Source organism: Mobilicoccus caccae, assembly GCF_030161635.1.
Taxonomy (GTDB): Bacteria; Actinomycetota; Actinomycetes; order Actinomycetales; family Dermatophilaceae; genus Mobilicoccus; species Mobilicoccus caccae.
In genome coordinates, this window is sequence record NZ_BSUO01000001.1 from 1,998,233 (window position 1) to 2,912,589 (window position 914,357).

Genomic DNA, 914,357 nt, shown 5'->3' on the forward strand with positions numbered 1-914,357 from the left:
CCACGCCAGACGTTCGTAGATCGGCCGTCGATCGGCCATGAGCTGCAGCCACTGACCGCGCGGGTTGAGGGCGAGCAGCGGGCGTCCCTGGTCGAACCCGGAGCGGCGTGCCGCGTACCGCAGGCTGACGTCGAGGAACACCACCCGGTGACCCGCGAGCAACTCCTGCGTGTCGGGGTCGAGGACTGCGCCGCCGCCGAGGGAGACCACGCCCGGGTGCTCGGCCAGCGCGTCGGCCACCGCCGCCTTCTCCAGTGCCCGGAAACTCGCCTCGCCCTGGTCGACGAAGATGTCGGTGATGCTCGTGCCCGCCCGATGCTCCACGAGCGCGTCGGTGTCGAGGACGGTGAGTCCGAGACGCTCGGCGAGCGCGACCCCGACGGTCGACTTGCCCGACCCGGGAGGCCCGGTGAGCACGGCCACCGGCCTCACCACGACCTCATCCCCTCGGGGATCGCGGCCAGGTAGCCCTCGACGTTGCGCGCCGCTTCGGCGACGCTGTCACCGCCGAACTTCTCGGCCACGGCGTCGGCGAGCACGAGGGCGACCATCGCCTCGGCCACGACGCCGGCGGCCGGAACGGCACAGACGTCGGAGCGCTGATGGATGGCGGTCGCCGGCTCGCCCGAGGCGACGTCGACGGTGTCGAGTGCCCGCGGGACCGTGCTGATCGGCTTCATCGCCGCGCGGACGCGCAGGACGTCTCCGGTGGACATGCCGCCTTCGGTGCCGCCGGCGCGGCCCGTGGCCCGCCGGATCCTCCCCTGCTCGTCGCGCGCCATCTCGTCGTGTGCGGCCGACCCGCGGCGGGCCGCGGTGCGGAACCCGTCGCCGACCTCGACGCCCTTGATGGCCTGGATGCCCATGAGCGCGGCGGCCAGGCGGGCGTCGAGACGACGGTCCCAATGCACGTGCGAGCCCAGGCCGGGCGGGCAGCCGTAGGCGAGCACCTCGACGACGCCCCCGAGGGTGTCGCCGTCACGGTGCGCGGCGTCGATCTCGGCGACCATCGCCGCCGAGCCGGCCCACTCGAACGCGCGCACCGGGTCGGTGTCGAGGGCCGACACGTCGTCCGGGCCGGGCAGCGGCGCCTCGTCGCTCACACCCGCGGTACCGATCGCGACGGTGTGCGAGAGCACGCGGATGCCGGCCACCTGCTGGAGGTAGGCCGCGGCCACGGCCCCGAGGGCCACCCGCGCCGCGGTCTCGCGGGCCGAGGCGCGTTCGAGCACCGGGCGGGCGTCGTCGAAGTGGTACTTCTGCATCCCCACGAGGTCGGCGTGCCCCGGACGCGGGCGGGTGAGCGGCCGGTTGCGCGCGATCTCCTTGGGGGCGTTGACATCGCCGGCGGCCGCGTACTCCTCGGCGGGCACCGGGTCGGGACTCATCACCGTGGCCCACTTGGGCCATTCGCTGTTGCCGATGCGCAGCGCGAACGGCGACCCGAGGGTGCGGCCGTGCCGCAACCCGCCGATGATCTCGATCTCGTCCTGCTCGAACTTCTGCCGCGCACCGCGCCCGTGGCCCAGGCGGCGGCGAGCGAGGGCCTCGGCGATGTCCTCACTGGTCACCTCGACCCCCGAGGGCATCCCCTCGAGGATCGCGACCAGGGCGGGGCCGTGGGATTCTCCGGCGGTCAACCAACGCATGCGCGTATGGTTCCACGACCCACCGACAACCCCTCGGTCCGGCCCATCCGCTGGACCCCGGGCACGCTCAGGCGCAGTCGACGCGCTCGGCCAACGCCGCCCTCAGCGCGGTGCGCATCGCCTCCAACGGAGCCGAGCGACCCGTCATGAGTTCGATCTGTCCCGCGGCCTGGTGCAGCAGCATCTCCGCGCCCGAGACCACCGTGGCGCCACCGCCCTGCGCCCACTGCGCCAGCGGCGTCGGCCAGGGGGCGTAGACCACGTCGAGCAGGACCAGGGCCTCGAGATCGGTCGGACCCACCCGCACGGCCGGGTCCTCGAGACCGAGCACGGTGCCGGCCGGCATCGTCGAGACCACGACGTCGGCGCCCTGCAGTGTCGCGCGCAGATCCGGCGTCCGGCCCAGAGGAACCACCGAGGTGGCCATGCCCAGACGATCGGCCAGCGACTCCGTCTCCGGCCGTACCCGGTCGCGGACGACGAACGTGACCTCGCGGACCCGCAGCCGGGCGAGAGCGTCGAGCGCCGACCGCGCGGTCGCCCCGGCACCCAGCACGACAGCCCGCCGGCCGCCGTGGAATCCGGCTTCCGTCAACGCGCCCAGGACGCCGTCGGGGTCGGTGTTGGAGGCGACCCAGCCGTCCTCCCGGCGCACGAGGGTGTTGGCCGCGCCGATCCGGCGTGCCTGCTCCGTCGCCGCCGACGCCAGGTCGAGGGCGGCCTCCTTGTTGGGCATGGTCACCGACAGCCCGACCCAGTCACGGCCCAGGCCCTCGACGAACGTGCGCAGGTCGAGTTCTCCCGGCCCGCCGATGCGGTGGCGGTCATAGCCCCAGCCGTCGAGGCCCAACGCCGCGTACGCCGCGCGGTGCAGCACCGGCGACAGCGAGTGGTCGACCGGCGATCCGACGACGCCGGCCCGATGCGTCAGCACTTGTCCGGGTTGGCCTGGCAGTAGGCCTGGAACTCGCGGACGTTGGCGTTGTGCTCGTCCAGGGTCGCGGCGAACTTCGTCTCGCCCGTGTCCGGCTTGACAGTGACGAAGTAGAGCCAGTTGCCCGTGGGCGGATCGACCGCGGCCTTGACCGCCTCCGCGCCGGGGCTGTTGATCGGCCCCTGGGGCAGACCCGGATGCAGGTAGGTGTTGTACGGGTTGTCGTCGGCCCGCTCCTGGTCGGTCGTGGTCAGCGCCCGCTTGCCCACGCCGTAGGCGACGGTGGAGTCCATCTGCAGGGGCATCCCGATGCGCAGCCGGTTCTCGATGACGGCGGCGACCTTGCCGCGGTCCTGCGGCATCCGTGCCTCGGCCTCGACGATGCTCGCGATCGTCACGACGTCCTTCATCTTCGCCTCGTCGACACCGAGCGCCGAGAACCGGCCCTTCGCCTGACCCACGAGCTCCTTGAGCTGGTCGGCGGCGCCGACCTTGGGCCCGAAGGTGTAGGTCGCGGGGAACAGGTAGCCCTCGAGGCGCCCCTGTGCCGCCGCCGGCAGACCGAGGGCCTTCGGATCCTTCGCCGCGGCCTCGTAGTCCGCCACGGGCACACCCGTACCCTTCGACAGCGCCGCGAAGATCTCCGTGGCCCGCAACCCCTCGCGGATCGTCACGACCTTCTCGTCCCGTGCCTCACCACTACGCAGGCGCGAGACGGCGTCGCTCGCCTTCATCTCCTTGTTCAGGGTGTACGTGCCGGGCTGGATCGCGTCCCCCGGCTGATCGGTGAGCGCCTTCTCGAAGGACTCGACCGTCTTGACCACACCCTTGCCGACGAGCGAGGTGGCGATGTCCCGACCCGTGTCGCCCTGATGGACCGTGACGCTGACCTCCCCGCTGCCGGGGCCCTCGTAGTCCTTGCTCTCCAGGAGGCCACCCACGACGGGTGAGATGACCGAGAACGCCAGCACGATGCCGCCGATCAACAACGCGACCGCCACCCCGAGCACGATGAAGCGTCGCCGCCGCGCCGGGTCGTGCCGCGGGCCACCGGGCTCGTGATCGTCGTGATCGCCGTGCTCGTGGGTGAACACCTCGTGCTCCTCGTGCGCGTCGTGCCCGGCCAGGAGCGCGTCGTAGGAGGGCTCACCCGCGTGCGGGTGGCCGTCGTGCCCGAGCCCCTCGTGGCGCTCGTTCCCCGGCCGGTCGTCATGGCCGTGTCGGTCGGTCATCCTGGCGTCCTTCTGTGTCGGGGTTTACGCAACGCAACAATCTCACCCGGAGCGGTGCCCGCGGTGCGTTCGGCATCGAGCGCCGACTGCAGGATCAGCACCGCAGCGGCCTGGTCGACCACCTCGCGGTGTCGTCGCCCCGCCCGTCCGCTCTCGTGCAGGGTGCGGTGGGCGTCCACGGTCGTCAGCCGTTCGTCGACCAACCGCACGGGCACGGGCGCGATCCGCCTGGCCAACGCGACGGCGTACCGCCGCACGGAGGCCGCGGCCGGTCCTTCCTCGCCCGAGAGCGACCGGGGCAGTCCGACGACGACCTCGAGCGCCTCGTGCTCGGTGACCGCCTCGGCGAGCGCGAGCATGTCCGCGCCGTCGAGCTCCTCGGCATCGGCACGAGGCAGGGTCCGTACCGGAGTCGCGAGGACACCGGCAGGGTCGGACATCGCGAGTCCGACCCTGACCGCGCCCACGTCGACGCCCAGCCTGGCTCCCGGCCTCAACGGCGGCTCATCCTGCGATCTCGCGGATGGCACGCCCGACGGCCCCCAGGGCCTCGGGTGCCTTCGCGACATCGGTGCCGCCGCCCTGGGCGACGTCGTCCTTGCCGCCGCCACCGCCGCCGAGGACTCCGGCGGCCACCTTGACCAGGGCACCGGCCTTGATGCCCTTCTCACGGGCCGCGGCGTTGGTCGCGACGACGATGACCGGGCGTCCCTTGCCGACAGCGGTCAGCGCGACGACGGCGGGAGATCCCTCGCCCAGGCGCGAGCGTAGGTCGAGGACGAGCTTGCGCAGGTCGTCGGCGGAGACCTCGGCGGCGGTGTCGTGGGCCACGACCCGCACGCCGGCGACGTCGGTCGGACCCTCGGCGAGCGTCGCCGCCTGCGAGAGCACCTGCTGCGAGCGGATGGCCGCGATCTCGCGCTCGGCGTCCTTGAGTCGCGTCAGCATGAGCGAGATGCGGTCGGCCAGCTCCTCGGGGCGTGCCTTGACGATGTCGGTGAGCTGGGACAGCACGGCGCTCTCACGCGCGAGGTGGCTGTAGGCGTCGGCACCGACGAGCGCCTCGACACGCCGCACGCCCGACCCGATCGAGGACTCACCGAGCAGCTTGACGACGCCGAGCCGCCCGACGCTCGCGGCGTGAGTGCCGCCGCAGAACTCCTTGCTCCACGTGCCGTCACCGATGGAGACCACGCGGACCTCGTCCCCGTACTTCTCGCCGAACATCGCGAGCGCACCGGACTCCAGCGCCGTCTTCTTGTCCATGACGTCGGCGCTGACGGGCTGGTCGGTGAGGACCACGTCGTTGATGCGGCCCTCGATCTCGGAGAACAGGGTCGGCGACACCGGCTGGCCCCAGCTGAAGTCGAACCGCAGGCGCCCGGGCGCGTTCTCCGAACCCGCCTGGGTGGCCGTGCTCGACAGGGCGTCGCGCAGGGCCTGGTGGAGGATGTGCGTGGCCGTGTGGGCCCGCGAGACCGACTTACGACGCTCGACGTCGACCCGGCCGGTGGCGGTGTCGCCCACGCCCAGCTCGCCGCTCTCGACGATGCCGCGGTGCACGATGAGGCCGGTGATCGGCTTCTGCACGTCGGTGACCCGCACGAGCGCGCCGTCGAGTTCGATGACTCCGTGGTCGGCGAGCTGGCCACCGCTCTCGGCGTAGAACGGCGTCGCGTCCAGGACGAGTTCGACCTCGTCCCCCGCCCGCGCCCGGGTGCCGGACTCCCCGCCGACCAGCAGACCGGCGACCCGGCCCTCGCCGATGACTCCCTCGTAGCCGAGGAAGTCGACGGGGCCGGCCAGGGTGTCGGAGATCTCGCGGTAGAGGTGGGTGTCGATGTGACCGCTCTTCTTGGCCTTGGCGTCGGCCTTGGCGCGGTTGCGCTGCTCGGCCATGAGGGAGCGGAAGCCCTCCTCGTCGACCGAGACGCCCTGCTCGGCCGCCATCTCGAGGGTGAGGTCGATGGGGAACCCGTAGGTGTCGTGGAGTTGGAACGCCTCCGCGCCGGCCAACTGCGTGGCGCCCGACGCCTTGGCCCGGCCGACCGCCGTGTCGAGGATCGTGGTGCCCGCGGTGAGGGTGCGGCGGAACGCCTCCTCCTCGGCGTAGGCGACGTCGCTGATCCGCGGCCAGTCACGCTTCAGCTCGGGGTAGCTCTTGCTCATCCGATCGAGGCTCACGGGCAGCAACTCGGGCAGGCAGGGGTCCTGCACGCCCAGCAGACGCATCGAGCGCACCGCGCGCCGCAGCATCCGCCGCAGCACGTACCCGCGGCCCTCGTTGCCCGGGGTGACGCCGTCGCCGATGAGCATGAGGGAGCTGCGGATGTGGTCGGCGACCACACGTAGGCGCACGTCGTCGGGGTGGGAGTCCGAGGCGGTCTGTCCGCCGGTCGCTCCGTACCGCTTGCCGGCGAGATCGGCCGCCCGCTCCAGGACGGGATAGACCTCGTCGATCTCGTACATGTTGTCGACGCCCTGCAGGATCGAGGCCAGACGCTCCAGACCCATGCCGGTGTCGATGTTCTTCTTGGGCAGGTCACCCGCGATGTCGAAGTCGGTCTTGCTGCGCACGGCCGACAGCTCGTGCTGCATGAACACGAGGTTCCAGATCTCCATGAACCGGTCCTCGTCGACGGCGGGGCCACCGTCGGGGCCGTACTCCGGGCCGCGGTCGACGTAGATCTCCGAGCAGGGCCCGCCGGGCCCGGGAACACCCATGCTCCAGTAGTTGTCCGCCTTGCCGCGGCGCACGACCCGATCACGGGAGATGCCGGTGATCTCGGTCCACAGGCTCGCGGCCTCGTCGTCGTCCTCGTAGACCGTGACCCACAGCTTGTCGGGCTCGATCCCGTAGCCGCCGTCGCCCTGGGACGTGGTGAGCAGGCCCCAGGCGTACTCGATGGCCCCGGCCTTGAAGTAGTCACCGAAGCTGAAGTTGCCGTTCATCTGGAAGAACGTGCCGTGCCGGCTGGTCTTGCCGACCTCGTCGATGTCGCCGGTGCGGACGCACTTCTGCACACTCGTGGCGCGATCCCACCGCGGGGTCTCCTGGCCGAGGAAGTACGGCTTGAACGGCACCATCCCGGCGTTGACGAAGAGCAGGTTGGGGTCGTCGTAGAGCAGGGGTGCGCTGGGGACCACGGAGTGTCCCTTGCTCTCGAAGAAGCGGAGCCAGCGGCGCCTGATCTCGGCGGTTTCCATGAGTCGTTCCTTCGTCGTCGGGCTCGTCCGTCATCCGCAGCCGAAGCCATCCCTCGAGACACACGCCCGCAGCGCGGCTCATGCGTGACGGATCTGTCGACTAACACTACGTCGAGCAGGGAATGACCGGCGAAGCCCCGCCCGGGGCGTGGCGACGGGACCTCGGAGTTCCTGGCAGGTCAGACGCGGGTCGGAGGCCGTCACGGGCGCACGTGCCCCCGTGGCCGCCCAGACCAGCTCGCGCCCGAGGATGTGCCAGAACGAGACGCCCACCTCCGACGATCATCATCGTCGCGACGACTCCCAGGGCCAGGGCAGGCGCGAGGCCTCCGGCGTGTCGAGATCGGCACCCCATGAACACCCGGCGACCGGCCGTCGAGAGCCCTCGCCACGAGAACCGGCAGGTCCTACTACGCGGTAGACCGGTGGGCAATATGCGAAGTTTCACGAATCAGAAGCGACAAGGTCACGATTAGGTCACGACGCCGGGAATGTGCCGGAACGCCCCGCCTGAGGGAAAGCTTCGCTCTACCTTGAGGCAACGCCTTTCGGCGTCGATGCCGTCCCGAGCCATCAGGGCGGCGTCACACCCCCGGACAGAATCATCCGGCCGAGTCGACCAGCGCGGCCGGAGCAGGAGGTCACGACCATGCATCTCAAGACTCGTGCGGCCCTCGTCGCCGGACTCTCGGCCACGGCGCTCCTCGCCGCCTGTGGCGGCGGAGGTGGCGGCCAGCAGGGCGGCGGTGGCGGTGACGCCACCGGCGATGGAGCCGCCGGCGGCGAGATCACCGTCCGCGGCTGCCAGCCCCAGAACCCCCTCATCGGCGGCGACACCGGCGAGTCGTGCGGTCACGACATCGTCGAACTCTTCGCCGCCACGCTCTTCAGGTACAACCCCGAGACCGGCGCCCCGGAGAAGGACATCGCCGAATCCGTCGAGTCCTCGGACAACCAGACCTTCACGGTCAAGATCAAGCCCGGTTACAAGTTCCACGACGGCACCGAGGTCAAGGCCAAGAACTTCGTCGACGCCTGGAACTACACCGCCTACGGCCCCAACGCCCAGTACCTGGCCTACTTCATGGAGCCGATCGTCGGTTTCGCCGACGTGTCCTCCGAGGACCCCGACAGCGACGGGCCGAAGGAGGCGCCGAAGCCGAAGTCCGAGACCATGTCCGGCCTGAAGGTCGTCGACGACCACACCTTCACGATCCAGACCACCGAGCCGGTCTCCAACCTCCCGGTCCGTCTCGGCTACACCGCGTTCGCACCGCAGCCCGACGCCTTCTTCGCGAACCCCGAGGAGTTCGCCAAGAAGCCGGTCGGCGCGGGCCCCTACCAGGTGGAGTCCTACGACCAGGGACGCCAGGCCGTCCTGACCAAGTTCGCCGACTTCTCCGGTGAGCGAGGCGGCAACGTCGACAAGATCACGTTCCGGATCTACCAGGACTCCGAGGCCGCCTACAACGACCTGCTCGCCGGCAACCTCGACGTCATCGACGAGATCCCCAGCAGCGCTCTGGTGGCCAAGAAGTACCAGTCCGACCTGCCCGAGCGGTTCGAGCAGAAGGCCTACCCCGCCATCCAGACCGTGACGTTCGCTCCCGACAAGGTCTCGCCGGACTACGCGAACCCCAAGGTGCGTCAGGCCATCTCCATGGCGATCGACCGCCAGAAGATCATCGACGACCAGTTCGACGGTGCGCGTCAGCCTGCCGACGGCTGGGTGGCGCCCGGCGTGGAGGGCTACAAGGCCGGAACCTGCGGTGAGTTCTGCACCTACAACCCGGAGAAGGCCAAGCAGCTCCTCCAGGAGGCCGGCGGCTTCGACGGCAAGCTGACGATCTCCTACAACGCCGACTCCGCCCACAAGGCGTGGGTCACGGCCACCTGCAACTCGATCCGAGGCGCTCTGGGTGTCGACTGCGTCGCCACTCCCGTGACCGACTTCGCCACGTTCCGCGACCAGATCGGCGCGGGCAAGATGAAGGGCATGTTCCGGTCCGGGTGGATCGCCGACTACCCGCACATCGAGAACTTCCTCACGCCGATGTACGCCAAGGGCGCCTCGAGCAACGACAACAAGTACGACAACCCGGAGTTCGACAAGGCGCTCGTCGAGGCCGGTAAGGCGCAGGGCGAGCAGTCCCTCCAGAAGTACCAGGAGGCCGAGCAGATGCTTGCGCAGGACATGCCGGCCATCCCGATGTGGTACTACACGGCCACCATCGGTTGGTCGGAGAAGGTCGAGAACGTCCAGGTGAACGCTGCCAACGGCCGCCCTGACCTCCTCGCGGTGACTGTCAAGCAGTGACCTCACGACAGGCCGCCCGACCTGCGCCCTGAGCAGTGTCGGGCGGCCTGTCCGAGCCCCGGGGCCAGGGGCCTGCGGCCCCGAGGCCTCAGGCCCCTGGGCGTCGACCCGGCCCCGGGTCTGATGCCCCCACTCCTGACGACCACACGAACGCCCCCATCCGGGCGACCCTCGACCATGGAGGTGTCATGGGCACGTACGTCCTCCGACGACTGCTCCAGATGATCCCCGTGATCCTGGGGACGACGTTCATCATCTACGCGATGGTCTTCGCCCTCCCCGGAGATCCCTCGGCCGGCAAGTGCGGTGACCGCGCGTGTCCCCCGGCCGTCGTCAAGCACATCCGCGAGCAGTACAACCTCGACGACCCGTTGCCGGAGGCCTACGTCAAGTACCTCGGCAAGCTGGCGACCGGCGACCTGGGTGAGAACACCTATGGCGTCCCCGTCATGAAGGACCTGCAGCAGCGTTACCAGATCACCGGCAAGCTGGCCCTGATGGCCATCGTCATCGAGGCCGTCATCGGCATCGCCGCCGGTGTCCTCGCCGCGATACGCAAGGGGTCGTTCCTCGACTCCCTCATCCTCATCAGCACGCTCGTGGTGATCTCGGTGCCGATCTTCGTCATCGGCGCCTTGGCGCAGTTCTACCTTGGGGTCAAGTGGGGGTTGTTCCCTGTCACGGTGACGAGTCGCAATCCATCGATGTACCAGCTACTCATGCCGGCCATCGTGCTGGCGGCCCTGTCGATGGCCTACGTCACTCGGCTGACCCGGACCAACCTGGCCGAGAACCTCCGCGCCGACTACGTGCGCACGGCCAAGGCCAAGGGGCTCACCCAGCGCCGGGCCATCGGCCTGCACGCGCTGCGCAACTCGATGATCCCTGTCATCACCTTCATGGGTTACGACTTCGGCGCCCTGCTCGGTGGCGCGATCGTCACCGAGCGCATCTTCAACATCCAAGGCATCGGGGGGTACATCTTCCAGAGCATCAACCACCGCGACGGGTTCGCCGTCGTCGGTGCCGTGACCGCGCTGGTCATCGTGTATCTCATCGTCAACCTCATCGTCGACCTGCTCTACGGTGCCCTCGACCCGAGGATCAGCCATGACTGACACCCCCAACAAGGTGACCACGGACACGCTCGGTCATGAGCCCGGTGAACCTGCGACCGACGAGACGCGGGCACCCGACTCCACCGGCCCGGCACGATCCCTCACCTCGGATGCGTGGCGCCAACTCCGTCGCAAGCCGACCTTCTGGTTCTCGATGATCCTCATCGCCGTGTTCGTGCTCATGGCCATCTTCCCGGGCCTGTTCACGAACACCAATGCGCGCGAGGTCTTCGACGTGCGGATGAAGCCCAGTGCCGAGCACTGGTTCGGCACCGACGGCCAGGGTTACGACATCTACGCCCGCACGATCGAGGGTGCCCGGGCCTCGATCCTCGTCGGCATCTTCACGACCATCGCGACCACCTTGATCGGCGGCGCCGTCGGCATCCTCGCGGCCTACCGCGGCGGCTGGATAGACGCGCTCGTCTCGCGGATCACCGATGTCTTCTTCGCGATCCCGATCCTGCTCGGCGGCATCCTCTTCATGAGCGCCTTCCCGAGCGACCAGAGCACGCCGTACCTGCTCGTCATCTTCAAGGTGGTCATGGCGCTGACGATCCTGGGCTGGCCGAGTCTGGCCCGCCTCATGCGCGGTTCGGTGATGCAGGTGTTGCCACAGGACTACATCCAGGCGGCCCGTGCGCTCGGGGCGGGCCCCTGGCGGATCATCGTGTCCCACATCCTCCCGAACGCCATGGCCCCGATCCTGGTCGTCGCGACCATCAACCTCGGTGTCTACATCGTGGCCGAAGCCACGCTGAGCTTCCTCGGGATCGGCCTCGTACCGCCCGCGGTCTCCTGGGGCGTATCGATCAACGAGGGGCTGACGTTCCTCCGGACGTTCCCGCACATCCCGTTCTTCCCCAGCGTGTTCCTCAGCCTGTGTGTCCTGGCGTTCATCATGCTCGGGGACGCCGCCCGGGACGCGTTCGACCCGAAGTCCCGGTGAGGAAGGATCCCGATGACAACCACTCAGAAGACGGTCCCCAAGACGGAGACCGGCTACCAGCCCGGCCCGGACGGTTTGCTGCTGGAGGTCGACGACCTCCACGTGGAGTTCCACACCGAGGACGGCGTCGCTCGGGCCATCAACGGCGTCAACTTCTCGCTGCACGCCGGTGAGACCCTGGCGATCCTCGGCGAGTCCGGCTCGGGCAAGTCGGTCACGGCACAGGCCATCATGGGCATTCTCGACATGCCGCCCGCCAGGATCCCGCAAGGCGAGGTCCGCTACTGCGGCCACGACCTGCTGACCATGGCCGAGGACCGCCGGCGCCGGACCAGGGGTCCGGAGATCTCCATGATCTTCCAGGACGCCCTGAGCTCCCTCAACCCGGTGTTCCCGGTGGGTTGGCAGATCGCCGAGATGTTCCGCAAGCACCGCGGCATGAACAAGTCCGACAGCATGGCCCAGGCGGTCCGCCTCATGGAGCGGGTTAACATCCCCGGTGCCAAGGACCGGATCAAGGCGTATCCGCACCAGTTCTCGGGTGGGATGCGGCAGCGCATCATGATCGCGATGTCCATCGCGCTCGACCCTGCGGTCCTCATCGCCGACGAGCCGACGACGGCCCTGGACGTCACCGTCCAGGCCCAGATCATGAACCTCCTGGCAGAACTGCAGGAGGAGCGGAACATGGGCCTCATCCTCATCACGCATGACCTGGGCGTGGTGGCCGACGTGGCCGACCGGATCGCCGTCATGTATTCCGGCCGCATCATGGAGAGCGCCGACGTGTACGAGCTGTACCGCAAGCCGGCGCACCCGTACACCCTCGGCCTGTTGGAGTCGATCCCGCGCCTGGACCAGAAGGGTCAGGAGCTCTCGGCCATCGGCGGCCTGCCACCGAACCTGTTGCGCCTGCCCTCGGGGTGTGAGTTCAACCCACGATGCCGGTTCGCGCAGGACATCTGCCGCCGTGATCGCCCCGAGTTGCTCCCGGTCGCCCCCGACCGTCTCAGCGCCTGCCACTTCCGCGAGGAGATCTACCATGGATGACTCGATCCTCGTCGCCAAGGATCTCGTCAAGCACTACCCCATCAAGGGTGGCGTCCTTCGGCGCACCGTCGGGCACGTCAAGGCCGTCGACGGAGTCAGCTTCGAACTGCGCCAAGGTGAGACGCTCGGCATCGTCGGCGAGTCCGGCTGCGGCAAGTCGACCCTCGGGCGTCTGCTCATGCGGTTGGAGGAGCCCACGTCCGGCACCGTTCACTTCGACGGGGTCGACATGTTCTCCAAGTCGGGGTCGGCCATGCGCAAGATCCGTCGCGACATCCAGATCGTGTTCCAGGACCCGTACACCTCGCTCAACCCGCGCAAGACGGTCGGCGACATCATCGGGGAGCCGTTCGAGATCCACCCCGACGTCGTGCCCAAGAAGGGCCGTCGGAAGGCGGTGCAGGACCTGCTCGACATGGTGGGTCTGAACCCGGAGCACATCAACCGCTACCCCCACCAGTTCTCCGGTGGTCAGCGTCAGCGCATCGGGATCGCGCGCGGGATCGCGCTCAAGCCCAAGGTGCTCGTCTGCGACGAACCCGTGTCGGCGCTGGACGTGTCGGTGCAGGCGCAGGTCGTCAACCTCATGGAAGCGCTGCAGAACGAGTTGGGACTGAGTTACATCTTCATCGCCCACGACCTGTCGGTCGTACGGCACATCTCCGATCGGGTCGGCGTCATGTACCTGGGCCGGATGATGGAGCTCGGCACCGAGGACGAGATCTATCAGCGCACGACCAACCCCTACAGCCAGGCACTGCTATCGGCGGTGCCCGTTCCGGATCCCACGTTGCGTGGAGCGCGCGATCAGATCGTGCTCACCGGTGACGTGCCCTCCCCCGCCAACCCGCCGAGTGGGTGCCGCTTCCACACCCGCTGTTGGAAGGCGCAGGACCTCTGCAAGCAGGAGTCTCCGGAACTGATCGATCGGCCAGACGGTGCCGGCGGGCACCGCAGCGCCTGCCACTTTGCAGAGGTCCGCCAGGTGCTGGTGACCACTGCCCCGGGCGCCCAGACGTCGGGAGGTTCCCACTCGTCCACCTCCGCGCCGGAGGGTGCGGCCCGGCCGCACCACGACGGTGGGGGCGCCACAGCAGCTCCACGACCATAGGATCGTGGGTCCGAGACGGCCGATCGCGGGTGACCGCGGTCGGCCGTCTTGTGTGTCGTGGGGTCTGGGCCGCGGTCGGAGGAGATTCGATCAAGGGACTGCGGACCCGGACCTCCCTGCGGTAGGACAGACCCATGACCGACGGCTACCTGCGCTATCCCCACCTGCACGGCGACGAGGTCGTGGCCGTCGCCGACGACGATCTCTGGCTCCTGCCGATCAGTGGCGGGCGTGGCTCGCGGCTCACCTCCGACCGCTCGCCGTGCGCGAGTCCGTTCTTCTCCCCCGACGGCACCCGCATCGCGTGGTCCTCGATGCGGGACGGCCACTGGGAGGTCTTCGTGCTCGACCGTGAGGAGGGCACCGCCGAGCGGCTCACGTGGTGGGGGCGCCCCGGCACCCGCGTGCGGGGGTGGGTCGACGCCGACCTCGTCCTCGTGGCCTCCGACCACGGCGAACCCCACTCCCAGCGCCGGCGACTCTTCTCGGTGGGCCTCGACGGGAGCCTCGAGCGGTTGCCGCTCGGGCACGCGATGTCCCTGGCCGTGGCGCCGGGTGGCGCCGAGGCGATCACGACGCCGAACAGCCGAGACAACGCGATGTGGAAGCGCTATCGCGGCGGGACGGCCCCGATGCTGTGGGTCCGGTCCTCGCCGCAGAGCGAGTGGACCCGCGTCCTCCCCGAGGAGGCGGCGGGCTTCTGGGCGCCGGTGTGGGTCGGCGACCGGCTGGTGTTCAGCAGTGACCTGGGCGCCCGCTTCCCCGACGCCGCCGACGAGCAGGCGCAGGTCTGGTCCGTCGATGCAGGAGGCGGCGACCTCCGGCAACACACCCACCACACCGCCGAGGACGGGTACGTCCGCGACCTCACCACCGACGGCACCCGCCTCGCCTACCACGCCCGCGGCCGCATCCATGTCATGGACTCCCTCGAGGCGCAGCCGCGCCTGCTCGAGGTCGACCTCGGTCCGCTGCCCGCGCCGCACACGACGATCACGGCGAAGAACCGCCTGCAGGCGCTGCGCCCCGACGAGCCGGCCAACGGCTCGGTCGCCGAGTGGTACGGACAGGCGTGGTGGCTGACCCACCGCAGCGGCCCCGCCCGGCTCCTGCTCGGCAACGACTCGACCCGCGTCCGTGAGCCGCAGGTGTGCGGCGGGCGGGTCGTGGCCGCCACCGACGCCGGTGGCCAGGACTCCCTGGCGGTGGTCGACGTGGCCGGCCAGGACGACCCGCGTCTGCTCGCCTCGGGGCGGCTCGGTCGCGTCCTGCACCTCACCGTCGCGCCGCAGGCCGACGTCGCCGCCGTGATCTCCCACGACGGCGTGGTGCGTCTGGTCGATCTGGCCGACGGCGAGGTGACCGACGTCCACCGCTCGAGCGAGGGTGAGGCCGAGTTCCCCACCTTCTCCCCCGACGGCCGCCACCTCGTGTGGACCGAGCCGGTCGCGCTCGAGCAGCACCGGCGTCTCATGTGTCTCGACCGTCGCGGCGACGGCGGTGCCACCGCGCTGACCTCGGGGCGTTTCGACGACAGCTCCCCTGCCTTCACCCGCGACGGACGCCACCTGATGTTCCTCTCGGCCCGCACCCTCGACCCCCACTACTCGGCCTTCGGGTTCGACCTCGCCTTCTCCGACGCCGTGCGCCCGTGGCTGGCGCCGCTGGCCGCCGACGAGGCCGCGCCGTTCGGGCCGACCGCCGACGGCTGGCCGCTGGAACAGCCGACGTCCACGGCGGACGACGGGTCGACGCAGGAGGCGTCGGCGACCGCCCCCACAGCGGAGTCGGCGAAGGCCCCCGTGTCGCCGGAGTTCGCCGTCGACGGTTTCGAGGATCGCATCGTGGCCGTCCCGGTGCCCTCGGGCCATCTCGAGCGCCTCCGCTCGGCCAAGGACGGCGTCCTGTGGATCCGCAAGGCCGCCCGCGGTGAGCTCGGAGCCGGGCGCGCCGGTGTCGAGGACGAGGTGCGCGACCACCTCGAACGGTTCGACTTCGGCACCCGGTCGGTCTCGCAGCTGTGCGATCTCGACGACTACGAGGTCAGCGGCGACGGCACCCGCGTCGTCGTCCGCGACAAGGAGCGGGTCCTGGTCCTGCCCGCCACCGAGAAGGTCGAGGACGACAGCGAGAAGCGGGTCACGGTCGACACCGACCGGCTTCGCCGCGAGGTCGACCTGAGCGAGTCGTGGCGGGCGATGTTCGACGACAACGGGCGCATCATGCGCGATCACTACTGGCGCGAGGACATGAACGGGGTCGACTGGACCGCGGTGCTCGAGCGCTACCGCCCCCTCATCGACCGCATCCGCACCCACGACGACCTCGTCGACGTGCTCTGGGAGACCGTCGGCGAACTCAACACCTCCCACGCGTACGTCACTCCCCGTCCCGGCCCCACCGACGGCGCCGTCGGACAGTTGGGCATCGACGGCGAGCGCGACGGCGACGGCGCGGTCGTCATCACGGCTGTCCTGCCCGGTGAGTCCTCGGAGCCCAAGGCACGATCACCGTTGAGGGCGGCCGGTGTGGATGCCCGTCCGGGCGACCGGATCGTCGCGGTCGACGGTCGTCCGGTGGCCGGGGTGCCCCTCGGTCGGCTCCTGGCCGGCCGGGTCGAGAAGGTCGTCGAGTTGGACCTCGAACGCGAGGGCGCCCGGCGGCGGGTGGCGGTCGTCCCCATCGCCGACGAGAGCGCCCTGCGCTACCAGCAGTGGGTCGCGCAATGCCGGGAGTACGTGCGGGAGAAGTCCGGTAGGCGGCTCGGGTACCTGCACGTGCCGGACATGATGTCGGCGGGCTGGGCGCAACTCCACCGTGGTCTCGACGACGCCGTGAGGTGCGAGGGGGTCGTCGCCGACATGCGGTACAACCGCGGCGGGCACACCTCCCAGCTCGTCATCGAGCGGCTCATGCGGACGGTGGTGGCCTGGGGCTCGGCGCGGCACTGCGGCGTCGACACCTACCCGGCGCAGGCGCCGCGCGGTCCCGTCGTGTTCCTGGCCAACCGCTGGTCGGGTTCGGACGGCGACATCGTCAACGCCGCCGCCCAGACGCTGGGCATCGGGCCGGTCATCGGCGAACGCACGTGGGGTGGTGTCGTCGGGATCGACGGCCGGTTCGACCTCGTGGACGGCACGATGGTGACCCAACCGCGCTACCCGTTCTACTTCGTCCAGCACGGCTGGGAGGTGGAGAACCACGGCGTCGACCCCGACATCGAGGTCGTGTACTCCCCCGCCGACGCCGAGGCGGAGCTCGGTGAGGACACCCAACTCGACCGGGGGATCGCCGAACTCCTCACCCTGCTCGAGAGCCGGCCGGCCTCGACACCGCCGCCGATGCCGGCGCCGCGGGTCCACTGAGGACGTCAGTCGCGTGCGGACGACGTCAGAGGGGAGGGGCGAACCGTCACACACTGGACGCTTACGCCTCGGAGGCGGCGCGCGCCCCTGACACTGCCGACTCTGCGCCAGGCCGCCGGGCCCACCCTTCGCTCACACACCCCCGAGGTCAGCGTCCGAGTCGATCGCGCAGCCAGCGCCACCGTTCGACCATGCGGGCCTCGAATCCGCGTTCCTTGGGGTGGTAGTAGTCGGCCCCGGCCAGGGAGTCGGGCAGGTACTGCTGGGCCGCGACGGAGTCGGGTTCGTCGTGAGCGTAGACGTATCCCCCGGTCGCCGTGCCGGCCTGCTTGGCCGCGCGCGCGTGTCCGGTTCCGCGCAGCGGCACCGGAACCGGGCCGGAGCGGCCCGCCTTGACGTCGGCGATGGCCTCGTTGACCGCGGTGTACACGGCGTTGGACTTGGGCGCGAGGCAGTTGTGCACGACGGCCTGGGCGAGGATGAGCCGCGCCTCCGGCATGCCGATCTGCGCGACGGCGTGCATGGCGGCCACCGCGGTCTGCAGCGCGGTGGGATCGGCCATCGCGATCTCCTCGCTGGCCGAGATGACGATGCGCCGCGCGATGAATCGTGGGTCCTCCCCCGCCTCGAGCATGCGGGCCAGATAGTGCAGGGCCGCGTCGACGTCGGACCCGCGCATCGACTTGATGAAGGCGCTGGCCACGTCGTAGTGCTCGTCTCCGGCCCGGTCGTAGCGGACCGCCGCCTGCGCCACCGCCTGCTCGACGTGCGCCAGGGTGATGGGCGCGGGCTCCTGCTCGTCGGGGTACCCGCGTCCGGCCGGCAGGTCGTCCAGCGCCACCCCGGCCGCCGCCTCCAACTCGGTGAGACAGCGACGCGCATCCCCGCCCGCCATGCGCACGAGGTGGTCTCGGGCGTCGTCGGCCAGGGTGAACGCCCCGGCCAGACCCCGCTCGTCGGTGAGGGCAGAGGCGAGCACCTGCACGATCTCCTCGTCGGTGAGCGAGGACAGCGAGATGAGGACCGATCGCGACAGCAGCGGCGCGATGATCGAGAACGTCGGATTCTCCGTCGTCGCGGCCACGAGGATGACCTGGCGGTTCTCGACCCCGGGCAGCAGGGCGTCCTGCTGGGCCTTGCTGAACCGGTGGATCTCGTCGAGGAAGAGCACCGTCGCGCGCCCGTACATGTCACGGTCGCGGGCAGCGGCCTCCATGACGCTCCGGACGTCCTTGACGCCCGCCGTCACCGCCGACAGCTCGACGAACCGGCGCCCCTCGGCGGTGGCCACGAGGTGGGCGAGGGTGGTCTTGCCGGTGCCGGGCGGCCCCCAGAGGATCGCCGACATCGGGCCGACGCGGCCGGCGGTGTTCTGGCCGCCCTCGACCAGGCGCCGCAGCGGACTGCCGGGACGCAGGATGCCGGCCTGTCCGCGCACCTCCTCCAGCGTGCGCGGGCGCATCCGCACCGCCAGCGGTGGGCGGACCGGCGCCCCCGCCCCCGGCTCGTCGGAGGGATCGGCGCCGTCCCGGCCGGCGGTGAACAGGTCGTCACTCACCCGGTCAGGCTAGTCGGGGCCACCGACGACCCGTCACGCGGCGCGACCGGACCACCACATCGCGACGGTCGGCCGGGTCAGTCCGGAAACAGGGTCCCGTCGACCTGGACGAAGGTGTAGCCGAGCTTCTTGTACTCACGGATGACGGTCGGCAGCGCGGCGACCGTCTGCCGACCGGCCTCCTGCCCCTTCGGCGTGAACTGCTTGGCGTCGTGCAGCAGCAGGATCACCGAGGCGCCGCGGCGCGGCGGGGCGGCCAGCGCGTCCCGCACGATGGCCGAGGTTCCGGGGCCGGACCAGTCGCGGGTGTCGCCCTGCCACATGATCTGGGTCAGACCGCGACCCTCGAGGAAGGCGTCGCTGCCGGTGCTGCGGTTGCCGTACGGCGCCCGTACGAAGCAGATCCGCTCGCCGGTCAGGCTCTGGAGCAGCGTCGTCGTCGCGTCCACCTCCTGACGCAGGTGCGCCGGGCTCGACGTGCTGAAGTCGCGGTGGCTCCAGGAGTGATTGGCGACGACGTGACCGCGCCGGGCGACCTCCCGCGTGATCTGCGGGTACTCCTTCGCGTTCTCCCCGATCTGGAAGAACGTCGCCTTGACGCCCTCCCGGTCGAGGATCTCGAGGATCGGGCGGGTCGAGATCGGTGACGGGCCGTCGTCGAAGGTCAACGCGATCCGTCGGCCGGCGCCGGGGAGCTGCGCGAGCGTCCTGGGGGCGGGGCACGTCCGGGCCGATGCGGCCGAGGCGCGAGCCCGGGTCGGCGCTGCAGACCCGGGTGTCGCCGCGGGTGTCGGGGACGAGGACGGCGTGGTGGTCGCGGGGGCCGTGGCGGTCGGCGCGACCGTCGACGACGGCACGGGGACGGAGGCGGTCGCCGACGGGAGATCCGGGAGGGCGTCCTGCCCGGGCAGCGCCGCCGCCTGGCCCATGCATCCACTCACCGTCAACGCGGCCATCGTCACCACTGCCACACGCACAGCGGCCCTGCCGCTCCTCACAGTCACACTCACCGGTTATACAGAACGATTTCGGTTGGCGCACAGTCGCATTCATGCATCCTGACCTGGGCGGACGTCCGTCCGGCAGGTGGCCCGGGGCTCCTCGTCCGCTCCGGGGGCGGCCACGGCGCACCGGCGATGTGGACGGGATTCCGAACCGCCTCCCCGGACCTCGTCGCCTCGGTTCTCGCGGATGCTCCAGGGGTCTCCGGCGCCACCGTCCAGGGTGCGGACAGCAGCCGCGGCTCAATTCGACTCTGCTGCAAGGACACCCTGAAACACGCCCTGACCTGTGTCTTTTCCGTCGTCGTCAGCGCGACCGGCGCCCTAGACTGCGCGCGTGTCCAGACTCTGGGGGAGTTCTCACGCCGGTCACGGCCGCCGTCGCGCGCATCGTCGCGGTCGCCGTCACGCCTGCCGCCACATCTGCCTGCGGCGTGCTTCGTCCTGGCCGTGGCGGCCGGCGATCTCACGCTGTTCCCGTTGATCCAGCTGCGGGCGGCGACGCTCGTGATCCTCGTCGTGGCCGCGGTGGCGCTCTGGTCCGCCCGCCACACACCGTGGCGCCGGCCGGCACCGCTCTCACTGCTGTGCTTCGCCGTGCTCGTCGCCGTGTGGGCCCCGGTCGCGTTGCTGCGTGCACCCGACCCGGGTGACGGCCGGGCGGAGGTCCAGGGCCTCGTCGCCGGGGTGGCCGTCGCCCTCACCGTCGTCGCCCTGTCCCGCCGGAGCGAGTCCGGGCTGCGGGGGATGCGGGTCGGGTGGGCCCTGGGACTGGGACTGTCGATCCTCGTCGCCGGCTACGAACTCCTCACCGACGACCACCTGTGGATCGAGCCCGGGCTGTCGTGGGCCGACTCGCACCGCACGATCGTCGCCGGCGCCTTTCGCAATCCCAACGACTTCGCCATCGCGCTCACCGCGATGATCTCCGGCACCCTCGCCTGGGCCGCCTCCACCCGGCACGGCCGGCGGATGCGCGCGCTGCTCGTGGTGGCCGTCGTCCTCGGCGCGATCGCCGTCATGCTCACCGAGAGCCGCTCGGGGCTGCTCACGCTCGTTGTCGTGCTCGGCCTGCACCTGTGGGGCTTCCTGCGATCACGCGGGAGATCACGTGGGAGCGGTCCGGACGCGCCGGTCCGTCGGCGTCCCTCCCGCATCGTCCTGGCGGTCGGCGCCGCGGTCGCCGTGGCCCTGGCGGTCGCCGCCTTCGTCGTCCCCGCCCTCGCCGCCCACAACCCCGTCGCGAGGATGCTGGCCACCGCCGACCAGCCCGGGACGGCCCGCTCCGATCAACTGCGCCTCGACCTCATCCGCGCCGCGTTGCGGTACTTCCGCGACTCCGACGGACTCGGCACCGGCGCCGCGTCGTACGAGGTGCTCCTCGCCGCCGACCCCGCGCCGGGGGTGGCCGTGCACACGTGGCTGCACAACTCGTTCGTCGAACTGCTGCTCCAGTACGGCGTCGTCGTGGCGGCCGGTCTCGGGGTCGTGCTGGTCGTCGCGCTCCTCGCCGTCCTGCGTGGGTCGGTGCGGTCCCGATCGGCCGGGCGCGCAGGCACACTCTCCCGCACCGAGACCCTCGCCGCGCTGGTCGCGTTCGTCGCGATGGGGTTCGCCTCGGCCACGGTGCTCACGACGCCGGTGTGGTGGCTGATGCTCGGGCAGGCGGTGGCCTCCGTGTGGTGGGCCGCCTCACCCGAGGAGGCGCAGCCACCTGCCGCGGGAGTCGACGCGACCCCGGATCGACGGGTCTCGACCTCTCGGTGAACCGGCGATGGGATGCTGTCGGGGTGCATCTCGTCGAGGTGGCCTCACGGGCCGATCTGGTGACCCTGACCGGGGACGGCGGTGTCTTCGCCCGTCTCGATCCTGCCGCCGACGTGTGGGGATGGGCTCTCGGGTCGACGGTGGGCGTGATGCGTGCCTCCGCGGCCCGCGCGCCCAGCCTCTTCGTGTGGGGTCCGCAGGTCGGGGCGTTCCTCGACGCGCTGATCGAGCGCGAGATGCTCACGCGGCACGCCATCGGAGGCGTCTCCGTCCCCCGACCCGAGGCGCAGCAGATCACGCAGCGCTTCGAGGTCCTCGGCGGTGGCGACTGGGACTGGATGTGGACCACACGCCGCACCGGCGACACCCACACCGCCGGTCACCGGATCGTCGAGCTCGACGACACCCGTGACTGCGAGGAGATCACGGCGCTCGCCGCCGTGGAGAACCCCCGCTTCGAGGGGTTCCCCGGCACCGGGCACAGCGAGGTGTGGTTGGGGGTGCGCGACGACGCGGGCGCCCTCATCGCGTGCGGTGCCGTGCAGCGCCTTCCCGCCGGGACCGCCCACCTGGGCGGCATCCTCGTCGCCGCCGCGCACCGGCGTCACGGCCTGGGGCGGGCGATCAGCGCCGCCCTCACCGACCGGATGGTCGAGACCGAGGGTGTGCACGCTCGGCATGTACGCGGACAACGACGCCGCCCGCGCGCTCTACGCGAGCCTCGGCTACGTCGTGGACAAGCCGTGGGCGAGCAGACACGTCGCCTCCCCGGCCGATACGCGCACCTCGGCGTCACTAGGGTGCGGCTATGACGACCACTGACTGGCTCGAGAGCGCCCGCATCTCCCCCGAGGTCGCGGCCCTGCGCCCCGACTACCGCTGTGTCCTCCTCACCGCCACCGGCCTGCGGGCCGGCCCGTCGGACGAGGTCAGCGAGGCGTTGCTCGTCGAGGCCGAGCAGCGCGCCACCGAGGCGATCGGCGACGGCAAGGTCGAGGACCTCCCGCATATGGCCGCGTGGCGGGAGGCGTTCCGCGCGTTCGGTGCCAAGCCGCAGCGCACCCGCAACAGCGCCGAGGCCCTCCTGCGGCGCGTGCCGGACGGGCTCCCCCGCATCAACCGGCTCGCCGACGCCTACAACGCCGTCTCCGTGCGGCTGCAGGTGCCGCTGGGCGGGGAGAACCTACGCGCCTACTCCGGCCCGATGCACCTCGTGCGCGCCACCGGTGAGGAGGACTTCGCCACCCTGGCCTCCGGCGCGGAGGTGATCGAGCACCCCGAGCCCGGCGAGGTGGTGTGGCGTGACGACGAGGGCGTCACGTGTCGCCGGTGGAACTGGCGGCAGTGCCACCGCACCCGCCTGACGGAGGAGACGACGGACGCGGTGTTCATCGGCGACGTCCTGGACGTCGAGCCGGGAGATGCGATGGAGCGAGCCGAGGAGGTCCGCGCCGCGCTCACCGCAGCCCTGCACGAGATCAGCCCGGACGCCGAGATCACCTCCCGCATCCTCACCCCCACCCCCTCACCTGACACAGCAGGTGCGGTCTGAGACAGCACCGCACGCGCCCCTGTCTCGTCCTCGGCGGCTGTCTCAGGTGGGTAGGTTGCCGATCATGCAGACCTCACTCGCCGACGTCGCCCGCATGCGCCTGGTCTCCCAACGTCTGGTCGACCCGCTCGACGGTGTGGTCGAGGCGGTCGGGCATCTGACGTGCACCCAAGGCCAGGACTACCCGGGGTCGACCGTCTCCCTGGCGCTGCGGACGACCGGGCGGTCTGCGGCCGAGGTCCGGGCGGCCTACGACTCCGGACGCATCGTCCGCTCGTGGCCGATGCGCGGGACGCTGTTCGTCGTCGCCGCCGAGGACCTCGGCTGGATCGGTGGGCTGACGGCCGAGAAGACCCGCCGCGCGACCACCCGGCGGCGCGACGAACTCGGCCTGAGTCCTGACCTGCTCGACCGTGCGGAGTCCGTGGCTCGGGAGGCGCTGTCCGGTGGCGGTCTCACCCGTGCCGAACTCCTCGCGCGGTGGCAGGACGCCGGGATCGCGACGCACGGCGGCCGCGGGTACCACCATCTGTTCCACCTGGCCGTCGCGGGACTGGTGTGCCAGGGGCCGACCCAGGGCCGTGAGCAACGGTTCGTCCTCACCTCGGAGTGGATCAGGACTCCACGGCGAGTCGACCGGGAGGACGGCGTACGCGAACTGTTGTACCGGTACATCTGCGCGCGGGGTCCGGTGCCTGTCGAGGACTTCTGCTGGTGGTCCAAGCTCGGCAAGGTCGAAGTGCGGGGTCACCTCACCGACCTGGCCGACGCCGGCGACGTCGTCACGACACACGTCGAGGATCGCCCGTACTGGATGAGCCCGGACCTGCCCGACCGCTACGCCACCTGGCGCCGGGCCACGGCGGCACCGCTGCTCCTGCCGGGATTCGACGAGATCGTCCTCGGGTACGGAGATCGCCGCGCGGTGCTCAGCGAGGACGAGGAGCGGCGCGTCGTGCCGGGCGGGAACGGCGTCTTCAAGGGGACCGTCCTTCATCGGGGACGCGGCGTCGGCACATGGAAGAAGGCCACGAAGGCCGGTGCGCCCGTCGATGTCACGCCCTTCGACACGTTGCCGAGCCCCGTCGTCAACGCGGTGCCCCGTCTGTCCGCCGCCCTGCCGACCTGAGTCGGCAGCCCACCCCGAGATCGGGTGCGGCCACTCGTCGGAGACCGAGTTCTCGCCCACCCCGTCGATCATGCAGCGACCGTGGCGACCCACCCGCCCGGTGACGCCGTGCCGTGGATCAGACGACGGCGTCGACCTCGCTGCTGCTCAACGGCTCGAGAAGGTCACTGACGAGCCACTCGCGCGGGATCGCGAAGGCGTCGACGAGGGTCTGGGCATGCGGGCGGAGCCGGTCGAGCAGGTCGTCGACGCGTCCGGTCAGCCGCTTGGCCTGCTCGGACGACATGCGTCCGTGTTCGAGGTACCACGCCCGGTTCGCCTCCACCGTCGAGCAGGCGAACAGGTCGGCGACGAGTCCCAGCACGTCCCGGGCCTCCCCGGCGGGCAGGCATCGACCGCGGCGGCGAAGGCCTCCAGCAGGATACGGTCGATGTGGGCCTGGGCTGCCTCGAGCACGTGCGGTGCCGCGGCGTCGAAGGTCTCCCACGCGCGGCGTGGATCGGTGCGGTCCACCCGCCGCAGCCGCCCGGCGAGGGTCTCCAGCACGTGCTCCTCGCGGTCGGTGAACAGCGCCAGCTGACCACCCCGATCCTCCAGCGCGTCGTCCGCGTCGCGTCCCGGGGCTCCGGTGAGCAGCCGCTGCACGAGCGAGCCGCTGATCGTGCGCTCCAGCAGCGCCGCTCCGGCCTGGCGCACGACCGTGCCCACCGTCTCGACGACGTTCATGTCCTCGAACTGCGAGGCGTAGGAGGTGAGCAGGCTCTTGCCGACGAGTTGCAGCAGCACCGTGTTGTCGCCCTCGAAGGTCGTGAACACGTCGGTGTCGGCGCGCAGTTTGCCCAGCCGGTTGAACGAGAGGTAGCCGGCGCCGCCGCAGGCCTCCCGGCACATCTGGATCGTGGTCGAGGCGTGCGAGGTCGAGGCGACCTTGAGGGCCGCGGCGCGCGTCTCCAGACGTCGGCGGGCGCCCTCCTCGGCGGCGTCGCCGGCCCTCATCACCTCGTGCATCGTGCGGGTCAGGTCGTTCTGGGCGTACATCAGGGCGTAGCTGCGCGCGATGGCCGGCAGCAGTTTGCGCTGGTGGACCAGGTAGTCCAGCAGCACGACGTCCTGACCGTCCGGGCCGGCGAACTGCCGGCGTCGCAGGCCGTAGATCGTCGCGAGCGTCAGGGCGTTGCGCGTCGCCGAGCCGGCCGCGGCCCCGACCGTGATCCGCCCGCGCACCAGGGTGCCGAGCATCGTGAAGAAGCGCTTGCCGTCGGAGTCGATGGGTGAGGAGTAGGTGCCGTCGGCGTCGATCGAGCCGTACCGGTCGAGGAGGTTCTCCCGGGGCACACGCACCTGGTCGAAGGTGAAGCGGCCGTTGTCGACGCCGGGGAGTCCCGCCTTGCTGCCGCAGTCGCCGATGGTGACGCCGGGCATCGCCGCGCCGGACTCGTCGCGGACGGGCACGAGCACGCAGTGGACGCCGTGGTTGGTGCCGTCGGCCGTGAGCAGCTGGCCGAACACCGCCGCCATCCGTCCGTGGCGGGCGGCGTTGCCGATGTAGTCCTTGCGGGCGCTCTCGTCGGGGGTGTGGACGACGAGTGCGTCGCCGTCCGGGTCGTGCGTGATGGTCGTCCGCAGCGACTGGACGTCGGAGCCGTGGCCGGTCTCGGTCATCGCGAAGCATCCGAGCAGGTCTGCCGAGGCGATGGCCTCGAGGTAGCGCTCGTGGTGCGCGGCCGTGCCCAGGGCGGCGACCGCTCCCCCGAACAGGCCCCACTGCACCCCGGCCTTGACGAACAGCGACAGGTCGCCGTGGCCGATCATCTCGAACGCCGTGACCGATGCCCCCTGATCGGTCCGGTCCTGGTCGGTCGACAGGCCCAGCCCGGCGAACCCCAGCGAGGCGAGGTCGAGCAGTTGGTCGTGGACGCGGGCGCGGTACTCCTCGATGGGCAGGTCGACCTCCGGCGGCCCGAACCGGCCGGGTTCGATCTGGCGGCGCGCCGTCTCGCGCACCTCACCCCAGGGTCCGTCGAGGGAGACACGCAGTGCATCGGCGAGGTCGCTCATGTGTTCCATGCTGCCCGGATCGGCGCGACCACACCCGCCGAGACGCCGACAACGGGCCGCCGCACCGCTGTTCGCGCGCCGGCGTCACGACCCGCCCTCACACCCCGGGCACGCCCACTCGACGCAGGAGGGCACGGAGGTCGCCGACACCCTGATCGGCACTGTCGTGATGGTCGTGTGGGTGGGCATCGATGCCCACCGAGCGCGCGGCCTCGACGTTGTCGAGCCGGTCGTCGATGAAGACGACTCCTTCAGGGCCGTGTCCCAGCCGGTCGAGGATGGCCTCGAAGTAGCGCGGGTCGGGTTTGGCGACGCCGAGGTCGCAGGAGAAGAACAGTTCGTCGAAGTGGTCGGCGTATCCGAGGTCGAGCATGATGTCGCGCCGGAAGCTCTGCTGGTTGGTCGCCAGGTGGCAGCGGACACCGGCGGCGCGGATCGCGGCGATCAGCTCGAAGGACTCACCGAAGAGCTCGATCATGGCCCACGCCTTGACGATCTCGTCGACCGCACCGACGTCGAGCCCCCGCTCGGCGAGGTAACGGGTCACGCCGTCGTGCACACGCTCCCGACCCTCGAGCGAGGCCTTCTCGGCGTGGAACATGTCGGCGACGAAGGTCTCGAGGTCGCCACCCGCGAACGGTTCCCACACCTCCAGCCACCCACTCGCCGGCCACTGCAGCACCCCGTCCGCGTCGAAGAGGACGGTGTGCACCTCCTGGTGGCCCTTCATGCCATCTCCTCACGTACGGATCCGCGTCGGCGCCACGTCGAGGTGACCGGCGCCCGCCACGAACCGTAGTCGAGACGGCGCGGGCGCCGCGCGAGCCCCCGAGCAGGTCCATCGCCCACACCGCCGGCTATAGGCGGCGGTGTCGGCGGATGAAGGTCAGCGGTAGTCGGTGACGTCCGCGGCGGTTCCGGTCTCCACGACCTCGCGCATGTACCGCCACGTGTCGGGTCGGGAGCCGTCGACGTCGGTGAGGTCGTAGTGCTCGGCGAGCTCGAAGCTGCTCACCGACCGCGTGTTCCACCGTGCCCGTCCGGGATCGGCGGCCAGCGCCGCGATGCCCCGCGCCAGCATGTGTGGCGTCTCGGAGATGACGAACGCCGCCGGCGGCGACCCCGGCTCCTGCGCCGCGCGGCTCGCGTCGAACCAGTCGTTCTCGGTGACCCCGAAGGCCTCGAGCATCATCTCCGAGCGCAGCCATCCCGGTGTCACGGAGACCGCGGTGCCGCCGTGCTCGGCCAGTTCGTGCCCCTCGGCGAAGGCGAGCCGGTCCACGCCCGTCTTGGTGAGGTCGAGGAAGACGGTGTCGCGGAACCGGTCGCGGTTGAACTCCCTGGTGCCGTCGGTGATCTCGACGACGAGCCCGCCGGGGTGGCGCACCAGGAGGCCCAGTGCGGCCCGGGCGGTGATGAGATGACTGAGCAAGGCGGCCCGCATCAGGCGCAGTCCCTCCTCGAGTGGGTACTCCCACAACGGAACCCCGAACCGTACGTAGGCCTCACCACCGATGTCGTTGACGAGGATGTCCAAGCGGCCCTGCTCGCGATGGATCCGGGAGACGAGGGCGCTCACCTCCTCCGGTTCGAGGTGGTCGGTGACGCTGACGAGAGCGGTCCCGCCGGCTTCGGTGACCAGGGCGGCGGTCTCCTCCAGGGTCTCCGGGCGGTCGTAGTCCGAGCGCGCCCCGCCACCCGAGCGTCCGCTGCAGTACACGGTCGCTCCGGCCCCACCGAGCGCCATCGCGATCGCCCGCCCGGCGCCACGGGTCGCCCCGGCCACCAGGGCCACACGCCCGGCCAGGGGCTGTCCACCACTCCTCGACGCGCCCCTGCCCGGGACACCGGAAGTCGTGTCGTCCACACGTGTCTTGTCCGTCATGACATCAGCGTCCCCGTCCTCCCTGACATCTGCTGTCAGGGAGGGCGACTAGGGTTTCGTCATGCGATCCGCCCGCCTGTTCGCCCTGGTCATGGCTCTGCCCCGGCACGGCGTCGTGACGGCCGACGAGCTGGCCGAACGTCTCGAGGTCTCGGTTCGCACGATCTACCGCGACGTGCGCTCGCTCCACGAAGCGGGAGTACCGGTCCGCACGGTCACCGGGCCCGAGGGTGGCATCGGCCTCGTGGCGGGCTGGCGGTCCCCGGTCGACGCCTTGACGACCGACGAGGCGAGAGCACTGTTCATCGGCGGCCCGGGCGCCGACCTCGGGCTGGGCGCGGTCCTGGCCACAGCACGCTCGAAGGTCCGCTCCGGACTTCCGCCGGCGGTCCGAAGCCGGATCGATGCAGTCGCCGACCGGTTCCTCCTCGACACCTCCGGGTGGTTCCACGACGCCGACGCCGGCGAGCACCTGGAAGACGTCGCCGCAGCGGTGTGGTCCTCGCGCCGCCTGGACCTGCGGTACGCGCGCGGCGGGCAGGTGGTGCGGCGCCGGGTCGACCCGCTCGGGCTCGTTCTCAAGGCGGGCCGCTGGTATCTCGTGGCGGCGCACCGGCGATCCCCGCAGACCTACCGCGTCGATCGGATCGTCGCAGTGGCTACCCTCGACGAACCCGCGCCGCGGCCCGAGGGCTTCGACCTCGACGGCTACTGGCGACAGGCGGCGGTCGACTTCGGGGCCGATCTGCACCAGACGCCGGCGCGCATCAGGCTCCCCGCGCCGCGATACCCGTCCTGCGCTCCGCCGTACCCGGGCCGGTGACCGCCAGGGCCGTCGCGGCTGCTCTCGCCGATGCGGACGGGAGCGACGACGGCCTCGTCACGATCGACCTGGCCGTGGAGAGCGAGGAGGTCGCGCTCGCCCAGTTCATCGGCGTTCCCGACCTCGAGGTCCTCGACCCGCCGACCCTGCGGACCGCGCTGGCCGAACGTGCGGACCGGATCGCCCGCCTCAACGCGCGGTGAACGTCGTCAGCGGCCGTCGGTCGGACGGATCGGGGTGTCCGGCCCACCGGTGCCGGCCGCTCCACTGGCGCCCCCACCGGGACGTCCCTGCTTGTCGATGAAGTCGTGCGCGGCACGGCCGAGACCGTCGAGCTTGGCGGCCTGCTTGGGAGCCACGCGGCGGGCGGCGCCGAGGGCACCGTCGGTCACCTTGTGCCCCGTGGCACGACCCTGCTCACTGCCCAGGTACTCCTGGCCACGCCGGGCGGCGTCGCGGGCGGCACCCGCGACCTTGCGTCCGGTGGCCTGCCCCTTCTCGGTGCGCAGGTACTGCTGGCCGCGGCGCAGGATGTCGTCGAATCGCATGGGACAAGACAACCGGAGAAAGGCCGACTGCGCCAACCCAGCCGATGCCCCGCGACCTCAACGCAGGCAGAGCCCACACCATGCCGCGGCCGTGCTCCCCCGATCGGGTGAGCACGGCACCAGAACCGACCCGGCAAACGCCGAGGTCCGCCCCGACGGGCGGACCTCGGCGCGTCCACGGCAGAGCGGGCCGACGGGCTCGGTCAGCTCTGCTTGGGAGCGACGGCGCTGGTGTCCTGGGTGCCCTTGCCCTGGGCCGCGTCGTCCTTGCCGGCCTCGTCCTTCTTCTTCGGCTTGGCGTCGACGCCGGCCTCCTTGCGCTGCTGCGGTGTGATCGGCGCGGGCGCGTCGGTGAGCGGGTCGTACCCGCCACCGGACTTGGGGAACGCGATGACGTCGCGGATCGACTCGTACCCGCCGAGCAGCATGACGATGCGGTCCCAGCCGAACGCGATGCCGCCGTGGGGCGGAGCGCCGAACTTGAAGGCGTCGAGGAGGAATCCGAACTTCTCGGCCGCCTCCTCCTCGCTCAGACCCATGACCTTGAAGACCCGCTCCTGCACGTCGCGGCGGTGGATACGGATGGAGCCGCCACCGATCTCGTTGCCGTTGCAGACCATGTCGTAGGCGTAGGCCAGGGCCGGGCCCGGGTCGGTGTCGAAGGTCTCGAGGAACTCGGCCTTCGGGGAGGTGAAGGCGTGGTGGACCGCGGTCCACGCGCCCGAACCGACGGCCACGTCACCGGAGGCGACCGCGTCGGAGGCGGGCTCGAACAGCGGCGCGTCGAGCACCCACAGGAAGCTCCACGCGTCCTCGTCGATGAGCCCGCACCGCTTGCCGATCTCCAGGCGGGCGGCGCCGAGCAGACCGCGGGCTGCCTTCGTCTTGTCGGCCGCGAAGAAGATGCAGTCGCCCGGCTTGGCGCCGACGTGCGCCGCGAGCCCGTCGCGCTCGGCGTCGGAGAGGTTCTTGGCCACCGGGCCGGCCAGCGTGCCGTCCTCGGCGATCGTCACGTACGCCAGGCCGCGGGCGCCACGCTGCTTGGCCCACTCCTGCCAGGCGTCGAAGGTGCGGCGCGGCTGGGACGCGCCGCCGGGCATGACGACGGCGCCGACGTACTCGTTCTGGAACACCCGGAAGCTCGTGTCGGCGAAGTACGCGGTGCAGTCGACGAGTTCGAGGTCGAACCGCAGGTCGGGCTTGTCGGTGCCGTACCGGGCCATGGCGTCGGCGTAGGTCATCCGCGGGAACGGCGTCGGCAGGTCCACGCCGATGAGCGACCAGATCTCCTTGGCCAGGGCCTCGCCGAGTTCGAGCACGTCGTCCTGCTCGACGAAGCTCATCTCGATGTCGAGCTGGGTGAACTCCGGCTGGCGGTCGGCGCGGAAGTCCTCGTCGCGGTAGCAGCGGGCGATCTGGTAGTAGCGCTCCATGCCCGCCACCATGAGCAGCTGCTTGAACAACTGCGGGCTCTGCGGCAGGGCGTACCAGGAGCCGGGCGACAGACGCGCCGGCACGAGGAAGTCACGGGCGCCCTCGGGGGTCGACCGGGTGAGGGTGGGGGTCTCGATCTCGACGAAGTCGCGTCCCTCGAGCACGCGGCGGGCGGCGGAGCTGACCTTGGAGCGCAGGCGGATCGCGTGGCCGGCGTTCCGGTCGCCCGGTCGGCGCAGGTCGAGGTAGCGGTGCTTGAGACGGGCCTCCTCGCCGACGGTGGTGCGTTCGTCGATCTGGAACGGCAGCGGAGCGGCCTCCGAGAGCACCTCGATCTCGGCGGCGACGACGTCGATCTCGCCCGTGGGGATGTTCGGGTTGACGTCCTTGGGGTCGCGCGGGGCGACCTCTCCGACGACCTTGACGCAGTACTCGTTGCGCAGGTCGTGCGCGGCTCCGGTCAGCACCTCGTCGCGGGCGACGACCTGGACGGTGCCGGAGGCCTCGCGCAGATCGATGAACGCCACCCCGCCGTGATCGCGCCTGCGCCCCACCCATCCGGTGAGCGTGACGGTCGTGCCGGTGTCCTCGGCACGCAGGGTGCCGGCGGTGTGGGTGCGGAGCACGGGTATTCCTTTCTCGCCCCCGCATAGACGGTGCGGGAGGCCGACGGGTGTGAGCCGCAGGTCGCGGGCCCGCAGCCCATGGTACGGACACCGTTCGGTGGCCTCCAACGGCTTTCACCGGGGGGCGTCGTCGGTGGGATTGTGGGGAGGGTGGCGCCGGTCCGTCAGCCGCGCGAGCCGTAGGTGAGCCGCCGCAGGACCGCCTCGGCGGGTCCGCGGGAGCCGCGGGAATCCATCCAGGCCGCGAGCGGCAGGCAGGACGCCCACACGAGAACCGCGATGCCGAGGGCGCCCGCCGTGCCGATCCGGGAGCCCAGGCCGAGTCCCCACCCGGACAGCAGCGGCGCGAAGATCACCGACTGCCACAGGTAGAACGTCAACGAGCGTCGGCCGACACTCGCGGTCAGCTGCCAGAACCTCGGGATACCGGTCGAGGACGTCCGCGGGTTCTCGGTCGCCCCGACACGCCCATCCCCTCCTCCGCCGGAGCCGGAGCCCGCACCGGCGGTAGGTCGTTCGAACCGCGCCGCGACGAGGCCGAACAAGGACGCATACCCGATGCCCCCACCCAGGCCGGTGACGAAGGACAGGCCGAGGAAGGTCCAGAACAGGCTCTCGTGCAGCGGGAGCAGACCTGCGTGGAACATCGCGCCGGGGACGCCGCCGAGCCACCCGACGGCGATGCCGACGACGGCGAGGATGCGCAGTCGTCGCAGGTGGTTCCACGGCTCGTCCAGGAGGCGGTGCCGGGCGGCGAGCCACCCCGTGAGCACGCAGACGGGGATGACCATGATGACGCCCTGGATGCCGACCAGCACCCAGGTTCGCACCCTGGCCGGCATGGACTCGAGGTACCCGACGTCTCCGGCCGCGGCGTCGCGCATGGCGGCGGCCCCCACACCCTCGTTCTGGCGGCTCATCTCCTCCAACACCTCCGGTGAGGAGGCGTTCGTGAGGAACCCGCCGACGATCGACAGCGCGGCCATCGCCGCGAGCAGTGTCAGGAACACCCCGATCCACACGGCGAGCGTCACGTCGCGCCGCCCGAAGAACACCCAGACCAGCAGCAGCCCCGCGAGGCCGTAGGCGCCGACGATGTCGCCCATGAACAGCAGTGCGGCGTGCAGGAATCCGATGAGGATCATGGCCAGGTGGCGGCGCAGGAGGAAGCGGCGGACCGTCTTCTCCTCGATGCCGCGTTCGAGGCGGGAGCGGGTGAACTGCACCATGCCGTAGCCGAAGAGGAACGCGAACATGGGCAACGCCCGCGCATCGACGGTGACCATCATGACGAACTGCAGAACGGCGTCGAGGGGGTCGGTCGTCGCGGGGTGGGGCAGGGCGCCGGTGCCCGGATGCCCCCACAGGAACCAGGAGACGTTGGCCAACGCGATCAGCAGCAGCATGGCGCCGCGGGCGATGTCCGGCGCCAGTGAGCGGGCGGGTGGCGCCGACGACTGCGCCCGTGCGTTCGGCGCTTTCTGGGGCGTTCTCTGAGGTGTGGTGTGGGGCTTCGCCCCGTCGGGCATGGCTGCGGACACGTCGTCTCCCCCGAGCTGTCGTCGTACGAACGACGCTACCGCGCGGGGGCCCTCACGGGGAGGACTCGCGACGACGCGAGGAGGAGTGGACGGTCAGCCCTGCTCGCCCGGCTGCAGGATGCAGAACTCGTTGCCCGAGGGGTCGGCCAGGATCGTCCACGGCACATCCCACTCGTGGTCGACCTCCCAGGCCCCGAATGCGAGGGCCCGGGCGACGGACTCCCCCATCGTCGCTCCGGCGGGCGGCCGGACGTCGAGGTGGAGGTGGTTCTTGCCGCTCTTGGGGGTGAGCCCGGGGCAGAACTCCAGCAGCGGGCCGCGGCCACTGGGGTGACGCAGTGAGGGCACGACGCCCTCGCAGGGCTCCCAGCCGATCAACGCCTGCCAGAACTCGGCATCCCGCTCGGGATCGGCGGAGTCGACCGGGATGCCCGCGATCGGCCCGGCGTCGGCGTATTCGGGGCGGAACTCCATGACGCAGAACGGGTTTCCTTCGGGATCAGCGAGGACGACCCACGGCACCTCGCCCTGCCCGATGTCGAGCGGGACCGCCCCCAGGGCCATGAGTTCCTCGACGATCCGCGCCTGGTCGGCGCCACCGGAGAGGTCGAGGTGGATCCGCGGGGAGTCGTTGACGACCCCCTCGACCCGGGGCAGGCAGACGTCGAACCACGGCCCGCCGGGGATGCTCAGACGAAGCTCGACGAGGTCCGGCTCCCACGTCAGCGTCTCGGCCTTCAGTGCCTGCCGCCAGAACGCGCCGAGGCTCTGGGGGTCGCGTGCGTCGATGACGATGTTCTCCAGCCGCATACGCACGATTGTCTCCTCGCGCGTTCGCGCCGCGACGGCGACCCCCTGGTCGGGGACGTTCAGGGGGCGCTACACCGTCAACCCGAAGACCCACACCAGCAGCGTCATCGTGGTGGCGGTGACGAGCAGCATCCCCGCGAGGTTGAGCAGGAAACCGCCCTTGACCATCTGTCCGATCGTCACGTATCCCGAGCCGAAGGCGATGGCGTTCGGCGGGGTCGCGACCGGGAGCATGAACGCGCAGGTCGCGCTGAGCGCCACCGGGACGGCGAGCAGCAGGGGGTCGATGCCGAGGCCCATGGCGATGCCACCGGCCACGGGCAGGAAGGTGGCCGCCGTGGCGGTGTTGCTCGTGAGCTCCGTGAGGAACAGGGTGCCCGTGGCCACGATGAGGACGAGCACGACGACCGGGATGGCCCCGAGTGCGGTCACCTGCTCACCGATCCACTTCGTCAGCCCCGAGGAGCCGAACTGCGCCGACAGTGCCAGGCCGCCGCCGAAGAGCAGCAGCACGCCCCAGGGCAGATTGACGGCGCTGTCCCAGTCGAGAAGCCGCACCCCGCGCGCCGCCCCGCTCGGCAGGAGGAACAGGAGTACGCCCACGACCATCGCGATCCCGGCGTCGGAGAGGAACGGGCTGTTCAGACCGAGCCCGTACTCCGAGACGAGGGGGATGAACACCCAGCTCATGGCCGCCAGGATGAACATGACCAGCACGCGCTTCTCACCCGAGGACGTCGGTCCCAGCTTGGAGATCTCGTCGTCCAACAACGCCCGGCCGCCGGGGAGCTCGGAGATCTCCGGCCGGAAGAGCACCTTGGTCAGCAGGAACCAGCAGAGCACGAGGAACACCAGCGACAGGGGCACCCCGACGAGCATCCACTGACCGAACCCGATGGTCACCCCGAAGGTGTCCGACATGTACCCCGCGAGCAGGGTGTTCGGCGGCGTGCCGATGATGGTGCCCAGCGAGCCGAGCGAGGCTGCGTAGGCGATTCCGAGCATGAGCGCGGTGCCGAAGTTGGTGCGGATGACCGCCTCGTCCAGCGTTTCCGCCCCTTCCCCGCCCTCGGGATCGTTCTCGGGGCGGACGAGCGCGCCTTCCTCACCCGGGGCGTCGACGCCCATGCGGGCGACCAGGAGGAGCACCGACACCCCGATGGGCAGCATCATCACGGCCGTCGCGGTGTTGGAGACCCACATCGAGATGAACCCGGTGGCGACCATGAACCCGGCGATGATCATCGCCGGTGACGTGCCCATCATCCGCACGACGACGAGCGCGATCCTCCGGTGCAGGTTCCACCGCTGCATCGCCAGCGCGAGCAGGAATCCACCCATGAACAGGAAGATGATGTTGTTGCCGTAGGAGGCACCGACGTCGTCCACCTTCACGTCGGTGGCGAACACCGGGAAGATGATGAGCGGCAACAACGCCGTGGCGGGGATGGGCAGGGCCTCGGTCATCCACCAGATGCCCATGAGGACGGCCGTCGCGGCGGTGAGTTTGCCGTCGGGCGGCAGGTCGTCGGGGAGGATCAGGTAGATCAACCCGGCCGCGAGGAGCCCGCCGAGCATGCCCCCGAGCCGAAATCGTTGAGTCGCGGGGCTCTCGGGTTCGGCGCGTTCGCCCGGCGACTTGAATTCGACCTCTTCCCCGCGGTGGGGATCGGCCTCGAGCCCGTGCAGGTGATCCCCGGGCGTGTGCTGGTGCGACATCGCTGTCCTCCCCGTCGAGTACTCGTCGCGCTCAAGCTACTCACAAAACAGTGCGATCTGGGTGAAGCGGGAAGATCCGGGTGCGGGGTCTCGTACGGCGGGACCGCTCACAGGTCACGACGATCCGCTCGGGTGAGCCGTCGGTACCCGACCCGACCGCTGGTGCAGTTCTTCCTGCCCCCGCGCCGCGTCACGGTCGCCCTGGTCACGCCGGACAAGCGCGGTCACCTCGAGCAGGGGCTTGCCAGTTCGGCGTGATGCCGTGAGAGAACCGGGGCCGCACGATCACCGGCGCGGCAGGTCGACATCGGCACCTGGTGGAACACGCTACGCGGCAAGGGGTTCCGGCACAAGGCCGTCGTGCGCTCCGCATCCCATGCGACCTCGACGAACCAGGCGCCGGCTTCGCTCACGACCGCGTCGACGCGGCCGACCGCGCACAGCTCCTGGCGGCGCGACAGGTAGGCCCAGATGAGATCGCCCGCCCGCATCGTCCGGAATCCGGTGCGCAGGCACCAGCGCGTCACCGCCTGGGACCGGCCGACGGCCGCCCAGACCGCGGTCGCATCGGGTCGCGTGGCCCAGTCCGCCGGCTGATGACGCGCATGGGCGGCCGGGTCGATCGGCAGCAACCAGTGCGTGTCCGAACGTGGCACGCTCGCACCCTGGCCCGGGTCGGCCTTCTCCACCTCGCCCGTCATGGTTCTCCCACCTCTGTGTTCACCGGGTTCGGGTTCCGGACACGCCACGGGGCAGGCGCGGCCACCGGCCGCCCTGCCCCGGGCATCATGCGTCGATCGGACGCGCGTGGTCGATCAGGAGTTCTTGCGGGTCTCCTGCACGTGGTCCTTGGAGTCCTGCGCCTGGGTCTTGACGTCCTGGGCAGCGCCCTGACCCTCTCCCTTGACCTTGTCGACGCTCTCCTGAGCGCTGGTCTTCAGGGAGTCGCCGGCCTCCTGCAGGGGCTCCTTGAGGTGGTCCGCGGCGTCCTGCGCCACCGACTTGGCCTCCTCCACCAGCGGCCCACCCTTCTCCTGGGCCGTCTCCTTGGCGCGGAGAGCGAGCTCCCGCTCGCGGTCCGTGGCCGGAAGGAGCGAGCCGAGCAGCCAGCCCGCGCCGAGCGCGATCAGACCGGCGGCCAGCGGGTTGCCCTGCGTCTGACGGCGGGCCATGGCCGGCGCCTGCTGCAGACCCGAACGGGCCGAATCGGCCGCGTCACGAACGCGGTCCCCGGCGTCGGAGGCGGCGTCCGAGAAGCGGTCACCGACACCACGGTCGTCGCCGTACCCACTGCGGGCGTAGTAGGCGTCGCCGTCACGGTAGTACTCGTCGTCGTCGGAGCCCATGATCCGCTCGCGGATCCCGCGACCCGCACCCTTGACGCGGTCCTGGACCTTCTCGGCCTGCCGGCGTGCGACGTTGCCGGGAGCGACGGCCTCACCGAGGGCGTTGACGTTCTGGCTGAGGTTGCCGCGGGTGCGCGCGATCTCGCGGCGCAGTTCCTCGGGGTCGTTGGGCGTCCGAGGGTCGCGCGAGGTGTCGGGGGTGCTGAAGTCGTTGTCGTAGCTCATGACCGGTGCTCATTTCCCTTCAGCGCGTCCGGGACCCGCTTGGCGGTGTCCACGGTGTACGGCGCTCCGTTGACGTTCTGGAGTTCTTTGCGGCCCATGACGGCCAAGACGGCGGCGACGATGGCCCAGATGACGGCCACGATCACGGCCGAGAGGGTGAGGTTGTCCATCGCCGAGCCCAGGCCCCACCACAGCGCGACGGACAGGAACAGGAGCACGAAGTGGGCGGCGACGCCCGCACCTCCGAGCATCCCGACACCCTTGCCCGCCTTCTTGGCCGAGTCCTGCACCTCGAGCTTGGCGAGGGCGGTCTCCTGGCGGAACAGCGTGGAGATGTCCTCGGCGATGTCGCCGAGGAGTCCACTCACCGAGGAGAGTTCACCCTTGTCGTAGGTGGCGTGAGAGCCCGGGAGGGGCTCAGCCGGACGGACGTCGTGGTTCGTCGGGGGGACGCGGTGGTCCGCGCCCTCACCTGCTGCCGTGGCGCCGTGCGTGTCGTCGAATCGACTCATCGCGGGATGTCACCTTCCGGCCACTGCCGGTCGCGGCCCTCGGCCGTCCGGGGATCGCCGGGGCGGCCCTGGAGGTTCTCCTCGGCGCGCGGCACCGGGTGGGCCTCCTGGTCGAACAGGCCGGTGTCCGGGGACGTCACCCCGCCGTAGGCGGCGGTCGCCGGGGCGCCGGTCGCGTGACCACGCTCGACGTAACCCTGCTGGGTGTAGCCCTGCTGCGGGTAGCCCTGCTGACCGTGGTCCTGCGGCGCGTAGTCCTGCTGGGCGTAGGCCGTGCCGGGGCCCGGACGGTAGCCGCGATCGGTGCGGTCGTAGCCGCCCGACTGTCCGCGCCGGGCGTCGGACTGCAGGCCGCGGGTGAGACGGCCGCCGATGAGTCCGAGGAGGGCGGCGCCGGCGAGGAACGTGCCCGGGTTGCGGCGGGCGTAGCGGCGGACCTCCTGGAGCAGGTCACCGGGGTCGCGGCCGTCGAGCCAGCCTGCGACCTGGTCGACCTGACCGGCCGCCTGGGACACCAGACCCGATGCCGTGCCGGAGTCGGCTCCGTTCGCCATCTTGTCGAGCTCGTCGGACAGGGAGCGCAGTCCGCCTGCCAGGCGCTGCTGCTGTGCGGAGACCTGCGAGGCCGCCTCGGTGCGCACCTGGTGGAACAGGTCCTGCGCCTGGCCCTTGGCCTCGTCGGCGAGGTGCGAAGCCTCGGTCCTGGCGGTGTCGGCGACGTTCTGACCACCGTGCTGCGCCGCTTCCGCGACCTTCTTGGCCTCGTCGGTGGCGACGTCCTTGGTGGGGTTCTGAGTCCCCGCGGTCGTCGCATCGAACTGCTGGTTCGACATGGCATCCCCTCTCGTGGTGGTGGTTGCCTCTGCTGGCTGCGGCGCCCCGATTCTGGAGCGCATCCGCGGCACGCACTGCGCGCCGCATCGGGCTCCCCGTTACCCGGCCCACCCGGTCTCAAACCATGAACCGGTGGCCGACGGCCGCCGACGATCCGTCGTAGGTGAGGATGAGTGCATGGATCTCTCCTCGTTCACGACCCGGATGGATGCCGTCACCGTCGACGAACTGCGGGCCGGCGGCGGCTCCAAGTGGAGCCGGTACCCCGATGCGATCGGTGCCTGGATCGCGGAGATGGACTTCGGTATCGCCGAGCCCATCACCGAGGCCCTCCTGCGTTATGTGCGGTCGGGGCAGTTCGGGTACACCACGTTCGCCGAGCGCTCCGAGATCGCGCGCGCGTTCACCGAGTTCGCCGATCGCCGGTACGGCTGGACCGTCTCCCCGGAGACCGTCCGCCCCACCCCCGACGTCCTGTCGGTGCTCGGCGCGATGATCGACCACTTCAGCCGTCCCGGCAGCAAGATCGTCCTCCCCACGCCTGCGTACATGCCCTTCCTCACGCTCCCGGCCCTGCACGACCGCGAGGTGATCCAGGTGCCGATGCTGCGTGAGGCCGACCGGTGGCGCTTCGACCTGGACGCGCTGGCTGCGGCGTTCGACGACGGCGGTCACATCCTCGTCCTGTGCAACCCGGTCAATCCGCTGGGTCAGGTGTTGACCCGGGAGGAGATGCTCGAGGTCGCCGACGTCGTGGAGGCGAAGGACGGTCTGGTCTTCTCCGACGAGATCCACGCGCCGATCGTCTATCCCGGCAACACGCATCTGCCGTACGCGACGCTGGACGAGCGCACCGCGGCCCACACGATCACGGCCACGTCGGGGTCGAAGGGGTTCAACCTCCCGGGTCTCAAGTGCGCCCAGGCGATCCTCACCAACCCCGATCACCTGACGCTGTGGAAGCGGCGGTGCGTCATGGTCGAGGAGGGGGCGTCCCGCCCGGGTCTGGCCGCGGGGATCGCGGCCTATGACGAGGGTGAGCCGTGGCTGGACACTGTGCTGGGTTACCTCGACCGCAACCGTCAGGCGTTGACGGAGCTCACGGCGGAGCATCTGCCGGAGGCGGGGTATGTGGAGCCGCAGGGCACCTACCTGGCGCTGCTGCACCTGCCGTCCTTGGGTGAGGACCCTTCGGCGGTACTGCGGAGTGAGGCCGGCCTGTTTCTGACGCCCGGCCCGGCCCTGGGCGACGCGGGCCGCGGTTACGTGCGGATCAACTTCGCGACCCCGCTGCCGATCCTCACCGACATCGTCGAGCGCATCGGGAGGGTCGTGCGGGACGCGGCCTGAACCCCGACGCGATGTCCCACCTGGACGCGCGCCTGCGGGGCACGGTGAGTCGATGAAGGCGGCCTCCTCGCGGGCCGGCGCGATCATCGCCGCCGGGCGGCGACACTCGGTGGGGGTGCGTCGTGACGGCACGGTGATCGCCGCGGGCCGACCCGGCGCACCGGAGTGCTCCGTGGGCGAGTGGCGGGACGTCGTCGCCGTGGCCGCCGGGAACGTCCACACCGCGACCAACACCGGACGTTCGCACACCGTCGCCCTTCGGGCCGATGGGACCGCGACAGCGATCGGGTGGAACGGCGACGGTCAGTGCGATGTCGCAGGCTGGCGCGGAATCGCGACGATCGCCGCAGGCTGGCGTCGCACGCTCGCAGCCGTGGTCGACGGGACCGTGCAGGCGGCCGGGCGCACCGGTGAAGGAGCGTGCGAGGTCGGCCGCTGGCGGGAGATCACCGCCGTCGCGGCCGGGGACTGGCACTCGGTCGGACTACGCGCCGACGGCACGGTGGTCGCGGCGGGAGTCGACAGCCGCGGGCAGTGCGACGTGGCGGGTTGGAGACGGGTCCGCGGCGTCGCCGCGGGCTACCTGCACACCATCGCCGTCACCGACGACGGGCAGGTCCTGGCCACCGGAGAGGCACGCTTCGGCCTCGCCGAGGCCACCCTCTGGCGGGACATCGTCCTCGTCGACGCGGGCAGCCGGCACGTCCTCGGTGTCGACTCCCGAGGACGGGTTCGGGCCGCCGGTGACAACAGCCGAGGACAGTGCGACGTGTCGTCCTGGCGTGATGTGGTGGCCGTGGCCGCGGGGTCCGAACACAGCCTCGGCCTGCGGGCGGACGGGACCGTGCTGTCCGCGGGCCGCGACGCCGACGGCCGATGTTCGGTCGAGAGGTGGCAGCTCGGGAACGGCAACGACGCCTGATGCGTCCGGAGGCCGCCGTCCGCAGACCGACCCGGGTCAGCGGAACCTCGGATGCGCGGGCCACGGTGCGTCGGTCGGACGCAGCGTCACCCAGCCGGCCTGCTTGGCGCCGTACGCCGCCATGATGCCGACGACGGCGCCGGCGTTGCCGATGCGCCCCGCGAGGACGGCCGCGAACGCCTCACCGAGGTCGACCCAGGCGTAGGGCATGTCGGCCTCCTCGCCTTCGCGCTGGTGGCGTTCGTCCTCGGGCACCTCGGAGAGGTCACGGGCGACGAAGACGCGGATGGCCTCCGACATCGCACCGGCTGAGGGGTGGAAGTCCACCAGGGTGTGCCACGTCTCCGCCCGCAGGTCCGCCTCTTCGGCGAGTTCGCGCGCGGCCGCCGTGGCCGGGTGCTCCCCTCCACGTCGAGCAGCCCGGCGGGCAACTCCCACTCCGTCGTGCCGATCGGGTGCCGGTACTGCTTGATGAGCAGCACTTCGTGGTGTCCGTCGCCGCACGCGCGGGGGCGGAGGGCGACGACGACCACGGCGCCGGGGTGTTCGATGAATTCGCGATCGACGACGCCGCCGGCGCCGAGGTCGACGGTGTCGCGGCGGACGTCCCACACCATGCCTTCGTACACGGTGCGTGTGCCGCGTACGGGTTTGGCCTCACGGTCGTCGGCGAGGTCGACCCCGCGGACCACCTGTGCGTCGAGACTCATTCACTCTCCATGGGTGTCGTGCGCCTGAGCCTCCCCGGTCTGCCGGCGGTCCAGGGCTGCGGCGACGAGGCCGGAGAACAGCGGGTGAGCACGGTGTGGCCGTGAGCGGAACTCCGGGTGCGCCTGTGTCGACACATAATACGGATGCACCTCGGCGGGGAGCTCCACGAACTCCACGAGCCGCGTGTCGGGCGAGGTTCCGCAGATCGAGAGTCCGGCGGCCTCGAGGCGGTCGCGGTAGGCGTTGTTCACCTCGTAGCGATGCCGGTGGCGCTCGGTGATCTCGGTGCTGCCGTACCGGTCGGCGACGACCGATCCGTCCTTGAGGGCCGCGGGGTAGGACCCGAGGCGCATGGTGCCCCCGAGGTCACCGGCGCCGTCGACGTACGCCTTCTGCTCGGCCATCGTCGCGATGACGGGTGCGGGGGTGTCGGGGTCGAACTCCGAGGAGGACGCGCCGTCGATCCCGGCGACGTTGCGGGCGAACTCGATGACCATGCACTGCAACCCCAGGCAGATGCCGAGGGTGGGGACGAGGTTGGTCCGCGCCCAGGTCAGGGCCCCGAGCTTGCCCTCGATGCCGCGCACGCCGAATCCGCCGGGCACGAGCACCCCGTCGACGCCGCCGAGGGCGCGCTCGGCGCCTTCGGAGGTCCGGCACTCGTCGGAGGCGACCCACCGGATGCGCACCTTGGCGTCCTCGGCGAATCCACCGGCGCGCAGCGCCTCGGTCACCGACAGATACGCGTCGGGCAGGTCGATGTACTTGCCGACCAGGGCGATCTCGACCTCGTTCGCGGGGGCGTGGACCCGCTGCAGCAGCCGGTCCCACGCGCTCCAGTCGACGTCGCGGAACGAGAGCCCGAGCCGGCGCACCACGTAGGCGTCGAGCCCCTCGGCGTGGATGACCTTGGGGATGTCGTAGATGCTCGGGGCGTCCGTACAGGAGATCGTGCCGTCCTCGTCCACGTCGCAGGCCAGCGCGATCTTGCGCTTGAGCCCCTCGGGGATCTCACGGTCGGCCCGGAGCACGATCGCGTCGGGCTGGATGCCGACCTGTCGCAGCGCCGCCACCGAGTGCTGGGTGGGCTTGGTCTTCAGTTCCCCGCTCGGTGCGAGATAGGGCACGAGCGACACGTGGAGGAAGAAGACGTTGTCGCGCCCGAGGTCGTGTCGCACCTGGCGCGCGGCCTCGAGGAACGGGAGGGATTCGATGTCACCGACGGTGCCACCGATCTCGGTGATGATGATGTCGGGGATCCCGTCCTCACCGTCACCGCCCGCCTGCTCGCGCATGCGTTCCTTGATCTCGTTGGTGATGTGCGGGATGACCTGCACCGTGTCGCCGAGATATTCGCCGCGGCGTTCCTTGGCGATGACCCTGCTGTAGATCTGCCCGGTCGTGACGTTGGCCTGCGCCGACAGCGGCACGTCGAGGAATCGCTCGTAATGCCCGATGTCGAGGTCGGTCTCGGCCCCGTCGTCGGTGACGAACACCTCGCCGTGCTGGAAGGGGTTCATCGTGCCGGGGTCGACGTTGAGATAGGGGTCGAGCTTCTGCATCGTCACGCGTAGGCCGCGCGAACGGAGCAGGAATCCGAGGCTGGAGGCCGTGAGCCCCTTGCCGAGTGACGAGGCGACGCCTCCGGTCACGAAGATGTGTTTCGTAGCCACCACGGGCTTTGACTCTACGTCATCGGGTGGCCGGCGGATTCCAACAACTCCCTGGCGTGGCCCAGAGCGGCCTCCGTGTCGTCGACACCGGCCATCATCCGGGCGATCTCGCGCACTCTCTCGTCGCCGTCGACGACCGCGACGTCGCTCTCGGTGACGTGTCCGTCGTCGGTCTTGCGGACGACGAGATGCCGGTCGGCGTGGGCGGCGACCTGGGCGAGGTGGGTGACGACGACGACCTGCGCGTGCTTGGCCAGGGCGGCCAGGCGTGCTCCGACGGCGATGGCGGCGCGGCCGCCGATCCCGGCGTCGACCTCGTCGAAGACGAAGGTGGGCACCGCGGAGCCGCCCGCGCCGGCGATGACCACCTCGAGCGCGAGCATGACGCGCGAGAGCTCACCACCGGAGGCGGCTTTGGCCACGGTCCGCTGCGGCAGGCCCGGCCCCGAGGCCATCCGGATGTCGACGTCGTCGGCTCCGGTGGTGCCGAGCGGCGGGTGGTCGTCGTCTCCGGGGACGGGGCCGTTCGTCCGAGGCTCGACGACGACGTCGATGACGGCCTTGCCCATCGCGAGGTGGGCCAGCTCGGCCGAGACCGCCGCGGCCAACCGGCCCGCCGCCGCGGTGCGCGCCGTCGTCAGGGCGGCGGCAGCCGCGCGGAGGTCGGCGAGCAGCTCCCCGACGCGTCCTGCCAGTCCGGCGGCCCTCTCGTGGGCGTTCTCGAGCTCGTCGAGTCGGGCCGCTGCCCGCTGCCCCCACGCGAGGGCCTCGTCCACCGAATCGCCGTAGGCGCGGGTGGTCCGGGTGAGCTCGGCGCGGCGGTTCTCGACCTCGGCCAGACGCGCCGGATCGACGTCGAGACCCGCCAGGTACGTCCCGAGATCGCTGGAACACTCCGAGACCAGCGTGGCGATCTCGCCCAGGCGCGTGTCGTAGGAGGCCAACTCCTCGTCGTGGGCGCCCGCCCCGGACAGGGCTGCCCGTGCCTGCCCGAGAAGGTCGGAGACCGACGCCCCGCCGTCGGCGTACGCGTCGTCGCCCACCAACGCGATCTGGGCGGTGCCGGCCGCGGTCCGGAGTCCGTCGACATGCGAGAGGCGCACGGATTCGGTGGCGAGCGCGGCGTCCTCCCCCGGTTGGGGGTCGAGCCGCTCCAGATCGGCCAGACCGGCCCGCAGCGCATCGGCCTCACTCGTGCGGCGGGCGTCGAGTTCGGTGAGCCGGGCGAGGTCGTCGCGGGCGGAGGTGTAGGCCTCGTACGCCTCGCGATAGGCGGTCTTCAGGGGTGCGATGGCCGGATCGGAGTCGTCGAGCATGACCCGGTGTTCCTCTGGGCTGCGCAGCCGCCACTGGTCGGCCTGACCGTGGACGACGACGAGCATCTCCCCCAGCTCGCCCAGGACCCCCACGGGCGCCGTGCGTCCGCCCACGTGGGCGCGTGAACGGCCCTGGGCCGCCACGGTACGCAGGAGCACGAGTTCGCCGTCCTCGTCCTCGGCGCCGGCGTCCTCGGCCCGCAGCAGCGCCGGATGCCCCGCAGGCAGGTCGAGCACGCCCTCGACGACGGCGTCCTTGGCGCCGGACCGCACCAGCGAGGCGTCGGCGCGCGATCCCAACAGCAACCCCAGCCCGGAGACCACCATCGTCTTTCCGGCACCCGTCTCACCCGTGAGGACGTTGAGCCCGGGCGCGAGGTCGAGCACGGCGTCGTCGATGACGCCGAGCCGGCGAAGGCGCAGACGAGTCAGCATGCCGCCAGACTACGGACCCCCACCGACACCCGCCGGACTCCCTGGCCCCACACGCGGAAACGGGGCACCGGCCCACCCGGGCCGAACGGTGGGAGGGGTGACCACGGGAGGGATGGCCGGCGGCCGGGGTGCTCACTGCTCCTGGTCGGCGGCCAGTTCCTCCGGAGAGCGCAGGATGCAGAACTCGTTCCCCTCGGGGTCGGCCAGGACGACCCATCCTGTGCCGGGGCCGTAGATCCCGCGGTGGTCGGCGACCTCGGTGGCCCCGAGCGCGAGGACGCGCGCGATCTCCTCGTCCCGGGTGCCGGCGCGCGGTCGCAGGTCGAGGTGGATGCGGTTCTTCACGCTCTTCGCCTCCGGCACCTGCAGGAAGAGGACGCAGTGCCCGGAGTCGGGGTCGTGGATCGCGCACTCCTCGTGCCCCGGCTCGTTGGGATCGTCCGGGTCGTCGACGTAGCCGAGGACCGACCGCCAGAACTCCGAGAGCGTGTAGGCGTCCGCGCAGTCGATGGACGTGTGCGAGACGAAACTTGTCATCCCCCACGAGAACCCGCGCAGAGGTGAGGGCGCAAGTGAGAAAACGCCCCGCACACCCGGCGAGGCGACACCACCTCAGACCCGCCTCGGACCGGAGGGTGAGAGAGATCCGTGGTGAGAGATCAGGAGTGAGGGGGTCAGTGGCCGTGTCGTCGTCGGCCGCGCCAGCCCTCGACCGGCAGGTCGAACTTCTCCACGAGCCGGTCGGCGAAGAGCGAGTCCGACAGGCGCGCGAGGCGCACCGGGCGCCGGCCGTGCGAGACCTCGATGCGGGCGTCGTCGGGCAGGTCCACCGGGCGCGCGCCGTCGCACCACATCACCGCGCGCCCCATCGTCGCGGGCACCAGCTCGACGGCCACCTGCGTCCGGGGTCCGACCACGAGGGGCCGGGCGAACAGGGCGTGCGCCGAGATGGGCACGAGCAGCATGGCGTCGACGTTCGGCCACATGACGGGCCCGCCGGCCGAGAACGCGTACGCGGTCGACCCGCTCGGCGTCGAGACGATCACGCCGTCGCATCCCCACGTCGAGATCGGTCGGCCGTCGACCTCGAGGGTGAGCTCCAGCATGCGCTCGCGTTCGGCCTTCTCGACCGTCACCTCGTTGAGCGCCCAACTGCGGGCGATCCGGCTCTCACCGGAGTACACCGACACGTCGAGGGTCATGCGCTCCTCGACGTGGTAGTCGCCCGCCACGATGCGCTCCACCGTGGCGGCGAGGTCTTCCTGCTCGGCCTCGGCGAGAAAACCGACGTGACCGAAGTTGACGCCCAGCAGGGGGATGTCGGTGGCGCGAGCGGCCTCGGCCGCGCGCAGGATCGTCCCGTCGCCGCCGAGGACGCACACGAGCTCGCATCCACGCGCCGGTTCGTCGGGATCGGCGAGTTCGGCGTCGGCGTCCGTCATCCCGGAGGCGAGTCCGTCTGGCAGCACCACCGGCCGGACACCGGCATCCCGCAGCCGACGGGCCACGATGCGGACGATCTCCTGCAGGTCGGGACGGCCGGGGCGGACGAACAGGAGGATACGGCGCGTCACTCCGCCTCCTCATCGGTCATCTCGCGGGCCCGGGCGTGGACCTCGTCGGTGTGAAGGACCGCGCTCCCGCACGTCCAGAGTAGGTACTCGTGGTTGCCCGTGGTCCCCGGAGTGGGGCTCGCGAGCAGTCCCGACGGCGCGAGCCCCGCGGTGCGGAGCGTCTCCGTGACGGTGATCACAGCATCTCGCCGGTCCGCGGCGGACCTCACCACGCCCGACTTGCCGAGGCGCCGACGCCCGACCTCGAACTGTGGTTTGACGAGGACGACCGCCTGTCCCGAGGGCTTCAACAACGACCGCAGGGTGTCCGCGATCAGCGTGAGCGAGATGAAGCTGAGGTCGGCGACGACGACGTCGACCGGCTCGAGATCCTCCGGCCCGACCGTGCGGATGCTCACCCCCGAGCGTTCCTCGACGCGGGGATCGAGCCGCACCGCCGGCGCCAACTGGTCGTGGCCCACGTCGAGGGCGACGACGTGCTCGGCGCCCAGTTCGAGCAGCACCTGGGTGAACCCACCCGTCGAGGCGCCCACGTCGAGACACCGCGCCCCCGCACCGAGGCGGCGAATTCGGGAAAGGCCTCGGTGGCGGCCACGAGTTTCATCGCGGCGCGTCCCACCCACCGCGACGCATCGTCGGTGCGCACCTCCACGACGGACCCCGGACGCACCTGAACCGCGGGCCGCGTCGCGACCCGCCCGTCGACCGTGACCAGTCCCCCGGCGACGAGATCTCGGGCCTGTCCTCTCGACCTGGCCCGACCCGTCTCGACGAGATGGACGTCGAGCCTGACGCCGCTCACCGGCCGCCCGCGCGCCCGAGGCGGTCGCGCAACCGGCCGTGGACCTGCTCCGCGGCCTCGAGCACGGCGTCCAGGTCCTCGGGTGCGACGGCATCGAGGCGGGCGAGCGCCTCCTCCATGTCGCGCGAGTCCTGGCCACCGGCCGGGCCGGGCCGAGCCGTGCCGGGCTGTGGAGCGGGTGGCTGTGGAACGGCGGGCCGTGGCGGTGCGGGATGTGGGGTCGGGTCGTTCACGAGTCCCCCTCGTGGATCCAGGAGTCGACATCGGGCCAGGTGGGCAGGGTGGCGCCCCCATCCACATGATGGACCCCCGCAGCGACGATCGCGCGGAGGCGTTCGGAGGCGGAGCCCCGCTGCCCCAGCACGATGGCCCGGGAGGACACGGATGCCCGCGCGCCTCCGCACGTGGCCACCACGTCCTGCTCGCCCTCGGTGACGTGCGCGGGCTCGTAGGGTTCGTGCAACACGCGCAGATCGCGGCCGAGGAAGGTCGGACGATGCTCGGGGCCGGCGAGGATGACGTCCTGGGGACCGTTCACGCCGGTGAGGACGAACAGGCTGTCCATCCCGGTCCGGACCGCTCCCTCGATGTCGGTGTCGAGGCGGTCTCCGATCGCCAGGCTCTCCGACGGCGCGCAGCCCAGTCGTTCGGCGCACCGCAGGTACAGCGGCGGGTGGGGCTTGCCCACGACCTCGGGGTCGATCGCGACCGCGCGACGCACCGCCTCGACCAGGGAGCCGTTGCCGGGGGCGATGCCCCGGTCGGTGGGCACGGTGGAGTCGGCGTTGGTCGCCACCCACAGCGCGCCCTGCTGGATCGCGAACGCGGCCTCGGCGAGGTCGGTCCAGGCGACGTCCCGGCCGAACCCCTGGAGGACGGCGACCGGCCTCTCGCGGTCGCTGCGGCCTGCGATGTCGGCCGTCCGCACCGGCGTGAGGCCCTCGTTCGTCAGGGCCAGTGCCACGCCCTCCCCGCCGACGGCCAGGACCTCGCTGCCATCCCAGAGGAGTTCGGCGAGCCGTTTGGCACCGGCCATGGCACTGGTCACCACGTCGTCGGGGTCGAGCTCGATGCCGAGTTCGCGCAGGTGGTCGACCACCTCCGCCGGGGGCGCGAGGCGTTGTTCGTGGCGTAGATGATCCCTACGTCCTTCGCCCTGGCCGCCATGAGCGCGTCCACGGCGTGCGGGACGGCGCCACCACCGCGGTAGACCACTCCGTCGAGGTCGCAGACGAGCCCCCGGTAGCCGCGCAGGAGCGTGCTCACGTCACTTCTCCCCGCCGGGCGCGAGCCTTCCTCGGTGTCGGCCTGCGCGCCCGGGTCCTCCGGCGAGGCGTGTGACTCCCCGCCGCGGTCGGTGGAGTCGGCGTCGGCGGGATCCGCCGCGCCGAGACCTTCGCCGTCCCCGGCCGTGTCACCTGCCGGGTCCGGGTCGGCAGCCTCCGCGGTCCCGTCCACGTCGGCATTCTCCTCGGAGACCGAGTCGGGGCCGGCGAGATCGCTGTCGTCGTCCTCCTCGACGTCGTCCATGAGGTCGACGACCACGGTTCCGTCGAGTTCGTCGAGTCGTTCCCAGGCGTCGGTCTGCAGATCCTCGTCGACGTCGGCCGCGTGCTGGAACCAGCGTCGCGCCTCGTCGGTGCGGCCGAGCTCGAGCAGGGCGTCGGCGTAGGCGTAGTACATCCGGGGCGCCCAGGACTCCCGCCGCCCGGGTGTCAGGTGCGGACCCTCCAGCGTCGTCAGCGCCGCCTCGTGCTGTCCGAGGTCGCGCCGGATTCCGGAGACGACGATGGCGATCTCGGCCCGCTCGGCCGCCGGGAGCCGTGCGGCCTCCGGGGCACGCGCGAGATCCAGTGCCTTCTCGGGACGCCCGAGCGCCCGCTCGCAGTCGATCAGGTACGGCAGCAGGTGGTGTGAGCCGGAGAGCCGGCGGGCCGTACGGAACTCGGTCAGCGCCACGTTCCAGTCGCCCTCGTGGTAGGCGACCATGCCCCGCGCTTCACGGACGGCCGGCACACGCCCGGCCCGGCGCACCGCCGCATCGGCGTGCGCACGCGCGAGGTCGACGTTCTCGTCCAGCAGCCGCGCCACCATGACGAGGTGCGCTCCGACGCCCTGCGCGTTCTCCTTGCTGAGGGTGCGCAACTCGCTCTTGACGGCGCGATCGACCTCGAGGCCGGTCACGTCATCGTCGATCGTCAGCTCGGGGCGTGGGTCCTCGGACCGTCGGTCGATCCGGCGTGGACCGCGCGTGCCTCCGTCGCGACGCTCGTCGCGATCCCCGAACCGGTCGCCGGGGCCGGCCGATCGGCCGTCGCGGCGCGGAACACCGTCGAACCGGTCGTCCTGACGGAACGGCGGACGTCCGCCGTCACGGCGGCGATCGTCGCCTCCGCCCCGACCCGAACCGCGGCGGTCACGATCCTCGTATCGTCCCTGGCCGGGACGTCCGCCACCGTCGTCGCGACGCTGTGGGCGACGGTCGTCGCGGCGAAAGTCCTCACGCCGGCCGCGGTCATCGCTTCGGGTGTCGTCGCTGCGACCCCTGCGGTCCCCGCCTCTCGGGTGGTCCCGGCCTCCGCGGTCTGCTCCGAACCGGTCCTCACGGGGGCCTCGTCCGTCGTCACGACGCGGACCGTCGCGGTCGTCACGACCACGGAACGGGCGCCGGTCGTCCCGGTCGTCGCGGCGCGGAGCGCGATCGTCACGGCCACGGAACGATCCGCGATCATCACGCCCGTCCCGACGAGGACCGCGGTCGTCCCGACCACGGAAGGACCCCCGGTCGTCGCGGTCGTCCCGACTCCGGAACGGACGTCGGTCATCCCGGTCGTCCCGACGTGGGGCGCGATCATCGCGGCCACGGAAGGATCCCCGGTCGTCGCGAGCGTCACGGCGCGGTCCGCGGTCCTCACGGCCACGGAACGAGCCTCTGTCGTCGCGTCCTTCCCGACGCGGACCGTCCCGGTCGTCCCGACCGCGGAACGGACGTCGGTCGTCCCGGTCGTCGCGACGGGTGGCACGGTCCTCGCGAGGTCGGAAGGAACGCCGGTCGTCTCCCTCGTTGCGGCGGGGGCCGTCTCGGCCTTCGCGGGCACGGAAGGGGCGCCGGTCGTCCGGTGCGTCCTGACGCGGTCCGCGACGGTCTCCACGGGTGTCGGGGTCGGCGTCGCGTCGAGGGCCGCGTTCGTCTCGACGCGGCTTCTCCTCGTCGGGAGTCTCGTCGGGGCGGCGACGGGGCCGGGACCAGCGCGATCCGCTGTCGTCACTCATCGTCTGACTCCTTCTGTTCGGCTGTTCGGTCCGGGGCGCTTCGCCTCGCCGGGCCACTCTCGACCCTACCCCGCACGCCGATGACGGTCGGGATGGGCGTGTCCGGTCGGAAAACGGTGGCACAACGCAAGGAAGGGGTTCCCGATAAACGGGAACCCCTTCACTCACACAATTAGTCCGGCGGCGTCCTACTCTCCCACACCGTCCCCAGTGCAGTACCATCGGCGCTGAAAGGCTTAGCTTCCGGGTTCGGAATGGGACCGGGCGTTTCCCTCTCGCTATGACCGCCGTAACACTATCGACTTATCAACCCACACCCACACAAGGCGTGGGGGGCTGATGTATCGAGAACCATACAGTGGACGCAGAACATCATCGTTGTAGTCAAGCTATCGGCTTATTAGTACCAGTCAGCTTCACGCATTACTGCGCTTCCACATCTGGCCTATCAACCCAGTAGTCTAGCTGGGAGCCTCTCACCCACAAGGGGCATGGAAACCTCATCTTGAAGCGTGCTTCCCGCTTAGATGCTTTCAGCGGTTATCACTCCCGAACGTAGCTAATCAGCGGTGCCCTTGGCAGAACAACTGACACACCAGAGGTTCGTCCATCCCGGTCCTCTCGTACTAGGGACAGGCCTTCTCAAGTTTCCTGCGCGCGCAGAGGATAGGGACCGAACTGTCTCACGACGTTCTAAACCCAGCTCGCGTACCGCTTTAATGGGCGAACAGCCCAACCCTTGGGACCAACTCCAGCCCCAGGATGCGACGAGCCGACATCGAGGTGCCAAACCATGCCGTCGATATGGACTCTTGGGCAAGATCAGCCTGTTATCCCCGGGGTACCTTTTATCCGTTGAGCGACCACGCTTCCACAAGCCATGGCCGGATCACTAGTCCCGACTTTCGTCCCTGCTCGACATGTCTGTCTCACAGTCAAGCTCCCTTGTGCACTTACACTCAAAACCTGATTGCCAACCAGGCTGAGGGAACCTTTGGGCGCCTCCGTTACCTTTTAGGAGGCAACCGCCCCAGTTAAACTACCCACCAGGCACTGTCCCTGATCCGGATCACGGATCGAAGTTAGACATCCAGAACGACCAGAGTGGTATTTCAACGTTGACTCCACCCATGCTGGCGCACGAGCTTCACAGTCTCCCACCTATCCTACACAAGCCGTACCGAACACCAATACCAAGCTATAGTAAAGGTCCCGGGGTCTTTCCGTCCTTCTGCGCGTAACGAGCATCTTTACTCGTAATGCAATTTCGCCGAGTTCGTGGTCGAGACAGTGGAGAAGTCGTTACGCCATTCGTGCAGGTCGGAACTTACCCGACAAGGAATTTCGCTACCTTAGGATGGTTATAGTTACCACCGCCGTTTACTGGCGCTTAAGTTCTCAGCTTCGCCACAAGTGACTAACCGGTCCCCTTAACGTTCCAGCACCGGGCAGGCGTCAGTCCGTATACATCGAATTACTTCTTCGCACGGACCTGTGTTTTTAGTAAACAGTCGCTTCTCCCTGGTCTCTGCGACCCTCACCCCTAACCCGCAAGGGTTTCAAGGCTCGGGCCCCCCTTCTCCCGAAGTTACGGGGGCATTTTGCCGAATTCCTTAACCACGATTCACTCGATCGCCTTAGTATTCTCTACCTGACCACCTGAGTCGGTTTAGGGTACGGGCGGCTCATGTCCTCACTAGAAGTTTTTCTCGGCAGCATAGGATCACCCTACTTCCCTCAAAAGAGGTCACCATCACATCTCAGGCTTCACGCCAGCCGGATTTACCTAGCTGACACCCTACATGCTTGGACGTGGACAACCATCGCCACGCGGAGGCTACCTTCCTGCGTCACTCCATCGCTTACCTACTACAAGATCGGGCCGCACGCTCCACCATCCCCTCCCACCCCGAAGGGTGAGTAAAGGCGGCTTCGGGTGCTTAGCATCCCCTGCCTCGATATTGGCGGACATACGCCGGTACGGGAATATCAACCCGTTGTCCATCGACTACGCCTGTCGGCCTCGCCTTAGGTCCCGACTTACCCAGGGAAGATTAGCTTGACCCTGGAACCCTTGGTCATTCGGCGGACGGGTTTCGCACCCGTCTTTCGCTACTCATGCCTGCATTCTCACTCGTGTGGCGTCCACGACTCGATCACTCGGCCGCTTCACTCCCCACACGACGCTCCCCTACCCAACCACACCCCTGAGACGAATCTAGGGAAAAATGTGATTGCCACAGCTTCGGTGATGTGCTTGAGCCCCGCTACATTGTCGGCGCGGAATCACTTGACCAGTGAGCTATTACGCACTCTTTCAAGGGTGGCTGCTTCTAAGCCAACCTCCTGGTTGTCATCGCAACTCCACATCCTTTTCCACTTAGCACACGCTTAGGGACCTTAGCTGATGATCTGGGCTGTTTCCCTCTCGACTACGGAGCTTATCCCCCGCAGTCTCACTGCCACGCTCTCACTTACCGGCATTCGGAGTTTGGCTGACGTCAGTAACCCGGTGGGGCCCATCAGCCATCCAGTAGCTCTACCTCCGGCAAGAAACACGCAACGCTGCACCTAAATGCATTTCGGGGAGAACCAGCTATCACGGAGTTTGATTGGCCTTTCACCCCTACCCACAGCTCATCCCCTCAGTTTTCAACCTAAGTGGGTTCGGTCCTCCACGACGTCTTACCGTCGCTTCAACCTGGCCATGGGTAGATCACTCCGCTTCGGGTCTAGACCCCGCGACTAAAACGCCCTATTCAGACTCGCTTTCGCTACGGCTACCCCACACGGGTTAACCTCGCCACGAAGCACTAACTCGCAGGCTCATTCTTCAAAAGGCACGCCGTCACCCCACAAAAAGGCTCCGACGGATTGTAAGCACACGGTTTCAGGTTCTATTTCACTCCCCTCCCGGGGTACTTTTCACCTTTCCCTCACGGTACTTGTCCGCTATCGGTCATCAGGGAATATTTAGGCTTAGCGGGTGGTCCCGCCAGATTCACACAGGATTTCTCGGGCCCCGTGCTACTTGGGAAACACAAAAGAGAGTCCGCAACATTTCGCCTACGGGGGTAACACCCTCTACGCCAGGCCTTTCCAGACCCTTCGGCTATGCCACGAATTTCTTACTCTCCGACCGCCCGGTAGAACGACCAATCATGCTCCCACAACCCCGCACACACAACGCCTACCGGCTTGAACATGTGCACGGTTTAGCCTCATCCGCTTTCGCTCGCCACTACTCACGGAATCACTGTTGTTTTCTCTTCCTGTGGGTACTGAGATGTTTCACTTCCCCACGTTCCCTCCACACACCCTATATATTCAGATGCGGGTGACTGGACATAACTCCAGCCGGGTTTCCCCATTCGGAAATCCTCGGATCACAGTCTGGTTATCGACTACCCGAGGCTTATCGCAGATTCCTACGTCCTTCATCGGTTCCTGATGCCAAGGCATCCACCGTGTGCCCTTAAAAACTTGACCACAACAAAGATGCTCGCGTCCACTGTACAGTTCTCAAAACACCAACCCACCCCAACCACCACGCGGCAACCACCACGCAAGTAGAAAAAGGGAGTCCAACCACCAGAAAAACCAACCACACACACGTGCAGCCGATCCCTCAGGACCCAACAACGCGCCAAGCCACCAAACCCCCACCAACCCTTTCCACACCCCCAACAGGGGCCGTACTCGAGCCAGTAGAAAACCAGCAGCCAACTAATCGATGATCCACCCATGAGCAACACCCCAGTCCCCACACTCGGAGGACATCAAGAGTGCCTCTAAAAGAGGGCTCCTTAGAAAGGAGGTGATCCAGCCGCACCTTCCGGTACGGCTACCTTGTTACGACTTAGTCCCAATCGCCAGTCCCACCTTCGACGGCTCCCCCACAAGGGTTAGGCCACCGGCTTCGGGTGTTACCGACTTTCGTGACTTGACGGGCGGTGTGTACAAGGCCCGGGAACGTATTCACCGCAGCGTTGCTGATCTGCGATTACTAGCGACTCCGACTTCATGGGGTCGAGTTGCAGACCCCAATCCGAACTGAGACCGGCTTTTAGTGATTCGCTCCGCCTTACGACATCGCAGCACTCTGTACCGGCCATTGTAGCATGCGTGAAGCCCAAGACATAAGGGGCATGATGATTTGACGTCATCCCCACCTTCCTCCGAGTTGACCCCGGCAGTCTCCCATGAGTCCCCACCATTACGTGCTGGCAACATGGAACGAGGGTTGCGCTCGTTGCGGGACTTAACCCAACATCTCACGACACGAGCTGACGACAACCATGCACCACCTGTACACCGACCTTGCGGGGAGCACATCTCTGCACTTTTCCGGTGTATGTCAAGCCTTGGTAAGGTTCTTCGCGTTGCATCGAATTAATCCGCATGCTCCGCCGCTTGTGCGGGCCCCCGTCAATTCCTTTGAGTTTTAGCCTTGCGGCCGTACTCCCCAGGCGGGGCGCTTAATGCGTTAGCTGCGGCACGGAACTCGTGGAATGAGCCCCACACCTAGCGCCCAACGTTTACGGCATGGACTACCAGGGTATCTAATCCTGTTCGCTCCCCATGCTTTCGCTTCTCAGCGTCAGTTATGGCCCAGAGACCTGCCTTCGCCATCGGTGTTCCTCCTGATATCTGCGCATTTCACCGCTACACCAGGAATTCCAGTCTCCCCTACCACACTCTAGCCTGCCCGTACCCACCGCACGTCCAGCGTTAAGCGCTGAATTTTCACGGCAGACGCGACAAACCGCCTACAAGCTCTTTACGCCCAATAATTCCGGACAACGCTCGCACCCTACGTATTACCGCGGCTGCTGGCACGTAGTTAGCCGGTGCTTCTTCTCCAGGTACCGTCACTTGCGCTTCTTCCCTGGCGAAAGAGGTTTACAACCCGAAGGCCTTCATCCCTCACGCGGCGTCGCTGCATCAGGCTTTCGCCCATTGTGCAATATTCCCCACTGCTGCCTCCCGTAGGAGTCTGGGCCGTGTCTCAGTCCCAGTGTGGCCGATCACCCTCTCAGGCCGGCTACCCGTCGTCGCCTTGGTGAGCCACTACCTCACCAACAAGCTGATAGGCCGCGAGTCCATCCTTCACCGAAAAACTTTCCACACCACCCCATGCGAGATGATAAGAATATCCAGTATTAGACCCAGTTTCCCAGGCTTATCCCAGAGTGAAGGGCAGGTTACTCACGTGTTACTCACCCGTTCGCCACTAATCCACCCAGCAAGCTGGGCTTCATCGTTCGACTTGCATGTGTTAAGCACGCCGCCAGCGTTCGTCCTGAGCCAGGATCAAACTCTCCATAAAAGAATCATTCAAAAATCCTGGCCAATCAATCAACAAAACATTGACGATCAACCAACAAACAATTGGCATCGATTTTTGGCACGCTGTTGAGTTCTCAAGCATCGGATACACGCCACGTGAGCACCTTGTCGGAGGTGCGTCGGTGACGGTGGTTGTTCTCGCGATCCGGACCCAGGAGCCCTGCCCCTGTGGGGCGTTCTCGCTGCGATCCGGGTGGCAACCCTACCAGACTGTTTCGGCCCGGTGCAACTCCGCGTTTTACGCTGTTCGCATGGTCTGCGGTGTCGGGTTCGTTCCTCCGTGGGACCGGCCGCTCGGCCGCTGGGCCGATCTCGTCCGTTCCTCCCTGCCGGGTGAACGTTGAGAACTCTAGGACGACCTTCGCGTGAACGCCAAATCGGCTGGTCAGAGGGCGATGAGCCGGCCGGGTGCGAGGGCCGGCCGGCTCGTCGCGCTCAGCCGAGGAGATCCACCGCAGCCAGCGACTTGCGTCCCCGCTTGAGCAGAGCCGTCCGTCCGTGCAGGAAGTGCTCGGTCTGCAGGCGCGCGTCGACGTCCTCGACCTTCGCGTTGTTGATCGACACTCCCCCTCGCCGATGGTGCGTCGGGCCGCCTTGCGCGACTCCGCCAGACCTGTGGCGACGAGGGCGTCGACCAACTCGCTGTCCAGCGCGACCTCGGCGCGGGGCAGTTCGGCCACCGCATCACGCAGCGTTCCCGCGTCCAGGCCGGAGGGGTCCTCCTTGCCGAAGAGCACCGCCGAGGCCTGCTTGACCGCCTCGGTCGCCTCGACCCCGTGCACCAGGGTCGTCACGTCCTCGGCCAGGGTCCGTTGGGCCGTCCTGCGGAACGGCTCGTCGCGCACCTGGCGCTCCAGCTCCTCGATCTCCTCGCGCGTGCGGTCGGTGAACACCTTGAGCAGCATCACCACCGAGGCGTCCTCGACGTTGAGCCAGTACTGGTAGAAGGCGTACGGGCTGGTCATCGACGGGTCGAGCCAGACCGCGTTGCCCTCGGACTTGCCGAACTTGCGTCCACTGGAGTCGGTGATGAGCGGGGTCGTCAGTGCATGCGCCGACCCGCCCTCGACACGGTGGATGAGGTCGGTGCCGGCCGTGATGTTGCCCCACTGGTCCTGGGCACCGGTCTGCAGCGTGCACCCGTACTCGCGGTACAGGTGGAGGTAGTCCAGGGCCTGCAGGATCTGGTAGCTGAACTCGGTGTAGCTGATCCCCTGGTCGGACTCGAGCCGGGCCGCGACCGCGTCTTTCTTGATCATCTGGTTGACGCGGAAGTGCTTGCCGTAGTCGCGCAGGAAGTCCAGGGCGCTGATCGGCGCCGTCCAGTCGAGGTTGTTGACGAACTGCGGCGGGTTGGCCTCGTCGACGTCGAGGATCCGGCGCACCTGCACGGCGATCCTCTCGACGTCGGCGGCGGTCTGCTCCTTCGTCTTCAGGGTCCGCTCACTGCTGGGTCGCGGATCACCGACCAGGCCGGTCGAGCCGCCGACGAGGCCGATCACGCGGTGCCCCGCCCGCTGCAGGTGCCGCAGCAGGATGAGCTGGACGAGGTTGCCGAAGTGCAGGCTCGGTGCGGTCGGGTCGAACCCGCAATACACCGTGATCCGCCCCTCGAGCGCCTCCCGCAGGGCGGCCTCGTCGGTGGTCTGCGCCACCAGGCCACGCCAGCTCAGCTCATCGAAGACGGTGCTCACGCTCACCGAGGTGTTCCTTTCGTCGGACCCGGCGCGCGTCTCGCGCCGGCTACGGATCAAGCTTGCCTCACCGGCTTCTGCGTCGACCAGCGGGCGCTGCGGCACGGTAGGGCGAGACGGTCGGGTCGCCGTCCAGGTGGAACCGCCACGGATACTCCTCTCCCCCACCGGCGCCCGACACACCCACGCGGACCCCGGCCACGACCGGCCGGACAGCGGATCCCCGCTCGGTGGAGACATCGGCGTCCGCGTCGGCGGCGGCGTCCGCGTCCACTCTCATCACGACGACCTGGGCGTCGGCGGCGGTCGTGTCCAGACCGTCGTGACGACGATCGAGGCCGAGCGCGACGGTCAACCTCGCCGGTCCACGAGCCAGGTCGCGGTCGCGGGGAGCGATCCCCGAGGCCGGTGTCCTGCGTGCCCGCGCCTGCTCGAGGCCGTCGACGACCTCGCCAGCGCGCAACAACACCGCACTCGCCCGGCCGTCGGGCCCGCACACGAGGTTCATGCAGAAGTGCATGCCGTAGGAGAGGTAGACGTAGAGCCGCCCGGGTGGTCCGAACATCACCGCCGTCCGCGGGGTGCGGCCGCGGAACGCGTGCGACCCCGGGTCGGCCTCGCCGGCGTACGCCTCCACCTCGGTCAACCGCACCGCGACGGGCCCGTGACGCACGATGCAGCCCAGGAGGTCGGGCGCCACCTCCAGCACGGGGCGGTCGTAGAACTCCTCCCCCAGCCGGACGACGCGCCCGCCGGGCCCCGGGTCGGACACGGCGGTCAGTCGCGGACCGTGGGCCGCTTGCTCGCCCAACTGCGCTGCCATGCCGCCGTCTGCCGCACCTTGCCGAGCTGCTCGGCGACGCGGGTGGGCGCCGTCCCGCCCTTGCCGTCCCGGGAGGCCAGCGATCCCTCGACGCTGAGGACCTCACGGACGCCGGGGGTGAGGTGCTCGGAGATCGCGGCGAGGTCCTCCTCCGACAGGTCCCAGAGCTCGATGCCGCGTTCCTCGCAGCGCCGGACGCACGCGCCCGCCACCTCGTGTGCGACGCGGAACGGGACGCCCTGACGCACCAGCCACTCCGCCACGTCGGTGGCGAGGGAGAAGCCCTGCGGTGCGAGTTCGGCGAGCCGGTCGGGGTGGAAGGTCAACGTGGCGACCATGCCGGAGAACGCCGGCAGCAACACCTCGAGGGTGTCGATCGCGTCGAAGACCGGCTCCTTGTCCTCCTGCAGGTCGCGGTTGTAGGCGAGCGGGAGCGACTTGAGCGTGGTGAGCAACCCGGCGAGGTCACCGACGAGCCGGCCGGCCTTGCCCCGGGCCAGTTCGGCGACGTCGGGGTTCTTCTTCTGCGGCATGATGCTCGACCCGGTGGAGTAGGCGTCCGCCAGGGTGACGAAGCCGAACTCCTTGGTCGCCCAGAGGATCACCTCCTCGGCGAAACGGGAGATGTCGACCGCCGCCATCGCCGCGACGAAGCAGAACTCGGCGACGAAGTCGCGACTGGCCGTGCCGTCGATCGAGTTCTCGACCGCGCCGTCGAAGCCGAGGTCGGCGGCCACCGCCTCGGGGTCGAGGCCGAGCGAGCTGCCCGCGAGGGCCCCTGAGCCGTAGGGGGACACGGCGGCGCGCTCGTCCCAGTCGCGGAACCGCTCCACGTCGCGCAGCAACGGCCAGGCGTGGGCGAGGAGGTGGTGGGCGAGGAGGACGGGCTGGGCGTGCTGCAGGTGCGTGCGTCCGGGCATCGCGGCGTCGGGGTGCGCCTCGGCCTGACTCACGAGGGCGTCGACGACGTCGAGGATCAGCCCGGAGACGATGCGGGCGTGGTCACGCAGATACATCCGGAACAGGGTGGCGACCTGATCGTTGCGCGACCTGCCGGCCCGCAGTCGCCCACCCACGTCGGCGCCGGCGCGCTCCACGAGACCCCGCTCGAGAGCGGTGTGGACGTCCTCGTCGTCCTCCGCCGGGACGAACGAGCCGCTCTCGACGTCGGCACCGAGCCGGCGCAGACCCTCCAGCATCGCCTCGAGGGTCTGCTCGTCGAGGATGCCCGCGGCGTGCAGAACCCGGGCGTGCGCGCGCGAGCCCGCCAGGTCGTACGGCGCGAGCCGCCAGTCGAAGTGGGTGCTCTTGGACAGCGCCGCCAGTGCCTGGTCCGGGCCGCCGCTGAACCGTCCACCCCACAGGGCCGAACTCTTCGCCTCGCTCACGAGCGGGTGTCCTTTCTGTCGAACTTGTCGTGGTCTCCCGCGGCCAGCGCGAGGAGTCGGTCCGCCACCGTCTGCCCACCGTCGAGGTCGGCGGCGATGACGAGCACGGTGTCGTCGCCCGCGACGGTACCGATGATCCCGGCGCGCCGCTGCACCTCGGTCTTGTCGATGGCGCTCGCCAGGTAGTTCGCCGCGCCCGGCGGGGTGCGCAGCACGGCGAGATTTCCCGATGACGTGGCACTGACCAGCAGTTCTTCGCACAGTCGCCGCAGCCGGGAGTCGGCCAGCACCGGATCGCCCGCCGGCCGGGGGTCGGATCTCCTCCTCGGCCGGGACGGCGTAGACGAGGCTGCGGCCCATGCGAACCTTGACGGCGCCGAGCTCGACGAGGTCGCGGGACAGGGTCGCCTGCGTCACGTCGTAGCCGTCCTCGGCCAGCAGGTCGAGCAACTCGGGCTGGGACTTGATCACGGTGTGTTCGAGCAGCTCGACGATGCGTTGCTGCCGCGCCGCGCGCGACTGGGCGACGGTCATCCTCATCCCCCGCCGCGTCGAGGAGTCCGGGGAGCGCATCGACGAACGAGCGCAGCTCGGCCTCCCCGACGATCAGCGGTGGCGCCAGCCGCAGCGTGTCTCCTCGCACCGGGTTGACGATGAACCCGGCCTCGAGGGAGGCCGCGGCCACCTCGGTGGCGCGCTCGTGCGCCAGGCCGATGCCGAGCAGGAGCCCGGCCCCGCGGACCTCGGTGATCCTCGGGTCCGCGAGCTGCTCGATCGCGCCGCGCACGACCTGGCCCATCTCGCGGGCGTGCTGCACGAGGTCGTCGCGCTCGATGACGTCGAGGACGGCGCACGCGGCCCCGCAGGCGAGCGGGTTGCCCCCGAAGGTCGTGCCGTGTTGCCCGGGACCGAGCAGGCCCGTGACCTCCGGCCCGAAGGTGATCATGGCGCCGATGGGCACGCCGCCGGCGAGTCCCTTGGCCAGCAGCAGCGCGTCGGGCACGATGCCGGACTCGGCGAAGGCGAACCAGGACCCCGTCCGTCCGATGCCCGTCTGGATCTCGTCGAGGATCAGCAGTACCCCGGCGGCAGAGGTGATCTCGCGGGCGCGACGCAGGTAGTCGACGCCGCCCACCACGACCCCGCCCTCCCCCTGGATCGGTTCGAGGACGACCGCGCCGATCTCACCGCGGCCCGCCTCCAGGGCCGCCTCCAACGCCGGCGCGTCGGCGAACGGCACCCGTCGCACCCCCGGCAGGAGTGGTTCGAAGGGCTCGCGGTGGGCAGCCTTGGCGGTGAGCGCCAGCGCACCGGTGCTCCGGCCGTGAAACGCGCCCTCGGCGGTGAGGATGCCGGGCCGCCCGGTGCGTCGGGCGAGCTTGATGGCGGCCTCGACGGTCTCGGTGCCCGAGTTCGTCACGAACACCGCCGACCCCGCCGGCGCCCCCGCGAGGCCGAGCAGCCGTTCGGCGAGCTCGATCTGCGGGGGCGTGGTGAAGAAGTTCGACACGTGGAGCAAGGTGGCGTGCTCGCGGACCGCCGCCACGAGATCCGGGTGCGCGTGCCCGAGCGCGTTCACGGCGATGCCACCGAGGAGATCGAGGTACCGGCGCCCGTCGGCGTCCCACACCTGACATCCCTCGCCGCGCACCAGGACCCGCTTGGGGGTGCCGAAGACACCGAGCAGCGAATCGGTGTACCGGGCGATGAGATCGTCCTGACCGCCGGCCGCCTCGGCGACCCGATCGGCTCCGACACCCGGACCACGGGCTTCGACACTCATGACACACCCTCCTGGATCGGGCCGCCGTGCGGCGCGCCCTGGTCGTCCCCGATGCCCCCGGTGTCCATGGCCGTCCCGCCGTCCCCGCCGTCCCCGCCGGCCCCGCCGTCCCCGCTGTCCCCGCTGTCCTCGGGCAGGATCATCGTGCCGATCCCCTCGTCGGTGAACACCTCCAACAGCAGCGAGTGCGGTGTCCGGCCGTCGATCACGTGCGTGCGTGCCACGCCGCCGCGCACCGCGCGGACGCAGGCCTCGAGTTTGGGGACCATGCCGGAATCGACCCGCCCGAGGAGTTCTTCGGCGTCGTCGACCGTCATCTCCGAGATGAGCGAGGAGGTGTCCGGCCAGTCGGCGTAGACCCCGGGGACGTCGGTCAGCACGACGAGCTTGCGCGCACCGAGGGAGACCGCGAGCGCCGAGGCCGCCGTGTCCGCGTTGACGTTGAGGACCTGGCCGGGATTGTCGAGATCCGGGGCGATCGAGGACACGACCGGGATGCGCCCGGCGTCGACGATGTCGACCACGGCCGAGGGCGAGACGGTGACGACGTCGCCCACGAGGCCGATGTCGACGGGCTCGCCGTCGACGAGCGCCGGGCGGCGGACCGCCCCGAAGAGGTGCGCGTCCTCACCCGAGAGGCCGACGGCGATGGGTCCGTGCTGGTTGAGGCGCCCGACGAGGTCGCGGCCCACCTGCCCGACGAGGACCATGCGCACCACGTCCATGACCTCGGGGGTCGTCACCCGCAGGCCGCCCTTGAACTCGCTGCGCAGGCCCAGACGGTCGAGCATGGCGCCGATCTGCGGGCCGCCACCGTGCACGACGACCGGACGCAGACCCGCATACCGGAGGAAGGCGACGTCCTCGGCGAAGGCCGCCGTGAGAGCCGGGTCGATCATCGCGTTGCCGCCGTGCTTGACGACGACGAGCGCACCCCTGAACTGCTCCAGCCACGGCAGTGCCTCCACGAGCGTGCGTGCCTTGGTGGTGGCCGCCGCGAGCCCGGCGCGGTCGCGCAGGGTGCGCAGATGACGGTGGACGGCGCTGTGCTGTTCGAGGTTCATGTGCTGTAGGCCGAGTTCTCGTGGACGTAGTCGTGGGTGAGGTCGTTGGTCCAGACGGTCGCCGTCCGCGTCCCGGCGTGCAGGTCGATGACGATGTGCACGTGGCGATCGGACAGGTCGACCAGGGAGCGGTCCTCACCGACGCCGCACTCCCGACACACCTGGACGCCGTTGATGGCCACATCGATCCGGTGGGCGTCGAACGACGCCGAGGTGGTGCCGACGGCCGACACGATGCGTCCCCAGTTGGGATCACCGCCGAAGACGGCGCACTTGACGAGATTGCTCCGGGCCACGGCCCTCGCGACCTCGAGCGCTTCCCGTTCGGCGACCGCGCCGGCCACCTCGATCTCGATGTCGTGCCGGGCGCCCTCGGCGTCACCGATGAGGCCGCGGGCGAGCTCGCCACACACCTGCGTCAGGGCGTCGGTCAACTCCCCTGCGTCACCGACACCCCGGAGGCCCCCGAGGCGAGGACGACGACGGTGTCGTTGGTCGACATGCAGGCGTCGGAGTCGATCCGGTCGAACGTGGTCGCACAGGCGAGCCGGAGAGCGGTCTCCAGATCGGTCGGCGACGTGACGGCGTCGGTCGTGACGACCACGAGCATCGTCGCGAGCGCGGGCGCCAACATGCCGGCGCCCTTGGCCATGCCGCCGACGGTCCAGCCCTGGCCGGTGTGGACCGCCTGCTTGGGGCGGGTGTCGGTGGTCATGATCGCCTCGGCCGCGAGCGGGCCACCGTCGGTCGCGAGGGCCCCTGCGGCCGCGTCGACCCCGGCGAGGAGCGTGTCCATGGGGAGCCGCTCGCCGATGAGGCCGGTCGAGCACACGACGACGTCGCCCGCGCTGACGCCGAACGCCTCGGCGGTGTGCTCGGCCGTGCGGTGGGTGTCGAGGAATCCCTCGGGCCCGGTGCAGGCGTTGGCGCCGCCGGAGTTGAGGACGACCACGTCGGCCCGCCCGTCGGTCACCACCTGACGGCTCCACGTCACCGGCGCGGCCTCGACGCGGTTGCTCGTGAAGACCGCCGCGGCATGGTGATCGGGACCGTCGTTGACCACCAGGGCGACATCCGGCGCACCGGAGGCCTTGAGACCGGCCGTGACACCCGTGGCCCGGAACCCGGCGGCCGCGGTGACGCTCATGCCGTGTGGCCCGTCGGCCCGTCCGTCGAGGTCTGGGAGTCGGCGAGCACGTTCACGGTGTAACCGTGGTAGCGCCACACGTTGACGGCCGCGTCGGCCTGGTCGGCGGGCACGAGGATCCAGTCCGTGTTGTAGGTCGACAGCGTCGTGACGGCGATGTGGCTGGCGGCCAGGGGCGTGATGATGCCGTTGAGCACACCGGTGAGCAGGAAGTCGATGTGCCCCTCGACCTCGAAGGCGCACCAGGGGCCGAACCGGTCGATGTCGTCGGGCACCACCCGCACCGGGGCGAGCACCGAGGTCTCCTCGGCGCTCCACGCCACGGTCGACAGCGGGCGGACGTCCTTGGCCCAGTCGGGCAGCTCCGAACCCGGCGGCAGTTTGGCGAAGGTCAGGTGTTCGGGGTGAAGTCGCAGGGCTCGGTTCTCCCGCGCGATTCCCGTGGGGACCTGGTCGGAGGACATGCTCATGGGGCGATTCCTGTCATCGGCAGCCCACACGTCTCCGGTAGGCCGAGGGCGAGATTGGCGCATTGCACGGCACCTCCGGCGGTGCCCTTGGTGAGGTTGTCGATCGCGGCCGTGACCACGACCCGCCCGGCCCGCTCGTCGACGGCCACCTGGACCAGGACGAGATTCGAGCCGAGCACGGCCGACGTCGAGGGTTGCCGGTCGTCCTTGAGGACGTGGACGAACGGCTCGTCGGCGTACGCGCGGGTCCAGGCCGAGCGCACCTGCGCCGCGGACGTCCCCACACGGATTCGGGCGGTGCAGGTCGCGAGGATCCCCCGAGGCATGGGCGCGAGCACCGGCGTGAACGACAGACTGACCTCGGATCCTGCTGCGGCGGACAGGTTCTGGACGATCTCGGGGACGTGTCGGTGCACGCCGCCCACGCCGTAGGGGCTCATCGAGCCCATGACCTCCGCACCGAGCAGGTGGGGTTTGAGCGACCGCCCGGCCCCCGAGGTGCCGCTGGCCGCGACGACGACGACGTCCTCCGGGTCGAGGACTCCGGCGGCCAACCCGGGCGCGAGCGCGAGGGTCACCGCCGTCGGGTAGCAGCCGGGGACGGCGATGCGCCCGGCCCCGACGAGTGCGTCGCGGCCGGTGGAGTCGGGCAGGGTCAGCTCGGGCAGGCCGTACGGCCACGATCCCGCGTACGGGGTGTCGTAGTAGCGCGACCAGGCCTCGGCGTCGGTGAGCCGGAAGTCGGCGCCGCAGTCGAGGACGACGACCGAGTCCGGCAGATCGGCCACCAGGGCGGCGGAGGCCCCGTGCGGCAGCGCGAGGAACACGACGTCGTGCGAGGCCAGGAGCTCGGGATCCGCCGGCTCCAGGACACGGTCGCTCAGCGGGCCGAGATGCGGGTGGTGCTCGCCGAGGCGGGAACCGGCGTTACCGGCCGCGCAGAGTGCCCCGATCGAGAACTCGGGGTGGGCCAGCAGGAGCCGGAGGATCTCACCACCGGCATACCCACTCGCGCCTGCCACTGCCGCGGTCACCATGTGCATGACTATACAAGATCATGCGAGAGCATTCACCGCTGTCAGGTCAGCGGATCGTCGTCCCCCCACGGCATGAGCACGACGTGCCGGCTGTCCCAGGTGAGCCGGGTTTCGGCGGCCTTCAACGACTCCGGGGTGTCCACCCCGGCCCGGACCATCCGCCCCGACCAGGCGTCGAGCTCGCCCGACGCGAGCGCCAGGGCCAGGTCGCAGACCTCGGCCGGCGAGGTCCATTCCGTGCGGTCGGCGTGCGCGTCCATGGACTCCGTCATGTCGGTCTGCACCACCCCGGGGGCGAGGTCGAAGGCGCGCAGGCCGTCGTCGTACCCGCCCAGGTGCAGCGCCCCGGTGATGCGACCGAGGCCGGTCTTGGCCACGTAGTAGGCCGTCGCGACGGCGCTGCTGCGGACACCCGCGCCGGAGTTGAGGTTGACCACGCGGCCCGAGCCCGCCCGCAGCATGTGCGGGACGACGGCGTGACTCAGCAGGAACGGGCCCCGGACGTCGACCTCGACCGTGCGCCACCACTGCTCGACGTCGGCCTCCCACAACGGGACCTCGGCGTCGATGACGCCCGCGTTGTTGACGAGTACGTCGATGCGACCGCGCCGCGCCACGACGTCGGTCACGTAGTCCTGCACGGCGCGGGCATCCGTGACGTCCAGGCACCTCACCTCGACTCCTCGGCGCCGCCGCCCGAGCGCGAGCTGCGTTCGACGACGTACCCCGCCCGCTCGAACGCGGCGGCGAGGAAGGCACCGATGCCCCGGGAGGCGCCGGTGACGACCGCTACAGGCTGCGACTGCGACTCCGACTCAGGCACCACGCAACTCCGCTCCGGTGGCCTTGCGCGCGGCGGAGATCGCGTCGTCGCGCAGGGCGGTGACCTGACCCGTCTTGAGCGTGCGGTCCGCGGCGCGGAACCCGAGGCGGAAGGCGAGCGACTTGGTGCCGTGCTCCAACTGGTCACCGGTGTAGACGTCGAAGAGCACGAGTGACTCCAGCGACTCCCCCGCGCCGGACCGCAGCGCGGCCTCGACGTCACCGGCCGGGACGTGCTCGTCGACGACCAACGCGACGTCGGTCCTGGCCACGGGGTAGGTCGACAACGGTGCAGCGGTGACCGATTCACCCGCGGCGAGCACGAGGGCGTCGAGGTCGAGCTCGGCGGCGCAGGTGCGCTCGGGCACCTCGACGGCGCCGCACACCTTGGGGTGCAGCTCTCCGGCGTACCCGATGATCTGCCCGTCGCACGGCCCGCCGACGACCCGCAACGCGGCGCAGCGTCCGGGGTGCCAGGGCGTGCGGACCGCGGCCTCGGGACGCAGGACCACACCGAGCACCCGGCCGAGTTCGACGGCGACACCGATGGCCTCGGCCGCGTCGACCGGGCGGGCGGGGCCCCACGGTCCGGCCGGGGACGCCTGCCCCGTCATCACCCAGGCGACGTGCCGCGGCTGGGGCGGCACGGCCCCCTGGATCGCCTCGAGGACCGAGTCCTCGGGGCGCTCACCCACGGCGGGCACGGGAGCGGCCACCGGGTCGGCACCCGGCAGGAACACCAGCCCCACCTCGTACAGGGCGACGTCGCCGGCTCCCCGCCCGAGGTTGAGGCGCAGCGTCGCGAGCAGGCTGTCGAGGACGGAGGTCCGCATCAGCGGCGCCTCGTCCGACAACGGGTTCGCGATCCGCAGGGCGCGGCGACGCTCGTCATCCGCCTCGTGCCCGAGCGCGTCGAAGACGGCCCCGGAGACGAACGGGTAGGACCACACCTCGGTCAGGCCCAGGCCGGCGAGGACCGAACCGATGAGACGGTGCGCGCGCTGGCCGCGGGTGAGGCCGCGGCCGCCGGGCGCCGTCGGCAGGATCGAGGGGATGCGCTCGTAGCCGCGCAGCCGAGCGACCTCCTCGATGAGGTCCGGGCCGTCGGCCAGGTCGGGACGCCAGGTCGGCGGGGTGACCTGCACGCGCGAGAATCCGAGCGCGTCGGACGGGTCCCCGGCCGCCTCGACCTCGCACCCGATCGAGCGCAGGTGACCGATCACGGAGTCGTGGTCGAGCCCGGTGGGTACGAAGCCGTCCTCACCCGGCTCGACGAGTCGCCACGGGTCACGGGTGTCGAAGGAGATCGGCTGCGGCGGGGAGGTGCGGTCGACGTCCGTGGCATCCGGGTCGGCCGTGCCGCCGCCGAGTTCGACGAGCAGGTCGACGGCCATCTGGGCGACGACCGGCGCGAGAGCGGGGTCGACCCCACGCTCGAAGCGGCGGCTCGCCTCGGTCGACAGCTTGTGCCGGCGAGAGCTGCGGGCCACCGTGATCGGGTCGAAGTGGGCGGACTCCACGAGGATCGCGGAGGTGGAGGCCGAGACCTCGGAGGTCTCACCACCCATGACACCGGCGATCGCCAACGGGGTGTCACCGCCGTCGGTGATGAGCAGGTCCTCGCGGTCGAGGACGCGCTCGACGTCGTCGAGGGTGCGCAGCTTCTCCCCGCGCGCGCCCGGCGCACCTCGATCGACCCCGACAGGGTGTCGAGGTCGAAGGCGTGCAGGGGCTGCCCGGTGAGGAGCATGAGGTAGTTCGTCACGTCGACCGACAGCGAGATGGGCCGCATGCCGGACTTGGTGAGGCGGTCGGCCATCCACGCCGGGGTGGGCGCGGTCGGGTCGACACCGCGCACGATGCGGGCGACGTAGCGATCACACCCCTGCCTCCCCCGGATCGGCGCATCGTCGACCAGACGCACCGGGTATCCGGAGTCGTTCGCGGGCGCCACCTGCACCGAGTCGGCACCGGCGGGGTCGCGGAAGGACTCCGCGTGGGTGGACAGCGCGTACTCCCGCGCGATGCCACGCATGGAGAAGCAGTAGCCGCGGTCGGGGGTGACGTTGACCTCCACCGTCTCGGAGTCCAGGCCGAGCAGCGCGATCGCGTCGTCGCCGGGCTGCAGCGAGGCCAGGAGCTCGGGGCGGTCGGCGAAGTACTCCGACAGCACGATGATGCCGTCGTGGTCCTCGCCCAGCCCGAGTTCGAGGGCCGAGCAGATCATGCCGTTGGACATGTGGCCGTAGGTCTTGCGCGCCGAGATCGCGAACCCGCCCGGCAGCACGGCGCCGGGCAGCACGACGACGACGAGGTCGCCGGCTCCGAAGTTGTGGGCACCACAGACGATCTCCTGGGTGACCGCGGGATCTCCCCGGCCTGCGCGCGCTGCCCGTGATCGCCGACGTCGACGTGGCAGAAGTGGATCGTCTTGCCGTTCTTCTGCGGCTCGTCGGTGACGTCGAGGACCCGGCCCACGACGAGCGGGCCGGTGAGGTCGCCGCCGTGGATCGCCTCCTCCTCCAGGCCCACGCGCACGAGGTCGGCCGCGATGCGCTCACCGCTGACCGGCTCGTCGACCCCGACGAGCTCCAGCAGCCATTCGACGGGCGCCAGCATCAGATCTCCATTCCGAACTGGGCGGAGAACCGCGCGTCGCCTTCCACGATGTCGTGCATGTCGGTGACCCCGTGCCGCAGCATCACGGCACGGTCGATGCCCATGCCGAACGCGAACCCGGTGATCTCGGGGTCGGTGATGCCCGCCGCGCGCAGCACGTTGCGGTTGACCATCCCGCACCCTCCCCACTCGATCCAGCCGGCCCCGCCCTTCTTCTGCGGGAACCACAGGTCCATCTCGGCGCTGGGCTCGGTGAACGGGAAGTAGGAGGGCCGCAGCCGCGTCGTCGCCTCGGACCCGAACAGGGCGCGGGCGAAGTGGTCGAGCGTGCCCTTGAGGTGCGCCATCGTCAGCCCGCGGTCGACGGCCAGGCCCTCGACCTGGTGGAAGACCGGCGTGTGCGTCGCATCGAGTTCGTCGGTGCGGTACACGCGGCCGGGCACCGCGACGTACAGGGGCAGGTCACGCTGCAACAGCGAGGTGTCCCGCTGCAGCAGCGTGCGCGCCTGGACCGGCGAGGTGTGGGTGCGCAGCACCAGCCCGGAGGTCGGCGGGTCGACGAAGAACGTGTCCTGCATGTCGCGCGCCGGGTGATCGGGCGCGAAGTTGAGCGCGTCGAAGTTGTACCACTCGGCCTCGACCTCGGGGCCCTCGGCGATCTCCCAGCCCATGCCGACGAAGATGTCGGCGACCTTCTCGGTCATCAGGCTGATCGGATGACGCGCACCCACCCGCCGGAAGGGAGGCGTGACGGTCACGTCGATGGTCTCCTCGGAGAGGATCGCCGCGTCGCGTTCGGCCTCGAGCTCGGCCTGCCGCTCCTTCAGGGCCGCGCCCACCCGGCCGCGCGCCGCACCGACACGCTTGCCGGCGTCGGCCTTGGCACTCGGAGGCAGGGCCCCGATCTCGCGGTTGGCCAGAGCCAGCGGGCTCTTCTCACCGGCGTGGGCGAGGCGGGCCTCCTTGAGTTCGGCCAGATCGCGGGCCGCGGCGACGGCGGTGAGCGCCGCAGCGACGTCGGCCTCGATCTGCTCGGGTGAGAGGGCGCTGACCTCGACGGGGTCGTAAGAAGTGTTGGGTCCGGACACGCCTCGATCCTAAGTGGGGGCCTCGCGAGAGCGGAAAGGGGTTTCGGCGCTCGGGCGCGTCGCCCCGCCACCTGCGGCGATGCTCAGCGGGCGGTGGAGGCGCGCGGCAGGGCGAAGCGGAACAACGCCCCGCCCTCGGGCGCCCGGTCGACGCTGATGGAACCGCCGTGTGCCTCCACCAGCCCCCGGACGAGGTACAGCCCGAGGCCCGTACTGCCCCGGCGCGACCCGTGCCAGAACTTGCTGAAGACCAGCGCGTACTGCTCCGGCCGGATCCCCTCACCCTCATCCGCCACCGACACGATCCACATGGGGCTCGACCCCTCGGCCGTCCCGGGGTTCTGCGGCGAGACCGAGACGTGCACGGTGCCCGCCCCGTGCCGCACGGCGTTCTCCAGCAGGTTGGTGACGATCTGATCGAGCCGGTCGGCGTCGGCCCACACGAGGACGTCGGCCCTGTCGACCTCGTCCGTGGCGGGGAGGGGGTCGGTGGGAGCGTCGACCTCGGTGTCGACCTCGGCCGTGCCCGCGCCTGCCGGGCCCGTGCCGTCGGTCCCGGCCCGGCACGGGTCGTCGTCGATGCGGATCTCGAACCGGCTGGGGTCCAGGCCGGAGGCCACCAGGCGCTCGACGCAGCGGACGATGACCTCACGCAGGTCGACGCGGCGACGGTCCAGACGCAGCCGGCTCGTGTCGAGCCGTGAGACGTCGAGGAGTTCGTGGATCAGCCGCGCCAACCGCTCGGCATCGGCCTCGATGGTCTCGATCATCAGGTGCTTCTGCGTGTCGGTGAACCGGTCCCAACGCTTGAGCAACGTGCTCGAGAAGCCCTTGACCGACGCCAGCGGGGCGCGCAGTTCGTGGGCCACCATCGAGATCAGCTCGGCGTTCTCGGTCTCGGCCCGTCGGCGGGCGTCGGTGTCGCGCAGGGCGACGACGACGCGCACCACCGGCCCGAGGGGTTCGGCGCGCACGTACCGCATCGTCACCAGCACCTGTCCGCGACCGGGCAACAGCAGCAACCGCTCGCGATGACCGGTGCGGGTGGCCAATCCGTCCCAGGGATCGCAGCAGGTCCACCAGGAGTGTCCGGCCGCGTCCAGCAGCGGAAGGGCCTCCACGACGCGTTCACCGACGACGTCCTCGGGCCGGCGCCCCAGCAGCTTGGCCGCCCGCGGGTTGACCAGCTGGACGAGTCCGTGCTCGTCGGCGACGACGACCCCGTCGGGCAGGCAGGAAAGGACGGCCTCCGCGTCGCACCCAGCCCCCGAGATCAGCGAGTCGTCCCTGCTCACACGCGCACCGTACCTGGTGGTGTGATCGGGGCCCGACGGCGGGCCGACTCGTACAGGCACACGGTGGCGGCCATCGCCAGGTTGAGGGACTCCGCGCGGCCGTGGATGGGCACACGCACGACGTCGGTACACGCCTCGCGCACCTCCTCGTGCAAGCCCCACGCCTCGTTGCCGAACACCCAGGCGTGGCGGTGCTCCAGGTCGGCCTCGTCGAGGAGGACGGCGCCGGTCCCGTCGGCGGCATGGGTGATCATGCCGGCCGCGTGCACCTGGGCGATCACCTCGGCGACCGGCTCCCCGATCACCACCGGGACGTGGAACAGCGACCCGGCCGTCGAGCGGACCACCTTGGGGTTGTAGAGATCGACGCTCGCCTCGGTGAGGACCACGGCGTCGGCACCGGAGGCGTCGGCGCACCGCAGGACCGTGCCCGCGTTGCCCGGGTCGCGCACGTGCGCCAGCACGGCGATCGTGGCCGGCTGCGCGGCGAGTACCTCGCTCAGCGGGACGTCGAGGGTGCGGCAGACCGCGAGCACACCCTGTGAGGTCTCGGCATCGCCCATGGCCGCAAGGACCTGCGGGGATGCCGGGTGGACGAAGAGGCCGGCCTGCTCGGCGTCCTGCAGGATCTCGGGAAACCGCTGAGCCGCGTCGAGATCGACGTAGACGTCGCGGACCAGATCCGGGCGGTGCCGTACCGCTTCACGCACCCCCTGCGGGCCCTCGACGAGGAACAGCCCCTCCTTGGCCCGGACAGCACGACGGGCCAGGGCCGCCACCTTGCGCACGCGCTCGGCGCGCGGGTTGGTGAGCGGATCCCTGGCCCGGTCGGACGACACTGCTCGAGGCAGGCTCAGGCGGCGTCGGTGTTCTGGGCGTCGGACGCCGGCACGTTGGCCTTGGCAATCTCCACCAGAGCCGCGAACGTCGAGGGGTCGTTGACCGCCATCTCGGCGAGCATGCGACGGTCGACCTCGACCTCGGCGGCCTTGAGGCCCTGGATGAACCGGTTGTACGTCATGCCGTTGGCGCGGGCCGCAGCGTTGATGCGCTGGATCCAGAGGCGACGGAAGTCACCCTTGCGGGCCTTGCGGTCGCGGTAGGCGTAGCCGAGGGAGTGAGTGACCTGCTCCTTGGCCTTGCGGTACAGGCGCGAACGCTGCCCGCGGTAACCGCTGGCGCGCTCGAGGGTCACCCGACGCTTCTTCTGGGCATTCACTGCCCGCTTCACGCGTGCCACGTGATGTCTCCTTGTGATCTTGGTGCGGTAGGGCGTCTGCGCGGAGTGCCACGCGACGGGGCGGACTTACTTGCCGAGAAGCTTCTTGACCTTCTTGGCGTCCGGCGCGGCGAGCTCGACGTCGTTCGCGATGCTGCGCTTGAACTTGCTCGACTTGCGCTCGAGCAGGTGACGACCGCCGGCCTGCTCGCGCATGACCTTGCCCTTGCCCGTGATGCGGAAGCGCTTCTTGGTTCCGCTGTGCGACTTCATCTTCGGCATGGTGCCGTCTCCTTGGAGTCTTCGTTGGTGGTCGTGCGCGACCCGCCGTCGGCGTCGCCGCCGACGGGTCGGTGATGCGGGCCTCAGGAGCCTGCGGGAGCCGTCTCTTCGCTCATGCCCTCGGCCGCCGCCGCCTCGTCGCGCTGGCGACGCTGCTGGGCCTTGGCCTCGGCCTTCTTCTTGGTCGGGCCGAGGACCATGATCATGTTGCGGCCGTCCTGCTTGGGCGAGCTCTCGACGAAGCCGATGTCGGCGACGTCCTCGGCGAGCCGCTGCAACAGCCGGAACCCGAGTTCGGGTCGTGACTGCTCGCGACCGCGGAACATGATCGTCACCTTGACCTTGTCCCCCGCGTTGAGGAACCGCTCGACGTGGCCCTTCTTGGTGCCGTAGTCGTGCGGGTCGATCTTGGGACGGAGCTTGATCTCCTTGATGACCGTGTTGACCTGGTTCTTGCGAGCCTCACGGGCCTTCAGCGCGGCTTCGTACTTGTACTTGCCGTAGTCCATGAGCTTGCAGACCGGCGGGTTGGCCATCGGGGCGACCTCGACGAGATCGAGGTCGACCTCCCCGGCCAGCCTGAGCGCCTCGTCGATGAGGACGATGCCGACCTGTTCGCCGTTGGGTCCGACGAGTCGGACCTTGGGAACGCGGATCCGGTCGTTGATGCGGGCTTCGCTGATGTCGAGCTCCTTGTCTCAATACTGTCGTTCGGACGTGCCACCCTCGAGAGGCCGACCGTCGGGCGGCATCCGGTGCCGGAAACGACGACGGCCCTTCGCGGGCTCCCCGCGAAAGGCCGGATCACCACCGCCGCACGGCTCGGTGGCCGCCGGAAGATCCAGCGGCACCGGAGCGAACACCTGACGGTGTCTCGGCGACCCGGCGATCTGAGGCGAGCGACGGGTGGAAGCGTGGTGAGCGGCTTCTCTTGGGGCAGTCGTGCTGGTCGGCGCGACATCCCGCAGCAGCGGGAGGCGTCGGCACGACACGACCGATCACCGACAAGGGTACCAGCCGGTCATCGCGTGACCAACCGAGAGCCTGGGCGGATGTGAGATTCGCACGTGGAAAGGCGTCGTCTCCCGCGATCCGCGGGTCGATGACGGGATCCTGCGAGGTGGTCGGACCCGAGGCCGTCCGATCCGAAGCACGACGACGATCAATGACGTCGATCGAAAAGACCAATCACATTGTTGCCGTAAATGTCGGTGGAGACGACTAGCGTTGTCAGCGTACGCCCGACCGATCGATCAAAGAGAGGTTCACGCATGTCGACCCCCACCACTCCGCGCTCCGGAGACATGCCCGGCGGCCAGTCCGTGGACACCAGCGGCTCCCGGCAGGCGCACGGCGCCCCCGCCGTCAGCGACCGGCACTCCCTGTCGGTCGGCGCCAACGGTCCCCTGCTGCTGCACGACACCCATCTCGTCGACCAGATGGTCAAGTTCAACCGCTCGAACATCCCCGAGCGCAAGCCTCACGCCAAGGGTTCCGGCGCCTGGGGTGAGTTCGAGGTCACCGGTGACGTGTCGGCGTACACCCGGGCCGCGGTGTTCCAGCCGGGCACGAAGACCGAGATGCTCGCACGCTTCTCGACGGTCGCCGGCGAGCTGGGCTCCCCCGACACCTGGCGCGATGTCCGCGGTTTCTCGCTGCGCTTCTACACCACCGAGGGCAACCTCGACCTCGTCGGCAACAACACCCCGATCTTCTTCGTGCGCGACCCGATGAAGTTCCAGAACTTCATCCGCAGCCAGAAGCGCCTGGCCGACTCGGGCCTGCGCGACAACCACATGCAGTGGGACTTCTGGAGCCTCACGCCCGAATCGGCGCACCAGGTCACCTACCTCATGGGCGACCGCGGCCTGCCCCGCTCCTGGCGACACATGAACGGGTACGGCTCCCACACCTACCTGTGGGCCAACGCCGCGGGTGAGAAGCACTGGGTCAAGTACCACTTCCACTCCGAGCAGGGCGTGCAGGGCCTCACCGGCGAGCAGGCGGAGAAGATCGCCGGAGCCGACGCCGACTTCCATCGGCGCGACCTCTTCGAGGCCATCGAGCGCGGCGAGTACCCGAGCTGGCGCCTGTCCGTGCAACTCATGCCGTACGAGGACGCCAAGAACTACCGGTTCAACCCCTTCGACCTCACCAAGGTGTGGCCGCACGGCGACTACCCGCTCATCGAGGTCGGGCGGATGACGCTCAACCGCAACCCCAAGAACCACTTCGCCGAGATCGAGCAGGCCGCGTTCGCGCCCAGCCACACCGTGCCGGGCATCGGGTTCTCCCCCGACAAGATGCTGCTGGCCCGCGTGTTCAGCTACGCGGACGCCCACCGCGCCCGCGTCGGCACCCACTCCGAGCAGCTGCCCGTCAACCAGCCGCGCGGCATGCAGGGCCATGAGAACGGCTTCGACGTCTACAACTTCGACGGCCACATGAACTACCTGCAGTTCGGTGACGACAAGCCGACGTACGCCCCCAACAGCGAGGGCCGCCCGTTCTCTGCGGAGGAAGGGCCGGACGAGGTCGGCTGGGAGGCCGACGGCGAGATCGTGCGCAGCGCCTACGAACTGCACCCCGAGGACGACGACTTCGGCCAGGCCGGTCGACTGGTGCGCGAGGTCTGGAACGACGAGCAGCGTGCCCGCTTCTGCGAGACCGTCGCCGGCCACCTCCTCGGTGGGGTGCACGGCGAGGTGCTCGAGCGTGCCTTCTGGTACTGGGAGCAGGTCGACGCCGACTGCGGCGCCAAGATCCGCGAACTCGTCGCTCAGGGCTCGGGCGGCGACAACCCGGGAGGTGAGGACGACGAGGCCAAGCAGGCCGCCGAGGGCGTCCTCGTCGAGCCCAAGACGCAGGCCGGCAACTGACACCCGCTGACCAGCACTGAACGACGAGACCGGCGGTCCCCTCAGGGGGCCGCCGGTCTCGTCATGTCCGGGTGCCGACGTGCGTCGTCTTCACCGGGTCGCGCCGTGCGGATCAGCCGTCCCCGCCGTCCGGTTCTCCGGAGTCGCCGCGATGCAGCACGATCGCGAGGTCGTCGATGCGGATCCGCACCTCGGGGTCACCGGCCAGGCGTTCACCCATGGTGCGGGCGATCTGCTCGACGCGGGCCTGGTCGAGGCCCGGACGCAGGACGAGGACCAGGCGCAGCACGTCCGGTCCGTGGGTCGCGGTGCCGTCCTCGGCACCGGCGCGCAGCAGACCGTCGAGGCCCTGGGCGGCCTCGGCGACCGCCAGCCGAACCACGGGGTCCTCGTGCGGCGGCATCCACGGACGCTCCTGCGCCAGCGCCCACAGGTGCGACAGCGGCAGGGCCGCGGCGTGCGGAGAACCGAGGTCGACGAGGAGGGTGTCGCAGCCGTCCTCGATGGCCGACCTCGCCACGTCGGGGACGTGCGTAGGGCTCGGGCGGGCCGTGGGGTCCCAGGCGGCGAGCGTGTCGACGCCGGTGAACACCGGCATCGCCTTGCTGCTGCCGTCGGTCGCCGACAGGGTGACCGTGGCCATCTCGGTGCCGTCGCTCGGCCGGTCGTGCCCGTGCCCCTCGTGCCCGTGCCCCTCGTGCTGGTGCTCGTCGTGAGGCTGCCCGGCCCCCGAACCGGGGTGGTGCTGCACCGGGGTGCCCTTGGGCGCGGCGACGACGGGCACGACGACTCTCGCCGTGGAGAGCAGGCGCAGGGTCGCGGCGACGTTCTCGGCCGAACCGTCACGCGTGAGCGCCTCGAGCGCGGAGAGGAGGTCGGGATCGGACCGACCGTCGTCGCCCGCGAAGCCGGGGTCGCTCAGCTGCCGCCCCGCGAACGGGATGCCGCCGCTGTCGACGCCGCCGGTCACGGCCGACCCGCGACGTCGAGCGCCTCCGGCAGGGTGAACGCGCCCTGGTAGAGCGCGGAGCCGACGATCGCCCCCTCGACACCCAGCGGCACCAACTCGCGCAGCGCCGCGAGGTCGGCCAACGTCGAGACGCCGCCGGAGGCGACGACCGGGGTGTCCGTGCGGGCGCAGACCTCCCGCAGCAGGTCGATGTTGGGGCCGGCGAGCATGCCGTCCTTGGCGACGTCGGTGACGACGTACCGGCTGCAGCCCTCGGAGTCCAGACGCGCCAGCGTCTCCCACAGGTCGCCGCCCTCACGGGTCCAGCCCCGCGCGGCCAGCGTGGTGCCACGCACGTCGAGACCGATGGCGATCCGGTCGCCGTACTCGGCGATGGCCGACGCCGTCCACTCCGGGTCCTCCAGAGCGGCGGTGCCGATGTTGACGCGCCGGCACCCCGTGGCCAGGGCCCGTTCGAGGCTCTCGGCGTCGCGGATCCCGCCGGAGAGCTCGACCTGCATGTCGAGCCGTCCGACGATGCCGGCGAGGAGCTCGGCGTTGCTGCCCCGACCGAACGCCGCGTCGAGGTCGACCAGGTGCAGCCACTGGGCTCCTGCGTCCTGCCAGGCCGTCGCCGCCTCGAACGGGTCGCCGTACTCCCCGCCGGTGCCCGCGACACCCTGGACGAGTTGCACCGCCCGGCCGTCGACGACGTCGACCGCGGGCAGGAGCTCGAGGATCGGCTGGGCGGAGGTGCTGGGGGTGGTCATGCGTCTCCTTGTCGGGGTGGGGTCGAGCAGAGCGATCTGTCGGGCGGATCGTGCGGGCGCCGGCTCAGAGCGACTCGAGCCAGTTGCGCACGAGGCGGGCTCCGGCGTCACCGGACTTCTCGGGGTGGAACTGGGTGGCGGACAGGGGGCCGTTCTCGACCGCCGCCACGAACCGGCCGCCGTGATCGGACCAGGTGACCAGCGGCGCGACGACCTCGAACGGGCCCGAGGGGTGCAGGGTCCACTCACGGACGGCGTAGGAGTGCACGAAGTAGAAGCGCTCGTCCTCCACACCGGCGAACAACCGACTCCCCGACGGGACGTCGACGCTGTTCCAGCCCATGTGGGGCACGACCCCGGCCTCGAGCCGCCGCACGACACCCGGCCACTGCCCCAGCCCGGGCAGCGGCGCCGAGCTGGGTTCGGCCGAGGTCTCGAAGAGCACCTGCATCCCCACGCAGATGCCGAGGACCGGCCGGCCGCCGGCGAGACGGGTGTCGACGATGCGCCGGCCCTCGACCGCGTCGAGACCGGCCATGCACGCGTGGAAGTTGCCGACGCCGGGCACGAGGAGGCCGTCGGCGCCGATCGCCCGATCGCGCACGGAGGTCAGCTCGACCTCGGCGCCCAGCCGCTCCAACATCCGCACCGCGGACCGCAGATTGCCACTGCCGTAGTCGAGCACGACGACATGCGGTCGTCCCTGCACGGGCGCGACGGACCCCCGTCGCCCGACGGGATCGGTTCCGGGGCCTGCGCCGGGGAGCCCTGCTGCGGTGTGCCGGTGTCGGTCATCTCACTCCGTCCGGTCGTCGTCCTGGTCGAGCCGTCGCTCCCGGACGATCTTGTCGAAGGCCCGCGCATAGCGGTCGGCGGGCACGATCAGGCGGGCCTCGGGCAGGTCGGCGGCCACGGCCCGGCCCGTGAGCACGTCGAGGCCGGGCAGGTCGAGCACGCCGAGCAGGGCCGCCAGGATCTCCGGCGCACCGGCTCCGACGTCTCCGACGATCTCCTCCACCCGCGCGAGCACCTCCGGCGAGTCCGACCCCGCGGCGCGCACCACGTCGGCCGGGCGCGCCACCGGCAGACCCTTGGGTGTGACGAGGCCGTCGCGCGGGGTCCAGATCATCCATCGCGTGGGCGCGAGGCGGCGCTTGGCGTGCAACGTGACCACGGCCTGTTTGCCGACGCGGAAGAACCCCAGCGCCGGGCGCATCCGGTAGGAGACCGGGCGGCCCGCGAGGGTGCGGACGGCGTCGTCGTAGGGGTAGCGGGCCTTGGGCCGGCCACCGGGGCTGACCAGGGTCCAGCCCTGCGCCGGCACGACGACCAGCGGGCCGAGGCCGCGCCTGGCCCATCCCGCCACGACCTCGGCCCGGGCCCGGGTGAGGACGATCCCCTCGCCGGTGACCGTCGTCGCGGTCCGGCGGCTGAGCCTAGAGCGCGCCCTTGGCACTGGGGATCCCTTCCACACGCGGATCCCGCGCGACGGCGAAGCGCAGGGCACGGGCCAACGCCTTGAACTGGGCCTCGACGATGTGGTGGGGATCGCGCCCACCGAGCACACGGACGTGGATCGCCAGCCCGGCGTGGTGGGCGAGGGTCTCCATCACGTGCCGGGTGAGGCTGCCGACGTAGGCACCGCCGATGATCACGTACTGCTGGCCCTCGGGCTCGCCGGTGTGCACGCAGTAGGGACGGCCGGCCACGTCGACGACGACCTGGGCGAGCGCCTCGTCCAGGGGCACGGTGGCCTCGCCGAACCGCGAGATGCCGCTCTTGTCGCCCAGGGCCTGGGCGATGGCGTCGCCGAGGACGATGGCGACGTCCTCGACCGTGTGGTGGGCATCGACGTCGATGTCTCCCTCGGCCTTCACCTGCAGGTCGATGAGGCTGTGCTTGGCCAGGCTGGCGAGCATGTGGTCGTAGAACCTCACCCCGGTGCTGACGTCGCTGCGGCCGGTGCCGTCGAGATCGATGGTGAGCTCGACCCGGCTCTCCGACGTCGCACGCCTGATGGTGGCGGTGCGGTGGTCAGCGGTGGTCATGAACCGTCCTTTCGTCCACCTCGCGGTGGGTGCTGTGCCAGTGCTGCGAGGAAGGCATCGACTTCGGCGGGCGTCCCCGCGGTCACCCGAAGGTACCCGTCGAGACCGACGTCGCGGACCAGCACGCCCTCATCGAGCAGCGCCCGCCAGAGCGCCGGTGCGTCGTCGCCCCCGCCGAAGAGGACGAAGTTGGCGTCGCTCGGCACGGGTTCGTACCCGAGCGACGGGAGTTCGGCGACGATGCGGTCGCGCTGCTCCTTGATGGCCTCGACCGTACCGAGCATGACGTCGGAGAAGGACAGCACGGTCCGAGCCACGACCTGGCTGGTGGAGGACAGGTGGTAGGGCATGCGCACGAGTCGCAGGGCGTCGACGAGGGCCGGATCGGCGGCGAGGTACCCGAGGCGACCGCCGGCGAGCGCGAAGGCCTTGCTCAGGGTGCGGGTGACCACGAGCCGCGGGCGTCCCTCGAGCAGGGTCAGGGCGCTGGGGGTGCCGGGCCGGGCGAACTCGGCGTAGGCCTCGTCGACGATCACCACCGCGTTGGGTGCGGCGTCGTACACGGCCCGCACCACGTCGAGGTCGAGCGCCGTGCCGGTGGGGTTGTTGGGTGAGCACAGGAACACCAGCGCCGGGTCGTGCTCGGCGGCCTGGGCCGCCGTGCGCTCGACGGGCAGATCGAAACGGGCGCCCGGCCCGGCCGGCGACCCGTCCGACCCGGCGTCGGTCGGGCGGACACCGCGGAGTCCGTCGACCCAGGTGGTGCCGGTGGTGCGCGTGATGATCGGGTGCATCGAGTAGGACGGGGTGAACCCGAGCGCCGTGCGCCCCGGTCCGCCGAAGGCCTGCAGCAGGTGAAGCAGGACCTCGTTGCTGCCGTTGCCCGCCCAGACCTGATCCGGGTCGATCGACGCCCCCGCCGTGCGGGTCAGGTACCCGGCGAGCGACTCGCGCAGTTCGGTGAACTCACGGTCGGGGTAGCGGTTGAGACCGGCCGCGTCGGCCGAGACCGCTCGCGTGATCGCCTCGACGACCTCGGGCGGCACGGGGTAGGAGTTCTCGTTGGTGTTGAGGGCCACCGGGACGTCGAGTTGCGGTGCGCCGTAGGCGGTCCGGCCCCGCAGGTCGGCGCGGAGCAGACGCTCGATCTGTGCCGCGGGGGTGACCGGGTGGGTGGCGGGGTCGATGGCGCGGGTGGCGGGGTCGACGGCGCGGGTGGCGGGGTCGACGGCGCGGGTGGCGTCGACGCCGTCGGGCCCGTCCTCGCGGGTCGTGGTGTTCATCGGGTGCCGCCTTCGGTGCGCGCGAGGATGGCCTCGCCGTGCGCCGGGAGGTCCTCGGCGTGGGACAGCGCCACGACCCCCGGCCCCACGGCGGCGAGGGCCTCGGCGGTGTAGTCGATGACCTGCACCGACCGGAGGAAGGCGTGCACGGACAGTCCGCTGCTGAACGCGGCGGTGCCGCTGGTGGGCAGCACGTGGTTGGACCCTGCGGAGTAGTCGCCGAGGCTCACCGGCGTCGAGGCGCCGACGAAGATCGCCCCGGCGTTGCGCACGGCGCGGGCCCGCTGCGCGGCGTCGCGGGTCTGGATCTCGAGGTGTTCGGCGCCGTAGGCGTCCACGACGCGCTGCCCGGCGTCGAGGTCGTCGACGAGCACGATCGCCGACTGCCGACCCGACAGGGCTGCGGTGACGCGCTCGTGGTGCTTGGTGAGGGCGACCCGTTCGGCCAGAGCCGTCTCGACGCCCTCGGCGAGGGCGACCGAGTCGGTGACGAGCACCGAGGCCGCGAGGGTGTCGTGCTCGGCCTGGCTGATGAGGTCGGCCGCGACGTGCTGGGGGTCGGCCGAGTCGTCGGCGAGGACGGCGATCTCGGTGGGGCCGGCCTCCGCGTCGATGCCGATGACACCACGCAGGGCGCGCTTGGCCGAGGCGACGTACACGTTGCCCGGTCCGGTGACCAGATCGACCGGTTCGCAGACGACCTCGCCGGCGTTGTCGAGAGTGGCGCCGTCGGCACCGACCCCGGGCTCACGCGCGCCGTAGGCGAACATCGCCACCGCCTGGGCACCACCGACGGCGTAGACCTCGTCGACGCCGAGCAACTCGCACGCGGCGAGGACCGTGGGGTGGGGGTAGCCGGTGAACACCCCGGTGTTGTCGCGTTGCGGCGGGCTGGCCACGGCCAGCGACCTCACGCCCGCCTCCTGCGCGGGAACGACGTTCATGACGACACTGCTCGGGTAGACCGCGAGCCCGCCCGGGACGTAGAGCCCGACGCGCTCGACGGGGATCCAGCGCTGCCCGACCCGGCCGCCCGGGGCGACGTCGGTGACGTGCTCGGCCGGCATCTGGTCGGCGTGGACGAGGCGGGCGCGGCGAATCGACTCCTCCAGGGCCGCCCGCACCTGCGGGTCGAGGGATTCCAGCGCGGCCGCCGACACCTCGGCGGGCACGCGCAGCCGATCGGGCACGACCCCGTCGAAACGCTCACCGAACTCGCGGACGGCCGCGGCGCCGCGGCCGCGCACCGCATGACAGATGGGCAGGACGACCTCCAGGGCGTCCGCGACGTCGAAGTCGGCGCGGGGCAGCACCTCGCGCAGGCGACGGTTGTCGAGGTCGGACAGGGCGGTGCCTCGAAGATCGAGTCGGGAGATCACCGCAGCATTCTAGGAGGAGCCACCGACAACGCATGCGGGCGGCATTTCGTCCCCCACCGCGTGGGGTGGGCGAGGGCGGTGGCGATACTCGTCCCCGTGATCACCGCGGAGTCCTCGAACGCCCTCATCGACGTCAGCGGACCGGACGGCTTCGTCCGACTCGTGGTCGTGGTGCTCGTCATGGCCGCGCTGGCCGCCTGGCTGCGTCGGGCCACCGGGCTCGGCGACGGGCGGGCCGAACTCACGGCCACCGTGCGCGCCACGGTGCAACTGGGGGTCGTCGGTCTCCTCATCGCCGGCGTCCTCGCGTCCTGGTGGCTGACCGCGGCGTTCGTGACGGTGATGGTCGTCGTGGCGGCGCTGACCTCCGGTGGGCGCATGGGCCTGCGCGGGGCGGCACGCGTCTGGCCGCTGCTGCCCGTCGCGATCGGCGCCGTCCCCCTCACCGCGGGCCTGCTGTTCGTGGGCCTGCTGCCGCTGGAACCCGTCTCGGTCATCCCGACGGGCGGGATCCTCATCGGCAACGCCATGACCGCCACCACCCTCGCCGGTCGCCGCGCCCTCGACGCGCTCACCGAACGGCGTGGGGAGTTCGAGGCCGGCCTGTCCATCGGGCTGCTCCCCCGGGACGCCGCCCTGCTCGTCACCCGCGAGGCGGCCCGGTTGTCGCTGATCCCGGGGTTGGACCAGACGCGCACGGTCGGGCTCGTCACGCTGCCCGGGGCGTTCGTCGGCACCCTGCTGGGCGGCGCCTCCCCGCTGGAGGCCGCCGCACTCCAACTCGTCGTCCTGGCCGGCATCCTCCTGGCCCAGTCCGTGGCCGTGCCGCTCACCCTCGAACTCGTCGTGCGGGGCCGGATGTCCCGGGCCTGAGCGAGCGCCCGACACCCCGCGCGCCGAGACCGCCGGCCATAGCCGGCGGTCTCGGCGCGCTGTCGGGTAGGGCTACGTCTCGGCCTTGCGGGGTCGGCCGCGGCGAGGCACGGGCCGAGCGTCCCGGGGCATCCGGCCCTCGTCGGTGAGCGCGGTGCGCAGGACGAGCTCCACCTGCGCGTTGACGCTGCGCAACTCGTCCGCCGCCCACCGGGCCAGCGCCTCGTGGACGGCGGGGTCGAGCCGCAGCAGCACCTGCTTGCGGGCCGACCGGTCGGGAGCCGCCCGACGAGGGGTCTCATCGGCCATGGGACCCACCTCCCATCGGTGGCGTCGCCGTGCCCGGAGCGGTGTGGCTCCGGGCACGGCGGGCCTTCGTCATGTGTACAGGCTGCCGGTGTTGATGACGGGTGAGGCCTTGGACTCACCGCAGAGGACGACGAGCAGGTTGCTCACCATCGCGGCCCGGCGCTCGTCGTCGAGCTCGACGATGGACTCGGCCTCGAGCTTGGCCAGGGCCATCTCGACCATGCCGACGGCCCCCTCCACGATGCGCGCGCGGGCCGCCACGATCGCTCCGGCCTGCTGGCGCTGCAGCATGGCCTGGGCGATCTCGGGCGCGTAGGCGAGGTGGGAGATCCGCACCTCGACGATCTCGACGCCCGCGACCACGACGCGCTCGGCCACCTCGAAGGCGAGCTCCCGGGACACGACGTCGGTCGAGCCGCGCAACGACGTCCCGCCCTCGCCGAACTCGTCGTAGGGGTGGGTCGTCGCGACGTGCCGCAACGCGGCCTCCGCCTGCACGCGCACGAAGCTCTCGTAGTCCTCGACCGAGAAGCACGCACGGGCGGTGTCGGCGACCTGCCAGACGATGATGGCGCCGATCTCGACGGGGTTGCCGTCGGCGTCGTTGACCTTGAGCGAGCTCGTCTCGAAGTTGTGGACCCGCACCGACACCGAGCGCTTGGTCGTGAGCGGCATGACCATCGTCAGGCCGGTGCGACGGTTGGTGCCGACGTAGCGGCCGAAGAACTGCAGCACCTTGGTCTGCCCCGGCGCCACGATGGTCACCGAACTCAGCACGAGCAGGCCGAGGAGGAACAGGACGATGCCGCCCGCGAGCCCGCCTCCGCTGCCGAATCCCCAGCGCTGGCCCGCGAGGTCGCCGACGGCGAACACGCCGAGCGCGACGCCCCCGAGGACGAGCAGGAGTGCGACGAGCAGCGCGAGGAATCCGTTCGCCGCCCACGCCCTGGTCTCGTCGATGTCGACGCGGGTCCCCTCGTGTCCGACGGGTGCACTCGCCTGCGGCTGTTCGGCCGGGCCGACCCCGGCCTCCTCGACCGCGCCGCCGTCCGTGGTTGTGCTCATCGCGACCTCCTCCTCGCACGCTCTCCGAGCGCGCTATCAAAGTGATATAAAAACGATATCACTTTATCGAGGGGTGCGCGAGACGCCTCACTCCACGTCGAGGTGGTGCAGCAGGAAGGACATCTCGAAGGCGGCGTCCTTCCACGCGTCGTACCGGCCGCTGCGACCCCCGTGGCCGGCGACCATCTCGGTCCGCAGGAGGATCGGCCGCTCCCGCTGATCGGAGGTCACCGTCTCGCGCAACCGGGTCACCCACTTGAGCGGCTCCCCCACCTGCACGCGGGTGTCGTTGAGGCTGGTCGTCGCGAGGATCGCCGGGTACGGCCGCGCCTGCACGTTCTCGTACGGCGAGTACGCCTTCATCGCCGCGTAGATCTCGGGATCGGCCAGCGGGTTGCCCCATTCCTCCCACTCCCCGACCGTCAGCGGCAGGCTCGGGTCGAGGATCGTCGTCAGCGCGTCGACGAACGGGACCGCGGCGTGCACCACCCGGAACAGCTCCGGCGCCAGGTTGACCGCGGCGCCGACGAGCAACCCACCGGCGGAACCACCTTCGAGCGCCAGCCGGTCGCGGGCGACGAGCCCGGAGTCCAGCAGGTGCCGTCCGCAGGCCACCAGGTCGGTGAAGGAGTTGACCTTGTCGGCGAATCGTCCTGAGAGCCACCAGGACCGGCCCATCTCCCCACCGCCGCGGACGTGCGCCACGGCGAGCACGACACCGCGGTCGAGGAGGGAGAGGGACGGCACGGAGAAGTAGGGGTCGCTGGGGATCTCGTACGCGCCGTAGCCGCGCAGCAGGCCGGGCGCCGTGCCGTCCGCGGGCACGTCGGCGCGGCGCACCACCGACAACGGCACCGACACCCCGTCCTCCGCCTCGACCCACAGGCGTTCCTCGACGTACCGCGACGCGTCGTAGCCGCCGAGGACCTCACGCTGCTTGACGACCTCGACCACGCCCGTGTCCGGATCGAACTCGCACACCCGGCGTGGGACGAGGAAGGACTCCTGCACGATCTGCAGCCGCGTCGTGTCCCACTCGGGGTTCTCCCCGTGGACACCGACCCCAAGGGCGCGAACGACGGGATCTCGACGATGTCCGTGGGGTCGACGGGGTCGACGGGGAACGCACCCGATCGGCGGCGGATGAGGCGCACGGTCGGCAGACCGCCGCTGCGCAGGGACACGGCCACGAAGTCCGCGAACGCCTCGACCGCGAGCACACGTTCGTCCTGTGCCGGCGTCCACCAGGGCTCCCACGGCGCATCCTCCTGCCGCAGGACGCGCTCCACCGGCACCGCGGACACCGCGAAGTCCACCCGGTCGCCGTTGTGGACGATCAACAGCAGGTCCCCGGCGGGTTCGACGTCGTACTCCAGGCCCGGGGTGCGGCGGCGGACGCACCGGAGCTCACCGGTCGGATCCCGCAGGTCGAGCAGGTGGATCTCCGAGGAGGACCGCGAACCGGTCATGACCATCAACCATCGCTCGTCGCGCGAGACGTCGATCCCCATCCAGAAGGTCTCGTCCTCCTCGACGTAGATGCGGACGTCGTCCTCCACGGGGGTGCCGACCTCGTGCCGCCAGACCTCGTGCGGACGCCAGGCGTCGTCGACGCGCGTGTAGAACAGGTAGCGGTCGTCGCCGCTCCAGACGAGCCCGTACCCCACCCCGTGCAGAGCGTCCTCCAGAGTGCGGCCGCTCGCCACGTCGCGGACGACGACGTCGAACCGCTCGTCGCCGCTGCGGTCGACGGCGAAGGCCACGCGCTCACCGGCGTTGTCCACCTCCAGGGCGCCGATCGCGAAGTACTCCCCGCCCGCGGCCTCGACGTCACCGTCGATGAGCACCTGCTCGCCCCGCTGCGAGGACTCCGCATCGATGATCGGACGCGCCGTTCCCTCCGCGGGCACCCGACACTGGCGTCCGTACTGCTTGCCCTCCTCGGTGCGGGAGTAGTACCACCACCCGCGATACCGGACCGGCACGGACAGGTCCGTCTCCTTGGTCCTGGCCTTGATCTCGGCGAAGATGCGCTCCGCCGTCGCGGTCGACCCGGCCGTCATCGCCTCGGTGTAGGCGTTCTCGGCATGGAGGATCTTGACCACCTCTGGATCATCGATGTCTCGCAACCACGCGTACGGGTCGATTACCGTGTCGCCGTGATGGGTTCGCCTCGTCGACCTGCGGTCGACCCGGGGCGGCCGGCATTCCTGAGGGGCGCTCGAACGTCGCTGATCCATGCGGCAACTGTAGGTCGCCGGGTGGATCGATCCCCTCAGGTGCTGGGTCGGTCGGTCGACAGGGAAGACGGTGGCCCCCCTCGCTACCCCTGCCGTCGCCGGCCCTGGCCGGTACGTCGGCACGCGCCCCACGACAGGAGCCGACCTGTGTCCCGAACCGTTCGCCAACTTCCGCGCCGTCCTCGCTCCGTACTCCTCACGGGGACAACGGGCTTCGTCGGCCAGGCCGTCCTCGAACGGTTCTTGCGCCAGGAGGCCTTCGTCCACGTCCTGATCCGCCCACGCACGGGCCGGACGGGGACGGAGCGACTCAACGAGCTGCTCGCCAAGGAAGCCTTCGACGGATGGCGCCAGGAGGTCGGCGCTGCCGGCGTGGCGCGCGCACGCGCCCGGTTGCGCGTCATCGAGGCGGACCTCGCCCACGGACTGCCGGCCCTGCCCGCCGATCTGGACCTCGTCGTGCACAGCGCGTCCACGGTCTCCTTCGACGCGCCCTGGGACCACTCGATGCGCGCCAACGTCCTCGGCCCGCAGCACCTGTACGAGGCCCTCCACGCCGCCGGCGCCCGGCCGCACGTCATCCACGTCTCGACGGCCTACGTCGGTACCGACCGCGTCGCCCTCTCCACGGAGGAGCCCGTCGAGCACGACGTCGACTGGCGCGGCGAGGTCGCCGCCTCCCTGGCCCGACGGGCCATGCTCGACTCCGAGGCCGGAATGCTGCCGGTGCCCGCCACCTCCGGCGACACCCGCATGCGGGAACTCGGACGCCTGCGGGCGAACCAGCTCGGGTGGACCGACGTCTACACGATGAGCAAGGCACTGGGCGAACGGGTCGCCGAGGAGCTGTGGGCCGGCCGGGGACTCCCGTTGACCGTGCTGCGACCGACCATCATCGAGAGCGCCGTCGCCCGGCCCCACCCCGGCTGGATCGACGGGTTCAAGGTCGCCGACCCCCTCATCGCCGCCTACGCCAAGGACCGTCTGGTCGCCTTCCCGGGCCGCCCCGAGGAGGTCATCGACATCGTGCCCGTCGACGTCGTGGTCGACGCCGTCATGGCTGCCGACGCCGTCCCGCACGAGGACACCGCCGCCCACACGCCCGCCGGGCACGCCCGGTACTTCCAGGTCGGCACCGGCGTCAGCAACCCGATCACCCTGGACCGGTTCCGTGCCCACGTCGAGGACTACCTCCGTGCGCACCCCTGGACGAGCCGCGACGGGACCCCGATCCGCCCGCGGCCGTGGCGATTCCTCCCGCCCGGCGACATCGACTCCTGGGCCTCGCGCAGGTCGACCGTGCTCACGCGCACCGCGGACCTGCTCGACCTCATCCCCGGACTGTCCAAGCCGACGCGCCGACGGATCGAGCCCGCCATCCGCAAGCTGACGCTGCTGCGCAACTACGTCTCCATCTACCAGCCCTACACCTGCAGCCGGACGACCTACGACGACACCCAGACCCGCCGACTCCTCACCCGCGCGGCCGAACTGGGCGTCGAAGGTGCGCTGGACGTCCGCCGCATCGACTGGCACGACTACATCCGCAACGTGCACATGCCGAGCCTGACCCGGGCGGCCGAGCGCCGCCGGCGCAAGCTCACACCGGTCGTCGTCGGCGACACCGTCCGGATGCCGGCCCGCGCCGCGGCCCGCGCACGCAAGACGCCGATCGCCGGCAACGCCTGAGCAGCGACCTCGGCCTCGGCCTCGGCCCAGACCGCAACCTGGGCCTGGGCCTGATCCGGCTCAGGCTCAGGCTCAGGACAGGCAGGAGGCGCCGAGCAGTGCCTTGAGGTCGCCGAACAACGCCGGTGAGGCCGTGACGCGCAGGTTGTCGTCGAGCTTCATCAGCACCGTGCGCCCCGGTTGGGTCAGCCGCAGGTGGACCTCGGTCGCGCCGGGGTGCTCGTGCAGGACGCCCTTGAGCTTGAGGGCGAGCCCGTTGGTGGCTCGCGTGGCGGGCATCGACACGACCACGGGGCCGCGCGGACCCTCGGTGATGTCGGGCAGCGTCAGTTCCTGCGCGTAGATCGACACCTGGTCGTCGCGCCGGTTGATGCGGCCGCGCACGGCACACACGACGTCGGTCGACAACATGGTGCTGACGGTCATGTACGTGCTGGGGAAGAACAGGCACTCCACGGCACCCTCGAGGTCCTCGACCGTGACGATGGCCCAGAGATCGCCCTTCTTGGTGCGCTTGAGCTGCAACCCGGTGATGAGGCCGGCGATCGTCACCGTGGCGCCGTCGGCGCGCCCGCCCTCGTCGGCCGGCATCGAGACCGTCGCGATCGAGGTGTCGCTGTGCTGGGACAGGATGTGTTCGATGCCGAACAGCGGGTGGTCGCTGACGTAGAGGCCGAGCATCTCGCGCTCGAAGGTGAGCAGGGTGTGCTTGTCCCACTCCTGGGTGGGGATCGGGGGCAGCCCGTCGAGCCCGCCACCGGCGGAAGCCCCTCGTCGGCGTCGTCGTCGAACCCGAACGCGCCGAACAGGGAGTCCTGCCCGATCGCCTCCTTGCGCTTGATGTCGACCAGCGCGTCGACGTAGCTCTCGTGCACGCGCACCAACCCGGCCCGGGTGTGGCCGAGCATGTCGAACGCGCCCGCCTTGATGAGCGACTCGATGGTCCGCTTGTTGCACACCACGGCCGGCACCTTGGACAGGAAGTCGGAGAAGCTGGTGAACTCCCCTTCTCCTCGCGCGCGGCGACGATGGCGTCGACGACGTTCTGGCCGACGTTGCGGATGGCGTTCATGCCGAACCGGATGTCCTCCCCGACCGCGGCGAAGTTGCCGATCGAGGTGTTGACGTCGGGCGGGAGCACCTTGATGCGCATGTGGCGGCACTCGTTGAGGTAGAGCGCCGACTTGTCCTTGTCGTCGCCGACGCTCGTGAGCAGGGCGGCCATGTACTCGGCGGGGTAGTTGGCCTTGAGGTACCCGGTCCAGTACGACACGAGGCCGTACGCGGCGGTGTGCGCCTTGTTGAACGCGTAGTCCGAGAACGGCACGAGGACGTCCCACAGCGCCTTGACCGAGGCGGCCGAGAACCCGCTGTCGAGCATGCCCTTCTCGAAGTTGACGAACTCCGCGTCGAGCACCTCGCGCTTCTTCTTGCCCATGGCCCGCCGCAGCAGGTCGGCGTTGCCGAGGGTGTACCCCGCCAGCTTCTGCGCGATCTCCATGACCTGCTCCTGGTAGATCACCAGGCCGTAGGTCGTGCCGAGGATGGGCTCGAGCGCGTCGATCATCTTCTGCTCGAGCTGACCCTTCAGACGCGGGTCGAGCGGGGTCGTCTCCTGCCGCCCGTTCTTGCGCAGGGCGAAGTTGGTGTGCGCGTCCACACCCATCGGTCCGGGCCGGTACAGCGCGAGCGCCGCCGAGATGTCCTCGAAGTTGTCCGGCCGCATGAGGCGCAGCAGGGTGCGCATGCCGCCGCCGTCGAGCTGGAAGACCCCGAGGGTCTCGCCGCGGGCCAACAGGTCGTACGTGGCCGGGTCGTCGAGGGTCTTGCTCAGCGCGTCGAGGTCGAGGTCGACGTCGCGGTTCATCTTCACGTTCTCGAGCGCGTCGTCGAGGATCGTGAGGTTGCGCAGGCCGAGGAAGTCCATCTTGACGAGCCCGAGGGTCTCGCACGTGGGGTAGTCGAACTGCGTGATGATCTGGCCGTCCTGCTCGCGGCGCATGATCGGGATGACGTCGATGAGCGGCTCGGAGCTCATGATGACGCCCGCCGCGTGGACACCCCACTGCCGCTTCAGACCCTCGAGGCCGAGCGCGGTCTTGACGATCTCCTGCGCCTGCGGGTCCTCGTCGTGCATCGCGCGGAACTCACCGGCCTCGGCGTACCGCTTGTGCTCGGGATCGAACACCCCCGAGAGCGGGATGCCCTTGCCCATGACGTCGGGCGGCATCGCCTTGGTGAGCTTCTCGCCCATGGCGAAGGGGAAACCCATGACGCGGCTGGCGTCCTTGAGCGCCTGCTTGGCCTTGATCGTGCCGTAGGTGACGATCTGCGCGACGCGTTCGCTGCCGTACTTCTCGGTGACGTACCGGATGACCTCACCGCGCCGACGCTCGTCGAAGTCGACGTCGAAGTCGGGCATCGACTTGCGCTCGGGGTTGAGGAACCGCTCGAAGATCAGACCGTGCGGGATGGGGTCGAGGTCGGTGATCTTCATGGCATACGCGCACATCGACCCCGCACCCGAGCCGCGGCCCGGCCCGACGCGGATGCCCTGGGACTTGGCCCACTGGATGAAGTCGGCCACGACGAGGAAGTAGCCGGGGTACCCCTTGCCGACGATGACCTCGATCTCGAACTGCGCCTGCTTGCGGGCGTAGTCGGGGATGCCCTCGGGGAACCGCTCGTGCAGGCCCTTCTCGACCTCCTTGACGAACCAGCTCGTCTCGTCCTCACCCTCCGGGCAGGGGAAGCGGGGCATGTACCGGCCCTCGCCCTCGACGAACTCCACCTCGCACCGCTCGGCGATGAGCAGGGTGTTGTCGCACGCCTCGGGCAGCTCACGCCACAGGTGGCGCATCTCCTGGGCGGACTTGAGGTAGAAGTCGTCGGCGTCGAACTTGAACCGGCCCGGATCCATGAGCGTGGACCCCGACTGCACGCAGAGCAGCGCCGCGTGGGCCACCGCGTCCTCGGGCTTGGTGTAGTGCAGGTCGTTGGTGGCCACCAGCGGGAGGTTCAACTCGCGGGCCAACCGCAGCAGGTCCTTCTGCACCCGGCGCTCGATGTCGAGGCCGTGGTCCATGAGCTCGCAGTAGTAGTTCTCCGCGCCGAAGATGTCGCGCAACTCGGAGGCCGCCTGGATCGCCTTGTCGTACTGCCCGAGGCGCAGGCGGGTCTGGACCTCACCCGAGGGGCATCCGGTGGTGGCGATGATGCCCTTGCCGTAGGTCTCGAGCAGCTCGCGGTCCATGCGCGGCTTGAAGTAGTACCCCTCGAGAGAGGCCAGCGAACACAGCCGGAACAGGTTGTGCATCCCCGCGGTGTTCTCGGCCAGCAACGTCATGTGGGTGTAGGCCCCCGAACCCGACACGTCGTCGCGACCGCCGTCGCCGTACTTGACCCGCGTCTTGTCGCTGCGGTGCGTGCCCGGGGTGACGTACCCCTCGATGCCGATGATCGGCTTGACCCCGTGCGCCCGCCCCTTCTTCCAGAACTCGTACGCGCCGAAGATCGAGCCGTGGTCGGTGGTGGCGATCGCCGGCATCCCCATGCGCGCCGCCTCGGTGAACAGGTCGTCGATCCGCGCCGCGCCGTCGAGCATCGAGTACTCGGTGTGGCAGTGCAGGTGGACGAAGTTGCCGGGGGCGGAGGCGGGGTTCTCACTCATGACCCGGGCATCCTAAGTCGGCCCACCGACAACCCTCGACCGTGTCCGCGCCCGGGCTGGCGGCTCGGCGTGTCCGGCCCACGGCGCGACCCGAGGACGGCGCAGGCCCGCCGACGACACCGCGATACCGAACCGGTCGAGGAGCACTACCCTCCCGCGGATCGCGTCTCGACCAGTGATCGGGCCTCGTCCACGAGAGCGACCAGATCGAGTCCGTACCTCGGACCGCCGGAGCGCCCGTACTGCCCCAGTCGCTCCTCGCCGCGGCCCAGGAGACGCCGCGCTCCGGTGGTGTTGCCGCGAGCGCCGTGGGTGATCGCGACGCACAGCTGGGCGAGGCCCTTCCACAGGTCCCGCTCGGCCTGCGGGCACGACTTCCAGCGCGTCTCGTAGATCTCGTGCGCCGAGAACGGACGTCCCGCCGCCAGCAGCCCGCGGGCCACCTCGATCGTCCGTTCGGGAGGCAGCGGCGTCTCGTCGACGGGCTCGACCCCGGTGGCGCCGTAGGGCAGTGGGCGGCCGAGGGCGTCGCGCGGGCGGGCCTGCCGCGCACGTCCCTCCTCGTCGCGGTCTCGGGCTCGTCGCCGCGCGCGCCCGGTCGACGCCCTTTCCTGCCGATCCACGCCCGCGCCGTCGTCCTCGATCTCGTCCTCGGTCGCGTTCTCGTCCCGGTCGTCGCTCATGCGATCCGCTCCTGATCCAGTGGCGCCAGCACCTCGTCGGCGGCCGCGCGTCCCAGCCGTACGGCCGTCCGCAGGGTCGCCTCGGAGCGCCCGACGCGGGAGATGCGCGGCCCGTGGGCCGGTGGCGCGATCTGCAGGGTGTGTCGGTCACCGGCCAGGAGTCGCTCGGCCTCGGCCTTGGTCTCCTCGCGTCGCAGCCAGGCCGCCGCCGCGCCTGGGGCGTGGCGGGTCATCCATCGCGCCACGACGCCGCGTTCGAGCCTGCCGGCCGGTCGACGGACGTGGTCGGGTGAGGTGGTGCGCAGCACGAGCAGGTGCGTCGCCCCCTGGGCCCAGGCGGTGAGCGCGGGCACCGACTCGGCGATGCCCGCGTCGATGAACGTGCGCCCACCCAGGCTCACCGGCGGCCCGCCGAGCACCGGCATCCGCGTCGTGGCCCGCAGCGCCGCCTGCAGATCGCCCTTGCTCGAGACGAACGGCGCGAGGTCGGTCGACTCCCCCGTCATCGCGTCGGTGGCCAGGGGGTGGAACTCGACGTCGCTCGCGAGGATCTCCGCGTACCCCATCGGGGTGATCCGCTCGTACACGTGGTCGACGAGGTGGTCGGTGTCGACCAACGCGCCACCCCGCAGCGCGCGGCGCACGTCGATCACCCCGTTCGTCACGACCGGCTCCCACCACCCGTGCACACCGGCCGCCACCCGCTCGCACACCAGCCACGCGCCGTTGAGGGCGCCGGCCGAGGATCCGTACACCGCGTCCACCGCGGGCAGCACGCCGCGGGACTCGAGCGCCTCGACCATCCCCCCGCCGTACGCGGCTCGCGAACTCCCGCCCTCGAGCACGACGGCCAGCCGGGCGTCGTCCTCCCGCGCCCCCGGACGGCTGGCCGAGGCCAGACGATCGGCGATGAGCGCGAGGACGGGGTGAGGGGTCACGGCCTGTTCGATCCTGGTGTCGGAGCTGCGGATTCAGCCCTGGGCGAGGACGTCGAGGGCGTGCTGCAGGTCGGCGGGATAGGTGCTCTCGAAGGTGACGTACTCCCCCGAGCCGGGGTGCTCGAAGCCCAGGCCCATCGCGTGCAACCACTGCCGTTCCAGGCGAAGGCGCGCGCCGATGGTCGGGTCGGCGCCGTAGAGGGGGTCGCCGACGCACGGGTGCCGCAGCGCCGCCATGTGCACGCGGATCTGATGGGTGCGGCCCGTCTCCAGCTTGACCTCCAGCAGGCTCGCGCTGCGGAACGCCTCGAGCACCTCGTAGTGCGTGATGCTCGGCTTGCCGCTCGCCATGACCGCGAACTTGAAGTCGTACCCCGGGTGCCGGCCGATCGGCGCGTCGACCGTGCCGACCATCGGATCGGGCAGCCCCTGCACGACCGTGTGGTAGGTCTTGTCGACCTCCCGGTTGCGAAAGGCCCGCTTGAACATGGTGTAGGCGTGCTCGCTCTTGGCGACGACCATGAGACCGCTCGTCCCGACGTCCAGGCGGCTGACGATGCCCTGTCGCTCGCTCGCGCCCGAGGTGGAGATGCGGTACCCCGCGGCGGCCAGGCCGCCGACGACGGTCGGTCCGTGCCAACCGACTCCGGGATGGGCCGCCACGCCCACGGGCTTGTCCACCACGACGATGTCGTCGTCGTCGTGGACGATGCGCATCCCCGGCACCGGGTCGGCCACGACCTCCAACCCCGTCGGGGCGTCGGGGTCGGGCAGGCTGACCTCGAGGACGGATCCACTCATCAGCCGGTCGGACTTGCCGACCGGCCGGCCGTCCAGCAGCACCGCACCGGCCGACGCGAGATCGGCCGCCTTGGTGCGCGACACCCCGAACAGCCGCGCCAGGGCGGCGTCCACCCGCTCACCGGCGAGGCCGTCGGGCACGGGCATGGTGCGGACGTCAGGCATGGTCGACCTCCTCGGAGTGGGCGCGCGAGCCCCCGGCGAAGGGGATGTCCTTGAACGCCGCGACCATCAGGCAGGCCGCGGCCGTCGTGATGAACGAGTCGGCCACGTTGAACACCGGGAAGTTCGGCAGCATGAGGAAGTCGACGACGTGACCGTGGGCGAAACCCGGCGGCCGGAACAACCGGTCGGTGAGGTTGCCCAGAGCGCCACCGAGGAGGAACCCCAACGACATCGCCCACCAGGACGAACGCACACGGGTCGAGGCGACGACGATCGCGATCGACACGCTCGCCATGATCACCGTCAGCACCGGCGTGAACGACGTCCCGAGGGAGAAGGCCGCGCCCGGGTTGAACACCAGCGTGAACTGCAGGATCCGCCCGAGGAACGGCTCCGCCTCGCCCTGGACGAAGGAGGCCAGGGCCCACTGCTTGGAGAGCTGATCCAGCGCCCACACGGTGAGCGCGAGGACCAGCAGGAGGACCATGAGGGGCGGGCGGGCCACACGGGACCCGGCGGCGGTGGAACCGGAAATCAGCGACGCTCCGTCTTCTGTTTGCACGCCACGCAGAGCGTGGCACGGGGAAGGCCTGCAGCCGCGCCTTGCCGATCGGCTCGGCGCACTGCTCGCACACACCGTAGCTGCCCTCGGCGAGCTTGCCGAGCGCGAGCCGGGACTGCTCCAGCAGGGTCCGCGAATGACGGGCCAGCGTGAGTTCTTGCTCCCGCTCGGCGACCTTGCCACCGGCGTCGGCCGTGTCGTCACCGGCGCCGCCGCCGTCGTTCTGCATCAACTCGACGAGATCGGCCTCGGTCATCTCCACCTCGGCCGCGATCCTCGCGATCTCGGCATGGAGCTCGGCCTGGACCGCCTCGATCTCCTCGGCCGTCCAGGCCTGCTCACCGTCACGGACCGGCGGGGTCCCGGGTCCGGCGCCGGAGCTCTCCGGCACCGACGTGCTCACACTGGTCATCACTCGTCCGATCCACGGGCCTGCACCACGACAGCGGCTCGTGTCGTGGTGCAGGAAAGGATAGGGCTCACCGGCCCCCGGCGTCGCCCGGACCCGCCCCCTCAGAACTGAGGCTGCTCGACGCGTTCCTCCGAGCGCTCGGACTCCTCGGATCCGTGCTCCTGACCGGCCTGGTGGTCGTGCTGGTGGTGCTGGTCGGTCGCAGGCTCGTGCGCGTCGTCGGCGGCCATCGCGCCGTCGGGCAGGTCGCCCGGGCGCACCGACCCGCCGTCGGGCAGCCCGTGCAGGTGCGACTCGATGAACGAGGTCAGCCTGGTGCGGTAGTCGCCCTCGTAGGCCGCGAGCTCGCGGATCTTGGTGTCGTAGGACCCGCGACGCCGCTCGAGGTCGGAGAGGACCTCCTCGCGGCGGGACTCGGCCTCTCCGACGAGCTGCGCCGAGGTCTCGCGCGCCGTGGTGACGAGGCGCTCGTGCTCCTCCCGGCCCGTGGTGAGGAGGCGGTCGTGCTCGGCCTGCCCGGTGCGGACCAGCTCGTCGTGGCGGGCCTGGGCGGTGCCGACCAGCTCTTCGTGCCGCGCCTCGGCGGTCTCGATGAGCTCCTTGTTGCGGGCCTCACCGGTCTGGACCAGCTCGTCGTGGCGGGCCTGACCCGTCTGCACCAGCTCGTCGTGGCGGGCCTGACCGGTCTCGACGAGTTCGGCGTGCTTGGCCCGACCCTCCTCGAGCAGGGAGTCGCGCTCGGTGGTGCCCTCGCGGACGAGGCGATCGTGCTCGGTGCGTCCCTGGTCGACGTACTCGTCGTGGACCTTCTGCGCCAGCGCGATGACACCCGCGGCGTCCTGCACCGAGTCACCGCTCTCACCGGCGAGCTTGACCGGCGCCTGCGTCTGCTGCGCCTTCGGAGCGGCCTCGTCGTCGGACTCACCGGCGGCCGCGATCGCGGCCTCCCGCTCGGCGGCGGCCTTCTCGGCCGCCTCGATGCGCGCCTGCGCCTCCCGCTCGGCCTGCTCGGCACGCGCCAGCGCGGCCTCGATGCGTGCGGCGGCCTCCTGCTCGGCCTCGGCGGACTCCTCGCCACCGGCCGTCTGCCCGATCGCGCCGGCGGGCCCACCGACGGCGGCGGAGCGTCGCAGATCGGTGTTCTCGCCCGCGAGGCGTCGCAACTCGACGACGACCTCATCGAGGAAGTCGTCGACCTCCTGCTCGTCGTAACCACGCCTGAACTGCGTCGCGGTGAAGTGCTTGTTCAGAACGTCCTCGGGGGTGAGCGGCATGGTGAACCCTTTGATCGCGCCGGTGTATCCACCACCAGAGTAACGGAATTCGGGCGATTCGCCGAGCCCACATTTTCGACGACGTAGCAGGTGAGAGCGCCTTTGCAGAACATGCGTCCAGGTCGGACGCCCGTGTTCGACGCTTCTGAGCACGACGCGATCGAGAAACCTGTGGACAACTCACCGCACCTGCCGAGGCGCACTCGCACGTCGCTCAGTGCGCTCGAGGGGCCCGCCGGACCGGCGATCCGAGAGCCGGCTCGCGGGACGTAGCGCAGTTTCGACGTCCTCGGAGAGGCCGCTTCTGCGGTCGCTGTGCGACATCGCAGGTCAGAAGGGTGCCCCCAAACCGTGTGGCGCGAGGAGTACGTCGAAACTGCGCTACGTCGTGGGTCACCCCGCCTCCGCTCAGCGGGGGCAGCCCACCGGGGTGACCTTGTCCCGGCCCTCGAGCCGGCCGCCGCTGAGGGTCTTGCCGACGAGCGCCGCGGTGGTGCTCGTACACGTCAGGCCCGTCTTCGACGTCCGGAAGGTCATGACGAGGTCGCGACGGCCGTCCCTGTCGATGTCGACCATGCGGTGACGCAGGGGGACGGCCTTCTTCGGTCCGAACCGGAACGTGCGCCGGTCGAGGCGGTCCGCCCGAAGATAGGGCGTGCTCTTGAGCGCGACCGTGACCTCTCCGCGGCCGATGCGCACCTGGTTGTGGCCGCGCCCGGGCACGATGTCGATCGGGGCGTAGAGGAAGCAGTCACCGATCGTCACGGACACGTGGTTGGGGGTGCTGTTGCCCAACGTGACCGCGGCGGGCCCCCGCGCCAGCGGACGACGCGCCGCGGCCACCGGCACGAGGTAGCGGCCCCGGTTGCTCAGCGTCACCGTGGCCGTCGAGGGTGCCCCGCGCGGCAGCGTCACGAGCGCGGGCAACCTCGGGATGACGATCGCCTTGCGGGCGACGACGTCGACCGTGCTCCACGGGTTGCCGTCGACGGGTGCGGACCTGGCCATGATGAACTCGGTCGCATAGTCGGACGTCGCCGGGGAGTCGTTGAAGACCTCGAGCCCCGCCTCGAAGCGGATGCCGTCGCGGCACGCCGAGACGACGTCGAGCACACGGCCGTCGAGGTTCTGCCAGCCCGCGTGAGCTGCCGGCGCATCGGCGATCCCCAGGACCGTCGACCCCGTCAACGCGCCGATCGCGACGACGCTCAAGGTCAGCGGTCGGCGGCGCGACGTGGCTCGCCGGCGACCCGGGGCCACGCCGGGTCCGGTCGGGTGTGGGCGACGCGGGTCGGCGATCGGGTGCATGGCAGGAACTCCTCGGCGGCGGCCGGATCGACCGCCCGAATCGTCGCGGGTGCGACTCCTGTCAGCGTCGACCCGGCGCCCTCGACGGAGCAATGGTTGTGTCGTCCGGGGAACACTGCGGGCGTCGGCCTCCCGACACACTGAAGTGTGACGACGTCGTCTTCGGGCCGTGGGCCCGACCTGCCGCCCGACGTGGGGGTGGTCCTCCAGGCCGACCTGGTGGGCTTCACCCCGCTCGCGGCTGCGATGAGCCGCTCGGGCCAGCGTGGGATCGAACGTCTGCATGCCCTGCTCGACGGCACGTTCGCCGCGATGACCTGCGCCGTCGAGGCCCGTGGCGGCCGGGTCGTGACCTTCGCCGGGGACGCGCTCACCGCGGTGTTCACCGGCGGCCGACTGGCCATGACCCGAGCGGACGCGCTCGAGGCCTCCCGCGACCTCCTCGCCGTACGCGATCCGACCTGGCCGCAGGAGCACGGCAGCCCGATCTTCCGGGTCGGGTTGGGCAGCGGGCGGCTCCGCCTCGACGAGCTCGATCTCGATCTCGAACGGTCGGACAGGCCGTGGATGCGTGCGCGGGCCCCGACGCCCGGCGACGATCCCACCTCGCTGCGCGGGCTCGTCGTCCTCACCGGGCCGGCCGTCGAGGCCGCGGGAGTGGCCGTGAGGCGTGCGGAGGTCGGGCGTGGCCTCGCCTCCTGGACCCCGCAGGCCGTGATGCCGGCCGACCGGAGCATCCCGGTGCCTCCCACGGATCCGTCGATGCGCGCCCACCATCGCGTCGTCACGACCGTCTTCGTCCACGTCGGGTGCTGCGCCGGCGGGCTGCGGCGAGCACGCTCCGTCCTCGACGAGGCGGCCCGGATCGTCGCCCGTCGCCACGGCGACCTGCGCCAGATCGAGGGTCGCGGCGAGGACTTCGTCCTCGTGCTCGGGTTCGGCGCTCCCCGAAGCCACGCCGACGACGTCGTCCATGCGGTCGCGTGCGCCCACGACCTGCTCGTCCTGGGACACGACTCCGGCCTGGCCACGCGCGCGGGGATCGCCACCGGTGAGACCTTCTGCGCCGAGCTCGGTGGGCCGGGGCATCGGGAGTACGTCGTCGTCGGCGACTCGGTCAACCACGCCGCCCGCCTGGCGCAGAGCGCCTCCGCCGGTGAGGTACGTATCGATGCGGCGACCGCGCGGGGCTGCCGCGGGCGCGAGGGATTGTCGACGCGGGCCCTGGGCGTGCTGCCACTCAAGGGGCGAGCGGGGCAGGTGGCCTACGCGGTGGACTCCGACGTCGTCGACCCCGGCCACGCCACCGACGGGCTCGGCCTTCTCGAACCCGGCACACCACCGCCTCGGTCGGTCGGCCGGGACACCGAGATCGCCCACCTGCGCGACCTCACCGCGCTCGATCGCGACGGCCCGGGGCGCGTCGTCCTGGTGACCGGTGAGCCGGGCATCGGCACCTCCCATCTGCTGCGTCTCCTGCGCCCACACCTGAGCGGGCCCGTCGCCGTCGGCGCCGGCAGTTCGGTGCAGGCACGGACGCCCTACCTGCCCTGGCGCAGCGTCTGGCGGGAGCCGCACATCGGCGGTGCGGAGGGGGCGACGGCGAGCCTGCCCGACGTCGACCGCGAGCTGGCACCGCTGCTCGCCACCGCCCTGGGGATCCCGACCCCCGACACCGACGCGACGCGACACCTGTCGCCGGCGGACCGGGCCGGAGCGACCCGGCGGCTGCTCGTGGACCTGCTGCGGCGGGCCTGCCGCGTCCACCGGCGCCTGACGATCCTCATGGACGACGCCGACGGGCTCGATGAGTTGTCCGGCCGGCTCCTCACCGACGTCGCGCGCCTGTCGACGACCCACCCGCTCGTGCTCGTCGTGGCCGCTCGTGGCCCCGTGACCTGGCTCGATGCTCCGGGGATCGAGGTCGCCAGGTCGGATCTGGGGCCTCTGGATCGGCGCGCCGCGCGGCACCTGGCGGCCGAGCTCCTCGGAGCAGGCCACCCCCGGATCGAGGCCGTGGCCACCCGCAGCGGCGGCAATCCGCTGTTCCTTCACCACCTCGCGCACTGGACCCTCGATCGCGACGGCGGCATCCGGGAGGAGCGCGACGCCGACACAGACCCGCCCGACGGGATGCCCGAGGACGAGCCGCTGCCCGAGGACGTCCGGCGAGTGGTGCTGTCCCGCCTCGACAACCTGGGACCGGGCCGGCAGTCCCTCGTCCACGCCGCCGCCGTCGCGGGCCACACCGGCTCGGTCACCGTGCTGAGCGCCTGCGCCCGCGCCGCGGGAATCCCGTTGAGTCCCGAGCACGTCGAGGGCAGCGAGCACGGCGACGCGACCTCCGACGCGGGCTGGCCGGGTGCGCTGCGTGGGCTCATCGAGCGCCGGGGCGATGCGACGTTCGCATTCACCGACCCGCTGGTCCACGACGTGGCCTACGCGACGATCAGCCTCGCCGTGCGGTCCCGCCTGCACGAAGTCGCGGCCCGCACCCTCGAACAGCAGGGGTCGGCGCCACAGGACGAGGAGCCCGCCCGCGTCGAGTTGCTCGCCCACCACTACGGGCGCTCGAACGACCTGGCCGGACAACGGCGGTGGATCGGTGCGGCCGCACGGATCGCCGAGCGCGACTACGCCACCGACACCGCCCTCGCCCACCTGCGCCGGCTCGTCGCGATCGAGCGGGAGGACGCCGCGCGCGCCGACCTCTGGATCCGGCAGGCGGCGATCCTGGCTCTGCTGGGCCGACGCCCGCAGGCGCAGGCCCTGCTCGAACGCGCCCTACTCGCCGCCGCGGCAGCAGCCGGATCACCCGCGGTCTCGACCGGCCCGGTCGCTGTGTCGGCCGCCCGCGCGCGGCGCGACCTCGGCGCCCTCCTCCTGCCGACGACGCGGTTCGAGGACGCGATCGTGCTGCTGGCCACGGCGGCGGACGAACTCGAGGCGGGAGGAGACCTCGAGGGTGCGGCACTCGCCCTGGACCGGCTCGCCTTCGGGCATCTGGATCACGGAGATCCGGTGACGGCGCGGTCGGTCGCGCGGCACCAGCGTGACCTGGCCGACCACCTCGGCAGTGACGCGCTCGTGGCCGCCGCACTGTCGAATCTCGCGCTCACGGCTCTCGCGGCCGGAGCCTCGCAGCGGGCGCTGGAACTCAGCCGGGAGGCGCACCGTCGTGCGCTGCTCAGCCGTGACCGGCGCCTGCTCGTCCACACGGGCAACGACCTCGCGGGGCGTCTGCTCGAACACGGTGAGCCCGGTGCCGCGGCGGCCTGCGTCGAGGAGGCGCTACGGACGGCCCGCTCGATCGGATACCGCTCGGCCGAGGCGGCGCTGCGCGGCAATCTCGGCGAGCTGCACCGTCTCTGCGGCGATCCGCACACGGCGACGACGCTCGTCACGCGCGGGCTGCGCCAGGCGCTCGACCTCGAGGACTGCCCGACGGTCGCACGCTGCATCGTCAACCTCGCCCTGTGCCGCCTCGACGCCGGCGACGCCGTCGCGCCGTCGCTGGTGAGGCGGGTGGCGCGGATCGCCGTCGACCTCGGTCAACCCGCCTGCGCACAGGAGGCGCACATCGCGGCCGAGCAGGAGGGTCCGGTGGGCCCCGCTCTCGCCGGTGTGCGTCTGCCCACTCCTGTCGACCTCGCAGACCCTCCGTCCCCGGCCACGATCCTGGCCCTGGTGGACGCGGCCGAGCGGCTCGCCGCGGACCGGACCCGCGCCGACTGACTCCCCTGGGGTCTGGTGGGATCGCTCCCCCGGGCGGACAATCCGAAGGGTGGACTTCCCACTGCTGTCCGCCCTCGACGACGCCGCCCGCAACCGGTTGCGCGACGTCGGCGCGCGTCGGCACTTCCGCCGCGGTGAGGTCGTCTTCCACGCCGGAGACGCGGCCAACTCCATGCACCTCGTCCTCAGCGGCCACGTGAGTGTGCAGATCACCACGCGCTCAGGTGATCTGGCGATCCTCACGGTGCTCGGACCGGGGTCGAGCTTCGGGGAGATCGCGCTGCTGCGGGAGGAGTCCGAGCGCTCGGCGACGGTCTCGGCGCTGGACCCCGTCGAGACCTTCGTGCTCGGCAAGGCCGACTTCCTGCGGCTGCGGGCCACCCTGCCGGCCATGGACCGCTACCTCGTCGACCAGCTCGCCCGCTACATCCGGCGTCAGGACGCCCGGCTCGTCGAGGCGCTCTACGTCGCCGTCGACAAGCGGGTGCTGCGGCGAGTCCTGGCGATGGCCCGGCTCTACGGCGACGGTGGGGCCGGGACCGTCATCCCGTTGACGCAGGACGTCTTCGCGAGCATGGCGGGCACCACCCGTCCGACCGCCAACCAGGTGCTGCGCGCCGCCGAGCGCGACGGGCTCGTGACGATGTCGCGAGGCCGGATCCGCATCGAGGACCCTTCGGGTCTCGCCCGTCGCGCGCGGTAGCAGGACGGTTCGCGCGGGCGACCCGGCGAGGGCGCCGGCGACATCGTCCGGCCGAGGCACATCGCTGGGGCGTTGTCTGTCAGCTCCCTGACACCGTAAGCGGATTCGTGACGATGCCGCGGCAGGGGTACACGGCCGCACTGTGAGTGCACACCCGGACGCACCGGGAGTGCACATCACGGGAGGCAACACTCATGGACACCATCACCCGCCCACGTCTGGCCAAGGCAGGGGCCCTCACCTCGGTCGCCCTCACCGCGCTGCTGGCCGGAGCCACCCTCGGCCCCGCCCCCGCACAGGCCCAGGCACTCGGCTCGGCCACGGGTTCCACACCCGCCACGAGCAGCAGCTCGGCCGCCGCGCTCCTGCGCGCCGCCCCGGCACCGCCGCCGCCGGCACCTCGTCAGCTCAGGCAGCTCCGCCTGGTCGCGGCCCCCGTCCAGATCGTCAACACCTTCAGCAACCTCGCCGTCGACGTCGTCGGGGGCAGCACCGCCGTCGGCACGGGCACGTGGCTGTGGCCGAGGACGGGCTCCACCGCCCAGCTCGTCGACCTCCTGCCCACCGGTGACGGGTACTACCGCATCCGCGTCCGCCACTCCGGCCAGTGCCTCATGCTCGACTGGCGCACCGGCGCCTACAAGGACGGGACGAGGATCGTCCAGCACCCCTACTGCAACACCGGCTACACCCCCTCGCAGTGGCGTCTGCAGCGCATCCCGACGAAATCCGTCGTCAACGGCGTCACCGTCCCCGGATCGACCTACATGCGACTCATCAACCGGAAGACGGGGAAGTGCCTCGACGCCAACAACCCCCGCGGCTACACCCCGCCTGAACGAGCTGCGATCCAGCAGTACCGCTGCCTGCCGACGGCCGGCCGCTTCGGCGGAAACCAGTCGTGGGACATCCTGCGTCACGGCCAGAACCGCGCCGACTGACACAAAGACCGATCTGCCGGGCACCGGGAGGCCGACACCGGGCACAAGCCATGTGCCGACCTTCCCACCCACGGGGTGCGCGCCGCTCATCATGCCGCGCACCCCGTCGGCCTGCTCTGGGCACCGTCGAAACTGCGCTACGTCGACCACAGCGCCGGTGGGGTGTTCCGGCGTGCTGCGCCGCGTCAAGGCGCTCGAGGCCGCCGAGCTCGTCGCCGGCTACCGGGGCGAGGTCGATCCCACGATGGTCGGGGGTTCACGGTCATCGCGCGTCGACCGGCATCTGCGCGAGACCGCACGCCACATCGAGGAATCGTGGCTCGTCAGAGCCCCGGACGCGCGCGCCGCTCAGGTCCCGACGCCCGTTCGGGTGACTTCGGGCCAGGCGCGGCGTACCGTCGACAGATGGAGCCGCGCGGCTCTCAAAGGGAGATGGACCATGTCCGACAAGTCACCTCGACAGTCGATGTCGAAGAAGAGCACCAAGTCCCTCAAGGAGAAACGGCGCGACAAGAAGGACGCCGCCACGGGCGGCAGCCAGGTCGACCAGGTGGTGCACACCAAGCGCTGATGTCCCGCTGGGAGGCTGCGCACGCAGCCTCCCAGGACAGCGGAGAGTCTCAGACGGTCAGAGCCAGCCTGCTGAGGACGCTGATCAGCAACGACAGGCCGATGAACAGCACGATGAACGCGAGGTCCAAGGCGATTCCGCCGAGCCGCAACGGCGGGATGACCTTGCGCAGCGCCTTCAGGGGCGGATCGGTGAGGGTGTAGATCCCCTCGACGATGACGAGCACGAAACCCGTGGGCCGCCAGTCGCGCGCGAACACCTGGATCCAGTCGACGACGAGACGCGCGATGAGAACGAACAGGTAGAGGTTGAGAACGGTGACGAGGATCGCGAGCAGAGGTGCCATGTGGTCCAGTATCGCGGTCGGTCAGCTCTGATTGAAAAGCCCGCGGCGTACACGGGTGCCGTCGCCGTCGCTCGAGGTCACCTCGAGGTTGGCCGGGGACAGCAGGAAAACCTTGTTCGTGACCCGCTCGATCGTGCCCTGCAGGCCGAACACGAGGCCGGCGGCGAAGTCGACGAGCCGCTTGGCGTCGGCGTCGTCGAGGTCCGACAGGTTCATGATGACCGGGGTGCCCTCACGGAAGGTCTCGCCGATCTTCTTGGCCTCGTTGTACGTCCGCGGGTGGATCGTGCAGATCCGGTGAACACCTGACACATCCACGTCCTTCACGACCTCACTCACCGGGGTACGGCGCGGAAACGGGGTGACTTCCGCGCTGCGCCGCTCCTCCACGGGGGCGAGAGCGACGTGCGACCCGCGACGCTCACGCGCGACGGGTGCGGGGATCACGGTACCGGTGTCGTGATCCTCCTCCCGGGGCGCCCGGCGCGGCTCGTCACGGACGGCCTCGCGCCGCTCGGTGCGGGGCTCGCGCTCACCGTCGCGCGCGTCGACGTCCTCGACACGGTGACGTTCGACGACCCGGGGGGCGTCCTCGTCCTCGTAGCGCACCTCGCGGTCCTCCTCGTCGGCCAGACCGAGGTACACCCAGGCCTTACGCAGTGCTCCAGCCATCAGTGTGCTCCCACCTGCATGCTCGTTCTCTTGTGTCGGGGACGGCCTCGGGGCCCGCGTGAGGACGCGGGTGCGCGAAGTCGGCCGTGTTGGGGCCCACGCTAGCGGGCCGGTGGTCGACCGCCCAGGATTGCGGACCCGACACGCACGTGAGTCGCGCCATGGGCCAGGGCGGCCTCCAGGTCGCCGCTCATCCCGGCCGAGATCCACGTCGCGTCCGGGTGGTCGAGCAGGAGACGTCGGTGCAGGTCGGCGAGCCTGGTGAAGGCCTCGTCGGGGTCCGCGCCCAGCGGCGCGACCGCCATCACGCCCCGCAGGGTGAGCACGTCGCTGCCTGCGACACGCTCCGCCAGGGCGGGGAGCTGATCCGGCGCCGCTCCCCCGCGGCCGTCGCTGTCGACCTCGAGGTCGACCTGCAGGAGCACCTCCAGCTCGCGACCGGCCGCACGCGCCCCCTCTCCAGGGCCCCGACGAGCTTGACCCGGTCGACCGAGTGGACGACGTCGGCGTAGGCGGCCACCGAGGCGGCCTTGTTGGTCTGCAGTTGCCCGATGAAATGGACCCGCTCCGGGCGGGATCCGAGCTCCTCGAGTTCGGCCACCTTGGCGGAGGCCTCCTGGTCGCGGTTCTCACCCATGTCGGTGACCCCGAGCTCGACCAGCGACGCCACGTCGGAGGCGGGGAAGAACTTGGTGACGACGATGACCGTGGGGTCGGCGCCGGTCGCCGCGATGCGCTCGCGGAGGGCGGTCAGGTTCTGCGCCAGCTCGGCGCGCCGATCACTCACCGCGACCACACCGACACGACACCGGCGGTGCGTCCCGTGCGGGCCGAACGGCGGTAGCTGTAGAACCGCGCCGACTCCCGCGTGCACCCCGGCACCCACGTGACGTCGACGTCGAGGGCGTTCAGTCGCGCGACGACGCCGGCCGCGACGTCGAGGGCGGGTGTGCCCGTCCAGGACACCGTGGCCGACACCGGGTGGGCCGCCGCGACCTCCTCCCGCATCGCCTCCGGCACCTCATAGCACCGGCCGCAGACACTCGGCCCGACGGCGGCGGTGAGCCGCGTCGCCCCCAGATCGCGCGCGGCCGAGACGGCGGCGTCGACGACCCCGGCGACGAGTCCCGGGCGACCGGCATGCACGGCCCCGACGACTCCGGCCTCGGGATCGGCCAGGAGGATCGGGGTGCAGTCGGCGACGAGCACACCGAGCGCCAGGCCGGGAGTGGTGGTGAGGACCGCGTCGACGCGAGGCGCCTCCCCTCCCACGGGCCGGTGGCGAGGGCCACGTCGGCGCCGTGCACCTGATTCATGAAGAGAAGGTGGGAACGGGGAACACCGATGTCGGCGGCGAGAAGACGCCGATTGGCCTCGACCGCGTCGGGGTCGTCGCCCACGTGACCACCGAGGTTCAGGCCGGCGAAGTCACCCGTGGACACACCCACCGACGGGGCGGCCTCGGTGAAGCCCCGGTCCACGAACGCACGCGTGGCGTGCGCCCGGGTGTCACCACCCTCGCGGGATGGACACTCCGTCTGCGCACGCCACGCGAACACGGACCGCTTACTTGAGGAAGTCGGGCACGTCGAGGTCGTCGCCCTCGTCGAAGGTCACCGTGCGGGGCGGACGACCGGGCTGCTGCTGACCGCCACCCTGCGCCGGCTGTGCCTGACGCTGGGGCGCCGGGTGCTGACGCGGCTGGGCCTGACGCTGCGGCATCGGCTCGTGACCGGGCTGCACGCCCGCCGGCTGGACCTGCTGCGGCTGGCGCTCCTGCGGCTCCGGCTGACGGGGCACCTGACCCTGGCGAGGCATGACCGGCTGGCCCAGGCCCTCGCGCGGCTGACCCTGCGGCTGCTGCGGCGGCATCTGACGACCCTGCTGCGGGGGCATCTGCTGCTGACGCTGCTGCGGCTGAGCGGCACCGCCCTGCTGCTGCTGACGGTCGTCGGTGCGCCGCTGCGGGCTGCCACCGTCGAACCCGGCGGCGATGACCGTGACGCGGACCTCGTCGCCGAGGGCGTCGTCGATGACCGCACCGAAGATGATGTTGGCCTCGGGGTGCGCGGCCTCCTGCACCAGGCGGGCGGCCTCGTTGATCTCGAACAGACCGAGGTCGCTGCCACCCTGGATCGACAGGAGCACACCGTGCGCGCCGTCGATGCTGGCCTCGAGCAGCGGGCTGCTGATCGCGAGCTCGGCGGCCTGGACGGCACGATCCTCGCCGCGGGCCGACCCGATACCCATGAGTGCCGAACCCGCACCCTGCATGACCGACTTGACGTCGGCGAAGTCGAGGTTGATCAGACCCGGGGTGGTGATGAGGTCGGTGATGCCCTGGACACCGGAGAGCAGCACCTGGTCGGCGCTGCGGAAGGCGTCGAGCATGGAGACCGCGCGGTCGCTGATCGACAGCAGTCGGTCGTTGGGGATGACGATGAGCGTGTCGACCTCTTCGCGCAGCGCGCCGATGCCGGACTCGGCCTGGTTGGCGCGACGGCGACCCTCGAAGGTGAACGGACGCGTGACGACGCCGATGGTGAGCGCGCCGATGGACTTGGCGATCTTGGCGACGACCGGCGCTCCACCCGTACCGGTTCCACCACCCTCACCCGCGGTGACGAAGACCATGTCGGCGCCCTTGAGCGCCTCCTCGATCTCCTCGGCGTGGTCCTCGGCCGCCTTCTTGCCCACCTCGGGGTCGGCGCCGGCGCCGAGCCCACGCGTGAGCTCACGGCCCACGTCGAGCTTGAGGTCGGCGTCGCTCATGAGCAGGGCCTGCGCGTCGGTGTTGATGGCGATGAACTCGACGCCCTTCAGGCCGACCTCGATCATCCGGTTGATGGCATTGACACCGCCCCCACCGATGCCGACGACCTTGATAACGGCCAGGTAGTTCTGCGGTGCTGCCACGACGGGGGCCTCTCCTGAAGACGATCTTTCGGTCGTGCGGATCGACACACGAGGTGTCGGAACCACGATATGAGCTGGGACCGCAGGTTCGGCTCACGTGCCGATCTCCGGCGAGTCGCAGCGTTACTCACTACTGTCCGCGCCCATCGTAATGGACGGTCGGTGGCCCAGCCTGCCATCCCGGGGGGACTTTCCCAACCCTTGACCTCTCATTGACGTCTAGCAGTACCGATCGTCGGGGCGATGGCTCCCGCCCCGCGAGTCGGCTGCCGGGAGGGGCCCGCAGGTCAACCGGTTCGGGTACCGGAGCCTCCCGGGGTGCGGGACGACGTGTCGGTGGGCGTTCCCCGCCTCGTCCCACTCTCTCCGGCCCCGGTGCCCGCGGTGGAGTCCGCCTCGTCGGTGGACGCCGCGCTCGGCGTGCCGGTCCCCCCGCCGGTGCGCGGCGTCCGCGTCCCCCGCGTGCTCGGGGCACTCGGTGAGCTGCCTGGTGAGCGGGTGGCCGCCTGCCCTGCCGGTGTCGTCGGGGCCGTGTCACGGTCGGCGGAGGTGACGGGCGCCATGGGTGCGGAGACGTCGATCCGCGCGACCCCCTCCCGCTCGACGAGGTCACGGACGACGGCGGTCTTCAGGCGGCTGTCGCTCGCATCGCCCCAGGTCACGTCCACGTCGTCGACGGTCAGGGTGATCGTGCCCGCGGCGTTCATCCGCACCTGCTCGACCGAGGTGCGCAGGTCGGGCGTGAGGCCGGCGACGACGGAGGCCAGGGCGCGCAGCATGGTCGGGTTCTTGGGGTCGGCCGTGGTCGCGCTCTGGACGCCGTCGGGCACCGAGCTCACCGTCTCGAAGGCCACGCCGTCGGCGTCGACGAGGTGGAACCCGGTGACCCCGGGACCGGTGACGGCGACGACCGGAACCCGCGGCGTCGCCTCGACGACGAGCGTCGACGGCCAGGCGCGGGAGACGGTCACCGCACTGAACAGGCGCGTCGAGAGCGCCGCGTCGCGCACCCGAGAAGTATCGACCTGAACTAGAGGCTCACCCTTGGTGACCGGCGCCGCCTGCTGCAGGGCACCCATCCGGGACGGGTCGGTCCGGTACTCCACCTGCTCCACCCGGAGGAACGGGGCGAACCATAGCAGCGCGGCCACCGCGCCGGCGGCGACGACGATCGCGAGCGCGACCCAGGCGGTCAGCCGGGCCAGGCGACGCCGGGTCGGCCGCGTGGGCGCGGTCGAGGAACTCACGTGCTCACTCCCGCCAGCTCCTCCAGCAGACGCGGCCCCACGGTCGTCACGGATCCGGCCCCGACGGTGAGGACGAGGTCACCCGGTCGTACGACGTCGCGCAGGCGGGCCACGGCCGCGTCCAACCCGACGACGTCGTGCACGGTCGTGCCGGTGGCGGCGAGCGGAGCCGAGACGAGCTCGGAACTCACCCCGGGCATCGGGTCCTCGCGGGCGGGGTAGATGTCGGTGAGGACGACGACGTCGGCGCCGGACAGCGCCTGGGCGAAGCGGTCGGCGAAGTCGCGGGTGCGGCTGAACAGGTGGGGCTGGAAGCAGACGACGAGCCGGCCGGGCGCGCTGACCTGACGGCCGGCCGCGACGACGGCCTCGACCTTGGCCGGGTTGTGGGCGTAGTCGTCGACGACGCGGATGCCGCCGACCTCGCCCTTGGCCTCGAACCGGCGACGGGTCCCGCTGTATCCGGCCAGACCGGCGAGGACCTGCTGCGGGTCGGCACCGAGACCGACGACGGCCGCGAGCAGCGCGGCGGCGGCGTCGAGCAGGTTGTGCACGCCCGGCAGCGCCACCTCGAGCCCCAGTCCGTCGAGGGTCGTGAGGGCCTCGACTGCGGCCCGGGCCCGTTCCCCCGGCTCGGCGCCCTCGAGGACGGGCGAGTCGGTACCGCGCACCGCGAGGCGGGCGCGTCCGGACAGCCCCTCGCCCACGACGTCGACGAGGCGCAGGTCGGCCCGGTCGTCGGTGCCGTAGGTGACGACGAGCGCACCGGCCTCCCGCCGGGCACAGGCGAGATCCCAGGCGCCGGGGTCGTCGGAACAGGTGACGAGCAACCGCGCCGACCCGCTCTCGGCGAACATCTGGTAGGCGGCGCGCACCACGTCGAACGTGCCGTAGAAGTCCAGGTGGTCGGGCTGGACGTTGGTGATGACGGCGACGTCGGGGCGATAGGCGAGGAAGGTGCCGTCGCTCTCGTCGGCCTCGACGACGAACGCCTCGCCCGAGCCCAGGCGGGCGTTGACCCCGAGGCCGACGAGCTCGCCGCCGATGGCGAAGGACGGGTCGGCACCGGCCGCCAGCAGCGCGACGGTGAGCATCGCGGTGGTCGTCGTCTTGCCGTTGGCGCCGGCCACGGCCACGCGGGCGTGTCCGCTCATGAGACTCGCCAGGGCCTGGGAGCGGTGCAGGATGCGTATCCCGGCGGTCCGGGCGGCGGCGAGTTCGACGTTCTCCTCGCGCACCGCCGAGGACACGACGACGGTGTCGGCGCCCGCGACGTGGGCGGGGTCGTGGCCGACATGGATGGTGGCGCCCCGCTCACGCAGGGAGTCCAGCACCGCCGAGTCCTGGGCGTCGGAGCCGCTGACGACGAGGCCGCCGTCGAGGAACAGCCGGACGATCGCCGACATGCCCGCTCCCCCGGCGGCCAGCACGTGGATGCGGCCGAGCTCACGGGCGGGCGGCACGTCGACGCCGAGGTCGAAGCGCGTGGTGAACGGCAGGTCGGTCATCGCCGTCCCCCTGCGCCACGGCCCGTTCCACCATGTCGGTGAGCATCTCGTCGGCGTCGCGCCGCCCGCACGAGGCCGCAGCGGCCGCCATGTCGCGCACCCGGTCGGCGTCGGTGATCAGCGGCATGACGTCCGAGAGGATCCTCGCCGGCGTCAGGTCGGTGTCGTCGATGAGGAGGCCACCGCCCGCCCCGACGACGTCGGTCGCGTTGACGCGCTGCTCGCCATTGCCGATCGGCAGCGGCACGTACACGGCGGGCAACCCGACGGCGGTGAGCTCGCACACCGTGTTGGCCCCCGACCGCGCCACGACGAGATCGGCTGCGGCATAGGCCAGCTCCATGCGGTCGGCGTACTCGCGGACGACGTAGGCCGGCCCTTCGCCGATCGGCGGCGGAAACTCCTTGCCCCGCCCGCACAGGTGGAGGACCTGGACACCGGCCGCACGGATCTGCGGCGCGGCGACGGCGAACGCGTCGTTGAGCCGCTTGGCACCGAGCGACCCGCCGGTGACCAGCAACGTCGGGGTGTGGGGGTCGAGGCCGAAGGACTCGCGCGCCGGCTCGCGCACCGCCGAGCGGTCGAGGTCGGCGATCTCGCGACGCAGGGGCATCCCGACGACCTGAGCGTGCGGCAGCGGGGTGGAGTCGAACGTGACCCCCACGTGGCGGGTGAGCCTGGCCCCCAGCTTGTTCGCCAGCCCGGGCCGGGCGTTCTGCTCGTGCACGACGATCGGGATGCCGCGGCGACGGGCCGCGAGATAGGCGGGGCTGGCGACGTAGCCGCCGAACCCGACGACGACGTCCGCACCCGCGACGACCCGGTCGGCCGCGCGGACGGCCCCGCCGAGACGGCCCGGCAGGGAGAACACGTCCGTGCCTGGACGCCGGGGGAAGACGACCTTGGGCATCGTCTCGAGCCGATAACCGCGGGCCGGGACGAGCCGCGACTCGAGACCGGCGGCGGTGCCGAGAGCCGTGATCTCCACCTCGGGGTGGCGGCGGCGCAGGCAGTCCGCGAGGGCCAGCAACGGTGACACGTGCCCCGCCGACCCCCTCCTGCGAGGACGACGGATCGCATCATCGGTCCTTTCGTTTCGAGGTGCGGGGCCGGGGCAGGGACGGCATCCGCAGGCCGTCTCGCTCACGCCACGCCCGTCCCGTGCGCTGCCAGAGGCCGGGGCGGCCGGCGAGGGCCTGACGGCACGCCGGTTCGCTGCGGGCGAAGGCGATGACCATGCCCAACGCCCCGAGGTTGGTGACGAGTGCGGACCCGCCGTAGGAGACCAGCGGCAACGGCACACCGATGACGGGCAGCAGGCCGATCACCGAGCCGATGTTGATCATGGCCTGGACGACGATCCACACCATGACGCCCGTGGTGGCCAGGCACACGAACTGGTCGTCGCTGTGCATGACCACGCGGTAGCAGGCGAGGGCGAGCAGGGCGTACAGCACGATGACGAGCAGGGTGCCCCAGAGGCCGAGTTCCTCACCGATGATGGCGAAGATGAAGTCGTTGTGCGGCTCGGGCAGCCACAGCCACTTCTCGACGCTCTGACCGAGCCCGCGGCCGATGATCCCGCCGTCGGCGAGGGCGAACTGGCCGTGCCGTGTCTGCCAGCACTGGTGGACGTCGGTGCAGTTGAGCCACTGGTCGATGCGGGACATGCGGTTGCCGCTGAACGCGACGAGGGCCGCGACGCCGGCCGCGCCGAGCACGCCGACCCCGGCGAACAGCTTCCACGACACCCCGGCCGCCCACATGATGCCGGCGATGATCGCGATGAGGACGAGGGCGGTGCCCAGGTCGCGCCCGAGGAGCACGAGTCCCACCACGACGCCACCGAAGGGCACGAGAGCCGGGACGATGACGTGCTGCCACTGGTGGATGCGGTGCCGTTTGGTCGCCAGCGTCAGGGAGCAAATAAGGACGAGGGCGACCTTGCCGAGCTCGGAGGGCTGGAGTCCGATGCCGGCGATGTCGACCCAGTTGCGGTTGCCGCCGACGTCGCGACCGAGACCGGGCACGAAGACGAGGAGTTGCAGGGCCACCGCGGCGAGGAAGATCGGCAGCGCGAGACGGCGCCACATGAGCACCGGGATGCGGGAGGCGATGAGCGCTGCGATCCCGCCCAGGACCGCGAACATCGCCTGACGTCCGAAGAGCGAGTACGAGGAGTCACGGGCCACCAGGGAGGCCACCGAGGATGCCGAGAGCACCTCGACCAGTCCGATGATCGTCAGGCTCGAGACCACGGCGATGAGCAGGTAGTACGTCGACAGCGGGGATTCGAGCCGAGCCCAGAACGGGTGTTGCTCCGGGGGCCCTTCCTCGTCGTCGTGGCCCGCTCGGCGGCGGGCCGCCGCCGAGGTCGTCGGACGTCGCGTGGACGTGCTCACCGCTCACCCCTTCCGATCGCTCTCGATACCCGTGCGCGTTCCCGGCCTGCGGTCGCTCAGGCGCCCGACCGGGCTCTGACGGCCTCGGCGAACGCATCGCCCCTGGCCTCGTAGTTGCGGAACATGTCCATCGACGCCGCCGCGGGGGCGAGGAGCACGACGTCACCCTCGCGCGCGAGCCCGGCCGCGGCCTCGACGACCGATGCCATCGCCCCAGTGTCGGTGGCCTCGACGTCGATCGTGGGGACGTCCGGGGCGTGTCGGGCGAGGGCCTCGGCGATGCGTGCGCGGTCACGGCCCATGAGGACCACGCCGCGCAGACGGCCGGCGTTCTCGCGCACGAGATCGTCGACGTCGGCGCCCTTGAGCAGCCCGCCGGCGATCCACACGACGTTCTCGAAGGCCCGCAGCGAGGCGGACGCGGCGTGCGGGTTGGTCGCCTTGGAGTCGTCGATCCAGGTGACCCCACCCGTGACCGCGACCTCGGCGATGCGGTGGGCCTCGGGGGTGAACGCCCGCAGCCCGTCGCGCACCGCGGTGGCGCTCACGCCGGCGGCCCGGGCGAGGGCGGCCGCGGCCAGGGCGTTGGCGATGACGTGGGGCGCGGGCTCGACGCTGCCGCGGCGCAGGTCCTCGATCGTGCCGAGCTCGGCCGCCGAGGTCCGACGGTTCTCGACGAAGGCGCGGTCGGCCAGGACGTCGTCGACGACTCCGACCATCGAGAGGGACGGGACCCCGGTGGTGAACCCGACCGCCCGGCATCCCTCGACGACGTCGGCCTCGCGCACGAGTTCCTCGGTGACCGGGTCGGCGACGTTGTAGACGCACGCGACGTGGGTGTTCTGATACACCCGCCCCTTGGCGGCGCGGTACTCCTCGAGCGAGCCGTGCCAGTCGACGTGGTCGGGCGCGACGTTGAGGCAGGCGGAGGCGACCGGCGAGATCGAGCGCTGCCAGTGCAGTTGGAAGCTGGAGAGTTCGACCGCGAGCACGTCGTACGGCTCCGGGTCGAGGACGGCCTCCATGATCGGCGTGCCGACGTTGCCGACGCTGCGCGAACGCAGACCGGCCGCGGCGAAGATCGAGGCGAGCATCTGAACAGTCGTCGTCTTGCCGTTGGTCCCGGTGATGGTGATCCACGGCGCCGCACCCTCGGGCCGCATGCGCCACGCGAGTTCGACCTCGCCCCACACGGGGATCCCGCGCCGGTCGGCCTCGACGAACACGGGGCTCGTGGGGCGCCAGCCCGGGGAGGTCACGACGAGGTCGATGTCGGTGAGCAGACCCGCGGGGTCCTCCAGCGCGGCCTCGCCGGCCTCACCCATGAGGAGTTCGGCGCCGAGCACCTCGAGGATGCGGCAGCGCTCGGCCAGGCCCTCCGACGTGCTCGCGTCGACGCCGCGCACGACGGCGTCACGTTCGAGCAGCGCATCGGCGGCGGCGAATCCGCTGACGCCGAGCCCGGTGACGAGCACCCGCAACCCGGCCCAGTCGGCGCCGCGGTGGTCCAGCGGACCCGAGCGGCCGGCGGGTTCTCCCCGCACCTCACGGTCACAACGCACCTCCGACGACGATCCACGGCATGTAGAACAAGCCCAGGGCCAGGCCGACGCACATGCCGGCGACGATCCAGAACCGGATGACGATGGTGACCTCGTTCCAGCCCTTGAGCTCGAAGTGGTGCTGCAGCGGCGCCATGCGGAACACGCGTCTGCCGGTGAGCTTGAACGAGGCGACCTGGATAATGACCGACATCGTGATGATGACGAACAGCCCGCCGAGGATGACCATGAGCAGCTCGGTGCGGGTGACGATCGCGAGCCCGGCCAGCGCGCCGCCGAGGGCGAGCGAGCCCGTGTCGCCCATGAAGATCTTGGCGGGCGAGGCGTTCCACCACAGGAATCCGACGCAGGCACCCATGAGCGCGGCCGCGAAGATCGCGAGGTCGAGCGGGTGCGGGGTCTGGTAGCAGAGGGAGGCGTACGCCCCCGGCCGGGCGCAGCGCTGGTTGAACTGCCAGATGCCGATGAGGATGTAGGCGCCCGCGACCAACATCGTCGCGCCGGTGGCGAGGCCGTCGAGACCGTCGGTGAGGTTGACGCCGTTGCTCGTGCCGGCGATGAGCAGGTTGATCCACACGACGAACAGCACGAACCCGATCCCCGGGCCCCACAGGAACAGATCGATCGGCAGATCCCGCAGGAACGAGATCGACGTCGAGGCGGGCGTGGAGCCGTTGGGGGCGGGGAACTGCAGCGCCAGCAGAGCAAAGACCGTGCCGACGCCGAACTGTCCGAGCAACTTCTGCCACGACCGTAGGCCGAGGCTGCGCGCCTTGCTGATCTTGATGAAGTCGTCGGCCCACCCCACGATGCCGAGCCCGACCATGAGGAACATGACCAGCAGGACGCTCGGCGACAAGGGCGTGATCGTCACCAGGTGGGCGAAGAAGTAGCCGATGACGGTGGCCGCGATGATGACGGCGCCGCCCATCGTGGGGGTACCGCGCTTGGTGTGGTGCGTCGTCGGGCCGTCGTCGCGGATGAACTGCCCGTACCCCCGCCGCACGAGGAACTTGATGTACAGGGGCGTCCCGAAGAGCGCGATGACGAGGGAGACCACGGTCGCGGCGAGCACGGGTTTCATGCGGGGTCCTCCTGACCGACGAGACGGTCACCGAGGAGACGGAGACCGGCATCCCTGCTGGATTTCAGGAGCACGACGTCTCCGGCGACCAGGACGTCCTCGAGGACGGCCTGAGCCGCGTCGAGGGTGTCGGCGCGGTAGACCTCGATCGGGCCGGTCGGTGCGTGATCGGCGGCGCCGTCGGCGATGGCCGCGGCGTCGGGCGCGACGGCCAGGAGGACGTCGACGCCCAGGTCGGCGGCCAACCGACCCATCCGGCGGTGTTCGGCCGCGGAGTCGGGTCCGAGCTCGTACATGCCGCCCAGCACCGCGACGGTTCGTCCGGAGCGCTCCATGCGGGCCAGCGTGCGCAGCGCGGCGGCCATGGAATCGGGGTTGGCGTTGTAGGCGTCGTTGACGACGACGACACCGTCGGTCCGGTCGTGACGCTCCATGCGCCAGCGGCTGGCGGTGGTGGCGCTCTCGAGCCGTTCGACGATCTGCGGGGGCGTCATGCCGACCTCCAGCGCGGCCGCGACGACGGCGAGCGCGTTGTCGACCTGGTGCTCACCCAGCAGCGACATCCGCACCGGCCAGGATTCGCCGGCGGCGTGCAGGGTGAAGGAGGGCGCGCCCGAGCCGGCGAGGGTGACGTCGGTGGCGCGCACGTCGGCGTCCGCCGCCCGGCCGGTGAGCATGACGCGCGCGGAGGTCGCCCCGGCCATGCCGCGCACGAGGTCGTCGTCGGCGTTGAGCACCGCGAGCCCGCCGGTCGGGAGGGCCTCGACGAGTTCGGCCTTGGCCGTCGCGATGACCTCGCGCGAGCCGAACTCCCCGAGGTGGGCCGAGCCCACGTTGAGCACGATGCCGATGCGCGGTGTGGCCATGCCGGTGAGGTAGTCGACGTGCCCGATGCCGCGGGCGCCCATCTCCAGCACGAGGATCCGCGTGCTCGGGGTGACCCGGCAGACGGTGAGCGGGACGCCGACCTCGGAGTTGAGGGAGCCGACGTTGGCGACGGTCTCGGCGTGTCCGGATAGGACGTGGGCGAGCAGGTCCTTGGTCGTCGTCTTGCCGGAGGACCCGGTGACGCCGACGACGACGAGGCCCACGTCCTGCACCTGCCGGCGCACGATCTCGCGGGCCAGCGCGGCGAAGGCCTCCTGCACGTCCTCGACGAGCACGGCGGGCAGCTCGGCCACCGGGCGGGTCACGAGGGCGGCGACCGCCCCGGCCGCGCGGGCCGCGGGCACGTACACGTGGCCGTCGGCGTGCTCACCGACGCGCGCGACGTAGAGGGACCCGGGCCCGGCCTCGCGGGAGTCGGTGACGACGGGACCGTCGATGAGGACGCGCGCGAACGCGACGTCGGGTGCGTTCGTGTCGACCGCGTCGGTCGGCGCGATCGGACGCCCGCCGGTGATGTCGGCGATCTCGGCGAGGGTGAGGGGGATCATGACGCTCCCTCCCGGATGCGTCGCCAGGCGCGGGAGACGGCGCTCCGGTCGTCGTAGGGGTGGATCGTGCCGCGGATCTCCTGGCCGTCCTCGTGCCCCTTGCCGAGCACCGCGACGGTGCCGCCGGGCCCGGCCAGACGCAGCGCCGACTCGATGGCGAGCTCGCGGCCGTCCATCTCGGTGACGTCGGTGGCGTGCGCCTGACCTGTGTCGATGCAGGTGCGGGCGCCGGCGAGGACGGCGGCGCGGATGGTGGCCGGGTCCTCGTGGCGCGGGTTGTCGTCGGTGACCACGACGAGGTCGGCCTGCTCGGCGGCGGCGCGGCCCATGCCCGCGCGTTTGCCGGGGTCGCGACCGCCGCCGGCACCGAGCACGGCGACGAGCGGCTCGCGCGCACCGGGGCGCAGCGCGCCGAGCACGGAGGACACGGCGTCGGGGGTGTGGGCGAAGTCGAGGATGACCAGCGGCGCGTCCGGCCCGAGGTCGATGCGCTCGGCGCGACCCGGCACGGTCGTGGGGGCCTCCAGGGCGCGCTGGACGTCGGCGGCCGGGTAGCCGAGGGCGAGCAGCGCCAGGGCGGCGACCGCGGTGTTCGTCCGGTTGAAGTCGCCGGGCAGCGGGGAGCGCAGGTCGAGCTCGGCCGACCCGTCGGCGGCGGTGAGGACGAAGGCCGACTCCCCCGGCTCGGAGGAGATGACCCAGTCGGCCCCGCGATCGGGTGAGTTCGCGACGGTGCTGACGGGGATCCCGGCGCCGTCGGCCACGGACCGACCCCAGTCGTCGTCGACGCACACCACGCCGCGCCTCGCCCGCTCGGGCGTGAACAGCTCGGCCTTGGCCGCGGCGTAGTCCTGCATCGTGTGGTGGAAGTCGAGGTGGTCCTGGCTGAGGTTGGTGAAGCAGGCGACGTCGTAGACGATGCCGTCGACGCGGTGCAGGACCAGCGCGTGGCTCGAGACCTCCATCGTGGCGGTGCCCACGCCCTCCTCGACCATGACCGCGAGCAATCCGTGCAGGTCACAGGACTCCGGGGTGGTGCGTGTGCTCGGCACCCGCCGGTCGCCGACCCGCGTCTCGATCGTGCCGACGAGCCCGGTCTTCTCGCCGAGGGCGCGCAGGGCGCCGTCGAGCAGGTAGGCCGTCGTGGTCTTGCCGTTCGTGCCGGTGATCCCCACCGAGCGCACCCGCCCCGCGGGCCGCCCGTACACCCGGGCCGAGACCTCACCGAGGACGGCGCGGGGGTCCTGGGTGACGAGGATCGGCACGTCCGGCACGTCGGCGTCGCCCTCGGCCTCGGCCTCGGCCTCGCGGACCATCACCGCACCCGCCTCGTCGGTGAGCACGGCGCCGGCCCCCGAGGCGATGGCGCCGGAGGCGAACGAGGCCCCGTGGGCGTTGGAGCCGGGCATCCCGGCGTAGAGGTCGCCGGCAACCACGGTGCGGCTGTCGAGGCCGACACCGGTGACCGTGATCTCGGGGTCGCCGATGAGGCGGATCGCCGGGGAGGTGAGGTCACCGACCCGCACCGGGGTCACGTCACGAGGTCGTCGAGGAGTCATCGACACCGAAACTACCGCCCCGCCGGGGACGATGGTGCATCGGAGGTCGTCGTCCCACTGCCGCCCGAGGTCGCGGCGCCGCCCTGGTCGGGCACCCTCTCCGGGGTGCCCTCGACGGCCCCGGGAACGGGCGCCGCGCCGGGGGTCGGCCCATCCTGCGGCATCCCCTGGGTGAGTTCCTTGCGGTCCAGGGGGTAGTGCTGGCTCACGACGGGCCCCGGCTTGGCGCCGGTCGTCTTGAGGGCGTAGGACATGATCTCCTTGAACACCGGGCCGGCGACCGTGCCGCCGTAGATCGGCTTGCCCTTGCCGGGCTTGTTGACGATGACCGCGACGACGTACTGCGGGTCGTCGGCCGGCGCGTAGCCGATGAACGAGGAGACGTACCCGCCCTTGACGAGGTCCTGGGAGGTGCCGGTCTTGCCGCCGATGCGCACGCCCGGGATGGCGGCCGCCTGGGCGGTGCCGCTCTCGCTGACGACCGTCTCGAGCATCCGGCTCATCTCCACCGCCGACGTCTCGGGGAGCACCTGGACGGGGTCGGGCGCCGGGCGCGGCTCGAGGCGACCGTTCGCGTCGGTCTCCCCTCCACCAGGGAGGCCGGCACCCGGACACCCTTGTTGGCGATGGTCTGGAACACCCCGGCGGCCTGCACCGCGGTCACCGCCATGCCCTGACCGAACATGAGCGTGTACCACTGGGTCTCGTTCCACTGCGACGACGGCGCGAACAGGCCCGCGCTCTCGCCGGGGAACCCGACCGCGCTCGTCGAGCCCGCACCGAACTTGCGGTAGTACTCCTCGAGCTTGGCCTTGCCGAGCTGCTCGGCGATGAGGATCGTGCCGATGTTGCTCGACTGGGCCACGATGCCGGCCGTCGTCAGGTCCAGCGGCTCCTTGTGATCGTGGCTGTCACGGAAGCGCCGGTCCGAGCGCGGCAGCCGGTTCTCGACGCGGTAGACGCTCGTCGGGGTCGTTTTACCCTCGGCCAGGGCCGCGCCGATGGACATGACCTTGGCCGTGGAGCCGGGCTCGAAGGTGTTCTGGAACGCCAGGCTGCCGAACACCTGACCCTTGCCCGAGCGGTCCTCGGGGTCGAATCCGGGCGACTGGGCCACGGCACGCAGACGTCCCTGCTTGTCCATGACGACCGCGACGCCGGACTCGGCGTCCATGGCCTCGACCTGCCGCGCGATGGCGTCGTGGGCGATGTACTGCAGATCGTTGTCGATGGTGAGCCGCACGTTGCGCCCGGGGACGGCCGGCTGGATCGCCTGCTGCCCCATGGGGATGACCCGGTTGTCGCGGGAGTACTCGCGCACGGCCCGTCCCGGCGTGCCGGTGAGGGTGTCGTCGAGGAGGTACTCGAGCCCGCCGCCGGCCTCCTTGGCGCTGCCGCCGGGGCCGACCCAGCCCACCAGCGGGGCGACCGGCTCGCCACCGGGATAGGTGCGCACCGAATCCGCCTGGGAGGCCACGCCCGGGATGCCCAACGACGCGACCTGCCGCCACACCGACGGCTCGATCTTGGTCGCCACGGTGGCCCCGAGGTCGGTGCCGGTCAGCTTGGTGCGCAGGTCGGACGCGCTCTGCCCGAGGAGCGGGGCCAGCGCCGCGGCCGCGCCGTCGACACCGACGGTGCGCTTCTCCTTGGTCGCGGGATCGCGGACCTCGTACGTCGACACGAGGTTCTGATCCACGAGGATCGTCCGACGCTCCGCGCTCGCCGCGAGCGGAACTCCCTTGTGGTCGAGGATCGCTCCCCGCTGCGCCGGCAGCGGCGTGATGCGGGACCGGACCTCCAGACCCTCGGCCGCGATGCGTCCGGCGTCGATGGCCTGCAGGCGCACCAACTGGGCCGCGAAGAGGGTGAAGACGAACAGGGTGATGATGAACAGGGTCCGCACCCGGCGCCTGGCCGCAGGTGCGCCCGCTCGACGCGTCCGCGTGGACCCGGATCCGCCGCGACCTCCACCGCCTCCGCCACGGCCTCCACCGCCACGTCCACCGGAGCCGCCACGCCCACCGCCGCCGCGGTCGTTGCCGTCGCGTCCGGCACCACCGGATGCCCCACCGGCGGTGGCGCGGCGGGGCGAGGAGGGGAAGCTGTCGATGTCGCCGGGGTCCACGGGCCGGGTGGCACGTCGTCCCTGCGGATCGCGGCTGCGGGGGGACGACGTGTCTGCGGGGCCGGAGGTGCGGCGCGCCTGCACACTCACGGCGTCAGTTACCCCCGGCGGTCTCGGTTCCGGTGGGGGCCTTCGCCGGCTCCGATGCCGAGCCCGTGGCCGTGCCCGCCGAACCCGCCGTGCCCGCCGAACCCGAAGGAGTCGCCGTGGGCGTGGGGGCGGGCTTGGCCTCGCCGACCACCGTGCGCTCGGACACGTCGAGGAAGGCGGGGACGGTGCCGGGCACCATGCCGACCTCCTGCGCCGCCCGCGACAGGTGCGCCGGAGACTCCAGGACCGCCAACTCCTCGCGCAGCTGCTGCTCGTCCTGACTGAGGACGACCGAACGCGACTGGAGGTCGTGCAACTGGTAGGCGCCCTGCGCGAGGGACATGTTGATGAAGAGCAGGGCCAGCAGGCCCACGGCGAGCAGACCCGAGCAGAAGAGGACGAACGGCAGCCGGCGCGGCGGAGCGGCGACGCGGGTGGACCCGGTGACGACACGCAGATCGGGACGCGTGACGGCCGGCCGTCGCGGCGCCCGTAGGGCCGTGGTGGCTGGCATCTGGCTCATCGTGTCCTCCCTCGTGATCGAATCCTGGTCGCGGCCCGGAGTTTGGCCGATGCTGCCCGCGGGTTCGCGGCGACCTCCCCCGGTTCGGGTTCTTCGGCCCCCTGGTCAGCAACCGCAGATACGCCCGATGCTCGGGCAGCTCCACCGGCAGCCCGGGCGGGGCGGAACTACGGCTTCCGGCTCCCAGAACTCTCTTGACCATCCTGTCCTCCAACGAGTGGTAGGACAGCACAGCGACACGCCCTTCGAGCGCAAGAGCATCGATCGATGCCGGAACGGCGCGCTCCAGGGCGTGCAGTTCGGCGTTGACCTCGATGCGCAGAGCCTGGAACGTCCGCTTGGCAGGGTGACCGCCCGACCGCTGCGAGGCGGCGGGCACGACCGATCGTAGGAGATCGACGAGCCGTTCGGAACGCGACCACGGCTCCGCTTCTCGGGCCCGCACGATCGCGGCGGCGATCCGCCCGGCGAATCGCTCCTCGCCGTACTCGCGCAGGATGCGGGTGAGCTCGTGCTTCTCATAGGTGTTGAGGACGTCGGCCGCCGTCGGCCCGTCGGTCTGGTCCATGCGCATGTCCAGCGGCGCGTCGGTGCGGTAGGCGAAACCCCGGTCGACCTCGTCGAGCTGGAGGGAGGAGACGCCGAGGTCGAAGAGCACCCCGTCGAGGGCACGGACGCCCACCTCGGCCAGCACCTCGGGGATCTCGTCGTACACGGCGTGGACCGCGGTGAACCGGTCGCCGAACCGGGTGAGTCGCTCCCGCGCCAGGTCGATGGCCTGCGTGTCGCGGTCCAGGCCGATCACCCGCGCCGCCGGGCACGCCTCGAGGATCGCCTCGGTGTGGCCACCCATGCCGAGCGTGGCGTCGAGACAGACGGCGCCCTCGCGCTCCAGCGCCGGAGCGAGCAACTCCACGATGCGGTCGCGCATCACCGGCACGTGCCGGTCCGCGGTGTCGCGCGGCGTCGTGTCCATCCGGTCGCCCTCCTCTCGATGCGGGGGTCAAGCTGCCATCCGGTCCTGAGGAACGGCTGACCGTGTTCGTGTTCGATGTCTTCGGTTGCGTCGGTCGGTCGTCGGTGGTGCGGGCGGCCCTGGGACCAGGGCCCCACCCTGCCCGTCGCCCGAGGCCGGGGAAGTGACCTCGGGAGGCGATCCGTCCTCGACCCGGGAGCGGGGAAGAGCCCTCGGGGCGGAGTCGGATCCGAGTGGGTGGAGACCTGACGCCAGGGAGGCGTCTCGCGAACACGACGACCCCTGATGCAGGCGGGCGCCGGGATGCGGTTCACAGCAGTCCGGGGATCACCTCCTCGGCCTGGTCGGCGAAGGCCTGCTCGGTGGATTCGAGGTAGGCGTTCCACGCGGCCGTGTCCCACAGCTCGACGCGGGACCCGGCGCCGATGACCGTGCACTCGCGGTCGAGGCCGGCGTACTGGCGCAGCGCGGGCGGGATGGTGACCCGGCCCTGCTTGTCGGGGATCTCGTCGGAGGCGCCGGAGAGGAAGACGCGCAGATAGTCGCGCACCGCCTTACTCGTGACCGGAGCCGCCTTGAGGTCGTCGGCGACGCGCACGAACTCGTCCATGGGAAAGACGTAGAGGCAGCGCTCCTGCCCCCGGGTGACCACGAGGCCGCCGGCGAGCTTCTCACGGAACTTCGCGGGCAGGATCAGGCGGCCCTTCTCGTCCAGGCGAGGCGTGTGCGTACCGAGGAACATCCGGGCACCTCCCCTCCCGTTGGCCACCAAGTCACTCCCGCATCCCCCACTTTACTCCACTTCACGCCACTCGGGAACGCTCCGCGCTCCCCCGAGCTCCCCGATCCATACATCGATGCAGGTCAGGCAGGTGGAGGAAGGTGGGGGCGGGTGTCGGCGTCCGCGTCGCGGCCGCCCGGACTCTCGGCGACCACCCCGTTCCAGGCGCTCCAGCGCCCCGAAAAAGTGCCGAAAGACTGCTCCGAGACCCCCATCTATCGGACATTTCGGCGATCGTGGTGATCGAGAACGCTGCCGGCACAGGAACGGTGGAGGGATGTGGAGGACCTCGCCGGAGGGCGCACGGCGTGGCCGTCGTGGCCCGGGTGGGGTGACGTGGGGCACCATCGAAGGAGGACACCCGCCACATCGGGCAGGACGAAGCGAGGACACGACGTGGATCAGGCGATGACGACGACCCCGGCGCCGACGGCCGGCGAGGCCGACCCCGGGGACGTGACGTCACTCGCGGCCGACCTCACGAACGCCGTCCGCAGAGTGATCGAGGGCAAGGACGACGTCATCGACATCGCCGTCACGGTGTTGCTCGCGGGCGGGCACCTGCTGGTGGAGGACGTGCCGGGCGTCGGCAAGACGACCCTGGCCAAGGCCCTCGCCCGCGCCATCGGCGCCCCCATGCGGCGCATCCAGTTCACGCCCGACCTCATGCCGAGCGACATCACCGGCGTCAACATCTTCGACCCCCAGACGCGGGAGTTCCGGTTCCGGCCGGGCGCGATCTTCGCCGACGTCGTCGTCTGCGACGAGATCAACCGCGCCACACCCAAGGCCCAGTCCGCGGTCCTGGAGTGCATGGAGGAGGCCCAGGTCACCGTCGACGGCACGACCTACGCCCTCGGCTCCCCCTTCTTCGTGGTCGCCACCCAGAACCCTCTGGAGATGGAGGGGACCTATCCCCTGCCCGAGGCGCAGCGCGACCGGTTCACCGCCCGGATCTCGATGGGGTACCCCCGGCGGACGCGGAGATCGCCATGCTGGACCACTACTCCGCCGGCAGCCCGCTGGACGCCCTCACCCCGGTCACCGACCCCGAGCAGGTGGCCAAGGCCATCACCGCGATCGGCCGGGTCCACGCCTCCGAGCCGGTGCGGCGGTACATCGTCGAGCTCATCCGGGCCACCCGCACGAGCCCCGAACTGCGGCTGGGGGCCTCGCCGCGTGCGGGGCTGCAGCTCCTGCGCACCGCCCGCGCCCGCGCCGCCATGGACGGCCGCGCACACATCCTTCCCGACGACGTGCAGGCCCTCGCCGTGCCCGTCCTCGACCACCGCATCCTGCTCTCCTCCCAGGGCCGGCTGTCGCGCGGGTCGACCGTGGAGGCACTGCAGGCGATCCTCGCCCGGGTCGGACCGTGAGCCTCGGTCTCACCGACCGAGGCCGCGCGACGGCGGCCGCCGGGACCACCCTCGCCGCGGCCGGCGCTCTCCTGGGATTCGCCGACCTCACCCGCGTCGGCCTGCTGGCCGTCGTCGTCGTGGCGCTCGCCGCCGCACTCGTCGCGCTGACTCGACCTCGAGTAGACGTCGAGACCGACGTCGACGCCACGGCCCTCACGGTCGGGCAGGCCGGCAAGCTCCCCTGCGGCTCATCCCCGTTCGCCGCACCCCCCACCTCCGCCTCGAGCAACCGTTCCCCGCGACGCTCGGAGGCGGCTCGGCGCGCGCACTGGTCCCCCCGCTGAGCGGCAGGCAAAGGTTCAACCTCGACCTGACGGTCACGTTCATCACCCGGGGTCGCCACGAGATCCCGCAGTGCCTGCTGTCCCGCGAGGACCCGTTCGGGTTCTCGATGCGTCAGTGGAGCGCCGGGGAGCGTCGGGTCGTCACCGTGCTGCCGCGCGTCCACACGCTCGACACCTCACTCGCCGGCGGGTCGAGCCTGCGCAGCGAGGGCGTGGCCCGGCGGGTCTCCGCCCTCCCCGGCGAGGAGTACGGCTCGATCCGGGACTACCGCCCCGGCGACGACCTCCGCCGCATCCACTGGCCGGTCACCGCCCACCGCGGCGAACTCATGACCCGGCACGACGAACGCACCTCGACCCGGCACGCCCTCCTCGTCCTCGATCCCCGCCTCGCCGACCGGGCGGCTCCCGCCGTCCTGGAGTGGGGCATCGAACTCCTCGCCTCGGTCGCCGTGGCCCTCGACCGTGACGGGATGTCCTTCGACCTGCTCACCTCCCGCGGGGGCGGGCCCGCGGGAGGCACGTCCACCGCGACCCACGAGCGGTGCGACGACGCCCTGCTGGCACTGGCGTTGATCCCCACCACCGCCCGTCCTCAGCGCATGTACATGGCGGTCGAGGACCCGTTCGTCGAACTCGTCCGCGAGAACGCGGCGCGGGCCGGGCTCGTCGTCCTCGCGACCGGCTCCACCGACCCGTCGGCGACCCGCGACCTCCTGCTCGCGCTGCCACCCGGCACCACCGGGCTCGTGTGCCTGATCAACGCCCTCGGAGACGCGGGCGACCTCCCGGAGATCGCCGAGCAGGCCGGCTGGAGCGTCGCCGTGTGCACCCCCGCACTCCCCACAGCGAGGCCTGGGACGCCCTGATCCTCGAGGCGGCGCCGTGAACCGTTTCTCGGACGTCCGCGCCCTGCGCCCCGCGCTGCTCATCGCGATCGGCGTCATGGTGTCCGCCTGGCCGCTGGGCGGGCTGTTCCTCACTTCTCCCTGGCGGGGACCGCTGCTCGGTGTCGCGCTCACCGTCGCCCTCGTCGGGGCCGGCGCACGGATGCTCAGTCGCTCCCTCGCCCCGCCTGCCCAGGCCCTCGTCCTGCTCGGCGCGCTGACGCTGCTGTTCTCCGAGGGGAGCGCGCTGCTCTGGGTGGTGCCCACCGCGGCCACCCTGGAGGTGGCCCGCGAGCTCACCGCCGACGCGATCCACACGATCACGACCAACCCGGCACCGGCCCCCGCCACCCCCGGCGTCACGTTCGTCTTCACCGCAGGCTTCGGCGCCGTCGCCCTCGTGGCCGACATGGTCGGGGTGACGCTGCGGCGGCCGCTGCTGGCGGCCGTCCCCCTGCTCATCCCGTTCCTCGCCGCCGTCGCCAACGTCGGCACCGCGCTGCCCTGGTACCACCTCGCCGCCCTCACGGTCGTGCTCGCCCTGCTGCTCTACGACGGTCACCGCCGCACCCTGCGGGGGTGGGCCGGTGAGAACTCCGACGAGCAGGGCACCGAACGCTCCTTCACGGCCGCGGGCCTGGTGGCGGGCGCTCTGCTCATCGCGGTCCCGGTCGCGGGCGTCCTGCCGCACATGCCCACCCGCTACCTCGCCGACGGATTCGGCCGCGTCGGGGGCGGCCTCGGGCAGGTCGGGTTCTCCCCCAGCCCCGACCTCATCACCGACCTGCGCGACGACGACACGACCCCCGTCCTTCGCTACCGCACCGACGACCCGGCACCCCCACCCATCCGGGTGGCCACCGCGAGCCGCTTCAGCGAGGGCAGCTGGGAGGCCCATTCGCCGACCGCGGTCCCCTCCGACTCCCCCGTGTTCTCACCGCCACCGGGGCTCTCCGGCGAGGTCGGCACCGAGCCACGCACGTTCGCCGTGGACGAGACCCGGCTGGAGGCGCCGTATCTCGCCTCCCCCGGCCCGGTCGTGGGCGGCACCGTCGCGGGCGCCCGGTGGAACCAGGACCGGGGCTCCCAGATGCTCGTCGTCGACGACCGCCCCTCGAGCTACTCGATGACCTACCTCAACGTCGTGGAGCGCACGGGCGGCGACCAACTCTCCGAGGTGCGGCCGCTGCTCCGCTCCGGCGCGGTGACGCGGGAGGACCTCGACACCGGCGGATCGACCGACCTGCTGCGGGAGACCCTCGGCACGGTGACGGAAAGTGCGACGACCCCGGCCGAACGGGCCACCGCCATCCAGAACTGGCTGCGCGACGACCCGTCGTTCACCTACTCCCTCGACCTGCCCCCCAGCGGCGACCTCGGCCCCGTCGACGCGTTCCTCACCCATCGGACGGGCTACTGCGTGCAGTTCGCCAGCGTCATGATCCTCATGGCGCGCGAGGAGGGGATCCCGGCGCGGATGGCCACCGGGTTCCTGCCCGGCACGGCCGACGGACCGATCCGCACCGTGCGTGCCGACGACGCCCACGCCTGGCCCGAGCTGTACCTCGAGGACCTCGGCTGGGTCCGGTACGAGCCGACGCCGGCGTCCCGCACCGGTGCGCTCGCCCCGGAGTACGGCGAGGCTCCCGACACCGGCGTCGCGGACCCCGACGGGGGTGCGGCCGAACCGACGGCGACCCCCACCCCCGGGCAGAGCGCCCCCGACCGCCGGCCCGAACGGGACACCGATCCCGGCGCCCCCACCGGCGCCGACGCGGGAGCGGAGCCCACGTCCGGCGACACCGGCGGGCTGCTGACGGTGGCCGGGGTCGCGCTCCTCCTCCTGCTCCTGGTGGCGGCCTCGCCGCTGTCCTCCGCGTGGCTGCACCGCAGGCGGCTGACCCGCGCCTCCTCCGACGCGCAGCGCGTCGACGAGCACTGGCGCTGGCTCGACGCCCGGCTCGCCGACCTCGGCATCCAGGCGCCACCGGCCGCGACCGTCCGCACCCGCGGCGAGACCTACCGGCGGGCCCTGCGGCGTCACGATCCGCCGACCGGACGACGCGGCGACGGCACCGCGGATCAGGGTCACGAGGGAGGTCGCGACGGCGGGCTCGCGGCGGATGCGCAGGTCGACGGAGCCCTGACCCGGTTGGTCGAGCGCGTCGAGACGGCCCGCTACGGCGGGCCCGCGGCCCGGCTCGACGGCTCGTCGGCCAGGGCGTGCCGCGAGGACGCACGCACCGTCGCCGGGGTGGCCTGGCGGCAGGCGGATCCTCGGCGCCGGGCGCGCGCCGTCCTCGCCCCCTCGGACGGCATCGTCGGCCGCCTGCGCAACGGCGACCGCTCAGTTTGACAATCATTACCAACTGCAGGAATCTCGGACGCATGATCCGCCGTGCCTCCGTCTCCGTGCTCGCCTGTTCCGCCCTCCTGCTCTCCGCCTGCGGATCGGGGGCGACCGACTCCGGAGCCTCGGGCGGTGGAGGCGGCAAGGGCGTCAACGTGGTGGTCGGGTTCTACCCGCTGGAGTACGCGACGGCACGCATCGGCGGTGACCGGGTCAGCGTCACCAACCTCACCAAGCCCGGCGGCCACGCGCACGACGTGGAGCTCTCGCCCCAGAACGTGGCCACCGTCGCCGAGGCCGACCTCGCCGTCTATGAGAAGACGATCCAACCGGCCGTCGACGAGGCCGTGACCAGCCAGAACGTCAAGCACCACCTCGACGTGGGCCAGGCCGCGCAGCTCGACGCCGTCGTCGACCAACCGATCATCGACGTCGCGGACCCCGAGGCGGCGAAGGAGCACGAGCACGGCGACGGGCACGACCACGAGCACGAGCAGCCGGCGCCGGGAGCCAGTGCCCCGGCCACCGAGGAGCCCGGGCACGAGGGACACGGTCACGAGGGACACGACCACGGCGCCGAAGCCGGGACGGTGGATCCGCACTTCTGGCTCGACCCCGTGCGATACGGCAAGGTCGCCACGGCGATCGCGCAGCAGTTGTCGCAGATCGACCCCGAGGGCAAGGCGACCTACGAGAAGAACCTGCAGGCCTTCGAGGGGGACCTCAAGAGCCTCGACGAGTCCTACCGCACGACGCTGTCGAACTGCACCTCCAAGACGCTGGTCACGAGCCACGCCGCCTTCGGCTACCTCGCCGGCCGGTACGGCTTCGAGCAGGCGGCGATCAGCGGCCTGTCCCCCGAGCAGGAGCCGGACGCCGGGCGCCTGGCCAAGGTGGCGGACTACGCTGAGAAGCACCGCGTCACGGCGATCTACGCCGAGACCCTCGGCAACCCCGCCATCGCGGAGACCGTGGCCCGCGAGACCGGCGCGAAGCCGATGGTCCTCGACCCGATCGAGGGCCTCGCCAAGGAAGGGACGGACTACCTCAGCATCATGCGCACCAACCTGGAGACCTTGAAGGCCGGGCAGGGCTGTTCGTGAATCGGCCCGGCCCTCTCGTCGAACTCGTCGACGCCTCGTTCGGGTACGCCCGGCGGCCGGTCGTCACGGGCGCGACGCTGCGCATCGACCGCGGTGAACGTCTCGCGGTGCTCGGCGCCAACGGCAGCGGCAAGTCCACGCTCGTCAAGGGGATCCTCGGCCTGAACGATCACCTCGGGGGCGGGTCGAGCTCTTCGGCACCCCGCTCGCCCGGCTGCGCGACCGGCATCTGCTGGGGTACGTCCCGCAGCGCCACACGCTGTCGGCCTCGGTCGCCGCCACGGCCGCCGAGATCGTCGCCAGCGGACGTCTGCCCCGGCTCGGGCTCGTGGGGCGCCTCGGGCGCGCCGACCGGGCGATCGTGCGCGACTGTCTCGAACTCGTCGGACTGGGCGACCTGGCCTCCCACGAGGTGAGCACGATGTCCGGTGGTCAGCAGCGGCGCGTCCTCATCGCCCGGGCGCTGGCCGCCGAGCCCGAGATGCTCGTCATGGACGAGCCGACGGCCGGGGTCGACGCGGCCAACCAGAAGGTCCTCGCGCAGGTGCTCCAGCGCCTCATCGACGCAGGGTCGACGCTGCTCGTGGTGACCCACGAGATGGGTCCGCTGACGTCGTTGCTGTCGCGGGTCGTCACGGTCGAGGCCGGCCGCGTGCGCAAGGACGTGCCGATCGCCCGCCATCTCCAGGACCTCAGGTCCGAGGCCCAGGACGATCTCGCCGTCCTCGCGGAGGGCTGAGCAGATGGTGCCCGAGATCCTCACCTACGCGTTCATGCAGCGGGCCCTGCTCGCGGCCCTGCTCATCGGGATCGCCGCGCCGATGGTCGGCATCTTCCTCGTCCAGCGACGCCTGTCCCTCATCGGCGACGGCCTGGGGCACGTGGCGTTCGCGGGTGTCGCGATCGGCGCGGTCACCGGCAACGCGCCGGTGTTCACCGCGTTGGTGGCGGCCGTGGCGGCCGCCGTCGGCATCGAGGTGATGCGCGCCAAGGGCCGCACCAGCGGCGAGACGGCGCTGGCCATCATGTTCTACGGCGGCATCGCCCTGGGCGTGGTGCTCATGAGCTGGGCGCCCTCGGGCGGAACCAGCCTGCCGCAGTACCTGTTCGGGGCGATCACGACGACGACGGACAGCGACCTCGTCGTCTTCGCGGTGCTCGCGACCGCGGTCGTCATCACCACGTGGCTCCTGCTGCCCCGGCTGTTCGCCGTGGCCAACGACCCGGAGTTCGCGCAGGCCTCCGGGCTCAACGTGCTCGCCCTCAACATCACCCTCGCCGTGATGACGGCGGTGACCGTCGTCGTGGCGATGCGCGTCGTCGGGCTCCTGCTCATCGCGGCGCTGATGATCGTGCCCAACGCGGCCTCCCAGGTCGTGGCCCGGAGTTTCTCCTCCGCCATGGGCATCGCCGTGGTGATCGGACTCGTGTGCAGCACCGGCGGGGTCGCGGTGTCGTTCTACGCCGACACCCCCTCGGGCGGGACAATCGTCGTGCTGGCCGTCCTCGCCTACATGCTCCTGGCGCTCGGCCACGCGGTGGTCGTACGGGTGCGGCATCGCCACCGTGGGTCCGATCACGAACACCCCCACCCGCACGGCCATGTCCACGGAGGCCCGGACTGCGAGCACGAGCCCGTGCTGCACGAGGACCACGTCGACTACGTGCACGACGGGCACCTGCACTCCCCCACGGCGACCACTACGACGAGCACGGACCGACCGACGTGCCGACCGATCGTCAGCGCGTCGTCTGAGCCGCCGAGTCGCCGGCCGGGGCCTGGGCACTAGAGTTGGACGTCGAGCCGACGGCGGCCCACTCCGGCGGCGCGAAGGAGAGGACACTCCAGCACCATGACCGAGCCCGACCGCCGCAACACGCGCCAACGTCGCGCCGTCGAGGCGACGCTGCGTCAGACCTCGGACTTCGTGTCGGCGCAGGAGCTGCACGCCAAGATGAGGAGCGGTGGCGACAGCGTCGGGCTGGCCACGGTGTACCGCACCCTGGGCCTCATGGCCGACACGGGCCTGGTCGACATGATCCGCGCCGAGGACGGCGAGGCCCGTTACCGGCTGTGCGAATCCGACGAGCACCACCACCACCTCGTGTGCCGCGACTGCGGCCGCACCGTCGAGGTGGAGGAGCCGGCGGCCGAGCAGTGGGCGGCCGAGATGGCCCGCTCCCACGGCTTCACGAACGTCTCCCACACCCTGGAGATCTTCGGCACCTGCGACGCCTGCGCCTGACCCCTCACCCGCTGCCGGAGGACACCCTCCCCTGGGTCAGGCGGATCCATTCCTGGACTGCGCCTCGCCTTCGACGTCGTGATCCACCCCGGACACACGCTCGGCTGCCTCCGGGACTCCACCCCTGGCGAGGTTAACGGGTTCTCCGGCATGCGCGCCGTCCCGCGGATCGAAGAACAACACCGACGACATCGAGGATGAGCCTCGCATCATCACCGCAGGTCAGGGGGTTGGGCGCGCCGTTCGAGCGGTGTCGATGTTGTCGGTGTTGTTCTTCAACCGCTGTCAGTCGTCGTGTCGATGCACATCGCGCTGTTCGCGAGCTACCGCCCTCAGCCCGACGCGCCGGGCGCCACCACGGCGAGACCGAGGTCGCGCGCGGCCTCCTGCATCCGTAGGTCGTACGTGAGGAGGGCATCGACGCCGATCCGGATCGCGGTGGCCAGGTGGAGCGCATCGAGGGACCGCAATCCGAACCCCGGCAGCAGACCCGCCTCACGGAAGAGGGAGGGAGGGCATTCGTACAGTCCGATGCTGTCGAGCAGCCTGCTGGCCGATTCGTGCGTCAACGCCGGGACGCGATGCACCACACGCCGCACCTCGGTCTCGAGAAGATAGCTCGCGACGAGTTCGGGCTGCCGGCCCTCCAGTTCGTCTGCGAGCGCTGCAGACTCCTCCTCGTCGACGAGGAGTTTCGCCGCTGCGGAGGTGTCGATGTACCAGCGACTCATCTCTCGCCGCGCAGATCCGTGAGGATGTCCTGCGTGCTGACCTCACTCGCGACCCGGGGAGGCTCGTGAAGTCGGGACGCGATCTCGCAGGCCTGACGCACCGCAGGTCGGCCTCCCTGTCGATGGGGCCGAGCCTGGCCACCGGCACACCTCGTCGCGTCACCGTGTAGACCTCGCCGGCCTCGACGCCCGCCATGATCGCGGCGTTGTCGTTGCGCAGTTCACGTTGGCTGATCGTCTTCACGGTGCGACCGTAGCACCTCGTAGCACCTCGTGGCACATCGCCGGTGGACGGCGCGGTCATGGTCAGGTGACTGCCCTGGAAGATCGCAAAACGGCAGCACTACTTAGGTTAGGCTCCCTTAAGAACGCGCGCGGCGCTGCGAGGAGGAATCGGTATGGCGACGACGGACACGACGAGGCAACGACTCAAGCCGGACGTGAGCCGGCCGCTGCGGCTGCGGGTTCGCCGCCGGGAAACGATCACCCCGTCGATGTCGCGAGTCACGTTGGGCGGCGGCGACATCGGTGAGTTCGTGCCGATGGGTTTCGACCAATGGTTCCGCCTGTTCATCCCCGCGCCCGGCGCGGGTCTCGAGCGGTTGCCCGACCGCCTCACGCGGACGAGCTACGCCAAGTTCCTCCTCATCCCCAAGGCCGTGCGGCCCACGCTGCGCAACTACACCATCCGCGCGTATCGGGCCGACGGCGACGACGGGCCGGAGATCGACGTCGACTTCGTCCTGCACGGCTCCCCCGGCTCGGACACGGCCGGTCCGGCGAGCACCTGGGCGCAGACGTGTGTCGTCGGTGACGAGGTCGCCATCATCGACGAGGGAATCGGGTTCGTCGCCCCACCCGATCGTCACCTGCTCCTGGCCGCCGACGAGACGGGACTGCCTGCCGTGGCGGGCGTCCTCGGGAGTCTGCCCCGCGAGGCGCGTGGGGTCGCGGTCATCGAGGTGCCGACGGAGGCCGACCGCCAGGAGCTCGACGCCCCCGAGGGCGTGGAGGTGCGTTGGGTCATGCGGAATGACCCACACAGCGTGCCGGGCCGGGCGACACTGGCGGAGGCGCGCGGCGTGGGCGTCCCCGACGGACCCGTGTTCGGCTGGGCGGTGGGCGAATCCGGCCTGGCCACGGGTATGCGGCGGCACTGGGTGTCGGCGGGCATCCCCAAGGACGACATCACCTTCTGCGGGTACTGGAAGCACGACTGAGACGGCACCCCACCACCGGGGAAGATATATGCGTCACGAGCGATCGGACATCGACCGCTCGCAGCAGCGTCACCTCCGGCAACCTAGGGGCACGGCCCAGGCGACCCTGCTCAGCGGCACGCCACCCGGCAGTCCTGCCCGGCGTTGACCACCCGGGTCGTTCTCGATCCGCGGTCGTCCCGCCGAGCCCGGCCGGTGTTCTCGCGCCCACGTCAACACGCAGGTCGCCGCACCAGAGGGACCCAGAAACGAAGCCTGCCCCGCCATCGGGCGGGGCAGGCTTCGATCTTCTCGACTTCTGTGGAGCTGAGGGGACTCGAACCCCTGACCCCCTCCATGCCATGGAGGTGCGCTACCAGCTGCGCCACAGCCCCGTTCTCGCGATCTCGTCGAAAAGCCTGGTAGCGATTCGAACAGCCTTGCGGCCCGCGAGCACCCGATGAGTTTAGCCGTCGGCCCGCCGTGCACCAAATCGGGCTCGGAGGTTCCAGCCGTGGAGTCGCCACTGGTCGCCGTACTGCCCCAGTTCCGCCCAATGGCAGTTGCCGAGGCCCGACAGCACCGTCCACGACGTGCGGCGGTCGAGACCGAGCAGATCCCCCGTCAGCACCCGCGTGGTGACACCGTGGGTGACGACCAGGGCGGTGCCGCCGTCGGGCAGATCCTCGAGGAGGTCGGCCAGCGCCGCACCCGCGCGATCGCCCAGCTCGGCGTACGTCTCGCCGTCGTCGCCGCGGCGGAAGTCCTCCCCCGCCATCAGCAGATCGGGGGCGTCGGGAAAGCGTTCGAGCATCTCCTGCTGCGCCAGCCCCTGCCACTGCCCGACATGGATCTCGCGAAAACGCGGGTCGACCCGCAGCTCACGGCCGGGCAGTGCCCGCATCACGGTCTCGGCGGTGTCGCGGGCGCGGCGCAGGTCGCTCGTGACGACGAGGCTCGGATCGTGCCCGGCGATGACGTCGGCCACAGCCTCCGCCTGGGCGATCCCCTCGTCGCTGAGCACGCTGTCGAGGTGGCCCTGCCAGATGCCCTGCGCGTTGTGTTCGGTGATGCCGTGGCGCAGGATCAACAGCCGCCGGCGACGCCCCGGACGGTCGACCGGAGGGGTCACGCCCGCTCCGCCTCCCCCGACCCGCCGAGGTTCTCGTCGGCGTCGGCGTCGACGTCGACGCTGGCTGCGTCGTCCGCCTCGCCGTCCGCGCGCACGCCCTCGCGGTCGCCCTCAGCCGCGCCGATCCCTGGAAGCGGCACGATCGGGCCGTCCTTCCACAGGCGTTCGAGCTGGTAGTACATGCGGTCCTCGGCCTGCATCACGTGCACGATGATGTCGCCGAAGTCGAGCAGCACCCAGTGCCCCTGCCGCTCCCCCTCGCGCCGCAACGGCTTGTGACCGGCCTCGCGCATCTTCTCCTCGACGTTGTCGACGACGGCCTGTACCTGCCGGTCCGTGGGCGCGGAGGCGATGACGAAGATGTCGCTGAGCGCGAGGTGTTCGCTGACGTCGATGGCGACGATGTCGCTGGCGAGCTTGTCGTCGGCCGCGAGGGCGGCCGTCCGTGCCTGGGCGATGGCCTCGGGCGTTGCGGGCACGCGGGTGTCCTCCTGTGTGTGGGATGCGTCGAGCGATCGTCTCGGTCACGCCTGGACGGCGCCGAGCGCCGGCTGACCGCCACCCGCCGCCTGGCTCTGCGGGCGGTACAGACCGTACTTGTTGATGTACTGCACGACTCCGTCGGGCACGAGATACCAGACGGGGACGCTGCCCGCGACCCGCGATCTGCAGTCCGTGGAACTGATCGCCATGGCGGGGACCTCGGTGAGCGTGACGCCCTTCTCCGGCAGGCCCTCGTCACTGAGTTCATGCCCCGGCCGGGTGACCCCCACGAAATGGGCCAGGTCGAACAGCTCGTCGGCGTCCTTCCACGACAGGATCTGCTCGAGCGCGTCGGCGCCGGTGATGAAGAACAGGTCGGCGTCGGGGTTGGCCGTCCGCAGATCACGCAACGTGTCGATCGTGTACGTGGGGCCCGGGCGGTCGATGTCGACGCGACTGACCGAGAACCGCGGGTTGGACGCGGTGGCGATGACCGTCATGAGGTAGCGGTGCTCGGCGCGCGACACGCTGCGGTGGTTCTTCTGCCACGGATGCCCGGTGGGAACGAAGATCACCTCGTCGAGCCCGAGGAGGTGTTGAGCCTCGCTCGCGGCGACGAGGTGTCCGTGGTGGATGGGGTCGAACGTTCCGCCCATCACACCGAGGCGGCGTCTCAGTGGTGGCGCCCTTGCGTGGGGTGCGCGCCGTGACCAGGTGCACCGTGAGCCTGAGCGTGGCCGTGGCCACGGGCGTCGTGCCCCCGGCCGCCTTCGATCATCGCCTGAGCGGTGTGGCGGAACATCCACACGAAGAGGAGCAGCACCGCGAACACGGCGAGCGCGAGGACGCCGAAGGCCCACGCCGGCATCGGCAGATGGTTCCCACCGGCAGGGTCGGCGGCCACGAACGTGATGAATGTCGACATGGGGGAAAGCCTACCTTGCAGGTTGCGTCGAGGCCGGTCACCTACCCTGTGCTCATGCACCCAGAGTTGTCGGTCGTCGTCCCCGTCTACAACGAGGAGGAGGTCCTCCCCTCCTCGTGCATCGTCTGCGCCCGGTCTTGGATTCTCTGGGGTCGAGCTATGAGGTCGTGACGGTCGACGACGGCAGCACCGACGACTCCGCTGTCATCCTGCAGCGCCTGCGCCGGGAGTGGCCGCAGATCCGCGTCATCCGCCTGCGGGCCAACGCCGGCCACCAGGCCGCGATCTCCGCCGGTCTGGCGCGCTCGCGCGGCGACTACATGGTGACGATCGACGCCGACCTGCAGGACCCGCCCGAGGTCGTCGCCGAGATGCTCGCGCTGGCCAAGAGCGAGAAGGTCGACGTGGTGTACGGCGTGCGCAACGACCGCAGCACCGACACCGCGTTCAAGCGCGGCACGGCGCGGGCGTTCTACGCGACGATGAAGGCCGTCTCCGGCACCGACGCCCCGCCGGACGCGGGTGACTTCCGTCTCATGTCGCGGGCCACGGTCGATGCCGTCAACGCCCTGCCCGAGCACCACCGCGTGCTGCGGCTGGTCGTTCCGGCGCTGGGGTTCCCGTCGGCGCAGGTGACCTACCGTCGCGAGGAGCGCGCGGCGGGGCACAGCAAGTACCCGCTGACCAAGATGATCAAGCTGTCGATCGACTCCCTCACCTCGCACTCGATGGCGCCGCTGCGCCTGGCCACGTGGTGCGGACTGCTCGGTGGAGTCCTGTCGCTGCTCATCCTCATCTACGCGCTGATCTCGGTGTGGAGCGGACACGCGGTCGCCGGGTGGGCCTCCACGGTCGTCACGGTGTCGGCGGTGGGCGCGATCCAGTTGCTCTGCCTGGGACTCCTCGGTGAGTACGTGGGGCGTATGTACACGATGATGCAGGGCATCCCGACGTACTTCGTCGCCTACGACTCCGCCGAGATCCGCCGCGACGCCCGCTCCCTGCGCGACTTCGGCAGTGCCCCGGAGGTGGGCGCCGGGTCCCCGGGCGAGGCGATCACCCACACTCCCCCGGCCACCCCGGTGCCGAGCGGGTCCACGGCGGTCCGTCCGCCGGCCGAGGTCGTCGACGACGCGTCCTTGGAGACACCGCTCGACGGCTCCCCCGTCACCGAGCAGATCACCCTCGTCGACGAGGAGCCCGCGTCCGGACGCAACGGCTCCACCCGCCACGGCGTCCCGCGCCGCACCCCCGTCGAACCGGCACCGGCCCTGTCCGCCGAGGACCGCATGGCCCGCCGAGGCCACTGAGACCGGAGAGCACACACAAGGTCCCATACGCCGAGGCCGGAGGGTGGCGCTCAGACCGGACGCGATGTCCTTCGGTTCGAGCGCCACGGCCTCAGGTGTCGGGGTGAGCTGTCGCGATCAGACGCGGCGGAGGTCGGCGAAGAGCGTGACTCCGGGAAGTTGCTTGACGGGCAGGTAGCGCTCGGCCGTGACGATGGAGCGCAGGCCCAGGTTGACCACCGGGTGCATGTCCTCGAGGTCGCTGCCCTTGCTCGTCTTGCGACGCAGCGCGACGACCGGTCGCAGCAGCACGTTCCACGACGTCATCGAGCGCAGCTCCAGACCGGGCCGGTCGAGCAGCGCGGTGAGGGTCTCGCGGGTGTAGCGGCGCACGTGGTCGACGGCCACGTCGTGGTCGCTCCACAGCTTGGGGTCGCACGGCACCGCCACGAGGAACCGCCCGTGCGGACGCAGCACGCGCATGACCTCCGAGACGCAGCCCTCGTCGTCGACGAGGTGCTCGAGCAGGTCGTAGGCCACCACGAGGTCGAGTGCCCCGTCGGCGATCGGCAGACGTGTCGCGTCGGCGCGGATGACCGCCAGGTCGCGCTCGGCCGCCACCTCGGCGCCCTCGGGCCCGTACTCCAACGGGATCGCGTTCCACCCGAGGTCGCGCAGGACGCGGGTGTTACCGCCACCGGCCGCTCCGATGTCGAGCGCCGTCCCCGGCGTCATCCCGGCCACGGTGCGGGCGAGGATGTGGCGCCGCTCGCGGTACCACCAGTGATCGTCCTCGAGCGCCGCGAGCTTGCGGACCTCGGTCCCTTCCATCGGATGTTCTTCCTGACTGCCGGTTGCGGTGGACGTCCGACTCTAACGCGTCGCCCCGTGGCTTCAGTTCCTGACCTGGCCGTCGCCCTCGACGATCCACGTCGTCGTCGTGAGTTCGGGCAGCGCCATCGGTCCGCGGGCGTGCAGCTTCTGGGTGCTGATGCCGATCTCGGCGCCGAAACCGAACTCGCCGCCGTCGGTGAACCGCGTGGACGCGTTGACCATGACGACCGCGGCGTCGATCCCGCTGGTCCAGCGCCGCGCGGCCACCCGGTCGTTCGTGACGATCGCCTCGGTGTGGCCGGTGCTGTAGCGCCGCACGTGCTCGAGGGCGGCGTCGATCGAGTCGAGGACCGCCACGGTCATCTCCAGGCCGTGGAACTCGGTGTCGTACAACTCCTCCGTGGCGGGTTCGACCGGCACGTCGCCCGCGAGGCGCAGCGTCTCGGCGTCGCCGTACAGGGTGACTCCCAGCGCGTGCAGGTCGCCCAGCAGCACCGGCAGGAGCGCGGGCGCGACGTTGCGGTGGATCAGCAGGGTCTCGGCGGCGTTGCACACGCTCGGTCGGTGCGTCTTGGAGTTGACGACGATCCGCCGGGCCATCTCGTGGTCGGCCGCAGCATCGACGTAGACGTGCACGTTGCCGCTGCCCGTCTCGATGACCGGCACCACCGACTCGGCCACGACGGCCGCGATGAGCCCCGCTCCCCCGCGCGGGATGATAACGTCGACGAGCCCCCGGGCCCGCATCAGCGCACGTGCCGCCGCGCGCCCACCGTCGTCGACGGACGCGACGGCGTCGGCCGGCACTCCCTGCTCGGTGAGCACCTGCCGGATGACCTCCACGAGCGCCTGGTTGCTCCTCGCCGCGGCCGAACCTCCGCGCAGCAGCACCGCGTTGCCGCTCTTGAGCGCGAGCGCGGCGGCGTCGACGGTGACGTTCGGACGCGCCTCGTAGATCATGCCCACCACACCCATGGGCACCCGCACCTGCGTGATCTTCAACCCGTTGGGCAGGGTCGATCCGCGCACCACCTCACCGACGGGGTCCGGCAACGCCGCCACCTGACGCACCGCGTCGGCGATGGCGGCCAGGCGGGCCTCGTCCAGGCGGAGTCGGTCGAGCAGGGAGTCGGCCAGACCCGCCTCCCGGCCGGCGGCGAGGTCGGCCTCGTTCGCCGGGAGCACCGTCGGGGCGGCCGCGTCCAGCGCGTCGGCCAGACGCAGGAGCAGCGCGTCCTTGTCGGCCCGCGTGAGCGCGGCGAGTTCGCGACCGGCCTCCTTGGCCAGACGCGCGCGGCGTTCGACCTCGGCGGTGACATCGAGATCGGCGTCGGGACGGACCTGCTGCTCACTCACGGGAGGCTCCTCGGTGGGGGTGGCTGGGTGGGTGGGATGCCCGAGCGGACGGCCGGAGAGACAGCCTCACTGCCGTCATGGTGGCATCCGGGATGTCCGTTCGGCTGTCCCGCCGGACGAGTGCCGGCCGGCTCAGTCGATGTCGATGCGCCGGATCAGCCGCGTCATATATGGACGGAATCCGTTGCTCTCCACCATGGCCAGCGCCTCGGAGTTGGTGGAGAGGGTCTCGATGCAGCAGAACGCGATCTCACGCTTCTCGAGCTCGCGGCGGCAGGTCGCCATGAGCTGATTGCCCACGCCCTGGCCCCGGTGGTCGGGGTGCACGACGACGGTCTCGATCACGCCGATGGCCTCGCCGAGGTTCATCGCCGCGCCGCTGTCGACGAAGCGCAGGGCGGCGTAGCCGATGACACCGGTGTCACCGAACTCGTCGTCGGTCGCGAGGTAGATCACACCCATGCCGTCGTTGATCCACGACAGGTACTCCTGGTGGCGGCGCTCCCAGGCCTCCTTGGGGTCACGGACCGGCCAGTCACCTGCGGCGTAGTCCCGGTAGCGCTGGAGAAGCAGCTTCCACAACGGTTTCACGCGGGTGACGTCGCGCACGTGGGCGCGCTCGATGCGAACGGTCATACACCGACGGTATCCACTACCTGCCGGTCCTTCGAAACTCACCGCCCGTCCCGACGCCGGAGTCGGGCCACCGGCACCCGCGGCTCAGACGAGCACGAGGTGATCGCGGTGGATGATCTCCTTGGCGTAGGCCTCACCGAACACGTCGGCGATCCACGTGGTGCTGCGGCCGAGCAGGCGCGGGAGTTCGTCGCTGCCGTAGGCGACCAGGCCGCGGGCGATCCCGGTGCCGGCGCGGTCGACGACCTCCACCGGTGAGCCCTGGTCGAAGGACCCCTCGACGCGCACGATGCCGGCGGGCAGCAGGGAGGCGTGTCGGCCGCGCAGGGCACGCACCGCGCCGTCGTCGACGACGAGCCTCCCGTCGGGCTCACTGGCGTGCGCGAGCCACAGATTCCGCGACGCCGGCCGCGGCGCCGTGGGCAGGAAGACCGTGCCGACGTCGCGTCCGTTGAGGGCGTCGGTGATGCTGCTCGCGCTGGTGAGCAGGGTCGTGACGCCGGCGCCGGTGGCGATCCGAGCGGCCTCGACCTTGGTGACCATGCCGCCGGTGCCGACGCGGGATCCGGTGCCGCCCAGCCGGACTCCGACGAGGTCCTCCTGACCGCGCACCACCTGCAGGCGTGTCGAGCCGGGCTCGCTCGGCGGCCCGTCGTAGAGGGCGTCGACGTCGGTGAGCAGGACGAGGGCGTCGGCGTGCGTGAGATGGGCCACGAGGGCGGCCAGGCGGTCGTTGTCGCCGAACCCGATCTCGTCGGTGGCGACGGCGTCGTTCTCGTTGACCACGGGGACGACTCCCAGATGCAGCAGCCGCCCGACCGCGCGACGGGCGTTGCCGTAGTTCATCCGCCGGATGAGGTCGTCGACCGTGAGCAGCACCTGCCCCACGGTGAGCCCGTGCGCCCCGAAGGCCCGCGTGTAGGCGGCGACGAGAGCCCCTGCCCGACGCTCGCCGCCGCCTGCTGCGTGGCGAGGTCGCGGGGGCGGGTGGTGTACCCGAGCGGCACGATGCCGGCGGCGATGGCGCCGGAGGAAACAAGGACGATCTTCGACCCGGCCAGGCGGCGCGCAGCCAGGGCCTGTGTGAGGGAGGTGAGCCGTTCGACGTCGAGCACACCCGCCGGCGTCGTCAGCGAGCTCGATCCGACCTTGACTACGACGGTCTGCGCATCGCGGATGCGGTCACGGGCGGCAGCGAGTGCTTCGGGGCTCACCCCCGAGGGTAGGCGTTCGGGGCGGGCAGGGAGCCGAGCGTCCGCGGGAGGGAAGGAAGCCGGGGCGGGGCTCGGAGCCGCACGACGCCGACACCGCCGGTTATAGGCGGCGGTCTCGGCGCGTTGCATCGAGTGGGCCCGGACGCTCCGCCCTCGGGCGCGACTCTCAGAGCACGACGTCGAGGCGGCCGGTCTCGCGGCTCTGCACGAAGTGCACGGCGCGGCTGAGCGCGTCGCCGGAGAACGGGTTGTGCTCGCCGAGGCCGGCGAGCCGGCGGCTGGTGCGCATGAGGTAGGAGAGATCGATCTCACGCCCCGGTGGCAGACGACGATGCCGACGATCGAGAAGGATCTGCGTGGCGAAGGGCGACAGGTCGCCGTCGCCGACGAGGCCGACGTCCTCACCGGTGACCGCGCGGATCAGGGCCCGGTCGAGGTCGGTGAAGTCTGCGGCGAGGCCTGCGCCGCGGGTGCGGGCGCCCCACTTCAGGCGCGGATCCTCTTCGGCGCGACCGGTGTTCGTCGCGGTCGCTCCCGGTGAGGGTGAGGCGACGACGGGCACAGCGGGCTGGATCGGCATCCGCACGTCCTGGACGAGCATGTCCTGACCCCCTCCGCACCTCGACGCCGAGGGCCGGTGTCGCGTGACCCTACGGCTGGAGAAATCAGGGTAGGGGCGCGACCCCGACGCCGACCAGCGTCCTTGGACACAACTCAACAGCGCGGACGTCCGGCCGATGGGATGGCAGCGCCCACAGGGCGTCTCACTCACCTGCGGATGAAGGACCATCATGAGCAGCAACACCCCGGCCCAAGGACGGGCCATGGGAACCGTCGGCAAGATCATCGCGGTCGTGGCCCTCGTGGCTCTCACGACGCTCGTCGTCGGTGTGGTCGCGGTGGGCGGCGTGCGCTCTCTGGCCGGCCTCAACACGGCCATGCATCAGGAGCACGTCGACGGCATCGCCAAGGCCGAGGCCCTCAAGTACGACAACACTCAGATGCGGCTGCTGTCGGCCAACCGTGCGCTCATGACGGACCCGGCTCGCAAGGAGGAGATCGCGAAGGCCCGCGTGGGTGTCATCGACCGACTCCGCGTGAACTCCAAGGCCTTCTCCGAGCGCGCCGACCTCGACGACGAGCAGCGTGGCGTCGCGCAGGCCGTCGACGCCGACATCAACGCCTACGTCAACGCGCTGATCGCGGTCGACAAGCTGTTCAACGAGAACAAGGTCGAGGAGGGCAACGAACTGCGCTCCCAGACCCTGATCCCCGTCGGTGAGCGGGTCGCGACCAACCTCGACAAGATCTCGGCGCTCATGCAGGCGTCGGCGGCCGAGGCGGCGCAGGAGGCCTCGGCCACGGCCACCCGGGTGATGCTGCTCATCGCCCTCGTCTCGGTTCTCGGCATCATCGCTGCGCTCATCGCCGCACGCCTGGTGGGTCGTTCCATCGTCCGGCGGGTGCGTCGGATCCAGGACGTAGCCGAGGCTGCCGCCCGCGGTGACCTGTCCCAGCGCACGGGCGTCGTCAGCGGCGACGAGGCGGGTCAGGCCGCCGCGGCCCTGGACTCCTCCCTCGCCACCATCGGTGGGCTCATCACGCAGGTCTCCGACACGAGCCGTCGGGTGACCGACGCCGTGGAGAACCTGCACGCGTCGGCCAAGACGGTCGCGCAGGGGTCGGCGCGCTCGGCCGACGAGGCGACGACGATCTCGCGCTCAGCGGGCCTGGTCTCGGAGAACGTGCAGACCGTCGCCGCGGGCACCGAGGAGATGACCGCCAGCATCCGCGAGATCGCCAAGTCCGCCAACGACGCCGCGCACGTGGCCGCCTCCGCCGTGGGCGTGGCCGACCAGACCAACGCGACCGTCGCCAAGCTGGGCGAGTCCAGCATCGAGATCGGGCACGTCATCAAGACGATCACGAGCATCGCCGAGCAGACCAACCTGCTGGCCCTCAACGCCACCATCGAGGCCGCCCGCGCCGGCGAGGCCGGCAAGGGCTTCGCCGTCGTCGCCAACGAGGTGAAGGACCTCGCGCAGGAGACCGCCAAGGCCACCGAGGACATCGGCGCCCGCGTCGAGGCCATCCAGGTCGACACGCAGGCCGCCGTGGCGGCGATCAGCCAGATCAGCTCGATCATCGCGCAGATCAACGACACCCAGTCCACCATCGCCTCGGCCGTGGAGGAGCAGACCGCCACGACGAACGAGATGGGCCGCAACGTCACCGACGCGGCAGGCGGCAGCACCCAGATCGCCTCCGGCCTCAACTCGATCGCGACGACGGCGGGTCAGGCGTCCTCGACCGTGGAGTCGATGACGAAGTCGTTCGACGAGCTGGCCGGTCTCAGCGACGAACTCCGTCAGCGGGTGCACGCCTTCCAGGTTTGAGTCACGCCTGCGCTCGGCACACGGCACGACGGCGCCGCCCCGATTCCTCAACAAGGATCGGGGCGGCGCCGTCTGCGGTGTGTCTGTCGTTGATCCGGCGGTGTCAGGAGCCGGGTGCGTCGTCGGAGTCGGGGGTCCACAGACCGGCCCGCCGCTCTTCGGCGAGCTCGTCGCGCGCGGCCTGCTTGGCGGCCCGACGGAGGTCGTAGTCATCCCGCTTCTCGGCGCGGGTGGGCCGGTGGCTCTCGGAGAGGCGGATGTCGGTCCCGCGGGGTCCGACGGTGCCGAGGAGCTCCGCCCCCGAGGAGAGGGTGGGCTCCCAGTCGAAGACGACCGAGTCCTCGGCCGTGCCGATGACCACGGTATCGCCGGCGACGGCGCCGGCCTTGACCAGCGCTTCCTCGACGCCTGCGCGCGCGAGGCGATCGGCGAGGTAGCCGACGGCCTCGTCGTTGGTGAAGTCGGTCTGCTTGACCCACCGGGTGGGGCGGGTGCCGAGCACGCGGAAGACCTCGCCCTCGGGCGTGTTCTCGCGCTTGACCGAGAAGCCCTGGTCGTCGACGGCCTTGGGGCGCAGGACGACGCGGGTGCGCTGCACCTCGCCGATCTCCGCGCGGGACGCGGCGACGTGGCGGGCCAGGGCGAACGTCAGTTCCTTGAGCCCGGTGCGCGCCACGGCGGAGACGACGTGCACCTCCAGGCCGCGCGCCTCGAGGTCGGGGCGGACGAACTCGGCGAGCTCGCGCGCCTCGGGGACGTCGGCCTTGTTGAGGACGACGATGCGGGTGCGTTCGGACAGCGGCCGGCCGCCGAGGGCCTCGTCGGGGACGTACTGGCGTAGTTCGTCCTCGATGACGTCGAGGTCGCTCATGGGGTCGCGCCCGGGGTCGAGGGTGGCGCAGTCGACGACGTGGACGAGCACCGAGCAGCGTTCGACGTGGCGCAGGAACTCCAGGCCGAGTCCGCGGCCCTCGTGAGCACCGGGGATGAGGCCGGGCACGTCGGCGACGGTGTAGCGGACGTCGCCGGCGGTGACGACGCCGAGGTTGGGCACGAGGGTCGTGAAGGGGTAGTCGGCGATCTTGGGCTTGGCGGCCGAGATGACGGACACGAGGCTGGACTTGCCGGCGGAGGGGAAGCCGATGAGGGCGACGTCGGCGAGGGTCTTGAGTTCGAGGACGAGGTCGCTGCTGTCGCCGGGTTCGCCGAGGAGCGCGAAGCCGGGGGCCTTGCGGCGGGGTGAGGCGAGGGCCTTGTTGCCGAGGCCGCCGCGTCCGCCGCGGGCGGCGATGTATTCGCTTCCGGCGCCGACGAGGTCGGCGACGACCTCACCGCGGGAGTTCTTGACGACGGTGCCGTCGGGCACGGGCAGGACGAGGTCTTCGCCGGCGCCGCCGTTGCGTTCGTCGCCTTCGCCGGGGCGGCCGTTCTGGGCGCGGCGGTGGGGGCTGTGGTGGTAGTCGAGGAGGGTGGTGACCTGGTGGTCGACCCGCACGATGACGTCACCGCCGTTGCCGCCGTTGCCGCCGTCGGGCCCGCCGAGGGGTTTGAACTTCTCCCGGCGCACCGAGGCGACGCCGTGTCCCCCGTTGCCGCCGCTGACGTGCAGGGTGACGCGGTCGACGAAGGTCGGTGCTGCCATGGGTTTCTCCTCCTGCCGCGATGCGGCTGCAGTGCTGTGGCGCCAGGGGGTCCTCGACCCGAGCGTAGAGAGCCGGCGGCCCCGGGGGTGACCACTGTCGAAACGAACCTCGACCCACGCCCCTAAATCCGAATCCCGGGACCACCGCCAACGGTGAGTCCCGGGATTCGGATTTTGCCGGTCAACCGTCGAGCGAAGCGAGCTTGGTTGACCGGAACAGAAGAACGCCGCGACGAAGTCGCGCCAACGCCTTCCGGTCCGTCGAGCGAAGCGAGCTTGGTTGACCGGAACAGAAGAACGCCGCGACGAAGTCGCGTCAACGCCTTCCGGTCGGCCGTCAGGCCGACTGGATGTTGACGGTCTTGCGGCCGCGCTTGGAGCCGAAGCTCACTTCACCGGCGGCAAGGGCGAACAGGGTGTCGTCCTTGCCACGGCCGACGTTGATGCCGGGGTGGAAGTGGGTGCCGCGCTGACGGACGAGGATCTCGCCCGCGTTGACCACCTGGCCGCCGAAGCGCTTGACGCCGAGGAATTGGGCGTTGGAGTCGCGTCCGTTCTTGGAGCTGGACGCACCCTTCTTGTGTGCCATGTCGCTGCCTGCCTCTCGCTGCCTGAGAATCGACGCCTCAGGCGTCGATCGCGGTGACCTTGATCTGCGTCGAGTGCTGACGGTGACCCTGACGCTTCTTGTAGCCGGTCTTGTTCTTGTACTTCATGATGGTGATCTTGGGGCCCTTGGTGGGCTTGATGATCTCTGCCGAGACCGTGACCTTCGCGAGAGCGGAGGCGTCGCTGGTGATCTTGTCGCCGTCGACGAGGAGCAGCGGGGGCAGCTCGACGGAGTCGCCCGGCTCACCCTTCAGCTTGTCGACGATGAGAAGGTCTCCGACGGACACCTTCTCCTGACGGCCGCCTGCGCGGACGATCGCATACATGGTGGAACTCCTGTGTGGTCGTACGAAGCACCTCTTTCGACCGGCCCGTAGAGACGGGTTCGGCCGGTGACTCGGGGAGTCACGACGGACACGAACTCGCGAAGCACGGATCTCGGTGGGCGCACCGACACACCAGAGTACGTGATGCGTCAGGTCTGAACCAAACGCGGGACGGGGCCGTGACGTCCGAGGGCTGGTGGACGCCCCGCTCCCGACCCGGGCGGCGGGCCGGGGTCGGGAGCGAGATCCGCACGGTGTGTCGGTCAGTCCGAATCGGTGTCGCCGGAGCCCGGGGGCGGGCCGGCGGGGGCGCCGGCGGCACGGCGGGCCGCGCGACGACGTCGGGGTGCCGGTGCCGGCTCCGCGGCGGGTTCGCCGGCGGGAGCGATGACGTCGTCCACCTGACCGGCGGTCGCGCCCTCAGCCGCCGCCTGAGCTGCGGAGACGGTGAGCGGTTCCTTGGCCGGCGGGGCCTCCTCGGCCGTGAACACACCGGCCTCGGTCCCCGACGGTGCAGCGACGGGAGCCGCGGCCGCCCGTCGACCGGCCCGGCGACGTGCCGGGGCCTTCGCGGGTGCGGGGTCCTCGGCGTCGGGCGTCGGCGTCGGGGACGCCGGAGTCTCGCGCTCGGCGGACTCCCCCTGTGCGTCGGTGGCGGCGTCGGCATCGACGGGCTTGACCCGTCCGCCGACCCGGCCCGTCCGGCGCGTGCTCCGGGAGCCGCGTGAGGACACATCGGCCGGTTCGGGGACGTCGCCGTCGGCGTCGGCCGCCGTGGGCACCGGAACCTCGGCCCCGGCGAGGTGCTCCTCGACGATGGCCTCGACCGCGGCGGTCCGCTCGGCGGCGTCCTGCTCGTCGTCCTCGGAGTCCCCCGCCTCGTGAGACTGCACGGCCGCGGCGTAGGCGGCAGCGGCGATCTGCGCCGGCGTCGGACCGCTCGGCGTCTGCGGCTCGGGCTGAGTCTGCTTGTCGTTCCGGTCGTTCCGGTCGTTGCCGCCTTTGGCGCGCCGGCCGCGACGTCCGCCGCGGCTGTCCCCGCCCGATCCGCTGTCGGACGACGCCGCCGAACGGTCCAGGGGCTCGGCGCTGATGACGACACCGCGCCCACTGCAGTGCTCGCACGGCTCGGAGAACACCTCGATGAGCCCGGCCCCGACCCGCTTGCGCGTCATCTGCACCAGACCGAGCGAGGTGACCTCGGCGACCTGGTGCTTGGTGCGGTCGCGCCCGAGGCACTCGAGCAGGCGCCGGACGACGAGGTCGCGGTTGGACTCGAGCACCATGTCGATGAAGTCGACGACGATGATGCCGCCGATGTCACGCAGCCGGAGCTGGCGGACGATCTCCTCGGCCGCCTCGATGTTGTTCTTGGTCACCGTCTCCTCGAGGTTGCCCCCGGAGCCGGTGAACTTGCCGGTGTTGACGTCGACGACCGTCATCGCCTCGGTGCGGTCGATGACCAGCGACCCACCCGAGGGCAGCCACACCTTGCGGTCCATCGCCTTGGAGATCTGCTCGTCGATGCGGTAGTCGGAGAAGACGTCCTTCTCCCCCGTCCACTTGTGCAGACGGTCGGCGAGGTCGGGGGCCACCGAGTCGACGTAGTCGCTGATCGACTCCCAGGAGCGGGCGCCGGCGACGACGAGCTTGGTGAAGTCCTCGTTGAACACGTCGCGCACGACGCGCGTGGTGAGGTCGGGCTCGCCGTGCAGGAGCACGGGCGCGTTGCCGGTCTTGGCCTTCTTCTGGATCTTCTCCCAGGCCCGACGCAGCCGTTCGACGTCGGCGGTCAGCTCGGCCTCCGAGGCTCCCTCGGCCGCGGTGCGCACGATGACGCCCGCGTCGTCGGGAACGATCTGCTTGAGGATCTTCTTCAGACGCGCGCGCTCGGTGTCGGGCAGCTTGCGCGAGATCCCCGTCATCGACCCGTCCGGCACGTACACGAGGTACCGCCCGGGCAGCGAGACCTGGGAGGTCAGGCGCGCACCCTTGTGCCCGATGGGGTCCTTGGTGACCTGCACGACGACCGACTGCCCCGAGGACAGCGCGTTCTCGATGCGGCGGGCCTTGTGCTGCTCGAGCCCGGCGGCGTCCCAGTTGACCTCACCGGCGTACAGCACGGCGTTGCGTCCGCGACCGATGTCGATGAACGCGGCCTCCATGCTCGGCAGCACGTTCTGCACGCGGCCGAGGTAGACGTTGCCGGCCATCGAGGCACCGGCCCCACCCGCGGCACCGGCAGCCGTGCCGCCGCCGGAGATGTAGTGCTCCACCAGCACGCCGTCCTCGAGGACGCCGATCTGCGTGTGGTCGCCACGGTCGCGCACGACCATGACCCGCTCGACGCTCTCACGGCGGGCGAGGAACTCGGCCTCGGTGATGATCGTGCGGCGGCGTCCGGCCTCGCGTCCCTCACGGCGACGCTGACGCTTGGCCTCCAGGCGGGTGGAGCCCTTGATGCCGGTGGCGGTGTCCTTGCCGGAGTCACGCGGCTCGCGCACCTTGGTCACGGTGCCGGGCGGGTCGTCCCCGTCGGTGGCGCTGCCGCTGCGACGACGACGCCTGCGACGGCGGCCGCCGCCGGAGGACTCGCCGTTGTCACCGGAGTCGTCGTTCGAGTCGTCGTCGGAGTCGCTCGAGTCGTCGCCGCGCGAGTCGTCGGTGTCGCCCGAGTCGTCGTCGCGCGAGGAGTCGTCGGAGTCCCCGCCCTTGCCGGCGCGGCGACGGCCACGGCCTCCACGGCGCCGGCGGCCGCGACCACCCGCACCGGAGTCGTCCGAATCGGAGTCGTCATCGTCGTCCGTGTCCGAGTCGTCGGAGTCACGCGAGGAATCGTCGCCTCGGTCCTCGGAGCCGCGCCCGCCGGAGCCGCCGGAGCGACGTCGTGAGCCGCGGGTGTCGTCGGAGTCGTCGGTGCTGTCGTCGCCGGCGTCGTCACGGTCGTCGTCGCCGCTGTCGTCACGGTCGTCGTCGCGCCGTGAACGAGAGCCGCGGCGGCGACCACGGCTGCGTGAGGAGCGCCGGCCACCGGTCTCCTCGCTCGACCCGCTCGCGTCGTCGCTCTCGTCGCTGGAGTCGATGTCGGACTTCGTGTCCTCGTCGTCCTCGGTCGGAGCCGCGGAACGCACCGGCTCGACGGCCACTGTCGGCGCCTGGAACAGCAGGCCGAACCCGGGAGCCGGAGCCTGACCACGTGCCTCGGCGGCCTGCTCGGAGGTGTCGGACTCCCGGCCCAGACCACGGGCGGCGAGCACCACGGGGTCGCTCATCGGGTCGGCCAGGGAGTCGACCGCGGGCTCGATGGCGCCCGCCACCGGCTCGGGCACGGCGTCGGCGGGCGGTGCCGCCGCGGCGAACGCCTCCGGTGCGGAGGGGATCTCGTTCTCGGGCGGGGCGACCTCGTCCTCGGCGGGGATCGGCTCGCTCACCGGGGCACCGGCCGCTGCGGCCGCGGCCTCGGCCTTCTTCCGTGCGCGCGTGGCGGCGGCCTTCTTGGCGGCCTCGGCCCGGGAGGCGGCGGTGCGGGGAGTTCCGCTGCGCGTCGCACGCTTGCGGGCGGGCTTGGCCTCGGCGGCGGGGACGATGTCGTCTCCGGCAGGGGCGGCCTGCATCGCCTCGGGTTGCTGCGCGTCGTTCGCGTCGGTGGGGGTGCTGCTGTCGTCTGTGTTGGAAGCCATACGGCGTTCCTTCCGTCATCCGCGAACGGAGACCACACCCGGCCATCACGGCCGTTCCCCGTCGCGCGGTGCGCGGTCCGGCGTCGTCGTGCCGGGTTCGGCACGACGGAAGTCCTGTCGTTACGTCGATTCGGCTCGCGTGTCGCGCGGCACCGCATCGACGCCGACGGCGACCTGTTCGGTGACCAATGGGTCGGCCACCCGCGGGGGAACCTCGAGCAGCGGCCCTTGGGCCAGCCGGGTCACCATGGGCGGCGCAGGCGGGTCCAAGGCGGCGGCGGTACGCAGCGCGGTCAGGACGTCATCGGGGCGCACGGCGGGTGTGGTGTGCCGTACGACCATCCGCAGTATCGCACAAGAGGTCGCCGCAGCCGTCGCGGCGCGGTCGACACCGGCGTCCGTCACCACCGCGTCCAGGACGGCCTCACGCACGTCGAAGGTGCGCGGCCCCTTCTTGAAGGTCCTGGTCACGAGCACTTCGGGCAGTCCGAGGAAGGTGTCGAGCGCCGCGCGGGCCCCGTCCGGGGTGACGCCCGGCAGCACGACCTCCCAGAGGCTGGCCTCGAGTGAATCGGCCAGCGCTCCCGGTGCCGCCTCGACGACGGTGAGGACGTCGTAGCCCACCGGCAGCGCCGCGTCGAGCGCCTCACGCAGACGCTCGGGGTCGAGGCGTTCCACGACGGAGATCTCGACGTACTCCGCCTCGCTGGCCGTGCCGGTGGGCGCGGCGTTGGCGTAGCTGATCTTGGGGTGGGGGTGGAATCCCGCCGAGTAGGCCATCGGCACCCCGGCGCGGCGCACGGCGCGCTCCAACGCCCGCTGGTAGTCGCGGGTCGAGCTGAACCTCAGACGACCCCGCTTGGCGTACCGGATGCGCAACTTCTGCACCGGGGGGATCGCGGGAGGTCCTTCGGGAACACGCTGACGGGCCATTCGCGCAAGGCTACCCGTGTCGGCGGCGACCCCGATCGCCCGCGCCGGTGGCCGCAGACCCCTCAGGGATGAGTACGGATACTCAGACCTGGGCGAAGGCCGCTCCGACCCCGGCCGCGCCGGTGGGCGACGACGTGCCGCGAGGACCCTCTGACCAGGGACGACCCCGGCCGGGCCCGGGGTTGCAGCCGGGGTCCTCCCCTACCCCTTGAGGAGGGTGCGGACCATACCGGAGGATGAGGCGGAATAGGCCTCCGGACTGATGTGCTCACGGCCGCCGGCCGCCAGAGTGGAGTCATGAGCACCGCAGCCGCCCTCATCTCCGCACCCAGTGCCGTCGTCTCCCAGGACCTCCGCCTGACCCGCGGGGGCCGCGAGCTGTTGGCCGGCATCGACCTGACCGTCGCACCGGGTGAGACCGTCGCCGTGCTCGGAACGGGTGCCGATTCCGGAGCCCCGCGCGCTCTGCTGGAGGTCGTCGCCGGGCTCGCCGTCCCCGCCGCCGGATGGATCCACTGGGGTGGGCACGACCTGCTGCGCCTGACGGACTCCGCCATGAGTGCCCTGCGCCGCCGCGACGTCGGCATCGCCCTCGACGCCACCGCCGCACTGCCCGAGCTGCCCGTCCTGCAGAACATCGCCCTGCCGCTGCTGCTCGACGGCCTGTCCCACCGGGCCGCCGTGAGCCGCGCCGCCGACCTCCTCGACACCATCGGGCTCAGCGGCGCCGGCGCCCGACGGGTCGGTGACCTGTCGGATCGAGACCGCGCCCTGGTCGCCCTCGGCCGCGCGCTCGTCACCGAACCCGCGCTGGTCGTCGTCGACGACCCCACCGCGAACCTGTCCACCGACGAGACCGCGGAGGTGCTCGACCTGCTCATCGCGGGATGCGCACGCATCGACGCCGCCCTCCTGCTCGCCACGGCCCGCGCGCGCACGGCCGCGACGTGCGCACGCACCGTCGTCATCTCCGGTGGTCGCATCGCCACCCGTGAGGTGCTGTACGCACCCCAGGCGCTCCTGTGAGTGCAGCCCTGCGCCTGTGGTGGCTGCTGCGTTCGACCTCGCAGCGACCACGCGATCTCGCCGTGGCCGCCTCGTTCGGCCTGGTGGCCTGGGCACTGCTGGCCGCCACCGGGCTGGTCCAGCTCGCCCGCCACTCCACGGATCTGAACCGCAGCCTGCTGGGCGCGCTCGTCGTCCTCGTCCTGGCCCTGGCCCTGACCGCCGTCATCGCCGTCCGCTCGCTGTTGCAACGTGACCAGGACCGCCGCCTCGAGGTGTTGCGATCGGCCGGGGCCTCCCGCCTCCAGACGACGCTCGTCTGCACGCTCGAGGTCCTCGACTCCGCACTCCCCGGGGTGGTCGTCGGCGTGCTCGCCCACCTGGCCCTGTGCTGGGCCGTGGCCTTCGGCGGCGCCGACCTCACCCCCACCGCGGCGGCCATGCTCGTGCCGTTCGCGTTGTTCGCCCTGGCCCTGGCCGGGGTCGTGGTGTGGCGGGTCCGCAGCGCCACCCGCTCCTGACCGAGCTCGGCCCGCCACCACAGACTGCATCGCAGAAGGCACCGAACTGGTCGTCATCACGACCATTCGGCTGCCTTCTGCGATGCGGTCCTCCGTCGTTGGCCGAGGGTCGACAGGGAACGACACGGCCGACCTCGCCGTGGCAGGCTGGCGTGCATGCCCAGCGCCGAAGGAAACCTGACCTGGACACCACTCGCGGAGGCCGGTGAGCTGCTCGCCCCGCCCGTCGCCGCGGCCGCCGCGCACGTGCCGAACGCGAGGGTCGCGAAGATCGATCCGCACGTGGCCGACACCGCCGCGTTCTGCGAGACCTACGACGTCGCGCCCGAGGCCAGCGCCAACTGCGTGGTCGTGCTCGGTCGCCGCGGCGACCGGGAGACCCACGCCGCGGTCATGGTGCTCGCGACGGACAAGGCCGACATCAACAAGACCGTCCGCAAGGAGCTCGACGCCCGCAAGGTCAGCTTCGCCGACCAGGACGACACCGAGGCCCGCACCGGCATGACCTCCGGCGGCATCACCCCGATCGGGCTGCCGGAGGACTGGGTGATCCTCGTGGATCAGGCCGTCGTCGACGCCGGCCCCGTCGTCATCGGTGGGGGTGTGCGGGGATCGAAGATCCTCCTCGACGGCGCCGACCTCGCGGCCCTGCCGGGTGCCCGCGTCGTGCCGCTGGCGCTCCCCGCGACTGACCCGCGACTTCAGGCGCCGCCAAGCAGGCGGTGCGCGGCGCCCGGGCGTGAGGTGAGGATCCTTGCTCAGCCGAGAGGTTCGAACCGGGCCGGGGGTGCCGCCGCGTTCTGCGCCGCCCACAACGGACGATCGAGGCGGGCCGTGGCCTCGTCCCGCAGCCGCTCGCACCGGGTCCAGTCCTCCGGGTCGAGGATGACAGCTGCAGCCGGGAACAACCCGTTCTCCTCGTGGTTGATGTGCTCGACAAGGATCTCGAACTCGGCCAACAACGGGGCGAAGTCGATGCCCTCGGTCCGGCCGGCGGCGTCCTCGGCGAGGAGATCGTCGATCACCTCGTCCAGGGCGTCGTGCTCGTCGTAGAGGGTGCCCGCCTTCTCCTCGTACTCCTCGAACCGCGTCATCGACAGGTAGAGCCCACCCTCCTCGACGCTGTTGTGCACACCGAACGTGCGCTGCAACTCACGCACCAGGGCCACGGCCTCTCCCTTCTCCCCCGCGAGGACATGGCCGCGGATGCGACCGCAGAGGTTGCGGATCTCGAAGTGGTCGTCCATCAGGGCTCCGATGGGCCCGATCTCCTGACAGCCGCAGTACTGGCACATGGGGTCTCCTTGCTCGAGTCCGTCCAGAATGGCACTCCCGCGAGAGCGGCCCCGGCCCGGGTGTCGCCCTCCGGCGCGTCCCCGGCGGGGTGTCGAGGGGCCGGCCCCCTCCCCCGGTCGTAGGCGGGAATGGTCCCCCGGCGTGACGACGGCGCAGGCCTGCAGCGACCACCGTGGATGCATGTTCACCCACACCGATATCGGCGCCTTCGATCCCGTCGTCACCACGAACACCCTACGCGGTTCCGCCCTCGTCAAGACCTACCCCGGAGCCGAGGCCACACCGGCTCTCGACGGGGTCGATCTGACGGTCACCTCCGGCGAGAGCGTCGCCATCATGGGCCCGTCGGGGTCGGGCAAGACGACGCTCCTGCACGTACTGGCCGGCGTGCTGGCACCCACCTCCGGGCAGGTCGTCTGGCGTGGTCGCGACCTCGCCGCCATGGGCGACGCCGGACGGACCCGTTTGCGCCGCACCGACTTCGGATTCGTCTTCCAGTCCGGCCACCTGTTGCCCGAGCTGCCCGCCGTCGAGAACGCGGCCCTCCCGCTCATGCTCTCCGGCGTCTCCCGGCGCGAGGCGACGCGCCGCGCGGAGGCGCTCCTGGCACCGCTCGGCCTGTCCGGGCTGTCGGCACGCCGGCCGGGAGAACTCTCCGGCGGACAGGCCCAGCGCGTCGCGATCGCGCGGGCCCTCGTCTGCGAGCCCGGTGTGGTCTTCGCCGACGAGCCCACCGGCGCCCTCGACCAAGGCACCAGCGCCGAGGTGTTGGAGCAGTTGGTGACGCGGTGCCGGGCGGTGGGCGCCTCGCTGGTCGTCGTCACCCACGACGAGAACGTGGCGTCCTGGTGCGAACGCACCGTGCGCCTGCGCGACGGCCGGATCGTCTCCGACGCCAGGACCACCCGATGATCGCCGCCGTGCGCCTCGTCTGGCATCTGCGCCGGCAGGAACGCGCCGAGACGGCCCTGCCCGGGACCCTGGCGGTCACCGGATTCGCCGTCACCACCGCCGCCCTGCTCGTCACACTCGGCGGCGTCGGCGCCTTCGAATCCCGCGCCCAGGGCGAGTCCGCCGGCGAACTCGGCGTGACGTACGTGGTCCTCGCCTACATCGCCGCGGTCCTGCTCGTCGTCCCGGTGATGACCTTGGGCTCCGTGGCGGCCCGGCTCACGGTCTCCCGGCGCGACGCCCGCCTCGCCACCCTCCGCCTGGCGGGTGCCACCACCGGTCAGGTGACGACGATGACCCTCACCGAGCAGGCCGTCCAGGCGGCGCTCGGCGCGCTCATCGGGTCAGTCCTCTACGGAGTGCTGCTGTTCCCGTTGTCGTTGCTGTCGTTCCAGGGGCGGGCGCTGACCCCCGCCGAACTCTGGGTCGGCCCGGGTCTGCTCCTGGCCGTGGTCGCCGGTGTCGTCGCGCTCGCCGTGCTCTCCGGTGTCCTCGGCCTGGCGCGCGTGGTGGTCAGCCCGCTCGGTGTCGTCGGGCGGACGACGCCGAGGCGCCTCAGCGTGCTGCGGGTCGCGGTGCCGGCCGTGATCCTCCTGGTCTGGATCCAGGGTTTCGGTCAGCTCTACCAGCAGGGGGTGGGTGTGGTCCTCGCGCTGCTGGCCGTCGTCGTCATGACGGTCAATCTGCTCGGCCCGTTCTTCGTCATGCTCGCGGGGCACATCGTGGCGCGAACGGCCACGACGCCGGCCACCCTCCTGGCCTCGCGCCGCATCGTCGACGACCCCAAGGCCACCTGGCGCACCGTCAGCGCGCTGGCCCTGGGCATCCTCGTCGCAGCGTTGTCCGGGGTCGGTGAGGTCCTGTCCCGCTCGGCCGAGGCCGACCCGGAGGCGATGATGCTCGGGCGCGACATCGGCACCGGTTCGTTGGTGGCGCTGGCGATCCTCACCGTCGTCGCGGCGACCTCGACCGGGGTGGTCCATGCCGCCCGCGTCTACGACCAGCGTCCGCAGTACCGCGCCCTGGCCTACGCGGGCACACCCACGGCCCTGCTGCACCGTGCCCGTCTGCGGGAGGTGACGATCCCCATGGCGGTGACGGTCGTCCTCGGGATGACGCTGCCGATCCTCATCCTCGTGCCCCTGGCCGGACTCATGGGACCGGGAGTCGTCGTGCGCACGATCGTCGCCGTCGCCGCGGCGTGCGCCCTCCTGGTCGCGGGAGTCCTCGCCTCTCGGCCACTGGTCGACGCCGCCGCGCGCCTATGACCCGCACCGGCGAACCGCCTCACCCCACCACCTGAAACAGGGGAGACGTCCGAGACAGCAGCGCGTGACCTACTGTCTCGTCGTCACCCCCTGTTTCAGGTGGGCCTGGTCGGCTCGTGTCGAACTCAGCTCTTCTCGAGCATGGCCTCGCGGCCGGAGCCGAGGACGGTGAGGGGCAGAAGCTTCTTGCCCGTCGGGCCGATCTCGATGTCGAGGTCCATCTGGGGGCAGACGCCGCAGTCGAAGCACGGGTCCCAGCGGCAGTCCGGCTGCTCGTCCTCGTCCAGCGAGGCCTGCCAGTCCTCCCACAGCCACGCCTTGTCGAGGCCGGAGTCGATGTGGTCCCACGGTAGCGTCTCGAGTTCGTCGCGCTCGCGCGTGGTGTACCAGTCGACGTCGATGTCCCAGCCGTGCTCGGTGTTCATGGCGGTGAACACCTCCTGCGCGCAGCGCATCCAGCGCTCGTAGGAGAAGTGTTCGCTCCACCCGTCGAACCGGCCACCGTCGCGCCACACCGCCTCGATGACGTCGCCGACCCGACGGTCGCCGCGGGACAGCAGTCCTTCGACGATGCCGGGTTCACCGTCGTGGTAGCGGAATCCGATGCTCGAGCCGTAGCGGCGGTCGGAGCGGATCTCGTCGCGCAGCAGCGTGAGGCGGCGGTCGGTGTCCGCCGCCGAGAGTTGCCCGGCCCATTGGAACGGGGTGTGCGGCTTGGGCACGAACCCACCGATGGAGACCGTGCAGCGGATGTCCTTGCGCCCGCTGACCTCACGGCCGGTCGCGATGACCCGCTTGGCGAGGTCGGCGATGCCGAGCACGTCCTCGTCGGTCTCCGTCGGCAGCCCGCACATGAAGTAGAGCTTGACGTTGCGCCAGCCCGCACCGAACGCGGCGGCGACGGTGTCGACGAGGTCCTGCTCGCTGACCTGCTTGTTGATGACCTTACGCAGGCGTTCGCTGCCGCCCTCGGGCGCGAACGTCAGCCCGGACTTGCGCCCGTTGCGCGACAACTCGTTGGCGAGGTCGATGTTGAACGCGTCGACCCGCGTGCTCGGCAGCGACAGCCCGGTCTGGGTGCCCTCGTACCGGTCGGCGAGACCCTTGGTGATGTCGGCGATCTCGGAGTGGTCGGCGCTGGAGAGCGAGAGGAGGCCGACCTCCTCGTACCCGGTGGCCTGCAGGCCGCGTTCGACCATCTCGCCGATCCCGGTGATCGAGCGCTCGCGCACCGGGCGCGTGATCATGCCGGCCTGACAGAAGCGGCACCCGCGGGTGCAGCCGCGGAAGATCTCGACGCTCATCCGCTCGTGGACGGACTCCGCGAGCGGCACCAGCGGCTGCTTGGGGTAGGGCCACGCGTCGAGGTCCATGACGGTGTGCTTGCTGACCTGCCACGGCACGCCCTCGATGCCCGGCTTCGGTGTGACGGCCTCGAGCATCCCGGCCTCGGTGTAGGCCACGTCGTAGAACGCCGGCACGTACACCGCGCCGGTGCAGGCGAGCCTCCGCAGCACCTCGTGGCGGCCGCAGTCGCTGCCCTGCAGCCCCTCGGCCTTCCATTCGCGGATGATCTCGCTGATGGCGAGCACCGCCTCCTCGCCGTCACCCACGACGACCGCGTCGACGAAGTCGGCGATCGGTTCGGGGTTGAAGCTGGCGTGGCCGCCGATGAGGACGATCGGGTCGTCCTCGCCGCGCTCGGCCGCCCGCAGGGGGATGCCGGCGAGGTCGAGAGCGGACAGCATGTTGGTGTAGTTGAGCTCGGTCGGGAAGCTCAGCCCGAAGACGTCGAACTCCTTGACCGCGCGGTGGCCGTCGACCGTGAGCAGCGGCACGCCGTTGCTGCGCATCAACTGCTCGAGGTCGGGCCAGACCGCGTACGTGCGCTCGGCGAGCGCGTGCGGCTGCTCGTTGAGCACTTCGTAGAGGATCATGACGCCCTGGTTGGGCAGGCCGACCTCGTACGCGTCGGGGTACATCAGCGCCCAACGGACGGTCTCCGAGCCCCCGCAGTTCCAGTCCTTCACCTGCGAATTCAGTTCACCGCCGACGTACTGCAGCGGCTTGCTCACCCGGGGCAGCAGTGGCTCCAGGTCGGCGAATCTCGACTGTCCGGACATACGTGCCAGCGTAGGCGAGGCCGCCGCCTGCACCCAAAGCGCACCGCGGAGCACCCCCGAGCGCGCTCCCCCGCGGCCCGAGCCCGAGCACGAGAACGGGGTCGCGGCGCCCCTGGCTCACCGCGACCCCGAGCCGCCCCCGGGCGGCGGTCTTCGTACAGGCCGATCTCCCCTCGGCCGGTCACGCCCTCGCGGGCGCCCGATCAGGCCTGCTTGGCGGGGATGGGGTCCTCGCTCTGGCCCTCGTGACCGTCGGACCAGCCGTTCATGTGGTCGATCGGGTCCTCGCCCTGGTCCTCGTGACCGTCGGACCAGCCGTTCATGTGGTCGATGGGCTTGTTCGCCGGCTTGACGACCCGCTTGGCCGGCTTCGTCAGCGACGTGACGGGCTCGTTGCCCGGCAGCTCGAAGACCTCGACGGGCTGGGTCCCCTTCGGGGCCTTGCCGACGACGCGGACGGTGAGCTTGTTGTAGGTGGCGGAGGCTTCGCCGTCGACGAGGTCGGAGGCGGTCACCTTGACCTTGTAGGTGATCCACTTGTCACCCTTGGACATCGGCGAGCTGACGTTCTCGCGCACGACACCCGTGGCCTGGGCCTCCTTGCTCCCCCAGCCCGTCCACCTGAGGTTCTCCAGGCGCTGGTTGGAGTCGGCACAGGCGAGGGTGAAGGTCTTGGGCTGACGGACGCGGTTGTCATCGACGCACTCGGCCAGGTAGGTGACGCCTGCGCGGCCCCGGGCGGCGGCGTCTCCGCCCTTGGCGTTGCCCGAGCCCTTGCCCGGGTCCGGTGTGGCGGTCTGCGCGGCGGGTGCCTGCGCCGGCGCTGCCTGGCCGGCGAACGCCGCGGCGCCGAAGGCTCCGGGGACGAGGACCGCGGCGGTGCCCGCGAGGACGAGGCCGGTGCGGACGGGAGTGAGCTTCATGGTGGTGCCCTTCTGTGTGTGGCCCAGTGGGTTGTCACCAGATTCGGGCGCCCACCTCACAGGCCCGGGACACCGACCTCACGCGAGCCTCACGGTCTGTGACCGCTGCCTCACGGGTCTGTCACGGGCCCACCGTGACAAACGACTGAACAAGGGTTTAGTCTACTGACCATGAGTTCAGCATCGACGGATCTCACGGCACGCGCCCGCATCCGCAACGAGGCGCTGGTGGAGTTCGGCGAACACGGCTTCACGCGCACGACCCTCCGTTCGATCGCCGCCAGGGCCGGGGTGTCACCGGCACTCGTGGTACACCACTTCGGCAGCAAGGAGGGCCTGCGCGCCGCCTGCGACGAGTACCTGCTCGCCCACATCCGCACCGCCAAGGCCGCCGTCCTCGCGCAAGGACACTCCCCTCCCCCGTCGCCTACCTGGCGCAGCATCCCGAGTTCTCGGTGATGTACCCCTACCTGCGGCGCCTCCTGCTCGACGGCGGGTCCACGGCCACCGCGTTCTTCGACGACTTCGTCGGTGACGTGACCGACTACCTCGACATCGGCGAGAAGTCGGGCGCTATCCGTCCCTACCCCGATCGCGAGGCACGAGCCGTGATCATGACGGCACTCGGCCTCGGGCTCATGGTGTTCGACGACCGCATCGCCGCCCGCCTCGGCGGCGAGAACCTCTTGGATCCTCCCGTGCTCGAGCGGTACACCGCCTTCGTCATGGACCTCTACGCGAAGGGCCTGTTCACGGCCGCGTTCTCCATCGACGCGCCCACCCCGCCACCGTCACCGAACGATCCGCCCACCGCTGCACCCCCTCCGACCCTGAGGACCCGTCATGAACGCAGCTGTCGAGATCACCGGTCTGCGCAAGGACTACGGCCGCCGCACCGCCCTGCGCGGCATCGACCTCACCGTCCCGCACGGCGGCATCGTCGGATTCATCGGACCCAACGGCGCGGGCAAGACGACGACGATGCGCATCCTGCTCGACATCCTGCGTCCCACCGCCGGGCAGGTGCGGGTGCTGGGCGAGGACCCGCGAAAAGGCGGCGCCGCGCTCAGATCACGGATCGGCTACCTGCCCGGCGAACTGCGTCTGGACGGCCGCTACGACGTCGCCACGCTGCTGGATCACTACGCCGCGGTCTCGAGCCCGGGTCGCCCCGTCGCCCGGCACGCGTGGCGTCCACTCGCCGATCGGTTGGGCCTGGACACCACGCGCACCGTGCGCACCCTCTCCAAGGGCAACAAGCAGAAGGTCGGCCTCGTCCAGGCGTTCCTGCACACTCCGGAGCTCCTCGTCCTCGACGAACCGACCTCCGGTCTCGACCCCCTGGTGCAGGCGGAGTTCGTGACCATGGTCCGCGAGGCCCGTGAGGCCGGGACGACGGTGTTCCTCTCCAGCCACGTCCTCAGCGAGGTGGAACAGGTCGCCGAGTCCGTCGTCGTCCTGCGTGAGGGCGCCGTCGTGCTCGACTCCACCGTCGCCCGGCTGCGCGCCGACGCCGGGACCCAGGTGCGCCTGATCCTGGCGGGGCGGGTGTCGCCCGAGGAGTTCACCCACCTCGAGGGCGTGCGGTCCGTGGTCCTCGAGCCACCCGCCGAATCCGCTACCGAGCCCGAGCGCGAGACCACCGCCCTGGCCGTCGACCTCGCCGGCTCCCCCGATGCCTTGGTCAAGGCCGCGGCCCGGCACACGGTGCTCCACCTGTCCGCCGCACAGAGCGACCTCGAGGACGTCGTCATGCGCCTTTACTCGAAGGAATCACGATGAACACCCTGCCCGTCTACCGTCGTCGTATGGCCGACTCCCGCCGGGCGCTGTTCGGCTGGGGGCTGGGACTCGCGGGCGTCTGCGCGCTCTACCTGCCGCTGTTCCCCTCGATGCGCGACAGTGGCCTCATCGGCGACAAGCTCCAGGCCATGCCGGCCGGGATGCTCGACTCCTTCGGCCTGGACATCCTCACGATGTCGACGGGCTGGGGGTATGCCCACCAGACGGTCTTCGCCATGCTGGGCATGCTGCTCCTGCTCGTCTTCGGGATCATCCAGGGCGCCCGGGCCATCGCCGGCGAGGAGGAGTCCGGCTCACTCGAACTGCTCCTGGCCCACGCCACCGACCGCACGTCGGTCCTCACCGCGCGGTTGCTCGCCGTCGTCACCTGCGTCATCGGCCTCGTGGCCCTGCTCGTCGCGGTCGTCGCCGCCCTCAACACCCCGTCGGAGTTGTCGCTCACCGCCGAGGGCCTCCTCGGCGAAGGCGCCGCGCTCGGCCTCCTCGTCCTGCTGCACGCCCTGGTCGCGTTCACCGTGGGCGCCGTGACCGGACGCAGGTCGCTCGCCACCGCGGTCGCCTCGATCGTGGCGGTGCTCGGCTGGTTCGTGCACAACATGGGCGCCAAGATCGACGACCGGCTGCCGGATCTCTCCCCGTTCCACTGGGCGTACGGCGCGACTCCCCTGCACTCCGGACCCGACGGTGCGGGCCTGCTGTGGCTCGCCGTCGCGTGCGTGGTGCTGGCCGTCCTCGCCTACCTGGGATTCACGCGCCGCGACCTGCGGGCGTGAACCACCACGCGCGCCGTCAATACCCGCGCGAATGGTCGCGGTGACGCACGTACACCTGGCGTCGAACCTTGGCGATCACGGTGCCGTCGACGCCGACGATGTCGTTCTCGAGCCAGTGCAGCACCTTGGCCCCACCCTCGGCCTTCTGCCGGAGGTCGTCGAGAAGCTCGTCGGTGACGGCGAAGGTCGTGCGCACATCGGTGCGTCCCGGCGCGACGAACTCGATCTCGGCGCGCTTGTCCCACACGACGTACTCATCGCCGAGGCAGCGCCCGATGAGAATCATCCAGAACGGGTCGGTCATCGAGAACAACGACCCGCCGTAGAGGGTGCCGACGTAGTTGCGCGTCAGCGGGGTGAGCTTGAGTTCGACGGTCGCGCCGCGGAATCCACGTTCGATCTGCACGACGCGGATGCCCGCGAACCGAAAGGGCGGCCACAGGTTCATCGCCCGACGCAGCATGACGGGATCGGCACCGATCTCGCGCCACGTCGGCAGCGGCGGAAGGGTCGGCAGGGATCCGGTGAGGGGTCTTTTCGCCACGTCGTGCCTTTCTCGCGCACCCAGGGAGGGGCCTGGGCGCCCGGCCGCGCCCGTCGGCGCGACCGGGCGGTGCCGGGATGCCTCAGCCCTGGTAGAGCCCGTCGATCTCGTCGGAGAACTTGTCGACCACGGCTCGTCGCCGCAGCTTGAGGCTGGGTGTCAGATCGCCCGAATCGACCGTGAGGTCGTGGTCGAGGATCGTGAACCGCTTGATGGTCTCCCACCGGTTGAGCCCCTCGTTGAGCTCGTCGACGTACCGCTGGACCAGCGCGCGCACGGGCTCCGACCGCACGAGCTCGGGGTACTCCTGGCCGGCGTGGCCGTTCTCGGCCGCCCAGGCGTGGATGGCCTCGGGGTCGAGCGTGACGAGCGCGGCCGCGTAGTTGCGCTGGTTGCCCACCACGATGAACTGCCCGACGTAGGGGCACAGTCCCTTGAAGCGGGACTCGATGGTCGCCGGCGCGATGTACTTGCCGCCGGAGGTCTTGAACACGTCCTTCTTGCGATCGGTGATCCGGACGAACCCGTTGTCGTCGATCTCGGCGACGTCACCGGTGCGGAAGAACCCGTCCTCGGTGAACGCCTCGGCCGTGGCCTCGGGCGCCTGGTGGTAGCGGGACATGACGCCGGGGCCCTTGACGAGCAGTTCGCCGTCGGAGGCCAGCTTGGTCTCGGTGCCCGGCAGCGGCCACCCGATCGAGCCGTGCTGGTGCGCCCCGCGCCAGGGACGGTTGACGCAGGTGGCGGCGGAGGTCTCGGTGAGGCCGTAGCCCTCGAGGATCTGCATGCCGACGCCGGCGAACCACCACGACAGCTCGGGGTCGAGGCGCGCGGACCCGGAGATGAAGAACCTGACGCGGCCACCGAAGCGCTCGCGGATCTTGGCGAAGACGAGCTTGTCGGCGATCGCGTGCTGGGCCGACAGGGCCGGGCCGACGGGGACGTCCTTCTCGGCGGCCTCGGCCACCTTCTGACCGACCCCGAACGCCCACGAGACGAGCTTGGCCTTGGCGCCCGTCGCCTCACCGAGGGTGGCGTTGACGGCGGCGTAGGCCTTCTCGAAGATGCGCGGGGCCGCGCCCATCCACGTCGGACGCACCACGGCCAGGTTGGGCACGATGCGGTCGATGCGGCCGTCGACGCAGGTCGGCGACCCCGTGGCCACGGCGATCATGATGAGCACGTTGCCGAAGACGTGGGCCAGCGGCAGCCACAGGTATTGCAGGTCGTCCTCGGAGAGGATGTCGATGCCGGTCACCGCCACGCCCTCGTAGACCAGGGCATCGTGGGTGAGCTCGGCGCCCTTGGGGTTTCCGGTCGTTCCCGAGGTGTAGATGATCGTCGAGAGCGACTGCGGGGTGAGGGAATCCACCCGAGCGTCGACCAGACCCGGCTCGGCGTCCAGGCGCGCGCGGCCCCGTTCCACGAGGGAGTCCAGGGTGTGCACCCAGTCGTCGGAGTCGAGGTCGGTGACCTCGGCCGGGTCGAAGACGACCACGGCGATCACGTCGGGCATCTCGTGGCGACGCACCCGCAGCTTCTCGACCTGGGAGGCGTCCTCGGCGAAGACGATGCGGCTGCCGGAGTGTCCGACGATGTAGGAGACGGCCTCGGCGTTGCTCGTCGCGTACACCGTGGTCGTGGCGGCGCCGGCGAGCATGATGCCCCAGTTGGCCCACACCCACTCGATGCGCGTCGAAGACAGGATGGCGACCCGGTCGCCCACCTCGATGCCGAAGTCGACCAGACCGGCGGCCCAGGCGCTCACCTCGTCCCAGGTCTGGCGCCAGGTGCGGCGCTCGAGCTCCTCGCCGCGGAAATACTGGTACGCCTCGGAATCCGCTGACTTCTGCACCCGGTTGCGCAGCAGATGCCCGCACGAGGGCGGCCGATCGTCGATCACCGATCGCTCGACAGGCTCGTCCTTGACATTCTTGACCGTCACAGGGTCTCCTCCCCGGGCACCGGCGGCACCTCGTCGTGTCGTCGCCCGATTCTCTCCCACGAGGCCGTGGGGGAAGCAGCCGATGCGTCTTTCCTACCGGCCGGTACGTTCGGCGCGACGAGCGGTCGTCAGGTCGCGTGCCTGGTCGACGTCCAGGCGCATCTGCTCGACGAGCTCCTCGACGGAGTCGAACCGCAGCATCGGGCGCAGGTGCTCGAGGAACTCCACGGCCACCCGCTCGCCGTACAGATCGAGGTCGGTGCGGTCGAGAACGTAGGCCTCGACGGTGCGCCGGACGCCGTCGAAGGTGGGGTTGGTGCCCACCGAGATGGCCGCGGGCAGCAGGTGGTCGGTGTGCCCCTCCGGCAGCGCGGGGCGCAGCAGCCAGCCGGCGTAGACGCCGTCGGCCGGTACCAGCCCGTCGCTGTCCTGAGCGAGATTGGCCGTGGGGTAACCGATCTCGCGGCCCCGGTGTTCGCCGTGGACGACGACGCCGCTGACGGCGTGGGCCCGGCCGAGCACCTGCGCCGCGGCCCCGACGTCACCTTCGTCGAGAAGCCGCCGCACCTGGCTGGAGGACCAGCGCCTCGGCGCCCCGCCGTCGGCGTCACCCTGGTCGCTGAGGGCCTCGACGTCGAACCCGAACTGCTCCCCGAGCTCGCACAAGGTGGCCACGTCGCCGGAGTTGCGCGCCCCGAACCGCGTGTCCTGCCCCACGACGACCGCCCGTGCGTGCAGGGCCGTGACGAAGACGTCCTCGACGAACCGCTCGGGTGACCACGTGGCGAGTTCGCGGGTGAACTCCATGACGAGCACGGCGTCGAGCCCGACCGATTCCAGCAGGTCGAGCCGCTGGTCGAGGGAGGCGATGAGTTCGGGCGCCCGCTCGGGGTACAACACCGCCAGCGGGTGCGGTTCGAACGTCACGGCGACCGCGGGGACACCCTCCTCGCGCGCCCGGTCCACGACCTGGGCGAGCACGGCGCGGTGTCCGCGGTGGACTCCGTCGAAGTTGCCGAGGGTGACGACGCTGCCACTCAGGTCGTCGGGGATCTCGGTGAGGTCGGTCCATCGCTGCACGTCGCCCACTCTAACGGCGGAACGGACACCCTCATCCCGGGCCGCTCACGCCGGGTGTGGCCGAGCTGGTGCCGGCGTCTCTCGACGCAGATCCACGACCGTGACGCCGGCCGTCGTCGCCGCGCTGTCCATGGTGGCGAGCGCGGCTCCGGCGTCCTCCAGCCCGACGACCCGTCCCACGAGTGCGGCGAGGTCGACCCGGGAGGCGAGGTCGAGCATGGCCGGGTAGTCACGGGCCGCGAGGCCGTGGGTGCCGTGGATCGACAGCTCCCACGCGACGACCCGGTCCATGGCCAGGGCGGCTCCGGCGTGGTCACCGAGAAGCAGCCCGGCCTGCACGTGCCGGCCACGGCGCCGCAGCGAGAGGACGGACTGCCGTGCCACCTGCGGGTGTCCGACCGCGTCGAGCGAGACGTGCACGCCACCGCCCGTCGCCTCGTGCACCCGCGCGGCGACCTCCTCGGCCGAGCATCCGGACGCGTCGATCACGTCCTCGGCGCCGAGGTTCGTCGCCAGGGTCAAGGCGGCCGGTGAGACGTCGACCGCCACCACCCGCGCGCCCAGTTCGCGGGCGATGAGCAACGCCGACAACCCGACTCCGCCCATGCCGTGTACGGCCAATCGGTCCCCGGCCCGCAGGCCACCGTGGGCGGTGAGCGCCCGGTAGGCCGTGGCGAACCGGCATCCGAGCGCCGCGGCCGCGACGTCGTCGAGGGACTCCGGGACCGCCACGAGATTGGTGTCGGCCGCGTGGAGCGCGACGACCTCGGCGAACGAGCCGTGATCGGTGAAGCCGGGCTGCCGCTGGTCGGGACACACCTGCGCGTCGCCGGCGGCACACCACTCGCACCGCCCGCAGCCGCACACGAACGGGACCGTGACCCGCTCGCCGCCCGACCAGCGGTTCACCCCGGCGCCGACCTCCTCGACCGTGCCGACGAGCTCGTGACCGGGCACGTGCGGCAACCTCACCGGGTCGGCGCCCGTCCACGCGTGATGATCCGAACGGCACACGCCGGTGGCGCTCACCCGCACGGTGACTCCACCCGGAGGCGCTGCGGGAGCAGGGATCTCGCGTAGCTGCGGCGTCCGGCCGAAGGAGGAGTAGACGACGGCTCGCATGCGTCTACCTCTCGGCCCGCGTCGGCACCAGCAGCTCGAAGCGTTCCAGCACGACCGGCATCTGCTCGGAGAAGCCTCGCCCGTGCTCGGCGTTCGCGCGGAAGAATCCCTCGTGGGCCTCCCGCCAGTACCGCAGGCTGAGGTCGCCCTCGCCCTCGGCGGCGGCGTGCTCGTCGTCGACCTCGTCGAACGGCACGATGCGCACGTCGGTGGTGGCGATGAGGGCCCGCGGGTGACCGGCCCCGTCGAGGACGATCGACAGGTCACCGGCTTCCGGCAGCGACTCGCCGACGGCCTCGTAGTCCCACAACGCACTCGAGGTGGCGTGCTTGCGCCCCGACAGGACCAGGTCGAGGAGCTCGTGGGCCTGCTCGGGCGTGGCGCCGAAGGACCAGGCGGGCGGCGGCAGCGATTCGGTCACCCCCGGGCCGAAGTATCCGGAGGCGGGGTTGAGCCGGGCGCGGATCCTCGCGTCCAGCCAGAACGCTTCGACCTCGGGATTCTCGGGGACGTCCGACTGCTCGGGACGCGGTGCGCCCCGGCCCTGTTCGCTCGCTGGGTGCTCGCTCATGGACCGACTCTACGAGCCCGGCTCGCGACCCGTAGGCTGCCCGGGTCGCGCGTCGGAATCGGGAGGGTGTTTCGGGTGGGTCCGCTGATCATGGCCCTGTCGTCGGCCGTCGCCTACGGGGCGAGTGACTTCCTCGGCGGACTCGCCTCCAGGCGGGTCGCCGTGCTGCGGGTGCTGATGGTGTCCTACCCCGTCTCCTCGCTGCTCGTGACGGTGGCGGCCTTCGTCGCCGGCGGGTCGGCCGACGTCGCCTCACTCGTGTGGGGGGCGCTCTCGGGCATAGCGCTGGCCGTGGCCGCCTGGACGTTCTACCTCGCCCTCGCCGTCGGCCCCATCAGCGTGATCTCCCCCATCACCGCCCTGCTCAGCGCCGCCGTACCCATGGGCGTCGGCCTGGCCCTCGGCGAACGTCCCGACGCCACCTCGATGCTCGGCGTCGGGCTGGCGCTGGTGGCGGTGGTGCTCGTCAGTCTGGCTCCGCACGCGGACACCAAGGCGACCCACCCGTTCACCCGTTTCGTCGCGCTGCTCACCGTCGGCGCCGGGCTGTCGTTCGCGTTCAGCTACGTGTTCACCGGTCAGATCGCCGAGGGGACGGGCCTGTGGCCGATCGTGGTGGCCCGCTGGACCGCCACCGTGGCGGTGTTCGCCGTGGCCGCCTCCCGCTCCAGCATGTCGCCCCCGCGGGGCGGGGCGCTCGTTCAGGCCGCGGCCATCGGTGTGCTCGACGCGATCGCCCACCTGACGATGCTGCTCGCGCTGCAGCAGGGACTGCTCTCCATCGGCAGCGTCGTCATCTCCCTGTTCCCGGCGGTGACCGTGATCCTCGCCGTCAGCGTCCTTCGCGAGAAGCTCACGCGCACCCAGATCGGCGGACTCGCCCTCGGCGCGATCGCCATCGGCCTCATCGGCGCCTGACCTCCCGCCGAGACCGCCGTCTATAGGCGGCGGTTTCGGCGCGGAAGTGCGTCGGAGCCCTACGCGCCGGAGACCCGGCCGCGGATCTCGTCGGCGACGCGAGCCGGGTGTTTCTCCGGGAGCCAGTGGTCGGCGTCGAGTTCGACGAATCGGTAGTCGTCCTCGCAGTACAGGCCCGTGCGTTCGGCGGCGGCGCGTCCGAGGTAGGGGTCGCGGTTGCCCCACATGTATGTCGTGGGCACGGTGACCAGGGCTGCGGCCTCGCCCGGTCGCGCCTGCTCGCTCCCGTGGCTCGACGCGGCGGAAGCGTTCGGCCGTCTACGCCGGGAGCCGGCGAGCATGCCCCGGTACGGGCCGAGGGCGCCGGCCATCGCGGCGACCTCACCGAACCGCCGCCGGTAGAGCAGCTGGTGTTCCTCGGGCAGACCGAGGCCGCCGAGTCCACGCCGCCGCACCCCCGTGGCCAGCAGCCGCTCCGGCACGAATGGCACCTGCATCGCGAACATGTACCAACTCTTCAGCGCCTGGGTGGAGTGCCGCCCGGCCCACGTCATCGCGGCCGGGTGCGGCGTGGAGAGTGCGGTCAGGGACCGGATCCGCTCGGGATGGCGCAGCGCGGTCGCCCACGCGATGCCCCCTCCCCAGTCGTGACCGACCAGGTGCGCCGAGTCCAGACCGGCGGCGTCCAGGAGGGCGATCACGTCGCCGACGAGATGTTTCATGCGGTAGGCCTCGCGAGCGGCGGGGCGCGCGAGCGGCGCAGTGCCGCGGATGTCGGGGGCGAGGGTGCGCAGACCCGCCGCGTTGAGCCGCGGGGCCACGCCGGACCACGCGGCCGACGTCTGCGGAAAGCCATGCAGGAGCACGACGGTGGACTCCGGGCCCGCATCCTGCGGCCCGGCGTCCAGGACGGGAAAGGTGAGTTCACCACGACGGAACTGGTCCATGAGCCCTCCTCGGGTCTGTTGGTCCGCCACCTAACCAGGTCGGCGGCCGGACGGCGAGGGCTACGCGAGCCGTTTCATCACCTGAAACGATCATTGTGGATGAGGCCCCTTGCTAGGGTTGGTGTGGGTTGACGTACCCGCCGCTCGCAGCTCCGGCATGGTGAACACGTCGCTTCGATTCGATCCGCGTGCGTCCTCTTTCGAGCACGGCGACTCTGGCAATGCGAGCACCAGGACGGCCGCTCGACATCCAGGAGCAACCGTGATCCCCCTCACCATCGACGAAGCCAAGACCCTCGCGCGAACGCTCCGCGACTCCCTGCCGAACGGCGTCGACCTGACCCACGGTCAGAGCCTCGACCTCCTGTCGCGGACCCTCGGTTTCGCTGACTGGAACGAGCTTGCAGCACAGTACAAGCAGCCGAGCTTCGGTCCGGCGATGCCGGTCCTGCGTGTGTTCGACGTCGACCTTGCCCGCTCGTTCTACGTCGACGTTCTGGGATTCACGATCGACTTCGAGCACCAGTTCGAGCCCGGCCTGCCGACCTTCCTCGGACTCAGCCGCGGCGACACGTCGTTGGGGCTCAGCGAGCACCACGGGGACGGCACACCTGGTTCCGTTGTGTGGGTGCCGACTCGCAACCTGGACGACTACCGATCGCACGTGACGCGGGGTGCGGCAGGCAAGCTCCGGCCGGGCATCGACCGAGACGCACCCGGCGGGCCGACGATGACCATCAACGATCCATTCGGGAACGAGATTCGATTCTGCGAACCGGAGTAGGCGCACCGGAAACGGTGGGAACCGACTACTCCCGGCTCACTGTCAGGTCGGTCACGCTGATCCCGTACGCCGCCTCGAGGTGCGTCACCGGAGCGTCGAACTCGGACGTGCGTGGGCGGCGGGTGCCTGCGAACCAGAACACCTCCAGGCGACGACGTGCTCCCGATCCCGGAATCCGCCACCACCCGGTCATCCGACCGTCGACGAGCAACGGGGCGAGGATCAGGCCGTTCGACTGGGTCCACAGCCTCCGGTAGTGGGCCGCGTCGACGAACCGCTCGCGCGCGGGCGGGTCGTACGCGCACAGCAGCGCGTCGAACTCCGGCAGGAGTCGCACACCGGGCAGCTCCCGCGGCTCGGGTCGGTCGCCGGCGAGGTCGTGATAGATGCGGCCGTCCGGGCCACTGCCTTCCCGCAGTTCGGGGGCGAGCCGGGTCAGTGCGGCATCGACCGCCCGCAACCCCACGCCCGACCACCAGGCCAGGTCGTGACGGCTCGCCGGACCGTGCGCGGTCAGATGACGACGGACCGCAGCATCGACGGCAGCCCCCGGGTCGGCCGACAACCGGTTGCGGTCCTCGGTGTCGTCCAGCACGGTCGATGCGGCGCGGTAGCCGGGAGCCCCTGGCCCTGCCAGCCCCCGGTGAGCGGTCGACGAAGCAGTCCGCCGTGGCCGAACGCGAAATAGCGTCCCGCCTGGTCATCAAGCCTCGGGGACGCCGACGGGTCGTGCGTCGAGATCCACGCCCGCAGATGCTCGGCCAGGTCCGTGGGGGTGCGCCACGCGTGGGCCGCGAACCGTTCGATACCGGCCCACACGTCTTCGAGGGACGTGTCGACGAGACGCAGGGTCCGCGCCCAGAGCGCCCGCTGCCCGATCCGGGTGAGCGCGTCGAGCACGCGGTGGTCGGCCGGCGTGGAGGTGTGGACGGTGCCGCGGATGGTGCTGCCACGCACGATGGCGTGACGCTCGTAGGCCGCGCTGATGACTTCCAGTTCGACCCCCGGCAGTCGCGCCGCCAACGCCAGGTACGGCGACCTCGCCGTCTGGGCCTGGATCGGCCCGATCCGTCTCAGCATCTCGACGACGGACTCCTCGCCCTGTCCCGCGACCTGCGGGAAGTGGCGTGCGAGGGCCAGGCCGGCAAGTTCGTCCCACGAGTGGTCCACGTGCGGCACAGTAGCGGGCGCATCCGAGCGACGCAGACGCCTTGGAGGGCTCGTCAGGGGCTGACGAAGACCACCTCGGGCATGACCCGTTCGCCCGATTCGTCGAGCACCGCCACCAGCCTTCCCTCGGGGGTGAAGGCCGCCACCGGTCCGGTGCGTCCGGGCTGCGCCGAGGCGATGCGGACGCCGTGTCCGACCTGGTGGGCCTCGTCGGCGTCGAGATCACGCACGGGCATCGAGGCGCGTGCGGCGTCCTCGAGGGAGACCAGTGGAAGTCCGGAGGTGCCCGGCACGCCTCCCGGGCTCTCGCGTGGTGCGCCGCTCGCGCGGGCGGTCTCCAGCTCCTCCATGGTGTGGGCGACGTCCAGGCCGATGCCACCCACCCGCGTCCGGCGCAGGGCCACGAGGTGGCCCCCGGTACCCAGCGCCTCACCGAGGTCGCGGGCCAGGGCGCGCACGTACGTGCCGGAGGACACGGTCACCTCGACGTCGAGGTCGAGCACGGGGACGGGGTCGGCCGGGATGTCCGAGACGGGGGCCGCCTGACGCTCCTCCCCTCGCGCGCGCCGGTGCACCGCCGAGGGGTCGTCGGCCTCCTCCTGCGGCGGGACCGCCCGACCCGGCCGCGTGTCGAGCACGTCGAACCGGTCGACCCGCACCGGCCGCCCGGCGAGTTCGACGTCCTCGCCGGCACGGGCTCGCGCGTAGGCGCGCCGGCCGTCGATCTTGATCGCGCTGACGGTGCTCGGCACCTGCGTGATGTCGCCGGTGAGGTCGGCGACCCCGGCGGCGATGCGCGCGTCGGTGAGAGCGTCCACGGCCCCGGTGGGGGCGAGCGAGACGGCGATGCCGTCGGCGTCGTCGGTCGTCGTCGCGATCCCGAGCCGGATGGTGGCGGTGTAGGTCTTGTCGGCTCCGACGATGTACGTCAGGAGCCGGGTCGCCTTGTTGACGCCGACGACGAGGACGCCGGTGGCCATGGGGTCGAGGGTGCCCGCGTGACCGACCTTGCGCGTGCCGGCGAGCCGCCGGCACGCGCCGACGACCTGGTGGGAGGTCCAGCCCGCCGGTTTGTCGACGACGAGGAGTCCGTCACCGACGGTGGAGTCGATCGCGCGGGCCATGCTCAGCGGACCTCGCGGGTGGTGTCCTCGTCGCCGTCGATCTCGCGGACGTCCTCGAGACCATCACCGAGGTCGTCGTCGAGGTCCTCGTCCTCCACCTTGCGGTAGGGGTCGGGTTCGCCGGCGTAGGCGGCGCCTCGGGCCGCGGCGGCGAGTTCTTCGTCGCGTCGGCGGGTCTCGGCGAGGACCTCCTCGAGGTGGGCGGCGCCTTCGGGGATGGCGTCGGCGATGAACTCCAGCGACGGCGTGAGGCGGATCTGCAGGCCCTTGCCGACGGCGGAGCGGATCCGGCCCTTGTTCTCCTCGAGGACGTCGGCGGTCGCCTGCCGTTCCTCGTCGGAGCCGAAGACGGTGTAGAACACGGACGCGTGCTGGAGGTCGCCGGTGACGCGCACGTCGGTGACGGTGACGAACCCGAGGCGCTCGTCCTTGATCCGGCCTTCGAGCATCTCGGCGACGAGCACCTTGATGCGGTCGGCCACCTTGCGGGCGCGGGCGGGGTCAGCCATGGGGGTCTCCTTGTCATCGACAACACCGTGGTCCACCTGGGCTCTGACACCTTTCGGCCAGACCACTAGTGGACAGCGTGACTTCTGGTCGACGGAAGGTCGACGTGCCACGCTGATCGCACGGATTCGGCAGCGGTGACGCCACGACGATCCACCGCCATGACAAACGGGCCAGAGTACGCCATCGCGCACCACAGGCCCGCAGTCACCGGATCCGAGGACGTGCCGAACCATCCATGCCAGGGCCGTTCGGCAGGTCGCGCAGGTTCCGTACACCCGCACATCTCCAGAGAGGAATTTTATCATGCGTACATCCCTCGTCACCGCTCTCACCGCAGCCACGCTGCTCCTGCCCGTTGGAGCCGCAAGCGCCGCCGAGCAGCCCGTCGACGACCTGCGAACGGTGCCCGGACTCACCGCCGAGCAGAAGGCTGCGGTCGAGGCCGTCGAGAAGGGCAGTGGCGTCGCCGTGGGTCTCGCGCCCAAGACGCTCCCCGGCATGGAGAGCGCCGTGACAGGTAGCCGCCGCGCCACCTACTACCGCGGGTCCTTCCTCATGTGGGCCCGGGACAGCGTCGATTTCGGTTACAACGGGCGTAGCGTCACCTGGACCAGCGCCTACCAGCAGGCCGGGTCGGTCTTCCCCAACATCGCCCGCAACCTGGGCATCCGGAAGTACTACGACACCTCGTTCAACGACAAGTTCCGCGCCGCCAACCGCATCGGCGCCGGTGTCGTCACACCGTGGGGTGACGTCACGGTCTACACCTCCGACTACATCCACCGTCTGTCCGTCTCCGGCAACGGGGCGTGGAGCGCCTGGTCCGACTGACGCCTCCGCCCACCAACGATCCACCCCCGGTGCGCGGCGGCGTACGCCGCCGCGCATCGGGGCCCCACCTCCATCGGAAGGGACCGGACGCCGTGATCGTCCTCTCGCAGTTCTCCAAGCGCTACGGACGCACCGTCGTGTTCGACGACGTCGACGTCACCATCGACGGGCCGGGGCTCACGCTCGTCCTCGGCCCCAACGGTGCCGGCAAGAGCACCCTCATCCGGTGTCTGCTCTCCCTCGAACCGCACGGGGGGTCGATCCTCTGGGACGGGGCGCCCTTCCGACCGGCCCGGCGGGAGGCGTACCCCGTGTTCGACGACGCACCGTTCTATCCACGGCTCACCGGGCGGCAGAACCTCCGGCTGCTCGCACCGGAGGCGGTGGGACGCCCCTCCCCTTCCTCGACGATCACCTGCTGCGGTCCCGGGTGACCACGTACTCCTACGGGCAGCGCAAACGTCTGGCGCTCGCCGCAGCCGTGGGCAGCGACGCGACGACTCTGCTCCTCGACGAGCCGACCAACGGCCTCGACGTCGACGGGCTCGCCGCCCTGCGGCACACCCTCGTCGAGACCGCTGCCGAACGCACCACCATCGTCACGAGCCACCACACGGACTACTTCGCCGGACTCGCCCGTCGCGCACTCATCCTCACCGGCAACGGCATCCGCTCCCACGACATCACCGGCATGAACGGAACGGAGATCGACCGTGTCTACGACGACGCTCGCACGCCAGTCCGCCCTTGAGATCCGACGTCATCTGTACTCGCGACTCTGGCTCGGGCTCGCTCTCGCGATGGCGGCCTCGGCGGTGGCGGCCTTCAGCGGCACCCTGAGCGCGGTCCGCGGCCAGCAGGCACGGTTCCTCGCCGATGTCGCGTCGTACGAGGAACGCGGGGTCACCCTGGCCCAGGCGCTCGCCGCGCCCGTGCAGGTCATCGAGGACGGCAACGCCCAGACCATCGAGAACCCGTTGAAGTACGACTACCTCAGGCTCGGGGAGTCGCTGTACTCCGTGACCTCCCCGTGGGGCGTCGTCGCCACAGCGGTGGAGTTCGCGACCTTCATCGTCATCCCGCTCGTCTTCCTCTTCGTCGGCGCCTCGAGCGCCGTCACGGACCGCAGGGCGGGCACGCTGAAGCTGCGGGCGAGCACCGACCCCGTCGTCGGCATCAACATCGGCAAGATCGTCGCGATCGCCGTGGCGGCCGGAGTCGCGGTCCTCTCCCTGGTGGGTGCCGGCGTGCTCACCGCCCTGGTGGGGCGACTCGTGACAGGCGACCTCGCCGCTTCCTCCACCGTGCCGGTGCCGACCACCCCCGCCGACGGGCACCCGATGATCCTCAAACTGGCACTCTGCTTCGCCGTCGCGGTCTTCTTCGGCCTCGCGGGGTTCGCCATCGGTACCGTGACGAGGGCACTCACCTGGCCGCTCGTCCTCGCCGCGCTCGCCCTCTTCGTGGTGCCGTTCCTGTCGGCCTGGGATCCACGCAACCTGCTCGCGGTCATCGGCAGTGCGGTCTTCGACTTCTGGGGTCAGTTCGAACTGCGTCCGCCGATCCCCGGCGTCGCGACGTCGGCAGCGGTCGCGACGACCCTCGCCCTCGCCGTGGCCTGCGGCCTCATCGGGGTGATGCTGCCTCGGGGTCGACGTCGAGTGCTCTGAGTGGCGGTCGCTCGAGGCTGTCGATGCCGGGGCCGTCCACCCCGAGCAGCCATCCTCGCCGTTGCGCCTCGAGGGCGAGGGCGAACCGGGAGGACACCCCGGCGCGCGCTGCGAGTCCGGTGATCGTCCGACGCAGTGTCCGTACCGACACCCCGATGCGCCGAGCGATGGCCTCGTCCTTGTGGCCGGCGGCCAGTTCTTCGAGGAGCCGCCTTTCCGCCTCCGAGATGCCCCAGCGCGCGGCGGTCCCGGTGGGGCGACCCGATGCCCAGCCGTGTTCGAACAGGTACATGACAAGACGCACGAGGTCCGGGCTACGGATGACGTAGGCGCTGCGGGAGGCGGGGTCCTTCTCCCCGTTGACGATCACCGCGACGTCGCCGTCGACGACGACGCAGGTGGCCGGGACGAATCCGACGACCCGCACCTGCGCTCCGGCGGCCGACAGCCCCTCGAGGTAGGTGCCGAGACGGTCGCGTGCGCCGCCGACGGGGCACACCACCCGCAGGTCGAGCCTGCCTGCGGCGAGCGACACCGCGTCCTCCCATCCCTGCGCTGCAGTGTCCACGAGGACGGACCACGACATCATCGCCCAGACGCTGGTACGCGCGGTGGCGACGAATTCGTGGACGGCGGTGACGATCTGGTCTGCGCCCTCGAGGAGGTGGACGTCTTCGGCCCGATCCCGGCGCAGCCGGGCGACGTAGTGATCGGTGAAGTCGGAGACCTGCGCGTGGAGATCCATCACCCGCGCCAGCGCCTCACCTGCCTCGGCCACAGCTTCGTCGAACTCGCCCCGGAACGCCGCATGGGGTCCCACGGCGCGCACGCCCCGCCGGGTTTCGACCGATGGGGCGGCCAGGCCTGCCCCGACCAGCGCGTCGCCCCGCTCGTTCGGGAGCTTCTCCCCTTCAAGAGCGAGGTGTACGCCTCTGTCAGATTCCCCGTCCAACCGGCGGTCACACCCATCTCCAGACGGCGACGCCCCCGAGCATGAACATCCGTACCCCTTTGTGCGACTAGGCAATTGGTCGATCAGGCCCCCTCAATCTATCGCCTGTGACACACGACGAGGCCCGGAGGATCGACAGATCCTCCGGGCCTCGAGTGGCCACGTCGCCGGTCGCCGGTGACCCCGAGGAGCACCGACGTCGTCCAGCGGAACGGTGGGCACAACCCGCCGGTAGGGAATGTTCCGGCGAAGCCCGGACATTCCCTACCGGCACCAGCAGCGCGACGAAGGAGCCTGCTGCTGGTCAATCCAACACGCCGGCGCGAAGCGCCGCCGAACGGTCGCGACGAAGGAGCCTGCTGTTGTTCAACCGACACCGGCCATGAAGCGCCATGCACTCGATGCCGGGCAAAGCCGGTCACGCCAAGAACCACAGCGGCCACACGCCCGCCGATCAGGAATGTTCCGGCGAAGCCCGAACATTCCTGATCGGCACCAGCAGCGCGACGAAGGAGCCTGCTGCTGGTCAATCCAACACGCCGGCGCGAAGCGCCGCCCGACCGGCGCCCCGAGGGCGCCGGGTCCGGCGAAGCCGGGCAGGGCGGGTCACGCCCGGGGCTTCTCCCTCATCTCGTAGGTGGTGATGAGGTCTTCGAGCTGCAGGTCGTTGTACGAGCCGAGGTTGATACCGCACTCGTAGCCTTCGCGGACCTCGGTGACGTCGTCCTTGAAGCGTCGGAGGCCTGCGACCTCGACGTTCTCGGCGACGACGACGCCGTTGCGGGTGATCCGGGCCTTGGTGCCGCGGCGGATCTCTCCGGAGCGGACGATCGAGCCGGCGATGTTGCCGAACTTGGAGCTGCGGAAGATCTCGCGGATCTCCGCCGAACCGAGCTCGTGCTCTTCGTATTCCGGCTTGAGCATGCCCTTGAGTGCTGCTTCGACCTCTTCGATGGCCTGGTAGATCACCGAGTAGTACCGGATCTCGACGCCTTCGCGGTCGGCCACCTCGGCGTTCTGGCCTTCGGCGCGCACGTTGTAGCCGATGATGACGGCGTTCGATGCGGCGGCGAGGTTGATGTTGTTCAGCGTGATGGCGCCGACGCCGCGGTCGATGATCCGCAGGTCGACCTCCTCGCCGACGTCGATCTGGAGCAGCGCATCCTCGAGCGCTTCGACCGAACCCGACACGTCACCCTTGAGGATGAGGTTGAGGGTGTCGACCTTGCCTGCGGCGAGAGCCTCGTTGAGGTCCTCCAGGCTGATGCGCTTGCGTGCCTTGGCCAGGGAGGCCTGGCGGTCGGCGGCTTCGCGCTTCTCGGCGATCTGGCGGGCCGTGCGGTCGTCGGGGGCCACGATGAACGTGTCACCGGCGCGGGGCACGGAGCTGAGTCCGAGTACCTGCACTGGCCGCGAGGGCAGCGCCACGTCGAGGTTGTTGCCGTGCTCGTCGAGCATCGCCCGGACGCGGCCGTAGGCCGAGCCGGTGACGATCGAGTCGCCGACGCACAGCGTGCCGGAGGTGACCAGCACCGTCGCGGTCGCGCCACGGCCACGGTCGAGGTTGGCCTCGATCGCGACGCCACGGGCGTCCTTGTCGGGGTTGGCCCGCAGGTCGAGCGCCGCGTCGGCGGTGAGGAGCACCGCACCGAGGAGTTCCTCGATGTTCTGCCCCTGCTTGGCCGAGACGTCGACGAACATCGTGTCGCCGCCGTACTCCTCGGCGATCAGGCCGTACTCGGTGAGCTGGCCGCGCACCTTGGCGGGGTCGGCGCCGTCGACGTCGATCTTGTTGACCGCGACGACGATCGGCACGTCGGCCGCCTGGGCGTGGTTGAGCGCCTCGATGGTCTGCGGCATGACGCCGTCGTTGGCGGCGACGACGAGGATCGCGATGTCCGTCACCTTGGCACCACGGGCACGCATGGCGGTGAACGCCTCGTGACCGGGGGTGTCGATGAAGGTGATGGCGCGGTCTTGGCCCTCGTGCTCGGTGGCGATCTGGTAGGCGCCGATGTGCTGGGTGATGCCGCCCGCTTCGCCCTCGATGACGTTGGCCTTGCGGATGGCGTCCAGCAGTCGCGTCTTTCCGTGGTCGACGTGACCCATGACGGTCACGACCGGCGGACGCGGCTCGAGCAGGTCGTCGTCCTCGTCCTCGGTCTCCTGCTCGAGGTCGATGCCGAAGCTGCCGAAGAGCTCGCGCTCCTCGTCCTCGGGGGAGACGACCTGGATGTCGTAGCCGAGCTCTTCGCCGAGGACCTTGAACGTGTCCTCGTCGAGGGACTGGGTGGCCGTGGCCATCTCACCGAGGTGGAACAGCACGGTGACCAGGCTCGCCGGGTTGGCGTTGATCTTGTCGGCGAAGTCGCTGAGGGAGGAACCACGACGCACGCGGATGACGGTGGAGCCGTCACCGCGGGGAACGCTGACGCCACCGATGGTCGGCGCCTGCATCTGCTCGAATTCCTGACGCTTCGCGCGCTTGCTCTTGCGTCCACGGACGGGACGACCGCCGCCGCGACCGAAGGCTCCCTGGGTGCCGCCGCGGGGTCCGCGACCGCCGCCACCGCCGGGGCGTCCGCCCCAGCCGCCGCCACCGCCGGGACGACCGCCGCCGCCACCGCCGGGACCACCGCGACCTCCGGGGCCCGGACGCTGGCCGGGACGACCCACCGAGGTGCGGTCGGGCATCATGCCCGGGTTGGGACGCGGGCCACCTGCGGCCGCGCCGGCTCCGGCACCGCCGCCGGGACGGGGACCGCCCTGACCGCTCCCACCGGGACGCGGACCGGGACGTGCGCCGGGCGCACCCTGGCCACCCGCACCACCGGGACGGGCACCGCCGCCACCGGGGCGGGGACCGCCGGGGCCCGGACGCGGGCCACCGCTGCCACCGGGACGGGGCATGCCCTGGCTGGGCGCGAAGGGGTTGTTACCGGGGCGCGGGGAGCCGCCACCGCTGTCGCGGCCGCCGCGGCCCATGCCCTGGCTGGGGGCGAAGGGGTTGTTGCCCGGACGCGGACCGGGACGGGGAGCGCCACCGGGGCGCTGTCCACCGCCACCGGAGCGAGCCGCGGGACGCTCACCACCGGGACGCGGGGCCGGCTTGTCCGCGGCGGGACGCTGGGGGCCGGACGCGGACCGGGCTTGACGGCCGAACCGCCGGCGGCAGGAGCCTCCGGGGTCGACTCGGGTGCGGCATCCGCAGCGGGCTCGGCCTTCTGTGCCGCCTTGGGTTCGGCTGCGGCCGCCTTGGGTTCGGCTGTCGGCTTCGTCTCCGCTGCGGGCTTGACGTCCTCGACGGCCGGCTTGACCTCGGGAGCCTGCTCGACGGGCTCGGCCTCGGCGCGCTTGGACGCGGCGCCGGGCTTGGGGGCGGCACCCGGCTTGGGAGCCGCACCCGGCTTCGGGGCGGCACCGGGCTTGGGAGCCGCGCCGCCAGGCTTGGGGGCCGCGCCCGGCTTGGGGGCGTCGGCCTTCTTGGCGCCCGCGTCCCCACCGTGCTCGGCGGGGAAGGACTCACGGACCCGGCGCACGACCGGGGCCTCGATGGTGGAACTGGCGGAGCGGACGAACTCGCCCTTCTCCTTCAGGTGATTCAGCAGTGTCTTGCTCTCGACTCCGAGCTCTTTGGCGAGCTCGTAGACCCGGACCTTGGCCACGTTTCTCCTCAATCTGCCGGCCCGGGGAGTCCTCGGACCTGCGTCAGTACTGGGCGGTGCTCATTGCTGAGTGCTCATCGGTTACTCATCAGCGTCAAACCCGCTTTCGGTTCTGTCTCTCTGCTCCATCGACGCTCCGCCGATGGTCGTTGCTCGTTCATCCTGCCGGACGACCGTGTTCGTCGCCCGATCCTGCACCGGCCTCCTGCATCTCGATGTGGTCGCGGACCTCGTCGAGGTTCACGCCCACCGTGAGACGCAGTGCCCGACCGACGGCGCGGCGTCGCACCGCCTGGTCGAGGCAGACCGTCGTGGGGTGGATCCACGCTCCTCGGCCCGGCAGTCGCCGGCCCGGGTCGGGTTTCACCGCCACCGTCGCCGGTGAGGGTCGTGTCACTTCTGCGACCAGTCGCAGCAAGGACGACCGCGCGTCCCGTCGTCGGCAGCCGAGGCACGTGCGCATCGGGATCGGTGCCCCGCTGAGCGGTGGTTCTGTGCCCGGCTCGGCCTTCGCCGGAGTCACGGCACCGTCCATCCTACTCCTCCGACGGGGATCCGGACGCGGGGCCCGGTTCGGCGTCGGAGTGGATGTCGATGCGCCATCCGGTGAGCTTGGCGGCGAGGCGGGCGTTCTGGCCCTCCTTGCCGATGGCGAGGGAGAGTTGGTAGTCGGGCACGACGACGCGTGCCGCGCGCAGTGTGGGATCGACGACCTCCACCGAGTTCACCCGAGCCGGTGAGAGCGCCGCCGCGACGAACTCGGCGGGGTCGCGGGAGTAGTCGACGATGTCGATCTTCTCGCCGCGCAACTCCGTGGTGATGGAGCGGGCGCGCTGTCCCATGGGCCCGATGCAGGCGCCCTTGGCGTTGACACCGGGAACGGTGGAGTGGACGGCGATCTTGGTGCGGTGCCCCGCCTCGCGGGCGAGCGCCGCGATCTCGACGGTGCCGTCGGCGATCTCGGGCACCTCCAGGGCGAACAACTGGCGGACGAGGTTGGGGTGGGTGCGCGACAGCCCGATCTGCGGACCCTTCATGCCGCGCTTGACGCTGACCACGAAGCAGCGGATGCGTTCGCCGTGCACGTACTTCTCGCCCGGCACCTGCTCGGCCGCGGGCAGGATGCCCTCGACCGTGCCCAGATCCACGAGGACGTTGCGCCCCTGGCTCTGCTGGATGACGCCGGTGACGATCTCGCCCTCCTTGTCGCGGAAGTCGCCGAGCACCGCGTCGTCCTCGAGGTCACGCATGCGCTGGACGATGACCTGCCGCGCCGTGGAGGCGGCCACCCGACCGAAACCGTCGGGGGTGTCGTCGAACTCGGGCCCGGGCTCACCCCGGGTACCGTCCTCCAGCACCGGCGCGTCCTCCTGCGCCCACACGACGACGTGCCCGGTCTTGCGGTCGAGATCGACGCGGGCACGCTTGTAGGCGCCCTCGGTGCGGTGGTAGGCGAGCAGGAGGGCCTGCTCGATGGCCGGGATGATGATGTCGAGGGGGATCTCCCGCTCGCGCTCCAGCATCCGCAGTGCCGCCATGTCGATGTCCATCAGTCCTCCTGCTGGTCGTCGGCGACGCGGCCGAATTCGACCTGGACCTCGCCGCGGGTGATCCGGTCCAGGGGGTGGGTCTGGGTCTGCGACCCGTCCGCGGGGTCCTCCACCCGGATGCGGACGGCGTCGGAGCCGGCGGCCAGGACCCGTCCGGTCGCCGAACCACCCTCGGAGAGAACGAGGGTGACGAGGCGTCCGACGTTGCGACGAAAGTGACGCGGCAGGGTGAGCGGTCGGCTCACCCCCGGCGAGGTGACCTCGAGGGTGTACGGCGCGGAGCCGAGCGAGGCGGAGTCCTCCAGCACGTCGCTGATCGCGCGGGTGGCGTCGGCCACGGCGTCGAGATCCAGCGGCGGGATCGAGGTCTGGGCCTCGCCCTCGGGAGCGGCGCCCAGCGGTGGCACGTCCCCCAGGTCGCGGTCGACGGCGATCCGCACGACGCGGCGCTTTCCGGCCGGGGTGACGGTCACGTCCTCGACGAGGTATCCGAGATCGGCGACGACGGTCGAGATCTCGTCCTCGACACGACGTGCGACAGGTGAGTCGGCCATGCCACTCCTCTCGTGTTCTCGTGTCAGGGGCGGGGTGTCCGCGCAGTCGCCCACTCTAGGCGACCGGCGGCCCTTCGGCCGACCGCACGGCCGCCACCTGCGGCGTCCGCGTGGCACCACCTGCGATGATCATGGGGTGGGGAGTCCAGGGGTGAGCAGACGCACGGTGCTGCTGGCGACGATGACGCTGCCGCTGGCCGGATGCGGGATCCGGTTCGAATCCGACGCGCCGCCCTTCCTGCCCGATCCCTCGCCCGACCCCGCCGGGCCCCCGATCTCCGCCGAACGCGACCGGGTGGCGGCGATCGCGACGGCCCTGGTCACTGTCGATGGGCAGGTCGGTCGCCGGCTCCGTCCCCTGCACGAGGCACAGCTCGCGGCGCTGGACCGGGCCCTCGCGCGTCTCGACCCGCCCGTGACCCCGGCTCCTGGCGCGACCCCGCCCACGGCCGCGACTTCCCCGCAAACACCCGCCGCGGGCCGAACGGACCTCGCGCACCTGGCGGACCTCGAGTTCGTCTCGCTCGACGCCCCCGGCCTGGCCGACCTCGACGCCGTGCCGCCGCGTGCGGCGGAGGTCGTCGTCGCGAGTCACACCCAGCGTGCCGTCGCGCTGCATCTGTTGCGGGCGGCGCGGGTCCGGGGCGGTGACGTGCTCCCGGCGCTGCCGTGGACCGCCGCCGACGCGACGCTCGCCCTCACCCTCGTCGAGGCCGTGCGGTCGGCGGCCTACGCCCTGGAGATCATGGCCGCCCGACACTCCCCCGAGGCCCTAGCGCCGGTGCTGGCCGGCATCCGTCTCCTGCGGCAGGTCGAGACCGGCCTCGGGGCGGGAGTCCCCGAGCTGCCGCCCCGCCCCCTGGGATACCCCCTGTCGCGCCCGGTGACGACCCCCGACCAGGCCGCCGCACTCGCCGACGGCGCCCTGACCCGGCTCGTGACGCTGGTCGTGGCGGCCTCCGTGCCCACCGCGAGCGCGCTGCGCGAGAACGACGACGACGCGGAGGCCGGCCCCACCCCGGCACCGGACTCGCCGACCCTGCCGCCCGACGCGGAGGCCGCACCCCCGCGACCGGCCCCGCCGGGGCGATGGGATCGCTGGTCCGGCTCGCGACCCTCGCCGAGACCACCCGCCTCTCCGTGGGTGGTGCGCTGCGCCCGGTGGCCGGACTGCAGGTCCCCGCCGATCCGTCGGCCGCTCCCCCGCCGAGCCCCACCGCCTCCGGCTGAGCCGAGCCCGGACGCAGCGGGAGCAGTAGGCTCCTGGGCGTGCACGCAGACCGGGGTCGCGGACCCGCCCTCGCGGGGGCGGTCCTGCTCATGTCGGTCTCCGGTCACGTGCTCGGTGGCGGGGCGATGCCCGGCGCGGTCGCGCTGTCGCTCATCGCCGTTCCCGCCCTGGTGCTCGCCGCGCTGTTCTCGGTGGCGCCGCGCCCGCCGCGGGTCACGACGCTCGCCGCCGTCTTCGCCGCCTTCCAGGTCCTCGCCCACGTCGTGTTCCACGAGGTGACGGGCGCGGTGTCGATGTCGATGCCGGCCGCCGGTGGGCAGGGCCTCCACGCCGGTGGTCACGGTGGACACGGTGGTCACGAGATGGTGCAGGCCGCCCTGGCCCACGCCGCCACCGGCGAGGCGATCCAGGCCCTCCCCGCGGCCCACACTCCCTCGCCGCTCATGATCACGACGCACCTGCTGGCCACCGTCGTCCTCGCGTGGATCGCCGGGCCGGCCGCGCAGCAGGTGCGCGGCGTCCTGCGTCGAGTCCTGCTGCCACTGCCCCGCCTCGACGTCGACGTCGTCCGGCACGCAGCCGACGCCCTCGTCGTCCCCCGGATCTCGCGCGAGGTCGGGGTCACGGTCTCCTCCGCGGTCCTCCGGTCCGGTTCGCCTCCGCCTGAACCGAATCCGACCATCGAAGGACTCCATTCATGAACCGCACCACCCTGACCTCGGTCCTCGCTGCCCTCCTCGTGACGGCGACCGGCTGCAGCGGCGCCACCGACCCGGCCCCGGCCACCACCACACCCGCGTCCACGACGGCGTCGGCGACGACCCCCAGCGGTCCCGTCGCCGTCACCGACGCGTGGGTCAAGGCCGTCCCCCAACTCGGCGAGCACCCCATGACCGGGGTCTTCGGGACGATCCAGAACACCACCGGGGCACCGGTGACCATCACCTCCGTCACCAACTCGGTCTCGCAGACGACGGAGATCCACGAGACCGTGACCACCGGCGGCCGCGCGACCATGCAGCGCATCGACGGCGGCCTCACCCTCGATCCGGGCGCCGCCCGCGAGCTGCGGCCCGGCGGCGACCACATCATGGTCATGGACCTGACCTCACCCCTGCCGCCGGGGCACAGCGTGACGATCACGCTGACCACGAGCGACGGGCAGACGATGTCGTTCGAGGCCGTGGCCAAGACCTTCAGCGGCGGGGACGAGACGTACCACTCCGGTGACGCCCCCGGCGGCGGCACCCACGGACCGAGCGGTGAGGCCCCGGCGACCGCGCCCGCGACGCCATGAGCACGGAGTCGACGCGCGCGGAGTCGACGCGCGCGGGCCTGTCGCGGCGTGCGCTCCTCGGCGGTGGTGCCGTGCTCGCCGGGACGGCTCTGGGTGGTGGCGTCGTCGGTCACGCCGTGGGTTCGGGCGCGGCCCGCCCCGGCGGCGTGGCCGACGGGTCGGGGATGCCCGGCACCGAGGCCGTGGCCGGACCGGGCGCCGCCGGCAGATCGGGAACGGCGGCGCTGCACGGCACGGCCACCGAGCCGTTCTGGGGTGAGCACCAGGCCGGGATCGCCACCCCGCATCACGCGCACGGCGTCTTCCTCGGCCTGGACCTCAAGAAGGGCGTGGACCGCGAGCGCGTCGTCACGCTCATGCGGCTGCTCACCGACGACGCCGCACGACTGACCTCGGGCCGCGCCCCGCTCGGGGCGGTCGAGGGCGACCTCGCCGCGCTGCCCGCGCGGCTCACGGTGACCTTCGGGTTCGGGGCCGGGTTCTTCGACGCGATCGGTGCGCCGCAGGCGTGTCCACCGTTCGTGCGCGAGATGCCCGCCTTCGAGACCGACGACCTCGACCCGCGATGGGGGCCCACCGACCTCTTCGTGCAGGTGTGCAGCGAGGACCCCCTGACCGTCACCTACGCGCAGCGTCGCCTGGTACGCGACGCGGCGGACTTCGCGACTCCGGTGTGGGCCCAGCGGGGATTCCTCCCGGCGCGCGGCACCGAGGCCGACGGCACGACCCCGCGCAACCTCATGGGGATGCGTGACGGCAGCGCGAACGAGTCCGACCCCGCGCAGGTCGACTCCGTGCTGTGGAACGACGGGGCCGAATTCGCGTGGTTGACGGGCGGCACCCAGGTCGTGCTGCGGCGCATGCGCATCGACATGGCCACCTGGGACGACTTGTCGATCGAGGCCAAGGAGATCGGCTTCGGCCGACGGGTGGGCGACGGTTCGCCCCTGACCGGCACGAAGGAGTCCGACGTCCTCGACCGCACGGCGACGGATTCCGACGGGTTCCCGGTCGTCGCCCCCAACGCCCACGCCGCCCGGGCGCAGGCGCGCAGCGCGGGCGAACGCATGATCCGCCGGCCGCTCAACTACGCGATCGAGACGCCCGCCGGGCTGGAGGAGGGGCTGTTGTTCTGCGCCTACCAGGCCGATCTCGGCACGGCGTTCGTCCCGGTGCAGCGGCGGCTGGCCGAGGCCGATGCGCTCAACGCGTGGGCCACGCACATCGGCTCGGCCAGCTACGCCGTGCCGCCGGGTGCGCGCGAAGGGTCCTACATCGGAGCTACGCTCCTGGAGGCGTGAGGGCACTGGCACTGGCGCTCGGCAGTCGGTGACGGCGAGGTCGGGGCGGCGCTTCACGCACGGGAGCGTCCCCCGACCCGGCCATGCCGGATGCCGCCCTCCGCCGGGGCGGCTCCCGGCGTCAGGCGGTCGTGGAAGAGTGGCGCGGGTGAGCGTCGAGATCCCCGAGGAGTTCCGTCGGCTGGTGGCGGGCCGGCCCCCGGAGCCCGACGTCGCCGGGGACGACTGGCTGCGTTCGCTGCCCACCCTCATCGGTGACGCCCTGGCCCGGTGGGCGCTCACCCCGGCCGGGACGGCCCGGTTCGGCTACTGCGCCCTGGTGCTCCCGGTCCGGCGTGAGGACGGGAGCGCCGCGGCGCTGAAGGTCGGCTGGCCGCATCCGGAGTCCAGGCACGAACACCTCGCGCTGCGGGCCTGGGACGGTCACGGGGCGGCGCACCTGCTGGCCGCCGACCCGGCCACCTCCACGATGCTCCTGGAGTTCCTCGAGCCCGACCGGGATCTCGAGGAGGAGGACATCGAGCAGGCGTGCGTCACGATCGGGACACTGCTGGCGCGCCTCGACCGGCCGGCCCTCCCGCAGCTCGACCGGCTGTCGGACTGGGCCGGCCTGCATCGTCGCTTCGACTCCCCTGCGGCCGCGGCGATTCCGCGACGGTTCCTCCAGCAGGCGCGCTCCGGCATCGACGGTCTGCTCGAGGGGGTCGACGTCGACGCCCGGCTCGTGCACACCGATCTGCACTACGAGAACGTCCTGGCCGGACCACGCGGGTGGACGGCGATCGACCCCAAACCGATGGCCGCAGAGCCGGCGTTCGGCGTGTGGCCGGCCCTGCACAACCGGTGGGAGGAGGCGGCGGCGCACCCGGCGTGGGAGGTCCACTGCCGCCTGGGCTGGATCTGCGAGGCGGCGGGCATCGACGAGGACCGCGCCCGCGCCTGGGCGCTGGTGCGCACGGTCGTCGACGCGATCGACGCGGCGAGTTCAGGGGACGCGGGAAACTCCGACCTGCTCACCGCCCGCATCACCCTGGCCAAGGCCTTGGCCCAACGCTTCTGACGCCAACCCGAGCCCAACCCGGAGATCCACCCGAAACCGGATCCCGGCGTTGAAACCCGAGGGCATCCGGTCAGTGCACCAACCGCAGGCTTCGCGACGCGGGAGCTACGGCTTCGTTCCCTCCCGTCAGTGCGACCGCGAGCTGACCGAACGTGAACGAATGCAGGTCGGTCTTCGACAATCCGAGTTCTTCGGCGACGTCGGCGATGGCCCGGCCTTCTCGCCGGAACAGATCGAAGACGGCAGGAAACACACGCGAGAGCTCCCGTTGGATGCCCCCGGTTCACCGGTGCGAAATCCGCGCTGGGTCAACTGAACACAGTTCTGGCGATATGCCCAATCCGACAGACGGCCCAGTTCGTGCAGGCGACGCGTCATCGCCAAGGCGGAAACCCGATAGTGGTCCCGGAGGCGGAGAATCTCCGGCACAGCAGGCTCACGGCCTGAGTGGGAAAGTACGTCCTGCCGCGGCATGAGAAGTGCGGAGGCGAACATGTCGGCCTCTCGCTCCAACGCGCGGCTCGTCACTTCTCCTGCGCCAACGTCCACGCGCGAGTGCATCACAAGGTGACCGAGTTCATGCGCCAGATCGAATCGGGAGCGCGCCCCTGTCTTCGACGTCGCCAGGAAGACGTACGGGACGTCGTCCTGCCAGAGGCTGAACGCGTCAACGGTGTCGGCGTCGGTCGGAAGGCTGACGATGCGGACACCATGGGCCTCGCCCAGTTGCACGAGGTTGGGCAGCGGACCCTGACCACGTCCCCAGAGAGCCCGCAGCGTGTCGGCAGCCGACTCCGGCTCTTGATGGTCGAGGTCCGGCATCGCCACTTCGGGGAGTTTCACCTGCGATGCGAGCACCTCGTACATTTCGATCGCCAACACCGCCGCCGCCCGGGCGGCGGTGAGTTGACGTGCAGTAGCACGACGACGAGATCGGAAGAAGCCCTGGTGACAGCTGAACGGGGCGCATTCCGGTCTGGTGAAGAAGGCCCGCGGGACCCCGAGCGCCCCCGCGAGGTCATCGGCACGCGGAATGGGCGCGCCGACGCTTTCGTAGGTGTGCATCACCCGGGGGTCACTCCCAGAGTCGCAGCCAGCGTGACCTTCGACATGCCCCGCCGCTCGCGGGCGAGGCGAATGCGGGACGGGGTCAGCCGAACGTCAGCGGGAGACGATCTCGAACTCGACGTCATCGCCGCCACCAGCGTCTCTCGGGAGTGACAGAGGAGCACCGAAAGTCCGCGGCTCGAGGATGATGCGCTCGGCCCAGTCCTCGACTACGCCCTGGTCGGAGATCGCCACCGGCAGCGACACCTCTGCGCGCAACTCGTCGGCCTCGCTGCGGTAGTAGAGCAGAAACCAGGTCCGCACGCCTAGCGCTCGCTCACCCGCCATATCGGCCAGAGCTGCGACCACGACATCCATCATCAGTTGCCCGTTGACGCGCACAGAGCGCGAGGAGGCGTTACCACGGGGCCTTGCCGTCTTGGGATCTCCGTCGATCCGGCCGGTTGCCGCATTACCCCGCACCGCCAGCAACCCCTCACGGCCGGTGGGATCGATAGCCCGCGGTGAGTTCCTGACATCACTGCAGGTCCAGCCACTCTCGGCGAGACGTTGACGCAGCGTGCGCACAGTCTCGAACCAGCGCATCGTGCCCGCTGCTGTCACGGGGCTGAAGTCATCCGCCTGCCGCGCAGCGACGTCGCCGGCGTCGAGAGCGCTTTCCAGGGCGCCCACGTCGATGCCCAACTCGGTGAGTCGACGACGAGCGTCGGCGCCCGAGTGGACGACCGTCTCGTCACCGCGCTGCTCGAAATGGCTCAATGTCGCCTCCGGGGTCTCGTGCGTGCCCCCGATAGTCTCACGGAAGTGTCGAAAACCGGAAGACGATCGCAGGTGTCCGCGAGGTTCGCCTAGACCCCACCTCGAACCGGAGCCCAGCGTTGAGACCGCCGGAGCCATGACGTCCGGTTTCGACGCCACCCTCAGATGTGAGGTGGTTGGTGAGAACCCCAGGTGACGACGGTGCGGGATTCAACTGGATGGTGTGCCGGTGTTCCGCCGCTGCGGGAGTCCCTCGCGCAGGCGGGCCTCGATGCCGTCGAGGTCGCGCAGGGGTGGGGCGTCGTCGTCTCGGTGCAGGCCCAACCGGGCCGCGAGTTCCAGGACCCATGGGCGGCGCAGGCGCGCGGCCTCCAGGAGGTCGGCACGGTCAAGGACGTCGGCGGGTTCTCCCTGCACCACCTGGCCGCCGACGACCACCGCGCAGTCGTGCGCCCACGCCAAGGCCAGGTCGACGTCGTGGGTGGCGAGGACGACGGTCGTGCTCTTCTCCTCCAGACGCTTCAGGGCGGCGAAGACTTCGTGGACGCCCACGGGGTCCAGGCCCGCCGTCGGCTCGTCGAGCAGCAACAGGCACGGCCGCATGGCCACCGCCCCCGCGATCGCGGCCCGCTTGCGTTGGCCGTAGGAGAGCTGATGGACCGGGCGCTGCGCGAGGTCGGTGATCCCCAGCAGGTCGAGGGCCTCGTCGACGCGCTCGGCGGCCTCCGCCTCCGACAGCCCGAGGTTGAGAGGCCCGAAGCTGACGTCGCGGCGCACGTCGGCCGAGAACAACTGGTCGTCGGGGTCCTGCAGCACGAGTTGCACGTTCTGCCGGTGATGACGCAGGCCGGCGCGGTCGTAGGCGACGGCGCTCCCGTCGAGCAGCACCCGGCCCGCACTCGGCCGCAGCCCGCCGGCCAGACACCGCAGGAGCGTCGTCTTGCCCGAGCCGTTGGCGCCGAGCAGCGCCATCCGCGTTCCACCGGCGATGACCAGGTCGGCGCCGTGTAGCACGGAGACGCCGTCGTAGGCGAACGACAGGCCCTCGGCCCGCAGCGACTGGTGGCTCATGACACTCCCCTCAGCAGGGCCGGAACCGCGGCGCTCCCCGCGACCACCGCGACCGTCAGAATCGAGGCCGCCACGAACCGGGCAGAACCGTGGCGGGGCGGATCGAGGGTGGGCAGCGCATCGGTGTAGCCCCGCCCGGCCAGGCCCTCCTCCAGGCGCCGGGCACGGGTCCACGACCGCACGAGTACGGCCGCGACCAGGGCCGACAGGGATCGGTAGGCCGCCGCGCGGGAGGCGAATCCCAGCCGGGAGCTCTGCGCCTCACGGATCGCCCGCGCCGACTCCAGCAGGACGAACACGAGCCGATAGACCAGGCTCGCCACCTCGATCAGCGGGTCGGGGATGCGGGCCCGGCGAAGCGCGGCGAACAGGTCCACCATCGGTGTGGTCGTCGCGAGGAGGAACACCGCGAGCGCGCCCGCGGTCCCCCGCACGAGCAGCGTCCCGGCCGTCGGCAGCATCTGCGGGGCGAGCCCCACGCGCGGTCCGCCGTCCCAGGACACCGTGACGAGGATCGTCACCGCGCCGACGACGACGAAGACCAGGGGCGCCGCCAGGCAGCGGGCGAGCAGTCGCGCCCGCACCCGCGCCGGCCCGAGGATGATCGCCGCGGCCACCAGCCCGGCGAGGACTCCCGCCGGCCACGCGGGCAATGTGACCACGCAGGCGAGCAGCCCGAGCGAGAGCACCGCCTTGTCGAGGACCCGCCGTGTGCGCCACGGGCTGGACCACGCGGCGTCGTCGAGGGCCAGGCCCCGCGCGCTCACGCCGACCTGCGAAGAGAGCAGCGGGCCCCTTCCTCACGGGTCACGTGAGGAAGGGGCCGGAAGCGGTCACTGTCGTGAGCGTACCGACCAGCGAGGACACGGCGCACCCGAACGGTCGACATCACGTGCGCGAGAGGAGGGTTCACGCCCTGGTGGCTCCGGCGCCGTCCGTCGATCCCTCACGGCGACGACCCTGCAGACGACCGATGCAATACCCGAGGACGCAGCCGCCGATCGCGGCCTGCGCGGCGAAGAGTCCGGACTCGAGTTCGCTGGATCCCGGCTCGAAGATCGGCTCGAACCACGGCTGCGCGCCCTGTTCGTCGAGCATCTCGGTGACCTGCGCGTCGGTGCCGACGAAGGTCTCCTCGGCGCCGGGCTGCTGGGCGAGACCACCGAGGAACAGGGAGATCGCGACGGTGATCGCGATGCCGGCCAGCAGCAGCACGGTGACGAGGTGCTTCATCGGGACACCTCCGTGGCGTCGGTCGGGCGGGGGTCGACCTTCGTGCCCCCGAGCACCCCGAGGCGCACGAGCTCGGGATGCGCGACCTCGGTCAGCACCCGGAACACGAGCACGGTGAGGAAGGCCTCGACGATCGCGAGCGGGATCTGAGTGACGGCGAAGACCCCCAGGAACTTGGCGGCGGCACCGACGAAGCCCGAGGTGGCGTCGGGGTAGGCCAGAGCGAGCTGCAGCGATGTCGTGCAGTAGGTGAGGATGTTGGCCAGGGCGGCGGCGCAGAAGATCGCGAGGTGGATGTTCGCGCCCGCGGCCCGCACCGCGCGCCACACCAGGTAGGCGACCCACGGCCCGACGACGCCCATGGAGAACACGTTGGCGCCCAGGGTCGTGATGCCGCCGTGGGCCAGCAGCAGCGCCTGGAACAGCAGCACGACCGTGCACAGGAACGCCATGACGGGCGGCCGGAACAGCACGGCTCCGAGCCCGGTCCCGGTGGGATGACTCGAGCTGCCGCTCACCGACGGCAGTTTGATGGCCGACAGGACGAACGTGAACGCCCCGGCCGCGCCGAGCAGCAGGCGGCTCTCGGGGTTGTCCTTGACCTCCCGGACGACCGTGATACCGCCGTGGATGACGAAGGGTGCGGCGGCGGCCGTCCATGCCGCCGCGTGGGTGACGGGTAGGTAGGCCTCGCTGATGTGCATGGCATCTTCTCCTTCGGGGATGACGCGTCCCCATGGCTGCGGCGCAGGAGTGTCTGACTCGGCTGGGGGCCTCACAGTGGCGCGACCGTGCCGGATTCTCACCGGCTTCCTCATGCGTCCGCGGAGCGGTTGACCCGGTGAGTATGTCACCGTTCGACTCCCCGCGGGAGGGCGCCGGGAGCCGCCGTCGCGACGTGCTCGTCGTCCGGCCGCGGGCACGGGACCGCGCGACTCGACCGTCGCGGGGGCGGCCGGTCCTCTCCCCCGGGCTGCCGAGCGGGCCGGCGCGTGCTAGACAGGCCGCATGGCTACGACCGCCTTCAAGGGCAACCCCGTCCAGACCGTCGGCGACCTCCCGGCCCAGGGTGAGAAGGCTCCGTCCTTCACCCTCACCGGAACCGACCTCTCCGATGTGACCCCCTCGAGCTTCGAGGGGCGCCGCCTCGTCCTCAACATCTTCCCCAGCGTCGACACCGGCGTGTGCGCCCAGAGCGTGCGCACCTTCAACGAGCGCGCCGCCGGTCTCGACAACGCGACCGTCGTGTGCGCCTCGACCGACCTGCCGTTCGCCCTCAATCGCTTCTGTGGCGCCGAGGGCATCGAGAACGTCACGGCCGCCAGCAGCTTCCGCACCGACTTCGGCACCCAGTACGGCGTGACGATGTCCGACGGCCCGATGCACGGCCTCCTCGCGCGCGCGGTGGTCGTCCTCGACACCGACGGCACCGTGCTGCACACCGAGCTCGTCCCCGAGATCGGCCAGGAGCCCGACTACGACGCCGCGATCGCCGCGCTGTCCTGAGGATCCCGTACCTCCGCCCGGCGGGCCATGACTTCGGTCGTGGCCCGTCGGCGCGTCCGGAGGTGCACAGGACGCCCTCGGCGATGCCTGCGAGCACCCCGCCGCCTACGGTGGGTGCATGGCGAACCGACTGGCGACCTCGACGAGCCCCTACCTGCGTCAGCACGCCGAGAACCCGGTGGACTGGTGGCCGTGGTCGGCCGACGCCCTCGCCGAGGCCAAGCGGCGCGACGTCCCGATCCTGCTGTCGGTGGGGTACTCCTCCTGCCACTGGTGTCACGTCATGGCCCACGAGGTCTTCGAGGACGACGAGGTCGCGGCGGCGCTGAACGGCGACCTCGTGTCCATCAAGGTCGACCGCGAGGAACGGCCGGACATCGACTCGGTCTACATGGCCGCGACCGTCGCCCTGACGGGCCGCGGCGGGTGGCCGATGACGTGCCTGCTCACCCCTGACGGCCTGCCGTTCTTCGCGGCGACCTACATCCCGCGACCGCAGTTCCTCCACCTCATCGCCAGCGCCACCGAGGCGTGGCGGGAGCGCCGCGCCGAGGTGCTCGAGTCCGCCGACCGCATCGCCGAGGCCCTGCGGCATCAGGCGGAGGCCGCGACGTCGTTGGCGCCCATCGGGATCGAGGGCATCGACGGCGCCGACGGCGTCGAGGCCCCGGGGCCGACGCACCTGGCGCAGGCCCTCGACCTGGCCGAGGAGCAGGTCGCCTCGACCTTCGACTGGGAGTGCGGGGGTTTCGGCACCGCGCCCAAGTTCCCGCCCTCGATGGTGCTGTCGTGGCTCGTGCGTCACCACGACCGCACGGGCACGCCGCGGGCCCTGCAGATGGTCGAGGCCACGTGCGAGGCGATGGCCCGCGGCGGGATGTACGACCAGCTCGCGGGCGGCTTCGCCCGGTACTCCACGGACGCCGACTGGGTCGTCCCCCACTTCGAGAAGATGCTCTACGACAACGCCCTGCTGCTGTCGACCTACGTCGACTGGTTCCGGGTCACGGGCGCGCCGACGGCGGGCCGGGTCGCGGCCGAGACCGCGGAGTTCCTCCTCACCGACATGCTCACCGACCAGGGCGGATTCGCCTCCGCGCTGGACGCCGACACCGACGTCGACGGACGCGGGGTCGAGGGGGCGACGTACGTGTGGACGCCGCAGCAGCTCACCGAGGTCCTCGGCGAGGAGGACGGCGCGAACGCCGCGCTGCTGCTGTCGGTCACCGAGGCGGGTACCTTCGAGGACGGCACGTCCACGCTGCAGCGGCGGGTCGACCCCGACGAGACGTGGTGGGCCGAGGTGCGGCCCAAGCTCCTCGACGCGCGCTCACGGCGGCCCCAGCCCGCTCGCGATGACAAGGTCGTCACCGCCTGGAACGGCCTGGCGATCGCGGCGCTGGCCGACGCCGGCGTCCTCCTCGACGAGCCCGGCTACGTCGATGCCGCGGCACGATGCGCGGAGTTCGTCGTCGCCACGCACCTGCTCGACGGGCGTCTGCGGCGGACCTCCCGCGACGGGGTCGTCGGCGAATCACTCGGTGTCGCCGAGGATCACGGCGATCTGGCGTACGGATTGGTGCGACTGCACCTGGCCACGGGTGAGACGCACTGGCTCGATGCCGCCGGCGCCCTGCTCGATGCCGCGCTCGACCTGTTCGGCGCCGCCGACGGCGGATTCCACGACACCGGCGACGACGCCGAACCCCTCCTGCTGCGTCCCCGCGCCGACAGCGACAACGCCGAGCCCTCCGGCGGATCCGCCCTCGCGCGAGCGCTGCTCGAGTACGGAGCGGTCGCCGGGTCGCCCCGGCACCTGCAGGCGGCCGAGGCGGCCATCGAGTCCTCGTGCCGACTCGCGCTACGCACCCCCGGTTTCGGCGGGTGGACCCTGGCCGCCGCGGAAATCGCGCTCGACGGTCCGATCACCGTCGCGATCGCCCACGACACCGAGGACCCCACCGAGCTCGACGAGGTCACCACCGCCCTCATCGACACCGCCCGCCGCAGCCCGCGGGCACTCGTCGTCGACGGCGTGCCCGGCTCCTCACCCCTACTCACCGACCGGCCCACGACCGAGGGCCGACCCACCGCCTACGTGTGCCGCGGCACGGTCTGCGGACCTCCGATCACCGACGTCGAGGACCTGCGCGCCACCCTGCGCGAGAGCACCGCCTGACCCCTCTCCTCACATCCCAGGCCCTCACATCGCGGCGACGAGCATGATCGCGCCGAAGACGACGCCCAGCACGATCAACGTGACGCTGGTGTACCCCATGACGTCGCGGATGCGCAGTCGTGCCATCGCGAGCAGCGGCAGGGCCCAGAACGGTTGGATCATGTTGGTCCACTGGTCGCCGTAGGCGATGCCCATGACGACGATCGCCGGATCCACGCCGAGCCGGCTCGCCGCATCCAGGAAGATCGGCGCCTGCACGGCGAACTGCCCGCCGCCGCTCGGGACGAAGATGTTGACGATGCCGCCCGCGAGGAACGCCCACAGACCCAGCGTCGCCGGCGTGGAGATGGCCACGAAGACGTCACTGAGGATCGCGATCAGGCCGGTCGCGGACATCATCCCGAGGATGCCTGCGTAGAAGGGGAACTGCACGAGGATGTCGCCCACGTTGCGGGCGGCGTCGGCGACCAGCTCACCGAGGCGTCGAGGTGAGTCCACGAGCAGCAGGATCAGGCACAGGAACGTCCAGTTGACGATGTCCAGCGTCAGGTCGAAGCCGTTCGTCGCGAAGTACATCACCAGGTAGGCGAGGAGCAGCAGGCCGATGAGGAGGGTGACCGCGCGGGCGGAGTCGATGCGGTCCGCCGGAGTCGTCTCCTCCGACAGCCGCGGCGAAGCACCACCGGCGTCGAGTTCGGCCCCTTCGGGCAGCTCGACGATCCGGTCGTCGGAGCGCGGGCGCAGCATGACGATGCCGGTGGTCAGCGCCGCCACGGCGACGACGATGCCCGCGAGGTTCCACCACGAGAAGATCGTCTGGGTGATGGGGATGGTGTGCCCGACCATCTTCTCCACGAACGACCCGGGCGTCGCGGCCGCGAGGGGCCCGGAGCCGCTGTACCCCATGTGCCAGACGCCGAAGCCGCTGTAGCCCGCCGCCACGAGGAGGGGGAAGTGCAGCCGCATCCCCCGCTCGCGTCCCACCCGCGACACCTCGATCGACAGCAGCGCGGCGACCACCAAGCCGAGGCCCCAGGTGAGCAGCGAGGCGAGGGCAGCCATGAGGGCGACGAATCCGTAAGCCTGAGCGGGGTTGCGCGGCAGCGTCGCCGCCCGCACGAGGAGTGTGCGCACCGGTCCGGTGTTCGCGAGCACGTAGCCGAGCAGCAGCACGAGGGCCATCTGCGTCATGAAGGCGAGCAGCCCGGTCAGCCCGTCGCCCCAGGCCATGAGGACCTCACCGGGGCCGGCGTCGGTGAGGACCAGCGCCATCCCCGCCACGATGAACGTCAACACGACGGCGAAGACGAGCGAGCCCGGCAGCCAACGTTCGACCACCCGGACCATCGGTGCGCTCAGAGCTCTCAGCACGGGACATCCTTCCATGGAGACGTGGATCACAAAGACCCCCGCATCCTAGGCACGAGGACGCCGGCGAAACGCCGGATGCGCCCCGACGTCCGCCCGTGGAGCGCTCACGCCCCGGATGACAGGATGGCGAGCATGCTCAGCCCCCTGCGCCACCCCGCCGTCAGCGCCGTCCTGGAGGAGGTTCTGCGGCAGGAGACACCGGCTTCACGCGAGGTGTTCGAGGTGCGCCTCGACCGCTGGTGGGCCGACCTGCACGACGGCCTGGCCCTCGTGTACCCCTCGGGCGACGTCGAGGCGATCGCCGCGCGCCTCCTCGAGCGCGCCGCCACCGCCTACGTGGAGCGTGACCCCGAGCTGCGCAGGCTCGACCTCGAGCGGACGCTGCGGCCGGACTGGCTGCAGTCCCCGCAGATGATCGGGTACGCCGCCTACACCGAGCGATTCGCGGGAACGATCGCCGGCGTCGAGGAGCGCCTCGATCACCTCACCGAGCTCGGAGTCACCTACCTGCACCTCATGCCTCTGCTGCGTCCGCGCACGGGCGACAGCGACGGCGGATACGCGGTGGCCGACTACCGCGCCGTGCGTGAGGACCTCGGCACGATGGAGGACCTGCGCGCCCTCACGTCCTGCCTGCGCACGCGCGGGATGAGCCTCGTCCTCGACCTCGTGCTCAACCACGTGGCACGCGAGCACGCGTGGGCGACCGCCGCCCGCGCCGGCGACGAGCGCTACCGCGCCTACTTCCACGTCTTCCCCGATCGCGGGTTGCCCGACCGGTACGAGCAGAGCCTCCCGGAGGTGTTCCCCGACTTCGCCCCCGGCAACTTCACCTGGGATGCGGAGCTCGACGGCTGGATGTGGACGACGTTCAACGAGTTCCAGTGGGACGTGAACTGGGGCAATCCCGACGTCCTGTGCGAGTTCGCCGACATCGTCCTGCACCTGGCCAACGCCGGCGTCGAGGTGCTGCGGCTGGATGCGATCGCGTTCCTCTGGAAGCGCATGGGCACCACCTGCCAGGGGCAGCCGGAGGTGCACGCGATCACCCAGGTGTTGCGCGCGGTCGCCCGGATCGCCTGTCCGGCAGTGGCGTTCAAGGCCGAGGCGATCGTCGCGCCCCACGAACTCCTCGCCTACCTGGGCGAGGGCCGGTACACCGGCAAGGTCAGCGACCTCGCCTACCACAACACGCTCATGGTGCAGATCTGGTCGATGCTCGCCACCGGCGACACGCGCCTGACCGAGCGCGCACTGACCCGGCTGCCCGTCGCACCGTCGACCTCGGCCTGGATCACGTATCTGCGCTGTCACGACGACATCGGCTGGGCGATCTCGGACGAGGACGCCGCCGCGGAGGGCCTGTCCGGCCACGCCCATCGTGCCTTCCTCGCCGACTGGTACATCGGCGACTTTCCCGGATCTCCCGCGGACGGCCTCACGTTCCAGTACAACCCGGCCAACGGCGACCGTCGCACGAGCGGCACGGCGGCAAGCCTGCTCGGCATCACCGGCGCGGGCTCGGAGCCGGCCGACGCCCACCGGGTGGGTCTGGCCAAGCTGCGCCTGGCCCACGCGGTGGTGGTGTCCTTCGGTGGTGTGCCGGTGATCTGGAGCGGCGACGAGGTGGCCGCCACCAACGACCCCGCCTGGGCGGAGGACCCCGCGCACTCCGCGGACAACCGGTGGGCCCATCGCCCACCCCTGGACGCCGCGGCGGTGGCCCTGCGTCACGACCCGACCACCGTCGCCGGCCGCGCGTTCACCGATCTCGCGCACCTGCTGGCGGTGCGCCGCACCCTCCCCCACCTGCACGCCGGCGTCCCCGTCGAGGTCGGCCACGCCGAGGATCCCGGCGTCCTCGCACTCGTGCGCCGACACCCGCTCGGCACCTTCGTCGGCCTGTTCAACGTGACCCCCGACGAGCGGTCCTGGGCCTGGTGGCACCTGAACGAGTACGGCCTGCGCGACGCGACCGACGCCCTCACCGGCCACCGCATCGAGACGGGCGCCGAGGGCCACCTGTGGCTCCCGCCCTACGGCACGCGCTGGCTGGTCAGCGAGTCCTGACCCACCCACCCGATCGCACTCCCTCCCCCACCACCCACCTCGAACAGTACGAAAACGCTCGAACAGCACGTCCTGCACCCCTGTCTCGACCTCAGCGGCTGTCCGAGGTGTCAGGGTGGGGGTATGGCACGCCTACTCGTCGTTCATCATTCACCCTCCCGGTCGATGTCGACCCTGACGGAGGCCGTGCTCGCAGGGGCCAGCGACGACGCCATCGAGGGCGTCGAGGTCGTCGAGCGCCCCGCCCTGGAGGCGAGCGCCGAGGACGTCCTCGCGGCCGACGGGATCCTGCTCGGCACGCCGGCCAACTTCGGGTACATGTCCGGGGCGCTCAAGCACTTCTTCGACTCGACGTTCCTGCAGATCGGCGGGTCGCTGGCCGACGACGGATCGGCCGGTGGCGGTGGCGGGGAGGGCACGATCCCATTCGGGGTCTACGTCCACGGCCGATACGACACGACGGGCGCGATCCGGGCCATCGAGTCGATCACGGGCGCACTGCCCTGGCGGCAGGCGGCGCAGACCCTCGACGTGATCGGCGACGTGACCGACGAACACACCGAGGCCGCCTACGAACTCGGCGGCACACTGGCGGCGCTGCTCATGGCGGACGACTAGCGCGACCAGGCGGGAGCCGGTGTCACGACCCCTGGCCAGGCCGCCTCAGGTGGTGACCGTCACGAGCCAGACGATCCCGAAGCGGTCGACGAGCTGGCCGTACTCCTCACCTGCGCTCACCTCCAGGGGGACGACCACCTGGCCGCCGGAGGCGAGTCCGGCGAACCAGCGGCGCAGGTCGTCGGCGTCGTCGCCGTCGAGGGCGATCGCCACGTTGCGTCCCGGTTCGTGGGCCAGCCCGGCGGGGGTGTCGCTGCAGGTCAGCGTGAACCCGGCGGGGGTCTCGAGACGGCCGTGCATGACCTTGTCGGTGTCGGGGGTGTCGACGATCCCGCGGTCGGCGAAGGTCGTGATCGACACCGTGCCGCCGAAGACGCCGCGGTAGAAGTCCAGGGCGTCCACCGCCGATGTCATGAAGAACATGTGCGGATTCAGTCGCGAGCCCACGGCTCCCCCTTCGGCGTCCTGCGTGTTGCCTGGCCCCGTCACCCTAGGTGCGCCCCCGACCCACGCCTCACCAGAGGCCGACGAGCTCACCACCGAGGCGCACGATGAAGGCGCCGACGACGACGAGGAGCACCGTGCGCACGAATCCCGGCCCGAGCGCGACGGCGCTGCGGGCCCCGAGGTAGCCCCCTACGATGTTGGCCGCGCCCATGAGCAGACCGATCTTCCACATGACGGCGCCCTGCGGGATGAAGACGGCCAGGGCCGCCAGGTTGGTCGCGACGTTGGCGATCTTGGCCAGCCCACTGGCCTGCACGAACGCGTACCCGCAGATGGCGACGAGTCCGACGACGAGGAACGACCCCGTGCCCGGGCCGAGGGCGCCGTCGTAGAAGCCGATGACCGCCCCGATGATCGCCGCCGCCCCCACATGGCGTCGCCCGGTGAACCGCATCTTCTGGACCCGACCGATACTCGGCTTCATCACCGTCCACGCCCCGACGAGGATGAGGACCGCGAGGATGATCGGGGTGAAGGTCTCCTTGCGCAGGTAGCTCGCGACGAAGGCACCGCCGCACGACCCGGCGAACGCGGCCAGGGCCAGCGGGCCGGCCGTTCGGACGTCGGGCCTGATGCGCCGGGCGTAGGTGACGGCGCTGGTGGTGGTGCCGCAGATGGAGGCCAGCTTGTTCGTGGCGAGCAGCTGCACCGGCGCCGCACCGGGCAGCAACAGCAGGAGCGCGGGGAGTTGGATGAGTCCCCCGCCGCCGACGACGGCATCGACCCACCCGGCGGCCAGCGCCGCGAACACGAGCGCCGCGAGGATCCAGGGTTCGACGGTCGGGCTCGCTGCGAGGAGGGTCAGCACCCGCCGATTGTGCCCTGCGGGCCTCGGTCAGCCGTCGGAGGGTTCGGTCCGGGCCGGTCCGGGTGCGAGGTCGACGGTCCACCGCGGGAGGAACGCTTGGGTCAGGGGCCCGATGAGCAGCGCGTACAGCACGGTGCCGATCCCGACGATGCCGCCGAGCAGCCACCCGACGGCCAGCGCGGTCAGCTCGATGCCGGTGCGCACGGTGCGGAACGACCAGCCCGTCTTGCGTGAGATGCCGGTCATGAGCCCGTCGCGCGGGCCCGTGCCCAAGCGGCACCCGATGTACATGGCCGAGCCGAGGCCGTTGAGGAGGATCCCGCCGACGAGCAGCGCGATCCGGCCGGCGAGCGGTGGGTCGGGCGGCAGCAGGAAGAGGGTGACGTCGATGGCCACGCCCACGACGACGACGTTGAGCACCGTGGCGATACCGGGCTTCTCGGCGAGCGGGATCCACAACAGCAGCAGGAGCGTGCCGGTGAGGATCGACACCGTGCCGATCGTGAGGGGCACGTGCTGCGCGACGCCGTAGTGGAAGACGTCCCACGGCCCCTGACCGAGTCCACTGCCGATGATCATCCCCAGCGCCGACCCGAAGAACCACAGCCCCACCATGAGCTGCACGAGTCGTCGCGTGAGCCGGCCCGCCCGGAGTTGCGCGAGCGGGCCGAGGTCACCGAGGTCTGTCATCACCGGCTCACCGTAGTGCGGGAGCGCCGCGTCTACGCGTCGGTCGAGCCGGTCTCGCGCAGGACCTCCTCGACGATCGCCTCCATCTCGACCTCGCGGCGTTCTCCGGTGCGGCGGTCCTTGATCTCGACGACCCCGTCGGCCAGGCCACGCCCGACGACGACGATGGTCGGCACCCCGATGATCTCGGCGTCCTTGAACTTGACCCCGGGGCTCACCTTGGGGCGGTCGTCGTAGAGGACGTCCAGGCCGCGCACCGAGAACGCGTCGGCGATGCCGATGGCCGCCTCGAACACCGAGGGGTCTTTGCCGGTGGCGACGATGTGGACGTCGGCGGGGGCGACGTTGCGGGGCCAGAGGAGTCCGGCGTCGTCGTGGTTGTCCTCGGCGATGGCGGCGACCGCGCGGCTGACGCCCACGCCGTAGCTGCCCATCGTCACCGTGACGAGCTTGCCGTTCTCGTCGAGCACCTTGAGGCCGAGGGCCTCGGCGTACTTGCGGCCGAGCTGGAAGATGTGGCCCATCTCGATGCCGCGTGCCGTGTGCAGGACGCCGGCGCCGTCGGGGCTCGGGTCGCCGTCACGCACCTCGGCGGCCTGAATGGTGCCGTCGGCGCCGAAGTCGCGGCCGTGGACGAGGTCGATGACGTGGACCCCGGGGCGGTCGGCGCCGGTGGCCCAGGCGCTGCCCTCGGCGATGCGGGGGTCGAGCAGGTAGCGGACGCCGGTCCGGTCTTCGCCCTCGCCGCGTAGGCCGAGGGACCGCGGGCCGATGTAGCCGCGGACGAGTTCGGGGTGCGCCGCGAAGTCGGCCTCGGTGGCCTCGACGACCTCGGCGGGGGCGACCTGGGCCTCGAGCCGCTTCTCGTCGACCTGACGATCACCGGGAAGTCCGATGACGAGGAGTTCACGAGTTCCGTCGGGGTTGCGCAGGGCGACGACGACGTTCTTCAAGGTGTCGGCGGCGGTCCACTGCCGGCCGTCGGCGCGGGGGTGCCTGTCGTTGAGCACCGCCACGAGCGATTCGATGGTCGGAGTGTCGGGGGTGTCGACCTCTTGGGCGGCGGGGATCGCGGCGACGACGTCGGCGGGCACCGGCGGGGCCTGCGGCACCTCGACGGCCTCGACGTTGGCCGCGTAGCCGGACTCCTCGCAGCGCACGAACGTGTCCTCACCGTGCGGCGAGACGGCGAGGAACTCCTCGCTGGCCGACCCGCCCATGGCCCCCGAGGTGGCCTTGACGATGACGTACTCGAACCCGAGCCGGTCGAACATCTTGATGTACGCCTCGCGATGGCGCTGGTAGGAGGCGTCCAGGCCGGCGTCGTCGACGTCGAAGGAGTAGCTGTCCTTCATGATGAACTCGCGACCGCGCAGCAGCCCGGCACGCGGGCGTGCCTCGTCGCGGTACTTGTTCTGGATCTGGTATAGCGACAGCGGGAGGTCCTTGTACGAGGAGTACAGGTCCTTGACGGCGAGGGTGAACATCTCCTCGTGCGTCGGGCCCAGCAGCATGTCGACCTCGCGCCGGTCCTGGACCCGGAAGAGCGTGTCGCCGTACTCGGTCCAGCGACCGGTGGCCTCGTACGGCTCGCGGGGCAGCAGCACCGGAAAACGCATCTCCTGCGCGCCGATGGCGTTCATCTCCTCGCGGACGATCGTCTCGACCCTCTGCAGCACCTTGAGCCCGAGCGGCAGCCACGTGTAGATGCCGGGAGCGGCGCGGCGGATGTACCCGGCGCGCACGAGCAGCTTGTGACCGGGCAGTTCGGCGTCGGCCGGGTCTTCGCGCAGGGTGCGCAGGAACAGGGACGACATGCGGGTGACGGACACGTGGGCTCCTCGCGATCAGGGACGGCGCAAGACTATCGGCCAGGTCCGACAACCGATGCCCGGACCCGGGACGCGCCGAGACCGCCGGCAATATCCGGCGGTCTCGGCGGATATCGCGCGGGCGTCGCTCGGTCGCATGGTCAAAAAAGGACCGTGGCGAACCTGCCCACCTCGTCGAAGCCGACGCGGTCGTAGGTGGCGAGCGCGGGGGCGTTGTAGCCGTTGACGTAGAGCGTGACCAGGGGGCGATGCGGCGGGCGTAGTCGATGACCGCGGCCATGGCAGGCGCGGCCAGTCCACGTCCACGGTAGGCGGGGTCGATCCACACCCCCTGGATCTGGCAGGCGCCGACGCCGACCGAGCCGATGTCGGCCTTGAACACGATGACGTCGTCCTCGACGAGGACGAACGCGTGACCGCGCGTGACGAGCGCGCGCACGGCCCGGCGGTAGTGCTCGAGGCCGCGGGCGTCGCGGTAGGGCGGATACCCGATCTCCTCGGTGAACATCGCGGCGGCGGCCGGTACGAGGAGGTCCAGGTCGGCCGGCGTGGCGGGCCGCACCCGCGGGTCGGGGCTCACGGGCACGGTCCGGTCGGGAGGGACCGCCAGCAGCGGCTGAGGCACGCGAAAGTCCATGGGGGCGCGCCAGGTCGGGGCCAGCGCATCCCACATCCACGCCACCTGCATGGCGGGTCCGAAGATCGACGAGCACTGCGACTGCTGGCGGCGCACCCGGGCCGCGAAGGCCACGGCCGCGGCCTCGTCGCACCCGACCGGCACGAAGTTGGCCGACGTCCAGCAGACCGCCTCGATCGGGCCCTCGGGCGCGTACCCGAGCAACACTCCGCGCGAGCGGTCGAGGTCGGTCTCGCCGATGCGGGCCGCGACGTACACCCCGGCCGCGGGGTCGACGGCACACACGTCCAGGGCCCGCGCTCGATCGGCATTGCCGAGGACGCGGACCTGTTTGGGTCCGCGGAACATGCCCGTCGCGCCTCGTCTCAGCGCGCCGAACCGGGGCGCGTCATCGTCCACCCACGGACACCGTGGGTCCGGCGGCGGCCTCGTCGTCGACGGGCTCGCCCATCTCCTCGGCGATGCGGGTCGCCTCCTCGATGAGGGTCTCGACGATCTGGCTCTCGGGCACCGTCTTGATGACCTCGCCCTTGACGAAGATCTGGCCCTTGCCGTTGCCGGAGGCGACACCGAGGTCGGCCTCGCGGGCCTCACCGGGGCCGTTGACGACGCAGCCCATGACGGCGACGCGCAGCGGCACGGTCATGCCCTCCAGACCGGCCGTGACCTGGTCGGCGAGCGTGTAGACGTCGACCTGCGCACGGCCGCAGCTGGGGCAGGAGACGATCTCGAGCTTGCGGGGCTTGAGCCCGAGGCTCTGGAGGATCTGGTTGCCGACCTTGACCTCCTCGACCGGCGGCGCCGACAGTGACACGCGGATCGTGTCGCCGATGCCGCGGCTGAGCAGCGCGCCGAACGCGACGGAGGACTTGATCGTGCCCTGGAACGCCGGCCCGGCCTCGGTGACGCCGAGGTGCAGCGGCCAGTCACCACGCTCGGCGAGCATCTCGTAGGCCTTGACCATGACGACCGGGTCGTTGTGCTTGACCGAGATCTTGAAGTCGTGGAAGTCGTGTTCCTCGAACAGTCCCGCCTCCCAGACGGCCGACTCGACGAGCGCCTCCGGGGTGGGCCCGCCGAACTTCTCGTAGAGCCGCTTGTCGAGCGAGCCGGCGTTGACGCCGATGCGGATGCTCACGCCCGCGGCCTTGGCCTCGCGGGCGATCTGCTTGACCTGGTCGTCGAACTTACGGATGTTGCCCGGGTTGACGCGGACGGCGGCGCACCCGGCGTCGATGGCCGCGTACACGTACTTGGGCTGGAAGTGGATGTCGGCGATGACGGGGATCTGGCTCTTGGCGGCGATGGCCGGGAGCGCCTCCGCGTCGTCCTGGCTGGGACACGCGACCCGCACGATGTCGCACCCGGTGGCCGTCAGTTCGGCGATCTGCTGCAGGGTCGCGTTGATGTCGGTGGTCGGGGTCGTCGTCATCGACTGCACGGAGATCGGGGCGTCTCCCCCGACCTCGACGGCTCCGACCTTGATCTTGCGGGTGGCCCGACGCGGGGCGATGACGGCCCCGCCGTCAGGGCCGGAGACCCGGGGCATACCGAGGTTGACGCTCATGTGTCCAAGTATGGAGCAGAGGGGACAAGCTCGCCTGAAGGCCCCCTGGCCGGACGCTGAGCCCGCCCTCTCCGAGGTGGTGCGGAGACCACCGTCCGGCCCGCGGAGCGCACCCGGTCCGGGGCGCCGGTGGGGGCGTTCAGTGCACCGGGTCGAGCATCGAGTTCTCGCCGCGCTGCCGCAGCCTGCCGGCCGAGACGATGAGCAACTTCTCCAGGTCGGTGTCACCTGCCGCGGCGTCATCCATGCTGATCGAGAGCCTCAGCACCGACGCTCCGTGGGAAACCTCCTCGACGTGGACCGTGAACGATCCGGCGCCCTCGCCCTCCCAGTGGAACTCGAGGCCTTCGTCGGCATCCACGTCGCCGATCGCCACCGTCGTGGCGGGGAGCCACGTGGCCTTCACCTCGAACTGGCCTCCCGACCTGGCCGGACCGTGGTGCCCGACCGGCGACACCCGCTCCACCCCGTCGATCCAGTCCGGCCAGAGGGTGGCGTCGACCACATACCCCCACAGCGTGAGATTGTCGGCGGCGACGTGTTCAGTCGTGTTCGCGTCCACAGCATGTCCTCCTCTGGCGGTGAGGCGGCCGCGTGGCCACCTCCGCCCGCCAACCTAGCAACGCGATCGAGGAGATGGCGGCAGAGAATCCGACCGGTCAAGAGCCGCAGGCGGATTGCTCTCGCTCATCCCCGCGCGGGGTGCTCCCAGCACGATGCCGCCCGCCACCGGCGTCACACCGATCAGAGCCGCACGGGTTTGACGATGTCGGCGTAGATGAGCAGCACCGACATGCCGATGAGCAGGATCGACATGACGTAGGCGACCGGCAGCGCCTTCGCGACGTCGACGTAGCCGGGGTCGGGGCGGCGGGTGATCCTGGCGAACGTCCGCTTGATCCCCTCCCAGGTGGCACCGGCGATGTGCCCGCCGTCCAGCGGCAGCAGCGGGATGAGGTTGAAGACGAACAGGGCGATGTTGAGCCCGGCCAGCAGGGTCCAGAGCAAGATCACGCGTTGGCCGACGTCCATGGTGAGGACGGTGCCGTCGCGTGTCTCCCAGGTGCCGGAGGACACCTCACCGGCGACCCGGCCCACCCCGACGACGCTCATCGGGCCTTCGGCGTCGCGCTCCGCCGGCCCGAAGGCGGCGTTCCAGACGTCGACCATGCGCTGCGGGAGGGTGAGGACGACCCGGGCCGTGCGGGAGGTCATGTCCCACAGCAGGCCCGGAGTGCGGGTGATCGAGTGGTCCTGCTCGGGGGATCGACCGGTGGTGGTGCCGATGAATCCGGCCGTGGTGGTGACGATCCGGCCGTTCGCGTCGGTGACGGCACGGCCCAGGCTGTCGAGCTCCGGGACGGAGTTGGCGATGGGGGTGACGTTCAACGAGACGGGCTGCCCGTCGCGCTGCACCACCATCGACACCGGTTCACCGGCATGGGGGCGCACGATCGAGGCGACATCCTCCGGGGCCTCGACCCGTTCACCGTCGATCGAGACGATGACGTCGCCCGGGCGGATGCCCGCCGCGGCCGCGGGCGAAGGAGTGTCGGCGGCGGTACAGGGCGAGGTGTCCGCCTGCGCGGTCACCGGCCGCACGCACTGGGACACGGTCCCGACCTGGGCGCCCGGAGCCGGGACGCCGTTGACGACGACGACACCGGCGAGGACGAGCGCGGCGAGGAGCAGGTTCATCAGTGGGCCGCCGAGCATGACGGTGATCTTCTGGGGCGTGCTCAGCCGGTAGAAGGCGCGGTGCTCCTCCCCCGGACCGATCTCGGCGAGGGAGTCGGTGCGCGCGTCCTCGATCATCGCCGACAGGCGCCCGGAGCGAGCCTTGGCGTCGACCTTGCGCTCGCTCTTGGGCGGGAACATGCCGAGCATGCGCACGTATCCGCCGAGGGGAATCGCCTTGACGCCGTACTCGGTCTCACCGCGCCGGGTCGACCAGATCGTCGGGCCGAACCCGATCATGTACTGGCTGCACTTGACCCCGAACTTCTTGGCGGGCAGGAGGTGGCCGATCTCGTGCAGGGCGATGGAGGCGCCGATCCCCACGACCATCGCGAGAACGCCGAGGACGAAGTAGAAGACCGTCACCGCGTCATCCCCTCCCTACCTTTCGTGCCGGTTCGTGTCCGGCGTCGATGCGTGCGCCACAGCGGGTGCGGTGTCGTCAGGCCCGTTCGAGCACGTCGTGAGCGCGGCGCCGGGCCCAGGCGTCGGCGGCGAGCACCGTCTCGACGTTCTCCGCGCGTGTTTTGTCCCGGGTCACGTCACTGGAATCGGCCCAGTCGTCGACGACCCGAGCGATCGTGTCGACGATGTCGAGGAATCCGATGCGGCGTTCGTGGAAGGCGTCGACGCAGATCTCGTTGGCGGCGTTGTACACGGCCGGAAAGGTGCCGCCCTCCCTGCCGACGCGGTAGGCCAGCGGGACCGCCGGGAACGCGTCCTCGTCCAGCGGCGCGAAGTCCCAGCTCTGGGCCGCGCTCCAGTCGCACGGCGCGTCGATATCGTCCAGCCGCTCCGGCCAGGCCAGACCCAGTCCGATGGGCACGAGCATCCGCGGCGGCCCGGCCTGGGCGATCGTCGATCCGTCGCGGAACTCGACCATCGAGTGGATCTGCTGCTGGGGGTGCACGACGACGGTGATGTCGTCGAAACCGACGTCGAACAGCAGGTGGGCCTCGATGACCTCCAGCCCCTTGTTGACCAGGGTCGCGGAGTTGGTCGTGATGACCCGTCCCATGGCGAAGTTGGGGTGGGCCAGGGCCTGATCGGGCGTGACGTCGGCCAGCTCGGCGCGGCTGCGTCCGCGGAACGGACCGCCGCTGGCGGTGACGATCAGACGCCGCACCTCCTCGCGCCGCCCGGCCCGCAGGCATTGGGCGATGGCGCTGTGCTCGGAGTCGACGGGCACGATCTGCCCCGGCTTGGCGACGGCGCGCACGAGGTCGCCGCCGACGATGAGCGATTCCTTGTTGGCCAGCGCGAGGGTTGACCCGGCCCGCAGTGCGGCGAGGGTGGGCATGAGCCCGATGGAGCCGGTGATGCCGTTGAGGACGACGTCGGCCGGGCGCATCGCGGCCAGGGTGCTCGCCTGCGGGCCCACGGCGATCTCGCGATCGACGCGGCGACCGGTGGGGCGTTCGACCTCGCGGACGGCCGACTCGACGTCCTCCTGCTCCCCCGCCGCCACGGCCACGAAGGGCACGTCGAACTCGACGGCCTGGCGGGCCAGCAGCCCCAGGTCGCTGCCACCGGCCGACAACGCCACCACCCGGAACCGCCCGGGGTGAGCACGGCAGACGTCGAGGGCCTGCGTGCCGATCGAGCCGGTCGATCCGAGGATGACGACGTCGCGGGGGGCATCGGAGCGGGTCATGAGCCCATCGTGTCAGAGGGGTCCGACAACCCCCTCCGGATTCCCCTCACCCCCGAGACCGCCGCCGATCACAGGCGGTCTCGGCGCGAGGAGGCGACGTCCTGGGCCGGCAAGCGCCGGGTCACGTCGTCGGCTCGAGCACGGAGAGGCCGGCGAGTGCGTCGCCCGAGGGGACACGCCACGCCGACCCCGATCTGCCGTGGACGTGTCCGAGGGGTCTCGTAGCCTGCGGGACATGGAGTCCACGCAGGTCACGACACCGGTCCGCGGCACGATCGTCACGCTCGGGGGTGGTGGTTTCTCTCATGCCGACGACGGACGCTCCCTCATCGACGATCACCTCCTCGAGCTGACCGGCGTGACGAACCCCGGGTCTGCCTGATCCCGACGGCCGGTGGCGACGCCGTCACCTACTGTGAGCGGTTCGAGCAGGCTTTCGCGGGGCGGGCACAGACGTCCGTGCTCTCCCTGTTCTGTCGGGACCCGTGGGGCTACACCGACCCCTCGATGCTCCTCGACCAGGACCTCGTCTACGTCGGTGGCGGATCGACCGCCAACCTGCTCGCGGTGTGGCGCCATCACGGCCTGCCCGACATCCTGCGCCGGGCCGCGGAGCAGGGCACGGTCCTCGCCGGCATCAGCGCCGGGATGAACTGCTGGTACGAGGCCTCCTCGACCGACTCCTACGGCCCGCTCGCCCCGCTGCGCGACGGCCTCGGATTCCTACCCGGCGGAGCGTGCCCGCACCTGTTCGGAGAAGAGGACCGCCGCGACAGCCTGCGCCGGTGGGTCGCCTCCGGTCAGTTGCCGACGACGCACGCCGCCGACGACCACGTCGCCCTCGTCTGGCGCGACGGCGCACTGTTCGAGGCGGTCGGTGAGGCCGGGGGCCATCCCGCGTTCAGGGTCGAGCGGACCGGCGACGACGCCGTCGAGCACGAGATCCCCGTGCGCGTGCTCGGCTGACGTGTTCGAGCGCCGGCTCAGCCGCGGCGGTACTTGAGCAGATTGGTGCTGCGTTCGAGTGCGGGAGCCCAGACGCGTGAGGGGATGAGGTCGGGGCCGCCGAGGTGCAGCTTGCGGCTCTGTGTGGCGACGGTGCGGGCCTGGGTGTACTTCAGCAGGCCCTCCTTGCCGTGGCGGTAACCGACGCCGGAGATCCCCATGCCGCCGGAGGGCCCGGCCAGGCTGGACCAGGCCGCCGCGTACCCCTCGTCGACGTTCGCCATGCCCGTCGTCAGCCGGGACGCGACCTCATAGCCCTGTTCGGGGGTCGCGCAGAACACCGCGGAGGCCAGCCCGTAGCGCGAGTCGTTGGCGCGGGCGACCGCCTCGTCCAGGTCGGCGACGGGGTAGATCGACACGAGCGGCCCGAAGGTCTCCTCGTCGTGGCAGATCGCGTCCGCGGGGACGTCGGCCAGCAGCGTCGGCTCGTGGAACAGCGGGCCGAGATCGGGCCGGCGACGACCACCGGCGAGCACCCGTGCCCCCTTGCCGACCGCGTCGGCGAGGTGTTCCTCGACGACCGACAGCTGGTCCTCCGAGACCAGCGATCCCATCTCGGCGCTCCAGCCGTAGCCGCCGCCGAGCTTCGTCGCCCGCACACGCGCGGCGAAGACCTCGCAGAACCGCGGGTACGCCGCCCGCTCGACGTAGATGCGCTCGACCGACATGCACAACTGACCGGCGGTGGCGAAGCACGCGCGGACGGCGATCTCGGCGACCCGCTCGAGGTCGGCGCCGGCTCCGACGATCATCGGGTTCTTGCCGCTCAGCTCGGCGGAGAACGGGATGAGCCGAGCGCCGATCTGCGCCCCGAGCCGCGCGCCGGTGGCCGAGGACCCCGTGAACATGAGGAAGTCGCACCGGTCGACGATCGCTCCGCCGACCTCGGCCCCACCACCCGGCACCACCTGCCATACCTCGCGCGGCAGACCGGCGAGACGGTGCGTCTCGCGGTCGGTGGCGGAACGATCAGTCACCACCGTGGCGCCGGACCGGCGGACATCAAACTCCTGTTCCCCCGCCCGAGCATGGTGAACGCCATGTTCGCCGGCACGGGAAACCCGATCCCCACCAAGGGCTTCAACCGGATCTCCTGGCTCAAGGGCCCGTTCACGCAGATCACCGACCGGCTCACCCATCACCTGCGCCACACGCCCGAGCTGCTCGCCGACCCCGACTACGCGCGGGTCAACACGACGCTCACGTTGCACCTGGCCGCGTACTCGATGGCCGAGATCGGCAACCGCGACCCGATCGGCCGGCGCATCGCGGCCGGCATGCCCGACGGCGACATCCAACTCGCGGTCCGCGACGACGCCGCGCTCATCCTGCGTGCTCGCGGAGGCCGGTTGTCGGTCCACGAGGGGGTCAGCCCCACGCGCCGAGCCACGATGGTGTTCGCCGACCTCGACAGCGCCGGAGCGGTCCTGCGGGGCGAGGTGGCCACCTACACCGCCCTGGGTCGCGGCGACATCGAGCCCAGCGGCTACGTCCCCCTGCTCGACAAGATGAACAAGCTGCTCGGGCTCGTCCCGAGGTACCTGGCCTGACGAGGACGAGGACGAGGACGATCATGGACACCTACAGCTACCCCAAGAGCGCCGAGCTGTTCGGCCGGGCCACCCGGGTCATCCCCGGCGGCGTCTACGGCCACCTCGGACCGGCCGAGGGCTGCTACATGCCCATCCAGGACTACCCGCTGTTCACCCAGCGCGCCGAGGGCGCCTACTTCTGGGACGTCGACGGCAACCGGTTCATCGACTACATGTGCGCGTTCGGGCCGAACATCCTCGGGTACAACGATCCCGAGGTCGACGCCGCTGCCGAGAAGCAGCAGCGCCTGGCCAACTGCACCCAGAACCCCACCCCGTTGCTCATCGACCTGGCCGAGCTCATGGTCGACACGGTCGCCATGGCCGATTGGGCCTTCTTCGCCAAGAACGGCGGCGACACCACGGCCTTCGCGGTGATGATCGCCCGGGCCGCCACGGGCCGCGACAAGGTCGTCCTCACCCATGGCGCCTACCACGGCGTCGCGCCCTGGATGCAGCAGCTCGGCTCCCCCGGCGTCGTCGGTTCCGACGTCTCCAACAACCTCTACATGGACTTCGGCGACGTCGCCCGCTTCGAGCGGTACGTCGAGCAGCACAAGGGCGAGATCGCCTGCTTCCTCTCCACGCCCTACCACCACCCCGTCTTCGACGACAACCGCACGCCGCCGGAGGGGTACTGGCAGCGCATCCGCGAGATCTGCACCCGTGAGGGCATCGTGCTCGCCATCGACGACGTCCGCGCCGGGTTCCGTCTCGACGTGCGCGGCTCGGACGCCTACTACGGATTCCAGGCCGACCTGCAGTGCTTCTGCAAGGCCCTGGCCAACGGGCACAACATCTCGGCGATCTGCGGCACCGACGCTCTCAAGGACGCCGCCGCGTCGGTGATGTACACCGGGTCGTTCTGGATGTCGGCGGTGCCGATGGCGGCCGCGATCGCGTGCATCACCAAGATGCGTGAGATCGACGCCGCCGAGATCTGCCTGAAGACGGGCACGGCCCTGACCCGGGGGCTGCGCGACGTCGCCAAGGCCAACGACTTCGACCTGTCGGTCAGCGGCGAGCCCTCGCTCTGGTACATGCGCACCACGGCGATGGACGGCGTCCCCGATGACAACCTGCTGCTCCATCAGGCGTTCGTCGCCGAATGCGTCCGCCGCGGAGTCTTCTTCACCAACCACCACAACCTGTTCACCAACACCGCCATGACCGACGACGACATCACGTTCACCCTGGAGGTGGCCGACGCCGCCTACAAGGCCGTGCGCGCCCGCTCCCGCCGCATCCTGTCCCCGGAGATCTGACATGCCGCTGACCCGCCAGGAATGGACTCACCTGGAGGACACCGCGCACCGGTTGCGCAGGCTCACCCTCGACACCGTCGTGTGGGCCGGGTCGGGCCACATCGGCGGCTCGCTGTCCTCGACCGACGTCCTCACCGTGCTCTACCACCACGTCATGAACTTCTCCGCCGAGACGATGGACGACCCGGATCGTGACCGGTTCGTCCTGTCCAAGGGCCACATCGGGGTCGGGTTCACGCCGGTCCTGGCCGACCTCGGCTGCTTCCCGATCGACCGGTTGACCCGGTACAACCAGACGGGCTCGCCGCTGGGCATGCACCCGGCCGCCGACAAGGTGCCCGGCGTGGAGGTGTCGACGGGGTCGCTCGGCCACGGGCTCTCCCTCAGCGCCGGGATGGCCCTGGGCGCCAAGACGGCGCAGCGCGACTTCCGGGTCTTCTGCCTGCTCGGCGACGGCGAGTGCAACGAGGGCTCGGTGTGGGAGGCCGCGATGGCCGCGAGTCACTACCACCTGGACAACCTCGTCGCCTTCGTCGACCGCAACCACGCGATGATCGACGGCCCGACCGCGGACATCATGGGTCTGGAGCCGTTCGACGCGAAGTGGGAGGCCTTCGGCTGGCACACCCAGACCGTCAAGGGCAACGACATCCCCGCCATCGTCGAGGCGACCGAACAGGCGCTGGCCACCACCGGCCGGCCGTCGATGATCATCCTCGACACGGTCAAGGGCGAGGGCATCGACTTCATCGAGGGCGACTTCGCCTGGCACTACGGCTCGTTCGACGCCGACCGCAAGGCGAGGGCCGAGGAGGCCCTGGACGCCCACCACGCCCGCCGCGTCGCGGCAGTCAAGGAGCGCTGACATGGCCGGGTTGACCTACACGATGCTGGACGCCACCGAGCTCGCCACCTCGGAGGTCTACGGGCGGGTGCTCACCGAGCCGGGGCGTGAGCACCCCGAGATCGTCGGGCTCTCGGGAGACCTGGCCAAGTCGACCAAGATCGGCGTCTTCGCCAAGGAGTTCCCCGAGCGGTTCTTCAACGTCGGCATCGCCGAGCAGAACCTCTTCTCGATGTCGGCCGGCCTCGCGAGCACCGGATTCGTCCCGTTCGTCTCGACGTTCGCGGCGTTCGCCACGATGCGCGCCCTCGAGCAGCTGCGCACCGACATCTGTTACGGCAACCAGAACGTCAAGATCATCGCCACGCACTCCGGGCTGTCGTTCGGGCAGGCGGGCAGCACCCACCACGCCCCCGAGGACATCGGCATCCTGCGGACCATCGCGAATCTCGTGGTCCTGTGCCCCGCCGACGGCATGTCGACGGCACAGGCCGTGGTGGCCGCCTACGAGACTCCGGGCCCGGTGTATATCCGCATCAACCGCGGTTTCGACCAGAACGTCTACTCGGCCCCGATCGAGGACTGGCACGTGGGCGGTTCCAGCCGCCTGCGCGAGGGCAGCGACCTGACGATCATGGCGACGGGATCGGGCTTGTGGCGGGCCGTGCAGGCCGCCGACCGCCTGGCCGCACAGGACGGCCTGTCCGTGCGCGTGGTCGACGTGTACTCGCTCAAGCCGCTCGACGAGCAGGCCGTCCTCGACGCCGTCACCGACACCCGACGCATCATCACGGTCGAGGACGCCAACATCGCGAACGGGCTGGGCACGGCGATCGCGACGGTCGCCGCCGGGCTGGGCAAGGGCTTCGCGTTCCGGCGTCTCGGCCTGCCCGACTGCTACTCGATCATCGGTCAGCCCGAGGATCTCTTCGCCCACTACGGCTACGACGAGAACGGCATCATCGAGGCCGCCCGCGAGCTCATGCGCCTGGAGATCACGGACGACGACGACTGGGACGACGAGATCTGACATGGCCAGTCTCTCTGCCGATCACTCCAGCGACCCTCGGCCCGCGTCCGCGTCGACCACCACCGCCACCGCCAACGCCCCTGTCGGTACACCGACCCGGGAGGACGAGGAGCTGTACCGCAGCATCGTGTTCCTCAACGCGGTGGTCCCGGTGCTGCGCCCGATCATCGAGGCCACGCCCTCGCTGCGGCGCGCCTTCGTCGGACGCCACGGGGTGGTCCAGATCTCGGCCCGCGCGGCCGACGGCACCTCGGTCGACGGCCGGCCGCCCCGGGTGGCCACCCACCTCGTCGTCGACGACGGGGAGGTCTCCCTGGCGCTCGGCCCGCACCGCACACCCAACGTGGAGCTGGAGTTCGGCAGCCGGGCACGGCTCAACGCGTTCTTCCTGGGCAAGGCCTCACTGCCCCGCATCCGCGGTGGCGCGGCGAATCCGGGTCTGCTCGTGGCGACGATCCGCTCGCTGCTGACGATGTCCTCCCTGCTCGGCGCCACCGAACCGCCCGAGGACGAGCAGCGGCAGGCCCTGCTGACCAAGGCGATGTTCCATCTGCTGACCACCGGCATCAGCCAGCTCAACAAGGCCGGCCACCCACGGCTGCGGACGTGGTCGACCCGGCAGCCCGACCGCGTCTATCAGTTGTCGGTGGCAGGCGACCCCGAGCTGGCCGCCTACGTGCGGGTCAAGGGCGGCCGCACCAAGGCCGTCCGGGGCGCCTACACCTACGCGCGACCCTTCTTCAGGATGCAGTTCGACTCTCCCCGATCGGCGCTCGGCATCCTGCTCGAGACCGACGACATGATCGAGTCGACGGTCACCGGGCGGATCGAGATGCTCGGAGCCCCCGAGTACGGCGCCGAACTCGGCGAGCTCATGCTCCTGGTGGGCGGCTATGCGAAGTGAGGCGAAGGTGGGCCTGATGGGCGCGGGGGTCACCGCCGTGATCGCCGCCGCCCTCGCCCCGGGGCGCCGTGGTCCGCGGGCTCGCGGGGTGCACCACGCGGGCGTGACGGTGAGCGACTTCGAGGCGGCCGTGCGCTGGTACCACGAGCACTTCGGGTTCCTGCTGGTCACCGAGATGACGCTGGAGGGCGAGAGCGCGGACCAGCTCGCCGCGCTCTACGGGCGCACCGGGCTGACCGTCCGGTTCGGGTTCATGCGCGGCCGCGACGGGTCGATCCTCGAGGTCTTCCAGTTCGATCCGCCCGAGCCGGCCTCGCCGGCCGTGTGGAACAGGCCCGGGTACACCCACGTCGCGATCTCGGTGTCGGACGTCCACGGGTGGGTCCGCCGGCTGACGGAGCGTGGCGTCGAGTTCGTCACCGAGCCGCAGTTCACGGCGGGGGCGCACTGGGTGTTCCTGCGTGACCCCGACGGCAACCTCGTCGAACTCATCGACCTGCACCACAACCGGCTCGCCCTGACCCACCTCGGCGGCATCGTGGGCCGGATCCACCGCTGCACCCGGTGGGCGGGCTACTACCGCTGACCCGCGCTGCCGCAGCCGAACGACCCCTCACCGGTGGGCACGCCTGCGCCATGACCTGAGCCGCCGGCGGATGGATAGGTGATACTGATTCTCCATATCTTCATGGAGGCTCCGTGTCACACATCCGTCAGCCCCGCCCGCAGGATGTCCCGTCGCTGGCCGAGGCGCCGGGCTTCGTCCGCTACCTCGTCGCGACCGCCGCGAACATGGTGGCCGCGGGCCTGGTCGGATTCACTTTTCCGGTCCTCGCCTGGACCCTGAGCGGATCGGCCTCGGTCACCGCCGCCGTGGCCGCGCTCGGGGTGGCTCCCTACCTGGTGTTCGGGCTGCTCGCGGGTGCCGTCGCCGACCGGGTCGACCGGCGACGCCTCATGGTGGGCGCCGACGTCGTGGCCGCCCTCGCCGTCCTGGCCCTCGTCGGCGCCGCCCTGACCGACACACTCACCGTGCCCGGACTCCTCGTCGTCGCCGCCACGACGTCGACGGCGTTCGTGTGGGCCGACTGCGCCCAGCTGGGGGCACTCCCGGTCATGGTCGGCCTCGACCGGGTCGTCGCGGCGAACGGGGTCGTCTACGCCTGGCGCAACGTGCTGACCGTCGTCGTCCCCCCACTCGCGGGGATCGCCGTGGCCGCCGTGGGAACCACCCCGGTCATCGGCGTGGCCGCCCTCGCCTACGGACTCTCCGCCCTCGTGCTCGCCACGATCGCCGCCCACCACCTCACCGCACCTCGACAGTCCCCCCCGCGACCCCGCGACCGACCCCACCGATGGCGGCACATCGCTCGTGCGCGCGTTCGGCCGCGACATCGGCGACGGGTTGCGGTTCGTGTGGGCGCACCCGGTCATCCGACCCCTGACGCTGCTGGGATTCGGCCTCTCCTTCACCGGCGGCGGCGTCCTCGGCCTGCTCGTCGTCTACGCCGTGGACGTCGCGGGCGTCGCGCTACGGGGACTTCCGATCGGAGCACTGTTCGCGACGAGCGCGGTCGGCGGGGTGGTGGGCAGCCTGCTCGTCCCGTGGCTGGGACGGCGCTTCGACGCCGCCCGGATCAGCCTGGTCGCCTACTCCACCAACGCGTTCGCTCTCCTCGTCGTGGTGGCGGTCACCGGCTTCGTCCCGGCGCTGCTCGCCCTGACCTGCTGGTACGTCACGTTCAGCCTGGCCATCGTCAACGGCATCGGCACCCGCGCCCGCCTCACCCCGCTGTCGATGCAGAGCCGGGTCAACGCCGCCGGTCGCATGATCGCCTGGGGCGGGCAGCCCTTCGGCGCGATCTGCGCCGGGGTGATCGCCGAGGCGCACGGGGTGCGGCTCGCCCTGCTGCTGTGCGGAGCCGGGATCGGCGCCACCGTCGTGCTCGGGTGGCTCTCACCCCTGCGCCACGGCATCCCCGATCACGCGGGTTCGCCCGCGCCGTGAGGACTCAGACCCGCCGCGCGGAGCGTGACCGGTGGACGCGGCGGAACTCCTCCTCCGGCAACAGGGTTCCGCCGCCGGCTCGCAGGGAGGTGATACGTCCGGAGGGCTCGCGCGTCGCATGCCACCGCTCCCCGGGCGCGCCGAACCCCGGTTCGGCCGGCGTCACCAACGTGTCGGCGTCGAGGATGCGCAGTTCCTCGGCGTCGTCGGCCGGGTCGGCCAGGTCCGGGGAGAAGACGATGAGCCGGTCGCCGAGCACCCGGATGTCGGTGTGGCCCCACGAGCTGAGGAACCGGCCGGTGAAGCTCGCGGGGTCGATGCCCTCCTCGCGTGCCTCCTGCGCGGACATCCCGAGCGGGGTACCCTCCGGCCACGCCGAGGACGAGGCGGCCTCGGGCCCCGACTTCTCCAGCGCGAGGCCGATGAGCCGGATCAGCCCCGCGGCCAGTTCGCTCGCCGGGCCGCCCGCCTGGTTGGTCAGCACGCAGACGACCAGCCCGTCGGTGGGGTCGAGCAGGGTGCGGGTGATGAATCCCGGGAACCCGCCCGAATGCCCGACCGTGTGTCGCTTGCCGACCTTCTCCAGGACGAGACCGAGGCCGTACCGCCCCTGCTCCTCACCCCGGCGCACGATGAACGACTCCGGTCGCTGCATGAGCCGCTTGGTGCCGTCGCTGATCAGGCGGGTGTCGCCGAAGGCGTGGGCGGCGGCGTACGCCGACAGGTCCTCGGCGTCGGCGACGAACCCCGTGGCCGGCGCGAGGGCGTGGGTCGAGGGGTTGCCGACGACGAACGTGTCGTCGTCGCCGTCGATCCGCATCGAGTGTCCCCACGCACACTCCTGCGGCGGCACGTCGTCGATGTCGGGGTGGACCCGGTCCAGGCCGAGCGGGTCGAGGATGCGCTCGCGCACGAACTCGGCGTAGGAACGCCCCGAGGCCCGCTCGATGACGAGCCCGAGCAGGGCGTACCCGAAGTTGGTGTACTTGAAGTGGGCGTTGGGCACGAGCACGACGCCATGCTCGGTGAGCATCTCGAGCAGGCGTTCGCGGCCGGGGAAGTCCTCCATGAGCTGCCAGTAGTCGCTGGCGTCGCCGTCGCGTACGACGCCGGCCTGGTGCCCGAGCAGTTCGCGGACGGTGATCGACCCCAGTGGGTGCCCCTCGAACTCCTGCACCCACTCCTCGAGCCGGTCGTCGAGGCCGACCAGACCGTCCTCACGCAACTGCATGATCGCCGTCGCCGTGAACGTCTTGGAGTGCGAGGCGATGCGGAACAGGTGCCGCGTCGTCAACTCCGTGCCCCGTTCGAGATCGGCGCTGCCGAGCGCCGCGGAGACCACCACCTCCTCCCCGACCCGGATGCAGACCTGCACCCCGGCGATCCGCAACTGCCTGCGCCGCAGGTCGACCCAGGCGATGAGGGCCTCCTGCGCGTCCCTGACCACCGACGTCAGTCGGTCACGGGCGGCGTCACGGGGCGAGGACGTGGCAGGAGATGTGTCGGGCATGGGCGTCAGTCTCCCTGGTGCGCCTCGATCGCGAAGGCGTTTCGCGGTGGATACGCAACCGATGCGCCCCGCGCCCGGCGACGGACTTGCCGCATGTCAATACATCACACGAAAAAATCCCGCAGAAAGGCGGAGAACTGGCGATGAGGAGGGAGTACCCCCGCATTAACACGAACTCACACCCGATGCGGGTGACTCGAGAGAAAGGGCCCATCCGCATGTCCGCATCGCCTCCCCGCCGGTCCTCGCTCGGCGTTCGCACGAAGATCCTTCTCGTCGGGGCCATCGGCCTGCTCGGCGCGCTCGCGCTCGCCGGGGTCAACGCCTGGTCGCTGTCGGCGATGAACGCCGCGGCCGACGAGATCGACGCCGCCTACACCGTTGAGAAGGCGGCACTGCTGGTCCTCGCCGACGCCGAACGCCTCAACGGGCACCAGAACGGCTTCCTCCTCGACATCATCGTCAACGGCACCGGGGCCGGTAAGTCCGAGCGCGCCCACTACGAGGAGGCGGCGACGAGCATCGGGCAACGCCTGGCCTCGTTCCCGCCGCTGCAGAGGGATCTGGGCCGGACATCGCTGGAGGAGACCAGGGCCGGGTACGCCAGGTTCTCGGAGATCGACGGGCAGATCATGGCCCTGGTCGAGCGTGGCGACGACGCCTCCCTGCGCCGGGCCGACGAGCTGGCCAGGGGCGAGGCGACGCAGGTGGCGGCCCAGATGGAGGAGGCCATCGACCGACTCATCCAGTCCGCCGAGACCCGCGTCGCGGCGGCCATGGCCGCCAAGTCCTCCACCTCGTCCACGGCGACGGCCGTCATGATCCTCACCGTCGTGCTGGTGACGGCCCTCCTGGTAGCCGTCTCGCTGCTCATCGCCCGCAAGATCCTTCGGGCGGTGCGCTCGGTGCAGGCGTCCCTGGAGGCCATGGGCCGCGGGGACCTGCGGGTCCCGGCGCAGGTCGAGAGCGACGACGAGGTCGGCCGCATGGCCCAGGCCGCCGAGGCCACGCGCCTGTCCATGGCGGAACTCCTCGGCCAGGTCGGGCAGGTGAGCACGACCGTCGCCGCAGCCTCCGAGCACCTGTCGAGGACCGCCGCCCAAGTCGGGTCGACGAGTGAGAACGCGACCCACCAGCTCGTCAGCGTGGCAGCGTCGGCCGACGACGTGTCCCGCAACGTGCAGACCGTCGCGGCCGGCACCGAGGAGATGACCGCGTCGATCCGCGAGATCGCCAAGTCGGCCAACGACGCCGCCGGGGTCGCGGCGCAGGCGGTCAGCGTGGCCGATGTGACGAACAGGACCGTGGGCAAGCTCGGCACCTCCAGCGCCGAGATCGGCCAGGTCGTCAAGTCGATCACCTCCATCGCCGAACAGACCAACCTGCTGGCCCTCAACGCGACGATCGAGGCCGCGCGTGCCGGCGAGGCGGGCAAGGGCTTCGCCGTCGTCGCCAACGAAGTCAAGGACCTCGCACAGGAGACCGCCAAGGCGACCGAGGACATCGGCGCCCGGGTCGACGCCATCCAGCTCGACACCGAGGCCGCCGTCGCCGCGATCGGGGAGATCTCGGCGATCATCGCGCAGATCAACGACACCCAGGCGACGATCGCCTCGGCCGTCGAGGAGCAGACGGCGACGACCAACGAGATGAGCCGCAACGTCACGGACGCCGCCAGCGGGTCGACCTCCATCGCCGCCAACGTCGCCTCGGCGGCCGGCGGGGCCCGCCAGGCCACCGACGGCGCCCAGGCCTCCGCCCAGGCAGCCGACGAACTCGCCGGCCACGCGGCCGAACTGCAACGCCTGCTGAGCCGCTTCAGCTACTCGTGACCCCTTCCCGCCCTCACGGCGCGTGGGGGCGGTGGCAGGGGCACCGACGCCTACGCTGACCGGATGCGCATCTGGAGTCTGCATCCCCGCCTGCTCGACCGTGCGGCGCTAGTCGCGTGCTGGCGCGAGACCCTGTTGGCGCAGAAGGTGCTGCGGGGGCTGACGAAGGGGTACACGCGTCACCCGCAGCTCGTGCGGTTCCGCGCGGCCTCCGATCCGGTGGCCGCCGTGGCGACGTACCTGTCCGGGATCGCCGACGAGGCGGATCGACGCGGCTACCGCTTCGACCGTGGCCGCATCGTGATCTGCGAGCCGGTCGCGCCGGAGGCGGTCGCCGCGAACCGCCTGTCGGTCACCACCGGGCAGCTCGAGTACGAGATGGCGCACCTGCGCGCCAAGGTCATCGCCCGCTCCCCGAGTGGCTCCCCCGCCTGGACGACGCGTCGATCCCGCCGCCGACGCATCCGCTGTTCGTCGCGGTCGACGGCCCGATCGAGGCGTGGGAGGTCCGCTGACAGACGGACAGGGGGCCGATGCCCTCCCGGCACCGACCCCCTGTCCGACAGGTGGTCTCAGTCGCGGCCCTGGCCGCGGCGGTCCATCGACTCCTGGAGGGCGCGGCGGTATTCACGCTGCTCTTCGGTCATGACAGAACTCCTCGATGCACGCAGAAAACGAAAAGGTGGCCTGCGCTGCGACGTCCGGGCGGTGGCGCGGACGGAATCCGAAGGCGCGGGGTCACCGCAGCCGGACTCGGCAGGCGTGGCGGGCTTGTCGCTCCGCACGATCCTCAGGATCGGTCGAACCGACGTCGCGGCGCAGACACGTCCGCTCTCTGAGACGTCGGTCCCGACAGGCGGACGGTGATCGGCCCACCCACCGCTGACCAGTGCCGCCCCCGCCCCACCGGATGGCCGGTCTCACAGTCGGATGCCGCTCCGCGCCGACCGGGGCGCGGTAGCCTGGCGGGGCAGGGATATCGGGGAGAGAAAGAAGGACGAGATGGCCAATTCTGAAGGCCTCAGCATCGCGTACCGCCTGGGGTGGAACATTCGCCGGATCGCGATGATGTTCCTCGGCCCGGCCCAGCTCGGCGACCAGGACGACCCGACGCAGCGCCTGCACGCCGAGCGCCGTCGCAAGTCCGCCGAGGCGCTGGCACGCCGGGAGTCCGGCAAGCGCTGACCCGGCGACGCCGGTCCGTCCCTGCTCGGCGACGAACCGCCCGTCGCGCCATCGCGACCGTTCACCGCGGACGTGGCCGGGTTGCCCACGGCGGCCCCTGCCCCGCCACCACCATGGCCTACTGTTTCGCGCCATGAGCACCTCTGGCACGCCGTTGGTCGTCCTCGACCGGGTCAACAAGCACTTCGGTGACCTCCACGTCCTCAAGGACATCGACCTGGTCGTGCACACCGGCGAGGTCCTCGTCGTCATCGGCCCCTCCGGATCGGGCAAGTCGACCCTGTGCCGCACGATCAACCGCCTCGAGACCTTCGAGTCCGGCTCGATCACGGTCGACGGCAAACCCCTGCCCGAGGAGGGCAAGGCCCTCGCACGACTGCGGGCCGACGTGGGCATGGTGTTCCAGTCGTTCAACCTCTTCGCCCACAAGACGATCCTCGAGAACATCACCCTCGGGCCCATCAAGGTGCGCGGCCAGAAGAAGGACGCGGCCGAGAAGCGCGCCATGGAGTTGCTCGAGCGTGTCGGCGTCGCCCATCAGGCGGAGAAGTACCCCGCGCAGCTCTCCGGCGGGCAGCAGCAGCGCGTCGCCATCGCCCGGTCCCTCGCGATGGACCCCAAGGTCATGCTCTTCGACGAGCCCACCTCGGCGCTCGACCCCGAGATGATCAACGAGGTCCTCGACGTCATGACCGACCTCGCCAAGTCCGGCATGACGATGATCGTCGTCACCCACGAGATGGGCTTCGCCCGCAAGGCCGCCGATCGCGTCGTCTTCATGGCCGACGGCCAGATCGTCGAAGAGGCCGAGCCCGAGACCTTCTTCACCAAGCCGCAATCCGCCCGGGCCAAGGACTTCCTCGGCAAGATCCTCACCCACTGACCACAGAAGCCTCACACCCTCGAGTCGATGGAGACCACCATGAAGCACACCCCTTTCGGCATCCTCGCCACCACCTGCGCGGCAGCTCTCGCGCTCTCCGCCTGCGGCGCGGGCACCTCCGGCGGCGGCCAGCCCGGCGGTGGAGCCAGCGGCGGCGGCGACGCGCTCCGGGTCGGCATCAAGTTCGACCAGCCCGGCATGGGCCTGAAGAAGGGCGAGGAGTACAGCGGCTTCGATGTCGACGTCGCCCGGTACGTCGCCAAGGAGCTCGGCAAGACCCCGCAATTCAGCGAGGCGCCGTCCCCCCAGCGCGAGACCCTGCTCAAGACCGGCCAGCTCGACATGATCGTCGCGACCTACTCGATCACCGACAAGCGCAAGAACGAGGTCGGATTCGCCGGCCCGTACTTCATCGCCGGCCAGGACCTGCTGGTGCGCACCGACGAGAACGCCATCAAGGGCCCGGACACCCTCACCGGCAAGAAGCTGTGCTCGGTCAAGGGCTCCACGCCGGCGCAGAAGGTCAAGGACGAGCACCCCGACGTGCAGCTGCAGGAGTACGACACCTACTCCAAGTGCGTGGAGGAGCTCGTCAACGGCACCGTCGACGCCCTGACCACCGACGACACGATCCTCGCGGGCTACGCCTCCCAGGAGCAGTACTCCGGCAAGCTCAAGGTCGTCGGCAACACCTTCTCCGAGGAGAAGTACGGCATCGGCCTGCCCAAGGACAACGCCGACATGTGCCAGAAGGTCACCGACGCCCTCAAGAAGATGATCGATTCCGGCGAGTGGCAGAAGATCGTCGACGCCAACTTCGGTCAGGCCGGCTTCAAGCCCGGGCCGGGCAACCCGCCCACCCCCGCCGCCTGCGGCTGACCCGTACACATCGGGGTGGCGCACGTCTTCACGCGATCGTGCGCCACCCCGCTCGCGTCCCTCCCCTCGACCGAGGTCATGGCGAAAGGCGACCCGCATGGGTGAAGTGCTCACCAACTACGACGTGCTCGGCGCGTTCTGGATGACGATCAAACTCGCCGTCCTCTCCACGATCGGCGCCCTGGCGATCGGAACGGTCCTCGCGATCTTCCGGCTCTCACCCGTGGGGCTGTTGCGCGGTCTCGGCGCGTTCTACGTCAACATCGTCCGCAACACCCCGCTGACGCTGATCGTCCTGTTCACGATGCTCGGCGCCCACTCCAACCTGCGCATCCTCGTGGCCGACCCGAGTTCGCCGACGAGCATCGCCGACACGATCTTCCGTTGGGGCGTCATCGCCCTGGCGCTCTACCACGCGGCGTTCGTGTGCGAGGCGCTGCGCAGCGGCGTGAACACCATCCCGGTGGGCCAGGCGGAGGCGGCGCGCTCGCTCGGCCTCAGCTTCGGGCAGAACCTCCGGCACGTCATCCTCCCCCAGGCCTTCCGCGGCGCGATCGTCCCGCTGGGCAACGTCGTCATCGCGTTGACCAAGAACACGACCGTCGTCGCGGTGATCGGCGTCGCCGAGATCGCCTACCTGACCGCCACCGTCATGGAGAACGACCCCGGTCTCATCGTGTGGCTCTTCGTCGTCGTCGCCCTCGGTTTCGTCATCCTCACGGTGCCGTTGGGCCTGGCCACGACGCACTACGGACGCAAGTTGGCGGTGCAGCGATGAGCGCCGGAGTCGCCCAGTTGTTCGACGTCCCCGGACCTCGGGGACGGATGCTGCAGCGCGTCGCCGCGGGGGTGCTGATCGTCATCGCCCTCGGCCTCGGAGCCGCGGTGCTGTGGAAGCTCGCGGAGCGCGGCAATCTCGCACCGGCGAAGTGGAGCCCGTTCCTGACGTCGGACGTCTGGCAGTTCTACATCGTCCCCGGCCTGATCAACACCCTGTACGCGGCCGCGATCTCGATCGCCCTGGCCAGTGTCCTGGGGCTCCTGCTCGCCCTCGGGCGGCTCTCCCCCATCGCACCCGTGCGGTGGGTGGCGTCGGTGTTCGTCGAGTTCTTCCGCGCTGTGCCGGTGCTCGTGATGATGTTGCTGTCGTTCTGGGGGTATCTCGCGTTCGCGGGTCTCCCCTCGGCCTACCTCCCCCTCGCCGGAGTGGTCACGGGTCTGACGCTGTACAACTCCTGTGTGCTGGCCGAGCTGCTGCGGTCGGGAGTCCTGTCGTTGCCCAAGGGGCAGGCGGAGGCCGGCCTGTCGATCGGCCTCACCCAGGGCCAGACCCTCATGGCGGTGCAGCTCCCCCAGGCGCTGCGGGCGATGCTGCCCGCCCTCGTGGGTCAGCTCGTCGTCATCCTCAAGGACACCGCGCTCGGCTACCAGATCCTCTACGCCGAGCTGCTGCGTCAGGCGGAGCGCATCGGGAGCGCCTACTTCAACATCGTTCCCGCGCTCATCGTCATCGCCCTCATCTACATCGCGATCAACTTCGCCCTCACCTCGTTCGCGACCTGGCTCGAACACCGCCTCACCACCCACGGCCACGTCGCGGGGGGTGTCCAGGGAGCAGATCCCACCGTCGGCATGGACGACCCGTACAGGTCCTCGGTCACCACCGCCCGTCGCTGACAGCGAGCCACCTCCGGTGAGAGCGGGCGGGGTCGTCATCCGGTCCGAGCGGGAAGGTCACCGTCCGGCGGTGTGGCGGGTGAGCACTTCCCACGCCGCGTCGTCGTCGACGAGGTCGAGGGCGACGAGCCCGAGCGCCGTGGCGATCTCCAGACGGATCGCCGCCTCCGCCAGGGAGACATCGGTGGTCGTGACGTCGTCGCCGGGAACGCCGGTGTCCGGCGGACCGGTCGGTCCCGGGGCTGTCTCGGGGCTCGTCCCCGAAGCCCCGCGGGCCGTCTCGACGTACGCCTCGACGAGCGAGGCGAGCAGAGCCTCCCGTGCCGGCGGCTCCACCCCGGAGATGGCCGGCGGCGTGCCGAGCAGCAGGTCCCACAGGCCGCGCTCCTCGCGCGCGAACCGCCGCATCGAGGTGAGCAGAGCGGCCTGCGAGCCACGGTCGAGAGCGGCGAGGAGTTCGCTCGCACCGGCCTCGTAGATGGCGGTGACGAGAGCCGAGCGAGCCCCGAACTTCGTGTAGACGCACATCGTCGAGCGGCCGGACACCTTGGCCAGGGTGCGCACCGTGAGGTCGCCGACCCCCTCGCGGCGGACGTGGCCGAGCCCGCCCTCGATGAGCTGCTCGCGGATCGTCGGTGCGGTGACCTCGCTCGTCATGCCGGTGGCCTCCCGTCGATGTCGTGCGCTTCGTATCCGCCTGGCGCGCCCCGCCGTTCAGCCTATCGACAGGTCGTTGCCCCTTGTGCCGGGCCGACGGACGTGGTGCACTCATAACGTTCGTTATATCGAACGTTATTCCACGGAGGTCACCATGTCCACCGCCCCCTCGACCCACCTCACCCCACCTGCCCCGACCCTCCCCTCGACGCTGAGCGTCGCCCCGTCGCTCATCACCCTCGCCGGGTGGTCGGGGCTGGCCGCAGCCGCCGTCCTCGTCGTCAACACCGTCAAGCGCGCAGGAATCCTGCCGCTCGTGCTCGCCACCCAGCTCGTCGCACCCCTGGCGGAGGTCCTCGCGCTCCTCTTCGTCACCGGCCTGTTCCTCACTGCCGGGCGCCGCTCCGGCGGCTGGGGCCTCGCCGCCTACGCCGCGAACATCACCGCACTCGGGCTGCTCGTCGGCGTCGAATTCGTCATCAACCTCGTCTTCGCGGGGCGCACTCCGGCCGAGATCGGCGTGCTGCGCTCGGGGTCGCTCGGCATCGCGCTCATCGCCACCTCGGTCGTGTTCCTCCTCGCGACGATCGCCTTCGCGGTGACCATCGCCACCGATCGGTCCGTGCCCCGAGCAGCGGTCCTCGCCTACGCCGTCGGCGGGATCCTCGTCGCGTCACGGGCATTCGTTCCCGAGTGGGCCCTGCAGATCGGCCTCCTCACCCTCGCCGGCGGAATCGTCGCCCTGTCCCTCTGGCTCCTCCGCACCGCCCGCACCCACCCCTGAGCCGGCGCCCGACACCAACCCCCTCACCGCCGAGCGTCCTCACACACCAGAAAGGGCGGCTCTCGCTTCGCGCGAGACCCGCCCTTTCCGCTGCGCCTTGTCGGCTCTCGAACCCGATCCGCCGAGCCGACCGCACCTCCACTACGGGCGCACCTCGCTACGCTCGCCGCACCCTCCGCTGCGCCTTGTCAGCTCTCGATGTTCGCCATCACATGCTTGATCCGGGTGTAATCCTCGAACCCGTACATCGACAGGTCCTTGCCGTAGCCCGAGTGCTTGAAACCACCGTGCGGCATCTCGGCCACGAGCGGGATGTGGGTGTTGATCCACACGCAGCCGAAGTCGAGCTTGCGCGAGAGGCGCATCGCCCGGCCGAAGTCCGAGGTCCACACCGAACTCGCCAGGCCGTACTGCACGCCGTTCGCCCAGGCCAGGGCCTGCGCCTCGTCGGTGAACTTCTGCACCGTGATCACCGGGCCGAAGATCTCGTTCTGCACGGCGTCGTCGTCCTGACGCAACCCCGAGATCACCGCCGGGCTCAGGTAGTACCCGCCACCGAACTCTTCCAACCGCGTCCCGCCCGCGTCCAGGCTGGCGTGACCGGGCAGCCGCTCGATGAACCCACTGACGTGCGCGAGCTGGTCGGCGTTGTTCACCGGGCCCAGCAGCGCATCGTCGTTGTCGGGCTTGCCGACCACCGCCTCCTTGGCGAACGACGCCAGGGCCGCGACGAACTCGTCGTGAATGCCCTCCTGGACGAGCACGCGGGTCGCCGCCGTGCAGTCCTGACCCGCATTGAAGTACCCCGCGGTGCCGATGCCCTCGATCGCCGCCTCGATGTCGGCGTCGTCGAACACCACCACCGGCGCCTTGCCACCGAGCTCCAGGTGAACGCGCTTGAGGTCCTTGGACGCCGACTCCGCCACCTGCATACCGGCCCGCACCGACCCGGTGATCGACACCATCTGCGGGATCTCGTTCTCGATGAGCGCACGGCCCGTCTCACGGTCACCCGTGACGACGTTGAACACACCCGCCGGGAGGAACTCCGACGCGATCTCAGCCAGGCGCAGCGTCGTCTCGGGCGTGGTGTCGCTCGGTTTGAGGACCACGGTGTTCCCCGCCGCCAGCGCCGGCGCGAACTTCCAGACCGCCATCATCATCGGGTAGTTCCAGGGCGTCACCTGGCCGATGACACCGATGGGCTCCCGCCGGATCCACGAGGTGTGCCCGGCCATGTACTCCGCGCTGGCACGTCCCTCGAGGATCCGCGCGGCACCCGCGAAGAAGCGGATCTGGTCGGCCATGACCGGGATCTCCTCCGACGCGGTCAGCGCGTACGGCTTGCCCGTGTTCTCCGCCTCGAGCTCGATGAGCTCCTGGCCGTTCGCCTCGACGGCGTCGGCGATCTTGAGCAGCGCGGACTGCCGCTCACCCGGCGTGGCATCGGCCCAGCCCTCGAACGCGCCCGCGGCCGCCTCGTAGGCGCGCCCCACGTCCTTCGCGTTCGACCGGGGAGAGGTCGCCACGACCTCACCCGTCACCGGGCTGCGGACCTCGAGGCGCTCGTCGGTGCGGGCGTCGACGTACTCGCCGCCGACGAAGTTCCTGATCTGGCGCGGATTCTGCGTCATGGGGACTCCTTCGTCTCGCGGACCCGTCGGGGGCGGGGTCCGGCCTACTGGGAACTGTACCGACCGGACGGTTGGACGGCGAGGGTTCGAAGGCAGGGAGTCCGGTCGACGGCGACGGGCGCAGATCCACCCCAGGGCGCGTGTCGGAGCGTCCTGATCGCTACCGAAGTCTGATGTGCTGCGACGAGAACGCCGTCAGACTACGGAGGGCGGAGATCCGCTGCGCCAGGTCGGCGTCGACGATCCGGCCCCACACCGGGCGAGGTCGTCGCCGCAGAAGACAAGTTCGAGAGAGTCGAGGGCATGTGAACGTCGTCCGCCGCTACGTGTTCCCTCTGATCTGGATGATCATCCTGGGCGTCATCGCCGCATCGCTGGCCAAGATGGCGTTCTTCCCGTCGCAGGAGGCGGCGGCGACAGACGACGGGCAACCGACGGCCTCCTTCGAGGAGTACGCGACCGTCCCTGTCTCCCGAGGCGACATCGCGTCGACGATGTCACTCTCCGCGACGGTGCAGGCCGACCCCGGCAAGCCCGTCACCGCGACGCACGCCGGCCAGATCAACAAGGTGTGGGTCGAGAACGGCGAACGGGTCGGCAAGGGCGACCGTCTCCTGCAGGTCCGGGTGCCCAAGGAGCCGGAGCCGGCGCCACCCCTTCCCGCCCCCGCGCCGGCCGCCCCCGGCGCGCCCGCGCCTGCCGCTCCGGCTGCTCAGGCCCCCGCACCCGCCGCGGCCGGGCCGTCGGACTTCACCTACCACACGCTGCACGCCCCCGGCAGCGGCACCGTGCGCGGCCTCACGGTGGTCCAGGGGCAGGCGCTCGAGGTGGGAGGTGCCGTGGCCACCCTGTCTCCCGGCACGTACGCGATCGTCGCCGATCTCACGCCCGAGCAGCAGCTCGAACTCCTCGACCGCGACATCGAGGCCAGTGCCAAGCTCCCCACCAGCTCGGCCGCCGTGAGCTGCTCCTCCCCGAACATCGAGGAGGACGATCCCGAGAAGCCCGAGGGTGCACAGAACCCCGCGCCCCCGGCCGTCGATCCCTCGACCGGGATGCCGGCGGCGGAGCAGACGTCCGTGGCCAGCCTGCGCTGCCCGGTCCCGGCCCGCACCAAGATCGTGCCCGGGTTGTCCGTCACCGTCACGGTCGACCTGGGATCGGCCACCGGCGTGCTGACGGTGCCCACCACGGCCGTCGAGGGCAGTCTCGCCGACGGCGCCGTCTACCTCATCGACGACGTCGGCGGCGAACCCCAGCGCCACCCGGTCACCCTTGGGCGACGCGGCGAGGGCGTGGTCGAGGTGAAGACCGGCGTGAAGGAGAACCAGCAGGTCCTCCAGTTCGTCCCCGGCGTCGACAATCCCGACGCGGGCGTCGTCATGGGCGGCCCGCGCTGGTGAGCGACGTCGATCCCCGCGTGCCGCTGCTGCGGATGCGCGACGTGACCCGGTCCGTCGAACTGCCCAGCCGCGAGACGCTCCACATCCTGCGCGGCGTCGATCTCGAAGTCCACCCCGGCGACCACGTCGCGGTCGTCGGTCGGTCCGGCTCCGGCAAGACCACCCTGATGAACCTCCTCGGGCTCATCGACCGGCAGACCAGCGGCGAGCTGCTCCTGCACGATCAGGACGTCGCCCGGATGAGCGACGGCCGTCGGGCCCGGTTGCGCGGGCGCACGGTGGGGTTCGTCTTCCAGCAGTTCAACCTGCTGGACGGACGCACCGCGCTGGAGAACGTCATGATGCCGATGCTCTACGGCACGGCCCGGCAGCTCTGGAACCGCGAGCGGGCGGCGATGGAGATGCTCGACCGCGTCGGACTCGCCGACCGCGCCGATCAGAAGCCGAACCGGCTCTCCGGCGGTGAGCAGCAGCGCGTCGCGGTGGCGCGTGCGCTCGTGCGGCGACCGACGCTCATCCTTGCCGACGAACCGACCGGCGCCCTCGACGTGACGACCGGCGAGGCCGTCATGGCCCTGCTGGACGAGATCGCCCGCGACTCCGACGCGGCGCTGGTCACGATCACCCACGACCTGCAGGTGGCCGCCCTGTCCCAGCGCACGTTCCTGCTCGACGAGGGGGTGCTCCACGACATCGACACGACCGGTATGGGCGCCGCGCTGGCGACCACCGAGGGGATCCGAGCCCATCGAGGGGCCGTCACCGCCTCCTCCCTGGGCCGCACGAGCGAGGATCTGCCGTGATCGGGTTCGTCGCCTCGATCGTCGAGGCCTACGGGGAGTTCCGCGTCAACAAGGGCCGCATCCTGCTCTCGCTCGTGGGTGTCGCGTTCTCGGTGTTCGCGATGACCGCGGTCCTCGGCGGTGGGCGCATGATGACCAACGCCCTGCAGCAGACCCTCGAACGCGACACGGGCCGCCAGACGGTCCTCTCGATCCAGCCCGCGGGCGGACCCTCGGGCGGTGCCGCCACCGCCGACAGCGCCGAGCGCCGTGACCAGGTGGTGCTGGACGTCTTCGACCGGTTAGGGATCACCCATCGCTCCCGGTCGTTCCAGACGCAGGTGCGCGCACAGACCCACCAGGGGGTCCAGGCCGTCCAGACGAACGCCGTCGACCCCTCCTACGCCGAGATGTACCGGCTCGAGGTGGACCGCGGACGATGGCTCGCGGACACCGACCGACAGCGACTCGCGCCGGCCGTCGTCATCGACGACCGCCTGTACTCCCGGCTGGGTCGCCCCGAGCTCGGGTCGGCCACGATGACCGCGTACGGGACGGGCCAGGACTCCGTGCAGATGGTCGTCGTCGGCGTGCTCCCCCGCGGCCCGGTGCCGAGGACCACCGGCCGTTGACCGCGTTCGTCCACGCGGGAGCCGCCGCCGCGTTGCCGGGCCTCGACCCGGCCACCGTCATGCCCACGTACCTGGCGTGGGTGCCACCGGAGGCGTCCGACTCCGTACAACAACAGATCCGGCGGCAGCTGGCCAACACCCCGTACGGGTCGTTCGAGGCCTTCCCGATGGGGATCTCGCTGGAAGACGTGGGGTTTCGCCAGATCGAGTGGGCCCTGCTCGGCATCGCCGGGGTCATCCTGCTCCTCGGCGCGATGGGCCTGGTCAACATCTCCCTGGTCACCGTGCGCTACCGCATGCGCGAGATCGGCATCCGCCGCTCCTACGGCGCCACCGGACTGCGCATCTTCGTCGGCGTCCTCATGGAGTCGGTGGTGGCGACGGTCATCGCCGGTGCCGTCGGTGTCACCGCCGCGGTCGCCCTCGTCCGCGCCCCGTTCGTCCTGGACTTCTTCCGCGACCAGGGACTCGTCGACCTCCCACCGTTCCCCGTGTTCGCCGTCCTCGTGGGGTTGGGCGCCGCCACCACCGTCGGCGCACTCGCCGGCATCATCCCCGCGCTCATCGCCACCCGGGTCAAGGTCATCGACGCCATCCGGGCGTGAGCGGCATGTGGTATCACCGCGCTACCATGAGCTGTGGCCATGACTCTCAGACTCGACCCCGAGCAGGATGCCAAGCTCACCGAACTCGCCGCGGCTCAGGGCATCAGCAAGCAGCAGGCCGTCCTGCGACTCATCGACACCGCGGCGTCGCGCGCGACCAGGGAAGAGCGTCTGCGAGCGATCGCCCAGCGCGTCAAGGACCGCGACGGTGAGCTCCTCGACCGACTCGCCCAGTGAACTTTCACTACCTGACCGTGGAGGATCTCGCGATCCTCGCCGCAGAGCTCGGCGTTCCCGATGTCCGCGACAGCGGACTGCTGGACTCGGCAGCGCAGCGGCCGGCCTCGACCGCGTTCGGTGAGGACGCCTACCCGGATCTGGCGACGAAGGCTGCAGCACTGATGTCGTCCATCGCACGCAACCACGCACTCGTCGACGGGAACAAGCGCCTGGCGTGGACAGCGACCGTCGCGCTCGGCGACGTCAACGACCACGACCTCGTGCCGCCGTCGATCGATGCCGCCTACGAGCTGGTGATCGCCGCCTCGACCGGGACCGCCGACGTCGATGGCATCGCGACGATCCTCGGCCGATGGCTGGTGGCGTTTCCGGTCCTCCCACCGCAGGACGACCCGAGCGACCCGGTCGAGTGACGCCCTGCCTCGCCGTCGTGGGCGATCACGTGTGCCCGTGCCGCGGGATCCGGGGCGGCCCTCCTCACTCCTTGCGCAGCACCGGCCGCAGGGTGTCGAGCACGGTGGGGTCCTCGATCGTGCTCGGCACGACGGCCTCCTGACCGTCGGCGATCTGGCGCATCGTCTTGCGCAGGATCTTGCCCGAGCGCGTCTTGGGCAGCGCGAGCACGACGTCGACGAGCTTGAGGGCGGCCACGGCCCCGACCTCCTCACGGACCCGCGCCACCAGCTCCGAGCGCAGCTTCTCGACGTCCTCGTCGCTCTCGATGTTCACGCCGGACTTGAGCACGACGAACGCCCGCGGGATCTGTCCCTTCATCTGGTCGGCGACACCGATGACGGCGCACTCGGCGACCGACGGGTGCCCGGCGAGCGCGGCCTCGATCGACCCCGTCGACAGCCGGTGGCCGGCCACGTTGAGCACGTCGTCGGTGCGGCCCATGACGTAGACGTACCCGTCCTCGTCGATGTACCCGCCGTCGCCGGTGAGGTAGTAGCCCTCGTAGGCCGACAGGTAGCTGCTGACGTATCGGTCGTCGTCACCCCACAACGTGGGCAGGGTGCCCGGGGGCATCGGCAGCTTGATGGCGATCGACCCCTCGGTGCCGGCCGGGACCTGCTGACCCTGGTCGTCGAGGACCTGCACGTCGTAACCCGGGGTGGGCACGGTCGGTGAGCCCGGTTTGACCGGGAGTTCCTCGATGCCCACGGGGTTGGTGGCGATGGGCCAGCCCGTCTCGGTCTGCCACCAGTTGTCGATGACGGGGATGCCGAGCTTCTCCGAGGCCCACTTGTACGTCTCGGGGTCGAGCCGCTCGCCCGCGAGGAACAGGCGCCGCAGGCTGGAGACGTCGTACTTCTCGAGCTCGCGGGCGTCCGGGTCCTCCTTCTTGATGGCCCGGATCGCGGTCGGCGCGGTGAACAGCGAGGCCACCTTGTACTTCTCGACCACCCGCCAGAACGCGCCGGCGTCCGGGGTGCCCACCGGCTTGCCCTCGTAGACGATCGTCGTGGCACCGGCCAGCAGCGGCGCGTACACGATGTAGGAGTGCCCGACGACCCACCCGACGTCGCTGGCCGCCCAGAACACCTCGCCCGGCTCGATGCCGTAGAGGTTCTTCATCGACCAGGTCAGCGCCACGGCGTGCCCGCCGTTGTCGCGCACGATGCCCTTGGGCTTGCCCGTCGTGCCCGAGGTGTAGAGCACGTACAGCGGATCGGTGGCCACGACCTCGACGCATTCGGCCGGCTCCACGGTGCCCGGCTGCATGCACTCGTCCCAGTCGAGGTCACGCTCACCCATTTCGGCGGTGACCTGCTCGCGCTGGAGGATGACGCAGCGATCCGGCTTGTGGCTGGAACGCTCGATGGCCTGGTCGAGGAACGGCTTGTACGGGATGGTGCGTGTCGGCTCGACGCCGCACGAGGCGGCAACGACGACCTTGGGCGCGGCGTCCTCGATGCGGGCGGCGAGCTCGGCCGGGGCGAACCCGCCGAAGACCACCGAGTGGATCGCGCCCAGGCGGGCGCAGGCCAGCATCGCGACGAGCGCCTCGGGCACCATCGGCATGTAGAGGACGACCCGATCGCCCTTCTCGACCCCGAGGTTGCGCAGCACACCGGCGAACCGGGCCACGAGTTCGAGCATCTCGGCGTAGGTGATCGTCCGGGAGGCGCCCGTCACCGGGCTCTCGTAGTAGACCGCGGCCTGATCGGCGCGACCGGCGATCACGTGCCGATCCAGAGCGTTATAGCAGGTGTTCAGGGTTCCGTCGGAGAACCATCGGTAGAACGGGGGCGGGAGTCGTCCAGTCCGGTCTTCGGGGGCGGATCCAGTCGACACCTCGGGCGACGTCGGCCCAGAAGGCGGCCGGATCGGCGCTGCTGCGGTCGTGGAGTTCTCGGTAGGCGCCATTGCTCATGGCACCATCTTGGCGCTCCGAGGGCGCCTCCGGGCCGCTTGGCCTCGGGAACCTGCCGGAGGACCCGAAACCGCCGCCGAACGGACGTCACCGCCGACGGATGGCGCGGCGCGTCAGCAGGGGGCCGGAGCATGAAGCGGCGGTCGGCGCAGGCCCCTGTTCCCGCGCCGACCGCCAGGCCCACCACGGTGACGTGGGGAGCTCATCCGAAGAGGCCGCCGTCGATGGTCGCCCTCCGGATGTCCGGGGGCTACGCGCACTCCAGCTTGAGGGCCTTGAGGGTGGAGTTCGGTGCGACCTCGCACCCGACGCCCGCGGTGCCGAGGTCGACGACGGTCCAGGTGCTGCGCGTCTTGCGCAGGAGCACGGTGGCCGGGTCGAGCTCGGCGGCCTGCTTGGGCGTGAGGGTGACGCGGGCCCACGAGCCGCTCGTGCGCAGGTCGCGCACGGAGTAGGCGGAGGCGGCGACGCCCTCGGTGAACTCACTGGAGTGCACCGCCTTGGTCACGGCCTTGAGCGTGGCCGCGCGCTGCAGGGCGGCGGTCGAGCGGCGCAGTTGAGCGCTGCGCACGACCCGGTACTGACCGGCGGTCTTCGTGGCGACCGTGACGCCCTTCGTCGAGGTGGTGGTGACGCTCTTGGCGGGAGCTGCGGCCGCCGTGGACGAGGGCGCGGAGGCCATGCCGCTCGCCAGAAGGAGCGCCGCGGTCGTCCCGCAGATGTACCGGCCTGCACGCATGATCTCGCCTTTCCGATCCGAGACACCCCCGGCCTCGCGAACACCCCAATCATCCCGTCTCCGCCGACCTCCAGGAAGCGAATAAGCCCCGCCCGGGATCACAACTCGATGACGTTAGGATCACCGACCGGACACGGGGCCTGACCTGGGCCTTCGACGGAGTCCGCGGGGCCTGTCCGACCCCCTTTCCACGGGTGCGCGGCGGCGCTCAGGCGGTGGCTGCGGCGAGCTGTCCGCAGGCCCCGTCGATGTCGGATCCGCGGGTGTCGCGCACGGTCGTCGGCACCCCGTGCGCGCGCAACCGCTCGACGAACTGCTGCATCACTCCGGGCCGGGAGGCCGTCCACTTGCTGCCCGGCGTGGGGTTGAGCGGGATGGGGTTGACGTGCACCCAGCCCGAGCCGCGAGCGGCGAGCTTCTCGCCCAGCAGGTCGGCCCGCCACGCCTGGTCGTTGATGTCGCGGATGAGGGCGTACTCGATCGAGACGCGGCGGCCGGTCACCTCGAAATAGCGTCGCGCCGAGTCCAGCGCCTCGTCGACCGCGTACCGGTTGTTGATGGGCACGAGCTCGTCGCGCAGCTCGTCGTCGGGCGCGTGCAGGCTCAGCGCCAGGGTGACCGGGATGCCCTCGGCGGCCAGGCGGTCGATGCCCGGCACCAGCCCGACGGAGGACATCGTGATCCCCCGCGCCGACATGCCCAGACCGTGCGGCGCGGGATCGACCATGCGCCGGATGGCGGCGACGGCCCGCTTGTAGTTGACCAGGGCCTCCCCCATGCCCATGAAGACGACGTTGCTGACCCGCGTCGGCCCGGCCGCGCCCGCCTCGTCCAGGTCCTCGCCCTCGGGTGCGTCGAAGGCGCCGACCCCGTCGTCGGAGTCGGTCTCGGGGTCGCCGTCGGCCGCGGCGTCCACCATGCCGTCACGCAGCATGCGGGAGGCCTCGACGACCTGCGCCACCATCTCCGCGGTGGACAGGTTGCGGGTGAACCCCTCCTGGCCGGTCGCGCAGAACGGACAGTTCATGCCGCACCCGGCCTGGCTGGAGATGCACACCGTCGCCCGACGCGCGTACCGCATGAGCACGGACTCCACGAGGGCGCCGTCGTGCAGCCGCCAGACGGACTTGACCGTCGCGCCGCGGTCGGCGCTCAGGTGGCGCACCGGCGTCAACAGGGTGGGCAGCATCGCGCCGACGAGTTCGGCACGGCCCGCGGCGGGCAGGTCGGTCATGTCGGCCGGGTCGGTCGTGTAGTGCACGAAGTAGTGCCGCGAGATCTGCTTGGCACGAAAGCCCGGGTGGCCGAGCTCGGCGACGGCCTTCGTCCGACCGTCCATGTCGAGGTCGGCCAGGTGGGTGGCCGGCATGGGGTTTCCGGGCGGGGAGAACGTCACCTGCCCGGGCGCAGGTCGCCGACGCTCGAGGCGCAGGGGAACGGGGCGGTTCGGCGAATCTGTCACGGAATCCTCGAGATCGGTCGGATCGGATGGTCAGACGAGGAGGGTGAGCACGAGCCAGGCGCCGGGCGCGGTCACCAGGAGCGAGTCGATGCGGTCCATCAGTCCTCCGTGTCCGGGCAACAGCTCACCGAGGTCCTTGATTCCGAGATCGCGCTTGAGCATGGATTCGGTGAGGTCGCCCAGCGTCGCGAGTGCGACGGTGACGAGCCCCAGCACGGCCCCGGCGACGATCGACCCACCGAGCATGAGCGGCACGGTGAGCATGCCCGCGACGACACAACTCGCGGCCGACCCGGCCAGGCCCTCCCACGACTTCTTCGGGCTGACCGACGGCGCCATCGGGTGCCGGCCGGCGAGCACCCCGACCGCGTATCCGCCGATGTCGCTGCAGATGGTGACGATGATGAACACCGCGATGCGCATCGGCCCGTCCTCGGCCCGGAGCATGAGGGTGGTGAAGGCCGCCAGGAACGGCGCGTACGCCACGACGAACACGCCGGCGGTCACGTCGCGCGCCGCGTGGTCGATGCCCAGGACGCTGCGCCAGGTGACCACGGCCAGCAGCGTCAACCCGAAGGCCATCATGAGCCCCGGCCCGCCGCCCAGGTAGGCCCCCACGTGCATCGCGACGGTGCCGACCATCACGGGGATCAACGGCACCCGGAACCGGCCCGCGGCGAAGGCACGCGACAACTCGGAGACGCCGACGCAGATGGCGGGGATGACGAGCAGCAACCACCCCCAGGGCACGATGAACAGGCTGGCGAGCACCAGCGCACCCAGGCCCACCCCGACGCCGATGGCGACGGGAAGGTCGCGCCCCGCCTTGCCGGGGGACGCCGCCTGGTGGTCGCCGGAGTCGTCATCGTCGATCAGACCTCGAGGAGTTCGGCTTCCTTGCCCTTGAGCAGCGTGTCGATCTGGTCGACGTGCTTCTTGGTCAGGGCCTCGAGTTCCTTCTCGGTGCGGGCGCCCTCGTCCTCGCCGATGTCGCCGTCCTTGACCATCTTGTCGATCTGGTCCTTGGCGTGGCGGCGCACGTTGCGGACGGCGACCTTGGCGTCCTCGCCCTTGCGCTGGGCCATCTTGATGTACTCCTTGCGGCGCTCCTGCGTGAGCTCCGGGAAGATGCAGCGGATCGCGTTGCCGTCGTTGCTCGGGTTGACACCGAGGTCGGAGTCGCGGATCGACTTCTCGATGGCCGCCATGGCGCCCTTGTCGAAGGGCGTGATGAGCATGGTGCGGGCCTCGGGCGTCTGGAAGGAGGCGAGCTGCTGCAGGGGCGTCGGGGCTCCGTAGTAGTCGACCATGAGCTTGCTGAACATGGACGCGTTGGCGCGGCCGGTGCGGATCGAGGCGAGGTCCTCCTTGGCCACCTCGATGGCCTTGTCCATCTTCTCCTCGGCCTCGAACATCGTCTCGTCCAGCATCGCGTACGCCTTTCGCCCTCGTGTGATCGCCCGAGTCGGACTCGACCAGGCGACGGAACCCCATGCTGTCAGACCACGGCGCCCGACGCTCGTCCCGGCTCACCGGAAACGATCGGGTGGACCCGCATCTGCGGTCATCGTCCGTGGCCGACGCGTGGGGCCGGAGGCGTGGGGATGGCACGGGGCGTTCGTCAGGTCGTCCCGGGCGCACGAGGTCGACGACGGAAGGCGTGGACGGCGTGGATGCGGAGTGCCGCGCCGCGCCGCAGGAGGTCGAGTCGGTCGGGGTGGCTCGCCGCAGGATGCCCGCCGGCAGCCACGGCGGCCACCATCGCCGACGTGGCCGCCCGAGTCGCGGCCGCCGCCGACGGGGTCAGGGTGACCAGCAGGTCGAGATGGGCCAGCAGGTTGGCGAGGTCCAGACAGGGATCGGTCCAGGCGGCGGTGTCCCAGTCGAGGATCGTCAGGCCGGTGTCGGCAGACACGAGGATCTGCCCGTCGTGCAGGTCGCGGTGCCCGAGGACGGACGGCGTCTCCGGCGCACGACGCAACGCCCCGATGAGGTCATCGGCCTCGGCGCGCAGCCGCTCGGCGGCGGGGCGCCCCACGGGGGCGAGGGCGCACGCCGCCCCGACCCACCGATCCAGGGTCGCGGCCTCGTCGGCCAACGTGTGCCGAGGGAGGGCGTCGAGGTCGGCTGACCGCGCCGGTTCGACCGTCGCGAGCGCGGCGAGGGTCTCGCCCAGCCTCCGCCCGACCTCGGCGGGCAGCACACCGTCGGCCTCGGCCGGTCCGTCCGCGAGCACGCTGCGCAGCGACCTGCCCGGCGCGGGTGCGAGATCGATGCTGCCGGCGTCCGGATCGACGGCCGTCCGGGCCGGTGGCCGTGGCACGCCGGGAGCCCGCTCGAGCAGCCGTTCCACCGCGTCGGCCCGCGCCACGGCCCGCCTCGTCGCCTTGGGGGTCGCGAGCTTGCGGAAGCTCCCTCGCTCGTCGCGACGCAGCACCGCGCGCTTGCCCGCCCGGTGCGCGAGCACCCGCCACCCGTCGGCGACGAGCCCCGTGATCTCCGGCAGCACCGGGTCGTCGGCGACGATCTCCAGCTCGTTCCCGCACAGCCGCGCCCCCAGGACCCGCCCGTCGGAGGCCTGGAGTTCGAGCACGTATCCCCGAGCGGGATCGGCGAGATCGGCGGGCCAGGCCCGACGCACCGCGCAGCGGTCCCCGGCGACCGGCACCCCGTCGGCCAGCAGCCGGGCCAGGCCCACGCCGGTGGCGGGGATGGCCAGGGAGGCCGGGGTGGCTGATCGGGCGAGTCCGTCGGCGGTCACCGGTGCGCTCCCACCAGGAGCTGCTGCTCGGCGTGCGCCAGGAGCCGCTCGGTCACCTCCGGCCACTGCGGATGGCGTCGTCGGAAGGGTTCGGGACCGCGCAGGATCAGGGCCGCGGCGAGCACGGCGGGGTCCACGGAGCGGCCGGCCGCGGGGGTCACCGGCTCGGTGAGCGTCTCGTCCGCCGGGTACCACCCCGCCACGATCAGACCCGCGGTCCAGGTCGCCACGTCCCAGCCGAGCGGCCAGAGCCCGGACTGGTCCCAGTCGAGGACGCCGACCCGATCGCCGTCCACGACGACCTGATCCGGAGTGAGGTCGCCGTGGGCCCGGGCCCGCTGCACCGCACCGAGCGGGCCTCGGATCCGATCAGCCACATGCGCAGCGCGTTGGCCCCAGGGCTCGTGCAGCATGCGCAGGCCGCGCACGGCGGCCTCGACGCGGGCCAGGGGCTCGACGCGGCGCCGAGCGGCTCGGTCGTCGCCCGCCTGCCCGCGCAGCAGGTCGGGCAGCGGGTCGCTCGGCGCCCACGGCCGGCCGGGCTGCCACGGCAGGTCCTGGGCGGGCAGTGCGTGGTGGAGCCGCAGGACGCGGCGCTTCGTGCCCAGATCCACCACCCCGACCCAGCGGCGGGCGGGGTTGTGGGACAGCGTCGTCACGTCGGCGTGGACGGTCCGCCCACGACCGTCGACACCCGGCGGCCAGGCGGAGCGACGGACCGGCCAGCGGATCTGCGACGGCCCGCTGTCCGGATGAAGCCGGGCGAGACCGCTCAACCGGCGGTCGCCGGCGGCGACGGTGAGGATCAGGCGCTGGTCGGGCAGCTCGTGGCCGGGGAGACCCAGCCGGGCGGCGACGGTCAGATCCTTGTGTCGCTTCGTCCGCCACGGGTCGTCCGCCAGCACCCGGGCGAGCAGCCACGGACCCCGCCCCGCCGCCGGGCGCAGCACGGCGGTGACCGAGGCACCCGGTTTGATGCGCAGCCGATCGAGGTGATGCGGCTCCTCACCGAGGGCGTGAAGCGTCTTCTCCAGCCGCAGCGGATCGAGCAGCAGGGCCAGGCCGGGAAGGTCCGGGTGTGCGGCGGCGACGGCCGCGTCGTCGATCATCGTCGTCCTCCGGTGGTCAGCGAAGTCCTCGGGCGAGCGCCCGGTCGGGGGTCGGGATCGCGGCCGGGCACGCCGCGCTCGACGAAGATGCCGTCGCGCAGCTCGACGACCCGGTCCGCCAGGTCGAGCAGATCGTGGTCGTGCGTGACCAGGATCGTGGTGCGGCCCTCCGCTAGTCGTCGCAGGGCAGCGACGACCTCGATCCGGTTGTGTTCGTCCAGCCCGGTGGTGGGCTCGTCCAGCAACAGGAGCCGGGGTTCGCGCAGCAGGGCGCGGGCGATGGCGAGGCGCTGTCGCTGCCCACCGGACAGGGTCGAGCCCTTCTCGGAGACCTGCTGGTGGATGCCGTGTTCGCTGCGATCGACCAGGGATCCGAGGGCGGCCTCGCGCAGCGCCCGTTCGACCTGGTCGTCGGTGGCGTCGAGCCGGCCGAGCCGCACGTTGTCGGCCAGGTCGCCCGCGAAGATCGCCGATTCCTGCAGCACGACGGCGCAGGCCTCGCGCAGTGAGGTCAGGGTGAGGTTCTGCACGTCGTGCCCGTCGAGCCTGATCTGCCCGTCGTGGGGTTCGCAGAAGCGCAGCACCAGGTTGAAGAGCGTGGACTTGCCCGCCCCGCTGGGCCCGACGACGGCCACGCGCTCACCGGCGCGGATGTGCAGATCCGCACCCTCGAGCACCGGCGGGTCGGCGCCGTAGCCGAACGTGACCCCCTGCAGGTCCACGGCCCCGCTCGCGACCCCTCGCCGCCGCGGCGGCAGTGGACGCGCCCACGACCGGTCCTCGACCGGGGTCGCCTCGGCCAGGGTGTCGGCGATGCGCTCACCGGAGGCGGCGGCGCGGGCGATGCGACCGGTGTGTTTGGCCAGGTCGCGCAGCGGTTTGAACGTCGTCTTCAGATACGTGATGAACACCACGAGCTCACCCGGGGTGATGGCGCCTCGCAGGACGCGCCAGCCGCCGAACGCGAGCACGATCCCGGTGGCCACGCCGACGAGCAGATCGGTGCGCCGCTCCAGACCGGCGCTGAGGCGCTTGGCCTTGACGCCGTCCTTGAGACCCTTGACGTTGGCGTTGACGAACCGACTCCCGAGGTGGCCGCCGAGCTCGTAGGTCTGCACGGTCTGCACCGCCGCGAAGGCCTCGCCCGCGTCGCCCGCCAGCTCGCCCTCGCGTTTGCGCTGCTCCCGAGAGGCCGAGGTGATCTTGGAGCCGGCGAAACGACCGGACACGAGGATCAGCGGCAGGACGCACAGCACCACCAGGGCCAGGATCGGGTCGAGTACGAGAACCACCACGATCATGCCGACCACGGTCAGCAGGTTCGCGAGCATCGGGAGACCGGCGGTGACACCGGCCTCCTGGACCCGGCCGACGTCGGTGACCACCCGGGTGACGAGGTCACCGGACCGCATGCGGTGATGGAACGACAGGTTGGCCCCGAGGAGTCGCTGATGCACGTGGGCGCGCAGCCGTGTCGTCACTTGGGCGCCCACGTTCGCGAAGGCGACCGTGGACAGGTAGGCGGCGCCGGCCCGAAGGGCGGCGATGAGCACCACCGCGACCCCGGCGCCGATGAGCAGCCGCGTCACACCGCCTTCCACCGGTCGGCCGACCACCGCCGGGATGACCCCGTCGAGAACCCAACTCACCGGCCAGGGCTCCAGCAGACGCGCGGCGACCTCGGCGAGCACGGCGAGGATGCCGAGGAACGCCAGGGGGCCGGACCCGCGGAAGTGCGGCCGCAGAACCTCGATCGTGCGTGCGAGCGCACCCGGTCGGATGCGGTCCTTGCTCCGGCTCATCCGACGGCCACCCGTTCGATCTCGGAGGCGGGCGCGGTGTGCGCGGTGTGCCGGCCGGGCCCGGTGGACAGAACACGGTCGCCCCGGTCGAGCCGCCCCAGCACCCGGTCGACCACGGCCGTCCACGTGAACCGGCGGGTCGCGGCGGCGCGTCCGGCAGCGCCGAGGCGGGCACGCCGTTCGGCGTCGCGGGCCAGGTCGTCGAGCTCGCGCACGAGTGCGTCGAGGTCTCCGGGCGGGACGAACGCGACCTCGTCCGCGGTGAGGAGGTCGGGCAGGTCCGCGATCGCCGAGGCGACGGTCGGCAGGCCCGCTCCGAGGTACTCGATGACCTTCAACGGCGAGAAGTACGCGTCGCCGGCCGGATAGGGAGCGCACGCGATGTCCGCCCGGGCCAGGAGCCCCGGAATCGCGTCGTGCTCCACGGACCCGACTGTCTCGACCTCGACGCCGGCGGCGCGGGCGCTCGCCACGGTCGAGGCCAGACTCGGCCCGTCGCCGACGAGCAGGAGCCGGACGGGCGTGCCCGCCTCGCGGAGCCGACCCGCCGCCTGCACGAGCAGGTCGGGGGCGTGCCAGGGCCGGAAGGTGCCGACGAAGACGACCGTCGGGGGCTGGGCTGCGGAGCCGGTCGCGACCGTGAACCGGTCGGTGTCGACGCCGTTGCCGACGGCCTCGACCGACACGCCCGAGAGCTGTCGGGCCCAGTCGGCCACCGGCTCGCTGACCGCGTAGGCGTAGTCGGCGGCGCGCAGGGCACGCACGGTCATGTTCGTCGCGGTCTCGGCGTCGACGAGCACCCGGTGGGCGCGCTGCTCCTCCACGAGCGGGGCGTTGACCTCCAGTACGGTCCGCGCCCCGGCGGCGCGGGCGGCCTCGAGCACCTCGGCGCTCCACAGGCCGTAGCGCTGATAGACCAGGGGTACCGGTTCCTGCGGGTGCGCGGCCCTGGCCCCCGCGACGAGTCCGGCGACGATCCCGGCGGCCTGCCGGTCCAGGTCCTGCAGCGCTTGCTCGGCCGCGCCCGGAGAGTCGGCCTTCGGGCGGCCGAGTTCGACGGCGACGACGTCCTCCAGCCCGGGCGGGACCGGACCACCCAGCCGCGCGGCGATCAGCGTGACCCGACGGGCCCGCCGGCACAGCACCCGCAGGACCTCCTGCACGTGCGCCGAGCCGCCCTTGCGCCCGAAGGCCGGGATGCCGGGGTCGGTGACGACGTAGACGACCTCATCCAGATCACCCAGGTCGCCGAGGTCACCCAGGCGGTCCTCGGCGGTCGGTGCGGGCCGCGTCACCTCCTCGGTGAGGCTGCGCAGGTGACGTGCCTGGTCATGGATGTCGAAGTGGCGTTCGATGTGGGTGCGTGCAGCGCGGGCCAGGCGCAGGCGGAGCTCGCCGTCGCCGAGGAGGCGCGTCAGGGCGTCCCCGAGTGCGTCCGAGTCGTGCTCCGGCACCACCAGACCGGTGCTCTCGTGCAGGACGGCCTCGGGGATGCCCGCCACGGGCGTGCCGACCACGGGGGTGCCCAGTGCCATGGATTCCAGCAGTACGGTCGGCAGCCCGTCGCGATCACCGTCGTCGGCCACGACGCAGGGAGCGGCGAAGGCCGTCCCGGAGCGGATGAGGTCGATGACCTGGTGCTGGGGCATCGGGCCGTGCCAGGTGACCACGTCGTCGAGCCCGAGCGCCGTACTGTGCGCGCGCAACTCGGCCTCCAGGGGTCCGGAGCCGGCGATGTCGGCGGTGACGGGATGCCCGGCTGCGCGCAGGTCGGCGATCGCGGCGAGGAAATCGGGCCAGCCCTTCTTGGCGACGAGCCGCCCGACCCCGACGATGCGCGGGGGACGCTCGGCCGGGGAGCTCCAGGTCAGCTCCTCCAGATCCATCCCGTTGTAGATCCGCACGACGCGGCTCTCGGGGGCCAGCGTGCGGATCCACTCCGCGGTCATGTCGCTGACGCCGACGACGGCGTCGGCGTCGGTCAGGACGGCGCGCAGGCGGTCAGGGTCGTTGTCCCCGTGGAAGATGTCCTTGGCGTGGGCGGTCAGCGTCCAGGTCAGCCCGGCCAGAGCTGCGGCGACCCGGGTGGTGCGCCCGCAGATCGAGGCGAAGTGGGCGTGGAGGTGGTCGCGGTCGTTCTCCAGCGCCCAGCACGCCACATGGACCGCCTGGGCGGCGACGTCGGACTCCTCGTCGAACATGGCGTCCAGGGCGGGCCCGGGGATCGGCCCGAGCCCCGCGTCGGTGCGCAACCGCCGCAGGCGGCCGAGGGCCTCCCACAGCCGGGTGTGTCCCTTGACCTCTCGTGGCATCCACGTCACCGGGGCCTGCACGCGGGCGAGGAGGGCGTGGAAGCGGGTGTCGGTGGTGGTGCGCAGCGCGGCGATGGCGATGTCGTCCCCGGCGGCCTCGCGCGCCAGGATCTCGCGGACGATGAACGTCTCGGAGAACCGGGGGTAGCACTTGACGACGTAACCGATGCGGCGAGTGGGCTCAGGCGACATGACAACTCCTGGACGGGCGGTAGGACGAGAACGAGGGGGACGTGAGGTTCCGGGCGCGGGTCACGGCGGCGGAGACTCCACCGCGATCGATCCCGGTGCGATCGACGCGGGTCTGCACGGCGGCGTCGACCCAGTCCTGGAGCGCCCCGGTGGTCAACCGATCGGGGTGCAGGACCGACAGGTGGCCCTGCGCGGCGAGGGCCTCGGCGCGGACCAGCTGTTCCGCCCGCGGCGTGACCCGCGGCACGACGAGCGCCGGCACGTCGGTGTCGAGGATCTCGGCGACCGTGTTCGCGCCACCCATGGTGATCACCGCCCTGGCCCCGGTGAGCCAGGCCGCACCGTGCCGGCTGAAGCGCATGACCTGAACTCCCGGCCGGCCGGCCGCGGCGCGCCTCACGCGGCGGAGCCGGCTCTCCTCCAGCTGCGGCCCGGTGAGCACGAGCAGGTCCATGCCCGCCGGTGGGGTCATCGCGGCCGCCCGGGCGCAGAGGGCGGCGCCGTCCTGGCCACCGCCGCACATGACGAGGACGTAGTCACGTCCGTCGGTCGCGGGCCGGTGCGCCAAGGCGGCCGTGTCCTGGCGGTCGGCGGACAGGTAGCCGAGATGGTGCGTCACCGCGGCGCTGGACGCCGCCATCCCCGTGACCCGACGAAGATCGTGGATCCGCCGGTCGCCGTAGACCCACACCTCGTCGTAGAAGTCACGGACGGCGGCGTCCCCGCCGTCGGCGTGCCACTGCGCCCGGGTGGCCACCGGGTCGTCGAGGACGTCACGCAGCCCCAGCACCGTCCTCGTGCCCCTGGCTCGCAGCCGGGGCAGGATGCGCTCCAGTTCCTTCCCGAAGCCGCGCGGCGTCTTGTCCACGACGAACAGGTCGGGCTCGAAACCGTCCAGCGCGGTCTCCAGCAGCGAGCTGCGCAAGGCCACGACATCGCGGAGCCGACCGCGCAGATGACGAGGGGCGTACCCGCCCTCCCGGTCCTTGCGCAGTCCCGGCAGCACGATCGCCTCGACACCCTCGGGGCGGGGGAACAACCCCACCTCGCTGGCTCCGGTCAGCAGGAGGACGTCGGCGCCCAGGCCACCGGGACGATCGGTGGCGAAGCCGCGGGCCAGCACCAGGTTGCGGCGCAGGTGGCCGAGGCCCTGGGTGTCATGGCTGTAGAGGACGATGCGGGGGCGTCGGGGTACGGGGGTCATGCTCACAAGGCTGAGGGACCAACATGAGGTGAACTTGCCGTCGAGAATGAGAAGGCTCTCATGGGCCACGCCGCCCGGTGTCGGACGTGCTCACACGCCTGGTGATTCGCCTCACAGCCCCGCCCGGACGCCGCAGCAGGACGGCCCGCCGCCGTGGCGTCGAGAGGCACACCGGTGCCGGGGCGACGACGTCGACGTCGCCCCGGGGTCGTCAGACCGCGAAGACCTCGGTACCGAGCGGCTCGCCCCGCAGCACCCGCGCGATCGTGCTGTCGCCCTGCATGGCGAAGACGACCATGGGCAGGCCGTTCTCCATGCACAGGCTGAACGCGGCGGCGTCGACGACCTTGAGGTTGTTCGCGAGGGCGTCGGTGTAAGAGATGCGGTCGAGCTTCTTGGCGTCGGGGTTGGTGCGCGGGTCGGAGTCGTAGACGCCGTCGACTCCGTTCTTGCTCATGAGCACGGCGTCGCAGCCGATCTCGAGCGCCCGCTGCGCGGAGACAGTGTCGGTGGAGAAGTACGGCATGCCCGCACCGGCGCCGAAGATGACCACGCGCCCCTTCTCGAGGTGACGTGCCGCGCGGCGCGGGATGTACGGCTCGGCGACCTGACCCATGGTGATGGCGGTCTGCACGCGGGTGTCGATGCCTTCCTTCTCGAGGAAGTCCTGCAGCGCAAGACAGTTCATGACCGTCCCGAGCATGCCCATGTAGTCGGCACGGGCGCGCTCCATGCCCTTCTGCTGCAGCTGCGCACCACGGAAGAAGTTGCCCCCGCCGACGACGACGGCCACCTCGACCCCCTCGTGCACGGCCTCGGCGATCTGCTTGGCGATGCCCTTCACGACGTCGGGGTCGACCCCCATGGAACCGCCCCCGAACGCTTCTCCGGAGAGCTTGAGCAGCACACGCTTGTAGGCACGCGAGGAGTCGGTCACGGGTGTCTCCCTGTCAGTCGAGGTCGCGCCTCATGGTGCCACCGGCGAGGACCGCGCCCCAAACCGGGTCGGTTCACGCCTCGGGCGCACGGGGTGGCCCCGTGGATCCGGCTCAGGCGTCGGGCGCGAATCCGGGTGAGGTCGAGCCCAACCAGGCCAGTGCGCCGGGAAAGTAGGGGGTCCACACCTCGGAGCGGTGACCGCCGGTCGGCAGCACGGTCGGGGTCACCGACAGCGGCGCCCGGGCCACGTTCACCAGCTCGCGCATGTGTGGCGCGGCCAGGGCGGAGTCCGGCAGGGAGGACAGGACCCACAGGGCCACCGACGGCGGGGCGGAGCCGGCGAGGTGGATGAGGTCGTACCGTCGCGCCTCCTCGCTGCCGGGCGCGAACGGCACGTAGGGCGTGCTGAAGTCGGGTCGGGCATAGCCTCCGAAGGAGATCGCGGTGGCGAACGTCTGCGGACGCAGCAGCGTGCTCATGAGCGCGCAGTAGCCGCCGGCGCTGGTGCCGAGCGTCGCCCATGAATCGCGGTCCGCCTTGACCCTCAGGGTGGAGTAGACCCAGGCGGGCACGTCCTGGGTCACCCAGTCCTCCAGGCGCACGGCGCTGCCGTTGACGCATTCGGTGTCCACTCCCCCGGCGCCCCAGTACGGGATGACGACGACCGCGTCGCGCACGCGCCGGGCGGCGACCTCGCTCGCCATCGCCTGGTCCATCGCGAACACCGTGAAGTAGGCCATCGGAGCGGGGTGGAACCCGTGGAAGGTCTCGATCACCGGGTACTCGCGGCGGGCGTTCTCGGGCCGGGTGTAGGAGGGCGGGAACCACACGAGCACCGTGCCGGTGTACCCGCTGACCGCACCGCGGACCGTGAACTCCTGATACCCGCCGGAGGTCGTGGGCGTCAGGGAAAGCCGGGTCTTCGCCCGATCGCTCGTCGGCAGGCCGACCAGCGGCGAGGGTCCGACGTCGCCGGCCACCGCGGTGGCCGGGGCCTCACCCCGTGCGGCCTGGGCCGGGACGACCGCCGAGGGCCCGGCGTCGGACAGCAGGTCGTTCCAGTCCGAGTACCACCCGTACTGCGCGTTGATCGGGGCGGCGACGTTGAGCACGACGAGCACGACGAGCACCAGGATCGCCACGAGACGGCGCACCACCGCGAGGACACCCGGGCCGGCGGCCTTGGGCCAGCGCACCACCACCCAGACGATCGCGAGGACGAACACCACGCGCAGCGACCACACGAAGACGTCGTCGGTGAACGACATGGACCGATCCTCTCCCCGGCGCCGGGCGGGCCCACGTCGGGCTCGGCGGCTACACGTACTCGTCGATCGTCGGTGCAGTTCGCCACCCCCGCACGCCACCTCGACCGACCTTCCAGATCGGAAGATCGCGGATGCTCATGAGAATTGCCTGGACGCGGGTGCGTGCGCCTCAGGTGCGGGACGCCGACCCGCCGCCGTCCGGACTCCCTGGTCGCCCGAGGCTCCCCGGAGCGCGCGCCGGATCCGGCGCACGATGCTCCCGCGCGCGTCACGGCCCGACCGCGTCGGCAGCAGCGGGTAGACGTGCACGAGGCCGGGGCGCTCGTGCAGTTCGACGTCGACCCCGGCCGCGCGCGCCCGGTCCCGCAGCAGACGGGCGTCGGGCCAGAGGATGTCGCGCGTGCCGATGAAGATCGTCAGCGGGCCGAGACCGGCGAGGTCGGCGGCGAGAGGACTCACCCTCGGGTCGTCCAGCGGCAGGTCCGCGCGCCACAGCTCGATCAGGTGACGGGTGCCCTCGACGCCGAGCCAGGGGTCGTGCGGCAGGACGAGCGGGATCTCCGGATGGCTGAGCGACAGGTCCAGAGCGGGCGCGATGAGCACGGTGCGCGCCACCGCGACCGCATGGTCGTCACGCAGCGTCACCGCCGCCGAGAGGGCGATCTGCCCACCGGCGGAGTCGCCCGCGAGGCACACGGCGCCGTGTTCCTCCCGCGCACGCACGGCGAGGTCGACGACGACGCGATTGGCCTCCTGCGCCGTTCCGAACGGGATGAGGGGGTAGATGGGCACGATCACCGTCGTGCCCGCCTCGGCGGCGATCTGGGCCGCGAGTTGCCAATGCTGGAGCACGATCTCGTTGACCCACCCACCGCCGTGGCAGTAGACGACCGCGCTGCGGGCCGGCGTCTCGATCGGCCGGAGGGTGTACATTGCCCACCCCTCGTGCTCGGTCACCTCGACCGCGACGTCACGCCGGAGCGTGCGCGGAGGACCGTAGCGCTGGGGACGCAGGGCGCGCTCGGCGACGTGCCGCCGGGCTCCCGGCACCGTCGCGAACACCCGGTCGGCACGGGCCAGTCGCAGGGCCGGCGGAACGAGGAACTCGGGGATCGACATCGGCTCGCTCCGGTTTCGGGGCTGCCGGCGGGACCACCGGCTCGAGGCCATCGTGCCCGAGAAACCCGCGCCCTTCGAGCCCGCCGATCACGCCATCACCGGAAACGCAGGAGCCCGCCACCCCCAGGGGGCGGCGGGCTCCGATGCGTGATGAGGACTCAGGAACCGACGCGCACGCGCGCGTAGCCCTTCGCCTCGACACCGGCGTCGGACAGGACGGCCTTGACCTGCTTCTTCTGGTCCTTCGCGAACTTCTGCTCCAGGAGCACGTTCTCGGCGAAGAAGCCGTTGACGCGACCCTCGACGATCTTGGGCAGCGCCTGCTCGGGCTTGCCCTCCTCGCGGGCGGTCTCCTCGGCGATGCGACGCTCGTTGGCGACCATCTCCTCCGAGACCTCCTCGCGCGTGAGGACGGTCGGGCTGAACGCCGCGACGTGCATCGCGACGTCGCGCGCCACGGTGTCGTCGTCGCCGTCGTACGCGAACAGCACGCCGATCTGCGCCGGCAGGTCAGGGCTGGTCTTGTGCAGGTAGGAGACGACCTTCGGGCCCTCCACACGAGCGACCCGACGCACCTCGATCTTCTCGCCGATGCCGGCGTTGGCCTCGTCGAGCAGCTCCTTGACGCTCTTGCCGTCGACCTGCGTGGCCAGGAGGGCCTCGGCGTCGGCGGAGCCGGACTGCACCGCGGCGTCGAGGACCTTGGCGGCCAGCTCGCCGAACTTCTCGCCCTTGGCCACGAAGTCGGTCTCGCAGTTGACCTCGACCAGGGTTCCCACGCCACCGTCGACGTGGGCGGTGACCAGACCGTTGGAGGCGCTACGGCCCTCACGCTTGGTCACACCCTTGAGGCCCTTGACGCGCAGGATCTCGGTGGCCTTGGTGCGGTCGCCGTCGGCCTCGTCGAGGGCCTTCTTGACGTCGAGCATGCCGGCGCCGGTCTGCTCGCGCAGCGCCTTGATGTCGGCAGCGGTGTAGTTCGCCATCTGGAATCTCGCTTTCGTCGCGGAGGGGTCGTCAGGACTGAGCGGGCGTGGAGTCGGTGGTCTCGGCCTCGGCGACCGCGTCGTTCGCGGCCTCCGGGGTGACCTCCGGGGCGCCTTCGGTGGCGGCCTCGGTCTCGACCGGAGCCTCGGTGGCGCTCGCCTCGGCGGGGGCCTCACTCGCCGCGTCGGCCGGAGCCTCCGTGGCGGTCTCGACCTGAGCCTCGGCGGGAGCCTCGGTCGCCTGGGCGGGAGCCTGCTCGGCGCTCTGGTCGCCGGCGAGGAGCTCGCGCTCCCACTCGGCCATGGGCTCGGCGCCACCGTCGACTGCGCTCTCGCCACCGCCGGCGCTCTGGCTGCGGGTCATGAGACCGTCGGCCACGGCGTCGGCCACCACGCGGGTGAGCAGCGTGACCGAACGGATCGCGTCGTCGTTGCCCGGGATCTTGTAGTCGACCTCGTCGGGGTCGCAGTTCGTGTCGAGCACGGCGATGACCGGCAGCTTGAGCTTGCGTGCCTCGGTGACGGCGAGGTGCTCCTTCTTGGTGTCGACGATCCACACCGCGGAGGGGACCTTGCTCATGTCGCGGATGCCGCCGAGGGTCTTCTCGAGCTTGTCCTTCTCGCGACGAAGGACGAGGAGCTCCTTCTTCGTGCGGCCGCTGCCGGCCACGTCGTCGAAGTCGATCTCCTCGAGCTCCTTGAGGCGCGAGAGGCGCTTGGAGACCGTGTTGAAGTTGGTGAGCATGCCACCGAGCCAGCGGTGGTTGACGTAGGGCATCCCGACACGCGTCGCCTGTTCGGCGATGGGCTCCTGGGCCTGCTTCTTCGTGCCGACGAACAGGATCGTGCCGCCGTGGGCGACCGTCTGCTTGACGAACTCGTAGGCGTCGTTGATGTAGGTCAGCGACTGCTGCAGGTCGATGATGTAGATGCCGTTGCGCTCGGTCATGATGAAGCGCTTCATCTTGGGGTTCCAACGACGGGTCTGGTGCCCGAAGTGGACGCCGCTCTCGAGGAGCTGGCGCATGGTGACGACGGCCATGCCGTGTCTCCTTCTTCTCGTTCCGGTTTCATCGCCCGGCCCGCGGGAGTGCGGAATCGAGCGCCTGGCGCTCCGGCCACCGCCACCGGGATGACCCGGACCCAGGCGGCGCACCCCGGCCTCGACCGGTCTGGAACGCGCGAATTCCACTGCGAGAAGCCCTGATTCACTCCGGCGTCGAAGTCGGCGACGGTGTTCGGCAGGATCGAGAGCGGGATGGGATCCCGATCGACAGCAGTGGTGCCCACATCTTAGTGCGGATCCGCCCCCCGACGCGAATCCCCCCAGGGGTGGGGCAGGTCGCTCGCCGGGGCTCCGCCGGAGGAGACGCGGCGCTCTCTGGCTAGGCTCCCGTCATGGACAGCCCTCTGATCCCCGCCATGCAGCCGTACGCGTCGACCATCTTCTCGAAGATGAGCGCCCTCGCGGTGCGGACGGGAGCGGTCAACCTCGGGCAGGGGTTCCCCGACGCCGAGGGCCCGCCCTTCCTCGTCGAGGCCGCCGTCCGCGCCCTGCGTGAGGGACACAACCAGTACGCGCCGCGCCTCGGCGTCCCCGAGCTGCGGACCGCGATCGCCGATCACCAGCGGCGCTTCTACGGCCTGGAGATCGACGCGGACACCCAGGTGCTCGTGACGATGGGCGCCACCGAAGGCATCTCGGCCGCGATCCTCGCCCTCGTGCAGCCCGGCGACGAGGTCGTGACGTTCGAGCCGTACTACGACTCCTACCCCGCGATGGTCGCCCGCGCCGGCGGCACCCTGCGGCCCGTCCGCCTGCGGTTCCCCGACTTCGCCCTCGACGAGGCCGAGCTGGCCGCGGCGTTCTCCGACCGCACCCGCATGATCGTGCTCAACACCCCGCACAACCCCACGGGCAAGGTCTTCCGGCGCGAGGAACTCGAGCTCATCGCCGACCTCGCGCGCCGCCACGACGCGTGGATCGTCACCGACGAGGTCTACGAACACCTCGTCCTCGACGACGTCCCGCACATCCCGATCGCGACGCTGCCCCAGGCCGCCGACCGCACCCTGACGATCGGCTCGGCCGGCAAGACGTTCTCGATGACGGGGTGGAAGGTCGGCTGGATCACCGGTCCGGCCGAGGGTGTCGCGGCGGTGACCTCGGTCAAGCAGTGGCTGACGTTCACCGGGCCGGGCATCTTCCAGTACGCCGTCGCCGAGGGCCTGGCCATGGACGATGCCGGGTACGCCCACCTCACCGACGAGTTGCGCGCGCGCCGCGCCCAGTTGCTCGACGGCCTGGCGCAGGCGGGGATCCGCACCAACCACCCCGAGTCCACCTACTTCGCCATCGCCGACCTCTCCTCACTCGGAATGCCGGACGCGCTGAGCGGCATGGCGTCCTTCGCGCAGGAGCACGGCGTCGTCGGCGTCCCCGTCGCGGCCTTCCACTCCGGCGACGCGGTGCAGGAGAGCGCACCGCTGGTCCGCCTCGCGTTCTGCAAGTCCGAGTCGCTGATCGCCGACGGTCTCGAGCGGTTGCAGCGCGCCGCGGTCTGATCGTCCACAGCCGATCCGGCCGGCGCCCCGGGTCCACCGTCGAGACGCGGTGGAGGATCGCCGCCGTGCGCCGGGGCCAGGCTCGATCCCATGGATATCCTCCCCCTGGCGGTGTCGGTGGCGTTGGTGGGCCCGTTCGGGCTGGTCACCGCCCCGACCGCGCCTGCTCCCGTGGCCGCGCCCCTCGCGGCGGTCGCAGCCGCCGACGACCCCACACCGGCGGTGCGCACGGATCGGCCGCGGGCCGAGGACGCTCGCGGGCCATGGGCGTCCCCGGTGGACCCTCTGCGTGTCACCCGTCCGTTCGACGCGCCGGCGCAGAAGTGGCTACCCGGTCACCGCGGTGTCGACCTGCGGGCACCGGCGGGGACGCCGGTCCGTGCCCCCGCCGCGGGGCGCGTCGCGTTCGTCGGGATGGTGGCCGGCAGACCGGTGCTCTCGATCGACCACGACGACCCCGTCCGGCCCGGCGGCACGCTCCGCACGACGTACGAGCCGCTGAGGTCGACGCTGATCGTCGGCACGGGCGTTCGCCCCGGTGAGGTCATCGGTGAGGTGCGGGACGACTCGCACTGCGACGGCGGGTGTCTGCACTGGGGCGCCCGACGCGGCAAGGACTACGTCGACCCGTTGTCGTTGCTGCGTGGGCCGATCCGGCTCTGGACCCCTCAGGCGGGGTAGGGGTGGGGCAGGCAGCCGTCGAGGCGCAGGGTCTGCTGGAGCATGATCGGCGCCTTCTCCCCTCGTCCCGGGCAGGCGACGTGTCCGTGCCCGAGGGAATGTCCGACCTCGTGGTTGACGAGGTAGGTGCGGTAGGCGTCCAGGTCCTCGCCGTAGTTCTTCGAGCCGTGGACCCACCGCCACGCGTTGACCATGACCTTGCCGGCGTGGTGGCACGACAGGCGCCCGTTGGTGCGCAGCGGCGCGCACTTGGCGTCGACGAGGTCGGGGCTGGCGAACATGATGCGGATGTCGGGCTCGACGCCCTGCTTGCGCTCCTCGGCACTGACGTCCTCGAAGCGGACGCCGTCGCGCGTCTCCCAGCCCCGGTCGTCGGTCAGGTAGCCGCGGACCGCCTCGGGGAATCCGGCGGCGACCTTCTCGAGGCCACCTTCGATCTCGACGGTGTAGCGGACCACGCGACCGGGCCGGTCCTGCGGCGAGGAGTCCTGCCCGGGGAGGGTGACGACGGTCGTCCTGCCCGAGCCGGATTCGGGCACGTCCTGCGCGGCGGAGGTCTGCACCTCGGTGCCGTCCTTCTCGGCCTCGCCGTCCGGTCCGGTGGGCTTCGGGGACGGGGTGGCCGGAGCGGTCGGGGTGGCGGTGATGGGCTGCGCGCCCTCGGGCGCCGCAGCGGTCTCGTCACCCCCGCCGGCGGCACACCCGGAGACGGCCAGGAGGAACGCGACGGTGGCCGCCGCGATCCCGGTGGGCCGTGGCCTCGCGAGTCGTGCTGTCGGCATGCTCATCCCTCGATCCGGTCGGCGCCGGAGTGTCTTCCGGCATCGTGATCCGCGTCTGGTCAGGCGCGGGGGTGCGCTTGAGTGTAGGAACGACGGAGGCGATCGGTCGACACGTGGGTGTAGATCTGCGTCGTAGTCAGGCTTGCATGTCCGAGGAGTTCTTGCACCGTCCGCAGGTCCGCACCTCCCTCGAGCAGATGGGTGGCGGCCGAGTGGCGTAGACCGTGGGGGCTGAGATCGGGGACGCCGGCAGCGGCCGTGGCCTCGTGGACGACCTCACGGACCCGGCGGGCATCGAGTCTGCCGCCGCGCACGCCGAGGAACAGCGCCGCCCGGCTCGTCGTGCCAGCGAGCACGGGTCGCCCGTGGACGAGCCACGCCCTGATGGCGTCGCGTGCGGGGATGCCGAAGGGGACGACCCGTTCCTTGTCGCCCTTGCCGACGACGTGGGCGACCCGCTCGTCCAGGTCGACGTCATCGACGTCGAGCGCCACGAGTTCACCGACACGACACCCCGTGGCGTACAGCACCTCCAGCACCGCCCGATCACGCAGGGCCACCGCTCGATCCTGGGGGTCTGCGTCTGTGTCGGCCCCAGTGTCTGGGCCGGTGTGGGTGCCTGTGGCCGTGGCCGTCTCTCGGTCCACGTCTGGAGCCTGCGCCGCAGGCACTGTGGCGGACGGCACGGTGGGGGTGCGCCCGGAACGGGTGGGCTCGCCGGCGAGGAGGGTCTCGACCTGGTCGGCGCGCAGGACGCCGGGCAGGGATCGCCCGCGTTTGGGCGAGACGAGTCGCGCGGCGACATCGGTGGGCAGGTGCCCGTCCCGGACGGCCCAGCGGGAGAAGGCGCGGGCGGCGGCGGCTCGCCGGGCGGTCGTGGATCGTGAGTCGCCGCGTTCGGCGCCGGCCGCCAGCCAGCCCCGCAGGACGGGCAGGGTCAACGCCGACAGCCCGTGCTCCGTGCCCGTCTGGGCGCGGGCGAACGTCAGGAGGCTCTGGAGGTCCGAGCGGTATCCGCGGATCGTGTGCACCGACCGGCCCCGCTCGGCGTCGAGGTGCCGCGCGAACAGGTCCAGCACCCGCTCGTCGGGGGTCGTCGCCATGTCGCCACCGTTCCAGGCCGGGCCGGTGATGCCAAGGCGACGCACCGGCGGCGCCGCGCCCAGCGGACCCCGGGCGCCGGCGGCCGGTCGGCCGGTCGGCCGAAGAACGCTCATGCCGTACGCCATCCGGCGTCGGTGCGCCGGGCGTACCCGAGCAGCTCCAGCCGTCCGAGGGCGGCCCGGACCGACTGTTCGGACTCCCCCGCGACGACCGCGAGCTGCTCGACGCTCGATCCCGACCGTCGGGGCAGGGCCTCGAAGACCCGCCGGTCGGTGCCCTCGAGACCGTCCCCGGCCCGCGGTGGCGCGGTCTTCTCGGGGGCCAGGTCGGCGCCCATCACCCCGATGAGTTCGACGATCTCGTCGGCGTCGGTGACCAGCTGGGCCATCCCGGAGCGGATCATCTCGTGACAGCCGACCGACGCGATGGAGGTGACCGGGCCGGGCACCGCGAGGACCACCCGGTGATGCGCGGCGGCCGTCCCCGCGGTGTTGCGGGATCCGGACCGTCGGCCCGCCTCGACGACCACCGTGCCGAGGGTCATCGTGGCGTTTCATGGGTGTCGCCCCGAGGTCGCGCACTGTCGCGGACTCAGTGGCCTGACTGCGATAGGAGCAAGATCAGTGGGCGTGTCGCGCACGGTGGAGATGGTGTGGTCTCTCTACGTTGAGCGAAGTCATCAGCACACCCGGGAGCAGCCTTGACCACGTACCGAGCCTTTGCGATCCGCCTTCCATCTGGGGTTCGTTATTGGACTGTCCTAGATGAGCGGCACCGTGTGGTCACTGAGGTCGACGAGTACCTGATTCATCGGCGGTTGGGCACCGATGCCGCCGAGTCCACCACTCAGGCGTACGCGATCGGGCTGGCACTATTTCTCGACTGGTGCGACTCGATCGGCAAGGCCCCGGCCGACTCGGTCCCTTACCTTGGTCGGTTTGTCTACTGGCTCCAACACGCGAGCCCTGTCAAATCCGCCGCGACGACGACACTGGTGCGTGCCGAGCGTCGGGTCAACGCGGTGCTCTCCGCTGTCCGTGGTTACCTGCGCCATCAGGCGTCGATCGGCCGGCTACCCCACGCTGTGCTGGCGGGGCTATATGACGATTTCACGAGTCCCGTTCCGGGACTGGCCGATTTCGACCCCGGGTTTCAGCACCGCCCGCGTGCCCGCCACCGTTTGCAGGAGCCGCCGTCGTTGGTTGACAACGCCACGGATGATGAGGTGCTCAAGCTACTCACCGCCGCCACCAATCCGCGGGACCGGTTCATCATCATCGCGATGTGGCGGATGGGACTGCGCCGAGGCGAGGTGACTGGGCTGCGTCGAGAGGATGTTCACTTCGTGGCGCGCGCGACACGGCTCGGTTGCGGCGTCGAAGGGCCGCACCTGCATGTGCGCCGACGCGAGAACCCGAACAGGGCGCTTGCGAAGTCTCGGCGCCCGCGCGTGGTTCCTGCGGACTGGCTCGTGGTTCAGGCCCACGACCAGTACATGTCGGTGCTCGCCGACTTGGCTTCGGATCGACGGTCGGACTTCGTGCTGGTCAACCTGTTCCGAGAACCTGTCGGCTCGGCGATGCGACCGGACGCGATCAACGCCCTGCTCGATCGGCTGTCCCAGCGCAACGGCTGTGACCGGCGCATCCGTCCGCACATGCTGCGGCACAGCTTCGCCACGAACACGCTGGCCGCCGGAGCGACCCTCGATGTCCTCAAGGAGCTGCTCGGTCATGCCTGGGTCGCGTCGACCGAGGTGTACGCCCACCCCTCGCCCGAGCGGTTGCGAGCAGCAGTGGAGGCCGTGGCCACGCAGCGCGCGGCGGGCGGCGAGATGGTGGGGTCTGCGGCTGCCACAGGCTCCGGTTCGGCGTCGACCCTGGGGTCGGCGTGACGATCGTCGCGCTGTCCGCTGCGGAGACCGGCCCCGCGGAACTGCCGCAGCTCGAAGGGGTCCGAGCCGCGATCCGACCCGGATTCCTCGTCGAGTGCGGCTGGGATGCCGAAAGCGGCGTCCTGTCACCTCCACGCGATCACCCTCTACTCGGGCTGCGAAAGTGTGCCCGCCAGGGGTGCCTCGCCGGGGTTCGCTCACACCACGTCGAGCTGTGCAAGACCTGTGAGGCAAGGCACCGGTCGTCCGGCATGAGCCTGGCGGAGTTCGTGCTCGACACCAGCGTCACCAGGAGATCCAACCGGGGCGAGCGGCTGTGCATCGTTCCTCGCTGCGAACGTCCGTCCCACACCTACGAGACCCTCTGCTCTACCCATTGCACGGCTCGCATGCTTCACCGGGAGCTCAGCGCGAGCGAGTGGATCCGCCAAGAACAGCCGACGCCTCTCCCTTCCCACGGACCCTGCCGAGTCACCGGATGCATCAGGGTGGCGGCGATGCGCGTCGGACTGTGCACCCCACACGGAACCCGGTGGGGCGTCGATCGCCGGTCGGGGCTAACCTCGCGAGACAAAGACGCACTGGCGGAGTGGATCACTCGGCAGCAGCCGATCGGGGTCGACCACCTCGTGATCCTTACGGGGCTGCCCGACCGGCTCATCGCCGAGATCCTTCTCGGGCTGCAGCACCGGTGCGACGAGGGCACCCGCACGCCGCTGACGGTGCTGCGGGCAATGGTGAGTTCCGCTCGCGCCGCAGCGGTCGACAACCTTCCCGACCTCAGTCGGGTAAGGACCACCCGGAAGAGGCACGACGCCGAGGCCCTGGCCAGGAGTCTGGCCACCAGCGTCCGCAGGGCCATGGCCACCCCCGAGAGTGAGTTCGCACTCGATGTGTGGGACCTGGCCACCTTCGGCGCGAGAGGGATGCTGGACTTCACGGCGATCAGCCAGTCGTGGCTGCGCGATGCCGCGAAGCATTGGGCGGCCGAGGATCTGCCGCTGCACCGAGGACGACAGTCCGGGGCCACAGCCAAGGGGGTGATTGGGGCACTGGTCTACCTGTCCGAGAGCTTGCGCAGCACCCGTGAGGACCACGGCGAGGACCCAGCCCGGCTGGGCCGGCGGGACATCGTGAACTTCAGCAACCGGCTCAAGCACTTCGAGCACACCGGATCCATGACCGCCCTGACCAGGCTGCGGACGATCCGCTGGGTCCGCCGCGCGCTGGACGACGCGAGGGGCTTCCACACTGCCAGCGGGGGGTCCTGCTCGCCGACCTGCCTCACGACTTCAAGGTGACGAGGGCCGACGTGCCCGCCGAGCCGGCCCGTGACGAGCCGGGGCGGGACGTGCCTCCGTCGGTGCTGCGCACCATCGCGGACAACCTGCACGTCCTGGAGGACCGCTCCGGACGCAGCGAGCGAGTCGTGGCCGAGCTCCTGATCGAGACCGGCCGGCGCCCGGACGAGATCTGTGCGCTGCGCTACCACTGCCTGCGCCAGGACGCCCAGGGCAAGTACGTCCTGGTCTACGACAACTCCAAGGCCAACCGGCCCGAGCGACGTCTGCCGATCGCCGACGCGACCGCCCAGCTGGTCCGAGGCCAGCAGGAGCACGTCCGAGCCACCTACCCGTCCACCTCGCTCGAGCAGGTCGCGCTGTTCCCTCGCGACTACCGCAACCGCGACGGGAAGCGACCCCTCACCGCAGTGAACTTCGGCGACGCTCATCGCAAGTTCATCGACCTGATCGCCGACCAACTGTGCGACGCCGACGGCAGCCCCTACCCGGCCCGGGAGGTCGTGCCGTACTCCTACCGGCACTCCTACGCCCAACGGCACGCCGACGCCGGCACCGCCCCGGACGTGCTGCGGGACCTGATGGACCATCGATCGATCAACACGACCATGGGTTACTACCGGGTCAGCGAGAAGCGGACCCGGGGCGCGATCGACATGGTGGCCACCCACCAGTTCGATGGGCAGGCACGGCCGGTGCTCGGCGCGGTCGGCGGCCTGCTCAGCCACGAGCACGCGCGGCTGCGGGTGGGGCAGGTCGCCGTCCCGTTCGGCACCTGCACCGAGCCGTCCAATGTCAAGGCCGGTGGGCATGCCTGCCCGTTCAAGTACACCTGCGTCGGGTGCGGGCACTTCCGCAGCGACGCCTCCTACCTGCCCGAGCTCAAGGCCTACCTCCAGCAGCTGCTCGCCGACCGTGAGCGGCTGCTGGCGGCCGACGAGCTGCAGGATTGGGCGCGACGGAAGGTCATCCCGGCCGACGAGGAGATCACCCAGCTGCGTGGGCTGATCCGTCGCATCGAGGCCGACCTGCAGGACCTGACCGACGCCGACCGCGCCACCATCGAAGACGCCGTGGCCGTCGTCCGGGCCGCCAGGGCCACCGTCAGCCTGGGGATGCCACAGGTGCGGCCCGCAGCGACCAGGAAGAGAGACACCGATGCCGTCGACGACTGACACGACCGCCGGGCTGGCGCCAACCACAGGCGATGCGCTGCTCCAGGCCCGCCGCCGTGACGTCGAGCGGCGCCGACGCCAGGTACACGAGGCCCTCCGCGGGCTGCTGGCCACCGGGGACGAGATCACCCTCTCCTCGGTCGCTCGCCACGCCCGGGTACACCGCTCCTTCCTGCATCGTCACCCCGACCTGCGGGCCGAGGTCATCGCCGCCGCCGACACCCCACCGGCACAGCTCCTCCCGTCCTCGAACGCCAGCGTGTCCAAGCGGTCCCTGCAGGCCGAGAACCTCAACCTGCGCGAGACCAACCAGCGGCTGCGCCAACACATCAGCGACCTCGAGGAACGACTCTCTGAACTGCTCGGCGAACAGGTCGCGACCCGCTGCGGACTGGGCGTCGACACCAGCCAAGCCCAGCTCCAGCGTCAGGTCGAGAACCTCGAGCAAACAGTTGCCGATCTGCGCGGCACCCTCGCCGACCGGCAGGACGAGCTCGACGCTGCGCGGCAAGCCAACCGGCAGCTTCTCACCAGCCTCAACCAGCCGGCGCCCCCTAGAATGAGGGCCGACTGAGGCCCACCTGGAAGGACCACACATGCCACTGGATGTGGTGTACGGCGAAAGCCGTGACCGAACCGCGGCGCAAGCCTTGGCGCAGGCGCTGCGCGAGGTCGTCACGGACGGGACGGTGTATCTCGGCTACCCCGTGCTGGCCACGGCCGACGAACGGGTCGAAGTCGACGCCCTGCTCGTCTCCAGCTCCCACGGCTTGGTGGCCTTCTTGCTGCCGGACAGCACGCCCAGCGGCCCGGACGACTGGACGGACCTCATCCGGGATCAGGATCGCCTCTACAGCGTCCTGGAGAGCCACCTTGGGCGACACGAGGCTCTTCGACGTGGGCGGCGACTCGCGATCCATCCTGAGACCGCGACTGTGTTCAGCGTTCCCGTTCCTCCAAGCGAAGATGTGCACGAAGGCACGTACATCGCGCTCCACCAGGTCGCTGACTGGCTGCGCGGGCTCTCGGGGATCGACCCTGACCTTGAGCGCGCACTCCACGCCGCGCTGCAGCGCGTGTCAACAATCAAGCCGAGCAAGAAGCGCACCAAGGTCACCAAAGCAAGCTCCCGCGGGGCGGTTCTCAAGGTCATCGAGGCCGGCATCGCCAACCTCGACCGATGGCAGAAGCAGGCCGCCATCGAGAGCCCAGAGGGCCCTCAGCGCATTCGCGGGCTGGCCGGCTCCGGCAAGACCGTGGTGTTGGCGCTCAAGGCCGCGTACTGGCACGCCCAGAATCCTGACTGGCGCATCGCCGTCACCTTCGCCTCCCGCGCCCTGTACCAACAGTTCGACGACCTCATCACTCGGTTCAGCTTCGAGCACAGCAACGACAAACCCGACCCCGACAAGCTCAAGGTCATCCACTCCTGGGGCTCACGCGGCCGCGCTGGCGTGTATAGCACCATCGCTCATGCCCTCGGCGTCGAACCGCTCGACTTCCTCACCGCACGCAAGAAGTACGGCATGGACGCGGCCTTCCAGGGCGCCTGTGCGGAGCTCCTCGCCGTCGCCACCACGGCAACCCATGTGCCGCAGCTGTTCGACGCCGTGCTCATCGACGAAGCCCAAGACCTACCACCCGAGTTCTTCCAGCTGGTCTACCTGTGCACCACCGAGCCGAAGCGGATCGTGTGGGGCTACGACGAACTACAGCGCCTCTCCGAGGCGGCCATGCCCAGCACCGACGAACTCTTCGGTACCGGACCGCGAGGCGAAAGTCGCGTGACCCTCCAAGCCGCCCCCGACACACCACGTCGTGACATCGTTTTGCCGGTTTGCTATCGCAACACTCCGTGGGCACTGGCCACCGCCCACGCTCTCGGCATCGGCGTGTACCGCAAGGGCGGGCTTCTCCAACACCCGGATGACCCCACCTTGTGGACCGAGATCGGCTACAACGTGGTGAACGGCCATCTGCAGGCCGGCGCCGCCGTCACCCTCAAGCGGTCCACCGACAGCGCCCCCAAGTACTTCGCGGAGCAACTGGTCACGGACGACGCGGTGGTGCTGCAATCGTTCCCGGACGAGGCAGCCCAGGACCTGTGGGTGGCCGACCAGATCGCGACCAACATCAGCACCGACGAGCTCGAGCCCGACGACATCCTCATCGTCCTGCCCGACACCTACCGGGCCAAGACCCGGGGCCCCCGTCTGATGAAGATGCTCCGCGAGAGGGGGATCGCCTCGCACCAGGTCGGAGTCACTACCAGCGCGGACGAGGTGTTCCGGCCAGACTCCGTGGCGTTGGCCCACATCTACCGCGCCAAGGGCAACGAGGCGCCCATGGTGTACGTGGTCGACGCCCAACACTGCGCCACTGAGTTCAACGCGGTGACGCGCCGCAACATCCTCTTCACAGCCATCACACGAAGCCGCGCCTGGGTGCGCATCTGCGGCCACGGCGACCTCGTCGACGTCATCGTCGACGAGGCACAGCAGGTGGTCGACTCGCAGTTCCAGCTCAAGTTCCGGATACCCACCGACGACGAGTTGCGTCGCCTTCGCCACCTGCACCGCGACCGCCCAGCCGAACAGGAGGCCAGCGTCCGCAGGAACACGAGCCGGCTCGTCTCGTTTCTTGAGGCCGTGGATCGAGGCGAGATGGACGTGCACGATCTGCCTGACGATGTGCAGGCTCGGCTCGCCCAGCTTCAGCAAGAGCTCCCCGGTGACGACGACTAGGGCTCTGCACCAAGGGCTCGACACCCTTCTGACGGCGCTGCTGGACTCGGGTTTGGCCCTGGAGATCAACGGTCTTGCCGTCGACAGACGCCGCGTCACGTGGCAGCCAAGACAATCCGCCGGCCCGTTCCTGGGGTACCGGCAGCACGCCACCGTCGAGCAATACCTGTTGTGGCTTGCCAACGGCGACTATTGCGCAGTACTGCTCGATGGCAGCCTGCTTCAACTCACATACGATGTCGACGGCGGGCAGGTCTCCGGCCACCGGCTGGCGTACATCCCCTGTCCCTACGAACTCGCCCAGGATCTTCTCGACGAAGGCTTCTCCATCGAGGATCTTGTTCGCTTCTACGAGGCAAGCCCAACAGACGCGGTAGCCCTCCGCTCACCTGTTCGGTTCGACTACGACCCATCCGCAGCCAAACCCGGGCACCCTGCTTCCCACTTCACCATCAACTCCGCCGCATGCCGTATCGCATGCGTCGCCCCTATACACATGGGGCGATTCGTCGATTTCATCTTCAGGCACTTCTATCCGGATCAGCACCGCGACCACCCGGAGCTGTTCGCTCAGGCTGAGTCTCACGTCGGCCCCGCAGTCATCGCCGACGACGACCGAGCGGCCCCTCACATCGCGTGGGCCACTGGCAAGGCAACAGGCTGAACCTTCGACGCGCCAACCCGAGACTTGCTGGCGGTGAGCGGCAAGGCCGGGCTGCCTCAATGCCTGGGGCCAGCAGAAACGACGCCCTACGCCGGGACCGTTGCGACGCACCGCCCCAGGTGACCGACACATGTCGCGGACGCATTTAGCCGTCTGACCAGCAACGACGTGCGTATACACGCACCTCTCCCCCACAGAAAGGTCGATGAGGCGGTTGCGCAGCAGGAAGCGCGACTTGAGCGACGCCGATCCCGGCGGCATCTCACTCACGAGCGCCCCCACGTCGGCGATGTGCCCCAGCAGCCGATGGTGGGCGGCCGGGTAGGGCCGGTCGACGCCGCCCGCGAGGACGGCCACCGTCTGCCCTTCGACGGCGAGGACACCCCGGTGTGCTGCCGCGTCGATCCCGAACGCACCGCCGCTGACGACGGTGACCCGGCGGTCGGCGAGTCCGGCCCCGATGTCGGCGGCGACGTGCTCGCCGTAGGCTGTGGCCGCACGCGCGCCGACGACGGCGACGCTGCGCCGGGTCGCCGCGGCCAGGTCCAGGGGGCCGCGGACCCACAGCAGGAGCGGCGGCGCGTCCAGGACGTCGAGCCCGGCCGGCCACTCCCGGTCGTCGGGAGTGACGAGGCGAGCCCCACAGCCCGCCGCGTCGTCGAGGACCTGGTCGAGGTCGAGCTGGGCCAGACGCGGACGGAACCGGTCGAGGGAGGACTCCGCGCGGATCGTCAACGCCTCGAGGGCCTCCACCGGCCCCAGCTCCCGCACCAATCGGGAGGCCACGGGGTCGCCCGGCTCGGCCAGGACCGACCAGGCCACCCGCGCCAGCCGGGTGGGGTCGGTGTCTGCTACGACCCGGCGCAGGACGTGGTCACCCGGCCGCGGCTCGGCCCGGCGAGGGATCGGGGACAGGGGAAGAGTCATCGGGTGTTCTCGATCCGTCGAGGGGTTCATGCCGCCACTCCTGCCTGGGTGCGGAGCCCGAGTGCCAGACCCACGTCGTCACGACCGGGACCGGACGCCCCGCGCAGGTCGGCGAGCGTCCAGGCGATGCGCAGTACCCGGTCGTAGCCGCGCAGCGTGAGGGCCCCTCGGTCGAGGGCGGTGTCGAGGTCGTTCGTGATGGACCGGGACAGCCGGAGCCCGCGATCGCGGAGCAGCGGCCCGGGAACGTGCGCGTTGAGGTGCCGTCCGTGGGCGGCGAGCCGGGTGCGCTGGGCTTCCCGCGCCGCCGCCACTCGCGCGGCGACGGTGGCGCTGTCCTCCGCGGGCTCCTCCACGGACGCCACGCGACGGACGGCGGACACGCGCAGCTGCAGATCGACCCGGTCCAAGAGTGGACCGGCCAGCTTGCCCAGGTAGTCACGGCGGACCTTGGACGAGCACGAACACTCCAGCCCTTTGCCGTCGGCCTTCCCGCAGGGACACGGGTTGGCGGCCAGCAGCAGTTGGAAGCGGGCCGGAAATCGCGCTGCGGACCGTTGTCGGGCGATGACGACTTCTCCGGACTCCAGTGGCTGGCGCAGCGACTGCAGCACCGAGCCCGGAAACTGCGGAGCCTCGTCGAGGAACAGGACGCCGGCGTGGGATCGCGAGATCAAGCCCGGCCGCACGATCCCGCTCCCTCCTCCGATGACCGCGACGGGCGAGGTCCCGTGGTGCGGGGCCACGAACGGCGGCCGGCGCAGCAGGTGTCCGCCCGCGAGCAGGCCCAGCACCGAGTGCACGGCGCTGACGGTGAGCGCGTCCTCGTCGCGCAGGTCGGGGAGCAGCCCCGGCAGGCACTCGGCGAGCATGGTCTTGCCGGCTCCGGGCGGGCCGACCATGAACAGGTGATGCCCACCGGCGGCGGCCACTTCGAGCGCCATTCGCGCCTCGGGCTGACCGACGACCTCGCGCAGGTCACGCCCTCTCGGGACGAGGGTGGTGACCTCCGGCGGAGGGCTCTCGTCCTCGTGCGGCTCCCCCTTGGAGACGGCGATATGACGTGCCGCGACCTGCCCCAACGACGCCGCGCCGATCACCTGGATCCCCGAGACCAGCGCTGCCTCACGCATGTTGGCGAGGGGGACGACGGCCTTCTCATACCCGGCGTCGCGGGCGGCGAGCACCAAGGGCAGGACTCCGGTGACCGGCCGGATCGACCCGTCGAGCCCGAGTTCGCCCAGGTGGACGACCTCGTCGGCGACGGCAGCCGGGACGAGACCGGCCGCCACCATGACCGCCACGGCGATCCCCAGGTCTAAGTGTCGTCAAGTACATACTTGAGTCATGGGGAACCGAGCAGCGATCTACACGCGCATCAGCCGAGACGCAGACGGGCGCGCGCTCGGCGTCACCCGGCAGGAGGAGGACTGCCGCACCCTCGCCAATCGGCATGGACTGACCGTCGTGGAGGCGTTCACCGACAATGACATCGGCGCATCGACGCGGAGCAGGAAGCGGCGCCGTCCGGGGTACGAGTCCATGCTCGACGGCGCGCGTGAGGGCCGGTTCGACGTCGTCCTCGCCTACAGCAACAGCAGGTTGACCCGACGGCCGCTCGAGCTCGAGGACCTCATCACGCTGCACGAGAAGCACGGCACGCGGGTCCTGACGGTGGTGAGCGGGAACGACGATCTCGGCACGGCTGACGGGCGGATGGTGGCTCGCATTAAGGCGTCAGTGGACGCGGCCGAGGCAGAGCGGGTATCCGAGCGTGCCCGCCGCGCCAAGGACCAACGGGCGCTTTCCGGGACGCCCCTGGGTGGGCGGCGACCGTACGGGTACGAGCCGGGCGGCATGGTTGTCCGAGACGATGAGGCCGCCCGCGTCCGTGAAGCCACCGAGGAGATCCTCGCGGGTGGGTCCATCCGGGGTCTTGTGGCCCGGTGGAACCGGGAGGGTGTGCCGACCTCGACAGGAAACAAGTGGGGGGCGTCGGCGCTGCGGGTGATGCTGCTCCGCCCGCGGAACGCTGGCTTGATGAAGCACCGGGGCGACATCGTCGGCAAGGCCGCGTGGCCCGCCATCGTCCCAGAGGAGCAGTGGCGGGCCGTCGTCGATCTGCTCACGAACCCGACTCGGAGGACGACGCCCGGACCGGAGCGGAAGTACCTGGGGTCCGGCCTGTTTCGGTGCGCCGCGTGCGGTCAGACGGTGATCGGTGGATTCACCAACGGGCACCTCGTGTATCGGTGTCGGCCGGGGTGCGTGAGCAGAGGGATGCTCGACGTGGACGATCTGGTGACTGGCGTCATCGTTGAGCGTCTGCGACGGCCGGACTTCTCGGATGCGCTCGCGGGGGCTGCAGCGCCGGGCGTGGACGTGGCGGCCCTCGAGCTGCGGACGACGGTGCTGCGCGACCGGTTGGACCGCCTCGCGATGGACTACGCCGAGGGGCACGTTGATGCCCAGCAGCTCGCCGTCGGGTCCAAGGTGCTGCGAGCCCAGCTCGCCGAGGTGCGAGAGCGGATCTCCGCGGCGTTCCAGGGGACGGCCCTGACGGGGATCGCAGACGCCCCCGACCCTGGTGACGCGCTCATGCGTGCCGACCTAGCCCGGCGGCGTGCCGTCCTCGACGCGCTCGTGGTCGTGACGTTGGTCAAGTCGGAGCGGGGGCGGCCGAAGGGCTGGACGCCGGGGGACAGTTATTTCCGGCCCGAGACGATGAAGTTCGAGTGGAAGGGCGCGACGTCGTGACGAACGGCAATGGGCGCGAGGCGTTGTTCCGCGAGCTGAACGGCAAGCTCGAGGTGCCGGAGGGGACGGTGCGGGTCGTGTGCATGAAGCACGAGCGTCCCAAGCGTCTGCTGCTGGCGCTCCCCGGTGCTGACGGGTGGACCCTCTCTGCGATGCGGGGGTACGCGCCTGGGACGTCGGACGAGACGTCGGGGAGTCCGCACGTGGAGCGGGGCGGGGCGCGTCTGCCGTTGGGTCAGGGTCGGGTCGGGGACGTGGTGGTGATGCCGTGTCCGAGTTGTTCTGCCCGCCCGCGGGTGACGTTCGAGCGGGTGTGTCGCGTGTTGGACCTTGCGAGATCCGCTGGGGCGGTGAAGGTTCCGCTTTCGGTCTTTGACCGGCGGTAACGCTGCCGGACCGGAGCGACGCGACACCGTAGAATCGGAGTCACCAGGCCCATCGAGCGCGTGCATCAAGTCACACGTGCTGCGGATGCCCTGGGGGCAGACTCACGAGACGCCACCGGCCAGAGCCGACGAGTCGTGGGACCGAGGTCCTCCATCGGGACCTCGATTCCACCGTGCTCGGACGGAGTCACAGTGCCCACACAGCATCTCAAGTCTCGCGAGACCCTCGCCCTCGCCGGCCGCATCGCCGCCCTCTCCCGGTCTCGCACCGCCGACGACGCTGAGTTCATCGACACCCGCCGCCGCCACAAGGAATCCGCGCTCGCGGATCACATCAGGGCTGTCGTCGACGCCGCTCCCCCACTGACCGACGAGCAGCGCGAGCGCCTCGTCGTCCTTCTCCGCCCCTCCGCGACGAACGGGTGTGCAGCGCGATGACGACACAGGAAAGCCGCCCGCTCCCCAGCAAGGCGGCCATCCCCAACAACCACTCCCATCGTACCCGCGTCGGCGGTGAGCTCACCCTCGACGTCCGTGGCGCTGCATCGCACGAGATCGTCTCCCGACTGCACGAGGTGCAGCGCATCCCCGCCGGCACCGTCGTCGAGCTCGACGTGGACGGCGCGTCCGAGTGGACGCCGTGCGTCGGCGATGCCGTGCGTGCAGCCGGCCGCCGCGCGAACTTCGTGGTGACGTCGGCTGACGGTCTCGCCCTGTCGCGCTGGCACGCCGCCCTGACCGAGACCATGGAGTGCGACCGGTGAACCGGCGTCGAGGCCCCTGGTGGGTCCACTGCTACCCGGTCGGCGACCACGGCCGTTGGCTCGTCCTGCGGGGCGTCCGCGGCCCCCTGCTCGCCCGCTACGGCGTGCCCGCGACGTACTGCGCCGCCCGGCGCGGCGTGGTCGTCCTGGCCCGCCGGCGGAGTGACGTCGAGGCCGTCCTCGAGGCCGTCGGCGCCCGGCTCGTGATGCACCAGAGCGTGCCGAACGCGACGGTCGCCCAGGTCGTGCCCACCCCCGAGGCGATGCAGCTCGAGTTGCTGGGGGGTGCCGCATGAGCTTCGCCGACTACCCGGATGTTGACGTCCCACCGCCCTACGACGACGAGCCCACCGACCCGTACGACGTCATCCGCAAGAGACTCGTCCCCGGGGGCACGTTCATCCTCGACGCCCCTGACACCGTCCCCGCCATCTGGGGCGAGGGCGACCGTGTCCTCTGGGCGGAGGGTGAGGCCCTCATCATCGCCGGCCCGTCGGGCGTCGGTAAGACGACGCTCGCCGGACAGCTCGTCCGCGGTCTCCTCGCCGACGACGCGGGCGATGTCCTCGGCCTACCCGTACGACGCCGACGCCGCGTCCTCTACCTGGCGATGGACCGCCCCCGGCAGGCCGCCCGAGCCCTCCGCCGCACCCTCGACAAGCTCACCCGCGACGGCCTCGACACGCGCCTCATGTTCTGGCCCGGCCCGCCGCTCGCCGACATCGCGCGCCACCCCGAGACCCTCCTCGCTCTCGCCCACGCCGCCGACGCGGACGTCATCGTCGTCGACTCCGTCAAGGACGCGGCCGTCGGCCTCTCGGACGACGAGGTCGGCGCCGGCTACAACCGCGCCCGGCAGATGGTCCTAGCCCACGGCATCGACATCCTCGAGCTGCACCACCTCGTCAAGCGCGGCGCGAACGGGTCCACCCCGACCGCCCTCACCGACCTCTACGGGTCCGTATGGATCACCGCCGGTGCCGGGTCCGTCGTCCTCCTGTGGGGCGAGGCCGGCGACCCCCTCGTCGAGCTCAAGCACCTCAAGCAGCCCGTCGAGGACGTCGGCCCGCTCAAGGTCCTCCATGACCACACCCTCGGCGAGTCCACCGTCTACGACGCCACCGACCTCCTCTCACTCGCTGCCCGTCCCGGCGGCGTCACCGCCAAGGACGCCGCCAAGGTGATGTTCGACAAGGACAAGCCCAGCCCCGGCGAAGTCGAGAAGGCCCGTCGGAAACTCCGGTCCCACGGCCGCCGGGGAGAGCTCCGTGAGGAGGCTGGGGACGACGCGAGCAGGACCCCCGCACGGTGGTTCACGACCGCGCCGGGGACCCTCACGGCTACCCTCACGGCCCCCGAAAACCGTGAACCCCTCACGACCCCCTCACGACCCTCACGGGTGAGTGAAGAACCCCAGGTCAGGCACCTCACGCCTACCCTCACGGACCTCACGCCGGGGGACCCTCACGGTTTCCCCCCTCCTGTAAGGAGGGGGAAACCGAGGTCCTGTCCCCGTCATCCGCCTGCAACGTGTGCGGCGACCCGCTCCACAGGGCTCTGATCGCGGCCGGCGAGACCGTCCATCCCACCTGCGACGAGATCGGAGGTGGCCGATGACGATGACGTACCCCGGCCTCAAGCCGGCGCCGAGGCCCGGCCGCTGCGCGTTGCACGACCGGGAGCCTCTGACGCCGAGCGGCACCTGCCCGTGGTGCCGGTCCGAGGCCCTCGCCGCGACGCCGCCGCCAGTCCCTGGCCCGCTACGTCCAGCACGACCGGGCGAGCTCACCGAGTCCATCCCGACCATCACCAAGCGAGAGAAGTACGTGATGCAGGAACGCCACTACCGCCCGTCCGCCCACCTGAACGACTCCGTACGTGAAACGTCCCTCTCACGTACGAGCGGTGTGACCAACACCACATTGACGACCGAGGAGGACCGGCCGTGACCGGACAACACGAGCACCTCGTCGTGCCCGTCATCGTCGCCACCGTCTGTCGCGTGGGCGGCGTCGAGCTCGGCGTCACCGCCCACCCGCACGACCACATCGACCCGGCCCGCCCGGAGGACGGGTGGAACCCGTGGCCGGTCATCGTCGACCCGACCATCCCGCGGCGCCTACGCGTCGACCGCATCACCTGGCCCGAGCACGAGCAGGTCGGCCCCCTGCCTGATCCCATCCGTGACCGCATCCGAGGAGGACGACCGTGACTGACGACCGTGAGGGGGTTTCCACCAGCGCTGAAAACCCCGCTGAAACCCCGAAGGGGGTCGCCCACCCAAGTACCCGGCGGACGTGCGGGAGGCCGCTGTAGCCCTTGCTGGGGAGGTTGGGCCGTCCGAAGCGGGGAGACGGTTGGGTGTTCCAGCTGGGACGGTGCGGACGTGGTGTCGTGCTGCGGGGGTGAAGGTGGCGGAGGCGCCGTCGGCGGAGCGGACGGCGGTCGCCCGCACGTTGGCCGCGGAGCGCCGGGCCGAGCTGCAGCGGGTGGCGGTCGAGGAGCTCGAGGGCCCGTTGCGTGCTGCGCTCGGTGACGTTGCTCGTCGTCTTGATCTGCGGCGGGCGTTGACGGATGGGATTGCGGACGCGCCGGAGGAGGACCTCGAGGCGGTCATGGACGTCAAGACGATGACGGTGCGTGCGGAGATCGAGGCCGGCGACTTGGGACGGCTGCTGCGCAAGGTGCGGCTGCTCGAGGTCGGGACGGGCATGACGACGGAGCAGACCGTGCGGTCCCTGTCCACGCTGCTGCGGGACCGTGCCCTCGTCGGTCAGGCGCAGGTCGCGGCGGAGGGGGCGTGCCCGGCGTGCGGTCGCTCCGGTGACGGGGGTTCGACGGCCTCGTGGTCGAGCGGTACGGCGTGGCGATGCCCGGGTTCGAGGCCCGTCTCGTCGAGGTCGAGCCGGTCACCCCCGGCACGACGGTGGTCACGTTGTTCGAGGCGTCCCGGCTCGTCGACCGGCAGGGACGGCAGGTCATGCACGAGGGCCGTCCGCTACGCGACCCGCGTCTGGCCGAGGACGGGTCGATCGTCATCGAGGCCGAGGTCATCGACGAGGAGGAGGGCGAGGTATGAGGGTGATCCGGTCGGAGTACGAGGCCACAGACAAGCAACGCGATTTCCATTCTGCGACAGAGCCGTTGGTGCTGTTCGGGGGCAGCGCCGGTGGTGGCAAGAGCAGGAGCGTGCGGGAGGAAGCCCTGTCGTTTGCGTCGGCGGTGCCGGGGTCGCGGCAACTCATCCTGCGGCGGACATTTCCCGAGCTGGCACGCTCCCACGTGCAGGCCTTCCGCCTGGAGTTGCCCGTTGAGTTGGGCGTGTACGCCGAGGCCGCGCATGAGGTCCGCCTCCGGAACGGCAGCGTGGTCGAGCTCGGGCACCTCCAACATGAGGGCGACGTGCAGCGGTACCAATCCGCCGAGTACGCAAGGATTTACGCGGACGAGGCGACCCAGCTCACGCAGTTCCAGTTGACGTACATGCAGTCCAGATTGCGTGTCGCCGGTCCGGTGCGGGACCGCATGGCCGAGCTCGGTCTCGTGCCCGCGATGCGGATGACGGCGAACCCGGGCGGCGTCTCGCACGCGTGGGTCAAGGCCCAGTTCATCGACCCGGCGCCGCCGGGGACGACGTTCACGCCGCCTGCCACCCTGGAGGACCCGAACCCGGCCGCCCGCCGGTTCATCCCGGCCCGCGTGACGGACAACCCTCACATCGACGCGTCGTACGTCGACCGGCTGAACGGTCTCGACGAGGACACGAGACGCGCTCTCCGCGACGGGGATTGGGACGTTTACGCGGGCATGGCGTTCGGGGAGTGGCGGCGTGAGGTTCACGTCGTCGACCCGGCGCGGATGCCTGGCCCGGACGAGCTTGCCGCATACCCCCGCGCTGTCGGGTGCGACTACGGCCTGTCGGCGCCGTTCGCGGCAGTGTGGTTGGCCCGGCTCGGCGACGGGCTGCTGTACCTGTACCGGGAGCGGTACGCGCCCGAGCTGACACCACACGAGCAGGCCGAGCAGATCAGGGACGCGGAGACGAGGGCGGAGAGGGACCGGCCGTGCCCGGTCGCGCTCGACCCGAGCACGTGGGCGCGCAACCCGCACCACGTCACCCGTCACCCAGGCCGCACCATCGGTGACCTCGAGCAGGGACCGCCGCCCGGTTCCATCGCCGCCGCCTACCGTGACGTCCTCGGCGGCCGGGTGGAGAAGGCCGACAACGACCGCATGGCCGGCGTCGCGCTGCTCCGCGACAAGCTCAGAGTCCGCGACGACGGCGCCCCGCGGCTCGTCGTCTCGTCCGCGTGTGTCGAGACCATCCGCACGTTGCCGAGCCTCCCGCGTGACCCGCGCCGGCCCGAGCTGTACCTGTCGACCGGGGTGGAGGACCATCTCGCCGACGCGCTCACCTACGGCGCCAAGGTCCTCGCCGCCGCCCCGGCCACACTCCCCGAACCGGCTGGCATCGGCCGCTTCGCCGAGGGGTACGGCCCGGTCATCCCCACCGCCACCCGCGGTATCGCCAACATGCGATTCTGAGAGGAGACACCCCATGCCCGACGCACTCGACGCCCTCGTCCGTCCAGACGACAACGACAAGCGCGAGAAGCCCCAGCCCGGCCGCACCATCCGGTGCCAATCCTGCGGGTCGCGTGTGCCCGTCGAGGACCGCGCCGCCATCCGCCGGCACGCGCACGGCCGCTGCGTTCTGTCTGAGACCCTCGAGGCCGCGCACGAGCAGGTCCGCGAGGAGGTGACCGTCACGCATGCCGCCCTCGCTGCGCCGGTCGTCGGGTCCGATCTCGGGCACCTGCGCGACATGGCCTTCTGACCGTCGAAGGGTTGTCGGAGCCCTCCACTAGTCTGTGACTCAGATCACATCGAACGATCCACTACAGGAAAGGGGGCGCGTAATGCGTTCCACCACAGTTCATTTCGCAGAGGGTCCGGTGTTGACCGGGCAGCGCACCAAGGCCGAAGACGGCACCGAGTCCGTGACCGTTGGCGGCCTCGACCGGGAGCTCGCCGACAAGCTCGTCACGATCGTGGAGGCGCTCACCGGCGCCACCATCGAGACCGACGACAAGGGCACCGTGACGACGGAGAAGCCGAAGACCGAGACACCCAAGGGCGCCGCGACGGAGCTGTCCGCCAGAGCCCGCGCCGAGCTGGCCCAGGTCGAGCAGCAGCGCGCACTCGACGAGTGGGAAAAGACGGGGGCTCTCCGATGACGACCATCACTGACGCCACCGTCGAGGCCGTCGAGCCGTTCGACGTGGAGCGGGAGTGCTACGTGCGCCTCGTCGGCCCCGAGACCAAGGTCGCCGCCCGCAACGAACTCGGCGGCGTCGTCCTCGGAGGCGAGGTGATCCGGTGCTCCGTCGTCACCGCGCGGTTCTTCGTCGACGCGCTCCGCGGCGTGGCCTGCGACGGGCAGGGTGTGAAGCTCGAGGGCCGCGACCTGCCGGTGTGGGCGCGGGGCCGGACGACCCTCTCGGCCGAGGAGGCGTCGAGCCAGACGTCCGGCCAGGACTTCCGCCGACCCGCGCTCCGCAACGGCGACCCGATCGAGTTCGCCGCCGCAGATGAGACCGACGGCCAGCTTGTCACGGTGAGGTTGACGCGCGTCACACTCGAGGACGCCCTCGGCCACACCTACGAGCCCGGCGCGACGATCCGCGGCCGGCGCCAGTACCTCGACAAGTTCGTCGCCCGAGGACGCGCTGAGCTCGTCGAGGCGTAACAGGCCCGGCCGGGCGGCCCCATCCTTCCCGCACGGCCGTCGGCGCGCCGCCTTGGTCATCATGAGGCGTTCACGGGCGGAGCGCCGCCGAGGCCGGCGTCGCGTAGTGGAAGCGCGACGCCGGCCTCACCCATTCCCGTTGCGATGCCGGAGGATTCACACATGAAGATCACCGTGGAGTTCACCACCGACGAGTTCGAGACGATCACGGCCGCCGCCCGCCGGGAGGGAACGACGGTGGAGGAGTTCACCCGCTCCGCCGTCCTCGACGCCGTCACCCGCGCCGGAGCCGCAGACGTGCTCGACAGGGTCCTCGAGGCGACCGTCGACGATCCCGACGACGAGGTGCTGCGGCTCGCCGTGGAGCACGCGCGCGACCGTCTCCGTTGAACACATCACCCCGTACGTGAACCGCTCAATTCACGTACGCTCGACGGCATGGGGGACAACGCCACGACCACGAAGGCACTCGGCTACGTCCGGGTGTCCACGAACGAACAAGCATCATCCGGGCTCGGACTCGGCGCCCAGCGCACCACCATCACGGAACGCTGCTCCGCCCGCGGATGGGACCTGGTAGACGTCGTCGCAGACGAGGGTCTCTCCGCGTCGACGCTCCGCCGTCCCGGCCTGACGACCGCACTTGACCGGATGGCCGCGGGTGAGGCGGACGTGCTCGTCGTCGCCAAGCTCGACCGTCTCTCCCGGTCCCTGCGGGACTTCATCGACCTGCGGGACCGTGCCGCGGCCGGTGGGTGGGGGCTCGTCATCCTCGACGTCGCCCTCGACATGTCCACCCCTTCGGGGCAGCTCACGTCCAACGTCCTTGCGTCCGTCGGGGAGTTCGAGCGCGCCCTCATCTCCGCTCGCACCCGCGACGCTCTCGCAGAGGCCCGCAAGCGCGGTGTCCGGCTCGGCCGGCCGCCGGAGATCCCCGACCACGTCGCCGCTCGCATCCGGGGCCGTCGTGCCGCCGGTGACAGCTTGCGGAGGATCGCCGCGGACCTCACCGCCGACGACATCCCGACCGCCCGCGGGGGTGCGGTGTGGTCGCCGTCGAGCGTGCAGACCGTTCTCAAGTCCGAGCGGTAGGGGCGCAGGTCGGAGCGATAGGGTCCGGTCGTGGCCAAGGATGCAGAGCAGCAACGGAAGTCACGCGAAATCGCGGTGACGCGAGCAGGGGTCGTCTCCATCCCGGCGTTGGCATCGCTGGCAACCGGGGTGGGGACCTACCTCTACGGGTGGCAACAGCCGGCGGAAGTCCTGGGAGCTGTCAGCGCGGCCGGAACCGTCGCCGCGGCCGTGGGTGCCTTGTGGATCGCCGTCACCGACATGCAACGGCGAGAGCGCGACGACGCCGAGCGCAAGAGGTTGAGCCAGGACGCCGAGGCCCAGCGTGCCGCGGTCGTCGTGGTCCGGACCCGCACCCGAGCACCGTGGGATGAGCAGCCCGGCACCATCAGGCCCGTCGTCACCAACTTCGGTGAGCGGGCGGTGCTCGACGTCTACGTACAGGCCGTGTGGTGCCTAGAGCCTCCGCGATGGCACGAGCCCTACGCGCTGGTCTTCCACGACGCGCCCGTGCCACGCATACACGAGGACGTACTCAGGCCGGATGAGACCCTCGGGACCGGCGTCGACACGGTGACTGCGGCTGGTCCCACCCTCGGGGCGCTCCGCGCCGACTTCGCGGGCGTTCCCCCGGCTCAGGGGCCGCCGAAGTCTGAGCCGTTCGGCACGGTGGTGTCGGTGGTGCGATGGCGCGAGCGGTCGGGCACCCGCTGGGAACGCGTGGAGGACGGGCTCCCGCGCCGTCTTGACGAGGACGGTCCCACGCCTCTGCCGGATGGGGCCGTCGTCCTGTGGGATCGGGACGACTCGATGAACCGGGAGAAGTACCTCAAGTCGGTGCGCACGACGTCGTGACCTTGTGGATGCCCAGACCCACGGGGAGCGGCTTGAGCGAGATCGTGAGTGCATGATGAACACGAGCAGCATCGAGGCCCTCGACCGCGTCCTCGACGATCAGGAACACCGCGTGTGCCTCCTCGCCGGCCGCGTGGTGTGCCGGGCGTGCGGCTCGGACATCGTCCCGGTGACGGCTGTGGGGATCGCCGCGGAGAAGATCACCGCACACCTCAACAGGTGGTGCGCCGTCCTCCCAGAGGGAGGCATCGGCTGTTGACCGGCTCGGGTCACCTCAGGCGCAGATGGGTGATGGCGTAGGCCATCGAAGCAACGGGGACGAGGATGACCCAGGGTGACGTGGTGCTCACGATGGAGCCGACGATGCCCACGACGATGAACACGAGTGACGCGGCCAGCATGGCCACGTTGAACATGTCCCACCTGGGAGTGCGGTCAGTCCGCGTCGACGTCGCTCCCCTGCTCGTCGTCGTCATCGTGGTACCCCTGTCGGTGTCCGGTGACTTCCAGGATCGTCCAACTGCGTTTCGTGCGCCCGTTGGGGCTGGTGACTTCCTCGCGGATCAAGAACTGGAAGATGTCGTCCTTGCGAAGGGGGAGACCTCGGTCGACCCGTTCCAGGAAATCGTAGTCTTCCATGATCGCCTTGCGGGACCCTTCGAGGGTCACGATCTGCCACTTGGAGTTGTCGTCGAAGTCAACACTCTTCAGGCGCCCCTCCACCTCAAACGTCCTCTCCTGCGAGTCTTCCGAGTCCTGGGGCTCAGGGCGGGCCGCCCGGTAGTCGTCGGTAGTCGCCTCGACCACTACCGGCGAGGACTCGGTGATCTCCTCGGACGTCTGAGTGGCGCCGCCTTCGCGAACCTCAAGAACATCTGACCGGCCAGCGAGGGGCGCCATGATCTTCCCGAGGGCGCGACGCGTTCGACGCTTCTGGGACTGCAGGGCCTTCCAGGCGGCGGTGGGAATCTCCTGGGACTCCCCATCCGACCACGTGACCTTGGTCGTGCCGGTCGGAAGATGGTCGAACGAGCTGACCGTGACGCGAAGGCTGCGGATGCTCACCCGTAGAGCGGTCGCAATTCCGGCCGCGCCCCCGCCAGCAACGGTCAATGCACCGAACGGGTCCTGCTGAGCTGCATGGATGAGCGTGTCGACCACGACCGAACCCTCACGGATGGGTCTGACCAGAACCTCCGGGGGTGGGCCATCTCCGAGGCCACGTTCCGCCGAGAGGCTGCCCACGAACTCCGCCATTCCCTGCAAGGCCTCCCCCAGGAGTGCCGCGTTCATCACCTGCAGCTCTCCGTCGAGGTCGCGGAATCTGAGCTGCACCACCCCATCCCCCTCCGTGTCCCTGGCCTGGAGAGGAGCGTCATCGACACGACTCATTTGGATCGATCCCCCTGGTTCAGACTGCATGCCCTCATGTCAGCCTAACCCGTTGAAGCTCTAGCGTGCTGCGCTGGAAGCGGTCAAGCGGCGCCGATGTTTGAGCACGGATCGCCGGCGTCGGAGGCCGAGCGCCCGGTCGTGCTGTGCCGCGTGCCACCCGTTGCACCAGGCGATGCCCTCGGGCGTCGGCGCACGATGTGGGGTGTGGTGGGCGGGGACGCCGTCGATGTAGGCGATGGCGCCGTCGACGAACGCGTCGCGCACGGACGGCGTCGTCATCGGTTCCATCGTGATCGGGTCCACGCTGGGCACCCTAGCCGCCCTCCTGCCCGCGTATGCACCAGGTGAGATACGATCGCCATCCCAATCTATGACCGCGTTTGCGTGTCGTTTGACAGGTCGAAGTGGCTGCCCGCCTTGGGCAGCGAGGCCGGCGACAGGTTGACCGTGACGCGCCGGTTGGGCACGGGCAGACCGCTGTTGCCACCGGCCGCCTTGATGCGGTCCGCGGACTGTCGGCACGCCGTATCGGGCAATCCGCCGATGACGAAGGCCGGCAGGCCCATGACGATGTCGGCCTCGATGTCCACGGCCGCGCCCTCGAGACCGGTCAGCGTGACACTGCGCGTGCGTCCGACGGCCATCACGCCACCGCCACGAGGTGTTCGAGGTCGGCCGGGCCGGACGAGCCGCGCAGGACGGCGATGACGTCGATGCGGATCTCGCGGGTGCCCGTGTCGGGGTGGGCCTCGAGCCAGCATCCGGCCAGTCGTCGCAGCCGCGCCGCCTTCACCGGCGTGACGGCCGCGGCCGGTCCGCCGTAGTCCTCGTGTCTTCGGGTCTTCACCTCGCACACGACCAGGCAGTCGTCCAGGCGGGCCACGAGGTCGATCTCGCCGACCTCGCAGCGCCAGTTGCGGTCCAGAACCGTGAACCCCGCATCGCGCAGGTAGCGGGCGGCGAGGCGCTCGCCGTACTCCCCCAGGGCTCGTCGTCGATCAGTCATTCGGTCACCTCCGCCGCTCAGCCTCGTGGGCGGGGCGGAGGCCCGGATCCGGTCGTGCGACCGCTGTGGAAACCGCTCGGAGCGGTCGGAGCTGGGGACGAAGCGCCGACGTACTGACGGCACGCGAGGCTCGTGCACGCTGGAGCCGACGACACGCCCACCGCCACCCGCGGCATCGCGCATCTGCGTGATTCAGGCCGACGTGGGTGGGCGGGTCGGCGGCTGCCATGCGCACATGAGGCCCGCCCCGCGCGGCTCAGGCGCGCGCCGGGCCCTCAGCGCGTCAGAACTTGCCGTCCTCAGGCACTTCGAGGTCGTTCTTGGCGAGCTCTTCGATGTTGACGTCCTTGAAGGTGACGACCCGCACGTTCTTGACGAACCGCGCCGGACGGTAGACGTCCCACACCCACGCGTCGGACATGCTGACGTCGAAGTACACCTCGCCGGAGTCGGAGCGCACCTTCACGTCGACGGCGTTGCACAGGTAGAAGCGCCGCTCGGTCTCGACCACGTGCGTGAACAGTCCCACGACGTCGCGGTACTCCCGATAGAGCTGCAGCTCCATCTCCGTCTCGTACTTCTCGAGGTCCTCGGAACTCATGTCAGCCTCACCTTCACCGACCCATCATGGCCCATGCCGGGTCGCCTCTCCGTAGCCATCGTCGCCTGTGCCGGATCCTCCCCGAGCAGACGCCACGACCTGCGGTGATGCCCGCAGGGACCGTGTCGCAGCAGGGCGGCCCGATGTTCGGGGGCGGCGTAGCCCTTGTTGATCGCCCAACCGTACTCGGGCACCTCGTCGGCCAGCGCGACCATGCGGGCATCCCGCTCGACCTTGGCGAGCACGCTGGCGCCGGCGACGCTGGAGCACGTCATGTCGGCCTTGATCCGGGTGCGCACGGGCGGGATCGACACCTCCGGCCACCGAGGCTGCGGCCGCGCGGCGACGTCGAGGTCGAGGGTGAGCTGCGCTGAACTCACCGGCGGCGTGAGCCAGTCGTGGTTGCCGTCGAGCAGGACGACGTCGGGCACGACCCCGCACTCGGCCAAGGCGCGCAGCCCGGCGAGCCGCAGCGCCGGGAGGATGCCGAACTCGTCGATCTCCTCGGGGCCGGCATGGCCGACGGCGAACGTGTGCGCCCACCTGCGCACACGCGGCGCGAGCGCCTCACGGGTGGCGGGGGGCAGAAGTTTGGAGTCCTTGAGACCGGCCGGCGCGGTGGGGGTGTCCAGCCGGACGACCACGACGCCGACGGAGACCGGACCCGCCAGAGCACCACGGCCGACCTCGTCCATCCCGGCGACCAGGGTGTGCCCGGCGCGCAGGAGTTCTCGTTCGATGCGCAGGCTGGGCCGACTCGACGGACGCGTCGTCCGTCGCCGTGGTGCGGGAGCAGAGGTCACGGGGTTCCAGCGCCCGAGGGGGCCGGGGATACCGCGGCCGAGGGGGCCGGGACGTTCTGGAACGTGCCCTTCGGCTCGCCCAGCCAGGTCAACCGGTTGAGCGGCCAGACGATCGCGAACGCGCGCCCGACGACGTTGTCGACAGGTACCGACCCGACCAGGCCCGGGTCTCCGTCGCCCTCCTGGTACCGGGAGTCACGCGAATCCGAGCGGTGATCGCCGAGGACCCACAGCCGCCCCTGCGGGACGACGACGTCGAAGTCGACCTGGGTCGGGGCGTCGCCGGGGTGCAGGTACGGCTCCTCGACCGGGACCCCGTTGACCGAGATCGGACCGCCCACGGTGCCGCTGACGCGGTCTCCGGGCATGCCGACGATGCGCTTGATGAGGTGGTTGCCCTCGTCCTCCGGCAGCAGACCCACCCAGGTGAGCACGTTGTTGATCGTGCCGGCGACGCCGTCCTGCGGCGTGGGGGGCACGACGTCGGGCTCGAGCCAGCCACCGGATCCTCGAAGACGACGATGTCGCCCCGTTCGAGGTCGAAGGGTCCGGGAGTCAACTTGCTCACCAGGACCCGGTCGTCCTTGACCAGGGTGCTCATCATCGAGGCCGAGGGGATCCAGAACGTCTGCACCAGCCACGTCTTGGCGATGAGGGAGAGGACCACCGCCAGGGCGACGACGATGACGATCTCCTTGACGAACACGAACAGGGAGTGCCAGAGGGACCCACCGCGGTCGGCCTGACCGGCGCTCGTCGCGCCGCCGACACCGTGGTCGTCGCGGCCGCTGTCCTGCGATCGGCTCATTCTGATCCTGTCGTCGTGCTGTGGGTCTGCGGTCCCCCGACCAGAGTCGCCCTGTGGCGACGTCAACCCTTGTCCCAGTGGGCACCGTATACCGCGCGCCATCGGCTCACTCCGCCTGTCGGCGGCGTGGTGCTCGAATCACATGGGGCGGCTGCGGCAACGGTGTCCCGATGTGCCGCCGCCCCGGCCCACAGGGCGGACCGGGGCGTGCGGGTATGCCTCAGGCTCAGCGCTTCTCGCGGATCTTGGCGGCCTTGCCGCGCAGGTTGCGCAGGTAGTAGAGCTTGGCGCGACGCACGTCACCGCGGGTGACGACCTCGATCTGCTCGACGACCGGGCTGTGCAGCGGGAAGGTGCGCTCGACACCGACGCCGAAGCTCATCTTGCGCACGGTGTAGGTCTCGCCGATGCCCCCACCGTGACGGCGGATGACGACGCCCTGGAACACCTGGACACGCGAGCGCGTGCCTTCGATGACTCGCACGTGCACCTTGACGGTGTCACCGGCCCGGAACTCGGGGATGTCGGTGCGCAGGTTGGCCTTGTCGACCAGGTCGAGCTTCTTCATGTCGCATTCGCTTTCTCGGCGGTGCCACGGGTCACCCCGGATGGGTGTTCGTTCGCTCGGTGCGTCGTCAGGCCGCATGCGCCGATCTCGGCTGCACGTCCCCCCGTGGTGGGGGCCATCTGGGATCGTCGACGCGAAGCTCCATCTTGCCAGAGAGGGCCGTGTCGGCGGAAATCCCCCGCTCAGCCCAACCGTTTGACGAACTCCACGGTGCCCGCGGGCACGTCGGCGGAGGTCTCCCCAGCTCGCGACCGACGGTACCCCGCCTTGCGGTAGAGCCTTTGGTTGCCGCTGCTGGCCTCGCCCGTGACGAGGTGGGCGAGCCGCGCGCCCGGTGGGGCGGAGCGCTCGGCGTGGGCGAGCAGGCGGCGACCCAGGCCGCGTCCCCGGAGGTCGGGGACGATCATGAGGCGCCCGATCTCCCAGCGGTCCGGCAGGTCGTCGGGGCCGGTGCTCGACCAGGCCCGCCCGCGCACCGACCCGACGAGCCGTCCGCCCGCATCCCTCAGCACCCACGTGGTCCAGCGGGTGATCCCGAGGCGCACGTCCTCGGGTTCTTCGGTCAACGGCGGGATGTCCCAGGTGCCGGCCAGGCGCCCCTCCCCCAACCAGCAGCAGCGTTGCAGCACGAGGAGTTCGGCGGCGTCGGCGGGAACGGCGGGGCGCAGCTGGAGGTCGTCCCAGTCGCTCGCCGCGGAGGTCGGCGTGAGATCCGGACGTCGGGCGATCGTGCGGTCGATGCTCTGCTCCCGGCGCCACGCCTCGATGCGGCCGTGGTCGCCGCTCAACAGCACGGCGGGCACCTCGCGCCCCCGCCAGGAGGCCGGCTTGGTGTAGACGGGGTACTCGAGCAGGCCGTTCTCGTGCGACTCCTCCACGAGCGATTCGGCGTTGCCGACGACCCCGGGGATGAGCCGCGCGATCGCCTCGACCATCGCCAGCACGGCGACCTCGCCGCCGTTGAGGACGTAGTCGCCGAGGGAGATCACCTCCACGCGTCCGTCGAAGACCTCGCGGGCGTGGTCGTACACGCGCTCGTCGATGCCTTCGTAGCGGCCGCAGGCGAAGACGAGCCAGTTCTCGCGGGCGAGACGACGGGCGGTGGCCTGGGTGAACGGGGTTCCGCCCGGGCCGGGCACGATCAGCCGGGGCCGGGGGCATCCGCTACGGCATCGGCGCCCACGCCCTGCTCGGCCACCACCGCGTCCAGCGCCTCGGCCCACGGCTCGGGCTTCATCACCATGCCGGCTCCCCCGCCGTAGGGGGTGTCGTCGACGGTGCGGTGACGATCGTGCGTGTGATCGCGCAGGTCACGGACCCGGACGTCGAGCACCCCGTCGCGGCGGGCCTTGCCGAGGAGGGAGAGGTCGAGCGGCCGGAGGTACTCGGGAAAGATCGTGAGGACGTCCAGGCGCAGCCGGTGCCCGGACCCGGGCTGCTCGGGTGCCGGCGCGCTCATGCGTCGAGGTCGAACAGACCGTCGGGGGCGTCGACGACGACGTGCCCCTGCCCCGGGGACTCGATCTCCACCACGGGGACCAGGGCCTCGACGAAGGGCACCAGCCCGCTGCGCCCGTCGTCCAGGCGCACTTCCAGCAGATCCTGCGCGGGGCGGACCTGCAGCGCCGCGATCTCACCGATGCGCGCCCCTGCCGGATCGCGCACTTCCACGCCCACGAGATCGTCCTCGTACCAGGCGTCCTCGTCGTCGTGCTCCTCGGCGAGGATCAGTCGGATACCCCGCAGGGCCTCGGCGGTCGTCCGGTCGGTCGACTGCGCGAACTTGAGCAGCCAGATCCCCTGGTGGACGCGCGCCGACTCGAGGACCAGGCCGTCACCGGCGGGCTCGGTGCCGAACACCGCACCGGGGACGAACCGCTCCTCGGGCGTGTCGGTGTGCACCTGGACCGTGACCTCACCGCGCAACCCGTGCGGCCTGCCGATGCGGGCGACGACGGCACTCATGAACTCCCCTGGGGTCGGTGTGGACGACGGTAAGACTAGACGCTGACCACTGCTGTGCCTGCGCGGCACCGGCGAGGCGCCGGTCGAGGAACGCGCTCCACCGCGGGGGCCACATGCGACAGGGCGCCACCCCGAAGAGGGTGACGCCCTGGTGTGCGCGATGTGTGCGCCTCAGCGGTCGAGGTCGACGATGTCGATGCGGACCTGCCGGCCTCCGGCCAACGCACCGACGACGGTGCGCAGAGCACTGGCGGTGCGACCGGACCGACCGATCACGCGGCCGAGGTCGTCGGGATGGACTCGCACCTCGAGCAGTTCGCCACGGCGAAGCTCGCGGTGGCGGATCTCCACCTCGTCCTCGTGGTCGACGATGCCCTTGACGAGGTGCTCGAGCGCTTCTTCCAGCATGATCAGGCTTCGGCCGGCTTGTCGGTCGCGGCCTCCGCGGCGTCAGCGGCGGGCGCGTCCTCGACGGGGGCCTCGGCCGGGGTCTCCTCGGCTGCGGGGGCGGCCTCGTCGGCGGCGGGCTCCTCGGCCTTCTTCGCCGCCTTCTCCTTCTTCTTCGGCGGGTTCTTCTCGTAGTCCTCGTCGGCCTTGCCCGCGGCGGCCATGGCGGCCTCGTAGAGGTCCTTCTTGTTGGGCTTCTCGGCCTGCGGCTTGAGGGTGCCCTCGCCGCCGTCGATGCCCTTGAACTTCTGCCAGTCGCCGGTCACCTTGAACAGGGCCTGGACCTGCTCGGTCGGCTGCGCGCCGACTCCGAGCCAGTACTGGGCACGCTCGGAGTCGATCTCGATGACCGAGGGCTCACGGGTGGGGTGGTAGAGGCCGATCTCCTCGATGGCACGGCCGTCGCGCTTGGTGCGCGAGTCCATGACGACGACGCGGTAGAACGGTGCACGGATCTTGCCCATGCGCTTCAGACGGATCTTGACAGCCACGTGTGTGGTCTCCTCGACACAATCGTGAGCACGGCAAGACCGGCAACGGAATCTGCCGGGGAACCGATACTCGGGGTGTAGGCGCCCGATGTCTCCCGGCAACGGTGACGGCCGGGCGGGTACAGCCGTCCATTATGCCAGACGGGAGCCGGAGCGCCCACCCGCTCCCGTGGCGACCGCCGACCGCTGCCGCTGCCGCTGCGATCGTCGGCGGGTGTCAGAGTGGGCCGGTGAACGACACTGCCGGCGACAGCCCCACCGAGGCGGGACGGCGTCACCCGCGGCGCATGCTCGCCGTCCTCATCACCCCGCTGTTCATGGCTCTGGTGTCGGTGTCGGTCATCAACGTGGCGTTGCCCTCGATCCAGTCCGGGCTGCGGACCGACAGCACCCATCTGCAGTGGGTCATCTCGGGGTACGCGCTCTCCTTCGGCATGCTGCTCATCCCCGCCGGACGCGCCGGGGACGCGCGGGGCCGGCGACGGCTGTTCCTCGTCGGATTGTCCTTGTTCGTGATCGGGTCGGCCCTCAGCGCGCTCGCCCCGACCATCCTCGTGCTCAACGTCGCCCGCGTTCTTCAGGGGATCGGATCCGGGCTGCTCAACCCGCAGACGATCGGCATGATCCACCGCACGTTCTCGGGCCAGGACCGGGCGATGGCGTTCGCGCTCATGGGGACGACGGTCGGGGTCTCCACGGCCATCGGTCCCGTCCTCGGCGGGGTGCTCATCGGGGCTCTGGGGCCCGAGCTCGGCTGGCGGTGGATCTTCGGCATGAACGTGCCGATCGGCCTGGTCGCCCTCGTGGGCGCGATGCGGTGGTTGCCGCAGGACCGGCTCCCCCGCGGCGCCCGGAGTCCCGACCTCGACCCCGTCGGCGCCCTGCTGCTGGGTGCCACGGTCCTGGGGATCATGCTCCCGTTCCTGGAACGCGGCACCCACGGACTCATCTGGGGCACACCGGTGCTCGCGCTCGGGCTCGCCTACGCGTGGGTCCGGTGGGAGAAGCGGTACGCCCGATCCGGCCGGGAGCCGATGGTGCGCGTCGAGATCTTCCGCCAGAAGGCCTTCACCGCCGGGCTCGCGCTCATCTCCGTGCACTTCGTCGGCATCACCTCGGTGTGGATCTCGGTGGCCGTGTTCGTCCAGATGGGACTCGGCGCCTCGGCGCTCGTGTCGGGACTCATCGGGCTGCCCGCCTCGGTCCTCAACGCGATCACCGCGCAGATCGCCGGGCGGCATGTGCTGCGGCTGCGCCGACTCGTCGTCGTCATCGGGTTCTGCCTGGCCATCACCGGGCTGCTCGGCACCATCGCCGTCCTCGGGCCGGTCGCCGACGGGACCCTGCCGATCTGGGCCGTGGCGATCCCGCTCGCGCTGCTCGGCCCGGCGCAGGGGTGCATCGTCAGCCCCAACCAGACCCTGACCCTGGAGCAGATCGACGTCCGGTACGGCGGCGTCGCCGGCGGCATCCTGCAGACGGGCCAACGGCTCGGCGGCGCGACCGGCACCGCCCTCATCCCCGGAATCCTGTTCCAACTGGTGGAGACCGGTCACGCCTGGACGACGGCGATGACGGTGGCACTGCTGCTCATCGCCGGGCTGGCGACCATCGCCCTCGTGATCGCCGTGGCAGATCACCGGCGCGAGCGTCGGGCGCGGGACTGAGCAGAACCTGCACTGCGGACCCCTCGGGACACGATCCGAGGTCTCCCGTCACACGCACCACGGAGACGAGCACCGCGAGCGACCGCCGCCTCATCCCCGGGCGGGTCACAGGTGGGCGCGGTCCCGCACGTAGAGCGCCGTCCGGGTGACCGACGCCGGGTCGGCCAGGTCGCGGGCTGAGGCGATGTGGTGCGCCCGCGTTCCGCCCGCCTCCCAGGTGGCCTGGTCGGCGACCACGACGGCGCCGGTGACGGCGTCCGCGAGTCTCTCGGCGAGCGTTCCGTCGTCGGCGCGCACGACGGGCACGCCGATCTCGACGGCGAGGGCCCGCGCGGCCGCGACGGTGTCACCGTCGTTCGCGCCGTCGGGGGTCACGACGACGATCGGGCGGTCGTGGTCCTGCGGCGGATACGGGTCGGTGGGCCAGTCGCCGCGGTCGGCACCGTAGACGACGTGATCGCGCCAGGCCTCCCGCCCCGTCTCGTCGCCGAGCCACAGGTAGTTGGGGTAGGCGCCGCGGCGTCGGAACCCGATCGAGCGCAGGAGTCCCGCCGAGCGCACGTTGCCCGGCTGGACGGCGGCCTCGACGCGGTTGAGGCCGAGCCCTCGCGGTGAGGGCCGCAGGCTGACCTCGACGACGAGCCGCAGCCCCTCGGCGAACAGCCCTTGCCCGGCGTAGGGGTCGTAGGCGTCGTAGCCCATCACGCCGCTGAAGGCCCGGCCGCGGGTGATGCCGGTGACGTTGACCTTGCCGACCACGTCGTGCGCGCCCCGGCGCACGTGGGGCAGGGCGCGGATGAGGAAGGTGCGGTGCAGGTCCGACTGTCGCTGCAGGTGGTAGGGCAGGTCGTCGGGATTGACGGGGTTCCAGGGGCGGATGCGCTCGCGGGACTCCTCGACCGCCCGGCGGTAGATCGGGATGTCGGCCTGGGTGATGGTGTCGACGCGGACCCGGTCGCCGACCTCCGACAGCGGAGCCGGTTCAGAGGACAACGGCACCGCGCAGGACGATGTTGCGGGGGTCGGCCATCGTGCGCAGATCCTCACGCGGGTCGTCGCGGTAGACGACGAAATCGGCGGTCGCGCCCTCGGTGAGCCCCTCGCGTCCGAGCCATTCCCGCGCCTTCCAGGTGGCGGCGGAGATGGCCTCCTCGGTGGTCATGCTCGTCTTGGCGAGTTCGGCGACCTCGCGGGCGACGAGGCCGTGCGGGAGGCTGCCGCCCGCGTCCGTCCCGCAGAAGATCGGCACCCCGGCCTCGTGGGCGGCGCTGATGGTGTCGTACCGGCGTGCGTGCAGGTCACGCATGTGGGCGGCGTAGCCGGGGTACTTCTTCTCCCCGCCGGCGGCGATGTCGGGAAAGGTCCCGATGTTGACCAGGGTCGGCACGATGGCGATGCCCTGCCGCGCGAAGGTGTCGATCGTGTCGGGAACGAGCCCGGTGGCGTGCTCGATGCAGTCGACACCCGCCTCGGCGAAGTCCACGAGCGACTGCTCCGCGAAGCAGTGGGCCGTGACGCGGGCTCCTCCTCGTGCGCGGCCTGGACCGCGAGCTTGAGCGCGGACACCGGCCAGCACGTGCCGAGGTCGCCCTGCTCGCGGTCGATCCAGTCGCCGACGAGCTTGACCCAGCCGTCGCCGCGGCGGGCCTCCTGACGGACGTAGGTGACGAGGTCCTCCGGCTCGATCTCGTGGGCGAAACCGGGGATGTACCGGCGGGTGCGGGCGATGTGCCGGCCGGCGCGGATGAGCTGCGGGAGGTCGTCGCGCTCCTGGATGAAGCGGGTGTCGAGCGGTGAGCCGGCGTCGCGGATGAGCAGGGTGCCGGCGTCACGATCGGTCATCGCCTGCTCGACCGCCCGGTCCTCCTCGACGGCGCCGCGCGCGTCGAGACCGACGTGGCAGTGCGCGTCGACCAGGCCGGGCAGCACCCACCCCTGCACGCTCTGGACCTCGGCCTCACCGACGGGCTTCTCGAACGTGATCCGCCCGCCCACCACCCACATCTCGTCGACGATCTCCTGCGGACCGACCAGGATCCGACCACGCACGTGCAGCACCGGAGCATCCATGGGTGCGACCTTACTGGCGGCGGGCAGCCCGAAAGCGGTTTCCGGCCCGGAGCTCGGCGAGCGAATCGCTCCTGCGTGCGAGGTCGCGCGGAGCGACCCGCCACGTGATCACGCCCCCGACCGGTCGGTGCCTCGAGCGGCCCGTCCTCGCGGCCCACCACCATGCTGCGCCGAGGAGCGCCGTCACGATGCCGGGAACGGCGGCGAGCACCGCCTTTCAGGCGCCGGGCTCCGACAAGACGGGGGATCGCATCAACCACCAGGTGCAGGTGTGGAGGACGACGGTGGCGACGACCACGAGGTCCGCCGGCCTCCACGGCGCTGCGACCGGCAGCGGAACCAGGTCGGTGCTCCACGAAGAACAACACGAACAACATCGAGACACGGGCGTTTCGTATCGCCGCAGGTCAGCGTCCTGGCCTGGCTGGGACACCCCGGTTCATGTTGTCCGTGTTGTTCTTCGGGTGACGACCGAGCCCCGCTCTCGGGCTGATGACGAACCTCCCACCCGCACCAGGACCCCGGACGTCAGTCCGTGGGGCGGGAGCGGCCGCGCTTGATCTCCGAGCGTCGCTTCTTGCCGGCGAGGCGGCGTTCCTTGGAGCCACGGGTCGGCTTGGTGGCACGGCGGGCACGTGGGGACGGCGCGATGGCCTCGCGCAGGATCTGCGCGAGTCGTTCGCGCGCGATGCGCCGGTTGGCCAACTGGCTGCGGCGTTCGGCCACGGCGATCGTCAGCTCCCCCGCCACCAGCCGGGTCGCGAGCCTGGCCCGGGCGCGTTCACGCAACTCATCCGGCAGCGAGGGCGACCCCGCGACGTCGAACGTGAGCTCGACCCGCGAATCGGCGGTGTTGACGCCCTGACCGCCCGGGCCGGAGGCGTGCGAGAAGCGTTCACGCAGCTCGGAGGCCGGGATGCGCACCCGCGCGCTGACCACCACCTCGCCGTCCATGGAGCCATCGTCTCAAGGGCGGTCCCCCGGGACACCCGCGCCGCCGGTCGGGAGGAGGTGACCCGTCAGTCACCCCAGAAGGAGGCGATCCCACTCAGCCGCGCAGCGTCGACGGTGACCGTGACGACGCTGCTCGTGCCGGGCCAGTGCGTCACGACGCAGTCGTCGAAGCCGAGCGGGCAGCCGGTCGGGCATCTCCGGTGTCGCCATGACGACACCTGTGCTGTCTGGCCGGGTGTCCGCTCGGGTGCCCACCTCACCTGGGCGGGTGCGGTCCTACTTGAGGAACTTGTCGAACCCCTTGGGGAGCTTGCTCGCGTCGAACTGGCTCATCGCCTTGGCGATGTCGGCCTGGCTGGGCTGGCCCTGAGGCTCGGCCTGCCCGCCACCCAGAGCTCCGAGCGCGCTGCCCGGCGCCTGCTCGTCCCCACCACCGAAGGCACCCGAGATCGCGTTCTCGCGGGCCTGGGCCGCCTTGGCCTGGAGGTCCTTCTCCTGCTGGGCGCGCTTGGCGGGGTTGCCGCTCTTGCCCTTCTTCTTCGGCGGGGCCTTCTTCTTCGCGCCGGCACCACCGCCGGGCATCCCCGGCATGCCACCGCCGCGCTTGAGTTGGCGCATCATCTTCTGCGCGTCGCCGAAGCGCTCGAGCAGGCCGTTGACCTCGCTCACGTGCACACCCGAGCCCTTGGCGATGCGGGCGCGGCGCGAGCCGTTGATCTGCTTGGGGTGGGTGCGCTCGAACGGCGTCATCGAGCGGACCATCGCCTCGACGCGGTCGAACTCCTTGTCGTCCAGAGCGTTGAGCTGGTCACGCATCTGGTTCATCCCCGGCATCATGCCGAGCAGCTGCTTGAGGTTGCCCATCTTGCGCACGGCGGCCATCTGCTGGAGGAAGTCGTCGAACGTGAAGTCCTCGTCCGCCATGAACTTGCGCGTCAGCTCTTCCTGCTGACCGCGGTCGAAGGCGCGCTGGGCCTGCTCGATGAGGGTGAGCACGTCACCCATGTCGAGGATGCGTGAGGCCATCCGGTCGGGGTGGAAGACCTCGAAGTCCTTGGTCTGCTCGCCGGTGGAGGCGAACATGATCGGCTTGCCCGTCACGTGCGCCACCGACAGCGCCGCACCACCGCGGGCGTCGCCGTCGAGCTTGGACAGGACGACGCCGGTGAAGTCGACGCCGTCGGCGAAGGCCTGGGCGGTCTCGACCGCGACCTGGCCGATCATCGCGTCGATGACGAAGAGCACCTCGTCGGGGGAGATCGCGTCGCGGATGTCGCGGGCCTGCTTCATCAGCTCCTGGTCGATGGCCAGGCGGCCGGCGGTGTCGACGATGACCACGTCGCGCTGTTCCCGCTTCGCCTGCTCCACACCCGCGCGGGCGACCGACACCGGGTCGCCGTATCCCCGTGTGCCCGTGCCGTACTCGACGGCCGCGTCATACCCGGCGACGTTGCCTCGTTCGGGGGCGAACACCGGCACCCCGGCACGCTCACCGACGACCTCGAGCTGCGTCACCGCGTTCGGACGCTGGAGGTCGGCCGCGACGAGCATCGGGGTGTGTCCCTGCTGCTTGAGCCAGGCGCCGAGCTTGCCGGCCAGGGTCGTCTTACCCGATCCCTGCAGACCCGCGAGCATGATGACCGTCGGCGGGTTCTTGCTGAAGTTCAGGTTGCGGGTCTGCCCGCCGAGGATGCCGACGAGTTCGTCGTTGACGATCTTGACGACCTGCTGCCCCGGGTTGAGCGCCTGGTGCACCTCCGAGCCGAGCGCCCGATCGCGCACCGCCGAGGTGAACGCGCGCACCACGGGCAGGGCGACGTCGGCATCGAGAAGGGCGACACGGATGTCGCGGATCGTCTGGTTGACGTCCTTCTCGGTGACGCGGCCCTTGCTCTTGAGGTGCTTGAAGGTCAGCGTGAGGCGGTCGGACAGATTGTTGAACACGCCCCCAGGCTAACGGACGCGCCCGGGCTCTTCGCGGGCCGAAGCCGCTCCACCGACCTCACCACACCCCGGCCGGCGGGCGACCCGCTCGGCCGATCCCGAGGGCCGGGTCGCCTCGCGGCCGACGCGCCACGATGCCGGGCCGTCAGTCCCGCGGCTCACGGCCCACGGGTTGGGTGGGCTCATCCAGGAGCGGCGCCGACTCACGCAGGTCGACGGTGACGGGTTCGCCGAGAGCCACCCTCACCGTCCGACCGTCGACCTGGATCTCGAGAGGTGAGTCACCCTCCCGCACGCGCAAGCTCGTGCCGCTCGCGGTCGTCTCCACCGACAACAGCGATCCCCGCCACCGCAACGTGTACGCCGTGCGGCTCAGGGAGGTGGGTAGACGCGGCGAGAGCTCGAGCACCTCGTGGTCCTCGCGCATCCCCCCGAGGCCGGCGACGAGCGCCATCCAGGCTCCGGCGATCGACGCCATGTGCAGGCCCTGGACCGTGTCGTCCTGCAAGTCACGCAGGTCGACGAACGCCGCCTCCCGCAGATACCGGAGCGCGAGGTCGACGTGCCCGGCCTGGGCGCACACCACTGCTTGGACCGCCGCCGACAAGGAGGAGTCCCGCACCGTCCGGGCCTCGTAGTAGTCGACGTCGCGAGCCACGTCCTCGTCGGTGAATTCGTCACGGCACCACCAGATCGCCTGGACGAGGTCGGCCTGCTTGCACACCTGGCGGCGGTAGAACTTGGCGTAGTGCGCGTGCTCCTGGACCGGGTACTGATCGGGCTTGTCCTCGAAGCGCCACTCGCGATAGGCGGTGAAGTTCTCGTTGCTCGGGTGGACGCCGAGGGCCGCGTCGTAGGGCACGTGGATCTCGTCGGCCACGCGCCTCCACTCGGCGACCTCCTCGCGGTCGACCCCCAGATCGCGTGCGAGGTCCCACGATCGCTCGCACGCCGTCGCGGCCTGGCGCAGGTGCCGGCGGGCCATGAGGTTGGTGAAGACGTTGTCGTCCACGACGCCCGTGTACTCGTCGGGCCCGGTCATGCCGAGGAAGTGCCGACCGCGGTCGTCGACGTGGGCGATGGAGGGCCACAACCGCGCCGTCTCCACCAGGACCTCGAGTCCCCCGACGGACTCCAGCGGCTCGCCGGTCACGTTGGCGTAGTGGTCGCAGGCCCGGGCGATGTCGGCGTTGACGTGCATGGCGGCCGTACTCGCGGGCCAGTAGGCCGACACCTCGCGTCCGCTGATCGTCCGCCACGCGAACGTCGCTCCCTGCACGTCGAGGACTGCGGCCCGCTCACGGGCGTCGTCCAGTGACGAGGCGCGCCACCGCAGCAGACGGGCCGCGGCGTCCGGACGCAGGAGCGTGAGGACCGGCAGGACGAACCCCTCGACGTCCCAGAACGTGTGGCCGCTGTAGCCGGTGCCGGTCAGGCCCTTCGCGCCCAGGGGGCACCCGAGACGCACGCGGCCGCCGAGAAGAGCTGGAACAGGCCGAAACGCAGGGCCTGCTGCAGGGCGGGGTCGCCGTCCACCTCGACATCTGCCGTCGACCAGAACTCCTCCAGACACGCGTGCTGGGCGGCGATCAGGCCATCCCAACCGAGGTCGCGGGAGCCGGCGACGCTTGCCTCGGCGCGCTCGGCGAGACCCTCGGGGGTGCAGTCGCTCGACCAGGCGTACCCGAGGTACTTGACCAGAGTCAGGGACTCACCGGGGCCCAGGTCCGCGACGATCGTCGTCATGACGCGGTCCTCGCTCAACTCGACCCTGGCAGCCCCGGCACCCCTGACGTCGTGCTCGGCGCAGGCGGCCACGGAGATCGACGAGTGCGCCGTGCGGTGCACGAGCAGCCCGCCGGTGTCGCTGCGGCGACGAGCGAGGGGGACGAAGGGCCGGGCGATGACCTCGGAGACGCGTGGGTCGTCGTTCTCGATCTCGGACGCCTCGTCGTTGGCCACGAGACCCGAACGGAGGATCACGCGCGCCCCCACGTGCGGCGCGGTCACCGTGTACCGCATGGCCGCCGCAGATCGGTCGACGAGCGACACCAGGCGTTCGGAGCGCACCTGCATCGGCGTGCCTGCGGGTGTCGTCCACTCCACGTGTCGGGTGAGGATGCCGGTGCGCAGGTCCAGGTGGCGGGTGTGGACCTCGGGCGGGGTCTCGCGCACGTCGAGCGGGACGCCGTCGACATGGAGTCGGATCCCCGATCCGTCGGCGACGCCGACCATGGCCTCGCCCTGCTCCGGATGCCCGTATCCCCCTTCGGGATACGACAAGGGGTGCTGCTCGTGCACCCCCGACATGTACGTGCCCGGCGAGTGGCAGGGATCGCCCTCGTCGAGCACCCCACGCATCCCGACATAGCCGTTCGACAGTGCGAACAGCGACTCCGTGACGCCCGCCACGCGCGGGTCGACGTCGGGTTCGCACACGGTCCAGGGGTCGACGACGAGGCGGGGTCTGGGCACGGTGGACTCCTGGTGGACGGTGGCGGCCGGTGGTGACAGCGACCCGACCGCCGGCCGGATGTCGGTCGAGGGCGGGGTGGGGACACTCCTCGATACCCGTCGGCGGTGGGTGTCACACCCTGACCCCGGGGCGGCGGCGTGGAGAAATGGCCGTCAGGTGGGCCGGTCCGCGCAGCTCACACACCGGTCGGTCTGGGGTCGGGCGGCCAGACGCTCGGCCGGGATCGGTCGGAGACAGGTGGCGCAGCGGCCGTCCCATCCGGCCTCGACGCGGGCGAGCGCCGCCTCGACGTCGGCGAGATGGTCGCGGGCGGCCACGGCCGTCGCGGCGTTGACGGCGCGGTCCCACGCCACCGTCGACCCCTCGGGATCGTGTTCGTCGTCGGAGTCGGCATCGCCGCGCGCCTCGGTGAGGTCGCGCAACACGGCGTCGAACTCGGCGACACGCCGGCGCGCCTCGGCCTGGGCCGCGAGCAGGGACTCACGCAGGTCCGCCGTCATGTCATCCCCTCCCTCGTGACCCGGCGATGTCTGCCGACGAGAGTACGGCGCCACCCGCCGGAGTGAGCCGTCGACACCGGGCGCTCCTTCGGACGGCTGCGTGCGGCTTCCCCGTCTTTGACACAGTGGGCCCATGAGGTCCTGCTGCGCGGTCTATGTCGACGTCGGTTACTTCCTGGCCGCTGCGGCCACGAGGGTCACCGGCAGTTCACTGCGCCGAGGTGTGCAGGCCGACTACGCCGCGCTCATCGCCTGGCTCGGCGAGCACGCCGAGGCCGACAGCGGACTGCCGCTGCTGCGCGTCAACTGGTACGACGCGGGCGGTCGCCCGGGCGGCATGCCCGACTCCTCCCAGGACGAGATCGGCCGGTTGCCCAAGGTCAAGCTGCGTCTGGGGCGGTTGTCGTACTCTGGTGAGCAGAAGGGCGTCGACGTCCGCATCGGGCTCGACCTCGCCATCCAGGCACGCCAGCGCGTCGCCGACGTCGTGTACCTCGTCTCCGGCGACGACGACCTCACCGAGGCGGTCGAGGACGCCCAGAGTCACGGCGTCCAGGTGGTGCTGCTGGCCGTTCCCCGACACGACGAGGAGCCCCTCGCGGTCTCCAAACACCTCCAGCGCGAGGTCGATCGGACCATGGTCATCGACCAGGCCGCCATCGACGCCGCGGTCAAGCCGACCGCCATCCCCGAAGCGCTCATCCCGGCTCCTCCCGGCGACTCCGAGCCGTCGGAGGAGGACGCCGACGGTGCGGAACGCTCGGCCACCGACGCGGAGCGGTCCGCCACCGACACGCGCGACCCCGAGCAGGAGCCGGCTGAGGTCGCCACAGGTCAGGGCGGAGCGCCGCTGCCCGGTCCGCCGCGACAGCGCCGCCGGACCGTCCGGGTGGTGTCGGAGACGCCCGACGCCGAGCACGCCTCCGCCGAGGCGACACAGCAGCCGTCTGCCCAGGGTGCGGACGCCGCGGATCACCGTCAGGCACAAGAGGCGACGCAGACAGAGAGTCCCGCGCCGACACCGGCTGCGGAGGAGGACTCACGGGCGTCCTCGGTGCCGACGCCCGCGATGTTCGCCCAGCGCAAGGCGGCCGGGGTGGCGTTGCCGGAGTCGGCGGCGGACATCCCCACCCCCGCCCAGGAGGGCGTGACCCTGCACGTCATCGATGCCGTGGCGCACAAGGTCGTCGCGGCCTGGTGTTCGTCGGCCACGCCCGAGGCGCTGTCCGCGCTCAAGAACGCGGCGCCGATCATCCCCTCCGAACTCGACCGCGCGCTGCTGGTGGATCTCGCCGCCCACAGCGAGGAGGGCGACCTCGACGACGAGACGCGCCACCGCCTCCGCCGTCAGTTCTGGCACCACATCGGGCGGGTCCGCCCGGTCTGAGACGCCGCGACGACCCGGCCCGAGATCCCTGACACCGGTGATCGGTCAGGGCGTCTCCAGGCCCGCGAAGGTCTTCCCGCGCGTCGCCGCGAGCAGTTCTCCTCGGGCTTCGAGGGGGCGCCGGTGACGACCGGTGTCCGTCCAGGAGTCGATGCGCAGGCTGAGGCGGGTGCCCTTCGTCGTGGGCCGCCAGGTGCCGACGATCTCGCCGTCCACGGCCACCGCGCCGGGCCGGCCGAGCACCGGCCACAGTTCTTTGTGCCGGCTCTTCTCGACGAGCAGCGCCCGGTCCTTGGCCGCAGTGAACAGGTCGTACGGCGAGAGCAGACGCACCGTCTCCTCCCCCGGGCTGCCGGCGGCCTCGAGCGCCGTCACGTCGTCGGCGAGAATGAGGGCGGTGGTGCCCGCGCGGTCGACCTCCACGACGTCCTTCGGCAGGTGCTTCTTGACCGTGGTGGCGGCCGTCTCGAGGTAGGCGGCGACGTCTGCGGGAGTCGCGGGGCCGAGGAAGTGCAGGTAGGCCCGGATGATCCGCAGATGGTCGGGGACGGCCTGCGGGTCGTCCGCGGGACCCCTCCGACGTCTGCCCGGCCACCCCGGAATGCGGCGCAGCACAGGCGGACTCGTGCCCGGCTCGAGTTCGATGCCCGCGAACAGCGGCGCCATCCGGAACGCCATCTCGGCCGGGTGGGTCGCCTTGCAGGGGCGACAGTCCACCTCGTACTCGGGCGGCAGTGTTCCGTGCAGGTGAGAGGACAGGTCTCCCTTGCTCATCGGCTCCTCGAGCGAGTCCCGCATCGCCGTCCCGAGCTCGGTCAGCGCGACGAGCGGGTCGATGCCCGCCTTCTTCCAGGTGCCGCCGGTGCCCGCCAGGCGCTTGTACGCGTCCGCCGCGTCGAAGGGTGACACCGCGGTCGCGACGTCGGTCAGATCCTCCCGGCGGTAGTGGTGGGGAGTTCCGCGCACACCCCACACGAGCGCGATCTCGTCGGCGAATCCGTCGGTGACCGCGATGGATTCAGTGACCGAGACACCGCGATCGACGAAGGAGAGTCGTCCCGCGTGTTGGGCGCCGTTCTGCAGGCCGATGTCGAGGACGGCGAGGTCGGCGGCGGCCGCGGTCCCCGGCTCACGATCCAGTTCCTGGACCCGCCAGCGGTAGCGCAGCACCTGTTCCCGTGTCACCTGCATGAGGCGAGCATGACCACCCCGGCGCCCCGCGACAAGAGCCGGCGCGTCATCACGCCGAAACCCGGTGGCGTGCGGATCGGGTCGCTCACACCTCAGGGGTTTCCTCGGGGTCATCCCCTACGACTCCAGACGATCTCCGACTCGACCGACGACCGATGCCGACCGCCCCGTCACCCCCCTACGCTGAGCCCATGACACCGATTCACCAGGGGTGGACCTCATGACGATCTACGGCGCGTTGTTCGAGCAGTACAAGGAGCAGGAGGCGCGCGAGCCGTTCTCGCGGCAGAACTCCAAGATGCTCAAGGTGCGTGTCGCCGGTGACTCCGTCTGGGCCAAGGCCGGGTCGATGGTCGCCTATCAGGGCGAGCTCCGGTTCGAGAACAAGGGGTCCGGAGGCCTCGGGCGGCTGCTCAAGCAGGCGGCCACCGGCGAGGGTCTGAGCGTCATGCGCTGCTCCGGCCGCGGGGAGATGTTCCTCGGCGACGGCGCCGCCGACGTCCAGGTGCTCTACCTGGAGGACGACATGATCTCGGTCAACGGCCGTAACGTCCTCGCGTTCTCCGACAGCATCGCGTGGGACATCCACCGGGTACAGGCGCGTGGCGCCGCGATGACCGGCGACCTGTACAACGTCTCGCTGCGTGGCACCGGGTTCGTGGCCGTGACCACGCGCGGCGAGCCCGTCGCCCTCGACGTGGGCAGCTCGACCACCTTCGGCGACCCCAACGCGGTCGTCATGTGGACCCAGGGCGTGACGATGGACGTCCGCGTCGACGCCGGCGGGCTGGGCTCGATCCTGCGCGGCGGCACCGGCGAGACGTTCCAGATGGCCTTCGGCGGTCGTGGGCACGTCGTCATCCAGCCGGCCGAGAACCGTCCGGCCTCGGGTGGGAACTCCAGCAGCAGCGGCGGTGGCGGGGTGCTCGGCGGCCTGTTCGACAACTGACCCTCCCCGCCGGACACACGACGGCCGGTGTCGCCCCGATCGGGGGCGGCACCGGCCGTCGTCGTCCGTGCTCCGGCTGGGGTGACGTCAGCCGCGTCCGCCGCGACGTTCGGTGGGGTCGTTCTTGGCGAGGAAGGTCTGCAGACCGGCGAGGTCGTCGGTGTTGATCTGGTCGACGTCGGCGGCGACGAGTTCGCGCCAGACCGCCTCGCGCGCCGGGCCGGCCGCGTCGGGGGTGGCCCAGAACCGCACCTCATACCCCTGGGCGTGGGCCAGCTTCACGATGCGGTGCAGCTTGCGGCGCTCGGCGGCGGGCATCGTGCCTTCACCCATCCAGGTGAAGTGCTTGGTCCAGTTGTCGCTGAGGACCGTCATGAGTTCGGGCGACAGGCCGCTGTAGATGTCCGGAAGGCGACCGTCGTAGGCGGAGAACCGCACGTCGGCGGCCTCCATCGCCGCCAGGTCGCGGTTGCCGGAGATGACGACCTCCACGGCTCCGGGCAGGCGACGCTCCCCGCTCCACACGGTGACGATGTCGCGGTAGTCGCGCAGCTTCTTCTCGATGACCGCCCACGTCTCGGGGCCGGACTTCACGTCGATGTAGAGCCGGAAGCGGGCCTTCCCGCCGCGGTGGACGCTCCCGCGGTTCTCCGTGATCACCCGGCGCAGCGGCTCGAGGTAGGTGTTCTGCAGGGTGCGGGCGGGGTCGGGTGCGTCATGTCCGATGAGCAGTTCGTCACCGACGAGCCACACGTCGGCCTCGACGCTGGTGAAGCCGTGGGAGAGCGCGTCGTGCAGCGGGCGGGCGTGCTCGTAGTCGTTGTGGGCGTGGGCGCGTTCGAGCGCCTGCGTGTGACGCGGCTTCGAGCCGTGGCCGGGCCCTGGGTGGGCGGTCGCCGACGGGGTCCAGAGCAGGGGAAGGGCGAGGAGCGCGGCGAGGAACACCGCGACAGGGCGCAGGGAGGTCATGCGCCGATGGTCGTCGCGACCGGCGGTCCCCTGGTCGACGAACAGGACGGCGCTGGAGGAACATTCGTCGAACACGGGGTGACGATCGTCCTGCCTCCGAATGCCTCCGGTCCGAGGCGGCGAGTCCGGCACACGCTGCGATCTCGGACGGGGCGGCCCCTTCAGGCCGGCGTCGCCAGGTGTTCACGCACCCGACGCCATGGCGTCCACTCACGGTCGGCCGGCGTCGGCCGTCCGCGAAAAGGGTTGCGCCATGGCTCTCCCCACCGTTTCCCCTGACGTCGGCGTCGACCGTCGGCACGTCCTCACCGGCATGGGCGTCCTCGGCGCCGCAGCCCTCCTCGGCCTCGATGCCGCACCGGCCAGCGCCGCGCCGCGGGACTATCCGTTCACGCTCGGCGTCGCCTCCGGATGCCCGGCTCCCGACGGCGTCGTCCTGTGGACCCGGCTCGCCCCCACCCCCTTCGAGGCGGACGGCGGTATGAAGCAGCCGGCGGGCGTGCAGTGGCAGGTGGCCGAGGACTCCCGGATGCGGCGCGTCGTCGCCCGCGGGCAGGTGCGAACCTCCGCCGCCCTCGCGCACTCGGTCCACATCGAGCTGTCGGGTCTGGAGGCCGACCGCGTCTACTACTACCGGTTCCGTACGGGCCGCAACGAATCCGCGATCGGCCGCACCCGCACGCTCCCGCGCCCCGGTGCGCGGGTGGATCAGCTGACCTTCGCGTTCGCCTCCTGCCAGGACTATGCGAGCGGCTACTACTCCCCCTACGCGCACATGGCGAACGACGACCTCGACTTCGTCGTCCACCTCGGCGACTACGTGTACGAGGGCGCGATCCCCGCGGACGGCGGCTACCGCAAGAAGAAGAACAGCGTGCCCACTCCGGCCCGGCCGGCCCCGTCGTCGCTGGAGCAGTGGCGGTATCGGTACGCGTTGTACAAGCGTGACCCGCAGTTGCAACTGGTCCACGCCCGCTTTCCGTGGTTCGTCACGTGGGACGACCACGAGGTCGTCAACGACTACGCCGGCAACCACTCCCAGTACGAGGGCAAGAAGGACATCACCGCTCTCCGCCGAGCTGCCTACCAGGCCTATTACGAGCACCAGCCGCTGCCGCACTCCTCCTCCCCGACCCGCTCGGGAATGCGGATCTACCGGGCGGCGCCGTACGGCGACCTCGCTCACCTGTGGATGCTGGACGGACGCCAGTACCGCGACGTCCCGCCGTGCGGGTGGGGCGAGGCTCCGGCCTGCGAGCCGCAGAACGCGGCGAACATCTCCATGCTCGGCCGGCGCCAGGAGTCGTGGCTGCACGGCGGTCTGGCTGCGTCGGGGGCCATGTGGAACATCCTCGGCAACAACGTCATGGTCTCCCGCCTCGACCATGACGGCGACAAGGGCGACGTCCTCTGGCACGACGCGTGGGACGGCTACCCCGCCGCCCGCCGGCGGTTGCTGGACACGATGGTCGAGGCGGGGACCCGTAATCCCGTCTTCGTCACCGGTGACTGGCATTCGACGTTCGTCAACGACGTCCACCAGGACTTCAACCGCTCCGGGTCTCCGGTGGTCGCGACCGAATTCGTCGGCACATCGATCACCACCAACGGCGACCGAGCCGTGTACGGCCCCTACTACGGGCCCATGATCGGCTACAACCCGCACATCACGTTCTTCGACGGCGACCGTCGCGGCTACGTGCGGTGCACCGTCGACCGCTCGCAGTGGCGGACCGACCTGCAGATGGTCGACACGGTGAGCAGGCCCGACGCGAACATCGAGACGCTGGCCTCGTTCGTCGTGGAGGAGGGCAGGCCCGGGGCCGTGCGCGACTGAGCCTCGGCGAGGCGGGGCCCGCCGGACATGATCGGCGGCCCCGTCCGCGTGCTCGGGAGCGGCCGGCAGGGCAGAGTTGGAGCTGGAGCCGGTGCCCCCAGAGCAAGGAGTTGACCATGTTGACCACGACCGTCCTGGGAGGGACGAACATCGTCGAGATCGAGTTCTCCGGCCACCTCGAGGCCGATGCGATGGCCGAGTGCCACCGCACCCTGCAGCAGACGATCGACGAGCACGGCAGCATCCGCCTGCTGGCCAGGTACGGCGAGATCGACCTCCGCAAGATCGAGCCCGCGGCGTTCTGGGAGGACCTCAAGAACACCGTGCTGATCCCGAAGATCGACCGGTGTGCCATCGTCGCCGAACAGGGGTCGCTGCGTCGGGTCTCCGAGGTCGTCGGCCGGGTTCTTCCGGCGGAGATCCGCACCTTCGAGCCGGCGGACGACGCACAGGCGCGTCTCTGGGTCGCGAGCTGACGCCCCCACGTCCGCACCACGTGAGGACCACCCTTCTCCCCCACGGGAACCCGGAGGGTGACGTTCAGACCGGACGCCATGGACTCAGGACTCGACGCCGCCCTCCGGCTTCGGCGTGAGAGGGCGAGCGCGGGTCGAGGCCGGGACGCCGGGTGGATGCCCGAGGACCGGATCTCTCGCGAACACCCGGATCGTCTCGTACCGTGAGAATCCCACGCCCGAGACGAGGGCGCCCGGCACGAGGGAGCACCCCATGGACCCGATGCAGATGCAGTGGCTGTGGATCGCCCTGGCGATTCTCGTCCTCCTCATCATCGTCGTCGTCATCGCCCGATCCGCCTCCAAGAAGAAGCGGGAACGCGCGCGTGAGGACGCGGAGATCCTCCGCACCAAGGCCCACGAACACGACCGCGACCTGCGCGAACGTGCTGCCCGCGCCGAAGAGGCCGACGCTGTCGCCCGCCGCGCCCGCGCCGAGGCGGACGCGAAGGCCGCCGAGGCCGAGCGGCTGCAGATCGAGGCGGAGAAGCGCGGGGAGGTCCGCGACGAACTGCTGACCCGCCGCGATGAGCAACTGCGCGAGGCCGACCGGCTCGACCCCGACGTGCGCACCGACAAGCACGGTCGACGCCTCGACGACGGCCGGTCCGTCGCCGACGACCGCGCCGAGTGGGACCGAAACTCCCACCAGCACGGACACGCCGGCGCCGCGCCCGCAGCCCAGACCGACGCGTCCACCGACCGCCGCGACGATGCCGCCGACGTCCGCCGTGACGAGGTCGAGGACCGAGGACGGCACGTGGTCGGCGACGACGAGGGCGACGCCCGTCTCCGGTCAACCCCCACCCCCGGTGAGGAGCGGGTCGCCCAAGAGCGCTTCACCACCCCCGGAGCAGGGGTGGCCGACGGCCCTCGCGCCACCGGCGGCCAGGCCGATGGAGTCGTCCACTCGGACGGCTCGGATCGCCACGACGACCTGCGGCGGGACGACGTGCAGGGCGACGAGCCGCGAGGCGACCACCTGCGGGGCGACGACGCACGAGCCGAGGACTCGCGGCCTCAGGACGGGGTTGGGCGACGCGACGACGAGCGCGTCGGGAACGGTCCGGTCGGAGGCCCGCAGGTCGAGGATGCGTCGACCGAGAACGCGCGGGGTGAGGACGGGCTGCGGGATCGGACGGCCGACGACGACCGCGCGGGGAGCACGCGCACCGTGCACGTGTACGACCCGAACGGCCCCTCGAGCGATGAGATCGTCGCCGGCGCCGACGGTGACGGCACTCCGGATCAGAGTGGCGGGCGTCTGCACCGCGTCGACCCCACGCCCGAGGGAGACGTACCCCCGCGAGACGACCGCCGCTGACCCCGGCCTTCGGCCGGGACAGGCCTCGGGTCGGACGCCCGGAGTCTTCCGAAGCTCACCTCGCACGACCGGGCTCACCTCACGTATCGAGCCTCACCGGCGACGGTGAGGCTCGATACGTGAGGTGAGCCTCGGCGCCCTCGACCCCGAGGTGGCCGGGCGCTGAGGTCGGCACCCGGTGAGCCCGGCCGGGTGTCGTCGGACCGGTCTGCGTTCAGGCCTTGACGTACACCCCGCAGCGGTGCAGGAGGGCGGCGAGCAGGGTCCAGGCCACGACCGCCGCGACGCAGAAGGGCCACGGTGATCCCGGCATCCCGACGGCGTCCGCGAGCGCCGCTGCCCCGAGGTCCGCCCAGGAGGGTGCGTCCCCGCGGGCGCTGCCGTGTGGTCCCCGCAGCACGAGGGCCTCCATGACGACGTGGGATCCGAAGTAGACGAGCAGGCTGTTGCGGCCGAGGGCGATGAGGGGGAAGCGACCGGCGCTCTCGACACGGCCCACCTCGCGTGTGTCGAGCAGCAGGTACAACGCGAGCAGGATCAGGACGACGGCCGCCGCGACCCCGAGCGCGAACGGGGCGGTCCAGAGACGCTTGAACGCCGGGACGACAGCGCTGGTCACTGCAGTCATCACGAGGCAGGCAGCCAGGATGATCGTCCCGCCCCACAGGAAGTGCGCCGTGTCCCGCCGATCGCGCAGCAGCCGGCCGGCCGCCGCGCCCACCATCGCCGACACGAGCGCACCGAGGATCGCGACGAGCCCCTCGGGGTCGTGCCCGAGCCGCCCTCCCGCATAGGCGTGCACGCCGAGCCACACCAGATCGAGGTCGCGCGAGGGGTTGCACTCGGGGGTCAACCCGGCCGGGCACCTCGCGGCCGAGCCGAGCAGGAGCCACATCTGCGTCACGGCCAGGACCCCGGCCGCCACCAGCCACCGCCACCACGACGTCGCCACCGTGCTCACCAGTGCGACGACGCACACGACCACGGCGTAGAGCTGCAGCACGCCGGTCAGGCGCAGGGTGGCGACGTCGACCGCACCCGACACGAGGTACTGCGCCATCGCGCTGTAGGCGAGGCCGGCGGCGAGGAGGACGACGACCCGCCGCGCCTCGCGCAGTGGACGGACCCCACGGGCGTAGAGGATCCCGAGTCCGGCCCCGCTGAGGGTCACGAACGCCGGGAACACGAGATCCACCGGATGCACCCCGAGCCACGGGGCGTGCGCGAACCACGTCGGCGCCGCGTACCAGGCGTTGACGGTCACGCTGACCACGAGCATGAGACCGCGAGCCACGTCGAGCGCCGCGAGCCGTCCTCGCGTCGCGCGTTCACCGGTCCTCACACCCTCAGTGTCGAAGAGAACACCGTGCTCCCCCGGCATTGGACGACGACGACACGACACCTGACCACGGCTGCCGTTCTCCCGTAGGCTCGCTCGGCGACGCCGGAGACCCGTGCACACCCCTCGCCCCCGCAGTGCGATCGGCGCCCCGTCCGAGCCGTCCTCCCGCAGAGGTGACCCAGACCTCACGTCTCGTTCACCCGCCCGACACGACCCGGTGGTCGAGGCGGGTCATCGCACCCGAGATCATCGGGTCATGAGGGGATATCCGGTTCGGGGACTGCACATCCAGTTCGGTGGGGACGCCGCCCGCGAGGTGGTGGTGAGTTGGTTCACGGAGGTGCCGGTCACCGGCGCTCACGTGCGCGTGACTCCCCGGGACGCGGGGGCCACTCGGGCCGTCGACGCCGCCACCCGCAGCTACACCGACGCGCGCTCGGGCCGCAGCATCCACGCCCACCACGCCGTCGTCACCGGGCTCACCCCCGATGTGCAGCACGACGTCGTCGCGGTCCACGACGGCGCCTCCCCCGAGCACGGCGACTGGCGCACCGCGCCGACCGGGCGGGCTCCGTTGTCCTTCACGACGTTCGGCGATCAGGGTGTCCCGATGGATCCCGACGAGGCCGCCGTGCTGGGGCTCCCCGTGCCCGGCGGGGGCCTGGGCGCGCCGGAGGCCGCGGGGACCACCGCTGGGGTCGAGTCGTTGCGACCGCTGTTCCACCTGCCTGCAGGAGATCTGGCGTACACCAACCTCGCCGTCGACCGTGTGGAGACCTGGGTGCGGTACTGGGACCACACGAGCACCTCGGCCCGCTTCCGACCGTGGATGCCGGTGGCGGGCAACCACGAGAACGAGCTGGGCAACGGCCCGCTCGGCTACGACGCCTACCGCACGTTCTTCGCGCTGCCTCACGCCGAGGGACACACCGAGGCGAGCCGCGGTCTCTGGTACGCCTTCACGACCGGGTCCGTGCGGATCGTCGGCATCCACACCGACGACCTGGCGTTGCAGGACGCCGGCGACTCCTACGTGCACGGCTACTCCGGCGGCGCCCAACTCACGTGGCTGCGCAACGAACTGGCTACCGCCCGTACCGATCCCGACATCGACTGGATCGTCGTCGTCGGGCATCAGGTGTGCATGAGCACCGCCGACCTGGCCAACGGCGGGGACCTCGGACTGCGCCGCACCCTCATCCCCCTGTGCGACGAGTTCGACGTCGACCTCGTGCTCGGCGGGCACGACCACCACTACGAGCGGTCACACCCGATCCGCGGCTGCGCCGACAACGAGACCCTTACCCCCTACCGGCATCCACCGACACCCGCCACATCGATGCCACCCGCGGCACGGTGCATCTGCTGGTGGGCAGCGGTGGCACCTCCGCGCCGACCACCGCGCGCCTCACGACTCCCCCGACGTGCCGCGTCATCACCGGTGTCGGCGAGCCCGACCCCGCGGTCGGTCGCCGCCTGCCCCACCACGTGTGAGAGAACGCGCCCTGGTCCGCGAGTCGCAATCTGGCGCATCCCTACGGCTTCGCGCACATCGAGGTCGATCCGGGGTCCGGGCCGGGTGAGCCGACCCATCTCGTCGTCACCTACCACGACGTCCTGGACGAGCACGGAACCCTGCGCGAGTTCGAGCGATTCACGCTCACACGCCCCCGCTCGGACGGCACCCCGCACGACGCCCGCCGGGCACTGCACGAGGTGAACGCCTGAGGATCCCTGTCAGGTGGAGTCTTCTCCTGCGCGCCGTTCCACGTGGTCCGGACCGCGGGATCGCCGCACGAAGCGCAGGACCGCGTCGGTGACCAGCGTGATGACGATCGTCGACACCAGGAGTCCGGCGAGAAGCAGGATCAGACCGACGAGGTAGAGGCCGGTCTCGTCGGTGGACGCGGCCTCCCAGGTCCAGGGCACGGCGAGTCCGGCGGTGACCCCGACGACCGTCGCCCAGGCGTGCCGGCCCTGCGCGAGGACGCACGTGAGGATCGATCCCAGCAGCACGATGATCGCGCAGCCGCTCACCTGCCACACGGAGTAGGCGGCACCGAAGCGGTAGGACAGGAACGCCGCCCACGCCACGAGGCCCACCACCAGTGAGAGCCCGAGCACCACCGTTCCGGGCGCCGCAGCCCGAGGCTGGTTCACCTGTGTCATCGCCACCCCTCGATCGTTCGCCTGTCTCTCACCATGCGCGCACGGCGACCGAAGGACAAACCCCCTCGCCGATCCTCACCCGAACGTGACCGAACCTCCACCGGCCGAGCCGGATCCACCGATCACCGGGTGCGGGAGGCCGTCAGCGTCACCCGCGCGGCTCCTGGCAGCGGCACGGACTCCGACGGGATCGTCCAGCAGACCCGGAGGCTGCGGCCTCTCATACCCTCGCCGTATGGGCACGAGCGATCCACGGGGCGCCGGCATGATCGGCGAGGAGTTCTCCCGACTTCCCCTGCGCCGCGTCGAGGTGCGCCCCGACGACCCACCCGAGCAGGGAGTGTGGCCGCTGACCATCCCGGCGGTCGCCCGGTTCGCCGCCCACGGACTCGACCTCGGCGCGGCGACGGTACTCGTGGGAGAGAACGGGACAGGCAAGTCCACCCTCGTCGAGGCCGTCGCCATGGCGTACGGGCTGAACGCCGAGGGCGGGTCGACGGGGGCGATGAACAGGACGTATGCGAGCGAGTCCGGCCTGCACGCCCACCTGCGATGCATCCGCAGCGGCGGCGCGAGTCGGTGGGGGTTCTTCCTGCGGGCCGAGACGATGCACTCCTTCTTCACCCACCAGGCCTCCGCTCCGAGCCCGTGGGATCCGAACTTCCATCACCTGAGCCACGGTGAGTCCTTCGGCGCCCTGCTCGACAGCAGCCGGTTCGAGGGCCCGGGGTTCTACGTGCTGGACGAGCCGGAGTCCGCGCTGTCGTTCACGGCCCAGCTCGCCCTGCTGGGGCGCCTCATCGACCTGACCGCCGACGGACGTTCCCAGGTGTTGCTGTCGACCCACTCCCCCGTCCTGGCCTCCCTCCCGGGCGCGCGCCTGCTGGAACTGGGCGAGTGGGGCTGGCGCGAATCTGCATGGGAGGACTTGGAACTCATCGACCACTACCGGCGCTTCCTGGACGGCCCGGAGCGCTACCTGCGCTACCTGGTCTGAGCCGGCGCGCCCGAGAAGTGTGCGGCCGCCTCGGTGATCGTGGCGTCGTCGAGGCCGTGCCATTCGCCGGGAAGGATGCGGTAGGTGACGTCGGGAAGTGCCTGTTCGAGCTGTTCGGCGAAGGTGTGGATGATCGGCGCGGTCTTGTCGGAGGCCAGCAGGAGCGTGGGCCGGCTGACGTCGGCGAAGCGGGTGGCGGGGGTTGCGGGCAGGAAGGTGAGTTCGTGGACGATCGAGGGCGTGTTGGCGATGTCCTCCTCGCTCAGCGGCGGCATCTCGGCGAGCACCTCCTCGGGGACGCCGACGATCTGCGTGTCGAACCAGCGGTGTGCCGCTGCCCGGTCCTCGTCCACGCGGCGCTGGGCCTCCGTGGCCAGGTGGAGGTCGGGGTCGGCGTCGGGGAACAGCGGGGGCTCGAGCAGCACGAGTCGGTCGATGGGCAGGCCGGCCTGCGCGGCGAGGAGTGAGAGCGTGGCGCCGGAGGAGAACCCGTAGACGACGGCGCTACCGCCCGCCTCCTCGATGACGGCCTGGAGGTCTTCGAACTCGCGCTCGACGGCGTAGGGGGCGGTGTTGCCGCTGCGGCCCTTGCCGCGGCGGTCGTAGGTGTAGACGGTGAAGTGCTCGGCCAGTGCCGCGGGCAGCGTCGGCTGCGGGGTGGTGGCTCGTGAGACGCCCACGCAGTGGACCATCACGAGCGCCGGGCCCGAGCCGAGCCTGGTGTAGGCGATGGACGTCCCGTCACGGGAGGTGAGGCTGCCTTCGTGCACGTCGGTGCTGGTCTGCGTGGCGGTGAGGTGCTCGTTCATGGATCGCTTCCTTCTCTCGGCCTGCGGTCATGAGTATCTTAAACATAGTGTCCACTTGCTTGTCCATAGTCTTTCGGAGAGAATCGGGTCATGCCCATCAAGCGCACCTACGCCCAGCACGGGGATGCCTGCGCCGCAGCGCATTCCATGGAGATCCTCGGCGACCGCTGGACCTACCCGGTCCTGCGGGAGCTGATGCTCGGCCCCAAGCGCTTCGGTGAGATCGCCGCCTGCGTGCGAGGCATCACGCCCGCGGTGCTCACGGGGCGGCTGCGGGAGATGGAGCGCAACGGCCTCGTCGAGCACGATCAGTTGCCGCCGCCGGCCAACGTCGAGGTCTACGACGCGACGCCCTGGGCGCGTGAACTCGCCCCGATCTTCGAGCAACTCGGCCGGTGGGCGCAGCGCTCCCCCACGCGAACCGTCCACGGCTGCGGGCTGACTCCGGATGCCACCGTCCAGTCCATGCTGACCATGGCGCCGCCGCGCAGTGTTGATCCGCCGCTGGACGTCGACCTGCACCTGCACGACGCGCGCATCGGCCACGACGGCTACCACTACCGCGCGCACTGGGGCGACCGCCTCACGATCGAACGGACGAACGGACGCTCCGGCGCCCCCGCCGGCCTCAGCGCCGACTCCACCACCTGGGCGAACGCCCTCTACCTGGGCACCGGACTGGACGAGATCGAGACCGACGGCGCGGTCGAGGAGATCCGCAGGCTCGTGGACGCGTTCTCACCGGCCGGACCCTGACGCACCGCCCACCACGGCCCGATGTGAAGCGGCTGTGAATGAGCAGAGCGGTCGACGAGATACCCGCCTCCTACTGTCACGACGAAGAGGCCGGCACACCGGCCGCACCGACAGGAGGATCACGTCATGCGCATCCGATCGACGCTGGGCGTCGCGGCTCTCACCCTCGCCCTCGCGGGGTGCGCCACCGGTGGCGGATCGGGCACCTCGACCGCGATCAGCGCGCCCGTGCCCGCGACCGCTCAGACGGCTCCTGCCGCCTCACCGACGACCGGCACGGCCGGACACTCGGCGAACGAGGCCACCCCCACACCCGGCGCCACGTTCACCGCCGTCGGTGACACCCCGCACTGGCGTGCGGTGGTGAACGACGGCGTCCTGACGACCGAGGGGGCCGGCGTCGGCGAACGCCGCGTCACCGTCGTCGGTGCGGCCTGGGCCAAGGGCGTCGAGTTCACCGGGACCGACCGGGGCAGCTCGATCTCCTTGATCATCCGCGCTGGTCACTGTGCAGGTGCCGACGGCAAGGACACCGGCCAGAAGGCCGAACTCGTCGCCGGAAACCGGATGCTGCGCGGCTGCGCCGTCCCCGGCGTCGCCCCCGCGACCGGGGCCTGATCCACCCCGGGGCGGCCGGTCCCCGCCGACGAAGAACAACACTGACAACATGGACACCACCTGGGTCTGAGGGCAAACGCCCTGACCTGCGGCGTTGTGATTCGTGACCGAGTCAGCCCCCCATCGATGTTGTCGGTGTTGTTCTTCCACTCCCCGTGATCGGGTGAGAGGGACCCGCGTGCAGCGAACCCCGACCTGCGTCGCCGTGAGCGAGGCGGTGGAATGGGGCGATGACGACGTGGCGACAGGTCTTCGCGCTGGGCCCCTCGGCGATGCCGCTCGCGATGCGAGCGCGGTTGGGACTGCCGACGATCGCCCTGCTCGTCGCGCCGGCCCTGTTCGGGCACTTCCTCCTCGGACTGCTCATGGGTCTCGGGAGTTACAGCGTGCTGTTCGGCGCGGTGCCGAGGCGTCGTCACCGCGCGGTCGTCATGGCGGTGACCGGGGTGGGTCTCGTCGCCGCGGTGTGTGCCGGAGTCGCGGTCTCCGGTTCTCTCGCGGCCTCGCTGGCCGCGTACGTCATCGCGGCGTTCCTCGGCGTCGTGCTCGACGAGGTGGTGCCCCTCGGTCCTCCCGGGCCGTACTTCTTCGTGCTCATGGTCGGTGGCGGGGGTGTCGTCGGGCAGGCAGGAATCGGGGCGGCGGCGATCCTGCCGTGGTTGTGCCTCGGAGCGGTCGTCGCGTTCGTCGCGGCCGTGGCCGGGCGCGACGATCCGCGCGCCCGGATGCCTCGGATCGGTGTGGCGGGGCTGCCCCACAGAGTGGCCGACCGTCTGCGTTGGCCAGGGCGTGAAGCCCGGGTGTTCTGGCGGGTGGCCTCGCCATCGGTGTGGTGCAGGTGGTCATGACCGCCTTGGGCGACCCGCACCCGTTCTGGGCCGTCCTCGCCGCCGGGCTCGTGCTGATGCCACCCAAGGAGCCGGGCGCACTGGGCCTGCGCGCCGCGCACCGGGTACTCGGCACCCTCGTCGGCGCCCTGGCCTACGAGGTGTGGGTATCCCTGGTTCCGGGATCGGTGCCGGCCTTCCTCGCCATGGGGGTGCTGTTGTGGCTGGTCATGGCGCTGTCACCGCGCAACTACGGGTACGCGTGCGTGGGGATCACCATGCTCGCGCTGCTCATGACGCAGGAGCTCACCCCCGGCGTTCCACCCGGTGCCCTGGCCGGCAACCGCGTCCTCGACACCGTCGTCGGCGGGGTCGTCGCGCTGGCCGTGTTGATGATCCTGCGGCCTCGGCGGCGCGTTTCCGCAGGTGAGAGTGACTGATGCGTCCAGCCGAGTGACCGCGGATGAGACCGGAGGTCTCCGAGACCTGGGCCCCGAGAGGACCGGTCCCCGCCGTCGAAGAACAACACCGACGACATGGACGCCACCTGGGCCTGATGGCCAACGCTCTGACCTGCGGCGTTGCGATTCTCGACCCGGTCGGCGTCGATCGATGTCGTCGGTGTTGTTCTTCGATCCCCTCAGACGGCTACCGGTGGGCGATGTCGAGTACCACGCGGTCGCCGCGCGCGCCGTCGACGACGAAGAGCCGGTAGGGCTTCTTCTGTGCCACACCGACGCCGAGGGTGGTGACGCCCTCGAACGACCCTGCGAGAGCGACCTGACGCAGGGTGCGGTACCCGCGGGTGGGCACCAGTTCACGCGGGTTGCGCGGGTTGTACACGATGCGGCCGTTGCGGTCATGGACGACGTTGCCGATGGTCACCCGCAGGCGAGCGCCGCCCCGCAGCGGAACCCGATACCCCGACCCGTCCTGATACACCTGGGAGACGTACGCCGCGGACACGCCGCCACGCGCCACGCCACCCTTGACGTCGATGACGACACGGTCGAAGCAGGGGTGGCGCCCGGCCCTCACCGCGGTGATCGGCGCGGTGCTCATCGCCGGAAATCTGGCGCCCTTGGCACCCGTCCCCCAGGCCGTCCGACAGGCAGCGGCCGAGGTGGACGCGGTGACTGCTGCCGATACCCCCGCCGACGCAGGGGCCTGCGCCGCGGCGGGCACGGCGAACACCCCGCTGACCATCGCCGAGGCCGCCATGGCCGTGACCGACCCGGCGACTGCGCGACGGGACCGTCCAGTGATCCCGAACTTGATCCCCAACATGATCGTCTCCCTTCGCTCAGGTCGAAAGGGACTGTGCTGTACCGGAGTTCGACCCGAAGAGACCCCCGGGACACGAGCCTGCCACCGTCGGGCGCGCACGACAATGGTCATGACACCGACTCCGCCGCCCGGCCGCTCCCCCGGCTCAGAGCACCTTGGACAGGAACGCCTGGGTGCGCTCGTGTCGGGGGTCGGCGAGAACCTCTCTGGGGTCACCGCGCTCGACGATCATGCCGTCGTCCATGAACATGAGCGTGTCGCCCACCTCGCGGGCGAAACCCATCTCGTGGGTGACGACGATCATCGTCATTCCCTCGTGCGCGAGCATCCGCATGGTGTCGAGGACCTCGCCGACGAGTTCGGGGTCGAGGGCCGAGGTGGGCTCGTCGAACAGCATGAGCTTGGGTTTCATCGCCAAGGCCCGGGCGATGGCCACGCGCTGTTGCTGACCTCCGGACAGTGACCCCGGGTAGGCGGTCGCCTTCTCCGACAACCCGACTCGTTCGAGCAACTCGTGGGCGTGTGCGCGGGCCTCGCTCCTCGACCGGCGCCGGATCACGTGCGGCGCGTAGGTGATGTTCTCCAGCACCGTCATGTGCGGAAAGAGGTTGAACCGCTGGAACACCATGCCGATCTCGGCGCGTTGGCGGGCGATGTGGTTCGGCGGCAACTCGTACAGGCGCTCGCCCTTGAGGCGGTAGCCGACGATCTCGCCGTCGATGCTCACCCACCCGGAATCGGGGCGCTCGAGGTGGTTGATGCAGCGCAGCAGCGTCGACTTTCCCGATCCGCTGGGTCCGATGAGGCAACTCACCGCACCGGAGGCGACCTCGAAATCGACGCCCTTGAGCACCTCGTTGGCACCGAACGACTTGCGGATCGCGTGTCCGCTGACCAGGGCCGTCTGTTCGTCGGTCATGCCGTCACCTTCTTCTTGCGGCGCCTCGGCGTGGAGCTGTGTTCCTGACCCCGCCCGAAGTGCCGTTCGAGGTAACGCTGCCCGATCCCGAGGATCGTGGTCATCAGCAGATACCAGAGCGAGGCGACGATGAGCAGCGGGATCGTCTGGAACGTGCGGGAGTACACGATCTGGGCGCTGTGCAGGAGTTCACCGACGCCGAGCACGGAGACGAGCGAGGTGTTCTTGAGCATCGAGATCACCTGGTTTCCGGTCGGCGGCACGATGATGCGCATCGCCTGCGGCAGGATGATCCGCCACAACGTGCGGCCACTGCCCAGGCCGAGCGCGGAGGCGGCTTCGGTCTGCCCGCGATCCACACCCAGCAACCCACCACGCACGATCTCGGCCATGTACGCGGCCTCGTTGAGCGTGAGCCCCAGCAGGGCCGCGAACAGGGGTGTGACCAGGCTGTTGACGCTGCCTTCGTAGAGCGTCGGTCCGCCGAGCGGCAGCCCGATGCGAAGAACGGGGACCAGCGCCGACAGGTTGAACCAGAAGATCAACTGGATCAGCAGCGGCGTGCCGCGGAAGAACCAGATGTAGGCGCCCGACACCGACGAGAGCAGCGGATTTCCCGACATCCGCATCACCGCGAGGATCACGCCGAGAATCACGCCGAGCACCATCGACACGACCGTCAGACCGACGGTCAACAGGGCACCCAGCGCCATCGTGCGGGCGGTCAGCCATTGAGCGACGACGCCCCATTCGAAATGGGGATTCGTGGCGACCGCCCATGTCGCATACACGACGAAGAGTGCCAGGAGCACCGTGGCGACGGTCTGCCAGGGGTTTCTCCGCGCGACGACCTCATACTCGTCGGTGGCGGGTGTGGCGGTGTCGGTCACGAGTCACCGTCCGCCTTCGTGGCCTTGTCGAGGACGGCGTCGGACATGCCCCACTTCTCGAACATCTGCGCGTACTCGGGCATCCCCATGAGTTTCTGCAGGCCCTTCTGCACGGCCGGCGTCAACTCGGAGCCCTTGGGCAGGGCGACGGCCACGGGTGACTTGTGGATCTCGTCGACGAGGTCGATCGAGCCGGGTCGCTGCTTGGCGGCCCAGCCGAGAACCGGGGTGTCGGCGAGGACGCCGTCGACGCGCCCGGTGCTCAACTGCAGGAGCGCCGCCGTCTGGTCGGGCAGGACGACCTGCTCGATGTCGGGCTGCCCTGCGCTCTTGCACTTGGCGTTGTGCTCGGGGATGCGCTTGGTGTTCTGGATCGAGCCCTGCTGCACGGCGATCTTCTTGCCGCACATGGTGTCGACGCGCACGTTCGCCGGGTTGCCGGCCTTGACGGCGAGCGAGGTACCCCACGAGGCGTACTCGATCATGTCGAGCACCTGGACGCGGTCGGCGCTGGGCGCCATCGACGACACCGCCAGGTCGTACCGCTTGGCCTGCAGCCCGGGGATGATGCCGTCGAACTGGACGTCCTGGATCTTGACGTCCACGCCGATGACACGGCCGAGCGCGCGGGCGACGTCGGGGTTGAGTCCGATGATCGTGGAGTTGTCGGTGGCGAAGAACTTCGACGGCGCACTCGACACGTTCATCACGACGGTCATGCCCGAGTCGCGGACGGAGGCGGGAACGGTCGCGGCGATCGCCTCGTCCTTCTGGACGTCGGCGAAGTCGTCGAGCATCTCGGGTCCGGCGCCCGGCGCGGCATCGGTCGCGGCGCCGGTCGCCCCGCCCGGCGCGCCGGCCTGGGGAGTGGTCTCCGGATCACTGCACCCGGAGACGAGGAGCAACCCCGCGGTGACCACCGCCATGGCCACGGTCGGACGGGTGAGACGGGTGAGCGCAGCGAACATGGGGCCTCCTCATGGGCGACGGCCGGCGGAACGGATGCTTCAGGGCCGTCCCCGCCGTCTGGAGATGTGACGCCACGGTTATACCTGCTGGACGGCTGAGAGCCACTACAGCGTCCGCCGCAGTTCATCTCGAGAACCCCGGCGACATATCCCCGTCGCATCGCCACGGTCCACTCCCCGCGGCACGCAGCGATCCCGCTCCTGCTGCGCCCTGAGCTGCGGCGTCCCCTCCCCCGTGGGAGAACCGACGTCGCGTTCGGATGCCCTCGGCTACCCACCCGCCTGCTCACGCTGGCCTGCGGAGTCGGGTTCATCGGCCTGTTCGTCGTCTACGGCGGGCTGCTCTACCTCGGTGCCACCGGCGCCGCCCGCACCGATCCCAGCCAGGACCGCACGGTCCTGCTCACCGACCTCGTCCGTCTGGCAGGCGGCAACTGGCTGGTGTCCGCCCTGTCGCTGGCGGTCATCATCGCCTGCATCACCACCGCCGCCGGACTCACCTCCGTGGTCGCCAACTTCCTGCACGAGACGATCAAGATCCCCCACCGCCTCGGTGTCGTCATCGTCTGCGTGGTCGGCGTCTTCCAGGCGCTCGGTGGGGTGGAGCGGATCGTGGCCATCGCCGGCCCGATCTTCCTGTCCATCTACCCGATCTCCATCCTCATCGTCATCCTCGGCCTGCTCGGCTCGCTGGTGCCGAACGACGGCGTGTGGAAGGGCTCGGCCCTGCTCGTGGCGATCGTCAGCCTGTACGAGGCCGCTGCGCTGGTCGCCGACATGATGGGGACGCAGATGCCCGCCGCCCTGCAGTCGGTCTACCACCTGATTCCGCTGGAGGAGCAGGGATTCGGCTGGATCGTGCCGGCCATCGTCGGCGCGATCCTCGGTGGCCTGCTGTGGCCGGGCCGGTCGGCGTTGCTCTCCCGACGCGTCGCCGACAGGCTCCGCGGACGGCGTGCCGGTCGACAGACGTCGTCGGTCGAGGCCACGTGACCCTCGTAGGTGCCGGGTCAGGTCGGACGAAGAACAACACGGACGACATGGGCAGGGTTCGGGCAGCACGCACACCTCGCTGACCTGCATCGACTCGAGCGCCTACCGGATCGATGTCGTTCGTGTTGTTCTTCGATCGGGACGAGCCAGGCATGAGCCGCCAAGACCGCCGCCTATGGGCGGCGGTCTCGGCGTTTCATCGGTTCGCCGGTGATGTGCTTCCGGCGACCGGAGGATCCCCTCGTCCGGTTTGGTAGCGTCCCGTCGGGCGGTGCGGCCCGCGACCTTCCCCTCGGCGGCCGACACCGGCCGGCCGGCATCGCCGTCAGGAGCCCCGTGACCGAATCCAATGCCCGCCCGCTGCCCTCGCGGCGGCGGCTGCTGATCATGCTGGGCGCGTTGTCGGCGTTCGGGCCGTTGTCGTTCGACATGTACCTGCCCGGACTGCCCCAACTGACCCGCGATCTCGGTGCGGGTGAGACCGGCGGCCAGCTCTCGTTGTCGGTGTCGATGATCGGGATGGGCATCGGTCAGGTGGTCATCGGACCGCTCAGCGACCAACTCGGTCGGCGACGCCTTCTTCTCATGGGGGTCTCGCTCTTCACGGTCGCGGCGGTGGCGTGTGCGCTGACGCCCAGCCTCGAGTTCCTGCTCCTGGCACGACTTCTCGGCGGTATCGGCGGCGGGGCGGGGGCCGTCCTGGCCCGGTCGATGGTCCGTGACCTGTTCAGCGGTCGTGAGGCCGCCCGCGCGTTCGGGATCACCGCGCTCGTGTTCGGCGTCGCGCCCGTGGTGGCGCCACTGCTCGGGGCGTTGCTCATGGCGGTCACCGGGTGGCGGGGCATCTTCGTCGCGCTCGCGGTGTGCGGCACCGCGCTGTTCGTGGCGGCGATGCGGCTGCCCGAGACGCTGCCGCCGGAGCGTCGCCATGACGGCGGTGTCACGTCGCTGTTCAGCGAGTTTCCGCGGGTGCTGCGCGACCGGTCGTTCCTCGCACCGGCGCTCGTGCTGGCCATCGGGTTCCAGCCGCTCAGCCTCTACCTGGCGATGAGCAGCTTCGCCCTGCAGCAGGGTTACGGGCTGACGCCGCAGCAGTTCGGGTATCTGTTCGCCGCGAACTCGGTCGGCATCCTCCTCCTCGGCCGCATCAACCTGCGGGTCGTGGACACTCTCGGGCCGTACCGCGTCCTCACCTGGACCGTCGGGTTGAGCATCGTCGCGTGTCTGGCGGTGGCCGTGGCCACCAACGTCGGTGCGTCGGTGTGGTGGGTGCTCGTGCCGCTGTTCTTCGCGATCTCCATCGCCGGCCCCCTGCTGCCGAATGCCACCACCCTCGCGCTCGAGGGTCAGGCCGACGCGGTGGGCGCCGCGGCTGCGTGCATAGGCCTCGTGCAGACACTGTTCGGCGCGCTCGTCCCGCCGGCGATCTCGCTCCTCGGGGTCACGCCGCAGCTCATGGGCACGGCTATGGCGATCACGTCGGTGCTGTGCGTGGTGCCGCTACTGGCGGTGCCGCGGCGCGGGTGAGTGCTGCGTCGGGTCTCAGCGTCCTCGGAGTCGGCGGATCGCGGTCGCACCGACGCCGTGCAGCGCGAGGAGGTCCGCGTCGGAGGTCGCGTCGATGAGGTCGCGCGTCGTCAGGCCGGCGGCGGTCAGCGCACGTCGCGCCGGTGCGGGCAGGCCGTCGAGGGGGTCGGGCTCCTCCCCCAGGTGCGCTCGGACCATGGCCGGTGACGCGCGGTGCGCCCAGGCGTCGGTGATGATCTCGGTGAGCTCGTCCACGCCGATCTCGCCCAGCCGGGAGAGTTGCACGAGCACGCCTGTGTGTCTGGCGAAATGGTCGATGCCGAAGAAGGGTCCGTCGGCCTGGACGAGGGCGGCCTTGGCCTCGTGATCCGGCATGAAGACGACCAGCAGGTCGGTGTACATCTCGCCGGTCGCGGGATCGATCGCCGAGCTGTGCGGAGCCCGGTAGAGCAGATACCCCTTGCCGCGGACCTTCCACGTGGGCCGATCACCCCAGGAGATGCCGAGTTCCGACCCGGGCAAGGACGCGGCGATGCGATCGACGTCGTCGGCGCGCGCGGCTCGCATGGGAGTCACGGTAGGCGCATCGGACCTGCCCGGGAAGACCCGCCGCCCGATCCCGCTGGGGCGCGTGGCATCGCCGTAGGCACGGCGGCAGCTTCGGTGGCATGAACCGTGGCAGCGAAATGGTCGCCATCACGACCATTCCCCTGCCATCGTGGCTGCCACGACGAGTGAGGCGGAGGCCCCTTGGGAGTCAGGCGCGTCTGCGGGCGACGATCGCGATCGCGCCCAACTGGGCTCGGTTGTCGCGGAAGCTCTTCCGCATGGCCAGCACCCGCTCGCGGGCGGGCTTGTTGCGCGCGACGTTGACGAAGAACCGTGTCGCACCGATGACGCCCTCGTCGGCGAAGACCCGTGTCGGCTCCAGCAGCCGCATGGGTGCGTGGGCGGTCCAGACGATCTCCAGGCCGTGCGCCTCGAGGAGTGTCTGCCAACCCTGCAGGGTCAGTGGACGGGCGCCGACCTTGATGGTCCGCGAGATCTCTCTACTCACAGGGTCGCCCGGTCCGCCGACCGGAGCGCCGGAGCGGGTTCCGGCGTCCTCGATGCGTTCGAGCTCGTGGATGGCGTAGCGGCCTCCGGGCCCGAGGAGTCGGGCCGCTTCGGCGACGATCGAGTCCTTGGTCTTCTGGTCGTGCATGGACAACATCGCTTCACCGACGACGAGGTCTGCCTGCCCGGTGGGGAGTCCCGTGTCGGCGGCGTCGCGCACCTCGAGCCGGGCCTGGGGGTGGCGGGCGAGAACGGCTGTGAGAGCAGCGGATCCCTCGGGGTTGGGGTCGACGGCGACGTAGGTCGTGGGCTCGGCCGCGAGGAGGACCGTGGCGGTCCTGCCGACGCCGGGCCCGAACTCGACGATGCGGTCCCCGGCGCCGGGGGCGGCTGCCTGGAGGAGTCGCCGGGTCAGGGCCAGGCCGCCGGGGCGCAGCACGCGCTTGCCGAGGGTCGCGAGCAGCCAGTGTCCCTGCATCTGTTGCTCGGGCGGTCCGCGTCGGCCGGTGGGGCGCAGCGGGATCGAGGTCGTCGGCTCACTCATCGTCGGTCTCCTCGACCAGGTCCATGTCGATCATGACGAGCGACATCCGGCACGCCGTCTCGGCGTCGAGGGCGTGCCGGGCGCCGGGTGCGAGGTAGATGACGTCGCCGGCGTTCATGAGGTGCGGCTCCCCTTCGACGGTGAATCGCATGCGCCCCTCGAGCAGTTCCACCACGACCGCGCGCGGCGAACTGTGCTCCGTGAGTTGCTGACCCGCGTCGAAGCTGAAGTTGACGACCCGCAGTAGAGGGTTGTCGAGCAACACGCGGGAGGTCGTGGACTGTGGGTTGACGGGCAGCTGGTCGTGCAGGCCCAGGTGGGCCGAGGACTGCCCGATCGGGGTTCTCTTCGGCATGGGGGTCCCTTCGGGGTCGATGGGTGGCCGGGTGTTGCCGGTCCTGCCGGACAGTAGGTCCGATTAGGTGACCCTAACAGTTTTGATACGGAAACTAACGTGTGAAAAATGATCTTCTGTGTGAGGGTGTGGCGGCCTGCCCTTCGCGCGCGGCGGCGGGAGGCGGGTTCCGGCTCACCCCTCCCGCCTGTGGTCACTTCTGAGTAGCGTGCGAGTCATGCCTCTTCGTTTCGAGAACGTCGGCATCGCGGTCCGCGACCTCGACGCCGCCATCGCCTTCTTCACCGACCTCGGCCTCACCGTCCTGGGCCGTGACACGGTCAGCGGCGAGTGGGCAGCGACCGCCACCGGCCTCGACGGCAATCACGCCCACATCGCCATGCTGCAGACTCCCGACGGCCACGGCCACGGCCGGCTCGAGCTCTTCGAGTACGTCCACCCCGACGCCATCGAGACCCACCCCACCCTGCCCAACGAGATCGGCATGCACCGCGTCGCGTTCTCCGTGGACGACCTCGACGCGGCCCTCGAGATCGCCGCCAAGCACGGCTGCCACCCGCTGCGCGGCGTCGCGACGTACGAGGACGTCTACAGGCTCACCTACGTCCGCGGCCCGAGCGGCATCATCGTCATGCTCGCCGAGGAGCTGCAGAAGAGCTGATTTCTCGCCCTCGGCCACCAGGTCGACGCCGACGTAGCGCAGTTTCGACGTACCGAGCCGACCCTTCGTGGCGCGAGAAGCTCTCTGACCTGCAGTGATCCCAGCCGCGGACTTCGAGATGACGTCGAAACTGCGCTACCTTTCGGCTCACCGCGCCAGATCGGCTCCGAGCGACCCACGACATCCTGCTCACAGTCGACAGGCCTCCGCGCGGGGCACCTCGGACAGGACAGCGCCGACCTGCTCGAAGAGTGGGTACGCCACATCGAGTGACGCGGATCCGGCGGTCAGGCGGGCGGCGTACCGACCGTTCGCGCAGGTCCCACCAGCCTCCGCGAGCGCCAAGGGAACCTCCGCAGGAGCCAGGGCCGACCACCCATAGATTCATGCATCCTTCTCCCCCGCCACTTGCCGCGATCAGGCGCACACTGAGACCAGCGCGGGGGTCGACAAGTGACCAGCCAGCGCTGCGAATCATGGGGGCATCATGCGTGGATCACGAGTCACTACAGCCGTACTCGGCGCCGCGCTCCTCGCAGCGCCGGCGACCCTCACCGCGCCGACCGCCGCTCAAGCTGCACCCTCGGCGATGACCGCGCCGGCCGCAGCAGCAGCCTGGGCGAAGCCCGTCCCGAAGGGCGATGTCACGTCACGCGTGGATGTCGACGGTGATGGGCGTGGCGATCTGACGACGTTCCGCACCATCTCCCGTGATCAGGAGACGGCCCGCTACCGACTCACCGTCCGCACGAGTCGCGGCAAGACCTCCAGCCTCTCCTTCGCCCTCCCCGATTACCTCGACCAGCCCGCGTCGGACTTCTGGGTCGGCGCGACGGGCATCGACGGCGTCCGAGGCAACGAGATCGTCCTCGACCTGATCGGTGGCGTCGGCGATGCGACCGACATCCGCACCTACGCCTGGCGCAACGGCAAGCTCGTTCTCGTGCCGGCGGCGGGCAGCAGCTCCCGCTTTCCGAATTGGCCGCTCATGTGGGTCGATTTCGGCCGCGCCACCGGCTTCACGTTCTCGATGGGCAAGAGCGGAATCCGCTACGTCACCAAGCACGACCTCAAGGCCTCACGCAGTGGCCGCACCTTCACCGGCACCAACACGCTGTACCGCTGGTCAGGCAACGGATGGCGCAAGCTGAAGACCACCAAGGTGAGCGTCAACCGCAAGGTCGCCAGCTCCTACACCGATCTCAACGGCCTGACCTGGCGCTGAGCTGCGAGTTCGGCCGCTTGCGCAGGCTCTGCTCCTCACCGCAATGGTAGTCGGCGCGGTGGCGAGCCGAATCGTCCCTGTACCGACGCGGACGAGCGTGCTGACTCGTCCGCGTCGGCGAGGCGACGTGGCTCAGTTCGGGTGCGTGACCGTGAACGTGCTGGTCCGTTGTGCCACTTGACCGTGCTGGTCGGTGCTGCGCACGGTCACCGTGTGCCGGCCGGGGCGCAGGTTCGCCGGCAGCGGTGCTGTCCAGATATGCGAGGACGCCTCGGGGGCCGCGGGCGCGTCGGGTGTGCCCTTGAGTCGACCGTGGAGCGCGACGACGTAGGGGTCGTTCACCGGCGCGGAGTGCGACATCCGGGTGAATCGACGACCGTCCACGCTCATCTGCACCTTGTGCTTGGACCCGCCGTCGAACACGTTGGTCTCGACGTGAACTCCGGAGCCCGACCGCAGGTCCTTGGGCGTGACCGAGACGGGCGTGGCGAAATCACCCGATCCGCTACGCCCCTCCGGAACGTGGTGCCTACCGGCCGTATCGCGATAGCCGATGCGCATGAGGAAGTCGGCCGGCAGGCTGGCCGGCTTGTACTGGGTGCGGTAGCGGTCGCCTTGGACGGACAGACGGTAGTAGCCGTTCGGGGTGCCGTCGGCCATGTCGGCAGCACGCACGCCGCGCTCGTCCTTCGGGCCCTTGGTCCAACCTCCTCCGCGTACCTCGGCGAGCACCTGGTGGTGGAAGGGCTTCGCACCCGTCCAGCCTTCCTCCTTGCCTAGGAACATCTGCCAACTGTTGCTCGTGTCGTGCCCGGCTACGGAGAACATGTGCTCCCGCCCGCCCAGCGCTGCGAGGAGCTTGTCGAGATTGGCGGTGTTGACGCCCGGCGACGACGTGGCGTCCGTCTTGAGCGGGATGTGCGTCGCGAGGATGACGAGCTTGTCCGCCGGTACGTGCGCGAGGTCCCTCTTCACCCACCCGACCTACGCGTCGCTCACGTATCCGTCGTAGCCCTTGCCCGGGCCGAGGTGGCGGATGTTGTCCAGGGCGATGACGTGAGTGCGACCGTACTCGAACGAGTAATCGGTGGGGCCGTAGACGTTCTTGAACGTGTCGGTCGCGTTCGCATCGGTCGGTGCGTCGTAGTCCATGTCATGGTTGCCAGGCAGGTTCCACCACGGGATGCCGATCTTCGCGAGGGCCGCGTTGTGCGGGGCGAAGAGATCCAGCGGGTCGTTGACCACGTCGCCGACGGTGAGCCCGAAGCTGGCGGAGGTGCCGCGCAACTCCTCGACGACATCCTTCTCCATGTCGGCGATCTCGGCGAGGGACTTGGTCTGCGGGTCGGCGAAGAGGATCGCGTTGAAAGCAGCCGGCTCCTGGACGCGATGCAGCGGAAAGTCGACAGATGCCGGGAGCGCGCCCGTCGGCTTGACCCCGCCGTACTTGAGGGCAACAGGGCTGCCCGTGGGGTAGTGGCGGTAGTAGAACTGGGGAAGCTGCGCGTCGTCGACGGGCACCATCCACCCGGACGGCTTGGTCACGAACACGATCGTCTGGTCGCTGACGGGCAGCGCGTAGGCACCAGAGGCGTCCGTACGCACCACGTCGCGACCGTTCGACACGCTCACCCCCGGCAGTCCCGGCTCGTTCGCGTCGCGCTTTCCGTCGCGATCGACGTCGTTGAACACGACTCCACGGGCGGTCTGCGCGGTGGTGTCGTCGGGGGCGGTCGGAACGGCGGCGGCGGTGCCGGCGAGGGCGACACCGGGCACGATGGTGCCGATCAGGGCGAGGGCAGGCAGGGATCGCATGGGGGCTCCTGGAGTGCGAATGGCCTTGGTGGGCAGGAGACTAGGAGCAGAAGCCGAGCCTGCAGGTGAACGATGGGGATTGCTGACGCGTCGATCCGGGGACAACCGTGGGCGCCCGCCGCACGAGCGGGCGCCGGGGCCGCGGGCCAGTGCTCACGAGCGTTCACGCCGGGGACGAACGAGAGATCAGCGCATCCGCTCCCTCTCGGACTGCCCCGGCCTTCGCTCACCGGGGTGGGGGTAGCGGTTCGATCCGGCGGTCCACGATGTCACCGTCGGTGAGGGTGAGCAGGCCGTAGGTCCCCCTGAGCTGGCGGCGCTTGTCGGTGGGTGAACCGGGGTTGAACAAGGCGACCGCGCCGTCCGGTTCGTCGAGCGGGATGTGGGAATGGCCGTAGACGACGAGGTCGGCGCCGGGAAAACGGCGTCGCAAGCGGCGGTCCCTTCCCACGCGGGAGCCTCCGTCGTGGATCATCGCGACGCGCACACCCTCCAGGTCGACCTCGAGGGTCTCGGGCACTCCCCCACCCCAGCCGGCCACCTGCGGCCCATCGTTGTTGCCGAGCACCACTCGCACCGGCGCATACTCGGCGAGAGTGTCGAGGACGTCGGGCATGCAGACGTCACCGGCGTGCAGCACGAGGTCCGCCGTGCGCAGCGGCTCGATCAAGGCTATGGGCAGCGCCTTCCAGTGCCGAGGGGCGTGGGTGTCGGACAGAACGAGAACGTGCATCACCCCATCGTGCCGCGCCCCCGGACAGACGGCACCGCTGTCGTACGGTCACGCGGCCCGTACTGCATGACCCCTCGGTCCTGCGTCCGCCGTAGTAGGGGCCGAGCGGGATCTGTTGTCGCGCAGCGGCATTCCCCAGGAGTGGTCACCGCGCCGGCGGCTGCTCAGAGCGCGAGGACCGAGTCCGCGAAGAGGTCGGCGGGCATCGCACGCGTCCGTGGACGCCGCCATGCCCCTAGAACAAGGCCGTCCCACGCGAGGCCCACTGATTCTCCTTAGCCTCACTTAAGGTAGCAAGTGAGGCTATCATCGGAACATGGTTTCACTTGGTTCGACGTGGCCCTCCATGACCTTCGAGTCGGTGATGTGGGATGTCCACCCCGATTCGGGCCGGTCGCGTGCTGACGTGCGACGACTGGGAACCCCCTACCGGGCTGCCGTCACGCCCGACATCGCGGATCTCGAGGTGCGGGTGTCCTCGCAGGTGGCGGCGGAAGCAGAGGAGGCGGCGATGGAGCTACGTGCCTTCGACGCCGAGATGGGCGCGGCCGTTGCCCCCTTCGCTCTCGTGCTGCTGAGGTCGGAGTCCGCGGCCAGCTCTCAGATCGAGAATCTCAGTGCCTCGGCCCGAGCGATCGCTGAGGCGGAGATCAACGGGTCGGGCAGTGAACACGCCGAACTCATCGTCGCGAACGTCCGCGCGATGACGGCGGCGCTCAGTCTCGCCGAACGCCTCGATGAGGACGCCGTACTCGCGATGCACGCGGCTCTCATGTCCGCATCCGACGCCGACATCGCCGGCCGGTGGCGCACGGACCAGGTGTGGATCGGTGGCCGGGCTTTCTTCGGGCCGGGGTCGCCTCACGACGCGACGTTCGTCCCTCCCGTCGCGGAGCGAGTCCCCGCGGCGATGGCCGATCTGATGAGGTTCGCGCGGCGGATCGACCTGCCCGTCGTGCCACAGGTCGCGATCCTGCACGCCCAGTTCGAGACCATCCACCCGTTCGTCGACGGCAACGGCCGCACCGGGCGCGCGCTCATGCATGCAGCCCTGCGCGGGACCGGTGTGACCAGGCACATCTCGGTGCCCATCAGCACCGGACTCCTCACCGACACCCCCGGGTACTTCCGAGCCCTCACCGACTACCGCGACGGCGACATCGACGCGATCGTCTCCTGCGTCGCCCGGGCGGCGCTCATCGGCGTGGTGAACGGGCGCGGGCTGGTCGCGGAGTTACGTGAGGTGAGGGTGCGCTGGGAGGACTCCCTGAGCGGACTGAGGTCGGACTCCGCGGCCCGACGTCTCGCCGACGGACTGCTGCGTCACCCCGTCATCGATGCCCGTCTCGCACGGGAGATCCTGGGCATCCGCCGCAACGAACACCGACACATCGACGCTCTGGTCGAGCGGAGCATCCTCGTCGGCCACACCGACCACAAGACCCGCAACCGCACCTGGCGCGCCCCCGAGGTCCTCGGCGCCCTGGACCGGTACGCCGCCCGATCAGGACGGCGGTCACTGCCCTGACACCGCCTTGCACGCTCGATGTCGCATCGATCAGTGGGTCACCTCCACGTCCACCGAGGCGCGCACGAGTGTGGTGATGCGCGCGACCCGTCCCGCGTGGTCGAGATCGCCCTCGTTGTCACCCATCTCGAACGGTGGGCAGGCTGTCAGGAGCCGATCGACGCGCCGCTTCTCCCCTGGGCTGAGCGACCCTTCGGTGATGAGGACGTCGCGCAGGGCCGTCGCCACGTCGCGCCGCGCAGGCGAATCGGAGTCGATGACGGCGGCGGGTCCGTCGATCCACCGGTCTTCGCCCTCGACGCACCGGTCCAAGCCGTTGACGATCTGAAGGAAGAGGACCATTTCGGCGGCGACGACGGCCGGGACGTGCTCCTCGTGGTCGTCCCAGGGGATGAGGGCGGCTTTGTCGATGTAGCGAGCGGCCTTGCCGTCATCCCCAGCGATGAGAGCACGCCGTGCCTTGACGAGCAGGTTCTCCGCCGACCGGTAGCCGACCGAGAAGCCGCCCTCCACGCCGGGACGGACCCATCGGGCGCCGAAGGCGTTGTGGACGTTGGGTAGCGAGGTCACAGCCCGACGCTACTCGGGGCGATCGGTGCGCGCTCCGCAGCCGGGGCAGTACCGCTCAGCCTTGGGTGGGCGCAGGTAGACCGATGCAGGTGGGCTCGCAAGGAGGCGGGGCAGGTCGATGATGCCGCGTGTCACGAGTCCTCGACGGGGTCGAAGGTGGGGTACCCGAGGGATCTGGCGACAGCGCGCATGTCCGCGTCGTGACTGACGATCGTGGCATCGAGTCCGGCGGCGGTCACCGACCCCAGGTGGATCGCATCCAGTGTCTTCACGTGCGGCTCGATGGCCTCCGATGCGGCCAGCACTCCCTCGGTCACAGGCACCAAGGACACCACGTCGAGGATCTCGTCGCGCCGAGTGACGGGCAGACCTTCGCGGCGCAGGACCCGGGTCAGCTCGGTTCGCAGGATGCGTGGTGAGGCGACAGTGTGCCGGTCGTCGGCGATCGTCCGGTCGATCCAGGAGGCGGCCGAGGGTGAGTGGCCCAGGAGTGCCCGCGTGGCCACGGAGGAGTCGAGGTAGTAGACGGTCACCGGTCGCGCTCGTCGGCCAGCAGATCGTCGATGGATGCGGCGGTGCGCAACTCGTGCCGGGGCAATTCTGCGAGGCGTGAGCCGGTGCGACGTTTGGGTGGCAGCAGGTCGATGTCGTAGGCGCGCGGCACGATGCGGGCGATCTCCTGGTTGTGGCGGGTGACCAGGTAGGTCTCGCCGGCCTCCACGTCAGCGAGCATCGCCGTCGGGTTCTGCCGCAACTGGCCCACCGTGATGGTCTTCATCCATCCAGCGTAGCCAGCTGTCAACGAATGTCTACGTCAGACTTCGCCGGGAGATCGCAGACTCCTCCTACGAATCAGACCTCTTGGATGCGGCGCAGGTCACGGACTGCCTCGACGCGAGTGCGGTCCTCGCGCTCGAACACCTCGGAGGTCTTGGTCAGGACAAGCACGAACGGCCGGCCTTGCCGACGTGTCGTGTGCGTGATCGGCAGCTCGGCGGATTCGATCATGTGATGGATGTGCTGTCTGCCGTCCTTCTTCAGCGGCCACTCCAGCCCGCGCGACTCGCGGTCGGTGAGGAAGTCGGCGAGCTTCTCGCACAGGTCGCAGGCGCAGCCGGCCGGAGCCGTGATCGACCAGTCATCCGGTTCGCGGGCGGGGGTATCGGCTCGGGCCTTGAGGATGGCCGTCGCGAGCGGGGTAAGGTCGCGCAGCCCCGAACGCTGCTTGCAGTCCTCCTCCCACGACGTGGCTGCGTCCAGTGCGGCCACGAGGAGGTCAGCGATCGTCGTCGACTCCACCCCCTGCACCACGCGGTGACGTCCGCGCGCACCGTGTCGTCATCGACCTCGCCCACCCCACCGAGGACCGCGGCGAGGAGTTCGCCCAACTCGGCGAGCCGCTTCCGAACGGTGGACGTCGGCGCCACCCCCACGCACGCCTCCATCCGGGTGCGCAGCCATGACCAGGCCCGTTCGAGCACGAGATGCGCGAGGTCCGGCCGCGGGGCGAGCTCGCTGCACAACTCGGGCAGGTTCTCGACCCAGTCCTCGCGCAACGTGTGGTGGCCCCAGCGCCCGGCGGGTGTGGACCAGCTCCCGACACGAGCCGTCGTCCAGGCCAGCCCACGGACCTCGGACGCGCCGATGAGGTTGACGGCCGCCTCGGGCCGGAGGTCGTCGAGGAGGAAGGGGTCGAGGAGGGCATCGACGATCGTTTCGTCGTCGAGGAAGCGGGCGAGCGCCAGGGTGAGGTCGAACAAGGCGGCGACCTCACCGCCGTCCGCGTCGCGAGTACGTCGCGCGCGGTGGAGGGACCGGTTCGGGCGGGAGGTGCGGACGATGTCCGCCCATGTCGAGAGAAGCCCGCGCAGGTCGCGGGCCACAGCGGCGTCGTCCTGGTCGGCGAGGCGGATCAGCAGGTGCCGCAGCTCCCGGACCGGGGCGGTCTGGGCACGGTTGGCGAAAGCGAGGTGCGTCGGCCAGATGAGCAGGGCGCCGCGGTGGTACCACCGGTCGACGGTGTTGCCGTAGTTGCCCATGTACCCCTCGTGCTCGCTGGCGTAGGCGCGCAACGACCGCGACGGGGTGGTGGCGGCGATGTCGTCGCCGAGCCCGAGACCTGCCTCGACGACGTCGCCATCGGGCGTCAGCCAGTGGGTGATCGTGGCGTCGGAGTCGATGAGGTACTCGTCGGCGCTGAAGGCGTCGCGCACCTCGTGCACGTCGGCGAGCGCGAGCGTCACCTCGCATCCTGCCCGCGTCGCGGCAGCGGTGAGCACGGCGCCGCGTTCGGCGTCCACCCCCTTGAGGCGGCCTAGTCCCTGCGCAAGTGCGCGTGGGGTGTAGCTGTGGTCGAGCAGGTAGGCGAGCCGGATCGGCGTGGTCGGCGCTCCCCCGTGTGGCGGGGTCTCGGGCGTCTCGAAGTGGGCCCTGAGCAGGGTTGCCGCGTCGGCGACGGCGTCGCGTTCGACCTCCCGCACCGAGGTGTCGCCGCGCAGGAGGAGGTTGTAGGTGAGGGCGACCCGGTGGCCGGTGCGGACCGGCCGCACCTCGTGCAGAACGTCGGCGTAGAAGGCGATCAGCGTCGCGTCCGTCCGCGATCCACCGTACTCGCGCGCGCCTCCCTGGCCGTGGACGACCAGCTCACCCCCGGAGAACGGACACGGCAGCACGACGACGAGCGAGGCCACCATCGCGTCGTCCTTCTCCGAGTCCTGGTGCAGCGCGAAGAACTGGCCGCGTTCGTAGACCAGCAGCGAATGGAACTCCGCCTCCAACCGGCAGGACGTGGGAAGCCCGAGCGCGCTGCGGGCCTCCTCCAGGACGTCGTCGAGTCGGCCGTGCCAGTCCACGTCGACGTGGGCGTTCGGAAAGTGCCACGTGTGACGGACGTCGGTGTCCAGCAGCGTCTCCTCGCCCTTGCCGAACGGCGCAGGCTCTCCGTGGGCAAGGAGCTTCTTCGCATGGGCCGCCGTCAGGGGGAGCTGCAGCTTGCCGTACCCGGCGACTGTCACCGTGGGGTCTTGGGGCAGAGTCGACAGTTGCGCGCTCGAACGCGCGGAGGCCTCCCCGCCCAGGAGGCGGGCCAGTTCGTCGAGGTGGGTGCGTGTCATGGCGAGGCCTCCCGGGGTCGCTTCTCGTGGACGTGGCAGGTCGCGTTCTCGTGCTGCAGTCTCGCGCAGTCCGTAGGTCGCGGGTCACCCGCGCAGGCGACTTGACCAAGCCCCTGATGGAACGAGAAGGCAGGACTCGATGACGACGCCGGGCGAGTCCCCCGACCGCCGGATGCGCGCTGGTCTCCGGTCGGCGGCAGGGTGACCCGCGGCGTCCTCCAGCATCGGTGGGATGGCTACCCCCCAAGGATTGACGAGGGGGATGCCGAACGTCTCGAAGTCGGCGATGTTGCGGGTGACGACGGCCAGGCCATGCGCCTGAGCCGTTGCGGCGATGAAGGCGTCTCGGTCTGACGCCGGGTCAGGCACATGGAAGCGCGCCGCGCGCACAGCCACGTCGGCGTCCAGAGGCAGGACGCTGCCGTCGAACGTCGCCTGCACCCCTTCGAGCCAGCGCCGCAGCCGAACCCCTTGAGTCGGGTCCCGCCTCTCGATGCGTTGCACTCCGATTTCGAGTTCGAACAGCGTGACAGCACTGATCGCTTCAGTGGCCGGATGAGTCTTCGCCCACGCGACGAAGCGTGGGTGGGCCTTCGGCGACGCGACCTTGCGCAGTTCGCTCAGGACGTTGGTGTCGAGGAGATACCTCATCCGAGGTCCGGGACACGGGCGTCGAACCGAGCGCGGGGGGCCTCGAACTCGACCTCGTCCGCATCCGGCATCGCCAACGCGTCGTAGAGGCTGCCTCGCCCACGGAGGCGGTCATACATCTCGACGGACATGAGGACGTGCGACGGCCGCCCACGGTCGGTGATGAAGACGACCTCCGACTCAGCGGCTCGCTTCGCCGCGCTGGTGTTCTGGTTGAACTCACGAGACGACACGCTCGTCATGACACACCTCCCGGTTGTAGCTACGTGACTACATCGTACCTGGGCGTGACGGTGCGACGGATACACGTTCCAGACTGGTGAACGTAGATGCGTCTTGAGACGCCTCTCCCTCGAAGTCACTGCAGCGAAGTGCACGGCCCGCGCGACGCACACGAACATTGATCAGACCGCCGTTCAGACCAGACAGCGCTCCAGACTGTCGTCCACAGGCCCACAGTAGGGGCCGGCGCCGAAAGGTCGGCGCTGCAACAATCGCGGCGTGAACACCGCGCCGACCGAACTGTGGCTCCCCGCCGTCGGCGACGCTTTGCCCGAGTGCCTTCTGGGGGATCCCGTCCTCACTCTCCCCGTCGGAGACAGCTTCTTCCGGCTTGTCACGAGTTCCGTGTGGACTCCTCTGACCTGGGGTGATTCTGTTCGCGCGCGCCCACACCCCGATGGTGGGTACAGCATCCGCGCGTTGGCCGCAGCCGGGCCCCATACCCGCGCCGTGGTCACCTACGGCCCAAGAGTTGCGTCAATGACGGCCCGCGCGATCGCGCACACCTGGCATGACCTGGGTGCGGTAGCGGTCGAGGCGGCACCTGGTCTCTTCGTCACCGCATGGCGTACTGGGCTCGACGAGTCGGGGGTGCGGGACCTCATCGACGCGAGTGCTGGTGACGTCGATTGGGACGTGCTGGAGATCTGGGAACCGCAGGAACGAACTCCAGCCGCCATCGACTCCCACCTCCCGAGATAGCCAGTGCCACAGTCCGCTTGACGACGTACACAGGTCGTGGCTCAAGCCAACCGCCACGCCAGCGATGGTCCTACGATGAGCGGCGTGGCCCAGCACCGCGCACCAGCATGGACGGCAGACGAGATCATCGTCGCTGCCGGCGTGCTCCATCGGCATGGCTGGACTGATCTCCGCGAGAGTCACCCTGAGGTGCACGAGCTGAGCCGGCTGTTGAGGGCGCTGCCGGAGAACCGCGCCCTGGCCGACGAGGATGAGAAGTTTCGGAGCCCGGGTAGCGTGCGCCGCAAGTTGGAGGACATCCGCACAGCTCATCCGGCGTACAAGGGGTCGCGGACGCGCGGGGGCGAGTGGACCCGACGGGTCGCCGAGGCCTTCGCGACCTCGCCCGACGACATGGTGGCAATCGCTGCAACGACGCGCCGTCTGTGGGAAGGGTCGGTCGCAACTGGTGATTCACCCAGCGCGTCGGATGTCGACCTGCCCGCCGAAGCCCATGAGGGCCGCGTCATCCTGACCCATCACCTCCGTCGTGAGCGCGATCCGAGGTTGCGCGCCCGCAAGATCGAGGCCGTGCTGCGCAGCCACGGAGCCCTGACGTGTGAGGTGTGCGAGTTCGACTTCGGGGCGACCTACGGAGATGTCGGCGACGGCTACATCGAGGTGCACCACGTCGTGCCGCTGCACGCGACCGGCGAGACGGTGACACGCCTGACCGATCTCGCCCTGATGTGCTCGAACTGTCACCGGATGATCCACCGGCGAATGCCGTGGCTGACACCCGAGGAGCTGCGGGCCAGGGTCCGACGCGTGAGCTGACGCCCACACTGTCTGGTCTGCAGCGGGCGGACGTGTGAGGCATCCAGGCGTCCGTTCACCCCCTCGCCGCACGCCAGCCAGCAGCACGTGCCTCGGACTCGCTGCAGAACCACTTCTCGCCCTTGCTCTCCGTGATCTTCGTCTTGTCGTAGGACCGGCCGCCGGGCACGTGATAGATCCGCTCGCCCTCGTCGTTGATGTTGCCCTTGATGGAGCAGCTGCCCGCTGCAGGTGCCGGGGCCTTCTCCGTCACACGCGGCGCGGGTTTCGGCGTGGAGCCTCCCTGCTTCCGTCCGCCGTCGTTGCCGCCGACCTGGCCATCGGCGCAACCGCTCCCCCACATCCCCTTGCTCGTCGAACGCGCGGTGACCTCGGCGGCGCGGTGCTGATCCTGGTAGCGATAGTCAGCGGCGTACGTGTACTCACGCCCGAACCCGCCGGCGATGAGCACTTCGGCGGCCGACCTGCCGTCGGCGAGGAAGACGTGGCGCAGCAGACGGTCGTACCGGTCACGATCGTCCTGGGTGGGGTCGGCCTCCAGCCGGACCGAGCGGCTCTGCGCCAGTGACTGCATCTTGCTCGATGCCTGCCGGGCGTAGCATTCGTCGCCACTCAGCTCAGGCGTGTCGATGCCGATGACGCGCACCCGCTCGGTACGACCGTCGATACGCACCCTGATCGTGTCGCCGTCCACGATGCTCACGACTGGGACCAGTCCGGAAGCGGCGCTCACTCCGTCATCCGATCTCTCCGCCGGAGCGGAAGAGGTAGCGGCTTGTGTGGCGGCGACCTCGTCGGCCGGTGTCTCGACGGGCGTCGACGCCACAGAGGTCAGGGGCGAGGTCGGAGTCGAGGGCGGTGTGATCGCGGAGGTCGGGGACGCCGTCGTCGACGAGGGCGTCCCGGCGACCTCGTCGGAATTCCCGGCGCCACCCATCCGCGGCCAGACGAGCGCAGCGAACACCAGGCTGCCGACGATGGCGACGACGGCCCATCGACGTCGACCGGCATGCTCCCCGTTCGCATTCCGAGTAGATCGGAGCGTGAGCACACCCCACACGACGCCGATGATCGGCAGCACCAGCGGAGCCAAGGTCAGTAGCAGCAGGCCAACCAGCACCGCGACGACTTTCTTCATCCCGCGCGACCTGCCTTCCTCTCAGCCCCGCCCAGCCGGTGTCGGCAGCCAGGGCCAGCAGAAGTCACCGCGCCCGGCGCAGGACAAGATCCTCAGCGACCCGAACGGAATTCTCGGTTGGCTCTACCCATGACATCGAGCACGATGCCGCCGTCGTTACCTCCTGACCGCGAACGGGCTGCGCCGTGCACGGCGATGGCGTACACCAACCTTTGGACTTCGCCAATTCTCGCGGCGGCCAGACGAACCGGCGCGTCCTGCATGTCACTACGTCTCCATGCAGGGGGCCCCGGGGAGTTCGACGCTGGAGAGCGTCGCACCTGGTTCTCTCGTGCTCGTGCGCGACGAGGAGTGGCTCGTCACACACGTCGGCCCAACCCGCGATGGCACTCTCATCACCTGCCAGGGGCTCTCCGAGCTCGTCGCAGGCTCGACGGTGCAGTTCTTCGAGGGCCTCGACACGATCACCCCGTTCGACCCGCGCCAGACCAGGGTCGTCGCCGACTCCTCCCGCAATCACCAGAAGGCGCGCCTGTGGCTGGAGGCCACCCTTCGCAAGACGGCGCTGCCGATCGACGACGACACCCTCGCCGTCACGGGCTCGATGCTCGCCGACGCCCTCGACTACCAGCGTGCCGCGATCAAGCAGGCCCTCGACCCCGACACGCTGCGCCCCCGCATCCTGCTCGCCGACGCGGTGCGCCTCGGTAAGGCGCCTGACATCGGCATGATCCTGGCCGAACTCGTCCGACGGGGAAGAGGCGAGCGGGTCCTCGTGGTCACCCCGCCTCACGTGCTCAAGCAAATACAGCACGAGTTGTGGTGCCGGTTCGCGCTGCCGTTCGTGCGGCTCGACTCGGTGGGTATCAGCGCGTCCGCCGCCGCCTGCCCGCGACGCGCAACCCGTTCGGCCTCTACAAGCGCGCCAGCATCTCGATCGACACCCTCAAGAACGACCGTTACCTCGCCCGCCTCCACAAACATCGGTGGGACGCGGTCGTCATCGACGAGTCGCACTACATCACCAATTCGCGCACCCAGAACAGTCGCCTCGCAAGCGTGCTCGCCCCACAGACCGGCGGCTGAGGGCAGCGAATCCGCCGGTGAGACCGGTCTGTACGCCTCCCGCGTCAACTACCTGCGGGAGGCCGCGGACATCCCGATGCTACCGCGGTACGACGAGCGTCCGATCGGGCCGGAGTGGACGCCTGGCACGCCTCTGCGCCGCGCGGTCGATCGGCCCACGAGCAGGTAGAGATCGACACGGTGGTGGCGATCATGTTGGGTGTGACGGTAGAGGACCTCTGCACGATATATAGAACCCAGTTTGTAGTTCTGTACGGATACGACCACCGTGAGTGCACGTACACGCAAACGGCCGGCTGGTCCCAAACTCGGTTCTGTCGGTCTGGCGACAACAAATGGGCGAACCCCAAAACCCCTCGCAAATGTCGGCAGCCAGCAGGACAACTGTCCACTTTGGGAGCGGCATCGGCTACCCTACGACGACCCCTTCACCACCCTCGACCGCAGAGCCGACTTCCGCCAGGTGGTACAGCTGATGACGGGCCACCCCCTCAACCCTACAAACGCAAGTAGCGCCGACGATGGAGACTTGACGTGACCGCCGATCTTTCGCAAGACGACTACTGCAACTGGGACTGGCTGCCCCAGGCCGCCCGGGAGGCGGAGGCCGTATTATCGAGGCTTCTCGCCGAGCCGTCGATCAAGGCGCATGTCATCACAGCCCGCGCCAAGACCATCGAGTCGTTCCTGAAGAAGTGTGCGCACAAGGAATACCCCAACCCAATGGCCGAGGTCACAGACACAGTCGCAGCACGAATTATCACCTACTCCGTGACTGATCGAGACAGAGTGGCGGAACTGGTCCGGGTCCGATTCCATGTGAAAGAGAACGAGGATCGAAACCCAGGTGATGAGCGCCCTGTGAAAAAGCGAGGATATGATTGCATCCACCTAGTGGTTACTGGCGAAAGAGTGGGCTCTGGTGACTCAGGGTGGCTCATTAGGCAAGGTTACTTGGCAAACTATTTCAAGAAGTTCGGCGGTTTGGAGATCCAGGTTCGAACAGTCGCAGCGCACGCCTGGGCTGAGTTCGAGCATGCGCGACGATACAAGGGCGAAGCCTATCACGCAGTCACTTTGCACGACCAGGCAACAGTAGATCAGCTCTTCGGTGCAGCCGCTGACGCACGGAAGGCCCTTGATGAGATTTTCGAATCCATCGATCGCGTCCTGGCAAACCCTCCCAATCGCCTGCCGCGGCTACTCATGGTACTTCAATCGCACAGGTCGACGATCTGAAGCTGCCCGACAACGAACAAGGAAGCGTCGAAATCTCTCTGGAAAGTCTCGAAGCTTTCCTGGCAGATCGGTTCCCTGAGGACGAGGAGCCGACAGAGGCGGATCTTGCGTTCGCCTGCGATTTAGTTAGGGCTTGCGGGATCCCTACCGTAGAGGACCTTGCGCGACACCTCGCGGGCGCCGACAGCGACCAGATCCGCGTCTTGATGGCCACCGATGTGCCCGTCACTACTGTGCGTCGACTGGACGACGAGTTGCTGGCAGTTGGCGGTGAAGAATATATCCGGAAGACGGGCGAGATCGGACGCGCGAACTCTCGGACGCGGCAGCTTGAATGGAGATACGACCGGGTTCGGGGAAAGTCGAGTACTTTCGAACTTCGAGGCGGGGACGTACCTGAGGACATTCAGAGTGCGAGACTTCCCGCAGCCAGAGCCGTGCGAGAAACCGCCCGGATCATTGCGAATATGGCAGGAGTGGATCGGGTAGAGATTAATGATCGAGTTTCGAAAGGCCCACTCCCAGTAGGGGCGCGAGCGAGAGAGGTTCCACTGGAAGATGGCGGACGCCTGTGGGTATCGACCAACTTGAACCGGGGCGCTTCGAGAGAATTGATTGCGCAGCTCTTGGCGCGGGCGGAGGGGGCTGTTAATGTCCAAGTCTTCGATACGGGGCAGGAGATCAAGGCGCGACAGCAGAATCGGGGTGTCAGATAGCGGGGTATTGATTGTCGCGTCTTTGAGTCGCCCGTATGGGAAAAGTCGGCGCGCTCCAGACTTGCGCGCCGACCTCATGTGATTGGCCGTGCCTCTTCTCTGTCCGAGTTGGGTCACTGATCCTAGTTTCTGAGGGTCGTGGGCCCTAGACCTGCGATGATGTGTCGGCTTAATGCACGGTTAAGGCACTAATCGGGATTCTAAGATCGGGATGGTGTGCGTTCGGCGGGCGCGAACGGCCTACGACGCTGCGGCCGCGGTAGTGGATCGCCCCGGGAAGTGTGGAGGGCTTGATCTCCCCAGGAGGATGGAGTTATGCCTGCACCAAGGAAGTACCCCGAGGAGCTGCGTGAGCGGGCGATCCGGCTGGTCCGGGATCGCATCGCAGACGAGCCGGGCCTGCCGGTCTCGCGAGCGTGCCGGCTGGTCGGTGAGCAGCTGGGGATCAATGGCGACTCGTTGCGGAATTGGGTCAAGCGCGAACGCGTCGATGCCGGGGAGGTCCCGGGCGTGCCCAGTATGGAAGCAGCTCGGATCGCCGAGTTGGAGAAAGAGAATCGTGAACTGCGCCGGGCGAACACGATTCTGCGTCAAGCGAGTGCGTATTTCGCGCAGGCGGAGCTCGACCGCCGCTGACCGATATCGATGGTTTCATCGATACGCACCGCGATGAACATGGGGTCGAGCCGATCTGTCGCGAACTCACCGAGTCCGGCGTGCAGATCGCCCCGAGCGGATACTACGCGCGTAAGTCCCGTCCAGTATCGTCGCGTTCAGTGATGGATGCCCAGATCGATGAACGTTTGCAAGTTCTCCATGCGGACAATCTTGGCGTGTATGGGGTAAGAAAGCTGTGGAAAGCGTACAACCGGGCCTGGCCCCAGGAGCCGGTCGCGCGGTGTACCGTCGAGCGACGGATGCGGGCCCTGGGCCTGGCCGGAGTCCCCAACTCCCGCACCACCAGGACCACCAGGTCAGATCCGGCACGGGCCACCCCGGGTGACCGGCTGGAGCGGGACTTCACCGCGCCGGTCCCGGATCGGCGGTGGGTCGCCGACATCACCTAATGGTGGAGCCACCCGGGGTGGCGGCTCCTGGCAGGGGCCACTGAGATTTCACTGACCCGTAGGGTCGATGCTGGTGGTGAGCTGCTGGCGGGTGTCCACTCACCTGTGCTTCACCAAGGCTCGGCCGTGCCGAGGTTTCTCAACGTAGACGGTGGCCCTGCCAGTTGCCCGGGACCAGATCATCGGCTTGTGAGATGCCGCGCCATTGAGCGCTTCCATTAGGTCGCCGTGCTCGTCCCGATGCTCATCACCGGTCCGACCGTCGGACCGCGTGGAAGGGACGAGGAGAAGTGGATGGCACCTGTCACCGTCGGCATCGACTGGGCTGAGGGGCATCACGACGTCGCTGTCATGGACGAGGCCGGCGCCGTCGTCGGCAAGACCCGGATCGACACCGGCGTCGCCGGTTTCACCGAGCTGCTCGCGTTGATCGCCGAGCACGGCGGTACGCCCGAGCAGACCCCGGTCGGCATCGAGACCGACAAGAACCTGCTCGTTGTCGCGCTCGTTGCTGCCGGGTTCACCGTGTACCCGCTGAACCCGCGCGCCGTGGCCCGCTACCGGGAGAGACACTCCCAGTCCGGGCGAAAGTCCGACGCCCGCGACGCCGCGCTGCTCGCCGACGTGTTGCGCACCGACCGTCACCTGCACCGCCCGATGCCCGCGATCAGCGAGCAAGGGCTGGCGCTGAAGGCGTTGGCGCGCCAGCACCAGGAAGCGATCTGGGCATGGCACGACGTCCTCAACCGGCTGCGATCGCTGCTGATGGAGTACTACCCCCAAGCACTCCTGGCCTTCCCGAACCTCAAGCACAAGGCCGCGATCGAGGTCCTGGGCCTTGCCCCCACCCCGAGCAGCGCCAGGACGCTGACCCGCCGACGCCTCGTCGCGGCGCTGCATCGCTGCGGCCGACGCAACGACCCACCCCTGGTCGACCAGCTCCTCACGGCACTACACGCAGACGGCCTCGCCCAGCCACCCGCCGTCGAAGCTGCCCTCGGCACAGCAGCCGCCCAGCTGATCGCTGTGGCCAAGACGATGAGCGCCGGTGTCGACGAGCTCGAAGCCGCCCTGACAGCAGCGTTCGCCGAACACCCCCAGGCCGCGATCGTGGCCAGCGCACCAGGACTGGGGCCAGTCCTGGCCGCGCGCGTCTTGGCCGAGATCGGCGACGACCCCACCCGATTCCCCACCGCTGCTGCGCTGCGCTGCTACGCGGGCACCGCACCCGTGACCAGGTCCTCCGGCCGCTCCCACTACGTCAAGGCGCGCAAGGTCCGGAACAAGCGACTGGGCGACGCCTGCCACTGGTGGGCCTTCGCCACCCTGACCCGCTCGCCAGCAGCCCGAGCCCACTACGACGCCCGCCGCGCCGCCGGCGACCATCACAACGCCGCTCTGCGCAACCTCGCGAACAAGCTCCTCGGCAAGCTCTGGTGGTGCCTGACCCACGGGCAGGAATGGGACGACGCGACCGCCTGGCCAGCGCACCCACGAGCCGCTCTGCCCGCGGCTGCCTGAGCCTGATGTTGACACCTCACTCGCGTGGGATGTCTACGTCTCGACCTGGGCCGGGTTCGTTTATGTCGCCTTCGTCATGGACCTGTTCTCCAGGCGAATAGTCGGCTGGCGGGTATCCACATCGTTGCGTACCGATCTGGCCCTGGACGCACTCGAGCACGGCCTCTGGAATCGGTCACGCGAACATTCAGACCTATCCCAACTCATTCACCACTCCGACAAAGGATGTCAATACGTCTCGATTCGCTACACCGAGCGCCTTGCCGAGGCAGGCATCGAGGCCTCGGTCGGCTCCGTCGGCGATTCCTACGACAATGCTGCCGCCGAAGCGCTCAACAAGCTGTACAAGAAGGAACTGATCTGGCGTCGTGGACCGTGGAGCGGCCTGGACGCCGTCGAGCTCGCCACCCTCGAATGGGTCGACTGGTACAACAACACCCGCCTGCACTCATACTGCGGCGACATCCCGCCCGTCGAGTTCGAGAGCATCTACTACGCTGAACTGACCACCGCGCCGACAACCACCGGCCCGGCACAACCCGCTCTCCACTGAACCCGGGGCGATCCACTATCCCCGCCGGCCGATGGACCACCTACGGCGACTTGGCTGCTCTGATCGGATCGGCTCCCCAACCGATCGGCAATTACCTCGCCACCACCGCCGTGCCCGGTGCGCACCGGGTGCTGCGCACCGGTGGCTGGATCTCCGGGAGTTTCCACTGGGTCGAGGAGGGGCGGAGCGACGATCCGCGCCAGGTGCTCGAAAGTGAAGGGGTCGCCTTCACCGAGAACGGGAGTGCCGTGGAGAGGTCCCACATGACGACCGAGGACCTCGCCCAAGCCCTCAGCGAGGACGGCGTGGACGGCGAGTAGAGAGCGCCTCATCGTGGGCATGTCGCTGGTGGACTCCGGTCCGCGGGAAGCCCGTGCCGATCCAGGGCAAAGCCGCCTGCCGCCCGGGAGCCCTCGCTGTCCTCGTGTCCGGCACGATGGCGTCATCGAAAACACTTCAGCATCAGGGAGTTCGACGTGGACGCAGAACACCACCTCATCCGTCTCCCTGACCCGAAGACCGGGCGGATCAGGGACAGGACCGAGGACCTCCGTGAGTACCGGTGGACGGGCGACACGCTACGGGTGACCTTCCACCGCAGCAGCAAGACCTACACCTACAGTCGCGCGAACGTCGATGTGCGAACCGGTGATCCAGAGGCTGTGCCCGCCGAAGAGCGCCTCGCTGTCCGCGGTCAGATCTGCCCCGGCGCCACGTCGATGACGCGGTTCGGAGAACACACCCGTGTGACGTGGCGCAACGACCGGGGCGCCCTCAAGCACGATCTGCTCCCCTCCCACGACGTGCAGCTCCTGAAGACGGCGGCTGCTCCCGGGGAGGCGTCAGCGATCCTCGACTACTGGCGTGCCCTCGGGCGTTCGCTACCCGCCGGCGACCCCACTCGACGCGCGGTGAGTGCCCTCTCCTTCGTCCACCCAGAGAGCGCTCTTGCCACCTACCTCCACGGTGTCTCTCTCGACCGACTCGCAGAACCGACCCCCGCCCTCTACCCGTTCAGCTCCAACATCAGCCAGCGGGACGCCGTCGACATGGCTCTCGCACACCAGATCTCCGTGATCGAGGGGCCGCCGGGTACCGGTAAGACCCAGACCATCCTCAACATCGTCGCCAGTGCGGTCGCGGCCGGCGACATGAGTGTGGCGGTGGTGTCATCAACCAACGCGGCCGTCGACAACGTGCGCGAGAAGCTCGACGCCCTCGGTGTCGGCTACATTGCAGCCGCCCTCGGAAACCGGGACAACCAGCACGCCTTCGTGGCCGGCCAGGCGGCCCGCATCGCGGCCGTGGAGGCAGCGATGTCGCAAGCCGCTCCGGATGACCCTGCCACCGAGCAAGCGATGGAACGCCTCACCGCGCGTCTCAGGCGAGCCCAGCAGGACGACCGCGACCGGGCCCGCCTCGAATCCGAGCTGGCGGCCTACCGCGTGGAGCATCGCCACTTTCTCCGCCATGTCGAGGGGCGCGAGCTCCCGGCGCTGGACACCCTGCCGCTGTTACGCAAGGCGTCAGCGAAGATCCTCGACTACCTCGCCGAGACCAGTGTCGACGCGACGACGCCGGGTCTGCTGACCCGGGTGCGTCGCTACCTCCGCTACGGCAGAACCGGCACGATCGACACCGACGACATCGATGTCGTCCTCCGCCTCCAGGAGACGTACTACCGCCGTCGCATCGAGGAACTGGATGCCGGGCTGCGCACCGTCCGCGCTCGACTCGAGCGCGCGGATCTTCCGAGCCTCGTCGCCGAGCACACCGGTGCCTCCACCACGTGGCTGCAGCACGCACTCCGAGACCGCTACAGCCGTGGCAGTCACACGACCTACGCGGACAGGGCCTGGCGAGCCGCCCCCGGCTTCCTCGTCGACTACCCGGTCGTGCTCAGCACGTGTCACTCCTTGGCCTCGAATCTGCCCTCCGATCACCTCGTGGACCTGCTCATCATCGACGAGGCCTCCCAGGTCAACCTGCTGATCGCCGCTGTCGCGATGGCGTGCGCCAAGCGCGTGGTCATCGTCGGCGACACCCGACAGCTCCCCCACATCGCCGGCCGTGTCCCCGATGGCGTCGAACCGCCGCACCCGGCGTACGACCACCAACGACACAGCCTGCTCTCTTCACTCCACGCTCTCTACGGCGAGGAATTGCCCAGCACGCGGTTGATCGAGCACTACCGCTGCGCCCCCGAGATCATCGGATTCTGCAACCGTTCCTTCTACGACGGCGAACTCATCAGCTTCACCCGCTCGGAGCCGGGCACGACGTCGATGCACGTGTGGACCACCGCGGACGGCAACCACATGCGCGCCCTCAGCGGTGGACGAGGAATCTCGAACGAACGCGAGATCGACGTCATCCGCCGGGAGGTGATCCCCGACATGGGGCTCGTCGGCCGACAGGTGGGGTACATCACCCCCTATCGTCTCCAGGCCGACAAGATGGCGAGCACGGTTGCGGGAGATGCGGCGACCACCTCCGATGTCGAGGCCGACCTTGTCGAGGTCTCCGTCCAGCCCTCGGTCTCCGGCCCCCGAGCGCAGTCGGACACCGTGCACAGATTCCAGGGACGTGAGTGTGACGTGGTCGTCATGTCCAGTGTCGTCGACGATTCGTGGCGGGGTCGCTACGCATTGCGGTACGCCGACGACGCCCGCCTCATCAACGTGGCGGTGTCCAGGGCCATCTCCACGTTCGTGCTCGTCACCCACCATCGACGCCACCCGAAGAGCCGCAACCTCGCTGACCTGATCGACTACATCGCCTACCACGCCCCAGACGGTGTGCGCGAGAGCACCGTCGTCTCCATCTTCGACCTGCTGTACCGCGACTACTCGCAGCGCCTTGCCCCCTTCGCGGCGCGCGTCCGACGCGAATCGCGGTATCTCTCCGAAGACCTCGCGCGGACCCTGATCGAGGAAGTCCTGCACACTGCGGACGACCACGATCGGTACCGAGGCCTGGCCGTGGCCCCCCAATACCGCCTCGCACACCTGTTCACCGAGACCGCCTCGTTCACCGCCGAACAACAGCGGTTCATCCGCACAGTCGCCTCGGTCGACTTCCTCATCTACCGGTCGGTGGGTCTGCGACCGGTCCTCGCCATCGAGGTGGACGGGTGGGGATTCCATGAGAACAAGCCCGAGCAGCTGACGCGAGACTGCATCAAGGACAGGATCTTCGAGGCCGCCGGACTCCCCGCCCCACTTCGTCTGCGCACGACCGGCAGCGAGGAGGAGGCGCGTATCCGCGCGGCCCTGGACGCGGCACTGGCACACGCGACGCCGGAGTCCCCCGTCCTACCGGAGGCTCGCACAGGCCCATCGCGATCGGCCCGGCCCGGCTTCGCGGGCCCTCTCCACTCATCGCGACGCGCCCACCTGACGTGAAAGCGGCCCAACTCCGGGCAGGGCGCCTCATGTGCCCGCCACACAGAGCCTTGTATCGTGTAACGATACGCGTTACATTCGATTCGTGATCGTCAGCTTCCGGCACAAGGGCTTGGAACGGCTGTACCGGGACGGGTCCAAACGGGGCGTGCAGGCGGCTCACGTGCCCAAGCTGAACCGAATCCTGTCTGCACTGGATGTCGCCCAGACACCAGATGACCTTTCGATTCCCTCGTTTCGCACTCACCCGCTCAAGGGGGACCTAGCAGGTCATTGGTCGATCTGGGTCAACGGGAACTGGCGAGTCACATTCCGCTTCATTGGAGCCGACGTCGAACTCGTCGACTACCAGGACTACCACTGAGAGGAGATGGGCATGGCGATGACGAACCCGGTCCACCCCGGCGAGCTGCTTCGAGAGGACGTGGTGAACGAACTGGGCCTTGGCGTGGGCGAAGCCGCCGCCCGCCTCGGCGTCTCCCGGGTGACGCTCAGCCGCGTCCTCCACGGTCATGCCCGAATCAGCCCGAACCTCGCCGTTCGCCTGGAAGAGGCGGGCGTGGGTACGGCCCGCGCGTGGCTGGCGATGCAGACGGCCCACGATCTGGCGCACGAACTCGCTGCTGGGAGACCCGAGGTCAAGAGGCTCGACTCCGCCGCGGTCTGACGACGCATCTGGGTCGTTGCGGAACTTCTCATCAGCAGCGACATCACGCGCGTCCACGGCGGTTCGGTCGCCCCTGCAGCTCGCGAGCGAGTTCTCATCCCCTCACCCAGGCCGCGATGCAGGCCCTCCGGCCGCGCTGCTCGTAACGTCAGACGGCCTTGTGGACTCAAGGACTGTCGGTGCCCGGTGCTGAGATGACGCCACACCACCGGCGAGAGGAACCTGATGAACGTCCAGACACTGGAGACGGAGCTGCGCGTGATGGCCGAGCACCTGACCTTGCCCAGGGAGGGCGAGTGTCTCGTCTGCTACGTCTACCGGATGCTGGAGTTCGGCTGCACCGGGGCGCGATGGATCACTCGCTTTCGCGACCTGCGCGCCCCGCGAGCGACCGCCCTGCTCGACCGATTGATGAGCAGGGGCGCATGTTGCGATTGCGAGATGCTCTACAACGCCTACGAGCTGCGCGAACGCTTCCGCACTCGTCCCACTCACGCTTTCATCTACGACCCCGCCTACCCCGATGACCCGCCGATGATCGAAGAGGAGGACCCAGGCTTCCCGGACCCCATGCCCGCCTGCCTCACCGTGCGCCGAGGGTCGACCCAACCTTGCGGCCTCTGGCAACGTCGCTACCTGTGACGTGCACCCACGGTGAGTGATCGAATCTGGTTCGCTCTCAGGCGAGCGCCGAACACTGTTGTCCCGGGACCTGAGCAGACGAGGCGAGTCGCATCGACTGGGCCCGAGCGCCGCCAGCGTTACAGCACGTATCCCGCGACCAGCTTGTTCAGCCGTGCCACGTCGGTGCGTCCGGTGAACTCGAAGCGGACCTTGCCGAGCCCCGAGAACCACAAGTCGAGCTCCGCGTCGAGGTCGAAGGTGCCCGCGGTCTCCGTCAAGAAGGCGACGACCTTGGAGAAGGGCAGCGAACGTGAAGTCCTTCTTCTTGCCGGTGAGGCCCTGGACGTTGACGGCGATGATCCGCTTGTCGGTGAAACACGACGTAGTCGCGGATCCCCTTGTACGCGCCGGGGTCTGCTCCCCCACCAGGAGCAGAGGGTCCGCATCCGTTCGATCGCGCGCCGACAGGCGTCCGCGGCCGGGCGTCGGGCGGAGAGGCGACGTCCGCCGGGACCACGCCGACCCATCCCCAGCCCGCTGCGCGACGGCGTCCCGGCCGGCTGCCACCTCAGATAGCGTGGACGCCGCCCAGCCCCAGACATCCGGAGGTCAGCATGGTCCGCAAACGCCGTCGCACCGAACCTCGCCGAGACGCGACCCGGCGGCGGCCCACCGCGCGGCACGACTCTCCTCGGGCCGAGGATCAACCGCTGATCGCCGGGTTCCGTGAAGCGCTGCGCACGCCCGACGGCATCGCGATGCTCGACGTGATGGGTGGGATCGTCGAGGCGACCCGGCAGGACCGGGCAAACGTGCTGCGATCGGAGTCGCCCGTCGACCTGGCCGAACTCGTGCAGACGTTCATCGAGGTCGATATCGCGGAGACGACGGCGGCCCTGCACGTGATCGCCGCGTACATCGAGGACGACGTCCTGCGGGTACGGATCCGGCGCGAGCTGAAGACGCGCCGTCAACCCATGCCGGAGGCGGTCAGCTCCGTTGCCGAGCTCCAGGTCACGCAGGCGTGGCGACTCAGCACCCCGCCCGGTGACACCGATGACATCCTGCTCGCGCTCTCCCCTCGGGTCCCTGGCTGCGTACTGGTCCACATCGATTGCAACGTCGGGATCGTCGCCGACGCGTTCACGCTGTCCTTGGCCCCCCAGGAGGTGCTCGATCGCTTCCGGGAGGCCGCCCCCGGCTCCATCACGGTGCGCGAACTGTCCCCGGCCGACGCCCGCGCCCGCCTCGAAGGACCGATCGACTTGGGAGACATCATGATCCCCCCGGTCGAGACCGAGACCTGGCCCGGGACGCGCCCGTTGCTGCGCATGCTGTGCCGTCGCCTCCCCGAGGGCGGTACGGGTTACCCCATGGACGCGGCAGACACCGACCAGGACGCCATCGTGCGCTCGGTCCTGGCCACTCGCGCCGCAGCGCATCTCGACGACACGCCGGGCTCCGATGACGTCGACATCGTGCAGACGCTGGTGTGGCTCACCGGATTCCTCGGGTTCTTCGAGCCACTGCGCTGGTCCCCTGAACGCGCCGATGCCATCCTCCTCGACCTCGTTCCGCGCAAGGTCATGGCGGACTCCGCGTACCTGCGGCGTGTCCCCGAGGTGCTGACGGCGCTCGTCCGGGCAGCCGCCGAACTCGGCCACACGACGCCGATGGTGGCGGGCACGACCGCCGAGGCGATCCGGGATCTGACGACCGACTACCTCGAGGCCATCGACACGTCGCGCCCCACCCCTGGGGACGAGGCGCGCCGGCTCGCCCTCGCCGCCCTGGGTACGAGACCCCGCGTCGGGGAGATACGACTCGACGCGCTCGAGACGGTGATGGGCGGGCCCGAGGCGCTGGGCGAGCTCGACCTCGACGCCCTCGATGAGCTGGTGGACCGACCGCTGGACCTGGCCGACGCACCGCGGCCGGTGCGTGACGCCGCGACGGCCGTCGACGATCTGGCGCGTGGCGCCATCGACGCGCTCATCGACCCGACGCTGCGCGGCGAGTACCGGGCCGCCGTGCGCACGCTGATCGATCGGCTCGCCGCCGGTGCCCCGGAGACGTTGCGCCGCGGGAAACCCGTCAACACCGCCGCCGCCCTGTGCTGGACCGTCGGACGCGCCAACGACCTCCTCGGCGAAGAGACCCGGATGCATGCCATCCGGCACTCCATGTCCGTGGGCCCGGAGGCGGCCCAACGCCACCCCGCGCCCGAACCCGTCCCGGTCAAGACGCTGTTCGCGCACCTCGGTGTCTCCGGCGCCGTGACCAGCCGCGCCGCGACACTGCTGAGCGCCATCGGGTACGAGCCCACGTGGGTGATGGGCGACTCCTACGCCCTCGGCGATCCCACGCTGCTCACCTCCGAGAAGCGGCGGCGCGTCGCCCTCGAACGCGACCGGTGGGCGCCTGATCCCGGGGAAGACGTCGACGCCTGAGCTCAAGACTTCCGTTCACCCGGATCGAAGAACAACATCGACGACGCCGACCGCGCGGCGCTTCGGGCCGCACATCCCTGACCTGCACAGACGCGATGTCGAGACGGGCGAGGCCGCTGGCGACGTCGTCGGTGTTGTTCTTCGTTCGCCGTGACCCCGCCGGATGCGGCGTCTGTTCGTGAGGGGTTTCGGCCGGACGCGAGTCATGCCAGCAATCGCCCGTTCTTCCACTGCCTACGCGACGGCATCGAAGCCCGCCCGACGCCCGTGATCACCGCTACGGTGTGACGATCTGTCCCCGGGAGTCCCCCCGTCCCGCTTAGGAGAATGAATGGGCATCGTCGCCCTTGCGGTGTTCATCGCCGTCACGGTGGTCTGCAACGTCGCCCTCAAGCGCAACATCGCCGAGGCCCTGCTGGTGGCCCTCGTCGCCACATCCCTCGTCGGCGGTACCAACGCCCCGAGTCTGCTCCTGGATTCGGTGGTCGACGCGGCCAACAACGACGTCACGTTCGCGGGAATGGCCTTCGTCTTCATGGGCGTGATCGTCGCCCAGACCGGCCTCATCGAGCGGCTCATCGAGATCTTCAACTCGATCTTCGGCCGCCTGCGCGGCGGCGCCGCCTACGTCTCGACCGCCGGATCGGCCGCGATCGGTCTGGTGGCCGGCTCCACGGCAGGCAATGCCGCGACGGTGGGTTCGGTGACGATCCCGTGGATGAAGGAGAACGGGTGGTCCTCGACGCGAGCGGCGACGCTCGTGGCGGGCAACTCCGGCCTCGGCGTCTCGCTGCCGCCGAACTCGACGATGTTCATCGTCCTGGGCGCCGCTCCGGTCGCGGCGCTCGACGTCACCGCGGGGCAGGTGTACGTCGCCCTCCTGGTGGCGGGCGCGTACGCCGTGGTCTACCGCATGATCGTCGTGCTGATCTGGACCCGGATGGACGGCATCCACGCCGCCTCCGAACGCCAGCGCCTCCCCCTGCGCGAGTCACTGCGCACCGGCTGGTCCTCGCTGCTGATCTTCATCGGCATCCTCGTCCCGGTGGCGCTGACGTTCGGCCCGATCTACGACTTCCTGTCCCACCCGGACCGCCTGGGTGAGGCCATGGACAGCGTGTCGATCATCGTCCACGTCCCGATCCTCATCTCGGCGATCGCGCTGATCGAGGGGCGGAAGCGGCTCCGCGGACGGTGGGGCTCGCTGCGCAACGCCATGAAGGCCGAGGCGCCGCAGTTCGCCACGGTCGGCATCTCCCTGTTCGCCGCCCTGGCCGCCTCCAACATCATGTCCGAGCTCGGCGTCGGTCCTCAGATCACTGGCGCTATCGACTCCTGGGACCTGTCCAAGCCGCTCGTGATCCTCCTCGTCGGCCTGCTGTGCATCGTGGTGGCCACGCCGCTGTCCTCGACCGCCACCGCGGCGGCGATCGGGGCGCCCGCCGTCGTCGCGATGTCCGCGCTCGGGGTCCCCCGGTGGTGGCCGTGTGCACGGTGCTGCTCTGTACCTCGACCGAGGGCGCTTCCCCGCCGGTCGGCGCGCCCATCTATCTGGCCACCGGTATCGCGAACGTCGAACCCAAGAAGACCTTCGTGCCACTCATCATCTGGTTCGTGCTCCCCATCGTCGGCCTGTCCTGGCTGGTCGGCATGGGCTTCCTGCCGCTCCCCCACTGATCGGAAGGCATGATGAAGAAGCTTCTCGACACCCTGTTCTGGGCCTCTCTGGCCGGGTTCGTGCTGCTCGGTGCTGTGGTGGTCTTCGGCCAGATCGCAGGGACCGTCCTGCACCAGCGCGACTGGGTCACCGCCCTGGACGGCTGGCCCAGCTCCGCCGCCTTCGTCATCTCCACCGTGTGTGCCCTGGCGGCATTCGTCCTGCAGTACCTGCGCTCCGACGATGAGGAGGCGGCCGGCGAGGGATGACGACGCGGGGTGGAGTCCGCGGCCCCACGGGCCCCGTGCTCACGGGCGATCTGCGTGGTTGACCGTGCGGGGGCAGTTGCAGGCGGGAGATGGGCAGACCGGGGAGCCCGTCCCCGATCGGCGACCCGAGATCGAATTCATCGCATCGTCGCCGGGCCTTGTCATGTCGAACGCAGGCTTCGACGGTTCGTTGTCTCCCGTGCTGGGCGATGCCGCCGGCGCGCATCCGTCCTGGTTCACTGAGGGTCCCCTCCGTTCCATCTCCGCACAGGAGCCGATCCATGCCTGCCGCCACAGCCGTCGCCGCCCCCACGGAACGGAAAGGGGGTGACCGGTTCGCGACGCATCGGGTGCTGCCCGCCGCCGTCGCACTGCTCCTCATCTACGGCATCGCCGAGCTCGTCGGGTATCACATCAACGCCGTGGTGCTCACGATCGTCGTGATGATCGCCCTGTGCCTCGCGAAGGTCCCGGTCGCGATCGCCCTCATCAGCGCCGCGATGCTCGGGGCGCTTCACGCGGGGCTCTCGATGGAGGACGCCCTCACCGGCTTCAACGACAACCTCCTCGTCGGAGCCCAGGTCGGCCTCACCTACGTGATGATCGGGGCCTTCGCCGTCGCCCTCGCGCGCAGCGGCCTGCTCGAGATGCTGGCCCGCGCGGTCTCCCGCCGCGTCGGCAGCGACCCGGCTGCCACCGGACGCCGCGTCAAGTGGGGCCTGTTCGCGCTCTTCGTGGTGGCGTCGCTGCTGTCGCAGAACCTCGTGCCGGTGCACATCGCGTTCATCCCGATCCTCATCCCGCCGTTGCTGGGCGTGCTCGACCGGTTGCGCGTCGACCGCCGCGCCGTGGCCTGCATCCTCGCCTGCTCGATCAGCGCCAGCTACCTGCTCATCCCCACCGGCTTCGGCGCGATCTTCCTCAACGAGATCCTTCTCGCCAACATCAACCAGGTCGGCGCCCGCGTCGGGTTGAGCGCCACCGCAGACATGGCTCCCAAGGCGATGTTCCTGCCCGTCATGGGCCTGTTCGCCGGAATGCTCGTCGCCGTCTTCGTCACCTACCGCAAACCGCGCGACTACGGCGCCCCACTCGAGCAGCCCATGACCCCGGAGAACCCCGATGCCGCCACCACGCGCATCGCCCCGCTGCAGCTCATCCTCACGTGCGTCGCCCTCGCGGTGGCGCTGGCGTTCCAGATCATGTTCGACTCGCTGCTGCTCGGCGCGATGGCGGGGTTCCTGATCCTCTCGGTCTCCGGGATCTTCCGCTGGCAGGAGCAGGACGACGTGTTCACCACCGGCCTGCGCATGATGGCCCAGATCGCCGTGATCATCACGATCGCCTCCGGCTTCGCGGGCGTACTGCAGGCCACGGGGGAGGTCGAACCGCTGATCCAGGCGTCGGCCGCGCTCATCGGTGACAACCAGGCCCTCGGCGCGTTCGTCATGCTGTTCGTGGGCCTGTTCATCACCATCGGGTTCGGTGACTCGTTCGCGAGCGTGCCGATTCTCGCCCCCATCTACGTGCCGCTGGCCGTGATGCTCGGGTTCGAACCCCTCGCCGTGATGTCGCTGCTCGGTGCCGCCGCAGCCCTCGGCGACGCCGGCTCGCCCGCCTCCACGATCTCCCTCGGAGCCACGGCCGGCCTCGACGCCGACGGTCGCCACGACCACATCCGCGACACCGTCATCCCCACCTTCCTGCACTGCAACATCGGCATGCTGCTGTTCGCCTGGGCCGCCGCGATGATCCTCTGAGCAGCGCTCACACCCACTGCACGAGCTGCACGATGATCCCGTTCGGGTCTTCGTACTGGCAGAAGCGCTCGCCCCACGGCTCGGTCTCGGGAGGCGTGACCACGGTGGCCCCCTCACGCGCGATCTGCTCGTGGGCGGCGTCGAGGTCGTCGACCACGAACACCAGCAACAGACCCTCCCCGGCGCTGCCCGCCTTGGAGGCGGGCTTGAAGGTGCCGAGCCCTGTCTTGAGGAAGATGACGTTCGAGCCACCCGTCGGATGAGCGAGCGAGACGAAGTCGTCACCGTGCTCCATCTCCGTGACGAATCCGAGGTGATGGCGCAGGAATTCCGCCGAGAGGCGCGGCTCGGGCACGTTGAGGGAGATGGCCGTCTGCGTGATGTTCATCTGATGACGATGCGCCCGATCGGTGTGACGCGCGACCTCAGGCCTCGGGGATCCGCACCGAGCTCGTCAGCCTTGAATCCCCACGATGATGTCGTCGACGACACGCTCGGCGACCGCGCGCACCACCTGCGGCTCCGCCCCACGCAGCGGACCGTGCACCATGAGCTCCGCGCATCCGTGCACGGCCGACCAGCAGGAGAACTCCGCACCGGCTCGCCGCTCGGCGGAGAGAGCGCCGGACGTGACGCAGTCCTCGAGCGCCGCCAGGAGTTCCGCGAACGGCGGGACCTCCTCGAGTCGCGCCTGACCCCCGGCCCGGTGACGGCACCGTCGGAAGGCGAGGCATCGTCGGGCCGGGCCGCTTCTCCGAAGAAGGCGAGTTCGAACCAGCCCGGCTCGTCGACGGCGAACTCGATGTACCCCAGACCCACCCCGCGCAGCCGCCACAGCGCCACCTGGGCCCGCTCCTCCGCCTCGGCCGGGCCAGGCCGCGCGATGTCGGCCGAGGCACCAGCGCCGTCCCCCTGCGCATCGATCCGTGCGCGCATCCTGGTCGCCATGAGTTCCTGGATCTCGCGGCCGAGCGCGCTCATGAGTGCCGCCCGGTCGCGGAAGTGGCGATAGGCGGCCGCCGGGGACACCCCGGCACGGCGGGTCACCTCGCGCAGGGACAGGGCGGACGGCCCTTCTCTGCGGGCGATCTCCAGCCCCTCGGCCACGAGCGCCGCACGCAGGTCGCCGTGGTGGTACGGACCTGATTTCCCGGCCACCCTTGACATCTCCCCTCCGGCAAGTTTACGGTGTTCACACACGGATGTTTCCTGTGTTTACATCCACCGTAGCCCATCTCAGGGAGCATCATGACCACGCAGCAGACCGCCCTCCCACCCGTCGTCGATGCTGCGACCTGGAGGCGCGAGCTCGACGAGCTCCGGGTCCGCGAGAAGGCCGCCACCCGAGAGCTCGACGCGATCGCGGCCCAGCGCCGCCGCCTGCCGATGGTGGCCATGCCCGACTACACCTTGGACTCGAAGGACGGCCCCGTCCGCCTGGCCGACCTGTTCGACGGCCGGTCGCAGTTGATCACCTACCACCACATGTGGTTCCCGGACTCCGAATGGCAGTGCCCTGGCTGCACCGGCTTCACCAGCCAGTTCACCCGCCTGGAGTTCCTGCGCGGCTATGACGCCCGGTTCGTCATCGTCACCCAGGGCCCGATCCAGGAGGCCCTGGCCTACCGCGAGAAGGTGGGCAACGAGATGGAGTGGTACTCCACCGCGGACAGTTCCTTCGGCGCCGACGTCGATGCGCCGCCGAACGGTGGCTTCGCCGTCAACGTATTCCTGCGCGACGGTGATGCCGTGTACCGCACCTGGCACACCGCGGGACGGGGCACCGAACAGCTCTCCCACACCTTCGCCCTCATCGACCTGCTCCCCTGGGGCCGCCAGGAGCAGTGGCAGGACGTGCCGGCCGGATGGCCGCAATCCGAGACCTACGACAAATGGCTCGACTCCCCCGACGTCGCCGCACTCTACGGAAGGAACCCCTCATGACCAGCGAGAACGCACCCGCCGGCGCCACACAGCTCATCGCCGAGCGAACCATCGCCGCCACACCCCCGGCGATCTTCGCCCTGCTCACGGACCCCGCTCGACACCACCACACAGAACCGACGGACTGGGTGCGCGGCAGCCTGGAGGAGTCTCCCCGCCGATCACGGAGGTCGACCAGGTGTTCGGCATCGAGATGTTCCACGTCAACGCCGGCGGCCGGTACGAGATGCACAACCGCGTCACGGTCCTGGACCCGGGCCGAGCCATCGCCTGGGAGCCGTCGCAGTACTCGCCCGAGGGCGTCCTGGAGGGTGGAGGCTGGTTCTGACGGTACGACCTGGAACCGGTGGACGAGGGGACCCGCGTGCGCCTCACCTACGACTGGGCCGCCACCCCGCCGGAGATCGCCGAACAGATCGGCGGTCTGCCGTCGGTCGACACGGCACACCTCGATCGCTCCCTCGCCTCCCTGGCCCAGGCGGTGGAGTCCGGCCGGAGCTGATCGCACCGCCCGTCGAGGCGGCCGGGGATCTCAGTGAGGACCGACGCCCCGAATCTGATTATCAGATATCGTGAGGTCATGAGAACGATCAGCGCCACCGACGCGTCCAGGCAGTTCTCCGACCTGCTCGACGCGATCGAGGCCGGCGAATCCGTCGTCGTGACCCGAGGCAAGCGGCCGATCGCCGAGATCCGGCCGGCGCGCAGACGCGCGGGCCGCGACCTACGCCTCGCCCTCGCGGACATCGCTGCTCCTGACGAGCAGTTCGTCGCAGACATCGAGAGTGCTGTCGCTGCCGTGTCACAGGAGGTGCCCGACCCGTGGCGCGACGCCTGATCCTCGACACCACCATGCTCATCGCCTACGAGAGGGGCCTCGTCGATCAGGCGTCGCTCGACGATGACGACCTGGCCATCGCCTCGCTCACCGTGGCCGAGCACCGGACGGGGATCGAACTCGCCGACACCGTCGATCGCGCTGCTGAACGTGCTCGGGCGCTGGCCGCGATCGAGGAGAACGTGGAGGTTCTCGACTACACCCGGGGAACGGCGGCGCACCACGCACGCCTCATCGCGCACACCCGTCGCACGGGCCGGCCTCGCGGCGCCCACGACCTGATCATCGCGGCCCATGCCGCCGAGACCACCCGGGTGCTGCTCAGCAGTGACGCCGCGGCCCGATTTGGCGACCTACCCGGAGTGATCGCCGAGGAGCCCTGAGGTCGTCCTCGTGGGGCACTCCTCACCCTTCGCGTCACGTGCTCGCCCCACCCACGCACACCCCGCGGGCAGAACAAGCCCACGCTCCCGCGCACCGGTGATCACCTCCAGCAAGGCGAGAGCAGCGCGGGACAACGGCCTCAACGGGTCGCGGACGACCCAGATCTGCCGCGTGAGAACAGGTTCCACGAGCGGGACCAGGTGCGCTCCCGAGAAGCTCGTCAGCGGCCCGACGAGTGCCGGCACCACCGTGACGCCGGCCCCGGCCGCGACGAGACCGGCGACGGAGACGACGCTGCTCGCCTGCGTCGTCCGCCCGAGGCTCACCTCACCGGCCAGGAGCGCGTCGTCGACGAGCGTGCGGATGCTGCTCTGCGCGGTGAACTGCACGAAGTCGCTGCCTGCGAGCTCGGCCCACGCGACGGACTCCCGGCCGACCCACGCATGCCCCGGAGGGCACAGGGCGTAGAACCGATCGGTGGCGATGGGGATCGACACGAGTCGATCAACGTCTGGGGGTCTGCTCGACACGGCGAAATCCACCTCACCGGCGCCGACCATCACCTCCACCTGTCGCGCGAGCCCATCGACGACCGTCAGCGCGACATCCGGCCGCTCCCGGCGATATTCGGCGAGCACCGGCGGCAGCAGGCAGGCCGCCAGCGAGGGCAGAGCAGCCAGTGACACCGAACCGCGCGACCCCTGGAGGTAGCCGTCGAGGTGGGCGAGGGCGCGATCGACCTCGGCGACGGTATGCCTGGCCAGCGCGATGACCTGCTCGCCCTCGGCCGTCGGATGCACCCGCCGGGTCGTGCGCTCCAGCAGCCTGACCCCCACCCGACGCTCCAGCTCGGCCACCGTGCGACTGAGCGAGGACTGTGCGACGTGCAGGCGCGTCGCGGCCGCGGAGAACCCGCCTGCGTCGACCACAGCAAGCAGGACCCGCAGGTGACGGACATCCACATCGATGCTCACAGCGCATGAATCTAGCGGAGATCGATGTTGGACGTGATTGCCATCACCGCTGAATGCTGAGGCATCCCCTCACCGACCTGCCTCAGGGAGCGACATGCTCACACTCGCCGGATTCCTCACCATCGGCGTCATCCTCGCGCTACTGCTGTCCAATCGCGTCGCCGCCGTCGTCGCACTCGCCGGCGTCCCGATCCTCGCCGCCCTCCTCACCGGCTTCTCCCCCACCGAGATCGGCAAGTTCGCCGCCGATGGCATCAAGGGCGTCGCACCGACCGCGACGATGTTCGTCTTCGCCATCGTCTTCTTCGGCGTCATGCGCGACGCGGGCCTGTTCGACCCGATCATCGAACGCATCGTCAAACTCGCCGGTAACGCCCCCGTCACCGTCGCCGTCGCGACGACCGCGCTGGCGATCGTCGCCCACCTCGACGGCGCCGGAGCCACGACCTTCCTCATCGCGATCCCGGCGATGCTGCCGGTGTTCGACCGTCTCGGCATGAGCCGCCTCGTCCTCGCCACGTGCGTCGGAATGGGCGCGGGCGTCATGAATCTGATGCCGTGGGGCGGCCCTACCGCCCGCGCCGCGACGACGACCGGCGTCTCGGCGAACGAACTCTGGTTGCCGCTCATCCCCGCGCAGATCGCCGGCATCGTGACGGTTCTCGTGTTCGCCGCGATTCTCGGACGTCGGGAGCAGCGCCGCATCGCCGCTGCCGGTGGACCATCCGCGTTCACCGGTCCCGTCGACTCCGACGACACCGCAGACGCCACCGCCCCCGCGCCCTCGGGCGAGACCACCGACGCCTCGACCTCCACCCTGCGTCGGCCGCGTTTGTATTGGGTCAATGTCGTGCTGACCCTCGCGACGATCGGGGCGCTCGTGTTCTCTGTCTCGACCCCGGAACTGATCTTCCTCGCGGCCGTCGTCATCGCACTGCTCATCAACTACCCCGGCCTCAAGGTGCAGACCGCCCGTATCGAGGCGCACGCCCACGGGGCGATGCTCATGGCCTCGACTCTGCTCGCGGCCGGTGTCTTCCTCGGCATCCTCGACGAGTCCGGCATGATCGAGGCGATGGCGCAGTCCGCCGCCTCGGTGATCCCGGCCGGTGCGGCGCCCGCACTCCCCTCATCGTCGGCGTGCTCGGCGTGCCGCTGTCGCTGCTCTTCGGCCCCGACGCCTACTACTTCGGAATGCTGCCGGTGCTCATCGGTATCGGCGAGCAGTTCGGCGTCAGTGGCGTCGACATCGCGCAGGCCTCGATCCTCGGCGAGGAGACCGTCGGATTCCCGATCAGCCCGATGACCGGCTCGTTCTACCTGCTGGTCGGCCTGGCCGGCGTCGACATCGGCCGGCACATCCGCCACCTCATCGGGTGGGCGTGGGCCGCCAGCCTGGTCATGCTCGCCGTGGCCGTACTCACCGGGGCGGTGCCGCTGTGGGCCGCGTGACGCCTGTGCGGATCGGCGCCGGCGCCGGGTTCGCCGGCGACCGCATCGACCCCGCAGTCGAACTGGCCGAACGCGCCGAACTGGACTACCTCGTCTTCGAATGCCTCGGCGAGCGCACGGTCGCCCTCGGCCACAAGCGGCGCCGCGAGGACCCGGCCACCGGATTCGACCCCCTGCTCGAGGCCCGGATGCGTGCGGTGCTGCCCGCGTGCCATCGCCAGGGCACGCGAATCATCACGAACTCCGGCTCCGCCAACCCGACGGCCGCCGGCGAGCTCATCGCCCGTGTCGCTACCGAACTCGGCCTCGACGGGCTGCGTATCGCGGTCGTCACCGGCGACGACATCACCCACCTGGTCGCCGACCTCGACCCCATGCTGTGGGAGACCGGTGAGCCGTTGTCGCGCTGGCCGCACCCCCTGATGTCCGCGAACGTCTACATCGGGGCCGAGCCGATCGCCGAAGCCCTCGCCCGCGGCGCAGACGTCGTCGTGACCGGGCGCTGCGCCGACCCCTCCTCTACGTCGGGCCACTGGCCCACGAGTTCGGGTGGGACCTGAGCGATCCCGACATCGCCGGCAAGGGCACGGTCGTCGGTCACCTTCTCGAATGCGCAGGTCAGCTCACAGGCGGGTACTTCGCCGATCCGCTGACGAAGCCGGTCGAGGGGATGGCTCGCTTGGGCTTTCCCTACGCCGAGGTCGCCTCCGACGGCACCGCGATACTGACGAAACCCCCGGAAGCGGCGGCCGCGTCGACACGCAGACGTGCGCCGAGCAGCTGCTCTACGAGGTCGACGACCCGAGGAGCTACCTGACTCCCGACGTCGTCGCCGACTTCTCGGCGGTGCGCTTCGAGCAGCAGGGGGTCGACCGGGTGGCGGTGTCCGGCGCCACCGGGCGCACCCGGCCGGACACCCTCAAGGTCACCCTCGGTTTCGACGAGGGCTGGCAGGGCGAAGGGCAGATCACCTACGCCGGGCCGCGATGCCTGGACCGAGCGCGATGGGCCGGCGAGATCGTCAGCGCACGCCTCGTCGACGTCCACGGCCTGACGCCGGAGCAGATCGACGTCGAGTACATCGGCGCCGGCGCGGCCTTCCGCGGGCTCACCGACCCGAGCGACCCGACCGAGGTGCGGCTGCGCGTGGCCGTCCACACCCCGGACGAACAGCGGGCCAAGGCTGCCGGCTGGGAGGTCGAAGCGCTGTACACGAACGGGCCCACGGGTGGTGGTGGCGCCCGCCGCTCGCACGGCTCGGTCGTCGCGGTGCGCTCGTGCGACATCGCCCGGGACCGCGTGCGTACCACCGTGACGACGATCGGAGCAGACCGATGATCCTCGACGACATCGCGACAGCACGAACCGGCGACAAGGGCGACACGCTCATCCTGGCCCTGTTCCCCCGGGACGGGGCCGCCTACCGGCATGTGACCGAGCACGTCACCCCTGAGCGGATCGCCGCGCACTTCGGCGACGCCGTGACGGGCACGGTCACCCGGGTCGAGATGCCACAACTACCCGGCCTCGTCTACCGCATCCCCGGCGTCCTGGGCGCCGGCGTCACGGCCTCACCCACGCTCGACGGCCACGGCAAGACCCTCAGCTCCTACGCCCTGACCCTCCCCCTCCCCGACCTCGACCACAAGGAGCGATGACGACGATGTCTCGACCGGTCGTGTCAGGGCAGCGCCAGAGGGTCCGGCATCGTGGGACGAGTCAGCACTCCCCCACTCCGCGGCGCCGCGCACGAGCACGATCTCCCGCACGACGTTGTCGACCGCCTCGATGAGGTAGAGACGCCCGTCGCTGCGTTCAGCAGCGATGGTCCCCTCGACGACGTGATCGAACGTGAATTTCTCGAAGTCCTTGCGGCCATCACTGGCGGCGTGAGCGCCAGGCTTCAGGAAATGCTCGATGAGGTAGGTGATCTCAGGGATCGGCGCGTTGGACTTGTCCGCCTCCTGCCAACGCAGATGGGTGCCATCGACACTGGGTGCCCAGTCAACCCAGCGAGGTGTGCGGGAGTCGCGCGTCCCTGATGCAGGTACCGCCCCGGTGGCGAACGCGTGAGCCCTCTCGGCGCGTGGATTCATCGCGGCCGGGTACGGATCGTGGGGATGCAACGCAAACTCCGTCTGCTGGTGGGCACGCAACCACGTCACCTCCTCCTGGCACAGCGACGGTGTGATGGTCAGTGCGCCGAGATAGCGCGTCTGCATGCCCATGGTCGACTCCTGGATCGGTAGGTGGAGCCGTCAGGTCATCACAACCCGAAGCCCACCTCTCCCGGATATCCACAGCGTGTGGAGTGGGCGTCCGAAGACGACCGTCGGTGACGAGGATGCCGGGATGCAGACACAGCGACACGCTCAATTCACACTCGCCACGCCGCCCGTCAGCCTCGCGGCCATCCTCGAAGCCGGCGACGCCCGCCTGGGCCGCACGATCGTCGCCCACGTCGATGAGGAGACGCAGGCACTCCTCGGCGTCCGCACCCTCGACACTCCGACACCGATGACCAGGCATGATCGAACGTCCCGGGATGCGGCCGACCGAACCCAGATGGAGCTGAGCGATCAGCTGAGGGAGATCGCTGAGGACATGGTCCCGGCCCGGACGTGGGTAGGCGGGGGCATCAACCCCATCCCCGGGGAGCTGTACACCGTCGTGTGCCGCGAGGGAAGGGTCATCGACACCCTGGTCGAATGGCAGTTCATGGAGGCCTGGCACTTCAGCAATCACGGAACGGCTGCATTCAGCGCCGATACATACGTCGTGACGCCCCACGGGTGGACTGGAGCCTTGGATCGGCGAGCCGGTCTCGAACCTCGGCTCGACCATGGGACTAGCCTGCTCTGACTGTTGGCACCGGGGGCGTCCGAGGGATTCGATTCCCCCTCGGGCACGGCGCAACACCAGCGCCATCAAGGCATGGATCACCCTAGGCGGTGCCCCGGGATCGGCCTCAAGGGTCGGCGCGAGCGCCCGACGAGGTCACCGGGCCAGGCGCAGCCCGGTGAAGGCCCACGTCGACGCCGCCGGATAGAAGTTGCGGTACGTCGTGCGCTGGTGTCCCGGCGGGGTGACCGCGCTCGCGCCCCGCAGGACGTGCTGGTCGTTCATGAACTTGCCGTTGTACTCGCCGACGGCGCCCTCGACGGGCGCGAACCCGGGGTAGGGCAGGTAGGCGCTGGAGGTCCATTCCCAGACGCCGCCGAGCGTGACGTCGGACGCCGGCGCCGGGTGGCAGCGGTCGGGGTCGAGCAGCGGGCCATCGACGCGCGGCCGGCTCGTCGCCCACGCCTCCCACTCCTGCTCGGTCGGAAGCCGGCAGCCGGCCCAGCGGGCGAACGCGTCGGCCTCGAAGAACGAGACGTGACAGACGGGTTCGGCGGCGATGACCGGGCGGCGTCCCGACAGGGTGAACGTCGTCCACGCGCCGTCGTCCTCCTGCTGCCAGTAGCCGGGCGCCCGCCGGTCGCTGCCCTGCAGGGCGCCCCATCCGTCGGAGAGCCACAGCTCGGGACGGGTGTAGCCGCCGTCGGCGATGAACTCCATCCACTCCCCGTTGGCGACCTGCCGCGAGGCCAGCTCGACGTCCTCGAGCCAGACGCGGTGCCGCGGGCCCTCGTTGTCGTAGGCGAATCCCAGGCCGTCGTGGCCGATCTCGGCGAGGCCGCCGGGCACGTGGGTCCAGGTACAGGGTGCCGTCGGCGAGTGTTCGTCGGGGGCGCGCTCGACGTACACGGGCTGCACGATGTTGCGCGACAGCAGGTGCTTGAGGTCCATGAGCAGCAACTCCTGGTGCTGCTGCTCGTGGTGGCAGCCGAGCTCGACGAGCGCGAGACGGTCGTCGTCGAGCCGGCCCGCCTCGAGGGCGGCGTCGACCTGCTCCTCGACGTCGCGGCGGTAGGCGGCGACCTCGGCGACTCCGGGACGGGTGACGAGGCCACGATCGGGGCGCGGGTGCCGGGCCCCGACGGCCTCGTAATAGCTGTTGAAGAGGAACCGGAACGCCGGATGACGGGGCCGGTAGGCGGGATCGGCGCCGAGCACGAACTCCTCGAAGAACCACGTCGTGTGGGCGCGATGCCACTTGACGGGGCTCGCCTCCGTCATCGACTGCGGGGTCTGGTCCTCGGGGGACAGGTCGCGCGTGAGGCGATCGGTGAGGGTGCGCACCGTGCGGAACGTCTCGAGGAGGTCCGTGTGAGTGCGGGGCGGGGCGGTGGTCATGGTCGTCCTCCATGCGTCTGGGTGACCGGGTGAGTGTCCCGACGGGCTGCGGTCGTTCGAGCTTCGGACGGGACCACGCTACCCATCCGACGCGCGTCATCGGCCCCGTCGAGGGACGCGGGCGGCGTGGTCGTCCAGGGCCCGCAGGATGTCGGGGGAACGCCAGATCATGCCGCGGCTCTTGTCGTCCTGCCGCCCGACGAGGATCCCTGTCCTGACGAGCGCGTCGATGTGACGGTGCACATTGGTGCCCCCCGTCACCTCCTCGGCGAGCCGCGCATCCATGACCGGATGGGCGAACAAGCCGTCGGCCAGACGGCGGGCCGCGGAGTCGGAGCGCAGACCGACCAGTCGCTGCGAGAACTCCTCCCTGATCACGAGCTCTCGCCGCGACGGGTACTGCCCCCTTCTGCGCCGTCCGCCTTCCGCAACCTGGCACCCCTGGTGCTCGGCGAGTCGGGCCGGCGGCTCGGGCAGCAGATGACCCCCGTGCAGGGCAGGGGCGGGGCGGCCCAATCGAAGAACAACACCGACAACATCGACAGGGAGGTCACCGCGCTTCGGCGCTCTGACCTGCGGCGGCGCAGGATCGCGACGATCGACCCGCTCTCCATGTCGTCGGTGTTGTTCTTCATTCGTGTCCACACCTGACCAGGCGAAGGCGAAACAGCTGCGACCGGGCCGGCTCACCATCGGGTGAACGGCCGTGGTGACCGCCGGCGACCGCCCCGCGGGCCGCGGGTGCCCGAACCTCCCAGACTGGGACGGTGATCGGTCTCCTCGCACTCAACGTCGCGTCGCCCTCGCCGGAGGCGGCGCGGGCGCTGCTCGAGTACCTGTGGCACCGCGACGAGCAGGTGTGGGTGCTGTCCGAGCTGACTCGCGGCCGCGGGTCGCGGCTCGTGCTCGATGTGTGTCGCGCCGCCGGACACCGGGTCGCCGCCACGCCGCCCGATCAGAGTGGATCGGCCGGGCGAGGCGTGGCGGTCGTGGTCACCGACCCCGACCTGGAGGTGAACGCCGCAGCCCCCACCGGCCCGCGCCTCGTCGAGGTGGAGGTCGCGGGGCTGCGCGTCCTCGGCGTCTACGGGGCCGCGAGCGACCCGGTGCGCTACTCCGACAAGGCGCAGCGGGCCCGCAAGCGGGCCTGGCTGGAGGATTTCGTCGCCACCGTCGAGCAGGCGACCTCCCGGCCCGGCCCGCTCGTCGTGGCCGGCGACCTCAACATCGTCGACCCCGACGACGTCGACGGCCTGCGCCACGTGCTCCCCGAGGAGCGCGCCGCCTACGACCGCCTCACCGAGATGGGTCTCGACGACGCCTACCGCGCCGCCCACCACGGCTCGCGCGTCACCTGGGTCGACCACTCCGGCGTCGGCTGTCGCTACGACCACGTCTTCACCCGGGACGCGAACGTGCTCGCCGTCGACATCGACGACTCGCCCCGGCTCGCCGCCCACAGCGATCACAGCGCCATCTGGGCGCACCTCGCGCGCGACTGATCCCGGATCGAGCCGCCGGCTCAGGGCGCCGGGCGGTCGACGTCGATCACCGCACCCTGACGAGGTCGCCTCGCCGTCGACGCGCTCGCCGACGCCGGCCTCCCGCGCCCGGTCTGCGCCCAGTCCCGCAGGGATAGAGTCGAGCCACGTCGAAGGTGGCCCGCTCCCCGGCTCCTCAAATGCCGGTGTCCTGCTCCCCTTCTCCAGCCGGTCGCGACGTCGCCCGGACACCCTCTCCCGAAGGAGCCGGAACATGGCCGGCAAGACCACCGTCAAGATCGCCCTCGCCTTCGTCGGCCTCCTCGTGGGTGCGGGATTCTCGACCGGACGCGAAGTCATCCAATACTTCGTGGCCTTCGGCAGCAGCGGATTGTGGGGCATCGTCATCGCCGGTGTCCTCATGACACTGACGGGCGCCGTCATCATCCAACTCGGCAGCTATTTCCTCGCCCAAGAGCATTACACGGTGTTCCGGCACGTGGCGCATCCGGTCGTGTCGCGCTTTCTCGATCTGTCGGTGACGGTCACCTTGTTCGCCATCGGGTTCGTCATGTTCGCGGGAGCGGGATCAACCCTGCAGCAGCAGCACGGATTCCCCGCCTGGGCGGGCGCCGGAATCATGACCGCGCTCGTCATGGCCACCGGACTGCTCGACGTCGACAAGGTGTCCTCGGTCATCTCGGGCGTGACTCCGCTGGTCATCGTGGCCGTGGTGGGCGCTTTCACCTACACGATGCTCAACCTGCCGACGGACCTGTCCGGGTTGGACGCCGCCGCAGCACAGGCCAGCGCGCCGGTGACTCCCTGGTGGCTTTCCGCCCTCAACTACGCCGGCCTGGCTCTCTTGCTGGCCGTGTCCATGTGCCTGGTCATCGGCGGCAACTATCCGAATCTGCGCCAGGCGGCGACAGGTGGGATCGCCGGCGGCCTGCTCTACACGGTGCTGCTCCTGCTGTCCGGCGTCACGCTGTATCTCAATGTCGCGGAGGTCGCCGAGGCCGACATCCCGATGCTCAAACTCATGGCGAGCATCCATCCGATCCTCGGGCACATCATGGTGGTCATCATCTTCGCGATGATCTTCAACACCGCCATCGGAATGTTCTACGCGCTTGGCCGTCGACTGACCGCCGGACGCCCGGGTGGTCATCGCCGGGTCTTCCTCATCACCTGTGTCGCCGGCTATGCCGTGAGCTTCATCGGGTTCGACGCCCTCATGAATTCGGTGTATCCCGCGCTCGGGTACATCGGCATGTTCATGGCCGCCTCCCTCATCGTCGCCTGGGTGAGGCGCCGCGCCACGATCTCCCGCGAATCCCAGGAACAGGACGGTGTCCACGTAGTCATCCCCTCCCGGTGGCGGTCATCGGCGGGCGCAGCAGGCGTCGGCGGCGATGTCCCGGCCGACGGCGCCCCAATGCGCGGCGCCGACTCCCGCGAGAGTCCGCCCCAGCCCCGGGCCGGCGCCCTCGTCGGTGAACGGCGCGAGGACCTGCTCCTGCGTGACCAGGCGACCGTTCGTCATGACTCGCGAGGTCCGCACAAGGTCGTCGACGTCGGTGAACGGATCACCGTCGACGAACGTGAGGTCGGCGACCTTGCCCGCGGTCACGGTGCCGAGCCGGTCGGCCACCCCCATGATCGTCGCCGGCCACACCGTTGCGGTGCGCAGCACGTCGGCGAGCGGGATGCCGCCGCGGACCATCGCCCGGAGTCCCGTGTGCCACGAGATCCCCGGCGGCACGATCGGTGCGTCGCTGCCGGCGAGCAGGATGCCGCCTGCCTCCAGCAGCCGCTTGTACGCAGCGATCTCGGCGGCGAGCGTCTGCTGCATCGCGGGTGTCGTCGCGGGGAGTTCGGCGAGCAGGGCCGACACCCACGGCGGCATGAGGGTGCGCACCCGGGGGTCGTTCAGGAGCCGCGGATCGTCGGCGACGTACTGCAGCGAGTCGAACGGCGTGACGATGACCCGGAACGCGCCCTTGCCGACGAGGGCCGCCACGTCCTGATAGATGTGCCCGGCCGGTGACTGGGAGTAGCTGTACTCCAGGCGCTGCGTGGCCGACAGGTGGGTGATCATGTCGAGCCCCGCCGAGAGGCCCTGTGCGAGCAGGTGGGTGCCCGAAGGGACGCCGAGGTCGGCGTGCGCCACCTGCGCGGCCCGCTCCATCATCGGCATCGGTGTGCGCACGTAGGTCTTGATGTAGTCGTAGCGCAGCTCGCGGGCCCGCCGCAGCGACCGCTCCAGACCCTCCATCGTCGCGAACGCCCGCGTCGGCGGGTGCGAGGTCCGGGTGCCGTCGAACAGCTCTCCGGCCGTGAAGTGCCGTCCACCCACGAAGTCGCCCGAGGCCAGCGATTCGCGATGGTTGAGCCCCTCGTAGGCGATCGAGCCCATCGAGATGTTCGTCGTGATGCCGTAGGCGAGCATGAGCCCGAAGTAGCGCCCACCGAAGGCCTGCTGCTCGGTCGGGTGGTTGTGGCAGTCCCACAGACCGGGCAGGACAGTCTGCTCGGATGCGTCGACAAACCGGGCGTCGTCCCGGTCGGCGCGCGCCGAGCTCCGGTGCGGCTCGACGGCGACGATCCGGTTGTGCTTGACCAGCACGTCGACGTCCTCACGCGGTGCGTCGCCCGTGCCGTCCCACAGACGTCCGGCGTGCACCCGCACCGTGCCGTTCGGACGCTCGCGGCGGTAGTGGATGCGCGGCGTCGGGGCCGTCGAGGTGCGTCCCGAGGGCACGTCGACCCGCCGCAGCCGCCGACCCGCCAGGTGCCAGATCGTGCGGGAGTCGGCCGTCCACGACGGGGCATCGGCGGCGTCGGAGGTGAGGCGACGCGGCTCCCCCGCGGGCGCCCCCTCCGGCGTCACCGGCAGCACCCACAACGCCGACTCCATGACGAACGCCATCCACTTGCCGTCCGGCGACCACACGGGACCGCAGTCGCCGCGGTCCGACAGCGAGCCGTGCGGCACCGGCGAATACATGCGCACCGCACGGGAGGCGACGTCGATCACCTTGATCTGGTTGTAGCCCTCACGGAACCGGGTGTTGATGGTGCTGCGGTCGTTGTAGGCGATGAACCGGCCGTCGGGCGACCAGCTCGGCGGGCCGACCCGCTCCCGCCCGGCGACGGGATCGGCGATGACGCGGTGCTCACCCGAGGCCAGGTCGAGGACGCGGATGGAGTTGCGCTCGTCCTGGAACGCGAGCTGCGCGCCGTCGGGCGAGAGCGCCGGGTCGAACTGTGCACCGGCGAGCTCGGTGAGCCGCGTGTGCCGACGAGTGCGCAGGTCGTAGCGGTAGATCGCGAGCAGCCCCTCGCGGTCGCTGGAGTACAGCAGCGAACGTCCGTCGCGCGCCCAGGACAGGCTGCCGACGGTGTACGCCCGCCCCGGATCGAGGAGTTGCTGCGGATTCCGGTTGCCCCGCCGCAACCAGATGCGATTGAGCGCGATGAACGCGAGCGTCCTGCCGTCCGGGGAGATCCGCGGGGTGACCAGACCGACCGCCGTCGAGGGGCCGGGGCGGGCCGGGTCGACGACCTTGAGGGTGTAGGCCTCGCGCTCGATCTCGAAGTTCGCGGTGAACGGGATGACGCGCTTCGCACCGGAGCGCAGATCACGCACCCGGACGACTCCGTCTGCGGTGTAGAGGAGTCGGTCCGTCTCCAGCCAGCGCGGCGGGGCGATGAAGACGTCCTCACCCGGCTCGCTGACGCGGCGTCCGTCGACGTGGACCTCACCGGTACCACCCGCGTCGGCGAAGACGAGGTAGGCCAGGCGCCCCTCCGGCGACAGTGAAGGCCGCTCGATACGGCTGCCCTCGGGAGCGGTGCGGACGGTCTCGACGGCGCCCTCACCGCCGACGGCCACCCGCGCCAGCGTCGTTCGGTCACGGACGAAGACGAGGCTGCGGCCGTCGGCCGCCCAGGTGGGGGCGTAGTCGTTGGCCTTGCCCGACGTCTGACGCTCGAGATCGCACCGTCGGCGTCGATCGTCCAGATGTCGTAGGAACCCTCCTCCGCACGATCGGAGGCGAACGCGATGCGACGCCCGTCCGGTGACCAGGCCATCTCGCGGTCGTCGAACGGGCCGTCGGTGAGACGCTTCAGGCCCGAGCCGTCGGGAGCGCAGACATAGACGTGGTAGTTGCCGGTCTCGAACGCCTGGAACGCGAGTAGCCCTGCCTTCGGCGACCAGTCGGGTCGTGCGGGTTCGAGCGTGGCGTCGGTGATCGGACGCGCCTGCCCGCCCTGCGCCGGCATCCGCCACACCACGCCCTGCAGGTCGAGGAACATCGAGCCGTCGGGTCCGGGGGTCGCCGAGAGGTTCGTGCCCTCCTTGAGCCGCACGACGATCTTCGTCGAGGCCGCCGCGGCCTCCGGGCTGACCGCCCGCACCGTCGCCCGCGCCTGTTCGCTGCTCAGCAGAGGTACGGAGGCTCCCACGCCGGCGGCGGCGAGGAACGTGCGCCGACTGAATCCGGAGGCGGCGCTCCGGTCCGCTTCGTTCGGGGCCGACGGGGGACGTGTGGACGACGTGGTCATCTGGATCTCCTTGCCCGAGAGCTGATTCCGCTGGCCGCGGGCTCGTGGTCTGTCAACCTAGCGCGGAGACGGTCGTCAACGGGGCTCGAAGCTTCGGCCGTCAGGTCGACCTCGCCACCCCGGGGTCATACCGCCGAGAAATCGGTGCTGCGGCTGGAGGAGCCCGCACACTCCCACGGATGCGCGCAGCAGCGGGGTCCGCCCGTGCAGGATTCTGCGCTGCCGTCGTGGACCGATCGTGCCTAGGGTGCGACATGGCCATTGCGCGGAATCCCGTCGTCATGCTCGATTGCCCCGACCCGCAGGTCCTCGCCGAGTTCTACGCTGCGTTGCTCGGGTGGGAGGTCCACCCCGGCGAGGAGTGGTGGTCCATCTCGGGCGATCACGGCGCCTCGATCTGCTTTCAGAAGGTCGCGGGCTACACGCCTCCCCGGTGGCCGGGGCAGGACGCTCCCCAGCAGATGCACATCGACGTCGACGTGGATGACCTCGACGTCGCCGAGGCGGCCGTCATCGACCTCGGCGCGACGAAGCACGAGCACCAACCGGGCACCACGTTCCGGGTGTTCCTCGACCCCGCCGGACACCCGTTCTGCCTCTGCCACGGCTGACGCCCTCCGCGCCGAGCACCACCTCGACCCGGAATGACCCACATCGCTCGACGCGCTCGTGGTGCTCCAGCAGAATCAGGCACCTCATCGTCGATCCGAGGGGCTCCTCCATGACCCGCCTGCGCCGCCTCACCACCGCCGTCACGACCGCGCTGCTCATCGGCCCGTTGATCGCGATCGCACCGGCCACCGGCGCCGGGATCGCACACCGCGACTCCTCGGCGTCGCCCGCGCCCTCGCCCGAGTCACGGTTCGTGCCGCCGACCGACTGCACCGCGCAGGTCGGGATGCCGCAGCAGGGGCCACTGCCCGGATACCGGGTGCCCGACGCCACGCACGGCCACGTCTGCATCGGCTTCACCCCGACACCGCTCGCGCCCGCCGGCTCCCGCACCGACTACCGCGTGACCGCGTTCACCGACCAGGCCCTGCGCAGCCGCTACCGGGAGTGCCACGCCGCCGGCGGGTGCGCGGCCGATGCCCAGCTCGACTCCTACGAGCCCCAGACCTTTCGCCTCACCGGATCCGTCGTGCCCTTCGGCAAGATCGACCCCGACGACGCCAACCTCGACCTGAGCGCCATCCGCCGGCCCGGGTTCTTCGCCCGCGCGCCGTTCACCGAACCCATCGCTGCCGCCGAGAAGCGCACGACGACGGTGGAGTTCACCGTTCCCGCCGAGCGGTTCGACGTCGAACACGGCCACCCCGCGGCGGTCAAGCTGCGCGGGTGGTACCTGGCCGGCAAGGGCGTCGCCGACCGCCGCGGTGAGCGCCGACGCTCCCTCGTCATCCTCATCGGGGGCCGCACCATCGAGACGACGACGACACAGGACCCGAAGGACCCGCTGTACGTGCGCACCGGCGACGGTCGATGGGCGAATGCGGACTACCCGCAGAAGGGTTCGCTGACCGAGAGCTGGGGCGGACCCGCCTGGCGCTCCTACCTGCGATCCCTCAACGAGGCCGGCTTCGACGTCCTCACCTTCGACAAGCGCGGCCACGGGATCTCCGGCGGCCGCACCCCCGACAACACCTTCCAGCAGGGCCTGGACATGCTCCGCGCGGTCGACGCGCTGCGCTCCGGTCGCGGCCTGCGCACCCTCGGGCCCGACGGCGTCACCCGCACCGGCACTGCCGCGGCGCGCGCGGTCGTGCCGCCGCGGGAGCGGGCTCGGATGCCGATCCTCCTCGGCGGCTCGAGCCAGGGCTCGTACACGACGCAGTGGGCCATGCACGCCAACACCCGACGCTGGTGCGAGGTCGACCGGCCGCGTGGCGGACCCTGCCACAAGCCGTGGGGCATTCCGAACATCAAGGGAGCCATCCTGCTCGCCGCCCTGCCCGGCTTCCCTCGCTCCGAACCCGACCAGATCGCTCTCGAAGGTGCGCGCCGCGAGCGTCTCGGGCTCGTCCGCTACCCCTCCTCCGAGCCGCTGGCCGGCATCGGCTCCTGGCCGGCCGTCTTCTTCGGCAAGGGCCTGACCGACGACGTGGCCGGTCCGCTCGGCACGTTCGACGCCTACCGTCGCGCCCGCCCGGCCGGTCGCGAGCTGCTGTTCGTGCGCGGTCCCCACTCCGAACTCGCCTGGGGAGACCGCGCGACAAGGCTCGTGCAGCGCCGCATGGTGGCGTTCGCGACGCGCGCGGTCACCGGCCGGCCGACGACACAGCGCCGGTTCACCGACCTGCGCCAGGCCGTCGCCGCCAGCCCGCCCCTCTACGCCCCGACGACGAGCCCGACGCCGCTGCCCTGACCCGCCGGACGGTGCGCCACGGCTGCGTCCCTACCTCACCTGCGCACGCAGCGGAAGCTGCTCGCCGCGTCGACGTCGCCGCCGACATAGCGCGGCCACGTGGGGTAGTCGCACAACGGACGGGTGCGTCCGGTCGAGACGCCGACGCGATCGGTGACCACCTGGGCGCGGGGCGAGCGTCCCCGTTCGACCCACCGGGTGAGGGCGGGCACCGAGTCCCATTCGGCGTTGAACACCGTGCTCGCCGCGTGACCGTAGCCGGGAATCTCGTAGTACCGCACCATCTGTCGAGTCAGCCGCGGACCGAGGTCGGAGTTCAGCCGGTCCATGAGCCGCTGGGTGGCGCGGTTGCTCACGAGGCCGTCGTGGAGGCCGTGCGCCATGAGGATCTTGCCGCCACGACGCGCGAAGGTGCGCAGGCCGCGCGGGTCGACGTCCTGGAGACGACTCAACTCGACGATCCGCTCCTGCCACGTTCCTGGCCGGGCGGGATCCAGTGACAGCGAGTCGAATCCGGGGTCGCGGGTGACGGCGTGGCGCACCCACTCGTCCCAGAACGTCGCCCCGTACGGCGGGCTCCCCGCCGCGAGCACCGGTGGCATCGGCGTGGTCGGCGGCACCAGCCCGAGCGTGAGCGAGGAGACCGTCGCCTGCAGCGGGTGGTCGTGGACGCGACCGAAATCGGTTCCCCACGTGGTGAATCCGGGGTAACCGCGCTCCCCGTTCGCCAGGCGGTAGGGCAGCCGCAGGGGCGTGTCGAGGGTACGGAACGAGCGGATCTGCTCATCTGAAAGACACGTGTCGCCGGTGTCCTCACCACCGGCGCACCGCAGCGGCACCGCACCGACGCGCGCCGTCGCCGGATCGAACACCGCATCGCAACGCTTCTGGTTCGAGATGACGCCGTCGCGCACACCGTCCAGGCCGTCGCAGGTCTGCAGGGCCGCGGTGAACAGGGCAGTCCTCTTCGCCGGGTTCGGATACGCCCCGGATTTCGCGAGTTGCCGTGTCATGCGCCCGAAGTCGAGGTTGAGCGCCACCGCGTTCCACGCCGGGTAGAGCACGAGGGCGCCGTCGAACTCCCGCGGCCACCGACTCACCGCGAGCAACGCCTCGCGGCCACCGGTCGAGCCGCCGGCGACGTAGCGGTACCGCGGATCGCTGCCGTACCGCAGCGACGTGAGCCGCATGGCGACGTCGTGGGTCTTCTTCAGCGCGTCGCCGGCGAAGTTGCGCAGAGCCTCGTCGTTCAGCGCGAACCGCCCGTCGCGGCTGGTCGCGGGCCCGGCCTGATGGCCCGAGTCGCTGCCGTAGGTGACGTAGCCCTGCGCGAGCGGCGTCAGGCCGGCCGCCGGGCCCGCCGGCACCTGAGCGAGCCCGGTGACGAGCGTGCCGTTCATCCCGCCCCCGCCGAAGAGCATCGAACGGTGGTTCCACTCGTCAGGCAGGTTGACCTGGAACCGGATCGGCGGCGCGGACCGGTCGACGGGGTGGATCTCGCTGGTCACCTGGCAGTAGGCGCCCGTCGCAGGCGTGTTCAAGGAGGTGGCCGCCGTGATGGTCGCCCCGCGCGTGGGGAGGTCGATCACGTCGTGCGGGATCGGCGCTCCGAGATCCGCACACCCGGCGGGACGGGTGTCGGACGTGTCGGCGCCCGGCTCCGCAGCGCGTGCGGCTCCCGGCAGGGCGCTCCCGGCCAGGGCGGCGCAGACCGCGACGGACAGGACTCGCAGGATCGGACGGACCATCGTCGCCTCCACGGTGGGGTGATGTGCGAGTCACTGTAGGTGCTGCGATGTGCCCGGATGCGGGGTGGAGCATCACCTTTCAGAGGGCCTCGACGACTGCGCCACTGCTCGACCGGACGCCCCCGAGAACCGGACGGGCACAGCTGGATCGGCCCATTCTCAGGCGCTGGTGGACGCGGAGCGCGCCGAGGTGCCGGCGCCACCGTGGCCGGCGAGAGCCGGGGCGAGCGGAGCCGCCCCGAGGAAGACGAGCCCACCGGGGTTCGCAGCGCGCTCACCGTCGCCTCCGCGCTGCGCCACCAGGCCGCCTCTCGGCCGGCGGTGTGTCCCCGGCGAGCGAGATCGTTCCATGCCACCACCACATCCGCGCAGGTCAGGCCGATGGCGTGAAGCCTCGGCTCGTCCATGACGTCAGTAGATCGCCCCGGTCCACCCACGGCAATCGGATATCCGTGAGCGCGATGACTCAGTGCTGGGCGCCCACCATGCGCAGGACGGTGTCGCGGTAGTGGGCGGCCACGTCGTCGGTCGTCCACTCCCCTGCGGGTTGTACCAGCGTGAGATGTCGATGCCGAGGGAGATCAGCGACACCGCCGTCATCGACGCGTCGGGGGCGTCGAACTCCCCCGCGGCGATCCCCGCGGCCACGATCGAACGGAAGACCGTGTCGATGCCGCGGCGCAGGGCCGTGACCTCCGCGCGGTGCTCGGGGCTCAGGGACCCCAACTCGTAGTTGACGACCCGCGCCCGCACGTGACCCTCGGCGTGCCAGGCACCGAACGCGTAGGCGACACGCGACAACCGTTCGGTGGGCGTGACGCCCTGCGCCGATGCCTCCTGGATGGCACTCAGCACCCGCTGATGTCCATGGAGTGAGATCGCGTAGAGCAGCTCCTCCTTGGAGCGGTGATGGGCGTACATCGCCGCCGGACTCATGCCGGCGCGGGCGGAGATGTCGCGAGTCGTGGTGCCGTGGAAGCCCCGTTCGGCGAAGGCCTCGGTGGCGGCCGCGAGCAGCCGGCCCGAGGACGGGCTCGTCGACGACGACGTGTTCGCTCTCACCACGGCAGCCCTCCGGTGGTCTCTTGACGGGTGGCCCGTCATGAGTGAGAGTAAGCAAACGCTCACCGCAGAGCAAGCGCTTAGTCATTGGAGATGAGATGCCGGAAGCCGTGATCGTCGCCACCGCCCGTTCCCCGATCGGACGCGCGTTCAAGGGGTCTCTGACCTCGATGCGACCCGACGACATGACCGCACAGATGGTGCGCGCCGCCCTCGACAAGGTGCCGCAGCTCGACCCGACGCTGATCGACGACCTCATCCTCGGCACCGGATCCCCTGCCGGCGAGGGCGGGTACAACATGGCCAAGGTCGTCGCCACCCTCCTCGGCATGGACCACCTGCCGGGCACGACGGTCAACCGCTACTGCTCCTCCAGCCTGCAGACCACGCGCATGGCGATGCACGCCATCCGCGCCGGTGAGGGCCACGTCTTCATCTCCGCCGGCGTCGAGGCCGTGAGCCGCTTCGGCAACGGCGCGGCCGACGGATACCCCGACACGAAGAACCCGGTGTTCGCGCAGGCCCAGGCCCGCACCGAGGCCGCCGCGGCCGGTGGCACCACCTGGCACGACCCGCGCAAGAGCGGCGAGCTGCCCGACATCTACATCGCCATGGGCCAGACGGCCGAGAACGTCGCGCAGCTCACCGGCACCACCCGCGAGGACCAGGACCGCTTCGGTGTCCGCAGCCAGAACCTCGCCGAGAAGGCCATCGCCGACGGCTTCTGGGCCAAGGACATCACCCCCATCACCCTCCCCGATGGCACGGTGGTCAGCACCGACGACGGCCCCCGCGCCGGAGTCACCTACGAGAAGGTGTCGACCCTCGACCCGGTGTTCCGCCCCGACGGCACCGTGACCGCCGGCAACTGCTGCGCCCTCAACGACGGCGCGGCGGCGGTCGTCATCATGAGCGACACGAAGGCCGCCGAGCTCGGGCTCACGCCACTGGCGCGCATCGTCTCCACCGGACTCACCGGCCTGTCACCGGAGATCATGGGCCTCGGCCCGGTCGAGGCCAGCCGCAAGGCCTTGGCGCTGGCCGGCATGAGCATCTCCGACATCGACCTCGTCGAGATCAACGAGGCGTTCGCCGCGCAGGTCCTGCCCTCGGCACGTGAGCTCGGCATCGACGAGGACCGTCTCAACGTCAACGGCGGTGCCATCGCGATCGGCCACCCCTTCGGCATGACCGGCGCCCGCATCACGAGCACCCTGATCAACTCCCTGCAGCACCACGACAAGCAGTTCGGCCTCGAGACCATGTGCGTCGGCGGCGGGCAGGGCATGGCCATGATCCTGGAGAGGTTGAGCTGATGGCAGACCAGAACGGACGCCTGGCAGGCACGACGACGATCGTCACCGGAGCCAGTCGCGGCATCGGACGCGGCATCGCCGCGCAGGTGCTCGCCGAGGGCGGCAACGTCGTCATCACGGCCCGTAAACAGGAACCCCTCGACGCGGCCGCGGCCGAGCTGGCCGACCAGGCACCGGGCGGAGCCGCAGAGCGGGTGCTCGCCGTCGCCGGCAAGGCCGACGACCCCACCCATCGCGACGACGTCATCGCCCAAACCCTCGAGCGGTTCGGCTCGCTGGAGCACCTCGTCAACAACGCCGGCATCAACCCCGTGTACGGGCCCCTCATGGATCTCGACCTCGACGCCGCACGCAAGATCACCGAGGTCAACGCCATCGGCGCCCTGGCCTGGGTGCAGGCCGTCCACCGCGCGTGGATGGGCGAGCACGGGGGTCGATCGTCAACGTCGCCTCCGTCGCCGGTCTGCGCCCTGCGCCCGGCATCGACTTCTACGGCGCGTCCAAGGCGATGCTCGTCGCGCTGACCCGTTCTCTCGCCGTCGAACTCGGCCCGACGATCCGCGTCAACGCCGTGGCGCCGGCCGTGGTCAAGACCCGGTTCGCCGAGCAACTCGTGGCGAACGCGCAGGACACCGTGCACGAGACCTACCCGCTCGCGCGCTTCGGTGAGCCCGAGGACATCGCCCACGCCGTCACCTACCTGCTCTCGGAGGACAGCTCGTGGGTGACCGGGCAGATCCACGTCCTCGACGGCGGTGCCCTGCTCAAGGGCGGTGTCTGAGGTGGATCTCGACGGAGCCGGAGTCGTCGTCACCGGAGCCGCCCGCGGCATCGGTGAGGCCATCGCCCGGCGCCTGCACGCCGGTGGTGCCCGCCTCGTGCTCGCCGACCGCGACGCCGCCGAACTCCAGGCGTTGGCCGACGAACTGGGCGCCCACGCCGTCGCGGGCGACGTCGCCTCCGACGCCGGTGTCGCCACGCTCGTCGCCGCTGCCCGCAATCACCTCGGCCGCATCGACGTGTTCTACGCCAACGCCGGCATCGGCCTGCTCACCGGCCTGGCCGAGACCACCGACGAGCAGTGGGAGCAGGTGTTCGCCGTCAACGTCATGGCCCACGTGCGCGCCGCCCGACACCTGCTGCCCGTGTGGGAGGAGCAGGGCGGCGGCCGGTTCGTCGTCACCGCCTCGGCCGCGGGGCTGCTGACGATGCTCGGCGACCCCTCCTACTCCGCGAGCAAGCACGCCGCCGTCGGATTCGCCGAGTGGCTGTCGGCCAGCTACCGCCACCGCGGCGTCGTGGTGCAGGCCATCTGCCCGCAGGGCGTGGCCACCCGGATGCTCGACGGTTCCGGCGGGCTCGCCGGCCTGCTCAGCCACGACCGGGCCCTGGCCCCGGCCGAGGTCGCCGAGGCCGCTGCCGCCGCCCTCGACTCCGAGGCGTTCTACGTCCTGCCCCACCCGGAGGTGGCCGACTACTCCGCGCTGCGCGCGACCGATCCCGACCGGTGGCTCACCGGCATGAACAAGCTGCAGCGCAAGTTCGAGGCGGCCTCGACCTGAGGCCGCCCCGCGCGCACCCGCATCGATCTTGACACCGACATCCACACGATCACAGGAGATCTCGTGAACGACTCGACTCAGCGCGTCGCCATCGTCACCGGAGCCGCCCGCGGCATCGGGGCCGGCGTCGTCGCCCGACTGGCGCAGGACGGCATGGCCGTCGCGGTTCTCGACCTCGACGAGGCCGCCTGCCAGAAGGTGGTCGACACCATCACCGCCGACGGTGGCCGCGCCCTCGCGGTGGGCTGCGACGTCAGCGACCCCGACAAGGTCGAGGCGGCGGTGGCCCGCGTCGCCGACGAACTCGGCCCGCCCGTCGTGCTCATCAACAACGCTGGCATCATCCGCGACAACATGCTGTTCAAGATGACCGTCGAGGAGTGGGACGCCGTGATGAACGTGCACCTGCGCGGCGCGTTCCTCATGAGCAAGGCATGCCAGGCGCACATGACCCAGGTCGGGTTCGGCCGCATCGTCAACCTCTCCTCGACCTCGGCCCTGGGCAATCGTGGGCAGGCCAACTACGCCGCCGCCAAGGCCGGCATGCAAGGCTTCACCAAGACCCTCGCGATCGAGCTGGGCAAGTTCGGCATCACCGCCAACGCCATCGCCCCCGGATTCATCGAGACCGAGATGACCCACGCGACCGCCGAGCGCATGGGCATCGCCTGGGAGGACTTCGCCAAGTACATGACCACCCAGATCCCGGTCGGGCGCAGCGGCACCCCCGCCGACATCGCCGCGGCGGCCTCGTTCTTCTGCCGTGAGGACGCGGGCTTCGTCAGCGGCCAGGTCATGTATGTCGCCGGCGGGCCCAAGGCCTGACGCATCACCCCCACCACAGCCGGACGACACGAAGGAGTGTGAGCGATGAAGGTGTTCGCAGGGATCGAGGAGTTCGAGGCTGCTGTCGGTACGCAGCTGGGCACGAGCGAGTGGATCGAGGTGACCCAGCAGATGATCGACGACTTCGCGGATGCCACCCACGACCATCAGTGGATCCACGTGGACCCCGAGCGTGCGAAGGACGGCCCGTTCGGGACGACCATCGCCCACGGGTACCTCACCTTGTCCCTGGTGTCGGCGATCTTCGCGCAGGTCTACAAGGTGGAGCAGCTGAAGCTGGGGCTCAACTACGGCAGCAACAAGGTCCGCTTTCCCACGGTGGTCCCGGTGAACTCCCGGGTGCGCGGTCACGTCGAACTGATCTCGGTGGCGACGATCCCCATGGGGCGCCAGGCGATCTCCAAGGTCACCATCGAGCTGGAGGGCTCGGAGAAGCCGGCGTGTGTGGCTGAGATCGTGTCGGTTCTGGTTCCATGAGCGGCGGGAGGAGTGAGGAGCGCAGCGACGAGCCCCACACCGCGCGACCAGAGAACATGAGCGGCGGGAGGAGTGAGGAGCGCAGCGACGAGCCCCACACCGCGCAACCACAGAGCACGACTCCCTCCCTCGAGGGGCTCGACCTCGGCCGGTTGGGCGAGTACCTGTCGGTGGAGAAGCCGGATCTGCTGTCGGGCGAGCTGACCGGGGAGCATGTCGCCGGGGGCAAGTCGAACCTCACGTACGTGGTCTCCGACGGCTCGACCAGCGTCGTGGTGCGTCGTCCGCCGATGGGTCACGTGCTGGCCACGGCGCACGACATGAACCGGGAGTACCGGGTGATGACGGCGTTGGCGCCCACCGCCGTGCCGGTGCCGCAGACCTATCTGATGTGCACCGACGAGTCGGTCATCGGTGCGCCGTTCTACGTCATGGAGTATGCGACCGGCACTCCGTTCCGCCGGGCCGACGAGCTCGCGCCGTACGGACCGGAGCGCGCGCAGGCCATCTCGGCGCGGCTCGTGGACATCCTCGTCGACCTGCATGCGGTGGACCCCGCCGAGGTCGGACTCTCCGACTTCGGACGTCCCGAGGGGTTCCTGTCGCGGCAGGTGCGCCGTTGGACCAAGCAGCTGGAGGCCTCCACGAGCCGCGAGCTGCCCGGCGCGCAAGAACTCGCGGCCGACCTCGCGGAGAGCGTCCCCGCCGACGGCGACGTGTCGATCATCCACGGGGACTACCGGCTCGACAACGTCCTCGTGGACGTCGACCACGACGACGAGTTCACGGCCGTCCTCGACTGGGAGATGGCCACGCTCGGCGACCCGCTCTCCGACGTCGCCCTGTTCGCCGTCTACCAGCGGCTCCCCGAGATCGGGTCGGGGTACGCCGTCTCCGACGTCTCGCTCGCCCCCGGCTACCTGCCGGCCCCGCAGTTGCTCGACCGCTACGCCGACCGGAGCGGCCGCGACACCTCGCGGCTGAGCTGGCACCTCGGGCTCGCCTACTTCAAGCTGGCGGCGATCCTCGAGGGAATCCACTACCGCTACATCCACGGCCAGACCGTCGGGGAGGGGTTCGCCGAGGTGGGCAACGCCACGATCCCCCTCATCGCCGCCGGTCGGGCCGCCCTCGAGGAGGACTGACATGGACTTCGCATTCGATTCCCGCACCACCGAACTGCTCGACCGCGTCCGCACGTTCGTCGACGGGAGGGTCGCGCCCGTCGAGGAGGAGTTCGCCGCCGAGGTCGAGGCCCTGCCGGACCGGTGGGCGTTCACTCAGGCCCCCACCCTCAAGCGACTGCAGGACGAGACGCGCGCCGAGGGGTTGTGGAACCTGTTCCTGCCCGGCGAGCGTGGCGCCGGTCTGACCAACCTGCAGTACGCGCCGCTGGCCGAGGCGATGGGCCGGGTGGGGCGCCTCGCGCCGGCGGCGATGAACTGCGCCGCCCCCGACACCGGGAACATGGAGGTGCTGGCCGAGTTCGGCACCCCCGAACAGCAGGAGCAGTGGTTGAAGCCGTTGCTCGCCGGCGAGATCCGCAGCGCCTTCGCCATGACCGAGCCCGACGTCGCCTCCTCCGATGCGACGAACATCGAGACCCGCATCGAGCGCGACGGTGACGAGTACGTCATCACCGGCCGCAAGTGGTGGATCACCGGCGCGATGAACCCCGACGCGAAGATCTTCATCGTCATGGGCAAGACCGACCCGAACGCCGATCGGCACCGCCAGCAGAGTCAGATCCTCGTCCCGCGCGACACCCCCGGGCTCACGGTCGTGCGCGGGATGCAGGTGTACGGCTACGACGACAACGACCACGGCGGCCACGCCGAACTCGTCTTCGACGGCGTGCGCGTGCCCGCGAGCAACCTCATCGGTGAGGAGGGCAGCGGGTTCGCGATCTCCCAGGCGCGGCTCGGCCCGGGCCGGATCCACCACTGCATGCGCTGCATCGGCGTCGGCGAGATGGCCATCGAGGCGATGTGCCGTCGGGCCAACTCCCGCACGGCTTTCGGTCGCACCCTCGGCGAGCAGGGCGTCGTCCGCGACTGGATCGCCGAGGCTCGGGTGCACCTGGAGCAGCTGCGGCTGCTCGTGCTCAAGACGGCGTGGCTCATGGACACCGTCGGCAACAAGGGCGCCCACGCCGAGATCCAGGCCATCAAGGTCGCCACCCCGCGCACCATCGAGTGGATCCTCGACAAGGCGATCCAGACGCACGGTGGCGGCGGTCTCAGCCAGGACTTCCCCCTCGCCCGAGCCGCGGCCCAGGTGCGCACCCTGCGCTTCGCCGACGGCCCCGACGAGGTGCACAAGAACGCCCTCGCCAAGCGCGAACTCAAGCGTTTCGCGGCGGAGTAGAGGCACCGCACCCATCACCGAATCCGGAGGGTGACGCCGAGTCCGGCGTCACCCTGCGGTGTCGGGTGAGCGTCGGTAGGCGAGGAGTGCCAGGGTCAGCAGGACCCTGTCCCGGTTGTCGTGGGGGTCGTGCTTGAGGAGTTCGACGATCTGCTTCATCCGGTAGATGACCGTGTTGCGATGGCACATCAGCGCCGTCGCCGCATGCGTGGGCGAGAGGTCCGCCTCCAGGTACGCCGCGAGGGTGTCGACCAGCACGTCCCGGGCCGAATCCGGAAGCGAGGACAGTCCGCCGAGCACCTCCTCGACCAGCAGGCCCGTCACCTCGGGTGAGGAGGCCAGGAGCAGCTCGGGCAACCGCGCCGTCGTCGAGACCAGCGCCTTGTCGCCGTCGACCTGCGCGGACAGGGTGTCGGCCGCCCTGACGGTGAGGTGATAGGCGCCCGCCACGTCGGTGAACCCGGTGCGCACGTGCATCCACGCCGCCGGCGCGACCAGCGTGCCCGACAACCGCGACAGCACCTCGGTCACGGGCAGCGCTCCCGGAGCGACGAGCCCGACCTGATGCCCGCCACGGATGCGCCACTGCGAGCGCACACCGAACGGCTCGATCGCGTCCTCGGGTGCCCGCAACGGCGGGTCGGCGTTGCCGTGCAGCTCACCGACCACGACCAGCAGCGGCTCGTCCGGACGTAGGCCGAGGTGCTCGCCGGCCTCGCGGGCGAAGACCGGGTCGCTCCCCCGCCCGAGGAGCAGACCGTCCATGGCGCTCGCGCGCCGGCCGTCGTCCAACCGCCGCAACCGCCGGCTCTCCAACCGGTAGGCCTGCACGAGGACGGCGTTCTGCACCTCGAGCGAGCTCCACAGCTCGTGACCGGCCAGGGCCACGATGCGCTGACGCTCGGCCGAGCGGTTGCGGGGGTCGACGGCGAGCAAGGAACGCCACAGCACCCGGCACCCCGTCGTGTACGAGGCCAGCAGCTCCTCCAGGGGAACGCCCTGCCGTGCCCGGCGTCGGGCGAGCGCCCGCCACAGCTCGACGGTGCGCTCGCCTTCCGGGGGTGTCCCGGCCATCGTGCGCAGCCCGAGCCGGATGTGATCGCGCGTCGTGCGGCGGACGTCTGCGGGGTAATCGGGTGGGGTGGTGGCGGATTCGGACCGCGCTGCGAGCAGCTGCGCGGAGATCCGGTCCGCGATGTCGTCGGCATCGGGCAGGAGAGTCGCCCATGCGCGGCGCACAGCATGAGCGTCCTCGGAGGACAAGGACGGTGGCTCGGCGTCTAGGTCCGGCCACATCGGTGTGGTGCGCGACATGAGCACAGCGTGCCAGGCCAGAGGCCACGGAACCACGATCTGGACCCGGCGGATCGGCAATCCTCCGTGATTGGTGAGACAGGCCGACAAACTTTGTGCTCACCGCACATGTCGTGATGGGCGCCACATTGCGCAGAGTAGTCACGACAACGTCGTCGCTTCGCAGGAGGTCCATTCGTGCCCACTACGGCCGATCCGCCGGTGACACCTGCGCGCGGCGCCGCCTCCGAACACCCGGCGGGCCCCCTGTTGTCCCTCAGTGGCGTCACTGTCCGCTTCGGCGGCATCACCGCCCTGAGCGACGTCGGGCTGGAGGTGGCGCCTCACCGGGTCACCGGTCTCATCGGACCCAACGGAGCCGGCAAGACCACCTGCTTCAACGTCGTCTGCGGCTTCGTGCGACCCGACGAGGGGACGATGACGTGGCGCGGGCAGACCCTCGCCAACCCGCCGCGGGCCCACGAGCTCTCCGGCCTCGGCATCTCCCGGACCCTGCAGGGGCTCGGACTGTTCGACCGGATGACGGTGCTCGACAACGTCATGGTCGGTGCCGAGCGCCACGCCCGGGCCGGCTTCTTCTCCACGCTGTTCGGGCTCCCCCGCAGCAGCAAGGAGGAGAAGGCGCTGCGCGAGCGCGCCCATGCCGCGCTGGCCGACCTCGGGATCGCCGCCCACGCCGGACGTCTGCCGGGCAGCCTCCCCTACCCGCTGCGCAAGCGGGTCGCCCTGGCCCGGGCCCTGGTCTCCGACCCCGATCTGCTCATGCTCGACGAGCCGGCCAGCGGCCTGAGCAACGACGAGATGGCCGAACTCGGCGAGATCATCCGCTCGGTGAGCACCCGGGCCGCGGTCCTGCTGGTCGAGCACCACATGGACCTCGTGATGAGCGTGTGCGACCACATCGTCGTCCTCGACTTCGGCAAGGTCATCGCTGCCGGCCCGCCGGAGCGGATCCAGGGGGACGAGGCCGTCCAGGCCGCCTACCTGGGCGAGGTCGCCGACCACGAGGCGGGTGATCACTGATGTTGCAGGTCACCGGACTCACCACCAGCTACGGGCCGGTCAAGGCCCTCGACTCGGTCGACATCACCGCCGAGGACGGGCGGATCACCGCCGTGCTCGGGGCCAACGGCGCCGGCAAGTCGACCCTGCTGCGGAGCATCTCCGGGCTGGTCCGGCCCTCGGCGGGACAGGTGCTCCTCGACGGCAAGGATCTCGTCGGGCTGTCCGCGGAGAAGATGTCGGGACTCGGCCTCGGTCACGTCCCCGAGGGGCGCGGCGTCATCACCGAACTCACCATCGAGGAGAACCTGCGCCTCGGCAGCCTGGGCCGGCGCGCCGGCTCCGATCCCGTTCCGCTGGAACGCGCCTACGAACTCTTCCCCGTGCTGGGTGAGCGGCGCACGGCGCACGCCGAGGTGCTCTCCGGCGGCGAGCGACAGATGCTCGTCATCGGCCGCGCGCTGGTGGCCGCGCCCAAGGTGCTCCTGCTCGACGAACCCTCCCTGGGCCTCGCGCCGCGCATCGTCGCCCAGATCTTCGGCATCGTCCGCGATCTCGTCGAACGCGAGGGCCTGACCGTCGTCCTCGTCGAACAGAACGCCCGCAGCGCGCTGTCGATCGCCGACACCGGCGTCGTCCTCAACCTCGGACGCGTCATCACCACCCGCCCCGCCGCCGAACTCGCCGAAGACGAGGGGTTGCGTCATGCCTACCTCGGCTTCTGAGGCGCCCGTCCCCCACCGCACCGCACCGTCGGAGATACGGAGATTCCCGTGCAGCAACTGCTGACGACGCTCCTGAGCGGGCTCACCCTCGGCATGGTCTACGCGGCCTTCGCCCTCGCTCTGGTGATGATCTGGCGATCCACCCGCGTCGTGAACTTCGCCCAGGCGCCGATGGCCATGGTGACCACGTACGTGGCGCTCACCCTCATCAACAACGGCGTGTCCTACTGGGTCGCGTTCGTGGCCGCCCTGCTCAGCGGGTTCGTGCTGGGCGCCGTCGTCGAACGGTTCATCGTGCGCTGGGTCGAGGGCAAGTCCGAGGTCAACGCCGTCATCCTCACCCTGGGCCTGTTCATCGTGCTGCACGCGCTGGCCGCCCTCGTGTTCGGCTCCAGCTTCCAGTCGTTCCCGGCACCGTTCGGGTTGCAGGGATTCCGCGTGGGTGACACGACGATCGCCCTCACCGGGTTCGGGGTCTTCCAGATCGTCGCGGTCGTGATCGTCATGCTCGCCCTGCTGGCCCTGTTCATCAAGACCGACATCGGCCTGCGCATGCGGGCGGCCGCGCTCAACCCGGAGGTCGCGCGCCTGCTCGGAGTGCGGGTCGGCGGCATGCTCACGCTCGGCTGGGCGTTGGCCGCGGTCGTCGGGTCGCTGTCCGGCCTCCTCATCGCCGGCGGCAGCCTGGTGCACCCCTCCTACATGGACTCCGTCGTCGTGTACGGGTTCGTCGCCGCGGTGCTCGGCGGGCTGGACAGCCCCCACGGGGCCGTGGTCAGCGGGGTCTCGCTCGGCATCGTCCTGCAGGTCGTCAACGGCTACGTCAGCCCCGCGCTCATGCCGATGGCCGGGCTGCTCATCCTCGTCCTGGTCCTGCTGGTCAGACCGGGCGGATTGTTCTCGCGGACCGCCACGAGGAAGGTCTGACATGGGTGCCACCGGATCCCGCACCGCCTCAGCGGAATCGACCGCCTCGACGCCGGCGCGCAGCGCCCGCCGCAACCCGCTGCGCCGCCTCGCCGACGGCCCGCCGATGCTGCGTCACGCCCTGGTCGGGCTGGTCGTGCTCCTCGTCGTCATCGCCCTCATCGCGGCGAGCGCCCCGTTCGTGCAGGGCCAGCTGGCCTCGCTGGCCTACATGTCCGTGGCCGCCGCGGGACTGACGGTCCTCACCGGCCTCAGCGGTCAGCTCTCCCTCGGGCACGGCGCGTTCATGGCCATCGGCGCCTACACCGCCGCCCTGCTCCTGCCGAGCAGCACCCAGCAGTCGCCGATCATCGTCGTGCTGGGCGCGGCGACGCTCGTGGCCCTGGTCGTCGGCATCGTCGTCGGTCTGGCCGCGGCCCGCCTGCACGGCCCCTACCTCGCGGGCGCCACGCTCGCCCTGGCCGTCGCGGTGCCGGGGCTCGCGATCTACTTCGCCGACGTGTTCGGCGGAGAGCAGGGCCTGAACGTCTCGGCCCCGCGCATCCCCCGCTGGTTCGACGACGCCCTGTTCTTCGTCACCGGCCGCGAGCTCACCAACATGGGCTTCCTGGCCAACCTGGCGTGGATCGTGCTGGTGATCGTGCTGGTGCTGCTGGCCAACCTGGCCAGCGGACGTACCGGGCGGCAGTGGCGCGCGGTCCGCGACGACGAGGTCGCGGCCTCCCTGGCCGGGATCGACCTCGGCCGCTCCCGGGTGCTCGCCTTCGTCGTCAGCGCGGCGGCGGCCAGCCTGGCCGGGGCGCTGCTGGCCATGGCCACCCGCATCGTCGCGCCGGCCGGGTTCACCCTCACCCTCTCGCTCGGACTGCTCGCCGCCATCGTGCTGGGCGGTCTCGGCACCCTCTCGGGCGCCGTGATCGGCTCGGCCATCATCGTGCTGCTACCGCAGCTGGCCACCAGCGTCGGCTCCGACATGGGGCTCAGCGACCTCCAGGCCGCCGAGCTCGCACCGCTGGCCTACGGACTGACGACGATGCTCGTCATCCTCCTGGCACCACAGGGCCTCGTCGGCACCGTGCGCACCGCATGGTTGCGCAGGCGCGGCGCCGCGGCCGCCGCCCCCTCCACACCCACGGAGCGGGAGAACACCCACCGGACGGACGACACCCCCGACCGCGCCGCGAACGACCACGGACGAACACATGACGAACGCATGATCAACAAGGAGACGACGTGATGACACGGTGGTCAAAGGTGACCGCACGCATCGTGGCCTCTGCGGCAGCCCTGGTGCTGCTCGCCGGCTGTGGAGCAGGCGGACGCCCGGACGACGGAGCGGCCCAGGCCGACAACGATCCGAACGCGAAGGTGGGATTGACCGACACGAGCATCAAGCTCGGCGGCCACTACCCGCTCACAGGGGTCGCAGCCCCGGGTTACAGCGAGATCCCGGACGGGATCAACGCCTACTTCGACTACGTCAACGCCGCCGGGGGATCCACGGTCGCAAGCTCGAGTTCATCGTCAAGGACGACGTGTACAACCCGACGAACACGAGCAACGTCGTGCGTGAACTCGTCACGCGGGAGCAGGTGTTCGCCCTCTTCGGTGGCCTGGGCACCCCGACGCACAACGCCGTCGTGGACTACCTCAACGAGGAGAAGGTGCCCGACCTCATGGTCTCCTCGGGATCCCAGGCCTGGGGCACCGAGCCGAAGAAGCGACCCATGACGTTCGGCTGGCAGCCGGACTACGTCATCGAGGCCAAGGTCATCGGGTCCTGGATCAAGGAGAACAAGCCCGACGCCAAGGTGGCCGTGTTCGCCCAGGACGACGACCTCGGCGCAGACGGCGAGCAGGGTCTGCGTCAGCAGCTCGGTGACCAGGTGGTCGCGGTCGCGAAGTACACCCCCGGCAACACCGACGTCGCTCCGCAGATCGCGCAGTTGCAGGCGGCCAAGCCCGACATCGTCGTGGGTTTCAACGTGCCCTCCTACACGGCACTGTCCCAGCTCGTCTCCAAGCGGCTCAACTTCACCCCGCAGTGGATCTACACCAACGTGGGCGCCGACAAGACCCTCGTCGGTGGATTGCTCGAACGCTTCTCCGAGGGCAAGGTCAAGGCCGCCGGCGGCAGCGCCCTCGACGGCGTCATGACGACGCAGTACATCCCCAACCTCGAGAACTCCGACGACCCGTGGACCCAGCTGTGGCAGAAGGTGTGGAAGGAGCACGGCAACGGCAAGCCGCTGTCGAACTACAAGATCTACGGGATGTCCCAGGCGTACGCCCTGACGCAGGTGCTGCACGCCACCGGTCAGGACCTCACCCGCGCCGGAGTGGTCAAGACCCTCGAACAGCAGGGCGCCTCGCTCGAGGGACCCCAGCTCTCCCCGTTCCGGTACTCGGCCGACAGCCACCTCGGCATCGGCGGCGTGCGCATGATCGAACTCGGCCCCGACGGCTCGAAGCAGCTGACCAAGGTGCGCGTCACCGACACCGCCGACGGCCCGGTCACCGACTCCGACGAGAAGCACGCCACGCCACCCGCGAGCGGGATCCCCGGGTCGTGATCCTCGCTGCCGGGCCCGGTCACCACCGGGCCCGGCACGCGCGCCACCTCCCAGTCGTGAACGCCCAGCAGAAGGGAACCACCCATGCCCACACTCTCCGTCGCCAGCATCCTCTCGGAGTCGGCACGTCGTACCCCCGACAAGGTCGCCCTCGTGCAGGGCGACCTGCGCGTCACCTACGCCGAGGCGTGGCGCCAGGCCCGGGCGGTGGCCGCCGGGCTGATCGCCCGCGGGGTCCGCCCGAACGACCGCGTCGGCCTGCTCGCCCCCAACGTCACCGAGTTCGTCGCCGGCTACTACGGCATCCTCGCCGCGGGCGGCACCGTCGTACCCGTCCCCACACTGCTCGGCCCCCGGGAGGCGGCCTACCTGCTCGAGAAGTCCGGCGCGAAGCACGTGCTGTTCCACGCGAGCTTCGAGACGATGGGGCAGGACGCCGCGGGACGGGTCGGTGCCGAGGCGATCGACATCGCCTCCCTGCTCGACACCGAACCGGTCGCCAACTTCGTCTCCCGTTCGCCCGAGGACATCGCGGTGATCTTCTTCACCAGCGGCACCACCGGCCACCCCAAGGGTGCGCTGCTCACCCACCTCAACATCACGATGAACGTGCTCAACAACGCGTTCGACAGCAACCCCTTCCAGGCCGACGACGTCGTCATGGGGTGTCTGCCGCTGTTCCACGTGTTCGGGCAGAACGTCGGCATGAACTCGACGCTGCGGGTGGGCGGCACGCTGATCCTGCAGCCGCGCTTCGACCCGGTCGAGTGCCTGCGCCTCATGCACGAGCACGGCGCGACCCTGATGTTCGGTGTGCCGACGATGTTCGTGCTCCTGCTCAGCGCCCTCGACCACCCCGAGGCGCCCGAGCCGCCGGCGCTGCGGCAGTGCGTCTCCGGCGGAGCGTCGCTGCCGGTCGCCGTGCTCGAGGCGTTCGAGAAGCGCTTCGGCACGACCATCCACGAGGGGTACGGCCTCTCGGAGACCTCACCGACGATCACGGTCAACCAGTCCCGCCACGGCACCCGGCCCGGCACCGTCGGCCACCCCGTGTGGGGCGTCGAGGTCGAGATCGCCGACCCGGCCGTGGAGGATGAGGTCGTCTTCATGCCCACCGGTGAGCGCGGCGAGGTGGTCGCCCGCGGGCACGCCGTCTTCGCGGGCTACCTCGACGACCCCGAGGCCACGCGCCGCGCCGTCGTCGACGGCTGGTTCCGGACCGGCGACATCGGCATCAAGGACTCCGACGGGTTCATCAGCATCGTCGACCGCAAGACCGACCTCATCATCCGCGGCGGATTCAACATCTACCCCCGCGAGGTCGAGGAGACCTTCAACCGGCACCCGGCGGTCGACATGGTCGCGGTCGTCGGCGTGCCCGACGACGTGCAGGGCGAGGAGGTGTGCGCCGTCGTCACGGTCCAGGCCGGTGCCGAGATCACCGTCGACGAGCTCATCGCCTACGGCCGCGAGAACCTCGCCAAGCACAAGTACCCGCGTCGGGTCGAGATCGTCCAGGCCCTCCCCATGGGGCCGAGCCTGAAGATCCTCAAGCGGGAGCTGCGCCGCACCTTGGCCCAGCCGGGTGTGCAGGATGCCACGACGGGGAACGAGTAGATGATCCGCACGATCGAGCAGGAGGCAGGACCGCGATGAAACTGCAATTGTCCGAGCAGGACGCCGCTTTCCGCGAGGAGATGCGCGAGTTCTTCACGACCCAGGTGCCGAGCGAGATCCGCGAATCGGTGGCCGAGGGACGCGAGTACACCAAGGACCAGATCGTGCGGTCCCAGCAGATCCTCAACGCGGCCGGACTGGCCGTGCCGGCGTGGCCGGTCGAGTGGGGTGGCCGTGACTGGAGCCCGCTGCGCCGCCACATCTGGCTGGAGGAGATGCGGTTCGCGCACGTGCCGATCCCGTTGTCGTTCAACACCTCGATGATCGGACCGGTCATCGCCACCTTCGGCTCCCAGGAGCTCAAGGAGCGGTTCCTGCCCGCCACGGCCAACCTCGACATCTGGTGGTCCCAGGGCTTCTCCGAGCCGGACGCCGGGTCCGACCTCGCCTCGCTGCGCACCACCGCGGTGCGCGAGGGCGACGAGTACGTCGTCGAGGGGCAGAAGACGTGGACGACCCTCGGGCAGTACGGCGACTGGATCTTCACACTCGTGCGCACCGACCCGAACGCGCCCAAGCGCCAGATGGGCATCTCGCTGCTGCTCATCGACATGAGTTCGCCGGGCGTCACCGTGCGTCCCATCGAACTCATCGACGGCAGCGTCGAGGTCAACGAGGTCTGGTTCGACCAGGTGCGGGTCCCCGCCGAGAACCTCGTCGGTGAGGAGGGCAAGGGCTGGACCTACGCCAAGTTCCTCCTCGGCAACGAGCGGGTCGGCGTGGCCCCGGTCGCCTCGATCAAGCGGTCGCTGGCCGAGGCCAAGAAGGTCGCCGCCACGGCGGGCCCCGGCGGTTCTTCGCTGCTGGAGAACCCGCTCGTGTCGACCCGGATCGCCGAGCTGGAGAACCAGCTGCTCGCCCTGGAACTCACGGCCCTGCGCGTCGTGGCCAACTCCGACGAGGGCAAGCCGCACCCGGCCTCATCGGTGCTCAAGCTCAACGGCACCGAGCTGCAGCAGGCCGTCACCGAACTGGTCGTCGACCTCGCCGGACCGGCCGCCCTGTCCCGCGGGGGTGGGACCGAACACCTGCCCCACTGGGCGGCCCACGCCTCCCCGCGTTACCTCAACCTGCGCAAGGCGTCGATCTACGGCGGCTCGAACGAGATCCAGCGCACCATCATCGCCGGCACGATCCTGGGACTGTGAGGACAGCATGGACTTCGAACTCGACTCCGAACAGCTCGCGCTGCGCGACGCCGTGCGCGACCTCCTCAAGGACGCCTACGGCTCGACCGAGGCCCGCCGCGCGATCCAGGCCGACGACCCCGGATTCGGTGAGAAGACGTGGACGCAACTCGCCGAGATGGGCGTCCTCGGTCTGCCCTTCGGCGAGGACGTCGGCGGGATGGAGGCCGGCCCGGTCGAGGTGGGCCTGGTCGCCGAGGAACTCGGTCGGGTCATCGCACCCGAACCGTTCGTCGAGGCGGTGGTGCTCGCGGGCGGGTTGATCGACGCGGTCGGCACCGCCGAGCAGCGCGCAGAGTTGCTGTCGGGCCTGTGCGACGGCTCGTCGCTGCTCGCGTTCGCCCACGCGGAGCCGCGGTCGAGGTGGTCGGCATCGGCCACCGAGGTGCGCGCCGAACGCGACGGGGACGGTTGGCGACTCACCGGCCTCAAGACGCCCGTGGTCGCGGGCGGCCGCGCGGACGTCCTCGTCGTCAGCGCCGCGACCGACGCCGGCACCGAGCTGTTCGTCGTCGACGGGCAGGCGACCTCGCGGGAGTCGTTCGTCACGACCGACGGCGGTCGCGCCGCGGCGATCACGTTCGACGGCACCTCCGCCCGCGTCCTCGGCGAGGCCGGGATCGACCGCACCGACGCCATCGAGGCCGCGATGGCCCGGGCGCGGATCGCGTTCGCCCGTGAGGCGGTCGGCGCCATGGCCCGTGCCCTGGAGATCACCGTGGAGTACCTCAAGACCCGCAAGCAGTTCGGGGTGACCCTCAGCACCTTCCAGGCGCTGAAGTTCCGCGCGGCGGACATGTACGTCCAGCTCGAACTCGCGCGGAGCATGGCGCTGTGGGGCACGCTCGTCCTCGACGCGGGAGGCGACTCGCTCGACGCATCCACGCGGGTATCGGCGCAGGTCGCCACAGGCGCGCGGCACATCGGCCAGGAGGCTGTGCAGTTGCACGGTGGGATCGCGATGACGGCCGAGTACTCGGCCGGTCACTACCTCGCGCGTCTCCTCGTGCTCGGCCACTCCCTCGGCGACCGCACCCACCACCTGGGGCGCCTCGCGGACACGATCGAGGGTCACCGCTGGGTCGACCCGCTCTCCTACGCCTCGGCGCAGAGCTGACGCAGCACGAGCGCGACGCAGGGGCGGTGCACCGGTGTGCACCGCCCCTGCCGCGTCACCAGCGGTAGTCGAGGAACTTGCCGTCGAACGTCACCACGACGCGGTCGCCGTCGGGGTCCTCGCGACGGGCGACGTCGACCTTGAAGTTGATGGCGCTCATGATGCCGTCGCCGAACTCCTCGTGGATGAGTTCCTTGATCGCCGGACCGTAGACGGCGAGCGCCTCGGAGAAGCGGTAGATCGTCGGGTCGGACAGGGATTCCTCCAGCCCGGCGCGGGTCGGCTGCGCCTGCAACGCCTCCACCACGGCGGCGTCGAGTCCGAGCATCTGGCCGACCTGGGCCGCCTCGGCCTGCGGCACGGGGTGCTGACCGAGCAGCGCTGCCACGGTCCAGGGCGCGGGTCGGTCGATGGCCTCGGCGATCTCCGCCCACGACGTGCCGGCGCGCACCCGCGCCACCTTGACGATCTCCGCCGCTTCGGACTTGCTGACGAACGGTTCCATGAGGACCTCCACTTGGGGGATGACGACCGGCCCATCACATCAGGTCGACGCGCGGCTCCTCTCGCGCGGTCCCGCACGCAGCCCACGCGCGGGGGCGGCGGGTCGAGCGGTCCCACCGGCGAGGAGGTCGTACCCCTTCACCCAGAGCCACTCCACGGGGCCGCGCGAGAAGCGCCGCAGCCACAGGTGCGCCGCGGTGAGGACCACGGTGGACACGAGGACGAACCCCGCGAGCGTCACCGGCAGCCGCCAGATCGAGGGCACCGAGCCGAGATCCAGACCCCAGCCATAGAACAGGGACGTGGCGAGGATGTTCTGCAGGACATACCCGCTGAGGGCCACCCGGCCGAGTTCGGCGCAGCGTCGCCCCGCCCACCCCGGCCGCCCGCGCCCGGCGACCTCGGCGATGAGCGCGAGCAGGCCGAGGGCGACGATCGGGGCCGTGCCGTAGCGGACGAGGAACAGCCAGTTCTGGTTCGACACCCCGAGGGTCAGATCGACGACGAACGCCACCGCCCCGACCGCGATGAGCCGGCGCCGCAGCACCGCACCGGCGTCGACGAACAGGCCCGCCCGGTACAACCGCGAACCGAGGATGAACATGGCGACGCCGAGGAACAGCAGGAACACCGGCTCGAACCGGAAGATCGCGGCGTTGTCGAGGCGCAGCAGCACCAGGTCCCACCACGACCCCTCGCGGTAGGGGTTGGGCTCGGGCACCCCACCCAAGGAGCCGGCCCGCCCCGACCACAGCCCCAGGGTGAAGACCGCGACGAGAAGGGCGTGCACCGACGCTGCCACCCCGATCCAGATGCGTTGGGCACGAGGCGAGCCGGTGATGACGTAGGCGACGATCGCCCCGGTGACCGCGTACCCCATGAGCACGTCGAACTCGACGACGAGCAGGTAATGCAGCAGACGGTCGAGGAGGAGGAGCGCCGCCCGCCACAGGTAGGGCCCGGGCCAGCGGCGGCCGGCGCGCTGCGCCGAGTCTGCCTGGATGGCCAGACCGATCCCGAACATCAGCGTGAGCAGACCGAGGAACTTGCCCTGCGCGATCTGCTGGAGCACCTGCTCGGTCCAGGACTGCCACGCCGGCACGGGGACTGTCCGCCAAACGGTGTTTCTGGCCTGACACGCCGGCTCAGCTGGCGGGGAAGGTCATGTGATGACCGAGAAGATCACGAGCGTGAGCTCGATGCCGAAGAAGGTGAAGAAGACGACCTCGCGCAGCGAGGCCGAGCAGGCTGCGGTCCGGGAGCTGGTCAAAGCCGCCCGGGCCCGTGGTGAGGACCTGACCGGCCCGGACGGGCTGCTCAAATCAATCACCGCCACCGTCCTGGAGACAGCGCTGGAAGAGGAGCTGACCGAGCACCTCGGCCACGAGAAGCACCAGGTACCCAGCGCGGAGAACGGCAACATCCGCAACGGCACCCGACCCAAGACGGTGCTGACCGACGCCGCCGGAGAGGTGACGATCGCGGTCCCCCGGGACCGGGCCGGCACGTTCGAGCCGGTGATCGTCAAGAAGCGACAGCGGCGCCTCTCGGACGTGGACGCGGTCGCGATCAGCCTGTTCGCCAAGGGCCTGACGACCGGTGAGATCAGCGCGCACTTCCACGAGGTGTACGGCGCCTCCATCAGCAAGGACACGGTCTCAAGGATCACGGACAAGGTGCTCGAGGAGATGGCCGCCTGGTCCTCCCGGCCGCTGCAACCGGTGTACGCGGCCATCTTCATCGACGCGATCTACGTCAAGGTTCGCGACGGGCAGGTCGGCAACCAACCCTTCTACGCCGCGATCGGCGTCGACCTGAACGGCCGGCGAGACGTCCTGGGCCTGTGGGCCGGGCAGGGAGGTGGTGAGTCGGCGAAGTTCTGGATGAACGTGCTGGCGGACCTGAAGAACCGCGGCGTGCGCGACGTGTTCTTCATCGTCTGCGACGGCCTCAAAGGACTGCCCGACAGCGTGAACGCCGTCTTCCCCCAGGCGATCGTGCAGGCCTGCGTGATCCACCTCATCCGGGCGACGCTGCGCTACGCCTCGCGGAAATACTGGGACCAGCTGGCCAAGGACCTGCGCCGCATCTACACCGCACCCTCGGTCGAGGCAGCATGGGCGGCGTTCGAGGAGCTGGAGGAGAAATGGGGCAAGCCTACCCGGCCATCCCCAAGATGTGGAGAGCGGCGTGGGAGGAGTTCATCCCCTTCCTGGCCTACGACGTGGAGATCCGCCGGGTGCTGTTCTCCACCAACGCCATCTGGGTGTTTGGCTATGCACGTCGCCTCGGCCTCGCGAGCAGGGGCGATCGGTCGGCCCTGGCTCTGAACGCTATTGACCTTGGTGTCCTTGATTCGAACTGCCGGGCCGGCCGTCTGGGCGCGGGCCCGGGTGCCTGGCTTGAAGAGAGCCTGCACGACTCAACCCAGATCTGCCGGCGACCCGGACCCGCTGCCCGCACCGTAACGCGTCGCAGGAGGAGCACCTCATCACCACGTCAGCCGTCGCGGGGATCGACCCGCACAAACACTCGGGCACCGTCGCCGTCCTGTCCGCCACGGGCGAGCTCATCACCTGCGAGTCCTTCGAGATCAGCTTCGAAGGCCTGGCGCGCCTGCTGGAGATCCTCACGGGCACCGGCGCGGTCATAGACCGGGTCGGGGTCGAAGGCTCCGCCAGCCTCGGGGCGCCCGTGGTGGCCGCTCTGCGAGCCAGCGGGTATGACGTTCGAGAGGTTCAAGCCTCCCGCACCAACGACCGACGCCGCCGTCGGCACCGGGCCAAGACCGACATCACCGACGCCCACGCGATCGCAGCCGAGACCCTCGCCGATCCCGCGCTGCCGCCCGCCCGCAAGCACGTCGAGACCCCGTCACCGGCATGGGACACGCTGCGCGTCCTGAGATCGCAACGGGAATCTCTTGTCCTGCAGCGGGTTCGGCTGCTGACCGAGGCCGAGCCCGTCCTGTGCGCCCTGCCCGTCGAGATCCGCGACCAACTGCCCGCGACCAGCCGCGTCATGGCCGCACTGAAGACGATCCGCACCCTCGACACCGGCGCCCTGTCCCGTGCCGACTCGGCCCGGATCCGGTGGCTGCAATCAACCCTGTCAGCGGTCGACGCCATCACCATCGGCCTCAAAAAGCTCGACGCTGAAGTCCCCGCACTCCTGAGCGAACTGGGCTGCACCCTCACCGAGATCGTCGGTGTCGGCGTGGTCACCGCCATGACGCTGCTCACCGAAATCGGCGACCCGACCCGGTTCGAGACCGAAGCCCAGTTCGCCCGGTGGTGCGGCGCCGCACCCGTGGCCGTGTCCTCCGGAGAGGGCCACGGCCAGCCCCGACGACATCGCCTCGACCTGGCCGGCAACCGTCAAGTCAACAGCGTCCTGCACATCGTCCACGTCACCCAGGCACGCATGCACGAGCCAGCCAAGACCTACCTCGCCAAGAGCAGCGCAACTGGCAAGACAGCCCGCGGTGCCCGCCGCGCCCACAAGCGTCAACTCGCCAACGTCATCATCAGACACATGTGGAACGACGCCAAGCGAGCCCCAACCGCCCCCTCAACCGTCGCCGCTTGACAAGAGAGCTTCGAGTCCCTGCACGCCAGGTACCGGCGCGCGGTCACCGTGCGCGGGCACTTTCCGACCGAGCAGGCCGCCCTCAAGTGCCTGTACCTGGTCACCAGGGGCCTGGACCCCAAGGGCACCGGCCAGGCACGATGGACCATGCGGTGGAAGCCCGCGCTCAACGCTTTCGCCGTCACCTTCGCCGACCGCATGCCGGCCGCGGAGAACCTCTGAGATGAACGCCGGAAACACCGTTCATCGGACAGACCCCGAAAAGGTGCCGGGCACCGAGGATTTCGTGAGGGTTCTGTGAGGCGCACGCGAGACGGGCGAGAGACGGGCTCCGTACCTTCGTGGATGTCGGGGGGTCCATGAACGTCCACGCGGGGCGGGACCGGTTCGGGGGAACGGGTCCGCCTCGCGTGGGGAGTGGCGAAGGGGTCGCCACGCACGACAACGCCGGTGCGATCACCAACAGGGGGTGATCGCACCGGCGTTGTCGTATGCCCGGGGTCGGGGCGACCGCCGAGGCCGCCTGCAGCGCAGCCCGGAACGCTCCTGACCTCGTCCGCACAGGAGAAAGGCCGGGGAGCGAGCCCCCGGCCATTCTCATCTGCTCTCGACCGTCGGTGTCCTCGGCGGAGGGCTCAATACCGCCTCGAATCGAGACCCGACGTGAGCTCCGCGGTGACGATCCGTAGCAGACGCTGCATCCGGTCGTCGAGCCCCGCGCCGGCCTCCCACACCGAGTCCTGATCCATCACGGGCGGCAGCACCGCCTGGGGGTCGGCGTCGTACATCGCGGCCAGGTGCTCCTGGCCGGCACCCTCGTAGTAGTCCACCAGCCCACGCATCCGAGCGATGGCCTCCTCCAGCCACGGCAGGATCTCGTCGAGTCTGGCCAGGTCGCCCTGGCACCGTTCCAACAGCGTCTGTGCCTGGTCGATCGCGACCCTGGCATCCTCGTTCGAAGTCATGGCATCAGAGTAGGAACGTCGCCTCACACGGTGCTCACGCGGACATCTCGCCACACCCACGATCAGCCCGTCTCGCCATGCTCCCGGGCGCCCAAGGCAGGATGTGCGGATGCCACCGGAAGTCTCCCTGCTCATCACGTGTGCCTCGCTCGTCGTCGCCACGATCGCGCAACGGGTGGTCGGCATGGGTTTCGGCATCATCATGGCGCCCGTGGTGGCGATCGTCGCCGGGCCCTACTCGGCGGTCCTGGTCGTCAATCTCTTCGCGGCGCTCGCGTGCGCGCTGATGGTGCCCTACCTGTGGCGCGACATCGACTGGGGTCGACTGCTGTGGCTCGTCGTCCCCGCCTCCTTCGGCAGCATCGTCGGGCTGCTCCTCGCCCGCGTGACCGACGCTGACGTGCTTCGCCTCGGAGTCGGGGTGGCAGCGATCCTCGGCGTGGTCGTGTCCGTGGTCTTCGAGCGCGGCGAGCACACCGTCGACGCAGCGGCGGCGCGCACCGCGTCGGGGACGACGATCGGCATCCTCAACTCCGCCGTCGCCCTGGGCGCTCCGGCGATCGCCGTCTACAGCATGCTGAGCCGGTGGAGCGGGCCGTCGTTCTCGGCGACGATGCAGCCGTTCTGGGTCGTGCTCAGTCTCATGACCCTGCTCCAACGTCAGGTCATCGCCCCCGGTGGCGCCCCCGCATGGCCGTGGTGGGGATGGGCCTGCGCGGCGATGGCCACCGTCGTCGGCAGCATCACCGCAGAGCGCGTCGCCCACCGGGTCACCCCACGCGCGGCGCGGCTCGCGGTGATCGTCCTGTCCCTCACCGCCGGCCTCAGCGTCACCGGTGTCGGAATCTTCGGGCTCCTCGGCTGAGCGACCCTCGACACCACCGGCCAGGCTCCGTCGTCCGGGCGAGGTCGCTCAGTGCCGGAACGTGGCGACGGCCGTCTGCAGATCCTGGGACATCACCTGGAGACGGTTCGCGGCCTCACGCACCTGGGTGGCCTCGTCGACGGTGTGCTGGGCCCGGTCGGCGAGACCGCGGGCGCCCTCGGCGACGGATCGACCGTCGTCGGCGGCGCCCTGGACGCTGCGACTCATCTCCTGGGTCGTGGCGGTCTGTTGATCGACCGCCCCGGCGATGGCGACCTGGTAGTCGTTGATCTGGCCGATGACCTGCGCGATCTCCCCGATGGCCGCCATGGCACCGTCGACCTCGGACTGCATGGAGACCACCTGCTGGGCGATGTCCTCGCTCGCGCGGGCACTCTCCTGCGCGAGATCCTTGACCTCCCCGGCCACGACGGCGAACCCCTTGCCGGTCTCCCCGCCCGCGCCGCCTCGATCGTCGCGTTGAGGGCCAGCAGGTTGGTCTGCTCGGCGATCCCGGCGATCGCCTTGACGACCTCGCTGATCCGGCGCGACGAATCGCCGAGCCGGCCGACCGTGGCCGTGGTGGACTCCGCGGTACGGACCGCGTCGGCGGCCACCCTCGCCGCGGCGTTGGCGTTGTCCGCGATCTGGCCGATGGACGCGCTCATCTCCTCGGTCCCGGCGGCGACGGTCTCCACCCCGTCGCGGATGTGGTCGACGTCGCCGAGCATTCTGCCCGCGTGCTGCGAGGTCTCCTGCGCCGAGCGGTCGATCCTATCCCCCGCACCGGTGAGCGAGTCGGACGCCTCGACCAGTCCTGCCGACGTGCCCTCGACGCGACCGATCACGTCACCCACTCGGTCCAGAGTCGTGTTGAGCGCGATGTTGAGGTCGTCCAGGCAGGTGCCGTCACCCTTGACGGGGAACCGGTCCGTGAGATCGGCCTCCTCCAGCTTGTGCGTCGCGCGCCGGATCGGTCGGATGATGCTGCCCGCCAGTCGCGATCCTGCGAGAAGGGCGAACAGCATGAGGGGCAGGCTCCACAGCGCGAGCTTGCCACCCGATGCCCATGCCGCCCCGTTGACGTCGTCGGTGTAGAGGCCCGACCCGATCACCCATCCCCACGGCGCGTATCCGGTGACGTAGGAGATCTTCGGCTGGGGGTCCTGCGCCCCCGGCTTGGGCCACATGTAGGGGACGAACCCCGATCCCTGCGACTTGACGACCGCGACGAACTCCTTGAACAGGAACACCCCGTTCGGATCCTTGTTCGTGGACAGGTCCGTGCCGTCGAGCTCCGGCTTGATCGGGTGCATGACCATCGTCGGGTGCATGTCGTTCACCCAGAAGTACTCCTGGCCGGCGTAACGCATCCCGCGCAGCTCGGTCAGGGCGGCGGCCTTGGCCTGCTCCTCGCTCATCGCCCCCGTGCGGGCCTGTTCGCCGTAGAACTCGACGACCCCGTGGGCCACCTCGACCACCGACTGAACCCGGTCGCGGCGTTCGTCGAGGATCAGACTCCGCTGCTGTACCGCCCCCAAGGTGATCACGAGCAGCATGCCCACGATCGCCAGCAGGGTCATGAGCAGCAGCTTGGTCTGGATCCCGCCCTTGAACATCCCTCTGTCGAACAACCGCCGCATGTGTCCCCCTGATTCGACTGACCACGGCCGACGAGGAGGCCGGAACGTGCCCTCTGCTGGATCGGCCACACATGGATCACGCGGCACCTGCACGCCGAGGACCGACCGCGGCGAGTGACATCCGGTCATCAGATCGACGCGAGCGCAGACCATCTGAGGGATTTGGCCGACGCGGGCGCTGCACACACCGGAGGCTCGGTGAGAGGCGGGGTCGCCTCGGACGGTCGTCCTCTCACGAGCTCGGTCGGCCGAGGTCGGCACGTGGCGATGGCCGCACCGCAGCACCACCGCCCACCCTTCCGGGCTGCGGGGCGCGTCTCGAGGCGCGAGCATGGGAGCCGACCGCCACGACAGAAGGAGCCGCATGACCCAGACGACCCGCATCGTGCTCGCCCAGCGCCCGCACGGGGAACCGACCGACGACGACCTGCGCATCGAGACCGGGGAGCTTCCCGCTCCCGAGAACGGTCAGGCGCTGTTGCAGACGCTCTACCTGTCCCTCGACCCGTACATGCGCGGGCGGATGGACGACGCGGAGTCCTACGCTCAGCCGGTGGGGGTCGGGGAGACGATGTGCGGCGGCACCGTGTCCCGCGTCCTCGACTGCCCCGGCGGCGAGTTCCAGCGCGATGACATCGTTCTCGGCTACGGCGGGTGGCAGTCGCACTCGGTCGAGAACGCCCGCCACCTGGTGCAGCTCGACCCAGATCGCGCTCCCGTCTCGACAGCGCTCGGCGTGCTGGGCATGCCCGGGTTCACCGCCTACTCGGGCCTGCTGACGATCGGGCAGCCGGAGCCGGGCGAGACCGTCGTCGTCGCGGCCGCGACGGGTCCGGTGGGGTCGGCCGTGGGTCAGATCGCGAAGATTCGGGGTGCCCGCGCTGTGGGGATCGCCGGTGGCCCCGAGAAGTGCGCCCACCTGCACGAGCTCGGCTTCGACGCGGCCGTCGACCACCGCGACGACGACTTCGTCGAACAGCTCACCAACGCAACGCCGGACGGCATCGACGTCTACTTCGAGAACGTCGGCGGCCCGGTGTTCGACGCTGTCGTCCGGCGCCTCAACACCTACGCCCGCGTGCCGGTGTGCGGACTCATCGCGGGGTACAACGCGACGTCCGCGCCGGAGGGGCCCGACCGGATGCCGAAGCTCATGCGTCGCATCCTCACCAAGAGCCTGACGGTTCGCGGGTTCATCCAGACCGAGTTCTGGAACGACCAGAAGTCCGACTTCCACCGCGACATGTCGGGGTGGGTGGCCGACGGGTCCGTCAAGTACAAGGAGGACGTCGTCGACGGGCTGGAGAACACTCGCGACGCCTTCCGCGGGCTGCTCACGGGCAAGAACTTCGGCAAGCTCGTCGTGCGTGTGTCCGACTGAGGCAGGCGTCGGCGACGGTCGGGTGCAGGTCCGTCCACGCAGGGACCTGCACCCGGACCCTTGCGGGCGAAGGCGCGCCGGGCCATGATCGAGCCGACCTCGCCGAAGGGAGCGCGATGACCGCCGCGTACGACGCCGCCGCCTTCATCCGTGAGCACGTGCGAGAGCAGATCCGCTTGGAGGACGTGGCCGACGCCGTCGGGTACAGCCCCTTCCACCTCGCGCGGATGTTCACCGCATCGGTGCGCTGCTCGCCCATGCGCTATCTCGCGGCACACCGCTTTCACCAGGCCAAGCACCTGCTCCTGGCCGAAGGGCTGACGGTGGTCGACGTCTGTCACGAGGTGGGGTTCTCCTCCCCCGGCACCTTCACCCGTCGATTCCGGGCCGAGGTCGGCGTCACACCGGCAGAGTTGCGGGTGCTCGCCGACGAGGTGACCGAACGGCACGCGGCCCCGTTCCGCAGCGGGCCGCAACACGGCTGGGGAATGCTGACCGGCACGGTCGAGGTCGCCCGTGAGCTCGGTCCCGATCCGCTCGTGTGGGTCGGTCTGTTCGCCCGTCCCGAACCCGCCGGGGTCCCCGCTGCAGGTCTGCTCCGGCGCGGCCCGTGCGAGTTCACGCTGCCCGTCCTGCCGACCCACCCATGGCTGCTCGCCACCGTCGTGCCGGACACCGCCGACCCCCTCATCCACCTGGCAGCTGACTGGCCCCTGGTCGCCATGCACCCCGCGCCGATCACCCGCCCGACGCACGTCCGTCTCACCACCCGTCCTGCCTTCGACTGGGAGACGCCGATCCTCACGGCACTGCCCGCACTGCGCAAGATCGGAGTGTCCGGCTCCTGAGCCGCGCTCGTAGCGTCAGAGACGTACCTGTACCCCACACGGAGGTCACCATGACCCGCACCGAGACGACCACGACGACCACCACCCGCCCTGTCGGCAGCCCCACCTGGATCGACCTGTCGACGAACGACATCGACGGCGCCAAGGCCTTCTACGCCGCACTGTTCGGCTGGTCGTTCGAGGACCAGGGCGAGGACTTCGGTCACTACCACTACATCCGCCGCGGGGAGGACGTCGTCGGCGGGCTCATGTCGACCGTCGGCATGACCTGTCCCGAAGGCGGCGACCTGCCGAACGAATGGGGCGTCTACCTCACCGTCACCGACGTCGAGGCCACCCTGGCCACCGCGGAGTCCGCGGGCGGGCGCGTCATCGTTCCCGCGATGCCCGTCGGGACGTCCGGAACGATGGCCGTCGTCCTCGACCCGGCCGGTGCCGCCATCGGCATGTGGCAGCCCGGTGACTTCGTCGGATGCGATCACTTCATGACGGCCGGGACACCGGCGTGGTTCGAGGCCATGAGCCAGGATTACGCCGCCGCGCTGCCGTTCTACCGGGAGGTGTTCGCGTGGCAGGTCGAGGAGATGCCGGGCGAGTGGAGCTACGCCACCAACGGCCCCGAGGCCACCGCGACGGCCGGTCTCTGCGACGCCCGCGGCGTCGTGGCCGAAGGCACGCCGTCGTACTGGCGGGTGTACCTCGGCACGGCCGACCTCGACGCCGATCTGGCCCGTATCCCCGAGCTCGGGGGCACCGTGCTCGACGGCCCGGAGGACTCCCCTACGGCCGGGTCGCCACGGTGGCCGACCCGCAGGGTGCGCCCTTCCAGCTGATCCACACCCCCACCGCCGAGAACTGAGGACATCCCATGACCGGCACGACGACCCCGATCACCCCCTGCCTGTGGTTCGACGGCAACGCTCGCGAGGCGGCCGAGTTCTACGTGTCGGTCTTTCCCGACTCCCGCATCCTGCACGGCGCCACCGTCGGGGAGGGCAACCCGAGCCCCTATCCCGTCGGCACGGAGATCGCCGTGAGCTTCGAGTTGGAGGGCCGCCCGTTCTTCGCCCTCGACGGCGGGCCGGGGTTCCCCTTCACGAATGCCGTGTCGTTCCAGACCTTCGCCACCACGCAGGAGGAGGTCGACACCCGGTGGGACGCCCTCGTGGAGGGGCGGGCAGCCGATGGAGTGCTGCTGGCTGACCGACCGGTTCGGCGTTCCGTGGCAGGTCGTCCCGCAGGCCTATCTCGACGCCGTCGCCGAGGGCGGCGATCGCGCCACCCGAGCCATGGACTCCCTGCTCACGATGGTCAAGCCCGACGTCGCCGAGCTGGAGCGCGCGATCGCCGGAGAGTGAGATCCGCGCCACCGGCACGTGATTCATCGAGCGCGCTGACGAGAGAACGCCGAGACCGCCGCCTATCAGCGGCGGTCTCGGCGTTCTGGTCGGTCTGAGATCGCGCTGCGCCCTCGCGCGTGGACGGACATAGTGGATCCTCGACCCCGCCCACTCCCCAGGCCGCGCAAGGAGGTGCCGACGCCATCGTGCCCGGCTCCACTCCCGACCCGTCCCAGCCCTCCACCCGCACCCCCGTGTGGAGTGCGCCGGGCATGCCCGCCCTCGTCGGGCTCACGTTCTTCGGCTTCGTCGGTTACGCCGCGCTGCTCCCGCTCGTGCCGCTGTGGGTCGTGCGGGGCGGAGCCGGGCCGGCAGGCGCGGGGCTGGTCAACGGGGTCATGCTCGCCGCGACCGTGGGGGCCCAACTGGCGGTCCCGGCGGCGCTGCGGCGCTTCGGGTGGGGCCCCGTGATGGGTGCCGGCGTCGTCCTGCTGGGACTCCCCTCGCTCGCCCACCTGCTCTCGGACTCCCTGCCCTGGGTCTTGCTCCTGGCCGTCGTCAGAGGCGTGGGCTTCGCCGTGCTCACCGTCACCGGCGCGGCGGCCGCAGCGTATCTGGTGGACCCCTCCCGCCGGGGTGCCGCGATCGGCGCCTACGGCCTGGCAGTAGCCCTGCCGAACCTCACGTTCCTCCCCTTCGGCCCGGTCATCGCCGAACACGTCGGCTGGCCGATCGTCTTCGCCATCGGGGCGCTGCCGGTCCTTGCCGTCCCGGTTGCCGCCCGCCTCGCCCGCCACATCCCCGACGAACGCGCCCGCGTCCCCGACCCGAGCGCACAGGACAGTGCCGACGACACCGACGACTCGACGTTCTATCGGTCCCTGGTCCCCCCGGCCGCGCTCCTGCTGGCCGTGACCCTCGCCGGCGGCGCTGTGATCACGTTCGCGCCTCAGGTCGTCGCCGAACCGTCGAGCGCGACCGCCGCCCTCGTCGGCATGGGCCTTGCGGCGGCCGTCGCCCGATGGCTCGTCGGAGGCCTGGCAGATCGGGTCGGGCCCGGACGTTTCGTGTGGCCCATGACCGTGCTCGCGGTGCTCTGCCTCGTCGGTGTCGCCCTCACCCTGGGGATCCCCGAGTGGAGCCCCGTCGACGGCGCCGGCCAGATCGTGGCGTGGGTCGCTCTGGCCACGCTGCTCGGCGCCGCCTACGGGGCATTGCAGAACCTCACCTACGTGCTGACCCTGACCGCCGCCGGACAAGGGCGCATCAGCGGGGCCAGCGCCATCTGGAACGCCGGTTTCGACTCCGGCACCGCACTCGGCTCGGTCCTGGTCGGGGTCATCGCTGCGGGCGCCGGTTTCGGATGGGCCTTCCTGGCCGCTGCCCTCGCGTGCGCTGCGACGATCCCGCTGGCAATCCGGACCCGTCGCGCGTGACGGCCCCGGAGGCAGTGCCCGTCGACCCACCCGCCAGCTCCGCCTGCTCCTGCAACGCCTCGGGCGTGCCCGGGACGTGAGACCCGCGCAGTGACACGCCCTTGGTCTCGATCGTGAACCTGAGCGCGATCAGACCGACGATGCACGCGGCCACCATGTAGTAGGCCGGCCACATCGTGTTGCCCGTCTTCTCGATCAGCCATTGGTTGAGCAGACCCGCGGTGCCACCGAACAGCGAGGTCGACACGTTGTAGCCCAGGGCCAGCCCGGCGTACCGGACGTGGGTAGGGAACATCGCCGGGAACGTCGCCGAGATCGTCGCGAGCTGCGGGATGTACAGCAGACCGAGGACGGTGAATGCGATCATCGCGCCCGTGAAGCCCGACCCCATGAGCATGTAGAGCGGCACAGCCAACACGGCCGTGCCGACGAGGGAGGCAGCCCACAGCGGCTTGCGTCCGACACGGTCGGACAGGGCCCCGGCGAACGGCAACAGCACCATCATCACGAACTGACCGACGATGGGGACCAACAGCGCGTGCTCGTCCGAGAGGTCGATGACCTGCGTCAGGTAGGTGGGCGTGTAGGACAGCAACGTGTAGTTGATGACGTTGACGGCAATGACGAGGCCACCGAGCTTGAGCAGCGGACCCATGAAACTGCGGAACAGCTCGGCGAGGGTCTCCCGGCCGCTCGCGGTGTTCTCCGCCTCGGCCATCTCGGTGAAGACGGGGGTGTCCTCCATCTTCGAGCGCAGGTAGAGACCGACGATGCCGAGCGGTCCAGCGACGAGGAACGGCACCCGCCAGCCCCATTCGAGCATCTGCTGCTCATTGGTGATCCCGATCATCAGCAGCATGAGCAGTGCGCCGCCGTTGAACCCGGCGAGGGTGCCCACCTCGAGGAAGCTACCGAAGAAGCCGCGGCGCTCATCGGGGGCGTACTCGGCCATGAAGGTGGCCGCACCGCCGTACTCACCACCGGTGGAGAAGCCCTGGACGACTCGCAGGGTGTAGAGCAACACCGGCGCCCAGATGCCGATCATCGAGTAGCTCGGCAGGAGGCCGATGCAGAACGTGGCGGCCGCCATGAGCAGGATCGTCGTCGCGAGAACCTTCTTGCGACCGATCTTGTCGCCGAGCGGCCCCCACACGAGGCCACCGATGGGGCGCATGAGGAACGACACCGCGAATCCCAGGAGCGTGAAGATCATCGCCTGCGTCGCGTGCGCGGGGAACAAGGCACCGGCGATGTAGGCCGTGCCATATGCGTAGATGCCGTAGTCGAACCATTCGACGGCGTTTCCCACGGCCGAGGCGGCGATCGCCCTGCGCAGGAGTGATGGTGAGACGTCGTGCGGCGTTAGAACCGCAGCGGCAGGGGCAGCAGCCATGAGAGGGCCTCCACATCGCGCATCAGTGCGCAATCCGATTGTTGACAATCGGAATGTAGCCGCACTCGGCCTTGCTGAACAGAGGCAATTCAGGAAAATGGCCCTACGACGACGATGGAGGTGCTAGCGAGTACCGAATTCACGTGCGCTCGTGACGAACATCGAGCACCCGCCGCAGTCCGTCGTCCATGTGCGCCACGAGCAACTGATCGGCCGTCTTCGCGTCCTTCGCGAGAATCGCTTCGGCGAGCGCGCCGTGTTCCCCCACCCGGTCCTCGATCCGCTGGTAGGTGATCTCCGTGGCGGCCAGGCACATCCGCACCTGGGTGACCAGCGAGCCGTGCATGCGCATCAGACGGGGACTCCCGGTCAGTGCCACGAGGGTCTCGTGGAACCGCATGTCCAGTGCCGAGACGTCGCGGGGCGCTCCTGAGCACTCCCGCATCCCGTCGACGATCGCGAGGAGTTCGCGGGCCGATTCCCCACGTCCGCTGCCGATCAGATGCTCGACGGCCGCCCGCTCCACCGCGCCTCGCGCCAGGTACATGTCCCGCACGGCGGGCTCGTCCAGTTCCATGACGAACAACCCACGGTTGCGATGGCCGACGAGCAGGCCCTCCTGAGTGAGTCGCTGCATGGCCTCCCGCAGGGGCCCGCGACTGACACCCAGGCTCCCTGCCAGCGAGGACTCCAGAAGCTGCTGCCCGGCAACGAAGTGGCCCTCGGCGATCGCCTCCCGCAGCTGATGGGCGATGAGCTCCGGTGTCGAGGCCCGCACGATGGGCGACAACGGTGAGGCATCGGGGTTCGCCGGGTGAGCCTCGAACGTGTCTCCTCCTCGAGGACCTGTCGCCCCACCCGCCCGAGTGCGCTTGCGTGAGTCACCGCTCTGCTCGGTCATCACGGCACCGTCGTTCAAGCCGCCGCCTCGTCAAGGGCGAGGTCGAGGGCGCGGGTCAGCCGGGCCACCCCCTCGCGGGTCCGCTCGGGGCTCGTGGAGGCGAAGCAGAGCCGGAACGCGTCTGCGAACTGCTGCGAGGGAGACAGGGCGGTCCCCGGGATGAACGCGACACCCTCGGCGAGCGCGATCTCGAACAGGCGCCGCGTGTCGACCGCGGCGTCCTCGCCCTGGAGCGTCACCCAGAGGAAGAACCCCCCTCGGGGTCGGTCGTCCGGACCCGGTCGCCGAGGTGCTCGGCGATCGCCTCCTGCATCGCCTCCTTGCGGGTGCGGTACTGCACGCGCAGCCCGGCGAGGTGCTCGTCGAGTCCCCCGCGGCGCAGGAATTCGGCCACGACGTGCTGATTGGGGACGTTCGTGCACGTGTCCATCGCCTGCTTGGAGTTGATGAGGAGCTGCCGCAGGCGGGCGTCGGCCGTCACCCACCCGACCCGTAGCCCCGGCGCGAGGATCTTGGAGAACGTCCGCACGGAGTACAGCAGCGGGTCGTCGCCCATGAGTTGGGGGAAGCTCGGGACGTCCTCGCCGGCGAACCTCAGCAGGCCGTAGGGGTCGTCGTCGACGATGATGCTGCCCCACCGCCGCGCGAGCTCGATCAGGCGCAGGCGTCGCTCGTGGGAGAGGGTGACACCCGAGGGGTTCTGGAAGTTGGGGATCGTGTAGATCGCCTTGGGCACCCGACCCGCTTCGGCAACAAGGCTCTCCAGTCGATCGACGTCGAGACCGTCGGCGTCCATCGGCACCTCGAGCAGGTCGGCGCCGTAGCTGAGCGCCGTGCCCGATCCGTTGGTGTAGGTGGGCGATTCGACGACCACGAGGTCACCGGGATCGACGAACAGCTTGAAGGCGAGGTCGAGTCCCTGCATCCCGCCGGTCGTGATGACGGTGCGATCCAGGTCGACCGGCTCGGCCTTGTCCGCGGTGTACTTGGCCAGTTGGTCGAGCAGGACGGGCTCGCCCTCGGTCGCGCCGTAGGTGAACGACGAGGCGTCGTACACGTCACCGGCGAGGTCGCGGAACGTCTCCCACGGCGTGACGTCTGGCGCGGGCGCCCCCATGGCGAACCGCACGATGTCGTGCTTCTGCCCGGCGAGCAGTGATGTCGAGGAGTCGATGACCGACCCCACCAGCCCGTCGGCGCGGCGTGCGAGGGGCAGCAGCCCGGCGTCGGCCGCACCGGTCACTCCGGCGGTCGGCGAGGGCGTGAGGTCGGAGATGGTGGTGAACACGGGTTCCTCCTGCGAGATTGCTGGTCAGGTGTGGATCAGGGCACGGGGGAAGGACGTGAAGGTCTCCACCCCGGTCGAAGTGACGCGGACCGACTCCGAGACCTCGTAGCCGAAGCCCTCCATCCACATTCCACAGATGACGTGGAAGGTCATGTTCTCGGCGAGTTCGTTCTCGTCCTCGCTGCGGATGCTCACGGTGCGCTCGCCCCAGTCGGGTGGATAGCCGACGCCGATCGAGTAGCCCAGGCGGCTGGGCTTCTCGAGGCCGTACTCGGCGAGCTTCCAGTTCCAGGCGTGCGCCAGAGACGCCACGGGCACCCCCGGCGCCGCCTCCGACAGCACCGCGTCGAGTCCGGCCGCGACGGCCTCCTCCAGGCGGAGCAACTCGTCCGAGGCGCTGCCGAGCATGATCGTGCGGGCCAGCGGCACGTTGTACCGCTGGTGGGCTCCGGAGAGCTCGACGACGACGGCGTCCCCGTCGGCGAACTCCCGCCCACTCCAGGTGAGGTGGGGGTGTCCGCAGACTCCGCGGTGGGCAGCATCGGGACGATCGAGGGGTAGTCGCCCCACGCGTCGCCGTCGCCGAGGGCCTGTGCCTGCATGATCTGAGCGGCCACGACGTTCTGCTGCACGCCCACCGCGACGGCGTCGATCGCGGCCTCCATCGCCTTGGTCGTCACCCGGGCGGCGGACCGCATGAGCTGGATCTCGGCGTCCGACTTGATCAGGCGCACCCAGTTGACGAGCTCGAAACAGTCGACGATCTTCCACTCCGGGATGCCGTGATCCAGCGCCCGGAACCCTTTGGGAGAGGTGTAGTGGGAGTCCATCTCCATCCCCACGACCCCCTTGGACGCGGGCGCCACGAGCCACCGCTGCCGCAGCGCGAACGACACCCAGTCGAAGGGGTGCAGGTGCGGACGCTGCACGTACCGCTCCGGGTACCCCACGATGTTCTCCGCCGGCAGCCAGGTCGTGCGATGGGCACCGTGGGCATCCATCTCGCGTGTGAACAACACCATCCCGCCCTCGGCCGGCACGAAGAGCATCTGCGGCACATAGAACGACCACGCGTTGTAGCCGGTGAGGTAGTAGATGTTGGCCGGGTCGGTGACGATGAGGGCCGACAGACCCTGCAGGTCCATCCGATGCCGGACCGCGGCGAGTCGGCTGCCGTATTCCGCCTGGGAGATGACGACCGGATCCACGGACGGTTCCTTTCTGCGAAGTGGGGTCCCCGGGTGGGACCGTCAGGCGCGCGGCATGGCGAGGTACTTCATCTCGAGGAACTCCTCGATGCCGACGCGTCCGCCCTCGCGACCCAGACCGGATTCCTTGACGCCACCGAAGGGCGCCGCCGGGTTGGAGACCAACCCGGTGTTGAGGCCGAGCATCCCGACCTCGACCCGCTCGGACATGCGGAAGCCGCGGTCGACGTCCTTGGTGAACACGTAGCCCACCAGCCCCCACTCGGTGTCGTTGGCGAGACGGATCGCCTCGTCCTCGTCGTCGAAGGGGATGACGGGAGCGACCGGGCCGAAGATCTCCTGCGACATCAGGGCCGACTTCGGCGACACGTCGGCCAGCACCGTCGGCGGGTAGAAGTACCCCGGCCCCTCCGGCGACTCGCCGCCACACACGACGCGTGCGCCGTGGGACACGGCGTCGGCGACGAGCTCCTCGACCTTGGTGCGTGCCTTCTCCTCGACCAGCGGACCGACCTGGGTGTCCGGGTCGGTGCCGTCGCCCACGACGAGCGCGGACATGCGCTCGGCAAGCTTGCGCCCGAACTCCGCTGCCACGCCACGCTGTACGAACATCCGGTTGGCGGCGGTGCAGGCCTCCCCATGTTGCGCATCTTGGCGACCATCGCGCCCTCGACCGCCACGTCGAGATCGGCGTCGTCGAACACGATGAACGGGGCGTTGCCGCCGAGCTCCATCGAAGAGCGCATGACGTGCCGGGACGCCTGCTCGAGCAGCTTGACGCCGACGGCCGTGGAACCGGTGAAGGAGATCTTGCGGGCCAGGCCGCTGTCCATCCACGGCTCGACGACCGAGCCCGCGCTGCTCGTGCAGACGACGTTGAGCACGCCCGGCGGCAGACCGGCCTCAGTGAGGATCTCGGTGAGGGCGAACGAGCTCAGCGGCGTCAGGTGTGCGGGCTTGAAGACCATCGTGCAGCCGGCCGCGATGGCCGGACCGATCTTGCGGGTGCCCATCGCGAGGGGGAAGTTCCACGGCGTGACCAACACACACGGGCCCACGGGCTCCTTGGTGACGATGATGCGGGTCTTGCCGTCGCCGCTCATCGTCGCATCACCGCCGATGCGCACGGCCTCCTCGGAGAACCAGCGGAAGAACTCCGCCGCGTAGGCGACCTCACCCTTGGCCTCGGCCAGCGGCTTGCCCATCTCGGTGGTCATGACCAGGGCCAGCTCCTCCTGGCGCTCCATGACGAGTTCGTAGGCGCGGCGCAGGATCTCGCTGCGCTCGCGGGGTGGGGTGCGACCCCAGGTGGCCTGGGTGCGGGCGGCGACCTCGATGGCGCGGCGCGCGTCCTCCTCTCCACCGTCGGCGATCGTGGCGATCACCTCGCCGGTGGCGGGGTTGACCACCTCGGTCGTGGCGCCAGAGGCGGCGTCACTCCATTCGCCGTCGATGAACAGGCCGGTCGGGACCTTGGCGACGGCCTGCTGGGCGGACGTGGCGGTGGTGCTCGTCATCGGATGTCCTTCCGTTCGGAGGGTTCGGCAGGGTACGGGGAGGGGCGGGTGTCGGCGGGTCTCAGGCGCCGCTGCCGACGACCTCGTCCATGGTGGCGGCGAAGCGCTGCACGCCGGTCTCGATCTCGTCCTTCGTGACGACGAGGGCGGGGATGAGCCGGACGACGTTGCCCATCGGGCCGCAGGTCAGCGTCAGCAGGCCGTTGCCGGTCGTCGCCTGCTGCACCGCGGCCGCGGTGGCGGCATCCGGTTCACCGCCCGGGGTCGTGAACTCGATCCCGAGCATGAGCCCGATCCCGCGGACGTCACCGATGACGGGGTGCTTCTCCTGCACCGTCTTGATCCCCGCCATCAGTTCCTCGCCGCGGACCCGGGCGTTCTCGACCAGGCCCTCGTCTCGGATGACGTCGAGCGTCGCGCACCCGGCCGCCGCGGCGACGGCGTTGCCGCCGTAGGTGCCACCCTGCGATCCGGGCCAGCCCTTGCTCATGAGCGCCTCCGACGCCGCCATCGCGCTGATGGGGAATCCCGAGGCGATGCCCTTGGCCGTGAGGAGGATGTCGGGCGAGATGTCGGAGTGCTGGTGGCCCCAGAACTTGCCGGTGCGCCCGCAACCGGCCTGCACCTCGTCGATGACCAGGAGGATGTCGTGCTTGTCGGCCCGTTCGCGCAGCCCCTCGAGGAACGCGGGCGGGGTCTGCAGGTAGCCGCCGTCGCCGAGGGCCGGCTCGATGAGGAACGCCGCCGTGTCGGCGGGCGCGGTGCGCGAGGCCAGGAGGAAGTCGAGCTCGCGCAGGCAGAACTCGACGGTGGTCTGCTCGTCCCAGCCGTAGCGGTAGGCGTAGGGGAACGGGGCCATGTGCACGCCGGCCATGAGGGGGAGAATCCGGCCGAGAACTTGGTTCCCGCCGTGGTGAGCGAGGCCGCGGCGACCGTGCGGCCGTGGAATCCACCCTGGAAGACGACGATGTTCGGGCGCCCGGTGGCCATGCGCGCCAGCCGGACCGACGCCTCGACAGCCTCCGATCCGGAGTTGGCGTAGAACACCGAGTCCAGGCCGGTCGGCAGCACCTCGCCGAGCTTCTCGGTGAGGGCGAGCAGGGGCGGGTGCATCACGGTCGTGTATTGGGCGTGGATGACCTTGCCCACCTGCTCGCGTGCCGCCTCGACGACGCGCGGGTGGCAGTGGCCGGTGCTCGTCACGCCGATACCGGTGGTGAAGTCCAGGTAGTCGCGGCCGTCGGTCCCGTGGATCCAGCTACCGCTCGCGTGGTCGACGACGACGGGGGTGGCTTGCTTCAACAGAGGGCTGAGGGAGGTCATGTGGCGATCCTCTCGGGCGCCACCGAGGATTGTCAACAATCGGACGTCGGCCTAGGGTGAAGATCGTGAACAGTGCAGATCAGACCCCCGCCCTGCGCCCGCACCTCACGAGATCCTTTCTCCCTCCGGTTCCCCCGTGGACGACGGACCGGCAACGTCCCCGCTCACGGTCGTCATCCTGACCGCTGACGGGACACCGCCGCCCACGAACGAGGACGCACTCCACCGGCTCGCCGACGTGACGGTCACCGACGCGGCCGGCCTCGCCGCGGCGCTGCCCGGCGCCGAGGTGCTCTTCATCTGGGACTTCTTCTCCGGTGCGCTCGCCGACGCCTGGCACGCCGCCGACTCCCTGCGGTGGATCCACGTCGCGGCGGCCGGGGTCGACGCGATCCTCTTCGACGGGCTCCGGGAATCCGACGTCGTGGTCACCAACGCCCGTGGCGTCTTCGACCGCCCCATCGCGGAGTTCGTGCTCGCCTCGGTCCTGGCCCACGACAAGCTCCTGCACGAGAACAAGGCGCTCCAGGCCGAGCACACGTGGCGTCATCGCGAACCGCGCCGCACCTCCGGCACCCGGGCGCTGGTCGTCGGCACCGGTGGCATCGGACGGGCGAGCGCCCGGCTGCTGCGGGCCGTCGGGATGGAGGTCCGGGGCGCCGGTCGGGTCGCCCGCGCCGACGACCCGGATTTCGGCGAGATCGTCGCGTCCTCGGAATTGGCCGCACACGTCGGCGACGTGGACCACCTGGTCCTGGCCGCGCCCCTGACTCCGCAGACCCGCGAGGTCGTCGACGCCGACGTGCTCGCCGCCCTGCCGACGCACGCGCATCTGGTCAACATCGGCCGCGGCGCTCTGGTGGACGAACCGGCCCTCGTCGCGAGTCTGCGCGAGGGCGGGATCGCCGCCGCGAGTCTCGACGTCTTCGCGGTCGAACCGTTGCCCGCAGACCATCCCTTCTGGACGATGACCAACGTCCACGTCTCGGCCCACATGTGCGGTGACGTCATCGGCTGGCGCGACACCCTGTCCGACCAGTTCGAGGACAACCTGCGTCGCTACCTCGCCGGTGAGGACCTGCCCGACCCCGTCGACAAGAGCAGTGGTTACGTCCCCTCGCGCTGATCGCGGTCGCAGTGCGGCCGGCCGGACCTCGGCCCCGCTGCATCATGAGTCGGCGAGGCGGCAGCGTCATCGTCGGCCTGTCCGAGGGTCGGTGTGTGGGCGACGCGCCCCCTCGCGACGATCAGCGCCACGGCGCCCGCAACCCCGGTGACGACTCTGTGCAGGCGGCCGACGGAGTACATCCCACGACCATAGGCGTGGACCCCGACGGCGACGCCCCGCAGGTCCTCACAGGACACCCTCGGTCACCGGCAGGGCTCACGCTCACGTCGGTCGGCTGCTGGAGGGGTGCCGGCGATGGGCGCCCCACCTCCTCACGAACGGGGCTCCCCCGATCGGGGACGCTTCTGCCCGTTGGCGCGCAGTCGCGCCTTCTTCTCGCGGTTTCCGCACGTGTTCATGTCGCACCACCTGCGGCTGCGACTTCGGCTGGTGTCGAAGAAGGCAGCTCGACAGGTCGGCGACGCACACAGGGCCAGGCGCCCCTCTCGTTCTCCGGAGATGATCTCGATCGCATCGGCGGCGATCACACCGAAGGCGTCCTCCACGTCGGAACCCGGGTCGAGCAGCCATCTTCGCGCGCCGTCAGGAGTCAGGACCGCCGTGGCCCGACCGACGGCGCTGCGGTGGTTGAGGACCCGGACGGCGGACGCCGGGAGCGCCTCACCGGATGCCGCTGCCGTCGCGGCGAGGTGGATCGACTCCCTCAGTTCTCGGGCGAGCTCGAGGTGCGCGTCCGTGCAGGAGTCGACGGCGAGGCCACTCATCGCCAGCCAGTCGGCCAACCGCCGTGGCATGGGGATGCGCTCCACGACCGTGCCGCGCCGTTCGGTCAGGGTCCCCGTGAAGCTCGTCGCAAGGATGCTGCCGACGCGGAAGTCGGGAAACTCGGCAGGCACGGGAACCACCTTAGCCGGTTGCTGCTGGTGGCCGTCGATGGTAGAACCGTCATTGCCGGTTCACGTGAGCCGCTTCGCTCGGCCAGGAGGCCTCATGCCACGATCGACCAGCAACGACATCCGACGTTTCGACGGCCGGGCGACCGACACCGACCTCGAGGATCTGCGCACGCGCCTGGCAGCCACGAGATTCCCCGAAGCCGAGACGGTCCGAGGCGCTCCGCGGGACCCCTCCGATGGGACCAAGGCGTGCCCCTCGAGGACCTCGTGACCCTCGTCGACCACTGGCGGACCGCGTACGACTGGCGATCGTTCGAGGAGCGCCTCGACCGGATCGGCCAGTTCCGCACGACCATCGACGGTCTGGGAATCCACTTCCTGCACCGCCGCTCCGATCGCGACGACGCCGTCCCTCTCGTCCTCACCCACGGGTGGCCGGGCAGCGTCGCCGAGTTCGTCGACGTCGTGGACGAACTGACGCATCCCTCCGATGCGGACGCGCCGGCGTTCCACGTCGTCGCGCCGTCCCTGCCGGGATTCGGTCACAGCGACAAACCGGACGCCCCCGGATGGGGAGCCGAACGGATCGCGGCCGCGTGGGTGGAACTGATGGGACGCCTGGGGTATCCGCAGTTCTTCGCTCACGGCGGCGACTGGGGAGGCGTGATCACCACGATCCTCGGCGGCAGGTTCCCGGCGCACGTTCTCGGCATCCACACGACATTCGCCGAAGGGCCGCCCGGCCTGACGACGGAAGGCCTGACGACAGCGGAACGTGCCTGGGTCGAGGAACACCGCGACTTCTGGCGTCACCGTGCGGCGTACGCCGAACAGCAGGCGACGCGACCCCAGACGATCGGCTACGCGCTCGTGGACTCACCCGTCGGGCTCCTCGCCTGGATACTCGACAAGTTCGCCGAGTGGAGCGACACGCAGGACAGCCCGTTCGAGACGACCTCGAGGGACCGGCTGCTGGACAACGTGACGCTCTACTGGCTCACGCGGACCGGGGCCTCGTCGGCCCGCATCTACTCCGAGAGCCACGACTCCCTCGACCCCGCCCTCCGGGTCGACGTCCCTTGCGCGATCACCATGTACCCCCGCGACCACGGCTCGAAGTGCCCCCGCCCGTGGGCGCGTGAACGATACCGCCGGATCGTCCGGTGGAACGCACCGGAGGTCGGGGGTCACTTCCCCTCGCTGGAGGTACCCCGGTACTTCGTCGCCGATCTGCGAGCAGGCATGACTGCGGTGCGGGCCGCTCGCGAGTAACCGCGGTCGACCCGACGCCTGCTGCCCACGGGAGCGTCGGAGAGAATCAGCCATGGTCTTCCACGAGAGCTGGGTGGAGCGGCAGATCCGCGAGGCCACCGAGCGCGGTGAGTTCGACGGGCTTCCCGGTTCGGGAAAGCCCCTGGACCTGCACGACGTCGACGACCCGGACTGGTGGGTCAAGCGCTTCCTCGACCGCGAGGGGCTCGACGCGTCGGCGACGATGCCGCCGGTCATGCAACTCCGAGCCGAACATGCCGGTTTTCCCGCCTCGCTGGTGGACGTGACCCGCGAGGACGCCGTCCGCGAGATCCTGCGTGACTACAACCGGCGGGTGGTCGAGGATCGGCTGCGGCCGGTGATCGGGCGGGCGATGCCCGTGGTGGCTCCCCGCGTCGACGTGGACGAGATGGTGTCCCATTGGCGTGAACTCCGCGATCTGCGTGCGCTCGATGAGATCCAGGAGGCGCCGACCCAGACTGCGGACAGCTCGAGTGCGCCTCCCCGACCCGGCGCCTTCGACGCTGGTGGGGTCGACTGCGGGGACGGCGACGGGCGCGGCCCGCTCTGCGCGAGGGGCCTCCTGCCTGGGAGGACCGGTAGGACCGATACGTCCTGAGCCGGGCGTCCCCACCCGTTAGCGTGACCGCCATGGAGATCCCCCAGTCGCGACGTGGCGACGTCGTCGAGACCCTGCACGGCCGCCGGATCGCCGATCCCTACCGGTGGCTCGAGGACCCGGACTCACCCGAGACCCGGGCCTGGGTCTCGGCGCAGAACGCGGTCACCCGCGTCCACCTCGAGGGCCTCGCGTCGCACACCTGGTTCTCCGACCTCCTCCGCCGGATCGTCATGCGCCCGGTAGCGACACCGCCGTTCCACTGCGCGGGGTGGTACGTCGTCTCCCGCGGTGATGGGTCGGGGCCGCAGAACACCTGGTACATCGCCCGGACTCTGGCAGAGCTCGAGGCCGGTGGTGACGTGCTGTTCGAGCCCTCCACCTGGTCGAGCGACGGCACGACGTCGATCTCCGGGTTGTCGGTCAGCCGCGACGGAGCACTGGCCGCCTACTCCCGCAGCGCCGGCGGCTCCGACTGGCAGCAGGTGTACGTGCAGGACCTGCACACCGGCCGGGCCGTCGAGGAGGCCGTGCTCGACACCAAGTTCAGCGACCTCATCTGGCTGGGCGATGACCGCACGTTCCTCTACACCAGGTACGTCGACTCACGCGCCGAGGGAACTGCCACCGCCGCCCTGCCCCGGCCGATCCTCATGAGCCATGAGGTCGGCTCCGATCCCGCCGACGATGCGCTCGTCCTCGAGTTCCCCGACGATCCGCGGGTGTCCATGTGGCCGAGCGTCTCGAGCGACGGCCGCTGGTTGGCGATCAGCATGAACCGGGGCACGGAGGACCGGTACAAGCTGTGGCTCTACCCCCTGCGAGGAGCGGATCTGAGCGAGCCCGTCAAGGTGCTGGACGACTTCACGGACGACGTCGGCGTCGTGGACGTCGTGGACGACATCCTCTACCTCGTCACCGATCGTGACGCGCCGCGCAGCCGTGTGGTCTCGTTCGACCTGTCGAGTGACGGGGCAGCCTTCTCCACCGTCGTCCCCGAGAGCGACAGCACGCTCGTCAGGGCCGTCATCACCGGCGACGTGATGGTCACCGAGCACCTGGAGGACGCCGCGCCGGTCCTCACACGGTGGACGCGTGGGGGCGACGAGCTCGGCAGGCTCCCGATCATCGGAGGCACCGTGCTGGTCCTCGACGGCGAAGCAGGACGAGACGAACTCCTCGTGACCGTCAACTCGGTGACCTCCCCGGCGCAGTCGTTCGTCGTCACGCCCTCGAACGGACAGGTCCGAGAGCTGTCGTTCATCCCCGGCGAATCGTGGACACCGCCGGAGGTCCGCGTGACGCGACACCGAGCCACCAGCGACGACGGCACGCGAGTGCCCTACTGGCTGATCCGATCCGCGGACACCGAGGGCTCGGTGCCCACCCTGATGTACGGCTATGGCGGCTTCAACGTCCCGCTCGGCGCCTCGTACTCCCCGATGAACATCGCCTGGGTCCAGGCCGGCGGAGCGGTCGCCATCGCCAACCTCCGCGGTGGGGGTGAGTTCGGCACCGAGTGGTACGAGCAGGGCAAGCTGCAACACAAGCAGAATGTCTTCGACGACTTCGCTGCCGTCGCACGGCATCTCGTCGACGAAGGGGTGACGAGCCGGGCGCAACTGGCCGCATACGGCGGCTCCAACGGCGGACTCCTCGTCGGAGCCTTGATCACCCAGCACCCCGACCTCGTCGCTGCGGCCGCGCCGATGGTCGGCGTGCTCGACCTGCTGCGGTTCCACCGGTTCACGATCGGATCGTCATGGATCTCCGACTACGGGGATCCTGACGTCGCCGAAGACTTCGAGGTCGCTCTCGCCTACTCACCACTCCACAACGTGCGGGAGGGGACGGCCTACCCGGCGACGATCGTCGTCACCGGCGATCACGACGATCGCGTCGTCCCGGCCCACAGCCACAAGTTCACCGCCACCCTCCAGCACGCCCAGGCCGGAGGAGCCCCGGTGCTCACGCGGATCGAGACCTCGACGGGGCACGGCGCGGGAAAGCCCAAGCCCGTCCAGGCGCAGGAAGCAGCCGACGTCCTGGCCTTTCTCGCTGCCCACACCGGCCTCGACCCCGATACCGCGTCACGATGACGAGGGTGGTCGGCGCCCCGGCAGGCGTGAAGGGCCGCCCGGCCGTAGCGTGAAGAGCGAACAGACCCCGAGGAAGGATCGTCATGAGCGAACAGCCGAACGACTCGAAGAACTTCCCCCCGACGCCGACGCCGACCAGATGGCCGACCGCGACACCTCCGCGGACACCGAGGAGGACGAGACCGCCGCGGGCCCGGCAGAGCGCAACGACCCGGGCAACGACAACCCGGCCACCACCTCACCGGTGGAATAGAGCGCACGGGGGCCGCCGCCCCCGTGCGCCCCTCCCTGCATCGACGCGGCGTCCCTCCGTTCAGGCCGTCACGAGAACAACAGCAGGGCGGCGATCACCAGCATCGTCACGCCCACCAGGACGTCGAGGATCTGCCACGTCCGGGGGTGGGCCAGGCGCGGGGCCAGTGCCCTGGCGCCGATGCCCAGCGTCGGGAACCACACGAGGCTGGCGAGGATCGACCCGGCGGCGAACCACCATCGGCCGGCGTCACCCTGCTGGTTGGCCACCGAGCCGAGCATCAGCACGGTGTCGAGGTACACGTGCGGGTTGAGCCAGGTCAGCGCGACGGCGGTGAGTGCCACGGATCCTGCACCGCGCGGGAGCGAGGCCGTCAGGCCACTCGCCCGGCGCGAGGACCACAGACTGCGTAGTCCGAACCACGCGAGGTAGGCCGCCCCCGCGTACTTCATGACGTCGAGCACCGCGGGATGCAGGGCGCTCACCACGCCCACACCGGCCACGCCCGCGAAGATGAGGACGACATCGCTCAACGCACAGATGGCCACCACAACGCCGACGTGTTCGCGTCGCAAGCCCTGGCGCAGGACATAGGCGTTCTGTGCGCCGATCGCGATGATCAAGGCGGCACCGGTCATGAATCCGAGGAGGAGCGTGGTCACGTCACCGACGCTACGGATGCCCCCGAGATAAGACCAGCGAATGATCTGAGGGATCCCTTAGCGTTGCTTCATGAACGTCGATCATCTCTCCGCCCTCGTTGCCGTCGTCGACGAGGGTTCGTTCGAGGCCGCGGCTCGCGCGCTGCACCTCACGCCATCGGCGGTCAGCCAGCGGATCAAGGCTCTCGAGAGACACCATGGCCGTGTCCTGGTGGTCCGCGCCTCGCCGTGTCGGGCAACCACGGACGGTGAGGTGCTGCTCCGGCTCGCCCGACAGGTGGCCGAGCTGCGTGCGGACGCCTACGCCGAACTCGACCCCGACCCGATGTCGCGCCGTCCCCTGCCGGTGGTCGTCAACGCCGACTCCCTCGCCACCTGGTTCGAGCCCGTGTTCGACGAGGTCGCCACCTGGCCCGACGTGGCCCTCGAATTGTTCATCGAGGTCGAGGACCACGGCACGCACTACCTGCGCACCGGCGAGGCGGTGGCGGCGGTGACGTCGGACCCGGTCGTCGTCCCCGGCTGCACGACGGAGCCCCTGGGGGTGCTGCGCTACCTGCCGATGGCCACCCCGGAGCTGGCCGAGCGACATGCTCCTGGAGGCCGGATCGACTGGGAGGGCATGCCGATGGTCCGGTTCAGCGACAAGGACGACCTGCAACACCGCCTCCTTCACAGACACGGCGTGCAGGACCCCGCGATGCGCCACCTCGTGCCGTCCAACCAGGCGTTCTTCGCAGCGGTGCGGGCCGGCATGGGGTGGGGACTCATCTCCGAGCCGCAGCTGGGCGACAGCCTCGACACCGGCGAGCTCGTGCGGCTCGGCACCGACGAGCACATCGACGTCGAACTCGCCTGGCAGAGCTGGCGGCTCGGCTCGGAGACGACGGCACGACTCACTCAGGCCGTCCACCGGGCGGCCCGTCGAGGCCTGCGACAAGGGGCCGGCGGCGAGCGGTGAGGGCGATCCCCGCCAGGTACGCGGCGACAGTGAAGATCACAGAGAAGACGGCAGGGAGATGGTCGTGATCACGACCATCTCCCTGCCGTCTGTCATGTCTTCTGCGCTCACCCGCGGCGGGAGTCGGCTCGCCTCACCCCTCGGCGCGGCGGGCGGAGCGGATCAGGAGACCTTCTCGCCGGCGATCGTCTTGCTCGTGCCGGAGTGGCCGACGCTGATCTTGCGCGAGCGGGACTCCTCGGCCACCGGAATGGTGAGCGTGAGGACGCCGTCGGCGTAGTCGGCGTCGATCCGGTCGAGCGCGACGCCGTAGCCCAGGGTCAGCTGCCGCGCGAACGTGCCGGAGGGACGCTCGTGGCTCAGCCACTTGATGTCGCCCTCGGGCTCGGTGCGGCGCTCGGCGCGGATGGTCATCGTCCGGTCCTCGACGTCGATGTCGATCGTGCTCGGGTCGACGCCGGGCAGGTCGATGCGCGCGATGAAGTCCTCACCGGACCGGTAGAGGTCCATGGGCATGGCAGCCGAGGCAGGCGTGCGGGTGGCCTGCTGGGAGAAGAACCGGTCGAGGTCGCGGAACGGGTCGAACTGCGTGGTCATGAGATACCTCCTTCGGAAGCCGGGTCCCATCGACCCGACTGCTTCATGAGTGGGAACGACTCAACTTTATGGAGCATTCCCAACGCAGTCCAGTGATCTGAGCCACATGTGGCCGCCGCAACGGGCACCTGTCCAGGGTCCCCGGAGCGCCACCACCCGAGGCGTTCGTACCCCCGTAACTCGCCACGGGCCTGCATGAGAGCACGACGAAAAGGGTAGAGACATCGGGAGAGTCACCCGACGAAAGGAGCCCTCTCATGGCCGACATCACCGGCAAGAAGATCGCCTTCCTCCTGACCGACGGAGTCGAGCAGCCCGAACTCACCCAGCCCTGGGAAGAGGTGGAGAAGGCGGGCGCCACCCCCGTTCTGGTCTCCCCCAAGAGCGACTCGCTCACCGCGATGAAGGGCGACTGGGACCACGCCGACAGCTTCGACGTGAACGTCCAGGTCAAGAACGCGAAGGCGAGTGACTACGACGCCCTCGTGCTTCCCGGAGGCACGGTCAACGCCGACACCCTGCGTATCGACCAGGACGCCCGAGCCTTCGTCAAGCAGTTCTTCGAGGCCGACAAGCCGGTGGCCTCGATCTGCCACGGGCCGTGGATCCTCATCGACGCCGGGGTCGCGGACGGCAGGAGGATGACGTCCTACGAGTCGATCTCGACCGACCTCCGCAACGCGGGAGTCGAGTGGGTCGACCAGGAGGTCGTCGTCGACGGCAAGCTGGTGACCAGCCGCAACCCCGGTGACCTCGACGCCTTCTGCGCCGCCTTCATCGAGCAGGTCGCCGCGCACTGACGATCCCGCACGTACTCGGCCCCGATGCCGCGAGGATCGGGGCCGAACGTGACCCTTCTTGCGCCGTCGAGGTCGCCATGCCAGCACACTGCGCCGGGCCCGTGCCGGCCCGCCGCCCTTCCTTGATCCTCCGCTGCATCGCGGGGGCGGCCGTTCTCGGCGTACTCGCCCTGACCGGCTGCGGCGTCATCCCGGCCGATCCCGACCACACCCTCGACCGGGTGCGCGCCACCAAGGTGCTGCGCCTCGGGGCGTCCGACAACCCACCCTTGGTCGTCGTCGAGGACACGGCCGACGCCCCGACCGGCAGCGAGCCCGACCTCGCGCGGGGGTTCGCCGAACGTCTCGGTGTGGAGGTCGAGTGGGTCGTCGGCGGCGAGTCCGAACTCGTCGGCAAACTCGAGGACGGGGAGGTCGACATGATCGTCGGAGGTCTGCTGAAGTCCTCGCCGTGGGAGAAGCGCGCGAGTCTCACCCGTCCGTACGCCACCACCGACGGCCCCGACGGCATCGAGCGGAAGCACGTCATGGCGGTCCCGCTCGGCGAGAACGCGATGTTGTCCGAGCTCGAGCGCTACCTGGACGAGGTGGCCCCGTGACGAGGCACCGCATCACGAGCTTCGGCGACACCACCCTGCCGGAGGAACAGCAGCGCAGCCTGCGCCGCGCGATCCGCGTGCAGATCGTCGGTTTGATCTACCTCCTGTCGTGCGTGGTCGTCGTGGCCCTGGTCATGGGTAGCTCGCAGGCGATGAAGGTCGCATGGATCGAGGATCTGCTCTCACTCATCCCGCCGATCGCGTTCCTGGTGGCCGCACGCTTCGCCCGGCGCGAGCACTCGCGCGAGCATCCGTACGGGTTCCACCGCGCGGTCGGCTCGGGCCATCTCGCAGCCGCCGTGGCGCTGTTCGCGATGGGCGTCTTCCTCGTCATCGACTCCGCCTCGGGGTTGGTCCGCGCCGAGCATCCCCCGATCGGCACCCTGCAGCTCTTCGGCCACACCGTCTGGGCGGGGTGGCCGATGATCGCCGCGATGGTCTATACCGGCATCGGTCCGGTCGTCCTCGGCCGGATGAAGATGCCGCTCGCCGAGACCCTGCACGACAAGGTCCTCTACGCCGACGCCGACATGAACAAGGCCGACTGGATGACTGCGCTCGGCGCGGTGCTCGGGATCCTCGGGATCGGGATCGGCTGGTGGTGGGCCGACGGGGTCGCCGCTCTCGCCATCTCCGCGAGCGTGCTCCACGACGGCATCACGCAGATCCGCAACGCCACCAGGGGACTCATGGACGGTCGTGCCCGCCGGTTCGACGACTCCGCGCCGCACCCGGTCATCGCCCGCGTGGAGCAGCTCGTGGGCCGCGCCGACTGGGTCGAGGACGTCGGGGTGCGCATCCGCGATCAGGGCCACCTGTTCCACACGGAGGTCTTCGTCGTGCCACGCGAGCGTGTCGCTCGCCTCGAGCAGCTCGAGCGGATGCGGGAGGAGATCGTCGCTCTGGACTGGAAACTCCACGATGTCGTCGTGGCACCTGTCGCGGTGGTGCCGGAGAACCTGCGCGCGCCACAACGGGAATGAGGCCTTGCGGGGCTGCGCGGACGGTGAAACGATCCAGCGCACCCGAGCCGAGCGAAGGGAACCCCTGTGCCGAACCGCCCCGCCCTCCCGTGGGTCCGCACCCTGTCCACCGCTGCCGTCCTCGCCATGGCGACGACCACACTCACCCCGACGATCGCGACCTCTGCCGGCAAGGACTCCCCGGTTCCCGACAGCGCGGTGCTGAGCGCCGACTGCCTCGACCCCGACATCGACCTGTCCGTCGAGGAGCGTCGCCTGGCTGCGCGTCTGCCGGACCCGAAGGACCCCTCACGCCTGGCGTCCCGGACGTTCGCCGCAGGCATGATCTCCGGTGGCGGATTCGAGCGGTTCGCTCCACGAGTGGTCGAACGTCTGTGCCAGACACGTGATGCCCGGTCGGCCCAGCGGCTCGCCGCCCAGGAGGGCACGCGGCTCTGGAAGGCCGCCGTCGCCCGCGTCCAGTCCACCGGCGCGGTCAAGGGCGATCTGCCCCGCAGCGACGACCGTCCGCTCTACTGGGCCCGGCTGCAGGTCACGGCCGCCCTCCGCCAGTGGCAGCCGGCGCGCGGTCTCACCGACGCCCAGCGCGAGTCGGTCATCGAGACCTTCGAGAAGGCCTCCCGCGGCATGACCGACATCTCCTACCCGGCCGGGCGGAACACCGCACGCGTCCTGGTCAGCGGATTCGACCCCTACACCCTCGACGGTGGCCCCGCCGGCAGCGCACCCGGCGCCGCCGGCAACAACATCCGTCACGGAAACCCCTCGGGTGCCACCGCGCTCGCGGTCGACGGCACCGTGCGCGTGGGCAAGGACGGCCGCCGCCAGGTCATCCACGGCTACATGCTGCCGGTGAACTTCACCGAGTTCACGGCCGGCTGGGTGGAAGACACCGTCGGACCCCACATGCGGGCCGGGACGCGCTCGTTGACGGCCTCGTTCACCGTCAGCCAGGGCCGCGAGGGCCGCTTCGACCTCGAGGTGTGGAACGGGCGCTACCGCGGCGTCACCCCCGGCAACGACGGCAGCCGGCCGTGCCCCGTCATCGACGGCACCGCGCAGATCGCCGAGAACAACCCCGGCTGCAACACCACCGTCCCCGCCCGCTGGGGCGGCCCGCGCGCGTTCGACCTGCACAACCCGCCGCAGTGGACCACGGCCTCCCTCCCCTTCGAGCGGATGATCGCGGGCGGCACCGGCGCGCAGGTCACGCCACCGCCCGGCGCACCGTCGGCGCCCAAGACCGGGTTCCCGGTCATCCGCAACACGGCCTACACCGAGTTCCCCGACTGCTCCTCGCCCGAGCGCGTGGCCCGCAATGCGGCACCGGAAGGGTCGATCGACCCGGCCCAGCCCGGGGTCCCGCCGGCGAAGGACTCGTGCGCGTTCGCCGGTGGCGGCGGCAACTACCTCTCCAACGAGTCCGGATACCGCAACACGCTCCTGCGGGATCGGCTCGGGCGTGACATCCCGGCCGGGCACATCCACACGCCGATCATGCAGCACTTCGAGAAGACCAACCTCTACGCACCGAGCGACGCGAGCTTCGACGCCTGGCGTCAGGCGATCGTCACCCAGACCGTGGCGCTGATCCACGTGGGCGCCGAGCGCTGAGTCCCTCGACCGGACGCCCGCGGCCCTGTGGCCGGGGGCGTCCGGTCCGCGTCTGCGGCCCGCCATCCGCACTCGATCACACGACGTGACGACGTCACGGTCGCTGATGACGAATGTCAGGACGTGGCCCACCGGGCCCGTCATACCGTGAAGACATGTTGATCGCCGAAGAACTCTTCCTCCTGCTGACCAGGGACGACGGTCGTCGCGAGAGTGGCGCGACCTACGCCGCCTACGGTCTGGCTGCAGCCAACATCACCGATCTCGTTCTGCGTGAACGAGTCACGTTGAGCGAGGACAAGGATCCCCGCCTCAGCATCGTCGATCCCTCGCCCACCGACCACCCCGTCCTCGATGATGCCCTCGCGCGCCTGCGCGACAAGGACGGCAAGAAGATCTCCTCCTCGTCGTCGACGGCAAGGTGGCCGCCGAGAAGCAGGTCGTCGCCTCGCTTGAACGCTCCGGCGCGATCTCGGTCGAGGAGCAGCGGATGCTCGGAATCGTGCCGGAGAAGCGTCCGGTCGCCGACCCCACCCCGGAGCGGCACGTGCGCGAGCGCCTGCGCGTCGCGCTGCAGGGCGCCGAGGTGACGCCCAGGGAGGCGACGCTCCTCTCGATCCTCCAGGGCCTCGACGTGGCGCACAAGGTGCTCGCCGAGGAGTCCGGCGGCATGAGCAAGAAGGAGCTCAAGGCCCGCATCGAGGTCGTCTCGCAGAACATGACGACCGGTGAGGCGGTGAGTGCCGCCGTGACCAGGGCCGTGGCCGCCATGAACGCCGCGATGATGACCGCCGTCATGGTGCCCGTCATCACGTCCTCCTCGAGCTGAGCGGCGGACGCATCCCACGCTTCGCCCCTACCCTGGAGTCATGACCCTGCCGACCCTCCAGCGTCGTCGCGCCGATCGCACCGCCCGCTTCCTGACCGTCCTGTGCGCAGGCATGGGAGTGCTGCACTTCGTCAAGCCCGAACCGTTCGACGAGATCATCCCCGCGTCTCTCCCCGGATCACCGAGGGCGTGGACCTACGGCTCAGGCGTCGTGGAGGTGGCCACGGCGGCCCTCCTCGCGGCGCCGAGGACGCGACGCCTCGGCGGGCGGGTCGCGACCGCGCTGTTCGCCGGGGTCTTTCCCGGAAACGTGCAGATGGCGTGGAACTGGCGTCGGCGTCCCTGGTATCTGCAGGTGGTGTCACTCGGCCGACTCCCGTTGCAGGCGGACCTGATCCGGCGGTCCGAGTTCGTTCACCGTCACGCCTCCCGAACCTGAGGTGACGTCGAAGGCGCAGGCCCGGTCGGCGACTCGACCCGCTGTTTGACGTCGGCCGAACCCGGGTAGTTGCGGGCATGAGCAACTCCGAGGAAGCAGACGCCAGAAGCGACGCCGTCGAGAACGTCAAGGAGCGGGCCGAGTCATGGGACCCCGGTGCCGAGCCGGAGACCGTGGAGCAGCACCTCCGTGAGGGATTCGAGCAGGCGGGGGTCGACGTGCCTGAGCAGGACGTCGAGCGCATCGCCGACGAGGTCCACAAGGAGAAGGACGCCCAGATCGAGGAGTGAGGTCCGGCCTCACGCTCCGCGCCACGTGACAGGGTTGGAGGCGTGAACAGCGACATGCCGGGCCGTCCGGGTGATGCCGGAGCCACCGACGACCACTTCCTGCAGGACGTCCGCGCCGGTGTGCCCACGACGTGGGTCAATCAGCAGCGCACGGGTGTCACCGACTGCGACATCACCCTGGCCGAGGTGCAGGACGCCGACGCCCGGCTGCGACGCTTCGCGCCGTTCCTCGCCGAGACGTTCTCCGGCCCCTGGCACATCCCGCTGCCCGCCTCGGGCGAGGAGGAGCCGGGGGTCATCGACTCGCCGCTGACTCCCGTGCCCCGCACCGCCGCGGCGCTGGGCCTGCCTCACCCGCTGTGGCTCAAACGCGACGACGTCCTGCCGGTCTCCGGGTCGATCAAGGCCCGCGGCGGCATCTACGAGGTCCTCGCCGTCGCCGAGCGCGTCGCCCTCGAGGCGGGTTGGGGTGCACGCGATCTCGACACGCTCGACTACCGCGACTTCGGCTCCCCCGACTCCGCGAGGTGCTCTCGCAGCACATCATCGCGGTCGGCTCGACCGGCAACCTGGGGCTGTCGATCGGCATCATGGCGCGGACCCTGGGGTTCCGCGCCACGATCCACATGTCCGCCGACGCCCGGCCGTGGAAGAAGGACATGTTGCGCAGCATGGACGCCGAGGTGATCGAGTACGAGGGCGATTACGGCCTCGCCGTCGAGACCGGTCGCGCGCAGGCCGCCGACGATCCCGACACCCATTTCGTCGACGACGAGAACTCCCGCGATCTGTTCCTCGGCTACGCCGTGGCCGGCCTGCGCCTGGTCGACCAGCTCGCCCACGCGGGGATCGAGCCCGACGAGGACCACCCTCTCCACGTGCACCTGCCGTGCGGTGTCGGTGGCGGGCCCGGCGGCATCGCCTACGGCATCCACCTGGCGTTCGGCGAGCGCGCCCGGCACGTGCACACCTGGTACGCCGAACCCACCCACGCGTGCTGCATGCTGCTGGCCCTCGCCACCGGCCGGGGCGACCGGATCAGCATCGCCGACGTCGGACTCGACGGACGCACCGCCGCGGACGGACTCGCCGTCGGCCGGGCCTCTGAGCTGGCGTGGTCGGCGACCCGTCATCTCGTGGCCGGCGCGTACACCGTGCGCGACGAGGAGCTGTTCCGCCTGCTGCAGTTGCTCGACCACGTGGAGAGCATCCGACTCGAGCCCTCGGCCCTGGCGGGGGTGGCCGGCCCGTTGACGCTGCTCGAGGCCGGGGTGGACCTCCCACCCGGCGCGCACCACCTGGCCTGGGCGACCGGAGGATCGATGGTGCCTCCCGCCGAGATGGCCGGGTACCTCGACGCGTGAGGGATGCCGCCCACACTCACCACCGTCTGCATCCGGCTGCCGCCGATCACCTGAATCTTCCTGAATGTCAAGGGAAGAGAACCTTGTGTCCTGCTGGGAGCGGGCGGTAGGAAGAGGAGCACCCTGCGTCACCGGGATCCATCCAGGACCAAGGAGTGCTCATGACCCGCCGCATCCCCCTGCTCACCGTCGTCGCCGGAATGGCGATCGCCGGTGCCATCGCCGCGCCGGCACCATCCGCCCAGGCGTCCGAGTCCGACGACCTGCGCACCGCCCTCAAGGCCACCGATTCGCCGCTGCGGACCCCGTTCGAGAAGAGCAACGGAGCCCGCTGGACCTCCTTCGAGCAGTGGCTCGACTTCTGGTCCGGGCTCGACGCCGCCTCGGACCGCGTCGAGGTCGACCGCGTCGGCAGCTCCGGTCTGGGACGGCCGATCCACGCGATCACCATCGGCCACCCGACTCCCCCGTCGGTGCGGACGCAGGCCCAGGGGTCGGTGTTCATGCTCAACTGCAGCATCCACGGCGACGAGCCCTCCGGCCGAGAGGCCTGCATGATCCTCGCCCGCGATCTGGCCACGTCCACCGACCCGCGCATCTCGCGCTTCCTCCGCTCGACCACCGTGGTCATGACCGGCATCAACCCCGACGGCTGGGTGGCGAACACCCGCGGCAATGCGGCGGGCACGGACATCAACCGCGACTTCCTCAAGCTCGCGACGCCGGAGGCGCGGGTGCTCGCCAAGCTGATCTCCGAGCGCAAGCCCGACGTCCTCAACGACCTGCACGAGTACGGTCCGCGCGCTGACTACGACACGCAGGCCCTGACGTTGTGGCCGCGCAACCGCAACGTCGACGCGGGCGTCCACGCCCTGGCCAAGACTATGGTCGAGGACTATGTGGAGCCCCGGCTCGACTCGGCCGGCCTCAGCCACGGTCGCTACGGACAGCTGGTGCGCGACGGCAAGCCGTACCGTCAGGTCGCCGGCGACGACCAGGCGCGGATCCTGCGCAACTACACCGGTCTGCGGCACGTCGTGGGCATGTTGACCGAGGCTGCCAACGAGCCCGTCACCCAGGCCGAGAAGGACGACCCCGCGCTCCTCAACCGCAACCGCGTGGCGGTGCAGTACGCCGCCGTCGTCGGTAACGCCGAGCTGATCGAGTCCGAGCGTCGGGACATCGCGCAGACGACCACGCAGGCCGCCGAGCGCGCGACGCAGATGGGGGCGGCTCGCAAGGGCATCGTCTACTTCGCCGGGCAGGACGACATGCTGCCCACGAAACCCGAACAGGTCGAGGCGAACCCGATGTGCGGGTACTCCTTGAGCGCGGCGCAGGCGAGTGAGTTCGGCGAGGTCCTCGCGCTGCACGGCGTGAAGACCACGAAGACGGCCGACGGCGCCTGGGTGCCGATGGGTCAGCCCGCTCGCGGCCTCATCCCCCTGCTGTTCGACGAGCGCTCGGAGTTCCGCATCACGACCGCCGAGCCGGTCGCGAAGTGCCCCGGGTCCTGACCGCCCCGGCCGGTGCCGGTACCGCGACGACGACAGACAGCCCGCCCCGAGTCATCGGGGCGGGCTGTCCCGCGTCGGGGTGGGGCGACGCGTTCGAGACCGATGCGCCCCGGGCCGGGAAGGGTGGGCCCGGGGCGGACCGGCGGGATCAGGGCTGCGTGAAGGGTTCCTGCTCGTGGACCATGCCGCTGCCGCGCTCGGAGGGGGCGAAGACCTGCTCGTCGCCGAGGTCTCCCCGATCGGTGCGGCGGATGCTGCCGTCGGCGAGGATCTCGTACGCGCTCTCGGAGTGCAGGGCGGCGTCGATGCCGGAGAGCTCGGCGTCCGGGTCGACACGGAACCCGATCGTCTTCTCCAGGGCGAGCCCGATGAGGTAGGTGACCACGAAGGAGACGAAGAGCACCGCGAACGCGCCCACGGCCTGACGCCAGAGCTGGTCGGCGCCGCCGCCGTAGAAGAGTCCGTCGACACCGGCCGGGGCCTGCGAGGAGGCCAGGAACCCGATGAGCAGGGTTCCGACCAGACCACCGACGAGGTGCACGCCGACGACGTCGAGGCTGTCGTCGTAGCCGAAGCGCTCCTTGAGTCCGACGGCCGCCGCGCAGGCCATGCCGCTGACGAGGCCGATGGCCAGGGCGCCCATCGGGGTGACGGCGTTCGCGCCGGGGGTGATGCCGACGAGTCCCGCGACGATGCCCGAGGCGGCGCCGAGGCTCGTGAAGTGTCCGTCGCGCAGACGTTCCACGAGCAGCCAGCCGAGGATCGCGGCTGCCGGGGCCGCCAGGGTGTTGACGAAGGCGACCGAGGCCACCTCACCGGCGGCCAGGGCCGAGCCGCCGTTGAACCCGAACCAGCCGAACCACAGCAGACCGGCGCCCAGCATGACGAGCGTGAGGTTGTGCGGACGCATGGGCTCGTTGCCGAAGCCCTGCCGGTTGCCGAGGACGAGGACGAGCGCGAGCGCCGCGGCGCCGGCGTTGATGTGGATGGCGGTACCGCCCGCGAAGTCGATCGCCTCGATGGCGTTGGCGATCCATCCACCGTGGGAGACGACGTTGCCGGCGGCGTCCGTCGCGTCGAAGGCGAAGACCCAGTGCGCGATCGGGAAGTACACGACCACCGACCAGATCGCCGTGAACACCAGCCACGTCGAGAACTTGGCCCGGTCGGCGATGGCGCCACTCACCAGCGCGGTCGCGATGATCGCGAACATCGCCTGGAAGGCCACGAAGGCCAACGCCGGGGTGGATCCGGACACCGCGTCCGGGGAGAGCAACTGGGAGAGCCCTGCGAACTCGGTCGGGTCTCCCATGAACCCGCCGAGGGAATCGCCGAAGGCCTGGCTGTATCCGACGAGCACCCAGAGGACGCCCACCGTCCCCATCGTGCCGATGCTCATCATCATCATGTTGAGCACGCTCTTGGCGCGCACCATTCCGCCGTAGAAGAGGGCCAGACCAGGGGTCATCAGCATCACGAGGGCTGCGCTGACGAGGACCCAGGCCGTGTCGCCGCTGTCGATGTTCATGTCGACGAGGATGAGGGAATCGTGTTTCGTCACCGGGCCCGCGATGTTACGACCGCGTCAAAAGTCCGCGCCTCATGTTTCGACGCTGTTTCGGGAGGCGCGGGCGGCGCGGGTCGAGGGCGTCGGCCCTCCGGTCATGACTGCATGGATGAAGGCAGGATCGGTGCTGCCCGGGCGACACCGACCCTGCCTTCATCGCTGCGGTGATGCGCGCGGTGCCGCGGGGTCGGTCAGTCTCCGAGCAGCGCGTCGGCGAAGCTGCGGGGGTCGAACGGCGCCAGGTCGTCGGGGCCTTCGCCGAGGCCGACGAGCTTGACCGGCACGCCGAGGGCCTTCTGGACGGCGACGACGATGCCGCCCTTGGCTGTGCCGTCGAGCTTGGTGAGCACGATGCCGGTGATGTCGACGATGTCGGAGAACACCTGCGCCTGACGCATGCCGTTCTGGCCGGTGGTGGCGTCGAGGACGAGCAGCACCTCGTCGATGGGGCTCTGCTTCTCCACGACGCGCTTGACCTTGGCCAGCTCGTTCATGAGGTCGGCCTTGTTGTGCAGGCGACCGGCGGTGTCGAGGATGACGACGTCGGCCTCGGCCTCGATCCCCTCCCGGACCGCCTCGAACGCGACGGACGCTGGATCGGCGCCGTCCTTGTCGGAGCGCACCGTCGGCACGCCGACGCGGGCTCCCCACGTCTCGAGCTGATCCGCGGCCGCGGCGCGGAAGGTGTCGGCCGCGCCGAGGAGCACGTCGCGATCCTCGGCGACGAGGACGCGCGCGAGCTTGCCGACGGTCGTCGTCTTGCCGGTGCCGTTGACGCCGACGACCATGATGACCGCCGGACGTCCGTCGACGCGGGTCGAGGCGATGCGGCGGTCGAGCTGGGGCTGGAGCTGGGTGTGCAGGTCCTCCTTGAGCCAGCCGCGCATCGTGGCCTCGTCGCGCACGCCTTCGGCGGCGACCCGCTCCTTGAGCGAGGCGACGAGTTCGGAGCTGGCCTCGACACCGAGGTCGGCCGCGAGCAGCGTGCTCTCGACGTCGTCCCAGGTGTCCTCGTCGAGTTGCCCGCCCGCGAGGAGGGCGAGCAGGCCACGGCTGAGGGCGGAGTCGGAGCGCGCGAGGCGGGTGCGCAGGCGTTGCAGCCGGCTGCGGGTGGATTCGGGGGTCTCGAGCCCGGGCGGCGCCGCCTCGGGCAGGAGGTCGACATCGCTGTCGCCGGGCCGGGTTTCGGTGGCGACCCCACCGTCGGCGGTGTGCGAGCCGCCTCCGCCGCGGAGGTCGGGGCGGGTGCCCCTGTCGAGGGTGCGGCGGCGGTTCCCACCGCGCACGAGGCCGATGATGGCGCCGACACCGGCGACGAACAGGACCGCGACGACGCTGATGACGACCCAGAGGTCTTGCAAGATCCACTCCACGGTCGCCAGTCTTGCAGACGCGCGGGGCTGGGGTCGGGCGCCGGGCGAGCGCCGCAGGTCAGGACGCGCGTGTCAGCGGACCGCGCCGCCGGGTGCTGTCGACGCCTTGCGAGAGCAGCGGCGTGAGGTCCACGGGCCGCTGTCGGTTGCGGGCGGTGAACACGTTGTTGCGGCGGCGACGCGCCTTGCGCGGCGGCCGGTGGCCCATGAGGAGGCGAACGGTCTGCCGGTTCACCAGACTCGCGCCTCGTCGGCGCGCGGGGATGATGACGGCAACGGCGAAGACCGCACCGACCACGGTGACCATCGCGATGGAGAGGAGCACGACGTCCATGCCCTCCCTGTCGGCAGGGAGCGCACGATCCTGCGCCTCCGCAGCGAGGAATCAGGTCACGGAGTAGTCACGATCCTCCCCCAAACCGACGTCGCCACACGGGAATTCGACAACACCCCAGCTCACGCGGGCGAGTCCCCCACTGCGGGCCGGCTCTGCTCGTCGGAGAAACGGGCACGGTGGCCACCCACGACACCACCATGAAGAAGGTCGCCGGGCATCTGGGCCTCGAGGTGACCGACCCGGTCGCAGCGAAGTGATCACGACAGCGAGCTGATCACGACGGGGGCGGGGCGGGGCGAGCCGAGAGCGTCTACTCCTCGCTCGGGAACCGCGGCTCCTTGATCTGACGCGACATGGCGCGGAAGTTGGGGTGTTCGCAGGTGTCGAGCCATTCGAAGATGGCCATCTCGGCGGTGACGACCCGGGCACCGGAGTGCTTGAGGCGGGCGAGGGCGGCGTGGTGGTCGCGGGGGTCGCGGGAGCCGCAGGCGTCGGCGACGATCCAGGCCTGGCGGCCGGATTCGACGACGCCGAGCGCGGTCTGGAGGAGGCAGACGTGGGTTTCGCAGCCGGCGAGGACGATCTGGTCGGCGTGGGGGGCGACATCGTCGAGCATGTCGAGGAGGCCGTCTTCGCAGGCGCCGAAGTGCATCTTCGGCAGGACCTGCGCGCACATCTCGGGGAAGGCGTCCACCAGCGGACCGAGCTTCTCGGGGTTCTGGGCGGTGCCCACGATGGGCACGGAGCTCTGTTGGGCGCCGTAGCCGAGCAGTCGTGCACGTTGCCGGACGGCGGCGTCGTCGTGGATGACCGGCATCAGCCGTTCCTGGAGGTCGACGAACACGACGACGGACGTCTCGGCGACCAGGCGCAGGCTGTGGTCGGCGGGCATGGGGCCTCCTCAGGCGGGTTGGGACACCCGTTGGGACACGACGGTGGTGATTCCGTCGCCCCGCATGGTGACCCCGTACAACGCGTCTGCCACTTCCATCGTCCGCTTCTGGTGCGTGATGACGATGAGTTGGCTGGAATCTCGCAATTCCTCGAAGAGGGTGAGCAACCGGCCGAGGTTGGTGTCGTCGAGCGCAGCCTCGACCTCGTCCATGATGTAGAACGGGCTCGGCCGGGCCTTGAAGATCGAGACAAGCAGCGCGACGGCGGTCAGCGATCGTTCCCCGCCGGAGAGCAGTGAGAGGCGTTTGATCTTCTTGCCGGGCGGTCGGGCCTCGACCTCGATGCCGGTGGTGAGCATGTTGTCGGGTTCGGTGAGGGTCAGGCGCCCTTCGCCGCCGGGGAACAGCCGTGAGAACACGCCTTCGAACTGGGCCGCGGTGTCGGCGAACGCCTCGGCGAAGGCCTGCTCCACGCGGGCGTCGACCTCCTTGACGATGTCGAGCAGGTCGTCGCGGCTCTTCTTGAGGTCCTCGGTCTGCTCGGTGAGGAACGTGTGCCGCTCTTCGAGCGCGGCGAACTCCTCGAGCGCGAGGGGGTTGACCCGGCCGAGACGGGCCAGGTCGCGCTCGGCGCGGCGCAGGCGCTTCTCCTGCTCCTCGCGGACGAACGGGCTGCCCTCGTCGTCGGCCACCGACGTCAGGGGCGGCAGCGACAGCGGGGCTGTGGCGGTCGCGTCCGTGGTCTCGGCGTCCGTGGTCTCGGGATCGTCGGTCTCGCCCTCGGCGGGCGCCGAGCCGTCGTCGACGCGGGCGCTCTGCCCGGAACGCTCGGACATCTCGGCCGCGCTGGTTCCCGACCGCTCGCGTTCCGCTGCCTCGGCCGCCTCCGCTGCTTCCGCCGCCTCTCGGGCGGCGCGGCGCGCGGCGGCCTCCTGCTCCATGCGCCTGGTCACCGATTCCGGCGTGATCTCGGGGATGAGGCGGTGCGGGCCGAACTCCTCGACGAGGACGTCGGGGGCGATGCCGAGCTCCTCGACCGCGCGGGTCCGGAGGGCGTCGATGCGCAGACGTTGTTCGGCGCGGGCGATCTCGTCGCGGTGGACCGAATCGGTGAGGTCCCTGACCCGGCCGGTGAGGGCGTCGACCGCCGAGCGGGCGTCGGTGAGTTCACCCTCCAGCGCCGCCCTGGCGGCAGCCGCCTCGTCACGACGCGCGAGGGCGATCTCAAGGGCGGCGGTGACCTTGGCGGCAGCCTGCTCCGCACCGGCACGGACCTGGTGGGCGACCTCGACCTGGGCCAGCCGGCGCCGCCGTCGTTCCTCGGCCGCCGCCCGCGCCTGACGCTCCTGACGTGCCGCGTTCTCCAGGCCCTCGGCGCGGCCCGAGAGGGACCGCACGCGCTCCTCACGACTGCGCAACTGCAGCCGCGCCTCGGTCTCGGCGGCACGGGACGCGGCGGCGTTCTCGGCGAGGCGATCCCGTTCCTCCGTCGAGGGTTCGGCGTCGTCCTCCCCGGAAGTCGCGAGCGCCTCGGAGTGTCGCTGCTCGAGTTCGGCGAGCTGGGCGCGGTTGTCCTCCAGGCCCGACTCGACCGCCTGGGCGGAGGTGGTGATGCGGTCGGCCTCGGCCTTGGCGCTGCGCACCTGCGAGGCGAGGCGTCCGAGCTGTTCGGCGACCCCGGCGAGGCGGGCGTCGGAGGCGTGGAGGTCGGTCAGCGCCGCCTCTTCCGCGGTCTCGAGTGCCTCGAGCTTGGAGCGGCCGGAGGCGAGGGTGAACCGGGCCTGGTCGCGGCGGGCGGCGGCGTCGCGTTCGGCGGCCTCGGCCTCTTCGACGGCCGCCTCGAGCTCGATGAGGCTCGGCTGTCCCTGCCCGCCGCCGTGCAGGAGGCCGGGAGCGACGACGTCACCGCCCGGCGTGACCGCGGTGAGCAGCGGGTGTGTGGCGTGCACGGCGAGGGCCGCGTCGAGGTCGGTGACCAGCAACACCGTGCCCAGGAGGTGTTCGACGGCCGGTCGGAGGGACTCGTCGCTCGAGACGACGTCGAGGGCCCAGACCGCGCCCGGCGAGACGTCGGCGGCGACACCCCGGTCGCGCCGGTCGGCGGGCGCGGCGGCACCGGCGACGAGCAGGCTCGCGGCTCCGGCCTCACTGCCCTCCAGGGAGCGCAGGGCGGCACCACCGGCGGCCAACGACTCGACGGCGAGACCGTCGGCGGCCCGGCCGAACGCGGCCGCGACCGCCGCCTCACGGCCCGGGGCGACGGACACGACCTGCGCGATCCGCCCGATGACCCCGGCGGTCTCCCGGTCGAGCAGGACCTCGGCGCCGTCGGTGCGGCGCAACCCCAGGGTGAGGGCCTCCTTGCGGGCCACGGCGTGGGCCCGTTCGGTCTCGGCGGTGCGCTCGGCCTCCTGGGCCCGCTCGACGACGGCGCGCGCCTGTTCGACGGCCTCGGCGGCCTCCTCGTAGGCGGCGTCGAGGCCCTCCTCGCCCTCCTCCTCGTCGGCGACCCCCGCCTCGAGCAGCGCGAACTCCCGCTGGGCCTCCTCGGCGCCGGCGCGGGCGCGCTCGGCCGAGGTCGTGAGTCGTCCGAGTTCGGCCTCGCCGGCCTCGATGCGGCTGCGGACGGCCGCCACCTTGCCCGCGAGCTTGGCCAGGCCCTCACGCCGGTCGGCCGCGGCGCGGGCCAGCCGGCTCAGACGGTCCTGCTCCTCGGCGTAGGCGCGTTCGGCGGCCTCTCGCTCGGTGAGGCGCGCGGCCAGGGCCTCACGGGCGGCGTCGATCTCCTGCGACAGGGCGGCCTCGTCGGCGCGCGCGGCGCGGGCCTGTTCGAGCAACGCCTCGGGGTCGCGTCCGCGGCCGGTGTCCTCGGGCTCGGATTCCGACAGCAGACGCGCACGTTCGGCTGCGAGGGACCCGGTCGAGGCGATGCGGTCGCGCAGCGAGGACAGGGAGAACCACCGATCCTGAGCGATCGCGTGCGCGGCGCCCACGGACTCCGCACGCGACTCGGCGTCGGCCAACGCCGCGCGGGTCTGCGCCAGTTTCTCCTCCGCCGCCTCCCGGGCGGCCACCTGCGCGGCCTCATCGGCGATGTCGGCCTCGAAGGTGGTGGTCATCTGCACGAGGTCGTCGGCGAGCAGGCGCGCGCGCGCGTCACGGGCCTCGGCCTGGATCACCCCGGCCCGGCGCGCCGTCTCCGCCTGCCGGCCGAGCGGTCCGAGCTGGCGCCTGATCTCGGAGGTCAGGTCCTGCACGCGGCGCAGGTTGCCCTCCATCGTCTCGAGCTTGCGCAGCGCGCGTTCCTTGCGCTTGCGGTGCTTGAGAACCCCCGCGGCCTCCTCGATGAACCCGCGGCGCTCCTCCGGCGTGGCCCGCAGCACGGCATCGAGCTGCCCCTGACCGACGATGACGTGCATCTCACGGCCGATGCCGGAATCCGACAGCAGTTCCTGGATGTCGAGCAGCCGGCACCCGGTGCCGTTGATCGCGTACTCGCTGCCGCCGCTGCGGAACATCGTGCGGCTGATCGTCACCTCGGAGTAGTCGATCGGCAGCGCACCGTCGGCGTTGTCGATCGTCATCGTCACCTCGGCGCGGCCGAGCGGCGCGCGGCCGGCGGTACCGGCGAAGATGACGTCCTCCATCTTTCCGCCGCGCAGGCTCTTGGCACCCTGCTCGCCCATGACCCAGGCCAGGGCGTCGACGACGTTCGACTTGCCCGACCCGTTGGGCCCGACGATGCAGGTGATGCCGGGCTCGAGCTTGAGGTGGGTCGCCGACGCGAACGACTTGAAGCCCTTGAGGGTCAAGCTCTTGACGTACACGGCGCGCGGAACTCCTCGGAGCGGGACGGATGGACCTGCACACCCTAGCCTCAGGCGCGCTCGCCCCGATGCACCTCGCCGGGGCGCCGCGCACCGGCGACGATCAGGCCCAGCCCAGGGGGCGCGGGTATCGTGGGGGTCGTGCGCGCGCCGCCCCGGGTTCCGGCCAGGGCCGACCTGGCGGCGACACCCCCTCCACGCCCACTGCACAGACCGCACCCACAGACGACACACCATTCAAGGAGATGTCGCCCATGCTTCGTCAGCGCCTCGCAGCCGTCCTCGTCACCGTTCCACTCGCCCTCGTCGGCTGTTCCGCGAACGGGGGCGACTCCCCGCCGGCCCCCGCCGCCACGACCGGCGCCCAGGAGCCCGGGGCCTCTCCCAAGCCGGGTGACGAGGTCGATGCCGCGGCGTTCTTCGAGACGACGCAGAAGGCGATGCTGGAGGCCAAGACGTACGCCATGACGATGACCATGCAGACCGCCGGCGACACGATGACGATGACCGGCACCGGCGACCTGTCCGACCAGAACCGCCCCAAGGCGGACATGACGATGTCGGCCGGCGGCGGCGCGGGCAAGATGCGCATGATCATGGACGGCGAGTCCGTCTTCATGCAGATGCCCGGCGTGGCCCAGGGCGGCAAGTTCGTCAAGATGCCGATCGAGGCGCTCAGCCAGGCGGGTGGACAGGACCTCAGCAAACTCATGAACCCGGCCGAGAACCTCAAGCTGACGCAGCAGGCCGTCGAGAAGGTCGTCTACCAGGGTCCTGAGGACACCGGCGGCGAGCAGTTGCAGCGCTACGCGGTGACGATGAACCCGCAGAAGCTGCAGGGCGGGCTCAACACCGCCGCGCCGACCGCCGGCGCCACGGCTGCGCCCGAGTCCATCCCCTACGACGTGTGGGTCGACGACGCCAACCGCATGCGCAAGATGACGATGTCGCTGCAGGGCACCACCATGACGATGACGACCGACAAGTACGGCGAGAAGGTCGACATCGTCGCTCCCCCGGCGGCCTCCATCACCCAGATGCCGGGCCTGTCCGGACCGGCGCCGTCGGCACCCGCGAGCCCGTCGACGCCGGCGACGCCCGCGGCTCCGACGAGCTGACCTCAGGCCTCGGAGAAGCCGTCCAGGCCCTCGCGAGGCTCGCCCCACTGCGTCGTGCACGAGGTGACCCGTCCGGGGCGGCGGGTCGTGCTCGGGGACTCCCGCAGGAGTTCCTCCAGGCGCTGCACGTCGGCGCGGGGTCCCTGTGCACACACCTCGACACGCCCGTCGATGAGGTTGCGGGCGTACCCGGCCAGGCCGAGTTCGAGGGCCCGCGAGCGGGTCCACCAGCGGAAACCCACCCCTTGGACGGATCCGGACACGAAGACCGTCGCGCGGGCGATGTCGCTGCTCATGCTGTCCACTCCTGGTGCGTCGGGGCCGCCCCCACGATAAGGCGGCGATCCACCTGAAACAGCACCTGAGGTCTGAGACAGCGGCGCACGCGCCCCTGTCTCGACGTCACGCCCTGTCCGAGATCGGCCCTGACCGCCGGCGGGGTGCACGACAACTAGCATCGAACCGGCGTCGCGATGATCGGCCGTCCTGGGAGATCGCCTGCACCGGCGCGGCTCCCGGCCGGAGTCACCGACGTCACGTCCACCCCTAGGAGGCCCCCGTGTCCCTGCTCGACCACGCCATCTGGTGGCACGTCTACCCGCTCGGCGCCACCGGCGCTCCGCTGCGCGATCACGCCCCGGACCAGGTCAAACACCGCCTGTCACGCCTGGAGCCGTGGCTCGACCACGCCGTCGAACTCGGGTGTTCCGGCGTGCTGCTGGGGCCGGTGTTCGCCTCGACCTCGCACGGGTACGACACCCTGGACCACTTCCGGCTCGACCCCCGTCTGGGCGACGACGCGGACTGGGACGACTTCGTCGAGCAGGCCCACGGACGCGGGCTGGCGATCATGCTCGACGGCGTGTTCAACCACGTCGGCGCCGGCCACGAGCTGGTCGAGAAGGCGCGCTCGGGCGAGGCGGACGACGGTGGAGGCTCGATGATCCGGCTCGTCGACGGTCGCCCCGCGGACTGGGAGGGCCATGGCGACCTCGCCGAACTCGACCACGCCGATCCGCGGGTGGCCGACCTCGTGGAGTCGATCATGCTGCACTGGCTGCGCCGGGGAGCGGACGGCTGGCGCCTCGACGTCGCCTACGCCGTGCCGAGCGAGTTCTGGGCGAGGGTGCTGGGCCGGGTGCGCGCCGAGTTTCCCGACGCGATGTTCCTCGGCGAGGTGATCCACGGCGACTACGCCGAGATCGCCGCCGCCGGCACGCTGGACTCGGTCACCCAGTACGAACTGTGGAAGGCGATCTGGAGTTCACTGGCCGACCGCAACATGTGGGAGCTCGCCGCCGCCCTCGAACGCCACGACGCGTTCTCGACGCAGACGATGATGCAGACCTTCGTCGGCAACCACGACGTCACCCGCATCGCCACCCGCGTGGGCGACGAGGGTGCCGCGCTCGCGGCCGTCGTCCTGCTCACGCTGCCGGGCATGCCGAGCATCTACTACGGCGACGAGCAGGGGTTCCGCGGCGACAAGGGCGAGGGGTTCGCCACCGACGACGCGCTGCGTCCCGCGCTGCCCGACTCCCCCGCCGACCTCGCGCCCGAGGGCTGGTGGCTGCATCGGCTCTACCAGGCCCTGATCTCGGTGCGGCGACGCAACCCTGGATCACCCGCGGCGCGGTGAGCGTGGAGGAGAAGACCAACACCACGATCCACTACCGCGTCACGGGCGAGGACCACCGCCTCGACGTGCGGATCGACCTCGAGAACACCCCCTCGGTGCGGGTCGGCGTGGATGGGGACGAGGTCTTCACCTGGTCGCAGTGAGCCAGGGGTGGTGATGGGCTGAGCCGGACGTGGCGATGAGCCCGGTCAGTGCGACGCTGCGGCGGGTGCCACCTCGAACGGGCGGTAGAGCCTCTGCCCTTCGTGCTGCACGTGCAGGGTGAGGGTGCCGAACTCCCAGCGCGGACGCACGTGCCCTCCGGTGAGGATCTCGGCCGTGACGTCCAACGCCGGAGCACCGATCTCGGTGACGTGCTCGATGGCCGAGGCCTCGACGATCTGGCCGACGGTCATCGTGCCGACGAGGGATTCGACGCCGGGAAAGTGGACGCAGCGCCCCGCGATCCGCAGCAGCCGTTCGTCGATGGCCGCCCTGGTGGCCACGAGAGCGTGACCGTCGCCCACGGAGTGACGTCCGACGGTGCACGCGAGGGCGCCGTGCCGACGCACCACGGCCGAGCACATGCGCCACAGCTGCCACTCCTGGGCGCCCGCCCCCGAGATCGTCGCGACGACGTGCAGGTCGCCGGCGGCCGTGATGATCCGGTGGGTGTCGACGAAGAGGAGTCCGGGGTCCACGCCCACGGATCTCGCCTCGGCCACCACGTCGTCGGCGAAGCAGTCGGCGCGGGTCCGGGCGACGGGCCCGAGATCGATCCCGGCGACGGGGAGCATCGAACGCACGAATGACCCTCCCCCGCTTCCGATGGAAATTCCACTGTGAACGTGCTGGTGGACCGCACGCGTGCATCGACGTGAACGACACGTGAACGACGCACCGCGGTCTCCTCGACTTCGCCCGGGGGCGGCCGGATCGGTCGCCGGTGGGTGGGCCTACGGTGGCGCCCATGAGCATCGGTTGGGGTTTCATCGGAGCCGGACGCTTCACACCGAAGGTGGTGGGGGCTGTGGCCGAGGCCGACGGGCACGATGTCGTTCGCATCGGCGCGCGAGACGTCGATCGCGCCCGGGCCATCGCCGACGATGTCGGCGCGGCGGCCGGCACCTATGAGGACGTGTGGTCCGACGATCGGGTCGACGTCGTGCACATCACCACCACCCATCCCTTCCACGAGGAGCAGGCCCTCGCGACCATCGCGGCGGGCAAGGCCGTCGTCGTCGAGAAGCCGCTGGCGCTGCATCCCGCCTCCGCCGAGCGCATCGCCGACGCGGCCCGCGACGCCGGGGTGTTCGCCATGGAGGCCATGTGGTTGCGGCATCAACCCCTCATCCGCGAGGTCATGGACCTGGCCCGCTCCGGTGAGATCGGGGAGGTGGTCTCGGTCCAGGCCGACTTCGGGGTCTCCACCTCCTACGACCCGAACGACCGCCTCTTCGACCTCGACAACGGCGGCGGCGCACTCATGGACCTCGGGGTCTACGCCGCGGCGTTCGCCTGGCCCTTCCTCGGTGCTCCCGACGTCGTGCAGGCCACCGGGCGGCTCACCCCCGAGGGGTCGGATCTCACGGCCGCCATGCAGTGGGGGTATGCCGACGGCCGCTTCGCCCAGCTCACCTCGACCTTCACCTCCCCCAGCCCCGGGCGCGCCCTCGTCACGGGCACCCGCGGCTGGATCGACGTCGACCCGCACTTCGCCAAGGGGCCCACCCTGGCCCGCGTGCACTCCGGCGGAACCACGCGGGAACTGCGGGCGCCCTCACGCCGCTACGTCGACCAGGTCGAGGAGGTCGGGAGATGCCTGGAGGCCGGGCTGCTCGAGAGCCCGCATGTGCCGCTCGCCGACTCGATCGGCGTGATCGACGTGCTCGCCCGGGCGCGGGCCGAGCTCGGCGTGCGCTACCCCGGCGAGCCGGCCTTCACCTGATCAGACGCGGGAGGCGCGTGGCCGCGGCTGGCAGCGAGGGCAGGAGAAGGAACTCCGGTTCATGAAGATCTCGCGCCGGATCGGTGTGCCGCACCGCCGGCAGGGTTGGCCTGCCCGGCCGTAGGCCGCGAGGGACCGCTCGAAGTAGCCCCGTCGCTCTATTGCGTTCGCTTCGAATAATGCGAATAATCGTGGTGAGAGAGGAGCCACCATGACAACCCTGACACTCGCGGCCATCCAGCCTGACGAGTCCGACATCAACACGGCCGTCGAGGCGCTGCCGCACGTCAAGGAGTACCTCGCCACCCACACCGACAGCGTCATGCGGCTCGTCGTCGCCGACGAACCCGAGGAGATCCTCGTCGTCCCTCGGGGCGCGGTCGAGCTCCTCGCCCGCGTGCTCGGGCACATGGCAGCCGGAGAGGGTGTTTCGGTCGTGCCTGCCCACGCCGAGCTCACCACCCAGCAGGCCGCCGAACTGCTCAACGTCAGCCGGCCCTACCTGATCGGTCTGCTCGACGTCGGCGACATCGAGTACCGCAAGGTGGGCAAGCACCGCCGGATCAAGGCCCAGTCCCTGATGGCCTACATGGCCCGGGACGAGCAGGAACGTCGGGAGGCCGCCGACGAACTCACTCGACTGAACCAAGAGATGGGTCTGCTCTGAGGTGGCCTTCGTCGTTCTCTACGACGCCAACGTGCTCTACCCGAGCACACTCCGAGACCTGTTGATCCGCGTCGGCCAGGCTGAACTCGTCCACGCCAGGTGGACCGACGACATCCTCGACGAGGTCTTTCGCAACCTGATCGTGAACCGGCCCGACCTCGACACGCAGAGGCTGGCCCGTACCCGCAAGCTGATGAATCGGGCCGTTCGCGACTCCGCGGCCGTCCAGCGCATCGCAGACTCACGCGAACGTCCGCCGGCGTCGTTCGCCGACGTCCTCGCCATGCTCGAACGCGACGGCCTGGTGGAATCATCAGCCGCGCTCCGCCAGTGAGTGCTGGTGCGTCGCATGCTTGGTCGGGGTGAGGCTGAAACACCACGCAGGTGAGCGCCCCAGGGAATCCGGGCAGAGGCGGGGCTGTCAGATGATCGACGTGCTCGCCCGGGCGCGGGCCGAACTCGGCGTGCGCTACCCCGGCGAGCCGGACCTCACCTGATCAGACGCGGGAGACGCGTGGCCGCGGCTGGCAGCGAGGGCAGGAGAAGGAACTCCGGTTCATGAACATCTCGCGCCGGATCGGTGTGCCGCACCGCCGGCAGGGTTGCCCGGCTCGGCCGTAGGCCGCGAGGGACCGCTCGAAGTAGCCGCTGTTGCCGTTGACGTTGACGTACAGCGCGTCGAAGCTCGTGCCGCCGGCGTCCAGGGCCGCGGCCATGACCTCCTGGGCGTGCACGAGCAGACGTACGAGTGCGGGCTTGGTCAGCCGATCCGCCGGACGTTCCCCGTGGATCCCGGCGCGCCACAGCGACTCGTCGGCGTAGATGTTGCCGATGCCCGAGACCGTGCCCTGGTCCAGCAGGATCCGCTTGATGCCACTGGATCGGCGCTTGATCGCCGGGGCGAGGAGCGCGGGATCGAAGACCGTCTCGAACGGGTCGGGGGCGATGTGCCTCACCGCGTCGGGGATGCCGTGGCGGTGCTCGCCGGACCACGGGTCGTCGATGAGGTCGTGCAACGCCAGACCGCCGAACGTCCGCTGGTCGACGAACCGCAGCTCGGGACCGTCGTCGTCGAAGGAGAACGTCGCGTGCTGATGGGCCCGCGCGGGGGCATCGGCGTGCTCGACGAGCATCTGCCCGCTCATCCCGAGGTGGACGACCAGTCCCTCACCACCGTCGAGGGCGAGCCACAGGTACTTTCCGCGACGATCGGCGGCGAGAACCTCCCGGCCGACGAGGCGATAGCTCAGATCCCCCGGGCCGGCGACGTGCCGCCGCGCCACACGGCTCCCGCGCAACACGGCGTCGGAGATCCGCCGCCCCACCACATGGGCGTCGAGGCCGCGGCGGACGACCTCGACCTCCGGGAGTTCAGGCACGCTCCGGAGGCACCTCGGCCGACAGCACGGCATCGGCCCGGCGGGTCAACTCGGTCCACGCCGCCTGGGCCGCCTGCTGCTCGGCCTCCTTCTTGCTGCGACCGGTGCCCTGCCCCAGGCCCTCGTCGCCGACGACGGCGGTGGCCGTGAACACCTTCTCGTGGTCCGGCCCCTCCTCGGTCACCCGGTACTCGGGCATCCGGTACCCGTTGGAGGCCGCGAGTTCCTGCAGGCTCGTCTTCCAGTCCAGACCCGCGCCGAGGCGCGTGGAACTGGCGAGTAGCGGGTCGATGAGGTGGTGGACGAAGACGCGCGCCCGCTCCAGGCCCTCGGCCAGGTACACGGTGCCGAAGAGCGCCTCCATCGTGTCGGCCAGGATGGACGCCTTCTCGCGGCCGCCCGTGGTCTCCTCGCCGCGACCCAGCAGCAGGTAGTCACCCACGTCGAGCGTGCGCGCCGCCTGCGCGAGGGCGCGCATGTTGACCACGGCCGCCCGCAGCTTGGCCAGTTGTCCCTCGGCCATGTCGGGGTGATCGGCGTACAGGGACTCGGTGACGACGAGGCCCAACACCGAGTCGCCGAGGAACTCCAGGCGCTCGTTGTTGGGCACGCCACCGTTCTCGTACGCGTACGAGCGGTGTGTCAGAGCATGACGGAGCAGCGCCTCGTCGAGACGCACACCGATGATCCCCTCGATGTCGGAGGCGAGGTCGGCCGGCGGCCTGGGGCCGCTCTGACCGGTCCTCGATCCGTCCTTGACACCCATCAGGGGCCGGCTCAGTTCTGGAGCTCGGAGCGCTCCGCCTCCGGGTAGTGGCGCCCGGCGTAGGTGCCGCAGGAGGCGCAGGCCATGTGCGGCTGCTTGGGCGAGGCGCAGCGGGGGCACGACGTCAGCGTGGTCGCCGTCGTCTTCCACTGGGCGCGACGCGAACGGGTGTTGGAGCGCGACATCTTCCGCTTCGGGACGGCCACGTCAGTTCCTCTTCTCTTCGGTGTCGGCCTCCGCCAGGGTCTGCAGCGCAGCCCAGCGGGGGTCGATCGCTTCGTGCTGGTGGGTCGGGTCGTCGGCGAGGCGCTGGCCGCACTCGGAGCAGAGTCCGGGGCAGTCCTGCCTGCAGACGGGTTGGAACGGCAGTGTGGGCACCACCGCATCCCGGAGCACGGGCTCCAGGTCGAGCAGGTCGCCCTCCATGAGGGTCGGTGAGTCCTCGTCCTCGTCGTCGCCGACCTCGCGGTGGTGGGCCGCGCGATCGGGGTAGGCGAACAACTCCTGGAAGGTGACGTCGACGGGGTACTCGAGGTCGTCCAGGCACCGCACGCACGCACCGGAGGCGGTGGCGTGCACGGTGCCGCTGGCGAGGACACCCTCCATGACCGACTCCAGTCGGAGGTCGACCTCGAGCGGCTTGCCCTCGGGGACGGCCAGCACGTCGGTGCCGAAGTCGACGGGAGCCGGCGCGTCGACCGACTCCTCCACCATCGCGCCGGGTCGACGCACGAGACGCCTGGTGTCGATCACCAGGGCGCTGTCGCGCGTGGAGCTGGTCATGATGGGTCTGCCTTCGACGATCGGGGCTGGTTTCGGGGTCTCGCAGGCACGGCGAAAGACGACGTACGGGACCGACCGTCAACTCTAGCGGAGCAGGCCGTGAGAGTCACAACCGGCGCGACCCGCCCACGACCGGCCGACGGCGTCGTTCGGCTGCGACGACCTCCGCCGCAGACCTCGCAGCCGGCCCGATCGAGGCAGTGCGGCGTCAGCGCGCGCCCAGCCTGGAGAGCACCACGCTAGCGGCGGCGCGCAGACCGACCTGCAGCGTCGGATCGGCCACCGGCGCGAACGCGGGGTGGTGGTTGCCCGGCACCGGTTCACCGGAGTCGAGCACCTCGGCCGGGTATCCGCCGTAGAACCAGAACACCGACGGAACACCGAGCGCGGCGGCGAGGTGTCCGAAGTCCTCACTGCCGGACTCGGGTCGGCCGACATCCGCGTTCTCCTCACCCAGCTCGGCCCGCAGGACCTCGAGGACCCGCCGACTCTCCTCCTCGTCGTTGACGCAGGCGGGGAACCGGCTCAGCTCCTCGATGTCGGCCTTCGGGGCTCCCGAGGCGAGCACCTCGCCGTCGATGACCCGTCGGATGCCCGCGAGGACCGTCTCGCGGACCTCGGGGGCGAACGTGCGCACGTTGAGGGCGAGTTCGGCGGAGTTCGGGATGATGTTCTCCTTGAACCCGGCGTGGAAGGTCCCCACGGTGAGCACGGCCATCTCCCGCGGGTCGACGGAGCGCGAGACCACCGACTGCAGCCGGGTGACGACGTGGGCGCCGAGCACGATCGGATCGATGGAGACGTGCGGCTGGGAGCCGTGCGCCTGCCGCCCGTGCAGCGTCACCTTCCAGCTGTCCGCCATCGACAGCGCGGTACCGATCGGGACCGACACGGTGCCGGCCAGGCCGGGCATGACGTGCTGGCCGTAGACGACCTCGGGACGCGGGGCGCGGTCCCACAGGCCGTCCTCGACCATGGCCTTGGCGCCCGCGCCGATCTCCTCACCGGGCTGGAAGACGAGCACGACCGTGCCGGACCAGTCCTGCCGCTGCTCGACGAGGAGGCGGGCCAGGGCCAGCCCGACGGCCGTGTGGGTGTCGTGACCGCAGCCGTGCATGACCGGGACGACCTCACCGCTGGGAGGGTTCCGGTGGCGGTGCTGCTCCACTCCAGTCCGGTGTCCTCGGCGATGGGCAGCCCGTCGGTGTCGGCGCGGAAGGCCACGACCGGGCCGGGACCGTTCTCGAGGACTCCGACGACCCCGGTTCCGGCACACCGGAAGTGCTCGACGCCGAGATCGGTGAGGCGTGCCTCGATGTAGGCCGCGGTCTCGTGCTCGGCCATGCTCAGCTCGGGGTGGGCGTGCAGGTGGCGGTAGTCCGCCTCGAGCTCCGCGATCAGCCGCTCGTCGATTCCCGTCACCACCGGTCAGTCCTTGCCCAGACGCTCGCGCAACGCCTCGGCGACCGCGGGGGTGACGAAGCGGGAGACGTCGCCGCCGTAGCGCGCGACCTCCTTGAGCAGCGAGCTCGACACCTGGGCGAACTCGGGGTCGCTCGGCAGGAACAGGGTCTCGATGCCGGCCAGGTGGCGGTTCATCACGGCCATGGGCAGCTCGTAGGCGTAGTCCGTCTCGCCCCGCAGGCCCTTGACGATCGCGCCGGCGCCCGTGGTGCGGCACACGTCGACGAGCAACTGCGCCTCGAACGTCATGACGCTCACCCCGTCGAGGTCGTCGACGTCGGCCTCGATGAGCGCGACCCGTTCCTCGGGGGTGAACAGGCCCGTCTTGTTCGGGTTGATGAGGACGGCCACCACGACCTCGTCGTAGAGGTTGCGGGCGCGCCTGACGACGTCGAGGTGCCCCAGCGTCATCGGATCGAAGGAACCCGGGCAGACACAGCGCGTGATGCTCACGATCCGAACGTAGCAGCGCAGGTGGCTCGCCCGGTGGGGGCGACGCGGCAGATCGGGCTCAGGCCGCCTGGGCCATGGACAGGTGGCTGCGCACGAGCACCGGATCGGGGTTCGTGCAGGCCTCGCCGTCGGGGAGGATGACGGTCGGCACCGTCTCGGCACCGCCGTTGATGTCGCGCACGAACGCGGCCGCCTCCGGGTCGGACCAGATGTCGACCCAGGTCGCCTGGCTGCGCAGCGACCCCAGGCGCATCCGCAGGCGCGTGCAGAAGACGCATCCCGGTCGCCAGTAGATGATGACGCGGCCGTCCCGCACCAGTTGCGCCTGGGCCTCCCAGTGCCGCGCGGTCTGTGGCCGGCGTTTGGGCGCCACCATCAGCGCGAGACATCCGCAGAGCACGAGAGCGACGACGGCGACGAGCACCCAGTTGAGCAGGAGAAAAAGGAGGTGAGCAGCACACCACCGCCGACGACGGCAGCGGTGTTCCACCACTGGGCACGTTGGGACCTACTCACGGGAAACGAGTCTAGGTCGCCGATGGTGGGTCCCCACACCGGATCGGCTGAGGGAACGCCTTCTTCATCGACCTGTGACCTGGGCGAGTACGGTTCGAGACGTCCACAGGACGTCCACGAACCGGGGTCACGCCTCCTGGGCCGTCTCGCTCTCGGCCCGCGGATCTCCCTCGCCCGCAGCGGCCGCCGCAGCCTCCGCCCGATGGTCCGGCGCCGCCGGTTCCGCGTACCAGAGCGCCGTCTCGCCGTGCGTCTTCGAGGCGAACCCGACGAGGGCGGCGGGCCAGCTCGGCTCGGGCGATCGGGAGGACCGCTCGACGACGACGACGGCGTCCGGGTGCAGTCGCGGGGCCAGGTGGGAGAGCACCTCGGCCAGCCCCTGCTCGCCGAGGTCGTACGGGGGGTCGAGGAACGCGAGGTCGTACTCAGGCCCGTCGGTCTCCCGCCGTAGGTAGGCGGCGGCATCGGCGACGACGACCTGCGCGGAGGCGCCGAGCTCGGCGACGTTGCGGCGGGTGACCCGCGCGGCACCGCTCGCCTTCTCCACGAGGACGGCTCGCGCGGCGCCGCGGCTGAGCGCCTCCAACCCGAGGGCTCCCGAGCCGGCGAACAGGTCGATCACCACCGCGTCCTCGAGCACACCCAGGTGATCGAGGCGGGAGAACAGGGACTCCCGCACCCGGTCGGTCGTGGGACGCGTCGCGGCTCCCGTGGGGGTCGACAGGCGACGCCCCCGAACCGGCCGGAGATGATGCGGGTCATGCGACCTCCTATCCGCGCGTGAGGAACTCGGCTGCCTCGTCGTCGACCATCCGCAGGACCATGTCGCGCAGCCGGGCGTGCCCGTCGAGCGACGGGTCCTCATCGAGGAGGGCGGCGGCGTCCGCGCGTGCCGAGTCGATGATCTGCGCGTCGTGAGAGAGCCGGAGCACCCGCAGCGTCGAGCGGCCACCGCTCTGGCGCGCACCGAGGATGTCGCCCTCGCGCCGTTCGGCGAGGTCGATGTCGGCGAGCGCGAACCCGTCGGTGAGCTCGGCCACCGCACGCACCCGACGCTCGGCGGACTCGACCTGGGTGCGGGTGACCAGCAGGCACAGGCCCGGCGCGCTCCCCCGGCCGACGCGACCGCGGAGCTGGTGCAGTTGCGAGACGCCGTAGCGGTCGGCGTTCATGACGACCATGACCGTGGCGTTCGGCACGTCAACACCGACCTCGATGACGGTGGTGGACACCAGGACGTCGATCTCGCCGGCGGCGAACGCCGTCATCACCGCGTCCTTCTCCTCGGCCGGCAGACGCCCGTGCAGCACGCCGACGCGGACCCCGGCGAACTCCGGCCGCGCCGTGATCTCGGCGGCGACGTCGTCGACGGCCGACAGGTCGCTGATGACGAACTCCTCGCGCGGGTCTCGCGCCGACGCGGTGTGCTCGGGGCCGAACAGGGCGCACTCCTCCCCCGCCGCGAACCCGTCCGCGTCGTCGCCGTCGCCGTCGTATCCGGTCAGCAGGTCGGCGCCGTCGGTCTCCTGGCCGCCGGAGTCGATGCGCGGACACACCACGTAGGCCTGATGCCCCGCGGCGACCTCCTCGGCGACCCGCGACCAGGCCCGCTCGTACCAGCGAGGGTTGTCCACGACGTGGGTGGCGATGGGCGCGCGGCCCGGCGGCAGCTCACGCATGGTCGAGACGTCCATGTCGCCGAACACGGTCATCGCCACCGTGCGGGGAATGGGCGTGGCCGTCATGACCAACAGGTGCGGCTGACCGGTCGCCTTGTCGCTGAGGGCATCCCGCTGCTCCACGCCGAAGCGGTGCTGCTCGTCGACGACCACGAGTCCCAGGGCCGCGAAGCTCACCTTGTCCTGGATGAGGCTGTGCGTGCCCACGACGATGCCCGCCTCACCGGAGGCCGCCTCCAGCATCGCCTTCTTGCGCGCCGCCGTGGACATGCTGCCGGTCAGGAGCGTGACCCGCGTGCCACCGGCGTCCCCACCGAGCAGCCCCGCCTCGGCGAGGTCTCCCAGGAGCCCGGTGATCGAGCGGTGGTGCTGTGCGGCGAGGACCTCGGTGGGTGCCAGGAGGGCGCACTGGCCCCCGGCGTCGACGACCGCGAGCATCGCCCGAAGGGCCACGAGCGTCTTGCCCGAGCCCACCTCGCCCTGCAGCAGCCGGTTCATCGGCTGCTCACACGCGAGGTCGGCGGCGATCTCGCGACCGGCCTCCTGCTGCCCCGGGGTCAACTCGAAGGGGAGCCGCTCGTCGAAGCGGGACAGCAGACCGCCCGAGGCAGCGGTGCGCGGCACCGCCACACCCGCCCGGGCGGCCCGCCGTCGCTGGCCCAGCACGATCTGCATGGCCAGCGCCTCGTCGTAGGCGAAACGTCGTCGCGCGAACCCCACCTCGGCCCGGGCGTGCGGCACGTGACGCATGCGCATCGCCTCGGCGAACGTCGGCAGTCCGTGCTGCTCCCGGATGTCCTGCGGAAGGGGCTCCTCCATCTCGAGGGCGTCGACGCACAGTTGGGCGCAGTGACCCACCGACCAGGGCGGCATGCCCTTGACCTCGCGATAGTGCGGGATGAGGCGGCGGTCGAGCGTGATCTGCGAGGAGGGCGGCGGGGGTCCTCGAGGAGGTCGTACAGCGGGTGGGCGATCTGCCGGCGGCCGTTGAACTCGGTGACCGTGCCCTGGAAGAGGGCGCAGACCCCCTCGCGGAGCCGGTCGGCGTGACCGTGCGCGGTGAAGAAGACGATCGTCAGCGGTCCGTGCTCGGTGTCCACATCGGCGGTGAGCATCTTCTGCCCCGGGCGCCCCGAGCGCATGACCTTGATCTCGGCCCGCTTGATACGACCCGCGATCACCAGGTACCGGCCGGGGTACAGGCCCTCGAACGTCGTGGCCACCTCGGAGAACCGTGTGGGGAAGAACCACAGCAGGTCCTCGACCGTCTCGATGCCACGGGCGGAGGCGAGGTTCTTGGCGTACTTCTCCTCGAAGACCCTGCGCAGCGGGGTGTCGAGCGTGACGGAGTTCAGCGGCGGCAGTCGCGTGGGCAGGGGCACGCCCGGCAGGTGGACCACGCCCGCCAACGGCCCGTGCTCGCCGGTGTGACCGGCCAACCGCGCCGCGCCCTTGCTGCTGCTCTTGCGCTTGCCCGCCGTGCCCCCGCCACCGGCACGAGGTCCCGAGCTCGCCATCACTCCACCCCCACCAGCAGGTCGTACACGCTCTGCCCGCCGTCGCAGACCTCCACCTCGACGTCGGCGATCGTGGCGACGACGGCCGCCACGCGCTCCCCGAGACCCGATGCCGCCTCGCCCTCCACGAGGGTGACGAGCTCGGCCTCGTCCTGCATGAGCGTGCGCACGACCTCCACGGCCACCTCGCACGCGTCGTGCCCGAGGTGCAGCACGCGGTCGTCGACGAAACCCAGGACGTCTCCCGGCTCGCAGTCGCCCGCGTCGGTGCGCGCGGCGGTCGTGGCCGTGGCCACCACGCCGTAGCGCACGGCGTCGGCGGCCTCACGCATGCGCTCCTCCGACGCCGCGTCGGCGGGGTCGAAGACGGCGACGGCGGCGAGCCCCTGCAGCAGGTGGCGGGTGGGGACGACCGAGAGCTCCACACCGCTCTCGGCGGCCACGTCGCGCGCCGCTTCGGCCGCGAGGACGGCGTCGGCGTCGTCGGGAAGGACCACGACCCTGGCCGACCCCGTCGACCTGGCCGCGGCGGCGATCTGCGCCGGAGTCACGCGCTTGCCCGGGCCCTCGTGCACCACGGCGGCCCCGGCCTGCTCGAAGAGCCCGGCCATGCGCGGCGCGCTCACACAGGCGACGACGCCGAGCACCGTTCGCGCGTCACGGCGGTCGCGGGCGGCGCTCGCGGCAGTCGCAGAGCTGTGTTCCGGTGCAGCGCAGGCGTCGACGACGGTCGTGGCGTCGCCGGCGAGCAGGGTGATGCGGATGCCGTAGGGACGCCCGACCTCCAACCCCGCCTCGACGGCCGCTCCCGCCTCCGCGGTGTGCACGTGCACCGTGCGCAGACCGGCGTCGCCGGCCACGAGGACGCTGTCCCCGAGGGAGGTCAGCCTCGCCGCCAGACGGTCGGAGGCCGCGTCCTCGACCCCGTCGAGCAGGTACATGACCTCGAACTGCGGTCCGCTCACCTCCTGCTCGGCCACGAACGTCGCCCCCCGGGGAGCGCTCTCGTCGCCGTTGACCTCGACGGCGGCATCCGGATCGGCCACCTCGCCGTGCACGACCGCCCGCAGCGCGTCGAAGACGACGACCAGGCCCGCCCCACCCGCGTCGACGACTCCGGCGCGGGCCAGCGCGTCGAGTTGTGTCGGAGTGGCCGACAAGGCCTGCCGCGCCGCACGGCAGACGCTGTCGACGACCGCGACCAAGGACGCGTCACCGGAGTCGACCTGTGCGCGCGCCGCCTGGGCCGCGGCCCGGGCGACGGTGAGGATCGTGCCTTCCACCGGGTCGGTGACCGCCCGGCGGGCCCGACGATCGGCCTCGGCGATCGCCGCCGCCAGCAGGGGGCCGTCGATGCCCCGATGGTCGGTGTCGGCGTTCTCGGCCGCGACGCCGGCCAGCCCGGCGATGAGCTGGCTGAGGATGACCCCGGAGTTTCCGCGGGCGGAGAACAGGCTCGACCGGGCCAGCGCGGAGACGCCGCCGACGATGCCCAGCACCTGCGCATCGCCCTCGCGGGCGCGGGCGCGGGCGATGAGGGACTCGACGAACCCCTGGAGCCCGGCGTCGAGGGTCAGGTAGAGGTTGGTGCCGGTGTCGCCGTCGGGCACCGGGTACACGTTGAGCGCGTCGAGCCGGTGACGGTGGCGTCCGAGGTCGTCGCGTGCACGGAACAGCCAGCGGCGCAGGGCGGCGTCGTCGAGGACGTCGAGACCTGCGGCGACACCGGAGACCCCGGATGCGCCGGCGACACCTGAGGCGTCGGGGACGCCCGGGACGTCGGGGGCCGCGCCCTGCGGTGTGGTCGACTCGGTCACGGACACATCCTCACATCCCGCACCGACAACCATCCCGAACCACCGCCGACCGGCGCCGATGAGGGTGCGGAGCAGCGCCGACGGGGTCGGGTGAGCCCAGGAATTTGGGGGCGACCGATGCCGTGGCGTACGCTGGGCCGGTTACCTCCGGCCGATGGGCGCGCACCTGAGGACATCGAATCCAGATCGACTTTCGACGTGCGCCCGAACTCACCGGGCCGGACCCGTTCTCGAACGATCATGAATCTCCAGGAGTGACCAGTGGCTGCCACCTGCGACGTCTGCGGCAAGGGACCGACCTTCGGTCACAACATCTCGCACTCGCACCGGCGCACCAACCGTCGTTGGACGCCGAACATCCAGAAGGTTCGCGCGTTCGTGGGCGCCGAGGGCAAGACCCCGAAGCGTCTCAACGTGTGCACCTCGTGCATCAAGGCCGGCAAGGTCGCGCGCTGACCGTTCGACGGTCGGTCCTCGCCTTTCGCGCCTGACGGCTCTCGGCGCCGGGACATCACCTGCGGGTGACCCGGCGCCTTTGTCGTGCCCGTTTCAGGCGCGCGCGGCGCGCACACGGCGCGCGAGATCGGCGAGGTCGGTGGTGTCGAGATCACCGCCGATCCCCCGCAGTCCTGCCACCACCGCTCCGGCGCTGCGGCCCGCACTGACCCCGGCGGCGCTGTCCTCCACGACGAGACAGGCCGCGATGTCGACGCCGATGCGCCGGGCTCCCAGGAGGTACCCCGCCGGGTCGGGTTTGCCCTCGGCCACCTCGTCGACGGGAACGAGGTCGGGCGCGTCGATGCCCGCGGCGCCGAGCCTGGCCTCCGCGAGCGCGCGGTCGGCGTTCGTCACGACCGCCCAGGGCAACCCCAGCTCGCGCAGCATCTCCACGAACTCCGCCGCGCCCTCGGCCGCGACGACACCTTCGAGGTCCTCGGTCTCGCGGCGCATGTACTCCTGGGCCTCGGCGGCGATGGTCTCCTCGTCGAGGTCGGGCCGGAATCGCCGCATGGTGGCGTCGGAGGTCGCTCCGTGACACACGGCGACGACGGCCTCGGGGTCGACGTCGTACGCCGTCGCCCACGCCCGCCACTGTCGTTCCACGGCGGCGTCGGAGTCGACGAGGGTCCCGTCCATGTCGAGCAGCACCCCTCGCACGTCCCGCAGTGCGTCGTCCATGGGTCCTCCTCGTCCGTGGGTGGCGATCGCCGGTCCGACCGCTCCCTCGTGTCGCTGCCCGTCACGACACCCCTCACCGGGAGGTGTCGAAGTGGTCCCAGCCTCCCCCACGCCGTGGCTCGCCACCGACCCGGACCCCCGCCCCCAGCTCGTCGACCGGCCCCACCGTGCCCAGGACGTGCCAGCCGTCGGGCGCCTCGGCGAACGTCGCGAGCAGCGAGTGCTCCTCCCCGCCCGTGAGGACACAGGTGAGGGCCTCCTCCGCTCCCACCGCGGAGGTCAGCGCGTCGACGTGCGGGGCGAGCGCGGCCGGGTCCAGGTCGATGACGACGCCACTGGCGCGCGCGACCCGGCCCGCGTCGCGCACGAGTCCGTCGGACAGGTCGATCATCGCGTGGGCTCCGGCACGGGCGGCTCCCGGGCCCTCGGACAGCGGCGGCGCGGGACGCCGGTGGATGGCGACGAGATCGGGGGCGATCTCGCCGCGCCCGGTACGCAACAGCGCCCAGCCCGCCCCGGAACGTCCGAGACCGCCCGCCACCGCCACGACGTCACCCGGTCGAGCACCACTGCGCAGCACCGGATCTCGTCCCTCGGTGGTGCCGAACGCGGTGATCGACACCATCACCGTGCCGTCGTCGGCCCCGGACAGGTCACCTCCGACGACACTCGTCCTGGCCTCCCGGGCCGCCTCACCGATCCCGCGGGCCAGGTCGGTCACCCACGCCATCGACGTGCCCGCATGCGCGGCCAGGGTGACGAGCAGACCCGTGGTCACCCCACCCATCGCGGCGATGTCGGCGCAGTTCTGCATGACGGCCTTGTGACCCACGTCGGCGCCGGTCGACCACGCGTCCAGCCAGTCGTGGCCGAGGACCACGGCGTCGGTCGTCGCGAGGAACCGGCCGTCCGGTGCCGCCAGCCACGCGGTGTCGTCCCCCGGCCCCACGAGCACTCCCGTCGCGGCGGAGGGTCCGTGGTCGGCACGCAGCAGCGGGAAAATGTGTTCCAGCACCTCCTCCTCGGAGACATCGGCCAGTCGGAGGTCACGGGAGTCGTTCACGCGCAGTCGTCCTCGGGGTCGGTGAAGAGGGCGGCACCACCGGGCGGCTCCGGCGGAAGCGGCATGTCTGCCATGCGCGCACGGTACCGTCGTTGCCAGCGGCAGGCACCGTCGACCCGATCCGTGCGCCTGCCGCCGCCCAGTCCGCGCCGCTCCTGCAGGAGGCACCCATGGTCCAGGCCTACGTTCTGATCCAGACCGAGGTCGGCAAGTCGAGCTCCGTCGCCGAGAGCATCCGGCAGCTCGCCGGAGTCGTCGCCACCGACGAGGTCACCGGCCCCTACGACATCATCTGCAAGCTCGAGGCCGGCAGCGTCGAAGACCTCGGCATGCTCGTGCTGGCCAAGGTGCAGGAGGTCTCGGGCATCACCCGCACGTTGACCTGCACGGTGGTGCACGCCTGAGGTGCGCGGACGTCACGTCGGAGCGGGCCTCGCCCTGCTGATGCTCGCGGGCTGCGGAGGCCCTGTCGAGGTCGCTCCGGCCCCGGCTGCGACCTCGGATGCATGCACGTCGGCTGCCTCGGCGTGGCCGGAGGAGGTGGCGGGCGCTGCCCGTGCCGACACGCGTCCGGCTTCGGGCGCCACGGCCGCCTGGGCCGCGGGCGCCGATCCGGCGATCATCGGCCGGTGCGGCGTGCCGGTCCCGGGCCCGACGACGCTGGAATGCATCGCCGTCGACGACGTCGACTGGATCGCCGAGCGCCTCGACGACGGCATGCGCTTCACCACCTACGGCCGCGACCCGGCGGTCGAGATCCTCGTGCCCGATCACTACGCTCCCGAACCGCTGGTCCTGTCCGCGTTCGGCACGGTGGCGGGCCTCGGCGAACCGACGGGTCACCGCTGCCGCTGAGCCTCCTCAGCGCAGGCCGACGCGCCGTTCGAGGGCGAGGTCGACGAGTTCGGTGATGAGCTCGGGGTAGGACATGCCGGTCGCCAGCCACATCTGCGGGTACATCGAGTGCGGCGTGAATCCCGGCATGGTGTTGATCTCGTTGAGGATGATCTCGCCGTTCTCGGTGTAGAAGAAGTCGACCCGGGCGAGCCCCTCGCATCCGGCGGCCTCGAAGGCCTCGGCGGCCATCGCGCGGATGCGGTCGGCGTCGCCGGCGGGCAGATCGGCGGGGCAGGAGAGCACCACGTCGTTCTCGGCGAGGTACTTGGCCTCGAAGTCGTAGAAGGTGTGGCCGGTCTCGACGACGATCTCGCCCAGCAGGCTCGTGCGCGGCGGTTCGTGGCCGCGGCCCTGCAGGACACCGCACTCGATCTCGCGGCCGACGATGCCCTGCTCGATGACGACCTTGGGGTCGTGCTCGCGGGCGACCTCGATGGCGGCCCGCAGGTCCTCGGGGCGCTCCACGCGGGAGATCCCGACGCTGGACCCGGCGCGGGCGGGCTTGACGAACAGGGGGAACCGCAGCTCCGACGCAGCGCGGATCGCGGCCTCCGGATCGGTGGCCCACTGGCGGTCGGTGAGCGTGACGAACGGCCCGATCGGCAGCCTGTGGCTCGACAGGACGCCCTTCATGTAGTGCTTGTCCATCATCGTCGCCGAGGAGAGCACCCCGCAGCCCACGTAGGGGATGTCGGCCAGCTCGAGCATGCCCTGGATGGTGCCGTCCTCACCGAACGGGCCGTGCAGGACGGGGAAGACGACGTCGACCTCCCCGAGTGCGGCCGCTGCACCGCCTGCCGCCACGTCGACGACGGAGCGGTCGCGGGTCGACAGCGGCATCCGGACGTCGCCGTCGCCGTCGACCTCGGGCACGTGCCCCGGCGCCAGGGCCAACGCGGCCAGGTCGCCGCCGCCGAGGACCCAGCGTCCGTCCTTGGCGATGCCGATCGGCACGACCTCGAAGCGGTCCTTGTCGATGGCGGCGAGGACTCCCGCTGCGGTCGCGCACGAGACGGCGTGTTCGGAGGAACGGCCGCCGTACACGAGGGCGACCCTGGTCTTGGTCTTCGTGGTGCTCATCGTGCCCGACAGTACTCCGCGAACGCCCCTCCACCGGGCCCTCGGGCGCCGGCTCCCCCGTGTCGAACTGATCACGCGACCTCGGGCGACCGTGCCCGAGAACACGCCGAGACCGCCGGCTACAGGCGGCGGTCTCGCCGAGACGGCGGGCTCAGTGCTTCTCGGGTTTGCGGCGACGCAACATCAACGCATCGGCGATGAGCTCGGGTCGCTGCCCGTCGACGACCATCGCCACGACCGCCTCGACGATGGGCACCTCCACCCCCGCCTCGGCGGCGAGCGCGAGGATCGACTCGCACGACGTGACGCCCTCGGCCGTCTGACCGATCGAGGCGACGACCTCCGCCAGCGTGCCGCCGCGACCCAGCCCCACGCCGACGCGGTGGTTGCGTGAGAGCGGCGACATGCACGTGGCGATGAGGTCACCCACGCCCGCCAGGCCCGAGAACGTCGCCGGGTCGGCCCCCAGCGCAACGCCGAGTCGCAGGGTCTCGGCGAGACCTCGGGTGATGACCGTCGACTTGGTGTTGTCGCCCAGTCCGAGCCCTTCGGCCGCCCCCACCGCGAGCGCGATGACGTTCTTGGTGGCGCCCGCGATCTCGCAGCCGACGACGTCGGTGGAGGTGTAGGGACGGAAGGCCGGTGACGCGCAGGCGGCGGCGACGAGTTCGGCGGTCGCCTCGCGCGAGGAGGCGACGACTCCGGCCGCGGGCTGCCGTTCGGCGATCTCGCGGGCGAGGTTGGGCCCGGAGACGACGGCGAGGCGCTCCTCGTCGACTCCCGTCGCCTCGCGGATGACCTGGCTCATCCGGGATCCCGTTCTCAGCTCGATGCCCTTGGCGAGCGAGACGAGGACCGCGTCCGGGGGCAGGTTGTCGCGCCAGGGCGCGAGTCCGACCCGCAGCTTCTGCGCCGGCATCGCGAGGACGACGAGGTCGGCCCCCTCGAGCGCCTCCTCGACCACCGAGGTGGAGGTGATGGTCGTCGGCAGCTCGATGTCGGGCAGGTAGTCGGGGTTGCGGTGGGTGGTCGAGATCGCCTCGGCCAGTTCGGGGCGGCGCGCCCACAGGCGCACGTCGAGTCCGGCGTCGGCGAGCACCAGGGCGAACGCCGTCCCCCAGCTCCCGGCGCCGACGACGGTGGCGCGTTCGGCGATCATGGGCTCTCCTCGGCTCGGGTGACGACTCGTCGGCCGCGTGCGCGGTCCCAACGGCCCTGTGGTGGTGGATCGCCGCGCAGGACGGCGACCTGGGCGGTGATGGCGTCCATCACCCGGTCCCCGGCCACGACGAGCGAGTCGTGGTCGACGGTATCGCCCGAGAAGTCGGACAGGTCCACGGCGGGTCCGACGCTCATCTGCATCGTCCTGCGCGGCCAGGGGCGCAGCCTCTTCGTGCCGCGGGGCATCAGCTCCTGCGCCCCCCATTGTCCGAGGGGCACGAGCGGACATCCGGTGGCGAGGGCGATGCGGACGACACCGGTCTTGGCGCGCATCGGCCACAGGTCGGGATCCTGGGTGATCGTGCTCTCGGGCATGACGACGATCGTCTTGCCTGCGCGCACGGCGGCCACCGCGTCGGTGTACGCACTGATGGCCTTGCCCGTGCCGCGGTACACCGGCACCTGCCCGGTGGCGGCGAGCCACCGGCCGAGCACCGGCAGCCGGAAGAGGCCGTCCTTGGCGAGAAAGAACGGAGGGTGACCGTTGTCGTAGAGCATCTGCGCCACGGCGAACGGGTCGATGTAGGAGATGTGGTTGACGGCCACGACGCACCCGGAGTCCGGCAGGTTCTCCAGCCCGCGCCAGTCCGACCTCGTCAGCACACGCATCGGTGAGAGTGCGGTCGCGGCGGCGGCTCGATAGGCGAAGGATCGATGGATCCCGGGTTCGGTGACCTTCGAGAACGCCACACCCATCCTTTCGACCGCCGCCAGGTTCGCAGGCCATCTTCGCCGGACACGGGCATCCGTGTCGAGATCGACCACGACCACATCCCGCCGAGACCGCCGCCTATTTCGGGCGGTCTGGGCACGCAGGGTGGGGCCGCGCGCACGACGACGCCCCCGCCGCCGGGTGAGGGGACCGGCAGGCGGGGGCGACGCGCTCGAGCTCCCGACGGGCTGCTGGGCAGCTCACGGGTGACGCGCGATCAGGCGGATCGATGCCCGGTCACGCGAGGTGCGCCGACATCAGGCGGACTTGCGTCCACCCTTCGTCTTCTTCTTGGACGCCGCGATGGCGGCCTCGGCCTTGGCGCGCACCTCGGAGGCCGTGCCCGCAGCGGCCCGAGCGGCGGCGGGGCCGGCCTTGGGCAGCGTGGCGGGCTCGGCCACGTACAGCTTGAAGGCCGTGCCGGGGCGGAACTTCGGAACCGCGGTGGAGTCGATGCGCACGGACTCGCCCGTGCGCGGGTTACGACCGGTGCGGGCCGCACGGTCGACGCGCTCGAAGGTGCCGAAACCGGTGATCCCGACCTTTCCCCCTTGGCGACCTCACGGATGATGACGTCGAAGATCGCCTCGATGGCGTCCGAGGCGGCCTTCTTGCCACCCAGACGCGTTTCGAGTGCGTCGACCAGATCAGCCTTGTTCACTACTCTCTCCCTCCAGAGACGGTGGCTCGCGGTGCGGGCCGGTGAGCCGTGGCAAGAGCGCGAGCCCCTTCCACGTCCATGTGCAGACCCGCCGTCGACGGGCCGTCCATGTTGGTGATGTGTGCGATGCGTGTGCTCGCGAACGCCCCGGCAGGGAGCGATCACGGTGAGGCGCATGCCTCACGCTCACCTATCGGCATGAAGTCGCCAGTCCCGCAGGGGAACCGGAGTCGCCGCGCGTCGAAGACACCCGAACAGGCATCGGTGGAGCGTGAATTGCCTGGCCAGAGGGGGTATAGGCAGAGATGCGAGAGGGATTCGTCACGTCGACGGCAGGCCCTCTCGGGCATGCGAAAGGCGCCCCGGCCCATGGGAGCGGGGGCGCCTCTCGGACGAATCGAGGTCAGGCGGGGGTCGACGTCGTCGGCATGAACGCGGGCCGCGCCTGCTCGAACTCCTCGATGTCGGCGGCGTGCGTGAGAGTGACGTCGATGTCGTCGAGACCGGCCAGCAGACGGTGACGCTGGTACTCGTCGATGTCGAAGGGGACGACGACCTCGCGGCACCGGATCGTGCGGGCCTCCAGGTCGACGGTGACCTCGAGACCGGGCTCCTCCTCCAGCATCTTCTGCAGGAGTTCGACGTCGGCCGGCTCGACGAGCGCGGTCAGCAGCCCGGCCTTGCCCGAGTTGCCGCGGAAGATGTCGGCGAACCGGGAGGACACGACGACGCGGAAGCCGTAGTCCTGCAGCGCCCACACCGCGTGTTCACGTGAGGACCCGGTGCCGAAGTCGGGCCCGGCCACGAGCACGCTGCCGGCGGCATAGGCCTCCTGGTTGAGGACGAAGTCAGGCTCGGCGCGCCACCCGGCGAAGAGCCCGTCCTCGAACCCGGTCCGGCTGACCCGCTTGAGGTAGACGGCCGGGATGATCTGGTCGGTGTCGACGTTGCTGCGGCGCAGCGGAACACCGACGCCGGTGTGCGTCGTGAACTTCTCCATGTCCGGCTCCTTGCCTACAGGTCCGCGGGGGCGGCCAGCGTGCCGTGGACGGCGGTCGCCGCCGCCACCGCGGGACTGACCAGGTGGGTGCGTCCGCCCTTGCCCTGACGGCCCTCGAAGTTGCGGTTGCTCGTCGAGGCGCAGCGCTCGCCCGGCGCCAGCTTGTCGGGGTTCATCGCGAGGCACATGGAACACCCGGGCAGGCGCCATTCCGCACCGGCCGCGGTGACGATCGCGTCCAGCCCCTCCTGCTCGGCCTGCGCCGCGACCTGCGCCGAGCCGGGCACGACGAGCATCCGCACGCCCTTCGCGACGGTCCGGCCCTGCAGGACCTCGGCGACCGCGCGCAGGTCCTCGATGCGTCCGTTGGTGCACGACCCGACGAAGACCGTGTCGATCGGGATCTCCCGCAGCGGCGTGCCGCCGGTCAGACCCATGTACCGCAGGGCGCTCTCGGTGGCGCTGCGCTCCTCGGGATCGGCGATCTGCGCGGGATCCGGCACGCGGTCGTCGAGCGGCAGGCCCTGCCCCGGGTTGGTGCCCCACGTGACGAACGGGGTGAGGGCCGCACCGTCGAGGCGGACCTCCTTGTCGAACACCGCGTCGTCGTCGGTGCGCAGCGTGCGCCAGTACTCCACCGCCGCATCCCAATCGGCGCCCTGCGGCGCGTGCGGACGACCGCGCAGGTACTCGAAGGTCGTGTCGTCGGGGGCGATCATCCCGGCCCGGGCGCCGGCCTCGATCGACATGTTGCACATCGTCATCCGGGCCTCCATCGACAACGCCTCGACGGCGCTGCCGCGGTACTCGATGACGTGCCCCTGCCCACCGGCGGTCCCGATCTCGGCGATGACGGCGAGGATGACGTCCTTGCTGGTCACGCCAGGCGCGAGCTCCCCGTCGATGGTGACCGACATCGTCTTGAACGGCTTGAGCGGCAGCGTCTGCGTGGCCATGACGTGCTCGACCTCGCTCGTGCCGATGCCGAACGCGAGGGCACCGAAGGCGCCGTGCGTGGAGGTGTGGCTGTCGCCGCAGACGACCGTCATCCCGGGCTGGGTCAGGCCCAGCTCGGGGCCGATGATGTGCACGATCCCCTGGTTGGCGTCGCCCATCGGGTGCAGCCGGACGCCGAACTCCTCGCAGTTGGCCCGCAACGTTTCCACCTGCGTGCGACTGGTCGGGTCCTCGATCGGACCCGGCAGGGTGGGCACGTTGTGGTCCTCGGTGGCGAGGGTGAGGTCGGGACGACGCAGCGCGCGCCCCGCGAGGCGGAGCCCGTCGAACGCCTGCGGGCTGGTCACCTCGTGCACCAGGTGAAGGTCGATGTACAGCAGATCCGGTTCACCGTCGGCGGAGCGCACGACGTGTGCCTGCCATACCTTCTCGGCCAATGTGCCGCTCATGTCTGCTCCTCGTGCTCACGCGCCCGTGGATGCCGGGCCGCTCCAGGCTACGGAGACCGTCCGCGAAGTTCAGGATGTGAAGCACTTGCGTCTCATGACCTGAGACGGCAAGATGCCCCCTATGGAGAAGTCCAGTGGGGTAGGAGTCCTCGACAAGGCCGCGACCGTCCTCGGAGCCCTCGAGGCCGGTCCCGCGACATTGGCGCAGCTCGTCGCCAGTACCGGGCTGGCCCGGCCGACGGCGCACCGGCTCGCGGTCGCCCTCGAGCACCACCGCCTCGTCTCCCGCGACATGCAGGGGCGATTCATCCTCGGCCCGCGCCTGGGGGAGCTCGCCTCCGCCGCCGGTGAGGACCGTCTGCTGGCGGCGGCCGGTGCCGTGCTCGGGGCGCTGCGCGACCACACCCATGAGAGCGCCCAGCTCTTCCGGCGTCAGGGTGACCTGCGCATCTGCGTCGCCGCCGCGGAGCGACCCATGGGCCTGCGCGACTCGATCCCGGTCGGCGCCACGTTGTCGATGCTGGCCGGCTCCGCCGCCCAGGTGCTGCTGGCGTGGGAGGAGCCCGACCGCCTGCACCGCGGCCTGCAGGGTGCGGAGTTCACCGCCACCACCCTCTCGGGCGTGCGGCGTCGCGGCTGGGCCCAGAGCGTCGGCGAACGGGAGCCCGGCGTGGCGTCCGTGTCGGCGCCGGTGCGCAACCCCGCCGGGCGGGTGATCGCCGCCGTGTCCATCTCGGGCCCGATCGAGCGCGTCTCGCGCCAGCCGGGCCGTCTGCACGCGGCCACGGTCGTCGCCGGCGCCAACAAGCTCACCGAGGTCCTTCAGCGCGCGCACGCCGCCCAACAGGCCGCGGGCCAGGACAAGAGCTGACCGACCCCACCGGGCTCCGGCCCTCGCCACGACGTTCGCCGAGACCGCCGCCTATCAGCGGCGGTCTCGGCGCGAGTGGGGGCGTCAGGAATGCGAAAGAGACCCGCCCTCCCTGTGGGAGTGCGGGTCTCTTCTCGTTGTAGCCCCGACCGGATTCGAACCGGCGCTACCGCCTTGAGAGGGCGGCGTGCTAGGCCACTACACAACGGGGCCGTGAACAGCGCTGAAAGACTACCGAACGGTCGTCCTTCTTCCTAATCGGGCATCAAGCCCGTTCAGAGCTGGGGTACCAGGACTCGAACCTAGACTAACTGAACCAGAATCAGTCGTGCTGCCAATTACACCATACCCCATGGGGTACCCCGGATCCGCCCTCGAACACCGTCGTGAGGCGGCCCGCGATCACGAGGATCCACTGTAGCCGCACAGCGCGGCGCGCCCAAATTCGCTCCATGGCACGGACGGCCACGGCCCCGATCGCGGCCGACCTCCGGTTCCCACGCAGCCGGACCTCGCCTGGCGCCACGCCCCCGCGCGGTACAGTCGAAGGCATGACCGAGGCCGCGCTCTCCGCCCCCACCAGCGACTTCGTCCGCGACGAGATTCGCGTCGACAACGTTTCCGGCACCTACGGCGGACGGGTGCAGACGCGGTTTCCTCCCGAGCCCAACGGCCACCTGCACATCGGGCACGCCAAGGCGATCTGCGTCGACTTCGGCGTCGCGGCGGACTTCGAGGGCGAGTGCAACCTGCGCCTGGACGACACCAACCCCGACACCGAGAACGTCGAGTACGTCGACTCCATCAAGGCCGACATCGCCTGGCTCGGTTACGAACCCACCTCCACGCTCTTCGCCTCGGACTACTTCGAGCAGCTCTACGACTGGGCGGAACTCCTCATCGGCAAGGGGCTGGCCTACGTCGACGAGCAGGACGGCGACACGATCTCGGCCCAGCGCGGCGGCTACGGCAAGCCCGGCATCGAGAGCCCCTTCCGCGACCGACCCGTCGAGGAGAATCTCACCGAGTTCCGCAAGATGCGCGCCGGTGAATACCCCGACGCCTCCCGCGTGCTGCGCGCGAAGATCGACATGCAGCACGAGAACATGCAGTTGCGCGACCCGATCATGTACCGCATCCGCCGCAGCAACCACCACCGCACCGGCGACACGTGGTGCATCTACCCCACCTACGACTGGGCGCACGGGCAGTCCGACGCCATCGAGGGCGTCACCCACTCGCTCTGCACGCTGGAGTTCGGCAGCAACCGGCCGCTGTACGACTGGTACCTCGCCCAGCTCCCCCTGGAGCGCACCGCGCCCAAGCAGCGCGAGTTCGCCCGCCTCGAGCTCACGCACACCATCACCAGCAAGCGCCGACTCATGCAGCTCGTCGCCGAGGGTGTCGTCGACGGGTGGGACGACCCGCGGATGCCGACGATCTCCGGTCTGCGCCGTCGGGGCTATCCCGCTGCGGCGATCCGCGAGTTCTGCTCCTACATCGGGCTGACGCGCACCAACAGCCGGCACGACATCGAGTTGTTGGAGTCCTTCGTCCGCAGGCACCTCAACCTCACCTCGCAGCGCCGGATGGCGGTGTTGCGACCGCTCAAGGTCGTCATCACCAACTGGCCGACCGACGAGGCGGGCGCGCCCGTGGTGGAGCACTTCGAGGTCGTCAACAATCCGGAGAACGCCGAGGACGGCACCCGCAGCGTCCCGTTCACCGGCGAGTTGTGGATCGAGCAGGACGACTTCGCCGAGGTGCCGCCGCCCAAGTTCTTCCGCCTCTCCCCCGGTCGTGAGGTGCGGTTGCGCGGCGCCTACCTGGTCACCTGCACCGACGTGGTCAAGGACGAGGACGGGAACGTCGTCGAGGTCCACGTCGAGATGGACCCCGAATCCCGCGGCGGCACGGCGCCCGACGGCCGCAAGGTCAAGTCGACGATGCACTGGGTCTCCGCGGCACACGCCCTGGACGCGCAGGTCGCTCTCTACGACCGGCTGTTCTCCGCGCAGGTCCCGGGGGAGCGCACCGGCGACGCGATGGACGACCTCGACCGCGACTCCCGCGAGCTGCTGACCTCGGCCAAGGTCGAGCCGGCGCTGGCGGACACCCAGCCGGGTGAGGTCGTGCAGTTCGAGCGGCTCGGGTACTTCGCGCACGACCCGCGTACCCCGATGCTCTTCCACCGCACCGTCGGTCTGCGTGACGAATGGGCGAACATCCAGAAGCGCCAGGGCAAGAGTTAGACGACTACATCACATCCGCAGCCTCTTCCTGCCGCCGAAGGAGAGGTGCACTCTTCTCCCATAGGGCATTTCGCTACGTCCGGGGAGGGCGGTGTGTCTCATGGAAGCGGCTCACGGAGTCTGCACGGTGCTGGCCTTCATCGCGGCCCGGGAGTACGAGTGTTGCGGGGAGCCGCTACGCGTCGGTGATGTGACGACGGTGCTGCAGTCGCCGTACCGGGGCGGTCATGCCTGGGACGACGTCGTCGGACCCATCGACTGGACCCTGGTGCGCCACGTCGCCTCCGACCGTGTGGTGGAGGAACGGGTCCGGGTGTGGCGCGTCCTGGAGATCCGGAGCCGCCACGGCGCCGAACTGCGTGATGAGCCGCGTGTCGTCGTGCAGGAGGCCGGCCGGATCGCGGGAGTCCCCGTGCCGGGTGGGGTCACCGAGGGGTGGCTCCTCCAGCTCGAACTGCTGCCGACCGTCGACCCCTACGTCGACCCCTATTCGCTCGATGCCGTGCGATCCCACCGGCGCAGTCGCGCGTTCCGCTGAGGCGTGGACTCGCGGACGTCGTAGGCCTCAGGCGCCCGATCCCCTCGGGTGCGCACCCCGCGCCGCCATGCGTCCGCGTGGTCCGGGCGGCATACTCGGGGCGTGAATCCCCACCCCGATCTGGCCACGCTGGAGGTGATCGCCGACCTCGTCGCCGGCGGTCGCGTCTGCATCCTCACCGGCGCGGGGATGAGTACGGAGTCGGGTATTCCGGACTACCGCGGACCCGACGGGCAGCGCCGCGTGCAGCCGATGCAGTACTCGGAGTTCGTCGCCGGCCCGGAGTCGCGCCGACGGTACTGGTCGCGGGCGCACGTGGGGTGGACGAGGTTCGCGGCGTCGCAACCGAACGCGGGTCACCGGGTGGTGGCCGCGCTGCAACGTGAGGGGTTCGCGCCGTCGATCATCACGCAGAACGTCGACGGCCTGCACCAGCGGGCGGGGGCGAGCGAGGTGCTCGAGCTCCACGGCACGCTGTCCCTCGTCCGGTGCCTGACGTGTGAGGACCGTATCCCCCGCGACCTCATGGAGCAGCGCCTGGCCGAGCTCAATCCCGGCTTCGCGGAACGAGTTCGCAGCGGGGAGATCCGCCCCGACGGCGACGTGACACTCCCCCAGGCCGACATCGACTCGTTCGTGCTCGCGACCTGCAGGTCGTGCGGCGCCGACACCCTCAAACCCGACGTCGTCTACTTCGGCGAGAACGTGCCCAAGCAGCGGGTGTCCCGCGCCTACGACGCGGTCGACGCCAGCGACCTCCTGCTCGTCCTGGGCTCGAGCCTGCAGGTGATGAGCGGGTACCGATTCGTGCGCCACTCCCACAAGGCGCGCCGCCCGATCGCCGTCATCACCCGCGGACGCACCCGCGGCGACGGCGAGGCCACCCACCGCATCGACGCCGGCCTCGGAGAGTCCCTCGTGGCCCTCGCCCGCATGCTCGGCCTGGACGACGACTTCGGCCGCCTCGTCGACGGCGAGTACGCGACAGGCCTGCCCCTCGGCCTGACGTGAGCCGGACGCCGGACGTTCGACGAACCCGTATCCGCGCGGCCTCCGCACCTCCCCGTCAAGGCGCCCGGCCACTCCACCGACCGGTGCCGAATGCCGACGGTCGAGGATCGCCCGCTGCGTCGAACCGCCCAGCGGGCACCAAGCGGGACTAGAAAGGCACGCCACCTAGCATCCCTCTGGGAATCACCCCTGGTCACAGCCCTGCAGCCCCAGAAGCGTCCAGGGTTGGGGCCCGATAGGGTCCCGCTCGGTGCACGCCGGTGGTCGAAGCCGAGATCGCCGCCCGCCCTCAGCACACCGGGACGCCGGGATCCGGCCGTACAAGCGGTGCGGGTGGTGGAGGACCCATCCGCGTTGCACCTCGCGGCACGCCGCGCTGCCTGTGGATGACGGGGCTGTGGGTGCGTGGGTGGTGGTCGAGGCTGGTCGGGCCCGGCCCCACCCCGGCGGCCGCCACCCAGGGAGTCTCCTGTGACCACCGAGAACGTCCGTTCCTACCCGTCCGCCACCGGCGACGTCGACCCGCAGATCCGACCCGAACCCGCGGCGCCCACCCCGACTGCGCAGCACGGTTCCTACGTCATGAACGGGCCCCAGGACCACGTGCGGCGCGCCAGCGCCGAAGGCGGGGCCGACCAGCATGAACGCACCGTGGCGATGTGGGCTCACCTCACCCTCCCCATCGGCATCCTCACGACGATGGGATTAGGCACGATCGTCGCCGCTTTGACCCTCTGGATCATGAACAGGGACAAGCCGTTCGCGCGACGCGCTGCCGCCGGGAGCTTCAACGCCGCCTGCACCACGCTGATCGTCACGATCGGGTCCATGGCTCTGTTCGGCCTGGGCATGCACCTGCTCAACGGCGTGCTCCTCGACTCCGTCTTCGGCGCGCCGGGGATCGGAGGGCTCGGTGTCCTCGGCGGCATCGCCATCGCCACGGTCGCGGGACCGTTGAGCTTCATGGGCGCGATGCTGGCGGTCGCCATCACCGGTGTCGTCGCGGCGACACGCGCGTACTCCGGCACGCCCTTCCGCTACCGTCCGGTCCTGCGCATCCTGCAGTGATGGTGACCGGTGCGCCCTGCACGCCCGCGGGAGCGTCGTCGACCTGGCTCAGAGCAGCGCGACGACCTCGTCCAGACCCGTGACCACCCGGACAGCAGGGTCGTCCACCGGCGTGCCCCACCCCGCGTTGCGGGGCTCGGGCATGTCGAGGCGCTGGAGCCAGGCCGCGCGCATCCCGGACGCCCGGGCTCCGGCGATGTCGGTGTGGAGCGTGTCGCCGACGACGAGGCAGCCAGCCGCCTCGACACCGAGCAGGTCGACCGCGAGAGCGAAGATCGCCGGATCCGGCTTGCCGATCCCCAGGGTGTCGGTCGTGACGACCACGCCCCGCCCGGCCAGACCGACCGCCGCGAGCTTCATCTCCGTCTGCGCGGCACCGGAGTTCGTCACGAACGCCACCGGGATCTCCCTGGCGGCTGCGGCGTCGAGAAAGTCGAGGGCGTCGTCGAAGACCACCTGAGCCGTCGCGAACGCGTCCAGGTAGGCAGACTCGAACGTCGCGAACCCCTGCTCCGGCAGACCGACCCGCCGGCACGCCTCGTGGTAGCGCGCGGCCCGCATGTCGGCGAAGGCGAACTCGCCCCGGGTATAGGCGTCGAAGTACCCGCCCGGGTCGTCGTAGAACCACCCCGAGATCGCCTCGTGCGTCGCCGCGAACTCCCCGGCCACGCCGCGGCGGCCCCGCGGGTGCACGACCCCCGCATCGCCGACTGCGTGTCGATGAGGGTGTCGTCGACGTCGAGCAGCAGTGCCCGGACAGGCGCCTGCCACACCTCGTTCGGGGCGTTCGGGGCGCTCACAGCGTGGCGCGCAACGCCCGCAGGCGGGTCAGGGTGGAGTGCCGGCCGAGGATCTCCATCGACTCGAACAACGGCGGCGAGACGCGCTTGCCCGAGATCGCGGTGCGCACCGGACCGAACGCGAACTTCGGCTTGAGGCCCATGCCCTCCACCAGCGCCGCGCGCAGGGCCGCCTCGATGTTCTCGTGGGTCCACCCCCGCCCCTCACCGAACATGTCGCCCTCGTCGGTCGAGATGCCTTCCAGTGCGGCGATGGCCGCGTCGAGCACCGCGGGCGCGTCGTCCTTGAGCTGGGTGCGGGCGTCGTCGTCGATCGGCAGAGCGTCGTCGTCGACGTAGAACGGCGCCACCTGCGGCCCCGCCTTCGTCAGGTGGGTCAGGCGCGGCTGGATGAGACCGACGACCTGCTCCAGACGCCCCAGGGCGCCCAGGTCGGGCCGCGGCGGCAGGATGCCCTCGGCCACGAGGTACGGCAGCAGCCGGGCGGCGAGCTCCTCGACCGGCAGCTCACGGATGTAGACCCCGTTGAGCCAGTCGAGTTTGGTGAGGTCGAAGATCGGGCCGACCGGGTTGACCTTGCTCCACTCGAACCCGCTGCTGAACTCCGAGAACGAGAAGACCTCACGCTCGGTGCGCTCGCCGTCCTCACCCTCCTCGATGATCGGCGGATACCCGAGCAGCGCAAGGAAGTTGACCAGAGCCTCGGGCAGGTAGCCCTCCTCGCGGAACCACGTGAGCCGCGCCTCGGGGTTCTTGCGCTTGCTGATCTTGGACTTGTTCGCGTTGCGCAGCAGCGGCATGTGCGCGAACCGCGGCTCCGGCAGGCCCAGCCAGCGGTAGAGCAGCAGGTGCTTAGGGGTCGAGGAGATCCACTCCTCGCCGCGCACGACGTGCGTGATGCCCATCTCGTGATCGTCGACGACGACGGCCAGGTGGTAGGTGGGAAATCCGTCGGCCTTGCGGATGACCTGGTCGTCGGGTCGCGGCGCCTTGAGCGTGCCGCGGATGGGGTCGTCGAACTCCAGCGGCACGTCGTCGGGAACGAGCATCCGCACGACCGGCGTCTCGGAGAATCCGGGCAGCGCCGCCCGCTCCTCGCGGGTCTTGCCATGGCACAGGCGGTCGTAGCCGGTCACCGAGGCCTTGCTCTTCTCCTGCTCGGCGCGCAACTCCCTGAGGCGTTCGGAGGAACACCAGCAGTAGTAGGCGTGTCCGTCCTCGATGAGCTTCTCGATGTACGGCGCGTAGGTGTCGAGCCTCTCGGACTGCCGGTACGGCGCGTACGGGCCGCCGACGTCGGGCCCCTCGTCCCAGTTCAGACCGAGCCAGTCCAGGGTGTCGGTGAGCTGGGCCTCGCTGTCGGCGCGGAACCGCGCGCGGTCGGTGTCCTCGACCCGCAACACGAAGGCTCCGCCGTTCTTGCGGGCGAACGCGAGGTTGAACAGGGCCATGTACGCGGTGCCGACGTGGGGATCCCCGGTCGGGGACGGAGCCACCCGAAGACGGGGCGATCCGGGCGTCGCGGCAGGTGTCGAGGTCTCAGTCATGATGACGCCAGCCTAACGCTCCGCCCCCGCCCGATCCGAGGCCTCGGCGCCCACCCGCAGGTCACGCGCGCGACGTCCCGCTCCTCCTCGAACAGCCGCCCACGTCGACACAGCCGCGCGTGCGCGACGGTCCGACGCCTCCCCTGCTGTTCGAGGTGGAGGGGAAGGTCGATCTCAGCGCTTGACGAAGGGGTTGGTCAGGGTGCCGATGCCCTCGATCTCCACCTCGACGCGCTGACCCGCGGTCACCGGGCCGACGCCCGCGGGAGTGCCCGTGAGGATGACGTCGCCGGGCAGCAGGGTGAACGCGCGCGAGCAGGCCTCCACCAGCGTCGGCACGTCGAAGATCATGTCGGCGGTGCGTCCGTCCTGCACGACCTCGCCGTCGCGCCGCGTGACGATGCCGACGTCCTCGGGGTCGAGGTCGGTCTGGATCCACGGGCCCAGCGGGCAGAACGTGTCCAGGCCCTTGGCGCGCGCCCATTGGCCGTCGTCGCGCTGCAGGTCGCGGGCCGTGACGTCGTTGGCGCAGGTGTACCCGAAGATGACGTCCTTGACCCGGTCGGCGGGCACGTCCTTGCACATGCGGCCGATGATGACCGCGAGTTCGCCCTCGTAGCTGACCTCCTCCGTGAGGTCGGGGATGACCACGGGGTCGCCCGGCCCGATCACGGCGGTGTTCGGCACCAGGAACATCAGCGGCTTGTCGGGCAGGTCGCTGCCCATCTCCTTGGCGTGATCGGCGTAGTTGCGGCCGATGCCGATGATCTTGCTGCGCGGGATGACCGGCGACAGCAACCGGGCGTCGGCGAGTTCCACGCGCTGCCCGGTGCCGGAGACCGGCGTGTACAGCGGGTCGCCGGCGACCTCCGCGAGCCACTGCTCGTCGCCCTCGCCCTGCACGACGCCGTAGCGGGGCTCGTCTCCGGTGGTGAAGCGTGCGATGCGCATGTCATCTCCTTCGGCTCAGCGCGGTGAGGACCGCGTCGCCGATGACGCGGTACCCCTGGTCGTTGGGGTGGATGTCGACGCGGCTGCACATCCACGTCCAGGTGCAGATGCGCGCGACCCTGATGGGCACCCTGCCATGACCGGGCAGATCGACGCGACGCCACCACTGGCGATCGAAGGGTTCGGTCACGTAGGCGACACGGGCGCCGGCATCCTCGCCGCCCCACGGATGACGACGTTGACCTGGCTGTGCACCGTGGAGGGGACCTGGGAGACCGCGCGCCCACGCCGGCCGAGCAGCGTGGCCGCCTGGAACGGGTCGTAGTAGTCGAGCACGATGATGAACGCGTTCGGGGCCGCCCGCCGCAACTCGGTCAGCGTCGCGGACAGATTCGTGCGCATCGCCCCCGCCGACCGTCGGACGCACGTCGCATCCACGCTGGTCCGCTCCCTGTCCGCGCACCGCAACAGGTCGTTGGCCCCCAGCGATACCGTGATGAGGGCGGTGTCGGGGTGGCGTCGTAGAAACGCCAGCGCCGCGGCCTGCTGACTCCCCTGGCGGTACCGGCACGTGCCGCCGCGACGCATCGACGCGGTGTTCTCACCCGTGCACGCCAGGTTGGTGACCGCGAGGGGTGCCCGCCGCTGCGCCGCACCGGCGCTCACCCGCGCGACGTACCCACCACGCGGATCGTCGCCCTGCCCCGGCTGGTACCCGGCCGAGATCGAGTCTCCGAGGACGAGGTAGGGGCGCGGCCTGATCCCTCCCGCAGCGGCGGACACCGCACCCGGGGCGATGGCCCCCATCCCCGCCAGCACCATGAGGACGGTGACCGACGCTGCCGCACGAACGACGAACCTACTTGCGCGAGAACGCATCCGGACTCCAGGCGGTGAGGAGGAGCGACCCCTTCAGACTAACGGTGAGCCCGGCACGACGCGCGAACCTGCAGCCACCTCGACCCGCCACCGACCGGAGGCGGGTCGGCGCGTGTCGACGTCGCAGGTCGATCGGTACGCTGCTGGCCGTGAGGGAGATGGATCGGGAGCAGTGGCGGGCCGCCGAGGACGCCCACGCACGGGCCGTCGACGACCTCACCGGCGACCACCTCGAGCGGCGCCGCACCGGGCGTACCCACCCCGTCGAGGACTTCCTGTTCGTCTACTACCGGCATCGCCCCGGGCAACTGCGCCGGTGGCACCCCGGGCCGGGCGTCAAGCTCCTCGGCGACGACCTGGCCGGTCGCGGCTCCTGGACCTACTACACCCATGACGCCGACGGGGTGTTCCTCGACGTCGACGCCTACCTGGGCCGGCGAGGCGAGGCCGTGCGCTTCGTCCACGATCTCCTGGAGGCAACGGCCGGGCGAGCGCCGCATCTCGGGTGCTTCGGCCTGCACGAATGGGCGATGGTCTACCGACTCGGGGCGGAGGAACCCCGGCACGAGAACTGGCCACTGCGGCTGAGCGCCGCCGAGACCGACGCGGTGACCGAATCACTGCCCATCCGGTGCAGCCACGCCGACGCGTTCCGCTTCTTCACCCCGCCGGCGCGCTCGCTCAACCTGCTCACCCCGACCCGCGACACCCAGACCGACCACGAGCAGCCGGGATGCCTGCACGCCACGATGGACCTGTACAAGTGGGCGACGAAACTCGGCCCGGTCGTGCCGGGTCCGCTGCTGCTCCAGACGTTCCGGTCGGCCAGGCGGGCACGGGAGCTCGACATGCGCGCCTCGCCGTACGACCTCGCCGAGCTCGGCTACACGCCCATCCGCATCGAGACACCGGCGGGTCGAGCGGAGTACGTCGCCGAGCAGCGGGCGCTCGCCGAGCAGGCCGAGCCGATCCGGCAGGCGTTGATCTCCCTGTGCGCAGACCTGCTCGCCCGCACCTGAACCCGCCCGACAGCGCGGACTCCGGTGTGGCGCCGCGCGGTCAGTCGTCGCTCTTCCCGTCGGGGCCGTAGACGAGCATCCCCATGATCGGGATGAGCAGGAACCAGATCCACGAGGGGAACGCGTCACCACCCGCGCCGGTGAAGAACAGGATGACGGCGATGAACGGGGTCAGGCCGACGAGCGTGCCGCCCAGGGTGGGGGGCAGGGAGAGGATGCCGGGGGTGCGTTCGGGGCGCTTCTCGACCTCGGCGGCGGTGGCGCCGGGCTCGGGACGCTCCTCCAAGGGAGGAATCGGCGACACACCCGCGGTCCCGTCGGCCCCGACCGGGCGCACGTCACCGCGTTCGGCGGCCTCGACCTCCTCGATCGAGGTGGCGTGACGCAGCGCCGTCGTGCGGCGTTCGTGCTCCGCCGCGTCGATGCGTCCCTGGCTCCACGCCTCGCGCAACCGGTCGCTCGCGTACGCTCTCGAGGCTTCGATGTCCGTCATGGTCCCTCCGTGGGGTCCGATCGAGTTCAGACGAGGCGGGTCATCCAGCCTCGGGTGTCGTCGGCCTTGCCGTACTGGATGTCGAGCAGGCTCTGGCGGATCTTCATCGTCGTCTCGCCCGCCTCGGTGCCGACGGTCGATTCCCCGCCGTCCCACTTGAGGGTGCCGACCGGGGTGACCACGGCGGCCGTGCCGCACGCGAACACCTCGGTGATCTCGCCGGAGGCGACGCCGTCCTTCCATTCCTGGATGGGGATGCGGCGCTCCTCGGGCCTCAGACCGAGGTCCGTGGCCAGTTCGAGGATCGAGCTGCGGGTGACCCCTTCGAGGATCGAGCCCGTGAGTTCGGGGGTGACGAGCCGGCCGTCGGCATACACGAGGAACAGGTTCATCCCACCGAGCTCTTCGATGTACGTGTGCGTCGAGGAGTCGAGGAAGACGACCTGCTCGCATCCGTGCTCGGCCGCCTCGACCTGCCCGGCGAGGCTGGAGGCGTAGTTGCCACCGCACTTGGCCGCGCCCGTGCCACCGTCGCCGGCGCGCGCGTAGTCGGTGGACAGCCACAGCGACACCGGCTTGATCCCACCCGAGAAGTAGGCGCCGGCAGGCGAGGCGATGACGAAGTAGGTGACGCCGTTGGCCGGACGCACCCCGAGGAACGCCTCCGAGGCGATCATGAACGGCCGCAGGTACAGGCTCGTCTCACCGGTGCCGAACTCCGGGACCCACTTCTCGTCGGCGCTCACGAGCACCTTGAGCGACTCGATGAAGTCGTCGATGTCGAGCTCGGGCAGGGCCAGCCGCTTCGCGCTGCGCTGCAGCCGCGCACCGTTGACCTCGGGCCGGAAACACCAGACCGACCCGTCGGAGTGGCGGAACGCCTTGAGCCCCTCGAAGATCTCCTGGCCGTAGTGGAAGACGCCGGCGGCCGGCTCGATGCTGATCGGCCCGTACGGCAGGAGTTCGCCGTTGCTCCACCCGCCCTCACGCGTCCACTCGATGCGCACCATGTGATCGGTCATCGTGACCCCGAACCCGGGGTCGTCCAGGATGGCGAGGCGCGCCTCGTCGGCGAGCGGATCCGGACGGGAGGAGGTGCTGAAGGTGAGCTTGGACACGGGATTCCTCTCCACCGCACAGGGCGACGACGGTCGGTGACGGACGCGGGATCGGGCGGTGTGGGCCGGCCTGCTCCCGTTGAACGTCCTGTCGGGAAGGCTAGCCGATGCGGCCGAGCGCCGCGGACGGCTTGTCGGTCAGGGCGATCTCGGTGTTCCGGAGGTGGCGGCACGACCGGAGGCGGGCGGCCTCAGCTGCGGCCGGTCGCGGAGAGGCGGCGGGCGATGGCGTCCCCGACCTGGCTCGTCGAGCGGGAGCCCGCGCCGCGGTTGGCGAGGTCGGCGGCGACCGCCTCCTCGACACGCGCGGCCTCGGCGGTGCGGCCCAGGTGCGCGAGCAGCAGCGAGGCCGAGAGGATCGCCGCCGTCGGATCGGCGATGCCCTGACCGGCGAGGTCGGGCGCCGAGCCGTGGACCGGCTCGAACATGCTCGGCACCTCGCGGTCGGGGTTGATGTTGGCGCTGGCCGCGAGGCCGATGCCGCCGCCGACCGCGCCGGCGAGGTCGGTGATGATGTCGCCGAACAGGTTGTCGGTGACGATGACGTCGAAGCGGCCCGGGCCGGTCGTGAGGAAGATCGTGGCGGCATCGATGTGCAGGTAGTCGGTGGTGACCTCGGGGAACTCGGCCCCGACCTCCTCGACCGTGCGACGCCACAGGTGACCGGCGTAGGAGAGCACGTTGTGCTTGTGGACGAGGGTGAGCTTTCGGCGCTCACGTGCCTGGGCGCGGGCGAACGCGTCCCGCACGAGACGCTCGACACCGAACCTCGTGTTGACGCTGACCTCGGTGGCGACCTCGGCCGGGGTCCCGACCCGCAGCGCTCCCCCGTTGCCGGTGTACGGCCCCTCGGTGCCCTCGCGGACGACGACGAAGTCGATGCCGTCCGGAGCGACCGATGCGACGTCGAGCGGACTCTTCACGCCCGGGTACAGGCGGGTCGGGCGCAGGTTGACGTAGTGGTCGAGGTCGAACCGCAGCCGCAGCAACAGACCCCGCTCGAGGACTCCGCTGGGCACGCTCGGGTCGCCGATCGCGCCGAGGAGGATCGCGTCGTGGCGACGCAGGTCGTCCAGCACCCCTTCGGGCAGCGCCTCCCCCGTCTCGTGCCAGACGCGGGCGCCGAGGGCGTAGTCGGTGGTCTGCAGCCCGTCCTCGCCGAGGACGGCGCGCAGGGCCTTGAGCGCCTCCGCCGTCACCTCCGGGCCGATGCCGTCACCACCGATGACGGCGATGTCGATCGGGCGCGCAGATGTGTCGTTGCCGGAAGTCATGCCGGAATGGTACCCACGCCGTCTCGACAGGCGATACGCTGTGCTCGCCATGCGGACCGAAGCGGGACGAGTGTCAGGCGCGTCCGCCGTGGGGCAGGAGGGTGGAGCGGTAGATCGAGGAGTAGCGCAGGTCGAGGCCGGTCCGCGGCGCCTCGATCATCTGCCCGCCTCCGACGTACATGCCGACGTGGGTGATCGAGCGGTTCGACGAGCCGAAGAACACCAGGTCGCCCGGCTGCAGGTCGGCGATGGCGACCCGCGGGGTGGCGTCGTACTGCCACTGCGCCGTGCGCGGCAGGCTCTTGCCGGCCGCCCGCCAGGCTCCGACCATCAGGCCCGAGCAGTCGAAGGAGTCCGGGCCGTTGCCGCCCCACTTGTACGGCTTGCCCAACTGCTGCTGGGCCCAGGCGATGGCCGTGGCCGCGGCGGCGGTGTTCGGTGCGGGCAGGTCGGCCGGCGCCACCTGGGACGATCCGGCGCCGCGACGGACGACGGCCTGCAAGCGGGCCTGGACCTGCGCCTGAGCACGCTCGGCCGCCTCACGCTGCAGTTGCTCCTGCCGGCGCTGCTCGACCTCGACACTGGTGCGACGCAATTCGGCCAACCGGGTGACGAGCTGCCGCTCCTTGGCCGTGAGCTCGGTCGTCTTCTTCTCGGCGGCCGCGACGGCCTTCTGTACGTCGGCGAGCGCCGTGGCGGCCTCGGTCGCCGCCGCCTGCTGCGCCTTCTGTGCGGCGTCGGCCTTGGTCCGTGCCGCCGCCGCTGCCGACTCGGCCCGGCGGGCGTCGGTGAGGTGGCGGGTGCGGTGACCCTCGGCGGCCTCGACATCGGCGCGATCGCGGGCCAGCTCCGCGGTCGACCCCGTGAACAGCCACGCGAGGTCGGCCATCGGTCCACCGCGCATGTAGAGCTGCGCGGCCATCTGCTCCAGGGAACTCTGCGAGCGCTGCGCCGCTGCGGCGGCCTCGTCCGCCTGCTTGCGCGCCGCGGCCGCCTCGGCCGTCTTGCGCGCGAGTTGCTCCCGCGCGGCGTTCGCCTTCTCCGAGGCGGCACCGGCGGCCTCGTGCAACGCCTCCACCTCGGCGCGAGCCACGTCGAGCTGCCGCTGCAGCGCTGCCACCTGCCCCGCCCCGGCGGCGACCGCACGTTGGGCCGCCTCGACCTCCGCCTGCGTGGCCCCGCGAGAGTCCGGCTCGACCGGGTCGGCGACGGCCACGGAAGCCGGGGCGCTCAGCGCCGCCAGCAGAGCCAGGGTCGCCACAGCACGCACACGCCGAACGATCATGGAGTGGCCCTTCCGAGTGAGGGGTGAGTGCCGGGCACCTGTGCAGACTTCTCTACAGAGGCATCGGCAGACGGGCGGGGACATGAAGCGAGAACGTCCGACGGGTGTCGACCGTCCCCGTCCGCTGCTGCCACCTTGCTTCGATTGCACCACGATTCGCAGCGGCGACACGGGCCGGATGCACACTTCATACCTGTTGCAGAAAGTGTGAGAAGGGACTCCCGCACGGACCATCAGTAGGTTAGCCTTACCTGCATGATCGTGTGCCACTGCGAGGTCGTGAGCGACCGTGACATCCGCGCCGCCGTCGACGGCAGTGCGCACACCCTCGCCCAGGTCTGCAGGTCGACCGGGGCGGGAACCGACTGCGGCGGTTGCGTCTTCGGAGTACGTGCAGTGATCGAGTCCTATACTCGCCAGGACCACGTCACCCTGCACCAACCTCTCGAGGAGACCGATGCAGCCACGCAGCCCCCGCGTCGTCGAGTTGCTTAACGACGCACTGACCTTCGAGTTGACGGTCGTCAACGCCTACTTCCTCAACGCCCGCATGCTCGACAACTGGGGCCTGCCCCGACTCGGCAAGGTCTTCTACGACCTCTCGATCGGCGAAATGAAGGACGCGGACGAACTCATCAACCGCATCCTCATGTTCGACGGGCACCCCAACGTCCAGCGCCTCAACCCCATCTCCGTCGGCGAGACCGTCGAGGAGATGCTCAAGCTCGGCCTCGACAGCGAGATCACCGCCGTCCGCCAGTTCAACGACTCCGCCCAGGAATGCCACGACCTCGACGACCACGCCACCGCCTCGATCTTCGAGGAGATGGCCCGCGACGAAGAGATCCACGCCGACTGGTTCGAAGGCCAACTCGACGCCATCGCCCGCACCGGCATCGAGAACTACACCGCGATGCAGATCGCCCCGGGAGAAGCCCCCGCCTGACGCGCGCACAGCACGAAAACAGCTCGAACCGCCTCCGATCCGGAGGCGGTTCGAGCTGTTTCGGGGCACGCTCTCGTCACCGAGCGAGTTCGATGCGCTCGGTTCCTCGGCGCTCCGGGCCTCGCTCGCTGGCGCTCGCTCGTGTCCTCACGCTCTCGTCACCGAGCGGCAGAACCCTCCACGTAGTCGCTGTCGTCGTCCTTCACCCACGCCATGAGCTTGCGCAGCTCCTTGCCCGTGGCCTCGATGGGGTGCTGGGCACCCTTCTCGCGCAGGGCCTTGAACTCCGGCGCGCCGGCGTCCTGGTCGTCGATGAACCGCTGCGCGAACGCACCGGACTGCACGTCCTTGAGCACGGCCTGCATGTTCTCCTTGACCTCCGGGGAGATGACCCGCGGGCCGGAGACGTAGTCGCCGTACTCGGCCGTGTCGGAGATCGACCAGCGCTGCTTGGCGATGCCGCCCTCGATCATGAGGTCGACGATGAGCTTGAGCTCGTGCAGGCACTCGAAGTACGCGATCTCCGGCTGGTAGCCCGCCTCGATGAGCGTCTCGAAGCCGTACATGACGAGCTGGCTGGCGCCACCGCAGAGGACGGACTGCTCACCGAACAGGTCGGTCTCGGTCTCCTCGGTGAACGTCGTGCCGATGCCGCCCGCGCGCAGACCACCGATGGCCTTGGCGTACGACTTGGCCAGGTCCCAGGCGTTGCCCGATTCGTCCTTCTCGACGGCCAGGAGCACCGGCACGCCGCGACCGTTGGCGTACTCACGGCGCACCAGGTGCCCCGGGCCCTTGGGGGCCACCATGAACACGTCGACACCGGCCGGAGGCTTGATGTAGTCGAAGCGGATGTTGAACCCGTGCGCGAACATCAGCGCCGCGTCGCTCTTGAGGTTGGGCTCGATCTGCTCGGCGTACACCGTGCGCTGGTGCTGGTCGGGCACGAGGATGACGACGACGTCCGCCTCCTTCGTCGCGTCGGCCACGGACAGCACCCGCAGGCCCTCGGCCTCGGCCTTGGCGCGGCTCTTGCTGCCCTCGGCCAGGCCGATCCGGACGTCGACACCGGAATCACGCAGGTTGAGGGCGTGGGCGTGACCCTGACTGCCGTAACCGATGACGGCGACCTTCTTGTCGGAGATGACCGACAGGTCGGCGTCGTCGTCGTAGAACATCTGCGCCACGGGGGCTCCTAACGTGTTGACTGAGCAGAGATGTGCGGGTGGTGCGAGGACTGCGGGGATCAGTGGCGTGCGGAACGGTCGGTGATCGACCGGGGGCCGCGACCGATCGCGACCATGCCGGACTGCACCAGTTCACGCACCCCGTAGGGCTCGAGGAGGGCGAGCAGCGCCTCCAACTTCTCGACCTTGCCGGTGGCCTCGATCGTGACGCTCTCCAGGGAGACGTCGACGACACGGGCCCGGAAGAGGTCGACGGTCTCGAGGATGTGGGTGCGTGTGGTCGCGTCGGTGCGCACCTTGATGAGCAGGATGCGGCGCTCGACGAACTGCGACAGCTCGACGACCTTGATGACCTCGACCAGCTTGTTGAGCTGCTTGGTCACCTGCTCGACGGGCAGCTCGTCGGCGTCGACGACCACCGTCATCCGCGACACCGCCGGGTCCTCGGTCTCACCGACGGCCAGCGAGCTGATGTTGAACCCGCGACGCGAGAAGAGCGCCGCGATCCGGGCCAGCACGCCGGGCTTGTTCTGGACGAGCACGGACAGCACGTGCCGGGTCATCGGGCATCTCCTTCGTTCGCCATCAGCGTGGCGGTGAGGTCCGCCTGCTCCTCGACGGCGTTCTCCTCGCGGTCCCACACCGGCGAGACCCCGCGGGCGTACATGATCTCGTCGTTGCTGACGCCGGCGGGCACCATCGGCCACACCATCGCGTCGCGGCAGACGACGAAGTCGACGATCACGGGGACGTCGTTGATCGACAGCGCCTTCTCGATGGTCGCGTCGACGTCGTCCACGCTCTCGCACCGCAGGCCGACACAGCCGTAGGCCTCGGCCAGCTTGACGAAGTCGGGGATGCGCGCGGCGCCGGCGCTGGTGTGCAGGTCGGTGTTGCTGTAGCGCTCGTTGTAGAACAAGGTCTGCCACTGGCGCACCATGCCCAGCGAACTGTTGTTGATCACGGCGATCTTGATGGGGATCTTGTTGATGACGCAGGTGGCGAGCTCCTGGTTGGTCATCTGGAAGCAGCCGTCGCCGTCGATGCCCCAGACGACGCGCTCGGGTTCGGCGACCTTGGCGCCCATCGCCGCGGGGACGCAGTAGCCCATCGTGCCGAGGCCGCCGGAGTTCAGCCAGGCGTTGGGGCGCTGGTACTGGATGAACTGCGCCGCCCACATCTGGTGCTGACCCACACCCGAGACGTACGTGGCCTCGGGCCCGGACAGCGCGCCGATGCGTTCGATGACGTACTGCGGCGCGAGCAGACCGCTCTCCGGGGTCTGGTAGCCGATCGGGTAGGTCTCCTTCCACCCTCGCGACTCGGTGTGCCAGGCGTCGTAGTCGGGGGTGAAACCGGCGGCGGACAGCTCGGCGTGCAGGTCGGTGACGACCTCCTTGACGTCGCCCACGATCGGGACGTCGGCCACGCGGTTCTTGCCGATCTCGGCCGGGTCGATGTCGGCGTGGATGACCTTGGCCAGCGGCGCGAACGTGGCCAGCTTGCCGGTGACGCGGTCGTCGAACCGCACCCCGAGCGCGATGATGAGGTCGGCCTTCTGCAGGGCGGTCACGGCCGACACCGAGCCGTGCATGCCGGGCATGCCCAGGTGCAGCGGGTGATCGTCGGGGACCACACCACGGCCCATGAGCGTGGTGACCAGCGGGATCTGCGTCAGCTCCACGAGCTCGCGCAGCTGCTCGCTCGCGCGGGCCCGCACGACGCCACCGCCGAGGTAGAACACCGGGCGCCGGGCGGCGTTGATGAGCCGCGCGGCCTCGCGGATCTGCTTGCCGTGGGGCTTGATCACGGGGCGGTAGCCGGGCAGGTCCATCCGCGGCGGCCAGGAGAACGACGTCGTGGCCTGCAGCGCGTCCTTGGTGATGTCGACCAGGACCGGCCCGGGGCGTCCGGTGGCCGCGATGTGGAAGGCCTCGGCGATCGCGCGGGGGATGTCGTCCGGGTCGGTGATGAGGTAGTTGTGCTTGGTGATCGGCATCGTGATGCCGCGGATGTCCGCCTCCTGGAAGGCGTCGGTCCCGATGGCGGCGCTGCCGACCTGGCCGGTGATGGCCACGATCGGCACCGAGTCCATGTGCGCGTCGGCCAGGGCGGTCACGAGGTTGGTCGCGCCGGGGCCGGAGGTCGCCATGCACACGCCGACCTTGCCGGTGGCGGCCGCGTATCCCTCGGCGGCGTGACCGGCGCCCTGCTCGTGACGGACGAGGACGTGCCGCACCTTGGTGGAGTCCATCAGCGGGTCGTAGGCGGGAAGGATGGCCCCGCCCGGCATCCCGAACACGACCTCGACGCCGACCTCTTCGAGGGCTCGGACGAGGCTCTGCGCTCCGGTGACGTCCTCGACCTTGGCGGAGTCGTCACTGGTGGTGCGCGGAGGTGGTGCGGGGCGGGGAGGTCGGGGATCCGTCACGGTGGGTCACCGCTTTCGTGAGATCGATTCGTGGAAGAGCGAGTTGGTCATGGTCCTGTGGTGCTCGTCGTCACGGCCGATTCTGCCGTGTCCGGCCTGAGCACGAAGCGGCGGCACCCCGGGCGTTTCGTGGGGACCGGGGTACGCCCATGAAAAAACCCCGCCGTCCGGGTGGGGACGATGGGGTTGCGCGTCGGCGGATGTCGGCGACGCGCTCAGGGAAGTACGAAGTGCAGGGTCATGGACCGAGCATGCGTCCAGCCGTCGCAGAGGTCAATATCGTGAGACGGCCGTCTTGCATCGTGGGACTTCATGCGGGTGGACGCCTTCCCTGCTCGGACCGCCCCCGAAGGAGGCGGTCCGAGCGTGGGGGTGATGAGGCGGCGGCGTCAGCGGAAGGCGACCGCGCGCCAGGAGGACCAGGCACCGACCCGGCCGTCCGCGCCCTTGGCCCGCGCGCGGACCTGGACCGTCGTCCCTCGGGCCGCCTTGAGCTGCGCCGAGGTGCGGGTCGTGCCGGCGTACCAGGTCTGGATGCGGCCGTGGCTGCGACCGTCGACCCGCCGCACGACGACGTCGTACCGGACCGCACGCTGGGTCTTCCAGGACACGACGCCACGACTGTTGATGGCGAGGCTCGGGGTGCTCGGCGCGGCGGCCGCCGCCGTACCGACCCGGGAGACCGCGCCGGCGCGCGCACCGGCGACGCGGCGTCCGGCCGCCGAGACCGAGACCGAGACAGTGGCCCGGGCACCCGCCACCGACTCCACGGTCACCGACACACCCGATCCGTAGGAGGTGAACAGGTGCTTGGCCGGCACCTGCCACGACGCATCCGAGTCGCGGCCCGTCGGCGACGCGTCGAGCGCGACCGTTCCCGGCCAGGGGGTGTCGGGGGTCACCGATTCCTCGCGCAGCACCCGCACACCGGCGGTCATCGGGCGGTAGAGGGCGGAGTCCCTGCCGGCGCGGGTGCGGTACTCGACCCAGTAGACCGCGCCAGAGCGCGGGTCGCGGACGCGGACGCCACGCACGCCGTTCAGGGAGGAGACCGCGTTGAGCGTCACCTTCCTGACTCCGCTGCGCACGTCGACGTAGCCGGAGGAGCCGATGAACCCGACGCGGACCGCCTGCGGCACCGACAGCGAACCGGCCACGTTCGCCGCCGAGGCCGCCATGACGTCGAACGGGTCGCCGTACTCGTCGACGCCACAGGAGGAGGGCACGCGGGCGAGGTCGGCATCGGTGATCGACCGGCACTGCAGCGCCTTGGCGTGGGCGAGTCCGAAGTTGTGGCCGAGTTCGTGGGCGAGGACCGGCCAGCTCGTGTCGGCGACGTAGGCCACGCCACCGCTCTCGACGTCCTGACCCATCGAGGCGAGGCCGTAGGAACATCCGGCGTCCACGGCCTCCCGGGGCAGCACGACGACGAGGTGCTTGCCCGGGCCCTCGTCGAAGCCCGTCGCGCGGGCGGCCTCGGTCCACAGCTTGAACGGGCTGTCCTTGCAGGTGTACGCGGACGCGTACGCACCCACCGTGCGGGCCAGCCGGAAGTCGACGGCACCGCCACTCTGCTCACGCCAGTAGGCACCGACGTTCTTCACCTGGGTCGCCACCTGGGCCCGGGTCGCGACCCGTCCCCTGACGCCCTTGGGAGCGACGATCGCCACCGTCACGTCGTGGACGGCACCCACGGAACCGGCGCCCGAGCGGGCCTGCTGCAGAACCGTCACCGTGTCGACGGGGGCGACGCGACCGGCGTCGACGACGTCCTGGACGGTGGCCTTCGCCAGCGCCGAGTCGGGAGCGGCGGGAGTGGCGGAGGCCCGCCGCAGTTCACGACGCGTCGGGGAGACCTCGCCGTCGACACCCGGCACCGAACGCCCGGACTCCGCGGCCTCGACCACGTCCTGCGTCACCGGGATCGTGACCGAGACCTCGTCACCGGGCCGGGCGCGGCCGGCCGCATCGACGGGAAGACGCTCTCCACCCGGCAGCCGGACCGCACTCTCGAGGCCGTCGACCGGATCGGCGAGGCGTTCGACGACGCCGACGACCCGGACCTGGGCATCCCCGTCGGCGGGGTTCGCGTGGGCGACGAGGCCCGGGGTGCTCGCGGTCACCAGCGTGATCGTCAGAGCAGCGATGGCCATCGGTCGATTCACGCGCATCCTGCGACACCCTTCATCCATGAAACCCACCCCCGTCCGTGGGGGCGATCCGCCCGCGTGGCAGTGCGGGCGGCACCTCATGAATTCGGCAGATTCGCAGTGCTTCTGACCGGTCTTGGTCACCCGAGGTGACCGGGGAGTCACCTCGAGGGCGCAACCACCGTTGGGGGCGTGGAGAATTCACCTCGCGAGGGATTCTCGGAGTGATCCATGTCACACTCGCCGCGCGGCTCGTGCAGCTCGTGCGGGTGGCCGAGCGGGCCGTGCGAGGTCACCGAGGACGCTGACGCGTTCGTGTCTCCGACGCCTGGGCCGGCCTCGGAGCGGTCACCGCCTCCGGGGTCGGCAGGCCACCAACGCCGTGTCGGCGGTGGGAAATCCGGACCACGGGCCCGGGTGGGAGATCACGCCCAGGGTGGCCGGCGACCAGCCGCCCGGGAGGTCGCAGCGCGTCTCGACGTCGAGCGCCAGGTCGGGAACCGCCGGCGCGTGGCCGACGAGGAGCGCCACCCGCGCGGTGTCGGGCACCGCCGAGATCGCCTCCACGAGGTCCTCGACCGTCCCGTTGTAGATCGCACGGTCGACGCGGACGTCGTCGGCCTCCACTCCCCCGGCCCGGATCGCCTCCCACGTCTGCACCGTGCGGGTGGCGGAGCTGACGATCGCGACGTCGGGACGGACACCCTGGGAGACGAGCCACCGGCCCACATCGGTCGCGTCCTCGCGACCACGAGCGGTGAGCTCGCGGCCCTCGTCACCGGCGGCGGAGTGTCCCTTCGCCTCACCGTGGCGGACGATCACGAGCAGGCGCAGATCGGGGGTCACCTCGAACGACTGGTCGGTCATGGTCCCAGCATGCCGGACACCCGACGCGTCAGGCTCGACGGGGTGCGAGGGCCAGGGTCGCCGCGGCGGCGATGACGACGACACCGCCGAGGACCGCGAGCGCGGCCGGGCGCTCGGCGAACAACGCGGTGGCGAGGACGCCTGCCACGACGGGTTCGATGGTGGCGATGACCGACGCGCGGGTGGCGGGGAGCCGCTGCAGTCCGGCGCTGTGGCAGAGGTAGGCCACGTACGTGCTGAGCACGCCGACGCCGGCCACCGCGGGCCACGCCTGCCCCAGTGCCTCGGGGGCGTAGAGCGCCGGTGAGGTGAACGGGGTGAGCGCGAGGACGGCCACCCCCAACGCCACCGCGAGACAGGCCGAGGGGTGATACCGCTGGTAGAAGGACCGGCCGTACAGGTAGTAGAGCGAGTACGTGAAACCTGCGAGCAGCCCGGTGGACAGCGAGAGGGCCGTCACGGTGATGCCGGTGCCACCTCCGATCGCGACGAGACCCACCCCGCAGATCGAGGCCGCGACCGCCGCGATCTCGAGCCCGCCCAGCCGCTCACTCAGGACGGGGACGCTGAGGACCGCCACGAACGCCGGTGCGCTGTAGAGCAGGACGCTCGCGAGGCTGGCTCCGCCCGAGGCGACCGCCACCTGGTAGGCGCCGTAGAAGACCGCACCCGAGGCGAGGCCGAACAGGACGGTGACGAGCAGGTCGCGGCCACGGGGGAAGGACGCCCGGAGGGCCAGCGCGTGCACCCCGAAGAGCGCCGCACCGACGGCCGCCCGCCACCACGCGACGTCATAGGGGCTGAGCCCCGCCCGTTGGGCGTAGGTGCCGAAGATGCCGAGCAGACCCCACAGCGACGCCGCGACGAGGACGAACAGGGCGCCGGTGAGCGCCGCCGACGACGGGACGACGGCGGTCGGCGGTCGCGTCGGCTGCTCACCGGCCTCGAGCGGCTCGGTCACGCGATCAGCCCTCGACCCCCAGGGTGGCGAGGATGAGCTCGCGCACCTTGGCTGCGTCGGCCTGACCCTTCATCTGCTTCATGACCTGGCCGATGAGCGCGCCGGCCGCCTGAACCTTGCCGCCGCGGATCTTGTCGGCGACATCGCCGTTGCGGGCGATGACCTCGTCGACCGCCACCTGCAGGGCCCCGTCGTCCGAGACGACCGCGAGTCCGCGCGCGTCGGCGACCTCGGTCGGGGTGCCTTCTCCGGCGAGCACGCCGTCGAGGGCCTGGCGCGCCATGGCGTCGGTGAGGCGCCCCTGCTGCACGAGCCCGTCGAGCTCGGCGATGTGCTCGGGAGCGATGTCGAACGAGCCCAGCTCGCGGCCCTCGGCCTTGGCGCGGCGGGCGATCTCGCCCAGCCACCACTTGCGGGCCGCTGCCGGGCCGGCACCCGCGTCCACGGTGGCCGCGATGAGCTCGAGGGCGTCCGAGCCCAGCACGTCGCGCATCTCGAGGTCGGAGTAGCCCCATTCGAGCTGGAGGCGGCGCCGCCGCGCGGCCGGCGGTTCGGGCAGCGTGGCGCGCAGCTCCTCCACCCGCTCGGCGGTCGGCGCGACCGGCACGAGGTCGGGCTCGGGAAAGTACCGGTAGTCGTCGGCGTCGGACTTGGGCCGGCCCGAAGAGGTCGTCCCGGTGTCTTCGTGCCAGTGCCGCGTCTCCTGCAGGATCGCCTCACCGCGGTCGAGAACCGCTGCGTGGCGGCCGATCTCGTAGTTCACCGCCGCCTCGACGCTGCGCAGGGAGTTGACGTTCTTGGTCTCGGTCCGCGTTCCCAGGGGCACGGCGGCCTGCTCCGGTCCGCGCCGGTCGTCGCCGGCACGCACCCGCAGCGAGAGGTTCGCGTCGCAGCGCAGGGAGCCCTGCTCCATCCGGGCGTCGCTGACGTCGAGGGCCCGCATGAGGTCGCGCAGCGCCCCCACGTAGGCGCGGGCGACCTCACCGGCCCGCTCCCCCACGCCCGTGATGGGCCGGGTGACGATCTCCACGAGCGGGATTCCGGCGCGGTTGTAGTCGAGCAGGGAGTAGTCGGCGCCGGAGATCCGGCTGCTGCGCCCGTCGGTGCGCACGTGCGTCGACTTGCCGGCGTCCTCCTCCATGTGGGCGCGCTCGATCTCGACGCGGACAATCTCGGGATCGCCACCGTCGAGTCCGGGGATCTCGACGTCGAGCCAGCCGTCACTCGCGATCGGCTCGTCGTACTGGCTGGTCTGGAAGTTCTTCGTCATGTCCGGGTAGAAGTAGTTCTTGCGCGCGAACCGGCAGGACGGGGCGATGCGGCAGTTGAGCGCCAGCCCGATGCGGATCGCGGAGTCGACCGCCGCGCGGTTGACGACCGGCAGCGCTCCCGGCAGACCGAGGCACACCGGGCAGACCTGCGTGTTCGGCTCGGCCCCGAACCCCGTGGCGCACCCGCAGAACATCTTGGTGGCCGTGTGCAGTTCGACGTGCACCTCGAGACCCATCACCGGGTCGTAGCGCTCCAGTGCCTCGTCGAGGTCGACGACGTCCTCGTGCGTGCTCATCGGGAGTTCTCCTTGTGAGTGGCGAGGGCGGGTGCCCGGTCGAGCAGCGCACCGCCCCACGCGTCGTGCAGGCGGGCCTCCAGGGCGGCGCCGACCGCGTACAGGCGGTCGTCGGCCATGGCCGGGGCGTAGATCTGGAATCCGCTCGGAAGGCCGTCCTCGTCGGCCAGGCCGTCGGGCAGGCTGAGCCCGGGCAGGCCCGCGAGGTTGGCCGGGATGGTCGTGATGTCGGCCAGGTACATCGCCAGGGGGTCGTCGTTCTTCTCGCCCAGGCGGAACGCCGTGGTGGGCGCCGTCGGGGAGACGAGCACGTCCGCCTTCTCGAACGCCGCCTCGAAGTCGCGGGCGATGAGCGTGCGCACCTTCTGTGCCTGCCCGTACCAGGCGTCGTAGTAGCCGGAGGACAACGCGTACGTGCCGAGGATGATGCGTCGCTTGACCTCGGCGCCGAAGCCCTCCGCCCGGGAGGCGGACATCGTCTTCTCCGCGCTCGCGCCGTCGACGCGCACGCCGTACCGCATGGCGTCGTAGCGGGCCAGGTTGCTGCTCGCCTCGGCCGGGAGGATGAGGTAGTAGGCGGCCACCGCGTGGCGGAAGCTCGGGCAGTCGACCTCGACGATCTCGGCACCCGCGGCCCGCAGGTGCTCGAGGGACTCGGTGAACCTCGCCGCGACACCCGACTGCAGGCCCTCACCCAGCAGGTCGCGGATGACGCCGACCCGGAGCCCGGTGACGTCGCCGCGGCGCGCGGCGTCGACGACCGGCGGGCACGGAGCATCGAGCGAGGTGGAGTCGAGGGGGTCGTGACCGGCCAGCACCTCGTGCAGCAGCGCCGTGTCGAGGACGGAGCGCCCGCACGGACCGATCTGATCGAGGCTGCTGGCCAGGGCGATGACGCCGTAGCGCGAGACGCCGCCGTAGGTCGGCTTGCACCCGACCGTGCCCGTGAACGCCGCCGGTTGCCGGATCGACCCACCCGTGTCGGAACCGACGGCCAGAGGCGCCGAGAACGCGGCCAGCGCCGCCGCCGAACCACCGCCGGACCCGCCGGGAGCCCGGTCGAGATCCCACGGGTTGCGGGTGTCGCCGAAGGCGGAGTGCTCGGTGGAGGAGCCCATGGCGAACTCGTCCATGTTGGTCTTGCCGAGGATGGGCATGCGCGCCGCGCGCACCTTGCCGACCACGGTGGCGTCGTACGGCGGGACCCAGCCCGCGAGCATGGCCGACCCGGCCGTGGTCGTCAGACCCCGGGTGCAGGCGACGTCCTTGACCGCGATCGGGACCCCGGCCAGGGGCGGGAGCTCCTCACCTGCCGCTCGCGCCGCGTCGACCTCGGCGGCGGTGGCGAGCGCGCCCTCGGCGTCGAGGGCCAGGTAGGCGTGGATCGCCGGCTCGGTGGCCTCGATGCGGTCCAGGTACGCCTGCGTGACCTCGACGGAGGTCAGCCGGCGATCGGCGAGGGCGGCGGCGAGGTCGGCGGCGCTCGCACGCACGATCGCCTCGGGGGTGTCGAGAGAGTCGGGCACAGGATTCCCTTGGTCGGAGGTGGCGAGCGGGCGTCAGTCTTCGGCGAGGATGCGGGGCACGACGAACCGCTGGTCCTCGGCCGCGGGAGCACCCTCGAGCACCTCCTGCGACGACAGCCCGGGCCGGACCTCGTCGGGGCGCATGACGTTGACGAGTGGCTGCGGGTGCGACATGGCGGGCACGTCGTCGGCCGCCGCCTCACGGATCTGCGCGAGCGAGTCGAGGATGACCGCGAGGTCACCGGTGAGCTGCTCGCTCTCGTCGTCGGTGAGGTCGATGCGGGCCAGCATCGCCAGATGGTCGACCTGGTCACGGGAGATCCTCGACATGTCCGCCAGTTTAGAGCGCGGCACCGACAGCCCTTCCCCCGCCGCGCCCGCGTCGATCCGCGCGCCGGTCCCCGGGCCCTCCGTCGCGGGCGCCGGACACACATGGGCGGCGACGCCGCGGAGATCGTCCTCCATGATGAGGACGTCCCTCACCACCCCCGGCAGACGGTGACCACGATGCCCGAGCACACCCCGCTCGATGCCCCGCCCCGCCTCTGGCCGCTCTACGTGGCCGGGTTCGCCGCGACGTACACCTTCAGCATCGGCAACGTGGCCGCGCCGGACATCGCGGCCGATCTCGGCGCGACACCGGGTGAGATCTCGCTGGTCCTGGGGTCGTTCACGTCGGCCTTCGCGACCGTCCTCGTCCTCGGCGGGCGGCTCGGCGACCGGTTCGGCCGGCGGCGCATGTTCGTCCTCGGGCTCGTCGGCGGCATCCTCACCGCGATCCTCGCCGCGGTGGCCCCCACGACTCCGCTGCTCATCGCGGCGCGCGGCATCCAGGGCATCGCCGCCGCGCTCGTCATGCCGCAGATCCTCGCCACGATCCAGGCGACCTCCACGGGCATCCGCCGGGCCCGGGGGATCGCGACGTTCAGTGCCACGAGCGGGGTCGGGACGGCGGCCGGGCAGGTCATCGGCGGCAGCCTCATCTCCGCCGACATCGCCGGCACGGGCTGGCGGGGCGCCGCCGCGTCCATCGCCGTCATCTGTGCCCTGGCCCTCGCCGGTGCCCGGTGGCTGCCGGCGACCCGCTCCGATCGGCGGGACGCGATCGACATCGGTGGCGCGGTCATCGTCGGGCTGGCGCTGGCGAGCCTGGTGTTCGGTCTGTCCCTCGGGCCGGGGCAGCACTGGTCCTGGTGGACCCTGGCGCTGCTGGTGGGCGGTGTGGTCGGGCTCGCCGCGTTCTGGCGCCACCAGTCGGTGCGCGAACGGACCGGGCGGCCGACGCTCGCGCCGCCCTCGGTCGTGCGACTCACGCCCGTGTGGGCGGGGCTGCTCATGGCCCTGACGTTCTTCGGCGGGTTCGGGGCGTTCATGTACGAGTACTCGGTGCTGACGCAGCGCCACCTCGGTCTCACCCCGGCGGCCTCCGGCTTCTCGCTGCTGCTGTTCGTGCTGGGATTCGTGCTCGCATCGGCCTCGATCGGGCACATCATGCGGTGGTGGGGTGCCCTGACCATGGAACGCGGAGCCTGCCTGCAACTCCTCGGCCTGGTGCTCGTCGCCGGTACGTGCTTTTTCGCCTCGCACACCGGGTCCGGCGCCGCGTGGGTGTGGTGGGTCCAGGCACCGGTCGCGTTCCTCGGCTTCGCGCAGGGCACCCAGTTCGCACCGCTCGTCTCGACGGTGATGAGCGAGGTCCCCCACTCCGTCGCGGGGTTGACCGGCGGATTCGTCTCGACAGCGCAACAGGCGGCCCTCGCCCTGGGGGTGGCGACCCTGGGCGGGCTGTTCGTGTCGCTGGCCGACGTCATCGACCCCGTCGCGGCGTTCGGCTGGGTCGTGGCCGCACAGGGCGTGACGGCCGTCGTCTTCTGGGGCCTGGCCCGCCGACTCCGCCACGAGGCCCAACAGGACTGAATCCGGGTGGCCGTGACGTCACCGGCCCCAGGCATCACGCCCCGCCGGCCGTCATCACCGTCCTTCGACGCTCAACCACTCCCGGACAGCGTCGACGTACCCCCGATACGCCGTGAGCGCCATCGGGGCCGCCGCCACGACGCGGCTGCGGTCCACGTCGACGTACTCGTACTCGTGCACGAGGACGTTGCGGAGTCCGACGCTCGGTGTCAGCACCTCGGCGGCCTCGTGCGTGATGAGGCCCGCATCGGCGGCCAACACGAAGGACTCCCGTGTCGAACCCGGCGCCCGCCCCAGGGTCACACCGGCCACGTGGCCGTTGATGTCACCGGCCAGATCGACGAGCTGGGTCAGGATCCGTTCCAGCGCAAGGTGGGTCACTGCGTCGCCGTCGGCCGGGTCGAGCCGCTCGAGAACCCTGAGCAGGTCGTCCATGGCCAGCAGACGGCGAAGGACGATCTGGGTGTCGAGGTCGCGGGGGCTCATCGGCGTCCCACCAGAGACAGGGCGAGATCCCGATACCGCTGCGTGTCGCGGTATTCCCCGAAGGCGCGCATCTGGGCCGTGGCGAACCGATGCGGCGTCCGCTCGACGAGCCGCTCCCCGCGGCCCAGCGCGGCCCATGCCGCCACCGGATCCGCGTGGTGCAGCGGCATCACGTCGACGTGGTCACCGAACAGGTCGAGCAGGTCGTTGACGACGGCGAGGTGGTCGGGATCGGTGCCGCGCACCGGCAGATATGCGAGGTCCAGATCGCCGGCCTGAGCCGGGTCGTGGCGTGCACTTCCGTGCAGCACCATGAGGTCGAGGCCGTGACGCGCGCACATCGACTCGAGTCGCCCGTCGTCGACGGCGGCGCGCAACTCCCCCACCGCCTGCCCGACCGTCCTCATGTCGTCATGGTAGGTCCCCATCGTCGGCCGCATTCACAGAAGCCCACGCTCGTAGGCCACCCGCACGGCGGCGGCACGGGCGCCGTCGGCAGGTCGTCCCGATTGTCCCGCCCCGGCGCTCCAGGCGTGTCCACCGATCGGTGGACGGGGGCGCACCCGATCGGTGAAGTGCCGACGACCTGCGCCTTCGTAGCGTCGATGGCGTGAGTACTCAGGCCGTCCCCACCGCCACCTCGACCGGCCCGCGCCTGCACGGCCTCGACGCCCTGCGTGGAGGCGCCCTGCTGCTCGGCATCGTCCTGCACGCGTTGCTCCCGTTCGTGCCCGGGATGCCGTGGATGCCGTGGATGATCGTCGACCAGACCTCGACCGTCTACGCCCTCCCGGTGGTGACCGTCGTCCACCTGTTCCGCATGTCGCTGTTCATGCTGCTCGCGGGGTACTTCGCCCACGTGGTCGTGCACAAACGCGGTCTGCGGCGGTTCCTGCGCGAACGCACGATCCGCATCGCGCTGCCCGTGTTCGCCTTCTGGCCGTTCGTCATCCTCCCTCTCGGCCTCATCGCCGGGCTCTGGCACGCCGTCCACGGGCTCCCGCTGCCGACGCCACCGAACAGCGGCCCACCCTGGGCCCTGCCCACCGGCCACCTGTGGTTCCTGTGGGTGCTGTTCCAGTGCATCCTCGTGCTCGCGGCCGTCCGCACCCTGGGCCGCCGGCTGCTCCCGCAGTGGACGTCGCGACTCGCTGACCGGGGAACGAGCCTCGTCACCGGCCCGTGGGGCGTGCTCGTGCTCGCGGTGCCGTACGCGGCCGTCCAACTGGCGCAGGGACAGGCCGCCTCCGGCCTCGATGCCGGCACGGTCGGCGCGGCGTACGGCGGCATCCGCGAACCGGCGACGATCCTGCCCGAACTCCTGCCGCTGATCGCGTTCCTCACGGCGTTCACCTGCGGCCGGCTCCTGGCCCGGCGTCCGGCGGCGCTGGAGGAGCTCGGCCCGCGGTGGGGTGTCCACCTCGGCGCTGCGGGGATCGGGTCGCTCGTCGTCCTCGCGCTGACCTCCGGCCTCGGCGGGACGTCCACGTCGTCGCACGTCGCTCTGGCCGTCGCCTCGGCGATCTCGGCCTGGGCCTGGGTGTACGGGCTCGTGGGCGTGGCGACGACCCATCTGCGCACCGAACGCCGCTGGGTGCGCTACCTCGCCGACGCCTCGTACTGGATGTACGTCGCACACCTCCCGCTGGTCCTCGGGATCGGGGCGCTCCTGACCCACCTGCCCTGGCCCGCGGAGCTGAAACTGCTGGTCACGCTGGGCACCACGACGGCGGTCCTGCTGCTCGCCTACGACGCGTTCGTGCGCTCGACGTGGATCGGTCGGTGGCTGAACGGGCGTCGACTGCCGCGGGCGTGCCGCTGCTGATCGCGGCACCGCCCCGACACCCCCGCCTCGCTAGTCTCCCGTCACTACCCGCCCGTGGCTACCCGCGGCCCGGACGCCACCGGAACGGACGCAGCGTGGCCGGGGGCGTCACGGCCGCCGGGTCCTCGCCCTGGACCGCGGCGACGATGCGGCGGAAGGACGTGGTCCCCGGCTCGACCACGTCGGCGTGTCCGCGTGGGCCGTAGAGGATCTCGCCCGCACGCCGGTCGTCCTTGTCGACCTCCCAGATGCCGGTGTCGAGGTCGCGGATGCCCAGGAGGGTCGTCGGGTCGGCCCCCAGGGTGCGCTCGCCGAACCATCCGGCCGCCGATCGGGCGGGGGTGAAGGAGAGGGTGGACAGCGAGGACACCGCGGCGTCGCCCCGGCGCCACAGACGGATGAGGTCGCCCGGGGCCGTCAGGCAGTACCGGACGACGTGGCGCGGGCGCCCGAGGGCGTCGTGATCGGGGTACTCGGCCACCGACCGCAGGCCGGGCCCGATGCCGGGCACGCCGGCGTGCACCACCGTGTCGACCCGGAGCCCGAGGGCCTCGGCCGCGCCGACGATGACGCCGCCGTAGGAGTGCCCGACCACGGTGATCGGCGTGCCGTCCGGCACGTCGAGACCTTCGACGAGGTCGCGCAGGGGGGCCGCGGCGAGTCTGGCGAACCGGCCGGACGGCGCGTGGGTGCCGATCGCGGAGGGGAACTCCGCACCCATCCAGGTGATCACGGCCGTGCGCCCCGAGGCGTCGGCGCGCTGCAGGGCCCGCGCGATGCCCGTGGGCCAGCCGAACTGCCGGACCGTGGTGCCGGTACCGCCGACGTACACCGCCACGCGGGTGGTGTCCTCGTCGAGCAGGCCCCAGAGCTCGACGACGCGCCCGCTCGGTGCGTACTGGAGGACCTGACGGTGGGCGCGCACTCCCCGCCCCTGATCGGCGCGATCGTGCAGGAGTTGCTGGGTCAGCGTGACCATGGCCCGGTGCTCGACCCGCAGGGCGTTCGGCCGGTCGTGATCGAGCGTCGCCAGGGCCGTGATCTCGTCGTTCGCGAGCCAGACGTCGAGGAGGGCACCGCGGGCGCGGCGCAGGGGTGAGGAGGAGTCGCGTTCTCGACTGGCGCTGACCTGGTGCTGCAGCGCCACGTCGGTCGCCCGCATCCGACGCAGGTCGGCCCGCATGACGAGCCGGTTGGCCCTCGTGCGCACCGTGGGCGGGACCCCGTCGAGGCCACCCACGAGGCGCGGGTACAGCAGGGCGACCCGGTCGAGCTCGTCGTCGGTCTGCTCCGCACAGGCACGGCGGACCCGGGCGACCTGCAGCAGCGACACCGCGTGGGCGGGGACGTCATCGCCGGCCCCGGCCCCACCCTCGTTCGCAGGGACGAGAGCCTCGGCCAGCCACGGTGTGGCGCCGGTGTCGGCCGGATCGGTGAGCACCGCCACCAGGTCGGGGTCACGAGCGATCAGGCGTCGTGCCTCGGTCGTCGGGACGCCGCTGAGCGCCGACCGGTCGGCGGCGAGGCGGGGTGAGTCCCACCGGGAGCCCGCGAGCAGCCCCCGGAGGTCGGGAAGCCTGCAGGTGGCGTCCTCGAGGCGCCGGCGGCACAGCGCGTCGGCCTCGCCGAGTCGGTCGGTGTGACTGCGCAGGCGTCGCAGCGCCATGGGACGGTCACGCAGGAGTCTGCGCAGGTCACGGCCATCGCTCTCGAGGGCCGCGACGAGATCGGCGAACGCGGCCCGGACGTCTCCGAGTGCCGCGACCGTCGTCTCCGCCGCCTGCGGGTCGACCTGGGCACGCGCCAGAGCGGACTCCAGGCGCGGGAGGAGGTCGTCCAGGCGGTGCACTGCGTGCCGGACATAGGCGGGGTCGACGACCATCCAGGGGTGTACGAAGGGCCGAAGTACCGTGGTGGCCAGTGCGGAGGCCGTGACCGCGGCCGCGGAATCGGCGGATTCGCGCGCCCGCCCCGAGTCGGTCGGTGCAGGCTCAGGACCCGGCTCGTCGGGGAGGCCGGAGGTCTCGACGACCTCCGCGAGGTCGCCCACGAGCAGACCCACGGCGATCGAGAAGTCGTACCCGACGTCGCCGGTCCTCGAGCCCGGAAGATGATCGATCGAATACTGCACCGCCGCAGCCACACCCCACCCGCCGGCGAGGTCGTGCAGGTCGCCGGCGAGTCCCTCCGACCCGCTCATCGCCGCCCCCTTTCAGTCCCTCCGTCCTCAGTCCTTCTCGGCCTGCTCATCGGCACCGGCTTCGGCGTCCCTCGTGGACTCCGTGTCCGAGGTCTCGGATTCACCGCTGTCGTCGCCGAGCCCGACGGCCGCCGGACCTCCGGCGAGCAGGGCGACGAAACCCTCCTCGTCGAGGATCGGGACTCCGAGCTCTTCGGCCTTGGCGGCCTTGGAGCCCGCGTTCTCACCGACGACCACGACGTGGGTCTTCTTGCTCACCGATCCCGAGGCCTTGCCACCGCGGGTGATGATCGCCTCCTTGCTCTCGTCGCGGGAGAACCCCTGCAGCGACCCGGTGACGACGACGGTCATCCCCTCGAGGGTGCGTTCGACGCTCTCGTCGCGCTCGTCGGCCATCCGCACGCCGGCGGCGGCCCAGCGGTCGACGATCTCGCGGTGCCAGTCCACGTCGAACCACTCGCGCACGGACTCGGCGATGGTGCCGCCCACCCCTTCGACCGCCGCCAGCTCCTCCACCGACGCCTCGCGGATCGCCTGCATCGACGCGAAGTGCGTGGCCAGTGCCCGTGCGGCCGTCGGGCCCACGTGCCGGATCGACAGCGCGACGAGCACGCGCCACAGCGGCTGGGACCTCACCTTCTCGAGCTGGGTGAACAGCACGTCGGTGGTGGCCCGCGGTTTGCTCGGCGTCTTGGCCGTGGCCTTGGTGTAGAAGAACGGTTGCTTCTCCCACTCCTCGACCTCGCCCTTGCGCTTGGGCTGCCGCCACACGTGAACCCCGGCGAGGTCCTCGGGACGCAGGTCGAACAGGCCCGCCTCGCCGGCGAGCACAGGATCCTCCCGCGGAATGCCGCGCTCGTCGGCCCACTCGGGACGGCCCGCCTCGGGATCGGTGAGGGCGATGGCCGCCTCCCACCCGAGTGCCTCGATGTCGAAGGCCCCTCGCGAGGCCAGCCCGAACATCCGCTCCCGCAGTTGCGCCGGGCAGGTGCGCGCGTTGGGGCACCGGATGTCCTTGTCGCCCTCCTTCTGCGGCGCGAGTTCGGTACCGCAGGAAGGGCAGTGGGTCGGCATGACGAACGCCCGCTCGGTGCCGTCACGCTTGTCGACCACCGGCGCGAGGATCTCGGGGATGACGTCACCCGCCTTGCGCAGCACGATGGTGTCGCCGATGAGCACGCCCTTGCGCTCGACCTCGTGCGCGTTGTGCAACGTCGCCATCTCGACGGTGGACCCGGCGACCTGCACCGGCTCCATCACCCCGTACGGCGTGACCCGGCCGGTGCGCCCCACGTTGACCCGGATGTCGAGCAGCGTCGTGGTGACCTCCTCCGGCGGGTACTTGTACGCGATGGCCCACCGCGGCGCGCGCGAGGTGGACCCCAGTCGGCGCTGCACGGAGATCTGGTCGATCTTGACGACCACCCCGTCGAGCTCGTGCTCGAGATCGTGGCGGTGCTCGCCGAAGTACCGAACTCGGCGCAGGATCCCGTCGAGGTCGTCGACGACCTCGTTGTACGGCGACACCGGCAGCCCCCAGCCGCGCAGGATGTCGTACGCCTCGCTCTGCGTGAAGATGTCGAAACCGGTCCTGGCGCCGATGCCGTGCACGAGCATGCGCAGCGGCCGCGAGGCCGTGACCTGCGGGTCCTTCTGCCGCAACGACCCGGCGGCACAGTTGCGGGGGTTGGCGAACGGCGGCAGGCCCTGTTCGACGCGGGAGGCGTTGAACTCCTCGAACTGCGCGACGGGGAAGAACACCTCGCCGCGGACCTCGACGAGCTCGGGGATCGGCACGGTCACCGTGTCCTCGTCGTGGGCGTCGGCCGGCTGGGTGAGCTCCACCGGGATCTCGGAGATGGTGCGCACGTTGAGCGTGACGTCCTCACCCGTGCGCCCGTCCCCTCGGGTCAGCGCCCGCGTGAGACGCCCCTGCTCGTACAGCAGGTTGACGGCCAGCCCGTCGATCTTGGCCTCGGTGAGGAACCGCACGTCGACCCCGAGGCCGCCGTCTGCGACATCGGTGGCGCGCGCATACCACTCGGCCAGCTCCTCCTCGGAGAACACGTTGTCGAGGCTGAGCATCCGCTCACGGTGGTCGACCGGCGCGAACGGGATGTACACCTCCCCCACGTCGTCGACGATGGGCTCGGCCTGCTCGACGTCGGCCTCGGCGACCACGTCGAACCCACCGACGGTCTGGGTCGGGCTCTCGGGCACACGCAACGCCGGGTGGGCCTCCTCGAGCTCGACCAGCTCGCGCAGCAGGGCGTCGTACTCGCCGTCGCTGATGGTCGGCGCGTCCTTGGCGTAGTACGCGAACTGGTGTTCGCGCAGCTCGGCGGCCAGGTCGTTCCACCGGTGCCGGGCCTGTTCCGGCGGCGGTGGCGCGTCGGCGGCGGGCGTGAGGTCGGAGCTGCTCTTCGTCACGGCAGTCATCTTGCACCAGAGGTCCGACAGCCCTTCGCCTCACCGGCGGGGCGGGTCCTCAGGAGCCCGCAATCCGCCAGTGCAGCTCGCGGGCGGCGTCCAGCAGCACCCGGTGCGCCGACTCCGCGGCGGCGGGGGTCCAGCCGGCCAGTCCACAGGCGGGAGTGAGCGTCACGCCGTCGAGATCGGCCTGCGGCAGGCCGAGTTCACCCCAACGCCGCATCAGCGGGTCGACGAGCAGGTCGCGCGCGCCCTGACGCCCCTGCTCGCGGCGGGCCACGGCCGACGCCACGTCGACCCCCGCCCACAGCGCCACCCCGTCCTCGACGGTGACGGCGACCGACTCCCAGCCGCGCTCCCCGAGCGCCCCCACGTCGACGGCGACGGCGTCCACACCCGCACCCCGCAACACCTGCAGCGGTGGCCGCGGCGCGCAGCAGTGGGCGAGCACCCCCGTGGCCCCCGCCGACCGGACGACCTGGACGACCTCGGCCAGGACCCGGCGGACCTCCTCCTGGTCGACCGCGCGCACCCGCCCGAATCCCGACGAGGTGGGGAGTTCGCCGCCGAGCACCCCCGGCAGTGACGGCTCGTCGAGCTGCACCATGATCTCGGCCTCGGGCAGCACCCGGGCCACGTCGCCCAGATGCACCCGGATGCCCTCGGCCAGCGACTGCGCCAGGTCACGGCGTGCGCCCTCGTCCTCGACGCTGCGCTCACCGCGCGCCAGACGCACGTGCGCCGCCAAGGTCCACGGCCCGGTGACGGCGACCTTGAACGGTCCGGAGTACCCGTCGAACGCCTCCGCGAGGTCGTCGAGGTCGCGGCGCATGAGCTGGGTCGTCCGGTCCTGATCCCGGCCGGGGCGGTCGACGAAGCGCCACCCCGAGGGCTGCAGGTCGACGGGGAGCTCCACCAGCAGTCCGGCGGCCCGACCGATCATGTCGGCGCCCGGTCCGCGTGCGGGCAGTTCCGGGAGGTAGGGGATGCCGAAGCGCAGACCGTCGGACTCCACCTCACCGAGGGTGTCCCGCACGAGGCGCAGCGTGGTCCGCATGTCCTCCCCGGGCCACGAGCCGATGCCCGACGCGGTGCTGGTGCGCGTGTCCATGTCGCTCCCGATGCTCGTGGTGTCTCGGCGTCGTCCTTGGCAGGGTGCCCGCCCGACTCTAGTGGTCCCCCAGCTCAGGGCGGCACTACCCTGGATCGAACGGGTGGGCCGTCCCACCCCCATGAGGCAGGGACATCGAGGAGCGAGCGCGTGCCGGAGGCATTCAGAGGCTGGCCCATCTGGGCGCTCTTCGCGTTCTTCTTCTTCCTGGCCATGGCACGCGGCCAGGCGACGTACTGGCTCGCGCGCTACCTGACCCGCGCAGGCCTGAAGAACGCGGAGCCGACCGGATGGCGCGGGCGCATGGCGAGATGGCTGGACGGTTCCGGCGTCGACCACGGAGCCCAGGTGCTGCGCCGGTGGGGTCTGGTCGCCGTTCCTCTGTGCTATCTGACGGTCGGCCTGCAGAGCGCGATCATCGCCGCGGCGGGGGTCATCAGGATCTCCGCCCTCGCGTTCACGCTCGCGCAGATCCCGGGCGCCCTCGCCTGGGCGACGATCTACTCGACCATCGGGTGGGGGCTGTGGCAGGCGACCTTCCTCGCGATCGCCGGATCACCGTGGGGTCTGGTGATGTTCCTCGCGTTGACGATCGCCGTCGTGCTCCTCGTCCGAGGACATCGTCGACGCAGCCGCCGCCGCAGCGACGACGTCGGCGCCGAGGAGACCCCGTCCACCCCGGACGAGCACGATGACGACCGCGCTCGAACAGGGCGGACGCCGCCGGCCTGAACACTCCGGTTCGTCACGACCCAAGCTGACGCCGCCGGCGCAGCGGTCAGAGACCCAGTTCGCGTCCGATGAGTTCCTTCATGATCTCGTTCGACCCGGCCCAGATGCGGGTGACGCGGGCATCGCGCCAGGCCCTGGCCACGCGGTACTCGTTCATGAATCCATAGCCGCCGTGCAGTTGCACGCACGCATCGAGGACCTCGCCCTGGATGTCGGAGCTCCACCACTTGGCCTTGGCCGCGTCGGTGGGGGTGAGCTCGCCCTCGGAGTGCAGCGTCACGCAGGCGTCGACGAAGGCCTGGGTCACCTCGATCTTGGTGACGAGCTCGGCCATGAGGAACTTGTTGTGCTGGAAGGATCCGATGGCCTGGCCGAACGCCTTGCGCTCCTTGGTGTACTCGATCGTCTCGCGCAGGATCTGGGCCGCGTGGGCGGTGTTGGAGACCGCGGCGCCGATGCGCTCCTGCGGCAGGTGCTGCATCATCGCGATGAAGCCGCGCCCCTCCTCGCCCAACAGGTGGGTGTCGGGCACACGCACGTTGTCGAAGAACAGCTCGGCCGTGTCGGATTCGGTCTGGCCCACCTTGTCGAGCTTGGTGCCCTTGGTGAACCCGGCCGTTCCCGCCTCGAGCACGAAGAGGCTGATGCCTTTGGCGCCCTTGGTGGGGTCGGTGCGCACCGCGACGATGGCGAGGTCGCACTGGTGGCCGTTGGTGATGAACGTCTTGCTGCCGTTGATGATCCAGTCGCCGGAGCCGTCGTCGGCGCGGACGGCCGTGGACTTGAGCCCGGCCAGGTCCGAACCGCCGGAAGGTTCGGTCATGCCGATGGCGATGATCGTCTCGCCGGAGGCGATGCCCGGCAGCCAGCGCTGCTTCTGCTCCTCCGTGCCCAGCGCCACGATGTAGGGGGCGCAGATGTCGGAGTGGATGCCGAAACACGAGCCCGTGGCCGCGTTGAAGTGGGCGAGCTCCTCACCGAGGACGGCGTTGAAGCGGTAGTCGTCGGCCCCGGAGCCGCCGTACTCCTCGGGGATGCACAGGCCGAAGAAACCCTGGCGGCCGGCCTCGAGCCAGATGTCGCGCGCGGGATGGTCCTGGCCTCGAGCATCTCCTCGGCGCGCGGGGCGAGGACGCGCTGCACGAACTCCTTGGCGGACTCGCGGAACGCCTCGTGGTCCTCGGTGTAGGTGGTGCGCAGCATGGTCGGCTCCTCGGGTCGGCTCGCGTGCTGGACGCCCGCCGAGGCGACCCAGCCGGTGCTCGGGCGTACAGTGACCGAGCAGGTGACCAAGCGCTTGCTTAGTCGGTGACTCCATACTCGCCGGTAATAAGGGAACGCGTCAAGACCGGAGGTGCGGGCGTGAGCGAGGCGAACCGGGACCGGCTCCTGTCGGCGGCGGTCGAAGCCTTCGGGGCGAAGGGCTTCCACGGCACGACGACCCGCGACATCGCCCAGGCGGCCGGCCTGAGTCCGGCGGCGATCTACGTGCATCACCGGTCCAAGGAGGACCTGCTCTACGTCATCTCCGTCGAAGGCCACCGGATGCTGCTCGACGCGGTCGGCGCCGCGGTCGAGGGCGTCGGGTCGGCGACCGAGAAGCTCGCCGCGATCGTGCGGGCGTGGGTGCGTACCAATGCCGAGAACCACGCCGTCTCCCGCGTGGTCAAGGACGAGCTCGACGCCCTCTCCCCCGACCATCGCGCCGAGGTCGTGACGTTGCGGCGCAGCATCGAGGGCCTCGTGCGGCAGGTCGTCGAGGAGGGCGCGGCGTCCGGCGAGTTCGTGGACGACGCACCACAGCTCACGACCCGCGCGATCGTCTCCCTCGGCATGGACGTCGCCCGCTGGTACCGCCCGGAGGGCACGTGGGACGTCGAGGAGATCGCCGAGCACTTCGCCGCGCTGGCGGTGCGGCTCGTCAAGGCCTGAGCCGCGCGCGGACCAGATACACGACTATGCCGACGGCGACGACCACCCCGCCGCCGATCACCGACGCGACCGGCAGGCTCGCGGCGAGCACGAGACACCCGGTCAGCCCCACGACGGGCACCCAGGCCGGCGGCCGCCCCTGCTCGCGGCGCAGCGTCCATGCCGAAATGTTGGCCACCGCGTAGTAGAAAAGCACCCCGAACGAGGAGAACCCGATCGCGCCGCGCAGATCGCTCACCAGCACCAGGGCGATGACGACGGCACCGATGGTGACCTCGGCGATCCACGGCGTGCCGTGGCGCTCGGAGACGGTCGACAGCGGCCGGGGCAGGTGCCCGTCGCCTGCCATGGCCAGGGTCGTGCGCGAGACCCCGAGGATCAGCCCGAGCAGGGAGCCGGTCGCGGCCACGACGGCGGCGACCTGGACGACGACGACCAGCCACGCACCTCCGGTGTCCCTCGCCACGTCGACGAGCGGCGCCGGCGAGGCTGCCATGCCTGCCGCCCCCAGCACGTACAGCGAGGTGGCGGCCACCAGCGTGTACACCACCAGGGTGATCCCGAGGGCGAGGGGGATGGCGCGTGGGATCGTGCGGGCGGGGTCGCGCACCTCCCCGCCCAGGGTCGCGATCCGCGCGTACCCGGCGAACGCGAAGAACAGCAACCCGGCGGCCTGCAGCACGCCGCGGAGGCTCGGCTCGGCGCCGACGTACCGGGGCGCCGCCGGGCCGAACGCCCATCCGGTGACGACGAACAGGGCCAGGGCGAGCAGGACCACGCCGACGATCACCCGGGTGAGGACCGCCGACTTGTGGATGCCCAGGCAGTTGAGCGCGACGAGGGCAAGGACCACCGCCAGGGCCACGGGTCGCTCGGCACCGGGGACCGCATAGGCGCCCACGGTCAACGCCATGGCGGCGCACGACGCGGTCTTGCCGACGACGAACGACCATCCCGCGGTGTATCCCCAGAACGGACCGAGCTGCCGGGTCCCGTAGACGTAGGTCCCCCCGGAGGCCGGGTGGATCGCCGCGAGCCGCGCGGAGGACGTCGCGTTGCAGTAGGCCACCAGGGCTGCGACGGCGAGTCCGGCGAGCAGCCAGGCTCCGGCCGCCTGCGCCGCGGGGCCCATCGCCGAGAACACACCGGCCCCGATCATCGACCCCAGGCCGATGACCACCGCGTCCTTCGTCCCCAGGCGTCGCTGCACGTCGTTCATGTGCCCACTCAACGTCATCGTCACCTCACCACGGCGAACACCGGATGAATCCCAGCCCTCACCCCGTCCCACCTCGTATCCCACCTCGGACAGTAGGGGAGGTCTGACACAGCCGCGCGTGCCCGGCTGTCTCGGCGAGGCCTACTGTCTCAGGCGGATGAGGTGGAGGCGGTTGCGCGCCGCGTGGCGGTGATCGTCGCCGAGCCGATGACGCGGGTCCCGTCGTAGAGCACGACGGACTGCCCCGCGGCCACGCCACGCTCACGCTCGTCCAGATGCACGAGCACGCCGCCGTCCTCGGTCGCCTCGGCGGTCGCCGGCAGCTCTCGGCCGTGGGCCCGCACCTGCGCACCGACGGTGACGCGACCCTGCGGCGGCGGACCGCACCAGCGTGCGTTCTCACCCTCGATGACGTCGATCGTGAGCAACGACTCCGGCCCGACGACGACGGTGTTCGTGGCGGTGTCCGTCTCGACGACGTAGCGCGCCCGACCGTCGGCGGCCGGACGTCGCAGCGCGAGGCCCTTGCGCTGTCCGACCGTGAATCCGTAGGCGCCGCCGTGGGTTCCGACGACCTCGCCGTCGACGTCGACGATGTCTCCGGGCTGCTCCCCCAGCCGGCGCGCGAGCCAACCACGCGTGTCGCCGTCGGGGATGAAGCAGATGTCGTGGCTGTCGGGCTTGCGGGCGACGGAGAAGCCGCGCTCGGCGGCCTCCTCGCGGATCTCGGGCTTGGTGGTGTCGCCGAGCGGGAAGTGCGCGGCGGCGAGCTGGGCCCCGTCGAGCACACCGAGCACGTAGGACTGGTCCTTGGCGGCGTCGACCGCCCGGTGGAGTTCACGCTGCCCCGTGACGTTGCCCGGCTCACCCGGCTCGACCACCCGCGCGTAGTGGCCGGTGGCGACGCCGTCGAACCCGAGCGCCAGCGCCTTGTCGGCCAACGCCGCGAACTTGATGCGCTCGTTGCAGCGCAGGCAGGGGTTGGGGTGCGGCCGGCGGCGTACTCGGACACGAAGTCGTCGACGACGTCGCGCTCGAAGGCGTCGGCGAGATCCCAGACGTAGAAAGGGATCCCGAGCTTGTCGGCGACGCGTCGGGCGTCGCCGGCGTCCTCGATCGTGCAGCAACCGCGGGCACTCTCGCGCAGGGTGGCGGCGCTGCGCGACAACGCCAGATGCACGCCGACCACCTCGTGCCCGGCCTCCAGCATGCGCGACGCGGCGACGGCGGAGTCGACCCCGCCGCTCATCGCGGCGACGATCCGCATCAGCCGGCCTTCCGGGCCTGCCCCGCCCGCCAGGCGCGGCGCGCCCGTTCGACGCATCCGCCGACGACCGACAGCACCGCGTCGACGTCCTCGCGGGTCGAGTCGTGCCCGAGGGTGAGCCTGATCGCGCCCGAGGAGAGGTCCTCGGGGTGCCCGAGGGCGAGCACCACGTGGCTCGGGCGCGGCACCCCGGCGTGGCAGGCCGAGCCGGTCGAGCAGGCGATGCCGGCGGCGTCGAGCAGGAACAGCAGGGAATCGCCCTCGCATTCGGGGACGAGCACGTGGGCGTTGGCCGGGCTGCGACGGGTCCGGTCGCCGGGCGCCCAGGCTCCGGTGACGACCGCCCCGGGGACGCGTTCGAGGATCCCCGTGAGCAAGGCGTCACGGAGTACGGTCAGCCGCGCGGCCGACTCCTCGGTCTGCGCCACTGCCACCGGGATGGCCGCCGCCAGTCCGGCGACGAGGTGCACCGAGAGCGTCCCGCTGCGGATGCGTCGCTCCTGACCTCCACCGAAGCTGATGGCCTCCACAGGAGCGTCACGGCGGGCGAGGAGCAGCCCCACGCCGGGGGGACCGCCCAGCTTGTGCCCGGTGACGGTCATGAGGTCGACACCCGAGCTCTCGAAGTGCACCGGGATGTGGCCGACGGCCTGCACGGCGTCGGTGTGGAACGGGATGCCGTACTCGTGGGCGACACCGGCGAGCGCCGGAATGTCCTGCACGACTCCGATCTCGTTATTGACCCACATGATCGAGACGACCGCCACCGCCTCGGGGCCGCCGGCCTCCATGAGGGCCGCGCGGAACGACTCGGGCGAGATGATCCCCTCGTGGTCGCACTCGACCCAGGTGACCTCGGCGCCCTCGTGGGCGAGGAGGTACTCCGCGGAGTCGATGACGGCCGAGTGCTCGAGCACGCTGATGAGGACACGGGTGCGCCGCGGGTCCTCACGGCGGCGGCGCCTGTAGGTGCCGATGACGGCGAGGTTGTCCGACTCGGTGCCGCCGCTGGTGACGACGACCTCCGAGGGGGTGGCGCCGAGTGCCTCGGCGATCACCTCGCGGTGTTCCTCGAGACGGGTGCGCGCCGCGCGTCCCGCGCCGTGCAGGGACGACGGATTGCCCAGTCGCGCGAGTTCGTCGGTCATCGCGGCGACCGCTTCGGGACGGACCCGCGTGGTGGCCCCGTGGTCGAGGTAGGTGGCTCGTGTCACGCGGCGAGTCTACGGCCGTTCCGTGCGTGCGAGCTGGGTGCGTCCGTGCGGGGCGCACACCGGCGGAAGCGCGCGAATCGGACAGAACGGAATGGCTTTGCGCAAGGGCTGACGGGGAGCATGAACAGGGCCGAAAGGCACCGTAATATCCAGGATGTCGCGACCCGCACGAGGTCCGCTCACCCCCTGATCTGGCGCCGGTTCCGCCTGCGCCTGTGGACCGCTGAGCCCCGACGCCGCCCCCGAAGCCGTCGGGGCTCAGTGCTGCCCGGCCCTGCACACCGACGGCTCATCCCCGCTGCGCAGCGCGACGCCCCGCCCGGAAGATCCGGACGGGGCGTCGGCGAACGACCGACGAGCTCAGCCCTTCTGCGCCTTGACGGCCTCGGTCGCCTGGGGCAGCACCGTGAACAGGTCGCCGACGACGCCGAAGTCGACGAGCTCGAAGATCGGCGCCTCCTCGTCCTTGTTGACGGCGATGATCGTCTTGGAGGTCTGCATGCCGGCGCGGTGCTGGATGGCACCGGAGATGCCGCACGCCACGTAGAGCTGCGGGCTGACCTGCTTGCCCGTCTGACCCACCTGGCTCGTGTGCGGGTACCACCCGGCGTCGACCGCGGCGCGCGAGGCACCGACGGCGGCACCGAGGGAGTCGGCGAGCTCCTCGACCGCGCCGAAGTCGCCGGCCGTGCCCCGACCACCGGAGACCACGATGGCGGCCTCGGTGAGTTCGGGACGTCCCGTCGACTGCTTCTCGCGACGCTCGGTGATGCGGGCCGTCTTGGCGAGGTCGGAGATGCTCACCTCGACCTCCTCGTCGGCGGCCGCACCGGCGGCCTCCTCCGGGCTGCACGAGTTGGGCTTGACCGTGATGATCGGGGTGCCCTGGGTGACGGTCGCGTCGACGGTCCAGCCGCCGGCGAACACCGACTGCGTGGTCTCGACACCGTCGCCACCGGCACGCACGTCGACCGCGTCGGTGATCAGACCGGAGTTCAGCTTGATCGAGAGGCGTGCGGCGATCTCCTTGCCGTGCGCCGAGCTCGACACGAGCACCGCTGCGGGCGAGCTCTTCTCGGCGATCTGGGCGAGGAGCTCGGCGACCGGCGCGACGAGGTAGTCCTCGACGTCGGTGGAGGCGACGCGGTACACCTTGGCGGCGCCGTACTTCGCCAGGTAGTCCTTGGCGGCGTCGAAAGCGTCGCCGATGAACACCGCGGACGGCTCACCCAGGCGGGTGGCCAGGGTGAGCAGTTCGGCCGTGGTCTTGCGAACCTCACCGTCGACGTGGTCGACCAGAACGAGGACTTCGGACATGGGTGGTGCTCCTTTGCTCGGTCGGGTCGGCTCAGACGAACTTCTGCATGGTGAGGAACTGTGCGAGCACAGCACCACCGCTGCCGTCGTCGGTGACGATGAGGCCCTGCTGACGCGGGGGCCGCTTGGTCGTCGACAGCACCTTGGTCCAGGCGGCCTCGAGGCCGACCTGGCCCGCGTCGACACCGAGGTCGGCGAGCGACCACGTCTCGACCGGCTTCTTCTTGGCGGCCATGATCCCCTTGAACGAGGGATAGCGCGGCTCGTTGATCTGGTCGGTGACCGACACGACCGCGGGCAACTGCGACTGCACGATCTCGGTGGCGACGTCGCCGTCGCGGCGGATCGTCACCGACCCGTCCTCGAGGGTCACCTCGGAGGCGAAGGTCACCTGCGGCAGGCCGAGTCGCTCGGCGAGCATCGCGGGGACGACCGACATGGTGCCGTCGGTGGAGGCCATGCCCGTGAGGACCAGGTCGACCTCGCCGCACTTCTTGATGGCCTCCGCCAGCACGAGCGAGGTGGCCGCGGAGTCGGATCCGGCGATCCCTTCGTCGCTGACGTGGACGCCCTTGTCGGCGCCCATCTGCAGGGCCTTCTTGACCGCGTCGGCGGCACCCGCCGGGCCCATGGTGAGGACGGTGACCTCGCCCTCGCCGGCTTCCTTGATCTTCAGGGCCTCTTCGACGGCGTACTCGTCGAGTTCGCTCAGCAGCCCGTCCACGCCGTCGCGATCGACGGTGTGGTCGGACTCCTCGAACGTCCGGTCACCCTGCGCGTCCGGTACGTGCTTGACACAGACGACGATGTTCATGTCGCGCCCTCTCCTTGATGGTGCTGGTCTGATCGAGGCGACGTCCTCGCCCCTCCCCGGACCGCGGACGCACCGATCGTCACGCGATCGACTCGTGTCGACCGGGCAGCCGGTGAGCGCACCCGCGGATCGTCGAGGGAACTCCACGGTGACTCTACTGATCGAGCCGACCACCGCCCAAGTGCGGGGATGGTGGCAGTCCCCACATCTGTGACGGGAACCCTCGCGCCGCACGATGCGTGACGCGTCCGCAGACGCCGAGAGGACCGGACCCCGCGTTCGGGTCGGTCCTCTCGTCGGTTCGCCTACGGCGCAGGTGCTCAGGCCTGCTCGGGCGGCGGCTGCTGCTCGTCGAACACGTCCTGGCCGAGCATCATCTGGTGCCAGAACTGGACGGCGGTCAGCACGAGCTGGGTGCTGATCTGCAGGAGCGCACGCACGTCGGAGTTCGGGCCGGGGATGTGCTCGGCGGTGACGACGAGCGTGCCGTTGTTGACGCCGACCTTGACGATGTTGAGACGCAGCGAGAGGTCGTTGGCGTTGCGCAGCCGGGTCATCTCGTCGGTGGGGAGGTCCTCGCCGATCTGCCACTGGCCGAAGACCCGCATGACGGGCACCTCGCCCTCGGCGCAGTGGACGAAGAGCTGCTGGCCCTCGACCTTGAAGCTGACATCGCCGTCACCGTCGATGTCGGGGCGGAACCCCTCGTCCTGCAGCGCGTCCAGGACGCGCCCACGAAGGGGGTGCTCGTCGCCGGGCGGGGGAAGTTGGGCAGAGAAGTCGGGTCGGTCATACCCCAACCGTAGCGAGAATCCGCCCGAAGTCCGAAGGCACCACGAGAATCCGCCCGGCAGGATGGGGGTCGCGGTTCGGCACGCGCTGAGGAGGCAAGGCGAGCGCATCTCGCTGGAGCCGGTGGACCGACGTGAGTTCGCCTCGGGGGTCCTCGCCCCGCGATACCGACCCGTGTAGCGCCGCCAGGGCGACCGACACCGTCGGCCGGTCTCACGCTCCAGGGCCCGTAACCTGGGAGTATGCGACCCCACCGTGATCTCGCGCCGCCGCTCGGTGCCCACTGCGACGACGACGGCACGACGTTCGCGCTCTTCGCCTCGCACGCCGATGCCGTCGAGCTGTGCCTGTTCGACGCCGACGACGCCGAGGGCCGCAGCGAGCGCCGCATCCCGGTGCGGCACCGCGTCAATCACGTGTGGTCCATCCACCTGCCCGACGTGGGGCCCGGGCAGCGGTACGGCTACCGGGTGCACGGTCCGTGGCGTCCGGCCGCCGGCCTCCGTCACAACCCGGCCAAGCTGTTGCTCGACCCCTACGCCAAGGTCATCGACGGCCGGGTGACCTGGGGGCCGGAACTGTGCGGCCACGAGGTCGACGACGCCTACCAGGGCAGCCCCGACGTGCAGGACCACCGCGACAGCGCACACCTGGTGCCGAGGTCGGTCGTCGTGGGCGACGGGTTCGACTGGGGCACACGCGCCTCCACCCGTGTGCCGTGGAACGAGACCGTCGTCTACGAGGTGCACGTGCGCGGGGCGACCCTGCTGCATCCGGGCATCCCCGAGGAGCTGCGCGGCACGTACGCGGGGCTGGCGCACCCGGCGTTCGTCGACCACCTGCTCCGGCTCGGGGTCACCACCGTCGAGCTGTTGCCGGTGCACAGCTTCACCGACGAGCGGCACCTGGCCGGCATGGGCATGCACAACTATTGGGGTTACAACACCCTCGGCTTCTTCGCGCCGCACGCCGCCTACGCCGCCGCGACCGACCCGCAGGGCGTCGTGGAGGAGTTCAAGGCGATGGTCCGCACCCTGCACGAGGCGGGGCTGGAGGTGATCCTCGACGTCGTCTACAACCACACGGCCGAGCAGGGGTCCGACGGCGCGACGCTGAGCTGGCGCGGCATCGACAACGCCTCCTACTACCGCCTCGACGACTGGGGACGCGACATCGACGTCACCGGCTGCGGCAACACCCTCGACCTGCGCCACGTCGCCGCCTGCCGGATGACGCTGGACTCGCTGCGGTACTGGGCGACGGAGTTCCACATCGACGGCTACCGGTTCGACCTCGCGGTGGCGCTGGCCCGCGGCGAGCAGGACGACTACGAACGCAACCACCCCTTCCTCATGGCGCTGCGCACCGACCCGGTGCTGAGCGGGCTCAAGCTCATCGCCGAGCCCTGGGACGTGGGGATGCACGGCTGGCGCACCGGCCAGTTCCCGGCGCCGTTCCGGGAGTGGAACGACCGGTTCCGCGACACGATCCGCACGTTCTGGCTGCCCGACGTCGCCACGGCGTCCGCCAAAGGCCACGGGGTGCGCGAGCTCGCGACGCGCCTGTCCGGCAGCGAGGACCTCTTCGGTGGACGCGACGACCGCGGCCCGACCGCGTCGGTCAACTACGTCGCCTCCCACGACGGGTACTCCCTGGCGGACACGACGGCCTACGAGCAGAAGCACAACGAACCCAACGGCGAGGGCAACCGCGACGGGCACGGCGACAACCGGTCCTGGAACCACGGCGTGGAGGGCCTCACCGACGATCCGGAGGTGCTGGCGGCGCGCCGGCGGTCGTTGCGCAACCTGCTCGCGACGACCCTGCTGGCCACGGGCACCCCGATGCTCTGCGCCGGGGACGAGTTCGGCCGCACCCAGCGCGGCAACAACAACGCCTACTGTCAGGACAACGAGACGTCGTGGCTCGACTGGGAGCGGCAGCCCTCCCGCCAGGACCTCCTCGACACCACGCGCTTCCTGCTGCGCCTGCGCCGGGAGCACCCGGTGCTGCGGCAGGGGTCGTTCTTCACCTCCAGCCCCGAACTCGGCGACGAGCGTGCCGACGTGCACTGGTACGGCCGGTACGGCGAGGAGATGACGGCCGCGTCCTGGGAGGATCCCCGCTGCCGGGTCCTGCAGATGCAGCTCATCGGCGACGACGTCGGGGCGCCCTCGCTGCTCATGGTGCTGCAGGGCAAGGCGACCAGCGAGGACGTCCGCCTGCCGCCGCTCCCGTCCGCCGGGGGCTCCTACACACTTCTGTGGGACTCCTCGTGGGAACGGCCCGAGGACGGCCGCGACGTGGGCACCGCCCCGATCACACCCGGCACGACCGTGCACCTCACCTCCGCCACCCTGCAGCTCTACGAGGTGGGCGACGAGGGCCGACCCGACGCGTGATGACCAGGTCGGGAGCGGCCTCGGCGCGCACCTCGAGGAGTCCGCACGGGCCCCGACGTGAGACCGAGCGTGACTCGACCTGCACGCCGACGGGGTAACCCGATAGCGTTCGACACTGTGAGAACCTCGACCTCGATTCCCACGTCCCCGATCCTCGAGCAGGCCGGTCAGCGACGTCCCCTCGGCCGCATCCCCGTGATGAACGTCGAACCCGTGGTGGACGGTGGGGCCTACCCGACCGCCGCCGTGACCGGGGAGGACGTCGTCGTCTCCGCGCGGGTGTTCCGCGAGGGCCACGACGCCGTCAACGCCTCGGTCGTCCTGACGGCTCCGGACGGCACCGAGCACCTCGTCCCCATGACGTGCCGCAACGTGGGGCTCAGTCTGTGGGACGCCACGGTGCGCGCCGACCGCACCGGCCTGTGGCGCTTCCGGGTCGAGGGGTGGTCCGACCCGTACGCCACGTGGAACCACGACGCCACCATCAAGATCGAGGCGGGCGTCGACGTCGAGGTCATGCTCGAGGAGGGCGCCCGCGTCATCGAGCGGTGCCTCGCCGAGACCGACCGCTCCGAGCGGGCCCGTGCTCTGCTGACCGCCGCGGTCACCGGGTTGCGCGACACGTCCCGCACGGTCGACGAGCGCCTGGGTGCGGGCATCGCCGGCGACGTCGCCCACGAGCTCACCGCCACCCCGCTGCGCGACTACGTCTCCCCCAGCGAGGAGTTCAGCCTGCTGGTCGAGCGCGAGCGGGCGCTCTACGGCGCCTGGTACGAGTTCTTCCCGCGCTCCGAGGGCTGCTACTTCGACGAGTCCACGCAGAAGTGGGTCACCGGCACGCTGCGGACGGCGGCGAACCGTCTGCCGGCCGTCGCCGACATGGGCTTCGACATCATCTACCTCACGCCCGTGCACCCCATCGGCAAGGTCAACCGCAAGGGCCCCAACAACACCCTGACCGCCGGGCCGGAGGATCCGGGCAGCCCGTACGCCATCGGCAGCGTCGACGGCGGCCACGACGCCATCGAGCCGACCCTGGGCGACTTCGACGACTTCGACTTCTTCGTCGCCGAGGCGGAGCGCAACGGGCTCGAGGTCGCCCTCGACATCGCCCTGCAGTGCGCCCCCGACCACCCCTGGGTTACCGAGCACCCCGAGTGGTTCACCACGCGCGCCGACGGCACGATCGCGTTCGCCGAGAACCCGCCCAAGAAGTACCAGGACATCTACCCCCTGAACTTCGACAACGACCCGGCGGGCATCTACGCCGAGGTGCGGCGTGTCATCCAGGTGTGGATCGACCACGGCGTCAAGATCTTCCGCGTCGACAACCCGCACACCAAGCCGGTGCAGTTCTGGCAGTGGCTCATCGCCGACGTGGCCGCCGAGCACCCCGACGTGATCTGGCTGGCCGAGGCGTTCACCAAGCCGGCCATGATGGCGACGCTGGCCAAGGTCGGCTTCCAGCAGAGCTACACCTACTACACGTGGCGCAACGAGAAGGACGAGCTCGTCGAGTACATGGAGGAGCTGTCCGGCCCGGCCGCCGCGTACATGCGCCCCAACTTCTGGCCGACGACGCACGACATCCTCACGCCGTACATGCAGTTCGGCGGGCCCACCGCGTGGAAGCTGCGCGCGGCCCTCGCTGCCACTCTCGTGCCCTCCTACGGCATCTACGCCGGGTACGAGCTGCTCGAGAGCGTGCCGCGGCCCGGTGTCGAGGAGCAGATCGACAACGAGAAGTACCAGTTCAAGAACCGCGAGTGGGAGCGCTACGCCCCCGGCGGTGACCGCGAGGGCGAGCTGTGGATGGCCGACTGGCTGCGCAAGCTCAACGAGATCCGTCGGGAGCACCCCGCCCTGCACCACCTGCGCAACTTCCGCGCGCACACCGTCGAGGACGACACCGTCCTGTGCTTCTCCAAGCGGCGCGTCATGGGCGGGCAGGAGGACACGATCATCGTGGTGGCGGGCCTCGACCCGCACACCACCCGCGAGACCTGGGTCCACCTCGACCTCGACGAACTCGGCCTCACGCCGGGCAGCGATTTCGTGGCCAAGGACCTCATCACGGGGCAGTCGTGGCAGTGGGGTGAGCACAACTACGTGCGCCTCGGTGTGGACGCCGAGCCCGTGCACATCATCCACGTCCGGAGGTTCGAAGACCGATGACAGCCAACCACCTTCAGCACAGCCAGGGCATCGGTTACGACCCCGAGTGGTTCCGCACGGCGGTCTTCTACGAGGCCCTCGTCCGAGGCTTCGCCGACTCCAAGGGCTCGGGCAGCGGTGACTTCACCGGGCTCATCGGCAAGCTCGACTACCTCCAGTGGCTGGGGATCGACTGCCTGTGGATCCCGCCGTTCTACGCCTCACCCCTGCGCGACGGCGGGTACGACATCAGCGACTACACGGCCGTGCTGCCCGAGTTCGGCACCCTGCCGGAGTTCCGCGAACTCATCACGCAGGCACACGCGCGCGGCATCCGCATCCTCATCGACTTCCCCGTCAACCACACCAGCGACCAGCACCCGTGGTTCCAGGCGAGCCGCTCCGACCCCGAGGGCCCGTACGGCGACTTCTTCGTGTGGAGCGACGACGACACGAAGTACGGCGACGCCCGCATCATCTTCGTCGACACCGAGGTGTCCAACTGGACCTTCGACCCCGTGCGCCGGCAGTTCTTCTGGCACCGGTTCTTCTCCCACCAGCCCGACCTCAACTTCGAGAACCCCCAGGTGCGCGAAGCGATCCTCGACGTCGTCCGGTTCTGGATGGAGCTCGGTGTGGACGGCGCCCGGCTGGATGCGATCCCCTACCTCTTCGAGGAGGAGGGGCACAACGGGGAGAACCACCCCAAGACGCATGACTACGTCGCCGAGATCCGCAAGATGGTCGACGAGGAGTTCCCCGGCCGCATCCTGCTGGCCGAGGCCAACCAGATGCCGCACGAGGTCGTCGACTACTTCGGCACCGAAGAGCGGCCGGAATGCCACATGTGCTTCCACTTCCCCGTGATGCCGCGCCTGTTCCGCTCGCTGCGTGAGGAGAAGGCGACGCCGATCATCGACGTGCTGGCCGAGACCCCGCCGATCCCCCCGGGCACCCAGTGGGGCACGTTCCTGCGCAACCACGACGAGCTGACCCTGGAGATGGTGACGCCCGAGGAGCGTTCGGCGATGTACTCCTGGTACGCCCTGGACCCCCGGATGCGCGCCAATGTCGGCATCCGTCGACGGCTCGCTCCGCTGCTGGACAACAGCCGCGCCGAGATCGAACTCATGCACGCGCTGCTGCTGTCGCTGCCGGGCTCGCCGTACCTCTACTACGGCGACGAGATCGGCATGGGCGAGAACATCTGGCTCGAGGACCGCGACGCCGTGCGTACCCCGATGCAGTGGACACCCGACCGCAATGCGGGCTTCTCCACCGCCGACCCGGGCAAGCTCTACCTGCCCGTCATCCAGTCACTCGTCTACCACCACAACAACGTCAACGTCGAGGCGCAGATGGCGCACAGCTCCTCGCTGCTGCACTGGGTGCGGGCGATGCTGCACATCCGCAAGGAGCACCCGGTGTTCGGCCTCGGCACGTTCGAGGTGCAGGAGGTCGACAACGACGCGCTGCTGGCGTTCGTCCGTGAGCTCGACGATCGGGGCGAGGACGTCGACGAGGTCGTCCTGTGCGTCAACAACGTGTCGTCCCGTCCGCAGGCGGGCACGATCCGGCTGCCGCAGCGGTTCGCCGGCGCGAGCCTCAAGGACCTCTTCGGCGGCACGGGCTTTCCCACGGTCGGCGACGACGGCAGCGTCACATTGACGTTGGGCTCGCGCGACTTCTTCTGGCTCGCCGTGGCGGTGGCGTGATGGCGAAGATCTACGACGCGGCACTCTTCCCGACCAAACTCGAACTCCTCGAACGCTGGATGGGGTTCCAGCGCTGGTACACGAGCACGCGCACCCCGGTGCTCCGTCGGCTCGGTGGCTACCGGCTCGACGACCCCGAGGGCGAGGTGGGCATCGAGACGCTGATCGTCGCCGACGAGTCGGGTCCGACGCCGGTGGTCTACCAGGTACCGGTGACCTATCGCGACGCCCCGTTGGTCGGTGCCGAGCGAGCGTTGATCGGCACCCTGGAGCACAGCGTGCTGGGCACCCGATACGTCTACGACGCCCCGCACGACCCGGTGTTCACCGCTCGCCTGCTGGCGCTGCTCACGGGTGAGGACCGCGCCCAGCACGCCACGCAGTCCTACACCCTCGACGGCGACACGACGGGCCGGCCGCTGGACCCCTCCGACACCCGCACGGTCACGGCCTCGAGGGTGATGACGGGTGAGCAGTCGAACACCTCGATCATCATGGAGACGCAGACGGCCGACGGCAGCTCGCTGCCCGTGATCTGCAAGCTCTTCCGGGTGTTGCAGCACGGGGAGAACCCCGACGTCGAGCTGCAGACCGCCCTCGCCCAGGCCGGTAGCGATCTCGTGCCGGCACCGCTGGGGTCGGTCTCCGGGGTCTGGCGCGACCCCGAGGTCGAGGGCGCGCAGGCGGCGGGTCCGTTCGCGTTCGCGAGCGAGTTCCTGCCCGGCACCCAGGACGCGTGGCGGGTCGCCCTGGGGGCCGCGCGCAGCGGCACCGACTTCACCGACCGCGCGCGGGCGCTCGGCGAGACGACGGCCAAGATCCACGTCGCCCTGGCCTCCGCGCTGCCGACGCACGACGCCGGCCGCTCCGAGAAGCAGAACCTCCGGCGTTCCTTCGGTGACCGCAGAAGCGAGGCGTTGGCCGAGCACGAGGAGTTGCGCGGCCTGGAGCGGCAGATCGAGGCCATCGAGAACCGCGGTGTCGAGGCCGAATGGTCGGCGCTGCAGCGCATCCACGGCGACTACCACCTGGGCCAGGTGCTCGATGTGCCCGACCGCGGCTGGGTGGTCCTCGACTTCGAGGGCGAGCCCCTGCGACCGATGTCCGAGCGGATCGAGCCGGATCTGCCCCTGCGCGACGTCGCCGGCATGCTGCGCTCGTTCGACTACGTCGCGGGCATCATCGCCGAGGAGGCCTCACGCCGGGCTGATTCTGACGACTCCGCGAGCGCCGACTCCGGCGACGCCGACTCCGGCGACGACGCCCCGAGTGCGAGCGCCGAGGACGGTCGCGCCTGGGCGGACGCCGCGAGGGAGGCGTTCCTCGACGGCTACGCCCGTCACGGGGCCGACCCCCGCGACCCGCAGACCGCGGCATTGCTCGCGGCACTCGAACTCGACAAGGCTCTGTACGAGGTCGTCTACGAGGCCCGCAACCGTCCCGCCTGGGTCGGCATCCCCGCCGGTGCCGTCCAGGCCCTCTGTGAGCAGCACCAGTCAGCGGTCGACACCCCGACCGACGGTCCGAGGACCGACACCACCACCGCCCGAAGGAGCGTGACGCCGGTGTCCGAACCCACCGACCCCACGACAGGACGCATCGACCCCACCGGGTCGACCGAGCCCGCCGACTCGACCGACCAGATCCCCACCGCGTCACCGGACGCCGGGGAGACCCCCGAGGTGAGCGCTGCTTCGACCGGCGCGATCGCCTCGGCCACCTCCGACACCTCCGAGGCCTCTGAGGCCTCTGACCCCTCCGATACCTCGGTCGCCGAGCAGGAGCCGCCGGAGGCCGTCGTCCCCGGAGCCCGGCACGTGCATCTGCACGAGATCGACCTGCTCGTACGCGGCGGACACGGCGACCCCCACAGCATCCTCGGTGCTCACCCGCACGGGAACGGCACCACGATCCGGGCCCTGCGCCCGCTCGCCCGCTCCGTCGTGGTCGAACTGCCCGGTGGCAAGCGGCAGGACATGGTCCACGAGCACGAGGGCGTCTGGCTCGCGCACATCGACGACCGGCTGAGCGCCTACCGCTTGCTCGTGACCTACGCCGACGGCGAGGAACTGCGTCAGGACGACCCCTATCGGTTCTGGCCGACTGTCGGCGAGATCGACCTGCACCTCATCGGGGAGGGGCGCCACGAGGAGCTGTGGAAGGTCCTCGGCTCCCACCTGCGCGACTATCCCGGGGGTGAGCTGGGCGAGGTGCACGGCACCTCGTTCGCCGTGTGGGCGCCCAATGCCCGGGCGGTGCGCCTGGTCGGCGACCACAACAGCTGGGACGGCCGGGCTCACCCCATGCGGGCGCTCGGGAGCAGCGGCGTCTGGGAGCTGTTCGTGCCGGGGCTGGGCGAGAACACCCGGTACAAGTACGAGATCCTCGGCCGTGACGGGTACTGGCGTGCCAAGGCCGACCCGATGGCCCGCGCCACGGAGTGCCCGCCGGCCACGGCCTCGGTCGTCACGCAGTCGCGGTACGAGTGGAACGACGCCTCCTGGTTGGACGAGCGGGCCGAGCACGTCGAGCCGCACAACCGCCCGATGAGCACCTACGAGGTCCACCTCGGGTCGTGGCGTCAGGGATTGTCCTATGTCGAACTCGCCGAGCAGCTCGTCGACTACGTCTCCGACCTGGGCTTCACCCACGTGGAGTTCCTCCCGGTGGCCGAGCACCCCTACGGGCCGAGCTGGGGCTACCAGGTGACGGGCTACTACGCCCCGACCTCCCGCTTCGGCTCCCCCGACGAGTTCCGCTACCTCGTCGACAAGCTCCACCAGGCGGGCATCGGCGTCATCCTCGACTGGGTGCCGGCGCACTTCCCCAAGGACGCGTTCGCCCTGGGCCGGTTCGACGGCGAGCCGCTGTACGAGCACGCCGACCCCCGGCGCGGCGAGCACAAGGACTGGGGCACCTACATCTTCGACTTCGGTCGTCCGCAGGTGCGCAACTTCCTCGTCGCCAACGCCTGCTACTGGATCGAGGAGTTCCACATCGACGGCCTGCGGGTCGACGCGGTGGCCTCGATGCTGTACCTCGACTATTCGCGCGAGGACGGCGAGTGGTACCCCAACCAGTTCGGTGGTCGCGAGAACCTCGAGGCCGTGCAGCTCCTGCAGGAGACCAACGCGACGCTGTACCGCCGCTACCCCGGCGCTGTCACGATCGCCGAGGAGTCCACGAGCTGGGGCGGAGTCACCAAGCCGACGTACATGGGCGGACTCGGGTTCGGTCTGAAGTGGAACATGGGCTGGATGCACGACTCGCTCGGGTACGTGGAGCTGGCGCCGATCTACCGCCAGTACCACCACCATCAGGTGACGTTCTCCATGGTGTACGCCTACAGCGAGAACTTCGTCCTGCCGATCAGCCACGACGAGGTCGTCTACGGCAAGGGCTCGATGCTGCGCAAGATGCCCGGCGACCGGTGGGAGCAGTTGTCCAACCTGCGGGCCTACTACGCGTTCATGTGGAGCCACCCGGGCAAGCAGTTGCTGTTCATGGGTAGCGAGTTCGCGCAGGAGAGCGAGTGGGCCGACGCCCGTAGCCTCGACTGGTGGCTCACCGAGCACGAGCCGCACCGCGGCATGCAGGCGTTGATCCGCGACCTCAACGGGCTGTACTCCTCGCGGCCGGCGCTGTGGGAGCTCGACAACGACTTCGAGGGTTTCTCCTGGATCGACGCGAACGACGCGAGCGGAAACACCTACTCGTTCTTGCGTTTCGGCAAGGCGGACGAGCGGGGCGACCGTGCGGTGATCGCCTCGGTCATCAACTTCAGCGGCATGGAGCACCACCAGTACCGGATCGGGCTCCCCGTCCGGGCGTGTGGCGCGAGGTGCTCAACACCGACTCGGAGGTCTACGGCGGAGCCGGGGTGGGCAACCTCGGCGAGGTCACGGCCGAGGACGTGCCGTGGCACGGTCAGCCGTACTCAGCGCTCATCACCATGCAGAAGCTGTCGGCGGTGTGGTTCGAGCCGGTCGAGAACGGCGACGGTGATGAGGCGCAGGCTCAGACCCCGGGCGTCCCGCGCCCCGAGCTGAGCCGCACGCCGGTCGTCGAGGACGAACCCGTCCGCAGCAGCCTGTCGGAATCCGAACTGCGCGAACCACGCACGGGATCCGAGAGCGAGACCGAACGGGTCGAGGGCCTGAGCTGACGCAAGCGTGGTGAACGCGGGCGTCCGGAGATGATCCGGGCGCCCGCGTTCGTCGTCGTGGGGTGAGGTGTTCAGGCGGGTGTGTCAGGGTCGGTCCCATGAGGCTCGATTCGCTCGACGGCGCCCGAGTGACGCTGCGGCCCCTGGGGTATCAGTTCGAGACGGTGCCCCCCGTGGCGGACGACGTCTGGGATGCAGATGCGAACTGGCTGACCGTGCGCGGCGAGGTCGTCCTGGCCGACGGCCGCTCCTGGGCGTTCACGGACCCCTGTCTCACGACGTTCGAGGGCCGGCGGCTCGGGGCGTGGCTCGAGGGTGTCATCGCGGGAGAGGTTCGGCCGGCGCCGCTGGACGAGGACGACGAGCGGGGGCCGTGTTCCTCGAGCCCGTCATCGCGTTCAGCCTCGCGGAGCGGGACACCACGGCGGTCACCCTGCGGGTGCACCTCTCGCTCGAGGCCCTGCCCCCGTGGGCGACCGGCACCGAGAAGCCGGAGATCTTCGCGTACTGGGTCGAGATGAGATGCCCGGTGGAGACCCTCGAATCGGCCCTCCTGGAGTGGAACACCGAGCTGGAGAGCTTTCCCGTGCGGGGACCCGGCCCCCAGGTCTGAGCTGATCCCACACCGCAAGAAAAGCGTTGAACGGGTGTCGGTGGTGGTGGCTACCGTGAACGCATGAGCGCATCGGACCCTCGGTCCTCCACCGAACCCACGGCACCATCCATCGGTGCCGTGCCCGGCGCCACCACCCCTGATCTCCTCGATCCGACCGCTGTCGACACCTCCGTGCGCTCTCCGGCCGAGCGTCGGCGCACCTTCTGGCAGATCCTGCTCAACACCGCCCTGGCCAACGTCACCACGAGCTATCTGTGGTTCGCACTCACGTTCTGGATCTACCTGGCCACCCGCAACGTCATCGCCACCGGCGTCATCGGCGGGGCGTTCATGCTGCTCATCGCGGTCACGAGCATCAGTTTCGGCACGTTCGTCGACCGGTTTCGCAAGCTCGCGGTCATGCGTTTCGCCGGCGGGTTCACCCTCGCCGCCTTCGCGGTGGCCGGCGGGATCTACCTCGCCACGCCGGTCGACTCCCTCGTCCGTCTCGACCGGCCGTGGTTCTGGGCGTTCGCGTTCGTGGTCCTCACCGGCGCCGTCGTGGAAAACCTGCGCAACATCGCCCTGTCCACCACGGTCACGATCCTCGTCGACCCCGAGGAACGCGCCAACGCCAACGGCCTGGTCGGCATGGTGCAGGGCATCGCGTTCATGGTCACCTCGGTGCTGTCCGGGTTGTCGGTGGGCTTTCTCGGCATGGGGTGGACGCAGGTGGTCGCCCTCACGCTCACGGCCATCGCCTTCGCCCACCTGTTGACCCTCCGGATGCCGGAGGAGCGCCGCCCGGCCGCCGGCGACGCCCAGGGCGCCTTCGACCTCGCGGGTTCGTGGCGGGCGGTGAGTGCGGTCGCCGGTCTGTTCGCGCTCATCCTGTTCTCCACGTTCAACAACTTCGTCGGCGGCGTCTACATGGCGCTCATGGACCCATACGGCCTCGAACTGTTCTCGGTGCAGGCCTGGGGCGGCGTCTTCGCGCTGGCCTCGACGGGATTCCTCGTGGGTGGCGCGCTCGTCGGCAAGTTCGGACTCGGCCCCAACCCGCTGCGCACGATGCTGCTGGGGGTCGTGGTCATGGGCGTCATCGGCGCCGGTTTCGCCATCCGCGAATGGGCCTGGCTGTACGTCCTCGGCATTTGGCTCTACATGGCCATCGTGCCGCTGGTCGAAGCCGGCGAGCAGACCGTCATCCAGCGCGTCGTCCCCCTCGAACGCCAGGGTCGCGTCTTCGGTTTCGCCGGGGCGTTCGAGGCGGGAGCCGCGCCGATCACGGCCTTCCTCATCGCCCCCATCGCGCAGTTCTGGATCATCCCGTTCGCCCGCACCCCTCACGGCGCGGTGGCGCTCGAACCACTGCTCGGCACAGGCACCTCGCGCGGCATCGCGCTGATCTTCCTCGGCGCCGGCGCCCTCATCGTCGCCGCCGCGCTGCTCGCGTTCCTCACGCCGGTCTATCGCGAGGTCTCCGCCGCCTACGCACGCACACGTGCCGAGGACCTGGCGGCCAAGGCTGCTGCTCCACCACAGGCACCCCTACGAGACTGACGGCCCCCGACTGACCACCCCGCGTCTGCCCCTCACGCGTGGGCGCGGCGGTAGGCCTCGAGGACGTCGGCACGGATCCGGCCCCGATCGGACACGGTCAGCCCCACACTCACGGCCCATCGCCGGACCTGCGCGGGTGTGGGCTGGGCGGCGACCTGCGCGGGCGTGCCGCGACGTGCGCTGCTGTCGCCGACCTCCGCGGCGAGCGGCCCGGCCGAGGACAGCGCCAGCACTCGACGTTCGGCGTCGATGCCGGCCGCCTGTTCGGTGAGGGCGGCGCCGAAGAACCGGTAGGTCCACTCCTGCGCCAGTGGGCGGGAGTCCGCGAAGAACACCGGCACACCGGGAAAGCGCACGGCGCACTCCGCGAGTCCCTCCGCGACGGAGGAGGGCCGCACGTGTTTCAGCCCGAACACGGCCGAGTAGCGATCCTCGACGACGACGGCGCCGTGCCCCACCGTGGCCAATTCGGCGAGGACATAGCGCAACCGGCCGCTCGTCAGGGTGGAGACGAGGTCGTCCAGGGACTTGCGTTCCACGGCGGCGACCACCCGACCGTCGGCCTCGACCGCGTAGTCCCCCACGTCCAGGTGGCGCTTGACCGTCGTCGCCTTCTGGGCCGCGAAGCGCCAGCCGTACCGTTCGTGGGAGTCGACCAGGATGGTCATGTCCGCGATGCCGCTCGCGCGGGCCGTCGGGACGGTCAGTCCGGGACGGGCCATCTTGGCGGTGCGGTTGCTCTGCCAGAAGATCGCCTCACGGCCGCCGCGCACGCGGGTGAACACGAACTGCGACCGGTTCTCCCGACTGCGGTCGAGCACGAGGTCGATCGACGCACCGCGACGGGTGCACGACCGCACCGGAACCCGCTGCACGATGGTGGGGTCGGCGGGCCAGGTCGTGGGGTGGCAGTACACCTTGGCCGTGCGCGGCCAGACCTCCTTGACCTTGAGCACGACGCCCTCGCGCCCCAGCGGCAGACGCACGAGGTAGGGCAGCGTCGTCTCCTCTTCGGGATTGACGGCGATGACGAAATCGTCGGTCACGGTGGAAAGCCTAGGACGCTGCCGGCCGGATCGGGACGCCGGCGCGGCTGATCGACAGTCTTCCCGGCTCCGACAACGCCACGACTCGGCGGACCCTGGGCGGGCGGGCCCCGGCCTAGAGTGGGCCATGGTGGATCGAGTCGACGGCGACTTGATGTCCGAGGAAGCCCCGCGACTGAGCGAGGTGCGGAGGATCGAACTGCTGCGCGGCTCCTGGGGATTGGCGGCCGACGTGCTCAAGGCTCTGCCCAGTGAGCGCGACCTCAACGTCATGGTGGACGACGCCTACGTGCTCAAGGTGACGAACCCGGCCGAACCCGATGCCATCGTCGAGATGGAGGTGGCGGCGATGGCGCACGTCGCCGAGGCCGATCCGGATCTTCCGGTCCCGCGCACCGTCCCGGACCGGGCCGGCGAACTGTTGCACGAGATCACCGACGACACGGGGCGACGGTGCCTCGTGCGGCTCATCACGATCGTGCCGGGAGAGATGTCGGAGGGCCTGCCGATCGACGAAGACCTGGCCGAGCAGGTCGGGCGCGTCACGGCACGGATGAGCCAGGCGCTGGCGGGTTTCTTCCACCCGGCCGCGGGGGACGCGGCCTCGACTGGGATCCGCGCCAGGTGGGTGCCGTCGCCGAGCGGAGCCGGGCCTCCGGGCACATGACCGACGACGATCCCCTCGCTGCCCTGGTCGCCCGGCTCGAGCCGGCCATGGCCGCCACCCGTGTACTGCCCGCCGCGGTGCAACACGCGGACGTGACCCTCACGAACGTGCTGGTCACCGACGGCGCGATCACCGGCATCGTCGACTTCGGCGACATGCACCACACACCGTTCGTCGCCGACGTCGCGGCGTCGCTCACCTCGGTGCTGCGCAACACGGCGGCCGAGCAGCCCTGCACGACCTGGCAGCTGGCCGGCGCGTACCTCCGCGGCTACCAGCGGCATCGACTCCTGACCCGCGCCGAGGTGGACGTTCTGGGTGAGCTCATCCTGGCTCGGATGGTGGTCAGCACGCTGATCTCGCGGACGCGCGCGGCCGTGCACGTGGACAACACCGACTACATCACCCGCTACGACGCCGCCAACGAGCGCGTGCTCGGCGCGCTCACCGCGCTCACTCCGGCCGAACTCGCGGCACGCTTCCACCGCCTGGCCGGCACCGGAGATCCCGCGATCCCGGTCGAGGAGGTGCCCGCTCGGCGCGCGGCCGCGATGGGAGGGCGAGCCGCGCCCCTGTTCTACCGGCAGCCGCTGCACATGGTGGAGGGAGACGGACCCTGGCTCGTCGCCGCCGACGGTCGCCGCTACCTCGACGCGTACAACAACGTCGCCGTCGTGGGGCACGGCGACCCCGTCGTGACCAACCGGATCACCCGGCAGCTGAACCGGCTGAACACGAACTCGCGTTACCTGCACGCCGGCATCGTCGAGCTGGCTGAGCGCTTGCTGGCGACGATGCCCGACGGCCTGGACACCTGCCTGTTCACCACGTCGGGCACGGAGGCCAACGAACTCGCCTGGCGGCTGGCGACCGAGGCCACCGGTGGCGACGGCGCGCTGATCGTGGAGCGCTCCTACCACGGCACCACCAAGTGGATGGCCGACCTCAGCTCCAACGAGTGGCCGCCCGGACACCGGCCCTCCCGGGTCGCACGATTCCCCGCCCCGCGGGGACCGGGTCAGGACGCCGAAACCGCCTCCCGAGGTGTGCGGGACGCGACCGCCGACCTGGCCGAACGCGGGCACCGTCCGGCCCTGCTGCTGGCGGACTCGGGCTTCACGAGCGAGGGCGTGCACGACGCTCCGGCGAACTGGTTCCATGGCCTGGCCGACGCCACTCGCGAGGCCGGGGCGCTCTACCTGGCCGACGAGGTGCAGATCGGTTACGGACGCACCGGCCCGTTGTTGTGGCGCTTCCGTCAGGCGGAGGTCACGCCGGACTTCGTCACCCTCGGCAAACCGATGGGCGCGGGGTACCCGATCGGTGCCATGATCACCCGCCGTGAGCTCGTGGATCGCTTCGCCGAGAAGTACGAGTACTTCTCCACCTTCGCGGCGACGCCGGCGGCGGCCGCCGCCGGGTTGGCGGTGCTCGACGTGCTCGCCGAACGCGAGCTCCCGCAGCAGGCCGTCGAGGTGGGCGCGCATCTCGTCGACCGCCTGGCGGCACTCGCCGAAACCTCCCCCTGTTGGGTCAGGTGCGCGGCGTCGGTCTCGTCGCAGGCGTCGACATCGTGGCTCCTCACCGCGACGGGCTGACCCCTCGCGACACGGGTGCCCAGCTCGTGGAGCTGCTCGTCGAGCGGGGCGCACTGGCCGGTCTGACCGGGCCGGGCGGCGCGACGCTCAAGGTCCGGCCGCCGCTGGTGTGGGAGCACACGCACGCGGACCTGTTCGTCGACCTGCTGGCGGATGCGTTGGGCGCCCTCTAGATGTACTGACCGGGGACGTTGGTCAATCGGGAGATGGGCGGCTGGTAGTCGCAGGCCGTGTGCGGCCGGTGGTGGTTGTAGTGGTGGAGCCAGTCAGCGAGTGCGTCGCGACGCTCCTGCTCGCTGGTGTAGCAGCGAGCGTAAGCCCATCCGTCGGCCATTGTGCGATGGAAGCGTTCGACCTTGCCGTTGGTTTGCGGCCGGTAGGGGCGGGTCCGCTTCGGGGTGATGGACAGCTCCTCGCAGGTGCCGCGCCACAGGTGCGAGCGGTAGGCACCGCCATTGTCTGATAAGACTCGTTCGACAGTGACGCCACGATCGGTGAACCACTCGACCGCACGGTGCAGCACAGCGACCGCAGTGGTGGCGGTCTCGTCGTCGTGGGCCTCGGAGTACGCCACTCGTGAGTGATCGTCGATCACGGTGTGGATGAAGGCGTACCCGAGCTTGGGATCGCGCCACTTGTTCTTCGGCTTGTCGGGGGTGGCGGAACGGTTCTTCTCTCCTTGGCGGCGGCCCACGTAGCGCCAGCCACCGCCATCGGGGATGTTCCCGAACTTCTTCACGTCTACATGGACGAGGGAGCCAGGGTAGCGGTGTTCGTACCGGCGAACTAGCTCGCCAGTGGCGCGGTCGAGGTAAGCAAGTCGGTTCAATCGAGCCGAGCGCAGGATGCGGTGCACGGTCGATGGAGCGACACCGACGCGCACGGCGAGCTGAACCGGTCCTTCTCGCAGCCTCATTCGCAGGCTGATACAGCGCTTCGTGACCGCGAGCGATGTCTTGGTCGGTGAGTTCTTCGGGCGCGAGGACCTGTCCTGCATGGACTCGCCGGACAGATAGCGGTCTACCCAACGCTTCACGGTGGGCCACGACACCTGGAACCGGGCTGCGATCTCGCTGATCGGCCATCCTTCGTCGACGACGAGGCGGGCGACCTTGAGTCGGTGGCGAGGTGTGAGAGCGGCGTTCGCGTGCGTCGTCATCGGACCGGCTCCCACTGGAAGCGCCACCGGCCAACGAGAGCAGCGACGGCGAGTACAACGCACAGAAGAAACACCGGCATGATCATGGCGGCTAGTGGGTCGCCGTCCCACGCGTGTTGAGCGGCTTCGACGAACCAACGGACGGGTGAATACTTAACGATCTGCTGAATCGCCGACGGCATCGCCGCCAATGGCGTAAAGGCTCCGGATGTGAGCATGAGCAGGATCATGAGCACGTTCCCTATGCCCGTAGCGGCAGTGGCGGACGGATAGAGCGCAGCAAGCGCGCAACCCACTGCGAGGAAGGTGCTGAGCCCGATGAGGCACACGGCCAGGACACCTGGGACGTGGCTAGGCATGGGCACCCCGAAAACCCCGATCCCAATCGCCAAAGCGGTGAGCATGCCCGCAATACCTACGACGAAGTGCACGGTGAGGCTCGCTGCGATGAAGGTGGAACGACGCAGCGGCGTAAGACTCAGGCGTCGGAGTGCGCCCGTGTCACGAAGGGTCAGCATCGCCACGGGCACCTGGAGGACCCCGGTCATGGCGAGAACAAGAGAGGCGAAGGCGGGCAGGGTCGCATCGAGGAATCCCCGTCCACCGAACTCCGGTCGCGGATCGTTACCGAAGATCACACCCAAGGCCAGCACCAAAACCGGCGCGAAACCGAAAGAGAAGAACAGGCCTACAGGGTCGCGGCGCTGGGAGCGCCATAGGGCTTTGAGAAGGGCTCGATATGCGTTCATGCCGCCTGCTCCTCGGTGGTGATGTGTCGACCGGTGAGGGCCAGGAAGACGTCTTCAAGGCCGGGGGTCGTCGTGCTCATGCTCGTTACGGTGATGCGGTGTGCCGCCAGTGCAGCAAGGACGCCCTGCAGCCCGTCCGCAGTGCCGCGGATGGTCAGTTCCCGTCCCTCTGTTCGAGCGCTGGTCACGCCAGGAACTCCGTTGAGGTCGAACTCTGCGCTAGGCGACGCCGACAGGATGAGCTTCGCCGTGGTTTCGCCGGCGTGTTGCTGGATGAGGGAAGCCACTGTGTCCAAAGCAACCAACCGGCCGTGGTCGATGATGGCTACACGGTCGCATAGCCGTTCGGCCTCCTCCATGTAGTGGGTTGTGAGAACGACCGTTGCACCGCTATCGCGGACGTGCTCGACGGTGTCCCACATGTTTCGACGTGACTGAGGATCGAGAGCGGTGGTGAGCTCGTCCAAGAAGGCGAGCTGGGGACGGTTGATCAAGGCGAGGGCGACGAACACTCGTTGACGCTCCCCACCCGAGAGCCTGTCAACGCGGGCGTTGGCCTTGTCCTTGATCCCCAGATCCTTCAGCAGTTCGCGCCAAGGCCGCGGACGCTCGTAGAGGGCGGAGTAGAGCTCGAGGGCGTCCTGCACAGTGAGGCGAGGTGGCAGGGCCGCGCTTTGCAGCTGGACCCCAATTTGCTGAGCCAACGAGTGCTGGTCCTTGATGGGGTCGCAGCCGAGCACCTCGACGTGCCCAGACGAGGGGCGGTCCAGTCCTTCCAGGCAGTTCAACAGGGTCGTCTTACCAGCACCATTCGGGCCCACGACCCCGAAGATCTCTCCTTCGCGGACCTTGAAGGAGACGTCTTCGAGGGCAGTGAAGCTGCCGAAGTTGCGGCTGACAGCCGCACAGCTCACGACATTCTTCATCCCTCATCACCCTCGGAGTCCACGGGGGCCTGATGGCTAGGCATCGCCTGCATGACGATCTGATCGAGCGTCTCCTGGCGCATCAAAGCGATCCCTTGGTTCGCGTCAGCGAGCAGGAGCAGGGTGTCGCCCGGGTGAATATCGAAGAGCTCCCGCGCACCCTTGGGGATGACGACCTGTCCCTTGGGGCCGACCTTGACCGTCGCGGCGTACTTGCCCGGTGGGGGCGTTTGATCCATGTCCATGCTGACCTCCTGGTTGGTGCCACAAGTATAACAAGTGGCACCAACCAGGAGGTGACCTCACGGCATGTAGTCGATCAACGTGTCCGGTCAGTACAGCTAGCCCTCCTCCGACTCCAGGCCGGACAGGACTCCTCGCAGCTGGTCGGTGAAGGGCGGTAGGTCCAGCTGAGCCGTCGCCAGGGCATCGGCGTCGAGGCCGGCCACGGTCGAGGCCGGCCACGATGGTCATGGCCCCTTCGGCGGCGTCGATCATCTCCGCGACGAGCAGCACTTCACGCCGCATACAGAACCCGCGCCTCACCGAGGACCGTGTCGCGGATCCGTTTCGTGCACGGCTCGGCGGGATACGAGGTCGACCCGGCGCCCGAGGACGACGGACAACTCGGCCGCGAGATCCTCCACAGCCCACCCGATGAACTCTCCCCACCGCCCAGGTGATCCTGCAGGGCAGCTCTGTGGTCCGGATCAGCGCGTCGCCACCAGATCCCGAAAACGGTCACCTTGTATCAGCACATGTCCGCGCATGACGCGCATGGCCTCGTCCTCGTCCCCGGCCCGGATGGCTCCGGCGATGGCGTGATGTTCACCCATGGACTGCCGGACGCGGCCGAGCGCACGGAGCTGGCGACGCCGATAGGGCTGCAGCATCGCCTGCAGGCGCAATGCCTCCCGCTCGAGGAACTCGTTGTGCGCGGCCGCATAGATGGCGTGATGGAACGCGGTGTTCTCGTGGTAGTAGCGATCCGGGTCGCCCGCCTCCGCAGCGGCATCGCAGGCCGCGAGCGCCGCGTCGATACGGGTGACGTCCTCCGCGGTGGCGCGGCGGCACGCGAGACGGCTGCACAGCGCCTCGAACTCCGCCATGACCTCGAAGCGCTCGGTGAGCTGAGCGACCGACAACTCCTCCACGTACGTGCCCCGCTTGGGCATCACCCGCACGAGCCCGGAGGCCTCCAGCGCATGCAGGGCCTCGCGGACGGGCGTGCGCGAGCATCGGTAGGTCACCGCGAGGGCGTCCGGGTCGATCCGATCCCCCGGGGACAGGGTCCCGTCGACGATCGCGTTCTCCAAGGCGTGGCGGATCTTCTGCGCCGCCGGCGTCGTGGCCATGGCGCCCCCTCCCGTCGTTCCCGGTCGTTCTCAGCATACGAGCGAGCCATTGTTAAACCCAACGCATGACCTCTTGTATATAACAGAGTCACTGATATATATCCGAACGCAGGAGGTGTCTCATGGCCGAGAACCGCGTGCCCTACCTCGTCGACTTCGTCGAGGCCATCACCCGACGCACCTGGACGCGCGGGGTGCCTGCATCCATGTCGCGGGACGAGGTGACCGCCCAGGCGCTCGCCCGTTCCCCGCTGGAGCGGGTGACCGCAGCAGCCACCGCCCTCATGGGCCGGGGCGGGGACGCGGCGCGGATCGCCGTCGCCGAACAGGCCCTGACGGCCTACTCCGAGCTCGACGAGGACGGGCGCCGAACGTTCTTCGCCCTGCTCCGCGACGAGTTCGGGGTCGACGACGAGGACGTCCACCGCGCATACGAGGCGTGGTCGGGCGATCCGTCCGCGGTCCACACGGCGCAGCTGGTGGCCGTGGTCGAACCCCGACGACAGGAGCTCCTGCGCCGGTTGAACCTCACTCCCGGAGCGACTCCGCGCCTCGTGCAGATGCGCGCCGACCTCCTGCAGGCCCAGCGGGACGATCCGACGCTGGCCGCGGTCGATCAGGACTTCGCCCACCTGTTCGCCTCGTGGTTCAACCGCGGATTCCTGCGCATGCGTCACATCGACTGGTCGACGCCCGCGGCCACGCTCGAGAAGATCATGGGGTACGAGACCGTCCATCCGATGCGCGACTGGGACGACCTGCGACGTCGCCTTGAGCCCAAGGACCGCCGGCTGGACGCCTTCTTCCATCCGGCGACGGGCGATGAACCACTGATCTTCGTCGAGATCGCCCTGACCCGCTCGGTGCCGGATTCCATCGCCGAGATCCTCACCGCCCCTGTGCCGGAGGAGCCCGTCGACGCCGACACCGCGGTGTTCTACTCGATCAACAACACCCAGGCCGGGCTGAAGGGAGTGTCGTTCGGCAACTTCCTCATCAAGCAGGTGGTCGCCGACCTCGCCGCCGAACTACCCGGTCTACGCACGTTCGTCACCCTCTCGCCCGCACCGGGATTCGCGGCCTGGCTGGGCGCGAGCACGGATCCGGGTGACGCCGAACTCAGCGCCCGACTCTCCGCCGGCGACTGGGTGTCGGACTCCGCAGCGATCGCCGAACTCCGCCCGTTGGTGGAAGGGGCTGCCGCGCGCTACATCGTCACCGCCCGCGACGACCGCGGCCGACCCGTCGATCCCACCGCCCGCTTCCACCTGGGCAACGGTGCATCGGCGTGGCGGGTCAACTGGCCGGCGGACCTGTCGCCCACCGCACTGCGCCGTTCACACGGCCTGATGATCAATTACCACTACGAACCGGCGGCCATCGAGGCCCAGCACGAGGCCTTCGTGCGCGACGGCACGGTCGCGCACTCCGACCGGCTCGCCGACGCGCTTCGGCGCTGATCAGGCGCACCCGTCCCCACCGGGGCGCACCCATCCGCCGGCGCCCCGATTCGTTCTCGCTCCCACGTCCCTCGGACGCCGAACCATCGAAGGATTCGCCATGCCCACGATTCACGACAGCTTTCTGGCTTCCACCCAGGCCCACCCCGACAAGGCCCTGTTCGAACGCCCCGGCCGCCCGGACATCACCTACGCCGAGGCCCGCGACGTCGTCGAGCGTTTCGCCGGTGCGCTCACCTACATCGGCGTCCGACCCGGTGATCGGGTGGCCGTGCAGGTCGACAAGAGCCCCGAGGCGATCTGCCTCTACCTGGCCACGCTGCAGGTCGGCGGCGTCTTCCTGCCCCTCAACACCGCCTACACCGGGTCGGAGATCGACTACTTTCTCGAGGACGCCTCGCCGCGACTGTTCGTCTGCTCGCCCGAGACGCTGGTCGATCATCGGGCACGGGCGCACGACGCGATGGCCGTGGAAAGCCTCGGCGCCGACCGCGACGGCTCACTGATCGCTCGCACCGAATCAGTTACTCCCCGTACCGATGCCGTCGACCGCGACCTGGCCGACCACGCCGCGATCCTCTACACCTCGGGCACGACCGGCCGGTCGAAGGGCGCGGTCCTCACCCACGGCAACCTGGCCTCCAACTGCGCGGCGCTCCTGGAGTGCTGGCGCTTCACGGCCGACGACCGGTTGATCCACGCCCTGCCGATCTTTCACACGCACGGGCTCTTCGTCGCCGCGAACATGGCGATCGCCGCCGGCGCCACGATGATCTTCCTGTCGAAGTTCGACCCGGAGCAGGCCATCGACCTCATGCAGGACGCGACCGTCCTCATGGGCGTACCGACCTTCTACACCCGCCTGCTGAAGTCCGAGCGGCTCTCGCCCGAGACGACGGCCGGGATGCGCCTGTTCGTGTCGGGATCGGCGCCGCTCCTGGCGGAGGACCACCGTGCGTTCACCGAGCGCACGGGCCAGACGATCCTCGAGCGCTACGGCATGACGGAGACGTGCATGATCACGTCCAACCCCTACGACGGCGAGCGCATCGCGGGCGCGGTCGGAATGCCGTTGCGGGACGTGGAGATCCGCGTCACCGACCGCGAGACCGGCGCCCCGGTCGACACGGGCGGCATCGGCATCGTCGAGGTGCGCGGACCGAACGTCTTCGAGGGGTACTGGCAGATGCCGGAGAAGACCGCGGAGGAGTTCCGCGACGACGGATTCTTCATCACCGGCGACATGGGCCGGATCGACGCGGACGGATATCTGCGGATCGTCGGCCGCGACAAGGACCTCGTCATCTCGGGCGGCTACAACGTCTATCCCAAGGAGATCGAGGACGCGATCGACGCCCTGCCCGACGTCCTGGAGAGCGCCGTGATCGGCCTCCCCCACGCCGACCTGGGCGAAGGCGTGACCGCGGTCGTCGTGCCCAAGGCCGGTGAACACGTCGACCCCGACGAGATCATCGCCGCCCTCGCGGGGAGCATGGCGCGCTTCAAGCAGCCCAAGCGCGTCCTCACCGTCGAGGAGCTGCCCCGCAACGTCATGGGCAAGGTGCAGAAGGCCGAGCTCCGCAAGACCTACGCCGACCTGTACTCGACATGACACCCTCCTCCACCCGCCCCTCGAGCGGAGCGCCGGAGACGGCCCGCTCGTCCCCCTCCTCCTGGAAAGACCGGACATGATCATCTATGGAGTCGTCGTGCTGGCGGCCTGTCTGCTGGCGGGCATGTTCGTCGGTGAGTTGCTGGGCGTCCTGGTCGGCGTCGAATCCAACGTCGGCGGAGTCGGTTTCGCCATGCTGCTGCTCATCTTCGTCACCGACCGGCTGCGCAAGCGCGGCAAGTTCGCGCCGCTCAGCGAACAGGGTGTTCTCTTCTGGAGCGCCATGTACGTCCCCATCGTCATCGCCATGGCGGCCATCCAGAACGTCGTCGCAGCGGTCGCCGGCGGCCCGGTGGCGCTGACAGCCGGTGTCGGCGCGACGCTCCTGAGCGCCGCCCTGGTTCCCGTCCTGTCCCGGATCGGCGGACGCGCCGACCCACTGCCCCCGTCGACGGAGGTGGACTGACATGGAACTCCTGACCACGGTCCTGACCAAGAACGGCCTGCTGTTCGCGTTCCTCGTCGTCGGCCTCATCATGATGGCCAGCTACTTCTTGTCCGACCGCCTGACGCGCGGGCGGCTGCACGGCTCCGCCGTCGCCGTGATCATCGGCCTCGTCCTGGCGTACGTCGGCGGCACCGTCACCGGCGGTGAACACGGCCTGGCGGACATCCCCGTCTTCGCCGGGATGGCCATCATGGGCGGGGCGATGCTCCGCGACTTCGCGATCGTGTCGACCGCGTACGGCGTCGACCTGGCGGAGATCCGGCGCGCCGGCCTGGCCGGCGTCGTGTCCCGGCTGCTCGGCATCCTCGTGTCCTTCTTCTTCGGCGCGATCATCGCCCTGTTGTTCGGGTACAGCGACGCCGTCAGCATGGCGACGATCGGCGGCGGAGCGGCCACGTACATCGTGGGACCGGTCACCGGTTCGGCCCTCGGCGCGAGCTCGGGGGTGATGGCGCTGTCCGTGGCCGCCGGGCTGATCAAGGCGGTCCTCGTCATGGTGGGGACCCCGCTGATGGCCCCGTACATCGGTCTGAACAACTCCAAGTCGGCGATGGCGTTCGGCGGACTCATGGGCACGACCAGTGGCGTGGCCGCCGGGCTGGCGGCCACGGACAAGCGACTCGTGCCGTACGGCGCGATGACCGCCACGTTCTACACGGGCCTCGGCTGCCTGCTGGGCCCGTCCCTGATCTACCTGGTCATCCGCGCGATCATGGGCGGCTGAGCCGGCGCAGGGGGCGCGCACCCTCCTGGTCCGCACAGGTCAGCGGCGCCAGGTCGTCGGGTCGCCTGCGGTCTCGTCGGGGTTCAGTCCCCACGCGTCGGCGACGAGTTCGAGGGTGCGGTTGTTCGTGGCCGTGTCCGGGCCCCTGACCAGGAGCATCAGCTCGTCGGCCTGCGCCTGCTCGGCGAAGGCGGCGAGGTACTCGGCGACCTGTTCGCCGGTGCCGACGCCGTAGTGGTCGAGCATCGAGGCGTAGTGCCGACCGGCAGGTGAATCCATCAACCGGGCGATCTCCTCGTCGTCGGCGGCGCGCCCGTTGAAGTGCATCGCCAGGACGTGCTGACCGACCATGTCCCGCTGGATCCGCCTCGCGTCTCCCTCGGTGTCGGCGGCGGTCACGTTGAGAGCTGCGATGACGTACGGCTCGGACATCACGGCCGACGGCTCGAAGGAGTCACGGTAGAGGGCCACGGCCTGCTCGAGCATCGGCGGGAAGAGGTGCGAGGCGAAGGAGTACGGAAGCCCGAGTTTCGCCGCGAGTCGTGCTCCGTAGAGCGAGGATCCGAGGACGTAGAGCGGCACCGTCCCCCGGCCGGGGACGGCCTGGACACCCGGGAGGAGGGACTCACCGCTGAGGTAGCCGGCGAGTTCGAGGATGTCGGACGGGAAACTCGCGGCGCCGTCGAGCGGGCGGCGTAGGGCGCGGGCGAGGGTCGTGCGATCGGTCCCGGGTGCCCGCCCGAGGCCCAGGTCGATGCGACCGGGGTACATCTCCTCTAGGGTGCCGAACTGCTCGGCGACGAGGTAGGGCGCGTGGTTGGGCAGCATGACGCCTCCCGCACCGAGCCGGATCGTCGAGGTCTGGGCGGCGACGTGGGCGATGACCAGCGCCGGGACGGCGGACGCCACCGACGAGGTGTTGTGGTGCTCGGAGTACCACACCCGGGAGTAGCCGAGGCGTTCCGCCGTACGGGCCATCTCGACGGACCGCCGAAATGCGTCAGCGGGACGCTCGCCGTCGGAGAAGCTCGAGAAGTCGACGAGGGACAGGGGTGTGCGCGCGGTCATGAGGCCCTCAGCGGCCCGTCGCCGAGGACACGAGGTCGCTGCCGGCCGGCGCGGTCCCCTCGGCCACTGCGGACCGCCACGCGGCGGTGGTGGCGACGGCCGCGAAGTTCGAGTTGAGCAGGGTCATGATCGCCTCGTGAACCTGCCGGGCATCGACGGAACCCGCGGAGTTGGAGAGGGCGACGGCACCCGTGGCATCCGAGAGCACCTCGACGGCGATCCCACGCGGTTCAGCATCCGCCGCCGTGCCGAGGATGCAGTTGTTCGTCATGTACCCGACCAGCGTGACGACGTCGATCTCGTTCTCCCGCACCCATTCAGCGAGGTCGGTCTCCGGAAAGACGCTGGCCACCGACTTGGTGACCTGCTTCCATGAGTCGGTGACCCGCGCCGCGAGCTCAGGGTGCAACTGCTGCCCCTCCGAGCCGGCGGCGAACACGGGAAACCCCTCGGGTGCCTCATGGCGGACGACGGCGATCGGAAGCCCGGCCTCCTCGGCGACATCCACCGCCCGGAGGATGTTGGCCAGGGATTCCTCGCGCGGCGGGTAGGAGATGGCGAGAGGGCCGTCGAAGTACTCCTGCTGGACGTCGACCAGGATCAGGGCCCGGCGTGGTGAGGTCATCAGATCGCTCCTGAGCGTGAGGGGGCTGTCTACCGCCATCGTTCCCGATCGTCGCGACTACCGTGAGTGGCGCGAGCGCACACTGTCGATGAGATCGGGCCACCATGAAGATCGCCGTGCACGCCTTCGACGGCGTCACCCTGTTTCACGTCGCCGTACCCCTGGAGGTCTTCGGTGAGGTCTCGCGGCAACGACTCGCCGAGGACTGGGACGTCCGCGTGTGGAGCGAGGACGGCGGGCCTGTGCGCACCGCGGAGGGGCTGCTCCTGTCGGACGTCGCGGGACCGGAGGCTGCGGCGTCGGCGGACCTGGTGATCCTTCCCGCGTGGCACGCTGATCTACGGCTGCCCTCGGCGGAGACCGCCGCCCTCATCCGCTCGGCACGTGACCGCGGAGCGTCGGTCGCCGGCCTGTGCCTGGGCGCTTTTCCGGTCGCCGCCTCGGGCGTGCTCGACGGGCGGAGCGCCGTCACCCACTGGGCCGGAGCCGACAGGCTCAAGGAGCACTTCCCCGCCGTGGTCGTGGAGCCGGATGCGCTGTACATCGACCACGAAGACGTCCTGACCTCGGCGGGAACGGCCTCGGCCCTGGATGCCTGTCTGCACATCGTCCGCACACATCTGGGCGCCGCGGCCGCGGCCAGGGTCGCCCGCCACCTCGTCATCGCTCCCCACCGAGAAGGCGGACAGGCCCAGTACATCGAACGTCCACTGCCCGCCCAGGAGGGTCAGGGGCCGATCGGTGAGGTCCTCGAGTGGGTGCTCGCCAACCTGGATCGGCCGTTGCCCGTGGCGGAGCTCGCGGACCGGGCGGGGATGAGCAAGCGCAATTTCACCCGCCGCTTCCACCAGACCACGGGCACGACTCCGGCGCAGTGGGTGACCGATCGTCGACTCGACGAGGCGCGCACGCTGCTGGAGACGACGACCTGGCCGGTCGGCCGCATCGCGCGGGCTTGCGGGTTCGCCAGCCCGGTGACCCTCCGGCAGAACTTCGTCGCCGCCTACGCCACGACACCGACCTCCTACCGACGGCGCTTCACGAGCTCCTGAGCAGCACCCGCCCCACCGCGCCGAAACCGCCGGCTATAGCCGGCGGTTTCGGCGCATCGACCCTCCGGCACGATCATCGGAACGAGGAGAAGGAGAGGTATGCGCGCGGATGTGGCATGGATGGAGCGGCACCAGGTGACGCTGTACATCGGGGGCTCGCCGTCGGTGGCGTCCTGGGGTTCCTCGTCCCGAGCCTCGCGGGCCCGGCCGAGGCCGCGATCCACCCGGTGCTGGTGTTGCTGCTGTACGCGACGTTCCTCGGCATCCCGTTCGGCCGACTCGGCCGCGCATTCGGCGACCGGCGCTTCCTCGTCACCGTCCTGGCCGTGAACTTCGCGCTGGTCCCCACGGTCGCGTGGCTGGTGTCGCGGATCGTCGCCCACGACCAGGTGCTCCTCGTCGGCGTGCTGTTCGTCCTGCTGACCCCGTGCATCGACTACGTCATCGTCTTCACCGGGCTCGCCGGCGGTGACGCCGGACGACTCCTCGCGGCCGCGCCGCTGCTCATGCTCGCCCAGATGCTCGTCCTGCCGCTCCAGCTCTGGATGTTCGTCGGGGTCGAGTTCGCCCGCTCGGTCGAGTTCGCGCCCTTCGTCGACGCGTTCGTGTTCATCATCGCCCTCCCGCTGGCCGCCGCCGCACTCACCCAGATCGCCGCCTCCCGCACGGTCGCCGGGCGGCGCATCGAGCAGGTCGTCATGGCCGCGATGGTGCCGCTCATGGTCGCCACCCTCGCGGTGGTGGTGGCGTCGCAGATCGCCGGCGTGAGTTCTCGCCTCGGATCGCTGCTGCTCACCGTGCCGGTCTACGTGCTGTTCACCGTCGTCATGGTGCCGATCGGGACCGCGGCCGGTCGCCTCGCACGCCTGGACGTTCCCGCACGTCGAGCGATCGTCTTCAGCGGCACGACCCGCAACTCCCTCGTCATCCTTCCCCTGGTGCTCGCCCTCCCCGACGCGTACGCCCTCGCGCCGCTCGTGGTCGTCACCCAGACGCTGGTCGAGCTGATCGTCATGGTCGCCCTTGTCCGGCTCGTCCCCCGGCTGGTGCCGGACACCACCTCGCTGCGGGAGGCCTGACCACTCCGCTCGTGATGCGAGACCGCCCCCATGTATAGGATGCGACTCATTCTCAATACATGGAGGTGGGTATGTCGCGTGCCATCGAGACGGATCTCTCGACCGCATCGTTCGACCAGGCCGAACCTGTGGAGTTGATAGCTCGGTGGCGGCGTTGTGTGGCCGCTATGTGACGGTGATCGACGATGGCCGTTGCGGCTTCGACGACGTCGTCAGCGAGGCGCTGTCGCTGGTCCGGTCGTGGCCAGGTTCTCACGCAGTTGGGCGAGCTGTGGGGACTGCTGCACGGGTAGGTGACAGGTTGGGTCAGGCCGCCTGAGTGGCGGCTGTGGCTATGGTGGCCTCGTATTCGATGGGCGTCAACCGACCGAGTCGGTCCTGGCGCCGGCGGCGGTGGTAGGTCCGCTCGAGCCAGGTGACGATGCTGATGCGTAGGTCCTGGCGGGTGGCCCAGCGGCGGCGGTCCAGGACGTTCTTCTGCAGGAGAGCGAAGAACGACTCCATCGCGGCGTTGTCGGCGCTCGTGCCGACCTGGCCCATGGATCCGACCAGGTGGTGGCGGCGCAGCGCGGCCAGGTACTTCCGCGACCGGAACTGGCTGCCCCTGTCGGAGTGGACGATGCAGCCGGCGACGTCCATGCCGTGCGCGGCGCGGGTCGCCACGGCGTTGTCCAGGGCCTGCACCGCCAGGCGTGACTTCATCCGGGCATCGATGGAGTAGCCGACGATGCGGCCCGACCAGACGTCCTTGACCGCGCACATGTAGAGCTTGCCCTCACCGGTGGGGTGCTCGGTGATGTCGGTCAGCCACAGCTGGTTCGGGCCGGCCGCGGTGAAGTCCCGCTCGACGAGGTCCTCATGCGCCGGCGGACCGGGCTTGCCGTTCTTGCCGCGCTTCTTACCGAACACACTCCACCAGCCGTTCTCCGAGCAGATCCGCCACGCGGTCCGGTCGCACATGCCCTCCCCGGCCTCACGGGCCTCGTCGGCCAGCAGCCGGTGCCCGAACTCGGGGTCGTCGCGGTGGGCGTCAAACAGCGCGTTCGCGCGGTAGGCGGCCGCCAGCTCGGCGTCGGTGACCGGTTCCTTCAGCCACCGGTAGTACGGCTGACGAGCGATCTTCAGCACCCGGCACGTCACCGTGACGGGGATCCCGTCGCCGGCCAGCTCGCGGACGAGCGGGTACATCATTTTGGGGAGATGTTCGCCTGAGACAGGTACGCCGCGGCGCGGCGCAGGACCTCGTTCTCCTGCTCCAGCAGCCGGATGCGCCGTTTGGCCTCGCGCAGCTCGGCCAGCTCCTCGCGGTCGGCGCCGGGCCTGATGCCGGCGTCGCGGTCGGCCTGGGTCATCCAGTTCGTCAGGCACGACTCGGAGATCCCGAAGTCCTTGGCCACCTGCTTGATCGTCACCCCCTCCTCGCGTTGACGGGCGACCCGGACGACATCGTCCCGGAACTCCTGGGGATAGGGCTTGGGCATGGTGCACATCCTTCCCTGCGGCGCCTCAGAGCACCACAGACTCGGTGTCACCTACCCGTGCAGCAGTCCCGTGCGGCAAGAGAGCTCGCTGCATCCTCTGTGAGCTGCAGGTTAGCGGGCTCATTGAGGGCGACGATCGATGGCCATGCGGCGTCGAGGGCAGTTCGTCCCTGATCGGTGATTGTGAGGTGAGATGGTCGACCACGGCCCTCGGTACTGCCGCGGATGAGGCCGCGGCGCTGGAGCTTGTTGACGGTAGCGGTAAGCGCTTGAGGGCGAATATGGAGTTGGCGCGCGATCTGCGCCTGCGTGATCCCAGGGTCATCGGTTGTGCACGCCAGCACGCCGAACTCGGCCGTGCTGATCCCCGCGGCTCTGGTTGTCCGCTCGAGATGACGTGCGGCTTCACGCGCAGTTTGCTGCAATTCCCACAGCACCAAGACAAGGTTGGGGTCACCTCCTGATCGGAGCGCCGCCTTCATGGCGTGCCGCGATAGCGACGCTGTCCCCACGCACCCGCGACGCTCAGCAGAGGTCGGGCCAGGGCTTGCGCTGGTCGATGACGCAGAGCGTTGATTACTCGCACGGGACCAAGGGACTCACGGATCGCTGCGCGGGCCCGGGGTGATATAGAACGCTGGTAGCGGGCGAGTGCGGAGTGTAACGGGGCGCCATCCAGATGCTCGGTGATGGCATCAACGAGGTCGGCGGCATCACAGATGGCCGTCGACGCACCCCGACCGCCGGTCGGTGGCATCGCGTGGATCGCATCTCCGAGCCCTGTGACACTGCGAGGCGTCCAATCTGCGATCGGTCCGGATGGGTTTGCCGCCCGGAACCTGAACGCTGCAACACGTTCGAGGTCCGAGGCCGACACGTGCTCGGTTAGCCAGGGCGACCATCGCGTGAGCAACGCGCCCGCCTGCTGGACCAGGTCACCTGCCGATGTGTGTCGGGTGCCCCTGAGGCTCTCGCTGCGGTTAATCGTGCCCCAGATAAGAGCTGGCCCGCCGGTCAAAGCCGCAACTGTCGGGTCGGTCGCAGCTCGCGAGGGGGGTTGTAGATCGAGAGGAAGACGCCGGTGCCGTCGGCCCCGAACGCCAAGGCCGGACCCCGGCGCAGGTAGGTCGGCGGGTCGTCTGTTCCGAGCGGTGCCCATCCCGCAATACCGGTGAGACCAAGATCGCGGGTGGGCGACGTGCCGAGGAACGAAGAGATGACCGTCGAATTTGCGCCGTCGGCGGCCACCACAAGGTCACCATCAACAACGGAGCCATCTGAAAGCGTGACCGCTGCACCCGTGTCATCCTGTGCTACATCGCGCACTGTCGATCCAAATCGGATCGAGGCGCTGATGTCCCTCGCAAGCAGGACTCTCAGCACTTGGCGTTGCGCCAAGATGCGGTCCTGTCCGGTGGGTTCAGCCGCGACCACGATCGGACGCAATTGGGAGTCCGCGATGGTGAACTGCTCGAACGCGCTCCCGGTGTCTGATACCAGCCGGATTTCTTCCATCAGCGCCCCTGGGATCAAATCTGCGAGTGCGCCGCAGGCTTCATCGTTGAGGCTAATGCGATACCCGCCCGTCTCCGCGGCAGCGACATCCTGCTCTACAACTACGACCTCAGCCTTCCCCGAGAGTCCGTGTGCCAGCGCGAGACCACCCATACCTGCCCCACACACGATGATCCTCATGCCGCAAGAGTATCAAGAGGTTGATTCTCCGCTCGATGGTTCTTGCATATCCGGCCGGATGACCAAGCATCTCGTGAAGGTACAGTTTTGTGAGACATCCGCTCGGGTGGCGGGCGGATCGTCTCGAGCTGGGCCGACAGTTGGCCGGAGTGTCTCGAGAAGTCGTCGCACCGTTCTTCGTCTCAGATCTTCCGACGGAGCGATTTTATGGGGCATCATGTGGCAATGAGGCTTCTGGGGTACACGCGAGTGTCGACGGCGGGGCAGGACCCGGCACTGCAGCTCGACGCTCTCCTTGCCGCCGGCGTGCAAAAGCGGGACGTGTTCTCGGACGTGACATCCGGGGCGAAAAGCGCAGCGGAGCGTCCGGGCATGAAGAAGCTCCTGGCCTACGCGGAGCCTGGGGACACGGTGGTGGTCTGGCGGATCGACCGACTGGGCCGGTCGCTGATCGACGTGCTCAACACCGTGAACCTGCTGCGGGACAGCGGCGTGAAGATCCAGTCGGTCTCCGACGGGATCGATCCCGAGACGTCGTCGGGCCGGCTCATGCTCGGGATGCTGGCAACACTGGCGGAGTACGAACGCGAGCTGATCACCGAGCGCGTCAACGCGGGAATCGCAGCAGCCCGGGCCCAGGGCACGAAATTCGGCCGGCCGCCCGTGAACCCGGAGGTCGTGGATCGCAAGCTCGCGATCGCTGCCGAAGAGAGAGCGAAGGGGCGCACCGCTGAGGAGGCGGCGCGCCTGGTGGGATGGTCACGGGCGACGCTCTACCGCCACCAGCGGGACGCCGCCGCTCGCGAGAGCATCGCGCAGGCGTGACATGGACGGGCCGCAGAAGTGGAAGATCCTGCGGCTCCACGTCGAAGACGGCATCCCACTGGCGAGCCTCGCTCGGGAGACCGGAGTGGGAGAGCGAACGCTCTCGCATTGGCACAGCCTCTACCGGACAGGTGGCATCTCGGCTCTTGAGCGGGCGCAGCGCGCCGATGCCGGCGTGCGTCGGACCGCGCCTGAGCTGCTGGCGTTCGTGGAGCACCTGGCTCTGACCAAGCCTCGCCCGACCATCGCGACGCTGCACCGCCTGGCCGTAGCCGAGGCTGCACAACGAGGCGTGAGCACGCCGAGCTACGCGACGGTGCGGTCGGTCGTGCAGGCATTGGATCCAGCGATGGTGACGCTCGCGCTTGAGGGGCCAGCGTCCTACCGGGATCGCCACGAGCTCGTCTTCCGCCATCGTGCAGAGCAGCCCAATGCCCTGTGGCAGGTCGACCACACCGAGCTCGACATCCTCATCAAGGACCCCAGCGGGAGACCATCCAGGCCCTGGTTGACCACGGTCATGGACGACTTCTCGCGGGCGATCTGCGGGTACATGGTCTTCGAGGGTGCGCCCTCGGCGATGAACACCGCATTGGCGCTGCGCCAAGCGATCTGGCCCAAGAGCGACCCCGCCTGGCCGATGTGCGGCATCCCGGACGTGCTCTACGTCGACCATGGCAGCGACTTCACCAGCCATCATCTCGAGTACACCGCGATCGCGTTGAAGATCCGCATCATCCACTCCGCCGTCGCCCGCCCCCAGGGCAGAGGAAAGATCGAGCGGTTCTTCCACACCGTCAACACCGAACTGCTCGCGACCCTGCCCGGGCGCCTCACCCCTGGACACCCACACCCCGTGCCGGTGCTGGACCTTCCTGGTCTCGACCGAGCCGTCGGGGAGTTCGTCGGCCAGTACAACCAGCGCACGCACACCGCGATCCGCACGAGCCCGAAGGTGGCCTGGATCGCTGAGGGATGGCTGCCGCGACTCCCCGAGAGTCTCGAAGAGCTCGACGGGCTACTTCTGCGGGTCTCCAAGCATCGCACCGTCCAGCGCGACGGGATCCACTTCCAAGGCCAGCGCTACCTCTCGCCCACGCTCGCCTCGTTCGTCGGGCGCACGGTCACCATCCGCTACGACCCCCGGGACCTGTCCGAGATCCGGGTCTACGACCACGACTCCTTCGTATGCACAGCGATTGACGAAGCCCACCCCAACCAGCGCTACAGCCTCCACGACATCGAAACCGCCCGACGAGCCCGCCGCCGGCAACTGCGCAAAGACATCAACGACCGCATCCCCACGACTCCACGACCCCCTGACGACCCGCCCGCTCCCGCGCGACGGCCCAGGAAGCGCCTGAAGACCTACGAAGAGGACGAGTAGATGAACCGCGACTTCATCGTCACCAAGGAACACCGCCGCTTCACCGAGTTCGCCGGCGCCATCCGCAAGGACGTCACCATCGGCATCTGCCACGGCGAGGCCGGGGTTGGTAAGACGCAGTCCGCCCGCCGGTACGCCCACTGGGACACCCTCGAACCCTTCATCCAAGCCTGGGGGCCACGCAGCGTGTGGTTCCCCCGGATCGTGGAGGGCTTCGGGCTACGCGGCGTCCGGGACGGACGCTGCGGTGGACTGCTCGTAGTTGACCGGTGACATCATGCCAGCCGCGCTATGCCGGCGTTGGTGGTTGTAGAATCCGTAGGCCCAGTCGATGACCAGGGCCCGGGCCTGGGCTCGGGTGTCGAACGCCTGCCGGGACAGGACCTCCCACTCCAGGGAGGAGAAGAACGCCTCGGCGGCGGCGTTGTCGAAGCACGACCCGACCCGGCCCATCGACTGGCGGATCCCGAGGTCGGCGCAGAGCCGGGTGAACGAGGTCGCCGTGTAGGTCGAGCCCCGGTCGGTGTGGAAGATGACCCGGTCGGACTCGTCCTCGCGCCAGATCGCCTCCTTGCCGCCGCGAGCGGTCACGGCCATCTGGATCGCCGCGCACGCCAGGTCAGCGTCGGGGTGGGCACTGGTGGCCGCGCCGAGCAACCGGCGCGAGTACAGGTCGATCACGGTGGCCAGGTACAGCTTGCCCTCGGCCGTGGGGATCTCGGTGATGTCGCCGACCCACTTGCAGTTCGGCGCCGGCGCGGTGAAGTTGCGACGCACCAGGTCCGGGAACTTGGGTGCGGTCTTGTCCTGCCTGGTCAGGCCGCTGCGCCGCTTGATGACGCGGGCGACCAGGCCTTGGCGGCGCATCGACTCGGCGACCGTCTTCTCGCTGATCTGCCAGCCAGCCTCGCGCAGGTCGGCGTGCAAGCGCGGTGAGCCGTGCAGGCCCTTGGCGTTCTTGAACGCGACGCGCACCGCGCGGTCGACGGTGTCGCGGCGGCGGTCGGTGTCGGTGAACAGCCCGCTGGCAGCGCCGGGACCGTCGGCGCGCTTGATCCACTTGTAGAACCACGCTTCGGAGACTCCGAGCAGCGAGCAGACAAGGGCGTGTGGCACGGCGTAGTTGGTCCTCTGGTCGGCGATGAAGCGTGCCACGCTCACTTCGTCGCCTCCTTCACCCACAGGACCACGGATCGCTTGAGGACATCACGCTCCATCCGCAGCTCGGCGACCTCGGCGCGCAGCCGTTTCAGCTCCTCGTAGTCGTCCTTGGACAGCTCTCCATGACCCTCGCGTGCGGCACGGGCGCGTTGGACCCAGTTGCCCAGCGTGCCCTCGTTCACGCCAAGATCGCGAGCGACCTGCGCGATCGGCTTGTTCGTCTCCTCGACGATCCGGACCGCTCCCTCACGGAACTCCCGGTCGTACTTCTTACGCTTCTCTGGCATCTCGATCCCTCATTGTGGATGCCTCTACGCTCCAGGGGGAACTTCAGCGAGGCCGACCTGAAACACTACGCCGCCGCCCACCGCTCCCGCACCGTGTTCTACACCCCAGAGGTCCTCGCCAAGCACCGCGATCTCATGCGCGACATCGAGTTCTACCGCGGCAAGGTCGGAGTGCTGATCTACGAGCATCTCTGCGCGATCGGGAAGATCACGACCACCGAAGTTCCCCGCACCATCGACTTCACCGAGCTGATCATCATCGACGAGGCCGAACGTCTCACGCCGACCTCACTCGAGCTACTCCGAGACCTCCACGACCGCCACCACGTCGCCCTCATGTTCATCGGGATGCCCGGCATCGACCAGCGGTTCCGCCACTACCCCCAGCTCTACAGCCGCCTCGGGTTCTCCCACCGCTACCGCGCCCTCGCGCGCGAGGAACTGCTGTTCGTCCTGACCTGCCACTGGAAGCGCCTCGGCCGCACCCTCGACCCCGAAGACTTCACCGACGCCCAGGCCATCGCCGCGATCGAACGCATCACCCGAGGCAACTTCCGCCTCCTCGAGCGCCTCTTCCCCCAAATCGGACGCGTCCTGAAGATCAACCAACTCGACACCATCACCGACGACGTCATCGAAGCAGCCGCCAGCACTGAGGTTCCCCCGGACCGTAGAGGCATCGACAATGAGGATCGAGATGCCAGAGAAGCGGAAGAAGTACGACCGGGAGTTCCGTGAGGGAGCTGTCCGGATCGTCGAAGAGACCGGGAAGCCGATCGCCCAGATCGCGCGCGACCTTGGCGTGAACGAGGGCACGTTGGGCAACTGGGTGAACCGCGCACGCGAGGCTGCCGAGGGCACCAGAGGGTTGTCGAAGGACGACGTCGAGGAGCTCAAGCGGCTGCGTGCCGAGGTCGCCGAGCTCCGGATGGAGCGTGATGTCCTCAAGCGATCCGTGGTCCTGTGGGTCAAGGAGGCGACGAAGTGAGCGTGGCACGCTTCATCGCCGACCAGAGGACCAACTACCGGGTGCCACACACCGTGACCTGCCTGCTGCTGGGGGTGTCCCTAGCGTGGTTCTACAAGTGGCTCACCCGTGCCACCGGACCGTCGGCGTCCAGCGGTCTGCACACCTCTCGGGACCGTCGCCGCGACACCATCGACCGGGCCGTGAAGGTGATGTTCACGAGCAAGCGCGGCCTGCATGGCTCGCCCCGCTTGGTCCATGATCTGCGTGACGACGGCTGGCAGGTCAGCGAGAAGACCGTCGCGGACTCGATGCGTCGCCAGGGCCTGGTTGCGCGTCGGATCAAACGTCGCAACGGGCTGACCAGGCAAGACAAGACCGCGCCGAAGTTCCCTGACCTGCTCAAGCGGGACTTCACCGCCCAGCGGCCCAACGCAAGGTGGGTCGGCGACATGACCGAGATCCCGACCGTCGACGAGCACGGCCGGCCGGGCCCGAAGCTGTACCTGGCGACCGTGATCGACCTCTACTCCCGGCGTCTGCTCGGCGCGGCCACCGGGCTGCATCCCGACGCCGAACTGGCCTGCTCGGCGCTCAAGATGGCCGTCGCGGCCCGTGGCGGCGTGGACGCGGTCAACGGTCCCGACTGGCGCACCGACGAGACCCAGCGCGTCATCTTCCACACCGACCGAGGCTCGACTTACACGGCGAACTCGTTCACCAGACTGTGCCGTCAACTCGGGGTCCGCCAGTCGATGGGCCGGGTCGGATCGTGCTTCGACAATGCCGCGGCCGAGGCGTTCTTCTCCTCCCTGGAGTGGGAGGTGCTGTCGCGACACGAGTTCACCAACACCCGCGCCGCTCGGGCCGTTGTGCTGGACTGGTGCTACGGGTTCTACAACCACGACCGCCGGCACAGCTCGGCGGGCATGATGAGCCCCGTCAGCTACGAGAACACCGCGGCCCTCGACCGGGAAGCCGCATAGGGAAGCCCTCCACGATTCGGGGGGAACCACAGCACCCTCATCACCAGCTAACGCCACTCACCCCCACCAGAAGCACGCCATCCACCGATCAACTCCACAGCAGCAGCCGGACCTGGCCTCGGGCGTCGTCAACGTCTGTGGGTGGTGCCTGCGCACCCGCGAGGAGACGGCCGAGTTCCTGGCCTTCCTGTCCTCGGACGAGGTCCTCGAGGGTCTCGCTGAGCGGATGAAGCTGGGCGCCACCAGCGCGGACGAGGCGGGGATGAGGACGATCATGCTGGAGTTGGCGCGCAACTCCATCCACGACTTCCTCATCGAGGACGAGGAGGCGCGGTTCGCCGACCGGATCACCTGCACCATCGGCAGGACGGCCGACGGTGGGTTCGTGCGCCTTCCCACGCTGGACACGCTGCGGCGCCTCTACGCGATCGACCCGGATGCCGAGGTGTACCCGCACGCCGGGCTGCTCGAGCAGGTCGACCTCCCCTACCTGCTCGTCCTGCCCTCGGAGGGAGTCGACAGCGCACTCCTCGAGCGGGCGAAGGAGGTGGAGGCGCGCAGACCGAACGTGTCGACGACCGTCATCGACACCGGTCCCAACCCGCAGATGTCCGATCCGTCCGCCGTCGCGGGTGCCCTCGCACCGTTCCTCACCCAGGCTGTCCTGACCCCGTTCGAGCCCTTGCCTCGCCAGCAGCATCGGGCGCGAGCCGGTCTGATCGCGTGACCCTCCGCAGTTCTCGTCACCCGGAGACGACAGCGCACACGGCAGCGACATGGCTGTGATGACGACCGTTTCGGTGTCGTTCGGGATGCTCACTCACGGGTTGCGGGTGGTCGCCACCGCGCGAAACCACCCTCAGTGTTGATGACCTGCCCCGTCATCCAGCGGCCCTCGTCGCTGACCAGCCAGGCGATGAGGCGGGCCGGGTCGTCGGGCTCGCCCATCCGCCCGAGGGGGAACATCGGGGCGAGCTGCGCCGTGAGCTCGGGTGTCATGTAGCCGGTGTCGACCGGCCCCGGGTTGACGGTGTTGACGGTGATCCCGGCGTCGGCCAGCTGGTCGGCCAGGCTCAGGGTGATGCCGGCCAGGGCGGCCTTGGACGCGGCGTAGGCGATCTCGCCGGGCATCGGCCCGAGCCCCTGACCCGAGGTCATGAGCACCACCCGACCACCGGCGCGCCCGTCGTGCTGAGCGGCGAACGCCTGGACCAGCAGCAGCGAGGCCCGCGTGTTCACGGCCCAGTGCGCGTCCAGCATCTCGGCAGTGAGACTGCCCACCGGGCCGTCTCCGCCGGAGCGCGCGTGGTTGCAGACGAGGATGTCGATGTGCCCGAAGGCCGCGACCACGCTGCTCACGACCCTGTCGGCGGCGTCGGGGTCCACGAGATCCACGGCGAGCTCCCTCACCTGCTGCTGCTCGTCGACGCACCGACCGCGGACCCCCTCGAGCACGGCTGTGAGATCGTCCGCGCCCCAGGGCTGGTCCTCGTCGTGGGGGCGATGGTGGGTGAGGAAGAGGTCCGCCCCGGCAGCAGCCAACCGCGAGGCGACGGCGAACCCGATGCCCTGCCGACGACTCACGCCGGTGATCAGGGCGACCCGCCCCCGAAGGGACCGCTCGTCACCGCCCATCAGAACCGCCCCTCGGGAGCACGTCATCGCGGCGCACCTGTTCTGGCTCGACGAGCGTCGACACTTCTCCACCTCTTCTGCGAGATGCCGGGCGTGTACTCCTGAACTCCACCACGATTCGACGCCCGACCGCACGAAGCGGTGACGCCGGGGTGTCGGTGCCTCCGAGCCCGGACGGCATCTCGTTCAGGCGCGCTCGATCGGGAACCAGAGTTCGCAGGTGGCCGTGCTGAAGTCGGGGGCGCGGTCGAGCACGGAAACGATGGACGGGCCGGGGCACAGCCGCCACGGGTTGGCGGGGAACCACTCGGTCGCGGACGCCGCGTAGGCCTCCTGCAGAGCCGCGGGATGCGGCCCGGAGGTGCGGAAGACCACCCACTCCCCCGCGCCCACCTCGATGACGTCGAGGTCACCGGGAACGTCGGTGGCGACCTCGACCGCCACCCCGTGCAGGTAGGTCAACTCGCTGCCCTCGGCGTAGTCGGGGTCGACGTCGGCGCTGACCTGGAGCAACCCCGCCGGCTCGGTGCTGCTGAGCTGCTTGAGGCGATCGTGCTCGGAGACGGGCAGAGCGGCGATGTGCCGCTGGATGTGCGGATTGACGCCTTCGTGAATGAGCGGCACGCGGGCTGCGTGGCCGATGAGGCGGAAGGCGGGTCGTGCGGTGATTCGGGCGTCCATGGGGGCGCTCCCTTCGACGGTGAGGCGGAACCTGAGCAGCGGTTGACTCCGAAGGGGGCCGCCGTCACGGCGTACGTCGCCGTGACTCGTGCCGTGTACGGCGCGGAACGCTCGCCCGAAGGCCTCGGTCGAGCCGTACCCGTAGCGCACGGCGATCGTGAGCAGATCCTCCCCGCCGATCACGTCGGCAGCGGCGACGGTCATGCGCCGCCGACGCACGTACTCGGACACCGACATCCCGGCGAGCGACGAGAACATGCGACGGGCGTGATACCCCGTCGTTCCCGACGACTGGGCGAGTCCGTCGACGTCGAGGTCGTCATGGTCGTGGAGGCACTGCTCGATCTCGTCGACGAGGCGGTTGAGGATTCCGATCATGGTCGCTCCCTTCGTCTCCCACTCTGCGCGGGGCGGGATGAGCGCCACCCGACTTCTCCGGTTCGATCCTGTCGGGTCGGGCTTGTGGACCCGTCCACCCGCTTCGTGGATCCAGCGGTGCATCTTCTGCCGGCTCTCCTGGATCGTCGCCATCGGTCCCAGGTGCACGCCGCACACGGCCTCGACGGTGGGCAGGTCGATGAGCTCCGCGCCGTCCGGTGCCTCGCTGAGGTTGGTCGCGTGGCCGACGGCGACGTCCAGGCCGTCGTCGGTGGGGGCGTAGGTCGCCACGGGCGTCTCGAGCGCGCCCGCGGCGTGGCCGAGTGCGTCGGCGACCGCGTCGGACATCGGGCCGATGTGCTCGCCCATGTGGTCCGGGTCGAGGGTCGCGGTCCGGACGACGAGGCGTAGGGAGGGCTGGGACTTCAGGACGACTCCTTTGTCCCGGCTGACACGGTGTGAGGGTCAAGCACTGCGCAGAAAGCGTCGCGAAACGCTCGCTGGTTTCAGCTGTGGCCCCATGGGTTGATGAGCGCGACGCCCATCGGTGGAAAATCTGCAACATTGCGTGTGACCACGGTCAGTCCGTGCACCACGGCCGTGGCTGCGATCAGAGCATCGCGCTCAGGCCGCGGGTCAGGGACGTGAAGTCGCGCCGCGCGTCGCGCTACGGGGACGTCGACCGCGAGGACTCGTCCGTCGAACACCTCGAGCACGTCGTCCTCCAGCCATGCTTGGAGGCGCTGTGCCTGGGCCACGTCCCGTCGGCCGAGACGGGCAATCCCCAACTCGATCTCAAGCACCGTCACGACGGAGAGGTAGAGGTCCGACGGTCGGCGCGCCGACACCCACCGCAGCAACCCCGGGTCCGCCTGGCGTCGCGATCGCCTCAGCTCGCTGACGACGTTCGTGTCGAGCAGGAAGCTCACAGCTCGGGGACCTTGAGCTCCAGACGCAGCGGCTCGAAGTCGATGTCCATGTCGTCCTCCATGCTCAGACGCTCCACGACGTCGACGCCGTCCTCGCCCAGTCGGCGGTACTCATCGATCGAGAGCAGCACGAACGCCGGCTCGCCACGATCCGTGATCACGACCGGCCCCCGGGCCGCCTCGCGCTTGGCCGCGCTGACGTCCCGGTTGAACTCGCGGGCGCTCATCGTCGTCATGGGAACCGCCTTAAGTAGGTACGTACCTACATTACGACTGCCCTGCGCCCGAGGCAAGGCGCTCCATGACGGCGTGCGAGCCCCTGCGCGCAGACGTTGAAGCGATTACTCCACCGGGTTCTGTACAGGCCGAACATCAAGCAGACTGCACAACCCGTAGACGCCCGTCACTTCAGTTCTGCATCAAGTCCTTGAAGTAGCGTGCGACGGGCCATCGCTGGAAGCCGGCTGCCTCGTACGTTGCCCGGCTCGGGGCATGTCCCGAGTCACCACCCGTCTCGACCATCGCCATCCTGAGCCCGGCATCCCGAATTCGCTCGAAAGAGCGATCCATCAGAGCGGTAGCAATGCCTTGGCGCTGATGGTCAGGATCGACAGCGAGGACGTACACCTCACCCATGTCGTCTTCCGGATGCAATCGAGTGCACACCCAACCGACGACCTGGCTGTCGATCACCGCAACGTCGATGCGCCCGGCCTCTTCGTCAAGGACCTCGGCCAGGTCCGCCTCCTGACGAATGCGCCAGCCGCGTGGATAGAAGCACTCGTACACGAACGAGGACACTTCGCTTTCCAGCGCCGAGAAGACGGGCTCCCAAGAACGCAGCGACAGAGCCAGAACGGTCACCTTGTCTTCACTCTGGTAGGGGCGGACCTCAGTCACGAGGCTGCCTGGATCGGCGAGATCGCCGCGACCTGCTCCGCGACTCGGTCCTCTGCGAGCTCCAATTCGTAGCGCGACTGCAAGTTGAGCCAGAACTGAGGCTCCACCCCGAAGTAGCGGCCCAAGCGCAGCGCCGTGTCAGCCGTGATCGCCCGCTTGCCGTGCACGATCTCGTTGACGCGGCGAGGCGGCACGCCGATGGACACGGCGAGCTTGTGCTGGGTGATACCGAACCCCTCTATGAAGTCCTCCATGAGGATCTCGCCAGGATGAATCGGCGGATAGAGCTTCTCGGTCATGGTGCACCTCAGTGGTAGTCCTCGATGATCACGTTCGCTAGGCCCGCGTCGGTCCACACGAAGCAGATACGCCATTGGTCGTTGACCCGGATGCCGTGTTGGCCTTTCCGGTCACCCTTCAGTGCTTCGAGCCGGTTTCCTGGCGGAACCCGAAGCGAGTTGAGCGAGGTCGCAGCATCCAGTTGGCGCAGTTTCCTGTTCGCCGCCTTGTGGATCCGTGGATCGATTCTTCGCGCCGATTCACGAAGCCAGACCAGTTCCGTGTCACGGTCGCCGAAGGATCGAATCACGCGTCCAGCGTCTCATCCATAACGCAAGACGTCAATAACGTCAGACGTTAAACCGAAACTCCACCACGTCTCCGTCCGACATGACGTAGTCCTTGCCCTCCATGCGGACCTTGCCGGCAGCCTTCGCGTCGGCCATCGAGCCGGCGGCGACGAGGTCGTCGAAGCCGACGATCTCGGCCTTGATGAAGCCCTTCTGGAAGTCGGTGTGGATGACGCCCGCGGCCTGCGGCGCGGTCCAGCCCTGCCGGATCGTCCAGGCGCGCGACTCCTTGGGGCCGGCGGTGAGGTAGGTCTGCAGGCCCAGGGTGCGGAACCCGGTGTGCGCGAGCTTGTCCAGGCCCGGCTCGTCGACGCCGACCGACTCCAGGAGCTCGGCGGCCTCCTCCGGCTCGAGCTCGGCCAGGTCCATCTCGAGCTTGGCGTTGAGGAAGACGGCCTCGACCGGCGCGACGAGCGCCTGCAGCTCGGCCTTGGCGGCCTCGTCGACGAGCTGGTCCTCGTCCACGTTGAACACGTAGAGGAACGGCTTGGTCGTCATGAGTCCCAGCTCGCGCAACGCGGCGAAGTCCACCTGGTCGCGGCGGGAGAACAGCGTGTCTCCGGCCTCGAGGATCTTCTGCGCCTCCAGCGCGGCGTCGAGGACGGACTTGTCGATCCGCTTGCCCTTGACCTCCTTCTCCAGCCGCGGCACGGCCTTCTCGAGGGTCTGCAGGTCGGCGAGGATCAGCTCGGTGTTGATCGTCTCGATGTCGCCCTTGGGGTCGACCTTGCCGTCGACGTGCACCACGTCGTCGTCCGCGAACGCGCGGATGACCTGGCAGATCGCATCGGCCTCACGGATGTTGGCGAGGAACTTGTTGCCCAGGCCCTCCCCTCGGAGGCTCCGCGCACGATCCCGGCGATGTCGACGAAGCTCACCGTCGCCGGCAGGATCTTCTCGCTGCCGAAGATCTCGGCGAGCGTGTTCAGCCGGGGATCGGGGAGCGGGACGACGCCCACGTTGGGCTCGATCGTCGCGAACGGGTAGTTCGCCGCGAGCACGTTGTTCTTGGTCAGCGCGTTGAACATCGTCGACTTGCCGACGTTGGGGAGACCGACGATTCCGATGGTGAGTGCCACGAGTCCAGGAGTCTACCGGTCGCCCGCCGCGGCGATGACCGGCCCGGACTCGGGGATGCGCACGCTGCACAACTGACGGGACTGGGCCACGAGACGCCCGGTGGAGTCCCAGATCCAGGCGTCCTCCTCCAGCAGGCCGCCGGTAAGGGTGTGCGAGCGGGTCTGCATGCGCAGCCGGCCCGGAGCGGGGCGACCGCGCACGTGCCCACTGAACTCCAACGTCGGCGCCCAGCCACCGATCCCGAGGTCGAAGGACGTCGGCGGCATCGCGTCGAGGAAGAACAGCAGCGCGACGGGGTCCGGTACGCGGCCGTCGGCGAAACCGATCCACCCGCGCATCTCCCCACGCCCCGAGGGTCGGCCCGCCGCCCACCCGGCGGTCGCCGGGTCCAGGCGCAGGTCGAGCCGGTGCATGAGGGGCGGCGCGTCGGGCCCCTTCCCACGCGCCGTGGCGGTGGCGATGCAGTCGTCGGGGTCGGGCAGGTCCGGCGGCTCGATCGAGCGATGCACCTGGTCGGACGCCGCGAGATCGCCGTAGGTGGCGAGCGCCCGCAGCCGCTCGACGGGCACGCCGTCGGCGCCGGTCTGGGTCAACACGGCCTGCCCGGTGGAGAACGTCCGTCCCCGGCGCAGCGCGTCCGCGGCGACGGCGATGTCACCGGGCGCACCGGCCGACAGGAAGTAGGCGCTGAGGGCCAGCGGGTCGCTGTGGGGCACCTCACCGGAGCCGAGCACCTCACGCAGGCCCGCCGCTGCGAGCGCCATGAGGACACCGCCGTTCACGGCCGGACCGATGGCCCAGGCCCCGTCGAGCCTGCCGGTGAAACTGCCGGGGTCCTCGGCGCTCAGCGCCATCGCCTGGTCGAACTCGAAAGTCATGACGTCCGTCTATCAGATGGACGACCGCGGCGACACTCCGACCACGCGTTCTGCGCCGACGTGCCGATGTCGCCCGGCATTCCACGCGCGATGTTCTGCGGTCGTCACGGGCCGTTCGGCGTGACGACATCGCAGAACGCACCGAAACGGTGGTGATGGCGACCGTTTCGATGCGTTCTGCGATGTGCTTGTTTGCGAGGCCTTCGGAGGTAACGAACTCGCTGTAGGCGTCCACCTGGTGGGCGAAGACCTTGACCTGAAGACGGCGTGTCTGCGCGAAGGGTTGTCGGTGGGGGCTGTCACGGTGCGGTCATGGACCTCTCGCATGTGGCCGTGCTCCTCATCGGCCTGATCCTCGGTCTCCTGCTCGGAGCCGTGCTCACCTGGGCGATGGCGCGCGGCCGGTACGCCGCTCCGCTGGCCGCCGCCGGCGCCGAACGCGACGCCCTGGCGCAGCGCGTCACCGAACTCCGCCACCACGGTGAGGACGAGGAGGCCGTCATGGCTGCCCTGGCGCCCCTCACCAGCGCCCTGGCGCGGGTCGAGCGCCAGGTGGGCGTCCTCGAACGGGATCGGGTGGAGCAATTCGGGCAGCTCGGTGAACGACTCGGCGAGGTCGCCCGTACCACCCGGCGTCTGCACGAGGAGACCAGCACGCTGGCAGGGTCGCTCAACTCCTCGACCACGCGGGGAGTCTGGGGCGAGACCCAGTTGCGGCGCATCCTCGAGCACGCCGGCCTGCTCAACCGCTGCGACTTCGACGAGCAGGTCGCGGCCACCACCCGTCATGACCAGGCCGTCAGACCCGACGTGGTGGTCCGGCTCCCGGGCGGCAAGACGCTCGTCATCGACGCCAAGGCGCCCCTCACGGCGTTCCTCACCGCTCAGGGCGATGTCGAGGACGACGAACGCCGACGCCTGCTCGCCGCCCACGCCGCGTCCTTGCGGGGGCATGTCGATGCCCTGGCCAAGAAGGAGTACTGGAGCGGTTTCGCGACGACGCCGCAGATGGTCGTGTGCTTCGTCCCCTCCGACGCCACCCTGGCCGCAGCCATCGACGCCGACCCCGAGCTGTACGACCACGCGATGCGTCGGCGGATCGTCCTAGCTTCTCCCGCAACGCTGCTCACGCTCCTGCGCACGGTCGCGTTCACCTGGCAGCAGGAATCCCTCACCGAGAACGCCCGGGAGCTCCTGGAGCTGGGGCGCGACCTCTACGCCCGCCTCGGCACGTTGGGCGGCCACGTCTCGAAGATGGGCGCGTCGCTGCGGCGCAGCGTCGAGACCTACAACGGGATGGTCGGCGCGCTCGAATCACGGGTCCTCGTGACGGCCCGCCGGATGCACGACCTCGGCCTCACCCACGACGAGCCCCCGACCCTGCCGGTGGTCGACATCGCACCGCGCCCGCTCACGTCGGCCGAACTGCTCGATCACGTCGACGACGGACCGCAGCGCCGCGACGACGTGACCATCGACGCCGAACGCAGCACCGGCACGCGACGGCGCACAAACAGCGCCTGAGTCCTCGGCCATGCCGGCGCGCGACTCAGGGCCGCACGACGGGGCGTGGCTGCTCAGCGCAGGGAGGCTCCGGCGTCGCTCTTGACCTTGCTGTCGTAGGCGATGCCGCGGGCCTTGAGGTCCTTGCGCAGGTCGGCGGGCAGGGCGAAGAGCAGGCTCTCCTGGGCCGCGATCACGGGCTCGACGTCGCCGTAGCCGTGCTCGGCCAGGTAGGCGAGGACGTCGTTGACGAGGATCTCAGGCACGGACGCGCCGCTGGTGACGCCGACGGTGGTGACACCCTCCAGCCAGGCGTCGTCGATCTCGTCGGCGTAGTCGACCAGGTACCCGGTCTTCGCGCCGTTCTCGACGGCCACCTCGACCAGGCGCACCGAGTTGGAGGAGTTGCGCGAGCCGACGACGAGCATGAGGTCGATCTTCGGCGCCATCTGTCGCACGGCGAGCTGCCGGTTCTGCGTGGCGTAGCAGATGTCGTCGCTCGGCGGATCCTGCAGGTGGGGAAAACGCTCGCGCAGGCGGCGGACGGTCTCCATCGTCTCGTCGACCGACAGGGTGGTCTGGGAGAGCCACACGACCTTGTCGGGGTCGCGGACCTGCACGTTCTCGACGTCGTCCGGTCCGTCGACGAGCGTGATGTGCTCGGGAGCCTCACCGGCGGTACCGATGACCTCCTCGTGTCCCTCGTGACCGATGAGGAGGATGTCGAAGTCGTCGCCGGCGAACCGCTGGGCCTCGCGGTGCACCTTGGTGACCAGCGGGCACGTCGCGTCGATGGCCTTGAGGGAGCGCGCCTGCGCCTCCTCGTGCACGACGGGCGCGACACCGTGGGCGGAGAACACGACGGTGGCACCTTCGGGTACCTCGTCGGTCTCCTCGACGAACACCGCTCCGCGCCGCTCGAGGACGGCCACGACGTGCTTGTTGTGCACGATCTGCTTGCGCACGTACACGGGAGCCCCGTACAGCTCGAGCGCCTTCTCGACGGTGACCACGGCACGGTCGACACCGGCGCAGTATCCACGGGGGCGGCCAGGAGAACCTTCTTGTCGTCAGTCACGCGCCTCATCCTACGAAAGAGCTCTGGGCGGCACCTGGACACCGCCCTCCCCGGCACCCGCGAGACAATGAGCGAGGGCGAGACAGCAGCGCACGCGATGCCGTCCTCAGACGTTGCCTGCTGCCTCGAGCGGGTCGAGTGAGCGTCGTGACCAGGGAATGTCGGAAGGCGCTGGCATACTGGCGCGGGTGAGTGAGCCCCTGCCGGAGAAGGCGGCCGAGACGTCCGCCGAGCGTCCGTGGCCGCTCCGTCTGCTGTCGATGAAGATCTCCGAGTACGTCGACCGGATGTCGCCCGTCTGGGTGGAAGGTCAACTCGTCCAACTCAACCGGCGCCCCGGCTCGCGCACCTGCTTCGTCACGCTGCGCGATGCCGACGTGGACATGTCGATGACGGTCACTGTGCCGATCGTCGTGCTCGACCGGATGCCGATGCGTGAGGGCAGCCGCGTCGTGGTCCACGCCAAGCCGACGTTCTGGGGCAGGCGCGGCACCCTGCAGCTCGAGGCACGTGACATGCGCCCGGTCGGGGAGGGCGAACTCCTCGCCCGCCTGGAACACCTCAAGCGCGTCCTGACCGCCGAGGGACTGTTCGCCGCCGACCGCAAGCGCCCCCTGCCGTTCCTCCCCCGACGCGTTGGGTTGGTGTGCGGGCGGGCCAGCGCGGCGATGCGCGACGTACTCGACAACGCCCGGCGTCGTTGGCCCGCAGTGGAGTTCGAGGTCCGTGAGGTGCCGGTGCAGGGCACCGACGCCGTCGCCGCGGTCACGGGTGCGCTGCGGGAGCTCGACGCCGACCCGGCCGTCGACGTCATCGTCATCACCCGCGGCGGCGGGTCGTTCGAGGATCTCCTCCCCTTCAGCAACGAGTCTCTCGTGCGCGCGGTCTCCGAGGCGCGCACCCCGGTGGTCAGCGCCATCGGGCACGAGGTCGACACCCCCTGCTCGACTTCGTCGCCGACGTGCGGGCCTCGACCCCCACCGACGCCGCCAAACGGATCGTGCCCGACGTCGAGGTCGAACGGGCCGGCATCGTGCAGGCGGCGACCCGGGCGCGCGCCGCGCTGGAGTCGAGGATCGCGTCCGAGCGCAGGCATCTGGCGATGCTGCGCGACCGCCCCGTGCTCACCGACCCGCACGCCACCCTGGCACCCCACCGCACCGTGCTCGAGCAGCACCGCGACCGGGCCGAACGTGCGGTGCGGGCACGCCTGGACCGCGGGCGTCACCAGGTCGAGGCGTTGCAGGGGCAACTGCGGGCGCTCTCACCGCAGGGCACCCTCGACCGGGGGTATGCGATCGTCATGCACGCGGACGGCCGGATCGTCAGCGACAGGCAGGACGTGGATCCCCAGGAGGTCCTGCGGGTCCGCGTCGCACGAGGAGACTTCGGGGTCCGCCCCGTCACGAGGAAGGCGCGTTCATGACCGAGCCCAGCGACCCGACCGACACCGTCGCCGACGCCACCGAGATCTCCGGGATGCCCGAGATCTCCCGCATGTCCTACGAGCAGGCCCGTGACGCACTCGTCGAGACCGTCGCCCGGCTGGAGTCGGGTCGGACCGACCTCGAGACGAGTGTCGCGTTGTGGGAGCGGGGCGAGGCCCTGGCCGCACACTGCACGGCGGCGCTCGACCGCGCCGAGGCCCGGTTGAGGCGGCCCGGTGCGGGGTCGTCGCAGGACGAGACCGAGACGGAGACGGACTGAGGTCTCAGCCCTGGTAGGGGCGCAGCGAGCCTACGACGGAGGCGAGCGTCCGGTCGTCGGCCAGGCCGGAGACCACGGTGGTCAATCCGCCCAGTTCACCGACGAGTGAACGACGTTCGGGGTCACCGCCGGTCGCGTAGGAGGTCCAGGAGGCGCCCGCGACGTCGACGGTGCCGCGCCGGGTGCCGCCGGAGACCGCGGCCTCGACCCAGGCCTGCTCGAGGCTGTCCTCACTGGAGGCGGGGATCTGCTGCACCGCGACGAACACGGTGTCGTCGTCGGTGCGGTGATAGCCGGCGTACCAGGCCTTCGGCCCCTGTTCCGAGGCGCGGTAGCGCACGCTCGTCGCTTTCCACGGGCGGCCGGGCTCACCGAGTTCGGGGATCCAGACGGTCAGTCCGTCGTCACGTTGCGCCTGCTGAGCCACCGGGACCACGTCGACCGGGGGCTGGTCCACGGCCTCGGGACGCGGCACGATCGAGTACAGGACGAGCACGACCGCGGCGACCGCCGCCATCGACAGCACGAGGCTGCGCCAGTTCCCGCGCGCCCGCGAGCGCGGCTGCGGGCGCTGGTCGACGTCGTCCGTCGGTCCCCCGGCAGGCTGGTCGGGAGTGTCCGAGGGCGCGGAGGGCGTCGATGACGTCATGGGGTCATTCTGTCCCATGAGCGACCTCGCTCCGCACGGCACCGGATCAAGCGGCGAGAGCGGTGCGGACGGTGCGCAGGCGGACGCGGGGGCCTACGCCCGTGCGGGGCCGCCGGCGCCATGCCGCGGCGAGCTCGGGATCGCGGGCGGCGCGATCCGGGAGGGCTTCCAGGACGATCGGGCCGAGCGCGAGGACGGCGACGAGGAGGACTCCAACGAGGGCGGCTGCTGTGGTGAACATGTCCTCACCCTCCCGCGGCCACCCCTCAGCGCACATCGTCCCCCGAGATGAACCCGCGCTCCCCCCTCCTGCCCAGGGATGAGGCTTCTCCTCCTTCTCCAGGCGGAGGCACACTCGCGACCGGCCCCGGCGGTCGATCCCGCGTCGGCGGTGGCCGGAGTCGGCGGCGCCGGACAGCGTGAGGGGCCGGGAAGGCGTTGCTCCCCGGCCCCTCACGCCTGAGACTCAGGCCTGCGTGGATCCTCCGCGTGCCTCGCGGTCGGCGGCGTCGCGGCCCTCGCGGGCGTTGCCGCCCTCGCCGCCCTCGCGCTGACGTGCACGCTCGAGCGCCCGGCGGCGATCCTCCTCGGACTGACGCCCGATCTCGGCCGCCCGCTCCTCGTCGCGCGTGTAGCAGTGGCCCGACTCCGGGTCGAACACATGCATGAGGCGGGGGTCGAAGTACAGGTCCGCTTCCTCGCCCTCGCGGATGCGGGAACGCCCGTCGAGGTTGACGACCATCTGCGGGCGCATGCCCTCGCCGTCGAGGTCGCGGTCGAGCTCGTCGAGCTTGGCCTGCACCGCCGCGTCGGTCTCGTACGGGATGTAGGCGTACTGCTCGTTGCCCAGCCACTCCGTCTGGTCGACGGGAGCCCGGAAGCGGACGGCGTCGCGCGGTGCGTCGTCGCCGAGGCTCGCGTCCTTGAAGTACTCCGGCCGGATGCCGACCACGACGAGGTCGCGGTCGCGCACCTGCTCGGCGAGTTCGGAGCCGATGGGGACGTCGACGAACGGCAGGGACAGGGTGTTGCCCTGCACCCGCGCCGGGAGGAAGTTCATCGGCGGCGTGCCGATGAACCCGGCGACGAACAGGTTGACCGGCTGTTCGTACAGCTCACGTGGGCTGGCGCACTGCTGCAGGACGCCCTTCTTCAGCACCGCGACCCGGTCGCCGAGCGTCATGGCCTCGGTCTGGTCGTGGGTGACGTAGACCGTCGTGATGCCCATGCGCCGCTGCATGCGCGCGATCTCGGTACGCATCTGGCCGCGCAGCTTCGCGTCGAGGTTGGACAGCGGCTCGTCGAAGAGGAACGCGTCGGCGTCACGCACGATGGCGCGACCCATCGCCACACGCTGACGCTGACCACCGGAGAGGTTTCCGGGCTTGCGCTCGAGGTGGTCGTCGAGTTCGAGCATGGAGCTCGCTGCATTCACCTTGCGGCGGATCTCCTCGTCGCTGTGCTTCTTCTTGTCCAGGCGCAGCGGGAAGGCGATGTTCTCGAACACCGACAGGTGCGGGTAGAGGGCATAGTTCTGGAACACCATGGCGAGGTTGCGCTGACGCGGCGCCAGGTCGTTGACGCGCTTGCCGTCGATCATCATGTCGCCGGAGGTGATGTCCTCCAGACCGACGATCATGCGCAGCAGCGTGGACTTTCCGCACCCCGACGGGCCGACGAAGATCATGAACTCGCCGTCGGCGATGTCCAGGGACACGTCGTTGACCGCCGGGAATCCGTCGCCGTACTTCTTGACGATGTTGTTGAGCTGGATCTGGGACATGAATGAGTCTCCTTGAACGTTGCGGCGGGCCTCAGCCCTTGACCGCACCCGAGGTCAGGCCGGCGACGATGCGCTGCTGGAAGATCATGACGAGGAGCACCACGGGGATGGTGACGACGACCGCGGCCGCCGCGATGGCACCCGTCGGCTGCTCGAACTGCGAGGCTCCGGTGAAGAACGCGAGCGCGGCCGGCACCGTCCGGGCGTTCTCGGCGGTCAGCGAGATCGCGAAGACGAAGTCGTTCCACGCGGTGAAGAACGTGATGATGCCCGTGGTGAACACGCCCGGCGTGGCCAGCGGCACGATGACCTTGCGGAACGCCTGCCAGCTCGTCGCACCGTCGACCTGGGCGGCCTGCTCCATCTCCCAGGGGATCTGGCGGAAGAACGCCGTCATCGTCCAGATGGACAGCGGCAGCGTGAGGGACAGGTAGGGCAGGATCAGACCGATGTGGGTGTCGAACAACCCGATCCGGCTCCACAGGTCGTACAGCGGCGTGACCAGCGAGATGACCGGGAAGAACGACACCGTCAGCGCGGTGGCCAGGATGAGCTTCTTACCCGGGAAGTCCAGCCGGCTGATGGCGTAGGCGCAGAACATCGCGAGCACGACGGAGATCAGCGTCGAGACGGCCACGACGATGAGCGAGTTGATCAGCGCCGGCACGAAGATCGCCGAACCCGACCCGACGAAGATGTCCTCGTAGTTGGCCATCGTGGGCGACTTCGGGAAGAAGTTGCCGAGGATGTTGGCGTCGAGGTTGTTCGACTGCGAGTCGGCGTCCTTGAAGGACAGCGCGAAGATCCACAGCAGGGGGATGACCGTCCAGAGCATGATCGGGATCGCGAGGATCCCGAGAAAGATGTTGGTTCCCCTGGAATTGTTGGCGCCCATCGCGGGTCAGCTCCTTCCTTCTGCAAGGTCGACCTTGAAGCCCTTGATGAACAGCAGGGCGATGAGCACCACGCAGAGGAACAACAGGACGGACAGTGCCGATCCCATGCCGATCTCCACGCGGTTGATGGTCGCGTTGTAGGCGAGGACCGAGAGCGAGGACGTGTCCTGCGAACCCCCGGTCATGATCTGGATGTTGTCGAAGATGCGGAAGGCGTCGAGGGTACGGAACAGCAACGCCACCATGATCGCGGCCTTCATGTTGGGCAGGATGACCTTGAACAGACGCTGACCGAACGTGGCCCCGTCGACCTTGGCCGCCTCCTCCATCGCCGAGTCGACCTGGGCCAGGCCGGCCAGGAGCAGCAGCGACATGAACGGCGTCGTCTTCCAGATCTCGGACAGACAGATGACGACCAGGGCCGGGAGCTGAGAGCCGAACCAGTCGAAGGTCGTCGACCACATACCGAAGGTGAAGAAGTTGAGCCAGTGGTTGGCGAATCCCGGGCCGACGCTGAAGCCGAAGTACCAGGCGAAGGCCGACACGACGGTGATGATCGAGTACGGGATGAGGACGATGGTGCGTAGTGTCTTGCGCGGGAAGACGATCCGGTGCATGACCATCGCGATGATGAAGCCGAAGACCAGTTCGACGACGACCGTCACGACAGTGATCCCCACCGTCACGAGCATCGCCTGCCAGAACAACGAGTCCGACAGCGCCGTGACGTAGTTCTGCAGGCCGACGAACTCCCGCGCCGACGGGTCGGTCAGGCGGTAGTTGAACAGCGAGGTCCAGGCCGCCTGGAGGATCGGGTAGGCCGTGACCCCGACCATGATGATGAAGGCGGGTCCGGCCAGGAGCCACCCGAGTTTGCGCTCACCCTTGGCCCGGTCGGACAGGGGCTGCCTGGTCTTGGCGGGGCGTCCGGCAGCGCCGGCCTCGTTCTTGGCGACGGTGCTCACAGCAGTGCCTCCCCGTTGAGAACGTCCTTGATGAGTTGCGTCGCCTCGGTGGGTGTCGACTGGGGCGAGATCTCGTTGGGCGGGCTGAACACGCGCTGCAGGGCAGTGGAGATGTCGCCGTAGTACTGCGTGACCGGGCGAGGCGCGCCGGAGTCGAGGGACTCACGCAGCGCCTTGGCCATCGGGAAGGCCTCGACGACCCGCGGGTCGTCGTACGCGGACTTGTTCGCCGCCGGGTTACCGGTGCCCAGCATGTACTGGATCTGGTGTTCCTTCTTGGTGATGCACTGGATCGCCTTCCACGACGCCGGAGCGTTGTCGCTCTTGCTGTTGACGCCGAGGATGATCCCGCCCAGCGGCGGCTTGGACTCCTGGCCCTGAATCGTCTGCGGGTACCGCGTCCACGCGACGTCGTCCTGGATGCCGGCCATCTGCGGGGAGGCCCACACGTAGGGCCAGTTGAGCATGAAACCCGAGCCCTCGGTGGTGAACTGGTTCAGCGAGGTCTCCTCGTTGGTGGAGGACATCGCCGGGCCGGCGACACCGGTGTCGGCGACCTTCTTGATGATCCGCGCGGCCTCCTGACCGGCCTGGTCCTCCAGCCCGAGCTGAATGTCGCTGCCGGTGGCCTCGGGGTTCTTGACGATGTGACCGCCCGCGCCCTCGACGAGGGCGTTGATCCACACGGCGTACCCCTCGTACCGGCGCGCCTGCACGCCGATCGTGGTGTCCGTCTGCTGAGCCGCGTCGATGATCTGGTCCCAGGTGACGGCCCCGCTCATGTCGAGCCCGGCCTCCTGGGCCACCGACTTGCGGTACCAGAGCAACTGGGTGTTCGCCCACATCGGGGCGCCGATGAGCTTGTCCTTCCACGTGGAGACCTCGAGGATCGAGGACACCGCGTCCTGCGTGAGCGCATCCCGCGACTCCTGCGGCACCTCGGCGAGGAACCCCGCCTCGGCGAACTCGGCGACGAACACCGGGTCCATGCTCATGATGTCGGTTCCGGGGTCTCCCGCGGCCAGGCGCCGCAGCAGTTGTTGACGCTGTTCCGACGCGTCGCGCGGAAGCGACTGGGTCTGGATCGAGTACTCGCCTCCGGCCTCCTCGGTGCACTTCTGCGCGAGGATCGCCTGGTTGGCCTTGCCCTCTTCGTCCACCGCGCCGTCGGGGTTGGTGTACCACGTGAGTACATTGCGCTGATCTGCATCCGATCCGGAGCCGCAGGCCGACAGGCCCACCGTCCCGGCCATGGCGACCGCGACCAGTGCCACGGTCGTCCGGGTCCTTCTGCGTCTGGACACCTTGACTCCTTCGTCCTGGTTGCCTGCCGGGCCACGGAGTCCTCCGATGACGGGCCGTGCGTTCACCGACAGTCCATCCGTTGTCTAGCACTCTTTGCGGGCCCACGGCCCATCAGACACTCCACGAACTAGGCTGGGCGTGTCGATATCTTGCGCACCGGAGGCGACTCGTTGTCGGGCGCCCCGCCGCGTCAGCACGAAGGAGCTGCACCGATGGCCGAATTCGCGTACGAGGACCTGCTCCCCCTGGGCGACGACCCCACGCCGTACAGGCAGTTGAGCACCGAGGGTGTCGAGGTGGTGACCGGGCCCGACGGTCGCGAGTTCCTCCAGGTGGCGCCAGAGGCGCTGACCCTCCTGGCCGAGACCGCGATGCACGACATCGCCCACTTCCTGCGCCCCTCGCACCTGGCGCAGTTGCAGACGATCCTGGACGACCCGGAGGCGAGCGACAACGACAAGTTCGTGGCCCTCGACCTGCTCAAGAACGCCAACATCGCCGCCGGTGGCGTCCTGCCGATGTGTCAGGACACGGGCACCGCGATCGTCATGGGCAAGCGGGGGCAGCACGTGCTCACCGCGGGCGTCGACGAGGAACCGTTGGCACGCGGGGTCTACAACGCCTACACCAAGCTCAACCTGCGGTACTCCCAGAACGCGCCCGTGAGCATGTTCGAGGAGAAGAACACCGGCTCCAACCTGCCGGCGCAGATCGAGCTGTACGCCGACACGCTGCCCGGCCACGAGACGACCTACAAGTTCCTCTTCATGGCCAAGGGCGGCGGCTCGGCCAACAAGAGCTACCTGTTCCAGGAGACCAAGGCGATCCTCAACCCGGATTCGCTCATGACGTTCCTCGAGGAGAAGATCGCCGGCCTGGGCACCGCGGCCTGCCCGCCCTACCACCTGGCGATCGTCATCGGCGGCACGAGCGCCGAGTTCGCCCTCAAGACGGCGAAGTACGCGAGCGCCAAGTACCTCGACGCCCTCCCGAGGACGGGTAACGCCGCCACCGGCCGCGGCTTCCGCGACATCGAGATGGAGGAGAAGGTCCACGAGCTGACCCGCATGCTCGGCATCGGCGCGCAGTTCGGCGGCAAGTACTTCTGCCACGACGTCCGCGTCGTGCGCCTCCCCCGCCACGGCGCCTCCCTGCCCGTGGCCATCGCCGTGTCCTGCTCGGCCGACCGGCAGTGCCTGGGCAAGATCACCCAGGACGGCGTCTTCATCGAACAGCTCGAGTTCGAGCCCGGCCGTTACCTGCCCGACGTCACCGAGGAGCACCTCGGCGCCGGCGACCAGGCGGCGGCAGACGAGGCGGCGGAGTCGGAGGTCGTGAAGATCGACCTCACCCGCCCGATGGACGACGTCCTCTCCGAGCTCACCAAGCACCCGATCAAGACCCGGGTCTCCCTCACCGGCACGCTCGTCGTCGCCCGCGACATCGCCCACGCCAAGATCAAGGAGCGTCTGGACGCCGGCGAGGAGATGCCGCAGTACCTCAAGGACCACCCGGTCTACTACGCCGGCCCGGCCAAGACGCCGCAGGGCATGGCCTCCGGGTCCTTCGGTCCGACGACGGCAGGACGCATGGACTCCTACGTCGAGACGTTCCAGGCCGCGGGCGGCTCCAAGGTGATGCTCGCCAAGGGCAACCGCAGCAAGCAGGTCACCGACGCCTGCGCCTCGCACGGCGGGTTCTACCTCGGCTCGATCGGTGGCCCGGCGGCCCGCCTGGCGCAGGACTGCATCAAGCACGTCGAGGTGCTCGAATACCCTGAGCTCGGCATGGAGGCCGTCTGGAAGATCGAGGTCGAGGACTTCCCCGCGTTCATCGTCGTCGACGACAAGGGCAACGACTTCTTCGCCACCGTCGGCCCGAAGGCCGTCGCGCGCACCATCGGCAAGCGGCCCGGGCTGGAGGACGGGAAGAGCGCCGACGGTCACATGACGGACGTCGATGCCGGGTCCCCCGCGTGAGCGGATCGCGGCCGCAGACCCCGGCCGAGGCGTGGCGGGAGCTGCTCGCCGGTAACGGACGATTCGTGTCCGGCGACGTGCAGCACCCCAACCAGGACGCCGCCCGTCGCGCCGACATCGCCGGCGGCCAGCGTCCGTTCGCCACGTTCTTCGGGTGTTCGGATTCGCGGGTGGCGGCCGAGGTCATCTTCGATCAGGGCCTCGGCGATCTGTTCGTCATCCGCACCGCGGGCCACGTCGTGGGCCCGACCGAGTTGGGGTCCATGGAGTTCGGCGCGGAGGTGCTCGACATCCCGCTCATCGTGGTCCTCGGCCACGACTCGTGCGGGGCCGTGGGCGCCACGATGGAGGCGGTCGAGAGCGGGACGATGCCCAAGGGACTCATCCGCGACCTCGTCCAGCGCATCATGCCGAGCGTCGTGGCGGGCAAGCACCAGGGCATGACCAGCGTCGACGAGCTCATGGCCGAGCACGTGCGACAGACGGTGAACCTCATCGTCGAGCGTTCGACGCGCTGCGCGGAGCGGGTGGAGGACGGCCGACTCGCGATCGTCGGCCTCACCTACACCCTCGCCGACGGACGCGCGAGCATCGCCGAGGTCGTCGGAGACATCGGCGAGAGCCCGGCACCGACCCACTGAACAGGTCGTGGGCAGACGAAGGGCCCGTCGTCCCAGCAGGACGACGGGCCCTTCGCGCAGTCGGGGCCGACTCAGAGCGCGAGCCGCTCCCGCACCACGTCGGCCAGACGGTCGGCGCATTCACGGGCGCGTTCGGTCGTGTCGGCCTCGACCATGACGCGCACGAGCGGCTCGGTGCCCGACTTGCGCAGCAGCACCCGCCCCGACGTGCCGAGTTCGGCCTCGACGTCCTTGACCACGGCCTGGATGCCCTCGTCGCTGCCCGCACGGTCCTTGTCGACGCCCTTGACGTTGACGAGCACCTGCGGCAGCTCGGTCATGACCTCGGCGAGCTCCGTCAGCGTGCGGCCGGTCTGCGCGACCCGGGCCGCCAGCATGAGACCGGTCAGGGTGCCGTCGCCGGTCGTGCCGTGCTCGGCCATGATGACGTGCCCGGACTGCTCCCCACCGAGGGTGTGTCCGCGGCGCTTCATCTCCTCGAGCACGTAGCGGTCGCCGACGGCGGTCTGCACGTACGCCAGCCCCTCGCGGTCGAGCGCGTGGAGCATGCCGAGGTTGCTCATCACGGTGACGACGACCGTGTTGTTGGCCAGCTGGTCACGCTCCTTCATGGCGAGCGCCAGGATCGTCATGATCTTGTCGCCGTCGATCACCTGGCCGCTGGCGTCCACGGCGAGGCACCGGTCGGCGTCACCGTCGACGGCCACACCGAGGTCGGCCGCGTACTCGACCACGGCCGCCTGGATCTTGTCGAGGTGGGTCGAGCCGTAGCCGTCGTTGATGTTGAGACCGTCGGGCTCGCCGCCGATCTGCGTCACCCGGGCGCCTGCGCGTCGGAACGCCTCCGGCGCGACCTCGCTGGCCGCCCCGTGGGCCGTGTCGAGCACCACGTGCAGGCCGTCCAGCCGGTTGGGCAGCGCCGAGAGCAGGTGCGCGAGATAACGTTCGGCGCCGTCGGTGAGCGGACGCACCCGCCCGACCTGGTCACCGACGGGCCGCTCCCAGTCGGCGCCGAGCCGCTCCTCGATGGCGTTCTCGACGGCGTCGTCGAGCTTGTGACCACCACGGGCGAAGAACTTGATGCCGTTGTCCGGCATCGCATTGTGGGACGCCGACAGCATCGCGCCGAGGTCGACACCGTAGTCGGCGACGAGGAAGGCGATGGCGGGCGTCGGAAGGACTCCGGCGTCGTACACGTCCACGCCCGCGGAGGCCAGGCCGGCCATCGTCGCGGAGGCGAGGAACTCACCGGAGGCACGCGGGTCACGGCCGACGATCGCGCGAGGCCGGTGCCCCGCGAACTCGCCCTCCGCGCGCAGCACGTGCGCTGCGGCGACCGAGAGGTCGAGGGTCAGTTCTGCGGTCAGATCCCGGTTGGCGAGACCACGCACACCATCCGTGCCGAACAGACGAGCCATGCGATGGCTCCTTTCGATCCTGAGAACTCCTGGGCGGAGCACCCGACCGGGCGCTCCGTGTCGCCGCCGAGGTGGGGGCAGCGACCGGGGTTGTGGGGCGCTCGACGCGCAAAACCCCCATACACCTGGTCGGATGTACGGGGGTCGGGCGGTCTGCGTCGCCCACGCACGACCGTGGCGGACCACCTGGGGTGGTCCGCCACGATGGCATCAGCGCTTGCTGTACTGGGGCGCCTTGCGGGCCTTCTTGAGACCGGCCTTCTTGCGCTCGGGCACACGCGCGTCGCGCGTGAGGAACCCGGCCTTCTTGAGGGCGGCGCGGTTGAGCTCTTCGTCGACACCGTTCAGCGAACGGGCCACGCCCAGCCGGACGGCACCGGCCTGGCCGGAGGGGCCACCACCGTGCACGCGGACGAGCACGTCGTAGGCACCGTCGAGCTCGAGGACCTTGAGCGGCTCGCCCACGATCTGCTGGTGCACCTTGTTGGGGAAGTACTCCTCCAGGGTGCGGCCGTTGATCTTCCACGTGCCGGAGCCGGGGACGATGCGCACGCGGGCGATGGCCTGCTTGCGACGACCCGTGGCGGCACCCGGGGCGGACGCGGACGGGCGGCGGACCTGCTCGTCCGTCGCGCCGGCGGTCGACTCGGAGGTGTAGTTGGACAGTGCGGGCTCGTCGTGCTCGAGCTCGACGTCAGGAGTGTTGTCGGTCACGGTTCTCCTCGTGTTCGATCACCCAGCGGATTACTGGGCGACCTGCGAGATCTCGAAGGGCTCAGGCTGCTGGGCCTGGTGCGGGTGGGTGTCGCCGGCGTAGACCTTGAGCTTGGACAGCTGCTGACGGGCCAGCGAGTTCTTGGGCAGCATGCCGCGGACGGCCTTCTCGACGGCGCGCGTCGGGTTCTTGGCCATGAGCTCGGTGTAGGAGGTGGCGCGCAGGCCGCCCGGGTAACCCGAGTGGCGGTAGGCCTTCTTCTGCTCGAGCTTGGCGCCGGTGAGGGCCACCTTGTCGGCGTTGATGATGATGACGAAGTCGCCGGTGTCGACGTGAGGTGCGAACGTCGGCTTGTGCTTGCCGCGAAGAAGCTGCGCGGTCTGCGAGGCGAGGCGACCGAGAACGACGTCGGTGGCGTCGATGACGTGCCACTTACGCTCGATCTCGCCCGGCTTGGGGGTGTAGGTACGCACGGTTATCAGCCTTGCTTGCTCGATGATGGAACGGTCATGTGCGTCACCCTGGCGCCGTCGGGGCGCCGTGGCGGTGTGACGACCTCACGTCGCGGAACCCGTGTCGTCGGCCGGATCGAGATCGATCCACCGTCGAGGGCCGCTGAGGTCGAACGCGCACAACGACTCCCCATGTTACCGGCCACTCCGAGACGACCCCAAATCGCCACTGCACACCCTCTACCAGCGACAATGCCCAGATCGGCGATCGAACCCGGAGCCTGTGCAGCGAAAGTATGCAAAGTAAGTGTGCATAATCGGAGTGCATCCGACCGCCCGGAACACCCCGCCGAACCCTCCACGACCGCCCGCCGTCGCCACCCGAAGGAGGCCACGATGACCACGGACGCCCCCTACCCCTCGGACCGATCCGCGCTGCGGGTCCTGGCCCATCCGTTGCGGTCGCGCCTGGTCGCCGAGCTCCGGAGTGTCGGGGCGGCGACGGCCACGGATCTGGCGCGCGTGCTGGGCACGAACTCCGGCGCCACGAGCTATCACCTGCGCAAGTTGGAGGAGGTCGGTCTGGTCCGCGACACCGGCGGGGTGGGGCGGCGACGCGTGTGGGAGGCCGCGACCGAGGGGCGCACGTTCGACGTCGGTGACACCGAGGACGACGACGCCGCGCTGGACTGGCTGGCCCGTGACTACATCGGCCACTTCACGGAGAAGGCCCAGACGTGGCTGACGGACTCCCCGAGTGGCCCCTGCCCTGGCAGGAGGCCTGCGGCCTGGACGACCACCTGGTCCTCGTCACCGACGAGCAACTGGCCTCGCTGCGCGTGGAGATGGCCGAACTCCTCGAGCGGTACCGACGCGTCGGCGCCGGCAACCCCCAGGCCAAACGCGTGACCTTCTACACCTGTCCCCTGCCCGTCGACCCACCGGCCTCCGAACGACGCCGAGACCGCCGGCAATAGGCGGCGGTCTCGGCGTGGTGATCAGAACGTGCCGAGACCGCCGGATATCACCGGCGGTCTCGGCAGGTGAAGGTCAGAGCGTGCCGCGCCCACTGCGCGGGCCGTGGCCCAGACCGCGCCGCACGCTCAGGCGCTCACTGCGCCCCACGTGCCGATGCGCGCCCTGCGTCACCGTCGCCACAGCCGCCCTGACCTGTCCGGTCCTCGTGTCGTTCCCCATGACTCCCCCTCATTCCTTTCATCGGTGCGGCGATCCCCCGATCGTCGCTACACCCCTTTCATCGGCGAGGCGAACGTCCGTCTTAGTCGAACGTCCCAGAAACTTCTCGCGCGCCTCAGGATGTGGTTTCGCCAGGCAGCGTACGGACGGCGCGGGCCGTGCGAGCCCGGGCGGCGAACTCCCCCTCGGGTGGGTAGGCGACCTCCTCCAGGCACAAGCCGTGCGCCGGCATGACCACGACGCCCGGGTCCCGTTCGAGGCCCTCGGCCACCTCCGCGGGCCAGGTCACGGGTTTGCGCCCCTCCCCCACCGGGACGACCGCGCCGACGAGGGCGCGGACCATCGAGTGGCAGAACGCGTCCGCGAGCACGGTCCCGGTCAGCAGGTGCCCCTCGCGGCGCCACGAGTACTCCAGCAGGGTGCGAACCGTCGTCGCACCCTCGCGCCGCTTGCAGAACGCGGCGAAGTCCCGCAGCCCGACGAGCCGTGCCGCCGCCTCGTCCATCGCCGCTGCGTCGAGCGGCCTGCGCACGCTGACCGTGTCGCGGCGCCGCAGCGGGTCGAGCAGCTCGGGAGCGTCGCAGATCCGGTAGGTGTAGCGGCGGCTCACGGCCGAGAAGCGCGCGTCGAACTCCTCCGGAACCACCCGGGCCGTCCGCACGGCGATGTCGGGCGGGAGCACCCCGGCCAGCCGACGCACCGCGGCCCGCTCAGGCGGAAGGTCGGACCGTCCGGGCAGGGCGAGCCAGGCGGGCTCGTCGACGTCGACGTGGGCGACGGCACCGCGGGCGTGAACTCCTGCGTCGGTGCGCCCCGCCACGGTGAGCGCCGGTGGGACGACGGCGCGCAGGATGCGGGCGAGCGCAGCGCCGAGTTCTCCCTCGACCGTGCGCAGCCCGGGTTGGGCCGCCCACCCGGAGAAGTCGGTGCCGTCGTAGGCGAAGTCGAGGCGGACCCGCACGTCAGCGCAGCGGGTGGGGCGGGACGGCGGCGCCTGCGCGGATCCAGTACAGCGTCGGGGCGGCCGTCGTGCCGGACGCCGTCGGTGCGGTCGCGCCCGCCATCGCGTCGGCGGGGGCCAGCTTCTTCCAGACCAGCTCGGAGATCTTGCGGGTGCGTTCGACGCCGACGCCCATGGAGGAGTTGTCGTAGCTGAGGATGGCCAGCGTGTAGTCGCGGCCGGATCCCTTGACGCTGCCGATGCTGTTGACGCGCCACCCGCGGGGGCTCAGTGGCACCCAGCCGTTCTTGACCGCCACGGACTGTCCCGCGGGCACCTTGCCCACGCCCCACCGCTGCTCGGGCACGACCCGGCCCATGAGCCCGAGGATGTACCGGCGGTCCGCCTTCGACAGGTGCGGTGTGCCGCCGACGAGCTTGTCCATGAGCAGACGCTGGTCCGCCGCGGAGGTGGAGGTCCGCCCCCATGCCCCCTGCAGGGTGGTGCGCGACATCCCCAGGTCCTTGGCCATGCGCTGCACGGCCCACCGGCCGCCGGCCTGACGCAGGAGGGAGTTCGTCGCGTCGTTGTCGCTGTAGCGGATCATGCGGTCGGCGAGCTTCTTCTGCCCCGAGGACAGGCTCCGCCCGCTCTCACGGCGTTCCCGGACGATCGTCGCCAGCACCAACACCTTGACGATGCTGCCGGTGCTGTTCCGCATCCCGGAGTTGTACGTGTACACCTGGCCGGTGCGGCGGTCGCGCACCGAGAAGGACACGTCGTCGCGGGCCTTGCCCAACACCCGACGGACCTCCGCGTCGGAGAACGGCGCTGCGTCCTGCCCGGCGACGGTGTCGAAGGCGGAACTCCGCTGCCCAGCCCCGCCCGTCGGCACGCCGTGGGCCGTGGGGGCCAGCGCGAGGGTGGCGCAGGTGGCGACGCCGATGATCGTCGCCGCTCTCCGGCCGAAGCGCCCGCTCATCACGGTCTCCTGTCCAGGTGATCGAAAGGTTGGCCTCAGCTTAGACCGAACCACTTCCTCATCGGCGCCCATCGGTCTCCGTGGAGCTTGTGCCACGGGCGGATTCACCGAACGGCGTGTCGCGGTCGCCACACCCCTCCCGCAGGACGTGCGTGCCCCCGGGCATGACGAACGGCGCGTTCCCCCGCGGGGGAACGCGCCGTTCGTGGGTGGCGTGTCAGGCCTTGTCGCCGTCGGTGGCCTTCTCGGCCTCGGCTTCGGTGACACCCTCGTTCTCGGCCGGGACCTCGGCGCCGGCGGGGCCTTCGGCCACGGGGGCCTCGGCGACCTCGGGCTCGACGTCGGCAGTGGCGGTGGCCGCTGCGGCGTCGTCGCTCGTGGCGTCCTCGTTCGTGGCCGCGGCGGGCGTGGCGGCGGAGCGCTTGGTGGCGGCCTCCGCCTCCTTGACCGTGGCCTGCTTGGGTGAGTAGGGCTCACGGACGAGCTCGATGACGGCCATGGGGGCGTTGTCGCCCTTGCGGTTGCCGACCTTCGTGATGCGGGTGTAGCCACCCGGACGCTCGGCCATGGCGGGCGCGATCTCCGTGAAGAGCACGTGGACGACGCTCTTGTCGCGGATGACCGTCATGACCTTGCGGCGGGCGTGCAGGTCTCCGCGCTTGGCGAAGGTGACCAGACGCTCGGCGAGGGGGCGCAGGCGCTTGGCCTTGGCCTCGGTCGTCTGGATCCGGCCGTGCTCGAAGAGCGCGGTGGCGAGGTTGGCGAGCATGAGGCGCTCGTGAGCCGGGCCGCCGCCGAGACGGGGTCCCTTGGTGGGCGTAGGCATGAGATCTCCTGTGGTGGTCGCTGACCGATCCGCCGCGTGGCGGGCCAGTCACCTGGATCGGTCAGTACTGCTCGTCCTCGACGAACGAGGCGTCGTCGTCCTCGTCGTAGCGGTCCGCGATGGCGGCCGGGTCGAACCCGGGGGGCTGTCCTTGAGCGCCAGGCCCATGCCGACGAGCTTGGCCTTGACCTCATCGATGGACTTGGCGCCGAAGTTGCGGATGTCGAGGAGGTCGGCCTCGCTGCGTCCGACGAGTTCGCCGACGGTGTGGATGCCTTCACGCTTGAGGCAGTTGTAGGACCGAACCGTGAGGTCGAGGTCCTCGATGGGCAGGGCCAGGTCGGCTGCCAGGGCGGCGTCGGTGGGCGAGGGGCCCATGTCGACACCTTCGGCCTCGACGTTGAGCTCGCGGGCCAGGCCGAACAGCTCGACGAGCGTCTTGCCGGCGGAGGCGAGCGCGTCGCGGGGCGCCATGGAGTTCTTCGTCTCGACGTCGACGACGAGCTTGTCGAAGTCGGTGCGCTGCTCGACTCGGGTCGCCTCGACCTTGTAGGTCACGGCGAGCACGGGCGAGTAGATGGAGTCGACCGGGATGCGACCGATCTCGGCCTCGGCGGACTTGTTCTGAGAGGCGGACACGTAGCCGCGGCCGCGCTCGACGGTCAGCTCCATCTCGACCTTGCCCTTGTCGTTGAGGGTGGCGATGTGGAGGTCGGGGTTGTGCACTTCGACGCCGGCCGGGGGGCGATGTCGGCGGCGGTGACGGGGCCGGGGCCCTGCTTGCGCAGGTACATGACGACCGGCTCGTCGTGCTCGCTGGAGACGACGAGTCCCTTGATGTTGAGGATGATCTCGGTGAGGTCTTCCTTGACACCGGGGATCGTGGAGAACTCGTGGAGCACGCCGTCGACCCGGATGCTCGTGACCGAGGCACCGGGGATGCTCGACAGGAGGGTCCGACGGAGGCTGTTGCCGAGGGTGTACCCGAAGCCCGGCTCCAGCGGCTCGATGACGAACCGGGATCGTGCCGGGGAGAGGACCTCCTCGGAGAGGACGGGACGCTGTGCGATCAGCACGTTCTTCTTTCCTTCCCACGAACCCCCGCTATATGAGGCTCGTGATGCGTCGGCTCACGCCGACCTCCCCCGGCTGTCTCTGTCCACACCCGGAGGGCGACCGCCCGAAGGCGGCACCAGACGATCCAGCGCTCGCCCGAGGGCGCCCGCCGATCAAGCAAAACCAGACCAGACCCATCAGGTCAGACCCGACCTGTCACGAAGTGACGAGCCGCCCCCGACCCACAGGCCCGGCCCGGCGGCGCGCCGTGACCGAGCCAAGCGAGGCTTGGTTTCTCGGAATATCCAACGCGCCGCCGCGAAGCGGCGTCCAAGCAGTTCCGCCGAAAGGCGGCCAAGAATTAGTCCCGGCTTCGCCGGTGACTAATTCTTGGAGTAGAGCTCGACGATCAGCTGCTCGGTGAGGATCGTGTCGATCTGCTCGCGGACGGGCAGGGAGTGGATGAGGATCTGGAGCGTGCCGGGCACGACCTTCATCCAGGCGGGGACGGGGCGCTCTCCGAACGTCTGGCGGGCCAGTTCGAACGGGAAGAGCTCGCGGCTCTTGGGGCGCACGTCGATGATGTCGTACTGGCTGACGCGGTAGCTGGGCACGTCGACGCGCTGGCCGTTCACGTGGAAGTGGCCGTGCGTGACGAGCTGGCGTGCGGCGCGTCGAGTGCGGGCGAGGCCTGCACGGTAGACGACGTTGTCGAGTCGCGATTCGAGGATCTGCAGCAGGACGGCGCCGGTCTTACCGGGGCGACGCACGGCTTCCTCGTAGTAGTTGCGGAACTGCTTCTCCATGACGCCGTAGGTGAAGCGGGCCTTCTGCTTCTCCTGGAGCTGGTGGAGGTATTCCTTCTCCTGGATGCGGCCGCGGCCGTGCTGTCCGGGAGGGAAGGGGCGGTTCTCGAAGTTCTTGTCGCCGCCGACGAGGTCGACCTTGAGGCGACGGGACTTCTTGGTGATGGGGCCGGTGTAACGAGCCATGTGTGTTCAGTCCTCTCGTTCGCTCAGACGCGGCGGCGCTTGGGCGGGCGGACGCCGTTGTGCGGCATGGGGGTGACGTCGCTGATGGCGCCGACCTCGAGGCCGGTGGCGGTGAGCGAGCGGATCGCGGTCTCGCGGCCCGATCCCGGACCCTTGACGAAGACGTCGACCTTGCGCATGCCGTGCTCCATGGCGCGGCGAGCGGCTGCTTCGGCGGCCATCTGCGCGGCGAACGGGGTGGACTTGCGGGAGCCCTTGAAGCCGACCTGGCCCGCGGACGCCCACGAGATCACGGCCCCGGTGGGGTCGGTGATCGAGACGATCGTGTTGTTGAACGTGCTCTTGATGTGGGCGTGCCCGTGAGAGACGTTCTTCTTCTCCTTGCGGCGCACCTTCTTGGCGCCGCCAGCCGTCCTGCTCTTGGGAGGCATATGGTTTCTTCTCCTACATCTACGCGCGCTTCGCGCGTTACGGAAGCTGTGTGTGGGGGTGCTGTTCTGCAGCCGTCCCACTGTTGGGCGCGTGACCTGGCACTGCCTGTCGGCGAAGCCGCAGCGAACCGCAACCACCTGGGGCTGCGGAGCAGCCCGGGAAACCGTCGAGCGAAGCGAGCTTGGTTTCCCGGAACAGACGATGTCGACGCGGCGAAGCCGCGACCAAGCATTCAGGGCAAGTAGTCAGCGCCTCCGGCGCTGACTACTTGCCGGCCTTCTTCTTGCCGGCGACGGTGCGCTTCGGGCCCTTGCGGGTGCGTGCGTTGGTCTTGGTGCGCTGGCCGCGGACGGGGAGGCCCCGGCGGTGGCGCAGACCCTGGTAGCTGCCGATCTCGACCTTGCGGCGGATGTCGGCGGCGACCTCTCGGCGAAGGTCTCCTTCGACCTGGACGTTCTCGTCCAGGTAGTCGCGCAGCTTGACGAGGTCCTGTTCGGACAGGTCGCGCACGCGAGTGGAGGGGTCGACGCCGGTGCCCGCGAGGGCTTCCTTCGCGCGGGTACGGCCCACGCCGAAGATGTAGGTGAGTGCGATCTCGACGCGCTTCTCGCGCGGGAGGTCGACTCCGGCAATACGTGCCATCGAAGTGGTTCTCCTGTGTTCGTCTCGGAGGTCTGGAGCCTCACCGTTCCGGTGCGCGCGAGGCGAACCGGTCCTCGGCCTCCGAGCCGAGGGTGACGTCCGGACGGGGTCGTCCGGGGCCGGGTGAAGCGTTGTGCTGTTCTCGCGTCGTGCTCGAGGATCAGCGGTGGTGCGTGGCTGTGATCAGCCCTGACGCTGCTTGTGACGCAGGTTGTCGCAGATCACCATGACCCGGCCGTTACGGCGGATCACCTTGCACTTGTCGCAGATCTTCTTGACGCTGGGCTGAACCTTCATGTGCCTGCCGTCTTCAGATCGTTCTCCCCTGCCGGTGGCGCACACGCGAATGTGCTCCATCGGTGGAGAGGGTTTTCGACACCACCGGCGGATGCCGGCGGATGGAGTGTCAGCGGTAGCGGAACACGATGCGGCCGCGGGTGAGGTCGTAGGGGCTGAGCTCCACCACCACGCGGTCCTCGGGGAGGATCCGGATGTAGTGCTGACGCATCTTCCCCGAGATGTGAGCGAGGACCTTGTGGCCGTTGCTCAGCTCCACGCGGAACATCGCGTTGGGCAGGGCTTCCACGATGGTGCCCTCGATCTCGATGACGCCGTCCTTCTTGGCCATGTCCTCCGCAATCCCTGAGTGCCCCCGACGGGGGCGTTCGTCCTGCCGGGCGAGCCGGCAGACCCCTCCCGGACGGGTGGGGGTTTTCGGCTTCGCAACTGCCTGCTCACCGGTGGGGTGACGTGGTCATCGCGTGGATGACCGGTGCACCTTTCGATGGGCATGGCGATATACAAGAGCCGACAGGCGAGTCTAGTCCACGGCGACGTCTCGGCGCCAATCGCCCTCGTGACAGCATCGCGTGGAGCGGGCGCGCCTCAGGCGGGCGCTCCGCAGGGCACTCCGCGCGCTCCGAGCTCGGCGCGTCCTCCGTCGAGGGCGGTGAGGACCCACGGGCCGGCAGGTGTCGCCGCGACGGTGTGCTCGACGTGGACTCCGCGAGAGCCGTCGGTGGTGACGACGGTCCACCCGTCCCCCAGGGTGTGTCCGACGTCGGTGCCGTGCGTGACCATCGGCTCGATCGCGACCGTCGATCCCGCCTTGATCGTCGGCCCGCGTCCGCGGACGGCGACGTTGGGCACTCCGGGCGACTCGTGCATCGCGCGTCCGATGCCGTGCCCCTCGTAGCCCTCGAGGATGCCGTACGGGGCTCGTCCGGCCGCCGCGGCGGAAGCCTCGAGCGAGGACTCGACCGCCTCACCGACGTCGAAGAGGTGGGCGCCGGGGGTGAAGGCGGCGATGCCGGCCCACAGGGCGTCGGTGCAGGCGTCGATGAGCGCGAGGTCTCCCGGTCGGGCGTGCTCCGCTCCCCCGACGACGATCGTCATGGCCGAGTCGCCGTGCCAGCCGTCCACCGAGGCGCCGCAGTCGATGCTGACGAGGTCACCCTCCCCCAGCCGCCGGGGGCCGGGGACGCCGTGGACGATCTCCTCGTCGACGCTGACGCACACCGTGTGGCGGTACCCGGGCACGTCGGGAAAGGAGGGTCGGGCGCCTCGGGCACGGATGCACTCGGCGGCGAGGTCGTCGATGTCTGCCGTGGTCCAGCCCGGACGGATCTGCGCGCGCAGCTCGGCGAGGGTCTCGGCGACGACCACGCCCGCGACCCGCATGGCGAGGACGTCCTCGGGCGGACGCGACGTCAACCGTTCACGCCCGCCGAGGAACCTCCACACGTTCAGGAGTCCAGGGCCGAGAACAGGCGCCCGGTGACCTCGTCGATCTCACCCATGCCGTCGACCTCGACGAGCAGGCCGCGCTCCCGGTAGGTGTCCGACAGGGGCGCGGTCTCCTGGGCGTAGATCCGCATCCGCTCGCGGATGACGTCCTCGGTGTCGTCGGCGCGACCCTCGACCTCGGCCCGCTTGAGCAGACGCTGGACGACCTCGTCGACGTCGACGGTGAGCTCGATGACCTTGTCCAGGCTGTGACCGGACTTGGCCAGCATGTCGTCGAGGGCGCGCACCTGGTCGGTGGTGCGGGGGTACCCGTCGAGGAGGAACCCACCGGAGGCGTCGGACTCGGCGAGCCGGTTCTCGACGATCGAGTTGGTCACCTCGTCGGGCACGAACTGGCCGGCGGCCAGCAGCTCCTCGACCTTGCGGCCGAGCTCCGTGCCCTCCTTGATGTTCGAGCGGAAGATGTCACCGGTGGAGATGGCCGGCACAGAGCAGTGCTCGGCGATTCGGGAGGCCTGCGTGCCCTTACCCGCACCGGGCGGGCCGAGGATGATGAGTCGCATCAGCGGAGGAACCCTTCGTAGTGGCGCTGCTGAAGCTGTGACTCGATCTGCTTCACCGTCTCGAGGCCGACACCGACCATGATCAGGATGGAGGTGCCGCCGAACGGGAAGTCCTGCGTGGCACCGAGGGTGGCCATGGCGATGAGCGGGATCAGCGAGATGAGTGCGAGGTAGGACGCACCCACGACGATGACGCGATTGAGTACGTAGCTGAGGTACTCAACCGTAGGCCGACCGGCACGGATACCGGGGATGAAGCCCCCGTACTTCTTCATGTTGTCCGCCACATCGGTGGGGTTGAACGAGATCGACACGTAGAAGAACGTGAAGAACACGATCAGCGCGATGTAGACGACGGCGTACATGGGCTGGTCGCCGCGCGTGATGTTCTGCGAGATCCACGTGGACCAGGCGGGCGGGTTGGGGTTGCCCTGCTGGAACTGCACGGCCAGGCCGGGCAGCGCGAGCATCGAGCTGGCGAAGATGACGGGGATGACGCCCGCCTGGTTGACCTTGAGCGGGATGTACGTCGACGTCCCGCCGTACTGGCGCCGCCCGATCATCCGCTTGGCGTACTGGACGGGGATGCGCCGCTGACACTGCTCCACGAAGACCACGGCGCCGATGATGAGCAGGCCGATGAGGATGACGAGGATGAATGCGTCCCAGTTGCCCTGCCGCTGCTGAATGGCCATGAGCGAGCCGGGGAACGTCGCGACGATCGAGGTGAAGATCAGCAGCGACATGCCGTTGCCGATGCCCTTCTCGGTGATGAGCTCACCCATCCACATGATGAGGCCGGTGCCGGCCGTCATCGTCAGCACCATGAGGATGAGGGTCAAGGGCTCCTCGTCGACGAGCACGCTGGTGCAGTGACCACCGAAGAGCGTCTCCGGGCTGCGGGCGAACGTGACGAACGTCGAACTCTGCAGGAGCGCGAGGCCGATCGTCAGGTAGCGGGTGTACTGGGTCATCTTGGCCTGACCCGTCTGACCCTCCTGCTTGAGCGCCTCGAAGCGCGGGATCACGACCGTGAGCAGCTGCACGATGATGCTCGCCGTGATGTACGGCATGATCCCCAGGGCGAAGATCGACAGCTGCAGCAGAGCGCCACCGCTGAAGAGGTTGGCCATCCCGAGGAACTGGTTGTCCTGCGAGCCGGCGCCCGCGACGCACTGCTGCACCTGGGGGTAGCTGACTCCGGGGCTGGGGATGAACGAGCCGAGCCGGAAGATCGCCATGATCATGAGAGAGAACATGATCTTGCGACGCAGGTCCGGCGTCTTGAAGGCACGGACGAACGCGGTGAGCACTGGTAACCCTCCCGAAGGCGAACAAAGCACGTCGGTAGCCGCGATCGCGTCGCACCGAGCCCGAGCCCTGAACCCCAAAATCGATCAAGCACAAGAAAATAGGGGACATAGGCCCCTGGAGAAACGATAACACCCCGTGTCCGGGTCAACCGGCACACGGGGTGCTCTCGCGGTGTGTCGCCGCAGCTCAGAGGCGTTTCTCAGAGCTGGGTGGCCGAGCCTCCGGCCGCCTCGATCTTCGACTTCGCCGACGCCGAGAAGCGGTGGGCGGAGACGTTGACCTTGACGGACAGATCGCCCTCGCCGAGCACCTTGACCAGGTGGCCCTTGCGAACGGCACCCTTGTCCACCAGCGCGTCGACGGTCACGTCGCCACCCTCGGGGAACAGGGACTCGATCTTGTCCAGGTTGACGACCTGGTACTCGGTGCGGAACGGGTTGGTGAAGCCGCGCAGCTTCGGAAGACGCATGTGCAGCGGCATCTGGCCGCCCTCGAAGCGCTCCGGGACCTGGTAGCGGGCCTTCGTACCCTTGGTACCGCGACCTGCGGTCTTACCCTTGCTGCCCTCACCACGACCGACGCGCGTACGCGCGGTCTTGGCTCCGGGAGCCGGGCGCAGGTGGTGGACCTTCAGGGCGTGGCTCTTGGCCGTGCCCTCGGTCTCTTCGGTGGCCTTGTTCTCGTCGGCCATGTCAGTCAACCTCCTCCACGGCGACGAGGTGCGTCACGGTGCGGATCATCCCGCGGATCTCGGGACGGTCCTCCTTGACGACCACGTCACCGATGCGCTTGAGACCGAGCGAGCGCAGCGTGTCGCGCTGGTTCTGCTTGCCGCCGATCTCCGAACGGGTCTGGGTCACCTTGAGTTGAGCCATCAGCCGTTCACCCCGCGGCGCGGGCGCGCAGCATGGCGGCCGGAGCGACGTCCTCGAGCGGCAGACCACGGCGGGCGGCCACGGCCTCGGGCTGCTCGAGGTCCCGGAGCGCCTGCACCGTCGCGTGGACGATGTTGATGGCGTTCTGGGATCCCAGGGACTTGCTGAGCACGTCGTGGATTCCGGCGCACTCGAGCACGGCGCGCACCGGGCCACCGGCGATGACACCGGTACCCGGCGAGGCCGGACGCAGCAGGACGACGCCGGCAGCGGCCTCACCCTGGACGGGGTGCGGGATGGTGCCCTGGATGCGCGGGACGCGGAAGAAGGCCTTCTTGGCCTCTTCGACGCCCTTGGCGATCGCGGCGGGGACCTCCTTGGCCTTGCCGTAGCCGACGCCGACGGTGCCGTCACCGTCACCGACGACGACGAGGGCGGTGAAGCTGAAGCGACGTCCACCCTTGACGACCTTGGAGACTCGGTTGATCGTGACGACCCGCTCCAGGTACTGGCTGCGCTCGTCGTCGCGGCCGCCGCGGCGGTTGTCGCGGTTGTCGCGACCTCCGCGACGGTCGCCGCGCTCGTTGGTGTTCGCGCCGGCGCCCTCGCCGGCGCCGGTGCCTCGGCGCTGGGGTCCAGCCATCAGACGTTCCTCTTCTTCTCGTTGCGGGCCTGAGTCACAGCGACAGACCTCCTCTCGGGCGCCCTCGGCGATCGCCGCGACACGTCCGTGGTACTTGTTGCCGCCGCGGTCGAAGACGACCGACTCGACACCGGCGTCCTTGGCGCGCTGGGCGATGAGCTCGCCCACCTTGCGGGCCTTGGCCGACTTGTCGCCGTCGAAGGCGCGCAGGTCGGCTTCCATCGTCGAGGCCGACGCGAGCGTCTTGCCCGCGGCGTCGTCGACGACCTGGACGAAGATGTGGCGAGCCGAGCGCGTGACCACCAGACGCGGACGCGTCGGCGTGCCCGTGATGCGCTTGCGCAGACGGAAGTGGCGACGGCCACGGGCCGCGGTCTTGCTCCTGCCGCGCTTGATCGTGAGTGCCATCACTTACCAGCCTTTCCGACCTTGCGGCGAATGTGCTCGCCGGCGTACCGCACGCCCTTGCCCTTGTACGGGTCGGGCTTGCGCAGCTTGCGGATGTTGGCAGCGACCTCACCGACGAGTTGCTTGTCGATGCCCTGGACCGCGAACTTCGTCGGGCCCTCGACGGTGAACGAGATGCCCTCGGGCGCCTCGACCGTGATGGAGTGGCTGTACCCGAGCGCGAACTCGAGGTTGCCGCCCTTGTTGAGCACGCGGTAACCGGTGCCGAAGATCTCCATCTTCTTCTCATACCCATTGGTCACGCCTTCGACCATGTTGGAGATGAGCGTGCGGGTGAGACCGTGGAGCGAACGCGACTCGCGCTCGTCGTCGGGGCGGGTGACCGAGAGGGCACCCTCCTCGTCACGAGCGACGCGGATCGGCTCGGCGACGGTCAGCGCGAGCTGACCCTTGGGGCCCTTGACCGTGACGGCCTGACCATCGATCGTCACGTCGACACCGGACGGCACGGTGATGGGGAGTCGTCCAATACGGGACATGTCTTAACTCTCCTTCCTGTACCGATTACCAGACGTAGGCGAGGACTTCCCCACCTACACCCTTGTTGGCAGCCTGCTTGTCGGTGAGGAGGCCGGAGGACGTGGAGATGATCGCCACGCCGAGGCCACCGAGCACCTTGGGCAGGTTCGTCGACTTCGCGTACACGCGGAGTCCGGGCTTGGACACACGCCGCACGCCCGAGATGGAGCGCTCACGGTTGGGCCCGTACTTGAGGTCGATCGTCAGCGTCTTGCCGACCTCGGCGTCCTCAACACGCCAACCCGCGATGTAACCCTCGGATGTGAGGATCTCCGCGATGTTGGACTTGAGCTTCGAATACGGCATGGACACGACGTCGTGGTGCGCCGAATTGGCGTTCCGCACGCGCGTGAGCATGTCCGCGATGGGGTCTGTCATCGTCATTTTGGGCTTCTCCGCCCTTCCTCACCGCGGTTTCTCCTCGGCACCCGATGTGCCGGCAGACCTTCGGTGTAGAAGTGTTGTCGTTGGACGAGCTGTTACCAGCTGCTCTTGGTGACGCCGGGCAGCTCACCGCGGTGAGCCATCTCGCGCAGGCAGACTCGGCAGAGGCCGAATTTGCGGTAGACCGAGTGGGGTCGGCCACACCGCTGGCAGCGGGTGTAGGCGCGGACCTTGAACTTGGGCTTGCGATTGGCCTTGTTGATCAGTGCGGTCTTGGCCACGATCAGTTCTCCTTGAACGGGAATCCGAGGTGACGCAGCAGTGCACGACCCTCGTCGTCATTCGTCGCGGTGGTGACGACCGTGATGTCCATACCGCGGACGTGGTCGATCTTGTCCTGGTCGATCTCGTGGAACATCGACTGCTCGTTGAGACCGAAGGTGTAGTTGCCGCGGCCGTCGAACTGCTTCGGGGACAGACCACGGAAGTCGCGGATACGCGGCAGGGCGACCGTGACCAGACGGTCCAGGAACTCCCACATGCGCTCGCCGCGCAGCGTCGTGTGGCAGCCGATGGGCATGCCCTCACGGAGCTTGAACTGGGCGATGGACTTGCGCGCCTTGGTCACGACCGGCTTCTGACCGGTGATGGCGGTGAGGTCGCGCACGGCGCCCTCGATCCGCTTGCTGTCCTTGGCGGCCTCGCCGACACCCATGTTGACGACGACCTTGACGACGCCGGGGATCTGCATGACGTTGCCGTAGCCGAACTCGTCCTGCAGCTTGCCCTTGATCTCGTCGCGGTACTTCAGGCGCAGCCGGGCCGCGGGGGCCGCAGCGATCGTGCTCTCGCTCATCAGAGGTCCTTCCCGGAACGCACCGACACGCGGACCCGCTGGGTCTTCGTGCGGCCGTCGCGCTCGACGGTCTCGACGCGCGTGCGGACCCGGGTCGGCTTCTTCGTCTCCGGGTCGACGATCATCACGTTGCTCACGTGGATCGGCGCCTCGACGTCGACGATGCCGCCGGCGCCACGCTGGCTCGCGCGGGTGTGCTTGGTGACGCGGTTGACGCCCTCGACGAGCACGCGCTGGGTCTCGGGGTAGACCTCGATGACCTTGCCCTGCTTGCCGCGGTCGCCGCCCTTGTCCTGCTTACGGCCGGACATGACCTGAACCAGGTCGCCCTTCTTGATCTTCATCTTGGCCATGAGTTACAGCACCTCCGGGGCCAGCGAGATGATCTTCATGAACTTCTTGTCGCGCAGCTCGCGGCCCACCGGGCCGAAGATGCGGGTACCACGCGGGTCACCATCGCCCTTGAGGATGACGGCGGCGTTCTCGTCGAACCGGATGTAGGAACCGTCCGGACGACGGCGCTCCTTCTTGGTCCGAACGATGACCGCCTTGACGACGTCACCCTTCTTGACGTTGCCACCGGGGATGGCGTCCTTGACGGTGGCGACGATCACGTCACCGATGCCGGCGTACCGCCGGCCGGAGCCACCGAGCACACGGATGCACAAGATCTCCTTGGCTCCGGTGTTGTCGGCGACACGAAGTCGCGACTCCTGTTGGATCACTTCTCACTCCTGTCGTCGCGCCGGTTCTCAACACCCGGCGAACCGGGTTCGAGCCTTGCGGAACTTCATGGCCAGTTTCCTGACCGATGTCTTGTTGACCGATCCATGTCGGTCAGACCCACACGAACGTCTTGCACCACCTGGCCGGCGAAGCCGGCCCGAGAATCCGCGAGCGAAGCGAGCTTGGATTCTCGGAACGACCAGATCGCCGCGGCGAAGCCGCGCCCCCGCATTCCGGGGGCACACGGGGGCGGAGCCCCCGTGCGCCGACCTATTTGGCCTTCTCGGCGATGCGGACGAGGCGCCACCGCTTGGTCGCGGAGAGCGGTCGCGTCTCCATGAGGACCACGCGGTCGCCGACGCCGGCTTCGTTGTTCTCGTCGTGAGCCTTGAGACGGCTCGTGCGCCGCATGACCTTGCCGTACAGGGCGTGCTTCACGCGGTCCTCGACCTCGACGACGATGGTCTTGTCCATCTTGTCGCTGACGACGTAGCCGCGCGCGGTCTTGCGGAAGTTGCGGTCGCTCGAGGCGGCGTTCTCGCCGTTCACCTCGTCACCCACGGTGTTCTCCTCCGGTGTGGTCGTCATCGTCAGCTCGCCACCTTCGGTCCGCCGATGTTGAGCTCACGCTCACGCATGATCGTGTAGATCCGTGCGATGTCCTTGCGAACCGCGCGGAGCCGGCTGTTGTTCTCGAGCTGGCCGGTGGCGGACTGGAATCGCAGGTTGAACAGTTCGCCCTTGGCCTTCTTGAGCTCTTCGGCGAGCTTGTCATCGGACATCTCGCGGATCGCGTCCGCGGCCAGGTCCTTCGCCATCAGTTGTCACCACCCTCACGTGCGATGAAACGGGCCTTCATGGGGAGCTTGTGCATCGCGAGTCGCATCGCCTCACGGGCGACCTCTTCGCTGACGCCGGACAGCTCGAACATGACGCGGCCGGGCTTGACGTTGGCCACCCACCATTCGGGCGAACCCTTACCGGAACCCATGCGGGTCTCGGCGGGCTTCTTGGTCAGCGGACGGTCGGGGTAGATGTTGATCCACACCTTTCCGCCACGCTTGATGTATCGGGTCATCGCGATACGCGCGGACTCGATCTGACGGTTGGTCACGTAGGCCGGGGTGAGGGCCTGCAGGCCGTAGTCACCGAAGGCGATCTCCGTGCCGCCCTTGGCCATGCCGCGCCGCGTCGGGTGGTGCTGCTTGCGGTGCTTGACTCGACGGGGAATCAACATCAGGAATCTGCTCCCTCGGTGGTCGCGGGGGCGCCCGACGTCACAGCCGACTCGCCGCCCGTGCTCTCGGTGCGGCCGGCGCCACGGGCGCCGCGCTCACCGCTGGGACGACGCCCGCGAGCGGGACGGTCGCCACGGTCGCCGCGCGGACCGCCACGGCTGGGCCGACCCGGCGCTGCGGCCTGCTGAGCAGCGAGCTCCTTGGCCGTCATGTCGCCCTTGTAGATCCAGACCTTCACGCCGATGCGGCCGAAGGTGGTGCGGGCCTCGTAGAAGCCGTAGTCGATCTGCGCACGGAGCGTGTGCAGCGGCACACGACCCTCGCGGTAGAACTCGGTGCGGCTCATCTCGGCGCCGCCCAGACGACCGGACACCTGGACACGGATGCCCTTGGCGCCGGCGCGCGTGGAGGACTGCATGCCCTTGCGCATGGCGCGACGGAAGGACACACGGGCCGAGAGCTGCTCGGCGATGCCCTGGGCGACGAGCTGCGCGTCCATCTCGGGGTTCTTGACCTCGAGGATGTTCAGCTGCACCTGCTTGCCCGTGAGCTTCTCGAGCTCGCCGCGGATGCGGTCGGCCTCGGCGCCACGGCGACCGATGACGATGCCCGGACGCGCGGTGTGGATGTCGACACGGACGCGGTCACGCGTGCGCTCGATCTCGACGCGGCTGATGCCGGCCCGCTCCATGCCACTGGACATGAGGCGGCGGATCGCCACGTCTTCCTTGACGTAGTCGCGGTAACGCTGGCCGGCCTTGGTGCTGTCGGCGAACCACCGCGACTTGTGGTCGGTGGTGATGCCCAGACGGAAGCCGTTCGGGTTGACCTTCTGTCCCATTAGCGGGCGCCTCCGTTCGTCTCGGGCTGGCTCACGTGGACGGTGATGTGGCTCGTGCGCTTGTTGATGCGGAAGGCGCGACCCTGAGCACGCGGCTGGAACCGCTTCATCGTCGGGCCCTCGTCCACGTAGGCCGTCGTGACGACGAGCGAACGCTCGTCGAACGGCAGCGACTCCTTCTCGGCCTTGACGCGAGCGTTGGCGATCGCGCTGGCGAGAACCTTGTAGACCGGGTCACTGGCCGACTGCGGCGCGAACTGCAGCACGGCGAGAGCCTCGGTGGCCTGCTTGCCGCGAATGAGGTTCACGACGCGGCGGGCCTTCATCGGCGTGACGCGCACACCACGGGCCTGTGCCTTGGCTTCCACGGTCACGGCCTCCTTCTGGGTGTTCGTTGCGGAATTCGAGCCGGCCATCAGCGACGACGACCCTTCTTGTCGTCCTTCACGTGACCCTTGAAGGTGCGTGTGGGGGCGAACTCGCCGAGCTTGTGACCGACCATCGCCTCGGTGACGAACACCGGGACGTGCTTGCGGCCGTCGTGGACGGCGAAGGTGTGACCGAGGAAGTCGGGGGCGACGACCGACCGACGTGACCAGGTCTTGATGACGTTCTTGGAACCCGCTTCGTTCTGGGCGTCCACCTTCTTCTGAAGGTGGTCGTCGATGAAGGGGCCCTTCTTCAGGCTGCGAGGCATATCAGCGGGCTCCTATCAGCGCTTCTTGCCGGTACGACGGCGGCGGACGATGAGCTTGTCGCTCTCTTTGTTGGGGCGACGCGTCCGACCCTCGGGCTGTCCCCAGGGGCTGACGGGGTGACGTCCACCGGAGGTGCGACCCTCACCACCACCGTGCGGGTGGTCCACCGGGTTCATGACGACACCACGGACGGTCGGGCGCTTGCCCTTCCACCGCATACGGCCGGCCTTACCCCAGTTGATGTTGCTCTGCTCGGCGTTGCCGACCTCGCCGATGGTGGCGCGGCAGCGGACGTCGACGTTGCGGATCTCGCCGGAAGGCATACGCAGCTGGGCGTAGCGGCCCTCCTTGGCGACGAGCTGAACACGCGCGCCGGCCGAACGAGCGATCTTGGCGCCGCCACCGGGGCGGAGCTCGATGGCGTGGATGACCGTACCGACGGGGATGTTGCGCATCGGCAGGTTGTTGCCCGGCTTGATGTCGGCCGACGGGCCGTTCTCGATGCGGTCGCCCTGCTTGAGACGGTTCGGCGCGATGATGTAGCGCTTCTCCCCGTCGGCGTAGTGCAGCAGCGCGATGCGGGCGGTGCGGTTGGGGTCGTACTCGATGTGAGCGACCTTGGCCGGGATGCCGTCCTTGTCGTGGCGACGGAAGTCGATGACGCGGTAGGCGCGCTTGTGACCGCCACCGATGTGACGCGTCGTGATGCGGCCCTGGTTGTTGCGGCCACCGGACTTCGACAGCGGGCGGACGAGCGACTTCTCAGGCTCGTTGCGCGTCACCTCGACGAAGTCGGCCACACTCGACCCGCGACGCCCTGGCGTCGTCGGCTTGTACTTGCGGATACCCATGAGATCAGTTCTCCCTTAGCGATTCGATCGTCGTCGGCGGCTCAGCGGCCGAAGACGTCGATCGAGCCTTCCTTGAGGGTGACGACGGCGCGCTTGGTGTCCTTGCGCTTGCCAGTCCCGAACCGGGTCCGACGCGTCTTGCCGGGGCGGTTCAACGTGTTCACCGAGGCGACCTTGACCGAGAAGATCTCCTCGACGGCGATCTTGATCTCGGTCTTGTTCGCACGCGGGTCGACGAGGAACGTGTACTTCCCCTCATCCATCAACGTGTACGACTTCTCCGAGACGACCGGCGAGAGCAGGACGTCGCGGGGGTCCTTGTTCAGGGCGCTCACTTGGCGACCTCCTTGCGCGTGGCAGCGGCGACGAACGCCTCGAAGGCGTCCTCGGTGAAGACGATGTCGTCGGCGCAGAGCACGTCGTAGGTGTTCAGCTGGTCAGCGAACAGCACGTGCACGCTCGGCAGGTTGCGGACCGAGAGCATGGCCGTCTCGTCGCCGCGGTTGACCACCACGAGCTGGTTCGCGCGCTCACTGAGCGCGGTCATCAGCTTGGCGGCGGCGCGGGCCGACGGGGTATCGCCCTCGACGACACCGGTGACGACGTGCACCCGGTCGTGACGAGCACGATCTGACAGGGCGCCACGCAGGGCGGCGGCCTTCATCTTCTTGGGGGTGCGCTGGCTGTAGTCGCGCGGCTGCGGGCCGTGCACGACTCCACCACCGGCGAACTGGGGCGCACGGGTCGAACCCTGACGGGCGCGGCCGGTGCCCTTCTGCCGGTACGGCTTGCGGCCACCACCGCGGACCTCGGCCCGCGTCTTGGTGGAGTGCGTCCCCTGGCGCGCCGCGGCGAGCTGCGCGACGACGACCTGGTGGATCAGCGGCACGTTGGTCTGCACACCGAAGATCTCGGCCGGCAGCTCGACGGAACGGCCGGCGGCGGCACCGGTGATGTCCCGGACGTCGATCGTCGTCATGTCACGCTCCCTTCACAGCGGTGCGGACGAGCACGACGGCGCCACGGGGGCCGGGAACGGCACCCTTGACCAGCAGGAGACCCTGCTCGGCGTCGACCGCGTGGATCAACAGGTTCTGCGTCGTCTGACGGACGCCACCCATACGACCGGCCATGCGGTGGCCCTTGAAGACGCGGGCCGGAGTGGCGCAGGCGCCGATGGAACCCGGCTTGCGGTGGTTACGGTGCGCACCGTGGGAGGCGCCCACACCCGAGAAGCCGTGACGCTTCATGACACCGGCGAACCCCTTGCCCTTGGTGCGGCCGACGACGTCCACGCGCGCACCGGCCTCGAAGGCCTCGGCAGTGATCTCCTGGCCGGCCGTGAACGACCCCGCCTCGGAGTTACGGAGTTCGACGAGGTGACGACGGGGCGTGACCCCGGCCTTCTCGAAGTGGCCGCTCATCGGCTGGTTCACCTTGCGAGGATCGATCGACCCGAAAGCGATCTGGACGGCGTTGTACCCGTCCACCTCGTCGGTGCGGACCTGCGTCACGACGCACGGACCCGCCTTGATGACGGTCACCGGCACGAGGCGGTTGTCGGCATCCCAGACCTGGGTCATGCCGAGCTTCTCGCCCAGGACGCCGGTGACGGCGCGCTCGGTCTTGGAAGAAATGCTCATGTCTGCCCTGCCCTCAGAGCTTGATCTCGATGTTGACGTCCGCCGGCAGGTCGAGACGCATCAGCGAGTCGACGGCCTTCGGCGTCGGGTCCACGATGTCGATGAGGCGCTTGTGCGTGCGCATCTCGAAGTGCTCGCGGCTGTCCTTGTACTTGTGGGGCGACCGGATGACGACGAAGACGTTCTTCTCCGTCGGCAGCGGCACCGGACCCACCACCGTCGCGCCCGCACGGGTCACGGTGTCGACGATCTTGCGCGCCGAAGAGTCGATGACCTCGTGGTCATACGACTTCAACCGGATGCGGATCTTCTGTCCCGCCATCGCTTACGTCTCTCTTCCTGGTCGTTCCAAACGGATCCGGCTCCTCCGAGCTCCGACCCCCGCAGTCGGGCGTGTCGCGCCCTACCCAGGAGAACGAGGGCATGCAGAACCGCATGACCCTCGCTGCCGATCGTCACCCGGTCGTGAACCGGAGGTCTCTGATACGCGACGAGGCCCAGTTCACGGACGGATCCGTGTGCTAGTCACCTCTCGCGAGGGACGGCCACACCCCCAGGAGCGCCACCGAAAGCCGGTGCGCACACACGAAGGACGTGCCGTCAAGCAACCCGTCAATACTGACAGACTCACGGCCGATGGCCAAATCGGCCGTGCCTACGCCGCCTTCGGCGGGCGGCCGACACCGCCTGCGGCGGCCAACTACTTGGACGCGGCTTCGCCGCGGCGGTTCTCTGTTCCGCCCGACCAGGCTCGCTTCGCTCGCGGTCGGGCGGCGCAATACCCGATCTGTGACTTCGTCGACAGATCGGCGATTGCGGACGGGTCCTCGCCATCAGGCTCGGCTCGCGTCAGCGAGTGGAGTGCTCACCGGCCAGGCACCGCCTCGTCGGCGTGCACCGGGGGTGCTCCCATCGGATGGTTCCCCCTTAGCGGCCGGGGAAGGTGGGCCTCTCCTTGGCCACGAAGGCGCGGACGCCTTCGACCTTGTCCTCGGTCTCGAAGGCGGTGTGGAAGGCGGAGGCCTCCTTGTCCAGCCCCTCGGCCGTCGAGAGGGAGGCCACCTCGTTCATGAGGCGCTTGCAGGTCGACACGGCCATGGGCGACTTCGTCGCGAGTTCCGCCACCGTCGCCTTGGCGCCCTCCACCACTGCCGCCGCGTCGTCGAACAGGCGGTTGACGAGGCCGATCCGGTGCGCCTCCTCGGCGTCGATGGCGCGCCCGGTGTAGATGATCTCGCGGGCCATGCCGATACCGACGCGATCCGCTAGGCGCACGCTGCCCCCGAATCCCGGCACCAGGCCCAGGTTGACCTCCGGCTGGCCGAACTTGGCGTTGCGGGAGGCGTAGATGAAGTCGCACGCCATCGCCAACTCGCACCCGCCACCCAACGCGAATCCGTTGACGGCGGCGATCACCGGCACCGGCAGCGCCTCTAGCCGCAGCGTCACGTCCTGCATCCGGCGGCTGTACGTCTCGCCCTGCTCCGCGGTCATCTGCTGCATCTCGACGATGTCGGCACCCGCCACGAACGCCTTCTCCCCCGCGCCCGTGATGACCACACCGTGCACCGGCCACTCACCGTCACGCCCGACGCCCAGGAGCACCTCGGTGAGCGCCCACAGGTCCTCGACGACCTGCCCCGCCAGCGCGTTCATCGCCTTGGGCCGGCTCACGGTCACGACGAGCGCCTTCCCCTGCTGCTCGACGATCAGGGTCTCGTAGGTGCCGAAGTCCATGGGTACTCCCTCGGGGCGGACGCGCGCGGCGTCGAGATGGCAGGATCACCGCCCACCGTAGTCGCCCCGCCCCTGCTCCGGGCGGCGCCGAGTCGGTCCGTGTTCCACCCCGGCGATCACCCCACGTCGACGACGTTCCCCGGATTGCAGCCGGCCGCCACGGTCTCCCACCACCCGACCTCGGGGCGCGCCGGCTCGAGATACCAGGCCGCCTTGTCCGACGCGAACACCGCGTGACACCGGAACTGGTCGCGCATCCCCTCACCCTCCGCATCGGGCACGGCACGGACGACGCGTCGCCACGCCTCCTTGACGACGTCCTGGTCCGCCTCCCCCGCAGCCGCTCGTCGGGGGTCACCTTGAGCGCCCGGGTGCCGTCGCGGTCCACCCACTCCGCGTCGTCGACGAGACGCTCCGGAATCGACGGAGTCGCGCTCGCGCCCTCCTCCTCGGGCTCCGCGGAGCCCGACCGCTGCGCAGAACCCTCCGCGGACTCCGACGAGGACGAGGACGAGGACGAGGACGCGGAGGACGCCGGCGACGCCGCGTCGGAGGCGCCGGGCGGCGACCCGCATCCGGCCGTCGTCACCACTGCGACCGACACTCCGGCGAGCAGGACTCTCGAACGATGAAGCTGAAGCACCCCTCCAGGGTGGCTCACCCACCTGAGATCCCGGTGAAGGTCGCCGATGTCCGCCCCACCACTTCGCCCGGCTGCAATTCCCCTGAACGACAGACGTATTCCTCTAGTGTGAAGCACCTCACACGGCTACCGACCCCGACGGCAGCCTTCGAGCACCAGGAGAGAGTTGTCCATGAGACGTCTGAGCACCACCGTGGCCATGGTCGCCACCCTCGGCCTCGCCCTCACGCCCGCGACCGCGCTCGCTGCCACCTCCGACGAACAGACCCCCGCCGACCGCGCCGCCGCCTACGGTTCGCCGCGCTGGCAGACCCAGTACGAGCAGAACCTGCGTGCCGAGATCGACCCGGCTCACCCCGTGCAGTGGATGCGCGACTTCGGACGCACCCCCTCCCACGTGGGCACCCCCGGCAACGCCCGTTCCCTCGAGGCCGAGGTCGCCGCCCTGAAGAAGGCCGGCCTCGAGGTGGAGGTCGACACCTACCAGGTGCTCGCCACCAAGCCCAAGAGCATCTCGGTGCGTCAGACCGCGCCGGTCGAGCGCGACCTGGCCGTGGTCGAGGACGACGTCGACATGGCTCCCGAGGACCTGCCGATCGCCTACAACGCCTACTCCCCCGCCGGGTCGGTCTCCGGTGAGATCGTCTACGTCAACTACGGCCGCCCGCAGGACTTCGCCGAACTCGAGCGTCGTGGAGTCAGCGTCGAGGGCAAGATCGCGCTCGCCCGCTACGGCCAGAACTTCCGCGGCGTCAAGCCCGACCAGGCGGCCAAGGCCGGCGCCATCGGCATGATCATGTTCAGCGACCCCTCCGACGACGGATTCGTCCGTGGCGACACGTTCCCCGACGGCCCGTGGCGGCCCGACGACGGCATCCAGCGTGGCTCCGTCCTGCGCCTCTGGGACCGCCCCGGAGACCCGCTCACGCCCGGGACACCGTCCAAGCCCGGCGTCCCCCGCATCGACGAGAGCGAGGCGACGACCTTCGCGAAGATCCCCGTCACCCCGATCTCCTCGCGCGAGGCGCGCAAGCTCCTGTCGACCCTCACCGGACCGGCGGTGCCGGAGGAGTGGCAGGGCGGGCACGATTTCCGCTACCGTTTCGGCGGCGGCGAGACATCGGTCAAGCTGGACCTCGACATCGACCGCACCCAGATCGACGTGAACAACGTCATCGCGACGATCCCCGGCACCGACCCCGACGCGGGCTACGTGCTCGTCGGCGGTCACCGCGACACGTGGAGCGCCGGCGCCGTGGACAACAAGTCGGGCTGGATCTCCACCATGGAACTCGCCCGCGCCCTCGGGGGACTGTACCGCGACGGCTGGCAGCCGCGCCGCACGATCGTGCTGGCCGGCTGGGACGGTGAGGAGTACGGCCTGCTCGGTGCCACCGAGTACGCCGAGAACCACGCCCAGAAGCTCAAGGACGGCGCGCTCGCCTACCTCAACATGGACGGCACGGCGGGCACCCGCTTCGGCGCCTCGAGCGTTCCCTCCCTCGACGACGAGATCCGCTCGGTGGCCGACGAGGTCGACTCCCCCACGGGCAAGGGCTCGGTCGGCAGCGCCTGGCGCGCGGCCGCCGAGGGCACGCCCACGATCGGCCGCCTGGGCTCGGGGTCGGACTACACGGCCTTCCTGCAGCACGTCGGCGTGCCGGCCGCGGGAATCGGCTTCTCCTCGACAGGCACGGTCTACCACTCGCTGTACGACACCGTCGAGTACCTGGAGAAGTTCTCCGACCCGGGCCTCAAGGGTGTCGCGGCTGCGGCCGAGGTGTCGGGCTCACTCGCTCTGCGCCTGGCCAACGCCGACATCCTCCCGATGAAGTACAGCGCCTACGCCTCCGACGTCCGGACCAGGCTCGAGGCCATGAAGAAGGACGCTCCGGCAGGAGCCTCGCTGCAGACGACGCTGGACGCCGCCGCGGCATGGGGCTCGGCCACGCGCCGGCTCGAGGCGCGCGGTGCCCGGCTGGCCGCCGGCGGACTCACCTCGGGTGAACGCCCGGAGGCCGCGAAGATCAACGAGGCGATCCTCGCGCAGGAACGCGCCCTGCTGACGCCCGACGGCCTCCCCGGCCGGCCCTGGTTCAAGCACCAGGTCTGGGCACCCGGCCAGACGACCGGCTATGCGGTCCTTCCGCTCCCGGCCCTGGCCGAGGCGACCGAGGCCGGCGACCGCGCCGCGTTCGACAAGGCCGCGGCCGACCTGACGCGATCGCTGAAGAACGCGACCGCTCTGGCCGAGGACGTGCTCGACGACTGACCCACCGGCACCACGTGCCGGTACGCCGAAGGGCGGGATACCCGACAGATGTCGGATATCCCGCCCTTCGAAAACGCCTGGGCGTCAGATCACTTGAGGATCTTGGTGACGCGGCCGGCGCCGACCGTACGACCACCCTCACGGATGGCGAACTTGAGGCCCTCTTCCATCGCGATCGGCTGGATGAGGTCGACCTTCATGTCGGTGTTGTCACCGGGCATGACCATCTCGGTGCCCTCGGGCAGGTGCACGACACCGGTGACGTCCGTCGTCCGGAAGTAGAACTGCGGACGGTAGTTGTCGTAGAACGGCGTGTGACGGCCACCCTCGTCCTTGGACAGGATGTAGACCTGACCCTCGAACTCGGTGTGCGGGGTGATCGAGCCCGGCTTGCAGATGACCTGCCCGCGCTCGACGTCCTCGCGCTTGGTGCCACGAAGGAGCAGACCGACATTCTCGCCCGCACGACCCTCGTCGAGGAGCTTGCGGAACATCTCGATGCCCGTGACGGTCGTCTTGGTCGAACCCTCGCGGATACCGACGATCTCGATCTCCTCGTTGACCGTGAGGACACCGCGCTCGATACGCCCGGTGACCACGGTGCCACGACCGGTGATCGTGAAGACGTCCTCGACCGGCATGAGGAACGGCTTGTCGATGTCGCGCTCCGGCTGCGGGATGGACTCGTCCACCGCGTTCATGAGCTCGAGCACCGAGTTGCCCCACTCCGCGTCGCCCTCGAGCGCCTTGAGCGCCGAGACCTTGACCACGGGGAGGTCGTCACCGGGGAACTCGTAGGAGGACAGCAGCTCGCGGACCTCCATCTCGACGAGCTCCATGATCTCCTCGTCGTCGACCATGTCGGCCTTGTTGAGCGCCACGACGATGTAGGGGACGCCGACCTGGCGGGCCAGGAGGACGTGCTCCTTCGTCTGCGGCATCGGGCCGTCGGTCGCCGCGACCACGAGGATCGCACCGTCCATCTGCGCCGCACCCGTGATCATGTTCTTCACGTAGTCGGCGTGACCGGGGCAGTCGACGTGCGCGTAGTGGCGCTCCTCGGTCTGGTACTCGATGTGCGCGATCGAGATCGTGATACCGCGCTGCTTCTCCTCGGGTGCCTTGTCGATCGAGTCGAACGGCGAGGCCTCGTTGAGGTCCGGGTACTTGTCGTGCAGAACCTTCGAGATCGCAGCCGTCAGCGTCGTCTTGCCGTGGTCGATGTGACCGATGGTGCCGATGTTGACGTGCGGCTTGGTCCGCTCGAACTTCGCCTTCGCCACTGTTGTCCTCCTGGTGGACTTGGTGTGGAACGCCACCGGCTTCAGGCCAGGTGTGGCGCGTTTATGGATGGATTACTGCGTTGTGATCACGAAGAGGCGCAAGGGGGTGAGTGTACCCGCCTCACTCACCTCGCATCTTCTTGACGATCTCGTCCGCAACGGCCCTGGGGACCTCTGCGTACGAGTCGAACTGCATCGTGTAGTTGGCACGACCCTGGGTCTTGGACCGAAGGTCACCAACGTACCCGAACATCTCGGACAGCGGGACGAGGGCCTTGATGACCTTGGCACCGCTGATGTCGTCCATGGCCTGCATCTGACCACGGCGGGAGTTGATGTCGCCGATGACGTCGCCCATGTACTCCTCGGGCGTACGCACCTCGACGGCCATCATCGGCTCGAGCAGGACCGGGTCGGCCTTGCGCAGAGCTTCCTTGGACGCCATGGAGCCGGCGATCTTGAACGCCATCTCCGAGGAGTCGACGTCGTGGTAGGCACCATCGAGCAGGGTCGCCTTCACACCCACGAGCGGGTAGCCGGCGAGAATACCGACCTGCATGGCGTCCTGGATACCGGCGTCCACGCTGGGGATGTATTCGCGCGGGATGCGACCACCGGTCACCTTGTTCTCGAACTCGTACATCTCGCCTTCGGAGGTGTCGAGCGGGGCGAAGGTGATCTGGACCTTGGCGTACTGGCCCGATCCACCCGTCTGCTTCTTGTGGGTGTAGTCGTACTTCTCCACGGCGCGACGGATGGTCTCACGGTAGGCGACCTGCGGCTTACCGACGTTGGCCTCGACCTTGAACTCGCGCTTCATGCGGTCCACGAGGATGTCGAGGTGGAGCTCGCCCATACCGCCGATGACGGTCTGGCCGGTCTCCTCGTCGAGGCGGACCGTGAAGGTCGGGTCCTCCTGCGCGAGACGCTGGATCGCGGTGCCGAGCTTCTCCTGGTCACCCTTGGTCTTGGGCTCGATGGCCACGTGGATGACCGGCTCCGGGAACGTCATCGACTCCAGGACGATCTGCTGGCCCATGTCGGACAGCGTGTCGCCGGTGGTCGTGTCCTTGAGGCCGATGACCGCGTAGATGTGCCCGGCGGACGCCTTCTCGACCGGGTTCTCCTTGTTGGCGTGCATCTGGAACAGCTTGCCCAGACGCTCCTTCTTGCCCTTGGTCGCGTTCATGACCGGCTGGCCCGCGGTGATCTCACCGGAGTACACGCGGATGTAGGTCAGCGTGCCGAAGAAGGGGTGCGCAGCGATCTTGAACGCCAGCGCCGCGAACGGCTCCGTGGAGTCGGCCTTGCGGTGCAGCAGCGCCTCCTCGTCACCCGGCTTGTGACCCTCCGTGGGCGGAAGGTCGAGCGGGCTCGGCAGGAAGTCGATGACACCGTCGAGCAGGGGCTGGACGCCCTTGTTCTTGAAGGCGGTACCGCAGAAGACGGGGTTGAACTCGCCACCGAGGGTGAGCGCGCGCACGCCGGCCTTGATCTCGTCCTCGGTGAGCTCTTCGCCCTCGAGGTACTTCTCCATGAGCGTCTCGTCGGACTCCGCGACGGCCTCGATGAGGGTAGTGCGGTACTCCTCCGCCTTGTCCTGCAGGTCGGCGGGGATGTCCTCGACGGCGTAGTCCTCACCGAGCTTGGTCTCACCGCGCCAGACGAGGGCCTTCATGCGGACCAGGTCGACGACGCCGATGAAGTCGGACTCGGCGCCGATGGGCAGCTGCATGACGAGCGGCTTGGCGGCGAGACGGTCGATCATCGTCTGCACGGAGAAGTAGAAGTCCGCGCCCATCTTGTCCATCTTGTTGATGAAGCACATGCGCGGGACGCCGTAGTGGTCGGCCTGGCGCCACACCGTCTCGGACTGCGGCTCGACACCTTCTTTGGCGTCGAACACGGCGACGGCACCGTCGAGGACGCGCAGGTTGCGCTCGACCTCGACCGTGAAGTCCACGTGTCCGGGGGTGTCGATCAGGTTGATCTGGATGCCCTTCCAGAAGGAGGTGACAGCCGCGGAGGTGATGGTGATCCCCCGCTCCTTCTCCTGCTCCATCCAGTCGGTCGTCGAGGCGCCGTCGTGCGTCTCACCCATCTTGTAGTTGACGCCCGTGTAGAACAGGATCCGCTCGGTCGTCGTGGTCTTGCCGGCGTCGATGTGCGCCATGATCCCGATGTTGCGGACCTTGCGCAGGTCGGTCAGGACATCCTGTGCCACTAGCTCTCAGCTCTCTCGTCGTGGGGATTGTCGGGTCTGAAGCGCGGGTCGCGCCCTCATCGGGCCCCGTCCCGGCCGGGATCACCGGCCGGAACGGAGGAGATGGAGTGATTACCAGCGGTAGTGCGCGAACGCACGGTTGGACTCGGCCATCTTGTGCGTGTCCTCGCGGCGCTTGACTGCGGCGCCCAGACCGTTGCTGGCGTCGAGGATCTCGTTCATGAGGCGCTCGGTCATCGTCTTCTCGCGACGCTGACGGGAGTAGCCGACGAGCCAGCGCAGCGCCAGCGTCGTCGAGCGGCCCGCGCGGACCTCGACCGGGACCTGGTAGGTCGCGCCACCGACACGGCGGCTACGGACCTCGAGGGCTGGCTTGACGTTGTCGAGCGCACGCTTGAGCGTGACGACCGGGTCGGTACCGGTCTTCGCACGGCAGCCTTCGAGGGCGCCGTAGACGATGCGCTCGGCGGTCGTCTTCTTGCCGTCGAGGAGGATCTTGTTGACGAGCTGCGTCACCAGCGGCGACCCGTAGACCGGGTCGACGACGAGCGGGCGCTTCGGAGCGGGGCCCTTACGAGGCATTACTTCTTCTCCTTCTTCGCGCCGTAACGGGACCGCGCCTGCTGGCGGTTCTTCACGCCCTGCGTGTCGAGCGAACCGCGGATGATCTTGTAGCGGACGCCGGGGAGGTCCTTCACACGGCCACCCCGCACGAGCACGATCGAGTGCTCCTGCAGGTTGTGTCCCACACCGGGGATGTAGGCGGTGACCTCGACCTGGCTGGTCAGCTTGACGCGCGCGACCTTGCGCAGCGCGGAGTTCGGCTTCTTGGGCGTCGTCGTGTAGACGCGGGTGCACACGCCGCGGCGCTGAGGGCTGCCCTTCAGCGCGGGCGTCTTGGCCTTGGTGGCCTTGTCGCTGCGTCCCTTACGGACCAGCTGGTTGATCGTGGGCACGTAATCTCCGTACGTCGTCGATGTGATCAGGCCGTGCCGACGAACGACACAGGCCTCCTTGGTGTGGCACGGACCGTCAGGCCCGCGGCTCTCTCCCTGCACTTTCCGTCGAACCCCGGAGGGGGACCGACGGACTGCCCGGCGAGAGGACATCCCTGGATGTAGGACCGGTCGAGGCGGCCGACCACGGGAAACCCGGTGAGAACTCACGATCTCCGAGCTGCGGCCGATGAGTACCGCGCGGGCACTGCAACCGTCGACTGGGCACAACAATCCCCAGGACATGCCCGTCCAGCGTACCGGTCAGCGACAACGCGACCAAATCACGGCTTGTCGGGCGCCTCGCGCAGTCGCGTGTCGAACCACCTGGGATCCATGCCGATCCGCCCCCGGCGAGCCGTGCATCCCCTGCACCACGCGCACGACGACGGTCGTTCACCTCCGCGTGGACCGCGGTCTACGCTACGGCCACCCGCTCGCTGCCCCGACGGCGTTGACCCACAGGAGGATTCGTGCGCGTGCCCCGCCGACCTCGATCACGGCCAGGAATCCTCGCACTCACACTGATGCTCCCCGGCGCCGCCCTCCTCGGCGTCGCCGTCGGCAAGGCGCGGTTCGACGTCGAGGTCGCCACCATGACGACCGAGGCCACGACCCATCTCGGTGTCGGCCCACACGTCGGATTCGCCTCGGCCCTGGGGCTGTTCGCCTGGGCCGCGGCCTCCGGAGCCGCGCTGCTCGGCGCTTCGCTGCTGACCCGCTCGGGACGACCCCGTGAGGTCGGACTCCTCCGCGCCGTCGCCGCCCTGACGCTGTTCCTGCTGCTCGACGACGCCTTCACCGTGCACGAGGCCGTTCTCCCGGCGATCGGGATCCCCGAGATCCTCACCTACACCGTGCTCGTCGGCGTCACCGCGGCCATCCTCCTTCGCCACGTCCGCGAGATCCTCGCCGGCCCGTGGACGCTGCTGCTCGCTGCGCTGATCCTCCTCGGCGGCTCGGTCGTCTGGGACGTCGTCACCCAGCACCTCGACGGGGTCGGGTTGGGCTACAACATCGAGGTGTTCGTCGAGGACGGCCTCAAGCTGTTCGGCATCGCGTTCTGGACCGCGTGGGTCGGGGCTCAGGCCCATGACGCGGTCCGCGCCCGGTTCGACGCCGCCGGAGCCACACCCGGTTCCCCGCATCTCCCCAGTTCGGCCCCAGGAAACTGACGACACTGGAGTCCATGCGAGCCACCACGCCCATCACCGCGACGCTCGCCGCCGCGACCCTGTGCTTCGTGACCGCCTGTGCGGGGGCTCCGCCCTCCGGGTCGAGCACGGCCGCCGCCCCGGTCTCACCCTCCGCTGCCGCGGAGGACGAGCCGGGCACACCGGGTCCGGCGCCCTCCGCTTCCAGCACCCCGGCAACCAGCCCGGGCACCCCCGACCCGACGACCACCGCCCCCACCCGCGAGATGCCCCCGCTGACCGCCACGGCCTACGGCGGCTACACGGAGTACACGGTCCACGGCCCGGTGAGCGGACACACCGGCAAGGTGATCGTGTGGTTCCCGCCGACGTATGAGACGGACACGACCCCGACGCCGGTCCTGACGGCCTTCCACGGCTTCCGCCCCTCCCCCTCGGGTACTTCTCGGTCTACGAGCTCGACTCCCTGATCGAGAAGCAGGTCGACGCCGGCGCCATGCGCGCTCCCGTGGTCGTGCTGCCCGACTGGGGCACGGACAAGAAGATCGACACCGAGTGCGTCGACGGGCCGAACCTGAAGATGGAGCAGTGGCTCACGGTCGACGTCCCCGCCTGGGTGCGCGCGAACCTGCACGTGTCACAGGATCGAAAGTCGTGGGCGACCATCGGAGCCAGCGCCGGCGGCTGGTGCGCCCTCATGGCCACGATGATGCACTCCGACACCTACTCGGCCGCGATCTCCCTGGGCGGCTACGCCCGGCCGGTGCTCGACCCGCCCTACATCCCCTTCACGCCCGACTCCCCCGAGGGACGCCGGTACGACCTGGTCGCGCTGGCGAAGAAGACGCCGCCCCCGGTGTCGGTCTGGACGCTGACGTCGCGTCCCGACGCCATGTCGTTCCAGAGCACTTCGGCTCTGACGGCCGCCGCCCGCAAGCCCTTCTCGGTGACCCCGACCGTGCTCGAGTCGGGCCGGCACGCACCGTCGGTCTGGGCGCCCTACTTCGTCGACGCGCTCGAATGGCTGCCGAAACACGCGAACGGATTCGCCGCGACACCACGCTGATGTCGTCGCGTCATCGCGTCATCGCGACGCTGGACCACCCCGATCACGGAACGAGGCCGGGCCGGTCACGCGCGATGCGTGACCGGCCCGGCCTCGTGGTGAGCCCTGTGCGGGATCAGTCCCGGTCCAGCCCCAGGCTGACGTCGTCGAGACGAACAGCCTCGCCCGAGCCCGGCCCGAAGGTCGGGTAGTCGAACTGCTGGTAGTCCGGCATCGAGTACATCGCGACCTTGGCCTCTTCGGTCGGCTCGACCCGCACGTTGCGGTAGCGGGGCAGACCCGTACCGGCGGGGATGAGCTTTCCGAGGATGACGTTCTCCTTGAGGCCCAGCAGCGGGTCGGACTTGGCGTGGATCGCCGCGTCGGTGAGGACGCGGGTCGTCTCCTGGAACGACGCCGCCGACAGCCACGAGTCCGTAGCCAGCGAGGCCTTGGTGATCCCCATGAGCTCCGGACGACCCGAGGCCGGCTTGCCGCCCTCGGACACGACGCGACGGTTCTCGGTCTCGAAACGGCCGCGCTCGGCCATCGAACCCGGGAGCAGGTCGGCGTCGCCCGCCTCGATGATCGTCACGCGGCGCAGCATCTGCCGCACGATGACCTCGATGTGCTTGTCGTGGATCGACACACCCTGCTGGCGGTACACGTTCTGCACCTCGTCCACCAGGTGCATCTGCACCGCACGCGGGCCGAGGATGCGCAGCACTTGTTTGGGGTCGATCGCACCCTGCACGAGCTTGGTGCCGACCTCGATGTGCTGGCCGTCCGAGACGAGCAGGCGCGCACGCTTGCTGACCGGGTAGGCGTGCTCCTCGCCACCGTCGTCCGGCGTGAGCAGGACGCGACGCGCCTTGTCGGTCTCCTCGATCTGCACGCGGCCACTGGCCTCGGCGATCGGGGCGACACCCTTGGGTGTGCGGGCCTCGAAGAGCTCGACGACACGGGGCAGACCCTGGGTGATGTCGTCGGCCGAGGCCGCACCACCGGTGTGGAAGGTACGCATCGTCAGCTGGGTACCGGGCTCACCGATCGACTGGGCGGCGATGATGCCGACCGCCTCACCGATGTCGACGAGCTTGCCGGTGGCCAGGCTGCGGCCGTAGCACTTCGCGCAGGTGCCCACGTGGCTGTCGCAGGTGAGGACCGAGCGGACCCGGACCTCCTCCACGCCGGCCTCGACCAGGGCGCCGATGACGACGTCACCGAGGTCGACACCCGCCTCGGCGAGCACGGTGCCGTCCTCACCCGTGACGTCCTCGGCGAGGGTACGGGCGTACACCGCGCTCTCGACGTCGTCGTGCGGGGCGAGCGTTCCGTCGGTGCGACGCATGGCGATCGGCAGGGCCAGACCACGCTCGGTACCGCAGTCGTCCTCGCGGATGATGACGTCCTGGCTGACGTCCACCAGACGACGGGTGAGGTACCCCGAGTCGGCGGTCCGCAGAGCGGTGTCGGCCAGACCCTTACGGGCACCGTGGGTCGAGATGAAGAACTCGAGCACCGACAGGCCCTCGCGGAAGTTCGCCTTGATCGGACGCGGGATGATCTCACCACGCGGGTTGGCCATGAGACCACGCATACCGGCGATCTGACGCAGCTGGAACCAGTTACCACGCGCACCCGAGGACACCATCCGGTAGATGGGGTTGAGGCGCGGGAAGTTGGCCTCCATCTCCTTGGCGACCTCGTTGCTGCCCTGGGTCCAGATCTCGATGAGCTCCTGACGACGCTCGTCGTCGGTGATCAGACCGCGCTCGTACTGGACCTGCACCTTCTCGGCCTTGGCCTCGTAGCTCTCGAGGATCTCCTGCTTCCTCGGGGGCGTGACGACGTCGGAGATGGCGACGGTGGTGCCCGAACGGGAGGCCCAGTAGTAGCCGGTCTCCTTGAGGGCGTCCAGGCTGGCCGCGACGGCCACCTTGGTGTACCGCTCCGCGAGGTCGTTGACGATGGCCGACAGACGCTTCTTGTCCACCGGGGCGTCCACGAACGGGTAGTCCAGCGGAAGCGTCTGGTTGAAGATCGCGCGGCCGAGCGAGGTCTCGATCATGAGCTCGTCGACGGCGCCGTCCTCACGCAGCTCCACACCCTCGGGCAGGGCGAACCCGGCCGGCGGGGCGACGTCGTGCAGACGCAGCTTGACGACCGAACCGAGGTCGATCTCGCCGGCGTCGAACGCCATCCGCGCCTCCGCGATCGAGCGGAACGCGCGCCCTCGCCCTTGCCGTCCTCGCGGACGGAGGTGAGGTGGAACAGGCCGATGACCATGTCCTGCGTCGGCATCGTCACCGGACGACCGTCGGCCGGCTTGAGGATGTTGTTGCTCGACAGCATGAGGATGCGTGCCTCGGCCTGCGCCTCCGCGGACAGCGGCACGTGGACGGCCATCTGGTCACCGTCGAAGTCGGCGTTGAAGGCCGAGCAGACGAGCGGGTGGATCTGGATGGCCTTGCCCTCGACCAGCTGCGGCTCGAAGGCCTGGATGCCGAGGCGGTGCAGGGTGGGCGCACGGTTGAGCAGCACGGGGTGCTCGGTGATGACCTCTTCGAGGACGTCCCACACGACCGGGCGGGCGCGCTCGACCATGCGCTTGGCCGACTTGATGTTCTGCGCGTGGTCGAGGTCGACCAGGCGCTTCATCACGAACGGCTTGAACAGCTCGAGCGCCATCTGCTTGGGCAGACCGCACTGGTGCAGCTTGAGCGTCGGGCCGACGACGATGACCGAACGGCCCGAGTAGTCGACGCGCTTGCCGAGCAGGTTCTGACGGAAACGACCCTGCTTGCCCTTGAGCATGTCCGAGATCGACTTGAGCGGCCGGTTGCCGGGGCCGGTGACCGGACGTCCACGACGACCGTTGTCGAAGAGGGCGTCGACCGCCTCCTGCAGCATCCGCTTCTCGTTGTTGACGATGATCTCGGGCGCACCGAGGTCGAGCAGTCGCTTGAGGCGGTTGTTGCGGTTGATGACCCGGCGGTACAGGTCGTTGAGGTCGGAGGTCGCGAAGCGGCCGCCGTCGAGCTGCACCATCGGGCGCAGGTCCGGCGGGATGACCGGCACGCAGTCCAGCACCATGCCGTTGGGGTTGTTCGTCGTCGTCTGGAAGGCCGTGACGACGCGGAGACGCTTGAGCGCGCGGGTCTTCTTCTGGCCCTTGCCCGTCGCGATGATCTCGCGCAGCAGCTCGGACTCGGCGTCGAGGTCGAAGTCGACGAGCCGACGCTGCAACGCAGCCGCACCCATGCCGCCCTCGAAGTACATGCCGTAGCGGTCACGCATCTCGCGGTAGAGCAGCTCGTCGCCCTCGAGGTCCTGGACCTTGAGGTTCTTGAACCGGTCCCAGACCTGCTGCAGACGCTCGATCTGCTGGTCCGCCTTCTTGCGGATGCCGTTCATCTCGCGCTCGGCGCTCTCGCGCACCTTGCGGCGCACGTCGCCCTTGGCACCCTCGGCCTCCAGCTCGGCCAGGTCGGCCTCCAGCTTCTTGGCTCGGGTGTCGACGGCGGCGTCGCGGTCGTTCTCGATGCCCTTCTTCTCGACCTCGAACTGCGCCTCGAGAGAAGGCATGTCGCGGTGACGGCCCTCCTCGTCGACCGAGGTGATCATGTACGCCGCGAAGTAGATGACCTTCTCCAGGTCCTTCGGGGCGAGGTCGAGCAGGTAACCGAGCCGGCTGGGCACACCCTTGAAGTACCAGATGTGCGTGACAGGCGCGGCCAGCTCGATGTGGCCCATGCGCTCGCGGCGGACACCGGAACGGGTCACCTCGACGCCGCAGCGCTCACAGATGATGCCCTTGAAGCGGACTCGCTTGTACTTGCCGCAGTAGCACTCCCAGTCCCGGGTCGGGCCGAAGATCTTCTCGCAGAAGAGTCCGTCCTTCTCGGGCTTGAGCGTGCGGTAGTTGATCGTCTCCGGCTTCTTCACCTCGCCGTGGCTCCACGTGCGGATGTCGTCCGCAGTGGCAAGCCCGATGCGCAGTTCGTCGAAGAAGTTCACGTCCAGCACGTGTGTCTCTCTCTCACTTCACAAATCAGTCAGCACGTTCGGTGGTGTCGGCGGGTCGCCCGCGGCGCCGCAGCGCGGCGGACGACCTGACGCACTCAGACTTCTTCGACGCTGCTCGGCTCGCGACGGCTCAGGTCGATACCCAGCTCCTCGGCGGCCCGGAAGACCTCCTGGTCGGGCTCGCGGAGGTCGATCGCGCCACCGTCGGTCGAGAGGACCTCGACGTTCAGGCAGAGCGACTGCATCTCCTTGATGAGCACCTTGAAGGACTCGGGGATACCGGGCTCGGGGATGTTCTCGCCCTTGACGATGGCCTCGTACACCTTGACGCGGCCGGTGACGTCGTCCGACTTGATCGTCAGCAACTCCTGCAGGGCGTACGCGGCGCCGTAGGCCTCGAGGGCCCACACCTCCATCTCGCCGAAACGCTGTCCACCGAACTGCGCCTTACCACCGAGCGGCTGCTGGGTGATCATCGAGTACGGGCCGGTGCTGCGCGCGTGGATCTTGTCGTCGACCAGGTGGTGCAGCTTGAGCATGTACATGTAGCCGACCGAGATCGGCTCCGGGTACGGCTCACCGGAACGACCGTCGAACAGACGGGTCTTGCCGGAGGCACCGATGAGGCGCTGACCGTCGCGCGTGGGCGTCGTCGAGTCGAGCAGACCCGTGATCTCACCCTCGTGGGCACCGTCGAACACCGGCGAGGCCACACGGGTGCCGGCCGGTGCGCTGCGCGCGTCGTCCGGGATCATCTGAGCCCACTCGGGGTCGCCCTCGATCTGCCAGCCGCGGCTGGCGACCCAGCCGAGGTGCAGCTCGAGGACCTGACCGATGTTCATACGGCCGGGGACACCGAGCGGGTTGAGCACGAGGTCGACGGGGGTGCCGTCCTCGAGGAAGGGCATGTCCTCGATCGGGAGGATCTTGGAGATGACGCCCTTGTTGCCGTGACGACCGGCGAGCTTGTCGCCGTCGGTGATCTTGCGGCGGTTGGCGACGTAGACCCGCACGAGCTGGTTGACGCCCGGAGGCAGCTCGTCGCCCTCCTCGCGGTCGAACACCTTGACGCCGATGATCGTGCCGGTCTCGCCGTGAGGCACCTTGAGGGAGGTGTCGCGCACCTCGCGCGCCTTCTCGCCGAAGATCGCGCGGAGCAGACGCTCCTCGGGGGTCAGCTCGGTCTCACCCTTGGGCGTGACCTTGCCGACGAGCAGGTCGCCGTCGCGGACCTCGGCGCCGATGCGGATGATGCCGCGCTCGTCGAGGTCGGCGAGGACCTCCTCGGACACGTTGGGGATGTCGCGGGTGATCTCCTCCGGGCCCAGCTTGGTGTCGCGGGCGTCGACCTCGTGCTCCTCGATGTGGATCGAGGAGAGGACGTCGTCCTGCACGATGCGCTGGGAGAGGATGATCGCGTCCTCGTAGTTGTAGCCCTCCCACGGCATGAACGCGACGAGGAGGTTACGACCGAGGCTCATCTCGCCGTTCTCGGTGGCGGGGCCGTCGGCGATGACGCCACCGACCTCAAGGCGGTCACCCTCGCCGACCAGGACGGTCTGGTTGTAGCAGGTGCCCTGGTTGGACCGCATGAACTTGGCGATGCGGTAGGAGGAGTGCGTGCCGTCGTCGTTGGCCACGGTGACGACGTCGGCCGAGACGGCCTCGACGACACCCGCCTTGGTGGCGCGCACGACGTCACCGGAGTCCAGCGCCGCACGGAACTCCATGCCGGTGCCGACGAACGGCGCCTCGGAGCGCACCAGCGGCACGGCCTGACGCTGCATGTTGGCGCCCATGAGCGCACGGTTGGCGTCGTCGTGCTCGAGGAACGGGATGAGCGCGGTGGCCGCCGAGACCATCTGACGTGCGGAGACGTCCATGTAGTCGACGTCCTCGCCGGGGATGAACTCGACCTCGCCGCCCTTGGAGCGCACGAGCACGCGCTCCTCGACGAACGTGCCGTCCTCACCGACGGGCGCGTTGGCCTGCGCGATGACGAAGTCGTCTTCCTCGTCGGCCGAGAGGTAGTGCACCTCGTCGGTGACCTTGCCGAACTCGACCTTGCGGTAGGGGGTCTCGACGAAGCCGAACGGGTTGATGCGACCGAAGCTGGCGAGCGAACCGATCAGACCGATGTTCGGGCCTTCCGGCGTCTCGATCGGGCACATGCGGCCGTAGTGGCTCGGGTGGACGTCACGGACCTCCATGCCGGCGCGGTCACGGGACAGACCACCCGGGCCGAGGGCCGACAAACGCCGCTTGTGCGTCAGGCCCGCGAGCGGGTTGTTCTGGTCCATGAACTGGCTCAACTGGCTGGTGCCGAAGAACTCCTTGATGGAGGCGACGACGGGCCGGATGTTGATCAGGGTCTGCGGCGTGATGGCCTCGACGTCCTGGGTGGTCATCCGCTCGCGGACGACGCGCTCCATGCGGGACAGGCCGGTGCGCACCTGGTTCTGGATGAGCTCGCCGACGTTGCGCAGACGGCGGTTGCCGAAGTGGTCGATGTCGTCGGTCTCGACGCGGATGTCGACCTGCTCGCCACCGCGGACACCGGGCATCGTGGTCTCGCCGGCGTGCAGCGCGACGATGTACTTGATCGCGGCGACGATGTCCTCGACCGTGAGGGTCGAAGCGTTCAGGTCGGTCTCGATGCCGAGCTTCTTGCCGATCTTGTAGCGCCCCACCTTGGCGAGGTCGTACCGCTTCGGGTTGAAGTACAGGTTGTCGAGCAGCGCCTGCGCGGCCTCCTTGGTGGGGGGCTCACCCGGACGCAGCTTGCGGTAGATGTCGAGCAGCGCGTCGTCGGTGCCGGTCGTGCTGTCCTTCTCGAGGGTGGCCCGGATCGAGTCGTACTCGCCGAACTCCTCGAGGATCTGCGCGTCGGTCCACCCGAGGGCCTTGAGCAGCACGGTGACCGACTGCTTGCGCTTGCGGTCGACGCGCACGCCCACCATGTCGCGCTTGTCGACCTCGAACTCCAGCCAGGCCCCACGGCTCGGGATGACCTTGGCGGAGTAGATGTCCTTGTCGCTCGTCTTGTCCGGGGTGCGCTCGAAGTACACACCCGGGGAGCGGACGAGCTGGGAGACGACGACACGCTCGGTGCCGTTGATGATGAACGTGCCCCGCGCGGTCATGAGGGGGAAGTCGCCCATGAACACCGTCTGGCTCTTGATCTCGCCGGTGTTGTTGTTCATGAACTCGGCGGTGACGAACAGCGGAGCGCTGTACGTCATGTCGCGCTCCTTGCACTCCTCGATGGAGTACTTCTGCTCCTCGAACCGGTGATCGCGGAAGCTCAACGACATCGAGCCGGAGAAGTCCTCGATCGGAGAGATCTCCTCGAAGATCTCCTCGAGCCCGGAGCGGGTGGGGACGTCGTTGCGGCCGGCCTCGAGGGCCTCCGCGACGCGGTCCTGCCACCGCTCGTTGCCGAGGAGCCAGTCGAAGCTCTCCGTCTGGAGTGCCAGGAGGTCCGGCACTTCGAGGGGTTCGCGAATCTTGGCGAATGAGACACGGCCGGAAGCCGTGATAGCGCTGGACATCTTCTGGGTCGCGGTACGCGAGGCAGCCAAGGAGGGTCCTTCCTTAAGGCCTTGTGAGCGGCAAGTCGTCACTGCCTGCACCGACCCGGGGCCGAGGACACGGATCCTCCCTGGTCAGGAGGGGTGTCGTTCGACTGTTGCCGTCGTCGCTGACTCGGACTCGGCATGCGGGTTGGGAACATGGGCAGCGCAAAGGCATAGCCTACCTGCCCGCGCCAAGCCTGTCCAACCGGGCGGCACGACTCGCCTGCCGGGTCGACCGGCATCCCGTGACGACGTCACGAGGCGGGACCTCGGGTGGGCGGTCGGACGTACCGGCCGTGGAACTCGTGGACCTGCGGGAGGTACCCCGCCGATCCGACGCTCCTGCAAGCATGACCCGCGGGCGCAGGCGGGTCAAGCAACAGGCATGGATCGAGCACGTGACCCGGGCGCGTCCCGCGCGTGACGCCTCAGCGACTGAAGGCGAGCTCGCCGCGCAGGTACGTGCGCATCACCCGGGTCTGATCGATCGTCGACTCCTCGATCGTGAACACGTCGCGGTCGAGGACGACGAAGTTGCCCTCGTACCCCGGCGCCACGAGACCGACGCCGCGGTTGCCGGTGATGCGCGCGGCGCGTCCGGTGTAGAGCTCGAGCGCCTGACCGACGGAGATCGCCTCGGCCTGGTTGATGTCGGCACCGTTGTAGGCGCGCCTGCACACCGCCGCCATCACGGAGATGAACGGGTTGTCGCAGTCGGCCCACGCCGTCGCCGGGGAGTCCGACGCGATCGCCACGTCGGGCAGGTTCTCGTACATCGTCCGCAGCGGGTAGGCGATCGCGAACTGCTCCTCGCCCAGGCTCGTCTCGTAGGAGTCGTACTCGGCGTAGAAGAACACCGAGTGGCTGATGACGCCGAAGCGCATCCGGGCCTCGATGACGCGCGCATCATGTCGCGGGTGAACAGGGTCGAGGGGTCGAACCGGATCGAGGGGCGGTCCTCGAGCCACGGCTCCTCGTCGGCGAAGAGGTCGATCAGGTGGTTGATCCCGCGGTCGCCCATGACGTGCACGGCCATCTGCACGCCGTTCTCCCGCGCCCAGTCCGCGGCGCTGCGCAACTCCCCGTCGGTGATCGTGATGATCCCGTGGTCCTCGGAGCCGGGGTAGGCGCATTCGACCCAGGCGGTGCGGTTGCTGAAGGCCCCGTCCAGGAACACCTTGACTCCCCCCCACGCGGGCCTGGCCGGTGCGGTCGGCGTCGGTGAGGGCGGGCAGCGCGTCGTGGCCCCAGACGAGGAAGACCGAGGACTGCGGCCGGTATCCCTGGTCGACGGCCGCGCGGGTCACGGCCAACGGCTCGTCCACGAAGTTGCCGTAGAGGTCGTCGACGGCCACCAGACCGAACTCGAGGAAGTGCTCGCTCAGGCCTGCCAGGCGGCGGGCGATCTCGGCGGAGTCGGGTGCCGGCTTGACGCGGTAGACGAGGTCGACCGCGGAGGTCTCCTCGAGGACCCCGGTGGGTTCACCGCTCGCGTCACGGACGATGCGTCCTCCGGCGGGGTCCGGGGTGTCCCTGGTGATCCCCGCCAGGTCGAGCGCGAACGTGTTGCACACGGCCGTGTGACCGTCGGCGCGTCGGGCGAAGACGGGTTGCTCGGTGGACACGCGGTCCAGCGCATGGCGGTCGGGGGCACCGTCGGGGTACTTCGCCTCGTTGTAGCCGAAGCCCATCACCCACGCCTGCGGGCCGGCTCCCAGATCCGGATGGCGCCGCAGCGCGTCGAGCATGGACTCCAGCGAGGTCACCTCGGGCTGCAGCAGGGTCATCGAGTCGGCGAGCGTCGCCATGAAGATGGGGTGGGTGTGCACGTCGAGCAGACCGGGCAGCACGGTCGCCCCGCCCAGATCGACCGCGTCGGTCGCCGTGACGTCCTCGGACTCCCCCGTCCAGGTGAACACGCCGTCCTCGATGGTGAAGGCGGAGACGAAGTCCTCCGGCCCGCTACCGGTGAAGACCTTCGCATTCGTGTAGGTGATCGCGTTCGCCGAACTGGTCACGACAGTGCTCCCCTCGATCGGTGTTCATCATGCCGGGCGAGCGTGCTCCCCGGGCCGATTCGCCGAGGTCGGTTCGCGGAGCGGCCTCACCCCGAGGAGGACTGCGACCCCTCGCCGGTCTCACCCGTGGCACTGGGGCGCGTGAACGCGTTGAGGAAGGCCTGTTGGGTGGCGGTCATCGGTGCGAACCAGTCCCGCATCAGCGACGCCGGGGAGAACTGGTCCATCGCCCCCACCAGCTGTCGCTCCATCTCGGACATGACGGCCTGCTGCATCGGCTCGACGTCGGGCAGGCCGAAGAACGCCCGCATCTCCGCCGGTGTGCAGTCGATCTCCACGCTGATCTTCATGCCCCGCCCCTTCGTCGTCGGCTCTGCTCACCCCACACTACGGCCACGGCGGGCCGTGCGCGGGGAGGTCGAGCCGATGTCGACCGACCACGCACACCTCCGGCGTCCGACGACACGACCGCGCCCGGCCGACGACCGAAGTCGTCGACCGGGCGCGGTCGGAGTGCGGGCCGGCACGTCAGGGACGTGCCGGGTGCGTCACTTGAGGGTGACGGTGGCGCCGGCGCCCTCCAGGGCAGCCTTGGCCTTCTCCGCGTCTTCCTTCTTCGCAGCCTCGAGGACGGGCTTGGGGGCGCCGTCGACGAGGTCCTTGGCCTCCTTGAGGCCCAGGCTCGTGAGCGCGCGGACCTCCTTGATGACCTGGATCTTCTTGTCGCCCGCGGCCTCGAGGATGACGTCGAACTCGTCCTTCTCCTCCTCGGCGGCAGCCTCGCCGCCGCCGGCAGCAGCGCCGCCCGCAGCCGCGACCGCGACCGGAGCAGCAGCAGTGACCTCGAACTTGTCCTCGAACGCCTTGACGAACTCGGAGAGCTCGATCAGGGTCATCTCCTCGAAAACGCCGAGAAGCTCGTCGGTGCTCATCTTCGCCATGATGGCTTCCTTCCTGATGGTGCCGTGAGTGGCAGAGTCGTAATCCCGTCGCGGCAGTCGCCACGACCGGAGCGGCCGATCAGGCCTCGTCGCCACCCTCGGCGACGTCTTGCGTGGCCTCGGCGGGAGCCGCAGCGGCACCCCCGGTCTCCTCGACCTTCGCCCGGAGGGCGTCGATCACGCGCGCCGTCTGCGACAACGGAGCGGCGAACAGCGACACGGCCTGGTTGAGCTTGCCCTTCATGGCGCCGGCAGCCTTGGCCAGCAGGACCTCGCGGGATTCGAGGTCGGCAAGCTTGGTGATCTCCTCCGCCGTCAGGGGCTTTCCGTCGAGGACGCCGCCCTTGATGACGAGGAGGGGGTTGGCCTTGGCGAAGTCACGCAGGACCTTGGCAGCCTCGACCGGGTCACCGGTGATGAAGGCGATCGCCGAGGGACCGACGAGCTGGCCGTCGAAAGCCGTGACTCCGGCGTCCTTGGCAGCGAGCTCGGTCAGCGTGTTCTTCGCGACGGCGTAGCTGCCGTTCGGGCGCAGCTGCGAGCGGAGCTCGGACAACTGGGCCACGGACAGGCCGCGGTACTCCGTCAGCACGGCCGCACCGGACCCACGGAACTTCTCCGAGAGTTCGGCGATGGCTGCCTGCTTCGCGGGCGTTGCCATGGGGCCTCCTTAAAGTGGTGCCGGCACCCGTGGCCCCCGAAACGACGAAAGCTCCCGCGCACAGGGCAACGGGAGCGGATGGCCGAACACGTGAGCGCTCGGTGATCGTTCTCGGTGGCCTGCGCGGGTCGCCCCATCGTGTGGGAACCTTCGGTCGAATCCACGAGGAACTCGACAACCGGCGGTCATGGGTCGTCGAGCAGTCTACGGGCCTCGGAACGCACAGACCAAATCCGCGCGTTGACTCACGCTAGATGCCCGCGTAGGTCGAGTCGTTGACGGTGGTGTGCGAGCAAGGCGGTCTGCACCCTGGCGGCGGCGTTCGCGCTCGTGGCGCTCCCCGCCGGCGTCGTGCTCGGCTCCTCCGTGCTGGGGGCGCCTGCGGCGTCGGCGATGCGGGCGATCCTCGCCCTCCTCGCCGTGTCCCTCTACTGGCTGTTGCTCGGGGCCGCCGCGGGCGCCCTGGGACGCCGCACGATGCCGGTGCTCGCGGCGGTGATCGCCTACATGTTCGTCGAGCAGCCCCTGGGTCTGGCTCTGGGCCTGTCCCCCGCGACCCTCTCCGTCCTGCCCTTCGGCGCCGGAACCGGCCTCCTGCACGGGCGGACCTACTCCGGTGCCACGACGCCATGCGACCGGCCTGCCTCGCCTACCTCATCCCCACGATCTCGGCCCCGGCCGCCGTGGCCCACCTCGTCCTGGCCACCGTCGTGCTCTGGTCGATCCGCCCTCAGCGACGAAGCGGAGGCTGACACGGGCCGCACGAATCCTCCTGCGGCCGCGGTCGCGGGACCACCTGGAGTTCCTGCGCCTGGAGGAGATCTCGGGGTCGGACGTCACCTGAGCGTCCTGTGCAGACACGCCGACGGCGCCGTTCCTCTTCGGAAGCGGCGCCGTCGGCGTCTGGTGTGCGGGCTCGGGGCCCGCGTGCAGGCTCAGGCCTCGTCGGAGTCGGCCATGAGGTTGCGGGTGCGGTTCTGGTCGAGCGGGATGCCGGGGCCCATCGTGGTGGCCATGGTGGCCTTGCTGATGTAGCGGCCCTTGCTCGCCGACGGCTTGAGACGCAGGATCTCCTCCAGCGCGGCGCCGTAGTTCTCGACGAGCTGCTGCTCGGTGAACGAGGCCTTGCCGATGATGAAGTGCAGGTTGGAGTGCTTGTCGACGCGGAACTCGATCTTTCCGCCCTTGATGTCGCTGACGGCCTTGGCGACGTCCATCGTGACGGTGCCGGTCTTCGGGTTCGGCATGAGACCGCGGGGGCCGAGGACCTTACCGAGGCGACCGACCTTGCCCATGAGGTCGGGGGTGGCGACGACGGCGTCGAAGTCGAGCCACCCGCCCTGGACCTTCTCGAGCATGTCGTCGGAACCGACGTAGTCGGCGCCCGCGGCGGTGGCGGCCTCGGCGTTGGCGCCGGTGGCGAACACGAGGACGCGGGCGGTCTTGCCCGTGCCGTTGGGGAGGTTGACCGTGCCACGGACCATCTGGTCGGCCTTACGGGGGTCGACACCGAGACGGAACGCGACCTCGACGGTCGAGTCGTACTTGGTGGTGGCGGTCTCCTTGGCGAGACGCACGGCCTCCAGCGGCGAGTAGAGACGATCGCGGTCGATCTTCTCGGCGGAGGCGCGGTAAGACTTGCTGCGCATGAGGTGCTCCTGACGTGGTGCGGGTGAAGGGCGTCCGCCACGGACCTCGTCGAGGAGACGAAGGGGCGGAGCCGTCGGAGTCGTGGTGTATGACGGACCGCGCAGGGCCCTACCACAAGGATCCATTCTGCCACACCCGCGACCGGCGCCCCAAAGCACTGCCGGGGACGCCGAAGCGCCCGCCACCGGTGGGGTGCGGGCGCTTGCGGAGTGTCAGGGACGGGACCTCACTTGACGGTGATGCCCATCGATCGCGCGGTGCCGGCGATGATCTTCTTCGCCTGCTCGATGTCGTGCGCGTTGAGGTCCTGCATCTTCTGCTCGGCGATCTCGCGCACCTGGTCGTCGGTGAGGCTGGCGACCTTGGTCTTGTGCGGCTCGCCCGACCCCTTGGCGACGCCGGCGGCCTTCTTGATGAGCTCGGCGGCGGGCGGGGTCTTGGTGATGAAGGTGAACGAGCGGTCTTCGTAGACGGTGATCTCGACGGGGATCACGTTGCCGCGCTGGGATTCGGTCGCGGCGTTGTAGGCCTTGACGAACTCCATGATGTTGACGCCGTGCTGACCGAGCGCGGGACCCACCGGCGGTGCCGGCGTGGCCGCACCCGCCTGGATCTGGAGCTTGATGTAGCCGGAGACCTTCTTCTTGGGAGGCATACGCCCCTCACTTTCCGTTTGTGGGCCGACGCCATGGGCGATGACCCGGTTGCAGTGAGCATGGGTGGCGCCTCACGAGCAGGCACCGAGGGTCAACGTTACGCGCCAGGCCCGCCAGGGGCGAATCGCTCCCGAGGTGAGCGGCAACGCACACGCGCCGTGCCGTCGGCGCGCCGACGGCAACGGCAACAACTGCACCAGACAACAGCAACCCAGCACAAACTGTCGAAACCCCGGACCACCGCCCACGGCGAGTCCAGGGTTTCGAGAGTTTGTCGCCCATTCGCCGAGCGAAGCGAGGCCTGAATGGGCGAAACAAGAACGCCGCGGCGAAGCCGCGACCGAGCAGTCCGGGGGCACACGGGGGCGGAGCCCCCGTGCGAGGGCGGAGCCCCCGTGCGGTCAGAGCTTGGCCACCTGGTTGAACGCGAGCTCGACGGGCGTCTCGCGGCCGAAGATGGAGACGAGGACCTTGAGCTTCTGCTGTTCGGGGAGGATTTCGGAGATGGTGGCGGGCATCGTCTCGAAGGGGCCCTCCATGACGGTGACGGATTCGCCGATCTCGAAGTCGATGAGGGTGGTGGGCGCCGAGGAGGCTGCGGCGGGGCGGCTCGCTGCGGGGGCTGCGGCGGCGGCTTCCTGCTCGACCTGCGGGGCGAGCATGGAGAGGACTTCCTCCAGGCTGAGCGGCACCGGCTGGTGGGCGTTGCCGACGAAGCCGGTCACTCCGGGGTGTGGCGGACGGCGCCCCAGCTCTCGTCGGTGAGGTCGAGGCGGACGAGCACGTATCCGGGCATGCGGACGCGGCGGACGACCTTCTTCTGGCCGTTCTTGATCTCGGTGACCTGCTCCATGGGCACCTCGGCCTGGAAGATGTACTCCTCCATGTTGAGCGAGGTGACGCGCTGCTCGAGGTTCTGCTTCACGCGGTTCTCGTACCCGGCGTAGGAGTGGATGACGTACCAGTCACCGGGGAGGAAGCGCAGCTCCTTGCGGAGGGCTTCGACGGGGTCCTCGACCTCGGCTTCCTCGGCTTCCTCGGCCTCGGCGTCGTCGCCGGTCTCGGAGTCGGCGGTGGTCGCGTCCTCGGCCGGTGCTGCGTCGTCGGCGTCGACCGGCTCGTCGGCCTGGGTGACCGGGTCGGCCTCGACCGGCTCATCGGCGAGGGCGTCGGCGTTCTCGACCTCGACGTCTGCGTCTGCCTCCGTCTGCTCGGCGAGTTCTTCGGTCGAGCCGTCCGTGTCTGCCTGCGAGGAGGCGTCCACCTGCGAGGAGGCGTCGACGGAGGTCTGGTGTCCCGGCGAGACCTCCTCGGCCGGCACGGGGGTCTCCTCGGTGGCCTCGGGCTGGTACTCCGACTCGGTCACGGGTGAACTCACTTCCTTGCCTGACGCGCGGCGCCCCGGATACCTCGATCCGGGGCTGAGCGTGCGATGGGATCTGTCTCGAAACGGGGCGGGTGACGGCGGCCACCCGCTGACGGCTACCAGGTTCCGGCGAACACCCAACCGACGGCCCTGGTGAACAGGGCGTCGAGTCCCACGGTGTAGAGCATGATCGCCGACACGAAGACGATGACGACCGTCGTGTAGGTGGTGAGCTCCTTGCGCGTCGGTCGCACGACCTTGCGCATCTCGTCGAGCACCTGGCTGAAGAACAGCGCGATCGCCGAGAAGAAGCGCGTGACGACGTTGCCGCCCTGGGGCCGACGCTCTCGCGGCGACGACGCCTGATGCGTCGTCATGCCGTGGTCGCTCATGTGCCTCTCTCCTCGGGTCGCCGTCCGCGTGTGGACCGTGATGGGTGAGGCGGCGACCCTTTCGTCTCGACATGTTCGTACTCGCAGGGCAGGAGGGACTCGAACCCCCAACCGCCGGTTTTGGAGACCGGTGCTCTACCAATTGAGCCACTGCCCTACGGGTGAGGGGCAGCACGCAGCGACGTACCGAACTCACCCAGGCGAAGAGCATACGGGAGAGCGACCCGTCATGGCCAACCCGGGCAGGTCACAGGGCGGGTCGGAGATCGTCGCCACCGGCGCGTCTGTGACACTGAAAGGGTGAGCAGGCCTGTCCACACGTTGCCGAAGGCGCACCTTCACCTGCACTTCACGGGGTCGATGCGGTTCACCACGCTCATGGAACTCGCGGAGGAGCAGCGCATCCGGCTGCCCCAGGCCCTCGTGTCCGACTGGCCCCCGAGGCTCAAGGGGCGCGACGAGCGCGGCTGGTTCCGCTTCCAGCGCCTGTACGACGCGGCCAGGTCGTGCGTGCGCTCGGAGGAGACGATGCGGCGCGTGGTGCGGGAGGCCGCCCACGACGACGCCACCGAGGGCTCGCGCTGGCTGGAGATCCAGGTCGACCCCACGAGCTACGCCCCGCACGTCGGCGGCCTGGGCAACGCCCTGGACATCGTGCTCGACGAGGCGAAGCGCGTCAGCGACGAGGGTGAGATCGGCGTGGGCGTCATCGTGGCCGCGAGCCGGATCCGTCACCCGCTGGACGCCCGCACCCTGGCGCGGCTCGCTGCCCGCCACGCCGGCGACCGGCCCGGCGACGTCGTCGGCTTCGGCCTGAGCAACGACGAACGGCGAGGTGACACCGCCGAGTTCGAGGGCGCGTTCCGCATCGCCCGCAACGCCGGCCTGGCCATCGTCCCGCACGGCGGCGAGCTCCTCGGCCCCGAGGCCGTGCGGGACACCCTGGAGCACGCCAGCCCCGACCGCATCGGCCACGGGGTGCGCAGCGTCGAGGACCCCGCCCTGCTCGCCGAGATCGTGGATCGGGGGATCACGCTCGAGGTCTGCCCCGGCAGCAACGTGGGTCTCGGCGTGTACGACACCCCCTTCGACGTGCCCCTGCCCACGCTCGTCGAGGCCGGCGCGCAGATCGCCCTCGGCGCTGACGACCCCCTGCTGTTCGGCTCGCGCCTGGCCGATCAGTACGAGATCGCCCGATCGGTCCACGGATTCGACGACGACGCCCTGGCCGGGCTCGCCCGCTCCTCGATCGAGGGCAGCCGCGCGCCGCAGGAGATCAAGAGCAGCGCCCTGGCCGACATCGACGCCTGGCTGGCACCGGAGTCGACCCCGGAGCGGTAGGGCCGGCTCGGGCCGCCCCTGACCGACGCGCCGTCGCACGGCCGGCCGATGGAATCCAGAAAACTGCGACTAGAGCTCGAGGCCCACGAGGACGGGTTCGTTGACCAGGCGGATGCCGAAGCGTTCCTGGACCCCGTCGCGCACCTCACGGGCGAGGTCGACGACGTCCTGGGCCCTCGCCTCGCCCCGGTTGGTGACCGCGAGCACGTGCTTGGTCGACAGGGCGGCCGGGCCCGGCAGGCCGTACCCCTTGCCGAAACCGGCCTTGTCGATGAGCCAGGCGGCACTCGTCTTGACCATCCCGTCGCCGGCGGCGAACCGCGGCGGAACGAGGTCGGCGTCCGTCGTCTCGCGGACGCGGCGGGCCAGGGTGTCGAAGTCGTCGGCCGACAGGATGGGGTTGGTGAAGAACGAGCCGCAACTCCACGTGTCGTGGTCGTCCTCCTGCAGCACCATGCCGCGGCGGCGGCGCTGCTCGAGCACCGCCTCACGGGCGTCGGCCAGCGGGACGCGGGTGCCGAGGTCGACACCCAGCCCGGTGGCGAGGTCGGCGTAGGCGACCGGACGCGCGAGGTCGGCGAGTTCGAGCTGGAAGAGCACGTCGAGCACCACGTACCGCGGCGAGAATCCCCGAGCGCGGCTGACACGTCCTCACCCGTCGTGCGGGCGGGCATGGGGCTGGACTTGAACCGGGAGTCGCGGTAGGCGAAGCCGCACTCGGCGGCCGTGAACGTGCGGAACGCGCCGCGGGCCCGGTCCCAGGTGCGCACCCGGGCGATGGTCTGGCTGACCTCCTGGCCGTAGGCGCCCACGTTCTGCACCGGTGTGGAGCCGACGCAGCCGGGGATCCCCGACAGCGCCTCGACGCCGGCCCAGCCGGAGTCGACGGCGTGCGCGACGAACTCGTCCCACGACTCCCCCGCCGCCACGCGCACGCTGACACCGCTGCAGGCGTCGGAGGACTCCACGGTGACGCCCGTCGTCGCGGCGCGGACGACCGTCGCCTCCACACCCTCGTCGGAGATCACCAGGTTGGAGCCGCCGGAGAAGACCCCGAGCGGCTCGTCGGCGTCGTCGACCAGCCTGACCGCGTCGACGAGTTCGTCCGTGGTCGATGCGGTGACGAACCGGCGGGCCGGACCGCCCACCCGCATCGTCGTGTACCGCGCGAGGTCGCTGTCTCCCGCGGTCATGCGGCGCCGTCGAGGGCCACGCGGGCGAGGGCCTTGCCGAGCACCTTGACCTCGCCGTGACGGACGGTCAGCTCGACGACCGCCTCCCCCGCGGCGTCGTCGACCGACTTGACGACCCCGGACACCTCGACATCGGCACCCGACCCGTGGGGCACCGGGACGGGTTTGATGAAGCGGCACGAGTAGCTGCGGACGTGAGGGGCGCCGCCCGCCCACCGGCTGACGAGCTCACCGGCGGCACCCATGGTGAACATGCCGTGGGCGATGACGTCGGGCAGCCCCACCGAGGTGGCGAACCGCTCGTCCCAGTGGATGGGGTTGCGGTCGCCGGAGGCGCCGGCGTACTCCACGAGCCGGGCGCGATCGACGTGGACCGTCATCGATCCGATCTCGTCGCCGGCGGCCACCGACCCCACGGCCGGACGCTGTGCGTGCGACATGGTCATTCCCCTCTCACGACGAGGCTCGAGGTCACCGTGCAGACCGGCTCGCCGTCGCTGTCGACGATCTCCACGCGCGTGCCGATCAGGGCGTTGCCGCCCGCCATCCGCACCCGGTCGACGTGCAGGCTCGAGCGCACCTCGGTGCCGGCCACGAGCGGCCGGTGGTGCGTGAAGGACTCGTCGCCGTGCACGACCCGGGAGAAGTCGATCCCGGCCTCGGGGTCGGACACGAACTGCGCCTCACACCGTTGGGCGATGACCACCGCGAAGGTGGGCGGCGCGACGACGTCGGCGAATCCGGCCTCACGCGCGGCGGCGGGGTCGTGGTGGACGGGGTCGCTCGCCCCGACGGCGGACGCGAACGCACGGACGTGCTCGCGGCCGACCGCGAACGGCTCTCCGGGTGGGTAGGTACGGCCTTCGAAGGCGACGTTGACCGGCATGGACGAAACCCTAGTGGACGCCACCGACAGTGCCCTCGCCCGCCGCGTCCGAGCCAGGGCGCGGCGGTCCCGCCTGGGGCCCGGTGGGGCTGGAGGTACGCAGACGACCGCGGCCGCCCCTGGTGTGAAGGGGCGGCCGCGGTCGATCGGCGGTGAGGAACCGCGTCAGCGGGTCTCTTTGTGCGCCGTGTGCTTACCGCACTTGGGGCAGAACTTCGCCAGCTCGATGCGGTCGGGGTCGTTGCGCCGGTTCTTCTTGGTGATGTAGTTGCGGTCCTTGCAGTCCGCGCACGCCAGGGTGATCTTGGGGCGGACGTCGGTGCTCTTGCTGGCCACGGGACTACCTGTCTTTCGCGTTCGGAGGACTGCGGGCGGATCACGCTGCGCGGCGGAGTGCCGCGTTGTCAACTCACCTGCAAGCGTGACTCCTCGATCGGGAGTTGTCACGCGAGTAGCGAGGGCGGGACTCGAACCCGCGACACCACGATTATGAGTCGTGTGCTCTAACCACCTGAGCTACCCCGCCTGGGGTTGCGGCGAGGGTCTCCAGCCGCACCGGACGAACCGGTCGGCCGGAGTTACCGCGACCTGAGCCCCGATAGGGAATCGAACCCTAGACCTTCTCCTTACCATGGAGACGCTCTGCCGACTGAGCTATCGGGGCACCCCGGGACCTGTGCGGATCGCGAGATCCAGGACCTGGGGGAACGTCTACGCGGCAGCGGTGACCGCTCGCGTAGGCGCCTGAAAGACGATACACGTATCGAGTCTCGGAGACGAAATCGGCTCCCGACACACCGCGCCGCCCCCGGCGCATCGGCCTCCTCCACGCCCTGCGGGATCGACGCCCCGACGCCGTTCGACACCCGCGCGGTCAGTCGTCGAGGCCCCGCGCCACGAGGGCCTCACCGACCCGCTCGGCGTGACGCACCGTGCGGACGACGAACGGCACGAGCAGGGCACGCGGGCTGCGCTCCAGCCCCCGCGCCCGGCGCGCCTCCCCGCATTCCCGCAGCGTGCGGTGGATGACGGGGATCGACCTGATGGTCAACGCCATCGCCAGGCCGACCCGGTCGGCGTCGACGCCGAACCGCTCGAAGGGACGCAGGCCGGCGGTGATCGTGTCCATCATGTCGGCGACGCGGGTGGTCGTCGTGACGACGCCGGCGGCGACGACCGCCACCACGAGTCCCCCGACGACGACGAGCGCCCGCTCCCACCCCGCGCTCCAGATCTGGAACGGCACGAGCACCAGCACGATCCAGCGCAGCGGCCACGCCTGGGCCCACAGCGTGCGCCACCCCAGCCCCGCAGCCAGGCTCACCAAGACGACGAGGGAGGTGGCCACCGCCAGCATCGGCAGGTCGGGCCGGAGGACGAGCAGAGACGTCACCACCAACAGCCCCGCCAGCTTCCACGCGGGGCGGGCGCGGTGCAGGAACGAGTCGCCGGCGCGATACGTCGACGTCAGCACGTCGGGTCCATACCGTCTGTGCCATCCATGAGGTCGCGGTAGAAGGCCACCGAGTCCGGTCCGGGACCGTCGGCGACCACGCGCCCCTCCTCGATGACGACGACCCGCTCCCAGTCGGCGAGGAGCTCGAGCTGGTGGGTGACGACGAGGAGTTGCTGGTCCAGCGCGGCGAGGTGACGCATGACCGCGCGGGTGTGCCGGCGGTCGAGCATCGTCGTCGGTTCGTCGGCCACGAGGACGGCCGGATCGGTGGCCGTGACCGAGGCGATGGCGAGCAACTGCTTCTGTCCGCTGCTCAGCAGGTGAGCGGGGTGGTCGCGGTGGTCGGACAGGCCGAAGCGGGCCAGAGCCGCGTCGATCCGGGCGTCGATCTCGGCACGGGAGAGCTTGTGGCGACGCAACGAGAAGGCGATGTCCTCGCTGACGGTCGGCATGACGATCTGCGCGTCGGGGTCGGGGAACACGAACGCCACCTGCCGGCGCACCCGGCCGGCGTGGCGCGCGACGTCGATCCCGTCGACGGTCACGGTGCCCGAACTCGGCGTGACGAGGCCGTTGATCATGCGGACCAGCGTCGACTTGCCCGAGCCGTTGGCCCCGATGATGCCCACGCGGGGCTCGTCGAGGACGAGGTCGATGCCGCGCAGCACCTCGCGGTCGCCGAAGCTGTGGTGGACGTCGCGGAACTCGATCATCAAAGCCGCCTCGCGAGCAGAGCCAGACCCTGCCCGCCTCCGATGGCGCACGTCGCGATGCCGAGCTCCGGGCCGCCCGGTCGCGTCATGCCGGCGAACAGCCGCACGAGCAGCAGCGCCCCCGAGGCGCCCCAGGGATGTCCGAGGGCGACGGCGCCGCCGTCCGGACACCAGCGGTCGTCGTCGGCGCCGAACGGATCGAGGCCGAGGAGGTCGGCGCAGGCCAGCGTCTGCGCCGCGAAGGCCTCGGTGGTCTCGATCAGCCCCACGTCCTCCAGCGTCACCCCCGAACGCTCGAGCAGCAGCCGGACCGCGGTGACGGGCGCCGTGCCGGGCACGGCGGGATCGGTCCCCACGGCGACCTGGTGGGTGATCGCGAGGCCCGGGACACCGAGTTCGGCCCGCACGTGCTCGGGGACGACCGCGACCAGGGCCGCGCCGTCGCTGATGCCGCAGGAGTTCCCGGCCGTGACGGTCCCGCCGGCGGCGAACGCGGGACGCAGCCGGGCGAGCGTGCGGGCGTTCATCCGGCGTGGGCGTTCGTCGCGGGTCACCCCGTGGACGGGCACGATCTCACGGTCGAAGACCCCGGCGTCCCGGGCCCGCAGCGTGCGGTCGTGGGAGCGCACAGCGTAGGCGTCCTGACGCTCGCGGGTGATGCCGTGCCGGGAGGCGACCTCCTCGGCGGCCGGGCCCATGTTGGGGTCACCGAACTCGGCCGGGGTGAACGCCGCCCTCGCATACGGGCGGGGCGGTTCGGTCGCCGTGCGGGGGCGGTGCAGACGCCAGGGGGCGGTGCTCGCGCTCTCGGCCCCACCGGCCAGCACGAGCCCGGCACCGGCGCGCACACGGTCGGCGGCCAGGTGGATCGCCTCCTGACCGCTGCCGCACTGCCGGTCGACGGTGAGGGCCGGGGTCGAGATCGGCAGGCCGGAGGACAACACGGCGACGCGACCGACGTCTCCCCCGGGGCCCAGGCAGTTGCCGAGGATCACGTCGTCGACGGCGACACCGGCGACTCCGGCGACGTCTTCGGTGTCGACTTCAGCCTCGACGCCGACCGCGACTCCGACCTCGCCGCCGTTCGTCGAGTTCTCGCGCAGCCGCACCGGCAGGCCGAGTCCGGTGAGATCGGCGGCGAGCGCGTCGAGGACCGGCGCGACGAGGGAGGCGACGTCGACGGCGGCCAACGCGTGCCCGGCCGTGCCGACGGGGGTGCGTCGGGCCGCGATGACGACGGGTGTCGTGGGTGGGAGGGTCACGAGACCACCGCGCTCTCACCGACCGGCTCACACACGGACGCGAGCACGTCGGAACGCAGGAGTTTGCCACCGGGAGTACGGGGCAGGGAATCACGGCGGACGAACCGGCGGGGCCGGGCGGGGCGAGGCAGGTCGCGCACCGCCTGCCGCAGGGTCGCCTCATCGGCCTCCCCCACGACGACCGCGGTGAGCACCTGGCCCAGGCGGGGGTGGGGCGGTCCGACGACCGCGGCGTCCTCGATCCCGGGCAGGCCGCGCAGGAAGGCCTCGACGTCCTCGACGACCACGGTGTGACCGCCGGTGGTGACGGCGGCGTCCCCCGCCCGAGGACGACGAACCCGTCACCGACCGCTTCGGCCAGATCGCCGACGACGGCCCAGCCCTCGGCGTCGCGCCGCAGCGGCCCGCCCTCCGGCGTTCCGAGATAGCCGTACGCCTGGTAGGGCGACCGGCTCTGCAGCACCCCGTCGACGAGGCGCGTCTCCACGCCCTCGACGGCGGTGAACGGGCCGTCGTCGTCGCGGGCGGCCACCAGGGAGAGCTCCGCGGCGCCGTAGTACTCGACGAGCCGCAGACCCTGCCCCCTGGCCCGCGCGCCGAGGGAGGGCGGCAGCCGGTCACCGGCGACCACCAGGGTGTGCAGGGCGGGCAGCTCTCCGCGATCGCGCCGCGCGAGCACTCCCGGCAGCATCGTGGGGACGAGGTGCATGATCGCCGCCTCCTCCTGGGCCTCGCCCGCGAGGATCACCGGCGCCCCGATCGACCGGGCGTGCCAGGCGCCGAAGAGGAAGAGGGTGGAGTGCAGGGGGCCGGGGAGACACACCGGACGGTCCGGACCTGCTCCGGTGAGGTCGGTGAACACCGGGCCGCTGACCTGCCACGACCGCGCGCTGCGATGCACCGCGCGGGGACGGCCCGTCGATCCGGAGGTGAAGAAGACGAGCGAATCCGAGCGCACGGCACCGGATTCCGCCGCCTCCTCCAGGCGTCGTCGCACCTCGGCGGCGGCCCCGGCCGGCCAGTGGGGGTCGAGCACGGCCACCGGCTCGAGGCCGAAGGCGCCGAGGATCTGCCCGAGCAGCACCCGCTGATCGGCCTCGGCGAGGATCCTCACCGCGCGGTGCCCGCCCAGGTCGACGGCAGCAGGGTGGGCAGCGCGCGGTGGACCGCGGCGGCCACGAGGGTGGCGACGACCGCCTTGACGAGGTCTCCGGGCAGGAACACCATGTCGGCGACGAAGGCCTCCTGCAGGGTCATGCCGCCGCGCCAGGCCATCCCCGGGATGCCGCACAGGTGGACCACGCCGATGCCGCCGACGAGGATCGAGAACGCCAGCCATCCCGCGGTCAACCGGCGCGCGCGTGCCTGCACCAGAGCCCCGATCGCCATCGCGCCGAGGACGTAGCCGACGAGGAATCCGGACGTCGGACCGGCCAGAGCGGGCAGCACGGGCCGACCACCGGCGAGGACGGGCAGGCCGGCCGCGCCGATCGCCAGGAACAGCAGCAGGGTGAGCCCGCCACGCTTCCACCCCAGCAGCGCCCCAGCGAGCATCACGCCCAGGGACTGCAGGGTGATCGGCACGGCCGCGCCGAACGGAAAGATCGCGCCCGGGATGCCCAGCACCACGATGAGACCGGCCACGGCCGCGATGAGAGCGAGGTCGCGGGCCGCCATCCGGGGCGTCGACGGGGCGTCGGTGGGGGTCGTCGTCCTCGACGAAGCGGGCATGCGTCCTCCTGGTCTGGGGGCGGTCGTCGGTCTGTTCGGCGGTCGTGATGAACTCGTGCCGCACCCGAGAGTGTGCTACACGATGCGCCGGACGGGGACCCCGGCCTCCCGGTTCACGACCTAGGGCCTCCCCGGCGGACGTCGGCCGTGAGATCGCTCAGACGATTTCGGGCCCGAAGAGCCGTCTGGACGCCGCGTCCGGTGCATCCTTGACACGATCGTCCCCGCGTATGAACCGCCAGAGGAGCTTGCCGTGCTCATCGGAATCCCCCGCGAAAGACAACCGGGCGAGACCCGGGTGGCCGCCACCCCCAAGACCGTCGGACAGATCGTCAAACTGGGCTATGAGGTGGTCGTCGAGGCCGGTGCGGGGGTCGCGGCCTCACTCGCGGACGCCGACTACGAGAACGCCGGCGCGCGCCTCGGCGACGCCTACGACGCCTGGGGCGCCGATGTCGTCTTCGCCGTCAACGCGCCCTCGGACGACGAGATCGCGGCCCTGCGCGACGGCGCCGTCATCGCGGCGCTCATCAGCCCCGCATTGCGCCCCGACCTGGTCGAGAAGCTCGCCTCCCGCCGGATCACCGTCCTCGCGATGGACGCCGTGCCGCGCATCTCCCGCGCTCAGGCCCTCGACGTGCTGTCCTCGATGGCCAACATCGCGGGCTACCGCGCCGTCATCGAGGCCGCGCACCAGTTCGGCCGGTTCTTCACCGGTCAGGTGACCGCCGCCGGCAAGGTGCCCCCGCCAAGGTCTTCGTCGCCGGCGCCGGTGTGGCCGGCCTGGCCGCCATCGGTGCCGCGGGCAGCCTCGGAGCCATCGTGCGCGCCAACGACGTCCGCCCCGAGGTGGCCGAGCAGGTCGAGTCGATGGGCGCCGAGTTCGTCCGCGTGGAGGACACGAGCGCCGAGGTCAGCTCCGACGGGTACGCCAAGGAGATGGGCGCCGACTACCAGGCGCGACAGGCCGAGATGTACGCCCGGCAGGCCGAGGACTGCGACATCATCATCACCACCGCGCTCATCCCCGGCCGTCCCGCGCCCCGGCTCATCACGGCCGAGATGGTCGCCTCGATGAAGCCCGGCAGTGTCCTGGTCGACATGGCCGCGGCCAGCGGCGGCAACGTCGAGGGCTCGGTGCCCGGTGAGAAGATCACCACCGAGAACGGCGTGACGATCATCGGCTACACCGACCTCGCCGGGCGGCTGCCCACCCAGGCCAGCCAGCTGTACGGCACCAACCTCGTCAACCTGCTCAAGCTCATCACGCCCGAGAAGGACGGGCAGGTGCACCTCGACATGGACGACGTCGTGCAACGCGGCATGACCGTCGTCCTCGACGGCGAACTGATGTGGCCACCACCACCGGTCCAGGTGTCCGCGGCGCCGACCCCGGCCGCCTCGGGCGGTGCGACGGCCGTCGCCACGACCGACAAGGCCGAGGTCGAGAAGAAGGGCATCTCCTCCGGCACGAAGATGGGCGTGGCGGCCGCCGGCGCGCTCGCGTTCCTGCTGGTCGCGGCCTTCTCGCCCGAGCCGTTCCTCGGCCACTTCATGGTGTTCATGCTGAGCTGCGTCATCGGCTACTACGTCATCGGCAACGTGCACCACGCGCTGCACACGCCGCTCATGTCCGTCACCAACGCCATCAGCGGAATCATCATCGTGGGCGCATTGCTGCAGGTCGGGCATCAAGGCAGTCTCGCCGTCACGATCCTCGCGTTCATCGGCATCCTCGTCGCCAGCATCAACGTGTTCGGCGGGTTCACCGTGACCGCCCGGATGCTCGACATGTTCAGGAAGGACGCCTGATGCTTCAGCTCACCCTCCTGCAGGGCACCTACATCATCGCGGGCCTGCTGTTCATCCTCAGCCTCGCCGGTCTGTCCAACCACGAGACCGCCCGGTCGGGCAACCGCTTCGGCATCTTCGGCATGGCCATCGCGCTCGTCGTGACGATCGGCGCCGCCGTCCTCGGCGTCCAGTCCGCCACCGGCACCGCCGACCGGCCCGGTACCGGGCTCCCCGGCCTCGGCCTCATCCTCATCGCCATGGCGATCGGTGCCGCCATCGGCATCTGGCGGGCGCGCAAGGTCGAGATGACCGGCATGCCCGAGCTCATCGCCCTCCTGCACAGCTTCGTCGGACTCGCCGCCGTGCTCGTCGGCTGGAACAGCTCGTACGAGACCTCCGCCAACCCCGGCATCCACGACGCCGAGGTCATGGTCGGTGTGTTCATCGGTGCGGTGACGTTGACCGGGTCGATCGTCGCGTTCCTCAAGCTGTCCGGCCGCGTGAAGTCGGCGCCGACGATGCTGCCCAAGCACAACCTCATCAACCTCGGCATCCTCGTCGCGTTCCTCGTGCTGACCATCGCGTACGTGATGCTTCCGCACGACGCGATCGCCGTCCGCCAGACGCTGCTCGGCGTGCTCACGCTGGCGGCCCTGTTCCTCGGCTGGCACCTGGTCGCGGCCATCGGTGGCGGTGACATGCCGGTCGTCGTCTCGATGCTCAACAGCTACTCCGGCTGGGCGGCCGCCGCGGCGGGCTTCCTGCTCAACAACGACCTGCTCATCATCACCGGCGCCCTCGTCGGTTCCTCCGGTGCCTACCTCAGCTTCATCATGTGCAAGGGCATGAACCGGTCGTTCATCAACGTCATCGCCGGTGGATTCGGCTCCGACGGCGCCGTCGTCGGTGAGCAGCAGGAGTACGGCGAGCACCGCGAGACCGCCGCCGGCGAGGTCGCCGAGACGCTCCGGAACGCGCGGTCGGTCATCATCACCCCCGGGTACGGCATGGCCGTGGCCCAGGCGCAGTACCCGGTGGCCGACCTCACCCACCGACTCCGTGAGCGGGGCGTGGACGTGCGGTTCGGCATCCACCCCGTCGCCGGTCGCCTGCCGGGCCACATGAACGTGCTGCTGGCCGAGGCCAAGGTGCCCTACGACGTCGTCCTCGAGATGGACGAGATCAACGACGACTTCCCGAACACCGACGTCGTCCTCGTCATCGGCGCCAACGACACCGTCAACCCGGCGGCGCAGGACGACCCGACCTCCCCCATCGCGGGCATGCCCGTCCTCGAGGTGTGGAAGGCCGACGAGGTCGTCGTGTTCAAGCGGTCGATGAACACCGGCTACGCCGGCGTGCAGAACCCGCTGTTCTTCAAGGAGAACACCGCGATGCTGTTCGGCGACGCCAAGGAGCGCGTCGACGACATCCTGCGCGAACTCTGAGCACCCGAGTCGCCGAGACCGCCGGTCATTACCGGCGGTCTCGGCGTTTCAGGCTCACGCGGTGATGGTGGGGGCCACCTTCGAGGCCAAGTGGCGCAGGGCGAACTCGTATCCGTGCGGCCCGCAGCCGGCGATGACCGCGGTCGCGATGTCGGCGAGATAGGAGCGGTGGCGGAAGTCCTCGCGCGCGTGCACGTTGGTCAGGTGGACCTCCACGAAGGGCAGGCCGGTGGCCAGCAGCGCATCCCGCAGGGCGACCGACGTGTGGGTGTACGCCGCGGCGTTGACGACGAATCCCGCTGCGCGACCGCGCCATTCCTGGATCGCGTCGACGAGTTCACCCTCGTGGTTGCTCTGGACGCACTCGACGCCCAGGCCGAGTTCGGCTCCCAGCTCGCGGCACCGGGACTCGATGTCGGCGAGGGTCGCGCGGCCGTAGATCTCCGGCTGCCGCGTGCCGAGCAGGTTGAGGTTGGGGCCGTTGAGCACGCCGACGAGGGGGCGCGAGGTCGTGGTCGTCACCGAGTCAGTGTCTCACCACCGCCTGATCGGGCTCACTCCTCCAGGGCGACCTGGCGCAACTCCGGGAGGAACAGCGCGGCGACCGCGGCGACCGCGAAGGCGCCGCCGAGGACCGCGAATGCCAACGGCTGACCACCCTGGGTGACCAGCCACGGCACGGCGAGCGGGGCGATGATCGAGGCGATGCGGCCGAACCCCGCGGCGGCGCCGGCGCCCGTGCTGCGCACGCGGGTCGGGTACATCTCCGGTGACACCGCGTACAGCGCGCCCCACGCGCCGAGGTTGAAGAAGGACATCAGGCTGCCGGCGAAGAGCAACCAGCCGACGCCCGCGTCGGGGAACAGGGCCGACCCCACCGTGCCGAAGAGGGCCGCGGCTCCCGCGGATCCCAGGAGGAACGTCGCGAGTGTCGCTCGGCGGCCCCAGACCTCGATGAGCCAGGCCGCGAGCGCGTACCCCGGCAGTTGGGCCAGCGTGATGATGAGCGTGTATTCGAAGGACTTGACCAGGTCGAATCCGCGCTGCCCGATGAGGGTCGGGAGCCAGATGAAGGCGCCGTAGTACGAGAAGTTGACCATGAACCAGACTACCCACAGGGCGGCCGTGCGGCGACGGTACTCCGGCCGCCACAGCCCGGCCCTGGTCCGGGACGTCCGCTCGAGGCGGGCGGCTGCCTGCTCAGGGGGTTCGTCCTGCGGCAGCGGCTCGGCGTGGGTGATCCCGGCGGGCTCCTCGAAACGGCGCACGGCCAGTTCGGCCTCGGCGTGACGCCCCTTGGACTCGAGGAAGCGGACGGATTCGGGCAGCCCCCATCGCACGACCAGCGCGTACGCGGCGGGGACGAGCCCGAAGGCCAGGGCCCAGCGCCAGCCGTCGGTGTGGAGGGGGATGACGAAGTAGCCGATGAGGGCGGCCATGATCCACCCCAGTGCCCAGAACGACTCGAGCACGACGACCATGCGGCCGCGGATGCGCCGCGGTGAGTACTCGCTGACCAGCGTGGACGCGACGGGCAGCTCGGCACCGAGGCCGAGGCCCACGACGAAGCGCAGGATCATGAGCATCGCCACCGACGTCGCGAGCGCCGAGGCGCCGGTCGCGAGCCCGTAGACGAGCAGGGTGAGCGCGAAGACCTGGCGGCGGCCGATCCGGTCGGCGAGCAGCCCACCGAACGTCGCGCCGACCGCCATGCCCACGAACCCGAGCGAGGCGATGATCGACAGCGTCCCCGAGTCGAGCTTCCAGTGCAGGGCGAGCGCGGCCATGACGAACGAGATCAGCCCGACGTCCATGGCGTCGAGCGCCCACCCGATGCCCGAGCCGAACAGCAGCTTGCCGTGGGCGCGATTGGCCGAGAGCCGGTCGAGCCGGTCGGTCCTCGTGAGGGCCTCGGAGCTGCCCGCTGTTCCCATCTCGGCGCCCACGGCGGTCTCCTCGGGTCGACGTCGTCATGCCGCGCCGCGTCGGGCGCGGCAGGAGGAGGATCGCACACCCCCGCTCACCGGGCGCGGTGGACACCCGGTGAGCGGGGGCTCCTCAGACGATCTCGATCGGGCGGTAGGTCGGCTGCCACATGAGGTCGAAGACCTCCTGCACCGGGTCCTCGACCTCGACGCGCGCGAGGCCGTCCTCCTCGGCCGCGGCGCACACGGCTATCGCCACGGCACCGGAGACCATCCGCAGGTGGCTCATCGAGGGCAGGAGGCTCGCGCCGCGCCCACCCTGCGCGGCTCCGATCTTGGCGACCGCCTCGGCCGCCGCCGCGATCATCCGGTCGGTGATGCGGGTGGGACGACACACCGTGACCGCGAGCCCGATGCCCGGGAAGACCAGGGCGTTGTTGGCCTGGGCGATCTCGTAGCGGATCTCCTCGTGGGTCACCGGCTCGAACGGGGAGCCGGTGGCGATGAGCGCCCGACCGTCGGTCCACGCGAGGAGGTCGGCGGGCACGGCCTCGGCCTTGGACGTCGGGTTGGACAGGGGGAAGATGATCGGCGACGGCGTGTGGGCGGCCATCTCACGCACGACGGACTCCGAGAACGCACCCGCCTGCGCGGAGGTGCCCACGAGCATCGTCGGGCGCACGTTGCGGACGACGTCCTCGAGGTCGATGCGCGTGGGGTCGGTGACCGCCCAGTCCCGCAGTTCGGCGTCGGTGCGGGCGAACTGCTGCTGGAAGTCGCGCACGCGGTCGCCGAGGCGCTCGGAGATCAGGCCGCGGCTGCCGAGGCACCAGAACCGGGCGTCCGCCTCCTCGCGCGTCAACCCCTGGCGCATCATCTCGTCGCGCATGAGCTCGGCGACCCCGACGCCCGCCGTGCCCGCACCGTGGATGACGACGCGCTGGTCCCGCATCGGCACGTGGGCGGAGCGGGCCGCGGACAGGGCCGCTGCGAGCACCACGGCCGCGGTGCCCTGGATGTCGTCGTTGAAGGTGCAGGCACGGTCGCGGTAGGTGTCGAGGATGCGGTGGGCGTTGCTCGCGCCGAAGTCCTCCCAGTGGAGCATCGCGTGCGGGAACATCCGTGTCGCGACCTCGACGAATCGCTGGATGAAGTCGTCGTACCGCTCGCCGCGGACGCGTGCGTGGCGGGCCCCGAGGTAGAACTCGTCGTTGAGCAGGCCGAGGTTGTCGGTGCCGACGTCGAGCACCACGGGGATGGCCCGCCGCGGGTGGATGCCGGCGGCCGCGGTGTAGACCGACAGCTTGCCCACCGCGATCATCACTCCGCCCACGCCCTGGTCGCCGATGCCGAGGATGCCCTCGGAGTCGGTGACGACGAGGAGGTCGACCTCGTCGGCGGCCAGGCCGTAGTTCTCGAACGACTCCTCGATGTTTTCGGGGTGGTCGATGGAGAGGAACACTCCCCGGGGCCGGCTGTACCAGTGGCTGAACTTCTCGATGGCCTCGCCGATGGTCGGCGTGTAGACGATCGGCAGCATCTCTTCGAGGTGGTCGGCCAGGAGGCGGTAGAACAGCGTCTCGTTGCGGTCGCGCATGGACTGCAGGTAGACGTTCTTGCTCAGCGCGTCGGGCTGGGCGCAGTACTGCTCGTACACGCGCCGCAGCTGACCCTCCATCTGCACCTCACCGGCCGGCAGGAGACCGACCAGACCGAGCGCCTTGCGTTCGTCACGGGTGAACGCGGTGCCGCGGTTGACGAAGGGGCGCGTCAGCAGCTCCTGACCTCGCATCCACATCTTCTGCCTGCTGGGACGCTTCCCCGAGGGGTTGACGTACTCGGCGGGGGTGGGTTGTGCGTCGTCCTCGGGGGTCTGCTCATCGGCCATGGGCCCCACGATAGGGCGGCGGGCGGCTCGCATTCCGCGCTTCGACGGGTCAATCCGATCGGCCGGTGTCCTGCGACCTTTCGGCATCGGCGAACCGCGGTGTCTCCCGGGCGACGAAGGCCCGCACGCCCTCGCGGAATCCCGCGCTGCCGTAGACCTCTTCGAGCATCTGGGCGTCGTCGGGCCCGCCGGTCGGATCGATCTCGGTGAGGGCGCCGAGCTGGCGCTTGGTCGTCCGCAGCGTCAACGGCGCGGCGGCCAGGAGTCCCTGCACGACCTCCTCGAGTTCGGCGGCCAGCGCGCCTGCGTCCTCGCACACCGTCAGCAGGGCTCCCACGCCGTAGGCCCGCTCGGCGGGCAGCAGTCGGGAGGTCAGGAGCATCTGCCGGGTCACCGACTCGCCGAAGACGTGCACGCACCGCTCGAGCAGAGGGCGGGAGAGGGCGTTGCCCAGGGTGCGGGCGATGGGGTATCCGAAGCGTGAGCGCGCGGTGGCGATGCGCAGGTCGCAGTGGGTGGCGAGGGCCAGTCCCCCGCCCACGCACGCGCCGTCGATCGCCGCGATGCTCACCTGCGGCAGGGCCGCCAGCGCCGTCATGAGGTCGCGGACCCGCGCCTCGTACTCCACGGCTTCCGCGCCCGAGGTCATGGCGACGAACTCCGCGATGTCGTTGCCGGCGGCGAAGGTGCCTCCCGCGCCGCGGAACACGACGACCCGGGACTCGGGGTCGTCGGCGAGGTCGGTGGCCAGGTCGCGGAGCCCGAGGTACATCTCGGTGGTGAACGCGTTGCGCCGGTGGGGGCGGTCGAAGGTGACGGTGACGACGGGGCCGGCCCGGTCGATCACCAGGTCGGTGGTGCTCACCGCGTGCCTCCACTGACGAGGGTGTCGAGCTGTTCGGCCAGTGCGGTCGGCGCCTGTGTCATCGCCGGGCCGTACCACGTGAGGTGCCGGCCGTCGACGAGCGCGCTGGGGACCTCGCCGAACGCCTCGGGCCCGTCGTCGGCGGTGAAGCGGTACGGCTCGTCGGGGAGGACGACGAGGTCGACGCCCCGACGCTGGATGTCGTCGAGATCGATGCGGGGGTAACGCTCCTCGGCGTCGGCCAGGACGTTGTCGACCCCGAGCCGACGCAGCACGTCACCGGCATAGGTGTCGGCACCCAACGCCATCCACGGCCGCCGCCAGATGGGGACGACGGCCCGCCGCCGCGCTGTCGGCGCGGGAAGCCGCTCCCATGCGGCGCGCGCGTCCTGCAGCCACCCCCGCTCGGGAGCGGACAGCGCGTCCAGCAGCCTGTCGAGGGAGGCCAGGGCTCCGTCGACGGTGCGGATGTCGGTGACCCACACGGGGATTCCCGCCTCGCGCAGTGCGGCGACGTGCTCGGGCTTGTTCTCCTCCTCGTTCATCACCACGAGATCGGGAGCCGTCGCGACGATGCCGTCCACGTCGGGGTTCTTCGTCCCGCCGAACCGCGGCACGTCGAGATCGGCCGGATGCGTGCACCATTCGGTCGCGCCGACGAGAACACCCGGCGCGCTGGTCGCGATCGCCTCGGTGAGGGAAGGGACGAGGCTGACCACGCGAGTGGGATCGGGCAGGGTCAGTGAGGCCCCGAGATCGTCGTGGAGGGTACGCATGGGGCCAGTCTGCCTGCGTCGATCCTCCCTCGTGCGAAGCGGGCAGGATGGGTCCATGCAGACACAGCTCATCGACGTCCGGACCGGATCGCAGGAGGTCGTCCACGACCTCACCCGTGAGTGCGAACGCTTCGTCGCCGGCGCAGGAGATGGACTCCTGCACGTGTTCGTGCCGCATGCGACGGTGGGGATCGCCATCATCGAGACGGGCGCCGGCAGCGACGATGACCTGCTGGCCGCCCTGGGCGACCTGCTGCCGGCGGACGACCGGTGGATCCACGCGCACGGCACACCGGGGCACGGCCGTTCGCACGTGATGCCTGCGCTGATCCCCCCGTACGCGACCCTGCCGGTCGTCGACGGACGGCTCGAACTCGGCACGTGGCAGAGCGTGTGCCTGGTCGACCTCAACGTCGACAACCCGGACCGGAAGGTGCGGCTGTCGTTCCTGGCCGGTTGAGGCCGGCCGTACCGCGACGCTCGAGAGGGTGTGCGCCCTGGCGTCGACGACCCGGAGCGCCAGAGTGCACGGCCGACCTGGTGCGGAGACGGCGAAGGCCCCGGCTGATCCGGGGCCTTCGCTCGTGGTGGCAGGTGAAGGATTCGAACCTTCGAAGCTTTCGCGACGGATTTACAGTCCGCTCCCATTGGCCGCTCGGGCAACCTGCCGTGGTGCGCGTCCGAGGATAGCAACATCGACCCTGGCGGCGTCCAATCCGCCCGTCTGTCCGCTGATGCTCCTGATATCGGTCGGTCCGATCACGATCCTCCGGCTGTGCTCCCCCGATCGGAGGAGCACAGCCTCATGTCGGGGAGCAGGCCAGGGTCGGGGGCGGACCGGAAGCACGCGGGCCACGTCGCGCAGGCAGAATGGGCAGCCACATCCCGTCCGCCGACATCAGGAGGAAGAGCATGGCCGACAGCTCGTTCGACATCGTCAGCAAGGTCGACCACCAGGAGGTCGCCAACGCGGTCAACCAGGCCGCCAAGGAGATCTCGCAGCGGTACGACTTCAAGGGCGTCGACGCCGAGGTGGAGCTCTCCGGTGAGTCCATCGTCATGAAGGCCAACAGCGAGGAGCGGTGCCTCGCAGTGCTCGACGTGCTGCAGACCAAGCTGGTCAAGCGCGGCGTCTCCCTCAAGTCACTCGACACCGGCGAGGGCACCCCCAAGGCGTCGGGCAAGATCTACCGCCTCGACGCCGCCCTCAAGGACGGCATCAGCCAGGAGAACGCCAAGAAGGTCTCCAAGATGATCCGCGACGAGTTCGGCAAGACCGTCAAGCCCGTCATCCAGGGCGACGAACTGCGCGTCAGCAGCAAGAACAAGGACGACCTACAGGCCGTCCAGCAGATGCTCAAGGGCGCCGACCTCGACGTCGCCCTGCAGTTCGTCAACTACCGCTGAGCTGTCCCGACGAACCCGCGAACACGGGCCCGCCCCTCCTCGAGGTCGGGGCGGGCCCGTTCGCTTCGTGGAGACGACCCGTCAGATGAGGTTCGGCATCTGCCCGGCATCGGGGTTGATCGACTCCCAGGCGGCACCCACGCGGAGCACCGTCGCCTCGTCGAACGGGCGGCCCAGGACCTGCAGTCCGATCGGCAGGCCCTGCCCGTCGAACCCACATGGCACCGACAGCGCCGGGAGGCCCGTGAGGTTGCCCGGCGCGCTGAGCCGCACGTAGGAGTCGATGATCGCCTCGGCCTCACCGTGGGTGAACTCCTTCTGGCCCACCTTGGCCGCCACGTTGGGCAGGGTCGGGGCGAGCACGGCGTCGAGCGGCCGCTCGAAGAGGTCCCGCCAACCGTTCTGGATCAGGGTGCGCACGCGCAGCGCCTTGATGTAGTCGGTCGCCAGCAGCATCTCCCCCGCCTCCAGCAGCAGACGCACGTCGGGTTCGAAGTCCTCGGCCTGCTCCCGGATACGGGTCTGGTGGTAGGCGCTCGCCTCCGACAGGAAGATCATGTACTCCGTCGGCATGTAGGCCTCGGGGACAGGGACATCGACCTCCACGACTTCCGCCCCCGCCTCGGCCAGGCGGTCCGCGGCTGCCCGCACCGCCGCCTCGACGGCGGGGTCGACGTTGTCGAAGAAGTAGGTGCGCGGCAGCCCCAGGCGCATGCCGGCAACTCCCTCGCCCAGTGTGGCCGCGTAGTCGGCCGCCGGGACATCTCGGCTCCCCGGGTCGCTGCGGTCGTAACCCGCCAGCGCCTGGAGCATGGCAGCCGCATCGGCAACGGTCCGGGCCATGGGGCCGACGTGATCGAGGGCCCAGCTCAGGGATGCGATCCCCCGCCGTGACACGCGACCGTAGGTCGGCTTCAGGCCCACGACACCGTTGACGGAGGCCGGAATCCGGATCGAACCGCCGGTGTCGGTCCCGATCGCCAGGTGGCACATGCCGGCTGCGAGCGCCGCGCCCGAACCACCGCTGGACCCACCGGGGATGTGGTCGAGGTTCCACGGGTTGCGGGTCGTGGGCGTGATGACCCCGAAGGCGAACTCGTGAGTGTGCGTCTTGCCCACCATCACCGCGCCGGCCTCGGCCAGCCGTTCGACCACAGCGGCATCGCAGGTCGGGACGTTGTCGGCCATGGTCCGCGAGCTGGAGGTCGTGCGGATTCCCGCCGTGTCGACCAGGTCCTTGACGCCGACCGTGACGCCGTGCAGAGGGCCTCGGTCGTGCCCCTGGGCGATCTCATCGGCCGCTCGCTGCGCGGCCTCTCGCGCAAAGTCCTCGGTCACGGTGACGAACGCACCCACGCGGTCATCGACGGCCTCGATGCGCGCGAGGACCGAGTCGAGAAGTTCGACCGGGGACAACTCCCTGGCCCGGATCGCCGCGCCCGCCTGAAGAGCGGTCATCTCGTAGGGGTGCATGTCACTCCCACCTCGCATCGAAGGCGCTCGCCGGCGGGAGCTCGCCCAGCGGGATCCGGTCGAGGGAGTCCATCAGGCCGTTGGCCAGATCGACCATGGCGGCCACCTGTTCGGTGCGTTCCGGCGCCAACTCGAGCCTGGCGTTCGCGGTCAGAGCGGCAAAGGGTTCTGCGGTCAGCGGCGGGCGTGGGGAGAACGTCATGACAACCTCCTGGGGTCCGAATCCGTCCACCGTGGCATCGGTTCGGGAGTTCGGCCAGAGGTGGACGCCCCTCGGACGACCGAACCGGCCCGAAGACGCGGCGGACGGTTGGTCGCTCCCCGAATCCGCCCGGAGGGGGCCCGACCCCGCTCGGCGTCCAGGCTTGTGAGAAGACTCCCCACGCGAGTTCTCGCCCCGGAGACCCCGCCTCTAAAGTGTCCGGGTGTTCACCGCGCTGACCGACGTCATCCTCCCCGTCATCGTCGTCGCCGGCGTCGGGGTCGTGTTGGGGCGCAAGCTCCCCTGGAGATCGACACCCTCAGCAAGGTGGGCCTGTACGGCTTCACCCCTGCGCTGGCGTTCGACAGCATGATGAAGACGCAGATCAGCGCACAGGTCGGCACGCGGATCGTCATCGCCTATCTCGTGATGACGGTGCTGGCGGCCGCGATCTCCTGGCTCGTCACGCTGCGCTGGCCGGTGTCGACCCGCCGGTCGGTGACGGCCTGCACGATCATCGGGAACAACGGCAACTTCGGGCTCCCCATCGCCCTCCTGGCGCTCGGCGACGCGGGCCTGGAGATGGCCGTCGTCATCTTCGTGCTGTCGCTGGTGGTCATGTTCACCGTCGGCCCTCTGCTGTTCGGCTCCTCCGGCGGGATCGTCGGCGGGCTCACGACCGTCCTGCGCCTGCCGGTGACGTGGGCGTTGGTCGCGGCCGGGCTGTTGCGGGCCTTCGACCTCAGGCTGCCGGGCGGGCTCGAGAGCGGGATCGCGCTCCTGGGTCAGGCCGCGATCCCCCTGGTGCTCATCCAACTCGGCGTCCAGATGGGCACGAGCGGGAAGATCCACCGCACTCCCCCGGTGATCGCCGCGGTCGCGCTGCGCGCCGTCGTCGTCCCGGCGTTGGCCGTCGGCGCGGGCCTTCTCGTCGGACTCGACGGCCTCGGCCTGGCCAGCCTCATCCTCGCCGCCGCGATGCCGATCGCCGTCAACAACCTCATGCTCGCGCGCGAGTACGGCGCCGACTCCGACACCGTCGCCAGCTCCGTCGTCGCCTCGACGTTCCTGTCGATCCCGATCCTCGTGGTCCTCATCTCCCTGCTCCCGTCGATCACCGGCTGACGCCCGCACGCACGGGGTCCTCGGCTGCCGAGTGCTACGTGATGCCGTTCGCCGCGTGAGGTGTCGCGCCCGGCGAATGCCACACGCCCGCCCCTGCTCTCAGGCCCGTCCGGCTGCTAGACACCTGACATGACGACGACTGCGCACGAGAGCTACAAGGCGGCGAGGGACTTCCTCCTGGAGCACCGCGAGGACTACGAGGCCGCCTGTGCGGGGTTCGAATGGCCCCGGATCACGGGCCGGTTCAACTGGGCCATCGACTGGTTCGACGTCATCGCCCGCGGCAACGACAAGCCGGCGCTGTGGATCGTCGAGGAGGACGGCCGCGAGGACACGTACTCCTTCGACGACATGGCGGCCCGGTCGGACAAGCTCGCGCAGTGGTTCACCGAGAAGGGCATCGGCAAGGGCGACCCCGTGCTCGTCATGCTCGACAACCAGGTCGAGCTGTGGGACTCCATGCTCGCGATCATGAAGATCGGCGCCGTCATCGCCCCGACGACCACGGCCCTCGGCGCCGCCGACCTCAAGGAGCGCATCGCCCGCGCCGGCGCACGGGGGATCATCGCCAACGCCGACGAGGCCGGAAAGATGTACTGGGCCACGGAGGACTCCGGTGACGGGTCGCCCGCCGTGATGCTGTTCAGCGTCGGTGACGCCGGCGAGAACTGGCACGACATCCGCCAGGCGCAGGAGCGCGACTCCGCGCCGGCGCTGGAGGCGCAGACCGACGCCGAGGACCCGCTGCTGCTGTACTTCACCTCGGGAACCACCAGCAAGCCCAAGCTCGTCATGCACACGCAGGTCAGCTACCCCGTCGGGCACCTGGTGACGATGTACTGGATCGGGCAGCAGCCGGGCGACGTGCACCTGACCATCGCCTCACCGGGCTGGGCCAAGCACGCCTGGAGTTGCTTCTTCGCGCCGTGGATCGCGCAGGCGTGCATCTTCGAGTACAACTACGCGCGCTTCGACGCCGCCGCTCTGCTCGCGCAGATGGACCGCGCGGGCGTGACGACGTTCTGCGCGCCGCCGACGGTGTGGCGGATGCTCATCCAGGCCGACCTCGCCGGCAAGCGGGGCTCGCTGCGGGAGGTCATCGGCGCGGGCGAGCCGCTCAACCCGGAGGTCATCGAGCAGGTCCAGAAGCACTGGGACCTGACGATCCGTGACGGGTTCGGGCAGACCGAGACGACGGTGCAGATCGGCAACACCCCTGGTCAGCCCGTCATCCCCGGCTCCATGGGACGTCCGTTGCCGGGCGTGCCGTCGGTACTGGTCGACCCGGTCACGGGCGAGCCGACCGAGACCGAGGGCGAGCTGTGCCTCGACCTCAGCAAGAAGCCCGTCAACCTCATGGCCGGCTACCAGGGCGATCCTGAGCGCGCGGCGGACTCCATGGCCGGCGGGTACTACCACACGGGTGACATCGCGATGCGTGACGAGCGGGGGGCGATCACGTTCGTCGGCCGCACCGACGACGTGTTCAAGGCCAGCGACTACAAGGTGAGCCCGTTCGAGCTGGAGTCGGTGCTCATCGAACACCCCGCGGTGGCGGAGGCGGCCGTCGTGCCCGCGCCCGACGAGGTGCGTCTGGCCGTGCCGAAGGCCTACGTGGTGCTCGCCTCGGGGTGGGAGGCCGACGAAGACACGGCGTTCCAGATCCTCAAGCACTGCCGCGAGGGCCTGGCGCCGTTCCAACGCATCCGCCGCCTCGAGTTCGGCGAACTGCCCAAGACCATCTCGGGCAAGATCCGCCGCGTCGAACTCCGCCAGCGTGAGGAGCAACTCGCCGGCGGCGACGGCCGCCCCGAAGGCGAATACCGCGACAGCGACTTCGCCGAACTGAAGTCAGCAGGGGCAGACAAGTAAGACGCACGCACGGGGGCTCCGCCCCGTGTTTCCCCCGGTACTGCATCGACGCGGCTTCGCCGCGGCGTTCCTTCTGTTCCGCCCGTTCAGGCTCGCTTCGCTCGCGAACGGACGTGCCTCGCTGGCGCGAGGCGACGGGCCCGCCTGCGCGCGAGCGCGATCGGTCGGCTCGGGCACGGGCACGGGCCGCCGAGCGTCAGCGAGGCCCGTCCGTTCGCCGAGCGGCAGCGAGGCTTGAACGGACGGAACGAAAGGTCGCCGCGGCGAAGCCGCGTCAACGCAGTTCCGGGGGCGCACGGGGCGAAGCCCCCGTGAGTGCGGAGCCCCATGCGTGGTGAACACTGGATCCGTGCGAGCGTTCATCGTCTGGGGTGTCGGGGTCCTCGTGTATGCCTCGGCGGTGTTCCAGCGGACGACGTTCGGGGTGGCGGGGGTCGATGCCGCTGAACGGTTCTCCACGTCTGCGGGGCTGGTGTCGACGTTCGTGGTCGTGCAGCTCGTCGTCTATGCCGGGCTTCAGGTGCCCGTCGGGGTGTTGCTCGACCGGTTCGGCACCCGTGCGCTGGTCTCGGTCGGTGCGGCCGTCATGGTCATGGGTCAGGTGGTGATGGCCTCGGCCGACTCGGTGCCCGAGGGGTTGATCGCGCGGATCCTCGTCGGCTCCGGCGACGCGATGACGTTCGGCAGTGTGATCCGGCTGGTCCCCGCGTGGTTCGAGCCCAGACGGGTGCCGATCATCACCCAGGCCACCGGCCTGCTGGGCCAGAGCGGGCAGATCGCCTCCGCCCTCCCCTTCGCCTTCGCTCTGCACACCGTGGGCTGGTCCGGCACCTTCACCGGCGCGGCGATCGTGGCCGGGGTGATCGGGGTGATCGGGTTCCTCGTCATCCGCAACGGCCCCCGGGTACCTCCCCGGTCGACGCCGGCATCGCCCCCGGCCGGTTCGTCGAACTCGTCAAGGAGACCTGGAGCACCCCCGGCACCCGCCTCGGCATCTGGACGCACTACGTGTCGTGCTTCGCGCCCGTCACGTTCGCGATGATGTGGGGCGTGCCCTTCCTCGTCACCGGCGAGGGACGGACGCCCGCCGAGGCCAGCGGCCTGCTGACCCTCCACGTCATCGCCTCCCTGCCCTGCGCCCCGCTGATCGGCAGCCTGACCCAGCGATTCCCGTACAGGCGGAGCAATCTCGTGTTCGCGGTCGTCACCGTCACGACCCTGCCGTGGTTGCTCGTCCTCCTGTGGCCGGGCCCCGCCCCTTGTGGGCGCTGGCCGTGCTGGCCCTCGGGCTGGCCATCGGCGGCCCCGGGTCGTCCATCGGCTTCGACTTCGCCCGCACGTTCAACCCGGCCTATCGCCTGGGCACCGCCAACGGCCTCGTCATCATGGGCGGATTCGGGGGTGCGTTGCTCGCGATCATGCTGATCGGGATCGTCGTCGACGTCGCCCAAGGGGTGTTCGGGGCCTCGCCGTTCATGGCGTTCCGTCTCGCGATGGCGGTGCAGGTGCCGATGATCGCCCTCGGCGTCTGGGGTGTGCTGTCCACCCGGCGCGCCACGCGGGCCACTCTGCACGACGAGGGAGTCCACCTCGACCCGTTGCACACCGCACTCCGCCGCAAGATCCGCAGCCGTCGTCGGGAGAACCCATGAAGATCACGGTCGAGTCGGTCCTCACCGGGCGCGCGACCCCCCTGCCGGACGGGCGGGGAGACACCGGGATCGCCAAGTCTCCCCGCGTCGGGCCGGTGGAGGTGACGCCGACCGGGCTCCGCGGCGACGAGCAGGGCGACCCCAAGCACCACGGCGGTCCGGAGAAGGCGATCCACCACTACGCCCGGGATCACTACGACACCTGGCGTCGGTGGGTCCCGGACGCCGCCGCGCTCGAGGCACCCGGAGCGTTCGGGGAGAACATCTCGACCACGGGACTCACGGAGGGCGACGTCTGCATCGGTGACGTGCTCGGCCTCGGCACGGCCGTGCTGCAGGTCAGTCAAGGCCGCCAGCCGTGCTGGAAGCTGGACATCCGGCTCGGGCGCCGCGGCACGGCGCGCCACATGCAGGAACTGCGGTGCACCGGTTGGTACTACCGGGTGCTGGACCCCGGCACGATCGAGGCCGGGGACACCTTCGAACTCGTCGACCGACCCGAACCCTCCTGGCCGCTCGACCGGGTCCTGCGCGCGCTGTTCGACCGCACGACGGGACCGGCGGAGTGGGAGGCCGCCGTCGCCGTCCCGACGCTGTCGAGCAACTGGCGCGAGACGTTCGCCAAGCGACTGGCGCGCGGCTCGGTCGAGGACTGGAGCTCGCGGCTGAGGTGAGATCCGGACGCTGGTCCACCTGGCCCTGACAACCCCGGCTCGCAGAATTAGTCTCGGTGGCATGAAGCTCCCCCACGACGACATCGATCCCGACGGCCTGCTCGAGTACTCCGTGGTGTTCACCGACCGCGCGCTCAACCACATGTCGCGCCGGTTCATCGGTGTGATGCAGGAGATGGACGACACCCTCAAGACCACGTACTCCGCCGACACGGTGGCGCTGGTGCCCGGCGGCGGTACGTACGCGATGGAGGCGCTGGCGCGCCAACTCGCCACCGGACGGCGCTGCCTCGTCGTCCGCAACGGATTCTTCTCCTACCGCTGGTCGCAGATCTTCGAGACGGGGCGCATCACCGACGACGTCACCGTCTGCAAGGCGCGTCCGGCGAGCGGTGAGCCGCAGGCGCCGTGGTCACCCGTGCCGATCGAGGAGCTCACGGCGACGATCCGAGAGCAGCGCCCCGAACTCGTGTTCGCGGCGCACGTCGAGACGGCCTCCGGCATGATCCTGCCGGACGACTACCTGCGGGCCGTGGCCGACGCCACCCACGAGGCCGGGGGCATGTTCGTCCTCGACTGCATCGCCTCGGGAGCCATCTGGGTCGACATGCGCGAGCTCGGGATCGACCTGCTGGTCAGCGCGCCGCAGAAGGGCTGGAGCGGAACTCCGTGCGCCGGCTTCGTCATGCTGGGCGAACGCGCCCGTCAGGCCGTCGTCGACGCCACCACGACGAGCTTCGCGCTCGACCTGCGCAAGTGGCTGGACATCACCGAGGGCTACGCCCAGGGCAAGGCCGCATACCACGCGACGATGCCCACCGACGCGCTCGCCGGCGTCGCCGCGGCGATGCGGGAGACCCGCGAGCGCGGGCTGCCCGAGATGCGCGCCGCCCAGACCGAGCTCGGCGGCAAGGTGCGCGCCCTGCTGGACGAGTACCGGTTCCCGTCGGTGGCCGCGCCCGAATTCGCCTCCCCCAGTGTGGTCGTCGCCTATACCGACGATCCCGAGGTCAAGAGCGGCGCGGCGTTCGCCCGGCACGGCATGCAGGCCGCGGCCGGCGTGCCCCTCATGTGCGACGAACCCGAGGGCTTCTCCACGTTCCGCCTCGGGCTCTTCGGCCTCGACAAGCTCGGCGACACCGAGGGCACCGTCTCGCGTCTGGCCGCCGTGCTCGACCGCATCAGAGACGAGTGACTCTTCCGCAGCGGTGACACCGACCGGACAATGCTGCGGAGAGGCGCACCGACCCGGGATCCGGCGGAGAGACGAACAGGGCGTCGGCTGTTCGGGCAGGATGAACCCATGCAGATCGAGAGTCCTCCGACAGCAGGAGGTCGCGCGCGGATCCTCATCGTCGGCACCGGAGGGACGATCGCCGGGTCGTCCGCCGCGACGGACACCCAGCACTACCAGGCGGGTGTCCTGTCGGTGGAGGACCTCACCGCAGCCGTCCCCGGTCTCGCCGATCGCGTCGAGCTGCAGGTCGAGCAACTGTTCTCACTCGACTCGGTCGACCTCACCCTCGACCACAGGCTGAGCCTTGCGCGCCGCCTGGACGAGGTGCTCGGCGGCACCGACCGGCCCGACGGCGTGGTGGTCACCCACGGCACCGACTCCATGGAGGAGACGGCCTACGTCCTGCACCTCCTCCTGGACACCGAGGTACCCGTCGTACTCACCGGCGCCATGCGTCCGGCCGACGACCCCGGTGCCGACGGCCCGGCCAACCTCGCCGACGCCGTCACCGTCGCCGCGCACCCACTGGCCCGCGGACTCGGCACGGTCGTCGTGTTCGGGGGGCAGATCCACGGCGCGCGGGACATCACGAAGCGGCATGCGGGGCGTCTCGACGCCTTCGAATCGCTCCACGGGCCCCTCGGACACGTCCTCGACGGACAGGTGGTCATCGGGGCACGACCGGCGCGGAACTTCGGCGCCACCAGCGCTTTCCGCGTCGGCGATCTTCCCGCCACCATGCCGGCGGTCGAGGTCCTCCTCACCCACCCGGAGATGACCCCGTCCATCGTCCTGGCCGTCATCGACTCCGGCGCAGCGGGAATCGTCCACGCGGGACCGGGCGGAGGCAACGTCTCGGCCACGGTCGCGGCCCTGCTCGATGCGGCGCGACAAGCCGGCATCGCGATCGTGCGCACCTCACGTGTCGGCTCCGGCCTGACCACGCGCAACGGGTCGGTGAGCGACGACGAGCACGACTGGGTCTGCGGTGGGGATCTGCCCCCGCACAAGGCCCGCGTCCTGCTCGCCCTGGCGCTCACAGCCACCGCCGAGACCGCCGAGCTCCAGACCCTGTTCGACACCCACTGAGGAGACTCCATGACCGACACCCCTGCAGGCCACGTGCTCGTCGCCTGCGACAAGTTCAAGGGTTCGCTCACGGCGCTGGAGGTCATCGAGAACCTGGAGACGGGCCTGCGCGAGGGTGCGCCCGGTGTCGAGGTCAGGTCGGTCGTCATCGCCGACGGGGGCGACGGCACCCTCGATGCCGCGGAGGTCGCCGGGTTCGAGCCGGTGCCGGTCACCTGCTCGGGGCCGACGGGTGAACCGGTCGCCACCCGCTACGTGCGACGCGGTGACACCGCCGTCGTCGAGATGGCCGACGCCTGCGGGCTGATCCGTCTGCCCGGCGGCGAGCGGCGCCCTTGGACGCCTCCAGCGCCGGGCTCGGTGAGGTCATCGCCGCAGCACTGGAGGCAGGCGCACGCGAGCTCGTCATCGGCATCGGCGGCAGCGCCAGCACCGACGGCGGCGCGGGCATGCTCACCGCGCTGGGGGCGCGGTTCCTCGACGAGAACGGTGACCACCTCCCACCCGGCGGCGGCGCGCTCACCGACCTCGCGCGCATCGACCTCTCTGGCGTGCACCCCGCTCTCGCCGAGACCTCGGTGACCGTGGCCTGTGACGTCGACAACCCCCTGTTGGGAGAGAAGGGCGCGGCCGCGATCTTCGGTCCGCAGAAGGGCGCGAGCGCCGAGGACGTCGCTCACCTGGATGCCGGGCTGGCGCGCCTCTCCTCGCTGGTGGCGGAGGCGACGGGTCAGGACGTGGCGGGTGAGCCGGGCGCCGGCGCGGCCGGTGGCGTGGGGTGGGCGGCGCTGGCCGTCCTCGGGGCGAGGATGCGCCCGGGCATCGAGATCGTGCTCGACCTCAACCACTTCGACGAGCACCTGCGCGGCGCACGGCTGGTCGTCACCGGAGAGGGCTCGATCGACCTGCAGACGCTGCTCGGCAAGGCGCCGGCCGGCGTCGCCCGGGCGGCCCGAGGTGCGGGTGTGCCGATCGTCGCGGTGTGCGGTCGCGCGCTGTTGTCGGACGCGGAGGCGCAGGACGCCGGCTTCGAGCGGATCTACCGGCTCACCGACCTCGAGTCCGACGAACGCACCTGCATGGAACAGGCCGGCCCGCTGCTGCGCCGCCTCGCGAGCGACGTCGCACGCGCCGAACTCACCGCATCATGAGCAGCTGAGACAGTGGGTGACGCCGAGACAGCCGGTCCTGCGCCACTGTCTCGGACTTCCCCTGCTGTCCGAGGTGGGAGTGGGTGCGTGTGCGCGGTCAGTAGCGTTCCATCCCGGTGCCCATGCCGCCTTGCGCCATGTTCTCGAGGCGGCCGATGCGCTGGGCCATGGGCGGGTGGGTGGAGAAGAGGTTGGAGACGTCGCCGGCGCGGAACGGGTTGGCGATCATCAGGTGGGAGGAGTTGACGACCTTCTGCTCGGGCTCCAGCGGAGCCTCCCGCACGCCCTGTTCGAGTTTGCGGAGGGCGGAGGCGAGCGCCAGGGGGTCTCCGGTGAGCTTGGCGCCGTCTTCGTCGGCGTCGTATTCGCGGGTGCGGCTGATGGCCATCTGGATGACGCCGGCGGCCAGGGGCGCGAGCAGCGACAGGGCGATCATGGCGATCGGGTTGGGGCGGTCCTCGCTGTTGCCGGAGAACATGTTGGTGAACATGAGCATCTGCGCGACGCTGGTGATCACGCCGGCGATGGCCGCGGCCACGGACGAGGTGAGGATGTCGCGGTTGTAGACGTGCATGAGTTCGTGTCCGAGCACGCCGCGCAACTCACGTTCGTCGAGGAGCCGCAGGATGCCCTCGGTGCAGCAGACCGCGGAGTTCTGCGGGTTGCGGCCGGTGGCGAACGCGTTGGGCGCCTGGGTGGGTGAGACGTAGAGGCGCGGCATCGGCTGCTGCGCCTTCTCGGAGAGTTCGCGCACGATGCGGTACATCGCGGGCGCTTCGGCCTCGGTGACGGGCCGGGCGCGCATGGCGCGGATGGCGATCTTGTCGCTGTTCCAGTACCCGTAGGCGGTGGTGGCCAGCCCGATGAGCGCGAACAGCCAGATGAACCGCCCCCTTGGATCATCGCGCCGAGCGCGAGGAGCAGCCCGAAGATCGCGCCGAACAGAAGTGCGGTCTTGAACCCGTTGTAGTGCCGATGCATGTCAGGTGCAACGCAGAACATCAGAAGACCGTTCCCGGCCCGCCCGTTCGCGAGCGAGCGAGCTTGAACGGGCGGAACAGAAAGGAACGCCGCGGCGAAGCCGCGTCCAAGCAGTTCCGGGGGCGCACGAGCTCGAGCACCGGCCCCGACGACGCGCGGCGCTCGGTGGGCACGCACCGGTCGCCGAGCGGCAGCGAGGCCCGCCCGTTCGCGAGCGAAGCGAGCCTGAACGGGCGGAACAGAAGAAGGCCGCGGCGAAGCCGCGTCGATGCAGTTCCGGGGGCACACGGGGGCGGAGCCCCCGTGCGTAGGAGCCCCCGTGAGAAGGCAGACCTCACTTGCCCCTACTAGGATGGCGGGACGCGGCGCCGCGATCCCTCCGCGCCGATCCCAAGAGACGGAAGTTCCATCGTGTCCACTGCCACGTCCAAGACCGTCGAGAAGCTGCAGCGGGTCGTGATCCGCTTCGCCGGTGATTCCGGTGACGGTATGCAGCTGACCGGCGACAGGTTCACCAGCGCGACGGCTGCGCTGGGTAATGATCTGTCGACTCTGCCGAACTTTCCGGCGGAGATTCGCGCTCCTCAGGGGACGTTGCCGGGTGTGTCGAGTTTTCAGCTTCATTTCGCCGATCACGACATCCTCACGCCGGGTGATTCTCCGGACGTGTTGGTGGCGATGAATCCTGCCGCGTTGGCGGCGAACCTGCGCGACCTGCCGCGGGGTGGCGTGATCATCGCGGATTCGGATGCGTTCGCGAAGCGTGCTCTGGCGAAGGTCGGGTACACGGAGAATCCGTTGGAGGACGGCTCGCTCGAGTCGTGGCATGTGCACTCGTTGCCGTTGACGTCGATGACGTTGACGGCGTTGGCGGACTTCGATCTGACCCGTAAGGAGAAGGAGCGGGCGAAGAACATGTTCGCCCTGGGTCTATTGTCGTGGTTGTACACGCGGCCGGTGGAGGGGACGAAGGCGTTCGTGCGGGCGAAGTTCGCCAAGAAGGCGGAGATCCTGTCGGCCAACCTGACGGCTCTGGACGCGGGTTACCACTACGGCGAGACGACCGAGGATTTCGCGGTCAGTTACGAGATCGCGCCGGCGCCGATGCCTCCGGGCCGGTACCGCAACATCACGGGCAACACGGCCACCGCCTACGGCCTGGTCACGGCGGCGCATCGCAGCACGTTGCCGCTGGTGCTGGGCAGTTACCCCATCACTCCGGCCTCGGACATCCTGCATACCCTCGCCGGGCTCAAGCGGTACGGCGTGACGACGGTGCAGGCCGAGGACGAGATCGCCGGTGTCGGTGTGGCCCTGGGCGCCTCGTTCGCGGGTGCGCTGGGCGTGACGACGACCTCCGGCCCGGGTTTGGCGCTCAAGTCCGAGATCATCGGCCTGGGTGTCTCCACCGAGTTGCCGCTGGTCGTCGTGGACGTGCAGCGTGGCGGGCCGTCGACGGGTCTGCCCACCAAGACCGAGCAGGCCGACCTGTTGCAGGCGATGTTCGGCCGCAACGGTGAGTCGCCGGTGGCGGTCATCGCTCCGAGCTCCCCGTCGGGGTGCTTCGACACGGCCATCGAGGCCGTGCGCATCGCGACGACGTATCGCACGCCGGTGCTCATCCTGTCCGACGGGTACCTGGCCAACGGCTCCGAGCCGTGGCGCATCCCGGACGTCGCCGACCTGCCCACGATCGACGTGGAGTTCGCCTCCGAGCCCAATTCGGTGGATGCCAAGGGCAACCCGGTGTTCCACCCCTTCATCCGCGACGAGGAGACCCTCGCCCGGCCGTGGGCGATCCCCGGCACCCCGGGCCTCGAGCACCGCATCGGCGGCATCGAGAAGGCCGACGGCACCGGCAACATCAGCTACGACCCCGACAACCACGACCGCATGGTGCGTCTGCGCGCCGCGAAGATCGAGCGGATCGCCGACACGATCGGTGACCTCGAGGTCGACGACCCGAACGGCGACGCCGACGTGCTCGTGCTCGGGTGGGGGTCGACCTACGGCCCGATCAGCGCCGCGGTCCGCTCTCTGCGGGGTTCCGGCATCCCGATCGCCCAGGCCCACCTGCGCCACCTCAACCCCATGCCGCGCAACACCGCCGAGGTGCTGCGCGCGTACTCGCGTGTCGTCGTCCCGGAGATGAACCTCGGCCAGTTGGCGCTGCTGCTGCGCGGCCGGTTCCTCGTCGACATCCAGTCCTACACCGCTGTCCGTGGCCTCCCCTTCACCTCGACCGAACTCGTCGAGGTGCTGGCCGCCGCGGTCGCTGACGCCTCCGAGGAGGACGGATCATGACCATCGATCTCGGCATGCCCACCAGCGGCCTGCACGGCATCCCCCGCCGCCCCGAGGGCGCCCCGCCGGAGAACAAGAAGGACTACACCTCCGACCAGGAGGTCCGTTGGTGCCCGGGGTGCGGCGACTACGCCGTCCTCGCGGGCGTCCAGTCGTTCCTGCCGACCCTGGGTCTGCGGCGCGAGAACATCGTGTTCGTCTCCGGCATCGGCTGCAGCTCGCGGTTTCCGTACTACCTCGACACCTACGGGATGCACTCGGTGCACGGCCGTGCCCCGTCGATCGCGACCGGTCTCGCCGTCTCGCGTCCGGACCTGTCGGTGTGGGTCGTCACGGGCGACGGCGATGCGTTGTCCATCGGCGGCAACCACCTCATCCACGCCCTGCGACGTAACGTCAACCTGACGATCCTGTTGTTCAACAACCGCATCTACGGCCTGACGAAGGGGCAGTACTCCCCCACCTCCGCGCCGGGCCTGGTCACCAAGTCCAGCCCTGCCGGGTCGGTCGATCCCGTCTTCAACCCCGTCGCCCTGGCGCTGGGCGCGGGAGCCACGTTCGTGGCGCGCACGATGGACTCCGACCGCACGCACCTCACCGCCACCCTCAAGGCTGCGGCCGAGCACCGGGGCGCCGCGTTGGTGGAGATCTACCAGAACTGCCCGATCTTCAACGACGGCGCCTTCGAGATGCTCAAGGACAAGGAGAAGGCCGAGGCCCGCATCCTGCGTCTGGAGCAGGGCCAGCCCGTGCGGGCCGGCGACCACCACGTCGTCGTCCGCGACCCGGCCGGCGGCCTCGAGGTCGTCGGTGCGCGCGGAGCCGACGAGAAGCGGATCCTCGTCCACGACGCCACCCGCGAGGACCCGACCTCCGCGTTCGGCCTCGCCCAGCTCGACGGTGAGCACGTGCCGCTCGGTATCTTCCGGCGGGTCTCCCACCCCACCTACGACGACCTCGTCCGGGGCCAGGTGGCCTCGGCCGTGGCCGACAACGGTGGTGCCGTCGACGACGAGGACATCGCCGGGCTGCTGGCCGGCAAGGACACGTGGACGGTCGCCTAGACCCTCCCGCACCCGAGACCGGCGCGGAGGCCGCGAGTGCGACGGCCGCCCGGCGTGGCGTCCTCTACGGGTTCTCGGCGTATCTGATCTGGGGCACGATGCCCCTCTACTTCAGGCTGCTCGCGCCCTCGGGTGCGTGGGAGATCCTCGCGCATCGCATCCTGTGGTCGTTGGTGCTGTGCGTCCTGGTGCTGCTGGTGCTGCGTCGCCCGTTCCCCACGTGGCGGCGACCGCTCCGCCAGCACCTCGGCATGGTGCTGGCGGGGATCCTCATCGCGATCAACTGGGTGGTCTACCTCGTCGCGGTCACCACCGACCGGGTCACCGAGGCGGCCCTGGGCTACTTCCTCAATCCCATCGTCAGCGTCGCCCTGGGGCTGCTGCTCCTCGGTGAACGGTTGCGGCGGCTGCAGTTCGTGGCTCTGGTCATCGGGGCCTCAGGCGGCCTGTTCCTGGCCGCGACGGGTGGGACGGTGCCGTGGATCGCGTTCGCCCTGGCCTTCTCGTTCGGCTTCTACGGACTCGTCAAGAAGAAGATGGGGGTCGGCCTCGGAGCGCTGCAGGGCCTCACCGCAGAGACGGCGGTGCTCGCCCCAGCGGCGCTCGGAGTGATCGTCTGGCTGTCGATGACAGGCGGGGAGACGGCGTTCTCCCAGGGGCCGGTCCACTTCGCCCTGCTCGCCTCCAGCGGCGTCTTCACCGCGATCCCGCTGCTGCTGTTCGCCATGGCGGCCAACCGCATCCCGCTGGTGACCCTGGGCCTGCTCCAGTTCATCGCGCCGGTGCTGCAGTTCATCACCGGCCTGCTGCTCGGCGAGCACATGACCCCGGCACGCTGGATCGGCTTCGCCATCGTGTGGGTGGCGCTGGCCGTGCTCATGGCCGACTCCGTACGAGCTCGACGCGCCGTCCCACCCCGCAGCCGGCTGTGACCACCGGCCGAGCACCGCGGGCCGGCGACCGCCCAGAGCCACGCACGCTCAGGCCCGGTTCACCCCGCTGACCGGCTCTCGTCCACGGCGCGCTGGGCCTGCTCCCCGAGCTCGACCTTGCGGATCTTGCCGGTCGCGGTCATGGGGAACTCCTCGAGCACGATGAGCTCGGGAACCTTGTACGACGCCAGCGATGCCCGCACGTGCGCCTCGAGGTCGGCGACCTCCACCGTCGCCCCGGGAGCCGCGGTGACGAAGGCGACCGGACGCTGGCCGTTCGCCGGGTCCGTCGCCGGCACCACGGCACACGAACCGACCGAGGGGTGCCGCGCGATGACCATCTCCAGCTCGGCCGGGAACACGCTCATCCCCTTGACCTTGATCATCTCCTTGGCGCGGCCGAGGAAGTGCAGCCGACCCCGCTCGTCGATCCGACCGTTGTCCCCCGTGTGCAACCACCCGTCCCGCAGCTGCTCGGCCGTCGCCTCCGGCTTGCGCCAGTAGCCGGTCGTCACCGACGGGCTGCGGACGACGATCTCCCCCGCCTCGCCGAGAGGAAGGACGTGCCCGTCCTGCCAGTCCACGACGAGGATGTCGGTGCCCGGTACGGGCAGTCCGGTGAAGACGGGCTCCTCGTGCAGGTCGGCGTCGTCGGCCTGGAACCCGTGCGGAGTGGTGTCCATGGTGTGGGTCTCGGTCATGCCGTAGGAGGCCTCGCGCAGGACGCTGTGCTCGCCCACCGCCTCCACCCAGCGTCGACGCACCTCCGGGTCCATCTTCCTCACGAAGGACACCGCCATCGGACGCTCGAGCGAGGAGAGGTCGCGCGTCGAGATGTCCTCGCGGGAGGCCATCTCGAGGTAGTTCTCGACCGTGCCCACCATCGTCGTCACCTTGTGGCGCTCGATCTGCGTGAGCGCGGTGTCGGCGTCCCACCGCACCATGAGCACGCTGGTGCCACCGAGAACGACGGGGAGGAGGATCCCGAGGTCCTCGCCGGCGATCCAGAAGATCGGCAGGTAGCACAGGGCGACGAAGTCGGTGTCCGCGCTCTCCTCGGTCGCGGTGGCCGTGGAGGCCGCCGTGTAGAGCATGTGTCGCTGGCTGTGTTCGCAGCCCTTGGGCATCCCGGTCGTGCCACCCGTGTAGTTGAGGGCGGCCAGAGCATCCAGGTCGGGAGTCACCCCGTCGGTGGGCTCGTGCTCCAGCGCGGTGGCGAAGGGGGTGATCGACCGGCCCCCACCGTCGGGCATCTCGGCCGCGCCTCCCACCATCTCCATGATCGAGGTCATGAGCACCTGTTCGACGGCGACCTCCTCGCCCCGTTCCAGCGCCGAGTCCGCCTGGGACCACAGCTCCGTGGCCGTGAGCAGCACCGTCGCGCCGCTGTCGCCGAGTTCGTAGGCGATCTCGTCGGCCGTGAACATCGGGTTCACCGGCACGTGCACGCCCCCGGCCCGCAGCACCGCCAGCATCGTGATGACGAACTGGGGGCAGTTCGGCAGGTGGACGGCGACCCGGTCGCCCCGGGTCACGCCGGCGGCCTGCAACCAACCCGCGACCCGCTTCACCTTCTCGTCCAGGTCCGCGTAGGTGAGCGTCAGGGTGTCGAAGACGATGGCCGGGCGATCGGCACGTCGCTGTGCCCACGTCGACACGTGGTCGGGCAGAGAGATCTCACCCAGGGGGTAGACCGGCGCGTCCGGGACGCCTGCGGGGCGGTGGCGTGCCTGGATCTCCCGCAGCTCGGCGGCATGGGCGTCGTAGTCGTTGCTCACTGATCTCTCCTTGATCCGGGTGACGAGATGATCTGCACGATGTGCTGACGTGTGTCGGCCGGGTCGATGACGTCGTCGACCTCGAACACCTCCGCCGCATTCACCGCTTTGGCCTGCTCGTGGGCTTGCTCGATGAGACGCCGTTCGAGGGCGTCGCGGGATTCCTGATCGGGCTGCTCGTCGAGTTCGCGGCGGAAACCGAGCCGCACCGCCCCTTCCAGCCCCATGGGCCCGAGTTCGGCCGTGGGCCAGCACAGGACGAGGTCCGGCGTACGCAGACTGCCACCGGCCATGGCCTGGGCACCCAGGCCGTAGGCCTTGCGCAGCACGACGAGGACGATGGGCGTGCGCACGGCGGCGCCCGCGCCGAACAGGGCGGAGAACAGACGGACCGTGCCGGCGCGCTCGGTCTCGGGGCCGACCATGAAGCCCGGGGTGTCGCACAGGACGACGAGCGGGAACTCGTGCCGGGCGACGAGGCCGAGGAAGTCCTGGAGACAGCGCGCCTCGTCGGCGTCGATCGCCCCACCGAGGTGGGCGGGATCGTTGGCGACGACGGCGACGGCGTGTCCGTCGAGACGGGCCAGGCCGGTGACCATCCCGGGCGCGTACTCGGCCGACAACTCGAGGAAGGAGCCCGCGTCGACCAGCACGTCGATCGCGCGACGGACGTCGTAGACGCGCTTGCGGTTCTCCGGCACCACCTGGCGCAGGAGGCGCTGGTCGGCGGCCTCGCCGGGTTCGAGCCGGCGAGCGGAGAAGAACGAGAGCATCCGCCGGGCGGCCTCGACGGCCGCTTCCTCGTCGTCCACGAGGAGCTGGACGACACCGTTGCGTGCCTGCTCGGGCGCCGGACCGATCTCCTCCGGCGTGTGCACGCCGAGGCCGCCCCCTCGATCATCGCCGGCCCGCCCATGCCGATGTTGGCGTCGGCCGTCGCGATCCTGATCTCGCAGGCACCGAAGAGCGCCGCGTTGCCCGCGAAGCACCGCCCGTGCGCGATGCCGATGCTGGGCACCTTCTGCGAGAGTCGACCCATGGTGGCGAACGTGGGGACCGTCAGGCCGGTCACGACATTGCCGTCGGTGTCACCGGGGCGCCCCCGCCCCCTCGGCGAAGATCACGACCGGGTACCCGCGGCGCTCGGCCAGCTCGAGCACCCGATCGGTCTTCGCGTGGTTGATCTGTCCCTGGGTGCCTGCGAGGACCGTGTAGTCGTAGGCGATCACCGCCACCTCCGGTGAGGAGTCGGCGAACTCCTCCCCCAGCAGGCGTGCGAGGCCGGCGACCATGCCGTCCCCGGGAGTCTTCGCCACGAGGTCGCCGTGGTCGCGGCGTCGTCGCTGAGCGGCGATGGCCAGGGTGCCGTACTCGACGAGATCGCCCCCGCGGCATAGGTCGGCGACGTTCTCCCGCGCGGTACGACCGCGCGCGCGGCGCTTCTCGACGGCGCTCGGCCGTGCGTCGTCGCGGGTCGTCGCTCGCCGCTCGAGGAGCGCCGCGAGGTCGGGCCGCACGTCGGCGGGGTCGATGTCCTGCCCCTCGCCGGCGTCGCCGTCGTGGTCGCCATCGTGTTCGAGACGCACCACGGGGTCGCCCGCCCTGAGGGTGTCCCCCACGGCGACCGCGAGCTCCACGATCCGGCCCGGTGCGGTGGCGGTGATCGGCTGCTCCATCTTCATCGCCTCGACGAGGACGAGGAGCCCACCGGCCTCGACGTCCTGGCCCTCATCGACCTCGACCGCGGTGACCGTGCCTCCGGTCCGGCTCACCAGCCAACCCTGCTCGACGAGTCGCGCGGTGTCGCCACGGTCGGCGTCGACGTCGGCCCCGGGTCGGGTGTCGGACGGGTCTCCGTGTTCCTTCGCCAGCTCGACCAGATCGGCGAGGGAGCGGTCGAGAAGGCCGGTGTCGTAGTCGTCGCCGTCGAGGCGGACGGAGGCCAGGATCGCCCGAAGGATCGGGAGCGTCGTCGGCAGACCGGAGATCGACGTCTCCGCGAGGGCGGCCCGCGCACGGGAGAGCAGCCCGGCCGGATCCCCGTCCGTGGTGACGACGATCTTGGCCAGGAGTGGGTCGTAGTCGCCGGTGACCTCGGTGCCGGCGGTGAGGTGGGTGTCGACCCGTGTACCTCCACCGGAGGGCAGGACCAGATCGCTCACGATTCCCGTGGCGGGAGCCCACCCCGTCGCCGTGACGTCCTCGGCCGTCACCCGGCACTGGAGTGAGCGACGCCCGGGGACCGGCTCGGCGACGAGCCCCGCCACGGCGACGTCCTCCCCGAGGGCGAGTCGGATCTGCCCACGCACCAGGTCTGCTCCCGTGACCTCCTCGGTGATCGTGTGCTCGACCTGCAGGCGGGGGTTGACCTCGAGCAACGTCCATCGCCCCGACCCCGGCGCCCACAGGTACTCGACCGTGGCGAGGCCGACGAGCTCTGCGCGGTCCACGACGGCGACGGCGGAGGCGTGCATGCCCTCCCTGACCGCATCCTCGAGCACGGCGGGGGCGAACTCGACGACCTTCTGATGACGGCGCTGCAGCGAGCAGTCGCGGTCGCCGAGCGTCACCGCGGTTCCGTGGCGGTCGCGCGCGACCTGGACCTCGATGTGGCGAGCGTGCTCGAGGTACTCCTCCGCGAACACCTCCACCGACCCCCCGAGGCGTTCGGCCTCGCGGCGGACGGCGGCCAACGCCTCGTCGACTCCGGCTGCCTCCCGCACGACACGGATGGCGCGGCCGCCTCCCCCGAGGCGGCCTTGAGCACCACGGGACCGGACACCTCGGCGATGAGCCCGCACACCTGCTCGGCGTCGGGGTCGACGCCCGTCCCCCGCAGGGTCGGTGCGCCGACCGCGTCGGCCAGCTCCCGGGTGGCGCCCTTGTGGCCCAACAACGCCAGGGCCTCCGGGCTCGGGCCCACGAACTCCACCCCGGCCTCGGCGCAGGCACGCGGCAGTGCGGGATCCTCGCTGAGATAGCCGTACCCGGGATGCAGCAGCACCCTGTCCGATGAGACCTCTCGTGCGGCGGCAACGAGTCGCGGCGCATCGAGGTAGATCGATGAGACCCCTCGCTCGAGAGTCACCACGTCGTCGGCGATGCGCCGGGCCCGCGTCACCTCGTCGCCGGCCTCGGCGAGCAGAACCGCGCGCAGTCCCTCGTCACGGGAGGCCCGCAACACGCGGACGGCGATCTCGCCGCGGTTGGCCACCACGACGACCGGAGAGTCAACGACGTTCATACTGCGAGGGTGGTTGACACTGACGTCAGTGTCAACCACCCTCTCCCCATGGGGATGCCGCCACCCAAGGGCCCGGTCAGCGCCGACACGAGAAACAGGCTTCTGCGCTGCGCCGAGAAGGTGTTCGCGCGTCTCGGATACGCGCGCACGACGGTCGCCGACATCACCGGTGAGGCCGGGACCAGCAGGGCGACCTTCTATCAGTACTTCGAGAGCAAGGGCGACGTGTTCAGCTCGGTGGTCACCAAGGTCCACGAGCGACTCATCGCCGCACAGCGGGTGCCCGACGTCGACCCCGACGACCACGCCGAGGTCGCCCGGCGATCGATGACCGCCGCTCTCGACCAGTACGTGGCCGATCGCCGCCTCCTGGTGGTCGTTCGGGAACAAGCGTTGAACGACCCCGACATCGCCGCGCTGCTCGAGCAGACCCACGCGCACGCGGCGGGGCGCACACGCCGGTTCCTCGAACGCGTCGTCGCCGACGGGAACGCGAACCTCCCCAGCGATCCCCAGGCCATCGGCGAGGCCACCGTCGGGATGGTCGCCCGCTACGCAGACCTCGTCGAGGCGCACCCCGATCGTCGGGAACTCCTCGCGAGCCAGCTCGGAGACATGTTCGTCCGTCTCATCGGAATCGACGACGGCAGCTGAGCTGCCGACAGAACGGAGGGGTCGATGGAGACCCAACGCATGAAGCCGGCCGAAGCAGGCCTCCTCGTGGCCATCGCCGTCGTGCTCGTGATCGGGATGCTCCCGGCGGTGCGCGCGATCACCATCGGCGGGCTCAGCGCGTTCGTCTGGTGCATGGTGCTGCTCATGCTCGGAGCGCCCGCCATGGGGCTGTTCCTGCCGCGAGGTGATCGCCGATGATCCTCGCCGTCGTCCTCGTCTACTTCGTCGTCATCGCCGTCATCGGGTTCCTGGCCTACCGCCGGGCCCACAGCTCGACCGACGAGTTCTTCGTGGCCGACCGCAACATCGGCGCGTTCGTCAACTCCTGGGCCTTCCTCGCCTCGCTGGCCAGCGGTGGATCGGTCCTCGCCTCGGTGGGCACGACGCTGCGACAGCATGTCCACGGCACTTCAGACCTACCCGCAGCTCGGACGGGCGACCGCTCCGGGCGAGGCGTGGTCGATCCTGGGCGGCTTCATCACCTGGGCGACGGCCATCTCGGTCCTGCCGCACGTCATCATGCGCGTGTACTCGGCGCGCGACGTGGCTTCTGCCCGGAGCTCGCTGAACATGGCGATGATCCTGTACTCGATCATGATGCTGCTGACCGCCTTCGTCCTCGTCCCGCTGGCCGCGACCACCCTCACCGTCGACGAGTCGAAGGACCCGGACGGCCTGTTCTTCACCCTCACCGCGTCGGTCTTCAACACCTTCGGACAGGGCATCGTGGCGGCGGCGGTCCTCGCCGCGATCATGTCGACCACCGCCGGGCTGCTCATGGCCTGCAATTCGGCCATCGCCCACGACCTCTTTCGTGGGGTCATCCGCCCCGAGGCCAGTCAGCGCACGACCCTCCGGGTGGCCAGTGCGGCCACGGTCGTCGTCGGCCTGATCTGCATGATCCTCGCACTCAATCCTCCCCAGCTGCTCATCGTGCTCTACACCGGCGCGGTGGCGTTGCTGGCTTCGGCGTTCTTCGCACCGATGGTGCTGGGCATCTGGTGGTCACGGACGACCAGAGCCGGCGCCACCGCCGGGCTCCTCGCCGGCGCCGTCTCCTTCACGATCGCCTTCGTCATGGATCTGCCGACGTCGGCGGAGGTGCTCGTGGGCCTACCGGTGTCCATCGTGGTCACGGTGGCCGTCAGCCTCATGACGTCGCACTCCGAGACGGAGACGGCGCCCGTCCCCTCGGCGGTACCGGAGGAGGCGCGGTCGCGCCGCTGAGCCACACCGAGACGGCCATCACCCCGGCTCGGACATGAAAGCGCCACCGCCGTCGGCGGTGGCGCTTTCAGGTGTCTCCCGATCGGGAGGACCGGCTCAGACCACGGCAGGGGCCGAGGAGGGGTCGGTGACCTCGAGACGGCCGTCCTTGATGGCCGCCTCGACGTAGGCCAGCAGCATGTCGAGGTAGTTCTCGACGACGGCGTTCGTCATGTCGCTGTCGCGGTCCACCATCCACGCGAGCATCGCGCCGTCGGTCAACGTGAGGACCATGCGGGCGATGGTGCGGGTGGAGTTGCCGTCGGTGCCACGGACACCGAGGCCATCGACGATGAAGGACTCGATGAAGTCGAGGTAGGTCTTGTACAAGGTGCGGGCGGCCACACCGTCGCCGCGGACCGACCACGAGGCGAGCTCGTAGCTGAGCAGCTGACGACCCGGGTCGGCGATGGTGGTGTCCCAGAAGGCCTGGATGCCGGTACGCACCTTGACTCGCAGTGGCTCGTCGGCCACCGACTCCAGGGCCTCGGCCACCGGACCGAGGATCGGGTTGAGGAACGACTCTGCTACCGCGTTGATCAGCGCTTCCTTGCTGCTGAAGCAGTAGTGGACGACGCCGAGAGAGACGTTGGCACGCTCGGCGATGCGGCGCACCGAGGCAGCGGCCAACCCCTCCTCGATCGCGAGATCGATCGTCGCTTCCATCAGCTGCTCGCGGCGGCGCTCTGCTGGAACTCTGGGCATACCTAGCACTGTAGGGCCAAAGCTTTCCGCTCAGACACCCTCAGCGAGGGTCTTACCCTGCCCATACCCTCGCGTTATCGAACCTTTATCCGACACTGTCGGCTTTCCGTCAACTTCCACGTGAGCGCGTATTCGGGTGGGTTCGAACACCCTGGCGGGCTCGGACCGAAGCGGACCGAAACACGCACGTCACCCAGTGAAAACCATTCGGCTGGAAGCGGCCTGGGAATCAGGGATTCCCACATGGATCAACGCGAACACCGCATAGCCGTGCCCGAGCAATGCCCGCTTCGGGGGCACCGAAGGTTCAGACCACACGGTCCACGACGCTCGCCGCGAGATGGCGCAGCGCCCGGGCGACCGGAGCCTCCCCCAACGGCGCGAGCTGCTCCTGCGCATTCGCCGCGACACGGCGCGTGTACACGCGGGCCTCCTCCATCGCCGGATGCGCGCGCACCAGCTCGAGGGCCTCTGCGACGCCGTCCTCGTCGCGGGACAGGTCGCCGTCCAGCAGCTGCAGCAGACGGGCGTCCTCAGGCCGCGGATCGCGCCTGAGCAACAGGATCGGAAGGGTGTCGACGCCCTCCCGCAGATCGGTCCCGGGCGTCTTGCCCGACAGGCCCGGCTGCGAGTCGATGTCGAGGAGGTCGTCGGCGAGCTGGAAGGCCACACCCAACAACTCCCCGTACTCCTGGAGCAGGGCGATGGTGGCGTCGTCGCAGCCACCGAACATCGCGCCGTAGCGCGCCGAGGTCGCGATGAGCGCGCCCGTCTTGTCGCGCAGCGCACCGATGTAGTACTCGACGGGGTCCTCCCCTCGGGGCACGGCCGGTCGTCGCGGATCTGGCCCGAGCACAGACGCATGAACGTCTGCGCCTGGATCTTGACGGCCTCGGCACCGAGGTCGGCCACCACGTCGGAGGCGTTGCCGAACAGCAGGTCGCCCACGAGGATCGCGGTCGAGTTGCCATAGGCGGCGTTGGCCGAGACCGCTCCGCGGCGCAGGTCGGCCTCGTCCATGACGTCGTCGTGGTAGAGCGAGGCCAGATGCGTCAGCTCGACGGCCGCGGCAGCCGCCACGACCCGGTCGTTCGTCCCCTCGCCCACGTGCGCGGCGAGGAGCGTCAGCATCGGCCGGATCCGCTTGCCCCCGGCCGCGAGCAGGTGCCCGGACGCCTCGGCGATGAACGGATCGTCGTGCCGCACCCTCTCGGCCAGGAACTGCTCGACCCGGCCGAGACCCTCGGTGAGGGCCTCGGCCGTCGCCGGATCGAGTCCGGGCAGCGCCGTCGCGGTGGGCTGCGCCGTCATCGGATGAACAACGACAGAGCAGGTGAGGACATCAGCCCCAGGAGCGGGCCGGGGAACACACCGAGCAGGAGGGTCATGACCACGCTGAGGGTGATGGCGCTGACCGTGCTGACCGACGGGGTGAGCACGCCCACGTTCTCGCCGCCGACATCATCCGGGTCGCCGGCGAACATGACCCGCACCACACGGAAGTAGACGTACGCCGTGACCGCGCTGCACGGCACACCGAGGACCGCGAGGATCACCCCGGGGATTCCGGCGTGGGCGATCGCCGTGGAGAACACCGCGAACTTGGCGGTGAATCCCGACGTGAGCGGGATGCCCGCGAACGCCATGAGCAGGAACGCGAACACACCGGCCACCAACGGGGACCGCTTGCCCAGGCCCGCCCACTGGGCGATGGAGGTGGCCTCGGCCCCGGTGTCCTTGCGCCGGACCAGCATGACGATGCCGAACGCGGCCAAGGTCGAGAAGCCATACGCGGCGAGGTAGAAGATGACCGCACCCACGGCCGTGACGTCGAAGGCCACGACACCCACGAGGACGAACCCGGCGTGAGCGATCGAGGAGTAGGCGAGCATCCGCTTGATGTCGGTCTGGGTGACCGAGAAGACCGAGCCGACGACCATCGTCAGACCGGCGACGAGCCACAGGACGATCATCCAGTCCCACCGGGCCGAGTCGATGCCGGTGTACAGCACGCGCAGCATCGCGCCGAACGCCGCGACCTTGGTGCAGGCCGCCATGAAGCCGGTGATCGGCGTCGGGGCGCCCTGGTAGACGTCCGGCGTCCACGAGTGGAACGGCGCGGCGCCCATCTTGAAGAACAGACCGACGAGCACCGAGACGCACCCGATGACGAGCAGCGGGTCCATGCCCGGCTGGTTGCCGATGGACTCGGAGATGCGACGGAACTGCATCGACCCCGAGTAGCCGAACAGCAGCGCGGCACCGAAGAGGAAGAACGCCGACGCGAACGAGCCGAGCAGGAAGTACTTCAGCGCCGCTTCCTGGGAGAGCAGACGCTTGCGACGCGCGAGGGCCGTCAGCACGTACAGCGGCAGCGAGAGCAACTCCAGCGCGACGAACATCGTCAGCAGGTCACCGGCCGCCGGGAACAGCATCATGCCCGCGATGGAGAAGAGCACGAGCGGGAACACCTCGGTGGTCGACCCGAGCCGCTCGGCGAGCCCCTCCTGGGCGGAGCCGGGGACGGAGGCACCCGAGGGGGTGAACGCGTCGGCCAGCCGGCCCTTGAACCGCTCGGCGATGATGAGGACCGCCACGAGACTCAGCACGAGGATGAGCAACTGGAGCGCGATGCTCGGGCCGTCCATGACGATGGCACCGGCGAGCGTCGGGCCGGCGACGGCGGTGATGCTGAGCGCCAGCACGAGGAACGCGGACACCAGGCTCACGACCGCGATGGCGACCTGCACACCGTGCCGCGCCGACCTCGGCGCGAACGCCTCGACCACGATTCCGATGAGCGCGCCCACCAGCACGATCACGACCGGCGTGATCGCGAGGACGTTGACGTCGGCGGGAACGAACTCCGACACGGGCATCACTGGGCACTCCCGTTCATGGCCCCGGCGGTGGGGGCGGGGTCGGTGACGCCCATGTAGGTGAGCGTCCGGGTGACGGCGGGATCGATGACGTCGAGAACCGGCTTGGGGTAGAACCCGAGCAGCAGGAACAGCACGATGAGCGGTGCCACGACGAACTTCTCCCGGCCGTTGAGGTCAGGGACGGACAGACGCGAGGGCGCGGGACGAGTGGCCGTGGCCACTCCCCGGACTGCGCCGCGTGGGCACCTCCGTCGGTCGCGGTGGTGGAGGCGGTGGCCTCGGGCGCGTGGTCGGTGTGGCCGTGGGGGTCGCCGTCGTCGTAGGAGACGGCGCCGTCGACCTCGACCAGCCGCGAGCCGGGAGCCGGGCCGGTGAACACGCGCATGTAGAGCAGCAGGATGTAGGTCGCGGCCAGGATGATGCCGACCGAGGAGATGACGGCCGCGATCGGGTACCGCTGGAACGTGCCCATCATCACGAGGAACTCGGAGACGAAGGAGCCGAGACCCGGCAGGGCCAGACCCGACATGCCCGCGACGAGGAAGGTGCCCGCCAGCACCGGGGTGACCCGCTGCCAACCGCCATAGTCGCGCACGTCCTTGCTGCCGTGGCGCGCCACCAGCATGCCCGCGATGAGGAACAACGCGGCGGTGGAGAAGCCGTGGTTGACCATGTACAGCACCGACCCGGTCATGCCGACCGAGGTCATCGCGAAGATGCCGAGCACGATGTAGCCGAAGTGGCTGACCGAGGTGTAGGCGATGAGGCGCATCATGTCGCGGCTGCCGATGGCGAGCACCGCGCCGTAGATGATCGAGATCAGCGCGAGGACGATGACCACCGGGGTGGCCCACTGGCTCGCGTTCGGGAACATCTGCAGGCAGAAGCGGATCATGCCGTAGGTGCCGACCTTGTCGAGCACGCCGACGAGCAGGACGGCCGTGGCCGGACGCGCCGCCGTGGCGGCATCGGGCAGCCAAGTGTGCACGGGCCACATCGGGGCCTTGACCGCGAACGCGATGAAGAAGCCGAGGAACAGCAGGTTCTCCGCGATCGGGTTGAGCGCCAGACCCGTCAGGTTGGTGATGAGGAAGCCCTGGGCCCCGCCCGGGCCGAACACGTACACCGCGATGACCGCGACGAGCATGATCAGACCGCCGGCCAGGGAGAACAGCAGGAACTTGAGCGCCGCCGCCGACCGGTTCGCCCCACCGTAGTTGTTGATGAGGAAGTAGACCGGGATGAGCATGGCCTCGAAGAAGACGTAGAAGAGGAAGACGTCGGTCGCCGCGAAGACGCCGATCATCATCGTCTCCAGCACGAGCATCCAGGCGAAGTAGCCGCGGTGGTGACGCCCGCCGACCATCGGGGTGTCGTGCCAGGCGGCGACGATGCACACCGGCACGAGGATCGCCGCCATGACGATCATGGCCAGCGTCATCCCGTCGGCGCCCAGGGCGTAGCTCACACCGAACTGCGGGATCCACGAGTGGACCTCGGCGAACTGGAACTGCTCGGGGGCGCCGCGGTCGAAGATGGCCGCCATGTACAGCGCGCCGGCCAGCGTCACCAGCGAGAACGCCAGCGCCAGGACGCGGGCGAGCCGTTCGCCGACGAACATCACGACCAGGGCCCCGACGAGCGGGATCACCCCGAGGATCGTGAGCAGGGGCAAAGCTGTCGAAGTCATCACTGCACCATCCACACGACGACGAAGAGGAGAACGATGCCGGCGAGCATCGTCAGGGCATAGGTCCGGACGAGGCCGTTCTGGATCTGGCGCACCACACCCGACAGCCCGAGGACACCGCGTCCGATGCCGACCACGGAGGCGTCGACGCCCTTGTCGTCGGAGACCCCGCGGGCCAGGGCCATCGTCGGGCCCATGAACACACCGGCGTTGATGTCGTCCTGGAACAGGTCACGACGGGCGGCGCGGGTGAGCACCGAACCGTGCGGCGCGACGGCCGGAACCTCGGCCTTGCCGTACCGCAGCCACGCCACGGCGACACCGGCGAGCATCAGCAGGAACACGAGGACCTGGATGACGATCACGGGCAGCACCGGCTCGTGGTGCTCGACGTGACCGGTGACCGGCTCGAGCCACGTGGTGAACCCGACGAAGTGCAGGAACGCACCCAGGCCGAGCGACCCCACCGCGAGAATGATCATCGGCACCGTCATGGTGGCCGGCGACTCGTGCGGGTGGTCGTGCTCCAGCCAGCGGGCCTTGCCGTGGAAGGTCATGAAGAACAGACGCGACATGTAGAAGGCGGTGAGGCCGGCGACGAGCAGCGTCGTCATGCCGAACACCCACGGACGCCAGCCCTCACCGACGAACGCGGCCTCGATGATGAGGTCCTTGCTCCACCAGCCGGACAGCAGCGGGAAGCCGATGATGGCCAGCCAGCCCAGCCCGAAGGTCAGCCAGGTGACCTTCATCTTGGTCGACAGGTTGCCGAAGGTGCGCATGTCGACGCGGTTGTTCATGCCGTGCATGACCGACCCGGCGCCGAGGAACATGCCGGCCTTGAAGAAGCCGTGGGTGATGAGGTGGAAGATCGCGAACGCGTACCCGACCGGACCGAGACCCGCGGCGAGCATCATGTAGCCGATCTGGCTCATCGTCGAGGCGGCCAGCGCCTTCTTGATGTCGTCCTTGGCGCAACCGACGATCGCACCGAAGGTCAGCGTGATCGCACCGACGATCGTCACGGCGAGCTGCGCGTCGGGCGAGAGGTTGTAGATCGGGTTGCTGCGCACCACGAGGTAGACACCGGCGGTGACCATCGTCGCGGCGTGGATGAGCGCGGAGACCGGCGTCGGGCCGGCCATGGCGTCGCCCAGCCAGCTCTGCAGCGGGAACTGCGCCGACTTACCACAGGCGGCCAGCAGGAGCAGCAGACCGAGGATCGTCAACGTGGTCGTGTTCGCCTCACCGACCCGCTCGGCCACACCGGCGTAGGTGACCGTGCCGAACGTGGCGAACATCAACATGATCGCGATGCCCAGCCCGAAGTCACCGATGCGGTTGATGATGAACGCCTTGTTCGCGGCGGCCGCGTACGGCGGGTTCCAGTTCCAGAAGCCGATGAGCAGGTAGGACGCCAGACCGACGCCCTCCCAGCCGACGTAGAGCAGGAGGTAGGAGTCCGCGAGCACCAGCGTGAGCATGGCCGCGACGAACAGGTTGAGGTAGGCGAAGAAGCGACGCTTGTCGGGATCGTGCGCCATGTACCCCAGCGAGTACACGTGGATGAGGGATCCGACGAACGTCACCAGCATGACGAAGCTGAGCGACAGCGGGTCCACGAGCAGACCCACGTCGAGGGAGAACGACCCCGCGGGGATCCACGACCACAGGCCGATGTGCCGGCTGCGGTCCTCGGCGGACATGCCGAGCATCTGGACGAGGGCCAGCAGGCCGACGAGGAACGCGCCCCAGGAGAGCAGCGTCGCGAGGAGCGGACCGAAGGAGTCGGTCTTGCGGCCGCCCACCAACAGCAGGAGCGCACCGAGCAGCGGGAGGGCGATGACGAGCCACATGAGCCCGCTCATCCCGTCCGCGGGCTGCGTCGCGACGTGCTCGACCGTGAGCGCACCGGCGATGAGTTGTGATGACACGCTGTGCGCTCCTTACAGCTTGAGCAGGTTGGCGTCGTCGACCGAGGCCGAACGGCGGGCACGGAAGATGGTCATGATGATCGCGAGACCGACGACGACCTCGGCGGCCGCGACGGCCAGCACGAAGAGCGCGATGGTCTGTCCCTCGAGCGTGGAGTTCATCCGACCGAAGGTGACGAGCATCAGGGCCACCGCGTTGAGCATGAGCTCGATGCCCATGAACACGATCAGCGCGTTACGGCGCAGAAGAACGATCGCGGCGCCGATGGAGAAGAGGAGGACTCCCAGGTACAGGTAGTTCTCGAGGTTCATCGTTCGGTTCCCTCCTCGAGTTCCTTCTCGATGTTCTCCGTCGGACCGGCGAACTTCTCGGCGTCCGAGAGCTGTTGGCGCGCGACGAGGATACGCGAGACCGACAACTCACTCGGCGTGCCGTCCGGCAGCAGGGCCGGGGTGTCGACGGCGTTGTGACGCGCGTACACACCGGGTGCGGGCAGACCGGCCACGTGCTTGTTCTCGCGGATGCGGCGCTCGCTCCACGTGCGCTGGCTGGGCTTGGGCAGCAGGCGCTCGCGGTGGGCCAGCACCATGGCGGCGACGGCCGCGACGACGAGCAGCGCGCCCACCATCTGGAAGGCCGCCATGTACGGGCCGAAGATCATGTGGCCGAGGCCGACGACGTTGCCGGCGGCGTTGATCTCGGCGATCGTGGCGCCCTGTCGGTAGGTCACCTGCGCCAGCGCCGTGCCGAGCAGCAGCGCCAGACCCAGGCCGAGCAGGACCGAGACGAACCGGTGTCCCTTCATCGTCTCCAGCCGGGACTCCGAGGCGTCGACGCCGATCATCATGACGACGAAGAGGAACAGCATCATGACGGCGCCGGAGTACACGAAGATCTGGACGATCCCGAGGAAGTCGGCGCCCTGGGCGAGGTACATGATCCCGAGCAGGATCATCACCAGCACCATCGACAGCGCCGCGTAGACGGCGCGCTTGCTGAACGCGAGGCCGAGGGCCCCGAGCACCATGATCGGACCCACGATCCAGAACAGGACCGCTTCACCCGTGCCGGTCATCGCCGCGTACCGCCTTCCGTCAGGCCGCCCTCGTCGCGAGGCTTGGTGTGGACGTCGGCCGGGTCGCCGCCACCGAGCGCGTCGGAGGTCGCATGGTCGGGGTCGTCGGCCGACCGGCGAGCCGCGAACTGCTCCTGCTCGGGAGTGGCCTTGGCCACCTTGCCCTGGTAGTAGTCGCGCTCCTCCATGCCCTCCACCATCGGGTGCGGCGGGGAGACCATCCCCTCCTGCAGGGGGCGAGGAGCTGGTGCTTCTCGAAGATGAGGTCTTCGCGGGTGTGGTCGGCCAGCTCGTAGAAGTTGGTCATCGTCAGGGCCCGCGTGGGGCAGGCCTCGATGCACAGTCCGCAGAAGATGCAGCGCAGGTAGTTGATCTGGTAGACGCGGCCGTAGCGCTCACCGGGTGAGTACCGACCGGTGCCGCCCTGCTCGACGGGGGTGTCGTCGTTGTCGGCGCCCTCGACGAAGATCGCGTCGGCCGGGCAGGCCCAGGCGCACAGCTCGCACCCGACGCACTTCTCCAGACCGTCGGGGTGACGGTTGAGCTGGTGCTGCCCGTGGTAGCGCGGCTGGGTCGGCCGCTTCTCCTCCGGGTACTCCTCGGTCTCGCGCTTGCGGAACTGGTTGGCGAAGGAGACACCGAAACCCGCGACCGGTGCGAGGAGGTCGGAGAGGAAACCGCCCTGCTGCTCGGCGGCCTGCTGTTCCGGCCCGTACACCGACGGCGTGCTCGGCTGTTCGCGCCGGGCGACGTCGGAACTCGGGTTCTCCTCCGGGGTGGGGGTGGACTCAGCCACGGTTGCCCTCCTGGTCGGTGATGGCGTCGGTGCCCTCGGCACCGCTGCCGGTGGTGTCGCTCTCGGACGGATCCGCCTGCGCGACATCGGCGCGCTCGGCCGTCCCGGTCAGCACCCGGGTGTCCCGTGCGCCCTCGGTCAGCCGCTGTCCGGGCATCGGCGGCACAGGGTATCCACCCGCGTACGGGTCGACCTCGGCGGGCACCTCCAGCGGGCGGCGCTTGGCCTGTTGGGCCGAGTCCCACTTCATCGCCGCACCGAGTGCGAGGGCGGCGACGACCACGACGATGATCACGGTCGCGATGATCGGGCTCAGACCCAGGACGGCGAAGAAGCCCAGGCGCGCGGCGTGCATGAACGCCACGGCCAGAACCCAGACCAGCGTGACGGGGATGAGGAACTTCCAGCCGAACGCCATGAACTGGTCGTAGCGGGTCCGCGGCAGCGTTCCCCGCAGCCACACGAAGAACCACATGAAGATCCACATCTTGCCGGTCAGCCAGAGCAGACCCCAGTAGCCGCCGTCGGGCAGGAACGGGAGCGGTGCGTGCCAGCCGCCGAGGAACAGCGTGCTGGCCAGCGCGGAGACGGTGAACATGTTCACGTACTCGCCGACGAAGAACATGCCGAACCACATGCCGGAGTACTCGGTGTGGTAGCCACCGACGATCTCGCCCTCGCCCTCGGCGAGGTCGAACGGGATGCGGTTGGTCTCACCGACCATGCAGACGATGTAGACGAGGAAGGAGAAGAACGCCGGGACGATGAACCAGAGGCCGCGCTGGGCCTCCACGATCGTCGAGGTCGACATCGAGCCGGCGAAGAGGAAGACGGCCACGAGCGAGAGGCCCATCGCGATCTCGTAGGAGATGACCTGGGCCGTCGAGCGCAGACCACCGAGCAGCGGGTAGGTCGACCCCGATGACCATCCGGCGAGCACGAAGCCGTAGGCGCCGACGCCGGCGGCGGCCAGGACGATGATGACCGCCACCGGGGAGTCCGTCACCTGCAGCGGGGTCTGGTAGCCGAACATGTTGACCATGCCGCCGAGCGGGATGACCGAGAACGACACGAACGCGGCGCCCATGGCGATCATCGGCGCCAGCATGTAGAGCACCGGGTCGGAGTTCTTGGGGCGTACGACCTCCTTCCACGCGAGCTTGAAGCCGTCCGCCAGCGTCTGCAGGATGCCGCCCGGGCCGAACCGGTTGGGGCCGGGACGCTGCTGCATGAAGCCGACGAAGCGCCGCTCGAACCAGATGACGACGACGACCTGCAGCATGAGGTACACGAACACCAGCAGCGCCTTCACCGCCGACAGCCACAGGGGCGTCTGGCTGAAGTCGGCGACCGGGCCGGAGAGTGCGAGGACCGGGGTCATGCGACACCACCCTTGGAGACCGTGACGACGTCACCGGCGACCGCGCCCAGACCGGCGCGGACCCGTGACCGGGGCGAGTTGGTGGGCAGCCACACGACGTGGTCGACCATCGGGGTGATCGCCACCGGCAGCGTGATGGAGCCGCGGGCGGTCGAGACCGTGACCGGGTCGCCGTCGGCGACACCGACGACCTCCGCCGTGGCCGGCGAGAGTCGGGCGAGTGCCGCCGCCGCGGTGCCCGCGAGGAACGGCTCGCCGTCCTGCATGACACCGGCGTCGAGCAGGTGGTGCCACGTGGCGAGGACGAGCTCCCCGTCGCGCAGGGTGGGCAGCTGCCGCGCCGACTCGGTCGGGACCTGCGGGCGGGGCCCGGTCCATGCGCCGAGCGCGGTCATCTCCGCGCGGGTGGAGACGAGGTTGGCGGTCCCGAGGAACACGCCCATCTCGGCGGCGAGGAGGTCGAGCACACGGTGGTCGGCCATCGCGTTGGTGGACAACGCCTCGGCGAACTCACCCAGACGGCCCTCCCAGTTGACGAAGGAACCGGCCCGTTCGTCGTGGGAGCTGACCGGCAGGACGACGTCGGCGTACTCCATCATCTCTCCGGCGCGCAGGTCCAGGGAGACGACGAACGTGCGTCGCAGGGCGGCCTCGACGAGGGCGGGCTCGGGCATGTCACCCGGCTCGACACCGCCGACGAGCAGCGCGTCCAGGCCTCCGTCGGCCGCGGCCGCGATCATCGTGTTCGCGTCACGGCCGGCGTTGGTGGGCAGGGAGTCCAGCTGCCAGGCCGAGGCCAGCTCGGCCCGGGCCGTCGCGTCACCGCCGGGGCGGCCGCCGGGCAGCAGCGAGGGGAGGGCACCGGCCTCGAGGGCCGCACGCTCCCCCGCCCGACGCGGGATCCACGCCAGCCGGGCGCCCAGGCGCTCGGCCAGGGCGACCGCGGCGGACAGCGCACCGGGAACCGTGGCCAGGCGCTCCCCCACGAGGATGACGGCGCCCTCCTTGAGTCCCTCTGCGGCCTGGGCCAACTCGGGACGACCCTCGCCGATGGCGGCGAGGAGGTCGGCCTCGGTGCCCGGCGCCGCCTGGATGAGCGTGCCCATGAGCTTGTGCAGCCCGTTCGTGGCGTAGGGCGCGATCGAGAACACCTTGGTCTTGTTCTTGCGCGACGCCTTGCGCAGGCGCAAGAACACGATCGGCGTCTCCTCCTCGGGCTCGAAGCCGACGAGCAGGACGGCCGAGGCGTTCTCGAGGTCCTCGTAGGTGACGGCGCCGCCCTGCGGAGCGGTGGCGACCACCGTGGAGGCGAGGAACGCCTCCTCTTCCGCCGAGTGCGGACGCGCCCGGAAGTCGATGTCGTTGGTACCGAGCGCGACCCGGGCGAACTTGCTGTAGGCGTAGGCGTCCTCGGCGGTCAGCCGGCCACCGGTGAGCACACCGACACCCCGGCCGGAACGGGCCCGGGCCAGTCCGTCGGCGGCCGCGACCAGCGCCTCGGGCCACGAGGCGACGCGCAACGTGCCGTCGGCCTCACGGATCCGCGGCGCGGCCAGGCGGTCGGGCTGGGTCTGGTAGGTGAAGGCCCACCGGCCCTTGTCGCAGTTCCACTCCTCGTTGACCTCGGGAGTGTTCGTCACCATGCGACGCATGACGGTGCCGCGACGGTGATCGGTGCGCTGGTGACACCCGGCCGAGCAGTGCTCGCACACCCCCGCCGTCGACACGAGGTCGAACGGACGCGACCGGAACCGGTACGTCGCGCTGGTCAGGGCGCCCACCGGGCAGATCTGCACGGTGTTGCCCGAGAAGTACGACGCGAACGGCTTGTCCTGGAACACCCCGATCTGGCTGTTCGCCCCACGCTCGGTGAGCGAGATGAACGGGTCGCCCGCGATCTGGTCGGAGAACCGGGTGCAGCGCTGGCAGAGCACACAACGCTCACGGTCGAGGAGCACCTCCGTCGACACGTTCACCGGCTTGGGGTAGGTGCGCTTGACGTCGGTGAACCGGCTCTCGCCGCGACCGTGGCTGAGCGCCTGGTTCTGCAGCGGGCACTCACCACCCTTGTCGCAGACCGGGCAGTCCAGCGGATGGTTGATGAGCAGGAACTCCATGATCCCCTGCTGCGCCTTGTCGGCGACCGGGGACGTCAGCTGCGTCTGGACCTCCATGCCGGGCGTCACCGTCATGGTGCAGGAGGCCTGCGGCTTGGGCATCTTCGACAGGGTGCCGTCGCGTCCGGGCGTCGACACGTCGACGAGGCACTGACGGCAGGCGCCGGCCGGCTCCAGGAGGGGGTGGTCGCAGAAGCGGGGGATCTCGATGCCGATCATCTCGGCGGCGCGGATCACCAGCGTCCCCTTGGGGACGCTCACGCTGATGCCGTCGATCTTGGCATCCACCATCTCCACCGGCGGCGGCACCTGGGCGTCGCCGCCCTGGGACGTGGGGTTGGCACCCGACGCGGGGCTGGTCGGGACGGTCATGAGGTCACGCTCTCCTTCGCGAACAGCACGGAGGCCTCCGGCGGGAACGACACGTCCACGGGTGTCGTCATGGCCTGCTCGAACTCCGCACGGAAGTACTTGATGCCGGAGCTCACCGGACTCGTCGCACCGTCACCCAGGGCACAGAAGGACCGGCCGAGGATGTTGCTGGCGATGTCGTCCAGCTTCTCGATGTCGCCCTCGACGCCGCGGCCCTGCTCGAGGCGGGTGAGGATCTCCCGCAACCAGTAGGTGCCCTCGCGGCAGGGCGTGCACTTGCCGCAGGACTCGTGCGCGTAGAAGTCGATCCAGCGGGACACGGCCTTCACGACCGAGACCGTCTCGTCGAAGATCTGCAACGCACGGGTACCGAGCATCGACCCGGCGGCCCCGACGGACTCGAAGTCCAGGGGGACGTCGAGGTGTTCCTTGGTGAACAGCGGTGTGGAGGACCCGCCCGGCGTCCAGAACTTGAGCTCGTGACCGGCGCGGATACCGCCCGCCATCTCGAGCAGCTCACGCAGGGTGATGCCCAGCGGCGCCTCGTACTGACCGGGCCGCTCGACGTGGCCCGAGAGGCTGAAGATGCCGAAGCCCTTCGAGCGCTCCGTGCCCATGCCACCGAACCACTCGGCGCCGTGGAGCACGATCGGCGGAACCGACGCGATGGACTCGACGTTGTTCACCACGGTGGGGCGGGCGTACAGACCGGCCACGGCGGGGAAGGGAGGCTTGAGGCGCGGCTGACCGCGACGTCCCTCGAGGGAGTCCAGCAGCGCGGTCTCCTCACCGCAGATGTAGGCGCCGGCGCCCGCGTGGACCGTGATGTCCAGGTCGAAACCGCTGCCGAGGATGTCCTTGCCGAGGTACCCGGCGGCGTACGCCTCGCGCACGGCCTCCATGAGGCGGCGGTACACGTGCACGACCTCACCGCGCAGGTACACGAACGCGTGGTGGCAGCCGATGGCGTAGCTCGTGATGATCATGCCCTCGATGAGGTACTGCGGAGTCGCCATGAGCAGCGGGATGTCCTTGCAGGTCCCCGGCTCGGACTCGTCGGCGTTGACCACGAGGTAGCGGGGGCCGCCGTCCGGCGGAGGCAGGAATCCCCACTTCATGCCGGTCGGGAAGCCCGCGCCGCCACGGCCGCGCAGACCGGAGTCCTTGGCCGACTGCACGAGCTCGGCGGGGTCGATCTTCAGCGCCTTGCGCAGCGCCTCGTACCCATCGGCGGCCTCGTAGGCCTCGAGGGTCCACGAGCGCTCGACACCCCACTCCTTGGTGAGGATCGGCGTCAACTCGGTGGTCATGCGCGCACTCCCTTCGGCGCCTGGTGGCGGCTCATGCGTCGACCTTTCCGTCGCCCGGCTTCTCGTCCGGTGCGTTGGCGGGCGTGTCGGCGGAGCTGTCGCGCCCTGCCGTCAGACCGTCCTGCGGTGCGTCCGCGCTGGTCTGCTCCTGCTGCCGTGCGACCGGGGCCTTCCAGCCCTTCTCCGCCGCGAGGCGGACACCGCGCAGCGAAGCCTCCCCCGCGCTCGGGCCCTCGTCGACGTGCCCGTCGGGGAAGCCGGCGAGCACGCGCGCGACCTCCTTGAACGTGTGCACCTTGTCCGGCCCTCGGCTCGGGCGCACGTCCTGCCCGGCCCGCAGCGCGTCGACCATGGCGATGGTCGAGGCCGGGGTCTGGTTGTCGAAGAACTCCCAGTTGGCCATGACCACCGGGGCGTAGTCGCATGCGGCGTTGCACTCGAGGCGTTCGAGGGTGATCCGCCCGTCTGGGGTCGTCTCGTCGTGACCGACGCCGAGGTGGCTGCTCACGGCCTCCCAGATGGCGTCGCCACCCATGACCGCGCAGAGCGTGTTCGTGCAGACGCCGACCGTGTAGTCGCCGTTCGGAAACCGCTTGTACTGCGTGTAGAACGTCGCGACCCCGCTGACCTCGGCGCCCGTGAGGCCGAGGGTCTGCGCACAGAACTCGATGCCCCGCGGCGCGATGTACCCGTCGACGCTCTGCACCAGGTGCAGCAGCGGCAGCAGCGCCGACCGCTTCTGCGGGTAGCGCGCGACGACCTGCTCGGCGTCCGCCCTGAGCCGTTCCAGCTCCTCGGCCGTGTACGGCTGGGTCGGGCGTGCCGGCTCCGTGCCGTAGTTGGGGCGATCTGCGTGCCCACTCATCAGTTGTCCTCCACCTTGCGAAGCCCGATCCGACCCGAACGCGTGCCGCTCACCGGTCCACTCCACCCATCACCGGGTCGATCGAGGCCACGGCGACGACGACGTCCGCCACGTTGCCACCCTCCACGACGGCCGCGACCGACTGGAGGTTGTGGAACGACGGATCGCGGAAATGTGCGCGGTAGGGCCGCGTTCCGCCGTCGGAGACGACGTGGCAGCCCAGCTCGCCCTTGGCGGACTCGACGGCCTGGTAGGCCTGTCCCGGCGGGACGCGGAATCCCTCGGTGACGATCTTGAAGTGGTGGATCAGGGCCTCCATCGAGGTGCCCATGATCTTGCGGATGTGATCGAGGCTGTTGCCCATCCCGTCGCCGCCGATGGCCAGCTGCGCCGGCCAGGCGATCTTCGGGTCGTCGATCATGACCGGCCCGGAGCTGCCGGCCAGACGCTCGATGCACTGCTCGATGATGCGGAACGACTGCCAGATCTCGTTGAACCGCACCCGGATCCGGCCGTAGGAGTCGGCCGTGTCCCACGTGCAGACGTCGAAGTCGTAGGTCTCGTACCCCGAGTACGGCGCGCTCTTGCGCAGGTCGTGGGGGAACCCGGCCGACCGCAGCATGGGCCCGGTGATACCGAGCGCCATGCAGCCCGTGAGGTCGAGGTAGCCGACGTCGACCGTGCGTCCCTTGACGATGGGGTTCTCGATGACGAGAGCCTCCATCTGCTTGACCGCCTTGGCCGCCTTGGGAAGCTGCTCGTCGAGCAGGTCCTTCCAGCCCGCGGGCAGGTCCTGGGCCACGCCGCCGGGGCGGATGTAGGCGTTGTTCATGCGCAGACCGGTGGTGGCCTCGATGAACCGCAGGATGCACTCACGGGCCTGGGCGGCAGTGGTGTAGACCGTGGTCGCGCCCAGCTCCATGCTTCCGGTGCCGAGGCAGATCAGGTGAGAACTGATCCGGGTCATCTCCATCATCATCACGCGGATGATCTGGGCCCGCTCGGGGATGTCGTCGGTGATGCCGAGGAGCTTCTCGGTCCCCATGCAGTAGGCCGCCTCCTGGAACATCGGCGTGAGGTAGTCCATGCGGGTGCAGAACGTCACGCCCTGGGTCCAGGTGCGGTACTCCATGTTCTTCTCGATGCCGGTGTGCAGGTAACCGATGCCGGCGCGGCCCTCGGTCACGTGCTCGCCGTCGAGTTCGAGGATGAGCCGGAGCACCCCGTGCGTCGAGGGGTGCTGCGGGCCCATGTTGACGACGATGCGCTCGTCGCTGAGTTCGACCGCCTCGGCGGCGATGCTGTCCCAGTCGCCACCGCTCGTGGTGAACGACCGGAGGTCGTCGTCTCCGGGGGTCGTGCCGGTGGTGGCCTGGGTACCGGCGGTCGTGGCGCCGCCTGGCTGGGTGTTCGCGCTCATCAGTTGAACGACCTCCGCTCGTCCGGCGGCGGCACGGTGGCGCCCTTGTACTCCACCGGGATACCGCCGAGGGGGTAATCCTTGCGCTGGGGGTGTCCCGGCCAATCGTCGGGCATGAGGATGCGCGTCAGCGCGGGGTGCCCGTCGAAGATGATGCCGAAGAAGTCCCAGGTCTCCCGCTCGTGCCAGTTGGCGGCGGGGTAGCACTCGACGACCGAGGGGATGTGCGGGTCGCCGTCGGGGCAGGCCACCTCGAGCCGGATCCACCGGCTGCCGTGGGTGATCGAGCGCAGGTGGTACACCGCGTGGAGCTCTTCGCCCTCCATCTGCGGGTAGTGCACACCGGAGACCCCGGTGAACAGCTCGAAGCGCAGGGCCGGCTCGTCGCGCAGCGCCCAGCAGACCGCGAGGATGTGCTCGCGAGCCACGTGCACGGTCATCTCGCCGCGGTCGATGACCACGCGCTGCACGGCCTCGGCCATGCTCGGCCCGCCGCGACGCGCCAGCGCCGCCTCGAGCTCGTCGGCGACGTCGTCGAACCAGCCTCCGTACGGACGCACCGAGGCGCCCGGGAACAGGGTGCGGGTGACCAGGCCACCGTACCCGGTGGTGTCCTGACCACGGGTGGCGCCGAACATGCCGTGGCGTTCGCCGACGACGATCGGGTCGGGGTTGGTACCGGGAGCGGCGGGGAGGGCGTCGCCGCCGGTTCCCTGCGTGTGTCCCGAAGAGGTGTCGCTCACGCCAGCAGCCCCTTCTGTTCGATCAGCGGAGTCTCGGACAAGGCGGCCCTCTCGACCTCGCGGGCGATGGCCTTGCGGTTGAAGATGTGCGGCGAGTGCTGGATCTGCTCGTGCAACTTGAGGAACGCGTTGATCAGCATCTGCGGACGCGGCGGACAACCGGGTAGGTACACGTCGACCGGGACGATGTGGTCGACGCCCTGGACGATCGCGTAGTTGTTGAACATGCCGCCGGAGCTGGCGCACACGCCCATCGAGACGACCCACTTGGGCTCGGGCATCTGGTCGTAGACCTGGCGCACGACGGGAGCCATCTTCTGGCTGACGCGGCCGGCGACGATCATCAGGTCGGCCTGGCGGGGCGTGGCGCAGAAGCGCTCCATGCCGAACCGGGCGATGTCGTTGTCCGGGGACACCGTGACCATCATCTCGATCGCGCAGCAGGCCAGACCGAACGTGGCGGGCCACACCGACGTCTTGAGCAGGAAGCCGGCCAGCTCGTCGATCTTGGCCGTCATGACGCCCGACGGGAGCGGGTCGGAGGTGTTCGGACGGAAGGCGGTTTCGGAGTTCGTCATGTCAGTCCCAATCCAATCCGCCGCGCCGCCACACGTAGGCGTCGGCGATGAAGAACGCGTTGAGCAGGAAGATCGTCATGGCCAGCAGGCCGTAGAGGCCGAGCTCACCGAAGACCACCGCGAAGGGGAGCAGGAACAAGGTCTCGATGTCGAAGATGATGAAGAGCATCGCCGTCGTCGCGTACTTGACGGGGAAGCGCCCGCCCTGATCCGCGCGAGGGGACGGCTGGATGCCGCATTCGTACGCCATGACCTTGGCGGCGTTGTACCGCTTCGGGCCGAGCAGGGGGCCCAAGACGAGCACCGCCAGGGCTGCGAAGCCGATTCCGCAGGCGAAGAAGAACAGGATCGGCAGGTAGGGGCTGGCCATATCGACGCGCTCCCTTTCGATTGATGGTGCGACGGTGCAAGTCCGGCTCGGATGCGGCCAGGGCTGCGAACAGCCGTGGCATCGCGGACAGTCTAGTGAACGACACGCGCTCTCACGCCGAAGGGGTCAGGCGAGCCAAGGCCGAGATGACCCGATCGTCGAGGTCCCCACCGCGGGAGTCCGCGAGGCCCGCCATGATCTTGACGACGAAGCGCATGAGCGTACGCCTGGGCAGGCCGTGTCGGACGGCCAGACGCATGATCGTGGGGTTGCCGATGAGCGTGGCGAACACCGACCCCAGACGGAAGTAGCCACCCATCTCCTCCCGGACGGCGTCCGGATAGCGGGCCAGGACCCGCTCACGGGTAGAGACGTCGGGGCGCGCGAGGGCCTGCGCGACGATCTCGGCGGCCAGGCGGGCCGCTTCCATCGCGTGCGCGATGCCCTCGCCGTTGAACGGACTGATCATCCCGCCGGCGTCACCGAGCAGGAGCAACCCGTCCGCGTAGTGGGGCACCCGGCCCAGCGCCATCGGCAGCCCGGCTCCCCTGACCTGGCCGACGCGGTGCTCCTCGTCGAAGGTCCACTCCGGCGGCAGAGTGGCGACCCAGCGGCGCAGGACGTCCTTGTAGTCGACGGTGCCGAATGCCGGCGAGGTGTCGAGGATGCCGAGACCGACGTTGCTCGTGCCGTCGCCGAGGGCGAAGATCCAGCCGTACCCGGGCAGCAGCATCCGCCCGGCCGAGGGGTCGTGCGGGTCCTTGTCGACCCACAGCTCCATCCACGACTCCATGTAGTCGTCGTGGCTGCGCGGTGTGGAGTAGTAGGTGCGCACGCCGACGCCCATCGGGCGGTCCTCGCGCCGCTCCCGGCCACGGGCGACGGCGAGGCGGGCGCTGTTGCCGTCGCAGGCCAGGACGACGGGGGCCCGGTACTCGGACTGCTCCCCGTGGCCCGGCCCGAGGCCCCGACGTGCTTGACGCGCACCCCGCACACCCGGCCCGAGGAGTCCTCGATCGGGCCGCGCACGGAGGCTCCCTGCACGAGGTTCGCTCCCCGATCCACGGCATGACGGGCGAGGACGTGGTCGAAGCCGGTCCTCGGCATGGCCAGCCCGTAGGAGGGGTAGTCGGCCACGTCGGGCCAGTCGATCTCGACCAGGTGACCGCCGCCGACGAGGCGCAGCCCCCGGTTGCGGATCCAGCCGTCCTCCTCGGGGTGCGGGACGCCGAGGGAGACGAGTTCCTTGACCGCCCGCGGCGTGAGTCCGTCGCCGCAGATCTTGTCGCGCGGGAACGTGGCCTTCTCCAGCAGTGTCACGTCGAGCCCGTGGCCCGCGAGGTAGGCGGCCGCGGTGGCACCGGCCGGACCGGCGCCGACGACGATCACGTCGGCGGTGTGGGAGGTCACGTCGCTCCTGATCTGGGAAGAGGTGGTCGTGTCGGTGGGCTCGGCGGCCACGGGGGTGTCAGGCGGTGGCCCGGTGGATCGCGACGATGCCGTTCATGAGGTTGCGCCACTCGACGCCACGCCACCCGGCGCGGCCGATGCTCGTGGCGAGGGACTCCTGGTCGGGCCAGTCGCGGATCGACTCGGCGAGGTACACGTAGGACTCCGGGTCGGAGGCGACCGTGCGGGCCACCCGCGGCAACGATCCCATGAGGTAGGTCATGTACACGCGCCGGAACGCCGCCTGGCGCGGGGTGCTGAACTCGCAGATGACGAGCCGGCCGCCCGGCCTGGTCACGCGGCGGAACTCCGCGAGGGCTCCTCGTAGTCGCGCACGTTGCGCAGGCCGTAGGACATCGTCACGACGTCCACCGAGGCGTCGGCCAGCGGCAGACGGGTGGCGTCGGCGGCGACGAAGTCGAGCTCGGAGTAGCGCTCGGCGCCCTCGCGGATCATGCCCAGGGAGAAGTCGGCCGACACGACGTGGGCGCCGGCCTCGACGAACGCCAGACCGCTCGTGCCGGTGCCGGCGGCGATGTCGAGCACGACCTCACCCGGCCGGGCGGCCACCGCGTCCTCCACGACCCGCCGCCACCGACGCACGAGGCCACCGGTCATGACGTCGTTGGTCAGGTCGTAGCGGGCGGCCACCGCGTCGAACATCCGGGCGACGTCGGCGGGTTCCTTGTCCAGGCCTGCGCGCATCATGTGCTCCATCCTGTCATCGGGGCGGTCGTGCGCTCTCCCTGGCCGGGGCCTGCGATCACGCCGGCAGGGTCGGGGATGCCGCTCATGCCCGGGTGGGGGCGGCGAGGGCCGTGCGCATGGGGACGAGTTTGGCGTCGGACTCGGCCAGTTCGGCCTCGGGGTCCGACCCGGCCACGATGCCGCAGCCCGCGAACAGTCGCATGCGCCGCGGGTCGACCGGATCGAGGGCGCCGCTGCGCAGCGCGATCCCCCACTCGCCGTCGCCGTGGTCGTCGATCCAGCCGACGGGGCCGGCGTAGCGACCGCGGTCCATGTGCTCGAGGTCGGCGATCATCATGTCGGCCACCGGCTTGGGCGTGCCGCACACGGCGGCCGAGGGATGCAGGGCCTGGGCCAGCGTGAGCGAGGAGGCACCGTTGGTGAGCCGGCCCGCCACGTCGGTGGCCAGGTGCAGCACGTTCGGCAGGTGCAGCACGAACGGCGTCTCCGGCATGTTGACCGAGGTGCAGTAGCGGGCGATGACGTCGGCGACCGATGCGACGGCGTACTCGTGCTCCTCGAGGTCCTTGCTCGAGTGCGCCAGCGAGGCCGCGAGTGCGAGGTCGCGGTCGTCGTCGCCGGTGCGCCTGATCGTGCCGGCCAACACCCGGGAGGTCACAAGCCCGCGCTCGAGGCGGACGAGCATCTCGGGGGTGGCGCCGACCAGGCCGTCGACGGCGAACACCCAGGTCGTGCCGTACACCTCGGCGAGGCGCTCCAGCAGGAAGCGCGGGTCGATCGGCGACTCCGACTCGGCGATGAGATCGCGGGCGAGGACGACCTTGTCGAGCTCTCCGGCCGAGATTCGGCGCACCGCCTCGGCGACGGCCGTCTGCCAGGCCGGACCGGCGAGCGCGCCGTCGGCGAAGGACACCTCACCAGGAGGATCGGGGAGTTCGGTCTCCGCCTGCACGTCCGCGCCGGCAGCGCCGGGCCGACCCCGCTCGGCCTCAGCCGCGGTGGTCACGGTCGTGACGAATGACCGTCCGTCGCGGCGCCCGAGGATCACCCGGGGAACGGCGAGGACCGACTGCTCGGCCGAGACGGAGGAGTAGGCGAAGGATCCGAAGGCGACCAGACCTGTGCCGACCAGATCGACCTCGTCGACGACCTCGGCGTCGGCCACGATCTGGCGCCACCACGTCTCCGCGTCGGCGAACCGGCTGTCACCGCAGGTCGCGATGCCCGCGACCCTCCCCCATCCGACGATGCCGTCGCCGCCACGGACCCACGAGCACAGTTCGCGGGGATCGGCGCCCGCCGGGAGGTGGGCGAGGACGGATCGGACGTCGTCGACCTCGCGGGTCCGGGCCAGGAGGCGAGTGGGAACGTCCGAAGTCACAAGCGATCACCCTACCCCCGAGCGGAGGTGGCCTCGATATCGAGGCGGCTACCGAAAGACGCGCGAAGACCAGGACCGACGTGGGCGCGGGACTCAGAACCCGGTGCCACCGATGGGCTGGATACCGGTGGCGAACGCGCTGTTCAGGGCCGCGACGGACCCCGGTGTCCGCTCGGTGATCCGACCGAGCGAGGCCAGCGCCCTCGCCCCGCGGAGCCCGAGGAACAGCTCACCGATGACGTCGACGTCCAGCCGGATGTCGGCGTCGGCGTCGCTCCGGACGCACTCGGCCTCACCCGTCTCGTCCACGACGAGTCGCCAGGTGCCGGAGTTCCAGTCGCAGGTGTCGTCGCGTACCTCGAGGGTCAGGTCGAGCGGTGTCGCGTAGCCGCGCGCGGTGAGCATCCCGGACACCTCGACGGGGCGCAGCCACAGGGCGTCGGCGACCCTGACGGTGCGTGTGCGCACACTCCCGGCCCAGTTCAGGAGCGGGTCGTCCAGTCCCCGCTGGCCGAGGTCGACCCGACTCATGAGGTCCATCTCCACCAGCCGGCGGCCCAGCGCGAGCAGCGCACCTTCGTCGACGGCGGTGAGGTAGGTGACGTTCACGTGACCGTCGGCGTTGCCGTCGTCCCAGGTCACCTCACGACGGAAGACGGCGACGCCGACGTCGCGGCCCTCACGGGTGGCGATCAGCGCCCGGCGCGGCTCCTTGCCGACGCGCGAGGTGGGGTTGTCCCGCAGCCGGCGCCGGACCACGGCCTCCGGCACGACGACGGTGCCCAGGGCGGGCGAGACGAGATCGAGCTCGTGCAGACGTCGCGCGATCGTGTCGTCGTCGAGGTCGAGCAGCGTGCGGACGTCGGTGCGGTCGGCGAGCGCCGTGATCGGCTCCGAGGCGGGGAGTTTCGTTCCGCTGCCGAGGGAGTAGTGCACGTCGTGACTGGCGACGGAGTACCCGAACCGGCCGTAGATGACCGGCTCGGAGGCGTGGAGACCGGCGATGACGTCGCCGCGGTCGCGGGCCTGCTCGAGGTGGTGGCGGATCATCGCGCGCAGCACGCCGCGGCGGCGCATGTCGGGGTGGACGCCGACCGCGGTGAGGCCGTTCATCGGCACGAGACGGGCCCCGTCGTCGGCGTCGGAGCCGGGGACCCGCATGCGCAGGTCGAAGGAGGTGTAGATGCCGGCGAGTTCACCGGGTCGGTCGTCGTGTTCGGCGCCGAAGGTGCGGTCCATGTCGAGGCCCTCGAGCGATTGCTCGGCCGGCACCTCGTCTGGGTCGGCGACGAAGGCGAAGTGGTCGATGGCGAGCAGTTCGTCACCGTCGGCGAGGGTCAGCGGACGTATCGAGATCACCGCCTCACCCTCGCTGCGTCGGCCCAGGGCGTCAACCGGATTCACGAAGGGCTCACCCGCGTGGTTCGGCTCGTTCCCGGTCAGGGCTTCAGGACGTCGGGGGCGGGGGCCTCGACGGGCGAGGTTCCTCCTCACCGACCACCCCGCCGAAACCGCCGCCTATAACCGGCGGTTTCGGCGGGGAAGGGTGAGCGGGACCTCGACGACGGTGATGCCGATGGGCACCTCGGCCACGGCCGCGGCGACCTCCTCGGCCGAGGCCGCCTCCACGTGCCGCACCCCGTGGGCCGCGCACAGGGCTCCGACGTCGGTGCCGGTGGGGGTGCGGAACACCCGTTCCAGCACGCCCGGGAACGCCTGACGCAACGCGGGCCGGCCGTACTCGAGGTCGGCGAAGATCGCGCCGCCGTCGTCGTTGCCGACGACGATCGTCAGGTCTACGCGGGGTTCGTCCGGGCCGATGAGCAGCCCGTTCGCGTCGTGCAGGAACGTGAGGTCGCCGAGGAACGCATACGTGGGACGGCCGGAGGCGAGCGCGAGGCCGGCGGCGGTCGAGACGCACCCGTCGATCCCGGCCAGACCGCGGCTGCCGACGACCTCGGCGGCGTCGACGTGCTCTCCGCCGCGCACGAGATCCACGTGGCGCACCCCGTTGCTCGACCCGAGGAACACGAGCGCGTCCTCCGGGACGGCCCGGAGCAGGGCGGCGGCCAGCGCCGGGCCGCTCGGCCACCGCAGTTCGGCGGCGATCTGCGTGCTCGCCTCGCTCGCCGCCCGCGCCCACGCGTCCCGGAACTCCGTCGCCACCGTGGAGGGATGCCCGGCCGCCCCGGCCGGCTCGGACACGGTGCCGGTGCCGGTGGTGGTGGTGTCGATGGTGATGTCGGTGGCCGGATCGAGGAGGGCGCCGACGCCGTGAACGACATGGACGACGTGGCCGGGATCGGGCCAGCGATGGTCCTCGACGACGAGGTCCACCCGGACATCGGGCAGCCGCAGCACACGAGCGAGGCTGCGGGACAACGTCAGTCGCCCGACGACGACGATCCGGTCGGGCAACAGGTCGGGTTCTTCCGCCCGCGCGGCCAGACGAACCCCGTGCGGCAGCCGCACCCCGTTCCCCTCGCCGTCGATGCGTCCGAACGGCTCGCCGATCACCGGGTGACCTCGACGCCGCGCCCACCCCAGCGCCGACTCCAGCAGCCTCGGCGAGGCATCCCCGAGCACCACGAGCGTCCGGGCGACCATCGGCAGGGGTGGGCCGGACGGGGACGAGGCACGGCTCTCGACCCGGGTCCACGGACCACCGTCGGGCCGGCCGGAGGACGACTCGGGCCACTCGCCGGACGGCTCGGTCTCGGGCGGCAGCGGATCGCGCAGCGGGAGATTGAGGTGGACCGGTCCGGGGTCGCCGCCGGTCGTTCCCGTCGCGGCCGCGACAGCGCGATCGAGGCTCGTGCGCCACGCCGCCTGGGCACCGACGCGCGCCTCGGGCACCCCGAGGTCGTGGAACCACCGCATCGCACGGCCGAAGAATCCCGGTTGGTCGGTGGTCTGGTTGGCGCGGGTCCCACGCAGCTCCGGTGGCCTGTCCGCGGTGAGCAGCAGCATCGGCACACCCGATTCGTGCGCCTCGAGGACGGCGGGCATGAGGTTGGCGACCGCGGTTCCCGACGTCGTCACGACCGGCGCGGGCACCCCGGTGGCCTTGGCCAGGCCCAAGGCGAGGAACGCCGCGGACCGTTCGTCGACCCGTACGTGCATCCGGAGGCGGCCCGCAGCATCCGCCGCGTGCAGCGCGTAGGCGAGCGGAGCCGAACGCGAGCCGGGCGCCAGGACCACCTCGCGCACGCCGAGGCGCACCAGTTCGTCCACGAGCACCTCGGCCAGCACGGTCTGCGGGTTCACGCCTCGATCCTGCCCATGGCCGCGGTGAGTGCCAGCGAGAACGCCTCCGGCCGATCGAGCCCGGCGGCGAGCGCGGCCGCGAGGGCACCGGCGAACCGGTGGACGCCGTCGTCGGACGGGGCGACGGGGCGAAGGGAGGCGGTCTCCTCCGGCTCGTGGCGCAGGTCGTCCCACCACGACCCCAGCCCACCGGCGTAGACGGCGAGGAGGCCGGCGGCGCGAAGGCGTCTGCGACGGCTCCGGCCCCGGCCGCGTCGACGACGACCACGTCGAGGCGCGCCACGACATCGGCGTCCAGCGCCCCCGGCAGGACGGGGCGCAGGTCGGCGAGCACCTGCAGGTCGGCGTCGTAGGCGTCCTCGACGATCTCCGGATGCCGCACGATCACCGACGAATCCACCAGCAGGACGTCTCCGGGGCGGCAGTCGGCCAGTGCGGCACCCACCCCGTCGGCGTCGACCTCGCCGGGCACGAGGACGACGTCCTCCTCACCCGTGGGGGCCTCGATGACGAGGTACTCCCCCGTCGTCCCCCACCGGGCGATCCGGGCGACGTCGACGCCACGGCCGATGAGTTCGGCCAGGCACCACGTGCCCGCCTCGTCGGCGCCGACCCGGGCGACGAGGTCGACGTGGACTCCGGTCGAGGACGTGGTGCCGGCCGCCGCGACGGCGGCGATGGCCCCCGCGCCCGCGAGCACCTGCTGTTCGGAGGACACGATGCGGCTCCCGGCCGCGCCGGTGGCGAGCAGGTGGCGTCCGCGCAGCGCGAGTCCGGCCACCACAACACGGGATTCAGCCACAGCCCGATCCGATCTTGGACGCACCGACGGCGACGGGGAGCCGGCCACGTGCCGGGGCCTTGCCCGTGAGCACGTCGACGACGGCGTCGAAGGTGGCCGGGGTGCGCCCGTAGGCGGCGATCCTCGTCGTGGCCCGTCCTTGGGCCAGGCCGTAGGGGGTGTCGAGGGCGACGAGCACGTCGCCGGAGCCGGTCGTGCCGCCGGAGGAGCCTCCCGTTCCGGCCTGGTATCGGCCTCCGCCGAGGAGGACGACCTTGGTCGCGCGGGCGCCGCCGATGCGCAGTCCGCGCGCCTTCGCGGCCCGGGTGAACTCGGCGCGATCGGCGGCGGTGCCGCCGCTGACGGTGACCGCGGAGCGGACCGCCCGCGCCCCGCACCGGCCTCCGATCTGCGTGATCGTCGCCGCGGCGACCTGCTGCGCCACGGACCGATGCGATCCGGGTGCGGCTGCCGGCACGCTCGCGCGGGCGCCCCTCAGCGCGACGATCATCCGCACGGCGGACTCGTCCAGGCGAGCCCGCGTGAGGCGTTTGCTCGCGACGGCCTCCTCCAGGGCGGAGACCGCGGCCTTGGGGTCGGCCGGCATCAGCGCCACGTCGGCACCGGCCTCGATGGCCCGGACCGTGGCCTCGCCCGGAGCCGTTCCCGCGGTCACGGCCCCCATGTTGAGGGCGTCGGTGACGACCAGACCCGAGAATCCGAGCTGCTGCCGGAGCACTCCGGTGGTCACGGGCCTCGACAACGACGCCGGCCGCTTCGCGTCGATCGCGGTGGCGATGACGTGCGCGGTCATCACCGCGGGCACTCCGGCCTCGACGGCCTTGCGGAACGGCACGAGGTCACGCCGGTCGAGCACGGCACGCGAGGCCGTCAACCGCGCGGTGCCCGCGTGGGTGTCGGCGCTCACCGAGCCATGACCGGGGAAGTGCTTGACGACCGGCACGAGGCCCGCCTGCCGGTACCCCTGCACGTAGGACAGCGCCGTCGTCGCGACCCGCGCCGGATCGGACCCGGGCGAGCGGACCCCGATCGTCGGGTCCTTCGGCGTGGTGACGTCGGCGTCGGGAGCCATGACGACCGTGAATCCGAGACCGCGCAGCTCCGAGCCCGACGCGCGCCCCACCGCACTCGCCAACGCAGGGTCCTTGGCTGCGCCGAGGGCCATGGCGGCGGGGAACGGGGTCAGCGGGGCGTCGATCCGCGTGACCGGACCACCCTCCTGGTCCACGGCGATGAACGCCGGCCACGACCGCTTGCTGCCCGACATCGCAGTGGCGTAGCGGGCGTTCGCGGCCTTGGCGGCACCGGCCGCACCACGCCCGGAGGGCAGCGCCGAACGCATGACGACGACACCGCCGTACCCCTGGCCGATGCCGCGTACCCCCGCGTCGACGGAGCCGAGGTCGGGCACGACCAACTGGGCCGCCACCTGCCGGGTCGACAGCTTCGCGACCTCCGCACGGGCCGTGTCCACGTCCTGCTGGGAGGGGGCCGCGACCTGCGTGCCCGGTTGTGCGCCGGCCGGCGTCGCGGCGGCTGTCGCACCGCCGGATCCGGACGACGCCGGGCTCGCCCCCGCCGCGTCGGTGCCGGCCGGTACGGCACAGCCCGCGAGCGCCACGGCGATCGCGGTGGCCAGCACGGCCGGACGCATCGCCCCTGCCCGTCGCGTGTTCATGCCTCTCCCCTCGTCCACCCGAATCAGCCACCCGAGAGGGCGGCGATCAGGTATCCACCGTAGGCCAGCGTGCCGGCCGAGGCCGAGACGGAGCGCGTCGCGCATCAGGGGGCCACGTGGACCAGTTCGATCGGCATCGAGGAGTCGGTCGGCAGCTCCAGCGGCGAGGGCGTGGCTCCCGCCATCACGAGCTGGGAGCCCAGCGCCGCGACCATCGCGCCGTTGTCCGTGCACAACGTGGGGCGGGGTACCCGCACGGTGATCCCCGCCTCGGCGCAGCGCTGTTCGGCGAGCGCCCGCAGCCGGCCATTGGCGGCCACACCCCCGCCGATGAGCAGGTGCGTCGCGCCGTTCTCGACGCAGGCGAGCACCGCCTTGCGGGTGAGCACGTCGGCGACGGCCTCCTGAAAACTCGCGGCGACGTCGGCCACCGGGATCTCCGCCCCCGCGGCACGGCGCGTCTCGACCCACCGGGCCACCGCCGTCTTGAGCCCGGAGAACGAGAAGTCGTACCGGTGCCGCTGCATGTCGCGCCCCGAGGTGAGTCCGCGAGGGAAGGCGATGGCACGCGGGTCGCCCTGGGCGGCCAGGCGGTCGATGTGCGGACCACCGGGGTAGGGCAGGTCGAGCAGCCGGGCCACCTTGTCGTAGGCCTCGCCCGCGGCGTCGTCGATCGTCTGTCCCAGGGACACGACGTCGGTGCAGATGTCTTTGACGAGAAGCAGATTCGTGTGTCCGCCCGAGACGAGCAGAGCCACCATGGGCGTGGGCAACCTGCCGTGGTCGAGCACGTCGACGCCGACGTGCGCGATGAGGTGGTTGATGCCGTACAGCGGCTTGTCGAGCGCGAACGCCAGCGTCTTGGCCGCGGCGACCCCCACGAGCAACGCTCCGGCCAGCCCGGGTCCACTGGTCACGGCGATCGCGTCGACGTCGCGCAGCCGCACCCCGGCCTCGGTGCAGGCCTGGTCGATCATCGGCACCATCGCCTCGAGGTGGGCGCGCGAGGCGATCTCGGGGATGACGCCGCCGAACCGGGCGTGCTCCTCGACGCTGCTGGCCACGGCGTTGCCGAGCAGCTCCTGACCCCGCACGATCGCGACCCCCGTCTCGTCGCAGGAGGATTCGATACCGAGCACCAGGGGCGCGTGCGGTGGGATGTCGTCCGGCGAGCCCGTCGCGTTCTGATCGACCGAGGTGGTGGTGGCGGTCACGAGGAGGGTCCTTCCAGGGTGAGGCGCATGACGTGGGCATCGACGCCATCGGGCTGGTAGTAACGGCGACGGATCGAGATCGTGCTGAACCCGGCCCGCTCGTACAGCGCGAGGGCGGCGTCGTTGTCGGCCCGCACCTCCAGGAGCAGATGCGATTCGCCCCGGGCCCGGGTGCGGTCGATCAGCGTGTCGAGCAACAGGGTGCCCAGTCCGCGACGTCGCCCCGCGGGCGCGACCGCGATGGTCATGACGTCGGCCACCTCCCCGCCGTGGTCGAGCCCGGCGTACCCGAGGATCTCGCCGCCCTCGCCGGCGGTCGCCACGACGTACTCCCGGCACGGACGGCCCGCGAGTTCGGCCCACCAGGACTGCGCCGACCAGGCGTCGTCGGCGAACAGCTCGGTCTCCAGCCGGGCGAGCTCCGCGATATCGGTCCAGGCGAGTTCGCGCAGGACCGTGACGGCGCCCGGGAGGTCGGAGGCGATCGGGCTCGTCGTGCCGGCGGAGGTCGTCATCGGGCGAGCACCGACTTGACGCTCTGGGAGGGGACGGCGTCGGGTCGGCGCAGGTAGAGCGGCTCGGGCGGCAGGAGGTCGCGGCCCTGGCCCAGGAGGCGCACGGCGAGGTCGGCGACGTCACCGGCCTCGACGTCGAGCACGTCCTCGCACCGGATGAGGCGGACGGGCAGCTCGTCGGGATAGAGCAGGCCACCACGCCCGATGTTGGGCAGGTGCCGCACCTCCTCGGGAAGGTCGGCGGCCCGGGCGACCTGGGGTTCGTCATCGGCGGTGAAACCCTCGCCGGTGAGGGTGTAGGCCGCCCAGTAGACCTCTTTGCGGCGGGCGTCGATCGCCACGAGGATGCGCTCGCGTACCCCCGCCGACCAGGCCCGATGAGCGAGCACGTCGAGTCCGCACACGCCGTGGGCCGACAGGTCGAGGGCGTGCGCCAGGGTGAGGGCGCTGACGATGCCGACCCGCAGGCCGGTGAACGGCCCCGGTCCGACCCCGACGACGACGTGGGTCAACTCGTCCGGGCGGCGACCGGCCTCGGCGAACACCGCGCGCATGCCCGGCGCGAGGATCTCGCCGTGGGCCTGGGCATCGACGACGTGGGAGGATGCGAGCTGTCCGGCCTCGTCACGCAGGGCGACGGAGACGGCGGAGGTCGAGGTGTCGAACGCGAGCAACAGCACCGATCAAGGGTATGTCAGGCCCCTGACAGCCCTTGTCGGCCGGCCCGCGATCGCTCAGTCAGGTGGAACCCTCGCCGAAACCGCCCGCTATCAACGGCGGTCTCGGCGGGATGAGTCAGGTGTGCGGGAACTGCAACGCCGGCTCGTGGCGCCAGCGCGGACCGTGTGCAACCACCCGCACCCGCCGGGGATCGTCACCGTCCATCGCGAGATCAGCGTCGCCATCCATCGGGAGATCAGCGTCGGCATCGCCGCTTGCGTCGCCGGACGCGACCTCGTCACCGAGGCTGCGGACGAGTTCGACGGCCAGCCACGAGTCGCTCAGTTGCTCGGCCACGCCCGATCCCCATTCGACGACGGTGACCGACGTGGCCACGGTCGCGTCGAGGTCGATGTCCTCGAGTTCGGCCGCGCCGTGAAGTCGGTAGGCGTCGACGTGGACGAGCGCGGGTCCGTCGCCCAGCGAGGGGTGCACGCGTGAGATGACGAACGTCGGTGAGGTGATCGGTCCGCGCACGTCCAGGCCCTCGGCGAGGCCCTGGTGAGGGTCGTCTTACCCGCCCCCAAATCGCCGACGAGCACGACGACGTCCCCGGCCCGCAGGCGTGCCGCGAGCGCCCGACCGGCCTCCCGGGAAGCATCGGCCGTGGCCAGGACGGTGTCGAGCAGGGTCACGTCGGTCGTCGGGTCCTCATCGGGTGCGTGGGTCACGGCCGTCCTTCCTGCGTCGGGCGCTGCGGGCCGCGCGGCGGGCACCCACGTCGCTGACCCGGCGGCGGACGGGGATCGTCTGCGGCGCGCGGTGGGCGCGACGCGACCTCTCGACCAGGTCGAGCAGATGCTCGTTGAGCACGTCGGGGTGCTCCAGCATGATCACGTGCCCGGCGTCCTCGACGACGATGTGCTCGGCGCCGGGGATGAGGCGCACGATCTCCTCGCTGTGGCGCACGGGGGTGAGCCGGTCGGCCGTGCCGCTGATGACGAGCGCCTCGACGCCGTCGTAGGTGGTGAGGGCCTCGGTCTTGTCGTGCTCGTCGAAGATCGGGAAGAACGCGGCGATGACCTCCATGCGGGTGCCGAAGATCATGTCGGTGGTGAGCTGGGCGATCGACAGCGGCACGGGCGATCCGAACGACCCGAAGTCGACCATGAAGTCCACGAGGTCGCGCGCCTGACGGATGCCGACGTCGACGAGGTTCTGCCGCGGTGCGAGCACGGAGGAGGTCCACGGCGTGAGCCGGCGGATGAGGTGGCCGCCGAGTCGGCCGAACCCGTAGGAGACGCCGGACAGGTCGCCGGGGCTCGTGGCGACGAACGCCGCGCCGACCACCCGCTCCTCGACGAACTCCTCGTGATCGAGCGCGAGGGCCATCATCGACATGCCACCCATCGAGTGACCGACGAGCACGACGGGCCCCTCCGGCACGACCTCGTCCAACACCTGCAGCAGGTCGTCGCCGAGCTGCTCGATGGAGATCGACTCCTTCTCCCCCATCCCCGACCGGCCGTGGCCGCGCTGGTCCCAGAGGACGACGCGGTACCCGGCGGCACGCAGCGCCCGGCGCTGGAACACCCAGGAGGTGAGGCTGAGGCAGTACCCGTGCGACAGGACGACGGTCGGACGAAGGCCGAGGTCGTCGCCGTCCACGTGGTCGCCGCGCGGTTCGTCGATCTCGACGTGCAGCTCCACCCCGTCGCTGGTGCGCACGACCAGCTCGGTGTCGGGGGTCTCGCGGTAGCGGGTGTCGGCGACGGACGCGTCGAGGGCGACGGCGGTGCGCCGGTCACGGCTCAGGCGGTCGGCGGCGACTCCGGCAGCGGCCGTGAGCCCGGCCGCGAACAGCCCCAGCCCGACGCCCACCGCCGAGCGCGCCACGGACCCTCCCGATCCGCCGGAGAACTCGGGTAGGCGGGGTACCCCACGGGGACCGGCTGACACCTGGGCCTCCTCGCACGTCGGGCGACGCCGTCGTGACCGAGCATGTGTCGCTCGCGTGCGGGTCGCTGTGTCCTCTCGTATCACTCATCGGACGCCGGAGGGCCATCGATCATGATCGGGGCGATCCGGGTTCCGATACCGGTCCAGCTTCTCTCACGACGCCGCGCGGCGCATCAGCCGGGCGACCACGCGGGGGTGGCGAACGCCACATCGAGTGCGCGGACCGGACCGCCCGGATTGACGTCGTGACCTGCCAGGCCGTGCACGGTCGCGGCGAGGGTGCCGGCGTCGTAGGGGTCGAGCCCCGCGGCGAGCAGGACACCGGCGACACCGGCGAGGACGTCGCCCGCGCCTGCGGTGGCGAGCCAGGCGGGCGCTTCGGCGACGGCCCGGACGGGCATGCCGGTGATCTCGGGCGGCACGACGTAGGTGGTCGATCCCTTGAGCAGCACGGTGGCGTGCACGAGGGTCGCGGCGCGGCGTGCGTGCCCGACGGGGTCGGCGCGGACGTCGTCGAGGCTCACCTCCCGCTCCTCGAGCCGGGTGAGCAACCGGGCGAGTTCGCCCGCGTGCGGCGTGAGGAGGGTCCGGGCTCCGGCGCGGGGTCGGGGTCCGTCGAGCAGGTCGAGCCCACCGGCGTCGACGACGCACGGGAGGCCGGAGTCGAGCGCCTCGGTGGCGGCGGTGACCTGGGCGACGTCCTCGCCGTCGGCGTCGGGGTCGGACTCGGCGTCGGCGTCGAGCCCGGGGCCGACGACCCACGCCTGCACCCGGCCGATACCGCAGACCGCTTCCGGCACGGCCGATCGCACCAGCGCGGTCGGCGTGGGCGGACCGATGTAGCGCACCATCCCCGCCCCGGCACAGACCGCGGACGTGACCGTGAGCACCGCTGCACCCGTGTAGTTCTCACCGCCGGCGACCACGCCGAGCACGCCGCGGGAGTACTTGTCGTCGTCCGAGGCCGGCAACGGCCACAGCTGGGCGACGTCGTCGTGGTCGAGACGCTCGGCCACGGGCATCGTCGTCATGTCCAGACCGATGTCGACCAGGGTGAGCACGCCGCACCGCGCCGAGGTCCCGAGCAGGTGCACCGGCTTGGCCACCCCGAACGTGACCGTCTCGTCGGCCCAGACGCCCTCGGAGTCGAGCACGACACCGGCCGGATCGGCCCCGCTCGGCAGGTCGACGGCGATGACGTACGCCTCGTCGTCCACGGCGTCGATGAGCGCCCGGCACCGCTGCGCCGAGGACCCGCTCCAGCCCGGCGATCCGCCGATGCCGGTGATCCCGTCGATCAGGACGTCGGCCTCGGCGACGAGTGCGCAGGCCTTCTCGAGGGCCTCGTCGTGCGCCTCGTCGGCGCCGGAACGGGCCAGGTCGACGATCGCCACCCCGGCCTCACGTGCCGCGACCAGCGCCTTCTTGTGCGCGCCGCGATCGGAGACGAGCACCGCGGCCACATCCGCGTCGCTGTCGGAGCGGGCGACCCGGGCCATCGCGAACAGGGCGTCACCGCCGTTGCCGCCGGAGCCGACGAGGGCGACCACCCGCGGTTCCTCGATGTCGTCGAGCCGGGCCGTCACCACCTTGGCCAGGCCCCGCGCGGCACGGTCCATCAACTCGCCGTCGGGCAGAGGCTCCATCGCCCGGGCCTCCGCCGCCCGCACGTCCTCCACACTCCACGCTGCGATCACGTTCGTTCCCCTCCGGGCGCATCGGTGACGGATTGCGCGAGGACCATCGCCGTGGCGATCCCCCCGTCGTGCGAGATCGAGACGAGAAATTCCCCGACCCCACGACGGGCCGCGCACGTCGCGACAGTACCGCGCACCACGAGTCGTGGTGCACCGTGCTCCCCACGGCGCACCTCGGCGTCGGCCCACTCCAACCCACCGGGCGAGCCCAGTGCCTTGGCCAGTGCCTCCTTGACCGCGAACCGCCCGGCGAGGGACTGCACGGGCAGGTCCCGCTCCACCGGCGTGAACAACCGCTCCCGCAACGCGGGCGTGCGCTCCAGGACCCGCTCGAACCGAGCGACGTCGACGACGTCGATACCGATCCCGACGATCACGCGGCCACTCGCACTTACTCGACCGTGACGGACTTGGCGAGGTTGCGCGGCTGATCCACGTCCAACCCCTTCGCCGACGCCAGCTCCGCGGCGAACACCTGCAGCGGGACGATCGTCAGCAGCGGCTCGAGCAGCGGCGGCGCCTGCGGAACCCGGATGACCTCGTCGGCGAACGGAACGACGTCCTCGTCCCCCTCCTCGGCGATGACCAGCGTGCGGGCGCCGCGGGCGCGGATCTCCTGGATGTTGGAGACGACCTTGCCGTGCAGGCCGTGCGGGGTGTCCGGACCGGGGACGACGATGAACACCGGCTGACCGGGCTCGATGAGCGCGATCGGGCCGTGCTTGAGCTCACCGGCGGCGAAGCCCTCGGCGTGGATGTACGCGATCTCCTTGAGCTTGAGCGCACCCTCCAGGGCGATCGGGTACCCCACGTGACGCCCGAGGAAGAGCACCGAGCGGGTGTCGGCCATGAACCGGGCGATCTCGCGCACGCGGTCCATGCCGGCCAGCAGCGTCTCGACCTTGCTCGGGATCTCGTGCAGCTCACGCATGACCTGCTGGGCCTCCTCGGCGTACGAGCCGCCCCGCAGCTGCGCGAGGTAGAGACCGAGGACGTAGCAGGCGGTGATCTGCGCCGTGAACGCCTTGGTCGAGGCGACGGCGATCTCCGGGCCGGCGTGCGTGTAGAGCACCGCGTCGGACTCACGGGGGATGGTGGCGCCGTGGGTGTTGCAGATCGAGATGGTGAGCGCGCCCAGCTCGCGGGCGTGCTTGACGGCCATGAGGGTGTCCATCGTCTCGCCCGACTGGCTGATCGACACCACGAGCGTGTGCTGGTCGACGACCGGGTCGCGGTAACGGAACTCGTGCGCCAGCTCGACCTCGCACGGGATGCGGGTCCAGTGCTCGATGGCGTACTTGGCGGTCATGCCCGAGTAGAAGGCCGTGCCGCAGGCGACGATGACGATCTTGGTGACGGCGCGCAGTTGCTCCTCGGAGATGCGCAGCTCGTCGAGGACCAGAGCGCCCTCGGCGTCGGTGCGCCCGAGCAGCGTGGAGGCGATGGCCGTCGGCTGCTCCAGGATCTCCTTCTCCATGAAGGAGGAATGGCCACCCTTCTCGGCGGCGGCGGCGTCCCAGTCGACGTGGAAGGCCTTGCCCTCGGTGGGCGTGCCGTCGAAGCCGATGACCTCGGCCTTCTCAGCCGTGATGGTGACGATCTGGTCGTTGGCGAGCTCGAGCGCCTCGCGCGTGTGCCCGATGAACGCGGCCACGTCGGAGCCGAGGAAGTTCTCCCCCACCCCGATGCCGACGACCAGCGGGGAGTTGCGGCGGGCCGCGACGACGACGCCCGGCTCGTCGGCGTGCACCGCCAGCAACGTGAAGGCGCCCTCGAGGTCGTTGACCACGCGGCGCATGGCCTCGGTCAGGTCCTTGCACTCGTCGTAGGCGCGCGCGACCAGGTGCGCCGCGACCTCGGTGTCGGTCTCGCTGCGAAAGCTCACGCCCTGCTCGAGCAGGGAGGTCTTGAGGGAGTGGAAGTTCTCGATGATGCCGTTGTGGATGAGCGCGAGACGGTCGTCCTCACCGCCGTAGTGGGGGTGGGCGTTCTCGTCGGTTGGGCCACCGTGCGTGGCCCAGCGGGTGTGGCCGATGCCGGTGGTCGACTCGGGCATCGGCGAATCCTGCAGCAACTGCTTGAGATTGGCGAGCTTGCCCGACCGCTTGCGCACGGCCACGCCGGAGGCGACGCCACCGTCGGTCTCCCCCTCGATCAAGGCCAGCCCCGCGGAGTCGTAACCCCGGTACTCCAGGCGTGCCAGCCCCTCCATCACCACGTCCTGGGCCCGCCCGTCGCGGTTCGGCCCCACGTATCCCACGATTCCGCACATGGCGCTCAGGGTACTCGACGGCATACCTACCGCCGGTCGCGTCCGGCGGGCACCTTCCCGCCTCCGGGCGCTGTGCGTGCGCCACAATGGCGCGGTGCCCCCAGCGACGCGAGCAGCACCGTCTCCGTACATCCACCTCGACCGCGAGGACTGGGCGCGGCTGCGCCGCACCCACCCCTGAGCCTCGGCGACGACGATGTCGAGCGCCTACGCGGCGTCGGTGAGCGCATCGACCTCAACGAGGTCGAGGAGGTCTACCTCCCCTGTCGCGCCTGCTCAGCTTCTACGTGGAGGGCACGGCCCACCTGCACCGGCTGACGTCGGGGTTCCTCGGCGAACGGCCCGAACGCACGCCGTACGTCATCGGGGTCGCCGGGTCGGTGGCCGTGGGCAAGTCGACGACCGCCCGCATCCTGCGCGAACTCATGGCGCGTTGGCCGCACACGCCCCGGGTCGAACTCGTCACGACAGACGGGTTCCTGCATCCGAACTCCGAGCTCGAGCGGCGGGGCATCCTGCACCGCAAGGGCTTTCCGGAGTCCTACGACCAGCGCGCGCTGCTGCGGTTCGTCGCCGAGGTCAAAGGAGGCGCCGAAGAGGTCAGCGCCCCGGTGTACAGCCACCTCACGTACGACATCGTCGAGGACGAACGCATCGTCGTGCACCGCCCCGACGTGCTCATCGTCGAAGGACTCAACGTGCTCCAACCGCCCCGGATGCGCGCGGACGGGCGCCTCGGCGTGGCCGTGAGTGACTTCTTCGACTTCTCCGTGTACGTCGACGCACCCTCGGAGTGCATCCGTCAGTGGTACGTCGAACGCTTCCTGCGCCTGCGCGAGACGGCGTTCACCCACCCCGAGTCCTACTTCCGCAGGTACGCCTCGCTCTCCGACGAGGAGGCGCGCGCCACCGCCGACACGATCTGGCGCACCATCAACGAGCCCAACCTGCGCGACAACGTCGAGACGACCCAGGGTCGGGCCGCACTCATCCTCACCAAGGGCGCCGACCACGCGGTCCGACGCATCCGCCTCCGCAAGCTCTGAGAGACCGGCTCGGCCCGCCTCCGATGTCGGAGGCGGGCCGGGACGAGGTCAGTACCAGTTGTTGGCCTTCGAGTGCGACCAGGCCTTGCACGGCGAGCCGTACCGGTCGGCGATGTAACCCAGCCCCCAGCGGATCTGCGTCGCGGGGTTGGTGCGCCAGTCCGCGCCGGCCGAGGCCATCTTGCTGCCCGGCAGCGACTGCGGGATGCCGTAGGCGCCCGAGGAGGGGTTGGTGGCGCGGGTGAGCCACTCCGACTCCTTGGTCCACAGCCGGTCCAGGCAACCGAACTGCTCCGAACTCCACCCGCGGTCGGCGACCATGGCCCGCGCGATGTCACGAGGCGAGCCCCCACGCGCCGACGAGCGCGACGCCCGGGCACCCGAGTCCGCACGCGCGGCGGCAGCCTTCTTCTTCGCGGCGGCCTTCTTCTCGGCGGCCTTCTTCTTCGCGGCGGCCTTCTTCTCGGCGGCGCGCTTCTCGACGGCGCGCTTCTCGGCGGCGCGCTGAGCGGCCTGCGCCTTCTGCGCCACGACGGGAGCCGTGGCGAAGACGTTGAGCGTCAGCCCGGACAGCGGCTGCCCGGCGGCCGCGGTGAGCGACCCCAGGTGGACCCCCGCGACCGGAGCGCTCAGCGCACGGTGTGCTGCGGAGGGCGCCGCGACCTGGCCGTCCCCCGGGGCGGCCTGGGCAGAGGCCGGCAGCACGAGGCAGCCTGCGGCGGACAGGAGAACGGCCGCCCGAAGAGTGCGGACGGCCGGGCGCGAGGTGCGAGCAAGCACGTCGGAGACCCACTTTCGAAGTCGCGAAGAGACCAATTCTTGATGAATTCGTGACCTTCACCTTGACATGGGTCGGACGTCCGTCCAAATGAGATCGCACGCTTGCGCAAGTGGAGCCCGTCCGGGCCGGGTGTCACTCGTCACACGGTGCCGGCGCACGACCCCGACGAAGACCCGCCCGAACGGCTCGGACCGCCCCGGATGGAGGCGGTCCGAGCGGAGAGGTGCGAGAGCCGGCGTTCAGAGGCCGGGGACCTCGAGCAGGTCGGTGACGAGGGCTGCGATGGGGCTGCGTTCGCTGCGGTTGAGGGTCATGTGCGCGAACAGCGGGTTGCCCTTGAGGACCTCGATGACGGCCGCGACACCGTCGTACCGGCCGACGCGCAGGTTGTCGCGCTGCGCGATGTCGTGGGTGAGCACCACGCGCGAGTTCTGGCCGATGCGGGACAGGACGGTCAGCAGCACGTTGCGCTCGAGCGACTGGGCCTCGTCGACGATGACGAACGCGTCGTGCAGCGACCGACCCCGGATGTGGGTGAGCGGCAGGACCTCGAGCATGCCGCGGTCGAGGATCTCCTCGACGACCTCGCTGGAGACGAGGGCGCCCAGCGTGTCGAACACGGCCTGTCCCCACGGCCCCATCTTCTCGGCCTCGGTGCCGGGCAGGTAGCCGAGGTCCTGGCCGCCGACGGCGTACAACGGCCGGAAGATGATGACGCGACGATGCTGCCGTCGTTCCAGGACGGTCTCGAGCCCGGCGCACATGGCCAGGGCGCTCTTGCCGGTGCCCGCGCGGCCACCGAGGCTGACGATGCCGATGTCCGGGTCGAGCAGCAGGTCGAGGGCGATGCGCTGTTCGGCGCTGCGCCCGTGCACGCCGAAGGCGTCGCGATCACCGCGGACCAGCCGGATCGAGGAATCCACACCCACGCGCCCGAGGCCGCTGCCGCGCGGGGAGTGCAGCACCAGGCCGGTGTGACACGGCAGGTCGTCGGCGCCGTCATGGCGGATGCGCCCGTTCTCGAACAGCTCGTCCATGTCCTCGGTGCTGATCTCGAGCTCGGCGAGGCCGGTCCAGCCGCTCTCCACCGGCGCGAGTTCGGCCCGGTACTCCTCGGCGTCCAGGCCCATGGCGCTGGCCTTGATCCGCATCGGCAGGTCTTTGCTCACCACGGTGACGCGCCGGCCGCGGTCGGAGAGGTTCTTGGCGACGGCGAGGATGCGGGTGTCGTTGTCGCCCAGGCGGAACACCGGCGGCAGGTTGCTCGGGTCGATGTGGTTGAGCTCGACATGGATCGTGCCGCCCTCGTCGCCGACGGGGATGGGCACGTCGAGCCGGCCGTGGCGGACGCGCAGGTCATCGAGGAGACGCAGGGCCTGCCGGGCGAAGTAGCCGATCTCGGAGTGGTGGCGTTTGGCCTCGAGTTCGGTGATGACGATGACCGGCAGGACGAGGTCGTGTTCACCGAACCGGTGCAGTGCCCCCGGGTCGGACAGCAGGACGGAGGTGTCCAACACGTACGTCTTGCGGGTTTCAGTCACGATCTGCCCCCTGACGGTCGGCGACCGGGTGCCGCCGCTCGCCACGACGCTACGGGGGTGACCCTACGCTCGCCTGTCGTGAGCGGGGCGGGTCGCCGACTGTTCACCCGACGGACACGGGCCGGTGCCCCGCCGATTGTCCAGCCGAGCCGGGGCACGAGGAGACCGGGACGAGGCCGAGACGAGGCCGGGAGGAGGCTCAGACGCGGGAGAGCAGCGCCGAGATCCCGCTGTGCCGGGGCGTGGTGGCCGCACCCGCATCGGACCCGGAGTCGCCGGGCTCGACGGCCGGCAACGGACGATCCAGTTCGCTGCGCTGACGCCACAACGTCCACGCGCCCCAGGCGACGGCGGCGACGCCGATCATCGTGGCACCGTTGACCACGGCGACGTCGAGCATCGAGTACGCGAGCAGCCAGCCGGTGATCCACACCAGCGCCCGCACGACGCGTCGGTCGGTGAACGTGGCGCCCAGCAGCACGACTCCCCAGAGGACGTACCAGGGGTAGACGGTCGGCCCACCGGCGGTGAAGACGAGCAGGGCCCACGCCGCGGCGGCGACCGGTCGGCGCGGCGCCAGCACCCACGTGATCCACGCGAGCGCGACGACCACGGCGAGCAGGCCGGCGATCTGGACGGCGGGCGCGATGCCTCCGGTCCATTCCTGCGGGACGCCGACGGCCGTGAGCGCACCGGCCACCCCGGCGCCGGCCATCGACACCGGCGACAGCAGCGACAACACCGAGCCCGGGACGCCGAGGTTGGCGATCCATCCCCAGCCGAGCCCGCTGACCAGGGTGAGCGCGGCGAAGGCGACGAACGCCACGGCACCCACCCGCGCGGCGATCCACACGTACGAGCGCTGATCGACCGCGGACATCAGGGGCGCCTCGCGGCGCTCGCCGCGGGCGTGGCGGTAGGCCAACCCGGCGACGCCGACGAGTGCGAGGACGGCCGTCTGCTTGAAGCTCGCCCCTGCGGCGACGGCGACCGAGGCGGCCATCCAGCGTCCGTCGGCGGCCAGGAGCAGACCCACGACGACCAGGGCGATCATCATGGCGTCGTTGTGCATGCCGCCGACCAGGTGCATGAGCACGAGCGGGTTGATGACGCCCAACCACACGGCCTGGTGGCGCGAGACGCCCATCTTCTCGGCCAGACGCGGGAGGGCGTAGGCGATGGCTCCGACGGCGAGGAGCGCGGGCAGGCGCATCGCGATGGCGGCGATCATGGCGTCGCCGCCGGTCAGGTCGACGATCGTGCGCTGCACCTGCAGGGCCACCGGCCCGTAGGGGGCGGCGGTGAAGAGCCAGAGGGGTCGACCTGGTCGGCGTACGGGCCGGGGACGGCGATCGGTCCGGTCTGGTAGGGATCCATCCCGCGGCTGACGACCAGCCCCTGGGCGGCGTAGCTGTAGGCGTCGCGGCTGAACAGCGGCGGCACGAACGCCACCGGCAGACTCCACCAGGCCCAGGTCGCGGCCGGCGCGGTGGGAACACCCTCGGCGGGCCGCAGCGCGAGCCACACGTCGAACAGTCGCAGCAGACCGACCAGCACGATGGCGGTCGCGGCGAACCGGGCGGGCTCACTGAGCAGGCGGTCGAAGAACCAGTTCTCGTACAGCGGTGCGTCCGCGGCGACGAACGCCGGAGAGAAGGCGCCGAGGGCGATGAGCACCATGGCGAAGAATCCCTGACGCACGTGCGGCCACGCCCAGGCCTCGGTCATGGAGTCCGTGGCGGCGCGGTGCGCCTCGCGCAGACGACCGGCGGCGGGGAGGCGATCGAGGGTCGCGGAGATCACGGAGCGACCGGGTGTGTTCACACCGATCCCATCGCGTGTCGCCGTCATGGATCCTCTCCCTCACCGCGGGTGCCGACCCTCGCGCCAGACGCGAACCGGACGGCCGTCCGAGAAGATTGTGCCATTCCGCCCCGTCGTGAGCGGGCATGACATCACTGACACCCTCTCAACCGGGCCTGGGAACTTCCTGACAGTGACGGCGAAATCCGTCCCGCCAGGCGTCTTCGGCGCCTCTCTCAGCAGGACCGCCGGGCCGGTTCGCCCCCGTCAGGACCCGTATCGACGCTCGCGTTCGGCGTAGGACCGCAACGCGCGCAGGAAGTCGACGCGGCGGAAGTCCGGCCAGTAGGCCTCGCAGAAGTACAGCTCGCTGTGCGTGCTCTGCCACAACAGGAACCCGCCGACCCGCTGCTCACCGGAGGTGCGGATCACGAGGTCGGGGTCCGGTTGCCCGCGGGTGTAGAGGTGGCTGGTGATGGCCTCGACGTCGATGGTCGCGATGACGTCCTCGATCGTGCGTCCCGCCTCGGCGGCCTCGACGAGGAGCGCGCGCACCGCGTCGGCGATCTCCTGACGGCCCCCGTACCCGACGGCGAAGTTGACGACCATGCCCTCGACCTCACTCGTCGAGGCGGCCGCCGCCTCGAGCCGGGACCGCGTCGCCTCGGGCAGCAGGTCCAACGCACCGACGGGATGCACGCGCCAGTTGCCCGTCTCGGCGATCTCGCCGACGACGTCCTCGATGATGCGCAACAGCGGCGCCAGCTCGGCGGGGTCGCGCTTGAGGTTGTCGGTCGAGAGCAGCCACAACGTGACGATCTCGATGCCGACCTCTTCACTCCATCCGAGGAACGGGATGATGTTGTCGGCCCCGGCGCGGTGCCCGTCGGCCGTCGCGGCGCCCTTCTCCCGGGCCCATCGGCGGTTGCCGTCGAGCATGACCGCCACGTGACGCGGAAGGTTCTCGGTGGGCAGCTGCGCGACGAGCTTGCGCTCGTATGCCCCGTAGAGCAGGTCACTTACGTCCACTGCGGCTCCAGTCGAGGTCGGCTACGGACCAACGGTAGCGCCACCGGGAGCGACAACCCGCCTCGACACCGTCCTTACGAAGTCGTAACCTACGTAAGCGTAAGTTTCGGTGGATCACTCTCGACCAGAAGGAGGCTCCTCATGAGCGATCGCGCTCCATCCCTCGACCGGACCCCCGGCGACGACGGCCGGGCGGGATCGGGGTCCGGCCACCCTCTGCGCGAGGGCTTGGCGGAGCTCGGTGAGTTCATGCCTCCGCGGCTGCGCGGCTGGCTGCACGCCGCGGTGTTCCCCGTGGTCGTCCTCGGCGGGCTCACGCTCGTCACCCTCACTCCCGGGATGCGCGCTCGCACCGGCGCGGCGGTGTTCGTCGCCACGGCCGCCCTGCTCTTCGGCGTCTCCGCGCTGTATCACCGCGGACGGTGGTCACCGGCGGTCAAGCAGGTCCTCGGCCGCATCGACCACGCCAACATCTTCATCGCCATCGCCGGCACGTACACGGCGTTCGCCCTCAGCCTGCTGCCCGAACACCAAGCGAGGACGCTGCTCTGGACGATCTGGCTCGGCGCCGGCGCCGGGGTCTTCCTGCGGGTGGTCTGGATGACGGCGCCGCGGTGGTTGACCACCGCCGTCTACATCGCCCTGGGCTGGGTGGCGCTCTTCTACCTCGGGCCGCTCTATGCCGGCGGCGGGCCGCTCATCGTCGCCCTCATCGCGATCGGCGGCATCCTCTACACCCTCGGCGCCGTGGTCTACGGGCTGCGTCGACCGGACCCCTCCCCGCGCTGGTTCGGTTTCCACGAGGTGTTCCACGCCTTCACCGTGGCGGCGTTCGGCACCCACGCCGTCGCCGTCGTCCTGGCCCTCACCACTCCCTCGGCGGCCTGACGCAGGAGCGCCGGCCGAGCCGCGACCGGCGTCATCGCCCTGACGTCATCCCCTCGACGTCATCGCGTCGCGCCCCCACGACCACGCCGAAATCGGAGGGTCGCGGTGGGGGCCTGCGGTTGGGTCAGGCGCGCGGGTCGGGGTCGGACCCAGGAGCCGGATCCACCTTCGGCGCCGGTGTCGTGGGCGCCGGTGTCGCGGCGTCGGAGGCGACTCCCGAGGGGCCACCGTCCGCGTCGTCCTGCACCGGCAGGAAGATCCGTCGCCGGCTCGGCCGGGTGACGACGTCGTCGCCCGCCTCCGCGGCGCGGCGCTCGTCCTCGGCCTCCTCGTCGAACCTCACCTTGCGCAGCCGGCCACTCATGCTGCGCATGAGCAACCACAACGCGACGGCGAGCAGGAAGAACGCGAGGAACCCGCCGATACCGGGCGAGATCGACTGATCGATGCCTCCGCCCATCACTCCCCCTTCAGGGTGTCGAGGATCTCTGTGTTGACGACGATGTCGTCGATCACGGGCGCGGCGGAGCCGGCCACCGCTGACTCGGACAACGCATCGGCCTCGTCGGGCGTGCCCAGGCCGGCGAACAGGTCGGACTCCCCCTCGGCGAACGGGACGTAGGAGGCCGCGAGCTCGAAGTCCTCGGTCGGCCAGACCTCGCGCTCGACGTCGATGGGGATGCCGAACCACCACGAGTCGGGGTCGATCTGCGTGGCGTGTGCCAGCAGGGCCGCGTTGCGCTGCTCGAAGAACTCGCCGCACTGCACCCGCGTCGTGACCTTGCGCGGCGTGCGATCGGCCCAGCGCTCCAGCCATTCACCGAACGGGGAGTCCATGCCGCGCTCGGTCATCACTCCGTGGAAGGCCGTGATGCGTTCGATGCCGATGGTCTGGTTGTAGTACAGCTTCAGCGGCTGCCAGGCCGGCCCGGCGTGCGGGTAGGCGTCGGGATCGCCGGCTGCGCGGAACGCGGCGACCGAGACGACGTGGGTCATGATGTGGTCCGGATGCGGGTACCCGCCGACCTCGTCGTAGGTGGTGACGACGTGCGGACGGAACTCACGGATGACCCGCACCAGCGCCTCGGCCGTGATGTCGACCGGCTCGAGTGCGAAGCACCCGGCGGGCAGCGCCGGACGCGGGTCGCCCTGGGGCAGACCGGAGTCGACGAACCCCAGCCATGTGTGCTCGACGTCGAGGATCTGCTGCGCCCGAGCCATCTCGCGACGCCGGAAGGCGGGCAGGTCACGCTCGACGTCGGGGTCGTCGATCAACCGGGGGTTGAGCACGTCACCGCGCTCCCCGCCCGTGCAGGAGACGACCTGCACGCGGACTCCCTCGGAGCGGTATCGGGCCATGGTGGCAGCGCCCTTGCTCGACTCGTCGTCGGGATGGGCGTGGACGGCCAACAGCCGAAAAGTCTCGGTCACTCGGATCCTTCGCGTTCTCCTCGGGCCTCGCCACGAGGTCGGACATGGCAGGACATGACGGGCACCGGTGTGTGGTCTGCGCCCATTGTGGCACCGAGCACCGACACCGGTCGGGGTGCGGTCGGCCCGGAGCGCCCCGAGGGGCCCCTCCGGCGACCGAGGCAGCAGGAGTCCGCTGCGCCCTGGTGCCCGGGCGGCGGCGGGCGACGCGTAGCCTGGCCTCGTGCAGTTGCTGGAGCGATACCGCCGTCTACCCAAGCGTGAGCGCACCCTGGGTGCGATCGGGACGGTCGCGGTCGTCGTCGGGATCGTCATGGCCGTGTGGTGGGGGTGGCCGCCACCGTGGGCAAACCGATGTGGGGAAACCTGGCGTTCGACGTGCGCGACGACCGGCACGTCGAGGTCACGTACCAGCTCACCCGCCCCACGGACGCGACCGTGGAGTGCATCGTCGTGGCCAAGGAGATGAACCACGGCACGGTCGGTACGGTCACCGACACGATCCCCCCGGGCCCCGAGGCGAGCATCGTCCGCACCGTGGAGGTGCGCACCACCTCACGTGCGGTGATGGGTGAGGTGAGTCGCTGCCGCGCACTGTGACGTCCGTGGATCGGTGGATCTCCGAGATCTCACGGGTCGCACAGGGGCTCACGCGGGCCCCCGACCGCGATCAGGACCTCACCTTCGGACCTCGCACGGGGCGTCCACACCCGCCTCGTCGTCGCCGAGATCGGCCGTGAGATCGCGTCCGGACGCCGAGAAGTCTATGCTTGTTCACTTACACGGCCTGCCGATCGGCAGGCCGTTCGATCTACCGGGCATCCCCCACCCCGCCGCCGCACGTCCAGGGCGTCGGTGTGAGCGCCCGGCCGATGTGGCCGAACTCCGGCCATGGCCCGCCTGGCTGCGGGCGATCGCAACGAGCAAGGAGCAGTCACGTGTCCGACACCACCGCGCAGGCCAGCTACCTCACGCAGGAGGCCTACGACCGCCTCGAGGCGGAGCTCAAGTACCTCTCGAGCGAGGGTCGCACGGAGATCAGCAAGCGCATCGAGGCGGCCCGCGACGAGGGCGACCTCCGTGAGAACGGCGGCTACCACGCCGCCAAGGAGGAGCAGGGCAAGATGGAGGCCCGCATCCGCCAGCTCACGCACCTGCTCCAGACGGCCGTCGTGGGCGAGACCCCTCCCGACGACGACGTCGTCGAGCCCGGCATGCTGGTGACGGTCGACATGTTCGGCGACGAGCTGAAGTTCCTCCTCGGCAGCCGCGAGATCCTCGGCGACGGTGACGACATCGACGTGTACTCCGAGAAGTCCCCGATGGGTGAGGCGATCAACGGCAAGAAGGCCGGCGACGAGGCGACCTACGACGCTCCCAACGGCAAGAGCATCACGGTCAAGATCCTCAAGGCCAAGCCGTACCGCGCGTGATGTTCTTCCGCCCAGAGCCCTCGATGGTCAGCCCGGCCGACGCCCTACCCGGGCGCAGCGAGCCGATGGCCGGTGTGCCCGACCTGCACCTCGTCACCCGCGCCCCGCTGAAGCCACCCTTCGGCGACGGCGTCGAGGTCGTGTACCTCGCCGGCGGCTGCTTCTGGGGCATCGAGCGGATCTTCTGGCGCCTCGACGGTGTCGTCAGCACCGCGGCGGGCTACATGGGTGGCTACACACCCAACCCGACGTACGAGGAGACGTGCACCGGGCGCACCGGTCACGCCGAGGCGGTGCTGGTCGCGTACGACCCGACCGTCATCGGCGCCGATCGGTTGTTCGCCACGTTCTTCGAGAACCACGACCCCACGACACCCAACCGGCAGGGCAACGACGTCGGCACCCAGTACCGCTCGGCGATCTACACCTCGACGCCCGAGCAGGGCGAGGCGGCCGTGGCCGCGCGGGATGCGTTCCAGAAGGTGCTCTCCGACGCCGGACACGGCACGATCACCACCGAGTTGCGCCCGGCCGAGGAGGCCGGCCCGTTCTACTACGCCGAGGAGCTCCACCAGCAATACCTGGAGAAGAACCCCGGCGGGTACTGCAACCACGGACCCAACGGCTACACCTGCCCGGTCGGCCTGGTCTGACCCGAGCCCGTATCGCCGACGAGCCGCCCCGCACACATCGTGCGGGGCGGCTCGTTCTCGTCGTGGCCGCGCCCGGGCGAGTGGTCACGGCGGGTGAAGAACAACACCGACGACATCGACAGCACCCCGATTCTCGTTCTCGCAGGTCAGAGGATCGCGGTGTCTGGCCAGGCGGTGTCGATGTTGTTCCTGTTGTTCTTCGATGTCGACGACCGATCAGCGCAGCCGGCCGCCCAGCCACGACGACTCCGATTCCAGCCGTTCCAGGAGTGTCTGGAGCGCGACGGCGCGCCGGTCGAGTTCCTCCTGCCGGGCGTCGAGGCGCTGCCCTCCGGTCTCGTCGATCGTGTACTCCGCGTCCTGGTGCAGTTCGGCCTGGATCCGCACGGCCAACGCGCCGACCCGGGGGTCGGAGGCCGCGTCGGAGGTGGACGCGACCGACCGCGCCACCGACGCGATCGCGCCCTCCACACCCACGGCGTCCCTGACGTACTCCCGGGCGAAGGCCTCACGGTCGAGTGAGACCCGCCCCTGCTGCACCGTCGTGCCGGGGATCAGCGGACGGCCCGACGCGTCGACGAAGGCGGCACCCACCGCCGCGACGAGGGGCGCGGCGACGGCGCCGAGCGTCTGGGTCGGGTCACCCGCGGGCGGGCCCGCGGCCGGGGTCGCCGACGCGAACGAGGAGGCGAACGAGGACGCCGCCGAGGAGATCGACGACCACATCGACGCCGCTGTCGTGGCCGGAGCCGCTGCGCCCGCGGGTGTCGGCGCCGCGGGGACCGAGGAGGCACCCTGAGGGCCGGCCACAGCGGCCACCTGCGCCACGGCGTCGACGAGTCCCTGCATCCGCTCGAGGGCGGGGCCGGGGTCGGGCGTGACGGCCAGGGTCACCGTGCCGGGGCCGTGAGCCGTCACGTCGAGACCGGCACGGATGTCGCTGAGAACCCGAGTGGCAGAAGTGAACTCGGCACCGTCGACGGCGACACGGGTCCGGTCGGCCAGGCCGTCGGTCGCCCCGGGTCCTGTCGCGGACACCCCCGCCAGCGTCGCGCCCGGCACGGTGATCCCGTCGACGAGGTCCCCCGTCGGCGCGGGCGCGACACCACCGGGCACGCCGATCGTCGCGCCGTCCGCACCCACGGGGACACCGGCACCCGGGAGCGCGGTCGTCTGCCCGCCTCCGGTCGCCGAAACGCCGGCACCGGGCGTCGACGCGGTGCCCGCCTCGAGGTCCGGGCCGGTGACGCCGGGGAGGACGACCCCGGAGACCACCGGCGTCGCGTCGGCACCCACCCCGACCAGCGGAGATCCCGAAACACCCGGCTGGGCGAGCGCGGCATCCCCGGGCACGGCACCCGGCGTGGACGGGATCGGTTGCCCCGCGACGGACAGCACGTCCAACCGCAACATCGCCGGGCCGGTGGCGTCCAGCGCCATGGCACCCGTGGCGGTCGCCACGGTCGGATCGCTCGTCCCGACCAGCACCGGGATGCCCGTGGCCTCCGCCCGCCGCGCGGCGGCACCGGCGAAGGCCATCGCGGAGTTGGCCTGGTGCAGCGTGGCGACGAGATCGCTGCTGCGCACGTCGCCGATGGCCCCGAGCGAGGCCGAGACGTTCTGCCCCAGCCGCGCAGAGGCCAGGCCCAGGGAGACGTCGAAAGCAGTGACGACGCCGGCCCGCCGAGCTGCTGCGCCGACCAGGTCCGTCGCCCGGTCCTCGAGGGCGGCGAGGGCGGCCTCCGGCGTCGCGGGAACGGCCGACACGGGCGCCGCCGTCACCGGGGACGCGAGCTGCACGGTTCCGCTCGGCGCCGCGGCGTCGGACGGCTCGACGGGCCAGGAGCCCCCGCGGCGATGTCGGCGGCGGTGACTCCCTCGGCGACCCGCAGGGTCAGGGCCGAATCACCCCGCAGCACGGGCGCGCCGGGTGTTCCTGAGCTGGTGGCCCCCGTCTGTTGAGCCGTGTTGACGGCCTCGGCGATCTTCGCCGCGACGGCGTCGAACTCCGCGATCGCCGGCCGCATCACGACACGATCGGCGCCGATGTATCCGCCGAGCCGTCCACCGACCGGTGCCGGCGTTCCGTCGGCCCAGGTCACCTCGAGCGATGCCGACGACCCCGCCGCCCTCTCCGGAGCCCCGGGCAACGGCGTGGCCACGGGTCGCTCGGGGGCGACCTCCGGCCGGGACGGCGACGGGGGAAGGGTGGTGATCGAGGCGGGAGGCGGAGCGTCCGTGCCGTCGTCGACCCCCTGGGCGTCGGCGGCGTCTCCGCCGGTGCCGTGGGTGCCGGTGAGGTCGTCGACCCACCGGTGGTCGGCAGGGTCGCGGGACGAGTCACGACCAGCGGCTCGGCCTGGTCGCCCCGGACGAGTGCCCGGTCGCCGAGGAGAAGATCCACGCTCCCGTCGGCGTTCTCGCGCGCGCTCGCGCCGGTCGTCTCGACGAGTCCGTCGACGAGCTGACGCTGGCGCGCCCGCAGCTCGGTGCGGCGTGCGTCGGTCGGGGGTTCGTCCGCCGTGAGTTCGCCGTTGATCCGCGCGAGTTCCTGCGCGTCGGTCCACGCGGACTCGGCCGCACGGACGGCGTTCTCCTGCATGGCGATCCGCATCGCGGTGAGTCGTGCGGCGGCCACCCGCGTGCGGGAGGCGACCCGCTCCGCGGCGTCGAGCCTGTCCTCGGCGAGCGCCTCCTCCTCGCGGGCGTTCAGCCCCGGCGGCTCCTCGTAGGCGCGTCCCATCTCGATGAGCTCGGGCCCGAGGCGGCGACGGGTGTCCGTGATCGCGTCGCGGAGACCCTCGGCAGTGCGCTGCTGGATCTCGGCCTCGTACCGGTCCGCGGTGAGGCGACGCGCCTCGGCCCGATTCTCCTCCGTCTCGATCTGCGGTTCGAGCACGGGCAGGACGGGTTCGACGACGGGGGTCTCCGAGCGTGGCGGGGACACAGGCGCGGCCGGCGGGGCGGGGGCCCGGCCGGTCGACTGCAGATCGGGCATCGATGTCATGGCGCACTCATCCGTGAGTCGGTGCGGTCATCCTGACCGGAGAAGTCGTCTCGCCTTCTCCTTGCCCTCATCGGCACGATGCCGATGGGCTTGAGAGCCGCGAACTCCGCAGGCCGGTCAATCGTTCAGACCCGGGCGAGTCCAGCGCTGCCACAGGGGCCGCCGGTACCGTGGATCCGCCGGGACCGAACGGAGGAGGACGACGCATGAGCCGAGCACGAACGCTGCTCGCGAGCGCCGCCATCGGCGGAGGGGCGAGCATCGCCGGGCTCGGAACGGCCGGTCTGGTCAGCTACGGACTGCTCAAGGTCGAGGCGCGCCTGGCGCGCCGCACCATCGGCAAACCGTTCGACATCTCCCCCGACGACACCAACATCTACGGCGCGGGCCTCGGTGCGCCGATCAAGCTCGTCGTCCTCGGCGACAGCCTGGCCGCGGGGCTCGGGGCGGACACCCGATTCCAGACGATGGGTGGCGTGCTCGCCACCGGCGTCTCCGCGCTGGCGGGCCGACCGGTCCAGTTGACCAACGTCGCGGAGGTCGGGGCGGAGTCGCCGTGGCTCGACGGGCAGGTCACCCGCGCCCTGGAGGCGGTGCCCGAGCCCGACGTGGCGCTCATCAGCATCGGCGGCAACGACGTCACGCACCGCATCCCCACGTCGGTCTCGGTGAGTCACCTACGCCACGCGGTCACCGAATTGCGCCGGGCCGGAGCCGAGGTCGTCGTGGGCACCTGCCCCGACCTGGGCACGATCGAGCCGCTCCCCCAGCCGCTGCGCACGTTGACCAAGCACTGGAGCCGCGATCTCGCGACGGCCCAGACCGTCGCCGTCGTCGAGTCGGGAGGCCGCACGGTCTCCCTGGGTGACCTGCTGCGGCCCGATTTCATCTCCGCGCCGGACCACATGTTCAGCGTCGACCGGTTTCACCCCAGCCCCGCCGGGTATGCGCGGGCGGCCGCCGCGATCCTGCCGAGCGTGTGCGCGGCCCTGGGCCTGTGGGCGGGTGAGTCGCACCGTGGTCCGGACCGGTTGCGCGGCGAGCGGGTCGGCACCGTCGAGGAGACCGCAGCCCGCGCGGCGCGACAGCCGGGTGCGGAGGTCAACGGGGTCCAGAGCAAGGGGCGCCGAGGCCTCGCGGTCCTGCTGAGGCGCCGCCGCCCGGACGGCCCACCCGAGCACGACATCGACGACGAGACCGACGGGCTGGACGAGATCGACGACGAGCGGGCCGACCTCACCCCCGGCACGGAGCGCGTCGTCACCGAGAAGGCGCTCCTGCAACCACCGCAGACCCAGGGCTGACGCTCGAACCGGATGCCCTGGCCTCCGGCCTCCGCACCAGGCGCGGGCTTCACGCGTGGGGAGCGGCCGCGAGGGTGCGTCTCAGGTGGGCCAGGCGCTCCCCCAACACCGCGTCGTCGGCGCCGGCACGCGCAGCCTCGTAGACCCCCACGCGCACCTGGTCGAGGGCGGTGGCCGGGCCCAGGTCGTCCACGCTTCCTCCGAGCAGTTCGGAGGCGAGCGCGCGCAGGTGCACCGTCCCCGAACGCGCCTGACCCACCGGCAGCGTGTGCCACCGGTGGGTCAGTCGGTCGAGCTCGGTGCGCGCGGCGGATCCGATCGGATCGTGCGCGCCGCTCATCAGTTGTTCTGGAAGTGCGCGAGCAGACGCAGGATCTCCAGGTACAGCCACACGACCGTGACGAGCAGGCCGTGGGCCAGCAGCCACGAGTACTTCTCCGGTGCGCCGGCGCGAACGGCCCGCGTGATGGAGTCGAAGTCGATGGCCAGAGAGTAGGAGGCGAGGCCGACGGCGAAGACCGAGACGAGGATGCCCATCATCGAGCCCTGCCCGAAGATGCCCCAGCCCTGGTTGGCGCCGAACATGGAGAAGCCCAGGTTGACCAGCGCGAAGATCAGGTAGCCGAAGATCGCCATGCCGAAGATGCGGCGGCTCTTGTCGGTGACCCGGACGATGTTCGTCTTCCAGCCGAGGAACATCGCGGCGAACACCGACAGGGTGGCGACGATCGCCGTGGTGACGATGCCGTCCCAGCGGGCGGCGAACACCGTGCTGATGCCACCGACCATGAAGCCTTCGAACACGGCGAAGGTGAGGATCAGCGCGGGGCTGATCGTCTTCTTGAAGGCGATGAACAGGCCGAGACCGAGGGTCACGAAGATGCCGGCCAGCATGGCCAGCGAGGCGATTCCGAGGCCCAGGACCATGCTGGCGGCCCAGGTCGCACCCGCGCTGACGAGCATGAGGCCGAACAGCAGTCCCGACTTCATGAAGACGTCGTCATACGTGACGCGGCCGGTCTGGACCGGGCCGGCCGACGGGCTGTTGTAGATGTCGTCGAGCCGGCCGGTGTTCATCGGTGCCTGGCCGGGGCGGTCCTGAAGCCCGGTGGGGCCGTAGGAGGACGACGAACGGCTGTCGCCGAAGCCCGCGTAACCGCGGCGGGACTCCTGCTCGATCCGGTTGAAGACCGGGTTGCTCATGGATGGGTGCCTTCCGATGGGAGACGTGTCACGGGTGTCAACGCTCTCATGGATCGCCGTGTTCCCCACGGTTCCTGGGGCGCGGTTCTGTGATCGTTTCGTGATCGGTACCCCCGACGGGACTCGAACCCGCACTTGGGCCATTTTAAGTGGCTCGCCTCTGCCGGTTGGGCTACGGGGGCCTCACCAGCGTAGACGCCGGCGAGACCCCGATCGTCACGACGCCGGGGGCCGCCGGCGGCGCGGGCCAGCGCGGCGTCGAGCATCGGCTCGGTGAGGCGCCTGGTGAAGGTGTTCTGCTGGCTGACGTGGTAGCTGCCGACGAGCCGGATCGGTCCGTGCGGCGAGCCCAGCTCCGCCTCGGCGCCGTGGGTGAACTTCGGACGGGGGCGAGGCACGGTCCATCCGAGGCGCAGCGCCGCCCCCACGGTCGCGGCCCAGCCGATGCCCCCGAGCGCCAGGATGCCGGTCAGGGTCGGTGCGGCGAGTTCGAGGTCGCGATCGAGCCACGGTGCGCAGGTGTGGCGTTCCAGCGGCGTCGGCGCGTTTCCCGGCGGCGCGCAGCGGACGGGCGCGACGATCCGGGCGCCTACCAACTCGAGCCCGTCGCCGGCGTGGACGCTCTCGGGCTGGGTGGCGAATCCCGCCCGGAACAACGCGGCGTGGATCCAGTCGCCGCTGCGGTCGCCGGTGAACATGCGTCCGGTGCGATTGGCGCCGTGGGCGGCCGGCGCCAGACCGACGACGAGGAGTCGTGGCGCGACGTCGCCGAGCGAGGCGACGGGCCGACCCCAGTAGGGCTGGTCGGCGAACGCCGCACGCTTCTCGCGCGCCACCTGCTCACGCCACTCCACGAGCCGCGGGCAGGCCCGGCACACCGAGCTGCGGGCGTCGAGGTCGTGGACGCCGCCCGTGGCCGCCAGGCGTTCGACGTCGGGCGCGGAGTGCGCGACGGTGGTCCTCGCGTCGGCGGGGTCACCGGGCCAACCGGTGCCGGGCGGGACGGGCGAGTCGAAGTCCTGCCCGGTGATCGGGTGTCTCACCCGAGCCTCAGTGCCATGCCGTCGAGGATGTCGCTCTCGGAGGTCCGCAACGTCAGCCCGGGCGATCCGACGACGACGCGGCGCACGATGCGCGACCAGATCAGGGCCCCGGCGCCGATGACGTCGACGCGGCCGGGGTGCATGTAGGGCAACGTCGCTCGACGGGCCACGGGGGTCATCAGCATGTCCTCGCAGGCCGCGAGCATCACGGCGACGGGCATCTCGGCGCCGTGGATCCGTGAGCGGTCGTAGCCGTCGAGACGCAGCGCGTGCGCCGTGAGCGTGGTGATGGTGCCGGCCACGCCGACGAGGGTGTCGATGTCGGTCAGCGGGACGACGGCCTGCGCCTCGTCGAGCCGGGCGTCGATCTCGGCGGCGGAGGTGGCGATGGCGTCGACGCCGGGCGGGTCGCCGTGGAGGAGCCGTTCGGTCAGGCGCACCGACCCCAGGTCGACGCTGACCGAGGACTCCCGCACCGCCCCGTCGGCCTGGCCGGCGATGAACTCCGTCGAGCCCCCGCCGAGGTCGACGACGAGTGCCCGCCCCAAGGAGTCCGTCGAGGTCGAGGTCAGCGCGGCCGTCGCGCCGAGGAAGGACAGGTCGGCCTCCTCGAGACCGTCGATGACCTCCGGCTCGACGCCGGGCAGTTCGGCGCGGACGCCGGCGAAGAACTCCTCGGCGTTGGCCGCGTCGCGGGAGGCGGAGGTCGCCGCGAACCGCATGCGTTCGACCCCGGCGTCGGCGCAGACCCCGGCGTACTCGCGCAGCACGGCGAAGGCGCGGGACATCGCCTCGGCGGAGATCCGCCCGGTGGCATCGACCCCTTCACCGAGCCGGACGATCTCGTTGTACCGCCCCACCTCGGTGAGCCGGCCGTCGGCGACGTCGGCCACGAGCAGTCGCAGGGAGTTCGTGCCGCAGTCGACGACACCGGCGCGCATGGGGGTCTCCTCAGTCTCGGGTGGTGCAGGGGCCGGCCTCGCCCCACGGGGCGAGCGCCTCGAGTGCCTCGTCGCCGAGGGGGTTGACGCCCGGTCCGGCGGCCAGGGAGTGGCCGATCAGCACGTGCAGGCACTTGACGCGGTCGGGCATGCCACCTGCGGAGATGCCCTCGATCTCCTCGACCCGGCCGAGCTCGGCGCGTCGTCGGAGATAGTCCTCGTGCGCGGCCCGGTAGTGGGCGGCGAGGTCGGGATCCTCGGCGAGGCGCTCGGACATCTCCTTCATCAGTCCGGAGGACTCGAGCGTGCTCGTCATTCCCGTCAGCCGCGGGCAGGTCGCGTAGAAGGTCGTCGGGAACGGGGTGCCGTCGGGCAGCCGGGGGGCGGTGGCGACGACGTCGGGGTCGCCGCAGGCGCAGCGGTGGGCGACGGCGACGACTCCGCGCGGCACGCGTCCGAGCTGCCGTTCGATGGCGGCGAGGTCCTCGGGCGAGGGAGCGTCGGCGTTCCCGGGTCCGGGGTCGCGTCGATCCGTCGAAGGGCTGGTCATGCGGGGTGCCTCAGGGGATTCGGGGCGGCTCGGTGGGAGCGCCGGTGGTGACGTCGGAGGGCTCGCTCTCGGTCCCTCCATCGAGGCGGGAAACGGGCGCCCCGGCGGGGTCGGTGCCCATCGTGTCGCCGGTCTCGACGGACTCCCAGATGCGGGAGTACCAGGCCTGCGGGCCGTCCCCGGTGGCGGGATCGATGACCGAGAGGCTGCCGCGAGGTGTCTGATCGCGCAGGGATTCCGCGCCGACGACGACGTAGGACGTCTCCCCCGGACGCACGTAGCGCAGCCGCTCCCGGCTCTGCTGTTCGATGTAGGCGGGGTCCTGCCACTGCTGCTTGCGCTGCTGCAGTTCGGCGACGCGGCTCTGCTGGCTCGCCACGGAGGTCTGCAGATCGCGGTACTCCTGTTGCTGCACGAGGTAGGCCCGCAGCGGCGGGACGAGCATGACGGCGAGGAGGACGAACACGCCCCCGAGCATCGCGAGCCGCCGCGTGGACCTGCGGGCGAACGCGCCCGGCATGGTCGGCCGGCGCAGGCCGGGCGTGGCTCGGCGTGGTGCCTGACGTGGACCGGCGGACCCCGCCGGGCGCGACCGATCGCCGGCGCCGGGACGCCGGCCGGCGGTCGCGCCGCGAGACCCCGGGGCCCGCCGGGTCTGACCCGGCGAGCCCTGGGGTGCGCGACGGCGGGGGCCGTTGGTAGCCAAGGTCAGGCGGTGAAGCGCGGGAAGGCCGCCGCGCCCGCGTACTCGGCCGCGTCGTCGAGGAGTTCCTCGATGCGCAGGAGCTGGTTGTACTTGGCGACGCGCTCGGAACGGGCCGGGGCACCGGTCTTGATCTGGCCGCAGTTGGTGGCCACGGCCAGGTCGGCGATGGTGGTGTCCTCGGTCTCGCCGCTGCGGTGGCTCATCATGCAGCGGTAGCCGTTGACCTGCGCCATCGTGACGGCGTCGAGGGTCTCGGTGAGCGAGCCGATCTGGTTGACCTTGACCAGCAGGGCGTTGGCCGTGCCGGTCTCGATGCCGCGGGAGAGGCGCTCGGGGTTGGTGACGAACAGGTCGTCGCCGACGAGCTGGACCTTGTCGCCGAGGCGGTCGGTCATCGACTTCCAGCCGTCCCAGTCGTCCTCGTTCAGCGGGTCCTCGATGGAGACCAGCGGGTAGTCCTGCACGAGACCGGCGTAGAACTCGACCATCTCGTCGGCGGTCTTGGTGCCGCCCTCCCACGCGTAGCTGCCGTCCTCGTTGTAGAACTCCGAGGCGGCGACGTCGAGCGCGAGCGCGATGTCCTGGCCGGGGGTGTAGCCGGCGCCGGAGATGGCCTCCATGATGACGTCGAGCGCCTCACGGTTGCTGCCGAGGTTGGGCGCGAAGCCACCCTCGTCGCCCAGGCCGGTGGCGAGGCCCTTGTCCTTGAGCACCTTCTTGAGCTGGTGGTAGACCTCGGCGCCCCAGCGCAGGGCCTCCTTGAAGGTCGGCGCGCCGATGGGCGCGATCATGAACTCCTGGATGTCGACGTTGGTGTCCGCGTGGGAACCGCCGTTGAGGATGTTCATCATCGGCACCGGGAGCACGTGGGCGTTGGGGCCACCGACGTAGCGGAAGAGCGGCAGACCGGCGGAGTCGGCGGCGGCACGGGCCACGGCGAGGGAGACGCCGAGGATGGCGTTGGCGCCGAGGTTGCCCTTGTTGTCGGTGCCGTCGAGGGCGAGCATCTCGTTGTCGATGAGGCGCTGGTCGCTGGCGTCAAAGCCGACGAGGCGCGGGTGATCTCGTCGATGACAGCGTCGACGGCCTGCTCGACGCCCTTGCCGAGGTAGCGACCCGTGTCGCCGTCACGCTTCTCCACGGCCTCGAAGGCGCCGGTGGAGGCACCGCTCGGAACCGCGGCGCGGGAGACGGTGCCGTCCTCGAGGAGGACCTCGACCTCGACGGTGGGGTTGCCCCGTGAATCCAGGATCTCTCGGGCCTCGATGTGCTCGATACTTGCCACGAATCTCTCCTTGCTGGTGATGTGTCCGGGTGCGATGCCCAGCCTAGTGGGTGGCACCGACGGGACGCAGTCGGGCGCGCAGGTCCTGAGCCGTGCGGCGCGCGCAGGTCGGGGGCGCTCTCACCACGCTGGTCGGCACGCGACTGCCGCGCCCCTTCCCCATCTCGAACCGTCTGCGAGGAGAGGCGGTTCCACCCTGGGCGCTGTGGTGTCAGGTCGTGGTGGTGGCGTCGCGTTCCAGGCGGTGGAGCGCGTCGCGGAGTTCGGCGGAGGGGTCCTTGCCGGCGCGGCGTGCGTCGAGGACGAGGGCGAGCATCCGATCCCCGAGCGAGTCCGTCGGGACGGAGTCCGGCAGCAACCCGGCCCGATCCAGCCGCGAGGCGACCTTCGTCGCACGCTCCAGCGGGGGCATCCCGTGGGGGATTCCGTCGAGCGGCCCGGTGCGGTGCGGTTTCTCGGCGCCCTTGATCGCGTCCCAGTTGCTCTCGACCTCCGAGGCGCCGGTGACCGCGAGGCCGTCGAAGACGTGCGGGTGTCGCCGCCGGAGCTTGGCGACGATGCCGCGGGCGACGTCGTCGATGTCGAACGGGTCGGGGCCGTCCTGCCCGACGCGCGCGTGGAAGACGACCTGCAGCAGCACGTCGCCGAGTTCGTCGACGACGTCGGCCTGCGTCCCGTGTTCGATGGCCTCGGCGAGTTCGTAGGCCTCCTCCACCGCGTACGGCGCGAGGGAGGCGTGCGTCTGTTCGGCGTCCCAGGGGCAGCCGCCCGGCGAGCGGAGGCGGTCCATCACCTCCAAGAGCTCGAGCAACCCCTCCCCGCGACGGCCGTCGTCCGGCCGGGTGTCCACCGCGGGATCAGTGCCCCTGCGGCGGCATCTGCATCTGCTCCGCGTCCTGTCGGATCCAGTTGGTGGGTTCGTTGACGTACTTGGGGCTGATGACGATGGAGCCGGACTCCAGCCCCTGACCGATCTGCTGGAACGCCACGTCGCTCGCGGCCAGCACACGCTGCAGCTGCTCGGGGTTGCCGGTCATGGTGCCCGGCTGGCCGGCTGCCTGGCGCGCCTCGGAGACCACCGTGACCGCGGCCATCGTGCTCAGCGCCTGCAGGGTGGGTTCGGAGAGCTGCGCCTGGGGGTCGGGCAGCAGCCTGCGACCGTCCTGCGGCCCGACGGCCACCCCGGCCTGACGCAGGTGCTCGTTGAGGATGGGGCCGAAGGCGAGGAACTGTGTCACGGCCTCGGCGTTGATCGGCTGCGGCATCTGCTGGCCGGCGAGTTCGGTGACCGCCGTGTCGACGTCACGCTCGGAGACGACGCGGTCTCCGACCCGGGCGGCGGCGCTGGGGTCGGCCTCGGTGCATCCGGCCAGGGCCAGCGAGAGCGAGAGGGCGACTCCGGCCGCGACGCGGCGGCTGAGGTGGGACTTCACGAACGTGTCCTTTCGACGTGGCGTGTCCATGTCTCTGGTGTCTCGGTAGCTCGATGACGCGCTGCGAGTGGAGAACGCGGTTGATGCCATTGTCACCCGTCAGCTCCGAGAAGCGGCCACCGGCGCCCCGGGTGCGTCGAGGACGACCGCAGACAGCACTTGCGCCGCCCAGGTGAGGACGTCCCTGTCGCGCAGGGGAGCTCCGCCGACGGGGCGGGTCTTCGGGCGGGGGATGAGCACGGTCCGCGTGGCGGGTTTGATCAGCGAGCCCTTGTAGAGGCGCTGCAGCCGCAGGCTCTGGCTCTCGGTGAGTTCGAGCGGGGCGAAACGCACGTGGTTTCCCTGGACGCCGATGTCACCGACCCCCGCGCGCCTGGCGACCGTGCGCAGCCGGGCGACCTCGATGAGGTTGCTCACCGGCTCGGGGAAGTCGCCGTAGCGGTCGCGCAGTTCGGCCTCGATGCCGTCGAGCTGGTCGCCGTCCTCGACGGCCGCCAGCTTCTTGTACGCCTCGAGGCGCAGGCGTTCTCCGGGCACGTAGTCGTGCGGCAGGTGCGCGTCGACGGGCAGTTCGATCTTGATCTCGGTGGGCCGTTCCTCACCGCCGCCGTCACGGAAGTCGGCGACGGCCTCCCCCACGAGCCGCACGTAGAGGTCGAACCCGACTCCCTCGATGTGGCCGGACTGCTCGCCGCCGAGCAGGTTTCCGGCGCCGCGGATCTCGAGGTCCTTCATCGCGACCTGCATGCCGGAACCGAGGTCGGTGTGGCTGGCGATGGTGGCCAGGCGGTCGTGGGCCGTGTCGTTGAGGGGCTTGTCGGGCGGGTAGAGGAAGTAGGCGTAGGCGCGCTCACGGCCGCGTCCGACCCGGCCGCGCAACTGGTGGAGCTGGGAGAGCCCGAAGGTGTCGGCCCGGTCGAGGATGAGGGTGTTGGCGTTGCTGATGTCCAGACCGGTCTCGATGATCGTCGTGCACACCAGTACGTCGAACTTCTTCTCCCAGAAGTCGACGACGACCTGTTCGAGGCGGTGCTCCCCCATCTGCCCGTGGGCGGTGGCGACCCGCGCCTCGGGGACGAGTTCACGGATCCGTGAGGCGACCTTCTCGATGGAGCGCACCTTGTTGTGCACGAAGAACAGCTGGCCCTCGCGCAGCAGCTCGCGCCGGATCGCGGCGGTGATCTGCTTCTCGTCGTAACCGCCGACGAAGGTGAGGACGGGATGGCGCTCCTCGGGCGGGGTGGCCAGCGTGCTCATTTCACGGATGCCGGTGACGGCCATCTCGAGGGTGCGCGGGATGGGGGTGGCCGACATGGCGAGCACGTCGACGTTGGTGCGCAGGGCCTTGAGCTGCTCCTTGTGCTCGACGCCGAACCGCTGCTCCTCGTCGATGATCACCAGGCCGAGGTCTTTGAACCGCACCGCGGAGGTGAGCAGGGCGTGCGTGCCGATGACGAGGTCGACGCTGCCGTCCTTCAGCCCGTCGATCACGGCCTCGCGTTCCTTGGCGCTCTGGAACCGGGAGAGCGCCTTGACCGTGACCGGGAACTGGGCGTACCGCTCGGAGAAGGTCTGGAAGTGCTGTTGCACGAGGAGGGTCGTGGGCACGAGCACGGCGACCTGTTTGCCGTCCTGGATCGCCTTGAAGGCGGCGCGGACGGCGATCTCGGTCTTGCCGTAGCCGACGTCGCCGCAGATCAGACGGTCCATCGGCACCGTCTTCTCCATGTCCTCCTTGACCTCGTCGATACTGCTGAGCTGGTCGGGGGTCTCGACGTAGGCGAAGGCGTCCTCGAGCTCGCGCTGCCAGGGGGTGTCGGGGGCGAAGGCGTGGCCGGTGGTGGCCATGCGGGCGCTGTACAGGCGGATGAGTTCGCCGGCGATCTCGCGGACGTGCTTGCGGGCGCGTGACTTGGTCTTCTGCCAGTCCGACCCGCCGAGCTTGTTGAGGCTGGGCGCCTCGCCTCCGACGTAGCGGGTGATCTGGTCGAGCTGGTCGGTGGGCACGTACAGGCGGTCGCCGGGTTGTCCCCGCTTGGAGGAGGCGTACTCGATGACGACGTACTCGCGCGTGGCGCCCTGCACGGTGCGCTGCACCATCTCGACGAAGCGGCCGACGCCGTGTTGTTCGTGGACGACGTGGTCGCCGGGTCGCAGTGAGAGGGGGTCGACCTGGTTGCGGCGGCGGGAGGGCATGCGGCGCATGTCGCGGGTGGACCCGCCGGCCCCGGCGCCGGTGTTGCCGACGAGGTCGGCCTCGGTGAGCAGCACGAGCCCGGCTCCCGGGGCGACGGCGCCGCGGGAGAGGCGTCCGGCGACGATCTCGACGACGCCGTCCTCGGCCTCGATCGCGTCCCTGCGCAGGCGGTGCGGCACTTCGGCGTCGAGCAGGTGTTCGGCAAGGCGACGGCCGAATCCCTTGCCTTCGGTGACGACGATGATCTTGCGTCGCTGCTCGACCCATTCACGCAGGTCGGTGACGGCGGCTTCGCTGTCGCCGCGGTAGCCGGTGACGTCGGCGCTGTCGACGCGGAGGGTGAGGATCGCGTCGTCGACGTCGCTGAGGACCTCGGGTCGCTCCGTCGTGGGCGCGTCCTCCTCGCCGGGGGCGGGGATGGGTGCGGCGGCGAAGCTGGTGAAGGTCCACCAGGGCAGGTCGTGGATGAGGGCGTGGGCGCGCACCTGGGCGAGGGAGAGGTAGCTGGACTGGTCGAGGACGCCGCGCAGGTCGACGGGGACGTGGTTGCCGGCGGCGGCGTTGGCCCAGCTCGCCTCGAGGAACTCCTCGCTGGTGGCGACGAGGTCGTGGGCGCGGGCCCGGATGCGTTCGGGGTCGAGGAGCACCACGCGGGAGGAGGCGGGGAGGACGTCGAGCACGGTCTCCATGCCGTCGACGAGGGCGGGCATGAACGATTCCATGCCCTCCACGGCGATGCCTTCGGCGACCTTGCCGAGCAGGTCGGCCACGCCGGGGAGGCGGGCGGCGAGTTCGCGGGCGCGTGCGCGGACGGAGGGAGTGAGCAGCAGTTCGCGGCAGGGCGGTGCCCAGAGTCCGCCTTCGGCGACCTCGAGGCTGCGCTGGTCGGCGACGGCGAAGCTGCGGATCTCTTCGACCTCGTCACCGAAGAACTCCAGGCGCACCGGGTGTTGTTCGGTGGGTGGGAAGACGTCGAGAACCCCACCTCGCACGGCGAACTCACCGCGACGTTCGACGAGGTCGGTGCGGGTGTAGGCGGCGGCGACGAGTCCTTCGACGAGCTGGTCGAGGGGGTATTCCTGCCCGGCGACGACCGACACGGGTGCGAGGTCGCCCAGCCCCGCCGCGATGGGCTGGAGCAGGGCGCGCACCGGCGCGACGACGACGTCGAGGGGGCCGTGGTCGGCGGTGTCGGGGTGGGCCAGCCGGCGGAGGACGGCGAGGCGTCGCCCCACCGTGTCGCTGCGGGGGCTGAGGCGTTCGTGCGGGAGGGTCTCCCAGGAGGGGAAGTCGGCGATGCGCTCGGGAGCCAGGAAGCAGGACAACGCCTCCGCCAGGTCCTCGGCCTCGCGGCCCGTGGCCGTGACGGCCAGGACGGTGCCGGGTGTGGGCGACTCCCCTGCCCCCCCCGGCCAGCGCTGCGGTGAGCAACGGACGCAGCCCCGGCGCGACGGTGACGTCGACCAGCGCGCCGTCGGGCCCGGACTCACGGGCCAGCTCGACCGCGCGCGCGACGGCCGGGTCCTCGCGCACCACGTCGACGAGACGGGCAAGACTCATGGGTGAGGCACTCCTGACGTGATGATCGGCGACGGCGAGCCACGACCGACGAGCAGGAGGCGGGAGTCCGTCGTACACGAGACCCATCCCCCGCGGCGTCACCGCGGAACGTCGAGCCCAGCGTAGAACGCACCACCGACAGCCCTCACACCTGCATCGATGCCGGCGGCCCGGCAAGCGGGGAAGGCCTGAATACGGCGGCTGTGGTCGACCGCCTCCCCCTGGCTCATCAGTGACGAACACAGCCGCGGCCTGGACGGATCAGGCGGTGTATCCCTCTGGGTTTCGAGACTGCCAGCGCCAGGCGTCGCTGCAGATGTCGTCGATGGTCTTCTCGGCTTTCCACCCCAGAACGCTCTCCGCCACCGAAGGGTCCGCATAAGAGATGGCGATGTCACCTGGCCGCCGTTCCGCGACCTGCACAGGGATGGTGCGACCGCTGGCCCGCTCGAAGGCGGCAACGAGTTCACGGACGCTCGTCCCGGCGCCGGTGCCGAGGTTGAACGTGCTGACCGGCTCCTCCGTAGCGCGCAGGTGTGTCAGGGCATGGACATGTCCACGAGCCAGATCCTCGACATGGATGAAGTCGCGCACTCCCGTCCCGTCCGGAGTGGGGTAGTCGTCCCCGAAGATCGTCAGATGATCACGGCGCCCGACTGCCACCTGAGCCACGAACGGCAGCAAGTTGTTGGGTACGCCCTGAGGGTCCTCCCCGAGCCGGCCCGAAGGATGGGCCCCGACGGGGTTGAAGTAGCGCAGGATACCGATCCTCCACGTGGGGTCGGCGACAGCCAGGTCCCGGAGGATCTGCTCGATCATGACCTTGGTCCACCCGTACGGGTTGGTCGCGGACGTCTGCCGCCCCTCCGTCACGGGTGATGTCGCATCCGGCCCGTAAACGGTGGCCGATGATGAGAAGACCAGCCGACGGACTTCCCTGCTCTGGCAGGCTTCCAACAGCGCAAGCGTCGAACCGAGGTTATGGCGGTAGTACCGAAGAGGCTCGACGACGCTCTCCCCCACTGCCTTCAGACCCGCGAAGTGAAGAACCTCGCACACCTCGTACTCGTCCATGACATCGCCGAGTGACGCCCCGTCGGAGACATCGATTCGGACGAGTGGGACGGGTCGCCCGGACAATTCTTCCAGCCGGTCGAGCACCCGTGGCGAGGCATTCGACAAGTCGTCGGCAACGAGAACGTCTGCATCGCCCTGGAGCAGCTGGAGCACCGTGTGAGATCCGATGTATCCAGCGCCTCCGGTCACCAGGATGGTCATGGGCCGAGCATTCCAGACCGGACGCCACCCAGGCAAAGCACCCTGAGGGCGCCGGCGTTCAGACCACAGGACCCGGGCTGTGAGCCAAGTCCGCACCCGCACTTACGAATTGCGCCGCCTCGCCGTCTGCTCTCGGTCGGACCACGTCGTCACCGGTGCGGCGACATCGACCTGCCCCGGCCGGGCATCGATGAGGTCGCTGCGCAAGGCGAAGGGCGTGGCCGTCGAATGCAGAACCCGCCGGGACAACGCGAGCCGGATGTCATCCACCGTCAGAGCATCTGCATCCCTACTCACGGCGAGGTTGCGGGCGTGGAGCTCGTTGGCGATCAACCACTGGTGATCGTCGATGTGCTCTCGATGCTTCACAGAACGTGGGAGGAGGACAGGACAGTGGCCGGCGTCGAGAAACTGCAGCGACGATCCGACTCCGGCGTGGGCGATCACGAGATCGGCGTCATCGATGGCCTGACGCAGTTCGCGCGCAGGAACCAGGTTCGACGAAGTGATAGGGAGTCCGTCCACAGGGGTGTCCCCCACTTGCCAGAGGACATCGGCGTCGGCCGTCGTGAACTCGGGCAGCAGTCGGTGCACCGCGTTCACCGCGCGGCGGTAGGGGTACCCCCGCATGGTGCCGAACGTGACCACGACACGACCGACCGACCGCTCGCGGATCGCAGGGGTCTCATCGAGACCGAAGCCGTCGAAGACCGACCCGCCGTATCCCCAAGGCCCCTCGGCCCATCGCTCGTACTGTGAGTACAAGCGCACGCCTGGGATCCTCGAGACGATCTTGCCGGTCAGGCTCGGCCCGTCGGAACGGGCTGCGCTTTCCACGTAGTGGCATTCGATACCCAGGCTCCGGGCCGCCAGCATGAACGGGACAGCGATGGCCGAACCGGTCGAAACAAGTGACCCGTACTCCCCCTCGCGCAGAATTCGATAGGCGTACGGCAGACACTGCAGGGCCTGCCTGAGCCCCCGTGGGGGATCCGGGGGACGAAGTTCACCTCTTGACCATCCAACAGCGAACGTGACTGTTGGTCGTCGAAGGTGGCGAACGCGTCGTCGCCCGCCACCGGCCGCAGCCGAGGTTGCAAACGGGTCAGCTGTTCCAAGTGGCCACCGGTCGATGCCACCAGAAGACGACGGGTCATGTCTTTCCTTCACCTGCCACAGGCTGTCGAGGTCGGTGCGACCACCCGCCCTTGTCTCCTGTGACTTCAGACTCACCGACCGCGCGGGTCGGAGTCTCGGCGTCGGACATCTGATCAAGATGGTCGTTCAACACTGGACGGTAGCAGAGGCCGGCCCCCGCTCAGGAACAGTGCCCCTGCCGTCGCGCACTGGACCGGTGGCGCCGCGAGTTCTGACGAATCTTCTTGCAACTCAACGACACCCGACGCAAGTCGGGCGCGTGGTCCAGCACCGGAGGGCCGGAATCAGGACGTGCGGGACCCACCGACGAACGCGCCTCGTGCTGGGAGGATTCCGGCCGCGGAGTCCTGTGCGCCTTGGCAGAGCGGGATTCTCAACGCGCCTTGTAGCCCAGGGCCGGTCGCTCCACCAACCGCCAACTCACGTAGGCCAACACCACAGTGAGCATCAGGGACGCCACGGCATATGCGGGGACGCCGAATCCGTGGACCCCGACGATCGCGAGAAGTTGCTGCACGGGGAAGGCATAGATGTAGACGCCGTACGACACATCCGTCCGCAACGTCATCCACGGACGGCGCATGAGCGCCCCCGCAGCGATGAGCGCGTAGGCGAGCAGGAGGGCCCCCACGAGGCGATACTCCGGCAGCCACAACGAAAGGAGAACACCGACAGCCGCGGCCACGACCCACCGCCAGGCACACGGCAGATGGTTGCGGCCGTGATAGACCAACGCACCGGCGCTGAACGTGACAGCGAACCGGGCCATGTCGTCGATTCCCAGAGAGCCGATGCGGTAGAGGCCAAGGGGTACGCGAGCGTCTCCGATGGGCGTGACCTCGACAAGCAACTGCAGGCTCCACGCGCCCAGGAACACGAGCGGGATGGCCCAGCGGCGACGAAGGAGGCCGACTACCCCGAGGGTCAGCACACCGAGGTAACACAAGAACTCCCAGAAGAGAGTCCAGAGCGACCCGTTCCACGCCTCGGGCCAAGGAACGCCCGATGGAGTCCCGCCGATGTCGTACTCACGCATGTACAGACCGAGGTTGACCAGGACGTACCGGGCCTGTTGGCCGAGGCCCACCTCGATCCCCGACAACGCTGCACCCAGAGGCGCGAACACGAATGCGGTCACCAGGAGGCACACGAAGAAGGCCGGATAGAGCCGAAGAAGTCTGTTCCGGAGGAAGTCCGTGGCACGCGGACGTCGCATCCAGCTCGAGACGATGAGGTAGCCGGAGACGACGAAGAAACCATCGACCCAGATGTTCTCGAGCCCTTGCTCGAGCGGGGTCCCCGGAATCGGCGTCCCGCTGAGTCGGAAGGCGTGGTAGATGATACGCCGTCGGCAAGCACGAGTCGGATGAGGTTTGAGTTGAGGCCGTACTGGCTGGGGTGAAGCGCGTCAGCCAGTGACGCACCGGATCGCAGCTGGGACGATCCGGTCGCCGGCCGTCTCGATACCGGGCGCCGTCATCCCGTCTCGACACCGGGCGCCGTCATCCGAGCAGGTTGTCGCTGTCGGCCGGACCGTGAGCCCGCCGCTGCACGAGTTCGCGCAGGTACTGGCCATATCCGGACTTGGCCAACGCGTCGGCCCGCGTCATGAGCTCCCCGTCATCGAGGAAGCCCATGCGCCACGCGGCCTCTTCGGGGCACCCGACCTGAAGGCCCTGACGGGCTTGAACCGTCCGGACGAAATCGCCGGCGTCCTTCAAGGCGTCGAAGGTGCCTGTGTCGAGCCACGCCGTGCCGCGTGGAAGGACCTCGACTCGTAGCTGCCCTCGTTCGAGGTAGGCCCGGTTGACGTCGGTGATCTCGTACTCGCCGCGGCTGGAGGGTTCAAGGTTGCGGGCGATGTCGACGACGTCGTTGTCGTAGAAGTACAGGCCGGGTACCGCGTAGTTGGACTTCGGAGTCGAAGGCTTCTCTTCGATCCCGAGGACCACCCCGTCGGGATCGAACTCGACGACACCGTAGGCGCTGGGGTCGGCGACCCAATAGGCGAAGACGACACCGCCCTGCACATCCCGCATCCGAGCGAGCTGCGTTCCCAGCCCAGGTCCGTAGAAGACGTTGTCCCCGAGCACGAGGCATACCTCCTCGCGCCCGATGAAGTCGGCACCGATGGTGAACGCCTGAGCGAGACCGTCGGGGGCAGGTTGCTGCGCGTAGGAGATGGCCACACCGAAGCGAGACCCATCACCCAAGAGGCGTCGGAATCCCTCTGCCTCGTGGGGTGTCGTGATGACGAGAATCTCCGAGATCCCGGACAGGATGAGGGTGGTGAGCGGGAAGTAGATCATCGGCTTGTCGTACACAGGCACGAGTTGCTTGCTGATGCCCTGAGTGATCGGGTGCAGACGAGAGCCGGTTCCACCGGCGAGGATGATGCCGCGCATAGACCCATCTTGACGCATGTCCAGTCTGCCCCCGGGCGCCGGTAGCGTTGTCCTGCCCACCCGTACGATGGCGCCCATGGCTCGCGTGCTCGTGACCGGCGGCGCCGGTTTCATCGGTTCGAACTTCGTCCGTCACCTCGTGGATCACACCGACGATGAGGTGACGGTGCTCGACAAACTCACCTACGCCGGGGATCCCCGCACCCTCGAGGGACTGCCCGAGAACCGTGTGCGGCTCGTCCAGGGCGACATCGCCGATGCCGAACTCGTGACTCCGCTCGTCGCGGGGCACGATCTGGTGGTCCACTTCGCCGCCGAGTCCCACAACGACAACTCCCTGTCGGACCCCTCCCCGTTCGTCGACACCAACCTCGTGGGCACGTTCACGCTGCTGGAGGCGGTGCGGCGGCACGACACGCGCTATCACCACATCTCGACCGACGAGGTGTACGGCGATCTGGCACTCGATGATCCGGCCAAGTTCACCGAGTCGACGCCGTACAACCCGTCCAGCCCGTATTCCTCCACCAAGGCGGGCTCGGACCTGCTGGTGCGCGCGTGGGTGCGCTCCTTCGGTGTGCGGGCCACGATCAGCAACTGCTCGAACAACTACGGCCCGTATCAGCACGTCGAGAAGTTCATCCCCCGTCAGATCACGAACGTCGTCGACGGGGTGCGACCCAAGCTGTACGGGGCCGGTGAGAACGTGCGCGACTGGATCCACGTGGACGACCACAACGCCGCGGTGCTGCGCATCATCGAGGCGGGCACGATCGGCGAGACGTACCTCATCGGCGCCGACGGTGAGCAGAACAACAAGGACGTCGTCGAGCTGATCCTCGAACTCATGGGGCAGCCGCGCGACGCCTACGACCACGTGACCGACCGCGTCGGACACGACCTGCGCTACGCCATCGACGCGACCCGCCTGCGCACCGAATTGGGTTGGGAGCCGCGCTTCTCCGACTTCCGCTCCGGCCTGGCCGACACCATCGCGTGGTACCGCGACAACGAGGCGTGGTGGCGGGTGCAGAAGGCCGCCGCCGAGGCCAAGTACGCGGCCAAGGGCCAGTGACCTCCGCTCCCCCTCCGACCCGAAGGACCCCTGCTGTGAGCGACCTCGCCGTGCGCACGACCGACATCCCCGGCCTGCTCATCCTCGACCTGCCCGTCCACGGCGACAATCGCGGCTGGTTCAAGGAGAACTGGCAGCGGGCCAAGATGACCGCCGCAGGCCTTCCCGATTTCGGGCCGGTGCAGCAAAACGTCTCGTTCAACGACGAGGTGGGCGTGACCCGCGGCATCCACGCCGAGCCGTGGGACAAGTTCGTCTCGGTGGCGACCGGTCGGGTGTTCGGCGCCTGGGTCGACCTGCGCGAGGGCGAGTCGCACGGGCGCGTCGTCACCGTGGAGATCGGTCCGGACACCGCGGTGTTCGTGCCTCGGGGGTGGGCAACGCCTACCAGACCCTCGAGCCCGCCACGGCGTACGCCTACCTCGTCAACGAGCACTGGAGCCCGGAGGCCAAGGAGCGGTACACGTTCGTGCAGCTCGGCGATCCGGTGCTCGGCATCGACTGGCCGATCCCGCTGGAGCGGGCGACGGTGTCGGACGCGGACCGGACGCACCCGGTGTTGGCAGACTCCCGCCCTGTCACGGCCCCTCGCCCGTTGATCCTCGGGGCGGGTGGACAGCTCGGTCGAGCCCTGCAGCAGGCCCTCCCGGGGGCAATCGCGCTGCCCCGTGCGGAGGCCGACCTGGCCGACCCTGAGTCGTTGGATCGGATCGAGTGGCGGGACGTGTCGGCCGTAGTCAACGCCGCGGCCTACACGGCGGTGGATGCGGCGGAGAGCGCGGAGGGCCGCCGGGAGGCGTGGACGACGAATGTCACCGGGGTGGCGCACCTGACCCGGCTCGCGGCGGAGCGCGGTGTGCCGCTGGTGCATGTCTCAAGCGACTACGTATTCGACGGGACGGCGGAGGAGCACGACGAGGATGAGGCGTTCAGTCCGCTCGGAGTGTACGGGCAGACGAAGGCCGCGGGTGATGCGATCGTCGCGGGCTATCCGCGTCACTACATCGTGCGGACCAGCTGGGTCGTCGGTGAGGGCAAGAACTTCGTCGCAACGATGAGGAAGCTCGCCGAGAAGGGCATCAGTCCGTCGGTGGTCGACGACCAGTTCGGCCGTCTCAGCTTCACGGAGGACATCGCTGCCGGCATCGTGCACCTGTTGGAGTCGGGGGCCGGCTACGGCACCTACAACCTCACCAACGCGGGCCCCGTGCAGAGTTGGGCCGACATCGCCGCCGACGTGTTCGAACTGTGCGGTCGCTCCAGTGGCGACGTGTCGCGGGTGGGCTCTGCCGAGTACGCCGCCGGCAAGGACATGGCACTCCGACCGATGCACAGCGCTCTCCGGTTGGACAAGATCCGGTCGACCGGCTTCATCCCGCCCCCGGCGCGTGACCGGCTGACCGGCGCGTGCGCCGGGGACGCCAGCTGAAGTTGATGGCTCACGCCCTCGAATCCAGCACAGTAGCGACCGGGCCCTTGGCCACCGTCCGCATGCTGCGCACCTCGGGACGTAGAGCGTCGAGGTCGTCCTTTCCCTGCGTCAGCATGAGGACGGTGCCGGTCGCGGCGGCGACCTGCGTCGAGGTCGTGGCTGCGCCGAGTCGACCGGAGGTGACGCGGTACCCGTCGCTGCCGGAGCATTCCGCGAGCGCCGTCTCCAACTGAGCCGCGTCGGAGGAACTGGGGGTGCTTCCTGTGCCGAGGAGCAGCACCGGCCCGGGAGCGGATCGCTCTGACATGAAACTGGCGAGGTACTGCCAGGCACGGCGACGGGACGACGCGTCGCCGCGCAGTTCGCTGACGACAACGGCGTCCAGGGCTTTCTCGACCTCTTCGGGGTTGTAGGCCAGCTTGTCGTCGTGGCTGCGGGACAGCGCAACGAACAACCACGCGAGGAAGCCGACGGCAGCGCCGAGCGCGATGGCGAGCGGTCGCGGAATTAGGCTGGCCCGCTCAGCGGGGCTCGCCGGCGCGTCAACCTGGATCGTCACGACGGGCTGGCCCTCGGCTCGGGGAGATGCGCTGTGGACCCTCTCCTGGAAGGCTGCCACCGAGGCGTCGAGGAACTTCTGCACCTCCGCGGGGTCGGTGCCCGTCGTCGTCCAGGTGAGCACGGTGGAGTCCGGCGAGGACGCGATGTCCGTACCTGAGATGCCCTCGTCTTGGACACCCGCCGCCGTCAGTGCCTTCTGTCGGACCTCCTCGCTGGTGGCCCAGGAGGTGTACTGCGGCATCATCACGCGGATCGCCTGGGTCACCTGGTACAGAGCCCCCACGTCCCCCTCGGTGGAGTTCGCCGATACGGTGGTCCTGGCGGTGCTCTGGTAGGAGGCGGGCGACAGCAGCGAGCCCAGCAGTCCCGCCAAGGCGCCGAGCAGCACGAAGACCAGGAGCAGCACCCAGCTCCGAGATAGGGCGCGACGGAGGTCGGCGATGGTCATGAGCGTCCCTTCAGTGAACGATCTGAGTTGGCGTCTTGCGTTGTGAAGCGTCTGGAGCTTCGTTCATACGGGGTTGGACGGCTCGCCCTCGAACGTCTTGTCGCGCCGTGATCGATGCGGCCCGCCCCCTCCACCAGGTCTCGATATAGGCCAAGCCGAGGCCCAGAGCGAGGTGGGCCGGCGGGTACATGATGTTGGTCTGGAACGTGGAGCTGACTCCGAGGACGATGAGTCCCGCCAGCGCCGCGATCGGTGCATGACGTGCCACGGTCCCCACCGACAGGATGCGCCGCCCCATTCCCACCAGGGCGACGGCCAGCCACCCGATGGCCGCTACACCGGGGATCCCGAACCACATCCACAGACCCAGGTAGCTCTGGTGAATGAACCGTTGTGGTCCGTACAGGCTGAAGTTCTCGTCGATCGGATCCGGGATGCGACCCAGGATGCCGAACTCACGCGTGATGCCGATACCGAGGACGGGGTGCTCCTGGATCGTCTTGAGTGCCGCCTCGTTCTCCTGTAGGCGGTCCTCAAGACTGTTGTCGGTGAGTGCGGAGGCCTGGGTGGCGCTGTAGAGGCGCTCGGCCGCCACACGCCCTTGATCTCCGAACAGCCCCGCCGATGCGCCGGTCAGCGCCAGGACCAGGGCCAGGGTCATCACCGCCATGTACCGGCCCAGAACGACCAACTTGCGTCGACGCACCGCGATCACCGGGATGAGAACGGTGGCCAGGATCAGGGGGCCCAGGTGCTGCGGGTGAGGCTCAGCACCTCCGCCAGAAGCATGGCGAAAAGCAGTGGGAGACGCCAACGTCGCCATCGACCGGACGACAACACCTTCCCCGGCCCGAGCATGAGGATGGTGATGCTCAGAAGCCGTAACAACGGCGGATCGATGCGCACGGCCTCACGCGCCAGCCCGCCCGTGAGGACATAGCCGATCTGACGCCCATACAGGACATCGAGGCCTGTAGCCACTCCGAAGACGACTACAGCCGCGCAAATACCCGTGGTGATCACCATGTGCCGGGCCAGGGTTTCCGGCTCGCCGGAATAGGCATCTCTTGCAAGGAAGTAGACGAGACCACCCATGCAGGCCAGGCCGGCGTTGACGACCGCCCCACGAGCCTCTCCTCCGACGATGGCCGTTCCCATGGAGATGGCGAGCGCGACGAAGAAGAGGGCGAATGGCCCCAGGAAGGCATATCCCGCATCCCGGCGGCGCGGCCCTCGCCCGGTCAGTCGCGAGACGATCACCCAGCCCAGACCGATACCGATGAGGAGCAACCCCGCAGTCACGCGAAGGCCACCGACTGGACGTTGGAGAAGCATCTGATCGACGGGGCCGGCCCACACCACCATCAGCAGGATGACCACGATGCGCGGGTGGGTGAACAGGTACATCGCGAGTAGAACCACGACCGGGAGTGCAATCGGGACGATCGAGTCGCCCATGGCGCTCAGGAAGACCGCCAGTACCGCGGCGCCGAAGCCCAGGTACGCCACCGGCGAGTCCCCGCGGGGTCGGGCATCGACGCCTGGCCTCGTCACGGGTCCAGTCATCGAGCCCTCCTCTCGCCCCGCCTTCCACCCCTCGAGCGGACTGCGGTCTCGCCGCCGCCGCATGAGGCCCTTCGAGGGTAGCGGAGGGCGCCGGATCCCCGCCCCCTCTCACCGGGGCCTTGGGTGGGCGATACTCAGTCAGGCGGGCCCACGACTTTGGCGCTACGGCCGGGGCACGCCAGGATGGACCTCGGACGGGACCACCCATTGGCTGCAGGCCCCCGTATGCGATTGGGTGGCAAGCGACTTCGGCTCGATACGTCGACGGACCCGATCGCATACCTCGAAGGGAGCCAGCGTGAAACGACCCACTTCACCCGACGTCCTGATCGTCAGTTACCGCCGGGCCGATCTCCTCCAGCGGTGCCTCGAATCGGTAGAACGGCACCTTCCCGACAGCACCGTGTATGTGTGGGACAACGCTTCCGACGGCAGCCCCGACATCCGCAGGCTCTCGACGACGCGGCCCGAGGTCCGCTGGACCTTCCACGACGAGAACATCGGTTTCGCGGCCGCGGTGAACCGCCTCGTGCGGATGTCAGACTCTCCGACCTTCTTCCTCCTCAATCCGGACGCGGAGTTGGTCAGTGACCTGACCGGCTGCCGGGAGGCACTCCGATCCGCCGACGTCGCTGCTGCGGCACCATGGATCGCGGATGAGCGGCACCGCCCGTGGGACAACGCGCATCGAGAGCCCACGTTGCTGCGTCAACTCGTGAACTATGCCGGATGGGAGGACCGGCTGGGCCGCCTTTCGGTGCTCTCGATGGCCTACGCCCGACAGCCCCACGAGGTGAACGGGTATCTCACAGGTGCGGGACTCCTCATCTCGCGCGCCGCCTGGTTCTTTGTCGGCGAGTTCGACGAACGCTACTTCCTCTACGGCGAGGAAGCGGACTGGTGCCGGCGAGCCCGCTCGCAGGGGTACACACTGGCGTCCGTTCCCGAGAAGGGGATCGTCCACCGGGCAGCAGGCACCGTCAGTGACGTCGCCGCGGCGACCTCGCGAAGCGCAACCTTGTTGCAGGAGAACCGGGTCCGGTACCTGACGATTCACCACGGACGAGCTTCGGGTCGAGCTTTCGAGATCAGCACGGCGGCCATTGACCGCCTGCAGCCCTCCAAGCGCCGGGTTCGCCGCGCCTCCGCCGCCGACTTCGTCATCACTTCACCGACCCTCTCGTTCGGCGGCGCGGAGCGGCAACGCGTCGCCCTGGCGAACGGGCTTGCTGCCGCGGGAGAGAAGGTCACCCTGCGCCTCCTGCAGGCCGAGGGTGACCTCAGAGAGCACGTCGCCCCGAACGTCGATGTCCGGGTTGCCCCTTACCACTCGGTGGCCAGGGACGCGGGCGCGCGGACCCTGCTCATCACGGGTACCACGCGAATCGAACTGGCTTATGGCGCCGCATGGAGGGCCGCGAACGCGCCACGAGCCCGGTGGGTGGTGGCCAATCACCATTACGCGGCACCCGACAGCCCGGTCTTCAGATCGGGAGACTCTGCTCTGATGCGCCTGGCGGACGGCATGATCTACCTGGCGGAGGGACACCGGCGCGACCATGCCGTCCACCAGAAACTCGACCGAGGGCGCTATTGGGTAGTGCCTAACGGTATCGACCCCTCAGGGTTCGAGCCGGAGTCCACCGAGGAGGAGCGCACCGCTCCGACAGTGGTCTCGATCGGGCGGCTGGCCGACTTCAAGCAGGTTCCGCTTCTGGTGCGCGCCCTCAGCAGGCTCGAACACCTGCAGTGGGTCTTCGACATCTGGGGCGACGGCCCGGACCGTGACACCATCCGTGCCGCGATCCCGGCGAGCCTGACCGAGCGCATTCGACTCCGCGGATGGTGCACCGACGTTGCGGGTGTGCTGGCCGGTGCCGACCTGTTCTGCACGAGCAGCCGCTTCGAGGCTCAGCCCATGACGATTCTCGAGGCGATGGCAGCGGGTTTGCCGGTCGCGTCCTCGGCGGTCGCCTCAGTACCCGAGGTGTTGCACGGGGGTGCGGGTGTCCTCGTCGAGCCGAACACGGTGGACGCGTGGGTGGCAGCGCTGGAGCCGCTGCTGCGAGACGACGGAGCCCGCCGCCGGATCGGCGACGCCGGACGGGCGCGGGTGCTCGATCGATACACGGAGGCCGTCATGATCGACAAATATCGCAACGTGCGCGACGAGGTGTTCGCGCGATGACCGCCCCCGCCCCCGCGTCCTGGTGGTGACGGCGATGTTCCCGACGAAGGCCGACCCGGTCAGAGGGGTCGTGGTCAAGAAGGAAGTGGCGGCACTGCGGGAGGCCGGCCTCGATGTGGGCGTGATTCGCAAGCAGCCCGGCTGGCGGGGATATCTGCGCCAGGCCCGGGCGGTTCTCGCCCATTCGCGCTGTGCCGATGTCGTGCATGCGCACTACGGCACCTCCGGGTTCGTTGCGGCACTCTGCTGCGGGAGGACCCCGTTGGTGGTGACGATGCACGGCTCCGACATCGCGTTGGGTCCGCGACCTCGCTGGAGCAAGTACTGGATCCAGTACCTCCTCAGCGTGGCCGGCGCTGCGCGGGCACGGCGGATCATCGTTCAGGACGACACCATGGTCTATCAGCTGCCAAGGCCACAGCGCGGCCGGGTCGTCGTGCTGGGTCAGGCCGTCGGCCTGCCGGTGATCCCACCACAGCCGGTGGAGCGCCAGGGCGTGCTCTTCCTGTCCAGTCGGCACCGCGTCGTCAAGCGCTTCCCTCTCGCGGAGGCCGCTGTAGGCCTGATCGCGGGGGTGAGGGCACTGGACAGCTTGGACAGACATGAGGTCTCGGCCATCCCTGACGCCATGGAGGTGGCCCGGGTGGGGCTGCTGACAAGTGAGCGGGAGGGTATGCCTGTGGCAGTCAAGGAGGCATTGGCAGCCGGACTACGGGTCGTCGCAGTCGATCTCCCCGGCCTACGGTCGATCGCCGACGACGTTCCGGAGGCCATCACACTCACAAAGCATGACCCTTCTGCCATCGCTGCGGGCGTCGCGTCCGCGCTACAGGCCGATCCGTTGACGGAGACCGAGCGTACGAGGCTCCATGACGTGCTCCGTGCGCGAGGGTGGGTCGAGCCCGATCGCACCTACACGCTGATGGACATCTATCGGCGCGTGGTGGGTGATGCAGAAGCCTCACCCACCACGTTTCATCAAGGTCCGGACGTCCTTCAGAGCCACCACCCGGAAGACGAGCAGGCCTAGGCCGTAGGCGAGCCCCACGAGGAGGATCCGCACACCCCAGTGCCCATCGATCAGGGCCTCGGTCGCGAGACCGACGGCCAGCGCGGGCACGAGCCGCAGGACGGTTCCCACCGGCAGACATTGCCCGTAGCGGCGAATGAGAAGTGCGAGGCAGATGACGAAGCCGCTGGTCTCGGACATAATGAGCGAGATCGCCGCCCCGGTGGCCCCGTACATCGGGATGAGGACGATGTTGGCGGTGATGTTGAGCAGCAGATTTGCGGTGTTGAGGATCGTCAGAATGCGTTGCTGGTAGTCGGCGATCAGGGCAGCGGACATGACCGCGCTCATCATGCCGATTCCGACCCCGATAGCGACGAGACCGAGTGGCCCCGAGGCCAACCCGGCCATCTCTTTGGACCCGAGCAGGATTATGACATCGGGGGCCAACCCCATCACCAGAACAGCGAGTGGTGCAGCCACAATGAGAACCGCCTGGAGCGATGATCGGATGGTGGTGGTGAAGGCAGCCCGCTCGGTGGCGGCGTCCTGCGCGAAGCGCGCTGCCAGTACCGACGCAATGCTGGCAGAGACGATGGTGAAATTGCCGACGATCCGGTAGGCCATGCCATACGCACCCACCTGCTCAGTGGTCGACAGCTGGCTCAGCATCACCCCGTCGATGGTGAAGTACAGAACCCCCACCGCCGCGATATAGGTCATCGGCAGGGTCTCTCGCAGGAGGTCCCACATCTCGCGACGGTTCCATACCGGCCGAAAGCCGCCGATCAACTTGCCGAGCCGGGTCATCGCGATCATCTGCCCGACGGGGACCATGAGCTGAGCGAGAAAGAACCACACCAGGCCTAGATCCATCGCGACCGTGACGCCGACCAAGGCCAGGCTGAGGGCCCTGCCGATCAGGTCGGCTGCGGCGTAGTGTCCAAAGCGGCTGTGGACCTGAGCAACCGGGGCGTATCGCAAGGCCCAGGTACTCGCGATTAGTCCCACGGAGAGAATAGCGATTCCCAGCTGCACCAACGGCTGATCGGCGTACAACAGTCGAGCGGCCATGTTGGCCACCATGACCATCGGGAACACGATCAGCATGCTCACGGTCATCGACAGCCCCACCTGCCTCTGCAGGTCCATGCCGCGACCGGATACCCGCCTGACCACCACATTGCCCATCCCGAGCTCTGTCCAGGCTCCGAAGCTGTTGACGAACAGTGTGGCCGTCATGAGCAACCCGTAGCCGGTCGGACCGAGATAGGTGACCGCAAGCTTAACCTGCACGAGGGAGAAGATCAGACCAAGAACCCTGGCGCCGGTGACGGTCATTACGCCACGCGCGAGGACGCCTCCGTCAGCCACGCCCACTCCTCCTCATGTCCTTCGTCCGCTCGTGCGGCGTCCGCGATGGGACACGGCGACCGGAGACTTGTCGGCAATCCCCTGCCTTGGCACCGAGCATTACCCTCGACGCACATGCTCCAATAAGGCTGCCCAGACATTCGTGCTTTCCCTCACGGAGAACCGTGATTCGTACAGGAGCCGGTGCCGCATCCCATCTTCCGCTGCTACGTGGGGGTCCGCCGAACGATCGAGCTCGGCGGCAAGTGGAGCCGCATCAGCGTACGGCAACGCGGACTCCTCCGACGGTAGGTACTCGGGGAGGCCACCCACGTCACTGACGATCGTCCGAACCCCGCATTGAGCCCCCAGGACCTGCACCCCACTCTGCGACCCGGTCGAGTACAGGCAGATCGATGCCTTAGCAGCCGCGAGCCTCGGCGCCAATTCGTCGAAGCGAAACCGGCCCCGTACCCATTCGACGTCCGCAGGGATCTCACACCCGGGGTCACCGCCCCCCACGATGACCAGACGGTCATCTCGAAAAGCCCTGGACTGCTGGTGGAGCCGGTACGCGTCGAGGATGACGGGGATGTTCTTGTACTGGGAGAGGCGGCCCACAACCAGGAAGTCACGGCGCTGCCCCGCCGACACATGGGGAGGTGTCTGCCACTCCGGCATCTCACTCGTGAGCGGGACCACATACACGGGATGACGGCGCCTGCCCAACTCCGACCGAACATGATTGCTGAAGCACACCTCGGCGTGGGCCCGTCGCCCCAGGACCCCGGCAGCCAATCGCCGCATGAGTGGGGTGGCATTGGCCGCATCGTGCGGCCGGGCATCGTGCGTCGTCACCAGAAGCGGGACATCGAACGGCGCCACCAGCAGGAACCGCGGGTCCCGAGTGAGCTCACTCACCACCACGTCCGGGTGGAAGCGCCGCACATACCGAGCGGCCTCCGCCAGCTCTGCCGCCCCTGCGGCGCTGCGCCAAGGGCGCCGGAACAGGACGTCGTCGGGATGGAGGGACGGAGCGTCGAAGTGCTGGTCGGTGGTGACGACGACGACCTCGTGCCCGAGGGCCCGGAGGCCGTCCGCCCAGGCCACAGAAAGCGTTCGAAACCACGGGGCCAGCCACAAGACCTTCACCCAGGCGACTATAGACGTCGAGTACCTGGCCTGAACTACAGTGAGCGCGCCGACCGCCTGGTCTCCGTGGAAACCTGTCGGCGTGCGCGATTCGGCCCGTCTCGCCTAGTGGTCGCCTGCACCGCAGGCTCAGTTGGGACGGCACCCCTGACCAGGCCATCACCGCCGCTCAAGGCTGAGATCGAGGTTGTCTCCATGAACGGACTCAGATTGGTTGCGCTTCCCGTAGTGGCGCTATTGAGCGCCACCGCGTGTAGCGCCGCCAACACTTCCCCTGCCGAATCCGCCACGGCCACCGCCATCGCAGTCAACTGCCCCGAGGTCGATCCGAGAATTCTCACCGCCGTGGAGGGAGGGGCCGAGCGGCCGATGTGCATCAACGGTCTCTGGACCTTCGTCGTGCCCGGTGTCGACCGGCCTGCGAACCCTCGTCGAAGTGAGCTGTTCGTCGTGGCCGACGGGCGCCCGGTCGTCGGTCGCGAGGGCCAGACGCTGCATCACCAGCTCGAGATCACGCCCAACCTAGGCGTCGCCGGGGCGGACGACCGACACTGGCACATCGCCTGGCAGCTCCACGGCCCGACCAACGGCCAGTGGAAGCCGCCGCCCGTCGCGCTTCGAATCCGTAACGGCCAGTTGGCGCTTACCGGCGGAGCCGGGTGGCCGGGGCAGAACTGGACGACAGCCAACCACGAGTGGCTCCGGCCGCTCACCTCCATTCGTGACGGCCAGACCTACAGAGTCACCGTCGATGTCCATCTCTCGTCGGACCCCGCTAAGGGGTGGGTCTCCGGCAGTGTGGACGGCCGTGAAGTCGTCAACCAGTGGCACCCTATCTCCCGCACCGCTTTCAGGAGCGGAACGCTCTACCCGGGACAGGCGACGGTCGCCAGCCGGATCGGGCTGTATCGCGGCAGTCAGGGAGCACCACCACCCGAGACGACACAGGTGATCACTCAGCGCATCATCGAGGCTCGTTCCAACTGAAGGCTTCTCGCGCTTCCGTCAACGGCTGCACCCCGTCCGACGGGGTGCAGCCGTCTGCCCGATGAATGCAAGTGGCGACGCGAGGACTCGCGGGCGCAGCGCCCTCGCCGATGGGAGAGAGCCGCACTGCCACGCGGCAGCCGGCCCCGAAGGCCGTCAGCTCTCTTCCTGCCATGGAGATACCACTCATGTCTCGTCGTACCCCCGTCACGCTCATTGCGGCCTCTGTTCTCGCTGCCGCACCGTTCGTCGTATCGACCGCTGCCGCATCTTCTCCTTCTGCCTCCGCAGCGTCGACCCCCACAACCATCAACACGGTTCAGGCCTCGTCGCTGAACTGTGGAACGACCATCGTGTCCCCCTTCTCGCAAACGCAGGGAAGTGCCTCCGACCCCGTCTGCGCCAACGACACTTGGATCTACGACCTGCCGGCCCAGGGCAACCCGGCCGCTACCCGACGCACCGAGACGCATTGGGGCACCAATCGCACCGTCACGCAATACCGCGAGGGGCAGACGGTGACGCACGAAGCGACCTACACGGGGCAGTTGGGCGCCGTGGCCCAGGGCGACAGCAACTGGCACGTCATCTGGCAGCTCCACGGGCCCATGAAGGACGCCTCGTGGCCGGGGCCCGCCATGACTCTTGCGGTCCGCAACGGGCAGCTGCGGCTCGGTGGCGGAGCCGGGCACCCCAACCAGGACTGGTCGCGTCGCAACTACGAGTGGCTCGCCCCGCTGACCACGTGGACGGACGGGAAGCCCGTGAGGGTCAAGGTTCAGACCTATCTCTCGGCCGACTCGACCAAGGGGTGGGTCAGCGCATGGGTGGATGGGCGCCAGGTCCTCAACCAGTGGCGCCCCACGTCCATCAAGGGGGCCTCCGTCCTGGCACGATGTACCCCGGCATGGATCACCTCGTGAGCCGGAGCGGCCTCTACCGGGGCACCCAGTCGGGAGCTGCGCCCACCTACCGCCAGGTGATCTCCGCCCGCGTCACGCAGGCAGGCTGAAGACGAGCAGAGACGGGTGAACGGTTCTGCGAACGGAACCGCTCAACCCGTCTCGAGGCTCGTCGGTCCGTGATCAGTGGTGACACCCACCGCCTTGCGCAGCACGGCGGCCAACTCTCCCGCCATGTGTCGCGTGGTGAAGTGCTCCTGGATGCGATTGCGGCCGCGTTGGCCCATGGCGCGGGCGCGAGCGGGGTCCTCGAGCAGGCCGCCGATGGCCTCAGCCATGGCGTGCCGGTCGCCGGGAGGGACGAGGATGCCGGTCTCGCCGTCGGCGATGTAGTCGTCGAGGCCAGGGTTGCTAGTGGCGACGATGGGGCGGCCGCTGGCCATGGCTTCGAGGATGACGGTGAGGCCTGACCCCTGTCGGGTCGGCCGCAGCGCCAGCGCCACGAGGCTCGCGCGTTGGTAGCACTCGCGCACGGCGTCATCCATGCGTCGGCGGTGCACGGTGACCCAGTCGGGGAACTCCACCGGCATAGTGGTCGCCACCTCTGCCGACGCCGAGGGCGCCTGGCGCCGCACCTGTTCGAGTGCCCCGATGAGCGTGTCGTAGTCGCGCATCCGATCGTCCCCCACGGAGAAGACGCGCCCGGGGATCGGGGGCTCCTCCGACGGGTAGAAGTGCCGCTCGTCGATCCCGAAGTGAATGAAATGCACCTTGTCGGCGGACACCCCGAAATCCCTGGTCAACGGCTCGATCATGGCCGAACACTCCACGAACACGCCGGCCGCCCGACGCAGTCCCGCGCGGGCTATCCCCCGGTAGAGCGGATCCAGCTCACCCGGATCCTCCAGCCACGCCACCCCCGTCACGACCGGCGTCCTCAGAGGCATGAACGTGGCAGGAATCCCGTTGCGCTCGTCCATGCACAGCACGACATCGGCACTGCGGCGACGGCGGTCGCTCATGGCCAGGAGGGAGTACACCGGTTGCAGACCCCAGAAACGCGCGGAGATGACCTCCCCCAAGCGGCGGACCCTCCGGGTGCGTCCGGCGCGGCAGAACCGCACCTGATGGCCGAAACGCTCCAGGTGATGCAGGCCGTAAGGTGACGCGTCGGCGGCGAGACCCTCGGCATTGCGCGCGGCCCATGTCGAAGGGTCGACACTCTGGGCCAACTCCACGAACACCCGCATGCCCGAACCCTAGCCCCGCCGGAGGTTCGAGGCGGATTAGCCGAGAATTCTGCCGAGCGCGGGATGCCCACATCGCACATGACAGGACTTGTCGACCTCCCCGGCCATCGAGAACGGACGTCCGACTACAGTGATGGCGGTCATCGGATCGGGGTACGCGATGACCTCGGGGGACGATCCGGGCGATCACGACGGGCCACGCAGCACAGGGGGAAAGATAATGTCGAACAACACCACAACCTCCTCGCGATGCCGAGTCTGCGAATCCCCGCTGAGGCGCACCTTCGTCGACCTGGGCGCAGCGCCGCCTTGTGAGGCAATCCTTACTTCTGAGGCCGCGGAGCTCGGTGAGGTGGCGTATCCACTGCATGTCCGCGTCTGTGAGAACTGCCTGTTGGTGCAGTTGCCCGAGGTGCTGCCGGCCGAGGAGATCTTCACCGACTCCTACCCCTACTTCTCGTCCTTCTCCTCCTCATGGGTCGAGCACGCCCGCCGGTATGTGGACACCATGGTGGAGCGCCTGTCTCTGGCGCCGGACTCCTTCGTCGTCGAGGTCGCGAGCAACGACGGGTACCTGCTGCAGCACGTCCGTGACCGTGAGATCCGTTGTCTCGGAATCGAACCCACCAAGAACACGGCGGCGGCCGCCCGCGAGAAGGGCATCGACACGACGGTCTGCTTCCTCGGGGCGCAGTCGGGGCGGGAGATCGCCGAGCGTCACGGCCGGGCCGATCTGGTCATCGCGAACAACGTGTACGCCCACGTGCCCGACCTGGCCGACTTCACCCAGGGTCTGGCCGCGCTGCTGGCCGACACCGGGACCGTGACTATCGAGGTCCCCCACCTCATGAGGCTCATCGAGCTGCGTCAGTACGACACGATCTACCACGAGCACTTCCAGTACTACACGCTGCAGACCGCGTCTCGTGCCCTGGCACTCGGGGGCCTCGTGGTCGTCGACGTCGAGGAGTTGCCCACCCACGGCGGGTCACTGCGGATCCACGCGCAGCACGAGAACCACGCGCACGGCCCCACGGCCGCGGTCACCGACCTGCTCGCCCGCGAGGAGGCCGCCGGACTGCACGACCTCGAGGGTCTGTCGGGATTCGAGGCGGCCGTCCACGCCGTCAAGCGCGACCTCCTCCGATTCCTCCTCGACGCCCAGCAGGCCGGAAAGACCGTCGTGGGATACGGCGCACCCGGCAAGGGGAACACCTTGCTCAACCATTGCGGAATCCGGCGTGACCTCCTCCCCTTCACCGTCGACATCAACCCGCACAAGCACGGCAAATTCCTGCCGGGCAGCCGCATACCCGTCCTCGCGCCGTCCGCCATCGATGAGGCCCGACCCGATTACGTCCTCGTCCTTCCATGGAACCTGCGGGAGGAGATCACGCGTCAACTGACGCCCTCACTGTCGACCTGGGGTGCACGGCTCGTCTTCGCCGTCCCACAGCTGGAGGTCGTCGACCTCGAAGGGAGTCCGGAATGAAGGTCGTCCTGTTCTGCGGTGGATTCGGGATGCGCATGCGTGAGGGCGCCGACGACATTCCCAAGCCGATGGCCATGGTGGGTGATCGCCCACTCATCTGGCACGTCATGCGCTATTACGCCCATTTCGGCCACACCGAGTTCATCCTCGCGATGGGATTCGGTGCCAAACACATCGCCCGCTATTTCCTCGAGTACGAAGAGGCCTACTCCAACGACTTCGTCATCGACTCCGGCGAGGTCGACTACCTCACGACCGATGTCGCCGACTGGAAGATCACCTTCGTCCACACCGGCATCGACACCCCCATCGGCGAGCGCCTGCACCGCGTCGCCCCCCATATCGGCGACGACGAGGTGTTCCTCGCCAACTACGCCGACGTCCTCACCGACGCACCACTCGACCGCATGGTCGAGGAGTTCGTCGCCGGCGACTCACTCGTCTCCCTGCTGGCCGTGCCACCGCAATCGGCCTTCCACATCGTCGACGTCAACGGCGACAACATCGTCCGAGGCATCCGGTCGATCAGCGAGGTCCCCGTGCGCGAGAACGGCGGCTACTTCGTCATGCGACGCGAGGTCCTGGACGAGCTGCGGCCGGGCCACGACCTCGTCGGCGACACTCTGACCCGCCTCTCAGCCCAGGGGCAGGTCCGCGCCTACCCCTACGACGGGTTCTGGATGCCGGCCGACACCGTCAAGGAGCGCGTCGCCCTCGAGAACCTCGCCACCAGCGGCGAAGCGCCCTGGCAACTGTGGCGCGAGAACGGCGCCCTGGCGAAGATGCCTCCCTCGGCGTTGCTGTCGGGGAGGTGAGGCGGACGTGCTGACGCTCCTGCCCCCGCCGACCGACGCTCCCCGCCGCGTCCTCGCCGTCGGTGCCCATTGCGACGACATCGAGATCGGCGCCGGCGGCACCCTGCACACGTGGGCGCAGGCGGCCCCCGACACCGAGTTCACCTGCGTCGTCCTCACATCCACGCCGCAGCGCGCGGAGGAGTCGCGCGCCTGCCTCGCGGCGCTGATCGCTCCGGCGAACGTCGAGGTCGTCGTGCACGACCTGCGCGACACCCGCCTCCCCGTCGACTACGACCGGGTCAAAGACATCCTCGGCGACCTGTCCCGCCAACCCTGGGACGTCGTCCTCACCCACCAGCGGCACGACGCCCACCAGGACCACCGCCTCCTCGGGGAATCCGCCCCGACGGCCTTCCGCGACCACCTCGTGCTGCAGTTCGAGATCCCCAAGTGGGACGGCGACCTCGGTAGGTCGGGCGCCAACGTCTACCAGCCGCTCATCGAGGAATCCGTCGCGGCCAAGTGGGCGGCACTCGATGCCCACTACCCCAGCCAGCACGGCAAGGACTGGTGGGACGCCGAGACGTTCTCCGCCCTCGCCCGCCTGCGCGGGATGGAGTGCCGGCACCGCTACGCCGAGGCGTTCCGCTGCGAGAAGCTCGTGCTCGCCTCACCGCTGTTCTGAGACACGCGCCGACCATCGCGAAGGAGCGAGGATGCCCGACACGTCACTGACCCCAGGTGCGCCGATCCTCACCTGTCGCGGCTGCGGCGGCGACCGCCTGGAACAGGTGCTCGACCTCGGCCGGCAGTCCGCCTGCGACCACTTTCCTCCCGCCGACGACCCCGGCCCCGACCCCCGGTGGCCACTGGGCCTGACGATGTGCCGCGGCTGCACGCTGGTCCAGCTCGACCACGTCTCCCCACCGGAGGAGGAGGCGCTGGCCGTCGAGAGCGCGACCCTGCGGCGTCACGCCGAGGAGGTCACGACCCGCATCCTCGACCGGGTGGAGCTGCCGGAGCGCCCGCGCGTACGGGAGTTCTCCAGCCACCACGGAGGGTCGTGGATCGAGGCATGGCGAACTCGGGGTGCAGCCGAGGTCGACACGGACGCCGACCTCGTCATCGACAACCAGTCGATCATCCACTCCGAGCGCATGGATTCCGACCTCGCCGAGCGCGTCACGGCGCTGGGTGAGCACGGGGCGCTCGTCATCGAGTTCCACCACGCCCTGCGGCAGGTGCGTGGCGGCCAGTTCGACACCGTCCGGCACGGACACCCGCTGTACTTCTCGCTGCACGCCTGGTCGGCCACGTGTGAGCGGCACGGGCTGGTCATCGTCGACGCCTGGGCCGAGGAGGTCTTCGGTGGATGCCTCCTCGTCGTCGCACGCCGCGCAGGGAACGGCTGCGAACCGTCGGAGACGGTGGCCGAGATCCTCACCGCCGAGAAGGACGCCGGCATCACCGACCCGGCCGGGTACGCCCTGCTGCGCGACCTGGCACGGACCGTCCGCACCGACGTGGTCGGGCACCTACAGGCGGCGAAGGACACCGGACGCACCATCGCCGCCTATGGCGCGGGATCCAAGGCGTGCACGTTCCTCGGCGCGGCCGACATCGGTCCCGACCTGCTGCCGTACACCGCCGACCTGTCCCCCGAGAAACAGGGACGCCGGATGCCGGGCGTCGGCGTGCCGATCGTCTCCCCCGACGAACTCGTGCGGCGCGCCCCCGAGGAGGTCCTCATCCTCACCTGGGACATCGCCGACGAAGTCGTCATGCAGCTCCGCCGGGCGGGGTCGAACGCTCGCTACGTCGTCCCACTGCCGCGTCTCCGCGAGGCCTGAGCACGTCTGGGTTCGTCCGGTCCCCACGCGCCCATGACGGCCCAACCGTGGTCCCGCACAGCCTCCCACCGCTCCGGTGTCAGCCCGAAGAGGTCGTAATCGACCAGCTCACCGTGCAGTTCGCGCCACCGCGGGATCCTGGCGTCGATCTCGAACCCACCCAGCCGGAGCAGGGCACGAGGAAGCTGGTTGGCCGCCGCGACGGGTGCATCGATCCGCTGGATGCCGAGCCCCGTGAAGATCTGGTCCAGCGCGAACCCCACGCAGGCACTGGCGGACCTCGTCACCGACGGCGCCTCCGGCGACATCCAGAACCCGACCTCGCACGTGAGACCACCCGGAGACAGGTGCCAGATCTGCATCTCGCCCATGAGCCCGTCGGGCCCGATGAGGCCGAGACACACGCCCTCGCCGCGTCGACGACGGGACTGCCATGCATGGAGGTGATGCTCGAAGGCGACGGCGTCGGTGTGCAGGTCGAGGTTCTCCCCGCCCAGTCCCCACCACGGCTGCATCCGGCGCGCGTTCGCCCTCATTGCTCGAGACCATGCGTGGGCGTCGCCACGTGCGATGGGGCGGATGCTCACGGCTCCGGAGCGCCCTCCCGGCTCGAACCACGTGTTCAGCGGCGAGGCGGCCGGACGACGCAACCGCTCACGGGTGTGGCGGACGGCCCGCAGGATCCGCGGGGAGACCCGAGCGCGGAGGAGACGGCGCACGGTGGACGACATACTTCGACTCCTGGCGACACGGCTGGACAGAAGGGCGCGGGGGCATCGGGGGCGCGGAGCGTCACGCACACCGACCGGCACGCACGGGAACAGTACTGCACCGCAGGGTGACCGGCTGCTGCCCGCTCACGAACGCCGTCTGAACACCGGCTTGACCGACGGTCCACCGAGATCGGGTGTCGCGTCACCCCGTTCGAGCGCCGCCGCGTAGACGGGCGCGGCGGCTTCGACGGCGCGGACGGTGACCTCGATGTCGGCCGCGTTCAACGCCGAGCTCACGACGAACGAGGGCCCGACGACCCCATGCCGGATGAGCTGGCGCATGAACAGTGTGCGGAACGGTTGGGATGGGCGCAGGTCCGCGTCGAGGGTGGCGAAGACGAGGTTGCAGTCGCGGCCGAGGATCGTGAGGTGGTCGGCCAGTCCGGCCTCGGCGATGACGGGTGTCAGCGCCTCGCGCAGGGCTCTGCCGTTGATGGCGAGACGTTCGGAGGTGCCCTCCTCGCGGTGGACCTCGATCGTCGCAATGAGGGCGGCGAGTCCGGCGGACTCCGCGCCGTGGGTCGTCGAGAGCAGGAACACCCGGTCGGTGTCGGTGTCGAGACCGCCGTACTCCATGATGTCGCGCTTGCCGGCGAGCGCCGAGACGGCGAACCCGTTGCCGATCCCCTTGCCGAACGTGCAGAGGTCCGGCCGCGCGCCGACCAGGGCGTGCGCCCCCTGCAGCGCCCACCGGAAGCCGGTGATCATCTCGTCGACGACGACCAGCGCGCCGTGCTCGTGCGCAAGATCGATGAGGTCGCGCAGGTAGTCCGGCGGCGGGACCAGCGCCCCCGAGACCGGCTCGAGCACGAGGCAGGCGATGCGGTCGGGGTGCGCCTCGAAGAGTCGGCGCACGGCGTCCAGGTCGCCGTAGGGGAACCCGACCGTGAGCCGGCGGATCTGCTCCGGAATGCCGGCGTCCATCGGGGTCGCGCCGATGAACCAGTCGTCGGTGGAGAAGAACGGTTGATCGGTGCAGATCGCCACCAGATCACGGCCGGTGTGAGCCCGCGCGAGTTTGACGGCGGCCGTGGTCACGTCCGAACCGTTCTTGGCGAACTTCACCATCTCCATCGTGGGTACGGCCGACAGGAACGCCTCCGCCGCCTCGAGCTCCAGCGCCGCCGGGCGCACGAAGTTGGTCCCCAGCCCGATCTGCCGAGAGACGGCCTCGGTCACCTTCGGGTGGGCGTGACCGAGGATGACCGACCGCAGACCGGAGCCGTACTCGACGTACTCGTTGCCGTCGACGTCCCACACGTGAGCACCCGCACCCCGCGCGATGATCGGCGCGCAATCGGCAGGGTACTGGTCGGGTCCCTTGGCGTAGGTGTGTGCGCCGCCGGGCACCAGGCGGCGAAGCCGTGCCGCGGCCTCCACCGACCGATCGAACCGTTCGTTCATGGCAAACCCCGGAGTGCGCAGCGTCAGCTGCATTCAATCAGGGGCGACCAACCAGGTCGATCAGTAGGCCCCCGACCCCCGAGTGACGGCCTGGAACGTGCGCAGGAGGATGCGTAGATCACCGATGGGCGACCAGTTGTCGACGTAGCGCAGGTCGAGGCGCAGCGACTCCTCCCAGCTGAGGTCACTTCGGCCGCTGACCTGCCACAGGCCGGTCATCCCCGGGCGCACGTGCAGCCGCCGGAGGGCGTCGGGCTCGTACTCGGCCACCTCGGCCGGCAGCGGCGGGCGAGGTCCCACGAGCGACATGTCGCCGAGGATCACGTTGAACAGCTGGGGCAGCTCGTCGATCGAATACCGGCGCAGGATCGCGCCGACCTTGGTGACCCGGGGGTCGTTCTGCATCTTGAACAGGACCCCGTTGCCCTGGCTCCGCGCCTGCAACGCCGCCAACTTCGCCTCGGCATCGACCACCATCGTGCGGAACTTGTAGATGTCGAACAGCTCACCCCGGATGCCGACGCGCTTCTGCCGGAACAGGATCGGCCCCGGGTCGGTGAAGCGGATGGCCAGGGCCGTGACGATGAGGATCGGCGAGAGGGCCAGCACGAGCAGAGCGGCCAGCGTGCGGTCCATGAGCTGCTTGAGGATGACGCTGCGACGCCCCGCCGCCGGCCGCTCGATGTGCAGCAGCGACAGGTCGGAGGAAGGACGGATCGACAGGCGCGGCCCCGCGACGTCGAGAAGACCGGGGCTCACGATGAGTTCGACGCCACGCTCCTCCAGCGCCCACGCCAGCCGGCGCAGCGCCTTGCCGGCGAGATCCGGGTGGGAGGCGACCGCGACGACGTCGGCGCCCATGCGGTCGGCGACGGCGACCGCATCACGCGGCCGACCGGAGACCGGGACCCCCTCGATGTCGGAGGACATGTTCCAGTCGCCGTCGAGCCCCGAGGCGCAGACCGCCACCGGCATCAGACCCTGCGACGGTTCGCTCTTGACGCTGCGGACCAACGCGCCCACGGCGTCGGCGCGGCCGACCACCACGGTGCGCTGCATCAGGTCGCCACGAGCGCGACCGGCGAGCAGCCACCGGCGCGTGACGAACCGGGCCAACAACCCGCCCAGCAGCAGCACCGGCAGGAGGATCAGGACGTACAGCCGCGCGAGCAGCACGTTGAGGATGAACGCGGAGACGGCCAACACGGCCAGCACTCCCACGACCGCCCGCGTGACCGAGCGGTACTCCTCGACGGCCACGCCGAGGAACCGGCGCTCATACGCGTTGGACAACCCCAGCGCGAGCACCCACATCGGCGGGATGAACAGGCTCAGCAGCACGTACTGCCACGTCAGGGCCTCGCCGAACCGCAGGAGCGAGGCGAGCAGCGCCGCCACCACCCCGACGAGCACGTCGAGTGACACGACGCGGACCAGGTACTTGGAGACCCACGCGGGCGTGGTCGGCGTCCTGACCGCGGTCGATCCCAGCGTCGGCGCGAACGGAAGGTCGCTCGGTGGAACCGACACCCGATCCGGGCGTTTCCTGTGCCTGGCCCGCTGAGCGCGCACGCGTGACTCTGACGTCACCTTCGGTTCCCTTCGACAGCCATCCGGACAGCGCGGTTCACGTGGCGCAGGCGGACGGAGTCCACCGGCCGCAGAACACGTGAACGATGCGCGAAGCCACCCCCGCCTCGGCACACCGTGGGCGTCAAAGTGACACTGCTACACCGACACCCGCACTTATCAAATTGTTACAGAGGCCGCCGCCGATGGCCAGCCCGCCCCCCGCGTCACGAATGGAACTTCTGCTGAGCGGCAAGCAATCCCGAGGTGACGAGCAGCTCCGCGGCGTCCGCCGCGGTGTCCAGGACGAAGGGCAACACCTTGCGTTCGGAGGCCGAGAAATCACGCAGGACGTAGTCGGCGGGGTCCATCCGCCCGGGGGGTCGCCCCACCCCGACCCGCACCCGCGTGTAGTCCCGCGTCCCGATGCTGCCGCTGATCGACCGCAGCCCGTTGTGACCTCCCTCACCGCCGCCCTTCTTGAGCCTGACGTCGTCGAAAGGGATGTCCAACTCGTCATGGACGACCACGAGATGATCGGCGTCCACCGAGAAGTACTTGAGCAGCGAACTCACCGGCCCACCAGAGACATTCATGTACGAGAGCGGGACGGCGGCGATGACCTTGGGCCCGGGGGCGCCTCCGGGCAGGACACCCAGCCTGAACTCCGCGACCTGGGCCGAGGACTTGTGCCGGCCGAGCTTGCACCCCGCCCGCCGCGCCATCTCCGCGATGACCATGGCCCCGACGTTGTGACGATTCCCCGCGTAGGAGGGGCCGGGGTTCCCGAGCCCGACCAGCAGCCATGTGTCCATGGGGAAAGCCTACGGGCGGGTACCGACGGTCCGTGAATCCCGTCGACCCGCACCGGCCGTCGTGCGCGTGCGTGCGTTCGTTCGTCAGTACGCGCCGTGATGCCCGAAGACCGCCCGTACCGTCCGCAGGAGGATCCACAGGTCGGTGATCGGAGACCAGTTATCGACGTACCGCAGGTCGAGCTTGAGCGACTCGTCCCAGCTGAGGTCGCTGCGGCCACTGACCTGCCACAGGCCCGTCATCCCGGGGCGCACGTGCAGGCGGCGGATCGCGTCCGACTCGTAGGCGAGCACCTCCGACGGCAGCGGCGGTCGTGGGCCGACCAGCGACATCTCCCCCGCACGGCGCCGATCCGCGTGACCCGCGGGTCCTGGCGCATCTTGAACAACACCCCGTTGCCCTGGTTCTCGGCCTCCGCGCTCCTCCAACGCCCATGCGAGGCGGCGCAGCGCGGTACCGGCGAGGTCGGGGTGAGAGGCGACCGCCACGGCCTCGACCCCCAAGAGGTCGACGGCGGCGACCGCGTCCAGCGGAGCACCGACGACGGGGACGCCGGCGATCTCGCTGCCGGGCTCCATCGGGCGCCCGGCGAGATCCACGGCACAGGCGGCCACGGGGAGCAGGCCGAGAGACCGATCGGTCGTCACGCTGTCGACCAGCGAGGAGACCGAGTCGGACCGACCGACGACCAGGGTGCGCTGCAGGCACTCGCCCGCGCGGCGTCGCACGGCCAACCGGCGGCGGATCACCTTGCGCGAGCACAGGCCTCCCACGGTGAGGACGCCGAGGGCGATGACCATGTACCCGCGGGAGAGCTGCAGGTCACCGGCGTAGGACACGATCGACAGACCGGCGAAGAGGTAGAGCAGCGCCCGCCCGATCGCCCGGTACTCCTCGGCACCCGCCTGCCCGACGAAACGACGTTCGTACCCGTTGCCCAACGACACGGCGAGGACCCACGCGATCGGCAGACTCACCGACAGCAACACGTGCCGATCCGGCACCGCGCCGTCGAAGCGCACCGTCGCCGCGCACGTGGCCGCCAACACGCCGATCGCCGCGTCGGCCAGGAACAGACGGCGCACATGATCCTGCGCCCACGACCGTCCCGGGCGCCGAACAGCCTTCAGCGGCGCCAGGGTCGGCGCGTAGGGATCCCTCACCGGCGGGAGTGTCAGCCGCTCCACGGACCGACGACGAACGTGCCGTCGATGCGCCCGCCGGTGCGCCGCGTGACGCGAGCGCGGTCCGCTGAGAGTCATCCCTCGCCTACCCATTCGTGGCCGTCCCCGATTTCGGAGAGGAGCCCCGAAAACGCTCTCAACTTAACGTGTGACAGGACGCCCGTCCACGGATTCGTGCGCCCGAGTCCGACCGCGGAACACGCGAACGGCGGACCCCCTCAAGGGAGCCCGCCGTTCACGAATCTTGTTGTCGCAGTGAGCAATTCAGCTCATGCGGTGACTCACTCGTCGTCGGAGGAGTCCTTGGCGTCGGAGTCGCCGTCGCCCTCGGCGGCGTCGTCTCCACCCTCGCCCTCGGCGGCGTCCTCGTCGGAGTCCTCGCGCTCGATGCCGGCCTCGGCCTCGGCGGCCTCGAGCTCGGCGTCGAGGGCCTCGGCCGTGATGGCCTGCGAGACGTTGACGACGAGGAGCTCCGGGTCGCTGACGAGCGTGACACCCGCGGGGAGCTTGACCTCGGAGGCGAGGTACTGGGTGCCGGCCTCGGCGCCCTCGACCGACACCTCGAAGCTCTCCGGGATGTTCGTGGCCTCGGCCTCGACCTCGAGAACGGTGTTCTCGGTGGTGACGACCGTCTCGGGCGCGGCCTCACCGGTGACGTGCACGGCGACCTCGACGGTGACCTTCTCGCCGCGGCGGACCACGACGAGGTCGAGGTGCTTGATGAACGGCTTGAGCGGGTCGCGCTGCACGTCCTTGACCAGGGCGAGCTGGCGGGTGCCCTCGATGTCGAGGTCGATGAGCGCGTTGCTCACCTTGAGGGCCAGCATCGTGTCGTGACCGGGGAGGGTCAGGTGGACGGGGTCGGTTCCCGAGCCGTAGAGCACGGCGGGGACCTGGTCGGAGCGACGGATGCGGCGGGCGGCGCCCTTGCCGAACTCGGTGCGCTTGGTGACCTTCATGACGGGGTTGTCGGACACGTGGACTCCTCACGGGGGACGACGGGGCGCCGACACGGAAGCGGGCGGCGACCCCGAGGTGGATCATCTGCGGCGGCCTCGACGCGGGGCGCGACACGACAAAGCGGCGCGCAACAGCGGAGCACCGCCGCGTCGATCACGGTCGTGACGGATCGTCCGGGTGAACCCGGGTACGTCTCGTGTCACGGCCCTCGCCGAGGCAACCCGCCCATGCTAGCCGCCAGGCGTGGGGTGGAGGAAATCCGGTGGACCGAAGGTCGGGACGCAAGGTCGGACGCAGCGCCGGGACACACAGGTCGAGCCAGGAGGTCGGGACAGCTCGTCGCGAGGCGGACTCAGGGGATGGGGTCGAACAGGCTGGTGACCGAGCCGTCCTCGAAGACCTCGTGGATGGCCTGGCTGATGAGCGGTGCGATGGAGAGCACGGTGAGCTTGTCGAACATCGCCTCCTGCGGGATGGGCAGCGTGTTCGTCACGATGACCTCCGTCGCGCAGGACTCCTTGAGCCGCTCGACGGCCGGGCCGGAGAAGATCGGGTGGGTCGCGGCGATGACGACGCTCTTGGCGCCCTCGGCCATGAGTGCCTCGGCCGCCTGGCAGATGGTGCCGCCGGAGTCGATCATGTCGTCGACGAGGATGCAGCACTTGCCCTCGACCTCACCGACGACCCGGTTGGCCTTGCTCTGGTTGGGTCGCGACGTGTCGCGGGTCTTGTGGATGAACGCCAGCGGCGCGTCGTCGAGGCGCTTGCTCCACTGCTCGGCCACCTTGATGCGGCCGGCGTCCGGGGAGACAATCGCGCAGTCCTCGTCGCCGTACTTCTCGGCGACGTAGTCCGAGAGGATCGGCAGGGCCTGCAGATGATCGACCGGGCCGTCGAAGAAGCCCTGGATCTGGGCGGTGTGCAGGTCGACGCAGATGAGGCGGTCGGCGCCGGCGGCCTTGAACAGGTCGGCCATGAGCCGCGCCGAGATCGGTTCGCGCCCACGGTGCTTCTTGTCCTGACGGGCGTACCCGTAGAACGGGCACACCACCGTGATGCGCTTGGCCGAGGCCCGCTTGAGCGCGTCGACCATGATGAGGTGCTCCATGATCCACTCGTTGATCGGAGCGGTGTGGCTCTGCACGACGAACGCATCGGAGCCGCGCACGGACTCCTCGAAGCGGACGTAGATCTCGCTGTTGGCGAACTCGTACGCCGTGGTCGGGACGAGGTGGATCCCCAGCCCCGACGCCACCTCCTCGGCGAGCGCCGGGTGTGCACGACCGGACAGCACCATGAGGTTCTTCTCGGTCGTGCGCTTGATCCCCGTCATCGCTGATCTCCTTCGGCACCGAGCTCGGTGAAGGCCGTGACGGAGGTGCCGCCGTCGACGGTCGATCCTGGGCGGAGGTGCACGTAGGGGCCGACCTGCGCCCCGCCGCCGATGTTCGCCAGGCGGGCGTGGGTGCGCACGACGACCGCGCCGTCACCGACCTCGACGTCGGCCAGCGTGGTGTCGGGCCCGATCTGCACGTCGCGCCCCACGGTGGAGGCGCCGAGCACCTGCGTGCCGGGCAGCAGGCGGCAGTCGCGGCCGAAGGTGACGTCGGAGTCGATCCACGTGGAGGCCGGATCGACGACGGTGACGCCCTCCCGCATCCACCGGGTGACGATGCGCCGGTTCATCTCGGCGCCCATGCGGGCGAGTTGCACGCGGTCGTTGACGCCCTCGGTCTGCCACAGGTCGTCGCAGACGTAGGCGGCCACGCGCCGGCCACGCTCACGCGCGATGGCGAGCACGTCGGTGAGGTACTTCTCGCCCTGGGCGTTGTCGGTGCCGACCTGCGCGAGGGACTCCCGCAGCAGCACACCGTCGAAGGCGTAGATGCCGGAATTGATCTCGGTGATGGAGCGCTGCTCCTCGGTGGCGTCCTTCTGCTCGACGATGCCGACGACGTCGTCACGCTCGTCGCGCAGGATCCGGCCGTAACCGGTCGGATCCTCGACGCGGGCGGTCATGACGGTGACGCCGTTGCCCGCCTGCTCGTGCGTCGCGACGATGGCCTTGAGCGTCTCGCCGGTGAGCATGGGCACGTCGCCGTAGGTGACGAGCACCGTGCCGGACAGATCGGCCGGCAGGGCCTCCAGGCCGCACTCGGTGGCGCGGCCCGTGCCGGGGACGTCGTCCTGGTCGGCGATCGTCGTGCCGGCGAAGAACTCCTCGATGTGCGCGGCGACGGCCTCACGCTGGTGCCGCACGACCACGGCCAGGTGGGCGGGCTCACAGGCCCGCGCCGCCACCAGGGCGTGTCCGAGCAGGGATCGCCCGGCCAGCGGATGCAGCACCTTCGGCAGATCCGACTTCATGCGGGTTCCCGCGCCTGCGGCGAGGACGACGACGGCGGCCGGTCGGGTCGGGCTCACATGTACTCCCGGGCGTGCTGGTCGGCGGGACCGCGGTGGATCCCGGCGGCCGCTTGCCATGCTAGCCGTCCGCCGGGACCCGACGGCACACGCCGTCGACCGGTCCTCCGGCGGTTCCGCGGGCGCGCGAACGAGCCGCCGCCACGCCCACCTGTACCGACCCGTTCGGGCGTGTGCGCACTCGGGCCGACCCGCGTGGGCGTGTCGTCGGCCCTGCCGTACACGCCCGCCGGTGGGCCCTGGCGCGGGCAGATGGGGAGCGGCGAATCCGGTGCGGCAGTAACGATCTCGTCGACGCCCCCTCCCCTCATCGAGCCTCCGCCGCGGCATCGGCGAAGTCGCCCGGTTCGAGGATCCGGGTGATGAGGTAGCCGGTGACCACGCCCCAGAACGCGCCTCCGATCCCGAACACCGTGAGGTCGGCGACGGTGACGAGGAACGCGACGAGGGCGCCCAGGGTGTGGCGGGCGGCGAAGGCCGCGACGAAGGCTCCCTGCAACGACTTGAGCATGGCCACCCCGCCGAGGACGGCGATCCAGGCGGGCGGCATCGCCAGCATGAACGTCACGAGGGTCGGGGCGGCGAGGCCGACGACCATCGCGAGCACCCCGCACGTCACGGCGGCGGCGTACTGGCGACGCCTCTCCCCCGACGCGACGAGCAGCGCGTTCGTCGGGCCGGTCAGGCAGGTCGAGACGGCGCCGAGGGCGGCCGCGGGCAGCGAGACGATGCCGCACAACACCGTCACGACGTTGACCGGCGGGCGGTGGCCGGCACTCGAGAGCACCGCCACCCCCTGACCGTTCTGCACGACGATGACCGTGATCGCCAGGGGCAGGACGAGTTCGGTCAGGGCCGCGAGCGAGAACGTCGGCATCTGCAGGACCGGCTGCGCGAACCCGGGAGCGATCTCGCTGCGCAGCGATCCGGTGAGCAGCACCGCGACGACCCCCACGACGAGCGTGCCGAGGACCGGCGGCAGGAACCGCCCGAGCGGCCCGGGGATACTCAGGGCGACGAACGTCAGGACCATCGGCAACGCCACCCACGGCGCGCTCTGGATCGAATCGACCAGCCCCAGACCGAAACTGAGGAACACGCCCGCCACCATCGCCATGACGATGGGCATCGGCAGCAGGCGCATCACCTTGCCCACCCAGCCGGTCAGGCCGAGCAGGAGGATGAGCACCGCGGTCACGATGAACGCCCCAAGCACGTCGCTCCACGGCAGATGCCGCAGCGACGTGCCGACGACGACCGTGCCGGGGATCGTCCAGAAGAACCCCAACGGCTGGCGGTAGGCGACGCTGGCGACGACGGTGAGCAGACCGTTGAGGAAGAACACCGCGAAGATCCACGAACTCAGTTGCGCCGGGCTGAGATTCCCGGCCGAACTGCTCGCGAGGATGACCGCGAGCGGCCCGGTGGCGGCGAACACGAGCGCGATGACGGCGTTGGCGACGTAGGTCGGCCCGATGTCGCGTCGGAGGTCCGACAGGCTCGCGGGCCGGGTGCCCGGCCGTTCGAGGTGCGTAGCGCTCGGCAGCAGGCGTGATCGCCGATCCGAGCTGCGGGTCGAGGTCACGAGTCCTCCTCAGGGGACGGTTCGGCGTCGAGGGCTGCGTCGTCGCGTTCGGCGGCGACGTGGGCGGCCAACTCGGAGCGGGAGCGCAGGCCGAGCTTTCCGTAGACACGGGTCAGGTGGTACTGGACGGTCTTGACCGAGATGTAGAGCTCGCCGGCGACCTCCTTGTTGGTGCGCCCCGCGGCGACGAGGTCGACGACGGCCGACTCCTGCGGGGTGAGCTGCCCGTCCGCGGCGGCGCGACGCTGCCCGGTACCGGCCACCCGCGTGCCGGCGGCCTTGAGTTCACGGTCACACCGGGCGATGTAGGTCTGCGCCCCTAACGCGGCGAAGGCGTCACGCGCGCCGCGCATCATCTCGTCGGCCTCCCGGCGTCTGCCGGCCCGGCGGAGGGTCTGACCGTGGACGAAGCGCAGACGCGCCCGTTCGACGGGCATGGGTAGGGCGCTCAGCAGCGTCTCGGCTCGGTCGAAGGAGTCGACGGCGGCGTCGAGGTCGCCGCCGATGCCGTGGAGCCGGCCGAGGACGATCTCGGTCCGCGCGATCGCGCTGCGCCGACCCTGGCGGGTCGCCACCTCCAGGGCGGAACCCAGGAACTCCCGGGCCTCCTCGGTGCGGTCGGTCATCACGAGCGCATCGGCGTAGACGTCGACCCACGGCCAGAAACCGGGATCCTGCTCGGGGTGGGCCGCGAAGGTGTGCGCCACCGGCTGCAACGCCCGGACGACCCCGGCGTGATCGCCGCGGCATTCGGCGACCTGGGCGTGGGCCAGGGCCGAGGGCAGGAGCATGACCGTGTAGTCATGGTCGGCCGCGAGTCCGGCGTCCAGGTGCATCCGCGACCGTTCGTCGTCGCCGCGATACGCGTGCACCACGGCGGCCGGCCAGTGCACGAGAGGCCGGATGAGTTCGTGTCCCGTGCGTTCGATCGCCCCGGCGGCTCGATGCGTCACGTCCAGGCACTCGTCCCAGCGGCCGAGGACGAACAGGGTGCGGGCCAGCCACGCCTGCGCCCACAGGGTGATGCGCACCGAGCCGAAGGAGTAGTCGTTCGACGTGGCGCTCTCCAGGGCGGTCCTGGCGGCGAGCGGATCGTCCATGGCCAGGGTGAGCCACCCGTGTCCCATCGTCACGCGCTGGGTCTGGGCGATCGCACCGGTCCGGCCGGCCACGGACTCGACGGCGGCGAGCGCCTCCGGCCACCGACCGAGGGCTCCGTAGCCGAGGCATCGGATGGCGTCGGCCTCGGTGGCGTGCACCGATCCGGGGCCGAGTGCGGCGGAGCGGTCGGCCCAGTCGAGGAGCGCCCGGCCGTCCCCGAGCGCGAGGTTGTGCAGGACCATGCGGGTGCACACCAACGCGGCCAGATCAGGGTCGGTCTCAACTGAGTCCGGCCCGCCCACCTCCGCCCAGGCCCGGGACAACCATGTCTGTGCGTCGTGACGACGCCCGCGCAGGATCGACAGATATCCCAGGGTCGCGTCGGTCCGGCCGGTCCGGGGAAAGCTCTCGACCTCCGCCACCAGGGCCTCCGCCTCGGGGAGACGCCCGGCACCCACGAAGGCGTCGACGGCCGAGGTGAGGTAGCGCGCGCGGTCGCCGTCGACCGCCACGCGGGCGGCGTCGGCGTAGGCCTGTGCGGCCTGGCCCCATTCACCGACGGCTCCGCGCGCCTTCGCATGGGTGGCCAGATCCAGCGCGAGGTCGGCGTCGGGTCCCAGGCTCGCCTCCACGAGATGTCCCAGCCGCGCGCTCGCATCGGTGACGTGGTCGGCGGCCAGCCGGTGCCGCTCGCGGACGCCGGTCGGGCCGGTCAGGTCCGCCACGGCGAGCCCGTACATGGGGTGGGTGAAGGCCAGCGTCGTGCGTCCGCGCACACTGCCGGCGGTGACGACGCCGGTGAGGATCACGTCGTCGACCGCGGAGGGGTCGACCCCGGCCAGACAGGCGGCCTGCGAGAGGTCCGCGCGTTCCCCGAGGACGGCTGCCGCCTGCACGAGTGCCCACGCCTCGGGCCGCACCGCGTCCCGCACCGCCGCGACCCGGTCCCGGTGACGCCGGGTGGCACGGAACGCCGGGTGACGTTCGCTCCACACCGCGCGGGGCGATTCACCGACGAGGTCGAGGACGTCGCCGGGCACCCCGGCGGTGAGGGTGTGCGCAGCACGGATCGCCGTGTCGCCCGCCCACTCGATGTGGGTCCGGATGAGGTCGGCGGTCTGCGCCACCGACAACCCCTCGAGGCCGATGCGGTGGACGTCGGGAAGATCGATCCGCGGCTCGGGTCGTGCGGCGATGAGCACCCTGGACGCGGTGAGCAGCGCCGCCGCCTGCAACGCCGCGACCGTCGTCGGATGCACGGAGTGCCCGGCCTCGACGAGGATCATGCGCGGCCGGGGTCGGCCCCACGCCTCCACGAGCGCGCGGGCCACGGCGTCGACGCCGGCGTCGGGATCGAGATCGGGCACCCACCGCGCGAGTACAGAGTGAGGACGCTCGAGGTCGACGTCCTGACCGACCACCTTGACGATGCCGTCCGCTCCGCCGGCGATCCTGGCGAGCGCCGCGGTGACCAGCGCCGTCTTGCCCACCCCTTGCGGTCCCTCGATCAGGACGACCGAGGGACCGCAGGGGTCGGCGAGGCGGGCGACCAGGTCGTCGAGTTCGCGACGCCGACCGATGAGCGTCTCGCCGACGTCGGTGATCATCGCGTCACGGTAGCGCCCGGGTCGGTCGTGCCCACGGTCGGCGAGGTCGGCGCGAGCTTCTCGTTGCGTGCGTCGAGCGCGGGGTCGTCGCCCACCGGGAGGACTCCGGCGTCGGGATCGACCACGGCGGCCTGCTCGGTCGGCCGCGCTGCTCGCGGCAGGGCGGTGACGATCGCACCGAAGACGGCTGCCACCGCGAAGAGCTGGAACGCCTGGCTGATGCCGATGCCGGCGCCCATGAGCATGCCGCCCACGAGCGGGCCGACGATGCCGCCCAGGCGACCGAAGCCGGCACACCAGGCCACACCAGCGCCACGCGCACGCGACTCGTAGAAGTTGGCCACGAACCCGTACACCAGCACCTGCGTGCCGATCGTGCCGATACCGGCGACCGCGACCAGCGCGAGCAGCACCGGGAACGGGAAGCCCAGCGGCAACGCCACGAGGGCGACGGCGGCCATGAGGAAGGTTCCGGAGATGACCCACTGCGGACCGACGCGGTCGGCGAAGCTCGACGCGCTCATCGCGCCGACGATGGCGCCGAGGTTGAGCACGAGCAGGAACATCAGCGAGTAGCTGGGGCCGAAACCGTTCTGGCCCATGATCTCCGGCAGCCACGTGTTGAGTCCGTAGGTGAGCAGCAGACCGGAGAAGCTCATGAAGCCGAGGAAGACCGTCGGGACGAAGTACTGCTTGCTCGCGAGCGCACCGAACCCGGCACGCTCGCCCGGGCCGGCCGAGACCCCGGCCTGCGCGTGCTCGACCAGCGGCACACCGGTGCGCTCGGCGGCGATGCGCGCCTCCTCGAGACGACCACGCGACTGCAGCCACAGCGGCGACTCCGGCAGCTTGGCGATCGCCATCGGCAGGAGGAACAGGAACGGCAGCGCACCGAACCAGAACAGCGGACGCCAGCCGAACTGGTCGCGGATGGCCAGCGCCAGCAGCGAGGCCACGACGCCACCGGCGGGCACGCCGCAGTAGACGATCGCGTTGTAGACGTGGCGACGGCCCGGCGGGGCGAACTCGGCCACGATGGCGCCCGCGGTGGCCACCAGGGCGCCGACGCCGATGCCGGTGAGGAAGCGCAGGATGCCGAACGCCAGGGCGCTCGTGGCCAGGGTCGTGAGCCCCATGCCGATCGAGAACCAGGCGATGTTGGCGATCATGAGCTTGCGGCGGCCGATGATGTCGGAGACCGAACCGGCGATGAGCGCGCCCACGAGCACGCCGACGAGTGCGTAACTGCCGAGCTGGCCGGCGAGCTGGGGCGAGATCTGGCCGAGCTGGCTCGGGTCGCGCAGGAAGATGGGCACGACGGTGCCGTAGACCACCAGGTCGTAGCCGTCGAAGAGCATGGCGAGCGCGCAGATGGTGACCACCCAACGGACCGTGGAGGTCCGTTTGCGGTCGTCCGGGGCGACGCTGCCCGGGGCGGGTGAAGTGGACATGGGATTCCTTGTCAGGAGAAGGGCATGAGCGGATGAGGTCGTGTCGCGGATGCGGACGACCTGCGTGAGGGGTGAAGGGTGAAGCGGGGAGACGTCGTGCCCGTGGCGGGCCGACGCCGCCGCCGGATCATGACGTCCGTGCGGCGGCGTCGGAGGTGCAGGGTCGGGGCCTCAGAAGGCCGGTGAGCCGTACCTGTCTCGGTTCAGCCGAGGTCTCCACCGGCGACCGGGAGCACCGTGCCGGTGATGTAGCTGGCCTCGTCGGAGGCGACGAAGCACAGGGCCGAGGCCTGCTCGTCGAGCGTGCCGTAGCGCTTGAGCAGCGACGACGTCACGGTCTGGTCGACGATCGCCTGGTACCAGTCGAGTTCCTGCTCACCCTCGGGGGCGGGCCCGCGAGGGATGCGGCGCGGAGGCGCCTCGGTACCGCCGGGAGCCGTGGCGACCACCCGGATCCCGTGAGGTGCGAGTTCCAGCGCCAGTGACGCCGTGATCGCGTTGACGCCGCCCTTGGCCGCCGAGTACGGCACACGGTGCACACCGCGGGTGGCGACCGAGGAGACGTTGACGATGACGCCGTGTCCCTGCTTGACCATCTGCTCCGACGCGGCGCGACAACCCCACAGCGTCGGATACAGGGACCGGTTGATCTCCGCCTCGATCTGGTCGGCGGGGTACTCGTGGAACGGCTTGGCCCAGATCGTGCCTCCCACGGTGTGGATGGCCACGTCGAGCCGGCCGAACTGGTCGACCGCGGCGTCCACGGCCGCCTGGGCGCCCTCGTAGGTCTCGAGGTCACCGACGACGGACGCCGCCTGCCGGGCCGCGCTGCGGAGTTCCTCGGCGAGGGAGTCCACGAGGTCGCTGCGGTCCGCGAGGACCACCCGGCCACCTTCGGCGCTGATCCGGCGGGCCGTGACCTCGCCGATGCCCTGAGCGGCACCGGTGACGAGCACGACCTTGCCCTCGAACCGACCGGGCGTGATGAACGCGGGCGTGACCCGCAGCCCGGCGTCCGCCATGGCGCGGCGCATCGTCGTCTTGCTGCGCTCGGCGTGCTCGATCACGAGCGTGCGGACACGCTCACGATCGCCGCTGTCGAAGGCCTCGACGATCTTGACGTGGTCGTGCGCGACCTCGGGGTCGCACCACGTCGCGTTGCGCAGCACCTCGGCCATGTGCCCCTTGACCCCGAGTGCCTGGTACGCCTGCAGCAGGTGTTCGTTGCCGGTGAGCGTGAACAAGTACTCGTGGAACGCGGCGTTGGTCTCGGTGTAGGCGGCCGAGTCGACAAACGTCTCGCCGTCGACGTAGGGCAGCGTCGCGTCGGCGAGCAGCCGATAGCCCGCGAGCTGTGAAGACGACAGGCGTCCGACGGTCAGCTCGACGGCGCCGAGCTCCAGGGCCTGGCGAGCGTCGAACACCGCGTCGGACTTGGTGATGTCCGGGTGTTCCTCACCGATCTCGTATCCGCCCGTGCCGATCGAGGCGGGACGCCCGCTCGACGCCATCGGCGAGGCGGCGGCCGTCGCGGCCGCGGCCTCGGGAGACGGCTCGACGAGCGGTTCGACGTCCGCGGTGGAGATCGCGAACACCTGCCCGGCCAGGGCGGTTCCGTCGTCGTGGACGAGCAGCGCGCTTCCGCCCTGCACCGTCCCGACGTCGGCGCCGACGTCGGCACCCTCGGCGTCGAACCGCTCACCGAACGCCTGACCGGCGATGCGGGAGGCGGTGTCGGCCGTCGCGAGTTCGGCGTCACCGGCCGGTGCGCCCAGAGGCTCCATGTCGATCTCGGCGAAGAGGTCCTGACCGGCGATGCCCGAGGCACGCTCGAACACCGTCAGCTCCGGCAGACCCTCGGCCTGCGCGACCGACGCCGACGGATCCGGCGCCTGCGGCGTCGCCTCGTCGGGCTCCTGCTCCTTCTCGACACCCTCGACGGCGTCCGCGTCGTCGACGGGAGCCTCCTCCTCCGCGGTGGCCGACGTCGACGTCGGTGCCGCGGCGGTGCCGGAGAGGGCGAACTTCTCGTAGTAGAACCCGCCCGGCTCCATGCCGTTGTCGGAGAAGTGGGTGCGCACCGCCTCGACCATCGCGGGCGGGCCGCAGAGGTACACGGTGCCCTCGCCGTCGTGCAGGTGCTCGGCGGCGATGAGAGCCGTGACGTACCCGATGTTCTTGGCCGAGCTCTTCTCATCGGCGACGCAGTAGTCCCACGTGAAGGTCTCGAGCTTCGAACCGAGCTCCTCGATGGTCTCCAGCTCGATGACGTCGTCGTCGGTGGTCGCGCCGTAGATGAGATGCACCGGGCGGGTGCTCTCCTGCGAGACCAGACGCCGCAGGATCGACAGGATCGGCGCGAGGCCGGTCCCGCCGGCGAGCAGCAGCAGCGGCCGCTCACCCTCCCGCAGGAAGAAGCTGCCGTTCGGGCCGGTGAAGGTGACCTCGTCACCCTCGGCCGCCCGCTCGGTCAGGTACGTCGACATCACTCCGCCGGGGGTGATCTTGACCAGGAAGGTGAGGTCGTCCTCGTCCGGCCCGTTGCTGAACGAGTACGACCGCGTCTCCTCGGTGCCGGGCACCGAGAAGTTGATGTACTGGCCCGGCAGGAACGCGAGCTTCTCGCGATCCGGCGTACTCACCGTCAGCGCGTACGTCGTGGACGACAGCTTCTCCAACCCCGTGAGGGTGCCGGTGAACGAGGCGGCGCGCGTCTTGGCCACCGCCGACGTCGACGCGATCTGCAGCACGAGATCGCTGGTCGGCTTCATCTGGCACGGCAGGCAGTAGCCCGACTCGGCCTCGTCGTCGGTGAGCGCGTCCTCGATGTAGAACCCGGGGTCGTACTCACCGGCCTCGCAGAACGCCTTGCACGTTCCACACGCGCCGTCCCGGCAGTCCAGGGGGATGTTGATCCGCGCCCGGTAGGACGCGTCCGCGACGGTCTGGTCCTCCGCACACGTGATGAACTTCGTGACCCCGTCCTCGAAGGAGAGGGCGACCTGATGACTCATGATCACTCCTGACGCGAGGGGGATCTTCAGACGTGGTAGACGTCGACGACGTGGTGGATGTAGTCGTTCTTGAGGACGACGGTCTTGCGCCTGATCAGCGGGGACTCGCCGGAGAAGTCGATCGTGTAGAACGAGGTGCCGTAGTACGGGTCGACGGTGTTGTAGCGGAAGTACATCGTGTGCCAGTTGAAGCGCACGCTGACGATGTCGCCGCTGCGTTCGATGACCTCGACGTTGCTGACGTTGTGGCTCGTGCGCGGCTCGGGGATCGAGGTCGCCGAGCTGCGCTCGGTGCGGATCCGGAAGACGCGATCCTCCAGACCACCCTTGTTGGGGTAGTACACGAGCGACATCTCGCGCTGCGGGTCCTGGGTGAGCTGGTCGTCGTCGGTCCAGCACGGCATCCAGAACACCACGTCGTCGGCGTAGCAGGTCAGCCACTTCTCGAACTCACGGTCGTCGAGGTAGCGCGCCTCGCGGTAGAGGAACTGCTCGATCGCGTGCTGGTCGATGATGGCGTTGCCCGCCGCGGGTTCGGTGGCCACGGGACGGTCGGTGGTGGTGGTCATGATGTCGTCCTCCTCAGGCGTTCGCGTCGGCGGTCAGGTCGCCGGGCTGATCGGCCCGGGAGGCTTCCTCGGCCTGGACGGCCTTGCGCATCGTGTCCAGCCAGTAGCCGTGCTGGACGGGGTAGAGACCCTCGTCCTCGTTCTTCACACCGGCGGAGATGACGTTCTCCATGTCGAGGGACTTGGCCACGTCGTCGGGGCCGGTCAGCCAGTGCTCGGCACCACGGGACATGTCGTTCCACGGGGCGGCCTGGGCCCGGAAGGTGAGCTGGCAGGAGCGGAACTCCTCCAGGTCGTCAGGGGTGGCCATGCCGGTGGCGTTGAAGAAGTCCTCGTACTGGCGGATGCGCCAGGCGCGCGACTCGTCGGACTCGCCCTTGGGCGCGATGCAGTAGATCGTCACCTCGGTCTTGTCCGGCGCGATCGGGCGGAAGTGCCGGATCTGCGTGCTGAACTGGTCCATCAGGTAGACGTTGGGGTACAGGCACAGGTTGCGGGAGCCCTTGACCATGAACTCGCCCTTGGCGTCGCCGTACTTGTCCTTGAGACGGTCCATCTGGTCCCACAGGGGACGGTCCTGCGGGTTGCCGGCCCAGGTCCACAGGCACAGGTGGCCGTTGGGGTAGGACCAGTAGCCACCACCGGACTTGCCCCACGTGCCGGCGTCGACCGTCTTGGTCGTGTTCTTGGACTCGCCGGTGCCACGGCGGGAGGTCGTGGCCGCGTAGTTCCAGTGAGTGGCGGTGACGTGGTAGCCGTCGGCGCCGTTCTCGGCCTGCACCTTCCAGTTGCCGTCGTAGGTGTAGGTCGAGGATCCGCGCAGCACCTCCAGGCCCTCGGGGGACTGGTCGACGAGCATGTCGATGACCTTCGTCGTGTCGCCCAGGTGCTCCTCGAGCTCGGGCGAGTCGGGGTTGAGGCTGCCGAAGAGGAACCCGCGGTAGTTGGCGAACTTCGCGACCTTGGTGAGGTTGTGCGAGCCATCGGTGTCGAAGCTCTCGGGGTAGCCCGCGCCCTCGGGGTCCTTGACCTTGAGCAGGGTCCCGTCGTTGCGGAACGTCCAGCCGTGGAAGGGGCAGGTGAGGGTGGACCGGTTGTCGGTCTTGCGGCGGCAGATCATCGCTCCGCGGTGGGCGCAGGCGTTGATGAGGCAGTGCAGCTCGCCGTTCTTGTCCCGGGTGATGACGATCGGCTGCCGGCCGATGTAGGTGGTGAAGTAGTCACCGGGGTTGGCCATCTGGCTCTCGTGGGCCAGGTAGATCCAGTTGCCCTCGAAGATGTACTTCATCTCGAGTTCGAAGATCTCTTCGTCCGTGAAGATGCGGCGGTTCGCCCGGTACACCCCCGCGTCCTTGTCCTCGACGACGGCGTCGGCGAGAACCTTGCGTGCGACATCCAGCGTGCCGGTCATGGCGACTCCTCATTGAGTGCGGTCTGTGCGTTGAGTGGGGTGGCGTTCAGGACATTTCGGTGGCGAACGCGGCCACCGGTTCATGGACGACCCCAGCGTTCCGGCGATGTACGGCCGGGGGGCCGAGGTTTCCGAGTTGCCCCGACCCTGCCAGGGACTCCCCCACCACGACACTGGGCAAATGCCTAGGGCTGACCCAGGGTGCAAGAGTTTTCGTGGATTCATCCCCCTTCTTGAGACCCCAGAGGTCTCAATCGCCGGTTTTGACATGCAGTGAGACGCGCCTGACGCAGAAGTAATACTCTCTGCGTATGGATCTACGACAGCTGCGGTACTTCGTCGCAGTGGCCGAGGAGTGCCACTTCGGCCGGGCGGCCCAACGCCTGCACATGGCCCAACCCCCGCTCAGCCAGGCCATTCGTCGCCTCGAGGAGGATCTCGGCGTCGAACTGCTCGAACGCACGACGCGGCGGGTGGCGCTCACCGCCGCCGGCGAGCGCTACCTCGAGCGGGCCCGCAGCATCCTCGCCGACGTCGAGGCCGCCAACCACGAGGCCACCCGGGTCGCCGCCGGCGAGGTCGGCCGGGTCGTCCTCGGCGTCGTCGGCTCGGTGACCTACGCCCTCCTGCCGTCGCTGGCCCGGCGCCTGCGGGAGGAGTTCCCCGACATCGACTTCGAGTTCACCGGCGAGATGCTCACCCCCGAACTGATGACCGCCCTGCGCGACGGCACCGTCGACATCGCCCTCATGCGCACCCCCGCCGACACCCGAGGCCTGCTCGCCCGGGCCCTGCGCAGCGAGCCGCTCATCGCGGCACTCCCGGCCGCCCACCCCCTCGCAGCCCGCGACGTCATCGACCTGGCCGACCTGCGCGACGAACCCTTCGTCACCTACCCCTCCCAGCACCGCTCGGTCCTGCACGACACCGTGCTCACCGCCTGTCAGGCCCGAGGATTCAGCCCCCGCCAGGTCGCCCAGGTCGCCCAGACCTCGACGTTGCTCGTATTCGTGGCGGCGGGCATCGGGGTGACGGTCCTGCCCGCCTCCTCACGGCGCCTCCGCCTCGAAGGCGTGGATTTCCGTGACATCACGAACGCTCCGACGGTCGAACTGGCCGCAGCGTGGCGTCCGGGAGCACCCGCCTCGACGCAGCGGGTCGTCGATCGCATCACCGCGATCGTGACCGGAGGTGCGGCGGGCGCGACCTAGATTTATATCTGATGCCGACTGATTCACCTTGAATAAGTATTTGTCGGTATCAATCGGCGCGATTAGCGTGGCAGGTGTTCGAGGACGAACACGTCTCCTCGGCACACCCGAAACCCCCGACCGAAGGAGACGCCGTGACCGCCCTCCATGGCACCATCGCCGACGCTCCCGCGGCCGCGGGCCTCACCGACGACGCCCAGCGCGATGTCGTCGGCGATCTCGAGATCACCGCCATCGAGGCGATCCCCTTCTCGATCCCCTACACCAAGCCCCTCGCGTTCGCCAGCGGGTCGGTCCACGCCGCCGACCACGTGCTGGTGCGCGTCCACACCGCGGGCGGCCTCGTGGGAACGGCCGAGGCGCCGCCGCGACCGTTCACCTACGGCGAGACCCAGGGCTCGATCATCGCGGTCGTCGACGGCATCTTCGCCGGCCAGATCATCGGCACCTCGGCCCTGGCCCGCGAGGCGATCCACGCCCGCATGCACCGCACCGTGGGCAACCCCACCGCCAAGGCGGCCATTGACATGGCCCTCTGGGACGTCATCGGACAGCGCTTCGGCGTCTCGGTGACCGAGCTCCTCGGCGGCTACGGCACGAGCATGCGTGTCAGCCACATGCTCGGGTTCGACGACCCGCAGGCGATGGTGACCGAGGCGACCCGCATGCGGGAGACCTACGGCATCTCCACCTTCAAGATCAAGGTCGGCCGCAACCCCTTCACCCTGGACGTCGCCGTATGCCGCGCGCTGCGTGAGGCGTTCGGTGACGAGGTCGAACTCTACGTCGACGGCAACCGCGGCTGGAGCCCGGCCGACGCCGAGCGCGCCATGTACCAGATGGCCGACCTCGACCTGCTGTTCGCCGAGGAGCTGTGCCCCGCCGACGACGTCCTCGGGCGCCGGCGGCACACCCGCACCAGCTCCGTGCCGGTCATCGCCGACGAGAGCGCGACCACCCCCGGTGAGGTGACCCGCGAGCTGCTCGGCGGATCCGCCGACGCCATCAGCATCAAGACCGCCCGTACCGGTTTCACCACCTCCCAGCGGATCCTCCACCAGTGCGAAGGCATGGGCGTGGAGGTCGTCATGGGCAACCAGATCGACGGCCAGATCGGTACGGCGTGCTCCGTCGCCTTCGGTGCGGCGCACGGCCACACCAGCCGCCGCGCAGGAGAACTCAGCAACTTCCTCGACATGAGCGACGACCTTCTGGCCGAACCGCTCACCATCTCCGGCGGCATCCTGCCCGTCCGCACCGGACCCGGGCTCGGCCTCGTCATCGACGAGGACAAGCTCGCCCACTACCGCACCGACACCTGACTCACCCGATCGCCGCACCCTGCGGTGGTCGCCCACACCGGGCGGCGATCTCGCCGCACCATCGACCGGTCGCATCGTCGCGACCGGAAGGAGGAGACATGACCACTCAGAACGAGCAGCTCGAAGCCCGCGCGGCGGACTCGGGCGCCAACGCCACCGCCGCGTTCCGCAAGGCCCGTCAGGGTTCGGCCGTCGAGGTTCCGCCGGAGCGCGTCAGCGCGATGGCCACCGAGGCGCTCGAGGCGATTCACGAGGTCGCCCGTCGTCACAAGATGACCTACGACGAGTACCGCATCCTCAAGGACTGGCTGATCAGCGTCGGCGAGGACGGCGAATGGCCGCTCTTCCTCGACGTGTGGCTCGAGCACGTCATCGAGGACATCAACACCTCGCACCGCACCGGCAACAAGGGCACCATCGAGGGCCCGTACTACGTGCCGGACGCCCCCGAGATGGGTTCGCACGCCAAGATCTCCATGCGTGAGGACGAGAAGGGCGAGTCCCTTCGCTTCCAGGGTCAGGTGCGCTCCACCGACGGCACCCCGCTCGGTGGCGCCAAGGTCGAGCTGTGGCACGCGGACGCCGACGGCTTCTACAGCCAGTACGCCCCGGGCCTGCCCGAGTGGAACCTGCGCGGCACGTTCACCGCCGACGAGGAGGGCCGCTTCCAGATCGACACGCTGCTGCCCGCCCCGTACCAGATCCCGACCGACGGCGCCTGTGGCAAGCTCATCGCCGCTGCCGGATGGCACGCCTGGCGCCCGGCCCACCTGCACCTCAAGGTGGGTTCGCAGGGTCACGAGCAGCTCACCGCGCAGCTCTACTTCCCGGGTGACCCGCACAACGAGGACGACATCGCCTCGGCGGTCAAGCCCGAGCTCGTGCTCGACCCCAAGACGGTGGACGGCATCGACGGCAAGGTCGTCGACTACGACTTCGTCCTCGACCCGCTGTCCTGATCCGCCACGACCGGGCCCGTCGCCCCACGGTGCGGGCCCGGCCGCGCATCTGTTCCCCCGCACCCCCGAAAGAGCAGGTACCCCTGTGTTGTTCGCCGTCAAGATGGACGTCGCCATCCCCCACGACATGGATCCCGATCGCAAGACCGAGACCTTGGCCAAGGAGAAGGCCTACTCCCAGGACCTGCAGCGCGGAGGTGAGTGGGTGAGCATCTGGCGGTGCGCCGGCCAGTACTCCAACATCTCGATCTTCGACGTGAAGGACAACGAGCGTCTGCACGAGATCCTGTGGAATCTGCCGCTGTTCCCGTTCATGACCATGGACATCACCCCGCTGGCCACCCACCCCAGCGACATCCGCGCCGACCAGGGATGATCCGGCCACGGTGAGCCTCGGCTCCCCGGGTAGGAATCGAACCTACGTCGCTTGTCCTGATTCAAAGTCAGGCGGGCCCTGCCAGCAGACCAACCGGGGATCACCGCCCGTGTAAGGGCGTGCGCCAACCCAGGTTAGTCGACCGGGGCCCACGCGAGGGACCCGCCCGTGTCGGGCTCACGCGCCACCCACCTCCTCCCTGCCGGACGCGCCTGCCGCCCGTTCGCAGCCCCACCAGGAAGGTCCCGATGTCGCCGACCCTGACCGCTACTCCTCTCACCGCTCCGAGCGCACCCGCCGGCGTCGGCGCCCGCCCGCTGTTCATGCTCGGGCCGTCACTCGGCACGCGCGGAGAACGCCTGTGGGCGCCGGTCGTCCCCCTGCTGTCGGAGGTCGCTCACCTCGTGGTGTGGGATCTTCCGGGGCACGGCCGCTCGCCGGCCACCACCGAGGCTTTCACCGTGGGCGACCTGGCCGACGCCGTCACCGAGCTGACGACCCGTACCGCGCGAGACCTCGACTCGACCCCGACGGGCGTGTACCACGCCGGGGTGTCCCTGGGTGGGGCGACGAGCCTGGAGATCGGGCTGCGCCACGCCCACGCGTTCTCCGCTCTCGCGCTGTTCTGCTCGGGCGCAAAGCTCGGCACGCCGCAGGGCTGGAACGAGCGCGCGGAACTCATCCGGAGCGACGGCACTGCCGCCGTCGTCGACGGCTCGCGGCAGCGGTGGTTCGCCCCCGGTTTCGTCGACTCCCGGCCGGAGATCGCGGACGCGCTGCTGGCGGACCTCCTGGAGGTCGACGACGAGTCCTACGCCCGGTGCTGCGAGGCGCTCGCCGCGCACGACGTCACCGATCGACTCGGCGACATCGCCGACCCGATCGTGGCCGTGGCCGGTGAACACGACCAGGTCGCGCCGCCCGAGATGGCCGACGCCATCGCCGAGGCCGCCCAGCACGCCCGCAGCATCACCCTCCCCGGCGTCGCCCACCTGGCGCCCAGTGAGGACCCCGTCGCGACCGCTCGCGTCCTGCGCGAGCTGCTCCAGAGCACGGGAGAATCCGACAACTTCGAAGCACGGAAGGAAACGCGATGACCGAGGCCTATGTGCTCGACGCCGTCCGCACCCCGTTCGGCAAGTTCGGTGGCTCGCTGGCGAGCATCCGCCCCGACGACCTGGCCGCCCACATCGTGCGCGAGTCCGTGCGCCGGGCAGGCGATCTCGACCCTCACCACATCGACGAGGTGATCTTCGGCAACGCCAACGGCGCGGGTGAGGAGAACCGCAACGTGGCCCGCATGGCCACCCTCCTGGCCGAGCTGCCGGTGGAGATCCCGGGCACCACGGTCAACCGCCTGTGCGGGTCCAGCCTCGACGCCACGATGATCGCCTCGCGCCAGATCGCCTGCGGCGACGCGGATCTCATCCTCGTCGGCGGTGTGGAGTCGATGAGCCGCGCCCCCTGGGTACTGCCCAAGACCGAACGCCCCTACCCCGCCGCCAACCTCGAGGCCGTCAACACCGCCCTCGGATGGCGTCTGGTCAACAAGAACATGCCGAAGGCGTGGACCGTCTCCCTCGGTGAAGCCACCGAGCAACTGGCCGAGAAGTACGGCGTGGGCCGCGAACGTCAGGACGAGTTCGCCGCCGAATCCCACCGACTCGCGGCCCAGGCCTGGAAGCAGGGACGCTACGACGACCTCGTCGTCGCCGGCCCCGCCCCCGCAAGGGCGAGCCGCTGACGCGCGACGAGGGTGTCCGCGCCGACAGCACCCCGGAGACCCTCGGCGGCCTCAAGCCCGTCTTCCGGCCCGACGGCACCGTGACCGCCGGCAACGCCTCGCCGCTGTCCGACGGGGCGAGCGCGGCCTGGATCGGCAGCGAGCTCGGGGCGCAACGTCTCGGCATCGCTCCCCTGGCCCGCATCGCCGGCCGTGGTGCGGCCGGCAACGAGCCCCAGTACTTCGGGTACGCCCCCGTCGAGGCCGCCAACATCGCGCTCCGGCGGGCCGGCATCACCTGGTCCGACGTCGACGCCGTCGAACTCAACGAGGCCTTCGCCGCCCAGTCCCTGGCCTGCATCGACGCCTGGGACGTCGACCCGGCGCGCGTCAACGCCTGGGGCGGCGCGGTCGCCATCGGCCACCCGCTCGGCGCCTCCGGTGCCCGCATCCTCGGCACTCTGGCGCGCCGACTCGTCGCCGAGGGCGGACGATGGGGCGTCGCCGCGATCTGCATCGGCGTCGGACAAGGGCTGGCCGTCGTCCTCGAGAACGTCGCATCCGACACGCCCCAGCAGGAGGAATCCGCATGAGCCCCAAGTTCGCCGAGTCCGCCGCAGCGGCCGTCGCGCTCGTCAAGGACGGTGACACCGTCCTCATCGGTGGGTTCGGCAAGGCGGGCCAGCCCGTCGAGCTGATCGAGGCCCTCCTCGAGCGTGACGTGTCCGGCCTCACGGTCGTCAACAACAACGCCGGCAACGGTGACGAGGGCCTCGCCGCCCTCATCGCCGCGGGCAAGGTCGCCAAGATGATCTGCAGCTTTCCCCGCCAGCACGACAGCCACCACTTCGACGCGGCCTACCGCGCGGGCAAGGTCGAGCTCGAGGTCGTGCCCCAGGGCACCCTGGCCGAGCGGATCCGCGCGGGTGGCGCAGGCATCGGCGGGTTCTTCACCCCCACCGCCTACGGCACACCGCTGGCCGAGGGCAAGGAGACCCGGGTCATCGACGGACGCGGCTACGTGCTGGAGTCACCCATCGTCGGTGACGTGGCGCTGGTGAAGGCGCTGCGCTCCGACGGGCTCGGAAACCTCGTGTACCGCAAGACGGCCCGCAACTTCGGCCCCATCATGTGCACCGCCGTCGAGCACGCGGTCGTGCAGGTGGCCGAGGTCGTCGAGACCGGAGCCATCGACCCCGAGGTCATCATCACCCCGGGCATCTTCGTCGACACCGTCGTGGAGATCCCCGCCCCGGCCACCCCGAAGGAGGACTGAGTCATGGCAGCCCCCGCCACGAACGCTCCCCTGTCCAAGACCGAGCTCGCCCAGTTGATCGCCGCCGACATCGAGCCCGGCTCGTTCGTCAACCTCGGCATCGGGCAGCCGACCTCGGTGTCGAACTACCTGCGTCCCGAGCAGGACGTCACCCTGCATACCGAGAACGGGATGCTCGGCATGGGCCCCGAGGCCCACGGCGACGAGGTAGACGAGGACCTCATCAACGCCGGCAAGATCCCCGTCACCGAGCTGCCGGGCACCTCCTACTTCCACCACGGCGACTCCTTCGGGATGATGCGCGGCGGCCACCTCGACGTCTGCGTCATGGGCGCCTTCCAGGTGTCCACCGGCGGTGACCTGGCCAACTGGTCCACCGGTGCACCCGACGCCATCCCCGCCGTCGGAGGAGCCATGGACCTCGCCATCGGGGCCCGCCAGACGTGGGTGATGATGACGCTGTTCGCCAAGGACGGCAGCTGCAAGATCGTCCCAGAGCTGACCTTTCCGCCGACCGGCCTGGCGTGCGTGAGCCGCGTCTACACGGTGGACGGGGTGTTCCTCATCGAGAACGGGCGGACCACGATCCGCGAGGCCTTCGGCACCACCCCCGAGGAGTTGCGCGAGCGGATGGGCGTCGACGTCGACCTCCCTGATCACCACCCGCAGCTCCGTCTCCCGCGACTCCACCTCGGACAGCAGGAGAGGTGTGAAACAGCACCGCACGCCCTGCTGTTTCGCCCTCACCCCCTGTCCGAGGTGGGGTCGTTTCCTCTCGTGCCCGGCGGGTCGGTCCGGCGGGCACGGCATGATGGGGCCCGAAGGGTTCGCGCGACGCGGTCCGTGACGTGCAGGGTGTGGTGAGGAGTCGGGATGAGCGGCAAGGCCGGTGGGACGAGCGCACGAACCCGGATGACGGGCAAGCAGCGCCGTGAGCAGCTGCTCACCATCGGCCGTACCCTGTTCGCCGACAAGGGGTTCGAGGCCACCACGGTCGAGGAGATCGCCGCTCGGGCCGGGGTGAGCAAGCCGGTGGTGTACGAGCACTTCGGCGGCAAGGAGGGGGTCTACGCCGTCGTCGTCGACCGCGAGATCCGTGCCCTGCTCGACTCGATCACCGGGGCCCTCGACGACGAGAGCGCCACGGCCCGCGGCCTGCTGGAGAAGGCGGCTCTGGCCCTGCTGGACTACGTGGAGCAGTCGAGCGAGGGGTTCCGCATCCTCGTCCGTGACTCCCCCGCCGGCCAGTCGACCGGGTCGTTCGCCTCGCTGATCAGCGACGTCGCCTCTCAGGTCGAGCACATCCTCGCCGCCGAGTTCAAGTCGCGCGGGTTGGACCCCAAGACCGCGCCGATCTACGCCCAGATGCTCGTGGGCATGGTGGCGCTCACCGGCCAGTGGTGGCTGGAGTCTCCCAAGTTCAAGAAGGCCGAGGTCGCCTCTCACCTGGTCAACCTCGCCTGGAACGGGCTGACCGGCCTGGAGCAGAACCCGCGACTGCGCACGCCCGTCCGCTGAGCCCGCCGGCGTCCTACGAAAAGTGGCGCCGGTCACGACCGCTCGTCGTGCGCGCAAAACCGTTCCCCGCCCCGCTCACGAGTACGGCGCAGTATCCAACCGGTCGCGGTCCGACGTCTGTTCATTCTTCAGCGTATCGCGCATCGTCATGTCTCAAGAAGTGCCTCCCGGGCTCCGGCCCGGAGATGCGGCAATGGGGCCGCGGGCACGGGCCGAAGGGAATGAACGTGTCGGAGTCCGTCCTCGGGAATGAGCGCCCGAAAGATCAGTTCGAGTGGGAAAAAGCGACCGAACCTCCTCCCCTCAAGAGAGCGTCGCTGAAGCGGGTCGCTGCAGCGAGTTCCATCGGTACGACCATCGAGTTCTACGACTTCTTCATCTTCGGCACCGCCGCGGCGCTGGTGTTCCCCACGATCTTCTTCGCCAAGTCCGACCCGAACACGGCCCTCCTGCAGTCCTTCGCCACGTTCGCGGTGGCCTTCTTCGCCCGGCCCGTCGGTGCGATCGTCTTCGGGCACTACGGAGACCGCATCGGCCGCAAGCGGACCCTGGTGTGGACGCTGCTCATCATGGGTATCGCCACCGTCGGCATCGGGCTCCTGCCCGGATACGCCACGGGCGCCTTCGGATTCTTCCCTGGCGGCATCGGCATCTGGGCGCCCACGCTTCTCGTGGCCGCCCGCTTCTTCCAGGGCTTCGCGGTCGGCGGCGAATGGGCCGGTGCGACCCTGCTCACGGCCGAGTACGCCCCGGTGGGCAAGCGCGGAATGATGGCCATGTGGCCCCAGCTCGGCCCGGCCTTCGCGTTCTTCCTCTCCTCGATGACGTTCCTCGTCTTCACGCAGGGAAACACCACAGACGCGGACAGCTTCTTCATGACGATCGGATGGCGCGTGCCGTTCATCCTCTCCTCGCTGCTCGTCATCGTCGGCCTGTGGATCCGCCTCGCCGTCGACGAGACGCCGGTCTTCAAGCAGGCCGAGAAGAATCTCGGTCAGGACCCGGAACGCAAACTTCCCTTCCTCGATGCCATCAAATATCAGTGGAAGGAGATCCTCATCGCGGGCGGCGCTCTCGCCTCGTTGTTCTCCCTCTTCTACATGGGCACCTCGTTCCTCACGAGTTATGCCACCAAGCAGCTCGGGTATTCGATGCCGTTCGTGCTCTCGATGGGCATGATCGCGGCCATCGTCTTCGGCCTGTCCATCGCGGGCTCGGCCATGTGGTCGGACAAGATCGGCCGCCGCAAGGTCATCATGTTCTCGTGCGCCCTCGCCATCGTGTGGACGCTGCTGCTGTTCCCGATGCTCGACTCCCGCATCACCGGCCTGTACGTGCTCGGCCTCATGGGCACGCTGGTGATCTTCGGCATCGCCTACGGCCCGGCCGGCGCGGCCCTGCCCGAGATGTTCAAGGCGCGCTACCGCTACACGGGAGCCGGCCTCGGCTACAACCTCGCCGGCGTGCTGGGCGGCGCGATCCCGCCGCTGATCGCCGCCCGCTTCGTGGCCTCGGGCGACAGCTTGTACGTCGGCATCATGCTGGCGGTCCTGTCCACCGTCTCGGTGCTGTGCGCCTACCTCATGGTCGAGTCCAAGGACTACAAGATGGACGCCGGAGTGCACACGAACGACTGACGTCTCCAACGCCGAGACCGCCGGTCATTTCCGGCGGTCTCGGCGTTCTTGGTGGTCGAGATGGGCACGGCCCGGCTTGCGCTGCGCCTGCTCCGGTGTCGGGCGGCCCGGGCCGTGATCCACCAAACCCGAGGCCGCCACGGGTCGGACCCATACAGTGGGTAGTCATGAGCGGGATCGAGACCAACACACCCCCGTCCCGTGTCGAACCCGGCGGGAGCGGCGACGAGGTGGACCGGATCGTCGCTGCGTGGGCCGAGGTGTCCCCCACGCTCGACACGGCGCCGCTGCAGGTCCTCTCGCGCGTGTCCCGCTTGGCACGGCATCTGGAGCGGGTGCGGGCCGAGGCGTTCTCCGCGCACGGCCTGGAGGGCTGGGAGTTCGACGTCCTGTCGGCCCTGCGGCGAGCCGGTGAGCCGTTCGAGCTGTCGCCGGGGGCGTTGATCCAGCAGACGTTGTCGACCAGCGGGACCATGACCAACCGCGTGGACCGACTCGAAGCGCGAGGCATGGTCGAGCGCCGCCCCGACCCTGCGGACCGGCGCGGCGTCAAGGTGCGGCTGCTCCCCCCGGGCGTCGAGGCCGTGGACGGCGCACTCGCCGCCCTCATGCGTCACGAGCAGGAGATGCTCAGCGCGCTCAGCAGCGACGAACGCGACGCGCTGGCGGCCTCCCTCCGGTGCCTGCTCCTCCCGCTCGACGCCAGGTAGAGCCCCCTCGCCCTGCCTGGTGGACGGTGGGGTGTTTACAGACTTATCCGGCGGCATAGCATTCTGATATACCCCCGCATATTCGGAGAGAAGTCGGGTACGCCGAGGCCGGCGCCGGCAAGTCGCTGCGGGAGATGCTCGCCGACGCCCTGCAGCTTCCCCTTTCCGACCTCGCTCGTCCGTCTGCGGGGAAGAAGATCCGCACCGCGCTCAAGACCTTTCTCTCGTTCAACGCGACGGTGACCTCCGAAGGCACGTGGACCTTCGGCCTCGACCTCGACGGCGACACCGGAGGGGGTGCCGACTCCGGCGCCTTGGACCTGGACCTCTCCAAAGTCGTGCGCGACGTCGCGGCCGCGGCCGCCGCCGAAAAGGTCGGGCTGGCCCTGCTGATCGACGAGGCGCAGGACCTCACGATCGAAGAACTCACGGCGTTGTGCTCGATCGCGCACAGGGCCTCCCAGCGCAGCTGGCCGGTTCTGCTCGCCCTGGCCGGCCTGCCGAGCCTGCCGGTCCAGCTCGCCGAGGCGAAGTCCTATGCCGAGCGACTGTTCTCCTATCACCCCGTGCGTGAGCTCACCGAGCACGACGCCCGAGCGGCGCTCGTCGAACCGGCGTTGGAGCAGGGCGTGGCCTGGGACCAGGATGCGGTCGGACACGTCATCGGCGCGACCGGTGGGTACCCGTACTTCCTTCAGGAGTACGGCCAGTCGTGCTGGGAGCAGGCCGACGACATGGGTAGGACGATCACCTTCGACGACGCACGCACCGGCAGTTTGCTCGCCCTTCGCGACCTCGACAACGGGTTCTTTCGAATCCGGTGGGAGCGAGCCACGCCCAAGGAGCGCCAGTATCTCCACGCGATGGCCGTCGACGGCGACGGCGGCAGCAGCTCGGGCGAAGTCGCCAAGCGTCTCGGGAAGAAGCCCGCTGCCCTCGGCCCGACGCGCGCGAACCTCATCAGCAAGGGCCTCGTCTACGCCCCCGAACACGGCCGGATCGCCTTCACCGTCCCCCGTATGGCCGGCTTCATCACCCGCCAACCGCACGAGATCCAGTACTGAACCGGCGGCCTCCCTCCGGTGCCTGCTCCTCCCGCTCGACGGCAGGTAGACACCGCTCAGCGAGCGCCGCGCCGCAGGCGGCCGGCCACCCACGAGGCTGCGCGACGGACGGTCGGCACGGGACGTTCCCGCAGGTCGGACCACGCGCCGTTCGGCAGGGCGTAGCGGAACACCTTGCCCCATACCTGGGCGAGCTGCACCGGCAACGGGCCGCTCACGTACGGCAGGTCGTAGCGGGCGAACACCTCACGCACGCGCGGCGCGATCTCGGCGTAGCGGTTACTGGGCAGGTCGGGGTACATGTGGTGCTCGATCTGGTGCGACAGGTTGCCGCTCATGAGGTGCAGCGCCGGCCCGCCGGAGATGTTGGCCGAGCCGAGCATCTGCCGCAGGTACCACTCGCCGCGGGACTCCTCACCGATCGCCGACTTGGCGAACGTCTCGACACCGTCGGGAAAGTGCCCGCACACGATGATCGCGTTGGTCCACACGTTGCGCGCCAGGTTGGCCACGAGGTTGGCGCCCATCGTCGACCGCCAGGAGGGGCCGGACACCAGCGGATGGACGATGTAGTCGCGCAGGACGTGCCGCCCGATCTTCTTGGCGACGGTCGCGCCGTCACGACGGAACCGCGCGGTCTCCTCCGGCGTGTGCCGCCCACGCCGCGAGATGTATCGATACACCTCGAGGTCGTACAGCGCGATGGAGTACTGGAAGAACAGCGCGTTGAGCACGTTCCACACGGGCTGCAGGACGAACACCGGGTACCAGCGCTGGTCGGCGTCGACCCGCAGGATGCCGTAGCCGAGGTCGTTGTCGGCGCCGATGACGTTGGTGTACGTGTGGTGGAGCTCGTTGTGCGAGTGCTTCCACATCGCCGCGGGCGCCGCGTTGTCCCACTCCCACGTCGTCGAGTGGATCTTGGGGTCACGCATCCAGTCCCACTGGCCGTGCATGACGTTGTGGCCGATCTCCATGTTCTCGAGGATCTTGGCGACCGACAGACCGGCGGTGCCCAGCACCCACGCGACCCGGTTCTTGGACGCGAGCAGCACGATGCGCGAACCGAACTCGAGGCTGCGCTGCACGGTGACGAGACGGCGGATGTAGGCGGCGTCGGCAGCCCCACGCGAGGCGACGATCTCATCGCGCAACGCGTCGAGCTCGGCGCCGAGCGCATCGATCTGCTCGGTCGTGAGGTGGCCGGCGGGGTCGGGCTTGCCCGAGCCCTTGGGCGCCCAGTGGCGCTGCGTCGTCACGTGCGCGTCGAGTCGCGCGGGGAGTCCGCTGGTCGTGGTGGAGGCGGACGCGGTGCGGACGGCACCGGCGGGCGTGGGTCGGTCGAAGGTCAGGGTCATGAACGGCCTCCTAGAGGTCGATCTCGCACGGCCCGGCAGGGGCCGAGATGCAGGTCTGGACGATGACGCCGTCGCCGGGGGCGGCGCTGGTCAGGGCGCCGTTGCGCAGGTCGCGCACGGTGCCCTCGCGCAGCGGGACCGCGCACCCGAAACAGATGCCCATGCGGCAGCCGGACGGCATGAGGACACCGGCGTCCTCCCCGGAGTCGAGGAGGGGGCGGGTACCGGCGGCATCGACGGCGATGCCTGTGCGGCGAAAGGTCACCGTTCCGCCCTCGCCGGTGGCGGCGAGCGCGGGCCGGAAGCGTTCGGTGTGGAGACGGGAGGCGAGTCCGGCACTCTCCCAGTGCTCCTGGGCGGCGTCGAGGAGTCCGGTCGGCCCGCAGGCCCAGGTCTCGCGCTCACGCCAGTCGGGCACGAGGGTGTCGAGCTCGGCGAGGTCCAGGAGTCCGGCCGTGGCTGTGTGTCGCTCGATGAGCCGCGGCCCACCGGCGGCCGACAGCGAGCGCAACTCCGGGCCGAACACGACGTCGGCGGCGGTCGGTGCACTGTGCAGGACGACGGCGTCGCGAAGCTGTGCCGGCCGGTTGCGCAGCATGCCCATGACGGGGGTGATGCCGCTGCCCGCGGTGAGGAACAGCGCTGAGCGAGCAGAGGCCGGCGGCAGGACGAACTCCCCCGCCGCCTGGTCGAGCATGACGAGCGTGCCGGGCGTCACCTCGTCGACGAGGTAGGCGCTGACGACGCCGCCGGGGATCTTGTTGACGGTGATGGCGAGACACCCGTCGGGTGCGTCGACGAGCGAGGTGAGCGAGTACGCGCGCCAGCAGCGCACGCCGTCGACGTCGACCCCGATCCGGACGTACTGCCCGGGCATGTGCCGACGCCATGCGCGGCCCGGCCGGATGTCGAGTGTTGCGGCGTCACGGGTTTCGGGGCGGCGCTCGACGATGCGGCCACGCAGGTCGGCGCCGAGGGTCAGGGGCGCGACGAGGCCGAGGTAGTCGGCGGGCAGCAGCGGTGTCGTCGCCAGTCGGGCCATCTGACCCAGGCGGGAGAAGACGGCCCGGGAGGCGCCGCGCACCCCGGGTGAGACAAGAAGCGACATACTGCCACCCTGTTACACCGCTGGGGACAATGTCTTGACCGGATGACGTGAAGATCGAGCCGTTCTTTGGCCGCGGAGATCAGAAGTGGCTCATCGGCGCAGGTCGCACCAGTTGTGTCACGACGTGATCTCCCGGCTCCCGACCTCGTCGTGCATCTGCGTGAACCAGTCGAGCGCGAAGCGGTGCGATGCGAGGCCGTAGGCCAGCGTCGCGCGCTGGTACACCGCCAGATCCCGGAGCTCGTCGGGGACGTCGACGGCCGCCACCTGCGCCTCCAGGCGCTCCAGCTGCGCCAGGCCGGACTCGATGCGCGCCTGAATCCGCTCGAGCACCACGGGGCGCTCCGCCGCCGGCAGGTGGCCGAGGAAGTAGAGCCGCGAGAGCGCGGCGGCCTCCATGTCGCCCCCGACGAGGTCCCCAAGCATCCACTCGCGGAACGCAGCCTCCCCGATCGCCGTGACCCGATAGGTCTTGCGCCCGCGGCCACCCTCCTCCTGACTCGCGATCTCGACGAGCCCCCGCTCCAGCAGCCCGTCGAGCGCGCGTTTGATGCTGCCGGAACTGGCGCTGTAGAAGAGCGAGACGCCCGCCTCGAACGCCTTGACGAGGTCGTACTGGCTCATCGCGCGGATGAGCAGGAGGCCCAGGATCACGTTCGCCATGTCGTCAAACTACCCCTTGCCGAACTCGACCTATCTAGTAGACATGTCTAGGAGGGTTGTCGACCGCGACGCCCACGGACCTCCAGGGGCCCCGATGCCACAGCACGCACACACCGCCCGCCTACGAACCGCCCTCGGCCGCCTCGGACGACACCGAGGGCCACACCCCGCGACGCAGATCCTCGTGACCTCCCCCGTCTGCGCCTCGAGTCCGGCGACCTCGACCGCCCGTTCCACATCGCGAGCATCGACAAGGTGATGACCGCGACCCTCGTGGCGCGACTCCTGGAGGAGGGACGCCTCCTGTTCGACTCGCCGCTGGGGGATCTCCTGCCCCGGTCGGTCACCGACGGCCTGCCGGCTGCACCGGGATTCGACGTCGCCCGCGACGTCACGGTCGAGCACCTGCTCACGCACACGAGCGGCCTGCCCGACATCTTCCTACCGCCGCGGGGTCAGACCAGCGAGGCGTCGCTGCGACGCGTCGTCGCCACGCCGGATCGCAGATGGACCCGCGCCGAGCTCCTCGCGGCGGCACACACCATGTCCGCGGTCGGGCGGCCGGGTGAGCGGTTCCACTACTCCGACACCGCCTATCTCCTGCTGGGGCGCGTGGCGGAGGAGGTCGGCGGCGACGCCTACGCCACCCTGCTGCAGCGGTACGTCTTCACCCCCGCCGGCATGACCCGCACCTGCGTCCCCTTCGACGACGCCTGCGACCAGGCACGACTCGACGGCCTCGACATCGCGCCACTGTGGATCCGTGGCTCCGAGCTCAGCCGCCGGATGGCCCTCACCCTCGGCTGGGGCGGTGTCGTCGCGACGGCCGCCGACCTCGTCCGGTTCCAGCAGGCCCTGCACGGCGGACGCCTCGTCTCCCCGAGCACGTCGCCCACCTCACGCGGCGACGTCACCGGATGCGACCCGGAATCCACTACGGCGCAGGCGCGGTGACGATCCGGTTCGGCGAGTTCATGCCGGGCGCGCTCCGGGGACTTCCCGAGCCGGTCGGCGGCCTGGGCCTCACCGCGGCGCACCTGTTCTTCTACCCGCAGCAGCAGGCGCACGTCGTCCTCAACCTCCACTCCACCCGCGCGATGGGGGCGAGCTTTCGCACCCACATCGCCATCGCCAGGCTCCTCGCCACGAACTGACCGACGCCCGGCGCCGAACGGGCTGCCCCACAGGATGTCGGCGCCGAAGGTCCGGTCGTCCAGGTCGGCGTCGCCGTCGAGGCAACGCTGCAAAGAGTCGAGCCCGGTTGAAGTCAAGGGGCGGCCGGGGCACTCTGTTCTGCATGCAGGAGACCCTCGCGCCGAGCGCCGACCTGGGCGTCGGAGACGTCGCAGAGCCGGCGGCGCCGCACCGTCGGCCGTGCGGTTCTAGGGGTCACGGCATGCCTGCAGGATCACCCTCGCTGGGGACGACCGGTGGGGGCGTGGCGATCTCGGAGGGTTCGGTCGGGCCGACGGGCGACGACTCGGAGAAGGGTCGGAATCCATGGACGACGACGCGCACGACCCCCTGGTGACGCCCGCCCTGCAACTCGGCGACGACCTGCTCGCCCGCCTGCGCGACGCGGTGCCGCAGGTCGCCGACGAGGCCGTCGCCGCCATCGAGGACGGCATCCCCAGCTACGCCGACCTGCGCGGACGTGCCGGCCAGATGCTGCGCGAGGCCGTCGTGCTCGCGCTCGGCCACTTCCTCACCCTCGCCTCCCACAACGCCAACGCAGCCATGCCCGTGGCTCGCAGCACGTCGGCCGCCTACGACCTCGGACGCGGCGAGGCCCGCAGCGGACGCAGCATGGACGCATTGCTGGCCGCCTACCGCATCGGTGCACGGGTGAGCTGGCGTGGGCTGTCGCGCGTCGCGGCCGACGGAGGCCTGCCGGCGGCGGCCATGGGCGGGTTCGCCGAGCTCGTGTTCGCCTACATCGACGAGCTCACCGCCGCCAGCGTGGCCGGGCACACCGACGAGCTCGAGACGACGGGCCGCGTCCGCGAGCGCTACCTGGAGCGACTCGCTCGCCTGCTCGTGGCGGGCAGTGGTGAAGAGTCACTGACCGACGCTGCGTCGCGGGCGGCGTGGGACCCGCCGCAGACCCTGACGGCGGTGGCACTGCCGGCCACCCACGTCGCGGGCGCGCTCCCCCATCTCGATCCCCGCACCCTGCACGTCTCCGGTGACCTGCCGGGCCTCGACGACGACACGGCGATCCTCCTCGTCCCCGAGGCGCGCGGCACCGGGCGGGCCGCTCTCCGCCGCGTCCTCGAGGGTCGCCGGGCGACGATCGGTCCGGCGCGGCCCTGGCTGCGTGTGCACGACTCGCTCACCCGCACCGTGCGCGGACTGACCCTGCCGCGCGGCCGATCACAGACCGTCGACCTTGACGACCGGCTCGTCGACCTCGTGCTCGGCGCCGATCCCGCGGCGCTCGCCGACCTCCGCGCGCAGGTGCTGGCACCACTGGCGGACCTCCGCCCGGCCACCAGGAGCGGTCTCGAAGCGACCCTTCGTTCGTGGCTGCTGCATCAGGGCCGTCGAGCCGACGTCGCGGCCGAGCTACACGTCCACCCTCAGACCGTCCGCTACCGGATGGGGCAGGTCCGCGAGGCCTACGGCGACAGCCTCGACGACCCCGCCATCGTCCTCGCCCTCACCATCGCGCTCGGAGCCCCGGCCACCGCCGAACGCCGTTGACTAAGCGTCCTCCTCGTGCGCCGGGTCCTCGGCACGGGCCCCGGCCAACACCTCGGTGAGGGTGGCACCGGCGGAGATCAACGCCTCACCCCGCTCGTAGTCGTCGTCGGCGTTGTAGGTGAGGACACCCACGACGACGTCCGAGGCGTCGGCGTACCAGATCGTGAATCCCCCGGTCCGATCGACGACCTCCTCCTTCTCATGGCCGTCGCCCCACGCCAGGTACTTGATCGTGTGCTCACCGATGGTGCTGAAGAAGCCCGGGACGTCACTCCACGCCCGACGCTCTCCCTCCCCGGCGGCGGCGTTGGCGCCGGCGAGCTCGCCCATCGACAGGGCATCACCCCAGTGTTCGACCGGAATCGGGCGTCCCGCACCCGCGTTCAGAGCCCGGGACGCGTCGCCGACGACCCAGACGTCGGGGGCTGCAGCCAGGTACTCATCGGCAACCACGCGCCCCTCGTGCAGCTGCAGACCGGTGCCCTCGAAAAGCTCACCCGCCGCCGCCTCCACGCCGACGGCGGCCAGCACCAGGTCGGGCGCCAGCGTCGTGCCGTCATCGAGATGAACGGTGCGCGGAGCCTCCACCCCGGTCACGTTCACGCCCGTGCGCAGCTCGACCCCGAGATCGCCCAGCCACGAGGCGATCTGATCGCTCAGATGATGCCCGAGCCGGGCCTGCTGCGGACCATCCTCCGGCGTGACCAGCGTCGTCTCCACCCCGCGCAGGGCCAGCGAGGCCGCCGCCTCGCACCCGATGAACCCCGACCCGATGACCACCGCCGACCGCGAGCGCCGCGCCGCGGCGTCCAGAAGCCTCGCATCGTCCAACGACCGGAGCTGATGCACCTCGGCGTCGTCGTCGGCCACGGGAAAGGCCGAGTTGCGCGAGCCCGTCGCGAGAACGAGCTTGTCGAAAGCGAGCGCCTCCCCCGCCACCGTCGCCGTTCGCGCCTCCAGATCGATGTGGGTGACCGCCGAACCGAGGCGAACCTCCACCCCCGGCGGCACCTCGCCGATCGGAACCCCTCAGCCTCGGCCCGACCCGCGAGGACCTCCTTCGACAACGGAGGCCGCATGTACGGCTCGTCGATATCGGCCGAGACGAGGGCGACCGGACCCGGCCCCCGGACGCCACATAGCTCTTCACCGCGGAGACCCCGCCAGGCCCGCTCCCGATGACCAGAAGTCCATATCCACTCATGCACCGACCTATACCCCTCGCACGGGGGCTACGCCCACGCACGGGGGCTCCGCCCCCGTGTGCCCCCGTCAACTGCACCGACACGGCTACGCCGTGACAACCCTGTCGTTCCGCCCGTTCAAGCTCGCTCCGCTCGCGAACGGGCGGGCCGCTGCTCACCTCCGCTCGTCCCCTGACCCACCTCGTGTTGTGTCATCGCCTGCAAGACAACCGGATCCCGGCCCACAGTGTGGCTCAGGTCACTAGGGTGCGTGCATGATCCCTCGCGCAACGATCGCCACCCTCGCAGCCGGAGTCATCACGAGTGCAACGCTGCTCATGGCACCCTCGGCATCCGCCGGACAGCTCACCACCGCACCCGCGGATCGGCAGGGTCCGCCACAGAAGTGGGTCACCTGCACCTACACCCCCACACCCGACAACCCCGCCGCCCGACCCGTCGACGCACCCAAGAGCCGCACCCAGGCGGCGGGCATCGCCGAGCTCACCATCAAGACCAACTACGGCCCGATGTCCTTCGTGCTGCAACGTGATTCGACGCCCTGCGGAGTCGCCAACATCATCAACCTCGCCAAGCAGAACTTCTACGACGAGAGCCAGTGCTGGCGCCTCACCGACACCAAGCGCCTCGGCGTCCTGCAGTGCGGCGACATCTACCGCCAGGAGGAAGGCGGCCCCGGGTACAAGTTCGACGACGAGACGCACAAGAGCGACACCTACCCCCGCGGCACCCTCGCCATGGGCAACCAGGGCCCCGGCACCAACGGCAGCGAGTTCTTCGTCGTGCACAGCCACGCCAACATCGACCCCAACTACACGATCCTCGGGCGCATGAGCAGCGGCTTCGACACCCTCGACAAGATCACCAAGGCCGGGACGGTCGACCCCGACGGCGACGGCCTCCCCACCCGCCCGGTCGTCATCTACGACGTCACGACCAAGACCCGTCGCTGACCGGAGCTCGCCTCGCCGAGCAGAGGCCGCCTCGCCGAGCAGAGGTCGCGGACCATCCCCGCCGCCCAGCTCGAACCGCCTCGGACCGCCTCCATGTGGGGGCGGTCCGAGGCGTGTGGGGGTGTCGTGCGGCTGCTCAGAGCCAGCGGGGCGGCTCCGGAACGGCCACCGGCTCACCACCGCGGTGCGCCTCGAGCGCCGCGCCCGGCTCCTCACCGCGACCCGCGGCCCAGCGCGTGACACCGACCAGCGGTCCGGTGACGACGACCACGTCGTCGCCCCGCTCGCCGAACGACGATCCGCCGTCGGTGATCTCCAGCGCCAGCCCGGAGTTCTGCTCGCGCTTGTCCCACAGCCCCCAGATCTCGGCGACGAGCCGCTCCTGGATGTCTGCGGGGATGTCGGAGAACGACGCGCCGGTCCCGAGGTCGACGGCGTGGATCCACACCTCGCGCACGCGCATCCACGGTGTGTCCGACACCGGCCGGTCGACGCCCTGGGCCGTGACGATGCGCTCGCCCCACCGCTCTTCGGGCAACGAGGCCCAGCCCGCCGCGAGCGTCTGCTCACCGTCTGCGGCCAGCGCCCGGATCTCCGCGGGCGGGAGCTGGGCACCCTCCTGGATCTCGGCGTCGCGGTGATCCGTCGAGGCGTACATGCGGTTCTCCACGCCCGTCCGGCCCCAGTCGACCAGGCGGGCCAGGGCGAACGCGTTGTGCCCGACGTGGGCGATGACGTGCCGGCGGGTCCATCCCGGCACAGCCGATGGGCCGTCCATGTCCTCATCGCTCAGCGCGGCGAGGACGCGATCGAAGTGCTCGGTCCCGGCATGGGCGAGGTCGAGCCAGTGCGGCGTGTCGTCATGACGAGCGGTCATGGCAGGACTCTCGCACACCGGCCGCCCGCGCGGGTCAGGCCGAAGCCCCGCTCCGCGCCAGGAGCTGCTCGAACGGGGTGACGTCGGCGACGTCGCCCCCTGCCGTGCCCGCACGCTCCGACACCGCACCGGCACCGGCCCGTGCGCGCGCACCGGCATCGACCCGCGCGGCACGACCGAGCACGAGGTCGGCCAGGTCCTCCGCGGCTCGGGAGACGCGCACCTCGAGCGCATCGCTGCCCTCGCCGAAGTCGGAGGTCGCCGCGTAGACACCGGTCGCCACCGGCGCCGCCCGTAGGTGGCTGAACAACGGACGCAGGGCGTGCTCGATGACGAGCGAGTGCCGTTCGGTGCCGCCGGTCGCCCCGAGGATCACGGGCATGCCCCGCAGGGTGCCCTCCTCGACGAGATCCATGAACGACTTGAACAGCCCGCTGTAGCTCGCCTGGAAGGTCGGGGTGACGACGACGAGGGCGTCGGCCGAGGTCACGTCGTGCAGGGCGTCCCTCAGGGCACCGGTCGGAAACCCGGTGAGCAGGGCGTCGACCACGGCGTGCGCGTGGTCGCGCACCTCGACGACGCGGACCTCGACGTCGTCGCCGGTCCGGCTCAGGGCGACGCGCGCGGCCTGCGCCAGACGATCGGCGAGCATGCGCGTCGAACTCGGGGAACGCAGCCCGGCGCTGACGACGGTGAGTGCGTGAGTCACAGGACTCTCCTTCTTCAGGGGCAGAGGCCACCCCACCGGGCGGAGGAGGGGATCACGTCCGATGGGGGGCGAGGTGGGGTGCGCGCGAGGGCGCGCACGGGGGTCAGAGTCGTGAGGCGGCGCCGGCGTTGGACTCCTCGGCGCGGGTGCCGGTCCAGCGGTCGACACTCGGTTCCGTGCTGGTCGGCGCGTCGACCGGCCCGCCCTCGGCCCGACGGGCCGCGAGCAGCGAGGCGTGCGTCGGAGCGTCCGGCACGTGGGCCGGGCGCATCGCGGCGAACTCCTTGCGCAGGACCGGCACGACCTCCTCGCCGAGAAGGTCGAGCTGCTCGAGCACCGTCTTCAGCGGCAGACCGGCGTGGTCCATGAGGAACAGCTGGCGCTGGTAGTCGCCCACGTAGTCGCGGAACGACAGAGTGCGCTCGATGACCTCCTGCGGGCTGCCGACGGTCAGCGGCGTCTCACGCATGAACGTCTCCAGGCTCGGGCCGCCACCGTAGACGGGGGCGTTGTCGAAGTACGGCCGGAACTGCCGGACGGCGTCCTGGCTGTTCTTGGCCATGAACACCTGACCGCCGAGACCGACGATCGCCTGGTCGGCGGTGCCGTGCCCGTAGTGCTCGAAACGCTGACGGTAGAGACGCACCATCTGCTGGGTGTGCTCCTTGGGCCAGAAGATGTGGTTGTGGAAGAAGCCGTCGCCGTAGTAGGCGGCCTGCTCGGCGATCTCCGGGCTGCGGATCGAGCCGTGCCACACGAACGGCGGCACGCCGTCGAGCGGACGCGGGGTCGCGGTGAACGACTGCAGCGGAGTGCGGTGCCGACCCGACCAGGTGACGTTCGACTCGCGCCAGAGCTTGTGCAGGAGCGAGTAGTTCTCGACGGCGAGCTCGATGCCCTCGCGGATGTCCTTGCCGAACCAGGGGTAGACCGGCCCGGTGTTGCCGCGGCCCATCATGAGGTCGACGCGGCCGTCGGCGAGGTGCTGCACGTACGCGTAGTCCTCGGCGAGACGGACGGGGTCGTTGGTCGTGATGAGCGTCGTCGCGGTCGAGAGGACGATGCGCTCGGTCTGCGCCGCGAGGGAGGCCATGAGGATCGGCGGGTTCGCCGGCGCGATGAACGGCGGGTTGTGGTGCTCGCCGGTGGCGAAGACGTCGAGCCCGACCTCTTCGGCCTTCTTCGCGATCGCGACCGTGGCCTTGATGCGGTCGTGCTCGCTCGGGGTGACGCCGGTGACCGGGTCGGTGGTCACGTCGCCGATGCTGAAGATGCCGAACTGCATGGTGGCCTCCTTGGTGGTTCGAGTGCTGTCGTCGGTACTATCAACAAGGAAGTTGCTAGGATATTCCTAGTACTAGTTGACGCATCTACTACATCATAGAACGGACCGCCATGACACGCGAGGGCGACAGCGCCTCTGTGGACACCTGCACGTCGATCGAGGACGTCATGGGGGTCCTGGGACGCGCGTGGGCGGGCGCGATCCTCGAGGCGATGCTCCACGGGCACGCGCGCTTCACCGACATCGCGCAGGCCGTCCCCGGAGTCACGCCCGGCGTGCTCACCACCCGCCTCCGTGAGTTCTGCACACGCGGCCTCGCCGAACGCGTCGTCGATCCGGGCCCCCCGACGTCGGTCACCTACCGCCTCACCGAGGCCGGACACGACGTCGCGCCCGTGCTCGAGGCCGTCCGCACGTTCGGGTCGGCCCACCCGGAGGTCGGCCGACCCCGCTGAGGACGGGAGTCGCCTTCAGCCCCGCACGTACTCGACGACCGAGACTCCGGACTCGAAGTCGAGGGCGCCGATGCGCTCGAAGGGCACCGGGTCGTAGGAGACGCGGTCGAACAACGGGATCCCCGCGCCGAACGCCACCGGGTTCCGCTTGAGCACCAGCCGGTCGATCTCACCCCGCAACGCGCCGGCGAGCCGGCCACCGCCGCACAACCAGATGTCCGCACCATCCTGGGTCTTCAGGTCGCGGACGACCTCGACGGGATCCGCGTCCAGCGCCGTGACGTCGGGAGCCTCGACGCCACGATGCGTGAAGACGATCTGCTCCAGGTGCCGGTAGGGGCTGGGCATCATCGGCAGCCCGGCGGCGTAGGTGTCGGCTCCCATGAGCACCGTCCCGAACCGGGTCCGCTGCTGCTGCACGCCGAGCTGCGCCGCGATGTCGGTGGGGATCGCGTCGGCGTACTCGGAGAGGATGTAGTTCATGTGGTCGCCCTCGACCGGGAACGCGTCGAACGCCCCGTCGGGTGCCGCGATGAAGCCGTCCAGACTCACCGCCACGTAGTACACGAGTTCTCGCATCACGGCCTCCCTGTCGTCGCCGTTCCGTCCACGCTAGGACCACGGGACCGCCCTGGCGACCGGTTTCCCCTCACTCCCTACACATCCGGCCCCGAGAGGCCTTCCCGGTCGAGCGTGCGTCGCCCGGCCTCAGCCGACCAGATCGGCGATGACGGCGGCGGAGCGTGCGGCTCCGTCCTCGTCGCGGTACTCGGCAGCGACCTCGGTCGCCACGCGCCGCACCGTCGGATCGGTGAGCACGCGGTGCAGGGCCACCCGCAACCCGCGACCGCGCACCTGCCGCGGCGCCACGGAGATCGCGTGTCCCCGCCGTTCGCAGACGCCCACGTTCCACCGCTGTTCGGTCTGCAATCCGATGCCGACGAAGGGGATTGCGCCGGCGCAGGCCGTCTGCACGGTCCCCTGCCCGCCGTGCAGGATCGCCGCGTCGACGAGCCCGCCCAAGCGGTGCGCGGGCAGCAGGTCGGTGACGTGGACGTTCGCCGGCAGATCCGCGAGGTCGCGCTCGGTGAGGTAGCTGCGCACCGGGGCGACGACCTGGATCGGCAGCGTGCGTACGGCGTCGATGACGTCGAGCACGAGCCGGCGGTGGCCGGAGGACCCGCACGCGAGGTAGACCAGCGGCTCCGGCCCGGCCGCCAGGCGGTGCACCAGCGGGGGCACCTCGCCGGGCAACCGCGCGAAGATCGGCCCGACGCGGTGGAACGACGCCGGCAGGTCGAGGCCGCCGATCTCGTCGGCCATGGCCGTGAGCAGCGTGACGTCGGCGCCGAGGAGGTCGGCGAAGGTCCGCGGCGGTGGGGCGCCGTGGCGTTCGGCCACCCGCGTGAAGGCGGCCGGGACCAGCGGCGCCGACGCGTACGCCCACGCCGCGAGCCTCGTCAGCGCCGGGTTGAGCAGCCGACCGCTCGCGGTCGAGGTGGGCAGGATCGGCAGCGTCCACCCGCTCGCGAGGTGCGGCGATGTGAGGGCGAGGGGCACCGGGTAGAACAGCGGAATCCCTTCTGCCCGTGCGGAGATCGTGGACGTCGGGTTGGTGCCGTGCACCATCGCCACGGCGCCCGTGACGCGGACGGCATCGCGCTCGGCCCGCACGCGGGCATCGAGCAGCTCCTCCGTGAACGGCAGGCGCAGGCCCCGCTCCTGATCGACGGCCAGCGCCTGCCGCCGCTGCTCCGGGGTCAGCGGCGGCCCGGCGGGCTCGAGCCGGAATCCGGCGTCACGCACCAGATGGAGATAGGTCTCGTCGTGGACGACGAAGACCGGATCAAGGCCGTTCGGCAGCGCGCGAGCGACCTCGATCATCCGCGTGGTCTCGGCGAGGTTGAACCCCAGCGGTGTGAAGAGGACCGCCGATGTCGTCATCGGCCTCGTCGTGCGCACTCGGCGTAGTACTCGCTCAGGACGCGATTCCCGGCGGGAGGCGCGACGGAGTCCTCCGTGAGCGCGGAGACCATGAAGTCCATGAGGCCGGCCCGGGCGGGCGAGGCGGCCCGCATCGGTACCCGCACGGCCCGCAGCACCACCGAGGGCATGGACACGATCCTCGGCCGCTTGCCGAGGGCCGTGAAAGCCGCCTGCGCCGCCTCCCGGTGCGTCATCACCTCGGGGCCGCCCACGTCGATGTCGCCGCCGGTGCCGGCCTCGAGGTGGCGTCGGATGACCGCGGCGAGGTCGGCCCCGTGGATGGGATTGGCTCGCGCGCGGCCGCCGTCCACGAGAACGACGAGGCCGGAGCGGGCCATCTCGAAGTAGGCCGAGAAGTCGGAGAAGAACCCCGAGGGGTTGACGATGAGGTACTCGGCGCGGCTGCGGCGCAGCACGTCGGCGAACGCGGCCTTCGCCCTGGTGACGTCACTCGCGATGCGCTCGCCGTCCAGCACGTTGACGTAGGCGAAACGCGGGCCGGCGGCGCGCAGGGTCTCATCGAGCAGCGCGAGGTTGCCGCGGTGGTCGATCGCCCACGGATCGGCCGTCGACCCGGTGACGCCGATGGCGGAGACGACGACGTCTACGCCGTCTGCGACCCCGCGCAGCGACGCCGGGTCGGTGACGTCGCCGACGACCACCTCGCAGCTCCCGGCGGGGATCGCCGGCGCCCCCGATGTGCCCTCCTGCGCGAGTGCGTCGGGATCGCGCACCAGCGCCCGCACCTCGTGACCCTCGGCCAGGAGGTCGGCCACGACGTGCCGTCCGAGATAGCCGGTCGCCCCGGCGACGAGAACCGTCAACGCGTGCTCCCCGGGCCGTTGCCTGTCATTGCCGTTGCCGTCGCTCATGGTTCGAGCCTAGTGACGCCCGCACGCCGCATCCTGCGAACGCCTCGCACATCCGCACCGACCACCGACTCCGGCGACGTCCTGTGACTGCGGTCACCCACAGCCCTTCCCGGTGTGAGCTGCGCCACCTAGGCTCGAGCCCTCTCGCACATCCCCCAGCAGGAGGTCGACGATGACCGTCTACGCACAGCCCGGACACCCCGACAGCACGGTGCAGGTCGCCGAGAAGTACGGACACTGGATCGGCGGTGAGTTCGTCGGCCCCGTCCAGGGCGGGTACTTCGAGAACATCTCACCCGTCACCGGCCAGACCTTCACCCGCATCGCGCGCGGAACCGCCGAGGACATCGAGGCCGCCATCGACGCGGCCGAGGGCGCGGCACCGGCCTGGGGTCGCACCTCCCCCGCCGACCGCGCACGCGTCCTCAACCTGATCGCCGATCGGATGGAGGAGAACCTCGAGGCCCTCGCCGTGGCCGAGACCTGGGACAACGGCAAGGCGATCCGCGAGTCCCTGGCCGCCGACGTGCCGCTGGCGATCGACCACTTCCGCTACTTCGCCTCGTGCATCCGCACGCAGGAGGGCGGCATCAGCCAACTCGACGAGACCACGGTCGCCTACCACTTCCACGAGCCGCTCGGCGTCGTCGGCCAGATCATCCCGTGGAACTTCCCGCTGCTCATGGCGGTCTGGAAGCTCGCCCCGGCCCTCGCGGCCGGCAACGCCGTCGTCCTCAAGCCGGCCGAGCAGACGCCCTGGTCGATCCTCAAGTTCATGGAGCTCGTCGCCGACCTGCTGCCGCCGGGAATCATCAATGTCGTCAACGGTTTCGGTCCCGAGGCGGGCGCCGCACTCTCGGGCAGCAACCGCATCGCCAAGGTCGCCTTCACCGGCGAGACGAGCACGGGCCGCACGATCATGAAGGCCGCGGCCGAGAACCTCATCCCCGTCACCCTCGAGCTGGGTGGCAAGAGCCCGAACATCTTCTTCGAGGACGTCGCCTCCGCCAACGACGCCTTCTACGACAAGGCGCTCGAGGGGTTCACGATGTTCGCCCTCAACTCCGGCGAGGTGTGCACCTGCCCCTCGCGGGCCCTCGTGCAGGAGTCGATCGGCACCACGTTCATCGGCGACGCCGTCAAGCGCGTCGAGGCCATCCGCTCGGGCAACCCGCTCGACACCGACACGATGATCGGCGCCCAGGCCAGCCAGGAGCAGTTCGACAAGATCATGGGCTACCTCGACATCGGTCGGGACGAGGGCGCCGAAGTGCTCGTCGGCGGCGACCGTGTCGACCCGGGCGCGCTCCCGGAGGACATCCGCGGCGGGTTCTACGTCCAGCCGACGATCTTCCGCGGCGACAACTCCATGCGCGTGTTCCAGGAGGAGATCTTCGGCCCCGTCCTGGCTCTGACGACGTTCGCCGACGAGGACGACGCCCTGAAGATCGCCAACGACACGGCCTACGGTCTGGGCGCCGGGGTGTGGACCCGCGATCAGCAGCGCGCCTACCGCGCCGGCCGCACGATCGAGGCGGGCCGGGTGTGGACCAACTGCTACCACGCCTACCCCGCGCACGCCGCGTTCGGCGGGTACAAGCAGTCCGGCATCGGCCGCGAGAACCACAAGATGATGCTCGACCACTACCAGCAGACCAAGAACCTGCTGGTCAGCTACTCCCCCGACAAGCTCGGCTTCTTCTGAGCCGGCGTGCGCGCGAGGCCCGCCCGAAGGATCGGGCGGGCCTCGCGCGTTCTCGGCTCACCGGGAGCCTCACTCCTGGTCGAAGGGCCACCCGGCGACCATGCCGGGGGCGCGTCCGGGCTCGATGAAGAACTCCCGACCGAACCCCGTGCGGAAGTGCTCCAGCGGGATCGCGAGGAACATGCCGATGTCGGTGGTCTGACTGCGGTGGCAGGCCAGCGCCTCGCGCTTGGCGTCGATGGCCTCGGAGATGTCGACCGCCCAGTGCAATTCGTTCTCGGGGGTACCGAAGGGGTTGCCGTCGTCGGCCGGGCCGTCGACGTCGAAGCCGCCATCGTCGGGCCCCATCCCCAGCTCGACGGCCAGGGCGAACAGGCCACGCATGTGGTCTCGGTTCATCGTCGCCTCGAGCATGCGCGGGCGACGCGCGGCCAGCTCGGCCGCGCGGTGTGCGACGTGATGCACCTTGACGTGGTCCGGGTGTCCGTAGCCGCCGTGCCAGTCGTAGCCGACGAGCACGTCGGCGTCCTCCTCGTCGAGAATCGCGGCCAGGCGCCCGGCGGCCTCGTCGAGGTCGGCGGTGTGGAAGTTGCCCTCGGAGGCGTTCTGCTCCCAGCCCGTCATGCCGGAGTCGGAGTAGCCCAGCCACGCGACCCGGGCCGCGCCGGTGACCTGCGCGGATGCCGCAGCCTCGGCGCGGCGACGCGCCACGAGACTCTCACCCTCGGCCAGGTCGTCCGGCGACTCGCCGTGCTCACCGTTCGTGCCGTACACGACCACGACACGGTGGCCGCGGCGCGAGGCGAGCGTCATCGTCCCTGAGGTCTGGGAGGCCTCGTCGTCGGGATGGGCGTGGAAGAACACGATGGTCGACACGCGCGTCATCCTCGCAGCCGAGCGAGCCGTGCCGCGACTGCTCCCACAAGAGCGATCCACCTGGGGTCACGGCGATCGAAGAACAACACCGACAACATCGAGCGCGGGCCCGATTTCATCACCCCAGGTCAGAGACCTGTGTGGCGTGTCAGGTCGCCGTCGATGTTGTCGGTGTTGTTCTTCGTTCGCTCCGACGGCGAGCGCAGGACACTCGGATCTCACCCTTCCAGCCCCTCACGCCGGCGACGCAGGACCCGTCGGACGTCGCGCATCACGTGAGGCGGCATCGGGAACGCCTCCTGCAGTTCGCTGTCGAGATCGGCGGTCACGGTGAGCACCTCCTCGAGGGCACGCTCAGCGGCGCGACGGGTGAGGCCGACCTCGTCGGCGAGCGTGAGAAAGCGCTTGCGGGAGAGGGAGTCGTCGCGCCCGGCGATCGTCAGGGCTAGGCGGTGGTCGCCGTAGGGCAGGGTGGAGGGGATGTCATAGACGGGCGCCACCCGCCATTCGGTGTCACGGACGAGGGAGACGTTCTTGGCGTGCAGGTCTCCGTTGCCCGTCAGCCAGGCGAGCGCGACCTGCTGCAGCACGGCGCGCACCGCCGGGGCACGGGCCGGGGTGACCTCCCCGATCCGCCGGACGAGGTGTTCGGTGGTGACGGCGTACTTGTCCGCCGGGTAGCGGCGAAGGAGTTGAGCGCCGTCCTCGACCGCCAGGCGACGGATCCCCTCGCCGTCGGCGACCCGGTCGAACCGGGTGACGAGCAACCCGGCCCGTCCCTGCCGGTCGTGGACCACCTCGGTCTCGACCACGGGCTGCCGCAGCCGTCGGGCGACGCGGAGGAAGAACGCCTCGTTGTCGACGACGTGGGGATACTCCGGCGGGTCGAGCTTGAGCAGATGGAAGCGGCCACCGTGAACCAGTGGGAGGGTGAGCATGCGACCGGAGACCTTCTCCTGGACACCGGCGAGGGCACTCGGGTCGATGCCCGCCGATCCCGCGAGCTCGGCGAAGTCCAGGTCGGTCCAGTCACCGTCGGCGACGACCGTCGGGCCGATCTCCGCCGGGTCCGTCCCTGCGGCCAGGATGCGCACATCGCCGACCGGGTCGTCGCCCACCGCGAGCAGCAGCGACAGTTCGTCGTCGGCCGAGGTCTTCACCGCGGCCCGCAGCGCCGACAGCCGGCGCCCTTCGGGGAGGAGTCCGGAGAAGAACGGTGGCAGGGCTCCGCCGACGGTCACCACCGGCTCGTCGGTCAGGGGCAGGCTCGTCGCCACCGGGCGGCCGCCGTCGGCGAGATAGGCCGGGAGGTAGCGGAACTCGATGACTCCGTCACCGCGGGTGAGCGTGGCGGCCACCCGCCCGGCGAGGTGGACGTCGGCATGGTCGACACGACGCGGATCCTCGATCATCGTCCGACTTCACGCACGTGGGCCCGGAGCTCGAGACCGAGGACCTCGAGCACCGCATTCACCTTGTCGAGGCGCAGCGTGGGCTTGTCATGCTCGAGCTCGCGCACGAACCGCTCGGAGACCCCGCCCATGTCGGCCAGGTCGACCTGCAGCAGCCCGAGATCGCGCCGCCTGGCGCGGACGTCGTCGCCCAGTGTCACGACCGCTCCTCTCACCGGCACGATCACGCCGATGGACACCAGTGTGCCCGCATCTGTCGCGGGGGACAACTCTCACCGGCAGGATCGTGCCGGTTCAGGCGTTTCACGAGGCACTGCACCGGCAACCGAGACGACTATCGGCACGATCGCCCCGCTCGCACCTGGTCGCAGCGGAGCAGTCCCACCCACCTGCGACGCCGTGGTCAGCGAAAGCGGCTCTGCAGCAGGGGAACACCCTCACCGGTGACCCGATCGAGGTAGGCGGGACGTCCGGACATCACCATGGCCAGGGCCTCGGCGGTGCCGCTGACGACGGGCCCGTCCCCATGGCGCCAGTCCGCGTCGTCGGCGCGCCAGGTCAGCCCGTCGAGGTGCCCCTTGGCCGGGAGGAACGATTCCCGACCCCGCGGCGACACGATGATGTCGAGCGCCGCGACCCAGTGCACACGCGGAACCGTGACGTCCAGACCCCGCGGGTCGGCGAGATCACGCAGGTGGATGCACGAATCGGTGAACGGACCGGCGGCGCCGATGTACCACGGCTTCGTCCGGTCTCCGGCGGTTCGGCGCAGCTCCTCGGCGATCTCCGCCAGCGGACGGTCCGCGAGGCGCGCGGCGATGACGTCGCAGGCGGTGGCCATCGAGCGGTGCCGCGCCGCCGTGAGCAGGAAGCGCCAGGAGGGGACGCGGATCGGCTGAAGGGCGTGGCCGGCCAGGGTGCGGACGTCCCACCCCGCGCACAGGGTGGGGTCGTCGGCGTGGGCCTCACCGAGGTCGTCGAGGGTATCGGCGAAGAGGAGGCGGTTGGCGGTGGTCCAGGCGAAGAGCTGGTCGTCTCTCACCCGGCACAGGCTGGCACACCTCAGCGCGGTTCGACAGTCTCCGGGTGATGCAGGTCGAAGGCCGGCCGCTCGGAGCGGATGGGCGGGATGCGGTCGAAGTTGTGCCGGGGCGGTGGGCACGAGGTCGCCCACTCCAAGGAGGCGCCGGCACCCCAGGGGTCGTCGTGCTTCTCCATCGGCGCGTATCGCGAGGTCCACCACACGTTGTAGAGGAAGACCAGGGTCGAGACACCGAGCAAGAAGGAGAAGATCGAGGACACCTGGTTCATGAACATGAACCCGTCCTCGACGAGATAGTCGCCGTAACGGCGGGGCATTCCGGACATCCCCAGCAGGTGCTGGATGAGGAAGGTTCCCTGGAAGCCGATGAACAACATCCAGAAGTGGACCTTTCCCCACGTCTCGTGCAGACGCCGACCGGTCAGCTTGGGCCACCAGAAGTAGAACCCGGCGAACATCGCGAAGACCACGGTGCCGAACACGGTGTAGTGGAAGTGCGCGACGACGAAATAGGTGTCGGTCACGTGGAAGTCCAGGACGGGACTGGCGAGGATGATGCCTGTGAGGCCACCGAAGAGGAAGGTGACGAGGAATCCGATCGCCCAGATCATCGGGGTCTCGAAGGTGAGCGACCCACCCCACATCGTGCCGATCCAGTTGAAGAACTTCACACCCGTCGGCACGGCGATGAGCATCGACATCACGGCGAAGAAGGGGAGGAGGACCTGCCCCGTGGCGTACATGTGGTGTGCCCACACGGTCATCGACAGGGCAGCGATGGCGATCGTCGCGAAGATGACGCCCTTGTAGCCGAACAGGGGTTTGCGCGAGAACACCGGCAGCACCTCGCTGATGATGCCGAAGAACGGCAGCGCGATGATGTAGACCTCCGGGTGGCCGAAGAACCAGAAGAGATGCTGGTAGAGCATCGCCCCGCCCGAGGTGGCGTCGAACACGTGCATGCCGAAGAGGCGGTCACCCACCAGAGCGAGGAAGGCGCTGGTGAGCACCGGGAACGCCATGAGCACCATGAGCGAGGTGACGAGCACGGTCCAGGTGAACAGCGGCATCCGGAACATCGTCATCCCGGGAGCGCGCAGGCAGATGATGGTGGTCACGAAGTTCACCGCACCCAGGATCGTGCCGAATCCGGCACCGGCGAGGCCCAGCAGCCACAGGTCGGCCCCCAGACCGGGAGTGAAGGTGTTGTTGGACAACGGGATGTAGGCGAACCACCCGAACGACGCCGCACCTCCCGGCACGAGGAATCCGGAGATGGTGACGAGGCCGCCGAACAGGTACATCCAATACGCGAACATGTTCAATCGGGGAAAGGCCATGTCCGCGGCCCCGATCTGCAACGGGACCAGAGCGTTGGCGAAGCCCGCGAAGAGCGGGGTCGCGAACAACAGCAGCATGATCGACCCGTGCATGGTGAACAAGGCGTTGAACTGTTCCAGGTTGGTCAGCACCTGCAACCCCGGCGCCATCAACTCGAGCCTCATGATCATGGCGAGCAGTCCACCCACCATGAAGAAGCCGAAGGACGTCATCAGATACAGATTGCCGATCACCTTGTGGTCGGTCGTGGTGATCCAGCCCAGAATCCGCGACCCGGGTGGGCGGGGGCGGACCGTGACGTCGGCCGGCAACAGATCCGGGGAGGTCGTTCGAGGCTGAGAGCTCGTCGTCGTGACATGTCTGGTGGTCATGGCAGGCCTCCGCCCACTCCATGGACGCCGGGAGGCTGCAGCCTGAGGACGCCTACCGGAATCGCGGACACGACCGGCCTGTCGTCGACGAACTGGCGGCACCGGCGACTTCCATGAGCATGGAAAACGCGGCAACCCCGGTGCGCCGACCGTAACAGGAGATCGACATCATAGCCAGATATATCTTGACGAGAGGAATGGTGCCTGGTAAAAGCGCTGGTCCGCACACCGATGAGCCACCGCCGGATCAACCCTTCGATGGATCCATCCGCGGAGGCCGAGCACCTAGCGTTGAACCATGACGAACCTGACGACCACACCGTTGAGCGCCGAGGTGAAGGTGACGACGGCGAACGCCCACGACGAGGCCGAACATTCGCCGTTCATGGACGATCTGCTGTCCGGTCGATCCGGGCGCGAGGAGTTCGTGCGGCTTACGGGACAGCTCTGGTTCGTCTATGACGCCCTCGAGTCGGCCTGCCGCACCCACGCCGACGACCCGCGCATCAGCCCGCTGATCGACCGCCGACTCGAGCGGCTCCCCGCACTGGAGGCCGACCTGTCCACGCTGCTCGGCGAGGACTGGCGCGACCGGCTCGCACCCCGGCCCGCGACGTCGGCCTACACCCACCGCCTCCGCACCTGTGCACCGCACGAACTCGCCGCGCATCACTACACCCGCTATCTCGGCGACCTGTCCGGCGGGCAGGTGATTCCCACGATGCTGCGCCGGCACTACGACCTCACCGAGGGGATGTCGTTCTACTCCTTCGACGAGATCGACAAGATCAAGCCCTACAAGGACGCCTACCGGGCCCGCCTCGACGACCTCCCCCTCGACGAGGCCGAGCGGCAGCAGTTCCTCGAGGAGGCGGTCGAGGCGTTCGTGCTCAACACCGCGATGTTCGACGACCTGGCCCGCTGAGGCCGGCTCACTCGCGGGCGGCGGGGCGCGCCCGGTCACGACGTCGATTCGAGCAGCTCCAGGGCCCCGCCGGAGCCGCACCGACTGCAACCACTGCAGCGGTGTCACGCCGGTCTCCTCGCGGAAGCGTCGGGCGAAGGTGCACTCGCTCATGCGGGCGCGCCGCGCCATGTCCGCGACCTGGTGCGGCCGGATCCTCCTGCAACCAGGCCCGGGTCGCCGACGTCGAACTCTGCGTGGGCGACGGCACTCCTGCCACTCCATGAGGGCCCGGGCTCGACGGGGTTCTCCGGGTGGCAGCTGTGGTTGTTGTGGGGAGTCCTGGTCGGCGTCGGTGCCGGGTCGATCTCGATGTCGTTCGTGGCCGTCCTCGTCGGTCGGTGGTTCGTGACCAAGAAGGGACTGGTCACCGGCATCCTCACCGCCGCGGGAGCCACCGGTCAGCTGATCTTCCTGCCGATGGTCGGGTATCTCGCGACCGTCGCCGGCTGGCGCGTCCCCGCCCTCGTGGTCGCCGCGGGTGCGCTCGTGATGATCCCGCTGGTCCTGGCGGCCGTGCGCGACCACCCGCACCGGCTCGGACTCGAGGCCTACGGAGCGAGCCCCGAGAACCCGACGCCACCCGAGCCGGTCCGCACGGGCAACGCCGTCGCCGTCGCGCTCGGGACTCTGCGGGAGGCGGCGGGGACGCGCACGTTCTGGTTGCTCGCGGGCGGATTCGCCATCTGCGGCGCGTCGACGAACGGCCTGGTCGGCACCCACTTCGTCCCGGCCGCCCACGACCACGGGATGCCGCTGACGACCGCGGCGAGCCTGCTCGCGCTGGTCGGTCTCTTCGACGTCGTGGGCACGATCGCGAGCGGCTGGCTGACCGACCGCATCGACCCCCGCTACCTCCTGGTGACGTACTACGCGCTGCGGGGCCTGTCGCTGATGGTGTTGCCGCAGCTCCTCGCGCCGAACGTCGAGCCGAGCATGTGGGTGTTCATCATCTTCTACGGCCTGGACTGGATCGCGACGGTACCGCCGACCGTGGCCCTGTGCCAACGCCACTTCGGCGGCCGCGGCGCGATGGTGTTCGGGTGGGTGTTCGCCTCCCACCAGATCGGCGCGGCGATCGCCGCCACCGGTGCGGGCGTCATCCGCGACATCAACGGCGAGTACGACCTCGCCTGGCTCATCGCCGGCGGACTGTGCCTGCTGGCGGCCGTCCTGTCCTTCCTCATCCCCCGGCGCCTCACCCCGGCCGTGCCGCGCCCCGTCGTCGAGGTCCCCTCCTGACCGCACGACCACGAGGCGCGGGCCGGCGCAGCGTCAGAGATTCGTCATCTGCTCCATGGCCTCGGGGTAGCGCTCGCCGTGGACCTCGATGCGGTCGGCGGCCTCGGTCAGCTCGGCCAGCTCCTGCGGCGTGAGCTCCACCTCGGTGGCGCCGATGTTCTCCTCCAGGCGGTGCACCTTGCGGGTGCCGGGGATCGGCACGATCCAGGGCTTCTGCGCGAGCAGCCAGGCGAGGGCGATCTGTCCGGGTGTCACGCCCTTGCTCTCCGCGAAGCGCCGCACGAGGTCGACGACCGCCATGTTCGCGGCCAGCGCCTCCTTCTGGAACCGGGGCAGCCCGGCCCGGATGTCTCCCTCCCCGAAGGTGGTCGACGTGTCGACCGTGCCGGTGAGCAGGCCACGCCCGAGCGGACTGAACGGCACGAACCCGATCCCGAGCTCTTCGCACACCCCCAGGACGTCCTGCTCGGGACGGCGATGGAAGAGCGAGTACTCACTCTGCAGGGCGGTCACGGGCTGGACGGCGTGCGCACGCCGGAGCGTGGCGCCGGCGGCCTCGGACATGCCGAAGTGGCGGACCTTTCCCTCCTCGATGAGCTCCTTGACGGCCCCGGCCACGTCCTCGATCGGCACGTCGGGGTCGACCCGGTGCTGGTAGAGCAGGTCGATGTGGCCGGTGCCGAGACGCGTGAGGGACCCCTCGACCGCGCGACGGATCGACTCGGGTCGGCTGTCGACCCCGTGCCGAAAGCCCCCGTCGGGGTTGATGTCGAAACCGAACTTCGTGGCGACCACGACCTGGTCACGCACCGGCGCCAGGCCCCGGCCGACGAGTTCTTCGTTGTCGTAGGGGCCGTACACCTCGGCGGTGTCGAAGAACGTGACTCCTCGATCCACCGCGCCGCGCAGGAAGGTGACCATCTCCTCCCGGTCCGGGAGCTCACCGAAACTCTGGCTCATCCCCATGCAGCCGAGGCCGACGGCCGATACTTCGAGGCCCTGTCCGAGTGTGCGAGTCTGCATGTCGCTCTCCTTCGGTCGTGCGGATCGACGTCAGTCGCGACGCTACCGGTGCCGGGTCGCCCTCCGCGAGGGTGAGCCCCCTCACTCGACGCTCACGGGGTCCCGGCCTGCTCCTCGCCCCTGGTGGCGGCGCGGTCCAGCCGCACGAGGACGCCCCGATCGAAGGTGCGCATCTCGCTCGGGCGCAGAACTCCGCGATCCTGGGCCCAACCTCCGATCGTCTCCGCCTGTTCGACGGTTCCGAGCTGCAGGAGCGCCGCACCACCGACGGCGAGGTGGGCCTCGACGACCTCCACGCACAGCCGCGCCACGTCCAGGCCGTCGTGGCCGCCGTCGATGGCGGACTCCGGGTCCTCCGGAAGATCGGCCACCCCGGCGGAGGTCACCCACGGCGGATCGGCGACGACGACGGCGAACCGCTCGCGTGAGGCGACGACCTCCTCCAGGCGCCCCAGGCGGACCTCGACCCGATCGGCGAGACCGGCGTCTGCGGCGTTGGCCCGGGCGTGCTCCACAGCGACGGGGTTTGCATCCACGGCGATGAGCCGCCGGTCCGAATCGACGATCGCGAGCAGGCCGATGTGACCGGCACCGGTGCACAACTCCAGGACGTCACCCGCGGGTGCGTGCCGCAGCAGCTCCGCTGCCCACTCCGACTGTGCCTCGGTCCACGGGCGCGGCCGAAGCACCCGCTCGTCGAACGTGATCCGCAGGGAGCCGAAGCGCATCGTCTCCACCCGGGGACGCACGTCGGCCTCACCCACGGCGCACGACCTTGTGGGTGCCGTCGCACCACGGCTTGCGGCTGGACTTGTCACACGCGCACACGGCCACGACGGGACGCGTCACAGGGTGGGAGACCCCCTCGGCATCGAGGATCGTCTCCGCTCCCCGAACGAGGAGGGGACCACCGGGACACATGCGCACGCTCACCTCCCGTGGGCTCGTCACGATGCCTGCCTCTCCTGCGCGGGGGCGGTCAGCGCACCCCACCGCTCGAGCACGCGGGTGGCCGCGACCCCGTCGAGGTACAGGCAGGCCGCCGACCCGAACATGACGTCGTCACGCAGCTCGGGGTGTTGTCGGACCAGACCGCCACAGACGTCACGCAGCGCCACCTGCTCGTGCACGGCGTCGGCCTCGATGTGCTCGTCGAAGTAGGCGGCGGTCTGCTCGGGCAGCCCGACCCGCTGGATGCCGCCGGCGATCTTGCGGCACGGCAGCGAACTGGTCGCCTCGAACGTGGCGAAGTGGCCCATGGCCGCGCCCCGCAGCCGGCGGCGCAGGGCGAACAGGGAGTGCAGGTTGTTCACGGCCAGGGTCTCGGCGCTCACCTGGCCCAGGTACGCCCCGTAGGTGGAGTCCAGACCACACGCCTCCAGCGCGTCGGCATACATCGTGGAGTGCAGCCGCTCCGGGCGGCCGCTGCCGTACTCGTCGTACTGCACCTCGGCCAGTGCGGCCTTCACCGGGCCGTCGAGCCGGCCGAGCACGAACGAGTGCGCGTCTGCCTCCTTGAGTGCATAGATGCTGCGCTCGCGGAGGAACTCGAGAACCTGGTCCTGGGTGGCGTGGCGGTGCAGGTAGGCCGCGAGCGACGGGCTGTCGTCGGCGTCGATGAGAGCACACAGGTCTTCGACGACGTCGTCCCCAGGCAGGTCGGCGAGCATGTCGCGGGTCGCCTCCCGCAGCTCCTCCTCCATGCGCGCCTCCAGCTCACCACGCAACCGGATGAGCTCGGGATCCCACTCCCGGTCCCCCTGCGCGTCGTCGAACCCGCGGTAGTGCAGCTCGAACAGCATCCAGAGGGCCAGCTGCGCGTCCTCGTCGACGAGCACGGTCGCCGGGACCGTGGGCATCTCCGCCAGGTCCTCTCCCGTTCGGAGGCAGCCGGCAACTTTGGCGCTCAAGGACCCCCGGTGTTCAGGGATGTTCATCAAGACCGTCTCCGTTCGTGTGGATCCTGTTGCTCACTGTCGATCCTGGAGGTTGTCCGCGCATCGCGCTCGTCCAGAGACACCCGTGACGGGCCGAGCTGTCACATCACCAGGGCGCAGAGCCGCTCCGGGTGGCGCGCGTCACACCGGCAGTGCCCCGCGCCACCGTCGAGTTCCGTATGGCCGAGATCGAAGAACAACACCGACAACATGGACGACGCCCAGCACCACGAAACCGCAGGTCGACGCATCGGAACCGAGGGTCGATGTCGTCGGTGTTGTTCTTCCGCCACCGGCCCACCACGCTCACTCGACGACTTCGGACAGCTCCAGCCAGCGTTCTTCGAGTTCGGCGAGTTCGGACTCCAGTGCCCGCAGGTCCTCGGAGTGGCGGCGCAGGCCCTCGAAGTCGCTCTGGTCATGTGCGGCCATGCGCTCGTGCACCTTGTCGATGCCGGCGGTCAGCTTGCTCATCCGCCGGTCGACGGCGTTGAGCTCCTTCTGCGCCGCCCGGCGATCCGCGCCGGACACCGCGGCATCCGAGCCTGCCCCGGTCGTCGAGGACCCGGTCGTCGGCGCGGCCGTCCGCCGGCGCTGGGCATCCCGCAGGCGCAGGTACTCCTCGACACCGCCGGGCACGTGGCGCAGCCTGCCGTCGAGGATCGCGTACTGCTGGTCGGTGACGCGTTCGAGCAGGTACCGGTCGTGCGAGACGACGATGAGCGTGGCCGGCCAGGAGTCGAGCAGGTCCTCGGTGGCGGCGAGCATGTCGGCGTCGACGTCGTTGGTGGGTTCGTCGAGGACGATGACGTTGGGCTCGCTCAACAACAACATCAGCAGTTGCAGGCGCCGCTTCTGGCCACCGGAGAGCTCGCCCACCCGCGCGGACAGGTGCTCGCGCGCGAAGCCGAGCCGCTCCAGGAGCTGTGCCGGCGTGTGGTCCTTGCCGTCGATGGTGAACGTCGTCTTCGTGCGCGCGAGCACCTCACGCACCCGGTCGCTCTTGATGTCCTCCAACTGGGAGAACTGCTGGTCGAGCATCCCGATCCGCACCGTCTTGCCGCGCTTGACGCGCCCTTCGGTCGGTTGCAGGGTGCCGCACACGAGACCGAGCAGCGTCGACTTGCCGGCCCCGTTCGCGCCGAGGATGCCGGTGCGATCACCCGGCCCGATCCGCCAGGTGACGTCGCGCAGCACCTCCTTGTCGCCGTAGGAGACCGACACACCCTCGAGATCGACGACGTCCTTGCCGAGCCGGGCCACGGCCAGGCGCTGCAGTTCGATCGGGTTGCGCACCGGCGGCACGTCCTCGATGAGCTGATTGGCCGCCTCGATGCGGAACTTGGGCTTGGAGGTGCGGGCCGGGGCGCCGCGACGCAGCCAGGCGAGCTCCTTGCGCATGAGGTTCTGGCGTTTGGTCTCGGTGGCCGCGAGGATCCGGTCGCGCTCGACCCGCTGCAGCACGTACGCGGCGTAGCCACCCTCGAAGGGTTCGACGATGCCGTCGTGCACCTCCCAGGTCTCCGTGCAGATCTCGTCGAGGAACCACCTGTCGTGGGTGATGACGAGCAGGCCGCCGGTGTTCCTCGGCCACCGCTTCTTGAGGTGATCCGCGAGCCAGGCGATGCCCTCGACGTCGAGGTGGTTGGTCGGCTCGTCGAGGGCGACGATGTCCCAGTCCTCCACGAGGAGAGCGGCGAGCGCAACGCGTCGCCGCTGCCCGCCGCTGAGGTCACCGATGCGGGCATCCCAGGGCACGTCGGCCGCGAGCCCGTCGATGACGTCACGGATCCGGGCGTCACCGGCCCACTCGTGCTCGGCCCGCTCACCGACGACGACCTGCCCCACCGTGGAGTCGGAGTCGAGGTCGTCACGCTGGTCGAGCACACCGAACCGCACCCCGCTGCGGCGCGTCACCCGCCCGGCCTGCGGCTCGATACGCCCCGACAGCATCCCGAGCAGGCTCGTCTTGCCGTCGCCGTTGCGACCGACGATGCCGATCCGGTCACCCTCTTCGAGTCCGAGGGTGAGCGAGTCGAACACGACCTTCGTCGGATACTCCAGGTGCAGCCCTTCGGCTCCCAGCAGATGCGCTGCCATCAGTGCCCTTCTCGCCTCGCGCCGGCGGGCGCGGATGTCTCGTGAGTCAGGGGCGATCTTCGCACTCGACGACCGTCGCGCCCGAAACGGGACCACGCGCCGTGTGCACGCGCGTCGCCGCACCGGAGTTGACGAGCGCGGCGGCCAGGTCGTTCGCGGAGTTCGCGTCCGAGGCGAGAAAGGCGATGGTCGGACCGGATCCGGACACCAGACCACCGAGGGCCCCCAGCATCAGACCCGCGTCACGGACGCTGCGCAGTTCGGGCCGGAGCGAGAACGCCGCCTCCTCCAGGTCGTTGTCCAACCGCGCCGCCACGGCCGCGGACTCACCGGCCCGCAACGCCGCCAACATCTCGGCCGACGACTCGGGCGCCGGCACCTGCTGCCCCTCACGGATGCGGTCGAGTTCGCGGAACACCGCCGGGGTCGACAACCCACCGTCGGCCTGCACGACCACCCATTCGTACCGGCCACTCGTGAGCGCGGCACACACGTTCTCACCCCGCCCCGTCCCCAGGGCCGTCCCCCCGATCAGCGCGAAGTTCACGTCACTACCCAACCTGGCCGCGTACTCGTGCAACCCCTCGACGCCCAGACCGACACCCCACAACGTGTCACACGCCAACAGCGCGGCGGCCGCGTCCGCCGACCCACCGGCCATCCCCCGGCCACCGGAATCTGCTTGTCGATATGCAGGTGCACCGGCTCCGCCTCATCCGGGTACGCCTGCGCCAGCAGTCTCGCCGCCGCCAACGCCAGATTCGAGTCGTCGATCGGCACGCCGTCCGCGTCGACCCCCGCCACCGTCACCCGCCAGTCCTGCGACCGACGCACCGTGACGTGATCCACCAGATCCACCGCATGGAACACCGTCGCCAGATCGTGGTACCCATCCGGCCGCAACGGCCCCACCCGAAGCTCGAGGTTGATCTTCGCGGGCACCCGAACGGTGACGCCACGCCTACCGACCAACGAGGAGATCATGAGGTCACACTAACGCCGCTACGCCACCCCGCTGCGCGTGAGCAGACCCGCTCCGTGGAGCAACTCCGCCGACACCCCTTCGCGGTCGTGCTCTGCCGGGTGGGTTGCTGCGGCCGTGCGCCCCTCTCGACACGGACGAGGCTCCGCCCCCGGGCCGTGGGCCGGGAGGCGGAGCCTCTGGTCGGATCAGAAACGACCGGTGACCGTCTTCGTGCTGCCGAAGTCGCTGACCGTGTTGCCGTTCTGCGTCGAGTCGACGTTCTGGTCGTTCGCGCCCGGGGTCTCACCCTCAAGGTGAGTGAGCTGGGTCGTGACGATCTTCTGCACCAGACGACCCTCGCTCGTCAGGCCGTCACCGAAGCTCAACGTGCCCAGGTACGCCTTCTGCTTCGCGTTGATCGGATTGGCCAAGGTGTAGCGGAACGTACGGGTCGACGTGGCCGTGTCGAACCCCAGGTCACGGACGTGGGCACCGTTCGCCGACGACGGCGTGATGACACGGTCCACACCCTCCGGGCCCTTCACCGTGACGACCTTCACGTCGAAACCGATGATCGGGTACTCAGCGAAGTAGCGCTGGCTACCGACGTTCTTCAGGTTGATCGCGACCAGTCCGGCCGCGCCCTCCGCCTTCAACGACGACACCGAGTAGGACACGGCCAGGTCGTGATCGCCCGGGGCCGCGTGGGCCGCCGGACCCGCGACGCCGAGCGACCCCGCGAGGGCCAGACCGGACGCCACAGCCGCGACACGCAGGCCGCGAGCGGAACCGGAAGAGATGATGCTCATGGTGTTTCTCCTGGTGGATCGGCGGGACTCAGGCGTCGGCGTTGTTCTTGTAGAGCTTGACCTCGACGGCGTTCGACAGCGGCGCCTTGCCCGTGTAGGACCACGGGTTCGACCACGTGCCGTTGATGAGGCACCGCTGCTGCGTGCCCTTGAACGACACGGTGCGGAAGCCGTAGTTGGCCTTACCGGTGTGCCCCACGGGCACCGAGTACGGGCCGATCGTCTGACCCACGGTCCAGGCGAGGGAGTAGGAGATGCTGCCGCTGATCTTGGCCGTCACCCCGGAGAACGACCCGCCGACGTCACCACTGACGGTCGCCGTGATCGTCTGCGTCTTGGAGAGCGTCTGGGACAGGTTGATCGGCGAAGCCGTCGTGTTCTTCGTCTCGATCGACCCGATCGGCTGGAAGTCGTCCTTCACTTCGTAGACGACGGTGCGGTAGTCCTCCCAGGCGTTGCACACCGGGCGCGCGTTGAGGATGTTCGGCTTGATGTGGTCGCTCTTGCGGGTCGTCTCCACGATCGGGAGCTTCGGGTTGACCTTGGGCGTGTCCGGGTAGATGTCGGTCACGGTGCCCGAACCGTCCGGGTAGGTGCCCGGAGTCGGGTCCGCGGCGGCGAAGGCCGCCGTCGTCGGTGTGGCCAGCAGCGCGGCCGCGGCCAATGCCACACCGCCGCGGCGCATCGGAGCAGAGATCATCGCAATTCCTCCATGGATATCGGTAGCCGTGTCCGGGCATACCGAATACGACTCCGTCGACCACGATGAATACCGATGAAGGTCGAGAAGTCGTGCGAGTTGACAGAATCACCCGGTTGATTACCCCCGAGTAGCGGTGGAGTTATCCGGCACTCAGTCGGCGGTCAAGAACCACACATGTCGCTACGAGGGCCGGCGAGACCGGAATCGGTCGATGCTGCCATGCCCCCACCCGGCCAGACCCGCCCCTACCTGCATATTTGCAGACATGTGCGACGTCGAGCATGCATTCCGTGACGGTCGTCACAGCCAGCATTCGCCAGCAATTCTTCGGGTGGCGATACCGCAGGTCGCGCACAATTCACCGGCAGTCCACTTCTTCGGCAGGTGCCACTCCACCCCGCACCGGAAAGCGGACTCCGGATATTCCTCCCGGATGCGCTCACTCGTGAAGGTCGGGATCCTGGATTCCGGTCAGCGCCGCGGCGAGGCGGGTGAAAGCCGTGACGTCGAGCTGCTCCCCGCGGGTCCGTGGGTCGATGTCGGCCGCGACGAGCGCCGCCTCGGCGGCCGGCGCTCCCCCGGCGATCCCCGACAACGCGGCACGCAACGTCTTGCGTCGTTGCGCGAAGGCCGCGTCGACCACACGGAAGACCTGCTCACGCGCGACCTCGGCCGTCGGCGGGTCACCACGGACGATCTCGACGAGGCCCGAGTCCACGTTGGGCGCGGGCCAGAACACCGACCGGCCGACCGTGCCGACGAGCCGGGCACGCCCATACCAGGCGGCCTTGACGCTGGGCACCCCGTAGGTCTTGGAACCCGGTGCGGCACACAGCCGTTCGGCGACCTCCAACTGCACCATGACCAGCACGCGCCGGATGCTCGCGAACCGCTCGAGGAACCGCAGGATGACCGGGACCGACACGTTGTAGGGGAGGTTGGCGACCAACGCCGTGGGCTCCACCGGCAACGTGTCCACGGTGAGGGCGTCCTGGTGGATCACCTCCAGCGCGTCGATGTGCCGCGGGGCGAACTCCGCGACGGTCTGGGCAAGCCGGCCGGCGAGCACCGGGTCGACCTCGACGGCGAACACGCGTGACACCTCGGGCAGGAGCGCCAGGGTCAACGAGCCGAGCCCCGGCCCCACCTCGACGACGACGTCGTCGGCGCCGACCCCCGCCAACCGCACGATGCGGCGCACCGTGTTCGCGTCGACGACGAAGTTCTGCCCCCACTGCTTGGTGGGTCGTAGACCGAGCTCGGTGGCGAGTCCACGCACCGCCCCCGCGCCGAGCAGCCCGCTCGTCTCGGGTGCGGAGTCGCTGGTCATGGGGGTCAGCCTAGGCGAGCGGGGGCGCGGATCGGCACCGGCACCGCCGGAGCGGCCGCCGCCTGGAACCCACCTACTCGAGCAGCCCGAGGTCGCGTGCCAGGGCCACGGCCTCGCCACGCCCGGACGCGCCGAGTTTGGCCAGGATGTTCGACACGTGCACGCTCACGGTCTTGGTGGAGATGAACAGTTCTCGCCCCACCTCACCGTTGCTCCGGCCACGCGCGACGAGGGTGAGCACCTCGTGCTCGCGCGGCGTGAGCTGCACGACCACGCGCCGCGGCGTCTCGGGGTGGGACGGGCTCGGCACCGGGGATCCCGCGGTCGACCCGCCGGCCACTCCCGCCACGGCGCTCCCGAGTTCGGCGGCCAGCGGCGCGGCGCCAAGAGCCCGGGCCGTCTCGATCGCGGCGTCACGTTCGCGGTCCGCCTCGTCCCCACGTCCTGCCGCGGTGAGCACCGAGGCGAGTCGGGAACGGCAGCGCGACTCCTCGTACCGGTCCCCCCTGCTCGCGAACAGCCCCGCGCAGGTACTGAACTCGCCGACGAGCGAGTTGAGGTCGACACTCTCCCCCGCCCGCCACCGAAGATGCGCGTGTTCGGCGCGGGCGCGCGACTCCCAGGCCCGGGCCTCCGTGGTCTTCGGAGGCAGACCCGGCTCGGAGTCCCACACCGAGAGCGCCTCACCGAGCAGCTCCTCGCCCTCCTCGAGCAGAGCCGCCCGCTCGTCGGCACCGGCCAGGTGGGCCCGCGTGGCCAGGTGCCCGAGCAGCAGGGCGTCGAGCCGGACCTCGACCATCACCTGCGCCTGCTCCTCGATCCGTCGCAGATACGTGACGACGTCGCGGCGCAACGCTCGGGCCCCGTCCAGGTCACCGGACCAGCCGTGGGCATCGAGGGCCGCCACTCCCGACTGCACCACCGTCGAGCGGTCGAACTCCCACTGGCTGCGCAGACATCGGAAGATCTTGATGGCCCGACGTCCGCCACGGCCGGCATGCAGCAACGATGCCGCAGCGTCGAGAGGGGCGGCGGCCTCCTCCGAGAGCTCCGCGCCGTGGGCGGCGAGCTCGGCCGCGCGATCCCAGTCCCCGATCTCGTAGGCGCACAGGACGGCCAGCGCCCGCGCATTCGTCGCGTACGGAGACCCTTGGAACCCCGCTCGCTCCGCGATGGCGACGGTGGTCAGGTGCGCATCGAGCGCCTCGCGCACGGCGCCTTGCCGATAGAGGATCTGACCGAGGGTGTACCTCGCGCGGAGCAGCGCCGTGTCGACCTCCTCGCCCCAGTCGTCGACGACCTTGCCGATCGCGGTGAGCGAGGCCCCGCCGTCGGTCTCATGGGAACGCGCCTTGGCGATGATGGCGTCGATCTCGGTGCGCAGGTGTCGCCGCCCGTCGAGGAGGCCCCCGGCGGCCGATCTCCTCGGCATGGACGAGCACCTCCTCCGCCCGGCCGACGTGCCACAACGCCTCGATCCGGCGAGTCAGCAGGTCGACCCTCAGGTCGTCCTCACCGTCCTCCGACGGCGGCAGCAGCGCGAGCGCCTCGTCGACGATCGCGACCCGGTCGGTGGACTCGTCGCTGAAGTGCAGGGCACCTGCGAGGCGGGCGAGGAGTTCGGCGCGCTCGCGTGGCGTGGCGTCGCGTCTCCGGAGACCCGCCCGCAGGCGACTCAGCGCCACAGCCACGCGACCGGAGGCGATGGCCGCCGCGGCGGCCTCCATCGTGAGTCGGTGCACCCGTTCGTCGTCGTCCGCCATCAGACTCAGGGCGTTCTCGAAGTGCCGCAGCGCCTCAGCCGGGCCACCCATCCGACCGGCGGCCCGTCCCGCCGCCTCGGAGCTGTCGATCGCGAGGTCGGTGTCGTGGGCGGCGATCGCGTGGCGGGCCAGGTCGGCGTGGGTGCCCAGCTCGGGCTGTCGTCGCAGGGCGTCGGCGCACGCGCAGTGGTGGCGCACGATCTCACCCGGCAGCAGATCGTCGTAGACGGCCTCCGCGAGGAGCGCGTGGCGGAAGATGTACCCGCCGTCGCGGGTCGGTTCGAGGATGTGGTGGTCGACGATCTCGCGCAGCAACCGGTCGAGGTGCGCGGCGTCGATGCCGGTGCTGGCGAGCAGCAGGTGATGACCGACCCGCCGTCCGACGACGGCGGCACGGCGGACGACGTCCTGCGCGTCCTCCCCCAGTGCGTCGAGGCGGCGCAGGAGAAGGCGGCCGAGATCATCGCTGGTTCCCGTCCCGACCGCGGCGACCATCTCCTCGGCGAAGAAGGCGTTGCCGCCGGAGCGCCCCACGATGTCGGCGACGGTGTCCTCGTCGAGCCGGTCGTCGGCCTCCTGCACGAGCGCCCGCATGGCCTCCTCCGCCAGGGGCGGCACCTCCACGCGCGCGACCCTGAGCCGCGACCACACCGCCAGCGACGATCGCAGCGGATGCCGGCGGTGCAGGTCGTCACTGCGATACGACGCGAGGACCGAGACGGGCCCGGCGAATCCGCGGGTGAAGAGCAGGGTGAGGAGTTCGCGCGTCGACTCGTCGGCCCAGTGGATGTCCTCCACGACGAGCAGGGTCGGCTGCCGCTCCGCAAGGAGTTCGAGCCCGCCGTGGACGGCCTCGACGATCCGGCTCCAGTCCCCTTCGTCGCCCTCGGCCACCGCGCGTCGCGGGAGGAACGCGGCGAGGGAGGGATAGGCCTCGACGAGGCCGTCCACGGTGTCGGGCTCGGCGGCGTCGAGGCGCCCGAACGCCTCGACGAACGGCAGGTAGGACAGGGTGCCGGCGACCTCGCCGACGCAGTGTCCGACGAGGAGACGACGGCGGCGGCCGACCCGCGCGGCGACCACCTCGATGAGGGCCGTCTTGCCGACGCCCGCGTCACCTTCGAGCAGTACGGATGCTCCGGGTGCTCGTGGCGGGTCGACGGTTGTCACGACGTGCTCGATGAGCTCGTCACGCCCGTGCAGCCGCACCTGTGCCTCCATGGGGAGGATTGTGTCAGGCGGGGCGACGGCCGTCAGGGCCTCGACGTTCACCCCGGTCAGGACGCGAGGCGATGATCGGCGCGGTCCGCGCCGCCCGGCGTCTCACCACGGGCTGAAAGGGCTACACCAGGTGCCGCGGCGGGATGAGCGAGGACGTCCGCGCTGCTCGGCGTCGGGTTCTCCTGCGGCTGACGTGCGGGTGCGGTGCGCAGGCCGGCCAGCAGTCGGCGCAGTCGACCGAGGACGTCTGCCGTGCGACTCGGGGCACGCCACCCGTCGGTCCGGTAACCGACGGACAGTGTCTGGAAGCGGTATTCGCGCTCGGCGGCGATGAACAGCGGGTCTCCGATGATGGACATGGTGCCCTCCTCGAGTGGTCGTTCGGACACCACTCACGTTCCGCCGCTGAGGTAGGCGGGCGCCTGCGCCGATCGCCCTATCTCTGCCGGAGATCCTCGGCGTCCTCGACCCTGAGGTACCTCAGGCTCATGCGACACCGGCGGCCCGCCGCCCCCGGGTCGACGTCGTGGGTGCGGAGCGTCGGTACCAGTCGAGGCAGAAGAGCACGATGAGGACGAGATCGATGTAGTCGCCCCCGTAGTACATGAGTTGCGCCCCTTCCTGCGCCTCGATGGCCGGGACACCCAGGGGCGGATGGGCGTACACGTGCTTGGCGAGGATCGCGTGCAGGGCCAGGAAGGCGACGAGCACGACCGCGCGGGCAGGGTGTCCCACGGGGTGCCGGGTGGGGTCGGCCTGCAGGATCGAGGCGGCGAACACCCATCCCGCGAGGAGGACATGCGCGTGGACGAGCACGTGCACGGCGGTCGAGGAGTGCATCCAGCCGTGCAGGGGCGTGGTGTACAGCAACCAGAGTCCGCCGATGTTCAGCGTGGCCGCGGTCACGGGGTGGGTGACGACGCGCACCGGCACGCTGCCCAGCACCGCCGAGAGCCGCCGCGCGCCGGAGACGGGCAGCGCCCTCAGCGCACAGGTGACCGGGGCCGAGAGGACGAGGAGGAGTGGCGCGAGCATCCCGAGCAGGAGGTGTCCCCACATGTGGGCGACGAAGTCGTGATGGCCGGCCACCCCCACGGGCCCGACCGCCACGAGGACGAGGATCACGCCGGCCACCGCGGACGCCGTGCGCCATGCCGGCCACCGGCGGCGTCGTCGTGCGGCCCAGGTCACGCCCCAGAGATAGGCGGCGAGGAAGCAGACGACCGCCCCGCCGACCACGACCGCCGTGACCTCGACGGATGCTCCGGCGTCATGATGAGGCACGGCTCGCCCGCCGTCTCGCCGTCCCCCGGCGCCACACCCACGTACCGACGACGATGAGCAGCACCGCGATCACGAGCCAGACGACGTCGTAGACGACGAGGTTGTCCACCGGCGGATAGGGACCCATCCCCCGGGCGTCGAGATCGGGATCTCGGCGTATCTGATCTGGTGGACGCGCAGGAGCTTGTGGTTGATCGTCCCGTCGAAGAACTGGAACCCGCCGGCGCCGATGAGGACGGCGGGCCACCACCGCGCCACACCGGCTCCGCCTCGTCGGCGCACGTCGGTCAGCAGGAACAACCCGGCGACCGCGGCGAACCATCCGAAGGCGTGGAACAGCCCGTCGGAGACGAGCCCGACCCGCGTGGTGGACAGATCGTAGAAGTGGTGCCAATGCAGGAGTTGATGGAGGACGGCCTCGTCGACGAACGCCGCCACCCCGATGCCGAACAGGACACCGGAGAGCAGAAGCCGCCGATCGAGCGTGCGTGACGTTGCGACGGAGTCACCCATACCGGACACCCTAGGGCCGAGACCTGATCCGCCGCAGCGGAACTCGCGCGCACCCTCCGGTTGCGTCCACCTCACCAGGGTCCGTAGACGTCCTCGGAGGTCGCGGAGATCGTGCGGCACAGGTCGGCCACCGACATCGTCAGCACGTCGGCCATGGCCCGCACCGTCAGGGGCACGAGCATCGGCGCGTTCACGGCGCCCCGATGCGGCGTCGGGGTGAGGTAGGGGTGTCGGTCTCGACGAGGATCTGCTCGGGCGGCACGACGGAGAGCGCGTTGCGCAGCTCGCGGGCGCTCTTGAACGTCACCGTGCCGGCGAAGCTGAGGTAGTACCCCCGCTCGACGCATTCGCGCGCCATCGCCATGTCGCCGGAGAAGCAGTGCATGACGGTCTTCTCCGGAGCGCCCTCCTCGGCCAGGATGCGCAGCACGTCGTCGTGGGCGTCACGGTCGTGGATCTGCAGCACCTTGCCCGTCCGCTTGGCGAGGTCGATGTGCCACCGGAAGGAGTCCTGCTGCGCATCGCGACCCTCCGGCCCGGTGCGGTAGTAGTCGAGTCCGGTCTCGCCGACGACCCGGATGCGCGGGTGCGCCACGAGCCGTTCGATGCTCGCGTACGCCTCCTCGAGGTCGCCGCGTTCGGCGTGCAGCGGAGCCTCGTTGGGGTGCAACGCGACCCCGCCGAGCAGCGCCGGGTGCGCGTCGACCAGGCGCGTCGTCAGCTCCGCGCTCTCGAGGTCGCAGCCGATCTGCACGATGCGATCGACGCCGACGGCCCGGGCATCGGTGATGAGCCGCTCCACGTGGGCCTGCAGGTCGAGCCCCTCACCGGCCGCGTCGTCGTCCCGCCGGATGTCCAGGTGGGCATGGTTGTCGACGACCGGGAGCGGCAACAGATCCGGCCGGGCCGGCGCGGACCGGCCCTCGGTCATACCGAATCCGAGCGCAGACGCTCCAACTCCGCCTCGACGACCTCCGGGTTGAGCTTGGTGAAGACACCCGCGGGTTTGGCGATCGGCGTCCCGACCCGCACCGGCGTCGAGCGCCACTGCGGGAAGTCGGTGTACTCGCCGGTGATGATCGGGTAGGTACGAGCCGGCGGGATCGCGCCCTCGGTGCCGGCGAGGCGCAGGTCGCCCGGCCCCATGTCGAGGACCTCCTCCATGCGCGGCATCGGGGTGAGCGTGCCGTCGCCGCCGAGCACCGCGTCGATGCGGTTGGACGCGTGCGGCAGGAACGGGCTGAGGATGAGGTTGAGGTCGCTGACGCACTGCGCGAGCACGTGCAGGATCGTCAGCAGACGCTCGCGTTGGTCCTCGCCCTTGAGCTTGAACGGCTCGGTGCGGCTGACGTAGCCGTTGACCTCGCCCACGAGCCGCATGGCCTCGGTGATCGCCTGCCGCTGACGGTGGCGGGCGATGAGCCCGCCGACGGTGTCGAACCCGCCGCGCACCGCCGCGAGGATCTCCTCGTCGATCGCCTCGGTCTGACCCATCGGCGGGATCTCACCGACGTTCTTGGCGATCATCGCCGCCGTGCGGTTGACGAGGTTGCCCCAGCCGGCGACGAGTTCGGAGTTGGTGCGCGTGACGAACTCGGCCCACGTGAAGTCGCTGTCCTGCGTCTCGGGGCCGGCGGCGCTGATGAAGTAGCGCAGGGCGTCGGGCTGGTAGCGCGAGAGCATGTCGCGCACGTAGATGACGACGCCGCGGCTGGAGGAGAACTGCTTGCCCTCCATCGTCATGAACTCACTCGCCACGACCTCCGTCGGCAGGTTGAGCTCACCGAAGACGCTCGGCTCACCGCCCTTGTCGCCCCGCCCCATCGACCCGAGGAGTTCGGCGGGCCAGATCTGGGAGTGGAAGGTGATGTTGTCCTTGCCCTGGAAGTAGTACGACACCGCCTGCGGGTCGTTCCACCACTCGCGCCAGCGGTCGGGTTCGCCGAGCCGGCGGGCCCACTCGATCGAGGCCGACAGGTAGCCGATGACCGCGTCGAACCACACGTACAGACGCTTGGTCGGCTGGTCCTCCCACCCCTCCAGGGGGATCGGGATGCCCCAGTCGATGTCGCGGGTCATCGCTCGCGGCCGCATGTCCTTGAGCAGGCCCTGGGAGAACCGGATGACGTTGGGGCGCCAGGAGCCGTCGGCGTCGCGCTCGTCGAGCCAGGCGGACAACGCGTCGGCGAGGACCGGCAGATCGAGGAAGAAGTGTCGACTCTCGACGAACTCCGGTGTCTCGCCGTTGATGCGGCTGCGCGGCTCGATGAGGTCGGTGGGATCGAGCTGGTTGCCGCACGTGTCGCACTGGTCGCCACGGGCGTCGGTGGCGCCGCAGATGGGGCAGGTGCCCTCGATGTAGCGGTCGGGCAACGTGCGGCCGGTGCTCGGGCTGATCGCGCCGAACGTGGGCTTCTCGATCATGTAGCCGTTGGCGTGCACCGCCCGGAACAGTTCCTGCACCACGGCGTAGTGGTTCTGCGTGGTGGTGCGTGTGAACAGGTCGTAGGACAGGCCGAGCGCCACGAGGTCCTCGACGATGATCCGGTTGTTCTCGTCGGCCAGATCCATGGGCTTGACGCCGGCCGAGTCGGCGGCCACGAGGATCGGCGTGCCGTGCTCGTCGGTGCCGCTCACCATGAGCACGTCGTGGCCCGCCATCCGCATGTAGCGACTGAACACGTCCGAGGGGACACCGAATCCGGCGACGTGACCGATATGACGAGGGCCGTTGGCGTAGGGCCACGCGACGGCTGAGAGCACCTTCATGCCTCGATCCTAGTTGCCGCCGATTCTCCGCTCCGAAACGCCGTTCACCGCGCGACCCGGCCGCGACGCTCGACAACGTCCTCGCGAACAGAGATGGAGGTCTAGGGTGGGCCGCTGACCGCGTGCCCGGCACGACGGGACCACGGTCGAGCACGAGTCCGACCGTGCCCCACCGGGACCGGGCGGCTTCGGCGTTCCTCTCCGGCCCGAGAAAAGAGAATCCACTCCATGAGTTCACCCGTGAAGCAAGGGGCGGCACAGCCACGCGAGCAGTGGTCAGGACAACTGGGCTTCCTGCTTGCAGCGATCGGCTCGGCCGTCGGCCTCGGCAACATCTGGCGCTTTCCCGGCGTCGCCTACACCAACGGCGGCGGCGCGTTCCTCATCCCCTACCTCGTCGCCCTCCTGACGGCTGGTATCCCCATCCTGTTGCTCGACTACGCGCTCGGACACCGGTACCGCGGGTCGGCGCCGGCCGTCTTCCGGCGGTTGAACCGGCGCGCGGAGGCCCTGGGCTGGTTCCAGGTACTCATCGCGTTCGTCATCTGCGTCTACTACGCGGTCATCATCGCCTGGGCCGCCTCGTTCGTGTACTTCTCCTTCACCAAGGCGTGGGGCGCGGACCCCGTGTCGTTCCTCGTCGGTGACTACCTCCAGGTCAGCGACCCGACGATCACCTTCGACTTCGTGCCCGGCGTCATGATTCCGCTGGTCATCGTGTGGATCGTCATCCTCGCCATCATGATGGGCGGCGTGCAGAAGGGCCTGGAGAAGGCCAACAAGATCTTCATCCCCCTCCTGGTGATCCTGTTCACCGGTCTCGTCATCCGCGCCCTCACCCTCCCCGGCGCGTTCGAGGGCCTCAACTCCTTCTTCACCCCCGACTTCGCGGCGCTGGCCGACCCCGGGGTGTGGATCGCGGCCTACAGCCAGATCTTCTTCTCCTCTCGATCGCGTTCGGCATCATGCTCACCTACGCGAGCTATCTGCCCCGCCGCGCGAACCTCGGTGGCACCGGTCTGGTGGCCGCGTTCGCCAACTCCTCCTTCGAGATCCTCGCCGGCATCGGTGTCTTCGCGACCCTGGGCTTCATGGCGATGGCCGAAGGGACCACGGTCGACCAGCTGGAAGGCATCACCGGCGTGGGGCTGTCCTTCATGACGTTCCCGACGTTGATCAACGAGATGCCCGGCGGCGAGATCTTCGGCGTGCTCTTCTTCAGCTCGTTGGTCCTTGCCGGCCTCACCTCGATCATCTCGCTGCTCGAGGTCGTCACCGCGGCCTTCCGGGAGAAGTTCGACCTGCGCCGCACCACGGCCGTCGGGGTCGTCGGTGGGATCACGGCCGTGCTGTCCGTCGCGTTCTTCTCGACGACCAGCGGTCTGAACCTCCTCGACGTCGTCGACAAGTACGTCAACGAGATCGGGATCGTGACCTCGGCGATCGTCATGACGCTGCTGGTCACCTACGTCCTGCGGCGCCTGCCGGCACTCCAGCGTCACCTCAACGGCATCTCCAGCATCCCCATCGGTGCCTGGTGGCGGGTGCTCGTGGGTGTCATCACGCCGATCGCGCTGGTCGTCATGCTGACGGCCACCGCCATCGACCTCGTGCGCAACGGCTACGACGAGTACCCGCGCTGGTTCACCGACAGCTTCGGCTGGGGCATGGTGGCGGCGATCATCGTCGGCGCCATCCTGTTCAGCCTCATCCCGTGGCGCACCGACGTCGACGCTCGCTCCGATCACGACGACGAGGAGGGGCCGGCGGTCCAGGCGGTCACGTCCGGGGACGAGGGCGCCTACGGTCACCCGCACGGTCAACACCCCGACACGACCTACCACGCCGGCACCGACCCCGACGTCGCCCGGCCACCGACGCTTCGTCGTGACCCGCGCCGTGGCGACAGGCCCGGTGACCAACACGATCCCACCGATCCCATCGACGACAAGGACGGCCGAGCATGACCCCCATCGCGCTGACGTTCCTCATCCTGTCCATCCTGCTCGTGTGGGGAGGACTCGCCGTCTCGATCATCGCTCTCGTCCGCAGCTCCAAGGGCTCGAACGGTTTCGGGGACGACGTCACCCACGACACTCCGTAACCCCGCTACACGGCCGACGGCCCGCCTCCCCAGTGTGGGAGGCGGGCCGTCGTGCGTGGGTGCGCGCCGTTCATCACCTGATGGCCGCCCCCGCCCGCACGCTCACGCGTTGACGATCTGGGACACGCGGCCTTTGCTCACTCCGAGAGCGCCGGCGATGTCGGCGTAGGAGAGCCCGAAGGCGCGCATCTGCTGCACGGCCTCGTTCCGCGTCGCGCTGGACTTGGCCTGCAACTCGGCGATGGAGTCCGTCAATTCGTGCATGGTGCGGATCGTGTCGGCGATGGCGCCGACTTCGGGGACGATGACCACGCGGCCGTCGTACTCGTCGAGGTCGAGCACCGTGCAGATGTACTCCCGGACCTGCCGGTCGGCCTTGTCAAGGGCGCTCACCTGAGTCACGCCGAGCCCATCGACGTGCAGTTCCCATCCGTGTTCCCACTGATGGGCGGTCACTTCGTACTTCTCGGGCGCGTTCACTGCATCCATCCTTCGGGTAAGCAGGCGAGTTTCTTCTTCGTGTCGGCGACGACTCCTGGGGATATCTCGCGGGTGCGGGTGATGACGGCCATGTGTCGTCCGCAGGGGCAGTACCACTTCTCGTGGTCGCCCTTCCCGGGCACGTCACCGCCCTCATCGCGCGACCTGCCACACGAGACCGTCGTCGAGGTCGGCCCGGTTGGTCGACCACGCGTCACGCACGACGTTCTGCGCCATCGTCCACGGATACCGCTTCGTCGCCCGCGGCATCGAGTCGGCCGCGCGGGCGAGGTAGCCGGCCTTCATGTCGAGCAGCGGGCCGGTCTCACCGATGTCGTCGGGTGGCACGGGCACGACCTGCGTGGCGCCGGTGTCGACGAAACGCCGCAGCACGCGCGCGACCAGGCGCGCCGTGAGATCCGAACGCATCGTCCACGACAGGTTGATGTACCCCACGCAGAACGCCAGGTTGGGCACACCGCTGAGCATCGCCCCGCGGTACACCAGCGCCTCCGAGACATCGACCGGCCGGCCGTCGAGACTCACGTCGATGCCGCCCATGAGCTTGATCCGCAGCCCCGTGGCGGTGACGACGATGTCGGCCTTCACGACGGTCCCGTCGCTCATGCGCACGCCCTCGGGCACGAACGACTCGATGGTCCCCGTGACGATCCTCGCCGTCCCGTCCTTGATCGCCGTGAAGAAGTCGCCTTCGGGCGCGATGCACAGACGCTGATCCCACGGGTCGTACGGCGGCGTGAGGTGCCGATCCACGATCGCCTCCGAGCCCACGCCCGCGACCGCGCCCCGGCGCAGCACCGCCCGCATCGCCCGTGGAGCCCGCTGACACGCCTGATACAGGCCCCACTGCAGCGCCGTGTTCTTGACCCTCATCACCTGGTGGGCGGCGCCTGCCGGCAGTACCCGGCGGAGCACGTCGGCGACGACGTCGTGCCGCGGTTGGGCGAGGACGTAGGTGGGGGTGCGCTGCACCATCGTCACGCGGGCGCCGTCGCGGGCCAGCGCGGGCACGAGCGTGATCGACGTCGCGCCGGAGCCGATGACGGCCACGTCCTTGCCGCGATGATCCACGTCCTGCGGCCAGAACTGCGGGTGGATCACGGGACCGTCGAAGGAGTCGATGCCCGCGAATCCCGCGTCGTGCGGCGACTCGTAGTCGTAGTAGCCGGTGCACACGACGAGGAAGCGCACGACGTACACCTCCTCACGCCCGTCCGCCTCCACCCGGACGTTCCACCGACGGGTGTCCGAGGACCAGTCCGCGGAGAGCACGCGCGTGCGCAGCCGCAGATGGCGGTCGATGCCGTACCGGTGCGTCACCTCGGCCAGATACCGCAGGATCTCCTCGCCCTCGACGATGGAGTCCTTCCCCGTCCACGGGTGGAACGGCAGGGCGAGGGTGAAGAAGTCGGAGTCCGACCGGATCCCCGGGTAGCGGAACAGATCCCACGTCCCACCGATCGCCTCGCGGGAATCGACGATGTCGTACGTGAGGTCGGGGCACCGCTCCTGCAGGCGGTAGGCCACGTCGATCCCCGACAGGCCGGCTCCGACGATGAGCACGTCAGGCTCGCGTTCGATGGGGGTGTTCATGGGGCTCCTCTGCACGTCGTCGTGACCTCGATGATGCGGCACCCTGTGGGTCCACCCCGCCACCGCCCCGGTCCGGATGGATGCACCGACACGTCCCCCGCCTGCGCCCGAACGCACCACGCCGCTCGGCGGCGGGCGTCGTCACCGCCGAAGGCACCGACCGGCCACGCGAGAAGCCCGGATCCCCGCAGCGGGGATCCGGGCCTCGACCCGCTGGGACCGCCCCCGGTCGGAGGCGGCCCCAGCGAGACTCTTCGGTTCGAGTGAGCTGCGATCAGGCGCGGCTACCTGCGCGGCGCCGGTCCTTGTTGAGGGTGGAGATCACGTCGAGCGGGATCTCCTTGGGGCATGCGGCCGAGCACGCGCCGATGTTGGTGCAGCCACCGAAGCCCTCGGCGTCGTGCTCGCTGACCATCTTGAGCACGCGGCTCCACCGCTCCGGCTGGCCCTGCGGCAACTCACCGAGGTGCGTCACCTTGGCGCCCATGAAGAGCATGGCCGAGGCGTTGGGGCACGCCGCGACGCAGGCACCGCACCCGATGCAGGCCGCGGCCTCGAACGCCCGGTCCGCCTTGGACTTCTGCACCGGCGCCGCGTGGGCGTCCGGAGCCGAACCCGTGTTGGCCGAGATGAACCCGCCGGAGGCGATGATGCGGTCGAACGCGCTGCGGTCGACGACCAGGTCCTTGATGACCGGGAAGGCGTCGGCCCGCCACGGCTCGATCGTGATCGTCTCGCCGTCGGAGAACGACCGCATGTGCAACTGGCACGTGGTCGTCACCTCCGGGCCGTGGGGCTGGCCGTTGATGACCACGCCACACTGCCCACAGATGCCCTCACGGCAGTCGCTGTCGAACGCGACAGGCTCCACGCCCTCGGCGTTGAGCTGCTCGTTGAGGGTGTCGAGCATCTCCAGGAAGGAGCTGTCCTCGGACACGTTGTCGAGGTGGTACGTCTCGGCGCGTCCGGCGTCGTTGGGGCCGGACTGCCGCCAGATCTTGAGTGTGAGTTTCACTTGTAGCTCCGCTGCTTCATCTCGACGAACTCGTACACGAGGTCTTCCTTGTGCAGGACCGGCGGCTCGTTCTCGCCCGTCCACTCCCAGGCCGCGACGTAGGCGAACTCGTCGTCGTGACGCAGGGCCTCGCCCTCTTCTGTCTGGCTCTCGGCCCGGAAGTGTCCACCACAGGACTCGCGGCGGTGCAGGGCGTCGACGCACATGAGCTCGCCCAACTCGAGGAAGTCGGCGACTCGGCCGGCCTTCTCCAAGGACTGGTTGAGCTCCTCGTTCTTGCCGAGGACCCGCACGTTGCTCCAGAACTCCTTGCGGAGTTCACGGATGCGCTCGATGGCGAACTTGAGGCCCTCCTCGGTGCGCTCCATGCCGCAGTACTCCCACATGAGCTGGCCGAGTTCCTTGTGGTAGGAGTCCACCGAACGCTCACCGTTGCAGGTGAGGAAGTGCTCGATGCGCTCACGCACGTTCTGCTGGGCCTCGGTGACCGCCGGGTGGTTCTCCTCCAGCCTGGGGTAGGGACCGCTCGCGAGGTAGTCGCGGATCGTGTTGGGCAACACGAAGTAGCCGTCCGAGAGGCCCTGCATCAGGGCCGAGGCACCGAGACGGTTGGCGCCGTGATCGGAGAAGTTGGCCTCACCGGTGACGAACAGACCCGGGATGCTCGACTCGAGGTCGTAGTCGACCCACAGACCACCCATCGTGTAGTGGACGGCCGGGTAGATGCGCATCGGCACCTCGTACGGGTTCTCACCCGTGATGCGCTCGTACATGTCGAACAGGTTGCCGTACTTGGACGCGACGGTGTCCTTGCCCATCCGCTCGATGGCCTCGGTGAAGTCGAGGTAGACGCCACGACGCCCCTGCCCGGGAACCTCCGGACCGACACCGCGACCCTCGTCGCACATGTTCTTGGCCTGCCGGGAGGCGATGTCGCGAGGCACGAGGTTGCCGAACGCAGGGTAGATGCGCTCGAGGTAGTAGTCGCGGTCCTCCTCGGCGATCTGACGCGGGTCCTTGTCGCAGTCCTCCTTGCGCTTGGGCACCCAGATGCGCCCGTCGTTGCGCAGGGACTCACTCATGAGGGTGAGCTTGGACTGCTGGTCGCCGTGCACCGGGATGCACGTCGGGTGGATCTGCGTGTAGCAGGGGTTGCCGAAGTAGGCACCCTTGCGGTGCGCACGCCACGCGGCGGTGACGTTGCAGCCCATCGCGTTGGTGGACAGGAAGAACACGTTGCCGTAACCGCCGGTGGCCAGGACGACCGCGTCGGCGAGGTGGGTCTCGATCTCACCGGTGACCATGTCGCGCGCGATGATGCCCCGCGCACGGCCGTCGGCCACGATGAGTTCGACCATCTCGTGACGGGCGAACATCTCGACCGTGCCCGCGCCGATCTGACGCTCGAGCGCCTGGTAGGCGCCGATGAGCAGCTGCTGACCCGTCTGGCCGCGGGCGTAGAACGTGCGGGAGACCTGCACGCCACCGAAGGACCGGTTGTCGAGCAGTCCGCCGTACTCGCGGGCGAAGGGCACGCCCTGGGCGACGCACTGGTCGATGATCGAGGCGCTCACCTCGGCGAGGCGGTACACGTTCGACTCGCGGGCGCGGTAGTCGCCGCCCTTGACCGTGTCGTAGAAGAGGCGGTAGGTGGAGTCGCCGTCCTCCTTGTAGTTCTTGGCGGCGTTGATGCCACCCTGCGCGGCGATCGAGTGGGCGCGACGCGGGCTGTCCTGGTAGCAGAACGCCTTGACGTTGTAGCCCGCCTCGCCCAACGTCGCGGCGGCCGCGCCACCGGCGAGGCCGGTGCCGACGATGATGACCGACAGCTTGCGACGGTTGGCCGGGTTGACGAGCTTGGCGTCGAACTTGCGCTGGTTCCAGCGGCCCTGGATGGGGCCTTGCGGCGCCTTCTGGTCGGCGATCGGAGCGCCTTCGCGGTAGAGACCGTTGATCAGGTCACCCGCGTCGGCCTGGGCGGATTCGTTCTCGGTGAGTGTGTGAGACATGGGTGAGATCGCCTTACTGAATGATGCCGAACTGGATGGCGAGCGGCGGGATGAGGAACCCGATGACGACGACGGCCGCGACCACGATCCCGGCGAACTTGGCGAGGCCGCGGGACTTGGCACTGTTCGTGAAGCCGAGGGTCTGGCAGGCGCTCCACACGCCGTGGTGCAGGTGCATCCCGAGGGCGATCATCGCGAGCACGTAGATCAGCGTCATCAGCGGGTTCTGGAACGCGTGCACGACCATCGCCGCCGGCGAACCCGAGTACTCGGTGATGGGCAACGAGCGGATCGTGAAGTGCAGCAGGTGGAAGATGACGAACAGCAGCAGCGCGATGCCGCCCCAGCGCATGGTGCGCGAGGAGAGCGAGGCACCCATGGCGTTCTTGACCAGGTACCGGTTCTGACGGGCGTGGTTCGCGCGGCCCCACAGCTTGATGGCCGAGTACGCGTGGGCGATGAGCGCCACGATGAGCAGGATGCGGAAGACCCACAGCGCTCCCTCGTACGGCAGCATCGGCTCACCGAGCACCCGCAGGTGGTGGGCGTAGGTGTCGAAGGCCTGGTGCCCGGCCAAGATCTGCAGGTTGCCGTACATGTGCAGAAGCACGTAGAAGACGAAGAAGAGGCCGGAGACGGCCATCATGATCTTCAGACCGATGGTCGATGAAGTTGAACTCCGTTGCGGTGTCACTGTCGTTGTTGCCACGAGGGAAGCCTGCCCTTTTTGTGCGAGTCGAGTGTTCTGTCGGTCCGCCCACGTTGGCGCGACAGCGTCACGCCCGGCAAACGGACGGGTGAGCAACCATCCGCAAGCGTAGGCCCACTCTCGATCCTAAGCCGAGACGCCGCTGGTCATCGGACCTTGGTCCCCGCGATTCTCGCAGGTGCCTCCGGCGGCGCGGCGCCGCCCCACCATCCGAGGTGGACGGCGGGGCGGCGGCGCGTCATCGAGAGGCCCCGAGCGACATCGAGGGCGTCTGCTCGAGTGGGCTTCGACGGGTGAGGTCCGCGGTCAGGCCAGCACCTCGGAGGTCGGCGTGTAGTCCATGCCGAAGGCCTCGGCGACGGCCTTGTAGGTGACCTTGCCGGCGTGGGTGTTCAGGCCGGGCTCGAGGACCGGGTCGGCGGCGAGAGCCGCGCGCCAGCCGAGGTCCGCCAGGCGCACCGTGTACGGCAGCGTCGCGTTGGTGAGCGCGTACGTGGAGGTGTGCGGCACCGCGCCCGGCATGTTGGCTACGCAGTAGAAGACCGAGTTGTGGACCGGGAAGGTCGGGTCGTCGTGCGTGGTGGCGTGGGAGTCCTCGAAGCAGCCACCCTGGTCGATGGCGATGTCGACGAGCACCGAGCCCGGCTTCATCGTGGCGACCATGTCGTTGGTGACGAGCTTGGGGGCCTTGGCGCCGGGGATGAGCACCGAGCCGATGACCATGTCGGAGTCGGCGACGACCTCGGCGAGGGCGAGCTTGCTGCTGAACAGGGTCTTGACCGCACCCTTCCAGCGCCACCCGATCTGACGGAGCTTGTCGATGCTCGTGTCGAGGATCGTGACGTCGGCGCCCATGCCCATGGCGATCGCGGCGGCGTTCTGACCCGTGACGCCACCACCGATGACGGCGACCTTGGCAGGAGCGACGCCACCGATGTTGCCCATGAGCACACCACGGCCACCCTGGGCCTTCATGAGCGAGTAGGCGCCCACCTGCGGCGCGAGGCAGCCGGCGACCTCGGACATGGGGTACAGCAGCGGCAGCGCACCGGAGGGCTGCTCGACCGTCTCGTACGCGATACCGGTGGTGCCCGCCTCGGCCAGACGGCGGGTGAGCGGCTCGTCGGCCGCGAGGTGCAGATAGGTGAACAAGACCAGGTCGTCGCGCAGGAACTGGTATTCCTGCTCGATCGGCTCCTTGACCTTGAGGATCATCTCGGCATCGCCCCACACGTCGTCGACCGAGTCGACGATCCTGGCGCCCTGGGCCTGGTACTCCTCGTCGGAGATCGACGAGCCGAGACCGGCACCCTTCTGGACATGGACGTCATGGCCGTGCTGGACGAGTTCATGGACGCCGGCAGGCGTGATGGCCACCCGGTACTCACGGTTCTTGACCTCGGTGGGAACACCGATCTTCATGGTCTCTCCTTCGTCCTTCTCCTCGCGAACGCAGGACGCATTCCGTCCTGGCGGGCAGCGGAGGTCCCACCGCACGCACCCGATGGGATCAGGCTAGGACGGCGGCGTGACGCTCGACCCTGATACGGGTCGACGGATTGATTCGGTCCACGCCTTGAGAGCCTTTGCCCGCGCCTTGAGACCGACGCCGGCGGCGAACGCCGAAATGTCCACTCCGGGACGCCGCCTCGTCGCGAGTCCCAGCCCGGGTCATCGCATTCCGACCCGATGCGTCCCCCGGCCGCCTCAGTCCCGGCGCCGGGCGAGGACCGCCTCGTCGTACAGACCCGACGCCGACAACCCCGTGGCCGCTGCGACGGCCTTGCACGCCGGCCGGAGCCGCTCCCCCGCGGCCACCCGCTCGAGGACCTCGGCGAGCGCCTGCTGCGGATCGGCCGGTCTCGGCGCATCTCCCTCCACGACGATCGTGATCTCGCCGCGCACCTCTCCGGCCGCCCACTCCACGAGGTCGGAGAGCGGTCCGCGACGGACCTCTTCGTACGTCTTGGTCAGCTCCCGGCAGACAGCCGCGCGCCGCTGCCCTCCGAAGGCCTCGGCCATGTCGGTGAGGGTCGCGTGCAGGCGGTGGGGCGCCTCGAAGAACACCATCGTCCGGCGTTCCTGCGCCAGGTCCTCGAGCCGGCGCCGTCGCTCTCCGGGCTTGCGGGGGCAGAACCCCTCGAAGCAGAACCGGTCGACCGGGAGGCCCGACAGCGCGAGCGCGACCGGCACGGCGCTCGGCCCGGGGATGCAGGTCAGGGGCAGTCCGGCGTCGATGCACGCGGTGACGAGGCGGTAGCCCGGATCCGAGACCGACGGCATCCCGGCGTCGGTGACGAGCAGCACGCGATCACCCGCCGCCATCCGGTCGACGAGCTCGGGAGTCTTCTCGGTCTCGTTGTGCTCGTGGTAGGCGACGATCCGGCCCGCCGGCTCGACCCCGAGGGTGGCGAGGAGCCGCTTGAGCCGCCGCGTGTCCTCCGCGGCGACGACGTCGACGGTCGCGAGCAGGTCCACGAGGCGGAACGAGGCGTCCGCGTGGTTGCCGATCGGCGTCGCCGCCAGCAGCAGTCCGCCGTCGGCGCACGGGCCCGCGGTGGCGACCGGGCCGGCCTTCCCGGTCGGGCCGCCGACGGCGTCGGCTGTCTCGGGGCTCGGGTCGGGCGCGCAGGGGGACATGAGGGGACAGTAGGCCACCCGCCTCGCACTCCATGCAGGTCGGGGGCACTACGGATGCCCTTACGATGGCTCATATGAGCGAGACCGACCGGTTGCGAGCGCGGCTGCTCGGCCATCGCCCCACGGACGCCCTCTACGGCTGGGTCGGCGCCCTGCTCGTCGCGATCTTCGGCGGGGTGCTGCGGTTCTTCCGGCTCGGGCAGCCCGACACCCTCGTGTTCGACGAGACGTATTACGTCAAGCAGGCGTGGTCGCTCGTGCGACACGGGTACGAGGCCAAGGTCCGGTCCGATCTCGCGAGCGGTGAGACGCCGAGCGTCGACGCGGTGTGGGCGGCGGGCACTCCCGACGTCTTCGGCACGCAGGCCGACTTCGTCGTCCACCCTCCGATCGGCAAGTGGGTCATCGCCGCAGGCGAGTTGCTCGTCGGTGTCGACGATCCGATGAGCTGGCGTTTCGGGGTCGCGGCGCTGGGCACCCTGTCGATCCTCATGCTCGCCCTGGCCGCCCGGCGCCTGTTCGGCTCGACGATCCTCGGGCTGACGGCGGGGCTCCTGCTCGCCGTCGACGGTCAGCACTTCGTCCACTCGCGCACCGGCCTGCTCGACATGTCGGTGATGTTCTTCGCGCTCGGCGGCTTCTGCGCCCTGCTCATCGACCGCGACCGATCACGGGAGATCCTCGCGTGCAAGGTCGGTGGGCATCTCGACGCCGGCGGCAGCCCGGAGGCTCCGTTCATGCGGTACGGCCCGTGGCTCGGGCTGCACCCCTGGCGGTGGGTCGCCGCGCTCAGCCTCGGGCTCTGCATCGGCACCAAGTGGTCGGGCCTGTACTTCCTCGCCATCTTCGGCCTGATGACGGTGTTCTGGGACATGGGCGCCCGCCGCGCCGTCGGCGTCAAGCGCTGGTGGTGGGGCGCGATGCTCAAGGACGCGCCGCAGGCGGCAGTGACCATGGTCGGCACCGCCGTCCTCACCTACATCGCCACGTGGGCCGGCTGGTTCGCGACCTCCGGCGGGTGGAACCGTCGCTGGGCCGAGCAGAATCCGGCGCAGGGCATCGCGGGCGTCGTGCCCGATCCGCTACGGGCGCTGTGGGATTACCACGAGAAGATGATGACGTTCCACGTCGGCCTCTCGACTCCCCACGACTACCAGAGCAATCCGTGGTCGTGGATGCTGCAGGCGCGCCCCACGTCGTTCTACTACCAGGGGACCTCCGGCGGTGAGCAGGCCTGCCCGGTCGACGTCGCCAAGTGCAGTCGCGCGATCCTCGACCTGGGCAACCCCGCCATCTGGTGGACGGCGACCCTGGCCCTCGCGGTCCTGCTGTTCATGTGGCTCCTCGCCCGGGACTGGCGCGCCGGTGCGATCCTCGCCGGCATCGCCGGGGGTTACCTGCCGTGGTTCCAGTATCAGGAGCGGACGATCTTCACGTTCTACTCCGTGGCCTTCGTGCCTTGGGTGGTCCTGGCCGTCACGTACCTGCTGTCGATGGCTCTGGGACCGGCCGATGCCCCACCCAGGCGCCGACGCGTCGGCCTGGCCATCTGGGCCGCCTACCTCACCCTGGCCCTGGCCGTCTTCGCGTTCTTCTGGCCGATCTACACCGCCGAGGTCATCCCCCAGGACCACTGGAGCCTGCGCATGTGGTTCCGGTCGTGGATCTGACAGAGCGCGCACAAGACGGAGAAGACTGGCCCGAAACACGACGGCGTTCCTTTGTGGAGCGATGAAGGGCACGCCCCGCAGCTCGATCAGCCCGATGGCCAGCCCGCTCATCCGCCCGGACCCGGACCGTTGTTCCCGGGTGGCGGCGAAGCCCCACCCGGGAACAACCCGAGAATCCGCGAGCGAAGCGAGCCTGGATTCTCGGAACAGAGAGAACGCCGCGACGCAGTCGCGTCGGTGCAGTCGGGGGCCCGGGGGCAAAGCCCCCGGTGTAAGCGAGCTTGGATTCTCGGATCAAAGAGAACGCCGCGGCGCAGCCGCGTCCGTGCAGTTACCGGGGGCCCGGGGGCAAAGCCCCCGGTGTCGTCATGAATTCCTCCGCCATGCCTGGGGTGGCTGATCGGATGATCGCTTCGACCTCGGTCAGGGGGATGTCGAGGATTTCGACGCTGTCGCTTCCGGCGGCGACGGTGGCTGCGAGCGTGACGAGGCCGACGCGTCTCTGGAAGAAGGTTTCGCTGATGTTCCAGCCGATGATCGCCGAGGTGAGGACGACGGTCGTCGACTCCGGGAAGAGACCGATCCGGCTCACCACGTGCTGCGCGGTGAGGGTGTGGCCCAGGCGGCGGTATCTCGCCTCCCCGATGATCGGTGCTGTGAGGAACAACATCGCCGGGACGGCGTACCAGTAGGGCGACAGGTCGAACCACCACGTCGCCACGGCGATCGGCACACCCAGCACGACCGCGAAGATCAATGCCCGCGTGTGACGGCGACGTCGCGCCGCCGGGCCGTGCATCCGCAACTGCGCCTGAAGTGGCTCGGGGTCGCGGAGGACGTCTGCGGCGATCCGGAACACCTCTGCCCTCGGCGCCGGCGGGGTGAGCATGTCCGAGGACGACGAGGACGTCGAATCTTCCAGGCCACCCAACCCTGTCACCAGGGCATCCGCTTTCGCGGCGCCGACCAGCCGCAGGAGCAGGGGGCGGGTGACGGACACCCCGCGGAGCCGCCGCTCCTCCAGCGTCGTGTGCCTGGTCGTCAACAGGCCGCGACTCACCGCCAGCGTGCCGCGGGGGTGCCGGGTCAAGCGGTATCCCCAATAGCGCAGCACGTAGGTGACGACCGCGGCCAGGGTGAGCACCACCACGGCGAGCACCGCCCCCTGGACGACCAGGGTCACCACGCTGAGCTCCGTCACGTAGTCGACGACCCGGCCGCCGGCTTCGGACTCCAGGACGCGAGCACCGAGGTCGTCGAAGAACTGGGCGGCGAAACCGACGACGGCGAGGACGGCGAGGAGTCCGGTGAGGCTGAACGGTGCGTAGCGGATCCACGCGGGTGAGAACTCCCCCAGCACGGTCTCCTGCTCGTCGACCGGCCCGGGGTCGTCCGGGTCCGTCGACGCGTCACGCTCGGCCCGGGCGACGTGCAGGAGTTCGGCGCGCAGGGCGTGCGCGTCGGCGGTCGCGAGGCCGGGCAGGGTGAACGGAGTCTCCGAGCCCGTCCCGATCTTCACGCTCGCCACCCCGAGCAGACGCTGCAGCAGCGAGGCAGTGACGTCGACCGTGCGGACCCGGTCCAGACGCGCCGTGTGCGTCGTGCGCTGGATGATGCCGCGTTTGAGCATCAACTGCTCGGAGGTGATGCGGTAGGAGGTCGTCGCCCACGCCCACACACCGATGACGATGGGCACGAACACCACCAGCAGGTTCGTCCACCACGGCCCCTGGTTGCGCGTCGACCCGGCGAACAGCACGACGATGATCAGTGGCAGGAACGACTTGATCGCGTCGACCGGCTCGATGAGGAGCATCCGGCGGTCGAGGCGACGCCATTCGGTGTCCTTCCGGCGGGCGTCCACCGCGACACCGGACACCGCGGTCGCACCCGGGTCGTCGGCAGGGTACTGGGGTCCGTACTTCGGACGGGGCCGCTCCTCGGGGACGTCCGGCGTGGCGTCGATGTCGTGACCGGAACTGCTCATGTCGCGTCGCCACGCTCCTGGGCGGTGATGCGGGTGAGGTCGGTGACGAGGTCCTGCACGGTCTTCTTGTCGAGTCCGGAGACGCGCAGCGCCCCGGCGGCCGACGCGGTGGTCACCGTCAGCGTGCCGAGGCCCATGAGCTGCTCGATGGGCCCGAACTCGCTGTCCACGGTCTGGATGCGCGAGATGGGGGCGATGCGGCGCTCCTGGAAGAGCCAGCCCGACTGGGTGTAGACGGCCTCGTCGGTCACCTCCCAGCGGTGCACCCGATAGCGCCACCACGGCACCACGGTGAGGAAGAACAGCGCCAGCAGGCCCACGACGAGGAACGCGATGCCCTGCCAGGAGCGGCGCTCGTCGTCGAAGAACGTCCAGACGGCCACACCGAGCAGCGGCCAGATCCAGGTCAGCAGCGAGGTGAGGCGCCAGAGGGTCTTGGCCTTGGGGCTGACGAGGTGCCGGGGACGGCGCAGTCGGAGCTCGCGCAGCGCTTCGTCGTCGAGGTCGGGGGCCGTCCTCGACGTGCCGGACGATGTGGCCGCCGAGGACGCGCCGCCGGCTCCTGGCCACGATCCGCCGGGCGTCGTGGAGCGGGCCCTGGTCTGTCCGGGCCACGGGGCGACCTCGGGCGCCACGGATCGGCGGCCTCCGGCTCCGGGCCAGGATTCCGGGGGCAGCGGCGTGCCGGGGGAACCCGTCGTCGAAGTCATCTCCACCCCTCCTCATCGCCCGGGTGGTCACCCCGGGGTCGTCCACGGCCGAGACCGTCGTCGTCCTAGCGTCGCACGCGGGAGCCGCTCGGGAGAGGAGGCCCCGGGGGATCGGTGCCGCGGGTCAGTGCCGCGGCTCGACCCCAATGAACCCGTAGAGGGCGGCGTTGACCTCGGCAGGTCGTTGGGTGTGCGGTGACGCCCCGGCGCCGGGGATGACCTCGACGTCGACCTCGGCCGCTTCCGCCTGACGGGCGAAGGCCTCGCTCGCGGCGCGCCCGGCGCGGTCCTTGTCGCCGACGACGAGGAGCGTGCGGGCCTGCAGACCGGGCAGCCGCCCCCACAGGTCGACCTCGGCGAGGGCATCGAGGCCCTCGAGCGCGCGACGCTTGTCGACCCCACGTCGGGCGAGCATGGATCGCGGCAGGAACGAGGTGATCCGGCGCTGGACCCCCACCCCGGCGGAGGCGGCGACGGCCGGGCCCACCAGCACGAGCTCGACGGGCAGGTCGGGGCGGGACAGGGCGATCTCGAGCGAGACGAGGGCTCCTTCGCCGACCCCGAACAACGTCGCCTTCGGCGCGCCGGACAACTCGATGGTCATGGCGAGGTCGGCCGCCGCATCGGGCACCGAGAACGTGTCGCCCTTCGACCCCGGGCGCGCGCCCCTCAACCACGGCGCCATGCCTTCGAGGCCGGGTGGGAGCGCCGAGACCTGGTCGCCGAAGTCCAGCGGCGTCGAGAACAACCCGTGGACGAACATCAGGAGCGGCTTCGGGGAGGTCACCTGTCCGATTCTAGGACCGGCACCGGGACGCCGCCGAGGTCAGCACCCGCCGCCGGGCGTCGCGGCAGCGGTGTGGGTCGAACAGTGCAGTGTCAGAGGCCGGTTCGTCGAACGCCGGTGGATCCCGGCCTCGACTGCCGCCGCCGCTCGGGGGCCGAACTGCCATAGGGGTGCGGGTCCTGGCCCGTGGCAGTGCCGGTGACGTGCTCCGCGTGTGACAGGGCCTCGGCCAACAGTCGGTGTACGTGGGCGTCGTCGGCCGAGTAATAGGCGAACGTGCCCTCACGCCGGTTCTTCACCAATCCGGCCAGCCGCAGCTTGGACAGGTGCTGACTCACCGCCGTGGGCGACGCGCCGACGAGCTCGGCCAGGACGTTGACGCTGGCCTCCTCCTGCAGCAGCGCCCACAGGATCTTGACCCGCGTCGCGTCGGAGAGCAGGCGAAAGGTCTCGGCCGTGATCCGGGCATGGCTGTCGTCGGGGACAGGGAGGACCAGATCATCGTGCACCTCGTCAGGATAGGCCACCCTTGCTTGTTACCTGCGCAAGTATGCAGATAGCCTGGTGAGGTGAGCCACCTGCATCCCGGACGCCCGGACACCACCCGCCGCGACGTCGACATGCCCACCGATCCGGGTCGACGCGGCCATCGCCACACGCAGCACGGCGAGAACGGGCACGAGCATGGCGAACACGAGCACGGGGGCCATCACCACGGCGAGGGAATGTGGGGCCGGCTGAAGCACGCGGTGACTCCCCACAGCCACGACCATGCCGACGCGATCCGGACCGCCGACGAGGCGAGCGCCGTCGGCATCCGCGCGGCGTGGATCAGCCTGGCGGGGATGGGCGCCACGGCGCTGTTGCAGATCGGCATCGTGTGGCTCAGCGGGTCGGTCGCGTTGTTGGCCGACACCCTGCACAACCTGGGGCACCTGGCGACGACGATCCCGCTGATCATCGCCTTCCGGCTCGGTCGGCGTTCCCCGACGCGGCGGTACAGCTACGGGTTCGGTCGCGCCGAGGACCTGGTCGGCCTGGTGATCGGTGCGGTCATCGCCCTCTCGGCGGGGCTCATCGTGTGGGAGTCCATTCGGGCGCTGAGCACCCAGCGCGACATGACGCACCTGGGCTGGGTCCTGGCCGCGGCGGTCGTCGGGGCCGTCGGCAACGAGGTCGTGGCGGTCTACCGCATTCGTGCAGGCAGGCGGATCGGGTCGGCTGCGCTCGTCGCCGAGGGACACCACGCCCGCACCGACGCCTTGACCTCCCTCGCGGTGATCTTCGGCGTGGTCGGTGCTTGGATGGGGCTGCCGTGGGTCGACCCGGTGATCGGCCTGCTCATCGCGGCCGTCGTCATCGGAGTGCTGATCAGCTCGATGCGCACCGTGCTCCGTCGTCTCATGGACGGCGTCGAACCGGAGATCCTCGATCGTCTCGAGGACGCCGCGGCGACCGTCCCGGGAGTGCTCGGGGTGAGCCGGGCCCGCGCGAGGTGGAGCGGCCACCGTCTCGAGACCGACCTCGCGATCAGGGTCGACCCGGCGCTGTCGGTCGAGGCCGGCCACGACCTGGCACACACCGTCGACGACCACCTCCACCGACACGTCCCACACCTCGGCCCGGCCACCGTCCACATCGCCCCGGCCGCAGCCCTCCGCCCCGAGCCGTGAGGCACTGAGCGAGCGCAGACCGTCGAGCACTCGAGGCGCCCTCCAGCGTCCGGCGTCAGCGTTCCTCTCCGGGATCGGGTGGATCGGCGGGGCCGGTCCGCGGTCGGGTTCGGGGTCGGGTGCGGACGTGGATGCGTTCACCCTGCTTGCCGAAGAGGCTGAGCACCTCGACCGGTCCGCTGCCTGTCGACCCGAACCAGTGCGGGTGGCGGGTGTCGAACTCGGCGACCTCTCCCGGGCCGAGTTCCACGTCGCAGTCGGCGAGCACGAGCCGCAGCGTTCCGCTGAGCACGTAGAGCCACTCGTACCCGGTGTGGGTGCGCAGACGCGGGGTGTTCTCGTGGGCGGGGATCGTCAGCTTGTAGGCCTTCGGCTCACCCTGGGTGCGCGACAGCGACACGATGACCCGGCCACCGGATCGCGCCGGACGCTGCGGCACTCGCGGATCGACGACGCGGGGCGCGCCGACGATCTCGTCCAGCGGCACGGCGAGCGCGGCCGCCACCGGAAGCAGCAGTTCGAGACTCGGCCGGCGCTGACCTGATTCGAGGCGCGACAGGGTGCTCTTGGAGATGCCGGTGAGTGCCGCGACATCGGCCAGCGACTTGTCGCGCCGTTCTCGCAGCGCTCGGATGCGGGCGGGGATCTGGTCCAGGGTCGCCGCGATGGCGGGCATGTCGTCCACGACACCCACTTCACCAGCCCGTCCCTGTTTCGGCAACGATTGTTGCCGGCTTCGAGCCGCGGCCCGCAGGGTGAGTGGCGGAGATGGTGTCATGACCGAACAGACCGAAGACACTCAGCAGTGCGATGTGGTGATCGTCGGAGCGGGGGCCGCGGGCCTGTCTGCCGGGATCGTCCTCGCGCGAGCCCAGGCCCGAGTGCACCTCATCGACGAGGGGCACCCCAGAAACGCGCCGGCAGCGGCGATGCACGGATTCATCTCGCGCGACGGAATCTCACCGCGCGAATTCCTCGGCACGGCACAGGCGGAGTTCGCCCGGTACGGAGGCACCCTGCTCGACCGGCGCGTCGTCGCGGTGAATCGCACTGGGTTGGTTGGAGTCTCCATCGTTTGGAAACGAGGATGGACTCATGCCGAAGGACACCACCCCGGGGAAGCCGACCACGCGTCGCTACAGCCCTGAAGAGAAGGCAGCTGCGGTCCCGATCGGTCGCTGTGAGCAAAACCCGTACATTGCCACCACTCCAGTGCGGGAGACTTCGACACAGGCCGCCGCAGGAGTGTGGAGGCGGCGAGCGGACGGGGTGGCGAGTTAGGTGATCGCGGCGAGGAGGTCGTTGCAGGCTTGTTCGCAGGCCCGGCAGGCTTCGGTGCAGACGCGGCAGTGCTCGTGGTGGCCGGCGTGCTGCTCGCACTCGTCTCCGCAGGACTTGCACGCCTGGGAGCAGGCCTGGAGTTGCGCGCGGGTGACTTCGGCGTCGTAGCCGGTGTGCCGAGACAAAACGCGTGCGGTCGTGGCGCAGATGTCGGCGCAGTCGAGGTTGGAGCGGATGCACTTGCGCAGCTCGGTCACCGTGTCCTCGCTCAGGCAGGCATCGGCGCAGGCCGTACACGCCTGAGCACACGCAACCAGCGCGTCGACGGTGCGAGTGAGCAGATCGCGATCGAGGTTAACCTCGGCCGGGTAGGTGTTCATCATCTCGGCGGTCTTCATGGCTTGCTCCCTTGTGTGTTCGGAGGCAGCGCCGACGCTGGCCGCGGCGCCGCTGGTGCCCTTCCGACGTTACGGCGTCACCGTGGGCCAGCGCATCCGCCGCTGCCCGGGAAACCCATGAAGGTTCCATGAAGAAATGTCCGCCCGGGCGGCGCAGCCGTCCTTGGCGCGGCAATTCGGGCTGTTCTGCCCGCGGCGCACATCCTCAGATGTGTCCTGGGTATCGGCAGAATAGGTCGTCCCCTCCCTCACGCTTCGAGTTTGAGGGTGGTGAGACAGGTAGCCCCCTCGTTGCTGGCGGAGAAGGCACTTTGGCCGGTGAGGCCGCCGTGGGTGACCTCAATGGTGCCGGCGACGTCCCGCGGGAGCCAGAAACCGACGAAGCCGTTGTCGAACGTGGTCACCTGTTCATCGACGAGGACCTCGCCGGTCTCATCGATGATGCGCACGCTAATGTCCTGGTTGGCCAGCTCGCCGCGGCAGGTGGTCAGGGAGTGGTAATAGCACTCATGGGTCTGATCGACGTAGGGGGCGACGGACAGGTAGAAGCCGTCCTCGCCGAGTGGTACCGCGATCTCCTGCTCCCCGTCGGTGAGGAGAAGCTGGTCCGCGCGCACGGAGGCCATGAGGTCGGTCGGCCGATCGGCCACGGGCACGCGGTCGAGGTGGTCGATAATCTGCTTCCCGTCCATGCCATCCAGGTCGTGCGCGGCGAGGAAGTCGGCGTGATCGGTGGTAATGGTCGGTGGGCTGACCGGTTCCTGGTCGGCCTCGAGGCTGGCGTTGGAGCAGCCGGCCAGCGCCAAGAGGAGCGCCGCTGCCAGTGCGATCAGATGTCGTCTCACACTCTCTATTCTGCCGTATCGGATAATCCGCCCGCCCGGGTCCTTGTCCTACATCGCGACCAGCCGCCTCTGCCTGTCGCATTGATGCGGTCTGGTACCGAGCTGGGCTGTCACTCCTGGACAATGGGGTCATGACGGTTATGACCCATGAGCGCCAGTTGCCTCGGGTGCTGGTAGTCGACGATGAAGCGCCGTTGGCGCGGTTGGTGAGCGCCTACCTCGAACGCGACGGGTTCGCGGTCGAGGTGGCCGCGGACGGCATGGTGGCGGTGGAGTCGGTGCGGCGCTGGGACCCGGCCGTGCTGGTGTTGGACCTGGGCCTACCCGGGATGGACGGCATCGAGGTGTGTCGGACGGTGCGGAAAATCTCGGACTGCTACATCGTCATGCTCACCGCCCGAGTGCAGGAGGCAGACCGGCTCAAGGGTCTGCTGGTCGGAGCGGATGACTACGTGACCAAACCGTTCAGCCCCAGAGAACTGGTGGCACGGGTCCGGGCGATGCTGCGCCGCCCCCGGCACAGCGCCGAGACGGTGGTCGAGGTCGGCGCGCTGAGGGTGGACGTGGCGGGGAGGGAGGTCCGCGTGGACGGTGAGCCGGTGGACCTGACCCGAATCGAGTTCGACGTGCTCGCCGCGCTGGCTACGCGGTCACAGGTGGTATTCACTCGCCGGCAGCTGATCGAGCAGGTGTGGGGGCCGGACTGGGTGAGCGACGACCACCTGGTCGATGTCCACATCGGCCACGTGCGCCGAAAGCTGGGAGACGACGCGGCCGATCCGGTGTTCATCAAGACGGTGCGCGGGGTGGGTTATCGGATGGGCACCGGACGGTGAGGGCACGGCGGTGGGGGCTGGGCACGCGGCTGCTGCTGTCCACCGTGGCGGTGGTGCTGGTCGGTGCGGGGACGGCGTGGCTGGTCGCCGCCAGCCTCGGACCGCGGATCTTTCACGAGCATATGGTCGCCGGCCAGGCAGCCAATGAGCCGGTCGTCTATCACGCCGAGTGGGCGTTCCGCGACGCCTCGACCCTGTCGTTGGCCCTGGCCCTGATGGCGGCACTGACGGCCTCGGTCGCGGTGAGCCTGTTCCTCACCCGCCGGGTGACAGCGTCCTTGGCGGCGGCCACCACTGCCGCCCGTGCGGTGGCCGCCGGAGAGCACTCGGTTCGGGTCCCACATGTGGGCATGGGCCGGGAGCTCGATGAGTTGGCCGAAGCGCTGAACACCACGGCCGCCGACCTGGCCGAGGTCGAAGCCACCCGCATCCGGATGCTCGGCAACCTCGCCCACGAGATACGCACCCCGCTGGCCATCTTGGACGGGTACCTACAGGCCATCGCCGACGGCGTCCACGATGCCGATAAAGAGACCGTGACCTTGCTGCGTGACCAGGTCACTCGCCTGGCCCGGTTAGGGGAGGACATCGCGGTGGTGACCACCGCCGAGGAGGGCCGGCTGACCATGCGCATGACGCGGGTGGCCGTCACCGAGCTGCTCAGCGCCGCCCGGGCGCAGGCCGAGAGCCGGTACCGGGAACGTGACGTGGCACTGACCGTCGAGGTCTCACCGACAGCACAGCAGGCCGCGGTGGAGGCCGATCCGGACCGGCTCGGGCAAGTGCTGACCAATCTGCTCGACAATGCCCTGCGCCACACCCCTGCCGGTGGGCACGTCGAACTCACCGCGGACCGCAACGGGGCCTGGGTGAGTGTGCACGTGGCCGACGACGGTGAGGGCATCGGGTCCGAGCACCTGCCCCACCTGTTCGACCGGTTCTACCGGGCCGACACCGCCCGGGACCGCGCCCACGGCGGCTTCGGGGCGGGCCTGGCCATCGTGCGGGCTATCACCCGCGCCCACGGCGGCACTGTGACCGCCACCAGCGCGGGCCCCGGAGCAGGGTCGACGTTCACCGTCCGTGTGCCTGCGATGGATGTCGGTGGCACAGGGTTGATGAAGAGTCCATGAAGATGGCCGCGCCGGTTAGGAGCCGAGCGGGCTGACCTCGTTAACTGAAGACAGGACCGGTCTCGCCATGCGGTGCCGTCGCGTCAGCGGTGAGCACCCGGCGTGCGGATCGTGCCCATCTGATCTTGATGGAGTCTCAAGAGAGGACACTGCTTGTGAACACGAAGAGGATGCCCGCGGCCGTCGGTGCTGCCGTCGCCCTGATCCTGACCCTGGCCGCGTGCGGGGGTAGCACAGAGGACGCCAATCCGGCCCAGACCCCCGAGACGACGACTTCGGCTCCGGAGACGACTGCCTCGGCAGGGCAGGTCGACCAGGCGCACAACGACGCGGACACCATGTTCGCCCAGATGATGATCGTCCACCACGAGGGTGCCATCGAGATGGCGGACTTGGCCGTGGAGAAGGCCGCCTCGCAGGAGGTTCGGACCCTGGCCGAGGGCATCTCCGCTGCGCAGGGACCGGAGATCGAGCAGATGACCTCCTGGCTGGTGGCGTGGGGCGAGGACACCACGCCGAGCGGCGGCATGGACCACACCGGCCACGGTGGGATGGACATGGAAGGCATGAGCCAGGAAGAGGCGATGGCCGAACTCGAAGGGCTGTCCGGCACCGAGTTCGACCGGCGCTTCCTGGAACTGATGATCGCCCACCATCAGGGCGCGGTCGAGATGGCCCAGACCCAACTGGTCGACGGGGAGAACCCCCAGGCCCTTGAGCTGGCACAACAGATCATCGACGACCAGCAGGCCGAGATCAGCGACATGGAAGGCATGCTCGCCAGCCTGTGACTTGCGTTCGACCCGAGGACAGATGTGGCCGTCCACCTGGGACGCGGTCCGCCTCGTGATCGGCAAGGCCCCGATTCTTGGCCCCGAACCTGAGAAGGAGAACTGACATGAAACGCGTACGTGCGTACCACACCGTGGCCTTGTTGGGTGCCGTCACGGCACTGACCCTGACCGCTTGCGGGCAGGGCACCGGCGGGGCCGGTGGCGCCGAGACCTCGGCGACGCCGATACCGACTCAGGGCGAGCAGACCCCGACGCAACAGGCCGGGGAGGTCACCGGCACGGTGTGGGTGGCCAACGAAGACGGGAATAGTCTGACCGCCATCGACGCCGAGACGAGTGAGGTGGCCACCACGGTCACGGGGATCGAAGCCCCGCACAACGTCCAGGTCGGACCGGACGGGACGGTCTGGGCCGTCAGCGGCCACTCCAACGCCCTGGTCGCTCTCGACCCGGCTACCTATCAGCTCACCGGGACCGCTGCTACCGGGCAGAGCCCCGCACACGTGATCCTCACTCCGGACGGTGCGCGTGTTTACGTCACCAACGCCGGCGAGGACACTCTTGGTGTGTACGACGCAGCCACGCTCGACCGGGTGGCCACCGTCGAGGTCGGTGACGGACCCCACGGGTTGCGTCCCAGCGGGAACGGCGAGGTCGTCGTGGTGGCGAACACCGGGGCGGGCACTATCGACGTGGTGCAGATCGCGACCAACGAGGTCAGCGCGTCGATTCCAGTCGGGGACTCCCCCGCCCAGGTGGCCGTGGACAATGACGGTGACTACGCCTACGTGAGCCTCGCCGGGGATAGCTCCGTGGCTAAGGTCGACCTGGCCGAGCAGACGGTCGTCGGCTCGGTCGAGGTCTCCGCCCCGCCGGTGCAGCTCTACCTCACCCCGGACGGCACGCGTCTGTTGTCCGCAGATCAGGGCACCGAACAGACAGCAGGTGACACGGTGTCCGTCATTGACACCGAAGCCATGACCGTCACCGACAGCATCACCACCGGGTCTGGTCCCCACGGCGTGGTCGTGGACACCACGGGTGAGACAGCGTGGGTGACCAACCTGTACGACGACACCATCTCCGTGCTCGACCTGACGACGAACGAGGCGGTGGCGACCGTCCCGGTCGGTGACATGCCCAATGGCATCAGCTACAGCCCCACCCCGCCCGCACCCGGTCCTCAGAGCCTCACGTTGACGGTCCCCGACTACGCCGAGGACGAGCCCACGAGCGAGCACGACCACGGCTGAGCGGCGTGCCGCGCAGAAGGACTCGCCCCGAGCGCAGCACGGACACCCTCTGCACGGTCAACGCCCACGGTGGGGATCGATTCTTCGCTAACTAACGAGCATTCAGGAGGTAGGCATGATGACCCAGTCGAGCAGCCCCGGAGGAGACGTTGTTGGGGCTTGAAGAGGGTCACCGAAACTCCTCGGGCGGCGAGGGTGGCCGGCAAGCTTTTGCGCCGAGTTGCGGTCGCACACGGCGGCGAGCCCGCGTGGGGGTGTGTTCAGTTCAGCGTTCGGCACCTATTGAGCGCTGCTCGTCCGGGTGAACAACCGGTTCCTCCATTGCAGAACGAGTGGGGCGGCGTCGAGTCCGGTAGCCGCGATCGGCAGGCCGTTGCGCTCGTGAACGATGAGCAGCGGATCGGTGGAGGCAATGCGTGCTGCGTCGGCGAGCCCGGGGTGCCCGGCGCCGGTGAGGGTGTGGCCGTGGATGCGCGCGGAGAAGAGCGAGGTCGGAACGTAAGGCCCGGGATCGTTGGCGAGGCCGAGGTCATGCAGCAGGGTGCTCGCGGCGTGGGCGCCTTGGGCGGTGGCGTCGTCCCAGTGGTCGATGCGGTAGGTGCCGAGCTCGTGATGATGATGTGCGGCCACGCCGCCGGCGGCGTAGAGGCGCTGGCCTGGGGTGTGCAGGTGACGCAGGTGGTCGTCGACGGCGATGCCGTCTGGGCCGGTCCAGGGGGCGGGTGCTGCCGGCACTGTGCCGTGCGCCACGATCGCCAGGTTGCCTTCTGCTCGGGTGCCGTCGTCGAGGTCGATGGTGAGGTGGCCGGGCTGGGTACGGATGGCGCGCGGAGTGCGTCCCAGGTGGGTGGACAGCTGGGTGCGATGCAGATCGAGGAGGCGTTGGGCGGCGTGCTCGCCGATGGCCGTGGCGCCCGGGAGGGGCGAGCGGGCGATTAGGGCGACGTCGTGTCCGGCCTGACAGAAGAGTGATGCGGTCTCAGCGGCGACCAGGCCGCCGCCGAGGATCAGGATGCGCGCCGGGTGGGTCGTCGCCGCCAGGTGGTCACGCACGCGGCGGGCGTCGCTGAGGGAGTGCAGGGTGGTCAGGCGTCCGGACGTGATGGCCTGGTCGCGGCCGAGAATGTCCTCGTCGAGGGTGCGTGGCCTGCTTCCGCTGGCGATGATCAGCGCGTCGTACGTGAATCGCCCTGGGTCTGATGGAGGCTCGGGCTATTGGATTCCGACCAGGAGTTGGTCGGTCCGTTTCGTAGCGTAGAACGTCGCCTCGAACTCCGCTGGTGGGACGTCGGCCAGGTAGCCGTGGAGTCGGTCGTGGTTGTGCCAGTGGACCCAGCTCAGGGTGGCGAGCTCGACGTCCTCGACGGTCCTCCACGGCCGTCTCTCGCGTGCGGGACCGCGGATGAGCTCGGCCTTGTAGTAGCCGTTCACGGTCTCGGCCAGGGCGTTGTCGTAGCTGTCGCCGACGGTGCCGATCGACGGCACGGCACCGATCTCTGCCAAGCGCTCGCCGTAGCGAATCGACGTAAATTGACTGCCCGCGTCGCTGTGACACCGCAGACCGGTGAGCTGGGTGCCGCGTGACCAACGGGCCATCTCGATGGCATCGAGGACCATCGTGGTCCGCATGTGGGATGCGACCCGCCACCCGACGATCGCGCGTGAGTAGGCGTCGATGATGAAGCAGACGTACGCGACGCCGGCCCAGGTCGGCACATAGGTCAGGTCGGTGACCCACAGCTGGTTCGGCGCGGAGGCGGTGAAGTCGCGGCCCACCAGGTCGGGGTGGCGAGGCACGTCCGGATCGGGCTTGGTGGTGCGGACCCCCTTGGTGCGCCCGACACCCTCAATGCCTGCGGTGCGCATCAGCCGGGCGACCTGGTCCCGGCCGATGTCGTGACCGCCACGCCGTGCAGCCTTCCAGACCTTCCGGGCGCCATAGACCCGATAGTTGTCGTCCCACAGCTGCCGCACGATCGGGCCCATCACCTCATCGCGCTGGGCGCGAGCCGACGGCCGGCGGTTCTTGAACTCGTAGTAGCTGCTCGGGGCCACCTGCAGCACGCTGCAGATGAGCTCGACCCCCAGACGCCGGCCCGCGACGACATCATCGCGGTTGACGTCGATGAACGCGGCTACCTCTTGTGCTGGCGGTCGAGCTCCGCCCCGAAGAAACTGGCTGCCCTCTTCAGGATCTCGTTGGCCCGCTTGAGCTCCCGGACCTCCTGCTCGAGGGCCTTCATCCGCGCGGCGTCGCTCGTGCTGACCCCCGGCACGTGGCCCTCGTCTATGTCGGCCTGGCGGACCCAGGACCGCACCGATTCGGTGCCGTACCCGAGCTGGGACGCGACGCGCTGGATCGTGCCGTGCTCGGTGCCCAGCTCAGCACGCAGTGTCCTGACCAGCCGCACCGCAGCTGCCTTCTCTTCAGGGCTGTAGCGACGCGTGGTCGGCTTCCCCGGGGTGGTGTCCTTCGGCATGAGTCCATCCTCGTTTCCAAACGATGGAGACTCCAACCAACCCAGTGCGATTCAAAGCCCACTACGCCGACGCCATCCCGCTCGACCTGCTCAAGACCGAACAGGACCGCATCCGCACCAGCCTCGACGCGATCACCAACCGTCTCGACAGCCTCGCGACCACCTACCACAACGCTCACGAGGGACTCGATCAGATCCTCGGTGTCCTCACCGACCTCGGCGACCTCTACAGCAAGTGCGAACCTGCTGAACGCCGCATCCTCAACCGCGCGCTGTTCAAGCGGATCATCATCGACGAGGACGAACACGTCACGTTCCTACCAGCCGAGCCGGCTGCCGCTGTCCTCGCTCAGGAGCACCGGGGCGAGACACCCCAACCGGACCCGGACGCGAAACTGCCCCGCCATCAGGCGGGGCAGGTTTCGAACTTCTCAACTTACGTGGAGCTGAGGGGATTCGAACCCCTGACCTTCTCATTGCGAACGAGACGCGCTACCAACTGCGCCACAGCCCCAGATTGCGAGACATCACGATAGCACCTGACCCGTGATGCTCCGAATCGGCCGTCTACCAGCCCCTTTGGCCTGATGGACACCCCGCCGGGCGGGTGGTTCTCACTGCCCGGAGGCCCGGCTGTAGGGGCTCGCGACCTCGTCCCACTCCTCGCCGACGGGGATGAAGTCGTCCTCGATCTCCAGCGGGGGCGGCAGCGGACGCTCCGCGCGGGCCTTGAGCGTGTAGGTGGGCGGCGGCACCGGAACCGGCTGCCACCCCTCCTGGTCGAAGAGGATGTCGCGCTCGGCCGCGCGAGCGACCACCTCGGCCTCGGCGGCGATGGCCGGCTCGACCTCGCGGGCGTAGTCGAACGGCACGTACTCCTGCGCCACCGGCATCGCCCGGGCGGCCGGACGCACATCGACGCGGGTGACCTCGTCGGCCTCGTGCTCGGCGACAGCCACGGCCGCACCCGCCGATGTCGCCGCAGCGGCGGTGGCCGCCGTGGCTCCGCGACGGGCGAGCGGTGCGCCGGTTCCGCGCTCGGCGTGGCGGCGAGCACGGGTCCGCGCGAGGACCGCCTGGCGACGCATGACCACGACGAGCGCAGTGCTGAGGACGACCCCGGAGACCGGGACGATCCACGTGAGGGCCCCGAGTCCGGCCAGCACGGCGGTGCCGAGGGTGGCGAGGACGAGAGCCAGGGTGACGACCGCCATGAGACGGGCCCGACGCACGCGGGCCGCGGCACGCTGACGGTCGGCCAGGGCCTTGGTGCCGCCGGTGCGGGCCGCCTGCACGGGCTTGCTCGCCGCCTGCGCGGCGCGGGCCTCGGTGGCGGCGCGGGAGGGCTGCAGGTTGCGGTGCAGCACCACCGACGAGGAGTTGCGCATGGGCGCGGTGCTGGCTTCGAACGCCTCTGCACTCTCGCGACGGACGGCGCGGCGCTGCAGAACTCGCATCGAGGCGGAGAACCGGTCGACGGTGCGCGCGGTGGCCAGATACTCGCGTCTGCGGGTGGTGTCGACCACGAGATAGGCAGCCCAGACGGCGACGACGGCGACGAAGATCAGGCTGCTCGGGGACACACCCCAACCGTACGTCGAAAGCCGGTGAAGCAGGCCCTCATCGGGGGCGTGTCACCCCGAAATCACACGGATGTAAGTCTGCGCCCGAACCGGCCGGGGTCAGACGTTCGACCTGCTCACGTGGCGTGTGGTGACTGCCGAAGCCGCTGTGTCGCGTTCCACCGGGCGACCAGAGATTCCCCCGCCAGGTCTTCCATAGTGAGAGCGAAGGATCGGTGGTCGCGCCACTGCCCGTCGATGTGCAGCAGACGCCGCCTCAGCCCCTCGTCGCGGAACCCGAGTTTCTCCACGACGCGGACGCTCGCACGGTTCTCCGGACGGATGTCGACGGCCACCCGATGGAGCCCCAGACCGTAGAAGGAGTGGTCCACCAACGCCGCCAGGCAGGACGGCGCGATGCCCTGCCCGGCCATGTCCCGCGACACCCAGTAGCCGGCGTTGCCGCTGCGCATCGAGCCCCACGTGATGCCGGACAGGTGCATCTGCCCGACCAACCGCCCGCCCACCTCGATGACGAACGGCTGCATGCGCCCGGCCTGCGCCTCCCCGTCGTAGAACCGCACGAGGGAGCGGAACTTCATCTGTCCGGTCGGTTCCGGGTTCGTCGCCTCCCAGCGTTCCAGCCACGCATGGTTGACGATGCGCAGACGCTCCCATTCCGCCCGGTCGCGAGGTCGGAGAGCGCGCATCACCCGATCCGGGCGCTGCGGGTGCCGCACGGTGAGGATCGTCGGCCACAACCCGGCCATCAGTGGTCACCCCCGGCGATCTGGTCGAGGGCATGGTGGACGACCTGTTCGAGTACCTCGAGCGCGTCCTTGACCCCACCGGTCGATCCCGGCAGGTTGACGACGAGCGTGCCGCGGGCCACGCCGCACAGGCCACGGGACAACATCGCGGTCGGCACACCCTTGGCGAGACCGGCCGCCCGGATCGCCTCGGCGACTCCCGGCACCTCGACGTCGAGCAGCGGCAGGGTGACCTCGGGGGTGCGGTCGTCGGCGCGCAGGCCCGTTCCGCCGGTGGTGAGGATCAACGCCGGCGGGGGCGCCTCGTCGAGGGCCCGGCGGATCGCCTCACCCGTCGGTTCCCCGTCGGGCACGACGACGGGGTCCGCGACGTCGAAGCCCCAGTCGCGGAGTCGGTCGGCGACGATCTGCCCCGAACGGTCGGTGTACACACCGCGCGCGGCCCGGGTCGAGGCGGTGACGACGACGGCCCGACGGGGGTCGGGCCCGACTGCCGGCTCCTGCTGACTCATGCGCCGCTCGCCTCCTCGCGCCAGTCCCCCGATCGTCCACCGGATTTGGCGGTGACGCGGATGTCGGTGATGCGGGCGTGCTTGTCCACGGCCTTGATCATGTCCACCAACGCCAGGGCCGCGACGCTGACGCAGGTCAGCGCCTCCATCTCGATGCCGGTGCGATCGGCGGTGCGCACGGTCGCGGCGATGTCGACCCCGTCGTCGGCCACCGACACCTCGACGGCGACGGCGTGGATCGCGACGGGATGCGCGAGCGGCACGAGCTCGGGCGTGCGTTTGGCCGCCTGGATACCGGCGATGCGGGCGACCGCGAGGGCATCGCCCTTGGGCACGGTGCCACCACGCAGCGCCTCGATGGCCGCGGGCGCGAGCAGGACCCGGCCGGCCGCACTCGCCTCACGAGCGGTGACGGCCTTGGCGCTGACGTCGACCATGTGGGCCGTGCCGTCGTCGCGGACATGGGTCAGTCGCGGTGAAGTCACGAGGGCGATCCTGCCGCAGCCACGGCCGTCGCACCGAACCAGGGCATGCCGGAGGCCTCGCCGGCCGTCGCCGCCACCGCATGATCGCCGGGAGTCGTCCCGTCGAGGCCCAGCACGAGCACCTCGTCACCGGGCTTCACCTCGGTGACCTCCGGCGCGACGATCGCCAGGCCGTGCGCATCGGCCAGGCTGCCGAGCACGTGGGAGCCCTGCCCACCCGCGAGCCGCACGCGCAGGGGCTCCGAATCGCTGGACGTGACGACGACCCGCGCGAACTGGGTCTTGCTCGAGGGTGAGGTCCACCCCTGCTCGGCCCTGGCCACCACGGGAGCGGACTCGAACGCCGGACGGCCCGCCATGCGGCGCAGTGCGGGCGCGACGAACACCTCGAAGCTCACGAGCGAACTCACCGGGTTGCCGGGGAGGGTGAAGACGGGCACGGAGTCCTCCCCCAGCGTGCCGAAACCCTGCGGTTTGCCCGGCTGCATCGCGACGCGGTCGAACTGCACGGTGCCGAGCTCGGACAGCACGGCCTTGACCGCGTCGTAGGCGCCCATGCTCACGCCGCCGGTGGTGACGATGGCGTCGGCGCGGGCGAGCTGCTGCCGCAGCACCCGCGAGACCGTCTCGGGGTCGTCGGCGACTCCGCCCACGCGGCTGGCGACCACACCCAGGTCGCGCGCTGCGGCCGCGAGCATGGGTCCGTTGCTGTCGACGACCTGCCCGAAGCCGGGGACCTGACCAGGGTCGATGAGTTCGTCCCCGGTACTCACCACCACGACGCGCGGCAGGGGGATGACCAGGGCGTCGCCGTGCCCGACGGCGGCGGCCAGCGCGAGTTGTCGCGGCCCGAGCCGGGTACCCGCGCGCAGGACGATCTGCCCTTCGCCCACGTCCTCTCCCTGAGGCCGGATGTGTCGTCCGTGCGGGACTCCCTCGTGGATGGTCACGCGCTCGACCCCGGCGTCGGTCTGCTCCACGGGCACGACCGCGTCGGCACCCTCGGGCACCGGCGCGCCGGTCATGATGCGGAACGTCGTGCCCGGGCGCAGGCGGCGGCGAGTCGTGTCGCCGGCGGCGATGTCGCCCTCGACGGGCAACCTCGTGGGATACGGGTTTCCGGCGCGTTCGACGTCGGAGGCGAGCACGGCGTACCCGTCCATGGCCGAGTTGTCGAAGCCGGGCAACGAGACGCGGCTGCGCAGATCCTCGGCGAGGACGCACCCCTGCGCCCCGTCGAGCGCCCGGCGGGTCGGGGCGGCGACACGGACCGTGGACAGGATGCGAGCGAGATGCTCGTGGACCCCGATCATGCGGGCCTCTGGCGGATTTCACTCACCGACGGCGACGTCGGCCGGTTGACGGTCCTCATGCAGGCACGATAGCCACGAGCTGCGCGATCCCCTAGGAGCACACTGAACCCATGGCTGCGAGCACCGGCCCGGCAGAGGCCGGCACGTCCGACAAGACCACCCTGCGGGCACGGATTCGCGCCCAACGCCGGGCCCGCCGGCGCGCCGAACGGGAAGCGGGAACCGGCCGCCGAGCGGAGTCTGAGGGCATCGCCCGCGCGGTCCTCGATCATCTCGATCGGTGCCCGCAGGCCCGCGACGCCGGGTGGGGGTCCTCCTCGGCCACCGTCGCCGTGTTCCGTTCCACCCCGAGCGAACCGGACACCACCGCTCTCATCGAGGGGCTGCACGATCGGGGTGTGCGGGTGCTCGTCCCGCGCACCCTGGACGATCTGAGTCTCGACTGGCACGAGTTGCTCGCGCCCGCAGGCGATCTCCGGGACGGGCGCCGGCAGGGAGAGGCGCCGGCCGGCGACCATCACGACGCCTCGACCGACGAATCCCCTTCTGCCGCATCGCCGTCCGAGGACGCCGACCCGGCGCGCCCCAGCGGTGAGGACAGCAGCGCCGAACTCCCCTCCGACGAGGACGCCGGCGACGAAGGCCCCTCGCTCGGCCTCGACGCCGTCGCCGACATCACGGCGATGATCCTGCCCGGCCTGGCGGTCGACCACGCCGGGCATCGGCTCGGTCAGGGCGGTGGGTGCTACGACCGCACCGTGCCCCGCCTGCGGCCGGGCACCTGCCGCGCGGTGCTCCTGTTCGACGAGGAGATCCTCGACGCCGTCCCCTACGGAGAACACGACCAGCTCGTGCCGGCGGTCGTGACCCCGCGGCGCGGCTGGACCGCCCTCACACCGGCCCCGCCGACTCCCTGATCGCACAGCGGAACTCCGGCGGCAGAAGAGACGGGCACGCGATGCGCACCGGATCGCGCGCGGGAGCACCCGTCCGGGAGGGGTCCTAAGGAAGATTTCGGCCCCCTGAAGCGTTGTGTGGATGCCTGATTTCTGCCCGTACACTCATCGAGCCGTACATCTCCCGGAAGAAGAGCCATGCCCACCTACGCCTACGCCTGCACCGAGTGCGACCACGACTTCGAGACCGTCCAGTCCTTCACGGACGACGCGCTCACCACCTGCCCGCAGTGCGAGGGGCGTCTGCGCAAGGTCTTCAACTCCGTGGGTGTCGTGTTCAAGGGCTCCGGGTTCTACCGCACCGACTCCCGCAACGGCTCGGACGGCAAGAACGGCAAGGCCTCCACCAACGGGTCGTCCTCGTCGACCTCCTCGGCCGGCTCGAACTCGGGCTCTACCGGCGCGAGCAAGGACTCCTCGGGCTCGTCGAGCTCCTCGAGCACCTCCTCCACCGGCACGTCGTCCTCGGCCTCTTCCTCCGCCGCCGCGAGCTGAGACCCGTCGTCCTCAGCCTGCGCGGGCGAGGACGTCGATCCACAGCCGAGCGCACGGCGCCGCAGCCCACCTGATCGCTCACCTAGGTTGTCGGGCATGCCCAGCGCTCCCGCCCTGCCGTGGCTCGGCACGACACCACCCCCATCCCGCACCGGCAGAGCGGCGACCCGTCGCGCGCGGCGTCCGACGATGAGACAGGTGAGGCGCCTGGGCGCCGCCGTGCTGCTGGGTCTGGCCATCTGGCTGGCCGTCGATGCGCTGAGTCCGGCTCCCCCGCCGGACACCGCCGTCACCTCCGTGCGCGATCTCCCCGCCGGGCACCTGCTCACCGCAAGCGATCTCACGACGGCGCACGTGCCGGCCGAGCTGCTGCCGGGCGACGCCGTGAGACAGCCCGAGCCGGCCGCGGGTCGGCGCCTGGCCCGGGCCGTCGGACCCCGCGAGATCCTCACGGACCGAAGCCTGGTCGTGGCGCGGGAGGTGAGCGCGACGCAACGGGCCGTCCACGTCCCGGTGCCCGACCCGGGTGCGCTGCTGTTCCTCCGCGCCGGGGATCGCCTCGACCTCGTCGAGGGCGGTCGTGGCCGCACCGTCGCCCGCGACGTCAGAGTGCTGGCGGTCGACCATCCGGCGGCCGAGAAGGGCGGTCACGGTCTCCTGCTCGCCGTCGACGAGGCGCACCTGAGCGCGCTCATCCCGGCCATGACCGAGGCCGGACCAGGACTCACCCCGGTTTTGCGCACATCCTGAACGGAGACAGCACGAGTCGGCCCTACAGTGGTCGGGGCTCCAGCGCACTCGACGAGGCCGCGCCCCCGTTCCTCCGAAAGGGAATTCAGCATCGTGTTCCAGGGATTCAAGGACTTCATCCTCCGCGGCAACGTCATCGAACTGGCTGTCGCGGTCGTCATCGGTTCGGCCTTCCAGAAGGTCGTCGACACCTTCGTGACCGCCCTCATCACCCCCATCATCAACGCCGCCGGCAGCCCGGAGACCTCCGGTCTCGGCTTCCCCATCCGACCGGACATGGCCGAGCAGACGTTCATCGACCTGTCGGTGATGATCAACGCGCTGATCGTCTTCCTCATCACCGCTCTGGTCGTGTACTTCATCTTCGTGCTGCCGATGAACAAGCTCGCCGAGCGTCGCAAGAAGGGCATCGAGCCCGAGCCGGAGACCCCGTCGGAGGACATCCTCCTCCTGCAGGAGATCCGCGACCTGCTGCGCGAGCGCCGCGCCTGACCCGACCGGGTCGAGGTCCGACCCCGATGTCGGTCCGACCAGGTCGACGAGCATGACGAGGGGCCTGCCCGAGATGGGCAGGCCCCTCCTTGCATGTCCGCACGTGCATGCCCGACGCCGTCGCTCAGGCCGCGCTCGACTTCGGCTGCGCGGCCCGGCAGTTCAGTCCCAGTGCGGCGGGCGTTGTTCCTTCAGCCAGGCGTCGCGGTCCTCGCGGTCGCGCCAGTCGCCCCAGCCCTCGTCGGTGTCGTCGCGGGTCTGCGCGGGCGCGACCGTGCGCTCTCGATCGGTGGCGGCGTCCTCACGCTCGGTGGCGTCGTCCGTCGAGCTCATGCCCGCCCGCCCCGGGTGGCCGCGCGGCGTCCGCGGAGCACCGCGCGCGCGTCGACGGCCCGGATGCCCTCCCGGATCAGCGGCACGGCCGAGGTGGGGTCGCTGACCAGGTCGGCACTCCAGACGCGCACGACCTCCCACCCGTGACGGCGCAGGAGTTCGGCGCGCACACGCTCGCGGTCGCGGATGTCGGGGATCGACGCGTGCTCACGCCCGTCGAGATGCACCGCGACGACGGGCCGGGGTGCGCCCTTCTCAGCCACCGCGAGATCGATGCGGCGCGGGCCCGCGCCGTAGCGGTGGTGGACCTCCATGCCGTCCTCACCGACCGCGGAGGTCAGGCCGCGCAGGAGCAGCGCCGCCTCGGCGGCAGCGGTCTCCGGCTCGGGCATGGCCGCGGGATCGGTGCTGCCGGTCCGTTCGGCCACGTCGGCCTCGTGACCCTGGAGTTCGATGTGCCGCAGGAAGTCACGCAGCAAGGCCGCGCCGGGGCTGGAGGGACGGCGGTCGCCGAAGTCCTCCGGTCCGATCTCGCTGACGACGATCGCGTTGTTCTGGGCGATGGCCAGCGCCGCGGTGAGCACCCGGTCGCCGCCCTCGGCGTCGAGGCGCCCGAACCGTCGCGGCAGCGACCCGTCGGACTGGGGGCGGTGGCCCAGGGCCAGGATCACGGTGTCGCGGCGGGCGCCGAGCGCCCGGTCGACGTGGACGATGCGCTCGGCCTCCGAGCCCGTCGTCGTGAGCCAGGCGCGCAGCTCGGTGTCCAGCTCGGCCGCGGTCTCCAGGGCGGCGCGGATCTGGGTGGCGCGTGCGCTGCTGAGCGTGACGACCAGGAGCGAATCCTCGGGTCGTTCCTGCAGGTGCTCGCGGACCAGGGACACGACGGCCAGCGCCTCCGCGTCCTCCAGGGCGGGCGCGTCGAGCATGACCTCGCTGCGGTCGCCGGGAGCGGTGAGGTCGGTCGAGCCGCCGGAACCACCGTCCTTCGACGTCCGCCCGGCGAGCACCAGCCTCAACGGCGGCTCCGAGGAGGTTCCCGGCGTCGTCACCAGGGCGCTGTCGTAGACGGTGTGGTTGCCGAAGCCGACGAGTGCCTCGTCGACGTCACGGTGCACGGTGGTCAGGCGGCGCACGGGGAGGACGTCGCTCGCGACGTCGAGCAGGGTGGCACCCGAACCGAACGGCACGGCGTCGTCGGGGTCGACCTGCTCGGCGGCGTCCAGGGTGGCCGTGGAGTACGGCATCGGCGAGGGCTGCCGGTCGTCACCCACGACGACGACGTGTCGTCCGCGGGAGATGGCCGAGACCGCATGGGAGACCGGCATCTGCGCCGCGTCGTCGACGATCACGACGTCGAACCACTGGCCGATCGGCACAAGGGTGGCGACGACCTCCGGGCTCATCGCCCAGCACGGCTTGACCTCCAGCAGCAGCTCGGCGGTCTGCTCGAGGAGTTGCTCGGCGGGAACACCGATGCCGGTACCCGAGGCCGCGTAGCGCACGATCTCCTGCGCCCGGGCGTGCGAGCCGGCGGCGTCGTGAAGACGGCGCGCCACGGCCATGCGGACCTCGTCGCGGGAGGCGCGCAGGTGGTCGTGGTCGAGGCGCACGTACTCCTCGACGAGGCCGCGCAGGCGGTCTCCGTCGTGACGCCCGATCCGGGGGTCCTCGTCGGCGAAGTGGGCGAGCAGCGAACGCCACCAGACGCGGTCGACCTCTGTCGGGATCTGCGCGGCGGGCACGTGGCGGGTGGCGAGATCGGCGATGACGTCGTCGAATCCGGCTGCAAGGCACCGGTCGAGAGCGGCGGAGACGCGCGGCAGGACGGCGATGCGGTCGCTGTGCTCGGCGAGCAGGGAGATGCGGGCGATGAGTTCGTCGACGGTGATGCCGAACAGCTCGCCGCCGTCGGCGGTCGTCCCCAGGCGTTCGGACAGCCAGCGCAGGTCGACCTCGAGGTCGTTCCACAGGCGGCGGGCCTCGTCGAGTCCGGCGGGCACGCGCGGCAGTTCCTCCGAGCCGCTCCACGCCGTCCAGGCGGTGCGCTGCTCGTGCGCCGCGGACAGGACCTCGTGGAGCTGGTCGAGGCCGATCTCGGGGTTGAGCAGTGACTCGGCGCGTCGACGCAGGTCACGGCGGGTGCGCCAGCCGATGAACAGGCCGCGCTCCTGGCGGTACTGCCGGTCCGCGGTGGCGCCGAGCAGGTAGTCCAGCGGCTGGAGGAAGACGTCCTCGGGCAGCACGTCGAGGGTCTTGCGCACCCCGAGCATGAGGTCGAGGGCGCCGTCCCAGTGGTCGGGCGTCTCCGCGGCGGGCAGGCCCGCCTCCACCAGGGTGGCGTCGAGCGCGGTCCGGGCCTTCTCCAGGCGTCCGGCGGCGAGTTCGTCGACGAGCTTGCGGGCGCGCTCGGCCTCCTCGGGCGAGACGACCCACGCGCGGTACCAGGGGTCCGCCGGCCAGTCCTTCGACCACCCGCCGGCCTCGGCGACGGAGGCGAGCAGACCGCCGATGACCCGCACCTCGTCGGCGTCGAGGGAGGACAGGACCCGTTCGGGCAGCAGCACCTCCGAGGTCGGCGGCGTGGCGAGTTCGTGCTGGGCCGCGAGCGCCTCACGCGCCTCGAACACGCTGGCGCCCCAGGGGCGGCGGGGTTCGTGGACGGCGGCGAGGTGGCTCTCGAGTTCGGCGCTGACGTCGCGCAACTGCTCGCGCAGGCCGCGGGTGTCGGGCTCGCGGGCGGGGCGGCGCCGGTCGAGGGCGGTGACGATCTCGCGGGCCACGACGTGCGCGTCGGGGAGCGAGCCGTGGGTGTCGAGGACGAGACCGGCCAGACCCGCCTCGTCGAGATGGTCGGTGACGGCCTGCAGGCTGCGGCGGCGCGGCGAGACGTACAGCACGCTGCGTCCGTCGGCGGCGAGGGCGGCGACGATGTTGGCGACGGTGCGGCTCTTGCCGGTGCCCGGCCCGCCGACGAGCGCGAGGTCGCGACCTTCACGGACGTCGATGACGGCGCGGGACTGCGTGGAGTCGGCGTCGAGGGCGAGGGCTTCCTGCCCGGGGTCCAGCGGCCCGTCGTCGACGGAACCGCGCAGGTCACGGGCGCCGGGGACCGAGGCGAGAGCCGCCAGCACGTCGTGATCGCCCAGCGACATGCCCTGCCGCGACAGGTCGGAGACCATCTGCAGCTTGGTGTAGGAGAAGTTGGAGACCACGCGACGGTCGGCCACCGTGAACCCGGGGATGAACGAGCACACCCGCGACAACTCACGGAAGACGCGCATCGGGTCGAAACGCGTGGAGACGGCAGCCAGCGCCGCGAGCGCGGCCGGGTCCAGCTCGATGCCCTGCTCGTGGCGCAGGTAGTTGAGCAGGACGGGGTTGACCTCCACGTCGGTGCCCAGGTCGAGGTCGAAGTCGGTGCCCGCCGCATCCACGGGGTGGATCTCGCAGGTACGCAACAACACCGGGGCCTGGGGGCGCGGGCTCCCGGCGAGTCCCACGTGGCCATCCCCAGGGCCATGAAACAGGTGACGAGGCCGCGTTCGTCGCGCAGCTCGAGGGTCTTCTCGCGGATCACCCGCGCGCGGCGGCGGGCCTCCACGAACGCGCTGCGTTCGCGCACGAGGTGGGACAGACGGGTCGACCCGCCCGCCATGAGCATGGAGACGCCGCCGGGGTGCACGGTGGTGAGGTCGAGCGTGCCCGCCGACAGATCCCGGTACCAGAGCAGGGTGTTGGGCCCGCCGAGATCGGCGAGCTCATGGCGCCAGCCCTTGACGACGTCGGCGACGATCTCGTCGCGGAACGCGCCCGACGGCGAGCGGTGGCCCGCTCGCGCATCCGGGGAGGCCGAGGAGGGGTCGGTGGCGGGCGGGGCGGCGTCCGCGGTCACGGACGTCCGGGATCCCTCCGCCTCGGACGACCGATCCGGGGAGGGCTGCTGCGACTGCGATCCCGCGAGCGGGGTCGGCTCGGGCAGGGACGGGCTTCGACTCACGATGCGATGGTACCGGCGGGGCGCACGCACCCTGTCCCCCTCGGGTCTGGCGAAGGTAAGGAGCTGGTGCGGGAAATCCCTGGCGGAACTTACATCTCGCTGGTCAGGGCAGCAGGATGATCGCGTCGCCGACCGAGCGCTCCCGGCTTCCGGCGGGTGTGTTCACGAGCTTGCCGCGCACCGCCATCGCCGTCGAGCCTCCGCCGTCGAGGTTGGCCGCGTCGACCATGCCGAGGGACTTCGCGAGCCGCGCCGCCTCGGTGAGGGTGACGCCGACGCTGGCGGTGGACCGGCCGTCGACGGTGACGAGCATGACGGACCCGCCTGCGGTGCGGCCGATGATCGTGCGGGGGTGGCGGCCGAAGAACGAGCCCTTGGCGGTCGGCGCGACGATCTTTCCCTCACGCACCAACTGGTAGCGGCCCGCGACGCCGAAGGTGGTGCGCGAGAGCTCCACCTGCTTGCGGTCGGACCCGAAGAGCTTCTCCTGGTAGGTGGGGCAGCCACTGCCCGCGACCCGCAGGAGGTCGGCGGCCCGGGCGCCGGTGGCCTGGATGGAGGTCTGCGAGGCGCTGAGCTTGGCGCCGCGGGTGGTGCGGGCCGAGATGACGCAACCCTTGCGGTCGAACACGACCTCGGCACCGACACCTGACGGCGTCCGGCCGGCGTAGTGCGGCGTGAAGCGCACCAGGGGTCCGCTGATGGGGCAACTGGCCGCGTCGGTCATCTGCTCGCAGCCCTTGGGCACGGCGACGGGCGTGTTGACCGCATCGAGGAACAGCTCGCCGGCGTCGCTCGTGATCGTGGACTTCCAGCTGTAGTTGTCCATGCGCAGCGCCTTGGTGCGCGAGTCCATGAGCACGCCCATGTGCCCGGCGACGCGCTGCGGCTGGCTGATGATCGTGCCGCCGTTGACGGCCACCCCGACCATGTCGCCGGGGGCCGTCCTGCGGCCGGCGGAGAAGAAGCTGCCGTTGACGGCGATGGGCGACTTGCTCCACTTGCCGAGGACGGAGACCCCCTCGGTGCGGGCGATGTCGGCGCCGATGGCCGTGCGCAGGTGACCCTTGGCCCGCTTGGGGTCGATGGTGGCGACCTTGATGCGCCACGGGCCGTTCTGGGTGGTGCCGCGGGTGGCGGGGGTCGCGGCCTTCTGACCACGGACGATGGAGGTGACGGCCACGCCGGACTCGACGCGGGTGACCTTGCGGCTCTCGGGCAGGCCCGGCCGGCCGAGGTCGACGGAGGCGCGTGCGCTCTTCTTGGCGGCTGCGGCGTCGGCCTGAGGTGCCGCGAGCGCGAGTGGCGCGAGGGCGGCCGTGACGACGACGGCGGAGGCGAGGCGCCGACGGGCACGACGCGACGGACTGGTGGGCATGACGGCTCCCCGGTGTCGGTGATCACGAGGCCGGCGGACCCGTCGAGCTCCCCCGACGGACATGCGGCCTCCTGCACCGTACGTGGCGAGGATGGGTGGTGGTAGCTCTTTGGGATCCAACCCGCGGTGAACACGGCGGGTCGCGCCGGCGGCATTCCTGCGTTTTCACGGTGCCGGAGCGCGTACGGGGGTCATCCGGTCGCGATCTGGGGCTCGTTCACCGGTCAGGCGGACGCACCCCCGGAGCGTCTCCGCGGACGAAGAACAACACGGACGACATCGACGAGGGGTCGCCGAGAGCCGCACCTCTGTGACCTGCGGTGACGCAATCGGCCCGTCCGCCCATGTTGTCGGTGTTGTTCTTCGCTCCGCCGCAGCTCGACGCACGGCGTCTCACCTCACGTCTCTCCTCACCGAGAGAGGCGCCTCGAAGCAGCGACAGAGCACTGATGGCCCCTCGGCGGGGCGTCAGTGCGGCAGTTCGGCGCGGGTGGGCGGGTTGGCGCCGGCGCGGGAGACGGTCATCGCCGCGCAGGTGGTCGCGCGGGTGATGGCCGCCATGACGTCCCGCAGGGTCGCGCGGCCGAGGGCCTGCGCGGCCTCGGGGCTGCCGAGCAGGTCGGCGTCGAGGAGTCCGGAGAGCAGGCCCGACATGAACGAGTCGCCGGCGCCGACGGTGTCGATGACGACGACTCCCTCGACTGGGGGCACGTCGGTCCACTCCCCCGTCGCCGGGACGTGGACGCGGCAGCCGTCCTTGCCCCGGGTGACGACGACGAGCGCGACGCCGAGGTCGCCGAGGTGGCGCATGGCGTCGTCGAGCTGCAGGTCGGGGTAGAACCAGGCGAGGTCCTCGTCGCTGGCCTTGACCACGTGGGAGTACGCGGCGACGGCTTCGACGCGGGCGCGGGCGTCGGCGGGGTCACCCATGAGGCTGGGGCGGGCGTTGGGGTCATAGGAGACGGTTCCGCTCTCGTGGCCGCGGCTCGCGGCGTCGAGGACGGCGTCGGCTCCGGGCATGAGGGTGGCGGCGATGGAGCCGGTGTGCAGGTGGCCGGTGGGGGCGGCGTCGAGGGCGCCCGCGACATCCCAGACGAGATCGAAGTCGTAGCTCGCGGCACCGGATTCGTCGAGTGTGGCGGTGGCGGTGGAGGTGGCCGCCGCGGCGGTGGTGCCGGGGGTCAGGGTGATGTGGGGTTCGCGTTCGAGGTGGGCGCGGAGGGTGTGTCCGTGCAGGTCGTCGCCGAATCGGGCGGCGAAGTGGACGGGGTGACCGAGGCGCGCCAGCCCGATGGCCACGTTGAGGGGGCTGCCGCCGGGGTACTCCTCCACGGTTCCGTCGGTGCGGTGGACGATGTCGACGAGGGCTTCGCCGACGACGAGGATGCGCTCGGTCATCTGGGGGTCCTGATCTCCTGCGGCTGCGGTGCCCCCCGACCCTACGCGCGCACCCCAGGCGGTGTGGATGCCTCGCGCAAAGTGCCGTTCCGGCCGTGCGATCATGGTGGCCGCGCCCGCGTCGTGCACGAGCACACCGGGTCCAGCCCTCGTAGCTCAGGGGATAGAGCACCGCTCTCCTAAAGCGGGTGTCGCAGGTTCGAATCCTGCCGGGGGCACCACACAACACCGCAGTTCACAAGCCTGCACGACCCTGAATCCCACCCGTGGAATCCGAGTCACGCCCCGCCCGTGTCCCCGTGGTGTCCCCGTAGGTCGCAGGAACCGTGTCCCCGAAGGCCGCATTCACCCTCGCGATGGCAGCGCGATCGGCGTCGGTTCCCATCCAGTGCCCGTAGGTGTCGAGGGTGAGTTTGGCGGTCGAGTGCCCGAGCCAGGCGGACACCGTCTTGACGTCGACGCCGGCGGTGAGCCACAGCGTCGCGGCGGTGTGCCGAAGGTCGTGGGGCCGGCGCCCGAGGCCCGTCACCTCCCACTGGACGGCGCGACGCCAGTTCGAGCCGAGCAAGTAGCCGCCCTCGGGAGCCGGGAAGAGGACGTCGTCGCCGGCCTTGTCGGCGACCCACGACGACACGATCGGCTGCACGAGGTCGGACAGCGGCACGATGCGGGAGCGACCACCCTTCGTCGTCGTCCGGACGATGACCTTGCCCGTGCGCCCTGACTGCGGCAACGACCGCTGGACGACGATGGCCGGGTAGGGCACGTCGACCACGTCGCGGACACGGAGCCCGCGCAGCTCACCGAAGCGCACCCCGGTCAGCCCGAGCACGAGCGTCACGTCGGCGTAGACCTTCGTCGACTCGTGCTGACGCGGCCGGGAGCGTTGGGACTCCACGACCGCCCGCAGCTCGGCCAGCGTGAACGGGTTGACCCCGACCGACTCCCCCGTGCGCGAGTCGGGGCGAGGCAGCGCGACCGCCGTAGCCGGCGACACCCGGATGCGTTGGGTCCGCACGGCGTAGTCGAAGAGCCCCCGCAGCGTGGTCCGCACCCGTGCCGCCGTCCGGATCGACCGCGAGACGGCCAAGTTCGTCAGGAACCGCTCGACGTCGACGGCGCGGACGGCGGCCACGGGCAGCGCGCCAAGGGCCGGCACGATGTGGACGCGCAAGGCGCTCTCGTCGGACTCCCACGAGCGCACGGCGACCTGCCCGCGGCGAGCATCCTCGTATTCGCGCGCCAGCTCGGCGACCGTGAGGCGGCCGGCGGACGGCGAGACGAAGTCCCCGTCGTTGAGGCGACGCCGCTGCTCGGCCTCCCAGGCAGCCGCCTCGGCCTTGCGGTCGAACACCCGATTGGCGACGACGACGCCTCGGTGCTTGACGCGCACCCGCCATCGCCCGTTCTGGAGCTTGTTGATCATGCCGCCTTCTCCCGTTGTGACTCGATCCAGGAGTTGAGATCGGCGGGGGTCCAGAAGCAGCGGCGACCGATCTTGATCGCAGGCGCGAAGCGGTGGTGCTGCCGCAGGTGGTTGAGCGAGTTGACGGTGATGCGGCACCACTGCGCGGCCTCGTTGGCATCGAGGAGCTCGGGCCGCTGCGTTGCGGTCATGACGGGTCGTCCTTTCACCTTGGTTCGGGAGGGGCTCAGTGGCGGTGGGCGGCGCGAGCCGCTGCGTATTCACGGGCACGTGCGGCAGCGGCGACGGCGAGGGCCGCATCCCCCTCGGTTGCCCAGCCGAGGCCGGCGAACTGCCACGACCCGATGACGAGCGTGGTCTCCTCCTCGTCGGCCAGGAGCCGGTGCTCGAGGTCGTCGATGTCGATGGGCACACCGGTCGCACGGGACTGGGCGGCGAGCACCTGCCACCGCCGGCGGGCTCGCCGAAGTTTGCCCAACGTCACGGAGTAGCGACGTGACTTGGTGGAGAAGTGCCCGCGAAACGCCAGGGTGTGGCTCCAGTCGGCGAGGCGCTCGTACGGGTCGCCCTCGTCGTCGGGCTCGACCTGCCCGGCCTCACGTCGGGCGTCGGCACGGCGGCGCGCGGCGGAGCCGATCCGTCGCGCCACGGCGATGAGCCGGTCGTAGTGGTCGCGAGGCCCGGTGAAGACGGTGTCGCCGGCTCCCTTGGTCGCGTACTTGGCGATGTAGCCGGCGACCTGCTCGGCGCTGAGGGCCGCGTCGGGGTCGTCGTCGCGTCGGGATGCGCGCACGACTCGGACATCGAGCTGACGCCCGAATCGCAGGAGCCGGCCGGCGTCGTCGTCGCCGGTCGCCGGCGCGAGGTAGGACACGTCACGCGCTGCGCAGCGCACCTCGGCGGCGAGGGCCGAGCAGTCGAGGTCGGCGGGCGCGGGCGCGAAGCCCTCCGCAGTTCGCGGCCCGTCGAGTCGGATGAGTGCGTGGAAGTGCACCGCGCCGCGCACCTGGTATTCGGCGACCTTGGCGTACTGCACCGTTGCGACGGAGCCGAGCTTGGACTCACGCACCCCCAGCAGGTGGGCGACGCGACGACGAAGGCGGATGACGAACCGTCGCCAGAGTTCCGGCGCGTGCCACTGCCACACGACGTGAGTGGTGTAGTCGTAGCAGCCCGGGCACAGCGGGGAGCCGACGACTCCCTCGTCGTCGTGGCGACGGCAGCTCTGGGAGGCCCCGTGGCGGCACCGTGGGCGCCCGGCCTCCGGTCGGCAGCCGGCTTGTCCCGACGACGCGCGATGGACCGCGCCGAAGCTCGGAGCGGTGAGCGTCACGAAGAGCAGCGGGTTGTCGCGGACGTGCTCGGGCACCTGCTTGCCACCAGCGACACCCGCACGAAGCATCTGGAAGGTGTCGGCGGCGTAGAGGCGCGAGCAGGCGGCGCACACGGAGGCGCGGCGGTTGCCGCATGCCACGTAGGTCACCCCGAGTGGCGCGTCGCGCGAGGAGTAGGTGCCGAGCACCTCGCCCGTGGCCTTGTCGGCCGTGGCAGAGGAGCCGACGAGCTGCACCGGCCGCGAGCAATATCCGACCTTGGCGAGGGTGTCGGTGAAGGCCCCCATGGTGCCCGTGGCGAACCGGGCCGTCAGGTCGTCGAGGTCTTGCGGCGAGAAGCCGGACAGGTCCAGCCCGAAGTCCTCGGCACGGTTGCGACGAACCGCCTCCGAGGGCTCCAGGCAGGAGCGGTCCGAGGTCACGCCGCATCTCCGGGACGGTAGGGCTCCTCGCTGCTCACGACGAGCCGAGGGCGGCGCACCCGCTCGACGAGACGCCGGATGTCAGCGTCGACCATGAAGAAGAAGCGGAACCGGACCGGCTCGGGTTCGCCATCGGCGACGAGGTAGGCAACGCCGGGTGTCGAGGTGGGAATCGCCGCGGTGAGAGCACCTCTGGCCCTGGCACCGTCCCCGAGGATGAGGTCGCCGGTATCGGCCTCGGCGGTGCGGAAGGCAATGCGGTGGGTGAAGAGATCGCGCATCTGGACGACCTCCTTGCGCGGGTCCTGGGTGGCTGCGATGACCGAGACGCCGGGTGCGCGCCCCTGTGACAGGAGCAGGGACAGGGCAGCGTTGATCCGCTTCTTCAGCGCGTTGTCGGTGATGTAGGACGTGATGGCGGCGAGCTCGTCGATGAGGACGACGATCAGCGGCTCCGCTGTGGTCGGGACGTGCTTGCGGCTCACCCCGCGCAAGACGGCTTGGCGTCGCTGCATGACTTGCACGGCCTCGTCGAGCAGGTCGGCGATGTCGGCCTGCCAGGCGGCACCCTCGGCACCTTCACCGAAGGCGGCGCGGCGGAACAGCGGCTGCCCCATGGACAGCTCCATCCCGCCCTTGGCGTCGATGGCCCAGACCTGCACGAGGCCGGCGCGGATGCCCGGCGCCATGGCGAGCAGGTAGGACCAGATCGCGGAACTCTTACCCGCCCCAGGCTCACCGGCCAGCAGCGTGCTCGCGTAGAGAACCGGCATCGTCGCGGGCCGGCAGAGTTCGTCGCGGCCGACGTGGAGCGCATGCAGGTCCAGGGACTCCGCGGGCTCAGGTGGTGCCACGACCGCCGCGAGCGGATCACGGCGCACGACTCGAAGGTCCACGTCCTGCGGACGACGAGGCACCGACCGCACGCGGCAGCTCTGGGCGCGGAACGAGGTCGCGAGCCCCTCTGAGACGCTCCCGAAGCTGGACACGGTCTGCCCCGGCAGCATCCGAACGCGGACGACGTCGACTCCCCGATGCGAGCGGACGCGCTTGAGCTGAGGGAGAGCCTCTTGTTGGCTCCCCGGCCGATACGCCAGGCCCGAGTGACTATGTGCACCATCGGTGACGCCAGTTGGGGGTGAATTCGGGAGCCGGAGGGCTGGCGACGGCGGGATGTGCTGACGGAAGTGGGAGTCGGGGCCGCAGGGCCTTCAGGTGTGGCTGAATCGTCGTGCCAGGGAGTGGCAGGCGGCGCGGAGCTCGTCGGGCTCGACGTTGGTGAGGTAGGTGTCGAAGGTGGCGAGGATGCCGGCGATGCCGGCCCAGGACCAGGCGCCGAGGGTGAGGCGGCTGTGGGTGGGGTCGAGGTAGTTGATGACCGATCCGCCCGGGGCCCAGCGGGCGACAACGTCGGCGGGAAGGTTCAGGGTGGCGCTGCCGAGGCATTGCCAGGTGGCTGGTGTGTCGCCGCGGTCGTGGTTGGTCATGACGTAGGTGGCGACGTCGTCGCCGGGTACCGGCCTTCGGCTGAACGGCATTCCGGTGGGGTCGTGCGTGTGGAGTCGGTCGACGCGGTAAACGGACCAGCCGCGCGTGGCGGGGGTGAAGGCGACGAGGTACCAGCGGCCGGCCCACAGAACGAGGTGGTGCGGTTCGACCCGAACCGGCGGGATGAAGTCAGGGTCTCGGGGGTCGGGCCGGCTCCCGTCGGGCCGCAGAACCCTCCAGGCGCAGCAGGTGGCTGTGGCGGACGGCGTCGCCGACGGCGTTGAGGACGGCGGGCGCGATCGGGGGGACTGAGAACTCCCAGTAGTTGCGGATGGTGGTGACGCGGGTGGCGTCGACTTGGGCGCGTAGCGGGGCGGGCATGACCTGGCTGAGGGTGTGCAGGGCTTGGTCGGCGGCGTCGCGGAGACCCAGCACGGTCGTCGGGGAGGTTTGCAGCGCCAGAGAGATCGCGACGGCCTGGTCGCCGTCGAGGACCAGCGGCGGCAGGTTGGTGCCGGCGCCGAGGGCGTAGGTGGAGTCGCGGCCGCCGCTGGCGTGGACGGGGTAGCCCAGTTGGCGGAGGGTGTCGACGTCGCGGCGGAGGGTGCGCAGGCTGACGCCGAGCCGGGCAGCCAGCTCGGGGCCGCTCCATCGGTTCGCGGTCTGCAGCAGCGACAGCAACTGCAGCGACCGACCTGCCGTCTGAGCCATGGGCATACCGCTCTGTCGTCACTAATCGAGGAATGCTGCCACTATATGGCCGCTTTGGGGGTGAGGGTAGCGGCATGCCTACTACCGACTCGCCTGCTGGCGCCAAGCGTCGTGCTGCTGTGACCTCTCCCGGTGCGGTCATCGGGGTCATCCTGGTCGCCACGTTCATGGACCTGGTGGACGTGACCATCGTGGCGGTCGCCGCCCCAAACATTCAGGCTTCGCTGGGCGCCGCGCCGGCTCAGCTGCAGTGGATGATCGCCGCCTACGCCTTGTCGTTGGGTGCGGCGCTGATCACCGGCGGCCGGATCGGTGACTCCTACGGTCGGCGACGGACGTTCCTGGCCGGGCTAGCGCTGTTCGTCGTCGCGTCGGCCGCGTGTGCGCTCGCCCCGACCGCGGAGGTGCTCATCGGCACCCGGGTCGTGCAGGGGCTGGCGGCGGGGGTGATGGTGCCCCAGGTGTTCGGCATCATCCGTTCGTCGCTGACGCCTCAGCAGATGGGTGCCGCGTTGGGCGCCTACGGCGGGGTGCAGGGGCTGGCCTCGATCGCCGGCCCGCTGCTGGGTGGGCTGCTGGTGACGGCGAACCTGTTCGGGCTGGAGTGGCGCAGCATCTTTTGGGTCAACGTGCCGATCGGTCTGGCTGCCCTGCTGATCGGAGTGAGGGTGCTGCCGGAATCGTCACAGCCGAGCGTTGCGGGTCTCGACCTGCGCGGTGCCACTCTGTTGGCCGGATCGCTGCTGCTGGTGTTGCTGCCGATCGTGCAGGGCCAGGCCTGGGGTTGGCCCGCCTGGGGCTGGGGTCTGCTCGCAGCGGGTCTGGCCGGGCTGGTGCTGTTCGTGGTGTTCGAGCGCCGGCTCGCCGCCCGCGGTGGTCACCCGGTCCTCGATCCCGACCTGCTCTCCAACCGGGCCTTCACGGGCGGGCTGCTGGCCTCACTGACGTTCTTCGGCGGCATCGCCTCCTTCTTCCTTCTGCTGTCGATCTACCTCCAAGACGGCACCGGGCGCACCGCCTTGACCACCGGCCTGATCACCCTGCCCTACGCGCTCGGATCGATAATTACCTCCGGCGCGGGGGTGAAGCTCGCCGCCCTGCACGGCCGAAGGCTGCTGATCCTCGGCAGCTTGACCATCGCCGCCTCCCATGCCGCGATGTGGCTGGTCATCACCGGCATCGACGAGCCGGCTTGGTGGCAGCTCGGCGGGCCGCTGCTTCTCGGCGGGCTGGGGCTCGGGTTGGCCGCCCCACCGCTGGTCAACGTCGTCCTGGCCGCCGTCCCAGGCCCACAGGCCGGCGCCGCCGGCGGGGTGCTGTCCACGGTCAACCAGATCGGCGGGTCGGTCGGCGTCGCCGCCCTCGGCACCCTGTTCTTCACCCAGGCCGTGAACTCCGGCGCCAGCGGGCCGGCCGTCGCGTTCAGTGACGCGTTCGCTGACGTGCTGCCCTGGCAGGTCGGGCTCTACCTGGTCGGCGCGGCCCTGATGACCTTGCTGCCAACGGCCGCGCACGCCGACCAGCCTGCGCCAGTCGAGGAAGGACAGCGATGACCGCGGCCGAACCGGTCATCCGGGTCCGCGGGGCCCGCACCCATAACCTGCGCGGAGTCGACGTCGACCTGCGCAAGGGCCAGCTGGTGGTGTTCACCGGGGTGTCGGGGTCGGGCAAGTCGTCGCTCGCCTTCGACACTGTCGCCGCGGAGTCCCAGCGGCTGCTGAACGAGACCTACCCCGGGTTCGTGCAATCCCTCATGCCGTCGCTGCCGCGCCCCGACGTCGATGAGATCACCGGTCTGACCGCAGCGATCCTGGTCGGGCAGGACACGATGACCGCCAACCCCCGCTCAAGCGTCGGCACTGCCACCGACGCCTGGACCTACCTGCGGGCCGTCTACGCCGCCCTCGGCGAGCCCGCGGTGCCCTCACCCGCCCACCTGTCGACCACCCACCCCGACGGGATGTGCCCCGTCTGCCAGGGCACCGGCGAACGGGCCGATCTCGACCCCGATCAGATCCTGGACCCGACCAAGTCCCTCAACGACGGCGCGATCGGCTTTCCCAACTTCGCGGTGAACTCGCTGTTCTGGAAGGTCTACGCCCGCTCCGGCTACTTTGACCCCGACCTGCCCGTCGGCCGCTACACCGCCGAGCAGCGTGAACAGTTGCTGCGCGGCCACGGGCCGAACGTCGATACCGGCAGCTACCCGATGGCCTACGAGGGGCTGCTGGACAAGATCAGCCGGCTCTACCTCGCCAAGCCCGCCGACACCCTCAAGCCAAAGATCCGCGACGCCCTCGCCCGTGCAGCCACCCGCGGCCGCTGCCGGGACTGCGCCGGCACCGGCCTCAGCCAGCCCGGGCGGGACTGCCTCCTCGGAGGCCTGACCATCAGCGCCGCCGCCGCCCTCCCCGTGACCGACCTGGACGCCCACCTGGCCGGACACGCCGGGCGGGCGCCCGCCGTGGTGGGGCGGCTGACCCGGCTGCTGCACTCCCTCGACGGCGTCGGGCTGGGCTACTTGTCGATCGACCGGCGCGCCAGCACCTTGTCCGGCGGCGAAGCGCAGCGACTGCGCACGGTTCGCCATCTCGACTCGGCCCTGACCGGGCTCAGCTACGTCTTCGATGAGCCCAGCGCCGGGCTGCACCCTGACGACGTCTCCCGCACCGTGCACGTCCTCACCCAGCTGCGCGACAAGGGCAACACCGTGCTCGTGGTCGAACACAACCCCGCCGTCATCGCGGCCGCCGACCACATCGTCGACCTGGGCCCGGGACCCGGCGTCCACGGCGGCACGATCACCTTCACCGGCGACTACCCTGCCCTGCTCGCTGCCGACACCCCCACCGCCCGCCACCTGAGTAACCCCATCGCACTCAACCCCGCGCCTCGGTCCGGCTCCGGCACGATCCGGGTCGAGCACGCCACCCGCAACAACCTCCGCGACCTCACCGTCGACCTCCCCACCGGAGTACTGACCGTGATCACCGGCGTCTCCGGCTCGGGGAAGACATCCCTGCTCGACAGCATTCCCACCGACGAGGGAACGGCCCGGCTGACCCAGGCCCCGATCAGCGGCTCGCGCCGCTCCAGCTTGGCCACCTACACCGGGCTGCTGGACAGCATCCGAAAGACCTTCGCCCAAACTACCGGCGCGCCCGCGGCAGTGTTCTCCGCGAACTCCGCCGGCGCCTGCACCGCCTGCCGCGGCCTCGGGCTCACCTACACCGAGATCCCCTTTCTCGACCCGATCCCGGTGACCTGCACCGCCTGCGACGGCCGCCGCTACACCCCACAGGTGCTCGCCTACACCGTCGATGGCCACAGCATCGCCGACGTCCTCGCCCTCACTGTCGAAGATGCTCCGGAAGTGCTCACCGCGCCCGACCAGCAGCGGATCCTGCACGCGCTGCGAGACGTCGGCCTGGGCTACCTCAGCCTCGGCCAAACCCTGACCACCCTGTCCGGCGGCGAAAGGCAACGCCTCGAGCTTGCCCTCGCCATCCGAGCCGGGTCCAGCACGCTCCTGCTCGACGAGCCCACCGCCGGGCTTCACCTGGCCGACGTCGACACCCTCACCCGGCTGTTCGGCCGCCTCGTCGAGGACGGCCGCACCGTGATCGCCGCTGACCACCACCTCCGCCTTATCGCCGCCGCCGACCACCTCATCGACCTCGGCCCCGGCGCCGGCCACGCCGGCGGCACCCTCATCGCGACCGGCACCCCCAGCGACCTGGCCCGCCACCCCGCCTCGCCGACTGGCCGGCACCTCGCCGGCAACCTCACCACCCGGGCGGTCTGTGGTTCCCCCCAGATCGTGGAGGGCTTGCGGTTACGCGGCGTCCGGGACAGACGCTGCGGTGGACTGCTCGTAGGCGACCGGTGACATCATGCCAGCCGCGCTGTGGCGGCGCTGGTGGTTGTAGAAGCCGTAGGCCCAGTCGATGACGACGGCTCTGGCCTGGGCGCGAGTGTCGAACTCGTGCCGGGACAGGACTTCCCACTCCAGGGAGGAGAAGAAGGCCTCCGCGGCGGCATTGTCGAAGCAGGACCCGACCTGGCCCATCGACTGGCGTAGCCCGAGCTCGGTGCACAACCGGGTGAACGAGGTCGCCGTGTAGGTCGAGCCCCTGTCGGTGTGGAAGATGACGCGCTCGGCCTCATCCTCGCGCCAGATGGCCTCCTTGCCGCCGCGGGCGGTCACCGCCATCCGGATTGCGGCGCACGCCAGCTCGGCGTCGGGGTGCTTGCTGGTCGCCGCGCCGAGCAGGCGACGGGAGTACAGGTCGATCACGGTGGCCAGGTACAACTTGCCCTGGGCCGTGGGGATCTCGGTGATGTCGCCGACCCACTTGCGGTTCGGCGCCGGCGCGGTGAAGTCGCGGCGCACCAGGTCGGGGAACTTCGCTGCGGTCTTGTCCTGCCTGGTCAGGCCGCTGCGCCGCTTGATGACGCGGGCCACCAGGCCCTGGCGGCGCATCGAGTCAGCGACGGTCTTCCCACTGACCTGCCATCCCGCCTCGCGCAGGTCCTCGTGCAGGCGGGGCGATCCGTGCAGCCCTTTGGCCTTCGTGAACGCGACGGCCACGGCCCGGTCGACGCTGTCGCGGCGCCGATCGGCGTCGGTGAACAACCCACTGGCCGCGCCGGGCCCGTTCGCCCGGGCGATCCACTTGTAGAACCACGCCAGCGACACCCCGAGCAGGGCACAGACCAGCGTGTGTGGCACCTGATAGTTGGTCCTCTGGTCGGCGATGAAGCGTGCCACGCTCACTTCGTCGCCTCCTTCACCCACAGGACCACGGATCGCTTGAGGACATCACGCTCCATCCGCAGCTCAGCGACCTCGGCGCGGAGCCGCTTGAGCTCCTCGACGTCGTCTCTGGTCAGCTCGCCGTGTCCCTCGCGCGCGGCCCGGGCGCGTTGAACCCAGTTGCCCAACGTGCCTTCGTTCACGCCGAGATCGCGGGCGACCTGCGCGATCGGCTTGTTCGTCTCTTCGACGATCCGGACCGCTCCCTCACGGAACTCCCGGTCGTACTTCTTGCGCTTCTCTGGCATCTCGATCCTCATTGTGGATGCCTCCACGCTCCGGGGGAACCTCAGTCTGACCACCCCACATCGAAACCGGAGGATCTTCACCATGACCGGCTACACCGGCTCCACCATCGACCACCTCAACATCACCGCCACCGACCTCGCCACTTCCCGCGCCTTCTACGACGCCGTCCTGCCCGTCGTCGGTGTCGACAAGCTCCTCGACGTGCCCGCCGCCAGCGACCGGCCGGCGATGGTCGGCTACGGCCGCGACCCCAAACCGTTCCTCTGGCTCGTCGACGGCGACACCACCGACCCCAACCTGCACCTCGCCTTCACCGTCGACAGCCGGGCCGACGTCGACGCCTTCTACACCGCTGCCCTCGCCGCGGGCGCCAGCAGCCGGCATGCCCCCGACGTGCATCCCGAATACCACCCGGACTACTACGGCGCCTTCGTCACCGACCCCGACGGCACCAACCTCGAAGCCGTCTGCCACCTGCCCGCGGCCAGCGACTGACGGGAACCTTCCCGGTGCCCGGCGTGAGCAGGACGGCGTTGTACGCCGCCATCCGCCGCGACCTGCGGGCCGGCTTATCGACCCGCGAGATCCAGCGGACCCGTCATGTCACCTGGCGGACAGTCAAAGCCGCTGAGGAGTCGGCGTGGCCGCAGCCCCGGGCGGCCTACCCCGACCGCGGGTCCAAGCTTGACCCGTTCAAACCGGTGATCGAGGAGATGCTGGTGGCCGACCTGGAGGCGCCGCGCAAGCAGCGGCACACCGCCACCCGGATCTTCAACCGGCTGGTCAACGAGCACCACCTGACCGGTGTCTCCTACGACACCGTCCGCGCCTACGTGAGGCAGCGACGACCCCAGATGCAGGCCGAGCACGGCCGCGGAGAGGCCGACGTGTTCGTCCCGCAAACCCACCTGCCCGGCCGCGAAGGTGAGGTCGACTTCGGGGAGATCACGGTGCGGCTGCGCGGCGAGTTGGTCACCTGCCACCTGTTTTCGCTGCGCATGTCCTACAGCGGCAAGGCCGTCCACCGGGCGTCGGCCACCGGCGGGCAGGAGGCGTTCTTCGAGGGGCACGTGCACGCCTTCGACGTCCTCGGTGGGGTACCCGCCGGGAAGATCCGCTACGACAACCTCAAAGCCGCGGTTGCCCAGGTGATCGGGTTCTCCCGGCAGCGGGTCGAGACTGACCGGTGGATCGCGTTCCGCTCCCACTTCGACGTCGACGCCTTCTACTGCCAGCCCGGGATCAAGGGCGCCCACGAGAAGGGCGGCGTCGAGGGCGACATCGGCTTCTTCCGCCGCAACCACCTCGTCCCCGTCCCGGAGGTCGACTCAATCGCCGAACTCAACGAGCTGATTGACGGCTACGACACCGCCGACGACCACCGGCGAATCGGGCACCGGCTGCACACCGTGGGCGAGGCCTTCGCCGCGGAGAAGACGCTGCTCAAGCCACTGCCCCTCGAACCGTTCGAGACCGGGCTGTGGCTCACGCCCCGGGTCGACCGCTACGCCCAGGTCACCGTCCGCTCCAATCGCTACTCCGTGCCCTCCCGGCTGATCCACCGCCCAATCCGAGTGCTGCTCAACGCCTCCGACCTGACGATCTACGACGGTCGGACCCCGGTCGCCCACCACGAGCGGCTCCTCGGCAAGGGCGGCAGCCGGCTCGAACTGGATCACTACCTGGAGGCGCTGACCCGCAAGCCGGGCGCCTTGCCCGGGGCGACCGCGCTCGAGCAGGCCCGCGCCGCCGGCACCTTCACGGCTGCCCACGAGGCGTGGTGGGCCGCCGCCTGCAAGACCCACGGCGACACGGCCGGAACCCGCGCCCTGATCGAGGTCCTCCTGCTGCACCGCCACCTCCGCAGCGAGCAGGTCGTCGCCGGCATCCAGGCCGCGCTGCAGGCCGGCGCGTTCACCGCCGATGCCGTCGCCCTCGAAGCCCGCAAGGCCGCCGACACCGACCCCTCATCCGTCGCCACCAACTGTGCGGCGGCCAACGACGAGCCGGGGCAGGTGGGGTCGCTGACCGAGCAGCGGCTCACCCACCTCCCATCCGACACCCGGCCGCTGCCGACCATGACCCCCTACGACCAGTTGCTCGGACGCTCCAAGGAGACCTCGTGACCACGACAACACCCGCGCGCCGAGGGTTGACCGAGCAAGCCGCCGACGCCGCCATCGACTCCGCCTGCCGCATGCTGCGACTGCCCACCATCCGCGGCCACTTCGGCGAGACCGCCGACGCCGCCGCCCGGCAACAGCAGTCCTACCGGGCGTTCCTCGCCGAGCTGCTGCTCGCCGAGTGCGACGACCGCGCCCGCCGCCGCTCCGAACGGCGAATCCGCGGCGCCGCCTTCCCGCGAGAGAAGTCCCTGCGCGCGTTCGACTACGACGCCAACCCCAACGTCGACCCCGCCGTCATCAACACCCTCGCCACCTGCGACTGGGTCCACCGCGGCCAACCGCTCTGCCTCATCGGCGACTCCGGCACCGGCAAGAGCCACCTGCTCATCGCCCTCGGCACCGAAGCCGCGATGGCCGGACACCGGGTCAAGTACGTCCTGGCCACCAAGCTCGTCAATGAGCTCGTCGAAGCCGCCGACGAGAGGACCCTCACCAAGACCATCGCCCGCTACGGCAGAGTCGACCTGCTCTGCATCGACGAGCTCGGCTACATGGCCCTCGACAAGCGCGGCGCCGAACTGCTCTTCCAGGTCCTCACCGAACGGGAAGAGAAGGCGTCGGTGGCGATCGCGTCCAACGAGGCCTTCAGCGGCTGGACCAAGACCTTCACCGACCCCCGCCTCTGCGCCGCCATCGTCGACCGGCTCACCTTCGGCGGCAACATCATCGAGACTGGCACCGACTCCTACCGCCTCGCCCACACCCTCACCCAGCAGCGCAGCCAACCCGAGAAGTGACTCCCGACTTCGCGCGCATCCACGGCCGTCAACACGGGTCGAGCGACTCCCGAGTTTGTCCGCAACCGACTCCCTAGATGACCCGCGAAGCTACCCGAGCACGCCATCGTCGGCTGCCACCAGCGCTCGTAGAGGACGGTCTTGCGCCAGGAGGAGACGATCGGGTCGGCAACGCAACGTTCGAAGAGCGCAGGCGCAGCAACCCGCAGCAGCACTGCGAGACCGAGGAGCCCACCCAACGCGATGGCGGGCACTTGCCACCCATGATCAAGGGACCACCACCAGGACACCGAGCCGGCTACGACGGCGAGGCCCAGGATCGGGATGCCGACGAGCACCCGAAGGACGGCGCCCACGATGGACTCCAGGGCGTCCAGCGCCCAATCCCCAGAAGCACTGCGGTTCTTGCCGAAGGTGACGGTGCCAACCTCCGCTGTCGGCCGCTTGTAGGGCGAGGTCATCACGCCACGGCCTTGACCGAGAGGGCGCTCATGCCGTCGGCGCGATAGCTCCAGGCGAGTCGCGGGCGGCCACCCGTCTCGGCGATGTAGGGCGTGGCGGTCAGCCCGCAGAAGTCCACGGGCGTGAACGGCATGCCGCTCTTGTTCTCCGGGGGCACAGGCTGCACCTTGGCAACGAACTTGATCGTCACGGTCTTGTCCGCCTTGCGCGCGGCCGGGTCGGCATCGAGCACGGGCACCGACCAGACCAACAAGCCGGTCTCGGGGTCGGTCTGCTGGGGCCGGCTGCCGTCGGGGCGCTTCCCGGCGTTGAAATCCATCACCGCCTCGACGGGGCCGACGAGGTAGGCGCCGTCGGGGAAGACGTCGGCGGTGTGGACAGGGATGCGGCGCTGCATGGCCATGGTGGGCTCCTTCGAGGTAGGGGGCGAATCGCCCACCACCACAAAAGCCCTCACTCCAGGGACGCCAACACCGCACCGCTGGACACCTCGAAGACGTCTGCTAGCCTCAAAACGTCCCTAAACGTCCCATCGCGTCCCCCGGGGGTCCCATGCCCAACGAGCGGCTTCGCTCTGCCCTGACCAGCGCCGGAATGAGCCCGCGCGACCTCGCCGACCGCGTGGAGGTGGACGTCAAGACCGTCGAGCGATGGATCACGAGCGATCGAGCCCCCCACCGACGCACCCGAGCCGCCGTCGCCGCTGTGCTCTACCTCGACGAGACCTACCTGTGGCCGGCGGCGATACCCGCTCAGCAGGTCGAGACTGCGACGCAACAGGAGTTCGTCGCGTTCCACCCCAACCGCAACGCCATCCCCGCCCAGCGCTGGCTCGACCTCGCCGCAAACGCGAAGGAGCACATCGATCTCTGGGCCTTCGCCGCCAGCTTCCTGCACGACAGCCTCGACGACTTCTTCGGCATCGTCGCTGACCGCGCAGCCCACGGAGTCAAAGTCCGGCTCTTGTTCGGCGACCCAGAATCAGACGCCGTGAGAATTCGTGGCATCGAAGAGGGCCTCGGCGACGGATTCAGGGGGCGCTGCTCCAACAGTTGGAGCTACCTGGCCCCATTTCTCTCCCACCCTGGAATCGAGTCGCGCCAGCACTCGTCCACGCTATACAACTCGCATTACAGATTCGACTCGATCTTGTTAATCAACGCACACACGCTAGGAATCGCAGCAGCCAAGTCACCGATCTTGGAATTTCAGCGAATCCCAGGCGGTCGCCTATTCGAACAGTACTGCTCAAGCTTTGAATCCTGCTGGAAAGCAACACTTGTCGCCCGATACCAGCAATCAGACTAGTCAATATTTCGCCACACGGCGACCCTCAGGTGACCCTCTGTCGACGCCTGCGAACGCGCCCGATAATACGCCACGACTGAGTGCTCGTAGATGGCGGCGGCGTGTAAATCTGAAGAATTCTGCGAGGGCAGCGCCAGCTAGACACTTGGCCGGATGGCAACATACTTCACCATTACAATAAAGGCATAAAGATGAAGTCACACAGACGACTCCCGCCCAGGACCCACGAGGAGGCCAATTACCATTGACAACAGGAGCAAGGCGGTACCGAAGCTCCATGCCACCACACCCACCAAGGGGGCCACCGAGGCTCCAGGATCCAAAGGACTACTGACCAGTTTGACTAGGCCCATGAATACCCCACCCATGAGTCCGGAGAGAACGAACACTGCAGTGGGGAACCCCGCGAAGGCCCAACGATTCAATCGCCACCACCCGACCGAATTTCCTCGCCCATAGTTCGCCCAAACGAGAACGATGGGCCAAGTCATCAGAGGCGAAGCCCACCATCCTGATAAAACAACATGAAGCAAATGATTGAAGGGCGTGCGTATATTATTTGAGAAGGCGAAGCATCCCAATGCTACCGCAGCGAGCCAGGTCAGCAGGAGGCAAAATAGAGTTCGTTTGATTTGGGCATCAATTAGCGGCAGAGCCTGCTGATTCCGGGGCCTCAATTTGAACTCACTTCCATCTAGGCATGCCAGATGCCGAGGGGCGGCTGTGGACACGAACGGACCCAGCTTGAGACTCAGCAGCCTACAGGACTCCAGGACCGCCCGCCGCCATCGACAGCGACCCGCCCCGACCTAACACCTGGCCCAGATTTGGCTTGCCCCGGACGCCTCTTGATCAACAACGACTAATGCCACTGATATTCGTGGGGCTCCCCTCGCGAGCCATGCACGCGAGGGGAGCTCACCAGAGAAGAGGCCCGACTCCCGGCTCCTGTAGTTGGAGCCAACGCTACCGCGGCCCCCGACAGCCCGGGATCTAGAACTTTCCGTTGCGCGTGAATGTCGCATTGGGGCACGTCATGTACCCAACAAGACAAATCGGCGCATAGGCGGATGCACGATAGACGTCCGTTACGACGCCCGGCCGAGTAATATAGATCTGATGAGCAGGCATCTGCCGGTGACTGCCCTGAAGAATCGAGTAGCTGCCACCTGGAGTTAGGCGAATCATCATCGATCCCGCGATCTTGCTTGCATCAACATTCAGGACTTTGCAAAAGGGATTCGCGGCCGAAAAATTGAAATTGACATCAACATTAACCGGCGTATTACTAGCCTTCCGTGCAATCATTGCACTGTTCGACTCCTGCCTGGTTGCGACTCGCACCCCATTCTTCCAAACTTCAGTAGGGCCAACCCAGGCTCCTTGAGTCACAGACTTATCACTCCAGCGAATGGTCGCCTGCAGGTGCGTCCGATTCTTCTGACTATACACATCCCAGGATCGACCATCACCCTTGAAGTAGTAAGAGTCGTCATAGCCGCACGGCTCCACAACCCCCACGCGGGCACCTGAACGAAACTCTCGGCGATGAATGTTTTCCAACCAATAGTGGCAGTCGCCTCCGTTGCAGCAGCAGCCGCGAGGGCTTTGCTGCTTTGGACGGCCGCCGCCGACGACAGCTCCGAGCCACTCTTTTCATCCCCCTTCGGCACCTTGGCAGAGAATCCCCAGAAGGGAGCATCTTGAGCGTCTGGGTTCACGCTCTCGCCCACTACTTTGTACTCGTAGGTGCCTCCGGGGCGGACCGTGTCGTCTCGATACCCTTCGCTAGTGCCAGGCACATCCGCGAGGGCTTCTCCATCCCGGAGAATTTGGTAGGACTTGATGTCAGGTCGAGACTCCCAAGCGATGTCAACTCCCTCTGGCGAAAGCACATAAGCCTGCGCACCATCAAGGAGGCCCACGTCGGCTACGCCGAGACTAGAGTCCTCCAGTTGAACCACTTGAAAGGCCCCATTCTTTGCAACTCGCCGATCGGTTGATGACCTATCCTTCTTGAGCTTTGCGATTGTCACCCTAGATTTCTTCGACTTAACAGAGCCAGTGTCGGCGCTGGCCAACTGGCCACCTGAACTGAGAGCGAGGACTCCAGCCACGCTGGCGCACAAGATTCTTGCAGAGTACACTCGCAAACCCCTGATTCGATTGAATGTGAATCCCCCAACTGCGGCTCGCTCACCTTGGAAGCGAGTCCCTGAACGCCTATCGCGGAGAATCGCCAGCGACTATCCCGAGCCGCGGGCTATTCCTCCGTCGAGACAGGTTGGCAAGGAGTCCCCCCACCCGTTTCGACTCCCTCCAGACTTCCTCCCCACAAAAGGACGCCCGTTCAAGACGTTTGACCGCCCCCCGGCAGTGCTCCCTTGGACATCCCCTGAGAAACCATAGCCGCCATCACGTCCCGTGACTAGCGGTTTCGAGGAATCCCCAGTAGTGGACGGATCATGCGTACTCGATCCCTCTCTGCATCAAGCGTTCCCGCTGGCACGACCCGGACCTTGGGTGCGGACGGCTACGGGCTAAGAACCCGGCAGCAACGCCCAACGACGCCTCCGTCGGACATCAATCCTGGCGGTCGGCACAGACAGCACCCTCGATCTCAAGGATCGACGACCGCGCTAGTCGCCCGCGCGACTGGACGCCCCCGCTGAGGACCTCGACGCCTCCCCCGTAGCCCGCAAGATCCGTACAGTGGGCGACATGCCTCGCGTGGACTACATCGATGACCCGCACGCTCCCGAACCCAATTCCGTGGTTCCGTCGGTCGTGGCGGTGGTGCAGGACGCAGAGAATCGTGTGCTCATGATCCACAAGACCGACAACGACAAGTGGGCACTGCCGGGCGGGGGGCACGAGATCGGCGAGTCGATCACCGACACCGTCGTGCGCGAAACCCTGGAAGAGACCGGTTACGAAGTCGCCGTCGAGACCCTCACCGGCACCTACACCAACCCCGGCCACGTCATGGCCTACGACGACGGCGAGGTCCGCCAACAGTTCTCCCTCGCCTTCCGCTGCCGGCTCATCGGCGGCCAAGCCCGCACCAGCAGCGAGAGCAAGGCCGTGCGCTGGGTGACCCTCGAAGAGATCGAGGGCCTGCCTCTGCACCCCTCGATGCGCCTACGAATCAGCGACGCCCTCGCCGGCAACGACAGGCCAGTCCTGCGGTAGCCCGAGCCAAGCCTTGCCGACCCCTGACGCCGCCAACAGCGTCGACCGAGACCGGGTCACCGCGCGGAAGACAGGGTCCTCGGGACCGTAGCGAGTGAGAATCTCGGCGACGCGGCGCTCGTCGACGATCAGCTCCCCCTTGGGTGACACGGCCAGGTCACACATCGTGAGAAGGTCCAACTCCTTGGACGGCGGCTCCGAGAAGGCGTGCAGCTCGTCTCCCAGCCCACGCTCGTCGGCCTCGAACGACGCCCCCGTGTGAAAGGCCACCAACTCCACCACAGCCGCCGGAACCCCTACAGCGACGAGGTGCCGCGCCCCATCCACGGGATGGAAGCCCAGATGAGCCACACCCGGCGAATAGCCGACGTCATGCAGCCACGCCGCCATCACCACCCGCTCCGACACCTGCGCATGCCGCTCCGCGAGCCCCTCCGCCAGACGCCCGACCGCCGACAGGTGCTCCCAGCGCGGGTGCATATCGCCGACGAGCTCGTGCGCCAACTCCCGGCATCGCTCGACCGTCCACATCGGTTCAGTCTGCACGCTCACCGCTCCCGCGCTCCCGTCGCCTCGTGAGAACTTTCCTTACTGACTCAAGGGCGCGCCTGCGGCGCGCCGCGCACGAACCGGGGCGGGGTTCGGGGCATGCGGCCTCCGGCCGGTCCCCTCCCCCGCCCCTCCCGCGCGCAATGCCCACCGAGGACGCCCTGCGCCAATGACGAACATCGACACCCCGAAGCACCTCGAGCCCGAAGACCAAGACAGTCCGATCCCAGGAGGTCAGAACGCGCGGGGGTCGGCGACACAACTCCTTCGCCGCTACGACCGCCACTGACCGGACACCGAAGCATCCGGCCGACTCCGGACCGCGTCAAGGGCGCCGACGGCGTCGCTTCGCGATGGACTACGTCCACCCTTGACCCGGCCACTCCGCCGACCTCCTATGCTCCGCCATCCGATCAGCGGCTACCTCTGCCCGTGTCCCCCAGGTGTCCCCGTAGAACCGCAAACAGCCGCAACCAACCGGTGACTCTCGCCTTGGGGACACGTCCTGAGCTGCGACAACGCCGCCAACGAGGACAACCGCAGAGTCGACATCGGCCTCCTAAAGCGGGTGTCGCAGGTTCGAATCCTGCCGGGGGCACCACTTATCGTCGCTGGTCAGGTCCCGTATCTGCCTTCCAGGGCGACTCTTTCAACTCCCGAAGTAGGGCCGTTGTGGCACATTTGTGGCACATGGGCGTCAAGCGAACGGCCCACGGCGTCGAGGTCGTCGGGGAACAAGGCGGCGTAGACATCGAGGGTCATGGCCGCCGAGGCGTGGCCCAACATCTGCTGGACGGCCTTGACGTTCGCGCCCGCGGCGATGGCCAGAGACGCGGCCGTGTGGCGGAGGTCGTGCACCCGGAAGTCCTGGATTCCCGCCGCCGCGCATGCGGGCTCGAACACATGTCGACGACGCGTGAAAACTGAGCAGGAGTCGACGGGCGAGAACTGAGCAGCCCGGGGAGCCTGGGCGGGGTGATCACCGTGGAGGACTGGGCTGAGATTCGTCGTCTGTACCGTTCGGAGGGGTTGTCGAAGGCGGCGATCGCCCGCAGGTTGGGGATCTCGCGGAACACGGTCGCGAAGGCGTTGGCGTCGGACGGGCCCCCGCGGTACGAACGACCGGCGAAGGGTTCGCTGGTCGACGCGGTCGAGCCCCGGGTCCGGTTGCTGCTGGCCGAGTACCCGACGATGCCCGCGACCGTGATCGCCGAGCGGATCGGCTGGGAGCACTCCTTGACGATCCTCAAGGACCGCGTCCGCGACCTGCGGCCCTTGTATCAGGGCATCGACCCGGCCGACCGGGTGGAGTACACCCCCGGTGAGGTCGCCCAGTGCGATCTGTGGTTCCCGCCCGTACCGATCCCGGTCGGCAAGGGCATCGAGCGGATCCTGCCAGTCCTGGCCATGACGAGCGGATACTCCCGGCACACGTCCGCGGTGATGATCCCCTCCCGGCAAGGAGGCGACATCCTCGCGGGCATGTGGCGCCTGCTCGCCGGCCACCCGACCGACCCGACACGGCCCGGGTGGGGTCGGTGCCCTCGCGCCCTGGTGTGGGACCGGGAGTCAGCGATCGGTGGCAAGGGCAAGCCGACTCCGGCCGCAGCCGCGTTCGTGGGCACCCTCGGCGTCCGGTTGATGCTCGCGCCCGCCCGCGACCCCGAGTTCAAGGGTCTGGTCGAGCGACGCAACGGCTTCTTCGAGACCTCCTTCCTGCCCGGTCGCGTGTTCACGAGCCCGGCAGACTTCAACACCCAGATCAGCGAGTGGCTCACCACGAAGGCCAACACGCGGTTCGTCCGCTCGATCGGGGCCACGATTACCGACAGGTGGCCGATCGACCGGGCCGCGATGATCACCCTGCCCCCGGTCGCCCCACAGGTGGGGCTACGCGCCAGGGTGCGGCTGGCGCGGGACTACTACGTGCGCATCGACGCCAACGACTACTCCGTCGACCCATCGATGATCGGCCGGTTCGTCGACGTCGTCGCCGGTCCCGACCGCGTCACCGTCACCCACGAGGGCGCCGTCGCCGCCGACCACGCCCGCTACTGGGGCAGCGCAGCGACGATCACCGACCCGAACCATCAGGCCACCGCCAAACGGTTGCGCGGCGACTACCAGGCCACCCGCGCCGCCACCGCCCGGCGCCACCAGCTACGCGCCCACGCCGACGGGCACGCCGTCGCGCTGCGGGCGCTTCCCGACTACGACGCCCTGTTCGGCATCGACTTCCACACCAACCCCACCACCCCGCACACCCCCGAGCCCGTGACCGACTCCGTCCGTGAGCACGAAGCCGAAGCGGCCGACGGGCCCGATGGCTCGGCCCCCGGCATCATCCGCCCCACCTCCCAAGGAGCTACGTCCTGATGACCCCCACCACCGCTGTCGCCGATGCACTCGACGAGGACACCACCGCGCCTGCCGCACTGCCCGCCGGCGACGAGGACCCCGCCGCGCGCGCGGACACCGGACGAGGCCGCAAGCGAACCAGCAAGCCGGTGCTTGCCGCACCGACTCCCGCACCGCCCGCGCCCGCAGGAGCGCCAGGGATCGCCGCTGCCGCGTCCGGCGCGCGGCTGGACTCCCAGATCGCCTACCTGACGCGGGTCCTGAAGATGCCCACGATCGGGCGGACCTGGGCCGACCTGGCCGACCAGGCCCGCGACCTGGGCTGGTCCCACGAGGAGTACCTCGCCGCCGTGCTCGAGCGCCAGGCCGCTGACCGCGAGTCCGCCGGGACGATGATGCGCATCCGCACCGCGCACTTCCCCGCGATGAAGACCCTCGAAGACTTCAACTACGACCACCTGCCCTCGCTACGCCGCGACGTCCTGGCCCACCTCGCCACGTCCACCTACGTGCCGAAGGCCGAGAACGTCGTCCTGCTCGGCCCGCCCGGCATCGGCAAGACCCACCTCGCCATCGGCCTCGGGATCAAGGCCGCGCAGAACGGTCACAGCGTCCTGTTCGACACCGCGTCCGCGTGGATCAACCGCCTCACCATCGCCCACCAGGGCGGTCAGCTCGACGCCGAGCTGAAGAAGATCCGCCGCTACAAGCTGATCATCGTCGACGAGGTCGGCTACATCCCCTTCGACACCGACGCCGCGAACCTGTTCTTCCAGCTCGTCGCCTCACGCTACGAACAAGGCTCGATCATCGTCACCTCGAACCTGCCCTTCGGCCGCTGGGGCGAGACCTTCAGCGACGACGTCGTCGCCGCAGCCATGATCGACCGCCTCGTCCACCACGCCGAAGTCCTCGCCCTATCCGGCGACTCCTACCGCACCCGCGCCCGCCGCGACCTACTCGCCCAAGACCGCGACCGCTGAACAACCACCCACAGTCACAACCGGCCCCACCGGCACACACAAGACGGATTGCCACCCGCGGCATGTGCGTGCGTTCAGTCCGCCAGTCAGCGGTACGGACAGGGGTGACCGTCAGGCCGGGGCGATGAGATCACAATCACGCATTGACCGAATGAACGATATGGGTCAAAGTGTCTCATGCTCAATCGCAAAAACAACCCACCCGCCTCGATCGTGGTGGAGCGAGCCGACTCGCGCGTGCACGCCTGGGTCACCGGGCCCACCGAGGCACCGCTCATCGTCCTGACGCACGGGGCGGCCATGGACCATCGGATGTTCGATCCGCAGGTGGAGCCCTTGGTCGAGGCCGGCTATCGGGTCCTGACGTGGGACCTTCGTGGTCACGGGGACTCGCAGCCGCTCGGTCGCTCACCGATTCTCGTCGGCGACATGGTGGACGATCTGCTCGCACTGCTCGAGCGCCTGGACGTGAGGGGACCTATCTGCGTCGGCGGTCAGTCGTTGGGGGGATACGTCGCGCAGGAGCTGGCTTTTCTGCACCCGCAACGGGTGAGTGCGATGGTGATCGTGGGCTCGACCTGCATCACCCTGCCCATTCCGCGATGGGAACACCTGGCCCTCAGGTCGTCCGTCGCGTGGTTCGCGGTGTGGCCATGGGACCATTTCCGGCGCACCATCGCCCGCGCCACCGCTCTCACCCCGGACGTGCAGGAGTATGCGGCCGACGCCGCCTCCCGAATGTCGAAGCGGGACTTCGTACGGGTGTGGTCGGGACTGTCGGAGTCCTTGCACCCCGAACCGCACTACCGCATCGACATACCGCTCCTTCTCGCCCACGGGGACGCCGACCGGACCGGCAACGTCGCACGCACCGCGGGCGACTGGGCTCGCAGGGACCCTCAGTGTCGATACGAGGTCATCCCGAAGGCGTCGCACAACGCCAACCAGGACAACTCGCCCGCCTTCAACCGGGTGCTCCTCGACTTCCTGGCCGAGCACTACCCAACGGCTCGTTCATGACGACCCGACGCGACCGCCTCTTCGATGTCGCTGCAGACCACTTCGTCCGATTCGGTTTCCGCAAGGCCAGCATCTCCGGCATCACGCACGAGGCGAAGGTGTCCAAGGGCGCCCTCTACCTGGAGTTCGCCACGAAAGACGACCTGTTCACCCAAGTGGTGTACCGGGAGTTCCGGCTCTACCTGCAGGACGCTCTGGCCCGCGTTCAGAACGACCCGGAAGGTGGTCGCCTGTCGCGCATCTACCGCCACTGCCTCGCCGCGCTCCTGAAGCGCGAGTTCCTGGTATCGCTGTACACCGATACCGACGGAGCCCTAACCGGTCTACTCGTTCAACACGGGCCGGAGCGATACGGGCCCCGCGTGGTCCTCGGGGAGACCTTCCTCGCACGTCTGCAGCAGGCGGGACTCGTCACCCCGACCATTCCCGCAGCGTCACTGAGTCACACCCTCAGCGTGCTCACGACCGGCCCCCTCCTCGCCGAACCGCTGCTCCGCCGGGAGGACAGTCCACCACTGCGCGAAACCCTCGGAGCCATCAGCGACATGATCTCTACTTCATTCGAGATCTCCGGACCCGACGTCTCCGAGGGCAAGGAGGCCTTCGCCGATCTCGTCCAAGCGCTCATCAGTGAACTCGATCCCGAGAGGCTTGCTTGACCGTTCTCCATCGACCGAGGCTCCTCGCGACGGCAATAGAAGAGTGCATCAGCGCGTGAGCGGGGGTGCCGAGTTCTGTCAAGGAGGGCCGCCGCAATGGCGCCTACCCACATACGTGGCCGCTTGCGCAAAGCAGACGGCGGCTCGACGCCCGCGTCTTTCCAGTGCCTCGGTGCGGCCCAGTTCAACGCGCGCTTCTCGACAGGTGAGGACGACCACGAACGCGGCGGCTATCTGGCTTCCGAGGAACCGTGCGTGACCAGGACCACAACTCCGGCTTCACCGTACGAGAGTGATGTCGGACACACACGACCGTCGGCGCGTGCTCAGACTGCTCAGTTTTCAGCCGTCGACATCTGCTCAGTTTTCACCCGTCGTTGACAACACACGACGACGCCAGTTGTTGAGCCGCAGCGGCCCGCCTTTGGTCGAGGGGAACACGAGGTCCTCACCGCCCCTCCCCCGGCACACCTCCACGAGGTAGCCCATGAGCACGGGCGGCACGGGGACGCTGCGGGTCTGGTGTGTCTTGGGGGTCGACCACACGAGTGACGAGCCGACGACGGTGACGCTCTCGGCGATGACGAGACGATTGCGGGCGGGGTCGACGCGCTTGACCTTCAGCGCGGCGAACTCCCCGAAACGGATGCCGGTCAGCCCCAGGACGAGCAGCTCCAACCCATGTGCTCCCGCGGCCTCGACGAGGCGACTGAGCTCGGCGGGGCTGAGGAAACGGGGATCATGGCGGGTCTGCTTGGGCAGTCTGACGCCCTTGGTCGGGTTGGCACCGATGCGGTGATCGGCCGCGGCCGCCTCGAAGATCATCGAGGTCACCAGGTACACCTTCCGGACCTGACCGGGGGACATCCCGCCGGAGACGAGATCGCCGATCCACGCCGCGACGTCGGAGCGCGCAACCTTGGCGAGCGGCCACGGCCCCCACTGTGGGATGACGTGCGTCCGCGCGACCTCGCGGTAGCGAAGGGCCGTGCTCGGCTTGAGGTGACCGAGGCCGGCCATCCACGTCTCGGCGAACTGGGCGAACCGCAGCTTCCCGGCAGCCGGGTCGATGTACGTGCCGCGGTTCATCTGAGTCTGCAGTTCCGAGAGAAACCGTTCGGCATCGACCTTGCGCTTGAACGACTTCTTGCGCTGCGCGCCTGCGGGGTCACGCCATCGGGCAAGCCACATGCCGTCGCGCGTGTTCTTCACGACCTGAGCCATGTCAGGCCACCTTGGACGCTGCCCAGGTCCGCACGGACGAGGGGTCGAAACGCAGGTGCTTGCCGAGGCGCATGCAGGGCGGCCCCTCGCCCCGATGGCGCCACTGATAGATGGTCGGGACCGAAACGCCGAGAAAGGCCGACACGTCGTCGATCGTCCACAGACGGTCACAGTCGAGGGCAGGAGCGGTGAACTCCAGGGGAAGGGCGGGCTGCCGGGCCATGGGGGTTCCTCTCACGTCGTTGTGCGGGCGGGAGCATCGGCGCGCCACCTCGCGTACTCCCTTGCTCGGGCGGCCGATGCCTCCGCCAGGGCGGCATCCCCGGGGCGCGGCCAGCCGGTCCCCGCGTACTCCCACGCTCCGATCACGAGAGTGGTCTCGTCTTCGTCGGCGAGGAGGCGGGTTTCAAGGTCCCGCACGTCGAGCTGCGAGCCGTTGCGCGCTGCTTCGGCAACCAACCGCTGATACCGCTGCCGTGCGCGTCGCAAGCGTCCGAGAGTCACCGAGTAGCGACGGGACTTGGTCGAGAAGTGCCCGCGAAACCCGAGCATGTGTGCCCACTTACCGAGTAGGCGGTAGTAGTCGAGCCCCGTCCGGAGGTCGACGGGCACAGAGCGTGTGCCGACGCCGGCGCGTCGATGCTCGTCGCGGTCCCTCGCGAGGTCGGCGAGGCGGTGGCACTCGGCTTCCAGGCGGCGCAAGTGCGGTTTCGCGTCGCTGCGGTCGGTCGTCGTTCCGGCGTCCTTGGTGGCGTACTTGGCCAGGTATCCCGCGACCTGCTCAGGGGTGAGTTCGTCCCTCGTCCGCAGGTGCGCGGGGCCGTGTGTGACGATGCGGACGTCGAGCTGAGTTCCCCACGCCAGAACGCGCACGGTGCCGCCGTCATCGACCGGCGGAGCCGAGACGGACACCGTTCGAGCAGCCCCGCGCAGCAGGTCGGCGAGGGTGTCCGCGTCCAGTGGTGCCGGACTGCCAGGGCCGGCCGTCCCGTCGAGACGGATCAGCGCATGGAAGTGCACGAGGCCGCGAGCCTGGTACTCGGCAACCTTGGCGAACTGCACCGAGCAGGTGTCCGTGAGGGCACGCTCCTTCACCCCCAGGCGTCCGGCGAGGGCGCGGCGCAGGGCAATGGTGGTCCGCCGCCACAGCTCGGGAGCATGCCACTGCCAGACGACGGCCGTAGTCCAGTCGTAGCAATCCCAGCAGAGGGGCGAGCCCACCACCTGGTCGCCGTCAGCATGTGCCGCGTTGCACGACAGCCGAACCCCGTGGGGGCAGCGTTCGACGCGGTCGCCAGAACGAGGGCGACACTTGGCGCCGTCCGCACGGACACCATGAACATGGCCGAGGGACGGTGCCGTGAAGGTGGCGAAGAGAAGGGGTGCCGACGCAACCTCGGCCGGGACGGTCTTCCCACCGACGACCCCGGATCGGATCAGTTCGAAGGTGTCGCGCGCGTACGTGCGGGAGCATGCGGGGCAGACATGGGCGCGTCGGTTGCCGCAGGGGGTGAGGAGCACCCCGAGGGGTGCGTCCCTCGACGAGAACCGGGACAGCACCTCACCCGTGACGCGGTCGACGGTGGTCGAGGAGCCGTGCAGGTGAACGGGACGGCGGCAGTTGCCCACGGACGCAAGCGCGTCTGCGAATGCGTCGGCCGTCCCGTCCAGGAGGCGGGACAGGATGCCGACGTGGTCCGAGGACGACAGGCTGGACAGGTCCAGCGGAGCATCCTCGCCATGGCCAGGGAACCCCCGGCGTGTGTCGGGGATGCCCCACTGCAGGTGTCCAGAGAAGTCATGCCGCGAACCCACCCACGTCGGCGATGTGGTCGAGGTCGAGGGCGGCCTGCACCCCCAACAGGCGACCGGAGCGTGTGATCAGCGGTCGCCAGGTCACCGGGACGGCGGCGGCGGGGTCGACGGCCGTGGGATCACGGTCGGTGCCGGCCCACCATCCCCCTGACGTCGAGGGCATCGACGGCGGCCAGGCACTCGAACAACGCCGGACATGTCTGACAGACCGCGGCCATCGTCACGGCCTGCCATTGCGTCACGTCGATGCTGTCGCTGGTCCACGGAAGGTCTAGGCGGTCCGCACACGCAGGGCGGTTGTTCCAGGTGATCACGCGGCCTTCTCCTTTCGCGGTGTGGCGGAGGGATGCGGAATGACCTCGCCGACCACGTCGACGCCGGCTGCTCCATCTGCCTGAATCCTCGGGGCCGGGGAAGTGGCGGCGATGCCGGCGGCAACGCGGTCTCGGTACATCGCGTAGGAGGTGAAGTAGAGGCGGACACGACGAATGCCGGCACCGGGTGAAGTTGAGTCCCCGATAGTGGTGTAGCGCGGTCGCTGTCCTCGTCCCGGTAGTGGACGTGGGTGCGGCCACCGCGTGATCCTTCGAGTCAGCCTTCCACAGAATCCTCGAACGGAGTCATCACGATGACCGCACCACACATTGTCGACCCTGCCGGCCTGCTCAGTGAAGCCCTGTCCGAAGCATCGCCGGACCTGATGCGCAGCCTGCTGCAGACCATGATCAACGCGTTGCTGTCCGCGGACGCCGACGCGGTGGTCGGGGCCGAGTACGGCCAACCCAGCGCCTCGCGGACGGCGCAACGCAACGGCTACCGCCACCGCGACCTCGATACCCGCGTCGGGACCGTGGATGTCGCGATCCCGAAGCTGCGGCAAGGCACCTACTTCCCGGAGTGGCTCCTCGAGCGCCGCAAGCGGGCAGAGTCCGCGCTGATCACCGTCGTCGCCGACTGCTACCTCGCCGGAGTGTCCACCCGCCGCATGGACAAGCTCGTCAAGACGTTGGGGATCGACTCGCTGTCCAAGTCCCAAGTCTCACGGATGGCGAGTGATCTGGACCAGATCGTCGAGGACTTCCGCCACCGGCCCCTGGCCGACGCAGGGCCGTTCACGTTCGTGTCCGCGGACGCGCTGACGATGAAGGTCCGCGAAGGCGGACGCGTGGTCAACGCCGTCGCGCTGATCGCGGTCGGTGTCAACGCCGACGGGCACCGCGAAGTCCTCGGGCTCCGCATCGCGACCAGTGAAACCGGGCCGGCGTGGAACGAGTTCTTCGCCGACCTGACCGCCCGCGGCCTGACCGGCGTCCGCTTGGTCACCTCCGACGCCCACCAAGGCCTGGTCGAGGCCATCGCGGCGAACCTGCCCGGCGCGACCTGGCAACGCTGCCGCACCCACTACGCCGCGAACCTGATGTCGGTGACCCCGAAGAGTATGTGGCCGGCCGTGAAAGCGATGCTGCACAGCGTGTACGACCAGCCCGGCAAGGACGCCGTCCAGGCGCAGTTCGACCGGCTGCTGGACTACGTCGACGGGAAGCTGCCCGAGGTCCACGAGCACCTCGACGCCGCCCGCGCGGACATCCTCGCCTTCACCGCCTTCCCCAAAGACGTGTGGAACCAGATCTGGTCGAACAACCCCGCCGAACGCCTCAACCGCGAGATCCGCCGCCGCACCGACAGCGTGGGGATCTTCCCCCACAGGGCAGCGATCGTGCGCCTGGTCGGAGCCGTCCTGGCCGAGCAAACCGATGAATGGGCCGAAGGACGCCGCTACCTCGGCCTCGACGTCCTCGCCCGCTGCCGCATCAACCTCATCACCGACACCGACACCGACACCGGCCCCGAGATCGGAGGCGACAACCTGCCCGCCCTCACAGCCTGACCCCCCACGAAGGAACACCCACCGCTACACCACTACCCGGGACTTGACCCCGGGTGATTCGACGAGAGCCATGCCGGGGGCGAAATCCCGTACAGCGTGGACGTGATCACGGGTGATGCCGTCGTGAAGCATGGCGACGGCATCACCGTTGTCGACGCGCAGGGTGAGCCGAAGTGCGAGGTTCATCCGGTCGTCGGTGGCAAGCGCGTCGGCGCTCATGCGCTGGGCGAGGACCAGAACGAAGAGACCGACCTTCGCTCCCTCCTTGACGAGTCGCCCGAGGGCGGCTGCGAGGCGAGGGGCGAGCCGCTCCCCTGCCTTGGCGCCGGTTTCGTTGTCGAGAGCCTTCGCTGCGGCGAGCAGACCGGGGTACTCCTCCATGACGACCCATACCGCCGGGGCCGACGCCGTGAAGGTCGTGATCTTGTCGACGCCCGACGAACGCAGAACGCGAATGCGGGTGTCCATGAGGGTCACGAGGTCGGACATCACGGCTACGGCGTGCGTGATGTCGTCACGAGACGTTCCGGTGGCGATGAGCGCTCCCCCACGCCCGCCGTTCTCGCTCGTGAACGGCCCGAGCAGCAGCCCCGAGGGGTCGACTCCGGTGACGATCACGTCGGGCCGGTGGGCAAGAGCCGCGAGAAGCGTGTAGCAGGCGGACGACTTGCCGGAGCGGGTAGCACCCTGCATGCCGGCGTGCGCGGTGCCGTACGGGTTGAGCGCCACAGACCGACCGTGTTCATCGCGGCCCAGGACGACGGCCCAGGGGTCCGACGTGTACGGATCCGCCGCCGGCGCCCGACGCACCACCGCACCTACTGGGCGAGGCATTCCGGGCGAGGTCCGCACCGTCATGCCACCACGACGGCCGGGGGCGGGAACAGCAGAGGCGTGATCGAGGGAGGTGATGGTCCCCCGCCTGGCGTCGGGGTCGGGGGCGACGATCTCCTGAGCCAGAGGATCGCGGCGAAGGACATCGAGAAGCACCCAACCCGGCCTACCCGTCTCGCGCACGGTGACGGCATGCGCGGTGAAGGTGGCCGCCAAGGAGGCGGAAGCATCGCGCCACGTCGACAAGGTCTGCCCCGGCGCCATACGAACCAGCAGGACGTCGATGCCGTTCGCGGTACGGGTATGGCGCACGAGGCCCGGTGTGTGCGTAGCGGTTCCGATCCGTGGGGCGAGATGCGCTGCGTGGCAGGCGGTGTCCCACCGGGGGCGATAGACGAGGACACGGAATGCCTGCCCGGTTGCCGCCGTGGTCAGACCCCGAAGGGTCCCAGGCCGGTACCGGGCAAGAACGGCGCCGGCGGCCGCCACGAGGAGAACCAAGGTGGAGGCCACCACGTAGTGCCCGGCTGTGAGGAGGCCGGCCCAGCCCCCGATCAGTGCGGCCGCAACCACCAGCAGCGGCGCATGCATGGCCACGCCAAGGAGGGCACCGACGGCGCGGACCACGCTCACCAGGGCGCGAGCCCCGGCACCGGCACTTGAGTGCTCCACGCGAACAGCGACGGGGGCCGTGACATGGCTGGCGGCGAACATCACGCGGCGCCCAACGACGAGAAGGCGCTGACGAGGCCCTGACTGATCTGCGTAACTGCGGACATGACGGGCCTCCCCAAGCTCGTGGAAGCGAGGGTGAGGCCGAGCACGAGACCCAGGACGGTGGAGCCTGCCCGCGCGGCACGGGTCTTGAGGGCGATGAGCGTGATGACGAGAACGACAACGAACAGGGGCGCGTTGATCATCGTCACGCCGCCTTCTCAGCCGTGGGAGGCGTCTTCCGCCCGGCACCCGGTGCGGCGAGGGCGTCAGCCTTGAACGACCAGGCGATGCGGGGCCGGCTGCCCGAGTCGTCGACCCACGGCAGGGCCGTCAGCCCGACGAACTCGATGGCGGTGAACGGGAAAGGGGTGTCGTTCGAGGGCGGCACCGGCTGGTGGGTCGCCGCGATCTTGACCGTGATGGTCTTGTCCCTCTTGCCCGCCTGCTCATCGGCGTCCAGGACCGGGACGGACCAGAGCGGGAGGCCCGTGTCCTTGTCGAGCTGCTGCGGGCGCGACCCGTCGGGGCGGGCGGGGGCGTTGAAGTCGCTCACCGGTTCGACTGCCCCGACAAGCCACGCACCCGCGGGGAACACGTCGGCGTGCTGGACGGGGAAGCGCTTCTGAATGGCCATGATTGGTCTCCTTGATCGGCGCCCGTTGGTGGGCTGACACCAGAAGACCCCGGGGCCGAGGGACGCCGACACCACAGGGCTGGACGTTTGGGGACGTCTCTGAGAGGATTGAAACGTCCCCAAACGTCAGGTGCCCCATGCAGACGAACGAAAGACTCCGCGGCGCCATCGTGAGCGCCGGCCTCACCCCCGCCGACCTGGCCGAACGCGTGGAGGTCGACCCCAAGACGGTCGAACGGTGGATCACGACCGGCCGGGCCCCACACCGCGCGCATCGCCTCAAGGCGGCACACATACTCGGGCAAGACGATGTCTATCTGTGGCCCAGCACAGCGAACACCCGGCAGGCCGTCAGCGCCGCGCAGGCCGAGCTGGTCACGATGTACCCCAACCGTGGAGCCGTCCCCGCCGAGGAATGGTTCCGCCTCGCGCGCGAGGCGAGGGAGTCCATCGATCTCCTTGCCTTCGCTGCAAGCTTCCTCCACGACGGCCTTCCGGGATTCGCCGAACTACTCGCAGATCGAGCACGAGCGGGTGTGCGCGTGCGGCTTCTCTTCGGCGACCCGGCGTCCGCCGCGGTGGCCCTTCGTGGCGAGGAGGAGGGGATCGGCGACCTACTCGGCAGCCGATGCGCGCTTTCATGGGCATACCTGCGAGCCCTCTTGGATACCCCCGGCATAGAAGCGCGCCAGCACGGAGCGACGCTATACAACTCCATCTTCCGATTCGACGACACGGTGCTCGTCAACACCCACGCCTTCGGGGCGCCAGCCTCCCACTCCCCTGTGCTACACATCCAGCGCATCCCCGGCGGACGCCTGCACTCTCACTACTCTGCCAGCTTCGAACGGGTCTGGGCGTCGGCAATGCCCCTGACATCAAGCCCCCAGCCGCCTCGGGATGGCCCGAAGGCCCATATCTGACCCCAGATACCTGGGTGCCCCGGCCAGCGTCAGCCGACCGGGGCAGGGACCCCTCGTACCGGCATGATCAGGTGCCGGCCCCAGGAGTTGCGCCCCTAGGGGAGAGTTGACGCCTCCCCTAGGGTAGGTAGAAGACTACCTGTGCAATGTTCATACTACACGAAGGATTGGGGACATGCAATGACCACGGTGCAGGTGTGGGCCGGAGTCGACGCGCGAGGAATTGCCTCTCTGAACGTCATGAGCGACAGCAGAATAAGCTGGGAGGATCCGAGAAGAAGCGGACAAGGTCAGCGTCCGCAATATCTCTACGACCAAGGCAAGAAGATATTTCATTGTCGCAATTACCCGCACATCTTCGCCTATTGCGGAGATTCGCTATTCGCAGCCCTAGCATTATCTCAGCTCTCGGATCAAATTGATTCTGGCATAGTCTCGCCGCGCCAGGGGGGCCAATGGGGCGATGTAGTACATCAAGCGCTGGACAACCTTTTTGAGGGATACCCCACTCAGGTACTGGGCCCCTCCGTTACCATGCTCCACCTCAGCAGAAGTGGCGACCGGATGGAAGCTAAATTTCACCTGGAGTCGTACACCTACAGGAATAGATACGACAGCGAGCAGCCTAGACGCGGGCGCTGGATACGGCATGCCTACGACCTAGCGGACGTGATGGAGGGATCGCGAACTTCTAAAGTGATCGAGGTCGCAGGCAGCGGCAGCCCGCACCTCCGCGAGATCCAGGCGTCACGCGGCCTCGACTCCACGGCCCGCGATACTAGCCGCCTAATTTTCGCTAATTTCATCGCCTGGCTCGACCAGGCCAATGGGCCGGAATCGCCCGACCCTCGCTCGGGAGGCGCGCCCCAGATGTGCCGGCTTATTCGCATCGGCAACCCGCGACCCGTAGGCCTCGTTTATAACCGGCGCAAACACTTCGGAGGGGCGTCAATCCCCAAACCTACAGATACCCTCGAGGTGAGCTGGCATAACAAACACTTTGAGATCGTGGACCCAAGAACCCGCAGAAAGAAGGCCAGGGCGCAAACGCATTCCGACCTTAAGGGAATGGCTCCTGGATAGAACCCGTTCGTCTCCGCCTATAATGACCCGCATGGCGCGAATCGACTACGTAGACGACCCTAACGCACCCCAGGCCAACAGCGTCGTGCCCTCCGTGGTTGCGATCGTCCAGGACGATAAGGGCCGGTTGCTCCTCATCCACAAGACCGACAACGGCAAGTGGGCCCTCCCTGGCGGCGGGCATGACGTTGGCGAGAGCATCACCGAGACCGTCGTGCGCGAGGTCAAGGAGGAGACGGGCTACGACGTCGAGGTCGAGACACTGACGGGCACCTACACGAACCCCCGCCACGTCATGGCGTACGACGACGGCGAGGTGCGCCAGCAGTTCTCCCTGGCGTTCCGTGCGCGGCTGGTCGGCGGGGAGATGCAGACCAGCAGCGAAAGCGATGAGGTCGTCTGGCTCACGCGCGACGAGCTCGCGGATCTGGACATGCACCCGTCCATGCGGCAGCGGATCGACGACGCGCTAACAGCAGACCGGCCAGTCCTGCGGTAGTCCCAGCGCCGCCTTGGCCCGCCGGGACGACGCGAGCAGGGAAGCCCGGGAGTTCTGTACTGCCTCGTGCACCGGGTGCCCGTCCCCGTAGCGAGACAGAATCTCGGCGATCCGCTTCACATCGAGGACCGGTTCGCCCGTGGGCGAGGTAGCCAAGTCGATCATCGTCAGGGCGTCGAGCTCGTCAGCCGGCGGCTGCGCGAAGGCGTCGAGTTCCTCCAGCAGTCCTCGCTCCTGAGCCTCGAAGCCGGCGCCGGTGTGCCAAGCCACTAGTCGAATGACCTCGGCAGGCGCCCCGTGTTTGACGAGGAAACGGGCCCCATCCAGCGGATGGAATCCCGTGTGCGCGATGGCGTGGCCGTACCCGATGTCATGAAGCCACGCCGCTACGGCAACCCGCTCGGCAAGCCCGGCAGTGTTACACAGGTCTTCCGCACGTTGGCCGACAGACTGAACATGGTCCCATCGCGGCCGAATATCGCCCACCATGTTGCGCGCTAACAGCCGAGCGTCGTCCGCAGATGTGATCATGTCTCATTGTCTCAATCGCGCGTGGAGCTATCGGGGCCGTCGAGAATGTCCAAGAGAGGCAGGGCATCGACGATCTTCATCGTCTCAACGCTCACCGTGACGATGCGGGCAAGCAGGTCGAGGATGTAGCGAGGGTCGCCGACTTCCCGGGACCAGTCGTTCGGGTCGTTGACGATGCCCGATGCCTTGTCCGTCTTCACCTGGTAGCGGTCCATGATCCACTCGACGGCCGAGCGCGAGCCGAGCATGTAGCGGTAGGCGTCCTCGGGGATCCCGGACACGGTGATGCGGCCGTTGTACTTGATGGTCGACTTGTCGGCCACGAGCTTCTTCGTCTCGGGGTCGCGCTGCTTGGCGAAGGCCATCTTCTCCACGCGGTAGAACTCCCACGCCACTGCGCCGGACGGCTGAACGTCGAGGCCCTCCAGCGGGTAGGGCTCGACGGTCTCGTAGTCGAGGTGCAGCTTCGCCAGCTCCCGGCCGGCCTTCACGTACGGCCACGGGTCTATGACGAGCGGGATGCGCGGCAGCATCTTCTTGAGGTCCGCGGCGTACATCTCGCGGTAGTCCTGGGAGTGGAGCAACCCGTAGCAGTAGTCGAAGATGTCGTCCTTCGTGACGCGGTCGCCGTACGCCGCCCGGAATTTCTTAAGTGCTTCGTCTGTGACGTTGTCGACGCGCCTGTACCCATCCACCACGTTCGCGTCATCGGCGTCGGCCACGTCGAAAGATAGCATCGCCTCGCCGGCGCCCATGCCAACGGGCTCGTACCGCCATCTGGCGAAGAACTGTCCCGGATTTCCTGCACCCCCGAGAACTAGGTCGGGGATCGCTTCGACAAGGAGTGTTTGAAACGGGGCGGGGCATCCCGGGGCAGAAAGCCAGAATCCGTGATTAGAAACTGTGCTCGAGGGGAACAGTCGCTCGAGCTGGTAGACGGTGTTGTTTAGCGTTCGATCAAACCACACGGCTTGCCGGGTGAAAGGTCGATATGTCTGCCGTCGGAGCGAGTCTGAGGCGAGTACATACTTGCGTCCACGACGCAGGTTCGCCCTGTCTGCTCGATCCCAACTGAATTGCGACGGATCCATGTTCGGCGTGCTAGAGGAGCCGCCGATGCGATCGACCTCTGCGTTGTAGAACTTCACCATTTTCTTGATGTTCGATTCAACTCTTGCCGGGCTGAATCCTGAAACCCACGCATCTCGATTCGTTTTCAAGCCAGCGGAACTGAGCACAAAAATGCGCTCGGTGGCCGTCTTGTCTCCAATCGGGAGGAAGTTGGGAAAGTCATCTCTGCGCTGGTTGAGCCAGTCGCCGTGCTCGTTGGGGGCGATGTCCATGGCGTCAAGGCCGGTGATGTCGCTGGCGGCGGCGATGAGGTCGAGCTTCTGGCGGCGGGTGAGGTAGTCGCCGATGTCGGTGTAATGGATACGTGAAGAGCCGGTGTGGGTGGGGTCCTTGACGAGGACGGTGATCGCCACGGTGGCGCGCGATCCGGCGTCGAAGATCTTTCCGCCCTCCTTGCGTGACTGCTCGCCCGCGGTGCGCTGGTTGCCACGGAGGTTGTAGACGTAGATGTCGCTGAACTCCTCGGCCAGGGTGAGGCGCATGCCATCGGCCGTGTTCGAGTCGAGCCATCCACCGTTGGTCACGAAGGCAATGACGCCCCGGTCCGACAGGCGCAGGGTGGCCCACTTGATGGCGCGGATGTAGGAGTCGTAGAGGCTGTTCTTCAGCGTCGCAGTCGACCGGGCTGCGTAGGTGCTTCGGATGGCGGCATCGAGGTCTGGATAGGACTCATTGGCGTTGTCGTCGTTGGCGGAGTCCTGCCCGGCTGTGGTTCCCCCGAATCGTGGAGGGCTTCCCTATGCGGCTTCCCGGTCGAGGGCCGCGGTGTTCTCGTAGCTGACGGGGCTCATCATGCCCGCCGAGCTGTGCCGGCGGTCGTGGTTGTAGAACCCGTAGCACCAGTCCAGCACAACGGCCCGAGCGGCGCGGGTGTTGGTGAACTCGTGTCGCGACAGCACCTCCCACTCCAGGGAGGAGAAGAACGCCTCGGCCGCGGCATTGTCGAAGCACGATCCGACCCGGCCCATCGACTGGCGGACCCCGAGTTGACGGCACAGTCTGGTGAACGAGTTCGCCGTGTAAGTCGAGCCTCGGTCGGTGTGGAAGATGACGCGCTGGGTCTCGTCGGTGCGCCAGTCGGGACCGTTGACCGCGTCCACGCCGCCACGGGCCGCGACGGCCATCTTGAGCGCCGAGCAGGCCAGTTCGGCGTCGGGATGCAGCCCGGTGGCCGCGCCGAGCAGACGCCGGGAGTAGAGGTCGATCACGGTCGCCAGGTACAGCTTCGGGCCCGGCCGGCCGTGCTCGTCGACGGTCGGGATCTCGGTCATGTCGCCGACCCACCTTGCGTTGGGCCGCTGGGCGGTGAAGTCCCGCTTGAGCAGGTCAGGGAACTTCGGCGCGGTCTTGTCTTGCCTGGTCAGCCCGTTGCGACGTTTGATCCGACGCGCAACCAGGCCCTGGCGACGCATCGAGTCCGCGACGGTCTTCTCGCTGACCTGCCAGCCGTCGTCACGCAGATCATGGACCAAGCGGGGCGAGCCATGCAGGCCGCGCTTGCTCGTGAACATCACCTTCACGGCCCGGTCGATGGTGTCGCGGCGACGGTCCCGAGAGGTGTGCAGACCGCTGGACGCCGACGGTCCGGTGGCACGGGTGAGCCACTTGTAGAACCACGCTAGGGACACCCCCAGCAGCAGGCAGGTCACGGTGTGTGGCACCCGGTAGTTGGTCCTCTGGTCGGCGATGAAGCGTGCCACGCTCACTTCGTCGCCTCCTTGACCCACAGGACCACGGATCGCTTGAGGACATCACGCTCCATCCGGAGCTCGGCGACCTCGGCACGCAGCCGCTTGAGCTCCTCGACGTCGTCCTTCGACAACCCTCTGGTGCCCTCGGCAGCCTCGCGTGCGCGGTTCACCCAGTTGCCCAACGTGCCCTCGTTCACGCCAAGGTCGCGCGCGTTCTGGGCGATCGGCTTCCCGGTCTCTTCGACGATCCGGACAGCTCCCTCACGGAACTCCCGGTCGTACTTCTTCCGCTTCTCTGGCATCTCGATCCTCATTGTCGATGCCTCTACGGTCCGGGGGAACCTCACCGGCCGAGTACGGAGGGTTGCCGACGAGGACGGTGATGTCGAGGTTCTTGAGGTGCTCGAGCCGTTCGTTGTTCTGGACGAAGACCGTGGTGTCGAGGCGGTCGTCGTTCTCCCAGGACTGGAAGGTGTCGGTGAGGATGAGGCCGGGGAAGGGCTCGTGCTCGCCAGGGTCGTCGAGGGTGCCGGCCTTCTGGTCCTGGAAGGTGGTCTCGATGTTGACGGCGGCGATGTAGTAGGCGAGCAGCAGGATCTCGTTGGCGTGCAGCTCGTGCCGGTACTTGCGGACGAGGTCCTTCGGTTCGATGAGGCCGAGAGAGAGCAGTCGGGCGATGAAGGTGCCGGTACCGGTGAACCCGTCGAGGACGTGCACGCCCTCGTCGGTGATGCCCTGGCCGAAGTGCTTGCGCAGCACGGCGTCTGCCGAGCGCAGGATGAAGTCGACGACCTCGGTGGGGGTGTAGACGATGCCGAGCTTGTCGACGGTGCGCTTGAACGCGGTAGCGAAGAACTTGTCGTAGAGCTCGACCATGATCTTCTGCCGACCCTCGGCGTTGTCGATGCCCTCGACGCGGCTGCGGACGGACGCGTAGAAGCCTTCGAGGCTGCTGTTCTCAGTGTCGAGGGAGTGCTCGTCGAGAGCGGCCAGCATGCGTTCCATGGTCTGTGCGACCGGGTTGTGGGCGGCGAAGTCGTACCCGCCGAACAGCGCGTCGAACACGGGCCGGGTGATGAGGTGCTGGGCGAGCATCTCGACGGCGTCGTCGCGGCTGATGTTGTCGTTGAGGTTGCCGCGCAGGCCGGTGAGGAAGCGCTCGAACTCGTCCTGCACGCCGCTGCCGGGGGTGTCGAGCAGCGCGGTGATGCGGGTGATGTGCTGCTGGGCGATGCCCGCAACGTCCTTGGCCCAGGTCTCCCAGTAGCGGCGTTCGCCGACCTTCTCGACGATCTTGGCGTAGATGGCGTCGCGGTAGCCACCGAAGTCGAGGTCGAGCATGGCCTGCTCGGTGGTGTCGTCGACCCCTGTGAGGTTACCGTCGCCGTCGATGTGGCCGATGCCGATCTTGTCGTTGCGCTTGTCGCGATTGAGGTCGAGCTTGTTGATCGTCGCCTCGAACCGGTCGTCGTGGGACCGCAACGCGCGCAGCACCTTCCACACGCCGGCGTAGCGGGCGTTGTCCGACAGCGCCGCCTCGGGGGAGGTGCCGGCGGGGATGGCGATGGGCAGGACGATGTAGCCATAGTCCTTGCCCTCGGCGGTGCGCATGACGCGGCCGACGGACTGGACGACGTCGACCTCGCTACCGCGCGGGGAGAGGAACATCACGGCGTCCAGGGCGGGGACGTCGATGCCTTCGGACAGGCAGCGGGCGTTGGTCAGGATGCGGCAGGTGTTCGGCTCGGGTTCGGCCTTGAGCCAGTCCAGGGCGGTGTTGCGTGCGAGGGCGTTGAAGGTGCCGTCGACGTGGCGGCACTCCACGCGCAGGTCCATCGATGCGGCGGCCTCATCGGCGTCGTCGATGGGGCCGTCTGGGGTGTCGAGGGTGTCGATGTGCTGGTCGACGACGGTGGGGAATGCGGTGGCGATGGCCTTGCTCGTCTTGATGTTGGGGGCGAACGCGACGGCCCGCTTCATGGGGGCGAGCGACTCGCCGCTCGTGGTGTCGAAGTGCTTGGCGAGACCGTTCCAGCACCCGATGATCCGAGCGGCGTCCCCGAGCTGGATCTCCCCGTCCTGCGCGAGCTCGGTCTGGAAGTTCGACGCGACGTACTTCTCGTCCACGGTGAGGATGAGCACGCGGTAATCGGTGAGGTAGCCCTGCTCGACAGCCTTGCCGAAGCCGATGCGGTACAGCTCGGGCCCGTAGAGGTTCTCGTCGTCCATGGAGGCGATGACGGCGGCGTGGTCGTCGGCCTTGCTGCGGGCGTCGGAGCCGAAGATGCGCGGCGTCGCGGTCATGTACAGCCGCTTAGCGGCCTTGAGGTACGTGTCATCGTGGACGCGCATAAAGGGCGACTCGTCCGCGCCGGCGATCTTGGCGCCGGTGGTGCGGTGGGCCTCGTCGCAGATCACGAGGTCGAACGGAGCGAGGTCGCCGGCCTGCTGCGCGCGGTGGATGACGTCGATGGACTGGTAGGTCGAGAAGACGACGGTCATGCGGTCGGTCTTGGCCTGGGCCGAGCGGATGCGGGTGATGAGCTCGTCGGTGTTCGTCGTCGACGGCAGGGCGAGGTCGGCAGCGCGGATGTCCTCGCTCGTCGCACCGGACCTCGCAGTGGCCTTGGTGTCGGAGCAGACCGCGATCGGCGCGAGGGGCACGTCAGCCGCGGCGGACCACTCCCGCAAGGTCTGTGACAGCAGGCTGATGGACGGCACGAGGAACAACACCGTTTTGCCGGGGCCGGCGATCTGCTCGGCGAGGCGCAGGCTCGTGAAGGTCTTGCCGGTGCCGCAGGCCATGATCAGCTTGCCGCGGTCGTGCGCCTGCAAGCCTTCGGTGACGGCGGCGATGGCCTCGCGCTGGTACGGGCGCAGCGGCTTGTCGTCGGACTTGGTGGGCAGCTCGTCGGGGCGGTCCCACGTGAAGGAGTCCCAGTCGACGTCCGCCGCCTCCAGGTCGGGCAGGCCGATGACCGTAACCGGCACCGCCTGGTCCTCGATCGTGTTGCGGGCGTGGGAGGGGACTGCTGCACGGGTAGGTGACACCGAGTCTGTGGTGCTCTGAGGCGCCGCAGGGAAGGATGTGCACCATGCCCAAGCCCTATCCCCAGGAGTTCCGGGACGATGTCGTCCGGGTCGCCCGTCAACGCGAGGAGGGGGTGACGATCAAGCAGGTGGCCAAGGACTTCGGGATCTCCGAGTCGTGCCTGACGAACTGGATGACCCAGGCCGACCGCGACGCCGGCATCAGGCCCGGCGCCGACCGCGAGGAGCTGGCCGAGCTGCGCGAGGCCAAACGGCGCATCCGGCTGCTGGAGCAGGAGAACGAGGTCCTGCGCCGCGCCGCGGCGTACCTGTCTCAGGCGAACATCTCCCCAAAATGATGTACCCGCTCGTCCGCGAGCTGGCCGGCGACGGGATCCCCGTCACGGTGACGTGCCGGGTGCTGAAGATCGCTCGTCAGCCGTACTACCGGTGGCTGAAGGAACCGGTCACCGACGCCGAGCTGGCGGCCGCCTACCGCGCGAACGCGCTGTTTGACGCCCACCGCGACGACCCCGAGTTCGGGCACCGGCTGCTGGCCGACGAGGCCCGTGAGGCCGGGGAGGGCATGTGCGACCGGACCGCGTGGCGGATCTGCTCGGAGAACGGCTGGTGGAGTGTGTTCGGTAAGAAGCGCGGCAAGAACGGCAAGCCCGGTCCGCCGGCGCATGAGGACCTCGTCGAGCGGGACTTCACCGCGGCCGGCCCGAACCAGCTGTGGCTGACCGACATCACCGAGCACCCCACCGGTGAGGGCAAGCTCTACATGTGCGCGGTCAAGGACGTCTGGTCGGGCCGCATCGTCGGCTACTCCATCGATGCCCGGATGAAGTCACGCCTGGCGGTGCAGGCCCTGGACAACGCCGTGGCGACCCGCGCCGCGCACGGCATGGACGTCGCCGGCTGCATCGTCCACTCCGACAGGGGCAGCCAGTTCCGGTCGCGGAAGTACCTGGCCGCGCTGCGCCGCCACCACCTGGTCGGATCCATGGGCCAGGTCGGCACGAGCGCCGACAACGCCGCGATGGAGTCGTTCTTCGCTCTCCTGCAGAAGAACGTCCTGGACCGCCGCCGCTGGGCCACCCGCCAGGACCTACGCATCAGCATCGTCACCTGGCTCGAGCGGACCTACCACCGCCGCCGGCGCCAGGACCGACTCGGTCGGTTGACGCCCATCGAATACGAGGCCACCATAGCCACAGCCGCCACTCAGGCGGCCTGACCCAACCTGTCACCTACCCGTGCAGCAGTCCCGAGTTCCACTTGTCGGTGGTGGACACGATGATGCGCCGCGTGAACGCCGACCCGCCCGAGGCGGACAGGAAGGTATCGACATCGGGCTTCGAGACCGTCGTGCCCGGGGCGTAGAACTTCGACTGGATCGCGACCAGACCACCCGTCAGCGCGTCCTTGGCGACCAAGTCGATGCCCGTGTCAGGACGCCCTTGGCGGTCTGGCCAGTCGTTCCAAAGCCAGACGTCGTCGAACTGCTCGGACCACAGGGGATCAGACCGCAGGTACTGCAGCAGCAGCCGCTCGAGCATGCTGCCCTTGTCTCGTTCGGACGTCGCCATCTCGCGCAGCTCGTCCAGCACCCCGTACACCGTCGTCGACATGCGCCCATTCTGCCCAGGGGGCGGATGCCCCCAGAAACCAACACGCTTCGCACCGCAGGGAGGTGGCGCCCGTGAGGACTTTCTGTACTGGTTCAAGGCGCCTTCGGCGCGTGGGCCGACCGCTGACGCGGTCGGCGCTGCGCTGCGGCCTTCGGCCGTTCTCGCGCCGGCCGCGTCAGCTCACCGGCCCCAAGCAGGACGAAGGGGCGCCCAGGGAGCAGGTCCGAGACGCCCATACATCGCTACTACTCGCCGGCCCGCCCCTCACGGCCAAACTCCTCAAAGAACCAGCCGCTCTCGTCCGGCACGATGCTTGCTAGGTCCGGTGAGACCTCGAGCCCGTACTTCTCCCGGAACTCGCCCACCTGCACACCGATCAGGGCTCGTAGACGCCCCAGCGCCATCGACAGCGGATCAGTCCCATACGCGTGCCGCCAGCCCCCTCGCGGATCCTCACCCCCAAGAGAGTCCATGAACTCACGGAAGGCTGCCTGACACACCTTCAGCTGTCGTACGAGGTCAGGCTTGATGTCTGGACTGTCGATCAGAACACCGAGGGCCCGCCTCACCTCAGACGCCGAACGGACACAGTCCTCCTCTACCTCAAGCGAGAAGTCCTTCCAGAGCATTCGACGGTCTTCAAATAGGTTCATCGCGCGCCGGGCGATCTCTCGATCGTCGTCCTTGGCCTCCCACTGGAGCCCGCCCATCGGCACGGAGACACCCGTCAGTCGTCGGCGCATCCCATCACTTCCTCTTGTCCCAGGCTCGACGTCGTGTCGCGCCATCGACCGTCAGAATCTCACGCCTTACCTGCCGGGCTTCGCAGCCCGGACCCGCGACCCGACGCGATTCGCCGACAGGTCCTCCTGCTCCTCGCCGAGCGCGCGGGAGTCGGCGAATCACGCCGGACTGTGCATCCCGGGCGCCTCGCGCGCCGCCACCGTTGTGGCACATTTGTGGCACAGAAGGTCGAGAAGCAGACCGACCGTCCGTCAGAGAACGGAAGGCATCCACGCAGGTCAGACCCCCTCGCGAGAGCTCCGCCGGGCACGCCAATGGCACTCCTAAAGCGGGTGTCGCAGGTTCGAATCCTGCCGGGGGCACCAGGTCTTTCCCTTGGACCAAGACCGACGCCGAAGTCAACGACGCCCATGCCATGACGGCCTCAGAACCTCGCTCGCCAGCACTGACCGTGAGAGTCGCTTGCTGCCCTGCTTGAGCGTGCCACCCTTGCAGAGCACGACATCGCTGATATCCAGACATCTCTGGGCGGGACACTCGACCGAGCCCTGGCACCGACATGCGCCACAACGACATCGTTCCCGTGGCGCAATCGCATCGTGGACTGACGACACACGACCACTGGCCAGCCCACTCCGCGGCCGACGACAGGCGCTGCCCTTTGACTTCGGACGTGCGCCCATCGCCACGCTTCCACGCCAGATCGGCGAAGGGCAGGAGTTCGGGAGAAGGCGCCACCTGTGATCGAATCCGACGGTGAACGCCCGCCCCACCACTGCCGTCGACCCCAAAGCTGGCAGATGTGTCGCACAATGAGTCAGGAGTCGAGAGCCAGGCACGATCGACAGGCACAAATTGTCCACTCCGTCACTAAAAGAAGAAGGCCCATGGACGACCTGCGGCAAATAGAACACAAACGCATCCGTAACAGCGTCACTGTGACACTCATCGCCTGCGTAATCTTTGTCGTTGCCGTATTTTTCTTGATCGGAGGAATTTCCTACTATAAAATCCCTCAAGCTTCTCACAATCCAGGCGTCGTCACGCTTCAATGGCTCCGAAGTATGTCGGCGTTGTCGAACGAACTCTTTAGGCAAGCATCCCCGGTCTCAACGTCGCTCACGGTTGCCACTATCGCAGTCGCATTGGTGCTTGCCTGCTCATTTGGTCGCCGCCCAGAAGCAGACATGCTCAAGACCGAGGTGATACGTCTTCGATTCCTAGAGTCCGTCACGGGCGCGTTTTGCATGATTGGAGGAGCAATCCTCACGACACTGGGCGCCATCTTGCCATTCGCAGGCAGCGGCGCCGCAGCTGGCGCCGCGACTGCGCTTGGGAGCGGCCTTCTAACTTTATGCATGGGCGCCATGATCCCCGTGCCACCCACCTACTGGGAGGCCACGATTGAATCCGAGCGAACCACGGTTTCCCGGTTGAGAAATATGCAACGGACACGGACACAATCGCGCAGCACCAAGGGCCTATGGATCCGCTATCTCCTGACCAGCACTACCCTACGGGCGGTTTGGATCCTTGGCTATATCGCATACTCCTCTTACGCACTTGAAGTGGAATTTGAGTGGCAAAAGGCAACCTTCACCCTGATTGCAGCGACCGTCGGGATGACCGCGGCCTGGGACGCACCCGCAGCGTGGTCCGGACTCCATATGCGTGTCTGGTGGATTACAGACCGGTGGACAGCCATAGCCCAGGTGGGCCTGTGGGCCTGCACGCTCCTGATCCTATTGGTGGCCATTCTCCAAGTTTCACTGCAGACTCATTGGGCCACAGGCCTCTACCTCACGGGGCTCTTTGTCCCGCCATTCATAGCAGCCCATGCTCCCAAATTGGGAGCCATTTGGCAGGAAATCCGATCCTCGCATCTTGGCCGCGCCATAGAGTCCGCGGAGAGAAACATTGTTCGCTACCAGGGTCTTCATAAACTCACTGAGAGCGATCACTCAAACGTGAATGGAGGTCGAGCAACGCATCCCCCTCCATGCATGCACTGCCACCCGGAGCATCCACCGCCCAGTGAAATAATGCCCCCGAGCGCAAGCAGATGCTACCAAGAGCGCCCGAAACGACTGGCCTGGCTCAAGCGCATATTCTCAGCACTCCGATAGTCGTTGGTGACGCCTGCCAGAACTTCTTCCATGATCCCTTGTTGATCCAGGCAGGCGGCAATTTCCGGTTCTTCGCTCGCCCTCCACGAACGCGGGTCGGCCGCCGCGCGAGGCCGCTGACAGCAAGCAGGCGTGTGAGGGCGGATGCTCGAAGATGTGGGACGCTGCATCCCCATCCGCCACGTTCTCACTGACCCAAGGCGTTCCACGTACGTGAGCGGGCCTCGACGATCCACGGTCACTGGGTCTCGCGAGCCTCGCGATGATGCCTCGCCGCTCGTGTCGCCAGCCACATCACGACCCCCGTCAGGATGGTCGGCACCAGCATCAGCCACGCGACGAGCATCCCGGCGTCGGCCAGCCAGATCGACGCGACGAGGGCGAACGCGCCGAGCCAGGCGCACAGTCCGCCGATCACGGCCGCTTCGCACGCCTGTTTCGTCGACCGTCGGCCTCCGAGGTCGAGCAGTGCCCAGATCAGGCCGCCCAGGCTCATCGCGACGGCCACCCCGACCGCCCACGCCTTCGGCATCGTCCCGTCGGCTCCACCTGCGCCCCAGTGCGTCACCATCATCTCCGGCAGCCTCGGCCACATCACGGCGGCGAGCGCCAACACGGCCACGACTCCCGACGCGGGATACAGCAACAGCACCCGCCGCAGACCCGCCGTGTAGCGCGGGTCCGGCGGTCGGAGCCCCCGCCCGGCCGGTGAGCACGGCCAAGTGTGGTCATCGCCCGGCCTCCCCCACCTGCCCGTCGCCGTCGCCCAGAGCGGCGAGCGCCTCGACCACCAGATCCCAGAACCGGTCGACGTCGAGTTCGAGGGCCACCTGGGTACGGCAGTCCGCCGGCGCCTCGTCGCGCAGGTCCGCCACGGTCATCCCCAGGGTGTGGGTCCCGGTGAGCTCCACCGACACCGGCGCGCGGCGGGTCGTCATCACGGCCCGGTCGACGACGTAGGCGACGGCACACGGATCGTGCAGGGGCGGGTGGTCGAAGCGCCCCGTCTCGCGGTAGGCCGCGCCGTAGGAGGAGACCCCGGCCAGCACGAGTTCCGCCACCGGACCGCCGATCTCACCGATCCGCGCGCAGACCTCCTCGGTGGCGAGCGCCTGATGGGTGAGGTCGAGGCCCACCATCGTCACGGGCCAGCCGGCGTCGAAGACGACGTGCGCCGACTCGGGATCGGCCAGGATGTTGAACTCGGCCGTCGGCGTGCGGTTGCCCTTGTGCACACCACCGCCCATGAGCACGACCTCACGGACCCGCTCGACGATGCGCGGCTCCTTGCGCGCAGCCATCGCGATGTTCGTCAGCGGACCGATCGGCACGAGCGTGATCTCGCCGACCTCGTGCGCCATGACCGTCTCGATGATGACGTCCACGCCGTGCCGCGGGTCCAGCCCGATGCCCGCCTCGGGAAGGCCGGCCGGGTCGGGGAGTTCGACACCGCCCAGCCCGGATTCGCCGTGGATCTGCGCGGCACCGATGAACGGACGCACGAACGGCCGATCACATCCCGCCGCGATCGTCACGCCCCGCATCCCCGCGACCGCGGCCACCCCCAACGCGTTGCGCGTGACCTTCGCCAGCGTCTGGTTGCCGGCCACCGTGGTGACGGCCAGCAGGTCGATCTCGGAGCTCCCGTGCGCCAGGAGCATCGCGATGGCGTCGTCGTGGCCCGGATCGCAGTCCAGAATGATCTTGCGTGGCAACGGTCCTCCCTGGGTCGTGCCTCCAGACTAGGCCCGGGAGCACGTCGACCACCCGAGACCGCGCCCGCCCGGCCGTCCCCACAGACGACGGGTCCGGAAGACCACCAGTCCCAGGCGAGGAAAACCCGTCCTCCCCAGGCACCGCGACCCTCTATTAGGCTAGCCATACCTAATCGCACGACGAAGGGTCACCGTGTCCACACGTTCCATCTCCCTCACCGCCGCCACCCTGACGCTGACGCTCGGGCTCGCGGCGTGTGGCTCCTCACCCGAGTCCTCGGCACCGGCGACCTCCGGCCCCGCGGACACCCCTGCAGCAGCGGCCTTTCCGGTCACCATCAAGCACACCCTCGGTGAGACGACCGTGGCGGAGCAGCCGCAGCGCGTCGCGACCGTCGGGTGGGCCAACCACGAGGTGCCCCTCGCGCTCGGCGTCACCCCGGTGGGCATGGCCAAGGCCGACTACGGCGACGACGACGGCGACGGCGTCCTGCCCTGGGTCGAGGAGAAGCTCACCGAGCTCGGAGCCACCACACCCCAGCTGTTCGACGAGACCGACGGCATCGACTTCGAGGCGGTCGCGAACACCCAGCCCGACGTCATCCTCGCGGCCTACTCCGGCCTGACCAAGGAGGACTACGCCACCCTCAGCAAGATCGCGCCGGTCGTGGCCTACCCCGACCAGGCGTGGGGCACGTCGATGAACGACATGATCCGCCTCAACAGCCAGGCGATCGGCAAGAAGGCCGAGGGTGAGCAGCTCGTCGCCGATCTCGACCGCCAGATCTCCGAGACCGCGGCCAAGTACCCGAATCTCGCCGGCAAGAGCGGCATGTTCGCGTTCCTCGACCCCAGCGACCTGAGCAAGGTGCAGTTCTACAACACCCGCGACCCGCGGGCCGGACTCCTTCAGGAGGCCGGGCTGACCGTGCCCGCCAAGGTCACCGAGGCCACCCAGAACGAGACCGGCTTCTTCAGCACCGTCAGCGCCGAGAACACCGACGCCTTCTCCGATGTCGACGTCATCGTCAGCTACAGCGCCGACCCGGCCGCCGCCCTCAAGTCGCTGCAGGCCGACCCGCGCTGGGCGAAGATCCCGGCCGTCAAGAGCGGCGCCGTCGCGCTCCTGAAGGACAACACGCCCCTCGCGGCGTCCGGCAACCCCTCGCCGCTCAACATCCCCTGGGGCCTGGACGCCTACCTCAAGACCGTGAACGACGCCGTCGGCAAGGCGACGTGAGCACCACCCTGCAGGCTGCACCGGCGCGGGTCGCCCCACGGCGATCCGCGCCGGCCACCGGCGTATGGCTGGTGGCGACGCTCGCCGTGCTCGTGCTGGCCGCCGCGACGTCCGTCGCGTTCGGCGCCCGCAGCGTCGGCTGGAACGACGTCGTCGCCGCACTCGCGGGTCAGGAGGAGACCGTCGCCCAGGCCGCCGTCGCCTCCCGCATCCCCCGCACGGTGCTCGCGATGGTGGTCGGAGCCGCGCTCGGCATGGCCGGCGCTGTCCTGCAGGGACTTACCCGCAACCCCCTCGCCGACCCCGCCATCCTCGGCGTGACCTGGGGCGCCTCGCTGGCGGTCGTCACCGGCATCGTGTTCTTCGGCCTGTCCTCGGCCACCGGCTACGTGTGGTTCGCCATCGTCGGGTCGGCCGGCGCCGCGGTCCTCATGCACGTCATCGGATCTCTCGGCCGCGGCGGCGCGACCCCACTCAAGCTCGCCCTCGCCGGTGCCGCCATCACCGCCGCGTTCAGTTCGCTCGTCAGCGCGATCCTCCTGCCGCGGCTCGACGTCATGGACCGCTTCCGGTTCTGGCAGATCGGCGGGGTCGGCGGCGCGAACACCGCCACCACACTGCAGGTGCTGCCGTTCCTCCTCCTCGGAGCCCTGCTGTGCCTCGTCACCGCCCGCGGCCTGAACTCGCTCGCACTCGGAGAGGACGTCGCCGCCGGGCTCGGTGAGTCCGTCACGCGCACACGCGTCCTCGCCGGATCCGGCGCGGTCCTGCTCTGCGGCGCGGCCACGGCCCTCGCCGGCCCCATCGGCTTCGTCGGGCTCGTCGTCCCCCACGCCTGCCGCCTGCTCATCGGTCTCGACCACCGGCGGCTCCTGCCGTTCTCCGCCCTCACCGGCGCGGTGCTGCTCACGGTCTCCGACGTCGTCGGCCGCGTCGTGGCACGCCCCTCGGAGATCGACGTCGGCATCGTCACGGCCGTCGTCGGGGCGCCGGTGTTCATCGCCATCGTGCGTCGTCAGAAGGCGAGGGCACTGTGACCGCCACGCAGGAACGCCCCGCCGTCTCCCCCACCCTGGAGACCGTCCGCCGCGGCCGCATCCGGCGTCGCCGGGCGCGCCTGACCGCGACCTGCGTGCTCGCCGCCCTCGTCCTCGCCCTGTTCGTCATCGGCCTCATGGTGGGACAACGGTTCTACGGACTCGGCGAGGTCGTCCGGGTCGTCCTCGGGGAGCAGGTGCCCGGCGCGAGCGTCACCGTCGGCGAACTGCGCCTGCCCCGCGTGAGCATGTCCGTCCTCGCGGGCGCGGCGTTCGGGCTCGGCGGCATCACCTTCCAGACGATGCTGCGCAACCCCTGGCCTCCCCCGACATCATCGGGATCACGGCCGGAGCCGGCGCCGCGGCCTCCGTGACGATCGTGTACTTCCAGGCCGACGACCTCGTCGTCTCGTTCGTCGCCGTGCTCGCCTCCCTGGCGACCGCCCTGCTCATCTACGTGCTCGCCTACGTCGACGGCATGGCCGGAACCCGGCTCATCCTCATCGGCATCGGCATCGCCGCGATGCTCAAGGCCGTCGTCTCCTACGCCCTCGCCTCCGCCGCCGCCTGGGACCTGCAGACGGCGATGCGGTGGCTGACCGGCAGCGTCAACGGCGCGACCTGGGAGTCCGTCGCACCCCTGGCCGTCGCGACGCTGGTCATCGCGCCGATCCTGCTCGCGCACGGACGCGGCCTGCGCCTGCTGCAGCACGGCGACGACGCCGCGGCGGCCCTCGGGGTGAACGTCGAACGCACCCGCATCGTCACGATCCTCGGAGCGGTCGGGCTCATCGCGTTCGCCACGGCCGCCGCCGGACCGATCTCGTTCGTCGCCTTCCTCGCCGGACCGATCGCCTCCCGCCTCGTCCGCTCCGGCGGCTCGCTCATGCTCCCCGCGGCACTCGTGGGGGCGCTGCTCGTGCTCGGGGCCGACCTGTTCGGCCAGTTCGCGTTCGACACGCGCTACCCGGTCGGGGTCGTCACCGGCGTGCTCGGCGCGCCTTACCTCGTCTACCTCCTCGTCCGCACCAACCGATCCGGAGGCTCTCTGTGACGTCGGACCACTCACTGCACGCCGAGAACGTCACCCTCGGGTACGGAGACCGGACCGTCATCCGCGACCTCGACGTGTCGCTCACCCCCGGCGCCATCACCGCCATCGTCGGCGCCAACGCCTGCGGCAAGTCGACCCTCCTGCGCTCGCTAGCGCGCCTGCTCGCACCGAGCCAGGGTCGGGTCGTCCTCGACGGCGCCGACCTGCACCGCCTGCCGACGAAGGAGGTCGCGCGCACACTCGGCCTGCTGCCGCAGTCACCCCTCGCGCCCGAGGGCATCGTCGTCGGCGATCTCGTGGCCCGCGGCCGCAGCCCGCATCAGCGGCTCCTGTCGCGCTGGTCGGCGGCCGACGACGAGGCCGTCGCCGAGGCACTCGACCTCACGGGCACCGCCGACCTCGCCGAACGCGCCGTCGACGAACTCTCGGGTGGTCAGCGCCAACGCGTGTGGATCGCCATGGCCCTCGCGCAGCGCACCGACATCCTGCTGCTCGACGAGCCGACGACGTTCCTCGACATCGCCCACCAGGTCGAGGTGCTCGACCTGCTCACTGCCCTCAACCGCGCCCGCGGGACGACGATCGCGATGGTCCTGCACGACCTCAACCTCGCCGCCCGGTACGCCGACCGGCTCATCGCGATGTGTCGCGGGGAGATCCTCGCCGCCGGAGCCCCGCAGGAGGTCCTCACGCCCGCGCTCGTCGAGACAGTGTTCGGCATGCGCAGCCAGGTCGTCCCCGACCCCGTCTCGGGCACACCGATCGTGCTGCCCATCGGGCGCCATCACACGCGCGAGACGACCCCCACCGGCGAGGCATCCCACCTGGCGACCCAACGGTGACCGGGGCTCACGCCTGCCATCGACCTCGGGCAGGCTCGCGACGCGGACACCAGAGTCCGTGTCGGTTCAGGACAGCGGTCACAGATCGAGGTCCTCAGGCGTCGCGATCCGCCTCGGTCTCGGTGACGTCGTCGCCGACGCGCAGGAAGAGCAGCGACAGGCCGGCCACGACGGCGGCGAGCACGGTCGCGACGACGAGTCCGGCCTCGACCCCCTGACCGAGGGCCGCGGCCGGTTGCACACCGGTGGCCGCACTCCGCGCCGCGGCGCCCGACATGACCGTGATGACCAGCGCGGTGCCGGCCGCCGCCGCCACCTGCTGCAGGGTGCCGAGCAGGGCACTGCCGTGCTCGTAGAACGGGGCACGCAACGAGGACAACCCGGCGGTGAACATCGGCGTGAACACGAACGCGAGCCCCGCGCTCATGAACAGATGCAGGACGAGGAACAGCCACCACGGGCCGTGGTTGGTCGACCAGGCGAGCATCCCGATACCGCCCGCGAGCGCCAGTGAGCCAGGGATGACCAGCGGCGCCGCGCCGACCCGGTCGTAGAGACGCCCCACCGGAGGCCCGAGCAACCCCATGGCCAGACCACCCGGCATGAGCATGAGACCGGCCTGCAGCGTCGACATGCCCCGCGCGTCCTGGAAGTACAGCGGCAGCATGACCATCGCGCCCATCAACGCCATGAACGACACGGCCATGATCGTCACGGCCAGCCGGTAGCGCGGCGAGCGCAGCACCCGAAGATCCAGGACCGGCCGGCTCGTGCGGATCAGCACCATCTGACGCCACGCGAACAGCGACACCCCCACGACGCCGATGACCAGCGCCATCGCCGGCAGGCCGAGCAGGTGCGACCCGGCCCCACCGACCCGACTCAGGCCGTAGACGAGTCCGCCGAACCCGACGATCGTCAGCAGGACGCTGATCGGGTCCATCCGGCCGCCCTCCCCGAGGCGATCCCCCTCCCCCGCCTCGGCCTCACCCAGCCTGCGCGGATCGAGCAGCCACGCACCGACCACGGCGGCGGTGACGGCGAGAGGGAACACCACGACGAAGATCCACCGCCACGACCCGAACGACAGGATCACGCCGGACACCGTCGGACCCATCGCCGGCGCCACGGAGATCGCGAGCGACACGTTGCCCATGACCCGTCCGCGCGTGCCGGCGGGCACCAGCAACAGCACCGTCGACATCAGCAACGGCATCATCACGGCCGTCCCGGTCGCCTGGACGATCCTGCCCATGAGCAGGATCTCGAACGTCGGCGCCACCGCACCCAGGGCCGTGCCCGCGGAGAAGACGGACATCGCCGTGATGAACGCCGTGCGGCGGCCCACCCGCTGCAGGAACCAGCCCGTCGTGGGGATGACCACCGCCATCGTCAGCATGAAGCCCGTGACCAGCCACTGGACCGTCTGCGCGTCGACGCGCATCGACTCCATCAACGACGGCAACGCGTTGACCATGATCGTGTTGTTGAGGATGACGATAAAGGTCGCCACCGTGAGGACTCGCAGGGTCAACGCCGTGCGGCCGTCCATCGCCTCCGGCGCGTGGGAGGGCATGAGATGTCCTGTTCTCTCGGGGTGGACGACCGGTCTGCGACCGGGTGCCTCGGTGTGAGGTCGGTTCAGGGGTGCGGCCGGCGCCGCTGCGTAGCGGCGACGACGAAGGCGGCCACCGCGGAGAGCACCGCGAAACCGACGATGACCCAGGCGAATCCACCCTCACCACCGAGGAGGATCTGCCCGAGGCCGAAGAGGGCCACCAGGGCGAAAGCGAGTCCTGCCACCATCGCCCACCGGTCCGGGGTCAACATGTGCGTGCCTCTCGTCTCGTGTGCGTCGGGACCCGCCGATCCTACGGGTGCGGGGGTCGGGGCCGCTCGAGGACGGCGCCGACCTCAGATGCGGATGACCTTGGCATCGGGGATGCCTGCGTACCGCCCGGGCGTGCAGGTGAGCAGGATGATCTGCGCACCGCCGCCGACGAGGGAGAACGCCGAGCAGACCCGTTGCAGGCGTGCGGGATCGGAGTAGCCGAGGGCGTCGTCGAGGATGACCGGGGCCCCGTGCTCGGGATCGACGAGCGAGGCGCACGCCAGGCGGGTGAGGATGGACATCTGTTCCTTGGCTCCCGAGGAGAGCGCCTCGTACGGGATGCGTTCGTCGGCGAGGACGCGGGCCTCGATGGCGAGCGAGGGACCGACCTCCACCTCGAAGTCGGGCCCGTACACGATGCGCCCCAGCCGGGAGACCTCCTTGCCGAACGGTTCCACGTAGGTGCGCACCACCTCGTTGCGGTGCCTGGTCAGGGTTTGGAACAACGTGCGGGCCGCGCCCGCGCGCCGACGGTAGGAGGCCAGTGCCCGCTCGGCCCGGGCGAGCGCCGATTCGGCCTCGGTCAGACGCTCCGCACGCCCCTGCCCGCCGGCGTGACGCAGCCGCGCCTCGATGGCCAGACGCTCGTCGCGCGTGTCCGCGAACCGGCCGCGCAGCGAGACCGCCGCCGACTCGGCCCCCTCGAGACGCACGCGCAGGCTCTCGGGATCGTGCCGGGCCACCTCGGCGACGACGGTCTGCTCACGCTCGGTCGCCTCCGCCAGCAGCGCCTCCGTCTCGCGCACCCGTTCCGCCAGAGCCGCGTCCGACGCTTTCTCCCGGTCGAGGGCCAGGCGGGAGGACGCCTCGCCCAGCGCCGTCCTGGCCGAGGCCAGGGCCACCTCGGCCCGCGCCACGGCCAACCGCTCGGCCTCCACGGCCCCGCGCAGGGTGGTGGCCTCGGCGTCCCACCGGGCGATGAGCGCCTCTGCGGCGTCCTCGCGCTCACGCGCCTCGGCCGCCACGGTGCGTAGCCGTCTGCGCCCGTCGGCGTCGTCCGTGCCGGTGATCCAGGCGAGGACGGGTGTCACCGCTGCGAGGTCGATCTCGGCGAGGTCGAGCTCGGTGAGCTCGCCGGCCGCTGCCGGTGCGGTCGGCGCCCCTGCCGTGTCCGTACCGGCCTCGTCGATGCGCCGCGTGAGGAGCTCGACCGTGTGCTCGTGCAGGTGAGCGACCCGGTCGCGAAGATCTTCGACGCTCTCGCCGCTCAGCGCGCCGCTCAGGGCGCGCTCGGCCTCCTCGAGCGCGCGGACCGCGTCGTCGTGGGCAGCCGCCGCGGCACGAGCGGCGGCGATGTCGTCCACGCCTGCCTCCGTGAGGAGTTCGGCCAGCCGAGCCTGCGCCGCGTCGACGGTCTGACCCCGCTCGGCCACTCCCGAGGGCGGGTTCAGCCGCAGCCGGGCGACGCCGGGCAGCACGATCTCGACGGTGTCGCCGAGCACGCCGGAGCACTCGGCCTGCAGGGTGCGCCTCTCCCCGTCGATCTCGACCTCGAGCCCGGAGACCTCGGGCGTCAGCTGCCACCCGGCGCTGCCCACCCGCCACTCGGCCCGAGCCAGGTCGACCTCGCGGGCGGCCTCCTCGATCGCTGCCCGCGACCCCGTGAATCGCCTCGCACGGGCGTCTTCTCGCGCCCGCTCGCGTCGCTCGAGGGCCAGATCGACGCTCCTCGATCGCTCGGCCAGGACGGCCAGATCGTGCAGGTCGGCGACCAGCGCCACATCGGACTCCGCCCGGGACGCGGCCCGGCGGGCCTCCTTGCGCGCGGCGTGGGCCCGTTCGGCCTCCTCCGTCGCCGAGGCGAGAGCGGCCTGTGCCGGGCCGATGCCGGTGGACAGCTCGTCCAGATCGGTCTCGAACCGCCCGACCGCGTCACGCAGGATCGTCACCTCCGCCACGAGGGCGTCACGGGCCTCGACGCGCTCGGCGGCCGCCGCGTGGGACTGCCGGGCCACCTGCGTCGCCATCCCCAGACGCTCGGCCTCGCGCAGCACCTCCTCCGCGCTCGCCCATTGGTCCTGCAGCTCCTGCAACGCCGCCTCGCCCGCCGCCACCTGCGCGTCGAGCCGGTCGAGTTCACGCACCGCCTCGGCATGGCGGGCCACGTCGGCGGCGACCTCCTCGACGGCCTTCTCGGCCTCGTCGCGCAGGTGTCGAGCCTCCTCCACCCGCAGCTCGGCGTCGCGGTACTCACCCGTCGGGCGGCCGGTGGCGGTGAAGAACTCCCGAAAGACGTCCTCGGCGGCCCGCAGGAGCGAATCGCCTTCTGCGCCGGCGGAGTCGGCCGACTGCCCCGCAGCCCCTTCGAGCGCGTCAGCGAGCGCCGTGCTACCCGAGAGGTCGGTGGCGCCGAGCGGCGTGGCCTGCATGAGCCGCAGGGCCCGCCACAGGTCGGGATCGGTGGTCTCGGCCAGGATGTCGCGGGCGCGGTCGTGGGCCGCCGACCCCGTCAGGTCCTCACGGCGTGGGGTGTGCACCGTGAGCACGGTGCCCGGCCGCCGGAACCACTGCTTGCGGTAGGTGAAGCGGTACGGGCCGCTCGTGGCCTCGACCTCGACGGCGCTCGGCACGTCGAGCCCGACGGGCCGCATCGCCAGCACGTGTCGTTTGCGTGAGGAGTCCTTCTCCTCGAAGAGCAGGTCGAGGGCCTCGATCATCGTGGTCTTGCCGGCCTCGTTGGCGCCCTCGACGACGACGATGCCCTCGTCGGGGAACACCACCTCGCGGTCGGCAACCCCCTTGATGTGGGTGAGCGTGAGTCGGTGGATCCTCATCGCACCGCCAACCGGTACAGGAGCGCCAGGGCGTCGCGCGCGTGCGGGTCGCCGTTCTCGTCGTCGGCCTGCCCGGCCAGGTCCTCGACCGAGTGCGCGACGAAGCCGCCGACGCCGAGGTCGGCCAGTTCGTCGCGGTCGACGACCACCGCCACGTCGTCGTGCCCCTCCCAGGTGAGTCGCGCGGCCAGGCTCTGTTCCCACCGCTCGAGGAGGTCGTCGAGGCGGGCCTTGTCGGCGAGGGTCAACGTGCCGATCAGCGCCGTCCGGACCACCGTGCGGTCCTTGGGATCGATGGCCGAGAACTCCGCGTCGAGATCGTCGAGGTCTTCGGCCGTGTCGACGTGCCTGCGCATCGTGGTGAACGTCCACGTGCCCACACGATGGGGGTGGACCTCGTGGCCGTGCCGGTCGACGTCGACCACGAGCACGTCACCCGGGATCTCCTCGCGGAACGCCGTGACCTCCGGCGTGCCGGAGAAGTGCACGCGACCGGTGCGGCCCACCGACAACCGGGAGTGACGGTCGCCCAGCGCCACGTGGTGCAGGCACCCCTCGTCGACGGCCGCCTCGAGATCGGCGAGACGGATGAGCGCCGGAGACCGCTCGTCGGGACTGAGGACGTCGACCGGACCGTGCGCCAACAGGATTCGCGTCACGCCCTCGCCGGGAGGATCGGCGGCGCGCACGGCGTCGGCCGCGAGGTCGCTCAGGGCCGGCTTGGCGAACCAGGGTGCGGCGAGGATCTCGACCCCCGCGGCGACCTGGTGCACGCCGGCCGCATCGAGGACGACGACGTTGGGCGGGCAGTCCCGCCGGAAGATCGACGAGGTGTACACGGAGGCCGCGTCGAGCGGATCGTGGTTGCCCGGCAGGAGGTACACCGGGCACGGGATGCCGCCCATCGCCTCCAGCGATCGCGCGACCGTGCGCGCGGAGACGAGGTTGGAGTCGAACACGTCGCCCGACACCAGCACGAAGTCGCAGCGTTCGCGGCCGGCGACCTCACCGATCGCGCGGATGGCGTCGATGCGGGCCGCGGTGTACCGCGCCTGTGCCTCGCCCTCGAGGAAATGGCGGGTCATGCCCAGCTGCCAGTCGCTCGTCTGCAGGAACCGCACCATGCCCGTCACCTCCGTCGTTCTCGTCGTCGCCGGTCGTGGGACCTCGGCCATCGCAGGGGTCGTGGATCGGGCGGCGAGCCGCTCGGTGGACGTGCCCACCGACCCGACTCCTGCCCGACTCTCGCCCCACTCCTCCGACCGATGCCATCAGGCTAGTGGTCACCACCGACAAGCCTCATGACCTGCTGGTTCGCAGGTGTGTCGCTGCGTCAGGGGCGACCGTAGGTCACGTTCGAACTCCAGATCTTGTGCAGACCCGTCGTCTTGCCCCGGCGGGGTGCGTCGTACATCCGCCCGTCGCCCGCGTAGATCCCGACGTGGTGTGCCGGGCTGCCGAAGAACACCAGATCACCGGGGCGAGGCGTGCTCACCCGCCGCGTGGCGCGCTGCTGCTGAGCGGCCGTGCGCGGCAGGTCGACCCCCGCCTTGTCGAAGACGTGGCGCGTGAATCCCGAGCAGTCGAACCCCCGGGTCGTGGTGCCACCCCACACGTACGGAATGCCCGACAGACCCGCCGCGATGTCGAGGACGCGATCCGCGCGCGACGACGCGGGAGCCGTCTTGGACTCGGCCTTGGGCTTCGGCTTGGGCTTCGGCGCGGGTTTCGGCTTGGGCGCAGGGTTCGACGTCGGCTTCGGTGTGGCCGTGCGGGTCGGCCGGGGCGTGGGTGGCGCCTCGGTCGGTGTGTCCGTCGGGACGCGCGTCGGCGCGGGCTCGGGGGCCGGCGCCACGGTCGTGGTCGGCGACGGAGACGAGGGTGTGGAGGTGGGTGCCGGTGTCGGGGTGGGGGCGAACGACGGGATCGAGGTCGACGAGGTCGGTGCCGCCGAACCCGTCTCCTCGGGTGGTGACGTGCTCGGCGTCCCTGGCGGCGCCTCCTCGGCCGGGAGCGCGGGGACGGCGGGTTCCGGCACCGACGGTGGGTGTTCGGGCGGACGGGGCTCGGTGAACTCCGGCTCCCAGGCCGGGTCGGCCGCGGGCATCGGGGGTGGGAGAGCGGGCGGCGCCGGATCCGCGATGGCCGGGTCGACCACCGCGTTGAGCAGCCCGGCGCTGACGACGGCGATCATGCCGGCCTGCGCGGCCCGGGCGCCGCGTGATCCGGTGACGATCCGCGGCGACCGATGTCGCCCCACGTACCGGACGTTCCTGGACTGGCTGGACATGGCCGCCCTTCGCGCCTCGCGTACGACTCCGGGCAGGGCCCATCGCGATGCGGGGAGGCATCGTGACGTGGTGGATGGCCCGGCCGGAGCGGCCCGATGGGCGGCGGTGCCGCTCCTGCCGAGGCATGGGTCTGGTGTCCGTCGCCGGCGGCAGGATCGGGCGGACCGGGCGGAGTCGGCGCGAACGGCGACGACACCCGAAAAGCTAGCCGCGGGGGCCGTGGTCCCGCTCCCGTCATCCACAGGCCCGGCCGGGGTGGGGACGACCGGTGCGCGAGCCGCCGAGCGCGACGAGAGCACCCGACAGCGATGCGGGGACGTCTCTCCCGATCAGTCGTGAGGGATCAGAAGGCCGCGCGGGTCGAGCCGCTCAGGCCGGCGAGCCGAACAGGTACCCCGACTGGCCGCCGTCGATCGTCACCGCTCCGGACGGGCCGGCGAGGTCGATCCGGTCGTCGGCGCGGGTGATCGACACCGTGGCACCGGGCTCGATCCCGGCGGACGACATGCGTTCGAGCAGGTCGTTGTCGCTCTGCAGCGGCTCACCCACGCGGAGGACGACGAATCGCGTCGCACCCGGGTGGTCGGCCATCGACGTCATCCGCTCGCCGTTGCCGGTGGCGGTGATGCCGAGCTCGTCCAGGCCCGGGACGGGGTTGCCGTAGGGGCTGACCTGCACCTCGTCCAGCAGCGTGAGGATCTTGCGCTCGACGCGCTCGCTCATCACGTGCTCCCAGCGGCAGGCCTCGTCGTGCACGTAGGGGTACTCCAGGCCGATGACGTCGCGCAGCAGCCGCTCGGCGAGCCGGTGCTTGCGCATGACGCGCGTGGCGAGGCGCCGGCCGGTCTCGGAGAGTTCGATGCTGCGGTCGGGCTGCACCGACAGCAGCCCGTCGCGCTCCATGCGCGCCACGGTCTGGGAGACCGTGGGGCCGGAATGTCCCAGCCGGTCGACGATGCGCGCGCGCAAGACCTGCACACCTTCTTCTTCGAGTTCGAAGACCGTGCGCAGGTACATCTCGGTGGTGTCGATCAGGTCGGTCACGCCCCAAGCATGGCATCCTCACGCCCCACAGGCACGGACAGCACGCTGGACCGTGGGCCCGGATCGACGGCTTTTTCGCCACTCGGTGTGATCTGGCCCGGATGCTCTTGTCGAACAAGCAGATCCGCTCTAACATTCAGCTGGCGGAGTCGCCGGTGTGGAACCCCCGACCACATCGATTTTGACTCTTCCGAGCACAACACCGGCTTCCCCTGGCCGGCACCGTGTCGACTTCCCCCGGGTCGCCACGGAAACGGCGAGGTCGTTCCCCGACGACCTCGCCGTTCTTATTGTCCCGGCACGGACGGACACCGCGGGGCCAGTGCCTGCCGCCCTCACCACCGTCGCCGCAGCCCGGCACGCAGCCGGGCGTCCCGGCGGGCACGACGGCTCCCAGTAGGCTGGCCGTGACCAGCACCCGATGCAGGAGGCCTGCCGAATGACGTCTCGACAGCGCGCGATCCGCCGGCTCTTGAGTCTCGGCGTGAAGTACGCCCCGCTCGCGTACGAGGGGTTGCGCCGGGGGCGGGTGCCTGCTCAGCAGTTCGCCGAGCGGCAGGTGAGCCGTCGCAACGCTCGGAGCATCGCCCTGGAGCACGCCGCGCATCTCGTCGACGGGTCGGTTCTGCCTGTGTACGACGGCGACCAGCGGGTCTGGGTGGTCTTCAGCGGCGACCGTCCGGTGGGGACGCACCCCGTGGTCTTGACACCGCTGGCGGAGCTCCTTGCGCACTACGACCTGGGCAAACGCGTGACTCCTCCGGCACCGACGCGAGGGCGCCGCGGACGTTCCGGGCGGGCCGACTCCACCGGCGGCGCGACGGGTTCGCCGGGACCGCAGGACGGCGACGGAGGCGTGGCCGGTCACGGCGGGAGCCACCGGCCGAGCTGACCGGGTCGTGACATCGATCACACACTTGGCAGAATCGACCTCATGAACGCACCAACCGATCGGGCGGCGCCGGAGCAGGACTCCTGGGTCACCTCGATCGCGGAGGCCGACCCCGAGGGCGGCGCTCTGCGCTACCGCGGTGTCGACATCCGTGACCTCGTGGGCGTCGTCCCCTTCGATCGCGTGTGGGGTCTGCTGGTCGCCGACGACCTGCGACGCCTGTTGCCACCTGCGGAGCAGTTCCCGCTGCCGGCCCGCACGGGCGCCATGACGGCCGACGTGGTGAGCGCGCTGGCCACCGTCTCCCCCGTGTGGGGTTTCCGCCCCTTGCACGACATCGACGACCGGCGCGCCCTCGACGACCTGGCGCGCACGACGGTGCTCATGGTGTCGTTCGTCGCGCAGTCGGCGCGTGGCCCCGAGCTTCCGGTGGTGCCGCAGCGCGTGGTCGACACGGCGAGCTCGGTGGCCGAACGGTTCCTCGTGCGATGGCGGGGCGAGGCCGACCCGCGTCACGTCGAGGCGCTCGACGCGTACTTCGTCACGGCCGCGGAGCACGGATTCAACGCCTCCACCTACGCCGCGCGCGTCGTGGCCTCCACGGGGGCCGACGTGGCGACCTGTCTGGCGGCGGGTGTCGCCGCGATCAGTGGTCCGCTACACGGTGGCGCGCCCGCGCGTGTCCTGCGCATGCTCCACGCGATCGACGGACTCGACGATCCCCGCGAGTATCTGACCTCGGTGCTCGACTCGGGTCGGCGGATCATGGGGTTCGGCCACAGCGTCTACCGGGCGCGCGATCCTCGGACGGACCCGATCCGTGAGGTCTGCCGCCGCGTCGGCGCGCCGCTGTACGAGGTCGCCATGGCGGTCGAGTCCACGGCCGCCGACCTGCTGGCCGAGCGCTTTCCCGACCGGAGGCTCGAGCCCAACCTCGATCTGTGGGCCCCGGTGCTGCTGTCCTTCGCCGACGTGCCCGGACCGGCGTTCACGTCGCTGTTCGCGTGCGCCCGGGCCGCAGGGTGGTCGGCGCACATCCTCGAGCAGAAGCAGAGCGCCCGGCTCATCCGTCCGCGTGCCTCCTACGAGGGTCCCGGTCCACGGCCGGCGTCGGCGGTCACGGGATGGGACGAGGTGCTGGCCGACCGCGGCGAGCGGGAACCCTGAGCCCACCGGCAGACTGGAGCCGGTCACGTCACCGTCCTGCGAGAGGTTCCGCCCAGTGAGCACGATCAGCATCCCGCCCGCTCTGCTTCCCCACGACGGCCGCTTCGGCAGTGGTCCGAGCAAGGTGCGTCCTGCGCAGGTGGAGCGGCTGAGCGAGTACGCCGGCAGCCTCCTCGGCACGTCGCACCGGCAGGCTCCGGTCCGGCATCTCGTGGGTGAGGTGCGGGCGGGGCTGGCCGAGTTGTTCCGCCTGCCGGAGGGGTATGAGGTCGTGCTCGGCAACGGCGGGTCGACGGCGTTCTGGGATGTGGCGACGTTCTCGCTGGTCCGGCAGCGCGCGGAGCACCTCGTGTTCGGCGAGTTCTCCTCCAAGTTCGCGAAGGCGACGGCTGCGGCGCCGTTCTTGTCCGATCCGGTGGTCGTCGACGCCGAGCCGGGTTCGCTCGCCGTTCTGCACGCGGCCGACGTCGACGTGTACGCGTGGCCGCACAACGAGACGTCGACGGGGGTGATGGCTCCGGTGCGGCGCGTGCCGGGTGCGGACGACGACGCGCTGGTCCTCGTCGACGCGACGTCCGGCGCGGGTGGTCTGCCGGTCGATGTCGAGCAGGCGGATGTCTACTACTTCGCGCCGCAGAAGTGTTTCGCCTCCGACGGGGGCCTGTGGTTCGCGCTCATGTCTCCGGCGGCGTTGGCGCGGGTGGAGGAGGTCTCGGCGACGGACCGGTACATCCCGGCGTTTTTGGATCTGGCGACGGCGGTGGCGAATTCGCGCAAGGACCAGACGTACAACACGCCGGCGTTGGCGACGCTGGTGCTCATGAACGAGCAGGTGCGGTGGATGAACGAGCAGGGCGGTCTGGACTGGGCGACGGCCCGCACCGCGGACAGCGCGTCACGGCTGTACGACTGGGCGGAACGCACCGATTACGCCACGCCGTTCGTCACCGACGCGGCGGCCCGGTCGCGGGTGGTGGGCACGATCGATCTCGACGAGCGCGTCGACGCGTCGGCGCTCATCGCGGTGTTGCGGGAGAACGGCATCGTCGACGTCGATCCGTACCGCAGCCTGGGCCGCAATCAGATCCGTGTGGCGATGTTCCCGGCGATCGACCCGGACGACGTGGAAGCCCTCACGACCTGCGTAGACCACGTGGTCGCAGAGATGAACATCGGTTAGGACCGGGCCAGAGCGGAGAGCCCTCCCCAGCCGCCGCAGAACGAGCGCCCACCACCACCTGACCGAGGCGACCACCACCGGCCCGAGGCCATGCCGACAGCCGCCGGATCGAGACACGGGTAGTACCGCAACACGACAGCGAACGGGAACCACAGGTGTCGCCCCGGTGCGTCCCTCACCCCGGCCCGACTGACAGCCGGGAACTCACAGACGACGCCAGGCCGGGGTGAGGGGCGCACCGGGGCGGCACACAGCCTGTGCGACGAAGGCGCAGGGCTCGGTGGGACCCCGACGAAGTCCGGGTCCCGCCGAGCCCGGAGGTGAGGAGCACAGGCCTAAAAAAGTGGCGCGATCACGACGGCGAGCAGCATGGCGGCCAGGGCGACGATGACGACGACGCGTCGGACTCGGGGGTCATGGGGTCAGCCTGTCACTGGACGCCGAGGAGGGTTTTGATGGGGTCGATGGCGAAGTAGATGACGAAGAGGAGGGACACGATCCACATGAGGGGGTGGAGGGTGGCGATTTTGCCGCGGGCGATTTTGATGACGACGTAGGTGACGAATCCGGCGCCGATGCCTGCGGTGATGGAGTAGGTGAAGGGCATGAGGACGATGGTGAGGAAGGCGGGGACGGCGATGTCGAGGTCGTGCCAGTCGATGCCGACGACCTGTTGCATCATGAGGAAGCCGACGACGACGAGGGCGGGTGTGGCGGCTTCGTAGGGGACGACGGCGACGAGGGGTGAGAGGAACATCGCGGCGAGGAAGAGTGCGCCGGTGACGATGCTGGCGAGTCCGGTGCGGGCGCCTTCGCCGACGCCGGAGGCGGATTCGATGTAGGCGGTGTTGCTGCTGACGCTGCCCATGCCGCCGGCGACGGCGGAGAGGGAGTCGACGACGAGGATGCGTTGGCTGTTGGGGGGTTGCCGTCTTCGTCGAGGAGGTCGGCTTCGGCGCCGATGGCGACCATGGTGCCCATGGTGTCGAAGAAGTCGGCGAGCATGAGGGTGAAGATCAGGAGGCAGGCGGCGACGATGCCGATGTTCTGGAACGAGCCGAGCAGGTTGAATTGTCCGAGGAGGCCGAGGTCGGGCATGTCGAACACGTTGGTGGGCACCTGGGGGACGTTGAGGCCCCACCCGGTGGGGTTGACGATCTTGCCGGTGGCGTCGGTCTGGGAGCCGACGTGCATGACGGCTTCGACGGCGATGGCGAGGGCCGTGCCGCCGACGATGCCGTAGAGGATGGAGCCTGAGACGCCGCGGACCATCATGACGACGATGGCGAGCAGGACGATGACGAAGACGAGGGTGGGCCAGCCGGCGAGGAATCCGCCGACGCCGAGTTGCAGGGGGCGCCCGCGGCGCGTCGGACGATGCCGGCGTCGACGAGGCCGACGAGGGTGATGAACAGGCCGATGCCGACGCTGATGGCCGTCTTGAGCTGGGCGGGGATGGCGTGGAACACGGCGCGCCGGAAGCCGGTGAGCACGAGCAGGAGGATGACGATGCCCTCCATGACGACGAGGCCCATGGCGTCGGCCCAGGTCATGTTGGGCAGGCTGGCGATGCTGTAGGCGACGAACGCGTTGAGTCCGAGGCCGGCGGCGAGCGCGAGGGGGTAGTTGGCGAAGACGCCCATGAGCATCGACATGAGGCCGGCGATGAGGGCGGTGCCGGCGGCGACCATGGCGAGGTTGGGTTCGGTTCCGCCGCCGAGGAACTGACCGGACCCGTCGGGGACGGTGCCGATGATGAGGGGGTTGAGGACGACGATGTAGGCCATCGTGAAGAAGGTGGCGAAGCCGCCCCGGACCTCTCGGCCGACCGTGGATCCGCGCTCGGAGATCTTGAAATAGCGATCGAGACCGCCCCGAGGCGCGCGGGCGGACGACTCCGTGATGCTGCTCATGGCGCACAGACTATTCGCAGCGCAGGGCCCTTCCGGACACCCCCGCCGGGAGTGAGACGCGCGTCCTGCAGGGGTGCCGCGCGGGGTGTGGTCGGCGAGCGGCGGATCGTGGCGGGGGTCAGGACAGGACGTCGACGGCGAGGTCGTCGTGCACCGGCGCCGGCACCTTCTCGCGGTCCGAGCGGTCGACGTCGGACTCGCTGTGGGCGCCGCAGCCGTGGTCTCTGCTGACGACCTTGCCGTCGGAGGGCGACCAGGCGTTGGCGCACACGCCGAACATCGACCGGAGCGCGCCGGCGAGGGGAGGTAGTAGCCGCAGGTCGTGCACATCTCCTGGGACTTCTGGGCGACGGTGGCGTCGGGGCCGTTGTCGCCGTCGTACCAGCGCTGGGCTGCGGACTCGCGCCCCTCGGCGGACAGCACGCGGGCGCGGCCGAGGCCGAGTTCCCACTGCGCCATCGCGTCGACGTCCTCCTCGCCCGTGGCCTCGAAGCCGGGCTCGAGGTTGGGGTCCTCCTCCTTGTAGGGCAGGACGTCGCCCGCTCCCAGATCGCCTGGCGCGAGCCGCTGCTCGTACGGCACCCACGCCGGGGAGAGGATCGCGTCGTCACCGGGAAGGAGGTTGGTCTCGCACACGGTCACGGTGCGGCTGCGGGAGACCCGCGCGACGACGACCGCCCACCGCCACCCGCGGTAGGCCGGCGTCGTGCACACGAACGAATGCGTGGCGAGCCGTTCGCCTTCCATGACCATGCCGATGTGGTCGCCGACCGCGCCGGGTTCGGCGATGCTCTCGGCGGCCTCGCGAGCCAGCTCGACCGCGCCGGCGAGGGTGGCGTCTCTCTTGGTCGGCATGTCAGGACCCGTCGAACTGGTCGGCGACGGCACGCAGGACGGAGGCGACCTTGGTGGCGTCGCGCCGCTCGGGGTAGCGCCCGCGACGGAAGTCGTTGGACGCCTTGTCGAGCAGCCTGATGAGGTCCTCGACGATGACGGCCATCTCGTCGGCGGGCCTGCGGTGCTTGGCGTGCTGCGCCTCGGCCACCGACGGCGTGCGTTCGAGGACCTGGACGTGCATGGCCTGAGCGCCGCGGCGTCCCTGGGCGACGCTGTACTCCAGGCGTGTTCCGGGCTTGAGTGAGGTCGTCCCCGACGGCAGCGCGCCGGCCGGGACGAACACGTCCTCACCGTCGTCGCCGTGGACGAAGCCGAAACCCTTGTCGGCGTCGTAGAACTTGACCTTGCCAGTCGGCACCGTTCACCTCTTGCTCGTCTCGAGCCCGCGCATGGTCACGGGCCCTACCAGGCTAGCGTGCCGGGCAAACCGGAATCCGGCGGCGGAGATCCGGTGTGACGCGTCGATCCTCTACTTCTGCAGGCCGAGCAACGCGACGCCCTCGGCGCGCATGTCGATCTTGCGGATCTTGCCGGTCACGGTCATCGGGAACGCGTCGACGCAGTGCACGTAGCGGGGAACCTTGTAGTGGGCGAGTTTGCCGGCCGAGAACGCCTTGACGTCCTCGACGGTGAGGGGCTCGTGCCCGGGCTTGGTGATGATCCAGGCCATGAGTTCCTCGCCGTACTTCTCGTCGGGCACACCCACCACCGACACGTCGGCGACGCCCGGGTGCTGGTAGAGGAACTCCTCGATCTCGCGCGGGTAGATGTTCTCCCCACCGCGGATCACCATGTCCTTGATGCGGCCGACGATGGCGCAGTAGCCGTCCTCGTCCATCGTGGCGAGGTCGCCGGTGTGCATCCACCCGCCGGAGTCGATGGCCTCGGCCGTCTTCTCCTCGTTGTCCCAGTAGCCGCGCATGACCGAATAGCCCTTGGTGCAGAACTCGCCGGGTTCGCCGCGGGGGACGGTCTCGCCGGTGGCGGGGTCGACGATCTTGATCTCGAGGTGGGGCATGACCCGGCCGACGGTCTCGGTGCGGCGGCGCAGGTCGTCGTCGGTGCGGGTCGACGTCGACACCGGGGAGGTCTCGGTCATGCCGTAGTTGATGGCGACCTCCGACATGTTCATGCGGTCGATGACCTGCTTCATGACCTCGATGGGGCACGGTGAGCCGGCCATGATGCCGGTGCGCAGCGTGGACAGGTCGTAGCTGTCGAAGTCGGACAGCGCGAGTTCGGCGATGAACATGGTCGGCACGCCGTACAGGGAGGTGCACTTCTCCTGGGAGACGGCCGTCAGCGCCGAGTCCGGGGTGAACGTGGGGGCCGGGATGACCATGCACGCACCGTGGGTGGTGCACGCGAGGTTGCCCATCACCATGCCGAAGCAGTGGTAGAAGGGCACCGGGATGCAGACGCGGTCGGCCTCGCTGTAGTGGATCATCTCGCCGACGAAGAACCCGTTGTTGAGGATGTTGCGGTGCGACAGGGTCGCACCCTTGGGGAATCCCGTGGTGCCCGAGGTGTACTGGATGTTGATCGGGTCCTCGGGCGAGAGGGAGGCGAGGACCCCGGCCAGTTGCTCGTCGCTCATCGACTCACCCGCGGCGATGAGGTCGTCCCAGCTCTGCTCGCCGAGGTAGAACGCGCGCTCGAGGTTGTCGCGTTTGGTCAGGGTCTGCTCGACCATCTGCTGGTAGTTCGACGTCTTGTAGGCCACCGCGCTGACGATCATCCGCATGCCCGACTGCTCCACCACGTAGTCGAGTTCGTGGGTGCGGTAGGCGGGATTGACGTTGACGAGGACGACCCCGGCCTTGGCGGTGGCGTACTGCATGATCGTCCACTCGGGGCAGTTGGGCGACCAGATGCCGATGCGGTCCCCGACCGCCAGACCGACCCCGATGAGCCCCTTGGCGAGGCGGTTGACCTCGTCGTCGAACTCCGCGTACGTCCACCGGCGACCGGTCGCGACGTCGACGAGCGCCTCACGATCTCCGAACGCGGCGACCGTACGCTCGAGGTTGGCCCCGATCGTCTCCTCGAGGAGCGGGGTGTCGGTCTCACCCTGTGCGTGGGACGGCTGAGCGGTCATCGACGAAACCTCCGGGCACGACGCTGTGACGGGACTGGGCTGTTGGCGTCATCCTGCCCCACCGGCACCGCCGCCCGACGGCGACGAACCCGGCGACCTGGATCAACGGCCGTCCTTCTCGACGAGCGGACTCACGGGGGCTCCGCCCCCGTGAGTCCCCGGAACTGCACCGGCGCGGCTTCGCCGCGACGTTCCTTCTGTTCCGTCCGTTCAGGCTCGCTGCGCTCGCGAACGGACGGGCCTCGCCCACAAGGCGCTCATGCCTGAGGCGTCACGCGACGTGTGCGAGAACCCCCGTCACCAGGGCAACATCTCGGGAGCAGAGGCCCCCGAGAGTGCGGGGTTACCGTTGAGGTGATGTCCACACCGCCCGCGACCGCCGCCCCCGAGGCGGTCGCTCCACCGCCTCGCAGCCTCGCCGAGGACCTCCGTTCCCGCGACGACGCCCAGCTCACGGCGCTGATCGCGGCGCGTCCCGACCTCGCCCGACCCGCGCCGGCCGACCTCACGACGCTCGCGGCGCGGGCGCTCACCCCGGCCGGTCTGCGCCAGGTGCTGGACTCCCTCGACACCGCCCGTCTGCGGACGCTCGAGGCTGCGGTCGTCGCGGCGGAACCGATCACCGCCGAGGACGTCGCGGCGCTGCTCGGGTGCGCTGCTGAACGAGCTGCGCAGTTGTTGGAGGGGCTCTACGACCTCGCGCTCCTCTGGCGCACGACCGGTGGATACGCCGCGCCGCGCGCGGTGCGTGACGCCCTCGGGCCCGTGGCCGGACTCGCCCCGGCCGATCCCCGCGATGCCACGATCACCGACCCGGCGGGACTCCTCGACGCGCTCACCTCCCAGGCTCCGGCCGGGGCACGCGAGGTCCTCGACCGGCTCACGTGGGGGCCGCCGACCGGGGTCGTGGATCTTCGCGGGGCGGTCGGGCCCGCCGTCCGGTGGCTCGTCGACCACACCCTTCTGCGCGGGTCGGACGACGGTGGGAGCGTGACGCTGCCACGTCCCATCGCCTTGGCCCTGCGCGACGGTCGCCTGCACCGGACCCCCGACCTCGACCCGCCGGCGACGCGGTCGCGGATTCTTCGCCCCGAGGACGTCGATGCCGGCGCCGGGTCGGTCGCAGGCGAACTCCTGGCCTGCGTGGAGGCCGTGGCCACCGCGTGGGGCGACTCGCCGCCGCGGGTTCTGCGCACGGGCGGGCTCGCGGTCCGGGACCTGGCGCGCACCGTCGCGCTCACCGGCCTGGACACCCACGGGACCGCGCTGGTGCTCGAGGTGGTGTCCGCCGCGGGGCTCATCGGGCCGGACGGGGGACTCGACCCGGTCTGGGCGCCCACGCGGCGCTACGACACCTGGGCCGAGCAGGAGGACGACATGCGTTGGGCCGAGCTGGTTCTCGCGTGGCGTGACATGCCGCGCGCGCCGCACCGGATCGGCACGCGGGGCGTCGACGGGACGATCAACGCGTTCACCGACGGCGTCACGTGGGGCAGCCTGCCCCTGCTGCGACGACGCACGCTCGGTGTCCTTATCGCCCTCGAACCGGGCACGACGATCGAGGCCGACGACGTCGTCGCCCGCCTGCGGTGGGAGGTGCCGAGGCGGGACCCCGCCGTCGTCGAGGAGGCGGCTCTCGCCACCACATCCGAGGCCGCCCTCCTCGGTCTCACCTCGGCCGGGGCCGCGACCTCGTCGCTGCGCGACCTATGCCGGGAGGAGGCGTCCGTCGACTCCGTCGCTGCCGCCGCGCGACTGCCGGAGGCCGTGGATCACGTCATCCTGCAGGCCGACCTCACCGCCGTGGCGCCGGGCCGGCTCTCACGGAGCAGCGCGGCGTTCATGCGGACCGCGGCCGACGTCGAGTCCCGAGGCGCCGCAGTCGTGTACCGCTTCGGAGCGGACAGCATCCGCCGGCTCTTCGACGCCGGGTGGACCGTGGAGGACGTGCTCGGCACCCTCGCCCGGATGAGCACCACCCCGGTGCCCCAGCCGCTGGAGTACCTGGTCGGGGACGCCTGGCGCAGCCACGGCCGAGCCCGCGTCGGTGCGGCGTCCACGTATGTGCGCAGCGACGACGTCATCGCCCTCGACGCGCTGATGCGGCGACCGGAGGCGAGCAGCGCGCGGCTGCGCCGACTCGCGCCGACCGTGCTCGTGTCCGACCTGGCCCCCACCCGTCTTCTCGCCCTCCTGCGCGACTGGGGCATCCATGCCCTCACCGAAGGCGCGGACGGAACCGTCGTCGGCGCAGGCACGGCGCCCGCCCGGGCCCCCGATCCCCGCCGGCGCCCCACCGTCACTCCCGCACTCGATGTCGACGCCGTCGTGGCAGGTCTGCGCCGGGGTGAGTCGACTCGAACCGCCGCCTCGAACGGCGCGACCGCCGGGGCGCGTGCGTCCGAGACCGGCGAGTCCGCCGGCCAGACCGGCACAGCAGGCACGATCGGTACCACCGGAACAGCCGGCTCGACCAGGACAACCGGAGCGACCAGCCCCAACGGCTCGACGACGCCGGCGGGGTCGACGCACGGGCAGATCACGAGCGCAGCGCCGAGCATCCCGGCGACCGACCCGGCCGTCACGCTGGCCGTGCTCCGGCACGCGGCGGCGGAGCAGACCGACGTGTGGGTCGGCGTCGCCGACACCGGCGGCCGGATCACGCACCGTCACGTGCGCCCGACGCGCATCTCCGGCGGTCTGGCCCACGGGATCGACCTGGCCACCGGCCGCGTGGAGGCGTGGCCGGTCAGCCGGATCGCCGGCGTGGCCTCACCAGATG

General features: G+C 70.1%; 842 protein-coding genes, 11 tRNA genes, 3 rRNA genes, 82 pseudogenes, 1 riboswitch and 2 other annotated features (3 of these 941 only partly in view). Of the genes and pseudogenes, 349 read left to right on the forward strand and 589 right to left on the reverse strand.

Features of this window, described 5'->3' with window-relative positions; all coding sequences use genetic code 11:
* The 6 genes from QQK49_RS09695 to alaS form a co-directional block, all read right to left on the reverse strand.
* Positions 1-432, reverse strand: partial view of a shikimate kinase gene (locus QQK49_RS09695; protein ID WP_284303730.1) — the 5' portion only. 99 nt of this gene lie to the left of the window's left edge; 432 of the gene's 531 nt are visible here — the first part of the coding sequence; the start codon lies at positions 430-432; its stop codon lies beyond the left edge, outside the window.
* Positions 429-1,649 carry a chorismate synthase gene (gene aroC, locus QQK49_RS09700; RefSeq protein WP_284303731.1) on the reverse strand — a complete coding sequence of 407 codons (1,221 nt, stop codon included), beginning with the start codon at positions 1,647-1,649 and terminating at the stop codon, positions 429-431. The genes QQK49_RS09695 and aroC overlap by 4 nt, the downstream gene beginning before the upstream one ends.
* Positions 1,650-1,716: 67 nt before the next feature.
* On the reverse strand, positions 1,717-2,583 hold the full coding sequence (locus tag QQK49_RS09705) for a shikimate dehydrogenase (protein ID WP_284303732.1): 867 nt from the start codon (positions 2,581-2,583) through the stop codon (positions 1,717-1,719).
* Positions 2,577-3,815 carry an endolytic transglycosylase MltG gene (mltG, locus tag QQK49_RS09710; RefSeq protein ID WP_284303733.1) on the reverse strand — a complete coding sequence of 413 codons (1,239 nt, stop codon included), beginning with the start codon at positions 3,813-3,815 and terminating at the stop codon, positions 2,577-2,579. Before mltG ends, QQK49_RS09705 begins: the two co-directional genes overlap by 7 nt.
* Positions 3,812-4,255, reverse strand: a complete 444-nt coding sequence (ruvX, locus tag QQK49_RS09715; RefSeq protein ID WP_431310527.1) for a Holliday junction resolvase RuvX — start codon at positions 4,253-4,255, stop codon at positions 3,812-3,814. The genes mltG and ruvX overlap by 4 nt, the downstream gene beginning before the upstream one ends.
* Positions 4,256-4,319: 64 nt before the next feature.
* Positions 4,320-7,022, reverse strand: a complete 2,703-nt coding sequence (gene alaS, locus QQK49_RS09720; RefSeq protein ID WP_284303735.1) for an alanine--tRNA ligase — start codon at positions 7,020-7,022, stop codon at positions 4,320-4,322.
* Positions 7,023-7,671: 649 nt separating this feature from the next.
* Here alaS and QQK49_RS09725 point away from each other — a divergent pair.
* The 6 genes from QQK49_RS09725 to QQK49_RS09750 all read left to right on the forward strand — a co-directional run bounded on the left by QQK49_RS09725 (position 7,672) and on the right by QQK49_RS09750 (position 16,932).
* Positions 7,672-9,339, forward strand: coding sequence for a peptide ABC transporter substrate-binding protein (locus QQK49_RS09725; RefSeq protein WP_284303736.1), 1,668 nt, complete (start codon positions 7,672-7,674; stop codon positions 9,337-9,339).
* Between the two features lie 188 nt (positions 9,340-9,527).
* Positions 9,528-10,457 carry an ABC transporter permease gene (locus tag QQK49_RS09730; protein WP_284303737.1) on the forward strand — a complete coding sequence of 310 codons (930 nt, stop codon included), beginning with the start codon at positions 9,528-9,530 and terminating at the stop codon, positions 10,455-10,457.
* Positions 10,450-11,406, forward strand: a complete 957-nt coding sequence (locus QQK49_RS09735) for an ABC transporter permease (RefSeq protein WP_284303738.1) — start codon at positions 10,450-10,452, stop codon at positions 11,404-11,406. Before QQK49_RS09730 ends, QQK49_RS09735 begins: the two co-directional genes overlap by 8 nt.
* Before the next feature lie 12 nt (positions 11,407-11,418).
* Positions 11,419-12,456, forward strand: coding sequence for an ABC transporter ATP-binding protein (locus QQK49_RS09740; protein ID WP_284303739.1), 1,038 nt, complete (start codon positions 11,419-11,421; stop codon positions 12,454-12,456).
* Positions 12,449-13,567 (forward strand): ABC transporter ATP-binding protein, encoded by a 1,119-nt coding sequence (locus QQK49_RS09745; RefSeq protein WP_284303741.1) that lies wholly within the window; start codon positions 12,449-12,451, stop codon positions 13,565-13,567. Before QQK49_RS09740 ends, QQK49_RS09745 begins: the two co-directional genes overlap by 8 nt.
* A gap of 134 nt (positions 13,568-13,701) precedes the next feature.
* Positions 13,702-16,932, forward strand: a complete 3,231-nt coding sequence (locus tag QQK49_RS09750) for a S41 family peptidase (protein WP_284303742.1) — start codon at positions 13,702-13,704, stop codon at positions 16,930-16,932.
* Positions 16,933-17,080: 148 nt separating this feature from the next.
* Here QQK49_RS09750 and QQK49_RS09755 read toward each other — a convergent pair whose 3' ends face one another.
* Together QQK49_RS09755 and QQK49_RS09760 are read right to left on the reverse strand one after the other, a co-directional pair.
* Positions 17,081-18,490, reverse strand: a complete 1,410-nt coding sequence (locus QQK49_RS09755) for a replication-associated recombination protein A (protein WP_284303743.1) — start codon at positions 18,488-18,490, stop codon at positions 17,081-17,083.
* Positions 18,491-18,567: 77 nt separating this feature from the next.
* Entirely contained in the window at positions 18,568-19,467 is a 900-nt protein-coding gene (locus tag QQK49_RS09760) for a polysaccharide deacetylase family protein (protein ID WP_284303744.1), read from the reverse strand.
* Positions 19,468-19,941: 474 nt separating this feature from the next.
* On the opposite strand from QQK49_RS09760, the gene QQK49_RS09765 reads away from it, so the two are divergent.
* The 4 genes from QQK49_RS09765 (at position 19,942) to QQK49_RS09780 (ending at position 23,939) form a co-directional block, all read left to right on the forward strand.
* Complete coding sequence (locus QQK49_RS09765; RefSeq protein WP_284303745.1) at positions 19,942-21,258, forward strand: O-antigen ligase family protein; 1,317 nt, start codon at positions 19,942-19,944, stop codon at positions 21,256-21,258.
* Between the two features lie 23 nt (positions 21,259-21,281).
* Positions 21,282-22,070 carry a GNAT family N-acetyltransferase gene (locus QQK49_RS09770; RefSeq protein WP_284303746.1) on the forward strand — a complete coding sequence of 263 codons (789 nt, stop codon included), beginning with the start codon at positions 21,282-21,284 and terminating at the stop codon, positions 22,068-22,070.
* Positions 22,067-22,810: a B3/B4 domain-containing protein gene (locus tag QQK49_RS09775; protein WP_284303747.1), complete on the forward strand. Its 744-nt coding sequence runs from the start codon at positions 22,067-22,069 to the stop codon at positions 22,808-22,810. The genes QQK49_RS09770 and QQK49_RS09775 overlap by 4 nt, the downstream gene beginning before the upstream one ends.
* A 64-nt stretch (positions 22,811-22,874) precedes the next feature.
* Complete coding sequence (locus tag QQK49_RS09780) at positions 22,875-23,939, forward strand: winged helix DNA-binding domain-containing protein (protein WP_284303748.1); 1,065 nt, start codon at positions 22,875-22,877, stop codon at positions 23,937-23,939.
* A gap of 118 nt (positions 23,940-24,057) precedes the next feature.
* Here the strand turns inward: QQK49_RS09780 and QQK49_RS09785 are convergent, their stop codons facing one another.
* From QQK49_RS09785 to QQK49_RS09800, 4 genes are all read right to left on the reverse strand, one after another.
* On the reverse strand, positions 24,058-24,303 hold the full coding sequence (locus tag QQK49_RS09785) for an acyl-CoA dehydrogenase (protein WP_284303749.1): 246 nt from the start codon (positions 24,301-24,303) through the stop codon (positions 24,058-24,060).
* Positions 24,198-25,997 carry an acyl-CoA dehydrogenase family protein gene (locus QQK49_RS09790; protein WP_284303750.1) on the reverse strand — a complete coding sequence of 600 codons (1,800 nt, stop codon included), beginning with the start codon at positions 25,995-25,997 and terminating at the stop codon, positions 24,198-24,200. The genes QQK49_RS09785 and QQK49_RS09790 overlap by 106 nt, the downstream gene beginning before the upstream one ends.
* Before the next feature lie 97 nt (positions 25,998-26,094).
* Positions 26,095-26,727, reverse strand: coding sequence for an HAD family hydrolase (locus tag QQK49_RS09795; protein WP_284303751.1), 633 nt, complete (start codon positions 26,725-26,727; stop codon positions 26,095-26,097).
* 156 nt (positions 26,728-26,883) lie between these two features.
* Positions 26,884-27,882, reverse strand: a complete 999-nt coding sequence (locus QQK49_RS09800) for an SDR family oxidoreductase (protein WP_284303752.1) — start codon at positions 27,880-27,882, stop codon at positions 26,884-26,886.
* Positions 27,883-27,943: 61 nt separating this feature from the next.
* Between QQK49_RS09800 and QQK49_RS09805 the strand changes: the two genes are divergently transcribed.
* Positions 27,944-28,705 (forward strand): helix-turn-helix transcriptional regulator, encoded by a 762-nt coding sequence (locus QQK49_RS09805; RefSeq protein ID WP_284303753.1) that lies wholly within the window; start codon positions 27,944-27,946, stop codon positions 28,703-28,705.
* Entirely contained in the window at positions 28,702-28,908 is a 207-nt protein-coding gene (locus tag QQK49_RS09810; protein ID WP_284303754.1) for a WCX domain-containing protein, read from the forward strand. Before QQK49_RS09805 ends, QQK49_RS09810 begins: the two co-directional genes overlap by 4 nt.
* 6 nt (positions 28,909-28,914) lie before the next feature.
* On the opposite strand, the gene QQK49_RS09815 is transcribed toward QQK49_RS09810, so the two are convergent.
* The 9 genes from QQK49_RS09815 to QQK49_RS09855 form a co-directional block, all read right to left on the reverse strand.
* On the reverse strand, positions 28,915-29,253 hold the full coding sequence (locus QQK49_RS09815) for a hypothetical protein (protein WP_284303755.1): 339 nt from the start codon (positions 29,251-29,253) through the stop codon (positions 28,915-28,917).
* A 203-nt stretch (positions 29,254-29,456) separates the two neighbouring features.
* The gene (aspS, locus tag QQK49_RS09820) at positions 29,457-31,313 is read right to left on the reverse strand and encodes an aspartate--tRNA ligase (RefSeq protein ID WP_284303756.1); all 1,857 of its coding nucleotides are present in this window, start codon (positions 31,311-31,313) and stop codon (positions 29,457-29,459) included.
* Positions 31,314-31,477: 164 nt separating this feature from the next.
* Positions 31,478-32,854: a DUF418 domain-containing protein gene (locus QQK49_RS09825; protein ID WP_284303757.1), complete on the reverse strand. Its 1,377-nt coding sequence runs from the start codon at positions 32,852-32,854 to the stop codon at positions 31,478-31,480.
* Positions 32,855-32,947: 93 nt separating this feature from the next.
* Positions 32,948-33,664, reverse strand: a complete 717-nt coding sequence (locus QQK49_RS09830) for a VOC family protein (protein WP_284305872.1) — start codon at positions 33,662-33,664, stop codon at positions 32,948-32,950.
* A 69-nt stretch (positions 33,665-33,733) separates the two neighbouring features.
* The gene (locus QQK49_RS09835) at positions 33,734-35,383 is read right to left on the reverse strand and encodes an SLC13 family permease (protein WP_284303758.1); all 1,650 of its coding nucleotides are present in this window, start codon (positions 35,381-35,383) and stop codon (positions 33,734-33,736) included.
* A 224-nt stretch (positions 35,384-35,607) separates the two neighbouring features.
* Entirely contained in the window at positions 35,608-36,072 is a 465-nt protein-coding gene (locus QQK49_RS09840; protein ID WP_284303759.1) for a hypothetical protein, read from the reverse strand.
* 126 nt (positions 36,073-36,198) lie between these two features.
* Positions 36,199-36,954 (reverse strand): DUF3618 domain-containing protein, encoded by a 756-nt coding sequence (locus QQK49_RS09845; protein ID WP_284303760.1) that lies wholly within the window; start codon positions 36,952-36,954, stop codon positions 36,199-36,201.
* Positions 36,951-37,466, reverse strand: a complete 516-nt coding sequence (locus QQK49_RS09850) for a phage holin family protein (protein WP_284303761.1) — start codon at positions 37,464-37,466, stop codon at positions 36,951-36,953. The genes QQK49_RS09845 and QQK49_RS09850 overlap by 4 nt, the downstream gene beginning before the upstream one ends.
* Positions 37,463-38,299 carry a hypothetical protein gene (locus QQK49_RS09855; RefSeq protein ID WP_284303762.1) on the reverse strand — a complete coding sequence of 279 codons (837 nt, stop codon included), beginning with the start codon at positions 38,297-38,299 and terminating at the stop codon, positions 37,463-37,465. Before QQK49_RS09855 ends, QQK49_RS09850 begins: the two co-directional genes overlap by 4 nt.
* 178 nt (positions 38,300-38,477) lie before the next feature.
* On the opposite strand from QQK49_RS09855, the gene QQK49_RS09860 reads away from it, so the two are divergent.
* Positions 38,478-39,650, forward strand: a complete 1,173-nt coding sequence (locus QQK49_RS09860) for a MalY/PatB family protein (RefSeq protein WP_284303763.1) — start codon at positions 38,478-38,480, stop codon at positions 39,648-39,650.
* A gap of 52 nt (positions 39,651-39,702) precedes the next feature.
* Entirely contained in the window at positions 39,703-40,572 is an 870-nt protein-coding gene (locus tag QQK49_RS09865) for an RCC1 domain-containing protein (RefSeq protein ID WP_284303764.1), read from the forward strand.
* 36 nt (positions 40,573-40,608) lie between these two features.
* Here QQK49_RS09865 and QQK49_RS22755 read toward each other — a convergent pair whose 3' ends face one another.
* The 35 genes and pseudogenes from QQK49_RS22755 to infC form a co-directional block, all read right to left on the reverse strand.
* The gene (locus QQK49_RS22755) at positions 40,609-41,010 is read right to left on the reverse strand and encodes an NUDIX domain-containing protein (protein ID WP_348536152.1); all 402 of its coding nucleotides are present in this window, start codon (positions 41,008-41,010) and stop codon (positions 40,609-40,611) included.
* A gap of 272 nt (positions 41,011-41,282) precedes the next feature.
* A complete protein-coding gene (gene pyrG, locus QQK49_RS09875) occupies positions 41,283-42,959 on the reverse strand; it encodes a CTP synthase (RefSeq protein ID WP_284303765.1) in 1,677 nt (558 codons plus the stop codon).
* 11 nt (positions 42,960-42,970) lie between these two features.
* Positions 42,971-44,707: a DNA repair protein RecN gene (gene recN, locus QQK49_RS09880; protein WP_284303766.1), complete on the reverse strand. Its 1,737-nt coding sequence runs from the start codon at positions 44,705-44,707 to the stop codon at positions 42,971-42,973.
* A gap of 132 nt (positions 44,708-44,839) precedes the next feature.
* On the reverse strand, positions 44,840-45,244 hold the full coding sequence (locus QQK49_RS09885; RefSeq protein ID WP_284303767.1) for a VOC family protein: 405 nt from the start codon (positions 45,242-45,244) through the stop codon (positions 44,840-44,842).
* A 137-nt stretch (positions 45,245-45,381) separates the two neighbouring features.
* Positions 45,382-46,281 (reverse strand): NAD kinase, encoded by a 900-nt coding sequence (locus QQK49_RS09890; protein ID WP_284303768.1) that lies wholly within the window; start codon positions 46,279-46,281, stop codon positions 45,382-45,384.
* A complete protein-coding gene (locus tag QQK49_RS09895) occupies positions 46,278-46,814 on the reverse strand; it encodes a TlyA family RNA methyltransferase (protein WP_431310528.1) in 537 nt (178 codons plus the stop codon). Before QQK49_RS09895 ends, QQK49_RS09890 begins: the two co-directional genes overlap by 4 nt.
* A 164-nt stretch (positions 46,815-46,978) precedes the next feature.
* Positions 46,979-47,083 (reverse strand): annotated as a pseudogene (locus tag QQK49_RS23250) (S4 domain-containing protein); the annotation flags it as partial.
* Entirely contained in the window at positions 47,080-47,202 is a 123-nt protein-coding gene (locus QQK49_RS09900; protein WP_284303770.1) for a hypothetical protein, read from the reverse strand. The pseudogene QQK49_RS23250 and the gene QQK49_RS09900, both read right to left, overlap by 4 nt.
* A gap of 110 nt (positions 47,203-47,312) precedes the next feature.
* Positions 47,313-48,182 (reverse strand): HAD-IIA family hydrolase, encoded by an 870-nt coding sequence (locus QQK49_RS09905; protein WP_284303771.1) that lies wholly within the window; start codon positions 48,180-48,182, stop codon positions 47,313-47,315.
* On the reverse strand, positions 48,128-49,267 hold the full coding sequence (locus QQK49_RS09910) for a hypothetical protein (protein ID WP_284303772.1): 1,140 nt from the start codon (positions 49,265-49,267) through the stop codon (positions 48,128-48,130). Before QQK49_RS09910 ends, QQK49_RS09905 begins: the two co-directional genes overlap by 55 nt.
* A 14-nt stretch (positions 49,268-49,281) precedes the next feature.
* Positions 49,282-49,947 (reverse strand): hypothetical protein, encoded by a 666-nt coding sequence (locus tag QQK49_RS09915; RefSeq protein WP_284303773.1) that lies wholly within the window; start codon positions 49,945-49,947, stop codon positions 49,282-49,284.
* Between the two features lie 584 nt (positions 49,948-50,531).
* Positions 50,532-50,648, reverse strand: a 5S ribosomal RNA gene (rrf, locus tag QQK49_RS09920).
* Positions 50,649-50,736: 88 nt separating this feature from the next.
* Positions 50,737-53,845, reverse strand: a 23S ribosomal RNA gene (locus tag QQK49_RS09925).
* Between the two features lie 321 nt (positions 53,846-54,166).
* Positions 54,167-55,685 (reverse strand): 16S ribosomal RNA (locus QQK49_RS09930).
* Together the 16S, 23S and 5S rRNA genes form the textbook arrangement of a ribosomal RNA operon.
* Positions 55,686-56,140: 455 nt before the next feature.
* Positions 56,141-57,399, reverse strand: a pseudogene (gene tyrS, locus QQK49_RS09935) (tyrosine--tRNA ligase).
* A 67-nt stretch (positions 57,400-57,466) separates the two neighbouring features.
* Positions 57,467-58,222 carry a DNA-3-methyladenine glycosylase gene (locus tag QQK49_RS09940; RefSeq protein ID WP_284303774.1) on the reverse strand — a complete coding sequence of 252 codons (756 nt, stop codon included), beginning with the start codon at positions 58,220-58,222 and terminating at the stop codon, positions 57,467-57,469.
* Entirely contained in the window at positions 58,177-59,610 is a 1,434-nt protein-coding gene (argH, locus tag QQK49_RS09945) for an argininosuccinate lyase (RefSeq protein WP_284305873.1), read from the reverse strand. Before argH ends, QQK49_RS09940 begins: the two co-directional genes overlap by 46 nt.
* Positions 59,607-59,900: an arginine repressor gene (locus tag QQK49_RS22760; protein ID WP_348536257.1), complete on the reverse strand. Its 294-nt coding sequence runs from the start codon at positions 59,898-59,900 to the stop codon at positions 59,607-59,609. The genes argH and QQK49_RS22760 overlap by 4 nt, the downstream gene beginning before the upstream one ends.
* Before the next feature lie 88 nt (positions 59,901-59,988).
* Positions 59,989-60,183: pseudogene (locus tag QQK49_RS22765) on the reverse strand (hypothetical protein); the annotation flags it as partial.
* A pseudogene (locus QQK49_RS09955) lies at positions 60,155-61,393 on the reverse strand (acetylornithine transaminase); the annotation flags it as partial. The pseudogenes QQK49_RS09955 and QQK49_RS22765, both read right to left, overlap by 29 nt.
* Entirely contained in the window at positions 61,390-62,457 is a 1,068-nt protein-coding gene (argB, locus tag QQK49_RS09960) for an acetylglutamate kinase (protein WP_284303775.1), read from the reverse strand. The gene argB and the pseudogene QQK49_RS09955, both read right to left, overlap by 4 nt.
* Positions 62,454-63,604 (reverse strand): annotated as a pseudogene (gene argJ, locus QQK49_RS09965) (bifunctional glutamate N-acetyltransferase/amino-acid acetyltransferase ArgJ). Before argJ ends, argB begins: the two are co-directional and overlap by 4 nt.
* Positions 63,601-64,074 (reverse strand): ACT domain-containing protein, encoded by a 474-nt coding sequence (locus QQK49_RS09970; RefSeq protein WP_284303776.1) that lies wholly within the window; start codon positions 64,072-64,074, stop codon positions 63,601-63,603. The pseudogene argJ and the gene QQK49_RS09970 overlap by 4 nt, the downstream one beginning before the upstream one ends.
* The gene (argC, locus tag QQK49_RS09975; protein ID WP_284303777.1) at positions 64,071-65,111 is read right to left on the reverse strand and encodes an N-acetyl-gamma-glutamyl-phosphate reductase; all 1,041 of its coding nucleotides are present in this window, start codon (positions 65,109-65,111) and stop codon (positions 64,071-64,073) included. The genes QQK49_RS09970 and argC overlap by 4 nt, the downstream gene beginning before the upstream one ends.
* A 41-nt stretch (positions 65,112-65,152) precedes the next feature.
* Complete coding sequence (locus QQK49_RS09980) at positions 65,153-65,785, reverse strand: SDR family NAD(P)-dependent oxidoreductase (protein WP_348536153.1); 633 nt, start codon at positions 65,783-65,785, stop codon at positions 65,153-65,155.
* Positions 65,782-65,934, reverse strand: coding sequence for a hypothetical protein (locus QQK49_RS22770; protein WP_348536154.1), 153 nt, complete (start codon positions 65,932-65,934; stop codon positions 65,782-65,784). Before QQK49_RS22770 ends, QQK49_RS09980 begins: the two co-directional genes overlap by 4 nt.
* Positions 65,927-67,327 (reverse strand): phenylalanine--tRNA ligase subunit beta, encoded by a 1,401-nt coding sequence (locus tag QQK49_RS22775; RefSeq protein ID WP_348536258.1) that lies wholly within the window; start codon positions 67,325-67,327, stop codon positions 65,927-65,929. The genes QQK49_RS22770 and QQK49_RS22775 overlap by 8 nt, the downstream gene beginning before the upstream one ends.
* 27 nt (positions 67,328-67,354) lie before the next feature.
* Positions 67,355-68,172: pseudogene (locus QQK49_RS23255) on the reverse strand (phenylalanine--tRNA ligase beta subunit-related protein); the annotation flags it as partial.
* A complete protein-coding gene (locus QQK49_RS22790) occupies positions 68,157-68,552 on the reverse strand; it encodes a hypothetical protein (RefSeq protein WP_348536155.1) in 396 nt (131 codons plus the stop codon). The gene QQK49_RS22790 and the pseudogene QQK49_RS23255, both read right to left, overlap by 16 nt.
* On the reverse strand, positions 68,552-69,640 hold the full coding sequence (gene pheS / locus QQK49_RS09990) for a phenylalanine--tRNA ligase subunit alpha (RefSeq protein ID WP_284303778.1): 1,089 nt from the start codon (positions 69,638-69,640) through the stop codon (positions 68,552-68,554). The genes QQK49_RS22790 and pheS overlap by 1 nt, the downstream gene beginning before the upstream one ends.
* A gap of 83 nt (positions 69,641-69,723) precedes the next feature.
* Positions 69,724-70,935: a sensor histidine kinase gene (locus QQK49_RS09995; RefSeq protein ID WP_284303779.1), complete on the reverse strand. Its 1,212-nt coding sequence runs from the start codon at positions 70,933-70,935 to the stop codon at positions 69,724-69,726.
* Positions 70,932-71,774 carry a TrmH family RNA methyltransferase gene (locus QQK49_RS10000; RefSeq protein ID WP_284303780.1) on the reverse strand — a complete coding sequence of 281 codons (843 nt, stop codon included), beginning with the start codon at positions 71,772-71,774 and terminating at the stop codon, positions 70,932-70,934. Before QQK49_RS10000 ends, QQK49_RS09995 begins: the two co-directional genes overlap by 4 nt.
* Positions 71,775-71,788: 14 nt before the next feature.
* Positions 71,789-72,175: a 50S ribosomal protein L20 gene (gene rplT, locus QQK49_RS10005; protein ID WP_284303781.1), complete on the reverse strand. Its 387-nt coding sequence runs from the start codon at positions 72,173-72,175 to the stop codon at positions 71,789-71,791.
* A gap of 66 nt (positions 72,176-72,241) precedes the next feature.
* On the reverse strand, positions 72,242-72,436 hold the full coding sequence (gene rpmI / locus QQK49_RS10010) for a 50S ribosomal protein L35 (RefSeq protein ID WP_284303782.1): 195 nt from the start codon (positions 72,434-72,436) through the stop codon (positions 72,242-72,244).
* An 83-nt stretch (positions 72,437-72,519) separates the two neighbouring features.
* The gene (gene infC / locus QQK49_RS10015) at positions 72,520-73,119 is read right to left on the reverse strand and encodes a translation initiation factor IF-3 (protein ID WP_348536259.1); all 600 of its coding nucleotides are present in this window, start codon (positions 73,117-73,119) and stop codon (positions 72,520-72,522) included.
* 588 nt (positions 73,120-73,707) lie between these two features.
* On the opposite strand from infC, the gene QQK49_RS10020 reads away from it, so the two are divergent.
* Positions 73,708-75,315, forward strand: coding sequence for a catalase (locus tag QQK49_RS10020; RefSeq protein WP_431310529.1), 1,608 nt, complete (start codon positions 73,708-73,710; stop codon positions 75,313-75,315).
* Positions 75,316-75,427: 112 nt separating this feature from the next.
* On the opposite strand, the gene QQK49_RS10025 is transcribed toward QQK49_RS10020, so the two are convergent.
* The 7 genes from QQK49_RS10025 to hisD form a co-directional block, all read right to left on the reverse strand.
* On the reverse strand, positions 75,428-76,285 hold the full coding sequence (locus QQK49_RS10025) for an SseB family protein (RefSeq protein WP_284303783.1): 858 nt from the start codon (positions 76,283-76,285) through the stop codon (positions 75,428-75,430).
* Positions 76,282-77,034: a bifunctional 1-(5-phosphoribosyl)-5-((5-phosphoribosylamino)methylideneamino)imidazole-4-carboxamide isomerase/phosphoribosylanthranilate isomerase PriA gene (priA, locus tag QQK49_RS10030; protein ID WP_284303784.1), complete on the reverse strand. Its 753-nt coding sequence runs from the start codon at positions 77,032-77,034 to the stop codon at positions 76,282-76,284. Before priA ends, QQK49_RS10025 begins: the two co-directional genes overlap by 4 nt.
* Before the next feature lie 64 nt (positions 77,035-77,098).
* Positions 77,099-77,743, reverse strand: coding sequence for an imidazole glycerol phosphate synthase subunit HisH (gene hisH, locus QQK49_RS10035; RefSeq protein ID WP_284303785.1), 645 nt, complete (start codon positions 77,741-77,743; stop codon positions 77,099-77,101).
* Between the two features lie 87 nt (positions 77,744-77,830).
* A complete protein-coding gene (locus QQK49_RS10040) occupies positions 77,831-78,490 on the reverse strand; it encodes a hypothetical protein (protein ID WP_284303786.1) in 660 nt (219 codons plus the stop codon).
* Positions 78,471-79,082 carry an imidazoleglycerol-phosphate dehydratase HisB gene (gene hisB / locus QQK49_RS10045; protein ID WP_284303787.1) on the reverse strand — a complete coding sequence of 204 codons (612 nt, stop codon included), beginning with the start codon at positions 79,080-79,082 and terminating at the stop codon, positions 78,471-78,473. The genes QQK49_RS10040 and hisB overlap by 20 nt, the downstream gene beginning before the upstream one ends.
* Positions 79,079-80,365 (reverse strand): histidinol-phosphate transaminase, encoded by a 1,287-nt coding sequence (locus QQK49_RS10050; protein WP_284303788.1) that lies wholly within the window; start codon positions 80,363-80,365, stop codon positions 79,079-79,081. Before QQK49_RS10050 ends, hisB begins: the two co-directional genes overlap by 4 nt.
* The gene (gene hisD, locus QQK49_RS10055; protein WP_284303790.1) at positions 80,362-81,744 is read right to left on the reverse strand and encodes a histidinol dehydrogenase; all 1,383 of its coding nucleotides are present in this window, start codon (positions 81,742-81,744) and stop codon (positions 80,362-80,364) included. Before hisD ends, QQK49_RS10050 begins: the two co-directional genes overlap by 4 nt.
* 96 nt (positions 81,745-81,840) lie before the next feature.
* Here hisD and QQK49_RS10060 point away from each other — a divergent pair, with 96 nt between their 5' ends.
* A complete protein-coding gene (locus tag QQK49_RS10060) occupies positions 81,841-82,617 on the forward strand; it encodes an ABC transporter permease (protein WP_284303791.1) in 777 nt (258 codons plus the stop codon).
* Between the two features lie 72 nt (positions 82,618-82,689).
* Here QQK49_RS10060 and QQK49_RS10065 read toward each other — a convergent pair whose 3' ends face one another.
* The 4 genes and pseudogenes from QQK49_RS10065 to QQK49_RS10080 form a co-directional block, all read right to left on the reverse strand.
* Positions 82,690-82,926: a type II toxin-antitoxin system antitoxin gene (locus QQK49_RS10065; RefSeq protein ID WP_284303792.1), complete on the reverse strand. Its 237-nt coding sequence runs from the start codon at positions 82,924-82,926 to the stop codon at positions 82,690-82,692.
* A gap of 69 nt (positions 82,927-82,995) precedes the next feature.
* The gene (locus QQK49_RS10070; protein WP_284303793.1) at positions 82,996-83,991 is read right to left on the reverse strand and encodes an SPFH domain-containing protein; all 996 of its coding nucleotides are present in this window, start codon (positions 83,989-83,991) and stop codon (positions 82,996-82,998) included.
* 87 nt (positions 83,992-84,078) lie between these two features.
* Entirely contained in the window at positions 84,079-85,002 is a 924-nt protein-coding gene (locus QQK49_RS10075) for a prolyl oligopeptidase family serine peptidase (protein WP_284303794.1), read from the reverse strand.
* Between the two features lie 173 nt (positions 85,003-85,175).
* Positions 85,176-86,231 (reverse strand): annotated as a pseudogene (locus QQK49_RS10080) (S9 family peptidase); the annotation flags it as partial.
* Positions 86,232-86,378: 147 nt separating this feature from the next.
* Here QQK49_RS10080 and QQK49_RS10085 point away from each other — a divergent pair.
* A complete protein-coding gene (locus QQK49_RS10085) occupies positions 86,379-87,920 on the forward strand; it encodes an SDR family oxidoreductase (RefSeq protein WP_284303795.1) in 1,542 nt (513 codons plus the stop codon).
* 72 nt (positions 87,921-87,992) lie between these two features.
* Here QQK49_RS10085 and dnaE read toward each other — a convergent pair.
* The 7 genes and pseudogenes from dnaE to QQK49_RS10120 form a co-directional block, all read right to left on the reverse strand.
* A pseudogene (dnaE, locus tag QQK49_RS10090) lies at positions 87,993-91,590 on the reverse strand (DNA polymerase III subunit alpha).
* Between the two features lie 146 nt (positions 91,591-91,736).
* Positions 91,737-92,273, reverse strand: a complete 537-nt coding sequence (locus tag QQK49_RS10095) for a DUF309 domain-containing protein (RefSeq protein ID WP_284303796.1) — start codon at positions 92,271-92,273, stop codon at positions 91,737-91,739.
* Positions 92,270-93,211 (reverse strand): patatin-like phospholipase family protein, encoded by a 942-nt coding sequence (locus tag QQK49_RS10100; protein ID WP_284303797.1) that lies wholly within the window; start codon positions 93,209-93,211, stop codon positions 92,270-92,272. Before QQK49_RS10100 ends, QQK49_RS10095 begins: the two co-directional genes overlap by 4 nt.
* A 33-nt stretch (positions 93,212-93,244) precedes the next feature.
* The gene (locus QQK49_RS10105; RefSeq protein WP_284303798.1) at positions 93,245-94,177 is read right to left on the reverse strand and encodes an RluA family pseudouridine synthase; all 933 of its coding nucleotides are present in this window, start codon (positions 94,175-94,177) and stop codon (positions 93,245-93,247) included.
* Entirely contained in the window at positions 94,170-94,682 is a 513-nt protein-coding gene (lspA, locus tag QQK49_RS10110) for a signal peptidase II (protein ID WP_284303799.1), read from the reverse strand. The genes QQK49_RS10105 and lspA overlap by 8 nt, the downstream gene beginning before the upstream one ends.
* Before the next feature lie 570 nt (positions 94,683-95,252).
* Positions 95,253-96,425, reverse strand: coding sequence for a DivIVA domain-containing protein (locus QQK49_RS10115; RefSeq protein ID WP_284303800.1), 1,173 nt, complete (start codon positions 96,423-96,425; stop codon positions 95,253-95,255).
* A 408-nt stretch (positions 96,426-96,833) separates the two neighbouring features.
* Positions 96,834-97,733: a hypothetical protein gene (locus tag QQK49_RS10120; RefSeq protein WP_284303801.1), complete on the reverse strand. Its 900-nt coding sequence runs from the start codon at positions 97,731-97,733 to the stop codon at positions 96,834-96,836.
* A gap of 147 nt (positions 97,734-97,880) precedes the next feature.
* On the opposite strand from QQK49_RS10120, the gene QQK49_RS10125 reads away from it, so the two are divergent.
* The 4 genes from QQK49_RS10125 (at position 97,881) to QQK49_RS10140 (ending at position 103,683) form a co-directional block, all read left to right on the forward strand.
* On the forward strand, positions 97,881-101,468 hold the full coding sequence (locus tag QQK49_RS10125) for an AAA and adenylate/guanylate cyclase domain-containing protein (RefSeq protein ID WP_284303802.1): 3,588 nt from the start codon (positions 97,881-97,883) through the stop codon (positions 101,466-101,468).
* Positions 101,469-101,517: 49 nt separating this feature from the next.
* A complete protein-coding gene (locus QQK49_RS10130) occupies positions 101,518-102,171 on the forward strand; it encodes a Crp/Fnr family transcriptional regulator (RefSeq protein ID WP_284303803.1) in 654 nt (217 codons plus the stop codon).
* A 194-nt stretch (positions 102,172-102,365) separates the two neighbouring features.
* Entirely contained in the window at positions 102,366-103,112 is a 747-nt protein-coding gene (locus QQK49_RS10135; protein ID WP_284303804.1) for an RICIN domain-containing protein, read from the forward strand.
* Between the two features lie 172 nt (positions 103,113-103,284).
* Positions 103,285-103,683 carry a hypothetical protein gene (locus QQK49_RS10140; RefSeq protein ID WP_284305981.1) on the forward strand — a complete coding sequence of 133 codons (399 nt, stop codon included), beginning with the start codon at positions 103,285-103,287 and terminating at the stop codon, positions 103,681-103,683.
* 49 nt (positions 103,684-103,732) lie between these two features.
* On the opposite strand, the gene QQK49_RS10145 is transcribed toward QQK49_RS10140, so the two are convergent.
* From QQK49_RS10145 to mraZ, 19 genes and pseudogenes are all read right to left on the reverse strand, one after another.
* Positions 103,733-104,029 carry a YggT family protein gene (locus tag QQK49_RS10145; protein WP_284303805.1) on the reverse strand — a complete coding sequence of 99 codons (297 nt, stop codon included), beginning with the start codon at positions 104,027-104,029 and terminating at the stop codon, positions 103,733-103,735.
* Between the two features lie 21 nt (positions 104,030-104,050).
* Positions 104,051-104,701 (reverse strand): cell division protein SepF, encoded by a 651-nt coding sequence (locus tag QQK49_RS10150; RefSeq protein ID WP_284303806.1) that lies wholly within the window; start codon positions 104,699-104,701, stop codon positions 104,051-104,053.
* Between the two features lie 101 nt (positions 104,702-104,802).
* Positions 104,803-105,488, reverse strand: a pseudogene (locus QQK49_RS10155) (YggS family pyridoxal phosphate-dependent enzyme).
* The gene (locus QQK49_RS10160; protein WP_348536157.1) at positions 105,485-105,973 is read right to left on the reverse strand and encodes a purine nucleoside phosphorylase YfiH/LACC1 family protein; all 489 of its coding nucleotides are present in this window, start codon (positions 105,971-105,973) and stop codon (positions 105,485-105,487) included. The pseudogene QQK49_RS10155 and the gene QQK49_RS10160 overlap by 4 nt, the downstream one beginning before the upstream one ends.
* Positions 105,974-106,038: 65 nt before the next feature.
* A pseudogene (locus QQK49_RS22795) lies at positions 106,039-106,260 on the reverse strand (laccase domain-containing protein); the annotation flags it as partial.
* Between the two features lie 7 nt (positions 106,261-106,267).
* Positions 106,268-107,617, reverse strand: coding sequence for a cell division protein FtsZ (ftsZ, locus tag QQK49_RS10165; RefSeq protein WP_284303807.1), 1,350 nt, complete (start codon positions 107,615-107,617; stop codon positions 106,268-106,270).
* A gap of 287 nt (positions 107,618-107,904) precedes the next feature.
* The gene (locus QQK49_RS10170) at positions 107,905-108,864 is read right to left on the reverse strand and encodes a cell division protein FtsQ/DivIB (protein WP_284303808.1); all 960 of its coding nucleotides are present in this window, start codon (positions 108,862-108,864) and stop codon (positions 107,905-107,907) included.
* Positions 108,861-110,372 carry a UDP-N-acetylmuramate--L-alanine ligase gene (gene murC, locus QQK49_RS10175; protein WP_284303809.1) on the reverse strand — a complete coding sequence of 504 codons (1,512 nt, stop codon included), beginning with the start codon at positions 110,370-110,372 and terminating at the stop codon, positions 108,861-108,863. Before murC ends, QQK49_RS10170 begins: the two co-directional genes overlap by 4 nt.
* Positions 110,311-111,411, reverse strand: coding sequence for a UDP-N-acetylglucosamine--N-acetylmuramyl-(pentapeptide) pyrophosphoryl-undecaprenol N-acetylglucosamine transferase (locus QQK49_RS10180; protein ID WP_284303810.1), 1,101 nt, complete (start codon positions 111,409-111,411; stop codon positions 110,311-110,313). Before QQK49_RS10180 ends, murC begins: the two co-directional genes overlap by 62 nt.
* 40 nt (positions 111,412-111,451) lie before the next feature.
* Entirely contained in the window at positions 111,452-112,774 is a 1,323-nt protein-coding gene (ftsW, locus tag QQK49_RS10185; protein ID WP_284303811.1) for a putative lipid II flippase FtsW, read from the reverse strand.
* A 56-nt stretch (positions 112,775-112,830) separates the two neighbouring features.
* Positions 112,831-114,318: a UDP-N-acetylmuramoyl-L-alanine--D-glutamate ligase gene (gene murD / locus QQK49_RS10190; RefSeq protein ID WP_284303812.1), complete on the reverse strand. Its 1,488-nt coding sequence runs from the start codon at positions 114,316-114,318 to the stop codon at positions 112,831-112,833.
* A 7-nt stretch (positions 114,319-114,325) separates the two neighbouring features.
* The gene (gene mraY, locus QQK49_RS10195; protein WP_284303813.1) at positions 114,326-115,420 is read right to left on the reverse strand and encodes a phospho-N-acetylmuramoyl-pentapeptide-transferase; all 1,095 of its coding nucleotides are present in this window, start codon (positions 115,418-115,420) and stop codon (positions 114,326-114,328) included.
* Positions 115,417-116,856 carry a UDP-N-acetylmuramoyl-tripeptide--D-alanyl-D-alanine ligase gene (locus QQK49_RS10200; RefSeq protein ID WP_284303814.1) on the reverse strand — a complete coding sequence of 480 codons (1,440 nt, stop codon included), beginning with the start codon at positions 116,854-116,856 and terminating at the stop codon, positions 115,417-115,419. The genes mraY and QQK49_RS10200 overlap by 4 nt, the downstream gene beginning before the upstream one ends.
* Positions 116,853-118,391 carry a UDP-N-acetylmuramoyl-L-alanyl-D-glutamate--2,6-diaminopimelate ligase gene (locus QQK49_RS10205; RefSeq protein WP_284303815.1) on the reverse strand — a complete coding sequence of 513 codons (1,539 nt, stop codon included), beginning with the start codon at positions 118,389-118,391 and terminating at the stop codon, positions 116,853-116,855. The genes QQK49_RS10200 and QQK49_RS10205 overlap by 4 nt, the downstream gene beginning before the upstream one ends.
* A 35-nt stretch (positions 118,392-118,426) precedes the next feature.
* Complete coding sequence (locus QQK49_RS10210; RefSeq protein WP_284303816.1) at positions 118,427-118,918, reverse strand: penicillin-binding transpeptidase domain-containing protein; 492 nt, start codon at positions 118,916-118,918, stop codon at positions 118,427-118,429.
* Complete coding sequence (locus QQK49_RS10215) at positions 118,915-120,321, reverse strand: peptidoglycan D,D-transpeptidase FtsI family protein (RefSeq protein WP_284303817.1); 1,407 nt, start codon at positions 120,319-120,321, stop codon at positions 118,915-118,917. Before QQK49_RS10215 ends, QQK49_RS10210 begins: the two co-directional genes overlap by 4 nt.
* A gap of 316 nt (positions 120,322-120,637) precedes the next feature.
* Positions 120,638-121,156 (reverse strand): cell division protein FtsL, encoded by a 519-nt coding sequence (gene ftsL, locus QQK49_RS10220; RefSeq protein ID WP_284303818.1) that lies wholly within the window; start codon positions 121,154-121,156, stop codon positions 120,638-120,640.
* Positions 121,153-122,132 (reverse strand): annotated as a pseudogene (gene rsmH / locus QQK49_RS10225) (16S rRNA (cytosine(1402)-N(4))-methyltransferase RsmH). The gene ftsL and the pseudogene rsmH overlap by 4 nt, the downstream one beginning before the upstream one ends.
* 310 nt (positions 122,133-122,442) lie before the next feature.
* Entirely contained in the window at positions 122,443-122,874 is a 432-nt protein-coding gene (mraZ, locus tag QQK49_RS10230; RefSeq protein ID WP_284303819.1) for a division/cell wall cluster transcriptional repressor MraZ, read from the reverse strand.
* Positions 122,875-123,321: 447 nt separating this feature from the next.
* Between mraZ and QQK49_RS23260 the strand changes: the two are divergent.
* The 9 genes and pseudogenes from QQK49_RS23260 to QQK49_RS10270 all read left to right on the forward strand — a co-directional run.
* Positions 123,322-123,816, forward strand: a pseudogene (locus tag QQK49_RS23260) (AAA family ATPase); the annotation flags it as partial.
* 89 nt (positions 123,817-123,905) lie between these two features.
* Positions 123,906-124,289, forward strand: coding sequence for an AAA family ATPase (locus QQK49_RS23265; protein WP_431310583.1), 384 nt, complete (start codon positions 123,906-123,908; stop codon positions 124,287-124,289).
* On the forward strand, positions 124,286-124,615 hold the full coding sequence (locus QQK49_RS10240; protein ID WP_284303820.1) for a hypothetical protein: 330 nt from the start codon (positions 124,286-124,288) through the stop codon (positions 124,613-124,615). Before QQK49_RS23265 ends, QQK49_RS10240 begins: the two co-directional genes overlap by 4 nt.
* A gap of 107 nt (positions 124,616-124,722) precedes the next feature.
* On the forward strand, positions 124,723-125,484 hold the full coding sequence (locus QQK49_RS10245; RefSeq protein WP_284303821.1) for a DUF58 domain-containing protein: 762 nt from the start codon (positions 124,723-124,725) through the stop codon (positions 125,482-125,484).
* A gap of 16 nt (positions 125,485-125,500) precedes the next feature.
* Positions 125,501-127,858 carry a transglutaminase TgpA family protein gene (locus QQK49_RS10250; RefSeq protein ID WP_284303822.1) on the forward strand — a complete coding sequence of 786 codons (2,358 nt, stop codon included), beginning with the start codon at positions 125,501-125,503 and terminating at the stop codon, positions 127,856-127,858.
* A 32-nt stretch (positions 127,859-127,890) separates the two neighbouring features.
* Positions 127,891-128,955 carry a metal ABC transporter substrate-binding protein gene (locus QQK49_RS10255; RefSeq protein WP_284303823.1) on the forward strand — a complete coding sequence of 355 codons (1,065 nt, stop codon included), beginning with the start codon at positions 127,891-127,893 and terminating at the stop codon, positions 128,953-128,955.
* 232 nt (positions 128,956-129,187) lie between these two features.
* A complete protein-coding gene (locus QQK49_RS10260) occupies positions 129,188-129,694 on the forward strand; it encodes a metal ABC transporter ATP-binding protein (protein WP_284305876.1) in 507 nt (168 codons plus the stop codon).
* Between the two features lie 4 nt (positions 129,695-129,698).
* Positions 129,699-130,745, forward strand: coding sequence for a metal ABC transporter permease (locus QQK49_RS10265; RefSeq protein WP_348536158.1), 1,047 nt, complete (start codon positions 129,699-129,701; stop codon positions 130,743-130,745).
* Positions 130,746-130,808: 63 nt separating this feature from the next.
* Positions 130,809-131,201, forward strand: a complete 393-nt coding sequence (locus tag QQK49_RS10270; RefSeq protein WP_284303824.1) for a Fur family transcriptional regulator — start codon at positions 130,809-130,811, stop codon at positions 131,199-131,201.
* A gap of 332 nt (positions 131,202-131,533) precedes the next feature.
* Here QQK49_RS10270 and QQK49_RS10275 read toward each other — a convergent pair whose 3' ends face one another.
* Positions 131,534-131,932: a type II toxin-antitoxin system VapC family toxin gene (locus QQK49_RS10275; protein WP_284303825.1), complete on the reverse strand. Its 399-nt coding sequence runs from the start codon at positions 131,930-131,932 to the stop codon at positions 131,534-131,536.
* A gap of 133 nt (positions 131,933-132,065) precedes the next feature.
* Positions 132,066-132,236, reverse strand: a pseudogene (locus QQK49_RS22800) (type II toxin-antitoxin system Phd/YefM family antitoxin); the annotation flags it as partial.
* Positions 132,237-132,330: 94 nt separating this feature from the next.
* On the opposite strand from QQK49_RS22800, the gene QQK49_RS10280 reads away from it, so the two are divergent.
* Positions 132,331-133,152: a siderophore-interacting protein gene (locus QQK49_RS10280; RefSeq protein WP_284303826.1), complete on the forward strand. Its 822-nt coding sequence runs from the start codon at positions 132,331-132,333 to the stop codon at positions 133,150-133,152.
* 301 nt (positions 133,153-133,453) lie between these two features.
* Here the strand turns inward: QQK49_RS10280 and QQK49_RS10285 are convergent.
* The 5 genes from QQK49_RS10285 to QQK49_RS10305 all read right to left on the reverse strand — a co-directional run bounded on the left by QQK49_RS10285 (position 133,454) and on the right by QQK49_RS10305 (position 135,671).
* Positions 133,454-133,526: transfer RNA gene (locus QQK49_RS10285), tRNA-Ala, on the reverse strand.
* A 71-nt stretch (positions 133,527-133,597) separates the two neighbouring features.
* Positions 133,598-134,263: a histidine phosphatase family protein gene (locus tag QQK49_RS10290; protein ID WP_284303827.1), complete on the reverse strand. Its 666-nt coding sequence runs from the start codon at positions 134,261-134,263 to the stop codon at positions 133,598-133,600.
* Positions 134,260-134,742, reverse strand: a complete 483-nt coding sequence (gene rsfS, locus QQK49_RS10295) for a ribosome silencing factor (RefSeq protein WP_284303828.1) — start codon at positions 134,740-134,742, stop codon at positions 134,260-134,262. Before rsfS ends, QQK49_RS10290 begins: the two co-directional genes overlap by 4 nt.
* 45 nt (positions 134,743-134,787) lie before the next feature.
* Entirely contained in the window at positions 134,788-135,423 is a 636-nt protein-coding gene (gene nadD, locus QQK49_RS10300) for a nicotinate-nucleotide adenylyltransferase (RefSeq protein WP_284305877.1), read from the reverse strand.
* Entirely contained in the window at positions 135,420-135,671 is a 252-nt protein-coding gene (locus tag QQK49_RS10305; protein WP_284303829.1) for a hypothetical protein, read from the reverse strand. Before QQK49_RS10305 ends, nadD begins: the two co-directional genes overlap by 4 nt.
* A 167-nt stretch (positions 135,672-135,838) precedes the next feature.
* Here QQK49_RS10305 and QQK49_RS10310 point away from each other — a divergent pair, with 167 nt between their 5' ends.
* Positions 135,839-136,981, forward strand: coding sequence for a glycosyltransferase family 2 protein (locus QQK49_RS10310; RefSeq protein ID WP_348536159.1), 1,143 nt, complete (start codon positions 135,839-135,841; stop codon positions 136,979-136,981).
* Positions 136,982-137,098: 117 nt separating this feature from the next.
* On the opposite strand, the gene QQK49_RS10315 is transcribed toward QQK49_RS10310, so the two are convergent.
* The 5 genes and pseudogenes from QQK49_RS10315 to QQK49_RS10335 form a co-directional block, all read right to left on the reverse strand.
* A complete protein-coding gene (locus tag QQK49_RS10315; protein ID WP_284303830.1) occupies positions 137,099-137,791 on the reverse strand; it encodes a class I SAM-dependent methyltransferase in 693 nt (230 codons plus the stop codon).
* A gap of 63 nt (positions 137,792-137,854) precedes the next feature.
* The gene (locus QQK49_RS10320; protein ID WP_284303831.1) at positions 137,855-139,150 is read right to left on the reverse strand and encodes a glutamate-5-semialdehyde dehydrogenase; all 1,296 of its coding nucleotides are present in this window, start codon (positions 139,148-139,150) and stop codon (positions 137,855-137,857) included.
* Positions 139,151-139,282: 132 nt separating this feature from the next.
* Positions 139,283-139,786 (reverse strand): GNAT family N-acetyltransferase, encoded by a 504-nt coding sequence (locus tag QQK49_RS10325; protein ID WP_284303832.1) that lies wholly within the window; start codon positions 139,784-139,786, stop codon positions 139,283-139,285.
* A gap of 84 nt (positions 139,787-139,870) precedes the next feature.
* Positions 139,871-140,964 (reverse strand): annotated as a pseudogene (proB, locus tag QQK49_RS10330) (glutamate 5-kinase).
* Positions 140,965-141,166: 202 nt separating this feature from the next.
* On the reverse strand, positions 141,167-141,601 hold the full coding sequence (locus tag QQK49_RS10335) for a hypothetical protein (RefSeq protein WP_284303833.1): 435 nt from the start codon (positions 141,599-141,601) through the stop codon (positions 141,167-141,169).
* 190 nt (positions 141,602-141,791) lie between these two features.
* Here QQK49_RS10335 and QQK49_RS10340 point away from each other — a divergent pair, with 190 nt between their 5' ends.
* A complete protein-coding gene (locus QQK49_RS10340; RefSeq protein ID WP_284303834.1) occupies positions 141,792-143,396 on the forward strand; it encodes a methyl-accepting chemotaxis protein in 1,605 nt (534 codons plus the stop codon).
* 103 nt (positions 143,397-143,499) lie between these two features.
* Here the strand turns inward: QQK49_RS10340 and obgE are convergent, their stop codons facing one another.
* The 5 genes from obgE to QQK49_RS10365 all read right to left on the reverse strand — a co-directional run bounded on the left by obgE (position 143,500) and on the right by QQK49_RS10365 (position 150,586).
* Positions 143,500-145,038: a GTPase ObgE gene (gene obgE, locus QQK49_RS10345; RefSeq protein ID WP_284303835.1), complete on the reverse strand. Its 1,539-nt coding sequence runs from the start codon at positions 145,036-145,038 to the stop codon at positions 143,500-143,502.
* Positions 145,039-145,375: 337 nt separating this feature from the next.
* Positions 145,376-145,627 carry a 50S ribosomal protein L27 gene (gene rpmA, locus QQK49_RS10350; RefSeq protein WP_284303836.1) on the reverse strand — a complete coding sequence of 84 codons (252 nt, stop codon included), beginning with the start codon at positions 145,625-145,627 and terminating at the stop codon, positions 145,376-145,378.
* A gap of 37 nt (positions 145,628-145,664) precedes the next feature.
* Entirely contained in the window at positions 145,665-145,973 is a 309-nt protein-coding gene (gene rplU, locus QQK49_RS10355; RefSeq protein ID WP_284303837.1) for a 50S ribosomal protein L21, read from the reverse strand.
* Between the two features lie 263 nt (positions 145,974-146,236).
* Positions 146,237-149,653 (reverse strand): Rne/Rng family ribonuclease, encoded by a 3,417-nt coding sequence (locus QQK49_RS10360; protein ID WP_284303838.1) that lies wholly within the window; start codon positions 149,651-149,653, stop codon positions 146,237-146,239.
* Between the two features lie 120 nt (positions 149,654-149,773).
* A complete protein-coding gene (locus QQK49_RS10365) occupies positions 149,774-150,586 on the reverse strand; it encodes a TIGR03936 family radical SAM-associated protein (protein ID WP_284303839.1) in 813 nt (270 codons plus the stop codon).
* A 297-nt stretch (positions 150,587-150,883) separates the two neighbouring features.
* On the opposite strand from QQK49_RS10365, the gene QQK49_RS10370 reads away from it, so the two are divergent.
* The 3 genes and pseudogenes from QQK49_RS10370 to QQK49_RS10380 form a co-directional block, all read left to right on the forward strand.
* Positions 150,884-151,612: an ATP-binding cassette domain-containing protein gene (locus QQK49_RS10370; RefSeq protein WP_284303840.1), complete on the forward strand. Its 729-nt coding sequence runs from the start codon at positions 150,884-150,886 to the stop codon at positions 151,610-151,612.
* The gene (locus QQK49_RS10375) at positions 151,609-152,112 is read left to right on the forward strand and encodes an FtsX-like permease family protein (protein ID WP_284303841.1); all 504 of its coding nucleotides are present in this window, start codon (positions 151,609-151,611) and stop codon (positions 152,110-152,112) included. The genes QQK49_RS10370 and QQK49_RS10375 overlap by 4 nt, the downstream gene beginning before the upstream one ends.
* A 156-nt stretch (positions 152,113-152,268) precedes the next feature.
* Positions 152,269-152,748 (forward strand): annotated as a pseudogene (locus QQK49_RS10380) (YbaK/EbsC family protein); the annotation flags it as partial.
* A 122-nt stretch (positions 152,749-152,870) separates the two neighbouring features.
* Here the strand turns inward: QQK49_RS10380 and QQK49_RS10385 are convergent.
* Complete coding sequence (locus tag QQK49_RS10385; RefSeq protein WP_284305878.1) at positions 152,871-153,407, reverse strand: hemerythrin domain-containing protein; 537 nt, start codon at positions 153,405-153,407, stop codon at positions 152,871-152,873.
* 181 nt (positions 153,408-153,588) lie between these two features.
* On the opposite strand from QQK49_RS10385, the gene QQK49_RS10390 reads away from it, so the two are divergent.
* Together QQK49_RS10390 and QQK49_RS10395 are read left to right on the forward strand one after the other, a co-directional pair.
* Positions 153,589-154,320 (forward strand): ABC transporter ATP-binding protein, encoded by a 732-nt coding sequence (locus QQK49_RS10390; protein WP_284303842.1) that lies wholly within the window; start codon positions 153,589-153,591, stop codon positions 154,318-154,320.
* Positions 154,317-155,627 (forward strand): FtsX-like permease family protein, encoded by a 1,311-nt coding sequence (locus QQK49_RS10395; protein ID WP_284303843.1) that lies wholly within the window; start codon positions 154,317-154,319, stop codon positions 155,625-155,627. The genes QQK49_RS10390 and QQK49_RS10395 overlap by 4 nt, the downstream gene beginning before the upstream one ends.
* A 125-nt stretch (positions 155,628-155,752) precedes the next feature.
* Here QQK49_RS10395 and QQK49_RS10400 read toward each other — a convergent pair whose 3' ends face one another.
* Positions 155,753-157,750: a TIGR03960 family B12-binding radical SAM protein gene (locus QQK49_RS10400; RefSeq protein ID WP_284303844.1), complete on the reverse strand. Its 1,998-nt coding sequence runs from the start codon at positions 157,748-157,750 to the stop codon at positions 155,753-155,755.
* A 203-nt stretch (positions 157,751-157,953) separates the two neighbouring features.
* Complete coding sequence (locus QQK49_RS10405; RefSeq protein ID WP_284303846.1) at positions 157,954-158,673, reverse strand: hypothetical protein; 720 nt, start codon at positions 158,671-158,673, stop codon at positions 157,954-157,956.
* 171 nt (positions 158,674-158,844) lie between these two features.
* Here QQK49_RS10405 and QQK49_RS10410 point away from each other — a divergent pair, with 171 nt between their 5' ends.
* The 4 genes and pseudogenes from QQK49_RS10410 (at position 158,845) to QQK49_RS10420 (ending at position 161,249) form a co-directional block, all read left to right on the forward strand.
* Positions 158,845-159,132, forward strand: a complete 288-nt coding sequence (locus tag QQK49_RS10410; protein WP_284303848.1) for a TetR/AcrR family transcriptional regulator — start codon at positions 158,845-158,847, stop codon at positions 159,130-159,132.
* Positions 159,132-159,368, forward strand: a pseudogene (locus QQK49_RS23270) (TetR family transcriptional regulator); the annotation flags it as partial. The gene QQK49_RS10410 and the pseudogene QQK49_RS23270, both read left to right, overlap by 1 nt.
* Before the next feature lie 148 nt (positions 159,369-159,516).
* Complete coding sequence (locus QQK49_RS10415) at positions 159,517-160,455, forward strand: ABC transporter ATP-binding protein (RefSeq protein WP_284303849.1); 939 nt, start codon at positions 159,517-159,519, stop codon at positions 160,453-160,455.
* Positions 160,452-161,249: an ABC transporter permease subunit gene (locus QQK49_RS10420; RefSeq protein WP_284303850.1), complete on the forward strand. Its 798-nt coding sequence runs from the start codon at positions 160,452-160,454 to the stop codon at positions 161,247-161,249. The genes QQK49_RS10415 and QQK49_RS10420 overlap by 4 nt, the downstream gene beginning before the upstream one ends.
* 16 nt (positions 161,250-161,265) lie before the next feature.
* Here QQK49_RS10420 and QQK49_RS10425 read toward each other — a convergent pair whose 3' ends face one another.
* From QQK49_RS10425 to QQK49_RS10445, 5 genes are all read right to left on the reverse strand, one after another.
* The gene (locus QQK49_RS10425) at positions 161,266-161,793 is read right to left on the reverse strand and encodes a DUF4442 domain-containing protein (protein ID WP_284303851.1); all 528 of its coding nucleotides are present in this window, start codon (positions 161,791-161,793) and stop codon (positions 161,266-161,268) included.
* 82 nt (positions 161,794-161,875) lie between these two features.
* A complete protein-coding gene (locus tag QQK49_RS10430; RefSeq protein WP_284303852.1) occupies positions 161,876-163,738 on the reverse strand; it encodes an AMP-dependent synthetase/ligase in 1,863 nt (620 codons plus the stop codon).
* 93 nt (positions 163,739-163,831) lie between these two features.
* The gene (locus tag QQK49_RS10435) at positions 163,832-164,818 is read right to left on the reverse strand and encodes a bifunctional riboflavin kinase/FAD synthetase (protein ID WP_284303853.1); all 987 of its coding nucleotides are present in this window, start codon (positions 164,816-164,818) and stop codon (positions 163,832-163,834) included.
* Positions 164,819-164,863: 45 nt separating this feature from the next.
* A complete protein-coding gene (locus QQK49_RS10440; protein WP_284303854.1) occupies positions 164,864-165,940 on the reverse strand; it encodes a zinc-dependent alcohol dehydrogenase family protein in 1,077 nt (358 codons plus the stop codon).
* 4 nt (positions 165,941-165,944) lie between these two features.
* Positions 165,945-166,511 carry an ASCH domain-containing protein gene (locus QQK49_RS10445; protein ID WP_284303855.1) on the reverse strand — a complete coding sequence of 189 codons (567 nt, stop codon included), beginning with the start codon at positions 166,509-166,511 and terminating at the stop codon, positions 165,945-165,947.
* Between the two features lie 75 nt (positions 166,512-166,586).
* Here QQK49_RS10445 and QQK49_RS10450 point away from each other — a divergent pair, with 75 nt between their 5' ends.
* Positions 166,587-167,429, forward strand: coding sequence for a DMT family transporter (locus tag QQK49_RS10450; RefSeq protein WP_284303856.1), 843 nt, complete (start codon positions 166,587-166,589; stop codon positions 167,427-167,429).
* 59 nt (positions 167,430-167,488) lie between these two features.
* Here QQK49_RS10450 and QQK49_RS10455 read toward each other — a convergent pair whose 3' ends face one another.
* Complete coding sequence (locus QQK49_RS10455) at positions 167,489-168,376, reverse strand: alpha/beta fold hydrolase (protein ID WP_284303857.1); 888 nt, start codon at positions 168,374-168,376, stop codon at positions 167,489-167,491.
* Positions 168,377-168,485: 109 nt separating this feature from the next.
* Here QQK49_RS10455 and QQK49_RS10460 point away from each other — a divergent pair, with 109 nt between their 5' ends.
* Positions 168,486-169,160 carry a glyoxalase superfamily protein gene (locus QQK49_RS10460; RefSeq protein WP_284303858.1) on the forward strand — a complete coding sequence of 225 codons (675 nt, stop codon included), beginning with the start codon at positions 168,486-168,488 and terminating at the stop codon, positions 169,158-169,160.
* A 25-nt stretch (positions 169,161-169,185) separates the two neighbouring features.
* On the opposite strand, the pseudogene QQK49_RS10465 reads toward QQK49_RS10460, so the two are convergent.
* The 3 genes and pseudogenes from QQK49_RS10465 to rbfA all read right to left on the reverse strand — a co-directional run bounded on the left by QQK49_RS10465 (position 169,186) and on the right by rbfA (position 171,963).
* Positions 169,186-170,240: pseudogene (locus QQK49_RS10465) on the reverse strand (winged helix DNA-binding domain-containing protein).
* Between the two features lie 143 nt (positions 170,241-170,383).
* Positions 170,384-171,454, reverse strand: coding sequence for a tRNA pseudouridine(55) synthase TruB (truB, locus tag QQK49_RS10470; protein WP_284303859.1), 1,071 nt, complete (start codon positions 171,452-171,454; stop codon positions 170,384-170,386).
* Between the two features lie 2 nt (positions 171,455-171,456).
* Positions 171,457-171,963, reverse strand: coding sequence for a 30S ribosome-binding factor RbfA (rbfA, locus tag QQK49_RS10475; RefSeq protein ID WP_284303860.1), 507 nt, complete (start codon positions 171,961-171,963; stop codon positions 171,457-171,459).
* Positions 171,964-172,267: 304 nt separating this feature from the next.
* Between rbfA and QQK49_RS10480 the strand changes: the two genes are divergently transcribed.
* The 4 genes from QQK49_RS10480 to QQK49_RS10495 all read left to right on the forward strand — a co-directional run bounded on the left by QQK49_RS10480 (position 172,268) and on the right by QQK49_RS10495 (position 174,465).
* Positions 172,268-172,795 (forward strand): hypothetical protein, encoded by a 528-nt coding sequence (locus QQK49_RS10480; protein ID WP_284303861.1) that lies wholly within the window; start codon positions 172,268-172,270, stop codon positions 172,793-172,795.
* Positions 172,796-172,887: 92 nt separating this feature from the next.
* Positions 172,888-173,229 (forward strand): ATP-binding cassette domain-containing protein, encoded by a 342-nt coding sequence (locus QQK49_RS10485; protein ID WP_284303862.1) that lies wholly within the window; start codon positions 172,888-172,890, stop codon positions 173,227-173,229.
* A complete protein-coding gene (locus QQK49_RS10490) occupies positions 173,226-173,546 on the forward strand; it encodes an AAA family ATPase (protein ID WP_284303863.1) in 321 nt (106 codons plus the stop codon). The genes QQK49_RS10485 and QQK49_RS10490 overlap by 4 nt, the downstream gene beginning before the upstream one ends.
* Positions 173,509-174,465, forward strand: a complete 957-nt coding sequence (locus QQK49_RS10495; RefSeq protein WP_284303864.1) for a hypothetical protein — start codon at positions 173,509-173,511, stop codon at positions 174,463-174,465. The genes QQK49_RS10490 and QQK49_RS10495 overlap by 38 nt, the downstream gene beginning before the upstream one ends.
* On the opposite strand, the gene QQK49_RS10500 is transcribed toward QQK49_RS10495, so the two are convergent.
* The 5 genes and pseudogenes from QQK49_RS10500 to rimP form a co-directional block, all read right to left on the reverse strand.
* On the reverse strand, positions 174,422-175,294 hold the full coding sequence (locus tag QQK49_RS10500; protein WP_284303865.1) for a hypothetical protein: 873 nt from the start codon (positions 175,292-175,294) through the stop codon (positions 174,422-174,424). The genes QQK49_RS10495 and QQK49_RS10500 overlap by 44 nt on opposite strands.
* 729 nt (positions 175,295-176,023) lie before the next feature.
* A pseudogene (gene infB / locus QQK49_RS10505) lies at positions 176,024-179,082 on the reverse strand (translation initiation factor IF-2).
* Positions 179,083-179,239: 157 nt separating this feature from the next.
* On the reverse strand, positions 179,240-179,617 hold the full coding sequence (locus QQK49_RS10510) for a YlxR family protein (RefSeq protein WP_348536161.1): 378 nt from the start codon (positions 179,615-179,617) through the stop codon (positions 179,240-179,242).
* 1 nt (position 179,618) lies between these two features.
* On the reverse strand, positions 179,619-180,632 hold the full coding sequence (gene nusA, locus QQK49_RS10515) for a transcription termination factor NusA (protein WP_284303866.1): 1,014 nt from the start codon (positions 180,630-180,632) through the stop codon (positions 179,619-179,621).
* Positions 180,632-181,186, reverse strand: coding sequence for a ribosome maturation factor RimP (gene rimP, locus QQK49_RS10520; protein ID WP_284303867.1), 555 nt, complete (start codon positions 181,184-181,186; stop codon positions 180,632-180,634). Before rimP ends, nusA begins: the two co-directional genes overlap by 1 nt.
* Positions 181,187-181,337: 151 nt before the next feature.
* Here rimP and QQK49_RS10525 point away from each other — a divergent pair, with 151 nt between their 5' ends.
* The 5 genes from QQK49_RS10525 (at position 181,338) to QQK49_RS10545 (ending at position 186,075) form a co-directional block, all read left to right on the forward strand.
* Positions 181,338-182,696, forward strand: a complete 1,359-nt coding sequence (locus QQK49_RS10525) for a hypothetical protein (protein ID WP_284303868.1) — start codon at positions 181,338-181,340, stop codon at positions 182,694-182,696.
* Positions 182,609-183,118, forward strand: a complete 510-nt coding sequence (locus QQK49_RS10530; RefSeq protein WP_284303869.1) for a hypothetical protein — start codon at positions 182,609-182,611, stop codon at positions 183,116-183,118. The genes QQK49_RS10525 and QQK49_RS10530 overlap by 88 nt, the downstream gene beginning before the upstream one ends.
* The gene (locus tag QQK49_RS10535) at positions 183,115-183,714 is read left to right on the forward strand and encodes a copper chaperone PCu(A)C (protein ID WP_284303870.1); all 600 of its coding nucleotides are present in this window, start codon (positions 183,115-183,117) and stop codon (positions 183,712-183,714) included. The genes QQK49_RS10530 and QQK49_RS10535 overlap by 4 nt, the downstream gene beginning before the upstream one ends.
* Complete coding sequence (locus QQK49_RS10540; RefSeq protein WP_284303871.1) at positions 183,711-185,015, forward strand: Dyp-type peroxidase; 1,305 nt, start codon at positions 183,711-183,713, stop codon at positions 185,013-185,015. Before QQK49_RS10535 ends, QQK49_RS10540 begins: the two co-directional genes overlap by 4 nt.
* A gap of 148 nt (positions 185,016-185,163) precedes the next feature.
* Positions 185,164-186,075 (forward strand): aminoglycoside phosphotransferase family protein, encoded by a 912-nt coding sequence (locus QQK49_RS10545; protein WP_284303872.1) that lies wholly within the window; start codon positions 185,164-185,166, stop codon positions 186,073-186,075.
* 126 nt (positions 186,076-186,201) lie between these two features.
* Here the strand turns inward: QQK49_RS10545 and QQK49_RS10550 are convergent, their stop codons facing one another.
* From QQK49_RS10550 to QQK49_RS10575, 6 genes are all read right to left on the reverse strand, one after another.
* A complete protein-coding gene (locus QQK49_RS10550; protein WP_284305880.1) occupies positions 186,202-187,140 on the reverse strand; it encodes an ImmA/IrrE family metallo-endopeptidase in 939 nt (312 codons plus the stop codon).
* Between the two features lie 96 nt (positions 187,141-187,236).
* Positions 187,237-187,902, reverse strand: a complete 666-nt coding sequence (locus QQK49_RS10555; protein WP_284303873.1) for a hypothetical protein — start codon at positions 187,900-187,902, stop codon at positions 187,237-187,239.
* A 210-nt stretch (positions 187,903-188,112) separates the two neighbouring features.
* Positions 188,113-188,973 (reverse strand): energy-coupling factor ABC transporter ATP-binding protein, encoded by an 861-nt coding sequence (locus QQK49_RS10560; RefSeq protein ID WP_284303874.1) that lies wholly within the window; start codon positions 188,971-188,973, stop codon positions 188,113-188,115.
* Positions 188,970-189,740: a cobalt ECF transporter T component CbiQ gene (gene cbiQ, locus QQK49_RS10565; protein WP_284303875.1), complete on the reverse strand. Its 771-nt coding sequence runs from the start codon at positions 189,738-189,740 to the stop codon at positions 188,970-188,972. Before cbiQ ends, QQK49_RS10560 begins: the two co-directional genes overlap by 4 nt.
* A 142-nt stretch (positions 189,741-189,882) precedes the next feature.
* Positions 189,883-190,206: an energy-coupling factor ABC transporter substrate-binding protein gene (locus tag QQK49_RS10570; RefSeq protein ID WP_284303876.1), complete on the reverse strand. Its 324-nt coding sequence runs from the start codon at positions 190,204-190,206 to the stop codon at positions 189,883-189,885.
* Complete coding sequence (locus QQK49_RS10575) at positions 190,203-190,910, reverse strand: energy-coupling factor ABC transporter permease (protein ID WP_284303877.1); 708 nt, start codon at positions 190,908-190,910, stop codon at positions 190,203-190,205. Before QQK49_RS10575 ends, QQK49_RS10570 begins: the two co-directional genes overlap by 4 nt.
* Positions 190,911-190,942: 32 nt before the next feature.
* A riboswitch (cobalamin riboswitch) is annotated at positions 190,943-191,055 on the reverse strand.
* Positions 191,056-191,214: 159 nt separating this feature from the next.
* On the opposite strand from QQK49_RS10575, the gene tpx reads away from it, so the two are divergent.
* Both tpx and QQK49_RS10585 read left to right on the forward strand, forming a co-directional pair.
* Entirely contained in the window at positions 191,215-191,712 is a 498-nt protein-coding gene (tpx, locus tag QQK49_RS10580; protein WP_284303878.1) for a thiol peroxidase, read from the forward strand.
* A 118-nt stretch (positions 191,713-191,830) separates the two neighbouring features.
* Positions 191,831-193,891: a thioredoxin domain-containing protein gene (locus QQK49_RS10585; protein ID WP_284303879.1), complete on the forward strand. Its 2,061-nt coding sequence runs from the start codon at positions 191,831-191,833 to the stop codon at positions 193,889-193,891.
* Between the two features lie 24 nt (positions 193,892-193,915).
* Here the strand turns inward: QQK49_RS10585 and QQK49_RS10590 are convergent, their stop codons facing one another.
* The gene (locus tag QQK49_RS10590; protein WP_284303880.1) at positions 193,916-195,262 is read right to left on the reverse strand and encodes a short-chain fatty acid transporter; all 1,347 of its coding nucleotides are present in this window, start codon (positions 195,260-195,262) and stop codon (positions 193,916-193,918) included.
* Positions 195,263-195,394: 132 nt separating this feature from the next.
* On the opposite strand from QQK49_RS10590, the gene QQK49_RS10595 reads away from it, so the two are divergent.
* Both QQK49_RS10595 and QQK49_RS10600 read left to right on the forward strand, forming a co-directional pair.
* Positions 195,395-197,332: an amylosucrase gene (locus QQK49_RS10595; RefSeq protein WP_284303881.1), complete on the forward strand. Its 1,938-nt coding sequence runs from the start codon at positions 195,395-195,397 to the stop codon at positions 197,330-197,332.
* 165 nt (positions 197,333-197,497) lie between these two features.
* Positions 197,498-197,950 carry a flavodoxin family protein gene (locus tag QQK49_RS10600; protein ID WP_284303882.1) on the forward strand — a complete coding sequence of 151 codons (453 nt, stop codon included), beginning with the start codon at positions 197,498-197,500 and terminating at the stop codon, positions 197,948-197,950.
* A 45-nt stretch (positions 197,951-197,995) separates the two neighbouring features.
* On the opposite strand, the gene QQK49_RS10605 is transcribed toward QQK49_RS10600, so the two are convergent.
* From QQK49_RS10605 to dxr, 10 genes and pseudogenes are all read right to left on the reverse strand, one after another.
* The gene (locus tag QQK49_RS10605) at positions 197,996-198,397 is read right to left on the reverse strand and encodes a VOC family protein (RefSeq protein WP_284303883.1); all 402 of its coding nucleotides are present in this window, start codon (positions 198,395-198,397) and stop codon (positions 197,996-197,998) included.
* Between the two features lie 67 nt (positions 198,398-198,464).
* The gene (locus QQK49_RS10610) at positions 198,465-199,265 is read right to left on the reverse strand and encodes a sulfite exporter TauE/SafE family protein (protein ID WP_431310530.1); all 801 of its coding nucleotides are present in this window, start codon (positions 199,263-199,265) and stop codon (positions 198,465-198,467) included.
* Between the two features lie 27 nt (positions 199,266-199,292).
* Positions 199,293-199,955: a membrane protein YczE gene (gene yczE, locus QQK49_RS10615; protein ID WP_284305882.1), complete on the reverse strand. Its 663-nt coding sequence runs from the start codon at positions 199,953-199,955 to the stop codon at positions 199,293-199,295.
* Positions 199,956-199,987: 32 nt separating this feature from the next.
* Positions 199,988-201,772, reverse strand: coding sequence for a proline--tRNA ligase (locus QQK49_RS10620; protein WP_284305883.1), 1,785 nt, complete (start codon positions 201,770-201,772; stop codon positions 199,988-199,990).
* A gap of 155 nt (positions 201,773-201,927) precedes the next feature.
* Positions 201,928-202,113 (reverse strand): GNAT family N-acetyltransferase, encoded by a 186-nt coding sequence (locus tag QQK49_RS10625; RefSeq protein WP_284303884.1) that lies wholly within the window; start codon positions 202,111-202,113, stop codon positions 201,928-201,930.
* Positions 202,098-202,772 (reverse strand): annotated as a pseudogene (locus QQK49_RS22805) (DUF4081 domain-containing protein); the annotation flags it as partial. The gene QQK49_RS10625 and the pseudogene QQK49_RS22805, both read right to left, overlap by 16 nt.
* A 40-nt stretch (positions 202,773-202,812) precedes the next feature.
* Positions 202,813-203,991 (reverse strand): flavodoxin-dependent (E)-4-hydroxy-3-methylbut-2-enyl-diphosphate synthase, encoded by a 1,179-nt coding sequence (gene ispG, locus QQK49_RS10635; RefSeq protein WP_284303885.1) that lies wholly within the window; start codon positions 203,989-203,991, stop codon positions 202,813-202,815.
* Between the two features lie 139 nt (positions 203,992-204,130).
* Positions 204,131-204,553: an SRPBCC family protein gene (locus QQK49_RS10640; protein ID WP_284303886.1), complete on the reverse strand. Its 423-nt coding sequence runs from the start codon at positions 204,551-204,553 to the stop codon at positions 204,131-204,133.
* Between the two features lie 182 nt (positions 204,554-204,735).
* On the reverse strand, positions 204,736-206,094 hold the full coding sequence (locus QQK49_RS10645) for a M50 family metallopeptidase (RefSeq protein WP_284303887.1): 1,359 nt from the start codon (positions 206,092-206,094) through the stop codon (positions 204,736-204,738).
* A gap of 76 nt (positions 206,095-206,170) precedes the next feature.
* Positions 206,171-207,382, reverse strand: coding sequence for a 1-deoxy-D-xylulose-5-phosphate reductoisomerase (gene dxr / locus QQK49_RS10650; RefSeq protein ID WP_284303888.1), 1,212 nt, complete (start codon positions 207,380-207,382; stop codon positions 206,171-206,173).
* Between the two features lie 235 nt (positions 207,383-207,617).
* Here dxr and QQK49_RS10655 point away from each other — a divergent pair, with 235 nt between their 5' ends.
* Positions 207,618-207,764, forward strand: coding sequence for a hypothetical protein (locus QQK49_RS10655; RefSeq protein ID WP_284303889.1), 147 nt, complete (start codon positions 207,618-207,620; stop codon positions 207,762-207,764).
* Positions 207,764-208,348: a Type 1 glutamine amidotransferase-like domain-containing protein gene (locus tag QQK49_RS10660; RefSeq protein ID WP_284305884.1), complete on the forward strand. Its 585-nt coding sequence runs from the start codon at positions 207,764-207,766 to the stop codon at positions 208,346-208,348. The genes QQK49_RS10655 and QQK49_RS10660 overlap by 1 nt, the downstream gene beginning before the upstream one ends.
* A gap of 17 nt (positions 208,349-208,365) precedes the next feature.
* Here QQK49_RS10660 and QQK49_RS10665 read toward each other — a convergent pair whose 3' ends face one another.
* Positions 208,366-209,364, reverse strand: coding sequence for an aldehyde dehydrogenase family protein (locus QQK49_RS10665; RefSeq protein WP_284303890.1), 999 nt, complete (start codon positions 209,362-209,364; stop codon positions 208,366-208,368).
* A 63-nt stretch (positions 209,365-209,427) separates the two neighbouring features.
* On the opposite strand from QQK49_RS10665, the gene QQK49_RS10670 reads away from it, so the two are divergent.
* From QQK49_RS10670 to QQK49_RS10705, 8 genes and pseudogenes are all read left to right on the forward strand, one after another.
* Entirely contained in the window at positions 209,428-209,937 is a 510-nt protein-coding gene (locus QQK49_RS10670; RefSeq protein ID WP_284303891.1) for a hypothetical protein, read from the forward strand.
* Between the two features lie 23 nt (positions 209,938-209,960).
* Complete coding sequence (locus tag QQK49_RS10675; protein ID WP_284303892.1) at positions 209,961-211,244, forward strand: aminotransferase class III-fold pyridoxal phosphate-dependent enzyme; 1,284 nt, start codon at positions 209,961-209,963, stop codon at positions 211,242-211,244.
* 1 nt (position 211,245) lies between these two features.
* Positions 211,246-212,109, forward strand: coding sequence for a transketolase (locus QQK49_RS10680; protein WP_284303893.1), 864 nt, complete (start codon positions 211,246-211,248; stop codon positions 212,107-212,109).
* A 1-nt stretch (position 212,110) separates the two neighbouring features.
* Positions 212,111-213,118, forward strand: a complete 1,008-nt coding sequence (locus tag QQK49_RS10685) for a transketolase family protein (RefSeq protein WP_284303894.1) — start codon at positions 212,111-212,113, stop codon at positions 213,116-213,118.
* 1 nt (position 213,119) lies between these two features.
* The gene (locus tag QQK49_RS10690; protein ID WP_284303895.1) at positions 213,120-214,022 is read left to right on the forward strand and encodes a hypothetical protein; all 903 of its coding nucleotides are present in this window, start codon (positions 213,120-213,122) and stop codon (positions 214,020-214,022) included.
* A 16-nt stretch (positions 214,023-214,038) separates the two neighbouring features.
* Positions 214,039-214,608, forward strand: a complete 570-nt coding sequence (locus QQK49_RS10695) for a VOC family protein (protein ID WP_284303896.1) — start codon at positions 214,039-214,041, stop codon at positions 214,606-214,608.
* Between the two features lie 206 nt (positions 214,609-214,814).
* Positions 214,815-215,339: pseudogene (locus tag QQK49_RS23275) on the forward strand (MFS transporter); the annotation flags it as partial.
* 55 nt (positions 215,340-215,394) lie between these two features.
* Positions 215,395-216,030 carry an MFS transporter gene (locus QQK49_RS10705; RefSeq protein WP_284303898.1) on the forward strand — a complete coding sequence of 212 codons (636 nt, stop codon included), beginning with the start codon at positions 215,395-215,397 and terminating at the stop codon, positions 216,028-216,030.
* Positions 216,031-216,034: 4 nt separating this feature from the next.
* Here QQK49_RS10705 and QQK49_RS10710 read toward each other — a convergent pair whose 3' ends face one another.
* Positions 216,035-217,540: a serine hydrolase domain-containing protein gene (locus QQK49_RS10710; protein ID WP_284303899.1), complete on the reverse strand. Its 1,506-nt coding sequence runs from the start codon at positions 217,538-217,540 to the stop codon at positions 216,035-216,037.
* A gap of 218 nt (positions 217,541-217,758) precedes the next feature.
* On the opposite strand from QQK49_RS10710, the gene QQK49_RS10715 reads away from it, so the two are divergent.
* The 7 genes from QQK49_RS10715 to QQK49_RS10745 all read left to right on the forward strand — a co-directional run bounded on the left by QQK49_RS10715 (position 217,759) and on the right by QQK49_RS10745 (position 223,996).
* On the forward strand, positions 217,759-219,372 hold the full coding sequence (locus QQK49_RS10715; protein ID WP_284303900.1) for a methyl-accepting chemotaxis protein: 1,614 nt from the start codon (positions 217,759-217,761) through the stop codon (positions 219,370-219,372).
* A 63-nt stretch (positions 219,373-219,435) separates the two neighbouring features.
* Entirely contained in the window at positions 219,436-220,239 is an 804-nt protein-coding gene (locus tag QQK49_RS22810) for a pyrimidine dimer DNA glycosylase/endonuclease V (protein WP_348536165.1), read from the forward strand.
* A 135-nt stretch (positions 220,240-220,374) separates the two neighbouring features.
* Positions 220,375-220,557 (forward strand): hypothetical protein, encoded by a 183-nt coding sequence (locus QQK49_RS10725; protein WP_284303901.1) that lies wholly within the window; start codon positions 220,375-220,377, stop codon positions 220,555-220,557.
* A gap of 133 nt (positions 220,558-220,690) precedes the next feature.
* Positions 220,691-221,440, forward strand: coding sequence for an amino acid ABC transporter ATP-binding protein (locus tag QQK49_RS10730; RefSeq protein ID WP_431310531.1), 750 nt, complete (start codon positions 220,691-220,693; stop codon positions 221,438-221,440).
* 39 nt (positions 221,441-221,479) lie between these two features.
* Entirely contained in the window at positions 221,480-222,319 is an 840-nt protein-coding gene (locus tag QQK49_RS10735; protein WP_284303902.1) for a glutamate ABC transporter substrate-binding protein, read from the forward strand.
* Positions 222,320-222,416: 97 nt separating this feature from the next.
* Positions 222,417-223,097: an amino acid ABC transporter permease gene (locus QQK49_RS10740; protein ID WP_284303903.1), complete on the forward strand. Its 681-nt coding sequence runs from the start codon at positions 222,417-222,419 to the stop codon at positions 223,095-223,097.
* Entirely contained in the window at positions 223,094-223,996 is a 903-nt protein-coding gene (locus QQK49_RS10745) for an amino acid ABC transporter permease (RefSeq protein ID WP_284303904.1), read from the forward strand. Before QQK49_RS10740 ends, QQK49_RS10745 begins: the two co-directional genes overlap by 4 nt.
* Before the next feature lie 57 nt (positions 223,997-224,053).
* Here QQK49_RS10745 and QQK49_RS10750 read toward each other — a convergent pair whose 3' ends face one another.
* Complete coding sequence (locus tag QQK49_RS10750; RefSeq protein WP_284303905.1) at positions 224,054-224,653, reverse strand: TetR/AcrR family transcriptional regulator; 600 nt, start codon at positions 224,651-224,653, stop codon at positions 224,054-224,056.
* Between the two features lie 154 nt (positions 224,654-224,807).
* Here QQK49_RS10750 and QQK49_RS10755 point away from each other — a divergent pair, with 154 nt between their 5' ends.
* Positions 224,808-225,437: a hypothetical protein gene (locus QQK49_RS10755; protein WP_284303906.1), complete on the forward strand. Its 630-nt coding sequence runs from the start codon at positions 224,808-224,810 to the stop codon at positions 225,435-225,437.
* A 188-nt stretch (positions 225,438-225,625) separates the two neighbouring features.
* Here the strand turns inward: QQK49_RS10755 and QQK49_RS10760 are convergent, their stop codons facing one another.
* On the reverse strand, positions 225,626-227,071 hold the full coding sequence (locus tag QQK49_RS10760) for a gamma-aminobutyraldehyde dehydrogenase (protein WP_284303907.1): 1,446 nt from the start codon (positions 227,069-227,071) through the stop codon (positions 225,626-225,628).
* A gap of 305 nt (positions 227,072-227,376) precedes the next feature.
* Between QQK49_RS10760 and QQK49_RS10765 the strand changes: the two genes are divergently transcribed.
* From QQK49_RS10765 to QQK49_RS10790, 6 genes are read left to right on the forward strand one after another with little or no spacing between them, the layout of a single operon-like run.
* The gene (locus QQK49_RS10765) at positions 227,377-228,474 is read left to right on the forward strand and encodes an efflux RND transporter periplasmic adaptor subunit (RefSeq protein WP_284303908.1); all 1,098 of its coding nucleotides are present in this window, start codon (positions 227,377-227,379) and stop codon (positions 228,472-228,474) included.
* Complete coding sequence (locus QQK49_RS10770; protein WP_431310532.1) at positions 228,471-229,277, forward strand: ABC transporter ATP-binding protein; 807 nt, start codon at positions 228,471-228,473, stop codon at positions 229,275-229,277. The genes QQK49_RS10765 and QQK49_RS10770 overlap by 4 nt, the downstream gene beginning before the upstream one ends.
* Complete coding sequence (locus QQK49_RS10775; RefSeq protein WP_284303909.1) at positions 229,274-229,888, forward strand: ABC transporter permease; 615 nt, start codon at positions 229,274-229,276, stop codon at positions 229,886-229,888. The genes QQK49_RS10770 and QQK49_RS10775 overlap by 4 nt, the downstream gene beginning before the upstream one ends.
* Positions 229,885-230,493, forward strand: a complete 609-nt coding sequence (locus tag QQK49_RS10780) for an ABC transporter permease (protein ID WP_284303910.1) — start codon at positions 229,885-229,887, stop codon at positions 230,491-230,493. The genes QQK49_RS10775 and QQK49_RS10780 overlap by 4 nt, the downstream gene beginning before the upstream one ends.
* 39 nt (positions 230,494-230,532) lie before the next feature.
* A complete protein-coding gene (locus QQK49_RS10785; RefSeq protein WP_284303911.1) occupies positions 230,533-230,730 on the forward strand; it encodes a type II toxin-antitoxin system HicB family antitoxin in 198 nt (65 codons plus the stop codon).
* The gene (locus tag QQK49_RS10790; protein WP_284303912.1) at positions 230,727-231,146 is read left to right on the forward strand and encodes a type II toxin-antitoxin system death-on-curing family toxin; all 420 of its coding nucleotides are present in this window, start codon (positions 230,727-230,729) and stop codon (positions 231,144-231,146) included. Before QQK49_RS10785 ends, QQK49_RS10790 begins: the two co-directional genes overlap by 4 nt.
* Before the next feature lie 64 nt (positions 231,147-231,210).
* Here QQK49_RS10790 and QQK49_RS10795 read toward each other — a convergent pair.
* The 15 genes and pseudogenes from QQK49_RS10795 to rpsB all read right to left on the reverse strand — a co-directional run bounded on the left by QQK49_RS10795 (position 231,211) and on the right by rpsB (position 250,045).
* A pseudogene (locus QQK49_RS10795) lies at positions 231,211-233,110 on the reverse strand (propionyl-CoA synthetase).
* A 250-nt stretch (positions 233,111-233,360) separates the two neighbouring features.
* Entirely contained in the window at positions 233,361-233,849 is a 489-nt protein-coding gene (locus tag QQK49_RS10800; RefSeq protein WP_284303913.1) for a hypothetical protein, read from the reverse strand.
* 208 nt (positions 233,850-234,057) lie between these two features.
* Entirely contained in the window at positions 234,058-235,218 is a 1,161-nt protein-coding gene (gene rlmN / locus QQK49_RS10805; RefSeq protein ID WP_284305887.1) for a 23S rRNA (adenine(2503)-C(2))-methyltransferase RlmN, read from the reverse strand.
* A 123-nt stretch (positions 235,219-235,341) separates the two neighbouring features.
* Complete coding sequence (locus tag QQK49_RS10810; protein WP_431310533.1) at positions 235,342-236,082, reverse strand: phosphatidate cytidylyltransferase; 741 nt, start codon at positions 236,080-236,082, stop codon at positions 235,342-235,344.
* A gap of 101 nt (positions 236,083-236,183) precedes the next feature.
* Positions 236,184-236,741 carry a ribosome recycling factor gene (gene frr, locus QQK49_RS10815; protein WP_284303914.1) on the reverse strand — a complete coding sequence of 186 codons (558 nt, stop codon included), beginning with the start codon at positions 236,739-236,741 and terminating at the stop codon, positions 236,184-236,186.
* A 191-nt stretch (positions 236,742-236,932) separates the two neighbouring features.
* Complete coding sequence (locus tag QQK49_RS10820) at positions 236,933-238,072, reverse strand: phosphotransferase family protein (protein WP_284303915.1); 1,140 nt, start codon at positions 238,070-238,072, stop codon at positions 236,933-236,935.
* Positions 238,069-239,181 carry a hypothetical protein gene (locus QQK49_RS10825; protein ID WP_284303916.1) on the reverse strand — a complete coding sequence of 371 codons (1,113 nt, stop codon included), beginning with the start codon at positions 239,179-239,181 and terminating at the stop codon, positions 238,069-238,071. Before QQK49_RS10825 ends, QQK49_RS10820 begins: the two co-directional genes overlap by 4 nt.
* The gene (locus QQK49_RS10830) at positions 239,178-240,983 is read right to left on the reverse strand and encodes an ABC transporter ATP-binding protein (protein WP_284303917.1); all 1,806 of its coding nucleotides are present in this window, start codon (positions 240,981-240,983) and stop codon (positions 239,178-239,180) included. Before QQK49_RS10830 ends, QQK49_RS10825 begins: the two co-directional genes overlap by 4 nt.
* On the reverse strand, positions 240,980-243,487 hold the full coding sequence (locus QQK49_RS10835) for a glycosyltransferase family 4 protein (RefSeq protein ID WP_284303918.1): 2,508 nt from the start codon (positions 243,485-243,487) through the stop codon (positions 240,980-240,982). The genes QQK49_RS10830 and QQK49_RS10835 overlap by 4 nt, the downstream gene beginning before the upstream one ends.
* Entirely contained in the window at positions 243,477-244,691 is a 1,215-nt protein-coding gene (locus QQK49_RS10840) for a glycosyltransferase family protein (RefSeq protein ID WP_284303919.1), read from the reverse strand. Before QQK49_RS10840 ends, QQK49_RS10835 begins: the two co-directional genes overlap by 11 nt.
* Positions 244,692-244,902: 211 nt before the next feature.
* Complete coding sequence (gene pyrH / locus QQK49_RS10845; protein WP_284303920.1) at positions 244,903-245,628, reverse strand: UMP kinase; 726 nt, start codon at positions 245,626-245,628, stop codon at positions 244,903-244,905.
* Between the two features lie 112 nt (positions 245,629-245,740).
* Complete coding sequence (locus QQK49_RS10850; RefSeq protein WP_284303921.1) at positions 245,741-246,898, reverse strand: alpha/beta hydrolase; 1,158 nt, start codon at positions 246,896-246,898, stop codon at positions 245,741-245,743.
* 135 nt (positions 246,899-247,033) lie between these two features.
* Entirely contained in the window at positions 247,034-248,017 is a 984-nt protein-coding gene (locus QQK49_RS10855; protein ID WP_284303922.1) for an alpha/beta hydrolase fold domain-containing protein, read from the reverse strand.
* 158 nt (positions 248,018-248,175) lie between these two features.
* Entirely contained in the window at positions 248,176-249,003 is an 828-nt protein-coding gene (gene tsf / locus QQK49_RS10860) for a translation elongation factor Ts (protein ID WP_284303923.1), read from the reverse strand.
* Between the two features lie 31 nt (positions 249,004-249,034).
* Complete coding sequence (rpsB, locus tag QQK49_RS10865; RefSeq protein WP_284303924.1) at positions 249,035-250,045, reverse strand: 30S ribosomal protein S2; 1,011 nt, start codon at positions 250,043-250,045, stop codon at positions 249,035-249,037.
* Positions 250,046-250,401: 356 nt separating this feature from the next.
* On the opposite strand from rpsB, the gene QQK49_RS10870 reads away from it, so the two are divergent.
* Positions 250,402-251,568, forward strand: a complete 1,167-nt coding sequence (locus tag QQK49_RS10870; protein ID WP_284303925.1) for an aminotransferase class I/II-fold pyridoxal phosphate-dependent enzyme — start codon at positions 250,402-250,404, stop codon at positions 251,566-251,568.
* A gap of 90 nt (positions 251,569-251,658) precedes the next feature.
* On the forward strand, positions 251,659-252,249 hold the full coding sequence (locus tag QQK49_RS10875) for a M23 family metallopeptidase (protein ID WP_284303926.1): 591 nt from the start codon (positions 251,659-251,661) through the stop codon (positions 252,247-252,249).
* Here QQK49_RS10875 and QQK49_RS10880 read toward each other — a convergent pair.
* From QQK49_RS10880 to QQK49_RS10890, 3 genes are read right to left on the reverse strand one after another with little or no spacing between them, the layout of a single operon-like run.
* Positions 252,237-253,031, reverse strand: a complete 795-nt coding sequence (locus tag QQK49_RS10880; protein WP_284303927.1) for a DUF3152 domain-containing protein — start codon at positions 253,029-253,031, stop codon at positions 252,237-252,239. The two genes, QQK49_RS10875 and QQK49_RS10880, sit on opposite strands and share 13 nt — an antisense overlap.
* 59 nt (positions 253,032-253,090) lie before the next feature.
* A complete protein-coding gene (locus tag QQK49_RS10885; RefSeq protein WP_284303928.1) occupies positions 253,091-254,248 on the reverse strand; it encodes a tyrosine-type recombinase/integrase in 1,158 nt (385 codons plus the stop codon).
* Positions 254,245-254,679, reverse strand: a complete 435-nt coding sequence (locus QQK49_RS10890) for a DNA-processing protein DprA (protein WP_284303929.1) — start codon at positions 254,677-254,679, stop codon at positions 254,245-254,247. Before QQK49_RS10890 ends, QQK49_RS10885 begins: the two co-directional genes overlap by 4 nt.
* Positions 254,680-254,913: 234 nt before the next feature.
* On the opposite strand from QQK49_RS10890, the gene QQK49_RS10895 reads away from it, so the two are divergent.
* From QQK49_RS10895 to QQK49_RS23280, 6 genes are all read left to right on the forward strand, one after another.
* A complete protein-coding gene (locus tag QQK49_RS10895) occupies positions 254,914-256,029 on the forward strand; it encodes a tyrosine-type recombinase/integrase (RefSeq protein WP_284303930.1) in 1,116 nt (371 codons plus the stop codon).
* Positions 256,030-256,658: 629 nt separating this feature from the next.
* On the forward strand, positions 256,659-257,330 hold the full coding sequence (locus tag QQK49_RS10900; protein ID WP_284303931.1) for a hypothetical protein: 672 nt from the start codon (positions 256,659-256,661) through the stop codon (positions 257,328-257,330).
* A gap of 11 nt (positions 257,331-257,341) precedes the next feature.
* A complete protein-coding gene (locus QQK49_RS10905) occupies positions 257,342-258,505 on the forward strand; it encodes a tyrosine-type recombinase/integrase (protein ID WP_284303932.1) in 1,164 nt (387 codons plus the stop codon).
* On the forward strand, positions 258,489-259,079 hold the full coding sequence (locus tag QQK49_RS10910) for a DUF6262 family protein (RefSeq protein WP_284303933.1): 591 nt from the start codon (positions 258,489-258,491) through the stop codon (positions 259,077-259,079). The genes QQK49_RS10905 and QQK49_RS10910 overlap by 17 nt, the downstream gene beginning before the upstream one ends.
* Before the next feature lie 22 nt (positions 259,080-259,101).
* Entirely contained in the window at positions 259,102-261,249 is a 2,148-nt protein-coding gene (locus QQK49_RS10915) for a DEAD/DEAH box helicase (RefSeq protein ID WP_284303934.1), read from the forward strand.
* Positions 261,194-261,913, forward strand: a complete 720-nt coding sequence (locus QQK49_RS23280; RefSeq protein ID WP_431310534.1) for a DUF2290 domain-containing protein — start codon at positions 261,194-261,196, stop codon at positions 261,911-261,913. The genes QQK49_RS10915 and QQK49_RS23280 overlap by 56 nt, the downstream gene beginning before the upstream one ends.
* 216 nt (positions 261,914-262,129) lie before the next feature.
* Here the strand turns inward: QQK49_RS23280 and QQK49_RS23285 are convergent.
* A pseudogene (locus QQK49_RS23285) lies at positions 262,130-262,870 on the reverse strand (DNA-processing protein DprA); the annotation flags it as partial.
* Positions 262,867-264,156 (reverse strand): YifB family Mg chelatase-like AAA ATPase, encoded by a 1,290-nt coding sequence (locus tag QQK49_RS10925; protein ID WP_284305889.1) that lies wholly within the window; start codon positions 264,154-264,156, stop codon positions 262,867-262,869. The gene QQK49_RS10925 and the pseudogene QQK49_RS23285, both read right to left, overlap by 4 nt.
* A gap of 31 nt (positions 264,157-264,187) precedes the next feature.
* On the opposite strand from QQK49_RS10925, the gene QQK49_RS10930 reads away from it, so the two are divergent.
* The 15 genes from QQK49_RS10930 (at position 264,188) to QQK49_RS11000 (ending at position 274,681) form a co-directional block, all read left to right on the forward strand.
* Positions 264,188-265,597 (forward strand): recombinase family protein, encoded by a 1,410-nt coding sequence (locus tag QQK49_RS10930; protein ID WP_284303936.1) that lies wholly within the window; start codon positions 264,188-264,190, stop codon positions 265,595-265,597.
* A 578-nt stretch (positions 265,598-266,175) separates the two neighbouring features.
* Complete coding sequence (locus QQK49_RS10935) at positions 266,176-266,421, forward strand: hypothetical protein (protein WP_284303937.1); 246 nt, start codon at positions 266,176-266,178, stop codon at positions 266,419-266,421.
* A complete protein-coding gene (locus QQK49_RS10940) occupies positions 266,418-266,747 on the forward strand; it encodes a hypothetical protein (RefSeq protein WP_284303938.1) in 330 nt (109 codons plus the stop codon). The genes QQK49_RS10935 and QQK49_RS10940 overlap by 4 nt, the downstream gene beginning before the upstream one ends.
* Positions 266,744-267,043, forward strand: coding sequence for a hypothetical protein (locus QQK49_RS10945; protein ID WP_284303939.1), 300 nt, complete (start codon positions 266,744-266,746; stop codon positions 267,041-267,043). Before QQK49_RS10940 ends, QQK49_RS10945 begins: the two co-directional genes overlap by 4 nt.
* On the forward strand, positions 267,040-268,308 hold the full coding sequence (locus QQK49_RS10950) for an AAA family ATPase (RefSeq protein ID WP_284303940.1): 1,269 nt from the start codon (positions 267,040-267,042) through the stop codon (positions 268,306-268,308). Before QQK49_RS10945 ends, QQK49_RS10950 begins: the two co-directional genes overlap by 4 nt.
* A 384-nt stretch (positions 268,309-268,692) precedes the next feature.
* Complete coding sequence (locus tag QQK49_RS10955; RefSeq protein ID WP_284303941.1) at positions 268,693-268,959, forward strand: hypothetical protein; 267 nt, start codon at positions 268,693-268,695, stop codon at positions 268,957-268,959.
* Positions 268,960-269,616: 657 nt separating this feature from the next.
* A complete protein-coding gene (locus QQK49_RS10960) occupies positions 269,617-269,826 on the forward strand; it encodes a hypothetical protein (protein ID WP_284303942.1) in 210 nt (69 codons plus the stop codon).
* The gene (locus tag QQK49_RS10965; RefSeq protein WP_284303943.1) at positions 269,823-271,292 is read left to right on the forward strand and encodes a terminase large subunit domain-containing protein; all 1,470 of its coding nucleotides are present in this window, start codon (positions 269,823-269,825) and stop codon (positions 271,290-271,292) included. The genes QQK49_RS10960 and QQK49_RS10965 overlap by 4 nt, the downstream gene beginning before the upstream one ends.
* A gap of 13 nt (positions 271,293-271,305) precedes the next feature.
* Complete coding sequence (locus tag QQK49_RS10970) at positions 271,306-271,584, forward strand: hypothetical protein (protein ID WP_284303944.1); 279 nt, start codon at positions 271,306-271,308, stop codon at positions 271,582-271,584.
* 121 nt (positions 271,585-271,705) lie between these two features.
* Positions 271,706-271,984: a hypothetical protein gene (locus QQK49_RS10975; RefSeq protein ID WP_284303945.1), complete on the forward strand. Its 279-nt coding sequence runs from the start codon at positions 271,706-271,708 to the stop codon at positions 271,982-271,984.
* Positions 271,981-272,496, forward strand: coding sequence for a hypothetical protein (locus tag QQK49_RS10980; RefSeq protein WP_284303946.1), 516 nt, complete (start codon positions 271,981-271,983; stop codon positions 272,494-272,496). Before QQK49_RS10975 ends, QQK49_RS10980 begins: the two co-directional genes overlap by 4 nt.
* A 162-nt stretch (positions 272,497-272,658) precedes the next feature.
* Positions 272,659-272,886, forward strand: coding sequence for a hypothetical protein (locus QQK49_RS10985; RefSeq protein ID WP_284303947.1), 228 nt, complete (start codon positions 272,659-272,661; stop codon positions 272,884-272,886).
* A 48-nt stretch (positions 272,887-272,934) separates the two neighbouring features.
* The gene (locus QQK49_RS10990; RefSeq protein ID WP_284303948.1) at positions 272,935-273,588 is read left to right on the forward strand and encodes a recombinase family protein; all 654 of its coding nucleotides are present in this window, start codon (positions 272,935-272,937) and stop codon (positions 273,586-273,588) included.
* A gap of 30 nt (positions 273,589-273,618) precedes the next feature.
* Positions 273,619-274,422: a hypothetical protein gene (locus tag QQK49_RS10995; RefSeq protein WP_284303949.1), complete on the forward strand. Its 804-nt coding sequence runs from the start codon at positions 273,619-273,621 to the stop codon at positions 274,420-274,422.
* A 52-nt stretch (positions 274,423-274,474) separates the two neighbouring features.
* Positions 274,475-274,681 (forward strand): hypothetical protein, encoded by a 207-nt coding sequence (locus tag QQK49_RS11000; protein WP_284303950.1) that lies wholly within the window; start codon positions 274,475-274,477, stop codon positions 274,679-274,681.
* Positions 274,682-274,691: 10 nt separating this feature from the next.
* Here QQK49_RS11000 and QQK49_RS11005 read toward each other — a convergent pair whose 3' ends face one another.
* The 15 genes and pseudogenes from QQK49_RS11005 to rpsP form a co-directional block, all read right to left on the reverse strand.
* Positions 274,692-274,838: a hypothetical protein gene (locus QQK49_RS11005; protein WP_284303951.1), complete on the reverse strand. Its 147-nt coding sequence runs from the start codon at positions 274,836-274,838 to the stop codon at positions 274,692-274,694.
* 19 nt (positions 274,839-274,857) lie between these two features.
* Positions 274,858-275,757, reverse strand: coding sequence for an LAPAL motif-containing putative phage structural protein (locus QQK49_RS11010; protein WP_284303952.1), 900 nt, complete (start codon positions 275,755-275,757; stop codon positions 274,858-274,860).
* Between the two features lie 117 nt (positions 275,758-275,874).
* Complete coding sequence (locus QQK49_RS11015) at positions 275,875-276,096, reverse strand: hypothetical protein (protein ID WP_284303953.1); 222 nt, start codon at positions 276,094-276,096, stop codon at positions 275,875-275,877.
* Positions 276,097-276,185: 89 nt separating this feature from the next.
* Entirely contained in the window at positions 276,186-276,461 is a 276-nt protein-coding gene (locus QQK49_RS11020) for a magnesium chelatase domain-containing protein (RefSeq protein ID WP_284303954.1), read from the reverse strand.
* Positions 276,461-276,823 carry a YraN family protein gene (locus tag QQK49_RS11025; RefSeq protein WP_284303955.1) on the reverse strand — a complete coding sequence of 121 codons (363 nt, stop codon included), beginning with the start codon at positions 276,821-276,823 and terminating at the stop codon, positions 276,461-276,463. Before QQK49_RS11025 ends, QQK49_RS11020 begins: the two co-directional genes overlap by 1 nt.
* A 283-nt stretch (positions 276,824-277,106) precedes the next feature.
* Positions 277,107-277,424 (reverse strand): DUF2469 domain-containing protein, encoded by a 318-nt coding sequence (locus tag QQK49_RS11030; protein WP_284303956.1) that lies wholly within the window; start codon positions 277,422-277,424, stop codon positions 277,107-277,109.
* Complete coding sequence (rnhB, locus tag QQK49_RS11035) at positions 277,421-278,227, reverse strand: ribonuclease HII (RefSeq protein ID WP_284303957.1); 807 nt, start codon at positions 278,225-278,227, stop codon at positions 277,421-277,423. The genes QQK49_RS11030 and rnhB overlap by 4 nt, the downstream gene beginning before the upstream one ends.
* On the reverse strand, positions 278,224-278,706 hold the full coding sequence (gene lepB / locus QQK49_RS11040) for a signal peptidase I (RefSeq protein WP_284303958.1): 483 nt from the start codon (positions 278,704-278,706) through the stop codon (positions 278,224-278,226). The genes rnhB and lepB overlap by 4 nt, the downstream gene beginning before the upstream one ends.
* A gap of 80 nt (positions 278,707-278,786) precedes the next feature.
* Positions 278,787-279,137, reverse strand: a pseudogene (locus QQK49_RS11045) (S26 family signal peptidase); the annotation flags it as partial.
* A gap of 124 nt (positions 279,138-279,261) precedes the next feature.
* On the reverse strand, positions 279,262-279,603 hold the full coding sequence (rplS, locus tag QQK49_RS11050; protein WP_284303959.1) for a 50S ribosomal protein L19: 342 nt from the start codon (positions 279,601-279,603) through the stop codon (positions 279,262-279,264).
* Positions 279,604-279,785: 182 nt separating this feature from the next.
* On the reverse strand, positions 279,786-280,742 hold the full coding sequence (locus QQK49_RS11055) for a GNAT family N-acetyltransferase (protein WP_348536168.1): 957 nt from the start codon (positions 280,740-280,742) through the stop codon (positions 279,786-279,788).
* 2 nt (positions 280,743-280,744) lie between these two features.
* A complete protein-coding gene (locus tag QQK49_RS22820; RefSeq protein WP_348536169.1) occupies positions 280,745-281,062 on the reverse strand; it encodes a hypothetical protein in 318 nt (105 codons plus the stop codon).
* On the reverse strand, positions 281,059-281,568 hold the full coding sequence (gene rimM / locus QQK49_RS11060) for a ribosome maturation factor RimM (RefSeq protein ID WP_284303960.1): 510 nt from the start codon (positions 281,566-281,568) through the stop codon (positions 281,059-281,061). Before rimM ends, QQK49_RS22820 begins: the two co-directional genes overlap by 4 nt.
* A gap of 171 nt (positions 281,569-281,739) precedes the next feature.
* Positions 281,740-281,976 carry an RNA-binding protein gene (locus QQK49_RS11065; protein WP_284303961.1) on the reverse strand — a complete coding sequence of 79 codons (237 nt, stop codon included), beginning with the start codon at positions 281,974-281,976 and terminating at the stop codon, positions 281,740-281,742.
* A 2-nt stretch (positions 281,977-281,978) separates the two neighbouring features.
* Entirely contained in the window at positions 281,979-282,506 is a 528-nt protein-coding gene (rpsP, locus tag QQK49_RS11070; RefSeq protein WP_284303962.1) for a 30S ribosomal protein S16, read from the reverse strand.
* 230 nt (positions 282,507-282,736) lie between these two features.
* Here rpsP and QQK49_RS11075 point away from each other — a divergent pair, with 230 nt between their 5' ends.
* Positions 282,737-284,173 carry an MFS transporter gene (locus QQK49_RS11075; RefSeq protein ID WP_284303963.1) on the forward strand — a complete coding sequence of 479 codons (1,437 nt, stop codon included), beginning with the start codon at positions 282,737-282,739 and terminating at the stop codon, positions 284,171-284,173.
* 105 nt (positions 284,174-284,278) lie between these two features.
* Here QQK49_RS11075 and QQK49_RS11080 read toward each other — a convergent pair whose 3' ends face one another.
* From QQK49_RS11080 to QQK49_RS11110, 7 genes and pseudogenes are all read right to left on the reverse strand, one after another.
* Entirely contained in the window at positions 284,279-285,172 is an 894-nt protein-coding gene (locus QQK49_RS11080; RefSeq protein ID WP_284303964.1) for a GNAT family N-acetyltransferase, read from the reverse strand.
* Positions 285,156-286,243 (reverse strand): annotated as a pseudogene (locus tag QQK49_RS11085) (amidohydrolase family protein). The gene QQK49_RS11080 and the pseudogene QQK49_RS11085 overlap by 17 nt, the downstream one beginning before the upstream one ends.
* A gap of 528 nt (positions 286,244-286,771) precedes the next feature.
* The gene (gene arfB / locus QQK49_RS11090) at positions 286,772-287,197 is read right to left on the reverse strand and encodes an alternative ribosome rescue aminoacyl-tRNA hydrolase ArfB (protein WP_284303965.1); all 426 of its coding nucleotides are present in this window, start codon (positions 287,195-287,197) and stop codon (positions 286,772-286,774) included.
* A 276-nt stretch (positions 287,198-287,473) separates the two neighbouring features.
* On the reverse strand, positions 287,474-289,141 hold the full coding sequence (gene ffh, locus QQK49_RS11095; RefSeq protein WP_284303966.1) for a signal recognition particle protein: 1,668 nt from the start codon (positions 289,139-289,141) through the stop codon (positions 287,474-287,476).
* Positions 289,142-289,286: 145 nt separating this feature from the next.
* A complete protein-coding gene (locus QQK49_RS11100; RefSeq protein ID WP_284303967.1) occupies positions 289,287-290,609 on the reverse strand; it encodes a glycosyl hydrolase family 65 domain-containing protein in 1,323 nt (440 codons plus the stop codon).
* Positions 290,573-291,616 (reverse strand): glycoside hydrolase family 65 protein, encoded by a 1,044-nt coding sequence (locus QQK49_RS11105; protein ID WP_284303968.1) that lies wholly within the window; start codon positions 291,614-291,616, stop codon positions 290,573-290,575. Before QQK49_RS11105 ends, QQK49_RS11100 begins: the two co-directional genes overlap by 37 nt.
* A 153-nt stretch (positions 291,617-291,769) precedes the next feature.
* The gene (locus QQK49_RS11110) at positions 291,770-292,117 is read right to left on the reverse strand and encodes a TraR/DksA family transcriptional regulator (protein ID WP_284303969.1); all 348 of its coding nucleotides are present in this window, start codon (positions 292,115-292,117) and stop codon (positions 291,770-291,772) included.
* A gap of 133 nt (positions 292,118-292,250) precedes the next feature.
* Here QQK49_RS11110 and QQK49_RS11115 point away from each other — a divergent pair, with 133 nt between their 5' ends.
* Positions 292,251-293,504, forward strand: a complete 1,254-nt coding sequence (locus QQK49_RS11115; protein ID WP_284303970.1) for an NYN domain-containing protein — start codon at positions 292,251-292,253, stop codon at positions 293,502-293,504.
* A 45-nt stretch (positions 293,505-293,549) separates the two neighbouring features.
* Here the strand turns inward: QQK49_RS11115 and QQK49_RS11120 are convergent, their stop codons facing one another.
* Positions 293,550-294,695 carry a DNA glycosylase AlkZ-like family protein gene (locus QQK49_RS11120; RefSeq protein ID WP_284303971.1) on the reverse strand — a complete coding sequence of 382 codons (1,146 nt, stop codon included), beginning with the start codon at positions 294,693-294,695 and terminating at the stop codon, positions 293,550-293,552.
* Between the two features lie 220 nt (positions 294,696-294,915).
* On the opposite strand from QQK49_RS11120, the gene QQK49_RS11125 reads away from it, so the two are divergent.
* On the forward strand, positions 294,916-295,644 hold the full coding sequence (locus QQK49_RS11125; protein ID WP_284303972.1) for an AIM24 family protein: 729 nt from the start codon (positions 294,916-294,918) through the stop codon (positions 295,642-295,644).
* An 87-nt stretch (positions 295,645-295,731) separates the two neighbouring features.
* Here QQK49_RS11125 and QQK49_RS11130 read toward each other — a convergent pair whose 3' ends face one another.
* A complete protein-coding gene (locus QQK49_RS11130; protein ID WP_284303973.1) occupies positions 295,732-296,688 on the reverse strand; it encodes a phosphatidylinositol-specific phospholipase C/glycerophosphodiester phosphodiesterase family protein in 957 nt (318 codons plus the stop codon).
* A gap of 178 nt (positions 296,689-296,866) precedes the next feature.
* Between QQK49_RS11130 and QQK49_RS11135 the strand changes: the two genes are divergently transcribed.
* The 3 genes from QQK49_RS11135 to QQK49_RS11145 all read left to right on the forward strand — a co-directional run bounded on the left by QQK49_RS11135 (position 296,867) and on the right by QQK49_RS11145 (position 300,289).
* Complete coding sequence (locus QQK49_RS11135; RefSeq protein ID WP_284303974.1) at positions 296,867-298,450, forward strand: alkaline phosphatase D family protein; 1,584 nt, start codon at positions 296,867-296,869, stop codon at positions 298,448-298,450.
* Positions 298,451-298,566: 116 nt separating this feature from the next.
* On the forward strand, positions 298,567-298,926 hold the full coding sequence (locus tag QQK49_RS11140; RefSeq protein WP_284303975.1) for a SpoIIAA family protein: 360 nt from the start codon (positions 298,567-298,569) through the stop codon (positions 298,924-298,926).
* A gap of 253 nt (positions 298,927-299,179) precedes the next feature.
* Complete coding sequence (locus tag QQK49_RS11145) at positions 299,180-300,289, forward strand: hypothetical protein (protein ID WP_284303976.1); 1,110 nt, start codon at positions 299,180-299,182, stop codon at positions 300,287-300,289.
* Positions 300,290-300,503: 214 nt separating this feature from the next.
* Here the strand turns inward: QQK49_RS11145 and QQK49_RS11150 are convergent, their stop codons facing one another.
* A complete protein-coding gene (locus QQK49_RS11150; protein WP_284303977.1) occupies positions 300,504-301,631 on the reverse strand; it encodes a heparan-alpha-glucosaminide N-acetyltransferase domain-containing protein in 1,128 nt (375 codons plus the stop codon).
* A gap of 256 nt (positions 301,632-301,887) precedes the next feature.
* Here QQK49_RS11150 and QQK49_RS11155 point away from each other — a divergent pair, with 256 nt between their 5' ends.
* Positions 301,888-303,351, forward strand: a complete 1,464-nt coding sequence (locus QQK49_RS11155) for a purple acid phosphatase family protein (RefSeq protein ID WP_284303978.1) — start codon at positions 301,888-301,890, stop codon at positions 303,349-303,351.
* A gap of 17 nt (positions 303,352-303,368) precedes the next feature.
* On the opposite strand, the gene QQK49_RS11160 is transcribed toward QQK49_RS11155, so the two are convergent.
* On the reverse strand, positions 303,369-303,800 hold the full coding sequence (locus QQK49_RS11160) for a hypothetical protein (RefSeq protein WP_284303979.1): 432 nt from the start codon (positions 303,798-303,800) through the stop codon (positions 303,369-303,371).
* 235 nt (positions 303,801-304,035) lie between these two features.
* Between QQK49_RS11160 and QQK49_RS11165 the strand changes: the two genes are divergently transcribed.
* Positions 304,036-304,797: an AAA family ATPase gene (locus QQK49_RS11165; protein ID WP_284303980.1), complete on the forward strand. Its 762-nt coding sequence runs from the start codon at positions 304,036-304,038 to the stop codon at positions 304,795-304,797.
* Here QQK49_RS11165 and QQK49_RS11170 read toward each other — a convergent pair.
* On the reverse strand, positions 304,785-305,606 hold the full coding sequence (locus QQK49_RS11170) for an alpha/beta fold hydrolase (protein WP_284303981.1): 822 nt from the start codon (positions 305,604-305,606) through the stop codon (positions 304,785-304,787). The genes QQK49_RS11165 and QQK49_RS11170 overlap by 13 nt on opposite strands.
* 90 nt (positions 305,607-305,696) lie before the next feature.
* On the opposite strand from QQK49_RS11170, the gene QQK49_RS11175 reads away from it, so the two are divergent.
* The 4 genes from QQK49_RS11175 to QQK49_RS11190 all read left to right on the forward strand — a co-directional run bounded on the left by QQK49_RS11175 (position 305,697) and on the right by QQK49_RS11190 (position 308,247).
* On the forward strand, positions 305,697-306,362 hold the full coding sequence (locus tag QQK49_RS11175; protein ID WP_284303982.1) for a winged helix-turn-helix transcriptional regulator: 666 nt from the start codon (positions 305,697-305,699) through the stop codon (positions 306,360-306,362).
* 126 nt (positions 306,363-306,488) lie between these two features.
* Positions 306,489-306,980: a hypothetical protein gene (locus tag QQK49_RS11180; RefSeq protein WP_284303983.1), complete on the forward strand. Its 492-nt coding sequence runs from the start codon at positions 306,489-306,491 to the stop codon at positions 306,978-306,980.
* A gap of 230 nt (positions 306,981-307,210) precedes the next feature.
* Positions 307,211-307,828: a hypothetical protein gene (locus tag QQK49_RS11185; protein ID WP_284303984.1), complete on the forward strand. Its 618-nt coding sequence runs from the start codon at positions 307,211-307,213 to the stop codon at positions 307,826-307,828.
* Positions 307,825-308,247 carry an FUSC family protein gene (locus QQK49_RS11190; protein ID WP_284303985.1) on the forward strand — a complete coding sequence of 141 codons (423 nt, stop codon included), beginning with the start codon at positions 307,825-307,827 and terminating at the stop codon, positions 308,245-308,247. The genes QQK49_RS11185 and QQK49_RS11190 overlap by 4 nt, the downstream gene beginning before the upstream one ends.
* A 208-nt stretch (positions 308,248-308,455) precedes the next feature.
* Here the strand turns inward: QQK49_RS11190 and QQK49_RS11195 are convergent, their stop codons facing one another.
* The 4 genes from QQK49_RS11195 to QQK49_RS11210 all read right to left on the reverse strand — a co-directional run bounded on the left by QQK49_RS11195 (position 308,456) and on the right by QQK49_RS11210 (position 311,871).
* Positions 308,456-309,094 (reverse strand): AMIN-like domain-containing (lipo)protein, encoded by a 639-nt coding sequence (locus QQK49_RS11195; protein WP_284303986.1) that lies wholly within the window; start codon positions 309,092-309,094, stop codon positions 308,456-308,458.
* A 145-nt stretch (positions 309,095-309,239) separates the two neighbouring features.
* Positions 309,240-310,013 carry an amino acid ABC transporter ATP-binding protein gene (locus QQK49_RS11200; protein WP_284303987.1) on the reverse strand — a complete coding sequence of 258 codons (774 nt, stop codon included), beginning with the start codon at positions 310,011-310,013 and terminating at the stop codon, positions 309,240-309,242.
* A complete protein-coding gene (locus tag QQK49_RS11205; RefSeq protein WP_284303988.1) occupies positions 310,010-310,903 on the reverse strand; it encodes an amino acid ABC transporter permease in 894 nt (297 codons plus the stop codon). Before QQK49_RS11205 ends, QQK49_RS11200 begins: the two co-directional genes overlap by 4 nt.
* On the reverse strand, positions 310,900-311,871 hold the full coding sequence (locus tag QQK49_RS11210) for an ABC transporter substrate-binding protein (protein WP_284303989.1): 972 nt from the start codon (positions 311,869-311,871) through the stop codon (positions 310,900-310,902). The genes QQK49_RS11205 and QQK49_RS11210 overlap by 4 nt, the downstream gene beginning before the upstream one ends.
* 291 nt (positions 311,872-312,162) lie before the next feature.
* Here QQK49_RS11210 and QQK49_RS11215 point away from each other — a divergent pair, with 291 nt between their 5' ends.
* Both QQK49_RS11215 and QQK49_RS11220 read left to right on the forward strand, forming a co-directional pair.
* Entirely contained in the window at positions 312,163-312,864 is a 702-nt protein-coding gene (locus tag QQK49_RS11215; RefSeq protein ID WP_284305890.1) for a branched-chain amino acid transport system II carrier protein, read from the forward strand.
* Between the two features lie 336 nt (positions 312,865-313,200).
* Positions 313,201-314,391, forward strand: a complete 1,191-nt coding sequence (locus tag QQK49_RS11220) for a multidrug effflux MFS transporter (RefSeq protein ID WP_284303990.1) — start codon at positions 313,201-313,203, stop codon at positions 314,389-314,391.
* A gap of 15 nt (positions 314,392-314,406) precedes the next feature.
* Here the strand turns inward: QQK49_RS11220 and QQK49_RS11225 are convergent, their stop codons facing one another.
* From QQK49_RS11225 to QQK49_RS11235, 3 genes are all read right to left on the reverse strand, one after another.
* A complete protein-coding gene (locus QQK49_RS11225) occupies positions 314,407-314,958 on the reverse strand; it encodes an MmcQ/YjbR family DNA-binding protein (RefSeq protein ID WP_284303991.1) in 552 nt (183 codons plus the stop codon).
* A 190-nt stretch (positions 314,959-315,148) separates the two neighbouring features.
* Entirely contained in the window at positions 315,149-315,991 is an 843-nt protein-coding gene (locus tag QQK49_RS11230; protein WP_284303992.1) for a class I SAM-dependent methyltransferase, read from the reverse strand.
* Entirely contained in the window at positions 315,984-316,346 is a 363-nt protein-coding gene (locus QQK49_RS11235) for a cupin domain-containing protein (RefSeq protein ID WP_284303993.1), read from the reverse strand. Before QQK49_RS11235 ends, QQK49_RS11230 begins: the two co-directional genes overlap by 8 nt.
* 217 nt (positions 316,347-316,563) lie before the next feature.
* On the opposite strand from QQK49_RS11235, the gene QQK49_RS11240 reads away from it, so the two are divergent.
* Positions 316,564-317,007, forward strand: coding sequence for a VOC family protein (locus QQK49_RS11240; protein WP_284303995.1), 444 nt, complete (start codon positions 316,564-316,566; stop codon positions 317,005-317,007).
* 487 nt (positions 317,008-317,494) lie between these two features.
* Entirely contained in the window at positions 317,495-318,232 is a 738-nt protein-coding gene (locus QQK49_RS11245) for a hypothetical protein (protein ID WP_284303996.1), read from the forward strand.
* Positions 318,233-318,364: 132 nt separating this feature from the next.
* Here QQK49_RS11245 and QQK49_RS11250 read toward each other — a convergent pair whose 3' ends face one another.
* From QQK49_RS11250 to QQK49_RS11260, 3 genes are all read right to left on the reverse strand, one after another.
* A complete protein-coding gene (locus QQK49_RS11250; protein WP_284303997.1) occupies positions 318,365-319,207 on the reverse strand; it encodes a calcineurin-like phosphoesterase C-terminal domain-containing protein in 843 nt (280 codons plus the stop codon).
* Positions 319,208-319,216: 9 nt separating this feature from the next.
* Positions 319,217-320,047, reverse strand: coding sequence for a metallophosphoesterase N-terminal domain-containing protein (locus QQK49_RS11255; protein ID WP_284303999.1), 831 nt, complete (start codon positions 320,045-320,047; stop codon positions 319,217-319,219).
* A gap of 226 nt (positions 320,048-320,273) precedes the next feature.
* Positions 320,274-320,780 (reverse strand): metallophosphoesterase family protein, encoded by a 507-nt coding sequence (locus QQK49_RS11260; RefSeq protein ID WP_284304001.1) that lies wholly within the window; start codon positions 320,778-320,780, stop codon positions 320,274-320,276.
* 406 nt (positions 320,781-321,186) lie between these two features.
* Here QQK49_RS11260 and QQK49_RS11265 point away from each other — a divergent pair, with 406 nt between their 5' ends.
* Positions 321,187-322,308: a Fic family protein gene (locus tag QQK49_RS11265; RefSeq protein WP_284304003.1), complete on the forward strand. Its 1,122-nt coding sequence runs from the start codon at positions 321,187-321,189 to the stop codon at positions 322,306-322,308.
* Positions 322,309-322,338: 30 nt separating this feature from the next.
* Here QQK49_RS11265 and QQK49_RS11270 read toward each other — a convergent pair whose 3' ends face one another.
* The 8 genes from QQK49_RS11270 to QQK49_RS11305 all read right to left on the reverse strand — a co-directional run bounded on the left by QQK49_RS11270 (position 322,339) and on the right by QQK49_RS11305 (position 326,884).
* Positions 322,339-322,878: a hypothetical protein gene (locus QQK49_RS11270; RefSeq protein ID WP_284304004.1), complete on the reverse strand. Its 540-nt coding sequence runs from the start codon at positions 322,876-322,878 to the stop codon at positions 322,339-322,341.
* A gap of 9 nt (positions 322,879-322,887) precedes the next feature.
* Positions 322,888-323,013 carry a hypothetical protein gene (locus QQK49_RS11275; RefSeq protein WP_284304005.1) on the reverse strand — a complete coding sequence of 42 codons (126 nt, stop codon included), beginning with the start codon at positions 323,011-323,013 and terminating at the stop codon, positions 322,888-322,890.
* Positions 323,010-323,411, reverse strand: coding sequence for a PIN domain-containing protein (locus tag QQK49_RS11280; protein WP_284304006.1), 402 nt, complete (start codon positions 323,409-323,411; stop codon positions 323,010-323,012). Before QQK49_RS11280 ends, QQK49_RS11275 begins: the two co-directional genes overlap by 4 nt.
* Complete coding sequence (locus QQK49_RS11285) at positions 323,408-323,656, reverse strand: type II toxin-antitoxin system Phd/YefM family antitoxin (RefSeq protein WP_284304007.1); 249 nt, start codon at positions 323,654-323,656, stop codon at positions 323,408-323,410. The genes QQK49_RS11280 and QQK49_RS11285 overlap by 4 nt, the downstream gene beginning before the upstream one ends.
* Positions 323,657-323,730: 74 nt before the next feature.
* Positions 323,731-323,886: a hypothetical protein gene (locus tag QQK49_RS11290; protein ID WP_284304008.1), complete on the reverse strand. Its 156-nt coding sequence runs from the start codon at positions 323,884-323,886 to the stop codon at positions 323,731-323,733.
* Between the two features lie 29 nt (positions 323,887-323,915).
* Positions 323,916-325,991 carry a 2OG-Fe(II) oxygenase gene (locus QQK49_RS11295; RefSeq protein ID WP_284304009.1) on the reverse strand — a complete coding sequence of 692 codons (2,076 nt, stop codon included), beginning with the start codon at positions 325,989-325,991 and terminating at the stop codon, positions 323,916-323,918.
* An 84-nt stretch (positions 325,992-326,075) separates the two neighbouring features.
* The gene (locus QQK49_RS11300) at positions 326,076-326,642 is read right to left on the reverse strand and encodes a type II toxin-antitoxin system VapC family toxin (RefSeq protein ID WP_284304010.1); all 567 of its coding nucleotides are present in this window, start codon (positions 326,640-326,642) and stop codon (positions 326,076-326,078) included.
* Positions 326,639-326,884, reverse strand: a complete 246-nt coding sequence (locus QQK49_RS11305) for a type II toxin-antitoxin system Phd/YefM family antitoxin (protein ID WP_284304011.1) — start codon at positions 326,882-326,884, stop codon at positions 326,639-326,641. The genes QQK49_RS11300 and QQK49_RS11305 overlap by 4 nt, the downstream gene beginning before the upstream one ends.
* Before the next feature lie 520 nt (positions 326,885-327,404).
* Between QQK49_RS11305 and QQK49_RS11310 the strand changes: the two genes are divergently transcribed.
* Both QQK49_RS11310 and QQK49_RS11315 read left to right on the forward strand, forming a co-directional pair.
* Positions 327,405-327,626 (forward strand): hypothetical protein, encoded by a 222-nt coding sequence (locus QQK49_RS11310; RefSeq protein WP_284304012.1) that lies wholly within the window; start codon positions 327,405-327,407, stop codon positions 327,624-327,626.
* A 75-nt stretch (positions 327,627-327,701) separates the two neighbouring features.
* Positions 327,702-328,442, forward strand: a complete 741-nt coding sequence (locus QQK49_RS11315) for an HNH endonuclease (protein ID WP_284304013.1) — start codon at positions 327,702-327,704, stop codon at positions 328,440-328,442.
* Positions 328,443-328,497: 55 nt separating this feature from the next.
* On the opposite strand, the gene QQK49_RS11320 is transcribed toward QQK49_RS11315, so the two are convergent.
* Entirely contained in the window at positions 328,498-329,145 is a 648-nt protein-coding gene (locus tag QQK49_RS11320) for a thermonuclease family protein (RefSeq protein ID WP_284304014.1), read from the reverse strand.
* 364 nt (positions 329,146-329,509) lie between these two features.
* Here QQK49_RS11320 and QQK49_RS11325 point away from each other — a divergent pair, with 364 nt between their 5' ends.
* From QQK49_RS11325 to QQK49_RS11380, 12 genes are all read left to right on the forward strand, one after another.
* Positions 329,510-329,713, forward strand: a complete 204-nt coding sequence (locus QQK49_RS11325; protein WP_284304015.1) for a hypothetical protein — start codon at positions 329,510-329,512, stop codon at positions 329,711-329,713.
* 144 nt (positions 329,714-329,857) lie between these two features.
* Positions 329,858-330,835, forward strand: coding sequence for a DEAD/DEAH box helicase family protein (locus tag QQK49_RS11330; RefSeq protein WP_284304016.1), 978 nt, complete (start codon positions 329,858-329,860; stop codon positions 330,833-330,835).
* Positions 330,836-331,200: 365 nt separating this feature from the next.
* Positions 331,201-331,905: a GTP pyrophosphokinase gene (locus tag QQK49_RS11335; RefSeq protein WP_284304017.1), complete on the forward strand. Its 705-nt coding sequence runs from the start codon at positions 331,201-331,203 to the stop codon at positions 331,903-331,905.
* Between the two features lie 1,031 nt (positions 331,906-332,936).
* Positions 332,937-333,257, forward strand: a complete 321-nt coding sequence (locus QQK49_RS11340) for a transposase (RefSeq protein WP_284304018.1) — start codon at positions 332,937-332,939, stop codon at positions 333,255-333,257.
* Positions 333,221-333,352, forward strand: a sequence feature (AL1L pseudoknot). Its footprint overlaps the gene before it by 37 nt.
* 48 nt (positions 333,353-333,400) lie before the next feature.
* The gene (locus tag QQK49_RS11345) at positions 333,401-333,688 is read left to right on the forward strand and encodes an IS3 family transposase (RefSeq protein ID WP_284304019.1); all 288 of its coding nucleotides are present in this window, start codon (positions 333,401-333,403) and stop codon (positions 333,686-333,688) included.
* Positions 333,689-333,982: 294 nt separating this feature from the next.
* Positions 333,983-335,209 carry an IS110 family RNA-guided transposase gene (locus QQK49_RS11350; protein WP_284302531.1) on the forward strand — a complete coding sequence of 409 codons (1,227 nt, stop codon included), beginning with the start codon at positions 333,983-333,985 and terminating at the stop codon, positions 335,207-335,209.
* On the forward strand, positions 335,202-335,762 hold the full coding sequence (locus QQK49_RS11355) for an IS3 family transposase (RefSeq protein WP_431310584.1): 561 nt from the start codon (positions 335,202-335,204) through the stop codon (positions 335,760-335,762). The genes QQK49_RS11350 and QQK49_RS11355 overlap by 8 nt, the downstream gene beginning before the upstream one ends.
* A 17-nt stretch (positions 335,763-335,779) precedes the next feature.
* Positions 335,780-336,082 (forward strand): MGMT family protein, encoded by a 303-nt coding sequence (locus QQK49_RS11360; protein ID WP_284305891.1) that lies wholly within the window; start codon positions 335,780-335,782, stop codon positions 336,080-336,082.
* A gap of 156 nt (positions 336,083-336,238) precedes the next feature.
* A complete protein-coding gene (locus QQK49_RS11365; RefSeq protein WP_284304020.1) occupies positions 336,239-339,166 on the forward strand; it encodes an AAA domain-containing protein in 2,928 nt (975 codons plus the stop codon).
* Positions 339,167-339,251: 85 nt separating this feature from the next.
* On the forward strand, positions 339,252-339,530 hold the full coding sequence (locus tag QQK49_RS11370; RefSeq protein ID WP_284304021.1) for a type II toxin-antitoxin system RelE/ParE family toxin: 279 nt from the start codon (positions 339,252-339,254) through the stop codon (positions 339,528-339,530).
* A 6-nt stretch (positions 339,531-339,536) separates the two neighbouring features.
* Complete coding sequence (locus tag QQK49_RS11375) at positions 339,537-339,833, forward strand: HigA family addiction module antitoxin (protein WP_284304022.1); 297 nt, start codon at positions 339,537-339,539, stop codon at positions 339,831-339,833.
* A gap of 225 nt (positions 339,834-340,058) precedes the next feature.
* Complete coding sequence (locus QQK49_RS11380) at positions 340,059-340,475, forward strand: DUF2695 domain-containing protein (RefSeq protein ID WP_284304023.1); 417 nt, start codon at positions 340,059-340,061, stop codon at positions 340,473-340,475.
* A 119-nt stretch (positions 340,476-340,594) separates the two neighbouring features.
* On the opposite strand, the gene QQK49_RS11385 is transcribed toward QQK49_RS11380, so the two are convergent.
* Positions 340,595-340,735 carry a PH domain-containing protein gene (locus tag QQK49_RS11385; RefSeq protein ID WP_284304024.1) on the reverse strand — a complete coding sequence of 47 codons (141 nt, stop codon included), beginning with the start codon at positions 340,733-340,735 and terminating at the stop codon, positions 340,595-340,597.
* Positions 340,736-340,826: 91 nt separating this feature from the next.
* Positions 340,827-341,024, reverse strand: a pseudogene (locus QQK49_RS22825) (hypothetical protein); the annotation flags it as partial.
* 47 nt (positions 341,025-341,071) lie between these two features.
* On the opposite strand from QQK49_RS22825, the gene QQK49_RS11395 reads away from it, so the two are divergent.
* The 4 genes and pseudogenes from QQK49_RS11395 to QQK49_RS11410 all read left to right on the forward strand — a co-directional run bounded on the left by QQK49_RS11395 (position 341,072) and on the right by QQK49_RS11410 (position 346,593).
* Entirely contained in the window at positions 341,072-342,907 is a 1,836-nt protein-coding gene (locus tag QQK49_RS11395) for a DUF6398 domain-containing protein (RefSeq protein WP_284304025.1), read from the forward strand.
* 331 nt (positions 342,908-343,238) lie between these two features.
* A pseudogene (locus QQK49_RS11400) lies at positions 343,239-344,584 on the forward strand (TRAP transporter large permease subunit).
* 9 nt (positions 344,585-344,593) lie between these two features.
* A complete protein-coding gene (locus tag QQK49_RS11405) occupies positions 344,594-344,833 on the forward strand; it encodes a hypothetical protein (RefSeq protein WP_284304027.1) in 240 nt (79 codons plus the stop codon).
* 281 nt (positions 344,834-345,114) lie between these two features.
* Positions 345,115-346,593 (forward strand): Na+/H+ antiporter family protein, encoded by a 1,479-nt coding sequence (locus tag QQK49_RS11410; RefSeq protein ID WP_284304028.1) that lies wholly within the window; start codon positions 345,115-345,117, stop codon positions 346,591-346,593.
* A gap of 7 nt (positions 346,594-346,600) precedes the next feature.
* Here QQK49_RS11410 and QQK49_RS11415 read toward each other — a convergent pair whose 3' ends face one another.
* The 3 genes and pseudogenes from QQK49_RS11415 to QQK49_RS11425 form a co-directional block, all read right to left on the reverse strand.
* Positions 346,601-346,981, reverse strand: coding sequence for a VOC family protein (locus tag QQK49_RS11415; RefSeq protein WP_284304029.1), 381 nt, complete (start codon positions 346,979-346,981; stop codon positions 346,601-346,603).
* Between the two features lie 66 nt (positions 346,982-347,047).
* Positions 347,048-347,428, reverse strand: coding sequence for a WHG domain-containing protein (locus QQK49_RS11420; protein ID WP_284305892.1), 381 nt, complete (start codon positions 347,426-347,428; stop codon positions 347,048-347,050).
* A 194-nt stretch (positions 347,429-347,622) separates the two neighbouring features.
* Positions 347,623-347,760, reverse strand: a pseudogene (locus tag QQK49_RS11425) (TetR family transcriptional regulator); the annotation flags it as partial.
* 81 nt (positions 347,761-347,841) lie between these two features.
* Between QQK49_RS11425 and QQK49_RS11430 the strand changes: the two are divergent.
* The 5 genes from QQK49_RS11430 to QQK49_RS11450 all read left to right on the forward strand — a co-directional run bounded on the left by QQK49_RS11430 (position 347,842) and on the right by QQK49_RS11450 (position 349,758).
* Positions 347,842-348,537, forward strand: a complete 696-nt coding sequence (locus QQK49_RS11430) for a DUF899 domain-containing protein (RefSeq protein ID WP_284304030.1) — start codon at positions 347,842-347,844, stop codon at positions 348,535-348,537.
* Positions 348,538-348,715: 178 nt separating this feature from the next.
* Positions 348,716-348,865: an SRPBCC family protein gene (locus QQK49_RS11435; RefSeq protein ID WP_284304031.1), complete on the forward strand. Its 150-nt coding sequence runs from the start codon at positions 348,716-348,718 to the stop codon at positions 348,863-348,865.
* Between the two features lie 36 nt (positions 348,866-348,901).
* A complete protein-coding gene (locus tag QQK49_RS11440) occupies positions 348,902-349,039 on the forward strand; it encodes an SRPBCC family protein (RefSeq protein ID WP_284304032.1) in 138 nt (45 codons plus the stop codon).
* Between the two features lie 78 nt (positions 349,040-349,117).
* The gene (locus QQK49_RS11445) at positions 349,118-349,375 is read left to right on the forward strand and encodes a type II toxin-antitoxin system Phd/YefM family antitoxin (protein ID WP_284304033.1); all 258 of its coding nucleotides are present in this window, start codon (positions 349,118-349,120) and stop codon (positions 349,373-349,375) included.
* A complete protein-coding gene (locus QQK49_RS11450) occupies positions 349,360-349,758 on the forward strand; it encodes a PIN domain-containing protein (protein WP_284304034.1) in 399 nt (132 codons plus the stop codon). The genes QQK49_RS11445 and QQK49_RS11450 overlap by 16 nt, the downstream gene beginning before the upstream one ends.
* On the opposite strand, the gene QQK49_RS11455 is transcribed toward QQK49_RS11450, so the two are convergent.
* Complete coding sequence (locus tag QQK49_RS11455) at positions 349,729-350,733, reverse strand: LysR family transcriptional regulator (protein WP_284304035.1); 1,005 nt, start codon at positions 350,731-350,733, stop codon at positions 349,729-349,731. The two genes, QQK49_RS11450 and QQK49_RS11455, sit on opposite strands and share 30 nt — an antisense overlap.
* A gap of 94 nt (positions 350,734-350,827) precedes the next feature.
* Here QQK49_RS11455 and QQK49_RS11460 point away from each other — a divergent pair, with 94 nt between their 5' ends.
* The 4 genes and pseudogenes from QQK49_RS11460 to QQK49_RS11475 all read left to right on the forward strand — a co-directional run bounded on the left by QQK49_RS11460 (position 350,828) and on the right by QQK49_RS11475 (position 353,843).
* Positions 350,828-352,039, forward strand: a complete 1,212-nt coding sequence (locus QQK49_RS11460) for a CitMHS family transporter (protein ID WP_284304036.1) — start codon at positions 350,828-350,830, stop codon at positions 352,037-352,039.
* Positions 352,036-352,185 carry a hypothetical protein gene (locus QQK49_RS11465; protein WP_284304037.1) on the forward strand — a complete coding sequence of 50 codons (150 nt, stop codon included), beginning with the start codon at positions 352,036-352,038 and terminating at the stop codon, positions 352,183-352,185. Before QQK49_RS11460 ends, QQK49_RS11465 begins: the two co-directional genes overlap by 4 nt.
* A gap of 5 nt (positions 352,186-352,190) precedes the next feature.
* Positions 352,191-353,523 (forward strand): annotated as a pseudogene (locus tag QQK49_RS11470) (acyclic terpene utilization AtuA family protein).
* A complete protein-coding gene (locus tag QQK49_RS11475; RefSeq protein WP_284304038.1) occupies positions 353,520-353,843 on the forward strand; it encodes an AtuA-related protein in 324 nt (107 codons plus the stop codon). Before QQK49_RS11470 ends, QQK49_RS11475 begins: the two are co-directional and overlap by 4 nt.
* Here QQK49_RS11475 and QQK49_RS11480 read toward each other — a convergent pair.
* A complete protein-coding gene (locus tag QQK49_RS11480) occupies positions 353,757-354,413 on the reverse strand; it encodes a hypothetical protein (RefSeq protein ID WP_284304039.1) in 657 nt (218 codons plus the stop codon). The two genes, QQK49_RS11475 and QQK49_RS11480, sit on opposite strands and share 87 nt — an antisense overlap.
* Between QQK49_RS11480 and QQK49_RS11485 the strand changes: the two genes are divergently transcribed.
* Entirely contained in the window at positions 354,406-355,047 is a 642-nt protein-coding gene (locus tag QQK49_RS11485; RefSeq protein ID WP_284304040.1) for a hypothetical protein, read from the forward strand. The genes QQK49_RS11480 and QQK49_RS11485 overlap by 8 nt on opposite strands.
* 135 nt (positions 355,048-355,182) lie before the next feature.
* Here the strand turns inward: QQK49_RS11485 and egtB are convergent, their stop codons facing one another.
* Positions 355,183-356,424, reverse strand: a complete 1,242-nt coding sequence (gene egtB / locus QQK49_RS11490; protein ID WP_284304041.1) for an ergothioneine biosynthesis protein EgtB — start codon at positions 356,422-356,424, stop codon at positions 355,183-355,185.
* Positions 356,425-356,550: 126 nt separating this feature from the next.
* Here egtB and QQK49_RS11495 point away from each other — a divergent pair, with 126 nt between their 5' ends.
* The gene (locus tag QQK49_RS11495; protein ID WP_284304042.1) at positions 356,551-357,075 is read left to right on the forward strand and encodes a hypothetical protein; all 525 of its coding nucleotides are present in this window, start codon (positions 356,551-356,553) and stop codon (positions 357,073-357,075) included.
* A gap of 116 nt (positions 357,076-357,191) precedes the next feature.
* Positions 357,192-357,926 (forward strand): endonuclease/exonuclease/phosphatase family protein, encoded by a 735-nt coding sequence (locus QQK49_RS11500; protein ID WP_284304043.1) that lies wholly within the window; start codon positions 357,192-357,194, stop codon positions 357,924-357,926.
* Between the two features lie 175 nt (positions 357,927-358,101).
* On the opposite strand, the gene QQK49_RS11505 is transcribed toward QQK49_RS11500, so the two are convergent.
* The 3 genes from QQK49_RS11505 to QQK49_RS11515 all read right to left on the reverse strand — a co-directional run bounded on the left by QQK49_RS11505 (position 358,102) and on the right by QQK49_RS11515 (position 361,803).
* Positions 358,102-358,413, reverse strand: a complete 312-nt coding sequence (locus QQK49_RS11505) for a hypothetical protein (protein ID WP_284304044.1) — start codon at positions 358,411-358,413, stop codon at positions 358,102-358,104.
* A gap of 81 nt (positions 358,414-358,494) precedes the next feature.
* Positions 358,495-359,265: a hypothetical protein gene (locus QQK49_RS11510; protein WP_284304045.1), complete on the reverse strand. Its 771-nt coding sequence runs from the start codon at positions 359,263-359,265 to the stop codon at positions 358,495-358,497.
* Between the two features lie 24 nt (positions 359,266-359,289).
* Positions 359,290-361,803 (reverse strand): amidohydrolase family protein, encoded by a 2,514-nt coding sequence (locus QQK49_RS11515; protein WP_284304046.1) that lies wholly within the window; start codon positions 361,801-361,803, stop codon positions 359,290-359,292.
* A 468-nt stretch (positions 361,804-362,271) separates the two neighbouring features.
* Here QQK49_RS11515 and QQK49_RS11520 point away from each other — a divergent pair, with 468 nt between their 5' ends.
* From QQK49_RS11520 to QQK49_RS11530, 3 genes are all read left to right on the forward strand, one after another.
* The gene (locus QQK49_RS11520; protein ID WP_284304047.1) at positions 362,272-362,502 is read left to right on the forward strand and encodes a hypothetical protein; all 231 of its coding nucleotides are present in this window, start codon (positions 362,272-362,274) and stop codon (positions 362,500-362,502) included.
* A 229-nt stretch (positions 362,503-362,731) separates the two neighbouring features.
* Positions 362,732-363,088: a VOC family protein gene (locus QQK49_RS11525; RefSeq protein ID WP_284304048.1), complete on the forward strand. Its 357-nt coding sequence runs from the start codon at positions 362,732-362,734 to the stop codon at positions 363,086-363,088.
* Between the two features lie 110 nt (positions 363,089-363,198).
* Positions 363,199-364,842 carry an alpha/beta hydrolase gene (locus tag QQK49_RS11530; RefSeq protein WP_284304049.1) on the forward strand — a complete coding sequence of 548 codons (1,644 nt, stop codon included), beginning with the start codon at positions 363,199-363,201 and terminating at the stop codon, positions 364,840-364,842.
* 35 nt (positions 364,843-364,877) lie between these two features.
* Here QQK49_RS11530 and QQK49_RS11535 read toward each other — a convergent pair whose 3' ends face one another.
* From QQK49_RS11535 to QQK49_RS11545, 3 genes are all read right to left on the reverse strand, one after another.
* Positions 364,878-366,590 carry a tannase/feruloyl esterase family alpha/beta hydrolase gene (locus QQK49_RS11535; protein ID WP_284304050.1) on the reverse strand — a complete coding sequence of 571 codons (1,713 nt, stop codon included), beginning with the start codon at positions 366,588-366,590 and terminating at the stop codon, positions 364,878-364,880.
* A gap of 159 nt (positions 366,591-366,749) precedes the next feature.
* Positions 366,750-366,890 (reverse strand): hypothetical protein, encoded by a 141-nt coding sequence (locus QQK49_RS11540; RefSeq protein WP_284304051.1) that lies wholly within the window; start codon positions 366,888-366,890, stop codon positions 366,750-366,752.
* 111 nt (positions 366,891-367,001) lie between these two features.
* Positions 367,002-367,652 carry a TetR/AcrR family transcriptional regulator gene (locus QQK49_RS11545; RefSeq protein ID WP_284304052.1) on the reverse strand — a complete coding sequence of 217 codons (651 nt, stop codon included), beginning with the start codon at positions 367,650-367,652 and terminating at the stop codon, positions 367,002-367,004.
* Positions 367,653-367,750: 98 nt separating this feature from the next.
* Here QQK49_RS11545 and QQK49_RS11550 point away from each other — a divergent pair, with 98 nt between their 5' ends.
* The 8 genes from QQK49_RS11550 (at position 367,751) to QQK49_RS11580 (ending at position 374,220) form a co-directional block, all read left to right on the forward strand.
* Positions 367,751-368,968, forward strand: a complete 1,218-nt coding sequence (locus QQK49_RS11550) for an acetyl-CoA C-acetyltransferase (protein ID WP_284304053.1) — start codon at positions 367,751-367,753, stop codon at positions 368,966-368,968.
* Positions 368,968-369,492, forward strand: a complete 525-nt coding sequence (locus QQK49_RS11555) for an SDR family NAD(P)-dependent oxidoreductase (protein ID WP_348536172.1) — start codon at positions 368,968-368,970, stop codon at positions 369,490-369,492. The genes QQK49_RS11550 and QQK49_RS11555 overlap by 1 nt, the downstream gene beginning before the upstream one ends.
* Positions 369,381-369,749, forward strand: coding sequence for an SDR family oxidoreductase (locus QQK49_RS22830; RefSeq protein WP_348536173.1), 369 nt, complete (start codon positions 369,381-369,383; stop codon positions 369,747-369,749). Before QQK49_RS11555 ends, QQK49_RS22830 begins: the two co-directional genes overlap by 112 nt.
* A gap of 1 nt (position 369,750) precedes the next feature.
* Positions 369,751-370,530: an SDR family oxidoreductase gene (locus QQK49_RS11560; RefSeq protein WP_284304054.1), complete on the forward strand. Its 780-nt coding sequence runs from the start codon at positions 369,751-369,753 to the stop codon at positions 370,528-370,530.
* 63 nt (positions 370,531-370,593) lie between these two features.
* On the forward strand, positions 370,594-371,355 hold the full coding sequence (locus QQK49_RS11565; protein ID WP_284304055.1) for an SDR family oxidoreductase: 762 nt from the start codon (positions 370,594-370,596) through the stop codon (positions 371,353-371,355).
* 45 nt (positions 371,356-371,400) lie between these two features.
* On the forward strand, positions 371,401-371,853 hold the full coding sequence (locus QQK49_RS11570) for a MaoC family dehydratase (RefSeq protein WP_284304056.1): 453 nt from the start codon (positions 371,401-371,403) through the stop codon (positions 371,851-371,853).
* Positions 371,850-372,998, forward strand: a complete 1,149-nt coding sequence (locus QQK49_RS11575; protein ID WP_284304057.1) for a phosphotransferase family protein — start codon at positions 371,850-371,852, stop codon at positions 372,996-372,998. The genes QQK49_RS11570 and QQK49_RS11575 overlap by 4 nt, the downstream gene beginning before the upstream one ends.
* Position 372,999: 1 nt before the next feature.
* Positions 373,000-374,220, forward strand: coding sequence for an acyl-CoA dehydrogenase family protein (locus QQK49_RS11580; protein ID WP_284304058.1), 1,221 nt, complete (start codon positions 373,000-373,002; stop codon positions 374,218-374,220).
* Between the two features lie 48 nt (positions 374,221-374,268).
* On the opposite strand, the gene QQK49_RS11585 is transcribed toward QQK49_RS11580, so the two are convergent.
* A complete protein-coding gene (locus QQK49_RS11585; protein ID WP_284304059.1) occupies positions 374,269-375,534 on the reverse strand; it encodes a PucR family transcriptional regulator in 1,266 nt (421 codons plus the stop codon).
* A gap of 177 nt (positions 375,535-375,711) precedes the next feature.
* Between QQK49_RS11585 and QQK49_RS11590 the strand changes: the two genes are divergently transcribed.
* From QQK49_RS11590 to QQK49_RS11625, 8 genes are all read left to right on the forward strand, one after another.
* A complete protein-coding gene (locus tag QQK49_RS11590; RefSeq protein ID WP_284304060.1) occupies positions 375,712-376,557 on the forward strand; it encodes an ABC transporter ATP-binding protein in 846 nt (281 codons plus the stop codon).
* Positions 376,557-377,261: an ABC transporter ATP-binding protein gene (locus tag QQK49_RS11595; protein ID WP_284304061.1), complete on the forward strand. Its 705-nt coding sequence runs from the start codon at positions 376,557-376,559 to the stop codon at positions 377,259-377,261. The genes QQK49_RS11590 and QQK49_RS11595 overlap by 1 nt, the downstream gene beginning before the upstream one ends.
* A gap of 48 nt (positions 377,262-377,309) precedes the next feature.
* Positions 377,310-378,188, forward strand: coding sequence for a branched-chain amino acid ABC transporter permease (locus QQK49_RS11600; protein WP_284304062.1), 879 nt, complete (start codon positions 377,310-377,312; stop codon positions 378,186-378,188).
* Position 378,189: 1 nt separating this feature from the next.
* Positions 378,190-379,425 (forward strand): branched-chain amino acid ABC transporter permease, encoded by a 1,236-nt coding sequence (locus QQK49_RS11605; RefSeq protein WP_284304063.1) that lies wholly within the window; start codon positions 378,190-378,192, stop codon positions 379,423-379,425.
* Positions 379,426-379,723: 298 nt separating this feature from the next.
* On the forward strand, positions 379,724-380,761 hold the full coding sequence (locus QQK49_RS11610) for an ABC transporter substrate-binding protein (protein WP_284304064.1): 1,038 nt from the start codon (positions 379,724-379,726) through the stop codon (positions 380,759-380,761).
* 84 nt (positions 380,762-380,845) lie between these two features.
* A complete protein-coding gene (locus tag QQK49_RS11615; protein WP_284304065.1) occupies positions 380,846-382,378 on the forward strand; it encodes a long-chain-fatty-acid--CoA ligase in 1,533 nt (510 codons plus the stop codon).
* Between the two features lie 35 nt (positions 382,379-382,413).
* Positions 382,414-383,586 carry an acyl-CoA dehydrogenase family protein gene (locus QQK49_RS11620; RefSeq protein WP_284304066.1) on the forward strand — a complete coding sequence of 391 codons (1,173 nt, stop codon included), beginning with the start codon at positions 382,414-382,416 and terminating at the stop codon, positions 383,584-383,586.
* Between the two features lie 7 nt (positions 383,587-383,593).
* Positions 383,594-384,742 carry an acyl-CoA dehydrogenase family protein gene (locus QQK49_RS11625; protein ID WP_284304067.1) on the forward strand — a complete coding sequence of 383 codons (1,149 nt, stop codon included), beginning with the start codon at positions 383,594-383,596 and terminating at the stop codon, positions 384,740-384,742.
* Positions 384,743-384,797: 55 nt separating this feature from the next.
* Here QQK49_RS11625 and cynS read toward each other — a convergent pair whose 3' ends face one another.
* Entirely contained in the window at positions 384,798-385,247 is a 450-nt protein-coding gene (gene cynS / locus QQK49_RS11630) for a cyanase (RefSeq protein ID WP_284304068.1), read from the reverse strand.
* 39 nt (positions 385,248-385,286) lie between these two features.
* A complete protein-coding gene (locus tag QQK49_RS11635; RefSeq protein ID WP_284304069.1) occupies positions 385,287-386,348 on the reverse strand; it encodes a DUF418 domain-containing protein in 1,062 nt (353 codons plus the stop codon).
* Between the two features lie 67 nt (positions 386,349-386,415).
* Between QQK49_RS11635 and QQK49_RS11640 the strand changes: the two are divergent.
* The 3 genes and pseudogenes from QQK49_RS11640 to QQK49_RS11650 form a co-directional block, all read left to right on the forward strand.
* Positions 386,416-387,554, forward strand: a pseudogene (locus QQK49_RS11640) (IS256 family transposase); the annotation flags it as partial.
* Positions 387,555-387,760: 206 nt separating this feature from the next.
* Entirely contained in the window at positions 387,761-388,834 is a 1,074-nt protein-coding gene (locus QQK49_RS11645; protein WP_282007093.1) for an IS110 family RNA-guided transposase, read from the forward strand.
* Positions 388,835-388,840: 6 nt separating this feature from the next.
* Positions 388,841-389,056: pseudogene (locus QQK49_RS11650) on the forward strand (transposase); the annotation flags it as partial.
* Between the two features lie 413 nt (positions 389,057-389,469).
* On the opposite strand, the gene QQK49_RS11655 reads toward QQK49_RS11650, so the two are convergent.
* Positions 389,470-389,799, reverse strand: a complete 330-nt coding sequence (locus tag QQK49_RS11655) for a hypothetical protein (protein ID WP_284304070.1) — start codon at positions 389,797-389,799, stop codon at positions 389,470-389,472.
* A 109-nt stretch (positions 389,800-389,908) separates the two neighbouring features.
* Between QQK49_RS11655 and QQK49_RS11660 the strand changes: the two genes are divergently transcribed.
* On the forward strand, positions 389,909-390,664 hold the full coding sequence (locus QQK49_RS11660) for a sulfite exporter TauE/SafE family protein (protein WP_284304071.1): 756 nt from the start codon (positions 389,909-389,911) through the stop codon (positions 390,662-390,664).
* A gap of 48 nt (positions 390,665-390,712) precedes the next feature.
* On the opposite strand, the gene QQK49_RS11665 is transcribed toward QQK49_RS11660, so the two are convergent.
* Together QQK49_RS11665 and QQK49_RS11675 are read right to left on the reverse strand one after the other, a co-directional pair.
* The gene (locus tag QQK49_RS11665; protein WP_284305982.1) at positions 390,713-390,892 is read right to left on the reverse strand and encodes a hypothetical protein; all 180 of its coding nucleotides are present in this window, start codon (positions 390,890-390,892) and stop codon (positions 390,713-390,715) included.
* 45 nt (positions 390,893-390,937) lie between these two features.
* Positions 390,938-392,742: pseudogene (locus QQK49_RS11675) on the reverse strand (cache domain-containing protein); the annotation flags it as partial.
* Between QQK49_RS11675 and QQK49_RS11680 the strand changes: the two are divergent.
* The 6 genes and pseudogenes from QQK49_RS11680 to QQK49_RS11705 all read left to right on the forward strand — a co-directional run bounded on the left by QQK49_RS11680 (position 392,672) and on the right by QQK49_RS11705 (position 397,312).
* Entirely contained in the window at positions 392,672-393,688 is a 1,017-nt protein-coding gene (locus QQK49_RS11680) for an NADP-dependent oxidoreductase (protein WP_284304072.1), read from the forward strand. The pseudogene QQK49_RS11675 and the gene QQK49_RS11680 sit on opposite strands and share 71 nt — an antisense overlap.
* Before the next feature lie 116 nt (positions 393,689-393,804).
* Positions 393,805-394,536 carry a helix-turn-helix domain-containing protein gene (locus QQK49_RS11685; protein WP_284304073.1) on the forward strand — a complete coding sequence of 244 codons (732 nt, stop codon included), beginning with the start codon at positions 393,805-393,807 and terminating at the stop codon, positions 394,534-394,536.
* A 50-nt stretch (positions 394,537-394,586) separates the two neighbouring features.
* On the forward strand, positions 394,587-395,369 hold the full coding sequence (locus QQK49_RS11690; protein ID WP_284304074.1) for a VOC family protein: 783 nt from the start codon (positions 394,587-394,589) through the stop codon (positions 395,367-395,369).
* Positions 395,370-395,404: 35 nt separating this feature from the next.
* Positions 395,405-395,650: pseudogene (locus QQK49_RS11695) on the forward strand (VOC family protein); the annotation flags it as partial.
* A gap of 70 nt (positions 395,651-395,720) precedes the next feature.
* Positions 395,721-395,894 (forward strand): hypothetical protein, encoded by a 174-nt coding sequence (locus QQK49_RS11700; RefSeq protein WP_284305983.1) that lies wholly within the window; start codon positions 395,721-395,723, stop codon positions 395,892-395,894.
* A 188-nt stretch (positions 395,895-396,082) separates the two neighbouring features.
* The gene (locus QQK49_RS11705) at positions 396,083-397,312 is read left to right on the forward strand and encodes an MFS transporter (RefSeq protein ID WP_284304075.1); all 1,230 of its coding nucleotides are present in this window, start codon (positions 396,083-396,085) and stop codon (positions 397,310-397,312) included.
* On the opposite strand, the gene QQK49_RS11710 is transcribed toward QQK49_RS11705, so the two are convergent.
* The 6 genes and pseudogenes from QQK49_RS11710 to QQK49_RS11735 form a co-directional block, all read right to left on the reverse strand.
* Positions 397,215-398,705 (reverse strand): MFS transporter, encoded by a 1,491-nt coding sequence (locus QQK49_RS11710; RefSeq protein WP_284304076.1) that lies wholly within the window; start codon positions 398,703-398,705, stop codon positions 397,215-397,217. The genes QQK49_RS11705 and QQK49_RS11710 overlap by 98 nt on opposite strands.
* A 139-nt stretch (positions 398,706-398,844) precedes the next feature.
* Positions 398,845-399,606: a GntR family transcriptional regulator gene (locus QQK49_RS11715; RefSeq protein ID WP_284304077.1), complete on the reverse strand. Its 762-nt coding sequence runs from the start codon at positions 399,604-399,606 to the stop codon at positions 398,845-398,847.
* A 14-nt stretch (positions 399,607-399,620) separates the two neighbouring features.
* Positions 399,621-400,849 (reverse strand): annotated as a pseudogene (locus QQK49_RS11720) (aminotransferase-like domain-containing protein).
* 69 nt (positions 400,850-400,918) lie between these two features.
* Positions 400,919-402,039, reverse strand: a pseudogene (locus QQK49_RS11725) (M24 family metallopeptidase).
* Positions 402,040-402,144: 105 nt separating this feature from the next.
* A pseudogene (locus tag QQK49_RS11730) lies at positions 402,145-403,619 on the reverse strand (NAD-dependent succinate-semialdehyde dehydrogenase).
* A 154-nt stretch (positions 403,620-403,773) separates the two neighbouring features.
* A pseudogene (locus tag QQK49_RS11735) lies at positions 403,774-404,942 on the reverse strand (aspartate aminotransferase family protein); the annotation flags it as partial.
* Between the two features lie 136 nt (positions 404,943-405,078).
* Here QQK49_RS11735 and QQK49_RS11740 point away from each other — a divergent pair.
* On the forward strand, positions 405,079-406,068 hold the full coding sequence (locus tag QQK49_RS11740) for a D-2-hydroxyacid dehydrogenase (protein WP_284304078.1): 990 nt from the start codon (positions 405,079-405,081) through the stop codon (positions 406,066-406,068).
* 314 nt (positions 406,069-406,382) lie between these two features.
* On the opposite strand, the gene QQK49_RS11745 is transcribed toward QQK49_RS11740, so the two are convergent.
* A complete protein-coding gene (locus QQK49_RS11745; RefSeq protein ID WP_284304079.1) occupies positions 406,383-406,967 on the reverse strand; it encodes a CGNR zinc finger domain-containing protein in 585 nt (194 codons plus the stop codon).
* A gap of 249 nt (positions 406,968-407,216) precedes the next feature.
* Between QQK49_RS11745 and QQK49_RS11750 the strand changes: the two genes are divergently transcribed.
* Genes QQK49_RS11750 through QQK49_RS11765 form a run of 4 tightly spaced genes read left to right on the forward strand, consistent with a single transcriptional unit; the run spans position 407,217 to position 411,210 of the window.
* Complete coding sequence (locus QQK49_RS11750; RefSeq protein WP_284304080.1) at positions 407,217-408,239, forward strand: epoxide hydrolase family protein; 1,023 nt, start codon at positions 407,217-407,219, stop codon at positions 408,237-408,239.
* Between the two features lie 52 nt (positions 408,240-408,291).
* The gene (locus QQK49_RS11755; protein ID WP_284304081.1) at positions 408,292-408,858 is read left to right on the forward strand and encodes a DnaJ family domain-containing protein; all 567 of its coding nucleotides are present in this window, start codon (positions 408,292-408,294) and stop codon (positions 408,856-408,858) included.
* 32 nt (positions 408,859-408,890) lie between these two features.
* Complete coding sequence (locus QQK49_RS11760; RefSeq protein WP_284304082.1) at positions 408,891-410,957, forward strand: prolyl oligopeptidase family serine peptidase; 2,067 nt, start codon at positions 408,891-408,893, stop codon at positions 410,955-410,957.
* Positions 410,958-411,006: 49 nt separating this feature from the next.
* Positions 411,007-411,210, forward strand: coding sequence for a hypothetical protein (locus QQK49_RS11765; protein WP_284304083.1), 204 nt, complete (start codon positions 411,007-411,009; stop codon positions 411,208-411,210).
* A gap of 68 nt (positions 411,211-411,278) precedes the next feature.
* Here QQK49_RS11765 and QQK49_RS11770 read toward each other — a convergent pair whose 3' ends face one another.
* Entirely contained in the window at positions 411,279-411,872 is a 594-nt protein-coding gene (locus QQK49_RS11770; RefSeq protein ID WP_284304084.1) for a LysE/ArgO family amino acid transporter, read from the reverse strand.
* 70 nt (positions 411,873-411,942) lie between these two features.
* Between QQK49_RS11770 and QQK49_RS11775 the strand changes: the two genes are divergently transcribed.
* On the forward strand, positions 411,943-412,833 hold the full coding sequence (locus tag QQK49_RS11775) for a LysR family transcriptional regulator ArgP (RefSeq protein WP_284304085.1): 891 nt from the start codon (positions 411,943-411,945) through the stop codon (positions 412,831-412,833).
* Positions 412,834-412,995: 162 nt separating this feature from the next.
* On the opposite strand, the gene QQK49_RS11780 is transcribed toward QQK49_RS11775, so the two are convergent.
* Positions 412,996-413,430, reverse strand: coding sequence for an Hsp20/alpha crystallin family protein (locus QQK49_RS11780; RefSeq protein ID WP_284304086.1), 435 nt, complete (start codon positions 413,428-413,430; stop codon positions 412,996-412,998).
* A 257-nt stretch (positions 413,431-413,687) separates the two neighbouring features.
* On the opposite strand from QQK49_RS11780, the gene QQK49_RS11785 reads away from it, so the two are divergent.
* The 10 genes and pseudogenes from QQK49_RS11785 to QQK49_RS11825 all read left to right on the forward strand — a co-directional run bounded on the left by QQK49_RS11785 (position 413,688) and on the right by QQK49_RS11825 (position 421,865).
* A complete protein-coding gene (locus QQK49_RS11785) occupies positions 413,688-414,230 on the forward strand; it encodes a type 1 glutamine amidotransferase domain-containing protein (protein ID WP_284304087.1) in 543 nt (180 codons plus the stop codon).
* Between the two features lie 77 nt (positions 414,231-414,307).
* On the forward strand, positions 414,308-414,829 hold the full coding sequence (locus QQK49_RS11790; RefSeq protein ID WP_284304088.1) for a transporter substrate-binding domain-containing protein: 522 nt from the start codon (positions 414,308-414,310) through the stop codon (positions 414,827-414,829).
* Complete coding sequence (locus tag QQK49_RS11795) at positions 414,826-415,812, forward strand: cation diffusion facilitator family transporter (RefSeq protein WP_284304089.1); 987 nt, start codon at positions 414,826-414,828, stop codon at positions 415,810-415,812. The genes QQK49_RS11790 and QQK49_RS11795 overlap by 4 nt, the downstream gene beginning before the upstream one ends.
* 66 nt (positions 415,813-415,878) lie before the next feature.
* Positions 415,879-417,426 carry a hypothetical protein gene (locus tag QQK49_RS11800; protein ID WP_284304090.1) on the forward strand — a complete coding sequence of 516 codons (1,548 nt, stop codon included), beginning with the start codon at positions 415,879-415,881 and terminating at the stop codon, positions 417,424-417,426.
* A 155-nt stretch (positions 417,427-417,581) separates the two neighbouring features.
* Positions 417,582-417,809: pseudogene (locus QQK49_RS23290) on the forward strand (GPP34 family phosphoprotein); the annotation flags it as partial.
* A gap of 38 nt (positions 417,810-417,847) precedes the next feature.
* Entirely contained in the window at positions 417,848-418,255 is a 408-nt protein-coding gene (locus tag QQK49_RS11805; protein WP_284304091.1) for a GOLPH3/VPS74 family protein, read from the forward strand.
* A gap of 40 nt (positions 418,256-418,295) precedes the next feature.
* Complete coding sequence (locus QQK49_RS11810; protein ID WP_284304092.1) at positions 418,296-418,694, forward strand: DoxX family protein; 399 nt, start codon at positions 418,296-418,298, stop codon at positions 418,692-418,694.
* Between the two features lie 77 nt (positions 418,695-418,771).
* Entirely contained in the window at positions 418,772-418,984 is a 213-nt protein-coding gene (locus QQK49_RS11815) for a hypothetical protein (protein WP_284304093.1), read from the forward strand.
* Between the two features lie 527 nt (positions 418,985-419,511).
* Positions 419,512-420,348 carry a D-serine ammonia-lyase gene (gene dsdA / locus QQK49_RS11820; RefSeq protein ID WP_284304094.1) on the forward strand — a complete coding sequence of 279 codons (837 nt, stop codon included), beginning with the start codon at positions 419,512-419,514 and terminating at the stop codon, positions 420,346-420,348.
* 161 nt (positions 420,349-420,509) lie between these two features.
* Complete coding sequence (locus tag QQK49_RS11825) at positions 420,510-421,865, forward strand: M14 family zinc carboxypeptidase (RefSeq protein WP_284304095.1); 1,356 nt, start codon at positions 420,510-420,512, stop codon at positions 421,863-421,865.
* A 148-nt stretch (positions 421,866-422,013) separates the two neighbouring features.
* Here the strand turns inward: QQK49_RS11825 and QQK49_RS11830 are convergent, their stop codons facing one another.
* The 5 genes from QQK49_RS11830 to smc form a co-directional block, all read right to left on the reverse strand.
* The gene (locus QQK49_RS11830) at positions 422,014-423,393 is read right to left on the reverse strand and encodes an ammonium transporter (RefSeq protein WP_284304096.1); all 1,380 of its coding nucleotides are present in this window, start codon (positions 423,391-423,393) and stop codon (positions 422,014-422,016) included.
* 230 nt (positions 423,394-423,623) lie between these two features.
* Positions 423,624-424,805: a signal recognition particle-docking protein FtsY gene (gene ftsY / locus QQK49_RS11835; RefSeq protein WP_284304097.1), complete on the reverse strand. Its 1,182-nt coding sequence runs from the start codon at positions 424,803-424,805 to the stop codon at positions 423,624-423,626.
* A 58-nt stretch (positions 424,806-424,863) separates the two neighbouring features.
* Complete coding sequence (locus QQK49_RS11840) at positions 424,864-425,139, reverse strand: hypothetical protein (RefSeq protein WP_284304098.1); 276 nt, start codon at positions 425,137-425,139, stop codon at positions 424,864-424,866.
* A 313-nt stretch (positions 425,140-425,452) separates the two neighbouring features.
* A complete protein-coding gene (locus QQK49_RS11845) occupies positions 425,453-426,034 on the reverse strand; it encodes an isochorismatase family protein (protein WP_284304099.1) in 582 nt (193 codons plus the stop codon).
* Positions 426,035-426,043: 9 nt separating this feature from the next.
* Positions 426,044-429,862 carry a chromosome segregation protein SMC gene (gene smc, locus QQK49_RS11850; RefSeq protein ID WP_284304100.1) on the reverse strand — a complete coding sequence of 1,273 codons (3,819 nt, stop codon included), beginning with the start codon at positions 429,860-429,862 and terminating at the stop codon, positions 426,044-426,046.
* 254 nt (positions 429,863-430,116) lie between these two features.
* On the opposite strand from smc, the gene QQK49_RS11855 reads away from it, so the two are divergent.
* Positions 430,117-430,980, forward strand: coding sequence for an SCO4651 family lipoprotein (locus QQK49_RS11855; RefSeq protein ID WP_284304101.1), 864 nt, complete (start codon positions 430,117-430,119; stop codon positions 430,978-430,980).
* Between the two features lie 2 nt (positions 430,981-430,982).
* Here QQK49_RS11855 and QQK49_RS11860 read toward each other — a convergent pair whose 3' ends face one another.
* A complete protein-coding gene (locus tag QQK49_RS11860; RefSeq protein ID WP_284304102.1) occupies positions 430,983-431,276 on the reverse strand; it encodes an acylphosphatase in 294 nt (97 codons plus the stop codon).
* Between the two features lie 263 nt (positions 431,277-431,539).
* Between QQK49_RS11860 and QQK49_RS11865 the strand changes: the two genes are divergently transcribed.
* On the forward strand, positions 431,540-432,619 hold the full coding sequence (locus QQK49_RS11865) for an alpha-amylase family protein (RefSeq protein WP_284304103.1): 1,080 nt from the start codon (positions 431,540-431,542) through the stop codon (positions 432,617-432,619).
* A complete protein-coding gene (locus QQK49_RS11870) occupies positions 432,616-432,762 on the forward strand; it encodes a type III secretion system chaperone family protein (RefSeq protein WP_284304104.1) in 147 nt (48 codons plus the stop codon). Before QQK49_RS11865 ends, QQK49_RS11870 begins: the two co-directional genes overlap by 4 nt.
* 45 nt (positions 432,763-432,807) lie before the next feature.
* Here QQK49_RS11870 and QQK49_RS11875 read toward each other — a convergent pair whose 3' ends face one another.
* The gene (locus QQK49_RS11875; protein WP_284304105.1) at positions 432,808-433,404 is read right to left on the reverse strand and encodes a hypothetical protein; all 597 of its coding nucleotides are present in this window, start codon (positions 433,402-433,404) and stop codon (positions 432,808-432,810) included.
* A 164-nt stretch (positions 433,405-433,568) separates the two neighbouring features.
* On the opposite strand from QQK49_RS11875, the gene QQK49_RS11880 reads away from it, so the two are divergent.
* On the forward strand, positions 433,569-434,546 hold the full coding sequence (locus QQK49_RS11880) for a Gfo/Idh/MocA family protein (protein ID WP_284304106.1): 978 nt from the start codon (positions 433,569-433,571) through the stop codon (positions 434,544-434,546).
* On the opposite strand, the pseudogene QQK49_RS11885 reads toward QQK49_RS11880, so the two are convergent.
* Positions 434,547-434,699 (reverse strand): annotated as a pseudogene (locus QQK49_RS11885) (zinc finger domain-containing protein); the annotation flags it as partial.
* 58 nt (positions 434,700-434,757) lie between these two features.
* Here QQK49_RS11885 and QQK49_RS11890 point away from each other — a divergent pair.
* From QQK49_RS11890 to QQK49_RS11900, 3 genes are read left to right on the forward strand one after another with little or no spacing between them, the layout of a single operon-like run.
* Positions 434,758-435,213 (forward strand): helix-turn-helix domain-containing protein, encoded by a 456-nt coding sequence (locus tag QQK49_RS11890; RefSeq protein ID WP_284304107.1) that lies wholly within the window; start codon positions 434,758-434,760, stop codon positions 435,211-435,213.
* Position 435,214: 1 nt separating this feature from the next.
* A complete protein-coding gene (locus QQK49_RS11895; RefSeq protein WP_284304108.1) occupies positions 435,215-435,547 on the forward strand; it encodes a VapC50 family PIN domain-containing toxin in 333 nt (110 codons plus the stop codon).
* 28 nt (positions 435,548-435,575) lie between these two features.
* On the forward strand, positions 435,576-435,710 hold the full coding sequence (locus QQK49_RS11900; RefSeq protein WP_284304109.1) for a hypothetical protein: 135 nt from the start codon (positions 435,576-435,578) through the stop codon (positions 435,708-435,710).
* Here the strand turns inward: QQK49_RS11900 and mutM are convergent, their stop codons facing one another.
* From mutM to QQK49_RS11955, 11 genes and pseudogenes are all read right to left on the reverse strand, one after another.
* The gene (gene mutM, locus QQK49_RS11905; RefSeq protein WP_284304110.1) at positions 435,711-436,592 is read right to left on the reverse strand and encodes a bifunctional DNA-formamidopyrimidine glycosylase/DNA-(apurinic or apyrimidinic site) lyase; all 882 of its coding nucleotides are present in this window, start codon (positions 436,590-436,592) and stop codon (positions 435,711-435,713) included.
* Positions 436,585-437,358 (reverse strand): ribonuclease III, encoded by a 774-nt coding sequence (gene rnc, locus QQK49_RS11910; RefSeq protein ID WP_284304111.1) that lies wholly within the window; start codon positions 437,356-437,358, stop codon positions 436,585-436,587. The genes mutM and rnc overlap by 8 nt, the downstream gene beginning before the upstream one ends.
* Positions 437,359-437,369: 11 nt before the next feature.
* Positions 437,370-437,564: a 50S ribosomal protein L32 gene (gene rpmF, locus QQK49_RS11915; protein ID WP_284304112.1), complete on the reverse strand. Its 195-nt coding sequence runs from the start codon at positions 437,562-437,564 to the stop codon at positions 437,370-437,372.
* 1 nt (position 437,565) lies between these two features.
* Complete coding sequence (locus tag QQK49_RS11920; protein ID WP_284304113.1) at positions 437,566-438,141, reverse strand: YceD family protein; 576 nt, start codon at positions 438,139-438,141, stop codon at positions 437,566-437,568.
* A gap of 208 nt (positions 438,142-438,349) precedes the next feature.
* A pseudogene (locus tag QQK49_RS11925) lies at positions 438,350-439,566 on the reverse strand (amidohydrolase).
* Between the two features lie 3 nt (positions 439,567-439,569).
* Positions 439,570-440,052: a pantetheine-phosphate adenylyltransferase gene (gene coaD / locus QQK49_RS11930; protein ID WP_284305893.1), complete on the reverse strand. Its 483-nt coding sequence runs from the start codon at positions 440,050-440,052 to the stop codon at positions 439,570-439,572.
* A 64-nt stretch (positions 440,053-440,116) separates the two neighbouring features.
* Complete coding sequence (locus QQK49_RS11935; protein WP_284304114.1) at positions 440,117-440,482, reverse strand: glutaredoxin domain-containing protein; 366 nt, start codon at positions 440,480-440,482, stop codon at positions 440,117-440,119.
* Between the two features lie 219 nt (positions 440,483-440,701).
* On the reverse strand, positions 440,702-441,298 hold the full coding sequence (gene rsmD / locus QQK49_RS11940; protein WP_348536261.1) for a 16S rRNA (guanine(966)-N(2))-methyltransferase RsmD: 597 nt from the start codon (positions 441,296-441,298) through the stop codon (positions 440,702-440,704).
* A gap of 46 nt (positions 441,299-441,344) precedes the next feature.
* Entirely contained in the window at positions 441,345-442,928 is a 1,584-nt protein-coding gene (locus QQK49_RS11945; protein ID WP_284305894.1) for an ATP-dependent DNA helicase RecG, read from the reverse strand.
* Entirely contained in the window at positions 442,811-443,770 is a 960-nt protein-coding gene (locus QQK49_RS11950; protein WP_284304115.1) for an OB-fold nucleic acid binding domain-containing protein, read from the reverse strand. Before QQK49_RS11950 ends, QQK49_RS11945 begins: the two co-directional genes overlap by 118 nt.
* Positions 443,770-445,587 (reverse strand): DAK2 domain-containing protein, encoded by a 1,818-nt coding sequence (locus tag QQK49_RS11955; RefSeq protein WP_284304116.1) that lies wholly within the window; start codon positions 445,585-445,587, stop codon positions 443,770-443,772. Before QQK49_RS11955 ends, QQK49_RS11950 begins: the two co-directional genes overlap by 1 nt.
* A 261-nt stretch (positions 445,588-445,848) precedes the next feature.
* On the opposite strand from QQK49_RS11955, the gene rpmB reads away from it, so the two are divergent.
* A complete protein-coding gene (rpmB, locus tag QQK49_RS11960; RefSeq protein WP_040158419.1) occupies positions 445,849-446,043 on the forward strand; it encodes a 50S ribosomal protein L28 in 195 nt (64 codons plus the stop codon).
* Positions 446,044-446,136: 93 nt separating this feature from the next.
* Here the strand turns inward: rpmB and QQK49_RS11965 are convergent, their stop codons facing one another.
* Together QQK49_RS11965 and thiL are read right to left on the reverse strand one after the other, a co-directional pair.
* Positions 446,137-446,766 carry an HAD-IA family hydrolase gene (locus QQK49_RS11965; protein ID WP_284304117.1) on the reverse strand — a complete coding sequence of 210 codons (630 nt, stop codon included), beginning with the start codon at positions 446,764-446,766 and terminating at the stop codon, positions 446,137-446,139.
* A gap of 73 nt (positions 446,767-446,839) precedes the next feature.
* Positions 446,840-447,829, reverse strand: coding sequence for a thiamine-phosphate kinase (thiL, locus tag QQK49_RS11970; RefSeq protein ID WP_284304118.1), 990 nt, complete (start codon positions 447,827-447,829; stop codon positions 446,840-446,842).
* 170 nt (positions 447,830-447,999) lie between these two features.
* On the opposite strand from thiL, the gene QQK49_RS11975 reads away from it, so the two are divergent.
* Both QQK49_RS11975 and QQK49_RS11980 read left to right on the forward strand, forming a co-directional pair.
* Positions 448,000-448,233: an Lrp/AsnC ligand binding domain-containing protein gene (locus QQK49_RS11975; RefSeq protein ID WP_284304119.1), complete on the forward strand. Its 234-nt coding sequence runs from the start codon at positions 448,000-448,002 to the stop codon at positions 448,231-448,233.
* 40 nt (positions 448,234-448,273) lie between these two features.
* A complete protein-coding gene (locus QQK49_RS11980) occupies positions 448,274-448,684 on the forward strand; it encodes a DUF3515 family protein (protein ID WP_284305895.1) in 411 nt (136 codons plus the stop codon).
* 6 nt (positions 448,685-448,690) lie between these two features.
* Here the strand turns inward: QQK49_RS11980 and QQK49_RS11985 are convergent, their stop codons facing one another.
* From QQK49_RS11985 to leuC, 7 genes and pseudogenes are all read right to left on the reverse strand, one after another.
* The gene (locus tag QQK49_RS11985; RefSeq protein WP_284304120.1) at positions 448,691-449,806 is read right to left on the reverse strand and encodes a D-alanine--D-alanine ligase family protein; all 1,116 of its coding nucleotides are present in this window, start codon (positions 449,804-449,806) and stop codon (positions 448,691-448,693) included.
* Between the two features lie 151 nt (positions 449,807-449,957).
* Positions 449,958-450,965: an NAD(P)H-dependent glycerol-3-phosphate dehydrogenase gene (locus tag QQK49_RS11990; RefSeq protein ID WP_284304121.1), complete on the reverse strand. Its 1,008-nt coding sequence runs from the start codon at positions 450,963-450,965 to the stop codon at positions 449,958-449,960.
* Positions 450,962-451,717, reverse strand: a complete 756-nt coding sequence (locus tag QQK49_RS11995; RefSeq protein ID WP_284304122.1) for a lysophospholipid acyltransferase family protein — start codon at positions 451,715-451,717, stop codon at positions 450,962-450,964. The genes QQK49_RS11990 and QQK49_RS11995 overlap by 4 nt, the downstream gene beginning before the upstream one ends.
* A gap of 279 nt (positions 451,718-451,996) precedes the next feature.
* Entirely contained in the window at positions 451,997-452,200 is a 204-nt protein-coding gene (locus QQK49_RS12000; RefSeq protein ID WP_284304123.1) for a hypothetical protein, read from the reverse strand.
* Positions 452,201-452,203: 3 nt separating this feature from the next.
* Positions 452,204-452,275 (reverse strand): annotated as a pseudogene (locus QQK49_RS12005) (HU family DNA-binding protein); the annotation flags it as partial.
* A gap of 528 nt (positions 452,276-452,803) precedes the next feature.
* Positions 452,804-453,400 (reverse strand): 3-isopropylmalate dehydratase small subunit, encoded by a 597-nt coding sequence (leuD, locus tag QQK49_RS12010; protein WP_284304124.1) that lies wholly within the window; start codon positions 453,398-453,400, stop codon positions 452,804-452,806.
* A gap of 14 nt (positions 453,401-453,414) precedes the next feature.
* The gene (gene leuC, locus QQK49_RS12015; protein ID WP_284304125.1) at positions 453,415-454,806 is read right to left on the reverse strand and encodes a 3-isopropylmalate dehydratase large subunit; all 1,392 of its coding nucleotides are present in this window, start codon (positions 454,804-454,806) and stop codon (positions 453,415-453,417) included.
* A gap of 121 nt (positions 454,807-454,927) precedes the next feature.
* On the opposite strand from leuC, the gene QQK49_RS12020 reads away from it, so the two are divergent.
* Complete coding sequence (locus tag QQK49_RS12020; RefSeq protein WP_284304126.1) at positions 454,928-455,677, forward strand: IclR family transcriptional regulator; 750 nt, start codon at positions 454,928-454,930, stop codon at positions 455,675-455,677.
* Positions 455,678-455,817: 140 nt separating this feature from the next.
* Here QQK49_RS12020 and QQK49_RS12025 read toward each other — a convergent pair.
* Positions 455,818-455,890, reverse strand: a tRNA-Glu gene (locus QQK49_RS12025).
* Positions 455,891-455,958: 68 nt separating this feature from the next.
* Positions 455,959-456,030, reverse strand: a tRNA-Gln gene (locus tag QQK49_RS12030).
* 198 nt (positions 456,031-456,228) lie between these two features.
* On the opposite strand from QQK49_RS12030, the gene QQK49_RS12035 reads away from it, so the two are divergent.
* The 4 genes from QQK49_RS12035 to QQK49_RS12050 all read left to right on the forward strand — a co-directional run bounded on the left by QQK49_RS12035 (position 456,229) and on the right by QQK49_RS12050 (position 460,546).
* Positions 456,229-457,929 (forward strand): glutamine--tRNA ligase/YqeY domain fusion protein, encoded by a 1,701-nt coding sequence (locus QQK49_RS12035; RefSeq protein ID WP_284304127.1) that lies wholly within the window; start codon positions 456,229-456,231, stop codon positions 457,927-457,929.
* Between the two features lie 100 nt (positions 457,930-458,029).
* Complete coding sequence (locus tag QQK49_RS12040) at positions 458,030-458,467, forward strand: hypothetical protein (RefSeq protein ID WP_284304128.1); 438 nt, start codon at positions 458,030-458,032, stop codon at positions 458,465-458,467.
* A gap of 102 nt (positions 458,468-458,569) precedes the next feature.
* Positions 458,570-459,478: an NAD-dependent protein deacetylase gene (locus QQK49_RS12045; RefSeq protein ID WP_284304129.1), complete on the forward strand. Its 909-nt coding sequence runs from the start codon at positions 458,570-458,572 to the stop codon at positions 459,476-459,478.
* Positions 459,479-459,949: 471 nt separating this feature from the next.
* A complete protein-coding gene (locus QQK49_RS12050) occupies positions 459,950-460,546 on the forward strand; it encodes a DUF4870 domain-containing protein (protein ID WP_284304130.1) in 597 nt (198 codons plus the stop codon).
* Between the two features lie 48 nt (positions 460,547-460,594).
* On the opposite strand, the gene QQK49_RS12055 is transcribed toward QQK49_RS12050, so the two are convergent.
* The 5 genes from QQK49_RS12055 to QQK49_RS12075 form a co-directional block, all read right to left on the reverse strand.
* A complete protein-coding gene (locus QQK49_RS12055) occupies positions 460,595-461,239 on the reverse strand; it encodes an HAD family hydrolase (RefSeq protein ID WP_284304131.1) in 645 nt (214 codons plus the stop codon).
* A 103-nt stretch (positions 461,240-461,342) separates the two neighbouring features.
* Positions 461,343-462,893, reverse strand: a complete 1,551-nt coding sequence (gltX, locus tag QQK49_RS12060) for a glutamate--tRNA ligase (protein ID WP_284304132.1) — start codon at positions 462,891-462,893, stop codon at positions 461,343-461,345.
* A gap of 174 nt (positions 462,894-463,067) precedes the next feature.
* Positions 463,068-463,844: a fumarylacetoacetate hydrolase family protein gene (locus tag QQK49_RS12065; RefSeq protein ID WP_284304133.1), complete on the reverse strand. Its 777-nt coding sequence runs from the start codon at positions 463,842-463,844 to the stop codon at positions 463,068-463,070.
* Position 463,845: 1 nt separating this feature from the next.
* A complete protein-coding gene (locus QQK49_RS12070) occupies positions 463,846-464,034 on the reverse strand; it encodes a hypothetical protein (RefSeq protein WP_284304134.1) in 189 nt (62 codons plus the stop codon).
* On the reverse strand, positions 464,031-464,723 hold the full coding sequence (locus tag QQK49_RS12075) for an SGNH/GDSL hydrolase family protein (RefSeq protein ID WP_284304135.1): 693 nt from the start codon (positions 464,721-464,723) through the stop codon (positions 464,031-464,033). The genes QQK49_RS12070 and QQK49_RS12075 overlap by 4 nt, the downstream gene beginning before the upstream one ends.
* A 158-nt stretch (positions 464,724-464,881) precedes the next feature.
* On the opposite strand from QQK49_RS12075, the gene QQK49_RS12080 reads away from it, so the two are divergent.
* The gene (locus QQK49_RS12080) at positions 464,882-465,742 is read left to right on the forward strand and encodes a 3-methyladenine DNA glycosylase (protein ID WP_284305896.1); all 861 of its coding nucleotides are present in this window, start codon (positions 464,882-464,884) and stop codon (positions 465,740-465,742) included.
* Positions 465,743-465,782: 40 nt separating this feature from the next.
* Here QQK49_RS12080 and QQK49_RS12085 read toward each other — a convergent pair whose 3' ends face one another.
* The 4 genes from QQK49_RS12085 to QQK49_RS12100 form a co-directional block, all read right to left on the reverse strand.
* Positions 465,783-466,235 carry a hypothetical protein gene (locus tag QQK49_RS12085; RefSeq protein WP_284304136.1) on the reverse strand — a complete coding sequence of 151 codons (453 nt, stop codon included), beginning with the start codon at positions 466,233-466,235 and terminating at the stop codon, positions 465,783-465,785.
* Positions 466,236-466,261: 26 nt separating this feature from the next.
* Positions 466,262-467,353, reverse strand: a complete 1,092-nt coding sequence (locus tag QQK49_RS12090) for a branched-chain amino acid aminotransferase (RefSeq protein WP_284304137.1) — start codon at positions 467,351-467,353, stop codon at positions 466,262-466,264.
* Positions 467,354-467,544: 191 nt separating this feature from the next.
* Complete coding sequence (locus tag QQK49_RS12095) at positions 467,545-468,627, reverse strand: 3-isopropylmalate dehydrogenase (protein WP_284304138.1); 1,083 nt, start codon at positions 468,625-468,627, stop codon at positions 467,545-467,547.
* 73 nt (positions 468,628-468,700) lie between these two features.
* Positions 468,701-469,912: a C40 family peptidase gene (locus tag QQK49_RS12100; RefSeq protein ID WP_284304139.1), complete on the reverse strand. Its 1,212-nt coding sequence runs from the start codon at positions 469,910-469,912 to the stop codon at positions 468,701-468,703.
* A gap of 255 nt (positions 469,913-470,167) precedes the next feature.
* Between QQK49_RS12100 and QQK49_RS12105 the strand changes: the two genes are divergently transcribed.
* Together QQK49_RS12105 and bfr are read left to right on the forward strand one after the other, a co-directional pair.
* Positions 470,168-470,407, forward strand: a complete 240-nt coding sequence (locus QQK49_RS12105; RefSeq protein ID WP_284304140.1) for a (2Fe-2S)-binding protein — start codon at positions 470,168-470,170, stop codon at positions 470,405-470,407.
* Positions 470,370-470,858 carry a bacterioferritin gene (bfr, locus tag QQK49_RS12110; RefSeq protein WP_284304141.1) on the forward strand — a complete coding sequence of 163 codons (489 nt, stop codon included), beginning with the start codon at positions 470,370-470,372 and terminating at the stop codon, positions 470,856-470,858. The genes QQK49_RS12105 and bfr overlap by 38 nt, the downstream gene beginning before the upstream one ends.
* A 158-nt stretch (positions 470,859-471,016) precedes the next feature.
* Here bfr and ilvC read toward each other — a convergent pair whose 3' ends face one another.
* From ilvC to gatC, 9 genes are all read right to left on the reverse strand, one after another.
* On the reverse strand, positions 471,017-472,045 hold the full coding sequence (ilvC, locus tag QQK49_RS12115; RefSeq protein WP_284304142.1) for a ketol-acid reductoisomerase: 1,029 nt from the start codon (positions 472,043-472,045) through the stop codon (positions 471,017-471,019).
* A gap of 59 nt (positions 472,046-472,104) precedes the next feature.
* Positions 472,105-472,608 (reverse strand): acetolactate synthase small subunit, encoded by a 504-nt coding sequence (ilvN, locus tag QQK49_RS12120; protein WP_284304143.1) that lies wholly within the window; start codon positions 472,606-472,608, stop codon positions 472,105-472,107.
* Positions 472,605-474,476 carry an acetolactate synthase large subunit gene (locus tag QQK49_RS12125; RefSeq protein ID WP_284304144.1) on the reverse strand — a complete coding sequence of 624 codons (1,872 nt, stop codon included), beginning with the start codon at positions 474,474-474,476 and terminating at the stop codon, positions 472,605-472,607. Before QQK49_RS12125 ends, ilvN begins: the two co-directional genes overlap by 4 nt.
* Before the next feature lie 389 nt (positions 474,477-474,865).
* Positions 474,866-476,641, reverse strand: a complete 1,776-nt coding sequence (locus QQK49_RS12130; protein WP_284304145.1) for a M12 family metallo-peptidase — start codon at positions 476,639-476,641, stop codon at positions 474,866-474,868.
* A gap of 333 nt (positions 476,642-476,974) precedes the next feature.
* On the reverse strand, positions 476,975-477,493 hold the full coding sequence (locus QQK49_RS12135; protein WP_284304146.1) for a SixA phosphatase family protein: 519 nt from the start codon (positions 477,491-477,493) through the stop codon (positions 476,975-476,977).
* 28 nt (positions 477,494-477,521) lie between these two features.
* Positions 477,522-478,454 carry a DMT family transporter gene (locus QQK49_RS12140; protein WP_284304147.1) on the reverse strand — a complete coding sequence of 311 codons (933 nt, stop codon included), beginning with the start codon at positions 478,452-478,454 and terminating at the stop codon, positions 477,522-477,524.
* A 4-nt stretch (positions 478,455-478,458) separates the two neighbouring features.
* Positions 478,459-480,021 (reverse strand): Asp-tRNA(Asn)/Glu-tRNA(Gln) amidotransferase subunit GatB, encoded by a 1,563-nt coding sequence (gene gatB / locus QQK49_RS12145; protein ID WP_284304148.1) that lies wholly within the window; start codon positions 480,019-480,021, stop codon positions 478,459-478,461.
* On the reverse strand, positions 480,018-481,547 hold the full coding sequence (gene gatA, locus QQK49_RS12150) for an Asp-tRNA(Asn)/Glu-tRNA(Gln) amidotransferase subunit GatA (RefSeq protein ID WP_284304149.1): 1,530 nt from the start codon (positions 481,545-481,547) through the stop codon (positions 480,018-480,020). Before gatA ends, gatB begins: the two co-directional genes overlap by 4 nt.
* A 33-nt stretch (positions 481,548-481,580) precedes the next feature.
* Positions 481,581-481,877 carry an Asp-tRNA(Asn)/Glu-tRNA(Gln) amidotransferase subunit GatC gene (gene gatC / locus QQK49_RS12155; RefSeq protein WP_284304150.1) on the reverse strand — a complete coding sequence of 99 codons (297 nt, stop codon included), beginning with the start codon at positions 481,875-481,877 and terminating at the stop codon, positions 481,581-481,583.
* 177 nt (positions 481,878-482,054) lie between these two features.
* On the opposite strand from gatC, the gene QQK49_RS12160 reads away from it, so the two are divergent.
* A complete protein-coding gene (locus tag QQK49_RS12160; RefSeq protein WP_284304151.1) occupies positions 482,055-483,464 on the forward strand; it encodes an MFS transporter in 1,410 nt (469 codons plus the stop codon).
* A 54-nt stretch (positions 483,465-483,518) separates the two neighbouring features.
* Here QQK49_RS12160 and QQK49_RS12165 read toward each other — a convergent pair whose 3' ends face one another.
* Both QQK49_RS12165 and QQK49_RS12170 read right to left on the reverse strand, forming a co-directional pair.
* Positions 483,519-483,950 (reverse strand): DUF86 domain-containing protein, encoded by a 432-nt coding sequence (locus tag QQK49_RS12165; RefSeq protein ID WP_284304152.1) that lies wholly within the window; start codon positions 483,948-483,950, stop codon positions 483,519-483,521.
* Complete coding sequence (locus QQK49_RS12170) at positions 483,947-484,357, reverse strand: hypothetical protein (RefSeq protein ID WP_284304153.1); 411 nt, start codon at positions 484,355-484,357, stop codon at positions 483,947-483,949. The genes QQK49_RS12165 and QQK49_RS12170 overlap by 4 nt, the downstream gene beginning before the upstream one ends.
* Before the next feature lie 203 nt (positions 484,358-484,560).
* Here QQK49_RS12170 and QQK49_RS12175 point away from each other — a divergent pair, with 203 nt between their 5' ends.
* Positions 484,561-485,775, forward strand: coding sequence for an acyltransferase family protein (locus QQK49_RS12175; RefSeq protein ID WP_284304154.1), 1,215 nt, complete (start codon positions 484,561-484,563; stop codon positions 485,773-485,775).
* Positions 485,776-485,833: 58 nt separating this feature from the next.
* On the opposite strand, the gene QQK49_RS12180 is transcribed toward QQK49_RS12175, so the two are convergent.
* From QQK49_RS12180 to QQK49_RS12190, 3 genes are read right to left on the reverse strand one after another with little or no spacing between them, the layout of a single operon-like run.
* Complete coding sequence (locus QQK49_RS12180; protein ID WP_284304155.1) at positions 485,834-487,975, reverse strand: alpha/beta hydrolase; 2,142 nt, start codon at positions 487,973-487,975, stop codon at positions 485,834-485,836.
* A gap of 27 nt (positions 487,976-488,002) precedes the next feature.
* Positions 488,003-490,414, reverse strand: coding sequence for an NAD-dependent DNA ligase LigA (gene ligA / locus QQK49_RS12185; RefSeq protein WP_284304156.1), 2,412 nt, complete (start codon positions 490,412-490,414; stop codon positions 488,003-488,005).
* 49 nt (positions 490,415-490,463) lie between these two features.
* On the reverse strand, positions 490,464-491,516 hold the full coding sequence (locus QQK49_RS12190) for a uroporphyrinogen decarboxylase/cobalamine-independent methonine synthase family protein (RefSeq protein ID WP_284304157.1): 1,053 nt from the start codon (positions 491,514-491,516) through the stop codon (positions 490,464-490,466).
* 150 nt (positions 491,517-491,666) lie between these two features.
* On the opposite strand from QQK49_RS12190, the gene QQK49_RS12195 reads away from it, so the two are divergent.
* On the forward strand, positions 491,667-492,248 hold the full coding sequence (locus QQK49_RS12195) for a DedA family protein (protein WP_284304158.1): 582 nt from the start codon (positions 491,667-491,669) through the stop codon (positions 492,246-492,248).
* Between the two features lie 46 nt (positions 492,249-492,294).
* Here the strand turns inward: QQK49_RS12195 and QQK49_RS12200 are convergent, their stop codons facing one another.
* Positions 492,295-493,566, reverse strand: a complete 1,272-nt coding sequence (locus QQK49_RS12200) for an acyl-CoA dehydrogenase family protein (protein ID WP_284304159.1) — start codon at positions 493,564-493,566, stop codon at positions 492,295-492,297.
* Positions 493,567-493,610: 44 nt separating this feature from the next.
* Here QQK49_RS12200 and QQK49_RS12205 point away from each other — a divergent pair, with 44 nt between their 5' ends.
* Complete coding sequence (locus QQK49_RS12205) at positions 493,611-494,180, forward strand: TetR-type transcription factor C-terminal domain-containing protein (protein WP_284304160.1); 570 nt, start codon at positions 493,611-493,613, stop codon at positions 494,178-494,180.
* Here the strand turns inward: QQK49_RS12205 and QQK49_RS12210 are convergent.
* The 7 genes and pseudogenes from QQK49_RS12210 to QQK49_RS12235 form a co-directional block, all read right to left on the reverse strand.
* Complete coding sequence (locus QQK49_RS12210) at positions 494,170-495,399, reverse strand: APC family permease (protein WP_284304161.1); 1,230 nt, start codon at positions 495,397-495,399, stop codon at positions 494,170-494,172. The genes QQK49_RS12205 and QQK49_RS12210 overlap by 11 nt on opposite strands.
* Before the next feature lie 149 nt (positions 495,400-495,548).
* On the reverse strand, positions 495,549-495,827 hold the full coding sequence (locus tag QQK49_RS23295) for an aminomethyltransferase beta-barrel domain-containing protein (protein WP_431310585.1): 279 nt from the start codon (positions 495,825-495,827) through the stop codon (positions 495,549-495,551).
* A gap of 69 nt (positions 495,828-495,896) precedes the next feature.
* Positions 495,897-496,723, reverse strand: a pseudogene (mnmA, locus tag QQK49_RS12215) (tRNA 2-thiouridine(34) synthase MnmA); the annotation flags it as partial.
* Complete coding sequence (locus QQK49_RS12220) at positions 496,666-497,880, reverse strand: cysteine desulfurase family protein (protein ID WP_284304162.1); 1,215 nt, start codon at positions 497,878-497,880, stop codon at positions 496,666-496,668. The gene QQK49_RS12220 and the pseudogene mnmA, both read right to left, overlap by 58 nt.
* A gap of 360 nt (positions 497,881-498,240) precedes the next feature.
* On the reverse strand, positions 498,241-499,197 hold the full coding sequence (locus QQK49_RS12225) for an electron transfer flavoprotein subunit alpha/FixB family protein (RefSeq protein WP_284304163.1): 957 nt from the start codon (positions 499,195-499,197) through the stop codon (positions 498,241-498,243).
* 31 nt (positions 499,198-499,228) lie between these two features.
* Complete coding sequence (locus QQK49_RS12230; protein WP_284304164.1) at positions 499,229-500,011, reverse strand: electron transfer flavoprotein subunit beta/FixA family protein; 783 nt, start codon at positions 500,009-500,011, stop codon at positions 499,229-499,231.
* A gap of 320 nt (positions 500,012-500,331) precedes the next feature.
* The gene (locus tag QQK49_RS12235; protein WP_284304165.1) at positions 500,332-500,811 is read right to left on the reverse strand and encodes a hypothetical protein; all 480 of its coding nucleotides are present in this window, start codon (positions 500,809-500,811) and stop codon (positions 500,332-500,334) included.
* A 234-nt stretch (positions 500,812-501,045) separates the two neighbouring features.
* On the opposite strand from QQK49_RS12235, the gene glgX reads away from it, so the two are divergent.
* The 7 genes and pseudogenes from glgX (at position 501,046) to QQK49_RS12265 (ending at position 513,397) form a co-directional block, all read left to right on the forward strand.
* The gene (gene glgX, locus QQK49_RS12240) at positions 501,046-503,205 is read left to right on the forward strand and encodes a glycogen debranching protein GlgX (protein WP_284304166.1); all 2,160 of its coding nucleotides are present in this window, start codon (positions 501,046-501,048) and stop codon (positions 503,203-503,205) included.
* Between the two features lie 198 nt (positions 503,206-503,403).
* The gene (locus tag QQK49_RS12245; protein ID WP_431310535.1) at positions 503,404-505,380 is read left to right on the forward strand and encodes an alpha-1,4-glucan--maltose-1-phosphate maltosyltransferase; all 1,977 of its coding nucleotides are present in this window, start codon (positions 503,404-503,406) and stop codon (positions 505,378-505,380) included.
* Positions 505,377-507,074, forward strand: a complete 1,698-nt coding sequence (treS, locus tag QQK49_RS12250) for a maltose alpha-D-glucosyltransferase (protein ID WP_284304168.1) — start codon at positions 505,377-505,379, stop codon at positions 507,072-507,074. Before QQK49_RS12245 ends, treS begins: the two co-directional genes overlap by 4 nt.
* Positions 507,074-511,239: pseudogene (gene glgB, locus QQK49_RS12255) on the forward strand (1,4-alpha-glucan branching protein GlgB). Before treS ends, glgB begins: the two are co-directional and overlap by 1 nt.
* Positions 511,240-511,337: 98 nt before the next feature.
* A pseudogene (locus QQK49_RS23300) lies at positions 511,338-511,559 on the forward strand (WapI family immunity protein); the annotation flags it as partial.
* A 53-nt stretch (positions 511,560-511,612) separates the two neighbouring features.
* A complete protein-coding gene (locus QQK49_RS12260; protein WP_284304169.1) occupies positions 511,613-511,852 on the forward strand; it encodes a WapI family immunity protein in 240 nt (79 codons plus the stop codon).
* Between the two features lie 63 nt (positions 511,853-511,915).
* Complete coding sequence (locus tag QQK49_RS12265; RefSeq protein WP_284304170.1) at positions 511,916-513,397, forward strand: MFS transporter; 1,482 nt, start codon at positions 511,916-511,918, stop codon at positions 513,395-513,397.
* A 32-nt stretch (positions 513,398-513,429) separates the two neighbouring features.
* Here the strand turns inward: QQK49_RS12265 and QQK49_RS12270 are convergent, their stop codons facing one another.
* Positions 513,430-514,443 carry an ERCC4 domain-containing protein gene (locus QQK49_RS12270; RefSeq protein ID WP_284304171.1) on the reverse strand — a complete coding sequence of 338 codons (1,014 nt, stop codon included), beginning with the start codon at positions 514,441-514,443 and terminating at the stop codon, positions 513,430-513,432.
* 271 nt (positions 514,444-514,714) lie between these two features.
* Here QQK49_RS12270 and QQK49_RS22835 point away from each other — a divergent pair.
* The 3 genes and pseudogenes from QQK49_RS22835 to QQK49_RS12285 all read left to right on the forward strand — a co-directional run.
* Positions 514,715-515,340: pseudogene (locus tag QQK49_RS22835) on the forward strand (phosphotransferase); the annotation flags it as partial.
* A 366-nt stretch (positions 515,341-515,706) separates the two neighbouring features.
* Complete coding sequence (locus QQK49_RS22840; RefSeq protein ID WP_348536262.1) at positions 515,707-516,708, forward strand: aminotransferase class III-fold pyridoxal phosphate-dependent enzyme; 1,002 nt, start codon at positions 515,707-515,709, stop codon at positions 516,706-516,708.
* Positions 516,684-516,881: a hypothetical protein gene (locus QQK49_RS12285; protein ID WP_284304174.1), complete on the forward strand. Its 198-nt coding sequence runs from the start codon at positions 516,684-516,686 to the stop codon at positions 516,879-516,881. Before QQK49_RS22840 ends, QQK49_RS12285 begins: the two co-directional genes overlap by 25 nt.
* Here the strand turns inward: QQK49_RS12285 and QQK49_RS12290 are convergent.
* Genes QQK49_RS12290 through QQK49_RS12305 form a run of 4 tightly spaced genes read right to left on the reverse strand, consistent with a single transcriptional unit; the run spans position 516,878 to position 519,787 of the window.
* Positions 516,878-517,867 (reverse strand): IS481 family transposase, encoded by a 990-nt coding sequence (locus QQK49_RS12290; RefSeq protein WP_194559708.1) that lies wholly within the window; start codon positions 517,865-517,867, stop codon positions 516,878-516,880. The two genes, QQK49_RS12285 and QQK49_RS12290, sit on opposite strands and share 4 nt — an antisense overlap.
* Positions 517,864-518,616: an ABC transporter permease gene (locus QQK49_RS12295; protein WP_018021351.1), complete on the reverse strand. Its 753-nt coding sequence runs from the start codon at positions 518,614-518,616 to the stop codon at positions 517,864-517,866. The genes QQK49_RS12290 and QQK49_RS12295 overlap by 4 nt, the downstream gene beginning before the upstream one ends.
* Positions 518,613-519,542, reverse strand: coding sequence for an ABC transporter ATP-binding protein (locus QQK49_RS12300; protein WP_087484690.1), 930 nt, complete (start codon positions 519,540-519,542; stop codon positions 518,613-518,615). The genes QQK49_RS12295 and QQK49_RS12300 overlap by 4 nt, the downstream gene beginning before the upstream one ends.
* Positions 519,539-519,787 (reverse strand): AbrB/MazE/SpoVT family DNA-binding domain-containing protein, encoded by a 249-nt coding sequence (locus tag QQK49_RS12305; RefSeq protein WP_018021349.1) that lies wholly within the window; start codon positions 519,785-519,787, stop codon positions 519,539-519,541. The genes QQK49_RS12300 and QQK49_RS12305 overlap by 4 nt, the downstream gene beginning before the upstream one ends.
* Before the next feature lie 309 nt (positions 519,788-520,096).
* On the opposite strand from QQK49_RS12305, the gene QQK49_RS12310 reads away from it, so the two are divergent.
* On the forward strand, positions 520,097-520,225 hold the full coding sequence (locus tag QQK49_RS12310) for a hypothetical protein (RefSeq protein WP_284304175.1): 129 nt from the start codon (positions 520,097-520,099) through the stop codon (positions 520,223-520,225).
* A 27-nt stretch (positions 520,226-520,252) separates the two neighbouring features.
* Here QQK49_RS12310 and QQK49_RS12315 read toward each other — a convergent pair whose 3' ends face one another.
* Positions 520,253-520,897: a GntR family transcriptional regulator gene (locus QQK49_RS12315; protein ID WP_284304176.1), complete on the reverse strand. Its 645-nt coding sequence runs from the start codon at positions 520,895-520,897 to the stop codon at positions 520,253-520,255.
* A 122-nt stretch (positions 520,898-521,019) separates the two neighbouring features.
* Here QQK49_RS12315 and QQK49_RS12320 point away from each other — a divergent pair, with 122 nt between their 5' ends.
* The 4 genes from QQK49_RS12320 (at position 521,020) to madM (ending at position 525,201) form a co-directional block, all read left to right on the forward strand.
* The gene (locus tag QQK49_RS12320; RefSeq protein WP_284304177.1) at positions 521,020-522,357 is read left to right on the forward strand and encodes a malonyl-CoA decarboxylase; all 1,338 of its coding nucleotides are present in this window, start codon (positions 521,020-521,022) and stop codon (positions 522,355-522,357) included.
* A gap of 100 nt (positions 522,358-522,457) precedes the next feature.
* Positions 522,458-523,969, forward strand: coding sequence for a malonate--CoA ligase (locus QQK49_RS12325; protein ID WP_284304178.1), 1,512 nt, complete (start codon positions 522,458-522,460; stop codon positions 523,967-523,969).
* A 76-nt stretch (positions 523,970-524,045) separates the two neighbouring features.
* Complete coding sequence (gene madL / locus QQK49_RS12330; RefSeq protein WP_284304179.1) at positions 524,046-524,435, forward strand: malonate transporter subunit MadL; 390 nt, start codon at positions 524,046-524,048, stop codon at positions 524,433-524,435.
* Position 524,436: 1 nt separating this feature from the next.
* Positions 524,437-525,201 carry a malonate transporter subunit MadM gene (madM, locus tag QQK49_RS12335; protein WP_284304180.1) on the forward strand — a complete coding sequence of 255 codons (765 nt, stop codon included), beginning with the start codon at positions 524,437-524,439 and terminating at the stop codon, positions 525,199-525,201.
* Positions 525,202-525,240: 39 nt separating this feature from the next.
* On the opposite strand, the gene QQK49_RS12340 is transcribed toward madM, so the two are convergent.
* Entirely contained in the window at positions 525,241-526,269 is a 1,029-nt protein-coding gene (locus tag QQK49_RS12340; RefSeq protein WP_284304181.1) for an LLM class flavin-dependent oxidoreductase, read from the reverse strand.
* Between the two features lie 7 nt (positions 526,270-526,276).
* Complete coding sequence (locus QQK49_RS12345; protein ID WP_284304183.1) at positions 526,277-526,894, reverse strand: isochorismatase family protein; 618 nt, start codon at positions 526,892-526,894, stop codon at positions 526,277-526,279.
* Positions 526,895-526,998: 104 nt separating this feature from the next.
* On the opposite strand from QQK49_RS12345, the gene QQK49_RS12350 reads away from it, so the two are divergent.
* Positions 526,999-527,946: a GlxA family transcriptional regulator gene (locus QQK49_RS12350; RefSeq protein ID WP_284304185.1), complete on the forward strand. Its 948-nt coding sequence runs from the start codon at positions 526,999-527,001 to the stop codon at positions 527,944-527,946.
* Positions 527,947-528,062: 116 nt separating this feature from the next.
* A complete protein-coding gene (locus QQK49_RS12355; protein ID WP_348536177.1) occupies positions 528,063-529,025 on the forward strand; it encodes an arsenic resistance protein in 963 nt (320 codons plus the stop codon).
* Positions 529,026-529,331: 306 nt separating this feature from the next.
* On the opposite strand, the gene QQK49_RS12360 is transcribed toward QQK49_RS12355, so the two are convergent.
* From QQK49_RS12360 to QQK49_RS12370, 4 genes are all read right to left on the reverse strand, one after another.
* Positions 529,332-530,506 (reverse strand): IS3 family transposase gene (locus QQK49_RS12360; RefSeq protein WP_284304186.1). Its coding sequence is split into 2 segments (ribosomal slippage): positions 529,332-530,231 and positions 530,234-530,506, totalling 1,173 coding nucleotides; the frame shifts between segments, so codons are not numbered across the junction.
* A gap of 47 nt (positions 530,507-530,553) precedes the next feature.
* Positions 530,554-530,943 carry a MarR family winged helix-turn-helix transcriptional regulator gene (locus QQK49_RS12365; RefSeq protein WP_284304187.1) on the reverse strand — a complete coding sequence of 130 codons (390 nt, stop codon included), beginning with the start codon at positions 530,941-530,943 and terminating at the stop codon, positions 530,554-530,556.
* Between the two features lie 41 nt (positions 530,944-530,984).
* Positions 530,985-531,383: an FAD-dependent oxidoreductase gene (locus QQK49_RS23305; RefSeq protein WP_431310586.1), complete on the reverse strand. Its 399-nt coding sequence runs from the start codon at positions 531,381-531,383 to the stop codon at positions 530,985-530,987.
* Between the two features lie 137 nt (positions 531,384-531,520).
* Positions 531,521-532,201, reverse strand: a complete 681-nt coding sequence (locus QQK49_RS12370) for an FAD-dependent oxidoreductase (protein ID WP_284304188.1) — start codon at positions 532,199-532,201, stop codon at positions 531,521-531,523.
* A gap of 225 nt (positions 532,202-532,426) precedes the next feature.
* On the opposite strand from QQK49_RS12370, the gene QQK49_RS12375 reads away from it, so the two are divergent.
* From QQK49_RS12375 to QQK49_RS12385, 3 genes and pseudogenes are all read left to right on the forward strand, one after another.
* Entirely contained in the window at positions 532,427-533,026 is a 600-nt protein-coding gene (locus QQK49_RS12375) for a recombinase family protein (RefSeq protein WP_106818255.1), read from the forward strand.
* Between the two features lies 1 nt (position 533,027).
* A complete protein-coding gene (locus QQK49_RS12380) occupies positions 533,028-534,413 on the forward strand; it encodes a Mu transposase C-terminal domain-containing protein (protein ID WP_284304190.1) in 1,386 nt (461 codons plus the stop codon).
* Positions 534,414-534,599, forward strand: a pseudogene (locus tag QQK49_RS12385) (AAA family ATPase); the annotation flags it as partial. It abuts the gene before it with no gap.
* A gap of 33 nt (positions 534,600-534,632) precedes the next feature.
* On the opposite strand, the gene QQK49_RS12390 reads toward QQK49_RS12385, so the two are convergent.
* Positions 534,633-535,568, reverse strand: a complete 936-nt coding sequence (locus tag QQK49_RS12390) for an IS3 family transposase (RefSeq protein ID WP_284302823.1) — start codon at positions 535,566-535,568, stop codon at positions 534,633-534,635.
* Positions 535,569-535,570: 2 nt separating this feature from the next.
* On the reverse strand, positions 535,571-535,861 hold the full coding sequence (locus tag QQK49_RS12395; protein ID WP_182818941.1) for a transposase: 291 nt from the start codon (positions 535,859-535,861) through the stop codon (positions 535,571-535,573).
* Positions 535,862-535,879: 18 nt separating this feature from the next.
* Here QQK49_RS12395 and QQK49_RS12400 point away from each other — a divergent pair, with 18 nt between their 5' ends.
* The 4 genes from QQK49_RS12400 (at position 535,880) to QQK49_RS12415 (ending at position 538,541) form a co-directional block, all read left to right on the forward strand.
* Positions 535,880-536,599: an AAA family ATPase gene (locus tag QQK49_RS12400; protein ID WP_284304191.1), complete on the forward strand. Its 720-nt coding sequence runs from the start codon at positions 535,880-535,882 to the stop codon at positions 536,597-536,599.
* On the forward strand, positions 536,559-536,849 hold the full coding sequence (locus QQK49_RS12405; RefSeq protein ID WP_284302328.1) for a transposase: 291 nt from the start codon (positions 536,559-536,561) through the stop codon (positions 536,847-536,849). Before QQK49_RS12400 ends, QQK49_RS12405 begins: the two co-directional genes overlap by 41 nt.
* Before the next feature lie 2 nt (positions 536,850-536,851).
* On the forward strand, positions 536,852-537,814 hold the full coding sequence (locus QQK49_RS12410; protein ID WP_284302329.1) for an IS3 family transposase: 963 nt from the start codon (positions 536,852-536,854) through the stop codon (positions 537,812-537,814).
* 226 nt (positions 537,815-538,040) lie between these two features.
* A complete protein-coding gene (locus tag QQK49_RS12415; RefSeq protein ID WP_284304193.1) occupies positions 538,041-538,541 on the forward strand; it encodes a hypothetical protein in 501 nt (166 codons plus the stop codon).
* An 89-nt stretch (positions 538,542-538,630) separates the two neighbouring features.
* On the opposite strand, the gene QQK49_RS12420 is transcribed toward QQK49_RS12415, so the two are convergent.
* The 9 genes and pseudogenes from QQK49_RS12420 to QQK49_RS12460 form a co-directional block, all read right to left on the reverse strand.
* Complete coding sequence (locus QQK49_RS12420) at positions 538,631-539,476, reverse strand: SDR family oxidoreductase (RefSeq protein WP_348536178.1); 846 nt, start codon at positions 539,474-539,476, stop codon at positions 538,631-538,633.
* Positions 539,477-539,635: 159 nt separating this feature from the next.
* Positions 539,636-540,508, reverse strand: coding sequence for an AraC family transcriptional regulator (locus QQK49_RS12425; protein ID WP_284305898.1), 873 nt, complete (start codon positions 540,506-540,508; stop codon positions 539,636-539,638).
* 506 nt (positions 540,509-541,014) lie between these two features.
* The gene (locus tag QQK49_RS12430; protein ID WP_284304194.1) at positions 541,015-541,437 is read right to left on the reverse strand and encodes a type II toxin-antitoxin system VapC family toxin; all 423 of its coding nucleotides are present in this window, start codon (positions 541,435-541,437) and stop codon (positions 541,015-541,017) included.
* Complete coding sequence (locus QQK49_RS12435; protein ID WP_284304195.1) at positions 541,434-541,673, reverse strand: type II toxin-antitoxin system Phd/YefM family antitoxin; 240 nt, start codon at positions 541,671-541,673, stop codon at positions 541,434-541,436. The genes QQK49_RS12430 and QQK49_RS12435 overlap by 4 nt, the downstream gene beginning before the upstream one ends.
* Positions 541,674-541,845: 172 nt before the next feature.
* On the reverse strand, positions 541,846-542,337 hold the full coding sequence (locus tag QQK49_RS12440) for a GNAT family N-acetyltransferase (RefSeq protein WP_284304196.1): 492 nt from the start codon (positions 542,335-542,337) through the stop codon (positions 541,846-541,848).
* Positions 542,334-542,636 (reverse strand): HigA family addiction module antitoxin, encoded by a 303-nt coding sequence (locus QQK49_RS12445; protein ID WP_284304197.1) that lies wholly within the window; start codon positions 542,634-542,636, stop codon positions 542,334-542,336. Before QQK49_RS12445 ends, QQK49_RS12440 begins: the two co-directional genes overlap by 4 nt.
* A gap of 8 nt (positions 542,637-542,644) precedes the next feature.
* Positions 542,645-542,926 carry a type II toxin-antitoxin system RelE/ParE family toxin gene (locus QQK49_RS12450; protein WP_284304198.1) on the reverse strand — a complete coding sequence of 94 codons (282 nt, stop codon included), beginning with the start codon at positions 542,924-542,926 and terminating at the stop codon, positions 542,645-542,647.
* A gap of 40 nt (positions 542,927-542,966) precedes the next feature.
* Positions 542,967-544,045 (reverse strand): annotated as a pseudogene (gene ychF, locus QQK49_RS12455) (redox-regulated ATPase YchF).
* A 12-nt stretch (positions 544,046-544,057) separates the two neighbouring features.
* Complete coding sequence (locus QQK49_RS12460) at positions 544,058-544,924, reverse strand: thioesterase family protein (protein WP_284304200.1); 867 nt, start codon at positions 544,922-544,924, stop codon at positions 544,058-544,060.
* Between the two features lie 312 nt (positions 544,925-545,236).
* On the opposite strand from QQK49_RS12460, the gene QQK49_RS12465 reads away from it, so the two are divergent.
* A complete protein-coding gene (locus QQK49_RS12465; protein ID WP_284304201.1) occupies positions 545,237-546,448 on the forward strand; it encodes a DNA recombination protein RmuC in 1,212 nt (403 codons plus the stop codon).
* Positions 546,449-546,501: 53 nt separating this feature from the next.
* On the opposite strand, the pseudogene QQK49_RS12470 reads toward QQK49_RS12465, so the two are convergent.
* Positions 546,502-547,514: pseudogene (locus QQK49_RS12470) on the reverse strand (4-hydroxy-3-methylbut-2-enyl diphosphate reductase).
* A gap of 149 nt (positions 547,515-547,663) precedes the next feature.
* Between QQK49_RS12470 and xseA the strand changes: the two are divergent.
* Positions 547,664-548,931, forward strand: a pseudogene (gene xseA / locus QQK49_RS12475) (exodeoxyribonuclease VII large subunit).
* Positions 548,932-548,984: 53 nt separating this feature from the next.
* Positions 548,985-549,212, forward strand: a complete 228-nt coding sequence (locus QQK49_RS12480; RefSeq protein WP_431310587.1) for an exodeoxyribonuclease VII small subunit — start codon at positions 548,985-548,987, stop codon at positions 549,210-549,212.
* Between the two features lie 4 nt (positions 549,213-549,216).
* On the opposite strand, the gene QQK49_RS12485 is transcribed toward QQK49_RS12480, so the two are convergent.
* The 6 genes from QQK49_RS12485 to QQK49_RS12510 form a co-directional block, all read right to left on the reverse strand.
* On the reverse strand, positions 549,217-549,861 hold the full coding sequence (locus tag QQK49_RS12485) for a DUF4245 family protein (protein ID WP_284304203.1): 645 nt from the start codon (positions 549,859-549,861) through the stop codon (positions 549,217-549,219).
* 46 nt (positions 549,862-549,907) lie between these two features.
* The gene (locus tag QQK49_RS12490; RefSeq protein WP_284304204.1) at positions 549,908-550,102 is read right to left on the reverse strand and encodes a hypothetical protein; all 195 of its coding nucleotides are present in this window, start codon (positions 550,100-550,102) and stop codon (positions 549,908-549,910) included.
* Between the two features lie 225 nt (positions 550,103-550,327).
* Positions 550,328-551,644 (reverse strand): ABC transporter ATP-binding protein, encoded by a 1,317-nt coding sequence (locus QQK49_RS12495; RefSeq protein ID WP_284304205.1) that lies wholly within the window; start codon positions 551,642-551,644, stop codon positions 550,328-550,330.
* A 31-nt stretch (positions 551,645-551,675) separates the two neighbouring features.
* Positions 551,676-552,539: a carbohydrate ABC transporter permease gene (locus QQK49_RS12500; protein ID WP_284304206.1), complete on the reverse strand. Its 864-nt coding sequence runs from the start codon at positions 552,537-552,539 to the stop codon at positions 551,676-551,678.
* Positions 552,540-552,545: 6 nt separating this feature from the next.
* On the reverse strand, positions 552,546-553,505 hold the full coding sequence (locus tag QQK49_RS12505; RefSeq protein WP_284304207.1) for a carbohydrate ABC transporter permease: 960 nt from the start codon (positions 553,503-553,505) through the stop codon (positions 552,546-552,548).
* Entirely contained in the window at positions 553,502-554,779 is a 1,278-nt protein-coding gene (locus tag QQK49_RS12510; protein ID WP_284304208.1) for an extracellular solute-binding protein, read from the reverse strand. The genes QQK49_RS12505 and QQK49_RS12510 overlap by 4 nt, the downstream gene beginning before the upstream one ends.
* Before the next feature lie 243 nt (positions 554,780-555,022).
* Here QQK49_RS12510 and QQK49_RS12515 point away from each other — a divergent pair, with 243 nt between their 5' ends.
* Together QQK49_RS12515 and QQK49_RS12520 are read left to right on the forward strand one after the other, a co-directional pair.
* Positions 555,023-556,789, forward strand: a complete 1,767-nt coding sequence (locus QQK49_RS12515; RefSeq protein WP_284304209.1) for a fumarate hydratase — start codon at positions 555,023-555,025, stop codon at positions 556,787-556,789.
* On the forward strand, positions 556,786-557,430 hold the full coding sequence (locus tag QQK49_RS12520) for a carbonic anhydrase (protein WP_284304210.1): 645 nt from the start codon (positions 556,786-556,788) through the stop codon (positions 557,428-557,430). Before QQK49_RS12515 ends, QQK49_RS12520 begins: the two co-directional genes overlap by 4 nt.
* Positions 557,431-557,501: 71 nt before the next feature.
* On the opposite strand, the gene glmM is transcribed toward QQK49_RS12520, so the two are convergent.
* The 3 genes from glmM to rplM all read right to left on the reverse strand — a co-directional run bounded on the left by glmM (position 557,502) and on the right by rplM (position 560,036).
* Entirely contained in the window at positions 557,502-558,848 is a 1,347-nt protein-coding gene (gene glmM, locus QQK49_RS12525) for a phosphoglucosamine mutase (protein WP_284304211.1), read from the reverse strand.
* A 210-nt stretch (positions 558,849-559,058) separates the two neighbouring features.
* Positions 559,059-559,562, reverse strand: a complete 504-nt coding sequence (gene rpsI, locus QQK49_RS12530) for a 30S ribosomal protein S9 (RefSeq protein WP_284304212.1) — start codon at positions 559,560-559,562, stop codon at positions 559,059-559,061.
* Between the two features lie 30 nt (positions 559,563-559,592).
* Positions 559,593-560,036 carry a 50S ribosomal protein L13 gene (gene rplM / locus QQK49_RS12535; RefSeq protein WP_284304213.1) on the reverse strand — a complete coding sequence of 148 codons (444 nt, stop codon included), beginning with the start codon at positions 560,034-560,036 and terminating at the stop codon, positions 559,593-559,595.
* Between the two features lie 375 nt (positions 560,037-560,411).
* Between rplM and QQK49_RS12540 the strand changes: the two genes are divergently transcribed.
* A complete protein-coding gene (locus QQK49_RS12540; protein WP_348536181.1) occupies positions 560,412-560,924 on the forward strand; it encodes an ArsR/SmtB family transcription factor in 513 nt (170 codons plus the stop codon).
* Between the two features lie 403 nt (positions 560,925-561,327).
* On the opposite strand, the gene truA is transcribed toward QQK49_RS12540, so the two are convergent.
* The 35 genes and pseudogenes from truA to QQK49_RS12715 form a co-directional block, all read right to left on the reverse strand.
* On the reverse strand, positions 561,328-562,173 hold the full coding sequence (gene truA, locus QQK49_RS12545) for a tRNA pseudouridine(38-40) synthase TruA (RefSeq protein WP_284304214.1): 846 nt from the start codon (positions 562,171-562,173) through the stop codon (positions 561,328-561,330).
* Between the two features lies 1 nt (position 562,174).
* A complete protein-coding gene (locus QQK49_RS12550) occupies positions 562,175-563,134 on the reverse strand; it encodes a serine hydrolase (RefSeq protein WP_284304215.1) in 960 nt (319 codons plus the stop codon).
* Between the two features lie 217 nt (positions 563,135-563,351).
* Positions 563,352-563,960, reverse strand: a complete 609-nt coding sequence (gene rplQ / locus QQK49_RS12555) for a 50S ribosomal protein L17 (RefSeq protein ID WP_284304216.1) — start codon at positions 563,958-563,960, stop codon at positions 563,352-563,354.
* 48 nt (positions 563,961-564,008) lie between these two features.
* Positions 564,009-565,036, reverse strand: a pseudogene (locus QQK49_RS12560) (DNA-directed RNA polymerase subunit alpha).
* Between the two features lie 363 nt (positions 565,037-565,399).
* Positions 565,400-566,008 carry a 30S ribosomal protein S4 gene (gene rpsD, locus QQK49_RS12565; protein WP_284304217.1) on the reverse strand — a complete coding sequence of 203 codons (609 nt, stop codon included), beginning with the start codon at positions 566,006-566,008 and terminating at the stop codon, positions 565,400-565,402.
* A 23-nt stretch (positions 566,009-566,031) separates the two neighbouring features.
* A complete protein-coding gene (gene rpsK, locus QQK49_RS12570) occupies positions 566,032-566,439 on the reverse strand; it encodes a 30S ribosomal protein S11 (RefSeq protein WP_284304218.1) in 408 nt (135 codons plus the stop codon).
* A 265-nt stretch (positions 566,440-566,704) separates the two neighbouring features.
* Positions 566,705-567,082 (reverse strand): 30S ribosomal protein S13, encoded by a 378-nt coding sequence (gene rpsM / locus QQK49_RS12575; protein ID WP_284304219.1) that lies wholly within the window; start codon positions 567,080-567,082, stop codon positions 566,705-566,707.
* Positions 567,083-567,265: 183 nt separating this feature from the next.
* On the reverse strand, positions 567,266-567,379 hold the full coding sequence (gene rpmJ, locus QQK49_RS12580) for a 50S ribosomal protein L36 (RefSeq protein WP_007928044.1): 114 nt from the start codon (positions 567,377-567,379) through the stop codon (positions 567,266-567,268).
* A 109-nt stretch (positions 567,380-567,488) separates the two neighbouring features.
* On the reverse strand, positions 567,489-567,710 hold the full coding sequence (infA, locus tag QQK49_RS12585; RefSeq protein WP_013493543.1) for a translation initiation factor IF-1: 222 nt from the start codon (positions 567,708-567,710) through the stop codon (positions 567,489-567,491).
* Positions 567,711-567,967: 257 nt separating this feature from the next.
* Positions 567,968-568,795: a type I methionyl aminopeptidase gene (gene map / locus QQK49_RS12590; protein ID WP_284304220.1), complete on the reverse strand. Its 828-nt coding sequence runs from the start codon at positions 568,793-568,795 to the stop codon at positions 567,968-567,970.
* Between the two features lie 32 nt (positions 568,796-568,827).
* Positions 568,828-569,391 (reverse strand): adenylate kinase, encoded by a 564-nt coding sequence (locus tag QQK49_RS12595; RefSeq protein ID WP_284304221.1) that lies wholly within the window; start codon positions 569,389-569,391, stop codon positions 568,828-568,830.
* The gene (gene secY, locus QQK49_RS12600) at positions 569,391-570,704 is read right to left on the reverse strand and encodes a preprotein translocase subunit SecY (protein WP_284304222.1); all 1,314 of its coding nucleotides are present in this window, start codon (positions 570,702-570,704) and stop codon (positions 569,391-569,393) included. Before secY ends, QQK49_RS12595 begins: the two co-directional genes overlap by 1 nt.
* A gap of 200 nt (positions 570,705-570,904) precedes the next feature.
* Entirely contained in the window at positions 570,905-571,396 is a 492-nt protein-coding gene (gene rplO / locus QQK49_RS12605; RefSeq protein ID WP_284304223.1) for a 50S ribosomal protein L15, read from the reverse strand.
* Between the two features lies 1 nt (position 571,397).
* On the reverse strand, positions 571,398-571,580 hold the full coding sequence (rpmD, locus tag QQK49_RS12610) for a 50S ribosomal protein L30 (protein WP_040160206.1): 183 nt from the start codon (positions 571,578-571,580) through the stop codon (positions 571,398-571,400).
* Between the two features lie 7 nt (positions 571,581-571,587).
* The gene (gene rpsE / locus QQK49_RS12615) at positions 571,588-572,223 is read right to left on the reverse strand and encodes a 30S ribosomal protein S5 (RefSeq protein WP_284305899.1); all 636 of its coding nucleotides are present in this window, start codon (positions 572,221-572,223) and stop codon (positions 571,588-571,590) included.
* A 60-nt stretch (positions 572,224-572,283) separates the two neighbouring features.
* Positions 572,284-572,631 (reverse strand): annotated as a pseudogene (gene rplR / locus QQK49_RS12620) (50S ribosomal protein L18); the annotation flags it as partial.
* Complete coding sequence (rplF, locus tag QQK49_RS12625) at positions 572,631-573,170, reverse strand: 50S ribosomal protein L6 (RefSeq protein WP_284304224.1); 540 nt, start codon at positions 573,168-573,170, stop codon at positions 572,631-572,633. The pseudogene rplR and the gene rplF, both read right to left, overlap by 1 nt.
* Before the next feature lie 25 nt (positions 573,171-573,195).
* Positions 573,196-573,594, reverse strand: coding sequence for a 30S ribosomal protein S8 (gene rpsH, locus QQK49_RS12630; protein ID WP_284304225.1), 399 nt, complete (start codon positions 573,592-573,594; stop codon positions 573,196-573,198).
* 95 nt (positions 573,595-573,689) lie between these two features.
* Positions 573,690-573,875 (reverse strand): type Z 30S ribosomal protein S14, encoded by a 186-nt coding sequence (locus tag QQK49_RS12635; protein WP_040160195.1) that lies wholly within the window; start codon positions 573,873-573,875, stop codon positions 573,690-573,692.
* A gap of 2 nt (positions 573,876-573,877) precedes the next feature.
* On the reverse strand, positions 573,878-574,450 hold the full coding sequence (gene rplE, locus QQK49_RS12640; protein WP_284304226.1) for a 50S ribosomal protein L5: 573 nt from the start codon (positions 574,448-574,450) through the stop codon (positions 573,878-573,880).
* Positions 574,450-574,803 (reverse strand): 50S ribosomal protein L24, encoded by a 354-nt coding sequence (gene rplX, locus QQK49_RS12645; protein WP_284304227.1) that lies wholly within the window; start codon positions 574,801-574,803, stop codon positions 574,450-574,452. The genes rplE and rplX overlap by 1 nt, the downstream gene beginning before the upstream one ends.
* Positions 574,804-574,806: 3 nt before the next feature.
* Entirely contained in the window at positions 574,807-575,175 is a 369-nt protein-coding gene (gene rplN, locus QQK49_RS12650; protein ID WP_284304228.1) for a 50S ribosomal protein L14, read from the reverse strand.
* A gap of 271 nt (positions 575,176-575,446) precedes the next feature.
* Positions 575,447-575,764, reverse strand: coding sequence for a 30S ribosomal protein S17 (gene rpsQ / locus QQK49_RS12655; RefSeq protein WP_284304229.1), 318 nt, complete (start codon positions 575,762-575,764; stop codon positions 575,447-575,449).
* A gap of 2 nt (positions 575,765-575,766) precedes the next feature.
* Positions 575,767-575,994 carry a 50S ribosomal protein L29 gene (gene rpmC, locus QQK49_RS12660; protein ID WP_284304230.1) on the reverse strand — a complete coding sequence of 76 codons (228 nt, stop codon included), beginning with the start codon at positions 575,992-575,994 and terminating at the stop codon, positions 575,767-575,769.
* Complete coding sequence (gene rplP, locus QQK49_RS12665; protein ID WP_284304231.1) at positions 575,994-576,413, reverse strand: 50S ribosomal protein L16; 420 nt, start codon at positions 576,411-576,413, stop codon at positions 575,994-575,996. The genes rpmC and rplP overlap by 1 nt, the downstream gene beginning before the upstream one ends.
* On the reverse strand, positions 576,413-577,255 hold the full coding sequence (gene rpsC, locus QQK49_RS12670; RefSeq protein WP_284304232.1) for a 30S ribosomal protein S3: 843 nt from the start codon (positions 577,253-577,255) through the stop codon (positions 576,413-576,415). The genes rplP and rpsC overlap by 1 nt, the downstream gene beginning before the upstream one ends.
* Complete coding sequence (gene rplV, locus QQK49_RS12675; protein ID WP_284304233.1) at positions 577,255-577,623, reverse strand: 50S ribosomal protein L22; 369 nt, start codon at positions 577,621-577,623, stop codon at positions 577,255-577,257. The genes rpsC and rplV overlap by 1 nt, the downstream gene beginning before the upstream one ends.
* A 47-nt stretch (positions 577,624-577,670) precedes the next feature.
* Positions 577,671-577,952: a 30S ribosomal protein S19 gene (gene rpsS, locus QQK49_RS12680; protein WP_284304234.1), complete on the reverse strand. Its 282-nt coding sequence runs from the start codon at positions 577,950-577,952 to the stop codon at positions 577,671-577,673.
* Between the two features lie 15 nt (positions 577,953-577,967).
* Positions 577,968-578,804, reverse strand: coding sequence for a 50S ribosomal protein L2 (gene rplB / locus QQK49_RS12685; protein ID WP_284304235.1), 837 nt, complete (start codon positions 578,802-578,804; stop codon positions 577,968-577,970).
* Positions 578,805-578,845: 41 nt separating this feature from the next.
* Positions 578,846-579,139 carry a 50S ribosomal protein L23 gene (gene rplW / locus QQK49_RS12690; RefSeq protein WP_284304236.1) on the reverse strand — a complete coding sequence of 98 codons (294 nt, stop codon included), beginning with the start codon at positions 579,137-579,139 and terminating at the stop codon, positions 578,846-578,848.
* Positions 579,136-579,783, reverse strand: coding sequence for a 50S ribosomal protein L4 (gene rplD, locus QQK49_RS12695; protein WP_284304237.1), 648 nt, complete (start codon positions 579,781-579,783; stop codon positions 579,136-579,138). Before rplD ends, rplW begins: the two co-directional genes overlap by 4 nt.
* 1 nt (position 579,784) lies before the next feature.
* On the reverse strand, positions 579,785-580,447 hold the full coding sequence (gene rplC / locus QQK49_RS12700) for a 50S ribosomal protein L3 (RefSeq protein WP_284304238.1): 663 nt from the start codon (positions 580,445-580,447) through the stop codon (positions 579,785-579,787).
* 13 nt (positions 580,448-580,460) lie between these two features.
* Positions 580,461-580,769 carry a 30S ribosomal protein S10 gene (gene rpsJ / locus QQK49_RS12705; RefSeq protein ID WP_006502853.1) on the reverse strand — a complete coding sequence of 103 codons (309 nt, stop codon included), beginning with the start codon at positions 580,767-580,769 and terminating at the stop codon, positions 580,461-580,463.
* A gap of 605 nt (positions 580,770-581,374) precedes the next feature.
* Positions 581,375-582,184 (reverse strand): enoyl-CoA hydratase/isomerase family protein, encoded by an 810-nt coding sequence (locus tag QQK49_RS12710; protein WP_284304239.1) that lies wholly within the window; start codon positions 582,182-582,184, stop codon positions 581,375-581,377.
* Positions 582,185-582,300: 116 nt separating this feature from the next.
* The gene (locus tag QQK49_RS12715) at positions 582,301-582,576 is read right to left on the reverse strand and encodes a DUF2599 domain-containing protein (RefSeq protein ID WP_284305900.1); all 276 of its coding nucleotides are present in this window, start codon (positions 582,574-582,576) and stop codon (positions 582,301-582,303) included.
* Here QQK49_RS12715 and QQK49_RS12720 point away from each other — a divergent pair.
* Both QQK49_RS12720 and QQK49_RS12725 read left to right on the forward strand, forming a co-directional pair.
* A complete protein-coding gene (locus QQK49_RS12720) occupies positions 582,556-582,816 on the forward strand; it encodes a hypothetical protein (protein ID WP_284305984.1) in 261 nt (86 codons plus the stop codon). The genes QQK49_RS12715 and QQK49_RS12720 overlap by 21 nt on opposite strands.
* A 183-nt stretch (positions 582,817-582,999) precedes the next feature.
* Positions 583,000-585,099: a M28 family peptidase gene (locus QQK49_RS12725; protein ID WP_284304240.1), complete on the forward strand. Its 2,100-nt coding sequence runs from the start codon at positions 583,000-583,002 to the stop codon at positions 585,097-585,099.
* Between the two features lie 89 nt (positions 585,100-585,188).
* Here the strand turns inward: QQK49_RS12725 and tuf are convergent, their stop codons facing one another.
* The 4 genes from tuf to rpsL form a co-directional block, all read right to left on the reverse strand.
* Positions 585,189-586,382 (reverse strand): elongation factor Tu, encoded by a 1,194-nt coding sequence (gene tuf / locus QQK49_RS12730; RefSeq protein ID WP_284304241.1) that lies wholly within the window; start codon positions 586,380-586,382, stop codon positions 585,189-585,191.
* 121 nt (positions 586,383-586,503) lie between these two features.
* Positions 586,504-588,606: an elongation factor G gene (fusA, locus tag QQK49_RS12735; RefSeq protein ID WP_284304242.1), complete on the reverse strand. Its 2,103-nt coding sequence runs from the start codon at positions 588,604-588,606 to the stop codon at positions 586,504-586,506.
* Positions 588,607-588,717: 111 nt separating this feature from the next.
* Complete coding sequence (rpsG, locus tag QQK49_RS12740; RefSeq protein ID WP_284304243.1) at positions 588,718-589,188, reverse strand: 30S ribosomal protein S7; 471 nt, start codon at positions 589,186-589,188, stop codon at positions 588,718-588,720.
* Positions 589,188-589,562 carry a 30S ribosomal protein S12 gene (rpsL, locus tag QQK49_RS12745; protein WP_284304244.1) on the reverse strand — a complete coding sequence of 125 codons (375 nt, stop codon included), beginning with the start codon at positions 589,560-589,562 and terminating at the stop codon, positions 589,188-589,190. The genes rpsG and rpsL overlap by 1 nt, the downstream gene beginning before the upstream one ends.
* A gap of 566 nt (positions 589,563-590,128) precedes the next feature.
* On the opposite strand from rpsL, the gene QQK49_RS12750 reads away from it, so the two are divergent.
* Genes QQK49_RS12750 through QQK49_RS12760 form a run of 3 tightly spaced genes read left to right on the forward strand, consistent with a single transcriptional unit; the run spans position 590,129 to position 591,821 of the window.
* Positions 590,129-590,776, forward strand: a complete 648-nt coding sequence (locus QQK49_RS12750) for a DUF8692 domain-containing protein (RefSeq protein WP_284304245.1) — start codon at positions 590,129-590,131, stop codon at positions 590,774-590,776.
* A 14-nt stretch (positions 590,777-590,790) separates the two neighbouring features.
* A complete protein-coding gene (locus QQK49_RS12755) occupies positions 590,791-591,225 on the forward strand; it encodes an alpha/beta hydrolase (RefSeq protein WP_284304246.1) in 435 nt (144 codons plus the stop codon).
* Entirely contained in the window at positions 591,225-591,821 is a 597-nt protein-coding gene (locus QQK49_RS12760) for an alpha/beta hydrolase-fold protein (RefSeq protein WP_431310588.1), read from the forward strand. The genes QQK49_RS12755 and QQK49_RS12760 overlap by 1 nt, the downstream gene beginning before the upstream one ends.
* A gap of 115 nt (positions 591,822-591,936) precedes the next feature.
* Here the strand turns inward: QQK49_RS12760 and QQK49_RS12765 are convergent.
* From QQK49_RS12765 to rplJ, 8 genes and pseudogenes are all read right to left on the reverse strand, one after another.
* Positions 591,937-595,829 (reverse strand): annotated as a pseudogene (locus QQK49_RS12765) (DNA-directed RNA polymerase subunit beta').
* A gap of 95 nt (positions 595,830-595,924) precedes the next feature.
* Positions 595,925-599,410 (reverse strand): DNA-directed RNA polymerase subunit beta, encoded by a 3,486-nt coding sequence (gene rpoB, locus QQK49_RS12770; RefSeq protein WP_284304248.1) that lies wholly within the window; start codon positions 599,408-599,410, stop codon positions 595,925-595,927.
* A 422-nt stretch (positions 599,411-599,832) separates the two neighbouring features.
* Complete coding sequence (locus QQK49_RS23310) at positions 599,833-600,288, reverse strand: amidohydrolase family protein (RefSeq protein ID WP_431310589.1); 456 nt, start codon at positions 600,286-600,288, stop codon at positions 599,833-599,835.
* Positions 600,289-600,407: 119 nt separating this feature from the next.
* Positions 600,408-600,581 (reverse strand): annotated as a pseudogene (locus tag QQK49_RS23315) (amidohydrolase family protein); the annotation flags it as partial.
* A 106-nt stretch (positions 600,582-600,687) separates the two neighbouring features.
* Positions 600,688-601,422: pseudogene (locus QQK49_RS23320) on the reverse strand (amidohydrolase family protein); the annotation flags it as partial.
* Positions 601,423-601,508: 86 nt separating this feature from the next.
* Positions 601,509-601,772 carry a DUF6489 family protein gene (locus tag QQK49_RS12780; RefSeq protein ID WP_284304250.1) on the reverse strand — a complete coding sequence of 88 codons (264 nt, stop codon included), beginning with the start codon at positions 601,770-601,772 and terminating at the stop codon, positions 601,509-601,511.
* 198 nt (positions 601,773-601,970) lie between these two features.
* Positions 601,971-602,363, reverse strand: coding sequence for a 50S ribosomal protein L7/L12 (gene rplL / locus QQK49_RS12785; protein ID WP_284304251.1), 393 nt, complete (start codon positions 602,361-602,363; stop codon positions 601,971-601,973).
* A gap of 79 nt (positions 602,364-602,442) precedes the next feature.
* A complete protein-coding gene (gene rplJ / locus QQK49_RS12790; RefSeq protein ID WP_284304252.1) occupies positions 602,443-603,024 on the reverse strand; it encodes a 50S ribosomal protein L10 in 582 nt (193 codons plus the stop codon).
* Positions 603,025-603,653: 629 nt separating this feature from the next.
* Between rplJ and QQK49_RS12795 the strand changes: the two genes are divergently transcribed.
* Positions 603,654-603,776, forward strand: a complete 123-nt coding sequence (locus tag QQK49_RS12795) for a hypothetical protein (RefSeq protein WP_284304253.1) — start codon at positions 603,654-603,656, stop codon at positions 603,774-603,776.
* 183 nt (positions 603,777-603,959) lie between these two features.
* On the opposite strand, the gene rplA is transcribed toward QQK49_RS12795, so the two are convergent.
* The 5 genes and pseudogenes from rplA to QQK49_RS12820 form a co-directional block, all read right to left on the reverse strand.
* Positions 603,960-604,673, reverse strand: a complete 714-nt coding sequence (gene rplA, locus QQK49_RS12800) for a 50S ribosomal protein L1 (protein ID WP_284304254.1) — start codon at positions 604,671-604,673, stop codon at positions 603,960-603,962.
* Between the two features lie 227 nt (positions 604,674-604,900).
* On the reverse strand, positions 604,901-605,329 hold the full coding sequence (rplK, locus tag QQK49_RS12805; RefSeq protein ID WP_284304255.1) for a 50S ribosomal protein L11: 429 nt from the start codon (positions 605,327-605,329) through the stop codon (positions 604,901-604,903).
* A gap of 402 nt (positions 605,330-605,731) precedes the next feature.
* Positions 605,732-606,594, reverse strand: a pseudogene (gene nusG / locus QQK49_RS12810) (transcription termination/antitermination protein NusG).
* A gap of 218 nt (positions 606,595-606,812) precedes the next feature.
* A complete protein-coding gene (secE, locus tag QQK49_RS12815) occupies positions 606,813-607,088 on the reverse strand; it encodes a preprotein translocase subunit SecE (protein ID WP_284304256.1) in 276 nt (91 codons plus the stop codon).
* 84 nt (positions 607,089-607,172) lie between these two features.
* Positions 607,173-607,245: transfer RNA gene (locus QQK49_RS12820), tRNA-Trp, on the reverse strand.
* A gap of 143 nt (positions 607,246-607,388) precedes the next feature.
* Between QQK49_RS12820 and QQK49_RS12825 the strand changes: the two genes are divergently transcribed.
* On the forward strand, positions 607,389-608,429 hold the full coding sequence (locus tag QQK49_RS12825; protein ID WP_284304257.1) for an adenosine deaminase: 1,041 nt from the start codon (positions 607,389-607,391) through the stop codon (positions 608,427-608,429).
* Between the two features lie 69 nt (positions 608,430-608,498).
* Here the strand turns inward: QQK49_RS12825 and QQK49_RS23325 are convergent.
* From QQK49_RS23325 to QQK49_RS12880, 12 genes and pseudogenes are all read right to left on the reverse strand, one after another.
* Positions 608,499-609,622: pseudogene (locus QQK49_RS23325) on the reverse strand (UDP-N-acetylmuramate dehydrogenase).
* Positions 609,619-610,062 carry a MaoC/PaaZ C-terminal domain-containing protein gene (locus QQK49_RS12835; RefSeq protein ID WP_431310536.1) on the reverse strand — a complete coding sequence of 148 codons (444 nt, stop codon included), beginning with the start codon at positions 610,060-610,062 and terminating at the stop codon, positions 609,619-609,621. The pseudogene QQK49_RS23325 and the gene QQK49_RS12835 overlap by 4 nt, the downstream one beginning before the upstream one ends.
* A 2-nt stretch (positions 610,063-610,064) precedes the next feature.
* Entirely contained in the window at positions 610,065-610,508 is a 444-nt protein-coding gene (locus QQK49_RS12840; RefSeq protein ID WP_284304259.1) for an FAS1-like dehydratase domain-containing protein, read from the reverse strand.
* A gap of 165 nt (positions 610,509-610,673) precedes the next feature.
* Positions 610,674-610,844 (reverse strand): 50S ribosomal protein L33, encoded by a 171-nt coding sequence (rpmG, locus tag QQK49_RS12845; RefSeq protein WP_284304260.1) that lies wholly within the window; start codon positions 610,842-610,844, stop codon positions 610,674-610,676.
* Between the two features lie 116 nt (positions 610,845-610,960).
* Positions 610,961-611,034, reverse strand: a tRNA-Met gene (locus QQK49_RS12850).
* Between the two features lie 65 nt (positions 611,035-611,099).
* A tRNA-Thr gene (locus tag QQK49_RS12855) sits at positions 611,100-611,172 on the reverse strand.
* Positions 611,173-611,382: 210 nt separating this feature from the next.
* Positions 611,383-611,982, reverse strand: coding sequence for an energy-coupling factor transporter transmembrane component T family protein (locus QQK49_RS12860; RefSeq protein WP_284304261.1), 600 nt, complete (start codon positions 611,980-611,982; stop codon positions 611,383-611,385).
* Complete coding sequence (locus QQK49_RS12865) at positions 611,976-612,677, reverse strand: energy-coupling factor ABC transporter ATP-binding protein (protein ID WP_284304262.1); 702 nt, start codon at positions 612,675-612,677, stop codon at positions 611,976-611,978. Before QQK49_RS12865 ends, QQK49_RS12860 begins: the two co-directional genes overlap by 7 nt.
* Positions 612,677-613,939: a thiolase family protein gene (locus QQK49_RS12870; RefSeq protein ID WP_284304263.1), complete on the reverse strand. Its 1,263-nt coding sequence runs from the start codon at positions 613,937-613,939 to the stop codon at positions 612,677-612,679. The genes QQK49_RS12865 and QQK49_RS12870 overlap by 1 nt, the downstream gene beginning before the upstream one ends.
* Positions 613,936-614,226 (reverse strand): AMP-binding enzyme, encoded by a 291-nt coding sequence (locus QQK49_RS12875; protein ID WP_284304264.1) that lies wholly within the window; start codon positions 614,224-614,226, stop codon positions 613,936-613,938. The genes QQK49_RS12870 and QQK49_RS12875 overlap by 4 nt, the downstream gene beginning before the upstream one ends.
* 278 nt (positions 614,227-614,504) lie before the next feature.
* Positions 614,505-615,053 (reverse strand): annotated as a pseudogene (locus QQK49_RS23330) (AMP-binding protein); the annotation flags it as partial.
* Positions 615,050-615,670, reverse strand: coding sequence for a biotin transporter BioY (locus QQK49_RS12880; RefSeq protein WP_284304265.1), 621 nt, complete (start codon positions 615,668-615,670; stop codon positions 615,050-615,052). The gene QQK49_RS12880 and the pseudogene QQK49_RS23330, both read right to left, overlap by 4 nt.
* Before the next feature lie 253 nt (positions 615,671-615,923).
* Between QQK49_RS12880 and QQK49_RS12885 the strand changes: the two are divergent.
* Positions 615,924-617,482: pseudogene (locus QQK49_RS12885) on the forward strand (Re/Si-specific NAD(P)(+) transhydrogenase subunit alpha).
* Positions 617,482-618,912 (forward strand): Re/Si-specific NAD(P)(+) transhydrogenase subunit beta, encoded by a 1,431-nt coding sequence (gene pntB, locus QQK49_RS12890; RefSeq protein WP_284304266.1) that lies wholly within the window; start codon positions 617,482-617,484, stop codon positions 618,910-618,912. Before QQK49_RS12885 ends, pntB begins: the two are co-directional and overlap by 1 nt.
* Before the next feature lie 54 nt (positions 618,913-618,966).
* On the opposite strand, the gene aroQ is transcribed toward pntB, so the two are convergent.
* The 5 genes from aroQ to QQK49_RS12915 form a co-directional block, all read right to left on the reverse strand.
* Entirely contained in the window at positions 618,967-619,434 is a 468-nt protein-coding gene (aroQ, locus tag QQK49_RS12895; RefSeq protein ID WP_284304267.1) for a type II 3-dehydroquinate dehydratase, read from the reverse strand.
* Positions 619,435-619,466: 32 nt separating this feature from the next.
* A complete protein-coding gene (locus tag QQK49_RS12900; RefSeq protein ID WP_284305901.1) occupies positions 619,467-620,846 on the reverse strand; it encodes an MFS transporter in 1,380 nt (459 codons plus the stop codon).
* Positions 620,847-620,970: 124 nt separating this feature from the next.
* Positions 620,971-622,725, reverse strand: a complete 1,755-nt coding sequence (locus QQK49_RS12905) for an NAD-dependent malic enzyme (protein ID WP_284304268.1) — start codon at positions 622,723-622,725, stop codon at positions 620,971-620,973.
* 49 nt (positions 622,726-622,774) lie between these two features.
* Positions 622,775-623,590, reverse strand: coding sequence for an enoyl-CoA hydratase-related protein (locus QQK49_RS12910; RefSeq protein WP_284304269.1), 816 nt, complete (start codon positions 623,588-623,590; stop codon positions 622,775-622,777).
* On the reverse strand, positions 623,587-624,366 hold the full coding sequence (locus tag QQK49_RS12915) for a helical backbone metal receptor (protein ID WP_284304270.1): 780 nt from the start codon (positions 624,364-624,366) through the stop codon (positions 623,587-623,589). The genes QQK49_RS12910 and QQK49_RS12915 overlap by 4 nt, the downstream gene beginning before the upstream one ends.
* Positions 624,367-624,421: 55 nt before the next feature.
* On the opposite strand from QQK49_RS12915, the gene QQK49_RS12920 reads away from it, so the two are divergent.
* On the forward strand, positions 624,422-624,826 hold the full coding sequence (locus QQK49_RS12920) for a YjbQ family protein (protein ID WP_284304271.1): 405 nt from the start codon (positions 624,422-624,424) through the stop codon (positions 624,824-624,826).
* 125 nt (positions 624,827-624,951) lie between these two features.
* Here the strand turns inward: QQK49_RS12920 and QQK49_RS12925 are convergent.
* Positions 624,952-625,035, reverse strand: a tRNA-Tyr gene (locus QQK49_RS12925).
* Between the two features lie 243 nt (positions 625,036-625,278).
* On the opposite strand from QQK49_RS12925, the gene QQK49_RS12930 reads away from it, so the two are divergent.
* The gene (locus tag QQK49_RS12930) at positions 625,279-625,773 is read left to right on the forward strand and encodes a YajQ family cyclic di-GMP-binding protein (RefSeq protein ID WP_284304272.1); all 495 of its coding nucleotides are present in this window, start codon (positions 625,279-625,281) and stop codon (positions 625,771-625,773) included.
* 81 nt (positions 625,774-625,854) lie between these two features.
* On the opposite strand, the gene QQK49_RS12935 is transcribed toward QQK49_RS12930, so the two are convergent.
* A complete protein-coding gene (locus tag QQK49_RS12935; RefSeq protein ID WP_284304273.1) occupies positions 625,855-627,231 on the reverse strand; it encodes an amidase in 1,377 nt (458 codons plus the stop codon).
* 16 nt (positions 627,232-627,247) lie between these two features.
* Positions 627,248-627,448 (reverse strand): hypothetical protein, encoded by a 201-nt coding sequence (locus QQK49_RS12940; protein ID WP_284304274.1) that lies wholly within the window; start codon positions 627,446-627,448, stop codon positions 627,248-627,250.
* Positions 627,449-627,671: 223 nt separating this feature from the next.
* Between QQK49_RS12940 and QQK49_RS12945 the strand changes: the two genes are divergently transcribed.
* The 9 genes and pseudogenes from QQK49_RS12945 to QQK49_RS12985 all read left to right on the forward strand — a co-directional run bounded on the left by QQK49_RS12945 (position 627,672) and on the right by QQK49_RS12985 (position 636,248).
* Entirely contained in the window at positions 627,672-627,821 is a 150-nt protein-coding gene (locus QQK49_RS12945; RefSeq protein WP_284304275.1) for a hypothetical protein, read from the forward strand.
* Complete coding sequence (locus QQK49_RS12950; protein WP_284304276.1) at positions 627,776-628,573, forward strand: AEC family transporter; 798 nt, start codon at positions 627,776-627,778, stop codon at positions 628,571-628,573. Before QQK49_RS12945 ends, QQK49_RS12950 begins: the two co-directional genes overlap by 46 nt.
* A 129-nt stretch (positions 628,574-628,702) precedes the next feature.
* Positions 628,703-630,445, forward strand: a complete 1,743-nt coding sequence (locus QQK49_RS12955) for an AMP-binding protein (RefSeq protein WP_284304277.1) — start codon at positions 628,703-628,705, stop codon at positions 630,443-630,445.
* 349 nt (positions 630,446-630,794) lie between these two features.
* Complete coding sequence (locus tag QQK49_RS12960) at positions 630,795-631,487, forward strand: MFS transporter (RefSeq protein ID WP_284304278.1); 693 nt, start codon at positions 630,795-630,797, stop codon at positions 631,485-631,487.
* 199 nt (positions 631,488-631,686) lie between these two features.
* Positions 631,687-632,097 carry a hypothetical protein gene (locus tag QQK49_RS12965; protein WP_284304279.1) on the forward strand — a complete coding sequence of 137 codons (411 nt, stop codon included), beginning with the start codon at positions 631,687-631,689 and terminating at the stop codon, positions 632,095-632,097.
* Positions 632,094-632,771, forward strand: coding sequence for an MOSC domain-containing protein (locus tag QQK49_RS12970; RefSeq protein WP_284304280.1), 678 nt, complete (start codon positions 632,094-632,096; stop codon positions 632,769-632,771). Before QQK49_RS12965 ends, QQK49_RS12970 begins: the two co-directional genes overlap by 4 nt.
* A 61-nt stretch (positions 632,772-632,832) precedes the next feature.
* Positions 632,833-633,966, forward strand: a complete 1,134-nt coding sequence (locus tag QQK49_RS12975) for an aminotransferase class V-fold PLP-dependent enzyme (protein ID WP_284304281.1) — start codon at positions 632,833-632,835, stop codon at positions 633,964-633,966.
* Positions 633,967-634,074: 108 nt separating this feature from the next.
* The gene (locus QQK49_RS12980) at positions 634,075-635,097 is read left to right on the forward strand and encodes an asparaginase (protein ID WP_284304282.1); all 1,023 of its coding nucleotides are present in this window, start codon (positions 634,075-634,077) and stop codon (positions 635,095-635,097) included.
* 9 nt (positions 635,098-635,106) lie between these two features.
* Positions 635,107-636,248 (forward strand): annotated as a pseudogene (locus QQK49_RS12985) (glycerate kinase).
* 97 nt (positions 636,249-636,345) lie between these two features.
* Here the strand turns inward: QQK49_RS12985 and htpX are convergent.
* A pseudogene (htpX, locus tag QQK49_RS12990) lies at positions 636,346-637,229 on the reverse strand (zinc metalloprotease HtpX).
* Between the two features lie 411 nt (positions 637,230-637,640).
* Here htpX and QQK49_RS12995 point away from each other — a divergent pair.
* The 3 genes from QQK49_RS12995 to rarD are packed head-to-tail and all read left to right on the forward strand — an operon-like array spanning position 637,641 to position 641,529.
* The gene (locus QQK49_RS12995) at positions 637,641-639,533 is read left to right on the forward strand and encodes a 2-oxoacid:acceptor oxidoreductase subunit alpha (protein ID WP_284304283.1); all 1,893 of its coding nucleotides are present in this window, start codon (positions 637,641-637,643) and stop codon (positions 639,531-639,533) included.
* Complete coding sequence (locus QQK49_RS13000) at positions 639,530-640,597, forward strand: 2-oxoacid:ferredoxin oxidoreductase subunit beta (RefSeq protein WP_284304284.1); 1,068 nt, start codon at positions 639,530-639,532, stop codon at positions 640,595-640,597. The genes QQK49_RS12995 and QQK49_RS13000 overlap by 4 nt, the downstream gene beginning before the upstream one ends.
* A complete protein-coding gene (rarD, locus tag QQK49_RS13005) occupies positions 640,582-641,529 on the forward strand; it encodes an EamA family transporter RarD (protein WP_284304285.1) in 948 nt (315 codons plus the stop codon). Before QQK49_RS13000 ends, rarD begins: the two co-directional genes overlap by 16 nt.
* Positions 641,530-641,588: 59 nt before the next feature.
* Here the strand turns inward: rarD and QQK49_RS13010 are convergent, their stop codons facing one another.
* The 4 genes and pseudogenes from QQK49_RS13010 to QQK49_RS13025 form a co-directional block, all read right to left on the reverse strand.
* Entirely contained in the window at positions 641,589-643,307 is a 1,719-nt protein-coding gene (locus tag QQK49_RS13010; protein ID WP_284304287.1) for an AMP-binding protein, read from the reverse strand.
* Positions 643,304-644,185 (reverse strand): carboxyl transferase domain-containing protein, encoded by an 882-nt coding sequence (locus QQK49_RS13015; RefSeq protein WP_284304288.1) that lies wholly within the window; start codon positions 644,183-644,185, stop codon positions 643,304-643,306. Before QQK49_RS13015 ends, QQK49_RS13010 begins: the two co-directional genes overlap by 4 nt.
* A gap of 210 nt (positions 644,186-644,395) precedes the next feature.
* On the reverse strand, positions 644,396-646,030 hold the full coding sequence (locus QQK49_RS13020) for an ATP-binding protein (RefSeq protein WP_284304289.1): 1,635 nt from the start codon (positions 646,028-646,030) through the stop codon (positions 644,396-644,398).
* Positions 646,031-646,266: 236 nt separating this feature from the next.
* Positions 646,267-646,551 (reverse strand): annotated as a pseudogene (locus QQK49_RS13025) (biotin carboxylase N-terminal domain-containing protein); the annotation flags it as partial.
* Between the two features lie 48 nt (positions 646,552-646,599).
* On the opposite strand from QQK49_RS13025, the gene QQK49_RS13030 reads away from it, so the two are divergent.
* The 3 genes from QQK49_RS13030 to QQK49_RS13040 all read left to right on the forward strand — a co-directional run bounded on the left by QQK49_RS13030 (position 646,600) and on the right by QQK49_RS13040 (position 648,453).
* Positions 646,600-647,205: a TetR/AcrR family transcriptional regulator gene (locus QQK49_RS13030; protein WP_284304291.1), complete on the forward strand. Its 606-nt coding sequence runs from the start codon at positions 646,600-646,602 to the stop codon at positions 647,203-647,205.
* 24 nt (positions 647,206-647,229) lie between these two features.
* The gene (locus tag QQK49_RS13035; protein WP_284304292.1) at positions 647,230-647,424 is read left to right on the forward strand and encodes a hypothetical protein; all 195 of its coding nucleotides are present in this window, start codon (positions 647,230-647,232) and stop codon (positions 647,422-647,424) included.
* 198 nt (positions 647,425-647,622) lie between these two features.
* A complete protein-coding gene (locus QQK49_RS13040; protein WP_284304293.1) occupies positions 647,623-648,453 on the forward strand; it encodes a sodium:solute symporter family protein in 831 nt (276 codons plus the stop codon).
* A 96-nt stretch (positions 648,454-648,549) separates the two neighbouring features.
* Here QQK49_RS13040 and QQK49_RS13045 read toward each other — a convergent pair whose 3' ends face one another.
* From QQK49_RS13045 to menD, 22 genes and pseudogenes are all read right to left on the reverse strand, one after another.
* On the reverse strand, positions 648,550-649,197 hold the full coding sequence (locus QQK49_RS13045) for a TetR/AcrR family transcriptional regulator (protein ID WP_284304294.1): 648 nt from the start codon (positions 649,195-649,197) through the stop codon (positions 648,550-648,552).
* A gap of 307 nt (positions 649,198-649,504) precedes the next feature.
* Positions 649,505-650,508, reverse strand: a pseudogene (locus QQK49_RS13050) (polyprenyl synthetase family protein).
* Entirely contained in the window at positions 650,505-652,076 is a 1,572-nt protein-coding gene (gene nuoN / locus QQK49_RS13055) for an NADH-quinone oxidoreductase subunit NuoN (RefSeq protein ID WP_284304295.1), read from the reverse strand. The pseudogene QQK49_RS13050 and the gene nuoN overlap by 4 nt, the downstream one beginning before the upstream one ends.
* A gap of 16 nt (positions 652,077-652,092) precedes the next feature.
* Positions 652,093-653,769, reverse strand: coding sequence for an NADH-quinone oxidoreductase subunit M (locus QQK49_RS13060; RefSeq protein ID WP_284304296.1), 1,677 nt, complete (start codon positions 653,767-653,769; stop codon positions 652,093-652,095).
* Positions 653,769-655,637 (reverse strand): NADH-quinone oxidoreductase subunit L, encoded by a 1,869-nt coding sequence (gene nuoL, locus QQK49_RS13065; RefSeq protein WP_284305902.1) that lies wholly within the window; start codon positions 655,635-655,637, stop codon positions 653,769-653,771. The genes QQK49_RS13060 and nuoL overlap by 1 nt, the downstream gene beginning before the upstream one ends.
* Before the next feature lie 78 nt (positions 655,638-655,715).
* Entirely contained in the window at positions 655,716-656,015 is a 300-nt protein-coding gene (nuoK, locus tag QQK49_RS13070; protein ID WP_284304297.1) for an NADH-quinone oxidoreductase subunit NuoK, read from the reverse strand.
* Positions 656,012-656,779 carry an NADH-quinone oxidoreductase subunit J gene (locus QQK49_RS13075; protein ID WP_284304298.1) on the reverse strand — a complete coding sequence of 256 codons (768 nt, stop codon included), beginning with the start codon at positions 656,777-656,779 and terminating at the stop codon, positions 656,012-656,014. Before QQK49_RS13075 ends, nuoK begins: the two co-directional genes overlap by 4 nt.
* Positions 656,776-657,497, reverse strand: a pseudogene (gene nuoI / locus QQK49_RS13080) (NADH-quinone oxidoreductase subunit NuoI). Before nuoI ends, QQK49_RS13075 begins: the two are co-directional and overlap by 4 nt.
* 70 nt (positions 657,498-657,567) lie before the next feature.
* On the reverse strand, positions 657,568-658,956 hold the full coding sequence (nuoH, locus tag QQK49_RS13085) for an NADH-quinone oxidoreductase subunit NuoH (protein ID WP_284304299.1): 1,389 nt from the start codon (positions 658,954-658,956) through the stop codon (positions 657,568-657,570).
* Positions 658,953-661,445, reverse strand: coding sequence for an NADH-quinone oxidoreductase subunit G (locus tag QQK49_RS13090; protein ID WP_284304300.1), 2,493 nt, complete (start codon positions 661,443-661,445; stop codon positions 658,953-658,955). Before QQK49_RS13090 ends, nuoH begins: the two co-directional genes overlap by 4 nt.
* Positions 661,442-662,755 carry an NADH-quinone oxidoreductase subunit NuoF gene (gene nuoF / locus QQK49_RS13095; protein ID WP_284304301.1) on the reverse strand — a complete coding sequence of 438 codons (1,314 nt, stop codon included), beginning with the start codon at positions 662,753-662,755 and terminating at the stop codon, positions 661,442-661,444. Before nuoF ends, QQK49_RS13090 begins: the two co-directional genes overlap by 4 nt.
* Positions 662,756-662,786: 31 nt before the next feature.
* Entirely contained in the window at positions 662,787-663,620 is an 834-nt protein-coding gene (gene nuoE / locus QQK49_RS13100; RefSeq protein ID WP_284304302.1) for an NADH-quinone oxidoreductase subunit NuoE, read from the reverse strand.
* Positions 663,621-663,669: 49 nt separating this feature from the next.
* Positions 663,670-665,040: an NADH-quinone oxidoreductase subunit D gene (locus QQK49_RS13105; RefSeq protein ID WP_284304303.1), complete on the reverse strand. Its 1,371-nt coding sequence runs from the start codon at positions 665,038-665,040 to the stop codon at positions 663,670-663,672.
* Positions 665,040-665,783: an NADH-quinone oxidoreductase subunit C gene (locus QQK49_RS13110; protein WP_284304304.1), complete on the reverse strand. Its 744-nt coding sequence runs from the start codon at positions 665,781-665,783 to the stop codon at positions 665,040-665,042. The genes QQK49_RS13105 and QQK49_RS13110 overlap by 1 nt, the downstream gene beginning before the upstream one ends.
* Positions 665,780-666,361 carry an NADH-quinone oxidoreductase subunit B gene (locus QQK49_RS13115; RefSeq protein ID WP_284304305.1) on the reverse strand — a complete coding sequence of 194 codons (582 nt, stop codon included), beginning with the start codon at positions 666,359-666,361 and terminating at the stop codon, positions 665,780-665,782. Before QQK49_RS13115 ends, QQK49_RS13110 begins: the two co-directional genes overlap by 4 nt.
* A gap of 1 nt (position 666,362) precedes the next feature.
* Positions 666,363-666,731, reverse strand: a complete 369-nt coding sequence (gene ndhC / locus QQK49_RS13120) for an NADH-quinone oxidoreductase subunit A (RefSeq protein ID WP_284304306.1) — start codon at positions 666,729-666,731, stop codon at positions 666,363-666,365.
* Positions 666,732-666,843: 112 nt separating this feature from the next.
* Complete coding sequence (locus QQK49_RS13125) at positions 666,844-667,725, reverse strand: geranylgeranyl reductase family protein (protein WP_431310600.1); 882 nt, start codon at positions 667,723-667,725, stop codon at positions 666,844-666,846.
* Positions 667,726-667,766: 41 nt separating this feature from the next.
* Positions 667,767-668,192, reverse strand: a pseudogene (locus QQK49_RS23335) (NAD(P)/FAD-dependent oxidoreductase); the annotation flags it as partial.
* 7 nt (positions 668,193-668,199) lie between these two features.
* Positions 668,200-668,888, reverse strand: a pseudogene (locus QQK49_RS13130) (demethylmenaquinone methyltransferase).
* Between the two features lie 82 nt (positions 668,889-668,970).
* Positions 668,971-670,269, reverse strand: coding sequence for an isochorismate synthase (locus QQK49_RS13135; RefSeq protein WP_284304307.1), 1,299 nt, complete (start codon positions 670,267-670,269; stop codon positions 668,971-668,973).
* A 93-nt stretch (positions 670,270-670,362) separates the two neighbouring features.
* Positions 670,363-671,673, reverse strand: a complete 1,311-nt coding sequence (locus QQK49_RS13140) for a GNAT family N-acetyltransferase (RefSeq protein ID WP_284304308.1) — start codon at positions 671,671-671,673, stop codon at positions 670,363-670,365.
* Positions 671,674-671,787: 114 nt separating this feature from the next.
* Complete coding sequence (gene menD / locus QQK49_RS13145) at positions 671,788-673,536, reverse strand: 2-succinyl-5-enolpyruvyl-6-hydroxy-3-cyclohexene-1-carboxylic-acid synthase (protein WP_284304309.1); 1,749 nt, start codon at positions 673,534-673,536, stop codon at positions 671,788-671,790.
* A 373-nt stretch (positions 673,537-673,909) separates the two neighbouring features.
* On the opposite strand from menD, the gene QQK49_RS13150 reads away from it, so the two are divergent.
* Positions 673,910-674,407, forward strand: a complete 498-nt coding sequence (locus QQK49_RS13150) for a hypothetical protein (protein ID WP_284304310.1) — start codon at positions 673,910-673,912, stop codon at positions 674,405-674,407.
* Here QQK49_RS13150 and QQK49_RS13155 read toward each other — a convergent pair.
* From QQK49_RS13155 to glmS, 9 genes and pseudogenes are all read right to left on the reverse strand, one after another.
* Positions 674,331-676,016: a glycoside hydrolase family 3 protein gene (locus QQK49_RS13155; RefSeq protein WP_284304311.1), complete on the reverse strand. Its 1,686-nt coding sequence runs from the start codon at positions 676,014-676,016 to the stop codon at positions 674,331-674,333. The genes QQK49_RS13150 and QQK49_RS13155 overlap by 77 nt on opposite strands.
* A 104-nt stretch (positions 676,017-676,120) precedes the next feature.
* On the reverse strand, positions 676,121-677,176 hold the full coding sequence (gene tsaD / locus QQK49_RS13160; protein WP_284305903.1) for a tRNA (adenosine(37)-N6)-threonylcarbamoyltransferase complex transferase subunit TsaD: 1,056 nt from the start codon (positions 677,174-677,176) through the stop codon (positions 676,121-676,123).
* Between the two features lie 50 nt (positions 677,177-677,226).
* The gene (rimI, locus tag QQK49_RS13165; protein ID WP_284304312.1) at positions 677,227-677,745 is read right to left on the reverse strand and encodes a ribosomal protein S18-alanine N-acetyltransferase; all 519 of its coding nucleotides are present in this window, start codon (positions 677,743-677,745) and stop codon (positions 677,227-677,229) included.
* Positions 677,742-678,425: a tRNA (adenosine(37)-N6)-threonylcarbamoyltransferase complex dimerization subunit type 1 TsaB gene (tsaB, locus tag QQK49_RS13170; protein ID WP_284304313.1), complete on the reverse strand. Its 684-nt coding sequence runs from the start codon at positions 678,423-678,425 to the stop codon at positions 677,742-677,744. Before tsaB ends, rimI begins: the two co-directional genes overlap by 4 nt.
* 115 nt (positions 678,426-678,540) lie before the next feature.
* Positions 678,541-679,181 (reverse strand): annotated as a pseudogene (gene tsaE, locus QQK49_RS13175) (tRNA (adenosine(37)-N6)-threonylcarbamoyltransferase complex ATPase subunit type 1 TsaE).
* On the reverse strand, positions 679,117-680,364 hold the full coding sequence (locus QQK49_RS13180; RefSeq protein WP_284304314.1) for an alpha/beta fold hydrolase: 1,248 nt from the start codon (positions 680,362-680,364) through the stop codon (positions 679,117-679,119). Before QQK49_RS13180 ends, tsaE begins: the two are co-directional and overlap by 65 nt.
* A 173-nt stretch (positions 680,365-680,537) precedes the next feature.
* On the reverse strand, positions 680,538-682,061 hold the full coding sequence (locus QQK49_RS13185; protein WP_284304315.1) for a bifunctional ADP-dependent NAD(P)H-hydrate dehydratase/NAD(P)H-hydrate epimerase: 1,524 nt from the start codon (positions 682,059-682,061) through the stop codon (positions 680,538-680,540).
* Positions 682,058-682,438, reverse strand: coding sequence for a holo-ACP synthase (locus QQK49_RS13190; RefSeq protein ID WP_284304316.1), 381 nt, complete (start codon positions 682,436-682,438; stop codon positions 682,058-682,060). The genes QQK49_RS13185 and QQK49_RS13190 overlap by 4 nt, the downstream gene beginning before the upstream one ends.
* Before the next feature lie 14 nt (positions 682,439-682,452).
* Positions 682,453-684,333, reverse strand: coding sequence for a glutamine--fructose-6-phosphate transaminase (isomerizing) (gene glmS / locus QQK49_RS13195; protein ID WP_284304317.1), 1,881 nt, complete (start codon positions 684,331-684,333; stop codon positions 682,453-682,455).
* Here glmS and coaA point away from each other — a divergent pair.
* Positions 684,332-685,379 (forward strand): annotated as a pseudogene (gene coaA / locus QQK49_RS13200) (type I pantothenate kinase). The gene glmS and the pseudogene coaA overlap by 2 nt on opposite strands.
* A gap of 48 nt (positions 685,380-685,427) precedes the next feature.
* On the opposite strand, the gene QQK49_RS13205 reads toward coaA, so the two are convergent.
* From QQK49_RS13205 to QQK49_RS13225, 4 genes and pseudogenes are all read right to left on the reverse strand, one after another.
* Positions 685,428-686,084, reverse strand: a complete 657-nt coding sequence (locus tag QQK49_RS13205; RefSeq protein WP_284304318.1) for an aggregation-promoting factor C-terminal-like domain-containing protein — start codon at positions 686,082-686,084, stop codon at positions 685,428-685,430.
* A gap of 315 nt (positions 686,085-686,399) precedes the next feature.
* Complete coding sequence (phoH2, locus tag QQK49_RS13210) at positions 686,400-687,704, reverse strand: RNA 5'-3' helicase PhoH2 (RefSeq protein ID WP_431310590.1); 1,305 nt, start codon at positions 687,702-687,704, stop codon at positions 686,400-686,402.
* A 196-nt stretch (positions 687,705-687,900) separates the two neighbouring features.
* Positions 687,901-689,412: pseudogene (gene mptB / locus QQK49_RS13215) on the reverse strand (polyprenol phosphomannose-dependent alpha 1,6 mannosyltransferase MptB); the annotation flags it as partial.
* A 359-nt stretch (positions 689,413-689,771) separates the two neighbouring features.
* Positions 689,772-690,533, reverse strand: a complete 762-nt coding sequence (locus tag QQK49_RS13225; RefSeq protein WP_284304322.1) for an isoprenyl transferase — start codon at positions 690,531-690,533, stop codon at positions 689,772-689,774.
* A gap of 141 nt (positions 690,534-690,674) precedes the next feature.
* Here QQK49_RS13225 and trhA point away from each other — a divergent pair, with 141 nt between their 5' ends.
* Positions 690,675-691,421 carry a PAQR family membrane homeostasis protein TrhA gene (trhA, locus tag QQK49_RS13230; RefSeq protein WP_284304323.1) on the forward strand — a complete coding sequence of 249 codons (747 nt, stop codon included), beginning with the start codon at positions 690,675-690,677 and terminating at the stop codon, positions 691,419-691,421.
* A gap of 124 nt (positions 691,422-691,545) precedes the next feature.
* On the opposite strand, the gene QQK49_RS13235 is transcribed toward trhA, so the two are convergent.
* Positions 691,546-691,881 carry a hypothetical protein gene (locus QQK49_RS13235; protein WP_284304324.1) on the reverse strand — a complete coding sequence of 112 codons (336 nt, stop codon included), beginning with the start codon at positions 691,879-691,881 and terminating at the stop codon, positions 691,546-691,548.
* Positions 691,881-692,852: a mycothiol conjugate amidase Mca gene (gene mca, locus QQK49_RS13240; protein WP_284304325.1), complete on the reverse strand. Its 972-nt coding sequence runs from the start codon at positions 692,850-692,852 to the stop codon at positions 691,881-691,883. Before mca ends, QQK49_RS13235 begins: the two co-directional genes overlap by 1 nt.
* A gap of 330 nt (positions 692,853-693,182) precedes the next feature.
* Here mca and QQK49_RS13245 point away from each other — a divergent pair, with 330 nt between their 5' ends.
* The 3 genes from QQK49_RS13245 (at position 693,183) to msrA (ending at position 694,938) form a co-directional block, all read left to right on the forward strand.
* Positions 693,183-693,452 carry a DUF4307 domain-containing protein gene (locus tag QQK49_RS13245; protein ID WP_284304326.1) on the forward strand — a complete coding sequence of 90 codons (270 nt, stop codon included), beginning with the start codon at positions 693,183-693,185 and terminating at the stop codon, positions 693,450-693,452.
* Between the two features lie 338 nt (positions 693,453-693,790).
* Positions 693,791-694,285 (forward strand): transcription elongation factor GreA, encoded by a 495-nt coding sequence (gene greA, locus QQK49_RS13250; protein WP_284304327.1) that lies wholly within the window; start codon positions 693,791-693,793, stop codon positions 694,283-694,285.
* On the forward strand, positions 694,285-694,938 hold the full coding sequence (gene msrA, locus QQK49_RS13255; RefSeq protein WP_284304328.1) for a peptide-methionine (S)-S-oxide reductase MsrA: 654 nt from the start codon (positions 694,285-694,287) through the stop codon (positions 694,936-694,938). Before greA ends, msrA begins: the two co-directional genes overlap by 1 nt.
* A gap of 216 nt (positions 694,939-695,154) precedes the next feature.
* Here msrA and QQK49_RS13260 read toward each other — a convergent pair whose 3' ends face one another.
* From QQK49_RS13260 to QQK49_RS13270, 3 genes are read right to left on the reverse strand one after another with little or no spacing between them, the layout of a single operon-like run.
* Positions 695,155-696,738: a hypothetical protein gene (locus tag QQK49_RS13260; RefSeq protein ID WP_284304329.1), complete on the reverse strand. Its 1,584-nt coding sequence runs from the start codon at positions 696,736-696,738 to the stop codon at positions 695,155-695,157.
* The gene (locus QQK49_RS23340) at positions 696,717-697,100 is read right to left on the reverse strand and encodes a FlgK family flagellar hook-associated protein (RefSeq protein ID WP_431310537.1); all 384 of its coding nucleotides are present in this window, start codon (positions 697,098-697,100) and stop codon (positions 696,717-696,719) included. Before QQK49_RS23340 ends, QQK49_RS13260 begins: the two co-directional genes overlap by 22 nt.
* Entirely contained in the window at positions 697,037-697,945 is a 909-nt protein-coding gene (locus QQK49_RS13270) for a FlgK family flagellar hook-associated protein (protein ID WP_284304331.1), read from the reverse strand. The genes QQK49_RS23340 and QQK49_RS13270 overlap by 64 nt, the downstream gene beginning before the upstream one ends.
* Before the next feature lie 206 nt (positions 697,946-698,151).
* On the opposite strand from QQK49_RS13270, the gene QQK49_RS13275 reads away from it, so the two are divergent.
* Positions 698,152-699,249 (forward strand): SGNH/GDSL hydrolase family protein, encoded by a 1,098-nt coding sequence (locus tag QQK49_RS13275; RefSeq protein ID WP_284304332.1) that lies wholly within the window; start codon positions 698,152-698,154, stop codon positions 699,247-699,249.
* 49 nt (positions 699,250-699,298) lie between these two features.
* On the opposite strand, the gene QQK49_RS13280 is transcribed toward QQK49_RS13275, so the two are convergent.
* The 15 genes and pseudogenes from QQK49_RS13280 to rfbA form a co-directional block, all read right to left on the reverse strand.
* A complete protein-coding gene (locus tag QQK49_RS13280) occupies positions 699,299-699,589 on the reverse strand; it encodes a hypothetical protein (protein WP_284304333.1) in 291 nt (96 codons plus the stop codon).
* Complete coding sequence (locus QQK49_RS13285; RefSeq protein WP_284304334.1) at positions 699,589-700,452, reverse strand: Bax inhibitor-1/YccA family protein; 864 nt, start codon at positions 700,450-700,452, stop codon at positions 699,589-699,591. Before QQK49_RS13285 ends, QQK49_RS13280 begins: the two co-directional genes overlap by 1 nt.
* Positions 700,453-700,560: 108 nt before the next feature.
* Positions 700,561-700,634 (reverse strand) — tRNA-Leu (locus QQK49_RS13290).
* Between the two features lie 54 nt (positions 700,635-700,688).
* A pseudogene (locus QQK49_RS13295) lies at positions 700,689-701,495 on the reverse strand (uracil-DNA glycosylase); the annotation flags it as partial.
* Entirely contained in the window at positions 701,492-702,436 is a 945-nt protein-coding gene (locus QQK49_RS13300) for a Ppx/GppA phosphatase family protein (RefSeq protein WP_284304335.1), read from the reverse strand. The gene QQK49_RS13300 and the pseudogene QQK49_RS13295, both read right to left, overlap by 4 nt.
* Positions 702,437-702,446: 10 nt before the next feature.
* Complete coding sequence (locus QQK49_RS13305) at positions 702,447-702,986, reverse strand: DUF501 domain-containing protein (protein WP_284304336.1); 540 nt, start codon at positions 702,984-702,986, stop codon at positions 702,447-702,449.
* Between the two features lie 10 nt (positions 702,987-702,996).
* Positions 702,997-703,452, reverse strand: a complete 456-nt coding sequence (locus QQK49_RS13310) for an FtsB family cell division protein (protein WP_284304337.1) — start codon at positions 703,450-703,452, stop codon at positions 702,997-702,999.
* Between the two features lie 242 nt (positions 703,453-703,694).
* Positions 703,695-704,977, reverse strand: a pseudogene (eno, locus tag QQK49_RS13315) (phosphopyruvate hydratase).
* Between the two features lie 211 nt (positions 704,978-705,188).
* On the reverse strand, positions 705,189-705,827 hold the full coding sequence (locus QQK49_RS13320) for a nucleoside triphosphate pyrophosphohydrolase (RefSeq protein WP_284304338.1): 639 nt from the start codon (positions 705,825-705,827) through the stop codon (positions 705,189-705,191).
* A 7-nt stretch (positions 705,828-705,834) separates the two neighbouring features.
* Complete coding sequence (locus tag QQK49_RS13325) at positions 705,835-706,410, reverse strand: hypothetical protein (protein ID WP_284304339.1); 576 nt, start codon at positions 706,408-706,410, stop codon at positions 705,835-705,837.
* 99 nt (positions 706,411-706,509) lie between these two features.
* Positions 706,510-710,167, reverse strand: a pseudogene (gene mfd / locus QQK49_RS13330) (transcription-repair coupling factor).
* A 261-nt stretch (positions 710,168-710,428) separates the two neighbouring features.
* Positions 710,429-711,445 (reverse strand): UDP-glucose 4-epimerase GalE, encoded by a 1,017-nt coding sequence (gene galE, locus QQK49_RS13335; RefSeq protein WP_284304340.1) that lies wholly within the window; start codon positions 711,443-711,445, stop codon positions 710,429-710,431.
* 102 nt (positions 711,446-711,547) lie between these two features.
* Positions 711,548-712,615, reverse strand: coding sequence for a glycosyltransferase (locus QQK49_RS13340; protein WP_284304341.1), 1,068 nt, complete (start codon positions 712,613-712,615; stop codon positions 711,548-711,550).
* A 361-nt stretch (positions 712,616-712,976) separates the two neighbouring features.
* Entirely contained in the window at positions 712,977-713,945 is a 969-nt protein-coding gene (locus QQK49_RS13345; protein WP_348536263.1) for an acyltransferase family protein, read from the reverse strand.
* Positions 713,946-714,105: 160 nt separating this feature from the next.
* A complete protein-coding gene (gene rfbA, locus QQK49_RS13350; protein WP_284304342.1) occupies positions 714,106-715,008 on the reverse strand; it encodes a glucose-1-phosphate thymidylyltransferase RfbA in 903 nt (300 codons plus the stop codon).
* A gap of 76 nt (positions 715,009-715,084) precedes the next feature.
* Here rfbA and rfbB point away from each other — a divergent pair, with 76 nt between their 5' ends.
* Complete coding sequence (gene rfbB / locus QQK49_RS13355; RefSeq protein ID WP_284304343.1) at positions 715,085-716,083, forward strand: dTDP-glucose 4,6-dehydratase; 999 nt, start codon at positions 715,085-715,087, stop codon at positions 716,081-716,083.
* Between the two features lie 35 nt (positions 716,084-716,118).
* Positions 716,119-717,512 (forward strand): annotated as a pseudogene (locus QQK49_RS13360) (sugar nucleotide-binding protein).
* Between the two features lie 10 nt (positions 717,513-717,522).
* On the opposite strand, the gene QQK49_RS13365 reads toward QQK49_RS13360, so the two are convergent.
* Genes QQK49_RS13365 through QQK49_RS13375 form a run of 3 tightly spaced genes read right to left on the reverse strand, consistent with a single transcriptional unit; the run spans position 717,523 to position 720,033 of the window.
* Positions 717,523-718,524 (reverse strand): Wzz/FepE/Etk N-terminal domain-containing protein, encoded by a 1,002-nt coding sequence (locus QQK49_RS13365; RefSeq protein WP_284304344.1) that lies wholly within the window; start codon positions 718,522-718,524, stop codon positions 717,523-717,525.
* A 10-nt stretch (positions 718,525-718,534) separates the two neighbouring features.
* On the reverse strand, positions 718,535-719,347 hold the full coding sequence (locus tag QQK49_RS13370) for an O-antigen ligase family protein (protein WP_284304345.1): 813 nt from the start codon (positions 719,345-719,347) through the stop codon (positions 718,535-718,537).
* Positions 719,263-720,033, reverse strand: coding sequence for a hypothetical protein (locus QQK49_RS13375; protein WP_284304346.1), 771 nt, complete (start codon positions 720,031-720,033; stop codon positions 719,263-719,265). The genes QQK49_RS13370 and QQK49_RS13375 overlap by 85 nt, the downstream gene beginning before the upstream one ends.
* Positions 720,034-720,151: 118 nt before the next feature.
* Here QQK49_RS13375 and QQK49_RS13380 point away from each other — a divergent pair, with 118 nt between their 5' ends.
* Together QQK49_RS13380 and QQK49_RS13385 are read left to right on the forward strand one after the other, a co-directional pair.
* Positions 720,152-722,278, forward strand: a complete 2,127-nt coding sequence (locus tag QQK49_RS13380) for a glycosyltransferase (protein ID WP_284304347.1) — start codon at positions 720,152-720,154, stop codon at positions 722,276-722,278.
* A gap of 34 nt (positions 722,279-722,312) precedes the next feature.
* Entirely contained in the window at positions 722,313-723,308 is a 996-nt protein-coding gene (locus QQK49_RS13385) for a glycosyltransferase (protein WP_284304348.1), read from the forward strand.
* On the opposite strand, the gene QQK49_RS13390 is transcribed toward QQK49_RS13385, so the two are convergent.
* Positions 723,240-724,661, reverse strand: a complete 1,422-nt coding sequence (locus QQK49_RS13390; protein WP_284304349.1) for an oligosaccharide flippase family protein — start codon at positions 724,659-724,661, stop codon at positions 723,240-723,242. The two genes, QQK49_RS13385 and QQK49_RS13390, sit on opposite strands and share 69 nt — an antisense overlap.
* Before the next feature lie 99 nt (positions 724,662-724,760).
* A complete protein-coding gene (locus tag QQK49_RS13395; RefSeq protein WP_284304350.1) occupies positions 724,761-725,792 on the reverse strand; it encodes a glycosyltransferase family 4 protein in 1,032 nt (343 codons plus the stop codon).
* 195 nt (positions 725,793-725,987) lie between these two features.
* Here QQK49_RS13395 and QQK49_RS13400 point away from each other — a divergent pair, with 195 nt between their 5' ends.
* The gene (locus QQK49_RS13400; RefSeq protein ID WP_284304351.1) at positions 725,988-726,779 is read left to right on the forward strand and encodes a heparin lyase I family protein; all 792 of its coding nucleotides are present in this window, start codon (positions 725,988-725,990) and stop codon (positions 726,777-726,779) included.
* A gap of 353 nt (positions 726,780-727,132) precedes the next feature.
* A complete protein-coding gene (locus tag QQK49_RS13405) occupies positions 727,133-727,702 on the forward strand; it encodes a heparin lyase I family protein (RefSeq protein WP_284304352.1) in 570 nt (189 codons plus the stop codon).
* A gap of 131 nt (positions 727,703-727,833) precedes the next feature.
* Here QQK49_RS13405 and QQK49_RS13410 read toward each other — a convergent pair whose 3' ends face one another.
* A complete protein-coding gene (locus QQK49_RS13410; protein ID WP_284304353.1) occupies positions 727,834-728,931 on the reverse strand; it encodes a glycosyltransferase family 4 protein in 1,098 nt (365 codons plus the stop codon).
* Positions 728,932-729,151: 220 nt separating this feature from the next.
* On the opposite strand from QQK49_RS13410, the gene QQK49_RS13415 reads away from it, so the two are divergent.
* From QQK49_RS13415 to QQK49_RS13430, 4 genes are read left to right on the forward strand one after another with little or no spacing between them, the layout of a single operon-like run.
* Positions 729,152-730,423, forward strand: a complete 1,272-nt coding sequence (locus tag QQK49_RS13415) for a class I SAM-dependent methyltransferase (RefSeq protein WP_284304354.1) — start codon at positions 729,152-729,154, stop codon at positions 730,421-730,423.
* Positions 730,420-731,238, forward strand: a complete 819-nt coding sequence (locus tag QQK49_RS13420; protein ID WP_284304355.1) for a sugar phosphate nucleotidyltransferase — start codon at positions 730,420-730,422, stop codon at positions 731,236-731,238. Before QQK49_RS13415 ends, QQK49_RS13420 begins: the two co-directional genes overlap by 4 nt.
* 7 nt (positions 731,239-731,245) lie before the next feature.
* Complete coding sequence (locus tag QQK49_RS13425) at positions 731,246-731,905, forward strand: PIG-L deacetylase family protein (RefSeq protein WP_284304356.1); 660 nt, start codon at positions 731,246-731,248, stop codon at positions 731,903-731,905.
* A 31-nt stretch (positions 731,906-731,936) separates the two neighbouring features.
* Positions 731,937-733,070, forward strand: coding sequence for a methyltransferase C-terminal domain-containing protein (locus tag QQK49_RS13430; protein WP_284304357.1), 1,134 nt, complete (start codon positions 731,937-731,939; stop codon positions 733,068-733,070).
* Here QQK49_RS13430 and QQK49_RS13435 read toward each other — a convergent pair.
* The 14 genes and pseudogenes from QQK49_RS13435 to benA all read right to left on the reverse strand — a co-directional run bounded on the left by QQK49_RS13435 (position 733,034) and on the right by benA (position 752,938).
* Positions 733,034-733,801 (reverse strand): GNAT family N-acetyltransferase, encoded by a 768-nt coding sequence (locus tag QQK49_RS13435; protein ID WP_284304358.1) that lies wholly within the window; start codon positions 733,799-733,801, stop codon positions 733,034-733,036. The genes QQK49_RS13430 and QQK49_RS13435 overlap by 37 nt on opposite strands.
* A 126-nt stretch (positions 733,802-733,927) precedes the next feature.
* Complete coding sequence (locus QQK49_RS13440) at positions 733,928-735,247, reverse strand: glutamate-1-semialdehyde 2,1-aminomutase (RefSeq protein ID WP_284304359.1); 1,320 nt, start codon at positions 735,245-735,247, stop codon at positions 733,928-733,930.
* A gap of 60 nt (positions 735,248-735,307) precedes the next feature.
* Positions 735,308-736,777 (reverse strand): sugar transferase, encoded by a 1,470-nt coding sequence (locus tag QQK49_RS13445; RefSeq protein ID WP_284304360.1) that lies wholly within the window; start codon positions 736,775-736,777, stop codon positions 735,308-735,310.
* Between the two features lie 266 nt (positions 736,778-737,043).
* Complete coding sequence (gene pth, locus QQK49_RS13450; RefSeq protein ID WP_284304361.1) at positions 737,044-737,631, reverse strand: aminoacyl-tRNA hydrolase; 588 nt, start codon at positions 737,629-737,631, stop codon at positions 737,044-737,046.
* Positions 737,632-737,715: 84 nt separating this feature from the next.
* Positions 737,716-738,047 (reverse strand): annotated as a pseudogene (locus QQK49_RS23345) (sugar transferase); the annotation flags it as partial.
* Positions 738,048-739,097: 1,050 nt separating this feature from the next.
* Positions 739,098-739,793 carry a 50S ribosomal protein L25/general stress protein Ctc gene (locus tag QQK49_RS13460; protein WP_284304363.1) on the reverse strand — a complete coding sequence of 232 codons (696 nt, stop codon included), beginning with the start codon at positions 739,791-739,793 and terminating at the stop codon, positions 739,098-739,100.
* A 335-nt stretch (positions 739,794-740,128) separates the two neighbouring features.
* Positions 740,129-741,109: a ribose-phosphate diphosphokinase gene (locus QQK49_RS13465; RefSeq protein ID WP_284304364.1), complete on the reverse strand. Its 981-nt coding sequence runs from the start codon at positions 741,107-741,109 to the stop codon at positions 740,129-740,131.
* Positions 741,106-742,200, reverse strand: a complete 1,095-nt coding sequence (locus QQK49_RS13470) for a bifunctional UDP-N-acetylglucosamine diphosphorylase/glucosamine-1-phosphate N-acetyltransferase GlmU (protein ID WP_348536188.1) — start codon at positions 742,198-742,200, stop codon at positions 741,106-741,108. Before QQK49_RS13470 ends, QQK49_RS13465 begins: the two co-directional genes overlap by 4 nt.
* Before the next feature lie 307 nt (positions 742,201-742,507).
* Complete coding sequence (locus tag QQK49_RS13475; RefSeq protein WP_284304365.1) at positions 742,508-743,785, reverse strand: benzoate/H(+) symporter BenE family transporter; 1,278 nt, start codon at positions 743,783-743,785, stop codon at positions 742,508-742,510.
* A complete protein-coding gene (locus QQK49_RS13480; protein ID WP_284304366.1) occupies positions 743,782-746,493 on the reverse strand; it encodes a LuxR family transcriptional regulator in 2,712 nt (903 codons plus the stop codon). Before QQK49_RS13480 ends, QQK49_RS13475 begins: the two co-directional genes overlap by 4 nt.
* Complete coding sequence (locus QQK49_RS13485; protein WP_284304367.1) at positions 746,490-747,944, reverse strand: MFS transporter; 1,455 nt, start codon at positions 747,942-747,944, stop codon at positions 746,490-746,492. The genes QQK49_RS13480 and QQK49_RS13485 overlap by 4 nt, the downstream gene beginning before the upstream one ends.
* Positions 747,945-748,147: 203 nt before the next feature.
* On the reverse strand, positions 748,148-750,958 hold the full coding sequence (gene benC / locus QQK49_RS13490) for a benzoate 1,2-dioxygenase electron transfer component BenC (protein WP_284304368.1): 2,811 nt from the start codon (positions 750,956-750,958) through the stop codon (positions 748,148-748,150).
* Positions 750,959-750,984: 26 nt separating this feature from the next.
* The gene (gene benB / locus QQK49_RS13495; RefSeq protein ID WP_284304369.1) at positions 750,985-751,527 is read right to left on the reverse strand and encodes a benzoate 1,2-dioxygenase small subunit; all 543 of its coding nucleotides are present in this window, start codon (positions 751,525-751,527) and stop codon (positions 750,985-750,987) included.
* 13 nt (positions 751,528-751,540) lie between these two features.
* Positions 751,541-752,938: a benzoate 1,2-dioxygenase large subunit gene (gene benA / locus QQK49_RS13500; protein ID WP_284304370.1), complete on the reverse strand. Its 1,398-nt coding sequence runs from the start codon at positions 752,936-752,938 to the stop codon at positions 751,541-751,543.
* Between the two features lie 311 nt (positions 752,939-753,249).
* Here benA and QQK49_RS13505 point away from each other — a divergent pair, with 311 nt between their 5' ends.
* From QQK49_RS13505 to catC, 4 genes are all read left to right on the forward strand, one after another.
* Positions 753,250-754,149: a LysR substrate-binding domain-containing protein gene (locus tag QQK49_RS13505; protein ID WP_284304371.1), complete on the forward strand. Its 900-nt coding sequence runs from the start codon at positions 753,250-753,252 to the stop codon at positions 754,147-754,149.
* A gap of 134 nt (positions 754,150-754,283) precedes the next feature.
* Positions 754,284-755,471 (forward strand): mandelate racemase/muconate lactonizing enzyme family protein, encoded by a 1,188-nt coding sequence (locus tag QQK49_RS13510; RefSeq protein WP_284304372.1) that lies wholly within the window; start codon positions 754,284-754,286, stop codon positions 755,469-755,471.
* Positions 755,472-755,569: 98 nt separating this feature from the next.
* Positions 755,570-756,430, forward strand: a complete 861-nt coding sequence (gene catA / locus QQK49_RS13515; RefSeq protein WP_284304373.1) for a catechol 1,2-dioxygenase — start codon at positions 755,570-755,572, stop codon at positions 756,428-756,430.
* 85 nt (positions 756,431-756,515) lie between these two features.
* Positions 756,516-756,806 (forward strand): muconolactone Delta-isomerase, encoded by a 291-nt coding sequence (catC, locus tag QQK49_RS13520; RefSeq protein WP_284304374.1) that lies wholly within the window; start codon positions 756,516-756,518, stop codon positions 756,804-756,806.
* Between the two features lie 21 nt (positions 756,807-756,827).
* Here catC and QQK49_RS13525 read toward each other — a convergent pair.
* A tRNA-Gln gene (locus tag QQK49_RS13525) sits at positions 756,828-756,906 on the reverse strand.
* 148 nt (positions 756,907-757,054) lie between these two features.
* Between QQK49_RS13525 and QQK49_RS13530 the strand changes: the two genes are divergently transcribed.
* From QQK49_RS13530 to QQK49_RS13565, 8 genes and pseudogenes are all read left to right on the forward strand, one after another.
* Positions 757,055-757,903, forward strand: a complete 849-nt coding sequence (locus QQK49_RS13530; RefSeq protein WP_284304375.1) for an alpha/beta fold hydrolase — start codon at positions 757,055-757,057, stop codon at positions 757,901-757,903.
* Positions 757,900-759,122 (forward strand): annotated as a pseudogene (locus QQK49_RS13535) (thiolase family protein). The gene QQK49_RS13530 and the pseudogene QQK49_RS13535 overlap by 4 nt, the downstream one beginning before the upstream one ends.
* Positions 759,119-759,805, forward strand: coding sequence for a 3-oxoacid CoA-transferase subunit A (locus tag QQK49_RS13540; protein ID WP_284304376.1), 687 nt, complete (start codon positions 759,119-759,121; stop codon positions 759,803-759,805). Before QQK49_RS13535 ends, QQK49_RS13540 begins: the two are co-directional and overlap by 4 nt.
* Before the next feature lie 3 nt (positions 759,806-759,808).
* Positions 759,809-760,444, forward strand: a pseudogene (locus QQK49_RS13545) (CoA-transferase); the annotation flags it as partial.
* Positions 760,445-760,717: 273 nt separating this feature from the next.
* Positions 760,718-761,323, forward strand: coding sequence for a TetR family transcriptional regulator (locus QQK49_RS13550; protein WP_431310591.1), 606 nt, complete (start codon positions 760,718-760,720; stop codon positions 761,321-761,323).
* Positions 761,324-761,550: 227 nt separating this feature from the next.
* Positions 761,551-762,960: an MFS transporter gene (locus QQK49_RS13555; protein ID WP_284304378.1), complete on the forward strand. Its 1,410-nt coding sequence runs from the start codon at positions 761,551-761,553 to the stop codon at positions 762,958-762,960.
* A gap of 167 nt (positions 762,961-763,127) precedes the next feature.
* Positions 763,128-763,670 carry a MarR family winged helix-turn-helix transcriptional regulator gene (locus tag QQK49_RS13560; RefSeq protein WP_284304379.1) on the forward strand — a complete coding sequence of 181 codons (543 nt, stop codon included), beginning with the start codon at positions 763,128-763,130 and terminating at the stop codon, positions 763,668-763,670.
* A 134-nt stretch (positions 763,671-763,804) separates the two neighbouring features.
* The gene (locus tag QQK49_RS13565; RefSeq protein WP_284304380.1) at positions 763,805-764,734 is read left to right on the forward strand and encodes a DUF8462 domain-containing protein; all 930 of its coding nucleotides are present in this window, start codon (positions 763,805-763,807) and stop codon (positions 764,732-764,734) included.
* Positions 764,735-764,790: 56 nt separating this feature from the next.
* On the opposite strand, the gene QQK49_RS13570 is transcribed toward QQK49_RS13565, so the two are convergent.
* The 3 genes from QQK49_RS13570 to QQK49_RS13580 form a co-directional block, all read right to left on the reverse strand.
* The gene (locus QQK49_RS13570) at positions 764,791-766,092 is read right to left on the reverse strand and encodes a fatty acid desaturase family protein (RefSeq protein WP_284304381.1); all 1,302 of its coding nucleotides are present in this window, start codon (positions 766,090-766,092) and stop codon (positions 764,791-764,793) included.
* A 10-nt stretch (positions 766,093-766,102) separates the two neighbouring features.
* A complete protein-coding gene (locus tag QQK49_RS13575; RefSeq protein ID WP_284304382.1) occupies positions 766,103-767,200 on the reverse strand; it encodes a ferredoxin reductase in 1,098 nt (365 codons plus the stop codon).
* Positions 767,201-767,317: 117 nt separating this feature from the next.
* Positions 767,318-767,863 carry a PadR family transcriptional regulator gene (locus QQK49_RS13580; RefSeq protein WP_284304383.1) on the reverse strand — a complete coding sequence of 182 codons (546 nt, stop codon included), beginning with the start codon at positions 767,861-767,863 and terminating at the stop codon, positions 767,318-767,320.
* A gap of 198 nt (positions 767,864-768,061) precedes the next feature.
* On the opposite strand from QQK49_RS13580, the gene QQK49_RS13585 reads away from it, so the two are divergent.
* From QQK49_RS13585 to QQK49_RS13595, 3 genes are all read left to right on the forward strand, one after another.
* Positions 768,062-768,817 (forward strand): serine hydrolase domain-containing protein, encoded by a 756-nt coding sequence (locus tag QQK49_RS13585; RefSeq protein WP_284305905.1) that lies wholly within the window; start codon positions 768,062-768,064, stop codon positions 768,815-768,817.
* Positions 768,781-769,017: a hypothetical protein gene (locus tag QQK49_RS13590; protein ID WP_284304384.1), complete on the forward strand. Its 237-nt coding sequence runs from the start codon at positions 768,781-768,783 to the stop codon at positions 769,015-769,017. The genes QQK49_RS13585 and QQK49_RS13590 overlap by 37 nt, the downstream gene beginning before the upstream one ends.
* 346 nt (positions 769,018-769,363) lie before the next feature.
* A complete protein-coding gene (locus QQK49_RS13595) occupies positions 769,364-770,566 on the forward strand; it encodes a PucR family transcriptional regulator (RefSeq protein WP_284304385.1) in 1,203 nt (400 codons plus the stop codon).
* Here the strand turns inward: QQK49_RS13595 and QQK49_RS13600 are convergent, their stop codons facing one another.
* Positions 770,567-771,565, reverse strand: a complete 999-nt coding sequence (locus QQK49_RS13600; RefSeq protein ID WP_284304386.1) for an FAD-dependent oxidoreductase — start codon at positions 771,563-771,565, stop codon at positions 770,567-770,569. It abuts the gene before it with no gap.
* A gap of 460 nt (positions 771,566-772,025) precedes the next feature.
* On the opposite strand from QQK49_RS13600, the gene QQK49_RS13605 reads away from it, so the two are divergent.
* Positions 772,026-772,724, forward strand: a complete 699-nt coding sequence (locus QQK49_RS13605) for a peptidylprolyl isomerase (RefSeq protein ID WP_284304387.1) — start codon at positions 772,026-772,028, stop codon at positions 772,722-772,724.
* 136 nt (positions 772,725-772,860) lie between these two features.
* Here QQK49_RS13605 and QQK49_RS13610 read toward each other — a convergent pair whose 3' ends face one another.
* From QQK49_RS13610 to QQK49_RS13620, 3 genes are all read right to left on the reverse strand, one after another.
* Entirely contained in the window at positions 772,861-773,601 is a 741-nt protein-coding gene (locus tag QQK49_RS13610) for a maleylpyruvate isomerase family mycothiol-dependent enzyme (RefSeq protein ID WP_284304388.1), read from the reverse strand.
* A gap of 34 nt (positions 773,602-773,635) precedes the next feature.
* The gene (locus QQK49_RS13615) at positions 773,636-774,310 is read right to left on the reverse strand and encodes a CE1759 family FMN reductase (protein ID WP_284304389.1); all 675 of its coding nucleotides are present in this window, start codon (positions 774,308-774,310) and stop codon (positions 773,636-773,638) included.
* A 103-nt stretch (positions 774,311-774,413) separates the two neighbouring features.
* Positions 774,414-775,595, reverse strand: a complete 1,182-nt coding sequence (locus QQK49_RS13620) for an LLM class flavin-dependent oxidoreductase (RefSeq protein WP_284304390.1) — start codon at positions 775,593-775,595, stop codon at positions 774,414-774,416.
* Positions 775,596-775,705: 110 nt separating this feature from the next.
* Between QQK49_RS13620 and QQK49_RS13625 the strand changes: the two genes are divergently transcribed.
* Positions 775,706-776,050: a winged helix-turn-helix transcriptional regulator gene (locus QQK49_RS13625; RefSeq protein WP_284304391.1), complete on the forward strand. Its 345-nt coding sequence runs from the start codon at positions 775,706-775,708 to the stop codon at positions 776,048-776,050.
* A gap of 15 nt (positions 776,051-776,065) precedes the next feature.
* On the opposite strand, the gene QQK49_RS13630 is transcribed toward QQK49_RS13625, so the two are convergent.
* From QQK49_RS13630 to QQK49_RS13640, 3 genes are all read right to left on the reverse strand, one after another.
* On the reverse strand, positions 776,066-776,629 hold the full coding sequence (locus QQK49_RS13630; protein ID WP_284304392.1) for a dihydrofolate reductase family protein: 564 nt from the start codon (positions 776,627-776,629) through the stop codon (positions 776,066-776,068).
* A 129-nt stretch (positions 776,630-776,758) separates the two neighbouring features.
* Positions 776,759-777,994, reverse strand: a complete 1,236-nt coding sequence (locus QQK49_RS13635) for a glycosyltransferase (RefSeq protein WP_284304393.1) — start codon at positions 777,992-777,994, stop codon at positions 776,759-776,761.
* Entirely contained in the window at positions 777,991-778,908 is a 918-nt protein-coding gene (locus QQK49_RS13640; protein ID WP_284304394.1) for an NAD(P)H-binding protein, read from the reverse strand. The genes QQK49_RS13635 and QQK49_RS13640 overlap by 4 nt, the downstream gene beginning before the upstream one ends.
* Positions 778,909-779,080: 172 nt before the next feature.
* Between QQK49_RS13640 and exaC the strand changes: the two genes are divergently transcribed.
* A complete protein-coding gene (gene exaC, locus QQK49_RS13645) occupies positions 779,081-780,613 on the forward strand; it encodes an acetaldehyde dehydrogenase ExaC (RefSeq protein ID WP_284304395.1) in 1,533 nt (510 codons plus the stop codon).
* A 69-nt stretch (positions 780,614-780,682) separates the two neighbouring features.
* Here exaC and QQK49_RS13650 read toward each other — a convergent pair whose 3' ends face one another.
* From QQK49_RS13650 to ctaD, 5 genes are all read right to left on the reverse strand, one after another.
* Positions 780,683-781,498, reverse strand: coding sequence for a PIG-L family deacetylase (locus QQK49_RS13650; RefSeq protein ID WP_284304396.1), 816 nt, complete (start codon positions 781,496-781,498; stop codon positions 780,683-780,685).
* A gap of 209 nt (positions 781,499-781,707) precedes the next feature.
* Positions 781,708-782,901 carry a type II toxin-antitoxin system HipA family toxin gene (locus QQK49_RS13655; protein WP_284304397.1) on the reverse strand — a complete coding sequence of 398 codons (1,194 nt, stop codon included), beginning with the start codon at positions 782,899-782,901 and terminating at the stop codon, positions 781,708-781,710.
* Positions 782,898-783,101, reverse strand: a complete 204-nt coding sequence (locus QQK49_RS13660; protein ID WP_284304398.1) for a helix-turn-helix transcriptional regulator — start codon at positions 783,099-783,101, stop codon at positions 782,898-782,900. Before QQK49_RS13660 ends, QQK49_RS13655 begins: the two co-directional genes overlap by 4 nt.
* Before the next feature lie 203 nt (positions 783,102-783,304).
* Entirely contained in the window at positions 783,305-783,943 is a 639-nt protein-coding gene (locus QQK49_RS13665; protein ID WP_284304399.1) for a maleylpyruvate isomerase family mycothiol-dependent enzyme, read from the reverse strand.
* A 20-nt stretch (positions 783,944-783,963) separates the two neighbouring features.
* A complete protein-coding gene (gene ctaD, locus QQK49_RS13670) occupies positions 783,964-785,655 on the reverse strand; it encodes an aa3-type cytochrome oxidase subunit I (protein WP_284304400.1) in 1,692 nt (563 codons plus the stop codon).
* Positions 785,656-785,953: 298 nt separating this feature from the next.
* On the opposite strand from ctaD, the gene QQK49_RS13675 reads away from it, so the two are divergent.
* Both QQK49_RS13675 and QQK49_RS13685 read left to right on the forward strand, forming a co-directional pair.
* The gene (locus QQK49_RS13675; RefSeq protein ID WP_284304401.1) at positions 785,954-786,580 is read left to right on the forward strand and encodes a biliverdin-producing heme oxygenase; all 627 of its coding nucleotides are present in this window, start codon (positions 785,954-785,956) and stop codon (positions 786,578-786,580) included.
* A 183-nt stretch (positions 786,581-786,763) separates the two neighbouring features.
* Positions 786,764-787,861: an MFS transporter gene (locus QQK49_RS13685; RefSeq protein ID WP_284304402.1), complete on the forward strand. Its 1,098-nt coding sequence runs from the start codon at positions 786,764-786,766 to the stop codon at positions 787,859-787,861.
* A 33-nt stretch (positions 787,862-787,894) separates the two neighbouring features.
* Here QQK49_RS13685 and QQK49_RS13690 read toward each other — a convergent pair whose 3' ends face one another.
* The 17 genes and pseudogenes from QQK49_RS13690 to metG form a co-directional block, all read right to left on the reverse strand.
* Entirely contained in the window at positions 787,895-788,884 is a 990-nt protein-coding gene (locus QQK49_RS13690) for an aldo/keto reductase (protein ID WP_284304403.1), read from the reverse strand.
* Between the two features lie 92 nt (positions 788,885-788,976).
* Positions 788,977-789,648: a methyltransferase gene (locus QQK49_RS13695; protein ID WP_284304404.1), complete on the reverse strand. Its 672-nt coding sequence runs from the start codon at positions 789,646-789,648 to the stop codon at positions 788,977-788,979.
* Positions 789,641-789,805, reverse strand: a complete 165-nt coding sequence (locus QQK49_RS13700) for a CDGSH iron-sulfur domain-containing protein (RefSeq protein ID WP_284305906.1) — start codon at positions 789,803-789,805, stop codon at positions 789,641-789,643. Before QQK49_RS13700 ends, QQK49_RS13695 begins: the two co-directional genes overlap by 8 nt.
* Before the next feature lie 26 nt (positions 789,806-789,831).
* Positions 789,832-790,743: an iron-containing redox enzyme family protein gene (locus QQK49_RS13705; RefSeq protein WP_284304405.1), complete on the reverse strand. Its 912-nt coding sequence runs from the start codon at positions 790,741-790,743 to the stop codon at positions 789,832-789,834.
* A gap of 384 nt (positions 790,744-791,127) precedes the next feature.
* Positions 791,128-792,921 carry an ABC-F family ATP-binding cassette domain-containing protein gene (locus QQK49_RS13710; RefSeq protein ID WP_284304406.1) on the reverse strand — a complete coding sequence of 598 codons (1,794 nt, stop codon included), beginning with the start codon at positions 792,919-792,921 and terminating at the stop codon, positions 791,128-791,130.
* A gap of 46 nt (positions 792,922-792,967) precedes the next feature.
* On the reverse strand, positions 792,968-793,582 hold the full coding sequence (locus tag QQK49_RS13715; RefSeq protein ID WP_348536189.1) for a hypothetical protein: 615 nt from the start codon (positions 793,580-793,582) through the stop codon (positions 792,968-792,970).
* Positions 793,465-793,905, reverse strand: coding sequence for a hypothetical protein (locus QQK49_RS22855; protein WP_348536276.1), 441 nt, complete (start codon positions 793,903-793,905; stop codon positions 793,465-793,467). Before QQK49_RS22855 ends, QQK49_RS13715 begins: the two co-directional genes overlap by 118 nt.
* 186 nt (positions 793,906-794,091) lie before the next feature.
* The gene (locus tag QQK49_RS13720; RefSeq protein WP_284304407.1) at positions 794,092-794,694 is read right to left on the reverse strand and encodes a hypothetical protein; all 603 of its coding nucleotides are present in this window, start codon (positions 794,692-794,694) and stop codon (positions 794,092-794,094) included.
* A 28-nt stretch (positions 794,695-794,722) separates the two neighbouring features.
* Positions 794,723-795,394, reverse strand: a complete 672-nt coding sequence (locus tag QQK49_RS13725) for a hypothetical protein (protein WP_284304408.1) — start codon at positions 795,392-795,394, stop codon at positions 794,723-794,725.
* 442 nt (positions 795,395-795,836) lie between these two features.
* Complete coding sequence (gene rsmA, locus QQK49_RS13730) at positions 795,837-796,727, reverse strand: 16S rRNA (adenine(1518)-N(6)/adenine(1519)-N(6))-dimethyltransferase RsmA (RefSeq protein ID WP_284304409.1); 891 nt, start codon at positions 796,725-796,727, stop codon at positions 795,837-795,839.
* A 73-nt stretch (positions 796,728-796,800) separates the two neighbouring features.
* Positions 796,801-798,159, reverse strand: a complete 1,359-nt coding sequence (locus QQK49_RS13735) for a helix-turn-helix transcriptional regulator (protein WP_284304410.1) — start codon at positions 798,157-798,159, stop codon at positions 796,801-796,803.
* Positions 798,065-799,711 carry an ATP-binding protein gene (locus QQK49_RS13740; protein ID WP_284304411.1) on the reverse strand — a complete coding sequence of 549 codons (1,647 nt, stop codon included), beginning with the start codon at positions 799,709-799,711 and terminating at the stop codon, positions 798,065-798,067. Before QQK49_RS13740 ends, QQK49_RS13735 begins: the two co-directional genes overlap by 95 nt.
* A 56-nt stretch (positions 799,712-799,767) precedes the next feature.
* Positions 799,768-800,070, reverse strand: a complete 303-nt coding sequence (locus QQK49_RS13745; protein ID WP_284304412.1) for a hypothetical protein — start codon at positions 800,068-800,070, stop codon at positions 799,768-799,770.
* 127 nt (positions 800,071-800,197) lie between these two features.
* Positions 800,198-800,995, reverse strand: a complete 798-nt coding sequence (locus QQK49_RS13750) for a cytochrome c oxidase assembly protein (protein ID WP_284304413.1) — start codon at positions 800,993-800,995, stop codon at positions 800,198-800,200.
* A gap of 69 nt (positions 800,996-801,064) precedes the next feature.
* Entirely contained in the window at positions 801,065-801,508 is a 444-nt protein-coding gene (locus QQK49_RS13755) for a DUF2243 domain-containing protein (protein ID WP_284304414.1), read from the reverse strand.
* Between the two features lie 71 nt (positions 801,509-801,579).
* A pseudogene (locus tag QQK49_RS13760) lies at positions 801,580-802,439 on the reverse strand (TatD family hydrolase).
* Positions 802,436-804,277, reverse strand: coding sequence for a methionine--tRNA ligase (metG, locus tag QQK49_RS13765; protein WP_284304415.1), 1,842 nt, complete (start codon positions 804,275-804,277; stop codon positions 802,436-802,438). Before metG ends, QQK49_RS13760 begins: the two are co-directional and overlap by 4 nt.
* 228 nt (positions 804,278-804,505) lie before the next feature.
* On the opposite strand from metG, the pseudogene QQK49_RS13770 reads away from it, so the two are divergent.
* Both QQK49_RS13770 and QQK49_RS13775 read left to right on the forward strand, forming a co-directional pair.
* Positions 804,506-806,244: pseudogene (locus QQK49_RS13770) on the forward strand (sodium-dependent transporter).
* Positions 806,241-806,381 carry a methionine/alanine import family NSS transporter small subunit gene (locus tag QQK49_RS13775; protein ID WP_284304416.1) on the forward strand — a complete coding sequence of 47 codons (141 nt, stop codon included), beginning with the start codon at positions 806,241-806,243 and terminating at the stop codon, positions 806,379-806,381. Before QQK49_RS13770 ends, QQK49_RS13775 begins: the two are co-directional and overlap by 4 nt.
* Positions 806,382-806,483: 102 nt before the next feature.
* On the opposite strand, the gene QQK49_RS13780 is transcribed toward QQK49_RS13775, so the two are convergent.
* The 8 genes from QQK49_RS13780 to rsmI all read right to left on the reverse strand — a co-directional run bounded on the left by QQK49_RS13780 (position 806,484) and on the right by rsmI (position 814,848).
* Positions 806,484-806,861: a hypothetical protein gene (locus QQK49_RS13780; protein WP_284304417.1), complete on the reverse strand. Its 378-nt coding sequence runs from the start codon at positions 806,859-806,861 to the stop codon at positions 806,484-806,486.
* Positions 806,858-807,004, reverse strand: a complete 147-nt coding sequence (locus tag QQK49_RS13785; RefSeq protein ID WP_284304418.1) for a type II toxin-antitoxin system HicA family toxin — start codon at positions 807,002-807,004, stop codon at positions 806,858-806,860. Before QQK49_RS13785 ends, QQK49_RS13780 begins: the two co-directional genes overlap by 4 nt.
* 10 nt (positions 807,005-807,014) lie before the next feature.
* The gene (locus tag QQK49_RS13790; protein ID WP_284304419.1) at positions 807,015-808,475 is read right to left on the reverse strand and encodes a flavin-containing monooxygenase; all 1,461 of its coding nucleotides are present in this window, start codon (positions 808,473-808,475) and stop codon (positions 807,015-807,017) included.
* Between the two features lie 274 nt (positions 808,476-808,749).
* Positions 808,750-809,490, reverse strand: coding sequence for a succinate dehydrogenase/fumarate reductase iron-sulfur subunit (locus tag QQK49_RS13795; protein ID WP_284304420.1), 741 nt, complete (start codon positions 809,488-809,490; stop codon positions 808,750-808,752).
* Positions 809,487-811,499 (reverse strand): fumarate reductase/succinate dehydrogenase flavoprotein subunit, encoded by a 2,013-nt coding sequence (locus QQK49_RS13800; protein ID WP_284304421.1) that lies wholly within the window; start codon positions 811,497-811,499, stop codon positions 809,487-809,489. Before QQK49_RS13800 ends, QQK49_RS13795 begins: the two co-directional genes overlap by 4 nt.
* 13 nt (positions 811,500-811,512) lie before the next feature.
* Positions 811,513-812,208: a succinate dehydrogenase cytochrome b subunit gene (locus QQK49_RS13805; protein WP_284304422.1), complete on the reverse strand. Its 696-nt coding sequence runs from the start codon at positions 812,206-812,208 to the stop codon at positions 811,513-811,515.
* A gap of 306 nt (positions 812,209-812,514) precedes the next feature.
* Positions 812,515-813,630 (reverse strand): alanine dehydrogenase, encoded by a 1,116-nt coding sequence (ald, locus tag QQK49_RS13810; RefSeq protein ID WP_284304423.1) that lies wholly within the window; start codon positions 813,628-813,630, stop codon positions 812,515-812,517.
* 285 nt (positions 813,631-813,915) lie between these two features.
* Positions 813,916-814,848 (reverse strand): 16S rRNA (cytidine(1402)-2'-O)-methyltransferase, encoded by a 933-nt coding sequence (gene rsmI / locus QQK49_RS13815; protein WP_284304424.1) that lies wholly within the window; start codon positions 814,846-814,848, stop codon positions 813,916-813,918.
* A gap of 74 nt (positions 814,849-814,922) precedes the next feature.
* On the opposite strand from rsmI, the gene QQK49_RS13820 reads away from it, so the two are divergent.
* A complete protein-coding gene (locus tag QQK49_RS13820; protein ID WP_284304425.1) occupies positions 814,923-816,518 on the forward strand; it encodes a dolichyl-phosphate-mannose--protein mannosyltransferase in 1,596 nt (531 codons plus the stop codon).
* 331 nt (positions 816,519-816,849) lie between these two features.
* Here QQK49_RS13820 and QQK49_RS13825 read toward each other — a convergent pair whose 3' ends face one another.
* The 4 genes from QQK49_RS13825 to QQK49_RS13840 form a co-directional block, all read right to left on the reverse strand.
* On the reverse strand, positions 816,850-818,505 hold the full coding sequence (locus QQK49_RS13825; protein ID WP_284304426.1) for a PH domain-containing protein: 1,656 nt from the start codon (positions 818,503-818,505) through the stop codon (positions 816,850-816,852).
* The gene (locus QQK49_RS13830) at positions 818,502-819,215 is read right to left on the reverse strand and encodes a PH domain-containing protein (RefSeq protein WP_284304427.1); all 714 of its coding nucleotides are present in this window, start codon (positions 819,213-819,215) and stop codon (positions 818,502-818,504) included. The genes QQK49_RS13825 and QQK49_RS13830 overlap by 4 nt, the downstream gene beginning before the upstream one ends.
* Before the next feature lie 124 nt (positions 819,216-819,339).
* Positions 819,340-820,002 (reverse strand): alpha/beta fold hydrolase, encoded by a 663-nt coding sequence (locus QQK49_RS13835; RefSeq protein WP_284304428.1) that lies wholly within the window; start codon positions 820,000-820,002, stop codon positions 819,340-819,342.
* A gap of 92 nt (positions 820,003-820,094) precedes the next feature.
* Positions 820,095-820,511, reverse strand: a complete 417-nt coding sequence (locus tag QQK49_RS13840; protein WP_284304429.1) for an ArsR/SmtB family transcription factor — start codon at positions 820,509-820,511, stop codon at positions 820,095-820,097.
* Between the two features lie 60 nt (positions 820,512-820,571).
* Between QQK49_RS13840 and QQK49_RS13845 the strand changes: the two genes are divergently transcribed.
* On the forward strand, positions 820,572-821,675 hold the full coding sequence (locus QQK49_RS13845) for a cation diffusion facilitator family transporter (protein WP_284304430.1): 1,104 nt from the start codon (positions 820,572-820,574) through the stop codon (positions 821,673-821,675).
* A gap of 55 nt (positions 821,676-821,730) precedes the next feature.
* On the opposite strand, the gene QQK49_RS13850 is transcribed toward QQK49_RS13845, so the two are convergent.
* The gene (locus QQK49_RS13850; protein ID WP_284305907.1) at positions 821,731-822,351 is read right to left on the reverse strand and encodes a helix-turn-helix domain-containing protein; all 621 of its coding nucleotides are present in this window, start codon (positions 822,349-822,351) and stop codon (positions 821,731-821,733) included.
* Between the two features lie 100 nt (positions 822,352-822,451).
* Between QQK49_RS13850 and QQK49_RS13855 the strand changes: the two are divergent.
* A pseudogene (locus QQK49_RS13855) lies at positions 822,452-822,544 on the forward strand (hypothetical protein); the annotation flags it as partial.
* A 408-nt stretch (positions 822,545-822,952) separates the two neighbouring features.
* On the opposite strand, the gene QQK49_RS13860 reads toward QQK49_RS13855, so the two are convergent.
* Together QQK49_RS13860 and QQK49_RS13865 are read right to left on the reverse strand one after the other, a co-directional pair.
* Positions 822,953-823,354: a four-helix bundle copper-binding protein gene (locus tag QQK49_RS13860; protein ID WP_284304431.1), complete on the reverse strand. Its 402-nt coding sequence runs from the start codon at positions 823,352-823,354 to the stop codon at positions 822,953-822,955.
* Positions 823,355-823,602: 248 nt separating this feature from the next.
* A complete protein-coding gene (locus tag QQK49_RS13865) occupies positions 823,603-824,199 on the reverse strand; it encodes a CueP family metal-binding protein (protein WP_284304432.1) in 597 nt (198 codons plus the stop codon).
* Positions 824,200-824,330: 131 nt separating this feature from the next.
* Between QQK49_RS13865 and QQK49_RS13870 the strand changes: the two genes are divergently transcribed.
* The 4 genes from QQK49_RS13870 to QQK49_RS13885 all read left to right on the forward strand — a co-directional run bounded on the left by QQK49_RS13870 (position 824,331) and on the right by QQK49_RS13885 (position 828,215).
* Positions 824,331-825,035, forward strand: a complete 705-nt coding sequence (locus tag QQK49_RS13870) for a response regulator transcription factor (RefSeq protein WP_284304433.1) — start codon at positions 824,331-824,333, stop codon at positions 825,033-825,035.
* Positions 825,032-826,168, forward strand: coding sequence for a sensor histidine kinase (locus tag QQK49_RS13875; protein WP_284304434.1), 1,137 nt, complete (start codon positions 825,032-825,034; stop codon positions 826,166-826,168). The genes QQK49_RS13870 and QQK49_RS13875 overlap by 4 nt, the downstream gene beginning before the upstream one ends.
* 89 nt (positions 826,169-826,257) lie before the next feature.
* A complete protein-coding gene (locus tag QQK49_RS13880; RefSeq protein WP_284304435.1) occupies positions 826,258-826,959 on the forward strand; it encodes a DUF305 domain-containing protein in 702 nt (233 codons plus the stop codon).
* 107 nt (positions 826,960-827,066) lie between these two features.
* Positions 827,067-828,215, forward strand: coding sequence for a YVTN family beta-propeller repeat protein (locus QQK49_RS13885; protein WP_284304436.1), 1,149 nt, complete (start codon positions 827,067-827,069; stop codon positions 828,213-828,215).
* A 279-nt stretch (positions 828,216-828,494) separates the two neighbouring features.
* Here the strand turns inward: QQK49_RS13885 and QQK49_RS13890 are convergent, their stop codons facing one another.
* The 8 genes from QQK49_RS13890 to glp all read right to left on the reverse strand — a co-directional run bounded on the left by QQK49_RS13890 (position 828,495) and on the right by glp (position 835,337).
* Positions 828,495-829,385, reverse strand: a complete 891-nt coding sequence (locus tag QQK49_RS13890; RefSeq protein ID WP_348536264.1) for an FAD-dependent oxidoreductase — start codon at positions 829,383-829,385, stop codon at positions 828,495-828,497.
* Positions 829,386-829,427: 42 nt separating this feature from the next.
* Positions 829,428-830,695 (reverse strand): IS3 family transposase gene (locus QQK49_RS13895; protein WP_284303543.1). Its coding sequence is split into 2 segments (ribosomal slippage): positions 829,428-830,392 and positions 830,392-830,695, totalling 1,269 coding nucleotides; the frame shifts between segments, so codons are not numbered across the junction.
* Positions 830,262-830,396, reverse strand: a sequence feature (AL1L pseudoknot). (Overlaps the previous gene by 135 nt.)
* A 441-nt stretch (positions 830,696-831,136) precedes the next feature.
* A tRNA-Ala gene (locus QQK49_RS13900) sits at positions 831,137-831,209 on the reverse strand.
* Positions 831,210-831,309: 100 nt separating this feature from the next.
* Positions 831,310-832,278 (reverse strand): hypothetical protein, encoded by a 969-nt coding sequence (locus QQK49_RS13905; protein WP_284304437.1) that lies wholly within the window; start codon positions 832,276-832,278, stop codon positions 831,310-831,312.
* Between the two features lie 116 nt (positions 832,279-832,394).
* Positions 832,395-833,027 (reverse strand): GNAT family N-acetyltransferase, encoded by a 633-nt coding sequence (locus QQK49_RS13910; RefSeq protein ID WP_284304438.1) that lies wholly within the window; start codon positions 833,025-833,027, stop codon positions 832,395-832,397.
* Positions 833,027-833,539 carry a MogA/MoaB family molybdenum cofactor biosynthesis protein gene (locus QQK49_RS13915; protein WP_284304439.1) on the reverse strand — a complete coding sequence of 171 codons (513 nt, stop codon included), beginning with the start codon at positions 833,537-833,539 and terminating at the stop codon, positions 833,027-833,029. The genes QQK49_RS13910 and QQK49_RS13915 overlap by 1 nt, the downstream gene beginning before the upstream one ends.
* Entirely contained in the window at positions 833,536-834,024 is a 489-nt protein-coding gene (moaC, locus tag QQK49_RS13920; RefSeq protein WP_284304440.1) for a cyclic pyranopterin monophosphate synthase MoaC, read from the reverse strand. The genes QQK49_RS13915 and moaC overlap by 4 nt, the downstream gene beginning before the upstream one ends.
* A complete protein-coding gene (gene glp / locus QQK49_RS13925) occupies positions 834,021-835,337 on the reverse strand; it encodes a molybdotransferase-like divisome protein Glp (RefSeq protein ID WP_284304441.1) in 1,317 nt (438 codons plus the stop codon). The genes moaC and glp overlap by 4 nt, the downstream gene beginning before the upstream one ends.
* Positions 835,338-835,447: 110 nt before the next feature.
* Between glp and QQK49_RS13930 the strand changes: the two genes are divergently transcribed.
* The 4 genes from QQK49_RS13930 to mscL all read left to right on the forward strand — a co-directional run bounded on the left by QQK49_RS13930 (position 835,448) and on the right by mscL (position 838,030).
* Positions 835,448-836,254, forward strand: coding sequence for a 5-formyltetrahydrofolate cyclo-ligase (locus QQK49_RS13930; RefSeq protein WP_284304442.1), 807 nt, complete (start codon positions 835,448-835,450; stop codon positions 836,252-836,254).
* A gap of 177 nt (positions 836,255-836,431) precedes the next feature.
* Positions 836,432-836,788, forward strand: coding sequence for an FmdB family zinc ribbon protein (locus QQK49_RS13935; protein ID WP_284304443.1), 357 nt, complete (start codon positions 836,432-836,434; stop codon positions 836,786-836,788).
* A gap of 198 nt (positions 836,789-836,986) precedes the next feature.
* The gene (locus QQK49_RS13940; protein WP_284304444.1) at positions 836,987-837,538 is read left to right on the forward strand and encodes an SAF domain-containing protein; all 552 of its coding nucleotides are present in this window, start codon (positions 836,987-836,989) and stop codon (positions 837,536-837,538) included.
* Positions 837,539-837,631: 93 nt separating this feature from the next.
* On the forward strand, positions 837,632-838,030 hold the full coding sequence (gene mscL, locus QQK49_RS13945; protein ID WP_284304445.1) for a large conductance mechanosensitive channel protein MscL: 399 nt from the start codon (positions 837,632-837,634) through the stop codon (positions 838,028-838,030).
* A gap of 162 nt (positions 838,031-838,192) precedes the next feature.
* Here mscL and QQK49_RS13950 read toward each other — a convergent pair whose 3' ends face one another.
* From QQK49_RS13950 to QQK49_RS13965, 4 genes are all read right to left on the reverse strand, one after another.
* On the reverse strand, positions 838,193-838,363 hold the full coding sequence (locus tag QQK49_RS13950) for a hypothetical protein (RefSeq protein ID WP_284304446.1): 171 nt from the start codon (positions 838,361-838,363) through the stop codon (positions 838,193-838,195).
* The gene (locus QQK49_RS13955) at positions 838,360-841,863 is read right to left on the reverse strand and encodes an AAA family ATPase (protein ID WP_284304447.1); all 3,504 of its coding nucleotides are present in this window, start codon (positions 841,861-841,863) and stop codon (positions 838,360-838,362) included. Before QQK49_RS13955 ends, QQK49_RS13950 begins: the two co-directional genes overlap by 4 nt.
* Positions 841,864-842,463: 600 nt before the next feature.
* Positions 842,464-843,738: a phosphodiester glycosidase family protein gene (locus QQK49_RS13960; RefSeq protein ID WP_284304448.1), complete on the reverse strand. Its 1,275-nt coding sequence runs from the start codon at positions 843,736-843,738 to the stop codon at positions 842,464-842,466.
* A gap of 468 nt (positions 843,739-844,206) precedes the next feature.
* Entirely contained in the window at positions 844,207-845,136 is a 930-nt protein-coding gene (locus tag QQK49_RS13965) for a carbohydrate kinase family protein (RefSeq protein WP_284304449.1), read from the reverse strand.
* Between the two features lie 145 nt (positions 845,137-845,281).
* Between QQK49_RS13965 and QQK49_RS13970 the strand changes: the two genes are divergently transcribed.
* Positions 845,282-845,357, forward strand: a tRNA-Arg gene (locus QQK49_RS13970).
* 14 nt (positions 845,358-845,371) lie between these two features.
* On the opposite strand, the gene QQK49_RS13975 is transcribed toward QQK49_RS13970, so the two are convergent.
* The 7 genes and pseudogenes from QQK49_RS13975 to QQK49_RS14000 all read right to left on the reverse strand — a co-directional run bounded on the left by QQK49_RS13975 (position 845,372) and on the right by QQK49_RS14000 (position 850,517).
* Entirely contained in the window at positions 845,372-846,562 is a 1,191-nt protein-coding gene (locus QQK49_RS13975; protein ID WP_284304450.1) for a tyrosine-type recombinase/integrase, read from the reverse strand.
* Entirely contained in the window at positions 846,559-846,753 is a 195-nt protein-coding gene (locus tag QQK49_RS13980; protein WP_284304451.1) for a helix-turn-helix transcriptional regulator, read from the reverse strand. The genes QQK49_RS13975 and QQK49_RS13980 overlap by 4 nt, the downstream gene beginning before the upstream one ends.
* 35 nt (positions 846,754-846,788) lie before the next feature.
* Entirely contained in the window at positions 846,789-848,318 is a 1,530-nt protein-coding gene (locus QQK49_RS13985) for a replication initiator (RefSeq protein WP_284304452.1), read from the reverse strand.
* On the reverse strand, positions 848,315-849,199 hold the full coding sequence (locus QQK49_RS13990) for an FtsK/SpoIIIE domain-containing protein (protein ID WP_284304453.1): 885 nt from the start codon (positions 849,197-849,199) through the stop codon (positions 848,315-848,317). The genes QQK49_RS13985 and QQK49_RS13990 overlap by 4 nt, the downstream gene beginning before the upstream one ends.
* A 330-nt stretch (positions 849,200-849,529) precedes the next feature.
* Positions 849,530-849,856, reverse strand: a complete 327-nt coding sequence (locus QQK49_RS23550; protein ID WP_488803207.1) for a hypothetical protein — start codon at positions 849,854-849,856, stop codon at positions 849,530-849,532.
* A 69-nt stretch (positions 849,857-849,925) separates the two neighbouring features.
* Positions 849,926-850,036 (reverse strand): annotated as a pseudogene (locus QQK49_RS23555) (WYL domain-containing protein); the annotation flags it as partial.
* Positions 849,996-850,517, reverse strand: coding sequence for a helix-turn-helix transcriptional regulator (locus QQK49_RS14000; RefSeq protein WP_284304454.1), 522 nt, complete (start codon positions 850,515-850,517; stop codon positions 849,996-849,998). The pseudogene QQK49_RS23555 and the gene QQK49_RS14000, both read right to left, overlap by 41 nt.
* A gap of 74 nt (positions 850,518-850,591) precedes the next feature.
* On the opposite strand from QQK49_RS14000, the gene QQK49_RS14005 reads away from it, so the two are divergent.
* Positions 850,592-852,070 carry an MFS transporter gene (locus QQK49_RS14005; RefSeq protein WP_284304455.1) on the forward strand — a complete coding sequence of 493 codons (1,479 nt, stop codon included), beginning with the start codon at positions 850,592-850,594 and terminating at the stop codon, positions 852,068-852,070.
* On the forward strand, positions 852,067-854,406 hold the full coding sequence (locus QQK49_RS14010) for an ATP-binding cassette domain-containing protein (protein ID WP_284304456.1): 2,340 nt from the start codon (positions 852,067-852,069) through the stop codon (positions 854,404-854,406). Before QQK49_RS14005 ends, QQK49_RS14010 begins: the two co-directional genes overlap by 4 nt.
* Here the strand turns inward: QQK49_RS14010 and QQK49_RS14015 are convergent.
* Positions 854,353-855,288, reverse strand: a complete 936-nt coding sequence (locus tag QQK49_RS14015; RefSeq protein WP_284304457.1) for an IS3 family transposase — start codon at positions 855,286-855,288, stop codon at positions 854,353-854,355. The genes QQK49_RS14010 and QQK49_RS14015 overlap by 54 nt on opposite strands.
* A gap of 2 nt (positions 855,289-855,290) precedes the next feature.
* Positions 855,291-855,581, reverse strand: a complete 291-nt coding sequence (locus QQK49_RS14020) for a transposase (protein WP_284304458.1) — start codon at positions 855,579-855,581, stop codon at positions 855,291-855,293.
* Positions 855,582-855,663: 82 nt separating this feature from the next.
* Here QQK49_RS14020 and QQK49_RS14025 point away from each other — a divergent pair, with 82 nt between their 5' ends.
* The 3 genes from QQK49_RS14025 to istB (QQK49_RS14035) are packed head-to-tail and all read left to right on the forward strand — an operon-like array spanning position 855,664 to position 858,505.
* Entirely contained in the window at positions 855,664-856,077 is a 414-nt protein-coding gene (locus QQK49_RS14025) for a VOC family protein (protein WP_251720960.1), read from the forward strand.
* Between the two features lie 23 nt (positions 856,078-856,100).
* The gene (gene istA / locus QQK49_RS14030; protein WP_284304459.1) at positions 856,101-857,708 is read left to right on the forward strand and encodes an IS21 family transposase; all 1,608 of its coding nucleotides are present in this window, start codon (positions 856,101-856,103) and stop codon (positions 857,706-857,708) included.
* Positions 857,705-858,505 (forward strand): IS21-like element helper ATPase IstB, encoded by an 801-nt coding sequence (istB, locus tag QQK49_RS14035; RefSeq protein WP_431310538.1) that lies wholly within the window; start codon positions 857,705-857,707, stop codon positions 858,503-858,505. Before istA (QQK49_RS14030) ends, istB (QQK49_RS14035) begins: the two co-directional genes overlap by 4 nt.
* A gap of 460 nt (positions 858,506-858,965) precedes the next feature.
* Here the strand turns inward: istB (QQK49_RS14035) and QQK49_RS14040 are convergent, their stop codons facing one another.
* A complete protein-coding gene (locus QQK49_RS14040) occupies positions 858,966-859,370 on the reverse strand; it encodes a plasmid replication, integration and excision activator (protein ID WP_284304460.1) in 405 nt (134 codons plus the stop codon).
* A 149-nt stretch (positions 859,371-859,519) separates the two neighbouring features.
* On the opposite strand from QQK49_RS14040, the gene QQK49_RS14045 reads away from it, so the two are divergent.
* Positions 859,520-860,275, forward strand: a complete 756-nt coding sequence (locus QQK49_RS14045) for an XRE family transcriptional regulator (protein WP_284304461.1) — start codon at positions 859,520-859,522, stop codon at positions 860,273-860,275.
* A gap of 1,388 nt (positions 860,276-861,663) precedes the next feature.
* Here QQK49_RS14045 and QQK49_RS14050 read toward each other — a convergent pair.
* Entirely contained in the window at positions 861,664-862,356 is a 693-nt protein-coding gene (locus QQK49_RS14050) for a hypothetical protein (RefSeq protein ID WP_284304462.1), read from the reverse strand.
* Between the two features lie 640 nt (positions 862,357-862,996).
* Here QQK49_RS14050 and QQK49_RS14055 point away from each other — a divergent pair.
* Complete coding sequence (locus tag QQK49_RS14055; protein ID WP_284304463.1) at positions 862,997-863,467, forward strand: NUDIX hydrolase; 471 nt, start codon at positions 862,997-862,999, stop codon at positions 863,465-863,467.
* On the opposite strand, the gene QQK49_RS14060 is transcribed toward QQK49_RS14055, so the two are convergent.
* Positions 863,417-864,019: an HD domain-containing protein gene (locus tag QQK49_RS14060; protein WP_284304464.1), complete on the reverse strand. Its 603-nt coding sequence runs from the start codon at positions 864,017-864,019 to the stop codon at positions 863,417-863,419. The two genes, QQK49_RS14055 and QQK49_RS14060, sit on opposite strands and share 51 nt — an antisense overlap.
* Before the next feature lie 612 nt (positions 864,020-864,631).
* A pseudogene (locus QQK49_RS14065) lies at positions 864,632-864,928 on the reverse strand (tyrosine-type recombinase/integrase); the annotation flags it as partial.
* A 63-nt stretch (positions 864,929-864,991) separates the two neighbouring features.
* Between QQK49_RS14065 and istA (QQK49_RS14070) the strand changes: the two are divergent.
* From istA (QQK49_RS14070) to QQK49_RS14085, 4 genes are all read left to right on the forward strand, one after another.
* Complete coding sequence (istA, locus tag QQK49_RS14070) at positions 864,992-866,392, forward strand: IS21 family transposase (protein ID WP_284304466.1); 1,401 nt, start codon at positions 864,992-864,994, stop codon at positions 866,390-866,392.
* Entirely contained in the window at positions 866,392-867,357 is a 966-nt protein-coding gene (gene istB, locus QQK49_RS14075; protein WP_284304467.1) for an IS21-like element helper ATPase IstB, read from the forward strand. Before istA (QQK49_RS14070) ends, istB (QQK49_RS14075) begins: the two co-directional genes overlap by 1 nt.
* A gap of 177 nt (positions 867,358-867,534) precedes the next feature.
* Entirely contained in the window at positions 867,535-868,377 is an 843-nt protein-coding gene (locus QQK49_RS14080) for an alpha/beta fold hydrolase (protein ID WP_284304468.1), read from the forward strand.
* The gene (locus tag QQK49_RS14085) at positions 868,374-869,036 is read left to right on the forward strand and encodes a TetR/AcrR family transcriptional regulator (RefSeq protein WP_284304469.1); all 663 of its coding nucleotides are present in this window, start codon (positions 868,374-868,376) and stop codon (positions 869,034-869,036) included. The genes QQK49_RS14080 and QQK49_RS14085 overlap by 4 nt, the downstream gene beginning before the upstream one ends.
* A gap of 360 nt (positions 869,037-869,396) precedes the next feature.
* Here QQK49_RS14085 and QQK49_RS14090 read toward each other — a convergent pair whose 3' ends face one another.
* Genes QQK49_RS14090 through QQK49_RS14105 form a run of 4 tightly spaced genes read right to left on the reverse strand, consistent with a single transcriptional unit; the run spans position 869,397 to position 872,238 of the window.
* On the reverse strand, positions 869,397-870,260 hold the full coding sequence (locus QQK49_RS14090) for a tyrosine-type recombinase/integrase (protein ID WP_284304470.1): 864 nt from the start codon (positions 870,258-870,260) through the stop codon (positions 869,397-869,399).
* A 1-nt stretch (position 870,261) separates the two neighbouring features.
* Positions 870,262-870,483, reverse strand: coding sequence for a helix-turn-helix transcriptional regulator (locus QQK49_RS14095; protein WP_284304471.1), 222 nt, complete (start codon positions 870,481-870,483; stop codon positions 870,262-870,264).
* An 11-nt stretch (positions 870,484-870,494) separates the two neighbouring features.
* Positions 870,495-872,075, reverse strand: a complete 1,581-nt coding sequence (locus QQK49_RS22860; RefSeq protein WP_348536191.1) for a replication initiator — start codon at positions 872,073-872,075, stop codon at positions 870,495-870,497.
* Positions 872,059-872,238: a hypothetical protein gene (locus QQK49_RS14105; RefSeq protein ID WP_284304473.1), complete on the reverse strand. Its 180-nt coding sequence runs from the start codon at positions 872,236-872,238 to the stop codon at positions 872,059-872,061. The genes QQK49_RS22860 and QQK49_RS14105 overlap by 17 nt, the downstream gene beginning before the upstream one ends.
* Positions 872,239-872,703: 465 nt before the next feature.
* Between QQK49_RS14105 and QQK49_RS14110 the strand changes: the two genes are divergently transcribed.
* Positions 872,704-873,963: an IS256 family transposase gene (locus tag QQK49_RS14110; protein ID WP_284304475.1), complete on the forward strand. Its 1,260-nt coding sequence runs from the start codon at positions 872,704-872,706 to the stop codon at positions 873,961-873,963.
* Between the two features lie 24 nt (positions 873,964-873,987).
* Here QQK49_RS14110 and QQK49_RS14115 read toward each other — a convergent pair whose 3' ends face one another.
* The 3 genes from QQK49_RS14115 to QQK49_RS14125 are packed head-to-tail and all read right to left on the reverse strand — an operon-like array spanning position 873,988 to position 876,148.
* On the reverse strand, positions 873,988-875,469 hold the full coding sequence (locus tag QQK49_RS14115) for an FtsK/SpoIIIE domain-containing protein (RefSeq protein ID WP_284304476.1): 1,482 nt from the start codon (positions 875,467-875,469) through the stop codon (positions 873,988-873,990).
* A gap of 41 nt (positions 875,470-875,510) precedes the next feature.
* Complete coding sequence (locus tag QQK49_RS14120; RefSeq protein ID WP_284304477.1) at positions 875,511-875,723, reverse strand: hypothetical protein; 213 nt, start codon at positions 875,721-875,723, stop codon at positions 875,511-875,513.
* Positions 875,720-876,148, reverse strand: coding sequence for a plasmid replication, integration and excision activator (locus QQK49_RS14125; RefSeq protein ID WP_284304478.1), 429 nt, complete (start codon positions 876,146-876,148; stop codon positions 875,720-875,722). Before QQK49_RS14125 ends, QQK49_RS14120 begins: the two co-directional genes overlap by 4 nt.
* Positions 876,149-876,285: 137 nt before the next feature.
* Between QQK49_RS14125 and QQK49_RS14130 the strand changes: the two genes are divergently transcribed.
* The 3 genes from QQK49_RS14130 (at position 876,286) to QQK49_RS14140 (ending at position 878,653) form a co-directional block, all read left to right on the forward strand.
* The gene (locus QQK49_RS14130; protein ID WP_284304479.1) at positions 876,286-877,071 is read left to right on the forward strand and encodes an XRE family transcriptional regulator; all 786 of its coding nucleotides are present in this window, start codon (positions 876,286-876,288) and stop codon (positions 877,069-877,071) included.
* A gap of 180 nt (positions 877,072-877,251) precedes the next feature.
* Positions 877,252-878,154 (forward strand): hypothetical protein, encoded by a 903-nt coding sequence (locus QQK49_RS14135; protein WP_284304480.1) that lies wholly within the window; start codon positions 877,252-877,254, stop codon positions 878,152-878,154.
* 31 nt (positions 878,155-878,185) lie between these two features.
* Entirely contained in the window at positions 878,186-878,653 is a 468-nt protein-coding gene (locus QQK49_RS14140) for an NUDIX hydrolase (protein WP_284304481.1), read from the forward strand.
* Here QQK49_RS14140 and QQK49_RS14145 read toward each other — a convergent pair.
* The 5 genes from QQK49_RS14145 to QQK49_RS14165 form a co-directional block, all read right to left on the reverse strand.
* The gene (locus QQK49_RS14145; protein WP_284304482.1) at positions 878,624-879,184 is read right to left on the reverse strand and encodes an HD domain-containing protein; all 561 of its coding nucleotides are present in this window, start codon (positions 879,182-879,184) and stop codon (positions 878,624-878,626) included. The genes QQK49_RS14140 and QQK49_RS14145 overlap by 30 nt on opposite strands.
* 11 nt (positions 879,185-879,195) lie before the next feature.
* On the reverse strand, positions 879,196-880,797 hold the full coding sequence (locus QQK49_RS14150) for a type ISP restriction/modification enzyme (RefSeq protein ID WP_284304484.1): 1,602 nt from the start codon (positions 880,795-880,797) through the stop codon (positions 879,196-879,198).
* Between the two features lie 255 nt (positions 880,798-881,052).
* A complete protein-coding gene (locus tag QQK49_RS14155; RefSeq protein WP_284302329.1) occupies positions 881,053-882,015 on the reverse strand; it encodes an IS3 family transposase in 963 nt (320 codons plus the stop codon).
* Between the two features lie 2 nt (positions 882,016-882,017).
* On the reverse strand, positions 882,018-882,308 hold the full coding sequence (locus tag QQK49_RS14160; RefSeq protein WP_284304485.1) for a transposase: 291 nt from the start codon (positions 882,306-882,308) through the stop codon (positions 882,018-882,020).
* The gene (locus QQK49_RS14165; RefSeq protein ID WP_284304486.1) at positions 882,268-884,997 is read right to left on the reverse strand and encodes a DEAD/DEAH box helicase family protein; all 2,730 of its coding nucleotides are present in this window, start codon (positions 884,995-884,997) and stop codon (positions 882,268-882,270) included. Before QQK49_RS14165 ends, QQK49_RS14160 begins: the two co-directional genes overlap by 41 nt.
* A gap of 104 nt (positions 884,998-885,101) precedes the next feature.
* On the opposite strand from QQK49_RS14165, the gene QQK49_RS14170 reads away from it, so the two are divergent.
* A protein-coding gene (locus tag QQK49_RS14170; RefSeq protein WP_284304186.1) for an IS3 family transposase occupies positions 885,102-886,276 on the forward strand; the annotation gives its coding sequence in 2 pieces (ribosomal slippage) (positions 885,102-885,374 and positions 885,377-886,276; 1,173 coding nt in all).
* A 13-nt stretch (positions 886,277-886,289) separates the two neighbouring features.
* On the opposite strand, the gene QQK49_RS14175 is transcribed toward QQK49_RS14170, so the two are convergent.
* The 4 genes from QQK49_RS14175 to uriH form a co-directional block, all read right to left on the reverse strand.
* Entirely contained in the window at positions 886,290-886,649 is a 360-nt protein-coding gene (locus tag QQK49_RS14175; protein ID WP_284304487.1) for a restriction endonuclease, read from the reverse strand.
* A gap of 266 nt (positions 886,650-886,915) precedes the next feature.
* Positions 886,916-887,413: a DUF6650 family protein gene (locus QQK49_RS14180; RefSeq protein WP_284304488.1), complete on the reverse strand. Its 498-nt coding sequence runs from the start codon at positions 887,411-887,413 to the stop codon at positions 886,916-886,918.
* Between the two features lie 2,365 nt (positions 887,414-889,778).
* Positions 889,779-890,192, reverse strand: coding sequence for a DUF1648 domain-containing protein (locus QQK49_RS14185; RefSeq protein ID WP_284304489.1), 414 nt, complete (start codon positions 890,190-890,192; stop codon positions 889,779-889,781).
* A 76-nt stretch (positions 890,193-890,268) separates the two neighbouring features.
* Positions 890,269-891,255 carry a uridine-preferring nucleoside hydrolase UriH gene (gene uriH, locus QQK49_RS14190; protein WP_284304491.1) on the reverse strand — a complete coding sequence of 329 codons (987 nt, stop codon included), beginning with the start codon at positions 891,253-891,255 and terminating at the stop codon, positions 890,269-890,271.
* 193 nt (positions 891,256-891,448) lie between these two features.
* Between uriH and QQK49_RS14195 the strand changes: the two genes are divergently transcribed.
* From QQK49_RS14195 to QQK49_RS14210, 4 genes and pseudogenes are all read left to right on the forward strand, one after another.
* Positions 891,449-892,495 carry an iron-siderophore ABC transporter substrate-binding protein gene (locus QQK49_RS14195; protein ID WP_284304493.1) on the forward strand — a complete coding sequence of 349 codons (1,047 nt, stop codon included), beginning with the start codon at positions 891,449-891,451 and terminating at the stop codon, positions 892,493-892,495.
* Positions 892,492-893,532, forward strand: a complete 1,041-nt coding sequence (locus QQK49_RS14200; protein WP_431310539.1) for a FecCD family ABC transporter permease — start codon at positions 892,492-892,494, stop codon at positions 893,530-893,532. Before QQK49_RS14195 ends, QQK49_RS14200 begins: the two co-directional genes overlap by 4 nt.
* Positions 893,529-894,586 (forward strand): annotated as a pseudogene (locus QQK49_RS14205) (FecCD family ABC transporter permease). The gene QQK49_RS14200 and the pseudogene QQK49_RS14205 overlap by 4 nt, the downstream one beginning before the upstream one ends.
* A complete protein-coding gene (locus QQK49_RS14210) occupies positions 894,583-895,428 on the forward strand; it encodes an ABC transporter ATP-binding protein (protein ID WP_284304495.1) in 846 nt (281 codons plus the stop codon). Before QQK49_RS14205 ends, QQK49_RS14210 begins: the two are co-directional and overlap by 4 nt.
* Positions 895,429-895,522: 94 nt before the next feature.
* On the opposite strand, the gene QQK49_RS14215 is transcribed toward QQK49_RS14210, so the two are convergent.
* The 6 genes from QQK49_RS14215 to QQK49_RS14240 all read right to left on the reverse strand — a co-directional run bounded on the left by QQK49_RS14215 (position 895,523) and on the right by QQK49_RS14240 (position 903,428).
* Positions 895,523-897,004, reverse strand: coding sequence for an MDR family MFS transporter (locus QQK49_RS14215; protein ID WP_284304497.1), 1,482 nt, complete (start codon positions 897,002-897,004; stop codon positions 895,523-895,525).
* Between the two features lie 65 nt (positions 897,005-897,069).
* Entirely contained in the window at positions 897,070-897,258 is a 189-nt protein-coding gene (locus tag QQK49_RS14220; protein WP_284304499.1) for a hypothetical protein, read from the reverse strand.
* Between the two features lie 84 nt (positions 897,259-897,342).
* On the reverse strand, positions 897,343-900,093 hold the full coding sequence (locus QQK49_RS14225; RefSeq protein ID WP_284304500.1) for an AAA family ATPase: 2,751 nt from the start codon (positions 900,091-900,093) through the stop codon (positions 897,343-897,345).
* Positions 900,090-901,316 carry a metallophosphoesterase family protein gene (locus tag QQK49_RS14230; protein ID WP_284304501.1) on the reverse strand — a complete coding sequence of 409 codons (1,227 nt, stop codon included), beginning with the start codon at positions 901,314-901,316 and terminating at the stop codon, positions 900,090-900,092. Before QQK49_RS14230 ends, QQK49_RS14225 begins: the two co-directional genes overlap by 4 nt.
* A 110-nt stretch (positions 901,317-901,426) precedes the next feature.
* A complete protein-coding gene (locus QQK49_RS14235) occupies positions 901,427-902,383 on the reverse strand; it encodes a C40 family peptidase (protein ID WP_284304503.1) in 957 nt (318 codons plus the stop codon).
* 370 nt (positions 902,384-902,753) lie between these two features.
* Positions 902,754-903,428, reverse strand: a complete 675-nt coding sequence (locus QQK49_RS14240) for a metal-dependent transcriptional regulator (protein ID WP_284304504.1) — start codon at positions 903,426-903,428, stop codon at positions 902,754-902,756.
* A gap of 439 nt (positions 903,429-903,867) precedes the next feature.
* On the opposite strand from QQK49_RS14240, the gene QQK49_RS14245 reads away from it, so the two are divergent.
* Genes QQK49_RS14245 through serC form a run of 3 tightly spaced genes read left to right on the forward strand, consistent with a single transcriptional unit; the run spans position 903,868 to position 906,667 of the window.
* Positions 903,868-904,320, forward strand: coding sequence for a hypothetical protein (locus tag QQK49_RS14245; RefSeq protein ID WP_284304505.1), 453 nt, complete (start codon positions 903,868-903,870; stop codon positions 904,318-904,320).
* A gap of 42 nt (positions 904,321-904,362) precedes the next feature.
* Complete coding sequence (locus QQK49_RS14250; RefSeq protein WP_284304507.1) at positions 904,363-905,487, forward strand: citrate synthase 2; 1,125 nt, start codon at positions 904,363-904,365, stop codon at positions 905,485-905,487.
* Between the two features lie 55 nt (positions 905,488-905,542).
* The gene (serC, locus tag QQK49_RS14255) at positions 905,543-906,667 is read left to right on the forward strand and encodes a phosphoserine transaminase (RefSeq protein ID WP_284304508.1); all 1,125 of its coding nucleotides are present in this window, start codon (positions 905,543-905,545) and stop codon (positions 906,665-906,667) included.
* Positions 906,668-907,097: 430 nt separating this feature from the next.
* On the opposite strand, the pseudogene QQK49_RS14260 reads toward serC, so the two are convergent.
* The 4 genes and pseudogenes from QQK49_RS14260 to QQK49_RS14275 all read right to left on the reverse strand — a co-directional run bounded on the left by QQK49_RS14260 (position 907,098) and on the right by QQK49_RS14275 (position 911,575).
* Positions 907,098-908,580, reverse strand: a pseudogene (locus QQK49_RS14260) (NCS2 family permease).
* A 118-nt stretch (positions 908,581-908,698) separates the two neighbouring features.
* Positions 908,699-909,333, reverse strand: a pseudogene (locus tag QQK49_RS14265) (DUF3027 domain-containing protein).
* Between the two features lie 103 nt (positions 909,334-909,436).
* On the reverse strand, positions 909,437-909,835 hold the full coding sequence (locus QQK49_RS14270; protein WP_284304509.1) for a cold-shock protein: 399 nt from the start codon (positions 909,833-909,835) through the stop codon (positions 909,437-909,439).
* A 111-nt stretch (positions 909,836-909,946) separates the two neighbouring features.
* Positions 909,947-911,575, reverse strand: a complete 1,629-nt coding sequence (locus QQK49_RS14275; protein ID WP_284304510.1) for an AMP-binding protein — start codon at positions 911,573-911,575, stop codon at positions 909,947-909,949.
* Between the two features lie 357 nt (positions 911,576-911,932).
* Between QQK49_RS14275 and QQK49_RS14280 the strand changes: the two genes are divergently transcribed.
* On the forward strand, positions 911,933-914,357 hold the 5' portion of the coding sequence (locus QQK49_RS14280) for a helicase-associated domain-containing protein (protein ID WP_284304511.1). The gene runs 14 nt beyond the window's last position; only the first 2,425 of its 2,439 coding nucleotides appear in the window; the start codon lies at positions 911,933-911,935; the stop codon falls past the right edge of the window.
* Positions 914,348-914,357: the 3' portion of a M13 family metallopeptidase gene (locus tag QQK49_RS14285; protein WP_348536193.1), read on the reverse strand. The gene runs 1,997 nt beyond the window's last position; only the last 10 of its 2,007 coding nucleotides appear in the window; its start codon lies off the right edge, out of view — the gene reads right to left on this strand; it ends in the stop codon at positions 914,348-914,350. The genes QQK49_RS14280 and QQK49_RS14285 overlap by 24 nt on opposite strands.

Excerpts from the sequence above, each read along its gene's own strand:
- QQK49_RS12955 (WP_284304277.1), top strand. The coding sequence starts at position 628,703 with ATGACGACGACTGCGCACGAGAGCTACAAGGCGGCGAGGGACTTCCTC.
- QQK49_RS10270 (WP_284303824.1), top strand. The coding sequence starts at position 130,809 with ATGACCGAGCCCGACCGCCGCAACACGCGCCAACGTCGCGCCGTCGAG.
- rpsH (WP_284304225.1), bottom strand. The coding sequence starts at position 573,594 with ATGACGATGACAGACCCCATCGCGGACATGCTCACGCGCGTGCGGAAC.
- QQK49_RS10830 (WP_284303917.1), bottom strand. The coding sequence starts at position 240,983 with ATGAGCCGGAGCAAGGACCGCATCCGACCGGGTGCGCTCGCACGCACG.
- QQK49_RS11660 (WP_284304071.1), top strand. The coding sequence starts at position 389,909 with ATGCCACCGGAAGTCTCCCTGCTCATCACGTGTGCCTCGCTCGTCGTC.
- QQK49_RS10745 (WP_284303904.1), top strand. The coding sequence starts at position 223,094 with ATGAGCGCCGGAGTCGCCCAGTTGTTCGACGTCCCCGGACCTCGGGGA.
- QQK49_RS23280 (WP_431310534.1), top strand. The coding sequence starts at position 261,194 with ATGTGCAGGCTCGGCTCGCCCAGCTTCAGCAAGAGCTCCCCGGTGACG.
- QQK49_RS13630 (WP_284304392.1), bottom strand. The coding sequence starts at position 776,629 with ATGCGAGAACTCGTGTACTACGTGGCGGTGAGTCTGGACGGCTTCATC.
- QQK49_RS11550 (WP_284304053.1), top strand. The coding sequence starts at position 367,751 with ATGCCGGAAGCCGTGATCGTCGCCACCGCCCGTTCCCCGATCGGACGC.
- QQK49_RS10550 (WP_284305880.1), bottom strand. The coding sequence starts at position 187,140 with ATGCACACCTACGAAAGCGTCGGCGCGCCCATTCCGCGTGCCGATGAC.
- QQK49_RS09845 (WP_284303760.1), bottom strand. The coding sequence starts at position 36,954 with ATGAGCTACGACAACGACTTCAGCACCCCCGACACCTCGCGCGACCCT.
- QQK49_RS13430 (WP_284304357.1), top strand. The coding sequence starts at position 731,937 with ATGCCCGACACGTCACTGACCCCAGGTGCGCCGATCCTCACCTGTCGC.
- QQK49_RS11715 (WP_284304077.1), bottom strand. The coding sequence starts at position 399,606 with ATGACCGAGCAGAGCGGTGACTCACGCAAGCGCACTCGGGCGGGTGGG.
- rsmA (WP_284304409.1), bottom strand. The coding sequence starts at position 796,727 with ATGACCAGCGACTCCGCACCCGAGACGAGCGGGCTGCTCGGCGCGGGG.
- QQK49_RS10390 (WP_284303842.1), top strand. The coding sequence starts at position 153,589 with ATGTTCACCCACACCGATATCGGCGCCTTCGATCCCGTCGTCACCACG.
- QQK49_RS10855 (WP_284303922.1), bottom strand. The coding sequence starts at position 248,017 with ATGTCGATCCCCGAGTTCCTCGTTCCGCCGGCCCTGCGACTGGCCCGT.
- QQK49_RS12035 (WP_284304127.1), top strand. The coding sequence starts at position 456,229 with ATGACCGAGGCCGCGCTCTCCGCCCCCACCAGCGACTTCGTCCGCGAC.
- QQK49_RS09940 (WP_284303774.1), bottom strand. The coding sequence starts at position 58,222 with ATGGCAGCGCAGTTGGGCGAGCAAGCGGCCCACGGTCCGCGACTGACC.
- QQK49_RS11000 (WP_284303950.1), top strand. The coding sequence starts at position 274,475 with ATGATGAACACGAGCAGCATCGAGGCCCTCGACCGCGTCCTCGACGAT.
- rbfA (WP_284303860.1), bottom strand. The coding sequence starts at position 171,963 with ATGGCTGACCCCGCCCGCGCCCGCAAGGTGGCCGACCGCATCAAGGTG.
- QQK49_RS12425 (WP_284305898.1), bottom strand. The coding sequence starts at position 540,508 with ATGATCGGAATCCTCAACCGCCTCGTCGACGAGATCGAGCAGTGCCTC.
- QQK49_RS09780 (WP_284303748.1), top strand. The coding sequence starts at position 22,875 with ATGCAGACCTCACTCGCCGACGTCGCCCGCATGCGCCTGGTCTCCCAA.
- frr (WP_284303914.1), bottom strand. The coding sequence starts at position 236,741 with ATGCTGGACGAGACGATGTTCGAGGCCGAGGAGAAGATGGACAAGGCC.
- QQK49_RS11285 (WP_284304007.1), bottom strand. The coding sequence starts at position 323,656 with ATGAAGACCATCACGGTGGGCCAGTTGCGGCAGAACCCGACGGCGATG.
- rpsK (WP_284304218.1), bottom strand. The coding sequence starts at position 566,439 with ATGCCTCCCAAGAGCAGGACGGCTGGCGGCGCCAAGAAGGTGCGCCGC.
- QQK49_RS12380 (WP_284304190.1), top strand. The coding sequence starts at position 533,028 with ATGGACGGGCCGCAGAAGTGGAAGATCCTGCGGCTCCACGTCGAAGAC.
- QQK49_RS11120 (WP_284303971.1), bottom strand. The coding sequence starts at position 294,695 with ATGCAGGTGACACGGGAACAGGTGCTGCGCTACCGCTGGCGGGTCCAG.
- QQK49_RS10910 (WP_284303933.1), top strand. The coding sequence starts at position 258,489 with ATGCCGTCGACGACTGACACGACCGCCGGGCTGGCGCCAACCACAGGC.
- QQK49_RS10710 (WP_284303899.1), bottom strand. The coding sequence starts at position 217,540 with ATGCCCGACACATCTCCTGCCACGTCCTCGCCCCGTGACGCCGCCCGT.
- QQK49_RS11975 (WP_284304119.1), top strand. The coding sequence starts at position 448,000 with ATGGTCCAGGCCTACGTTCTGATCCAGACCGAGGTCGGCAAGTCGAGC.
- rplA (WP_284304254.1), bottom strand. The coding sequence starts at position 604,673 with ATGCGCAGCAAGTCTTACCGCGCCTCCGCCGAGAAGATCGACCGCGAT.
- QQK49_RS11920 (WP_284304113.1), bottom strand. The coding sequence starts at position 438,141 with ATGACCAGCTCCACGCGCGACAGCGCCCTGGTGATCGACACCAGGCGT.
- QQK49_RS13975 (WP_284304450.1), bottom strand. The coding sequence starts at position 846,562 with ATGATCAACAAGCTCCAGAACGGGCGATGGCGGGTGCGCGTCAAGCAC.
- QQK49_RS10685 (WP_284303894.1), top strand. The coding sequence starts at position 212,111 with ATGGCCGGGTTGACCTACACGATGCTGGACGCCACCGAGCTCGCCACC.
- QQK49_RS10930 (WP_284303936.1), top strand. The coding sequence starts at position 264,188 with ATGGGGAACCGAGCAGCGATCTACACGCGCATCAGCCGAGACGCAGAC.
- QQK49_RS11615 (WP_284304065.1), top strand. The coding sequence starts at position 380,846 with ATGCCCACACTCTCCGTCGCCAGCATCCTCTCGGAGTCGGCACGTCGT.
- QQK49_RS10540 (WP_284303871.1), top strand. The coding sequence starts at position 183,711 with ATGAGCACGGAGTCGACGCGCGCGGAGTCGACGCGCGCGGGCCTGTCG.
- QQK49_RS11330 (WP_284304016.1), top strand. The coding sequence starts at position 329,858 with ATGCAGGGGGCCCCGGGGAGTTCGACGCTGGAGAGCGTCGCACCTGGT.
- QQK49_RS12165 (WP_284304152.1), bottom strand. The coding sequence starts at position 483,950 with ATGAGCCCCCGCGACCTCGACACCCAGATCGTCCTTCGCCGTCTGCTG.
- QQK49_RS11115 (WP_284303970.1), top strand. The coding sequence starts at position 292,251 with ATGAGGTCCTGCTGCGCGGTCTATGTCGACGTCGGTTACTTCCTGGCC.
- QQK49_RS11340 (WP_284304018.1), top strand. The coding sequence starts at position 332,937 with ATGCCTGCACCAAGGAAGTACCCCGAGGAGCTGCGTGAGCGGGCGATC.
- gatB (WP_284304148.1), bottom strand. The coding sequence starts at position 480,021 with ATGAGCACGCACGAGGACGTCGTCGACCTCGACGAGGCACTGGAGCGC.
- infA (WP_013493543.1), bottom strand. The coding sequence starts at position 567,710 with ATGGCCAAGAAGGACGGCGTCATCGAGATCGAGGGCACCATCGTGGAA.
- QQK49_RS14215 (WP_284304497.1), bottom strand. The coding sequence starts at position 897,004 with ATGCCCTCCCACGCGCCGGAGGCGATGGACGGCCGCACGGCGTTGACC.
- QQK49_RS12200 (WP_284304159.1), bottom strand. The coding sequence starts at position 493,566 with ATGGAGTCACCGACTAAGCAAGCGCTTGGTCACCTGCTCGGTCACTGT.
- QQK49_RS10335 (WP_284303833.1), bottom strand. The coding sequence starts at position 141,601 with ATGCTCGTCCAGGACGTGCGGATGCCGATCCAGCCCGCTGTGCCCGTC.
- QQK49_RS10535 (WP_284303870.1), top strand. The coding sequence starts at position 183,115 with ATGAACCGCACCACCCTGACCTCGGTCCTCGCTGCCCTCCTCGTGACG.
- QQK49_RS10835 (WP_284303918.1), bottom strand. The coding sequence starts at position 243,487 with ATGTCGCCTGAGCCCACTCGCCGCATCGGTTACGTCGTCAAGTGCTAC.
- QQK49_RS10120 (WP_284303801.1), bottom strand. The coding sequence starts at position 97,733 with ATGCACCCGATCGCCGACCCGCGTCGCCCACACCCGACCGGACCCGGC.
- QQK49_RS13530 (WP_284304375.1), top strand. The coding sequence starts at position 757,055 with ATGTCGCCGACCCTGACCGCTACTCCTCTCACCGCTCCGAGCGCACCC.
- nuoN (WP_284304295.1), bottom strand. The coding sequence starts at position 652,076 with ATGCCCGTGTCGGAGTTCGTTCCCGCCGACGTCAACGTCCTCGCGATC.
- QQK49_RS12295 (WP_018021351.1), bottom strand. The coding sequence starts at position 518,616 with ATGAACGCATATCGAGCCCTTCTCAAAGCCCTATGGCGCTCCCAGCGC.
- QQK49_RS09790 (WP_284303750.1), bottom strand. The coding sequence starts at position 25,997 with ATGAGCGACCTCGCCGATGCACTGCGTGTCTCCCTCGACGGACCCTGG.
- QQK49_RS13370 (WP_284304345.1), bottom strand. The coding sequence starts at position 719,347 with ATGGCGACGTTGGCGTCTCCCACTGCTTTTCGCCATGCTTCTGGCGGA.
- QQK49_RS22810 (WP_348536165.1), top strand. The coding sequence starts at position 219,436 with ATGCGCATCTGGAGTCTGCATCCCCGCCTGCTCGACCGTGCGGCGCTA.
- QQK49_RS13590 (WP_284304384.1), top strand. The coding sequence starts at position 768,781 with ATGCGACCCGGAATCCACTACGGCGCAGGCGCGGTGACGATCCGGTTC.
- QQK49_RS13280 (WP_284304333.1), bottom strand. The coding sequence starts at position 699,589 with ATGAGCGGCGCGCACGATCCGATCGGATCCGCCGCGCGCACCGAGCTC.
- QQK49_RS10360 (WP_284303838.1), bottom strand. The coding sequence starts at position 149,653 with ATGGCTTCCAACACAGACGACAGCAGCACCCCCACCGACGCGAACGAC.
- QQK49_RS10145 (WP_284303805.1), bottom strand. The coding sequence starts at position 104,029 with ATGGCACCTCTGCTCGCGATCCTCGTCACCGTTCTCAACCTCTACCTG.
- QQK49_RS11380 (WP_284304023.1), top strand. The coding sequence starts at position 340,059 with ATGAACGTCCAGACACTGGAGACGGAGCTGCGCGTGATGGCCGAGCAC.
- QQK49_RS11950 (WP_284304115.1), bottom strand. The coding sequence starts at position 443,770 with ATGGCGAGCTCGGGACCTCGTGCCGGTGGCGGGGGCACGGCGGGCAAG.
- QQK49_RS13300 (WP_284304335.1), bottom strand. The coding sequence starts at position 702,436 with ATGCGCGCCGGTGTCGTCGACTGCGGCACGAACTCCCTGCGACTGCTC.
- rplO (WP_284304223.1), bottom strand. The coding sequence starts at position 571,396 with ATGGCCGACGAGAACAAGGCCACCGAAGAGACCGAGGGCACGGCCAAG.
- QQK49_RS10255 (WP_284303823.1), top strand. The coding sequence starts at position 127,891 with ATGATCCGCCGTGCCTCCGTCTCCGTGCTCGCCTGTTCCGCCCTCCTG.
- ctaD (WP_284304400.1), bottom strand. The coding sequence starts at position 785,655 with ATGACCACCAGACATGTCACGACGACGAGCTCTCAGCCTCGAACGACC.
- QQK49_RS10970 (WP_284303944.1), top strand. The coding sequence starts at position 271,306 with ATGCCCGACGCACTCGACGCCCTCGTCCGTCCAGACGACAACGACAAG.
- ald (WP_284304423.1), bottom strand. The coding sequence starts at position 813,630 with ATGAAGATCGGTGTTCCCACCGAGGTCAAGAACCGTGAGTACCGGGTG.
- QQK49_RS11260 (WP_284304001.1), bottom strand. The coding sequence starts at position 320,780 with ATGCACGTTCTCGTTCTGTCCGACACCCACGCCCCTCGGCACTGGAAG.
- QQK49_RS12345 (WP_284304183.1), bottom strand. The coding sequence starts at position 526,894 with ATGACCTCACCACGCCGGGCCCTGATCCTGGTCGACGTCCAGCAGGAG.
- QQK49_RS11395 (WP_284304025.1), top strand. The coding sequence starts at position 341,072 with ATGGTCCGCAAACGCCGTCGCACCGAACCTCGCCGAGACGCGACCCGG.
- QQK49_RS11965 (WP_284304117.1), bottom strand. The coding sequence starts at position 446,766 with ATGGACGACGCACTGCGGGACGTGCGAGGGGTGCTGCTCGACATGGAC.
- QQK49_RS09800 (WP_284303752.1), bottom strand. The coding sequence starts at position 27,882 with ATGACGGACAAGACACGTGTGGACGACACGACTTCCGGTGTCCCGGGC.
- gatC (WP_284304150.1), bottom strand. The coding sequence starts at position 481,877 with ATGTCGAGGATCTCCCGTGACCAGGTCGACCATCTGGCGATGCTGGCC.
- QQK49_RS11160 (WP_284303979.1), bottom strand. The coding sequence starts at position 303,800 with ATGACACAGGTGAACCAGCCTCGGGCTGCGGCGCCCGGAACGGTGGTG.
- QQK49_RS11690 (WP_284304074.1), top strand. The coding sequence starts at position 394,587 with ATGACCCGCACCGAGACGACCACGACGACCACCACCCGCCCTGTCGGC.
- QQK49_RS10200 (WP_284303814.1), bottom strand. The coding sequence starts at position 116,856 with ATGATCCCCCTCACCCTCGCCGAGATCGCCGACATCACCGGCGGGCGT.
- QQK49_RS12485 (WP_284304203.1), bottom strand. The coding sequence starts at position 549,861 with ATGACGTCATCGACGCCCTCCGCGCCCTCGGACACTCCCGACCAGCCT.
- rsmI (WP_284304424.1), bottom strand. The coding sequence starts at position 814,848 with ATGTCCCCCTGCGCGCCCGACCCGAGCCCCGAGACAGCCGACGCCGTC.
- istB (WP_284304467.1), top strand. The coding sequence starts at position 866,392 with ATGACCCCCACCACCGCTGTCGCCGATGCACTCGACGAGGACACCACC.
- rpsB (WP_284303924.1), bottom strand. The coding sequence starts at position 250,045 with ATGGCCGTCGTCACCATGCGCCAGCTCCTCGAGAGCGGCGTCCACTTC.
- QQK49_RS10785 (WP_284303911.1), top strand. The coding sequence starts at position 230,533 with ATGACTCTCAGACTCGACCCCGAGCAGGATGCCAAGCTCACCGAACTC.
- rplJ (WP_284304252.1), bottom strand. The coding sequence starts at position 603,024 with ATGGCAACGCCCGCGAAGCAGGCAGCCATCGCCGAACTCTCGGAGAAG.
- QQK49_RS13415 (WP_284304354.1), top strand. The coding sequence starts at position 729,152 with ATGTCGAACAACACCACAACCTCCTCGCGATGCCGAGTCTGCGAATCC.
- QQK49_RS10885 (WP_284303928.1), bottom strand. The coding sequence starts at position 254,248 with ATGAGCGTTCTTCGGCCGACCGGCCGACCGGCCGCCGGCGCCCGGGGT.
- QQK49_RS11880 (WP_284304106.1), top strand. The coding sequence starts at position 433,569 with ATGAGCATCGGTTGGGGTTTCATCGGAGCCGGACGCTTCACACCGAAG.
- QQK49_RS12835 (WP_431310536.1), bottom strand. The coding sequence starts at position 610,062 with ATGTCGCACGCACAGCGTCCGGCCGTGGGGTCGGTGGCCGCCGGCGAC.
- QQK49_RS12595 (WP_284304221.1), bottom strand. The coding sequence starts at position 569,391 with ATGCGACTCATCATCCTCGGCCCGCCCGGTGCGGGTAAGGGCACGCAG.
- QQK49_RS14010 (WP_284304456.1), top strand. The coding sequence starts at position 852,067 with ATGACCGCGGCCGAACCGGTCATCCGGGTCCGCGGGGCCCGCACCCAT.
- QQK49_RS14090 (WP_284304470.1), bottom strand. The coding sequence starts at position 870,260 with ATGGCTCAGGTCGTGAAGAACACGCGCGACGGCATGTGGCTTGCCCGA.
- dxr (WP_284303888.1), bottom strand. The coding sequence starts at position 207,382 with ATGACCCGCTCCGATGCCCCCCGCGACGTCGTCATCCTCGGATCGACC.
- rfbA (WP_284304342.1), bottom strand. The coding sequence starts at position 715,008 with ATGCGCGGCATCATCCTCGCCGGTGGAACCGGCTCTCGTCTGCACCCG.
- QQK49_RS10725 (WP_284303901.1), top strand. The coding sequence starts at position 220,375 with ATGGCCAATTCTGAAGGCCTCAGCATCGCGTACCGCCTGGGGTGGAAC.
- QQK49_RS23310 (WP_431310589.1), bottom strand. The coding sequence starts at position 600,288 with ATGCGCTTCGGCGTCATCAGCCACTCGGTGTTCTTCTACGCCGAGTAC.
- QQK49_RS11125 (WP_284303972.1), top strand. The coding sequence starts at position 294,916 with ATGACGATCTACGGCGCGTTGTTCGAGCAGTACAAGGAGCAGGAGGCG.
- QQK49_RS11780 (WP_284304086.1), bottom strand. The coding sequence starts at position 413,430 with ATGACCACGCAGTTCGACCCGTTCCGCGACCTCGACCGGTTCTTCTCC.
- QQK49_RS14040 (WP_284304460.1), bottom strand. The coding sequence starts at position 859,370 with ATGGCCATGCAGCGCCGCATCCCTGTCCACACCGCCGACGTCTTCCCC.
- QQK49_RS13420 (WP_284304355.1), top strand. The coding sequence starts at position 730,420 with ATGAAGGTCGTCCTGTTCTGCGGTGGATTCGGGATGCGCATGCGTGAG.
- QQK49_RS11580 (WP_284304058.1), top strand. The coding sequence starts at position 373,000 with ATGGACTTCGCATTCGATTCCCGCACCACCGAACTGCTCGACCGCGTC.
- QQK49_RS11145 (WP_284303976.1), top strand. The coding sequence starts at position 299,180 with ATGGACCCGATGCAGATGCAGTGGCTGTGGATCGCCCTGGCGATTCTC.
- QQK49_RS13305 (WP_284304336.1), bottom strand. The coding sequence starts at position 702,986 with ATGACCAGCCCTTCGACGGATCGACGCGACCCCGGACCCGGGAACGCC.
- QQK49_RS22840 (WP_348536262.1), top strand. The coding sequence starts at position 515,707 with ATGGTGGAGGGAGACGGACCCTGGCTCGTCGCCGCCGACGGTCGCCGC.
- rfbB (WP_284304343.1), top strand. The coding sequence starts at position 715,085 with ATGGCTCGCGTGCTCGTGACCGGCGGCGCCGGTTTCATCGGTTCGAAC.
- QQK49_RS13850 (WP_284305907.1), bottom strand. The coding sequence starts at position 822,351 with ATGCCCGCCATCGCGGCGACCCTGGACCAGATCCCCGCCCGCATCCGA.
- QQK49_RS13550 (WP_431310591.1), top strand. The coding sequence starts at position 760,718 with ATGACGGGCAAGCAGCGCCGTGAGCAGCTGCTCACCATCGGCCGTACC.
- QQK49_RS10265 (WP_348536158.1), top strand. The coding sequence starts at position 129,699 with ATGGTGCCCGAGATCCTCACCTACGCGTTCATGCAGCGGGCCCTGCTC.
- QQK49_RS09725 (WP_284303736.1), top strand. The coding sequence starts at position 7,672 with ATGCATCTCAAGACTCGTGCGGCCCTCGTCGCCGGACTCTCGGCCACG.
- nuoE (WP_284304302.1), bottom strand. The coding sequence starts at position 663,620 with ATGAGTGGGCACGCAGATCGCCCCAACTACGGCACGGAGCCGGCACGC.
- QQK49_RS13000 (WP_284304284.1), top strand. The coding sequence starts at position 639,530 with ATGACCATCGATCTCGGCATGCCCACCAGCGGCCTGCACGGCATCCCC.
- QQK49_RS11855 (WP_284304101.1), top strand. The coding sequence starts at position 430,117 with ATGCTTCGTCAGCGCCTCGCAGCCGTCCTCGTCACCGTTCCACTCGCC.
- QQK49_RS12460 (WP_284304200.1), bottom strand. The coding sequence starts at position 544,924 with ATGACTTTCGAGTTCGACCAGGCGATGGCGCTGAGCGCCGAGGACCCC.
- QQK49_RS12065 (WP_284304133.1), bottom strand. The coding sequence starts at position 463,844 with ATGCGCATCGCACGCTTCACCACCGGAGACGAGCCCCGCTACGGCGTC.
- QQK49_RS11760 (WP_284304082.1), top strand. The coding sequence starts at position 408,891 with ATGGAGATCCCCCAGTCGCGACGTGGCGACGTCGTCGAGACCCTGCAC.
- QQK49_RS11985 (WP_284304120.1), bottom strand. The coding sequence starts at position 449,806 with ATGAGCACCACGAAGACCAAGACCAGGGTCGCCCTCGTGTACGGCGGC.
- QQK49_RS12915 (WP_284304270.1), bottom strand. The coding sequence starts at position 624,366 with ATGCGTACCCTCCACGACGATCTCGGGGCCTCACTGACCCTGCCCGAT.
- QQK49_RS11240 (WP_284303995.1), top strand. The coding sequence starts at position 316,564 with ATGCCTCTTCGTTTCGAGAACGTCGGCATCGCGGTCCGCGACCTCGAC.
- QQK49_RS12930 (WP_284304272.1), top strand. The coding sequence starts at position 625,279 with ATGGCCGACAGCTCGTTCGACATCGTCAGCAAGGTCGACCACCAGGAG.
- QQK49_RS12230 (WP_284304164.1), bottom strand. The coding sequence starts at position 500,011 with ATGAACATCGTCGTCTGTGTCAAGCACGTACCGGACGCGCAGGGTGAC.
- QQK49_RS14095 (WP_284304471.1), bottom strand. The coding sequence starts at position 870,483 with ATGGCCCGGCAGCCCGCCCTTCCCCTGGAGTTCACCGCTCCTGCCCTC.
- QQK49_RS11605 (WP_284304063.1), top strand. The coding sequence starts at position 378,190 with ATGGGTGCCACCGGATCCCGCACCGCCTCAGCGGAATCGACCGCCTCG.
- QQK49_RS13745 (WP_284304412.1), bottom strand. The coding sequence starts at position 800,070 with ATGTCCATCATCGGAGACCCGCTGTTCATCGCCGCCGAGCGCGAATAC.
- nuoF (WP_284304301.1), bottom strand. The coding sequence starts at position 662,755 with ATGACCACCGAGTTGACGCCGATCCTCACCAAGGAGTGGGGTGTCGAG.
- QQK49_RS14105 (WP_284304473.1), bottom strand. The coding sequence starts at position 872,238 with ATGCCCTCGACGTCAGGGGGATGGTGGGCCGGCACCGACCGTGATCCC.
- ilvN (WP_284304143.1), bottom strand. The coding sequence starts at position 472,608 with ATGACCCGGCACGTGCTGTCCGTGCTCGTCCAGAACAAGCCCGGCGTG.
- rnc (WP_284304111.1), bottom strand. The coding sequence starts at position 437,358 with ATGGGTGTCAAGGACGGATCGAGGACCGGTCAGAGCGGCCCCAGGCCG.
- QQK49_RS13285 (WP_284304334.1), bottom strand. The coding sequence starts at position 700,452 with ATGAGCAACCCGGTCTTCAACCGGATCGAGCAGGAGTCCCGCCGCGGT.
- QQK49_RS11755 (WP_284304081.1), top strand. The coding sequence starts at position 408,292 with ATGGTCTTCCACGAGAGCTGGGTGGAGCGGCAGATCCGCGAGGCCACC.
- QQK49_RS12405 (WP_284302328.1), top strand. The coding sequence starts at position 536,559 with ATGCCAGAGAAGCGGAAGAAGTACGACCGGGAGTTCCGTGAGGGAGCT.
- QQK49_RS11680 (WP_284304072.1), top strand. The coding sequence starts at position 392,672 with ATGACCCAGACGACCCGCATCGTGCTCGCCCAGCGCCCGCACGGGGAA.
- QQK49_RS14080 (WP_284304468.1), top strand. The coding sequence starts at position 867,535 with ATGCTCAATCGCAAAAACAACCCACCCGCCTCGATCGTGGTGGAGCGA.
- QQK49_RS12350 (WP_284304185.1), top strand. The coding sequence starts at position 526,999 with ATGAAGATCGCCGTGCACGCCTTCGACGGCGTCACCCTGTTTCACGTC.
- QQK49_RS12170 (WP_284304153.1), bottom strand. The coding sequence starts at position 484,357 with ATGAGGACGGTCGGGCAGGCGGTGGGGGAGTTGCGCGCCGCCGTCGAC.
- QQK49_RS11180 (WP_284303983.1), top strand. The coding sequence starts at position 306,489 with ATGCGCATCCGATCGACGCTGGGCGTCGCGGCTCTCACCCTCGCCCTC.
- QQK49_RS12865 (WP_284304262.1), bottom strand. The coding sequence starts at position 612,677 with ATGATCGAGTTCCGCGACGTCCACCACAGCTTCGGCGACCGCGAGGTG.
- rpmA (WP_284303836.1), bottom strand. The coding sequence starts at position 145,627 with ATGGCACACAAGAAGGGTGCGTCCAGCTCCAAGAACGGACGCGACTCC.
- QQK49_RS09860 (WP_284303763.1), top strand. The coding sequence starts at position 38,478 with ATGGATCTCTCCTCGTTCACGACCCGGATGGATGCCGTCACCGTCGAC.
- QQK49_RS09805 (WP_284303753.1), top strand. The coding sequence starts at position 27,944 with ATGCGATCCGCCCGCCTGTTCGCCCTGGTCATGGCTCTGCCCCGGCAC.
- QQK49_RS13365 (WP_284304344.1), bottom strand. The coding sequence starts at position 718,524 with ATGACCATCGCCGACCTCCGTCGCGCCCTATCTCGGAGCTGGGTGCTG.
- rpmI (WP_284303782.1), bottom strand. The coding sequence starts at position 72,436 with ATGCCGAAGATGAAGTCGCACAGCGGAACCAAGAAGCGCTTCCGCATC.
- exaC (WP_284304395.1), top strand. The coding sequence starts at position 779,081 with ATGACCGTCTACGCACAGCCCGGACACCCCGACAGCACGGTGCAGGTC.
- QQK49_RS12375 (WP_106818255.1), top strand. The coding sequence starts at position 532,427 with ATGAGGCTTCTGGGGTACACGCGAGTGTCGACGGCGGGGCAGGACCCG.
- QQK49_RS12795 (WP_284304253.1), top strand. The coding sequence starts at position 603,654 with ATGCGACCGGCCTGCCTCGCCTACCTCATCCCCACGATCTCGGCCCCG.
- QQK49_RS13565 (WP_284304380.1), top strand. The coding sequence starts at position 763,805 with ATGCTCGCCGACGCCCTGCAGCTTCCCCTTTCCGACCTCGCTCGTCCG.
- QQK49_RS13540 (WP_284304376.1), top strand. The coding sequence starts at position 759,119 with ATGAGCCCCAAGTTCGCCGAGTCCGCCGCAGCGGCCGTCGCGCTCGTC.
- QQK49_RS10065 (WP_284303792.1), bottom strand. The coding sequence starts at position 82,926 with ATGGCCGATGAGACCCCTCGTCGGGCGGCTCCCGACCGGTCGGCCCGC.
- QQK49_RS13720 (WP_284304407.1), bottom strand. The coding sequence starts at position 794,694 with ATGAGCATCATCTCTTCCGGTTCCGCTCGCGGCCTGCGTGTCGCGGCT.
- rplQ (WP_284304216.1), bottom strand. The coding sequence starts at position 563,960 with ATGCCTACGCCCACCAAGGGACCCCGTCTCGGCGGCGGCCCGGCTCAC.
- QQK49_RS13115 (WP_284304305.1), bottom strand. The coding sequence starts at position 666,361 with ATGACGAACTCCGAAACCGCCTTCCGTCCGAACACCTCCGACCCGCTC.
- ruvX (WP_431310527.1), bottom strand. The coding sequence starts at position 4,255 with ATGTCCGACCCTGCCGGTGTCCTCGCGACTCCGGTACGGACCCTGCCT.
- QQK49_RS10840 (WP_284303919.1), bottom strand. The coding sequence starts at position 244,691 with ATGACCCCCGTACCCCGACGCCCCCGCATCGTCCTCTACAGCCATGAC.
- QQK49_RS22790 (WP_348536155.1), bottom strand. The coding sequence starts at position 68,552 with ATGCTGGCGCCCGTCGAATGGCTGCTGGAGCTCGTCGGGGTCGACGAG.
- QQK49_RS12515 (WP_284304209.1), top strand. The coding sequence starts at position 555,023 with ATGGCCGAATTCGCGTACGAGGACCTGCTCCCCCTGGGCGACGACCCC.
- QQK49_RS10455 (WP_284303857.1), bottom strand. The coding sequence starts at position 168,376 with ATGGACCAGTTCCGTCGTGGTGAACTCACCTTTCCCGTCCTGGACGCC.
- QQK49_RS09835 (WP_284303758.1), bottom strand. The coding sequence starts at position 35,383 with ATGTCGCACCAGCACACGCCCGGGGATCACCTGCACGGGCTCGAGGCC.
- ispG (WP_284303885.1), bottom strand. The coding sequence starts at position 203,991 with ATGAGCGTCAACCTCGGTATGCCCCGGGTCTCCGGCCCTGACGGCGGG.
- QQK49_RS11990 (WP_284304121.1), bottom strand. The coding sequence starts at position 450,965 with ATGATCGCCGAACGCGCCACCGTCGTCGGCGCCGGGAGCTGGGGGACG.
- leuD (WP_284304124.1), bottom strand. The coding sequence starts at position 453,400 with ATGGAGAAGTTCACGACGCACACCGGCGTCGGTGTTCCGCTGCGCCGC.
- QQK49_RS12095 (WP_284304138.1), bottom strand. The coding sequence starts at position 468,627 with ATGACTTCCGGCAACGACACATCTGCGCGCCCGATCGACATCGCCGTC.
- QQK49_RS11595 (WP_284304061.1), top strand. The coding sequence starts at position 376,557 with ATGTTGCAGGTCACCGGACTCACCACCAGCTACGGGCCGGTCAAGGCC.
- QQK49_RS10880 (WP_284303927.1), bottom strand. The coding sequence starts at position 253,031 with ATGCCGACAGCACGACTCGCGAGGCCACGGCCCACCGGGATCGCGGCG.
- QQK49_RS13560 (WP_284304379.1), top strand. The coding sequence starts at position 763,128 with ATGAGCGGGATCGAGACCAACACACCCCCGTCCCGTGTCGAACCCGGC.
- QQK49_RS11245 (WP_284303996.1), top strand. The coding sequence starts at position 317,495 with ATGCGTGGATCACGAGTCACTACAGCCGTACTCGGCGCCGCGCTCCTC.
- QQK49_RS12190 (WP_284304157.1), bottom strand. The coding sequence starts at position 491,516 with ATGGACACGCGCACCAGCACCGCGTCGGGCATCGGCTCGTGGCCCGGG.
- QQK49_RS13800 (WP_284304421.1), bottom strand. The coding sequence starts at position 811,499 with ATGTCTCACACACTCACCGAGAACGAATCCGCCCAGGCCGACGCGGGT.
- QQK49_RS13885 (WP_284304436.1), top strand. The coding sequence starts at position 827,067 with ATGAAACGCGTACGTGCGTACCACACCGTGGCCTTGTTGGGTGCCGTC.
- rpmD (WP_040160206.1), bottom strand. The coding sequence starts at position 571,580 with ATGGCTCAACTCAAGGTGACCCAGACCCGTTCGGAGATCGGCGGCAAG.
- QQK49_RS11620 (WP_284304066.1), top strand. The coding sequence starts at position 382,414 with ATGAAACTGCAATTGTCCGAGCAGGACGCCGCTTTCCGCGAGGAGATG.
- QQK49_RS11860 (WP_284304102.1), bottom strand. The coding sequence starts at position 431,276 with ATGAGCAGCGACATCGCCCGCGCGACGGTCTTCGTGTCCGGATCCGTC.
- QQK49_RS13820 (WP_284304425.1), top strand. The coding sequence starts at position 814,923 with ATGAGCGAGACCGACCGGTTGCGAGCGCGGCTGCTCGGCCATCGCCCC.
- ftsL (WP_284303818.1), bottom strand. The coding sequence starts at position 121,156 with ATGAGCCAGATGCCAGCCACCACGGCCCTACGGGCGCCGCGACGGCCG.
- leuC (WP_284304125.1), bottom strand. The coding sequence starts at position 454,806 with ATGAGCGGCACATTGGCCGAGAAGGTATGGCAGGCACACGTCGTGCGC.
- QQK49_RS09730 (WP_284303737.1), top strand. The coding sequence starts at position 9,528 with ATGGGCACGTACGTCCTCCGACGACTGCTCCAGATGATCCCCGTGATC.
- QQK49_RS13915 (WP_284304439.1), bottom strand. The coding sequence starts at position 833,539 with ATGAGTCAGCAGGAGCCGGCAGTCGGGCCCGACCCCCGTCGGGCCGTC.
- QQK49_RS13830 (WP_284304427.1), bottom strand. The coding sequence starts at position 819,215 with ATGACTTCGACGACGGGTTCCCCCGGCACGCCGCTGCCCCCGGAATCC.
- QQK49_RS10050 (WP_284303788.1), bottom strand. The coding sequence starts at position 80,365 with ATGAACACCACGACCCGCGAGGACGGGCCCGACGGCGTCGACGCCACC.
- tpx (WP_284303878.1), top strand. The coding sequence starts at position 191,215 with ATGGCTACGACCGCCTTCAAGGGCAACCCCGTCCAGACCGTCGGCGAC.
- QQK49_RS12935 (WP_284304273.1), bottom strand. The coding sequence starts at position 627,231 with ATGACCGCTCTTCAGGCGGGCGCGGCGATCCGGGCCAGGGAGTTGTCC.
- QQK49_RS12040 (WP_284304128.1), top strand. The coding sequence starts at position 458,030 with ATGGAAGCGGCTCACGGAGTCTGCACGGTGCTGGCCTTCATCGCGGCC.
- QQK49_RS12710 (WP_284304239.1), bottom strand. The coding sequence starts at position 582,184 with ATGGACTTCGGCACCTACGAGACCCTGATCGTCGAGCAGCAGGGGAAG.
- QQK49_RS10095 (WP_284303796.1), bottom strand. The coding sequence starts at position 92,273 with ATGAGCGACGACCGGGACGAGAACGCGACCGAGGACGAGATCGAGGAC.
- QQK49_RS11225 (WP_284303991.1), bottom strand. The coding sequence starts at position 314,958 with ATGCGAGCCGCGCGCGCCGACGACGTCGATCGCATCGCCGCGTCCTTG.
- QQK49_RS10410 (WP_284303848.1), top strand. The coding sequence starts at position 158,845 with ATGAGTTCAGCATCGACGGATCTCACGGCACGCGCCCGCATCCGCAAC.
- QQK49_RS14055 (WP_284304463.1), top strand. The coding sequence starts at position 862,997 with ATGCCTCGCGTGGACTACATCGATGACCCGCACGCTCCCGAACCCAAT.
- QQK49_RS12105 (WP_284304140.1), top strand. The coding sequence starts at position 470,168 with ATGATCGTGTGCCACTGCGAGGTCGTGAGCGACCGTGACATCCGCGCC.
- QQK49_RS11430 (WP_284304030.1), top strand. The coding sequence starts at position 347,842 with ATGACCACGCAGCAGACCGCCCTCCCACCCGTCGTCGATGCTGCGACC.
- QQK49_RS12550 (WP_284304215.1), bottom strand. The coding sequence starts at position 563,134 with ATGAGCGGGCGCTTCGGCCGGAGAGCGGCGACGATCATCGGCGTCGCC.
- QQK49_RS11020 (WP_284303954.1), bottom strand. The coding sequence starts at position 276,461 with ATGGCCGTCGGACGCACGCGCAGTGTCACGCTGACCGGTCTCGAGGGC.
- QQK49_RS13595 (WP_284304385.1), top strand. The coding sequence starts at position 769,364 with ATGGACGACGACGCGCACGACCCCCTGGTGACGCCCGCCCTGCAACTC.
- QQK49_RS13380 (WP_284304347.1), top strand. The coding sequence starts at position 720,152 with ATGAGGCCCTTCGAGGGTAGCGGAGGGCGCCGGATCCCCGCCCCCTCT.
- QQK49_RS14025 (WP_251720960.1), top strand. The coding sequence starts at position 855,664 with ATGACCGGCTACACCGGCTCCACCATCGACCACCTCAACATCACCGCC.
- QQK49_RS13485 (WP_284304367.1), bottom strand. The coding sequence starts at position 747,944 with ATGTCCACTTCACCCGCCCCGGGCAGCGTCGCCCCGGACGACCGCAAA.
- QQK49_RS11485 (WP_284304040.1), top strand. The coding sequence starts at position 354,406 with ATGCCCATGGTCGACTCCTGGATCGGTAGGTGGAGCCGTCAGGTCATC.
- QQK49_RS13465 (WP_284304364.1), bottom strand. The coding sequence starts at position 741,109 with ATGACGGGGATCAAGCGCACGACCGAGAAGAACCTCATGGTGCTGTCC.
- QQK49_RS12325 (WP_284304178.1), top strand. The coding sequence starts at position 522,458 with ATGCCCACGATTCACGACAGCTTTCTGGCTTCCACCCAGGCCCACCCC.
- QQK49_RS12900 (WP_284305901.1), bottom strand. The coding sequence starts at position 620,846 with ATGGGAACAGCGGGCAGCTCCGAGGCCCTCACGAGGACCGACCGGCTC.
- QQK49_RS10695 (WP_284303896.1), top strand. The coding sequence starts at position 214,039 with ATGGGCGCGGGGGTCACCGCCGTGATCGCCGCCGCCCTCGCCCCGGGG.
- QQK49_RS13740 (WP_284304411.1), bottom strand. The coding sequence starts at position 799,711 with ATGGAGGCACAGGTGCGGCTGCACGGGCGTGACGAGCTCATCGAGCAC.
- QQK49_RS09885 (WP_284303767.1), bottom strand. The coding sequence starts at position 45,244 with ATGACAAGTTTCGTCTCGCACACGTCCATCGACTGCGCGGACGCCTAC.
- rpsE (WP_284305899.1), bottom strand. The coding sequence starts at position 572,223 with ATGGCTGGACCCCAGCGCCGAGGCACCGGCGCCGGCGAGGGCGCCGGC.
- QQK49_RS10595 (WP_284303881.1), top strand. The coding sequence starts at position 195,395 with ATGCTCAGCCCCCTGCGCCACCCCGCCGTCAGCGCCGTCCTGGAGGAG.
- QQK49_RS12465 (WP_284304201.1), top strand. The coding sequence starts at position 545,237 with ATGGACCTCTCGCATGTGGCCGTGCTCCTCATCGGCCTGATCCTCGGT.
- QQK49_RS12160 (WP_284304151.1), top strand. The coding sequence starts at position 482,055 with ATGCCCGAGCACACCCCGCTCGATGCCCCGCCCCGCCTCTGGCCGCTC.
- rplD (WP_284304237.1), bottom strand. The coding sequence starts at position 579,783 with ATGACGACGATCGACGTCCGGGACATCACCGGTGCCGCCGCCGGCCGT.
- QQK49_RS09775 (WP_284303747.1), top strand. The coding sequence starts at position 22,067 with ATGACGACCACTGACTGGCTCGAGAGCGCCCGCATCTCCCCCGAGGTC.
- QQK49_RS11005 (WP_284303951.1), bottom strand. The coding sequence starts at position 274,838 with ATGTTCAACGTGGCCATGCTGGCCGCGTCACTCGTGTTCATCGTCGTG.
- QQK49_RS13040 (WP_284304293.1), top strand. The coding sequence starts at position 647,623 with ATGTCCACGGCACTTCAGACCTACCCGCAGCTCGGACGGGCGACCGCT.
- argC (WP_284303777.1), bottom strand. The coding sequence starts at position 65,111 with ATGGTGACCGCGGCAGTGGCAGGCGCGAGTGGGTATGCCGGTGGTGAG.
- QQK49_RS12340 (WP_284304181.1), bottom strand. The coding sequence starts at position 526,269 with ATGACCGCGCGCACACCCCTGTCCCTCGTCGACTTCTCGAGCTTCTCC.
- QQK49_RS10800 (WP_284303913.1), bottom strand. The coding sequence starts at position 233,849 with ATGCGTGCAGGCCGGTACATCTGCGGGACGACCGCGGCGCTCCTTCTG.
- QQK49_RS10395 (WP_284303843.1), top strand. The coding sequence starts at position 154,317 with ATGATCGCCGCCGTGCGCCTCGTCTGGCATCTGCGCCGGCAGGAACGC.
- priA (WP_284303784.1), bottom strand. The coding sequence starts at position 77,034 with ATGACCACCCCCAGCACCTCCGCCCAGCCGATCCTCGAGCTCCTGCCC.
- QQK49_RS11785 (WP_284304087.1), top strand. The coding sequence starts at position 413,688 with ATGGCCGACATCACCGGCAAGAAGATCGCCTTCCTCCTGACCGACGGA.
- QQK49_RS14180 (WP_284304488.1), bottom strand. The coding sequence starts at position 887,413 with ATGCGCCGACGACTGACGGGTGTCTCCGTGCCGATGGGCGGGCTCCAG.
- pntB (WP_284304266.1), top strand. The coding sequence starts at position 617,482 with ATGCTTCAGCTCACCCTCCTGCAGGGCACCTACATCATCGCGGGCCTG.
- QQK49_RS13605 (WP_284304387.1), top strand. The coding sequence starts at position 772,026 with ATGATCCCTCGCGCAACGATCGCCACCCTCGCAGCCGGAGTCATCACG.
- QQK49_RS11465 (WP_284304037.1), top strand. The coding sequence starts at position 352,036 with ATGACCGGCTCGTTCTACCTGCTGGTCGGCCTGGCCGGCGTCGACATC.
- QQK49_RS13705 (WP_284304405.1), bottom strand. The coding sequence starts at position 790,743 with ATGCCCACGGTCCCGGCGACCGTGCTCGTCGACGAGGACGCGCAGCTG.
- QQK49_RS10750 (WP_284303905.1), bottom strand. The coding sequence starts at position 224,653 with ATGACGAGCGAGGTCACCGCACCGACGATCCGCGAGCAGCTCATCGAG.
- QQK49_RS11980 (WP_284305895.1), top strand. The coding sequence starts at position 448,274 with ATGCTCGCGGGCTGCGGAGGCCCTGTCGAGGTCGCTCCGGCCCCGGCT.
- QQK49_RS13270 (WP_284304331.1), bottom strand. The coding sequence starts at position 697,945 with ATGACATCGATGCCCGATCTGCAGTCGACCGGCCGGGCCCCCGCCCCG.
- rpsD (WP_284304217.1), bottom strand. The coding sequence starts at position 566,008 with ATGGCTCGTTACACCGGCCCCATCACCAAGAAGTCCCGTCGCCTCAAG.
- QQK49_RS13385 (WP_284304348.1), top strand. The coding sequence starts at position 722,313 with ATGTTCCCGACGAAGGCCGACCCGGTCAGAGGGGTCGTGGTCAAGAAG.
- QQK49_RS13235 (WP_284304324.1), bottom strand. The coding sequence starts at position 691,881 with ATGGGCGGAGGCATCGATCAGTCGATCTCGCCCGGTATCGGCGGGTTC.
- QQK49_RS10150 (WP_284303806.1), bottom strand. The coding sequence starts at position 104,701 with ATGGCTGGAGCACTGCGTAAGGCCTGGGTGTACCTCGGTCTGGCCGAC.
- argB (WP_284303775.1), bottom strand. The coding sequence starts at position 62,457 with ATGAACCTCGAACAGCACAGCGCCGTCCACCGTCATCTGCGCACCCTG.
- QQK49_RS10325 (WP_284303832.1), bottom strand. The coding sequence starts at position 139,786 with ATGACCGTTCGCATCGAGCGCGCCCACGTGCGCGACGTCACCCGCGTG.
- mraY (WP_284303813.1), bottom strand. The coding sequence starts at position 115,420 with ATGAAACCCGTGCTCGCCGCGACCGTGGTCTCCCTCGTCATCGCGCTC.
- rlmN (WP_284305887.1), bottom strand. The coding sequence starts at position 235,218 with ATGCCGGCCACCCACCTGGCCGACCTCGACATGGACGGTCGGACGAAG.
- ligA (WP_284304156.1), bottom strand. The coding sequence starts at position 490,414 with ATGACTGCCGTGACGAAGAGCAGCTCCGACCTCACGCCCGCCGCCGAC.
- rpsJ (WP_006502853.1), bottom strand. The coding sequence starts at position 580,769 with ATGGCGGGACAGAAGATCCGCATCCGGTTGAAGTCGTATGACCACGAG.
- QQK49_RS10735 (WP_284303902.1), top strand. The coding sequence starts at position 221,480 with ATGAAGCACACCCCTTTCGGCATCCTCGCCACCACCTGCGCGGCAGCT.
- QQK49_RS10740 (WP_284303903.1), top strand. The coding sequence starts at position 222,417 with ATGGGTGAAGTGCTCACCAACTACGACGTGCTCGGCGCGTTCTGGATG.
- QQK49_RS11325 (WP_284304015.1), top strand. The coding sequence starts at position 329,510 with ATGATCGGCAGCACCAGCGGAGCCAAGGTCAGTAGCAGCAGGCCAACC.
- bfr (WP_284304141.1), top strand. The coding sequence starts at position 470,370 with ATGCAGCCACGCAGCCCCCGCGTCGTCGAGTTGCTTAACGACGCACTG.
- QQK49_RS13570 (WP_284304381.1), bottom strand. The coding sequence starts at position 766,092 with ATGACCCTGACCTTCGACCGACCCACGCCCGCCGGTGCCGTCCGCACC.
- QQK49_RS11200 (WP_284303987.1), bottom strand. The coding sequence starts at position 310,013 with ATGACCGACGAACAGACGGCCCTGGTCAGCGGACACGCGATCCGCAAG.
- QQK49_RS11210 (WP_284303989.1), bottom strand. The coding sequence starts at position 311,871 with ATGTTCGCTGCGCTCACCCGTCTCACCCGTCCGACCGTGGCCATGGCG.
- QQK49_RS13155 (WP_284304311.1), bottom strand. The coding sequence starts at position 676,016 with ATGAACACGCGACGGGCAGGGGCGATGCGTCCGGCCGTGCTGGCCACC.
- QQK49_RS11305 (WP_284304011.1), bottom strand. The coding sequence starts at position 326,884 with ATGACGAGCGTGTCGTCTCGTGAGTTCAACCAGAACACCAGCGCGGCG.
- QQK49_RS11535 (WP_284304050.1), bottom strand. The coding sequence starts at position 366,590 with ATGGTCCGTCCGATCCTGCGAGTCCTGTCCGTCGCGGTCTGCGCCGCC.
- QQK49_RS11530 (WP_284304049.1), top strand. The coding sequence starts at position 363,199 with ATGACCCGCCTGCGCCGCCTCACCACCGCCGTCACGACCGCGCTGCTC.
- QQK49_RS10655 (WP_284303889.1), top strand. The coding sequence starts at position 207,618 with ATGGAGTCCACGCAGGTCACGACACCGGTCCGCGGCACGATCGTCACG.
- QQK49_RS11140 (WP_284303975.1), top strand. The coding sequence starts at position 298,567 with ATGTTGACCACGACCGTCCTGGGAGGGACGAACATCGTCGAGATCGAG.
- QQK49_RS12265 (WP_284304170.1), top strand. The coding sequence starts at position 511,916 with ATGAGCGCATCGGACCCTCGGTCCTCCACCGAACCCACGGCACCATCC.
- QQK49_RS10675 (WP_284303892.1), top strand. The coding sequence starts at position 209,961 with ATGGACACCTACAGCTACCCCAAGAGCGCCGAGCTGTTCGGCCGGGCC.
- QQK49_RS11195 (WP_284303986.1), bottom strand. The coding sequence starts at position 309,094 with ATGTTGGGGATCAAGTTCGGGATCACTGGACGGTCCCGTCGCGCAGTC.
- QQK49_RS10940 (WP_284303938.1), top strand. The coding sequence starts at position 266,418 with ATGACGACACAGGAAAGCCGCCCGCTCCCCAGCAAGGCGGCCATCCCC.
- QQK49_RS13400 (WP_284304351.1), top strand. The coding sequence starts at position 725,988 with ATGAACGGACTCAGATTGGTTGCGCTTCCCGTAGTGGCGCTATTGAGC.
- QQK49_RS11790 (WP_284304088.1), top strand. The coding sequence starts at position 414,308 with ATGCCAGCACACTGCGCCGGGCCCGTGCCGGCCCGCCGCCCTTCCTTG.
- QQK49_RS10070 (WP_284303793.1), bottom strand. The coding sequence starts at position 83,991 with ATGAGCACAACCACGGACGGCGGCGCGGTCGAGGAGGCCGGGGTCGGC.
- QQK49_RS10020 (WP_431310529.1), top strand. The coding sequence starts at position 73,708 with ATGTCGACCCCCACCACTCCGCGCTCCGGAGACATGCCCGGCGGCCAG.
- QQK49_RS13910 (WP_284304438.1), bottom strand. The coding sequence starts at position 833,027 with ATGGCCGGGTTGTGGCCGACGATCCTCACCGTGCGGCACCCGCAGCGC.
- madM (WP_284304180.1), top strand. The coding sequence starts at position 524,437 with ATGGAACTCCTGACCACGGTCCTGACCAAGAACGGCCTGCTGTTCGCG.
- QQK49_RS10400 (WP_284303844.1), bottom strand. The coding sequence starts at position 157,750 with ATGTCCGGACAGTCGAGATTCGCCGACCTGGAGCCACTGCTGCCCCGG.
- QQK49_RS13860 (WP_284304431.1), bottom strand. The coding sequence starts at position 823,354 with ATGAAGACCGCCGAGATGATGAACACCTACCCGGCCGAGGTTAACCTC.
- QQK49_RS12970 (WP_284304280.1), top strand. The coding sequence starts at position 632,094 with ATGAAGATCACGGTCGAGTCGGTCCTCACCGGGCGCGCGACCCCCCTG.
- QQK49_RS11030 (WP_284303956.1), bottom strand. The coding sequence starts at position 277,424 with ATGAGTTCCGAGGACCTCGAGAAGTACGAGACGGAGATGGAGCTGCAG.
- QQK49_RS10585 (WP_284303879.1), top strand. The coding sequence starts at position 191,831 with ATGGCGAACCGACTGGCGACCTCGACGAGCCCCTACCTGCGTCAGCAC.
- QQK49_RS12500 (WP_284304206.1), bottom strand. The coding sequence starts at position 552,539 with ATGGGCGCCAACAATTCCAGGGGAACCAACATCTTTCTCGGGATCCTC.
- glp (WP_284304441.1), bottom strand. The coding sequence starts at position 835,337 with ATGATCGGGGTCCACGAGCATCTCGCTCGCATCCTGTCCACGGTCCGT.
- QQK49_RS10825 (WP_284303916.1), bottom strand. The coding sequence starts at position 239,181 with ATGATCGACGACGCGGCCGTCGCCGCCGCACACCCGGACCTTCCCGGC.
- glgX (WP_284304166.1), top strand. The coding sequence starts at position 501,046 with ATGCGACCCCACCGTGATCTCGCGCCGCCGCTCGGTGCCCACTGCGAC.
- QQK49_RS10990 (WP_284303948.1), top strand. The coding sequence starts at position 272,935 with ATGGGGGACAACGCCACGACCACGAAGGCACTCGGCTACGTCCGGGTG.
- QQK49_RS11845 (WP_284304099.1), bottom strand. The coding sequence starts at position 426,034 with ATGCCCGCCGACCACAGCCTGCGCCTGGTCGCCGAGACGTCCGTCGTC.
- QQK49_RS13620 (WP_284304390.1), bottom strand. The coding sequence starts at position 775,595 with ATGCAGTTCGGCATCTTCAGCATCGGCGACGTGACCACCGACCCGGTC.
- QQK49_RS13650 (WP_284304396.1), bottom strand. The coding sequence starts at position 781,498 with ATGACGCGCGTGTCGACCATCGTGTTCTTCCACGCCCATCCCGACGAC.
- QQK49_RS14020 (WP_284304458.1), bottom strand. The coding sequence starts at position 855,581 with ATGCCAGAGAAGCGCAAGAAGTACGACCGGGAGTTCCGTGAGGGAGCG.
- QQK49_RS11310 (WP_284304012.1), top strand. The coding sequence starts at position 327,405 with ATGACGGCCCGCGCGATCGCGCACACCTGGCATGACCTGGGTGCGGTA.
- QQK49_RS10440 (WP_284303854.1), bottom strand. The coding sequence starts at position 165,940 with ATGCGAGCCGTCGTCTACTCCTCCTTCGGCCGGACGCCGCAGCTACGC.
- benA (WP_284304370.1), bottom strand. The coding sequence starts at position 752,938 with ATGACCGGCACGCTGGATGTCGCACGCAAGGTTCTCGCCGACGCCGTC.
- QQK49_RS22855 (WP_348536276.1), bottom strand. The coding sequence starts at position 793,905 with ATGATCTCCTCGTTGGTCGGTAGGCGTGGCGTCACCGTTCGGGTGCCC.
- QQK49_RS13075 (WP_284304298.1), bottom strand. The coding sequence starts at position 656,779 with ATGACCGGCACGGGTGAAGCGGTCCTGTTCTGGATCGTGGGTCCGATC.
- QQK49_RS10965 (WP_284303943.1), top strand. The coding sequence starts at position 269,823 with ATGAGGGTGATCCGGTCGGAGTACGAGGCCACAGACAAGCAACGCGAT.
- QQK49_RS11110 (WP_284303969.1), bottom strand. The coding sequence starts at position 292,117 with ATGACGGCGGACCTGCGTGAGTCCCTGCTCGCGGCCCAGGCCGAGGCG.
- QQK49_RS10600 (WP_284303882.1), top strand. The coding sequence starts at position 197,498 with ATGTCGACCCTGACGGAGGCCGTGCTCGCAGGGGCCAGCGACGACGCC.
- QQK49_RS13580 (WP_284304383.1), bottom strand. The coding sequence starts at position 767,863 with ATGGCGAACGTGATCCTGGGCCTCCTGCTCATCCGCGCGATGAGCCAG.
- QQK49_RS11230 (WP_284303992.1), bottom strand. The coding sequence starts at position 315,991 with ATGAGTGAGCCGACGACCTCGATCCCGCTGCGCCCCACCGGCCGACGC.
- gltX (WP_284304132.1), bottom strand. The coding sequence starts at position 462,893 with ATGACTGAGACCTCGACACCTGCCGCGACGCCCGGATCGCCCCGTCTT.
- galE (WP_284304340.1), bottom strand. The coding sequence starts at position 711,445 with ATGACCATCCTGGTGACCGGAGGCGCTGGATACATCGGATCTCACACG.
- QQK49_RS13710 (WP_284304406.1), bottom strand. The coding sequence starts at position 792,921 with ATGGCAGCGCATCTGCTGGGAGCCGAAGGGCTGCACCTGGAGTATCCG.
- QQK49_RS14250 (WP_284304507.1), top strand. The coding sequence starts at position 904,363 with ATGAACGCACCAACCGATCGGGCGGCGCCGGAGCAGGACTCCTGGGTC.
- QQK49_RS10445 (WP_284303855.1), bottom strand. The coding sequence starts at position 166,511 with ATGAGCGAGCACCCAGCGAGCGAACAGGGCCGGGGCGCACCGCGTCCC.
- QQK49_RS13030 (WP_284304291.1), top strand. The coding sequence starts at position 646,600 with ATGGGGATGCCGCCACCCAAGGGCCCGGTCAGCGCCGACACGAGAAAC.
- QQK49_RS14225 (WP_284304500.1), bottom strand. The coding sequence starts at position 900,093 with ATGAGGATCCACCGACTCACGCTCACCCACATCAAGGGGGTTGCCGAC.
- QQK49_RS09745 (WP_284303741.1), top strand. The coding sequence starts at position 12,449 with ATGGATGACTCGATCCTCGTCGCCAAGGATCTCGTCAAGCACTACCCC.
- QQK49_RS10890 (WP_284303929.1), bottom strand. The coding sequence starts at position 254,679 with ATGACCCTCGGCACGGTGGTCGTCGAGGCGGGCCGACGGTCCGGATCC.
- QQK49_RS12490 (WP_284304204.1), bottom strand. The coding sequence starts at position 550,102 with ATGTTCACCACAGCAGCCGCCCTCGTTGGAGTCCTCCTCGTCGCCGTC.
- QQK49_RS12080 (WP_284305896.1), top strand. The coding sequence starts at position 464,882 with ATGGATCGGGAGCAGTGGCGGGCCGCCGAGGACGCCCACGCACGGGCC.
- trhA (WP_284304323.1), top strand. The coding sequence starts at position 690,675 with ATGAGCGATCGCGCTCCATCCCTCGACCGGACCCCCGGCGACGACGGC.
- QQK49_RS09865 (WP_284303764.1), top strand. The coding sequence starts at position 39,703 with ATGAAGGCGGCCTCCTCGCGGGCCGGCGCGATCATCGCCGCCGGGCGG.
- QQK49_RS12780 (WP_284304250.1), bottom strand. The coding sequence starts at position 601,772 with ATGAAGATCAGCGTGGAGATCGACTGCACACCGGCGGAGATGCGGGCG.
- QQK49_RS12395 (WP_182818941.1), bottom strand. The coding sequence starts at position 535,861 with ATGCCAGAGAAGCGTAAGAAGTACGACCGGGAGTTCCGTGAGGGAGCG.
- QQK49_RS11665 (WP_284305982.1), bottom strand. The coding sequence starts at position 390,892 with ATGAGTCGCAGCGTCCAGGGCGCCGCCGACGACGGTCGATCCGTCGCC.
- QQK49_RS13575 (WP_284304382.1), bottom strand. The coding sequence starts at position 767,200 with ATGTCGCTTCTTGTCTCACCCGGGGTGCGCGGCGCCTCCCGGGCCGTC.
- treS (WP_284304168.1), top strand. The coding sequence starts at position 505,377 with ATGACAGCCAACCACCTTCAGCACAGCCAGGGCATCGGTTACGACCCC.
- QQK49_RS11685 (WP_284304073.1), top strand. The coding sequence starts at position 393,805 with ATGACCGCCGCGTACGACGCCGCCGCCTTCATCCGTGAGCACGTGCGA.
- QQK49_RS10980 (WP_284303946.1), top strand. The coding sequence starts at position 271,981 with ATGACGACCATCACTGACGCCACCGTCGAGGCCGTCGAGCCGTTCGAC.
- QQK49_RS10575 (WP_284303877.1), bottom strand. The coding sequence starts at position 190,910 with ATGCACATCAGCGAGGCCTACCTACCCGTCACCCACGCGGCGGCATGG.
- QQK49_RS10510 (WP_348536161.1), bottom strand. The coding sequence starts at position 179,617 with ATGGACGGTGCCGTGACTCCGGCGAAGGCCGAGCCGGGCACAGAACCA.
- QQK49_RS10850 (WP_284303921.1), bottom strand. The coding sequence starts at position 246,898 with ATGTCGTTCACCGACGACGTCTTCGTGTGGTCGCTGCGCGTGGTGTTC.
- QQK49_RS11410 (WP_284304028.1), top strand. The coding sequence starts at position 345,115 with ATGCCTGCCGCCACAGCCGTCGCCGCCCCCACGGAACGGAAAGGGGGT.
- QQK49_RS12180 (WP_284304155.1), bottom strand. The coding sequence starts at position 487,975 with ATGAGCGGGTCGGAGGGACTCGCCGGCGACCTGCACGACCTCGCCGGC.
- QQK49_RS11815 (WP_284304093.1), top strand. The coding sequence starts at position 418,772 with ATGAGCAACTCCGAGGAAGCAGACGCCAGAAGCGACGCCGTCGAGAAC.
- QQK49_RS10950 (WP_284303940.1), top strand. The coding sequence starts at position 267,040 with ATGAGCTTCGCCGACTACCCGGATGTTGACGTCCCACCGCCCTACGAC.
- QQK49_RS10570 (WP_284303876.1), bottom strand. The coding sequence starts at position 190,206 with ATGAAGCACCTCGTCACCGTGCTGCTGCTGGCCGGCATCGCGATCACC.
- QQK49_RS12300 (WP_087484690.1), bottom strand. The coding sequence starts at position 519,542 with ATGAAGAATGTCGTGAGCTGTGCGGCTGTCAGCCGCAACTTCGGCAGC.
- QQK49_RS12355 (WP_348536177.1), top strand. The coding sequence starts at position 528,063 with ATGGATGGAGCGGCACCAGGTGACGCTGTACATCGGGGGCTCGCCGTC.
- QQK49_RS10755 (WP_284303906.1), top strand. The coding sequence starts at position 224,808 with ATGTCCACCGCCCCCTCGACCCACCTCACCCCACCTGCCCCGACCCTC.
- QQK49_RS12225 (WP_284304163.1), bottom strand. The coding sequence starts at position 499,197 with ATGTCCGAAGTCCTCGTTCTGGTCGACCACGTCGACGGTGAGGTTCGC.
- QQK49_RS13790 (WP_284304419.1), bottom strand. The coding sequence starts at position 808,475 with ATGAACACCCCCATCGAACGCGAGCCTGACGTGCTCATCGTCGGAGCC.
- QQK49_RS12755 (WP_284304246.1), top strand. The coding sequence starts at position 590,791 with ATGCGAGCCACCACGCCCATCACCGCGACGCTCGCCGCCGCGACCCTG.
- QQK49_RS13870 (WP_284304433.1), top strand. The coding sequence starts at position 824,331 with ATGACGGTTATGACCCATGAGCGCCAGTTGCCTCGGGTGCTGGTAGTC.
- QQK49_RS11480 (WP_284304039.1), bottom strand. The coding sequence starts at position 354,413 with ATGGGCATGCAGACGCGCTATCTCGGCGCACTGACCATCACACCGTCG.
- QQK49_RS13625 (WP_284304391.1), top strand. The coding sequence starts at position 775,706 with ATGACACGCGAGGGCGACAGCGCCTCTGTGGACACCTGCACGTCGATC.
- QQK49_RS12495 (WP_284304205.1), bottom strand. The coding sequence starts at position 551,644 with ATGTCCCAGATCCAGCTCAACAACATCGTCAAGAAGTACGGCGACGGA.
- QQK49_RS11190 (WP_284303985.1), top strand. The coding sequence starts at position 307,825 with ATGACCGCCTTGGGCGACCCGCACCCGTTCTGGGCCGTCCTCGCCGCC.
- rimM (WP_284303960.1), bottom strand. The coding sequence starts at position 281,568 with ATGAGTGCCGTCGTCGCCCGCATCGGCAGGCCGCACGGGTTGCGCGGT.
- QQK49_RS10135 (WP_284303804.1), top strand. The coding sequence starts at position 102,366 with ATGGACACCATCACCCGCCCACGTCTGGCCAAGGCAGGGGCCCTCACC.
- QQK49_RS13635 (WP_284304393.1), bottom strand. The coding sequence starts at position 777,994 with ATGACGACATCGGCGGTCCTCTTCACACCGCTGGGGTTCAACCTCGCC.
- QQK49_RS12320 (WP_284304177.1), top strand. The coding sequence starts at position 521,020 with ATGGCCGAGAACCGCGTGCCCTACCTCGTCGACTTCGTCGAGGCCATC.
- QQK49_RS11700 (WP_284305983.1), top strand. The coding sequence starts at position 395,721 with ATGGAGTGCTGCTGGCTGACCGACCGGTTCGGCGTTCCGTGGCAGGTC.
- QQK49_RS11555 (WP_348536172.1), top strand. The coding sequence starts at position 368,968 with ATGGCAGACCAGAACGGACGCCTGGCAGGCACGACGACGATCGTCACC.
- QQK49_RS10365 (WP_284303839.1), bottom strand. The coding sequence starts at position 150,586 with ATGGCCCGTCAGCGTGTTCCCGAAGGACCTCCCGCGATCCCCCCGGTG.
- tsf (WP_284303923.1), bottom strand. The coding sequence starts at position 249,003 with ATGGCGAACTACACCGCTGCCGACATCAAGGCGCTGCGCGAGCAGACC.
- QQK49_RS11810 (WP_284304092.1), top strand. The coding sequence starts at position 418,296 with ATGACCCTGCCGACCCTCCAGCGTCGTCGCGCCGATCGCACCGCCCGC.
- QQK49_RS13675 (WP_284304401.1), top strand. The coding sequence starts at position 785,954 with ATGACGAACCTGACGACCACACCGTTGAGCGCCGAGGTGAAGGTGACG.
- QQK49_RS14245 (WP_284304505.1), top strand. The coding sequence starts at position 903,868 with ATGACGTCTCGACAGCGCGCGATCCGCCGGCTCTTGAGTCTCGGCGTG.
- QQK49_RS10690 (WP_284303895.1), top strand. The coding sequence starts at position 213,120 with ATGGCCAGTCTCTCTGCCGATCACTCCAGCGACCCTCGGCCCGCGTCC.
- QQK49_RS11170 (WP_284303981.1), bottom strand. The coding sequence starts at position 305,606 with ATGAACGAGCACCTCACCGCCACGCAGACCAGCACCGACGTGCACGAA.
- rimP (WP_284303867.1), bottom strand. The coding sequence starts at position 181,186 with ATGGCCGACTCACCTGTCGCACGTCGTGTCGAGGACGAGATCTCGACC.
- QQK49_RS11415 (WP_284304029.1), bottom strand. The coding sequence starts at position 346,981 with ATGAACATCACGCAGACGGCCATCTCCCTCAACGTGCCCGAGCCGCGC.
- QQK49_RS14125 (WP_284304478.1), bottom strand. The coding sequence starts at position 876,148 with ATGGCCATTCAGAAGCGCTTCCCCGTCCAGCACGCCGACGTGTTCCCC.
- QQK49_RS12840 (WP_284304259.1), bottom strand. The coding sequence starts at position 610,508 with ATGCCGGTCAACGTCGCCTTCGAAGGCCGTACCTACCCACCCGGAGAG.
- nuoK (WP_284304297.1), bottom strand. The coding sequence starts at position 656,015 with ATGAACCTCGAGAACTACCTGTACCTGGGAGTCCTCCTCTTCTCCATC.
- QQK49_RS11345 (WP_284304019.1), top strand. The coding sequence starts at position 333,401 with ATGGATGCCCAGATCGATGAACGTTTGCAAGTTCTCCATGCGGACAAT.
- benB (WP_284304369.1), bottom strand. The coding sequence starts at position 751,527 with ATGACCACCACCACCGACCGTCCCGTGGCCACCGAACCCGCGGCGGGC.
- QQK49_RS12135 (WP_284304146.1), bottom strand. The coding sequence starts at position 477,493 with ATGACCGACCAGTCGTTCGAGGTGACCCCCGATCTGCGCCTGCTCGTG.
- QQK49_RS12315 (WP_284304176.1), bottom strand. The coding sequence starts at position 520,897 with ATGGCCACGACGCCGGCGGCGCAGAAGATCCGCCACGCCTTGGAGAAC.
- glmS (WP_284304317.1), bottom strand. The coding sequence starts at position 684,333 with ATGTGCGGAATCGTGGGATACGTGGGGCCGAACCGCGACGGGCGGGCC.
- QQK49_RS09815 (WP_284303755.1), bottom strand. The coding sequence starts at position 29,253 with ATGCGATTCGACGACATCCTGCGCCGCGGCCAGCAGTACCTGCGCACC.
- QQK49_RS12540 (WP_348536181.1), top strand. The coding sequence starts at position 560,412 with ATGACCACGGACGCCCCCTACCCCTCGGACCGATCCGCGCTGCGGGTC.
- rplU (WP_284303837.1), bottom strand. The coding sequence starts at position 145,973 with ATGTATGCGATCGTCCGCGCAGGCGGCCGTCAGGAGAAGGTGTCCGTC.
- QQK49_RS13715 (WP_348536189.1), bottom strand. The coding sequence starts at position 793,582 with ATGGCCGGTGGGTCGGCGGACGCGGCCGCCGCGCTGTTGGCGTGTGAC.
- QQK49_RS14275 (WP_284304510.1), bottom strand. The coding sequence starts at position 911,575 with ATGACCGCTCAGCCGTCCCACGCACAGGGTGAGACCGACACCCCGCTC.
- QQK49_RS13440 (WP_284304359.1), bottom strand. The coding sequence starts at position 735,247 with ATGAACGAACGGTTCGATCGGTCGGTGGAGGCCGCGGCACGGCTTCGC.
- QQK49_RS12975 (WP_284304281.1), top strand. The coding sequence starts at position 632,833 with ATGAAGCTCCCCCACGACGACATCGATCCCGACGGCCTGCTCGAGTAC.
- QQK49_RS10210 (WP_284303816.1), bottom strand. The coding sequence starts at position 118,918 with ATGAGCCGGATGCTCGAGACGGTCGTCAGCGAGAGCGGCACCGCCCAG.
- QQK49_RS09855 (WP_284303762.1), bottom strand. The coding sequence starts at position 38,299 with ATGTCGAACCAGCAGTTCGATGCGACGACCGCGGGGACTCAGAACCCC.
- QQK49_RS14130 (WP_284304479.1), top strand. The coding sequence starts at position 876,286 with ATGCAGACGAACGAAAGACTCCGCGGCGCCATCGTGAGCGCCGGCCTC.
- QQK49_RS11655 (WP_284304070.1), bottom strand. The coding sequence starts at position 389,799 with ATGACTTCGAACGAGGATGCCAGGGTCGCGATCGACCAGGCACAGACG.
- QQK49_RS12905 (WP_284304268.1), bottom strand. The coding sequence starts at position 622,725 with ATGGCCGATGAGCAGACCCCCGAGGACGACGCACAACCCACCCCCGCC.
- QQK49_RS10870 (WP_284303925.1), top strand. The coding sequence starts at position 250,402 with ATGGACAGCCCTCTGATCCCCGCCATGCAGCCGTACGCGTCGACCATC.
- QQK49_RS13735 (WP_284304410.1), bottom strand. The coding sequence starts at position 798,159 with ATGCCGAGGAGATCGGCCGCCGGGGGCCTCCTCGACGGGCGGCGACAC.
- QQK49_RS11575 (WP_284304057.1), top strand. The coding sequence starts at position 371,850 with ATGAGCGGCGGGAGGAGTGAGGAGCGCAGCGACGAGCCCCACACCGCG.
- QQK49_RS11945 (WP_284305894.1), bottom strand. The coding sequence starts at position 442,928 with ATGCAGATCGTGCTGGGCCAGCGACGGCGGGCCGCCCGGGCGGGTGTG.
- QQK49_RS13410 (WP_284304353.1), bottom strand. The coding sequence starts at position 728,931 with ATGCGGGTGTTCGTGGAGTTGGCCCAGAGTGTCGACCCTTCGACATGG.
- QQK49_RS11065 (WP_284303961.1), bottom strand. The coding sequence starts at position 281,976 with ATGCTGGAAGAAGCGCTCGAGCACCTCGTCAAGGGCATCGTCGACCAC.
- QQK49_RS10405 (WP_284303846.1), bottom strand. The coding sequence starts at position 158,673 with ATGAAGCTCACTCCCGTCCGCACCGGCCTCGTCCTCGCGGGCACCGCC.
- QQK49_RS11830 (WP_284304096.1), bottom strand. The coding sequence starts at position 423,393 with ATGAACATCGACAGCGGCGACACGGCCTGGGTCCTCGTCAGCGCAGCC.
- QQK49_RS13950 (WP_284304446.1), bottom strand. The coding sequence starts at position 838,363 with ATGAGCTCGACGGACGACGCCACCGAGCGTGAGGACGCCGCCACCGAT.
- QQK49_RS10305 (WP_284303829.1), bottom strand. The coding sequence starts at position 135,671 with ATGTCGACATTCATCACGTTCGTGGCCGCCGACCCTGCCGGTGGGAAC.
- QQK49_RS13505 (WP_284304371.1), top strand. The coding sequence starts at position 753,250 with ATGGATCTACGACAGCTGCGGTACTTCGTCGCAGTGGCCGAGGAGTGC.
- egtB (WP_284304041.1), bottom strand. The coding sequence starts at position 356,424 with ATGACCACCGCCCCGCCCCGCACTCACACGGACCTCCTCGAGACGTTC.
- QQK49_RS14220 (WP_284304499.1), bottom strand. The coding sequence starts at position 897,258 with ATGTTGACCCCGGACCGGTGGGCGATGGTGGCAGGACTCGCTTTCGCC.
- benC (WP_284304368.1), bottom strand. The coding sequence starts at position 750,958 with ATGAGTCATCAGGTCGCCCTCTCCTTCGAGGACGGGGTCACGAAGTTC.
- truB (WP_284303859.1), bottom strand. The coding sequence starts at position 171,454 with ATGGCCCGCGCGATCGACTCCACCGTCGGTGACGGACTCCTCGTCGTC.
- QQK49_RS12420 (WP_348536178.1), bottom strand. The coding sequence starts at position 539,476 with ATGACGTGCTCCCGAGGGGCGGTTCTGATGGGCGGTGACGAGCGGTCC.
- QQK49_RS13610 (WP_284304388.1), bottom strand. The coding sequence starts at position 773,601 with ATGACCGCTCGTCATGACGACACGCCGCACTGGCTCGACCTCGCCCAT.
- rpmJ (WP_007928044.1), bottom strand. The coding sequence starts at position 567,379 with ATGAAGGTTCAGCCCAGCGTCAAGAAGATCTGCGACAAGTGCAAGGTG.
- QQK49_RS11165 (WP_284303980.1), top strand. The coding sequence starts at position 304,036 with ATGGGCACGAGCGATCCACGGGGCGCCGGCATGATCGGCGAGGAGTTC.
- QQK49_RS13930 (WP_284304442.1), top strand. The coding sequence starts at position 835,448 with ATGGCTGCGAGCACCGGCCCGGCAGAGGCCGGCACGTCCGACAAGACC.
- QQK49_RS10620 (WP_284305883.1), bottom strand. The coding sequence starts at position 201,772 with ATGTCGTCCCTGTTCCTGCGCACCCTGCGCGAAGACCCGGCCGACGCC.
- QQK49_RS10115 (WP_284303800.1), bottom strand. The coding sequence starts at position 96,425 with ATGCCGCTCACCCCCGAGGACGTTCTGAACAAGCACTTCACCGCGACG.
- QQK49_RS13035 (WP_284304292.1), top strand. The coding sequence starts at position 647,230 with ATGGAGACCCAACGCATGAAGCCGGCCGAAGCAGGCCTCCTCGTGGCC.
- QQK49_RS11570 (WP_284304056.1), top strand. The coding sequence starts at position 371,401 with ATGAAGGTGTTCGCAGGGATCGAGGAGTTCGAGGCTGCTGTCGGTACG.
- QQK49_RS14235 (WP_284304503.1), bottom strand. The coding sequence starts at position 902,383 with ATGTCCAGCCAGTCCAGGAACGTCCGGTACGTGGGGCGACATCGGTCG.
- QQK49_RS12750 (WP_284304245.1), top strand. The coding sequence starts at position 590,129 with ATGCTCCCCGGCGCCGCCCTCCTCGGCGTCGCCGTCGGCAAGGCGCGG.
- QQK49_RS13965 (WP_284304449.1), bottom strand. The coding sequence starts at position 845,136 with ATGACCGAGCGCATCCTCGTCGTCGGCGAAGCCCTCGTCGACATCGTC.
- QQK49_RS10245 (WP_284303821.1), top strand. The coding sequence starts at position 124,723 with ATGCGTCAGTGGAGCGCCGGGGAGCGTCGGGTCGTCACCGTGCTGCCG.
- QQK49_RS11185 (WP_284303984.1), top strand. The coding sequence starts at position 307,211 with ATGACGACGTGGCGACAGGTCTTCGCGCTGGGCCCCTCGGCGATGCCG.
- QQK49_RS13690 (WP_284304403.1), bottom strand. The coding sequence starts at position 788,884 with ATGCAGACTCGCACACTCGGACAGGGCCTCGAAGTATCGGCCGTCGGC.
- QQK49_RS14085 (WP_284304469.1), top strand. The coding sequence starts at position 868,374 with ATGACGACCCGACGCGACCGCCTCTTCGATGTCGCTGCAGACCACTTC.
- QQK49_RS10670 (WP_284303891.1), top strand. The coding sequence starts at position 209,428 with ATGTTCGCCGGCACGGGAAACCCGATCCCCACCAAGGGCTTCAACCGG.
- QQK49_RS13105 (WP_284304303.1), bottom strand. The coding sequence starts at position 665,040 with ATGAGCGCGAACACCCAGCCAGGCGGCGCCACGACCGCCGGTACCCAG.
- hisB (WP_284303787.1), bottom strand. The coding sequence starts at position 79,082 with ATGACCACCGCTGACCACCGCACCGCCACCATCAGGCGTGCGACGTCG.
- QQK49_RS13435 (WP_284304358.1), bottom strand. The coding sequence starts at position 733,801 with ATGTCGTCCACCGTGCGCCGTCTCCTCCGCGCTCGGGTCTCCCCGCGG.
- QQK49_RS13935 (WP_284304443.1), top strand. The coding sequence starts at position 836,432 with ATGCCCACCTACGCCTACGCCTGCACCGAGTGCGACCACGACTTCGAG.
- nusA (WP_284303866.1), bottom strand. The coding sequence starts at position 180,632 with ATGGACATCGACATGGCGGCACTGCGGATGCTGGAGCGCGAGCGGGAG.
- QQK49_RS14110 (WP_284304475.1), top strand. The coding sequence starts at position 872,704 with ATGACCGCACCACACATTGTCGACCCTGCCGGCCTGCTCAGTGAAGCC.
- QQK49_RS11175 (WP_284303982.1), top strand. The coding sequence starts at position 305,697 with ATGCCCATCAAGCGCACCTACGCCCAGCACGGGGATGCCTGCGCCGCA.
- QQK49_RS09830 (WP_284305872.1), bottom strand. The coding sequence starts at position 33,664 with ATGCGGCTGGAGAACATCGTCATCGACGCACGCGACCCCCAGAGCCTC.
- QQK49_RS09900 (WP_284303770.1), bottom strand. The coding sequence starts at position 47,202 with ATGGAGGAGGCGCTCGCCCGCCTCGATGCCGTCGCACCCGAGGACCTG.
- aroC (WP_284303731.1), bottom strand. The coding sequence starts at position 1,649 with ATGCGTTGGTTGACCGCCGGAGAATCCCACGGCCCCGCCCTGGTCGCG.
- QQK49_RS12400 (WP_284304191.1), top strand. The coding sequence starts at position 535,880 with ATGCCTCTACGCTCCAGGGGGAACTTCAGCGAGGCCGACCTGAAACAC.
- QQK49_RS11315 (WP_284304013.1), top strand. The coding sequence starts at position 327,702 with ATGAGCGGCGTGGCCCAGCACCGCGCACCAGCATGGACGGCAGACGAG.
- QQK49_RS12020 (WP_284304126.1), top strand. The coding sequence starts at position 454,928 with ATGGAGAAGTCCAGTGGGGTAGGAGTCCTCGACAAGGCCGCGACCGTC.
- mltG (WP_284303733.1), bottom strand. The coding sequence starts at position 3,815 with ATGACCGACCGACACGGCCATGACGACCGGCCGGGGAACGAGCGCCAC.
- ndhC (WP_284304306.1), bottom strand. The coding sequence starts at position 666,731 with ATGGCCAGCCCCTACCTGCCGATCCTGTTCTTCTTCGCCTGCGGAATC.
- QQK49_RS11290 (WP_284304008.1), bottom strand. The coding sequence starts at position 323,886 with ATGATCGAATCCGCCGAGCTGCCGATCACGCACACGACACGTCGGCAA.
- recN (WP_284303766.1), bottom strand. The coding sequence starts at position 44,707 with ATGCTGACTCGTCTGCGCCTTCGCCGGCTCGGCGTCATCGACGACGCC.
- rimI (WP_284304312.1), bottom strand. The coding sequence starts at position 677,745 with ATGACGACCTCCGCCGGCACGACGAGCCCGATCGCCTCCGACCTCCCG.
- QQK49_RS10560 (WP_284303874.1), bottom strand. The coding sequence starts at position 188,973 with ATGAGCCACCAGTCGCTGCGGGCCGAGGGCCTGTCGTTCGCCTACGAC.
- QQK49_RS12980 (WP_284304282.1), top strand. The coding sequence starts at position 634,075 with ATGCAGATCGAGAGTCCTCCGACAGCAGGAGGTCGCGCGCGGATCCTC.
- metG (WP_284304415.1), bottom strand. The coding sequence starts at position 804,277 with ATGAAGGTGCTCTCAGCCGTCGCGTGGCCCTACGCCAACGGCCCTCGT.
- QQK49_RS13825 (WP_284304426.1), bottom strand. The coding sequence starts at position 818,505 with ATGAGCAGTTCCGGTCACGACATCGACGCCACGCCGGACGTCCCCGAG.
- rplL (WP_284304251.1), bottom strand. The coding sequence starts at position 602,363 with ATGGCGAAGATGAGCACCGACGAGCTTCTCGGCGTTTTCGAGGAGATG.
- madL (WP_284304179.1), top strand. The coding sequence starts at position 524,046 with ATGATCATCTATGGAGTCGTCGTGCTGGCGGCCTGTCTGCTGGCGGGC.
- QQK49_RS11350 (WP_284302531.1), top strand. The coding sequence starts at position 333,983 with ATGGCACCTGTCACCGTCGGCATCGACTGGGCTGAGGGGCATCACGAC.
- QQK49_RS11405 (WP_284304027.1), top strand. The coding sequence starts at position 344,594 with ATGATGAAGAAGCTTCTCGACACCCTGTTCTGGGCCTCTCTGGCCGGG.
- rplX (WP_284304227.1), bottom strand. The coding sequence starts at position 574,803 with ATGGCCAAGATGAAGATCAAGAAGGGCGACCTGGTTCAGGTCATGTCC.
- QQK49_RS12415 (WP_284304193.1), top strand. The coding sequence starts at position 538,041 with ATGAAGCTGGGCGCCACCAGCGCGGACGAGGCGGGGATGAGGACGATC.
- QQK49_RS11445 (WP_284304033.1), top strand. The coding sequence starts at position 349,118 with ATGAGAACGATCAGCGCCACCGACGCGTCCAGGCAGTTCTCCGACCTG.
- QQK49_RS11255 (WP_284303999.1), bottom strand. The coding sequence starts at position 320,047 with ATGCGATCCCTGCCTGCCCTCGCCCTGATCGGCACCATCGTGCCCGGT.
- msrA (WP_284304328.1), top strand. The coding sequence starts at position 694,285 with ATGTTCTTCCGCCCAGAGCCCTCGATGGTCAGCCCGGCCGACGCCCTA.
- QQK49_RS11710 (WP_284304076.1), bottom strand. The coding sequence starts at position 398,705 with ATGGCTGCTGCCCCTGCCGCTGCGGTTCTAACGCCGCACGACGTCTCA.
- QQK49_RS10415 (WP_284303849.1), top strand. The coding sequence starts at position 159,517 with ATGAACGCAGCTGTCGAGATCACCGGTCTGCGCAAGGACTACGGCCGC.
- QQK49_RS13060 (WP_284304296.1), bottom strand. The coding sequence starts at position 653,769 with ATGACTTCGACAGCTTTGCCCCTGCTCACGATCCTCGGGGTGATCCCG.
- QQK49_RS23550 (WP_488803207.1), bottom strand. The coding sequence starts at position 849,856 with ATGCCGTTCAGCCGAAGGCCGGTACCCGGCGACGACGTCGCCACCTAC.
- rplS (WP_284303959.1), bottom strand. The coding sequence starts at position 279,603 with ATGAAGAAGCTCGACCTGGTCGACAAGGCCAACCTGCGCACCGACATC.
- QQK49_RS13700 (WP_284305906.1), bottom strand. The coding sequence starts at position 789,805 with ATGTGTCCCGGTGGTCCCCTCCTCGTTCGGGGAGCGGAGACGATCCTC.
- catA (WP_284304373.1), top strand. The coding sequence starts at position 755,570 with ATGACCACTCAGAACGAGCAGCTCGAAGCCCGCGCGGCGGACTCGGGC.
- QQK49_RS13275 (WP_284304332.1), top strand. The coding sequence starts at position 698,152 with ATGAGCCGAGCACGAACGCTGCTCGCGAGCGCCGCCATCGGCGGAGGG.
- rplE (WP_284304226.1), bottom strand. The coding sequence starts at position 574,450 with ATGAGCGAGAGCACGATCGCTGCGGCCCCCGCGGCCCGGCTGCGCCTG.
- QQK49_RS14160 (WP_284304485.1), bottom strand. The coding sequence starts at position 882,308 with ATGCCAGAGAAGCGGAAGAAGTACGACCGGGAGTTCCGTGAGGGAGCT.
- QQK49_RS12445 (WP_284304197.1), bottom strand. The coding sequence starts at position 542,636 with ATGACCGAGAAGCTCTATCCGCCGATTCATCCTGGCGAGATCCTCATG.
- rplB (WP_284304235.1), bottom strand. The coding sequence starts at position 578,804 with ATGGGTATCCGCAAGTACAAGCCGACGACGCCAGGGCGTCGCGGGTCG.
- rpsG (WP_284304243.1), bottom strand. The coding sequence starts at position 589,188 with ATGCCTCGTAAGGGCCCCGCTCCGAAGCGCCCGCTCGTCGTCGACCCG.
- QQK49_RS12725 (WP_284304240.1), top strand. The coding sequence starts at position 583,000 with ATGAGACGTCTGAGCACCACCGTGGCCATGGTCGCCACCCTCGGCCTC.
- QQK49_RS11525 (WP_284304048.1), top strand. The coding sequence starts at position 362,732 with ATGGCCATTGCGCGGAATCCCGTCGTCATGCTCGATTGCCCCGACCCG.
- QQK49_RS12245 (WP_431310535.1), top strand. The coding sequence starts at position 503,404 with ATGAACGTCGAACCCGTGGTGGACGGTGGGGCCTACCCGACCGCCGCC.
- QQK49_RS14145 (WP_284304482.1), bottom strand. The coding sequence starts at position 879,184 with ATGATCACATCTGCGGACGACGCTCGGCTGTTAGCGCGCAACATGGTG.
- pth (WP_284304361.1), bottom strand. The coding sequence starts at position 737,631 with ATGGACACATGGCTGCTGGTCGGGCTCGGGAACCCCGGCCCCTCCTAC.
- QQK49_RS10105 (WP_284303798.1), bottom strand. The coding sequence starts at position 94,177 with ATGCCTGACGTCCGCACCATGCCCGTGCCCGACGGCCTCGCCGGTGAG.
- QQK49_RS13090 (WP_284304300.1), bottom strand. The coding sequence starts at position 661,445 with ATGACCGTCCCGACCAGCCCCGCGTCGGGTGCCAACCCCACGTCCCAG.
- QQK49_RS09735 (WP_284303738.1), top strand. The coding sequence starts at position 10,450 with ATGACTGACACCCCCAACAAGGTGACCACGGACACGCTCGGTCATGAG.
- QQK49_RS11475 (WP_284304038.1), top strand. The coding sequence starts at position 353,520 with ATGATCCTCGACGACATCGCGACAGCACGAACCGGCGACAAGGGCGAC.
- QQK49_RS13480 (WP_284304366.1), bottom strand. The coding sequence starts at position 746,493 with ATGATCACCGACGTCGGCGAGACGCTCATCGGTCGGCGTCGCGAACTC.
- QQK49_RS12290 (WP_194559708.1), bottom strand. The coding sequence starts at position 517,867 with ATGACGACGCACGCGAACGCCGCTCTCACACCTCGCCACCGACTCAAG.
- QQK49_RS09795 (WP_284303751.1), bottom strand. The coding sequence starts at position 26,727 with ATGAAGGGCCACCAGGAGGTGCACACCGTCCTCTTCGACGCGGACGGG.
- arfB (WP_284303965.1), bottom strand. The coding sequence starts at position 287,197 with ATGGACGGCGAGGTGGTGGTCAGCGCGCGGGTGCGCATCCCGGCCTCC.
- QQK49_RS12210 (WP_284304161.1), bottom strand. The coding sequence starts at position 495,399 with ATGAACGACGTGCAGCGACGCCTGGGGACGAAGGACGCGGTGGTCATC.
- QQK49_RS09750 (WP_284303742.1), top strand. The coding sequence starts at position 13,702 with ATGACCGACGGCTACCTGCGCTATCCCCACCTGCACGGCGACGAGGTC.
- QQK49_RS11300 (WP_284304010.1), bottom strand. The coding sequence starts at position 326,642 with ATGAGGTATCTCCTCGACACCAACGTCCTGAGCGAACTGCGCAAGGTC.
- QQK49_RS22775 (WP_348536258.1), bottom strand. The coding sequence starts at position 67,327 with ATGGCCGTCGACCTGCTCGTCGAACTCGGCGGCGGCACGGCCGACCCG.
- QQK49_RS10960 (WP_284303942.1), top strand. The coding sequence starts at position 269,617 with ATGCCCGGGTTCGAGGCCCGTCTCGTCGAGGTCGAGCCGGTCACCCCC.
- QQK49_RS13980 (WP_284304451.1), bottom strand. The coding sequence starts at position 846,753 with ATGACCGCAACGCAGCGGCCCGAGCTCCTCGATGCCAACGAGGCCGCG.
- QQK49_RS11505 (WP_284304044.1), bottom strand. The coding sequence starts at position 358,413 with ATGCGCCACGTGCCGGAACACCGTGTAATGCTCTTGGGCGAGGAAATA.
- rplC (WP_284304238.1), bottom strand. The coding sequence starts at position 580,447 with ATGAGCATTTCTTCCAAGACCGAGCGCGCCGTCACCGGCGTCCTGGGC.
- QQK49_RS11890 (WP_284304107.1), top strand. The coding sequence starts at position 434,758 with ATGACAACCCTGACACTCGCGGCCATCCAGCCTGACGAGTCCGACATC.
- QQK49_RS11585 (WP_284304059.1), bottom strand. The coding sequence starts at position 375,534 with ATGTCGCGCACCACACCGATGTGGCCGGACCTAGACGCCGAGCCACCG.
- QQK49_RS10420 (WP_284303850.1), top strand. The coding sequence starts at position 160,452 with ATGAACACCCTGCCCGTCTACCGTCGTCGTATGGCCGACTCCCGCCGG.
- murC (WP_284303809.1), bottom strand. The coding sequence starts at position 110,372 with ATGACCGACCTGCCGTTCACCACGCGCTTCGACCTCGGCGTCGACGTG.
- QQK49_RS09970 (WP_284303776.1), bottom strand. The coding sequence starts at position 64,074 with ATGAGCATGTCCTCCGACCAGGTCCCCACGGGAATCGCGCGGGAGAAC.
- QQK49_RS10280 (WP_284303826.1), top strand. The coding sequence starts at position 132,331 with ATGGCGACGACGGACACGACGAGGCAACGACTCAAGCCGGACGTGAGC.
- QQK49_RS14150 (WP_284304484.1), bottom strand. The coding sequence starts at position 880,797 with ATGCGCCTCACCCTGGCCGAGGAGTTCAGCGACATCTACGTCTACAAC.
- QQK49_RS22820 (WP_348536169.1), bottom strand. The coding sequence starts at position 281,062 with ATGAGCGCGCCGGCACCCGAGCAGCCCGGGTCCGGGCACCGGCTGCGC.
- nuoH (WP_284304299.1), bottom strand. The coding sequence starts at position 658,956 with ATGACCCCGGTCCTCGCACTCTCCGGCCCGGTCGCCGACTTCAGCCAG.
- QQK49_RS11625 (WP_284304067.1), top strand. The coding sequence starts at position 383,594 with ATGGACTTCGAACTCGACTCCGAACAGCTCGCGCTGCGCGACGCCGTG.
- QQK49_RS11295 (WP_284304009.1), bottom strand. The coding sequence starts at position 325,991 with ATGACACGCACCCACCTCGACGAACTGGCCCGCCTCCTGGGCGGGGAG.
- QQK49_RS10315 (WP_284303830.1), bottom strand. The coding sequence starts at position 137,791 with ATGGAAGGGACCGAGGTCCGCAAGCTCGCGGCGCTCGAGGACGATCAC.
- QQK49_RS14135 (WP_284304480.1), top strand. The coding sequence starts at position 877,252 with ATGACCACGGTGCAGGTGTGGGCCGGAGTCGACGCGCGAGGAATTGCC.
- mraZ (WP_284303819.1), bottom strand. The coding sequence starts at position 122,874 with ATGTTCCTCGGTACGCACACGCCTCGCCTGGACGAGAAGGGCCGCCTG.
- QQK49_RS11015 (WP_284303953.1), bottom strand. The coding sequence starts at position 276,096 with ATGACGACGCCGTCCGTGCGCGACGCGTTCGTCGACGGCGCCATCGCC.
- QQK49_RS10760 (WP_284303907.1), bottom strand. The coding sequence starts at position 227,071 with ATGACGCAGAATCCGCGCCAGATCAGGAACTTCGTCGGCGGCGAGTAC.
- QQK49_RS13725 (WP_284304408.1), bottom strand. The coding sequence starts at position 795,394 with ATGATCTCTGCTCCGATGCGCCGCGGCGGTGTGGCATTGGCCGCGGCC.
- rpmC (WP_284304230.1), bottom strand. The coding sequence starts at position 575,994 with ATGGCGAAGGACCTGGCCGCGGACGCGATCCGCGAGATGTCCGATGAC.
- glmM (WP_284304211.1), bottom strand. The coding sequence starts at position 558,848 with ATGGCTCGTCTGTTCGGCACGGATGGTGTGCGTGGTCTCGCCAACCGG.
- QQK49_RS13150 (WP_284304310.1), top strand. The coding sequence starts at position 673,910 with ATGCCGCACGATCACCGACGAATCCACCAGCAGGACGTCTCCGGGGCG.
- QQK49_RS10385 (WP_284305878.1), bottom strand. The coding sequence starts at position 153,407 with ATGTGCCAGTACTGCGGCTGTCAGGAGATCGGGCCCATCGGAGCCCTG.
- QQK49_RS10875 (WP_284303926.1), top strand. The coding sequence starts at position 251,659 with ATGGATATCCTCCCCCTGGCGGTGTCGGTGGCGTTGGTGGGCCCGTTC.
- QQK49_RS12305 (WP_018021349.1), bottom strand. The coding sequence starts at position 519,787 with ATGGACATGGATCAAACGCCCCCACCGGGCAAGTACGCCGCGACGGTC.
- QQK49_RS11235 (WP_284303993.1), bottom strand. The coding sequence starts at position 316,346 with ATGCCGAAGAGAACCCCGATCGGGCAGTCCTCGGCCCACCTGGGCCTG.
- cynS (WP_284304068.1), bottom strand. The coding sequence starts at position 385,247 with ATGGAACCGTTCGTCAGCAAGTCCGAAGCGGCGGAGATCGTCAAGGTG.
- QQK49_RS11775 (WP_284304085.1), top strand. The coding sequence starts at position 411,943 with ATGAACGTCGATCATCTCTCCGCCCTCGTTGCCGTCGTCGACGAGGGT.
- QQK49_RS13655 (WP_284304397.1), bottom strand. The coding sequence starts at position 782,901 with ATGATCGAGGATCCGCGTCGTGTCGACCATGCCGACGTCCACCTCGCC.
- alaS (WP_284303735.1), bottom strand. The coding sequence starts at position 7,022 with ATGGAAACCGCCGAGATCAGGCGCCGCTGGCTCCGCTTCTTCGAGAGC.
- nuoL (WP_284305902.1), bottom strand. The coding sequence starts at position 655,637 with ATGAGCGGGCTCATGTGGCTCGTCATCGCCCTCCCGCTGCTCGGTGCG.
- QQK49_RS09850 (WP_284303761.1), bottom strand. The coding sequence starts at position 37,466 with ATGAGTCGATTCGACGACACGCACGGCGCCACGGCAGCAGGTGAGGGC.
- QQK49_RS11025 (WP_284303955.1), bottom strand. The coding sequence starts at position 276,823 with ATGACTGATCGACGACGAGCCCTGGGGGAGTACGGCGAGCGCCTCGCC.
- QQK49_RS12880 (WP_284304265.1), bottom strand. The coding sequence starts at position 615,670 with ATGCCCGCTTCGTCGAGGACGACGACCCCCACCGACGCCCCGTCGACG.
- QQK49_RS10730 (WP_431310531.1), top strand. The coding sequence starts at position 220,691 with ATGAGCACCTCTGGCACGCCGTTGGTCGTCCTCGACCGGGTCAACAAG.
- QQK49_RS12940 (WP_284304274.1), bottom strand. The coding sequence starts at position 627,448 with ATGACGTTCTCCCCACGCCCGCCGCTGACCGCAGAACCCTTTGCCGCT.
- QQK49_RS12100 (WP_284304139.1), bottom strand. The coding sequence starts at position 469,912 with ATGATCGTTCGGCGTGTGCGTGCTGTGGCGACCCTGGCTCTGCTGGCG.
- rplP (WP_284304231.1), bottom strand. The coding sequence starts at position 576,413 with ATGTTGATTCCCCGTCGAGTCAAGCACCGCAAGCAGCACCACCCGACG.
- QQK49_RS12435 (WP_284304195.1), bottom strand. The coding sequence starts at position 541,673 with ATGACGACGATGAGCGCCCGCGAGTTCAACCGGGACGTCAGCGCGGCC.
- QQK49_RS14005 (WP_284304455.1), top strand. The coding sequence starts at position 850,592 with ATGCCTACTACCGACTCGCCTGCTGGCGCCAAGCGTCGTGCTGCTGTG.
- QQK49_RS12920 (WP_284304271.1), top strand. The coding sequence starts at position 624,422 with ATGCAGACACAGCTCATCGACGTCCGGACCGGATCGCAGGAGGTCGTC.
- QQK49_RS11825 (WP_284304095.1), top strand. The coding sequence starts at position 420,510 with ATGACCCGCCGCATCCCCCTGCTCACCGTCGTCGCCGGAATGGCGATC.
- QQK49_RS14045 (WP_284304461.1), top strand. The coding sequence starts at position 859,520 with ATGCCCAACGAGCGGCTTCGCTCTGCCCTGACCAGCGCCGGAATGAGC.
- QQK49_RS10370 (WP_284303840.1), top strand. The coding sequence starts at position 150,884 with ATGAGCACCGCAGCCGCCCTCATCTCCGCACCCAGTGCCGTCGTCTCC.
- rplF (WP_284304224.1), bottom strand. The coding sequence starts at position 573,170 with ATGTCCCGTATTGGACGACTCCCCATCACCGTGCCGTCCGGTGTCGAC.
- rpsS (WP_284304234.1), bottom strand. The coding sequence starts at position 577,952 with ATGCCTCGCAGCCTGAAGAAGGGCCCCTTCATCGACGACCACCTTCAG.
- QQK49_RS13045 (WP_284304294.1), bottom strand. The coding sequence starts at position 649,197 with ATGCCCAGAGTTCCAGCAGAGCGCCGCCGCGAGCAGCTGATGGAAGCG.
- QQK49_RS09740 (WP_284303739.1), top strand. The coding sequence starts at position 11,419 with ATGACAACCACTCAGAAGACGGTCCCCAAGACGGAGACCGGCTACCAG.
- QQK49_RS10915 (WP_284303934.1), top strand. The coding sequence starts at position 259,102 with ATGCCACTGGATGTGGTGTACGGCGAAAGCCGTGACCGAACCGCGGCG.
- QQK49_RS13640 (WP_284304394.1), bottom strand. The coding sequence starts at position 778,908 with ATGAGCGACGGCAACGGCAATGACAGGCAACGGCCCGGGGAGCACGCG.
- rplK (WP_284304255.1), bottom strand. The coding sequence starts at position 605,329 with ATGCCTCCCAAGAAGAAGGTCTCCGGCTACATCAAGCTCCAGATCCAG.
- secE (WP_284304256.1), bottom strand. The coding sequence starts at position 607,088 with ATGAGCGACCACGGCATGACGACGCATCAGGCGTCGTCGCCGCGAGAG.
- QQK49_RS14140 (WP_284304481.1), top strand. The coding sequence starts at position 878,186 with ATGGCGCGAATCGACTACGTAGACGACCCTAACGCACCCCAGGCCAAC.
- yczE (WP_284305882.1), bottom strand. The coding sequence starts at position 199,955 with ATGACAGACCTCGGTGACCTCGGCCCGCTCGCGCAACTCCGGGCGGGC.
- QQK49_RS14000 (WP_284304454.1), bottom strand. The coding sequence starts at position 850,517 with ATGGCTCAGACGGCAGGTCGGTCGCTGCAGTTGCTGTCGCTGCTGCAG.
- QQK49_RS10340 (WP_284303834.1), top strand. The coding sequence starts at position 141,792 with ATGAGCAGCAACACCCCGGCCCAAGGACGGGCCATGGGAACCGTCGGC.
- QQK49_RS13960 (WP_284304448.1), bottom strand. The coding sequence starts at position 843,738 with ATGCCCACCAGTCCGTCGCGTCGTGCCCGTCGGCGCCTCGCCTCCGCC.
- QQK49_RS12085 (WP_284304136.1), bottom strand. The coding sequence starts at position 466,235 with ATGACGGACATCGAAGCCTCGAGAGCGTACGCGAGCGACCGGTTGCGC.
- QQK49_RS13755 (WP_284304414.1), bottom strand. The coding sequence starts at position 801,508 with ATGGGTGACTCCGTCGCAACGTCACGCACGCTCGATCGGCGGCTTCTG.
- QQK49_RS12075 (WP_284304135.1), bottom strand. The coding sequence starts at position 464,723 with ATGCGTTCTCGCGCAAGTAGGTTCGTCGTTCGTGCGGCAGCGTCGGTC.
- QQK49_RS11460 (WP_284304036.1), top strand. The coding sequence starts at position 350,828 with ATGCTCACACTCGCCGGATTCCTCACCATCGGCGTCATCCTCGCGCTA.
- obgE (WP_284303835.1), bottom strand. The coding sequence starts at position 145,038 with ATGGCAGCACCGACCTTCGTCGACCGCGTCACCCTGCACGTCAGCGGC.
- QQK49_RS11375 (WP_284304022.1), top strand. The coding sequence starts at position 339,537 with ATGGGCATGGCGATGACGAACCCGGTCCACCCCGGCGAGCTGCTTCGA.
- QQK49_RS23265 (WP_431310583.1), top strand. The coding sequence starts at position 123,906 with ATGCTGGACCACTACTCCGCCGGCAGCCCGCTGGACGCCCTCACCCCG.
- QQK49_RS10480 (WP_284303861.1), top strand. The coding sequence starts at position 172,268 with ATGCGTACATCCCTCGTCACCGCTCTCACCGCAGCCACGCTGCTCCTG.
- QQK49_RS10680 (WP_284303893.1), top strand. The coding sequence starts at position 211,246 with ATGCCGCTGACCCGCCAGGAATGGACTCACCTGGAGGACACCGCGCAC.
- QQK49_RS11155 (WP_284303978.1), top strand. The coding sequence starts at position 301,888 with ATGAGGGGATATCCGGTTCGGGGACTGCACATCCAGTTCGGTGGGGAC.
- QQK49_RS12370 (WP_284304188.1), bottom strand. The coding sequence starts at position 532,201 with ATGAGGATCATCGTGTGTGGGGCAGGTATGGGTGGTCTCGCGCTGGCA.
- QQK49_RS10985 (WP_284303947.1), top strand. The coding sequence starts at position 272,659 with ATGAAGATCACCGTGGAGTTCACCACCGACGAGTTCGAGACGATCACG.
- rpsQ (WP_284304229.1), bottom strand. The coding sequence starts at position 575,764 with ATGACGACCACACCGGAGGAGAACACCGTGGGTGACGAGGTGAACGGC.
- QQK49_RS10715 (WP_284303900.1), top strand. The coding sequence starts at position 217,759 with ATGTCCGCATCGCCTCCCCGCCGGTCCTCGCTCGGCGTTCGCACGAAG.
- QQK49_RS10275 (WP_284303825.1), bottom strand. The coding sequence starts at position 131,932 with ATGAGTCGCTGGTACATCGACACCTCCGCAGCGGCGAAACTCCTCGTC.
- rpsC (WP_284304232.1), bottom strand. The coding sequence starts at position 577,255 with ATGGGACAGAAGGTCAACCCGAACGGCTTCCGTCTGGGCATCACCACC.
- QQK49_RS11840 (WP_284304098.1), bottom strand. The coding sequence starts at position 425,139 with ATGGACGTCGTGCTCCTCTCCATCGCGATGGTCACCGTGGTCGGTGCG.
- QQK49_RS11135 (WP_284303974.1), top strand. The coding sequence starts at position 296,867 with ATGGCTCTCCCCACCGTTTCCCCTGACGTCGGCGTCGACCGTCGGCAC.
- QQK49_RS13775 (WP_284304416.1), top strand. The coding sequence starts at position 806,241 with ATGACCCCCATCGCGCTGACGTTCCTCATCCTGTCCATCCTGCTCGTG.
- QQK49_RS12480 (WP_431310587.1), top strand. The coding sequence starts at position 548,985 with ATGCCCGAGATCTCCCGCATGTCCTACGAGCAGGCCCGTGACGCACTC.
- rpsM (WP_284304219.1), bottom strand. The coding sequence starts at position 567,082 with ATGGCACGTATTGCCGGAGTCGACCTCCCGCGCGAGAAGCGCGTCGAG.